The 902338-nt window shown below is 70.1% G+C and carries 859 protein-coding genes, 9 tRNA genes, 37 pseudogenes and 3 riboswitches (1 of these 908 running past the window's edge); of the genes and pseudogenes, 395 read left to right on the top strand and 510 right to left on the bottom strand.

The window, feature by feature from the left end:
* The 7 genes in view from ACZZ98_RS13035 to ACZZ98_RS13005 are tightly spaced (at most 9 nt apart) and all read left to right on the top strand, a layout consistent with a single transcriptional unit that may run on beyond the window.
* Positions 1-684 carry the 3' portion of a uracil-xanthine permease family protein gene (locus ACZZ98_RS13035; RefSeq protein ID WP_463516638.1) on the top strand. It extends 810 nt beyond the left edge of the window, so 684 of the gene's 1494 nt are visible here — the last part of the coding sequence; the start codon falls outside the window, past its left edge; its stop codon occupies positions 682-684.
* A 9-nt stretch (positions 685-693) separates the two neighbouring features.
* Positions 694-1554 (top strand): FAD binding domain-containing protein, encoded by an 861-nt coding sequence (locus ACZZ98_RS13030; protein ID WP_463516637.1) that lies wholly within the window; start codon positions 694-696, stop codon positions 1552-1554.
* Complete coding sequence (locus ACZZ98_RS13025) at positions 1551-2066, top strand: (2Fe-2S)-binding protein (RefSeq protein ID WP_463516636.1); 516 nt, start codon at positions 1551-1553, stop codon at positions 2064-2066. Before ACZZ98_RS13030 ends, ACZZ98_RS13025 begins: the two co-directional genes overlap by 4 nt.
* Entirely contained in the window at positions 2063-4474 is a 2412-nt protein-coding gene (gene cutA / locus ACZZ98_RS13020) for an aerobic carbon-monoxide dehydrogenase large subunit (RefSeq protein WP_463516635.1), read from the top strand. The genes ACZZ98_RS13025 and cutA overlap by 4 nt, the downstream gene beginning before the upstream one ends.
* Positions 4471-5118 (top strand): SRPBCC family protein, encoded by a 648-nt coding sequence (locus ACZZ98_RS13015; protein ID WP_463516634.1) that lies wholly within the window; start codon positions 4471-4473, stop codon positions 5116-5118. The genes cutA and ACZZ98_RS13015 overlap by 4 nt, the downstream gene beginning before the upstream one ends.
* The gene (locus ACZZ98_RS13010) at positions 5118-5726 is read left to right on the top strand and encodes a carbon-nitrogen hydrolase family protein (protein WP_463516633.1); all 609 of its coding nucleotides are present in this window, start codon (positions 5118-5120) and stop codon (positions 5724-5726) included. The genes ACZZ98_RS13015 and ACZZ98_RS13010 overlap by 1 nt, the downstream gene beginning before the upstream one ends.
* Positions 5638-6051, top strand: a complete 414-nt coding sequence (locus ACZZ98_RS13005) for a carbon-nitrogen hydrolase family protein (RefSeq protein WP_463516632.1) — start codon at positions 5638-5640, stop codon at positions 6049-6051. The genes ACZZ98_RS13010 and ACZZ98_RS13005 overlap by 89 nt, the downstream gene beginning before the upstream one ends.
* 284 nt (positions 6052-6335) lie before the next feature.
* Here ACZZ98_RS13005 and ACZZ98_RS13000 read toward each other — a convergent pair whose 3' ends face one another.
* Positions 6336-6617, bottom strand: a complete 282-nt coding sequence (locus tag ACZZ98_RS13000; RefSeq protein WP_463516631.1) for a hypothetical protein — start codon at positions 6615-6617, stop codon at positions 6336-6338.
* Between the two features lie 343 nt (positions 6618-6960).
* Between ACZZ98_RS13000 and ACZZ98_RS12995 the strand changes: the two genes are divergently transcribed.
* Positions 6961-7467: a hypothetical protein gene (locus tag ACZZ98_RS12995; protein WP_463516630.1), complete on the top strand. Its 507-nt coding sequence runs from the start codon at positions 6961-6963 to the stop codon at positions 7465-7467.
* A 117-nt stretch (positions 7468-7584) separates the two neighbouring features.
* On the opposite strand, the pseudogene ACZZ98_RS12990 reads toward ACZZ98_RS12995, so the two are convergent.
* The 3 genes and pseudogenes from ACZZ98_RS12990 to ACZZ98_RS12980 all read right to left on the bottom strand — a co-directional run bounded on the left by ACZZ98_RS12990 (position 7585) and on the right by ACZZ98_RS12980 (position 10279).
* Positions 7585-8254 (bottom strand): annotated as a pseudogene (locus tag ACZZ98_RS12990) (response regulator transcription factor).
* The gene (locus ACZZ98_RS12985) at positions 8251-9810 is read right to left on the bottom strand and encodes a sensor histidine kinase (protein WP_463516629.1); all 1560 of its coding nucleotides are present in this window, start codon (positions 9808-9810) and stop codon (positions 8251-8253) included. Before ACZZ98_RS12985 ends, ACZZ98_RS12990 begins: the two are co-directional and overlap by 4 nt.
* Positions 9800-10279: a hypothetical protein gene (locus tag ACZZ98_RS12980; protein ID WP_463516628.1), complete on the bottom strand. Its 480-nt coding sequence runs from the start codon at positions 10277-10279 to the stop codon at positions 9800-9802. Before ACZZ98_RS12980 ends, ACZZ98_RS12985 begins: the two co-directional genes overlap by 11 nt.
* Before the next feature lie 157 nt (positions 10280-10436).
* Between ACZZ98_RS12980 and ACZZ98_RS12975 the strand changes: the two genes are divergently transcribed.
* The 15 genes and pseudogenes from ACZZ98_RS12975 to bar all read left to right on the top strand — a co-directional run bounded on the left by ACZZ98_RS12975 (position 10437) and on the right by bar (position 24990).
* Positions 10437-11129, top strand: coding sequence for a DUF4956 domain-containing protein (locus ACZZ98_RS12975; RefSeq protein WP_463516627.1), 693 nt, complete (start codon positions 10437-10439; stop codon positions 11127-11129).
* Positions 11126-11905, top strand: a complete 780-nt coding sequence (locus ACZZ98_RS12970) for a polyphosphate polymerase domain-containing protein (protein ID WP_463516626.1) — start codon at positions 11126-11128, stop codon at positions 11903-11905. Before ACZZ98_RS12975 ends, ACZZ98_RS12970 begins: the two co-directional genes overlap by 4 nt.
* Before the next feature lie 96 nt (positions 11906-12001).
* A pseudogene (locus tag ACZZ98_RS12965) lies at positions 12002-12223 on the top strand (hydantoinase/oxoprolinase N-terminal domain-containing protein); the annotation flags it as partial.
* 64 nt (positions 12224-12287) lie between these two features.
* Entirely contained in the window at positions 12288-14126 is a 1839-nt protein-coding gene (locus ACZZ98_RS12960; RefSeq protein ID WP_463516625.1) for a hydantoinase/oxoprolinase family protein, read from the top strand.
* Positions 14123-16057, top strand: coding sequence for a hydantoinase B/oxoprolinase family protein (locus ACZZ98_RS12955; protein WP_463516624.1), 1935 nt, complete (start codon positions 14123-14125; stop codon positions 16055-16057). The genes ACZZ98_RS12960 and ACZZ98_RS12955 overlap by 4 nt, the downstream gene beginning before the upstream one ends.
* Positions 16054-16881, top strand: a complete 828-nt coding sequence (locus ACZZ98_RS12950; RefSeq protein ID WP_463516623.1) for an NmrA family NAD(P)-binding protein — start codon at positions 16054-16056, stop codon at positions 16879-16881. Before ACZZ98_RS12955 ends, ACZZ98_RS12950 begins: the two co-directional genes overlap by 4 nt.
* Positions 16882-16927: 46 nt before the next feature.
* Positions 16928-17272 (top strand): PadR family transcriptional regulator, encoded by a 345-nt coding sequence (locus tag ACZZ98_RS12945; protein ID WP_463516622.1) that lies wholly within the window; start codon positions 16928-16930, stop codon positions 17270-17272.
* Positions 17269-17901, top strand: coding sequence for an HAAS signaling domain-containing protein (locus tag ACZZ98_RS12940; protein WP_463516621.1), 633 nt, complete (start codon positions 17269-17271; stop codon positions 17899-17901). Before ACZZ98_RS12945 ends, ACZZ98_RS12940 begins: the two co-directional genes overlap by 4 nt.
* An 89-nt stretch (positions 17902-17990) precedes the next feature.
* Positions 17991-19166 carry a CaiB/BaiF CoA transferase family protein gene (locus ACZZ98_RS12935; protein ID WP_463516620.1) on the top strand — a complete coding sequence of 392 codons (1176 nt, stop codon included), beginning with the start codon at positions 17991-17993 and terminating at the stop codon, positions 19164-19166.
* On the top strand, positions 19163-20692 hold the full coding sequence (locus ACZZ98_RS12930; protein WP_463516619.1) for a carboxyl transferase domain-containing protein: 1530 nt from the start codon (positions 19163-19165) through the stop codon (positions 20690-20692). Before ACZZ98_RS12935 ends, ACZZ98_RS12930 begins: the two co-directional genes overlap by 4 nt.
* Positions 20682-21542, top strand: coding sequence for an alpha/beta fold hydrolase (locus ACZZ98_RS12925; RefSeq protein ID WP_463516618.1), 861 nt, complete (start codon positions 20682-20684; stop codon positions 21540-21542). Before ACZZ98_RS12930 ends, ACZZ98_RS12925 begins: the two co-directional genes overlap by 11 nt.
* Positions 21484-21762, top strand: a complete 279-nt coding sequence (locus ACZZ98_RS12920) for a helix-turn-helix domain-containing protein (protein ID WP_463517780.1) — start codon at positions 21484-21486, stop codon at positions 21760-21762. Before ACZZ98_RS12925 ends, ACZZ98_RS12920 begins: the two co-directional genes overlap by 59 nt.
* 137 nt (positions 21763-21899) lie before the next feature.
* Positions 21900-22748, top strand: coding sequence for a class I SAM-dependent methyltransferase (locus ACZZ98_RS12915; protein WP_463516617.1), 849 nt, complete (start codon positions 21900-21902; stop codon positions 22746-22748).
* Positions 22749-22876: 128 nt separating this feature from the next.
* Positions 22877-23818: a carbamate kinase gene (locus tag ACZZ98_RS12910; RefSeq protein WP_463516616.1), complete on the top strand. Its 942-nt coding sequence runs from the start codon at positions 22877-22879 to the stop codon at positions 23816-23818.
* A gap of 23 nt (positions 23819-23841) precedes the next feature.
* On the top strand, positions 23842-24990 hold the full coding sequence (gene bar / locus ACZZ98_RS12905) for a barbiturase (RefSeq protein ID WP_463516615.1): 1149 nt from the start codon (positions 23842-23844) through the stop codon (positions 24988-24990).
* 110 nt (positions 24991-25100) lie between these two features.
* Here bar and ACZZ98_RS12900 read toward each other — a convergent pair whose 3' ends face one another.
* Positions 25101-25268 (bottom strand): hypothetical protein, encoded by a 168-nt coding sequence (locus ACZZ98_RS12900; protein ID WP_463516614.1) that lies wholly within the window; start codon positions 25266-25268, stop codon positions 25101-25103.
* 106 nt (positions 25269-25374) lie between these two features.
* Here ACZZ98_RS12900 and ACZZ98_RS12895 point away from each other — a divergent pair, with 106 nt between their 5' ends.
* Positions 25375-25701 carry a hypothetical protein gene (locus tag ACZZ98_RS12895; protein ID WP_463516613.1) on the top strand — a complete coding sequence of 109 codons (327 nt, stop codon included), beginning with the start codon at positions 25375-25377 and terminating at the stop codon, positions 25699-25701.
* Between the two features lie 84 nt (positions 25702-25785).
* Here ACZZ98_RS12895 and purH read toward each other — a convergent pair whose 3' ends face one another.
* The 5 genes from purH to sucC all read right to left on the bottom strand — a co-directional run bounded on the left by purH (position 25786) and on the right by sucC (position 31682).
* Positions 25786-27423 carry a bifunctional phosphoribosylaminoimidazolecarboxamide formyltransferase/IMP cyclohydrolase gene (gene purH / locus ACZZ98_RS12890; protein ID WP_463516612.1) on the bottom strand — a complete coding sequence of 546 codons (1638 nt, stop codon included), beginning with the start codon at positions 27421-27423 and terminating at the stop codon, positions 25786-25788.
* 58 nt (positions 27424-27481) lie between these two features.
* Positions 27482-27560: riboswitch (ZMP/ZTP riboswitch) on the bottom strand.
* 1 nt (position 27561) lies between these two features.
* Positions 27562-28161, bottom strand: a complete 600-nt coding sequence (purN, locus tag ACZZ98_RS12885; protein WP_463516611.1) for a phosphoribosylglycinamide formyltransferase — start codon at positions 28159-28161, stop codon at positions 27562-27564.
* A gap of 47 nt (positions 28162-28208) precedes the next feature.
* Complete coding sequence (locus tag ACZZ98_RS12880) at positions 28209-29450, bottom strand: cell division protein PerM (protein ID WP_463516610.1); 1242 nt, start codon at positions 29448-29450, stop codon at positions 28209-28211.
* Positions 29451-29593: 143 nt separating this feature from the next.
* On the bottom strand, positions 29594-30475 hold the full coding sequence (sucD, locus tag ACZZ98_RS12875) for a succinate--CoA ligase subunit alpha (protein ID WP_463516609.1): 882 nt from the start codon (positions 30473-30475) through the stop codon (positions 29594-29596).
* 22 nt (positions 30476-30497) lie between these two features.
* Entirely contained in the window at positions 30498-31682 is a 1185-nt protein-coding gene (gene sucC, locus ACZZ98_RS12870; RefSeq protein ID WP_463516608.1) for an ADP-forming succinate--CoA ligase subunit beta, read from the bottom strand.
* Between the two features lie 241 nt (positions 31683-31923).
* Between sucC and ACZZ98_RS12865 the strand changes: the two genes are divergently transcribed.
* Positions 31924-32880, top strand: a complete 957-nt coding sequence (locus ACZZ98_RS12865; RefSeq protein ID WP_463516607.1) for an esterase/lipase family protein — start codon at positions 31924-31926, stop codon at positions 32878-32880.
* A 260-nt stretch (positions 32881-33140) separates the two neighbouring features.
* A complete protein-coding gene (locus ACZZ98_RS12860) occupies positions 33141-33872 on the top strand; it encodes a M23 family metallopeptidase (protein ID WP_463516606.1) in 732 nt (243 codons plus the stop codon).
* 161 nt (positions 33873-34033) lie between these two features.
* Here the strand turns inward: ACZZ98_RS12860 and pcrA are convergent, their stop codons facing one another.
* The 3 genes from pcrA to ACZZ98_RS12845 form a co-directional block, all read right to left on the bottom strand.
* The gene (gene pcrA, locus ACZZ98_RS12855; protein ID WP_463516605.1) at positions 34034-36541 is read right to left on the bottom strand and encodes a DNA helicase PcrA; all 2508 of its coding nucleotides are present in this window, start codon (positions 36539-36541) and stop codon (positions 34034-34036) included.
* Positions 36542-36554: 13 nt separating this feature from the next.
* A complete protein-coding gene (locus tag ACZZ98_RS12850; protein ID WP_463516604.1) occupies positions 36555-38144 on the bottom strand; it encodes an ABC-F family ATP-binding cassette domain-containing protein in 1590 nt (529 codons plus the stop codon).
* A gap of 732 nt (positions 38145-38876) precedes the next feature.
* Entirely contained in the window at positions 38877-39143 is a 267-nt protein-coding gene (locus ACZZ98_RS12845) for a PadR family transcriptional regulator (protein WP_463517779.1), read from the bottom strand.
* Between the two features lie 221 nt (positions 39144-39364).
* Here ACZZ98_RS12845 and ACZZ98_RS12840 point away from each other — a divergent pair, with 221 nt between their 5' ends.
* The 10 genes and pseudogenes from ACZZ98_RS12840 (at position 39365) to ACZZ98_RS12795 (ending at position 51734) form a co-directional block, all read left to right on the top strand.
* Positions 39365-41110, top strand: coding sequence for an HNH endonuclease signature motif containing protein (locus tag ACZZ98_RS12840; RefSeq protein ID WP_463516603.1), 1746 nt, complete (start codon positions 39365-39367; stop codon positions 41108-41110).
* 176 nt (positions 41111-41286) lie between these two features.
* The gene (gene ligD, locus ACZZ98_RS12835) at positions 41287-42273 is read left to right on the top strand and encodes a non-homologous end-joining DNA ligase (protein WP_463516602.1); all 987 of its coding nucleotides are present in this window, start codon (positions 41287-41289) and stop codon (positions 42271-42273) included.
* A gap of 14 nt (positions 42274-42287) precedes the next feature.
* The gene (locus tag ACZZ98_RS12830) at positions 42288-43127 is read left to right on the top strand and encodes a uracil-DNA glycosylase (protein ID WP_463516601.1); all 840 of its coding nucleotides are present in this window, start codon (positions 42288-42290) and stop codon (positions 43125-43127) included.
* Positions 43128-43170: 43 nt separating this feature from the next.
* Positions 43171-43564: pseudogene (locus tag ACZZ98_RS12825) on the top strand (TOBE domain-containing protein).
* Positions 43561-44382, top strand: a complete 822-nt coding sequence (gene modA, locus ACZZ98_RS12820) for a molybdate ABC transporter substrate-binding protein (RefSeq protein ID WP_463516600.1) — start codon at positions 43561-43563, stop codon at positions 44380-44382. The pseudogene ACZZ98_RS12825 and the gene modA overlap by 4 nt, the downstream one beginning before the upstream one ends.
* A complete protein-coding gene (locus ACZZ98_RS12815; protein ID WP_463516599.1) occupies positions 44379-45173 on the top strand; it encodes an ABC transporter permease in 795 nt (264 codons plus the stop codon). Before modA ends, ACZZ98_RS12815 begins: the two co-directional genes overlap by 4 nt.
* Entirely contained in the window at positions 45170-46234 is a 1065-nt protein-coding gene (locus ACZZ98_RS12810) for a sulfate/molybdate ABC transporter ATP-binding protein (protein ID WP_463516597.1), read from the top strand. Before ACZZ98_RS12815 ends, ACZZ98_RS12810 begins: the two co-directional genes overlap by 4 nt.
* Before the next feature lie 32 nt (positions 46235-46266).
* Entirely contained in the window at positions 46267-47268 is a 1002-nt protein-coding gene (locus ACZZ98_RS12805; RefSeq protein WP_463516595.1) for a quinone oxidoreductase family protein, read from the top strand.
* Positions 47269-47370: 102 nt separating this feature from the next.
* Entirely contained in the window at positions 47371-49488 is a 2118-nt protein-coding gene (locus tag ACZZ98_RS12800) for a hypothetical protein (protein ID WP_463516594.1), read from the top strand.
* Positions 49489-49634: 146 nt separating this feature from the next.
* Complete coding sequence (locus ACZZ98_RS12795) at positions 49635-51734, top strand: hypothetical protein (RefSeq protein ID WP_463516593.1); 2100 nt, start codon at positions 49635-49637, stop codon at positions 51732-51734.
* Between the two features lie 9 nt (positions 51735-51743).
* On the opposite strand, the gene ACZZ98_RS12790 is transcribed toward ACZZ98_RS12795, so the two are convergent.
* Together ACZZ98_RS12790 and ACZZ98_RS12785 are read right to left on the bottom strand one after the other, a co-directional pair.
* Positions 51744-52457, bottom strand: a complete 714-nt coding sequence (locus tag ACZZ98_RS12790; protein ID WP_463516592.1) for a LuxR C-terminal-related transcriptional regulator — start codon at positions 52455-52457, stop codon at positions 51744-51746.
* Positions 52454-53707, bottom strand: coding sequence for an ATP-binding protein (locus ACZZ98_RS12785; RefSeq protein WP_463516591.1), 1254 nt, complete (start codon positions 53705-53707; stop codon positions 52454-52456). The genes ACZZ98_RS12790 and ACZZ98_RS12785 overlap by 4 nt, the downstream gene beginning before the upstream one ends.
* A gap of 126 nt (positions 53708-53833) precedes the next feature.
* Between ACZZ98_RS12785 and ACZZ98_RS12780 the strand changes: the two genes are divergently transcribed.
* Both ACZZ98_RS12780 and ACZZ98_RS12775 read left to right on the top strand, forming a co-directional pair.
* Positions 53834-55327, top strand: coding sequence for a PspC domain-containing protein (locus ACZZ98_RS12780; protein WP_463516590.1), 1494 nt, complete (start codon positions 53834-53836; stop codon positions 55325-55327).
* A 3-nt stretch (positions 55328-55330) separates the two neighbouring features.
* Positions 55331-55690, top strand: a complete 360-nt coding sequence (locus tag ACZZ98_RS12775) for a hypothetical protein (RefSeq protein WP_463516589.1) — start codon at positions 55331-55333, stop codon at positions 55688-55690.
* Between the two features lie 61 nt (positions 55691-55751).
* Here ACZZ98_RS12775 and ACZZ98_RS12770 read toward each other — a convergent pair whose 3' ends face one another.
* Together ACZZ98_RS12770 and ACZZ98_RS12765 are read right to left on the bottom strand one after the other, a co-directional pair.
* Entirely contained in the window at positions 55752-56432 is a 681-nt protein-coding gene (locus ACZZ98_RS12770; RefSeq protein ID WP_463516588.1) for an NUDIX hydrolase, read from the bottom strand.
* Positions 56429-57559, bottom strand: a complete 1131-nt coding sequence (locus tag ACZZ98_RS12765) for a glycosyltransferase family 4 protein (protein ID WP_463516587.1) — start codon at positions 57557-57559, stop codon at positions 56429-56431. Before ACZZ98_RS12765 ends, ACZZ98_RS12770 begins: the two co-directional genes overlap by 4 nt.
* A gap of 26 nt (positions 57560-57585) precedes the next feature.
* On the opposite strand from ACZZ98_RS12765, the gene ACZZ98_RS12760 reads away from it, so the two are divergent.
* A complete protein-coding gene (locus tag ACZZ98_RS12760; protein WP_463516586.1) occupies positions 57586-58458 on the top strand; it encodes a PIG-L deacetylase family protein in 873 nt (290 codons plus the stop codon).
* A complete protein-coding gene (locus tag ACZZ98_RS12755; protein ID WP_463516585.1) occupies positions 58455-59540 on the top strand; it encodes a lysylphosphatidylglycerol synthase transmembrane domain-containing protein in 1086 nt (361 codons plus the stop codon). Before ACZZ98_RS12760 ends, ACZZ98_RS12755 begins: the two co-directional genes overlap by 4 nt.
* Positions 59541-59561: 21 nt before the next feature.
* Here ACZZ98_RS12755 and asnB read toward each other — a convergent pair whose 3' ends face one another.
* The 8 genes from asnB to ACZZ98_RS12715 all read right to left on the bottom strand — a co-directional run bounded on the left by asnB (position 59562) and on the right by ACZZ98_RS12715 (position 69680).
* Positions 59562-62225: an asparagine synthase (glutamine-hydrolyzing) gene (gene asnB, locus ACZZ98_RS12750; protein ID WP_463516584.1), complete on the bottom strand. Its 2664-nt coding sequence runs from the start codon at positions 62223-62225 to the stop codon at positions 59562-59564.
* A gap of 146 nt (positions 62226-62371) precedes the next feature.
* Positions 62372-64594, bottom strand: coding sequence for a protein kinase domain-containing protein (locus tag ACZZ98_RS12745; RefSeq protein WP_463516583.1), 2223 nt, complete (start codon positions 64592-64594; stop codon positions 62372-62374).
* Positions 64595-64656: 62 nt separating this feature from the next.
* Positions 64657-66273 (bottom strand): glutamine-hydrolyzing GMP synthase, encoded by a 1617-nt coding sequence (guaA, locus tag ACZZ98_RS12740; RefSeq protein ID WP_463516582.1) that lies wholly within the window; start codon positions 66271-66273, stop codon positions 64657-64659.
* Between the two features lie 95 nt (positions 66274-66368).
* Complete coding sequence (locus ACZZ98_RS12735) at positions 66369-67010, bottom strand: snapalysin family zinc-dependent metalloprotease (RefSeq protein WP_463516581.1); 642 nt, start codon at positions 67008-67010, stop codon at positions 66369-66371.
* A gap of 138 nt (positions 67011-67148) precedes the next feature.
* On the bottom strand, positions 67149-67523 hold the full coding sequence (locus tag ACZZ98_RS12730) for a DUF3817 domain-containing protein (RefSeq protein WP_463517778.1): 375 nt from the start codon (positions 67521-67523) through the stop codon (positions 67149-67151).
* Entirely contained in the window at positions 67495-67686 is a 192-nt protein-coding gene (locus ACZZ98_RS12725) for a hypothetical protein (RefSeq protein WP_463516580.1), read from the bottom strand. The genes ACZZ98_RS12730 and ACZZ98_RS12725 overlap by 29 nt, the downstream gene beginning before the upstream one ends.
* Before the next feature lie 34 nt (positions 67687-67720).
* Positions 67721-68269, bottom strand: a complete 549-nt coding sequence (locus ACZZ98_RS12720; protein WP_463516579.1) for an SURF1 family protein — start codon at positions 68267-68269, stop codon at positions 67721-67723.
* 22 nt (positions 68270-68291) lie between these two features.
* Positions 68292-69680 carry an aldehyde dehydrogenase family protein gene (locus tag ACZZ98_RS12715; RefSeq protein WP_463516577.1) on the bottom strand — a complete coding sequence of 463 codons (1389 nt, stop codon included), beginning with the start codon at positions 69678-69680 and terminating at the stop codon, positions 68292-68294.
* Between the two features lie 85 nt (positions 69681-69765).
* Here ACZZ98_RS12715 and ACZZ98_RS12710 point away from each other — a divergent pair, with 85 nt between their 5' ends.
* The 7 genes from ACZZ98_RS12710 to ACZZ98_RS12680 all read left to right on the top strand — a co-directional run bounded on the left by ACZZ98_RS12710 (position 69766) and on the right by ACZZ98_RS12680 (position 77166).
* Positions 69766-70305: a D-glycero-alpha-D-manno-heptose-1,7-bisphosphate 7-phosphatase gene (locus tag ACZZ98_RS12710; protein WP_463516576.1), complete on the top strand. Its 540-nt coding sequence runs from the start codon at positions 69766-69768 to the stop codon at positions 70303-70305.
* Entirely contained in the window at positions 70298-71407 is a 1110-nt protein-coding gene (locus tag ACZZ98_RS12705) for a glycosyltransferase family 9 protein (RefSeq protein WP_463516575.1), read from the top strand. Before ACZZ98_RS12710 ends, ACZZ98_RS12705 begins: the two co-directional genes overlap by 8 nt.
* 354 nt (positions 71408-71761) lie before the next feature.
* Entirely contained in the window at positions 71762-72382 is a 621-nt protein-coding gene (locus ACZZ98_RS12700; RefSeq protein ID WP_463516574.1) for a glycosyltransferase family protein, read from the top strand.
* Entirely contained in the window at positions 72379-74193 is a 1815-nt protein-coding gene (locus ACZZ98_RS12695) for a glycosyltransferase (RefSeq protein WP_463516573.1), read from the top strand. The genes ACZZ98_RS12700 and ACZZ98_RS12695 overlap by 4 nt, the downstream gene beginning before the upstream one ends.
* Positions 74190-75542, top strand: coding sequence for a D-glycero-beta-D-manno-heptose 1-phosphate adenylyltransferase (rfaE2, locus tag ACZZ98_RS12690; protein ID WP_463516572.1), 1353 nt, complete (start codon positions 74190-74192; stop codon positions 75540-75542). Before ACZZ98_RS12695 ends, rfaE2 begins: the two co-directional genes overlap by 4 nt.
* Entirely contained in the window at positions 75539-76228 is a 690-nt protein-coding gene (locus ACZZ98_RS12685; RefSeq protein ID WP_463516571.1) for an SDR family oxidoreductase, read from the top strand. Before rfaE2 ends, ACZZ98_RS12685 begins: the two co-directional genes overlap by 4 nt.
* Positions 76219-77166: a glycosyltransferase family 9 protein gene (locus ACZZ98_RS12680; RefSeq protein WP_463516570.1), complete on the top strand. Its 948-nt coding sequence runs from the start codon at positions 76219-76221 to the stop codon at positions 77164-77166. The genes ACZZ98_RS12685 and ACZZ98_RS12680 overlap by 10 nt, the downstream gene beginning before the upstream one ends.
* 2 nt (positions 77167-77168) lie before the next feature.
* Here the strand turns inward: ACZZ98_RS12680 and ACZZ98_RS12675 are convergent, their stop codons facing one another.
* Positions 77169-77822: a UdgX family uracil-DNA binding protein gene (locus ACZZ98_RS12675; RefSeq protein WP_463516569.1), complete on the bottom strand. Its 654-nt coding sequence runs from the start codon at positions 77820-77822 to the stop codon at positions 77169-77171.
* Between the two features lie 136 nt (positions 77823-77958).
* Between ACZZ98_RS12675 and ACZZ98_RS12670 the strand changes: the two genes are divergently transcribed.
* The 15 genes and pseudogenes from ACZZ98_RS12670 to ACZZ98_RS12600 all read left to right on the top strand — a co-directional run bounded on the left by ACZZ98_RS12670 (position 77959) and on the right by ACZZ98_RS12600 (position 91174).
* Positions 77959-78735 (top strand): GAF and ANTAR domain-containing protein, encoded by a 777-nt coding sequence (locus tag ACZZ98_RS12670; protein ID WP_463516568.1) that lies wholly within the window; start codon positions 77959-77961, stop codon positions 78733-78735.
* An 87-nt stretch (positions 78736-78822) separates the two neighbouring features.
* Positions 78823-79062: a DUF2795 domain-containing protein gene (locus ACZZ98_RS12665; RefSeq protein ID WP_463516567.1), complete on the top strand. Its 240-nt coding sequence runs from the start codon at positions 78823-78825 to the stop codon at positions 79060-79062.
* Between the two features lie 80 nt (positions 79063-79142).
* Positions 79143-79871 carry an ANTAR domain-containing protein gene (locus ACZZ98_RS12660; protein WP_463516566.1) on the top strand — a complete coding sequence of 243 codons (729 nt, stop codon included), beginning with the start codon at positions 79143-79145 and terminating at the stop codon, positions 79869-79871.
* Entirely contained in the window at positions 79858-80562 is a 705-nt protein-coding gene (locus tag ACZZ98_RS12655; RefSeq protein ID WP_463516565.1) for a GAF and ANTAR domain-containing protein, read from the top strand. The genes ACZZ98_RS12660 and ACZZ98_RS12655 overlap by 14 nt, the downstream gene beginning before the upstream one ends.
* Positions 80563-80718: 156 nt before the next feature.
* Positions 80719-81537, top strand: a complete 819-nt coding sequence (locus ACZZ98_RS12650) for an alpha/beta fold hydrolase (protein WP_463516564.1) — start codon at positions 80719-80721, stop codon at positions 81535-81537.
* Between the two features lie 82 nt (positions 81538-81619).
* A pseudogene (locus ACZZ98_RS12645) lies at positions 81620-82695 on the top strand (YihY/virulence factor BrkB family protein).
* A gap of 100 nt (positions 82696-82795) precedes the next feature.
* Positions 82796-83644 carry a hypothetical protein gene (locus ACZZ98_RS12640; RefSeq protein WP_463516563.1) on the top strand — a complete coding sequence of 283 codons (849 nt, stop codon included), beginning with the start codon at positions 82796-82798 and terminating at the stop codon, positions 83642-83644.
* A complete protein-coding gene (locus ACZZ98_RS12635; RefSeq protein WP_463516562.1) occupies positions 83641-84060 on the top strand; it encodes a phage holin family protein in 420 nt (139 codons plus the stop codon). Before ACZZ98_RS12640 ends, ACZZ98_RS12635 begins: the two co-directional genes overlap by 4 nt.
* On the top strand, positions 84057-84626 hold the full coding sequence (locus ACZZ98_RS12630; RefSeq protein WP_463516561.1) for a DUF3618 domain-containing protein: 570 nt from the start codon (positions 84057-84059) through the stop codon (positions 84624-84626). Before ACZZ98_RS12635 ends, ACZZ98_RS12630 begins: the two co-directional genes overlap by 4 nt.
* Positions 84627-84989: 363 nt before the next feature.
* The gene (locus ACZZ98_RS12625; RefSeq protein WP_463516560.1) at positions 84990-85787 is read left to right on the top strand and encodes a sigma-70 family RNA polymerase sigma factor; all 798 of its coding nucleotides are present in this window, start codon (positions 84990-84992) and stop codon (positions 85785-85787) included.
* A gap of 83 nt (positions 85788-85870) precedes the next feature.
* Positions 85871-86530 carry a response regulator transcription factor gene (locus ACZZ98_RS12620; RefSeq protein ID WP_463516559.1) on the top strand — a complete coding sequence of 220 codons (660 nt, stop codon included), beginning with the start codon at positions 85871-85873 and terminating at the stop codon, positions 86528-86530.
* A gap of 95 nt (positions 86531-86625) precedes the next feature.
* Positions 86626-86913: a WhiB family transcriptional regulator gene (locus tag ACZZ98_RS12615; RefSeq protein ID WP_463516558.1), complete on the top strand. Its 288-nt coding sequence runs from the start codon at positions 86626-86628 to the stop codon at positions 86911-86913.
* Positions 86910-87531 (top strand): annotated as a pseudogene (locus tag ACZZ98_RS12610) (flavodoxin family protein). Before ACZZ98_RS12615 ends, ACZZ98_RS12610 begins: the two are co-directional and overlap by 4 nt.
* Positions 87532-87586: 55 nt before the next feature.
* Complete coding sequence (locus ACZZ98_RS12605; protein WP_463516557.1) at positions 87587-89386, top strand: ABC transporter ATP-binding protein; 1800 nt, start codon at positions 87587-87589, stop codon at positions 89384-89386.
* Between the two features lie 3 nt (positions 89387-89389).
* Entirely contained in the window at positions 89390-91174 is a 1785-nt protein-coding gene (locus ACZZ98_RS12600; protein WP_463516556.1) for an ABC transporter ATP-binding protein, read from the top strand.
* 4 nt (positions 91175-91178) lie between these two features.
* On the opposite strand, the gene ACZZ98_RS12595 is transcribed toward ACZZ98_RS12600, so the two are convergent.
* Positions 91179-92954, bottom strand: coding sequence for a GMC oxidoreductase (locus ACZZ98_RS12595; protein WP_463516555.1), 1776 nt, complete (start codon positions 92952-92954; stop codon positions 91179-91181).
* 66 nt (positions 92955-93020) lie between these two features.
* Positions 93021-94142, bottom strand: coding sequence for a GuaB3 family IMP dehydrogenase-related protein (locus ACZZ98_RS12590; RefSeq protein ID WP_380087660.1), 1122 nt, complete (start codon positions 94140-94142; stop codon positions 93021-93023).
* 136 nt (positions 94143-94278) lie between these two features.
* Here ACZZ98_RS12590 and ACZZ98_RS12585 point away from each other — a divergent pair, with 136 nt between their 5' ends.
* A complete protein-coding gene (locus tag ACZZ98_RS12585) occupies positions 94279-95910 on the top strand; it encodes a DHA2 family efflux MFS transporter permease subunit (RefSeq protein WP_463516554.1) in 1632 nt (543 codons plus the stop codon).
* Positions 95911-95977: 67 nt separating this feature from the next.
* On the top strand, positions 95978-97018 hold the full coding sequence (locus ACZZ98_RS12580) for a P1 family peptidase (RefSeq protein ID WP_463516553.1): 1041 nt from the start codon (positions 95978-95980) through the stop codon (positions 97016-97018).
* Between the two features lie 22 nt (positions 97019-97040).
* Here ACZZ98_RS12580 and ACZZ98_RS12575 read toward each other — a convergent pair whose 3' ends face one another.
* The gene (locus ACZZ98_RS12575; protein WP_463516552.1) at positions 97041-97205 is read right to left on the bottom strand and encodes a heme biosynthesis protein HemY; all 165 of its coding nucleotides are present in this window, start codon (positions 97203-97205) and stop codon (positions 97041-97043) included.
* 58 nt (positions 97206-97263) lie between these two features.
* The gene (gene guaB, locus ACZZ98_RS12570; RefSeq protein ID WP_463516551.1) at positions 97264-98883 is read right to left on the bottom strand and encodes an IMP dehydrogenase; all 1620 of its coding nucleotides are present in this window, start codon (positions 98881-98883) and stop codon (positions 97264-97266) included.
* Positions 98884-99163: 280 nt separating this feature from the next.
* On the opposite strand from guaB, the gene ACZZ98_RS12565 reads away from it, so the two are divergent.
* A complete protein-coding gene (locus ACZZ98_RS12565) occupies positions 99164-99451 on the top strand; it encodes a WhiB family transcriptional regulator (protein WP_380087649.1) in 288 nt (95 codons plus the stop codon).
* Positions 99452-99609: 158 nt separating this feature from the next.
* On the opposite strand, the gene ACZZ98_RS12560 is transcribed toward ACZZ98_RS12565, so the two are convergent.
* The gene (locus ACZZ98_RS12560) at positions 99610-100299 is read right to left on the bottom strand and encodes an aspartate/glutamate racemase family protein (protein ID WP_463516550.1); all 690 of its coding nucleotides are present in this window, start codon (positions 100297-100299) and stop codon (positions 99610-99612) included.
* A 44-nt stretch (positions 100300-100343) separates the two neighbouring features.
* Between ACZZ98_RS12560 and ACZZ98_RS12555 the strand changes: the two genes are divergently transcribed.
* The gene (locus tag ACZZ98_RS12555; RefSeq protein WP_463516549.1) at positions 100344-100565 is read left to right on the top strand and encodes an RNA-binding S4 domain-containing protein; all 222 of its coding nucleotides are present in this window, start codon (positions 100344-100346) and stop codon (positions 100563-100565) included.
* A 15-nt stretch (positions 100566-100580) separates the two neighbouring features.
* Here ACZZ98_RS12555 and ACZZ98_RS12550 read toward each other — a convergent pair whose 3' ends face one another.
* Together ACZZ98_RS12550 and ACZZ98_RS12545 are read right to left on the bottom strand one after the other, a co-directional pair.
* Entirely contained in the window at positions 100581-101621 is a 1041-nt protein-coding gene (locus ACZZ98_RS12550; RefSeq protein ID WP_463516548.1) for a class I mannose-6-phosphate isomerase, read from the bottom strand.
* The gene (locus ACZZ98_RS12545; protein WP_463516547.1) at positions 101618-102622 is read right to left on the bottom strand and encodes a LacI family DNA-binding transcriptional regulator; all 1005 of its coding nucleotides are present in this window, start codon (positions 102620-102622) and stop codon (positions 101618-101620) included. The genes ACZZ98_RS12550 and ACZZ98_RS12545 overlap by 4 nt, the downstream gene beginning before the upstream one ends.
* Positions 102623-102868: 246 nt before the next feature.
* Here ACZZ98_RS12545 and ACZZ98_RS12540 point away from each other — a divergent pair, with 246 nt between their 5' ends.
* Entirely contained in the window at positions 102869-107950 is a 5082-nt protein-coding gene (locus ACZZ98_RS12540) for a GH92 family glycosyl hydrolase (protein ID WP_463516546.1), read from the top strand.
* Positions 107951-108139: 189 nt separating this feature from the next.
* Here ACZZ98_RS12540 and groL (ACZZ98_RS12535) read toward each other — a convergent pair whose 3' ends face one another.
* Positions 108140-109759 (bottom strand): chaperonin GroEL, encoded by a 1620-nt coding sequence (groL, locus tag ACZZ98_RS12535; protein ID WP_463516545.1) that lies wholly within the window; start codon positions 109757-109759, stop codon positions 108140-108142.
* Positions 109760-109898: 139 nt separating this feature from the next.
* Positions 109899-110192, bottom strand: a complete 294-nt coding sequence (gene groES, locus ACZZ98_RS12530) for a co-chaperone GroES (protein WP_380087636.1) — start codon at positions 110190-110192, stop codon at positions 109899-109901.
* A 266-nt stretch (positions 110193-110458) separates the two neighbouring features.
* Here groES and ACZZ98_RS12525 point away from each other — a divergent pair, with 266 nt between their 5' ends.
* The 3 genes from ACZZ98_RS12525 to ACZZ98_RS12515 all read left to right on the top strand — a co-directional run bounded on the left by ACZZ98_RS12525 (position 110459) and on the right by ACZZ98_RS12515 (position 114803).
* Positions 110459-111289 carry a GNAT family N-acetyltransferase gene (locus ACZZ98_RS12525; RefSeq protein WP_463516544.1) on the top strand — a complete coding sequence of 277 codons (831 nt, stop codon included), beginning with the start codon at positions 110459-110461 and terminating at the stop codon, positions 111287-111289.
* A 65-nt stretch (positions 111290-111354) separates the two neighbouring features.
* Positions 111355-113574, top strand: a complete 2220-nt coding sequence (locus ACZZ98_RS12520) for a SpoIID/LytB domain-containing protein (protein ID WP_463516543.1) — start codon at positions 111355-111357, stop codon at positions 113572-113574.
* Positions 113565-114803, top strand: a complete 1239-nt coding sequence (locus ACZZ98_RS12515; RefSeq protein ID WP_463516542.1) for a THUMP-like domain-containing protein — start codon at positions 113565-113567, stop codon at positions 114801-114803. The genes ACZZ98_RS12520 and ACZZ98_RS12515 overlap by 10 nt, the downstream gene beginning before the upstream one ends.
* A gap of 110 nt (positions 114804-114913) precedes the next feature.
* Here the strand turns inward: ACZZ98_RS12515 and ACZZ98_RS12510 are convergent, their stop codons facing one another.
* Both ACZZ98_RS12510 and ACZZ98_RS12505 read right to left on the bottom strand, forming a co-directional pair.
* A complete protein-coding gene (locus ACZZ98_RS12510) occupies positions 114914-115750 on the bottom strand; it encodes a PfkB family carbohydrate kinase (RefSeq protein ID WP_463516541.1) in 837 nt (278 codons plus the stop codon).
* On the bottom strand, positions 115750-116721 hold the full coding sequence (locus ACZZ98_RS12505; RefSeq protein WP_463516540.1) for a nucleoside hydrolase: 972 nt from the start codon (positions 116719-116721) through the stop codon (positions 115750-115752). The genes ACZZ98_RS12510 and ACZZ98_RS12505 overlap by 1 nt, the downstream gene beginning before the upstream one ends.
* Before the next feature lie 38 nt (positions 116722-116759).
* On the opposite strand from ACZZ98_RS12505, the gene ACZZ98_RS12500 reads away from it, so the two are divergent.
* On the top strand, positions 116760-118052 hold the full coding sequence (locus ACZZ98_RS12500) for a glycoside hydrolase family 3 N-terminal domain-containing protein (protein ID WP_463516539.1): 1293 nt from the start codon (positions 116760-116762) through the stop codon (positions 118050-118052).
* Between the two features lie 2 nt (positions 118053-118054).
* Here ACZZ98_RS12500 and tsaD read toward each other — a convergent pair whose 3' ends face one another.
* Genes tsaD through glmS form a run of 10 tightly spaced genes read right to left on the bottom strand, consistent with a single transcriptional unit; the run spans position 118055 to position 126790 of the window.
* The gene (tsaD, locus tag ACZZ98_RS12495; RefSeq protein WP_463516538.1) at positions 118055-119101 is read right to left on the bottom strand and encodes a tRNA (adenosine(37)-N6)-threonylcarbamoyltransferase complex transferase subunit TsaD; all 1047 of its coding nucleotides are present in this window, start codon (positions 119099-119101) and stop codon (positions 118055-118057) included.
* On the bottom strand, positions 119098-119577 hold the full coding sequence (gene rimI, locus ACZZ98_RS12490; protein WP_463516537.1) for a ribosomal protein S18-alanine N-acetyltransferase: 480 nt from the start codon (positions 119575-119577) through the stop codon (positions 119098-119100). The genes tsaD and rimI overlap by 4 nt, the downstream gene beginning before the upstream one ends.
* Positions 119574-120095 carry a tRNA (adenosine(37)-N6)-threonylcarbamoyltransferase complex dimerization subunit type 1 TsaB gene (gene tsaB / locus ACZZ98_RS12485; RefSeq protein WP_463517777.1) on the bottom strand — a complete coding sequence of 174 codons (522 nt, stop codon included), beginning with the start codon at positions 120093-120095 and terminating at the stop codon, positions 119574-119576. Before tsaB ends, rimI begins: the two co-directional genes overlap by 4 nt.
* On the bottom strand, positions 120092-120232 hold the full coding sequence (locus ACZZ98_RS12480; RefSeq protein WP_463517828.1) for a hypothetical protein: 141 nt from the start codon (positions 120230-120232) through the stop codon (positions 120092-120094). Before ACZZ98_RS12480 ends, tsaB begins: the two co-directional genes overlap by 4 nt.
* Positions 120226-120681, bottom strand: coding sequence for a tRNA (adenosine(37)-N6)-threonylcarbamoyltransferase complex ATPase subunit type 1 TsaE (tsaE, locus tag ACZZ98_RS12475; protein ID WP_463516536.1), 456 nt, complete (start codon positions 120679-120681; stop codon positions 120226-120228). The genes ACZZ98_RS12480 and tsaE overlap by 7 nt, the downstream gene beginning before the upstream one ends.
* Complete coding sequence (locus ACZZ98_RS12470) at positions 120678-121868, bottom strand: alpha/beta fold hydrolase (protein ID WP_463516535.1); 1191 nt, start codon at positions 121866-121868, stop codon at positions 120678-120680. The genes tsaE and ACZZ98_RS12470 overlap by 4 nt, the downstream gene beginning before the upstream one ends.
* Positions 121868-123043: an alanine racemase gene (gene alr, locus ACZZ98_RS12465; protein WP_463516534.1), complete on the bottom strand. Its 1176-nt coding sequence runs from the start codon at positions 123041-123043 to the stop codon at positions 121868-121870. The genes ACZZ98_RS12470 and alr overlap by 1 nt, the downstream gene beginning before the upstream one ends.
* Before the next feature lie 34 nt (positions 123044-123077).
* Entirely contained in the window at positions 123078-124568 is a 1491-nt protein-coding gene (locus ACZZ98_RS12460) for a bifunctional ADP-dependent NAD(P)H-hydrate dehydratase/NAD(P)H-hydrate epimerase (RefSeq protein ID WP_463516533.1), read from the bottom strand.
* Between the two features lie 10 nt (positions 124569-124578).
* Positions 124579-124929 (bottom strand): holo-ACP synthase, encoded by a 351-nt coding sequence (locus ACZZ98_RS12455; protein ID WP_380087611.1) that lies wholly within the window; start codon positions 124927-124929, stop codon positions 124579-124581.
* 1 nt (position 124930) lies between these two features.
* Complete coding sequence (gene glmS, locus ACZZ98_RS12450; RefSeq protein ID WP_463516532.1) at positions 124931-126790, bottom strand: glutamine--fructose-6-phosphate transaminase (isomerizing); 1860 nt, start codon at positions 126788-126790, stop codon at positions 124931-124933.
* A 96-nt stretch (positions 126791-126886) separates the two neighbouring features.
* Between glmS and coaA the strand changes: the two genes are divergently transcribed.
* On the top strand, positions 126887-127879 hold the full coding sequence (coaA, locus tag ACZZ98_RS12445; RefSeq protein WP_463516531.1) for a type I pantothenate kinase: 993 nt from the start codon (positions 126887-126889) through the stop codon (positions 127877-127879).
* 83 nt (positions 127880-127962) lie between these two features.
* Here the strand turns inward: coaA and ACZZ98_RS12440 are convergent.
* The 4 genes and pseudogenes from ACZZ98_RS12440 to ACZZ98_RS12425 form a co-directional block, all read right to left on the bottom strand.
* Positions 127963-128631, bottom strand: a pseudogene (locus tag ACZZ98_RS12440) (HpcH/HpaI aldolase family protein); the annotation flags it as partial.
* Positions 128632-128634: 3 nt separating this feature from the next.
* Entirely contained in the window at positions 128635-129423 is a 789-nt protein-coding gene (locus tag ACZZ98_RS12435; RefSeq protein ID WP_463516530.1) for an aggregation-promoting factor C-terminal-like domain-containing protein, read from the bottom strand.
* A gap of 237 nt (positions 129424-129660) precedes the next feature.
* Positions 129661-130986: a PhoH family protein gene (locus ACZZ98_RS12430; protein WP_463517776.1), complete on the bottom strand. Its 1326-nt coding sequence runs from the start codon at positions 130984-130986 to the stop codon at positions 129661-129663.
* 436 nt (positions 130987-131422) lie between these two features.
* On the bottom strand, positions 131423-132184 hold the full coding sequence (locus ACZZ98_RS12425; RefSeq protein ID WP_463516529.1) for an isoprenyl transferase: 762 nt from the start codon (positions 132182-132184) through the stop codon (positions 131423-131425).
* Positions 132185-132273: 89 nt separating this feature from the next.
* On the opposite strand from ACZZ98_RS12425, the gene trhA reads away from it, so the two are divergent.
* The gene (gene trhA / locus ACZZ98_RS12420; protein WP_463516528.1) at positions 132274-132972 is read left to right on the top strand and encodes a PAQR family membrane homeostasis protein TrhA; all 699 of its coding nucleotides are present in this window, start codon (positions 132274-132276) and stop codon (positions 132970-132972) included.
* 230 nt (positions 132973-133202) lie between these two features.
* On the opposite strand, the gene mca is transcribed toward trhA, so the two are convergent.
* Positions 133203-134144 carry a mycothiol conjugate amidase Mca gene (gene mca, locus ACZZ98_RS12415; protein WP_463516527.1) on the bottom strand — a complete coding sequence of 314 codons (942 nt, stop codon included), beginning with the start codon at positions 134142-134144 and terminating at the stop codon, positions 133203-133205.
* Positions 134145-134243: 99 nt separating this feature from the next.
* Between mca and ACZZ98_RS12410 the strand changes: the two genes are divergently transcribed.
* Together ACZZ98_RS12410 and greA are read left to right on the top strand one after the other, a co-directional pair.
* Positions 134244-134606 (top strand): DUF4307 domain-containing protein, encoded by a 363-nt coding sequence (locus tag ACZZ98_RS12410; protein ID WP_463516526.1) that lies wholly within the window; start codon positions 134244-134246, stop codon positions 134604-134606.
* Between the two features lie 189 nt (positions 134607-134795).
* Positions 134796-135284: a transcription elongation factor GreA gene (gene greA, locus ACZZ98_RS12405; protein WP_380087596.1), complete on the top strand. Its 489-nt coding sequence runs from the start codon at positions 134796-134798 to the stop codon at positions 135282-135284.
* A gap of 124 nt (positions 135285-135408) precedes the next feature.
* Here the strand turns inward: greA and ilvA are convergent, their stop codons facing one another.
* The 7 genes from ilvA to ACZZ98_RS12370 all read right to left on the bottom strand — a co-directional run bounded on the left by ilvA (position 135409) and on the right by ACZZ98_RS12370 (position 142251).
* Positions 135409-136647, bottom strand: a complete 1239-nt coding sequence (gene ilvA, locus ACZZ98_RS12400; protein WP_463516525.1) for a threonine ammonia-lyase — start codon at positions 136645-136647, stop codon at positions 135409-135411.
* Between the two features lie 308 nt (positions 136648-136955).
* Complete coding sequence (locus tag ACZZ98_RS12395) at positions 136956-137801, bottom strand: ABC transporter permease (RefSeq protein WP_463516524.1); 846 nt, start codon at positions 137799-137801, stop codon at positions 136956-136958.
* A complete protein-coding gene (locus ACZZ98_RS12390) occupies positions 137798-138766 on the bottom strand; it encodes an ATP-binding cassette domain-containing protein (protein ID WP_463516523.1) in 969 nt (322 codons plus the stop codon). The genes ACZZ98_RS12395 and ACZZ98_RS12390 overlap by 4 nt, the downstream gene beginning before the upstream one ends.
* The gene (locus ACZZ98_RS12385; protein WP_463516522.1) at positions 138763-139104 is read right to left on the bottom strand and encodes a VOC family protein; all 342 of its coding nucleotides are present in this window, start codon (positions 139102-139104) and stop codon (positions 138763-138765) included. Before ACZZ98_RS12385 ends, ACZZ98_RS12390 begins: the two co-directional genes overlap by 4 nt.
* Before the next feature lie 143 nt (positions 139105-139247).
* Positions 139248-140558, bottom strand: coding sequence for a glutamate mutase L (locus ACZZ98_RS12380; protein WP_463516521.1), 1311 nt, complete (start codon positions 140556-140558; stop codon positions 139248-139250).
* Position 140559: 1 nt separating this feature from the next.
* Positions 140560-141747 (bottom strand): cystathionine gamma-synthase, encoded by a 1188-nt coding sequence (locus tag ACZZ98_RS12375; RefSeq protein ID WP_463516520.1) that lies wholly within the window; start codon positions 141745-141747, stop codon positions 140560-140562.
* Between the two features lie 57 nt (positions 141748-141804).
* Positions 141805-142251 (bottom strand): MOSC domain-containing protein, encoded by a 447-nt coding sequence (locus ACZZ98_RS12370; RefSeq protein ID WP_463516519.1) that lies wholly within the window; start codon positions 142249-142251, stop codon positions 141805-141807.
* A gap of 144 nt (positions 142252-142395) precedes the next feature.
* On the opposite strand from ACZZ98_RS12370, the gene msrA reads away from it, so the two are divergent.
* Positions 142396-143088 (top strand): peptide-methionine (S)-S-oxide reductase MsrA, encoded by a 693-nt coding sequence (msrA, locus tag ACZZ98_RS12365; protein WP_463516518.1) that lies wholly within the window; start codon positions 142396-142398, stop codon positions 143086-143088.
* Positions 143089-143170: 82 nt separating this feature from the next.
* Complete coding sequence (locus ACZZ98_RS12360) at positions 143171-144148, top strand: hypothetical protein (protein WP_463516517.1); 978 nt, start codon at positions 143171-143173, stop codon at positions 144146-144148.
* A 679-nt stretch (positions 144149-144827) separates the two neighbouring features.
* Here the strand turns inward: ACZZ98_RS12360 and ACZZ98_RS12355 are convergent.
* The 3 genes from ACZZ98_RS12355 to ACZZ98_RS12345 form a co-directional block, all read right to left on the bottom strand.
* Positions 144828-145109 carry a hypothetical protein gene (locus ACZZ98_RS12355; protein WP_463516516.1) on the bottom strand — a complete coding sequence of 94 codons (282 nt, stop codon included), beginning with the start codon at positions 145107-145109 and terminating at the stop codon, positions 144828-144830.
* Positions 145110-145165: 56 nt separating this feature from the next.
* Positions 145166-147199, bottom strand: a complete 2034-nt coding sequence (locus tag ACZZ98_RS12350; protein WP_463516515.1) for an FAD-dependent oxidoreductase — start codon at positions 147197-147199, stop codon at positions 145166-145168.
* Positions 147200-147385: 186 nt separating this feature from the next.
* Positions 147386-148762: a cystathionine beta-synthase gene (locus ACZZ98_RS12345; protein WP_463516514.1), complete on the bottom strand. Its 1377-nt coding sequence runs from the start codon at positions 148760-148762 to the stop codon at positions 147386-147388.
* A gap of 127 nt (positions 148763-148889) precedes the next feature.
* Between ACZZ98_RS12345 and ACZZ98_RS12340 the strand changes: the two genes are divergently transcribed.
* Positions 148890-149963 carry an SGNH/GDSL hydrolase family protein gene (locus ACZZ98_RS12340; protein WP_463516513.1) on the top strand — a complete coding sequence of 358 codons (1074 nt, stop codon included), beginning with the start codon at positions 148890-148892 and terminating at the stop codon, positions 149961-149963.
* A 45-nt stretch (positions 149964-150008) separates the two neighbouring features.
* Here the strand turns inward: ACZZ98_RS12340 and ACZZ98_RS12335 are convergent, their stop codons facing one another.
* Together ACZZ98_RS12335 and ACZZ98_RS12330 are read right to left on the bottom strand one after the other, a co-directional pair.
* The gene (locus ACZZ98_RS12335; protein WP_463516512.1) at positions 150009-150278 is read right to left on the bottom strand and encodes a hypothetical protein; all 270 of its coding nucleotides are present in this window, start codon (positions 150276-150278) and stop codon (positions 150009-150011) included.
* Positions 150279-150281: 3 nt separating this feature from the next.
* Positions 150282-151142 carry a Bax inhibitor-1/YccA family protein gene (locus ACZZ98_RS12330; RefSeq protein ID WP_463516511.1) on the bottom strand — a complete coding sequence of 287 codons (861 nt, stop codon included), beginning with the start codon at positions 151140-151142 and terminating at the stop codon, positions 150282-150284.
* A 184-nt stretch (positions 151143-151326) separates the two neighbouring features.
* On the opposite strand from ACZZ98_RS12330, the gene ACZZ98_RS12325 reads away from it, so the two are divergent.
* Complete coding sequence (locus ACZZ98_RS12325) at positions 151327-151890, top strand: VanZ family protein (protein ID WP_463516510.1); 564 nt, start codon at positions 151327-151329, stop codon at positions 151888-151890.
* Between the two features lie 4 nt (positions 151891-151894).
* On the opposite strand, the gene ACZZ98_RS12320 is transcribed toward ACZZ98_RS12325, so the two are convergent.
* The 4 genes from ACZZ98_RS12320 to ACZZ98_RS12305 all read right to left on the bottom strand — a co-directional run bounded on the left by ACZZ98_RS12320 (position 151895) and on the right by ACZZ98_RS12305 (position 154203).
* Positions 151895-151972: transfer RNA gene (locus tag ACZZ98_RS12320), tRNA-Leu, on the bottom strand.
* A gap of 117 nt (positions 151973-152089) precedes the next feature.
* Positions 152090-152584: a hypothetical protein gene (locus ACZZ98_RS12315; RefSeq protein WP_463516509.1), complete on the bottom strand. Its 495-nt coding sequence runs from the start codon at positions 152582-152584 to the stop codon at positions 152090-152092.
* A gap of 213 nt (positions 152585-152797) precedes the next feature.
* Complete coding sequence (locus ACZZ98_RS12310) at positions 152798-153874, bottom strand: HAAS signaling domain-containing protein (RefSeq protein ID WP_463516508.1); 1077 nt, start codon at positions 153872-153874, stop codon at positions 152798-152800.
* Positions 153871-154203, bottom strand: coding sequence for a PadR family transcriptional regulator (locus ACZZ98_RS12305; protein ID WP_380087566.1), 333 nt, complete (start codon positions 154201-154203; stop codon positions 153871-153873). The genes ACZZ98_RS12310 and ACZZ98_RS12305 overlap by 4 nt, the downstream gene beginning before the upstream one ends.
* A 333-nt stretch (positions 154204-154536) precedes the next feature.
* Here ACZZ98_RS12305 and ACZZ98_RS12300 point away from each other — a divergent pair, with 333 nt between their 5' ends.
* Positions 154537-155160 (top strand): TetR/AcrR family transcriptional regulator, encoded by a 624-nt coding sequence (locus ACZZ98_RS12300; RefSeq protein WP_463516507.1) that lies wholly within the window; start codon positions 154537-154539, stop codon positions 155158-155160.
* On the opposite strand, the gene ACZZ98_RS12295 is transcribed toward ACZZ98_RS12300, so the two are convergent.
* From ACZZ98_RS12295 to ACZZ98_RS12230, 14 genes and pseudogenes are all read right to left on the bottom strand, one after another.
* A complete protein-coding gene (locus ACZZ98_RS12295; RefSeq protein ID WP_463516506.1) occupies positions 155144-156094 on the bottom strand; it encodes a Ppx/GppA phosphatase family protein in 951 nt (316 codons plus the stop codon). The two genes, ACZZ98_RS12300 and ACZZ98_RS12295, sit on opposite strands and share 17 nt — an antisense overlap.
* Entirely contained in the window at positions 156091-156618 is a 528-nt protein-coding gene (locus ACZZ98_RS12290; RefSeq protein ID WP_463516505.1) for a DUF501 domain-containing protein, read from the bottom strand. The genes ACZZ98_RS12295 and ACZZ98_RS12290 overlap by 4 nt, the downstream gene beginning before the upstream one ends.
* Positions 156615-157049: a septum formation initiator family protein gene (locus ACZZ98_RS12285; RefSeq protein WP_463516504.1), complete on the bottom strand. Its 435-nt coding sequence runs from the start codon at positions 157047-157049 to the stop codon at positions 156615-156617. The genes ACZZ98_RS12290 and ACZZ98_RS12285 overlap by 4 nt, the downstream gene beginning before the upstream one ends.
* Positions 157050-157164: 115 nt before the next feature.
* Positions 157165-158464, bottom strand: a pseudogene (gene eno, locus ACZZ98_RS12280) (phosphopyruvate hydratase).
* Between the two features lie 201 nt (positions 158465-158665).
* Positions 158666-159613, bottom strand: a complete 948-nt coding sequence (locus ACZZ98_RS12275) for a pseudouridine-5'-phosphate glycosidase (protein WP_463516503.1) — start codon at positions 159611-159613, stop codon at positions 158666-158668.
* Entirely contained in the window at positions 159610-160758 is a 1149-nt protein-coding gene (locus ACZZ98_RS12270; protein WP_463516502.1) for a PfkB family carbohydrate kinase, read from the bottom strand. The genes ACZZ98_RS12275 and ACZZ98_RS12270 overlap by 4 nt, the downstream gene beginning before the upstream one ends.
* 59 nt (positions 160759-160817) lie before the next feature.
* Positions 160818-161264: a hypothetical protein gene (locus ACZZ98_RS12265; protein ID WP_463516501.1), complete on the bottom strand. Its 447-nt coding sequence runs from the start codon at positions 161262-161264 to the stop codon at positions 160818-160820.
* A 221-nt stretch (positions 161265-161485) separates the two neighbouring features.
* Positions 161486-161890 (bottom strand): hypothetical protein, encoded by a 405-nt coding sequence (locus tag ACZZ98_RS12260; RefSeq protein ID WP_463516500.1) that lies wholly within the window; start codon positions 161888-161890, stop codon positions 161486-161488.
* 151 nt (positions 161891-162041) lie between these two features.
* Positions 162042-162788, bottom strand: a complete 747-nt coding sequence (locus tag ACZZ98_RS12255) for a nucleoside triphosphate pyrophosphohydrolase (protein ID WP_463516499.1) — start codon at positions 162786-162788, stop codon at positions 162042-162044.
* 4 nt (positions 162789-162792) lie between these two features.
* Positions 162793-163341: a hypothetical protein gene (locus ACZZ98_RS12250; protein ID WP_463516498.1), complete on the bottom strand. Its 549-nt coding sequence runs from the start codon at positions 163339-163341 to the stop codon at positions 162793-162795.
* Positions 163338-166946, bottom strand: a complete 3609-nt coding sequence (mfd, locus tag ACZZ98_RS12245) for a transcription-repair coupling factor (protein WP_463516497.1) — start codon at positions 166944-166946, stop codon at positions 163338-163340. The genes ACZZ98_RS12250 and mfd overlap by 4 nt, the downstream gene beginning before the upstream one ends.
* 39 nt (positions 166947-166985) lie before the next feature.
* Positions 166986-167576: an aminoacyl-tRNA hydrolase gene (pth, locus tag ACZZ98_RS12240; RefSeq protein WP_463517775.1), complete on the bottom strand. Its 591-nt coding sequence runs from the start codon at positions 167574-167576 to the stop codon at positions 166986-166988.
* Positions 167577-167711: 135 nt separating this feature from the next.
* Complete coding sequence (locus ACZZ98_RS12235; RefSeq protein ID WP_463516496.1) at positions 167712-168416, bottom strand: 50S ribosomal protein L25/general stress protein Ctc; 705 nt, start codon at positions 168414-168416, stop codon at positions 167712-167714.
* 223 nt (positions 168417-168639) lie between these two features.
* A complete protein-coding gene (locus ACZZ98_RS12230) occupies positions 168640-169683 on the bottom strand; it encodes an EamA family transporter (protein WP_463516495.1) in 1044 nt (347 codons plus the stop codon).
* An 82-nt stretch (positions 169684-169765) separates the two neighbouring features.
* Between ACZZ98_RS12230 and ACZZ98_RS12225 the strand changes: the two genes are divergently transcribed.
* The gene (locus ACZZ98_RS12225) at positions 169766-170314 is read left to right on the top strand and encodes a CGNR zinc finger domain-containing protein (RefSeq protein WP_463516494.1); all 549 of its coding nucleotides are present in this window, start codon (positions 169766-169768) and stop codon (positions 170312-170314) included.
* An 84-nt stretch (positions 170315-170398) separates the two neighbouring features.
* On the opposite strand, the gene ACZZ98_RS12220 is transcribed toward ACZZ98_RS12225, so the two are convergent.
* The 6 genes from ACZZ98_RS12220 to ACZZ98_RS12195 form a co-directional block, all read right to left on the bottom strand.
* On the bottom strand, positions 170399-171400 hold the full coding sequence (locus ACZZ98_RS12220) for a ribose-phosphate diphosphokinase (RefSeq protein WP_463516493.1): 1002 nt from the start codon (positions 171398-171400) through the stop codon (positions 170399-170401).
* A gap of 2 nt (positions 171401-171402) precedes the next feature.
* On the bottom strand, positions 171403-172887 hold the full coding sequence (glmU, locus tag ACZZ98_RS12215; RefSeq protein ID WP_463516492.1) for a bifunctional UDP-N-acetylglucosamine diphosphorylase/glucosamine-1-phosphate N-acetyltransferase GlmU: 1485 nt from the start codon (positions 172885-172887) through the stop codon (positions 171403-171405).
* A gap of 369 nt (positions 172888-173256) precedes the next feature.
* The gene (locus ACZZ98_RS12210) at positions 173257-173382 is read right to left on the bottom strand and encodes a hypothetical protein (RefSeq protein WP_463516491.1); all 126 of its coding nucleotides are present in this window, start codon (positions 173380-173382) and stop codon (positions 173257-173259) included.
* Between the two features lie 234 nt (positions 173383-173616).
* Positions 173617-174252: a DUF4276 family protein gene (locus tag ACZZ98_RS12205; RefSeq protein WP_463516490.1), complete on the bottom strand. Its 636-nt coding sequence runs from the start codon at positions 174250-174252 to the stop codon at positions 173617-173619.
* Positions 174249-175661 (bottom strand): AAA family ATPase, encoded by a 1413-nt coding sequence (locus ACZZ98_RS12200; protein ID WP_463516489.1) that lies wholly within the window; start codon positions 175659-175661, stop codon positions 174249-174251. Before ACZZ98_RS12200 ends, ACZZ98_RS12205 begins: the two co-directional genes overlap by 4 nt.
* A 426-nt stretch (positions 175662-176087) precedes the next feature.
* A tRNA-Gln gene (locus ACZZ98_RS12195) sits at positions 176088-176166 on the bottom strand.
* A 161-nt stretch (positions 176167-176327) separates the two neighbouring features.
* Between ACZZ98_RS12195 and ACZZ98_RS12190 the strand changes: the two genes are divergently transcribed.
* On the top strand, positions 176328-176924 hold the full coding sequence (locus ACZZ98_RS12190; RefSeq protein WP_463516488.1) for a TetR/AcrR family transcriptional regulator: 597 nt from the start codon (positions 176328-176330) through the stop codon (positions 176922-176924).
* Between the two features lie 37 nt (positions 176925-176961).
* Here the strand turns inward: ACZZ98_RS12190 and ACZZ98_RS12185 are convergent, their stop codons facing one another.
* Positions 176962-177348, bottom strand: a complete 387-nt coding sequence (locus ACZZ98_RS12185) for a VOC family protein (RefSeq protein WP_463516487.1) — start codon at positions 177346-177348, stop codon at positions 176962-176964.
* Positions 177348-178190, bottom strand: a complete 843-nt coding sequence (locus ACZZ98_RS12180; RefSeq protein WP_463516486.1) for a methyltransferase domain-containing protein — start codon at positions 178188-178190, stop codon at positions 177348-177350. Before ACZZ98_RS12180 ends, ACZZ98_RS12185 begins: the two co-directional genes overlap by 1 nt.
* A gap of 109 nt (positions 178191-178299) precedes the next feature.
* Here ACZZ98_RS12180 and ACZZ98_RS12175 point away from each other — a divergent pair, with 109 nt between their 5' ends.
* On the top strand, positions 178300-178794 hold the full coding sequence (locus tag ACZZ98_RS12175; RefSeq protein ID WP_463516485.1) for a MarR family winged helix-turn-helix transcriptional regulator: 495 nt from the start codon (positions 178300-178302) through the stop codon (positions 178792-178794).
* A gap of 108 nt (positions 178795-178902) precedes the next feature.
* On the opposite strand, the gene ACZZ98_RS12170 is transcribed toward ACZZ98_RS12175, so the two are convergent.
* Both ACZZ98_RS12170 and ACZZ98_RS12165 read right to left on the bottom strand, forming a co-directional pair.
* Positions 178903-180744: an ABC-F family ATP-binding cassette domain-containing protein gene (locus ACZZ98_RS12170; protein WP_463516484.1), complete on the bottom strand. Its 1842-nt coding sequence runs from the start codon at positions 180742-180744 to the stop codon at positions 178903-178905.
* The gene (locus ACZZ98_RS12165; protein ID WP_463516483.1) at positions 180744-181682 is read right to left on the bottom strand and encodes a 4-(cytidine 5'-diphospho)-2-C-methyl-D-erythritol kinase; all 939 of its coding nucleotides are present in this window, start codon (positions 181680-181682) and stop codon (positions 180744-180746) included. The genes ACZZ98_RS12170 and ACZZ98_RS12165 overlap by 1 nt, the downstream gene beginning before the upstream one ends.
* A gap of 95 nt (positions 181683-181777) precedes the next feature.
* Here ACZZ98_RS12165 and ACZZ98_RS12160 point away from each other — a divergent pair, with 95 nt between their 5' ends.
* Positions 181778-182794, top strand: a complete 1017-nt coding sequence (locus ACZZ98_RS12160) for an NAD-dependent epimerase/dehydratase family protein (RefSeq protein ID WP_463516482.1) — start codon at positions 181778-181780, stop codon at positions 182792-182794.
* 118 nt (positions 182795-182912) lie between these two features.
* Here the strand turns inward: ACZZ98_RS12160 and rsmA are convergent, their stop codons facing one another.
* The 5 genes from rsmA to ACZZ98_RS12135 all read right to left on the bottom strand — a co-directional run bounded on the left by rsmA (position 182913) and on the right by ACZZ98_RS12135 (position 188893).
* Positions 182913-183776, bottom strand: a complete 864-nt coding sequence (gene rsmA / locus ACZZ98_RS12155; RefSeq protein WP_463516481.1) for a 16S rRNA (adenine(1518)-N(6)/adenine(1519)-N(6))-dimethyltransferase RsmA — start codon at positions 183774-183776, stop codon at positions 182913-182915.
* 114 nt (positions 183777-183890) lie between these two features.
* Positions 183891-185096: a ubiquitin-like domain-containing protein gene (locus tag ACZZ98_RS12150; protein WP_463516480.1), complete on the bottom strand. Its 1206-nt coding sequence runs from the start codon at positions 185094-185096 to the stop codon at positions 183891-183893.
* Between the two features lie 266 nt (positions 185097-185362).
* Positions 185363-186211 carry a TatD family hydrolase gene (locus ACZZ98_RS12145; RefSeq protein ID WP_463516478.1) on the bottom strand — a complete coding sequence of 283 codons (849 nt, stop codon included), beginning with the start codon at positions 186209-186211 and terminating at the stop codon, positions 185363-185365.
* Positions 186208-188013 (bottom strand): methionine--tRNA ligase, encoded by a 1806-nt coding sequence (gene metG, locus ACZZ98_RS12140; protein WP_463516477.1) that lies wholly within the window; start codon positions 188011-188013, stop codon positions 186208-186210. The genes ACZZ98_RS12145 and metG overlap by 4 nt, the downstream gene beginning before the upstream one ends.
* 88 nt (positions 188014-188101) lie before the next feature.
* The gene (locus tag ACZZ98_RS12135) at positions 188102-188893 is read right to left on the bottom strand and encodes a siderophore-interacting protein (RefSeq protein ID WP_463516475.1); all 792 of its coding nucleotides are present in this window, start codon (positions 188891-188893) and stop codon (positions 188102-188104) included.
* A gap of 155 nt (positions 188894-189048) precedes the next feature.
* Here ACZZ98_RS12135 and ACZZ98_RS12130 point away from each other — a divergent pair, with 155 nt between their 5' ends.
* Complete coding sequence (locus tag ACZZ98_RS12130) at positions 189049-190218, top strand: RtcB family protein (RefSeq protein ID WP_463516474.1); 1170 nt, start codon at positions 189049-189051, stop codon at positions 190216-190218.
* A gap of 83 nt (positions 190219-190301) precedes the next feature.
* On the opposite strand, the gene ACZZ98_RS12125 is transcribed toward ACZZ98_RS12130, so the two are convergent.
* Both ACZZ98_RS12125 and ACZZ98_RS12120 read right to left on the bottom strand, forming a co-directional pair.
* Entirely contained in the window at positions 190302-190706 is a 405-nt protein-coding gene (locus tag ACZZ98_RS12125) for a glycerophosphodiester phosphodiesterase (RefSeq protein ID WP_463516473.1), read from the bottom strand.
* A gap of 40 nt (positions 190707-190746) precedes the next feature.
* Positions 190747-190998, bottom strand: a pseudogene (locus tag ACZZ98_RS12120) (glycerophosphodiester phosphodiesterase family protein); the annotation flags it as partial.
* Positions 190999-191348: 350 nt separating this feature from the next.
* On the opposite strand from ACZZ98_RS12120, the gene ACZZ98_RS12115 reads away from it, so the two are divergent.
* Positions 191349-191966 (top strand): DUF4126 domain-containing protein, encoded by a 618-nt coding sequence (locus tag ACZZ98_RS12115; protein ID WP_463516472.1) that lies wholly within the window; start codon positions 191349-191351, stop codon positions 191964-191966.
* Between the two features lie 37 nt (positions 191967-192003).
* Here the strand turns inward: ACZZ98_RS12115 and ACZZ98_RS12110 are convergent, their stop codons facing one another.
* Positions 192004-192240 carry a hypothetical protein gene (locus ACZZ98_RS12110; protein ID WP_463516471.1) on the bottom strand — a complete coding sequence of 79 codons (237 nt, stop codon included), beginning with the start codon at positions 192238-192240 and terminating at the stop codon, positions 192004-192006.
* Positions 192219-192596, bottom strand: a complete 378-nt coding sequence (locus tag ACZZ98_RS12105) for a TetR/AcrR family transcriptional regulator (RefSeq protein ID WP_463516470.1) — start codon at positions 192594-192596, stop codon at positions 192219-192221. Before ACZZ98_RS12105 ends, ACZZ98_RS12110 begins: the two co-directional genes overlap by 22 nt.
* A 109-nt stretch (positions 192597-192705) precedes the next feature.
* Here ACZZ98_RS12105 and ACZZ98_RS12100 point away from each other — a divergent pair, with 109 nt between their 5' ends.
* Entirely contained in the window at positions 192706-192894 is a 189-nt protein-coding gene (locus ACZZ98_RS12100) for a hypothetical protein (RefSeq protein ID WP_463516469.1), read from the top strand.
* Between the two features lie 45 nt (positions 192895-192939).
* Positions 192940-193683, top strand: a complete 744-nt coding sequence (locus ACZZ98_RS12095; protein ID WP_463516468.1) for a CPBP family intramembrane glutamic endopeptidase — start codon at positions 192940-192942, stop codon at positions 193681-193683.
* 64 nt (positions 193684-193747) lie between these two features.
* Here ACZZ98_RS12095 and ACZZ98_RS12090 read toward each other — a convergent pair whose 3' ends face one another.
* The 5 genes from ACZZ98_RS12090 to ACZZ98_RS12070 form a co-directional block, all read right to left on the bottom strand.
* On the bottom strand, positions 193748-194707 hold the full coding sequence (locus tag ACZZ98_RS12090; protein ID WP_463516467.1) for a hypothetical protein: 960 nt from the start codon (positions 194705-194707) through the stop codon (positions 193748-193750).
* A 223-nt stretch (positions 194708-194930) separates the two neighbouring features.
* Positions 194931-195674 (bottom strand): succinate dehydrogenase/fumarate reductase iron-sulfur subunit, encoded by a 744-nt coding sequence (locus ACZZ98_RS12085; RefSeq protein WP_463516466.1) that lies wholly within the window; start codon positions 195672-195674, stop codon positions 194931-194933.
* Entirely contained in the window at positions 195674-197710 is a 2037-nt protein-coding gene (locus ACZZ98_RS12080; RefSeq protein ID WP_463516465.1) for a fumarate reductase/succinate dehydrogenase flavoprotein subunit, read from the bottom strand. The genes ACZZ98_RS12085 and ACZZ98_RS12080 overlap by 1 nt, the downstream gene beginning before the upstream one ends.
* Before the next feature lie 15 nt (positions 197711-197725).
* Positions 197726-198433, bottom strand: a complete 708-nt coding sequence (locus tag ACZZ98_RS12075; RefSeq protein WP_463516464.1) for a succinate dehydrogenase cytochrome b subunit — start codon at positions 198431-198433, stop codon at positions 197726-197728.
* Between the two features lie 114 nt (positions 198434-198547).
* Complete coding sequence (locus ACZZ98_RS12070; RefSeq protein WP_463516463.1) at positions 198548-199414, bottom strand: aldo/keto reductase; 867 nt, start codon at positions 199412-199414, stop codon at positions 198548-198550.
* Positions 199415-199504: 90 nt separating this feature from the next.
* Between ACZZ98_RS12070 and ACZZ98_RS12065 the strand changes: the two genes are divergently transcribed.
* Positions 199505-199681: a hypothetical protein gene (locus ACZZ98_RS12065; RefSeq protein ID WP_463516462.1), complete on the top strand. Its 177-nt coding sequence runs from the start codon at positions 199505-199507 to the stop codon at positions 199679-199681.
* The gene (locus ACZZ98_RS12060) at positions 199678-200028 is read left to right on the top strand and encodes a TraR/DksA family transcriptional regulator (RefSeq protein WP_463516461.1); all 351 of its coding nucleotides are present in this window, start codon (positions 199678-199680) and stop codon (positions 200026-200028) included. Before ACZZ98_RS12065 ends, ACZZ98_RS12060 begins: the two co-directional genes overlap by 4 nt.
* A gap of 39 nt (positions 200029-200067) precedes the next feature.
* On the opposite strand, the gene rsmI is transcribed toward ACZZ98_RS12060, so the two are convergent.
* The gene (gene rsmI / locus ACZZ98_RS12055; protein WP_463516460.1) at positions 200068-200919 is read right to left on the bottom strand and encodes a 16S rRNA (cytidine(1402)-2'-O)-methyltransferase; all 852 of its coding nucleotides are present in this window, start codon (positions 200917-200919) and stop codon (positions 200068-200070) included.
* 52 nt (positions 200920-200971) lie between these two features.
* Between rsmI and ACZZ98_RS12050 the strand changes: the two genes are divergently transcribed.
* From ACZZ98_RS12050 to ACZZ98_RS12040, 3 genes and pseudogenes are all read left to right on the top strand, one after another.
* Positions 200972-202525, top strand: coding sequence for a dolichyl-phosphate-mannose--protein mannosyltransferase (locus ACZZ98_RS12050; RefSeq protein ID WP_463516459.1), 1554 nt, complete (start codon positions 200972-200974; stop codon positions 202523-202525).
* Positions 202526-202572: 47 nt separating this feature from the next.
* Positions 202573-205395 (top strand): annotated as a pseudogene (locus tag ACZZ98_RS12045) (TM0106 family RecB-like putative nuclease); the annotation flags it as partial.
* A gap of 232 nt (positions 205396-205627) precedes the next feature.
* A complete protein-coding gene (locus tag ACZZ98_RS12040; protein WP_463517774.1) occupies positions 205628-206203 on the top strand; it encodes an AAA domain-containing protein in 576 nt (191 codons plus the stop codon).
* Positions 206204-206215: 12 nt separating this feature from the next.
* On the opposite strand, the gene ACZZ98_RS12035 is transcribed toward ACZZ98_RS12040, so the two are convergent.
* The 3 genes and pseudogenes from ACZZ98_RS12035 to ACZZ98_RS12025 form a co-directional block, all read right to left on the bottom strand.
* Positions 206216-207229, bottom strand: a complete 1014-nt coding sequence (locus ACZZ98_RS12035) for a YihY/virulence factor BrkB family protein (protein WP_463516458.1) — start codon at positions 207227-207229, stop codon at positions 206216-206218.
* A gap of 34 nt (positions 207230-207263) precedes the next feature.
* Positions 207264-208033 (bottom strand): annotated as a pseudogene (locus ACZZ98_RS12030) (SDR family NAD(P)-dependent oxidoreductase).
* A gap of 187 nt (positions 208034-208220) precedes the next feature.
* Positions 208221-208296: transfer RNA gene (locus tag ACZZ98_RS12025), tRNA-Ala, on the bottom strand.
* 72 nt (positions 208297-208368) lie between these two features.
* On the opposite strand from ACZZ98_RS12025, the pseudogene ACZZ98_RS12020 reads away from it, so the two are divergent.
* Positions 208369-209600: pseudogene (locus tag ACZZ98_RS12020) on the top strand (AI-2E family transporter).
* 61 nt (positions 209601-209661) lie between these two features.
* Here ACZZ98_RS12020 and ACZZ98_RS12015 read toward each other — a convergent pair.
* From ACZZ98_RS12015 to ACZZ98_RS11990, 6 genes are all read right to left on the bottom strand, one after another.
* Positions 209662-210672, bottom strand: a complete 1011-nt coding sequence (locus tag ACZZ98_RS12015; protein WP_463516456.1) for a hypothetical protein — start codon at positions 210670-210672, stop codon at positions 209662-209664.
* A gap of 26 nt (positions 210673-210698) precedes the next feature.
* Complete coding sequence (locus tag ACZZ98_RS12010) at positions 210699-211364, bottom strand: GNAT family N-acetyltransferase (protein ID WP_463516455.1); 666 nt, start codon at positions 211362-211364, stop codon at positions 210699-210701.
* Entirely contained in the window at positions 211364-211858 is a 495-nt protein-coding gene (locus ACZZ98_RS12005; protein ID WP_463516454.1) for a MogA/MoaB family molybdenum cofactor biosynthesis protein, read from the bottom strand. The genes ACZZ98_RS12010 and ACZZ98_RS12005 overlap by 1 nt, the downstream gene beginning before the upstream one ends.
* Positions 211855-212283: a cyclic pyranopterin monophosphate synthase MoaC gene (moaC, locus tag ACZZ98_RS12000; protein WP_463516453.1), complete on the bottom strand. Its 429-nt coding sequence runs from the start codon at positions 212281-212283 to the stop codon at positions 211855-211857. Before moaC ends, ACZZ98_RS12005 begins: the two co-directional genes overlap by 4 nt.
* A 145-nt stretch (positions 212284-212428) precedes the next feature.
* Complete coding sequence (locus ACZZ98_RS11995) at positions 212429-213652, bottom strand: molybdopterin molybdotransferase MoeA (RefSeq protein ID WP_463516452.1); 1224 nt, start codon at positions 213650-213652, stop codon at positions 212429-212431.
* Positions 213649-215034 carry a UTP--glucose-1-phosphate uridylyltransferase gene (locus ACZZ98_RS11990; RefSeq protein ID WP_463516451.1) on the bottom strand — a complete coding sequence of 462 codons (1386 nt, stop codon included), beginning with the start codon at positions 215032-215034 and terminating at the stop codon, positions 213649-213651. Before ACZZ98_RS11990 ends, ACZZ98_RS11995 begins: the two co-directional genes overlap by 4 nt.
* A 61-nt stretch (positions 215035-215095) precedes the next feature.
* Between ACZZ98_RS11990 and ACZZ98_RS11985 the strand changes: the two genes are divergently transcribed.
* Positions 215096-215668, top strand: coding sequence for a 5-formyltetrahydrofolate cyclo-ligase (locus tag ACZZ98_RS11985; protein WP_463516450.1), 573 nt, complete (start codon positions 215096-215098; stop codon positions 215666-215668).
* A 21-nt stretch (positions 215669-215689) separates the two neighbouring features.
* On the opposite strand, the gene ACZZ98_RS11980 is transcribed toward ACZZ98_RS11985, so the two are convergent.
* On the bottom strand, positions 215690-218341 hold the full coding sequence (locus ACZZ98_RS11980; protein WP_463516449.1) for a penicillin acylase family protein: 2652 nt from the start codon (positions 218339-218341) through the stop codon (positions 215690-215692).
* Positions 218342-218388: 47 nt separating this feature from the next.
* On the opposite strand from ACZZ98_RS11980, the gene ACZZ98_RS11975 reads away from it, so the two are divergent.
* Positions 218389-220524, top strand: a complete 2136-nt coding sequence (locus ACZZ98_RS11975) for a potassium/proton antiporter (protein WP_463516448.1) — start codon at positions 218389-218391, stop codon at positions 220522-220524.
* Between the two features lie 29 nt (positions 220525-220553).
* Here the strand turns inward: ACZZ98_RS11975 and ACZZ98_RS11970 are convergent, their stop codons facing one another.
* The gene (locus tag ACZZ98_RS11970) at positions 220554-222425 is read right to left on the bottom strand and encodes a DEAD/DEAH box helicase (RefSeq protein ID WP_463517773.1); all 1872 of its coding nucleotides are present in this window, start codon (positions 222423-222425) and stop codon (positions 220554-220556) included.
* Positions 222426-222511: 86 nt separating this feature from the next.
* Here ACZZ98_RS11970 and ACZZ98_RS11965 point away from each other — a divergent pair, with 86 nt between their 5' ends.
* Together ACZZ98_RS11965 and mscL are read left to right on the top strand one after the other, a co-directional pair.
* Complete coding sequence (locus tag ACZZ98_RS11965; protein WP_463516447.1) at positions 222512-223198, top strand: SAF domain-containing protein; 687 nt, start codon at positions 222512-222514, stop codon at positions 223196-223198.
* Positions 223199-223327: 129 nt separating this feature from the next.
* Positions 223328-223696 (top strand): large conductance mechanosensitive channel protein MscL, encoded by a 369-nt coding sequence (mscL, locus tag ACZZ98_RS11960; protein WP_463516446.1) that lies wholly within the window; start codon positions 223328-223330, stop codon positions 223694-223696.
* Between the two features lie 9 nt (positions 223697-223705).
* Here the strand turns inward: mscL and ACZZ98_RS11955 are convergent, their stop codons facing one another.
* Positions 223706-224917 carry an MFS transporter gene (locus ACZZ98_RS11955; RefSeq protein WP_463516445.1) on the bottom strand — a complete coding sequence of 404 codons (1212 nt, stop codon included), beginning with the start codon at positions 224915-224917 and terminating at the stop codon, positions 223706-223708.
* A 59-nt stretch (positions 224918-224976) separates the two neighbouring features.
* Here ACZZ98_RS11955 and ACZZ98_RS11950 point away from each other — a divergent pair, with 59 nt between their 5' ends.
* The gene (locus ACZZ98_RS11950) at positions 224977-225939 is read left to right on the top strand and encodes an ArsR/SmtB family transcription factor (protein WP_463516444.1); all 963 of its coding nucleotides are present in this window, start codon (positions 224977-224979) and stop codon (positions 225937-225939) included.
* Between the two features lie 40 nt (positions 225940-225979).
* Here the strand turns inward: ACZZ98_RS11950 and ACZZ98_RS11945 are convergent, their stop codons facing one another.
* The 3 genes from ACZZ98_RS11945 to ACZZ98_RS11935 form a co-directional block, all read right to left on the bottom strand.
* On the bottom strand, positions 225980-226276 hold the full coding sequence (locus ACZZ98_RS11945) for a hypothetical protein (RefSeq protein ID WP_463516443.1): 297 nt from the start codon (positions 226274-226276) through the stop codon (positions 225980-225982).
* Positions 226273-230061, bottom strand: a complete 3789-nt coding sequence (locus ACZZ98_RS11940) for an AAA domain-containing protein (RefSeq protein WP_463516442.1) — start codon at positions 230059-230061, stop codon at positions 226273-226275. The genes ACZZ98_RS11945 and ACZZ98_RS11940 overlap by 4 nt, the downstream gene beginning before the upstream one ends.
* 132 nt (positions 230062-230193) lie before the next feature.
* Complete coding sequence (locus ACZZ98_RS11935) at positions 230194-231468, bottom strand: MFS transporter (RefSeq protein ID WP_463516441.1); 1275 nt, start codon at positions 231466-231468, stop codon at positions 230194-230196.
* A gap of 51 nt (positions 231469-231519) precedes the next feature.
* Between ACZZ98_RS11935 and ACZZ98_RS11930 the strand changes: the two genes are divergently transcribed.
* Positions 231520-231595, top strand: a tRNA-Arg gene (locus ACZZ98_RS11930).
* Between the two features lie 17 nt (positions 231596-231612).
* On the opposite strand, the gene ACZZ98_RS11925 is transcribed toward ACZZ98_RS11930, so the two are convergent.
* Positions 231613-231885, bottom strand: a complete 273-nt coding sequence (locus ACZZ98_RS11925) for a hypothetical protein (RefSeq protein ID WP_463516440.1) — start codon at positions 231883-231885, stop codon at positions 231613-231615.
* A gap of 318 nt (positions 231886-232203) precedes the next feature.
* Here ACZZ98_RS11925 and ACZZ98_RS11920 point away from each other — a divergent pair, with 318 nt between their 5' ends.
* Positions 232204-234342 carry a DEAD/DEAH box helicase gene (locus ACZZ98_RS11920; protein WP_463516439.1) on the top strand — a complete coding sequence of 713 codons (2139 nt, stop codon included), beginning with the start codon at positions 232204-232206 and terminating at the stop codon, positions 234340-234342.
* Between the two features lie 6 nt (positions 234343-234348).
* Here the strand turns inward: ACZZ98_RS11920 and ACZZ98_RS11915 are convergent, their stop codons facing one another.
* The 5 genes from ACZZ98_RS11915 to ACZZ98_RS11895 form a co-directional block, all read right to left on the bottom strand.
* Entirely contained in the window at positions 234349-234933 is a 585-nt protein-coding gene (locus tag ACZZ98_RS11915; RefSeq protein WP_463516438.1) for a DsbA family oxidoreductase, read from the bottom strand.
* 108 nt (positions 234934-235041) lie between these two features.
* Positions 235042-235917: a C40 family peptidase gene (locus tag ACZZ98_RS11910; RefSeq protein WP_463516437.1), complete on the bottom strand. Its 876-nt coding sequence runs from the start codon at positions 235915-235917 to the stop codon at positions 235042-235044.
* A 2-nt stretch (positions 235918-235919) separates the two neighbouring features.
* Positions 235920-236068, bottom strand: a riboswitch (cyclic di-AMP (ydaO/yuaA leader).
* Positions 236069-236269: 201 nt separating this feature from the next.
* A complete protein-coding gene (locus ACZZ98_RS11905) occupies positions 236270-237100 on the bottom strand; it encodes a hypothetical protein (protein ID WP_463516436.1) in 831 nt (276 codons plus the stop codon).
* A gap of 235 nt (positions 237101-237335) precedes the next feature.
* Positions 237336-238043, bottom strand: a complete 708-nt coding sequence (locus tag ACZZ98_RS11900; protein ID WP_463516435.1) for a metal-dependent transcriptional regulator — start codon at positions 238041-238043, stop codon at positions 237336-237338.
* A 15-nt stretch (positions 238044-238058) separates the two neighbouring features.
* On the bottom strand, positions 238059-239294 hold the full coding sequence (locus ACZZ98_RS11895; protein WP_463516434.1) for an MFS transporter: 1236 nt from the start codon (positions 239292-239294) through the stop codon (positions 238059-238061).
* A 143-nt stretch (positions 239295-239437) separates the two neighbouring features.
* Here ACZZ98_RS11895 and ACZZ98_RS11890 point away from each other — a divergent pair, with 143 nt between their 5' ends.
* Both ACZZ98_RS11890 and ACZZ98_RS11885 read left to right on the top strand, forming a co-directional pair.
* Entirely contained in the window at positions 239438-239920 is a 483-nt protein-coding gene (locus tag ACZZ98_RS11890; RefSeq protein WP_463517772.1) for a citrate/2-methylcitrate synthase, read from the top strand.
* Positions 239866-240576, top strand: coding sequence for a citrate synthase (locus tag ACZZ98_RS11885; RefSeq protein WP_463516433.1), 711 nt, complete (start codon positions 239866-239868; stop codon positions 240574-240576). The genes ACZZ98_RS11890 and ACZZ98_RS11885 overlap by 55 nt, the downstream gene beginning before the upstream one ends.
* Before the next feature lie 70 nt (positions 240577-240646).
* Here the strand turns inward: ACZZ98_RS11885 and ACZZ98_RS11880 are convergent, their stop codons facing one another.
* Positions 240647-241102, bottom strand: a complete 456-nt coding sequence (locus tag ACZZ98_RS11880) for a hypothetical protein (protein ID WP_463516432.1) — start codon at positions 241100-241102, stop codon at positions 240647-240649.
* Positions 241103-241299: 197 nt separating this feature from the next.
* Between ACZZ98_RS11880 and serC the strand changes: the two genes are divergently transcribed.
* Complete coding sequence (gene serC / locus ACZZ98_RS11875; RefSeq protein ID WP_463516431.1) at positions 241300-242424, top strand: phosphoserine transaminase; 1125 nt, start codon at positions 241300-241302, stop codon at positions 242422-242424.
* A gap of 201 nt (positions 242425-242625) precedes the next feature.
* Here the strand turns inward: serC and ACZZ98_RS11870 are convergent, their stop codons facing one another.
* Positions 242626-243927 (bottom strand): MFS transporter, encoded by a 1302-nt coding sequence (locus tag ACZZ98_RS11870; protein WP_463516430.1) that lies wholly within the window; start codon positions 243925-243927, stop codon positions 242626-242628.
* Positions 243924-244376 (bottom strand): MarR family winged helix-turn-helix transcriptional regulator, encoded by a 453-nt coding sequence (locus ACZZ98_RS11865; RefSeq protein WP_463516429.1) that lies wholly within the window; start codon positions 244374-244376, stop codon positions 243924-243926. The genes ACZZ98_RS11870 and ACZZ98_RS11865 overlap by 4 nt, the downstream gene beginning before the upstream one ends.
* Positions 244377-244496: 120 nt before the next feature.
* Here ACZZ98_RS11865 and ACZZ98_RS11860 point away from each other — a divergent pair, with 120 nt between their 5' ends.
* A complete protein-coding gene (locus ACZZ98_RS11860) occupies positions 244497-245984 on the top strand; it encodes an NCS2 family permease (RefSeq protein ID WP_463516428.1) in 1488 nt (495 codons plus the stop codon).
* A 22-nt stretch (positions 245985-246006) separates the two neighbouring features.
* Here the strand turns inward: ACZZ98_RS11860 and ACZZ98_RS11855 are convergent, their stop codons facing one another.
* Genes ACZZ98_RS11855 through ACZZ98_RS11845 form a run of 3 tightly spaced genes read right to left on the bottom strand, consistent with a single transcriptional unit; the run spans position 246007 to position 247458 of the window.
* On the bottom strand, positions 246007-246309 hold the full coding sequence (locus ACZZ98_RS11855; protein ID WP_463516427.1) for a DUF2530 domain-containing protein: 303 nt from the start codon (positions 246307-246309) through the stop codon (positions 246007-246009).
* A 7-nt stretch (positions 246310-246316) separates the two neighbouring features.
* Positions 246317-247054 carry a DUF3027 domain-containing protein gene (locus tag ACZZ98_RS11850; RefSeq protein WP_463516426.1) on the bottom strand — a complete coding sequence of 246 codons (738 nt, stop codon included), beginning with the start codon at positions 247052-247054 and terminating at the stop codon, positions 246317-246319.
* Positions 247054-247458, bottom strand: coding sequence for a cold-shock protein (locus ACZZ98_RS11845; protein ID WP_380087370.1), 405 nt, complete (start codon positions 247456-247458; stop codon positions 247054-247056). Before ACZZ98_RS11845 ends, ACZZ98_RS11850 begins: the two co-directional genes overlap by 1 nt.
* Before the next feature lie 223 nt (positions 247459-247681).
* On the opposite strand from ACZZ98_RS11845, the gene ACZZ98_RS11840 reads away from it, so the two are divergent.
* Positions 247682-248950, top strand: coding sequence for an MFS transporter (locus ACZZ98_RS11840; RefSeq protein ID WP_463516425.1), 1269 nt, complete (start codon positions 247682-247684; stop codon positions 248948-248950).
* On the opposite strand, the gene ACZZ98_RS11835 is transcribed toward ACZZ98_RS11840, so the two are convergent.
* A complete protein-coding gene (locus tag ACZZ98_RS11835; protein WP_463516424.1) occupies positions 248937-249788 on the bottom strand; it encodes an aldose 1-epimerase family protein in 852 nt (283 codons plus the stop codon). The two genes, ACZZ98_RS11840 and ACZZ98_RS11835, sit on opposite strands and share 14 nt — an antisense overlap.
* A 108-nt stretch (positions 249789-249896) precedes the next feature.
* On the opposite strand from ACZZ98_RS11835, the gene ACZZ98_RS11830 reads away from it, so the two are divergent.
* Entirely contained in the window at positions 249897-252173 is a 2277-nt protein-coding gene (locus tag ACZZ98_RS11830; protein ID WP_463516423.1) for a helicase-associated domain-containing protein, read from the top strand.
* Between the two features lie 83 nt (positions 252174-252256).
* Here the strand turns inward: ACZZ98_RS11830 and ACZZ98_RS11825 are convergent, their stop codons facing one another.
* Complete coding sequence (locus ACZZ98_RS11825; RefSeq protein WP_463517771.1) at positions 252257-253192, bottom strand: hydroxymethylglutaryl-CoA lyase; 936 nt, start codon at positions 253190-253192, stop codon at positions 252257-252259.
* 100 nt (positions 253193-253292) lie between these two features.
* Between ACZZ98_RS11825 and ACZZ98_RS11820 the strand changes: the two genes are divergently transcribed.
* The 9 genes from ACZZ98_RS11820 to ACZZ98_RS11780 all read left to right on the top strand — a co-directional run bounded on the left by ACZZ98_RS11820 (position 253293) and on the right by ACZZ98_RS11780 (position 263215).
* Positions 253293-254036 carry a DUF4190 domain-containing protein gene (locus tag ACZZ98_RS11820; protein WP_463516422.1) on the top strand — a complete coding sequence of 248 codons (744 nt, stop codon included), beginning with the start codon at positions 253293-253295 and terminating at the stop codon, positions 254034-254036.
* A 6-nt stretch (positions 254037-254042) separates the two neighbouring features.
* Positions 254043-255680, top strand: coding sequence for a DNA repair helicase XPB (locus ACZZ98_RS11815; protein WP_463516421.1), 1638 nt, complete (start codon positions 254043-254045; stop codon positions 255678-255680).
* A 219-nt stretch (positions 255681-255899) separates the two neighbouring features.
* Positions 255900-256526, top strand: coding sequence for an LURP-one-related/scramblase family protein (locus tag ACZZ98_RS11810; RefSeq protein ID WP_463516420.1), 627 nt, complete (start codon positions 255900-255902; stop codon positions 256524-256526).
* A gap of 23 nt (positions 256527-256549) precedes the next feature.
* Positions 256550-256921, top strand: coding sequence for a DNA polymerase ligase N-terminal domain-containing protein (locus ACZZ98_RS11805; RefSeq protein WP_463516419.1), 372 nt, complete (start codon positions 256550-256552; stop codon positions 256919-256921).
* Between the two features lie 63 nt (positions 256922-256984).
* A complete protein-coding gene (locus tag ACZZ98_RS11800; RefSeq protein ID WP_463516418.1) occupies positions 256985-257698 on the top strand; it encodes a response regulator transcription factor in 714 nt (237 codons plus the stop codon).
* Entirely contained in the window at positions 257698-259158 is a 1461-nt protein-coding gene (locus tag ACZZ98_RS11795) for a sensor histidine kinase (protein WP_463516417.1), read from the top strand. Before ACZZ98_RS11800 ends, ACZZ98_RS11795 begins: the two co-directional genes overlap by 1 nt.
* A 49-nt stretch (positions 259159-259207) precedes the next feature.
* Positions 259208-260602: a S1C family serine protease gene (locus tag ACZZ98_RS11790; RefSeq protein WP_463516416.1), complete on the top strand. Its 1395-nt coding sequence runs from the start codon at positions 259208-259210 to the stop codon at positions 260600-260602.
* A 126-nt stretch (positions 260603-260728) separates the two neighbouring features.
* On the top strand, positions 260729-262558 hold the full coding sequence (locus ACZZ98_RS11785) for a DUF2339 domain-containing protein (protein WP_463516415.1): 1830 nt from the start codon (positions 260729-260731) through the stop codon (positions 262556-262558).
* A gap of 12 nt (positions 262559-262570) precedes the next feature.
* The gene (locus ACZZ98_RS11780) at positions 262571-263215 is read left to right on the top strand and encodes an HD domain-containing protein (protein WP_463516414.1); all 645 of its coding nucleotides are present in this window, start codon (positions 262571-262573) and stop codon (positions 263213-263215) included.
* Between the two features lie 4 nt (positions 263216-263219).
* On the opposite strand, the gene ACZZ98_RS11775 is transcribed toward ACZZ98_RS11780, so the two are convergent.
* Both ACZZ98_RS11775 and ACZZ98_RS11770 read right to left on the bottom strand, forming a co-directional pair.
* Positions 263220-263825, bottom strand: a complete 606-nt coding sequence (locus tag ACZZ98_RS11775) for a DedA family protein (protein WP_463516413.1) — start codon at positions 263823-263825, stop codon at positions 263220-263222.
* Positions 263826-263962: 137 nt separating this feature from the next.
* Positions 263963-264709: a DUF4031 domain-containing protein gene (locus ACZZ98_RS11770; RefSeq protein WP_463516412.1), complete on the bottom strand. Its 747-nt coding sequence runs from the start codon at positions 264707-264709 to the stop codon at positions 263963-263965.
* A 129-nt stretch (positions 264710-264838) separates the two neighbouring features.
* Between ACZZ98_RS11770 and ACZZ98_RS11765 the strand changes: the two genes are divergently transcribed.
* Positions 264839-265129 carry a WXG100 family type VII secretion target gene (locus tag ACZZ98_RS11765; protein WP_380087343.1) on the top strand — a complete coding sequence of 97 codons (291 nt, stop codon included), beginning with the start codon at positions 264839-264841 and terminating at the stop codon, positions 265127-265129.
* 50 nt (positions 265130-265179) lie between these two features.
* On the opposite strand, the gene ACZZ98_RS11760 is transcribed toward ACZZ98_RS11765, so the two are convergent.
* The 3 genes and pseudogenes from ACZZ98_RS11760 to ACZZ98_RS11750 form a co-directional block, all read right to left on the bottom strand.
* Positions 265180-267723 (bottom strand): ABC transporter permease, encoded by a 2544-nt coding sequence (locus ACZZ98_RS11760; RefSeq protein WP_463516411.1) that lies wholly within the window; start codon positions 267721-267723, stop codon positions 265180-265182.
* 3 nt (positions 267724-267726) lie between these two features.
* Positions 267727-268510 (bottom strand): annotated as a pseudogene (locus ACZZ98_RS11755) (ABC transporter ATP-binding protein).
* An 89-nt stretch (positions 268511-268599) separates the two neighbouring features.
* Positions 268600-269853, bottom strand: a complete 1254-nt coding sequence (locus ACZZ98_RS11750; RefSeq protein WP_463516410.1) for an ROK family protein — start codon at positions 269851-269853, stop codon at positions 268600-268602.
* Between the two features lie 59 nt (positions 269854-269912).
* On the opposite strand from ACZZ98_RS11750, the gene xylA reads away from it, so the two are divergent.
* Positions 269913-271100, top strand: a complete 1188-nt coding sequence (gene xylA / locus ACZZ98_RS11745; RefSeq protein WP_463516409.1) for a xylose isomerase — start codon at positions 269913-269915, stop codon at positions 271098-271100.
* Positions 271101-271218: 118 nt separating this feature from the next.
* Here the strand turns inward: xylA and groL (ACZZ98_RS11740) are convergent, their stop codons facing one another.
* The 7 genes from groL (ACZZ98_RS11740) to ACZZ98_RS11710 form a co-directional block, all read right to left on the bottom strand.
* A complete protein-coding gene (groL, locus tag ACZZ98_RS11740; RefSeq protein ID WP_463516408.1) occupies positions 271219-272856 on the bottom strand; it encodes a chaperonin GroEL in 1638 nt (545 codons plus the stop codon).
* A 300-nt stretch (positions 272857-273156) separates the two neighbouring features.
* On the bottom strand, positions 273157-273837 hold the full coding sequence (locus ACZZ98_RS11735) for a hypothetical protein (protein ID WP_463516407.1): 681 nt from the start codon (positions 273835-273837) through the stop codon (positions 273157-273159).
* Between the two features lie 88 nt (positions 273838-273925).
* Positions 273926-274390 (bottom strand): hypothetical protein, encoded by a 465-nt coding sequence (locus tag ACZZ98_RS11730; protein WP_463516406.1) that lies wholly within the window; start codon positions 274388-274390, stop codon positions 273926-273928.
* Between the two features lie 3 nt (positions 274391-274393).
* Complete coding sequence (locus tag ACZZ98_RS11725; protein ID WP_463516405.1) at positions 274394-274693, bottom strand: DUF3263 domain-containing protein; 300 nt, start codon at positions 274691-274693, stop codon at positions 274394-274396.
* 103 nt (positions 274694-274796) lie between these two features.
* Positions 274797-275474, bottom strand: coding sequence for an HAD family hydrolase (locus tag ACZZ98_RS11720; protein ID WP_463516404.1), 678 nt, complete (start codon positions 275472-275474; stop codon positions 274797-274799).
* A gap of 121 nt (positions 275475-275595) precedes the next feature.
* Complete coding sequence (locus tag ACZZ98_RS11715; protein WP_463516403.1) at positions 275596-276267, bottom strand: aquaporin; 672 nt, start codon at positions 276265-276267, stop codon at positions 275596-275598.
* The gene (locus ACZZ98_RS11710; RefSeq protein ID WP_463516402.1) at positions 276264-276746 is read right to left on the bottom strand and encodes an ArsI/CadI family heavy metal resistance metalloenzyme; all 483 of its coding nucleotides are present in this window, start codon (positions 276744-276746) and stop codon (positions 276264-276266) included. The genes ACZZ98_RS11715 and ACZZ98_RS11710 overlap by 4 nt, the downstream gene beginning before the upstream one ends.
* 121 nt (positions 276747-276867) lie before the next feature.
* On the opposite strand from ACZZ98_RS11710, the gene ACZZ98_RS11705 reads away from it, so the two are divergent.
* Positions 276868-277218, top strand: a complete 351-nt coding sequence (locus ACZZ98_RS11705) for an ArsR/SmtB family transcription factor (protein WP_463516401.1) — start codon at positions 276868-276870, stop codon at positions 277216-277218.
* A 118-nt stretch (positions 277219-277336) separates the two neighbouring features.
* Here the strand turns inward: ACZZ98_RS11705 and ACZZ98_RS11700 are convergent, their stop codons facing one another.
* Both ACZZ98_RS11700 and ACZZ98_RS11695 read right to left on the bottom strand, forming a co-directional pair.
* Entirely contained in the window at positions 277337-277831 is a 495-nt protein-coding gene (locus tag ACZZ98_RS11700) for an SRPBCC family protein (RefSeq protein ID WP_463516400.1), read from the bottom strand.
* Positions 277832-277854: 23 nt separating this feature from the next.
* Positions 277855-278190, bottom strand: a complete 336-nt coding sequence (locus ACZZ98_RS11695) for an ArsR/SmtB family transcription factor (RefSeq protein WP_463516399.1) — start codon at positions 278188-278190, stop codon at positions 277855-277857.
* Positions 278191-278309: 119 nt separating this feature from the next.
* Between ACZZ98_RS11695 and ACZZ98_RS11690 the strand changes: the two genes are divergently transcribed.
* The 3 genes and pseudogenes from ACZZ98_RS11690 to ACZZ98_RS11680 all read left to right on the top strand — a co-directional run bounded on the left by ACZZ98_RS11690 (position 278310) and on the right by ACZZ98_RS11680 (position 281017).
* Positions 278310-278987, top strand: a complete 678-nt coding sequence (locus tag ACZZ98_RS11690) for a uracil-DNA glycosylase (protein ID WP_463516398.1) — start codon at positions 278310-278312, stop codon at positions 278985-278987.
* Positions 278984-279814 carry an SGNH/GDSL hydrolase family protein gene (locus ACZZ98_RS11685; protein ID WP_463516397.1) on the top strand — a complete coding sequence of 277 codons (831 nt, stop codon included), beginning with the start codon at positions 278984-278986 and terminating at the stop codon, positions 279812-279814. Before ACZZ98_RS11690 ends, ACZZ98_RS11685 begins: the two co-directional genes overlap by 4 nt.
* Positions 279815-279849: 35 nt before the next feature.
* Positions 279850-281017: pseudogene (locus ACZZ98_RS11680) on the top strand (acyl-CoA dehydrogenase family protein).
* A 153-nt stretch (positions 281018-281170) separates the two neighbouring features.
* Here the strand turns inward: ACZZ98_RS11680 and ACZZ98_RS11675 are convergent.
* The 3 genes from ACZZ98_RS11675 to ACZZ98_RS11665 form a co-directional block, all read right to left on the bottom strand.
* The gene (locus tag ACZZ98_RS11675; protein WP_463516396.1) at positions 281171-282019 is read right to left on the bottom strand and encodes a helix-turn-helix domain-containing protein; all 849 of its coding nucleotides are present in this window, start codon (positions 282017-282019) and stop codon (positions 281171-281173) included.
* A 381-nt stretch (positions 282020-282400) separates the two neighbouring features.
* Positions 282401-283750, bottom strand: a complete 1350-nt coding sequence (locus tag ACZZ98_RS11670) for an MFS transporter (RefSeq protein ID WP_463516395.1) — start codon at positions 283748-283750, stop codon at positions 282401-282403.
* 63 nt (positions 283751-283813) lie between these two features.
* Positions 283814-284632 carry a MurR/RpiR family transcriptional regulator gene (locus ACZZ98_RS11665; RefSeq protein WP_463516394.1) on the bottom strand — a complete coding sequence of 273 codons (819 nt, stop codon included), beginning with the start codon at positions 284630-284632 and terminating at the stop codon, positions 283814-283816.
* A gap of 84 nt (positions 284633-284716) precedes the next feature.
* On the opposite strand from ACZZ98_RS11665, the gene ACZZ98_RS11660 reads away from it, so the two are divergent.
* The gene (locus ACZZ98_RS11660) at positions 284717-285919 is read left to right on the top strand and encodes an MFS transporter (protein WP_463516393.1); all 1203 of its coding nucleotides are present in this window, start codon (positions 284717-284719) and stop codon (positions 285917-285919) included.
* A 17-nt stretch (positions 285920-285936) separates the two neighbouring features.
* Here ACZZ98_RS11660 and ACZZ98_RS11655 read toward each other — a convergent pair whose 3' ends face one another.
* Positions 285937-286794 carry a MurR/RpiR family transcriptional regulator gene (locus ACZZ98_RS11655; RefSeq protein ID WP_463516392.1) on the bottom strand — a complete coding sequence of 286 codons (858 nt, stop codon included), beginning with the start codon at positions 286792-286794 and terminating at the stop codon, positions 285937-285939.
* 136 nt (positions 286795-286930) lie between these two features.
* Here ACZZ98_RS11655 and ACZZ98_RS11650 point away from each other — a divergent pair, with 136 nt between their 5' ends.
* From ACZZ98_RS11650 to ACZZ98_RS11625, 6 genes are all read left to right on the top strand, one after another.
* Positions 286931-287512, top strand: coding sequence for a tripartite tricarboxylate transporter TctB family protein (locus tag ACZZ98_RS11650; RefSeq protein ID WP_463516391.1), 582 nt, complete (start codon positions 286931-286933; stop codon positions 287510-287512).
* Between the two features lie 3 nt (positions 287513-287515).
* Entirely contained in the window at positions 287516-289171 is a 1656-nt protein-coding gene (locus ACZZ98_RS11645; RefSeq protein WP_463516390.1) for a tripartite tricarboxylate transporter permease, read from the top strand.
* A complete protein-coding gene (locus ACZZ98_RS11640; protein WP_463516389.1) occupies positions 289168-290169 on the top strand; it encodes a tripartite tricarboxylate transporter substrate binding protein in 1002 nt (333 codons plus the stop codon). Before ACZZ98_RS11645 ends, ACZZ98_RS11640 begins: the two co-directional genes overlap by 4 nt.
* A 73-nt stretch (positions 290170-290242) precedes the next feature.
* Positions 290243-290863: an RraA family protein gene (locus ACZZ98_RS11635; protein WP_463517769.1), complete on the top strand. Its 621-nt coding sequence runs from the start codon at positions 290243-290245 to the stop codon at positions 290861-290863.
* 82 nt (positions 290864-290945) lie between these two features.
* Positions 290946-291335, top strand: a complete 390-nt coding sequence (locus ACZZ98_RS11630; RefSeq protein WP_463516388.1) for a universal stress protein — start codon at positions 290946-290948, stop codon at positions 291333-291335.
* 165 nt (positions 291336-291500) lie between these two features.
* A tRNA-Thr gene (locus ACZZ98_RS11625) sits at positions 291501-291573 on the top strand.
* Between the two features lie 19 nt (positions 291574-291592).
* Here the strand turns inward: ACZZ98_RS11625 and ACZZ98_RS11620 are convergent.
* Genes ACZZ98_RS11620 through ACZZ98_RS11610 form a run of 3 tightly spaced genes read right to left on the bottom strand, consistent with a single transcriptional unit; the run spans position 291593 to position 292582 of the window.
* A complete protein-coding gene (locus ACZZ98_RS11620; protein WP_463516387.1) occupies positions 291593-291769 on the bottom strand; it encodes a hypothetical protein in 177 nt (58 codons plus the stop codon).
* 31 nt (positions 291770-291800) lie between these two features.
* Positions 291801-292124 carry a hypothetical protein gene (locus ACZZ98_RS11615; protein ID WP_463516386.1) on the bottom strand — a complete coding sequence of 108 codons (324 nt, stop codon included), beginning with the start codon at positions 292122-292124 and terminating at the stop codon, positions 291801-291803.
* Between the two features lie 26 nt (positions 292125-292150).
* Complete coding sequence (locus ACZZ98_RS11610) at positions 292151-292582, bottom strand: Hsp20/alpha crystallin family protein (protein WP_463516385.1); 432 nt, start codon at positions 292580-292582, stop codon at positions 292151-292153.
* Between the two features lie 126 nt (positions 292583-292708).
* Between ACZZ98_RS11610 and ACZZ98_RS11605 the strand changes: the two genes are divergently transcribed.
* Both ACZZ98_RS11605 and ACZZ98_RS11600 read left to right on the top strand, forming a co-directional pair.
* Entirely contained in the window at positions 292709-293035 is a 327-nt protein-coding gene (locus tag ACZZ98_RS11605; RefSeq protein WP_463516384.1) for a MerR family transcriptional regulator, read from the top strand.
* A gap of 65 nt (positions 293036-293100) precedes the next feature.
* Complete coding sequence (locus tag ACZZ98_RS11600; RefSeq protein ID WP_463516382.1) at positions 293101-293355, top strand: acyl-CoA-binding protein; 255 nt, start codon at positions 293101-293103, stop codon at positions 293353-293355.
* 31 nt (positions 293356-293386) lie between these two features.
* Here the strand turns inward: ACZZ98_RS11600 and ACZZ98_RS11595 are convergent, their stop codons facing one another.
* The 6 genes from ACZZ98_RS11595 to ACZZ98_RS11570 all read right to left on the bottom strand — a co-directional run bounded on the left by ACZZ98_RS11595 (position 293387) and on the right by ACZZ98_RS11570 (position 299503).
* On the bottom strand, positions 293387-294076 hold the full coding sequence (locus ACZZ98_RS11595; RefSeq protein ID WP_463516381.1) for a transglycosylase family protein: 690 nt from the start codon (positions 294074-294076) through the stop codon (positions 293387-293389).
* Between the two features lie 106 nt (positions 294077-294182).
* A complete protein-coding gene (locus tag ACZZ98_RS11590) occupies positions 294183-295019 on the bottom strand; it encodes a transglycosylase family protein (protein ID WP_463516380.1) in 837 nt (278 codons plus the stop codon).
* A gap of 85 nt (positions 295020-295104) precedes the next feature.
* On the bottom strand, positions 295105-296559 hold the full coding sequence (locus tag ACZZ98_RS11585) for a threonine/serine exporter family protein (protein ID WP_463516379.1): 1455 nt from the start codon (positions 296557-296559) through the stop codon (positions 295105-295107).
* Positions 296556-298271, bottom strand: coding sequence for a serine/threonine-protein kinase (locus ACZZ98_RS11580; RefSeq protein WP_463516378.1), 1716 nt, complete (start codon positions 298269-298271; stop codon positions 296556-296558). Before ACZZ98_RS11580 ends, ACZZ98_RS11585 begins: the two co-directional genes overlap by 4 nt.
* A gap of 154 nt (positions 298272-298425) precedes the next feature.
* On the bottom strand, positions 298426-299064 hold the full coding sequence (locus ACZZ98_RS11575) for a hypothetical protein (RefSeq protein WP_463516377.1): 639 nt from the start codon (positions 299062-299064) through the stop codon (positions 298426-298428).
* 10 nt (positions 299065-299074) lie between these two features.
* Positions 299075-299503: a CBS domain-containing protein gene (locus ACZZ98_RS11570; protein ID WP_380087276.1), complete on the bottom strand. Its 429-nt coding sequence runs from the start codon at positions 299501-299503 to the stop codon at positions 299075-299077.
* A 187-nt stretch (positions 299504-299690) separates the two neighbouring features.
* Between ACZZ98_RS11570 and ACZZ98_RS11565 the strand changes: the two genes are divergently transcribed.
* From ACZZ98_RS11565 to ACZZ98_RS11555, 3 genes and pseudogenes are all read left to right on the top strand, one after another.
* A complete protein-coding gene (locus tag ACZZ98_RS11565) occupies positions 299691-300797 on the top strand; it encodes an ABC transporter ATP-binding protein (protein ID WP_463516376.1) in 1107 nt (368 codons plus the stop codon).
* Positions 300798-300916: 119 nt separating this feature from the next.
* A pseudogene (locus ACZZ98_RS11560) lies at positions 300917-302168 on the top strand (DUF4032 domain-containing protein).
* A gap of 37 nt (positions 302169-302205) precedes the next feature.
* A complete protein-coding gene (locus tag ACZZ98_RS11555; RefSeq protein WP_463516375.1) occupies positions 302206-302901 on the top strand; it encodes an RDD family protein in 696 nt (231 codons plus the stop codon).
* Positions 302902-302972: 71 nt separating this feature from the next.
* Here the strand turns inward: ACZZ98_RS11555 and ACZZ98_RS11550 are convergent, their stop codons facing one another.
* The 12 genes and pseudogenes from ACZZ98_RS11550 to ACZZ98_RS11495 form a co-directional block, all read right to left on the bottom strand.
* The gene (locus ACZZ98_RS11550) at positions 302973-303221 is read right to left on the bottom strand and encodes a hypothetical protein (protein WP_463517827.1); all 249 of its coding nucleotides are present in this window, start codon (positions 303219-303221) and stop codon (positions 302973-302975) included.
* A 42-nt stretch (positions 303222-303263) separates the two neighbouring features.
* Positions 303264-303350: pseudogene (locus ACZZ98_RS11545) on the bottom strand (DUF2510 domain-containing protein); the annotation flags it as partial.
* An 89-nt stretch (positions 303351-303439) separates the two neighbouring features.
* Positions 303440-303895, bottom strand: coding sequence for a DUF2752 domain-containing protein (locus ACZZ98_RS11540; RefSeq protein ID WP_463516374.1), 456 nt, complete (start codon positions 303893-303895; stop codon positions 303440-303442).
* Positions 303892-304305: a CD225/dispanin family protein gene (locus ACZZ98_RS11535; protein ID WP_463516373.1), complete on the bottom strand. Its 414-nt coding sequence runs from the start codon at positions 304303-304305 to the stop codon at positions 303892-303894. Before ACZZ98_RS11535 ends, ACZZ98_RS11540 begins: the two co-directional genes overlap by 4 nt.
* Positions 304306-304449: 144 nt before the next feature.
* Positions 304450-305400: a 23S rRNA (guanosine(2251)-2'-O)-methyltransferase RlmB gene (gene rlmB, locus ACZZ98_RS11530; protein ID WP_380087264.1), complete on the bottom strand. Its 951-nt coding sequence runs from the start codon at positions 305398-305400 to the stop codon at positions 304450-304452.
* A gap of 2 nt (positions 305401-305402) precedes the next feature.
* Positions 305403-306836 (bottom strand): cysteine--tRNA ligase, encoded by a 1434-nt coding sequence (gene cysS / locus ACZZ98_RS11525; RefSeq protein ID WP_463516372.1) that lies wholly within the window; start codon positions 306834-306836, stop codon positions 305403-305405.
* Between the two features lie 54 nt (positions 306837-306890).
* On the bottom strand, positions 306891-307565 hold the full coding sequence (locus ACZZ98_RS11520; RefSeq protein WP_463516371.1) for an MBL fold metallo-hydrolase: 675 nt from the start codon (positions 307563-307565) through the stop codon (positions 306891-306893).
* Positions 307565-308662, bottom strand: coding sequence for an S-(hydroxymethyl)mycothiol dehydrogenase (locus tag ACZZ98_RS11515; RefSeq protein ID WP_463516370.1), 1098 nt, complete (start codon positions 308660-308662; stop codon positions 307565-307567). The genes ACZZ98_RS11520 and ACZZ98_RS11515 overlap by 1 nt, the downstream gene beginning before the upstream one ends.
* 137 nt (positions 308663-308799) lie before the next feature.
* Positions 308800-309291 (bottom strand): 2-C-methyl-D-erythritol 2,4-cyclodiphosphate synthase, encoded by a 492-nt coding sequence (gene ispF, locus ACZZ98_RS11510; RefSeq protein ID WP_463516369.1) that lies wholly within the window; start codon positions 309289-309291, stop codon positions 308800-308802.
* Positions 309291-310061 (bottom strand): SDR family oxidoreductase, encoded by a 771-nt coding sequence (locus ACZZ98_RS11505; protein ID WP_463516368.1) that lies wholly within the window; start codon positions 310059-310061, stop codon positions 309291-309293. Before ACZZ98_RS11505 ends, ispF begins: the two co-directional genes overlap by 1 nt.
* Entirely contained in the window at positions 310058-310714 is a 657-nt protein-coding gene (gene ispD / locus ACZZ98_RS11500; protein WP_463517768.1) for a 2-C-methyl-D-erythritol 4-phosphate cytidylyltransferase, read from the bottom strand. The genes ACZZ98_RS11505 and ispD overlap by 4 nt, the downstream gene beginning before the upstream one ends.
* A 26-nt stretch (positions 310715-310740) precedes the next feature.
* Positions 310741-311223 carry a CarD family transcriptional regulator gene (locus tag ACZZ98_RS11495; protein WP_056139333.1) on the bottom strand — a complete coding sequence of 161 codons (483 nt, stop codon included), beginning with the start codon at positions 311221-311223 and terminating at the stop codon, positions 310741-310743.
* 232 nt (positions 311224-311455) lie between these two features.
* Between ACZZ98_RS11495 and ACZZ98_RS11490 the strand changes: the two genes are divergently transcribed.
* Entirely contained in the window at positions 311456-311992 is a 537-nt protein-coding gene (locus ACZZ98_RS11490; protein ID WP_463516367.1) for a hypothetical protein, read from the top strand.
* 24 nt (positions 311993-312016) lie between these two features.
* Here the strand turns inward: ACZZ98_RS11490 and ACZZ98_RS11485 are convergent, their stop codons facing one another.
* The gene (locus ACZZ98_RS11485; RefSeq protein ID WP_463516366.1) at positions 312017-312697 is read right to left on the bottom strand and encodes a response regulator; all 681 of its coding nucleotides are present in this window, start codon (positions 312695-312697) and stop codon (positions 312017-312019) included.
* Positions 312694-313590 carry a sensor histidine kinase gene (locus tag ACZZ98_RS11480; RefSeq protein WP_463516365.1) on the bottom strand — a complete coding sequence of 299 codons (897 nt, stop codon included), beginning with the start codon at positions 313588-313590 and terminating at the stop codon, positions 312694-312696. Before ACZZ98_RS11480 ends, ACZZ98_RS11485 begins: the two co-directional genes overlap by 4 nt.
* A gap of 113 nt (positions 313591-313703) precedes the next feature.
* Here ACZZ98_RS11480 and ACZZ98_RS11475 point away from each other — a divergent pair, with 113 nt between their 5' ends.
* The 5 genes from ACZZ98_RS11475 (at position 313704) to ACZZ98_RS11455 (ending at position 316917) form a co-directional block, all read left to right on the top strand.
* The gene (locus ACZZ98_RS11475) at positions 313704-313892 is read left to right on the top strand and encodes a hypothetical protein (RefSeq protein ID WP_463516364.1); all 189 of its coding nucleotides are present in this window, start codon (positions 313704-313706) and stop codon (positions 313890-313892) included.
* A gap of 180 nt (positions 313893-314072) precedes the next feature.
* Positions 314073-314780: a phosphate signaling complex protein PhoU gene (gene phoU / locus ACZZ98_RS11470; RefSeq protein ID WP_463516363.1), complete on the top strand. Its 708-nt coding sequence runs from the start codon at positions 314073-314075 to the stop codon at positions 314778-314780.
* Positions 314781-315054: 274 nt separating this feature from the next.
* A complete protein-coding gene (locus ACZZ98_RS11465) occupies positions 315055-315594 on the top strand; it encodes a SigE family RNA polymerase sigma factor (RefSeq protein WP_463516362.1) in 540 nt (179 codons plus the stop codon).
* Between the two features lies 1 nt (position 315595).
* Positions 315596-316252 (top strand): hypothetical protein, encoded by a 657-nt coding sequence (locus ACZZ98_RS11460; RefSeq protein ID WP_463516361.1) that lies wholly within the window; start codon positions 315596-315598, stop codon positions 316250-316252.
* 32 nt (positions 316253-316284) lie between these two features.
* Complete coding sequence (locus tag ACZZ98_RS11455) at positions 316285-316917, top strand: hypothetical protein (protein ID WP_463516360.1); 633 nt, start codon at positions 316285-316287, stop codon at positions 316915-316917.
* Positions 316918-316923: 6 nt separating this feature from the next.
* On the opposite strand, the gene ACZZ98_RS11450 is transcribed toward ACZZ98_RS11455, so the two are convergent.
* The 4 genes from ACZZ98_RS11450 to ACZZ98_RS11435 all read right to left on the bottom strand — a co-directional run bounded on the left by ACZZ98_RS11450 (position 316924) and on the right by ACZZ98_RS11435 (position 320340).
* Positions 316924-317658: a phosphoglyceromutase gene (locus tag ACZZ98_RS11450; RefSeq protein WP_463516359.1), complete on the bottom strand. Its 735-nt coding sequence runs from the start codon at positions 317656-317658 to the stop codon at positions 316924-316926.
* 65 nt (positions 317659-317723) lie between these two features.
* The gene (locus tag ACZZ98_RS11445) at positions 317724-318215 is read right to left on the bottom strand and encodes a YbjN domain-containing protein (protein WP_463516358.1); all 492 of its coding nucleotides are present in this window, start codon (positions 318213-318215) and stop codon (positions 317724-317726) included.
* Complete coding sequence (mshA, locus tag ACZZ98_RS11440) at positions 318212-319525, bottom strand: D-inositol-3-phosphate glycosyltransferase (RefSeq protein WP_463516357.1); 1314 nt, start codon at positions 319523-319525, stop codon at positions 318212-318214. Before mshA ends, ACZZ98_RS11445 begins: the two co-directional genes overlap by 4 nt.
* Positions 319526-319548: 23 nt before the next feature.
* The gene (locus ACZZ98_RS11435) at positions 319549-320340 is read right to left on the bottom strand and encodes a hypothetical protein (protein WP_463516356.1); all 792 of its coding nucleotides are present in this window, start codon (positions 320338-320340) and stop codon (positions 319549-319551) included.
* Positions 320341-320397: 57 nt separating this feature from the next.
* Here ACZZ98_RS11435 and ACZZ98_RS11430 point away from each other — a divergent pair, with 57 nt between their 5' ends.
* A complete protein-coding gene (locus ACZZ98_RS11430) occupies positions 320398-321219 on the top strand; it encodes a class I SAM-dependent methyltransferase (RefSeq protein ID WP_463516355.1) in 822 nt (273 codons plus the stop codon).
* Here ACZZ98_RS11430 and ACZZ98_RS11425 read toward each other — a convergent pair.
* Positions 321204-321527 (bottom strand): DUF2516 family protein, encoded by a 324-nt coding sequence (locus tag ACZZ98_RS11425; RefSeq protein ID WP_380087235.1) that lies wholly within the window; start codon positions 321525-321527, stop codon positions 321204-321206. The genes ACZZ98_RS11430 and ACZZ98_RS11425 overlap by 16 nt on opposite strands.
* A gap of 50 nt (positions 321528-321577) precedes the next feature.
* Complete coding sequence (locus ACZZ98_RS11420) at positions 321578-322399, bottom strand: TetR/AcrR family transcriptional regulator (RefSeq protein ID WP_463516354.1); 822 nt, start codon at positions 322397-322399, stop codon at positions 321578-321580.
* A gap of 91 nt (positions 322400-322490) precedes the next feature.
* Here ACZZ98_RS11420 and ACZZ98_RS11415 point away from each other — a divergent pair, with 91 nt between their 5' ends.
* Entirely contained in the window at positions 322491-323531 is a 1041-nt protein-coding gene (locus tag ACZZ98_RS11415; RefSeq protein WP_463516353.1) for an ATP-binding cassette domain-containing protein, read from the top strand.
* Positions 323528-324367 (top strand): ABC transporter permease, encoded by an 840-nt coding sequence (locus tag ACZZ98_RS11410; RefSeq protein ID WP_463516352.1) that lies wholly within the window; start codon positions 323528-323530, stop codon positions 324365-324367. The genes ACZZ98_RS11415 and ACZZ98_RS11410 overlap by 4 nt, the downstream gene beginning before the upstream one ends.
* Here the strand turns inward: ACZZ98_RS11410 and dtd are convergent.
* The 4 genes from dtd to ACZZ98_RS11390 are packed head-to-tail and all read right to left on the bottom strand — an operon-like array spanning position 324364 to position 326922.
* Positions 324364-324798: a D-aminoacyl-tRNA deacylase gene (gene dtd / locus ACZZ98_RS11405; protein ID WP_463516351.1), complete on the bottom strand. Its 435-nt coding sequence runs from the start codon at positions 324796-324798 to the stop codon at positions 324364-324366. The two genes, ACZZ98_RS11410 and dtd, sit on opposite strands and share 4 nt — an antisense overlap.
* A complete protein-coding gene (locus ACZZ98_RS11400) occupies positions 324799-325782 on the bottom strand; it encodes an asparaginase (protein ID WP_463516350.1) in 984 nt (327 codons plus the stop codon).
* 31 nt (positions 325783-325813) lie between these two features.
* On the bottom strand, positions 325814-326500 hold the full coding sequence (locus ACZZ98_RS11395; protein WP_463516349.1) for a hypothetical protein: 687 nt from the start codon (positions 326498-326500) through the stop codon (positions 325814-325816).
* A 53-nt stretch (positions 326501-326553) separates the two neighbouring features.
* Positions 326554-326922, bottom strand: a complete 369-nt coding sequence (locus ACZZ98_RS11390) for a helix-turn-helix domain-containing protein (protein WP_463516348.1) — start codon at positions 326920-326922, stop codon at positions 326554-326556.
* A gap of 122 nt (positions 326923-327044) precedes the next feature.
* On the opposite strand from ACZZ98_RS11390, the gene ACZZ98_RS11385 reads away from it, so the two are divergent.
* Positions 327045-327548, top strand: coding sequence for a DUF4395 domain-containing protein (locus tag ACZZ98_RS11385; protein WP_463516347.1), 504 nt, complete (start codon positions 327045-327047; stop codon positions 327546-327548).
* A 19-nt stretch (positions 327549-327567) separates the two neighbouring features.
* Here the strand turns inward: ACZZ98_RS11385 and ACZZ98_RS11380 are convergent, their stop codons facing one another.
* The 3 genes from ACZZ98_RS11380 to ACZZ98_RS11370 all read right to left on the bottom strand — a co-directional run bounded on the left by ACZZ98_RS11380 (position 327568) and on the right by ACZZ98_RS11370 (position 330010).
* On the bottom strand, positions 327568-328410 hold the full coding sequence (locus ACZZ98_RS11380) for a beta-keto acid cleavage family enzyme (RefSeq protein WP_463516346.1): 843 nt from the start codon (positions 328408-328410) through the stop codon (positions 327568-327570).
* Between the two features lie 131 nt (positions 328411-328541).
* Complete coding sequence (gene ygfZ / locus ACZZ98_RS11375; protein ID WP_463516345.1) at positions 328542-329594, bottom strand: CAF17-like 4Fe-4S cluster assembly/insertion protein YgfZ; 1053 nt, start codon at positions 329592-329594, stop codon at positions 328542-328544.
* Positions 329591-330010 (bottom strand): Fur family transcriptional regulator, encoded by a 420-nt coding sequence (locus tag ACZZ98_RS11370; protein ID WP_463516344.1) that lies wholly within the window; start codon positions 330008-330010, stop codon positions 329591-329593. Before ACZZ98_RS11370 ends, ygfZ begins: the two co-directional genes overlap by 4 nt.
* A 58-nt stretch (positions 330011-330068) precedes the next feature.
* Between ACZZ98_RS11370 and ACZZ98_RS11365 the strand changes: the two genes are divergently transcribed.
* The gene (locus ACZZ98_RS11365; RefSeq protein WP_463516343.1) at positions 330069-330824 is read left to right on the top strand and encodes an LCP family protein; all 756 of its coding nucleotides are present in this window, start codon (positions 330069-330071) and stop codon (positions 330822-330824) included.
* The gene (locus ACZZ98_RS11360; RefSeq protein ID WP_463516342.1) at positions 330802-331110 is read left to right on the top strand and encodes a hypothetical protein; all 309 of its coding nucleotides are present in this window, start codon (positions 330802-330804) and stop codon (positions 331108-331110) included. Before ACZZ98_RS11365 ends, ACZZ98_RS11360 begins: the two co-directional genes overlap by 23 nt.
* 34 nt (positions 331111-331144) lie before the next feature.
* Here the strand turns inward: ACZZ98_RS11360 and ACZZ98_RS11355 are convergent, their stop codons facing one another.
* Complete coding sequence (locus ACZZ98_RS11355; protein ID WP_463516341.1) at positions 331145-331699, bottom strand: AAA family ATPase; 555 nt, start codon at positions 331697-331699, stop codon at positions 331145-331147.
* Positions 331700-331731: 32 nt separating this feature from the next.
* On the bottom strand, positions 331732-332241 hold the full coding sequence (locus tag ACZZ98_RS11350) for a heme-binding beta-barrel domain-containing protein (protein WP_463516340.1): 510 nt from the start codon (positions 332239-332241) through the stop codon (positions 331732-331734).
* A gap of 35 nt (positions 332242-332276) precedes the next feature.
* Here ACZZ98_RS11350 and ACZZ98_RS11345 point away from each other — a divergent pair, with 35 nt between their 5' ends.
* Positions 332277-332654, top strand: a complete 378-nt coding sequence (locus tag ACZZ98_RS11345) for a DsrE family protein (protein ID WP_463516339.1) — start codon at positions 332277-332279, stop codon at positions 332652-332654.
* 34 nt (positions 332655-332688) lie between these two features.
* Here the strand turns inward: ACZZ98_RS11345 and ACZZ98_RS11340 are convergent, their stop codons facing one another.
* Positions 332689-333588 (bottom strand): hypothetical protein, encoded by a 900-nt coding sequence (locus ACZZ98_RS11340; protein ID WP_463516338.1) that lies wholly within the window; start codon positions 333586-333588, stop codon positions 332689-332691.
* 40 nt (positions 333589-333628) lie between these two features.
* Positions 333629-333901: a MoaD/ThiS family protein gene (locus tag ACZZ98_RS11335; RefSeq protein ID WP_463516337.1), complete on the bottom strand. Its 273-nt coding sequence runs from the start codon at positions 333899-333901 to the stop codon at positions 333629-333631.
* 20 nt (positions 333902-333921) lie between these two features.
* On the opposite strand from ACZZ98_RS11335, the gene ACZZ98_RS11330 reads away from it, so the two are divergent.
* From ACZZ98_RS11330 to ACZZ98_RS11310, 5 genes and pseudogenes are all read left to right on the top strand, one after another.
* The gene (locus ACZZ98_RS11330) at positions 333922-334632 is read left to right on the top strand and encodes a response regulator transcription factor (RefSeq protein WP_463516336.1); all 711 of its coding nucleotides are present in this window, start codon (positions 333922-333924) and stop codon (positions 334630-334632) included.
* Complete coding sequence (mshD, locus tag ACZZ98_RS11325; protein WP_463516335.1) at positions 334632-335552, top strand: mycothiol synthase; 921 nt, start codon at positions 334632-334634, stop codon at positions 335550-335552. The genes ACZZ98_RS11330 and mshD overlap by 1 nt, the downstream gene beginning before the upstream one ends.
* A 39-nt stretch (positions 335553-335591) precedes the next feature.
* Complete coding sequence (gene murJ / locus ACZZ98_RS11320; RefSeq protein ID WP_463516334.1) at positions 335592-337274, top strand: murein biosynthesis integral membrane protein MurJ; 1683 nt, start codon at positions 335592-335594, stop codon at positions 337272-337274.
* 123 nt (positions 337275-337397) lie between these two features.
* Positions 337398-337517: pseudogene (locus ACZZ98_RS11315) on the top strand (hypothetical protein); the annotation flags it as partial.
* Between the two features lie 162 nt (positions 337518-337679).
* Positions 337680-338453, top strand: coding sequence for a hypothetical protein (locus tag ACZZ98_RS11310; RefSeq protein ID WP_463517826.1), 774 nt, complete (start codon positions 337680-337682; stop codon positions 338451-338453).
* Positions 338454-338495: 42 nt separating this feature from the next.
* On the opposite strand, the gene ACZZ98_RS11305 is transcribed toward ACZZ98_RS11310, so the two are convergent.
* A complete protein-coding gene (locus tag ACZZ98_RS11305; protein ID WP_463516333.1) occupies positions 338496-339812 on the bottom strand; it encodes a carboxylate--amine ligase in 1317 nt (438 codons plus the stop codon).
* Positions 339698-341071, bottom strand: coding sequence for a lipid II:glycine glycyltransferase FemX (locus ACZZ98_RS11300; RefSeq protein ID WP_463516332.1), 1374 nt, complete (start codon positions 341069-341071; stop codon positions 339698-339700). The genes ACZZ98_RS11305 and ACZZ98_RS11300 overlap by 115 nt, the downstream gene beginning before the upstream one ends.
* A 100-nt stretch (positions 341072-341171) precedes the next feature.
* Here ACZZ98_RS11300 and cuyB point away from each other — a divergent pair, with 100 nt between their 5' ends.
* The 8 genes from cuyB (at position 341172) to pstB (ending at position 349429) form a co-directional block, all read left to right on the top strand.
* Complete coding sequence (gene cuyB / locus ACZZ98_RS11295; RefSeq protein WP_463516331.1) at positions 341172-341879, top strand: cysteate racemase; 708 nt, start codon at positions 341172-341174, stop codon at positions 341877-341879.
* A 72-nt stretch (positions 341880-341951) separates the two neighbouring features.
* Positions 341952-344270, top strand: coding sequence for an RNA degradosome polyphosphate kinase (locus ACZZ98_RS11290; protein WP_463516330.1), 2319 nt, complete (start codon positions 341952-341954; stop codon positions 344268-344270).
* Positions 344271-344323: 53 nt separating this feature from the next.
* On the top strand, positions 344324-345235 hold the full coding sequence (locus ACZZ98_RS11285) for an NUDIX hydrolase (RefSeq protein ID WP_463516329.1): 912 nt from the start codon (positions 344324-344326) through the stop codon (positions 345233-345235).
* A 190-nt stretch (positions 345236-345425) separates the two neighbouring features.
* Positions 345426-346202 (top strand): phosphate ABC transporter substrate-binding protein PstS, encoded by a 777-nt coding sequence (locus ACZZ98_RS11280; protein WP_463516328.1) that lies wholly within the window; start codon positions 345426-345428, stop codon positions 346200-346202.
* The gene (locus tag ACZZ98_RS11275) at positions 346174-346560 is read left to right on the top strand and encodes a substrate-binding domain-containing protein (protein ID WP_463516327.1); all 387 of its coding nucleotides are present in this window, start codon (positions 346174-346176) and stop codon (positions 346558-346560) included. The genes ACZZ98_RS11280 and ACZZ98_RS11275 overlap by 29 nt, the downstream gene beginning before the upstream one ends.
* A gap of 105 nt (positions 346561-346665) precedes the next feature.
* On the top strand, positions 346666-347679 hold the full coding sequence (pstC, locus tag ACZZ98_RS11270; protein WP_463516326.1) for a phosphate ABC transporter permease subunit PstC: 1014 nt from the start codon (positions 346666-346668) through the stop codon (positions 347677-347679).
* Positions 347676-348593, top strand: coding sequence for a phosphate ABC transporter permease PstA (gene pstA / locus ACZZ98_RS11265; protein ID WP_463516325.1), 918 nt, complete (start codon positions 347676-347678; stop codon positions 348591-348593). The genes pstC and pstA overlap by 4 nt, the downstream gene beginning before the upstream one ends.
* Before the next feature lie 59 nt (positions 348594-348652).
* Positions 348653-349429, top strand: coding sequence for a phosphate ABC transporter ATP-binding protein PstB (pstB, locus tag ACZZ98_RS11260; RefSeq protein ID WP_463516324.1), 777 nt, complete (start codon positions 348653-348655; stop codon positions 349427-349429).
* Positions 349430-349451: 22 nt separating this feature from the next.
* On the opposite strand, the gene ACZZ98_RS11255 is transcribed toward pstB, so the two are convergent.
* The 5 genes from ACZZ98_RS11255 to ACZZ98_RS11235 all read right to left on the bottom strand — a co-directional run bounded on the left by ACZZ98_RS11255 (position 349452) and on the right by ACZZ98_RS11235 (position 353557).
* Complete coding sequence (locus tag ACZZ98_RS11255) at positions 349452-350294, bottom strand: cytochrome c biogenesis CcdA family protein (protein ID WP_463516323.1); 843 nt, start codon at positions 350292-350294, stop codon at positions 349452-349454.
* A 2-nt stretch (positions 350295-350296) separates the two neighbouring features.
* Entirely contained in the window at positions 350297-350932 is a 636-nt protein-coding gene (locus ACZZ98_RS11250; RefSeq protein WP_463516322.1) for a redoxin domain-containing protein, read from the bottom strand.
* Positions 350933-351006: 74 nt separating this feature from the next.
* Complete coding sequence (locus ACZZ98_RS11245) at positions 351007-352011, bottom strand: anion permease (RefSeq protein WP_463516321.1); 1005 nt, start codon at positions 352009-352011, stop codon at positions 351007-351009.
* Between the two features lie 5 nt (positions 352012-352016).
* Entirely contained in the window at positions 352017-352643 is a 627-nt protein-coding gene (locus ACZZ98_RS11240; RefSeq protein ID WP_463516320.1) for a DUF47 domain-containing protein, read from the bottom strand.
* 272 nt (positions 352644-352915) lie between these two features.
* Positions 352916-353557 carry a hypothetical protein gene (locus ACZZ98_RS11235; protein ID WP_463516319.1) on the bottom strand — a complete coding sequence of 214 codons (642 nt, stop codon included), beginning with the start codon at positions 353555-353557 and terminating at the stop codon, positions 352916-352918.
* A gap of 30 nt (positions 353558-353587) precedes the next feature.
* Here ACZZ98_RS11235 and ACZZ98_RS11230 point away from each other — a divergent pair, with 30 nt between their 5' ends.
* From ACZZ98_RS11230 to ACZZ98_RS11215, 4 genes are all read left to right on the top strand, one after another.
* Positions 353588-354484 carry a crotonase/enoyl-CoA hydratase family protein gene (locus tag ACZZ98_RS11230; protein WP_463516318.1) on the top strand — a complete coding sequence of 299 codons (897 nt, stop codon included), beginning with the start codon at positions 353588-353590 and terminating at the stop codon, positions 354482-354484.
* Positions 354475-354900, top strand: coding sequence for a DUF1810 domain-containing protein (locus ACZZ98_RS11225; RefSeq protein WP_463516317.1), 426 nt, complete (start codon positions 354475-354477; stop codon positions 354898-354900). Before ACZZ98_RS11230 ends, ACZZ98_RS11225 begins: the two co-directional genes overlap by 10 nt.
* A gap of 163 nt (positions 354901-355063) precedes the next feature.
* Positions 355064-355137 (top strand) — tRNA-Lys (locus tag ACZZ98_RS11220).
* Positions 355138-355194: 57 nt separating this feature from the next.
* Complete coding sequence (locus ACZZ98_RS11215) at positions 355195-355620, top strand: hypothetical protein (RefSeq protein WP_463516316.1); 426 nt, start codon at positions 355195-355197, stop codon at positions 355618-355620.
* 2 nt (positions 355621-355622) lie between these two features.
* On the opposite strand, the gene ACZZ98_RS11210 is transcribed toward ACZZ98_RS11215, so the two are convergent.
* The 3 genes from ACZZ98_RS11210 to ACZZ98_RS11200 form a co-directional block, all read right to left on the bottom strand.
* The gene (locus ACZZ98_RS11210; protein WP_463516315.1) at positions 355623-356444 is read right to left on the bottom strand and encodes a hypothetical protein; all 822 of its coding nucleotides are present in this window, start codon (positions 356442-356444) and stop codon (positions 355623-355625) included.
* Positions 356445-356517: 73 nt separating this feature from the next.
* Positions 356518-356865 carry a TFIIB-type zinc ribbon-containing protein gene (locus ACZZ98_RS11205; protein ID WP_463516314.1) on the bottom strand — a complete coding sequence of 116 codons (348 nt, stop codon included), beginning with the start codon at positions 356863-356865 and terminating at the stop codon, positions 356518-356520.
* A gap of 74 nt (positions 356866-356939) precedes the next feature.
* The gene (locus ACZZ98_RS11200) at positions 356940-357650 is read right to left on the bottom strand and encodes a lysostaphin resistance A-like protein (RefSeq protein WP_463516313.1); all 711 of its coding nucleotides are present in this window, start codon (positions 357648-357650) and stop codon (positions 356940-356942) included.
* Between the two features lie 37 nt (positions 357651-357687).
* On the opposite strand from ACZZ98_RS11200, the gene ACZZ98_RS11195 reads away from it, so the two are divergent.
* Positions 357688-358686: an NAD(P)H-binding protein gene (locus ACZZ98_RS11195; RefSeq protein ID WP_463516312.1), complete on the top strand. Its 999-nt coding sequence runs from the start codon at positions 357688-357690 to the stop codon at positions 358684-358686.
* A gap of 49 nt (positions 358687-358735) precedes the next feature.
* Here the strand turns inward: ACZZ98_RS11195 and ACZZ98_RS11190 are convergent, their stop codons facing one another.
* From ACZZ98_RS11190 to ACZZ98_RS11180, 3 genes are read right to left on the bottom strand one after another with little or no spacing between them, the layout of a single operon-like run.
* Positions 358736-359983 (bottom strand): class I SAM-dependent methyltransferase, encoded by a 1248-nt coding sequence (locus ACZZ98_RS11190; protein WP_463516311.1) that lies wholly within the window; start codon positions 359981-359983, stop codon positions 358736-358738.
* Positions 359980-360759, bottom strand: coding sequence for a DUF1365 domain-containing protein (locus tag ACZZ98_RS11185; RefSeq protein ID WP_463516310.1), 780 nt, complete (start codon positions 360757-360759; stop codon positions 359980-359982). The genes ACZZ98_RS11190 and ACZZ98_RS11185 overlap by 4 nt, the downstream gene beginning before the upstream one ends.
* Positions 360756-362036 carry an NAD(P)/FAD-dependent oxidoreductase gene (locus tag ACZZ98_RS11180; protein ID WP_463516309.1) on the bottom strand — a complete coding sequence of 427 codons (1281 nt, stop codon included), beginning with the start codon at positions 362034-362036 and terminating at the stop codon, positions 360756-360758. The genes ACZZ98_RS11185 and ACZZ98_RS11180 overlap by 4 nt, the downstream gene beginning before the upstream one ends.
* 84 nt (positions 362037-362120) lie before the next feature.
* Here ACZZ98_RS11180 and ACZZ98_RS11175 point away from each other — a divergent pair, with 84 nt between their 5' ends.
* The 3 genes from ACZZ98_RS11175 to ACZZ98_RS11165 all read left to right on the top strand — a co-directional run bounded on the left by ACZZ98_RS11175 (position 362121) and on the right by ACZZ98_RS11165 (position 364960).
* Positions 362121-363407: a class I SAM-dependent methyltransferase gene (locus tag ACZZ98_RS11175; RefSeq protein WP_463517767.1), complete on the top strand. Its 1287-nt coding sequence runs from the start codon at positions 362121-362123 to the stop codon at positions 363405-363407.
* Entirely contained in the window at positions 363407-364201 is a 795-nt protein-coding gene (locus ACZZ98_RS11170; protein WP_463516308.1) for a DUF1295 domain-containing protein, read from the top strand. The genes ACZZ98_RS11175 and ACZZ98_RS11170 overlap by 1 nt, the downstream gene beginning before the upstream one ends.
* A 210-nt stretch (positions 364202-364411) precedes the next feature.
* A complete protein-coding gene (locus ACZZ98_RS11165) occupies positions 364412-364960 on the top strand; it encodes a hypothetical protein (protein WP_463516307.1) in 549 nt (182 codons plus the stop codon).
* 53 nt (positions 364961-365013) lie between these two features.
* Here ACZZ98_RS11165 and ACZZ98_RS11160 read toward each other — a convergent pair whose 3' ends face one another.
* On the bottom strand, positions 365014-366267 hold the full coding sequence (locus ACZZ98_RS11160) for a DUF445 domain-containing protein (protein WP_463516306.1): 1254 nt from the start codon (positions 366265-366267) through the stop codon (positions 365014-365016).
* Positions 366268-366307: 40 nt separating this feature from the next.
* Between ACZZ98_RS11160 and guaB1 the strand changes: the two genes are divergently transcribed.
* The 3 genes and pseudogenes from guaB1 to ACZZ98_RS11145 all read left to right on the top strand — a co-directional run.
* The gene (gene guaB1, locus ACZZ98_RS11155; protein ID WP_463516305.1) at positions 366308-367744 is read left to right on the top strand and encodes a GMP reductase; all 1437 of its coding nucleotides are present in this window, start codon (positions 366308-366310) and stop codon (positions 367742-367744) included.
* Positions 367745-367758: 14 nt separating this feature from the next.
* A complete protein-coding gene (locus ACZZ98_RS11150; RefSeq protein ID WP_463516304.1) occupies positions 367759-368709 on the top strand; it encodes a hypothetical protein in 951 nt (316 codons plus the stop codon).
* A 54-nt stretch (positions 368710-368763) separates the two neighbouring features.
* A pseudogene (locus ACZZ98_RS11145) lies at positions 368764-369936 on the top strand (cysteine desulfurase-like protein); the annotation flags it as partial.
* Between the two features lie 176 nt (positions 369937-370112).
* On the opposite strand, the gene ACZZ98_RS11140 reads toward ACZZ98_RS11145, so the two are convergent.
* Together ACZZ98_RS11140 and ACZZ98_RS11135 are read right to left on the bottom strand one after the other, a co-directional pair.
* Positions 370113-371429: an alpha-hydroxy-acid oxidizing protein gene (locus tag ACZZ98_RS11140; protein WP_463516303.1), complete on the bottom strand. Its 1317-nt coding sequence runs from the start codon at positions 371427-371429 to the stop codon at positions 370113-370115.
* A 38-nt stretch (positions 371430-371467) separates the two neighbouring features.
* Positions 371468-372169: an isocitrate lyase/PEP mutase family protein gene (locus ACZZ98_RS11135; protein ID WP_463516302.1), complete on the bottom strand. Its 702-nt coding sequence runs from the start codon at positions 372167-372169 to the stop codon at positions 371468-371470.
* 60 nt (positions 372170-372229) lie between these two features.
* Between ACZZ98_RS11135 and ACZZ98_RS11130 the strand changes: the two genes are divergently transcribed.
* From ACZZ98_RS11130 to ACZZ98_RS11100, 7 genes are all read left to right on the top strand, one after another.
* A complete protein-coding gene (locus tag ACZZ98_RS11130; protein ID WP_463516301.1) occupies positions 372230-373282 on the top strand; it encodes a PHP domain-containing protein in 1053 nt (350 codons plus the stop codon).
* Positions 373283-373315: 33 nt separating this feature from the next.
* Entirely contained in the window at positions 373316-373882 is a 567-nt protein-coding gene (locus ACZZ98_RS11125) for an RNA polymerase sigma factor (protein WP_463516300.1), read from the top strand.
* On the top strand, positions 373879-374745 hold the full coding sequence (locus ACZZ98_RS11120) for a hypothetical protein (protein WP_463516299.1): 867 nt from the start codon (positions 373879-373881) through the stop codon (positions 374743-374745). Before ACZZ98_RS11125 ends, ACZZ98_RS11120 begins: the two co-directional genes overlap by 4 nt.
* 56 nt (positions 374746-374801) lie before the next feature.
* On the top strand, positions 374802-375716 hold the full coding sequence (locus ACZZ98_RS11115; RefSeq protein ID WP_463516298.1) for a hypothetical protein: 915 nt from the start codon (positions 374802-374804) through the stop codon (positions 375714-375716).
* Positions 375713-376087: a GntR family transcriptional regulator gene (locus ACZZ98_RS11110; RefSeq protein WP_463516297.1), complete on the top strand. Its 375-nt coding sequence runs from the start codon at positions 375713-375715 to the stop codon at positions 376085-376087. Before ACZZ98_RS11115 ends, ACZZ98_RS11110 begins: the two co-directional genes overlap by 4 nt.
* A gap of 145 nt (positions 376088-376232) precedes the next feature.
* Positions 376233-376305, top strand: a tRNA-Glu gene (locus tag ACZZ98_RS11105).
* A gap of 25 nt (positions 376306-376330) precedes the next feature.
* A tRNA-Asp gene (locus ACZZ98_RS11100) sits at positions 376331-376404 on the top strand.
* A 70-nt stretch (positions 376405-376474) separates the two neighbouring features.
* Here the strand turns inward: ACZZ98_RS11100 and ACZZ98_RS11095 are convergent.
* From ACZZ98_RS11095 to ACZZ98_RS11050, 10 genes are all read right to left on the bottom strand, one after another.
* Entirely contained in the window at positions 376475-377398 is a 924-nt protein-coding gene (locus tag ACZZ98_RS11095; RefSeq protein WP_463516296.1) for an NADP-dependent oxidoreductase, read from the bottom strand.
* Positions 377399-377455: 57 nt separating this feature from the next.
* Complete coding sequence (locus tag ACZZ98_RS11090) at positions 377456-379051, bottom strand: xylulokinase (RefSeq protein WP_463516295.1); 1596 nt, start codon at positions 379049-379051, stop codon at positions 377456-377458.
* A complete protein-coding gene (locus ACZZ98_RS11085) occupies positions 379048-380106 on the bottom strand; it encodes an aldose epimerase family protein (protein ID WP_463516294.1) in 1059 nt (352 codons plus the stop codon). The genes ACZZ98_RS11090 and ACZZ98_RS11085 overlap by 4 nt, the downstream gene beginning before the upstream one ends.
* Positions 380107-380125: 19 nt before the next feature.
* Positions 380126-381637: an L-arabinose isomerase gene (gene araA, locus ACZZ98_RS11080; protein WP_463516293.1), complete on the bottom strand. Its 1512-nt coding sequence runs from the start codon at positions 381635-381637 to the stop codon at positions 380126-380128.
* A gap of 34 nt (positions 381638-381671) precedes the next feature.
* Positions 381672-382349 carry an L-ribulose-5-phosphate 4-epimerase gene (locus tag ACZZ98_RS11075; RefSeq protein ID WP_463516292.1) on the bottom strand — a complete coding sequence of 226 codons (678 nt, stop codon included), beginning with the start codon at positions 382347-382349 and terminating at the stop codon, positions 381672-381674.
* Positions 382346-383365 carry a LacI family DNA-binding transcriptional regulator gene (locus ACZZ98_RS11070; RefSeq protein WP_463516291.1) on the bottom strand — a complete coding sequence of 340 codons (1020 nt, stop codon included), beginning with the start codon at positions 383363-383365 and terminating at the stop codon, positions 382346-382348. Before ACZZ98_RS11070 ends, ACZZ98_RS11075 begins: the two co-directional genes overlap by 4 nt.
* The gene (gene yjfF, locus ACZZ98_RS11065; RefSeq protein ID WP_463516290.1) at positions 383362-384375 is read right to left on the bottom strand and encodes a galactofuranose ABC transporter, permease protein YjfF; all 1014 of its coding nucleotides are present in this window, start codon (positions 384373-384375) and stop codon (positions 383362-383364) included. Before yjfF ends, ACZZ98_RS11070 begins: the two co-directional genes overlap by 4 nt.
* Positions 384372-385502 (bottom strand): ABC transporter permease, encoded by a 1131-nt coding sequence (locus ACZZ98_RS11060; RefSeq protein WP_463516289.1) that lies wholly within the window; start codon positions 385500-385502, stop codon positions 384372-384374. Before ACZZ98_RS11060 ends, yjfF begins: the two co-directional genes overlap by 4 nt.
* Positions 385499-387079 (bottom strand): sugar ABC transporter ATP-binding protein, encoded by a 1581-nt coding sequence (locus tag ACZZ98_RS11055; RefSeq protein ID WP_463516288.1) that lies wholly within the window; start codon positions 387077-387079, stop codon positions 385499-385501. Before ACZZ98_RS11055 ends, ACZZ98_RS11060 begins: the two co-directional genes overlap by 4 nt.
* Positions 387080-387189: 110 nt before the next feature.
* Positions 387190-388182 (bottom strand): ABC transporter substrate-binding protein, encoded by a 993-nt coding sequence (locus ACZZ98_RS11050; RefSeq protein WP_463516287.1) that lies wholly within the window; start codon positions 388180-388182, stop codon positions 387190-387192.
* A gap of 366 nt (positions 388183-388548) precedes the next feature.
* Here ACZZ98_RS11050 and ACZZ98_RS11045 point away from each other — a divergent pair.
* A tRNA-Phe gene (locus tag ACZZ98_RS11045) sits at positions 388549-388622 on the top strand.
* A 339-nt stretch (positions 388623-388961) separates the two neighbouring features.
* A complete protein-coding gene (locus ACZZ98_RS11040) occupies positions 388962-390398 on the top strand; it encodes a M4 family metallopeptidase (protein WP_463516286.1) in 1437 nt (478 codons plus the stop codon).
* A 91-nt stretch (positions 390399-390489) separates the two neighbouring features.
* Here ACZZ98_RS11040 and ACZZ98_RS11035 read toward each other — a convergent pair whose 3' ends face one another.
* Positions 390490-391857, bottom strand: coding sequence for a GntP family permease (locus tag ACZZ98_RS11035; RefSeq protein ID WP_463516285.1), 1368 nt, complete (start codon positions 391855-391857; stop codon positions 390490-390492).
* Positions 391858-392109: 252 nt separating this feature from the next.
* Here ACZZ98_RS11035 and ACZZ98_RS11030 point away from each other — a divergent pair, with 252 nt between their 5' ends.
* Both ACZZ98_RS11030 and ACZZ98_RS11025 read left to right on the top strand, forming a co-directional pair.
* Complete coding sequence (locus tag ACZZ98_RS11030; protein WP_463516284.1) at positions 392110-393225, top strand: amidohydrolase family protein; 1116 nt, start codon at positions 392110-392112, stop codon at positions 393223-393225.
* Between the two features lie 55 nt (positions 393226-393280).
* Positions 393281-394408 carry a carboxylate-amine ligase gene (locus tag ACZZ98_RS11025; protein ID WP_463516283.1) on the top strand — a complete coding sequence of 376 codons (1128 nt, stop codon included), beginning with the start codon at positions 393281-393283 and terminating at the stop codon, positions 394406-394408.
* Between the two features lie 9 nt (positions 394409-394417).
* Here the strand turns inward: ACZZ98_RS11025 and ACZZ98_RS11020 are convergent, their stop codons facing one another.
* From ACZZ98_RS11020 to ACZZ98_RS10980, 9 genes are all read right to left on the bottom strand, one after another.
* Positions 394418-395509, bottom strand: a complete 1092-nt coding sequence (locus ACZZ98_RS11020; RefSeq protein ID WP_463516282.1) for a carboxylate-amine ligase — start codon at positions 395507-395509, stop codon at positions 394418-394420.
* Complete coding sequence (locus ACZZ98_RS11015) at positions 395479-396342, bottom strand: iron-containing redox enzyme family protein (RefSeq protein WP_463516281.1); 864 nt, start codon at positions 396340-396342, stop codon at positions 395479-395481. Before ACZZ98_RS11015 ends, ACZZ98_RS11020 begins: the two co-directional genes overlap by 31 nt.
* Positions 396343-396460: 118 nt before the next feature.
* Complete coding sequence (locus ACZZ98_RS11010) at positions 396461-396721, bottom strand: CDGSH iron-sulfur domain-containing protein (RefSeq protein WP_463516280.1); 261 nt, start codon at positions 396719-396721, stop codon at positions 396461-396463.
* A gap of 3 nt (positions 396722-396724) precedes the next feature.
* A complete protein-coding gene (locus ACZZ98_RS11005; RefSeq protein ID WP_463516279.1) occupies positions 396725-397486 on the bottom strand; it encodes a HemK2/MTQ2 family protein methyltransferase in 762 nt (253 codons plus the stop codon).
* Positions 397476-397931 carry a DUF4383 domain-containing protein gene (locus ACZZ98_RS11000; RefSeq protein WP_463516278.1) on the bottom strand — a complete coding sequence of 152 codons (456 nt, stop codon included), beginning with the start codon at positions 397929-397931 and terminating at the stop codon, positions 397476-397478. Before ACZZ98_RS11000 ends, ACZZ98_RS11005 begins: the two co-directional genes overlap by 11 nt.
* Positions 397932-398031: 100 nt before the next feature.
* On the bottom strand, positions 398032-399471 hold the full coding sequence (locus ACZZ98_RS10995; protein ID WP_463516277.1) for a pyridoxal phosphate-dependent decarboxylase family protein: 1440 nt from the start codon (positions 399469-399471) through the stop codon (positions 398032-398034).
* Entirely contained in the window at positions 399461-400777 is a 1317-nt protein-coding gene (locus ACZZ98_RS10990) for an MFS transporter (protein ID WP_463516276.1), read from the bottom strand. Before ACZZ98_RS10990 ends, ACZZ98_RS10995 begins: the two co-directional genes overlap by 11 nt.
* Before the next feature lie 45 nt (positions 400778-400822).
* Entirely contained in the window at positions 400823-401587 is a 765-nt protein-coding gene (locus tag ACZZ98_RS10985) for a hypothetical protein (protein ID WP_463516275.1), read from the bottom strand.
* Positions 401584-402516: an ATP-binding cassette domain-containing protein gene (locus ACZZ98_RS10980; RefSeq protein WP_463516274.1), complete on the bottom strand. Its 933-nt coding sequence runs from the start codon at positions 402514-402516 to the stop codon at positions 401584-401586. The genes ACZZ98_RS10985 and ACZZ98_RS10980 overlap by 4 nt, the downstream gene beginning before the upstream one ends.
* A 203-nt stretch (positions 402517-402719) precedes the next feature.
* On the opposite strand from ACZZ98_RS10980, the gene ACZZ98_RS10975 reads away from it, so the two are divergent.
* Complete coding sequence (locus ACZZ98_RS10975; RefSeq protein WP_463516273.1) at positions 402720-403997, top strand: esterase-like activity of phytase family protein; 1278 nt, start codon at positions 402720-402722, stop codon at positions 403995-403997.
* A 39-nt stretch (positions 403998-404036) separates the two neighbouring features.
* On the opposite strand, the gene ACZZ98_RS10970 is transcribed toward ACZZ98_RS10975, so the two are convergent.
* From ACZZ98_RS10970 to fgd, 8 genes are all read right to left on the bottom strand, one after another.
* Entirely contained in the window at positions 404037-404318 is a 282-nt protein-coding gene (locus tag ACZZ98_RS10970) for a DUF4287 domain-containing protein (RefSeq protein ID WP_463516272.1), read from the bottom strand.
* 113 nt (positions 404319-404431) lie between these two features.
* Positions 404432-405457, bottom strand: a complete 1026-nt coding sequence (locus ACZZ98_RS10965) for an FG-GAP repeat domain-containing protein (protein WP_463516271.1) — start codon at positions 405455-405457, stop codon at positions 404432-404434.
* 120 nt (positions 405458-405577) lie between these two features.
* On the bottom strand, positions 405578-406237 hold the full coding sequence (locus tag ACZZ98_RS10960) for a class III extradiol ring-cleavage dioxygenase family protein (RefSeq protein ID WP_463516270.1): 660 nt from the start codon (positions 406235-406237) through the stop codon (positions 405578-405580).
* Positions 406234-407106, bottom strand: coding sequence for a dihydropteroate synthase (gene folP / locus ACZZ98_RS10955; protein ID WP_463516269.1), 873 nt, complete (start codon positions 407104-407106; stop codon positions 406234-406236). Before folP ends, ACZZ98_RS10960 begins: the two co-directional genes overlap by 4 nt.
* 106 nt (positions 407107-407212) lie before the next feature.
* Positions 407213-408082: a glucosyl-3-phosphoglycerate synthase gene (locus ACZZ98_RS10950; protein WP_463516268.1), complete on the bottom strand. Its 870-nt coding sequence runs from the start codon at positions 408080-408082 to the stop codon at positions 407213-407215.
* Entirely contained in the window at positions 408079-408846 is a 768-nt protein-coding gene (locus ACZZ98_RS10945) for an enoyl-CoA hydratase/isomerase family protein (RefSeq protein ID WP_463516267.1), read from the bottom strand. Before ACZZ98_RS10945 ends, ACZZ98_RS10950 begins: the two co-directional genes overlap by 4 nt.
* Positions 408843-409364 (bottom strand): DoxX family protein, encoded by a 522-nt coding sequence (locus tag ACZZ98_RS10940; protein ID WP_463516266.1) that lies wholly within the window; start codon positions 409362-409364, stop codon positions 408843-408845. Before ACZZ98_RS10940 ends, ACZZ98_RS10945 begins: the two co-directional genes overlap by 4 nt.
* Positions 409364-410401 (bottom strand): glucose-6-phosphate dehydrogenase (coenzyme-F420), encoded by a 1038-nt coding sequence (gene fgd / locus ACZZ98_RS10935; RefSeq protein WP_463516265.1) that lies wholly within the window; start codon positions 410399-410401, stop codon positions 409364-409366. The genes ACZZ98_RS10940 and fgd overlap by 1 nt, the downstream gene beginning before the upstream one ends.
* Positions 410402-410440: 39 nt before the next feature.
* Between fgd and ACZZ98_RS10930 the strand changes: the two genes are divergently transcribed.
* The 6 genes from ACZZ98_RS10930 (at position 410441) to ACZZ98_RS10905 (ending at position 415376) form a co-directional block, all read left to right on the top strand.
* Positions 410441-410878, top strand: coding sequence for a hypothetical protein (locus tag ACZZ98_RS10930; RefSeq protein ID WP_463516264.1), 438 nt, complete (start codon positions 410441-410443; stop codon positions 410876-410878).
* 85 nt (positions 410879-410963) lie between these two features.
* Positions 410964-411635, top strand: coding sequence for a DUF6766 family protein (locus tag ACZZ98_RS10925; RefSeq protein WP_463516263.1), 672 nt, complete (start codon positions 410964-410966; stop codon positions 411633-411635).
* Positions 411636-411745: 110 nt separating this feature from the next.
* Entirely contained in the window at positions 411746-412864 is a 1119-nt protein-coding gene (locus ACZZ98_RS10920; RefSeq protein ID WP_463516262.1) for a Glu/Leu/Phe/Val family dehydrogenase, read from the top strand.
* 188 nt (positions 412865-413052) lie between these two features.
* Positions 413053-413247, top strand: a complete 195-nt coding sequence (locus tag ACZZ98_RS10915) for a DUF3073 domain-containing protein (RefSeq protein WP_463516261.1) — start codon at positions 413053-413055, stop codon at positions 413245-413247.
* An 84-nt stretch (positions 413248-413331) separates the two neighbouring features.
* Positions 413332-414825 (top strand): purine-cytosine permease family protein, encoded by a 1494-nt coding sequence (locus tag ACZZ98_RS10910; RefSeq protein ID WP_463516260.1) that lies wholly within the window; start codon positions 413332-413334, stop codon positions 414823-414825.
* Positions 414822-415376, top strand: coding sequence for a cysteine hydrolase family protein (locus ACZZ98_RS10905; protein WP_463516259.1), 555 nt, complete (start codon positions 414822-414824; stop codon positions 415374-415376). Before ACZZ98_RS10910 ends, ACZZ98_RS10905 begins: the two co-directional genes overlap by 4 nt.
* A 132-nt stretch (positions 415377-415508) precedes the next feature.
* On the opposite strand, the gene purM is transcribed toward ACZZ98_RS10905, so the two are convergent.
* A complete protein-coding gene (gene purM / locus ACZZ98_RS10900) occupies positions 415509-416633 on the bottom strand; it encodes a phosphoribosylformylglycinamidine cyclo-ligase (RefSeq protein ID WP_463516258.1) in 1125 nt (374 codons plus the stop codon).
* A gap of 25 nt (positions 416634-416658) precedes the next feature.
* The gene (purF, locus tag ACZZ98_RS10895; RefSeq protein ID WP_463516257.1) at positions 416659-418233 is read right to left on the bottom strand and encodes an amidophosphoribosyltransferase; all 1575 of its coding nucleotides are present in this window, start codon (positions 418231-418233) and stop codon (positions 416659-416661) included.
* 96 nt (positions 418234-418329) lie between these two features.
* Between purF and ACZZ98_RS10890 the strand changes: the two genes are divergently transcribed.
* The 5 genes from ACZZ98_RS10890 (at position 418330) to ACZZ98_RS10870 (ending at position 422256) form a co-directional block, all read left to right on the top strand.
* The gene (locus ACZZ98_RS10890; RefSeq protein ID WP_463516256.1) at positions 418330-419055 is read left to right on the top strand and encodes a hypothetical protein; all 726 of its coding nucleotides are present in this window, start codon (positions 418330-418332) and stop codon (positions 419053-419055) included.
* Entirely contained in the window at positions 419043-419930 is an 888-nt protein-coding gene (locus tag ACZZ98_RS10885) for a molybdopterin-dependent oxidoreductase (RefSeq protein WP_463516255.1), read from the top strand. The genes ACZZ98_RS10890 and ACZZ98_RS10885 overlap by 13 nt, the downstream gene beginning before the upstream one ends.
* Before the next feature lie 231 nt (positions 419931-420161).
* Positions 420162-420818: a fasciclin domain-containing protein gene (locus ACZZ98_RS10880; protein ID WP_463516254.1), complete on the top strand. Its 657-nt coding sequence runs from the start codon at positions 420162-420164 to the stop codon at positions 420816-420818.
* Positions 420819-420868: 50 nt separating this feature from the next.
* Complete coding sequence (gene sigK / locus ACZZ98_RS10875) at positions 420869-421471, top strand: ECF RNA polymerase sigma factor SigK (protein WP_463516253.1); 603 nt, start codon at positions 420869-420871, stop codon at positions 421469-421471.
* Positions 421468-422256, top strand: a complete 789-nt coding sequence (locus tag ACZZ98_RS10870; RefSeq protein ID WP_463516252.1) for an anti-sigma factor — start codon at positions 421468-421470, stop codon at positions 422254-422256. Before sigK ends, ACZZ98_RS10870 begins: the two co-directional genes overlap by 4 nt.
* A gap of 37 nt (positions 422257-422293) precedes the next feature.
* On the opposite strand, the gene ACZZ98_RS10865 is transcribed toward ACZZ98_RS10870, so the two are convergent.
* Genes ACZZ98_RS10865 through ACZZ98_RS10845 form a run of 5 tightly spaced genes read right to left on the bottom strand, consistent with a single transcriptional unit; the run spans position 422294 to position 424464 of the window.
* Positions 422294-422479, bottom strand: coding sequence for a hypothetical protein (locus tag ACZZ98_RS10865; RefSeq protein WP_463516251.1), 186 nt, complete (start codon positions 422477-422479; stop codon positions 422294-422296).
* A complete protein-coding gene (locus ACZZ98_RS10860; protein ID WP_463516250.1) occupies positions 422476-422919 on the bottom strand; it encodes an SRPBCC family protein in 444 nt (147 codons plus the stop codon). The genes ACZZ98_RS10865 and ACZZ98_RS10860 overlap by 4 nt, the downstream gene beginning before the upstream one ends.
* Positions 422920-422951: 32 nt before the next feature.
* Positions 422952-423200, bottom strand: coding sequence for a hypothetical protein (locus ACZZ98_RS10855; RefSeq protein ID WP_463516249.1), 249 nt, complete (start codon positions 423198-423200; stop codon positions 422952-422954).
* A 10-nt stretch (positions 423201-423210) separates the two neighbouring features.
* Entirely contained in the window at positions 423211-424068 is an 858-nt protein-coding gene (locus tag ACZZ98_RS10850) for an LLM class flavin-dependent oxidoreductase (RefSeq protein WP_463516248.1), read from the bottom strand.
* Positions 424069-424074: 6 nt separating this feature from the next.
* Positions 424075-424464 carry a sterol carrier family protein gene (locus tag ACZZ98_RS10845; protein ID WP_463516247.1) on the bottom strand — a complete coding sequence of 130 codons (390 nt, stop codon included), beginning with the start codon at positions 424462-424464 and terminating at the stop codon, positions 424075-424077.
* Positions 424465-424651: 187 nt separating this feature from the next.
* Between ACZZ98_RS10845 and ACZZ98_RS10840 the strand changes: the two genes are divergently transcribed.
* The 3 genes from ACZZ98_RS10840 (at position 424652) to ACZZ98_RS10830 (ending at position 427287) form a co-directional block, all read left to right on the top strand.
* Complete coding sequence (locus ACZZ98_RS10840) at positions 424652-425590, top strand: metallophosphoesterase (protein ID WP_463516246.1); 939 nt, start codon at positions 424652-424654, stop codon at positions 425588-425590.
* Positions 425587-426408, top strand: a complete 822-nt coding sequence (locus ACZZ98_RS10835; protein ID WP_463516245.1) for a bifunctional metallophosphatase/5'-nucleotidase — start codon at positions 425587-425589, stop codon at positions 426406-426408. The genes ACZZ98_RS10840 and ACZZ98_RS10835 overlap by 4 nt, the downstream gene beginning before the upstream one ends.
* A gap of 78 nt (positions 426409-426486) precedes the next feature.
* Positions 426487-427287: a spermidine synthase gene (locus tag ACZZ98_RS10830; protein WP_463516244.1), complete on the top strand. Its 801-nt coding sequence runs from the start codon at positions 426487-426489 to the stop codon at positions 427285-427287.
* Between the two features lie 21 nt (positions 427288-427308).
* Here the strand turns inward: ACZZ98_RS10830 and ACZZ98_RS10825 are convergent, their stop codons facing one another.
* Positions 427309-427506: a hypothetical protein gene (locus tag ACZZ98_RS10825; RefSeq protein WP_463516243.1), complete on the bottom strand. Its 198-nt coding sequence runs from the start codon at positions 427504-427506 to the stop codon at positions 427309-427311.
* A 72-nt stretch (positions 427507-427578) separates the two neighbouring features.
* On the opposite strand from ACZZ98_RS10825, the gene ACZZ98_RS10820 reads away from it, so the two are divergent.
* Complete coding sequence (locus ACZZ98_RS10820; protein WP_463516242.1) at positions 427579-428040, top strand: MarR family winged helix-turn-helix transcriptional regulator; 462 nt, start codon at positions 427579-427581, stop codon at positions 428038-428040.
* A 148-nt stretch (positions 428041-428188) separates the two neighbouring features.
* On the opposite strand, the gene ACZZ98_RS10815 is transcribed toward ACZZ98_RS10820, so the two are convergent.
* The 5 genes from ACZZ98_RS10815 to soxR form a co-directional block, all read right to left on the bottom strand.
* On the bottom strand, positions 428189-428959 hold the full coding sequence (locus ACZZ98_RS10815; RefSeq protein WP_463516241.1) for a hypothetical protein: 771 nt from the start codon (positions 428957-428959) through the stop codon (positions 428189-428191).
* Positions 428960-429047: 88 nt separating this feature from the next.
* A complete protein-coding gene (gene purL, locus ACZZ98_RS10810) occupies positions 429048-432950 on the bottom strand; it encodes a phosphoribosylformylglycinamidine synthase (RefSeq protein ID WP_463517766.1) in 3903 nt (1300 codons plus the stop codon).
* Positions 432951-433075: 125 nt separating this feature from the next.
* Entirely contained in the window at positions 433076-433384 is a 309-nt protein-coding gene (locus tag ACZZ98_RS10805) for a hypothetical protein (RefSeq protein WP_463516240.1), read from the bottom strand.
* A 138-nt stretch (positions 433385-433522) separates the two neighbouring features.
* Positions 433523-434413, bottom strand: a complete 891-nt coding sequence (locus ACZZ98_RS10800; RefSeq protein WP_463516239.1) for a phosphoribosylaminoimidazolesuccinocarboxamide synthase — start codon at positions 434411-434413, stop codon at positions 433523-433525.
* A gap of 34 nt (positions 434414-434447) precedes the next feature.
* Positions 434448-434900, bottom strand: a complete 453-nt coding sequence (gene soxR / locus ACZZ98_RS10795) for a redox-sensitive transcriptional activator SoxR (RefSeq protein WP_463516238.1) — start codon at positions 434898-434900, stop codon at positions 434448-434450.
* 54 nt (positions 434901-434954) lie between these two features.
* Here soxR and ACZZ98_RS10790 point away from each other — a divergent pair, with 54 nt between their 5' ends.
* From ACZZ98_RS10790 to ACZZ98_RS10775, 4 genes are all read left to right on the top strand, one after another.
* Positions 434955-436379: an MFS transporter gene (locus ACZZ98_RS10790; RefSeq protein WP_463516237.1), complete on the top strand. Its 1425-nt coding sequence runs from the start codon at positions 434955-434957 to the stop codon at positions 436377-436379.
* Between the two features lie 61 nt (positions 436380-436440).
* A complete protein-coding gene (locus tag ACZZ98_RS10785; RefSeq protein WP_463516236.1) occupies positions 436441-437028 on the top strand; it encodes a biotin transporter BioY in 588 nt (195 codons plus the stop codon).
* Between the two features lie 31 nt (positions 437029-437059).
* Positions 437060-437755: an energy-coupling factor ABC transporter ATP-binding protein gene (locus ACZZ98_RS10780; protein WP_463516235.1), complete on the top strand. Its 696-nt coding sequence runs from the start codon at positions 437060-437062 to the stop codon at positions 437753-437755.
* Positions 437755-438363, top strand: coding sequence for an energy-coupling factor transporter transmembrane component T family protein (locus ACZZ98_RS10775; protein WP_463516234.1), 609 nt, complete (start codon positions 437755-437757; stop codon positions 438361-438363). Before ACZZ98_RS10780 ends, ACZZ98_RS10775 begins: the two co-directional genes overlap by 1 nt.
* Positions 438364-438399: 36 nt before the next feature.
* Here ACZZ98_RS10775 and ACZZ98_RS10770 read toward each other — a convergent pair whose 3' ends face one another.
* Positions 438400-438843 (bottom strand): VOC family protein, encoded by a 444-nt coding sequence (locus ACZZ98_RS10770; RefSeq protein WP_463516233.1) that lies wholly within the window; start codon positions 438841-438843, stop codon positions 438400-438402.
* Between the two features lie 44 nt (positions 438844-438887).
* Here ACZZ98_RS10770 and ACZZ98_RS10765 point away from each other — a divergent pair, with 44 nt between their 5' ends.
* Complete coding sequence (locus ACZZ98_RS10765) at positions 438888-439817, top strand: LLM class F420-dependent oxidoreductase (RefSeq protein ID WP_463516232.1); 930 nt, start codon at positions 438888-438890, stop codon at positions 439815-439817.
* Here ACZZ98_RS10765 and purD read toward each other — a convergent pair.
* A complete protein-coding gene (purD, locus tag ACZZ98_RS10760; RefSeq protein WP_463516231.1) occupies positions 439810-441090 on the bottom strand; it encodes a phosphoribosylamine--glycine ligase in 1281 nt (426 codons plus the stop codon). The genes ACZZ98_RS10765 and purD overlap by 8 nt on opposite strands.
* Positions 441091-441386: 296 nt before the next feature.
* On the opposite strand from purD, the gene ACZZ98_RS10755 reads away from it, so the two are divergent.
* Positions 441387-442379 (top strand): helix-turn-helix transcriptional regulator, encoded by a 993-nt coding sequence (locus tag ACZZ98_RS10755; protein WP_463516230.1) that lies wholly within the window; start codon positions 441387-441389, stop codon positions 442377-442379.
* Positions 442380-442498: 119 nt separating this feature from the next.
* Positions 442499-444712, top strand: a complete 2214-nt coding sequence (locus ACZZ98_RS10750) for a HelD family protein (RefSeq protein WP_463516229.1) — start codon at positions 442499-442501, stop codon at positions 444710-444712.
* Positions 444713-444753: 41 nt separating this feature from the next.
* Here ACZZ98_RS10750 and ACZZ98_RS10745 read toward each other — a convergent pair whose 3' ends face one another.
* The 12 genes from ACZZ98_RS10745 to ACZZ98_RS10690 all read right to left on the bottom strand — a co-directional run bounded on the left by ACZZ98_RS10745 (position 444754) and on the right by ACZZ98_RS10690 (position 456217).
* Positions 444754-446055: an adenylosuccinate synthase gene (locus tag ACZZ98_RS10745; RefSeq protein ID WP_463516228.1), complete on the bottom strand. Its 1302-nt coding sequence runs from the start codon at positions 446053-446055 to the stop codon at positions 444754-444756.
* Positions 446056-446151: 96 nt separating this feature from the next.
* A complete protein-coding gene (locus tag ACZZ98_RS10740) occupies positions 446152-446961 on the bottom strand; it encodes a helix-turn-helix transcriptional regulator (RefSeq protein WP_463516227.1) in 810 nt (269 codons plus the stop codon).
* 272 nt (positions 446962-447233) lie between these two features.
* The gene (locus tag ACZZ98_RS10735) at positions 447234-447638 is read right to left on the bottom strand and encodes a DUF3151 domain-containing protein (RefSeq protein WP_463516226.1); all 405 of its coding nucleotides are present in this window, start codon (positions 447636-447638) and stop codon (positions 447234-447236) included.
* A 10-nt stretch (positions 447639-447648) separates the two neighbouring features.
* On the bottom strand, positions 447649-448677 hold the full coding sequence (gene fbaA / locus ACZZ98_RS10730; RefSeq protein WP_463516225.1) for a class II fructose-bisphosphate aldolase: 1029 nt from the start codon (positions 448675-448677) through the stop codon (positions 447649-447651).
* A gap of 135 nt (positions 448678-448812) precedes the next feature.
* On the bottom strand, positions 448813-450036 hold the full coding sequence (locus ACZZ98_RS10725) for an RNA polymerase sigma factor (RefSeq protein WP_463516224.1): 1224 nt from the start codon (positions 450034-450036) through the stop codon (positions 448813-448815).
* Positions 450033-450401, bottom strand: coding sequence for a YciI family protein (locus ACZZ98_RS10720; protein WP_463516223.1), 369 nt, complete (start codon positions 450399-450401; stop codon positions 450033-450035). The genes ACZZ98_RS10725 and ACZZ98_RS10720 overlap by 4 nt, the downstream gene beginning before the upstream one ends.
* Complete coding sequence (locus tag ACZZ98_RS10715) at positions 450398-450787, bottom strand: YciI family protein (protein WP_463516222.1); 390 nt, start codon at positions 450785-450787, stop codon at positions 450398-450400. The genes ACZZ98_RS10720 and ACZZ98_RS10715 overlap by 4 nt, the downstream gene beginning before the upstream one ends.
* A complete protein-coding gene (locus ACZZ98_RS10710; RefSeq protein WP_463516221.1) occupies positions 450784-451146 on the bottom strand; it encodes a YciI family protein in 363 nt (120 codons plus the stop codon). Before ACZZ98_RS10710 ends, ACZZ98_RS10715 begins: the two co-directional genes overlap by 4 nt.
* Before the next feature lie 19 nt (positions 451147-451165).
* Complete coding sequence (locus ACZZ98_RS10705) at positions 451166-451516, bottom strand: YciI family protein (protein WP_463516220.1); 351 nt, start codon at positions 451514-451516, stop codon at positions 451166-451168.
* 100 nt (positions 451517-451616) lie between these two features.
* Positions 451617-453398 (bottom strand): HNH endonuclease signature motif containing protein, encoded by a 1782-nt coding sequence (locus ACZZ98_RS10700; RefSeq protein WP_463516219.1) that lies wholly within the window; start codon positions 453396-453398, stop codon positions 451617-451619.
* 86 nt (positions 453399-453484) lie between these two features.
* Positions 453485-455305 (bottom strand): HelD family protein, encoded by a 1821-nt coding sequence (locus ACZZ98_RS10695; protein ID WP_463516218.1) that lies wholly within the window; start codon positions 455303-455305, stop codon positions 453485-453487.
* A gap of 249 nt (positions 455306-455554) precedes the next feature.
* Positions 455555-456217, bottom strand: coding sequence for a TrmH family RNA methyltransferase (locus tag ACZZ98_RS10690; protein WP_463516217.1), 663 nt, complete (start codon positions 456215-456217; stop codon positions 455555-455557).
* Between ACZZ98_RS10690 and ACZZ98_RS10685 the strand changes: the two genes are divergently transcribed.
* The gene (locus ACZZ98_RS10685; RefSeq protein WP_463516216.1) at positions 456216-456707 is read left to right on the top strand and encodes a DinB family protein; all 492 of its coding nucleotides are present in this window, start codon (positions 456216-456218) and stop codon (positions 456705-456707) included. The genes ACZZ98_RS10690 and ACZZ98_RS10685 overlap by 2 nt on opposite strands.
* Before the next feature lies 1 nt (position 456708).
* On the opposite strand, the gene ACZZ98_RS10680 is transcribed toward ACZZ98_RS10685, so the two are convergent.
* Positions 456709-456993, bottom strand: a complete 285-nt coding sequence (locus ACZZ98_RS10680; protein WP_463516215.1) for a DUF7218 family protein — start codon at positions 456991-456993, stop codon at positions 456709-456711.
* 130 nt (positions 456994-457123) lie between these two features.
* Here ACZZ98_RS10680 and ACZZ98_RS10675 point away from each other — a divergent pair, with 130 nt between their 5' ends.
* Both ACZZ98_RS10675 and ACZZ98_RS10670 read left to right on the top strand, forming a co-directional pair.
* Positions 457124-457801: a DedA family protein gene (locus ACZZ98_RS10675; protein WP_463517765.1), complete on the top strand. Its 678-nt coding sequence runs from the start codon at positions 457124-457126 to the stop codon at positions 457799-457801.
* 96 nt (positions 457802-457897) lie between these two features.
* The gene (locus ACZZ98_RS10670) at positions 457898-458761 is read left to right on the top strand and encodes an SDR family oxidoreductase (protein WP_463516214.1); all 864 of its coding nucleotides are present in this window, start codon (positions 457898-457900) and stop codon (positions 458759-458761) included.
* Positions 458762-458783: 22 nt separating this feature from the next.
* Here the strand turns inward: ACZZ98_RS10670 and ACZZ98_RS10665 are convergent, their stop codons facing one another.
* Genes ACZZ98_RS10665 through ACZZ98_RS10645 form a run of 5 tightly spaced genes read right to left on the bottom strand, consistent with a single transcriptional unit; the run spans position 458784 to position 463534 of the window.
* A complete protein-coding gene (locus tag ACZZ98_RS10665) occupies positions 458784-459416 on the bottom strand; it encodes a response regulator (protein ID WP_463516213.1) in 633 nt (210 codons plus the stop codon).
* Positions 459413-460624, bottom strand: a complete 1212-nt coding sequence (locus ACZZ98_RS10660; protein WP_463516212.1) for a sensor histidine kinase — start codon at positions 460622-460624, stop codon at positions 459413-459415. The genes ACZZ98_RS10665 and ACZZ98_RS10660 overlap by 4 nt, the downstream gene beginning before the upstream one ends.
* Positions 460625-460631: 7 nt before the next feature.
* A complete protein-coding gene (locus ACZZ98_RS10655; protein WP_463516211.1) occupies positions 460632-461429 on the bottom strand; it encodes an ABC transporter permease in 798 nt (265 codons plus the stop codon).
* Positions 461426-462310: an ABC transporter ATP-binding protein gene (locus ACZZ98_RS10650; protein WP_463516210.1), complete on the bottom strand. Its 885-nt coding sequence runs from the start codon at positions 462308-462310 to the stop codon at positions 461426-461428. The genes ACZZ98_RS10655 and ACZZ98_RS10650 overlap by 4 nt, the downstream gene beginning before the upstream one ends.
* An 18-nt stretch (positions 462311-462328) precedes the next feature.
* Positions 462329-463534, bottom strand: coding sequence for an MFS transporter (locus ACZZ98_RS10645; RefSeq protein ID WP_463516209.1), 1206 nt, complete (start codon positions 463532-463534; stop codon positions 462329-462331).
* An 85-nt stretch (positions 463535-463619) separates the two neighbouring features.
* Between ACZZ98_RS10645 and ACZZ98_RS10640 the strand changes: the two genes are divergently transcribed.
* Together ACZZ98_RS10640 and ACZZ98_RS10635 are read left to right on the top strand one after the other, a co-directional pair.
* A complete protein-coding gene (locus ACZZ98_RS10640) occupies positions 463620-464177 on the top strand; it encodes an ArsR/SmtB family transcription factor (RefSeq protein ID WP_463516208.1) in 558 nt (185 codons plus the stop codon).
* A 36-nt stretch (positions 464178-464213) separates the two neighbouring features.
* Positions 464214-464681 (top strand): META domain-containing protein, encoded by a 468-nt coding sequence (locus ACZZ98_RS10635; RefSeq protein ID WP_463516207.1) that lies wholly within the window; start codon positions 464214-464216, stop codon positions 464679-464681.
* Between the two features lie 71 nt (positions 464682-464752).
* Here ACZZ98_RS10635 and ACZZ98_RS10630 read toward each other — a convergent pair whose 3' ends face one another.
* The 4 genes from ACZZ98_RS10630 to ACZZ98_RS10615 form a co-directional block, all read right to left on the bottom strand.
* Positions 464753-465151, bottom strand: coding sequence for an FHA domain-containing protein (locus ACZZ98_RS10630; RefSeq protein WP_463516206.1), 399 nt, complete (start codon positions 465149-465151; stop codon positions 464753-464755).
* A 40-nt stretch (positions 465152-465191) separates the two neighbouring features.
* Complete coding sequence (locus ACZZ98_RS10625) at positions 465192-465971, bottom strand: LemA family protein (RefSeq protein ID WP_463516205.1); 780 nt, start codon at positions 465969-465971, stop codon at positions 465192-465194.
* Between the two features lie 112 nt (positions 465972-466083).
* Complete coding sequence (gene pyrE, locus ACZZ98_RS10620) at positions 466084-466638, bottom strand: orotate phosphoribosyltransferase (RefSeq protein WP_463516204.1); 555 nt, start codon at positions 466636-466638, stop codon at positions 466084-466086.
* A 27-nt stretch (positions 466639-466665) separates the two neighbouring features.
* On the bottom strand, positions 466666-467430 hold the full coding sequence (locus tag ACZZ98_RS10615) for an SDR family NAD(P)-dependent oxidoreductase (protein WP_463516203.1): 765 nt from the start codon (positions 467428-467430) through the stop codon (positions 466666-466668).
* A 45-nt stretch (positions 467431-467475) separates the two neighbouring features.
* On the opposite strand from ACZZ98_RS10615, the gene ACZZ98_RS10610 reads away from it, so the two are divergent.
* Positions 467476-468264 (top strand): exodeoxyribonuclease III, encoded by a 789-nt coding sequence (locus ACZZ98_RS10610; protein ID WP_463516202.1) that lies wholly within the window; start codon positions 467476-467478, stop codon positions 468262-468264.
* A 17-nt stretch (positions 468265-468281) separates the two neighbouring features.
* Positions 468282-469163: an alpha/beta fold hydrolase gene (locus ACZZ98_RS10605; protein ID WP_463516201.1), complete on the top strand. Its 882-nt coding sequence runs from the start codon at positions 468282-468284 to the stop codon at positions 469161-469163.
* Here the strand turns inward: ACZZ98_RS10605 and ACZZ98_RS10600 are convergent.
* From ACZZ98_RS10600 to ACZZ98_RS10570, 7 genes and pseudogenes are all read right to left on the bottom strand, one after another.
* Complete coding sequence (locus tag ACZZ98_RS10600) at positions 469143-469697, bottom strand: dihydrofolate reductase family protein (RefSeq protein WP_463516200.1); 555 nt, start codon at positions 469695-469697, stop codon at positions 469143-469145. The two genes, ACZZ98_RS10605 and ACZZ98_RS10600, sit on opposite strands and share 21 nt — an antisense overlap.
* 14 nt (positions 469698-469711) lie before the next feature.
* Positions 469712-471568 (bottom strand): hypothetical protein, encoded by a 1857-nt coding sequence (locus tag ACZZ98_RS10595; RefSeq protein WP_463516199.1) that lies wholly within the window; start codon positions 471566-471568, stop codon positions 469712-469714.
* A gap of 28 nt (positions 471569-471596) precedes the next feature.
* The gene (locus ACZZ98_RS10590) at positions 471597-473252 is read right to left on the bottom strand and encodes an MFS transporter (RefSeq protein WP_463516198.1); all 1656 of its coding nucleotides are present in this window, start codon (positions 473250-473252) and stop codon (positions 471597-471599) included.
* Positions 473233-473928 (bottom strand): LppX_LprAFG lipoprotein, encoded by a 696-nt coding sequence (locus ACZZ98_RS10585; protein WP_463516197.1) that lies wholly within the window; start codon positions 473926-473928, stop codon positions 473233-473235. The genes ACZZ98_RS10590 and ACZZ98_RS10585 overlap by 20 nt, the downstream gene beginning before the upstream one ends.
* 21 nt (positions 473929-473949) lie before the next feature.
* A pseudogene (clpB, locus tag ACZZ98_RS10580) lies at positions 473950-476525 on the bottom strand (ATP-dependent chaperone ClpB).
* An 88-nt stretch (positions 476526-476613) separates the two neighbouring features.
* Complete coding sequence (locus ACZZ98_RS10575) at positions 476614-478104, bottom strand: LCP family protein (protein ID WP_463516196.1); 1491 nt, start codon at positions 478102-478104, stop codon at positions 476614-476616.
* Positions 478105-478134: 30 nt separating this feature from the next.
* A pseudogene (locus ACZZ98_RS10570) lies at positions 478135-479004 on the bottom strand (SGNH/GDSL hydrolase family protein); the annotation flags it as partial.
* Positions 479005-479076: 72 nt separating this feature from the next.
* On the opposite strand from ACZZ98_RS10570, the gene ACZZ98_RS10565 reads away from it, so the two are divergent.
* Complete coding sequence (locus ACZZ98_RS10565) at positions 479077-479925, top strand: SGNH/GDSL hydrolase family protein (protein WP_463516195.1); 849 nt, start codon at positions 479077-479079, stop codon at positions 479923-479925.
* 17 nt (positions 479926-479942) lie between these two features.
* On the opposite strand, the gene ACZZ98_RS10560 is transcribed toward ACZZ98_RS10565, so the two are convergent.
* The 6 genes from ACZZ98_RS10560 to ACZZ98_RS10535 all read right to left on the bottom strand — a co-directional run bounded on the left by ACZZ98_RS10560 (position 479943) and on the right by ACZZ98_RS10535 (position 486107).
* Positions 479943-480482 carry a gluconokinase gene (locus ACZZ98_RS10560; protein WP_463516194.1) on the bottom strand — a complete coding sequence of 180 codons (540 nt, stop codon included), beginning with the start codon at positions 480480-480482 and terminating at the stop codon, positions 479943-479945.
* Complete coding sequence (gene manD / locus ACZZ98_RS10555; protein WP_463516193.1) at positions 480472-481701, bottom strand: D-mannonate dehydratase ManD; 1230 nt, start codon at positions 481699-481701, stop codon at positions 480472-480474. Before manD ends, ACZZ98_RS10560 begins: the two co-directional genes overlap by 11 nt.
* Before the next feature lie 80 nt (positions 481702-481781).
* Complete coding sequence (gene dgoD, locus ACZZ98_RS10550; protein ID WP_463516192.1) at positions 481782-482933, bottom strand: galactonate dehydratase; 1152 nt, start codon at positions 482931-482933, stop codon at positions 481782-481784.
* A gap of 6 nt (positions 482934-482939) precedes the next feature.
* Entirely contained in the window at positions 482940-483755 is an 816-nt protein-coding gene (locus tag ACZZ98_RS10545; RefSeq protein ID WP_463516191.1) for a carbohydrate ABC transporter permease, read from the bottom strand.
* A complete protein-coding gene (locus ACZZ98_RS10540) occupies positions 483755-484651 on the bottom strand; it encodes a carbohydrate ABC transporter permease (RefSeq protein WP_463516190.1) in 897 nt (298 codons plus the stop codon). The genes ACZZ98_RS10545 and ACZZ98_RS10540 overlap by 1 nt, the downstream gene beginning before the upstream one ends.
* A 163-nt stretch (positions 484652-484814) precedes the next feature.
* Entirely contained in the window at positions 484815-486107 is a 1293-nt protein-coding gene (locus ACZZ98_RS10535) for an ABC transporter substrate-binding protein (RefSeq protein ID WP_463516189.1), read from the bottom strand.
* A 141-nt stretch (positions 486108-486248) separates the two neighbouring features.
* Between ACZZ98_RS10535 and ACZZ98_RS10530 the strand changes: the two genes are divergently transcribed.
* Positions 486249-486992, top strand: coding sequence for a FadR/GntR family transcriptional regulator (locus ACZZ98_RS10530; protein ID WP_463516188.1), 744 nt, complete (start codon positions 486249-486251; stop codon positions 486990-486992).
* A 109-nt stretch (positions 486993-487101) separates the two neighbouring features.
* On the opposite strand, the gene ACZZ98_RS10525 is transcribed toward ACZZ98_RS10530, so the two are convergent.
* From ACZZ98_RS10525 to dnaK, 8 genes and pseudogenes are all read right to left on the bottom strand, one after another.
* Positions 487102-488208 carry a substrate-binding domain-containing protein gene (locus ACZZ98_RS10525; RefSeq protein WP_463516187.1) on the bottom strand — a complete coding sequence of 369 codons (1107 nt, stop codon included), beginning with the start codon at positions 488206-488208 and terminating at the stop codon, positions 487102-487104.
* Between the two features lie 90 nt (positions 488209-488298).
* Complete coding sequence (gene mmsB, locus ACZZ98_RS10520) at positions 488299-489549, bottom strand: multiple monosaccharide ABC transporter permease (protein WP_463516186.1); 1251 nt, start codon at positions 489547-489549, stop codon at positions 488299-488301.
* Positions 489546-491095, bottom strand: a pseudogene (gene mmsA / locus ACZZ98_RS10515) (multiple monosaccharide ABC transporter ATP-binding protein). Before mmsA ends, mmsB begins: the two are co-directional and overlap by 4 nt.
* A 326-nt stretch (positions 491096-491421) precedes the next feature.
* Positions 491422-491688, bottom strand: coding sequence for a ribonuclease E inhibitor RraB (locus ACZZ98_RS10510; protein WP_380086901.1), 267 nt, complete (start codon positions 491686-491688; stop codon positions 491422-491424).
* Between the two features lie 47 nt (positions 491689-491735).
* Positions 491736-492194, bottom strand: coding sequence for a heat shock protein transcriptional repressor HspR (locus ACZZ98_RS10505; RefSeq protein ID WP_463516185.1), 459 nt, complete (start codon positions 492192-492194; stop codon positions 491736-491738).
* Between the two features lie 2 nt (positions 492195-492196).
* Positions 492197-493243: a DnaJ C-terminal domain-containing protein gene (locus ACZZ98_RS10500; RefSeq protein ID WP_463516184.1), complete on the bottom strand. Its 1047-nt coding sequence runs from the start codon at positions 493241-493243 to the stop codon at positions 492197-492199.
* A 37-nt stretch (positions 493244-493280) separates the two neighbouring features.
* Positions 493281-493994: a nucleotide exchange factor GrpE gene (gene grpE, locus ACZZ98_RS10495; RefSeq protein ID WP_463516183.1), complete on the bottom strand. Its 714-nt coding sequence runs from the start codon at positions 493992-493994 to the stop codon at positions 493281-493283.
* Positions 493991-495901 carry a molecular chaperone DnaK gene (dnaK, locus tag ACZZ98_RS10490; protein WP_463516182.1) on the bottom strand — a complete coding sequence of 637 codons (1911 nt, stop codon included), beginning with the start codon at positions 495899-495901 and terminating at the stop codon, positions 493991-493993. The genes grpE and dnaK overlap by 4 nt, the downstream gene beginning before the upstream one ends.
* A gap of 300 nt (positions 495902-496201) precedes the next feature.
* Here dnaK and ACZZ98_RS10485 point away from each other — a divergent pair, with 300 nt between their 5' ends.
* The 6 genes from ACZZ98_RS10485 to ACZZ98_RS10460 all read left to right on the top strand — a co-directional run bounded on the left by ACZZ98_RS10485 (position 496202) and on the right by ACZZ98_RS10460 (position 499999).
* Complete coding sequence (locus tag ACZZ98_RS10485) at positions 496202-496639, top strand: cupredoxin domain-containing protein (protein ID WP_463516181.1); 438 nt, start codon at positions 496202-496204, stop codon at positions 496637-496639.
* Positions 496636-497112, top strand: a complete 477-nt coding sequence (locus tag ACZZ98_RS10480; RefSeq protein ID WP_463516180.1) for a hypothetical protein — start codon at positions 496636-496638, stop codon at positions 497110-497112. The genes ACZZ98_RS10485 and ACZZ98_RS10480 overlap by 4 nt, the downstream gene beginning before the upstream one ends.
* Before the next feature lie 118 nt (positions 497113-497230).
* Positions 497231-498004 (top strand): SDR family NAD(P)-dependent oxidoreductase, encoded by a 774-nt coding sequence (locus ACZZ98_RS10475; protein ID WP_463516179.1) that lies wholly within the window; start codon positions 497231-497233, stop codon positions 498002-498004.
* A 77-nt stretch (positions 498005-498081) separates the two neighbouring features.
* Positions 498082-498702, top strand: a complete 621-nt coding sequence (locus tag ACZZ98_RS10470; protein ID WP_463516178.1) for a hypothetical protein — start codon at positions 498082-498084, stop codon at positions 498700-498702.
* Positions 498702-499298 carry a DUF4352 domain-containing protein gene (locus ACZZ98_RS10465; protein ID WP_463516177.1) on the top strand — a complete coding sequence of 199 codons (597 nt, stop codon included), beginning with the start codon at positions 498702-498704 and terminating at the stop codon, positions 499296-499298. The genes ACZZ98_RS10470 and ACZZ98_RS10465 overlap by 1 nt, the downstream gene beginning before the upstream one ends.
* Entirely contained in the window at positions 499295-499999 is a 705-nt protein-coding gene (locus ACZZ98_RS10460; RefSeq protein WP_463516176.1) for a hypothetical protein, read from the top strand. Before ACZZ98_RS10465 ends, ACZZ98_RS10460 begins: the two co-directional genes overlap by 4 nt.
* On the opposite strand, the gene ACZZ98_RS10455 is transcribed toward ACZZ98_RS10460, so the two are convergent.
* Entirely contained in the window at positions 499983-501272 is a 1290-nt protein-coding gene (locus ACZZ98_RS10455) for a hypothetical protein (RefSeq protein WP_463516175.1), read from the bottom strand. The genes ACZZ98_RS10460 and ACZZ98_RS10455 overlap by 17 nt on opposite strands.
* A 119-nt stretch (positions 501273-501391) precedes the next feature.
* Between ACZZ98_RS10455 and ACZZ98_RS10450 the strand changes: the two genes are divergently transcribed.
* Positions 501392-502096 carry a hypothetical protein gene (locus ACZZ98_RS10450; RefSeq protein ID WP_463516174.1) on the top strand — a complete coding sequence of 235 codons (705 nt, stop codon included), beginning with the start codon at positions 501392-501394 and terminating at the stop codon, positions 502094-502096.
* 97 nt (positions 502097-502193) lie between these two features.
* On the top strand, positions 502194-503657 hold the full coding sequence (locus ACZZ98_RS10445; protein WP_463516173.1) for a PepSY-associated TM helix domain-containing protein: 1464 nt from the start codon (positions 502194-502196) through the stop codon (positions 503655-503657).
* 480 nt (positions 503658-504137) lie between these two features.
* Here ACZZ98_RS10445 and ACZZ98_RS10440 read toward each other — a convergent pair whose 3' ends face one another.
* The gene (locus ACZZ98_RS10440; protein ID WP_463516172.1) at positions 504138-505244 is read right to left on the bottom strand and encodes an NAD(P)/FAD-dependent oxidoreductase; all 1107 of its coding nucleotides are present in this window, start codon (positions 505242-505244) and stop codon (positions 504138-504140) included.
* A 101-nt stretch (positions 505245-505345) separates the two neighbouring features.
* On the opposite strand from ACZZ98_RS10440, the gene ACZZ98_RS10435 reads away from it, so the two are divergent.
* The gene (locus tag ACZZ98_RS10435; RefSeq protein WP_463516171.1) at positions 505346-505663 is read left to right on the top strand and encodes an antitoxin; all 318 of its coding nucleotides are present in this window, start codon (positions 505346-505348) and stop codon (positions 505661-505663) included.
* 7 nt (positions 505664-505670) lie between these two features.
* On the opposite strand, the gene ACZZ98_RS10430 is transcribed toward ACZZ98_RS10435, so the two are convergent.
* On the bottom strand, positions 505671-506786 hold the full coding sequence (locus ACZZ98_RS10430) for a DNA polymerase IV (protein WP_463516170.1): 1116 nt from the start codon (positions 506784-506786) through the stop codon (positions 505671-505673).
* 69 nt (positions 506787-506855) lie between these two features.
* Between ACZZ98_RS10430 and ACZZ98_RS10425 the strand changes: the two genes are divergently transcribed.
* The 4 genes and pseudogenes from ACZZ98_RS10425 to ACZZ98_RS10410 all read left to right on the top strand — a co-directional run bounded on the left by ACZZ98_RS10425 (position 506856) and on the right by ACZZ98_RS10410 (position 509641).
* Positions 506856-507284: a MerR family transcriptional regulator gene (locus ACZZ98_RS10425; RefSeq protein ID WP_463516169.1), complete on the top strand. Its 429-nt coding sequence runs from the start codon at positions 506856-506858 to the stop codon at positions 507282-507284.
* A gap of 41 nt (positions 507285-507325) precedes the next feature.
* On the top strand, positions 507326-508552 hold the full coding sequence (gene lhgO, locus ACZZ98_RS10420) for an L-2-hydroxyglutarate oxidase (protein ID WP_463516168.1): 1227 nt from the start codon (positions 507326-507328) through the stop codon (positions 508550-508552).
* A gap of 44 nt (positions 508553-508596) precedes the next feature.
* Positions 508597-508980 (top strand): annotated as a pseudogene (locus tag ACZZ98_RS10415) (SLC13 family permease); the annotation flags it as partial.
* Positions 508907-509641, top strand: coding sequence for a transporter permease (locus ACZZ98_RS10410; RefSeq protein ID WP_463517825.1), 735 nt, complete (start codon positions 508907-508909; stop codon positions 509639-509641). The pseudogene ACZZ98_RS10415 and the gene ACZZ98_RS10410, both read left to right, overlap by 74 nt.
* Before the next feature lie 6 nt (positions 509642-509647).
* Here ACZZ98_RS10410 and ACZZ98_RS10405 read toward each other — a convergent pair whose 3' ends face one another.
* From ACZZ98_RS10405 to ACZZ98_RS10395, 3 genes are all read right to left on the bottom strand, one after another.
* Positions 509648-510358: a L,D-transpeptidase family protein gene (locus ACZZ98_RS10405; protein WP_463516167.1), complete on the bottom strand. Its 711-nt coding sequence runs from the start codon at positions 510356-510358 to the stop codon at positions 509648-509650.
* Between the two features lie 150 nt (positions 510359-510508).
* The gene (locus tag ACZZ98_RS10400; protein WP_463516166.1) at positions 510509-511366 is read right to left on the bottom strand and encodes an alpha/beta hydrolase family protein; all 858 of its coding nucleotides are present in this window, start codon (positions 511364-511366) and stop codon (positions 510509-510511) included.
* Between the two features lie 49 nt (positions 511367-511415).
* Positions 511416-511877: an Lrp/AsnC family transcriptional regulator gene (locus ACZZ98_RS10395; protein WP_463516165.1), complete on the bottom strand. Its 462-nt coding sequence runs from the start codon at positions 511875-511877 to the stop codon at positions 511416-511418.
* Between the two features lie 100 nt (positions 511878-511977).
* Between ACZZ98_RS10395 and ACZZ98_RS10390 the strand changes: the two genes are divergently transcribed.
* Positions 511978-513291, top strand: a complete 1314-nt coding sequence (locus ACZZ98_RS10390) for an ArgE/DapE family deacylase (RefSeq protein ID WP_463516164.1) — start codon at positions 511978-511980, stop codon at positions 513289-513291.
* 76 nt (positions 513292-513367) lie between these two features.
* Positions 513368-514210, top strand: coding sequence for a phytanoyl-CoA dioxygenase family protein (locus ACZZ98_RS10385; protein ID WP_463516163.1), 843 nt, complete (start codon positions 513368-513370; stop codon positions 514208-514210).
* A 27-nt stretch (positions 514211-514237) separates the two neighbouring features.
* On the opposite strand, the gene ACZZ98_RS10380 is transcribed toward ACZZ98_RS10385, so the two are convergent.
* Both ACZZ98_RS10380 and ACZZ98_RS10375 read right to left on the bottom strand, forming a co-directional pair.
* Entirely contained in the window at positions 514238-514888 is a 651-nt protein-coding gene (locus ACZZ98_RS10380) for a DUF2231 domain-containing protein (RefSeq protein ID WP_463516162.1), read from the bottom strand.
* A gap of 4 nt (positions 514889-514892) precedes the next feature.
* Complete coding sequence (locus ACZZ98_RS10375; RefSeq protein ID WP_463516161.1) at positions 514893-515390, bottom strand: hemerythrin domain-containing protein; 498 nt, start codon at positions 515388-515390, stop codon at positions 514893-514895.
* An 85-nt stretch (positions 515391-515475) separates the two neighbouring features.
* On the opposite strand from ACZZ98_RS10375, the gene ACZZ98_RS10370 reads away from it, so the two are divergent.
* Positions 515476-516375: a hypothetical protein gene (locus tag ACZZ98_RS10370; RefSeq protein WP_463516160.1), complete on the top strand. Its 900-nt coding sequence runs from the start codon at positions 515476-515478 to the stop codon at positions 516373-516375.
* A gap of 34 nt (positions 516376-516409) precedes the next feature.
* On the opposite strand, the gene ACZZ98_RS10365 is transcribed toward ACZZ98_RS10370, so the two are convergent.
* From ACZZ98_RS10365 to ACZZ98_RS10335, 7 genes and pseudogenes are all read right to left on the bottom strand, one after another.
* Positions 516410-516661, bottom strand: coding sequence for a hypothetical protein (locus ACZZ98_RS10365; protein WP_463516159.1), 252 nt, complete (start codon positions 516659-516661; stop codon positions 516410-516412).
* A gap of 151 nt (positions 516662-516812) precedes the next feature.
* Positions 516813-517265: a hypothetical protein gene (locus ACZZ98_RS10360; RefSeq protein WP_463516158.1), complete on the bottom strand. Its 453-nt coding sequence runs from the start codon at positions 517263-517265 to the stop codon at positions 516813-516815.
* Positions 517266-517342: 77 nt separating this feature from the next.
* Positions 517343-517504: a multicopper oxidase domain-containing protein gene (locus ACZZ98_RS10355; RefSeq protein WP_463516157.1), complete on the bottom strand. Its 162-nt coding sequence runs from the start codon at positions 517502-517504 to the stop codon at positions 517343-517345.
* A 103-nt stretch (positions 517505-517607) separates the two neighbouring features.
* Positions 517608-518678, bottom strand: a pseudogene (locus ACZZ98_RS10350) (multicopper oxidase family protein); the annotation flags it as partial.
* 321 nt (positions 518679-518999) lie between these two features.
* A pseudogene (locus ACZZ98_RS10345) lies at positions 519000-520233 on the bottom strand (MFS transporter).
* Positions 520234-520393: 160 nt separating this feature from the next.
* The gene (locus ACZZ98_RS10340) at positions 520394-522664 is read right to left on the bottom strand and encodes an ATP-binding cassette domain-containing protein (protein ID WP_463516156.1); all 2271 of its coding nucleotides are present in this window, start codon (positions 522662-522664) and stop codon (positions 520394-520396) included.
* 1 nt (position 522665) lies between these two features.
* Positions 522666-523346, bottom strand: coding sequence for an ECF transporter S component (locus tag ACZZ98_RS10335; protein WP_463516155.1), 681 nt, complete (start codon positions 523344-523346; stop codon positions 522666-522668).
* An 89-nt stretch (positions 523347-523435) separates the two neighbouring features.
* Positions 523436-523540, bottom strand: a riboswitch (TPP riboswitch).
* 94 nt (positions 523541-523634) lie between these two features.
* Between ACZZ98_RS10335 and ACZZ98_RS10330 the strand changes: the two genes are divergently transcribed.
* The gene (locus ACZZ98_RS10330) at positions 523635-523904 is read left to right on the top strand and encodes a DUF4235 domain-containing protein (RefSeq protein WP_463517764.1); all 270 of its coding nucleotides are present in this window, start codon (positions 523635-523637) and stop codon (positions 523902-523904) included.
* Positions 523905-524091: 187 nt separating this feature from the next.
* Positions 524092-524688, top strand: coding sequence for a helix-turn-helix domain-containing protein (locus tag ACZZ98_RS10325; protein WP_463516154.1), 597 nt, complete (start codon positions 524092-524094; stop codon positions 524686-524688).
* Here ACZZ98_RS10325 and hutI read toward each other — a convergent pair.
* From hutI to ACZZ98_RS10310, 3 genes are read right to left on the bottom strand one after another with little or no spacing between them, the layout of a single operon-like run.
* Entirely contained in the window at positions 524622-525833 is a 1212-nt protein-coding gene (gene hutI, locus ACZZ98_RS10320) for an imidazolonepropionase (protein ID WP_463517763.1), read from the bottom strand. The two genes, ACZZ98_RS10325 and hutI, sit on opposite strands and share 67 nt — an antisense overlap.
* 38 nt (positions 525834-525871) lie before the next feature.
* The gene (locus tag ACZZ98_RS10315; RefSeq protein WP_463516153.1) at positions 525872-527197 is read right to left on the bottom strand and encodes a formimidoylglutamate deiminase; all 1326 of its coding nucleotides are present in this window, start codon (positions 527195-527197) and stop codon (positions 525872-525874) included.
* Positions 527194-528393, bottom strand: coding sequence for an allantoate amidohydrolase (locus tag ACZZ98_RS10310; protein ID WP_463517762.1), 1200 nt, complete (start codon positions 528391-528393; stop codon positions 527194-527196). The genes ACZZ98_RS10315 and ACZZ98_RS10310 overlap by 4 nt, the downstream gene beginning before the upstream one ends.
* 159 nt (positions 528394-528552) lie before the next feature.
* Between ACZZ98_RS10310 and ACZZ98_RS10305 the strand changes: the two genes are divergently transcribed.
* Positions 528553-529041, top strand: coding sequence for an aminoacyl-tRNA deacylase (locus ACZZ98_RS10305; protein ID WP_463516152.1), 489 nt, complete (start codon positions 528553-528555; stop codon positions 529039-529041).
* Positions 529042-529257: 216 nt separating this feature from the next.
* A complete protein-coding gene (locus ACZZ98_RS10300) occupies positions 529258-529845 on the top strand; it encodes a hypothetical protein (RefSeq protein WP_463516151.1) in 588 nt (195 codons plus the stop codon).
* Between the two features lie 18 nt (positions 529846-529863).
* Here the strand turns inward: ACZZ98_RS10300 and hutU are convergent, their stop codons facing one another.
* The gene (gene hutU, locus ACZZ98_RS10295; protein ID WP_463516150.1) at positions 529864-531522 is read right to left on the bottom strand and encodes a urocanate hydratase; all 1659 of its coding nucleotides are present in this window, start codon (positions 531520-531522) and stop codon (positions 529864-529866) included.
* 360 nt (positions 531523-531882) lie between these two features.
* Here hutU and ACZZ98_RS10290 point away from each other — a divergent pair, with 360 nt between their 5' ends.
* A complete protein-coding gene (locus ACZZ98_RS10290; RefSeq protein ID WP_463516149.1) occupies positions 531883-532218 on the top strand; it encodes a hypothetical protein in 336 nt (111 codons plus the stop codon).
* Between the two features lie 269 nt (positions 532219-532487).
* Entirely contained in the window at positions 532488-533732 is a 1245-nt protein-coding gene (locus ACZZ98_RS10285; RefSeq protein ID WP_463516148.1) for a DUF6986 family protein, read from the top strand.
* Positions 533733-533895: 163 nt separating this feature from the next.
* Here ACZZ98_RS10285 and ACZZ98_RS10280 read toward each other — a convergent pair whose 3' ends face one another.
* Complete coding sequence (locus tag ACZZ98_RS10280; RefSeq protein WP_463517761.1) at positions 533896-534066, bottom strand: hypothetical protein; 171 nt, start codon at positions 534064-534066, stop codon at positions 533896-533898.
* A gap of 226 nt (positions 534067-534292) precedes the next feature.
* Between ACZZ98_RS10280 and pucL the strand changes: the two genes are divergently transcribed.
* The 5 genes from pucL to ACZZ98_RS10255 all read left to right on the top strand — a co-directional run bounded on the left by pucL (position 534293) and on the right by ACZZ98_RS10255 (position 539677).
* Positions 534293-535216, top strand: a complete 924-nt coding sequence (pucL, locus tag ACZZ98_RS10275) for a factor-independent urate hydroxylase (protein ID WP_463516147.1) — start codon at positions 534293-534295, stop codon at positions 535214-535216.
* A 100-nt stretch (positions 535217-535316) separates the two neighbouring features.
* Entirely contained in the window at positions 535317-537341 is a 2025-nt protein-coding gene (uraD, locus tag ACZZ98_RS10270; RefSeq protein ID WP_463516146.1) for a 2-oxo-4-hydroxy-4-carboxy-5-ureidoimidazoline decarboxylase, read from the top strand.
* A 62-nt stretch (positions 537342-537403) separates the two neighbouring features.
* The gene (uraD, locus tag ACZZ98_RS10265; protein ID WP_463516145.1) at positions 537404-537970 is read left to right on the top strand and encodes a 2-oxo-4-hydroxy-4-carboxy-5-ureidoimidazoline decarboxylase; all 567 of its coding nucleotides are present in this window, start codon (positions 537404-537406) and stop codon (positions 537968-537970) included.
* Positions 537967-538293: a hydroxyisourate hydrolase gene (gene uraH / locus ACZZ98_RS10260; RefSeq protein ID WP_463516144.1), complete on the top strand. Its 327-nt coding sequence runs from the start codon at positions 537967-537969 to the stop codon at positions 538291-538293. Before uraD (ACZZ98_RS10265) ends, uraH begins: the two co-directional genes overlap by 4 nt.
* A 4-nt stretch (positions 538294-538297) precedes the next feature.
* Positions 538298-539677, top strand: coding sequence for an 8-oxoguanine deaminase (locus ACZZ98_RS10255; protein WP_463516143.1), 1380 nt, complete (start codon positions 538298-538300; stop codon positions 539675-539677).
* Between the two features lie 926 nt (positions 539678-540603).
* Here ACZZ98_RS10255 and ACZZ98_RS10250 read toward each other — a convergent pair.
* The 4 genes and pseudogenes from ACZZ98_RS10250 to ACZZ98_RS10235 form a co-directional block, all read right to left on the bottom strand.
* Positions 540604-541137 (bottom strand): NPCBM/NEW2 domain-containing protein, encoded by a 534-nt coding sequence (locus ACZZ98_RS10250; protein WP_463516142.1) that lies wholly within the window; start codon positions 541135-541137, stop codon positions 540604-540606.
* The gene (locus ACZZ98_RS10245; protein ID WP_463516141.1) at positions 541134-543437 is read right to left on the bottom strand and encodes an alpha-N-acetylglucosaminidase; all 2304 of its coding nucleotides are present in this window, start codon (positions 543435-543437) and stop codon (positions 541134-541136) included. The genes ACZZ98_RS10250 and ACZZ98_RS10245 overlap by 4 nt, the downstream gene beginning before the upstream one ends.
* 73 nt (positions 543438-543510) lie before the next feature.
* Positions 543511-543789, bottom strand: a pseudogene (locus ACZZ98_RS10240) (alpha-N-acetylglucosaminidase TIM-barrel domain-containing protein); the annotation flags it as partial.
* Positions 543737-544147: an alpha-N-acetylglucosaminidase N-terminal domain-containing protein gene (locus tag ACZZ98_RS10235; protein WP_463516140.1), complete on the bottom strand. Its 411-nt coding sequence runs from the start codon at positions 544145-544147 to the stop codon at positions 543737-543739. The pseudogene ACZZ98_RS10240 and the gene ACZZ98_RS10235, both read right to left, overlap by 53 nt.
* A 366-nt stretch (positions 544148-544513) precedes the next feature.
* On the opposite strand from ACZZ98_RS10235, the gene ACZZ98_RS10230 reads away from it, so the two are divergent.
* A complete protein-coding gene (locus ACZZ98_RS10230) occupies positions 544514-545698 on the top strand; it encodes an ROK family protein (RefSeq protein ID WP_463516139.1) in 1185 nt (394 codons plus the stop codon).
* A 250-nt stretch (positions 545699-545948) separates the two neighbouring features.
* The gene (locus ACZZ98_RS10225) at positions 545949-546362 is read left to right on the top strand and encodes a hypothetical protein (protein ID WP_463516138.1); all 414 of its coding nucleotides are present in this window, start codon (positions 545949-545951) and stop codon (positions 546360-546362) included.
* Positions 546363-546500: 138 nt separating this feature from the next.
* Here the strand turns inward: ACZZ98_RS10225 and ACZZ98_RS10220 are convergent, their stop codons facing one another.
* Both ACZZ98_RS10220 and ACZZ98_RS10215 read right to left on the bottom strand, forming a co-directional pair.
* A complete protein-coding gene (locus tag ACZZ98_RS10220; protein WP_463516137.1) occupies positions 546501-546713 on the bottom strand; it encodes a hypothetical protein in 213 nt (70 codons plus the stop codon).
* A 99-nt stretch (positions 546714-546812) separates the two neighbouring features.
* Positions 546813-547046, bottom strand: a complete 234-nt coding sequence (locus tag ACZZ98_RS10215; protein ID WP_463516136.1) for a hypothetical protein — start codon at positions 547044-547046, stop codon at positions 546813-546815.
* Positions 547047-547133: 87 nt separating this feature from the next.
* Between ACZZ98_RS10215 and ACZZ98_RS10210 the strand changes: the two genes are divergently transcribed.
* The 3 genes from ACZZ98_RS10210 (at position 547134) to ACZZ98_RS10200 (ending at position 549054) form a co-directional block, all read left to right on the top strand.
* The gene (locus ACZZ98_RS10210; RefSeq protein ID WP_463516135.1) at positions 547134-547346 is read left to right on the top strand and encodes a hypothetical protein; all 213 of its coding nucleotides are present in this window, start codon (positions 547134-547136) and stop codon (positions 547344-547346) included.
* A gap of 434 nt (positions 547347-547780) precedes the next feature.
* Positions 547781-548308: a SigE family RNA polymerase sigma factor gene (locus tag ACZZ98_RS10205; protein WP_463516134.1), complete on the top strand. Its 528-nt coding sequence runs from the start codon at positions 547781-547783 to the stop codon at positions 548306-548308.
* Complete coding sequence (locus tag ACZZ98_RS10200) at positions 548305-549054, top strand: hypothetical protein (protein WP_463516133.1); 750 nt, start codon at positions 548305-548307, stop codon at positions 549052-549054. The genes ACZZ98_RS10205 and ACZZ98_RS10200 overlap by 4 nt, the downstream gene beginning before the upstream one ends.
* 113 nt (positions 549055-549167) lie before the next feature.
* On the opposite strand, the gene ACZZ98_RS10195 is transcribed toward ACZZ98_RS10200, so the two are convergent.
* On the bottom strand, positions 549168-549734 hold the full coding sequence (locus tag ACZZ98_RS10195) for a recombinase family protein (RefSeq protein WP_463516132.1): 567 nt from the start codon (positions 549732-549734) through the stop codon (positions 549168-549170).
* A gap of 477 nt (positions 549735-550211) precedes the next feature.
* Positions 550212-550592 carry a hypothetical protein gene (locus ACZZ98_RS10190; protein ID WP_463516131.1) on the bottom strand — a complete coding sequence of 127 codons (381 nt, stop codon included), beginning with the start codon at positions 550590-550592 and terminating at the stop codon, positions 550212-550214.
* A 318-nt stretch (positions 550593-550910) separates the two neighbouring features.
* On the opposite strand from ACZZ98_RS10190, the gene ACZZ98_RS10185 reads away from it, so the two are divergent.
* From ACZZ98_RS10185 to guaD, 13 genes and pseudogenes are all read left to right on the top strand, one after another.
* The gene (locus ACZZ98_RS10185) at positions 550911-551756 is read left to right on the top strand and encodes a hydroxypyruvate isomerase family protein (RefSeq protein WP_463516130.1); all 846 of its coding nucleotides are present in this window, start codon (positions 550911-550913) and stop codon (positions 551754-551756) included.
* Between the two features lie 13 nt (positions 551757-551769).
* Positions 551770-552666 (top strand): annotated as a pseudogene (locus ACZZ98_RS10180) (2-hydroxy-3-oxopropionate reductase); the annotation flags it as partial.
* 86 nt (positions 552667-552752) lie between these two features.
* Complete coding sequence (gene gcl / locus ACZZ98_RS10175; RefSeq protein WP_463516129.1) at positions 552753-554525, top strand: glyoxylate carboligase; 1773 nt, start codon at positions 552753-552755, stop codon at positions 554523-554525.
* A gap of 5 nt (positions 554526-554530) precedes the next feature.
* Positions 554531-555679, top strand: coding sequence for a glycerate kinase (locus tag ACZZ98_RS10170; protein WP_463516128.1), 1149 nt, complete (start codon positions 554531-554533; stop codon positions 555677-555679).
* Complete coding sequence (locus ACZZ98_RS10165) at positions 555676-556518, top strand: fumarylacetoacetate hydrolase family protein (RefSeq protein ID WP_463516127.1); 843 nt, start codon at positions 555676-555678, stop codon at positions 556516-556518. The genes ACZZ98_RS10170 and ACZZ98_RS10165 overlap by 4 nt, the downstream gene beginning before the upstream one ends.
* On the top strand, positions 556515-557873 hold the full coding sequence (allB, locus tag ACZZ98_RS10160) for an allantoinase AllB (protein ID WP_463516126.1): 1359 nt from the start codon (positions 556515-556517) through the stop codon (positions 557871-557873). Before ACZZ98_RS10165 ends, allB begins: the two co-directional genes overlap by 4 nt.
* Positions 557870-558697: a bifunctional allantoicase/(S)-ureidoglycine aminohydrolase gene (locus ACZZ98_RS10155; protein WP_463516125.1), complete on the top strand. Its 828-nt coding sequence runs from the start codon at positions 557870-557872 to the stop codon at positions 558695-558697. Before allB ends, ACZZ98_RS10155 begins: the two co-directional genes overlap by 4 nt.
* A gap of 219 nt (positions 558698-558916) precedes the next feature.
* A complete protein-coding gene (locus ACZZ98_RS10150; RefSeq protein WP_463516124.1) occupies positions 558917-561052 on the top strand; it encodes a M4 family metallopeptidase in 2136 nt (711 codons plus the stop codon).
* A gap of 337 nt (positions 561053-561389) precedes the next feature.
* The gene (locus ACZZ98_RS10145) at positions 561390-562121 is read left to right on the top strand and encodes a hypothetical protein (protein ID WP_463516123.1); all 732 of its coding nucleotides are present in this window, start codon (positions 561390-561392) and stop codon (positions 562119-562121) included.
* 185 nt (positions 562122-562306) lie between these two features.
* Positions 562307-563767 carry a xanthine dehydrogenase small subunit gene (locus ACZZ98_RS10140; protein ID WP_463516122.1) on the top strand — a complete coding sequence of 487 codons (1461 nt, stop codon included), beginning with the start codon at positions 562307-562309 and terminating at the stop codon, positions 563765-563767.
* Positions 563764-566238 (top strand): xanthine dehydrogenase molybdopterin binding subunit, encoded by a 2475-nt coding sequence (gene xdhB / locus ACZZ98_RS10135; RefSeq protein WP_463516121.1) that lies wholly within the window; start codon positions 563764-563766, stop codon positions 566236-566238. The genes ACZZ98_RS10140 and xdhB overlap by 4 nt, the downstream gene beginning before the upstream one ends.
* Position 566239: 1 nt before the next feature.
* Entirely contained in the window at positions 566240-567130 is an 891-nt protein-coding gene (gene xdhC / locus ACZZ98_RS10130; protein ID WP_463516120.1) for a xanthine dehydrogenase accessory protein XdhC, read from the top strand.
* Positions 567127-568410 carry a guanine deaminase gene (gene guaD / locus ACZZ98_RS10125; protein WP_463516119.1) on the top strand — a complete coding sequence of 428 codons (1284 nt, stop codon included), beginning with the start codon at positions 567127-567129 and terminating at the stop codon, positions 568408-568410. Before xdhC ends, guaD begins: the two co-directional genes overlap by 4 nt.
* A gap of 15 nt (positions 568411-568425) precedes the next feature.
* Here the strand turns inward: guaD and aceB are convergent, their stop codons facing one another.
* Positions 568426-570018, bottom strand: coding sequence for a malate synthase A (gene aceB / locus ACZZ98_RS10120; protein ID WP_463516118.1), 1593 nt, complete (start codon positions 570016-570018; stop codon positions 568426-568428).
* A gap of 154 nt (positions 570019-570172) precedes the next feature.
* Here aceB and ACZZ98_RS10115 point away from each other — a divergent pair, with 154 nt between their 5' ends.
* Complete coding sequence (locus tag ACZZ98_RS10115; protein ID WP_463517760.1) at positions 570173-570928, top strand: IclR family transcriptional regulator; 756 nt, start codon at positions 570173-570175, stop codon at positions 570926-570928.
* Between the two features lie 79 nt (positions 570929-571007).
* On the opposite strand, the gene hutH is transcribed toward ACZZ98_RS10115, so the two are convergent.
* A complete protein-coding gene (hutH, locus tag ACZZ98_RS10110) occupies positions 571008-572573 on the bottom strand; it encodes a histidine ammonia-lyase (RefSeq protein ID WP_463516117.1) in 1566 nt (521 codons plus the stop codon).
* A gap of 146 nt (positions 572574-572719) precedes the next feature.
* Between hutH and ACZZ98_RS10105 the strand changes: the two genes are divergently transcribed.
* Positions 572720-573727, top strand: a complete 1008-nt coding sequence (locus ACZZ98_RS10105; protein WP_463516116.1) for a hypothetical protein — start codon at positions 572720-572722, stop codon at positions 573725-573727.
* Entirely contained in the window at positions 573724-574266 is a 543-nt protein-coding gene (locus ACZZ98_RS10100) for a hypothetical protein (protein WP_463516115.1), read from the top strand. The genes ACZZ98_RS10105 and ACZZ98_RS10100 overlap by 4 nt, the downstream gene beginning before the upstream one ends.
* A 49-nt stretch (positions 574267-574315) precedes the next feature.
* Here ACZZ98_RS10100 and ACZZ98_RS10095 read toward each other — a convergent pair whose 3' ends face one another.
* On the bottom strand, positions 574316-575662 hold the full coding sequence (locus ACZZ98_RS10095) for a D-alanyl-D-alanine carboxypeptidase/D-alanyl-D-alanine-endopeptidase (RefSeq protein WP_463516114.1): 1347 nt from the start codon (positions 575660-575662) through the stop codon (positions 574316-574318).
* A gap of 153 nt (positions 575663-575815) precedes the next feature.
* Between ACZZ98_RS10095 and ACZZ98_RS10090 the strand changes: the two genes are divergently transcribed.
* Both ACZZ98_RS10090 and ACZZ98_RS10085 read left to right on the top strand, forming a co-directional pair.
* Positions 575816-576466, top strand: a complete 651-nt coding sequence (locus ACZZ98_RS10090) for a TetR/AcrR family transcriptional regulator (RefSeq protein ID WP_463516113.1) — start codon at positions 575816-575818, stop codon at positions 576464-576466.
* 2 nt (positions 576467-576468) lie between these two features.
* Positions 576469-579030, top strand: coding sequence for an MMPL family transporter (locus ACZZ98_RS10085; RefSeq protein ID WP_463516112.1), 2562 nt, complete (start codon positions 576469-576471; stop codon positions 579028-579030).
* A gap of 83 nt (positions 579031-579113) precedes the next feature.
* On the opposite strand, the gene ACZZ98_RS10080 is transcribed toward ACZZ98_RS10085, so the two are convergent.
* Positions 579114-581003: an ABC transporter ATP-binding protein gene (locus tag ACZZ98_RS10080; protein WP_463516111.1), complete on the bottom strand. Its 1890-nt coding sequence runs from the start codon at positions 581001-581003 to the stop codon at positions 579114-579116.
* 90 nt (positions 581004-581093) lie between these two features.
* Between ACZZ98_RS10080 and ACZZ98_RS10075 the strand changes: the two genes are divergently transcribed.
* Positions 581094-581531, top strand: coding sequence for a MarR family winged helix-turn-helix transcriptional regulator (locus ACZZ98_RS10075; protein WP_463516110.1), 438 nt, complete (start codon positions 581094-581096; stop codon positions 581529-581531).
* Positions 581531-582337, top strand: a complete 807-nt coding sequence (locus tag ACZZ98_RS10070) for an IclR family transcriptional regulator (RefSeq protein WP_463516109.1) — start codon at positions 581531-581533, stop codon at positions 582335-582337. The genes ACZZ98_RS10075 and ACZZ98_RS10070 overlap by 1 nt, the downstream gene beginning before the upstream one ends.
* On the opposite strand, the gene ACZZ98_RS10065 is transcribed toward ACZZ98_RS10070, so the two are convergent.
* From ACZZ98_RS10065 to ACZZ98_RS10050, 4 genes are all read right to left on the bottom strand, one after another.
* A complete protein-coding gene (locus ACZZ98_RS10065) occupies positions 582310-582885 on the bottom strand; it encodes a universal stress protein (RefSeq protein ID WP_463516108.1) in 576 nt (191 codons plus the stop codon). The genes ACZZ98_RS10070 and ACZZ98_RS10065 overlap by 28 nt on opposite strands.
* A 10-nt stretch (positions 582886-582895) precedes the next feature.
* Positions 582896-584383 (bottom strand): MFS transporter, encoded by a 1488-nt coding sequence (locus tag ACZZ98_RS10060; protein WP_463516107.1) that lies wholly within the window; start codon positions 584381-584383, stop codon positions 582896-582898.
* Positions 584384-584496: 113 nt separating this feature from the next.
* On the bottom strand, positions 584497-585882 hold the full coding sequence (locus tag ACZZ98_RS10055) for an MFS transporter (protein WP_463516106.1): 1386 nt from the start codon (positions 585880-585882) through the stop codon (positions 584497-584499).
* Between the two features lie 300 nt (positions 585883-586182).
* Positions 586183-587685 carry an alkaline phosphatase PhoX gene (locus tag ACZZ98_RS10050; protein WP_463516105.1) on the bottom strand — a complete coding sequence of 501 codons (1503 nt, stop codon included), beginning with the start codon at positions 587683-587685 and terminating at the stop codon, positions 586183-586185.
* 71 nt (positions 587686-587756) lie between these two features.
* Here ACZZ98_RS10050 and mobA point away from each other — a divergent pair, with 71 nt between their 5' ends.
* Positions 587757-588353, top strand: a complete 597-nt coding sequence (mobA, locus tag ACZZ98_RS10045) for a molybdenum cofactor guanylyltransferase (RefSeq protein WP_463516104.1) — start codon at positions 587757-587759, stop codon at positions 588351-588353.
* Here the strand turns inward: mobA and ACZZ98_RS10040 are convergent.
* From ACZZ98_RS10040 to ACZZ98_RS10025, 4 genes are read right to left on the bottom strand one after another with little or no spacing between them, the layout of a single operon-like run.
* Positions 588313-589167, bottom strand: coding sequence for an ABC transporter ATP-binding protein (locus tag ACZZ98_RS10040; protein WP_463516103.1), 855 nt, complete (start codon positions 589165-589167; stop codon positions 588313-588315). The two genes, mobA and ACZZ98_RS10040, sit on opposite strands and share 41 nt — an antisense overlap.
* The gene (locus ACZZ98_RS10035; RefSeq protein ID WP_463516102.1) at positions 589164-590252 is read right to left on the bottom strand and encodes a FecCD family ABC transporter permease; all 1089 of its coding nucleotides are present in this window, start codon (positions 590250-590252) and stop codon (positions 589164-589166) included. Before ACZZ98_RS10035 ends, ACZZ98_RS10040 begins: the two co-directional genes overlap by 4 nt.
* Complete coding sequence (locus ACZZ98_RS10030) at positions 590249-591349, bottom strand: FecCD family ABC transporter permease (protein ID WP_463516101.1); 1101 nt, start codon at positions 591347-591349, stop codon at positions 590249-590251. Before ACZZ98_RS10030 ends, ACZZ98_RS10035 begins: the two co-directional genes overlap by 4 nt.
* Entirely contained in the window at positions 591346-592389 is a 1044-nt protein-coding gene (locus ACZZ98_RS10025; RefSeq protein WP_463516100.1) for an iron-siderophore ABC transporter substrate-binding protein, read from the bottom strand. Before ACZZ98_RS10025 ends, ACZZ98_RS10030 begins: the two co-directional genes overlap by 4 nt.
* Positions 592390-592599: 210 nt before the next feature.
* Here ACZZ98_RS10025 and ACZZ98_RS10020 point away from each other — a divergent pair, with 210 nt between their 5' ends.
* From ACZZ98_RS10020 to ACZZ98_RS10005, 4 genes are all read left to right on the top strand, one after another.
* Positions 592600-593637 (top strand): RNA polymerase subunit sigma-70, encoded by a 1038-nt coding sequence (locus ACZZ98_RS10020; RefSeq protein ID WP_463516099.1) that lies wholly within the window; start codon positions 592600-592602, stop codon positions 593635-593637.
* Between the two features lie 4 nt (positions 593638-593641).
* The gene (locus ACZZ98_RS10015; RefSeq protein WP_463516098.1) at positions 593642-593878 is read left to right on the top strand and encodes a hypothetical protein; all 237 of its coding nucleotides are present in this window, start codon (positions 593642-593644) and stop codon (positions 593876-593878) included.
* Positions 593879-593898: 20 nt separating this feature from the next.
* A complete protein-coding gene (locus ACZZ98_RS10010; protein WP_463516097.1) occupies positions 593899-594357 on the top strand; it encodes a DUF6069 family protein in 459 nt (152 codons plus the stop codon).
* An 82-nt stretch (positions 594358-594439) separates the two neighbouring features.
* On the top strand, positions 594440-595129 hold the full coding sequence (locus ACZZ98_RS10005; RefSeq protein WP_463516096.1) for an NADPH-dependent F420 reductase: 690 nt from the start codon (positions 594440-594442) through the stop codon (positions 595127-595129).
* On the opposite strand, the gene ACZZ98_RS10000 is transcribed toward ACZZ98_RS10005, so the two are convergent.
* From ACZZ98_RS10000 to ACZZ98_RS09990, 3 genes and pseudogenes are all read right to left on the bottom strand, one after another.
* Positions 595130-595324: a CGNR zinc finger domain-containing protein gene (locus ACZZ98_RS10000; protein WP_463516095.1), complete on the bottom strand. Its 195-nt coding sequence runs from the start codon at positions 595322-595324 to the stop codon at positions 595130-595132.
* Between the two features lie 21 nt (positions 595325-595345).
* A pseudogene (locus ACZZ98_RS09995) lies at positions 595346-595447 on the bottom strand (hypothetical protein); the annotation flags it as partial.
* A gap of 133 nt (positions 595448-595580) precedes the next feature.
* Positions 595581-595694 (bottom strand): annotated as a pseudogene (locus ACZZ98_RS09990) (hypothetical protein); the annotation flags it as partial.
* A gap of 126 nt (positions 595695-595820) precedes the next feature.
* On the opposite strand from ACZZ98_RS09990, the gene ACZZ98_RS09985 reads away from it, so the two are divergent.
* The 7 genes and pseudogenes from ACZZ98_RS09985 to ACZZ98_RS09955 all read left to right on the top strand — a co-directional run bounded on the left by ACZZ98_RS09985 (position 595821) and on the right by ACZZ98_RS09955 (position 603299).
* A complete protein-coding gene (locus ACZZ98_RS09985) occupies positions 595821-596444 on the top strand; it encodes a LysE family translocator (RefSeq protein ID WP_463516094.1) in 624 nt (207 codons plus the stop codon).
* 55 nt (positions 596445-596499) lie between these two features.
* Positions 596500-597480, top strand: a complete 981-nt coding sequence (locus ACZZ98_RS09980; RefSeq protein ID WP_463516093.1) for an NAD(P)H-quinone oxidoreductase — start codon at positions 596500-596502, stop codon at positions 597478-597480.
* A 244-nt stretch (positions 597481-597724) separates the two neighbouring features.
* Positions 597725-598416: pseudogene (locus ACZZ98_RS09975) on the top strand (PadR family transcriptional regulator).
* Positions 598413-599144: an ABC transporter ATP-binding protein gene (locus ACZZ98_RS09970; RefSeq protein ID WP_463516092.1), complete on the top strand. Its 732-nt coding sequence runs from the start codon at positions 598413-598415 to the stop codon at positions 599142-599144. Before ACZZ98_RS09975 ends, ACZZ98_RS09970 begins: the two are co-directional and overlap by 4 nt.
* Positions 599141-602020, top strand: a complete 2880-nt coding sequence (locus tag ACZZ98_RS09965; RefSeq protein ID WP_463516091.1) for an ABC transporter permease — start codon at positions 599141-599143, stop codon at positions 602018-602020. The genes ACZZ98_RS09970 and ACZZ98_RS09965 overlap by 4 nt, the downstream gene beginning before the upstream one ends.
* A 29-nt stretch (positions 602021-602049) precedes the next feature.
* A complete protein-coding gene (locus ACZZ98_RS09960) occupies positions 602050-602661 on the top strand; it encodes a maleylpyruvate isomerase family mycothiol-dependent enzyme (RefSeq protein ID WP_463516090.1) in 612 nt (203 codons plus the stop codon).
* On the top strand, positions 602658-603299 hold the full coding sequence (locus ACZZ98_RS09955) for a bacterial proteasome activator family protein (protein WP_463516089.1): 642 nt from the start codon (positions 602658-602660) through the stop codon (positions 603297-603299). Before ACZZ98_RS09960 ends, ACZZ98_RS09955 begins: the two co-directional genes overlap by 4 nt.
* 26 nt (positions 603300-603325) lie before the next feature.
* On the opposite strand, the gene ACZZ98_RS09950 is transcribed toward ACZZ98_RS09955, so the two are convergent.
* Positions 603326-604567 carry a glycoside hydrolase family 76 protein gene (locus ACZZ98_RS09950; RefSeq protein WP_463516088.1) on the bottom strand — a complete coding sequence of 414 codons (1242 nt, stop codon included), beginning with the start codon at positions 604565-604567 and terminating at the stop codon, positions 603326-603328.
* A gap of 238 nt (positions 604568-604805) precedes the next feature.
* On the opposite strand from ACZZ98_RS09950, the gene ACZZ98_RS09945 reads away from it, so the two are divergent.
* Positions 604806-605870 carry a WD40/YVTN/BNR-like repeat-containing protein gene (locus ACZZ98_RS09945; protein WP_463516087.1) on the top strand — a complete coding sequence of 355 codons (1065 nt, stop codon included), beginning with the start codon at positions 604806-604808 and terminating at the stop codon, positions 605868-605870.
* Between the two features lie 114 nt (positions 605871-605984).
* Positions 605985-606968 (top strand): acyl-ACP desaturase, encoded by a 984-nt coding sequence (locus ACZZ98_RS09940; protein WP_463516086.1) that lies wholly within the window; start codon positions 605985-605987, stop codon positions 606966-606968.
* Positions 606969-606989: 21 nt separating this feature from the next.
* Here the strand turns inward: ACZZ98_RS09940 and ACZZ98_RS09935 are convergent, their stop codons facing one another.
* The 4 genes from ACZZ98_RS09935 to ACZZ98_RS09920 form a co-directional block, all read right to left on the bottom strand.
* The gene (locus ACZZ98_RS09935) at positions 606990-608642 is read right to left on the bottom strand and encodes an FAD-binding dehydrogenase (protein ID WP_463516085.1); all 1653 of its coding nucleotides are present in this window, start codon (positions 608640-608642) and stop codon (positions 606990-606992) included.
* 247 nt (positions 608643-608889) lie between these two features.
* Positions 608890-609561 carry an HAD-IA family hydrolase gene (locus tag ACZZ98_RS09930; RefSeq protein ID WP_463516084.1) on the bottom strand — a complete coding sequence of 224 codons (672 nt, stop codon included), beginning with the start codon at positions 609559-609561 and terminating at the stop codon, positions 608890-608892.
* Entirely contained in the window at positions 609558-610094 is a 537-nt protein-coding gene (locus ACZZ98_RS09925; RefSeq protein ID WP_463516083.1) for a GNAT family N-acetyltransferase, read from the bottom strand. Before ACZZ98_RS09925 ends, ACZZ98_RS09930 begins: the two co-directional genes overlap by 4 nt.
* Before the next feature lie 44 nt (positions 610095-610138).
* On the bottom strand, positions 610139-612274 hold the full coding sequence (locus tag ACZZ98_RS09920; RefSeq protein ID WP_463516082.1) for a penicillin acylase family protein: 2136 nt from the start codon (positions 612272-612274) through the stop codon (positions 610139-610141).
* A gap of 23 nt (positions 612275-612297) precedes the next feature.
* Between ACZZ98_RS09920 and ACZZ98_RS09915 the strand changes: the two genes are divergently transcribed.
* Positions 612298-614466 carry a DUF998 domain-containing protein gene (locus ACZZ98_RS09915; protein WP_463516081.1) on the top strand — a complete coding sequence of 723 codons (2169 nt, stop codon included), beginning with the start codon at positions 612298-612300 and terminating at the stop codon, positions 614464-614466.
* A 5-nt stretch (positions 614467-614471) separates the two neighbouring features.
* A complete protein-coding gene (locus ACZZ98_RS09910; protein WP_463516080.1) occupies positions 614472-614867 on the top strand; it encodes a hypothetical protein in 396 nt (131 codons plus the stop codon).
* On the opposite strand, the gene ACZZ98_RS09905 is transcribed toward ACZZ98_RS09910, so the two are convergent.
* The 4 genes from ACZZ98_RS09905 to ACZZ98_RS09890 are packed head-to-tail and all read right to left on the bottom strand — an operon-like array spanning position 614848 to position 619441.
* Positions 614848-615993, bottom strand: coding sequence for an NAD(P)/FAD-dependent oxidoreductase (locus ACZZ98_RS09905; RefSeq protein WP_463516079.1), 1146 nt, complete (start codon positions 615991-615993; stop codon positions 614848-614850). The genes ACZZ98_RS09910 and ACZZ98_RS09905 overlap by 20 nt on opposite strands.
* A gap of 21 nt (positions 615994-616014) precedes the next feature.
* Positions 616015-617784 (bottom strand): AMP-binding protein, encoded by a 1770-nt coding sequence (locus tag ACZZ98_RS09900; RefSeq protein ID WP_463516078.1) that lies wholly within the window; start codon positions 617782-617784, stop codon positions 616015-616017.
* Between the two features lie 27 nt (positions 617785-617811).
* Complete coding sequence (locus ACZZ98_RS09895; RefSeq protein ID WP_463516077.1) at positions 617812-618708, bottom strand: sucrase ferredoxin; 897 nt, start codon at positions 618706-618708, stop codon at positions 617812-617814.
* Positions 618709-618718: 10 nt separating this feature from the next.
* Positions 618719-619441, bottom strand: a complete 723-nt coding sequence (locus tag ACZZ98_RS09890; RefSeq protein ID WP_463516076.1) for a TetR/AcrR family transcriptional regulator — start codon at positions 619439-619441, stop codon at positions 618719-618721.
* Between the two features lie 135 nt (positions 619442-619576).
* Between ACZZ98_RS09890 and ACZZ98_RS09885 the strand changes: the two genes are divergently transcribed.
* Positions 619577-620539: a Rossmann-fold NAD(P)-binding domain-containing protein gene (locus ACZZ98_RS09885; RefSeq protein ID WP_463516075.1), complete on the top strand. Its 963-nt coding sequence runs from the start codon at positions 619577-619579 to the stop codon at positions 620537-620539.
* Here ACZZ98_RS09885 and ACZZ98_RS09880 read toward each other — a convergent pair.
* Positions 620533-621471: a sugar-binding transcriptional regulator gene (locus ACZZ98_RS09880; RefSeq protein WP_463516074.1), complete on the bottom strand. Its 939-nt coding sequence runs from the start codon at positions 621469-621471 to the stop codon at positions 620533-620535. The two genes, ACZZ98_RS09885 and ACZZ98_RS09880, sit on opposite strands and share 7 nt — an antisense overlap.
* Before the next feature lie 204 nt (positions 621472-621675).
* On the opposite strand from ACZZ98_RS09880, the gene ACZZ98_RS09875 reads away from it, so the two are divergent.
* The 6 genes from ACZZ98_RS09875 to ACZZ98_RS09850 all read left to right on the top strand — a co-directional run bounded on the left by ACZZ98_RS09875 (position 621676) and on the right by ACZZ98_RS09850 (position 628745).
* Positions 621676-623073, top strand: a complete 1398-nt coding sequence (locus ACZZ98_RS09875; protein ID WP_463516073.1) for an ABC transporter substrate-binding protein — start codon at positions 621676-621678, stop codon at positions 623071-623073.
* A complete protein-coding gene (locus ACZZ98_RS09870; protein ID WP_463516072.1) occupies positions 623070-624065 on the top strand; it encodes a carbohydrate ABC transporter permease in 996 nt (331 codons plus the stop codon). The genes ACZZ98_RS09875 and ACZZ98_RS09870 overlap by 4 nt, the downstream gene beginning before the upstream one ends.
* Positions 624066-624181: 116 nt before the next feature.
* On the top strand, positions 624182-624976 hold the full coding sequence (locus ACZZ98_RS09865) for a carbohydrate ABC transporter permease (RefSeq protein ID WP_463517759.1): 795 nt from the start codon (positions 624182-624184) through the stop codon (positions 624974-624976).
* A 57-nt stretch (positions 624977-625033) separates the two neighbouring features.
* A complete protein-coding gene (locus tag ACZZ98_RS09860) occupies positions 625034-626488 on the top strand; it encodes a mannitol dehydrogenase family protein (protein WP_463517758.1) in 1455 nt (484 codons plus the stop codon).
* Entirely contained in the window at positions 626485-627534 is a 1050-nt protein-coding gene (locus ACZZ98_RS09855) for an NAD(P)-dependent alcohol dehydrogenase (RefSeq protein WP_463516071.1), read from the top strand. Before ACZZ98_RS09860 ends, ACZZ98_RS09855 begins: the two co-directional genes overlap by 4 nt.
* Before the next feature lie 125 nt (positions 627535-627659).
* On the top strand, positions 627660-628745 hold the full coding sequence (locus ACZZ98_RS09850) for an alcohol dehydrogenase catalytic domain-containing protein (RefSeq protein ID WP_463516070.1): 1086 nt from the start codon (positions 627660-627662) through the stop codon (positions 628743-628745).
* Here the strand turns inward: ACZZ98_RS09850 and ACZZ98_RS09845 are convergent, their stop codons facing one another.
* Positions 628746-630485, bottom strand: a complete 1740-nt coding sequence (locus ACZZ98_RS09845; RefSeq protein ID WP_463516069.1) for a hypothetical protein — start codon at positions 630483-630485, stop codon at positions 628746-628748.
* A gap of 148 nt (positions 630486-630633) precedes the next feature.
* On the opposite strand from ACZZ98_RS09845, the gene xylB reads away from it, so the two are divergent.
* Positions 630634-632052, top strand: a complete 1419-nt coding sequence (xylB, locus tag ACZZ98_RS09840) for a xylulokinase (RefSeq protein WP_463516068.1) — start codon at positions 630634-630636, stop codon at positions 632050-632052.
* The gene (locus ACZZ98_RS09835; RefSeq protein WP_463516067.1) at positions 632049-633686 is read left to right on the top strand and encodes an ABC-F family ATP-binding cassette domain-containing protein; all 1638 of its coding nucleotides are present in this window, start codon (positions 632049-632051) and stop codon (positions 633684-633686) included. The genes xylB and ACZZ98_RS09835 overlap by 4 nt, the downstream gene beginning before the upstream one ends.
* Here ACZZ98_RS09835 and ACZZ98_RS09830 read toward each other — a convergent pair.
* Both ACZZ98_RS09830 and ACZZ98_RS09825 read right to left on the bottom strand, forming a co-directional pair.
* Positions 633673-634659, bottom strand: a complete 987-nt coding sequence (locus ACZZ98_RS09830; protein WP_463516066.1) for a glycosyltransferase 87 family protein — start codon at positions 634657-634659, stop codon at positions 633673-633675. The genes ACZZ98_RS09835 and ACZZ98_RS09830 overlap by 14 nt on opposite strands.
* A gap of 79 nt (positions 634660-634738) precedes the next feature.
* Positions 634739-635122 (bottom strand): hypothetical protein, encoded by a 384-nt coding sequence (locus ACZZ98_RS09825; RefSeq protein ID WP_463516065.1) that lies wholly within the window; start codon positions 635120-635122, stop codon positions 634739-634741.
* Positions 635123-635244: 122 nt separating this feature from the next.
* Here ACZZ98_RS09825 and ACZZ98_RS09820 point away from each other — a divergent pair, with 122 nt between their 5' ends.
* Both ACZZ98_RS09820 and ACZZ98_RS09815 read left to right on the top strand, forming a co-directional pair.
* Positions 635245-636393 carry a molybdopterin-dependent oxidoreductase gene (locus tag ACZZ98_RS09820; RefSeq protein WP_463516064.1) on the top strand — a complete coding sequence of 383 codons (1149 nt, stop codon included), beginning with the start codon at positions 635245-635247 and terminating at the stop codon, positions 636391-636393.
* Positions 636390-636716: a hypothetical protein gene (locus tag ACZZ98_RS09815; RefSeq protein WP_463516063.1), complete on the top strand. Its 327-nt coding sequence runs from the start codon at positions 636390-636392 to the stop codon at positions 636714-636716. Before ACZZ98_RS09820 ends, ACZZ98_RS09815 begins: the two co-directional genes overlap by 4 nt.
* Positions 636717-636779: 63 nt before the next feature.
* Here the strand turns inward: ACZZ98_RS09815 and ACZZ98_RS09810 are convergent, their stop codons facing one another.
* Positions 636780-638078: a DUF2064 domain-containing protein gene (locus ACZZ98_RS09810; protein WP_463516062.1), complete on the bottom strand. Its 1299-nt coding sequence runs from the start codon at positions 638076-638078 to the stop codon at positions 636780-636782.
* A complete protein-coding gene (locus ACZZ98_RS09805) occupies positions 638075-638752 on the bottom strand; it encodes a glycosyltransferase family 2 protein (protein WP_463516061.1) in 678 nt (225 codons plus the stop codon). Before ACZZ98_RS09805 ends, ACZZ98_RS09810 begins: the two co-directional genes overlap by 4 nt.
* Before the next feature lie 123 nt (positions 638753-638875).
* Here ACZZ98_RS09805 and ACZZ98_RS09800 point away from each other — a divergent pair, with 123 nt between their 5' ends.
* The 3 genes and pseudogenes from ACZZ98_RS09800 (at position 638876) to ACZZ98_RS09790 (ending at position 640723) form a co-directional block, all read left to right on the top strand.
* Complete coding sequence (locus ACZZ98_RS09800; RefSeq protein ID WP_463516060.1) at positions 638876-639580, top strand: response regulator transcription factor; 705 nt, start codon at positions 638876-638878, stop codon at positions 639578-639580.
* A gap of 5 nt (positions 639581-639585) precedes the next feature.
* A pseudogene (locus ACZZ98_RS09795) lies at positions 639586-640206 on the top strand (histidine kinase dimerization/phospho-acceptor domain-containing protein); the annotation flags it as partial.
* A gap of 292 nt (positions 640207-640498) precedes the next feature.
* Positions 640499-640723 (top strand): sensor histidine kinase, encoded by a 225-nt coding sequence (locus ACZZ98_RS09790; RefSeq protein WP_463517757.1) that lies wholly within the window; start codon positions 640499-640501, stop codon positions 640721-640723.
* Here the strand turns inward: ACZZ98_RS09790 and ACZZ98_RS09785 are convergent.
* The 4 genes from ACZZ98_RS09785 to ACZZ98_RS09770 form a co-directional block, all read right to left on the bottom strand.
* Positions 640716-641774 (bottom strand): NAD-dependent epimerase/dehydratase family protein, encoded by a 1059-nt coding sequence (locus ACZZ98_RS09785; protein ID WP_463516059.1) that lies wholly within the window; start codon positions 641772-641774, stop codon positions 640716-640718. The two genes, ACZZ98_RS09790 and ACZZ98_RS09785, sit on opposite strands and share 8 nt — an antisense overlap.
* A gap of 58 nt (positions 641775-641832) precedes the next feature.
* The gene (locus ACZZ98_RS09780) at positions 641833-643089 is read right to left on the bottom strand and encodes a cupin domain-containing protein (protein ID WP_463516058.1); all 1257 of its coding nucleotides are present in this window, start codon (positions 643087-643089) and stop codon (positions 641833-641835) included.
* Positions 643086-643349, bottom strand: coding sequence for a BatC protein (locus ACZZ98_RS09775; protein ID WP_463516057.1), 264 nt, complete (start codon positions 643347-643349; stop codon positions 643086-643088). The genes ACZZ98_RS09780 and ACZZ98_RS09775 overlap by 4 nt, the downstream gene beginning before the upstream one ends.
* Positions 643350-643453: 104 nt before the next feature.
* Positions 643454-644686 carry a glucose-1-phosphate adenylyltransferase family protein gene (locus ACZZ98_RS09770; protein ID WP_463516056.1) on the bottom strand — a complete coding sequence of 411 codons (1233 nt, stop codon included), beginning with the start codon at positions 644684-644686 and terminating at the stop codon, positions 643454-643456.
* Positions 644687-644753: 67 nt separating this feature from the next.
* Here ACZZ98_RS09770 and ACZZ98_RS09765 point away from each other — a divergent pair, with 67 nt between their 5' ends.
* The 6 genes from ACZZ98_RS09765 (at position 644754) to ACZZ98_RS09740 (ending at position 650608) form a co-directional block, all read left to right on the top strand.
* On the top strand, positions 644754-646031 hold the full coding sequence (locus tag ACZZ98_RS09765) for a saccharopine dehydrogenase family protein (protein ID WP_463516055.1): 1278 nt from the start codon (positions 644754-644756) through the stop codon (positions 646029-646031).
* A complete protein-coding gene (locus ACZZ98_RS09760) occupies positions 646028-646519 on the top strand; it encodes a GNAT family N-acetyltransferase (RefSeq protein WP_463516054.1) in 492 nt (163 codons plus the stop codon). The genes ACZZ98_RS09765 and ACZZ98_RS09760 overlap by 4 nt, the downstream gene beginning before the upstream one ends.
* 42 nt (positions 646520-646561) lie before the next feature.
* A complete protein-coding gene (locus tag ACZZ98_RS09755) occupies positions 646562-646957 on the top strand; it encodes a MerR family transcriptional regulator (protein ID WP_463516053.1) in 396 nt (131 codons plus the stop codon).
* 57 nt (positions 646958-647014) lie between these two features.
* Positions 647015-648058 carry an aldo/keto reductase gene (locus tag ACZZ98_RS09750; RefSeq protein ID WP_463516052.1) on the top strand — a complete coding sequence of 348 codons (1044 nt, stop codon included), beginning with the start codon at positions 647015-647017 and terminating at the stop codon, positions 648056-648058.
* A gap of 111 nt (positions 648059-648169) precedes the next feature.
* Complete coding sequence (locus ACZZ98_RS09745) at positions 648170-648853, top strand: class I SAM-dependent methyltransferase (protein WP_463516051.1); 684 nt, start codon at positions 648170-648172, stop codon at positions 648851-648853.
* A 126-nt stretch (positions 648854-648979) separates the two neighbouring features.
* Entirely contained in the window at positions 648980-650608 is a 1629-nt protein-coding gene (locus ACZZ98_RS09740) for an HNH endonuclease (RefSeq protein ID WP_463516050.1), read from the top strand.
* A gap of 19 nt (positions 650609-650627) precedes the next feature.
* Here ACZZ98_RS09740 and ACZZ98_RS09735 read toward each other — a convergent pair whose 3' ends face one another.
* Genes ACZZ98_RS09735 through ACZZ98_RS09710 form a run of 6 tightly spaced genes read right to left on the bottom strand, consistent with a single transcriptional unit; the run spans position 650628 to position 657457 of the window.
* Positions 650628-651383 (bottom strand): SDR family oxidoreductase, encoded by a 756-nt coding sequence (locus ACZZ98_RS09735; RefSeq protein WP_463516049.1) that lies wholly within the window; start codon positions 651381-651383, stop codon positions 650628-650630.
* A gap of 14 nt (positions 651384-651397) precedes the next feature.
* Positions 651398-652087 carry a histidine phosphatase family protein gene (locus ACZZ98_RS09730; protein ID WP_463516048.1) on the bottom strand — a complete coding sequence of 230 codons (690 nt, stop codon included), beginning with the start codon at positions 652085-652087 and terminating at the stop codon, positions 651398-651400.
* Between the two features lie 18 nt (positions 652088-652105).
* A complete protein-coding gene (locus tag ACZZ98_RS09725) occupies positions 652106-653227 on the bottom strand; it encodes a phosphotransferase family protein (protein ID WP_463516047.1) in 1122 nt (373 codons plus the stop codon).
* A gap of 2 nt (positions 653228-653229) precedes the next feature.
* Entirely contained in the window at positions 653230-654012 is a 783-nt protein-coding gene (locus ACZZ98_RS09720) for an SDR family NAD(P)-dependent oxidoreductase (RefSeq protein ID WP_463516046.1), read from the bottom strand.
* Complete coding sequence (locus tag ACZZ98_RS09715; protein ID WP_463516045.1) at positions 654009-655277, bottom strand: acyl-CoA dehydrogenase family protein; 1269 nt, start codon at positions 655275-655277, stop codon at positions 654009-654011. The genes ACZZ98_RS09720 and ACZZ98_RS09715 overlap by 4 nt, the downstream gene beginning before the upstream one ends.
* A gap of 47 nt (positions 655278-655324) precedes the next feature.
* Positions 655325-657457: a molybdopterin-dependent oxidoreductase gene (locus tag ACZZ98_RS09710; protein WP_463516044.1), complete on the bottom strand. Its 2133-nt coding sequence runs from the start codon at positions 657455-657457 to the stop codon at positions 655325-655327.
* Between the two features lie 408 nt (positions 657458-657865).
* Between ACZZ98_RS09710 and ACZZ98_RS09705 the strand changes: the two genes are divergently transcribed.
* From ACZZ98_RS09705 to ACZZ98_RS09675, 7 genes are all read left to right on the top strand, one after another.
* Positions 657866-658414, top strand: coding sequence for an ABC transporter substrate-binding protein (locus tag ACZZ98_RS09705; protein WP_463516043.1), 549 nt, complete (start codon positions 657866-657868; stop codon positions 658412-658414).
* A 110-nt stretch (positions 658415-658524) separates the two neighbouring features.
* Positions 658525-658971 carry a hypothetical protein gene (locus ACZZ98_RS09700; RefSeq protein ID WP_463516042.1) on the top strand — a complete coding sequence of 149 codons (447 nt, stop codon included), beginning with the start codon at positions 658525-658527 and terminating at the stop codon, positions 658969-658971.
* Positions 658972-659094: 123 nt separating this feature from the next.
* Entirely contained in the window at positions 659095-659274 is a 180-nt protein-coding gene (locus tag ACZZ98_RS09695) for a hypothetical protein (RefSeq protein WP_463516041.1), read from the top strand.
* 60 nt (positions 659275-659334) lie between these two features.
* On the top strand, positions 659335-660417 hold the full coding sequence (locus ACZZ98_RS09690; RefSeq protein WP_463516040.1) for a sigma-70 family RNA polymerase sigma factor: 1083 nt from the start codon (positions 659335-659337) through the stop codon (positions 660415-660417).
* A 2-nt stretch (positions 660418-660419) separates the two neighbouring features.
* Positions 660420-661316: an STAS domain-containing protein gene (locus ACZZ98_RS09685; RefSeq protein WP_463516039.1), complete on the top strand. Its 897-nt coding sequence runs from the start codon at positions 660420-660422 to the stop codon at positions 661314-661316.
* Positions 661313-661699, top strand: coding sequence for an STAS domain-containing protein (locus ACZZ98_RS09680; RefSeq protein WP_380086687.1), 387 nt, complete (start codon positions 661313-661315; stop codon positions 661697-661699). Before ACZZ98_RS09685 ends, ACZZ98_RS09680 begins: the two co-directional genes overlap by 4 nt.
* On the top strand, positions 661692-662000 hold the full coding sequence (locus tag ACZZ98_RS09675; protein ID WP_463516038.1) for a phosphatase RsbU N-terminal domain-containing protein: 309 nt from the start codon (positions 661692-661694) through the stop codon (positions 661998-662000). Before ACZZ98_RS09680 ends, ACZZ98_RS09675 begins: the two co-directional genes overlap by 8 nt.
* A 9-nt stretch (positions 662001-662009) precedes the next feature.
* Here the strand turns inward: ACZZ98_RS09675 and ACZZ98_RS09670 are convergent, their stop codons facing one another.
* The 3 genes from ACZZ98_RS09670 to ACZZ98_RS09660 are packed head-to-tail and all read right to left on the bottom strand — an operon-like array spanning position 662010 to position 664993.
* Positions 662010-662822: a crotonase/enoyl-CoA hydratase family protein gene (locus tag ACZZ98_RS09670; protein WP_463516037.1), complete on the bottom strand. Its 813-nt coding sequence runs from the start codon at positions 662820-662822 to the stop codon at positions 662010-662012.
* A 21-nt stretch (positions 662823-662843) separates the two neighbouring features.
* Positions 662844-664025, bottom strand: coding sequence for an MFS transporter (locus ACZZ98_RS09665; protein ID WP_463516036.1), 1182 nt, complete (start codon positions 664023-664025; stop codon positions 662844-662846).
* Between the two features lie 11 nt (positions 664026-664036).
* Positions 664037-664993: an ArgP/LysG family DNA-binding transcriptional regulator gene (locus tag ACZZ98_RS09660; RefSeq protein WP_463516035.1), complete on the bottom strand. Its 957-nt coding sequence runs from the start codon at positions 664991-664993 to the stop codon at positions 664037-664039.
* Between the two features lie 105 nt (positions 664994-665098).
* Here ACZZ98_RS09660 and ACZZ98_RS09655 point away from each other — a divergent pair, with 105 nt between their 5' ends.
* Positions 665099-666070, top strand: coding sequence for an NADPH:quinone oxidoreductase family protein (locus ACZZ98_RS09655; protein WP_463516034.1), 972 nt, complete (start codon positions 665099-665101; stop codon positions 666068-666070).
* Here the strand turns inward: ACZZ98_RS09655 and ACZZ98_RS09650 are convergent.
* Positions 666060-667103: a Y-family DNA polymerase gene (locus ACZZ98_RS09650; protein ID WP_463516033.1), complete on the bottom strand. Its 1044-nt coding sequence runs from the start codon at positions 667101-667103 to the stop codon at positions 666060-666062. The genes ACZZ98_RS09655 and ACZZ98_RS09650 overlap by 11 nt on opposite strands.
* 30 nt (positions 667104-667133) lie before the next feature.
* On the bottom strand, positions 667134-667733 hold the full coding sequence (locus tag ACZZ98_RS09645) for a response regulator (RefSeq protein WP_463517756.1): 600 nt from the start codon (positions 667731-667733) through the stop codon (positions 667134-667136).
* A gap of 125 nt (positions 667734-667858) precedes the next feature.
* Between ACZZ98_RS09645 and ACZZ98_RS09640 the strand changes: the two genes are divergently transcribed.
* The 3 genes from ACZZ98_RS09640 (at position 667859) to ACZZ98_RS09630 (ending at position 672096) form a co-directional block, all read left to right on the top strand.
* On the top strand, positions 667859-669115 hold the full coding sequence (locus ACZZ98_RS09640) for an NAD(P)/FAD-dependent oxidoreductase (RefSeq protein ID WP_463516032.1): 1257 nt from the start codon (positions 667859-667861) through the stop codon (positions 669113-669115).
* A gap of 50 nt (positions 669116-669165) precedes the next feature.
* Positions 669166-671256, top strand: coding sequence for an NAD(+) synthase (locus ACZZ98_RS09635; protein WP_463516031.1), 2091 nt, complete (start codon positions 669166-669168; stop codon positions 671254-671256).
* 78 nt (positions 671257-671334) lie between these two features.
* On the top strand, positions 671335-672096 hold the full coding sequence (locus tag ACZZ98_RS09630; protein ID WP_463516030.1) for a hypothetical protein: 762 nt from the start codon (positions 671335-671337) through the stop codon (positions 672094-672096).
* A 100-nt stretch (positions 672097-672196) separates the two neighbouring features.
* Here the strand turns inward: ACZZ98_RS09630 and ACZZ98_RS09625 are convergent, their stop codons facing one another.
* From ACZZ98_RS09625 to ACZZ98_RS09610, 4 genes are all read right to left on the bottom strand, one after another.
* On the bottom strand, positions 672197-673000 hold the full coding sequence (locus tag ACZZ98_RS09625) for an RNA polymerase sigma-70 factor (protein WP_463516029.1): 804 nt from the start codon (positions 672998-673000) through the stop codon (positions 672197-672199).
* The gene (locus ACZZ98_RS09620; RefSeq protein WP_463516028.1) at positions 672997-673608 is read right to left on the bottom strand and encodes a carboxymuconolactone decarboxylase family protein; all 612 of its coding nucleotides are present in this window, start codon (positions 673606-673608) and stop codon (positions 672997-672999) included. The genes ACZZ98_RS09625 and ACZZ98_RS09620 overlap by 4 nt, the downstream gene beginning before the upstream one ends.
* A gap of 117 nt (positions 673609-673725) precedes the next feature.
* Positions 673726-674562, bottom strand: coding sequence for an ABC transporter permease (locus tag ACZZ98_RS09615; protein ID WP_463516027.1), 837 nt, complete (start codon positions 674560-674562; stop codon positions 673726-673728).
* Positions 674559-675458 carry an ABC transporter ATP-binding protein gene (locus ACZZ98_RS09610; RefSeq protein WP_463516026.1) on the bottom strand — a complete coding sequence of 300 codons (900 nt, stop codon included), beginning with the start codon at positions 675456-675458 and terminating at the stop codon, positions 674559-674561. Before ACZZ98_RS09610 ends, ACZZ98_RS09615 begins: the two co-directional genes overlap by 4 nt.
* Before the next feature lie 182 nt (positions 675459-675640).
* Here ACZZ98_RS09610 and ACZZ98_RS09605 point away from each other — a divergent pair, with 182 nt between their 5' ends.
* Complete coding sequence (locus tag ACZZ98_RS09605; protein ID WP_463516025.1) at positions 675641-676849, top strand: endonuclease; 1209 nt, start codon at positions 675641-675643, stop codon at positions 676847-676849.
* 77 nt (positions 676850-676926) lie between these two features.
* Here the strand turns inward: ACZZ98_RS09605 and ACZZ98_RS09600 are convergent, their stop codons facing one another.
* Complete coding sequence (locus ACZZ98_RS09600; protein WP_463516024.1) at positions 676927-677424, bottom strand: GNAT family N-acetyltransferase; 498 nt, start codon at positions 677422-677424, stop codon at positions 676927-676929.
* A gap of 36 nt (positions 677425-677460) precedes the next feature.
* On the opposite strand from ACZZ98_RS09600, the gene ACZZ98_RS09595 reads away from it, so the two are divergent.
* Entirely contained in the window at positions 677461-677856 is a 396-nt protein-coding gene (locus tag ACZZ98_RS09595) for a PPOX class F420-dependent oxidoreductase (RefSeq protein ID WP_463516023.1), read from the top strand.
* Entirely contained in the window at positions 677853-678215 is a 363-nt protein-coding gene (locus ACZZ98_RS09590) for a DUF952 domain-containing protein (protein WP_463516022.1), read from the top strand. Before ACZZ98_RS09595 ends, ACZZ98_RS09590 begins: the two co-directional genes overlap by 4 nt.
* A gap of 3 nt (positions 678216-678218) precedes the next feature.
* On the opposite strand, the gene ACZZ98_RS09585 is transcribed toward ACZZ98_RS09590, so the two are convergent.
* The 3 genes from ACZZ98_RS09585 to ACZZ98_RS09575 form a co-directional block, all read right to left on the bottom strand.
* Positions 678219-679202 (bottom strand): permease prefix domain 1-containing protein, encoded by a 984-nt coding sequence (locus ACZZ98_RS09585; RefSeq protein WP_463516021.1) that lies wholly within the window; start codon positions 679200-679202, stop codon positions 678219-678221.
* Positions 679199-679537 (bottom strand): PadR family transcriptional regulator, encoded by a 339-nt coding sequence (locus tag ACZZ98_RS09580; protein ID WP_463516020.1) that lies wholly within the window; start codon positions 679535-679537, stop codon positions 679199-679201. Before ACZZ98_RS09580 ends, ACZZ98_RS09585 begins: the two co-directional genes overlap by 4 nt.
* Positions 679538-679631: 94 nt before the next feature.
* Positions 679632-680543, bottom strand: coding sequence for a LysR family transcriptional regulator (locus ACZZ98_RS09575; RefSeq protein WP_463516019.1), 912 nt, complete (start codon positions 680541-680543; stop codon positions 679632-679634).
* 82 nt (positions 680544-680625) lie between these two features.
* Here ACZZ98_RS09575 and ACZZ98_RS09570 point away from each other — a divergent pair, with 82 nt between their 5' ends.
* Positions 680626-680799, top strand: a complete 174-nt coding sequence (locus tag ACZZ98_RS09570) for a hypothetical protein (RefSeq protein WP_463516018.1) — start codon at positions 680626-680628, stop codon at positions 680797-680799.
* A 54-nt stretch (positions 680800-680853) separates the two neighbouring features.
* Here the strand turns inward: ACZZ98_RS09570 and ACZZ98_RS09565 are convergent, their stop codons facing one another.
* Both ACZZ98_RS09565 and trxA (ACZZ98_RS09560) read right to left on the bottom strand, forming a co-directional pair.
* Complete coding sequence (locus ACZZ98_RS09565; protein ID WP_463516017.1) at positions 680854-681786, bottom strand: SGNH/GDSL hydrolase family protein; 933 nt, start codon at positions 681784-681786, stop codon at positions 680854-680856.
* A 27-nt stretch (positions 681787-681813) separates the two neighbouring features.
* Positions 681814-682200, bottom strand: a complete 387-nt coding sequence (gene trxA / locus ACZZ98_RS09560) for a thioredoxin (RefSeq protein ID WP_463516016.1) — start codon at positions 682198-682200, stop codon at positions 681814-681816.
* Positions 682201-682462: 262 nt separating this feature from the next.
* On the opposite strand from trxA (ACZZ98_RS09560), the gene ACZZ98_RS09555 reads away from it, so the two are divergent.
* Positions 682463-683833 (top strand): aminotransferase class III-fold pyridoxal phosphate-dependent enzyme, encoded by a 1371-nt coding sequence (locus tag ACZZ98_RS09555; RefSeq protein ID WP_463516015.1) that lies wholly within the window; start codon positions 682463-682465, stop codon positions 683831-683833.
* A gap of 92 nt (positions 683834-683925) precedes the next feature.
* On the opposite strand, the gene ACZZ98_RS09550 is transcribed toward ACZZ98_RS09555, so the two are convergent.
* Positions 683926-685284 carry an alpha-amylase family glycosyl hydrolase gene (locus ACZZ98_RS09550; protein ID WP_463516014.1) on the bottom strand — a complete coding sequence of 453 codons (1359 nt, stop codon included), beginning with the start codon at positions 685282-685284 and terminating at the stop codon, positions 683926-683928.
* Positions 685281-685766 carry a GlgB N-terminal domain-containing protein gene (locus ACZZ98_RS09545; RefSeq protein WP_463516013.1) on the bottom strand — a complete coding sequence of 162 codons (486 nt, stop codon included), beginning with the start codon at positions 685764-685766 and terminating at the stop codon, positions 685281-685283. Before ACZZ98_RS09545 ends, ACZZ98_RS09550 begins: the two co-directional genes overlap by 4 nt.
* A 62-nt stretch (positions 685767-685828) precedes the next feature.
* Between ACZZ98_RS09545 and ACZZ98_RS09540 the strand changes: the two are divergent.
* Together ACZZ98_RS09540 and ACZZ98_RS09535 are read left to right on the top strand one after the other, a co-directional pair.
* Positions 685829-686252, top strand: a pseudogene (locus ACZZ98_RS09540) (DUF5990 family protein).
* Positions 686253-686426: 174 nt separating this feature from the next.
* Complete coding sequence (locus tag ACZZ98_RS09535; protein ID WP_463516012.1) at positions 686427-687089, top strand: helix-turn-helix transcriptional regulator; 663 nt, start codon at positions 686427-686429, stop codon at positions 687087-687089.
* 215 nt (positions 687090-687304) lie between these two features.
* Here the strand turns inward: ACZZ98_RS09535 and fumC are convergent.
* Positions 687305-688707: pseudogene (fumC, locus tag ACZZ98_RS09530) on the bottom strand (class II fumarate hydratase).
* A 46-nt stretch (positions 688708-688753) separates the two neighbouring features.
* Here fumC and ACZZ98_RS09525 point away from each other — a divergent pair.
* Positions 688754-689554: an HAD-IIA family hydrolase gene (locus ACZZ98_RS09525; protein ID WP_463516011.1), complete on the top strand. Its 801-nt coding sequence runs from the start codon at positions 688754-688756 to the stop codon at positions 689552-689554.
* Positions 689551-690633 carry a GNAT family N-acetyltransferase gene (locus ACZZ98_RS09520; RefSeq protein WP_463516010.1) on the top strand — a complete coding sequence of 361 codons (1083 nt, stop codon included), beginning with the start codon at positions 689551-689553 and terminating at the stop codon, positions 690631-690633. Before ACZZ98_RS09525 ends, ACZZ98_RS09520 begins: the two co-directional genes overlap by 4 nt.
* Before the next feature lie 54 nt (positions 690634-690687).
* Here ACZZ98_RS09520 and ACZZ98_RS09515 read toward each other — a convergent pair whose 3' ends face one another.
* Positions 690688-691359 carry a sirohydrochlorin chelatase gene (locus ACZZ98_RS09515; protein WP_463516009.1) on the bottom strand — a complete coding sequence of 224 codons (672 nt, stop codon included), beginning with the start codon at positions 691357-691359 and terminating at the stop codon, positions 690688-690690.
* 61 nt (positions 691360-691420) lie between these two features.
* A complete protein-coding gene (locus tag ACZZ98_RS09510; RefSeq protein ID WP_463516008.1) occupies positions 691421-693199 on the bottom strand; it encodes an ABC transporter ATP-binding protein in 1779 nt (592 codons plus the stop codon).
* Positions 693200-693301: 102 nt separating this feature from the next.
* Between ACZZ98_RS09510 and kynA the strand changes: the two genes are divergently transcribed.
* Together kynA and ACZZ98_RS09500 are read left to right on the top strand one after the other, a co-directional pair.
* Positions 693302-694171: a tryptophan 2,3-dioxygenase gene (gene kynA, locus ACZZ98_RS09505; RefSeq protein ID WP_463516007.1), complete on the top strand. Its 870-nt coding sequence runs from the start codon at positions 693302-693304 to the stop codon at positions 694169-694171.
* A gap of 108 nt (positions 694172-694279) precedes the next feature.
* Positions 694280-694990, top strand: coding sequence for a CHAP domain-containing protein (locus tag ACZZ98_RS09500; RefSeq protein WP_463516006.1), 711 nt, complete (start codon positions 694280-694282; stop codon positions 694988-694990).
* A 159-nt stretch (positions 694991-695149) separates the two neighbouring features.
* On the opposite strand, the gene ACZZ98_RS09495 is transcribed toward ACZZ98_RS09500, so the two are convergent.
* From ACZZ98_RS09495 to ACZZ98_RS09465, 7 genes are all read right to left on the bottom strand, one after another.
* Positions 695150-695992: a hypothetical protein gene (locus ACZZ98_RS09495; protein ID WP_463516005.1), complete on the bottom strand. Its 843-nt coding sequence runs from the start codon at positions 695990-695992 to the stop codon at positions 695150-695152.
* A gap of 191 nt (positions 695993-696183) precedes the next feature.
* The gene (locus ACZZ98_RS09490) at positions 696184-699381 is read right to left on the bottom strand and encodes an AfsR/SARP family transcriptional regulator (protein WP_463516004.1); all 3198 of its coding nucleotides are present in this window, start codon (positions 699379-699381) and stop codon (positions 696184-696186) included.
* A 152-nt stretch (positions 699382-699533) separates the two neighbouring features.
* Positions 699534-700460, bottom strand: a complete 927-nt coding sequence (locus ACZZ98_RS09485) for an exonuclease/endonuclease/phosphatase family protein (RefSeq protein ID WP_463516003.1) — start codon at positions 700458-700460, stop codon at positions 699534-699536.
* An 89-nt stretch (positions 700461-700549) separates the two neighbouring features.
* Positions 700550-700885 (bottom strand): DUF6855 family protein, encoded by a 336-nt coding sequence (locus ACZZ98_RS09480; protein WP_463516002.1) that lies wholly within the window; start codon positions 700883-700885, stop codon positions 700550-700552.
* An 82-nt stretch (positions 700886-700967) separates the two neighbouring features.
* Complete coding sequence (locus ACZZ98_RS09475; RefSeq protein ID WP_463516001.1) at positions 700968-701375, bottom strand: MmcQ/YjbR family DNA-binding protein; 408 nt, start codon at positions 701373-701375, stop codon at positions 700968-700970.
* Complete coding sequence (locus ACZZ98_RS09470) at positions 701375-702070, bottom strand: DUF2461 domain-containing protein (protein WP_463516000.1); 696 nt, start codon at positions 702068-702070, stop codon at positions 701375-701377. Before ACZZ98_RS09470 ends, ACZZ98_RS09475 begins: the two co-directional genes overlap by 1 nt.
* The gene (locus ACZZ98_RS09465) at positions 702039-703514 is read right to left on the bottom strand and encodes an LLM class flavin-dependent oxidoreductase (RefSeq protein ID WP_463515998.1); all 1476 of its coding nucleotides are present in this window, start codon (positions 703512-703514) and stop codon (positions 702039-702041) included. The genes ACZZ98_RS09470 and ACZZ98_RS09465 overlap by 32 nt, the downstream gene beginning before the upstream one ends.
* 51 nt (positions 703515-703565) lie before the next feature.
* Between ACZZ98_RS09465 and ACZZ98_RS09460 the strand changes: the two genes are divergently transcribed.
* On the top strand, positions 703566-704315 hold the full coding sequence (locus ACZZ98_RS09460; RefSeq protein WP_463515997.1) for an exonuclease/endonuclease/phosphatase family protein: 750 nt from the start codon (positions 703566-703568) through the stop codon (positions 704313-704315).
* Here the strand turns inward: ACZZ98_RS09460 and ACZZ98_RS09455 are convergent.
* From ACZZ98_RS09455 to ACZZ98_RS09410, 10 genes are all read right to left on the bottom strand, one after another.
* Positions 704308-705066 carry a class F sortase gene (locus ACZZ98_RS09455; RefSeq protein WP_463515996.1) on the bottom strand — a complete coding sequence of 253 codons (759 nt, stop codon included), beginning with the start codon at positions 705064-705066 and terminating at the stop codon, positions 704308-704310. The two genes, ACZZ98_RS09460 and ACZZ98_RS09455, sit on opposite strands and share 8 nt — an antisense overlap.
* Positions 705067-705081: 15 nt before the next feature.
* A complete protein-coding gene (locus ACZZ98_RS09450; protein WP_463515995.1) occupies positions 705082-705876 on the bottom strand; it encodes a hypothetical protein in 795 nt (264 codons plus the stop codon).
* Between the two features lie 154 nt (positions 705877-706030).
* Complete coding sequence (locus ACZZ98_RS09445; protein WP_463515994.1) at positions 706031-706582, bottom strand: dienelactone hydrolase family protein; 552 nt, start codon at positions 706580-706582, stop codon at positions 706031-706033.
* Positions 706583-706612: 30 nt separating this feature from the next.
* Positions 706613-707863 carry a HAMP domain-containing sensor histidine kinase gene (locus ACZZ98_RS09440; RefSeq protein WP_463515993.1) on the bottom strand — a complete coding sequence of 417 codons (1251 nt, stop codon included), beginning with the start codon at positions 707861-707863 and terminating at the stop codon, positions 706613-706615.
* Positions 707856-708566, bottom strand: coding sequence for a response regulator transcription factor (locus ACZZ98_RS09435; RefSeq protein WP_463515992.1), 711 nt, complete (start codon positions 708564-708566; stop codon positions 707856-707858). Before ACZZ98_RS09435 ends, ACZZ98_RS09440 begins: the two co-directional genes overlap by 8 nt.
* 28 nt (positions 708567-708594) lie before the next feature.
* Entirely contained in the window at positions 708595-708960 is a 366-nt protein-coding gene (locus ACZZ98_RS09430; RefSeq protein WP_463515991.1) for a hypothetical protein, read from the bottom strand.
* Positions 708960-709379 carry a hypothetical protein gene (locus tag ACZZ98_RS09425; protein WP_463515990.1) on the bottom strand — a complete coding sequence of 140 codons (420 nt, stop codon included), beginning with the start codon at positions 709377-709379 and terminating at the stop codon, positions 708960-708962. The genes ACZZ98_RS09430 and ACZZ98_RS09425 overlap by 1 nt, the downstream gene beginning before the upstream one ends.
* 28 nt (positions 709380-709407) lie before the next feature.
* The gene (locus ACZZ98_RS09420) at positions 709408-710769 is read right to left on the bottom strand and encodes an Ig-like domain-containing protein (RefSeq protein ID WP_463515989.1); all 1362 of its coding nucleotides are present in this window, start codon (positions 710767-710769) and stop codon (positions 709408-709410) included.
* A gap of 166 nt (positions 710770-710935) precedes the next feature.
* The gene (locus tag ACZZ98_RS09415) at positions 710936-711526 is read right to left on the bottom strand and encodes a signal peptidase I (RefSeq protein ID WP_463515988.1); all 591 of its coding nucleotides are present in this window, start codon (positions 711524-711526) and stop codon (positions 710936-710938) included.
* 127 nt (positions 711527-711653) lie between these two features.
* On the bottom strand, positions 711654-712208 hold the full coding sequence (locus ACZZ98_RS09410) for a TasA family protein (protein ID WP_463515987.1): 555 nt from the start codon (positions 712206-712208) through the stop codon (positions 711654-711656).
* 321 nt (positions 712209-712529) lie between these two features.
* On the opposite strand from ACZZ98_RS09410, the gene ACZZ98_RS09405 reads away from it, so the two are divergent.
* Positions 712530-712682 carry a hypothetical protein gene (locus ACZZ98_RS09405; RefSeq protein WP_463515986.1) on the top strand — a complete coding sequence of 51 codons (153 nt, stop codon included), beginning with the start codon at positions 712530-712532 and terminating at the stop codon, positions 712680-712682.
* A 61-nt stretch (positions 712683-712743) separates the two neighbouring features.
* Positions 712744-715698, top strand: a complete 2955-nt coding sequence (locus ACZZ98_RS09400; protein ID WP_463515985.1) for a helix-turn-helix transcriptional regulator — start codon at positions 712744-712746, stop codon at positions 715696-715698.
* Positions 715699-715712: 14 nt separating this feature from the next.
* Here ACZZ98_RS09400 and ACZZ98_RS09395 read toward each other — a convergent pair whose 3' ends face one another.
* On the bottom strand, positions 715713-717530 hold the full coding sequence (locus ACZZ98_RS09395) for an APC family permease (RefSeq protein ID WP_463517755.1): 1818 nt from the start codon (positions 717528-717530) through the stop codon (positions 715713-715715).
* A gap of 382 nt (positions 717531-717912) precedes the next feature.
* On the opposite strand from ACZZ98_RS09395, the gene ACZZ98_RS09390 reads away from it, so the two are divergent.
* The 5 genes from ACZZ98_RS09390 to ACZZ98_RS09370 are packed head-to-tail and all read left to right on the top strand — an operon-like array spanning position 717913 to position 721550.
* Entirely contained in the window at positions 717913-718695 is a 783-nt protein-coding gene (locus ACZZ98_RS09390; protein WP_463515984.1) for a prolipoprotein diacylglyceryl transferase, read from the top strand.
* Positions 718692-720065, top strand: a complete 1374-nt coding sequence (locus tag ACZZ98_RS09385) for a radical SAM protein (protein ID WP_463515983.1) — start codon at positions 718692-718694, stop codon at positions 720063-720065. Before ACZZ98_RS09390 ends, ACZZ98_RS09385 begins: the two co-directional genes overlap by 4 nt.
* The gene (locus tag ACZZ98_RS09380; RefSeq protein ID WP_463515982.1) at positions 720055-720267 is read left to right on the top strand and encodes a hypothetical protein; all 213 of its coding nucleotides are present in this window, start codon (positions 720055-720057) and stop codon (positions 720265-720267) included. Before ACZZ98_RS09385 ends, ACZZ98_RS09380 begins: the two co-directional genes overlap by 11 nt.
* Positions 720260-720625 (top strand): hypothetical protein, encoded by a 366-nt coding sequence (locus ACZZ98_RS09375; RefSeq protein WP_463515981.1) that lies wholly within the window; start codon positions 720260-720262, stop codon positions 720623-720625. Before ACZZ98_RS09380 ends, ACZZ98_RS09375 begins: the two co-directional genes overlap by 8 nt.
* Before the next feature lie 28 nt (positions 720626-720653).
* Positions 720654-721550, top strand: a complete 897-nt coding sequence (locus tag ACZZ98_RS09370; RefSeq protein ID WP_463515980.1) for an SRPBCC family protein — start codon at positions 720654-720656, stop codon at positions 721548-721550.
* Here the strand turns inward: ACZZ98_RS09370 and ACZZ98_RS09365 are convergent.
* The 8 genes from ACZZ98_RS09365 to ACZZ98_RS09330 form a co-directional block, all read right to left on the bottom strand.
* Positions 721531-721944 carry a PPOX class F420-dependent oxidoreductase gene (locus ACZZ98_RS09365; protein WP_463515979.1) on the bottom strand — a complete coding sequence of 138 codons (414 nt, stop codon included), beginning with the start codon at positions 721942-721944 and terminating at the stop codon, positions 721531-721533. The genes ACZZ98_RS09370 and ACZZ98_RS09365 overlap by 20 nt on opposite strands.
* A 20-nt stretch (positions 721945-721964) precedes the next feature.
* Complete coding sequence (locus ACZZ98_RS09360) at positions 721965-722333, bottom strand: UBP-type zinc finger domain-containing protein (protein ID WP_463515978.1); 369 nt, start codon at positions 722331-722333, stop codon at positions 721965-721967.
* Positions 722334-722355: 22 nt separating this feature from the next.
* On the bottom strand, positions 722356-722742 hold the full coding sequence (locus ACZZ98_RS09355) for a DUF1304 domain-containing protein (RefSeq protein ID WP_463515977.1): 387 nt from the start codon (positions 722740-722742) through the stop codon (positions 722356-722358).
* Positions 722743-722806: 64 nt separating this feature from the next.
* Complete coding sequence (locus ACZZ98_RS09350) at positions 722807-724495, bottom strand: HNH endonuclease signature motif containing protein (protein WP_463515976.1); 1689 nt, start codon at positions 724493-724495, stop codon at positions 722807-722809.
* Positions 724496-724816: 321 nt separating this feature from the next.
* Positions 724817-725779, bottom strand: a complete 963-nt coding sequence (locus ACZZ98_RS09345; protein WP_463515975.1) for a hypothetical protein — start codon at positions 725777-725779, stop codon at positions 724817-724819.
* A gap of 94 nt (positions 725780-725873) precedes the next feature.
* Positions 725874-727136 carry an RNA polymerase sigma factor gene (locus ACZZ98_RS09340; RefSeq protein WP_463515974.1) on the bottom strand — a complete coding sequence of 421 codons (1263 nt, stop codon included), beginning with the start codon at positions 727134-727136 and terminating at the stop codon, positions 725874-725876.
* A 1-nt stretch (position 727137) separates the two neighbouring features.
* The gene (locus ACZZ98_RS09335) at positions 727138-727494 is read right to left on the bottom strand and encodes a YciI family protein (RefSeq protein WP_463515973.1); all 357 of its coding nucleotides are present in this window, start codon (positions 727492-727494) and stop codon (positions 727138-727140) included.
* Positions 727495-727505: 11 nt separating this feature from the next.
* The gene (locus tag ACZZ98_RS09330) at positions 727506-728057 is read right to left on the bottom strand and encodes a dihydrofolate reductase family protein (RefSeq protein ID WP_463515972.1); all 552 of its coding nucleotides are present in this window, start codon (positions 728055-728057) and stop codon (positions 727506-727508) included.
* Between the two features lie 137 nt (positions 728058-728194).
* Between ACZZ98_RS09330 and ACZZ98_RS09325 the strand changes: the two genes are divergently transcribed.
* The 5 genes from ACZZ98_RS09325 to ACZZ98_RS09305 all read left to right on the top strand — a co-directional run bounded on the left by ACZZ98_RS09325 (position 728195) and on the right by ACZZ98_RS09305 (position 731517).
* Positions 728195-728584: an ArsR/SmtB family transcription factor gene (locus ACZZ98_RS09325; protein WP_463515971.1), complete on the top strand. Its 390-nt coding sequence runs from the start codon at positions 728195-728197 to the stop codon at positions 728582-728584.
* On the top strand, positions 728581-729114 hold the full coding sequence (locus ACZZ98_RS09320) for an SRPBCC domain-containing protein (protein WP_463515970.1): 534 nt from the start codon (positions 728581-728583) through the stop codon (positions 729112-729114). The genes ACZZ98_RS09325 and ACZZ98_RS09320 overlap by 4 nt, the downstream gene beginning before the upstream one ends.
* Positions 729115-729173: 59 nt before the next feature.
* Positions 729174-730136: an SDR family NAD(P)-dependent oxidoreductase gene (locus ACZZ98_RS09315; RefSeq protein WP_463515969.1), complete on the top strand. Its 963-nt coding sequence runs from the start codon at positions 729174-729176 to the stop codon at positions 730134-730136.
* Between the two features lie 2 nt (positions 730137-730138).
* The gene (locus ACZZ98_RS09310) at positions 730139-730615 is read left to right on the top strand and encodes an SRPBCC family protein (RefSeq protein WP_463515968.1); all 477 of its coding nucleotides are present in this window, start codon (positions 730139-730141) and stop codon (positions 730613-730615) included.
* 281 nt (positions 730616-730896) lie between these two features.
* Positions 730897-731517: an ANTAR domain-containing protein gene (locus ACZZ98_RS09305; RefSeq protein WP_463515967.1), complete on the top strand. Its 621-nt coding sequence runs from the start codon at positions 730897-730899 to the stop codon at positions 731515-731517.
* A 31-nt stretch (positions 731518-731548) separates the two neighbouring features.
* On the opposite strand, the gene ACZZ98_RS09300 is transcribed toward ACZZ98_RS09305, so the two are convergent.
* The 3 genes from ACZZ98_RS09300 to ACZZ98_RS09290 are packed head-to-tail and all read right to left on the bottom strand — an operon-like array spanning position 731549 to position 734127.
* Positions 731549-733153, bottom strand: coding sequence for a phytoene desaturase family protein (locus ACZZ98_RS09300; protein ID WP_463515966.1), 1605 nt, complete (start codon positions 733151-733153; stop codon positions 731549-731551).
* 37 nt (positions 733154-733190) lie between these two features.
* Positions 733191-733679: a pyridoxamine 5'-phosphate oxidase family protein gene (locus ACZZ98_RS09295; protein ID WP_463515965.1), complete on the bottom strand. Its 489-nt coding sequence runs from the start codon at positions 733677-733679 to the stop codon at positions 733191-733193.
* Complete coding sequence (locus tag ACZZ98_RS09290) at positions 733672-734127, bottom strand: SRPBCC family protein (protein WP_463515964.1); 456 nt, start codon at positions 734125-734127, stop codon at positions 733672-733674. Before ACZZ98_RS09290 ends, ACZZ98_RS09295 begins: the two co-directional genes overlap by 8 nt.
* 205 nt (positions 734128-734332) lie before the next feature.
* On the opposite strand from ACZZ98_RS09290, the gene ACZZ98_RS09285 reads away from it, so the two are divergent.
* Entirely contained in the window at positions 734333-736507 is a 2175-nt protein-coding gene (locus ACZZ98_RS09285) for a catalase (protein ID WP_463515963.1), read from the top strand.
* A gap of 22 nt (positions 736508-736529) precedes the next feature.
* On the opposite strand, the gene ACZZ98_RS09280 is transcribed toward ACZZ98_RS09285, so the two are convergent.
* From ACZZ98_RS09280 to ACZZ98_RS09195, 18 genes are all read right to left on the bottom strand, one after another.
* Complete coding sequence (locus tag ACZZ98_RS09280) at positions 736530-738059, bottom strand: fused MFS/spermidine synthase (RefSeq protein WP_463517754.1); 1530 nt, start codon at positions 738057-738059, stop codon at positions 736530-736532.
* 46 nt (positions 738060-738105) lie between these two features.
* Entirely contained in the window at positions 738106-738612 is a 507-nt protein-coding gene (locus ACZZ98_RS09275) for a 2'-5' RNA ligase family protein (protein ID WP_463515962.1), read from the bottom strand.
* The gene (locus ACZZ98_RS09270; protein WP_463515961.1) at positions 738612-739451 is read right to left on the bottom strand and encodes an Fpg/Nei family DNA glycosylase; all 840 of its coding nucleotides are present in this window, start codon (positions 739449-739451) and stop codon (positions 738612-738614) included. The genes ACZZ98_RS09275 and ACZZ98_RS09270 overlap by 1 nt, the downstream gene beginning before the upstream one ends.
* Before the next feature lies 1 nt (position 739452).
* Entirely contained in the window at positions 739453-739674 is a 222-nt protein-coding gene (locus tag ACZZ98_RS09265; protein ID WP_463515960.1) for a hypervirulence associated TUDOR domain-containing protein, read from the bottom strand.
* 42 nt (positions 739675-739716) lie between these two features.
* Complete coding sequence (locus tag ACZZ98_RS09260; protein WP_463515959.1) at positions 739717-740445, bottom strand: response regulator transcription factor; 729 nt, start codon at positions 740443-740445, stop codon at positions 739717-739719.
* Between the two features lie 29 nt (positions 740446-740474).
* The gene (locus ACZZ98_RS09255) at positions 740475-741317 is read right to left on the bottom strand and encodes a glycosyltransferase family 2 protein (RefSeq protein WP_463515958.1); all 843 of its coding nucleotides are present in this window, start codon (positions 741315-741317) and stop codon (positions 740475-740477) included.
* Positions 741310-742374 (bottom strand): glycosyltransferase, encoded by a 1065-nt coding sequence (locus tag ACZZ98_RS09250; RefSeq protein WP_463515957.1) that lies wholly within the window; start codon positions 742372-742374, stop codon positions 741310-741312. The genes ACZZ98_RS09255 and ACZZ98_RS09250 overlap by 8 nt, the downstream gene beginning before the upstream one ends.
* Positions 742371-743456: a glycosyltransferase gene (locus ACZZ98_RS09245; protein ID WP_463515956.1), complete on the bottom strand. Its 1086-nt coding sequence runs from the start codon at positions 743454-743456 to the stop codon at positions 742371-742373. Before ACZZ98_RS09245 ends, ACZZ98_RS09250 begins: the two co-directional genes overlap by 4 nt.
* The gene (locus ACZZ98_RS09240) at positions 743457-744155 is read right to left on the bottom strand and encodes a glycosyltransferase family 2 protein (RefSeq protein WP_463515955.1); all 699 of its coding nucleotides are present in this window, start codon (positions 744153-744155) and stop codon (positions 743457-743459) included.
* A complete protein-coding gene (locus ACZZ98_RS09235; protein WP_463515954.1) occupies positions 744152-745525 on the bottom strand; it encodes a PIG-L family deacetylase in 1374 nt (457 codons plus the stop codon). Before ACZZ98_RS09235 ends, ACZZ98_RS09240 begins: the two co-directional genes overlap by 4 nt.
* Entirely contained in the window at positions 745522-746610 is a 1089-nt protein-coding gene (locus ACZZ98_RS09230; RefSeq protein WP_463515953.1) for an acyl-CoA dehydrogenase family protein, read from the bottom strand. Before ACZZ98_RS09230 ends, ACZZ98_RS09235 begins: the two co-directional genes overlap by 4 nt.
* 73 nt (positions 746611-746683) lie before the next feature.
* Entirely contained in the window at positions 746684-747064 is a 381-nt protein-coding gene (locus ACZZ98_RS09225) for a hypothetical protein (RefSeq protein ID WP_463515952.1), read from the bottom strand.
* Positions 747061-747603, bottom strand: a complete 543-nt coding sequence (locus tag ACZZ98_RS09220) for a hypothetical protein (RefSeq protein ID WP_463515951.1) — start codon at positions 747601-747603, stop codon at positions 747061-747063. Before ACZZ98_RS09220 ends, ACZZ98_RS09225 begins: the two co-directional genes overlap by 4 nt.
* 41 nt (positions 747604-747644) lie before the next feature.
* Positions 747645-748535: a 5-oxoprolinase subunit C family protein gene (locus ACZZ98_RS09215; RefSeq protein ID WP_463517753.1), complete on the bottom strand. Its 891-nt coding sequence runs from the start codon at positions 748533-748535 to the stop codon at positions 747645-747647.
* A 5-nt stretch (positions 748536-748540) separates the two neighbouring features.
* Positions 748541-749182, bottom strand: coding sequence for a 5-oxoprolinase subunit B family protein (locus tag ACZZ98_RS09210; RefSeq protein ID WP_463515950.1), 642 nt, complete (start codon positions 749180-749182; stop codon positions 748541-748543).
* Entirely contained in the window at positions 749179-749952 is a 774-nt protein-coding gene (locus tag ACZZ98_RS09205; RefSeq protein WP_463515949.1) for a LamB/YcsF family protein, read from the bottom strand. Before ACZZ98_RS09205 ends, ACZZ98_RS09210 begins: the two co-directional genes overlap by 4 nt.
* A 1-nt stretch (position 749953) precedes the next feature.
* Positions 749954-750613 carry an SRPBCC domain-containing protein gene (locus tag ACZZ98_RS09200; RefSeq protein WP_463515948.1) on the bottom strand — a complete coding sequence of 220 codons (660 nt, stop codon included), beginning with the start codon at positions 750611-750613 and terminating at the stop codon, positions 749954-749956.
* Positions 750614-750615: 2 nt separating this feature from the next.
* Positions 750616-751035 carry an ArsR/SmtB family transcription factor gene (locus ACZZ98_RS09195; protein ID WP_463515947.1) on the bottom strand — a complete coding sequence of 140 codons (420 nt, stop codon included), beginning with the start codon at positions 751033-751035 and terminating at the stop codon, positions 750616-750618.
* A 280-nt stretch (positions 751036-751315) separates the two neighbouring features.
* On the opposite strand from ACZZ98_RS09195, the gene ACZZ98_RS09190 reads away from it, so the two are divergent.
* Entirely contained in the window at positions 751316-751519 is a 204-nt protein-coding gene (locus ACZZ98_RS09190; RefSeq protein ID WP_009777120.1) for a cold-shock protein, read from the top strand.
* Positions 751520-751678: 159 nt separating this feature from the next.
* Positions 751679-752299, top strand: coding sequence for a cytochrome b (locus ACZZ98_RS09185; RefSeq protein WP_463515946.1), 621 nt, complete (start codon positions 751679-751681; stop codon positions 752297-752299).
* A gap of 19 nt (positions 752300-752318) precedes the next feature.
* Here ACZZ98_RS09185 and ACZZ98_RS09180 read toward each other — a convergent pair whose 3' ends face one another.
* A complete protein-coding gene (locus ACZZ98_RS09180; protein WP_463515945.1) occupies positions 752319-753293 on the bottom strand; it encodes a helix-turn-helix transcriptional regulator in 975 nt (324 codons plus the stop codon).
* A gap of 83 nt (positions 753294-753376) precedes the next feature.
* On the opposite strand from ACZZ98_RS09180, the gene ACZZ98_RS09175 reads away from it, so the two are divergent.
* The gene (locus tag ACZZ98_RS09175; RefSeq protein ID WP_463515944.1) at positions 753377-754492 is read left to right on the top strand and encodes an epoxide hydrolase family protein; all 1116 of its coding nucleotides are present in this window, start codon (positions 753377-753379) and stop codon (positions 754490-754492) included.
* An 87-nt stretch (positions 754493-754579) separates the two neighbouring features.
* On the opposite strand, the pseudogene ppsA reads toward ACZZ98_RS09175, so the two are convergent.
* From ppsA to ACZZ98_RS09145, 6 genes and pseudogenes are all read right to left on the bottom strand, one after another.
* Positions 754580-756977, bottom strand: a pseudogene (ppsA, locus tag ACZZ98_RS09170) (phosphoenolpyruvate synthase).
* A 26-nt stretch (positions 756978-757003) separates the two neighbouring features.
* The gene (locus ACZZ98_RS09165; RefSeq protein WP_463515943.1) at positions 757004-757846 is read right to left on the bottom strand and encodes a pyruvate, water dikinase regulatory protein; all 843 of its coding nucleotides are present in this window, start codon (positions 757844-757846) and stop codon (positions 757004-757006) included.
* Positions 757847-757872: 26 nt separating this feature from the next.
* A complete protein-coding gene (locus tag ACZZ98_RS09160) occupies positions 757873-758559 on the bottom strand; it encodes a LutC/YkgG family protein (protein WP_463515942.1) in 687 nt (228 codons plus the stop codon).
* Positions 758556-760073: a LutB/LldF family L-lactate oxidation iron-sulfur protein gene (locus ACZZ98_RS09155; protein ID WP_463515941.1), complete on the bottom strand. Its 1518-nt coding sequence runs from the start codon at positions 760071-760073 to the stop codon at positions 758556-758558. Before ACZZ98_RS09155 ends, ACZZ98_RS09160 begins: the two co-directional genes overlap by 4 nt.
* Entirely contained in the window at positions 760070-760834 is a 765-nt protein-coding gene (locus tag ACZZ98_RS09150) for a (Fe-S)-binding protein (RefSeq protein ID WP_463515940.1), read from the bottom strand. The genes ACZZ98_RS09155 and ACZZ98_RS09150 overlap by 4 nt, the downstream gene beginning before the upstream one ends.
* 272 nt (positions 760835-761106) lie before the next feature.
* Entirely contained in the window at positions 761107-761643 is a 537-nt protein-coding gene (locus ACZZ98_RS09145; RefSeq protein WP_463515939.1) for a putative immunity protein, read from the bottom strand.
* A 97-nt stretch (positions 761644-761740) separates the two neighbouring features.
* On the opposite strand from ACZZ98_RS09145, the gene ACZZ98_RS09140 reads away from it, so the two are divergent.
* Positions 761741-762562, top strand: coding sequence for an SDR family NAD(P)-dependent oxidoreductase (locus tag ACZZ98_RS09140; protein WP_463515938.1), 822 nt, complete (start codon positions 761741-761743; stop codon positions 762560-762562).
* A 16-nt stretch (positions 762563-762578) separates the two neighbouring features.
* Entirely contained in the window at positions 762579-763157 is a 579-nt protein-coding gene (locus ACZZ98_RS09135; protein WP_463517752.1) for a GNAT family N-acetyltransferase, read from the top strand.
* Between the two features lie 201 nt (positions 763158-763358).
* Here ACZZ98_RS09135 and ACZZ98_RS09130 read toward each other — a convergent pair.
* The 3 genes and pseudogenes from ACZZ98_RS09130 to ACZZ98_RS09120 form a co-directional block, all read right to left on the bottom strand.
* A pseudogene (locus ACZZ98_RS09130) lies at positions 763359-764570 on the bottom strand (APC family permease); the annotation flags it as partial.
* An 81-nt stretch (positions 764571-764651) separates the two neighbouring features.
* Positions 764652-765389: a cation diffusion facilitator family transporter gene (locus tag ACZZ98_RS09125; RefSeq protein WP_463515937.1), complete on the bottom strand. Its 738-nt coding sequence runs from the start codon at positions 765387-765389 to the stop codon at positions 764652-764654.
* Positions 765386-765766, bottom strand: coding sequence for an ArsR/SmtB family transcription factor (locus tag ACZZ98_RS09120; RefSeq protein WP_463515936.1), 381 nt, complete (start codon positions 765764-765766; stop codon positions 765386-765388). Before ACZZ98_RS09120 ends, ACZZ98_RS09125 begins: the two co-directional genes overlap by 4 nt.
* 56 nt (positions 765767-765822) lie before the next feature.
* Here ACZZ98_RS09120 and ACZZ98_RS09115 point away from each other — a divergent pair, with 56 nt between their 5' ends.
* Positions 765823-766257 carry a YkvA family protein gene (locus ACZZ98_RS09115; protein WP_463515935.1) on the top strand — a complete coding sequence of 145 codons (435 nt, stop codon included), beginning with the start codon at positions 765823-765825 and terminating at the stop codon, positions 766255-766257.
* Positions 766258-766323: 66 nt separating this feature from the next.
* Here the strand turns inward: ACZZ98_RS09115 and ACZZ98_RS09110 are convergent, their stop codons facing one another.
* The 8 genes from ACZZ98_RS09110 to ACZZ98_RS09075 form a co-directional block, all read right to left on the bottom strand.
* On the bottom strand, positions 766324-767127 hold the full coding sequence (locus tag ACZZ98_RS09110) for an alpha/beta fold hydrolase (RefSeq protein ID WP_463515934.1): 804 nt from the start codon (positions 767125-767127) through the stop codon (positions 766324-766326).
* A gap of 225 nt (positions 767128-767352) precedes the next feature.
* Complete coding sequence (locus ACZZ98_RS09105; RefSeq protein WP_463515933.1) at positions 767353-767874, bottom strand: M23 family metallopeptidase; 522 nt, start codon at positions 767872-767874, stop codon at positions 767353-767355.
* A 173-nt stretch (positions 767875-768047) separates the two neighbouring features.
* Positions 768048-768386 (bottom strand): VOC family protein, encoded by a 339-nt coding sequence (locus ACZZ98_RS09100; protein WP_463515932.1) that lies wholly within the window; start codon positions 768384-768386, stop codon positions 768048-768050.
* Between the two features lie 343 nt (positions 768387-768729).
* Positions 768730-769224 (bottom strand): cupin domain-containing protein, encoded by a 495-nt coding sequence (locus tag ACZZ98_RS09095; protein ID WP_463515931.1) that lies wholly within the window; start codon positions 769222-769224, stop codon positions 768730-768732.
* Between the two features lie 187 nt (positions 769225-769411).
* Complete coding sequence (locus tag ACZZ98_RS09090) at positions 769412-770029, bottom strand: dihydrofolate reductase family protein (RefSeq protein WP_463515930.1); 618 nt, start codon at positions 770027-770029, stop codon at positions 769412-769414.
* Positions 770029-770535, bottom strand: coding sequence for an SRPBCC family protein (locus tag ACZZ98_RS09085; protein WP_463515929.1), 507 nt, complete (start codon positions 770533-770535; stop codon positions 770029-770031). The genes ACZZ98_RS09090 and ACZZ98_RS09085 overlap by 1 nt, the downstream gene beginning before the upstream one ends.
* Before the next feature lie 3 nt (positions 770536-770538).
* Positions 770539-770880, bottom strand: coding sequence for an ArsR/SmtB family transcription factor (locus ACZZ98_RS09080; RefSeq protein ID WP_463515928.1), 342 nt, complete (start codon positions 770878-770880; stop codon positions 770539-770541).
* 225 nt (positions 770881-771105) lie between these two features.
* On the bottom strand, positions 771106-772107 hold the full coding sequence (locus tag ACZZ98_RS09075; protein WP_463515927.1) for a LacI family DNA-binding transcriptional regulator: 1002 nt from the start codon (positions 772105-772107) through the stop codon (positions 771106-771108).
* Positions 772108-772221: 114 nt separating this feature from the next.
* Between ACZZ98_RS09075 and ACZZ98_RS09070 the strand changes: the two genes are divergently transcribed.
* A complete protein-coding gene (locus tag ACZZ98_RS09070; protein ID WP_463515926.1) occupies positions 772222-772968 on the top strand; it encodes an SDR family NAD(P)-dependent oxidoreductase in 747 nt (248 codons plus the stop codon).
* A gap of 242 nt (positions 772969-773210) precedes the next feature.
* On the opposite strand, the gene ACZZ98_RS09065 is transcribed toward ACZZ98_RS09070, so the two are convergent.
* Positions 773211-773960 (bottom strand): dienelactone hydrolase family protein, encoded by a 750-nt coding sequence (locus ACZZ98_RS09065; protein WP_463517751.1) that lies wholly within the window; start codon positions 773958-773960, stop codon positions 773211-773213.
* 89 nt (positions 773961-774049) lie between these two features.
* Here ACZZ98_RS09065 and ACZZ98_RS09060 point away from each other — a divergent pair, with 89 nt between their 5' ends.
* Entirely contained in the window at positions 774050-774544 is a 495-nt protein-coding gene (locus tag ACZZ98_RS09060; RefSeq protein WP_463515925.1) for a MarR family winged helix-turn-helix transcriptional regulator, read from the top strand.
* Between the two features lie 224 nt (positions 774545-774768).
* Here ACZZ98_RS09060 and dnaB read toward each other — a convergent pair whose 3' ends face one another.
* Entirely contained in the window at positions 774769-776142 is a 1374-nt protein-coding gene (gene dnaB / locus ACZZ98_RS09055) for a replicative DNA helicase (RefSeq protein WP_056142925.1), read from the bottom strand.
* Between the two features lie 459 nt (positions 776143-776601).
* Between dnaB and ACZZ98_RS09050 the strand changes: the two genes are divergently transcribed.
* Positions 776602-777387: a thioesterase family protein gene (locus tag ACZZ98_RS09050; RefSeq protein WP_463515924.1), complete on the top strand. Its 786-nt coding sequence runs from the start codon at positions 776602-776604 to the stop codon at positions 777385-777387.
* Positions 777388-777410: 23 nt separating this feature from the next.
* On the opposite strand, the gene ACZZ98_RS09045 is transcribed toward ACZZ98_RS09050, so the two are convergent.
* On the bottom strand, positions 777411-777686 hold the full coding sequence (locus ACZZ98_RS09045; RefSeq protein WP_380086557.1) for a DUF2277 domain-containing protein: 276 nt from the start codon (positions 777684-777686) through the stop codon (positions 777411-777413).
* 69 nt (positions 777687-777755) lie between these two features.
* Between ACZZ98_RS09045 and ACZZ98_RS09040 the strand changes: the two genes are divergently transcribed.
* From ACZZ98_RS09040 to ACZZ98_RS09030, 3 genes are read left to right on the top strand one after another with little or no spacing between them, the layout of a single operon-like run.
* Positions 777756-778109 carry a YidH family protein gene (locus tag ACZZ98_RS09040; protein ID WP_463515923.1) on the top strand — a complete coding sequence of 118 codons (354 nt, stop codon included), beginning with the start codon at positions 777756-777758 and terminating at the stop codon, positions 778107-778109.
* Positions 778106-778441 carry a DUF202 domain-containing protein gene (locus ACZZ98_RS09035; RefSeq protein ID WP_463515922.1) on the top strand — a complete coding sequence of 112 codons (336 nt, stop codon included), beginning with the start codon at positions 778106-778108 and terminating at the stop codon, positions 778439-778441. Before ACZZ98_RS09040 ends, ACZZ98_RS09035 begins: the two co-directional genes overlap by 4 nt.
* 21 nt (positions 778442-778462) lie before the next feature.
* Positions 778463-779827, top strand: a complete 1365-nt coding sequence (locus ACZZ98_RS09030; protein ID WP_463515921.1) for an MATE family efflux transporter — start codon at positions 778463-778465, stop codon at positions 779825-779827.
* Positions 779828-779845: 18 nt separating this feature from the next.
* Here the strand turns inward: ACZZ98_RS09030 and ACZZ98_RS09025 are convergent, their stop codons facing one another.
* Positions 779846-781417 (bottom strand): gamma-glutamyltransferase, encoded by a 1572-nt coding sequence (locus ACZZ98_RS09025; RefSeq protein ID WP_463515920.1) that lies wholly within the window; start codon positions 781415-781417, stop codon positions 779846-779848.
* Between the two features lie 36 nt (positions 781418-781453).
* Here ACZZ98_RS09025 and ACZZ98_RS09020 point away from each other — a divergent pair, with 36 nt between their 5' ends.
* The 7 genes from ACZZ98_RS09020 (at position 781454) to ACZZ98_RS08990 (ending at position 789134) form a co-directional block, all read left to right on the top strand.
* Positions 781454-782236 (top strand): S-methyl-5'-thioinosine phosphorylase, encoded by a 783-nt coding sequence (locus tag ACZZ98_RS09020; protein WP_463515919.1) that lies wholly within the window; start codon positions 781454-781456, stop codon positions 782234-782236.
* A complete protein-coding gene (locus ACZZ98_RS09015) occupies positions 782233-783567 on the top strand; it encodes an amidohydrolase family protein (protein WP_463515918.1) in 1335 nt (444 codons plus the stop codon). The genes ACZZ98_RS09020 and ACZZ98_RS09015 overlap by 4 nt, the downstream gene beginning before the upstream one ends.
* A gap of 2 nt (positions 783568-783569) precedes the next feature.
* Positions 783570-784019: a cupin domain-containing protein gene (locus ACZZ98_RS09010; protein ID WP_463515917.1), complete on the top strand. Its 450-nt coding sequence runs from the start codon at positions 783570-783572 to the stop codon at positions 784017-784019.
* A gap of 94 nt (positions 784020-784113) precedes the next feature.
* Positions 784114-785163, top strand: coding sequence for a BMP family ABC transporter substrate-binding protein (locus ACZZ98_RS09005; RefSeq protein ID WP_463515916.1), 1050 nt, complete (start codon positions 784114-784116; stop codon positions 785161-785163).
* 159 nt (positions 785164-785322) lie between these two features.
* Positions 785323-786522 (top strand): ABC transporter permease, encoded by a 1200-nt coding sequence (locus ACZZ98_RS09000; protein ID WP_463515915.1) that lies wholly within the window; start codon positions 785323-785325, stop codon positions 786520-786522.
* Position 786523: 1 nt separating this feature from the next.
* Positions 786524-787513 (top strand): ABC transporter permease, encoded by a 990-nt coding sequence (locus ACZZ98_RS08995; RefSeq protein ID WP_380086546.1) that lies wholly within the window; start codon positions 786524-786526, stop codon positions 787511-787513.
* Position 787514: 1 nt separating this feature from the next.
* Positions 787515-789134, top strand: a complete 1620-nt coding sequence (locus ACZZ98_RS08990) for an ABC transporter ATP-binding protein (RefSeq protein ID WP_463515914.1) — start codon at positions 787515-787517, stop codon at positions 789132-789134.
* A 32-nt stretch (positions 789135-789166) separates the two neighbouring features.
* Here the strand turns inward: ACZZ98_RS08990 and ACZZ98_RS08985 are convergent, their stop codons facing one another.
* Complete coding sequence (locus ACZZ98_RS08985) at positions 789167-789496, bottom strand: hypothetical protein (RefSeq protein ID WP_463515913.1); 330 nt, start codon at positions 789494-789496, stop codon at positions 789167-789169.
* Between the two features lie 142 nt (positions 789497-789638).
* Between ACZZ98_RS08985 and ACZZ98_RS08980 the strand changes: the two genes are divergently transcribed.
* The 4 genes from ACZZ98_RS08980 (at position 789639) to ACZZ98_RS08965 (ending at position 793669) form a co-directional block, all read left to right on the top strand.
* Entirely contained in the window at positions 789639-790538 is a 900-nt protein-coding gene (locus ACZZ98_RS08980; protein WP_463515912.1) for an alpha/beta fold hydrolase, read from the top strand.
* A gap of 107 nt (positions 790539-790645) precedes the next feature.
* A complete protein-coding gene (locus ACZZ98_RS08975) occupies positions 790646-791755 on the top strand; it encodes a ferredoxin reductase (protein WP_463515911.1) in 1110 nt (369 codons plus the stop codon).
* Between the two features lie 88 nt (positions 791756-791843).
* Positions 791844-793160: a fatty acid desaturase family protein gene (locus ACZZ98_RS08970; RefSeq protein WP_463515910.1), complete on the top strand. Its 1317-nt coding sequence runs from the start codon at positions 791844-791846 to the stop codon at positions 793158-793160.
* Positions 793161-793165: 5 nt separating this feature from the next.
* Positions 793166-793669 carry a DUF427 domain-containing protein gene (locus ACZZ98_RS08965; protein ID WP_463515909.1) on the top strand — a complete coding sequence of 168 codons (504 nt, stop codon included), beginning with the start codon at positions 793166-793168 and terminating at the stop codon, positions 793667-793669.
* 57 nt (positions 793670-793726) lie between these two features.
* Here ACZZ98_RS08965 and ACZZ98_RS08960 read toward each other — a convergent pair whose 3' ends face one another.
* The 9 genes and pseudogenes from ACZZ98_RS08960 to ACZZ98_RS08920 form a co-directional block, all read right to left on the bottom strand.
* Positions 793727-794350, bottom strand: a complete 624-nt coding sequence (locus tag ACZZ98_RS08960; protein ID WP_463515908.1) for an SDR family NAD(P)-dependent oxidoreductase — start codon at positions 794348-794350, stop codon at positions 793727-793729.
* Positions 794232-795659, bottom strand: coding sequence for a sialidase family protein (locus ACZZ98_RS08955; RefSeq protein ID WP_463515907.1), 1428 nt, complete (start codon positions 795657-795659; stop codon positions 794232-794234). The genes ACZZ98_RS08960 and ACZZ98_RS08955 overlap by 119 nt, the downstream gene beginning before the upstream one ends.
* A complete protein-coding gene (locus tag ACZZ98_RS08950) occupies positions 795656-796447 on the bottom strand; it encodes an HpcH/HpaI aldolase family protein (protein ID WP_463515906.1) in 792 nt (263 codons plus the stop codon). Before ACZZ98_RS08950 ends, ACZZ98_RS08955 begins: the two co-directional genes overlap by 4 nt.
* Before the next feature lie 32 nt (positions 796448-796479).
* The gene (locus ACZZ98_RS08945) at positions 796480-797460 is read right to left on the bottom strand and encodes an aldo/keto reductase (RefSeq protein WP_463515905.1); all 981 of its coding nucleotides are present in this window, start codon (positions 797458-797460) and stop codon (positions 796480-796482) included.
* A complete protein-coding gene (locus ACZZ98_RS08940; RefSeq protein ID WP_463515904.1) occupies positions 797457-798368 on the bottom strand; it encodes an ABC transporter ATP-binding protein in 912 nt (303 codons plus the stop codon). The genes ACZZ98_RS08945 and ACZZ98_RS08940 overlap by 4 nt, the downstream gene beginning before the upstream one ends.
* Positions 798365-799225 (bottom strand): ABC transporter ATP-binding protein, encoded by an 861-nt coding sequence (locus ACZZ98_RS08935; RefSeq protein WP_463515903.1) that lies wholly within the window; start codon positions 799223-799225, stop codon positions 798365-798367. The genes ACZZ98_RS08940 and ACZZ98_RS08935 overlap by 4 nt, the downstream gene beginning before the upstream one ends.
* Positions 799225-800184 (bottom strand): ABC transporter permease, encoded by a 960-nt coding sequence (locus ACZZ98_RS08930; RefSeq protein ID WP_463515902.1) that lies wholly within the window; start codon positions 800182-800184, stop codon positions 799225-799227. The genes ACZZ98_RS08935 and ACZZ98_RS08930 overlap by 1 nt, the downstream gene beginning before the upstream one ends.
* Complete coding sequence (locus ACZZ98_RS08925; protein WP_463515901.1) at positions 800181-801065, bottom strand: ABC transporter permease; 885 nt, start codon at positions 801063-801065, stop codon at positions 800181-800183. The genes ACZZ98_RS08930 and ACZZ98_RS08925 overlap by 4 nt, the downstream gene beginning before the upstream one ends.
* Before the next feature lie 376 nt (positions 801066-801441).
* Positions 801442-802656 (bottom strand): annotated as a pseudogene (locus ACZZ98_RS08920) (ABC transporter substrate-binding protein); the annotation flags it as partial.
* 306 nt (positions 802657-802962) lie between these two features.
* Between ACZZ98_RS08920 and ACZZ98_RS08915 the strand changes: the two are divergent.
* The 3 genes from ACZZ98_RS08915 to ACZZ98_RS08905 are packed head-to-tail and all read left to right on the top strand — an operon-like array spanning position 802963 to position 806039.
* Entirely contained in the window at positions 802963-804213 is a 1251-nt protein-coding gene (locus ACZZ98_RS08915; RefSeq protein ID WP_463515900.1) for a four-carbon acid sugar kinase family protein, read from the top strand.
* Positions 804176-805204, top strand: coding sequence for a 4-hydroxythreonine-4-phosphate dehydrogenase PdxA (pdxA, locus tag ACZZ98_RS08910; protein ID WP_463515899.1), 1029 nt, complete (start codon positions 804176-804178; stop codon positions 805202-805204). The genes ACZZ98_RS08915 and pdxA overlap by 38 nt, the downstream gene beginning before the upstream one ends.
* Positions 805205-805244: 40 nt before the next feature.
* The gene (locus ACZZ98_RS08905) at positions 805245-806039 is read left to right on the top strand and encodes a DeoR/GlpR family DNA-binding transcription regulator (RefSeq protein ID WP_463515898.1); all 795 of its coding nucleotides are present in this window, start codon (positions 805245-805247) and stop codon (positions 806037-806039) included.
* 32 nt (positions 806040-806071) lie between these two features.
* On the opposite strand, the gene ACZZ98_RS08900 is transcribed toward ACZZ98_RS08905, so the two are convergent.
* From ACZZ98_RS08900 to ACZZ98_RS08865, 8 genes are read right to left on the bottom strand one after another with little or no spacing between them, the layout of a single operon-like run.
* Positions 806072-807574: a CoA-acylating methylmalonate-semialdehyde dehydrogenase gene (locus ACZZ98_RS08900; protein WP_463515897.1), complete on the bottom strand. Its 1503-nt coding sequence runs from the start codon at positions 807572-807574 to the stop codon at positions 806072-806074.
* Between the two features lie 26 nt (positions 807575-807600).
* On the bottom strand, positions 807601-808644 hold the full coding sequence (locus ACZZ98_RS08895; RefSeq protein WP_463515896.1) for a Gfo/Idh/MocA family protein: 1044 nt from the start codon (positions 808642-808644) through the stop codon (positions 807601-807603).
* Entirely contained in the window at positions 808641-810584 is a 1944-nt protein-coding gene (iolD, locus tag ACZZ98_RS08890) for a 3D-(3,5/4)-trihydroxycyclohexane-1,2-dione acylhydrolase (decyclizing) (RefSeq protein WP_463515895.1), read from the bottom strand. The genes ACZZ98_RS08895 and iolD overlap by 4 nt, the downstream gene beginning before the upstream one ends.
* Positions 810577-811455: a 5-deoxy-glucuronate isomerase gene (gene iolB / locus ACZZ98_RS08885; protein ID WP_463515894.1), complete on the bottom strand. Its 879-nt coding sequence runs from the start codon at positions 811453-811455 to the stop codon at positions 810577-810579. The genes iolD and iolB overlap by 8 nt, the downstream gene beginning before the upstream one ends.
* The gene (locus ACZZ98_RS08880) at positions 811452-812330 is read right to left on the bottom strand and encodes a class I fructose-bisphosphate aldolase (RefSeq protein WP_463515893.1); all 879 of its coding nucleotides are present in this window, start codon (positions 812328-812330) and stop codon (positions 811452-811454) included. The genes iolB and ACZZ98_RS08880 overlap by 4 nt, the downstream gene beginning before the upstream one ends.
* Positions 812330-813298, bottom strand: coding sequence for a 5-dehydro-2-deoxygluconokinase (gene iolC / locus ACZZ98_RS08875; protein WP_463515892.1), 969 nt, complete (start codon positions 813296-813298; stop codon positions 812330-812332). The genes ACZZ98_RS08880 and iolC overlap by 1 nt, the downstream gene beginning before the upstream one ends.
* On the bottom strand, positions 813298-814212 hold the full coding sequence (locus tag ACZZ98_RS08870; protein WP_463515891.1) for a TIM barrel protein: 915 nt from the start codon (positions 814210-814212) through the stop codon (positions 813298-813300). The genes iolC and ACZZ98_RS08870 overlap by 1 nt, the downstream gene beginning before the upstream one ends.
* Positions 814209-815276, bottom strand: a complete 1068-nt coding sequence (locus ACZZ98_RS08865; RefSeq protein WP_463515890.1) for a Gfo/Idh/MocA family protein — start codon at positions 815274-815276, stop codon at positions 814209-814211. The genes ACZZ98_RS08870 and ACZZ98_RS08865 overlap by 4 nt, the downstream gene beginning before the upstream one ends.
* 89 nt (positions 815277-815365) lie before the next feature.
* On the opposite strand from ACZZ98_RS08865, the gene ACZZ98_RS08860 reads away from it, so the two are divergent.
* Together ACZZ98_RS08860 and ACZZ98_RS08855 are read left to right on the top strand one after the other, a co-directional pair.
* Complete coding sequence (locus ACZZ98_RS08860) at positions 815366-816106, top strand: GntR family transcriptional regulator (protein ID WP_463515889.1); 741 nt, start codon at positions 815366-815368, stop codon at positions 816104-816106.
* Positions 816107-816202: 96 nt separating this feature from the next.
* On the top strand, positions 816203-816712 hold the full coding sequence (locus ACZZ98_RS08855) for a helix-turn-helix domain-containing protein (RefSeq protein WP_463515888.1): 510 nt from the start codon (positions 816203-816205) through the stop codon (positions 816710-816712).
* 193 nt (positions 816713-816905) lie between these two features.
* Here the strand turns inward: ACZZ98_RS08855 and ACZZ98_RS08850 are convergent, their stop codons facing one another.
* Entirely contained in the window at positions 816906-817658 is a 753-nt protein-coding gene (locus tag ACZZ98_RS08850; RefSeq protein ID WP_463515887.1) for an AAA family ATPase, read from the bottom strand.
* A 106-nt stretch (positions 817659-817764) separates the two neighbouring features.
* Between ACZZ98_RS08850 and lysS the strand changes: the two are divergent.
* From lysS to ACZZ98_RS08825, 5 genes and pseudogenes are all read left to right on the top strand, one after another.
* A pseudogene (lysS, locus tag ACZZ98_RS08845) lies at positions 817765-819271 on the top strand (lysine--tRNA ligase).
* 2 nt (positions 819272-819273) lie between these two features.
* Entirely contained in the window at positions 819274-819441 is a 168-nt protein-coding gene (locus ACZZ98_RS08840; RefSeq protein ID WP_463515886.1) for a lysyl-tRNA synthetase, read from the top strand.
* A 46-nt stretch (positions 819442-819487) separates the two neighbouring features.
* On the top strand, positions 819488-819811 hold the full coding sequence (locus tag ACZZ98_RS08835; protein WP_463515885.1) for a histone-like nucleoid-structuring protein Lsr2: 324 nt from the start codon (positions 819488-819490) through the stop codon (positions 819809-819811).
* Between the two features lie 56 nt (positions 819812-819867).
* Complete coding sequence (locus tag ACZZ98_RS08830) at positions 819868-820473, top strand: (2Fe-2S)-binding protein (RefSeq protein WP_463515884.1); 606 nt, start codon at positions 819868-819870, stop codon at positions 820471-820473.
* A gap of 44 nt (positions 820474-820517) precedes the next feature.
* Entirely contained in the window at positions 820518-820958 is a 441-nt protein-coding gene (locus ACZZ98_RS08825) for a hypothetical protein (RefSeq protein WP_463515883.1), read from the top strand.
* 11 nt (positions 820959-820969) lie between these two features.
* Here ACZZ98_RS08825 and ligD (ACZZ98_RS08820) read toward each other — a convergent pair whose 3' ends face one another.
* Together ligD (ACZZ98_RS08820) and ligD (ACZZ98_RS08815) are read right to left on the bottom strand one after the other, a co-directional pair.
* The gene (gene ligD / locus ACZZ98_RS08820; protein ID WP_463515882.1) at positions 820970-821851 is read right to left on the bottom strand and encodes a non-homologous end-joining DNA ligase; all 882 of its coding nucleotides are present in this window, start codon (positions 821849-821851) and stop codon (positions 820970-820972) included.
* A complete protein-coding gene (ligD, locus tag ACZZ98_RS08815) occupies positions 821844-822785 on the bottom strand; it encodes a non-homologous end-joining DNA ligase (protein ID WP_463515881.1) in 942 nt (313 codons plus the stop codon). The genes ligD (ACZZ98_RS08820) and ligD (ACZZ98_RS08815) overlap by 8 nt, the downstream gene beginning before the upstream one ends.
* Before the next feature lie 27 nt (positions 822786-822812).
* Here ligD (ACZZ98_RS08815) and ACZZ98_RS08810 point away from each other — a divergent pair, with 27 nt between their 5' ends.
* From ACZZ98_RS08810 to ACZZ98_RS08770, 9 genes and pseudogenes are all read left to right on the top strand, one after another.
* The gene (locus ACZZ98_RS08810; RefSeq protein ID WP_463515880.1) at positions 822813-823133 is read left to right on the top strand and encodes a hypothetical protein; all 321 of its coding nucleotides are present in this window, start codon (positions 822813-822815) and stop codon (positions 823131-823133) included.
* Positions 823134-823180: 47 nt separating this feature from the next.
* A complete protein-coding gene (locus ACZZ98_RS08805) occupies positions 823181-824176 on the top strand; it encodes a low temperature requirement protein A (RefSeq protein WP_463515879.1) in 996 nt (331 codons plus the stop codon).
* On the top strand, positions 824107-824448 hold the full coding sequence (locus ACZZ98_RS08800; protein ID WP_463515878.1) for a hypothetical protein: 342 nt from the start codon (positions 824107-824109) through the stop codon (positions 824446-824448). The genes ACZZ98_RS08805 and ACZZ98_RS08800 overlap by 70 nt, the downstream gene beginning before the upstream one ends.
* A 300-nt stretch (positions 824449-824748) precedes the next feature.
* Positions 824749-827223, top strand: a pseudogene (locus ACZZ98_RS08795) (ExeM/NucH family extracellular endonuclease); the annotation flags it as partial.
* Between the two features lie 61 nt (positions 827224-827284).
* Positions 827285-828040: an Ig-like domain-containing protein gene (locus ACZZ98_RS08790; protein ID WP_463515877.1), complete on the top strand. Its 756-nt coding sequence runs from the start codon at positions 827285-827287 to the stop codon at positions 828038-828040.
* Between the two features lie 116 nt (positions 828041-828156).
* Positions 828157-829101 (top strand): non-homologous end joining protein Ku, encoded by a 945-nt coding sequence (gene ku, locus ACZZ98_RS08785; RefSeq protein WP_463515876.1) that lies wholly within the window; start codon positions 828157-828159, stop codon positions 829099-829101.
* Positions 829102-829108: 7 nt separating this feature from the next.
* The gene (locus ACZZ98_RS08780; protein ID WP_463515875.1) at positions 829109-829945 is read left to right on the top strand and encodes an Fpg/Nei family DNA glycosylase; all 837 of its coding nucleotides are present in this window, start codon (positions 829109-829111) and stop codon (positions 829943-829945) included.
* A 369-nt stretch (positions 829946-830314) separates the two neighbouring features.
* A complete protein-coding gene (locus tag ACZZ98_RS08775) occupies positions 830315-830995 on the top strand; it encodes a slipin family protein (protein ID WP_463515874.1) in 681 nt (226 codons plus the stop codon).
* Between the two features lie 287 nt (positions 830996-831282).
* The gene (locus ACZZ98_RS08770; protein ID WP_463515872.1) at positions 831283-833826 is read left to right on the top strand and encodes an ATP-dependent Clp protease ATP-binding subunit; all 2544 of its coding nucleotides are present in this window, start codon (positions 831283-831285) and stop codon (positions 833824-833826) included.
* 89 nt (positions 833827-833915) lie between these two features.
* Here the strand turns inward: ACZZ98_RS08770 and ACZZ98_RS08765 are convergent, their stop codons facing one another.
* Positions 833916-834602, bottom strand: coding sequence for a DUF305 domain-containing protein (locus ACZZ98_RS08765; RefSeq protein ID WP_463515871.1), 687 nt, complete (start codon positions 834600-834602; stop codon positions 833916-833918).
* Between the two features lie 172 nt (positions 834603-834774).
* Between ACZZ98_RS08765 and ACZZ98_RS08760 the strand changes: the two genes are divergently transcribed.
* The 3 genes from ACZZ98_RS08760 (at position 834775) to ACZZ98_RS08750 (ending at position 837583) form a co-directional block, all read left to right on the top strand.
* Complete coding sequence (locus ACZZ98_RS08760; RefSeq protein ID WP_463515870.1) at positions 834775-836211, top strand: LVIVD repeat-containing protein; 1437 nt, start codon at positions 834775-834777, stop codon at positions 836209-836211.
* A 212-nt stretch (positions 836212-836423) separates the two neighbouring features.
* Positions 836424-836993, top strand: coding sequence for a hypothetical protein (locus ACZZ98_RS08755; RefSeq protein WP_463515869.1), 570 nt, complete (start codon positions 836424-836426; stop codon positions 836991-836993).
* Between the two features lie 98 nt (positions 836994-837091).
* Positions 837092-837583 carry an amino-acid N-acetyltransferase gene (locus tag ACZZ98_RS08750; protein WP_463517750.1) on the top strand — a complete coding sequence of 164 codons (492 nt, stop codon included), beginning with the start codon at positions 837092-837094 and terminating at the stop codon, positions 837581-837583.
* 95 nt (positions 837584-837678) lie between these two features.
* Here the strand turns inward: ACZZ98_RS08750 and ACZZ98_RS08745 are convergent, their stop codons facing one another.
* The 13 genes from ACZZ98_RS08745 to ACZZ98_RS08685 all read right to left on the bottom strand — a co-directional run bounded on the left by ACZZ98_RS08745 (position 837679) and on the right by ACZZ98_RS08685 (position 853258).
* On the bottom strand, positions 837679-839223 hold the full coding sequence (locus ACZZ98_RS08745; RefSeq protein ID WP_463515868.1) for an MFS transporter: 1545 nt from the start codon (positions 839221-839223) through the stop codon (positions 837679-837681).
* On the bottom strand, positions 839220-840134 hold the full coding sequence (locus tag ACZZ98_RS08740; RefSeq protein WP_463515867.1) for an HhH-GPD family protein: 915 nt from the start codon (positions 840132-840134) through the stop codon (positions 839220-839222). The genes ACZZ98_RS08745 and ACZZ98_RS08740 overlap by 4 nt, the downstream gene beginning before the upstream one ends.
* Positions 840135-840150: 16 nt before the next feature.
* Positions 840151-841233: a DNA integrity scanning diadenylate cyclase DisA gene (gene disA, locus ACZZ98_RS08735; protein ID WP_463515866.1), complete on the bottom strand. Its 1083-nt coding sequence runs from the start codon at positions 841231-841233 to the stop codon at positions 840151-840153.
* 320 nt (positions 841234-841553) lie between these two features.
* The gene (gene radA, locus ACZZ98_RS08730; RefSeq protein WP_463515865.1) at positions 841554-842945 is read right to left on the bottom strand and encodes a DNA repair protein RadA; all 1392 of its coding nucleotides are present in this window, start codon (positions 842943-842945) and stop codon (positions 841554-841556) included.
* 125 nt (positions 842946-843070) lie between these two features.
* Positions 843071-845593, bottom strand: coding sequence for a glycoside hydrolase family 65 protein (locus tag ACZZ98_RS08725; RefSeq protein ID WP_463517749.1), 2523 nt, complete (start codon positions 845591-845593; stop codon positions 843071-843073).
* Between the two features lie 5 nt (positions 845594-845598).
* Positions 845599-846309 (bottom strand): HAD family hydrolase, encoded by a 711-nt coding sequence (locus ACZZ98_RS08720; RefSeq protein WP_463515864.1) that lies wholly within the window; start codon positions 846307-846309, stop codon positions 845599-845601.
* A 239-nt stretch (positions 846310-846548) separates the two neighbouring features.
* Positions 846549-846995, bottom strand: a complete 447-nt coding sequence (gene rplI, locus ACZZ98_RS08715) for a 50S ribosomal protein L9 (protein ID WP_380086502.1) — start codon at positions 846993-846995, stop codon at positions 846549-846551.
* A gap of 33 nt (positions 846996-847028) precedes the next feature.
* Positions 847029-847265 carry a 30S ribosomal protein S18 gene (gene rpsR / locus ACZZ98_RS08710; RefSeq protein WP_035904052.1) on the bottom strand — a complete coding sequence of 79 codons (237 nt, stop codon included), beginning with the start codon at positions 847263-847265 and terminating at the stop codon, positions 847029-847031.
* Between the two features lie 154 nt (positions 847266-847419).
* Positions 847420-848034: a single-stranded DNA-binding protein gene (locus ACZZ98_RS08705; protein ID WP_380086501.1), complete on the bottom strand. Its 615-nt coding sequence runs from the start codon at positions 848032-848034 to the stop codon at positions 847420-847422.
* 115 nt (positions 848035-848149) lie between these two features.
* Complete coding sequence (gene rpsF, locus ACZZ98_RS08700) at positions 848150-848437, bottom strand: 30S ribosomal protein S6 (protein ID WP_353951808.1); 288 nt, start codon at positions 848435-848437, stop codon at positions 848150-848152.
* Positions 848438-848575: 138 nt separating this feature from the next.
* Entirely contained in the window at positions 848576-849874 is a 1299-nt protein-coding gene (locus ACZZ98_RS08695) for a glycosyltransferase 87 family protein (RefSeq protein WP_463515863.1), read from the bottom strand.
* A gap of 3 nt (positions 849875-849877) precedes the next feature.
* Positions 849878-852139: a transglycosylase domain-containing protein gene (locus ACZZ98_RS08690; RefSeq protein ID WP_463515862.1), complete on the bottom strand. Its 2262-nt coding sequence runs from the start codon at positions 852137-852139 to the stop codon at positions 849878-849880.
* Positions 852140-852259: 120 nt separating this feature from the next.
* The gene (locus ACZZ98_RS08685; RefSeq protein ID WP_463515861.1) at positions 852260-853258 is read right to left on the bottom strand and encodes a helix-turn-helix transcriptional regulator; all 999 of its coding nucleotides are present in this window, start codon (positions 853256-853258) and stop codon (positions 852260-852262) included.
* 107 nt (positions 853259-853365) lie between these two features.
* On the opposite strand from ACZZ98_RS08685, the gene ACZZ98_RS08680 reads away from it, so the two are divergent.
* A complete protein-coding gene (locus ACZZ98_RS08680) occupies positions 853366-854055 on the top strand; it encodes an alpha/beta fold hydrolase (protein WP_463515860.1) in 690 nt (229 codons plus the stop codon).
* Positions 854056-854066: 11 nt separating this feature from the next.
* Here ACZZ98_RS08680 and ACZZ98_RS08675 read toward each other — a convergent pair whose 3' ends face one another.
* Positions 854067-854519, bottom strand: a complete 453-nt coding sequence (locus ACZZ98_RS08675; RefSeq protein WP_463515859.1) for an Lrp/AsnC family transcriptional regulator — start codon at positions 854517-854519, stop codon at positions 854067-854069.
* A 79-nt stretch (positions 854520-854598) separates the two neighbouring features.
* On the opposite strand from ACZZ98_RS08675, the gene ACZZ98_RS08670 reads away from it, so the two are divergent.
* From ACZZ98_RS08670 to ACZZ98_RS08660, 3 genes are all read left to right on the top strand, one after another.
* Positions 854599-855018: a DUF2000 family protein gene (locus ACZZ98_RS08670; protein ID WP_463515858.1), complete on the top strand. Its 420-nt coding sequence runs from the start codon at positions 854599-854601 to the stop codon at positions 855016-855018.
* 128 nt (positions 855019-855146) lie between these two features.
* Positions 855147-855725 (top strand): PadR family transcriptional regulator, encoded by a 579-nt coding sequence (locus ACZZ98_RS08665; RefSeq protein WP_463515857.1) that lies wholly within the window; start codon positions 855147-855149, stop codon positions 855723-855725.
* A 90-nt stretch (positions 855726-855815) separates the two neighbouring features.
* Positions 855816-856907 (top strand): inositol-3-phosphate synthase, encoded by a 1092-nt coding sequence (locus tag ACZZ98_RS08660; protein ID WP_463515856.1) that lies wholly within the window; start codon positions 855816-855818, stop codon positions 856905-856907.
* A gap of 122 nt (positions 856908-857029) precedes the next feature.
* Here the strand turns inward: ACZZ98_RS08660 and ACZZ98_RS08655 are convergent, their stop codons facing one another.
* From ACZZ98_RS08655 to ACZZ98_RS08640, 4 genes are all read right to left on the bottom strand, one after another.
* Complete coding sequence (locus ACZZ98_RS08655; RefSeq protein WP_463515855.1) at positions 857030-857764, bottom strand: hypothetical protein; 735 nt, start codon at positions 857762-857764, stop codon at positions 857030-857032.
* A gap of 616 nt (positions 857765-858380) precedes the next feature.
* A complete protein-coding gene (locus tag ACZZ98_RS08650; RefSeq protein ID WP_463515854.1) occupies positions 858381-858779 on the bottom strand; it encodes an SGNH/GDSL hydrolase family protein in 399 nt (132 codons plus the stop codon).
* Positions 858682-862410 (bottom strand): golvesin C-terminal-like domain-containing protein, encoded by a 3729-nt coding sequence (locus ACZZ98_RS08645; protein WP_463515853.1) that lies wholly within the window; start codon positions 862408-862410, stop codon positions 858682-858684. The genes ACZZ98_RS08650 and ACZZ98_RS08645 overlap by 98 nt, the downstream gene beginning before the upstream one ends.
* Positions 862411-862633: 223 nt before the next feature.
* Positions 862634-863248, bottom strand: coding sequence for a M23 family metallopeptidase (locus ACZZ98_RS08640; protein WP_463515852.1), 615 nt, complete (start codon positions 863246-863248; stop codon positions 862634-862636).
* Between the two features lie 173 nt (positions 863249-863421).
* Here ACZZ98_RS08640 and ACZZ98_RS08635 point away from each other — a divergent pair, with 173 nt between their 5' ends.
* Complete coding sequence (locus ACZZ98_RS08635) at positions 863422-863637, top strand: biotin/lipoyl-binding carrier protein (protein ID WP_463515851.1); 216 nt, start codon at positions 863422-863424, stop codon at positions 863635-863637.
* Between the two features lie 21 nt (positions 863638-863658).
* Here the strand turns inward: ACZZ98_RS08635 and ACZZ98_RS08630 are convergent, their stop codons facing one another.
* From ACZZ98_RS08630 to ACZZ98_RS08560, 15 genes and pseudogenes are all read right to left on the bottom strand, one after another.
* Complete coding sequence (locus ACZZ98_RS08630; protein ID WP_463515850.1) at positions 863659-870039, bottom strand: Ig-like domain-containing protein; 6381 nt, start codon at positions 870037-870039, stop codon at positions 863659-863661.
* A gap of 109 nt (positions 870040-870148) precedes the next feature.
* On the bottom strand, positions 870149-871057 hold the full coding sequence (locus ACZZ98_RS08625) for a hypothetical protein (protein ID WP_463515849.1): 909 nt from the start codon (positions 871055-871057) through the stop codon (positions 870149-870151).
* Complete coding sequence (locus ACZZ98_RS08620; RefSeq protein ID WP_463515848.1) at positions 870945-876524, bottom strand: fibronectin type III domain-containing protein; 5580 nt, start codon at positions 876522-876524, stop codon at positions 870945-870947. The genes ACZZ98_RS08625 and ACZZ98_RS08620 overlap by 113 nt, the downstream gene beginning before the upstream one ends.
* Positions 876521-878935: a transglutaminase domain-containing protein gene (locus tag ACZZ98_RS08615; RefSeq protein ID WP_463515847.1), complete on the bottom strand. Its 2415-nt coding sequence runs from the start codon at positions 878933-878935 to the stop codon at positions 876521-876523. The genes ACZZ98_RS08620 and ACZZ98_RS08615 overlap by 4 nt, the downstream gene beginning before the upstream one ends.
* A gap of 58 nt (positions 878936-878993) precedes the next feature.
* Positions 878994-880655 (bottom strand): DUF58 domain-containing protein, encoded by a 1662-nt coding sequence (locus ACZZ98_RS08610; protein WP_463515846.1) that lies wholly within the window; start codon positions 880653-880655, stop codon positions 878994-878996.
* Positions 880656-880657: 2 nt separating this feature from the next.
* Positions 880658-881626, bottom strand: a complete 969-nt coding sequence (locus tag ACZZ98_RS08605) for an AAA family ATPase (protein WP_463515845.1) — start codon at positions 881624-881626, stop codon at positions 880658-880660.
* Between the two features lie 367 nt (positions 881627-881993).
* The gene (locus ACZZ98_RS08600) at positions 881994-883049 is read right to left on the bottom strand and encodes a hypothetical protein (protein ID WP_463515844.1); all 1056 of its coding nucleotides are present in this window, start codon (positions 883047-883049) and stop codon (positions 881994-881996) included.
* Positions 883050-883307: 258 nt separating this feature from the next.
* Positions 883308-883772 (bottom strand): hypothetical protein, encoded by a 465-nt coding sequence (locus ACZZ98_RS08595; protein ID WP_463515843.1) that lies wholly within the window; start codon positions 883770-883772, stop codon positions 883308-883310.
* An 88-nt stretch (positions 883773-883860) separates the two neighbouring features.
* Positions 883861-886185, bottom strand: coding sequence for an immune inhibitor A domain-containing protein (locus ACZZ98_RS08590; protein ID WP_463515842.1), 2325 nt, complete (start codon positions 886183-886185; stop codon positions 883861-883863).
* Between the two features lie 393 nt (positions 886186-886578).
* Positions 886579-887272, bottom strand: a pseudogene (locus tag ACZZ98_RS08585) (FHA domain-containing protein).
* 3 nt (positions 887273-887275) lie between these two features.
* Positions 887276-888760 (bottom strand): serine/threonine-protein kinase, encoded by a 1485-nt coding sequence (locus ACZZ98_RS08580; RefSeq protein ID WP_463515841.1) that lies wholly within the window; start codon positions 888758-888760, stop codon positions 887276-887278.
* Positions 888757-890319: an FHA domain-containing protein gene (locus ACZZ98_RS08575; RefSeq protein WP_463515840.1), complete on the bottom strand. Its 1563-nt coding sequence runs from the start codon at positions 890317-890319 to the stop codon at positions 888757-888759. The genes ACZZ98_RS08580 and ACZZ98_RS08575 overlap by 4 nt, the downstream gene beginning before the upstream one ends.
* An 11-nt stretch (positions 890320-890330) precedes the next feature.
* On the bottom strand, positions 890331-891146 hold the full coding sequence (locus ACZZ98_RS08570) for a PP2C family protein-serine/threonine phosphatase (protein WP_463515839.1): 816 nt from the start codon (positions 891144-891146) through the stop codon (positions 890331-890333).
* Positions 891143-891625 (bottom strand): hypothetical protein, encoded by a 483-nt coding sequence (locus ACZZ98_RS08565; protein WP_463515838.1) that lies wholly within the window; start codon positions 891623-891625, stop codon positions 891143-891145. The genes ACZZ98_RS08570 and ACZZ98_RS08565 overlap by 4 nt, the downstream gene beginning before the upstream one ends.
* Positions 891626-891734: 109 nt before the next feature.
* A complete protein-coding gene (locus ACZZ98_RS08560; RefSeq protein ID WP_463517748.1) occupies positions 891735-893186 on the bottom strand; it encodes a CCA tRNA nucleotidyltransferase in 1452 nt (483 codons plus the stop codon).
* Between the two features lie 88 nt (positions 893187-893274).
* Between ACZZ98_RS08560 and ACZZ98_RS08555 the strand changes: the two genes are divergently transcribed.
* From ACZZ98_RS08555 to trxA (ACZZ98_RS08525), 7 genes are all read left to right on the top strand, one after another.
* Positions 893275-893757 (top strand): NUDIX hydrolase, encoded by a 483-nt coding sequence (locus tag ACZZ98_RS08555; RefSeq protein WP_380086477.1) that lies wholly within the window; start codon positions 893275-893277, stop codon positions 893755-893757.
* 61 nt (positions 893758-893818) lie between these two features.
* A complete protein-coding gene (locus ACZZ98_RS08550; protein WP_463515837.1) occupies positions 893819-895540 on the top strand; it encodes a protein kinase family protein in 1722 nt (573 codons plus the stop codon).
* On the top strand, positions 895494-896051 hold the full coding sequence (locus tag ACZZ98_RS08545; RefSeq protein ID WP_463515836.1) for a hypothetical protein: 558 nt from the start codon (positions 895494-895496) through the stop codon (positions 896049-896051). The genes ACZZ98_RS08550 and ACZZ98_RS08545 overlap by 47 nt, the downstream gene beginning before the upstream one ends.
* A 1-nt stretch (position 896052) precedes the next feature.
* Positions 896053-896631, top strand: coding sequence for an RNA polymerase sigma factor SigM (sigM, locus tag ACZZ98_RS08540; protein ID WP_463515835.1), 579 nt, complete (start codon positions 896053-896055; stop codon positions 896629-896631).
* Positions 896632-896716: 85 nt separating this feature from the next.
* Entirely contained in the window at positions 896717-897502 is a 786-nt protein-coding gene (locus tag ACZZ98_RS08535) for a hypothetical protein (protein WP_463515834.1), read from the top strand.
* A 101-nt stretch (positions 897503-897603) separates the two neighbouring features.
* Entirely contained in the window at positions 897604-898635 is a 1032-nt protein-coding gene (trxB, locus tag ACZZ98_RS08530; RefSeq protein WP_463515833.1) for a thioredoxin-disulfide reductase, read from the top strand.
* Between the two features lie 59 nt (positions 898636-898694).
* A complete protein-coding gene (gene trxA, locus ACZZ98_RS08525; RefSeq protein WP_380086472.1) occupies positions 898695-899021 on the top strand; it encodes a thioredoxin in 327 nt (108 codons plus the stop codon).
* Positions 899022-899286: 265 nt separating this feature from the next.
* Here trxA (ACZZ98_RS08525) and ACZZ98_RS08520 read toward each other — a convergent pair whose 3' ends face one another.
* Positions 899287-900405, bottom strand: a complete 1119-nt coding sequence (locus ACZZ98_RS08520) for a ParB/RepB/Spo0J family partition protein (protein WP_463515832.1) — start codon at positions 900403-900405, stop codon at positions 899287-899289.
* Complete coding sequence (locus ACZZ98_RS08515; RefSeq protein WP_463515831.1) at positions 900402-901322, bottom strand: ParA family protein; 921 nt, start codon at positions 901320-901322, stop codon at positions 900402-900404. The genes ACZZ98_RS08520 and ACZZ98_RS08515 overlap by 4 nt, the downstream gene beginning before the upstream one ends.
* Between the last annotated feature and the right edge of the window lie 1016 nt (positions 901323-902338).

Here is a 902338-nt window from a genome sequence, read left to right as displayed (position 1 = left end):
ATCCCGGCCGTCATCGCCCTCATCGCCGAGAACACCGGCCACGTCAAGGCCGTTGCCGAGATGACCGGCCACAACCTCGACAAGGACATGGGCCGCGCCATCGGCGCCGACGGCGTGGGCACGATCCTCGCCTCGTCCGTCGGCGGCTCGCCCACGACGACCTATGCCGAGAACATCGGTGTCATGGCGGCCACCCGCGTCTACTCCACCGCGGCCTACTACGTCGCCGCGATCGTCGCGATCCTCTTCGGCCTCTCCCCCAAGTTCGGCGCGCTCGTCGCCTCCGTGCCGGGCGGCGTCCTCGGCGGCATCACCGTCGTGCTCTACGGGATGATCGGCCTGCTCGGCGCCAAGATCTGGAAGGAGAACGGCGTCGACTTCGCCAACCCGATCAACCTCGTCCCCGTCGCGGCCGGCATCGTCATCGGCATCGGCGACGTGAAGCTCAAGTTCAGCGACGACTTCACCCTCAGCGGCATCGCCCTGGGCACCATTGTCGCCATCGGCGCCTACCACCTGGCGCGCTCCATCGCCCCGGCCGACCTCCGCAACCGGGCCGATGGCGCGGGTGGCACCACAGGTCCCAACAACGCGGGAGGCACCGCCATCGCCACGGGTGACCGCGTCTACGGTGACGAGGACGGCATCGACGACCTCTACCAGGACAAGCGCGACAGGAGCTGAGCCCCCGACGTGAAGCCAGCCCCGTTCACGCACCACGCCCCACGCACCCTCGACGAGGCCGTCTCGGTCCTCGCCGAGGTGGGGCACGACGGCAAGATCCTCGCCGGCGGTCAGAGCCTCATCCCGGTGCTCAACATGCGTCTCGCGCAGCCGGCGCACCTCGTCGACATCAACCGGGTCGCGGGGCTCGACACCGTGACCGAGACCGACACCCACGTCCGGGTCGGCGCGACAGTGCGGCACGCGGTCCTCGAGGGACATGACGACGCGTATGCCGTCCTGCCCGTTCTCCGTCAGGCGCTCCGGAACGTGGCCCACCCGGCAATCCGCAACCGTGGCACCACGGTCGGCTCCATCGCGCACGCCGACGCCGCCGGCGAGATGCCGTCCGTCGCCGTCCTCACCGACGCCGTCATCGAGATCGTCGGGCCGCGCGGTCGGCGCGAGGTCGCAGCCGGCGACTTCTTCGAGGGTCCGTTGCAGACCGTGCTCGAGGAGGACGAGCTCGTCGAGGCCGTGCGATTCGGCCGCTTCGCCCCCGGCACACGCACGGCGTTCCTCGAGTCGGCCCGGCGGCACGGCGACTACGCGCTGGCCGGCGTCGGCATCGCGGTGGAGCTGGACGGCCACGGGCCGGACGCGGTCGTGCGAGGTGCGCGGGCGGCATACGTCTCCGTCACCGACGTGCCCGTCGTCATCGACCTCACCGAAGCCGTTGCGGGACAGCCGGTCTCGTCACCGTGGGCGGGCGTCGAGGAGCTCGTCCAGGCGGGGATCGCGCCCGAGGCGGACATCCACGCGACCCGCGAGTACCGCCGGATGCTCGCCGCCGAGCTCACCCGACGAGCCCTGAGAGGAGCAGTGTCATGACCATGGGGTCAGCAGTCACCGTCGAGGTGACCCTGAGCGTCAACGGGGTCAGCCACACCCGCACGGTCGAGCCACGACGGCTGCTGTCCGACTTCCTGCGCCACGACCTGCGGCTCACCGGGACCCACGTCGGCTGCGAGCACGGGGTGTGCGGTGCCTGCACGGTCCTTGTCGACGGGCAGCCGATGCGCTCGTGCCTGATGTTCGCCGTGTCCGCGCAGGAACACACGATCACGACCGTCGAGGGTCTCGGCACCCAGGACTCGATGGGTCCGGTGCAGCAGGCCTTCGTCGAGTGCCACGGCCTGCAGTGCGGCTTCTGCACACCGGGGTTCGTCACGACCATCACGGCGTTCATCGAGGAGAACCCGGACCCGACGCTCGACGAGGCGCGCGAGGCGATCTCGGGCAACCTCTGTCGCTGCACCGGCTACCAGAACATCTGCAAGGCCGTCGTGCGCGCCGCCGAGATCAAGCGCGGTCTCAAGGCCGAGGGGGGTGACGACACGTGAGCACGCGTCAGTTCGGCCAGCCCGTGCTCCGCAAGGAGGACCCCAGGCTGGTCACCGGCAACGGCCGCTACCTCGACGACCTCGGTCACGACGCCCATGAGGTCGCGTTCGTCCGCAGCCCGCACGCCCACGCGCGCATCACCGGCATCGACGTCGACGGGGCGGTCGAGATCGACGGCGTCGTGGCCGTCTTCACGCACGAGGACCTCGACGGCCCCGCTGCCGACCGCCTGCCGCTGCTCATCCCGCACCCGAGCATCGAGGCCGGACGCACGGGCTACGCACTGGCCAAGGACGAGGTCAACCACGTCGGCGAGGCCATCGTCATGGTGGTCGCGACCGACCGCTACCTTGCCGAGGACGCCGCGCAGCGCATCGTCGTCACCTATGAGTTTATCCCGCCGGTCGTGGGAGTCGCGACCTCCCGCGACGGCGCCGTGCTCGTCCACGACGACGCCCCGGGCAACGTGGCCGCCCACCTGCTCCAGGAGGTCGGCAACGTCGAGCCGGCCATGGCGGCGGCGCCGCACACGCTGACCCTCGAGCTCGAGATCGAGCGCAGCGCCTGCATGCCGATGGAGGGCAAAGGCGTTCTCGCGCACTGGGACTCCGACGAGCAGCGCATGCGGATCCACTCCTCGACCCAGACGACCACGGGCGTGCGGGCTGCGGTGGCCGCCAAGCTCCAGCTGCCGCTGGCCCAGGTGGAGTGCATCGCCCCCGACGTCGGCGGTGGCTTCGGAGTCAAGATCATGCACCCGTGGCCCGAGGAGGTCCTCATCCCTTGGGCGGCCCGCCGGCTCGACCACGACGTCAAGTGGACCGAGGACCGGCGCGAGCACTTCACCTCGAGCGCCCACGAGCGCGGCCAGCTCCAGCAGGTCACCGTCGGCTTCGACGACGAGGGGCGCCTGCTCGCCCTCGACGTGAAGTTCTGGCACGACAACGGGGCCTACCTCCCCTACGGCGTCATCGTCCCGATCATCACCGCGACCCAGCTGCTCGGCCCCTACAAGCCGCAGAACTATCGCGTCGAGTTCTGGTCGCTCTACACCAACACCGTTCTCGTGACGCCCTATCGGGGCGCGGGTCGACCGCAGGGCTGCTACGCCATGGAGCGGACGATGGACGCCATCGCGGCCGAGCTGGGGCTGGACCGCGCCGAGGTGCGCTCACGCAACTTCATCCAGCCCGAGGAGATGCCCTACGACCAGGGGCTCCTCTTCCAGGACGGGCGCCCGCTCAAGTACGACTCGGGCGACTTCCCCGCATCCCTCGCCAAGCTCAAGGCGCTCGTGGGCTGGGACGACTTCGCGGCATACAAGGCGCAGGCAGCCTCCGAGGGGCGCACCGTCGGTCTCGGCATCGCCTGCTACGTCGAGGGCACGGGCGTCGGCCCCTACGAGGGTGGGCACGTCCACGTCGAGACGAGTGGGCGGGTCAACGTCGCCACGGGTCTCACGACACAGGGACAGGGCCACCAGACGATCCTCGCCCAGATCGTCGCCGACGAGCTCGGCGTCTCCATCGACGACGTCTTCGTCACGACCGGCGACACGCGGCGCATGCCGTATGCAGTGGGGACCTTCGCGTCGCGCGGTGCCGTCATGAGCGGCAACGCCGTCGCCCTCGCCGCGAAGGCGGTGCGCGCCAAGGCGTTGCGGATCGCCGCCGACGCCCTCGAGGTGTCCGAGGAGGATCTGCAGATCGAGGACGGCACGATCAGCGTCAAGGGCGCTCCACACGCGTCCATCGCCCTCTCCACCGTGGCCGTCATGTCCAACCCGCTGCGCTACGCCTTCGACGAGTCCGCCAAGGCCGCCACGCAGTTCGCCGGCGCCTTCGACCCGGACAAGCCGCCGGTCGCCGACGACGACGAGCCCGGTCTCGAGGGCAAGGACTTCTACTCGCCCACCCAGGCGACCTTCGCCAACGGCATGCACGCCGCCATCGTCGAGACCGACCCCGTGACGGCCGAGATCAAGATCCTGCGCTACTGCGTCATCCACGACTGCGGCACCGTCGTCAACCCGATGATCGTCGAGGGCCAGGTCCACGGTGGCGTCGCGCAGGGCGTGGGTGGGGCGCTCTACGAGCGGATGGTCTATGACGAGAGCGGGCAGCTGCTCAACGCCTCGTTCATGGACTTCCTCATGCCCTACGCCTCCGAGGTGCCGCACATCGAGACCGACCACCTCGAGACCCCGTCACCCCTCAACCCGCTGGGGATCAAGGGCGCCGGTGAGGCGGGCACGATCCCCGTGACCGCCGTCATCGCGTCGGCCATCGAGGACGCCGAGGGCTTCACGATCCGCTCGATGCCGATCAGCCCCACCGAGCTGTGGGACCTGCGCAACCGCCACCGCCAGACCAGCACGACGAGCACCACGACCGAGGAGCAGGCATGAAGATCTCCGGAACCGCGACGATGGCGGCCTCCCCCGAGCAGGTGTGGCAGGCGGTCCACGATCCCGGCGTCCTCGCTCGCAGCATCCCCGGCTGCCGGTCGCTGACCGAGCTCTCCCCCGGTCGCTACGCGATGACGGTCATGGCCGGGGTCGCTGCGATCAAGGGTTCCTACGACGGGGAGGTGGCCATTACTGACGTCACCGAGCCCGACCGGTTCACGATGAAGGCCGACGGAGCGGGGGCCCCCGGCACCATCTCGACGACCGTCGACGTCAACCTCGCCGGGGCCGACGGCGGAGGCACGGCCATCACCTATGAGGCGGACGCCCTCGTCGGCGGACCCATCGGAGGGGTCGGCCAGCGCATGTTGGCCGGGGTCGCGCGCAAGATGGCCGGCCAGATGTTCACGGCGCTCGATGCCGACATCGCCGGCGAGCGCCCGGCGGAGGAGTCACCCGCGGGAAGCGCGGCAGGTGCCGCGGTCGCGGAGACGGGCGGACGGCATACGACGACGTATGCCGGCTCCACGGGCTCGCCGGGGGTGGGAGGATCGAGCAGGGACTTCGGCTCCGGAGTCCTCGTCGGCGGGGCCGTCGCCCTCGTCGGTGTGGTGCTGGGCTGGGCGATCGGAGGACGACGCTGATGCGTGCTTTCACTGCCGCTGCGATCCAGGTGGCCCCCGTGCGCGGCTCCCTGACGCCACAGGTCATCGAGGCCAACATCGCGCGCTGCGTCGACTTCGTGCGCCGCTGCGTGACCGAGACCGGCGCCGAGCTGGTCGTGCTGCCCGAGTCCGCGACGACCGGCTTCACCCCCGACTGCTCGGTCGAGATGCTGTGGGACCTCGTCAGCGAGCTGCCGGGCGCCATGACCGAGCCCTTCCAGGCCGTGGCCCGCGAGCTCGGGATCGTCCTGTGCGTCGGCACCTACGAGCGCGGACCGCAGCGAGGCGTCATCTACAACGCGTCCGTCCTCATCGACACCGACGGCACCCTGCTCGGGGTCTATCGCAAGACGCACCCGTTCTGCACCGAGGCGGTCTCGGGTGGCGGCTGGGTCACGCCCGGTGACACGGTCACGGTGTGCGACACCGCACTCGGGCGCATCGGCATGATCATCTGCTTCGACGGTGACTACCCCGAGCTTCTCCCGGATCCAGGCCGTGCAGGGGGCCGAGGTCATCTGCCGCCCGTCGGCGCTGCTGCGCTCCGCCGACATCTGGGAGCTCACCTCCCGGGCGCGCGCCTATGACAACCACGTCTTCCTCATCGGCGCCAACGCGACCGGCATCGACCCAGCGGGCGTCATCTACTTCGGCAACAGCCACATCGTCACGCCCAACGCCACCATCGTCGCCAAGGCGGCCTCGCACGAGGGCTGGGTCTCGGCGCACCTCGACCCCAAGACGGCGCTCGCCTCGCTCACGCCCGGGTCCAACATCTCCCAGAACTTCGACCACCTACGTGACCGCAACCTCGACCTCATCCGGGGTCATCGCGAGGAGCTCGAGTCACCGGCCAAGACCTCGTTCCCCCACGGTGGACCGCGGCCGGACCACAAGCCCGAGGGCGACTGACGACGTCTAGCGTGCGCGCCTGCGGCTTAGTGCGGCCACGGCCCAGGGGACCGCAACGGCGACAACGGTCGTGAGGCAGCCCAGTGGGATGGGGAGGCAACAACCACCGCACGACACCCTCGTGCCGTTCCTCGTCGTGGTGGAGTAGTGCGGGATGGGTCCGAGGCGGAAGCCGCCCCGTGGTGCCTGCGTCATGTTCTGTCCTTCAGAGGCTGGGGTGCGAGCAGTGGCCCGCGGGAGGCCGGGCGGTCAACGACTGACAGCCGTGACCAAGGGCGCGGTTGTCAGGCGTCGTGGTCGTCGCCGTGGGCGCGCGACCCCGACTTGGCCAGTCCACGGGCCACCATGTAGCCGATGGTGAGGAACGTGATGTAGCGAAGTGCCTGCTCGGCGCTGAACGGGTCGGCGGTGTTGTCACCGTCGTCGTTGACGACGAGCGCGGTGACCAGGACGGCAAGCACGGTCACGACGTACGCGATCAGCTCGGTGGTCTTGCGTGCCGGGCGCGTCTCGGTCGTCAGGCGGCGAGCGCCGCGCGCCTTGTTGTCGTTGTTGTTGTTGGCCATGAGGGAACTCCTATTGCCCCCGACAGATCGGAGGTATGAGATCGGATCCCGCGCGATGGCCCTCTGTTAGACACTCAAACCCCTCAGAGGAGGGGGCGGCGGCCAGCCCGCAGGCCGGCCGCGTCATGCGGTCCACACAGAGTGATGGAAGCGCTGCAGCGGTGTCAATTCACGCCTTGCTGTGACCGGGGCCTGCACGAGCTCAGCCGAGGGGCGACTGACGCGCGTCCCCGACGCAGGATGAGAAAGTCCTCACATCGGCCTCATCCTCGTGTCACGGAGCAGGCCGAGCGTGGGTGTCAACGCCGGGGACCAGCCCCGGTGCCACACATCGGAGGACGTCATGAAGCGCTTCACCACCACGATTCTCGGCACCGCCATCGCCCTGGGCGGCACCGTCGCCTTCGCCCCCGGAGCCTCCGCCGAGGAGCGCACCTGCCGCGGCTCCCTCGGGGCGGTCGCCCTCGACAACGTGCGCGTCCCCGCGGGAGCGACCTGCACCCTCACCGGCACCTCGCTCAAGGGCACGCTCAAGGTCGAGCGTGGCGCCACCCTGACGGCGACTCGGGTGCGGGTCAACGGCAACGTCCAGTCCGAGGGGCACCGGCTCGTCCGAGTGCTCGACTCGCGGGTCGGCGGCAGCATCCAGCTCAAGCAGGGCGGCGCTCTCGACCTGCGACGCAACATCGTCACCGGTGACATCCAGGCCTTCACGAACACCACCGGCACGAAGACGATCTACACGAACCGGGTCGGCGGCAACCTCCAGTGCAAGGAGAACGTGCCCGCACCGGTCGGCAGCGGCAACATCGTCCAGGGCAGCAAGGAGGACCAGTGCCGCCGTCTCTGACGCGTCACTGAGGCCCCGCCCGCCGTCGAGTCGGGCGGTACGGGTGCCCTGGCGGCACGGGCAGCACGCGCGGGATCCCCTGCACTCCCCTCGCGCGCTGTCCGGTGCCGCCTCTGGTCAGGCGCGAAGCCGATAACCCATGCCGCGCACCGTCTCGATCGCCTCGGCACCGATCTTGCGCCGCAGGTAGCGGACGTAGACATCGACGACGTTGGAGCCAGGGTCGAAGTCGTAGCCCCACACGTGGCTGAGCAGCTGCTCGCGGCTGAGCACGTGCCCGGGGTGCCGCAGGAACGTCTCGAGCAGCACGAACTCACGTGAGCTGAGATCCGTGACCTTCCCCTGAACTCTCACCTGACGAGAGCGCAGGTCGAGGCTGATGCCACCCGCGGTGATCTCGCTCGTCCCGGAGTCAGGCGTGGGAGTGGCCGCCCGCAGCCGGAGCCGGATCCGCGCAAGGAGCTCGCCGAACGAGAAGGGCTTGGGCATGTAGTCGTCCGCGCCACCCTCCAGCCCGGCGATCGTGTCGCTGGCGGAGTCACGGGCGGTGAGGATGATGACCGGCATGGCGCTTCCCGAGCTTCCGCAACCTGGCGAGGACCTCGAACCCGTCCATCCCCGGGAGGCCGATGTCGAGGACGAGCAGGTCGTAGCTCCCGTGCACGGCGAGGGCCAGCGCACTGGCGCCGTCCTCGGCGACCTCGGACGCCAGGCCGCTGGCGGCCAGGCCCTTGGCGATGAACGACGCGATGCGTGGTTCGTCCTCGGCGACGAGGATGCGGCTCATCGCGCACCGCCCCGGGCGCCGTCGAAGAGGGACCCGACGGAGTCGTATGCCGCCCGCTCACCCTCGCGTGCCGTCGTCACTGCGTCGTGGCCGGGCCCGTCGTCCTCGTCCTCGTCCTCGGCGAGGTCACCCAGGGGCAGCTCGATGATGAACTTCGCCCCACCGGCGGAGGTCGCCGACGTGACCCATGCCGTCCCCCGGTGGGCCGTGGCGATGGCGGTGACGATGGCGAGCCCGAGTCCCGTGCCCTCACTGCTCGCCGGGTCGGGGCCACCGGACTCCCACCGGTCGAAGATGCGGAGCCGGTCTGCGGGCGGGACGCCGGGACCGGTGTCGCGAACCCACAGCTGCACGCCCTGCGCACTCCTTCCCCACCCCATGGTGATGACGTCGCCGTCGCGGGTCACGGCCACGGCGTTGCTCGCGAGCTGCAGCAGTGCCTGGATCATCCGCTGCGGGTCGAGAACCGCGACGACCGACGGTGCGGCCTCGACCTGCCAGCTGCGGGGAGCCAGGCCCTCGGCCTTCTCGACCGTGCGCCGCACGAGGTCCCCGACATCGGTGGGCTCGGGGGTGAGGAAGTCCGGACGGCGGGCCTTGGCGAGCATGAGCATGTCCTCGACGAACCCGCCCATGCGGTCGAGCTCCTCCAGCGCGAGCGCCCGGGTGCCCGCGACCTCGTCGGGGTCCGACGAGTCCATGAGCTCGAGGTGTCCCCGGATGACCGTGATCGGGGTGCGGAGCTCGTGCCCCACGTCGTCGAGCATCCGGCGCTGGGCGCCCAGGGCGTCCTGGAGCCGGTCGAGCATCCCGTTGAACGTCCGGCCGAGCGCAGAGAGCTCGTCATCGCCCCGGACCTGGATCCGGCTCGACAGGTCCGAGTCGCTGATCCGTGCTGCGGTGTCGCGCAGCTCGTGGACCGGTCGCAGGATGCGGCCGGCGAGGCCCCAGGCGGCGAGCACGAGCGCGGTCCACGCGACCGCGGCAGCGACGGCATACGAGCGGATCGTGTCACCGAGCTCGGCCATCTCACGGTCGATGAAGTAGGCCGCGACGTAGTGGCTCGTCCGGCCCTCCATGGTGAACGGCAGCACGGCATACGTCACCGTGCCCGTGCTCTCGGACTCGAACTCTCCGAAGGCCGGCTCGGTATGACCGGTCACGGCCTCCCGGAACTGCGCGTCCCGTTGCAGGGTTCCGGTGCCGTCGACGGGGGTGAGGGTGACGTCGGGGAGGAACCCGAGGTGGATCTCGTGCTCGTCGGGGACGTTGCGCAGCATGGACACCTCGATGAGGCGGTCGGCCGTCGTGAACGGACGACCGGTCTCGGGGTCGATGCCGCCGCGGGCGAGCTCCCTGAACTCCGCGACCTCCTGCGCGAGCAGCCTCTCGACCCGGGCCTCGATGCGCTGCCGCTCGACGAAGAGCCCCACGGCTCCGGCGCCGAGCAGGCCCAGCAGGGACAGCAGAGCGACCGAGCCGACGATGCGCCGTCGCATCGAGGGGTCGCGCAGGCGCAGCGCCGGCAGACCCCGGCCGGGGGCCTCAGTCGTCATCGTCGGGCTCCTCCGCTCCGTCGTCGGAGTCGTCGGCCCCATCATCATCATCCCCGTCATCGTCGTCGGCCACAGGAGGCGGCGCCGGCACCCTGACGGGTGGGCGGGGCTGCACCCTCACGCTGCGAGTGGCCGGGGGCGCCGACTGGTCCCGCGGGCGGGCGGACGCCACGGGGGCCGGCGTCCGCTTCGGGACGGGCGTCGGCGTGGCAACCGGCGTCGGCGTGGCAACCGTCGTCGGCGTGGCGACCGGCGTCCGGGTCGCTGTCGGCGTGGGTGTCGGCGTGGGGCTCAGGGTCGTCAGGGGCGTCGGGACGCCGCCCCTGGGCGGTGCCCCGTTGCCGTCCAGGTCGAGCGAGGACCCCAGGTCGGGCAGGCGCTGGCCCGCGCCGGAGACGAGCACGACGGCGATGAGCGCAGCAGCGGCGCAGAGCGCCCAGGCTCCGACGAGCATTCTTCTTCCGGTCATGCCTCCATGGTCACAGCGAACCCGGCCCGTCTCGAGGGGATCGCGATGAGAGTCCTCTCATCCGCCATGAGAGCCCTCTCATCTGCTCGTCATCTGCGGCTCATCAGTGCGCCGCAGGCTGTTCGACAGATCGTCACCCACCAACGAAGGAGCAACCGTGAACACGGGCACCATCCTCATCGGCCTGGCCCTCGACCTCGTCGTCATCCTGACCCTGGTCTTCGCCATCTACCGGCCTCGGCACGCCAAGGCCGACCTCGCGCTGTCCTACATCGTGCTCAACCTCGGTGTCTTCGGAGCCGTGGCCCTCCTCGCCGGTTCCCAGTCCGGGCTGGCTCTCGGGATGGGCCTGTTCGGCATCCTGTCGATCATCCGGCTGCGCTCGACGGCGATCTCGCAGACGGAAGTCGCCTACTACTTCGTGGCGCTCGTCCTCGGCCTCGTGAACTCCCTCGGCGCTGCCCACCTGCCCCTGGCCATCACCATCAACCTGCTCCTCGTCGGGACGCTCGCCCTCCTCGACCGGGGAGCCAAGGCGATCTCGGCCGGCGCGACGCAGACGCGCCGCATCGTCCTCGACGTCATCCACGAGGACCCGGTCGCCCTGCGGGCCGACCTCACGGCACGGCTGCGGACCGAGCTGCGCGAGGTCACGGTCGAGGAGGTCGACTACGTCCGCGACGTCATGGTGCTCGTCGTCGAGGTCGACCGGCCCACCCCGACCGACTCCGACTCCCACTCCGGCTCCGACCCCCACTCCGACTCCGACTCCGACTCTAGGACCGGGACCGCGACCGGGAGTGAGAGCAAAGCCGGTCGCGCTGGTGCACTCGCGGCGGCGCGGTCATGAGCACCCGGTCCTCGGAGTCCGCCCTCCGCGCGGTCGGTCAGCTGCGCCCGATCGGTTTGGCCGAGCTCGAGGAGCGAGCCTCGCTGCAGGAGCGGGTCGACACGAAGTTCATCGTCCTGCCTGCTGTGCTCGACCGATTCCTCGACCATGTCGGCGACCAGGTCGACGTGCTCGATATTGACGGACGACGACAGTTCTCCTACGACTCCACGTACTTCGACTCCCCCGGGTGGCAGACGTACCGCGACCACGTGCAGGGTCGACGCCGACGCTTCAAGGCGAGGACCCGGACCTATGTGGACTCCTCATTGTGCATGTTCGAGGTCAAGCTCGAAGGCGCCCGCGGCGGGACGAGGAAGCTGCGGATCCCGCACCCGGGCGAGCTCGCCTCCACGCTCACGCCGAAGGCCCGGGCCCACCTGGACGACGTCCTCGCCGAGCAGGGCATCGCGGTCCCCGACGACCTCACGTCCGCCGCGTCCACGGCATACCGCCGCGTGACCCTGACCGGCGCCGACCGCCCGGTGCGCGTCACCATCGACACCGACCTGCTGTGCACCTCGCGCAGCGGCACCGTGCGCGGCCTGGGCGACCGGCTGCTGGTCGAGGTCAAGACCGAGTCCGAGCGTGACCCGGCCCTTGACGTGTTCAGGCGGATCGGCGTGCACCCGGTCTCGGTGAGCAAGTACTGCGTGGGAGTGGCCCTGCTCCACCCCGAGCTGCCCCGCGCGCCGTGGGCCCGGACCCTGAGGCGCCACTTCGCCGCCAGCGCCTAGCCGCGCCGGGGTTGGCGGGTTGTGGGCCGACCACGGCGATCCGTTGGCACAGATTGCCAACGAGACCGGACGGCATACCCCGCTTGAATCTCTGACATGGCTCAGCGACGCATCAGGATCGGCATCGACACCGGCGGAACGTTCACGGACGTCGTGGCGTTCGACGAGGACTCGGGTGAGCTCGTCACGACGAAGACGCCGAGCACCCCGAGCAACCCGGCGGACGGCTTCATCACCGGCATCGAGAAGGTCCTCGGCCTGATGGACGCGAGCGGCGACGACATCACCGCCGTGTGCCACGGGACGACGGTGGCGACCAACAAGCTTCCTCGAGGGCAAGGTCGAGCAGCTGGGGTTCATCACGACCGAGGGCTACGAGTTCATGCTCGAGATCGCCCGCCAGGCCGTGCCCGACGGCTACGGCAACTCCTACTTCTGGGTGAAGCCGCCGCGCATCGTCGCCGCCGACCACGTGCGGACGGTCGGCGGGCGGATGGACTTCGAGGGCAACGAGATCCGCCCCTTCGACGAGGAGGGCGCGACCGCCGCTGCCCGCTGGTTCAGGGAGCGCGGGATCACGACGATCGGGGTCTGCTTCCTGCACTCGTATGCCGCCGACGACCACGAGCTGCGCATGCGCGAGATCCTGCGCACCGAGCACCCCGAGGCGATCGTCTCGATCTCCAGCGAGGTGCTGCGCGAGTACCGCGAGTACGAGCGGTCCATGACGACGCTCGTCGACGCCGCGGTCAAGCCCAACGTCAGCCGCTACGTCACCAACATCCACAGCCGCCTCGAGGGCTTCACCGGTGGCTCGGGACGGGAGATCCCGTTCTACATCATGAAGTCCAACGGCGGTGTCCTCTCGGCCGACGAGGTCGTGCACCAGCCGATCACCACGACGATGTCCGGCCCGGCGGCCGGCGCCCTCGGAGCGGCGCTCATCGCCCAGAAGGCCGGCTTCGACAAGATCCTCACCTGTGACGGCGGTGGCACCTCGACCGACGTGTCCGTCGTCCTCGACGGGGAGCCCACGCTGACGACCGAGGGCACCGTCGGCGCCTACCCGAGCAAGATCCCGATGATCGACGTCGTGACCGTCGGCGCCGGCGGCGGCTCCATCGCCTGGGTCTCACCGGAGGGGGCGCTCAAGGTGGGGCCTCACTCGGCGGGTGCCGACCCAGGTCCGCTCTGCTACGGCAAGGGCGGGACAAGCCCCACGATCACCGACGCCCACGTCACCCTCGGACGCATCCCCCCGCACCTGCTCGGTGGCGAGATCCCGCTCGACGTCGAGGCCGCCCGGACCGGCATCGAGGCCCTCGCCGAGCAGCTCGGCCTCGACTACGAGCGCTGTGCCACAGGCATCCTCGAGATCTCGGCGTGGAACCAGGCCAACGCCCTCCGGCAGGTGTCGGTCAAGCGCGGCCTCGACGTGCGCGACTTCATGCTCACGACCTTCGGCGGGTCCGGGTCGCTCCTCGCCTGCCTCCTCGTCGACATCCTCGACCTCGCCGGCGTCGTTGTCCCACCCAACCCCGGCAACGTCAGCGCCTTCGGGTTGCTCACCGTCGACGTCAAGAACGACTACGTGCAGACGCAGGTCGCCAAGCAGGCCGCGCTCGACCATGCCGCGATCGAGAAGACGTTCGTGTCGCTCACCGAGCGTGCTGCCGCAGCCCTCGCCAAGGAGGGGTTCGCCTCGGCTGAGCACCAGTTCACCCGCACCGTCGACCTGCGCTACTTCGGCCAGGCCTACGAGGTGCGCGTCGTGGCGCCCGCTGACGCGGACGTCGACGATGCGTATGCCGCGAAGGTCGCCGAGGCGTTCCACGACGAGCACCGCCAGCTCTACGGCTACGACTTCCGTGGCGACCCCACCCAGCAGGTCGAGTGGGTCAACCTTCGGGTGACCGGCGTCGGCCCCATCACCCGACCCGAGCTGCGCGAGATCGCCTCCGCCGAGGGCGGATCCGACGGCTCGGTCGAGGACCGGGCGCGCCGATCAACACGCCAGGTGTGCTTCGACGCGGACGACGGCTATGTCGAGACCGGCGTCTGGTGGCGCCCCGACCTGATGGCGGGTGACTCGGTCGCGGGTCCGGCGATCATCGAGGAGTTCGGCTCGACCGTCCCGGTCCACCCCGGCTTCGTCGTCAGGGTCGACTCCTTCGGCAACCTCGTCATCACCAGGACCGCAGCAACGGAGGACGTGCGATGAACACGGCTGGACTGCCCACGGCATACGAGCACGGGAAGCGCCTCACCGCACCCGGGAGCACCGTCGACCCCATCCTCGTCGAGATCGTCCAGGGCACCCTGGCCAGCGTCGAGATGGAGGTCGAGACCGCGATCGCGCGGACCAGCCGGAGCCCCATGATCCGCGACGCGCACGACTTCCGGGCGGGCATCCACGACCGCCAGCTGCGCAAGCTCACCGGCCGCTCCTACAGCGCACTCGTCCACCCGATCGTCCGCGACTTCCCTCTCGAGGAGATGGCCGAGGGCGACGTCTTCTTCCACAACGACGTCTACGAGTCCGAGGGTGGCATCGGCCACCTGCCCGACCTCTGCGTCACCGTCCCGGTCTTCCATGACGGGGCCGTGGTCGCGTTCGTCCAGGCCTTCGGTCACCACGACGACATCGGCGGCGCCGTGCCCGGCTCGATGCCGAGCAACGCGACGAGCGTCCACGAGGAGGGTCTCTCGGTTCCCCCGATCAAGCTGTGGGACAGGGGCGTTCCCAACAAGGCGGCCCTGCGGATCATGACCCGCAACTCACGCATGCCCGACAGCCTCGCTGCCGACCTCGACGCCGAGTGCTCGGCCTGCCTCATGGGCGCCCGGCGCCTCTCCGACCTCTTCGCGCGCTACGGCCGCGACGACATCGAGACGGCCTTCGACGCCATCCTCGACAGCACGACCGAGACCTACCGTCGCGAGATCCTCAGCAAGATCCCCGAGGGGACCTACGTCTGGGAGGACTACGCCGAGCACGACGGTGTCGACGAGCCACGGCTGCACACCCAGCGGATCACCCTCACCAAGGTCGACGACGCACCGGCCGACCCGGAGACCAACTTCAAGGGCGGCGCGCGCCTCATCGTCGACTTCAGCGGCACGGCGCCCCAGGCCAAGGGACCGATCAACCACTGCGGCGACTACGTGGGCGGCAACTTCCTCAAGAAGTGGCTCGCCCCGATCCTGCGCAACCTCGCCGACACCCCCGAGCGGATGGCCGAGCTCGACGTCAACGAGGGCATCGTGCCGCTCATCGAGATGCGCTTCCCCGAGAAGGGCACCCTCCTCACCCCCATCTACCCGGCGCCGACCAACGCCCGCACCTTCGTCATCCTCCGGCTGCTCGGCGTTCTCGCCGGTGTCGTCGCCAAGGCGGTCGACGGCCAGATGCCGGCGGACCAGGAGACGATCCGCTACACCGGCGTTTACGGCAAGGACCGCGACGGCAACGACTACCTCATGCGCGAGGTCCTCGGCGGCGGCTCGGGCGGGCGCTACTACGCCGACGGTGAGGACACCATCCATGTCGTCCCCGACTCCCGCAACCTGCCGACCGAGTTCACCGAGTCCCGCTTCCCGTTCATCGTCGAGCGTCTCGGGCTCGCGGTGGACTCCGGTGGCGCCGGCCGCTATCGGGGCGGCCTGGGCTACGAGAAGCACATCCGGATGCTCCGCGACGGACACTTCATGTCGATCGCCGACCGCTCGATCCTCGCCTGCTGGGGAGTCAAGGGCGGCAAGGCGGGTATGCCGTTCAGTGTCGTCATCGACCCCGGCGGTCCCGACGAGCGAGAGGTCGACGCCCTCGCCGACGCCGAGCCGATCAAGGCCGGTCAGGTGGTCCGCATCCGCACCACGGGTGGTGGCGGCTGGGGCGACCCGCTCGAACGTCCCCTCGACGAGGTCGAACGCGACCTGGTCTGGGGCAAGGTGTCCCTGGAAGGTGCGCGGACGGCATACGGCGTCGTGGCCTCCGGCGGCAAGGACGACGTGAGCGTCGACGTCGAGGCGAGCGAGGAGCTGCGCGCCCGTCTGCGTGAGGAGCGGGACGACGAGCCCTTCTTCGACCGCGGCCCCGGCTATGCCCAGCTCGCCGCGGGCGCCACTGCCAGCGAGTACGACTGGATGTGAGCGAGGTCCTCGTCCTCGGCGCGGCCGGGAAGACCGGCCGCGCCATCACGCGGGCTCTCGTCGACCGCGGCGTCGCCGTGCGGGCAGCCGTCCGTCCCGGGTCCTTCTCCTCGCCGTATGCCGGTGCGAACGTCCGGGCGGTCCCGCTCGACCTCGAGACCGGCGAGGGTCTGGCCGCGGCCATGGCGGGGGTGTCCGCCGTCTACCACCTCGCCCCCAACGTGCACCCCGATGAGGTGGGGATGGCACGCCGGGTGGCTGATGCGGCTGTGGCAGAGGGGGTTTCGCGGTTCGTCTTCCACTCCGTCCTCCACCCCGACGACGCGTCGATGCCGCACCACCTCCGCAAGGCCGAGGCGGAGCAGGTGATCCGGACGCGTGTGGGGTCGGCCACGATCCTGCGCCCGGCGGCCTACCTGCAGAACCTGGGCCAGGCGGCGCTCGCAGGACGCATCGAGGTGCCCCACTCGCTGGACGCACCCTTCACCAACGTCGACCTCGATGACGTCGCCGAGGTCGCGGCCCGGGTGCTGACCGACGACGGTCACGCCGGCGCCACCCATGACCTCGCCGGCCCTGAGCGGCTGTCCGTGCGAGAGATGGCGACGGTCGCCACCGACATCCTCGGGCACCCCGTAGAGGCGGCCGCCATCCCGCTGGACGACTGGCTGGTCGGTCCCGGCGCGAGGCTGCCGGAACAGGCTCGCGCCGATCTCGCTGCGATGTTCCGCAGCTACGACCGCGCTGGGCTCGTCGGCGACCCCAGTGCCCTGCGCGGGCTCCTTGCGCGCGAACCCCGGACCTGGCGCGACGTCCTGAGCTGAGGGCTGACGGCCCGCTGCCGCCGCTGCGTGCGCTATCTTGTGTCGCATGGTACCCAGCGACGACGCCATCCTGACGCACCTGCGTCGTGGTGCCCTGGAGTACTGCGTCCTCGCGATGCTTCGGGAGCAGCAGCTCTACGGCCTCGACATCGCCCGACGCCTCACCGCCGACGGGATCCTCATGTCGGGCGAGGGCACGCTCTATCCGCTGCTCGCCCGTCTGCGCAAGGCCGGGCTCGTCGACACCCAGTGGCAGGAGTCGGTCGAGGGGCCACCCCGCCGCTACTACTCGCTCACCGCCGAAGGGCGCGCGGCCCTCGACGCCTTCACCCGCACCTGGAAACCGTTCCGGGACGCGGTCGACACCGCCATCCAAGGGGGCACGTCATGACGTCAGCACTCAGCCACCCGCTCGTCCTTGCCTATCTGCGCGACCTCGAGATGCTGCTCCACGGGGTCGAGCCCGGCGAGCGGGCCGAGGTCCTCGGTGGGGTGCGCGAGCACCTCGATGCCTCTCTGACGCCGGGCGCCTCCGACGAGGAGGTGCGTGCCGTGCTGGCCGAGCTGGGATCACCTCACTCAGTCGCCGATGAGGCGTATGCCGGCCGGCCGGCTCCCGCGTCGGCTCCACCCTTGCCGTCCCGGCCCAACCCTTGGCCCGCCCACATCGCGAACGTCATCAACGGACTCAGTCTGGTGCTGCTGACCCTCCTCAGCCTTCTGAGAGGGGTGGGTTCGGGAGCCATGGCGCCACATTGGGTCGAATGGTTCTTCTTGGGCACAACGTTCGCGATCCCCTGGGTCCTCCTCGTCGTGCTGACCTCCTTCACGGACGCCTGGGGTTCGGGCGACAAGCTCCGCTCGATCCTGCTCTACCCCACGACCCTCGTGACGCTCGCCCTGTCGACCTGGGTCGTCGGTCTCGCGCAGATCGACGTCCTGGGGCTCGTGGCAGCACTGCTCGTCCTCGCCGGGGCAACGTCGGTCCTCGTCGGCCTGGTCCGCACCACCCGCGCCTGAGCCTTTGGCAGAAGGTGACACCGTGTGACGTCCGTCTTGCCATCACCTCACCGATCCTCTGACCCGTCCGGCTCCCTAGGCTCGATCCCATGACCGGACCCCTGCAGGACATCACCGTCGTCGACCTCTCGCGCGCCCTCGCCGGGCCGCACGCCGCGATGATGTTGGGGGACATGGGCGCTCGCGTCATCAAGGTCGAGACCCCCGGCACCGGCGACGACACCCGCGGGTGGGGACCTCCCTTCGTGGGCCCGGAGGACGACCCGATCTCGACCTACTTCCTCGCAGCCAACCGCAACAAGGAGTCGATCACCCTCGACCTCAAGTCCGACGACGGCCGCGACGTCCTCACCAGGCTCGTCCAGCGCTCGGACGTCCTCATCGAGAACTTCCGCCCCGGCGTCCTCGACCGCCTCGGCTTCACCGTCGAGCGGCTGCACCTGCTCAACCCCCGCCTCGTCGTCCTGGCGATCAGCGGGTTCGGCCACGACGGACCGCAGGGTGGACGCGCCGGCTACGACCAGATCGCCCAGGGTGAGGCTGGGCTCATGTCGGTCACGGGCCCCAGCCCCGATGAGCCCACCCGCATCGGCGTCCCCATCGGCGACCTCCTCGCCGGCATGTACGGCGCCTATGGCGTCGTCTCCGCCCTCCACGAGCGCAACACGACCGGCAAGGGTCGGGTCGTCCGCACGAGCCTGCTCGCAGCGGTGGTGGGTGCGCACGCCTTCCAGGGCACGGCATACACCGTGGCCGGACAGGTCGGCCACGCGCAGGGCAACCACCACCCGGCGCTCTCGCCCTATGGCCTCTTCCACTGCGAGGACGGTGATGTGCAGGTCGCGTGCGGATCCGAGTCCCTCTGGGTCAAGCTCGCCGAGGGTTTCGACATCGACCCGCAGCAGCCAGGACTGGGCACGAACCGTGAGCGCGTCGCCCACCCGGACCTCGTCCGCTCGACGCTCAACTCGGCCTTCGCCACCTGGCGGCTCGACGACCTCCTCCCCCGCCTCGCCGAGCTTGGCATCCCCTCCGGGGAGGTGCGCACGATCGACCGCGTCTACGACTGGGACCAGACCCGCTCGCAGGGGCTCGTCCTCGACGTCGACCACCCGGTGCTCGGCTCCATCGAGATCCCCGGGCCACCGATCCGCTTCGACGACAACGCCTTCGCGGGCGGCCGCGAGACCCACCTTGCTCCGCCGACCCTCGGCCAGCACAACGACAGCGTGCGGGCCTGGCTCGCCGAGGAGGACAGGGCGTGAGCGCCCGGCCCTCACGCCCCACCTCGAGTGAGCTCATCGCCGCCGTCCTCGACGACGGCGCCTGGCAGTCCTGGGACGAGGCCCCCATCGCGGTCGCCGAACCCGACAGCCCGTATGCCGCCGAGCTCACCGCCGCTGCCGAGAAGGCCGGCACCGACGAGTCGATCGTCACCGGCGAGGGGCGCATCGGCGGTCACCGGGTCGCGGTCATCGCCGGGGAGTTCAGGTTCCTCGCGGGCAGCATCGGCGTCGCTGCCGCGGAGCGCATCGTCCTCGCCTTCGAGCGGGCCACCCGCGAGCGCCTTCCTCTCTTCGCCGCGCCGGCCTCGGGCGGCACCCGCATGCAGGAGGGCACGCCCGCCTTCGTGACGATGGTCAAGATCTCGGCGGCCGTCGCGGCATACAAGCGTGAGCACCTGCCCTACATCACCTATCTCCGCCATCCCACGACCGGCGGTGTCTTCGCGTCGTGGGGATCGCTCGGTCACGTCACCGTGGGTGAGCCCGGCGCGACGATCGGCTTCCTCGGGGCCCGCGTCTACGAGGCCCTCTACGGCCAGCCGTTCCCGGAGGACGTCCAAACGGCCGAGAACCTCTTCGCCCACGGCCTCCTCGACGCCGTCCTCCCCGTCGAGCTGCTCACCGCCACGGCAGCCCGCTTCCTCGACCTCGTCCTCGCACCGCACGACACGACGCCGGCGCCCGAGGTCCCGCGCGAGCCGCTACCGGATATCCCCGCATGGGACTCCATCCTGTTGTCCCGCAGGCCTTCTCGTCCCGGAGTGCGCGCGCTGCTCAAGCTCGGAGCCACCGACGTGCTGCCACTCTTCGGCACCGGCGCCGGCGAGTGGGACCGGTCGCTCTTCCTCGCGCTCGCCCGCTTCAAGGGCACCCCCTGCGTCGTCCTGGGCCAGGACCGTCGGGGCGAGCAGACGCAGGCGCCCCTCGGGCCGTCGGGCCTGCGCGTGGCCCGCCGTGGGATGAAGCTCGCCACCGAGCTCGACCTCCCTCTCGTGAGCATCATCGACACGGCCGGCGCCGCGCTCTCCAAGGAGGCCGAGGAGGGCGGCATGGCCGGCGAGATCGCCCGGTGCCTCGCCGAGCTCGTCGTCCTCGAGGTCCCCACCGTCTGCGTCCTGCTCGGTCAGGGCACCGGCGGCGGCGCACTCGCTCTCATGCCCGCCGACCGCGTCATCAGCGCGCAGCACTCGTGGCTGTCCCCCCTGCCGCCGGAGGGTGCCTCGGCGATCCTCCACCGCACACCTGACCGCGCGCCCGAGCTCGCCACGACACAGCGAGTGCGCTCCGTCGACCTCCTCGAGGACGGCATCATCGACCGCATCGTGGCCGAGCACCCCGATGCCTCCCAGGAGCCCGAGGCCTTCTGTCAGCGGATGGGACTGGCCATCCGGCACGAGCTGGCCGAGCTGTCGGAGGTCGAACCCACCCAGCGCCTCATCGACCGGCACACGCGATACCGCCGGCTCGGGCGCGGCAGCGGTCCTACGATGGAACGTGGCCTCTGACCCGCCGGTCCCCCGGCAGGAAGTCCGCTTCTGTCGCTCCAGCGACGGGGTGCAGATCGCCTATGCCATCCACGGCTCAGGCCCGCCCCTCGTCGTCGACTCCTGCTGGTTGAGCCACCTCCAGTACGACTGGGTCTCCCCCGTGTGGCGCCACTACCTCGTGGAGTGGGGTCGCTCCCACACCGTCATCCGTTTCGACGAGCGCGGCCACGGACTCTCCGACCGCGGGGTCGAGGACCACGGTCCGGCGGTGCGCCTTGCCGACCTCGAAGCCGTCGTCGACGACGTCGGCCTCGCCCGCTTCGACCTCTTGGCCATGGCGCAGGGTGGCCCGATCGCCATCGCGTATGCCGCCCGCCACCCGCAGCGGGTTTCGCGCCTCGCCTTCTACGGCAGCTACTCGGGCCAGCAGTCGAAGGACCCGGACGAGCAGGAGATGGACGACACCCTCGACGCCCTCATCAAGGTCGGGTGGGCCCGTCCGGACTCGGCCTTCCGCCGGGTCTTCACCTCGATGATGATCCCCGGGGCGACCGAGGAGCAGCACGTCTGGCTCGATGAGCTGCAACGCAACGCCACGTCCGCCGACACGGCCCGGACCTCGCGCCGCCAGCGACTGGCCACCGACGCCTCACACCTGCTCGGCCAGCTCACGGTCCCCACGCTCGTCCTGCACTCACGGGGCGACCGGCTCAACGACTTCTCCGAGGCCCGCTACCTCGCGAGTCACATCGCCGGAGCCCGGCTCGTGGCCCTCGAGAGCGAGAACCACATCGTCCTCGAGGACGAACCTGCCTGGGACACGTTCACCCGAGAAGCTGCGGGCCTTCCTCGACGAACCCGTCACTGAACAGCCGCAAGCCGCCACCGACCTCGTTGCCCTGTCCGTCCGCGAGCGCGAGATCCTCGGCCTCGCCGCCCGTGGACTCGACAACGAGGAGATCGCGGCCGACCTCGTGCTGAGCGTCCGCACCGTCGAGCGTCACCTCAGCAACGTCTACGCCAAGCTCGACCTGCACGGGAAGTCGGCCCGCACGGCCGCGGTCGCACGTCTGCTCACCCCCCGCTGACCGGCTCGAACGGCTACGCGTATGCCGCCAGCTCCCCTCTCGCGGCCCGTCACCGTTGCGTGCACGCACCGATGCGCCGCGCGCCGCCGCGTTCCTAGGTTGAGGGCACCAACCACCTCCCGACGGAAGGCCCTGCCATGAGCACCACCGCCCCACCCGGAGCCACACCGGCCACCGACGACGCCGCTCTCAAGGCGAAGCACCGCGCCATGTGGGCGCTCGGCAACTACCCGGCCGTCGCCTCCGAGATCATCGCCTCGCTCGGACCCGTCCTCGTCGCGGCAGCGGAAGTCGGTGCAGGACAGCGCATCCATGACGTCGCGGCCGGCTCCGGCAACGTCGCCATCCCGGCCGCGCGCACCGGCGCCGACGTCGTCGCGACCGACCTCACGCCCGAGCTCCTCGACGAGGGTCGACGCCTGGCCGAGGCCGAGGGGCTCACCATCAAGTGGGTCGTCGCCGACGCCGAGAACCTGCCCTGCGACGATGGCGAGTTCGACACCGTCCTCTCCTGCGTCGGTGTGATGTTCGCGCCGCACCACCAGCCGGTCGCCGACCAGCTCGTCCGGGTCTGCCGTCCCGGCGGCACGATCGCCCTCCTCAGCTGGACGCCCGAAGGCTTCATCGGGCAGATGTTCGCGACGATGAAGCCCTACGCGCCGCCGCCCCCTCCCGGTGCTCAGCCGCCCCCGCTCTGGGGTCATGTCGACCACCTCCAGGAGCTGTTCGGCGACCGGGTCACGATCACGAAGGCAGTCCAGCAGGACCTCGTCGTCGACCAGTTCCCCACGCCACAGCACTTCGTCGACTTCTTCAAGACGAACTACGGCCCGACGATCGCGGTCTACCGGTTCATCGCCGACGACCCCGACCGCGTCGCAGCCCTCGACGCCGACCTGCTCGCGCTGGCGGAGCGCTTCGACCGTGGCACGGACGGCACCGTCCTCGACTGGGAGTACCTCCTGCTCACCGCAACCCGCACCTGACCCACACCTGACAAACGGGGCGCTCCCGCCTGTCAGGTGATGCCAACGCCGGAGGCGAGCCCCCTCCCTAGGCTCGCCGCAGCGGCATACCGACGGGGTATGCCGTCCGGTCCCGGAAGGTGAGGCACGTGCGAGTTCTCGTGGCACTCGGCGGCAACGCCATGACCTCGCCAGAGGGATCGGCGGCGCCGGGCGACCAGGTGCGCGCCATCACCGAGGCGATGGAGCACGTCGCCGAGCTCGTCGCCGCCGGCCACGACGTCGTCCTCACCCACGGCAACGGCCCCCAGGTGGGCAACCTCCTCGTCAAGAACGAGGTCGCCGCGGCTGTCGTGCCGCCGGTTCCGCTGGACTGGTGCGGCGCGCAGACCCAAGGGACCATCGGGTTCACGATGCTCGACGCGCTCGAGCCGGCGCTGGCCCGTCTCGGGGTGGTCCGGCCGGTGGCGGCCCTGGTGACCCGGACCCTCGTCGACGCCGACGACCCACACTTCCGCGAGCCCACCAAGCCGATCGGTCGCTACCTGCCCGCTGACGAGGCGCGACAGATGATCGACCACGGTCAGCGCTGGGAGGACCGTGGCGACAAGGGCTGGCGCCGGGTCGTCGCCTCCCCCGAGCCGCGCGAGGTCCTCGACCTGCCCGCGATCCGCGCCCTCGTCGACGCCGGCCAGGTCGTCATCGCGGCCGGGGGCGGCGGCATCCCCGTCGTGCGTGAGGCCGACGGCTCACTGCGGGGGGTCGAAGCAGTCATCGACAAGGACCTCACGGCCGCCCTGCTTGCCCACGCCCTCGCCTGCGACATCCTCATCATCGCCACCGACGTCGACCACGCGATGGTCGACTACGGCACCCCTGACGAGCGCCCGCTCGAGTTCACCTCGCTTGCCCAGATGCAGGCGTATGCCGCCGCGGGCCAGTTCACCTCCGGGTCGATGGGACCCAAGGTGGACGCCGCCATGCGCTTCGCCGAGTCCGGGGGCCGCAGCATCATCACCTCGCTCGCCCACATCACCGATGCCGTCGAGCGCGAGTTCGGCACCATCATCGACACCAGCCCCGAAGAGTGACTCCTCCACAGAAAGGTCCAGTCGTGCCAGAAGCCATCGAGGTCCGCAAGGTCCCTCTCCACAGCGTCTCCGACGCCTCCGAGCTCGCCAAGCTCATCGACGACGGGGTGATGGAGGCCAGCCGCGTCATCGCCATCATCGGCAAGACCGAGGGCAACGGTGGGGTCAACGACTACACCCGCATCATCGCCGACCGGGCGTTCCGTGAGGTGCTCGTCGAGAAGGGGGCACCCGCCGACCAGGTCAAGCAGGTCCCCATCGTCTGGTCGGGCGGGACCGACGGCATCATCAGCCCGCACGCCACGATCTTCGCGACCGTCCCGGCCGAGAAGGCCGAGCAGTCGGATGAGCCGCGCCTCACGGTCGGGTTTGCGATGAGCGAGGCGATCCTGCCCGAGGAGATCGGCTACGTCGGCATGGTGACCAAGGTCGCCGACGCCGTGAAGGTCGCCATGGAGCGCGCCGGCATCACTGACCCCGCCGACGTGCACTACGTGCAGACCAAGACGCCGCTGCTCACGATCCACACCATCCGCGACGCGAAGTCGCGCGGCCAGAAGGTGTGGACCGAGCACACCCACGAGTCGATGGACCTCTCCAACGGCACGACCGGCCTCGGCATCGCCGTCGCGCTCGGCGAGATCGAGATGCCGACCGACGAGGACGTCATGCACAACCGCTCGCTCTTCTCCGCGGTGGCGTCCTGCTCCTCCGGGGTCGAGCTGGACCAGGCGCAGGTCGTCGTCGTCGGCAACACCCGTGGGGTCGGCGGCCGCTATCGGATCGGCCACTCGGTCATGCGCGACGCCCTCGACGCCGACGGCATCTGGGAGGCCATCAAGGACGCCGGCCTCGAGCTCCCCGACCGCCCGCACACCAGCGACATCGAGGGTCGGCTCGTCAACGTCTTCCTCAAGTGCGAGGTGAGCCAGGACGGTCAGGTCCGCGGTCGCCGCAACGCCATGCTCGACGACTCCGACGTCCACTGGCACCGCCAGATCAAGGCGACCGTCGGTGGCGTCACCGCGTCCGTGACCGGTGACCCGGCCGTCTTCGTGTCGGTCTCCGCAGCCCACCAGGGCCCCGACGGTGGTGGCCCCGTGGCCGCGATCGTCGACCTCGGCGAAGGTGACCCGACCGGCTACGCCGCACCCGGAGCCCCCGCCAGCTGACCCCGCCCTTGCCGGCTCCAACCTCGACGTGTTGCGCAGGAGCCACCTCTGAGAGCCCGAAATGGGCCTCCGGAGGTGGCTCCTGCGCAACAGGTGGTGGGCGATCTCGGTCAGAGAGGGCCGTTCCACTGGCCGAGCTGGGTCACGGAAGCGTCGGCGTTGGCCTGGTCCGCGCCTCCTGCCTGCTTGTAGCCCCTGTCGTGGCCGAACCTGCGGTCATAGAGCCACGCGCCGATGAGAACGACGACGAGCACGATCCCCGTGATGGTCCAGAACATGTCCCCTGCCCCTCCCCACCGGCGCGAGCGTCCGGGGTTGCTGCCCAGTGTGGCACTACGCATGCAACCGCGGAAGGAGGTCGTGCCGGTGGGTTATCGTCCGGGCATGATTCGCACCCTCAGCCGTCGTCCGTCCACTCTTGCCGCCCTCGCCCTCGTCGCCACGACCACGTGCGTCGCAGTGCCGGTCATGACCGCCAGCACGGCCTCAGCAGCGGTGACCTGCGACGTCTGGCGTTCCAGCGGCGCCGGGCTCACCGGCTTCGCGCGCTGCACCTACGCCGACGGGTACCCGAAGTTCCAGGTCAAGGTGCGCTGCAGCAACGGCAGCCTCGTCTACGGGCCCGTCGTGCGCCTGGGTTCGACCACCTGGGCGACCTGCTCCTCGAGCCAGGGCGGAGTCTCCTCCATCGCCGTGGTCGGCAAGTACTGACCGGTGAGCGTCGAGATCGGGTGACACGCACGGGATCGGCAGCCGTCGCCCGCGTGTCGCCCGATCTCGACGGCACAGACCACCTCAGTGGGCGAAGTGCCGGGTCCCGGTGAAGTACATCGTCACGCCGGCCGCCTGGGCCGCCTCGACGACCTCGCCGTCGCGCATCGACCCGCCCGGGGCGACGACGGCCCGCACACCGGCGTCGAGCAGGACCTGCAGTCCGTCGGCGAACGGGAAGAACGCGTCCGAGGCCGCCACTGCACCGCGCGCCCGGTCCTGGCTGTCGGAGTTCGCCCGCAACACGGCGAGGTGGCACGAGTCGACGCGGTTGACCTGACCCATCCCGATGCCGACCGAGGCACCGCCGGAGGCGAGCAGGATGGCGTTGGACTTCACGGCGCGCACCGAGCGCCACGCGAACTGCAGGTCGGCCAGGGTCGCGTCGTCGGCCGGGTCGCCGGACACGAGGCGCCAGTTCACGGCGTCGTCCCCACCGGTCACGGCGCCGTCGTCTCCGGTGACCACGGCCTGCACGGTGTCCCGGTGCTGCATGAGCAGCCCACCACTGATCGGCCGGATCTCGGCTCCACCGCGCGACGGCGCCGCAGCCTCCAGCAGCCGGATGTTCTTCTTCGCGGTCAGCACCTCGAGCGCATCGGCGTCGAACGCAGGCGCCACGACGACCTCGGTGAAGATGTCGGCCACGGTGCGGGCCATCTCGACGGTGACCGGACGGTTGGTCGCGATGATCCCCCCGAACGCGGACACGGGGTCGCAGGCGTGAGCCTTGGCGTGCGCCTCCGCCACGTCCGAGCCCACCGCGATGCCGCAGGGGTTCGCGTGCTTGATGATCGCGACGGTCGGCTGGTCGCCGTGGTCGTGGGCCGCACGGACGGCAGCATCCGCATCGACGTAGTTGTTGTAGGACATCTCCTTGCCGTGCAGCTGCTTCGCCTGCGCCAGCCCCGGCTCGGGCACGAACCCACTCGCATACAGGGCAGCGCTCTGGTGCGGGTTCTCGCCATAGCGCAGCACCGCAGAGCGGTTCCACGTCGCCCCCACCCACGCAGGGAAGCCGGTCCCGTCGCTCGAGTCCGTGTAGGCGTTGCCCATCCATGACGCCACGTGCACGTCGTAGGTCGCGGTGTGCACGAAGGCGGTCGCGGCGAGCTTGCGGCGCTGCTCGAACGTGAAGCCCTGCCCCCGCACGGCCTCCAGAACAGCTGCGTATGCCGTCGGGTCGACGACCACGGCGACGCTGGGGTGGTTCTTGGCAGCCGCCCGGACCATGGACGGCCCGCCGATGTCGATGTTCTCGACCACGTCGTCGGCAGGTGCGCCGGAGGCGACGGTGTCGGCGAACGGGTAGAGGTTGACGACGACGAGGTCGAACGCCTCGACCCCGAGCTCGGCCAGCTGCGAGACGTGGTCGGGCTTCCGGGTGTCGGCGAGGATGCCGGCGTGCACCAGCGGGTGCAGCGTCTTGACGCGGCCCTCGAGGCACTCGGGGAAGCCGGTGAGGTCGGCGACCTCGGTCACCGGGATACCGAGCCCCTCGATGAGCTTCGCGGAGCCGCCGGTCGACACGATGGCCACGCCGGCCTCGTGCAGACCGCGAGCGAGGTCCTCGAGCCCGGTCTTGTCGAAGACGGAGATGAGGGCCCGACGGATCGGACGCAGGTCCTGCGTGGGTCCGGGCGGGGTGACGGAGACGGCCATGGCGATGGCTCCAATCGCGGTGCGAGGGCGTGCGGGGACAAAGGGGTGCAGTCAGAAGCGGGAGCACCCAGGCGGGCGATGCTGGTCCCTCGTGACTCCCCGGTGGTGGTCCACCTGCGCCAGTCGTCGCCGACGATCCTAGCGCCCGGGCAGACCCAGCTCGCCACGCCCCAGGCGACCGACGAGGTCGACGAGCAGCTCGCGCTCCTCCACCTTGATCCGCTCGTGCAGCGTCTCCTCGGTGTCGTCGTCGTGCACCACGACCGCACGCTGGGCGAGGATCGGTCCGGTGTCGACGCCGGCGTCGACGAGGTGTGCGGTCGTCCCGGTCACCTTGACCCCGTGGGCCATCGCGTCACGCACGGCGTGCGCCCCGGGGAAGCTCGGCAGCAGGGCCGGGTGGGTGTTGAGGATCGTCCGGACACTCAACGTGGCCAGCCCGAGGATCTTCATGAAGCCGGCCGTCACGACGAAGTCCGGTGTGCGAGAGGCGATCTCGGCAGCCAGGGCCACGTCCCAGGCGACGCGGTCGGGGAAGTCGCGCACGCGGCATACAAAGGTGTCGATCCCGGCCCGCTCCGCGCGCCGCAGGCCTTCGATGTCGTCCCGGTCCGCTCCCACGGCGAGGATCCGGACCCCGTATGCCGGGTCGAGGCTGGCGTCGATGAGCGCCTGGAGCAGGGTGCCGGACCCGGAGACGAGGACGACGATGCCGGCGGGTGCGTTCACGCGGAGCACCCTACCGACTCATGGACCGCCAGCTCGGGGAGCAGGAGGAGGACAGCTCAGCGGCGCAGGCGCCAGGCATCCCAGGCCACGACGGTGAGCGCGCCGAGCGCGAGCTCCAGCCCGAGGACGAGCGCCAGCCACGGCGCCGACGTCCCCATGTCGGAGAGTCGGTAGGCGCCGAGCGAGCCGCCACCGAGCCCGTCGAGGAGGCCCACGGCGGCAGCGACCATGATGCACGCGATGACGGCCACCAACGCCTTGGTCCGCAGGGACGACAGGCGCGCGACGCCCTGGAGAGCCCGACGCCCGACGTGACCGCCGACGAGCACCGGCACGAGCACGAGCAGACGCAGCACCCAGGGATAGGAACCCGGCTCGGGGACGGCCCCGAAGACCGGCACGAGAGGCATCAGCCCGCTCGTCGATCCGGCGACGGAGGTGTGGGCGCCGTCGACGACGGAGAAGCCGGGTCCGGCGAAGAAGGACACCACCCACAGGGCGAGGTTGGGCAGGGACGCGAACTGGACCCCGCCCAGCAGCACGCCCCCGAGGAAGCCGGCACCGGCCTGCTCCTGGAGGCTGCTCACCGAACCCCAGGCGACGACCACGGCGCCCACGACGACGAGCGCCCCCAGGCCCAGCAGCAGGCCGAGGCCCCGCACGGCAGGACCCCAGGCCCGTCGGACCGCGTCGGGAGCGACCCACGAGTCGAACCTCGGGCCCAGGATGTCGGCATCCCGGGCCAGACGTCGCAGCGCCATCGCGAGCGCCAGGACGGGCACCCCGCAGAGCGGCACGACCAGGCTCAGCCATCGCAGCGGCAACGTCCCCGCCAACGTGAGGGCGGAGGCGAGGCCCACGGTGACGGCATACCCGAGCCACCAGCGAGCGGCGACGAAGACGACCGAGCGCGGCAGCAGGTCGCCGACGAGCGCGTCGTCGACGGCCGCTGTGTCGAGGGCGCGAGCCGCGCCCCGCGAGGCACCCCACACGGCCAGCGCGCCGAGCACCAGCGGGACGAAGGCGATGGTGGCGGTCGAGCCGAGGTGCGCCCCCTGCACGAGGAGCCAGAGGGACGAGGCAGCGCCGAGAGGTTCGCCGAACGTGGCTCCGGGTCGTGGGTCGAGCATCCAGCCGAGGACGGTCGGCACGAGGACGACGAGCAGTGAGAGCAGCCCGGTGCCGACACCGATGAGCACGTCACGCGCGGAGTCGGGCAGCCACGACGCGGCCGGCGACCCCTCGCCGTCCACGTCGTCGGAGGGGCGCACGCCCCGCAGCAGCTCCATGACCGTCATCGCGCCCAGTCTCTCCCGAGCAGGACCGCAGTCGTCGGCGCACACGCCGAGGCGCTCGGCGACCCGGACACGAAAAGCGAGCGGGCGGCATACCGAAGACTTCTCGGTATGCCGCCCGCTCGCCTTGCGCGCGAAGGCGTGGCTCAGAGGTTGCGCATGATCTCGCGCATGAGCTCGGCCGTCTCGGACGGCGTCTTGCCGACCTTGACCCCGGCGGCCTCGAGGGCCTCCTTCTTGGCCTGGGCGGTGCCCGACGAGCCCGAGACGATGGCGCCGGCGTGGCCCATGGTCTTGCCCTCGGGAGCCGTGAAGCCCGCGACGTATCCCACGACGGGCTTGGTGACGTGCTCCTGGATGTAGGCCGCTGCCCGCTCCTCGGCGTCGCCACCGATCTCGCCGATCATGACGATCGCGTCGGTCTCGTCGTCGGCCTGGAACGCCTCGAGCGCGTCGATGTGCGTGGTGCCGATGACGGGGTCGCCGCCGATGCCGATGGCGGTGGAGAAGCCGAACTCACGCAGCTCGTACATCATCTGGTAGGTCAGGGTGCCGGACTTCGACACGAGGCCGATGCGTCCGGGGCCCGCGATGTCACCGGGGATGATGCCGACGTTGGACTTGCCGGGGCTGATGAGGCCGGGGCAGTTCGGGCCGATGATCCGCGTGGCCTTGCCCAACGAGTAGTTGAAGAACTCGGCCGAGTCCTTGACCGGGATGCCCTCGGTGATGACGACCACGAGCGGGATCTCGGCGTCGACGGCCTCGACCACGGCTGACTTGGTGAAGGCCGGAGGCACGAAGACGACGGAGACGTTGGCGCCGGTGGCCTCCATGGCCTCCTTGACCGACCCGAAGACGGGGATGTCCTTGCCGTCGACGTCGACCGAGGTGCCGGCCTTCTTGGGGTTGACTCCACCGACGACGGCGGTGCCGTCAGCCAGCATGAGCCTGGTGTGCTTCATGCCGACAGCGCCGGTCATGCCCTGGACGATGACCTTGCTGTCAGAGTTCAGAAAGATTGCCATGTGCTGTGTTCCTCGTCCTTGGTCAGTTGGCCGGGGCCTGGGCGGCGAGCTCGGCGGCCTTGGCCGCGGCGCCGTCCATGGTCGCTTCGATGGTCACGAGCGGGTGGTCGCGCTCCGCAAGGATGCGGCGACCCTCCTCGACGTTGTTGCCGTCGAGGCGCACGACGAGTGGCTTGGTCGCGGCGTCGCCGAGCGTGTCGAGCGCGCCGACGATGCCACGGGCGACCTCGTCGCAGGCGGTGATGCCACCGAAGACGTTGACGAACACGGCCTTGACCTGCTCGTCGCCCAGGATGATGCCGAGCCCGTTGGCCATGACCTCGGCGCTCGCACCGCCCCCGATGTCGAGGAAGTTGGCGGGCTTGGAGCCGACCGACTCGCCGGCGTAGGCGACGACGTCGAGCGTGCTCATGACGAGACCCGCGCCGTTGCCGATGATGCCGACGTTGCCGTCGAGCTTGACGTAGTTGAGGTCCTTCTCCTTGGCGGCGGCCTCGAGCGGGTCGGCAGCGGCCTTGTCCTCGAGCGCGAGGTGGTCGGGGTGGCGGAAGTCGGCGTTCTCGTCGAGCGTGACCTTGCCGTCCAGCGCCACGATGTCGCCGTCGTTGGTCTTGACGAGGGGGTTGACCTCGACCAGCGTCGCGTCCTCGTCGCGGTAGACGACCCACAGCTTCTCGAGGACGGGCACGATCTTGGCGCCGGTCTCGGCGTCGAAGCCGGCCGCGTCGACGATCTCCTGGGCCTTGGCCGTGTCGATGCCCACGTTGGGGTCGACCGCGACCTTGGCGAGGGCCTCCGGGCGCTCGACGGCCAGCTGCTCGATGTCCATGCCGCCCTCGACGCTGCACATCGCGAGGTAGGTGCGGTTGGTCCGGTCGAGCAGGACGGAGAAATAGTACTCCTCGGCGATCTGCGCGCCCTGGGCGATCATCACCTGGTGGACCGTGTGGCCCTTGATGTCCATGCCGAGGATGGCTTCGGCGTGCTGCTGCGCCTCGTCGACGGTCTTGGCGACCTTGACGCCGCCGGCCTTGCCTCGGCCACCGGTCTTGACCTGCGCCTTGACGACCGTGACGCCGCCGCTCCTGGCCCCGATCGTCTCGGCGGCCGCTCGCGCCTGCTCAGGGGTGGTGGCGACTGCTCCTGCCAGCACGGGTACACCGTGCTTCTCGAACACATCGCGTGCCTGGTACTCGAAAAGGTCCACGGATTCGTTCCCGTCCTCACGTCGTCGTCTGCTGACCGCTGGTTGGTTCGGGCCGAGCCTAGACCCGCCGCGCCGGGACCAGAGCCCACGGGTATCGATCGGGTGATGCCCGACACGTGATCCTCACTACATCAAGGACCCCGGTGGCGGGGTACTACGGTGAAAACACCATGGATGCATCAGCGAGGACGCGCCCGGTCGGACCGGCCCGCGCACGCACCCCCGCCGGCCGCGGATCCCGATGAGGGGCCACGCCCGTCGCGCCGCGACGGCCGGCGCGTCGCTCGCCCGTGGTGTCGGGAGCCTGCTGACCCCGAGGGCCATCGTCGGGATGGCGATCGAGGGCGCCTGGGTCAGCACCCACCTGGTGACCTACCCGCTCGGGATCTTCCAGGTGCGGGCCGAGGGCCTGCGGGGCTACCGGATCGAGCACCTGGCACCCGTGCAGCGCGGCCTGATCATCTCGCACCTCGAAGCCTCGGGGACCCCGATCCTGCTGGTCCACGGCTTCGTCGACAACCGGTCGATCTTCACCCTGCTGCGCCGGGGCCTCACCCGTCGCGGGTTCGGCTCGGTCTACGCGATGAACTACTCGTCACTGACCGCCGACGTCCGCACCGCCGCCGCCCAGCTCGGTGAGGAGATCGAGGCGATCGTCGCCGAGACCGGCTACGAGAAGATCCACGTCGTCGGGCACAGCCTCGGCGGCCTCATCGCCCGCTACTACATCACCCGGCTCGGCGGCGACGAGCACGTGCACACGCTCGTCACGCTCGGCACGCCCCACCAGGGCACCTACAGCGCGTACGCGCTGCCGAGCCGCCTCGGCGCGCAGATGCGCCCCGGCAGTGGACTCATGCGTGAGTTCGAGGAGCCCGCACCCGGGTGCACGACCCGGTTCATCTGCTACTGGTCGGACACCGACGTCATCATCGTCCCCCAGGCCAACGGCGCCCTGCGTCACCGCGACCTCTCGGTCCGCAACATCCGCCTGCACGGGGTCGGCCACATCTCGCTGCCCATCGTGGGCGACGTCGTCCATGGCATCTCGACGGCGCTCGCAGAGCTCGACCAGGACGGCGGCACGGTCACCGCCGGCGTCACCCCGCTCGCCACTCGGGCACGTCCCGACGACGGCGTCCGCCTCCGTGGTCGACGCGACGGGAGCGGACGGCATACGGCCCAGGCTCGTTCCTGACCGGGCTGGAAGGTGACTCCGTCGGCACGAGCCGGCGACTTCCGCATCGACTCGCCATCGGCGAGCCGGCATCCTCGCAGGTCAGCGCTCTTTGTGGACAACGAGTTTGTATAACGGTCAGGTCACGGTACGGTGGTGCCTCCCGTGTCCCCTGCACGTGAGGTATCCCTGTTTTGACTTCCTCTTACCAGGGGCGCCACCGAGGCCGTCATCGCAAACCTGCGACGACCCGCGTCTCTCGCGCCCTTCACCCTGGCTTCGTGTTGCCCACGGCCGCTGCTGTGGCCCTTGTGGTCACCGCCACGGGGGCGACCGTTGCCGAGTCCGCTCCGCTGACGCTCGACCTCACTGCCGCGCAGGCGCAGACCGCGCGGGACCAGGCCGCCACCGAGGTCGCCCAGCAGGCTGACCTCTCCACGCGCCGCCAGCAGGTCGCCATCCAGACCGCCGCCCTCCAGGGCCGGGTCACGGAGCAGAAGCGCGTGGCCCGCAACAAGGCCCGGGTCGCCGCCGCGGCCAAGGCCAAGGCCGCCGCCGAAGCCGCTGCCGAGGCTGCTGAAGCCGCCGCCGAGGCTGCCGCACAGGCCAAGATGCAGCGCGAGGGCAAGCGTTGGGTCATGCCCATCGAGGGTGCGTCCTTCACGTCCGGCTACGGCATGCGGTGGGGACGCATGCACTGGGGCAACGACTTCGGCACCGCGATCGGCACGCCGCTGCGGGCCATGTCCCGTGGCACCGTCACCTTCACCGGCAACAACGGCAACATGGGCAAGCTGGTGCGCATCACCTACTGGGACGGCACCGAGTCCTTCTATGCGCACATGAGCGGCTACTCGTCCGCTCCGGGCGACGAGGTCATGCCGGGCGAGATCGTCGGCTACACGGGCAACACGGGTCGCTCCACCGGCCCGCACCTGCACCTCGAGATCCACCCCGAAGGCGCCGGAGCCGTCAACCCGGCTCCCTGGCTCGCCGAAAAGGGTCTGCAGTGAGCTGAGGCTCCTGACTTACGGTCGCAAGGGCGGCACCCGTCGAGGGTGCCGCCCTTCGTCATTGCCGGACAACGCCGGGTGTCGGCGATCAGGGGTCTCACGCGCGCCTGAGAGCCCCGATCCCCGACACCGGGGCAGAGGAGGTCAGGGTGTGGTGCGGGTCAGAGCTTCTCGAGCGGGGCGAAGCGCAGCAGGAAGCGCTTGACACCCGTCTCACCGCCGAAGTCGACCTCGGCCTGGGTCTTGTCGCCCTCACCCATGGTGCGGACGACGCTGCCCATGCCGAACGAGTCGTGGGTGACCTTGTCGCCGGGCGCGAGCGGGATGATCGGCCGGTTGCCGGGCGAGCGCACACCGGGCCGGGCGGCCAAGGAGGCGACGGCCGGACGTTGGCCGCGCTGCCCGATGGCCGCAAGGCCGCTGAGCTCGCGCTCCCACGAGAGGAGCTCGGCCGGGATCTCGTCGAGGAAGCGGCTGGGCGGGTTGTACTGCGGCGCCCCCCAGGCGGAGCGGACGGCGGCCCGGGACAGGTGGAGGCGCTCGCGGGCCCGGGTGATGCCGACATAGGCCAGCCGCCGCTCCTCCTCGAGCTCCTTGGGGTCGCCGAGCGAGCGCAGGTGCGGGAAGGTGCCGTCCTCCATGCCGGTGAGGAACACGACGGGGAACTCCAGCCCCTTGGCCGTGTGCAGGGTCATGAGGGTGACCACTCCCTGCTGCTCCGCCTCGACCGAGTCGGGGATCTCGTCGGCGTCGGCGACGAGCGAGACCTGCTCGAGGAAGTCCTCGAGCAGGTTGACCTCGCCGGTCTCGGCTCGGGCCTCGTCGAACTCACGGGCCACGGCGACGAGCTCCGCGAGGTTCTCCACGCGGGTCTCGTCCTGCGGGTCGTGGCTGGCGCGGAGCTCGGCGAGGTAGCCGGACTTCTCGACGATCGCCTCCAGCAGGTCTGCCACGCCGGCGTCGTCGTCGTCACGGACCTTGCCGAGGTCCTCGAGCAGCGCGGTGAACCCCTTGATGCAGGCGATGGAGCGGGTGGCGATGCCGGGCGCGTCCTCGGGGCGGCCCAGGGCCTCGACGAACGTGATGCGCTCGCGCTCCGCGAGGGCGGCGACGACGGCCTCGGCACGGTCGCCGATGCCGCGCTTGGGCACGTTGAGGATGCGGCGCAGGTTGACCGTGTCGGCCGGGTTGGACAGCACGCGCAGGTAGGCGAGCGCGTCCTTGACCTCGCGACGCTCGTAGAAGCGGGTCCCGCCGACGACCTTGTAGGGCAGGCCCACCCGCACGAAGACCTCTTCGAGGGCTCGCGACTGGGCGTTGGTGCGATAGAAGACGGCGACGTCACCGGGCCTGACACCGTGCTCGTCACCGAGCTTGTCGATGGAGCGCGCGACGAACGACGCCTCGTCGTGCTCGTTGTCGCCGACGTAGCCGATGACCGGCGCCCCCGAGCCCGAGTCGGTCCACAGGTTCTTCTTGCGCCGCGACTCGTTGCGCGAGATCACCGCGTTGGCGGCGGTGAGGATCGTCTGGGTCGAGCGGTAGTTGCGCTCGAGCAGGATCGTCCGGGCGTCCGGGTAGTCCTCCTCGAACTCGACGATGTTGCGGATCGTCGCGCCGCGGAACGCATAGATCGACTGGTCCGCGTCGCCGACGACGACGAGCTCGCTCGGCTCGACCGCGTGCTCTCCGCGCTTGGCGTCCGAACCCACGAGCTCGCGGATCAGCTGGTACTGCGCGTGGTTGGTGTCCTGGTACTCGTCGACCATGACGTGGCGGAAGCGGCGACGGTAGTGCTCGGCCACGTCCGGGAAGGCCTGGAGCATGTGGACCGTGAGCATGATGATGTCGTCGAAGTCGAGCGCGTTGGCCTGGCGCAGACGACGTTGGTATGCCGTGTAGGCGTCCGCGAGCAGACGTTCCGTATGGGTGCCCCCGGGGTTCTCGGCGCTGGGCTCGGCACCCACGCGGGCGGCATACGTCTCCTCGTCGACCAGCTCGTTCTTCAGGTTGCTCACCTGGTGGGTGAAGCTGCGTGGGTTGTAGCGCTTGGGGTCGAGGTCCATGTCGCGGATGACCATCGACATCAGCCGCTGGCTGTCGGCGGCGTCGTAGATCGAGAACGTCGACTTCATCCCGATCTTGTCGGCCTCGCGGCGCAGGATCCGCACGCACGCACTGTGGAACGTCATGACCCACATCGCCCTGGCGCGCGGGCCCACCAGGTCCTGGACGCGCTCACGCATCTCGGCGGCGGCCTTGTTGGTGAAGGTGATGGCGAGGATCTGGCCGGGCTGGACGCCCCGCGCGGCCAGGAGGTAGCCGATGCGGTGGGTCAGGACGCGGGTCTTGCCCGAGCCGGCGCCGGCGATGATGAGGAGCGGGCCGCCCGCGTGGACGACGGCTTCGCGCTGCTCCTCGTTGAGGCCCTCGAGCAGGGCCTCCGGGTCGGCTGCGGGCCGGGCGCCCCAGGCCGGCTCTCTTGGAACGGAGTCGTCCGCGGCGCCCTCCACTGCCCACGAGGGGACTCCGGCGGCGTTGACGAGCGCCGCGTGGGCGCTCACGTGCGTGTCGTGGTCCGTCGTGGGTGCGTTGTCGGGGTCCGTGGCGGGATCGGGGTCGCCGAGGCCCGAACCGTTGAACTCCATGCCATCAAAAAGGGTGCTCATCTCAGGACCAACCCTACGTCGTGGCACCGTCACCCAGGAGCACGCGCAGGCCGGTCCAGCGTTCCCGGAGCCAGCGGTCGTGACTGGCGACGATGACGGTCACGGGGGTGCGGGCGAGGGCGGACTCGAGCTCCTCGACGAGCGCGAGCGAGAGGTGGTTGGTCGGCTCGTCGAGCAGGAGGAGCTCGGGCTGCCGACCGATGACGACGGCCAGGGCGAGGCGCCGTTGCTGCCCCTCGCTGAGCAGGCCCACGGGACGGTCCACGTCGCGCGGATGGATGAGGCCGAGCTCGCCGAGGAGGACCTCCGAGTCCGTCGCACGATAGGTCTGGCGGACGGTTGCCGACGGGTCGGCGAACTCGACGTCCTGGGTGAGGAGGCCGATCCGTCGCGCGCTGACCTGCACATCGCCGGCGTCCGGGGTGATGCGACCCGCGAGGACCTGGAGCAGGGTCGACTTGCCGGAGCCGTTGGCTCCCTCGATGAGCACGTGCTCCCCTGCCCCGACGTCGAGGCGCGGAACGTGGACGCGACCGTCGACGACGAGGTCACGCACGCGGACGGATCCTGCGCCGGCAGCGGTGAAGTCGCCGGCGAACCTCAGTGGTGGGCGCGGCTTGGGCACCCTGTCTCGTTCGAGCACCTCGATCCGCTGCTGTGCGTCCCTGCTCCTGCGGCTCGCGGACTTCTGCACCCGGGCCCCCTTGAAGGCGTGGATGAACTTGTCGTTGTCGCGCGGCGCCCGGTTGTGCGCGACGTCGGTCGTCGTCGTGCGCGCAGCGGCACGCAGGTCGGCGAGCTCGGTCTGCTGGACGGCATACGCCTCCTCCCAGCGTCGCTGGGACTCGTGACGAAATCCGAGGTATGCCGTGTAGTTGCCGGTGAACCGTCGTCCGCCTTCGCCGTCGGTCCCGAAGTGGGTGGGGTCCAGGTCGACGACTGCGGTGCAGACCCTGTCGAGGAAGGTGCGGTCGTGGCTGGCGACGAGCAGGGCGCCGGGCAGGGTGACGAGCTCGGATTCCAGGTGGTCGAGGGCCTGGTCGTCGAGATGGTTGGTGGGTTCGTCGAGGACGAGGCACTCCGGGCGTCTGGTCAGGAGGGCGGCGAGGGCGAGGCGGCTGCGTTGGCCGCCGCTGAGCTCGGCGACCGTGCGGCGGCGGTCGATGGCGTCGAGGCCTAGGCGGTGGGCAGAGACCTGTGCGCGGCGGTCGGCATCCCAGGCGTCGTGGAACGTTGCCCAGCTGAGCAGGTCGTCATAGGCCTGTGCCGCAGTGGGATTGGTCAGGTCGTGGCTGAGCCTCTCCAGATTGGCGACGGCGTCATGGAGGGGTGCAAGTGCCTGGGTGAGGACCTCGCCGACGGTGCTGTGGGGGTCGAGGCCGCTGTCCTGGGCGAGGTGGCCGAGGTCTGCTGGGGTCGCGATGGAGCCGTGGTCCGGGGCCTCGATCCCGGCGACGAGACGGATGAGCGTGGACTTGCCCGAACCGTTCTCGCCGATGAGCCCGACGCGCTGGCCCGGGGCCACGGTCAGGTCGATGGCGTCGAGGACGGTGCGGCCTTCGTAGCCGTGCGAGACGTCGCGGACAGTCAGGGGTTGGGACATGGGACTCCAGCGGGAGTGGTTCGGGTGCTCGCGCGGGCCGTGGGCCTCGGGCGCGTGCGGGTCGCTGGGTCAGTTCTTCATGATGGGGACGAGGCTAGCGGTTGACAAAGGCCCGCCGCACCCGAGTTTTCCACGACTGACGCGGCGCCCAAGGTGGTGCAGGTGGCTGGCTCGCACTGTTGGGCGAAGGGCCGGTGAAGAAGCCCGCCGCAATGCCCGCCACCGCGACCAGGGCAAGGAGCCATCGCGGCACCTCGACGAGCACGGTCGATGCGGCCCAGCTTCTCGACGGCCCAGGCGAGCATGGCGACGGTGACGGCGAACACGCCGACAACCGCGAGTCTCACCGGCCACGCCGAGGGGATGGTGCTCTCACCCAGACGCGAAGCCCGGCGACGGCTCCAACAATCCTCCGGTCCACGGGATCAGACCGACCACGCAAAACATGACGACGAAGCTGACAGCGTCCGAGCCGTCGAGCGGAACACGCTCGCCCCACCCTCGGTCAGCGAACATCGCGGTGATGCCGCTGGCTATGCCCGCCGCGGGCAGTGTCCACAGCAGGACCTGCCCGGCCCACCGCCGCCGAGACAGGGAGCGCCACTCCCGCGCGTAGTCGACTGGCTGTCCAAACGCAACCACTAGGTCCTCGCCGGTTGCGGCCACGTGACCTTCGACCTGCGCAACTGTTCGCTGAGCTCTCGGATGTAGTGCCCTCTGGACGTGCTCATCTCATCCCCTCAGTGCCGTGGTCATGGTCGTCGAGAAGGTGAGCCAGCCGTTGCGGCCCGCGTCGAGCTCCACGCGGCCAGCGTCGGTGAGCCAGAAGTACTTGCGTGCGGGTCCCGAGTCACCCGTCACCCACTTGCTCTCGACCAACCCGTCGTCCTCGAGCCGGGCCAGTAGCGGGTAGATCGTGCCGCCCTTGATCCCCTCGAACCCGTAGGCCGCAAGGCTGGCCATGAGGGTGTAGCCATATGCCGACGTCTCCCGTGACAGGGCCGCCAGGACGGCAAGGTCGAGGACACCTTTGAGCCATTGGCTCTGCCGGTCCTCACGCCCCTTCGCCCGCCCATGAGCAGATGGTGTTCCTACCTAAGTAGGAATGTCAATTGTCCACACCATGACGCGAGCGCTGCGGCACGTGTTCGCCTGCGGCAGAACCGAATTCGCCTGTGGATGGCTTGTTGTACGAACGGACGTTCGAGTATGATTGAGACATGGAAAGCACCGCTGCGACCGCCGCCCTGGAGGGCCGGTATGCCGCGTTGTCTGCTTCCGCTTCGGACATGAGTTCCGAGGAGCTGCTGGACGTGATCGAGCTGGCGCAGCGGGAGAAGGATGCGGCGTCGGCCCGGCAGGCGATCGCGTTGGCGCACCTGTCCGCGCGGGACTCGCACGTGCAGGAGGACGGGACCTCGGTGGAGGTGCACCACGGGTTGGGGTACCAGCGTCTTGACGCTCCGGAGCTGGCTGCGCCCCGGTTGGGGTGTTCGGTACATGTCGCGGCGAACCGGGTCCTGGATGCGGTCCGTCAGCTGACCCGCACCCCTGGGGTGGTCGATGCGATGGCCACTGGTGACCTGGATGAGCACCGGGCGCGGGTCGTGACGGAGGAGACGGAGTTCCTGTCCCCGGAGTCCGCGGCGGAGGTCGTGGACCGGGTCAAGGACGTGTGGGGGCAGCTGACAACTGGGCCCTTGCGCCGGCTGCTGGCTCGCACGGCGGCGCAGGTCGACCCGCACGCGGTGACCGCCCATGCTGAGGACGAACGTGCCCGGCGCGGACTGACCCGGCGCACCGGGGTGCACGGCACGGACCACTGGCGGGGGGACTTCAAGGTGGAGCAGGCCCGGACCGCGTGGGCTGCGGTGACCGAACGTGCCCGTCAGCTCGTGCGTGACAAGCAGGCCGACTCCCTCGAACTCGCCCGCGCCGACGCGATGATGGAGCTCATCCTCGAACACTCCGACGTCAAGGTCGTCGTCCACGCCACCCGCGCCGCCGACGACGACGAGGCGCCTGTGAGCGACACGGCTCAGGCCACCGCCACCGCCACCGCTACCGCTACCGCTACTGGCACTGGCACTGCCGCCGGCTCCGGCTTCGGCTCCGGTGAGGACCTCGTCGAGGTCGGTGGGCTGGGCGCTTCCGGGACGACGTTCGTGCGCCGGGACTGGCTCCATGCCGCCGGCGCCTCCGACCCGGACCGGGACCTCACCTGCGACCGTGGCACCGGCGCGCTGGTGGCCGGTGACATCCCGAAGGCGTTCGCCCGCGGCCAGGACAGCGCCCGCCGCGCGCACCAGAGCCGGGAACGCGCACGAGAACGCGCTCGCGAGAAGGCCCACGAACGCGGAGACGCACCACCCGCGAGCAATGCACCGCCTGACGACCTCATCGCCGACTCCTACCGCGTGCCCGACCCCATGGCCCGACTCATCCGGCTGCGCGACGGGTCCTGCCGCTTCCCCGGCTGCGCCACCCCCGCACGCCAGTGCGACCTCGACCACGTCCGACCCTGGCCGACCGGCCCCACCACCCCGACCAACCTCATGGCGTTGTGTCGACGTCACCACCGCATCAAGCAGCGCGACGGCTGGACCGTGCGCCTGCACCCTGACGCCACCGCCACCTGGACCGACCCCACCGGCCTGGCCACCACGACCTGGCCCGTGGACCACCTCCACCTCGTCACCGCCGGCCGCACCCACCGCGACCCCACCACCTCGACGCCCGCCCCAATCGACCCCGCCGACATCCCCACCACCTTCGAAGAAGAGCTGGCCGAGCTCCTCGACAGCCACGACATCCCACGACACCCCCGCGCGTACCCGGTCTCGTTCGACATCGACGGCAACACCTACGGCGGACCACCACCAGGCATCGACTATGACCGCACTCCCGGTTGGGGGCGCTACCTCGTCGACTTCCCGCCCCGACCACCAGAAACCATCCCCTTCTGAAGTCATGCTGGACAGGGCTGAGCGCTCCCGGCCGCATCCACGGTGGCGAGCCTGTGCCCACAACCCACGTGCTGGTCCACACAGGTGTCGTCCTGATGCCGCGCCTTGTCGCACTCACCGGACTACCCAGTCTGCTCTGACCGCGTGAGGTGGGCGGACGGCATACGGTGTCGTGCATGGCTTCTCGCAAGGGTGAGTTCGGCGAACCGGTGATCCTCGACGTCGCCGGTCACGAGGTGAAGCTGTCGAGTCCTGAGCGGGTCTACTTCTCCGACCGCGGCGAGACCAAGCTCGACCTCGCCAACTACTACATCGCGGTCGGCGACGGCATCCTCAACGCGCTGCGCGAACGACCGACGATGCTGCACCGCTTCCCCGACGGCGTCGACGGCAAAAAGGTCCACCAGAAGCGGGTCCCCAGAGGGGCGCCGCCCTGGCTCGAGACGGTGCGCCTGCACTTCCCGAGATATGGGCTGCACGCCGACGAGCTGTGCCCCACCGACCTCGCCCACGTCATCTGGGCGGTGCAGATGAGCACCGTCGAGTTTCACCCGTGGAACAGCCGCCGCGCCGACACCGAGCAGCCGGACGAGTGGCGCATCGACCTCGACCCGATGCCCGACGCACCGTTCGACCGGGTGCGCCGCGTCGCCCACGTCGCCCACGAGGTGCTCGACGAGCTCGGAGCCACCGGCTTCCCCAAGACCAGCGGTGGCCACGGCCTCCACGTCTACGTCCGGATCAAGCCCGACCACGGCTTCCAGGAGGTCCGTCGAGCCGCTCTGGCCTTCGCCCGGGAGGTCGAGCGCCGCGCACCCGAGGATGTGACGACGACCTGGTGGCGCAAGGACCGCGACCCGGAGGCCGTCTTCGTCGACTACAACCAGAACGCCCGCGACCACACGATCGCCAGCGCCTACTCGGTGCGCGGCAACACGACCGGCACCGTCTCCACGCCGATCCGGTGGGACGAGGTCGACGACGTCGAGCCCCAGGACTGCACCATCGCCACGGTGCCTGAGCGGTTCGCCGAGCTCGGTGACCTGCACGCCGACATCGACAAGCACGTCTTCGACATCGCCCCGCTGATCGAGTGGGCCGACCGTGACGAGCGCGAAGGCGCAGACATCCCACCGGAGCCCGAGGACGACGGCAAGCCGTGACGGGCAGTGACGGCGTGACTCGCGTCGGCCCGGACCCGCACCCGATCACCGGGAAGCCCCACCTCTCCCCCGTCCAGCCCGGCACCGGCTGGCCGGGCGATCCCGCGACGTCACGCACCCCCGTCGCCCACAACCCGAGCGAAGTCCAAGACCTCGCGAACACGGCGGCGAGCCTCGCCGAGGTCGACGCCCGCGTCACCGTCTGCCGTGCCTGCCCCCGGCTCGTCGACTGGCGCGAAACCGTTGCGAGAGAGGGTCGCCGGGCGTCGTTCGCCGACCAGCCCTACTGGGGACGCCCCGGCCCGTCGTTCGGCGACGCCACCGCCGACACCCTCATCGTCGGCCTCGCCCCCGCCGCCAACGGCACCAACCGCACCGGCCGGATGTTCACCGGCGACGCCTCTGGCGACTTCCTGTATGCCGCCCTCCACCGCACCGGCTACGCGAACCAGCCGACCTCGGTCGCCTCCGGCGACGGCCTACGGCTCACCGGCATACGGATCGTCGCCGCCGTGCGCTGCGCCCCTCCCGCCAACGCGCCCACACCGACCGAACGCGCCACGTGCGCGACCTGGCTCGGCCGCGACCTCGAGCTCCTCGGCGACCGCCTCCGCGTCATCATGACGCTCGGCGCCATCGGCTGGAACGGCGTCCTCGCCGCGACGACCACGCTGGGCTGGACCGTCCCGAAGCCCAGGCCGAAGTTCGGCCACGGAGCCCGGGTGGAGCTGCTCACTCCCAGCGGCCACCCGGTGCGTCTCGTCGGCTGTTTCCACGTGAGTCCCCACAACACCTACACCGGCCGCCTCACCCCGCCGATGCTCGACGACATCCTCACGAGCCTGCGGAACTGACGAACGCGACACATTCCGCATCTGCGGCGCTAGACTGGCAATCATGCCGCTCATGAGGATCAGCGAAGCCGCCGGATTCCTCGGTGTCAGCGACGACACCGTCCGTCGCTGGGTAGACAGCGGCGCCCTCGACGCCCGGTCCGACGAGGCCGGACGCAAGGTCGTCGACGGACACGCGGTGGCGCTCCTCGCCCGCGAGCAGGCCCGCGCCGTCGCCGACCCCTCGAGCGTGGGCCGCTCCGCCCGCAACCGCTTCGTCGGCCTCGTCACCGACATCACCATGGACAAGGTGATGGCCCAGGTCGAAGCTGCAGTGCGGCCCGTTCCGGGTCGTCTCGCTCATGTCGAGCGAGGCCGTCCGCGAGCTCGGTCTCGAGCTCGGTTCCGTCGCCGTCGCCGTCGTGAAGTCGACGACCGTCATCGTGGAGACCCCGTGAACATCGCGTATGCCGTCCGCTCGTCCATCGCTGTCGCCGGCCTTCTGCTCTTGGCCGGGTGCGGAGGAGACGGAGCGTCGGGCGCCACGGGTCCGCCTGCAGCACAGTCGAGTTCGTCCAATGCTGCTCGACGCACACTCACGGTCTTCGCGGCTGCCTCGTTGCAGAAGTCCTTCGAGCAGATCGGGGACGACTTCGAAAAGGCGCACCCCGGGGTCACCGTGAGGTTCAGCTTCGGTGGCTCCTCGGGCCTGGTTGCCCAGCTCTCCGACGGCGCCCCCGCCGACGTGCTCGCCACCGCCAACGAGCCCACGATGAAGAAGGCGGTCGCCGAGGCCCTCCTCGCCGGCGAGCCCACACCGTTCGTGTCCAACACCCTCCAGATCGTCGTGCCCAAGGACAACCCTGCCGGCATCCGCTCCTTCGCCGACCTCGCCAAGACCGACGCCAAGGTCGTCCTCTGCGCCCCGGCCGTCCCCTGCGGCGCGGCGAGTGTCGCCGTCGAGAAGGCCGCCGGCATCGACATCAAGCCGGTGAGCGAGGAGCAGGCCGTCACCGACGTCCTGGGCAAGGTCCGCTCCGGTGAGGCCGACGGCGGCCTCGTCTATGTCACGGACGTCATTGCCGCCAACAGCTCCGGCGCGGGCGAGGAGGTGACCGGTCTGGACTTCGCCGAGGCGAAGTCGGTCGTCAACATCTACCCCATCGCCGCGCTCAGGGGCGCCACCGACGCCACGCTCGCCGGCGAGTTCGTCGCCGCGACCACGAGCGCCGAGGGCCAGAAGGTCCTGCAGGCAGCGGGCTTCGCGGCGCCGTGACCCACCTGACGATCCCGCGCTGGCTCGTCGTCCCGGCAGCCCTCGGTGCGTTGCTCGTGGCCGTGCCGGTCCTGGCGATGGCCCTCACCGTCGACTGGGCCAACTTCTGGCCGCTCGTGACGTCCGAGGCGTCCAGGGCCGCCCTCTGGCTCAGCCTCCGCACGGCGACGATGAGCACCGTGCTCTGCCTGCTCTTCGGCATCCCCCTCGCAGTCGTCCTCGCTCGCACCCACGGCACCGCAGCCACCCTCCTGCGCTCTCTCGTCCTGCTCCCCCTGGTCCTCCCACCCGTCGTCGGCGGGATCGCCCTGCTCCAGGCATTCGGCAGGCGCGGCCTCCTCGGCCACACGCTCGAGGTCCTCGGCCTCGAGATCGCCTTCTCGACCACGGCCGTCGTCATCGCCCAGACCTTCGTCGCGATGCCCTTCCTCGTCCTGAGCCTCGAGGGAGCCCTCCGCGCCGCCGGCACGCGATACGAGGAGGTCGCGTCCACTCTCGGCGCCGACCCCTCGACCGTGTTCCGGCGGGTCACCATCCCCCTGGCCCTGCCGGGCCTGCTCTCCGGGACGATCCTCGCCTTCGCGCGCTGCCTCGGGGAGTTCGGCGCCACGATCACCTTCGCGGGATCCCTCCAGGGCACCACCAGGACCCTCCCCCTCGAGATCTACCTCCAGCGCGAGGGCGACCCCCGAGCCGCCGTCGCCCTCTCACTCGTGCTCGTCGCGGTCGCCGTGCTCGTCATCGGCCTCACCCGCGCCCGGCGCGACTCCCTCGCAGCAGGCACCTCATGAGCCCGACCTGCTCGCTCGACATCACCGTCCACCGCCGCGACGTCGACGCCCAGGTCACCGTCGACGACGGCGAGACCCTGGCCCTCCTCGGCCCCAACGGTGCCGGCAAGTCGACGATCCTCGCCGCCGCCGTCGGCCTCCTCCGACCCGACGCCGGAACCGTCCGGCTCGGCGACCGCATCCTCTCCGACGCCGGCGACGCGGTCGGCAGCACTCGCACCTGGGTCCCGCCACACGCCAGAGGCATCGCCCTCCTCGCCCAGGACGCTCGCCTCTTCCCCCATCTCAGCGCCCTCGACAACGTCGCCTTCGGCCTGCGCGCGGGTGGCGCGTCCCGGCGCGACGCCACCGAGCGGGCGGTGCGATGGCTCGAGGAGGTGGGCATGGCGGCATACGCCGGCCGTCGTCCTCGCGAGCTGTCCGGCGGCCAGGCCCAGAAGGTCGCGATCGCGCGCGCTATCGCCGTCGAACCTGCCGTGCTCCTCGTCGACGAACCCCTCTCGGCGCTCGACGTCGAGGTCGCGCCCGACGTCCGGGACCTGCTGCGCCACGTCACGCAGGACCGCACGACCATCCTCGTCACCCATGACGTCCTCGATGCCGCACTCCTGGCCGACCGGGTTGCGGTGATCCACGGTGGTCGGGTCGTCGAGGAGGGCGAGACCAGCCTCGTGCTCAGCCGCCCGACGAGTGACTTCGGTGCCCGCTTCGCCGGGCTCAACCTCATCCGCGGCGTGGCCACCGACGGAGCCCTGCGTATGCCGGACGGTCGCCTCCTCCACGGTGTCGCGGACTCCGCCGTGGACGAGGGTGATGCGGTCGCCGCCGTCGTGGCCCCCTCGGCCGTGAGCGTCCACCTCGACGCGCCGCACGGCAGCCCCCGCAACAGCCTTGCCGCCACCGTCGTCGACCTCGAGCCCCACGGCCACCTGGTGCGGGTCCGCACCGACCTCATCAGCGCCGACATCACACCGGCCGCCGTGGCGGACCTCCGGCTCGCGCGCGGCGACCGCGTCGTCCTCGCCGTCAAGGCCACCGAGGTCCACCTGCACCGCGCCTGATCGCCCCCGCGGATCACGGCTAGCCTGAAGCGATGACGTCCGGTTCTGCCCTGCCCGAGTCCGCCCCCGCTCTCGTCGTGACCGCCCATGGAGGCGGCGAGGTCCTCGAGGTCCGAGACCAGGCGCTGCCGGCGCCGACCAGCAGGCAGGTGCTCGTGCGGGTCGCCGCGGCCGGCGTGAACTTCATCGACACCTACCAGCGCGAGGGCGTCTACCCGGTCCCCACGCCGTTCGTGTGCGGGAACGAGGGCGCGGGCGAGGTGGTCGCCGTCGGAGACGACGTCAGCAGCTTCGTCGTCGGCGACCGCGTCGCGTGGGGCCAGGGCGCCGGCTCGGCCCAGACCTACGCCGCCGTCGACACCAGGAACCTCGTCCACGTCCCACCAGGAGTCGACCTCGAGACCGCAGCAGCCGCGATGCTCCAGGGCCTCACGGCTCACTACCTCTCGACGAGCACGTATGCCGTCCAGCAGGGCACCGTCGCGCTCGTCCACGCCGCCGCCGGCGGCGTCGGCCAGCTCCTCACCCAGATGACCAAGAAGCGCGGCGGACGGGTGATCGCCACCGCCGGCTCCGCCGAGAAGCTCGAGACCGCCCGCGAGCGCGGTGCCGACGAGCTCATCAACTACAGCGAGGTCGACGACCTCGCCGCGACCGTGCGAGAGCTCACCGACGGCAAGGGCGTCGACGTCGTCTACGACGGCGTCGGCAAGGACACGTTCGAGGCATCGCTGGCCTCCCTCCGTCCGCGCGGGCTGCTGGTCCTCTACGGCGGCGCGAGCGGTCAGGTCCCGCCGTTCGACCTCCAGCGGCTCAACAAGCTGGGCTCGCTCTTCGTCACCCGCCCGAGCCTCGGCGCCTACCTCGCGACGCCCGACGAGCTGCGCGCGCGCACGACCGACCTGTTCGAGTGGATCGAGTCCGGTGAGGTCCAGGTCAGCATCGGTGGGCGCTACCCCCTCAGTGACGCACGCACGGCATACGCCGATCTCGAGGGGCGCCGCACGCAGGGCAAGCTGCTCCTCATCCCCTGACTTCCCTGAACCCGTGACACGCCTCCCAGCCCCGGGATAAGGTCCGCCCAGCATCGCAGCGCGATCGCGCAGGGGCGGTCTGTTCACCAAGGGGAAAAAGTCATGAAGCGTTGGTCTCGCGCGTCGTCTCTCGGCGCGCTCCTCCTCGTCGCTGCGCTGTCCGCGACTGCGTCTCCCATCACGGCTTCGGCATCCGGACCCACCCAGGCGGTGCCACCGCGCAACGAGATGACAGTCGTCTCCTCGACGGACGCCGCTGTCAGGTCGGTCACCTCGACGGCGCCGGTCATCACCGGCACCGGCTCGAACCGCACCTTCGCGGTCGGCTCGACCTCCGTCCACATCCGTCCGTCGGATGACCAGCCGCTGAAGGTGGGCACGTTCGACATCCGCGGGGGTGCCGACGGCGTCCTGCTCGAGGTCCACGGCGACGGCCGGTCGTGCGTCACCTTCACCGGGACGATCGTCATCCACGAGGTGAGCTACCAGGATGCCGAGCTCACCTCCCTGGCCGCGACGTGGCAGCAGCCGTGTCAAGGCACCGGCAACAGCGTCGGCGAGCTGCGGCTCAACAGCACAGTCGACTCCCAGCGTGCAGGCGCACTCCCCCTGGGTCAGGACGCCCCCTCGCGCCGTGTCACGTTCACCGCCCCCGAGGCGACGACCATCGCCGACCTGGGCTGGACCGGTGACCTGGAAGTCGTTGCCGACAACGACACCTGCAGGGGTGCCTCACTCGCCGCAGGGCAGACGTGCACGGTTGACGCCGTGATCCGACCGATCGAGGCGGGAGGGAGCTTCATGGCCCTGACCGTCCTCGACGCCGAGGCCAAGCGCCTCGACACCGTCACCATCACGGCCCTCGGCACCGAGACTCCCAACGGGGCCTACACCTCGCTCGCCACACCGAGGCGATTCCTGGACACCCGGCCCACGAACACGCCGCTCCGTGCCGGGACCCCCCGGGACGTCCAGGTCATGGGCGTCAACGGCATGCCCTCCACCGGGATCTCGACCGTCGTCGTCAACCTCACGGTGGTCGCGCCGGGCAGTGGCGGCTACCTCACGGCGTACCCCGCCGGCACGACCGCACCCGCGGCGTCGTCGATGAACTTCTCCAAGGGTCAGACCGTCGCCAACCTCGTGACCGTCAGGGTCAACGGCGGCAAGGTCCGACTCCTGTCGAGCGCGAGCACGAGCCACGTCATCGTCGACGTCGTCGGCTACTACCGCAACCCGGCCGGGACCTCGGGCACCCCTGGCATCTACGGGTCCTTCCAACGAGTGGAGCCCTTCCGCCTCTACGACAGCCGCAGCGACGTCAAGGTGGAACCCCAGGAGGTCTTCGACCTGGCTGCCGACTTCGGCGACGTCAACCGCAACATCAAGGCCTTTGCGCTCAACGTGACGGCGGTCTCACCCGAGGGCTCGGGATACCTCACGCTCTGGAACGGCGTCAACGGCGCGACGACACCCACCGTCTCCAACCTCAACTTCACGACGGGCCGGGTGGTCCCGAACATGGCGATCGTCCCTGTCGGCAACTGCGGCTACTGCGGCGACCTTCCGGCGTTCACGGTCGCCAACGGGTCGGCGAAGCCGGTCCACGTCATCGTCGACATCGTCGGGTTCTTCGACGACGACACCCTCGACCGCGGTTCCCGTCTCAAACCGCTCGCCAGCCCGAAGCGGATCGTCGACTCGCGCTCCAAGCTGGGCCTCTCGCCCCTCACGGAGGGCGCCACGGGCACGGCGAGCGCGGCGTCAGTGAGCACACGGTGGACCACCGTGCTGTCGGGCAACTTGACGGCGGTGGCGCCGACGAAGAACACCTGGCTGACCATCTGGGAGGCAGGCGAGCCCAAACCGGACGTCAGCTCGATGAACCCCTACGCGGGCCAGAACGTCGCGGCGATGGTCATGCCCTACATCTCCCGCAACAGACAGTTCTCGGTGAACAACGCCCTGGGGACGACGAACGCCATCCTCGACGTGGTCGGCGCGTTCGAGTTCTACCGCGTCGCGGACGTTCCCGTCGAGAGCGGCGTCCTCTACGGTGCCCGTGCCGACGCAGCCGGGGGCGCGGGACGCAGCTTCGGCCCATCGGCCGAGGCATCGACGGGCGAGCGCTTGATGCCCCACCGGGGCGAGACGTCCACGGGCGAGACGCCCACGGGCGAGGCGCCCCGGGGGCGGTCGCCCAGGATCAACTCGCGCTGAGGCAGCACCGTCGCCACGGGCGGTGCACGCAGGGAAAGCTGCCGCTCATCCCCTGAACGAGTGACAGGCAGCCCCGCGCCGGGATACTGTCCGCCCAGTGCCGACGCGCGATCGCGCGAGGCGGTCTGTTCACCAAGGGGAACCTCATGAAGCGCTCGTCCCGCGCGTCGTCTCTCGGCGCGCTACTCCTCGTCGCCGCACTGTCCGCGACCGCGTCCCCCCTCACCGCCTCGGCATCCGGACCCTCCGTGGCCGTCCCACCACGCAACGAGCTCGCGGTCGTGGCACCCGCAGGCGCGACCGTGGCCTCTCTCGCGTCCCAGTCGCCGACCATCACCGGGTCCGGCTCGAGCCGGACCTTCACCGTCGGCACCACCTCCGTGCGGCTGAGCGCCTTCACGGGCGAGAAGTTCAAGGTGGGCACCTTCCAGCTGGGCACCGCTGCCGGCCGGCTCGGGGTCCGCATCACGGGCAACGGGTCCACCTGCACCGACGGCGCCAGCTCTCGGGTCACCGTCCATGACTTCGCCTACGAAGGTGATCAGCTCACCTCCCTCGCCGCGACCCTCCAGGCCAACTGCTCCGGGACCGGACAGACCGTGGCCGAGCTCCGCCTCAACAGCACTGTGGCCGCCCAGCGGGCCGGCAGCCTGCCGCTCGGCAAGAACGCCGCCTCGCGCCGCCTCACCTTCACCACCCCGGAGGCCACGACCGTCCGGGACCTCGCCTGGGCCGGCGACCTGTCCAGCGAGGTCAGGAACAACACCTGCACCAACGCCACCCTGCCGGCCGGCGGGACGTGCACCGTGGACGTCGTGGTGCAGCCGCTCGAGACCGGCGCCGAGTACCTCGCCCTCGCGATCCGCGACGCCGACTTCACGCGCCTCGACACCGTCTCCGTCGCCGCGATCGGCACCGCGACCCCTGACGGCTCCTACACGCCTCTGGCCAAGCCGCGACGCTTCGCCGACACCCGTGCGACCAAGTCACCCCTGCGCGGGGGCGTTCCACGCGACTTCCAGATCGTGGGTGCCAACGGCCTGCCGTCGACCGGCATCTCCTCCGTCGTCCTCAACATCACCGTCGTGGCGCCGACGGTCGGCGGCTACCTCTCCGCCTACCCCGCGGGCCAGGCCCCGCCCAACGCCTCGTCCATGAACTACCCCAAGGGCTGGACCGGGGCCAACCTCGTGACCGTCCGCACGGGGGCCGGCACGCTCAACGGCAAGGTCCGCCTCCTCACGAGCGCCGGCCTCACCAACGTGCTCGTGGACGTCGTCGGCTACTACCGCAACCCCGCCGGCACCTCGGGCACCCGGGGCATCTACGGGTCCTTCCATGCCTTCGAGCCGTTCCGCCTCTATGACAGCCGCAACGACAGCAAGGTGGCCGGTCAGGAGATCTTCGACCTCACCGCCAACTTCGGTGCCGACAACCCCAAGGTCAAGGCGCTCGCGCTCAACGTGACAGCGGTGGCCCCGGAGGGTTCCGGCTTCATCACCCTGTGGAACGGCATCAACTCGCTGGACGTGCCGACGGTGTCCACGCTGAACTTCACGGCAGGACGCACCGTCCCCAACATGGCGATCGTCCCGGTCGGACGCCTCAACAACCTTCCCGCCTTCACGGTCGCCAACGGCTCGAAGCAGAAGGTCCACGTCATCTTCGACGTCGTCGGCATCTTCGACGACGACACCCTCCCCGAAGGGTCCCGCCTCACCGCGCTCAACACCCCGAAGCGCATCCTGGACACCCGCAGCAACCAGGGGTTCGGCAAGCTGGGACCGAATGCCACGGGCACCGGCGATGCCAACGCCGTGGCCGGCAGCTGGACCACGTCGCTCTCGGGCAACCTCACCGCCGTCGCACCCACCCGACCCGCCATCCTGACGATCTGGGCCGCGGGCGATGCCCGGCCACTCGTCAGCGCCATGAACCCGGCAGCCGGGCAGGTGGTGGCCAGCATGGTCATGCCATCGCTCTCGGAGACCAACCGCTACTCGATCTACAACGGCAGCGCCGGGACGACCAACGTCCTCCTCGACGTCGTCGGGACCTTCGAGCGCTATCGGGCGAGCGAGTACGCCCCGGGCATTGGGGTCATCACCGCCTCTGCGGCTGCGACCGGCATCGTGGGCAACGGGAGCACCGGCGAGGGCACCAAGACCGACACCCTGAGTGCCGGCCCGAAGGACGCGACCGCCAGGACCCTCGGAGCCGCGTCGCCGAAGCTCAACGTGCGCTGAGGGCGCGCCTCACACCAACCGACGCCCCATGGCCCACGCGGTGAGCTCGTGGCGTGACGACAGCTGGAAGCTGCGGAGCACCGAGGACACGTGCGTCTCCACGGTCTTCACCGAGATGAAGAGCTCCTTGGCGACCTCCTTGTACTGATAGCCGCGAGCGATGAGCCGCATGACCTCGCGCTCGCGCGCCGAGAGGCGGTCCAGCTCCTCGTCGACCTCGGCGATCTCGCCGGCCGCCGCTCCGAAGGCGTCGAGCACGAACCCGGCGAGCCGCGGCGAGAACACCGCGTCACCATCGGCGACCCGCCGCACCGCCGTGCCGAGGTCCCGGGCCGTGATCGTCTTGGTGACGTAGCCGCGAGCGCCCGCACGGATGACCGCGATGACGTCCTCGGCGGCGTCGGACACGGACAGGGCGAGGAAGCGCACCGGGGCCCCGGCCTCGCTCTCGACCCCGAAGCAGCCGTTGATGACGTCCGCACCGCCCTTGCCCGTCCCACCCGGCAGGTGGACGTCGAGCAGCACGACGTCCGGCCGGGTCTCGCGGATGACCTTGACGGCGGCCTCGACGTCCGGCGCCTCACCGACGATCTCGATCGCGGCGCCGGACTCCTCGGCGAGCTCGCTGCGCACCCCCGTGCGGAACATGCGGTGGTCGTCGACGAGGACGACGCGCACCGGGCCGGTCCGGGGCGCTGCGGGCTTCTTGGGCTCAGTGCTCATGACTGCTCTCCTTCGAGAGGTGGGAGCGTGAGCTCCACCTCGGTTCCGTCCTCACGGCGGCGGACCTTGGCGGTGCCCCCGTGTCGCTCCATCCTGCCGAGGATCGAGGCGCGCACGCCCAGCCGGTCCCCGGGGATGTCGGCGAGGTCGAATCCTTCGCCGCGGTCACGGACGAACGCCTCGACCCCGCTGGGCCCGATCTCGGCGTATGCCGTCACCGGCGGTTCCCCGTGCCGGGTCGCGTTGAGCATCGCCTCGCGCATCGCGCGGACGAGGGCGGTGCCGTGCTCCTCGAGCGGGCGGTCACCCGTGACGACGAGGTCGATGACGACCCCGTTCTGGTCCTCGACGTCGTGCGCAGCGGCCGTGACCGCAGAGGCGAGGGTCTCGTCGGAACCGGCGGGCCCGGCATACAGCCACGAGCGCAGCTCGCGCTCCTGGGCGCGGGCCAGCTGCGTGACCGACGCGGGGTCGTGCGAGCGACGCTGGATGAGGGCCAGCGTCTGGAGGACGGAGTCGTGGAGGTGGGCGGCGATGTCGGCGCGCTCGTTGGCCCGCGCCGCGACCTCCTGCTCCTGGCGGTAGTCGCGCCAGAGACGCACCACCCAGGGAGCGGCGATGAGGGTGGCCCCCACGAGGACCGCGACCGTCGCGAGGAGGGCGTCACCGATCGCGGCGAACGAGTTGCCGCGGACCGTGAGCACGAGGATGCCGATGACCGCGACGGTGATGCCGAGCCCGAGGCGCAGGACGAGCATGCCGCGGTCCTGCTGCTGGGTGCCGAGCCACTTGGTGCGCTCGGCGTCGTCGAGGTGCGACCAGGCGACGGCGACACCGGCGGCGATGAGCAGCAGGGGCAGGAGCACCCCGGCGCGCACGTCCACGCCGGCGAACTGCAGACCCACGACCGTCCCGACGAGGACGAGCAGCCCTCCGGCCGCGACGAAGGTGCCCCACTTGGACTCGCTCAGGCCGGACACCGCACGCAGGGCGCCGGGCTCGCGCTGCTCGCCGCCGAGGTCGCTCGACGGTGTCACGACCCACAGGAAGAGGTAGACCGGCAGACCGGGGCCCGAGATCGCCAGGACGATGAAGGCCAGGTACACCCAGCGGCGACGCACCTCGAGGTGGTCGGCGATGCCGGCACACACCCCGCCGAGCCGCCGCCCGTGGAGGGGTCGGGTCAGCGCCGGTCGTCCCGGCGGAAGGACGACCGCCGGCTCCTTGACGCGTTCGTAGGGTGTGGCCACACCCCCATCCTGACGCACGAACGCGGGGATGTCGGTGGGTGCAGGGGTCTCGTGGGGGTCACCTCAGGGCGACGTCAGGGTCGACCCTCATGGCAGCAGGGCCCCACGTCGGCCACTGTTGGTGACATGACGCAGACACCAGGGCCGGCTCAGACCGCCCACGACCAGGGCCAGTCGCAGGGCCAGCCCCAGGGCCAGTCGCAGGGCAGCAAGTTCTGGGACGACATCCTCTCGATCGGCATCCGCCGTGACCGCTCCCGCCAGTGGTTCGGTGGCGTGTGCTCCGGCATCGCCCGCCGGGTCGACGTCGACCCGGTCCTCATCCGGGCGGCGGTGATCGCCCTGACCCTCCTCGGTGGGTTCGGCATCGTCGTCTACCTCGTGGCCTGGCTCCTGCTGCCCGACGAGACCGGCCGCATCATGGCCCGCGACGCCCTCGACCGTGACGGTGGTGGCGACGCCGGTGGAGCCATCGCCCTGTCGGTCATCGCGCTGATCGTCATCGCGGCGATCGTCTTCGGCGACAACGGGTTCCTCCTCGGCTGGGGCATCGTCCCGCTCGCCGTCATCGGCTGGCTCGTGTGGCGCCACCAGCAGCGCAGGGAGGGCGTCGCCGCATCCCCGTGGATGGCCGCCCCCACGGCGGCGGGTGCCACTGGTCCCGCCGGAACGGACGTGTATGCCGCCAGCTCGGCTCCCGCGTCCTACGCACCCATCCATCCGGGCACCCCGGGTGCCCCGGGCGAGGCGTCCGACGACTGGCAGCCGCCACCTGCTCCCCCGGTGCCTCCCCGCGCCCACCTGCCGCTCGCGCCGCCCCCGCGACGTCCGCGCCGACGCGGCGCCGGTTTCGCCGGCTTCGCGCTCGTCCTCGGTGTCGCGATCGTCGGCTACGGCGCCGGCCTCATGCTCGATGAACCGCTCGACTTCTCCGGCTCCCGCGAGCTGTTCGGGGGCATCATCGCCCTCGGCGCGGCCTCGCTGGCCACGATGGTCATCGGCCTGACCGGCCGCCGGAGCCTGATGTCGGTCACCCTCGTGACGATCCTCGGACTCGGCACCGTCGGCGCCGCGATCGGCGACGAGGCGTGGAGCGGAGGGCAGGGCACCCGCACCTGGACGCCGGCCGTCTCGACGACCATGACCCGCTACGAGCTCGGCGCCGGCGACACCACGCTCGACCTGCGGCCCCTCGTCGCCCAGCTCGCCGACCCTGCTCAGCAGCCGACCCCGCCGCCCACCCCCACCCCAGCGCCCACGCCCAGCCCGGCTCCCACCGCTCCCGCACCGGGCGCCTCGGCCGCCCCGGGCCCGTCCGTGTCACCGCCGACCCCACCCACCGCAGCCGTGCCGTCCGTCCCTCAGCAGATCGAGGTCCAGCAGGGAGCAGGCGAGATGACGATCATCGTGCCGGCAGGGGCCAGCGCCCAGATCCGCGCCCACTCGGCCTTCGGTGACGTCCAGGTGCGCGGCAACCTGCCGGGCGGCGTCTCCGCACGTGACCGAGGCGATGCCGACGGGCCCAGCGAGACGCTGACCGTCGACCTCGGCACCGGCGCCCCCACCATCATCGTCCGCGCCGACGTGACGTTCGGCCAGATCACCATCCAGGAGGGCTGACCCATGAGCCAGCACGACGAAGTCACCCACGAGCACCCGAAGCACGACGACACCACCACGATCGAGACCCTCCTCGACGACCGCGACCGTGGCACGGACCCCGACCCCTCGCCTGCCGCTCAACCGGCATGGACGGCGCAGTCTCCCCAGACGGCGGTGCCCGAGTTCAAGTCCGGCCCCGCTCCGACCACCTCGGTCTTCGGACTCCTCGGCCTGCTCGGCGCCATCGCTGTGCTCCTCTCACAGGCCACCGATCTCGACATCCCCTGGGGCGTCGTGGGACCCGTCGCCGTCGTCGGCGCCGGAGTCCTGCTCGTCGTCCTCGGACTCGCGGGCCTGCGCGGTCAGCGGTTCAGGGGCTGAGCGAGCTGACCACCACGTAGGCCACGTCTCGTCCGGAGCGAGTGCACGGAAGGCAGAGATGTCACAGCACGGTCACACCGGCGACGGCGAGCGCCTCGGCGACAGAGCTCGCGAGCGGCAGGCTTGCCAGGTCGGCCTCGGGCACCCACCGTGCCGCGGACGTCGAACCGCCCACGTCGAGCACCACCGGGTCGGTCGGCACGGGGCAGTGAGCGGTGTGGAACAGGCGCACGGCGTGGAAGTCCTCGACCCTCCCGCTCGGCGCCCGCCCCACCCAGTGCCGGGTCAGGACGGTGAGCAGCTCGACGCCGACGACGTGCTGCCCGGTCTCCTCGTGCACCTCGCGCACCACCGCGTCCGCGGGTTCCTCGGCGGGGTCCAGACCACCTCCGGGCAGGTTCCACAGGCCGGCCGCGTTCGTCCTGTTCGACAGCTCGGTGACGAGGACGCCGCGCGAGCTGCGCACGACGGCATACGCCGCGATGCGTTGGTACTCAACCAGGTTCGCCAGATCCTCGGCCTCGAGGTCTGCGTCCAGTGGCACGTCGCCTGCGTCGGCGGACGCAACACTCGTCGGCTCCACGGCATACCGGATCGTCAGGTCGTCCGGTGAGCTGCGCGTCGCCGACACTGCCGTGCCCACCCATCCCCGGCGCACGAGCTCGACCGACGGGTCGCTCCCGTGGGCCAGGTCGAAGCGCGCCACCTGGCGGTCACCGTGCAGCGCAACGATGTCGATCACGACGCGCCCCGCTGCGCTCGGGCGTACTCGGCCAGGGTCGCCTCGACGACGCTCCCCCACGACTGTGCGGGCGGCGTGCCGAGGTTGTGGGCACGCATCTGCGCCAGTCGCGAGGGGTCGGCGGCGAGCTGTGCGAGTCCGCTCGCGAGGTCGCCATCGGAACGGCGGAGTATGCCGCCGAGGCCGTCCGCGACGAAGTCATCCATGCCGGTGCCCCTCAGGCCGGCGACGGCCAGGCCCGCGGTGCGTGCCTCGAGCGCCGCGATGCCGAACGCTTCGAGACGTGCCGTCGTGAGATAGATGTCGCTGCGCCAGTGCAGGTCGCGGAGCTCGTCGCGAGTCACGCGCCCGGGCAGGTGGACCCAGTCGAGGCCGTGCCGCCGGAGCTGCGCGGAGACGAGGCGACGCTGCGGGCCGTCGCCGACGAGCTGTGCCTCGAGACGCACGTCCGGCGCGACCCGGTCGAGCTCCTCCCGCGCGCGCCGCAGGACGTCGAGAAGCGCGCCCGGGCGCTTGCGCCGCACGAAGCGCAGGGCACTGACGACCCGCACCACACCGTCGTCGTGCCTCCCGTGACCGTCAGCGGGCTGCCACTGGTCGACGTCGATGCCGTTGCCGAGGATGCGCACGTCCGCGCCGCCGGCGATGGCGCTCACCCGGTCGGCCGCCATCGCCGACACCGCGGACAGGGCCACGCCGGCCTCACCCCACCGGCGAGCGTGACCCAGCGCTCGGAAGATCGGGGCGCTGCGGTCGATGACGCAGTGCCAGGTCGCGGCGGTCGGGAGCCCGATGTCCAACGCCACACCGATGAGATCCGTGGCGAACGGGCTGATGACGCCCATGTGGCCGTGCACCACGTCGAACGAGCCCGCGGCGAGCAGCTCACGCACTTCGTCCCGGACGAAGGGATTGACGGGTGGGGCGCCCGGGACCGGCAGGGGCAGGCGGTGCACGGTGACGCCGTCGGCGACGTCGGTCGTGGTCGCCCGGGTGTCGCCGGCCGTGGCCGTCACGACCTCGACCTCGTGCCCGGCCGCGCTCAGCCGGTGCGCGAGATCGTGCACCTGGACCTCGATCCCGCCGAGGCGAGGCAGATAGCAGTCCGACAACAGGGCGACCTTCACGAGCGCCAACCTTGCCATGCGTCAGGATGGGCACGATGACACGCACGCTCGTGGCCTTCCACGCCCACCCCGACGACGAGGCTCTGCTGACCTCCGGCACGATGGCCAAGGCCGCCGCCGAGGGGCACCGCGTCGTGCTCGTCGTCGCCACCGACGGAGCCCTCGGGCTCGCTGCGGACGAGTTCAAGAGCGGCCCCGGCGGCACCGGCGACAGCACCAGCGCCACGCACGCGACGGTTCTGGCCGACGTCCGGCTGCAGGAGACGCGCGCCTCCGCCGACGCACTCGGGGTGGCCCGGGTCGAGTGGCTGGGCTATGCGGACTCGGGCCACGAGGGCCCGATCCCGGCGGACCCGCCCGGTCAGGTGCGGTTCTGCCGCGTGCCGCTGGAGGAGGCCGCCGAGCGTCTCGCCGCGGTCCTGCGCGCCGAGCACGCGGACGTCCTCCTCACCTACGACGCGCAGGGCGGCTACGGCCACCGCGACCACGTCCGGGTCCACGAGGTGGGAGCCCGGGCCGCCGAGATCGCCGCCACCCCACGGGTCCTAGAGGCGACCGTCCCCCGCGACACGATCGCGCGGGCGGTGCTTTGGGTCGGCAAGGTCTACCACTACCCCGACGAGTTCGACCCCGGCGTCTTCGAGCGCAGCTACACCGCACGCGCGGACATCACCCACCGGATCAACGTCCGTCGCCAGGCCGGCGCGAAGCGCGCCTCCATGCGAGCCCACGCGTCGCAGGCGTCCAGCGACGGCGGCGACCGCACCCTGGCCGCGTTCCTGCGGATCCCCCGGCCCCTCTACGACCTCGTCTTCGGGCGTGAGTGGTTCCGCGACCCGGTCAAGAGCGGGGCCGGCCGAGCCGGCATACACCGCGACATCTTCGAGGGACTGCCGTGAGCACGCGCACCAAGCAGGTCATCCGCGCCGTCGTCGGCCTGGCGTTGGCCATCGCGTTGATCGGCTGGGGTTTCCCGAGGTTCGCCAAGACGACTTGGGGCGAGGTCTGGGAGCAGGTGACGATGGTCTCGGCGTGGCAGGCGCTCGGCTTTCTCGGGCTCGTGCTCGTCGGCCTGGGCTGCTACACGTTCACCTTCACCGGTTCGCTGCCCGGGCTGAGCAACTGGCGGGCGTTCATCGTCAACATCTGCGGTTCGTCGGTGAGCAACCTGCTGCCCGGTGGGGGCGCGGTCGGCCTCGCCGCGACCTACACGATCCTGCGGTCGTGGGGCTTCCAGAACCGGGACGTCTCCACCTCGGCCATCGTCACCGGTGTCTGGAACACGCTCGCCAGGATCGCCCTGCCCATCGTCGCCATCGTCATGCTGTGGGTCGGCAACGACGGGCTCCCGCGTGCCCTGACGAGCGCGGCTTGGGGCGCGGCTCTGTCCGGTCTGGCGATCTTCGGTGCCTTCGTGGCGATCCTCGCGAGCGAGCGCGCGGCGCAAACCATCGGTCGTGGGCTCGACCGCCTGCTCGGACCGCTGTTCCGACGGCGCAGGCGGACGATGAGCATCGACGCCCTCGTCCACGACATGCGCGGGCGGATCAACGAGGTCGTGCGCACGGGGTGGATGCAGATGACCTTCGGGATGATCGGGTTCTTCGGCTTCTACTACCTGCTGTTCGTCCTGATCATGCATTCGGTCGGTGTCTACGAGCCGCTCGGGATCCTCTTTGCCGCGTTCGCGATCGGCCGGCTGCTGACCGCCGTCGGCGTCACCCCCGGGGGCATGGGCGTCACCGAGTCAGCGACCGTCATCGCCCTGGTCGGCTGGGGCGCGGACGGGACCGCCGCGCTCACTGGTGTCGTCCTCTTCTCGATCTTCACCCACCTCATGGAGGTGCCACTCGGTGCGCTGGGGTGGCTCGCCTGGTCCCTCAGCCCGAGGGTCAAGAACGCCACCGGCGAGGACGAGGACCGACTTGTTGCGAGTTCCGGTCAGGCGAGCCCCCGCGAGCATGAACGGAACTCGCAATAAGTGGGCCGTTGCAGAGGCCGGTCAGTCCTGGATGAAGACGAGGGCCATCGGGGTCTGCTCGCTGCCCTGACCGAGCGGGTTGTCGGCGAACATCTCCTCGAAGCGCGCCTTGTCACCCGGCACGTCGCTGCCGAGGACGTTGCGGCCGATGTCGTTGGCGTCCATGACGATCGTCCCGGCGAACGAGTCCCGGTATGCCGCGGGCACCCGTTTCCGGATCCCTGCGGACAGCCGTGCGGCCACCTCGTCGGGGTCCTTGGGCGCCAGCTTGGCGGAGACGTTGGACGGATAGGCGCTGTACTCGGTCGGGCCGTCGATGGCGGCGATGTCATTGCCGACGAGCTCGTAGAACAGGCCCTTGCGCCCGATGGCCTTGCCCACGGCGCCACCGGCCGCGGCATACAGGACCCGGGGAAGTCCGGCCTCCTCGATGGCGAGCTGCATGGTGAACGGCGACCCGAGGCCGATGCCCGCAGGGGTGCGCGTGACATACCTGGACAGGACGCGGGCGGGCTTGCCGACCTTGATGTCCCAGATGAAGTAGGAGCGGCCCTGGGTGATGGCAATGATCTTCTCTGAGATGAAGAGGAACCACCGGCCCCGGGTTGCGGCGTCGTGCTCGGGGCCTGCGCCCGGCAACGTCTCGAAGAACGCCTCGATCCTCGGCAGCACCTTGGCGTCGAGGTCGTCACCCTCGGCGAAGAGCTCGGTCCGCAGGGGGTAGCGGCGCACGGTCTCGCCGCGCTCGGTGGTGATGTCGAGGTTCTTGCCCGCGTTGGGCTGGGTGTCGTCCTTGGGTGCGGCCTGCACGACGGCCTTGTCGACCTGGGGCGCCTCGTCGAAGAACTCCTGGAGCCACAGCTCGAGGTTGAGGAAGCGCCAGAACATCATCGTGTCGGCGTTGTTGCTGCCCTTGATCCACCCCTCGAACGCGTGGAGGACCTCGGTCTGCCTGAAGTAGGGGCGGTTCGCGAACGACTCGCTGAGGAAGATCGAGTAGAAGTGGTTCTTGAGCCGCAGGAACCACTCGGACTGCGGTGTCGTGAAGCCGATCTTGTTGCGGCGACGGTTGATCGACTCGGGCAGCACGCCGCGGGTCGCGTCCCGCAGGATGCGCTTGTTCCAGCCGTCCTTGATGATCGCCTCGTCGGTGAGGCCGAAGATGAACTTCACGACCTCCTTGTCGAGGAACGGCACGCGCCCCTCGAGGCTGAAGCGCATGGTGTTCTTGTCCTCGTAGCGCAGCAGGCTCGGCAGGCTGTTGTGGAACAGGTCCTCGATGAGCCGCTTCTTGAGGTTGCCCTGCTCGACGGGGAAGCGCTCGTCGCTGAAGCGCGACACGAACTCCGCGTTCATGAGCGAGGTGACCGGCACGTCCTTGCGGCCCTGGAGCTTGGCCTTGACCTTGAAGCGACCGAGTCGATACAGCACGTCGAGGGACTTGCTGAGCTCGGCCGCCGCGACCTTGGCGCCCTGGGCACGCAGCTGGCGGAGGTAGACCGCGTAGTAGGGGATGTAGCCGGCCATCATCTCGTCGGCGCCCTGGCCGTCGAGGAGCACGGTGACGTGCTTGGTCGCCTCGCGCATCACCTGGAACTGCGCGTAGGGCCCACTGGAGATGAGCGGCTCCTCCTGGGTGCGGATGAAGTCGCGCAGGTCGGCCTTGAACTCCTCGGGCTTGGGGAGGATCTTGTGCCCGTCGACGTGTCCCTCGCAGATCTCGAGGACCTCGTCGACGTACTTCTCCTCGTCGTTGATCGAGTTCGGGAAGACGGCGCTGAAGGTGTTCTGCTGCACGCCGACGGACTGCGTGCGCTCGTCACCCTCGTTGATGAGCTGGTTGATGATGACGGCCACGGCCGAGCTGTCGAGACCACCCGACAGCGACGTGCCGACTGGCACCTCGGACTGCAGACGCAGCCGGATCGCCTCGACGAGGCGCGCCTTGTACTCCGCCGCGGCAGCCTCGTCGTAGGGCCGCTGCTCGGTGGCGAGCTCGGCCAGCTCCTCACGCAGCCGCGTGAACATGCTTCGGCGTATGCCGCCAGCATCGGCTTCGAGCATCTCTCCCGGCTGCAGCCGCTCGATGCCGTCGAAGAACGTCTCGGTCCCGTCCTCGTGGGCGCGGAACTTCAGGTAGCGGTAGATCGAGCGCTCGTTGGGCTTCTTCTCGTAGAGGCCGCTGGCGAGGATCGGACGGATCTCGCTCGAGAAGAGCAGGGCGTCGCCCTGGTCGCCGGCCACCCGGCATACGTAGAGCGGTTTGATCCCGAAGTGGTCGCGAGCCAGGGTGAGCCGCTGCTCCTCGCGGTCCCAGATGGCCAGGCCGAACATGCCGTTGAAGCGGTCGAACGCCTCGCCGCCCCACTGCGCGAACGCCTCGAGGACGACCTCGGTGTCGCTGTCGGTGACGAACGTGCGACCGAGGCCCTCGAGCTCGGCCCGCAGGCCGAGGTAGTTGTAGACCTCGCCGTTGTAGGCGATCGTGTAGCGCCCGTCGGCGGTCGCCATCGGCTGCTGGCCGTGGGCCCGGTCGATGATCGACAGGCGGCGGTGAGCCATGCCGCAGGGTCCCTCGACGAAGATGCCCTCACCGTCGGGTCCGCGGTGCTCCTGGCAGTCGTTCATCGTCTGCAGGAGCGCGTCGTTGGCGCTCAGTCCGTGGTAGCCGGCGATGCCACACATGATTGGGGTCCTCAGTTCTGCTCGGGGTACCGGTCAAGCCTGCCATAGAGCGCGGCGACCACTCACGCGCGCCGCAAATCCTAGCCGGGGATAAAAGGCGACCTTGCGCCACGCGACCGCAAGAGATTCGGTGGCAATTGCAGCTTCTAGGTCGTCAAGCTTTCCATCGTTCGAACGACCCGGAGGCAGATATCTCCGACCGCGCGCGCCATATCCTCCGTCAAGGGCACTGGATCGACGACTATGAAAACCTCGTACACCCCAGCTTGACCAGATCGGCGCGAACCCCTTAATGAAGCGTGAGACAGCACTCTGTCGATTTGCTGGTTCAGCGCACGCCTAAGGTCCGCATTACGTAGGCCCTGAACACCAAATTCGGCAGTTGGCATCAAGCGGAACTCAAAGCCACACACATCCCCTTGATCACGAACTTGCTTTAGCTCTATCTGCGTCCGGCGCGTTCGAGACTCCATGATGAAGGTTCGAATGTTATCAGGGGCATCGGCGACAACGTCGTTGACTGCGGCGCGCATCTCTTGCAGGAATGTAGGGAGGTCCAGCGGTCGCCCGGCTGCGGCTTTCTCATGCGCTGCACGGACCGCACGGAGCGCATCGATCAGTTCCTCGAAGGATTGCGGACGCAAATCCGGGTCATGTTGGCAAGACTTTTCGTAGACCTGAACAAAGATGTTGATTGCGGAAGCGGGTATCTTGTCTCTCAAGATGGATTCGAGCGAGGCTATGTTTCTTTCTGTCTGATTAACCACAGGGTCTCGACCTGTGATCAGGAAGAACATGACCTGAGCAAAAGAGAAAATGTCAACCGTGCCGCGACGCACTGCGTCAGAATTAGAGAAGTCCCGCTGCTCTGGCGGGGCGTACAGCGCCATGCCCATGGCCGCCTGTGTTCTCTGGGTCGCGGTGGTGAACCATGCGAGGTCAAAATCCGTGAGCACCGGCTCGAAGACGTTTCGCACCTCATCCCACTGAACGAGAATATTTTCGGGTTTGATATCGCGATGTATAACGCCTTTATCATGAGCAAATTGCAATGTTTCAGCAGCCACTGACAGAAACTGAAGTTGCTGACTTACATCCCACAGAGCGGCACCGGCATCGCGCAGGTTAGGTCCGTCTATCGCCTGCATAAAGAAGCCCAGCGGTACGAGCCTCTCCTCGAAGACCTCCACAATGTTCGGGTGGCTCAGCTGTCGGTTGGCTCGATATCCGGTTTGAAACCGACCGACTTTTTCCTTGTCACCCAACTCGTTGGAGTGGAAAACCTTGAACGCCCGCTCCTGACCGTCGTCTCCCTTCATAAGCCAAACAGACCCAAAGCCGCCAGACCCCAATGCACTTTCGATTGTTCCGCCTGGTATGGCGAGCCCGTCTCCAAGATTGCAGAGATACGCCTGCTCGTAACGCAGTGACCTCAAGATCTCGACAAATTCGGTTCGGGCGCTCAGTGCGGGATACTTAGTCTCGACTTTAGCGAACCACCGCAGGATGGGCTCAAGAGCGAGAGCGTCGTCCCGGAAACCAAATTGGTTACGGTCAAGGCGGCCACCAACACTCTTTCGGGCCAAGTATGCATCCAGCTCGGAATCCGCCTGTTGGGAGATGCGTTCCAGCTCCTCGACGGGTTGGGAAATGACGGTACGAGGCGGGAGCCCCTCGCCGATACCTACTTCGGAACTCAACATCCCGCGGAACGAGGGATTTTGGTTCGCGACTGATGCAAAAGTTGCGCTGACAAAAGTGAACAACGAGGTCGGCGTTACACGCCCGTGTTCATCTGCGGCTAGGCCCGAAAGGCCTTCCAAAATTTGGTAGCTCAGGAGACCATGCCCAAGGTCACGATACTCCCGTGCCACCTCGTCAGCCAGGCAAGCTGCGATTACCGATACTTGGGCCGGAGCCCCCGCCAGACTCCGCCTGAGATCGTCATTGGTGGCCCTTTGAAACGCCGAATTGCGCACAACGTCATGCCCAGAATGACAACAATCCAAAATTATCATTGAATGTCCGCGCTTAAGCACAGCCTTATCTCGGACAAGTTCATCAATTACTATTCCGAGTTCGTAATCTGACGCATCGTGTAGCACGATGGCAGTGCCATTACTAGAACGAGCCCCATGGCCAGCGAAGAAGAATAAAAGGTCACTTACGTCGGAGTGAGCCGCTTCGTGCAGCACCCTTAACACATTCGAGCGAGTGGCGCCGGAGTCGACGAGCAAATCCACGGTGTATCCGTATTGGGGTTTTTCAAGCATCACCGCAACGTCGGACGCGTCCGCCACCGCCCAATCCAAGTTCGCAATATTTGGGTTCGCATACGTACTGACACCTACCACCACTGCCCTCTTCATGGCGCGAGACTAGAGCTGATACAGCACTCGCGCTCCCGTTTCGGTAGAACGCAGGTCTTGAGTCACTCCCACTCGATGGTGCCCGGCGGCTTCGAGGTGACGTCGAGCACGACGCGGTTGACCTCGGGCACCTCGTTGGTGATGCGGGTCGAGATCTTGGCGAGGACGTCGTAGGGCACCCGCGTCCAGTCGGCGGTCATGGCGTCCTCGGACGAGACCGGACGGAGCACGACCGGGTGGCCGTAGGTGCGACCGTCGCCCTGGACGCCGACAGAGCGGACGTCGGCGAGCAGCACGACGGGGCACTGCCAGATGTCGCGGTCGAGGCCGGCGGCGGACAGCTCGGCACGGGCGATCTTGTCGGCAGCCCGCAGGATCTCGAGACGCTCGGCGGTGACCTCGCCGACGATGCGGATGCCGAGCCCAGGACCGGGGAACGGCTGACGCCAGACGATCTCGTCGGGCACCCCGAGCTCGAGGCCGACCTGACGCACCTCGTCCTTGAAGAGCAGCCGCAGAGGTTCGACCAGCTTGAACTGGAGGTCGTCGGGGAGGCCACCGACGTTGTGGTGCGACTTGATGTTGGCCGTGCCGGTGCCGCCACCGGACTCGACGACGTCCGGGTAGAGCGTGCCCTGGACGAGGAACTCCACCGGGTGGCCGTCGCTCTCGGCGGAGCCGACGACGTCGCGCGCGGCCTGCTCGAAGACACGGATGAACTCGCGCCCGATGATCTTGCGCTTCTCCTCCGGGTCCGAGACACCCGCGAGCGCGCCGAGGAACTGTTCTCTGGCGTCCACGGTGACGAGGTCGACCCCGGTCGCGTCCACGAAGTCCTTCTGGACCTGCTCGGCCTCACCCGACCGCAGGAGGCCGTGGTCGACGAAGACACACGTCAGCTGGTCACCTACGGCTCGCTGCACGAGGGCAGCGGCCACGGACGAGTCGACGCCGCCGGAGAGGGCGCACAGCACGCGCTTGTCCCCCACGGTCTCGCGGACCTGCTCGACGAGGGCCTCGACGACGTTGTGCGCCGTCCACTCCCCCGACAGCCCCGCTCCACGCAGCAGGAAGTTCTCGAGCACCCGCTGACCAAAGGTGGAGTGCATGACCTCGGGGTGCCACTGCACACCGTAGAGACGGCGCTCGTCGTCCTCGAAGGCTGCGACGGGCGCGCCCGAGGTCGAGGCCGTGACGCGCATGCCGTCCGGGGCAGCCGTGGCCGCGTCGCCGTGGCTCATCCACACCGATTGCTCTGCCGGCTGGCCGTTGAACAGGGTGGAGCTGGTGTCCGAGAGCTGGGCCGGCGTCGAGCCGTACTCGCCCAGACCCGTGCGTTCGACAGTGCCGCCGAGCGCCTGGACCATCGCCTGGAAGCCGTAGCACATGCCGAACACCGGCACCCCGGCCTCGAGCACGCTGGGGTCGAGCGTCGGCGCGCCCTCGGCATAGACCGAGCTCGGGCCTCCGGACAGGATGATCGCCGCCGGCTGCTTCGCCAGCAGCTCGTCGGCCGGCATCGTCGAGGGGACGACCTCGCTGAAGACGTTGGCCTCCCGGACCCGCCGCGCGATGAGCTGCGCGTACTGGGCGCCGAAGTCGACGACGACCACGGGGCGGTCGGACAAGGTGTCGGGCAGGGCTTCGGCAGGGTCGGAGGTCAGGGGGGTCTCGCTCACACGCACAGGCTACCGGCGGGCTGAGGTGACACAGGTCCGGCGTCAGGGCGCGGAACGTTCCGCGCCCTGACGCCGGATCCGCGTCGCTCGAGCCGTCAGCGCCAGAGGGTGTTGACCTCGCTGGCCTCGATCGAGTCCGGGTAGGGGTTGGTGCACGACGGGCCGGGGCCGCCACCGGACATGAGCTTGCTGCACGGTTGCGTGTAGCGGTCGGGCAGCCCGAGCGCGTGGCCGGTCTCGTGGGCCACGATGCGCAGGGGGGCATAGACGTCGGACTGGGCGAAGTCCATGAAGATGTAGCCGTCGCCGTTGCCCCTGCCGTAGTAGTAGGAGCCACGGCTGTCGTTGCCCTCGTAGTACTTCAGGGCACCGGCCGCACCGTCGCGCTCGACGAGCTGGACGTTGGTCACCCGCGCGTTCCAGATGGCCGCGCTCTGGTCGATGAGCGAGTCGAAGCTCGGGGCCTGGGAGTCGTCGTAGTAGACGACGGAGGCCGCGACCGCGGGCCTCCTGGCACCGGAGGCGTCCTCACGTGCCGCCTGCTTCTTGGCCTCGGCCAGCTGCTTCTCGAGCGCGGCCTGGATCTGCGGGTCGAGGGATCCGGGCGTGTAGGCGGCGACTCCCCGGTCGGGCCCGGGCTCAGGTGCGGCGACGGCTCCGGCGGGTGCGCTGGTCAGCGCGGCTGCGCTCGCGAGGGTGACGAGTGCGGCGGAGAGGGTTCGGCGGACGTGTGCCATGAAGGGTTGCCTCATTCCTTGTCTGGATCGGTGCCCGTCGTGATCGGGGCACCTCTCCTGTCTAGGCGTCGGCACGCCAGCAGTCCCTCTGGGCCAGGTCAAGAGTCCGTCAGTGAGGTCTGCGCTTGGTCAAGTCGGTCAAGCCGCCCCCAAGCGTCCCTCGACCTCTCCGGCGACCTTGCGCTCCACCCAGAACGACAGGAACGGCACGCACCCGGCAAGCATCACGCCGATCATCCTGGGCAGTGACCAGCCGACCTTGAAGCCGAGGTTGGCGGTGGCGACGAGATAGACCATGTAGATGAAGCCGTGCGGCTGCGGCCACCAGTGCAGCGGGTTCTGCTCACCCTTCATCGACGTGCCGTACTCGAGCACCAGCTCGACGACGAGCACGAGCAGCCCGACGCCGACGATGAACGCCATCACCTTGAAGAAGGTCAGGGCCTTGCGGGCACCGGCCTCGTCGCGGATGGCCGCGCGGGGCTCACGCTGGGCGTTCGTCTGCTGGTTCATCTCGGTCACGCTCCCCATTGTCCCCTGACTCCTCCACGTCGTGGCGCACGGTCCTCCACCACAGGTAGAGCGCGAAGAGCGCGAAGACCCACCACTGCAGCGCGTATGCCGCGTTGCGCCACTTGAATCCCGTGTCGCCCGACGGGGTGGGCACCCTCTCCATCGACCCGAGCGCGCCTGCGGTGGGCGCCGGCGCCTCACCCTGTTGGAAGACGAAGGCGTTGTAGAGCTTCTCCGGGCCACCGGCCCACGAGGACGGAGGTGTCGATCGAGCCGAGCTGGCCCTCGGGAGGCGACGGGCCGGCATACGGGGACTCCGGCGGAGCCAGCCCACCCGTGACGGTGACGGTGCCGCTCGGAACGGGAGGTGCCTCGTCCGGCGAGGAGACATAGCCACGCAGGACGGGAAGTGTCGCTCCCGACGCCTCGACCCGCAGCGGCGCCACGACCCAGAACCCCGCGCGCCCGTCGAGGCGCCGCCCGGCGACGATGACCTGGTCCACGCCGAACGTGCCCGTCGCCGAGACCGGACGGGTGCTCAGGTCGTTGGGGAAGTCGGTGTGCGGGCGCAGCACCGTCTCGATGGCGACCGCCTGCTGCGTGCGAGCCTTCTCGAGCGACTCGCGCAGGGCCTCGTCCTCGGCGACACCGAGCTGCCAGCGGCCGAGCTGGACGAAGGCGAGGACGATGAGCAGCGCGACCCCGAGCAGCCCGAGATGGCGGGGCTTGAGGGCGGAGCGGAGCACCTGCCGAGCGTAATCGGCGCTCTCACGAGGCCGGCGGTGGCTCCCAGTGGACGGCCTTGACGAGGGTGAGCTCGTCGAGGAGCTCAGGGCCATAACCCCGCCCCTGACCGCTCGACCGTCTCGGGTCCGCCGAACCGCCCGGGGCACCGCCGAAGACGGCGTTGACCTTGACGGTGCCGACCTCCAGCGCCTCGATCGCCTGCATCGCGTGCGCGGAGTCCGCGGTGAGCACCGTTGCGGCCAGGCCGTAGCTCCCGAAGTCGGCCTGCCCCAGCGCCTCCTCCCAGCTGTCGACGACCACGACGGGCGCCACGGGTCCGAAGGTCTCGTCTCGCAGTACGAGCATGTCGTGGGTGCAGTCGACGAGGACCGTCGGTGGGAACCACAGGTGCTCGTCGGTCGCGTCGGAGACCTCGCCGAGCCGACCCAGACCACCTGCGACGCACCGCGCCCCCAGGACGAGCGCGTCCGTGACGTGAGCGCGCACCGTGTCGAGCTGGCGGGCATCGATGAGTCGGCACATCGTGGTGCTCTCCGCGGCGGGGTCGCCCCGTCGATGGCTCTCCGCGAGGCGGACCAGCTCCTCGATGAACGGCTCGGCAACGGACCGGTGCACATAGATGCGCTCCACCGAGGTGCACAGCTGTCCTGCGTTGGTGAAGGCGCCCGTGGCAGCCTGGCCCGCGGCCCACACCGGGTCGATCCCACTGTCGACGAGGAGCGCGTCCTTGCCACCGTTCTCGAGGATCGCCCTGGCACCGCGCGCCCCACAGACCTCGGCGATCGCGGCGCCGGACGCGCTGCTCCCGATGTGGGCGACGACTCGCACGCGCGCGTCACGCACCAGCTGCGCGCCGAGGCTGGCGTCCCCCGAGACCACACCCAGGACGCCCTCGGGCAGGTGGCTCGCGATCACCTCGGCGAGCCACAGCCCCGCGTCCTGGCTGCGCTCCGACGGCTTGTGGACGACGGTGTTGCCCGTCACGAGTGCCGCCGAGATCAGGCCGGCCGCAGCGGGGAAGGGGTCGTTCCATGGTGTCAGCACCGCGACCACCCCGTGGGGCTCACGTCGGGTCCAGTCGACACTGCCGGAGCCGCCTGCAAGGGTCCGGCCCCGTGCGCCCAGCCCCACGACGGACGCCTCCTCGAGCAGGTCGGCAGCGACCTCGGCCGAGGTGACGGAGTCCCGGAGCAGCTTGCCGGTGGTGGCCGTGAGGACGGCGCCCAGCTCCCGTGCCGTGTCGCGGACCTCGGCCGCTGCCGCCCTCAGGCACGCGGCCCTCTCCCCCGGGTCGGTCCGTCTCCAGTCCGCGAAGGCCCGGTGGGCCGCAGCAACGACGGTGGCGGCGTCATCAGGTGAGGTGGCCCGACGCGTGGGGTGATCACGAAGTGGATGCTCGCGAACTGTCATGGCTGTGACGTTCCCCCGGCAGCGTCCGGACAAACACGCTGCACACCCTCGATTGGAAGCGCTTCTCCATGGGTAGAAGCCGGTCATGCCCACGTCGCGAACGCCCTGCAGGGCCGTCCTCTTCGACAGAGACGGAACCCTGGTGGACGACGTTCCCTACAACGCCGACCCGGCTGCGGTCAGTCCTGTGAGGATGGCTGCCAGCTCGGTGAGCCGGTTGCGGTCGGCGGGCATCCGGGTGGGTGTCGTCACGAACCAGTCGGGAGTTGCTCGAGGACTCATCAGCCCGGAGTCGCTGTCAGCCGTCAACGCGGTGGTGGATGCGGAGGTGGGTCCCTTCGACACGTGGCAGGTGTGCGTCCACGGGGACGAGGACGGATGCGACTGCCGCAAGCCCAAGCCGGGTCTGGTCCTTGCCGCAGCGCGCGATCTCGACGTCTCGCCGGAGCAGTGCGTCGTCATCGGCGACATCGGTTCCGACATGCTCGCGGCAAGAGCCGCAGGAGCGCGCGGCATCCTCGTGCCCAACGACGCCACCCGCGACGAGGAGGTGCGGTGGGCCCCCGAGGTGGCCCGTGACCTCGAGGCCGCCGTCGACCTCGTCCTGGAGTCGTGCCGTGACTAGGTCCCGACCCAGGGTTCTCGGCGTCCGCCTGGACAGTGCGGGCGACGTCCTGCTGACGGGGCCCGCTCTGCGAGCGTTGGCCGCCGGCAGCGGTCGGCTCGACCTCCTCGTCTCCCCCTCGGGGTTCGAGGCCGCACGACAGCTGCCCGGGGTCGAGGAGGTCCTCCTCTTCGAGGCTCCATGGACGGGCCACCCCGCTCCCAAGGTGTCGGCCGAGCGACTCGACGCCCTCCTCGATCTGCTACGCACTCGCGCCTACGACCAGGTCGTCATCTTCACCTCCTTCCACCAGAGCGCCCTGCCGATGGCCCTGCTCGCCCGGTGGGCCGGAGTGCCGCGCGTGAGCGCCATGAGCGAGGACTACCCGGGCTCGCTGCTGGACGACCGGGTGCGGCGGTGGGAGGGCGGCGAGGCGGACATCGGCCTCGGTGGCGACCACGAGGTGACTGCGGCCCTCCGGCTGGCGGATGCGGCAGGCTTCCGGCTGCCTCCCGGAGACGACGGGAAGCTCCGCCTCGCGTGGATCCCGCCGGTGACGCGATCCCTCGTGCACAGGCTCCAGGAGCCCTACGTGGTCGTGCATCCGCGTGCCTCCGTGCCGAGCCGCTCGTTTGCCGCCGGGCAGGCCGAGGCCATCGTGCGCCACCTCGTCGGACAGGGATGGTTCGTCGTGCTCACCGGTCCGGGAGAGTGCAGGCCGTCGCCGGAGCTCCTGGGTGACCCTCGGGTGACCAACCTCGTGGGCACCACGTCGTGGCGCGACCTCACCCGGATCCTCGCTGGTGCCGTGTGCGTCGTCACGGGGAACACCGGGCCCGCCCACCTTGCCGCTGCAGTGGGAACCCCTGTCGTCAGCCTCTTCTCGCCGGTCGTGCCGGTCCAGCGGTGGCGTCCCTGGGGAGTCCCGCACGTCATCCTCGGCGACCAGCGCGCGGCCTGCCACGCGTCCCGCGCGCAGGACTGCCCGACCCCCGGGCATCCGTGCATCGGTGGGGTGAAGCCCGAGGAGGTGGCCGCCGCCGTCCGCCAGCTGGCCGGTGACCCTTCGGCCCGGCGGGCGTCAGGGCCGATGCTTGCCGAGCCCAGCGAGGTGGTCGGATGAGGATCCTGCTCTGGCACGTGCACGGGTCGTGGACGACCAGCTTCGTCTCGGGCGACCACGACTACCTGCTCCCGGTGTCCTCGGACCGGGGACCCGACGGTCGTGGGCGAGCGACCAGCTGGAACTGGCCGAGCAGTGTGCGCGAGGTCCCTATGGACCAGCTGGTGCAGGAGCTTCCCGACGTCGTCGTGCTGCAGCGGCCGCACGAGGCGGACCTCCTGCAACGCCTCACCGGACTCCGGGTCGGGCGCGACCTTCCGGCGGTCTACCTCGAGCACAACGCTCCCACCGGACATGCCGTGACCTCGCGCCATCCCGTGACCGAGCGCCCCGAGCTTCTCGGGCATCCCGGTCGTGCACGTCACCTTCTTCAACTGCATGGCCTGGGACTGCGGTCAGGCAGAGACCATGGTGGTGGAGCACGGCATACCGGATCCTGGGCACCTCTACGCCGGAACGGACCCGAGCCTGGCTGTCGTCGTCAACGAGCCGGTCCGCCGGTGGCGTGTCGCCGGCACCGACGTGGTCCTTGACCTCATGCGGGACGTCCCGGTGCACGTCTACGGCATGGAGAGCGAGGCTCTGCGCGCACCGGCAGGTGAGCGCGGACTCGACCTCGACGACCGTGTGCACGACCTGCCCCAGCACCAGCTGCACCGTGAGATGGCCCGTCACTTCGCCTACCTGCACCCCTACCGGTGGACGAGCCTGGGGCTGTCGCTCCTCGAGGCGATGACGATCGGTATGCCGGTGCTCGCGCTCGCGACCACAGAGGCACCCGCGGCCGTGCCCGCGTCGGCTGGGCTCGTCAGCAACGACATCGGCGCCCTGCGCCGTCAGGCCGCTGCGTGGCTCGCCCACCCCGACCAGGCCGCTACCTCCGGGCGCGCGGCACGGGAGCACGCACTCACGCACTACGGACTCAGCAGGTTCCTTGACGACTGGGACCGCATTCTCAAGGAGGTGGCACAGTGAAGATCGCCCTGATCTCGGAGCACGCCAGCCCGTTGATGGCCCTCGGGGGGGTGGACGCGGGCGGCCAGAACGTCCACGTCAACGCCCTGGCGCGCGGCTTGGCGCTGCGAGGCCACACGGTGGAGGTCTACACCCGCCGGGACGACCCCGACTGCGCCGAGCGGGTCGTCCTGGCTCCGCGCGTGACGGTCGTCCACGTTCCCGTGGGACCGGCGGAGTCGATACCCAAGGATGCCCTCCTCGCCCACATGGACGCGTTCGGCGACTGGGTCGCGCAGGACTGGGAGCGTCGTGGCACGCCGGACGTCGTCCATGCCCACTTCTGGATGTCCGGGCTCGCCGCTCTCAGAGCCACGACTTCCCATGGCGTCCCGGTCGTCCAGACCTTCCACGCGCTGGGCTCGGTCAAGCGCCGCTTCCAAGGAGCGGCTGACACCAGTGCCGACGAGCGGCTGGAGCTCGAGCGCCGCATCGCGGACGAGGTGGATCTCGTCATCGCCACGTGTAGCGACGAGGTCGACGAGCTCCACGCCATGAGGGCTGCCGACACCGAGATCCGGGTCATCCCCTGCGGTGTGGACACGACCCGCTTCACTCCCTTCGGCTCCCGCATCGCGGGCAGCCGACCCCATCTCCTCGCTGTCGGACGGCTGGTGCCGCGCAAGGGCCTCGACGACGCGATCCGAGCGCTGGCGATCCTGCCGGACGTGGACCTCACCATCGCCGGTGGCCCGCCCCTCGAAGCCCTGTCGGCGGACCCGGAGGCGCGGCGCCTGCAGGTTCTCGCGCGTCAGGTCGGTGTGGCCGATCGCGTCACGATGCTGGGGCAGGTGGACCACGAGGCGATGCCGCACCTCTACCGGCAGGCGGACATCGTCCTGGCCACTCCCTGGTACGAGCCATTCGGCATCACCCCTCTGGAGGCCGCAGCCAGTGGCCGACCCGTCGTCGGCAGCGCCGTGGGTGGCCTGCTCGACAGCGTCCTCGACGGCGTGACCGGACGACTCGTCCCGGCACGGGACCCGCAGAGGCTCGCGGACGGCATACGCGAGATCCTTGACGACCCCGCACTCGGGAGACGGTGGGGCGACGCCGCTCGTCAGCGAGCCGTCTCGACCTACGACTGGACCGTGGTGACAGCGGCGACCGAGCGCGCGCTGCTCGACGTCGTGCGCCGCGCCACACCGACGCAGCCGACCGAGGCGGCCACGTGGATCGCGCGCCACAACGACGATCTCCGCGCCGCCATGGCGAGCCTCGACACCCAGGCACACGTGGTGCAGGAGTGGGGAGAGGAGCTCGCAGCGGCCCTGCCGAGCGGCGCGCGTCTGCTCGCAGCGGGCAACGGCGGCAGCGCCGCCGAGGCGCAGCACCTCACCGCCGAGCTCGTCGGACGCTTCTGCGGAGAACGGCGTCCCCTGTCCGCCCTCTCCCTGTGCTCGGAGAGCTCGAGCCTCACCGCGATCCTCAACGACTACGGTCCCGACGAGATCTTCGCCCGCCAGGTCGAGGCTCACGCCAGGCCGGGCGACATCCTCGTCCTGCTGTCGACGAGTGGCACGAGCAGCAACGTCGTGCACGCCGCCAAGCGGGGCCATGAGCTCGGGATGCAGGTGTGGGCCCTGACCGGCCCCAGCCCGAACCCGCTGGCCAGCCTGGCCGACAGCGCGCTGGCCATCGACGGCGGCTCGACCGCTGCGATCCAGGAGGTCCACCTCATGGCGGTGCACGCGGTGTGCGCCGTCCTGGACGCCACTCTTCGCTCGCGCGGACAGCTGATGGTCCGCGAGCCGCAGGGGGCGAGGGCATGACCCGCGTCGTCGTCGTGGGCGACCTGCTCCTGGACCGCGACGTCGTCGGCGGCGCCGAGCGGCTCTGCCCGGACGCACCGGCGCCCGTCGTCGACGTGACGTCGGAGGTGTCCGGACCGGGTGGCGCGGGGCTCACCGCCCTGCTCTGCCGTGACGGTGAGACGGACGTCCAGCTGGTCGCGCCGGTCGGTGACGACTCAGCGGGCAGACAGGTGAGGGACGCTCTGGCAGCGGGCGGGGTCGAGCTCATCGCACTCGGCCACGAAGGCCGGACCCGGACCAAGACCCGCGTCCGCAGCAACGGCCAGACCCTGCTGCGGTTCGACGACGGCGGCCCGGGGACGCCGACCGGCGAGCTGCCGGATGCGGCGCGCGCGGCCATCGAGGGCGCGGATGTCGTGCTCGTCTCCTGCTACGGCGCCGGGACCAGCGCCGACGGGCGGCTGCGCGACCTGCTGGGGCAGCGGGCGGCACGGCGCACCGTCGTCTGGGATCCCCATCCTCGTGGGGCAGCACCGGTGCCCGGCTGCGCAGTCGTCACGCCGAACCTCGACGAGGCAAGAACGCTGAGTCGTATGCCGTCTGCTCCCCCCGACGAGGTCGGGCGGCACCTCGTGCGGCTCTGGTCCGCGAGCAGCGTGTGTGTCACGTCGGGAGCCTCGGGCGCCTGGCTCATGTCGGAGTACGGCGACCCCCTGCACGTGCCGACGCACCCCTCGGACGGCGACACCTGTGGAGCCGGTGACCGGTTCGCGGCAACGGTGGCGACCGAGCTGGCCTCGGGCGCCACGCGCGGCGAGGCCGTGGCCAGAGGGGTCGAGGCCGCCAGTCGCTGGGTGCAGTCCGGTGCGACGTCCGCCTTCCGTCAGTCGCTCGAGGGCGCCTCCGAACGGCAGACCCCGGGGCCCGACCCCCTCGACACCGTGGCGCGGGTGCGGGCTCGTGGGGGCACGGTGGTGGCGACCGGTGGCTGTTTCGACATCCTGCACGCCGGACACCTCGCCTGCCTCGAGGCGGCACGCGAGCTGGGCGACTGTCTCGTCGTGCTGCTCAACTCCGATGCGTCCGTGCGGCGCCTCAAGGGTCCCGGGCGTCCCGTCCAGCCCGCCGTGGACCGGTCGAGGGTGCTGCGCGCACTCGCGTGCGTCGATGACGTCATCGAGTTCGACGAGGAGACGCCCGAGCGGCTCCTCGGACACCTGCGCCCCGACGTGTGGGTCAAGGGCGGCGACTACGAGGGGACCGAGCTGCCGGAGTCGCGGCTGGTGCGCTCGTGGGGCGGGCGGGTCGCATTCCTGCCCTACCTCTCCGGCCGCTCGACCAGCGCCATCCTGGAGGCAGCAACATGAGGGCGGTCGGCACGGTCTATGTCACCGGTGGGTCGAGCGGTCTCGGCGCCGCCGTCGTCCAGGCGGTGCTGGAGGCGGGTGGCCGCGCCGCCGTCATCGACCGCGTGAGGCCCGACGACCCCGACGTTCCGCACGTGGTCGCGGACCTCGGTGACTCCGCCACGGCGGAGGCCGCCGTCCGCGAGCTGGTCGCCACCGTCGGACCACCCGACGCCGTCGTCACCGCCGCCGGCACCGACGCCTGCGGCGCCCTCGCCGACATCGATGTGCAGGCCTGGGAGCAGGTCGTGCGGGTCAACCTCTTCGGGACCGTCGCGGTGGTGCGGGCAGCCCTGCCCCACCTCGAACGTTCGCGGGGAACGGTGGTGACGGTCGCCTCGACCCTGGGCCTGCGCCCGGCAGGTGACGCAACGGCATACTGCGCATCCAAGTTCGGGGTCGTGGGCTTCACCCGGTCGCTCGCCATGGAGCTGGCCGGGCGGGTGGGGGTGACCCTGCTCGTGCCCGGTGGCATGCGGACGAGGTTCTTCGACGGCCGCAGCGAGCAGTACCGACCGGGACCTGACGCCCACCTCAACGACCCGGCGGACGTTGCCGAGGTCGTCGTCGGAGCGCTCCGCATGCCGGCTGGCTGCGAGCTCAGGGAGATCGTCGTGGCCACCTCGACCGAGCCCTCATGGCCCTAGGCCCCACGGACGGCACCGTGCTCGTCCTGCGGGGCCTGGGTCTCGGCGACGCCCTGACCGGAGTGCCGGCCCTCCGCGGCCTGCGGCGGGCCCACCCCGATGCCCAGCTGGTCCTGGCCGCGCCGCAGGCGATCGGGACGTGGTTCCGTCAGCTGGGCCTGGTGGACGAGGCGGTGGCGGCGACCGGGCCGCGCCTGCGCTGGGCCGGACCGCGACCGGACGTGGCGGTGAACCTCCACGGCCGAGGTCCGGAGAGCCACCGTGCGCTCGCCTCGGTGCGTCCGCACCGGCTGGTGGCGTTCGCGTGCGCCGAGGCCGGACATCTGGCAGGACCACGCTGGCCGGCACGCGTGCACGAGGTCGATCGCTGGTGCTCGCTCGTGCGGGACGCCGGTGGCGACTGCGGCCCGGAGGACCTGCGGCTGGCCACACCGCCTCGCGGGCAGCACGTCGTGCTCCACCCGGGTGCCGCGTCGGGTTCGCGCCGATGGCCACTGGAGCGATGGGTCGCCCTCGCCTCGCACCTCACCGACCGTGGGCACCGCGTCCTTGTCACGGGTTCGGCCACCGAGGCGAGCCTGTGCGCTGCGTTGGGACGCGTCGGAGCGGGCATCGAGGACACCTGCGGCCGGCTCGGCCTGCAGGAGCTGGCCGAGGTCGTCGGCACAGCCCGTCTCTTGGTCTGTGGGGACACCGGTGTGGCGCACGTGGCCACCGCGACGGGCACTCCGTCCGTGCTCCTCTTCGGGCCGGTGGCCCCGCAGTCCTGGGGTCCTCGGATCGACGCCGACCGCCATCTCGTCCTGTGGCGGCCGGCCCCGGGTGACCCTCCGGGGGACCCTCACGGAACCGCCGTCGATCCCCGCCTTGCCAGGCTCACCGTCGACGACGTGATCGGTGCGGTGGAGGAGCTGGCGGCCCGGCCCACACCCCGTTGAGGTCAGTCCAGCAGCTCGACTGCGACGCGCAGGTCTGCGACAAGGGAGCCGAGGTCCTCTCGTCGCCGACGCGACCGGAGCACCGATGCCGGATGGGCCGTGGCCACGCTGAAGCCGCCGTGGTGGTCGGGCCAGCCTGCGGGCCACGGCAGCCGGCGACCACGTCGGTCGCTCACCCTGAAGTCGGGACCGAACGCGGCCTGCCCGGCGGTCGCGCCCAGCAGCACCACTCCCCTGGGCCGCACCGAGTCGAGCTCGGCCAGGAGCCATGGCTCGCACTTGGCCACCTGCCAGCGAGCCGGTGACTTGTGCAGTCGCCTGCCATCGCGTTCTGTATGCCGGAAGTGCTTGACCACGTTGGTGCGGAAGACCGATGAGGGGTCCAGGCCCGCGGTGGACAGGGCCTCGTCGAGGAGCCTCCCGGCGGGGCCGACGAAGGGCTCACCCTCGAGATCCTCACGATCCCCCGGCTGCTCCCCCACCAGCATGAGCTCCGCGTGGCTCGGTCCGGCACCGACGACGGCCTGTGTTGTCCCACGGAAGAGATCGCACCCCTCGCAGTCCTGGGCGGCAGGCTGCAGGGTGTCCATCGAGGGCGGCGACGGCACCCAGCCGGCCGCCCCCGGCCAGTCGGCCGGTCGAGGTCGGGCTGCCATGGATCTCCTCGGGTGGGATGCGAAGCAGGGGCGCGTCTCCTACCCGTCGAGGAATCACCGCAACCGCCGCTGGGCCGATCGAAGTACCTGCCGGACCAACGGAGCCTTTGTCGTCGGACCTTCGTACACTGGGGTCATGGGTGACGTGTCTCCGCCCGCAGGCAGCAGTGCGGATCTGCTGGGGCTCGTGACGGCCTTCGACGAGCTCGGCTCCCTGATCCAGGACCACCCGCTGGCGGCATACCAGGCCCTGGTCAGGGTGACGGTCGACCGGATCCCCGGGGCTGACTGGGCCAGCGTCACCACGCTGCGGAGCAGTACCTTCCGGACCGAGGCGAGCAGCGACCCCGCAGCCGAGCGCGGTGACGCCCTCCAGTACTCCCTGGGCTCCGGGCCGTGCGTCGACGCAGTGGTGGACCAGTCCGTGTTCCACACCAACGATCTCGGGCACGACGAGCGGTGGCCGGAGTTCGGGCGCAGGGCGTCGTCGGAGCTGGGGATCGACAGCATGCTGTCCTATCGCCTGCTCATCGACGACGAGAGGGCCGTTGCCGGCCTCAACATCTACTCGCGTCGGGTCGGCGCCTTCGACGAGGACGCAGTGTCACGCGGCTTCCTGCTCGCAACCCATGGCGCGGTCGCCGTCAATGCCGCGATGCGGCAGGAGGAGGTCGACAACCTGCGCCATGCCCTCGAGAGCAACAGGGCTATCGCCACCGCCGTCGGCATCCTCATGGCGCAGCACTCGTTGACGCGGGACCAGGCGTTCAACGTGCTGTCCGTCACCAGCCAGCGGAGCAACCGCAAGGTGCACGTCATCGCCGACGACGTCATCGCGAACGGCACCCTCGACCTGACGCACTACCCGGCGCCGAGTCGGTCCTCCGTCGACGCGGGCTCGTCCGACGGCTGAGACCCCACGATGGTTGGCGTGGGCCCGCAATGGGTATGGCTTCACCGATGCCGTCCAGCCAAGGACGGTTGAGTGAGAGGCGACGTCATGACCATCCAGCTGACTCCGAGTGACGGCTCCCCGGACGTCGCCATCTCTGCACCCGCCGTCTCGCAGAGCGAGGTCGCGACCTACCTGCGGCCATCGGCCTTCCCCGCCCGACAGGACGACCTGCTGGCGCTGCTCATCAGCAGGCGTGCCCCGAGCCGAGTGCTCTGGCGGGTGGGCCAGTGCTCGGCCACCCGCACCTATGCCTCTCTCGACGCCTTGTGGCATGACCTGTCCTGAGCCTTCCCCAGCCGGCGGCGGTAGGCTGCAACGACAGTCGAAGGCGGTCTCCCGTGCCCCAGGGCGATGAAGGTGATGGAGTGGATCTGCAGACGCGCGCCACTCTGCTCTCCCAGTTCGCGCACGCCATGGCACGTCAGGACCCCGCGGTCCCCCTGGCCGGTCGTCTCTGCGCCGCAGCCGTCGCCATCCTGGGGGTTGACGGAGCGGCGATGACACTCGCCTACACAGGTCGAGAGCGAGTGACGCTCTATGCGACCGACGACCTCGCCGCACGGCTCGAGGACCTGCAGGATGTCCTCGGCGAGGGGCCCGGTCACGAAGCCTTCCGCACAGGTGTGCAGCAGGTCGCCGACCTCGGTGGCGATGCCGATGACAGATGGCCACAGTTCAGCATCGCGGCGGACGAGAGCATCGCCCCCGTGCGGCTGTTCGCGTTGCCCATTCGCCCTGACCACGAGGTCCTGGGAGTCCTCACCTGTCATGCGTCGGTGGGTCGCGCGCTCGCCCTCGAGCCGGCCTCGACCCAGTTCCTCTCGAATGCCCTCGGCGCAGCCCTCATGCGCGACGCACATGCCGCCGACACCGACCTGTCGGGCCCATGGACCGAGCGCGCCGGGATCCACCAGGCCACCGGCATGGTCGTCGCCCAGCTGAACATCGGCGTGGACGACGCGATGGCCCTCCTGCGAGCGCACGCCTTCGCCGCGGAGACGACCTTGGCACACATCGCACACGACGTCGTCGACCGCCGGCTCGACTTCAGGACAGACGACACGACGGGTGGAACCGACCATGACCCCTCCTAGACCTCTGCAGGTCATCGCGGCCTCCGCTCAGGCCCTCGTCAGCCAGGGCGAGGTCACCGACCTCTTGGCCGAGCTCGTCGACGGCGCCCTCGAGGCCATGCAGGCCCGGGCGGTGGGTGTGGTCGTGCGCCTCGAGTCGGGCGAGCTCGACGTGCTCGCAGCGAGCAGCCACCGCGCCACAGAGCTCGAGCTCTACCAGGCGCAGCACAAGGCCGGTCCCTGCGTCGAGGCCATCTCCACCGGCACCGTCGTCACAGCCAGCGACCTGGGCGAGATCGAGTCCCGGTGGCCCGACGTCAGCCCGTTGATCCGCGAGGCCGGGTACACCGAGGTGCATGCCTTCCCCATGAGATGGCAGGGCACGATCCTGGGCGCGGTCAACGTGTTCCACGCCAAGCAGAGTGGGAACGCCGAGGACCTCCGCAGCCTGGGCCAAGTCTATGCCGACCTGGTGAGTGCCTTGCTGCTCCGGCCCGTGGGTCTCACTCACGACGTCGTCCACGAGCAGGTGGGAGTCGCTCTGGGCGGCCGCATCCTCATCGAGCAGGCCAAGGGCGTCGTTGCCTACCGGGAGCAGGTCGACATGGATGTCGCCTTCGACCGGCTCAGGCAGCTCGCGACCCAGCAGGACCGGTCGATGACGTCCTTGGCGCGACAGGTCATCGACGACAAGGGTGCACCTTCGCAGTAGCGTCAGAGCCGGCATCGCCGGTCTCACCACGGCATACCGGCTGGCTCGTCAGGGACGCTTTGTCGTCGTCCTCGGTCCGTGGCCGGAATGGGCTGCGCGTGCGGTGGGTATGCATGTCCCACCGAACTCCGCCGAGTCCACGGGAAGGACGCATCGATGCCCAGCACCGTCTCCGACGTCAGGATCCACTACGAGGACACGGGGGGCGGTGGTCGCCCGGTCGTCCTCATCCACGGCTGGCCCCTCAGCGGCAGGGCCTGGGACGACCAGGTCCCGGTCCTGACCAGTGAGGGCTATCGCGTGGTCACCTACGACCGCCGGGGCTTCGGAGACTCGGAGGCGCCGTTGACCGGTTATGGCTACGACCAGCTGTCGGACGACCTGGCCGACCTCATCGAGCGACTCGACCTCCGGGACGCCACGCTCGTCGGGTTCTCCATGGGCGGTGGCGAGCTCGCGCGCTACATCTCCCGACATGGTGAGCAGCGACTGCGATCAGCGGTTTTCGCGTCTGCCGTCACACCGTTCATGCTGCACACCACGAGCAACCCCCAGGGGCCGCTCGAGGAAGCCGAGGCGGCCAGGATGGCGCTGTCCCTGAGCACCGACCGCGAGCACTTCTATGACGAGTTCGTGACCGAGTTCTTCTCCGCCAACGGCGAGCTCAAGGTCGCGGAGTCCCGGAGGCAGGAGGCGTTCGCGCTGTGCCTGGGCGCCAACAGGAACGCCGCCATCCAGTGCATGGCCTCGTACGAGGCCACCGACTTCCGTGAGGACCTTCGGCGGGTGTCGGTCCCGACCCTGGTGTTGCACGGCGACGCCGATGCGACCGTCCCCTTCGAAGGCTCGGGGCAACGCACCCACGCGGCGATCCCGAACAGTCAGCTCGTCGTGATCGCCGGTGGTCCCCACGGCATCAACGTCAGCCACGCGAGCCAGTTCAACCAGGCCCTGCTGTCGTTCCTGTCCCGGTGAGCTCGCGCGACCTCTCGAGAACATACGAGGTTGAAGACTGATCTGCGGGGAAAGCACCATGAGCCAACCTGAGGAGCTGAGCATGACAACGAGACGCACTACCACCACTGACGACGACCGTTCACGCACACCGGCAGCCGACGGCGCGGACCCCTCACCGGACTCGCCCACCGAGCTGTCGAAACCTTCGTGGCGATATGTCCTGCGCAAGACCATGCGCGAGTTCAGCAAGGACCAGTGCACGGACCTGGCGGCGGCACTGACCTACTACGCCGTGCTGGCGCTCTTCCCCGCGTTGCTCGCCCTGCTCTCCCTCGTCGGGTTGTTCGGTCAGGGCCAGCAGACCGTGGACACGCTGCTCGGCATCCTGCGCGACGTCGGAGCGGGCTCCGCGGCCGAAACGCTGGAGCCGACGGTCCAGACCCTCGTCGCAGGCAGCGGCGCGGCGGGGTTCGCCTTCGTCGCAGGCCTCGCGACTGCCCTGTGGTCGGCCTCCGGCTACGTCGGGTCGTTCGGACGGGCGCTGAACCGGATGTACGAGGTCCGCGAGGGCCGTCCGTTCTGGAAGCTGCGACCCGTCCAGCTCCTCATCACCGCCGTCGCGCTCATCCTTGTCGCGCTGGTGTCCCTGGCGCTCGTGGCCACCGGACCGGTCGCGCAAGCCCTCGGCGACGCGATCGGCCTCGGCTCGACCGCCGTCTCGGTCTGGAACATCGCCAAGTGGCCGGTGATCCTGGCAGCCGTCGTGCTCATCGTGGCGATGCTCTACTGGGCCACGCCCAACGTGCAGCAGCCACGGTTCCGCTGGATCAGCGTGGGTGCCGTGGTCGCCATCGTCGTGTGGATCCTCGCATCACTGGCCTTCGGCTTCTACGTGGCGAACTTCGGGAGCTACAACAAGACGTATGGCGCCCTTGCCGGGGTGGTCGTCTTCCTCCTGTGGTTGTGGATCACCAACCTCGCCCTCCTCTTCGGCGCCGAGCTCGACAGCGAGCTGGAACGAGGACGAGAGCTGCAGTCGGGGCTGCCCGCCGAACGCGAGCTGCAGCTCCCCCGCGCGACACCCGGGCGAGCGACAAGGCGCAGGCCAAGGAGCAGGAGGACGTCGAGCGCGGACGCAGGGTGCGCGTCACCCACGGCGGGGACAGTGACGCCTGAAGCCCGTCCGAAGCGCCGACGGGTTTGCGGTGAGAAAGCGCGGGTAGGGGACTGTCAGTCGCGCGACGTGTGCGCGACCTGACGGGAAGGACGCACTTCCATGAGTGAATACACCACGCGGCCCGGTGTCGCGGACACCGATCCAGGCGCCGGGCTCACGCCCGACACCGGCGGCATGCCACCTGCGGGCGGATCGGCCGGCGTGACCCAGGGCTCCAGCGGGACCCAGGGCTCCGAAGGAACCAAGGACAAGGCAATGGGTGCTGCCAAGGACGTGGCCGGCACCGCCAAGGACGAGGCCAGCAGCGTCGCCGACACCACGAAGCAACAGGCCGGCCAGGTTGCCGGCGAGGCCAAGGACCAGGCCCGCCAGCTGTGGCAGCAGTCCCGGCAGGAGCTGATGGACCAGACCGGCCAGCAGCAGCAGCGCGTTGCCGGCTCGCTGCGCACCCTGTCCGACGACCTGTCTTCGATGTCCCGGAGCAGTGAGAGCTCGGGCGTCGCCGACAGCGTGGTCCGCGAGGTCTCGGACCGTGCCTCGACGGTGGCCGACTGGCTCGAGAACCGCGACCCCGGCTCGCTCCTCGACGAGACGCGCCGGTTCGCCAGGCAGCGACCAGGTGCGTTCCTCGCGATCGCCGCCGGTGTCGGCCTGCTCGGTGGACGCCTCAGTCGGGCCATGGTGGACGAGAGCCGTGATGACGGTTCCGCCGACCAGGCATCGACCGTGGGCAGCACCGGAACCTACCCGACGCCGGACGTGCAGACGGCGGGCATGGATCCCTACGCCACTCCGGCCGGCTCGGTCGCCGGAGTCGCCCCGGCCGTGCCCAGCGTCGGAGGCGACCCAGTCCTGCCTCCGGACGCCGGTGGCGGTAGCGCCCCCGGGACCGTGGGCGGGATGGGTGGTCCCGGTGTGGCCGGGACCGGCCTGCAGGAACCGCGATGACCGACAGCTCTGGGAGCCACCGCTACGAGGAGGGCTCCTCTCGTTCTGTGGGCGACCTGCTCTCCGACATCAGCGCGGACCTGTCCACGTTGGTGCGGCAAGAGATCGAGCTCGCGAAGGCCGAGGCCAAGCAGAGCGCAGGCGCCGCCGGCAAGGGTGCCGGGATGCTGGGCGGTGCCGCGGTCGCGGGTCACCTCGTCCTGGTCTTCCTCTCCGTCGCCCTCTGGTGGTCGTTGGGAGAGGTGACGGGCCGCGGCTGGTCCGCGCTCATCGTCGCCTTGATCTGGGCGGTCATCGCGGCCGTCCTCGCTGTCATCGGCCGCAACCGACTGCGGCGTGTGGGCAATCCGATGGAGCGCACGACGGAGACCACCAAGGAAATTCCTGAAGCACTGAAAGGACACGAGCACCGATGAGTGACCCAGACATCATCCGCCAGGACATCGAGAGGACTCGGGGTCGACTCAGCAACGACGTCAACGACCTGACGACGACCGCCGATCCCCGCAACATCGCCCGCCGACAGGTCAACAAGGTGGGTAGCAAGGCTGGTTCGATGCGCGAGCGAGTCATGGGCACTGCCGATGACGCCTCTTCCAAGGGTGCCGACATGGCACACCAGGCCGCGGACGTCGCGTCCTCAGCGCCCCAGCAGCTGCGGTCCCAGACCCGTGGCAACCCGTTGGCCGCCGGAGCCGTCGCCCTCGCCGCCGGGTGGCTGCTGGGCTCGCTCCTGCCGGCCTCGCAGAAGGAGCGGGAGGGCGCACAGGCCGTGCGCGAGCAGGCCCAGCCACTCGTGGACGAGGCCACGAGCATGGCGAAGGACGCGGCCGCCCACCTCAAGGAGCCGGCCCAGGAGGCCGCTGCCTCGGTGAAGGAGACGGCACAGGCCGGCGCCCAGGAGGTCAGGGCCGAGGGTGCCAGCGCTGCCCAGACGGTCAGCGAGGAAGGCCGGGCCAAGGCTCAGGAGGCCAGTCCCTGAGCCAGGGTCTCCACTTGCGAGACCTGCGAGCGGGCGTGCGCCGGAGCCATCCGGTGCACGCCCGCCGTCGTTTGACCGGCGCGCTCAGAGCACCGGGGTGCACATCGCCTACTCGACACCGGGTGGGCTCTGGTGAGGTTCGGACGGCGTGACGGTCCTTGCTCGGGGCAGGCCGGCCACCGGCCCTTTTTGATGGTGCTTACCCCGTGCGGCCCAGTCATGCACGGCATCGTCGACCGGCACGGCAGAAGCGCTTCTTCGGTCGACATCCCTTGCGCCGGAGGCCCATTGGTGATTTGGTTGAGGCCTGCGACCGGTCCAACAGCGGTGCCGTCGCCCCACCCCACACACCGTGAGGACGACATGGCACCGCTGCGCACCACCACACCTGTCCATCCAAACCCCCCTGACGGTCAGCCGGGCATCGAGACCTTGCTCGAAGCTGCCCTGACCACGACGGACGACCGACGTGCAGCACGACTGCGCAAGGAGGCGACCGTCCTCAGCCTCGACCTGGCCGACGGACTGGCCCGCCGCTACCGAGGTCGGGGAGTGGAGGTCGAGGACCTCGTGCAGGTGGCCCGAATGGCTCTGGTCAAGGCCACCTTGGGCTATCGCCCGGGACTGGGCCACGGTTTCGCCCCGTACGCGACCACCACGATCACCGGCGAGCTCAAGCGCTACTTCCGCGACCACGGCTGGGCCGTCCGCCCACCGCGCCGCCTGCAGGAGCTGCGGGCGGAGGTGGTCGCGAAGGAGGAGCGCCTGCAGCAGGATCTGCGCCATGCTCCCTCGATCACCGAGGTCGCCGAGGCGATGGAGCTCGAGTGCGACCAGGTCCGCGAGGCGGTCGCCTGCTCCGCGGGGTACCGCGCCGAGTCGCTCAACGCCCTCACCCCGTGGGGTACGTCGCTGGCCGATCACCTGGCGTCCGAACAGGACGACTTCGCGACGCTGGAGACCAGCGCAGCGCTGGGCAGCCTCATCGCACAGCTCGATGAGCGTGACCGAAGGATCCTGACCCTGCGCTTCGTGCAGGAGCTGACCCAGGCGGACATCGGGGAGTGCCTCGGAGTGAGCCAGATGCAGATCTCACGGCTGCTGTCCGCCATCCTCGAACGACTGCGCGAGGGCCTGGTGGAGGACCGGGCATCGGCGTGACGTCAGGACCGGCGGTCTCGCCCTCTCCGCCGGGGCCTGGGCGCGGGCGTTCTGCCGTGCTGGGTCGCGGGTAGGCACGAGCGGTGGACGCCTCCAGCAGAGAACCCGTGACCGTGGCCGTCGTCGACGACCACGAGCTCGTGGTGCGAGGCGCCACGGCGATGCTCGAGCCGTTCCGGGAGCAGGTCGAGGTCGTGCAGTTCGATCCCGAGACGGAGGACGGTCACCACGTCGACGTGGTCCTCCATGACGCACTCACCCGCGGCGGCCTGGACGGCGCTGAGCTCGACCACCTCGTCAACCATCGACGGGTGGGGCGGGTCGTGCTCTACACGTGGAACCTCACGGAGGAGCTCATCACGTCGGCCAGGGCCCGAGGCGTCCACAGCGCTCTGCCGAAATGGCTGGACGCCGAACGGCTCGTGGCCGCCCTCCTGTGCATCCGGGAGGACCGCCCCGATGCCATGGCCGAGCTGGCGACACCGGACCTGTCGAGCGAACCCTGGTCCTGGCGAGCGGCAGGCCTCACCCCGCGAGAGTCCGAGGTCATCGCCCTGGTGACAGCAGGCCTGAGCAACAGCGAGATCGCCGAACGCACCTACCTCACCGTGAACTCGGTCAAGTCCTACGTTCGCTCCGCCTACCGCAGCATGGGCGTCAGCAGCCGCACCTCTGCCGTGCTGTGGGGCATCGACCACGGCATGGCCCCGAACCGGATGAGGATCCTGCCGCCAGCATCCTGAGGTGGCGCGTTTGAGGGTGGCGCGTTTGACGACTCAGGTTCTGGGGCAAGGGCTCGCACACGTGCAGAGCGATGCACAAGGCGAAGGAGAGGCCGATGTCCTGGGAACTTCCGAAACCGCTCTATGAGCAGTACGAATGGCAGGACAGTGCCTTGTGCAGGCGCGAGGACGCCGAGAGCTTCTTCGTCGACGACTCCATCCACCGGAACGACCGCAGACGCCAGGAGCGCACGGCCAAGCGGGTCTGCGGCCGGTGCCCCGTGCGTGGCCAGTGCCTGGAGCACGCCCTGCACAGCGAGGCACACGGCGTCTGGGGTGGCCTGACCGCCGCCGAGCGTGCCACGCTTCGTCGTAACCGCCTACCGGAGACGAGGACTGCATGAGCACCACGAACGAGTCGCTGACCGCCCTGGCACTGACCTGCAGCCTCAAGCCGTCGCCGGCACCGTCGAGCACCGACCTGCTGGCCCAGCAGGTCCTCGACGCCCTGGCCCAGCATGACGTCACCGGCGAGCTCGTCAGAGTCGTCGACCATGACGTGAGGCCGGGCGTCGAGCTGGACACGGGCGATGGCGACGCCTGGCCGGCCCTGCGCGAGAAGGTCATGGCCGCCGACATCCTCATCCTGGCGACTCCGACGTGGATGGGGCAGCACTCGAGCATCTGCCAGCGCGTTCTCGAGCGGCTCGACGCCGAGCTTCTCCGAGACGAACGACCTTGGTCAGCCGCAGGTCTACGGCAAGGTCGGCTGCGCCGTGGTGGTCGGCAACGAGGACGGGGCCCACCACATCAGCTCCGTCATCTTCCAGGCCCTCGACGACGTGGGCTTCACCATCCCGGCCCAGGGCGTGACCTACTGGAACGGCGAGGCGATGCACACGACGGACTACAAGGACCTCGACTCGACACCGGAGAAGACGGGTCAGACCACCAAGACCCTCGCCGCCAACGCCGCTCATCTGGCACGAGTGCTCAAGGCCCAGCCCTACCCGTCAGCCTGAGACCGAGGAAACTCGGTGGCCGGAGGCCGCGCCTCGCTCGTACGGTTGAGGTGCGATGCCGACCCCACCCAAACTCTGGCCCTACGCCGTCGAGGCCGATGCCACTCCCCCGCTTGACGCCGACCGCCTGATCCTCTGGCTGGCTCGGCGCCAGTGGCGAACCCTCGTGGCGGGGGCAGCCTTCGGCATCCCGTGGATGCTGTCGATCGCGCTGGTCCCGGCCGCGATCGGCCGGGCCATCGACGACGGGCTCGTCGCTCGCGACGGCCGGGCGCTGGTGCTGTGGGCCACGGTCATCCTCGGCATGGGCATCGTCAGTGCGCTCACGACGAACCTGCGCCACTGGTTCGCAGTGAGCAGCTGGCTCTTCGCCGCCTTCCACTCGGCGATCGTCACCGAGCGCGCGGTGCGTCGCGCGGGCCCGGCACTGACGCGCGAGAAGCCGGCGGGCGAGGTCCTCACTGCCTTCGCCAACGACTTCTGGAAGCTCGGAGGAGTCTTCGACGTCACGGCGCGGTTCGCCGGAGCCATCGTGAGCTTCGTCGTCGTCTCGGTCATCCTCCTGCGCGGTTCGCTGACGCTGGGGCTGGTCATGCTCATCGGCGGTCCCCTGCTCCTGGGGTCCCTCTCGTTCATCATGCGTCCGCTGCAGAGGAGGCAGCAGGCGCAGCGTGAGGAGTCCGGCCAGCTCACCGCGCTCGGGGCCGACACCGTCTCGGGGCTGCGGGTCCTGCGCGGCGTGGGTGGTGAGGAGAACTTTCTGCACCGGTATGCCGGCCAGTCCAGTCGCGTGCGCGACGCCGGTGTGCGGTTGTCCGGGGTGCAGGCCCTGCTCGACGCATCGCAGGTGCTGCTGCCCGGCCTCTTCGTCGTGGTCGTGACAGGGCTGGGAGCCCACCTCGCCGTGGCGCGTGAGATCAGCCCGGGCCAGCTCGTGGCGTTCTACGGCTACACGGCCTTCCTCACGATGCCGCTGCGGACGGCGACCGAGTTCGTCAACAAGCTCATCACGGCCCGGGTGATGGCCGGCCGGCTCGTCACCATCCTCGCCGCCCAGCCCGACCACTCGCCCTCCCCCACAGTGACTTTCTCACCCAATTCCCCCGTTTCTCACGCGCACGCGTTGGTTTTCGGGGAATTGGGTGAGGAAACCACAGGCACGCCGGCCGCGTCGGTGCCTCGCGCACTCGTCGACCCGGTGTCCGGGGTGCGGATCGAGTCGGGCCGGCTCACCGCCATCGTCTCGGCGCGACCCGAGGATGCCGCCCAGATCGCCGCCCGACTGGGCCGCACCGTCCCCGGCCGCCACGGAGTCACCTGGGGCGACGACGCGCTCGACGACCTGCCCATCGAGGACGTCCGCCGCGCCATCGTCGTCTCGCACTCCGACCCGCACCTGTTCAGCGGCCCCGTGCGTCGTGAGCTGGGCGCGGACGGACACGAGGACGAGGCCCTGCTCGCGGCCCTCCACACAGCAGACGCCGCCGATGCCATCGACTCCCTCGACGGGGGCCTCGACGGTGAGCTCGAGGAGCGCGGACGCTCACTCTCGGGCGGCCAGCGCCAGCGCCTCGCGCTGGCCCGGGTGCTGCTGCGTGAGCCCGAGGTCCTCGTCCTCGTGGAGCCGACCAGTGCGGTCGACGCCCACACCGAGGCACGGATCGCCGAGCGGATCAGCAAGCACCGCAACGGATCCACCACCGTCATCGTCACGGCCAGCCCGCTGCTGCTCGACCGGGCCGACCAGGTCCTCGTCGTCGAGGACGGTGTCGTGACCACCCACGGGACGCACCGCGACCTCGTCCGCAACAACCCGGCATACCGGCGCATCGTCCTGCGCGGAGAGGAGGACTGAGCGATGACCCCGATCCTCCAGCAGCTCGGCGACACCGACCACGCCAGGCGTTCGCTGCCCATCGCGAGCCGTCAGACGGTCATGGCGCACACCCGCGTCCTGCTCCGCGACCACCGCCGTCCGCTCCTCTGGGTCCTTGGCCTCCACGGGCTCGCCGCGCTCGTCGGCCTCGTCGGCCCGTGGGTGCTGGGACAGATCGTCCAGGAAGTGACGCAGGGTGGCGCGAGCCTGCGACGGATCGACGTCCTCATCGGCGTGCTCGTCGCTGCGATCCTCGCCCAGACGGTGCTCACCTGGGTGGCCCGGCGGGCCGCCTTCATCCTCTCGGAGCACGTGTTCGCCCGGCTGCGCGAGGACTTCGTGCGCGACGCCGTCCGCCTCCCGCTCTCCACCCTCGAGCGCGCCGGCACCGGTGACCTCGTGGCACGCACGACCAACGACATCGAGGCGATGACCCACGTCATCCGCTTCGGCATCCCCGCCATCGTCGTGTCGGTCATGACGGTCACGGCCACCGTCGTCGCAGCCGTCATCACCTCACCGCTGGCGGCCCTCGCCCTGCTCACCCCCCTGCTCCTCCACATCCCCTCGAGCGTCTGGTACCTCAGGCGCGCCGGCCGCGTCTACCTCTGGGAGCACGCCGCCTATGCCCGGCTGAACTCCGTCGGCGCCGAGACGATCGAGGGCCTGCGCACGATGGACAACCTCAGCCTCGGCCGGCAGCGGGGTGAGCGCTTCGACGAGGTGCTCGCCGAGGCCGGGCGCGCCGAGCGGGTCGGGGTCAGCCTCCGCATGCGCTGGTTCCCGTGGCTCGAGATCGGCTTCTTCCTCCCCATCGCGGTCTCGGTCCTGTGGGGCGGCTGGCTCACCTGGAACGGCCACATCTCCATCGGCGCGGCAACCGCGGTCACCCTCTACATCCAGCAGATGCTCGACCCGCTCGGCGACCTCATCAGCTGGCTCGACGAGATCCAGTTCGCGGCCACGTCCCTCTCGCGCGTGCTCGGGGTCGGCGAGGTCCCGCCCGACCGGGTCGCCACCGGCGAGGAGCCGAGCGGCGAGACGATCGAGGTCGAGGACGTCCGCTACTCCTACCGCGAGGGGCGCGACGTCCTCCACGGCGTCACCCTGACCCTGCGCCCCGGGGAGCGGCTCGCGATCGTCGGCCCCTCAGGTGCGGGCAAGTCCACCCTGGGTCGCCTCATGGCCGGCATCGACGGCCCGCGCACCGGCCGCGTCACCGTCGGTGGCGTGCCGCTCGTCGACCTCACGCTGTCCTCCCTGCGCGGCGAGGTCGCGCTCGTCACGCAGGAGCACCACGTCTTCGTGGGCACGGTCGGCGAGAACCTGCGCCTGCCGCGACCGACCGCCACCAACGACGAGGTGTATGCCGCCCTGTCGGCCGTCGATGCCGACGCCTGGGTCGCAGCGTTGCCGGACGGTCTCGAGACGACGGTCGGCTCTGGTGGGCACCCGCTGACCGAGGCCCAGGCGCAACAGCTGGCGCTGGCCCGGCTCGTCCTCGCCGACCCGCACACCCTCGTGCTCGACGAGGCGACGTCGCTCCTCGACCCGCGCGCCGCCCGACACCTCGAGAGGTCCCTCGCCGCCGTCACCCAGGGACGCACGGTGGTTGCGATCGCGCACCGGCTGCACACGGCATACGACGCGGACCGGGTCTGTGTCGTCGAGGACGGACGGATCAGCGAGCTCGGCACACACGACGAGCTCATCGAGCGCGACGGCGCCTATGCCGCCCTCTGGCGAGCCTGGCGGGACGAGGACTGATCCGTCACGGCACGGTGCGGACCACCGGCAGGCCGAGTGCGACCCGCTCGAGCGCAGGCACCGCCGGGTTGGCCGCCGGGACGGGGTCGAGCCGCCGGTAGGCCTCACCCTGGTCAGGACGCTGGTCGACCTCACCCTTGTTGGGCCACAGGGACATCGCCCGCTCGGCCTGTGCAGTGATCGTCAGCGACGGGTTGACACCCAGGTTGGCCGACACGGCCGACCCGTCCACCACCGACACCCCGGGATGGCCCCACAGCCGGTGGTAGGCGTCGATGACACCGGTCCGCGCGCTGTCGCCGATCGCCACGCCACCGAGGAAGTGCGCCGTCAGCGGGACGTCGAAGACCTCACCCCAGGTGCCCCCCGCGATGGTGTACTCGCCGGTGAGCCTCCGGAGGCGGTCGGCGACCGCCAGCATCGAGTCGTGGCCGGCCTTGATGTAGGTGGGGTTCGGCTCCCCGTGCCCCTGGCGCGACGTGAGTCCGCGCCGGCCCAGGAGCCCCCGGCGACCCGAGACCCGGAGGGAGTTGTCGCGTGACTGCATGATGAGCCCGATGATGGTGCGCTCGCTCCACCGCCTCGTCATGGGGAACTGCTTGAGGAGGGCCTGCGGCTCACGCAGGAGCTGACGCAGGAACTCGACGGGTCGTGACCGACCGGTGTCACCGGGCACCAGGAGCGTCGACAGCAGACCCATCGCGTTGGACCCCGGCCCATAGCGGCAGTTCTCGACGTGGGTGTCCGCGTCCGGGTGGAACGACGACGTGATGGCGATCCCGGTCGACACGGCTGCCCCGTCGCTCACGTGCTGCGTCATCGCGCCGAGCAGCGCCTCGCTGTTGGTGCGGGTGAGGTGGCCGAGCCGGTCCGAGATGCGCGGCAGCTCACCCTCGTCGCGCATCGCGTGCAGAAGCGTCTGGGTGCCCCACGCGCCGGCCGCGACGACGACGTGGCGCGCGGTGATGACTCGAGTGTCCCTGCCGGCGACGGGTCCGGTCCGTTCGTGGAGGACTCGGTGGACAGCGCCCTGCCCGTATGCCGGGTGCGCGCCTTCCGTCCCGGGCACGACCCCCAGCCGGGTCACCGTGCGCAGCGGCTCGATGGTCACGCCGAGCCCCTCGGCGAGGTGGAGGTAGTTCTTGCGCAGCGTGTTCTTGGCGCCGTGTCGGCAGCCGACCATGCAGTTGCCGCACTCGATGCACCCGCGGCGAGACGGACCGGCCCCACCGAAGTAGGGATCCTCGACCTCGACGCCGGGTTCGCCGAAGTAGACGCCCACCGGGGTCTTCCGGAAGGTCTCCGGCACGCCCATGTCGGAGGCGACGTCGCGCCAGATCTGCTCGACGGGGCCCTCGCAGGGGTTCTCGACGACACCGAGCATGGCCGAGGCCTTGTCGTAGTGCGGCGCCAGCTCGGCGTGCCAGTCGGTGATGTGGGCCCACTGCTGGTCGCTGAAGAACGGCGCAGGCGGCACGTAGAGGGTGTTGGCGTAGTTGAGGGAGCCACCACCGACACCGGCGCCGGCAAGGATCATGACGTCGGGCAGCCGGTGCACACGTTGGATGCCATAAAGACCCAGCGCTGGCGCCCACAGGTAGTTGCGCAGGTCCCACGAGGTCTGGGCGAAGTCCTCGTCCTCGAAGCGGCGGCCGGCCTCGAGCATGTGGACGGAGTAGCCCTTCTCGGCCAGGCGCAGCGCTGCGACGGAGCCGCCGAAGCCGGTCCCGATGACTACGACGTCCACGTCGATGTCCGCACCCTCCGTCGCATCGGTCATTACCTGAGAGTAACCAAAGGGTCCCGGCCGGGACAGGGGTGTGACCGACGTCGCGGAGCGGGTCGCTCAGCCGCCTTCGTAGGGCGCGACGACGACCTCGACCCGCTGGAAGTCCTTGAGCTCGGTGTAGCCGGTCGTGGCCATGGCCCGACGGAGCGCGCCGACGAGGTTGGTCGTGCCGTCGGCGACCCGGCTCGGACCGAAGAGGACCTCCTCGAGCGAGGCGACCGCACCGACCTCGACCCGCTCACCGCGCGGCAGCTCGGAGTGGTGGGCCTCGGCCCCCCAGTGGAAGCCGCGGCCGGGAGCCTCGGTCGTGCGGGCCAGGGCGGCGCCGAGCATGACGGCGTCGGACCCGCAGGCGATGGCCTTGACGATGTCGCCGCTCGTGCCGACCCCGCCGTCGGCGATGACGTGGACGTAGCGGCCGCCGCTCTCGTCGAGGTAGTCGCGCCGGGCTGCTGCGACGTCGGCGATGGCCGAGGCCATGGGCGCGTGGATGCCCAGGGTGCGCCGGGTCGTGTGCGCCGCGCCACCACCGAAGCCGACGAGCACACCTGCGGCCCCGGTGCGCATGAGGTGCAGCGCAGCGGAGTAGGAGGCGGCGCCACCGACGATGACGGGCACGTCGAGCTCGTAGATGAAGCGCTTGAGGTTGAGCGGCTCGGCGCGGCTCGACACGTGCTCGGCCGAGACGGTCGTCCCACGGATGACGAAGAGGTCGACGCCGGCGTCCACGACGGTCTTCCAGAGCTGCTGGGTGCGCTGCGGGGTGAGGGCACCGGCCACGGTGACCCCGGCCTCACGGATGGTGCGGAGGCGCTCGACGATGAGCTCGGGCACGATCTCGGCCCGGTAGATCTCCTGCATCCGCGACGTCGCGAGCGCCGGCTCGAGCGTGGCGATCTCGGCCAGGAGCGGCGCCGGGTCCTCGTATCTGGTCCACAGCCCCTCGAGGTCGAGGACCGGCAGGCCCCCGTGGCCGCCGAACGCGATCGCGGTCTCGGGTGACATCACCGAGTCCATGGGCGCGGCGATGACCGGCAGGTCGAAGTGGTAGGCGTCGATCTGCCAGCCGACCGAAACCTCCTCGGGGTCGCGGGTGCGCCGCGAGGGCACCACCGCCACGTCGTCGAAGGAGTAGGCGCGCCTGGCGCGCTTGCCACGTCCGATCTCGATCTCATTCACCCCCGAAGCCTAACCACGCCCGGAGGAACAACGGACTGGCGTCGGGGCTTCGGGGAGGAGCACAATGTCCCCGCGGGCTTCTCCCGCGTCCCCGGCACCGGCGCCGAACCCACCCCTTGCTCTCGAGGAGCCCCGTTTGTCCAGCCCTGCCCAGATCGAGTACCCCGAGAAGATCGACGGGGCGGTCCTCAAGATCGCCGGTGTCGTCGTCCTCGGCGCCATCATGTCGATCCTTGACATCACCGTCGTCAACGTCGCGCTCCCCGACCTCCAGGTCACCTTCACCGGCAAGGACAACCCGCTGCCCTACTCCACCGTCGCGTGGACGGTCACGGCCTACACGTTGGCTCTGGCCACGGTCATCCCGCTCACCGGGTGGGCAGCCGACCGCTTCGGCACCAAGCGCCTCTACATGCTGGCCCTGACCCTGTTCACGCTCGGTTCGGCCCTGTGCGCCATGGCCACGAGCATCAACATGCTCATCCTCTTCCGGGTCATCCAGGGCCTCGGTGGCGGTCTCCTCATGCCCCTGGGCATGGTGATCATGACCAAGGCCGCCGGCCCCGCCCGCATGGGCCGCCTGATGGCGATCCTCGGAGTCCCCATGCTGCTCGGCCCGATCGCCGGACCCATCCTCGGCGGCTGGCTCATCGACACCGTGTCCTGGCACTGGATCTTCCTCATCAACCTGCCGCTGGGCGTCGCCGCCCTCGCCTACGCCTGGTGGGCCCTGGCCAGTGACAACCCCGAGCCGTCCGAGTCCTTCGACTTCGTCGGCATGGCCCTGATGAGCCCCGGTCTCGCGGCCTTCCTCTACGGCATCTCGTCGATCCCCGAGGAGGGCACGATCCTCTCGGCCAAGGTCCTCGGGTTCACCGGCATCGGGCTCGCGCTGATCATCGCGTTCGTGTTCTACAGCTTCATGCCGGAGCACCCGCTGCTCGACCTGCGCCTGTTCAAGAACAAGAACCTCACGGTGTCGACGATCACGATGTTCATCTTCGCCGGGGCGTTCTTCGGTGGGCTGCTCCTCGTGCCGACCTACCTCCAGCAGGTGCGCGGCGAGGGAGCTCTCGACGCCGGGCTGCTCGTGGCCCCGCAGGGCATCGGCGCCATGCTCACCATGCCGATCGCCGGAGCGCTCGCCGACAAGATCCCGGTCGGTCGCATCGTGCCCTTCGGTCTGCTCCTCATCACGGGTGGCATGTTCGCGCTGACGCAGGTCGACGGCGACACGTCCTACTGGGGCTACCTCATCCCCGTGCTTTTCGTCATGGGGCTGGGCATGGGCGCCACGATGATGCCGCTCATGACCTCGGCTCTCAAGACGCTGACGTCGCACCAGGTGGCTCGAGGCTCGACGCTGCTCAACATCAGCCAGCAGGTCGCCAGCTCCATCGGTGTCGCGATCATCTCGGTGGTGCTCACCAACGGGCTCAAGAACGACGACCTCGTGGCGCAGGCAGGCGGCTACGCCGAAGCCGTGAAGGACGTCGACCCGTCGCAGACCGGCGGGCTCCTCGAGCGGTTCCCCCTCGTCGGCGAGATCCTGAGCCAGTTCCAGGACCCGGCCGCAGGAGGCGCAGCCCTGCAGAGGGCCGTGAGCGACGCCATGGGCGAGGTCTTCGGCAACACCTTCCTCATCGCGGCGATCATGCTGACCTTCACCCTCGTGTCGGCCTGGTTCCTCCCGCGCAAGCACGAGAAGAGCCACCTGCTCGACGATGCGGACGCCGCTGACGTGGCGCCCCCGGTCATCCTGCACTGACCTCGGCTCGCACGGCGAAGGCCGGTCCACCCCTCGAGGGCGGACCGGCCTTCGGCATGCTGGCCCCATGAACACTGCGCGACCCGGCCGCCACAACGCCATCACCGATGTCGCCGGCGTCCGCGTCGGCCAGGTGACCCGTGACGAGCCGGGTTGGCTCACCGGCGTCACGGTCGTGGTGCCACCGCCCGGGACGGTCGGCGGTGTCGACGTCCGCGGCGGCGCACCCGGGACGAGGGAGACGGACCTGCTCGACCCCACCCGCCTCGTCGACCGGGTCGACGCCGTGGTCCTGGCCGGTGGCAGCGCCTTCGGCCTCGCCAGCGCCGACGGGGTCATGCAGGCCGCCCACGCCGACGCCCGGGGGTGGCCGGTCAGCGCCGATGACAGCACGCAGGTGGTGCCGATCGTCCCGGCTGCCGTCGTCCTCGACCTCGCGCGCGGCGGGGTCTTCACCCACACACCCACAGCAGCTGATGGCGCGACGGCGTGGCGCAGCGCCGCCGACGGTCCGGTGTCCCAGGGGTCGGTCGGTGCCGGCACCGGCGCAAGGGCGGGCGGGCTCAGCGGTGGCGTCGGCAGCGCGAGCGCCATCGTCGACGGGCTCACCGTGGGAGCGATCGTGGTCGTCAACGCGATGGGCTCACCGTGCGCTCCTGACGGTTCGCTGTATGCCGTCCGCTCCGGTCTCGCAGACGAGTTCGCCGCCGCGCCCGCTCCGGATCGCGATGCGGCAGGGGCCTACTGGGAGGCTCTCGCCGCGGCCGAGAGGGAGCTGCGGGCCGGGATGGCGACGACCATCGCAGTGGTGGCGACGGACGCCACCCTCAGCAAGGTGCAGTGCCGCAAGCTCGCCGAGGTGAGCCATGACGGGCTGGCGAGGGCCCTGTCACCGGTGCACACGGCATACGACGGAGACACGATCTTCACCCTGGCGACAGGTGAGCGGGCAGCGCCGGGCGACCTCGGCCTCGTCCACCTCCAGGCAGCCGCGGCGGACTGCGTCACCCGGGCCATCGGTCACGCCATGCTGGCGGCATCCTCGGTCGACCGCACGCGTGAGGGTGGCATCGCACTGAGCAGCTGGGCCGACGCCCTCACGCGTTGACGCTCTCGGGCGAGCGGGGTGGTCAGCCGAAGTGGCGGATCATGAACTCGGCCTCGACGTCCCGACCGCCCGTGGGGTCGGGCGGCGGGTCGGTGTCCTGGCTCGTCGTCATCTGGTCGACCGTGACGCGCGGCAGGTCGACGTGCACCCGCGCTGCGAGGTCGTGCTGCGTGTGAGGACTGGTCATCTGCGCCTCCTGTTGCCGTGACTTCCTCAGTGTGACCGAGGGAGGTGCTTCACAGGGGTCAACGTGACGAGGAGTAGTTCGGTGCCTCGACGATGCCGGTGATGTCGTGGGGGTGGCTCTCCTTGAGGCCCGCTGTCGTGATGCGGACGAACTGGCCCTTGGCCTTGAGCTCGGGCACCGTGCGGGCGCCGACATAGAACATCGACTGGTGCAGGCCGCCCATGAGCTGGTGGACGACGGCTCCGAGAGGGCCGCGGTAGGGCACCCGGCCCTCGATGCCCTCAGGGACGAGCTCGTCGTCGCTGGCGACATCGGCCTGGAAGTAGCGGTCCTTGGAGTAGGACTTCTTGCCACGCGAGGCCATGGCCCCGATCGACCCCATGCCGCGGTAGGCCTTGAACTGCTTGCCGTTCACGAAGACGAGCTCACCGGGCGACTCCTCGCACCCACCGAAGAGCGAGCCGATCATCACCGAGTCGGCACCGGCGACGAGTGCCTTGGCGATGTCGCCGGAGTACTGCAGGCCACCGTCACCGACGACCGGGACGCCAGCCGCCCGACAGGCGAGCGACGCCTCATAGATCGCGGTCACCTGCGGGACGCCGACACCGGCCACGACGCGCGTGGTGCAGATCGAGCCCGGTCCGACTCCGACCTTGACCCCGTCGGCGCCGGCGTCGACGAGGGCCTGGGCTCCCGCACGGGTGGCGACGTTGCCGGCCAGGATCTGGACGTGCCGGGTCGCCGGGTCGCTCTTGAGGCGCTTGATCATGTCGAGCATGAGCCGCGCGTGACCGTTGGCCACATCGGGCACGAGGATGTCCACGCCGGCGTCGACGAGGGTCGTGGCACGCTCCCACGCGTCCCCGAAGTAGCCGACGGCCGCACCGACGAGCAGGCGCCCGGACGCGTCCTTGCTCGCGTGCGGGAACTGCTCGGACTTCACGAAGTCCTTGACGGTGATGAGGCCGGTGAGCCGCCCCTCTCCGTCGATGAGGGGCAGCCGCTCGCGCTTGTGCTGGCGCAGCAGGCTCGTCGCCTCGGCGTGGCTGATGTCCTCGGAGCCGGTGATGAGTGGCATGGGCGTCATGACGTCGCGCACGAGCGTCGTGGCCCATTCGGCGACGGGGGTGAAGCGGAGGTCGCGGTTGGTGACGATGCCGATGAGGTGGCGTCCGTCGTCGAGGACCGGCAGGCCGGAGACGCGGTAGCGGCCGCACTGCTCGTCGAGGTCCTCGAGCGTGGCGTCCGGACCGATCGTCACGGGGTTGGAGATGCGGCCGGTCTGGGTGCGCTTGACGAGGTCGACCTGGTAGGCCTGGTCCTCGATCGACAGGTTGCGGTGCAGGATCCCGAGGCCGCCCTGGCGGGCCATCGCGATCGCCATCCGCGCCTCGGTGACCGTGTCCATGGCGGCGGACACCAGCGGCACCCTCAGGCTGATCTCACGGGTGACGCGTGAGGTCGTGTCGACCTCGCTCGGGATGACGTCGGTCTCGCCGGGCTGGAGCAGCACGTCGTCATAGGTGAGTCCGAGAGCGGCAAAGGGCGCCGGCAGGGCGGGCTGCGCGGCTTCGGCGCCTGAGGGGACCTGTGCATCAGTGGGCAGGGGTGCCGGCGCCGGGGCGGCGGGCTCGGCCTCGAGGTGGGTGGAGTGACGGTCGACACCAAGGCTCATCGCCCAAGTCTAGAGCAGCCCCTCCACCGCTCCGAACCAGCGGCGAACCAGCCGCGAACCAGCGGGGACCCGCCTGGTTCCCAGGCTCAGTCTCGCGAAAAGTCCTGTGACGGACCGGCGCTGACCTGCGCGTTTTCGGAGGCCGATCCTACTTTGCCAACTTCTTACCCGGAGCAGACCCGGCCCTTGCCAACCCGTTCCTAGCCTGATGCTGCGCACGAGGGGCGCGCCACGACGACGGCGACCGACGACGACGTCGGCAGCACGCACAGGAGGGGTCATGACTGACATCGCACGACTGCCCAAGCCGACGCTCGATGTCTGGGAGTGGCAGTTCGACGGCCACTGCCGCCAGGTGAGCCCAGAGGTCTTCTTCCACCCCGAGGGCGAGCGCGGCAACCAGCGCCGCAGCCGGGACGACCGAGCCAAGGCCGTCTGCGACACCTGCCCCGTGCTCAAGCTGTGCCGCGAGCACGCGCTCACGTCGCGCGAGCCCTACGGCGTGTGGGGTGGCATGACCGAGGAGGAGCGGATCCGCATCCTCAACCAACGTGAGCTCGCGAGCTGACCGCAACCTCAGCCGCGTGTGACGAACGGCCGGATGGCCGGGAGCGACCAGGGACGCTCTCGACCGATCGGCACCAGCCGGGTGGCTGGGAGCGACCAGGGACGCTCCCAGCCACCCGGCTTCATCCGTGAGGCCGCGGCCGTCGGACCGGTTCGTGGTCAGGCCAGCAGGAAACCGACGCCGGCCTCGGCGTGGATCTGCGTCGTGTCATGGAGCGGGACCGGGCTGTCCTGCGCTCCGACCAGCAGCGAGACCTCGGTGCACCCGAGGATGACGGCCTGCGCGCCTCGAGAGACGAGGGACGCGATCACCTCGCGATAGGTGTCACGCGAGGAGTCGAGCACGACGTCGCGACACAGCTCGTCATAGATGACCCGGTGCACCTCGGCGCGCTGCGGTCCGTCCGGGACGATGACGTCGAGGCCCCTCGCCCGCAGCCGACCGACATAGAAGTCCTGCTCCATCGTGAAGGCCGTCGCCAGCAGCCCCACCCGACTCGTGCCCTCCGCCAGGATCGCGTCGGCCGTGGCGTCGGCGATGTGCAGCAAAGGTATGCCGCAGGCCTGCTCGAGCTCGTCGGCCACCTTGTGCATCGTGTTGGTCGCGAGGAGGAGCCCCTCGGCGCCGCCGCGCGCCAGGCCCTGCGCGGCCTCCGACAGGATCGCCAGCGTCGTGTCCCAGTCACCGTCGTGCTGCGCCTGTGCCACCGGCGCGAAGTCGACACTGTGCAGCAGGAGACGGGCCGAGTGGAGACCGCCGAGCCGCGCGGCGACACCCTGGTTGAGGAGCCGGTAGTAGCTCTCCGTGCTGGTCCAGCTCATCCCACCGAGGACTCCGAGCGTGCGCATGCCTCGCACCCTAGGCCACGACGATGCGCACCTATCCTTGTCGGGTGACAGCCACCGAGATCCCCATCGCCGGCGAGAGCATCCGGCTCGGCCAGCTCCTCAAGTTCGCGTCCGTCGTCGAGGACGGCGCCGACGCCCGGGCCGTCGTCGAGGCCGGCGAGGTGCAGGTCAACGGTGAGGTCGACCTCCGCCGTGGCCGGCAGGTGCGGCCCGGCGACACCGTGACCTATGCCGGAGAGACGTTCGCGATCATCGCCGAGGCGTGACCGCAGGGCTCGCCCTCAGGGGGCGGGCGGCATACAACGGATGAGGGTGACCGCCCCGCTCACGGTGACGTCCCCGGCGGAGTGCGGGACGAGGAGCACGTCGCCGGCACGCACGTCGCGCGTCCCGTCGTGGGACGCGAACGTCCCGCGGCCGTCGACCACGACGACTGCGGCGTATGCCGCCGAGACGGTGACGTCGCCCGTCATCGGCCGCACGACCTCGGCCCGGAAATAGGCACTGGCCTCGTCCGGCAGCGCCGACCCGGCGCCCTCGACGTCGATCCAGCGTCGGCGCAGGGAGTCGATGCGCGCCTGGCTCACCGGACCGTGGTCGACACTCTGCAGGGCCAACGACCGCTCGAGCCCGAGGAAGGCGTGATCGAGCTCGAGCCCAAAACGGCTGTGCTCCAACATGACCGAGAAGTCCGTGGGCTCCTGGAGCTCGAGGATCAGGACACCCTCGCCGATGGCATGCGGCTGCCCGGCCGGCACGAGGACGGCATCACCCGCCGTCACCGTGATCGGGTTGAGCGCCGCGAGGAGGCGGTCGTCCTGCGCATCCACCAGCTCCTCGAGCTCGGCGTCGGAGAGCCCGTCCCGGAACCCCACCCAGACCGTCGCCCCGGGCTCGGCGACGAGGACGATCCACGCCTCGGTCTTGCCGTTGTCGCAGTCCAGGTGCGCCGCGGCGAACTCGCGGCTCGGGTGCGAGTGGACGGGCAGGCGCTCACCGCTGTCGAGCAGCTTGGTGAGCAGGTTGGGGTTGCCGCCGAAGCGTGCGACGTGCGCCTCACCGAACCAGCCGGCGCCATCGGTCGCGAACGCCTGCGCCAGGTCGACCCCGTCATCAAGAATCGTGCCTCCCCCGCCGCCCTCCGCAAAGAGCCGCGCCGTCGAGCCGATCCAGTCCTCCGGCCGGTAGCCGTCGAAGTCGGGCCCGGCGTCGACGCCTCGGAAGTCGAAGATGCGTTCGCCGCCGCGATAGAACCTGCGTGGCGTGTTGGACGGCAGGGACGCGGTCGTGGCCGAAGCCGCGCTCGTCGACGTGTCGGTCATGGTTTGGCCTTCCGAGGTGGGAGCGATGACAGGAGCCGACCGGACTCCCGGACGATGAGCCGGGTGGGCATCACGACCGTCTGAGCCGGTGACTCGTCCCCGAGGAGTCGGGCAAAGAGCTGGAGGACGGCCTTCTGGCCGATGGAGGCCGGGTCCTGGTGGACGACGGTCACGGAGGGTTCGATGAGGTCTGCCAGCTCGAAGTCGTCATAGCCGACGAGGCCCATCTGGACCCCGACCTGCCGCATCGCGTGCAGGGCCGCGAGGGTGACCCGGTTGTTGCCGGTGATGACGGCCGTCACCGGTGTGCGTTCCCTGGCCCAGGCGCCGAGCCGCTCGACGAGGTCCTCGGAGGAGTGCGGCCCCATGACCACGCGGGTGTCACCCGGCAGACCCAGGGCGTCGTGGATGGAGACGAAGGCCTCTCGGCGCTGCCTGGCGGTCCAGAACTCGGCGTTGTCGCCGAGGAAGGCGATCCGTCGGTGCCCATGGGCCACGAGGTGCTCGACCGCGCTCCGCACCCCGCCGGCGTTGTCACTGATGACGGTGTCGCACGGCTCGCCCCGGACCGGACGGTCGACATAGACGATCGGAGTGCCGCTGGCATAGACGGTCGGGTCGGTGGCCGGCCGCTCCCCCGCAGGGACGACGACGAGACCGTCGACCCGGCGGTTGATGAGCCCCTCGAGCACCACGCGCTCGCGGGTCGGTGAGCCCTCGGCGGACGCGGTGATGAGCTGGTGCTGGCGAATCCTGGCCTCACGCTCGACCGCGGCTCCGATCTGGGAGTAGAAGGGGTTGGCGAGGTCCTCGACGACGAGGGCGATGGTCTGGGTGCGCCCCTGACGCAGGATCCGGGCGCCGTCATGTCGCATGAAGCCGATGCGGTCGATGACTCCACGCACGCGCATCTCGGTGTCGCGGCGCACTCCCGGCTCCCGGTTCACGACTCGCGAGACCGTCTTGACGGACACATGGGCCTCCTCGGCCACGTCCGCCATCGTGGGCCGGGCGGATGTCCGCTTTCCTGACAACGCTGTCACACCCCAGATCACATCAAATTCCGCGCTGCTGAGCAACGTGACTGCACGGGACTGGGTGCCAAACCAGCGTGCTTGTCCGATCGTATGTCCTCACCGGACAAGGTGGGGGGTGGACGTTGCGGTGCGGGCGGCATACAGACAGGGTCGTGGGAGAGGACCGGTCACGGACGACCGGAGACGCTCAACGACGAGCCCGGAGGAAGAATGCGCATCACCGCCGTCCCTAGAGGACTGACAGCAGGAGCCGTAGCGCTCGCACTCGGGTGGGCTTCCGCCTCCGGGTCCGCAGCCGCGGCCTCCCCCGCTGCCGCACCCGCAGCACCCACAGCAGCCGTGGAGGGCGGTGAGTGGTCGACCTCGTTCGAGACCGGCCAGCCCCAGCCCCTCCAGTCGACGGTCGAGGTCGAGCCGACCGGACCGCGCCAGCAGAACGTCACTGGCGGCGCCGCCGCGGACGGGAGCCTCCTGGGCTCGGTCACCGGCGTCACGGCCAGTGCCCAGAACGCCCCCGGCGAGGTGGCGTCCAACCTCGCCGACGCCAACCCGGACACGAAGTGGCTCGCCTTCGCCTCGACCGGCTGGGTCCGCTACCAGCTCTCGGGAGCCAAGCGCGCCCTCACGTGGTCCATGACCTCCGCCGACGACGCCCCAGAGCGGGACCCCCGCAACGTCACGCTCCAGGGATCGAGCGACGGCACGACCTGGGTCGACATCGACCAGCGCAGCGGCGTCACCTTCTCGGGCCGCAAGGTCAAGCGGACCTTCACCGTGACGACGCCCGGCGACTACGCCTTCTACCGCCTCGACGTCACGGCCAACCAGAGCGGCAACATCGTGCAGCTCGCGGACTGGGGTCTCTTCGGTGACATCGAGTCGAACCCGACCGAGATCCTCCCCATGGCCACCACGGTCGGCTCGGGGCCCCGCTCCGGCTTCAACATCAAGCCCCTCGTCGGCTGGACCGGCGTCAAGTCGATGCGCTACGGCGGCCGCCACACGGCCGAGGGCCGCGGCTTCGGCTGGAACCGCCTCTTCGACGTCGACGTCCCGGTCGGCGACCGGTCCCAGCTGACCTACAAGATCCTCCCGGAGATGGTGTCGGGTGACCTGACCTACCCGTCGACCTACACGGCCGTCGACCTGCGGTTCACCGACGGCACGCTCCTCTCCGCCCTCGGCGCCACCGACAGCTACCGGACGTCGGCCTCGCCCAACGGACAGGGCGTCGGCAAGATCCTCTATGCGTCGCAGTGGAACTCGGTCGTCATCGAGCTCGGCCCCCAGGCCAAGGGCAAGACGATCGACGCGATCCTCCTCGGCTACGACAACACCGCGAAGCCCACGAAGGAGACGACCTTCAGCGGATGGGTCGACGACATCAAGATCGACCCCGCACCGGCAGCGCTCGACCGCTCCAGCCCGACGTATGCCGTTGACGTGCGTCGCGGAACCAACTCCAGCGGGTCGTTCTCGCGAGGCAACAACCTGCCGATCAGCGCCGTCCCCAACGGTTTCACCTTCTTCACCCCGGTCACGGACGCCAACTCCCAGTCCTGGCAGTACTACTGGCAGCAGGGCAACAACGCGCAGAACCGCCCGACCCTGCAGGGCCTCGGCATCTCGCACGAGCCGTCCCCCTGGATGGGTGACCGCAACCAGATGTCGGTCATGCCCTCCATCGCCCAGGGCGTGCCGACCGGAAGCGCCTCCGGACGGGCCATCCCCTTCGACCACACCGATGAGGTCGCCCGCCCGGACCACTACCGCGTGAACCTCGACGGCGGGCTCATCGCCGAGACCGCCCCCGCGGACCACGGTGGCGTCTACCGCTTCACCTTCCCGGCGTCGGCCCCGACGGGCAACCTCGTCTTCGACACCGTCGACAACAACGGCACCTTCACCGTCGACGCCGCCGCGGGCACGATGAGCGGCTGGGTCGACAACGGCAGCGGGCTCTCCGTGGGTCGCAGCCGCATGTTCGTGCACGGCACGTTCGACCGCGCCGCCACGGCGACCGGCGTGGCCCCGAACGGGCACACCGGCACCCGCTACGCGAAGTTCGACACCGCGACCGACCGCGACGTCGAGCTGCGGCTCGCGACGTCGTTCATCTCGCTCGACCAGGCCAAGCGCAACCACGGCTTCGAGCTCGCCGGACGCACGTTCAACGACGTGCAGGGCGACGCCAAGGCCAAGTGGGACGAGCGTCTCTCGGTCGTCGAGGTCGAGGGGGCGAGCGACGCAGACCTGCGCACGCTCTACTCGAACCTCTACCGCCTCAACCTCTACCCGAACAGCCAGTTCGAGAACACCGGCACGGCAGCGGCTCCTCGCTACCAGTACGCGAGCCCGGTGTCGGCCAAGTCGGGCAGCGCCACGGCGACGACGACCAACGCCCCCGTCAAGGACGGCAAGATCTACGTCAACAACGGCTTCTGGGACACCTACCGGACCGTGTGGCCGGCCTACTCGCTGCTCTACCCGGAGATCGCCGCGGAGATCGCTGACGGCTTCGTCCAGCAGTACCGCGACGGTGGATGGGTCGCGCGCTGGTCCTCGCCGGGCTACGCCGACCTCATGACGGGCACCAGCTCGGACGTCTCGTTCGCCGACGCCTTCGTCAAGGGCGTGGCCCTGCCGGACAAGGTGGGCACCTACGACGCGGCTCTCAAGAACGCCACCGTCCTCCCCCCGTCCTCGGGTGTGGGACGCAAGGGCCTCGCGTCGTCGACGTTCCTCGGCTTCACCCCCGAGAGCACGCACGAGAGCGTGTCCTGGGGCCTCGAGGGCATGATCAACGACTTCGGCATCGGCAACCAGGCAGCCAAGCTCGCCACGGACCCCAGCGTCCCGGCTGCACGGCAGGCCACCCTCAAGGAGGAGTCCGAGTACTTCCTCAAGCGCTCCACGGCATACACGAACCACTTCGACCCCGAGTCCGGGTTCCTGCGGGTGCGTTCGGCCAACGGTGAGTTCGCGCCGAACTTCGACCCCGAGGTCTGGGGTGGCGGCTACACCGAGACCAACGGCTGGAACTTCGCCTTCCACGCGCCGCACGACGGCAACGGGCTCGCCAACCTCCTCGGAGGACGCGAGGCGATGGCCGACAAGCTCGACGAGTTCTACTCGACGCCGGAGACCGGGACCAAGCCCGGGAGCTACGGCGGGATCATCCACGAGATCACCGAGGCCCGCGACGTCCGGATGGGCATGTTCGGGATGAGCAACCAGGTCTCGCACCACATCCCCTACATGTACAACTGGACCGGCAAGCACCACCGGACCGCCGAGACGGTGCGCGAGATCCTGCGTCGCCTCTACGTCGGTGGCGACATCGGCCAGGGCTACCCGGGTGACGAGGACAACGGCGAGCAGTCGGCCTGGAACACCCTCTCCTCGCTCGGCATCTACCCGCTCCAGGTCGGATCGGCGGAGTGGGCCGTGGGGTCGCCGAAGTTCACCAAGGCGACCGTGCACCGCACCAAGGGAGACCTCGTCGTCAACGCCCCGAACAACTCGGAGCGCAACATCTACGTGCAGAAGCTCACCGTCAACGGTGAGGGGCACAAGGGTGTCTCGATCCCGCACGACAAGCTCGCGGGCCCGACGACGATCGACTTCGCCATGGGCGCCACGCCGTCCGACTACGGGACCAAGGCCAACGCGGCCCCGCCGTCGGTGACCAAGGGAGACGCCCTGCCGGCTCCCCTGCGGGACGCGACCGGGCCCAACGCGGGCACGATCACCGCGCCGACGGCGACCACCCCCGGCGCGCTGTTCGACAACAGCTCCACGACGTCGACGACGTTCAGCACGGCCACGCCGTCGGTGACGTACTCGCTGTCCGGCATCGGCCAGCGCGCGACGTTCTACTCGCTGACCAACGGCGCCGCCGCGGGAGAGCCCTCCGCGTGGCGGGTCGAGGGAAGCAAGGACGGCAGGACCTGGGAGACGATCGACAGCCGCACCGGCCAGAGCTTTGCCTGGCGCACGCAGACGCGGCCGTTCAAGATCGCCACGCCCGGCACCTACACGGCATACCGACTCGTCGTCACGGCGAGCACCGGGACGCCGACCCTGTCCGAGGTGGAGTTCCTCACCGACGGCTCCAAGGCGCAGAACACCGGCGTCAAGGTGAGTGCGTCGACCAGCCTCGAGGGCATCGAGGGCCAGGAGATCGGCGGCAACGTCGGCACCTTCTCCGGCGGCAAGGGCACGTCGGCGGCCGACTACTCGGCCACCATCGCGTGGGGTGACGGCGCCACCTCGGCCGGAACCATCACGGCGGGCGACCTCGGGTCCTACTCGGTCAAGGGTGCGCACACCTACACCGAGCCGGGCTACTACGAGACCGTCGTCACCGTGAAGGACAGCAAGGGCACGGTCAGCGCCATCGGAGGCGTGACGGTCCACCAGGCCGTCGTGCCGTCGTACGCCTCGGGCTTCAACCTCGTGTGCATCGGCGACCCGGGCGAGCAGAGCAAGTGCGACGGCGGCCAGGCGGGCATCTCGCGTCCCGCCCTCGTCGAGGCCGGTGCCTCACCGGGCAAGCTGCTCACCGTCCCGGGCACCGACCTGCGCTGGTCGATGCCGGCGATCCCCGCCGGTGAGAACGACAACGCCACCGGAGCCGGGCAGACCTTGCCCGTCACCCTCGCCCCGGGTGCCACGAAGCTGAGCCTCATCGGCACGGCCACCCAGCGCAACCAGGACACCGTCGGCACGGTGACGTTCACGGACGGCACCACCACGGCATACCCGATCCAGTACGGAGACTGGTGTGGCTCGGCCCAGTTCGGCAACACGATCGCCGTCGAGATGACGTCGAGGCTCAACGGCACGAGCACGGACGGCTGCCACCTCAAGCTGTTCGCGACCGCGCCGCTGACCATCCCCGCGGGCAAGACCGTGGCGTCGGTGACGCTGCCGACCCAGACGGGTGACCCCCGCTCGGCCGGTCGGATCCACGTGTTCGCGGTCGCCGACAACGGCGCTCCGATCACCGTCACCCCGGCGACGGGCGCGACCGCGAAGGCGGGTGTCGCCTCCTCGGTGACGCTCGGCACGGTCACCGGTGGCGTGCCGGCGGCAACGGGCTACACCGCCCGCGTCGCCTGGGGCGACGGCAGCCCCACCACGGACGCCACCGTGACGGTCGCTGGCGACGGCACGGCCACGCTCACCGGCTCGCACGCCTGGGCGACTCCCGGGACCTACACGGCCCGCGTCCTCGTCGGTGACAGTCGCAACGACACGCTCGCGTCGGTGACGGTCACCGTCACCTGACACTCGGGCGGGCGGAGCATTATCGGGTCACCCGATAATGCTCCGCTCGACCCCGGCTGGCATCCGGGGTCAGGCGGGACAAAGTCGGGTCAAGCACCTGCAGAAACGCGTATGCCGCGTGCTCCCCCTGTACGGGAGCACGCGGCATACGCGTTTCTTGCGGTTGGGCCGTGAGGCCTCAGGTCAGGCTCAGTGCGAGTGGCCGTGGCCGCCGCCGTGGCCGGCACCGGCTTCCTCGTCGACCTTCTTCTCGACGACGAGCGTGTCGGTGGTGAGGACCATCGACGCGATCGACGCGGCGTTGCGCAGCGCGGAGCGAGTCACCTTGACCGGGTCGATGACGCCGGCCTTGACGAGGTCCTCGTACTCACCGGTCGCGGCGTTGAGGCCCATGCCCGGCTCCAGCTCGGAGACCTTGGCGACGGCGACGTAGCCCTGGAGGCCGGCGTTCTCGGCGATCCAGCGCAGCGGCTCGGCCGCGGCCTTCTGCACGATGGTGGCGCCGACCTTCTCGTCACCTTCGAGGCCCAGGGTGTCGATGACCTTGACGGCCTGGATGAGAGCGGAGCCGCCACCGGCGACGATGCCCTCCTCGATGGCCGCGCGGGTCGCCGAGATGGCGTCCTCGATGCGGTGCTTCTTCTCCTTGAGCTCGACCTCGGTGTGGGCACCGACCTTGATGACGCAGACGCCACCGGCGAGCTTGGCGAGGCGCTCCTGGAGCTTCTCGCGGTCCCAGTCGGAGTCGGTGCGCTCGATCTCGGCCTTGATCTGGTTGACCCGGCCGGTGACCTCGGAGGAGTCGCCCGAGCCGTCGATGATCGTGGTCGTGTCCTTGGTGACGACGACGCGGCGCGCCTGACCGAGGACCGTGAGGTCGGCCTGGTCGAGCTTGAGCCCGACCTCCTCCGCGATGACCTGGCCACCGGTGAGGACGGCGATGTCCTGGAGCATCGCCTTGCGGCGGTCTCCGAAGCCCGGAGCCTTGACGGCCACGACGTTGAACGTGCCGCGGATCTTGTTGACGACGAGCGTCGACAGTGCCTCACCGTCGATGTCCTCGGCGATGATCACGAGCGGCTTGCCCGACTGGACCACCTTCTCGAGGATCGGGAGGACATCGGCGATCGCCGAGATCTTGCCCTGGTTGATGAGGACGTAGGCGTCCTCGAGGACACCCTCCATGCGCTCGGGGTCGGTGACGAAGTAGGGCGAGATGTAGCCCTTGTCGAACTGCATGCCCTCGGTGAACTCGAGTTCGGTGGAGGCGGTCGAGGACTCCTCGACGGTGATGACGCCGTCCTTGCCGACCTTGTCGAACGCGTCGGCGATCGTGGCGCCGATCTCCTTGTCCTGGGCGGACAGGGAGGCGACGGACGCGATCTCGTCCTTGCCGTCGACCTCACGCGCGGTCTCGAGCAGCTTCTCCGAGACGGCGTCGACCGCCTTGTCCATGCCGCGCTTGAGTCCGGCCGGAGCCGCACCGGCGGTGACGTTGCGCAGACCCTCGCGGACCATGGCCTGGGCGAGGACCGTCGCGGTCGTCGTGCCGTCACCGGCGACGTCGTTGGTCTTGGTCGCGACCTCCTTGGCGAGCTGTGCGCCGAGGTTCTCGTAGGCGTCCTCGAGCTCGATCTCGCGGGCGATGGTCACGCCATCGTTGGTGATCGTGGGGGCGCCCCACTTCTTGTCGATAACGACGTTGCGGCCCTTCGGACCGAGCGTCACCTTGACGGCGTTGGCGAGGGCGTCGACGCCACGCTCCAGCGCCTTGCGGGCGGAGTCGTTGAACTCCAGTTCCTTGGCCATGTGTGTCCTTCAGTAGTCAGTGGTGGTGCGTTGCCGGGCAGAAGCACGTATGCCGTGGGCTCACCGTGGGAGGTGGGCCCACGGCATACGTGGTGGTTCAGAGCGAATCAGGACTCGTTCAGCCTGTGCTCTTGGATGATCAGGAAACGACGGCGAGGACGTCGCGCGCGGAGAGGATGAGGTACTCCTCGCCGCCGTGCTTGACCTCGGTGCCGCCGTACTTGCTGTAGATGACCTTGTCGCCGACGTTGACGTCGAGCGGGACACGGTTGCCGTTGTCGTCGATGCGACCGGGGCCGACCGCGAGGACCTCGCCCTCCTGGGGCTTCTCCTTCGCGGTGTCCGGGATGACGAGACCGGATGCCGTCGTCTGCTCGGCCTCGAGCGACTTGATGACGATGCGGTCCTCGAGCGGCTTGATGGAAACCGACACTGTGTGACCTCCCCTTTGGGATGAGTCGAAGGTGGACAGATGAGCTGCATAGTGCGCAGAACTGTGGATCCGACACGCCGTCGCGGGGGTCGAGCCGGTCCGCCTGCGCTGGCACTCACACCGGGCGAGTGCCAACGACCCAAATCTAGGTCGCCGGTTAGCACTCGGTCAACTCGAGTGCCAAAGGTTGTCCTCGTGTTCGCTGAGGGCGCAGGGCGGGGGAAAAGCGTTTGCGGCCCGGCCGCGCGAGGGCAAGGGTCACCACCATGACCGACATCGACGCCCCCGCCCTGCTCCAGGCCTACGACGACCAGCTCCGTCGCGAGGCCGAGGTCCCCTCGGCGGTGAGTGTCGCCGAGCTCGGTCCACTGGTCCTCGCGACCTACGTCGGCGGGCGGGGGTTCGTCACCTACCGCGAGCTCGGCACCGCGGCCGGGCCTGCGACGGAGGCGTCGGTTCGTGCGCTCGTCGCGGCCGTCCTCGATCACTACCGGGCGGCCCCGGAGATCACCGCAGTCGAGTGGAAGAGCCGGGGACACGACCACGCGCCGGGCCTGCACGACGCCCTCGTCGACGCCGGGTTCGAGGCGGAGGAGACCGAGTCGGTGATGATCGGCGACGCGGCCCTGCTGGCGCTCGACCTCGCGCTCCCGGCCGGCGTCACGGTGCGCGAGCTGCACGACGAGGCAGACGTCCGGGCCATGGTCGACATGCAGTGCGAGGTGTTCGGCGACGACCCGACCGAGACCGAGGCGCACTACGAGCAGATCATCCACCGGTTCCGCACCCGCACCGACATGGAGCTCTGGGTCGCCGAGGAGGCAGGCTCGATCGTGAGCGCCGGCCGCCTCGAACCGGTGGAGGGCACCGACTTCGCCGGCATCTGGGGTGGGGCCACGAGGCCGGAGCACCGCGGTCGCGGCATCTACCGCGCCCTGACGGCTGCTCGCGCCCGTTCGGCCATCGCGCAGGGCAAGAGGTGGATCAACAGCGACTCGACCGAGTTCTCGCGCCCGATCCTCGAGCGATCCGGTCTCGTCAAGGTGTCGACCACGACGCCCTATGTGTGGAAAAGTGCCAGCAGCACGACCGTCTGATCGACACGGGATGCGTGGGCACGTGGACTGCCTGTCGTCGCCGCACACTGGGGAAAGCTGATCCTATGAACCGTCTCACCTCGGTCGCGGCTGCGGCGGTCCTTCTCGCGGCCCCGATGACCGCTGCGGCGACCACCTCGTCCGCAGTGGTTCGGGACTCGGCGGCGCGTCCGGCGCAGCTGCCCCGGGTTGCGGTCTCGGACGTGTCGGTCTCCGAGGCTGCGGTGGCCGACACGTTGGCCACCCAGCCCGGCCGTGAGGGCGCGGCAGCTGCGACCACCGGGGCCGTTGCCACAGCCACGGTCGCGGCGACGGCCCCGGTCGTCGGGCTGACCGGGCGGGGCTTCGGCCACGGGCGTGGGATGTCGCAGTGGGGTGCGCGCGGCGCGGCGAGCCAGGGGCGCACCGTGGCCCAGATCCTCGACTTCTACTACCCCGGCACAACCACGGCCAGCATCGGCAACCCCGAGGTCCGGGTGCGGATCACCGGGATGGGCAGTGGCCCCACCGTGGTCGCGGGCGAGCCGGGCCTGACGGTCACCAACGGGACGTGCACCGCCTCGCTCGCACCCTCGAACGCCGTCTCCTGGCGTGCCAGCCGGACGACGGCCGGCTGGAAGGTCGAGGGCTACTACACCAAGTCCTCCGGGTCCACCGGCTGGTGGCCCCTGGCGACGAGCTGCACCGGCTTCTCGACGGCCAAGCACCTCACGTTCGTGGGCGACGGCTCGCTGGCCGGCTCGGTCCTGACCCTGCGGACCCCGTCGGGCAACCGCGCCTACCGCGGTGGCCTGCGGGCGACTCCGGTGACGTTGCGGGGTGGCACCACCGTCAACACCTTCGGGACCGTCAACGTCCTCGCGATGGACAGCTACCTGCGCTCCGTGGTGCCGGCGGAGATGCCGGCGTCCTGGGGTCTTGAGGCCGTCAAGGCCCAGGCCGTCGCAGCGCGGTCCTACACCGGCGCGCGGCTCGGCAGCCCGGACGGCTTCGACATCTGCGACACCACGGCCTGCCAGGTCTATCCCGGCCTGACCAGCTCCAACCCGGAGCACCCGAACTCCGACGCCGCGGTCACGGCGACGAGCGGGCAGGTGCGCAAGTACGGCACCGCCATCGCGCACACGGAGTTCAGTTCGACCAACGGCGGCCAGGTCGTCGGCTCCTCGGTCCTCTACCAGGTCGCCAAGGCCGATCCCTACGACGGCGTGTACGCCGAGGCGCCCGACACGTGGTCCTACCTGACCATGCCGGTGACGGCGATCGAGAATGCCTGGCCGAGCATCGGCACGTTCCGCTCGATGACGTTCTCCCGGGACGCCAAGGGCGCCTTCTTCGGAGGGCGGGCCACCTCCGTCGTCCTCACCGGCAGCGCGGGCACCCGCAGCGTCGGCGCCGAGACCTTCCGCAGCACCCTCAACCTGCGCTCCACCTGGTTCATCCCGGTGGGCTCCTCGGTCGGGACCGACTTCGCCGGCAACGCCTTCTCCGACCTCGTCGCCCGGGACGCCAACGGAACCCTCTGGAACTACCACGGCAACGGTCGAGGCGGCCTGCTGCCCAGGTCGGCCATCGTCACCAACTTCCCCGCCTCACCCGAGATCGTCGCGCCGGGAGACTTCTCGGGGGACGGCATGCCCGACCTCCTGACGCGTTCCACGTCGGGAACCCTCACGCTGCACAAGAGCGACGGCACCGGCCGCATCGTCTCGAGCAGAAGCATCAGTGACGGCTGGCAGGGCGTCGACACCCTCCTCGCACCCGGCGACCTCGACGGCGACGGGCACGTGGACCTCCTGGCGCGCGACACCGCCGGCACCCTGTGGCTCCACCGCACCAACGGCGCCGGAACCCTCCTGCCCAAGGTCAGCAAAGGCTCCGGGTGGCAGGACTACCGCGAGCTGGGCGCAGTCGGGGACTTCGACGGAGACGGCGGTCCGGACCTGGTCGGCAACCACCGGACGGGTGCCCTGCACCTGCTTCGGTTCTCCGCGAGCGGGACCTACCTGGGCAAGCGGCACGTGACCTGGGGCAGCTTCACCGCCCTCTCCGGACCCGGCGACTTCAACGGCGACCGCCGCACGGACCTGATCACCCGAGACGGCGGCGGGCGGCTGTGGGCCTACCTGGGCGACGGCACGGGCGGTGTCAGCTCACGTGTCCGGATCGGGTCGGGGTGGCAGGCGATGACCTTCGGTGAGCGAGCTCCTTCTCGGGTGCTCGTTCCCCGAGACTCGCGGGACGAGCGGCGGTCGCGAAGTGAGAGGCTGGGCCAGTGGACGTGAGCACGGTGAGGGCGCTGACTGCCCCCGAGGGACAGGAGCTCCTCCGCTCGCTCCCTCCCTACAACGGCTCCTCCGCCCTCACCCTCCAGGACCAGCTCCGCCGTGCGGGCCACCCACCGGAGCTCGCGGCCGCCGCCCTGACCCAGCAGCGCCTGCGCGCCAAGGCGACCGCGAAGTTCGGGGAGTTCGCCTCCGACATGCTCTTCACCCCCGACGGCCTCGAGCAGGCCACGCGGCTCGAGGTCGCAGTCGCCCACGCACACCGGTTCAGCCGGGCGAGCCTGGCGACCGTCCACGACCTCGGCTGTGGGATCGGGGCCGACGCCGTGACCCTGTCCTCCCTCGGTGTGACCGTGCGCGCCGTCGACTCCGACCCGGTCACCGCTGCCGTCGCCGACGCCAACCTGCGGCCGTGGCCGGACTCGCGCGCCCGCGTCGGTCATGCCGAGGACGCGGAGTTCGGGGTCGACCCGGGCCGTAACCGGGTCGGTGCCTGGCTCGACCCGGCACGCCGCACCCGGGGGGTCGCCGACATCACCGGTCGGACCCGGCGGACCTTCCGGCTCGACGAGCTCTCGCCGTCGTGGGACTTCGTCCAGCAGGTCGCCGCCGCGGTTCCCGCCACGGGCGTCAAGCTCAGCCCGGGCTTCGACCATGCCGCGATCCCCGACGGCGCCGAGGCCCAGTGGACCTCGTGGGCCGGCGACGTCGTCGAGTGCGCGCTCTGGTGGGGACCCCTCGCGACGACCCCGGGTCGCACCGCCCGGGTCATGGGGCCGGACTCGACGCCGGTCGTCGTCACCGAGTCGATGTCGGACCCCGTGCCACCCACCGCCACGTCCCTGCGCGAGGTGGGCGGCTGGCTCCACGACGTCGACAAGGCCGTCATCCGGGCGGGCCTCGTGGGAGCCGTGACCCGGGCCACCGAAGGCACGGAGTCGGACGAGGGCACCGGCTACGTGCTCACCTCACGCAACGTCTCGCTCGCCTACACCCGGCGGTATGCCGTCCACGAGGCGATGCCCTTCGGCGTCAAGACCCTGCGTGCCTGGCTGCGCGAACACGGCATCACCGGGCTGACGATCAAGAAGCGCGGGGTGCGGCTCGATGACGAGCAGCTGCGGCGCGACCTCAGGATCGGCACCAAGGCCGGTCGTGGTGAGCAGGCCACGGTCGTCCTGACCCGCGTCGGAGGCTCCCCCGTCGCCCTCATCGTCTCCCCCGCGTAGACCCTTCGCAGCAACACTGCTGTTCGCCGCAGTCCCATCCGCGCTTCGCGCGCTGAGCGCACTGCGCGCTCCCGCCAGGCCCAGCCAGCGGCGAACAGCAGTATTGCCGCTCATCCCCCCAGCGCGGGGTCGGGTTGGGCTCCTGGGTGGCGGACGGCGGCTGCTCCTGCTGCGAGGGCGGCCTGCAGGGCGGCCTCTCGGTCGGCGCCGGTGGCGAGGGCTGCTGCGAGGGCGCCGCAGAAGGCGTCTCCGGCTCCGGTGGTGTCGGCGACCTCGGCCAGTGGGACGTCATGGGCGGGGGCGGTGTCGCCGTCCCAGGTGACGCCGTTCGCGCCGAAGGTGACGAGGAGGGACCGGGGCTCGGCACCGGACTCGGCGAGCGCGACCATCTCGTGCTCGTTGGCGACCACGGGGTCGGCGAGGGCGACGACGTCGGGCGGGAGGGCGGCATACGGCGCCGTGTTGATGACGACCCGCGCGCCGAGGTGCGCCGCGCGACGGGCGGCAGCACAGACCACCGTGAGCGGCACCTCGAGCTGGAGCAGGAGGACGTCGCCGGGACCGAGCGCGTCGACCGCATAGATCTCGGTGTGGTCGAGCGCGTCGTTGGCTCCGGGGATGACGATGATGGTGTTCTCACCGCGGTCGTCGACGGCGATGAGGGCGTGGCCGCTGGGCTCGCCGGGGACGGTGCGGATCCGGGAGACGTCGATCCCCCTCTGGCGCAGGCGTTCGACGTAGGCCGCGCCTCCGCTGTCGCCGCCGACGCACCCGACCATGAGCACCTCGGCCCCGGCGGCAGCGGCGGCGACGGCCTGGTTGGCTCCCTTGCCGCCGGACAGCCGCTCGAGGCCCTCGCCGAGCAGGGTCTCTCCGGGGCTGGGGTGGCGTTCGACGCGGGTGACGAGGTCGACGTTGAGCGACCCGAAGACCATGACCCGTCCCATCAGCGGGCACTCCTGACCGTGTCGAGCCAGAGCCCGGCGATGCGGGGCCCGTCGATCTCGAGGGCGACGTCGACGTGCGCGTGGGCCAGCCCATGAGGGTCGTGGTCCATGTCGCCGGTCCAGTCGCGGGTGTCGACGATGGTGCGGCCCCGGGTCCAGGTGCCGGCCAGCTCGACCCGGACGGGCAGCCGCTCGGTCCGGACGGCACCGGGATCGAGGAGCAGGGCCACCGCACCGGCGTCGCCGATCGAGGCACTGCCACGGTCGAAGCGCCGGCTCATGAAGCGGATCAGGCCCGCACCGAGGGCGCCCGGTCCACGCTCGTCGAGGGCGGCGAGCTTATCGGCTTCGGCAAGGGTGACCTGGGGTGCGTAGAAGACGTCGAGGCCGTACATCGTGACCGGCACGTGGTGGTCGACGCTCGCGTCGAGCACGACGGCCGTGGCCTCGGGGTCGTGGAAGACGTTGAACTCCGCCGAGGCCGTCGCGTTGCTCACCATCGCACCGCCTCCCATGAAGACGATGCGACCGATCCTGGCGAACGACTCGGGATACATGCGCGCGAAGAGCGCGATGTTGGTCATCGGAGCCAGCGGCACCAGCGTGACGGGGGTGCCCTCGGCGGCCGCGGCATCGACCGTCTCGCGCAGCAGGTCGACCGCGTGGCGCGGGTCGACGACGCCCTGCGGTGCGGGCCAGCCGAGGTCGGCCATCCCGTCGTCACCGTGGACGTGACGGGCATCAACCGGTCGCTCCAGGAGCGGGTGCGAGGCACCGGCACCGACCGGGACGGAGGTCGCGTCGCAGGCCTCGAGCACGGTGAGGGTGTTGCGGAGGACATCGGGCAGCGGGGCGTTCCCGCCGACACAGGTGACGGCGCGCAGGTCCAGGTCGGGGTGCAGGGTCGCCAGGAGCAGGGCGCAGGCGTCGTCCACTCCGGTGTCGACGTCGAGGATCACGGGGAGGGCCATGGAGCGAGGGTATGCCGTGGGTCGGCTAGCGTCGTCGGGTGACTTCACGCTCCACGGCCATTGTCCGACCCGGCTTCGCCGCCGCCGTCTCGATCGCTCTGGCGGGCGCCCTCGCCGCCGGCTGCTCAGGTGGCGGGACCCCCGAGGACTCCCCGTCGACCGGCGCAGGCTCGCGCAGTCCGTCCGGGGCCACCACGCCCGCCAGCACCCCCTCGTCGCCGTCGGCCAGCGCGTCCGAGACCTCCAGCCCGTCCCCGTCGGGCGAGGCGACCGACGTCAGCGCCTGCGCCCGCCAGACGGCGGATGCGCTGACCGAGGAGCAGGCGCTCGGGCAGCTCCTCATGGTCGCCTTCGACACCGCGGCCACCCGCACCGCGCTCGACGGCCTCATCGCCGACCATCACATGGGCAACGTCATCTACCTGGGTGGATGGGACGGCGCGGCCCGGGTCAGGGAGACCAGCGCACACCTCCAGGCGCAGGCGACGGACGACGCGACGGCCGGCATACCTCTGCTTCTCGCCGCCGACCAGGAAGGTGGCGAGGTGCGCCAGCTGCGTGGTGAGGGCTTCTCCAAGGTGCCTTCGGCCAAGGTCCAGGCACAGATGTCGTCGAGCGAGCTCACCGCCGCCGCCAAGGGCTGGGCCGGCGAGCTCAAGGCGGTCGGGATCAACGTCAACCTCGCCCCCGTGACCGACACCGTGCCAGCCGAGATCGGTCGTGGCAACGAGCCGATCGGCAAGTTCGCCCGTCAGTACGGCTCCACCCCGGCCACGGTCGAGAAGGCGTCGACAGCGTTCCTCAGGGGCATGATCGAGGGCGGGGTCATGGGCACGGTCAAGCACTTCCCCGGCCTGGGTCGGGTCGAGAACAACACCGACTTCAACACCACCGGCATCACGGACTCCGTTGCCACGAGAGATGACCCGTTCCTCGCCCCCTTCACTGCCGGGGTCAAGGCGGGCGCGGGCCTGGTCATGGTGAGCTCGGCGCGCTATCCGGGGCTGGACCCCTCCAGGACCCAGGCCATGTTCAGCAAGCCGATCATCACGGACCTGCTGCGGGGCCAGCTCGGGTTCGACGGGGTCGTCATCACCGACGACATCAACGCCAAGGCCGTCCGATCCATCCCCGCCGCACGACGGGCCACGACCTACATCGAGGCAGGGGGCGACATCCTGCTCACCGGCGATCCCGAGTCGGTCCCGGCGATGACCCAGGCCCTTGCGGACAGGGCCCGCGCCGATGAGGGCTTCGCGACGCTCGTCGACGCCTCGGTGCTGCGCGTCATCGCGCTCAAGGAGCGGATGGGCCTCGTCACCTGCGGCTGAGCTCAGTTCTGGACCTGCGTGACCGGCATCGACGAGTCGGCGGGCAGGTCGAGGCGCGACGCGTCCCGACCCTTGAGCACCATCTGGGCACCGAGTGCGGCGACCATGGCGCCGTTGTCGGTGCACAGCCCGGGGCGCGGCACGCGCAGCTCGATCCCCGCAGCATCGCAGCGCGACTGGGCCATGGCCCGAAGGCGGGAGTTGGCCGCCACCCCACCGCCGATCTGCAGGTTCTCGGCACCCTGCTCCCGACAGGCGAGCACCGCCTTGCGAGTGAGCACGTCGACGATGGCCTCCTGGAAGGACGCGGCCACGTCGGCGACGGGCACCGCCTCCCCCGCCGCCTGCTTGGCCTGCACCCACCGCGACACCGCGGTCTTGAGGCCCGAGAACGAGAAGTCGAAGCGGTGGCGCTCCATGTCGCGCCCCGTGGTCAGACCGCGCGGGAAGTCGATGGTGACCTGACCGTCGCGCGCCATCCGGTCGATGTGCGGACCGCCGGGGAACGGCAGCCCCAGCACCCTGGCCACCTTGTCGAAGGCCTCACCCGCCGCGTCGTCGATCGTCGAGCCGAGGCTGCGGATGTCGCTCGTGACGTCGGGGACGAGCAGCAGGGACGAGTGCCCACCTGAGACGAGCAGGGCCATCGTCGGCTCCGGCAGTGGCCCGTGCTCGACGATGTCCACGGCGACGTGTGACGCGAGGTGGTTGACGCCGTAGAGCGGAATGCCGAGGGACAGCGCCAAGGCCTTGGCCGACGCCACCCCCACCATGAGCGATCCCGCCAGCCCCGGACCTGACGTCACCGAGATGGCATCGAGGTCACGCAGCTGCACGCCCGCCTCGCGGCAGGCCCGCTCGATCGTCGGCACCATCTCCTCGAGGTGTGCGCGACTGGCGACCTCGGGCACGACCCCGCCAAAACGTGCGTGGTCGTCGACACTGCTCGCGACAGCGTCGACGAGCAGGGTCTCGCCGCGGACGATGCCCACCCCGGTCTCGTCGCACGACGTCTCGATGCCGAGGACGAGGGGCTGTTCGACACTCATGAGCCAGTTCCGTTCTGTGCCAACATCTTGCGCATCACCAGGGCGTCCACGTTGCCCGGTTGGTAGTAGCCGCGACGGACCGTGAGCACGGCGTAGCCCCGTCGGTCATAGAGCGCCCGCGCCGGCGCGTTGTCGGCCCGCACCTCGAGCATCAGGGCCTCGCCTCCGGCTGCTGCCGCGCGCTCCTCGAGCTCGTCGAGCAGGGCTGCACCCAGCCCGGACCCTCGGTGCGCGGGTGCGACCGTGATCGTCATGAGGTCCGCGACCTGTCCGCCGTGGTCGAGACCGGCGTATGCCGCCAGCTTCCCTTCGCGGTGCACGACGACGTAGTCACGGCGCGGCCGACCCGCGAGCTCACCCCACCAGGACGCCTCGCTCCAGGCGTCGTTGGGGAAGGCCTCGGTCTCGAGCGCGACGAGGTCGGGGATGTCGGTCCAGGCCAGCCCACGCAGCCCGGTCAGCACGGCAGCAGTCATGCGCGCGCCGCTCGCTCGGCCGAGGTCAGCGCATCGGGGCGACGCAGGTAGAGCGGCTCGACCGGCATCGGTTCGCCCGCCCGGATCCGGGCCACGGCCACTCGCCCCAACACGGCGGCGTCGACGTCGAGGACGGGCAGCGCCCGGGGGAACAGCTCCGGGTAGAGCCCCGGGCCGCGCCCGACCACGGGCAGTGAGCGGACCTCGTCCGGGAGGTCCGCGGGCCGGTCGACTGCCGGATCGGTGAGCCGGTCGACGACACCGGAGCGGACGGCATACCGGGCCCAGTAGACCTCCTTGCGGCGAGCGTCGGTGGCGACGAGCAGCTCACCGTCCACCAGCGCGGCAGCCTGCGTCGCAAGGACGTCGAGACCGCAGACACCGTGGACAGGAACCCCGAGGGCGTGACCCATCGTCAGGCCGGTGACCATGCCGACGCGCAGACCGGTGAACGGCCCGGGGCCGACACCGATCGCCACGCCGGTCAGGTCGGCGGGTCGCTTCCCCGCATCCGTCAGGCAGGACGCGATGAGGGGGGCGAGCCACTCGGTGTGGGCACGGGCGTCGAGGTGGAGCTCGCCGCCACCGCCCGGGTCTCGTCGTGCAGGGCGACCGTGATCGCCGAGGTCGAGGTGTCGATGGCGAGGATCAGCACGGCGGGCCAGCCTTCCAGCGCTCGCCGTGTCCGGTGACGACGGCGGTTCGGGACTCGGTCGCGGGATCGGCCTCGAGGGTGACCTCGAGCCTGTCGTCGGAGAGCTCCTCGGCCAGTCCGTGGCCCCACTCGACGACGGTGACGCTCTCGTCGAGCGAGGTGTCGAGGTCGAGGTCGTCGAGCTCGGCGAGCCCACCAAGGCGGTACGCGTCGACGTGCACGAGTGCCGGGCCGTCCCCGAGCGAGGGGTGGACCCGGGCGATGACGAAGGTCGGCGAGGTGATCGGGCCACGGACCTCCAGACCCTCCGCAAGGCCCTGCGTGAGGGTGGTCTTGCCGGCGCCCAGACCCCCGGTGAGGATGACGAGATCGCCCGCCCGCAGGCCGGCTGCGAGGGCCACGCCGAATGCGCGGGTGTCGTCGGCCGTCAGGAGCCGCCGTCCGGTCACGACGTGACCTTGCGCTTGCGCTTGCTCTTGCTGTCCGACTTCGCCTCGGCCCGGGCCCTGCGCACCTGAGAACCCTTCGCGATGTCGATGACCTTGCGACGCACCCGCGGTCGGTCGCCGGTCGAGCCCGCAGCGGCACCGGCCTCGGCCCGGCCGATGAGGGCGAGGACCTGTCCGGTCACGAGCTCGGGGTGCTCGAGCATGATGAGGTGGCCGGAGTGCTCGACGACGACGTGCTCGGACCCTGGCAGCCGTTCGACGATCTCCTCGCTGCGAGCCGGCGGAGTGAGGAGGTCCCCGGTGCCGTTGACGACGAGCACCTGCTTGTCGAGGAGCGAGGCCAACGCCTCGTGCTCGTCGTGCCGCCGGAGGACCGGGAGGAATGCCGCCATGACCTCGAGCGGAGTCGCGAGGATGAGCTCGGCGGCGAAGCGCACGGTCTGCTCACTCACCGGCGAGTCGAACGAGAACCTGTCGACGAGCACGTTCTCGACGTTGCGGCCGAGCCGCCGCACCGGTGCGAGCCACCTCTGGTGTGGCGCCAGGCGTGACAGCACCCGCGGACCCGCCTGCCCGATGGTGCGACCGAACAGTGATCCCATCCCCAGCTCGGTCAGTCCCTCTCCCCCCGCGGCGGTCGCGATGAAGGCCACGGCCAGGACGCGGTCCCGCACGAGCTCGGCGTGGAGCCGGGTGAAGGCCATGGTCGTCATGCCACCCATCGAGTGACCGACGAGGACGAGGGGCCCCTCCGGGCAGGTGGCGTCGATGACGGCACGCAGGTCGTGGGCGAGCTGGTCCATGGTGCAGTGCTCGAGGTCGGAGACCTCGGACCTCCCGTGGCTGCGCTGGTCCCAGAGGACGACGCGGTATCCCGCCTCGACGAGGGCCCGACGCTGCAGCACCCACCCGCGCAGGCTGAGGCAGAAGCCGTGCGACAGGACGATGGTCGGCAGGGCGGGGTCGAGGTCGGCGGGAGTGTCGACCTCGACGTGCAGGTTGAGACCGTCCGTCGCGATGACCTTGAGCTCCAGGTCGGCCGTGTGCTCGAAACCACCGGTGGGGTCGAGTGCGCTCAGCCGGCGCCTGCCCGCGGCAGCACGGTCGGCAGCCACTCCGGCCGCTGCGGCGCCCGCAGCCGCGGCTGCTGCCGCGCCGAGTCCGACCGCCCTGCCCACGCCGCCCATCAGGCGCCGCCTACGACGAAGACCCGCGGCAGCCGGTCGCTCATGCGCGTGACGATCTCGTAGTTGATGGTGTCGATCGCCGAGGCCCAGTCCTGCGCGGTGGGCTCGCCGTCGACCCCACGCCCGAGGATGACGACCTCGTCACCGGCACCGCCGGCATACTCCGCTCCCAGGTCGAGCACGAACTGGTCCATGCAGACTCGTCCGGCGACGGTGAGGCGACGGTCGCCGACCCTGACCGGTCCGACGTTGCCGGCGTGCCGCGGGATGCCGTCGGCATAACCGACCGGGACGAGGCCGAGCACGGTGTCGTGGGGAGTCGTGTAGACGTGGCCGTAGCTCACGCCCTGTCCGGCCGACGCCTTCTTGACCAGGGCCAGTCGTGCGGTCACCCGCATCGCCTCGCGCAGGCCGAAGTCGTGCGGTGCGCCGAGGTCCGGCACCGGCGAGAGGCCATAGACCGCCAGTCCGGGGCGGACGACGTCGAAGTGGGCCTCGGAGTTGGTGAGCGTGGCGGCGGAGTTGGCGAGGTGCCTCAACGGCGGGCGTATGCCGGCTCGCTCGAGCTCCGCTGCCGCCTCCACGAAGCGTTCGCGCTGCGCCAGGACGGTGGGGTGCTGGGGGGCGTCGGCGAGGGCGAAGTGCGACCAGACGCCGATGACCTCGACGGCGCCCTCTGCGACGACGGGCCCGAGCGCGGCCACGAGGTCGGTCCAGCCCTGGCCCAGGGCGCCGTTGCGCGCGAGGCCGGTGTCGACCTTGACGTGGATGCGGGCGGTGCGGCCGCACTCGCGCGCGGCCGAGACGACGGCGTCGAGTGCCCAGGGCGCCGAGACCGAGATGTCGATGTCGGCGTCGATGGCCGCGCCGAAGTCGACCCCGGGCACATAGAGCCAGGTGAGCAGCGGGGTCGCGACGCCGGCGGCCCGCAGCTGCAAGGCCTCGCGCAGCTGGGCGACGGCGAGCCAGGTCGCTCCACCGGCGACGGCCGCGCGGGCACTCGGCACGAGCCCGTGCCCGTAGGCGTCGGCCTTGACGACGGCCATGACCTCGGCACCGGGTGAGCGGCGGTCGAGCTCCCGGACGTTGTCGGAGATCGCGTCGAGGTCGATCGTCACCCACGCCGACGCGCCCTCGGGCGGCGTGGCGGAGACGGGGGCGGCTGGCGTGGTCATGAGGCGGTCAAGTCTAGGCGGGCGGCGCCCGCGCTCACCTTCGGGTGAGCAGGTGCGCCACTGCCTCGGGTATGCCGTGTGCCACCCGGAGCGCTCGCACCGGACCTCCCGCGCTGGCCCGGTCTGCGGCGACACCGTGGACGAGGGCCCCGAGCGCGCCGGCGTCGGCCGGGTCGAGACCTGCGGCGAGGAGGGTGCCCATCAGCCCGGCGAGCACGTCGCCGGCGCCGGCGGTCGCCAGCCAGGGGGGCGCGTCGGCCTGCGAGCGCACGGGTTCGCCCGGGTCCGCAGGCACGACGAGGGTCGTGAAGCCCTTGAGCAGCACCGTCATGCCGGTGCGCTCGGCGAGGGCCCGGGCGTGGCGGAGTGGCTCGGCCTCGACGGAGGATCGCTCGACGGTGACGCTCTTGCGCGAACGGCGACCCGCGCCGAGACGGGTGAGCAGGGTCGCGAGCTCGCCGGCGTGGGGGGTGAGGAGGGTTGGCCGACCGCGGCGTGACTCGACGACGTCGTCGTCGAGGAGGTCGAGCCCACCCGCGTCGACGAGGACGGGCTGCTCCCCCGCGAGTGCTGCCCGGGCGACGTCGAGCTGAGTCGTCGCGTCGCGCCGGGTCGACGTGACGTCGAGCCCGGGTCCGACGACCCACGCCTGGACCCGACCTTCACCGTGGACGGCCTCGGGGACGGCGGCACGGACGAGCCCTTCGGGCGTGGGCGTGCCGACGTAGCGCACCATGCCCGCACCCGCCTCGACAGCAGCCGTGACGGCGAGAACCGCTGCGCCCGAGTAGTTCTCACCACCGGCGACGATCCCGACGACGCCGCGGGAGTACTTGTCGTCGTCCGGCCCCGGCACCGGCCAGGCTTCCGCGACGTCGTCGAAGGTGAGGCGGACGACGGCCGGCCCGGTGTCGAAGGTCAATCCGATGTCGACGACCGTGAGGGCGCCACAGGCCTGCTCGGTCGGGGGCAGCAGGTGGACGGGCTTGGCCACCGAGAAGGTCACGGTCTCGTCTGCAAGGACCCCGTCGGGGTCGAAGGCGGTGCCGTCGGCGGCCTGCCCGGAGGGCAGGTCGACGGCGATGACGTGCGCGTCGTCAGGGATCGCCGCGACCCAGGACGCCGCGACAGCGGGCAGACCCGGGCGACCTCCGAGGCCGACGATGCCGTCGAGGACGATGTCGGCCTCGGCGATGCTCTCCAGCGCCTCGGCCCCGGACACGAGCACGACCCCGGCCTCCCGCGCTGCCTCGAGCGCCCCCTCGTGCACGCGCGAGGGGTCCAGTGCCGCAGCGCAGCTCACGCCGGACTCGGCGAGCTGCGCCACGGCATACAGGGCGTCTGCTCCGTTGTTCCCGCCGCCCACGAGGGCGACGACCGTCTCGGCGTCCAGCTGCGAGACGCGAGCGGCCACGACCTCGGCGAGTCCCTCGACGGCTCGGGCCATGAGCTCCCCGGAAGCCAGCTCGTGCTCGAGAGCCGCCTCGGCGGCATACACGTCCTCGGGCGACCAGGCCTCGATCACAGGGGCTTCCTCAAGACTCGGCGATGACGATGGCGGAGGCGATCCCCGCGTCGTGGGACAGGGACACGTGCATGCGCTCCACGCCCAGCTCGGCGGCGCGCGCGGCAACCGTGCCGGTCATCTCGATGCTCGGTCGGCCGGTCTCGTCGCGGACGACGGTGGCGTCGGTCCAGGCGAGGCCGACGGGCGCTCCGAGTGCCTTGGCCAACGCCTCCTTGGCGGCGAACCGTGCTGCGAGAGAGCGCATCGGCAGTCCCCGCTCGCTCTCGGTGAAGAGGCGGGTGAGCAACCCCGGCGTGCGCTCGATCGTCTCGGCGAAGCGCGCGATGTCGACGACGTCGATCCCGGTGCCGACGATCACGTCACTCGACCGTGACGCTCTTGGCGAGGTTCCGCGGCTGGTCGACGTCGAGGCCCTTGGCCGTCGAGAGGTGAAGGGCGAAGACCTGGAGCGGCACCACGGTGAGCAGCGGCTGGAGCAGCGGTGAGGTCTGCGGGACGCGGATGACCTCGTCCGCGAACGGCACGACGTCCTCGTCACCCTCCTGCGCGATGACGATGGTGCGGGCGCCGCGGGCGCGGATCTCCTGGATGTTGGAGACGACCTTCTTGTGCAGGTCGTGGGGGCTGTCGGGGCCCGGCACGACGACGAAGACCGGGAGGCCCGGCTCGATGAGTGCGATCGGGCCGTGCTTGAGCTCGCCCGCGGCGAAGCCCTCGGCGTGGATGTAGGCGAGCTCCTTGAGCTTGAGCGCGCCCTCCATGGCGACGGGGAAGCCGACGTTGCGGCCGAGGAAGAGCACCGAGCGGGTGTCGGCCATGAAGCGGGCGATCTCCTGGACCCGGTCCATCGTGCCGAGGAGCTCCTCGATCTTGGCGGGGACCTCGTGCAGCTCCTTCATCACGGCCTGCGCGTCGTCGGCGAAGGTGCCACCGCGCAGCTGCGCGAGATAGAGGCCGAGGACGTAGCAGGCGGTGATCTGGGCGAGGAAGGCCTTGGTCGAGGCGACCGCGATCTCGGGTCCGGCGTGGGTGTAGAGGACGGCGTCGGACTCGCGCGGGATCGTCGAGCCGTGCGTGTTGCACACCGAGATCGTCAGGGCGCCGAGCTCGCGGGCGTGCTTGACGGCCATGAGCGTGTCCATGGTCTCGCCGGACTGGCTGATCGAGACGACGAGGCTGCGCTCGTTGACGATGGGGTCGCTGTAGCGGAACTCGTGCGCGAGCGTCACCTCGACGGGGATGCGGGTCCAGTGCTCGATGGCGTACTTCGCGACCATGCCGGCGTAGGCGGCCGTGCCGCAGGCGACGACGGTGATGCGGTCGACGTTGCCCAGCTGCTCCTCGCTGATGCGGAGCTCGTCGAGGACGAGGGCGCCGCTCTCGTCGGTGCGACCCAGGAGGGTGTCGCCGACGGCGTGCGGCTGGTCGAAGATCTCCTTCTCCATGAACGTCGCGTAGCCGCCCTTCTCGGCGGCAGCGGCGTCCCAGGTGACCTCGTAGGCCTTGCCCTCGGCAGGCGCGCCGTCGAAGCCGATGACCTCGTGGCGCTCGGGGGTGATCGTGACGATCTGGTCCTGCCCGAGCTCGAGGGCGTGCCGGGTGTAGCCGATGAAGGCGGCGACGTCGGAGCCGAGGAAGTTCTCGCCCTCGCCGAGGCCCACGACGAGCGGGCTGTTGCGGCGGGCGCCGACGACGACTCCCGGCTGGTCGGCGTGGACGGCGAGGAGGGTGAACGCACCCTCGAGACGGTTGACGACCACCTGCATGGCCTTGGTGAGGTCACCGGTCTCGTCGAAGGCGCGCCCGACGAGCTTGGCAGCGACCTCGGTGTCGGTCTCGCTGAGGAAGTCGACGCCCTGCGCCAGGAGCTCCTTCTTGAGCGAGTGGAAGTTCTCGATGATGCCGTTGTGGATCAGGGCGAGCTTGCCGTCGTCACCACCGTGGTGCGGGTGGGCGTTGCCGTCGGTCGGACCACCGTGCGTGGCCCACCTCGTGTGGCCGATGGCCGTCCGCGACCCGGCGAGCGGCTGTGCCTCGATGGCGCCCCGGAGGTTCTCGAGCTTGCCGGCCCGCTTCTCGGAGCGGATGCCACCGTCAGTGACGAGGGCGATGCCGGCCGAGTCGTAGCCGCGGTACTCCAGGCGAGCCAGCCCCTCCATGACCACGCTCTCGGCGCGCTCATCCATGGCACTGCCGACGTATCCGACGATTCCGCACATGGCCGCAAGCGTAATGGCTGGGGTCGCGCGCCCCGAACCGCAGCGCCGCGCACCACCCCCCGCGTATGCCGCCCGCGGATGCCGCCGTAGGCCACAATGGCGCGCGTGCCTGCCACGCCCGTAGTGCCTCCGTCCGGGTCCGAGCCGACGGTCTCCGTGCCGTCGCCCTACCTCGACTTCACCCGCGACGACTGGGCGGCGCGGCGAGACAACCACCCGTTGAGCCTCACCCCCGCTGACATCGCCCGGGTGAGAGGGCTCGGCGACCGGGTCGACCTGCGCGAGGTGGAGCAGGTCTACCTCCCCCTGTCGCGGCTGCTCGCCTTCTACGTCAACGCGACCGCCGGGTTGCACCGGGTCACGACCGACTTCCTCGGCGACCGGCCGGCCAAGGTGCCGTTCGTCATCGGCATCGCCGGATCCGTCGCGGTCGGCAAGTCGACGACGGCACGCGTGCTGCGTGAGCTGCTGCGCCGCTGGCCGCAGACGCCGCGCGTGGACCTCATCACGACGGACGGCTTCCTACGACCGAACGCCGACCTCGAGGCCCGAGGGCTGCTGCAGCGCAAGGGGTTCCCCGAGTCCTATGACCGGCGTGCCCTCCTCCGCTTCGTCGCAGACGTGAAATCGGGTATGCCGGGTGTCGTCGCGCCGGTCTACTCGCACCTCACCTACGACATCGTCCCCGGGGCCGAGATCGTCGTGGACCAGCCTGACGTGCTCATCGTCGAGGGCCTCAACGTGCTCCAGCCAGCGACGGTGCGCTCGGACCGCCGCACCCGTCAGGTGCTCTCGGACTACTTCGACTTCTCGGTCTACGTCGACGCCCCCGTGGACCAGCTGCGCACGTGGTACGTCGAGCGTTTCCTGCGGCTGCGCGAGACGGCCTTCGCGGACCCGGAGTCGTACTTCCATCGCTACGCGGCGCTCACCGACGCCGAGGCACGCGAGACCGCCGCCGGGATCTGGGAGCGGATCAACGAGCCGAACCTGCTGAGGAACGTTCTCCCCACGCGCGATCGGGCCACTCTGGTGCTGACCAAGGGCGCCGACCACGCGGTGACCAACATCCGCCTGCGTCGTCTCTGAGCCGGCCCGGGGCCGTGCTCAAGGACAGGGCAGGTCAGCTCCCGGTCGAGCAGGGTCTCGGTCCCGGCCGCGACGACCGCGGTGTCGGTCGTGACCGCGAGGCAGTCGTAGCCCCGTTCGCGGAGGACGCGAGCCCGCTCGGGGGTCCCTGCGAAAGCAGCGACCCCGATGCCCGCTCTCTCGGCGGCGCGTCGCACCGTCGACAGGGGCCCGTCGGCGTCGGCGAGCAGGTCGTCCACCGAGGTCCCCAGCGAGAGCGCCAGGTCGAAGGGGCCGACGAAGAGGAGGTCCACGCCGGGGACGGCGGCGATGGCGTCGACGTTCGACAGGGCGAGCTCGGACTCGACCATGACGGCCACCTGCGTTCCCGACTGCTCCGGACCGGGCGCCTGCTGACCCCACAGCGGTGCCAGTGGCCCCCAGCTGCGGTGCCCCGTCGGCGGGTAGTGCGCGGCCGCCACCGCGAGGCGCGCATCGTCGACCGTGTCGACGAGGGGGACCACGACGGTCGACGCGCCGACGTCCAGGGCGAAGCCGATGTCGCCGGCATCCACCCGGGCCACCCGCACCGCGAAGGAGTGCCCGTCGGCGCTCAGGGTCCGGCCCACCTCGAGCAGGGCACGGCGGTCGAACTCACCGTGCTGGGCGTCAAGGGCGACCCAGTCGGCAGCAGAGCGCGCAAGCAGGCCGACGACCGCCGGGCTGCTGACCGAGCACCAGATGCCGCTGGAGCCGGACGCGAGTGCGCCCATGACTCAGTACCAGTGGGGGAAGCGGTCGTTCCAGAACTCCCACGCGCCACAGGGCGTGCCGTAGGACTGCTTGATGTAGTCCAGGCCCCACTTGATCTGGGTGACCGGGTTGGTGCGGTAGTCGGCGCCCGCGCTCGCCATCTTGCGCGCCGGCAGGCTCTGCGGGATGCCGTAGGCACCCGATGACGGGTTCTCGGCGGTGTAGTCCCATGAGCTCTCGCCCTCCCACAGGAGGTTGAGGCAGTTCCACTGGCGCTCGCTCGAGAAGCCGTAGTCGGACATCAGCGCTCGCGCGGCCGAGCGGGGATCGGCCTGGGCGCCGGCGATGAGCGATGCCCGCTGCTTGTCACGAGCGGCCTTCTGGGCTGCGGCGACACGCGCCTTGGCCACCTCCGCAGCCTTGGCCCGAGCGACCTTGGCGGCGGCGTCAGCCTTGGCCTTGGCGGCCTTGGCCGCGGCGTCGGCCCGGGCCTTGGCCTCGGCCTGCGCCTTGGCATCGAGCGCGGCACGCTGCGCGTTGACTCCGGCCCGCTCGCTCGAGATGCGCGAGCTGTCGGCGAATCTCTCCTTGGCGGCGGTCGCGGCCTGGCTCATCGCGGCGGCGCTGAGGGTGAACGGCTCCGAGTCCGCGACGGCGTCGTTGCTGCCAACCCCGACCGCTCCGGTGCCCAAGAGAGCGAGCGCCAACCCAGCCGTCACGGCTGGACGACGCGCGACACCGAGCGCCCGCGTCAGAGGTCCCTCGGATGGACGGGCGTGGCGCCCGCGGTGGGTTCCGCGGTACCTGCTCATACGGGGGCGTTCCTTCCAGAGATCACGACGGTGACGGCAGACGCACAACAGCCCGGCTGACGGGGCAGTCGGGCTGCGTTACCAAATCGAGACCAATTTACGCGATGCCGCGCCGATGGCCAAACCGGGCCCTCTGGGCTGGACGAGGTCGGGCAGCCCAGCACGACAGCCGGGTATGCCGCCCGCTCGGGTGAGCGGACGGCATACCGACGTGTCGAGCCTGAGGGCTCGCGGGCCTCAGAGGTCCCCGTGCTCCTGCTCGAGCAGGTCTGTGACGAGGGCGGCGATGGGGCTGCGCTCGCTGCGCGTCAACGTGACGTGGGCGAAGAGCGGGTGGCCCTTGAGCTTCTCGATGACCGCGGCGACGCCGTCGTGCCGACCGACCCGGAGGTTGTCGCGCTGGGCCACGTCGTGCGTCATGACGACCTTGGAGTTCTGGCCGATCCGGGAGAGGACCGTGAGGAGGACGTTGCGCTCGAGCGACTGGGCCTCGTCGACGATGACGAAGGCGTCGTGGAGCGAGCGGCCGCGGATGTGGGTCAGTGGCAGGACCTCGAGCATGCCGCGGTCGAGGACCTCCTCGACGACCTCGCGCGAGACGAGCGCCGACAACGTGTCGAAGACCGCCTGGCCCCACGGGTTCATCTTCTCCGACTCCGAGCCGGGCAGGTAGCCGAGCTCCTGGCCGCCCACGGCATACAGGGGTCGGAAGACGACCACCTTGCGCTGCTGCCGGCGCTCCATGACGGCCTCGAGGCCGGCGCAGAGGGCCAGGGCCGACTTGCCGGTCCCTGCACGGCCACCGAGGCTGACGATGCCGATGTCGGGGTCGAGCAGGATGTCGAGGGCGATGCGCTGCTCGGCGCTGCGACCGTGGAGGCCGAAGGCGTCGCGGTCACCCTTGACCAGCCGCACCTGCTTGTCGGCGCCGACCCGACCCAGGCCGCTGCCCCGGGGCGAGAGCAGCTTGAGACCGGTGTGGCAGGGCAGCTCGGCCGCGCCGAGGTGCTCGAGGCGGCCGTACTCGTAGAGGTGGTCCATCTCCTCGACGCTCACGTTGACCTCGGACATGCCGGTCCAGCCCGAGTCGACCGCGAGCTCGGCGCGGTACTCCTGGGCCTCCATGCCACAGGCCGAGGCCTTGACCCGCATCGGCAGGTCCTTGCTGACGATCGTGACGAGGCGCCCTTCGTTGGAGAGGTTCTTGGCGACCGAGAGGATGCGGGTGTCGTTGTCGCCCAGTCGGAACCCGGCGGGCAGCGACGACGGGTCGGTGTGGTTGAGCTCGACCCGCAGGGTGCCACCCTCGTCGCCGACGGGCACCGGGGCATCGAGCCGGCCGGCCGTGATCCGCAGGTCGTCCAGCAGCCGCAGCGCCGTGCGGGCGAAGAAGCCCAGCTCGGGGTGGTGCCGCTTGCCCTCCAGCTCGGTGATCACGACGATCGGCAGGACGACCTCGTGCTCCTTGAACCGCAGGATCGCGCGGGGGTCGGAGAGCAGGACCGAGGTGTCGAGGACATAGGTCCGGTTCTCCGGCTCCTCGACGTCCAGGTGACCCGTGATCGTGGTGTCGGCGGCGTCCGGTTCGGTCGCCCCCGTCCCGCTCGTGCGCTGGCGCTGCCGGGTGTTCCCGGCGGTGGTCGTCGGGAAGGCTGCGGTGGAACGCGAGGGTGTGGCCACGGCGGGGCTCCTAGGCGCGCACGATCATGAGGTGCGCTGACTCGAAGGTGTGGATCCCGGTCGGCCCACTGCCACGAGCAGGGAGCCGGGACCGGTCCCTCCCGTCGGAGCCGTGGTGTGCTCCATGCGATGGACCTCCCGAAACACGTCGGGTGACGTGCTACTCGCGACGCTACGACCGGGTCACCCTCAACAGCCCCACGCACGGTCGGCGTGTCGAGGTGTTCACCCGGCCTTCACGTGGCTCGCGTGACTCACGGGACAGGCGTGACGGGTGCGACGGAAGTGAGCACTTCACCGCGGCGGATCAGGCGGCGGATCAGGCGCCGAAGCGGCGCTGTCGCTCGCCGTACGCCCGCAGCGCCCGCAGGAAGTCGACCTTGCGGAAGTCGGGCCAGTAGGCCTCGCAGAAGTAGAACTCGGAGTGGGCGCTCTGCCAGAGCAGGAAGCCACCGAGCCGCTGCTCCCCCGACGTGCGGATGACGAGATCCGGGTCGGGCTGCCCCTTGGTGTAGAGGTGGTCGGCGATGTGCTCGACGTCGAGGATCTCGGCCAGCTCCTCGATGCTCGTGCCGCGGTCCGCGTGCTCAAGGAGCAGGGAGCGCACGGCGTCGGCGATCTCGCGACGGCCGCCGTACCCGACGGCGATGTTGACGAGCAGCCCCTCCACGTCGGCCGTGCGGGCCGCCGAGGCCTCGAGCCGCTCCCGGGTGGCGGTCGGCAGGAGTGAGAGGGCACCGACGGGGTGCAGCCGCCACTGTCGCGTGTCGGCGAGCTCGTCGACGGCTCGCTCGATGATGCCGAGCAGTGGGCGCAGCTCGGACTCGGCGCGACTGAGGTTGTCGGTCGAGAGGAGCCACAGGGTCACGACCTCGACCCCGACCTCCTCGCACCACGCCAGGAAGTTGGCGATGTTGTCGGCGCCGGCCTGGTGCCCCTCGCTGGTGCCGGCCCCCCGCGCCCTCGCCCACCGACGGTTGCCGTCGAGCATCACGCCGACGTGGCGGGGGACGCTCTCGGGAGGCAGGCGCTTGGTCAGTCGACGCTCGTATGCCGCATAGAGGACATCGGTGAGCGCCATGCGGTCACCGTACCGCTGGGCGCACGACGAGACGCAGACCACCTCCTCGCCCCGGAACCTACGCAGACGTAGGTATCGTTGAGCGGGTTATGGAACAGAGCCGTGAGCCCCGCACCATCGACGCCCTCGAAGAGCGCGTCGATGCGGTGCTCGAGGTCGTCAAGCCCAAGCTGCGCGGCTGGCTCCACCTCGCCATGGCCCCGATCGCCTTCATCGGTGGCCTCGTCCTCGTCGTCCTCGGTGACACGGTGCAGGCCAGGGCCTCGGCGGCCGTCTTCACCCTGACCGCCGTGCTCCTCTTCGCGATGTCGGCGGTCTACCACCGCGGCACGTGGTCACCGCGGTGGGGCACGGCGCTGAAGCGGATCGACCACTCCAACATCTTCCTCATCATCGCCGGCAGCTACACGCCGTTCGCCCTGCTGCTCCCGCGCGACCAGGCGACCACACTGCTCGCGGTCGTCTGGGGTGGGGCTCTCCTCGGGGTCGCTTTCCGCCTCGTGTGGATCCACGCCCCGCGCTGGCTCTACGTGCCCGTCTACGTCGCGCTCGGGTCGGTCGCCGTCTTCTTCCTCGGCCCGCTACTTCGCCACGCCGGGACCACGGTCGTGACCCTGGTCATCGTCGGTGGGGCGCTCTACACGCTCGGCGCCATCGTCTACGGGATCAAGCGACCCAACCCGTCTCCCCGGTGGTTCGGGTTCCACGAGATCTTCCACACCCTGACGATCCTCGCGTTCATCGTCCACTACATCGCCGCGTCCATCGCGCTCTACGACCGGGCCTGAGGCGCCGGTCGCTGCCTCCGTGGCCTTCTGGCGATAGGACATCCGGCGCATCCGCGCGTTCATGTTGCGCATGAGCAGCCACAGCGCGATCGCGAGGAAGAGGAACGCGGCGAACGCCCAGAGCCCAGGTGCCGCCTGCTGGCTCGGCGTGCCCTCGGTCGCCGTGCTCGGGCTCGGACTGGGCGTCACCGAGATCGGGAGCAGGACGACCTCGGTCAGCATCGACATGATCATGCGGTGCGCTCCTTGCGTCCGTCGTGCGCGATCGTGAGGGTCCCGGACGTCGCGAGCGCATCCGCCTCGGTCACGTCAGCGGGGATCCCGGCGAAGAGGTCGTCCTCACCCTCCGCGATGGGGATGAAGGACAACCCGGCCTCGTAGTCCTCCCACGGCCAGACCCGCGCCTGTTCCTCGCGGGAGACCTTGAAGAAGTTGCCGTCGGGGTCGACCTGGGTCGCGTGGGCGAGCAGCGCCTCGTCGCGCCGGTCGAACCACTCGTCGCACCTGATCCGCGTGGTGATCTCACGCTCACGCGCGGGGTCCCAGTTCTCCAGCCACGCGGCATACGGGCTCTCCTCACCGAGAGCGGTGAGCGCCTCGTGGAAGGCGACCACGCGACCACGGCTGAACGTCTGGTTGTAGTAGATCTTGAGGGGCTGCCACGGCTTCCCTGCACTGGGGTATGCCGTGGGGTCACCGGCCGCTTCGAACGCCGCCATCGACACGGTGTGGCACATGATGTGGTCCGGGTGGGGGTAGCCACCGTTCTCGTCGTAGGTCGTCATGACGTGAGGTCGGAAGCGCCGGATCTCGCGCACGAGGGCCTCGGCCGTGACCTCGACCGGCTCGAGGGCGAAGCAGCCCTCGGGCAGCGGCGGCAGGGGGTCACCCTCGGGCAGGCCCGAGTCGACGAAGCCGAGCCAGGTGTGCTGGACGCCGAGGATCTCCTGGGCGCGCTTCATCTCGTCGCGACGCACCTGGGCGAGGTCACGCAGGATGTGCGGGTCGTCGGCCAGCTTCGGGTTGAGCACGTCTCCGCGCTCGCCGCCGGTGCACGACACGACGAGGACGTCGTGCCCCTCGTCGACGTACTTCGCCATGACAGGCGCACCCTTGCTCGACTCGTCGTCGGGGTGCGCGTGCACACACATGAGACGGAGGCGTTCTGCCACAGGGGGTCCTTCGAGATCGGTTCGGGCGCACAGGCGACAATGGGCTGAAATCATCTTCGCACTCACCGCCTCCGCCGCCACCTTCGACCCAGGACTCCGATGCCACTCCCCCGCCCTGCCCCCGGCACCGCCCGGTGGTGGGTCGTCGGCATCATCGGCAGCTCGGTCATGGTGGGGTTCATCGTGTGGTTCGCGCTCGCCTCGGCGAACGCGCTCGAGGCGGTCGTCACGACCTACGACGTGCAGAGCGACTCGGAGATGAGCGTGGGCTACGACGTGCACCGGCCCGACGGCGCCGCCGTGCGATGCACCATCGAGGCGCAGGACGTCCGGCACGGACGCGTCGGCACCGTCACCGACGACGTCCCGGCAGGAGCCGAGTCGGTGCACCGTGAGGTGACGGTGCGCACGAGCGCGCGAGCGGTCACGGGGGTCGTGTCCTCCTGCGTGCGCGTTCCCTGATCGCGGCCGCGCCCGCACGACGACGTGCTTTCCTGCAGGGACGTTGCTATCCTTGTCCTTTCCAGCAACGGGTCTGGGGCCACCGAACCGCATGAGGTTCAGCCCCGGGCCCTTTCACGTAGGACCATCACCCCCACGCCGCGGCGGCTTCCGTCGCCCCGGTCTGGGGCACCCGAGGAGTGAACTTCAGTGAGCGAGACCGTCGTCAAGACGAGCTACCTGACCCAGGAGGCGTTCGACCGCCTCAAGGCCGAGCTCGACGAGCTTTCCGGCCCGGGTCGTGCGGACATCGTCGCCAAGATCGAGGCCGCCCGCGAAGAGGGCGACCTCAAGGAGAACGGCGGCTACCACGCAGCCCGCGAGGAGCAGGGCAAGAACGAGGCCCGCATCCGCCAGCTCACCCAGCTGCTCGACCGCGCCATCATCGGTGAGACCCCTCCCGACGACGGCATCGTGGAGCCCGGCATGCTCGTCACCGTCGAGATGTTCGGCGACGAGGAGACCTTCCTCCTGGGTTCGCGCGAGATCGCCGACGGGTCCCTCACCGTCTACAGCGAGCAGTCGCCCATCGGCTCAGCCGTCAACGGCAAGAAGGCCGGCGACGAGACGAGCTACGAGGCGCCCAACGGCAAGCAGATCGACGTCAAGATCCTCTCGGCCAAGCCCTACACCGGCTGACCGGTTGATCTGACCCGAGAAGGGCGCTCCCCGTCACGGGGGGAGCGCCCTTCTCGCGTCCCCAACCGTCCAACCGGGTGAGCTCGGGACAGGTGTGTGGGGTGGCCGCGTCGTGGCTCGGGCTTCAGGCGTGCACTCCGTCGTGGATGACGGTGTAGCCCTTGGCACGCATGGCCACCAGGACGCGCTCGCAGTGCTCTGGACCACGGGTCTCGAGGCGCAGTGCGATCTCGACCTCGTCGACGTTGATCCGCGGCCCGGTGCGGATGTGCTCGATCTCGAGGATGTTGGCGTCGACCCCGGCGCAGTCGGCGAGGATCGCGGCCAGGGAGCCCGGGGTGTCCGGGACGCGCACCGAGAACTGGAGGTACCGACCGGCGGCGACGAGCCCGTGACGGATGATCCGCAGCATGAGCAGCGGGTCGATGTTGCCACCGGAGAGGACCGCGACGACCGGCCCCTCGATCTCGTCCGTGCCGGCGTTCTCAAGCAGCCAGCCGACCGCGGAGGCGCCGGCCGGCTCGACGACGAGCTTGGCGCGCTCGAGGATGAAGAGCAGCGCCCGGGACATGCCGCCCTCGCTCACCGTCTCGACGCTGTCGACGAGGTCACGCACCAGGGGGAACGTCACGTCGCCCGGCAACCCGACGGCGATGCCGTCGGCCATGGTCGACATCTTGCCTGCGGCCAGCGGGTGCCCCGCGGCCAGCGAGGCCGGGTATGCCGCGGCCTGCTCGGCCTGGACGCCGATGATGCGGACATCGGGCTTGAGCTCGCGCATGGCCACGGCGATGCCAGCGAGCAGGCCCCCGCCACCGAGCCCGACGACGATGGTCCTGACGTCGGGGCACTGCTCGAGGATCTCGAGTCCGCAGGTGCCCTGTCCCGCGACGATGTCGTCGTGGTCGAAGGGGTGGATGAGGACGGCTCCCGTCTCCTGCGCCCAGGCCCGGGCATGGACGAGGCTCTCGTCGAGGGTCTCTCCGACCTGCTCGATCGTGGCGCCGTAGGCCTTGGTCGCCTGCACCTTGGGCATAGGAGCGCGCACGGGCATGTAGACCTTGACCGCGATGCCGAGCATCTGGCCGGCGAGGGCGACGCCCTGCGCATGGTTGCCGGCGCTCGCGGCGACGACACCGCGGGCCTTCTCGTCAGGAGTGAGGTGGAACATCCGGTTGTAGGCGCCCCGGATCTTGAAGGATCCGGCCCGTTGGAGGTTCTCGCACTTGAGGTAGACGTCGGCACCGACTCGCTCCGACAGGCCGCGGTTGAACTCCATGGGTGTCGGAGCAATGACGGTGGACAGCAGGTCAGCGGCGGCGCGGATCTCGGCCACCGTCACCGACGACGATGTGGGTGTCATGGCGCGAGGGTATCGACCCCTGCGCCATCACCTGCCCCCGCCCGTGTGCATTGCTGCGGTGGGGCGGAGCAGTGCACACCTACGCTGTGCACTGCCTCGGTGGGGCGCAGCAGTGCACACTCACGCTGTGCACTGCCTCAGTGGGGCGCAGCAGTGCACACCCACGCTGTGCACTGCCTCAGTGGGGCGCAGCGTGCACACCCACGCTGTGCACTGCCTCGGTGGGGCGCAGCAGTGCACAGCGCTCATCGAGAGCACGGGAGGGCTGGTAGCGACCGGACGGGAAGGGACTGGTGGTGGAAGGAGTCTCAGTCGGTGGTGCGCTTGTTGAACGCCCGCACCGCCAACGGAGCGATGATCGCGGTGATCGCGAGCGACCAGATGATCGTGGCGAGCTCCGGGTTCTGGAGGGACCAGGGCGCATCGGCGCGCACCGACCCGCCGACCCCCCAGTTGTCGCGCATGGCCTGGGTGAGGGAGGAGATCGGATTCCACTCGGCGATGGTGCGCAGCCACGAAGGCATGGTCTCGGTGGGGGCGAAAGCATTGGAGAGGAAGGTGATCGGGAAAATCGTGGTGAACATCAACCCGTTGACCGCCTCGACCGAACGCATCGCCGAGCCGACCAGGATGCCGACCCAGATCATCGCGAAGCCGAAGAGCAGGAGCAGGCCGTAGCTGAGCAGACCCTTGAGGATCCCCTCATGGATCCGCCACCCGATGAACAGCCCGGTCACCGACATGACGGCGACGCCGATGCTCGAGTGGATGAGGGCGGCGATGGACCGGGAGACGAGGATCGAGGATCGCTGGATCGGAAGCGACCGCAGCCGGTCGACCATGCCCTTGCCGATGTCGGTGTTGAGCCCGATGGCGACGATGAACGCGCTGAACGCGATCGTCTGGGCCATGATCCCGGGCAGGAGCCACGGCTTGTAGTCCCCTCCCTGGACATTGATGGACCCCCCGAAGACGTAGGCGAAGAGCAGCACGAACATGATCGGCTGGATCGTCACGTCGGTGAGCATCTCGGGCTGGCGCTTGATGTGCGTGAGGTTGCGCCGGACCAGGGTCATGATCTGGCGGACCTGGCTTGCGCCACTGGGGCGTGGAGCGGTGCGGTCGAGGACCGCGGCTTCTGTGACGGCACTCATGCCGGCACCTCCTCCTGGTTGCTGGTCTCTTCTGCCTTGTGACCGGTGAGGGCGAGGAACACGTCATCGAGACTTGGTCGCTGCATGCCGAGGTCGTCGACCTCGATGCCGGCCTCATCGAGCTGGCCCGCGACGCGGGTCAGGGCGGCGACGTCCCCGCCCGGTGCCGTGAGCTTGCGGGCGTCGGCGTCGACATGGACGTCGCCGACGACTCCGCGGAGCAGCTCGGCCGCCTGGTGGACCTCGTCGTGGCGCGACACCGTCACGACCAGGCTGGCGGCGCCGGACTGGTTCTTGAGCTCGAGCGGCGTGCCCTGGGCGATGATCCTGCCCTTGTCGATGACGACGATGTCGTCGGCGAGCTGGTCGGCCTCGTCGAGGTACTGCGTCGTGAGCAGGAGGGTCGTGCCGTCTCGCACGAGGTCGCGCAGGACGTCCCAGAGCTCCACCCGGCTTCGGGGGTCGAGGCCGGTGGTCGGCTCGTCGAGGAAGAGGACCGGTGGGTGGGCGATGAGGCTCACCGCGAGGTCGATGCGTCGGCGCATGCCGCCCGAGTAGTCCTTGACGACCTTGTCGCCGGCATCGGTGAGCGAGAACTGCTCGAGCAGCTCGTCGGAGCGCTTGCGCACGAACCGGCGGTCCAGCCCGTAGAGGTCGCCGATGAGGCGAAGGTTCTCGCGCCCGGTGAGCAGGTCGTCGACGGTGGCGCTCTGCGCGGTGAGACCCATGCTGGCGCGGACGGCAGCAGGCTCCGTCACGACGTCATGGCCGGCGACCCGGGCCGACCCACTCGTGGGGTTGGCCAAGGTGGTCATCATCCGGACGGTCGTCGTCTTGCCTGCGCCGTTGGGCCCGAGCAGGCCGAAGACCGACCCCTTGGGCACCGCGAAGCTGACGTCGTCGACGGCGGTGAAGTCCCCGAACTTCTTGACGAGGTTCTCGGCCTCGATGACGTGCTCGATCATGAGCTCGTCCCGCCGCAGAGGCAGAACGGGTGACCGGCCGGGTCGAGGTAGACCTTGAAGCCGCCGTCCTCGCTCGGCTGGTGCTCGTGGACGGTCGCCCCTGCCGCCAGCACCGCGGGCTCGGCCGCTGCGATCTCGGGCACGGCGAGGTCGATGTGGAACTGCTGCGGGTGCGCAACTCCGGGCCACGTCGGCGGCGCCCAGTCGTCGATCCGCTGGAAGGCCAGCGTGGTGCGTCCATCGGGGCGATCGGCCGAGACACCGCCTCCCGGCGGCTCGAGGGTGGCCCAGTCGCGGTCGGAGGCGTCCTCGAGCTTCCCAGCCGAGGACCTCGCCATAGAAGCGAGCGAGCGCGAGGGCGTCGGGGCAGTCGAGGACGATGAGGTCGAGGATGGGTCGGACAGGAGCGGCGTCTTCACTCATGCCTGCGAGCGTATGACGGACCACCGACACCGCCCACCCCTTTTCCGGACCTTCCCTCTCAGGAGATGGTCAGGGCGAGGGCGCGCGCGGCCTCCGGGTGCGGGTCCGCGAGCAGACCGCAGGCGAAGAGCACGTATGCCGTGTCGACGCCTTGCGTTGCCGCGGCCGGCACCGTCCACCCGCCGGCGTGGTCACTCACCACCGCGCCGAGCACGCCACGGACCAACGCGTCCGGCCCGTGGCGCAGCACGCCGCCCGACCCGAGGACCAACCCGACGTCGGCAAGCGGTCGCGGCCGGTCACCGGAGACGCGCGAGCGCCCGTGCCGACGCGCGGCCACGACCGCGGCGACGCGGGCCACCTCGGTCTCGTGCTCCCACTCCCCCGGCGTCGCGGCCCGGTGACCGGTCTCGGAGGCCACGCGGGCGGCATACGCCGCAGTGTCGGACGACAGCGCGAGGTGCTCGCGCTCGGCCGCCTCGACGATGCCGAGGGCGTTCCACCGCATGCCGAGGTCGGCCTCGACGGTGCGTTCGTGCCACATCGAACCGGCGACGTCGCGCTCGATCTCGGCGTCCTCACCCTGGGGCCTGAGCACCGAGTAGACGTCGGTCGTCGCGCCGCCGATGTCGATGACCATGACGTCCTCGCCCCGCACGTCGGCGAGCAGCTCCACTCCCCGGAGGACGGCGTCGGGCGTGGCCGCACGCACGAGCTCGGCGAACCCGCGACCGCGCGACAGGCCCTTGCCGCCGATGACGTGCTCGAGGAACGCCGCCCGGATTGCCCCGCGGGCGGCATCCGGGGCGATGACCCCGATCCGGGGCAGCACGTTGCTCGTGACGCTGTGACGCCGACCGGTGCGGGCCAGGTCGGCCGACACCTCCTGGGCGACGGCGGCATTGCCCGCCACGACGATCGGCATCGTCACGCGAGCACCGGATAGGCGAGCTGCATTGTGCCGCAACACATCTGCGTTGCCACCGTCCGTCCCACCGACAAGCAGGACGAGGTCGGGAGCGGCGGCACGCAGCTCGCGCACACCATCACCGGTGAGCGCTCCCGACGAGACGTGCACCACGCGCCCGCCTGCCGACAGCGCCACCCGGTGCCCGGCCTCGGCCGTCACCTCACGCTCGTAGCCCACCACCGCGATGCGCAGCCCGCCGCCTGCGGACGAGCACACGAGGGTCTCGGTGACGGGTCCGTGGCAGGCGAGCTCACGGCATACCTCGTCGACTCCGTCCATGACGTCGGTCCCGACCGTGGTCGGGGATGACGCCGCACCCACCAATGTCCCCGACGACACGTCGACGAGGACAGCCTTGGTGAAGGTCGAACCCACGTCGACGCACAGGACGCGAGACACGTCAGGTGAGTCGGTCGAGGGCCTGCTTGAGGTCGGCGATGAGGTCCTCGACGTCCTCGATGCCGACGGAGAGCCGGATGAGGTCGCTCGGGACCTCGAGCTCGGTGCCCGCGACGGACGCGTGGGTCATGCGACCGGGGTGCTCGATGAGCGACTCGACGCCTCCGAGGGACTCACCGAGGGTCCAGATCGTCGTCTCGGCGCACACCTTGACGGCGACGTCCTCACCGCCCTTGACGCGGAAGGCGACCATGCCACCGAAGCGCTTCATCTGGCGCTTGGCGACCTCGTGGCCGGGGTGATCGGGCAGACCCGGGTAGTGCACCGCCGTGACGCCGTCGTGGCTCTGGAGGAAGTCCACGACCTTCTCGGCGTTGTCGCAGTGCCGCTCCATGCGGACGGCCAGGGTCTTGAGGCCGCGCTGGACGACCCACGAGTCGAACGGGCCGGCGATGGCACCCATGGAGTTCTGGTGGAACGCCACGCGGTCGCTCGCCGACTCGTCGTCGAACCACGGCACCGTGACGCCGTGCCCGACGACGACGGCCCCGCCGACGACGTCCGAGTGACCGCCGCAGTACTTCGTCGTCGAGTGCAGGACGAGGTCGGCGCCATCGGTGAGCGGCTGCTGGAGGTAGGGCGAGGCGAAGGTGTTGTCGACGACGAGCAGCGCTCCGGCCTCGTGGGCGATCTCGGCGAGGGCGGAGATGTCGGCGATGCCGAGCATCGGGTTGGTCGGCGTCTCGACCCAGACGATGCGGGTCTTCCCCGGCTGGATCGCGGCACGCACGGCGTCGTTGTCGGCGATCGCGGCGATGGTGTGCTCGACTCCCCAGTGCGTGAGGACCTTGTTGAAGAGCCGGTAGGTGCCGCCGTAGGCGTCCGAGGGGACGACGACGTGGTCGCCGGGGCTGAGGAGCGCACGCAGCACGGTGTCCTCGGCAGCCAGACCGGAGGCGAACGCGAAGCCGCGCTCGCCCTGCTCGAGGGCGGCGAACCCGGTCTCGAGCGCGGTGCGGGTGGGGTTGGCGCTGCGGCTGTACTCGTAGCCGTTCCGGAAGCCGCCGATCCCGTCCTGCTTGTAGGTCGACGTCTGGTAGATCGGGGTGACGACGGCGCCCGTCGTGGGGTCGGGATCCTGCCCTGCGTGGAGGGCGCGGGTGGAGAAGCCGAGGGGTGCATCAGTCATGACGACAGGGTATGCCGCGTGCTCACGTCCGCTGTCGGCCGCCGGTCCTCGGGTCCGTCAGTCGAGGACCTCGAGGCGGTCTCCGACACTGATGCTCCCGCTGCTCAGCAGTCGACAGACCGCGCCGCCGCGACCGTGCAGGGCCTTCATCGCGCCGGGGCCGATCCAGTCGTCGAGCATCCGGCACGGCGCCGCGGGACGCACGACCTGCAGCTCGACCGAGCCGATGCGGAACCGCTGGCCCGGGCGGGTCGGCACCGGACCGGGCGTGAGCGTCAGGTTGCGGCGTGTAGCGCCGGGGGTGATCTCGGCGCCGAGCGCCTCGCTCGCCGCGGCGATGTCGCCGGCTGCCTGCACGGAGACATGGCGGTGGCGGGTGCCGTGGTAGCGGTCGCCGACGAGCCCGCGCCCCTCCTCGGCCTCGACGGTCGCAACCTCCTTGACGGGCAGTCGCGACCCGGGCGCGATGTGGATCGCGCTGACGACACTTCCCTGTTCGCTCACACCCCCATCTTTCGCCCTGGGTGCTTGGGCGCCCCGCAGGGGGAGCGCTCGGACCGCCCCCGGACGGGGGGCGGGGAAGAATGGGAACGCTCAGACGTTGAACTCCACAGACCCCCTTTTGTCGAACCTCCCAGGAGAAGCTCCATGTTCGGTTCGCGCGCCAAGACCACCATGCCCACCGCCGCCGACGCCCTGCCCGGACGCGAGACCCGCCCGTTCACCGTGCCGACGACCCACGAGGTGCTCGGCACGCCGCTCGAGGGCCCGTGGCCTGACGGCACGGAGGTCCTCTACGTCGCGATGGGCTGCTTCTGGGGCGCCGAGCGCATCTTCTGGCAGCTGCCCGGTGTCGTGACGACGGCTGCGGGCTACATCGGTGGCTTCACGCCGAACCCGACCTATGAGGAGACCTGCACCGGCCGCACCGGTCACGCGGAGGCCGTCCTCGTCGCCTACGACCCCGCGCAGACCTCTCCCGAGCTGCTCCTCAAGGCCTTCTGGGAGAACCACGACCCCACCACGGCGAACCGGCAGGGCAACGACATCGGCACGGCATACCGCTCCGCGATCTTCTGGACCACGCCCGAGCAGGAGGCCGCAGCGAAGGCGACCCGAGAGGCGTTCCAGGGTGAGCTGACCCGCGTGGGCGGCGGTTCGATCACCACCCAGCTCGCGCCGGCCAAGGACGTCGGCGAGTTCTGGTACGCCGAGGACTACCACCAGCAGTACCTCCACAAGAACCCGGGGGGCTACTGCAACCACGGCCCCAACGGGCTGACCTGCCCGATCGGCGTCGCGAACCTCCCGGCGCAGACCGACATCCTCCCGCCTGCCTAGTCTCAAGAGCCCGGCAGTGCCACGGTCGAGCGCCTAGGCTGCTCGCACTACGGGTGGACCTTGACTTTGAGGGGGAACTGGGATGGCGCTTGCGGATTCTGTAGGGGAGTGGGTCCAGGTCGGCCTCAACGCTGGAGCGGTCCTAGTGGGTGGTGCGGTTTGGAAGATGTACTTCAAGAACCTTAAAACCACGATCGGCACGAAGCAGGCCGAGGTCGACTTGGCGAGATCTCAAACTGACATGTGGCGCGAGAAGGCCCAGGAACTGGAGAAGCGCAGCCCTGAGGTCGTGGAGCAGGTTCTGGCTGAGCGCATCGCGATCCGTGAAACTGAAATTCTGCGGCTGACCGAGGATCGCAAGCAAGGCTCGGGCGAGGTGGCTCGTCTCGGGCAGGAGGTACTTGTACTCAACAGGACGCTGGACCAAACCAAGGGCTTCCGCCAGATGCTCGCGATGGAGCAACTCGATCCCAACGACCCGGCTGATCGGAAGTACCTCGATTACCTGCACGAGCGAGAGGAGGAGCCGGTCGTTGAGTTAGAGGTCGAATACCTCGGCTCCGTGGGGGTCGACAGCGGTCAGCTCATGATCACCGATCCTTGCTACGTCGACAGTGAGTGGCAGCGTGAACCATTCGAGGACGACCGCATCTATAGAGACATCGAGACGGGCTCCACCTACAGGTTTGGCCACGACTTCAAGACATTCGCGGAGCCGCTGAAGCCCTACGACAAATCCGCCAACGAGTTGCTCGAAGCTGGAGTGCTGGAGGCCGTTCCCGACCCGCCTCCCCCAGCGAATTTTCCGTACTCGTACAACGGCGCCTGCCGGGCAACGCTGTCGGTTGGGTACGGAGAGCTCGCGTATCGACTGGGTCACTCGGGAGCAGGCGTTGTCTTTGGGAGCGGTTGGGGGGATGGGACCTACCCGGTGTATGGCGAAAAGCACGATGGCCGGATTGTGCGGGTTTACATCAACGCAGGGGCTGATCCAGTGGCTCCTGTGCGTGATTCGGCCGAGGGCGCATCACTGCCCACTACAGACAACCCGAGAAGTTGACGCCTGCCGCCGGGACTGCTGAGTTTCGGGAGTAGCGTCCTGCGCAGGTTGCGGAGTCCGCCAGAGTGGGCTACACGGAGCCCTCCAACGGTAATTCTGCAGTTCAGAGGCTCTTTTGGGCCGTTCCCGTATGCGGGATAACAGCGTTCCCGAAGCGCAAACAGCCCAAGAACGGGCTTCCTCGCCCGATGGACGGGACGATCGGATGGCGAACCTCCCGGCGCAGACGGACTTCGCATCGCCAGCCTGGCCCACGTCCGGAACGAAGCAAGTCGGGTATGCCGTCACGCATCTCGCGTGTCACCAAGATGGTCCGCCTCAACGGCTCGGTGAACTCAAGCGACGAGCACCCGCTGGCCACCCAGTCGAGAAGCTGCGAGATCTATGGCGAGTGGGCCAGGCGGACGACCGACTCGCGTTAGCCGGCCGGCGTAGAGCTCGCCGGCGAGGTCGTGCTCGCCCGGAGGGGACGAGGGCAACGGGTCGCGCTGGTTTCGCACCCTCAAAGGCGCGGCCGGACCCGGACGAGGGCCGTCCACGAGGCGCTGCTCGTCGACGGCGAGCAGGTCGACTGGGCTACCTCACCCTAGGTGTCGGGGTGCAGCCACGGGTCGGGACGTCCAGGAGCCGCGACCCGTCACACAGGCCCCGACTCGTGGCCGGTGAGTCGGCCCTCGAGTCAGAGGACCCTGGCGACCGTGAGGACGATGCCGACGACGGCCGCGGTCGCGAGGCAGGCGAAGCCGGCGATGCGCAGTGGGGCGCCGACCTTCCAGTGGTCGCGCGGCCCCGGCGCGTCGAACCCGGGGTGACCGCCGACGTCGGAGCTGCCGGCCGGCCCGCCGAAGCCACCTCTGATCTCAGCCGTCGGTCCCGCTCGCCGCATCTGCAGGAAGCCCACGGCGAGCAGCAGCACCCCGAGCACGGCAAGAACGACGACGATCCACCACCATCCGGTCATGCCTGACAGAGTGCCACGGCGGCCACGGGCGTGAGGTTCCCAGCGGCCCCTCAGTCTCAGATGCGGGCGGCGAGCTCCGTGCCCTGGCGGATGGCGCGCTTGGCATCGACCTCGGCGGCGACATCGGCTCCGCCGATGACATGGACGGGTATGCCGCTGTCCCCCAGCTCGTCGGCCAGCGTCCGGACCGACTCCTGGCCGGCGCAGAGCACGACACTGTCGACCTCGATGACGCGCGGCGCCGCGGACCCCTCGCCGTCGCCGAAGGACACGTGCAGCCCCTCGTCGTCGATCCGGTCGTAGGACACCCCAGTCACCTGCTCGACACCCTTGGCCCTGAGCGCGGCCCGGTGCACCCAGCCAGTCGTCTTGCCGAGCCCCTTGCCGATGCCAGAAGCCTTGCGCTGCAGCAGGATCACCTCGTGCTTCGGCGTCTCGACGGCGGCGGTCGCGAGCCCACCGCGCGACACCGCCGGGTCACCCACTCCCCACTCGGCGCGCCACAGCGCCAGGTCCAGCGTCGCCGACGGCTGCGCCGTGAGGAACTCGCTGACGTCGACGCCGATCCCGCCGGCACCGATGACCGCCACGCGCGGCCCCGCCACCCGCTCACCACGCACCAGCTCCGCATACGTCATGACGGACGGATGGCCAACACCCGGGATGGAGGGCACCCGAGGGACCACGCCCGTCGCCACGACGACTTCGTCGAACCCACCCTCGCGGAGCTCGGCAGCCGTCACAGCCCGCCCCAGGTGCAGCTGGACCCCCGTCACCTCGATGCGCCGTCGGAAGTAGCGGATCGACTCGGCGAACTCCTCCTTGCCGGGGATGCGCTGGGCGATGGCGAACTGCCCACCGATGTCGTCGCGCGCCTCGAACAGCTGGACGCGGTGCCCACGCTCTGCCAGCGCCGTCGCGCAGGCCAGACCAGCCGGCCCCGCCCCCACGACCGCGACTCGGCGGGACGATCGCGTCGGCCCGAGCACGAGCTCCGTCTCATACCCAGCGCGCGGGTTGAGCAGGCACGTGGCCCGCTTCTTCCGGAACGTGTGGTCGAGGCACGCTTGGTTGCAGGCGATGCAGGTGTTGATCTCGTCCGTGCGCGACTCAGCGGCCTTGCGCACCCACTCGGGGTCCGCGAGGAACGGCCGCGCCAGGGACACCAGGTCGGCGTCCCCGGCACCGAGGATCCCCTCGGCCACCTCGGGCATGTTGATCCGGTTCGTCGCGATGACCGGCAGCGACGTCTCGGACTTGAGGCGGGCGGCATACGACGCAAAGGCGGCGCGGGGCACGGAGGTGACGATCGTCGGGACCCGAGCCTCGTGCCAGCCGATGCCGAGGTTGAGCACCGTGGCCCCCGCAGCCTCGACCTCACGCGCCAGCGCCGCGACCTCGTCCCACGTCTGGCCGTCGGGCACGAGGTCGATGGCCGAGATGCGATAGACGACGAGGAAGTCCTCACCGACCTCCTCGCGGATCCGACGCACGATCTCCACGGCGAAGCGGCGACGCTTCTCGGGCGTCCCACCCCAGGCATCGGTGCGCCTGTTGGTGCGCGGCGCGAGGAACTGGTTGATGAGGTAGCCCTCGGAGCCCATGACCTCGACTCCGTCGTATCCCGCCTGTCTCGCCAGCCGGGCCGACCGCACGAACGCGTCGATCGTCCGCTCGACGCCACGCGCCGACAGGGCACGCGGCCGGAACTTCGAGATCGGGCTCCTGATCGCCGACGGCGCGACGCACCATGGCGTGTAGGCGTAGCGCCCGGCGTGGAGCAGCTGCAGCGCGATCCGGCCGCCCTCGGCGTGCACCGCGTCGGTGAGAACGCGATGCCGGCGCGCCTCACGCGCCGTCGTGAGCTTGGACGCCAGCGGGAGCAGCGTGCCCTCGACATTGGGCGCGAACCCGCCGGTGATGATCAGCGACGCCCCGCCACGGGCCCGCTCCGCGAAGAAGGCCGCCAGCTTGGGGAAGTCACGCGCACGGTCCTCGAGACCGGTGTGCATCGACCCCATCACCACACGGTTGGGGAGGGTCAGGTGGCCGAGGTCGATCGGCGCGAGCAGGTGCGGATAGGCAGTCACTACTCGAGAGTAGGGACACGCCCGCAGTGCTGGCGACGCCCGCGGATGTGTTCCTGCTCTCGATGGGTATGCCGGGCCGCCAGTGGCGTCCCCCGCCCGAGTGTCGGAGATCAGGGCCACCACGCGGACGCGTGAGCCCGGATTCCCGACACCCGCGCTGCGTCAGCCCCGGCTCATCGGGTGGTGCTAGTCGACGAGGTGACCCAGCAGGTCGGCCCGGGTGAGGACGCCGACCGGCTTGCCGTCCTCGATGACCAGCACGGCGTCGGCCGTCTCGAGCTCGTGCCGCGCCGTGGCGACCGGCTCGCCCGCGCCGACGAGCGGCAGGCCTGCGCCCATGTGCTTCTCGACCGAGTCGTGCAGGGTGGCCTTGCCGACGAAGAGCAGCTCGAGCAGCTCACGCTCACTCACCGAGCCCGCGACCTCGCCGGTCATGACCGGCGGCTCGGCCTTGACGACGGGCATCTGCGAGACGCCGTACTCGCGCAGGATCTCGATGGCGTCGCGGATGGTCTCGCTCGGGTGCGTGTGCACGAGCGCGGGCAGCTCACCGGTCTTGGTGCGCAGGATGCTGCCGACCGTGGTCCCGCCGCCCGAGTGCATGAAGCCGTAGGAGCTCATCCAGTCATCGCTGAAGATCTTGGCCATGTAGCCGCGACCGGAGTCGGGCAGGAGGACGACGACGACGGCCTCGGCGGGCAGGTCCTTGGCGACCTCGAGGGCCGCGACGACCGCCATGCCGCACGAGCCACCGACGAGCAGGCCCTCCTCGCGGGCGAGGCGACGGGTCATGGCGAAGGAGTCGGCGTCGGACACGGCCACGATGCGGTCGACCACCTCGGGGTCGTAGGCGCTCGGCCAGAAGTCCTCACCGACACCCTCGACGAGGTAGGGGCGGCCGGAGCCGCCGGAGTAGACCGAGCCCTCGGGGTCGGCGCCGACGATCTGCACGCGACCGCCCTCGCGGGTCTCGCTCTGCTCGCGCAGGTAGCGGCCGGTGCCGGTGATGGTGCCCCCGGTGCCGATGCCCGTGACGAAGTGGGTGAGCGTGCCGTCGGTGTCGTCCCAGATCTCGGGGCCGGTGGTCTCGTAGTGGGAGGCGGGACCCATGGGATTGGAGTACTGGTCCGGCTTCCACGCGCCCTCGGTCTCGCGCACGATCCGGTCCGAGGTCGAGTAGTAGGAGTCCGGGTGGTCCGGGGCGACGGCGGTGGGGCACACGACGACCTCGGCGCCATAGGCCTTGAGGACGTTGCGTTTGTCCTCGCCCACCTTGTCGGGGCACACGAAGATGCACTTGTAGCCCTTGCGCTGGGCGACCAGGGCCAGGCCCACACCGGTGTTGCCGCTCGTCGGCTCGACGATGGTGCCACCCGGCTTGAGCGCGCCGGACTCCTCGGCGGCCTCCACCATCTTGAGGGCGATGCGGTCCTTCACGGAACCGCCCGGATTCATGTACTCGACCTTGGCCAGGACGGTCGCGGCGATCCCGTCGGTGACGGAGTTCAGCTTCACGAGCGGGGTGTTGCCCACGAGGTCGGCGATGTGCTCGGCATACTTCATGCGCTCATTCTCCCATCTCTTGCACCCGGGCCCGGACGCCCCGCTCATGGCCGGTATGCCGGACGGGAACACGCACGTCCGTGCCTCGCGTTAGCGTGGACGGACGAACGAGGAGGCTTGAGCAGTCATGGGACGCGCACGACGGGCACGCAAGATCGCGGCAACTGCGGCATACGGGGGTGGCGGCCTGGCCGCGGCGAGTGCTGCGCTGGGGGCGGTGAGCTACGGCGTCATCCGGGGTGAGGCGATGCTCGCGCGCCGACTGGTTGGCAAGCCCTTCGACTCCTCCCCCGACGACAACGGCACCTATGGCGCGGGTCCCGGTGAGCCGATCGAGATCCTCGTCATCGGCGACTCCAGCGCTGCCGGCATGGGCGCCCAGCATCCCCACCAGACGGTCGGTGCGATCGTCGCGGGCGGCGTCAGTGCCCTCATGGGGCGCAGCGTCCACCTGACCAACCGGGCCGCCGTCGGCGCCGAGTCGAGCGACCTGGAGCGCCAGCTCGCCGACGGGCTCGAGTCGGTGACCCGGCCCGACGTCGTCGTCATCATGGTCGGCGCCAACGACGTCACCCACCGCGTCGACCGCGCCACGGCTGTGCGCCACCTGGAGGTGACCGTGAGGCGGGTGCGCGCCCTTGGGAGTGAGGTCGTCGTCGGCACATGTCCCGACCTGGGCACCATCGAGCCGCTGGCCCAGCCGCTGCGCCTGTTGGCTCGCCGGTGGAGCCGCGACCTCGCGGCGGCCCAGACCATCGCCGTCGTCGAGGCAGGTGGTCGCACGGTGTCCCTGGGTGACCTCCTCGGCAAGGAGTTCGCTGCCTCACCCAAGACGATGTTCAGCGAGGACCGGTTCCACCCCTCGCCGGCCGGCTACGCACGGGCGGCGGCCGCGCTGCTGCCGTCGGTGTGCGCGGCGCTCGGCGTGTGGGGTCAGGACACTGCCGACCGCCCGCCCGAGGCACGTCGAGGCGAGGGCGTGGGGCCGGTGGCCGTGGCGGCCGGGCAGGCGGTCAAGGACCCTGGCACGGAGGTGTCGCCGACCGAGGTGGGCGGTCAGTCGCGTGGCCCGCGGGGGCGCTGGGCGGTGCTGCTGCGGCGCCGTCCCGACGCCGTGCCGGACCCCCGCGACCCCGAGCCCGAAGCGGACGACGTCGACCCGGCCTCAGTCAGCTCCGAGGACGCACAAACCGCCCGGTGACGCGGCGACAGTCGCGTCACGGGGGAGCTCCGTGTCAGGCGTGCGTCAGGGAAGGCTGCGGCGCAGGTCGGCGAGGCGGTCGGCGAGGTCGGCGACACCCGCTGACGCGGCGTCCCACACGAGGACCCGCAGCTGGTCGATGAGCACGGTCGGGCCCAGCTCGGGCACCGGCTGACCCGCTGTCGTCGCGGCGAGGTCCTGAACGAGCTCGCGCACCATCCCGGACGCAGCGAGCGCGTGGTCCGCGGACAGCTCTCGCCATCTGCGGACCACGCGCTCGAGCTCCCGAGAGACGTCCTCAGGCAAACGGTTCATGTCTCACTCGCGCATGCGGGCGAACAGGCGCAGGAACTCGATGTAGAGCCAGACGACCGTGACGATCAGGCCGTGCGCGAGGAGCCAGCTGTACTTCTGCGGAGCTCCCGTCGCGATCGCGCGCTCGATCATGTCGAAGTCGAGAGCCAGCGACACCGAGGCCAGACCGACGGCGAAGAGCGAGATGCCGATCCCGAGCATCGTGTTGCCACCGATGCCGAACGGGGTGTTGGTGACCATGGCGTAGATGAAGTTGATGACCGCGAAGATCGCGTAGCCGAAGATCATCATCGTGACGATGCGGCGGAACTTGGCGGTCACCTTGATGAGGCCGAACTTGTAGGCCAGGAACATGCCGACAAAGACAGCGACCGTGGCCATGGCCGCCAACCGCACGACTCCGTCCCAGCGGGACTCGAACACCTGGCTGACCGCACCGACGAAGAGACCTTCGAGGACGGCATACCCCACGATGAGCGGAACGCTCAGAGTCTTCTTGAAGGCGATGACGAGGCCGAGCACGAGCGTGCCGATCATGCCCCCCATGAGCAGCATGAAGCCGAGCTGCTGGTTCTGCGCGGCCGTGATCCAGCCGACGGCGCCGAACCCGAGGACGAGGGCGAACAGGCCCATCGTCTTCATGATGACGTCGTCCATCGTCACGCGACCGGTGTCGACCGGGCCCGCTGTGGGCGCGTTGTACATGTCCTGGAGCTGCTGCTGCGAACCCCACTGGTCGGTGGCGCCCTGCTGCGCGTACGAGACGTTGCCGGGGTTGGCCCCCTGGCTGCCCTGCCCCTGGAAGCCGGCGTAGCCGGACTGGGCGTCCTTCTCAAGTCGGTTGAAGGCCGGGTTGCTGGCCATCGTGTCCTCCGTATGTCTGGCGCGGTGGCGATCCACCACGTCGTCTCTCTATTCAATCGTGTCTGGGGCCTGCTGTGTTCCCGCGCCACGGTCTCCTGTGCACAACGATCGGATGGGCGACCTATCGCCCGCGTATTGAAAGACGTATACGCCCGGGCAACACCGGACCGCGTTGACTCGGCGGATGACGTCCAGCCGCCGCCTTCTCGCCGCCCTCTTCGTCGTCTATCTCGCCCTCCTCACCTGGGCCGTGATGTGGAAGCTCGAGATGCCGAGCGTGGGTGGCGGCTTCCGCAACGTGAAGCTCACACCCTTCGTCTCCAGCGACGGCGACGGTGCCAGCCAGCCGATGGAGGTCTGGGCGAACCTGCTGCTCTTCGTGCCCTTCGGGATGTATGCCGTGCTGCTCGCGCCCAGATGGTCGCGCTGGGGTCTGGCGGTGCTTGCGGTGGGCCTGAGCGCAGGGTTCGAGGTCGTGCAGTACGTCCTGGCGGTGGGTCGCACCGATGTCACTGACGTCATCGTCAACACCGCGGGAGCCGTGGTCGGGATGGCGCTGGTCGCGTTGGCGCAGCACGGCATCGGGGCGGGCGCCCAGCGACTCCTGACGCGCCTATGCGTTGCCGGGACCGCTCTGGCGCTGACGGCCTGCACGCTCTTCGTGATCTCGCCAGTGCGCTACGACCCGTCCGATGTCAGGTGCGACAGCCTCGGTTCGTGCCGCGTGGACTCGGACGCGGCCCGCTGAGACCTGGTGCCCCCGACGGGACTTGAACCCGCACCGGGAGCGATTTTAAGTCGCCTGCCTCTGCCAGTTGGGCCACGGGGGCGAACTCACTGTAGAGCCCCTCGCCCCAGGAGGCTGCTGCGTCACTGCCCTTCCTCCACAGCGGTCGAGCACCACGTCGCCCTTGTTCCGGCGGTCTGCTCCGGCTCGACCTGCAGGATCAGCCGGTGCTGCTGTCAGGGTCGTTGCTGTAGGGGTTGTCGCTGTAGGCGTAGTAGCACGACGACATGCAGATCGTCAGGCGTGCGCTGTAGACCGCTGCCGCGTCCGTGTAGGCGTCGGTTCCGAGATACATGTCTCTCGAGGTCTTCGTGGTCCCACACCCGCCAGTCGTGAGCGAGTTCGCTCCGCCGTAGGTCCTGAACCAGCCGACATTGCCGAACACGCTACGGGCCTTGACATGGACCGACACGGTTGCGGACCGATCATCACACTTGGAGTCGGCGGCCGAGAGGTCGATGTCGTTGACCTCGTCGTTGTCGATCCAGGTGACACTCACCGTGCCCGTGGCCGCAGCCCCGGTCCCGCTGGTGTAGATGGTCTTCGAGATTGTCCGCCGAGCCTCGGCATGAGCAGGCAACGCGGTGACCAGACCCGCAGCGCACGCGACGGAAACCGCTGCGACCCCCCGCTTCTTCCACAACGACCGTTTCATGCTGCCTCCAACATCAGAGCCCGACGACGCGTCCGGCTACGGCTGAGCTGTTCGCACGCTACTCCGCAGCTCGTGCCGGCGTGGGCAGAAAAGGAGAAACCCCTCTGGCGCCGCGGCGCCGCCAGCGCTCAGCCCGCGCCCGGACCTTCTCGTCGTCGTCCGCGGACGTCCGCAACCCTGGTCGCCCCTGCGACCGAGGTTGCGGACGCCGGGTCACCTCGACGCGCTGGAGCTGGGCGTCGGGGTGGGAGTCGCCGAGACCCCTGAGCTCGGCGACGTCGGTGGGGCCTGAGGCACGGCCGTGGCGGACGGACCGACGCTCGCGCCGGGCGTCGGAGTCGGAGTCGTGCTGGGGCTGGGTCCGACCGTCGGCACCGGCCCGGGCAGCGGCGTGATCGCCACCGGCGGCGTCCAGTCCGAGTCACCCATCGGTTCCCAACCCGAGCGAGCGTTCCACCGCAGGGGGAACACGTCGCGCGGGACCATGATCTCTCCCGTCCTTGGGTCGCGGAGACGCTCCAACGCATCGAGGTCGTCCGTGCTGTAGATGAAGTCCTCGGCCACCTGAAGCGGGCGCCCGTTCTGGTCCAGAAGTCGGACCTTGTCTATGCGCCGCCCGGTCTCGTCGTACGCGTAGACGTTGGTGACGGGCTCCCCGTTGTTCGTCAACCCGCCACCAGGTCCGTACGACGCCTGCGCCTCGGCGTAGTAGACGTCGTTGCTGATGGGAGCCCGGTCGACCAGCGCAACGAACGCGATGGGGAGAAGCAGCGCGGCGGCGATGTTGGCGATGACCCGAACTGGTGGGATCCAGCCCCCCGTGAGCACGCGCTGGCGCACGAGCAGGCCGAGGACGACCGAGACGAGTGCCCCGAGCACGCCGTAGAAGACCGACGGGCCGCCGATGAGCCACATCGGCGCCGCGGCCAGGACGAAGCCACGGATGGCCCACCACAGCGGGCGGAGGTCCCTCAGCCAGGGCATCGCAGTCAGGGCTTTGTCGCTTTCGCCCGACCACCATCTCGAAAGCCGCTGTGCCACAGGCTTCTTCGACCCGACCACGGTCGCGCGGGGAGGCAGGCCAGCAGCGGAACGCAGCTCTGCGGCATACGTCTCCGGTTCCCCCAGACGGTCGCGCAGGGTGCCCTCGCCCGGCTCGGCCAACCTCTCGGCAAGGTCGGCCTCCATGCCCGTCGTGAACTCCTCGACGTCCTCGACCGGCAGGTCCGCCAGGGCCGCCCGGACCTGCGTCACGTAGTCACGGACCTCCGTCGACACCGTGCTGTTCATGACTTCACTCCTGCCTCGTCGAGGAGGCCTGCCATCGTCCCTGCGAAGGCGGCCCACGTCTTGCCCTGCGTCGCCAGGGCGGTGCGGCCCTGCGCGTTGATCCCGTAGTACTTGCGGTGGGGGCCCTCGTCGCTGGGGACGACGTAGGACGTGAGTGCCCCCGCGCTGTAGAGGCGACGGAGCGTGCCGTAGACCGACGCGTCACCGACGTCCTCGAGACCCGCGGCCCGGAGCCGTCGGACGACGTCGTAGCCGTAGCCGTCCTCGCGGGCCACGACGGCCAGAACGGCGAGGTCGAGCACTCCCTTGACGAGCTGTGTGGCGTCCATGCTGCGGGCACCCCCTGCTTCTCTTCCGAGCATCCATCGACCTGATGGCGCACACCGCACACTACTACGCAATCCGCATTACCGCGCCAACAACAGGACCGAGCGTGTCGGAGCGAGCAACGGCCCCTCGGCGGCCTTTGCAGACGCACCCAACGTCGCAGAGCGGGCGCGCACCCGCCGGTAGGCTCAGGCTTCACCAGCGCAGCACAGATCGGATGACTCCACCGCATGACGCCCACGGCCAGTCCTGACTCTCCGCAGGAACCGCGGAACCCGGACTCCCCGAGCGCGCGTCGCCGTGGGCCGGTCAAGGGCACTCCGCGGGCGCCGCGCATGAAGCGTGCGGAACGCGAGCGCCAGCTGCTCGACGTCGCCGAGTCGGTCTTCGCCGAGCACGGCTACCAGGACACGACCATGGAGGTCATCGCTGCTGCTGCCGGCATCACCAAGCCGGTCATCTATGACCACTTCGGCTCCAAGGAGAACCTCCTCGTCGCCGTCGTCGCGCGCGCCCGCGAGGACCTGCTGAACTCGACCGCGGCCGCCCTCGACGCCCTCCCGGCACACTCCCCCGTCGAGGCCCACTTCCGCGCGGGCGTGCGCGCGTTCATGCAGTTCTTCGAGGCGCGCCGGGGAAGCTTCCGGGTCTACATGCAGGAGTCCGCCGTCGCCGTCGTGGCCGGGCAGGACATCGAGAACCTTCGGCAGGCGCAGGCCCGAGACATCGCCGAACGGTTCAGCGACAACCCGGCGATCGCGGCATACCCGATGGTCCATCGCGAGGCCATGGCCGAGATCATGATCGCCACCAACGAGCGGGTCGCGGCCTGGCGTCTGCGCAACCCCGAGATCGACCTCGACACGGCCGTCGAGATCGTGATGTCGGTGCTGTGGAACGGTTTTGGCTCCTACACCGCAGAGCCGGTCCCTGCCGTCGAGGTCAGCCCGAGCAGCTGAGCGCGATGCCGTCGAGGATGTCGTGCTCGGAGGTGACGACGTCGGCCTGCGGTGACCGCTCCAGCACGCGACCCAGGACCTCGTGCCAGATGAGTGCGCCGGCACCGATGACGTCGACCCGGCCGGGATGCATGTAGCCGAGCGCTGCGCGCTCCGCCGTGGACGCCCGAAGGAGGCTCTGCGCTGACTCCCGGTGCGCTGCCGGCGTGAGGTGTGCGAGGTGGATCCGAGCCGGTTCGTATGCCGGAAGTGCCAGTGCGTGGGCCGTCACCGTCGTGATGCTGCCGGCCAGGCCGACGACGGTCGCGATGCCGGCGAGGTCCACGACCTCCTCGGCGCGGTCGATGGCTGCCCTGACGTCGGCCGTCGCAGCCGCGACCTCCTCCTCGCTGGGCGGGTCGCTGGTGAGGTGCCGCTCGCTGATCCGGACACACCCGACGTCGACGGATCGCGCCGCCTCCACCTCACCCGTGCCGCGGACGAACTCGGTCGAGCCGCCACCGAGGTCAATGACGAGGTAGGGGCCGGGGACGTCCGCGGCGACGAGGTCAGCGGTCGCTCCGGTGAAGGAGAGGTCGGCCTCGACGTCGCCGCTGACCACCTCTGGCGAGACGTCGAATCCCGTTGCGGCGAAGGCCTTCTCGACTCCGGAGACGAAGTCGGCCGCGTTGCGGGCATCACGCGAGGCGGAGGTGGCGACGAACCGCACACGTTCGACCGAATGCTCACGGCACTGGGCGGCATACTCGCGGGTCTGGCGCAGGGTGCGCTCCATGGCCACGGGGTCGATGACACCGGTGCGGTCGACCCCGTGGCCGAGCCGGACGACCTCGGTGCGCCGCACCACGTCGGTGGGCCGACTGGCATCGTCGATGTCGGCGATGAGCAGGCGGATCGAGTTGGTGCCGCAGTCGATGGCGCCGACGCGGGTCACTGCGGGTCGCCCTCGGCCAGCTCGGGGCAGGGGTGGGTCGCCCACCAGTCGGGCAGCAGGTCGAGGGCCTCGTCGCCGAGGGGGTTCACTCCTGGGCCGACGCTCAGCGAGTGCGCGACGAGGACGTGCAGGCACTTGACGCGGCTGGGCATGCCGCCGGCGCTGGTGCCGTCGATCTCGTCGACCTGCCCCAGCTCGGAGCGGCGGGCGAGGTAGTCGTCGTGTGCCGCGGCATAGCGAGTCGCCAGGTCGTCGTCCTGCTCGAGGCGGTCGGACATCTCTCGCATGAGCCCCTGGGACTCGAGGGTGCTGATGGCTCCGGTGAGCCTGGGGCAGGTGGCATAGAAGGAGGTCGGGAAGGGCGTGCCGTCAGGCAGGCGCGGAAGCGTGCGCAGGACATCGGGCTCACCGCAGGGGCAGCGGTGCGAGACCTCGACGACGCCGCGCGGGATGCGGCCGAGCTGGCGCTCGACGGCGTCGAGATCCTCCTGCGCGACGGGTGCGCGCTCTGGCTCCGCCGTCACCGGCGCTGGTTGGCGGGCACGTCGGCCGCCTTCATCGAGGACCAGATGGTGTCGTACCAGGGGTCGTCGCTCTCGCCGGCCCGGGCCACCGCCGGGTCACGCTTGTCGACCTTCGGGTCGAGCACGGTGTAGGACTTCTCGCCGACCTTGACGAACTTGAGCCGGGTGCGCGCCTGCTGCTCGACGTAGGCCGGGTCCTCCCAACGAACCTGCTCCGACTGCAGCTCCTCGACGGTCGCCTGCTGCTGGGCCACGCGCTCGCGCAGCGAGCTGATGTCGGACTGCTGCTGCAGGTAGGCGCGCAGGGTGGGCGCGACGAGGATGACGAGGAAGAGCAGCACGACGCCCATGCCGACGCGGCGGACGGTGCGACGGTTGGCCCGGGCGGCGTTGAGGCGGTCACGCCAGCCGTTGGTGGTCTGCGCCGCCATGTTGCCCAGGGCCGCTCCCCGGGGGGCCCGGGCGCGCGGCGACGGCCGAGAGGAGGCCGGACGTCGCGGTGACGACCCCGGTCCTCGGCTGCTGCCACGCGCCATCGGTTGCCCCTCAGGCCTGGTTGCCGACGGCGAAGCGCGGGAACGCGGCGGTGCCGGCATACTCCGCGGCGTCGTCGAGCTCCTCCTCGATGCGCAGGAGCTGGTTGTACTTGGCGACGCGCTCCGAGCGGGCAGGTGCGCCCGTCTTGATCTGGCCGCAGTTCGTCGCGACGGCGAGGTCGGCGATCGTCGTGTCCTCGGTCTCGCCCGAGCGGTGGCTCATCATGCAGCGGAAGCCTGCGCGCTGGGCCATCTCGACCGCGTCGAGGGTCTCGGTGAGGGTGCCGATCTGGTTGACCTTGACGAGGAGCGAGTTGGCCGTGCCGGTCGCGATGCCGCGGGCGAGGCGCTCGGGGTTGGTGACGAAGAGGTCGTCGCCGACGAGCTGGACCCTGTTGCCGAGACGGTCGGTCATGGCCTTCCAGCCGTCCCAGTCGTCCTCGTTGAGCGGGTCCTCGATGGACACGAGCGGGTAGGCGTCGACGAGCTCGGCGTAGTAGTCGACCATCTCGGCCGCGGTCTTCTGGCCACCCTCGAAGGCGTAGGTGCCGTCGTCGTCGTTGTGGAACTCGCTGGCGGCGACGTCGAGGGCGAGCGCGATCTCCTCGCCCGCCTTGTAGCCGGCGCGGTCGATGGCCTCGAGGATGAGGTCGAGGGCAGCGCGGTTGCTGTCGAGGTTCGGCGCGAAGCCACCCTCGTCACCGAGGCCGGTGGCCAGGCCCTTCTCCTTGAGCACGGCCTTGAGCGCGTGGTAGACCTCGGTGCCCCAACGCAGGGCCTCACGGAAGGTCTCGGCGCCGATCGGCGCGATCATGAACTCCTGGATGTCGACGTTGGAGTCGGCGTGGGAGCCACCGTTGAGGATGTTGAGCATCGGCACGGGCAGGACGCGCGCGTTGGGCCCACCGAGGTAGCGGAACAGCGGCAGCCCGGCGGACTCGGCGGCGGCCTTGGCCACGGCCAGGCTCACACCGAGGATCGCGTTGGCGCCGATGCTCTCCTTGTTCTTGGTGCCGTCGATGGCGATCATCTCGGCGTCGATGAGGCGCTGGTCGTGGGCCTCGAAGCCGAGGAAGCTTGGGGCCGAGGTCGTCGATGACGGCGTCGACGGCCTTCTCGACGCCCTTGCCGCCGTAGCGGTTCTTGTCACCGTCCCGGCGCTCGGCTGCCTCGAAGGCGCCGGTCGAGGCGCCGCTGGGGACGGCTGCGCGGGCGATGGTGCCGTCGTCGAGGGCGACCTCGACCTCGACGGTGGGGTTGCCTCGCGAGTCGAGGATCTCGCGTGCTCCGACGGCGTCGATGCTGGCCACTGATGCTCCTGGGGTGGGGACGATGGGAATCGCCCTGAGCCTAGCCAATCCGGCCGGTCACCCGTCCGACCGACCCGCATGCCGGCTGGTCTGCCCGCGAGACGAGCATGTCCTGACGAGACGACCAGCTCTCGCTGGACGTCTCGTCGAGAACTGGTCGTCCCGACAGAAAGCCGAGCTGGGTATGCCGAGTGGCTCGGTTCAGCTGACCGGTGCCACTGCCGCGTAGGCCCCGGCCAGCGCGGCGCCGAGGCGGGCGTTGCTGCGCACGAGCGCGATGTTGGTGTCCAGACTCGCGCCGTCGGACAGCTCGACGATCCGCCCGAGGAGGAAGGGGGTGATGTCCTTGCCGGTGATGCCCTGCTCGCCGCACTCGGCGACGGCCTGGTCGATGAGTGCGGAGATCGCCTCCGGCGCCATCTCGTCCTGCTCCGGGACGGGGTTGGTCACGGCGATGCCGCCGGCCAGCCCGAGGTCCCACTTGACCCGCATCATCTCGGCGAGCTCCTCCACCGTGTCGGAGCGCATCGGTGCCGAGAAGCCCGAGGAGCGTGAGTAGAAGGACGGGAACTCGTCGGAGCCGAAGGTCACGACCGGCACGCCCAGGGTCTCGAGGACCTCCAGGGTGCGCCCGATGTCGAGGATCGACTTCACCCCGGCCGAGACGACGGCGACGTCGGTGAGGCTGAGCTCGGTGAGGTCGGCGGAGACGTCCATCGAGTCCTCGGCGCCGCGGTGCACTCCCCCGAGTCCACCGGTGACGAAGACGCGGATGCCGGCGAGCGCGGCCAGGCGCATCGTGCTCGCCACCGTCGTCGCACCGTGGCGCTTCGTGGCCATGACGTACGGGAGGTCGCGGATGCTCACCTTGGCGACCTCGTCGTGGGTGGCGAGCAGCTCCAGCTCGTCGGCCGAGAGGCCGATGCGGGCGACGCCGTCGAGGATGGCGATCGTCGCGGGGGTCGCGCCGCCGTCACGGACGATCTGCTCGACCTCGCGAGCCATCTCGACGTTGCGCGGGTAGGGCATGCCATGGCTGATGATCGTCGACTCCAGCGCCACGACGGGACGGCCCTGGGCGAGCGCCTCGGCCACCTCGGGGGCGAGCGCGAGCGCGGGGTGGGGCTGGGCGGACAGGTGCGGGGTCATGATGTTCCTTGCTGGGTGGTCAGACGCGCGGTCACGAGCGCGTGGGTGAGGTCTGGGCGCACGGTGTGTGCCGACTCGGTGGTCAGGGCGGCGGTGGCCTGGCCGAAGGCTGCGGCGGCGACGGGGTCGTCGTCACGGAGGAGGGCGTGGACGAAGCCGGCGGTCATCGAGTCACCGGCGCCGGTGACCTCGACGACGTCGCCGCTGACGCGGGTGTCGGTCGTGACCTGGGGACGACCGGCGGAGCCCGCGGGGTCGGTGGCGGCGGTCGAGAGGAGGCTGCCGCGCCGACCTCGACGGACCCACACGTGCCGGACCCCGAGCCCGTGCAGCTCGGCGGCGGCGCGACGGATGTCCGCGATGGTGTCTGCGACGGCATGGTCGACGAGGGCTGCGAGCTCGGCGATGTTGGGCGTCACCGCGAGGATCGGACGGCCGGCGTCGAGCAGGGGCCGCAGCCGTCGCGCCTTGACCACCGACACGGGCTCGATGACCACGGGCACGTCGCCGAGGCGTGCGACGTCGCAGAGCCAGGTCGCGACCTCGATCGGGATGTTGCCGTCGACGACGAGCAGGTCGCAGTGCTGGATGAGCGAGCGCGCCGGCTCGATGTCGGCGACGGTGAGGCAGTCGGTCGCGCTCATGTCCGAGACCGCGACGGAGAGGTCCCCGTCGTGGTCCAGCACGGCGAGGTAGGTGCCAGTGGGGCGGACGCCCGACACGACGTGGTCCAGCTGCACGCCGGCGCTCCGGGTGTGGGCGAGGAGCTCCTCGCCGAAGGCGTCGCTCCCGACCGCCGCCACCAGGTGGGTGGGGGTGCCGAGGCGGGCGAGGTTCTCGGCGATGTTGCGGCCGACGCCTCCCGGATGGGTGGTGATGTGGCCCGGGTTGCTCGTCGCCGGGTCGAGCGCCGAGCCGGAGCGTGCCTTGACGTCCATGACGGCGCCACCGACGACGACGACCGCAGCGTCACCCCGAACGAGGTAGCCGCGCCCGAGGATCGCGCCCTTGCGGGTGAGGTTGGACAGGGCGACCGAGACCGCGGCCTTCGTCGTGCCGAGCCGCTCGGCCAGTCGCGCGGCATCGAGCAACGGGTCGGCACGGAGCAGGCGCAGGATCGTCTGTTCCTGCGGGGTGAGCTTCACATTGGAAAGTCAAGCACTACTTGATGCTCCAAGTCAACCGTCAGGGGGTGGCCTCCGACTCAGGGGACGACGTCGCCGGTGCTGAACCCCCCGTTGCTGTCGCGGAAGACGACCACGACCCGCATGTCCTCGAACCCGTTGCTGCCCTCGCAGATGGTCGTGGTGTCGGTCGAGACCATCGGAGTGTCCGGGCAGGTCATGTCCTCGTACCACGGGGCCTCCTCCAGCGCCTGCGCCAAGGCGACTCCCGACACGGAGCCGTCGGCCTCCACGGTCACGCGCTGGGGCCCGTCGACGAACCCTTCGTCGAAGCTCTCACCCAGAACGCCACCCCCCAGGAGGAGGCCGAAGAAGAGCATCGGCAGCACGAAGGACAGCACCATGGCTCCGACTCCGCCGATGACGACGCCGATGAAGCCGGCGAGCCACGGGTTCAACCCTGTGGCCTGCGGCGCTGGAGCGCGATACGCGGCGTATGCCGGGTGCGCACCATGGAAGGGCGGCACCCCGTGACCTCCCTGCCCTTGCCAGACGTGGGATCCCACGCCAGGTCCGGGCGGGTGACCCGGGCCCGGACCGGGCGGCAGGGGTGGCTGGTGCGTCAACGCGGGCTCCTCGGGGCGATCAGGGGGCTCAGGGTCGCACGCCTTTCGAGTGCCTGTCCGGGGATTGACCGGTTCGTGACCCGGCTGACCGTCCTCGGATTGCGCTCCGGGAAGTGGCGCCGCTACTCGCTGAAGACCTCGGCCGTCTCGAAACGTCCGCTGTCGTCGAGGAACACCACGACCACCCGATACCGGTCGAAGCCGTCGTCGACCTGGCAGAGCGTCGTCACGTCCTCGGCGGCCCGCGGCGTCGCCGGACAGACGACCTCCTCGTAGTAGCCGCCGCCCCCGACCTCGAGCACGGCATCGGCCAACGCTGGTCCGGGGACACTGCCGTCGCCGGCCACGTCGACCTGGCCGCGCCAGTCCTGCGCCAGGTCGTCGACTCCCTCCCACGGCAGCGGCCCGCCGGTCGCGATCCAGAGCATCGCCCCCGCGACAAGGGTGAGCAGCACACCACCGATGGCTCCCAGGGCGGCGGCGAGCCACGGGTTCAGCCCCCGGGACGGCGGAGCAGGCGGGGTCATTCCTCCGTATGCCGGGTGTGGCCGGCATACGGAGATGGCGCACCATGAGAGACCTGCCCGGCGTAGGTGGGCGGTCCGGGTGGCTGCGGCGGCTGGTACGACACGGGTGGCTCCTCAGTCCTGGGTTGCCCCAGAGTGCCACGAGAGCAGGTCAGCGGACCTGCTTGGCGGCCTTCTCCTCGGCCTTGATCCGGGCCCACGCCGCTTCGACCTCTTCAGGTGTCGAGGCGTCGCCGTCGGCGAAGACGTGAGGGTGACGACGGACGAGCTTGTCGACGAGCAGCCCGGCGACCTCGTCGATGTCGAACTCGTCCTCCGGTGCCTGCGCGTCCTCGGCCACCCGCGCGTGGAAGAGCACCTGCAGCAGGACGTCCCCCAGCTCCTCGGCGAGGTGCTGCCGGTCACCGGACCCGATGGCCTCGACGGCTTCCCCGGCCTCCTCGGTGAGGTACTTCGCGAGCGACTCGTGCGTCTGCTCGGCGTCCCAGGGGCATCCCCCGGGCGAGCGCAGCCGGTCCATGACCGCGACCGCGTCGAGCAAGCGTGACCCGGGCACATCCCACGAACCCACGATGACCTCGACCTCGGGCGGCACCTCCAGCCGCGACACCTCCGACGCGATGGCGTCGGTGAGTCCGGGGTCCGCGTCCGAGGAGCCGAGCCAGACGACATCGGACTCCAGAGAGCGATCCACGAGCAGCCGCGCCAGGTCCGGCGCCGACAGCTCCGCACCCACCTCATCGACCGGAAGGCCCGACTCGACGACGGCCTCGACGACCGGCTCCGAGACGTCCCGGCACAGGCGAGCGGTCGCCGACTCCACGGCATACCAGGCACTGCGGGACAACAGACCCGGCGCGACGCGCGGGCTGGTGACGAGGAGGCTCAGGCGCCCCACGGCGTCACTGAGCCGGCGCGGCGGGCGGTGCCGACTCGGCAGGCGCGGGCACGAGCCAGTTGGGCCGCTCGAGGACGACCGCTGCCTGCTCGGGGTCGAAGCGGCCGTAGCGCGGGTTGATCGTCATGTCGAGGGCGGCGAACTCCTGGGTGAGGGCCTGGCGTCCGGCGTCGTCGATCTGCTGGAGGCTGGCCTCGGCCTGGAGCACCTCCACCGTCGAGTCGGACACCGGCTCGTCGTACTGGTTGAAGGCGGCTCGCGCCGCTGACTCGCTCTGCGCCTTGCCCGCCTTGACCGCCGCCTCGTTGATGTAGGGCGCGCGGATGAGCAGGGTCAGCGCCTGACCGGCCGTGATGGGCTGCTCCGGCTGGAAGGCGCCGTTGATCTGCTCGGTCGCATCGCGGACCTGCTGCTCGGTGATGACGCGGCCGTCGACGACCGCAGCGGTCTCAGCCGACGTGGTGCCCGAGCAGGCGGACAGTGCGAGGACGCCCGCCAGGGCGAGTGCGGTGGTGCGAGCCTTGACGGCCTTCACTTCGGTTCCCTTCGTCATCGGGTGGACTGCGCCACCCTTGCTGCTTCTCCGACATTGTCCATGACGACGGTCCGGATGACCGAACCTGCCCACTCGAGCACCGCGTGGTTGCGCAGCGGCTGCCCTCCGACCCGGGCCGTCATGGGCTTGGGCACGAGGATCGTGCCGAGTGCCTCCTTGACGATCGAGCCGGGGTAGAGCCTCTGGAGTCGCAGCTCCTGGCTCTCACGCAGCTGGACCGGGCCGAAGCGAACCGTCGTGCCCTGGACCGAGATGTCCTTGATGCCCGCGGCCCGCGCCACGGTGCGCAGCCGCGCCACCTCGATGAGGTTGCGGACGGCCTCTGGCGGCTTGCCGTAGCGGTCGACGAGCTCGGCCTCGATCTCGCCGAGCGCGGCCTCGTCGGCCACGGTCGCGAGCTTCTTGTAGGCCTCGAGGCGCAGCCGCTCCCCCGGCACGTAGTCGTGGGGCAGGTGGGCGTCGACGGGCAGCTCGATCTTGATCTCACCGATCTCCTCGTCCACGTCGCCACGGAAGCTCGACACGGCCTCGCCGACGAGCCGGACGTAGAGGTCGAACCCGACACCGGCGATGTGGCCCGACTGCTCGCCACCGAGGAGGTTGCCGGCACCGCGGATCTCGAGGTCCTTCATGGCGACCTGCATGCCGGCACCGAGGTCGGTGTGGCTGGCGATCGTCTGCAGCCGGTCGTGCGCGGTCTCGGTGAGCGGGGCCTCGGGCGGGTAGAGGAAGTAGGAGTAGGCGCGCTCGCGACCTCGCCCGACGCGTCCACGCAGCTGGTGCAGCTGGCTGAGGCCGAGCCGGTCGGCGCGCTCGACGATGAGGGTGTTGGCGTTGGAGATGTCGAGCCCGGTCTCGACGATCGTCGTGCAGACGAGGACGTCGAACTTGTTCTCCCAGAAGTCGAGGACGACCTGCTCCAGCCGGTGCTCGCCCATCTTGCCGTGGGCGGTGGCGATGCGGGCCTCGGGGACGAGCTCACGGATGCGGGCGGCGGCCTTCTCGATCGTGGACACCTTGTTGTGGATGTAGAAGACCTGCCCCTCGCGGAGCATCTCGCGCCGGACGGCGGCCGTGATCTGCTTCTCCTCGTAGGCACCGACATAGGTGAGGACCGGGTGCCGCTCCTCTGGAGGCGTTGCGAGAGTGGACATCTCGCGTATGCCGGTCACAGCCATCTCGAGTGTGCGCGGGATCGGTGTGGCCGACATCGCCAGCACGTCGACGGCCGTGCGGAGCTGCTCCAGCTGCTCCTTGTGCTCGACCCCGAAGCGCTGCTCCTCGTCGACGACGACGAGGCCGAGGTCCTTGAACCTGATGCTGTCCGAGAGCAGACGGTGGGTGCCGATGACGAGGTCGATGGAGCCGTTGGCGAGGCCCTCGATGACCTCGTCGGACTCCTTCTTGGACTGGAAGCGGCTGAGCGCCTTGACCGTCACCGGGAACGGCGCATAGCGCTCGGTGAAGGTCTGGAGGTGCTGCTGGACGAGCAGGGTCGTCGGCACGAGCACGGCAGCCTGCTTACCGTCCTGGATCGCCTTGAACGCCGCGCGCACCGCGATCTCGGTCTTGCCGTAGCCGACGTCGCCACAGATGAGCCGGTCCATCGGGACCTCGCGCTCCATGTCGGCCTTGACCTCGTCGATGGAGCTGAGCTGGTCGGGCGTCTCGACGTAGGCGAACGCGTCCTCGAGCTCACGCTGCCACGGGGTGTCACGCGAGAAGGCGTGCCCCTTGGTCGCCATGCGCGCCGAGTAGAGCTGGATGAGCTCGGCGGCGATCTGCTTGACGTAGCGACGGGCCTTGGACTTGGTCTGCTTCCAGTCCGAGCCACCCATCTTGTTGAGGGTCGGCTGCTCACCACCGACGTAGCGCGTGATCTGGTCGAGCTGGTCGGTCGGCACGAAGAGCCGGTCGCCGGGATGACCACGCTTGCCGGGGGCGTACTCGAGCACGAGGTACTCGCGGGTCGCTCCCTGGACGGTGCGCTGCATCATCTCGACGAACTTGCCGACGCCGTGCTGCTCGTGGACGACGAAGTCGCCCGGCTTGAGCTGGAGCGGGTCGACCTGGTTGCGCCTGCGCGACGGCATACGCCGCATGTCCTTGGTCGAGGGACCCGTCGACGGGGTGCCGGTGAGGTCGGTCTCGGTGAGGACGACAAGGCGGCTCGGAGCGTGGACGAAGCCGCGCCCCAGCTGGGCCGTCGTGACGTGCACGATCCCGGCCTCGAAGGCGTCGAGCGAGGTCTCAAGACGGGCGGGCACCTCGGCCTCGCCGAGGACCTCGACGATGCGCTTGGCCGAGCCCTGGCCGTCGGTGGCGACGAGGATCCGCCAGCCGTCGTCGGTCCAGGTGCGCAGGTCCGCGGCTGCCGACTCGATGTCACCCCGGTATGCCGTGGGGTCCTGGGTGCCGGTCTCCGCGGCTTCGCCCTGGGTCGTCTCGAGGTCGAGCACGAAGGGGGTGAGGTCCCACCACGGGTGCTCGGTCGCGAGGGCATGGTCACGCAGGGCGCCCACGGACCAGAAGGAGGCGGACCCTAGGATCTTCTCGAGGTCGATGGGGACGGCGTTGCCGGCCGCAGCGTTGGCCCAGCCGGCCTCGAGGAACTCCTGGCTGGTGGCGACGAGGTCGTGGGCCCGGGTGCGCACCCGCTCGGGGTCGCAGGCGACGACGGGCGAACCCGCGGGGAAGCTGTCGAGCATCGACTCCATGCCGTCGACGAGGGCCGGCGCGAGCGACTCCATGCCCTCGACGGCGATGCCGGCGGCGAGCTTGTGGAGCAGGTCCGCGGCACCGGGCAGCTGGTCGGCGAGCACCGCGGCGCGGTCACGGACCGCATCGGTGAGCAGCACCTCGCGGCAGGGAGGCGCCCAGAGACCGTGGTCGGCCACCTCGAGCGAGCGCTGGTCGGCGACCTTGAACCAGCGGATCTCCTCGATGGTGTCGCCCCAGAACTCGACGCGGAGCGGGTGCTCCTCCGTCGGCGGGAAGACGTCGAGGATGCCACCGCGGACGGCGAACTCACCGCGCCGCTCGACGAGGTCGGTGCGGGCGTAGGCAGCGCCGGCCAGCGCCTCGACGACCGCGTCGAGCTCGTGCTCCTCACCGGCGCGCAGGGCGACGGGTGCGAGGTCGCCGAGGCCGGTCGAGATGGGCTGCAGGACGGCGCGCACCGGCGCGACGACAACCGACAGGGGGCCGTGGCTGACGTCGTCGTCGGCGACGGAGGCCGGGTGGGCGAGGCGGCGGAGCACGGCGAGTCGGCGACCGACGGTGTCGGAGCGGGGGCTGAGCCGCTCGTGGGGCAGCGTCTCCCAGGAGGGGAAGTCCGCGACCACGTCCGGGTCGAGGACGCACCCGAGGGAGGCGGTCAGGTCCTCAGCCTCGCGGCTCGTGGCAGTGACGACGAGCAGCGGCAGCCGGTCGGGGGCGGTCGCGCGCAGCCGCTGGACCGCAGCCGCGATGAGCGCCGGCCGGGCGCCGGCGCTGACCGAGACGTCGAGGGTGCTGGTGCCGGGGGCGGTGGCGGTCTCGAGGAGGGCGTGGATCTGGGGTGCCGCGCCGAAGTGGTCGACGACGGGTTGCAACGTGGGCATCGCCCTCCAGCCTAGTTCTCGCCACCGACGGGCAGGACGTCAGTTCCCGGCCGTGGGCGCGTGGAACTTCTGCTGGGTGTCGAGCAGCCCGTGGGTCACCAACATCTCCACCGCGTCGGCGGCGTCGCCGAGCAGGAACGGCAGCTCCTTGCGCTCGGTGGTGGAGAAGTCCTTGAGGACGTAGTCCGCGGCGTCCTGGCGACCCGGCGGCCGACCGATGCCCACCCGCACGCGCAGGTAGTCACGGGTCCCGAGCGACTTCGAGATCGACCGAAGCCCGTTGTGGCCACCCTCGCCACCGCCGAGCTTGAGCCGCACGTCACCCGCAGGGATGTCGAGCTCGTCGTGGATGACGACGAGGCGGTCCGGGGTGATCGAGAAGAAGCCGAGGAGCGCCTTGACCGGGCCACCCGACTCGTTCATGTAGCTGCTGGGCACGGCGATGACGGCGCTCGGCCCCGGCACTCCCCCGGGGCCCGTGCCGATCCGGACCTGCGCCGCAGCCGCACGCGCCTTGTGCGCGCGCAGCGCGGTCCTCGTCCGCGAAGCCAGCTCGTCGACGACCATCGCTCCCACGTTGTGGCGGTTTCCGGCATACGTCGGTCCGGGGTTGCCCAACCCGATGACCATCCACGTCTCACTCACAACGCACGAGTATGCCGTCCGCCCACCTCCCGCTCCCAACTCGACGAAGGTGCCACCGGACGCCAGCAGGCCCGGTCCGCGGTGGACCGGGCCTGCTGGTGGAAGCAGTGGTGCTGTGGGTCAGGCGTCGTCGGACTTCTCGGCGTCGCCCTCGGCAGCAGCGTCGCCCTCGGCGCCCTCGGCAGCCTCGCCCTCGGCCTCGGCGGCCTCCTCGTCGGTCGGCTCGTGCTCGATGCCGGCCTCGGCCTCGGCCTCGGCGAGCTCGGCCTCGAGCGCCTCGGCGGAGATCTGCTGGGTGACGTTGACGACGAGCGCCTCGGGGTCGGTGATCAGCGTCGCACCCGCGGGCAGCTCGACGGCGCCGGCGAGGATCAGGGTGCCGGCCTCGAGTCCCTCGACCGAGACGGTGACCGACTCGGGGATGTTGGTGGCCTCGACCTCGACCTGCAGGCTGGAGTTGTCGAGGTTGACCAGGGTCTCGGGAGCGGCTTCGCCCTCGAGGTGCACGGGCACGTCGATGACGACCTTCTCGCCCTTGCGGACGATGACGAGGTCGATGTGCTCGATGACCGGCTTGATCGGGTCGCGCTGCACGTCCTTGGCCAGGGCCAGCTGCTCGTCACCGTCGAGGACGATCGTGAGGAGCGCGTTGGGGTTCTTGAGCGCCATCATGGCGTCGTGACCCACGAGGGTGATGTGCAGCGGGTCGGCGCCGTGGCCGTACATGACGGCAGGGATCTTGTTCTCGCGGCGGATCTGGCGGGCGGCGCCCTTGCCGAACTTGGTGCGGGCCTGGGCCTGCAGCTTGATGGTGTCGTTGGACACGAGGACTCCTGGGAATGGGGGGATCGGTCAGGGACGACGCCGATGGGGGCTGGGCGTCTGCGGTGGCCTCGACGCGGGACACGGCACGGACAGGCGCGCTGGTCCGCGGAAAGCCACGAGCCCGTGAGCCGTGCTTTCTCTGACCACCGCGTCGATCACGGACGTGCCTGGCCCGAAACTGGGTGGGCCGTGCTGCGTCCCTCGCCGAGGCAACCCGGGAAGTCTAGGCGACAGGGTGTGGAGCAGGGAAATCGGCGTCGTATGCCGGGTGCTCGCCATCCGCCGCCACGTCACCGTCCGTGGGAGTGTCACCGTCCGTTGTCGTGTCGGCGTCCACGGTGCGCTCACCGACGCGTACGGCGACGACGCCACCGAGGATGAGCAGCCCGCCGGCGAGCTGGATCCACCCGGGCAGCTCGTCGAGGAGCAGCCAGGCGATGAGCACCGCGAAGAGCACCTCGGAGAGGCCGATGAAGCTCGCGACGGTGGCGCCGACGAGGCGGGTGCCGATGACGCCGACGCCATAGGCGAGGGCTGCGGCCACGAGGGCGAGCTCGGCGACGGGCACCCACCACGCGGTGGCGACCCCGGCGATCTCGACGCTTCCGCGGGCGGTGCCGTAGTCGATGAGACCCGTTGCGCTTGCCGCGACCAGCACGACCGCACCGACCCCGAGCCCGAAGCCGGCGAGCGCCAGTGGCGGCAGCGACTCCTCGTGCTCATGCCCGGAGGTGACGTAGTAGGTGGCGAGACCGACGGCTGCGAGGAGCCCCCACACCACTCCGGCCCAGGAGATCTGCACACCGGAGAAGACGTCGAGGACGAGGACCAGTCCGGCCACGGAGAGCCCGACGCCGCCCAGCGTCAGGCGGGACGGTCGGTGGCCGTGGCGGGCCCACATCCAGCCGACGACGAAGACGATCCCGAGGTACTCAAGGAGCAGTGCCACGGCCACGGACAACGTCTCGACGGCGTTGAAGTAGGCGAACTGGCAGCCGGCGACGGCGACCGCCCCGAAGGCGAGGACCTGACCAGCGTTGCGGCGCAGGAGGCCCCACCGACCCCGCACGGCCCAGACCGCCACCGGCAATAGGACGAGCGCGGCAACCCCCACGCGCCAGGTCACGACACCGGCAGGAGTCCAGCCGGCGCTGAGCAGCGACTTCGCGAAGGCGCCCGAGGAGCCGAACGCCGCCGACGAGACGACGACGAGGATGAGCCCGAGCAGCACCGACCGCCCCGATCGGTTCTGGGTTCCGGCGTTCATGGCGCTCACCTCTGTCAGGAGTAAACTAGATCTACGACCCTTACAAGGAGCACGCTAGGGCCTCGCCCTGTCAGGAGTCAAGATGCTTTTTGCCCATGACACCGAGCTGGCGCTGCAGTACGCCGCGTCGCTCATCAACACCGCGCCCGGGCACGGCGACTCGATGGAGGAGGACCTCCCCACGGTGGAGTCGCTGGTGAGCCACATGGACGGCTGGCAGTGGAGCGGAGACCGCCCGCGGACCCGCGTCGCGCTCGAGGAGGTCCATGCCCTGCGCCCTCGGCTCCTCGATCTCTGGACCCGCGACGTCGAGAGTCTCGTGGCCGGCGTGAACGACCTCCTCGCCGAGCACCAGGCCCTCCCCCGCCTGGTCAGGCACGACGACCTGGACTGGCACATCCACGCGACCCGCGACGACGAGCCCATCGCCAAGCGCATGGCCGTCGAGGCCGCCATGGCGTTCATCGACCTGATCCGGTCCGGCGAGACCGAACGGCTCCGGGTGTGCGCGGCCGAGGACTGCGACGACGTGGTCATCGACCTCAGCAAGAACCGGAGCCGGCGCTACTGCGACGGGACGTGCGCCAACAGAGCCCACGTCGCGGCATACCGGGCTCGTCAGCAGTCCTGACCCCCGACTTCGTGCCCCTATGGGACACGAAGTGGAGGCCTTCGGCCGAAGATCCGCGTCCCAAAGGGGCACGAAGTCGATCTGTCAGGCCCGGCCGCCGAAGAGGCTCGTCACCGAGCCGTCCTCGAATACCTCCTTGATCGCGGCGCTGATGAGGGGCGCGATCGACAGCACGGTGAGGCCGTCGAACTCCAGCTCCGGCGCGATCGGCAGGGTGTTGGTGACGATGACCTCGCGGGCGGCGCAGTCACGCAGCCGCTGCGTCGCCGGCGCGGAGAGGATCGCGTGGGTCGCGGCGATGATGACGTCCTTGGCGCCGTCGGCCATGAGCGCGTCGGCAGCCTTGGTGATGGTGCCGCCGGTGTCGATCATGTCGTCGACGAGGACGCAGACACGGTCCTTGACGAGACCGACGACGCGGTTGGCGACGGCCTGGTTGGGCTGGTTGATGTCACGCGTCTTGTGGATGAAGGCCAGCGGCGCACCCCCGAGGCGCTTCGACCACTGCTCGGCGACCTTGATGCGGCCGGCGTCCGGCGAGACGACGGCGAGGTCCTCGTGGCCGTACTTCGCCGACACGTAGTCGGACAGCACCGGCTGCGCCATGAGGTGGTCGACCGGCCCGTCGAAGAAGCCCTGGATCTGGTCGGTGTGCAGGTCGACGGCGATGAGGCGGTCGGCGCCAGCCGTGTGGAAGAGGTCGGCCATGAGGCGGGCCGAGATCGGCTCGCGCCCGCGGTGCTTCTTGTCCTGGCGGGCGTAGCCGTAGAACGGCATGACCACGGTGATCCGCTTGGCGCTGGCCCGCTTGAGCGCGTCGATCATGATGAGGTGCTCCATGATCGCCTCGTTGAGCGGGGCGGCGTGGCTCTGGATGACGAACGCGTCGGAGCCGCGCACCGACTCCTCGTAGCGCACGTAGATCTCACCGTTGGCGAAGTTGTAGGCGCTCGTCGGGACGAGCTCGGTGCCGATGAGCGCGGCGATCTCCTGCGCGAGGCCGGGGTGCGAGCGCCCGCTGAAGATCATCAGCTGCTTCTTGGGCTTCTTGCGGATGTTGGCCGACTTCGGGCGGTCTTCCTTCATCGTCAGGCCTTCTGCTCGTCGTCATGTGCGTCGTCAGGCGCAGGGGTATGCCGGGTGCCTGCGTCCGTGGCTGCCTGGGCTGCCGCTGCGGTCGGGGTGCCGGCGCGGGCCCGGGCCACCCAGCCGTCCACGTTCTTCTGGCGCCCGCGGGCGACGGCGATCTGGCCGGGCTCGACGTCGCCGGTGAGGGCGCTGCCGGCCGCGACGTAGGCACCGTCGGCCACGTCGACGGGCGCGATGAGGACGGTGTCGGAGCCGACGAACGAGTGCTTGCCGATCGTCGTGTGGTGCTTGGAGACGCCGTCGTAGTTGGCGAAGATCGTGCCGGCGCCGATGTTGGCGCCGTCACCGATCGTGGCGTCGCCCGCGTAGGTGAGGTGCGGGACCTTGGCGCCGTCACCGATCCTGGCGTTCTTGGTCTCGACGAACCCGCCGATCTTGCCCTTGATGCCGAGCACGGTGCCGGGTCGGAGGTAGGAGTACGGACCGACGGTGGCCTGCGCGCCGATCTGCGCCAGGTTGGCCTCGGTGCGCTTGACCTCGGCGCCCTCGCCCACCTCGGTGTCGGTGAGCGTGGTGTCGGGACCGATCCGGGCGTCCGCACCGATGCTGGTCGCGCCGAGCAGCTGCGTGTTGGGCAGGATCGTCGCGTCACGGCCGATGGTGACGTCGGCGTCGATCCACGTCGTGGCTGGGTCGACGATCGTCACGCCCTCGCGCATCCATCTCTCGTTGTTGCGACGGTTGAGCTCGCGGCCCAGCGTGGCGAGCTGGACGCGGTCGTTGACGCCCTCGGTCTGCCAGAGGTCGTCGATGAGGTGGGCTCCGACCCGGTGGCCGCCGTCGCGGGCGATGGCAAGGACGTCGGTGAGGTACTTCTCGCCCTGGGAGTTGTCCGTGCCGACCTGCTCGAGCGCGGCCCGGAGGACGTCGGCGTCGAACGCCCAGATGCCCGAGTTGATCTCGGTGATCGCTCGCTGCTCGTCGGTCGCGTCCTTGTGCTCGACGATGCCGAGCACCGAGCCGTCCTCGGCGCGCAGGATCCGGCCGTACCCGCTGGGGTCCGGCACGCGCGCCGTGAGGACGGTGACCGCGCCGGCCGCGGTGGTGTGGGCGTCGAAGAGGGCGGCGATGGTCTCGGCCGTCAGCAGGGGGGTGTCGCCGGAGGTGATGAGGACGGTGCCACCCACACCCGCGGGGAGGGCGAGGAGACCGCACTCCGCGGCCCGGCCGGTCCCCTTGATCTCGTCCTGGTCGGCGATGACCGCGGCTTCGTCCAGCTCGGTGACGTGGGCGGCGACCCGGTCGCGGTCGTGGCGCACCACGACGACGACGCTCTCCGCGTTGCTTCCTCGGGCGGCGACGAGGGCGTGACCGAGGAGGGTGCGGCCCCCGATCCGGTGCAGCACCTTGGGGGTGGCCGACTTCATCCGGGTTCCCTCACCTGCGGCGAGGATGATGACAGCGGTGGGCCGAGCAGTGGTCACGAGTGGGGCTCCCGGGGTTCGTGGCGGCGTACCGCGCCACTCTACCGACGGGGAGCACGTATGCCGTCCGCGCCCACCGTCGCTGCGACCTCGCGCTTGACATCCGGGCTGCTGCGCCCGCAGGCCTCTTGCTGGCCGAGCGCAGTCGGCCGGAGTGCGCCATGCTTCTCGGCATCATTGAGACGAAGGAGTCCTCATGGTCGAGTGGCTGCTGTCACGCGACATCATCGGCGCTTGGACATGGGGTTCGACACGTCCGCCCGGGCATCGGCGGCTGTGCCCCAGGTGCGAGCACGTGGCAGTGGCTCCTCGACCACGAGCCCGGCGAATGGACGACCAAGCCGAAGTGGTGTTCACCCACCTGTGACGTCACCCCGTCGAGCAGGTGCGGTTCACCTCCACCGACGTGCGCGAGGTCCACACGGAGATGGTCGCGGTGCGGGCGACAGTGCTGTGTGGGTCGTCGGGGGCGGCGACCTCGGCATCCAGTTCCACGACGCCAGGAAGCTCGACGAGATCTGGGGGCAGTACGCCCCGGTGACGACGGGCGCGAGGCACACGTGCTGCCCCGCCGCGTCGAGCTCCGGCTCGAGGAGGCGGCCCGCAACCGCGACTTCGTCTGCGGCCGCTACTCCGTGAATCGCTAACTCACCCTTCGAGTCTTCCCAGGTGGCCGTCCTAACCCCGGCTCACGGACTCGGCAGAGTGCCTTGGGCTGCGAGGGCTCCGCTACTCGACTGACTCCCCATTGGGGAGGGTGCCAACATAGTGGTCGATCGCCTCGAGCAACGAACGCCACGACTCCAATGACGCCACTGGTCCGTCAATGTCGAGTCTCTCCAGCAATGTCCGGCGGTGAGTTGCGAACATCCTGTGCTGCTTTTTGAGCCGGCGCCCCGTGGCCTCGCTTGCGAGAATAAGGGCAGTCTTGAGCACGGTCTTAGGATCAGACTCGTTCTCGACGTGTTTCAACTTGGGGAGGCCGAGATCTGTTTTGCCGCTGGGGCGACCTACCACATTGCGGATCGCCGACTCGTCCAGAAGGAGCCACGCCTCCGTTGTCTGTATCGGCACGATGGGCACCACCCGCTCGACTCCCCAATGAGTGCTGGTCGAAGCATCTCGAATCTCCTGCAAACGCGGCGCGGGGTCGCGACCGTCGGCGTCGCGGTGCATGAAGACGACGTCAACGTGAGCCCCTTCTGCCTGAAGTAAAGCCAACTGTGATTCGACGGGCGGTTTATAGGGCCGGTACGTGCCGACCGCCTCTGAGCAGCCGGCGCGGACAAGAAGTGTCCCAAGGTGACCCACGAGGGCCTCGTCCGAGGTTCCCTCACGCAGGAGGACGAAGTTGACCGTTGTCACTTGCCGCCGTCCAGATTGATCGGCAGGACAAGCCGCGTGCCTGGCTGCTCCCATAGGTAGTCGGAAATGGCGGCCTTCGTGATCGTCGGGCCGTCGCCTTGGGCGGCGCGCCACGAACCTTCAAGCGCCGCGAGACGCACCGTCACGTGCGCCTCCCCAGCTACGTCGATCGTTGTGGGCAGCGCGAATAGCAGATCATCGCGCTCTTGGAACTGAACGAACGTCGTGGAGTGCGTGTTGACCAAGACTTGGCGCAGAGGGTTATCTGGGCCCGGCGTCTCTTCAGGATCAACGGCGAGGCCCCGCATGAGTTCAACCATCGCTTCAATTCGTCCTGGATGGATGCCGTTCTCAGGTTCCTCCATGCAGACGACGCCTGTGAACTCCGGGTCAGCATCCAGAATGCAGAGGGACAAGAACCGGAGCGTTCCATCCGAGAGCGATCGAGCAGGCAGCATTGGGCCATCACCAACTGTTGCGTTGAGAGTCAAAGTGTCTCTCGCGGAGTCGTAATCGACCGCTACTGATCTGACGTCGGTGAGGGCCGCCGAAGCTGCCGCGACGCGAGCAAAAACGTCCTGCCCATAGACCTCCCCAAGGCGAAACAGGGTGCTGGCCAAGTGAGCCCCGTTAGCGCCCATAGATCGCGGGTCCGCCGAGCTGTCTGGCGAGCGCATAGCGGAAGGCTCCAACCCCAAAAACCGCCAACTTTGCATCTCCCTGCGGACGGCAAGAATGGTCGGATCGTCTGTTGTGGTGGTTGTGCTAATAATTGTGCGAGGCGCATTATGGGCTGCTGACTTGCGTGGCTGTCCGCGACTTCCGCCGTCTTGATGGACATTTACAACGCTCGCCTCACTGCCCGAACCTTCGGTTGAGATGTAGGCAGGCACCCTTCGACCGCTTCTAACGACCGCGTCCCGAAATGTCCCTTTGCTATGGGGCCAGGGCAAATGACGCTTGGCGTCCCCTTGGGTAATGTGCCGCAGGTCCTCGGAAACCAAAGCGATCCGCCCCGTACGACCAAGAGAACCAACCGCCGGGGGCTCGTACCGCAGCACGAGGTCGTAGCGAACGAATGTCGCGCTAGGCTTTGCTTCCCGACCAAAGTCGTCAACTACCGGTGACGGGATGATCATCTCAGCAGCCAAGGTCAAGTTCCTCGCATGCCTTCCCCCACCCTCGTCCCAGAAAAGCGTCCTAGGATCACCGCCCCTCGTTCCCGCCTGCCTGACCTGCATTGCCGCATCCATGAAGGTGTGATCGGCGAGGAGTGAAAGGAACTGGAGGGCATCGAAAATATTGGACTTCCCGGACGCATTCACCCCCGCGATGCACGTATACGGGCCGAAGTCAGATGAGAAGCCCAACAGATTTTTAAAGCCATCAACCTCGAGTCGCGTCAGCACGTGGCCAACCTATCGGCCGCGGCTGCTCCACGGCAGCACAACACTGCCGTTCTACCGGAGACGCGCCGGTAGAACGCGGGCGCACGGCCTACGGCGACCGGTTGACCACCTCGCCGGGCGCTGCAAGGCAGCCCTCGGGTCACCAGGTATTTCGACATGTAAAGGGGCGTCAGAAACGCCTTCCACGAGAGAGCTCACCGTTCCGCTAGGGGACTTCAACGAGCATCGACATATGACTCGCGTAGCCACTACACTCCCAGGATCGGAGCCGGGACCGCGTGCAAGTCCGGGGCTGTCGTTTGTGTAGAGCCGAACCCATCGACCGCCACGCGACAACCGACGGATCGAAACTGGGAAGTTGGTCATTTTGCTGAGCTATGTAGCGCCGACCCCGGTGGACTAACCGGCCCATGACAGTGCTGCCTGCTCCCCGGGTAGGAGTCGAACCTACGTCGCTAGTCCTGATTCAAAGTCAGGCGGGCCCTGCCGGCAGACCAACCGGGGAACGATGCGCGGGGCGAGCCCACGGCATACGACGCACAGGTTAGTTGACCCGTGCGCGACCGCGTGCACGGTCCGGATCTGCGGGGAGCGGGCCTGGAGGGCACAATGGCGCGTGTGAGTCGAGACGAGGCTACGGTCAGGGCGCGAACTCCACGGGGGCGGATGACGGGTGCGCAGCGTCGTGAGCAGCTCGTGGGGATCGGTCGTCAGCTCTTCGCGAAGCGGGGGTACGAGGCGACGACCGTCGAGGAGATCGCCAGCGCGGCCGGGGTGTCCAAGCCGGTGGTCTATGAGCACTTCGGCGGCAAGGAGGGCCTGTATGCCGTGGTCGTCGACCGTGAGATCCAGCTTCTCCTCGGGGCGATCGCCGGTGCGCTGACCTCGGGGGGAGGCTCGCGGGCACTGCTCGAGCGGGCCGCGATGGCGCTGCTCGACTACATCGAGGGGTCGACCGACGGGTTCCGGATCCTCGTGCGGGACTCGCCTCCCGGGCAGCAGACCGGCAACTTCGCCTCGCTCATGTCCGACGTCGCCTCCCAGGTCGAGCACCTGCTGGCCGCGCAGTTCACCCATCGCGCCCTCGACCCCAAACAGGCGCCGATGTATGCCCAGATGCTCGTCGGCATGGTGGCGCTCACCGGGCAGTGGTGGCTCGAGAACCCCAAGGCCAAGAAGCGCGACGTCGCCGCGGCCCTGGTCAACCTCGCCTGGAACGGGCTCACCGGCCTCGAGGCGAAGCCCGTGATCACCACCGGCTGAGGCCGTGGGCCGACAGCCTGCCCAGCCCCCCAGACCCTCAAACGATGAAGTCGGCCTTGCGCGTCGCCACCTGCTGGAACTCGATGCGGTTGCCGACGGGGTCGTGGGTGTGGAAGCGCCGCACTCCCGGGATGGCGTTGTCCCAGCTCACCTCTCCCCCAGCGCCGGCGATGGCTGCCGCAAGGCTGTCGACATCGTCGGTCGCGAGGCACGGGTGTGCCTTGGCAGCCGGGGCGAAGCCGTCCTCGACGCCGCAGTGGAGCTGCTCCTCGCCCGCGGCGAACCACACTCCACCGCGTGCTGCGAGGAGCGGCGGCTTGTGCAGCTCGGCCATGCCGCAGACGACGCCGTAGAAGTGACGCAGCAGGTCCTCGCTGCCTGCGGGACAGGCGATCTGGACGTGGTGGATCCCGACGACGGACATCAGGCGCCGGCCTCGGTGGTGGTCTCCGGAGCGGCGTCGCCCTTGCGGGCCACCGCGAAGACGCGCCGGAACGGGAAGAGGACTCCGACCTCACCGCGCGGGTAGGCCTCACGCAGGGCTGCGGCATACGGCTCGATGAAGGCGTCCCGCTCCTCGCCCTCGGGAAGGATGTCGAGGACGGGTCGCAGGCCGGTGGCGCTCACCCAGTCGAGCACCGGGTCCTCCGACTCGCCCTCGGGGTCGAGGATGTGCGAGTAGACCGTCTCCCACGCGTCGACGGTGGCTCCGAGCCGGCTGAGGAAGGTGAGGTAGGTCTTAGGCTCGCCCACCGCCGGGAGGTCCAGCGCGGCGAGGAGCTCGTTGGCGCGGGCATGGGTGGCTGCGGTCTCGCGCATGAGGGCGTGACTGGGCGCGTCGAAGTTGTTGGGGACCTGGAGGGCCAGCCAGCCACCCGGAGCCAGGGCCTCGACCCAGGTCGGCAGGAGGTCGAGGTGGCCCGGCACCCACTGCAGGGTGGAGTTCGTGATGATGACGTCGGGGATCTGTCCGAGGGCGGCCGGGTCCCAGTGCCTGAGGTCGGCCTGGATCCACTCGACGCGGCTGTCGGTGTCGAGGGCACGGGCCGCCTCGAGCATGGTCTCCGAGTCATCGATGCCGACCACGCGCGCGCCCGGCCACAGCTCCGCGAGGGTGAGGGTCGCGGGGCCGTTGCCGCAGCCCAGGTCGACGACCAGCTCCGGGTCGTCGGCGCGCACCTGCGAGACGAGGTCGGCGAACGGACGACTCCGCTGCTCACCGAACCGTGAGTATGCCGCGGGGTCCCAGCTCGGCTGTGTGCGCATCGTGCTCCTCCTGCAGGTCATGGGCGATCCGTCGGCCAGTCCGGCTGTGTCTCACTCTCCCGCGAAGGTATCTTGATGTCAAGATACTTGACGCGAGTACAGTCGCCCCATGCCCGAGGATGATGTCGACCGTATCGTCTCAGCCTGGCGCCGCGAGCGTCCGGAGCTCGACGTCACCCCGCTCGAGATCCTCAGCCGGGTCTCTCGGCTCGCGCGCCGCCTCGACCTCGCGCGCGGCACGGCCTTCGCCGAGCACGGCCTCGACGGCTGGGAGTTCGACGTCCTGTCCGCGCTGCGACGGGCCGGTGCGCCCTACGAGCTCTCCCCCGGCCAGCTCATCGCCGAGACGCTCGTGACGAGCGGGACGATGACCAACCGGGTCGACCGGCTCCTGGGCCGTGGTTTCGTCGAACGCCAACCGGACCCTCGCGACCGCCGGGGCGTCATCGTCCGGCTGACGCCCGAGGGCATGCACACGGTCGACTCAGCTCTCGACGACCTGCTGGCCCGCGAACGCGACCTTCTCGCCGAGCTCCCCAAGAGTGAGCGGATGGCACTGGCCGGACACCTGCGTGTCCTCCTCACGCCCTTCGAGGCGAGCTGACGCACCTGCCGGCTCGGCCCGCGCCAGAGCTGCACGCCTTCCTCTCAGTTCGCTTGGTCGAGGCGGTCAGGCGAGGTGAGAGAAACCCACTTCAGGCGGGAAAGTTGATCAGGGTTCGAGAGTGTCGGCGGCTTCGAGCCACTCGAGCTCGAGGACCTCGCGCTCGTCGACGATGCTGCGCAGCTCCTGGTTGAGCTCGAGCACCTTGGCGTGGTCGCTCACGTGCTCGGTCATCGCTGCGTGGATCCGCTCCTCACGCGTCGCCAGCTTCGACAGCTGCTTCTCGACCCGGGACATGACCTTGCGCGCCTCGCGCTGCTCGGCCGGGCTGGCCGACGAGACAGGCTGTGCCGCAGCATTCTCGGACTCACGCACAGCGGCGGGCGACGCACCCGCGGCAGGCGGCATCGCGGCATACGTCGGGGTGACCGTGGCCCGCAGCTTGAGGTACTCCTCGACCCCACCCGGCAGCTGGCGCACGTGCCCGTCACCGAGGAGGGCGACCTGCTGGTCCGCGACGCGCTCGAGGAGGTAGCGGTCGTGCGACACGACGAGGAGCGTTCCGGCCCACCCGTCGAGGACGTCCTCGAGGGCGGTGAGCGTCTCGATGTCGAGGTCGTTGGTCGGCTCGTCGAGGAGGAGGACGTTGGGCTCGTCCATGAGGATCCGCAGCACCTGGAGGCGGCGCCGCTCACCACCGGACAGGTCACCGACGCGCGTCTGCTGGCGCGGCCCGGGGAAGCCCAAGCGCTTGGCCAGCGATGACGCGGTGACCTCCTTGCCGCCGAGGACGGTGACCTTGCGGACCTCCTCGACCGCGTCGATGACGCGGCTGTTGCTGAGCCGGTCGAGCTCACGGACGTCCTGGGTCAGGTGCCCGATGCGGACGGTGATGCCCTCCTTGCGCTTGCCGGCCGTGAGCGGGATCTCGCCCGCAATGGCGCGCAGCAGGGTGGACTTGCCCGAGCCGTTGACCCCGACGATGCCGATGCGCGCGCCAGGAGCGAGGTGCCAGGTGATGCGCTCGAGCAGGGTGCGGTCGCCAACGGAGACCGAGGCGTCGAGGAGGTCGACGACGTCCTTGCCGAGCCGGCTCGTCGCGAAGGCCATGAGCTCGACGTCGTTGCGCGGCGCCGGTTCGTCCTCGATGAGGGCGTTGGCGGCGTCGATGCGGAACTTGGGCTTCGACGTGCGTGCGGGCGGCCCGCGCCGTAGCCAGGCGAGCTCCTTGCGGAGCAGGTTGTTGCGGCGCTCGGCGGTGACCTTGGCCATCCGCTCACGCTCGGCCTTGGCCAGCACGTATGCCGCGTAGCCCCCGTCGAAGCCGTTCACCTGCCCCTCGACGACCTCCCAGGTGCGGGTGGCGACGGCGTCGAGGAACCACCGGTCGTGGGTGATGGCGACGAGCGCGTTGTCGGGCCGGGAGCGGTAGTTCACGAGGTGGTCGGCCAGCCACGCGACTCCCTCGACGTCGAGGTGGTTCGTCGGCTCGTCGAGCAGCAGGACGTCTGGGTCGTCGACGAGGAGCGAGGCCAGCGCCAGACGACGACGCTCGCCACCGGACTTGCCCGCCACCGTCGACTCCAGCCCGCCGAGCGCGGGTGCGTCGAGCCCGCCGAGCAGCCCGGTGAGGACGTCGCGGATGCGGGAGTCACCGGCCCAGACGTACTCCTCAAGGTCGCCGAGGACGACCTCCCGAACGGTCGCCCCAGGGTCGAGCGTGTCGTCCTGGGTCAGGACGCCGACGGTGCCACCGCCGAGACGGGCCACGCGGCCGCTGTCCACGGCGAGCTCACCGGCGATGACGCGCAGGAGCGTGGTCTTGCCGCCACCGTTGCGTCCGACGATGCCGATGCGGTCACCACCGGAGACTCCCAGCGAGACGCCGTCGAGCACCTGAGCGGTGCCGAGCGCGAGGGCAGCGCGCTCGACCGAGATGATGACTGCCACTAGTCGACCCGGGCCGGGATGACGTGGGCCCCGTGCACGGGCCCGATGGCCTTGCGCACCTCGCGGGCCGCGCCGGTGGCGGTGAGGGCCACGGTGAGGTCGATGGCCGACTCGACGTCCTCGACGAGGAAGGCAACGGTGGGACCCGACCCGGAGACGACGCCGCCGAGGGCCCCGAACTCCATGCCGCTCGCGAGCAGCTCGCCCAGCTCCGGGCGCAGCGAGATCGCGGCCTCCTGGAGGTCGTTGGTGAGCTGGGGCGCCAGGATGTGCGGGTCGCCCGAGCGCAGGGCGACCATGAGCTCCGAGTTGGGTTCTGGCTGCACCGTCTTCGCCTTGGCACGCTCGCGCAGCCGGTCGCACTCCGCATACACGTCCGGTGTCGGCAGACCGATGTCGCTGATCGCGAAGACCCAGTGATAGCTGCCTCGCGCGAGAACCGGCGCCAGGCGCTCGCCCCGACCACTCCCCACGGCGGTGCCACCCCGGATGAGGAACGGCACGTCGGAACCCAGCTCGGCGGCATACTCCTCGAGCTCCTCCGTCGACAGGGCGAGGCCCCACAGGCGGTCGCACGCCACGAGGGTGGCAGCCGCGTCCGCCGAACCGCCGGCCATGCCACCCGCGACGGGGATCGACTTGGCGATCGAGATCTGCACCGGGGTGTCCACACCGATCTCGTCGGCGAGGAGACGGGCGGCACGCATCGCGAGGTTCGTCGAGTCGGTGGGCACCGCGTCGGCGTAGGGGCCGGTCACGCTGCAGGTCCAGTCGTCGTCGAGGGAGACCGTGACGTCGTCATGCAGGTTGACCGCCTGGTACACCGTCGACAGCGTGTGGAAGCCATCCTCTCGAGGCGGTCCGACCAGCAGCTCGAGGTTGACCTTGGCGGGGACACGCACCGTGACGGGTGAGGGGTCCGAGTGGGCCGAGGTCATGTCGCCACCCTAGTCATGACGTGGTGACCCACTGACATCCACGCTGTCAGCGAACACGCTCGCGCCGGGGCGCCCGCCCGGGTTCCACTGTGGGCATGCGACTTCTCCTGCTCGGTGGGACGGCCATGCTCGGACGTGCGGTGGCGGAGCAGGCTGTCGCCGACGGTCATGAGGTGACCTGTCTCGCGCGCGGCGTCACCGGCGCCGTGCCCGACGGCGTCCAGTGGGTGCAGGGCGACCGTGACCTCGCCGACGGGCTCGCCGTGGTCAGCGGGGTCAGCGCGGCAGGCCGCCGCTGGGATGCGGTCGTCGACGTCTCGCGCCAGCCCGGGCAGGTGCGCCGCGCGGTCGCCGCCCTCGAACCGGTCGCCGACCACTTCGTCTTCGTCTCGACAGGCAACGTGTATGCCGACCACTCCGGTCTCGCGACCGACGAGTCCGTCCCGCTGTTGTCACCCCTTAATGGCGACGTCATGGCCGACATGAGCGTCTATGGCGAGGCCAAGGTGGCGTGCGAGGCCGCCGTGCTCGACGGCTTCGGTGCCGATCGGACGCTCATCGCCCGAGCCGGTCTCATCGGCGGACCGGGCGACGCCTCGGGCCGGTCGGGCTGGTATCCGTGGCGCTTCGCCCACCCGGCGGGGGCCGGCGGGGCGGTGCTGACTCCCGACGACCCGGACCTGCCCATGTCGATCATCGACGTGCGCGACCTGGCTGCTTGGCTCGTTCGCTGCGCCGACGCCGGGACGTCGGGGGTGTTCGATGCCTTCGGCGAGCCGGACACGCTGGGCGGGCTGCTGTCGGCCGCCCGTGAGGTCGCCGGTCACGACGGGCCCGTGGTCCCGGCCTCGGCCGAGTGGCTCGCGGAGCACGGCGTGCAGGAATGGATGGGCGAGGACAGCCTGCCGCTGTGGGTGTCGGACCCGGACTGGCGGGGCTTCGGCTCGCACACCGGAGCCGCGGCTCGAGCAGCCGGGCTCACGAACCGACCGGTGAGCGAGACGCTGCGGGACGCGGCGGCATACGAGGAAGTCCGTGACGTGCGCGAGCCGCGACGGTGCGGACTTCGCGACGAGACCGAACGGCGGCTACTCGGACTGCTCGGGCACTGAGGCCGCCGCTAACGCCTCTGGCTCCGTAAGGGGTTCGCGAACCTCCGCGTCGCTCGTGAACCGGATCGATCCGGCTCGCGAGCGAGGTCACGGTTCGCGAACCGCTTCGTGTCGCGCGTCAGTCGTCGGCACGGGTGCGGTGGGCCGACGCGATCGCGGCGAACTGGTGGACGTCGAGCTGCTCCCCGCGCGTGCGCGGGTCGATGTCCGCCGCGACGAGAGCGGCCTCGGCGGCCTGCGGTGAGCCGGCCCACCCCGCGAGAGCGGCTCGAAGTGTCTTGCGCCGCTGCGCGAAGGCGGCGTCGACACAGGCGAACACCTCTTCGCGGGTCGCGTCGGTCGGCGGTGGGTCGCGGCGGACGAGCTTGACGAGGCCGGAGTCCACGTTGGGAACCGGCCAGAACACCGACCGGCTGACGTTCCCGGCCAGGGCCACGTCGGCATACCAGGCAGCCTTGACGCTCGGCACGCCGTAGATCTTGGATCCAGGCCTGGCCGCGAGCCGCTCGGCGACCTCCAGTTGCACCATGACGAGGATGCGCTCGAGCGTGGGGAAGCGCTCCAGGAAGTTGAGGACGACCGGCACCGAGATGTTGTAGGGCAGGTTGGCGACGAGCGCGGTCGGCGCATCACCGGGCAGCTCCTCCACCCGGAGGGCGTCGGCGTGCACGACGGTGAGCCGGTCCGCGACACCCGGAGCCACGGTCTGGACCGTCCCCTGGAGCGCGCCGGCCAAGGTCGGGTCGACCTCGACCACGGTCACGTGACGGGCCACCGGCAGCAGGGCCAGGGTCAGCGAGCCCAGACCCGGGCCGATCTCGACCACGACGTCGTCGGGGCCGACACCAGCCACCCGCACGATGCGCTGCACGGTGTTGGCGTCGATGACGAAGTTCTGCCCCCAGGACTTCGTGGGGCGGATGTCGAAGCGGGCCGCGAGCTCGCGGATCTGGGCGGCTCCGAGAAGCCCTGACGACGACATGGCCGCCACCTTATGCGTTCCCCACCAAGACGACTTTGTGCCCCGTTGGGACACGGTGCGCAGGCCATGGGCCGACACCGTGTGTCCCGACGGGGCACAAACTCGCAGACAGGGTCAGGCGGCGTGGCCGCAACCCCAGGGCTGGAGGCCGCGGTCCGCGTAGACACGGTTGGCGACGGTGATCTGCTCCGCCCGCGACGCGAGGTCGGCGCGTGAGGCGAAGTCGCCACCACCGGCACCGAGCCAGGTGCGGATGTCGAACTGCAGACCGCCGTAGTAGCCGTTGCCGGTGTTGATCGACCAGTTGCCACTGGACTCACACTCGGCGATGCGGTCCCACATGGCGGCGTTGCTGAGGTTGATGCCAGCGCCGGAGGTGTTGCCGGGGGACGGAGCCGGGGCGGGGGCGGGGGCCGAGCGGGTCTGCGGCTCGCGGTCCGGGGTGCTGGACGGGGCCGAGGGCTTGGGGGCCACGGGCTCGGGCTTGGCCTTGGTGCCGACCGCGATGACCTCGGTCACGGGAGCGCTGGTGACCTTGCGGCCGAGGATCCGGTCGCCGACGGGCCTGCCGTCGACGAGGGTCCGGAGCACGTCGAACGACCGGCGGCCGTCCTTGCCGTCGGTGACGACCTTGCGGGTGCCCTCGAGGAGCGAGGCGTCCTTCTTGGTCGTCGTCGTGTGGTCGATCTCCTGCGTGGTCGTCAGGCGCTGCTGCGAGACGCGCTGCACGGTCAGGGCCAGGCCGTTGCGGAGCGGTGTCGTGGGAGCCGGCGAGACGCGGTCGTCCTTGTCGTACTTCACACCGAGCTCGCGCAGGGCGTCGGCGACGGTCGCGGACGTCGAGGTGTGCGTCAGCTTCTTCTTGTCGACGCTCACGGTCACGGCCTTGGGGGTGACCAGCGTCAGGGCGAGACCTTGGCGGCCGAGCGCCTGTGAGCGCGAGGCGGAGAGCTTGGCGTCGCTGCCGGCGCGGATGTCGAGATCGCGGAGCGCGGCGTCGACGGTGGTGGCCGTCGTCCAGTACTCCTTCTTGACACCGTCGATGGTCACGACGAGCTTGCGCCCATAACGCACCGAGATGGTGTCACCGTCCTCCAGCGGCGAACCGGCGGAGGGGACGACCTGGTCGTGCTCGCCGACCTTGATGCCCTTCTTGGCGAGGGCATCGCCCACGGTCGAGCCGAAGACGTGCAGCGACGAGGTCTGGCCGTCGACGGACACGGCGACAGCCTTGTCGAGGTGGGCGACGCCGAAGGATCCGGCGGCGACCGTGAGTGCCGCAGCACCTTGGGCAGCGAGACGCAGGGGACGAGAAATCAAGAGGGCTCCGATGATCGAACTCTCCGGATACCAGGACGAGCGACAGTCCCTCAGGGAGGACTGCGGGGCCCCCAGGGGAGGAGTCCCGACAACAGGAGAGCGAGGTCCACAGGCGTCACCGCCAGCGTCCTCGCCCCTGCTTTCGCCCGGAGCCCAGCTCCGGCCAACTCATCCACCATGACCAGAAATCGGGCAAAGGTCAAATTTCGGTAACGGCGAGATAGCCCGCAGGTGTCACTGCTGAGGCGGCTGTGACACCTGAGGTCTCACCACGGTCCGTAGACGCGCTCCGAGTTCACCGACAGGGCCGCACAGAGCGTCGGCACGGCCACGCCCAGGGTCGCCGCCATCGCCCGCACCGTCAGCGGCACGAGGTGGGGGGCGTTGACCGCGCCGCGCCAGGGATGCGGAGTGAGGTAGGGCGCATCGGTCTCGACGAGCAGCCGATCCAGCGGAACCACCGAGAGCGCGTCGCGCAGTCCGTGGGCGTTCTTGAAGGTCACGGTGCCTGCGAAGGACAGGTGGTAGCCCCGCTCGACGCACTCCTGCGCCATGGTGAGGTCGCCCGAGAAGCAGTGCAGCACAGTCGATTCCGGCGCACCCTCCTCCTCGAGGATGCGCAGCACGTCGTCATGGGCGTCACGGTCGTGGATCTGCAGCGCCTTGCCCAGTCGCTTGGCCAGGTCGATGTGCCAGCGGAAGCTGTCGTGCTGCACGTCCCGGCCCTCGGGCCCGGTCCGGAAGTAGTCGAGCCCGGTCTCGCCGATGACCCTCACCCTGGGGTGCTGGGCCAGCTCCTCGATCTCGGCGTATGCCGCGTCGAGGCTTCGGCTCGCCGCCAGACCCGGCACCTCGTTGGGGTGCAGGGCCACCCCACCGAGCATCGCGGCATACGTGTCGAGCATCTCGATCGTGGCGCGAGCCCCCGGGAGGTCACAGCCGATCTGGACGACCCGGTCGACACCGACCGCCCTCGCCCTGGCGAGAAGGTCGGCGATGTCGACCGGCACACCCTCGCGCTCGATGTCGAGGTGGGCGTGGTTGTCGACGACGGCGATGGGCAGTGGGTCGGGCAGGTCCGGGACCCCCCTCGTCGAGGTGGCCGCAGTGGTCACGGCTGCTCGAGCCTCGCGAGCTCCTCCTCGACGACTGCCTCGTCGAGCTTGACGAACACCCCGGTCGGCTTGGAGATCGGCGCCCCGACCGCCACCGGGCGCGACTCCCAGCTGGGGGTCGCGCTGTAGTCCCCGGTGATGATCGGGTAGGTCCGGTCCTTGTCGCCGTCGTCGAGCCCGTGGACGTCCTCGACGACCGGCATCGGGACGAACTCGCCCTGGCCTCCGATGAACGCGTGCACCCGGTTGGCGGCGTGCGGCAGGAACGGCGCCAGGATGGTGTTGAGGTCGCTGACGCACTGGATGAGCGTGTGCAGGACCGTGGCGAGGCGCTCACGCTGGTGCTCGCCCTTGAGCTTGAACGGCTCGGTGTCCGTGACGTATTTGTTGACGTCGCCGACCGCCCGCATCGCCTCGCCCACCGCGGCCTTGATGCGCTGCCTGGCGAGCAGGTCACCGACCGTGTCGAACGCCCGAAGCGTGGCGTCGCGCACGGCCTCGTCGACGGGCTCGAGCTCGCCCGGCGCCGGGATCTCGCCGAAGCTCTTGGCGATCATCGCGCCGGTGCGGTTGACGAGGTTGCCCCAGCCGGCGACGAGCTCGGAGTTGTTGCGCTGCACGAACTCGGCCCAGGTGAAGTTGCTGTCCTGGTTCTCCGGGCCGGCCGCGCAGATGAAGTAGCGGATCGGGTCGGGGCCGTAGCGGTCGAGGACGTCGCGCAGGTGGATCACGTGGCCGCGGCTGGAGCTGAACTGCTTGCCCTCCATCGTGAGGTACTCGCTGCTCACGACCTCGGTGGGGAGGTTGAGCTCGCCGTACTTCCCCGGCTGACCGCTCTTAGCGCCGCGACCGGCATACGCCAGGAGCTCGGCCGGCCAGATCTGGGCGTGGAAGGTGATGTTGTCCTTGCCCATGAAGTAGTAGGAGAGCGCCTCGGGGTCGTTCCACCACTCGCGCCAGCGGTCGGGCTCACCGAGCCGACGGGCCCACTCGATGGACGCCGACAGGTAGCCGATGACGGCGTCGAACCAGACGTAGAGGCGCTTGGTGGGCAGCTCGCGCCAACCGTCGATCGGCACCGGGATGCCCCAGTCGAGGTCGCGGGTCATCGCGCGGGGGCGCAGCTCCTCGACGATGTTGAGGCTGAACTTGATGACGTTGGGACGCCACGTCCCCGTCGCCTCGCGGCCGCGGAGGTAGCCCTCGAGGGCCTCGGCGAGCGCCGGCAGGTCGAGGAAGAAGTGCTGGGTCTCGACGAACTTCGGGGTCTCGCCGTTGATCCGGCTCCTCGGGTCGATGAGGTCGGTGGGCTCGAGCTGGTTGCCGCAGTTGTCGCACTGGTCGCCGCGCGCCTCGCCGTAGCCGCACACCGGGCAGGTGCCCTCGATGTAACGGTCCGGAAGCGTGCGTCCCGTGCTCGGGCTGATGGCACCCAGCTGGGTCTGCTCGACCATGTAGCCGTTGGCGTGGACCTGCGTGAACAGCTCCTGCACCACTGCGTAGTGGTTGGCCGTCGTCGTGCGCGTGTAGAGGTCGTAGGAGCAGCCGAGGTCGGCGAGCTCGCGGGCGATGACCTCGTGGTTGCGGTCGACGAACTCCTGCGGGGTGACGCCCTCCTTCTCGGCCTGCACGAGGATCGGAGTGCCGTGCTCGTCGCTGCCACTGACGACGAGGACGTCGTGGCCGGCCATCCGCGAGTACCTGCTGAACACGTCCGGAGGGACGCCGATCCCGGCCACGTGGCCGAGATGGCGGGGACCGTTGGCGTACGGCCAGGCGACAGCAGACAGGATTTTGCTCACTCGTGAATCCTAGGCCGCGCACGCAACCGTATTCGCCGCCGTCCGGGCGCCCCTGCCCGTCGAGACGACACGCGCGTATGCCGTCCGCTCAGCCCTGTGACTCGGCTGCGGCGAGCTCGGCCTTCCAGTCGCGAAAGCCCTCCTCGGTGCGGCCCAGCCGCCAGTAGCCCGAGATCGACAGCTGCTCGCGGTCGAGGCCGCGCTCTCGCAACAGGTAGGGGCGGATGCCGTGCATGACAGCGTTGCCCTCGCCGTGGACGAAGGCATGGACGCGACCGTGGGGCCAGTCGAGTGCGCGCACCGCCTCGACGAGGTCAGCGCCGCTCTCGCGGTGGACGAAGGTCAGCTCGGCACCGGACGGCCGTGCCAGCTCCAGCTCGGCTTCCGGCCCGTCGACGAGCAGGATCACGCGCGCCACGGCATCGGGAGCGAGGTCCGCGAGCGCGGCAGTGATCGCGGGGAGGGCCGACTCGTCACCGGCCATCAGGTGCCAGTCGGCGTCGGCGTCGGGACGGTATCCGCCGCCAGGGCCATTGGCGAGAAGCGTGTCGCCCGGCTGCGCGGCCGCAGCCCAAGGCCCGGCCACACCCTCGTCACCGTGGACCACGAAGTCGATCGCCAGCGTGCCGGCGTCGACGTCGGGGAAGAGCGCCGTGTAGGTCCGCACGACCGGGAGGTCCTCCGGGGGCATGGTCCCGCGCAGGGCCTGCAGGTCGAGCGGTTCCGGGTAGTCGACCCCGGCCTTGGGGAAGACGAGCTTCACGTAGCGGTCGGTCGAGTCGTTCCCCACGAACGCCGACAGGTCGTCGCTGCGGAACCACACCCGGGTGAGGCGTGGGGTCAGCTGTTCGGTGCTGGTGACGGTGAGGTGGGTGGGCACACGATCTCCTGGAAGGTTGGGCTCGGCCACCCCAACTCTGCGCCATTAATCGCTGGCTCGGCCCGCCGGGCACCTGTCAGGCTTCCCAACGGCCCGCCGCCAGCTCGGCGACGCGGGTGACACCCCACCAGCACGACGCCACCAGGAGGTGCGCGATGAAGCAGATCACTCCCCGGCTCATGAACTGGGCCTCAGTCCTCGAACCTTCCACCCAGGAGCAGGCGGAGCGCACCTCCACGCTGCCCTTCGTCTTCCCGCACGTGGCGCTGATGCCGGACGCCCACCTCGGGCTGGGCGCGACGGTCGGCTCGGTCATCCCGACCGAGCGGGCCATCATTCCGGCCGCCGTCGGGGTGGACATCGGCTGCGGCATGATCGCCGTCCTCACCCAGTTCACCAAGGACGACCTGGGCGACCGGTCGCTCGCTCCCCTGCGGGAGTCGATCGAGCGGGCCATCCCCCTGTCGGCTGGCGCTGCCAACAAGAAGGTCGTGGCGACGGCGCAGCCTCGGGTTGCCGAGCTTGAAGCCATGGCTGTGGAGGCCGACTTCAATCCGGACCAGCGGGCCGGCCGGTGGCGCGAGCAGCTGGGAACGCTGGGCAGCGGAAATCATTTCTGCGAGGTGAGCCTCGACGAGCAGGACCGGGTCTGGGCGTTCCTTCACTCCGGTTCGCGGGGCGTCGGCAACAAGATCGCGCAGCGCCACATCGCGATCGCCCGGCAGCTCATGGACCGCTACTGGATCACGCTGCAGGACAAGGATCTCGCCTACCTCGTCGAGGGCACGGACGAGTTCTGGGCCTACATCCGGGAGCTGCGGTGGGCTCAGCACTACGCCCTGCTCAACCGGGAGGAGATGATGGACCGGGTCCTGCGGCAGCTCGGCGAGTTCGTCGGCACTGCGGTGGACGAGCAGGAGCGGGTCAACTGCCACCACAACTTCACCCAGCAGGAGAGGCACTGGGGCAAGCAGCTGTGGGTGTCTCGGAAGGGCGCCATCGAGGCGAAGGAGGGCCAGCTCGGCCTCATCCCCGGCTCGATGGGCACGCGCTCCTACGTCGTCGAAGGGCTCGGCAACGCGATGTCGCTCAACTCCGCGCCGCACGGTGCCGGCCGGTTGTTCTCACGGAGCAGGGCCCGCAAGACGTTCACCCGGGACGAGCTGCGGGAGGCGATGGTCGGGATCGAGTACAAGGACTCCGACGCCTTCATCGACGAGATCCCGGGTGCCTACAAGGACATCGACCAGGTCATGGCCGACGCCGCTGACCTCGTGACCGTCCGGCACACGCTGCGGCAGGTCGTCAACGTCAAGGGCGACTGACCCAGGCCCAGAGACGCGTATGCCGTGTGGTCCCGACAACGGGACCACACGGCATACGCGATTGTGCTGTGCAACAGGGGAACTCAGCCGCGCAGGATCTCCTCGAGGACCTGGGGGTAGTTCGTGATGATGCCGTCGACGCCCCAACGGATGGCGCGCTGCATGTCCTGGCCGCCGTTGACCGTCCACACGTGGGTCTCGAGACCGAGCTGTTGGATGCGGGCGACGTCGGACTCCTGGGTGACGGCAAGGGCCGGGTTGACCTGGTCGGCCCACTGCGCGGCGAGGGTGAGGTCGACCTCGGTCGGGCGCGTGCCGAAGAGCAGACCCACGGGCACGTCGGGCGCGAGGTCGGCATACGAGCGCAGCCACACGTGGTTGAACGACTGCATCGTGACGCGACCGGCCTTGACCGCCCGCTGGAACTCGCCCATCGAGCGCAGCTCCTTGTCGATGTCCCGCTCGATGCCGGGGTAGCGCTCGGGCAAGCTTGGCCTCCATGAGCATGCTGGCGCGCTGGCCGACGGCGGCGACCCACTCGCGCAGGGTCGGGATGCGCTCCCCCGTGAACTTCGGGGCGAACCACGAACCGGCGTCGAGGCGCTTGACCTCGGCGAGCGTGAACGTGCCCACGTCGTAGGACAGGCGGCCCGGGAAGACCTCCTCGACGTCCGTCGTCCGGGCCAGGCTCGCATCGTGCAGGATGACGAGCTTGCCGTCCTTGGTGCGCTGGATGTCGTTCTCGATGACGTCCGCGCCCTGGGCGAGTCCGAGGCGGATGGCGGCGATCGTGTTCTCGGGCGCCGCGCCGGACGATCCCCGGTGCGCGATGTTGGCGACGTCGGGGCGGGGCTTGCCTCCCCTGCTGGTGCCACGGTGGCCACGAGGCCGAGCGCGACGAAGGTGGCGGCGATGGCGCGCAGGCTGAGGGCAAGACGGGCGACGTGGGCCAGTCGGGACATGGGTACGTGCTCCTCACAGACAGATCTCGGTATGCCGTGTGCTCACGACCCCCTGACCCTCGCCTTCGCGGGTGACCCGCGCGTGAAGCGAATGTGGCCGCCCGGCATCGAGTAGACATGTCCTGGACGGCGGGTCGCCGTCGGGGACGTCACTCAGGAGGTAGGCACGTGATCGCCGCACTGACCGGCATGGGGTTGTCCGCCGCCGCGGGCCTCAACGCCTACATCCCGTTCATGATCGTCGCCCTCATCGCCAGGTTCACCGACGTCATCACGCTGCCCTCGAGCTTCTCGTGGATCGAGTCACCGTGGGCGATCGGCGTCGGCGCCTTGCTGCTCCTCACCGAGCTCGTCCTCGACAAGATCCCCGCCATCGACACGGTCAACGACGCGATCCAGACGTTCATCCGGCCGAGCATGGGCGGGCTCATCTTCGCGGCGACGACCGCGGCCGAGGACATCGACCGGTCGACCTGGATGGGTGACAACCCCTGGGTCGGCGTCGTCCTCGGCATCGTCGTGTCCGGCCTCGTCCACTCCGGCAAAATGGCTGCCCGCCCGGCCATCAACGCTGGCACGCTCGGCGCCGGCGCACCGCTAGTGTCCACGGCAGAGGACGGTGCCTCGCTGGGGCTGTCGCTCGTCGCGATCTTCATCCCGATCCTCGTGATCTTCGCCCTCATCGGCCTCGCGTGGCTCCTCATCTGGATGTGGCTCAGGGTCCGCAGGTGGAGGAAGCGGCGACTCGAACGCGGCGGCGCGCACCCGGCATACCCACGCGTCTGAACCCATCGGCGCGTGACAGGCGCGCCATCAGGGGAGGTCAGCGGTCGGCGTGCAACCCACGCACGAGCATGGGCACCGCAGCCCTGACGAAGTCCTCGCGCTTGTCCGCCGGCATCCGCGTGGCCGAGCCGAGCACGCCCTCGAGCGCCGCGACGGCGACCGACGCCCGGATGCCGGAGTCGGTGCTGCCACCGGCCTCGGAGATGCCGGCCACCAGCGTGTCGAGGCCGGCGCGCCAGCTCTGGAAGACCTTCATGAGCTCCGGGCGCCGCACGGCTTCGAGGGAGAGCTCCCCTGCGTCCGCACGACCTGGGGGCGATCGAGCCAACGCAGGAGCAGGTCCGTGGCCTCGTGGGCCAGGGCGTCGGTGTCGTCGGCATGGGTCGAGGCGAGCGTCGCCATCTCGTCGACGTCGCGCGACATGCTCGCGGCGACATGTTCGGCCAGACCGATGAGCAGCGCCTCGCGAGAGCGGTAGTAGGCCGAGCAGGTGCCCTCGGGCAGGCCCGCCCGAGCATCGACCGAGCGGTGGGTGAGGCCGCGCAGCCCCAGGTCGGCCACGACCTCGGTGGCCGCCGCGAGCAGCTCGGCGCGTCGCCCCGATGCGGCAGGAGTCTCACGTGGGGTCATCGCGCCATTGTGCCGGTCAGCCCCTGTCGCCGCGGGGTCGCTCAGCGGGTTTGGCGTTGCCGTTCTACAGCTGTAGAGTTACTACAGACGTAGAAGAAAGGAGCCCACCATGGGCCTGCTCACCGGTCTCTCGACCATCACCACGTTCCTCGTCGCCATCATCGCCATTGCTGGAGCACTGGTCGTCGGTCTCACCGCGTTCGTCGCCGTTCCCGCACTCCTGGAGTCGCGCACCCTGCGCCGCAGCCGCCAGCTCAGCATCCCGGCGTTCTACTTCGGCACCGCCGCCTCGCACTGACCCACCTCGCGCGGCCCCCCAGCGAGGCGCCATAGGCTGCGCCCCATGCGCCGCCAACACCTCGTCGAGACGTGGCTGGTGCTGGGTGTCTCGCTCGGGGCGTCGGCCATCTGGAGCGTGCTGTCGCTTCTCCGCAAGCTCACGGCCGAGGTCTCGCTGAGCAAGCAGACGACCGCCATGAACTCGTCGGTGACGCCCGACCGGCCATGGCTCGACCTGACCTACCAGCTCGTCGGGATCGCCCTGGCGCTCGTGCCCGTCGTCCTGGCCCTGCACCTGCTGTCTCGCGATGACGCACGCGCCCGCTTCACCATCGGCTGGGACTGGACGCAGCCGGCGCGCGACCTCGTGCGGGGACTCGGGCTCGCGGCCCTCGTCGGGATCCCCGGACTTGGCCTGTATGCCGTCGCGCGGGCTCTCGACCTCAACACCACCATCGCTGCCGCGAACCTCACCGACGTGTGGTGGGCGGTGCCGGTGCTGGTCCTGGCCGCCGCTCAGAACGCCATCCTCGAAGAGGTGGTGATGATCGGCTACCTCTTCACGCGCTGGTCGCAGGCGGGCTGGTCGACGTCGCGAATCATCCTGTCGTCGGCTCTGATCCGCGGCTCCTACCACCTGTACCAGGGCTTCGGAGGGTTCGTCGGCAACGCCGTCATGGGGCTGCTCTTCGGCTGGCTCTACACCAGGACCAAGCGCGTCGGACCGCTCGTCGTCGCACACACGGTGCTGGATGTGGTGGCCTTCGTCGGCTACGCCCTGCTCAAGGACCACCTCAGCTGGCTCTGACGCGGTAGCGGTTCACCAGTCGGGGGATCTGTGACGAGTCGGGGCGTCTGACTACCCCGACTCGTCACGCAACCCCCGACTGGTCCCCGAGGTTGAACCAGGTCGAGCGCCGTTCGGGCCGAACACCCTTCTCGGCCAGGATGGCCAGCAGCTGCTGCGGCCTCAGGAGGTGGCTCCACACCCAGCGTGCCACCTGCGTCTGGCGCCGCAGCCGGTCTTCACGCCTCTTCTCGGCCCACAGCACCCGGCCCGCCTCCTCGAGACTGGCACCCGCCGGAATGCGGTACTTCATCCGGCCGTCGAACTCCCCGACCGCCCCCTCCCACCAGAAGTCGACGTCGCCCACGTGGCCGTCCTCGTCGGTGAACGAGACCTGCAGCCGCGGCCTGGGAACCAGCAGCCGGAACATCTGCACACGGGAGAAGCTCTCTCCCGGCGACATGCTCAGCCCGTCAGCCAGACTCACCGCCGTCGTGGCCAACGCCCGCCCACGGGCTCTGGCCGGCACGAGGTCCAGCTCGGCGGCGAGCTGATCGCGGGTGCACATCGAGTGTCGCAGGCAATAGTCGGCAGCCGTCACGGCGTCCTGCAGGGTGCCGTGACGCGCAAGGTCGACGACGGTTCGGGCTGGCGGCGTGACAAGCACGCCGTTGACGAGCTCACACACCGCGTCGCCGCCGAGCAGCGGGCGGAGGACCGACGAGCCACTGACGCCACGGCGCGTGACGATATGACGCACCGTCCTGGGCCAGGTGCTGATCCGAGGGATGCCGAGGACTGCGGCCGCCGACTCCCCCGCGAATCGCACCGCTTCTCCCTTGCGATGGGTGAGTGCTGTGGCGTGCACGAGGGCCGCGTGGCGGTCCACCGGCGGCAGGTCCACGAAGCTCGACTCCGGCAGCCACACCCCCGTCCGGATCTGCTGCCACCCACCGCGACTCGGCTCGATCGCCAAGGTTCGCAGGTCGGTCGTCCGGCGCAGCAGGCTCGGGTCGAAGGGCGGATGGCGAGGCGGTCCGAACATCACCCGAGCATGGCAGGATCTCCCGATCTCGCCCGGCCGTTATCCCCAAGGGGCCGAGGGGCGTCACCAGTCGGGGCCACTGTGACGGGTCGGGGCCTGGAAGCACCCCGACTCGTCACTGAACCCCCGACTGGTGGGGGCGGGATGGCGAGGGGACACGCGAATGCGGGCGGGCGGCATACCGAGAACAATCCGGTATGCCGCCCGCTCACCTGCCGAGGTGTCAGCGGCCGTTCTTGAGGGCCGTGCGCAGGTCGAGGTTGAGCTGGCTGATGACGTCCTGCGGGATGCCCTTTGGGCACGCGCTCGTGCACGCCCCGATGTTGGTGCAGCCACCGAAGCCCTCGTGATCGTGCTGGTTGACCATGGAGACGACGCGGGCGTCGCGCTCGGGCTGGCCCTGGGGCAGCTCGCCGAGGTGGGTGATCTTGGCGCCCAGGAAGAGCATGCCGCTGGCGTTGGGGCAGGCTGCGACACAGGCACCACAGCCGATGCACTCGGCCGCCATGAACGCCCGGTCGGCCTTGTCCTTGGGCACGGGAGTCGCGTGGGCGTCGGGTGCGGAGCCGGTGTTGGCGGAGATGTAGCCGCCGGCCTGGATCATGCGGTCAAGCGAGCCGCGGTCGACGACGAGGTCACGGATGACGGGGAACGCCTCGGCGCGCCACGGCTCCACGGTGATCGTGTCGCCGTCCTTGAACGAGCGCATGTGCAGCTGGCAGGTCGTCGTCCGCTCGGGTCCGTGCGCGTGGCCGGAGATCATCAGGCCACACATGCCGCAGATGCCCTCGCGACAGTCGCTGTCGAACGCGATCGGCTCGTCGCCCTGGGCGTTGAGCGTCTCGTTGAGGACGTCGAGCATCTCGAGGAAGGACATGTCCGGGCTGATGTCGGCCACCTGATAGGTGACGAGGCCGCCCTTGTCGGCGGGGCCGGTCTGGCGCCAGATCTTGAGAGTGAGGTCCATTATTTGTAGCTCCGCTGCTTCAGCTTGATGAACTCGTACACGAGGTCTTCCTTGTGCAGGATCGGGGCGCCCATCCCGGCGCCGACCCCTTCGGCCTCGCTGGGTGGCGTGAACTCCCAGGCCGCGACGTAGGCGTACTCGTCGTCGTGACGCAGGGCCTCGCCGTCCTCGGTCTGCGACTCCGCCCGGAAGTGACCACCGCAGGACTCGCGGCGGTGCAGGGCGTCGATGCACATGAGCTCGCCGAGCTCGAGGAAGTCGGCGACACGGCCGGCCTTCTCGAGGGACTGGTTGAGGGTGTCGGCGGCGCCGAGCACGCGCACGTTGCGCCAGAACTCGTCGCGTAGGCCCTTGATGAGGTCGATGGCCTTGAGCAGGCCCTCCTCGCTGCGCTCCATGCCGCAGTACTCCCACATGATGTTGCCGAGCTCGCGGTGGAACGAGTCGACGCTGCGCTCACCGTTGATGGCGAGGAGGCGCTCGGTGCGCTGCTCGACCTCGGCGCGAGCGGCCACGACCGACGGGCTGTCCTCGGTGAGCGGCGTGAGTGAGCCGGTCGCGAGGTAGTCACGGATCGTGTTGGGGAGGACGAAGTAGCCGTCGGCCAGGCCCTGCATGAGCGCCGAGGCGCCGAGCCGGTTGGCGCCGTGGTCGGAGAAGTTGGCCTCGCCGGCGACGAACAGGCCCGGGATGGACGACGACAGGTCGTAGTCGACCCAGAGGCCACCCATGACGTAGTGGACCGCCGGGTAGATGCGCATCGGCGTCTCATAGGGGTTCTCACCGGTGATCCGGGCATACATGTCGAAGAGGTTGCCGTACTTCTCCTCGACGGCCGCTCGGCCCAGACGCTCGATGGCGTCGGCGAAGTCGAGGTAGACACCACGCCGGAAGTCGCCGACGACCGGGCCGACGCCGCGGCCCTCGTCGCACACGTTCTTGGCCTGGCGCGAGGCGATGTCACGGGGCACGAGGTTGCCGAAGGAGGGGTAGATGCGCTCGAGGTAGTAGTCGCGGTCCTCCTCGGCGATGTCGACCGCCGCCTTGTCGCAGTCCTCGCGCTTCTTGGGCACCCAGATGCGACCGTCGTTGCGCAGCGACTCCGACATGAGCGTGAGCTTGGACTGGTGCTCGCCGGAGACGGGGATGCAGGTCGGGTGGATCTGCGTGTAGCAGGGGTTGGCCATGAGGGCGCCCTTGCGGTGCGCACGCCACGTCGCGGTGACGTTGGAGCCCATCGCGTTGGTGGAGAGGAAGAAGACGTTGCCGTAGCCACCGGAGGCCAGCACCACGGCGTCGGCAAGGTGGGTCTCGATCTTGCCGGTGACGAGGTCACGCGCGATGATGCCGCGCGCTCGCCGGTCCGCGCCCTCGCCGTCGACGATGACCTCGAGCATCTCGTGCCGCGTGAACTGCTCCACGGTGCCGGCCGCGACCTGGCGCTCGAGCGCCTGGTAGGCCCCGATCAGCAGCTGCTGGCCCGTCTGGCCACGTGCGTAGAACGTGCGCGACACCTGGACGCCACCGAAGGACCGGTTGTCGAGCAGCCCGCCGTACTCACGGGCGAAGGGCACCCCCTGCGCCACGCACTGGTCGATGATGTTGGCGCTGACCTCGGCCAGGCGATAGACGTTGGACTCGCGCGAGCGGTAGTCACCACCCTTGACCGTGTCGTAGAAGAGGCGCTGGACCGAGTCGCCGTCCTCCTTGTAGTTCTTGGCTGCGTTGATGCCGCCCTGGGCGGCGATCGAGTGGGCCCGGCGCGGGGAGTCCTGGAAGCAGAAGGACTTCACGTGGTAGCCGGCCTCGCCGAGCGTCGCGGCGGCAGCACCGCCCGCGAGCCCGGTGCCGACGATGATGACCGACATCTTGCGTCGGTTCGCCGGGTTGACCAGCGACGCCTCGAACTTGCGACGCGTCCACTTCTTCTCGATCGGGCCGTCCGGTGCCTTGTGGTCGTGGATGGCGTAGCCCTCGGTGAAGATGCCGTTGAAGAGCCCGGACGAGGCCGACGTGCGTGCGTTGTTGTCAGTCATGGTTCAGCGACACCTTCAGTCGATCAGGCCGAATGCGATGGCCAGGGGCGGGATGAGGAACCCGACGGTGATGAGCGCCGCGACGGCGAGCCCGATCGTCCGGGCGCGAACGCGCGCCTTGGGCGACCCGGTCCAGCCGAGCGTCTGCTGCGCGCTGTAGACGCCGTGCTTGAGGTGCATGAAGAGCGCGACCATCGCGAGGATGTAGATCGCGAGCATCCACCACACCTGGAAGCTCGCGACGACGAGCTGGTACGGGTTCTCGGTGACATTGGGGCCCTGCTTGTCACCGTTGGGCGAGATCTTGATGATCGTGAAGTGCAGGAGGTGCCACACGATGAAGATGAGGAGGAAGGTGCCTCCCCAGCGCATCCACTTCGTCGTCGCGGCCGTCTTGACGGCGGCGTACTTCGTGCGGCGCGCGCTGCCCGCCCGACTCCAGAGGGTGTACGTGGCATACACGTGCCCCACGAGCGACAGGATGAGGACCACTCGCACGATCCAGAGCAGCCCGTTGTGGGGGAGCATCGGCTCGCCGAACGTCCGCAGGTGCTCCGCGTACGTGTTGAAACCCTCCTCTCCCGTGAGGGCCTTGAGGTTTCCGTACATGTGCAGGAGCAGGTATCCGACGAAGACCAGGCCGGTCACTGCCATGAGCAGCTTGAGCGCGATCGTCGTGCTCCGCGCCGTGGTCCCGCGCGGGGAGAGCGTCGTCGTGGGCATGGACGAAACGTACCTCGCGCCGGGCGGACCAACACGCTCAGGCAGACCTAAGTCACGTGTGAGATTGGCACGTTACTGACGCGTATGCCGTCCGCTCACCGAACGCCGGCTCGCTCAGCCGTCAAGGCGGGCCAGCTCGTCCTCGTCGAGGTCAAGGTCCGCGGCGGCCGCCGAGTCGGTGATCGACTGCGGGCGCTTGGCGCCGGGGATGGGGATGACGACCGGGGACTGGGCCAGCTCCCAGGCCAGGGCGACCTGCTGGGCACTGACCCCACGCGCCGTGGCCACCTCGGCGAAGGCCGGGAACGTCGTGGCGAGGTCCTTGGCACCACCGAGGCCGCCGAGCGGGCTCCACGGGAGGAAGGCCAGCCCGAGCTCCTCGCAGACGTCGATCTCGGGGCGGCTGCTGCGGAAGGCCGGGCTGAACTGGTTCTGGACGCTGACGAGCGCGTCGCCGAGCACGGTGTGAGCGGCGCGGATCTGGTCGGGGTCGGCGTTGGAGAGACCGACGCGCGCGACCTTGCCGCTGTCGGCGATCTCCTTGAGGGTGCCGATGACCTCGTCGTAGGGCACGGCCGGGTCCGGACGGTGGTGCTGCCAGAGGGCGAGCTGCTCGACTCCGAGCCGGCCCAGGCTGGCGTCCACCGCCTGTCGCAGGTGGTCGGCCGAGCTGTCGGTGTCCCAGCCGCCGCCGTCGGTGCGCACGTGACCGCCCTTGGTGGCGAGCAGCACCTGGTCGCGCACGCCCAGCTCGTCGAGGATCGAGGCGATGAGCCGCTCGTTCTCACCCTGCGCGTCGGCGCCCTTCTCGTCGCCCGGACCGTAGGCGTCGGCGGTGTCGAGGAGCGTCACGCCGGCATCGAGTGCAGCCCGGACGGTGTCGAGCAGCTGCTGGCGAGGCTGGCTCCCGCTCTGGTCGAAGGTCATCAGGCCCAGGCCGATCGCGCCGACCTGGATGTCTCCCACGTTGCGTGTCTTCATCTCCCCAACCTATCGACCCGGCCGGACAGTGACCCTCGCGGTGCCGCCTGAGATGAGCACACAGCTGCGACCTGTGGTCCGATGGTCGGCATGGGCCCTCACCGCGACACGAGCTCCGTCGCCATCCTGGCGTTGGCCACGGCGGGCATGGCCGTCTTCCTCCTGGGCGGCCTGTTCTCGCGGAGCCCGATCGGCATCGGTATCGCTCTGGTCTCCATCGTGGCCCTGGGACTGGGCCTTCGCGAGGCACGGCGCACCCGCCCGTGAGTGGGGACCAGGACGGGGTTCGACGTGCCCTCGACCAAGAGCGGCAGGCGGCGCTCGACCGGTTGGCGGCCCTGACCGGGGACTTCGAGCGGATCGTGGACTCCTCCCGCGACAGCAACGCCGACGACGAGCACGACCCCGAGGGCGCGACGATCGCCTACGAGCGCTCGCAGGTCGACGCCCTCATCTCCCAGGCGCGAGCGCAGCTCATCGAGATCGAGGCCGCATCCGCACGCCTCACCACCGATGACTACGGCGTGTGCGAGAGGTGCGGCCGGCCGATCCCTGCGGCCCGCATGGAAGCACGCCCCACCGCGAGGACCTGCGTCACCTGCCGCACCCGCTGACTTCTGCCGGGCCTGCGACCGGGTGAGCAAAAGGTGGGGTCAGGTGGTGGGTTTCTGGGCGGCCAGGGCGGCGTTGTAGAGGGCCGACCTCGACAGGCCGGTGGCCGAGGCGACGTCGGCGCACACGTCCTTGAGCCGCTCCCCCGCGGCGACCCGGTCGAGGATCGAGGTCAGGTTGCTCTCGACGTCACCCGCGACGGCAGCCGCGCCCGCCACGACGACCGTGATCTCGCCTCGCACCCCGTCATCGGCCCAGGCCACCAGCTCGACCAACGACCCGCGCCGCACCTCCTCATAGGTCTTGGTCAGCTCGCGGCACACGGCAGCCCGACGGTCCCCGCCGAACGCCTCCTCCATCGCCGCCAGCGACCTGGCGATCCGGTGCGGGGCCTCGAAGAACACCATCGTCCGCTGCTCCGCTGCCAACCCCTTGAGCGCGCGCAGCCGCTCGCCACCCTTGCGCGGCAGGAACCCCTCGAAGCAGAACCGGTCCACCGGCAGCCCTGAGACCGCGAGCGCCATGAGCACGGCCGACGGCCCCGGCACACAGGTCACGCGGACGTCGATGCCGACCGCAGCGGAGACCAGGCGGTACCCCGGGTCCGAGACGGACGGCATACCCGCATCGGTGACGACGAGGACGCGAGCGCCCTCGCGAAGTCTCTCGACGAGGTCGGCGGTCCGGGCGGCCTCGTTGTGCTCGTGATAGCTGACGACCTGACCCGCAGGGTTCACGTCGAGCGCCTGGCAGAGCCGTCGCAGCCGCCGAGTGTCCTCGGCCGCGATGACGTCGGCGGTGGCCAGCTCGTCGGCCAACCGCGGGGCCGCATCGCGTGGATCACCGATGGGTGTGGCCGCCAGCACGAGCACACCTTCGCGAGTCTGCTCCATGGCGCGATCCTCCCACGGCTTGCTCACAGGCAGCGTTGCCTACGATGGCCCGGTGACCCGGACCGAGGAGCTGCGCGAACGGCTGCTCGGGACCCGTCCGACCGATCGCGTCTGGGGGTGGGTCGGACCGCTGCTCATCGCCGCCATCGGTGGGTTCCTCCGGTTCTGGCACCTCGGCCGACCGGACTCGCTGGTCTTCGACGAGACCTACTACGTCAAGCAGGGCTGGTCGCTCATCGAGCACGGGGTCGAGCTGCGCGTGGCAGGCAAGAACGAGGACGCCGACAAGCTCTGGAACGCCGGCAACGTCAACGTCTTCAGCGACCAGGGCGACATGGTCGTCCATCCGCCGGTCGGCAAGTGGCTCATCGGCTTCGGCCAGTGGCTCTTCGGGCCGGGGAGCTCGTTCGGGTGGCGCTTCGCCGTCGCCGTGCTCGGCACTCTGTCCATCCTCATCGTGGGACGGGTCGCCCGCCGCCTGTTCGGCTCGACGCTGCTCGGCTGCACCGCGGCGCTGCTGCTGGCCGTCGAGGGCACGCACTTCACGATGTCGCGCACCGGCATCCTCGACATGGTCGTGTCGTTCTTCGCGCTGGCCGGCTTCGCAGCGCTCGTCGTCGACCGGGACAGGAGCCGCGAGCGACTGGCGCGCATCGTCGGCAGCCAGCCCACCGGCATACCCCTCAAGCACGGTCCGTGGCTGGGAGTACGCCCCTGGCGCTGGGTGGCGGGGCTCTCGCTCGGGCTGTGTGTCTCGACGAAGTGGTCGGGCCTGTTCTTCGTCGCGGTCTTCGGGCTGATGACGGTGCTCTGGGACCTGGGCGCGCGGCGGGCGGTGGGCGTGCGGCCGTGGATCCGCGAAGGGCTCTTCAAGGACGGACCGTATGCCGCGGTGCAGCTCGTCGTGACCTCCGCCGTCGTCTATGTCGCCTCGTGGGCGGGCTGGTTCGCGTCGAGCAACGGCTACCACCGGCAGTGGAACACGTTCCATCCGGGCGAGGGCATCCAGTGGCTCCCGGCGGTGCTGCGCAACTGGGTGAAGTACCACCAGGACATGTGGGACTTCAACACGACGCTCTCGACTCCGCACTCCTACTCGTCCAACCCGTGGGGCTGGATGATCCAGGCGCGGCCGACGTCGTTCTTCTACGAGGGCACGAAGCGCGGCGAGGGGTCGTGCGTGGCCGACACGTGCTCGCAGGCGGTGCACACGATCGGCACGGTGTCGCTGTGGTGGGTCGGCATCATCGCCCTGCTCGTCTGCGCCTTCCACTGGGCCGTGCGGCGGGACTGGCGCGCTGGGGCGGTGCTGGCGGGGATCCTCGCGGGGTACGCGCCGTGGTTCATGTACCAGCACCGCACGATCTACGCGTTCTACACGGTGGCGTTCGAGCCGTGGGTGGTGCTGGGGGTGGTGTTCTGCCTCGGGCTCGTGCTCGGCCGTGCGGGTGCGTCGCGGGAGCGACGGCGGTGGGGCGTGATCGTCGTCGCGGGCTACCTCCTCCTCTCGATCGCCCTTTTCGCGTGGTTCTACCCGATCTACTCCGGGCAGGTCATCCCCTACTCGCACTGGCTGCGGCTCATGTGGTTCCCCAGCTGGATCTGAGGTGTCTGGCAGCGGTCCTGTCGGGGGCCGTCCGTAGGGTGTGAAACATGTTCCTCCTCCGTGACGACGGGCGACTGATCCTCAGCCCGAGCGACCTGCGCATCGCCTCCCAGTGCGAGTTCGCGCTGGTTCGCGAGCTCGACGTCACGCTGGGTCGCGCGCCGCGGGCGCCGCAGACCGAGGAGCTCATGCTGGAGCGGCTCAAGGAGCTCGGCGACGCCCACGAGCGCCAGGAGCTCCTGCGGCTGTCGGCCGCGCACCCCGGTCGGGTCAAGCAGTTCCCCCGTCCCTCCTATGACCTGTTGTCGCTCACGGCGGCACACGAGACGACCCTTGCGACCCTGGCTGGCGACGACACCGACGTCGTGTTCCAGGCGACGTTCTTCGACGGCGGACTCGTCGGCCATGCCGACTTCCTCGAGCGCACCGATGACGGGTGGCTCGTCTGCGACACCAAGCTCGCGCGCAGTGCGAGCGTCCCGGCACTGCTGCAGATCGCGGCGTATGCCGCCCAGCTGCGTTCCGCGGGCGTGCCGACTGCTCCGGTGGCCCGGCTGGTCCTGGGCAGTGGCGTGGCGACCGACCACCTTCTCGACGACATCCTCCCTGTGTATGCCGCCCGGCGGGCTCGCCTGGAGGCTGTGCTCGCAGAGCACACGGCTGAGCCCGGGCCGGCCGAGTGGGGCGACGCGCGCTGGTTGGCGTGCGGGCGGTGTGAGGTCTGCGAGGCGGAGGCGGAGGTCGCTCGCGACGTGCTGCTCGTGGCCGGCGTGCGTCTGCCGCAGCGTCGGCGGTTGCTCGAGGCAGGGGTCTCGACGATCGAGGAGCTGGCGGTGCGCACCGAGCCGGTGCCGGACGTGCGCGAGTCGACCCTCGATCGGCTGCGTGAACAGGCCCGGCTGCAGCTGGTGCAGGAGTCCGACCCGGATGGGCAGGTGGTTGCCGAGGTGACGTCCGCTGCTGCCCTGCGGGCGCTCCCGGCCCCGAGCGACGGCGACATCTTCTTCGACTTCGAGGGGGACCCGCTGTGGAGCGAGCGGGGTTCCCATGACTGGGGACTGGAGTACCTGTTCGGTCTGGTCGAGGTCGACGGCGTGGATCTCGCGGGCGGCGAGAAGCCGCGGTTCCGCACGTTCTGGGCGCACGACCGTGTGCAGGAGAAGCAGGCGCTTCTCGACTTCGTCGCCTACCTCCATGAGCGCCGTCGCCAGTGGCCGGGTCTGCACGTCTACCACTACGCGCCCTATGAGAAGACCGCGCTGCTGCGGCTCGCGGCGCGTCACGGCGTGTGCGAGGACGACATCGACCAGTTCCTGCGCGATGGGGTCTTCGTCGACCTGTATGCCGTGGTGCGAGCCGGTATTCGCGTCTCCCAGCGGTCCTACTCCATCAAGAAGCTCGAGCCCCTCTACATGGGTGACCGGACGGCGGCCGTCGCCAAGGGCGACGACTCGATCGTCGCCTACCACCGCTTCGTCCTTGCCCGCGAGATCGAGGACCGGGCCACGGCCGAGCGCGAGATCCAGGACATCGCCAACTACAACGAGGAGGACTGCGTCTCGACGTTGCTGTTGCGCGACTGGCTGCTGGCCCGTCAGGGCGAGGCTGCCACCGGTGCAGGGTCGCCGGAAGGCGCGAACGCCGACCTCGTCGTCGGTGCCGGGTCAGAGTCGGATGGGGACGTCTCGGCGCAGGTGCCGAGCGACTCCCGGCGTGCCCTGCTCGAGCTCGAGGCCGTGCTGCGCTCCGCCATCGACGGGGTCAAGCCGCAGGACCGCACCCCGACGCAGCAGACGATCGCGATGGTGGCGGCGACCCTGCTCTTCCACGCCCGCGAGGACAAGCCCTTCTGGTGGAAGCACTTCGACCGGCTGCGCCTGCCGGTGAGCGAGTGGATGTCGGACCCGGGGGTGTTCGTCATCGAGGGCTGCTCCGTCGCACAAACCTGGCACCGAGCCACGCCACGGCAGCGCCCCCGGCGTGTCCTGCGACTCGAGGGCGAGCCGATGGGTGGGGTCCTGCTCGGTCCCGGCTCCGAGGTCGCCGCCATCTACTCCGCTCCCCCACCGGCGGGTGTCGAGCTGCTGCCGGGGCACATCAACGCCAAGTCGTCGGCTTCGGTCAAGGTGCTCGACTCGGAGGACGTCATCGCGCCCAACGGCCGCGTCCACCAGGTGCTCATGGTCGAGGAGCTGATGCCCAAGGACGGCATCGAGCACGACGACCACCTCGTCGCGCTGGTGCCGAGCGGCATCGTGCGCACCCTGCACATCGACGCGGCACTGGAGCGCCTCGCTCGACGCGTCCATTCCTCGCTGCCGGAGCTCCCGACCTGCGCGGGGGTCGACGTGCTGCTGCGCCGTCCACCCCGACTGCGGTCCGGCGGCTCGCTGCCGGCGCTCGGGTCAAGCGACGACCGCCACGTGCGGGCGATCACCGAGGCGCTGCTCGACCTCGACCGCTCGGCGCTGTCGGTGCAGGGTCCGCCGGGGACGGGCAAGACCTATGTCGCCTCACAGGTCATCGCCACCCTGGTGCGCGAGCACGGCTGGAAGGTCGGCGTGAGCGCACAGTCGCACTCCGCGATCCAGAACGTCCTCGCCTCCGTCGTCGCGGCTGGAGTCGACCCGGCGCAGGTCGCCAAGGCCAGCAAGGACGTCAGCGACCCGCCGTGGACGCACCTCGCCAAGGCCGACGACCTGTCGGCGTTCACCGCGGAGCAGGAGGCGCTGGGCCGCGGCTATGTCATCGGCGGGACTGCCTGGGACCTCACGAACCCCTCGCGGGTGCAGCCCGGGCAGCTCGACCTGCTCGTCATCGACGAGGCCGGACAGTTCTCCCTGGCCAAGACCCTGGCGGTCGCGGAGTCGGCCGACCGCCTGCTCCTCGTCGGCGACCCGCAGCAGCTCCCGCAGGTGTCCCAGGGCTCCCATCCCGAGCCGGTCGACGACTCCGCGCTCGGCTGGGTCATCCGGGCCGAGCGAGAGGACGAGCGCGTCCTGCCCTCCTCGCACGGCTACTTCCTCGAGACGACCTGGCGCATGCACCCCGCCCTCACCGAGCCGGTGTCGCGACTGGCCTACGAAGGCCGGCTGCGCTCCCATGAGGACCGCACGGCGAAGCGCCTGCTCGACGGCGTCGAGCCCGGCCTGCACGTCCGGCTCGTGGACCACCGCGACCGCAGCCAGTGGTCCCCGGAGGAGGCCGACGTCGTCGTGCAGCTCGTGCGCGAGCACCTCGGTCTCGCCTGGCAGCTTCTCCCCGGACGCTCCGTCGCGGCCGTTGGCGCAGGACGACATCCTCGTCATTACGCCCTACAACGCCCAGGTCGGCACCCTGCGGGCGGCGTTGGACGCGGCGGGCTTCGAGGACGTCGCCGCGGGCACGGTCGACAAGTTCCAGGGGCGGGAGGCGCCGGTGGCCATCGTGTCGATGGCCGCCTCGGCCCACGCCGACGTCCCCCGCGGCATCGGGTTCCTCCTCGACCGGCACCGGCTCAACGTCGCGGTCTCGCGAGCCCAGCACGCGGCATACCTCGTCCGATCCACCGTGCTCACGGACTTCGCGCCGCGCACTCCCGCGGAGCTCGTCGCTCTCGGCGCGTTCCTCGGGTTGTGCGAGCGCGCGGTGACGACGCTGCCGACCACGACGGTGGAGCTCCCGATGGTGAGCGCCTAACGCTCCAGGCGGTCAGCGCGGTGGGGCGCTCGGCGACGGCGGCTCGCCGGACTCGACGGGCTCGACCGGCCTCTCGAAGTCGACGTCGATCTGCTGGTAGGCCTTGAACCGGCCGATGCGGGCCTGCTGCGCGTAGGCCCGACGGTCACCGTCGGTGAGGTCCACGTTGTCGGTGAACTGGGTGAGGAGGGCTCTCGGGTACAGAGCCCGTTCGCGCACCACGTCGGCCTCGGCGAAGAGCACGGTCCCGAACGCGGCCAGGTGGAAGAACGCGAAGAGACCGATGACGATGCCGAACACCCCGTTGGTCGCGGACTGCGAGCGCGCGGCCGACTCGACGAGACCGACCCCGAAGTACTGCAGCACCTGCCACGTCGCGGCGGCACCGGTTGCCCCGACGGCGACCTGTCGCAACGAGAGGTCCAGTGCCACGGCGCGGCGCATCCCGAGGGCGAAGACCAAGGCCGTGCCGACGAAGGTCAGCACCGTGACGACGGGCCTGGTCATCACCGGGAAGCTGTCACTGGCTCGAGCGCTGACGACGGAGATCGCTGTGGTCAGCACGACGAAGAGCAGGATCGTCAGCAGGAGCAGGAAGCTGCGGCCCCGCGCCCGGAACGGGTTGGGTCGGGAGTTGCGCGGCACTCCCCACACGGTGTTCATCGCGTACTGGAAGGCCTGCCCGACGCCCAGCCCGCCATAGAGCGCGACCACGATGCTCACGATGATCCCGGCGATGCTTCCGCGCAGGCTCTGCGGCTGCCCGAGCTGCTCCCCGATGACCGGGATCTCCGAGAGTGCCGAGTTGAGGACCCGCGCCTGCAGGTCGGGATAGTTCACGAGGACGAAGCTCAGCGCCGTCGTGAAGAGGATGAGCAGCGGGAAGAAGGACAGGAACGCGTAGTAGGCGATGAGCCCGACGAGGTAGCCGGCCTGGTCGTCGACGAACTTGTAGATGACGGCCAGGGGGAATCCCACGACGGGGTGCTTGCGCTGGAAGCGATCCAGCTGTCCGACTTGTGCCACGCCCGAATCTCATCACAGCCGGATCCCGCCCACGTCAGAAGGCCGTGTAACCCCCGTCGGCGACGAGCACCGAACCCGTGATGAACGAGGACGCTTCGCTGGCCAGGAAGACCACCGCCGGTGCCAGCTCTCGACCGTGCCGTAGCGCCGCAACGGCGCGTCCTCGATCCAGTTCTGGCGGAAGCGTGGCTCGTCGACCGGGGACATGTCCGTCTTGATGTAGCCGGGTGCCAGGGCGTTGACCCGCACCCCGAACTCGCCCCACTCCGCGGCCAGGCTGCGGGTGAGGTGGTGCACGGCGGCCTTGGAGGCGTTGTAGGCGGGTTGCCACTGAGGCCGGTTGACGATGAGGCCGGACATCGACCCGATGTTGATGATCGTCCCCGCCCGCTCCTGCACGAAGTGGCGGCCGAAGGTCTGGCTGCAGGTCCACACCGCATCGAGGTTGACGTTCATCACCTGGCGCCAGTCCTCCGGCGTGACGTCGAGGGCGGGGGCGTGCACACACGCACCGGCGTTGTTGACGAGGATGTCGCACCGTCCGAACCGTTCCAGAGTCTCGTCGAGGGCGCGGGTGACGTCGTCCGGCCGGGTGACGTCCACAGCGAGGTATGCCGCGTCCACGCCTTCGTCGGTCAGGGCCTCGGCCACAGTGGCCCCTCGGTCCTGGTCGCGACCGAGCAACATGACCGACGCGCCGGCGGCGCCGAGGGCCTTGGCGAACCCCTCTCCGAGGCCGCGGGTCGCGCCCGTGACCACGGCCACCCGCCCGTCGAGCGCGAAGGGACTCTGCGTGTCCGACATGAGGTGTCCTTGCTCCGGAGGATGGCGACCGAGGGTCATCCGCAACCCATGGACATCACACCATCTCGATGAGGCTCAGGCCTCACACAGCCGTGAGGCAAAGGTCCGCCACGCCTCGTTCTGCGACCTCTGCGCACCTGGCACGCAAGAGGGCCGGACACGATGTCGTGTCCGGCCCTCTCGACTCTGGTGGAGCTGAGGGGATTCGAACCCCTGGCCTTCTCATTGCGAACGAGACGCGCTACCAACTGCGCCACAGCCCCATTGAGCGGCCTCACGATAACACCGGGCGAGGCCGGTCACGAAACCGGACGACCCGGCATACGCTCGACGACATGCGCCTCCGTATGCCGTCCAGCCGCGTCGGCCGCGCCGACCCCGCTGACCTGCCCAGACTCGGGATGTCGGCGCCGGCTCCCGCCTCCCCGCTGACCCACCACGAGCCCGCCGCCGACCCGGATCCGACGCACCAGCCAGCCGCCTGGCAGGTGCCCATGGGGGTGCGCACCGCGAGCGAATGGTCCTGGCGACTCCTCATCATCTCGGCCGTCATCTTTGGTGCGCTGTGGATCCTCGCCTACCTCTCCGCCGTCACGGTGCCGATCATCGTGGCCCTGCTCCTCACCGCCCTCCTCCGACCGGTCACGCGGGTGCTCAGCAGGGTCATCCCACGCGGTGCGGCGGCCGGGCTCACCGTCCTCGGCACCCTCGCCGTCATCGTGGGGGCGCTGAGCTTCGTCGGGTCGCAGCTGACCTCGCAGTTCAGCGACATCAGCAGCCAGGTCGGCGAGGGCATCACCGAGATCCGCAGCTGGTTCCGGACCACCTTCGGCATCACCGACACCCAGGTCGACGACTGGATCGCCCAGGCCCGTGAGCAGCTAGCTCCGGTGGCGGCAACCTCGGTGAGACCGCGGCGCAGGCGGGCCTCACCGCGACGCACGTCGTCGCCGGGTTCTTCATCGCGCTGTTCGCATTGTTCTTCTTCCTCTACGACGGTGAGCGCATCTGGGCGTGGGTCGTGCGCCTCTTCCCCCGCACCACGCGTGACCGCGTCCACTCCTCCGGCGTCATCGCGTGGAGCCAGCTGTCGGCGTTCACCCGCGCGACGATCCTCGTCGCGGCCGTGGACGCCCTCGGCATCGGCATCGTGGCCGCCCTGCTCGGGGTGCCGTTCGCCTCAGGCGTCGCCGTGCTGGTCTTCTTCGGCGCCTTCGTCCCAGTCATCGGTGCCGCGGTCTCGGGGGCCGTGCCGGTGCTGCTGGCCCTCGTGGCCCTCGGCCCGGTCCAGGCGCTCATCATGCTCGGTGGCGTCGTCGCGGTGCAGCAGCTCGAGTCGCACGTGCTCCAGCCGTTCCTCCTCGGTCGCGCCGTCCGCGTCCACCCGCTCGCCGTCATCCTCGGCATCGCTGCCGGTGTCGTCGTCGCGGGCGTGCTCGGTGCTCTCATCGCGGTCCCGCTCGTGGCCGTCCTCAACGCCGTGGGTCACCACCTGCTCGACGAGGAAGAGGTGCCGGACGACCTCGAGGACGAGGTCGAACAGGCGGAGGCCGAGCAGGAGGTCTGAGCCTGCACGACGAACGCCCCGCGAGGACTTCGCGGGGCGTTCGTCGTGTGCTGGGGGGGTGTCAGGCGCCGGCGGTGCGGCGCTGCAGAAGCTCGTCGTATGCCGGGTGCTCGCCTTGCGCTGCCGGCTCCGCCTCCCGTGCAGGCGCGGGACGCTCGGCGGCCTTGGCCTTCATCGTGTAGGTCGGTCGCGGCACCGGACGCGGATCCCAGGTGAGGGGGATGTCGTCCTCGTCGAGCTCGGGCAGGGCGACCTCGTGCTCGGCGACGGGCTGGACCTCGGCGACCGGCTGACGCTCCACCGGCGCCTGCACCGGGGTGGCACTGGCGACCGTCTCGGAGGCCACGTCGAAGGGCGCAGCGACCTGAGCCTGTGCGACCTGTGTCTGCTCGGCCGCCGCCGTCTCACTCGGCGCGGTCTGCGCCGAGTGCTGCGCCGCCGGATGCGCTGACCCGGAGAGAGCAGCCGGCGCGGCCACCCGGGCAGGCGTCGTCACGCGAGAGGGCTGGGACGTGTCGGCGGCGCGAACCGCAGCCCGGCGAGCGCGGCCCCGAGCGGCGCGCTGGGCCTTGAGCTCGGACTGGACACCGGCTCGCAGCCAGAAGAAGCCACCGACGGCCATGGCCAGGGGAACGACGAAGGACCAGGCCACCAGGACACCGAGCGCGGCGAGCACACCGAAGACGATCGTGCCGACGAGACTGATGAGCACGACCAGGCCTCGGGCGGCGCGGGCCGGGCGCATGGTGTGGCGCGGCGGGGTGACCGGCTCCAGGAAGCGAGCCGGCTCGACGCGGGCGGCGACCGGAGCGGCGACGTGGGCCTCGGCGCGCTTGACCGTGACCTGGGGCCGCATGGCCCGGGCGGGGCTCACGGCATAGGTGCGGGGAGCCTGCCCACCGTGGTCGACCGAGGGCAGCGGCGCCCGCCGCTGCAGGACGCGCATGGTCTCGGAGAAGGCGTCGACCGACCGGATCGTGGCGAGGTGCTCGCGACGACGGACCCAGTACTGGACGAAGTAGGCAGCCCAGATCCCAATGATGACAAGGAAGATCAGGCTGCTCGGCTGCACGAGCACGACGTTAGGCGTGCGGGAGGTCAGTCAGTCGGACCCTCAACGGTGTGTCGCGCACGTGACTGCTGTGACGTGTGGGTCAGCCGGTCCATCAGCGTCCCGCCGTCGAGATCCTCTGTCGTCAGGGCGAAGGAGCGGTGGTCGCGCCAGTCACCGTCGATGTGAAGCATCCGCTGACGCACCCCTTCGTCCCGGAAGCCGAGCTTGCGGACGACGGCCAGGCTCGCGGTGTTCTCGGGCCGGATGTTGACCTCGATGCGGTGCAATCCGAGGTCCTTGATCGCGTGGTCGGCCACGAGGGCCAGAGCGGTCGGGATGATGCCCTTTCCTGCCACCGACTGCGCCACCCAGTAGCCGACGGTGCAGGACCGGAACGACCCCATGACGATGTTGCTGACGTTGACCTGGCCGACGAGCCGCCTGTCGACCTCGATGACGAGCGGGATCATCCGGCCGGCGAGCGCGTCCTCCTGGTAGAGGTCGACGAGGTCGTCGAACGTCCGGGGCGAGGTCGCCGGGACCGGCGAGGTCGCATCCCAGGGGCTCAGCCAGTGGCGGTTGCGTGCCCGCACCGACGAGTACTCGTCGGCGTCCTCGGACCGGAGCGGCCGGAGGAGGATCGGCACCCCCTGCGTGGTGGTGCCGGCCAGCAGCAGCGACCATCCGCGCCGCGGGCGGTTCCACAGCATCAGTGGTCGCCCCCCGCGAGCTGGCTCAGCGCGTGCCCGAGCACGGGTTCGAGGACGGCGAGGGCGTCGCGCACCCCTCCGGTGGAGCCGGGGAGGTTGACGACGAGGGTGCGCCCGGCCACGCCGGCGAGCCCACGAGAGAGCATCGCGGTGGGGACACCAGCAGCGACGCCGGCCGCCCGGATGGCCTCCGCGATCCCCGGCACCTCGTGGTCGAGCAGGCCGGCCGTCGCCTCGGGTGTCGCGTCCGTCGGGCTGATGCCCGTGCCGCCCGTCGTGAGCAGCAGGTCGGGCCCTGTCGCCAGGGCAGCCTTGAGGGCCTCGACGATGTCGGCGTCCGCCACCACCGTGGGGTCGTTCACCTCGGCGCCCCAGGCACGCAGGGTCTCGACGATGAGGGCACCGCCCTTGTCGGGATAGACACCCTGCGACGCGCGGGTCGACGCCGTGACGACGACGGCGCGCCGCCCTGCGAGGCTGCCTTCGCCGGTCACTGTTCGACCCAGTCGCCGGACCGACCGCCGGACTTGGCGGTGACGCGGACGTCGGTGATGCGGGCGTGCTTGTCGACGGCCTTGACCATGTCGATGAGGGCGAGGGCGGCGACGCTCACGGCGGTGAGGGCCTCCATCTCGATGCCGGTGCGGTCGGCGGTGCGGACGGTGGCGCTGATGTCGACGCCCTCGTCAGTGACGACGAGGTCGACCGACGCGGCATGGACCGCGACCGGATGTGCGAGCGGGATGAGCTCCGGTGTGCGCTTCACCGCCTGTATGCCGGCCAGCCGCGCCACCGCGAGTGCGTCCCCCTTGGGGACCGTCCCGTCACGCAGGGCCGCGACCGCGGCGGTCGCGAGGAGGACCCGCCCCCGGGCGCTGGCCTCGCGTGCCGTCACCGCCTTGGCGGACACGTCGACCATGTGCGCCGTCCCGTCAGCGCGCACATGCGTCAGCCCGCTCCCCCGACCCTCACCCCCCGCCGCATTATCGGGTGACCCGATAAAGGGGGCCTCGACCCGAGTTGGCACATCGGGTGAAGCGGGCCCTTGTCGGGTGGAGCTGGAGTCATCGGTGGCCACGAGGCAGATTCTCCCCCACCAAGGGCAGGAGGTGGACCGTGTCCCCGGGCCGGATCTGCGTGGTCTCGGCGTCGACGACCGCCAGGTGCGTGGCCTCGGCCAGGGCCCCGAGCATGTGTGACCCCTGTCCGCCTGACGGCCTCGCGCCGTCAGCACCGAGCACGACGCGGGTGAACTCGACCTTGCCCCCGATCGACGACCAGCCCTCAGCTGCGAGGGCTTCGGTGGTCGCCACCTCGGCGTCGAGACCGGCCAGGGCTCGCAGAACCGGCAGCACGAAGACGTGGAACGACACGAACGAGCTCACCGGGTTGCCGGGCAGGGTGATGATCGGCGTGCGCCGCCCGCCCACGACCCCGGCGCCCTGCGGCATGCCCGGACGCATGGCGACCTTGACGAAGTCGACGGTGCCCGTGTCCGAGAGGACCTCCTTGACCGTGTCATAGGCGCCCATCGACACCCCGCCGGTCGTGAGGACGAGGTCGGGCTGCCCCGGCATGTCCCGCAGGAGGGATGCCATGGCCTCGGCGTCGTCGTAGAGGTGGCTCCTGCCCACGACCTCGGCGCCGGCTGCGCTGACCAGCGCGGCGAGCATCACGCTGTTGGAGTCCACGATCTGGCCGTGCTCGAGCGGGGTGCCCGGCGGGACCAGCTCGTCGCCGGTGGACAGGATCGTGACCCGCGGACGCGGCGCCACCATGACGACGGCGACGTTGGACGCCGCCGCCAGAGCGACCTGGCCAGGCCCCAGGCGCGTGCCGCCGCGCAGCACCACGTCGCCGACCCGGACGTCCTCGCCCTGTGAGCGCAGGTGGCGACCGACCTCGGCCGCCAACGTGAAGGCAACCCGCGACACTCCCCCGTCGCTCGCCTCGACCGGCACGATGGCGTCGGCGCCCTCGGGCAAGGGAGCACCCGTCATGATCCGCATCGCCACTCCCGGCCGCAGCACGTGGCGACGGGTGTCGCCCGCCGCGATGTCGCCGTCGACGTCCAGCACCACGGGGACATCGGGACCGGCACCGGCGACGTCGGCCGAGCGGACGGCATACCCGTCCATTGCGCTGTTGTCGAAGCCCGGAAGGTCCACTGCCGCAACGACATCCGCAGCCAGCACTCGCCCCAGGGCCTCCGACAGGGCCACCGTCACCGGCGGCAGTGCGGCGACGAGGGCGAGCAGTGCCGCCCGGTGCTCGTCGACCGTCCTCACACGTCACCCTCGAGGCGGGCGCCGTCGTCGATGACCCGCGGCTCGTCGGCGCGCACGGTGACGTCACCGACGCAGACCACGTCACGGCCAAAGGTCACGTCCCCCTCGACCACCAAGGAGCTGGCCTGTCGGATCGACGGCACCCCCTGCGCGAAGCGGGCCTCGAAGTCGTCGATGAGCTTGAACTCGCTGGACAGGTCGATGAAGGGCTCGTCATGGTCGATGAGGGAGACCACCCGGCTCGCGGCGTCGAGCTCATAGAGGTCGGACCGCACGAGCAGCAGCTCGTTCGTCGTCTTGACCGGGCGGAACCGGTCGCGCGGCACGAAAAGGGCCCGCGACCCCTCGAAGACCTCGATCGCGGTGCCCATGGAGGACTCGATCTGGATGACGGGCGTCGAGTCCTTGCGGGTCGGGTCCACGGTCTTGCGGTTGACGATGATCGGCAGCTCGAGGACGCCTGCCCGCTCGGCCAGCTGGGTCGCGAGGACGTCGAGGTCGATCCAGAGGTTGTTGACGTGGAAGTACTCGTGCCGCTCGTTGTCGGCGAAGAACGCCTCCTCACCGGGGGCGACCTGGGCCGAGTCCCGCAGGATGAGCCGACCGTCGTCGCGACGGTGTGCGAGGTGTCCGCCCTTGCGGTCGTTGCGGGTGCGGGCACAGACCTCGGCGACGTAGGGGATGTCCTCGCTCGCCATCCAGGCCGGGATCCGGGCATCACACACGGCGCCCAGGTTGTCCGCGTTGGAGAGGAAGAGGTGGCGGAACCCCCGCTCGCGCAACGTGTCGAGCAGACCGCTGGACTGCAGCGCGATGTAGACGTCGCCGTGTCCGGGCGGGCACCACTCGAGCTCGGGGTCGTCCGGCCACGACACCGGGGTGAGGTCGTCGGCGCGCAGCTTGGGCTCGGCGCTCTGGAGGAAGGTCAGCGGCAGCCCCTCGACCTCGAGGCCCTCGTGCGCGGCGAGGATCTGCACGGTCTCGTCCTGCGTCCGGAACGAGTTCATGAAGACGACCGGCAGCTCGACGTCGTGCTCCTCGCGGAGGGCGAGGACCTGGCGCGCGATGATGTCGAGGAAGGTCAGCCCGTCACGCACCGACAGAGCGGACTTGGCGCCGCTGATCCCCATCGACGTGCCGAGTCCACCGTTGAGCTTGAGCACCACCGAGGTGGCGAGCGCCTTGCGGGCCTCGGCGGCAGTGACCTCGAGGTCGGCCAGCGCCTGCACCTCACCCAGCGGCTCGATCGAGTCCTCGAGGATGTGTCCCGTCGCGTCCGCCTCGAGCATCGCGTAGAACCGGGTGAACGCCATCGTCGCTCGCTCGTCCACCCCGCGTGCACGCATCAGCTCGGTCGCCCGCTGCAGCCCGTCATCGCCCATGCCGCAACCCTAGGCGAACGCTTCGTGCGCGTGCCGGGCTGCGGACGGCCAGACTGGTCCGGTGACCGAGGACCGCCCGAGCCGCGACAAGGCCGCCCTGCGCCCAACCCTGATCGCCGCTCGGCGAGAGACCGCGGCGGCGCGTGACCGTGACGCCGACGACCTCGTGCTGTCGGCCCACGTCGTGCGGCTCGCGGACGAGCTCGGCCTCGCCGCCGGTGACGTCGTCGCCGCGTACGAGGCACTGCCCAGCGAGCCACCCACGAAGGCGACGGTCACCGCCCTGGCCGCACGCGGCATACGCGTCGTCGTCCCGATCACGTTGCCGGACAACGACCTCGACTGGTGCGATGCACACGTCGAGCGACGTATGCCGCTGGGTCCCGACACGATCTCGGCCGCCGGGCTGATCCTCACGCCGGGCCTCGCCGTCGACCTCGCCGGGACCAGGCTGGGTCGTGGCGGTGGGAGCTATGACCGCGCCCTCGCCCGCCGGTCACCTGGCACGCGCGCGTTCGTCGTCCTCCACCCCGGGGAGCTGCACGGCGCGCGACTCCCCTTCAACACCTACGACCAGCCGGTCGACGGCATGCTCACCGTCGACGGTGTCACCTGGCTCCGGGACGGCCGATAGGTCACCCGGCACCCGCGTCGGTCAGTTCGTCTCCGGCACGAGGGCCAGCTCGGCCTCGGTCGCGTCGCGCACCGCCGCCTCGGTGAAGGGCCACGGGTGCTGACGCCCCTCGACCCAGTCCTGCGTCTGGTCGTCGTAGTGCCCGTTGAAGGCGTGCCCGCTCGCGCCGGTCTGGTTGATCCACGTCGACCGGTCGAGGGCACCGAGGTCGACGACCATCCGCATCGACGGGGCCCAGTTGGTCTCGTAGCCCTGGCTCGCGTCCCAGCCGTTGGCGTTGACGATCGCGGAGCCTCCCGGCATCTCGAAGCCACCGCGGTTGAAGATGCCGCGCACGATGCCGGGCACGCTGTCGCCACCGAGCACCTGGTGGGTGAGCTCGAGGGTGTGCAGGGCCCCCCAGCGCCAGTCTTCCGGCTCCTTGCCCAGCCGCTTGGTGAGCTCGAGGCGGGCCTCGACCTGGGCCTGACGAAGGATCTCGTCACGGCTCTCGGTGATGCCCGCGGTCTGGCGGTTGTCCCACCAGGCGCTCTTGGGGTTGCCGAGCATGCGCGTGACCGCCGCCATGTAGCGGCTGCCGCCATTGGCCCTGAGGTCCTCGGGCACCTCGTCGTCGAAGAGCAGCTTGAGGAGGTTGGCCCAGACCGCGTTGTAGTAGGCGGCGGCCGCCCCGGCGTCGGAGTCGTCGGCAGGAGTGGTGTGGTCCCAGTCGCGCAGCAGGTCCTGGGCCTCACGCATGAACGCCACCTCCTGCTCCGAGTCGTCGGCGTCACCGAGTGGGACCGAGAGGAGTGCCTTGACCAGGATCGGGGCGAACTCGTTGCGCGAGTCCATCTGGATGTCGGCCATCTGCTGCGGCGAGACCTTGCCACCGTCCCGGGTCGCACCCTCGAGCAGCTCGCGGATGCGTTGTGACCGGTAGCCGTGGTCCCACTGGGTCGTGAGGAACGGCGTCGTGCTCGCGGTCACGGACTGGTTCGCGGCCACGAGGAAGCCCTCGGCAGGGTCGAGGGACCAGGGCATCGACTCGAAGGGCACGTCCGCCTTCCAGTCGTAGGCCTCGTCCCACCCCGGAGCCGGCCAGTAGCCGGGAGGTGAGCCGGGGAAGGCGGACACCCTCACCGGCACCTGACCCGGCGCCTGGTAGCCGATGTGGCCGTCGACATCGGCGTAGAGCAGGTTCTGGGCGGGGACGGCGAAGGACCTGGCCGCCTCCCGGAACTCACCGAAGTCCTGGGCCACGTTCATGTCGAAGATCGCGTCGGCGGTCTTGCTCGGCCGCAGGCCCGTCCAGGCCATCGACACGGCGAAGTCCTGACTCGACGCCACCGTGCCCTCGGACGCCGGCACCGGGGCGCGTTCGCCGGCGTCGTCGAGGTTGCCGATGACGTCGGACATGAGCGGTCCGTGGCGCGTGGAGCGGACGGTGATCGTCACGTCGGCGCCTCCGGCCACCTTGATGACCTCTCGCCGGGTCGTGAGCGGCTCCCACGTCTCCCCCCGCAGCACGCGGTCGCCGTCGAGCCTCTCGAGATAGAAGTCGCTGACGTCGGGGCCGAGGTTGGTGAAGCCCCACGCGATCCGGTCGTTGTGGCCGATGACGACGCCGGGCACACCGGAGAAGGAGAAGCCCGCCACGTCGAGCGGGCACTGCTCCGAGACCTCGCGGCAGTGGAGGCCGACCTGGTACCAGATGCCCGGCTGCCCCGGGCTGAGGTGCGGGTCGTTGGCGAGCAGGGGCTTGCCGGTCGTGGACTTCTGCGGCCCGACCACCCACGAGTTCGAGCCGATGCCGTCACCCCGGCCGAGGAGCGCCGGGACGGCTGCAAGCGCACGTCCCACCGCGGCATACGCCCGTTGTGCCGAAGGGGTGGAGAACTCGTCAGCGGTGGTGGACGACCCGGCAGGCGGCGCGGTCAGCGCGCCCGGGATCGCGGATGACGGGCCGGCCATGGCCCCGCCCGGGCTCCAGTCCTGTGGCGAGAGGATCGGCTTGTTGTCGAGGTCGTAAGGGGGGTAGATCTCGGCGATCTGGGCGGGGCTGACGCGCGTCGAGAGGCGGGCGCGGGCCAGCTCGTCCGAGTAGTCGCCACGCAGGTCCCACGCCATCGCCTTGAGCCACGCGATGGAGTCGGCGGGCGTCCACTCGTCGATGCGGTAGTTCGAGACCTGGGCCCCGAGGACGACGTACTCGAGTGAGGTCTGCGACGGTGACCGGCCGCGGAGATAGGCGTTGACCCCGTCGGCGTAGGCCTGGAGGTAGGTGCGGGTCGACGGCTCCAGCGTCGGCAGCTCCGCCTCGGCGATTCGACGCCAGCCCATGGTGCGGATGACCTTGTCGGTCTCGAGCCCGGCGTCGCCGACGAGCTCGGAGAGCCGCCCCGACGTGACGTGGCGACGCAGGTCCATCTCGAAGAACCGGTCCTGGGCGTGGACGAAACCCTGGGCCCGGGCGATGTCGGTGACGCTGTCGCCATAGATCTGCGGGACACCGCGCTCGTCGCGCAGGACGTCGACCTTGCCGCTCAGCCCGGCGATGGTGATCTCGCCCTCGGTCTGCGGGAAGGAGCGACGGACGAGCGAGACGCCGACCATCGAGAGGACGAGAGCAGCCACGGCGAGGACGCCGACCACGGCCAGGCCCACCCGTCGGGCAACACGGTGTGAAGTCACCCTGCGAGACTAGGACAGTCAGGCGAGACGACGAGCAAGGACGGGCCGTGATCGACACCCTGGGCATGCCGCGCGCGCTCAGTGGTGCGCGAGACACCTTGGTGGCGGCCGAGTCCGGTGAGCTACACGCACTTTCGGTGGCACTGCTCATCGGCGCCGCGGTCCTCATCACCGCCATCGCCGCGGTGCGCCTCTCGACGCGGTCCGGCCTGCCCTCGCTCCTCATCTATCTCGGGATCGGCCTCGCCCTGGGCAACCGAGGCCTGGGCATCGACTTCTCCGACACCGAGCTGACCCAGGTCCTCGGCTATGCCGCCCTCGTGCTCATCCTCACCGAGGGTGGTGTCACGACGAAGTGGGACTCCATCAAGGGTGCGCTCGCCCCCGCGGCGGCCCTGGCCACCGTCGGCGTCGTCGTGTCGATCGGCGTCGTCGCCGTGGCCGCCCGGTTCGTGCTCGACATGCCGTGGAACGCCGCCCTCCTCGTCGGCGCCATCCTCGCGTCCACCGATGCCGCGGCCGTCTTCGCCGTGCTGCGCAGGGTGCCGCTGCCGCGCCGGATCAGCGGCATGCTCGAGGCCGAGTCGGGCTTCAACGACGCCCCCGTCGTCATCCTCGTCACGGCGCTGGCCGCCCAGACCGCCGCCACCGGCGGCATCTCGTGGGGGTCGCTCGCCGTCACCGTCGTCCTCGAGCTCGTCGTCGGCTCGGCCGTGGGCCTGGCGGTGGGGTGGCTGGGTGGCCGGCTGATGGCCAAGGTGGCCGGTGGGTCGTCCGCGCTCTTCGCCATCGGGGTCGTCACCATCTCGGTGCTGGCCTATGCCGCCGCCGACGTCATCCACGCGTCCGGCTTCATCGCCTGCTACCTCGCGTCCCTCGTCCTCGGCAACATGGGCCTCCCCCACCGCGCGTCCGTCCTCGGCTTCTCGACCGCTCTCGGGTGGCTCGCCCAGATCGGGCTGTTCGTCCTGCTCGGCCTGCTCGCGGACCCCGCAGGCTTCCCGTCGGTGCTGGTTCCCGCCGTCGTGCTCGGACTGGTCCTCCTCCTGGTCGCTCGACCCCTGTCGGTGATCGTGGCGTGCACACCGTTCGGGCTGGGCTGGCGGTCACAGGCGTTCCTGTCGTGGGCGGGCCTGCGCGGCGCCGTGCCGGTCGTGCTGGCGACGGTCCCCCTCACGCTGGGCACCGAGGGCGTCGAGTGGATCTTCAACCTCGTCTTCGTCCTCGTCGTCATCTTCACGCTCGTGCAGGCTCCGACCCTGCCGTGGGTCGCCCACCGGCTGGGGCTCGACAGGTCGCACCACTCCGTCGACCTCACGCTCGAGACGACGGCGTTCGACGACATCGGCGCGCACCTCATGGAGGTGACGGTCGGGCCGACGTCGCGCATCGCGGGGGTGCAGATCTATGCAGCTGCGTCTCCCGCCCGGCGCCAACGTCGCCCTGGTCGTCCGCGAGGGCGTCTCCTTCGTCCCCAAGGAGACGACGCCGTTGCGCCGCGGCGACCAGCTCCTCATCGTCACGCCTGCGGCGGTGCGCGCGACCGTCGAGAAGCGTCTGTATGCCGTGAGCCGCGGCGGCCGCCTCGCCGGCTGGTCCACCCCCGGGACCCCACCCACCTCCTGATCTCTTCGAGATCGGGCGACGCGCGCGGCTCCCGCACCGGGCACCCGCATGTCGCCCGATCTCGACGGAGCAGCCCGATGGTCTGCCGACGCAACACGCACGCAAGGTATGCCGGAACGCTCGGTTGCTGGGCGGCATACCGGAGCATCCCCCGGCGTTCCGTATCCTTGGAAACGCTCATGCCGCAGTGCCCAGGAGGGAACCCCGTGCCCACGTACGCCTATGCGTGTCGCGAATGCGACCACCGTTTCGAGGTCGTGCAGTCCTTCAGCGACGACTCGCTGTCGATCTGCCCCGAGTGTGACGGGTCGCTCCGCAAGGTCTTCAACTCCGTCGGAGTCGTCTTCAAGGGCGGCGGTTTCTATCGTAACGACTCGCGCGCGGCCGCCACGAGCAGCACGCCCGCCGCGTCGAACGGCAGCTCGTCCGACTCGGGATCGGGCACGGGCAGCTCCTCGTCCTCGAGCTCCGACTCGTCAGGCGCGTCGAAGCCCTCGAGCTCCGGCAGCTCCTCCGACGCCAAGGCGTCGTCCTCGTCGTCCAAGGCCTCCGCCTGACCCCTCGCCGTCGAGGGGCCCGACTGCCGTCAGCTGCGAGGGCCCTTGCGGTGCGGCTTCTTGTCGGGGCGCCCGCCACGTTCCTGTGACTCGCTCAGCTCGATCAGCTGCCCGGAGATGCGGGTCGTGCGCAGCTTGTCCCAGGTGCCCGAGGGCAGCGTCGCGGGCAGCTCGACGAGCGAGTGGTCGGCGCGGATGTCGATGTGGCCGAAGTCCTGCCGGCCGAGTCCGCCCTCGTTGGCGAGCGCGCCGACGATCTGACGAGGCTCGACCTTGTGGCGCCGGCCCACGGCGATCTTGTAGGTCGCCATCGGGACGTTCGATCCCCGCCGGGCCGGGCGCTCGTCGCCGCCACCCCTGCCGGGGCGAGCACCACCACGGTCGTCGCGGCGCGGGCCACGGTCCTCGAAGTCGCGCTCACGTCGCGGCGGGCGGACCGGGTCAGGACCGAGCAGCATCGGCTCGTCGCCCTGGAGCACGATCGCCAGCGCGGCGGCCACATCGGCCTCGGGCACGTCGTGGTTGCGGACGTAGTGGGCGATGACGTCACGGAAGGTGCTGAGCTCGCTCGACGCGAGGGCCGAGGTGATCCGGTCGTCGAAGCGACCCAGGCGGGTGGCGTTGATGTCCTCGACGCTGGGCAGCTGCATCTCGGTCAGGGTCGTCTTGGTGGCCTTCTCGATCGCCTTGAGGAGGTAGCGCTCCCGAGGCGTGACGAACGAGATCGCGTCGCCCGAGCGCCCGGCACGACCAGTGCGACCGATGCGGTGGACGTAGGACTCGGTGTCGGTGGGGATGTCGTAGTTGACGACGTGGCTGATCCGCTCGACGTCGAGACCGCGGGCCGCGACATCCGTGGCCACGAGGATGTCGAGCTTGCCGGACTTCAGCTGCGCGACGGTGCGCTCACGCTGTGCCTGGGCGATGTCGCCGTTGATGGCCGTGGCCGAGAAGCCACGCGCCCGCAGTTTCTCGGCGAGCATCTCGGTCTCGTTTTTGGTGCGGACGAAGACGATCATCCCCTCGAAGTTCTCGACCTCGAGGATCCGGGTGAGGGCGTCGATCTTCTGCGGGTAGGAGCAGAAGAGGTAGCGCTGGGTGATGTTGGGCGCCGTCTCCGTCGTGCGCTCGACAGTGATCTCGAGGGCGTCGGTGAGGTACTTCTTGGAGATCCGACGGATCTGCGAGGGCATGGTCGCCGAGAACAGGGCGACGTGCTTCTCCGCCGGAGTGTCCGCGAGGATCGTCTCGACGTCCTCGGCGAAGCCCATCTTGAGCATCTCGTCGGCCTCGTCGAGGACGAGGAAGCGCAGCTCCGACAGGTCGAGCGTGCCCTTCTCGAGGTGGTCCATGATCCGGCCGGGGGTGCCGACGACGATGTGGACACCGCGGCGCAGCGCGCTCAGCTGGACGCCGTAGGCCTGACCGCCGTAGACGGGGAGCACGTGGACGCCGGGCATGCGCGAGGCGTACTTCTCGAAGGCCTCGCAGACCTGAAGGGCGAGCTCACGGGTCGGCGCGAGGACGAGGGCCTGGGGCGACTTCTGCTTGAGGTCCAGGCGGCTGAGGATCGGCAGCGCGAAGGCCGCCGTCTTGCCCGTGCCGGTCTGCGCGAGACCGACCACATGGCGTCCCTCGAGGAGCGCCGGGATCGTCGCGGCCTGGATCGGGGACGGGGTCTCGTAGCCCACGTCCTTGAGCGCCCGGACGACTCTTTCGTCGAGGCCGAGGTCGGCGAAGGTGCTCTGCTCGGGCTCTTCGGGGGTCACGCTGTTGGTCACGCTGTTGTCGCTCACGACTCGACGGTACTGGCGCGCACCCCGCCACAGCGAATGACGTGCTTGCGCGGCAGGCTCTGCCGGACGGCACACCGGCCCTTCGTATGCCGTGTCGCCCGTCATCCACAGGGTCCCCTTCACCGGGTGCGTCGTCCACAGACTCCTCCCGAGCCCTCCCTCGGCTGGCCCGCCCGACCTAGCGTCGAGGAATGCCACGCCCCCGCCTTCCCTCGCCGTCCCGCCCGGAGCTCCTCGGTCCGTCCCGGCGCGCCCGCTGGCGACGGTGGGCCCTGCGCCGGGTGGCGGCCGTGGCCTGTGCGGTGGCCTCCGTGCTGGCTCTCGTCGGCATCGTCCGGCCGCCCGCACCTGCCACGACCACCGTGCTCGTGGCGGCGCGCCCCCTCCCCGCGGGGACCGTCCTCACCGCGTCGGACGTGCGGGCCGCCGACCTCAGGTCGCCGCCGACCGCGGTGGGTGCCATCGGGGCGTTGGCCGACACCGACGAGCTCGCCGGGCGTCGCCTGTCCTCGCGGGTGCAGACCGGCGAGGTGCTCACGGCTGGCCGGCTCGTGCCGCAGACGCCGGCTGACGGGCTGCCGGCGGACCATGTCGCCGCCCACGTCCTGCTCGCCGACGAGCGCTCGCTCGACCTCGTCTCGGCCGGTCAACGGGTGACGTTGTTCGCCGACACCGGAGGCTCGGCGGTCGCCCGCGACGTCCTCGTCCTCGGCGTCGACCCGCCCGACGACGTCTCCCTGGCGGGATCGTTGCCCGGGTCCCACGCCTCCCCCAGAGGTCTCGTCATCGCGCTGTCGCCCGTCGCCCTGGACCAGGTCTTCGCTGGCCAACGGCCGGACGGAGGGCCACCGCGGGTGCTGGCCGTGGTGACCGGTTGACCCGACCCGTCGCCCGGCCACGACGCGGCCGGCGCTCGCCTCGCTCGGGCCTGAGGTGACTTGTACTGTGGTCGCGCTTCGGCGAATTCTCGTCGCGCAGAGTGTTGTCGACTGAAAGGACAGAAAACCATGAGGGGCTTCAAGGACTTCGTGCTCAGGGGCAACGTCGTCGAGCTGGCTGTCGCAGTGGTCATCGCCACGGCCTTCGGCGCGGTCGTCAAGGCCATGGTCGACGTCATCATGTCCATCGTGGGCAAGGTGGGCAACCAGCCCAAGTTCGATGAGTGGAGGCCGGCTGGCATCCCGCTCGGTGCGTTCATCACCGCACTCGTGGCGTTCCTCATCCTGGCCGCCGTCGTCTACTTCTTCATCGTCAAGCCGTACACGCTCGCCAAGGAGCGCCTGTTCCCGGCGGAGCCCGAGTCCGAGACGATCGACCCCAACACCGAGCTCCTCAAGGAGATCCGCGACAGCCTGCGCGCGCGTCCCAACCTCTGACCTGTCGGCTCAGCCCCCTCGAGGATCCGCACGATCGGAGCCCGACGAGGGCTTGTCCGATCGCCGCAGGGCCGGCGCCAGCGCGGCAGTGACGAGCAGGGAGAGGACGGCCATCGCCGCCATCGCCCATCCCGCGGCGCCGGGACCATCGAGCAGCTGGGCGGTGCCGCCAGCGAGGACGGCGCCCACCCCCTGGCCGGCCATCAGCCCGGTGCTGGACAGACCGAACGCCTGACCGCGGACGTCCTGGCGGGTGTGCCAGACGAGGCGCTCCTGCATGGGCAACGAGGCCGGGTAGGCGAGCGCCGAGACCGTCACCAGCACGACCACGACGGGCATCGGCATCGACAGGGGGAAGGCGAGGAACGGCAGGGCGAGCATGACCCGCAACGGCACGACGAGCCGGTCGCGCAGCTCCTCCGACAGGAAGCGTCCGATCACGACGTCGCCGGTCAGCATGCCCACGGCGCCCGCGGCGAAGAGATAGCCGGCGTCCTCACCGGCGTAGGGGATGAACAACGCCTCGCACCCGACGATGAGACCGTTGGGGACCCACATCATCAGGAAGAGGGGGAGGACGATCGGCGACCTGAGCAGCTCCCGGTTGACGCGCCGGCTGCGCTCGACGACCTTCCCGGTCGCCCGCGGCGGATGGTCGCCGATCCCGAGCCGGACGACGGCACCCGCCACCACCCCGGCGACGGCGGCGATGCCGAACAACCAGGACGGTGACAACGCAGCCAGCACCAGGGCACCCAACCCGTAGCCGATGACCTGCATGCCGCCGACGGTGATGTTCATCGTGGCTCGGGCCAGGACGAACGCCTCCTGGGGCACGATGTCCGACAGCAGCGAGACGACCGTGCCGGACGTCGCAGCCAGGGTGACGTATCCAGCGGCGAGGATGACGAACCGCATCTCCCAGGTCAGGCCGGGCAGCAGCTGCAGCGCGGCAGTGGTCGTGGTGACCCCCGCGGTGAGGATCATCGCCGTTCGCGGACGCAGCAGGTCCGATGCGGCCAGCAGGTAGCGCGCGGTGACCAGCTGCACGAGCGGTCCACCGAAGAGCGACAGGGCCGTCAGCAGCGGCGACCCGGTCTCGTCGTACATCACGGTGCCGAGCGCGAGGCTGGAGACCACCACGCCGACCATGGCGAACAGCCGGGACACGAAGAGCACTCGGAACTCTCGGATGCCGAAGATCTCGCGGTAGGTCGTCACGGAACGTACTCTGGCGCCGACCGGGACAGCAGAGCCATCTCTTCGCGTGGAGGCGAATCATGGGGACGTGGCAGGTGCCGGCATCCGTGCTGGCGAGAGCTCGTTTCGACATCTCGCCGATGGCCGAGGTCGTCGGTGCCCTGGGCCACCTCGCCGGCAGCCGTGGCCGGTTTCAGGGTGACCGGGCCTTCGTCGCAGCGCACGGCGAGGCGTTCGCTCGGATGCTGGCCGACCACCCGGGCCGCGCAGCCGTGGCGGCGCACCACGCCCGCCGTGGCTGGCTCGCCGACTTCCTGACGCTGCCGTCGGACCGCCCCTCGCCGGGGTTCGCCCACGAGCTCTCGCTCGTCCAAGCACTGGGAGACAGGCAGATTCGTGCTGACCTGCGGAAGTCGTCGCCGAGCACCCTGCCGAGAGTCCTCACGCGGCCCGGGGTGTCGACCCACGCCACTGAGCTGTTGGAGTGGCTCTGGACGCACACGATCGCGAGCGACTGGCCGCGGCGCGAGCGCATCCTGCGCGCCGACATCGTGGCGCGCACATCACGCCTTGCCTCCCACGGCTGGGAGGGCGTGCTGCGGGACCTGGGCCGTGACCGCGAGTGGCTCGAGGGTGACGAGCTACGCATCAACCGCGCGGACCATCCCACTCGGCGACTGGGCACGGACGCCCAGCTGACCTTCATCCCCGTGGGGTGGGACGGCAGCTGGGTCGGCTGGGCCCTGCCGGACAGGTATGCCATCTACTACCCCATGACCGGCGCACTCGCTCCCCTGGCCAGCGAGACGCCCGAGGGACTCGCCCGGCTCGTCGGCCCGAACCGGGCCCTCATCCTGAGAGAGCTGGGCGACCCCGCGAGCACGACGGCTCTGGCTGCCCGAACGCGCCTGCCGATGGGGGCGGTCGGCAACCACCTCAAGGTGCTCCTCGACAGCGGGCTCGTGCTGCGTCGCCGATCGGGTCGCGAGGTCCTCTACTGGCGCACGGCCCTCGGCGACGCCCTCACCGCCGCCGGGACGTGACGGCCGGGTGACGGGCTGACCCGTCACGGCGCCGTGGGGCTCAGTCCCAGTGGGGCGGACGGTTCTCGCGCAACCACCGTGCGGACGCGTCGCCGTCCCCGGCCTCACCCCACCCTTCGTCCGTGTCGTCCTTGCTCTGGTCGACCTTTTCGGCGGTATGCCGTCCACTCCCGGCGCCTTCATCGCCCGGCAGTGCGTCGCTCGGCTCTGCTTCCTCTGGGATGGCGCGCGGCTCGGGCTCCGCCGGCTCCACGGCCACGGGGCGGCTGGACGTCAGCCCCGCGTCGGAGCCGACCCGCCGGGGACCGCTCGACGAGCGACGGGAGGGACGCGTCATGACCCGCCGCGCTCCGCGAGGTCCCGGATCCGGGCGACGTCGCGCGCAGGGTCGCGGAAGGCGTCGCGGGTCCAGACCCGCACGTGGCTCCAGCCCAGACGGCCGAGGTGCTCGGCACGCAGACGGTCACGGTCCCGGGCACTGGACATCGCGGCATACGCCGGGCCGTCGGACTCGACGGCGACGGCCAGCCGGCCGCGGTGGTTCGGGTCCTCCACGGCGAGGTCGATGGGGTCGGCCGAGGACCCGTAGCGCTCGTGGACGGTGAGCCCACCGGCCCGCAGGCGGCGGGCGAACTCGGCCATGACGACCGACGCTGCGGCCAGGTCGGAGCTGTCACCGCCGACCGGCGGAGCGGCCTCGTCGACCGGGCCCGAGGAAGCAGCGGCGCCGGGGTGGGCGCCATGGGTTGCGCCGGCTGCGTGCGCGAGGAAGTCGCGCAGCATGACGGCTCCCCTGGCCTTGAGTCGCTGGGGGTCGAGCTCGTCGGCGCTGATCGACGACACGACCGTCATGCGCTTCTTGGCCCGGGTGATGGCGACGTTGAGCCGGCGCTCCCCGCCCTCGACGTTGAGTGGGCCAAAGCGGTGCAGCACCCGCCCGTGCGGGGTCTTGCCGTAGCCGACGGAGAGGATGATCGCGTCCCGCTCGTCGCCCTGGACGCGCTCGAGGTTCTTGATGAAGAAGCGCTCGTGGAGGTCCTCCTTGAAGAAGGCCGCTGTCCGCGGCTCCAGGCCGAGCAGCGCCCGGCGCACCGCGTCCTCGAGTCGCTGGGTGTGCGCAAGCCCGAGGGCGATGACCCCGAGGCTCTCGCCCGGCCGTTCGCGAGCATGCTCGATGACGAGCTCGACGACTCGCTCGACCTCGGCCTGGGTGGTCTCGACGCTGCCCGCCCCCTCGGTGACGACTCCGGCCCCGTCGACGAGCTCGTGCTGCAGCACCGGGGCCGCGCCGGCACCCGGGAAGGTGACGAGCGACCCGTCGTAGACGTGCTCGTTGGCGAACGAGATGAGCCGCTCGTCCTGCGAGCGGTAGTGCCAGGACAGGCGGCGGCTCGGCAGGGTCGCGGCCATGACGTCGAGGACCGACTCGACACCCTCGGTGAGCGAGTCGTCCGGCGAGGCGTCGCCCGCATCGGTGACGGTCGTGAAGAAGGACGTCGGGGGCAGCTGCTTGGCGTCCCCCGCGAGGACGACCTGACGGGCTCGCGAGATCGCCGACACTGCCTCGGCCGGTGGGATCTGCGAGGCCTCGTCGAAGACGACGACGTCGAACCACACACCGGGAGGCAGCACGGACGCGACGACGAGCGGGCTCATGACCCAGCACGGCCGCACGGCGGTGAGCAGCTCACCCGTGGCCGGCAGCAGGTCGCGCAGCGCCCGGTGACGACGTGACTTCGCGCCCTCGGCGCGGATGAGGCTCTCGTGCTCCGGTGCGTCCGCGAGGACGCGGTCGACGTTGGCGCGCACGGCGGCGCGGACGCGACTGGCGTTGTGTCGCAGCACTTCCCGGTCGGCGGCAGCGAACTCGCCGACGGTCCGGCGCAGGTCGTCGCCGTCGTGAGCTCCGACCCGGGCGTCACGCAGGGAGATGTCGTCGAGCACGGAGCTCCACCACACGAACTCGGCCTCGCCCGCGACCCGGTCGGCACTCACGCCACGGGTCGAGAAGTCGTCGAGGAGCCCCCCGAGCCCGGCGGCACGCAGGGACTCGGTCGGACCGATGACCGAGGGCACGACGGCCAGCCTGTCGGGCGCCTGCGCGAGCGCCTGCAGGCGCGCACTGAGCTCCGCGCGGGGCACGTCCACCAGGCTGGGGGCACCGTCCGTGGTCGGCACACGCTCGTCGAGCCAGGCGAGGTCAGCCGCGAGAGCGGCATACGCCTCCATCGCCCGGTCGAGGTCCGCCGGCATCTCCGGACGCCCGCCGGCTCCGGCCATCTCGCGCCAGGCGCTGCGCTGCTCGTTCGCCGCGACGAGCGCCGCATGGAGGTCCGCGGGCGGACGTCCGGGGCGCACATAGCGACGCACCTGACGCCTCAGGCTGCGCCGCTCCCACCAGCCGAGGTCGGCACCGACGGTCGACCGGTAGTCCGGAGAGCCGGTGGCCGCGACGAAGTCGCCGAGCGGGACGTCGAAGATCTCGGGCCGGAACGTCTCGAGGGTGTCGCGCACCTCGGCGACGGTGTCGAGGATGCGCCCCCAGTCGCGCACGGTCCGTGCGGTGGGCAGGCTCAGTCCCTTGAAGACCTCAGCGAGGATGGAGCCGACGCCCGAGATGCCGTCGCCGGACCAGCGCTCGACGAGCTCACGCGCGCGCACGGCGTCGTCCGGCGTGCGGACCCTGGCGCCGAACCAGGGGTCGGCGGCGTGGTCGGTGCGCCAGGCACCGAGGGACGCGATCCGGGTGAGCTCGCGGGTGAGCACCTCGTAGCGGTCGCGGGGCAGGGACTGCAGGGCCTCACCGCGGATGCGCACGCGCGAGTGCGGCGGGTGCTCACTCCCGCCGAGCGCGCTGATCGCCTCCTGCACGTCGTGGACGGAGACGCCCCACGGGTGGCGCGGCTCGTGCATGGCGTCGCGGTGCTCGCGCAGCGTGGATGCGGCGGCACGCAGCCGGTCGACGTCGCGGCCGGGCGGGTCGGAGGGTCGCTTCGTGTGACCGGGGAGCGACTCCGCGAGCTCGGCAGCGAGGCGTCGACGGCCCCGCGCGCCGTCGTGGAGGTCGAGGACGAGGTCGCCGAGACCGACCCGGTCGAGCCGGCCCACGACGGCATCGATGGCAGCCCGCTTCTCGGCGACGAAGAGCACGCGCTTGCCGTCCGCCGCGAGGGCCGCGACGAGGTTGGCGATGGTCTGCGACTTGCCCGTGCCGGGCGGGCCGTGGATGACGAGGTGCGCGCCGGAGCGGGCCGCCTCGATGGCCTCCTGCTGGGAGGAGTCTGCGTCGAGGACCAGCAGGCCCTGGGCGGGGTCGGGCACGCTGTCGAGCGGGCGGCTCGGCAGCTCGTGGCGCACGGACCGCATGGCCGTGGGATCGCCGGCCATGGCCGCGATGACGTCGTGGTCGGCGAGCGCGTCGCCCTGGGTGGCGAGGTCGGCGACCATCGGCAGCTTGGCGTAGGAGAAGGTGCCCAGCACGATCCGTGGCGAGACCTCGAAGTCCGGCACGTCGGCGCAGGCCTCGGTGAGCGCGGCATACGCCGGATAGGGGTCGAAGCCACCGGCGGTGTGCGTCAGGGCCTCGAACCGCTCGGGGTCGATCGTCAGTCCCTGCTCGGACGAGAGGTAGTGCTCGAGCACCGGGTTGAACTCGATCTCGTCGCCGAGGTCGAGCTCGTAGTCGTCGTGCTGCGGAGTCGTCGGCCGCAGCGTGCAGCTCCGCAGGAACACTGGCGCGGCAGGTTGCCGGGGCGTCGCCGCCTTGCCGCGGCCCAGGCTCCACGTGGCCATCCCCACGGCCACGAACCCCGTGTCGATACCGCGCTCCTCGCGCAGCTCACGGCTCTTGGCGGCGATGGTGCGGGCTCGTCGCCTGGCCTCGTCGAACGCCACCGGCTCACGCACGAGATCGGACAGCCGGGTCGGCCGGCCGGCCAGGAGCATGGAGACGCCGCCCGGGTGCGCCGTGGTGAGGTCGAGCGTGCCGGTGGGCAGGTCGCGATACCAGAGCAGGGTGTTGCGACCCCCGAGGTCGACGAGGTGCCTGGTCCATCCCGCCACGGCGTGGCGGACTCGCTCGGTCCGCGAGTCGATCTCTGACTGCGGTCCGATGTCACTCACCGCTGCAGGCTAACAACGACCGCTGGTATGCCGTGCCGCGCTCGCGCTGGCATCTCACGTCACGACCGAGAACCGTCCCGGCGGGCGCTGTGCACTGCCTCGCCACAGCGCAGCAGTGCACAGCACACGGCGCTACAACGAGGGATCCGCCGGGCCGCGCAGCACGACGGCCGCGACCCCGATGGCCAGGGCGATGACGAGGCAGGCGAGGGCGAGGACGTGGAAGCTCGCCCGGTCGACGACGACTCCGGCCAGGGCCCCGCCCAGTCCGGCCGACAGCCCCATGACGAGGTCGCTGGCTCCCTGCGCGCCGGGGCGCTCGGCGACCGGGAGCGCTCCCGTGAGCAGCGTCGAGCCGGACACCAAGGTGCAGGACCAGCCCAGCCCGAGGAGGAAGAGCGCGATGAGCAGTCCGGTCGAGTGACCCATCGGCGCCGTCGATGCCAGCAGCGTCGCCGCGGCGAGGATGCCGGATCCGGCCATCGCGACGGCTCGGCCGCCGAGCCGGTCGACCGCCATGCCCGTGAGCGGCGAGAACGCGAACATCCCGAGGATGTGGATGCTGATGACGAAGCCGATGACCGTGAGGTCGGCGTGGCCGTGGCGCATGTGCAGCGGCGTCATGACCATGACGCTGACCATCGTCATGTGCCCGAGCGCCAGGGTGATGAGCCCGAGCAGGGCCTGGGGTCGCGCGACGACGACGCGCAGGCCGCGGCCGATGGACCCGTGGGTCCGCCCGGACGCGCCGGGGTCGGCGTCGGTGACGCGCTTGCGGGCCTCGATCAGCGGGTCGGGGCGGAGCCGACAGGTCAGCACCGCGATGGCGAGCACCAGGCCGACGAGCGAGAAGACGAAGGGGCCGGTGAGGCGCGGGATGCCCAGCACCCGGGACACGCTCTCGCTGGGCCCGACGAGGTTGGGGCCGAGCACGCTCCCGATCGTCGTGGCCCACACGACGAGGCTGAGGTCCCGCCCACGGTGGGCCGGGTCGGCAAGGTCGGCCGCGGCATACCTCGCCTGGTTGTTGGATGCCGTGGAGCCGCCGAAGAGCAGGCTCGCCACGAGCAGCAGCGCGAAGCTGCCGACGATGCCGGAGGCGATGAGTCCGAGGGCACCCACGAACGACAGCGCGTAGCCCAGGACGAGTCCCGGACGCCTCCCGCGAGCGGCGCTGAGTCGGGCCATCGGGATGGCGATGAGGGCCGAGCCGATGACCTGGAAGGTCGACCCGAGCCCGGCATAGGTCGGCGACCCCGAGACGTCCTCGGCGAGGAGGGCGCCGACCGCGACACCGCTCGCGAGCGAGACACCACCGAGGATCTGCGACATCGAGAGGGTGGCGACGGTGCGGCGCTGCACCGGGTCGCGATGCGTGGTCGTCTCGGTGTGGTCCGGTGCCGTCACGCGCCGAGTATGCCGTGATCTAGTCTGGTTCGCGGCCTCCGGGCCCTTCCCGCCCTCGTCAGCTCAGGGGAAGAGCACTTCTCTCCTAAAGAAGGTGTCGCGTGTTCGAATCACGCCGAGGGCACCATCGCGCGACGGTCACTCTCACCGAGCTGGGTTGGCCTGCGCCCAGGCCACGATCTCGTCGGGCTTGTTGAGAGCCGTGCCGTCATCGAGCACCAGGACGGGCACGAAGAACGAGCCGGTCAGCGCGTGGACCTCGCGATGCACCTTGCGCTGCAGGAACTTCGGCAGGTGCTCCTGGCCCCTGGCCTTGACCAGCTCGGGCGCATGTCCCGCGTCGACCAGCGCCTGGTGCGCCTTGTGGCAGTCATGGTGGTCGCTACCGCCCGTGCCCCAGCAGATGTAGAGCCTCATCCCGCCGCCTCCTGATCGTCACGGTTGCGGCACCGAACCTACTCGCGGTCATCGGTCTTCGGGATAGCCCTTCAGGGCCACGCCCCCCGGCCGAGCCGACGAAGTGCCCGTTTCCGCGTCGCAGCACGTACTCTTGACCCTGTGTCCCGCCGCTCGGCGAGGACGCACCGCGACACCGGGGCCAAGGATCGACCCCGGCACGCATGCACGTTGGCCGCAGTCGCCGTCCTCTCGGCATGGCCACGTCGCCTCACGCCCGGTGGACCCGGCGCCGACTTCGGCGCACCCCACCCTGTCCGACTCAGGAGAAGGAACCGCTTGGCACAGCGAGCTCCCCGCCGCGCTGGCGCGCAGCGCACCACGACGCGCGACCAGCGGCGCCCCCGCGCCCGTGACGCCGAGGGCATCATCCCCGTCCTCGCCAAGACCATCCGGCAGGTCGAAGCCGCCGCGCGCGGCGGCAAGGTCAAGCCCAGCGGTCGCACGGCATACCAGGTCGTCGCCCTGCTCATGCGCGAGGAACGCGCCCGGGTCAAGGCAGACACCGCCATCTCGGAGGCGCAGCGGACCGGCGCGCTCACCCGGCTCGACGGCATCGCCACGATCCTTGCCAAGATGGCGGCCCGCGACACCTCGCTGCTGGCCCTGCTGGCCGACGGGGCCGACGTGTCCTACTCGGCCAAGAGCCTCAAGAACGACCTCCTCAGAGCCAGCGGGCAGGAGCCCGAGCCAGAGCCCGAGCCCGAACCGCCGGCGCCTGCTGACTTCGGCGCACCCGCCCCGCGCCGGGTCGTCCCGCAGACCGTCATCGCCCGCCAGCTCGCGAACCCCTTCCTCGCGCCGGACTTCTCGTCCGTCCAGACCCGTCGTCCGACGACGAACCGGCTCGGTGACTGGGAGCTGCTCAACCCGCTGTTCCGCGCGTTCGAGTACGGCGGCGACGCCACGTGCATGCCGCTGCCCGAGCCGGCTGCTGTCGTGCACGGCATCAAGGACCTCGAGCTCATGCACCACCAGGCCCAGGTCGTGGCAGCCGCAGCGGCGGGCCACCGCACCTTCCTCCTCGCCGACGAACCGGGTCTGGGCAAGACCGCGCAGGCGCTGCTCGCCGCCGACGCGGCCAACGCCTTCCCGCTGCTCGTCGTGGTCCCCAACGTCGTCAAGGCCAACTGGGCGCACGAGGCCGCGCTCTGGACCCCGCGTCGGGCCGCCACGGTCATCCATGGCGACGGCGAGTCCATCGACGGCTTCGCCGACATCGTCATCGTCAACTACGAGATCCTCGACCGGCACGTGGGCTGGCTCGGGAACCACGGCTTCCGCGGGATGGTCGTCGACGAGGCGCACTTCATCAAGAACAAGTCCTCGCAGCGCTCGCAGCACGTCCTCGAGGTGTCCGAGCGCATTCGGGCGCGCACGAGCAACGCGCTGTTCATGGCCCTCACCGGCACGCCGCTGATCAACGACATCGAGGACTTCAGGGCGATCTGGCAGTTCCTGGGATGGATCGAGGCCAAGAAGCCCAGGCACGAGCTCATGGCCGCCCTCGAGGAGACCGGCCTGACGCCCGCCGACCCCGGCTTCTATGCCGCCGCGCGCACCAGCGTCATCGACCTCGGCATCGTGCGACGCCGCAAGATCGACGTCGCGTCCGACATCCCCGCCCGTCGCGTCGCCGACCTGCCGGTGGAGCTCGACGACGAGGCCAGCCGCTCGATCCGCGCCGCGGAGGAGGAGCTGACCCGTCGCTTGGTCGCCCGCTACGAGTCGACGCTGGCGGCCCGCAAGACCGCTCCGGTGGGCGAGGGCATCGACCACGACCTCGTCCGTCGGGTCGCCGAGTGGGAGCGCAAGAACGCCGGCTCGGCCAAGACCGGCGACAACGTGTTCACGGTGATGCGCCGGATCGGGCAGGCCAAGGCCGGCCTGGCCGCCGACTACGCCGCCCAGCTCGCCCGGAGCGTCGGCAAGGTGGTCCTCTTCGCCAAGCACGTCGACGTCATGGACACGGCCGAGCAGACCTTCGCCAGGCGGGGCGTCGGCTACGCGTCGATCCGCGGCGACCAGACGCCCAAGGTGCGCAAGGCCAACATCGAGGCGTTCCTCACCGACCCCGACGTCGCCGTCGTCGTGTGCTCGCTCACCGCGGCCGGGGTGGGTCTCAACCTCCAGGTCGCCTCGAACGTCGTGCTGGCCGAGCTGTCCTGGACCTCGGCGGAGCAGACGCAGGCCATCGACCGGGTGCACCGCATCGGCCAGACCGAACCGGTCACCGCGTGGCGGATCATCGCCGCCCAGACGATCGACTCCAGGCTGGCTCAGCTCATCGACGACAAGGCGGGGCTCGCCGCCCGCGCCCTGGATGGTTCGGACGAGGAGATCGGCTCCTCGGCCGACGTGCAGCTCGAGGCGCTCATGTCGATGCTGACCGAGGCGTTGCAGGCCGCCGAGCACTGACGCCGGTCACCGGTCCGCGATGGCCTGACTGATGAGCAGCGCGTAGGCCTCGATGCTCGCCGGACCACTGAGGCGGCTGTCCTCACCGACGACGAAGTGAGGCGTCGACACGATGCCACTCGCCTGCGCCGCCGCGACATCGGCCGCCACCTCCGCCGAACGCTCGGACGAGGCGAGCAGGTCCCCCACCCGATGCTCGTCGAGGCCGGCCTCCGCCGCGAGACGTTGCAGGACCCGTGATGAACCCACGTCGAGTCCCTCGGTGAACACGGCGGCATACAGTCGCTCGAGGACAGCGCCCTGGAGCGCAGGGCCACCGAGCGCGAGACCCAGCGCGACGAGGCGGTGCGCATCCGTGGTGTCGGCCGTGGGAGGGCTCGTCACGGTGATGTCGATGCCATCCGGTCGGCACGCGATGGCCGCTCGCTCGAGCTCGTCAGGGGGCACCGGACCGGCGAGGAAGGCGTGGTGGATGAGGACGATGTCTGCGGGACGTTCGGACACCGCGACGGCCGCTTCGACGCGATGCTTCGCGACGTAGGACCACGGGTCGGTGACGTCACCCCACAGGCCAAGAACGAGGTCGGTCATGCACCAACTGTTCCACATGACGACGAACGCCCCCGTTCCCGCGAGGGCCCAGGGGCGTTCGATCTGGCGTATGCCGGACGGTCACCTGTCGAGGACGACCTGGCCTGCTCAGAAGCGGCCGAAGCCGGTGGGGGTGCCCCACATGTTGCGCTCGCTCGTCGACTTCCCGGTGCGGGGCGAGTCGATCATCATGTCGCCACCGGTGAAGATGCCGACGTGGTAGGCGGGGCTGCCGTAGAACACGAGGTCGCCGGGGCGAGGGCTCGACACGCGGGTCGCGGCGCGCTGCTGGGCGGACGCGGTGCGAGGGATGGAGATCCCGGCCTTGTTGTAGACGTACTGGGTGAAGCCCGAGCAGTCGAAGCCGGCCGGGGTGCTGCCGCCGTAGACGTAGGCGATGCCGAGGAGGCCACGAGCGATGTTGACGACCTGGCTCGAGGACTTGCTGCTCGTCGACGTCGAGCTCGGGGCCGGGGCGCTCGGGGACTTCGTGGGAGCGGTGACGCGCGTGCGAGAGGAGGACCGGCTCGTCGTCGGCGTGGTGCGCGTCCTCGTCGAGCGCTGCGTGGTCTCGGAGCGCTCGCTGCGTTCGCCGTCCGCGACGAGGCGGCTCTCGCGGGGCTCTTCCTCACGCACGACGGGCTGCGGACGCGGCTTGGGCTTGGGCCTCGGCTTCGCGATGACCGTGACGCCGGTGACACCGACGGCCTGGGCCACGACCGGCGCAGCGGCCAGGGGGGCGCTGATGGCCGGGGCGGCCGGAGCGACAGCCGGGGCTGCGGGAGGGCTGCTGCTCACCTGCTGGGCCGTGTCGGGGGCAGCGGAGGCCGGGAGGGCGAACGCCGCCACCAGGCCACCCGAGGCTGCGAGCACCGCGGTGGCCTTGGCGCCGGTCGCACCGGCGCGCGAGGCGATGACGGACAGTTCGGCGACAGGGTTGTGTCGTCCGGGCGTGCGGTGACGCCCAGGGGTGGAGTGAGCCACGGTGAACCTCTCGGTGCCTACGGGGTGAGCTGTCGGGTTCGGACGGAGGTTCTGCCCGGTCAGTCGGAACTGACTTAACCCCAAGGAGCGACCAGTGGTCGCCCCAGAATTGGGTCCCCCGCTCCTGTCAAGCGGATTGCGATGCAGTCGACGACGGTGACAGGACTCGGCAAATCCGTCGCGACGACTCACCCCAGGGGGAGATGAGTCGTGGCCACGGTACCCAATTCCCCGGCCGAAGTCACGTTTGGGTCACGGCGCCCGGAACGTGAGCGGAGACCGCCGCGTCTGGGCACACGACGAGGGCGGCAGGACCCGTTGAGGTCCCGCCGCCCTCGGACGTCGGCTCAGGTCACTCGACCGAGATGTGCACGTGGTCGTAGTGGTTGGCCGTCACCGACCCACGGTCGTCCATGGACCGCCAGCCGGAGGCGCCGGCGAGCCAGATGCGCTGCTTCCAGATCACGTAGGTGATGTCGAGCCTGCCCATGTTGTTGACGGCCCATTGGGCGACGGAGTCACCCGTGGACCCGGACACCATGACATCGACCGCACGGCCGCTGCCATGGTCGCCCGCACCTGCGCGGTAGCCACCGATGCTGGTGATGCCGAAGTTGGAGCGAACCGCCGAGCACACCGTGGAGGCGTTGCTGCCCAGGCCCTTGTCGCTGCACCAGCCGACGTACTCACCGGAGCCGACACCCGAGGGGACGGACGAGGTCGACCTCGACGACCGCGACGAGGACGACGAGGTCGACGACTTCGACTCCTCCTGCGAGGACGCCTCGGACGACTCGGAGGTCTCGCTCTCCTCGGCCCTCTCAGCCCTCTCGGGCGTCTCGGCCTTCTCGGGCGTCTCGACGGCCTTGGGCTCGGGCTTCGGCTTCGGCTTCGGCTTGGGCTTGGCCACCGCGGTGACACCGATGGGACCGGCCGCGACCTTGACGCTGTCGGCGACGGCCGGCGCCGTCACGGAGGTGGCACCGGCGACCGCCGTGCGGCCCGAGCTGCGCGACGTGGTGCCGGCCACGGAGTCGGCGCGATCGCGAGCCACGAGTGCCGAGGTCTGACCTGACAGCTCGACCTGGGGCGGGTCTGCCTGGACGGGGATGGCCAGCGCAGCCGCGATGCTGGTGGCCAGGCCCAGGCCGACGAGGCCCTTGAGCATGGTGGGGCGGGACATCGACGAGAACGAGCGGAGATCGGGGAGCCGACCGCGCTCAGAAGCGCGTCGTCGACCGGGACGGGACACAGGGGAAATCACGAACGAGAACCTCTCGGGTGGATCAGGGATGACCCCACGGTAACGGCGCCCTCCCCCAAAGTCACATTCCGGTAACGGGCGCGCCGGATCCACGACGGCACCCAGGCCGCCGGGCCGCGCTCATCCAGCCGCGTGCGAGAGGTGGGTCCGAGGGTCAGACGGGCGCTGCGGCGCGGGCCACGAAGACGTGCGAGGCGATGTCGTGCGGCAGCGAGACCCCGGTGGACTCGTCGGCTCCGGCGAGGGCGGCGATGACCCGGGTGCCCTCACGGCGCACGACCGCGAGCTGGCCGGGCAGGAGGCCAGCGGCGGTGATGAGACCCAGGGCCTCGTGGTCGACCTGGGCGGGCTCACCGATCCGGCGCACGGTCACCGTGATCGGCACCGTGCCGGCGACCTCGCTCAGCGTCGACAGGCCCAGACGGAAGTCCTCACCCAGCGCCTCACCGAACTCGTCGAGGCCTGGGATCGGGTTGCCGTAGGGGGACTCCGCGTGGTCGGCGAGCAGCCCGAGGATCTTGATCTCGACCCGGTCGGACATGACGTGCTCCCACCGGCACGCCTCCTCGTGGACGTACTCCCACTCGAGGCCGATGACGTCCACGAGGAGCCGCTCGGCGATGCGGTGCTTGCGCATGACCCGCGTGGCGAGACGGCGGCCCTCGACCGACAGCTCGAGGTGTCGGTCGCCCGCGACGGCGAGCAGCCCGTCACGCTCCATGCGGGCCACGGTCTGCGAGACGGTCGGGCCGGAGTGCCCCAGCCGCTCGGCGATGCGGGCGCGCAGCGGCGTGATGCCCTCTTCTTCCAGCTCGAAGATCGTGCGGAGGTACATCTCCGTGGTGTCGATGAGATCGGTCACGCATCCATTCTCTCATCACGTTCCGACAGGGTTGACCGCCTTGCGGCGCGGATCGTATGCCGGGAGCCACCGTGCCAGCCACGGCGCGCCTCCCAGCACGAGCAGCCCGAGGACGACGGAGGAGGCACCCAGGCTGGCGAAGAGGGTCACTCCGCTGACGAGGAGCGGAGCGCCGTTCTGCCCGAGAAGCGAGAGGAAGCGCCAGGCGGCGAGGAACTGTGCGCGGCCGACGACAGGGGCGGCGTCGGCCCCGAGCGTCTGGACGATGCCCGAACCGAGTCCGTTTCCCACCCCCATGACGGTCGAGACCACGGCCACCGCCGCGAAGCTGTGCGACAGCGGCAGCAGCACCATCCCGACCCCGAGCACCACGAGGAAGGGCACGGCCACCCACACGCGACCGAACCGGTCCATGACCGAACCTGCCGGATAGAAGAGCAGGACCTCGGCGCCACCGGCGATCCCGAAGAGCAGCGCGGTCTGGCTGTCGGTGATCCCCACCGACTCCGCCCAGAGCGGCACGATGACGAACCTCCCCTGCCGGGCGGCACCGATGAGCACGACTCCTGCCCCGATCGTCAGGAGCACGCGCCGGTGACCGCGCACGACGTCGAGCAGGCTGACGCGTCCTCGTGCCCCGGAGACCGTGCCGTCGCCGTCCGGCACCCGGCCGTCCGCGTCGTCGTGGTCCCGAAGGCCGAACCACGCCCAGACCGCAGCCAAGAGACCTGCGGCGACGGCCACGGCATACCCCGCCTGTGTCCCCCAGACGTGGATGAGGGGCGCGGCGATGAAGGGGCCGACGAAGAGGCCGACGCGTTGCACGCCCCCCATCGTCGACATGGCGCGGGCGCGGATCCGCACGGGTGCCCGAGCCGTGAGCCACGACTGCCGGGCAAGGAGGAAGACCGAACCCGTCATGCCCATGAGGCCAATGGCGACACCGAGCACCCACAGGTTCGGCGCCACGACCGCGAGCGCTGCTCCGAGGGCGTCGACGACGGCGGCGCCGGCGAGGGCCCGCCGCTCACCGATGCGCGCCACGAGTGAGCCGGCCGGCAGCGACGAGACGAAGGCCGAGAGGCCCTCGATGAGGACGAACGCCGCCGCCAGGGCGATGCTCGCCCCGAGGTCTCGGGCGCTCAGCGCCACGACCGGGACGGCCGCACCGACGCCGACCGACCAGACCGCCGTCGGCCCGAACGCCGGCAGCGCGATGCTGCGCAACGAGAAGTCGTCGGCGACGGACACGTCCCCACCCTGACACGGGCGGTGTCGGCAACCGACGGATCACCCGGGCGATCTCCACACCTGCCCCACCGCCCGAGCGTCGGAGTGCACAATGTTGCTGCCCGACACCGGATGGACCCGAGACGAGGGAACTTGTGACATCGATGTCCCAGAACGCCCAGCCCGCCGCTGCCCGCGAGGCTGGCCCTGATCCCGACTTCCGGCCCGGCCTGGAGGGCGTGGTCGCCTTCGAGTCGCGCATCGCCGAACCCGACAAGGAGGGTGGGGCGCTCCGCTACCGCGGCGTCGACATCAAGGACCTCGTCGGTCGGGTGAGCTTCGGTCAGGTGTGGGGTCTGCTCGTCGACAACGAGTTCGACCCTGGGCTGCCGCCGGCCGAGCCCTTCCCGCTCCCGGTGCACACCGGCGACATCCGGGTCGACGTGCAGTCATCGCTCGCCCAGCTCGCGCCGGTCTGGGGCTTCAAGCCACTGCTCGACATCGACGCCACCGAGGCCCGCGACAACCTGGCTCGCGCCTCGGTCATGGCCCTGTCGTTCATCGCGCAGTCCGCTCACGGCCAAGCTCGCCCATGGTCCCCCAGAGCCAGGTCGACCGGGGGCGCACCATCGTCGAGCGCTTCATGATCCGGTGGCGCGGCGAGCCCGACCCCGCGCACGTCGAGGCCATCGACGCCTACTTCATCTCCGCCGCCGAGCACGGCATGAACGCCTCGACGTTCACCGCCCGGGTCATCGCCTCGACCGGCGCCGACGTGGCGGCCTGTCTGTCCGGCGCGATCGGCGCCCTGTCCGGGCCGCTCCACGGTGGTGCTCCGTCTCGCGCCCAGCACATGATCGAGGGCGTCGAACGCAGCGGTGACGCCACGGCATACGTGGCTGGTGTGCTGGACCGCGGCGAGCGGCTCATGGGCTTCGGACACCGGGTCTACCGGGCCTACGACCCCCGAGCCGCCGTGCTGCGTGACACCTGCAAGCGCCTCGGTGCCCCGCGCTACGAGGTCGCGGTCGAGCTCGAGAAGGCCGCCATCGCCGCCCTGGCCGAGCGATACCCCGATCGCGTCATGGAGACCAACGTCGACTACTGGGCGGCGGTGCTGCTCGACTTCGCCCAGGTGCCCGGCGACATGATGACCCCGCTCTTCGTGGCTGCCCGCACGGCCGGTTGGAGCGCGCACGTCCTCGAGCAGAAGCAGACCGGGCGACTCATCCGGCCGAGCTCGCGCTACATCGGTGAGGCGACCCGGGGCATCGAGTCGGTCACCGGCTTCCGCCAGGGCTGAGACCCGCGCACCGACGACAACGGCACGGCATACCCCTCCGGAATGCCGTGCCGTGCGTTCGTGAGTCCGTTCAGCAGAACTCGGGGAACCTCGCCGTGCCGTCGGTGACGGCCTGCTGGAGCGTCACCGTGCCGTCCGGAGCACGCCACGAGAACTCGACGGCTGCCCTGATGCGCTGCCCGGGAGGGCTGCAGAGGCCCACCTGCGGGGAACGGGCGGTGTCGCTCACGTCGTGCCAGCCGTCCGCGTCGTCGGCCTGCTTCGTGTCGACCCACGCAGAACCGTTCCAGCGCTGGTAGCGGATGTCGTTGACCCGGACGTCGAAGTTCGTGCCTCCGTCGAGGTCCCGGATCGTCGCCTCCGCACCGAGCCCACCGTTGGAGAAGCGCAGGCACTTCTGGAAGCGGTCGCCGGTCTCGCAGCCGGTGAGCTCATAGGGCGCGGCAGAGGCGCTGGGAGCGAGCGTGACGAGGGCTGCACCGAGCGCCGTGGTGGCTGCGGCGGCGGAGAGCAGTCGGAACTTCATGGTGAATCCTTCGGTCGTCCTGGCGGGCCGCCGTGTGGCGGCCGGCGGGTGAGAACGTAGGAACGCGCACTGCGGAACCGCTGCGATTCCGCTGCGTCGCACCACCGACGACGTCCGCTGAGACGCCGTGCGGTGAGACGCCGTCCGGTGGGTGAACTTCCACCGGGTGCGCCTGCCGAGTGCGGGAGACTGCACCGGTGACTGACGCCGCGATCACCATTCCTGCCGACCTCCTTCCCGCTGACGGCCGTTTCGGCTCCGGACCCTCCAAGGTCCGCCCGGAGCAGGTCGAGTTCCTCGCTTCCCTGGGCTCCACCGTCCTGGGCACCTCGCACCGCCAGGCCCCGGTCAAGAACCTCGTGAAGTCGGTGCGCTCCGGGCTCGCCGACCTCTTCTCCCTTCCCGAGGGCTACGAGGTCGTCCTCGGCAACGGTGGCGCGACCGCGTTCTGGGACATCGCCGCCTTCGGCCTCGTCCGTGAGCGCGCGCAGCACCTCGCCTTCGGTGAGTTCTCGAGCAAGTTCGGTGCGGTGACGTCCAACGCGCCGTTCCTCGGCGAGTCCTCGATCATCAAGAGCGACCCCGGGACCCGCCCCACCGCCGTGGCGGAGGACGGCATCGACGTCTATGCCTGGGCGCACAACGAGACGAGCACCGGTGTCATGACCGACGTGCGCCGCGTCGAGGGTGCCGCCGACGACGCTCTCGTCCTCATCGACGCCACCTCTGGCGCCGGTGGCCTGCCGGTCGACATCGCCGAGACCGACGTCTACTACTTCGGCCCGCAGAAGTGCTTCGCCGCCGACGGTGGGCTCTGGCTGGCCCTCTTCTCCCCCGCCGCGCTGGCCCGTGTCGACGAGATCACGGCGTCGGGACGGTGGGTGCCCGACTTCTTCAGCCTGCCGACAGCAATCGACAACAGCCGCAAGGACCAGACCTACAACACCCCGGCCGTGGGCACGCTCGCGCTGCTCGACAACCAGGTGCAGTGGCTCAACGCGCAGGGTGGCCTCGACTGGGCGACGGCACGGACGAAGGACTCGTCCGACCGCCTGTACACGTGGGCCGAGTCGGTCGACTACGCCACGCCCTATGTGGCGGACCCCGCCGCACGCAGCCAGGTCGTCACGACGATCGACTTCGATGACGCCGTCGATGCCTCGGTCATCGCGGCCACCCTGCGTGCGCATGGCGTCGTCGACGTCGAGCCCTACCGCAAGCTCGGTCGCAACCAGCTGCGTGTGGCGACCTTCCCGGCCGTCGACCCCGAGGACGTCAGCAAGCTCATCGCCTCCATCGAGCACGTGGTCGCCGCCATCTGAGGCGGGGTCCCGCGCGCCCATGAGCGGCGCGACGGAGCCATAAGTCGGTGAGCCGACCACCCATGGGTGGTCGGCTCACCCATTTCTGGCTCGCTCACCACGGTGGCGGCGGACGCGGTCAGGTCAGGACGGCATACGCGATCGCCACGAGGAGGACGATCGCGAGGACGCCGAGGGTCATCCGCCGGCGGAAGCCGGGCGTCATCGAGCCGCCTCGGGTGCGGGCTCGGTGACGGTGTCCCGCACCGTCGGGACGGTCTCGATGGTGATGCGCGGGGACCGCTGCGACTCATAGCTCACGCGGACATTCTCCCTGCGCGCCAGCCACCACAGGACGACGACGAGCGTGCCGCCCATGGCGATCGGCCCGATGGCGATGGTCCAGCGGGCACCCCAGACCTCGCCGATCCAGCCGATGATGGGCGCTCCGATCGGTGTGCCGCCCATGAAGATCGCCATGTAGAGCGCCATGACCCGACCACGCACGAGCGGGTCGGTGCGCAGCTGCACCATGGCGTTGGCCGTGGTGAGCGCCGTGAGCGCGGACAGACCGACGGGGACGAGCGCGAGGGCGAACAGCTCGTAGGTCGGGGCCAGCGCCGCCGCCGCCGTCGACACGACGAACCCCGCGAGAGCGAAGAGCAGGACGCGCAGCCGGGGCTCGCCCCGACGAGCACTGAGCAGCGCGGCGGTGAGTGAGCCGACCGCCATGATGGAGCCGAGGATGCCGTACTCGGTGGGTCCCTTGTGGAACTCCTGGGTCGCCATGAGCGCCGTCGTCACCTGGAAGTTCATCCCGAAGGTGCCCAGCACGAAGACGAGCAGCATGACCACCTTGAGGTCCGGGCGGTTGCGGACGTAGCGGATCCCGTCCCGGATCGCGCCCTTGCCCCGTGTGAGGGGTGTAGGCATGAGCTCGCTCACCCGCAACAGCGACAGCGCGACGAGGACGAAGACGAACGTCAGCACGTTGACGAGGAGGGTCCATCCCGTGCCGACGGTGGCGATCATCAGGCCGGCGAGGCCGGGACCGATGAGCCGGCCACCGTTGAAGCTGGCGCTGTTGAGCGCGACCGCGTTGGCGAGCTTGTCTCGCGGGACCATCTCGGAGACGAACGACTGGCGGGCGGGGTTGTCGACCGCGGTGATGACGCCCTGGGTGAGGGCGATCGCATAGACCTGCCAGAGGGTTGCGACATCCGCCAGGACGAGCGCGGCGAGCACGAGGCTGGTGACGAGGAGCAGCGCCTGGGTGACGAGGAGGATCTGCCGCTTGGGGTAGCGGTCGGCGATCGCGCCGGCCCAGGGGGCGAGGAGGAGGAAGGGCAGGAACTGGAGGCCGGTCACGATGCCGAGGGCCTGGCTCGAGTGGTCGGTCAGCTCGGTGAGGACGAGCCAGTCCTGGGCGACCCGCCCCATCCACGTGCCGACGTTGGAGACGAAGGAGCCGGCGTAGTAGATCCGGTAGTTGCGTTCGGTGAACGAGGTGAAGGTGGGGCTCATTCGGCGGCCACCCGGGTGAGGATCGCGGCGGCCCGCTGCAGGACCGCCTGCTCCTCGGGGTCGAGGTGGGACACCCGAACCGACATCCAGGCGTCCCGCTTGCGGCGGATCTCCTTGAGCACCCGCCGGGCCTCGGGCGTGAGGGTGAGGATGATCTGACGCTTGTCCTTGGAGCCGGGAGCCCGCTCGACGTAGCCCAGCTCGACGAGGCGGTTGATCGTGCGGGTCATGCTGGGCGCGCTCACGCGCTCGATCTCGGCCAGCTCACCGGGCGTACCGGGGGCGTCCTCAAGGCGACACATCGCCGAGAACTGGTGTGGCGCAATGACATCGGTGCTCTCGTAGCGCACTCGGCGCGAGATCCGCATGCAGGCCAACCGGAGCTCACCGGCGAGGGAGGACACCGCGGCAGGCCGCAGGGCGGCATACGAAGGCGGTTGTTCACTCATGTACTTAGCCTAACTCATTACCTGTGCTAAGTATTTCCGAGCTCGGCTGCCAGATTTCCTGGCGCGCGCTGCGCGGCTTTTGTATGCCGGCCGCCCCCTCCAGTCGCTAGGGTTTCGCGCATGCCGACTGCCACCACCACAGGCGACCCGCGCCACACCGGGTCCACCGCGTTCGACCGCTACTTCAAGATCTCCGAGCGCGGATCGACGATCAGCCGCGAGGTCCGCGGCGGGGTCGTGACGTTCTTCACGATGGCCTACATCGTCGTGCTCAACCCGCTCATCCTCGGCTTCGCACCGGACGCCAACGGGGACTTCCTCGGTGGCGGCCCCGGCGACGGCTCCAACCTGCCGGCCATCGCGGCCGGCACCGCCCTCGTCGCCGGACTCCTGACGATCCTCATGGGTGTCGTCGCGAACTTCCCGCTCGCGCTGGCCACCGGGCTCGGGCTCAACGCCTTCGTCGCCTTCGCCGTCGCGTCACAGATGACCTGGGCCGATGCCATGGGCCTCGTCGTCCTCGAGGGCGTCATCATCCTGCTGCTCGTGCTCACGGGCTTCCGGCAGGCGGTCTTCCACGCCGTCCCCAGGCAGCTCAAGGTCGCGATCTCGGTCGGCATCGGACTGTTCATCGCACTCATCGGCTTCGTCGACGCCGGGTTCGTGCGCCGCACGGGCAACGGCCCCGTGCCGGTCCAGCTCGGCGTCGACGGCTTCCTCGGCGGCTGGCCGACCTTCGTCTTCGTCGCGGGCCTCATCACGGTCATCGTGCTGTGGGTGCGCAAGGTTCGTGGCGCCATCCTCATCGCCATCATCGCCGCCACCGTGCTAGCGGTCATCATCGAGGCCATCGCCAAGATCGGCCCCATGGTCGCCGGCGACAAGGTCAACCCCACCGGGTGGGGGCTCATCGTCCCCAAGCTGCCCGAGAAGATCGTCGACTCCCCCGACCTCGCGACGGTCGGACAGTTCTCGCTGCTCGGCTCGTTCCAGTCGGTCGGCGTCGTCGCGGCCGCGCTGCTCATCTTCACGCTCATGCTCGCCGACTTCTTCGACACCATGGGCACGATGACCGCCATCGGTCACGAGGCCGACCTCCTCGACAAGGACGGTCTGCCGCCGAACACCAACCGCATCCTCGTCGTCGACTCCATCGCCGCCGCCGCCGGTGGCGCAGCCGGTGTCTCGTCGAACACGAGCTACATCGAGTCGGCCTCGGGTGTCGGCGAGGGCGCTCGCACGGGCCTGGCATCCGTCGTGACCGGCCTGCTCTTCCTCGCGTCGATGGTCTTCGCGCCGCTCATCCAGGTCGTCCCGTCGGAGGCCGCCGTCCCGGCACTGGTCCTCGTCGGCTTCCTGATGATGCAGCAGGTCAAGGAGATCGACTGGGACGACGTCGAGATCGCCATCCCGGCGTTCCTCACGATCGTGCTCATGCCGTTCACGTACTCGATCACGGCGGGCATCGGCGCCGGCTTCGTCGCCTACGTCCTCATCAAGGTCGTGCGCGGCAAGGTGTCGGCGATCCACCCGCTCATGTGGCTCGTCGCCGGACTCTTCGTCCTCTACTTCGCGATCGACCCGATCAAGACCGCCCTCGGCGTCTGAGGCGTCGGAGGCGTCTGAGGCCTCAGCCGGCGTCGTGGGCGTTGCCGCGACCGCGACGGACATAGAGCAGGCCCAGTGATCCGAGCACCAGACCTGCAACGCAGGCCCACGGCCACCAGGACCGGTCGCCCTCGTGCAGGGCAGGGACGAGGAGCGTCGCCACGAGTGCCACGACCCAGAGCGCGAGCCCGATCACGATGATCCGCTGGGTCGGGACGTGCAGGGCCTCGAGCGCCTCGACCTCAGGCCCGCTGACGGTGTCGGAGGTCCCGGACCCCGGTATGCCGTCCGCCCCCCGCCCGCTCGAACCCTCGGCGCCGCTCATGGTCGGGTCAGACCCGCTCGAGCTCGTTGTCGTCGAGCACGATCGGCGCGATCACCTCGGGCTCGGGACCCTGCATGTCAGCCTCGGAGTGTGCACCGCACCCGTGGTCAAGGCTCACGACGCGACCGTCGGAGGGCGACCAGGCGCTGGCGCACACGCCGAAAAAATCCCGCAACGCCCCTGCCATCGGCACGAAGAAGCCACACGACGAGCACGGCGCCGGAGCCTTCTGCGCAACAGGCGCGTTGGGCCCGTGGTCGCCTTCGTACCACCGCTGGGCGGCGGCCTCGCGACCCTCGGCCGACAGCACGCGCGGGCGCCCGAGTCCGAGCTCCCACAGCGCCATCTGGTCGACGTCCTCGTCGCCCGTGGCCTCGAAGCCGGCCACGAGCAGCGGGTCGTCGTCGATCTTGGGGGTGACGTCGCCGGGTCCGACGTCCCCGGGAGCCAGCCGGTCGGCATACGGAAGCCACTCCGGTGACAGCAGCGCACCGTCACCGGGGACGAGGTTGGTCTCAGAGACGGTGACGGTCTTGGAGCGCGGCACGCGCGCGACGGTGATCGCCCAGCGCCAGCCGGGATAGGCGCCAGCGGTGCACGCGAAGTAGTGCGTCGCCAGGCGGTCCTGCACCATCTCCATGCCGAGGTGGTCACCGACCGTGCCGGACTCCGCGATCGACTCGGCGGCCTCGCGGGCGAGGTCGACCGCTCCGCGCAGGGTGACGTCAGGCTTGAGCGCCGGCATCAGATCTCGAGGTCGTCGGCGACGGCGCGCAGCACCTGGGCGACCTTCGAGCCGTGACCCTTGTCGGGGTAGTGGCCGCGACGCAGCGACTCCTGGACGGAGTCGAGGAGGGTGATGACGTCCTCGACGATGACGACCATGTCCTCGGCGGGCTTGCGGTCGCGCACCTTGCGGTTGGCCGTGACGCTCGCGGCCGGCTCGAGCAGTCGCACGGACAGCGCCTGGGCGCCACGTCGGCCCTCGACGATGCCGAACTCGATGCGAGCACCGTTCTTGAGCGACGTCACTCCCTCGGGGAGCGCGCTCGAGGGCACGAAGACGTCGCCGCCCTCGGCGGGGTCGTCGGTGGACACGAATCCGAAGCCCTTCTCGGAGTCGTAGAACTTCACCTTGCCAGTGGGCACGGAGCACCTCTGTGATTGCTGCGGGTGGTCCGGAGTGCGGGCATCGCACCTCCGGGCTGTCCCGCACAGGCTATCTCGGACCAGGTATGCCGCGCGCACACCTTTCGCGCAGTCCCCATCTCCCGACTTCGTGCCTCAGTGGGACAAGCGCGCTGCCCTCGCCCGTCCCACTGGGGCACAAAGTCGGTTGGGTGGTGTCGGTGGACCCTGCGAGAGTTCTCCGGTGAGCACCGCGACCGACCGCCCCAAGGTGAGCCTGCGACAGTTCTGGGCCGACCTGCCCACCCCGGGCCGCTGGTTGCTCTCCACCGTGGCCATCCAGACGCTCGGCCGGGGCCTCACCCTTCCGTTCACCGTCATCTACATCAACGAGGTCCGGGGCATCGGCCTCGGCACTGCCGGCACCCTGCTCGCCCTCATCGCCGTCGTGGCGCTGCTGGTCACCGGGCCGGGTGGGTCGCTCACCGACCGCATCGGTGCCCGGCGCATGCTCATCGCCGGCACGACCGCCCAGCTCGTGGGCTGTGTGGTCCTGGCCTTCGCGACCAACGTGCCGATGTTCGTCGTCGGCTTCGTGCTGCTCGGCTTCAACTTCGGCGTCTCGTGGCCGGCCTTCAACGCGCTCATCGCCTCGGTGGTGTCCGGCCCGCTGCGCCAGCAGTACTTCGGGGTCAACTTCGCCCTCGTCAATCTCGGCATCGGCCTCGGCGGGGTCGTGGGTGGCCTGTTCGTCGACGTCGACGACCCCCGGACCTTCACGCTCATCTTCCTCGCCGACGCCCTGAGCATGCTCGTGCCCATCGGGCTCCTGCTCGGCCCGCTGCGCCACGTCCACGGTCGCGCCGAGCGTCCCGAGGGCACCGCGACCGTCGGCTACCTCGACATCCTGCGGCGCCCGGCGGTCCTCTGGCTGACCTTCATCACCTTCTTGTGCACGTTCATCGGCTACGGCCAGATCGAGTCCGGCTTCCCCGCGTTCTCACGTCAGGTGGGCGAGGTGTCGACCCAGGTCATCGGGCTCGCGTTCGCCGTCAACACCTTCATCATCGTGGCGATGCAGTTCACCGTGCTGAAGTTCGTCACCGGTCGCCGTCGCAGCCGCGTCCTCCTCGTCATGGTCGGCTTCTGGATCGCGTCCTGGATCATCCTGTCGCTGGCCGGCCTCGGCCCGGGAGCCCTGCTGGCAACGGTCGCGGTCGTGGTGTTCATGGGGGTCTTCGGCTTCGGCGAGATCTTCATGCAGATCGCCATCCCGGCCATCACCAACGACATGGCCGACGACCACCTCCGTGGCCGGGCCAACGCCGTCAACGCCGGCGCCTTCCAGGGTGGCGCGATCCTCGGCCCGATCGTGTCCGGGCTGCTGCTCGAGCACGACCTCTCGGGCGTCTTCATCACCACCATGATCGCTGGCCTCGTGCTCATGGGTGGCGCCATCTTCGCCCTCGAGCGGCGGCTCACCCCCATGGAGAACGGCGTCACCGCGGGCTGATCCCCCACGTCCCGGTCCATGTCTCTCCTGGGGCGAGCTCGAGCAGTGAGTCACCGGAGTTGAAGGCGTCGGCCGGGCACGTCATTGGCTCCACCGCGATTCCGTGCTCGCCCGCCTGGCCAGCCTCGGCCTTGCCCGAGAACACCTGGGCCCACGGCAGCGATGCGGCGTCAGCCCACACGTCGACGACCGGGCGCCCGGGCGGGGCGATCGTGACGGTCCAGCGCCCGTCGACGACCTCGAGATCGGTGTATGCCGTGTCGAGACGGTGCGTGCCCAGCGCCTTGCGCTCCCGGAAGTCCGAGGCCTGACCCTGCACCGGGATCGTCCGGGTCGGCAGGAGGCGGTCGTCCACCTCGACGTAGGAGACGGCCGGCACCTCGACCTCGACCTCGCCCACGGGCGCATCCCCGATGGCGACATAGGGGTGGGCGCCATAGCCGAACGGCGCGGGTTGCTCCCCCACGTTCGTCACGCGGGCGGTGACGGTCAGACCGTCCTGCGCCACGGCATACGTCGTCATGCTCTCGAGGTGCCAGTCCCACCCCGGCTGCGGGAAGAGTCGGTGACCCACCGTGATCGAGGCGTCGGTGCGCTCGACGAGGCGCCAGGGCGCCCACCGGACGAGGCCATGACTCGCGTTGCCCAGATCGACCTCGGTGAGCGGGAGCTGCCGCTGGACCCCGGCGTAGGCATAGCGGCCGTCACGGATCCGGTTCGGCCACGGGATGAGCTGCTGACCACGACCGCTGGTGCACTGACGATCGACCGGGTAACCCGCGAGGACGTCCACGCCGCCGCGCGACCAGGTCCGCAGACCCCCGCCGACCTCGACCACGGTGCAGCTCGTCGGACCCTGCCGACAGGTGCCACTGCGCGCCGCTGGGTGAGGTCTGGGGGGACTTCATGGCCTCGAATCTACGCGTAAGGTAGTGCAGTGCTGCCCGTGTCCCCTCCGCCGATCCGTTCCCTTGCCGATGACATCAGGGGACGATCCGACGAGGAGCTCGCCGCCCTGCTCGCGGCCCGACCCGACCTCGCGCGTCCCGCCCCGAGCGACCTCACGGCCCTCGCGTCACGCAGCTCGACCCGAGCCAGCACCGTGCGCGCCGTCGACGGCCTGGACGCCGCGCACATCCAGGCCCTCGAGGCAGCGGTCGTGGGCCCCGACGCCGTGACCGCGGACGTCCTCACCCGGCTCCTCGGCGGCGCCGAGGTGCAGCGGGCCGAGTCCCTGCTCGCCGACCTCTGGGCTCTCGCCCTCGTCTGGCGGGCCCCGCACGGTCTGGTCGTCACCCGCACCGTCGCCGACGTGCTCGGCGAGGGCATCGCCGGGCTCGGTCTCGCCGCCGACGACCTCCCCGGTCCTGCGGCCCCGGACGAGGCGACGCTCCGCACCGAGATCGCCCTTGCGCCTCCGCGGGCACGGGCCATACTCGACCGCCTGACCTGGGGCCCGTCGGTGGGGATCGTCCCGGCCGCTGACGGTCCGGGTCGCGAGGGTCCCGCCGACGACGGCCCACGTTGGCTCCTCGCCCACGGCCTGGTCCGCGCCATCGCGTCCGACCAGATCGCCCTCCCGCGCGAGGTGGCCATGGTCCTCCGCGACGGGCGCGTGCACCGAGACGCCCAGCTCGAACCCCCGCTGATCACCGGACCGGCCCGGCAGGTCGAGGAGGTCGACGCGGCGGCCGGCGCCGCCGCCAGCCAGGTGCTCGCCCTGCTCGACGAGCTCCTCGACTCGTGGTCGCAGACGCCCCCGCGGGTCCTGCGCACCGGCGGCCTGGCCGTGCGCGACCTCAAGGCCGCGGCGAGCCAGCTGGACACCTCACCTGAGCACACGGCATACCTCGTCGAGCTGGCCCTCATCGCCGACCTCGTCGCCGACGACGGTGAGGTCGACCCACACTGGGTGCCGACCGCGGAGTACGACATCTGGCAGACCGAACCCGGCGGCGAGCGCTGGGCCCGACTGGCACTGGCCTGGCTCACGACGACGCGGGCCCCGCACCGTGTAGGCAGCCGCACCGACTCCTCCGCGGTCATCAACGCGCTCGGGGCCGACGGGCAGTGGCCCCCCATCCGCACCCTGCGACGAGGAGTGCTCGACCTGCTCGGCGACGCCGACGTGGGCATCGCCCCGAGCGCCGCCGACGTGGCCAGTGCCGTGCGGTGGCGACGGCCGCGCCGGGTGCCTCGCACCCTCGACGCCGTCGTCGACGCAGTCCTGCGGGAGGCCGCCTGGCTCGGCGTCACCGGCAAGGGGGCACTGAGCGTGGGCGGACGCGCCCTGCTCGCCAGCGACGGTGACCTCCAGAAGGTTGCGGAGTCGATCCATCCACACCTGCCGGCGCCGGTCGACGCCGTGCTCCTGCAGGCCGACCTCACCGCGATCGCCCCCGGGCCGGTCACCGGCTCCCTCGCCGCCTTCCTCAGGCTCGTCGCCGACGTCGAGTCACGAGGTGGGGCCACGGTGCACCGCTTCAGCGAGGACTCGGTCCGCCGCTGCCTCGACACCGGCTGGACGGGCGAGGACATCCTCGCGGGGCTGCGCGACGCCAGCAGCACGCCCGTGCCGCAACCCCTCGAGTACCTCGTGCGCGACGTCGCCCGCCGTCACGGCACGATCCGGGTGCGCGGCGTCAGTGCGGTCATCCGGAGCGAGGACGAGGGCGGGCTCGACGTGATGCTCGCCAACCGCCGCCTCGCCGCCCTCCAGCTGCGACGCATCGCGCCGACGGTGCTCACCTCACCGGTGGCCCCGGAGGTCGTGCTCGAGATGCTGCGCGAGGAGGGCTTCGCACCCGTGTCGGAGTCCCCGTCCGGCACGGTGACAGTCCCGACCCGGCCGGTGCGTCGAGCCGTGCGCCAGCGCGGCGTCGACCCCGCCCTGGTCCAGGCGATGGACCGCGCCCAGCTCGGCTCGCTCGTCGCAGGGCTGCGCGCCGCCGAGGCAGAGGCACACACCCGCGCCTCCGTGAGCGCTGAGGGCCGCAGCGGACCGGCCATCCCCGCGAACGACCCGACGACCTCCATGGCCGTGCTCCGCGAGGCCATCGCCGACGGCCGGGCGGTGTGGTTGGGCTACTCCGACGGCATCGGGCGCACCCAGCGGCTGCTGTTCTATCCCGAGCGGATCGACGGCGGACGCGTCTCCGGAGTGAACGAGGGCGTGGCGCGCACTCTCTCGATCCACCGCATCACCGGCGTCGTCACCGACTGACAGACCGACTTATTGCGAGTTCGGATCACGCCCTGCAGGGCCTTCGGCCCTTCGGCGTGATCCGAACTCGCAATAAGTCGGCATCAGGTGGCGGGGGTGAGGGCGCGGACGACTGCTGAGGGCGAGGGACGGCCGAGCTGGTGGGCCATCCAGGCGCTGGTCGCGAGGAGCGACTCGAGGTCGACTCCGGTGCGGACGCCCGCGCCCTCCATGGCCCACACGAGGTCCTCGGTGGCGAGGTTGCCGGTCGCGCTCTCGGCGTAGGGGCAGCCGCCGAGACCGCCCGCGCTCGAGTCGACCACGGTCACGCCGTGACGCAGCGCCACGAGGGTGTTGCTCAGCGCCTGCCCATAGGTGTCGTGGAAGTGCACGCCGATGCGGTCGGCCCCGATGTGCCTCTCGCCCAGGGCATCCAGCAGCCGGGCGACGTGGCCCGAGGTGGCGACCCCGATGGTGTCGCCGAGCGAGAGCTGGTCGCAGCCGAGGTCCATGAGCCGCTCGCACACGCCGACCACCTGCTGCACCGGGACGGGGCCCTCCCAGGGGTCGCCGAAGCACATGGACACGTAGGCACGGACCCAGAGGCCGGCGTCGCGGGCGCGCTCGACGACGGGTCGGAACATCTCGATGGACTCGTCGACCGTGCGGTTGAGGTTCTTGCGGGCAAAGGTCTCGGTCGCGCTGCCGAAGATCGCGATCGCGCCGACTCCTGCGTCGAGGGCCCGGTCGAGACCACGCTCGTTGGGCACGAGCACCGGTCGCCGGGGTCCGCGCCCCTCATCGCCGAGGAGGTCGAGCACCTCGCTGGCATCCGCGAGCTGCGGCACCCACTGGGGGTTGACGAAGGACGTCGTCTCGATGGTCGCCAAGCCTGCGGCGCCGAGGCGTCGGACGAACTCGGCCTTGACCTCGGCAGGCACGACGGTCTTCTCGTTCTGCAACCCGTCTCGCGCTCCCACCTCATAGATGGTGATCTGGGGTGGAAGCGTCGGGTCTGCCTCGACCTGCGGTGCGCGCATGCTCATACCTGATCCTGACACGCGCCGGGCCCACGCCCGGGAGGGGCCGGAAGCAGGGACGACGCCACGCGGGCACCCCCGGGCGGGATACCTTGTCGCCATGAGTGAGAACGACAAGGACCCGCGCCACGGGGAGTTCACGGATCCGACGGCCAGCCCGGACTGGACGGCGCCCTCGACATCACCCTCCGAGCAGGCCGGCGAAGCGGCCCCGAGCCCGGAGCCGCCGCAGTCCTCACCGACCGAGCAGATCCCGCAGGGCTCCTCGTTCCCGCCCGCGGTGCCCGCTCCTCCGGAACAATCAGGTCCCTCGTCACCCGGCTATGACGCGCCCTACCAGGCACCGCGTGGCCAGAGCTATCCGTATGCCGGTTCGAGCGCCCAGCCGACGAACCCGTATGCCGCGACGCCCCCTCCGCCTCCGCAGGACCCCTACGCGGTTCCCCAGCCCTCCTACGACCCCTATGCAGCCAGTGGTGCGCAGGGACAGCAAGCCGGCTACCCGGCATACCAGGCTCCTGGTCAATGGCAGGCTCCGCCGCCGGGGTACGGCGCCCCGGCGCCCCAGAACACGAGCGCGCTCGTCCTCACCATCCTGTCGGGGATCTTCACCGTGGCGTGCTGCAACCCCTTCATGGCCCTCCCCCTCATCCTCGGCGTCGTGGGTCTGACCAAGAACTCGACCGACCCCCAAGGTGCGCGCAGCATGGCGAAGTGGGGCTGGATCGCTTTCGGCGTCATCCTTACGCTGACGATCATCGCGTTCATCACCTTCTTCGTGCTCGGATCCGCCGGCGTCTTCGACGACGGCGGTTACAGCTCCGACTCCGACTACTCCTACTGAGGTCGCGTGACTGACGGCGCACTGATCGTTCAGAGCGACAAGACCCTCCTGCTCGAGGTCGACCATCCCGGGTCGGCTGACGCCCGGCGTGCCATCGCACCGTTCGCCGAGCTCGAGCGCGCCCCGGAGCACATCCACACCTATCGCATCACTCCGCTAGGGCTGTGGAACGCGCGCGCCGCCGGGCACGACGCCGAGCAGGTCGTCGATGCGCTCGTGACGCACAGCCGCTACCCCGTGCCGCACGCCCTGCTCGTCGACGTCGCCGACACCATGGCGCGCTATGGGCGGCTGACGCTCACCAAGGAGGACGGCCGTCTCGTCCTGCGCACCACCGACCGCGCGGTGCTCACCGAAGTGCTGCGGCACAAGCGGATCAAGCCGCTCATCGGCGACCGCCTCGACGACGACACGGTCGTCGTGCACCCGAGCGAGCGTGGCCACCTCAAGCAGGAGTTGCTCAAGGTCGGGTGGCCGGCCGAGGACGAGGCCGGCTACGTCGACGGCGAGGCTCACGAGATCACCCTCGACCAGAGCGACGGCTGGTCGATGCGTCCCTACCAGGAGCAGGCGGTCGACGGCTTCTGGGACGGCGGCTCCGGCGTCATCGTCCTCCCCTGCGGGGCCGGCAAGACGCTCGTCGGCGCCGGCGCCATGGCCAAGGCCTCGGCGACCACCCTCATCCTCGTCACGAACACGGTCTCGGCGCGGCAGTGGAAGGACGAGCTGATCCGTCGGACCAGCCTCACCGAGGACGAGATCGGCGAGTACTCCGGTGCCCGCAAAGAGATCCGCCCCGTCACCATCGCGACCTACCAGGTGCTCACGACGCGTCGCAAGGGCGTCTACACCCACCTCGACCTGCTCGATGCCCGCGACTGGGGACTCGTCGTCTATGACGAGGTGCACCTGCTGCCGGCCCCGATCTTCCGGATGACCGCCGACCTCCAGGCCCGACGCCGACTCGGGCTCACGGCAACGCTCGTGCGCGAGGACGGGCTCGAGTCCGACGTCTTCTCGCTCATCGGCCCCAAGCGCTTCGACGCACCGTGGAAGGACATCGAGGCACAGGGCTACATCGCGCCGGCCGACTGTGTCGAGGTCCGGGTCTCGCTGCCCGACGGACAACGCATGGCGTATGCCGTCGCGGAGCCGGACGAGCGCTACCGTCTCGCCTCCTGCTCGGACGCGAAGCTCCCCGTCGTCGAGAAGCTCGTGGCCAGGCACCGGGGCGAGCCGACGCTGGTCATCGGCCAGTACCTCGACCAGCTCGACGAGCTCTCGACCCGGCTCGGTGCCGAGGTCATCACGGGCGCGACCACCGTGACCGAGCGGCAGCGGCTCTACAGCGCGTTCCGCGAGGGTGAGATCAGCCTGCTCGTCGTCTCGAAGGTCGCGAACTTCTCGATCGACCTGCCCGAGGCCAGCGTCGCCATCCAGGTCTCGGGGACGTTCGGCTCCCGCCAGGAGGAGGCCCAGCGGCTCGGTCGGGTGCTGCGCCCCAAGGGCGACGGTCGGACGGCCCACTTCTACACCGTGGTCGCCCGCGACACCGTCGACGCGGACTTCGCCGCCCATCGGCAGCGCTTCCTCGCCGAGCAGGGCTACGCCTACCGCATCGTCGACGCCGACGACCTCGACTGACCTCGACCGAGCACACCATCACCGAGGAAGCAAGCGCGGATCTGGTGAGCTCGGGAGCGTATGACTCCCCGTTCGCCGCTGGCTGGGCCTGGCGGGAGCGGGGAGCGCGCCCAGCGCGCGAGCCGCGGATGGGACTGCGGCGAACGGGGAGTCATACGCGAGTGGACGAAAGGGTGAGCGGACGGCATACGAACGAAAGCGATGTGTGAGAGTGACGCTATGACGCAGCAGCCCCAGGGGAACCCGCCCGCCCAGCCCACCCGCTTCCGGATGCGGCAGAAGCTCACGATGATGGTCAACCGCTACGAGATCCATGGTGTCGGTCCGGACGGCTCCGAGGTCGGCCTCTGGGCCTTCGCCGAGCAGAAGCGGATGGCCTTCAAGGAGCAGGTGACGTTCTTCGCCGACGCGGGCAAGAGCCAGCCGGTGTTCGGGTTCAAGGCGCGCACCCGCATGGACCTGGGCGCGACCTATGACATCACCGACGCGTCGGGTGCCCCGATCGGGCAGTTCCGCAAGGACTTCGGCAAGTCGCTGCTCCGGTCGACGTGGCACCTCACGACGGCAGACAACCGCGTCGCGCTGGGCCAGGAGCGCAACCAGGGCATTGCGATCCTGCGCCGGGTCTGGACCCTCATCCCGATCGTCGGCGACATCCCCGTGCCGTTCCTCTTCCACTTCGACTTCACCCTGCCCGACGGCCAGGTCGTCATGAGCAGCATGAAGAAGCCGGCCCTGCGCGACGTCTACGAGGTCGAGCTCCCCGTGGTCGACGGGCAGCAGCCGATCGACTGGCGCGTCGGCGCGGCCATGTCGGTCGCGCTCGACGCTCTCCAGTCCCGCTGAGCCAACCCTGGGACGATCGGTCCGTGGCCGACGCAGCGAACCGTCGCGAACGCCCGGCGTTCGTGCTCCATGAGCACCGCAAGCCGCGGCCCCACTTCGACCTGCGGCTCGAGGAGGACGGCGTCCTTCGGTCGTGGGCGGTCCCACGGGGCCTCCCCGACGACAGTGCGCATGATCGGCTCGCCGTCGCGGTGCCCGACCACGACCTCGAACACGCCACCTACACCGACGCGGACAAGGACATCGCCGACAGTGGCTGGTGGGAGCTCGTCGACCGCACTCCCCGGCGGTTCGTCTTCGTGCTCCACGGGCAGTCCGGCGCGCGACGCTACGCCCTGATCGACACCGGCCGGGACTGGTTGCTCCACCTGACCAAGGAGCAGCCCAGCGCCTAGAGCGCCGGCGAGCTCACGGCATACATCCAGACAACTCCCAGACTCGGGGCGGACACTGAGAAGGTGACTGCACCCAACGCCAGCCCTGAGGCCACGCTGCTCGTTGTCGAGGACGAGCCCAACATCCGTGAGCTCCTCGCGACCTCGCTGCGCTTCGCCGGCTTCGAGGTCGTCACGGCCGCGACGGGCGGCGAGGCCGTCAAGCTCGCCGACCAGCACCACCCGGACCTCTGCGTCCTCGACGTCATGCTGCCCGACATGGACGGGTTCGCCGTGACCCGCAAGCTGCGCGAGTCCGGCCGCCGCCTGCCCATCGTCTTCGTCACCGCCCGCGACTCGGTCGACGACAAGATCACCGGCCTCACCGTGGGCGGAGACGACTACGTCACCAAGCCGTTCAGCCTCGAGGAGGTCGTGGCCCGCATCCGTGCCGTCCTGCGACGCACCCGTGGCGACGTCGACGACAGCTCGGCCCTGCGGTTCGAGGACCTCGAGCTCGACGAGGACAGCCACGAGGTGCGCCGCGCCGGCCGCGTCATCGAGACCAGCCCCACGGAGTTCAAGCTCCTGCGCTACCTCATGCTCAACCCCAACCGCGTGCTCTCCAAGGCGCAGATCCTCGATCACGTGTGGGAGTACGACTTCCGGGGCGAGAGCGGCATCGTCGAGTCCTACATCTCCTACCTGCGCCGCAAGATCGACACCGATGGGCAGCCTCCGCTGATCCACACCAAGCGCGGTGTCGGCTACGTGCTCCGCCTGCCTCCGCAGGGCTGATGGGCAAGACCCCCGGCCCGCAGGCGGTCGTGCGGCGCCTCGAGGCGATGCCGCTGCGTGTGCGACTCGTCGCCATCGTCCTCGTGGTCCTCGCCACGGCCCTGCTCTTCTCCAACCTGGCCACGGCCTACCTCATGCAACGCGACCTCATGGGACGGGTCGACGACGAGCTGCGAAGCGTCGCCGAACCCGTTGCGAGACAGGCACTTGGCGAACTTCGCCGAGACAGCGCCGAGACGACACCGACGGGCTACGCGTTCGTGCTCTTCCCTGTCAACGGCCCTGCGACATCCGTGAACCCCACCGGCGAAGAGGTCCACCCCGCCGTCCCCCGCCTCGCACTCGACGACCCGCGTGTCTCCAAGGGGAAGCCCTTCACCGTGGGGTCCATCGACGGCGAGATGTCCTGGCGCTTCATCGCGGGCACGGCCGGCGACAAGGAGGCGACCTTCGCGGTCGGCGTCCCGCTTCGATCGGTGAAGCAGACGGTGACGCGGCTGCTCGTCACGACCGGTGCGCTCAGCGCTCTCGTCCTTGCCGGGTCGGCACTGCTCGGCTGGTATGCCGTCCGCCGGGCCTTCCGTCCACTCGCCCAGATCGAGGACACCGCCGCCGCCATCGCCGGTGGCGACCTGACCAAACGCATCCCCGTGCGCGCAGCCGAGGACGAGGTCACGTCGCTGTCCCGCAGCCTCAACGCCATGCTCGCCCAGGTCGAGACGTCCTTCGCCGTGCGCGAGGCCTCGGAGGACCGGATGCGACAGTTCGTCGCCGACGCCAGCCACGAGCTGCGCACCCCGCTCGCGACGGTTCGCGGCTACGCCGAGCTGCACCGCCAGGGCGCCATCTCGAGCGCCGAGGAGACCCGCGCCGCGATGGAGCGCATCGAGTCCGAGTCGGGACGCATGAGCGGTCTCGTCGAGGACCTCCTCACCCTCGCGCGCCTCGACGAGGAGCCCACGGCGTCGATGGGCGAGGTCGACCTCACCGTCCTCGCGGCCGACGCCACGGCCGACGCCCGCGTGCGCGCCGGCGGGCGCCGGATCACCCTCACCGGCCTGGGCGGGCCGGTCGAGGCCACCGTGGTGTGGGGGTCCGAGTCACGACTGCGACAGGTCGTGACGAACCTCGTCGCCAACGCCGTGCGGCATACACCGCAGGGAACGCCGATCGAGCTCGCGGTCGGTCTTGACGGTGCGGAAGGTGTCATCGAGGTACGCGACCATGGCGACGGAATCCCTTCTGACACAGCGCATCGCGTGTTCGAGCGGTTCTATCGCGCCGACCCCTCGCGCGGCCGCAACGCAGGTGGCGGCAACGGTCTCGGGCTCGCCATCGTCGCGGCCATCGTCGCCGCACACCACGGACGCGTTGGTGTGCAGGAGACCCCCGGGGGCGGTGCGACGTTCGTCGTGCGCATACCCACAGGCCCCTCACAGGCCCGGCCCAGCGCTCCTTGAGGTCGAGCGACTTGAGTGTGTTGTGCCAGCCCCACGAAGGAGACATCAGATGAGCAGCAACGAACCAGGAACGACCGGACCGTCGAACGACTCCACCCGCGACATCCCGGCGCACCACAGTGGAGATGCGACCCAGTCGCTCCCGCAGCACGTCGCCTCTGACTCCCCCTTCGCGCAGCCGGGCCACCCTGCGCCGACCACCTGGTACGGCGCCCACGAGCCCTCGGGTCCGGTGTTCCCCCCGCCGCCGGCCTCCGGGGCAGCCCCGCAGAACCCCGACCCGCAGCCGCGCCAGCGGCGCCGGGTGGGGAAGCTCTTCACGGTGGCTGCACTCACTGCCGCTCTCGCATCGGGCGGCACGTACGCCGCGACCCAGCTGGGGTCGCAGGACGCGCAGAACCCCCCGACTGCGTCGTCCTCCACCAGCCTGGGTCGCGGCGCATCGACCGCGCCGGTCTCGCAGACCAACCCGCAGTCCCCGAACTGGACCGCCACCGCGGCCGCTGTCTCGCCCAGCGTCGTCGCGATCAGGACCGGCACGGGTGAGGGCTCCGGCGTCATCATCGACGACTCCGGCCACGTGCTCACCAACAACCACGTCGTCGCCGGAGCCGAGGAGCTGACCGTCACCCTCTCGGACGGTCGGGCCTTCAAGGGCAAGATCCAGGGCACCGACCCGTCGACCGACCTCGCCGTCGTGACGATCGAAGGAGCCCCCGACGACCTCCGGCCCATCTCGGTCGGAGACTCTGACGCGCTCAAGGTCGGCGACCCCGTCATGGCCGTCGGCAACCCACTCGGTCTCGCGGGCACAGTGACGACGGGCATCGTCAGCGCGCTCAACCGTCCGGTGACGACCAGCGCCGCCGAGCAGCAGCCTGAGGGGCAGAACCCCTTCGGCAACCAGCAGCCGCAGCAGCAGTCGAGCGGTGAGCCGGTGGTCACCAACGCCATCCAGACGTCGGCCGCGATCAACCCGGGCAACAGCGGTGGCGCCCTCGTCAACGCCAACGGGCAGCTGGTGGGCATCAACTCTTCCATCGCCTCCCTCGGATCCTCGTCCGGGACGGGCGGCAACATCGGCATCGGCTTCGCCATCCCCGTGAAGGAGGCCGCCCGGATCGCCGAACAGCTGATCGAGGACGGCACGGCCGAGCACGCCTACCTGGGCGTCGCGCCCGTCGACGGCACCGCCTCCGACGGCAAGGCCACCCGCGCCGGGGCCGAGCTGCGCACCGTCTCCCCCGGCACTCCCGCCGAGAAGGCTGGGCTGAAGCCGGGCGACGTCGTCATCGCCGTCAACGACGAGCGGGTCGAGTCCGCCGAGGCGCTCGTCGCCCACATCCGCGAGTACGCCGTCGGCGACACGGTCAAGCTCACCGTGCTGCGCGACGACAAGAGCCAGGAGGTCTCGGCGACCCTCGCCGCGGTCCCTGCAGGCTGACCCGCCAGCCAGGTCCTTTCAGGGAGGGACGTGGCGACCGACCACTCAGGAGGCACCAGGATCTGAGTGATCCGGTGAGTACCCCGACTCATGGAGTCGGGGTACTCGTCGTTCCACCCTGTGACCATGAGCAACCAGCTGCAGGATGTGCGGCGTCTCGAGGGTGAGTTCGCCGACGCGATGAACCGGATGTATGCCGTGGGCAACGGGCTCGCCCGGATGCGCGCCTCCCTCGAGATGAGCGACGTGGTCGAGACGGCGCAGTCCGCGCCGAATGCACCGGCCACGCCCACCCCTGTGACCCCACCGGTCGTGAGGACGCCGCCAGCCCCTGCGCAGGCAGCCACACAGCTTCCGTCGGTGGCGCAGATGCCGTCGTGGTGGCAGCGAGAAGGCGCGGTCACCCGCGTGCTCGCGGTCGCCGGCGCCGTGGTCACGCTCGTCGGCGTCGCCATGCTGCTCGCGCTGGCGATGCAGCAGGGCTGGTTCGTGCCCGAGCTGCGAGTGGCCCTCGGAGTCGCTCTCGCCGTCGCACTCGTCGGCGCGGGTCACGTCGTCCGTGGCCGTGAGAGCTCTCGCGGACGCTTTAGCGCCGCTCCCGTGGCCCTCGCCGCCACGGGGTATGCCGCGGGCTACCTCGACGTCATCGCCGTCACGACCGTCTATGGCTGGGTCCCACGCGTCGCGGGCCTCGCCCTCGCTGCCACCGTGGCCGTCACCGGCCTGCTCCTCGCTCGCCGCTGGAGCAGCCAGCTCCTCGCCGTGCTCACGGTGCTCGGCGCCACGCTCCTCGCCCCCGTCGTCGCCGGTGAGCTCGGTGACGAGGTGTCCCTCTTCACCGTCGTCCTGTCGGCCGCTGCACTGCTGGCGCGGGGTGACCGCGGCTGGCCGATGCTGGCCGTGGCCCGCACGATTCCGGCCACAGGGATGGTCCTCCTGGGGATCGCCGTGGCGGAGGGGGACGGCACGCCGTCCACGCTCGCGATCGTTGCCGCAGCCGCCCTGACCGGTCTCGCGCTCGTCGGCGCGGTGTCCGCGGGCCGCCACCATCGCGGCGACGTGGTGGGCAGCGCCACCCTGGCGGCCGCCACCATCTCGCTCCTCGTGGCCTTCGGCGTGCACGGGGAGACCTTGCGCACGACCGGACTGGCTCTCGTCGCAGTCGCTTTCGCGGTGGCCCTGGCCGTGACGTCACGCTCCCCCATTGGCCCGGTGCCCACACCCCTGGCCACCACCGTCGGAGCGATCTCCGGTGTGTCGGCTCTGCTGGCTGTGATGAGCGGCGCTCCGGAGCGTTGGGTCGTGACCGGCATCCTGCTCACCGCGCTCGGGTATGCCGCCGCGGCCGTCACGACCCGGTCTCGCGTCACGCTCTGGGTCGCCGCAGGCACTGCGGTCGTCGCGTCCGTCGCCTACCTCACGCACCCCACGGCCTACGTCGAGCTGGGCCAGGCCAGGGACCACGACGCGACCTCGGCCCTCCTCGACAGCCTGCTCGCGGGTGGGGTCGCGGCCCTCGGTGCGTGGAGCGTCGACGTCGTCCGCGGGATCCCGGCCCACGTCCGCCGAGTCACCCGCATCGCGGCGCTCATCGCCGGTCTCGCCACGTCGGGCGTCGCCGTGATCTCGGTCGGGCTGCTCGTCGGCGAGGCCCTCTCCGCGACGTCGGCGGGCTTCCTCGCCGGACACGCGCTGGCCACAGTCCTGTGGATGCTCGCCTCCGCGTGGTTGCTGCTGCACGGCCTGCAGGCGGAGTCACGTCGCGCGCTGTCGCTGCGGCTGGGTCTCGGCCTGGCAGCCGTCAGCGTCGCGAAGCTGTTCCTCTTCGACCTCGCGACCCTCGACGGGTTGTGGCGCGTGCTGGCCTTCATCGTCACCGGACTGCTCCTCCTGGCCAGCGGGACGGCATACGCCAAGGCTCTGGACCGGACCCGGCCCCCGCAGGCCACCGCCTGAGAGACTTCCCGCATGCTGCGGGACGAGATGTGGGACGAGGCCGTGCGGGCCGTCAGGGGTGACGCGCACGGCCTCGTCTCCGCACGCATCGACCTGGTCAGGCGGTGGTCGGAAGCTCATCGCGGCTACCACGACCTGCGTCATCTCGACGAGGTCCTCGCGGCCCTCGCCGAGCTGCGTGACACCACCCTCCACACCGACGCCGACTGGGCCGGCGCCGTGTTCGCCGCCTGGTTCCACGATGCCGTCTACTCGATCGACGACGCGGCCGACAACGAGCGCCGGAGCGCGCTGCTCGCACGAGAAGTGCTGTCGCCCAATGGGATCGACCAAGGCACAACAGAGACGGTGGTTGCCCTGGTCCGGGCTTCGCAGACGCACGACGTGCGGGAGACGCATGGTCCACAGGCTGCCTTCCACGACGCCGACCTGTGGATCCTCAGCGCACCCGAGAACCGGTTCGACGAGTACTGCGCGGACGTCCGCCGGGAGTACGCGACCGTCCCCGACCCGGCCTACGCCGAGGGACGCACGGCGATCCTTGCTCCCTTCCTCGAGCGCGAGTCGGTCTATCGCACTGACCACGCCCGGCAGCGTTGGGAGCCGGCGGCCAGGCGCAACCTCGCTCGGGAGATCAGCCGCCTCGCCGCCCGGTGAGGCCTCAGCCCTGCGCCGTGCGCGGTGACCGGTTGAGCAGCCGGTCGACGACGAGTCCCAGCACACCCGCCAACGCGATCCCGCCAACCGCACCGAGCAGCGGGTTGTCGTGAACCCAGTGCCCCGCCAGGGCACCGATGGCCACCGAGTAGGTCGCCCAGCTCAGCGCGGCCAGCCCGGAGAGCAGGACGAACCGCCGGTGGCCGAAGGTGCCGGCCCCTGCGGTGACGTTGACCGCCACCCGACCGACCGGGATGTATCTCGCGACGACGATCGCCAGACCACCGCGGCGGTCCAGCTCCCGCTCGCCCCTGAGGAACGCGCGGCGCAGCTTGGGTCGCGGGCTGTCGCGAAGGCGCCTGAGTCCTGACCGCCTCGCCAGGAGGAAGGTGAGGTTGTCACCGAGGAAGGCTCCGAGGGCGGCCACCACTCCGAGCGCGAGCAGGTGGGGTGAACCCGTGGCCACCCCGAAGGCCGCGAGCGTGATGATCACCGACTCGCTCGGCACCGGAGGGAGGACGGCGTCGAACGTCGCGAGGAGGAAGAGGGCCGGCAGCACCCACACTGCGGCGGCATTCTGCTCGATGAGGGTGTTGATGGCCTCGAACACGCGAATCTCCCCTTGTGACAGCGACATCCGGATCCACGCGGTTCGCCGATCACCCTGTCACAGCCAACCTAGGAGCGCCGTGCGCCGCCGGCCATGGGGTGGCTCCCCGGCTGGCCCCTGAGCCAACCCCGGGGTCGTCAGGGGTGCGAGTGACCCTGATCCTGCGCCCGGGGGTTCAGGAGTGGCCACCAGTGCCGGCCTCCCAGCTCTCGCTCCTGATGCGCGGGCGGGCACCACGACCCTGCGGTCGGCCTCGCGCCATCGGCGGGCACGGAGTGCACCGTGAAGCACGCCAGCGGCGTCGGCCACGGATAGGTCGGGTCGGGAGTGCTCACGACGTTGCGCACGTATCCCAGCAGGGAGGCGGAGTCGGCCGACAGGCCGAGGTCTGCGCACAGCGAGGTCAGGGCCAGCACGGCGGACTCGTCCTCGGCGACCGTCCGCGTGGGCAGGTCCGGCCCCCGCCCGTCCGCGCGCTCGACGACGAGCAGGCCACGTGCGTCACGGACCGCCGCTCGCACGACGACAGTGTTGGGAGGCGGGTTGTCCTGACGCGACGCGATGACGTCGGCGCGGCTGCCCGGGGGCAGCCACGGAGCGTCGGGCGTGCTCTGCACCACGCGCTCGTACCTGCGCTTCGAGATGCGAAGTCCGCTGTCCCGCAGACGTTTCAGCAGCTCGCGACCCTCCAAAGGCACGGCCCCGGCGGCGACGACATCGGCATAGAGCTCCTGCGGGATGTCGTAGTGGTCGCCCTCGAAGGCGCGGCGGGAGAGGCCGACACGGTCCGCGAAGTCGTGCAGCTCGGCATACGAGTCGGTGCTCACGAGGTGCGACCACAACCGTCCGTGGGCGGGCCACGCAGGCGGGTCGATGAGCAGCATCCGGAGATCGTATGCCGTGTGCCGCACCCGAGCCTGTGGACAACTTCACGGCGGGTTGCGCGGACTTCCCTAACGTCAGGGGCCAGTGGTCACACCACCGGGTGTGACGCCGACGAAGGGGAGCAGACCATGGCAGCCCAGTTCCAGGTCGACACCGAGCGCATCCAGGCCGCCTCCGGTGACATCGCCCGCATCTCCAGCGAGATCGAGGGTCAGGTCGCGCAGATGCTGGCCCGGCTGACAGCCCTCCAGGACGCGTGGAAGGGCGGCGCGGCCACCCAGTTCCACGGCGTCGTCACCCAGTGGCAGGGCACCCAACGTCAGGTGCAGACCTCGCTCGACTCCATCGGCAACGTGCTGGCAGCGGCAGGGGCGCAGTACGCCGACACCGAGGCCCAGAACATGCGCATGTTCACCTGAGCAGCCGGCGACGGGCGCGACACCCCTGAGGTCGCGCCCGCCGACGGTGGTCACTCGGTGGTGACGGCCCTGAGGATGTCGAGCCTCGAGGCCCGCCATCCCGGCCACCACGCCGCCAGGATTCCCACGAGTCCAGCGATCCCGACGAAGAGGGCCAGCTGTGGCCACGGGATCGCCAGGACGTCGATGCCGTCGTCCCGCAGTGATCGCTGGAGGGCGATCCCGAAGGTCACCCCCAACCCGATGCCGAGCGTCGCTCCGAGCAGGGCGATGACGATCGACTCGAGGCGGAGCATCCGCTTCAGCTGACGCCGACTCAGTCCCACCGCTCGCAGCAGGCCGATCTCGCGGGTGCGTTCGATGACCGACAGGGCGAGGGTGTTGATGATGCCGAGGATCGCGATGATGACGGCCAGACCGAGCAGGGCATAGATGAGATAGAGCATCTGGTTGATCTGCGCGCGCTGCTCGTCGGCGAACTCGCCCTGGTCCTTGACCGTGACGACGGGAAGGTCCGCGATCGCCTTGTCGAGGTCACGACCCACCTGCGCCGGAACGGTCCCCGGCTCCCGGGTGATGAAGACGAAGGAGTCCGTCCTGGGGCCGCCCAGCGACTCCAGAGCTGCCAGGCTGAGCAGGTAGTCCGAGGAGAGCAGCGCCGAGTCACCGTGGATCGCTGAGACGGTGAACGGCTTCGTCGTGCCGGCCCGGGTCAGGTCGAGCTTGGCCCCGACCGTGAGCTTGTCGGCCGTGGCGCGCTCCTGCGAGACCGAGACCGTCGTCGACGTGAGCTCCGCCAGGCGGCCGGACACCATGGGCGTGGGCCCGAGCACGCTGACATGGTCGGGATCGATCCCGATGACCCCGCCACGCTCGCCGCCCACGTCGAGCGCGTCCCAACGGAAGGCCGCGACCTCCTCGACACCGGGCACGGCCGCCAGCTCCTTGGTCACCTCGACCGAGAAGGGCGTGCCCACGACGCTCGAGACGACGTAGTCCGCGACGAACTCCTTCTCGATGGACTTGTCGATGCTCGCCTTCGCGCTGGCCCCGAAGACGGCCATCATCGACACGAGCGTCACGCCGATCATGAGCGCCGAGGCGGTCGCGGCGGTGCGCCGCGGGTTGCGCTGCGCGTTCTGCTGCGCCATGAGGCCAACGGCACCGAAGACCTTGCGCCAGACCCAGCCGATGCCCGCGATGACCGGGCGCCCCACGAGTGGGCTGATGAGCGCGACGCCGAGGACGACACCGAGGATGCCTGCTCCCACCCAGTAGGTCTGGTTGGGCACGTCGGCGAACAGTCCCGTGAGCAGGAGTGCTGCGCCCGTGACCGTCAGGACGCCACCGACGATGATCCGCCCGCGCATGCCGCTCTCCGCAAGGACGGCGTCGTCGCGCATGGCCGCCACCGGGGCCACCTTGCCCGCCTTGCGGGCCGGAAGGTAGGCCGCGACCAGCGTGACGAACAGACCGACGACGAGAGACACCACGACGGTGCGCGGCGAGAGGATGAGTGCCTGCCCGCTGAGGTCCAGCCCGAACCGACCGAACAGGACGCGGATGAGCATCGCGATGACGATGCCGAGCCCCAGCCCGATGATCGAGCCGATCAGCCCGATGACGCTGGCCTCGAAGAGCACCGACCGCGCCACCTGGCGCCGGGTGGACCCCAGCGCCCGGAAGAGCGCGAGCTCCCGCGAGCGCTGGGCCACGAGGATGCTGAAGGTGTTGACGATGAGGAACGAGCCGACGACGAGTGCCACCCCTGCAAAGACGAGCAGGAACGTCGTGATGAAGCCGAGCGCCTCCTGGATGTCGCTCGCCGCAGCCTTGGCAGCAGCGTCGCCGGTCACGGCTTCGACGCCCGCAGGCAGCTTGGCCGCCACGGCGTCGCGCAGCTCCTGCTGGCTCGTCCCCGACGCTGCCGTCACCCAGATGTCGGAGTAGGCGTCCTTGCCCTCCATGAACAGCGAGCGCGCCTGCCCGGTGTCGAAGATCGAGAGACTGGCACCGGCGAGCCCGCCGTCCGTGGTCGCGATCCCGACGAGCCTGGCCTGGATGCGCGGCTGGGCACCCGAGCTGACGATGTTGACCTTCTCGCCGATGAGGTAGCCAGCCTTGTCGGCGGTCCTGTCGTCGAGGACGACCTCGCCCGGGCCCTTGGGCCAGCGCCCGCCATCAAGCTTCGCGCGCTCCAGGCCCTTGGCCGCAGGGCCTCCGGTGAAGTTGAGACCCAACCCGGGTGGGCCGAAGCCCCCGATGAGCTTGCCGTCCTTCCCGACGACGAACGTGCCGAAGTTCATGATGTTGCCGTCGGCGCGAGCGGCGCCCTCGACCGTCGCGAGCTCGGTGACGAGCGAGCCCGGGAGGGTCGCGCTCGACGGCTGCTGCTCGAGGTCGACCTCACCGGACACCGGTCGCACGACGACGTCGCCGACGGACCCGTTCATGATCGAGTCGAAGCTGCGCCCGAGGGTGTCGGTGAAGACGAAGGACCCGGCGACGAACGCCACCCCGAGGATGATGGCGAAGGCACTCATGAAGAGCCGCAGCTTGCGGGCCAGGAGGCTCTTCCAGCTGGCGCGCAGCATGGTTCAGCCCTTGGCGTTCGAGTCGATGTCCTTCATCGCCTCGAGGATCAGCTCGGGTGTCGGCTCGCGCAGCTCGGCGACGATCCTGCCGTCGGCGAGGAAGACGACGCGATCGGTCCAGCTCGCAGCCTTGGGGTCGTGGGTGACCATGACGATGGTCTGCCCGAAGTCGTCGACCGAGCGGCGCAGGAACGCGAGCACCTCGGCGCCCGAGGTGGAGTCGAGGTTGCCCGTGGGCTCGTCCGCGAAGATGATCTCGGGCCGGCTCACGAGAGCACGCGCGCACGCCACGCGCTGCTGCTGGCCACCGGAGAAGCTCGCCGGGGCGGTGGCCGAGCCGGTCGCCGAGGCCGATGGTCGAGATCACCTGGTCGAACCAGGCGCGGTCCGGCTTGCGCCCGGCGATCGAGAGCGGCAGCAGGATGTTCTCCTGAGCACTCAGCGTGGGGATGAGGTTGAACGACTGGAAGACGAACCCGATGTGGTCACGACGGACCTTGGTGAGGTCCTTCTCCTTGAGGGTGGTGAGCTCGATGTCACCCAGCTGCACCGAGCCGCGCGTCACCGAGTCCAGGCCGGCAGCGCAGTGCATGAGCGTGGACTTGCCGGAGCCGGACGGCCCCATGATGGCGGTGAACTCGCGACGGTTGAGGTCGAGGCTCACGCCCTTGAGCGCCGTGACGGCGGTGTCGCCCGAGCCATAGATCTTGACGAGGTCGGTGACGCGAGCGGCGACCTGCGCCGGCGCGGTGGTGGCGCGGCGCTCTGGAGCGAGGTCAGTGGTCATGGCGACCACGCTAGGTGGGCGGACGGCATACGCGCTGTGGGTTTCTCCCCCGAGCGGACCCTGAGTCGACCCCGACACAGGGCAGGCCCTCAGTCCACAACCGGAAGCCAACGCACCGGGTCGTCGATGACGCGCTGGAGCTGGAGGTAGGCCGCACCGAGACCGCCAGGTGCCGGATCAGGACCGGCCACCCGCACCGTCGGGGGCGCCCACCCCGACGACAGGACGCGTCGACCCAGGGTCAGCTCGACTGCCGGACCGACGAGGTCGGCGACCTCCCTCAGGTGGCCGCCGAGGACGACGACGGGGACGTCCACCACGTTGACGACTGCCGCCAGGGCGTGACCGAGCGCCCACGCTGCGCGTTCCACCGCGGCGACAGCCGAGACGTCTCCCCCGCGGGCCCGCTCCCCCAGCTCGGCCGCCGGCGTCTCCGGGGGCAGGCCGGCAGCGGCAAGCATGGCGCGCTTTCCGGCATACAGCTCAAGGCACCCGGTTGACCCGCAGGCGCAGGCGGGGCCGTGCGGGTCGACGCTGACGTGCCCGATCTCGCCGGCCCATCCGTGTCGGCCGGGGAGCGCCCGACCGTCGATGACGATGGCGCCACCGATGCCGATCTCGCCGGAGAGATGGATGAAGTCGGTCAGACCGCTCGAGCGACCTGGCCGGTCGAGTCGCACGACTGCGGCTGCGAGCTCGGCCTCGTTGCCGATCGTGAGCCCGCCGGCGCCGAGGGACTCGGTGTCGAGGAGCTCCGAGATGGCGACGTCGGACCAGCCGAGGTTCGGAGCGCGCAGCAGCACCCCGTCTGCGGCGACGATGCCGGGGACGGCGAGGCCGGTGCCGACGAGGCGCAGATCGGATGGGGCCGCCTCGATCGCCTCGCCCGCGAGGAGGGACAGGCGCGAAAGCACCTCTCCCGGAACTGAGTTCGTGAAGTCGCTCTGCTCGATCCGTTCGACGAGGACCGCCCCCGAGAGGTCGACGACGAGAGCGGCGAGGTGACCGACGTTGACCTGCAGCCCCAGGGCGGCGAGATGCCCAGCACGTGCGACCAGCGGCGTGCCGGGGCGCCCCCGTCGGGCCGTGCCACGACCGCTCGGCGCGGGCGAACCAACCTCCAGCTCCGCCAGCACCCTCCCCCTGAGGAGCTCGTCGACCAGGCGGGACGCGGTCGCCCGGGTCACCGAGATCGCCGTGGCGACGTCTGCGCGGGTGGGGGGAGCCTCGGCCGCGAGCACTGCGGAGACGACTCTGGCCAGGTTGGCAGCGCGCAGCCCGTCCACCGCCACCGCGGCCGGACCCGCACCGACGGCGCGGCGGGCAGGAAGGGCGGGAGGCACCTCTTGACACTAGGCGATCGCCTCATTAGTTTTGCTGCAAAACACAAAGGAGCTCCTCCATGACGACGACGTCACTCACCCCCACCCCCGAGCACAAGTTCTCGTTCGGCCTCTGGACGGTGGGCTGGACGGGCATCGACCCGTTCGGCTCGGCCTCGCGACCGGCCCTCGAGCCCTGGGAGTACGTCAAGGAGCTCGCCGCGCTCGGCGTCTGGGGCATCACGTTCCACGACAACGACGTGTTCCCCTTCGACGCCGACGAGAAGACCCGCAACGAGCGGGTCGGGCGACTCGCGCAGGCCACCGAGGAGGCGGGCCTGGTCATCGAGATGGTCACCACCAACACGTTCAGCCACCCCGTCTTCAAGGACGGCGGGCTCACCAGCAACGACCGCTCGGTGCGCCGGTTCGGGCTGCGCAAGGTGCTGGGAGCGGTGGACCTGGCCGCCGAGCTCGGCGCCGAGACCTTCGTGATGTGGGGCGGCCGCGAGGGCAGCGAGTACGACGGGAGCAAGGACCTCCACGCCGCCTTCGACCGCTACAAGGAAGGCCTGGACACCGTCGCCGGCTACATCAAGGACAAGGGCTACGGCCTCAGGATCGCCCTCGAGCCCAAGCCCAACGAGCCCCGCGGCGACATCCTCCTGCCGACCGTGGGCCACGCTCTCGCGATGATCGCCGAGCTCGAGCACGGTGACATCGTCGGGCTCAACCCCGAGACAGGCCACGAGCAGATGGCCAACCTCAACTACACCCATCAGCTCGCGCAGGCCCTGTGGAGCGGCAAGCTCTTCCACATCGACCTCAACGGCCAGCGCGGCCTGAAGTACGACCAGGACCTCGTGTTCGGTCATGGCGACCTCATGTCGGCGTTCTTCACCGTCGACCTCGTCGAGAACGGCTTCCCCGGGGTCCCGGACGGACCGCACTACACCGGACCGCGGCACTTCGACTACAAGCCGTCGCGCACCGAGCACATGGACGGTGTGTGGGAGTCGGCCAAGGCGTGCATGTCGTCCTACCTCCTCCTCGCCGAGAAGGCGAGGGCGTTCCGCGCCGACACGCGCGTCCAGGAGGCCATGACGTATGCCGGCGTGCTCGACCTCGCTCGGCCCACCCTGGACGAGGGCGAGACGATCGAGCAGTTCCTCGCCACCGATGACGGCTTCGACGCGGAGAAGGCGGCCGAGCGCGACTTCGGCTTCGTCCGGCTCAACCAGCTCGCGGTCGAACACCTCATCGGCTGAGCCCCCGGCTTCTCCTCGCGGGAGTCGACGGCATCGGCGCCGAGGGACGCGAAAGGGCGGCCCCCCGTTCGGGGGACCGCCCTTCGTCGGCGTCTGCCGGATGGGTCTGATCAGGAGATCAGAAGCCCATACCGCCCATGCCACCCATGTCGTCGCCGCCGCCGCCCATCGCCGGAGCAGCCTTCTCGGGCTTGTCCGCGATGACCGCTTCGGTGGTGAGGAACAGGGCGGCGATCGACGCGGCGTTCTGGAGCGCCGAACGCGTCACCTTGGCCGGGTCGATGATGCCCGCGGCGATGAGGTCGACGTACTCACCCGTCGCGGCGTTGAGGCCCCAACCCGACTCGAGGTTGGAGACCTTCTCGGTGACGACGCCACCCTCGAGACCCGCGTTGATGGCGATCTGCTTGAGCGGAGCCGAGATCGCGACACGCACGATGTTGGCGCCCGTCGCCTCGTCACCCTCGAGCTCGAGCTTGTCGAACGCAGCCTTGCCCGCCTGGAGGAGGGCGACGCCACCACCGGCGACGATGCCCTCTTCGACGGCAGCCTTGGCGTTGCGCACGGCGTCCTCGATGCGGTGCTTGCGCTCCTTGAGCTCGACCTCGGTGGCCGCGCCCGCCTTGATGACGGCGACGCCACCGGCGAGCTTGGCGAGGCGCTCCTGGAGCTTCTCGCGGTCGTAGTCGGAGTCCGACTTCTCGATCTCGGCGCGGATCTGGTTGACGCGACCCTGGATCTGGTCGGCGTCGCCTGCGCCCTCGACGATGGTCGTCTCGTCCTTGGTGACGACGACCTTGCGAGCGGTGCCGAGCAGGTCGAGCTCAGCGGTGTCGAGCTTGAGCCCGACCTCCTCGGAGATGACCTGGCCACCGGTGAGGATGGCGATGTCGGCGAGCATGGCCTTGCGACGGTCACCGAAGCCGGGAGCCTTGACGGCAACCGACTTGAAGGTGCCCTTGAGCTTGTTGACCACCAGCGTCGACAGGGCCTCGCCCTCGAGGTCCTCCGAGATGATGAGCAGCGGCTTGCCGGACTGCATGACCTTCTCGAGCAGCGGCAGCAGGTCCTTGATGCCTGAGATCTTCGAGTTGACGACGAGCACGTAGGGGTCGTCGAGGACGGCCTCCATGCGCTCGGTGTCCGTGACGAAGTAGTGGCTGATGTAGCCCTTGTCGAAGCGCATGCCCTCGGTGAGCTCGAGCTCGAGGCCGAAGGTGTTGCTCTCCTCGACGGTGATGACGCCTTCCTTGCCGACCTTGTCCATGGCCTCGGCGATCATCTCGCCGATCTGGGGGTCAGCTGCGGAGATCGAGGCGGTGGCAGCGATCTGCTCCTTGGTCTCCACGTCCTTGGCGTTGTTGAGCAGCTCCTCGGAGACGGCCGCAACAGCCTTCTCGATGCCGCGCTTGAGCGCCATCGGGTTGGCTCCGGCAGCAACGTTGCGCAGGCCTTCCTTGACGAGGGCCTGGGCGAGGACGGTCGCCGTCGTCGTGCCGTCACCGGCGACGTCGTCGGTCTTCTTGGCGACCTCCTTGACCAGCTCGGCGCCGATCTTCTCGTAGGGGTCGTCGAGCTCGATCTCCTTGGCGATGGACACACCGTCGTTGGTGATCGTGGGGGCTCCCCACTTCTTCTCCAGCACGACGTTGCGGCCCTTGGGGCCCAGGGTGACCCTGACGGCGTCGGCGAGGATGTTCATTCCTCGCTCGAGCCCGCGGCGTGCCTCTTCATCAAAAGCGATGATCTTGGCCATTCGGGTGGTTCCTCCCACGCGAATCGAAGGTGTGGCCAGGCGATGCCCGCGACGGACGGACCGGCGAAGCGCGCTTCAGGTCTGCGCGCGTGCCGACCCTCATCGGTCTGGCCGTGTGATGTTCAGGCTTGGCACTCACTTGAGGAGAGTGCTAACGCCATTATTGGCACTCTCGCGTGGAGAGTGCAAACGCCCGATCCGGCGACGTCGGTGCGTTGCCCACCCCTTCCGCCGGAATGCACACCGCAGGCGGTATGCCGTCCGCCCACCTTTCACTGCGGAGGCGCCCCACGCCCCTGCTCAGCCGTCGTCCTCGACCCGGCGTCGGCGCTCCAGGGCGGAGCGGCGCTGGTCCTGCTTCCGACGACGCTTCACCTCGTGGCGCGCGACGGCGGCCGCGAGCAGCACCGGCCACACGTACTTCACCTTGTCCACCACGAAGCGCACCCAGCCCGGCAGCTCCCAGTCCGGCCAGGGGATCGACGGCAGGTCGACCGACGGCCATGGGATCGAGGGCAGGTCGACGTCGGGCACGGGAAGTCCCGGCACATCCCAGTCGGGCAGCCACGAGATGACCAGGCCGGCGAACAGTATGGGGATGAGGACCCGTGCGAGCGCGGCCGTGGTGTGCAGCACGATGTGCCGGCGTGGATGAGCACGGATCCGCTCCTCGCGGCGAGCCGCTGGCGAGCCCGACTCGGGCACGAGGTCGATCTCGACGGCATCCACCACCAAGGTCGCCCGCTTCACCCCGGTCAGCCCGGCGCGGACCACGATCTGCCCGCGCGCACCCCTCCCCGCGGACCGAGCCTCATCGCTCGGCTTGAGCGTGACGCGGTCGTCGATCGACGTCCGTTCCGCGACCGGAGAACCCGCACAGGTCCAGGCGTAGCGCCGGCTCATGCCGGCGTCCGTCACCTCGAGTCGATGGTCCCGACCGGCATACCTGAGTTCGAAGTTCTGCCCCGCCATGTCCTCCATGATCTCGTGGGAAGCTCCGCGGGCACATCCGTCGCAGGGTGAGGCCGCCTCCGACCGAGGTCTGATGTGCGGCCTGCTGCCTCAGTGCTCAGAGGGCGGGAGTGTGTCCCTCGAACGTCGCGCGCATCGCGCCGTCAGCCTCGGAGGACACCGGGTCATCGAGATCGGCGACGAAGACGGCAACGAGGGTGCGCGCCGGGTTGGACTGCGCCTCGGCGAGGGCGACCCGCCACGCGGCGAGGTTCGGGTGGTCGAGCTCCGTGCAGGCCTCTGCGGGCTCCAGGGACTCCACCGCGGCGGCCAGCTGCGAGGTGGTCAGCTCGAGGGTCGCGGTGGACCCGTCGTGTCCCAGCACCGTGGCCAGGATGACCGCGGGCAGACCGTGGCGCCCGCCCGGCGCGTTGATGTGTCCGAAGTCCAGCTCGGCCGAGCTGGACGCGGAGCTCAGCCCCACGGCATACGCGACCGGAGGGCGCCAGCCCTCGATCCTGGCGGCGAGGTGGTCCCGGATAGCGGCGAGGCCATCGGGGGTGCTCCAGTCGAGCTCGCTCACGGGTCAGCCCTGCGGCTGCAGGCCGAGGCGGCGGGCCGAGCGCGCGCGCTGACGGGTCGCGCGCTGGCGGCGGAGGCGCTTGACGAGCATCGGGTCGTGCTCGAGGGCGACGGCGCTGTCGATGAGCGCGTTGAGCACCTGGTAGTAGCGGGTCGGGCTCATGTCGAAGAGCTCCTTGATGGCCGACTCCTTGGACCCGGCGTACTTCCACCACTGGCGCTCGAAGTCGATGATGCGGCGGTCACGGTCGGTCAGCCCCTCGACACTGGATGCTGCGGACTGCTCTTCGTGGACGGCGTTCACGGTTCGACCCTTCTGGTGTGACGGCTGCGACCGCCAGCCTAACGGGCGAATGACACGCCTGTCATTAGGGTCGGCGTGTCCGCTGGACATGCCTGGGAGGTGGCTACTCAGGCGCCCCAGGGGTCACAGGGGCCCCGTTCAGCAGGTATGCCGTGAGCTCGTCTACGGTGTCGACGACGGTGTCCGGGTCGGTCGCCTCCAGCGCGGCACGCTCGCCTGCGCCCCACGTCACGGCCACGGCGGACATGCCGGCCGCCCGGGCCGCGAGGATGTCGACGGTGGCGTCGCCGACATAGACCGCCGTCGTCGGGTCGACACCGACCCTGGCCGCGGCAGCGAGCAGCGGCTCGGGGTCCGGCTTGTGCTTCGTCGTGTGCTCGAGGGCGCCGACGACGTCGATGAGGTGGTCGATGCCGACCGCCTCGAGCGCCAGGCGCGCCGTCTCGGTGCGCTTGCTGGTGACGATGTGAAGGTTCGCGCCAGCCTCGGTGAGGGTCGCGAGCATCTCGGGCACGCCGGCATACCGCTCGATGAGGCGTGCCGTGTTGGCGAGGTTCCACTCGCGGTAGGTGCTGTCGAGGTCGTGCCCGCGCTCGGGGTCCTCCTCGAGGAGCGCCGCCAGAAGCGGCCGGCCGATCCAGGCGCGGGCCCGCACCTCGTCGATCTCCTCGCCGCGCACCTCACGGAAGGCGTGCTGGTAGGACGCGACGATGAGCGGGATCGTGTTGGCGAGAGTGCCGTCGAGGTCGAAGAAGATGGTCTGCCAGCGCGGTGTCGTCACGCCCCCATCCTCGCCTCGTGTGTCCCACGCAGACGAATGGGTCTGCCTGAGGCACACGAGGCGAGCCCGGACGTGGGCTCGATGCCGGGGCTGGCGAGCGGGTCGACGACGGGGCACGCGCTCATGAGGGCTCCTGAGGGTCGAGGACGAGCAGGCGTATGCCGCCGAGTCCGATCGCGACGCCTGTCGCCTGGGCGAGGACGAAGGGCAGGACACCACCGGGTGCGATGCCGGCGAAGGTGTCGCTGAACATCCTGGCGATGGTGACGGCCGGGTTGGCGAACGAGGTCGAGGAGGTGAACCAGTAGGCCGCGAAGATCCAGGCAGCCACCAGGCCCGGCGCGAGGTGGCCCCGACCTCCACGGCTCACGTGACCGACCACCAGGACGAGGCCGGCCGTCGCGACCACCTCGCCGATCCACTGCCCCACACCGGCTCTGGGCTTGTCGGAGAGGTGCAGTGGCGCAAGGTCGTACATCAGGTTCGCGACCGCGACACCGAGCACTCCCCCGGCGACCTGCGCCACGGCATACCCCGGAAGTCGGGACCAGGGGAGGTCGCTTCGGACCGCCTGGGCCAGCGAGACAGCGGGGTTGAAGTGGGCTCCGCTCACCGGCGCGAGGACGGCGATGAGGACCGCTAGGGCAGCCACGGAGGCCAGGGCGTTGGCGAGGAGCTGCACGCCGACGTCATCGGTCAGGCGCTGCGCCATGATGCCGGAGCCGACGACCGCCGCGAGGAGCCCAGCAGTGCCGACGGCCTCGGCGGCGAGCGCCCGAGAAAGCGGGGTCACACGCAGCAGCCGGACTGCGCACCTGGTCCGGACGCGTCGATGACCTCGAGGGAGGCGGTGGCGGGTCGGGCGTCGGCCGGGTTCTCGTCCTTGACGGTGTAGACCTCCCACGGGGCGCCCGCTGGGTCGTGCACCCACACCTTGTCCTGGAGGGCGTAGCAGCAGGTCGTGTCGTTCTCGTCGAAGGCTGCGAGCCCGGCGGTGGCGAAGCGCTCGCGGGCCGCGGCGACGTCGTCGACGGAGGCGACCTCGACGCCGAGGTGGTTGAGGGCGCCGGCCGTCCCGGTGCCGCGCTGCCCCTCGGTGGTCTCGATGAGGACGAGCTTGAGCGGCGGCTCCGACACGGCGAAGTTCGCGTAGCCGGGGCGACGCTTGGCCGGCTCGACCCCGAACATCGCCGAGTAGAACGCGACCGAGGCCTCGAGATCGGTGACGTTGAGGGCGAGCTGGACGCGGGAGGTGGTCGCTGCAGTGGTCATTAGGGGTGCCTTCCGATAGATTGATGAAGGTCGATGAAGGCATTGAACCGCATACATCGACAACCGTCAATATCTAGGCTGGCCGATGCAGGCGGAGGCCACCGGGAGGGATGCAGACACCATGGGTGCGACGACCGCGGCGAGCGAGACCTCGTTGGACCAGGCTCCGTGCTGCGCGATCACCACTCCCGGGGGACTCACGAGGGAGCAGGCGGAGGCCAACGCCGTGCTGCTCAAGGCTGTCGCCGATCCGGTCCGCCTCCGCCTGCTGAGCATGATCCGCGACAGCGAGGGCGGCGAGGCGTGCGTCTGCGACCTCACCCCCGCCGTCGGACTCGCGCAGCCGACGGTGAGCCACCACCTCAAGGTGCTCACCGAGGCCGGTCTCATCGAGCGTGAGAAGCGCGGGACGTGGGCCTGGTTCCGCCTCGTCCCCTCACGGCTGGACGACGTCCGCTCGATCTTCGACTGACCGCCGACCCGGCCTCGGCTCATCCCCCCAGGCACCGAGCTACTGCACCGGAGATGGGGCAGTCACCCCACCTACGGTGCAGCAGGCGCGTCGTCGGCTGTGACCGGCGCGTCGGCGGTCAGGCGGCTTCCTTCGCGAGGATGTCGTCGATCTGGCCGATGGCGCCGGTGAGGCCTTCCTCCATGCCCATCCCGACGACCTTCTCGAGGTCCTCGGCGCTGCCGTAGGTCGTCGTCGTGACCATGCGCGTCCCGCCATCGCGCTCGGTGAGCTCGACGACACAGACGCCGACCGGCATACCCTCCATCACCTGACCGTCCTCGTCCGCGAAGGCGTCGGTGAAGGTGAGCCGGCTCGGCTCCTCGATCGAGTCGAGCGACCAGACGCCGCCGAACTTCTCGCCCTGCGGCCCGGTCATGTAGTAGCCGACGCGGCCCCCGGGGACGAAGTCGAAGTCGGTGACGGTCGCGGGGTAGGTCGGCGGACCCCACCACTGCTCGAGCTGGCGCGCGTCGGACCAGAGCTGCCAGATCCGCTTGACGGGAGCGGGGAAGTCGGAGGTGACGACGATCGAGTGGTCGTCGACGTTCTTGTCGATGCTCGTGACGGGCATGGTGCTCTCCTTCGGTGGGTGACTCATTCCGGGATGGCGAGGAGGTCGTCGATCTGCCCGATCCGCCCGCGCCACACGGTCTCGAACTCCTCGAGCAGCGAAGTGACGGACCGGATGGCCTCGACCTCCCCGCTCGCGAGGGCCTCGCGACCGCTGCGACGCTTGCTGACCAGGCCGGCTCGCTCGAGGACCGCGACGTGCTTCTGCACGGCCGCGAAGCTCATGTCATAACCGCGAGCCAGGGTCGACACCGAGTGCTCCCCCGCCAGGACGCGGCGCAGGATGTCGCGACGCGTGCTGTCGGCGAGGGCATGGAAGAGGGCATCCACCCGCTTCTCGCGCTCCTCTGGTGTGTTCATGCAGGCCAATCTACAACCAGATGGTTGTAGATTGTCAAGACCTTTCGACGCCGCGTGTGCCCGAGCCGACGCTCGAGCGTGCCGTCAGGCACACGGGGCACGGTCCTAGGGTGGGGAGCGTGACTTCGCGCCCCCTCCACGAGCTCGTCCATCCCACGTGGGCGGCGGCCCTGGCACCGGTCGAGTCGACCTTGACCGACCTCGGGGAGTTCCTGCGGGCCGAGGTGGCGGCGGGCCGCGGCTACCTCCCGGGCGGAGCCCACATCCTGCGGGCGTTCGAGCAACCGCTCACGGATGTCCGGGTGCTCATCGTGGGCCAGGACCCGTACCCGACGCCGGGACACCCGATCGGCCTGAGCTTCGCCGTCGCGCCGGACGTGCGCCCGATCCCCCGCAGCCTCGTCAACATCTACACCGAGCTCCAGAGCGACCTCGGCCTGCCGGCACCCACGAGCGGTGACCTCACGCCCTGGGCCGAGCGTGGCGTGCTCCTGCTCAACCGCGTCCTCACCGTGCGCCCCGGCGCGTCGGCGAGCCACCGCGGCAAGGGCTGGGAGCAGGTCACCGACTGCGCCATCGACGCTCTCGTCCACCGTGGCGGTCCGCTCGTCGGGATCCTCTGGGGTCGCGACGCCCGAGCGCTGAGGCCGCGCCTGGGCGACCTGCCGTGCGTGGAGAGCGCGCACCCATCACCCCTGTCCGCGCGGTCCGGGTTCTTCGGGTCGCGACCGTTCAGCCAAGCCAACGACCTGCTCGTCCGCCAGGGCGCCGACCCCCTCGACTGGAGACTTCCGTGACCCCTGCACCCCCGAACGCGTCCCGCGTGTGGACCACGTACGTCGCGATCGGTGACTCGTTCACCGAGGGGATGTCCGACCCGGATCCCGAGAACGACGACGCCTGGATCGGCTGGGCCGACCGTCTGGCGGAGTCCTTGAGCGACCTGGCGCAGATGGAGCGCCTGCCGTTCCGCTATGCCAACCTCGCCGTGCGGGGGCGACTCCTCGGTGACGTCGTCGGACCCCAGCTGGACCGGGCCCTGGCCATGTCGCCCGACCTCGTGTCGCTCGTCGGTGGGGGCAACGACCTGCTCCGACCCGGGGCCGACACCAACAGGATCATGGAAACCCTCGAGGACGCGGTGATCAGGTTGCGGCAGAGCGGTGCTGACGTCCTGCTGGCCACCCCGGTCGACCCCCAGGAGGCCGGGCTGCTCAAACCCCTGCGCGGTCGGCACGCCGTCCATGCAGCCAACCTCTTCACCATCGCGCAGCGACACGGTTGCTACGTCCTCAACCTGTGGGGCATGCCCGCCCTGCGCGACTGGCGGCTCTGGGCCGATGACCGCATCCACCTCACGACCGAGGGCCATCGACGCGTCGCCCTCGCGGCCCTCGCGGCCCTGGGTCACGCCACCGACGAGGACGACTGGCGCACCCCTCTCGCGCCCGGTGACGCGACGACGAGGCGCCAAGAGCTCCGCGCCCACGCTGCCTGGGCCCGCGAGCACCTCGCTCCGTGGGTCCAGCGCCGGATGAAGGGCCAGTCGAGCGGTGACGCCGTCGCGCCGAAGCGACCGGACCTCGCGCCCATGCGCCCGTTCGACGACGGCCCCGGAGGCTGATCGAGCACCCGGGCCGTCGCGTTACAGTCGCCCGTATGCCGGTCAATCGCCTTCTGCCCACCGATGAGGGTCACGAGCTCGATCGAGCTCACCCGCGAGATCTGCGACAAGGAGCTGCGCCCGCGGGTCGACGAGGCCGAGCGGGCCGCAGCGACCGACGAGGCCTTCCCGACCGAGGTCTTCAAGACCCTCGGGCGGGCCGGGCTGCTGTCCCTCCCCCACCCCGAGGAGCACGGTGGCGGCGCCCAGCCCTACGAGGTCTACCTCCAGGTCGTCGAGGAGATCGCGTCGGCCTGGATGAGCGTGGCGGTCGGGGTCTCGGTGCACTCGCTCACGGCCTATCCCGTGACGACCTTCGGCACGCCTGAGCAGCAGGCGGCGCTCCTGCCGGGGATGCTGTCCGGTGACCAGCTCGGGGCCTACGCCCTCTCCGAGCCCCTTGCCGGCTCGGACGTCGGCTCCATGACGACCAGGGCGACGCGGTCGGACTCCGGTGACGGGGCGGCATACGCGATCAAGGGCCGCAAGGCCTGGATCTCGCACGCCGGGCACGCCGACTACTACACGACCTTCGCCCGGACCTCCGACGACGGCGGGCGCGGCCTCTCGTGCTTCATCGTCCCGGCCGGCTCCGACGCCATGACCTTCGGCGCGCCCGAGAAGAAGATGGGCCTGCACTGCGACACGGTCCGCGAGGTCATCTATGACGGTGTGCCGGTCGACGAGGCCAACCGGATCGGTGACGAGGGGCAGGGCATGGCGATCGCCCTGTCCGCCCTGGACGCCGGTCGGCTCGGGATCGCCGCCGGCGCAACGGGACTGGCGCAGTCAGCGCTCGACGCGGCGACGGCATACGCGAAGGAACGGCAGCAGTTCGGACGCGCGATCGCAGCCAACCAGGGACTCGCGTTCATGATCGCCGACATGGAGGCTGCGGTCTCGGGCGCCCGGGCGGCCTACCTGTATGCCGCGCGCCTCAAGGACGCCGGTCGCCCCTTCTCCAAGGAGGCCGCGGTCGCGAAGCTGCTGGCCACGGACGCCTCGATGAAGGTGACCACGGATGCGATCCAGGTGCTGGGCGGTGCCGGCTACACGCAGGACTTCCCGGTGGAGCGGATGTTCCGTGAGGCGAAGGTGACGCAGATCTTCGAGGGGACCAACCAGATCCAGCGGCTCGTCATCAGCCGTCACGTCTTGCGCTGACCGGGCCCCCTCCGGCTCGCGCAGGTGCCGGGAGATGACGAACCGGGCCGTCTCATACACGGCCCGGTCACCTCTTTATAGGTGGCCGACCCTGCCCGGCCCGTGACCGACACGCGTCGCCCTCGCATCCACCACGTGACGATCCGGTGCTGGTCACCACTCCCAAGCGATGCCGACGACAGGGCTGCGCGGGTGCGTGGCCACGAGGGTCACGGTGTCGCGGTGTGCGCCGTGCTCGATCGAGCTGACGCGCTCGACGTCCTGCATCGAATGCCCTTCGACCCGCCAGGCCGAGCGGGGTGACTCGCCGAGGAAGCGCACTGTGCAGGTGAAGATCGTCGGTGGATAGAGGAAGCCCGCTGAGTACCTCGTCATCGGCGCGGCCCCGTCCTGCCGCTCGACCACGTAGTTCAGCTCGAGGGGGGCCAGGTCACCGGCCGCGAGCACGCGGTCCAGCTCGACGTGAAGCGACAACAGGTGCGAACCCCTGTCCACGTCGAGGGTGTGGCCGCCGACCACGTCCTGGAGGTCTGTGCGGACCTCACCGGGTTGGGTCGGACGGAAGAAGCGGAAGTCGCTCACGCCGTCAGCCAATGCCTCGACGATCCGGAAGTCGCGCACCCTCACCCGCCGACGGTCAGCATTGAACTCCACGTGCTGGTGCGCGACGACGGACTTGAGCGCACTGAACCGCGCTCCATCGGGCCACCACGGGTAGGGGACCGGAGGCGCGAAACCATCGAGGTCCTCCGGTCGGGGGACCAACCAGCCGACCTCCCATGACTGGATGAATCCGCGCAGACGGTATGACTCATAGCCCAACGCCGCACCGAGCGCCTCCAGGGTGGCGCGGTGCGGACGCGTGAGCCGACCGGCCTCGAGCTCGCGGATGCTTCTCTCGCTCACTCCTGACGCCTCTGCGAGCTCCTGCTGGGTGAGCGCGAGCTCGCGCCGCCGGCGGCGCAGCCGGCCGGCAGCAGAACCTGCTCCGACACCAGTCACGCCAGCCACTGTAGGTCGAGCGTCTGCATCCCCGCGGCGATGACTGCCGGATTCCTGCCGCATCGGCCCGGGTCGGTGACGACGGCAGGGAAGCACAGCGCCAGCCACAGTGAAATCCGTTGCAGCACAGCGGAATTCACTCGCGCCGGTCCGCCGACGCAGACCGGTCAGAGCAATTCTGCCGCCTTCCTGCCGATTGCGTTGCTCGTGGCACGGGTGGTTTTCTGACCGAGCACACGCAACCCTGGCCCAGTTTCGGGCCAGGTCCGGTGGGCAGGGGGGCGCGGTCAGGGGCCGTGGTCGGGTGTCTGAGCGAGCAGGCCGGGGGGCTCGCTCAGCCACCCTGACCCCCCGGACCCGAGCGTTGGCGACGCCGTCGCGTCAGCCACCGTCCTGGTCGCGTGAGATCCCCGGCAGCAGCGTCTCGCCGGCACGCAGCGCATCCATCGCGCCCGGGTGCTCGTCGATGTAGTCGAGACCCTTGTGGCGGTAGCGCCAGATCTGGACGGCGCCGATCCCCCAGAGCAGGAACTGCACCGACATCGCGACCTTGAAGTCGTCGAGGGTGTAGGTCCCCGGCCCGCCCGGTGCACGCTGGTCGAGGATCAGGCCGATGAGCGCCATCATCACGAGCGAGGCGAAGAAGCCGCCGATGTTGATGACACCCGTGGCGCGCCCCAGCCGGTCGGAGGGGTGGAAGCTGCGGGCGAGGTCGAAGCCGACCATCGACCCGGGACCGCCGAACGCCATGACGCAGACGAGGAGCACCAGGAGCCACAACGGTGCTCGGCCGGGCCAGAGGAGCACCACCGCCCACACGGTCGCGATGGCCACGACGATGCAGAGCACGATCTGCGAGCGGCGATAGGGCAGGCGCCCGGTGAGGCTGCCGATGACGGGCCCTGCCACTACCGCCGACAAGGTGAGGGTGATGAGCAGGCCGCCGGCCACCGCCGGGCTGAGCCCCTGCCCCTCGACGAGGAACGGGTAGCCCCACAGCATCGTGAAGACGGTCGCCCCGAACTGGCCGGTGAAGTGGATCCACATCCCCAGCCGGGTGCCCGGGTTGCCCCAGACCTCGCCGAGGGTGCGGGCGAGCGCGCGCACCTTGATCTTCTCGACGGCCTCGCCCGTGTAGGGCGAGTCCTTGACGAGGAGGACCAGGCCGACCAGGAGGACCGAGCCGGCACCGGCGGCGATCGAGAAGGAGCGCTCCCACCCCCATCGATCCAGCGCGTGGGCCAGAGGGGTCGCCGCGGCCACCGCGCCGAGCTGCCCGATCATCCCGCTCAGCTGCGTGATGATCGGCGCCTGCTTGACCCGGAACCACAGCGCGACGAGGCGCAGCATGCTCGTGAAGATCATGGCGTCGCCGATCCCCAGCAGGACGCGCGCGGCGAGCCCCATCGCGAAGCTGTCGGCGAACGCGAACCACAGCTGCCCGGCCGTCATGAGCGTGAGCCCGATGAGGAGCAGGAGTCGCGACCCGAAGCGGTCCAGGAGGACGCCCACGGGAATCTGCATCCCGGCATACACGAGGAGCTGCAGGACCGTGAACGTCGCTAGCTGGGACGCGGTGATGTCGAAGCGTTCTGCCGCAACGAGGCCCGCGACGCCGAGCGAGGTGCGGTGGAAGATCGCGACGGTGTAGACCGACAGCGCGACGACCCAGATCGTCCATGCGCGACGTCGCCCGATGTCGTGGATCTGGCGTCGGAGCGGTCGCGTCACCGCTTGATTCTAGAGACGCACGAGGTATGCCGTCCGGCTCGTCCGCGTCGGCGGCTCCGTCACTCACCCTTGCTCAAGGAGCGACCGCTTCAGCCCGTGGACGCGAGCCTCGGACTCGCTGACCCGGGACGGGTCGTACCGGATGAGCGCGTACTCCAACGCATACGCCAGGACGAGGGCTGGCACGAGCACTCCGTGCTGAACGGTGGCCCGGGGAAGGGTGAGGACGTGGTCGGGAAGGTCCCGGAGAGCCAGAGCCGACTCGTCCGTCACCAGCATGGAGCGGGCCTGTGCGCCGAGGCTGACGAGCAGTGGCGCGATCCGTGCGGCCTCCTCACCGAAGGCGAAGACGAGGATCGCGTCGTCGTCGTGCACCGTGGACAGGCGCTGGGCCAGGTCCGACCCGGACACCCGGACACCCGTCGTGGCCATCCCCAGCAGCGCGAGCTTGCGCTCGCTGAAGGCAACCAGGGGCTCCATGAGCCCACATCCGACGACGTAGACGTGGCGGGCGCTCCCGAGCATCGACGCCGCCGCGTCGAGGGCCTCCTGACTGATCGTCTCGGTCAGCTCGGTCAGGATCCGGGCCTGCGTCCGGGTCACGTCGCTCAGGGATGACCCCTGGCCCTTGCCTGCCAGACTCGGCGCGTCGACCGCCGTCTGGTCTCGGGTCAACTGGGAGCGCAGCTCCTTGTAGCCGCGATACCCCACCTTCTGGGAGAAGCGGACGACGGCTGACTCATGGAACCCGAGCAGCTCGCCCAGTCGACGAGCCGTCAGGCCCTGGACGTCACCCGGGCGGGACAGCAGCACATCGGCGATGGCCCGGTCCGCCGGTGTCAGCGTTGCGGTGCAGTTCTGGATCGCCGTTCGAACGGTCACGGTGCCTCCGGCTCGGTCCTCGGTCGTGTGGTGCAGATCGTGCCATGTTCTGCAACTATTGCCGGTTCCAGAGGAAGGCACCACATGATCGGTCGGCAGAACGGGGCGTGGCGCACCGAGCGCCTGGTGCTGGCTGCGCTTGCGTGCTCGGTCGCCGCCCAGTCCATGGTCCGACCCACGGCGACCTATCGAGCCCTCGAGCTGGGCGCAGGCGTCCTAGGGGTGTCCCTCGTCGTGGCTGCGTCGTCCGCGCTCGCCGTGATCGGCGCGGTCCCCATCGGGCGCTGGATCGATCGCACGGGCCCGAAGACATGCATCACCGTCGGTGGCGCCTCCCTGACCGTTGCCACCATCGGCGGCGCGCTCAGCTCCAACCTGGCCATGGTCGCCGCGTCGATGGCACTGGTCGGCATCAGCCACGTGGCGGTGCTGCTCGCGGCCCAGGCCATGGCTGCCCACGCCTCGTCACCGATCCATCGGCAGCAGCGGTTCGCCCGCAACGCCATCGCCGCCTCCCTGGGCCAGATCGTGGGCCCCGCGATCGCGGGCTGGGTCATCGCCATGGCGTGGCCGAGCGAACGGTTCCCGACGACCGGGGCGTTCCTCGCCGCAGCGGCGATCGCAGCGGTCGCGACGGCGCTCGCACTCGCCATGGCTCCTGCCACACCTGCCGATCCCGGACAGGGCAAGGGTTCGACCAAGCTGTCCTCCCGCCTCATGCTCGACCTCGCCGGCCGGCCCGGGATGCCGGCGGCGCTCTCGTCCGGCGTGGCGGTGCTCATTGCCCTGGACGTGCTGATGGCCTACCTGCCCCTCATCGGCGAGGAGGCAGGGCTCTCCCCGGCAACCGTCGGAGGACTCCTCTCCTTGCGGGGAGTGTGCGCGCTGGTCTCACGCCTCCTGATGACGCCGATGATCCGCCGCATCGGCACCAGGGCGGTCCTGGCGGGAACCATGCTTGCCTCCTCCCTGTCGCTGTCCGCGATGGCGTGGGCCACCGAGGTCTGGCAGCTGACCCTCCTCATCGGGATCTTCGGCTTCGGCGTGGGGGTCGGGGCCCCGATGACCGCGGCTTGGGTCGCCCAGGTCTCACCGGTCGAGCTGCGTGCGACAGCGCTGGGCCTGCGGCTCAGCGGCAACAGGCTGGGTCAGGCCCTGGTCCCGCTGGGCCTGGGCTCGGTGGCCGCGAGCTACGGCGTGGGCATCGTGCTCGTTGCACCTGCGGTGACGCTGTTGGCCTGCACATGGTGGGTGTCACGGGCGGACCTCGGCGAGTCCCAGGGATGACCCTGAGCGTCGGCGGCTCAGGCCGGCCCGGGGGACTTCAGGACGATCTCGTCCTGTCCACCGGTGAGCCGGATCAGGTCCTCGATGCGGTGGCGCACAGCCAGGTTCTGGTCGGCGTCGAGGTGGTAGATCGCCAGCTGCAGGGCGTAGCAGATCAGGGTCGGCACGACGGTCGTGTGATAGCCGGGGTCGCCGTCGCGCGGTGCGGCGAGGAGATGGTTCGGCTGGGGGCGGAACGCGAAACCCGGAAGGTCGGCGATCATCACGGTCTTGCCCCCGAGCCGCTGCGCCTCGGCCATCAGCCGACCCAGGTAGGACGGCGCCTGCTGCAGGACGAAGGCGACCAGCACGGAGTTCTCGTCGAACCCGACGAAGTGCTCGGCAACGTCCTTGGGCGTCCCGATCATGGGCACGACGGTGAGGCCGAGCCGCCGCAACCGTCGGTCGAGGAGGGCGAGCAGTGGGCGTGAGTCGTTGTTGCCGGTGATGTAGACCCGGTTGGCGCCCTGAACCGTCCGTGCCGCAGCATCCAGGTCGGCCTGGGAGATGAACTCGGCCACCCGGCGCAGTGCCCGGACCTCGTCGTCGATGAAGCTGCGCAGGTCCGGCCCGGACGAGCTGCGCATGACCTGCTCGCCGGCCTCCGGCCGCTCTCCGCCCCTCTGCCGCAAGCTCTCCCGCAGCTCGGGGTACCCGCGGTACCCGAGCTTGCGCGCCAGGCGGATCACGGTCGTCTCGTGCGTGCCGGCGCGCTTGGCGACCGACGCCGCAGTGGCGGCACCGGATTCCACGTCGAGCAGCAGAACGTTGACGACCTTTCGCTCACTGTCGGTGAGTTCGCGATCCAGGGAGGCCAGCGCAGCTTTGAGGGTCATCGTGACTCTTTCATTGGAGCTCGGATGGTCAGCAACGTACAGGTGTTGACAACGTAGCATGCAGTCCTGCAAACTTGCGCAGGACCGCAGGACAGTTGCATGCAGTCGCCCTCAGCGCAAAGGAGCGTGGGACGTCATGGCTACACCCACAGCACGAACCGCACTCGTCCTCGAGGGCAGCGTCAGCATCGCTGCCGTCGTCGGCGGACTGCTTCTCGTCGTCGCCGGCGCGCGATACGGGCTCTCCAGCCCGACCGGCATCGGGCCGGGGACGTTCCCCGCTGCGGCTGGGGCCCTGATGACCTTGTCGGGAGTCCTGCAGCTGCCGGGCCTGGCCCGGCAGCGCGCCGAGCTCGGCGCGGTGGCGGCGGGACCCGCCACGGTCCACGGGCACCCGGTTGATGGGGGCGCTGACGTCGGCGCTGCCGCCGTCGTCGGTGCCGAGGACCTGCTCCCCGACCGGCAGGGGCTCATCCGGGTGGTGGTGGTCGTCGTGTCCACCCTCGCAGCAGCGGCCCTCCTCAACTCGTTGGGCTTCATCATCGTGGTCGGTCTGTACCTGGCGGTCGTCCTGAAGGTCGTGGGTCACCGGAGCTGGCTGCGATCGGCTCTGGTCGGCTTCCTCGTGGCCTTCGTCATCGGCGAGGGGTTCTCCCGCCTGCTGAACGTCGCGCTCCCACAGGCGCCGTTCCCGTTCCTGCAGCAGTTCGGGGTCTGAGTCATGGCCTTCCCCGACCTCTTCGCCGGATTCCTGGCCGTCCTCACCCCGCACCACCTGTTGTTCGCCCTCCTCGGCTGCATCATGGGGATGCTCGTGGGTGTCCTGCCGGGGTTCGGTCCCGCGGCCGCCGTCTCGCTCCTCATCCCCGTCACCTTCGGGCTCGACGCCACCACCGCCCTGATCACGCTCTCGGCGATCCTGTACGGCGCCGCCTACGGGGGGACCACCACCGCAGTCCTGCTCAACATTCCCGGGGAAGCCTCGTCCGTGGCGACCGCCATCGACGGCTACCAGATGGCCAAACAGGGTCGAGGTGGACCAGCGCTCGTCATGGCCGCCGTCGCCTCGTTCGTCGGCGGCACCATCGCCGTCGTGGGCTTCGTGCTCGTCGCTCCCTTCAGCCGCCTGGCTCTGGAGTTCGGACCGCCGGAGCTGTTCGCGGTGGCCCTCCTCGGGATGACTCTGATGACGAGCTTCGTGGGCTCGTCCATCCCCAAGGCCCTGCTCAGCGCAGCGGCTGGCCTGGCCATCGCCACCGTCGGTCTCGACCCGGGCACCGGCACCGAACGCTTCACCGGGGGCCTGCCCCAGCTCTTCGACGGCATCGGTCTTGTCGCGGTCGTCATGGGCTGCTTCGGCCTGGCCGAGCTGCTCTCGCACGCACAGGTGGGGCCGCACGGCATACCTCGCCTCTTGTCGGTCAACCGGCTCCTGCCCACACGGGACGACGTGCGTCGGTCCGGAGCACCCATCCTGCGCGGGTCCGTCATCGGCTTCTTCATGGGCCTCCTGCCGGGCTCGCCCGGAGCGGCGACCTCCCTGGCGTCCTACGCCGCAGAGAAGGGCGTCTCCAAGACGCCCGAGCGGTTCGGGAAGGGCGCCATCGAGGGCGTTGCGGGACCGGAGGCAGCGAACAACGCCCTGGCCGTGTCGTCACTGATCCCCTTGTTCACCCTGGGCATCCCGACCTCCGCCACCGTGGCCATCATGGCCAGCGCCTTCACGGTCAACGGCCTCATCCCCGGCCCCCTTCTCTTCCGGGACAATCCGGACGTGGCGTGGACGATCATCGCCAGCCTGCTCGTGGGCAACTTCATCCTGCTGGTCCTCAACGTCCCGTTCGCCCGGGTGTGGATCCAGCTCCTCAAGACCCCGTTCGCCTACCTCACGATCGCGATCCTCGCGTTCATGTTCATCGGGTCCTACAGCATCAACGGCGACGTCTTCGACATCTACGTGCTCGTCGCGGCGGGCGTGCTGGGTTACATCTTCCGGCTCGTGGACATCCCTCTGACGCCACTCGTCCTAGCCCTCATCCTCGGCCCGATGCTCGAGGACAACTTCCAACGGGCACTGTCCCTCTCGCAGGGCGACTTCAGCATCCTCTACACCGGCCCGATCAACACCACGCTGCTGATCGCCAGCGTGGTGGCCGTCCTGGCCAGCGTCGTGCGCCCCGCGGTCAGTCGCCGCCTCGCCGCCCGCTGGGACGCGTCCCCCGCTGCCACGCCTGACCAAGTTCCCCCTGCGGATGCCCCGAACGTCGACCCGACGGACGAGCCGAGCACCACCACCCTCACCACTTCCCCGCCATCCGCTGACAGCAACACCGCTGACACAGGGACACACCCCAACAAGGAGCAAGGACCGTCATGAAGATCACCCGCCTCACGGCCGGCGCACTGGCTGCAGCCATCGCCCTCACCCTGTCCGCCTGCGGTAGCAGCCAGACCCCCGCCGCTTCGAGCTCGGCAGCCTTCCCGCCCAAGGGCAAGACGGTCGAGATCATCGTCCCGTCGGCCGCCGGCGCCGGCAACGACATCCTTGCGCGGATCCTCGCGCCTCGCTTGGAGAAGGAGCTGGGCACCAACGTCCAGGTCGTCAACAAGGAGGGCGGCGGCCAGGTCATCGGCCTCACGGCCTTGGCGAAGGCCAAGCCTGACGGGCTGACCATCGGCTTCACCAACCTTCCCTCGGTCCTGGGCCGATACATGGACCCCAGCAAGAAGGCGACGTTCAACCGGGAGAGCTTCGCGCCGGTCGCGAGCTTCGCGACGAACGCCGTCGTGATCGCGGTGAACGCCAAGAGCCCCCACAAGGACCTCCAGAGCCTCCTCGACGCGGCCAAGGCGAACCCCGGCAAGCTGAACGCCGCTACCGACTCGCGCGCTGGCGACGACCACATCAACCTGGTGCGCCTGCAGGAGTCGCTGGGCGTGACCTACAACATCGTCCACTTCGACAGCGGCGCGGACAAGGTCGCTGCCCTGGTGGGCCAGCAGGTCGACTTCATCGTCGGCGGCGTGTCCAGCGTGTTCGGTCCCTACAAGTCGGGCGACCTGCGCATCCTGGCCGTCATCGACGACGAGGCGAGCCCCTTCATGCCCGACGTCCCGACCCTGAAGAGCCTCGGGTTCACGCAGGACACGATGACCAGCCTGTTCACCCTGTCGGCCCCGGCTGGCACGCCGGCCGCCACGGTGGCCGTGCTCGAGAAGGCCGTCCAGACCGCTGTGGCCGACACGGCCATCCAGCAGAAGATGAAGGACTCGGCCGTCAACGCCGCCTTCACCCCTTCGGCGGAGGTCGCCTCGGCCTGGAAGCAGCGCGAGGACTCCACCCGCCCGGTCATCGAGGCAGTCCTCGCCAAGTGACCTTGGCAGCCCACACTCCCCGCCCTGTCCGTCCCGCCCACCCCACATCGCCGAAGGAGACGCCATGAGCGCCATGGGCCGCACCGCTGACGCAGTACCTCACAGCTCGACCGACGACCCTCTGCTCGACCGGTTCCGCGTCCTACCCGCAGCCAACGTCGGTGACGCCATGGATCGGATGGGTTTGCTCCACTCCAGCATCCAGAGCATCTGGCCCGGCGGGACCCTCGTGGGAACCGCCTTCACCGTCTGGACGCGAGCGGGCGACAACAAGGTGATCCACGAGGCGTTGGCGCTCGCCCGACCCGGAGACGTCCTCGTCATCAACGGCCAGGGCGACGAGTCGAGGGCACTCATCGGCGAGTTGATCGGCGCCCGTGCGAAGGTCAACGGAATCGTCGGCTTCGTCCTCGACGGTGCCGCTCGCGATGCCGACATGCTCATGCGCATGGAGATGCCCGTCTTCGCTCGCGGCGTGACCCCGGCCGGTCCCTTCAAGCACGGGCCCGGCTTCCTGGGCCAGACCATCGCGGTCGGCGGCGTCGCCGTCGCCCCGGGCGACTACATCATCGGCGACGCCGACGGTGTGGCCGTCGTGCCGAGAGCGGCGGCAGCCGAGGTTGCTACCGCTGCCGAGGCAGTCTTCGCCCGGGAGACCGAGCGGCGAGCCGCCATCCTCTCCGAGCTTGCCTGACGTCCTGCGGGGTCCGCCGTCCTAGCGGTGGGCCCGTCGCGAACAGACAAGCTCCGCAGTCCAGTCCGACAAGGAAGAGATCATGACCATCATCGTGGGCTTCGTGCCGACACCAGAAGGACGAGCAGCCCTCGACTACGCAGTCCAGGAAGCATCCATGCGTCGGGCCCGCCTGGTCGTCATCAACTCCAGCCGTGGCGACACCGTGGTCGACGAGCACTACGCCCAGGAGCCGGACCTTGCCACAGCGAGGGCGGCCGTCGAGAAGGCTGATCTCGTCTGGGAGCTGCGCCAGCCCGTCCGCGGTCTCGACGCCGCCGACGAGGTGGTCTCTGCGGCGGCCGAGTACGACGCCGACCTGATCGTGATCGGCATGCGACGCCGGTCGCCCGTGGGCAAGCTGTTCCTCGGCAGCGAGTCGCAACGGATCCTGCTGAACGCGGACTGCCCGGTCGTTGCCGTGAAGGCGTAGGGCCGCGTCACCGTGTGACACCCGTGACAGACGGGGTATGCCGTCCGCCCCCGTCCGTGCGGTCGGCTGTCGGTCCCGCCGCTTCCGGCTGTGACGATGGGGGCCCGGCCGCCGGCGACGGGTAAAGTGCGGGTCGCCGTCGGGGGCGAATGCTCGCCGACGTGCGCTGGCGTGGCGCAATTGGTAGCGCACCTGTCTTGTAAACAGGTGGTTGAGAGTTCGAGTCTCTTCGCCAGCTCTGGAGGTCTCGTGAGCTCTCAGTTCGGGGTCTGAGTGGACTCTCGCCGAGTGCGCTCCGGATGCTCGGTGCGATCCTCCGACTCGGCCAGGATGGCCCGCGCCTGGGCTTCCGGGTCATCACTCCCGACTGCTTGCTCCTCTGGGAGCAGCTCGGCCCGAGTGCTGATGCCGTCCTCGGCGAATTCTTGGCTCATCGTCCGACCGTACCCCTGAGGCCTCACCCGGTCACGCGGTCGTCGGGCCGCCCCTCCTGTTGAAGGGGCGGCCCGACGACCCGTCTGCCGGAGGGCTGCGGACCCGAGGCCGAGATCGGTGCACCGGGGCGCGGCGCCGTGGGATCTGACGGCGAGCGACGGGATGCCAGGAAGCGCGCCCGCGAGGAACACGTCGCACGGGTCGTCCGGCGGCCACCCGGCCCCCGCCCCAGGCGTTCTCGATGATCGCCTGGAACTCGGCCGCCAGCAGGTCGGGATCCTCCAGGATGACGTCGAGGAAGTCGTCGATCTCCTGAGGGCTCACCGACGGCGCCAGCGGTGCGTCCGTGCACATGCCAGCCACGGGAACTCCCACCCGCGTCAGGCCGAGATGGCCTGACGCTCGTGGCCGTTGCTGTTGATCTCGATCTTGCGGGGCTTGGCCTTCTCGGCGACGGGCACCCTCAACCGCAGCACACCCTGGTTGTAGTCCGCCTGGATGTGGTCGGTGTCCAACGTGTCGCCGAGGATCAGCTGCCGGCTGAAGACTCCCCGGGGCCGTTCGGCCGCGATCAGCTCCGTGCTGTCGTCGGTGCCGGGACGCTCAGCCCTGACCGTGAGGACGTTGCGCTCGACGTCGAGGTCGATGCTCTCCGGCGTCACCCCGGGAAGGTCGAGCTCCACGACGAAGGTGTCCTCCTCGCGCCACGCGTCGATCGGCATGACGGAGGGACGGGCCAACGTCCCCACGGTGCCGAAGGCCTGCTGAGCCATGCGGTCCAGGTCACGGAACGGGTCGGTGCGCATCAACATCGTCATCACCTCCACACAATCGTGATGCCCTTGAACGGGCCACAGATCCCGGATGGATCTATGGTGTGCGCTATAGGTTTTATATAGCACCAGCCAGCATTTCAGCGCAACCCCAGGAGGACAGGAATGGCGAAGGGCTCGGGACCGCCCGCCGACCCGAACTCAGGCGTCGCCGGCGACAAAGGTGTCTACAGCATCTCGGTGGCTGCCGAGCTGGTGGGCACGGGTGCCCAGAACCTGCGGCTCTATGAGGCCAGAGGCCTGCTCGAGCCTGACCGCACCGACGGGGGCACCCGCCGCTACAGCGAGGACGACATCGTCCGTCTCCAACGCATCAGCCAGCTGTTGGAGGACGGTCTCAACCTGGCCGGGATCGGCCAGATGCTCGAGCTCGAAGCCGAGAACGCCGACCTCCGGCGGGAGAACGCCGCCCTGCGGAGCTTCTCGAGGTGAGGAACGGCGACCTCCGCGGGCCTAGTGCGACATCCGAGGGTCTCGCCACGACTACGCTGACCAGCATGGCTGGCACTGAGTTCGAGCAGGCTGTCGCGTCCGTCGGGAAGCTCGCCGAGGACCCCGGCAACGACACCAAGCTGCGCCTCTACGCGCTCTACAAGCAGGCGACGGTCGGCGACGCCGACGGCAGACGTCCGGGCTTCACCAACCCGGTCGGTCGTGCGAAGTACGACGCGTGGGCCAAGCTGTCCGGGACCTCGAGCGAGCAGGCCGAGGCCGACTACGTCGCCGAGGCCTCGAGGCTCACCGGAGGCTGACGCCCGGGCAGGACGCGCCGTTCGACGCAGCTCAGTCGAAGATGCGGTTGAGGTAGCGCTGGAGCGCAGCGGTGGTCCTGGGACCCCAGGACCCGTCCTGCACGGCGCCGACCTTGGCCTGGAGCGCCTTGGTCGTCTTCGGGCCGAGTGACCCGTCGGGCGAGGACCCGACCTTGTTCTGCAGCTTCCTGATGTCCTCGCGCGACCAGGAGGCGTCGATCGATCCGCCGACCCAGGTCTCGAGGCCCCTGCGGGTGTTCGGACCCTTCTGTCCGTCGACGGTCAGCGGGAAGACGGTGCGCGTGGTGTCACGCGAGACGGGGACGGCGAGCCCGTTGGCTCGGGTCAGCCCGGCGCGGACGCTGCACGTCGGCCAGGCACCGGGGCCCTGCACCTTGAGGACCTCCTGCGCGATCAGGATCTGCTGCGCCTTCGTGGCCCGGTTCGCGGTCGTCGCGTAGCGCTGCCCCCCGAAGCCCTTCCAGGTGCTGTAGGAGAACTGCAGTCCGCCGTAGTAGCCGTTCCCTGTGTTGATCGACCAGTTGCCACCGCTCTCGCAGGCGGCCACACGGTCCCAGACGTTCTCGGCCGCGCCGGCGCTGGTCGCCAGCCCGAAGACGGCGGCGGACGCCGTGGTGGCGAGGAGCGCGGTGCCGACGACTGCGCGGCGTAGGGGCCGGCGTCGAGTCGGATGGGCGGGGAACTCAGGGGCGAACAGCATGACCGAAGTCCTTTGCGTCAGGGGACGACAAAGGACGCTACGTCACATCAGTCACAAATTTCAACGCTGTCACAGAACTACACAACTGTAACTTGCGCACCACGCGTCACGCAAGCAGACCGTAACGGCGTGTCCCACGGGCGACGAGGAGGGCGGACCCGGCACCGCCGGGCCCGCCCCTTCCGCCACCTCGGTGGGTCAGCGCGAGTTGAGGTGCCGCTGCAGGGCAGCCGTGGTCTTCGGACCCCATGAGCCGTCCTGCCGGGAGCCGACGATGGCCTGGAAGCTTCTTCACGTCAGTGCGGCTGAAGGAGCCGTTGACGCTCCCTCCCACCTTCCTCTCGAGGAGGCGCGTGTCCGCCCTGCCGATACTGGCATTGACCGAGCCGCCCACCCAGCGCTCGATCGCCCTGCGGGTGGCCGGGCCCTTCTTGCCGTCGACGACGAGCTTGCCCGGTCGGGCAGCGGCGCGCGAGACCGCGGTCGGCGCCGGCGCCGATGCTGCTGCGGCCCCGTTGGCGCGGGTCAGGCCGGCACGCTTGCTGCAGACCGGCCACGCGCCTGGGCCCTGGACCTTGAGCGTCTTCTGGGCGATCTCGATCTGCTGCGCCTTCGTCGCGCGATTCGCGGTGGTGGCGTAGCGCTGACCGCCGAAGCCCTTCCACGTGCTGTAGGAGAACTGCAGCCCGCCGTAGTAGCCGTTGCCCGTGTTGATAGACCAGTTGCCGCCACTCTCGCAGGCGGCGACGCGATCCCACACCGTCCCGGCCGCGGTCGCTGGCTGGGCCATGGTCGTGGCTCCACCGACGGCCGCGGCAGAGGTGACGGCGACACCGAGCAGGCGGCGTCGGACGGGTGAGGACTTCGGGGCAGCGTGCTTCGGGCTGTAGAACATCGGCAGGGGTCCTTGCGGTGGGGGGTGACCGGACAGGGGATCGGCCAAGCCCCGACCGTACCGGCGACCGGCAAAGGTCACAAGAAGATCACGGATATTCACAAGTCTGTGAAACATCTACCCCCACGAGATGTCACACGCGTGCGCGTCGACGCGCTCGCGCCAGCCGCCTGTCCCACGGCGAGGCGATGATCTCGCCGAGGGTGGTCCCGGTGGCGATCGCGAGCAGCACACCCGCGGCACCGAGCAGCGTGACGAAACCTGCCTGGGAGGACAGCGGCCCGATGGTGGCCGACTCCTGACCCACGAGCTGATAGAGGCCTCGGAAGATGGTCAGACCGGGCAGCAACCCAAAGCTCGCCGGGACGACGACCGCCATCGCCGGCGCGCCGAGCCGAAGGGCGACGAGCCGGCCCACCAGTCCCAGCGCCATCGCCGCGAGCCCCGTCGACGTGACCGCACCGACGTCGACGACTCGGGTGAGGACGGCATACACACTCCCGGCTGCCACTGCGAGGGTGGCCGTGGGCAGCACGAGCCGACGCAGGGTCTGCATCGTCACCGACCCACACGCACCCACCACGAAGGCCCCGACGATCGAGGCCCACCACTCCGCCTGGGTCGTGCGGAGGTCGAGGACTGTGGGCGAGACGAAGGTGAACGACAGCGCCTCGGTGAGCCGGATCGTCATCCCCAGCGCCACCGCGACGCCGATGATGATCCCGGTCAGCGACACCAGGACGGCGAGGAGGCGGCCCGCACCGGTCACGGCATACCCCGAGATGACGTCCTCGACCGCGGAAGCCATCGTCCGCCCCGGAAGCAACGCGACGATGCCGCCGGCAACGATGAAGGCAAAGTCATTGCCTCCCAACGGAATCCAGCCCTGCGCACCCAAGGCATAGGCCACCCACGCCAGGGCGGTGGCGACGAAGGCGCTGATCGCGTTGGAGTAGAAGTCAGGCAGATGCAGCGGCTTCATCACCCTCGACACCGCCGACACGGCGAGCACGACGAGAACCGTGATGCCAGCGGTGAAGAGGCTCGCGCCGATCATCACGGCGACCGCCGCAGCGAGTCCGGCATTCGCACTCGTCACCGCCCAGTCGGGCCAGGTGCGTCGCGCCCGCTTGATGTCGCGCAGCTGTTCGACAGCCTCGGGGAGCTCGATGTGCCCACTGACGAACGCGTCCACCAGCTCGTGCACCGCCACGAGCCGCGCATAGTCGTGGCGGGTGGACCGCACCACGCGCAGCTCGGTCACCGCGTGCACCGCATCGACGTGGGCGTGCACGAGCAGGGACTGCAGGGTGATGTCGATCTCGACGCTGTTGAGACCGGCGGCCGCGCACACGGCCGCGACCGATCCCTCGACCTGCGGGGCGCCGCCACCCGAGCGCAGCATGAGCTCGCCGAGCCGCACGGCGAGGTCGAGCGCCTCACGAACCCGGGCCTCCTCGGCCCCCTCGATGGCGACCCTGGCGTTGCGATAGGGGGTGCGACGCAGGAGGTCGACGAGCGGCATGGGTTCGGTCGGCGGGCCACCCTGCAGGCGCCATGGCCGACGGGGGCGGTCCGCGTCGCTCACGGCAGGCTCAGCCGATCGGCCCAAGGCGTCCCGGTCGGCCACCACGACGGCTCACCCGCGACGACACCCGCGGCCGCCACTGCGACCGCAGCGACGAGCAGCAGCAGCACGAGGACCCGGGCGCCACTCGGGCCGGGGCTCGCGCCGCGGACGAGGCTGCGGGTGCCGCGGCGCAGGCCTGCGCCACCCGGACCCCACCAGGCCATGAGTCCCGCGAGCAGCCCACCGAAGGCGAGCGGTCCCGGCGCGTCGGGCTGGGGTGAGCCACTCCCCTGCACCGCCACGAGGGCCAGCGCCGCGCAGAACACACCCGAGACGGCGATGAGGCCCGGCATGATCGCACCGAAGAGCGAACCCACCACCCCGAGCAGCAGGTGCCACGGACCGGCCACGACCGCCACCGGGATGTCGCTGCGCCGCCGCCCCTTGTCGTGCCGTCGCAGGATGAGCGAGGTGACCGAGCGGTCGGCGGTGCGGGCCAGCACGATCCACAGGAGCAGCCCGAGCGCCGCGACCATCGGCGCGGTGGCCGCGGTGGCGACGAGCACCGCGAGCAGCGCCGCGACCGTGCCGCTGCGGCTCGGCCGACCGATGCGCGGGTCGGTCTGTGGCTGACCCTCGCGCGCGGCGTCCCAGTCGTTCTGTCCGGGCTCCGGCGGTGGGTATGCCGGGTGCTCCAGCTGTCGTTCCGGCGCCACCGAGGGTGCCATGGGAGCTGCCACGGGGGGCGCGATCGACGGCGCGATCGCCCGAGCCACAGGTGGAATCGTGGGCTGGATCTGCGTGCGGGACAACGGAAGTGCGGCCGTTCTTGCCACCCCCAACGACTGCGTGGGAGGAGTCGGGCGGCGTGCCTTGATGACGTCGGTGACGAGCCCGCCATGGGCATATCGCTCGAGCGCCTCGACGACCTCGCGCTGGTGCGGGCGCTCGCCCGGGACGGGTGCCAGGGCGGCATACAGGAGCGGCGCGATGCGCTTGTCGACCCCCTCGAGGTCGGGCTCTCCGGTGGTCACCCGGGTGAGGACGGCGTCCATCGGTCCACGCCCGAAGGGCGGTCGGCCGGACGCGGCATACGCAAGGGTGGCGGCCCAGCCCCACCAGTCGGTGGCGGTCGAGACGGGTGCGCCCTCGACGACCTCGGGCGCGAGGTAGCCGGGCGTGCCCATGACGAGACCGGTCAGGGTGAGACGGATGTCGTCGGCGACGTGCGCGATGCCGAAGTCGATGACGACCGGGTCACCGTCGACGATGAGGACGTTGCCCGGCTTGAGGTCACGGTGGATGACGTCACTCGCGTGGATGACGTCGAGCGCCTCGGCGAGGCCTCGCCCGAGCCGGTGCAGGTCGTCGGGGCCCATCGGTCCGTGCACGCCCACGACATCGTCCAGCGGAGGGCCCGGCACATAGCGGGTGACGATGAAGGGCCGCTCCCCGTCGACGTCGGCGTCGATGACCGGAGCGACGCGGGGGCTGCGGATGCGCCTCAGCGTCTCGACCTCGCGGCTCAGCCGAGCCCGCGCGGCGGGGTCGTGCGCGACGTGCGGTCGCAGGACCTTGATGGCGACGGCCTTGCCCTGCCGGTCGAGCCCGAGGTGGACCACGCCCATGCCGCCCTCGCCGAGCCGCTGGACGAGACGGTAGGAGCCGAGCAGCGCGTGCTCGGGCAGTGCGTCCCTCCCACCCGAGTCGTCAAGGATTTCGGCAGTCATGACAGACACGGTATGCCGTGTGGCTGGATGAGACCTGTCCGAACCACCGAAGGGGGCGCGATTGGAATGTGACTGGTGGGACTGATGTGACTCGGTCGTGGCCTGTCGGAAGTCGACCTCGGCGCCCGCCCGCCACGTCCTCTGAGGTGGGGCGTCAGGCGGAGGCGCTGGGATGCAGGACCGGCTCGAAGCCGTGAGTCATGGCCGCCACCGACGTCGGAGGAGTGAGCACGTCCACCGGGCCCTTGCCGACGGGCATCGGCTCGCCCCACCCGTCGAAACCGAAGGGACGCAGCGCAGAGCCGACCCACAGGCACGGCCGCCGCTGCGCATCGAGGACGACCGTCCCGACGGGCAGCTCGCCGAGGGTGGCGCGCCACAGCCTGCGGTCGTCCGCGCGGTCGAGCCCACGGCCCGGGCGCAGCCTCTCGTCGGCCAGCCGCCGGTGGAGCTCCGTTGCGGTCAACGCCCGGTGGGCACCCACGGCCGCGGAGACACCGTCGCGATACGCGGCATACGCCTCGCGTCGGCACTCACCACACGGCCGGTGACCCGCAGCCAGGGCCACCGCCTCGTCGAGGAAGAAGAGCGGTGTCCAACGACGGGGTCGCGCCAACCCCACCCGCCGGCCCTTGAACTCCAGCGCACAGGTGATCCACGCCAGGTTGGTCCCGTGGTGACGGACGACGTCCTCGTGCTCGTCGACGACGCACCCACGGTTGCCGGTGAACATCCCGCGGGCCGGGTGCGCGACCAGGTCCCCCCAGGGGTCGACCCGGTTGCGTCGCGGCACGGGGTGACGACTACTGCTGGATGTAGGCGCTCAGCTGGTCACGCTCGGCCTGGAGGTCGGTGATCCGGTGCTTGACGACGTCACCGATGCTCACGATGGCGGCCAGACGGCCGTCGATGACGACCGGGACGTGGCGGATGCGGTGCTCCGTCATCGTGTGCTCCAGGTCGACAAGCTCGTCCTCGGGGGTGCAGGTCTGCACCTCGCTCGTCATGATCGACGACACCTGCTGCGTCAGCACGTCTGCACCGACCTGTTGGAGATGCCGCACGACGTCACGCTCGCTGACGATCCCGTCGACGGCCCGGCCGTCGTCACTCACGACGACTGCGCCGATGCGATGCTCGGCGAGGAGGTCGAGGAGGTCGGCGACACTGGCGTCGGAGCGCACCGTGATGACGGTGTCTCCCTTGCGTTTCACGACATCGGAGATCCTCATGTGCCGACGGTAGTGGTCCACGCGTGCCCGCGCCAGAGCAACGCGATTGCCCGGTCGCGAGACGCCGCGTGACAGGAGTGACGGCATACGGCATGCTTGCCCCACCGCTGACACCGACGTGAGCGGGTAGGCCCTTTACAACGGATCGTCCGGCACGTTCCTGCCGGTGAAGGAAGGCAATGACGCCATGGCAACTGTCAAGTTCGACGAGTCCACCCGCATCTACCCCGGGAACGACACCCCCTCGGTCGACCGACTGAACATCGACGTCCAGGACGGCGAGTTCCTCGTCCTCGTCGGCCCCTCGGGCAGCGGCAAGTCGACTGCACTCCGCATGCTGGCCGGCCTCGAAGAGGTCAACGGCGGCAAGATCTGGATCGGTGACCGCGACGTCACCAACCTGTCCCCCAAGGACCGCGACGTCGCCATGGTCTTCCAGAACTACGCGCTCTACCCGCACATGTCGGTCGCCGACAACATGGGCTTCGCGCTCAAGATCGCCGGTGTCGACAAGGCCGAGATCCGCAAGCGCGTCGAGGAGGCCGCCAAGATCCTCGACCTCGAGGCCTACCTCGAGCGCAAGCCGAAGGCCCTCTCCGGTGGCCAGCGTCAGCGCGTCGCCATGGGACGAGCCATCGTCCGCTCCCCCCAGGTCTTCCTCATGGACGAGCCGCTCTCCAACCTCGACGCCAAGCTCCGCGTCCAGACGCGCACCCAGATCGCCTCTCTCCAGCGGCGACTGGGCGTCACCACCGTCTACGTGACGCACGACCAGGTGGAGGCCATGACCATGGGTGACCGCATCGCGGTGCTCAAGGACGGCATCCTCCAGCAGGTCGCGACGCCGCGCGAGATGTATGACACCCCGGCCAACGTCTTCGTCGCCGGCTTCATCGGCTCCCCCGCCATGAACCTCATCAGCGTCCCCGTCACCGACGGTGGCGTGAAGTTCGGCTCGCACACCCTGCAGGTCCCCCGCGAGTCCCTCCAGGGCGTCGGCTCCAACGCGATCGTCGGAGTTCGCCCCGAGGACGTCGAGGTCACCACCGAGGGCCAGGGCCTCGAGATCACGATCGACGTCGTCGAGGAGCTCGGCGCCGACGCCTACGTCTACGGCACGCCGTCCGACGAGGGCATCCGCCTCGAGGGCGGCGAGGACGCGCTCCCCAAGCCGTTCATCGCCCGCGTCGACGGTCGCCGCGTGCCCCTCAAGGGCGACAAGATCTGGGTCCAGCCCAACGCGAGCCACATGCACATCTTCAACGCCGAGTCCGGGGCTCGTCTGAGCCACTGACGACGCACCACCGCCTTCGGGGGTGCCAAGAGCGCTGCGTATGCCGCGTGCTTGGCACCCCCGAGGCGTTTCAGTCCCCTGTTCCAGCCGTTGCCGTGTTCACGCGTCGGAGGTAGTCCTTGGCTCTCCAGATCACGACCGCCCGACCCGACCCCGCCCTGCTCGACCTCCCCTGGTCGACTCCGCTGGAGGACTGGCCGGAGCACCACCTCGCCGCTCTCCCCCGCGGCATCTCCCGCCACGTCGTGCGCTTCGTCCGTCTCTCGGGCCGGGTGCTCGCCGTCAAGGAGATCAAGGAGGACATCGCCCGCCGCGAGTACGCCATGCTGCGCAACCTCCGTCGCCTCGACCAGCCCTCGGTGGAGCCCTTCGGGATCGTGAGCGGACGGGTCGACACCCAGGGCAACCCGCTCGACGCCTGCCTGCTCACCCGCCACCTCAAGTTCTCGCTGCCCTATCGGGCGCTCTTCAGCCAGGGGCTGCGGCCCGGCACGGAGACCCGCCTCATCGACGCCCTGGCCGTGCTGCTCGTCCGGCTGCACCTCATGGGGTTCTGGTGGGGTGACGTGTCGCTGTCCAACACCCTGTTCCGGCGCGATGCCGGCAGCTTCGCGGCCTACCTCGTCGACGCCGAGACGGGCGAGCTGTTCCCCAAGCTCAGCGCGGGCCAACGGGCGCACGACCTCGACATCGCCCGCGTCAACATCGCCGGTGAGCTCATGGACCTCCAGGCGGGCGAGCTCCTCGACGAGAGCGTCGACCCGGTCGCGATCTCCAACCGGATCGTCACGCGCTACGAGGAGCTGTGGGTCGAGCTCACCGAGACCGAGGAGTTCGACACCGGTGAGCGCTGGCGCGTCGAGGAGCGCATCCGTCGGCTCAACGCCCTCGGGTTCGACGTCGACGAGCTGGCGATCACGACCGACATCGACGGCACCTCCATCAGCATCCAGCCCAAGGTCGTCGATGCGGGCCACCATTCGCGACGTCTGCTGCGGCTCACCGGCCTTGACGTCGGCGAGGGCCAGGCCCGGCGCCTGCTCAACGACCTCGACAGCTATCGCGCGGGCACCGAGCGCCAGAACGATGACGAGGAGATCGTCGCCCACGACTGGCTCACCCGGATCTACGAGCCCATCACCCGGCGGGTGCCACGCGAGCTTCTCCGGCAAGCTCGAGCCGGCCGAGCTCTTCCACGAGGTCCTCGAGCACCGCTGGTACATGGCCGAGCGCGAGCAGCACGACGTCGCGATCGAGCGGGCCATCGAGGACTACGTCGGGTCGATCCTCCCGACGAAGCCTGACGAGGTCTCGGTCGTCGGTGTCGACACGGTCGAGATGCCGGTCATCGTCGACGGGCCGCGCCCCTAGGATCGTGGCGTCCGTGCACGCACTTCAGGGGAGCCCCATGTCCGAGCCTTTCGACCCGAACCAGCCGCCACCTCCGCCGCCGCAGGCGCAGCCGCCGCAGGCGCAGCCGCAGCCGCCCCATGGCGCGCCGGCACCGCACGCGAACCCGTATGGCGGCGCAGCAGCGTCTCCCTACCAGTCGGCTCCCCAGGTCAACCCCTACGGAGGTGGGGGGCAGGCGTTCCCTGGGTCCAAGGCCTACGTCGAGCAGCACTTCGGGCCTGTGGCTGGCTTCGGCAAACGTGCCCTGGCCCTCATCATCGACGGGCTGCTCTCGCTCATCGGCCTCATCCCGATCATCATCGGTGCCGTCCTCCTCGTCATGGCCGCACCTGACACGGATGAGCTGGGCTACACGATCGACGGCACCGGGGACGGTGGCCTCGCGGCAACCGGAGGCATCCTCATCTTCCTCGGCGTCCTGCTGATGATCGGGATCCAGATCTGGAACCGCATCTTCAAGATGGGCCGCACCGGGCAGAGCGTGGGCAAGAAGGTCACGGGCCTCAAGCTCATCCATGAGTCCACCGGCCAGCCGATCGGCGCCCTGCAGTCGTTCCTGCGAGAGCTGCTCGGCGGCCTCGTCAACCAGATCTTCTACCTCAGCTACCTCTGGATGCTCTGGGACGACAACAAGCAGACGCTCGCCGACAAGGTCGTGCACTCGACCGTCATCGAGGTCCCGAAGTCCTGACCTCACGCATCGACAGCGAACGCCGCCCGCAGATCATCGCGGGCGGCGTTCGTGGTTCGTTCGAGAGGAACTCAGCTGACGATGCCTCGCTGCAGGTTCCAGCGTTGCGCGCTCTGGTAGGCGTCGACCATCCCCCAGATCCAGATGGCCGGCGCCGTGAGGAAGCCGATGAGCACGAACATGAGAAGGAAGCTGAAGGCGTACCCGAGGAACATGGCGATGCCCTTGCCGGTGTGGCCGTTCATCAGCTGTCCGAGCCCCGGGATGAAGAACGACCCGAGGAGTGACAGTCCCGGGTTCTTCGGGGCCACCCGCGTCACCGCGCCCGGGTACTGCCCAGCCGGAACCACTGCGGCCGACCCCGGCGCGTGGTGATCGGTCCATTCCGTGCCTGACCAGTACCGCTGGCCACCGTCCCCCTGGGGGTACCACCCCGGCGCTGCACTCATCCCTGTCTCCCTCGTTGACGTCGTGGCTCACCCTAGGGTGGCGCTGACGTGCTCGCGGGCGATCCACGAAGTTCGCTCAGCACGACGGCTCACGCGGGCGAGAGCCACGTCCAGCCCGGAAGGTTGCGGGCGAACCAGAAGGCCATGATGACCCAGAAGAAGCCGTAGAGGACCCACGCCGGCGCAGCGGTCATGCGCTGCTCACCCCGCCACTGGCGTCGGGCCCAGCGGGCGAATCCGAGGACCATCACGACGAAGGCCGCGACTGTCAGGGGGTTGCGCTGCAGCGCCTCAACGAGGTTGCCCTCGCTCAGGGCGTGGGTGGCGCGCAGGGTGCCGCATCCCGGGCAGAACGTCCCGGTGAGGGCGAGCCACGGGCAGGTCGGATAGTTGCCGGGCTGGTTGGGGTCGACGAGGTGCGCGACGAGGACGAACCCGGTGGCGCCGGCGGCAGTCACCGCCGGCCAGAGCAGGCGACGTCCCCGCCCGACCGAGCTGTCGGTGGGCGGGGACGTCGGGATCTGCGTCTGGGACGTCGGGATCACATGCTCGACGAGTCGGCGCTCATCACTCCAGTTGCGATCAGCGCGATGTAGATGATCGTCGCGATGACGCCCAGGACGAGAGCGATCGTCGCGAACTTCTTCGCCTTGGCCGCGGACTCGAGGGCGCCGGCCTGGTCGCCACCGTTCCACTTGCCGTTGACCTGCGCGGCGAAGACGACGGCGGGGATGCCGATCGGCCAGCAGCACAGGAGGCTGATGATCGCGAGGACCAGGTTGTTGCTGGGCGGCGGGCCGGCAGGCGCGCCTCCGTATCCACCGGCGGGGGGCGGCGGGGCGCCGTACGAGCCACCGTCATAGCCACCACCGCTGGGCGGGGGCGGGGGCGTCGAGCCACCGCCGCTGCCACCACCGGGCGGCGGGGGCGGCGGGGTGTTTCCGTAGTCAGACATGTATGCGTCCCTCTCACTGTGCGTCATCAGGGTTGAGCCCCCTGGTCGGGAAACCGACTGCGGCAATCGTGGCACAACTCACCCGACACGGCCGGTGGACGCACGGAGGAAAAACGAGTTCGAGCCCGGCGTTCTGGGCCCTGATCAGCGACGACGGCGGCGCCGCGAGACTTCGTACAGGGCCACACCCGTGGCGATGCCGGCGTTGAGCGACTCGACGGCCGATGACATGGGCACCGACACGATCTGGTCGCAGGTCTCGCGCACCAGACGGGACAGGCCCTTGCCCTCCGAGCCCACCACGATGACGATCGGCTCGTTGGCCAGCTCGAGGTCGGGCAGCTCCACATCCCCGTCCATGTCGAGGCCGATGATGAAGAACCCCGCCTTGCGGTAGTCCTCCAGTGCCCGGGTCAGGTTGGTGCACTGGGCCACCGGGATGCGAGCCGCCGCGCCGGCCGACGTCTTCCACGCCGACGCCGTCATCCCGACCGAGCGACGTGCAGGCACCACGACACCGTGACCGCCGAAGGCCGCGACGGAGCGGACGATCGCTCCAAGGTTGCGCGGGTCGGTGATCCCGTCGAGCGCGACGACGAGCGGGATGCCGGGCATCTCGGGGTCGACGAGGTCGCTCGGGTGGGCGTACTCGTAGGGAGGCACCTGCAGCGCCAGACCCTGGTGGACGGCGCCGTCGGTGATCCGGTCGAGCTCGCCGCGCGGCGTCTCGAGGATCGGGAGGCTCCGCTCGGTGGCGATCTTGAGGGCCTCACGCACCCGGTCGTCGCTGTCGATGCGCCCCGCGACATACATCGTGGTGACGGGCACGTCGTTGCGCAGGGCCTCGAGCACGGAGTTGCGCCCGGCCACGACCTCGCTCGATGCCTTGGCCTTGCGGCCACCGGTCGGGCGCCCGCCGGAGCGCCGCTCGCCGGCCTTGGCCACCTTGTGGGCCTTGTGATAGGTCCGGTCCTCCGCGCGCGGGGTCGCTCCCTTGGGCTCGAGCCCCCTGCGCCGCTGACCGCCTGACCCGACGGTGGGCGTCTTCTTGCCACCCTTGCGGATGGCCCCTCGTCGCTGGCTGTTGCCTGCCACGGCTACTCTCCTCGTCCACGGGTCAACGACCAGCGGGCGCCGGTCGGTGTGTCCTCGATCGTGATGCCGGCCGCGACGAGCTGGTCGCGGATGGCATCGGATGTCGCATAGTCACGGGCCGAGCGAGCCGCGGTGCGTGCCGCCAGGCGCTCGCTCACGAGCGCCTCGAGGGCGGACTGCGCGTCGCTCGACGAGCTGTCCGCACCCGACCACGCCGGGTCCAGCGGGTTCACCCCGAGGATGTCCGTCATCGCGATGACGAGCCCGGCGAGGTCGCGTGCCGTGTCGTTCTCGCCGTCGTCGAGGGCGGTGTTGCCCCGGGTCACGGTGTCGTGGACCGCGGCCAGGGCGCCGGACACCGCGAGATCGTCGTCCATGGCCTCGACGAACTCCGGGGGCAGTACCTCGTCACCGGTCGGCGCGACGGCGCCGTCAGGACCGAGCGCGCGACGGAGGAACCCTTCGATGCGCTCGACGGCGGCCTCTGCCTCGGCGAGGGAGCCCTCGTGGAACTCGATCATCGACCGGTAGTGGGCGGCGGTGAGGTAGTAGCGGACCGCGAGCGGGCGGGCCTTCTTGGTGACCTCGTGGACCAGCAGGCTGTTGCCGAGCGACTTGCTCATCTTCTCGCCACTGATCGTCACCCAGGCGTTGTGCATCCACAGTGAGGTGAACGCCAGTCCGGCGGCGCGCGACTGGGCCTGCTCGTTCTCGTGGTGCGGGAAGCGCAGGTCGACACCGCCACCGTGGATGTCGAAGGCGTCCCCGAGGTACTTGCGGGCCATCGCGGAGCACTCGAGGTGCCAACCGGGACGACCGCGCCCCCACGGCGTGGGCCAGCTCGCGGACGCGGGCTCGTCCTCCTTGCGACCCTTCCAGAGGGCGAAGTCGCGCGGGTCGCGCTTGCCTCGCGGGTCGGCGTCCTCCGCAGCCGCCATGTCCTCGATCTTCTGGTTCGTCACCTCTCCGTATGCCGGCCACGACCGGACGTCGAAGTAGACGTCGCCCGAGCCGTCTTCCGCGGCATACGCATGGCCCCTGTCGATGAGCAGCTCGATCAGCTCGACCATCTCGGTGATGTGACCCATGGCGCGGGGCTCGTAGCTCGGGGGAAGGACCCCGAGCAGGCCGAGTGCCTCGGAGGTCGCGATCTCGTTGCGGTAGGACAGCGTGAACCAGTCCTCGCCGGACTCGGCCGACTTGCGCAGGATCTTGTCGTCGAGGTCCGTGACGTTGCGGACCAGGGACACGTCGAGGCCGTGGCCTCGGACGAGCCAGCGCCGGAGCACGTCGAAGGCGACGGCGAAGCGGACGTGGCCGATGTGGGGAGGAGCCTGCGTGGTGAGCCCACAGATGTAGATCCCGACCCGACCAGGTTGCAGCGGGACGAAGTCACGCAGTGCGCGCGACTGGGAGTCGAAAAGTCTGAGAGTCACCCGCACAAGGGTACCGGCGCAGAGCCCCCGCCCCTGACGCTCAGCCGGGAGTGGTCAGTGGCCTCGGGCGATCCACTCGTCCAGCTGGGGCGCCTCGGCCCCGATGGTCGTCGAGTCCCCGTGACCGGTGAGCACGACGGTGCCTGCCGGGAGGGTGAGGAGCCGGGTCCGGATCGAGTCGATGATCTGGTCGAAGTTGCTGAACGACCTTCCCGTGGCGCCCGGTCCGCCCTGGAAGAGGGTGTCGCCGGTGAAGACCACGTGCATCGCGGACGCGTGGAACGAGCAGCTCCCGGGTGAGTGGCCCGGGGTGTGCAGGACCCGGAGCGTGACGTCACCGACGTGGAACTCCTGCCCGTCTGTGAGCGTGGCATCGGGCGACCCGTCCTGGGTCAACGCCCAGACCACCCGGCCCAGCGGGTGCAGGTGCACCGGAGCCTTCGTCGCCTCGTGGAGCTCCCGGGCCACGTTGACGTGGTCGCTGTGGCCATGGGTGAGGAGGATGGCGCGCACCGTGCGGCCGCCCACGACCTCGAGGATGGCGTCGGCGTCATGGGCCGCGTCGATGATGATGCACTCGCGCTCGTCACCGATGACCCAGACGTTGTTGTCGACCTCCCAGCTGCCCCCGTCGAGCTCGAACGTCCCCGACGTGACGGCGCGGTCGACGCGCACTCCTCCGTGGGACGGCGCGATGGTGGGCAGGCTCGGCTCGGCACGCTGTGACATCAGAGCACCACCACCGATCGCAGCACGTCGCCGCGTTCCATCTTGTCGAACGCCGACTCGACCTCGTCGAGCTTGATGCGCTCGGAGACGAAGCCGTCGAGGTCGAAGCGTCCCTGGCGATAGAGGTCGACGAGCATCGGGAAGTCACGGCTGGGCAGGCAGTCGCCGTACCAGCTGCTCTTGAGCGCACCGCCCCGGCCGAAGATCTCGATCATCGGCAGCGTCACCTGCTGGTCAGGCGTCGGGACCCCGACGAGGACGACGGTTCCGGCCAGGTCGCGTGCGTAGAAGGCCTGCTCGTAGGTCTCGGGTCGACCGACGGCCTCGATGACGACGTCCGCACCGAAGCCGCCGGTCAGCTCGCGGATGCGCTCGACCACGTCCTCGTCCTTGCCGTTGACCGTGTGCGTCGCGCCGAAGACCTTGGCGCCGTCGAGCTTGCGGTCGTCGACGTCGACGGCGATGACCGTCGTCGCACCGGCGACGCTTGCCCCTGCGATGGCGGCGTTGCCCACGCCACCGCAGCCGATGACGGCCACCGAGTCACCGCGGCCCACACCGCCGGTGTTGACCGCGGCGCCGAAGCCGGCCATGACCCCGCATCCCAGCAACCCCACGGCGGCCGCGTCGGCGTCGGCGTCCACCTTGGTGCACTGACCTGCGGCGACGAGGGTCTTCTCGATGAAGGCACCGATCCCGAGCGCCGGGCTGAGCTCGGTCCCGGCCATGTCCCCGGACGCCAGGGTCATCTTCTGCGTCGCGTTGTGGGTGTTGAAGCAGTACCAGGGCTTGCCCTTGTGACAGGCGCGGCACTGGCCACAGACGGCCCGCCAGTTGAGGATGACGAAGTCACCCGGCTCGACCTCGGTGACGCCCTGACCGACCGCCTCGACGACGCCCGCCGCCTCGTGCCCGAGCAGGAACGGGAACTCGTCGTTGATGCCCCCCTCGCGGTAGTGCAGGTCGGTGTGGCACACCCCGCAGGACTGCACCTGCACGAGTGCCTCCCCCGGGCCCGGGTCGGGAACGACGATGTCGACGAGCTCGACGTCAGCGCCCTTGCTCCTGGCGATGACACCCTTGACGGTCTGCGGCATGTGCCCTCCATTGGTCGTTCCCAGACTGTATGCCGTGACACACGTTCCGCAACCGGAGCGCCCACCGGCTTGTGGCCGCAATCGCGGCACCCACGGACGCCGCGTGGCCGCGGTGAGAGAGCGGACGTCGGCGCAGGTCAGGCCGTCGGGACGACGAGAGCAGTGGCGATGGCCGCGACGCCCTCCCCGCGACCGGTGAGACCCAGTCCGTCGGTCGTCGTGCCCGCCACCGAGACGGGTGCACCACACGCGTCCGACAGCGCCTGCTCGGCCTCCGCCCGGCGCGAGCCGACCTTGGGGCGGTTGCCGATGACCTGCACCGCGACGTTGCCGATCTCGAAGCCGGCCTCACGCACCAGCCGAGCGGCCTCCGCGAGCAACGTGGTGCCCGAGGCGCCCGACAGCTCGGGTCGACCCGTGCCGAAGTGCTGCCCGAGGTCACCGATGCCCGCCGCCGAGAAGAGCGCGTCGCAGGCAGCGTGGGCCGCGACGTCGGCGTCCGAGTGACCGTCGAGACCGCGCTCGCCGGGCCAGTGCAGGCCGGCAACCCACAGCTCACGGCCGGATCCCGCGGGCGCCAGGGCATGGACGTCCACGCCAACTCCGGTGCGGGGCAGGGCTGCTCCCATCAGGAGCCGTCCTGCCAGTCGATCGAGCCCCGGTGCAGCTGGTGCGGGGCGGCCTGGGCGACCGGTTTGACGACGAGCGTGTCGATGTTGACGTGCTGGGGCAGCCCGACCGCGAACGAGACACACGCCGCGACGTCGTCGGCGACGAGCGGATGGTCCACCCCCTCGTAGACCCTGTCGGCCGCGGATCGGTCGCCATGGAGCCGCGTCAGTGAGAACTCCTCGGTCTGCACCATGCCCGGACGGATGTCGACGACCCGGACGTGCGAGCCGTTGAGCTCGAGTCGCAACGTCTCGGAGACGACCGACTGGCCGTGCTTGGCGGCGGCGTAGCCACCACCGCCGGCATAGACGCGCTCGCCCGCGATCGAGCTGATGTTGACGATGGTCGCTCGTGCCGAGGCCCGGAGCAGTGGCAGCGCTGCCTGGGTCATGCGCACCGTTCCGAGGACGTTGGTGGCATACATCGCCTCCCACTCGCCGAGGTCGCCCTCCTCGACCGAGCTCAGGCCCAGCGCCCCTCCGGCGTTGTTGACGAGGACGTCGAGCCGCTCGAGCGAGGACACCGCGGTGGCGACGCTCTCGGCATCGGTCACGTCGAGCTGCACGGCTGTGACGGACCCACCCAGCTCCGCAGCGACGGCGTCTAGCCGGTCCTGCCGACGACCACCGATGACCACGGCGTACCCGTCGGCGACGAGGCGGCGGGTCACGGCGGCACCGATGCCGGTGCCGCCTCCGGTGACGAGGGCGACGGGGGTCTGGCTCACGAGCCGAGGATACGGCTGGCGCGTTCGAGGTCGGCCGCAGTGGTCACCTTGAACGCCATCTCATCACCCGGTACCACCGTCACGACGGAGCCCAGCCGCTCGACGAGGGCCGCGTCGTCGGTGGCCTCGACCTCCGAGGCGTGGGCGGCGGCGAGCAGGGTCCGGCGGAAGGCCTGCGGGGTCTGGATGGCTCGCAGGCTGGCACGGTCCGGCGTCGCCACCACACGTCCGACGGCGTCGACCTGCTTGATCGTGTCGGTGACGAACAGGCCGGGCACGACGGCGTCGTGCCCGGCCTGCACCGCGTTGACGAGGCGGTCGAAGAGCGACGCAGGGGCGAGGCAGCGGGCGGCGTCGTGGACGAGGACGATGTCGATGTCCCGGCGCAGCGCTCCCAGACCGGCGGCGACGGAGTGGGTGCGCTCGGCCCCGCCCGCGACGACCGTGACGTCCGCGTGACGCGGGTGCGCAGACACGAGCGCGCCCGCCTCCCGGAGGTGGGAGGAGGGCGCGACGACGACGATCTGTGAGGTGTCGGCAGCCTCGAACGCGCGTGCGACGGCGTGCTCGATCAGCGTGGTGCCCGCGATGCGGACGAATGCCTTGGGCTGCTCTGCCCCGAGTCTCGTGCCCTGTCCGGCGGCAACGAGGATGACACCGACGTGAGTGTCAACAGCGTTCAGGACGCGAGGACCTCGTCGAGGATGGTCTCAGCCTTGTCCTCATCGGTCTTCTCTGCCAGGGCGAGCTCGGACACGAGGATCTGGCGTGCCTTGGAGAGCATCCGCTTCTCGCCGGCGGACAGTCCGCGGTCCTTGTCTCGACGCCACAGGTCACGCACGACCTCGGCCACCTTGATGACGTCGCCGGAGGCGAGCTTCTCGAGGTTGGCCTTGAAGCGGCGCGACCAGTTGGTGGGCTCCTCGGCAAACGGGGCGCGAAGCACCTCGAAGACCTTCTCGAGGCCGGCCTTGTCGACGACGTCTCGGACGCCGACCAGGTCGCAGTTCTCGGCAGGAACCTCGATGACGAGGTCTCCCTGGGCCACCTTGAGCTTCAGGTAGAGCTTCTCCACGCCCTTGATGGTGCGCTTGTTGATCTCTTCGATGCGAGCAGCCCCGTGGTGGGGGTACACGACCGTTTCACCGACCTTGAAAACCATATGCAACTTGCCCCTTTCGCGAGGGCAAGTTTAACACGCCGGCGCCTTCAAGCGGAATCGGAGCGGACGGCATACCTGCAGGTCAGAACGCTGAAAAGCGTTGGCGGGCACCGAAACTGGGTCTTGACACAACGCGATTCCCGTGCCTGTGGCTTCGGCCGGCGACGGCTGGCAGCGCCCGCGCGCAGCACTGCGCACACGGCGGAGCACCGCGCTCGCTACGCTGTCCCACGTGACGACCGCACCTCTGACGACCCCCCGCCATCGCCTCCGCGCCGCCCTCGCGGCCGCCGCCCTCGGCACCACGCTCCTGGGTGGGTGCGCTGTGTTCTCACCGGTGCAGACCGACTACAACTACCAGGCGGCCGACGGCGTCAACACGACGTTCGGTGACCTCGAGGTGCGGGGCCTGCTCGTCGTCGCCGACGCCAAGGACGGCCAGGGCACCGTCGTCGGTCAGCTGGTCAACATGGGCAACGAGGACATCGAGGTCGCCTTCGCGAGCGAGGGCGCCACGGGGGCGGAGGTCAGCGTCCCGCGACGCTCCTCGATCAGCCTTGGCGAGGAGCCCGTCACGCTCTCGTCGGTGGCCGCGGCTCCCGGCGACGTCCTCCAGCTCCAGATGGCCACCCCGGACACCGGCCAGAACGTCCTCACCGTGCCGGTCCTGCCCTCCGCCGCCTACTACGAGGACGCCCGCCCACCGGGGTCGACCGGGCCGCCGAGCCCGTCGCCCTCGGCGAGCGAGTCCGAGGGCGAGGGCCACTGAGCCGCAGCTCGATCTGTTGCGACGCTAGGCCTCGAACTTGTAGCCCAGTCCGCGCACGGTGACGATGTGCTTGGGGGCAGCGGGGTCGGGCTCGACCTTGGCGCGCAGCCGCTTGACGTGGACGTCGAGCGTCTTGGTGTCCCCGACGTAGTCGCTGCCCCACACCCGGTCGATGAGCTGCATGCGGGTGAGCACGCGCCCGGTGTTGCGCAGCAGCATCTCGAGCAGCTCGAACTCCTTGAGCGGGAGCGGCGTGGTGATGCCGCCGACCGTGACCACGTGCCGCTCGACGTCCATCCGGACCGGCCCGGCCTCGAGCGTGGTCGGCAGCAGCTCCTCGGGTTCGCTGAGCCGGCGCAGGACCGCCTTGATGCGGGCGAGGAGCTCGCGCGAGGAGTAGGGCTTGGTGACGTAGTCGTCGGCGCCGAGCTCGAGCCCGACGACCTTGTCGATCTCGCTGTCCTTGGCGGTCAGCATGATGACGGGGACGTTGGAACGCTGCCGGAGGGCACGGCATACGTCCACGCCCGAGAGCCCCGGGAGCATGAGGTCGAGCAGGACGAGATCCGCCCCGGCGCTGTCGAACTCGGTGAGCGCGTCGTTGCCGTTCTCGGCGACGCTCACCTCATAGCCCTCCTTGCGCAGGAGGTAGGACAGGGGATCGGAGAAGGACACTTCGTCCTCGACGACGAGAATGCGAGTCACCTTGCTTGTTCTCCTTGTGCTGTGCCGACCGCGGGACGGTCGGAGTCTGCTGCAGCCCGGTCGGACGCAGCAGGAAGTCTCATGGTGAAGGTGGAACCGTGTCCCTCCTCGCTCCAGACGGACACGTCGCCGCCGTGGGTGGCGCAGACGTGCTTGACGATGGCGAGGCCCAGACCGGTGCCGCCGGTCGCCCGCGAACGCGCCGCGTCGACCCGGTAGAAGCGCTCGAAGATGCGGCTCTGCTCGGTGGCCGGGATCCCTTGGCCCTGGTCGGACACCGTGACCTCTACGGTGTCACCCACCCGGCGGGCCGCGACGGCCACCCGGGTGCCGGTCTCGGAGTAGTTCACGGCGTTGGACACGAGGTTGGCCACGGCGGTCGCGAGCAGCTCGGCGTCGCCGAAGACGCTCGCCCGCTGGTCCACCGCCGCCTCGAGCGTGATCTGACGGGCCTCGGCGGCGACACGCACCCGGTCGACGGCCTCGGCCACCACCCGGGGGATCTCGACGAGCTCCGGCTCGTGGAGGGTGTCGGCGACCTGGAGGCGCGAGAGGTCGACGATCTCCTTGACGAGGCGGGTGAGGCGCGTGGACTCCACCTGGATGCGGGCCGCGAAGCGCGACACGGCCTCGGGGTCGTCGCGTGCGTCGAGGACGGCCTCGGCGAGGAGGGCGATCCCGCCGACCGGGGTCTTGAGCTCGTGCGACACGTTGGCGACGAAGTCGCGGCGCACCTCCTCGACCCGGCGGGCGTGGGTGTGGTCCTCGGCGAGGATGAGGATGTGCGGGGCGCCGAGGGGGGCGACGCGGGCCTTCATCAGGGTGTTGGTCGTCGTGCCGAAACCGCGCGCGAGCTCGAGCTCGACCTCGCGGATCTCGCCGTCGCGCCGCACCTGCCGGGCGAGCTGACGGAGCTTCCATGTGGACGAGCTCGCCGTGCCGCACGAGCCCATAGCTCACGGCCGAGGCGGAGTTGTTGACGACGGCGTCGGAGGAGTCCAGGACGATGGCGATCGACCTCAGGACCGCGAGCACGTCGCTCACGCCCGAGGGCAGCGGCGGTGGGGCGCTCGGGGGGATCGTCGCCAGCGTGCGTTCGCTCAGCCGGCTCGCGGCGACGGCCAGGGCACCGATGACGAGCCCCAGGCCGCCACCCACGATCCCCGCGAGCGTTGCATCCACCAGATCAGCGTAGACGGACGGAGAATGAACTCAGACCCACTCACGGGTGAGCAGAGGTGGGCAGGAGTCAGATGTTCACCTGCCCGGTGGCGGGAATTCATCACCTCGTGCCACGCTGCCGAACGTCGATCGACGTCCACGTCTGCGAGCCCGCCGGGCCGGAGGACGAGATCGCCACGTCGAGAGGGAGCACATGCGCAAGGCATTCCACGAGGAGCTGGACCGAGTCACCGAAGGGCTCGTCGAGATGACGCGTCTCGCGAGCTCGGCCATGTCCCGGGCCACGACCGCACTGCTGGACTCGGACGTGCAGCTCGCCGAGTCGGTCATCGGCGCCGATGCCGCGATCGACGCGCTCCGCGAGGAGCTCGACCTCCTGTCCTTCGACCTCCTCGCCCTGCAGCAGCCGGTGGCGACCGACCTGCGCATGGTCGTCACGTCGATGCGCATGAGCTCAGACATCGAGCGCATGGGCGACCTGGCGCGCCACGTCGCCAAGGTCGCTCGCCTGCGCTACCCGAACTCCGCCGTGCCCCCCGAGCTCCGCTCGATCATCCTCGAGATGGGCCAGGTCGCCGAGCGCATCGTCACCAAGGCCGGTTCGGTCATCGCCGCCCGCGACGTCGAGGCGGCCAAGCAGATCGAGCGGGACGACGACGCGATGGACGACCTCCACCGCCAGCTGTTCGAGACCCTGGCGTCGCCGACGTGGAACCACCCGGCCGAGGTCACCGTCGACATCACGCTCGTCGGCCGCTACTACGAGCGCTTCGCCGACCACGCCGTCTCCGTCGCCCGTCGCGTCATCTTCCTCGTCACGGGCGAGCAGAACGCCGACAGCGAGGCCAGCCACGAGGACGCCGAGGACGACGAGGCGCACCCGGAGACCACGACCCCCTGACGCGGTCCTCCCGAACTGCGAAGGACCACGGATCCCGTATGCCGGCCGCCCGGCATACGGGGATCTGTTGCCTTCCGAACCCCCGTCCTTCCGGCGGACCATGAGCTCACCGCGCCCGAGGGAGCGCTGAGCACGGCCGCGCCATGAGGTGGGCTGGGCGGATGGTCCGCCGGTAGCGCACCGCAAAAGCGTCGGGGTGTGCCGCACTCAACCTTTGGCGCGCAGGACGCGTTCTCTTGGGGTGACAGGCTGGGATCGACGTGAGGATGGGGACGTGGACCGAGGCGATGAAGCGGCGTTCGCCGAGTTCGTGACGCGGGAGTGGACGCGGCTCGTGCGCGTCGCCTTCCTGCTCACGGGTGACCTGGGGCGCGCCGAGGACCTGGTCCAGCAGACGCTCGTCAAGGTCCACCGGCACTGGGCGCGAGTGCATCGCGACGGGTCGCCGTATGGCTACACACGGGCTGCGCTCGTCAACGAGTCGACGTCCTGGTGGCGGCGCAAGCGTGTTGACGAGACCTTGGGCGAGATCCCCGCACACGCCGACCGTGCACGATCCGATGCGTATGCCGGCATCGACAACCGCGAAGAGCTCATCCAGGCGCTGGCCACCCTGCCGCCGCGGATGCGCGCCGTGATCGTGCTGCGGTTCTACGACGACCTGTCCGAGGTCGAGGCGGCTCACGCCCTCGGGATCTCGGTGGGCTCGGTCAAGAGCCAGACCTCTCGGGGTCTCACGCGAATGCGGGCCGCGATCACCGACGCCTCAGAACCCGGACGCCTCACCCCGACCACTTCGACGAATGGAGCGTGACATGAGCATCGAGAACCAGCTCCGAGACGCACTGACGTCCCACGCCGGCGCGATCGAGTCGGTGGAGGCGAACCCTTACGAGCGGGTGTCCGCAGCAGTCGGTCGAAACCGGAGGCGTCGCCGCGCCGCAGCGGCCACCTCCATCGCGGCCATCGCTGCCATCGCGATCGGCGTCCCCGCGGTCTCCAGCCGCGTCGCTGACGGCCGGACGACACCGGCCGGGCTGCCGCCTGCGACCGACAAGGCATGGAACTCCGTGACGACCTGGCCCCTTCGTGGCGCGCTGGCCGGCGACGGCGCCCTGGTCGATGCCGTGCAGGACAAGTTCAACGGACGCGTTGTGTTCGTGGAAGACGTCGACACAAAACGGGTGGCGCTCGTCGTGCGCGGCGATCAGCTCATCATCGCGGCGGGTGCACGTGGTGCTGCGGGGCAGGACCTGTCCCAGAGCACCCAGGTGGGAGCCCCGACCATCCGTGAGGACAGCCTGCTCAGTGTGGGAGCCGGCAGTGCACTCGTCATCATCACGACGCCGGACCGCACCTCGGCCGAGGTCTCCGGGACACCCGACATCGCGCTGGACGGCACGGTGACGCGCTCCTGGTCGAAGCTTCCCCTTGACCTCAGGCATCGGGAGAAGCTGCATATTCTCCGCTGACGCGCTTTCGCCTCGGCTCGTTCGTGGGGCCGGTGTTCCCGCTCACGAAGGAGGCGGAGAAGACGACGCTCAACCCTTGCGAGGACGGCTGCACGGGACCGCGGGCGACGGTCGAGGCGCGGACGACCGCGGACATCGCGCGGACCCTCGAGCTGGACCCCGCCCAGATCAGCACCACCACGCTCTTCGACGGTGAGATTCCCCGCGAGATCGCGACGGCGGAGGCCCCGGCGTCGGACACCCCTCGACCAACGCTCCTGGTCATGCACAGCAAGCTTCCCGGCGGACAGATCGTACGGACAGCGGTATTGCGCAGCGCTGATGCGGAGCGGTCGATGAATCTCAGTGGACCCATCGATGCCCGCCGGGCGGATGCTGTCCCTCTCCTGCTCTTCGTCAACGGAACCAACATCAAGGAACCCGCCCTACCCACCGCACCCACGAAGGTCCGCATCTTCGTTGCCGGCGGCACCGGCCTGCGTGCCGTGTCGGGGAGCACCAAGTCGGCGGTCATCCCCATCACTGGCCACTTCGCCAACTTCTCCCTCCCGGTGTCGCCGACAGACTTCTGGGCTCACCGGTTCGAGGTTCTCGAACGCGGCACATCGCTGGGCACCTTTGCCGTGACGGCTCCCATGACGGACCCGTTCGAAGTCGCCCGGTGAGTCAGGTCAGCGGCCCTGGTTCGCGACTGCTGCGGCCGCGGCTGCGGCGGCTGCGGGGTCGAGGTACTCGCCCGGCCGGGTCGGCATGAAGTCGTCGCCGAGCTCGTAGACGAGGGGCTGACCAGTGGGGATGTTGAGGCCGGCGATGTCCTCGTCGCTGATGCCGTCGAGGTGCTTGACCAGTCCGCGCAGGCTGTTGCCGTGGGCGACGATGAGCACCGTCTCGCCGGCAGCGAGGTCGTCCCGGATCGCGCCCTCCCAGTAGGGCGTGAAGCGCTCGATGACGTCCTTGAGGCACTCCGTGCGCGGCACCTCGATGTCGGCGTAGCGCGGGTCGCCGCTCTGGTCGAACTCCGAGCCGAGCTCGATCTCGGGCGGCGGGGTGTCGAACGAGCGACGCCACAGCATGAACTGCTCGTCGCCGTACTTCTCGCGCGTCGCCGCCTTGTCGAGACCCTGGAGCGCGCCGTAGTGACGCTCGTTGAGCCGCCAGTCGCGACGCACCGGGATCCAGTGGCGGTCGGCGACATCGAGAGCGAGGTTCGCGGTCGTGATCGCACGGCGCAGCAGCGACGTGTGCACGACGGTCGGCAGCACGCCGCGCTCCTTGAGCAGGCGCCCGCCGGCGACGGCCTCCTCACGCCCCTGGTCGTTGAGGTCGACGTCGACCCAGCCGGTGAAGAGGTTCTTCGCGTTCCACTCGGAGTGGCCGTGACGCAGCAGGATCAGGGTGTGTGCCATGGGCGGCAGCCTAGCGAGGCGACCCACGAGCGGACCGGGAGCACCCGGCATACGGAATCGGTCGTTCAGGACTTGTCGAGGAGGTGACGGAACGCCTCGAGGTTGCGCAGCGACTCACCGCGCGAGACCCGCCAGTCCCACTCCTTCTGCATCGAGGTGAGGAAGCCGATGACGAGCAGCTCGTTGAACGGCGAGTCCGCCGCCTCCAGCACCACGCCGAAGAGCTGGTCGAGCAGGTCGGCGTCCACCCCCGCCGCCGGGACGTGGCCGGTGACATACACGTCACCGCTGCCGTCGATCGCGTAGGCAAGGCCGGGCAAGCGCAGGTTGCGCCGCAGGAGGCTGCGATAGAACGCCTCGTGGTTCTCGTCGGGGTTGCGGATGACGAACGCCGACACGGAGAGGTCCGAACCGGCCACGAGCGACACGACCGTCCTGAGCTTCTTCTCGCCGGGCAGGGTCACGACGAACTCGCCGTCGCGCGCACCCGCCTCCCACTCGATCTCGCTGTCGTCGAGGAAGCGCTCGATCGTCGCGGCCAGGGCCGAGGTGCTCACGGGATCACCGCCGTCGGTATGCCGGCCAGCGCGTCCGAGTCGTTGATCGAGGCTCTGCGGGGGGTCGCCAGCGCGGCTTCGTAGACCGAGGCCAACCGCTCCGCGGTCACCTCCCAGGCGAACCCGCGCGCCCGCTCGGCCGCACGCGCGGACAGCTCCGCCTGACGCTCCGGGTTGTCGATGACCGACTCGATCGCATCGACCCACGCGTGGAGGTCGTGCCCGTCGACGAGGAGGCCGGCGTCACCGACGGCCGTGGGGAGTCCCCCGACGTCGGTCGCCACGACGACCGCACCGCACGCCTGGGCCTCGACGGCGACGAGCCCGAACGACTCGTTGTGCGAGGGGACGGTGACGACGTCGGCGGCCCGCATCCACGTGGCGAGGCCGTCACGGTCGGTGGGCTCGACGAAGCGCACCAGATCGGCCACGCCCTCGTCGAGCGCGAGCCGGTCGAGCGCCATGGGGGTGCGCACCGCGCCACCGCTGGGGCCTCCGAGGATGCCGACGACGAGGCGCCGGCGCAGGGCCGGGTCCCGGCGGGTGAGCATCGCGGCAGCCCGGATGAGGAGGTCCGGGGCCTTGAGGGGCTGGATGCGCCCGACGAAGAGCAGGAGGACGGCGTCGTCGGGGACGTCGACGCTGCGGCGGGCCTCGGACCGGTCCCCCGGGTGGAAGACGTCGAGGTCCACACCCGGAGGCACGACGTCGACCCGCTCGGGGTCGGCGCCATAGAGGTCGACCAGCTCGCGGCCCTCGTCGCGGGTGTTGGCGACGAGGCGGTCGGCGGCCTCGACGACCTGCGCCTCGCCGATCTCGCGCCCACGGGGCTCCTCGGCGTCACCCTCGGCACGGTGGAGGTTCTTGACCCGGGCCATCGTGTGCATAGTGTGGACGAGGGGGACGTCCCACCGGTCGGCTGCGAGCCAGCCGACCTGGCCGGAGAGCCAGTAGTGGGAGTGCACGAGGTCGTAGTGGCCCTCAGGCGCGTGCGCGGCGACCCGCATCATGCCGGCAGCGAAGGCACAGAGCTGGCCGGGAAGGTCCTCCTTGTTGAGCCCCTCGTAGGGGCCGGCGGCAACGTGGCGGACCTTGACGCCTGGCTCGACCTCGACAACCGCGGCGTCCGAGGCGGTCGTCTGCCTGGTGAAGATGTCAACGTCGATCCCCCTGCGCGCCAACCGTTTTGCCGTCTCGATGACATAGACGTTCATGCCGCCCGCATCACCGGTGCCCGGCTGTGCGAGCGGTGACGTGTGCACCGACACCATCGCGACCCGCCGGCGGATCCGTGGCTCGTCAGTCGTCATCCGGCCAGTCTGGCACGCACCCCTCAGCCCGGTCGCGGCACACCGCTGAGGTTGAGGGTCGCCCGGTTGGACCACACGTGGACGTCGAGCCGGCCGTCCGGGCGCAGGTCGAGCCCTCGGGTCTGGCTGGCGGGGCCCACGCCGATCACCGAGCGTCGCGCCGACGTCAGGGCCTGCTGCTCCCCCGTCGTCCTCACGAACCACCAGCCGCGCTTGCGCAGGTTGATCGAGGGCAGGGCCGGCGGTAGCCCGGTCGTCGCAGGCATCGCGTCGAGGTGGACGACCACGGCGTCAGCGCCCTGGACGTGCGCCGTGACGTGCACCCCTGACGTCGTGAGCAGGAAGACGAGCCGCAGGGGCATGGTGCGAGGGCCCCCGTCGGACTCGTCATAGACCTCACCGAGGTATGCCGCCCGCCCCGGTTCGATCCGTACCTCGTCGATCCGGACGTGGTCGAGAGTCGCGTCGACGTGCTCGATCGGATGGCCGTCACGGCGGTCGAGGTCGCCGAGGACGGCGCTGACCGGCGAGCCCCGGGTGATGGTGTCGATGAGGGGCCCCGACGCGGCGGAGACCCGGAAGCCGGACTGGTAGGCAGCGACCGTGTAGCCGCGGCCGAGGGTGGCGATCCCGCGGGCACCCGGGTCCACGGTGAGCAGACCGGGCTCGACGGGCACGAGGCCGATGTCGGTGCGCAGCACAGCCGGGAGCCAGGTCGCGATGCCCAGGACGAGGGCCGCGGTCACGGAGACGACGAGCGCCACCATGCTCCGACTCACGTCGCGGCGGCCGCCGCGCACTCCCCATAGGCGCACGTCCGCAGCCTATGCGCCCGGCTGTCGCTCGATCCCGCTGCTCGTAGGCTTGGCCCCGTGGCGAGGACGAGACCGGTCGGGGTGATCACCCGCGGGACCACCAACCCCAACCGCCTCAGACGATGTGACCGCTGGCTCGCCGGACCCGCCTCGGGCCGCCTGCGTCGGGCCACGACCCACGCGCCCGTCGTCGTCGACCTCGGCTTCGGTGCCTCTCCCGTGACGGCCGTCGAGCTGCATGACCGGCTGAGCCGGGTGCGCGCCGACGTCGAGGTGGTCGGCATCGAGATCGACCCGGACCGGGTGGCCGCGGGGCTGCCGCTGGCACGCCCGGGCCTGAGCTTTCGTCTCGGTGGGTTCGAGGTGCCGCTCGATGGACGGGACGCGACGGTGGTCCGCGCCTTCAACGTGCTGCGCCAGTACCCCGAGGACGAGGTCGCCGCGGCGTGGGCGTCGGTGTGCCGTCGACTCACGACAGACGGCGTGCTCGTCGACGGCACCTGCGACGAGCTCGGACGACTGGCCACCTGGGTGGCGGTCGAGCGCTCCGGCCCGGTCAGCCTCTCGCTCTCGTGGCACCTCCGTGGCCTCGACCAGCCGTCGGTCATCGCCGAGCGCCTCCCCAAGGCGCTCATTCACCGCAACGTCCCGGGTGAGGCCGTTCACGACTACCTGACCGACCTCGACCGGCACTGGGCACGAAGTGCCAGCCACGCGGCATACGGTGTGCGACAACGGTTCCTGGCCACAGCGCAAGCCATGCGCGACAGCGGGTGGCCCCTGCTCGACGGTCCGGCCCGTTGGCGGCTCGGTGAGCTGACCGTCGCCTGGCACGCCGTGGCGCCCGGGTCAGCGTCGGGAGGTCACCAAGGACCGTAGGGGCCCTGACGGGAGCTGTTGCCGCGGCCCTGGACCGCCTCGACCGCCGGCCGGACGTCGGCGAGGTAGACCCCTGCGGCGACGATGCCGATGATGGCGAGGAACCCGAGGCCACCGAGCGAGACGAACCCCAGCAGGGTGGCCACCCCGGTCACGCCGAGCCAGAAGTTCTTGGTCCGCTTGCTCGCGGCCTCGAACGCATCGGCCCGGGTCTTGAGGGCGTGCACGAAGGCGAACACCTCGAGTGCCAGTGCCGCGATGGTGAGCGCGAGCATGACGTAGCCCTGGGCCTGGCCGAGTTCGAACATGGGGCCAGCCTACGTGGCGCCGATGACGACGGTGGCGTGTCGGCCGCGGGTCAGGAGCTCGAACGTCCCAGCCTGGCCTCGAGGCCGTCGAGGAGGGCGGTGAGACCGAGGTCGAACGTGTCCTCCCAGCTGGCCGCGAACGCGTCCATGGACAGGCTCGCCAGCACCGGGTAGGAGTCGGTCGACATCGCGCGCTCGAGCACCGGCGCCTGCGCAGTCCAGAACTCCTCGTCGCTGACTCCGGTCCGCTGCTCGGCCCTCGTCGCCTGGACCTCCTGCCGGGCCAGCCCGGTGACGTAGGCGTCGAGCGACATGATCACCATCATCTTCTGCTGGCCGGTGAGGTCGAGGTCCTCGAGACCACCGAGGAAGAGCTCGAGTCCGGCCAGGGCGTTGGGTCCGAGCAACGGGCGTGACTGGTCGACCTGGAGGAGCCAGGCGTGCTTGAGGTAGTTCCGGTAGGACCCTCGCGCGCACTCCTCCAGGTGCTCGCGCCACCCGGCGTCGCGCGGCGGTTCGCCGTCCGGCATGGCGTTGACGTGGTCGATCATGAGGTCGAGCAGCTCGCTCTTTCCGGGCACGTGCCGGTAGAGCGACATCGTGCCGACCCCGAGGTCGGCGGCGAGTCGCCGCATCGAGACGGCATCCAGACCTTCGGCATCCGCCACCTCGACGGCGCGGGACACGATCGCGCCGAGGGTGATCGATGCCTTGCGGCCGCGGGTGGCCTGCTCGCGCATCCCCCACATGATGGCGAGGCTGACGTCGATGTCGCCGCCGCCGCTGGCCGCCGGAACGGGCTCAGCCGGACGCCGACGCGCCGTCGCGTGCTGCTTCTCGCCCTGCGTCGTCGCGCCGGTGTCAGAGGTCATGTCCGCAGGCTAACGCGTGAGGGGGTTGCACTGGGTACGCCGTACGCACTAGTCTTTGCGTACGGCGTACCCATATACAGGAGGTGGGCAGGTGCGAACCGAACAACCCGCGATCGAAGCCGAGGGCGTGCGCAAGTCCTTCGGCACGAAGATCGCCCTCGACGACTACTCCCTCACGGTGCCGCGCGGCACGGTGCAGGGACTGCTCGGCCCGAACGGGGCCGGGAAGACGACCCTCGTCCGGATCCTCACGACGTTGTCCCGCATGGACGGGGGCCGCGCTCGGGTCGGCGGTCACGACGTCCTGACGGAGCGCTCCCGGGTCCGCGCGAGCATCGGGCTGACCGGACAGCGCACGGCCCTCGACGAGATCCTCTCGGCCCGGCAGAACCTGCAGACCTTCGGCCGGCTCTTCCACCTGACGAAGAAGGAGGCGGCCGTGCGAGCGGACCAGCTCCTCGAGCAGTTCAGCCTCACCGACTCGGCGGAGCAGCAGGTCAAGACCTTCAGCGGCGGGATGCAGCGTCGCCTCGACCTCGCCTCGAGCATGATCCTGGCGCCGCAGGTGCTTTTCCTCGACGAACCCACCACCGGCCTCGACCCCCGGGGTCGTCGCGAGGTGTGGGACGCCGTCCTCACCCTGGCCGCGGGTGGCACGACCGTCCTGCTCACGACGCACTACCTCGACGAGGCCGACCGCCTCTCCGACCGCATCGCCGTCATCGACCAGGGACGACGCATCGTCGAGGACACTCCCGAGGGGCTCAAGCGGATGATCGGCGGCGACCGTCTCGACGTCGTCCTCCACGACCCCGCAGACGTGGCCCGAGCGGCCCAGCTCGTCGCAGCCGCCACCGGCGACAGCGACCCCCAGGTCGACGCCGACGGTGCCCGGGTGAGCGTCGCCGTCACGGACCGGGTCTCCGCCATCGGGACCGTGATCCGGGCGGCCGAGGAGGCCGGGATCGGCGTCGCCGACATCGCGCTGCGCCAGCCGACTCTGGACGACGTGTTCCTGCGACTCACCGGACGGCCGGCCGACAGTGACGCCGACACCGGCGCCGACACGCCTGCCGACACTGCTGCCGACCCGTCCCACTCCGCCATCACCAAGGAAGGTGCGCTGTCATGACGACCACGACCTCGGCCACTCCCCTGACCCCTCTCGCCACGCCCGAGCGGCGGTGGACCTGGGCGGTCACCGACTGCCTCACCATCGTCCGGACCGAGCTGTCCCACCTCGTCAAGCAACCCTCCGAGATCGCCTGGCAGCTCGGCTTCCCCATCGTCTCGGTGCTGCTCTTCGTCTACGTCTTCGGCAGCGCCATGGAGGTGGGCGGCGGAATGGACTACAAGACCTTCGCGATGCCGGGGATGCTGGCGATGACGATGGCCTTCGGCTTCATGAACACCGCCTACATCGTCGCCATCCAGAAGGAGCGCGGCGTCATGGACCGCTTCCGCTCGATGCCGATGGCTCCCTCCGCAGTCGTCACGGGCCGTGGCGTGTCCGACGTGCTGCGGGCCGCCCTCGACCTCCTGGTGCTAGCGGTCATCGCGCTGGTCATCGGGTGGCGGTCGCAGGGATCGCTCATGGAGACGCTCGGCGCCTTCGGACTCCTGCTGCTGCTGCGCTTCTCCCTCATCTGGGTGGGGATCGTGCTGGGGCTGCTCGTCAAGAACGAGGAGTCGGCCGGCAACCTCTTTGCCGTGGCCTTCCCCTTCGGAATGGTCTCGAGCGTCTTCACCCCGCCCAGCCTCATGCCCGACTGGCTCGGCGCCATCGCCATGTGGAACCCGGTCTCCTCGACCGCGACCGCGATCCGCGAGCTGTTCGGCAGCCCCTCGGTCGCAGGCAACACCTGGATCGAGACGCACAGCCTGCTCATGGCGGTGGTCTGGCCACTGGTCATCACGGCGGTGTTCCTGCCCCTGGCGATCCGGCGCTACCAGGGCCTCAGCCGCTAGGAGGCCTTCGAGTCCACGACGATCGTCACGGGACCGTCGGCGATGCTCTCGATCTCCATGTGAGCGCCGAACCGACCCGTCGCCACCGTCAGGCCGCGGGCACGCAGCGCCGAAACCACCTGCGCCACAGCAGGTTCGGCCACGTCGCCCGCGGCCGCCGCGCTCCATGACGGACGGCGGCCCTTGCGGGTGTCGGCGAGCAGCGTGAACTGGCTGACGACGAGCACCGGCGCTCCGGCATCGGTCACCGACTGCTCGCCCTCGAGCAGGCGCAGGTCCGCGACCTTGCGGGCGATCAGCTCGACGTCGGCAGCGCCGTCGTCGTGCCCGACACCCACGAGGACGAAGAGGCCCGGCTCGGTGATCTCACCGACCGTCACACCCTCGACGACGACTGCCGCCCGTCGGACACGCTGGATGACTGCGCGCACTCAGATGCCCACGGCGACAACGGATCCCACGGGCTCACCGTGCCCCAGGATCGGTGCGTCCTCGAGCGCCTCGAGTGCGTCGGTCTCGACGCCGAGGCGCCGGAGGACGGCGGCGAGGATGACGGTCCGGGCTCGCTGCCCGCCGTCCGCGACCTTGAGGGCGATGCCGCGTCCGTCAGCCAGCCCCACGGCATACACGGCTTCGGCACCGTCCTTGGCGATCGCGCCCGGGGTGCGCTGGATGAACGTCGTGACGTCGCGACGTGAGCCACCGAGGTACTCGGGGTGGCTGCGGATCGCGTCGGCGACGCGGGCCTCGTCGCTGCCGGGTGCCGCACTGGCGATGCGACCGAAGGCGCGAGCCAGGCCGGCGAGAGAGACAGCCATGACCGGCGCGCCACAGCCGTCGATGGCAGTTGCGGCGATGGGCTCCCCTGCGAGCTCGGCGAGGGTCTCGTCGCACGCGCGCTGCAGCGGATGGTCCAGCTCGAGGTATGCCGTGTGGTCCCAGCCGGCGGCGACGCAGGTCGCGAGCATGCCGGCGTGCTTGCCCGAGCAGTTCTGGGCGAGCGACTGCTTGTCGTGCCCGGACCGGATCCAGTCCAACCTGGCCTGGTCGTCGATCGGGAAGTCCGGGGTGTTCTGCAGGTCGGCCACCGTGAGGCCGGCGCCGTCGAGGATCTCGCGCACCGCAGCGAGGTGGAAGTCCTCGCCGGAGTGGCTCGCACTGACCAGGGCGAGGTGGTGAGGAGCGACGTCCAGGCCGTGGCGCACCATGGCGAGGGCCTGGACCGGCTTGTTCGACGACCTCGGGAACACGGGGTCGGCGGCGTTGCCGAGCTCCAGCTCGACCGAGCCGTCTGCCGCGGTCACGGCGACGCTGGCTCGGTGGACGGACTCGACGAAGCCGCCCCGGATCGCTTGCGCGAGAACCGGGGCGGCGTCGAGGACAGCAGGGGTGCGGGAGGTCTGGGGGGTGCTCACACGTCCCAGACTAGGTCCGCGGCGTGGTGCGTCAGCTGCCGACCTTCTCGGCGGCCTTCGCCGTGGCCTTGGTGCTGGTGGCGGCGGCCTTCCGGGCGCTCGTCGTGGTGGCCTTGGCCGAGGTGGTGGTCCGCTTGCGGGCCTTGGTCGCCGTCGTGGTGGTGCGCTTGGCAGCCGTGCGGGTGCGCTTGGCGGAGGCCTGGACCTCGGTGGCGGCGAACTCCGCGTCCTCGGCGACGGTGTCGGCGACGATCTGGGCGACGTGGGTGGCTTCCTTGCGACCCGTGGTGAACGTGGCGAGAGCCGAGGAGCGGACGTCGAGGATCGCCTTGCGGGCGGTCGTGACGGCACCCCTGCCGAGGCTGAGGGTGGTCTCGGCCTGGGCGACGAGGTCCTGGGTGGCCTTCTGGTTCCTGATGCGGGTGACGAGCTTCTCGCCACGCACGGCGAGCTCCTCGTAGCCCTTGGCGACCTCGTCGACGGTGGCGACGCCCTGGTTCAGGGCCTTGGTCGGGAGAGCCTTGACGTCCCCGATGGCGACACCGGCACGCTTCTGGACGGCGGTCGGAGCCAGGTCGGCCCGGACCTTGTCGGCGCGGAGGCGGGCCTCACGAGCCCGCTCGACGGCGAGGTCCGTGGCGCCGACGACGGCGAACAACGCGTTGCTCTTGGTTGGGGTCTTGGGGGTCGTGGTCCTGATGGTGGTCTTGGTGGCCATGTTCACTCCTGGGTGAGGGTCGGTGTGATGCGATGCGCGGGGGGACGTCAGGCTCAGCGCTGAGGGTCCGCGCCGATGAAGGACTCGTAGACGTCGAGCAGGGTTGCTCGTTGACGGTCGGTGAGATTCGGGTCGGCGGCGATGGCGTCCCGGACGGTGGTGCTCGTGGACTCGGCGGCCGGGTGCTCGTCGAGGATCCCGGCCTTGACGTAGAGCGTCTCGGCGGAGACCTCCAGCCCCTTGGCCAGCTGCTGCAGGATCTCGGCGCTCGGGCGCTTGAGACCGCGCTCGAGCTGGGACAGATAGGGGTTCGAGATCCCGGCGAGCTCGGACAGCTGACGCAGCGACAGACGGTGCGACAGACGCTGCTCGCGCAGGTAGTCGCCCAGTCCGGCGAGGTCGTTCAGCGGGTTCCGGCTCATGCATCCATTGTGCTTGCTCTAGTTAGCAGAATGCAAACCCGGGCAAGCGTGACGGTGGACACAGCCTCGCCGCTTCACGAACTGTGTATGCCGCATGCTTGGGTTTCGCATAACCTTGCCTTATGTCCACGCCCGAGTTCCTCACCTTCCCCAACCCGGTCAACGAGAAGGCGGCCCGGTCGGTGGCGGGCGGCGTCGTGCTGTCCGTGCTCACGCTGGTCACCCAGTGGTGGTGGCTCGGTGCGCTGCTGGCCGTGGGCTTCGCCCTGCGCGTCGCGGGCGGGCCCCGCTACAGCCCCCTGGGACGCCTGGCCGTCCACGTCATCGCCCCGCGGCTCGGGGCGCCGCGTCTGGTGCCGGGTCCGCCGAAGCGCTTCGCGCAGACGATCGGCCTGCTCTTCAGCGCCGGCGCCGCGATCGCCCTGGCTCTGGACGCCACCACCGTCGCCACGGTCCTGCTGGCGACCCTCGTCGTCTTTGCCGTGCTCGAGTCGGCGCTCGGGTTCTGCGCCGGCTGCTGGGTGTTCGGCCACCTCATGCGACTCGGCGTCATCCCGGAGCAGACCTGCGCAGCCTGCAACGACATCTCGTTGCGCCAGCTCCAGCGCACGAACCAACCCGCCTGACCCGCACCAGCTCTTGCGGTCAGGTGCGGCGCTTGATGCCGAGGAGCTCGCGGGCCTGCGTCGTGGACATGGGCGGACGCTGCATCGTCGCCGCCACCACGGCCGCCCGGGCCACGAGCTCGGAGTTGTGCTGGACCTGCTGACCGCGGGCGAACACCACGTTGTCCTCCATGCCGACGCGCAGGTGTCCCCCGGCCGACAGCGCCGCAGCCAGCACGGGCAGGTGGGTCCGGCCGATCCCGGTCGCTGACCACGACGTCACCTCGTCGGGCAGCATCGCGACCCCGGCCATGAGCGCCGCAGCGGTCCCGGGCATCGCACCCGGCACACCCAGGACGAAGTCGACGTGGACCTTGCCTCCGAACGGCAGCCCGTGGGTATCGAGCAGCCGCCGCAGCGCGTGGACGTGCCCCAGCTCGAAGAGCTCGAACTCCGGGACGACCTCGCGCTCCTGCGCCCGGACATAGAGGTCGGACATGAAGCCCCACGGGTTGAGGAACACGTCGTCCCCGAAGTTCGTCGTGCCGCACGTCAAGGAGCACGAGTCGGGCTCGGCGTCGAGCACGGTCAGCCGCTGGTCGAGCGGGTCGTGCACCGAGCCTCCGGTCGAGAGCTGGACGATGAGGTCGGTCTCGGAGCGGATCGCCTCGACAGCCGCGCGCAGGTGTCCCCCGTCGAGGGTGGGCCGGTGCTCGCCGTCACGGATGTGCAGGTGGATGAGCGCGGCCCCCGCCGTCTCGCACGTGCGCGCCGTCTCGACGAGCTCGTCGAGGGTGGTCGGCAGCTGCGGCACGTCGGCCTTCGCGTGCTCCGCCCCCGTGGGGGCGACGGTGATGAGGGTCGCGGACGCTGCGGTGGCCATGGCCTCAGTCTGGCAGGGCCGGTCTGGGCGCTTCGGACCCACCGACCAGTTCGCCCGACGAGCTCTCACTTCGCCTGGCATCCGCGGTCAGGCGAGGTGAGAGAAAGCCACTTCAGGCGGGAATGTTGGGGTCAGCGGGCGACGATGACCGTCTGCGCTCCGGCAACGGTGCCGGCGACGAGGTCGACATCGTCCGAGGTGTTGCGCTTGACCACGGCCAGGGCGATCGGCCCGTCCTCGTGGTGCCGGGCCACGCTGGTGATCCGGCCGACCTCGCGGCCCTCCAGCACCAGCGGCGCACCTGCCTCGGGCAGCAGGTGACCCGAGCCGTCGAGGTGCAGGAAGACGATGCGGCGCGGGGGCCGACCGAGGTTGTGGACCCGCGCCACGGTCTCCTGCCCGCGGTAGCACCCCTTGTGGAGGTGCACCGCCGTGCGCAGCCAGTCGACCTCGTGCGCGATGGTGCGGTGGTCGGTCTCGAACCCCAGCCGCGGGCGCCAGGCGGCCACGCGCAGCGCCTCCGCCGCCCAGGTGCCGGCGAGCGGGCGGTCGCCCACGGCCGACTCCAGGTCGTCGCGCGGGACGATGAGCTCGCGCCAGCGGCGCGCCTCACCCGGGTGCCCGGTCTCGGGACCGTATGCCGCCGTGTCGCCGACCAGGTTCGGCCAGGGGTCGACCCACGCCAAGGGCTCGCCCTCGACACTGGCAGCCGAGAGCGGCTCTCCGAGAACGGCATACGACGCAGTGAGGTCGGCAACCTCGACCCGCAGCATGAAGCGCATCGAGTCGAGCCAGCCCGCGAGCGCGGGCGCCGTCCCGGGCTCCACGGTGACCCAGGTCGACTCCCCGTCATCGACGACGTGCAGCGCGTGCTCGATGTGGCCCTTGGGTGAGAGGACGAGCGACTCGGTGGAGACGCGCGGCGCCAGGCCGGTGAGCTGCTGGGTGGTGATCGAGTGCAACCACGACAGCCGGTCCGGCCCGCTGACGCGCACCACTCCGCGGTGGGAGAGGTCGACGACGGCCAACGCCTCCTCGAGGAGGCGTTGCTCACGACCGGGGTCGCCGTAGTGGGCGGCCACGCCGGCGTCGAAACCCTCACCCCCAACGGCGCCGGGCCGGGTCAGCAGGGGCGAAGCCAAAGCCGGAGCGGAGACGGCGGGCTCTGTGGATGTGTCGGTCATGGCTGCTTCCTGCAGGTGCGGCAGAGGCCGTGGATGGCGGCGTGGGTGACGTCGGCCTCGAATCCAAGAGAACCCTCCAGGCGCGCCACGAATTCCGACGCCACCTCGGCAGGCGCCTCGTCCACGGAGCCGCACTCACGGCATACGACATGGATGTGGGTCGCGTGCCCCACGAGGTGATAGCTGGGCACGCGGTGGTCGACGTGCGTGTGGGTGACGAGCCCGAGCTCCTGCAGCGCCTCGAGCGAGCGGTAGACCGTCGACAGCGCCATCGGGGGGCCTTCCCTGACCGAGACGGCCTCGACGATCTCCTCCGGAGTGGCGTGGCCGAGCCGCTCCACCGCGTCGAGGACCTGCTGGCGCTGCGGCGTGAGCCGCCGGCCGGCGGCTCGCAGACGCGTGCCGAGATCACTCACACCACCAATGTATGCCGGTCGGCCGGCTCGTCGAGACCGCGCACCTACACTTGGCCGGGTGCTAGACGACTTCGCCTCCGAGGACAGCCGCGCCGCCCGTCCGGAACGCAGGCGTCCGCGCTGGGGTCGGCGGTTCGTCATCGTCGTCGCCTCGTTCCTGGCCCTGACGTTGGTCGCCGCCGGTGGTTTCGTCTTCTTCCTCAACCAGAAGGTCGCCGGCAACATCACCCAGGACGACCTCCTCCCCAAGCCCGCCCCGTCAGCCACGCTCCCCGACGGGTCGACCGTGGCGATTCCCCAGGGCGGGGTCGGCGAGAACTACCTCATCGTCGGCTCCGACGCCCGACCCGGTGAGACGGCCAGCCGCTCCGACGTCATCGTCCTGGTGCACGTCCCCCAGGACAAGAGCGCCGTGCAGCTCGTCCACTTCCCTCGTGACCTCTATGTCTCCATCCCGGGTCGCGGCAAGAACAAGATCAACGCGGCCTACGCGTTCGGTGGGGCCCCGCTCCTCGTCAGCACGATGCAGAACCTCCTGGGTGTCAAGATCGACCACGTCGCCCAGACCGACTTCGAGGGCTTCCGCACGATGACCGATGCGGTCGGCGGCGTGCGCGTCTTTGCCGAGGAGGCGAGCAGCGGGGGCGGCGGTCCGACCGACATCCCGATCAAGGAGGGGTGGAACGACCTCAACGGCGCCCAGGCACTGGCGTTCGTCCGCGAGCGCTACGAGCTTCTCCGAGGGCGACATCTCCCGTGGCCGCCGCCAGCAGGCGTTCATCAAGGCCCTCATGCTCAAGGCGCTCAGCCGTGAGGTCATCACCAACCCGATCAAGCTCACCAACTTCATCGACGCGGCGACCGACAACCTCGTCGTCGACCGGGACCTCGACGTCGGCAAGATGCGCAGCGAGGCCATCTCGCTGCGCAACGTCCGCAGTGGCGACGTCGTCTTCATCACCGCACCGTTCACCGGCTTCGGCACGGCTCCTGACGGCGGGTCCATCGAGATCCTCGACGAGACCGGCATCGCCTCGCTGGGCAAGGCGTTGCGCACCGACAAGATGGACGACTACGCCGACGTGACCGTCACGCCCTGACCGACGCTGTCGCGCCTCCTGGCCCGCCTGCCTGCTACGAACGTCCGGGCAGGAGTCGGAAGGACCCGCCCCTGACGCCTTCGCTCACCCGCGCCAGCGTCTGCTCCGCGGACTGCTCGGTGGTGTCCAGGACGTGGTGCTCCAGCTGTCCCAGGTCGGCGAACTGGTCCCACATGGCCAGGATCGGCTCCTCGTCGGTCAGTGCGCCGACGCCCGTGCGCGCCCGGGCTCGGGCCAGCGTCGTGCGCCGAGAAGGACGCAGCACGACGTAGTGCGTCACCGTCTCGGGGCGGCGCCGCTGCGACCGCTCGAAGTGGCCGAGCATCCAGGGTCCGACGACCCCGTCCACGACCACGGTGTAGCCGCCCTCGGCATAACCCGACGCGGCCATGGCGACCACGCGCAGGACCGTCTCGTTCTGCTCGTGCGCCTCGGTCAGGTACGGCGGGATCGACCCGGCCGTGATGTGGTGCCAGAAGTCGTCGGTGTGCAGGTGAACCGACTTCTCGTAGGCCCCCGCGAGAGCTGCCGCGACGGTGGACTTGCCCGCGCCCGGCGGCCCGCTTAGGACCACGATCTCGCCTTGCATCCTGCGCACGATACGACTCCCGAGCCGGCCGGTCAGTCCGCGCGCTTGAGTTCCGCCGACAGGTGAGAGGTCAGCGGCTGTCCCATCGCGGCCATGTCCATGACCCACATGAGGTTGGACTGCACGTAGCCATACATGCGGTGCCCCGCGGTGTACTCCTTGGCGTGCGGGCTGCGCATGACGCCATCGGTGCGGAGCTCGACCTTCGCGGGCTGGGCGTGCCCGGCATACATCTCCACGAAGCCGGTCGGGTGCGACAGGAGGAGCTCGACGTTGGTGCCGTCCTCGGTCTCGGGCACGGGGCGCCAGAAACCCACCTCGGTCGCGAGCGGGCGCACCTTGTCACCTGCCTCGTCGAGAAGCCAGGTCTGGCTGCGCCACTCCAGGAACGGCCGGCCGTCGTGGGCGCAGATGATCTCCTGGCCGAAGTTCCTGGACTCCATCGTGGGATAGCCGACGACACCTGCTCCGACCCATCGGCCGATGAGCCAGGCGAGGGGGGCGAGCTCGGTCGGGAGGTCTGTGTCGAGATGGAATGCCACGAGTGGGATCGTAGTCCCACCCCACAGGAGGACCCATGGCCAATTCCTCGACCGTTCGCCCCCTCGTCGTCAAAATCACCTGCGGCGCCGAGGCGCTCGAACGCCTCAACCAGGGCCTCACCGTTGCCGCCACTGCTGTCGCTGCCGGTGTCGACGTGAGCGTGTGGCTGACGGGAGAGGCCACGTGGATGGCTGTCGCCGGCCGGGCCGAGGAGCTCACCCTCCCCCACGGCGCCCCCCTGGAGGAGCTGCGCGACGCCCTGCTCGCGGGAGGCAGCGTGACGGTCTGCGGCCAGTGCGCGGCGCGGCGGGACCTCTCGCCCGACGACCTCCTGGCCGGGGCGTCGATCCGGGGCGCGGCTGCCTACGTCGAGGAGATCCTGCGCCCGGACGCGCAGGCGATCGTCTACTGACGACGGCGTATGCCGTGTGGTCCCTTCGCCGTCGTCAGCCGACGAGGATGCGCGACAGGAGGTAGACCGGCACCGCGGTCACGAGGACCGACGCCGCCGCCGCCGTGATCTGGCCACGCATCCCACGAATGGGTGACAGGGTGCACAGGGTCCGGCGCATGACGTGCGCCAGCGTGCCCGCGACCACACCGAGGAGTGCGCCCGAGGGCCAGCCCACGACGTCGACGAGGAAGCCTGCGACGCCCCCGGCGAGGAGACCGGTGAGGCCTGCGGCCGGCAGCATCCACGAGCGAGCCCTGGCGAGGGGCGCGCCCAGGTCGGCGACGGCCGAGAGGGCCAGCGCCACCATGACGACGGTCACGACCTCACGCCCGCCGGAGGTGCGGCCCAGGGGGACGTAGGCCGCACCGATGGCGGCGACGGCGATCCCTGCACCGCTCACCGCCAGTGACTGGGTCAGGCGGGGCCGACCGTCTCTGCGCAGGAGCTGGTGCAGGAACATCGACAGGAGGGCCAGGGCGACGACGACGGGCACGTGCCGCAGGTAGGGCTCGTCCGGCGTGAGCGCCACGGCCGTCGGCGCAAGCACCCCGGCGAGGCCGATCGCGAGGGAGGAGCCGAACCTGCTCGACGAGCCCATCAGCTCGGGCCACCCCCAGGCGACGACGAGACCGCCCCAGGCGATGGCGGCCGCTCCCAGGGCGTGGTCGGCGGCCGTCGCCAGGGCCAGGAGCAGGGCGAACACGGCCGTCGCGGGGACGAGGGTGAGGCGCCGCTCGGTCGCGATCGGCGGAAGGATCGGGTTGCGGCGCCGCTCCTCACGGGCCGCACGCCGGGCTGCGCGCGACTCGCTGATCGGCTCGACCGTGGGGGCGCTCGGGGACTGGCTCACCGGCTGGTTCGCCGACTCGCCCACCGGCTCCGTCACATCCACGATCGGCATCCTGCCATCACCCGGCCCGTCGGCCATGGCCTCATCCCCCGGCAAAGGGTGGGAGCACCTCGACCACCTTGTCGTTGCCGACCCTGACGTCCCGACCGACGGACCGGCCGTCGACGAGGACCGAACACACGGCCACGACGTCGCGCAGCCCGGGGTGGGCCGCAACCGCTGCCTCGAGGATGTCACCGACGAGCGGACCCGCCTCGAACGTCTCCTCGGTGACCCCGGCCGCTGCCCGGGCACCGGCCCAGTAGCGCAGGGTCACCGGTCTCATGCCCCGGTGAGAGCCGTCAGTCGCCGTCATGTCCACCTATTCTGTGCTGGATGGCCCACCTCCTGCTGCTGACGAACGCCTTGGCGCCGAGCGCCGAGGTGCTGCCAGCTCTGGGCCTGCTCAGTCACCATGTTCGCATCCTCCCGGCCGAGCCGACCGCCCTCATCGATGCGCCGAAGGCCGACGCGGTCCTCGTGGACGCCCGTCGGGAGCTCGCCATGGCCCGCTCGCTGTGTCGGGTCATCCGCACGACGGGGTTGTCCGCGCCGCTCCTCGCGGTGCTCACCGAGGGCGGGTTGGCCGGGCTCACCCCCGAGTGGGGCCTGGACGACGTCCTCCTCGACAGTGCCGGTCCGGCCGAGGTCGAGGCACGGCTGCGGCTCGCGATCGCTCGGGCCCTCGAGGGGGACGGCGACGCCGACGACGACGTCCGGATCACTGCCGGCGTGCTCGTCATCGACGAGGCGACCTACTCGGTCAAGCTGCGGGGCAGGGCCCTCGACCTCACCTACAAGGAGTTCGAGCTGCTCAAGTACCTCGCGCAGCACCCGGGCCGGGTCTTCACCCGGGCGCAGCTGCTGCAGGAGGTCTGGGGCTACGACTACTTCGGTGGCACCCGCACCGTCGACGTCCACGTGCGACGCCTGCGCGCCAAGCTGGGCTCGGACCACGAGACGCTCATCGGGACGGTCCGCAACGTCGGCTACCGCTTCGTCCCCGAAGAGGCCGAGGCCGCTGCCCGGGCGGAGGCTGCGACCTGATGGGCTCGAAGCCTCAGCTCGACACATCCTCGCACCTCGACGAGGCCACGGCAGCCGCTGTCCTCTCCCTGGCCCGTCGCGCCGCCGACACCGATGGCGTCGAGGCGATCTCGGAGGCCTTCCGTCTCGCCCTCACCTCCGCTCGTGGCGAGGTCACCCACGTCGTCGCGTATGCCGGCGGGTCCCACCCCGATGACCTGCTCGGCTATGCGGCCCTCGACGGGTCGGCCTCCGCGGAGCTCGTGGTCGGCCCCGGGTCGCGTCGGCAGGGCGTGGGCCGGGCACTGCTGCGCACGGTCCTCGACGGTGGGGCGACCGGAGTGTGGGCCCACGGCGACCTCCCCCCGGCCCGGGCGCTGGCCGCGGCCGAAGGCCTCGTGTCGACGCGTGAGCTGCACGTCATGGAGCGACCGGTGCGCGAGGGGGACGACGTCGATCCCCTGCTGCCAGAGGGCTTCTCGGTGCGTCCGTTCGAACCCGGGCGGGACGAGCAGGCCTGGCTCGAGGTCAACGCGCTCGCCTTTGCCAGCCACCCGGAGCAGGGGTCGATCACGCTCGAGGACCTGCAGGAGCGCATGGCCCAGGACTGGTTCGACCCCGCTGGCCTGCTCCTCGTCGAGGACGTCTCCGTGACCCAGGACGGCGGTGCGCATCCCCTCGCGGCGTCCCACTGGACCAAGCGCGAGCCTGGCTCGGACACGGGCGAGGTCTACGTCGTGGGGGTGCACCCGGCATACCAGGGTCGTGGTCTTGCCGGACCGCTCACGGGACTCGGCACGGCATACCTCGCCCGTCAGGGTGTGACGACGGTCGAGCTCTATGTCGATGGTGACAACACCCGAGCCCTGTCCACCTATCGTCGCGCGGGGTTCGAGGACGCGGCGATCCACGTCGTCTACGGCCGCCCGACCGCGCCGTAGAGTGGCCCGGTCCATCCGCAGACCCGTCAGGGAGAGCACGTGACCGACACCCGCCCCGAGGGCGCCGAGGCGGATCCCGAGGGCGCCGCCCCGATCGCCGCCCGGGTCGACAGCGTCGCCCGCAACAGCATCGTCATGGCGCTCGGCACGTTCGGCTCGCGCATCCTCGGGTTCGTCCGCGCCGCCCTCCTCGCCGCGGCCCTCGGCGTGGTCAGCCTGTCGGCCGACTCGTTCACCATCGCCAACACGCTGCCGACCCAGCTCTTCGTGCTCATCAACGGCGGGCTCATCTCGGCGCTGCTCATCCCCCAGCTCACCAAGGCGATGCTGCGCAAGGACGGTGGCCAGGACTTCAGCGACCGACTCATCACGCTGTGCCTGCTCGTCCTCGGCGGGGCGACGGTGCTCTCGGTGGCCCTCACGCCATGGATCATCGGCCTGCTCACCAGGCCGGGCGCGGGCTCGGCATTCATCGACCTCACGACCTTCATGGCCTACATCTGCATGCCGCAGCTGTTCTTCTACGGCCTCTACGCCGTCCTCGGCCAGGTCCTCCAGGCGCGCGGCAGCTTCCTCGCCTTCGCGTGGGCACCCGCGTGGGCCAACATCATCCACATCGGTGGGCTCGTCTACTTCATCTGGGCCTACGGCAAGCAGGGCGACGTCGCCCCATGGACCACCGAGATGATCCTCGTGCTCGGGCTGACGACCACCGCGGGCATCGTCGTGCAGGGGCTGAGCCTCGCCTGGCCCCTGTGGCGTTCCGGCTTCCGCTACCGACCGCGCGTGGGCTGGCGCGGCTACGGGTTCGGCGACATGTCGCGGATGACCGGCTGGACCGTGGCCGCCCTGCTCATCTCGCAGTTCTACGGGTTCGTCACGACCAAGGTCATGTCACCGGAGAACGTCGACGGGGCGGCCGTGGCAGGCAACGCGGTGCAGGCCAACGCCTACGCGCTCTACATCCTCCCGCACTCGATCATCACCACCTCGATCGTCACTGCCCTCTTCCCGGCGATGTCGAGAGCGCACGAGTCGGGTGACCTCGCCGAGCTCCGTCGACGCGTCGTCAGCGGCCTCAAGAGTCCGGCCGTGCTGCTGCTTCCTGCGGTTGCGGCATTCATCGCGTTGGGCCGTCCCGTCGCCAAGACGCTCTTCTGGAGCATCCAGTACGACCCGGCCAGGGGTATCGACGAACCGGGGAGCATCGCCCTCGTCCTAGCCATCATGTCGCTCGGACTCATGCCGTTCGGCATCACCGCCCTCAAGCAGCGCTACTGCTTCGCGCGCGGCGACGGCTGGCTGAACTTCTGGCTCGTCGCGCTCATGACGGGCATCAACCTCGTGGGGTGCGCGGTCGCCTACTGGATGGTGCCGGCGGAGTACGTCGTGGCCACGGTCGCCGCGTTCGCCACCGTCGCCAACATCGTCTCCGCCGCCGCCTTCCTCGTCGTCGCCCGCCGACAGCTCGACGGGCTGGGGATGGCCGAGGTGACCCGGCTGTGGACCCGGCTCGCGATCGCGTCCGCCCTCTCCGGCCTCGCGGCGTGGGGGGCCTCGACGCTGGTCTTCGACCCGGCCAGCCCATGGCTGCGGCACGCCCTGGCGCTGGCGGCCGGAGGGGTCGTCTTCACGGCCGCCTTCCTCGGGATGGCCAAGCTGCTGCGCATCCGCGAGGTCGACGACATGCTCGCCCCGATCCTGCGCCGCCTCCCCATCTGATCAACCCCGACTCATTGCGAGTTCGGGTCATCGGTTGTCCCCAGCCCCGTCAGGGCAGGACGACTGTCCACAGGTGACCGGATCGGCCTGCTGCGCCCGGAGCCAGCACCACATCGTTGCCACATGGACGACTTCAGCCAGCTTCCCCAACCCTTCTCACGGACCGAAGCGCTCATCGCGGGGTGGACAGGTTCCGCCGTGACGCGGGCCGCCCGGAACGGGCGGCTCCTTCGGATCAGCCGTGGCCTGTATGCCGCGTCTGACCGTTGGGTGCCCAGCACCCCGTGGGTGCGACACAGGAATCTGAGCAGGGCAGCAGCGAGGCTGACACCGGATGCCGTCCTGAGTCACGCCAGCGCTGCAGCAGTGATGGGTCTGCCGCACCCGACCTACGCTCCGGACCACGTGACCATGACCCTGTTGGACGGAATCCGCACCAGCCCACAGGACGACTGGCGACAGTTCCACCGCGGCTGCACACCCCATTCACACGTCGAGCTCCACGACGGCTTTGCTCGGCTGAACCCCGCCCGCACCGTCCTGGACTGTGCCCGGGTGCTCCCCGGACGCGATGCGCTGGCCATCGCCGACGGTGCACTGCGCGAGGGCCTTGTCACGCACCAGGAGCTCCTCGAGATGCGCCGACACCAGCGACGGTGGCCCGGAGTCACCTCGGCCAACCCGGTCCTCCTGCTTGCTGACGGACGTCGCGAGAACTGGTTGGAGTCGGCGTCTGCGTGGGCGCTCAACGCATGGGGCTGCCCGGCGCCGGTTCCCCAGGTGGAGGTCCTCAGCCCGCAGGGCGAGTTTCTCGGTCGTGTCGACAGCCTCTGGCCAGCACTGGGAGTCGTCGGGGAGGCCGACGGGGTGTCGAAGTACCTGGTCAACGGTGCGACGGAGAAAGCGGTCAAGGCGGTCCTGGCCGTTGAGGCGCAACGCGAGGCCGGACTCACCGACCAAGGTCTGGCGGTCGTGCGCTGGTCACCCCATGAAGCAATCGGTGGAGAGGCCATCCACGGCCGCCTGCAGCCCTACGTGGGCCGGAGCGCCCGACCAAGGGTGACCGCGACCTATCGGTGTGCCTGCTGTCGGTCGGTCCTGGCCGACTGCGTCGTCGAGATCGAGCTCAGACGGCTGCGAGCCGGTTTGGAGAAGGAGTTCGAGCGCTGGTTCTGGTGACGTGCCTCGAATGACTCGAAGTCGCAATAAGTCGGTTGGCAGTCAGCGGCGGGGGAGGTCGGAGTCGGCGGGCTCCCCGCCGGGGTGGAAGGCCGCCTCGGGGTCGTAGTACCGGTGGAACTTGCGGTCATAGCTCACGCCCGCCGCGAGGATCTTGGCCCACCGGACGGGGTGGCGCTCCGCGCGGTAGTGCATCGGGTTGCGCAGCCCACCGGCCTTGATGACCCGCCGCACGCGCGCCCACAGCTCGGGGTGACGCGCGAGCGCCCATCTGATCGTCCGCACCGGCACCACCGAGTAGACCGTCTCGGTGTCCGCCTCGACGAGCTCGAACTCCTCGGGCAGGTTGTCGTGGACGTACTCGTCGACGTACCACCTCACCGCGTTGAAGCCGGTCCCGGTGACGTAGTAGTTCGAGCGCCCGAGCCGCGGGTTGAGCTCGAAGAACTTCGACGTCCCGTCGCGGGGGTCGTACTTGAGGTCGAAGTTGGCATAGCCGACCCACTCGAGCTCGGCGAGCAGGCGCACGGCCTCGTCGACGATCTCTCGGTTCTGGCCGGTGAGGATCGCCGCGGGCACACCAAGGAGCCCGGGCGAGTGCTCCTCGATGAGGGTGCGTCCGTAGCTGGCGAAGCGCACCTGCGAGTTCTTGTCGCAGTAGCAGGTGAGGATCCGCATGCCCGTGTCGTCGCCGGGGATCATGTCCTGCAGGATCAGCCTGGCGCGATAGCCGGAGCCGTGGATGCGCCCCAGCAGGTCACGCAGGTCGTCGGCGGACGCGACCTCGTGCACCTTGGCCTGGCCCTCGAACGTCACCGTGTTCCACGCGCGAGGAGCGGTCGGCTTGAGGATGAGCGGATAGCCCTCCGCCGGGACCTTGTCCAGGTATGCCGTGCCGTCGCCTTCGTCGGCCAGATCGATGATCGTCGTGGTCGGGATGGAGACGCCGGCCTTCATCGCGACCTCGGCGAAGGTGTGCTTGCGGGTCGCGCGCTCGAGGATCTCGGCGCGGACGTAGGGCACCTTCCACGAGTCGTCGAGCTGGTCGCGCATCGCGTCGATGACGTCGACGAGCGAGTCCGAGGTCGCGAGCAGGATCTTGGGCTGCGTCAGCCCGTCGAACGGGGCGGCCTCGAGGGTCGCCGCGAGCACGTCCGGGTCATGGGCGTCGGAGCAGTGGACGACCTCGAGGATCGCGGAGCCGTCGGTCACCCATGACGTCGCGCCGGTGACGACGAGCGAGGTCACTCCATAGGCCTCGTGGAACGCGCGCACGAGCGAGTAGCCACCGACGTGGGCGCCGACGACCACCGGCACGAACGGCTGGTCCGCGATCGACGCATACGCCTGCTTGGACACGGAAGTGTTCTGGGGCAAGGGAACTGGCCTCTCAGCGTCGCTTGTAGAGGCGGACGGCGAGGTCGATGAGCCGACCGGAGAGGGGACGGAGCTTGCTTGGTGAACTCACCGGCATACTCGCGTCGTTCCGGGTTCCACTGGCGCTTGAACTCCTCCAGGCCCTCGGAGGCGTCGATGCCCCCGAAGTCGAAGGTCGTCACTCCCTTGGCCGCCGCGTCCTGCATGATCCGCCAGACCATGAGGTAGTTCGGGCGCAGGTTGCGGTGCTCGTCGGACGACGCGGCATACAGGTAGGACCCGCGGGTGCCGCACGTCGCGAAGACGGAGCCGGCGAGGTACTGGCCGTCGGGGTGCTGCTCGTGCGCTGCGGCGAACTCGGCGGCCGACGCCTCGTTCTTGGCGATGCTCTCCTCGAGACCGGCGACCTGGCGGTCAGCCTTCTCGGAGGGGTACTTCTCGCGCTTGGCCGCGGCCTTCTCGAGCTGGCCCCGCAGGTCCTCGACCTTGGTGCGCGCCGCCTCGGCTGCGGCACCGTGGTCGAGCTTGACGAGCGAGATGACGATGTCGTCCGTCGGCGAGAGCACGTCGTAGAGCGTGGTGAAGTACTCGAGGCTGCGGATGCCGAAGCCGTCACGCTCACCGGTCACCCGCATGAGCTCGTGGAAGGCGGGGATCTTGTCCCGGCCGACCGACTCGTAGACGAGGCCGGACTTCTCAGCCTTGCGGATCGACTGACGCGTGCCCTGGGACAGCTCCTGGTGGAGCGCCTCGAGGTCGCTGATGTCGGTGACCATGCGCAGCGCCGGCTGCGCCAGCGTCTTGGCCGCGTCGTCGCCGGGGTCGGTGCGGGTGAAGCCCCGGGACTCGAGGGCAGGCCGGATGTCGGGGTTGTCGATGCGGACGGCCGGGTCGATGCGCAGGAGCACGCCACGGTTCTCCTTCGCGACGCGAGACACCTCGGCAAGCAGGGCGTCGACGCTCTCGGCGTCCGACCAGTCGACGACGAACCCGCGCGGGCAGTAGGCCAGCGCCATGGGAACGACCGGGGTGCGGCGGAAGAGGATGAGCGCCGCTCCGGTGACCTCGTCGGCGCCGTCCGGCCCGGCGCCCTCGCGCCCCATCGCGACCGTGCGCCAGGTCCAGCCGGTGTGCTCCTTCTCCTTGCCCCACGGAGTCGTCTGCATGAGGTGCCCGTTGGGGTGGTCACGGACGAAGTCGTCGTGCTCACGCTCGGTGAGGGACAGGGCCGACAGTGCCACGAAGCTTCCTAGGTGAGGTCGTCAGGGATCGCGTCGGAGTCTATCCACCGCCCAGCCGCACCTCGGTGAACCGAGGGTGCGGCGGGGTTAGGCTCGACGGGTGCGCAACGAACCGGTCGGCATCCTCGGCGGGATCGGCCCCATGGCCACCGTCTACTTCATGCAGCGCGTCATCGCGATGACCGATGCCTCCCGCGACCAGGACCACGTGGACATGCTCGTGTGGAACCACGCCAGCATCCCGGACCGGACGGCATACATCGTCGGAGACAGTGACGAGAGCCCCGGGCCGGTGATGGCGCAGGACGCCCGCGAGCTCGAGAGCGCCGGCGCGAAGTTCATCGCCATCCCCTGCAACACCGCCAGGGCCTTCCAGGACGAGGTCGTCGCGGCGGTCGACATCCCCGTCATCGACATTGTCGAGGTGACCGTCGCCGTGGCGCAGGCCGCCGTGCCGGGCCTGACGACGCTCGGCATCCTCGCCACCGACGGCACCCTGCGCGCGCAGACCTACCACCAAGCCGCACAGGCCGCCGGCCTCACGCCCGTGGCGCCCGACGACGTCGTCCAGAAGGACGTGATGTCGATGATCTATGACGGCGTGAAGGCGGGTATGCCGGTCGAGCGGGACCGCTTCGACGCTGCCGTCGCGCACCTGCGCGCCAAGGGCGCCGGCGCCATCGTGCTCGGCTGCACCGAGCTGTCGATCCTGCAGACCGACCTCAGGGTCGACGAACCCGATGTGGTCGACTCCCTCGACGCCCTGGCTGCTCGCACGGTCGTCCTCGCCGGTGGGCGACTTCGCTGAGGCGCCCCTCGTGGACCAACCCTGCGCCACGCAGGTCTTCTGGCGTTCACCTGAACCTGACACGATGAGTGCATGACGACGTCGACGAGCCCCTCCACCGACGCCGAGCGAGCCCTCGAGTCAGTGGCCGACGGCACGACGGCGGCCACGCACACTGCCGCTGCTGCCGCGGCGGACGCGAGCTTCGTCGCCGAGGTGTCGATCGCGAGCGCCTCCGCCACCGAGGCCCGCGCGGTCCAGCCCCGCGCCTCCAACGGCCGCTTCGCCAAGCCTGACGTCGAGGACGACGGCCTCCCCGCCGACCGGTTCCTCGACCGCGAGATCTCGTGGCTCCAGTTCAACGAGCGTGTCCTCCAGCTCGCGGCCGACGACAACGTGCCGCTGCTCGAGCGGGCCAGGTTCCTCGCGATCTTCACGTCCAACCTCGACGAGTTCTTCATGGTTCGCGTCGCGGGCCTCAAGCGCCGCATCGCCACCGGCCTCGCCGTCCGCTCGGCTTCGGGCCTGGAGCCCCGCGAGGTCCTCGAGCAGATCTCGGCGGTCGCCCACGAGCTCCTCGACCTGCAGGCCCGCGTCTATGACGACCTCGTGCAGCCGGCCCTCGAGGACGAGGGCATCCAGGTCGTCCGCTGGGACGAGCTGTCCGAGGACGAGCAGGTCGAGCTCGGCCAGCTGTTCACCGATCGCGTCTTCCCGGTGCTCACCCCGCTCGCCGTCGACCCGGCCCACCCGTTCCCCTACATCTCCGGGCTCTCGCTCAACCTCGCGGTCCTGCTCATCAACCCCAAGACGGGCAAGGAGCACTTCGCCCGGGTCAAGGTGCCACCGCTCCTCCCCCGCCTCCTGCGGGTCGGTGAGACCGGCGCCGCCGGTGACATCTACGACGTCCGGTTCGTGCCGCTCGAGGACGTCATGTCCGCCCACCTCGACCAGCTCTTCCCCGGCATGGAGGTGCACGAGCACTACACCTTCCGGGTCACCCGCAACGAGGACCTCGAGGTCGAGGAGGACGACGCCGAGAACCTCCTCGCCGCGCTCGAGAAGGAGCTGACCCGTCGCCGCTTCGGCCCGCCGGTCCGCCTCGAGGTCGACCGTGACATGGACGACCACGTCATGGACCTGCTCGTGCGCGAGCTCGGGGTCTCGAGCCAGGAGGTCTACCGCCTGCCCGCTCCGCTCGACCTGCGCGGGCTCAACATCATCGCCGACCTCGAGCGCTCCGACCTGCACTACCCGGCGTTCGTCTCCCGCACCAACAGCGACCTCGCGCCGACCGAGAGCGCCAAGGCCCGCGACATCTTCGCGAGCATCCGCAAGCAGGACGTCCTGCTCCAGCACCCCTACGACTCGTTCGCGACGTCGGTGCAGGCGTTCATCGAGCAGGCGGCCGCAGATCCCAACGTCCTCGCCATCAAGCAGACGCTCTACCGCACGAGCGGCGACTCCCCGATCATCGACGCCCTCATCGACGCGGCCGACAGCGGCAAGCAGGTGCTGGCGGTCGTCGAGATCAAGGCCCGCTTCGACGAGCAGAACAACATCTCCTGGGCCCGCAAGCTCGAGCGTGCCGGAGTGCACGTCGTCTACGGCATCGTCGGCCTCAAGACCCACTGCAAGCTCAGCCTCGTCGTCCGGCAGGAGGAGGACGGGCTACGCCGCTACTGCCACGTCGGCACCGGCAACTACAACCCCAAGACGGCCCGCCTCTATGAGGACTTCGGCCTGCTCACCTGCGACCCGCAGGTCGGCGAGGACCTCTCGCGGCTCTTCAACCAGCTCTCGGGCATCGCCCCCCGGAGCAAGTTCAAGCGGCTCATGGTGGCGCCCCGATCGGTGCGCACCGGGCTGCTCGAGCGCATCGACTCCCAGATCGAGCGCGAGCACGCCAAGACCGGAGCCGGCTACATCGGCTTCAAGCTCAACTCCATCGTGGACGAGCAGATCATCGACGCGCTCTACCGCGCTTCCATGGCCGGCGTGAAGGTCGACGTCTGGGTGCGCGGCATCTCGTCGATCCGCCCGGGGGTCAAGGGGCTGTCCGAGACGATCACCGTCCACTCGATCCTCGGCCGCTTCCTCGAGCACTCCCGCGTGTTCCTCTTCGGCACTGGCGACGACGCCGAGGCCTGGATCGGGAGCGCCGACATGATGCACCGCAACCTCGACCGCCGGGTCGAGTGCCTCGTGCGCCTGTCGGACCCGCGCCACCTCCACGACCTCGCCTCGCTCATGGGCAAGGGCATGAGCGGCGACTACTCGCACTGGAGCCTCGAGAGCGACGGCCGTTGGAACCGGCGCCACGTGGGTGCCGACGGCGAGCCCCTCGAGGACGTGCAGGCGGCGCTCATCGAGATGCACGCGAAGCGTCGACGCAAGGCGCGACGGCGCTGACCGCGCAGGCCCGAACCCAGGTCATCCCCGCGGCCGGAACGCTGCCGTGGCGGGTGCGTGACGGCGTGCTCGAGGTCGCGCTCGTCCACCGACCCCGCTACGACGACTGGTCCTGGCCCAAGGGCAAGCTCGACCCCGGGGAGGACTGGTTGGTTGCGGCGGCCCGCGAGACGCTCGAGGAGACCGGTCTCACGGTCCGCCTCGGCCGACCGCTGCCGGAGGCGCGCTACCTCCTGCTCACCAAGGCCGGAGTGCCCGGCGAGAAGATCGTCCACTACTGGGCGTCGACCGTCACGGGGGGTCACGGTCGGCTCGAGAACGAGATCGACGCCGTCGAGTGGCTCGACGTCACCGAGGCCAACCTCCGCCTCGACTACGCCCACGACCGCGAGCAGCTGCGCGCCCTCGTGCGAGCACACACCGAGGCAGCGCTCGACACCTGGCCGCTGGTGGTCGTCCGCCACGCCAAGGCCGTGGCGCGCTCGGACTGGAAGGGCGACGACACCAAGCGCCCGCTCGAGGCGCGCGGACACGAACGTGCCGACGCTCTCGTCCCGGTGCTCGCGGCATACGGGATCACCCGCATCCTCACGTCACCGTCCGCCCGGTGTCTCGACACGATCTCTCCGTATGCCGTGCGGGCCGGGATCGTGCCCCGACCCAAGAAGGGGCTGTCCGAGGAGGGTCACGAGGCGGACCCGGGTCGGGCCGAGCACCATGTCGAGCGGGCTCTGGAGCGGGGAGAGCCGACGGCCCTGTGCTCGCACGGGCCGGTCATGGGCTCGGTGCTCGACACCCTCAGCCCTCGCCTCGAGCTCGTCGGTGACGGCTCCGTGGAGATGCTCGAGCGCTTCATCGAGGCTCGTGACCACAACCTCGACAAGGGCGAGGCGCTCGTCTGCCACGTCGCCGGGGTCGGGGCGGACGCGCGGGTCGTCGCGGTCGAGCGCCACCTCACTGCCTGAGGGATCACGCGACGGGATCACCCGACCCGACTCCCACTTGAACTACGCGCAAGGCAATGGCCGAGCAGCGTTCACGCCGCGTTCACCGGGCACGGGCCATCGCGTCATGAGTCGTCCCTACCTTCGCAGTGTCGGGCCCCAACGTCGCAGCTACCCGGCTCCCCCAGATTCCTTGTGAGAGGTACACACAGTGAAGATTCAGCGTCTCGGCGCGATGGCGTCTCTCGCCCTCGTCGGTTCGATTGCCCTCGCCGGTTGCGGTTCCGACAACAACGCCAGCGCCGACGCCGGCACCGGTGACAGCAGCGCGTCGTCGTCCGGCTCCGCCGGCACCGAGGACTGCTTCGAAGGCACCCTCAACGCCGAAGGGTCCTCGGCCCAGAAGAACGCCTTCGAAGAGGTCGGCACGAAGTTCAGCGAGAAGTGCTCGGGCGCGACGATCAACTACAACCCCTCCGGCTCGGGTGCGGGGATCAAGCAGTTCATCGGCGGTCAGGTCGACTTCGCCGGGTCCGACTCGGCGCTCAAGACCGAGCCGAAGGACGGCAAGATCGAGGCCAAGGAGGCCGAGACCTTCTGCGGCTCCCCCGCGTGGAACATCCCGCTCGTCACCGGGCCCATCGCCATCGCCTACAACCTGGAGGGTGTCGACAAGCTCACCCTGACGCCAGCGGTCGCCGGTGACATCTTCATGGGCAAGATCACCACCTGGAACGATCCCAAGATCGCCGCGATCAACTCGGGTGTCGAGCTCCCGGACACGGCGATCAAGCCGTTCTTCCGCTCTGACGAGTCGGGCACGACCGAGAACTTCACCAAGTACCTCAAGGCGGCCGCCGAGGCGAACTGGCCGGGCGAGCCCGCCAAGACCTGGGACGGCAAGGGCGAGGGCAAGGGCAAGTCGGCTGGTGTCACCGAGGGCGTCAAGAGCACCGACGGTGGGATCACCTACGTCGAGTGGAGCTGACGCCAAGGACGCCGACCTCGGCGTCGCCGCCATCGACAACGGCGCGGGCGCCGTCGAGCTCACCTCCGAGACCGTCGGCAAGGCGATCGCCACCGCGAAGCAGACGGGCACGGGCAACGACCTGGCCCTCAAGCTCGACTACGCCACGAAGGAGCCGGGTGCCTACCCGATCAACCTCGTGACCTACGAGATCGTCTGCTCCAAGGGCAAGGACGCCGAGAAGCAGAAGAACATCAAGGCCTTCCTCAAGTACTTCGCCTCCGAAGAGGCACAGAAGGCCATCGAGGAGATCGGCTACGCGCCGCTCCCCGCGGACGTGCAGACCAAGGTCGCCACGGCGATCGACGCGATCTCCTGATCGAGTCCACCGGACGACCTGGTCGTCTGGTGAACTGAGGGGGCGGGGCCACACCGGCCCCGCCCCCTCAGCCCCTTCCCGAATATCCTGAGAGGACTCGCCCACGTGTCATCGATCACCGGGCACAGCGCAGTCGACGAGCTTCCCGGCGACGACGGGCGGCCACCGCTCGAGGCCGACCGGGCAGGCACCGGTCGCCTCGGAGACCGTGTCTTCGGCGGGCTCGCCACCGGCTCCGGCATCTTCGTCGTCGCCCTGGTCTCCCTCGTCGGCGTCTTCCTCGTGGTCCAGGCCGTGCCGTCGCTGCTCAACAACAACGCCAACTTCCTCACCTCCCGTGAGTGGGTGGCCAGTGGCACGGATCCGCGCTTCGGGATCGTCGACCTGCTCTGGGCCACGATCATCACCTCGATCATCGCCATGTTCATCGCCGTGCCTCTTGGCGTGGCCGTTGCCCTGTTCATCACGCAGTACGCACCGCGCTGGCTGAGCAAGCCTGCGGCGGCGCTGGTGGACCTGCTGGCCGCCGTCCCCTCCATCGTCTACGGGCTGTGGGGCCTGTTGGTCGCAGGTCAGTACTTCGAGCCCGTGGCGAAGTTCATCGACACGGTGCTGGGTTGGCTGCCGTTCTTCGCCTACACCGGGACTCCGAGCGCCAAGAGCACCCTGGCCTTCGCGGGAGTCATCCTCGCCATCATGATCCTGCCGATCGTCACGGCGATCTCGCGCGAGGTCTTCGCCCAGGTGCCGACGACGCACAAGGAAGGCGCGCTCGCCCTGGGGGCGACGAAGTGGGAGATGATCCGCACCGCCGTCCTGCCCTTCGGCAAGCCCGGCATCATCTCGGCTGCGATGCTCGGGCTGGGACGGGCGCTCGGCGAGACGCTCGCGGTGACCTTGCTCCTCTCCGCCCTCAACACCTCGGACGCGTTCTCGTTCTCGATCTTCGGCGGCGGCGAGACGTTCGCCTCGCGCATCGCCAACGACGCCAACGAGTTCGACTCGGCTCAGAAGACCGGCGCCTACATCGCCGCCGGCCTCGTCCTCTTCACCCTCACCTTCATCGTCAACGCGGCCGCTCGCGTCGTCATCGACCGTCGGAAGGCCTTCAGCGAATGAGCACCCTCAGCACTGTCGACACCGCCCTCCCGACGGCCCGCTCGGACGACGACTTCGGGGGCAAGTCCAGTGGTCGCGCCTTCAAGGACCAGCTTGCCCGCGTGGTGGTGTGGGCAGCGTTCCTGATCGCCCTCATCCCCCTGGTCTGGATCCTCGGATCAACGATCTACAAGGGTGGCGCCATGCTGCTCGACGTCGACTGGTGGATGAAGTCCCAGTCGGGGATCACGGCCCGCCGAGAGGGCGGCGGGGCCGTCCACGCCATCCAGGGCACGCTCATCCAAGCGGGCGTCACGGCCCTCATCTCGGTGCCGATCGGTATCTTCACCGCGGTCTACCTCGTGGAGTACGGCCGTGGCCGGCTGGCCAAGGTCGTCTCCTTCATGGTCGACATCCTCACCGGCATCCCGTCGATCGTCGCCGGGCTCTTCATCTACTCCGTGTGGGTGGGAACGTTCGGGTTCAGGCGGGTCGGCTTCGCCGTGTGTCTGGCCCTCACCATGCTCATGATCCCCACGGTCGTCCGTTCGACCGAGGAGATGCTCAAGCTCGTCCCCAACGAGCTGCGCGAGGCGTCCTACGCCCTCGGCGTGCCGAAGTGGAAGACGATCATGAAGATCGTCATCCCCACGTCCTTCTCGGGCATCGTCACCGGGGTGCTCCTCGGTCTGGCCCGCGTCATGGGTGAGACCGCGCCGCTGATCATCCTCGGCCCCTACACCGCCGTCATCGCCACGAACCTCTTCGACGGGCTCATGCCGACCCTGCCGACGATGATTTTTCAGAACTACGGCGAGAGCCTCCAACCTTCCGTCGACCGCGTCTGGGGCGCCTCCCTCACCCTCATCCTCCTTGTGTTCCTGCTGAACGTCGCCGGTCGTCTGATCGGCCGGTTCAACAAGGTGCAGAACTGACCCGTCCCGCACACACGGCATACCCCTGATCTTCGCAACCCAGAGAGAAACGACTGCACATGGCCAAGCGCATCGACGTCAAGGACCTCGACATCTACTACGGCGACTTCAAGGCCGTCGAGGGGGTCACCCTCACCGTCGAGCCCCGCTCCGTGACGGCCTTCATCGGCCCGTCCGGGTGTGGCAAGTCGACGGTGCTCCGCACGCTCAACCGCATGCACGAGGTGATCCCCGGCGGGCGCGTGGACGGCAAGGTGACCCTCGACGACCAGGACCTCTACGCGTCGTCGATGGACCCGGTGGCCGTGCGTCGCACCGTCGGCATGGTCTTCCAGCGCCCCAACCCCTTCCCGACGATGTCCATCCGCGACAACGTGGCCGCCGGGCTCAAGCTCAACGGAGTCAAGAACAAGAAGGAGCTCGCCGAGGTCGTCGAGAGGTCGCTCAAGGCCGCGAACCTCTGGAACGAGGTCAAGGACCGGCTCGACAAGCCGGGCGCCGGCCTCTCCGGTGGTCAGCAGCAGCGGCTGTGCATCGCGCGCGCCATCGCGGTCGACCCGCAGGTGCTGCTCATGGACGAGCCGTGCTCTGCGCTCGACCCCATCTCGACCCTGGCCATCGAGGACCTCATCAACGACCTCAAGGCGAAGTACACCGTCGTCATCGTCACGCACAACATGCAGCAGGCGGCCCGGGTCTCCGACCAGACGGCCTTCTTCAACCTCAAGGCGACCGGTCAGCCGGGCCGGCTGGTCGAGGTCGACGGCACCCAGAAGATCTTCAGCAACCCGACGCAGAAGGCCACCGAGGACTACATCTCCGGCCGCTTCGGCTGAGCCGGCGCGGGACGGGAGACGATCAGCGCCGGCGCACGAAGCCCCGCCGCGCCACGAGAGCCAACGCGAGCAACACCGCCAGCGCCGCACCGAGTCGCTGCGGCCCGATCTGGTCCACGGACGCTGCCAGTGCCGACTGGATCCTGAGGGCCGCATCGACCACCCCGTCGCCAGTGGCGCCCCCATCCAGCACGCGGACCTCGTACCAGCCGTACCACGCGACGTACGCGCCGGCCACGAGCAGGAGCACGCCACTCACCCGACTGACCCACGGCATGGCCGAACGCAGCCGCACGACCATCGCAGCCTGCGCCAACGCGACGGCCACCGCGAGGACGCCGACCAGCAGACCCATGCCCACGGCATACGCGACCACCACGGTGAGCCCAGCCCCGACACCGGATGCCCGGGTCGTCGAGGCCAGCACGGCGAGGAACGGTGCGATGGTGCAGGAGAGAGAGGCGAGGGCGTAGGCGGCGCCGTAGCCGGCCATCGTCAGCCACCCACCCGTGGGCGCCCGTTGGAACCGCGGCAGCCGAAGGGTCAGCTCGCGACCGCTTGCAAGGACGGCGCCACCCACGACGAGCGCCAGCCCGATGACCACGGTCACCCATGGGAGGTAGCGCTCGAGCGACAGGGCCAACGGCACCACGAGCGCGCCGAACGTCCCGAACACCGCGACGAACCCGAGCGTCATCGCAGCCGCCAGACCCACGGCGCGTGCCACGGCTCGCCGTCGACCACCACCGCCGCCGGTGCGCTCGACGACGAGAGTGAGCCACGCCGGCAGCAGGGCGAAACCGCACGGATTGAGCGCGGCGAGCATGCCTGCCCCGACAGCGAGCGACAGGGCGACAGGATCCACGGTCAGCCGAACGTGGAACGGACCAACGCGGCGACGTCGACGTCCTTACCGTATGCCGGGTGTTTCGTGACGCTGCCATCGGCACCGATGAGCACGAAGGTGTGCTGCTGCGTGACGCCGAAGCGCGTGTAGACGTCACCACCGGTGTCCGCCACGTGGGTGAGGTCGGCCACCTCGTGCCGCTTGACGAAGTCACCCATGGCGCCCGAGTCCGAGCTCAGCCCTGCGACGCCGACGAAGCGGACGTCCGGAAGTGCGGCAGCTGCCGACTTCACCGTGGGTGCGCTGCGAGCGCAGACGGTGCACCACGGTGCCCAAAACCACAGGACAGTGTCCTGACCGGCGAGCGAAGCACCGGCGAAGGACTCTCCGCTGACGGTCCTGGCGGTGAAGGCCAGCTCTTTCGGGACGCTCGCTCCAGGGTTGCTCGTCGGCGCAGGAGGGCTCATGCCGGGCGGGGTCGTCGGCGTGCCCGACTCGCCAGTCGACGCCCCGCTTCCCGTGCTTCCCGTGCTCGACGTGCTCGACGTGCTCGAGGTCGCCGCCGGAGACCCGGCACCGTCAGCGCTCGCACCGCAGCCCGTGACGGCAAGGGTCAGGGCGGCAAGGCTCAGGGCGAGGCGGCGGGATGCGTTCACGATCCCAGTCTGGACCCCCGCCAGCGAGATCGACCCTTGGCGACCTTACGCGTCGGTGACGGATGGAAAGGGTGTCAGAGGCCGATGACGAGCTCGAGCAGCAGGTAGGTCACGGCTGCCACGATGCCGGCGCCCGGGAAGGTGAAGACCCACGCTCCCACGATGTTCTTGGCCACACCCCACCGCACAGCCTTGATCGACTTGGTCGACCCGACACCCATGATCGCCGAGGTGATGGCATGGGTCGTCGAGATCGGGGCGCCGGTGCCGGTGGCGACGAACAGCACCGCCGCAGCCGTGGTCTCGGCGGCGAAGCCTTGGGGTGGGTCGAGGTGGATGATGCGGCGGCCGAGGGTGCGCATGATCCGCCACCCACCGGCATACGTGCCGGCAGAGATCACCAGGGCGCTCAGCACGAGCACCCACAGCGGGATCGCCGAGCTCTCCTCGGACTGGAAACCGCCCACGGTGAGGGCGAGGACGACGACGCCGGCGGTCTTGGCCGCGTCCTGCATGCCGTGGCCGAACGCCATGGCCGCGGCCGACACGGTCTGCGCGTAGCGGAAGCCGCGGTTGACCCGCCCCGGGTGCGCCCGCCGGAACAGCCACAGGATGAGGGTCATGACGAGGTAGCCCACGAGGAGCCCGACGAGTGGTGAGGCGATCATCGGGAGGATGACCTTCTGCAGCACGGCGTCCCAGTGGACGGTCGATGCAGCGGCGATCGCGGCACCCCCCAGCCCACCGATGAGGGCGTGTGACGAGGAGGACGGCAGGCCGTACCACCACGTCAGCATGTTCCACGCGATGGCGCCGATGAGGCCGGCGGCGCAGATCGTCAGACCGACCGTGCCGGCCGGGGCGTCGATGATGCCGCTGCCCACCGTCTTGGCCACCTTGGTGCCGAGGAAGGCACCGAAGAGGTTGGCGATCGCCGCCATCCCCAGCGCGATGCGCGGGGTCAGGGCTCGGGTCGACACCGACGTCGCGATGGCGTTGGCGGCGTCGTGGAAGCCGTTGGTGTAGTTGAAGCCCATCGCCAGCGCGACGACAAGGGCCACCGGGATCCAGCTGTCCACAGTGGTCAGGACTCCTTGACGGCGATGCTCTCGACCTTGTGGGCCACCGTCTCGAACGCGTCGGCTGCGGCCTCGAGCTCGTCGATGAGCTCCTTGTGCTTCATCACGGTGATGGCGTCGGCACCCTCGGCGTTGAAGAGCTTGGCCAGCATGCGGCGGTAGGCCTTGTCAGCGGAGTTCTCGAGCCGGTTGATCTCGATCCAGTAGGTGCTGAGGTCCTTCATGGAGCGCAGCCGTGGCATCGCGTCGACCGTGAGCTCGGCCATGCGCGAGAGGATCTCGACCTGCTTGGTGACGCCCTTGGGGAGGTCGTCGATGCGATAGAGGGCGACGAGGTCGGCCGCGGCCTCCATGTGGTCGACGCAGTCGTCGAGCGCGCTCGCGAGGCCGTGGATGTCCTCACGGTCGAACGGCGTGATGAAGGAGCTGTTGACCTTGCGGATGAGCTCGTGGGTCGCCTCGTCGGCCGAGGTCTCCACCTCGCTCATGCGGGCGGCGATGGTCTCGCGCTCTGCCTGCGTCTCCGCGCCGAGGATGGCGGTCAGCTCCGCCGCGCCCTCGATGAGGTGCTTGGCGGACTGGGAGAAGAGTTCATAGAACCCGTTGTCCTTGGGGGTGAGGCTAAAGCCCACGAGAGTCGATCCGTTCGGCTCGAGGTGCAGGTGTCGCTGCCAAGGCTAAGGCCTGTTGGCCATACCGGTGTCATCGGCGGTTCACCACATGTTTGACCAGCGGTGTGCGGGGGTATGGCGTGGTGCCGGACCGGGAGCGCCTCACGGCGCGAGGCCGCTCGTAGCGGCTCAAATTGGGACCCGGGGCTGCCGCGGTCCGGCACCACCCGACAAGCCTAACGCCGCTGCGGCCTCGATGTGTTCCCCAGCTCGACGCAGGTATGCCGCAGGGCTCAGTCGAGCTCACCGGCTCGCCACAGCTTGGCGCTAGCGACGAGGTCGTCGCCCGTGCGTTGCATCGCAGCGGCACTGGTGGTGAGGGCGCCGGCCAGGGCGGGGTTCGTGTCGTCGCGGTCGTGGGCGAGCTCGGCGCGACCTGCGGCGATGACCGACGCGAACGCAGCGGCCCGCTCCAGCGCGACGGCGAGGTCGCCGGCGAAGACGCCGGTGAGGATCTCGTCGGCCAGGGCCTTGACCTCGTCCGGACCCGGCGGCTCCGCCATCCCGGCCACCGCGTGGGCGACGTCCGTGAAACGCACTCCCGCGGCATACTCACGGCTCGCCTCGACGGGTTGGCGACGAACCCACTCGCGCAGGGCATAGAGGCGCCAGAGGGTGCCCGGGAGGCTGCGGGCCGGTCGAGCGGCCCACAGGTCGGCGACGGTCGAGAGGCCGAGGTCGTCGACGAGCGCGACGAGGCGAGCCGTGACCTCGGGGTCGTGGACGGCGCGGCCCGTGCCGACGAGCACGGCGGCGGTCTGGTGCGCGGCCTCGGTGATCTCGGCCGGGCCGGGCTGGCTGGCGCCGCGAGCCTCGAGGGCGTCGGGGCCGAACTGGATGGGGCGCCTGGGGATGTCGCGGCCGCTGTCTGTCACCTCTCCATCCTGCACCCGTACGTTGGTCGCATGACTGACGTCGCCGCCGACCGGACCTACGAGACGCTGCTCTGGGAGATGTCGGACGACGGCGTCCTCACCCTGACCCTGCACCGTCCCGAGGCCCTCAACGCCTTCACCGTGACGATGGCCGCTGAGCTCGAGCACGCCTTCCGGCGGGTCAACGGCGACGACTCGGTGGCGGCCGTGGTCGTGACCGGGTCAGGTCGGGCGTTCTGCGCCGGGATGGACCTGTCGCGAGAGGGCAACGTCTTCGGGCTCGACGAGTCGCTCTCGCCGACCCTGGCGGACCTGAGGGAGCGGCTCGACTCGACGGAGATCGCCGACGGCGTGCGTGACACCGGTGGTCGCGTGGCTCTGGCGATCTATGACTGCACCAAGCCGGTCATCGCCGCCATCAACGGACCGGCCGTCGGCATCGGCGCGACGATGACGCTGCCGATGGACGTGCGCCTGGCGTCGACGTCGGCACGCATCGGCTTCGTCTTCGGTCGGCTCGGCATCGTGCCCGAGGCCTGCTCGTCGTGGTTCCTGCCGCGGCTGGTGGGAGTCTCGCGGGCGCTCGAATGGACGTATGCCGCCGAGATCCTCTCCCCCGCCGAGGCCCTGGACGGTGGCCTGGTTCGCTCGGTGGTGGAGCCAGAAGCGTTGTTGGACACGGCATACGAGCTGGCGCGTCGTTTCGTCGCCGGTCGCTCGCGGGTCGCCACAGCGCTGACCCGGCAGATGATGTGGCGCAACTCGGCGCAACCTCATCCCCTCGATGCTCACCGCGTCGATTCGTTGGCGATGTGGGTGACGAGCATCGGCGACGGGAAGGAAGGGGTGGCCGCGTTCAAGGAGAAGAGGGCGCCGGAGTTCACGTCTCGCGCTGCTGATCTGCCGGAGTGGGTCCCGTGGGACTGAACCGGTTCGTCGAGGCGCAGGACGCCAACGGCGCGTATGCCGCGGCGCTCGGTGAGCTGCGTCGTGGGCGCAAGACGAGCCACTGGATGTGGTTCGTCTTCCCGCAGGTCGCCGGTCTCGGTCGGAGCGCCATGGCGCAGCGGTATGCCGTGTCCGACCTCGCAGAGGCGCGCGCCTATCTCGCCGATCCCGTTCTTGGACAGCGGTTGCGGGAGTGCTGCGAGGTGCTGCTCGAGCTGCCCGGGTCGGATGCTGAGTCTGTCTTCGGGAGCATCGACGCGGTGAAGCTGCGGTCGTCGATGACCCTCTTCGGGCGGGCGGCCGAGGTCGAGCTCGACCGCGGCCTCTTCGCCGGCGTGCTCGACAAGTACTTCGAGGGGCGAGAGGATCCCGCCACGCTCGAGCTCCTGGGCTGACCGAGCGGGCACCTCTGCCCGACGCGCGAGCACCGTGCGCAGCAATCGAGCGTCAGCTCGCTCCGGGCAAGCGGGGGGCCAGGGTCTCCTGACTCTGGTTGCTGCGCACCGTGTCCAGAGCCGCCCGGTATCGTCTGCGGTCGTGCAGGCCACGTGCCCGCGCGGGCCTCTAGCTCAATGGTTAGAGGCTGCGGACTTTTAATCCGTAGGTTGTGGGTTCGAGTCCCACGGGGCCCACAGAATGTCGTGGCACAGCCGGCGCATGCCCCTGGGGTGCGGCAATAGCATCGAGGCATGTCCGTTGACGACGCACACACCCGCCCCGATGGAACCAGTGACGCCACGGTTGAGGCCGTTGGCCGGGTGTCGGAGGCGCTCGAGACCCTCGAGGATGCTCGCGGTGACCTCTTCAGCTTCCACCAGAAGGTCGGCCGAGCGGACCTCATGCTGGGCGACGCGTGCCAGCAGCTGCGAGAAGCCGGGCACGAGGACCTGGCCGACCGGGTCGAGAACGAGCTCGTGGGTCGCAACATCCTGCAGGGGCGGTGGACCTTCCAGATCGTGGAGGAGTTCGAGGACGGCTACTACGCGGCCTTCCTTGAGCACGAGAAGCGCGTGCGGGACGAGCTCATGGACGGCAAGCGGCACGTGTTCGAGGCCGAGATGAAGCAGGATCGGCGTACGCACGGACGCCCCGGGCACAAGGCGACCCCGGACTGACCTCAGAGCGGGAGTGGCACGCCCTTGGAGCGCAGGAAGTCCGCGCCCACCGCGAGCACGATGCCGAGGCAGGGTGCGGCGACGAAACCGACGATGCCCGGCAGCCGCTTCTGCAACGGCGGGTCGGGACGGCGACGGAACCCGATGAGCTCCATCACCGCATACGCGATGAAGCCCAGCGCCAACGGACCGTTGACGAAGCACCAGAACCAGAACCACCGCGTCCCCACTCGAGGAGCAGCGCCGAACAGCAGGCCGGCCAGAATGACGAGGGCGCCGAAGCTGGCGAGGTTCTGCAGCGGGGCGGTGTCGCCGTAGTCGAAGGGTCGCATCGAGACGCCCGCCGCGCGCAGGGCATCGACCAGCTCCTCGGACTGCTCGTTCGCGTCGGCGGCCATGCCTCCGAAGGCGCCGAGGTCGTTGTCAGAGGCGGCCACCTGCCAACCGGACGAGTTCCACGAGCGCCAAACGAGGATCCCGCCCGCGGGCTCCCCGCCGGGGTCTGTCGACGTGACCACCCCGTCGTCGGAGACCTCCGTTACCTGGAGGGGTGACTGCTGGGCCTCCATGAGGTCGAACTCGCCCTTGGTCAGGGAGTCCGCGACATACCACTCGCGGACAGATCCGGACGCGATGTCGGAGCGCAGCTCCCCGAAGCTCGACCCTCGCAGCCCCTCACCCCAGAGCGAGGCGAGGAGCAGGAGGGACACGACCACCACGGCGCCACCGAACGCGACGAGAAACCGTGCGTGCCACCCCTGCTCGGCGCGTGTCTGCTCCCGCGTCGCAACCTGCCCGACGTCGTCCCCCACCCCCACCGTCATGACTGCAATATGGCACGACAAACCCCCGCTGACCAGACGTCAACGGGGGCCTGTGAGTCGGTGCGGTGCGGCGTCAGTCGAAGAGCTCGGACATGAACGACTTCTTGCGCCGTGGCTGGCCGTAGCCGTAGTGGCCCTTGCCCGGGGAGGACGAGTAGCGCGGCGCCTGCCCATAGGCCTGTGCGGCAGGCTGGCCGTAGGGCTGTTGTCCCTGCCCGTATGCCGGCTGCTGCGGTGCCGCTGCCGGGGGCGCCTGGGGCGGTGCCTGCTGGTGCCAGGCGTTCTCGGCGTTGACGAGGGCCTCGAGCTCACCGCGGTCGAGGAAGAGGCCGCCGCAGCCGGTGCACTGGTCGACGTGGACCTGGTTGCGCTCGTAGCTGCGCATGTCCGACGCGCACTTGGGGCAGGTGAGGGTGCTCATGCCCGGCTCAACGACCGAGCCCTCCGGATAGTCCCGGGTTCCGACGACTTCTTCGGCTCGGGCCGAGGACCCGCTCAGCCAGCGGCGGAGAGCACGACGGGCAGGAGGAAGAGCATGCCGAGCGACCAGGTGAGGTGGGTGATGATCGGCCCGAGGATGCCGCCGGTGACCCGGCGTTGCAGACCGACGACCAAACCCACCAGCGCCGCCGCCAGGATGAGGAGGGGCACCCCCGAACCGGCGACGACCGCGGCATACAGGATCGTCGTGACGAGCACGGCGTGGCGGCGCCCGACCGCGGCGAAGAGCGCCCCGCGATAGAACAGCTCCTCGGCGACCCCGTTGATCGCGGTGATGACTGCGACGACGGCCAGCGAACCGAAGCGGGCATGGTCGAGCAGTCCGTCGACGGGACCGCGCAGCACGGGAACCCGCGCCACGACCAGCGCACCGAGCAGGAACACACCCAGGAGGATCACGCCGAGCACGAGGGACTGCACGACCGAGCGACCCGATGCCTCGCCCCCACGGGTGTGGGCCCTCCCGAGGTGCAGCGGGCCGGAGATCAGCGCCCCGACGGCCCACACCGCAGCGAGGAGCAGAGTCGCCGGATAGAACAGCGCGTCCCCCGCCGGGATGCGCAGCGCCCAGGTGTTCACGACCAACCCGACGACCAACGTCACCCCTGCCACGACCCGTCGGCGGCGGAAGGCTCTGTCCGACTCGGTGTGGTCACGGGGCACCGGCTCGACGAGGGCGGCGCGCACGAATCGCTGGAGTTCCATGACGGGATTGACCATGACAGGTGAGACGATGCCACAGATGACTTCTGACCAGCGCAAACGTGTCCTCGTCACGGGCGCCACCGGCTACATCGGTTCGCGTCTCGTGCCCGCCCTCCTCGACGCCGGCCACGAGGTGCGGGTGCTCACCCGCTCCGCGGACCGGCTGACCCAGCGCGCCTGGCACGACGACGTCGACGTCGTCGAGGGCGACGCGACCTCGCGCAGCGACCTCGACACGGCCCTGGCCGGCATCGACGTCGCCTACTACCTCCTGCACTCCATGGATGGTGGCGACAGCTTCGAGGAGCGCGACCGCGAGCTGGCCCGCACCTTCGGACTCGCTGCCCAGGGCGCCGGAGTCCAGCGCATCGTCTATCTGTCCGGGCTGCACCCGGCCAGCGAGAAGCTCTCGAGCCACCTGGCCTCCCGGGTCGAGGTCGGCGACCTCCTCATGGCCTCAGGTGTCCCGACCGTCGTGCTCCAGGCCGCGATCATCGTCGGCTCGGGGTCGGCGTCGTTCGAGATGCTGCGTCACCTCACCCACAACCTTCCGGCGATGATCACGCCCAAGTGGGTCAACAACCGGATCCAGCCGATCGCGATCGCCGACGTGCTGCACTACCTGGTCGGTGCCGCGGAGCTCGAGGGCGAGCCCAACCGCACCTTCGACATCGGCGGGCCCGACGTCCTCACCTATCGCGACATGATCCACCGGTTCGCCAAGGCAGCCGGGCTGCGTGACCGGGCCATCGTCACGGTCCCGGTCCTCACGCCGTGGCTCGCGAGCCACTGGGTCGGGCTCGTCACACCGGTCCCGTCGGGCATCGCCAAACCGTTGGTGGGCAGCCTCGTCCACGAGGTCGTATGCCGTGAGAACGACGTCGACGACGCCATCGGTGCGCCCGAGGGCGGGGCCAAGACCTTCGAGCAGGCCGTCACGGCGGCCCTCGCCGGCAACGACGACGCAGACCGCCCGGAGCCGGGCACCGTCGAGCCGGGCCGGCTCACTGCTGCCGACCCCGACTGGGCCGGCTGACCGACCCGGCTGACGAGCCGCCTGACCAGCCGGCCGCCAGCCAGACCGCTCAGGCCTTGCGCATCGTCACCTGGGCGACGTCGAGGTATCCCGAGGCGAACCCGGCCTCGCAGTAGGCCAGATAGAACTCCCACATCCGCTTGAAGGTCTCGTCGAACGCGCCACCCTCGATGTCCGGCCAGGCCTGCAGGAACTCACCACGCCAGCGCCGCAGCGTCTCCGCATAGTGCTCGCCGAAGGCGTGGACGCCCGCGACCTGCAGTCCGGTATGCCGTCCGGTCACCTCCCGGATCGCGTCCAGTGAGGGAATGAGGCCACCGGGGAAGATGTACTTCTGGATCCAGCCGTAGGAGTGGCGGGTCGCGAGGAAGCGGTCGTGGTCCATGAGGATCGCCTGGACGACGGCCGAGCCGTCGGGAGCGAGCAGATCGTCGATCGCCGAGAAGTAGGTCGGCCAGAACTCCTCCCCCACGGCCTCGATCATCTCGACGGACACCACGGCGTCGAAGGCCCCGTCGACGTCGCGTGAGACCTCGCGGTAGTCCTGCAGCCGGACCTCGACCGAGGCGCTGAGCCCGGCGGCCGCGATCCGCTCGCGGGCCAGCGCCTGCTGCTCGTGGGAGAGCGTGATGGAGAGGACGTCGGCGCCTCGGGCCGCCGCGCGCAGCGCCAGCTCGCCCCAGCCCGTCCCGATCTCGAGCACCCGTGAGCCGGGGCCCACGCCCGCCGAGTCGAGGATCGTGTCGATCTTGCGGTGCTGTGCCTCGACGAGGGACTGCTCAGCGAAGGGGCTCGCGTCGTCGAACAGCGCGGACGAGTAGGACATCGTCGGGTCGAGGAACGCGGCGAAGAGGTCGTTGGAGAGGTCGTAGTGGGCCTCGATGTTGGCCCGGCTCCCCGTGAGGGTGTTGCGGGTGCCGACGGGCATGGCCCGGTCGACGATGCGCCGCATTCGCAGCAGCGGCGTCGGCAGGAGGCGACCCATGCGCGCGGCGAAGGGCAGTAGTACCTGCGCGAGGTCGGTGCCCTCGGCCACCCGCCAGTCACCGGCCATGTAGGCCTCGCCCAGCCCGATCTTGGGGTGCTGCTCGAGACGCCTCCAGAGCGCGGTCGGGCGGACCAGGTCCAGGGTCGGCGCGTCCTCGCCGCCACCGCCGACGATGACCCCGTCGGGGTAGCGCATGCGCACCGGTAGACCGGCGACGATCTGGTGCACGAGGGTTCGCGCCACCGCTCCACGGGTGAACAGGGTTCTGGCAGTGGGGATCTCGAAGGAGCTCAGCACATCGGTTGTCATCGGACACTCTCCTTGGAGGACGCGGGTCGGGGTTGCACGGGAAGTCGACGGGCCCACAGGCGGATGCCGTGCATCCTGATGAGGGTCGTGACCTGCTGGGGCATGAAGGGGTGGCGAGCGACCGTGGTCAGCACCGACCGAGGGGTCGCCGGGACGGGCACGCCGTCGACGACCGCGGTGAACACCAGCCCACCGTCACGGTGCAGCCGGATGCCCACCGACACGCGGTCGGGGTCGAGGTGGAAGCGCAGCGCATACTCGCCACTCGTGTCGTTGAAGGGTGAGACGTAGAAGTCCTTGTCCACGGACGCCGCGCCCGCGGGATCGGGCCGGACGGCATACGCGTGCCGCCCGCCGTAGGTGTTGTGCACCTCGACGACGACCCCGCGCAGCTCACCGGTGTCGGTGAGGCACCAGTACGCCGTCATCGGGTCGAAGACGTGCCCGAGGACGCGCGCGTGGGTGAGCGCGACGACGCGCGTCACTCCGTGGGTGGGTATGCCGTCGCGCTCGAGACAGCGCAGCACGTTCGCCTTGAGCTCGGGGAGCGTCGACGCGCCGGCGAGGTGGTCCTCCGGGCGGAACGACGCGACCGGGCCCAGCCATCGCGGAAGGTCGAGAGGCGCGTCGAGGTCGAGGAGCCACTGGTAGTGCCGGTTGGCGAAGGTGCGGCGCATCGGCACGTGCCTGGTGTGGTGCACGCGACCGACGACGAGCGCCGGGAGGGTGGGCAGGTCGACGACCGCCACCCCGACGTCCGGGGAGAGGGCGGTCATGTCCACTCCACCCCGAGCGCTCGGGCGGCCTCGACGCCGGAGCGGCAGCCGTCCTCATGGAAGCCCCAGCCCCAGTGGGCCCCGGCGAAGGCCGTCATCGAGGTCGTGATGTCGTCGCGCCGACGCTGGGCGTTCACCGCAGCGAGGTCGTGGATCGGGTGCGCATAGTCCATGACCGCGACGACGGTCTCGGGGTCGATGAGCGCCCTGGCGTTGAGCGTCACATAGATCGGGTCGCTCGTCGGCAGACCCATGAGCCGGTTCATCTCATAGGTCACGACCGGACCTGTGGCGCCCGAGTCCTGGCCCTGACGGGCGACCCGGTAGTTCCACGACGCGCGGGCCCAGCCCGCCGACGGCATGAGCGACCCGTCGCGGTGCAGGACGGTCTCGTTGCGGGAGTAGCGGAACGCGCCGAGGACCTCCTTCTCGGTCGGCGTCGCGTCGACGAGGAGGGCGAGCGCGTCATCGGCATGCGTTGCCACGACGACGTGGTCGAAGCGTTCGGGGCCGGCGTGGGTCGTAACCGTGACACCGTCGTCGTCGCGCTCGATCGCTAGCACGCCCTGGCCGCGGCGGACGTCGGGGAGCCGCTCGGCCACGGCCTCGACATAGGTGGCTGAACCGCCCACAACGGTGCGCCACTGCGGGGACCCGGTGACGCTGAGCATCCCGTGGTGGTCGAGGAACGAGAAGAGGTACCTGGCGGGGTAGTCCATGGCATCGCCCCGCCCACTGGACCACACGCACGAGACGAGCGGCACGGCATACAGCTCGATGAAGCTGGCCGGGAAGCTGCGGGCCGCGATGAACTCGCCGTAGGTGGTCTGGTCCTCCCCGTCGGTGGACTCGAGGAAGGCCACGGCCTCGGCGTGGAAGCGTCGCACCGACCCGAGCATCCTCAGGAAGTCGAGCGACAGCAGTTGGCGGGGACGGGCGAGGAACCCGGTGACCCCGCGGCCCCCGGCGTACTGGAACCCGGTCGCCGGGTCGCTGATCGACATCGACATCTCGGTGTCCCGCACGGCGATCGCCAGCTCGTCGAAGAGTCGCTGCAGGTGGGGGTAGGTCCGGTCGTTGTGCACGATGAAGCCCGAGTCGACGCGGATGTGTCCGCCGTTCGAGGCGATCGTGTGGGTGTGTGCGTGCCCGCCGAGCCGCGAGTCGGACTCGAAGAGGGTGACATGGTGCTCACGGGAGAGCACGTGGGCGGCGGTCAGCCCGGATACTCCCGAGCCGACGACCGCTGTACGTGGGGCAACGCCAGTCGGGGTCATGCCGTCCATTCGTTGTGTGAAGTGCTTTCGGATGGGTCGATCTCTGTGCCCCCTCCTTCCCATCCGCGACAGGGAGGTCTCCGAATCAAGAGCGTGACATCTTCTCCCGGAATCGCTGCCGACATCGCCGAAGCACTTGCCCCGGTGCTGCGCGGCACGCTTCCTGTGAGAGTGCACGCCTGGGACGGGTCACGTGGAGGACCGGAGGAGGGGCCGGTCCTCGTCCTGCGCTCGCCCCAGGCGTTGCGGCGGCTCCTGTGGAGCCCGGGTGAGCTCGGAGCGGCGCAGGCCTACGTCACCGGTGAGCTCGATGTCGACGGCGACGTCGGCGAGGCCCTCGACATCGCCCGCGCGGCCCTCGCGGAGCGTGGCGTGAGCAGCCTCGCGGTCGGCCCGCTGGCTCGCACCGCTCCCCGCCTGCTCGCCCTGGCGCGTGAGCTCGGCGTGCTGGGCGGACCGCTCGACCCTCCCGCGAGCCAGGCCCGGTTGCGTGGCCGGCGCCACTCGCTGAAGCGTGACCGCTCCGCGATCAGCCACCACTACGACCTCTCCAACGCGTTCTACGAGCTCCTCCTCGACCCGCACATGGCCTACTCCTCCGGGTGGTGGAGCGGCGACCCCAGCCAGACCCAGCAGTCGCTCGAGTCCGCCCAGGCCGCCAAGCTCGACCTCGTCTGCCGCAAGATCGGGCTCCACGAGGGTGCACGCTTCCTCGACGTGGGCTGTGGCTGGGGATCCTTGTCCCTGTATGCCGCGGAGCACTTCGGTGCGACCGTCACCGGTGTGACCATCGCCAAGGAGCAGAAGGCCTTCATCGACGGGCGCATCCGCGAGCGCGGGCTCCAGGACCGGGTCGAGATCCGGCTCCAGGACTACCGCGAGGTGCGCGACGGCCCCTATGACGCCGTCGCCTCGATCGAGATGGGTGAGCACGTCGGCCAGGGCAACTACCCGGCCTACGTCTCCGTGCTGCACGAGGCGGTCAAGCCCGGCGGCTACGTCCTCATCCAGCAGATGTCCCGCCGCGGTCGTCATCCCGGTGGAGGTCCGTTCATCGAGTCGTTCATCGCACCGGACATGCACATGCGTCCCGTCGGTGAGACCGTCGAGCTCATCGAGTCCGGTGGCCTGGAGGTGCGTGACGTGCACGCCATGCGGGAGCACTACGTGTGGACCGTGGACGCATGGCTCGAGACGTTCGAGAAGAACTGGTCGGCCGTGGTCGACCTCGTCGGCGAGGAGGTGGCGCGGGTGTGGCGCCTCTACCTCGTCGGTGGCGGACAGGCCTTCCGCGACGGTCGCATGGGTGTGGACCAGATCCTCGCCCGGCGACCCGGCGGCGCTCCGGTCGCGCATGACACGGTTCGGTGATGGGCCGCTTCCTGCTCGTCACCCTCAGCGCTCTCGTCGCCGCCGCCGTGGTCATGGGCGTCACCGCCCTCGTCGCCCGACGACTCGGCAAGGTCAGCGTCGTCGACATCGCCTGGGGGCTGCTCTTCGTCGTCATCGCGTGGGTCTGCGTCCTCTGGGCTGCCGGTCCCCGCTCCCTGCTGCTCGCCGTCCTCGTCACCGGCTGGGGCGGACGACTGGCTTGGCACATCCGGCGCCGTGCCCTGGGCGCGGGCGAGGACCCCCGCTACGAGAAGCTGTTGTCGCAGGCCCCGCCCGAGAAGCGGTTCGCGTACGCGGTCCGCAAGGTCTTCCTCGTCCAGGGCCTCGCGGCATACGTCATCTCCCTGCCACTCCAGGTCGCAGCGGCGAGTGACTCACGGCCTCTGGGCTGGGTCGCGGCCATCGGGTTCGTCGTCTTCCTCGTCGGGATCGGCTTCGAGACGATCGGTGACGCGCAGCTGGCCGGGTTCAAGGCCGACCCGGCCAACAAGGGCACGATCATGGACCGCGGGCTGTGGGGGTGGACCCGGCACCCGAACTACTTCGGCGACGCCGCCGTCTGGTGGGGGCTGTGGCTCATCGCGGCGGAGGTGTGGCCCGCCGTGCTGACCGTCTTCTCGCCGATCGTCATGACGTACTTCCTGGCCTACGCGACCGGAGCTCGACTGCTCGAGTCCGAGATGGCCAAGCGCTCCGGCTATCCCGAGTACATGGAGCGCACCTCGATGTTCTTCCCGCTCCCGCCCCGCGGGCCGAGGCAGGCCCGGACGTAGCGGCGGAGCCAGGGGCCGCGACTCAGACGGGCCTCCAGCACTACTGGGCGGGCAGTGTGCACTGCCTCGCTGGGGCGCAGCAGTGCACACCGCCGTGGGGGCTCATCAGGGGCAGGTTCTGGTCACTCTCTCCGCCACCTTTCAGAGCAACCCGTCGCTACCTTCGGGGAGTGAGGACCTTTCCTCACCACACCGAAGGAGAGTGAACCCATGGACACCATCTGGTGGGTGGTCATCGCCATCGTCGTGCTCGCCGTGCTCGCCCTGCTGCTCATGCAGATGCGCAAGCGCAGCGAGGACTCCCGTCGTCATCAGGCTTCCGAGGTGCGCGAGGAGGCCCAAGAGCACTCGCAGGTCCTGCGTGAGCGTGAGGCACACGCCAGCCAGGCGGACGCCGCAGCGCGCCAGGCCCGGGCCGACGCCGAGCTGAAGCTGGTCGAGGCGGAGAAGCTCGAGTCCGAGCGGGCCCAACGGGGCACAGCCGCTGCTGAGGCCCGTTCCGAGGTCGAGGAGAAGGTCCGCCGAGCCGACGAGCTCGACCCCGACGTCAACACCAACGCCGACGACTACCGCCCCGGCGATCGGGTCAACACCAGCGCTGACGACTACCGCGGCAGCGATCGCGTCGACACCCAGCCCGACGACACGAGCCTTCGCGACTCCGACCGCCTCGGCCGCTCGGACCACGTGGGCGACGACACCCGACGTCTCGGCGACGGAGACGACGACCTCAGGGACCGAACCCGCCGCGACGTCTGACGCAGGCCCGCTCCGCCCGGTCCATCGAGGTCACTGGACCGGGCAACCGGCGCTCACTTCGCGACTGAGCTCACGGCGTGGATGATGATGCCGGCGAGGGCGCCGACGATGGTGCCGTTGATCCGGATGAACTGCAGGTCGCGCCCGACATGCAGCTCGATCCGCTCTGCGGCCTCACGCCCGTCCCACTGCTCGACAGTCACGGAGATGACCTCGGCGATCTCGGACCCATAGGTGTTGACGAAGAACGACACGGCCTCACCGAGGTGCCCCTCCAACCGTGAGCGCCAGGGCTCGTCCTCGACGAGGTGACGTCCGAGGTGCTCGAGGAGCTCGTCGCCCCGGACATGGAAGTAGGACGTCGGGTCGTCCATCGCCGTCTCGAGCGCGGCTGCGAACGAGCGCCACAGCCCCACCGCCGTGTCCGGCACCTGCGGGTGGGAGAGCAGGCGCTCCTTGAGCGACTCCGCGCGCGCCATCACCTCGGGGTCCGACTGCAGATCCCTGGCCAGACGGGCGAGGAGGTCGTCGAGCGCCACCCGTGCGGGGTGTTCGGGCGTGCCCCGGATGTCGTCCAGCCAGCCGACCACCTGCTGGTAGCTCCAGCCGATGACCTTGTCGTCGACCCACGGCGGTGACCACCACGGGGCGCGCTCCCCGATGACCGAGGCGAACGTCCCGGGGTTGTCGGCGAGCCAGTCGCGCAGCTGCTCCAGCCCGAGGTCGACGAGGCCGTGGTGGGTCCTCTCCGAGACGACGCCCTCGAGCAGTGACCCGGCGATGGGGCTGATCGGCTCAGTGGCCAGCCGGGGCAGCAGGAAGTCCTCGATGACCTCGCGCACGTCGTCGTCGGACAGCCGCCCCAGCCCGGCCCGGGTCACGCGCACCACCTCGGTCATGACTCGCTGCCGGTGCGCCGGCGCTCCCAGCCAGACCCCCAGTCGCTCCCCCACGCGAGCCGCCGCCAGCCGCTCACGGGCGATCTCGTCCGTGAGGAAGTTCTCGGCGACGAAGTCCTGCAGGTTGCGACCGATCTCGTTCTTGCGCTTGGGGATGATCGCCGTGTGCGGCACCGGCAGCCCGAGGGGGTGGCGGAAGAGCGCCGTGACCGCGAACCAGTCCGCGAGCGCACCGATCATGGCGGCCTCCGCCCCGGCGTTGACATAGCCCAGCCAACCGGTGTCGTGACGCAACGTCACGGCATACACGACGGCAGCGAGGACGAGCAGGGCGAGGGCAAGGGCGCGCATCCGGCGCAGGCCGACGCGGCGCTGCGCATCGGCAGGGGAGGGGGCAAGGAGGCTCACGCCGCCGATCCTGCTACACCCCGCCTCCTAGAGTGGTGGCGTGCGCTTCCTCAACGACCTCCTGCCGCAGTTCGACCTCACCTACGACGACGTCTTCATGGTGCCGAACAGCTCGGAGGTCACCAGCCGACTCGACGTCGACCTCAGCTCCGACGACGGCACAGGCACGACCATCCCGCTCGTCGTCGCCAACATGACCGCGATCGCAGGACGTCGCATGGCCGAGACGACCGCCCGCCGCGGAGCGCTGACGATCATCCCGCAGGACATCCCCCGTGACGTCGTGAGCGAGGTCATCGGCTGGACCAAGCAGCGCCACCTCGTCTTCGACACCGCCATCACGCTCGACCCGCACACGACCGTCGGTGAGGCGCAGGTCCTCATCGGCAAGCGCGCCCACGGCGCCGCGGTCGTCACCGAGGACGAGCGGCCGATCGGCGTCGTCACCGAGAAGGACCTCGGCGGGGTCGACCGCTTCGTCCAGGTCCGCGACGTCATGTCGCGCGAGCTCGTGACCATCCGGGACGACGTCGATGTCGTCGCGGCGTTCGACACGCTCAACGAGAGCCGCCGCCGTCTTGCCCCCGTCGTCGCGGCGGACGGCACCCTCGTCGGCGTCCTCACCCGCCAGGGGGCGCTGCGTGCCAACCTCTACTCCCCCGCCGTCGACGCCAACGGCGCCCTGCGCATCGGCGCCGCGGTCGGCATCAATGGTGACGTCGCCGCCAAGGCCGCCCAGCTCCTCGAGGCCGGTGCGGACGTCCTCGTCATCGACACCGCCCACGGCCACCAGCAGAAGATGATCGAGGCGCTCAAGGCCGTGCGCGACCTGGACCCGCAGGTCCCGATCGTGGCCGGCAACGTCGTCACTGCGTCGGGGACCCGGGACCTCATCGCCGCCGGGGCCGACATCGTCAAGGTCGGGGTCGGTCCGGGCGCGATGTGTACGACCCGCATGATGACGGCCGTGGGGCGGCCGCAGTTCTCCGCGGTGCTCGAGTGCGCCTCTGCCGCGGCCGATCTCGGCAAGCACGTCTGGGCCGACGGAGGCGTTCGCCACCCGCGCGACGTCGCCCTCGCTCTCGCAGCAGGCGCGTCCAACGTCATGATCGGCTCGTGGTTCGCCGGCACGCTCGAGTCCCCCGGCGACCTCTTCAGCGACGAGAAGGGCCGCCAGTTCAAGGAGTCCTTCGGGATGGCGTCCTCCCGCGCGGTCCGCAACCGTACCGCGACCGACTCGGCCTATGAGCGGGCCCGCAAGGCCATGTTCGAGGAGGGCATCAGCTCGGCCCGGATGTTCATCGACCCGGCCCGGCCGTCCGTCGAGGACGTCATCGACGAGATCGTGGCGGGCCTGCGCAGCAGCTGCACCTATGCCGGAGCACGCACCCTCGCTGAGTTCCACGAGCGTGCGACCGTCGGCATCCAGAGCACTGCCGGCTTCGCCGAGGGCCGCCCGCTCCACCAGTCCTGGTGACCGGGAGGGGTGGCGTGACATCCCGTCGAACGATCACGTATGCCGTCACCGCAGCCCTCGCGGTTGCTCTCGCCCTCGTGGTCGGCTGGGTCACGACACCGCGGACGACCGGGCTCGAGGGCCAGTGGGAGACGGCTGCGGTCCGAGGTGAGGTGCTCGGTGGGCGAGCCCTCGTGAGCGCCGACGCCAACGTCGCCATCGACCTCGTGAGCGGCACCCGCATCACCCTGGGTTCGGTCAGCGGTGGGAGCCGAGCCGTCGGCGCCGGCCGCCTGCTCGTCCTCCACGACTCGGTGCTCGACGGCGCCGGTCTCGACGGCCGGTCACGGTGGACGTGGCAGGGCCCTCCTGCGCACCGGCTGAGCCTCGTCGCTGCCGGTCCGTCGATGACGGTGGTCCAGGCCTGCGGTGGGACACCCGGCCGCTGCCGGCTCATCGGCGTCGACAACAACGGGCGCCAGTCGTGGCAGACGCCGCAACCGACTGCGACCGGGACCTCCACCCCGGTGGTCGGGAAGGACGGCGACCTGCCCACCGTCGGCGTCCTGACCGCGGCCGACGGGACCCTGCTCCTCATCGACCCGGGATCGAGCCGCGTCGTGCTGCGACCTGCGGCCGAGGCATCGGTCGGTCGAGACGGAGCACTCACCCTGAGCACTCCCTCGGGCGGTCGGTGCGAGCGCACCACCTTCGCGACCCTCGACAAGGTGACGGTTGCCAGCGCGCCCGGGACCTGCGAGGCCACCTCACCGACACCACCGCTGGCCACCTCGACCCTTGCGACGCGAACCGCCGTGTGGTGGTGGCCGTTCGATGACGGGAGGCCGACGCTCGAGGTGGGCGGACGGCATACCGGACGGGTGGTGAGCCGGGCCCCGCTGCACACCCTGCGCATCGACGACAGCGGCCTCACCGTCCTCGACGGTGAGGTCGTGCGTCGCTACGCCTGGGTCGGCGACGAGTGAGCGACGCCGCAGACTCGGGGGCGCCTCCCTGCCCGTGATCGGTACGGTGACGCCATGACCTATGACGTCGCAGCGGTTCGCTCCCTCTTCCCCGCACTGCTCGAGGGGGCCGCCCACTTCGACGGGCCCGGTGGTTCGCAGACGCCGACCCCGGTGGCCGATGCGGTCCGCGAGACCCTGGTGTCGGCGATCTCCAACCGTGGGGACGCCACGGCGAGCGAACGACGTGCCGAGACGGTCGTGGTCGAGGCTCGTGCGGCGATGGCCGACCTGCTCGGCGCCGACCCGCGCGGAGTCGTCTTCGGACGCAGCGCCACCGCCCTCACCTACGACCTGTCGCGCGCGCTGGCCCGCACCTGGAAGCCCGGCGACGAGGTCGTCGTCACCCGCCTCGACCACGACTCCAACATCCGCCCCTGGGTGCAGGCCGCCGAGTCCGTGGGGGCCGTCGTCAAGTGGGCCGACTTCGAGCCCGGGACCGGCGAGCTGCACTCCGAGGCCGTGACGTCGTTGCTGACCGACCGGACCCGACTCGTCGCCACGAGCGCCGCGTCCAACCTCATCGGCACCAAGCCTCCCGTGTGCAAGATCGCGCGTGCGGTCCACGAGGTCGGCGCCCTGCACTGGGTCGACGGCGTGCACGCGACGGCCCACGCCTCGGTCGACCTCGACGCGCTGGGTGTGGACTTCTGGACCTGCTCGCCCTACAAGTTCCTCGGACCGCACGTGGGAGTCGTCGCGGCCTCGCCCGCGCTCCTCGAGACCCTGACCATGGACAAGCTGCTGCCGTCGAGCGACGCCGTGCCCGAGCGCTTCGAGCTCGGCACGCTGCCCTACGAGCTGCTGGCCGGCGTGACCGCTGCGGTGGACGTGCTCGCCGGGCTCGACCCGTCGGCGACCGGGTCGCGTCGGGAGCGGATCCTGGCCGGCTTCGAGGCGTTGGAGGAGCACGAGCACCGGCTCCTCGACCGCCTCGAGGCCGGACTGTCGGGTATGCCGGGTGTGCGGCTCTTATCGAACGCCCGCAAGCGGACGCCGACCCTCCTCTTCACCGTGGACGGCAGGTCCCCGCAGGAGGTGCGTCGGGCTCTCGCGGACAGCGGGGTCAATGCTCCGGCCGGGCACTTCTACGCGATCGAGGCCTCACGTCACCTCGGGCTGGGCGACGACGGCGGGGTACGCGTGGGGCTCGCGCCCTACACCGACGACAACGACATCGACCGCCTCCTCACCGCCGTCGCCGAGCTTTTCCTGACCCCTCGGTCGGAAGGCCGAACCATCCTCACGGGGCGCTGTGCACTGCCTCACCCCAGCGCAGCAGTGCTGGCACTGCCTCACCCCAGCGCAGCAGTGCTGGCACTGCCTCACCCCAGCGCAGCAGTGCACAGCGCCGAACCGAGACCTCAGGAGCCTCCGGCCCTGACGAGGAAGGCCTTGCGGGTGATGTCGCGGATCGATGCGGCGCCCACCAGCCCCATGGTCAGGTCGAGCTCGGCGATGACGTTGTCGATGACGTCACGCACGCCGTCGGCGCCATCGAGCGCGAGCCCGTAGACGTGCGGTCGCCCGAGGAGCGTGGCGTCAGCGCCGAGGGCCAGGGCAACGAACACGTCGGCCCCCGTGCGGATGCCACTGTCGAGGAGCACCACGGGCTCAGGTCCCACCCGGTCGCGGATCGCGACGAGGGCGTCGAGTGAGGCGATCGAACGGTCGACCTGACGTCCCCCGTGGTTCGACACGATGATCCCGTCGATGCCCGACTCCACGGCTCGTTGCGCATCGTCGGGATGCAGGACGCCCTTGAGCAGCACCGGGAGCCGCGTCCGCTCCCGAAGGGTCTCGATGTGGGCCCAGGACAGGGCCGGGTTCGAGTAGATGTCGAGGAAGGTCTCGACCGCCGCCCTCGGCTCCGGTGAGCGCAGGTTGTCGCGCGTGCCACCGGGATGACGTCGGGCCTGGCTGAGCAGCGTGCGTGCTCCGCCGGCCGCGGCGACCAGCTTCGCGGCTCCCTTGGTCCCGGCCAGGGGCGAGGGCTCGTCCCCGGCCGCGGCAACGCGCTCCTTGACGATCTGCATGAAACGCGGGTCAGAGGTGTACTGCGCGATGCCGACCCCCTGCGTGAAGGGCAGCGACCCCAGATCAAGGTCCTGGGTGCGCCAGCCGAGCATCGTCGTGTCCAGGGTGACGACGAGCGCACGGGCGCCGGCGGCCTCGGCTCGCCCGATGAGCGAGTCCACGAGCTGCTCGTCGACCGACCAGTAGAGCTGGTACCACCACGGCACGTCACCCATCGCCTTCGCCGTCTCCTCCATCGGCGAGCATCCCTGGGTCGAGAGGACATAGGACGTTGCAGCAGCGGCGGCGCCGCGCGCGATGGCGAGGTCGGAGTCAGGGGCGACGAGCTCGGCAGCACCTACCGGCGCGAGCATCACCGGGGCCACGAGGGGCGTGCCGAGGATCTCGGTGCGCAGGTCACGGTTCGTGGTGCCGTGGAGCATCCGCGGCACGATCTGCCACCGGTCGAACGCTGCCCGGTTCGCCTGCACGGTTGCCCCGGCGCCCGCGCCACCGGTGACGTAGGCCCGCGCCTGCGGGCTCATCACCTCATGGGCCCGCGCTGCGAGCTCGTCGGGGTCGGTGGGCACGCGGGGCGGCTGGCCGAGGGTGCCGCGGCGATAGATGGCGCTCTGACGGGCTCGTCCCGGTCCGGTCTCTGGCATGGGCCAACGCTAGCCGCGGACCCGCGCCCTGGGCCGGGTCAGGCGAGGGCTGTGGCGGCGGCGACGACCGCGTCGTAGGCGACCCCGGTCAGCGCCCCACCCATCGAGACCCGGCGCACGCCGAGCTCGCGCAACCTCGCGACCGACGGGTGGTCACCAGCGGCGAGGACGTTGACCGGGCGACCGAGGGCGACGATCGCAGCGATGCTGTCCTCGTCGTTCACCAGCGGCGCATAGAGGACGTCAGCTCCCGCGTCGCGGTAGGCCGCGAGCCGCGCGACCGGGTCCTCACCCAGGCCGTAGAGAGCGCTCTCGCAGCGTGCGGTCACGACGATGCCGTGCCGGTGGGCAGCCGCCACGACCGCCGCCACGCGGTCGACGGCCTCGTCGAACGGGACGCTCGCGGAGGTCTGCGGGTCGTAGTCCTCGATCGAGAGCCCGCTCGCACCCGCCTCCGCGAGGAGCTCGACGGTGCGCGCGACGCCACCTTCCTCGAGGGGGAAGCAGTCGGCGGAGTCGATGTTGAGCGGCACGGTGATGACGCTGGTGAGGAGGGCGACGTGGTCGACGAGCTCGCGGCGGGTCACCTCCAGGTCGGACCTGCCGAGCGTTGCCGCGTGGCCGTGGCTCGTCGTCGCGAGGGCGGGGAAGCCTGCCTCCTCGAGCCGCTTCGCCGAGCCGGCGTCGAAGGCGTTGGGCATGACGAAGAGGCCGCTCTCGTGGAGCTTTGCGAAGGACATGCCGCCATCCTGCCCACGACCTCTGACACCCGGCCGCGGCTGGGAGGCCAAGATGGGGGCATGGTTGCGCTCCTCACCCCGCTGCAGGCCCCGGTCGAACCCACCGAGGCCCTGCGACGCATCGCCTTCCTCCTCGAACGAACCCGCGCCGGCACCTACCGCGTCGAGGCCTTCCGGGGCGCCGTCAAGGCCCTCAAGGAGATCGGCGCCGACGAGCTCGACCGCCACGTCGCGGCCGGCACGCTGCAGCAGATCCACGGCATCGGGAAGTCCACGTCAGCGGTCGTCGAGGAGGCTGCGCAGGGTGAGCTGCCGGCATACCTCGCGTCGTTGCAGGACAAGACCGGCGGTCCGCTCGTCGACGGAGGAGCGGACCTGTATGCCGCGTTGCGAGGCGACTGCCACCTCCACTCCGACTGGTCGGACGGCGGGTCGCCCATCGACGAGATGGTGCTCACCGGGATCGAGCTCGGCCACGAGTGGATGGTCCTGACCGACCACTCCCCCCAGCTGCGGGTTGCCAACGGCCTCACGGCCGAGCGGCTCACCAAGCAGATCGCCATCGTCGACGCGATCAACCGCGGTGTGGGAGAAGCGTTCCGGCTCTTCAAGGGGATCGAGGTCGACATCCTCGACGACGGCGGCCTCGACCAGACCGACGACATGCTCGGCAGGCTCGACTTCGTCACGGCGTCGGTCCACAGCAAGCTCAAGATGAACCGCGCCCCCATGACGAAGCGCATGGTCAACGCCGTCCTCAACCCGCGGGTCAACGTCCTAGGGCACTGCACGGGCAGGCTCGTCGAGGGCTCGCGAGGCAAGCGGCCACAGTCGGACTTCGACGCCCGCGCCGTCTTCGAGGCCTGCCTCGAGGGCAACACCGCGGTCGAGATCAACTCGCGTCCCGAGCGCAAGGACCCACCGGACGAGCTGATCGAGCTGGCCCTCGAGATCGGCTGCCTCTTCTCGATCGACTCCGACGCCCACGCGCCCGGGCAGCTGGACATGAAGGCCTACGGGTGCGAGCGCGCCGAGCGGCTCGGGGTCCCCTGGGACCGCATCATCACGACGTGGGACGCCGAGAAGCTGCACGCGTGGGCCAACCCCGCCTGACACACCTGCTCCCCAGCCGGACATAGACGGGACATGGACACCCCAGCAACGGCGAGAGAGCAGCGGTTCCGCGTGCTCTACGCCGACCACTACGACGACGTGCTGCGGTTCGTGGCCCGACGAAGCAGTCCTGCCAGCGCCGAAGACGTTGTGGCAGAGGCGTTCCTCGTGGCCTGGCGACGACTCGACGATGTCCCGGCTCGTGTCGGGGAGTCACTGCCGTGGCTGTATGCCGTGGCGCGCAACTGCCTGCTCAACTCGACTCGAGCGGCCGGTCGCCAGGAGGCCCTTGCCGTCCGCATCGCCGACACCCGACAGCTCGGCACGCACCACGCCCACCTCGACACCGACCACATCGCGCGGCGGATGGACCTCGCCGCCGCGTGGCAGCAGCTGACCGCCGCCGAGCAGGAGGTGCTCGCGCTCGCCATCTGGGAGGACCTGCCCTCACCGGCAGCGGCGCGAGTCCTCGACACGACCGCCGCGGCATACCGGCTGCGGCTCTCTCGGGCGCGACGCGCCCTGCGTCGCCACCTCGACCCCACTGACACCTCGGTCCGGGCCATGCCCCGGCCGGCCCTCATCCAGGAGAACCGATGAACACTCACGTCCTCGACCCCCACACCGATGCCGAACTGCGTTCTCTCGACGCCGCATCCGGCGTCACAGGTGATCCGGCACTCCGGGCAACGACCCTGGACTCGATCCTCGACTCGCCTGCTGCGCCGGGCCCGTCAGTCACACACCTTGCGCCGCCCGCCTCACCCCGACGCCGGACCCGCCGCTGGGCCGCGCTGGGCGCTGCTGCCGCAGCCGTCACCGGAGCCGCGGTCGTGCTGCCGACACTCACGGCGGCACCGTCCTACGCGTCCTGGACGGCCCGACCCGGCACCGTGAGCGCCTCCGACTCGGCGCTCGTGCGCGAGGCCTGCCTCGACCAGCAGGGGCCCTCGATCGGCGACGGCGCCATGGCCACGAAGGACCTGGGAGTCCAGCTCGTCGAGCGCCGCGGCGACTTCGTCACGATGCTCCTATCGAAGCGAACACCAGACCGCCTCGTCGGGTCTGTCCACTGCCTCGCCGAGCTGCCCTCGGGCTCGCGCGACGTCGGCGACGTCCAGACCGGGGCGACCGGTGGGGGCGGACTCCCTGCGCCGACCGGGCGCCAGTTCACCCAGGGCGGCATCTCGCAGTTCGGCGGTGACGACGGAGCCTCCATCACCGAGGGTGAGGTCGGACCCGACGTCGTCGGGCTCACGCTGCACGCCGACGGCCATGACGTGGTCGCCACGATCACGGACGGCACGTATGCCGCGTGGTGGCCGGGCAGTGCCTTCGCGGACTCGTCGGGTGGTTCCGGAGCAGGCGGTCCGGTGCCGGCGATCAGCTACGACGTCACCTACGCCGATGGCACCGTGGCCCGCGACGTCGACCCCACGGTTCCTGGCGGCCGCACACCTTGACACCGACGGCCGGATTATGTCTCAATGAGTTAAGCCATTGAGACATAGGGGACGACATGACAGATTCCTTGACGGCAGAGTCCTTTGTCGTGGTGTGGGGCATGACGATGCACGTCACGGTGGCCGCCCTCGTGGTGGTGGCCATGCGCCAAAGCTCGCCGGTGTGGGGTCCACGAGCAGCTAAGGCATCGTGGATCGCCTTCATCGTCACGCTTCCCATGAACGCGTCCAGCCACCTCCCCGTCCCCTACCAGGGGCCCATGGCCCTGGTAGTGGGGTCGGCCGTTGTGGTCGCCGCCACCGGGCTCGGCTCCAGCATGAGCAGGACGCCGCGCCCCGGGACGGTGCGGCAGGCGACCCTGGCACCCCGGCGGCTCTTCGTGGCGCGTGTCCCCCGTCAGCGACTCGCCGCCATCGTCGCCTCGTCCGTCACCCTCGCCGCTGTCGCCTTCGGCGCACTCACGGCCACCGGCACGACGCTGGTGCGCACCCACCGGGGCACCTCCGTCGTGGCGCGGGACTACCCCGGATGGCCGGGAGGCGGCCCCTTCCTCGTCGCAGCCGCGTTCCTCCTCATCCTCACCTGGTGGGCGCTCCGGCAGATCGAGGACCGCCCACGAGTCGAGGAGCCGACCGACACCGTCCTGCGGGTCCGCGACGCATCCCGAGTCCTCCGAGCGACGACCTTCGCCATGGCGACCAGCGGCGCCCTCCTGCTCTTCTCCATGGGCTCGGCGATGAACGAGGCGACCCAACGGCTCCGTGGCGCCACCGAGTTCGCACCACGATCCCCGTGGGACCCCTATCAGTGGCTGGCCTTCGGGCTCTACGCCCCTGCGGTCGCGCTGCTCCTCGTGGCGCTCTTCGCCCTGGGTGGGTCCATCAGCTCGCGTGAGACGTTGGCATCCCTGGGCCGCCCCACCGAGGACACGCGGCAAGGCGGCGCGATGCGCTCAGGGGCAACACCATGAGCGAGCTCGTCATCACGGTCGACGTGTCGGCTCCCGAGCCGCCTTACGAACAGGTGCGCGCACAGCTCGCCGGCCTCATCGCGCGTGGCGCGCTGGCCGAGGGCGACCGCCTCCCCACCGTCCGGGCCCTGGCCGCCGACCTCGGCATCGCCGTCAACACCGTCGCCCGGGCCTACAAGGAGCTCGAGGCCGAGGGCCTCGTGACCACAGGCCGCCGCGCCGGCACGACCGTCGCGCCCGGCGGGCACGCCACGGACACCGCCCTCCACCGCAGTGCGGCGGCCTACGCCATCAGTGCGGCCCGGGCCGGACTGAGCGAGTCCGCCGCCGTCGACCTGGTGCGGGCAGCGCTGCGCGAGGCACGCGCGTGAGGTGAGCCGACGGCATACCGGAGCGTCGATCAGCAGCGCGGCGGAGCTCGTTTTGGATGCAGCGCGAACGTCCCTTATGCTTTCCGAGTCCACGACGGATCCGAGCGCTGCGCGCTGCGCGACGTGGGGTCCGTTGTCATGACGGGTCCCCATCGTCTAGCGGCCCAGGACTCCGCCCTTTCACGGCGGCAGCACGGGTTCGAATCCCGTTGGGGATACGCATCACAGGTCTTGCACCAGCAAGGCCCCGTAGCGCAGTTGGTTAGCGCGCCGCCCTGTCACGGCGGAGGTCGCGGGTTCGAGTCCCGTCGGGGTCGCACAGATGGAGAGAGGCCCACACCGCAAGGTGTGGGCCTCTCCGCTTGTCCGGGGGCTACGCGCCGGAGCTCAGCGGCTGATCTCGATCGCGATCTTGCCGCGCACGTGCCCGCCTTGGCTCAGCTCGAACGCCTTGGCCACGTCCTCGAGCGCGAAGACCTCCGCCACCGGCACCGTGAGCTTGCCGGCGTCGGCGAGGTCCGCGAGCGCCTGCAGGTCGGCGGCGTCGGGGCGCGCCCAGGACGCGATGCCGCCGGCCCCGGCCACTGTGCCGTCGGCGATGGAGCCGTGCCGCCCACCGTCCTTGAGCACAGCCCGGGTCGTCTCGAGCACTCCACCCACGAAGTCCACGACGACGTCGACGCCCTCGGGCGCGAGGTCACGCACGCGCTCGGCCAGCCCATCGGCATACGAGATCGGTTCGACTCCCAGACCGCGCAGGAACTCGTGGTTGCCCTCCGACGCCGTGCCGATGACCCGCGCGCCCAGTGCCTTCGCGATCTGCACGCCGAGGATGCCGACGCCGCCTGCGGCCGCGTGGACGAGGACCGTGTCGCCGTCCTTCGTGCCGAGCCGGGTGAGGAGCTGGTATGCCGTGAGGCCGGCGAGCGGGAGCCCTGCGGCTTCGTTCCAGTCCAGGGCTGCGGGCTTGCGCGCGACCATGCGCACCGACGCGCTGACCAGCTCGGCGAAGGTGCCGTGCTGGACCCAGTCCTTGCGGGCGTAGGCGATGACCTCGTCACCGACGGCGAACTCCGGGGTGTCCGGACCGATGGCCTCGACGACGCCGGAGACGTCCCAACCGGGGATGGCCGGGAAGTCGACCTGCATGAGGCCGTCGAGGTAGCCCGCGAGGACCTTCCAGTCGACCGGGTTGACCGAGGCGCTGCGGACGCGGATGAGGACCTCGCCCGGGCCGACCCGCGGCTCCGGGACGTCGCTGAGGGTGAGGGTGTCGGGGGCGCCGTACTGGCTGTAGGTGATGGCTCGCATGCCCGGGCCAACGTGCGTGGCAGTGCCTCGCATTCCACCTGGGCGGCAGCAACGCCGTCAGCTGTGAAGGACGGCTGCTCTCATCACCGGGAGCGCCTGCACATAGCGCTCCATGAAGGAGTTGAACCCGGCGACGTCCTCAGGGAGCGGGTCGACCGTGGACAGCACGGCGTCGGCGAAGACGTCGGTGTCGAGGAAGGCTGCGAGCCCGGCCGGGTGTCCCCCCTGCTGGCTGAAGGCGGCGAGGACCGCGATCCCCCAGGCCCCGCCCTCGGCGGCCACGTCTCCCACGGCGACGGGGGTGTCGAGGGCGCCGGCGAGCAACGCCTGCGCGACACCGGCGGTCTTGAAGAGCCCGCCGTGTGCGAACAGGCGCTCCAGCTCCACGCCCTCCTCCCGCTGCAGCACGTCCATGCCCAGCCGAAGGGTGGCGAGCACGGCATACAGCTGCGTGCGCACGAACGACCCGAGGTCGAGGGCGCTCCCCGGCGTGCGGAAGAACAGGGGTCGCCCCTCCTCGAGCTCGGTGATCGGCTCACCGGACAGATAGTTGAAGGCCATGAGGCCGTCACTGTCCGGGGCCGCGTCACGGGCAGAACGCAGGAGCACCTCGAAGACCGCGCCCGGCTCGACGGGCCTGTCTGCCGCGCGGGCGAACTGGGCGAACAGACCCGCCCAGGCGTTGAGCTCGCTGGCACCGTTGTTGCAGTGCACCATCGCGACCGGGTCGCCCGCCGGGGTGGTCACGAGGTCGACCTCGCGGTGCGGACGGTCGAGCGGGCCCTCGAGCACCGCCATGGCGAAGATGCTCGTCCCGGCGCTGACGTTGCCCGTGCGCGGCGCGACCGAGTTCGTCGCCACCATCCCCGTGCCGGCGTCACCCTCGGGCGGACACATCACGGCACCGGGAGCGAGCCCGCCGGTGGGATCCAGCAGACGTGCACCGTCGGGGCTGAGGGTGCCGCCCGCCCGGCCCGCCACCATCACCGGCGGCAGGAGGTCCGCGAGCTTTGCCGCGAGCGGGCTGTCGGCGGCGAGCCGGTCGAACTCGTCGAGCATCGCCGCGTCGTAGCCATGGGTGGTGGTGTCGACGGGGAACATGCCGCTGGCGTCGCCGACCCCGAGGCACCGCTCCCCGCTGAGCCGCCAGTGGACGTAGCCGGCCAGCGTGGTGAGGTGCGCGATCCGCGGCACGTGGGGCTCGTCGTCGAGCACTGCCTGGTAGAGGTGGGCGACGCTCCAGCGGTGCGGGATGTTGGCGCCGAACGCGGCGCTGAGGGCCTCGGCGGCGCGGCCGGTGTTGGTGTTGCGCCACGTCCGGAAGGGTGTGAGCAGCTCACCGTCGGCGTCGACGGGCAGGTAGCCGTGCATCATCGCCGAGATCCCCAGCCCGCCCACGGACGCCAGATCGACGGCATACGTGCGTCTCACGTCGGCGGCCAGAGCGGCGTAGCACTGTTGCAACCCCGCCCACACGGCTTCCATGGAGTAGGTCCACACACGGTCGACGAACTGGTTCTCCCACTCCGCCGTCCCCACGGCCAGAGGGCGGTGGTCCGAGCCGATGAGCACGGCCTTGATCCTCGTCGAGCCCAGCTCGATGCCCAGGGACGTGCGGCCCTCGAGGATCTCGGAGGTGACGTCTGCGGTCACGCCGGACCCGGCCGGGTCAAGAGGGTCCACCGCGTGCGCGCTCGGTACGTCTCCCCAGGCCGCAGCACGGTCGACGGGAACTGGGGCTGGTTGGGTGCGTCCGGGAGCTGCTGGGTCTCGAGGCAGATCCCGTCGCCCTGGCGCAGCAGCGTGCCACCGCGACCGAGCAGCGCGCCGTCGAGCCGGTTGCCGGTGTAGACCTGAATCGAGGGCTGGTCGGTCGTGACCTCGAGTGTCCGGCCGCTGGCGGGGTGCTCCAGCCGGGCCACCGTCCTGTCGCCCTCGCCCTGCAGGACGAAGGTGTGGTCGATCCCGCTGACGAGCGCGACCTGAGGGTGCCCGGCCCTGACCCGGTCTCGCAGCGGCACTGAGGTCGTGAGGTCCAGCGGCGTGCCGGTCACGGGCTCGACCGCGCCCTGAGGCACGGAGCGCGCGTCCACCGGGAGGTAGGCACCGGACTGGACCGTGAGGTGGTGCGCGTCGACACCCCCACCGCCGGGGCCACCGAGGTCGAAGTAGGTGTGGTTGGTGAGGCTGACGACGGTCGGGGCGTCGGTCGTGGCCTCGTAGGTGAGCACGACCGAGTCGCCCTCGAGCGCGTAGGTCGCCGTCACCGTCAGCTCGCCGGGGAACCCCTGGTCGCCGTCGGGGCTCACGAGCCGCAGGGTGATGCTGCTCGGCGTCGCGTCGATGACCGACCAGAGCCGGGCGTGGAACCCGTCCACGCCGCCGTGCAGGCAAGTCGGGCCCTCGTTCGCGCTGAGGTCGTGGCGGGTGCCGTCGAGGACGAACGAGGCGTCGGCGATCCGGTTCGCGTAGCGCCCGACCGTGGCCCCGAGATAGGGGTTGCTCTCCTGCAGGTAGCCCTCGACGTCGTCGAAGCCGAGGGTGAGCTCGACCAGCTCGCCCCGCTCGTCCGTGACGCAGAGGCTCTGCAGGGTGGCCCCGAGGTCGAGCACCACGAGCTGGAGCCCGCGGTCGTTGCTCAGGGTGTGGGCGGTGACGGCCTCGCCCGAGGGCAGAATGCCGAAGCTCGCAGGCGCGTTCGCAGGCATGGGGAATTCCTCCGCTGGTCTAGAGACGGGCTGCGAGGCGATGGTATGCCGCGTTCCACCGGAGCTCGCGGCGCACCGAGTCGGGGGTCGCGTCGGCGTCGATGACGACGAGCTCGGTGCCGATGATCTCGGCGAGGTCGCGAAACTCCTGGGTCGTCAGGGCCGACGAGAGCACGGTGTGGTGCGGGCCGCCCGAGAGCAGCCAGCACTCGGCCGAGGTCGACAGGTTCGGCCGCGGCTCCCAGACCGCACAGGCGACCGGCAGCTTGGGCAGGTCCTGGTCGGGCTCGACGACCTCGACCTCGTTGAGGGTGAGGCGAAAGCGGTCGCCCATGTCGCTGATCCCGACGATGACCGCCGGTCCGGGCGCCCCGGTGAACCGCAGCCGGACCGGGTCCTCGCGGTCCCCGATCCCCAGGGGGTGGACCTCGAGCGACGGCTTGGCGCTGGCGATGCTCGGGCAGACCTCGAGCATGTGCGCGCCGAGGATCTTCTCCTCGCCCGGGACCAGGTGGTAGGTGTAGTCCTCCATGAAGCTCGTGCCGCCGTCGACACCCTCCGCCATGACCTTGGCCGCACGAAGCACGACCGAGGTCTTCCAGTCGCCCTCGCCGCCGAAGCCGTAGCCGTCGGCCATCAGCCGCTGCACGGCCAGGCCCGGCAGCTGGCGCAGCCCACCGAGGTCCTGGAAGTTGGTGGTGAAGGCGCGGAACCCGCCGTCGGTGAGGAAGGTGCGCAGGCCGGCCTCGATGCGGGCGCCGTAGCGCAGCGACTCGTGGCGCTCGCCCCCCGGGCGCAGCTCGGTCGCCACGTCGTAGGCCTCGAGGTACTGCTCGACGAGGTCGCCGACGGCTGCGTCCGACACCTCGTCGACGACCTCGACGAGCTCGTTGACGCCGTAGGTGTTGATCGAGACGCCGAAGCGGAGCTGGGCCTCGACCTTGTCCCCCTCGGTGACCGCGACGTCACGCATGTTGTCGCCGAAGCGGGCCAGCTTGAGAGTCCTCAGCTCGTGGGCCCCCCGGGCCGCCCGCGCCCACGTCGCCACCCGGTCGACCACGACGGGGTTGCCCACGTGGCCGGCGATGATCTTGCGGGCCACGCCCAGGCGCGCACCGATGTAGCCGAACTCCCGGTCGCCGTGGGCGGCCTGGTTGAGGTTCATGAAGTCCATGTCGATGGTGGACCACGGCAGCTCGGCACCGGCCTGCGTGTGGAGGTGGAGCATCGGCTTGCGCAGGGCGTCCATGCCCGCGATCCACATCTTGGCCGGCGAGAACGTGTGCATCCAGGTGATGACGCCCACGCAGCTCGGCGCGGCGTTGGCGGCCAGGATCTGCGCGTGGATGGCTCCGGAGTCGGCGAGGATCGGCTTCCACACGACGCGGGCGGGGATCGCACCACTGGCGTCGAGCTCCTTGACGATCGCCTGCGACTGCTCGGCGACCTGGCGCAGCGTGTCCTCGCCGTAGAGGTGCTGGCTCCCGGTGAGGAACCAGAGCTCGGGCTGCGTGGACGTGTCGGTGGTCATCGGGTCTCCTCGTGATGGCGTGCGGTCGGACGGGTCATCGCTGCCCGTAGACGTTCTGGTAGCGGTCGAACAGCGCGTCGACGTGGGGCTGTTCGATGGGTCGGGGGTGGCCCAGCTGGCGCGAGATGTGGACCGTGCGGGCCACGTCCTCGCACATCACGGCGGCCTTCACGGCGCTGCGAGCGTCCTTGCCGATGGTGAACACCCCGTGGTTGCTCATGAGGACGGCGGGAGAACGACTGTCCCGCAACGTCTCGACGATGCCGCGGCCGATCGACTCGTCCCCGATGAGGGCGAACGGACCGACCGGCACCTCGCCACCGAACTCGTCGGCCATCATCGTGAGCACACAGGGAATCGGCTCGCCGCGGGCAGCCCAGGCGGTCGCATAGGTGGAGTGGGTGTGCACGACCCCTCCCACGTGCGGCATGTGACGGTAGACGTAGGCCTGCGCGTCGGTGTCCGAGGACGGTGCGTGGTCACCGTCGACGACGGCACCGTGCAGGTCGCAGACCACCATGGACTCGGGAGTGAGGTCCTCGTAGGCGACGCCGGACGGCTTGATGACCATGAGGTCGCGACCGGGAACCCGGGCTGAGACGTTGCCGGCGGTCCAGACCACGAGCTGGTACCTCGTGAGCTCGCTGTGCAGCCCGGCGACCTCGGCCCGCAGGCCGGAGAGGGTGTCGCGAACCTCGGACAGGACGGTCATGGTTGCCCCTCCAAGCGACGAGCGGTGCTGTCGCGCACCACCAGCACCGGGCGCAGCAGGGGCGACGGGGTCAGCTCAGCGTCCTGCATCGCCTCCTGGATCACCTCGATGGCCCGACGACCGACGGCTGGGAAGTCCTGGCGCACGGTGGTGAGCGGAGGGATGAGGTACTCGGCCTCGGGGACGTCGTCGAACCCGACGACGCTGATGTCGCCCGGCACCCGCCGCCCGGACTCGTGCAGGGCTCGCAGGATGCCGATGGCCATCTGGTCGTTGGCGGCGAAGACCGCCGTCACGTCCGGCATCTCACACACGGCCAGCCCTGCGGCATACCCGCTCTGGGAGCTCCAGTCCCCGACGATCGGTTCGGCAGGACGCACCCCCGCGTCCAGCAGGGCGCCGCGCCAGCCTTCGAGCCGGGCCCGTGCCTCGGTCCAGTCGAGCGGTCCGCTCACGTGGGCGATCTCGCGGTGGCCGAGGGAGAGGAGGTGCTCGGTGGCCATCCGGGCCCCAGCGACCTGGTCGACTCCGACGGTCAGCGCTCCCTTGCTGAGGTCGCCCTCGACGACGACGAAGGGTATGCCGGAGCGCTGGGCCCGCACGATCTCCAAGGCGGCGTCGTGGCCGGCGATCATGACGATCCCCTCGACCCCGACGGTCATGAGGTGCTCGATGGCACCGTCCAGCGACTCGCGGGTCATCTCGGCGAGGTTGACCGAGCTGGCGAAGAAGCCGGCCTCGCGGGCCGCCTGCTCGACGGTGCGGTGGATGCTCGTCGGACCGAACTCGACGGCCGCCGTGCCGATGATGCCGATGATGCCGGTGCGACCACGCACGAGCGCGCGCGCAGCGGTGTTCGGCCGGTAGCCGAGGCGGTCGATGGCCTCGAGCACCCGGTCCCGGGTCTCGGGCCGGAGCTTGGAGGACCCGTTGATCACCCTGGACACGGTCTGGTGCGACACGCCTGCGAGACGGGCCACGTCGGCCATGACCGGGGCCTTCATCGTGTCGGTCATGGCTGCCTCCGCACGATGATCCGTTGCATCACGATGAACATCAGGAGCAGGGTGCCGATTGCGATCTTGGTCCACCATGAGCTGAGTGTGCCTTGGAAGGAGATGAGGGTCTGGATGACACCGAGGACCATGACGCCGAGCACGCTGCCCGCGACGTAGCCGACCCCGCCGGCCAGCAGCGTGCCGCCGATGACGACGGCGGCGATGGCGTCGAGCTCCATCCCGACGGCGTGCAGTCCGTAGCCCGAGAGCATGTAGAGACTGAACAGCAGGCCGGCGATCGCCGAGCAGAGGCCGCTGACGACATAGACACCGACCTTGGCCCTGGCCACCGACAGCCCCATGAGCATGGCCGAGGACTCACTGCCCCCGATGGCGTATGCCGTGCGACCGAACCGTGTCCGGTGCAGGACCCAGGCCCCCACCGCCACGACGACCAGCCCGATGATGACGCTCCACGTGATCGACACCCCGCCGGGGAGCGGGATCGCCGCCGTCGCCAGGTCACGGAAGGTCGGGTCCTTGATCGGGACCGACTCCACCCCGACGACGAAGCACAGGCCCCGCGCGAGGAACATGCCGGCGAGGGTGACGATGAAGGGCTGGATCTCGAAGTAGTGGATGACCAGCCCCATCAGCAGCCCGAAGGTCGAACCCATCGCGAGCACGAGCAGCACGACGATCGGCGCGGACCATCCCGCTTGGAGCAGCGCCGCCGTGACCATCGTCGACAGGGCGACGACCGCGCCCACGGACAGGTCGATGCCACCGGTGAGGATGACGAAGGTCATGCCGACCGCGAGGACGATGAGGAACGCGTTGTCGATGAACAGGTTGGCGACGACCTGACCGGACGCGAAGCCTTCGTAGCGGGCCGAGCCTGCGCCGAAGAGGACCAGGAACAGGATGAAGGTGGCCAGCGTGGGGAGGATGCGGACCGGCACGCCACGCCCGGCGACGAGCGACGCCCGGCCGGTGCGACGACGAAGGGTGGTGGGCTCGGCACTCATGACTGGCCTGCCTTCCGGCTCGGGGCGGCGGTCGCGCCGACGGGGTCACGGTCCAAGGGCTCGGCGGGAAGGCTGGTGGGGGGTTGCGCCGGAGGCGAGGCAGGCGCGGTGGAGGAACCACGACGACCTCTGGTGAGCAGGGCACGGAACTTCGGAGCCTGCAGCAGGCACACGGTCACTACGACGACTGCCTTGAACACGAGCGTGATCTCCGGCGCGATGCCCATGCTGTAGACGGTCGTCGTGAGTGTCTGGATCGTCAGGGCCCCGATGAGCGTGCCGGTGAGGCTGTAGCGGCCACCCGCCAGGGACGTGCCCCCGATGACGACGGCCAGGATGGCGTCCATCTCGATCCACAGGCCCGCGTTGTTGGCGTCCGCGGCGCTGACGTTGGAGCTGATCATCAGGCCTGCGACTCCGGCACACAGGCCTGCGAAGACGTAGACGGTCCACCGGATCGTGCGGGCGTGGATACCGGTGAGGCGACTGGCTTCCGGGTTGACGCCGACGCTCTCGATCAGCAGACCCAGGGCGGTCCGCCTGGTGACGAGCGCCACCCCGGCGAGGACCGCGAGCGCGATGAGGATCGAGACGGGCAGGATGACGAACCCAGCACCGACCGTCCGGTATGCCGGGTTGTTCACCGTGATGATCTGTCCGTCCGTGATCAGCATGGCGATCCCGCGACCGGCGGTCATCAGGACGAGCGTGGCGATGATCGGTTGGATCCCCAGGACCGCGACGAGGAAGCCGTTCCACACTCCGAGGCCCAGGCACAGCAGCAGGGCGATGCCCATGCCGATGAGCGCGGCCTGCGCGCTGCCGGGATCCGGCGCTGCCGCGATGTAGGTGCAGCTGACGGCTCCCGAGATGGCGACGACGGCGCCGACGGAGAGGTCGATCCCCCGGGTCGCGATCACCAGGCACATGCCCAGGGCGATGAGCAGGGTCGGCGCCCCGTTCTTGAGGATGTCGATGAGACTGCCGTAGAGGTGCCCGTCCTGCATGCGGAGCGAGAGGAACGAGGGCCGGACGACGGCGTTCGCGACGAGCAGGGCGATGAGGGCGAGCAGGGGCCACAGGAGCCCGCTTTCGCGCAGTCTGTCGATGCGGCGTTCGGTCGTCATGACGCCACCACAACTCGGTCCGCGCCAGGGGCCGCCGGTTCGTCGACGTGTGCGATGAGGTGCATGATCTCGTCTACGGTCGCCTTCTCGTCGAGCTCCGCGACCTTCGCGCGGTCCTTCATCACGACGATGCGGTGGCTCAGCCGAACGACTTCCTCGAGCTCGGCCGAGATGTAGACCACGGCCATGCCCTGCGTGGCGAGCTCGGCGACGAGCTTCTGGATCTGGGCCTTGGCTCCGACGTCGATCCCGCGGGTGGGTTCGTCGAGGATGAGCAGCGCCGGCTCGATGACGAGCCAGCGTGCCAGGAGGACCTTCTGCTGGTTGCCACCAGAGAGTCGTCCCACGATGGCGTCCGGGTCGGGCGGGCGGATGTCGAGGGCGGTGATCCACTTCTCGACGATCTCGTCCTTGGTGCGTCGTGAGAGGGGCCTGGCCCATCCCCGAGAGGCCTGGAGGGCGAGGACGATGTTGTCGCGGATGCTGAGATCGGCGATGACACCCTCTCCCTTGCGGTCCTCGGAGCAGAAGGCGATCCCCGCGGCGATCGCAGCCCGAGGCGTGCGGATGGCTCGCGGCTGGCCGTCGATCTCGATCTCACCCGAGTCGGCACGGTCGGCACCGAAGAGGAGACGAGCCACCTCGGTGCGTCCGGACCCGAGAAGTCCCGCCAGGCCGACGACCTCCCCGCGGTTGACGTGGAGGTCGAGGGGGGCCACCGATCCCTTGCGGCCCAGTCCCCGTGCGCGGATCACCGGCACCTGCGAGGCCTGGTCGGCCGCCTGCTCGGCGATGCGTTCGACCTCGGCCAGCTCGCCGAGCTCGCGGCCGACCATGAGCGACACGAGCTGGATCCGGCTGAGCTCGGAGGTCCGGTACTCACCGACCAGCCTTCCGTTGCGGAGCACGGTCATGCGGTCGGAGATCTCGTAGACCTGCTCGAGGAAGTGCGAGACGAAGAGAATGGCAACGCCCTTGTCCCGGAGCACGCGCATGATCCGGAAGAGCTCGGCAACCTCGTCCTTGTCCAGGCTGGAGGTCGGCTCGTCGAGGATGAGGACCTTCGCGTCCACCGCGACGGCCCGTGCGATCGCCACCAGCTGCTGGATGGCGATGGGATGCTCGGCCAGGACGGATCCCGGGTCGATGTCCAGGCCCATGTCGGTCAAGAGCTGCGCGGCGCGGCGGCGGGTGGCGCCGCCGTCGATGGCCCCGAACCGGCGGGGCTCGCGACCGAGGAGGATGTTCTCGGCCACGCTGAGGTTGGGGCAGAGGTTGACCTCTTGGTAGACGGTGCTGACGCCGTGCTGCTGGGCATCGCCGGGCCCCGAGAAGGACACGGTGTCTCCTTCGAGCCGGATGCTCCCGGCCGTTGCGCCGTAGACGCCGGTGAGGACCTTGATGAGCGTCGACTTGCCGGCGCCGTTCTCCCCCATGAGGGCATGAACCTCACCGGGGAGCAGACGGAACGCCACGTCGTCGAGGGCCCTGACCGCGCCGAACTGCATGTGGATCCCGCTCATCTCGATGACCGGGGCGTCGGCCTCCGGCTGACCTTCGGTCGTCGGGGTTGTCATCAGTGGTCCTCCGTGGAACGTCGTCGGTCTGAAGGAGTCGATCAGCTCAGGGTGGGTGCGCCTCCTCCGCCGCCACAGGTGCGGCGGAGGAGGCAGGTGGAGCGTTCCGCTCAGTACTTGCGGGTGGGCAGAGCGGCCTTCGCCTGCGCCTGGTCGAAGGCGGTCTCCTCGGTCACGACGCGCTCGGGAACGGTCTCACCGGCGAGCACCTTCTTGGAGAGGTCCATCAGCTGGTCGCCGAGCAGCGGGCTGCACTCGACGATGTAGTTGATCTTGCCGTCGGCGAGGGCCTGCATGCCGTCCTTGACCGCGTCGATGGTGATGATCTTGATGTCCTTGCCGGGCACCTTGCCGGCAGCCTCGATGGCCTCGATGGCGCCGAGGCCCATGTCGTCGTTGTGGGCGTAGACGACGTCGATGTCGGGGTTGGACTTGAGGAAGGCCTCCATCACCTGCTTGCCGCCGGACCGGGTGAAGTCACCGGTCTGCGACGCGACGACCTTGATCTGCGGGTTGGCCTTGATGGCCTCGGCGAAACCCTCCTTGCGGTCGATGGCCGGAGCAGCGCCCGTGGTGCCCTGGAGCTCGACCACGTTGACCGCACCTGCACTGCCGGAGTCCTTCACCAGCCACTCGCCGGCCTTCTTGCCCTCGAGGACGAAGTCGGACCCGAGGAAGGTCTTGTAGAGGGTCTTGTCCTCGGAGTCGACCGCACGGTCGGTGAGGATGACGGGGATCTTCGCGCGCTTGGCCTCGAGCAGGATGGTGTCCCACCCGGTCTCGACCACGGGGCTGAAGGCGATGACGTCGACCTTCTGCTGGATGTAGCTGCGGATCGCCTTGATCTGGTTCTCCTGCTTCTGCTGCGCATCGGAGAACTTGAGCGTGACACCGGCCGCCTTGGCGGACTCCTGGATGGACTTGGTGTTGGCGGTGCGCCAGCCGGACTCAGCGCCGACCTGCGCGAAGCCCATGACGATCTCGTCGTTGCCGGCCGCGGCGCTCGCTTGAGTACCCGAGTCCGAACCGCAGGCCGTGAGGGAGGCGGCGAGAGCGATGCTCGCGGCCACCGGAAGGAACTTCTTGAACACTGGTGCCTCCATGTGTGTGACGCCGTCGTTGGCGTCGCCCAAGCGGCCGACCGAGGTTGCCGCCGTGACATCGTCGTCACGTTGCAATGAGTGTGAACGTTAACATTTCGCCTGTCAAGGGGTGAAGTGAGTGGTTTGAAGGTTTTTCATGCGCTGGTCGGGGCCACCAGACCTCTCGATGTTAACGCGCACGCATGCCGGTGCGGCCTGGCTGAGGCGCAGTCCGCAGCGCTCGAGGCGGCGGGTCGTCACCAATGGCCGGCGCTGTCCCCGATGTCAGGAGCCTGCGGGAATGCGTTATAGTTCTGGCACGCCAGGGCGACCTGGCGATCTGTTTGAGCAGGGCAGGTCGCAAGCACCGCCGCCCCGCGACGACACGGCCAGGTAGCTCAGTTGGTACGAGCGTCCGACTGAAAATCGGAAGGTCGACGGTTCGACCCCGTCCCTGGCCACCGCCACAACAGACAAACCGCAGGTATGCCGTGAGGCACCTGCGGTTTCGTCGTTCACCGAGGCCAAAGGTCGAGGCCAACGCGACGGCATCCTCGTGTGTCATCCCTCGCGCGCACGAGGTGGTTCGCGAACCTGCCCGTGGCTCGTGAACCGGATCGATCCGGGTCAGGAAGCCGATCCTGGCTCGCGAACCGCATGGAGCGATCGCGCCCACGCTCGCAGCCTGCCGAACGCGGAAGTGGTCCGGGCGGCATACGCCCCGCTCTCCAGCAGGCCGAACCGGCACCGCTCTGCTTGGATCGAGCCACCCCTGTCAGTGCTGCCAGAAAGGCTCCACCATGTCCAAGCCCCCCAGGATCGCCGCCGTCGCGTTCCTCGCCGTGTGCGGAGCGCTCATCGCGCCAGCCGCAGCCACGTCAGCCCCGAGCGCAACCCCGACCGCCGGAGCCACCACCGGCGCCAGCGCCGCGGTCCCGAGCGACCTCACCCAGGTCCGGGTCCGCGAGAGCCTTCTCGGCAGCCACACCTGGTACGCCCAGACCTACCGCGGCATCCCTGTGCTCGACGGCTACTACGCCGTCCACGCGACCGGGGAGTCCAGCACCGTCGACGACGGTCGCAGGGCCGTCACCGGCCTGCCCTCGACGACGCCCAAGGTGGCCAAGGCTCTCGCCGGTGACAAGGCCGCCAGCCACGGCAAGGCCCTCAGGTCCCGCCTCGCCGTCGTCCCCGGTACCTCCGGCGGCGCGGCCACGCTCGCCTGGGAGGTGCTCACCGACAAGCACAAGAAGGTGCTCGTGCACGCCGACAAGGGCACCGTGCTCAGGGCCACCGACGAGCGGATCTTCGCCGACGGCCAGGGCAAGGTCTTCGACCCCAACCCGGTCGTCGCCCTCCAGAACCAGTCGCTCAGGGACGGCAACAACGCCGACTCCGCCGTGCCGGCCACGGCATACAAGACCGTCACGCTGAGCAACCTCGCGGGCAACGGCTACCTCCAGGGCACCTACGCCACGGTGGTCAACAGGACGAAGGGCAAGGTCCCCGCCGCCTACTCCGCCACCAACGTCTTCAGCTACACCCGCAGCGACACCCGCTTCGAGCAGGTCAACGCCTACTACGCCGTGGATCGGCTGCAGACCTACATCCAGGGCCTGGGCTTCACCAACGTCAACAACGAGGCGCAGAACCTGATGGTCAACACCATCACCGCCGACAACTCCTACTACTCCCCGAGCTCGGACGAGATCACCCTCGGCACCGGCGGGGTCGACGACGGTGAGGACCAGGAGGTCGTGTGGCACGAGTACGGCCACGCGATCCACGACGACCAGGTGCCGAACTTCGGCTCGTCCAACGACGGTGGAGCCATCGGTGAGGCGTTCGGTGACTACATCGCCGCCACGATGTCGCAGGCCAGCTCGAGCAACACCACCGTCACCCCGTGGGCCTGCGTCATGGACTGGGACTCGGTGTCCTACACCTCGACGACTCCGCACTGCATCCGCCGCCTCGACACCGGCAAGACCGTGGCCGACCGCACCGGCTCCGTCCACGCCGACGGAGAGATCTGGAGCCACGCGCTCTGGGACATCAACAAGGCGTTCGGCCGTGACAAGGCGACGAGGATCATCCTCGAGGCCCAGTTCGGCTACTCCCCCACCACGACCTGGGCAGCAGCCGCACAGAAGACGGTCGACACCGCGGCGGCGCTCCACGGCGCAGCCGATGCCGCCACGGTGAGGGCCGCCTTCCAGGCCCGCGGGATCCTCTGACCCGACCTCACCCCGACGCACGTGTGGCCACGTCCCCTTCGGGGTGCGTGGCCACACGGCTGCCTTGACGCCATCGCTGACGGCGTCAAGGCTAAACGGCCGCGACGAAGCTGGCGAGGATGACGAGCGGCAGCGAGACGACGGCGCCCAGCGACGTCGCCAGCGTCAGCGTCTTGAGGGTGCCCTTGGTGGAGAGGTCGAGCAGACCCCTGAACATCCAGAAGAAGTTGCTGTTCACGTGCAGGGCGAACATCGCGCCCGACGCGATCGCCAGAGCGATGACGACCGGGTCCACCCCCATCGAGCCGACGACCGGACCGATGATCCCGGCGGCCGTGATGGCACCGACCGAGACCGAGCCGATGGCGAAGTGCAGGAGGGCTGCGATGAACCACGCCAGCAGGATGCTCAGGATCACCGGCGCGTTCGCGTCGGCGGAGAAGAGCTCCTTGAGCGTGTCCTGCATCCCGCTCTCGGCGATGACGGCGCCGAGTGAGCCGCCGACACCGGTGACGAGCAGGATCTCGCCGGTGGTGTGGAATCCCGAGGTCAGGACCGAGCCGACCCCGTCGGCACCGAGTCCCCGGCGCACCATGACGAAGGCGATCAGCAGCCCGATGAACAGCGCGATGTTGGCGTCGCCGAGGAAGTCTAGGACCGGGTTCGTGGCGTCCGTGAGGCCGACGATGGCCCCGGTGGCGATGAGCACGAGGGGGACGAGGATCGGCAGCAGCCGCACGAACAGCGGCAGCCGCGCCACGCTCTCGGCCACCGGGACGTCGTCGGCCTCGTCGTGCAGCAGCCGACCGTCCACGAGCTTGGCGTCCTCGTCGTAGTCGGTCTCGTCGTTCCAGAACCCGCGGCTGAGGAGCAGCCTGAAGAGGAGGGTCGTGATGAGCGCGGTCGCCAGCCCGATCGGCAGCCCGTAGAGCAGGTAGGCCCCGAGCGGCACCTCCATCAGCCCGGCGACGGCGACGGCCGCCAGGCCCGGCACGACGAACACGTAGCCGGCGAAGATGCCGATCGCCAGGGCCCCGGCGAGCCAGGGGAGCCCGATCCTGCGGTCGACCGCAGGCGCCGACTCCTTGGCCATCGGCGCGGCCAGGACGACCTGCACGTCGACATAGATCGAGGGGAAGATGACGGCGAGCGTCCCGGCCATGGCGTAGGGCAGCTTGCCGCCCACTCGCCGGGCGATGATCGCCACGAGGTCGCTGAACGTGCCCATGGAGTGCAGCAGCGCGCCGATGAGGACGCCGAAGCCGATGAGCAGCCCGACCTCCGCCATGATCTCGCCGAAACCACCGGTGATCTGCTTGATGGTGCCCTCGGAACCCTGCCCCGTGGCGAGACCGAGATAGATGCAGGCCAGCAACAGCGAGATCACCGGGTCGATCTTGAACCTGATGATGAGCAGGATGGCCGCGAGAATGGCGATGGCCGAGTGCAGGATCTCCACGCTGAGTCCTCTTCTGGCGCGGTGGGCGGTCGCGCCGCTGGTTGTCCGACGACGTCGGGGTGATGTGCGGGGGCCCGACCACCCTAGGGGCCACTCGCGGCTACTGCCCGGTCTGGGGTATGCCGTCCGGCCGGCAAGGAACGCAGGTCCCGTTCCGGACGTGGACCAGCCCACGCGCTGGTTGGCTCTCGTGCCCGTGGGTAGGAGGGCGGTGGGGCCGTCCGGGCCGCCAAGCGACCGAGGAGCACTGCCATGTATGCCGACCACCTGCTGCACCCGTGGCTGGACTGCCTCATGAAGGAGCTGCCCGGTGCCCGGATCTTCGACACGCACACCCACGTCGGAGAGCACGACAGCAGCGGCTTCACTGCGACGCCGGGCGAGCTGCTGGAGTCGCTGGAGGCGGTGGACGGGCGGGCGGCGGTCTTCCCGCTGGAGGAGCCCGACGGCTACCGCGAGGCCAACCTCGCGTGCGCGCGGTTGGCGGCGGACAGCAGCGGCAGGCTCACGGCCTTTGCCCGGCTCACCCCCGCGGAGGTGGCCGACGGCCTGCTCGCCGAGGTTCTGGCGGCCGGCGCCACAGGGCTCAAGCTTCACCTGTCGAGTGACGACTTCGCCCTCGACGACCCCCGGCTCGTCGCAGCCTTCGAGACGGCCGATGACCGTCGGCTGCCCGTCCTGGTCCATGCCGGTCCAGAGGTGAAGTCGCTGCGGGACAGCGCGGTTGACGTCTGCGAGCGATGGCCGGGACTACGCCTGATCCTTGCGCACTGCGCCATCCCCGACCTCGGCCACCTCCGGCACCGGGTGCCGGACCTGCCGAACCTCTTCTTCGACACCGCGTGGTGGACGCCGGCCAACCTCATGGCACTGTTCCGGTTCGTTCCTCCCGGCCGCATCCTCAGCGCGAGCGACCTCCCCTACGCCACGCCCCTGCTGGGGACAGTGACGGTCGCCCGCTGCGCCTGGCAGTCCGGGCTCACGCCGACCCAGATCTCCTCCGTCATCGGTGGGCAGATGGCGCGTCTCGTCGCCGGGGACGAGGCGGCCGACCTCGGTGCGCCACCGACCGGGGAGGCCGCTGTGGTTGGCCCGTTCCAGCACGTCGTCTCGACCAACCTGCTCGCATCGCTGGAAGCCATGCAACGTGGGGACGAGCCCGGGACCCCCTTGTCGGTCGCTCGGCACGCGTGCGATGTCCCGGACGGCGATCCCGAGGCGCCGGTGCTGCAGTCGGTGTCGCGCCTGCTCGACCTCCACGAGCAGCACCACGAGTCCCTCCCGCAGCGCAACCAGTTCCGCCCCGGCTGGGACCTCATCGCTGCCGCGGCCGTCGTGGCCCGGACACCTGCCGCCCCCGTGCCGTGAGCGTGGCTGCGCCACAACGCGTTTCGTATGCCGTTCGGCTGGGCACATCCTGACCATGAGGACTGTGGGCGTCGAGGAGGAGATGCTGCTCGTCGACGTCCGCACCGGGCGGCCCCGGGCAGTGTCCGCGCAGCTGCTCCGGAAGTCCGGGGCCGGGTGCTCGGTCAACGTGGGAGTCGGACCACAGGGTGCACTCGAGGGCGAGTTCCAGCGACAGATGATCGAGACCCGGACGGCGCCCGTCTCGAATCTTGCCGACCTCGACGCGGAGGTCCGTCACTGGCGGGGGGAGGCGGCTTCGGCGGCGCGTGAGGCGGGTGCCGGACTGGCGGCGCTGGCCGTGTCCCCGCAACCGGTGACGCCCGTTCCGGCCGCGTCCAGCCGCTACGAGTGGATGCTGGAGCACTACGCCTACGTGGCACGCAAGCACCTCGTCTGTGGGCTGCACGTCCATGTCGCCATCGACTCCGACGAGGAGGGGGTCGGCGTTCTCGACCGGATCCGGGTGTGGCTGCCGACCCTGCTGGCGCTCAGTGCGAACTCGCCCTTCCATCAGGGCGTGGACACCGGCTATGCGAGCTACCGCCAGCAGACGCTGGCACGATGGCCGTCGTTCGGGCCGACGGAGGTGTTCGGCTCCGCATCCTCCTACTACCAGCTCGTCGCGGACATGGTTCGCTCCCGGGCCGTTCTCGACGAGGCGATGATCTATTTCGACGCCAGGCTCTCGCGCCACTACCCGACGGTCGAGATCCGAGCGGCCGATGTCTGCCAACGCCCGTCCGACGCCGTGTTGGTCGCGGCTCTCGCGAGAGGGCTCGTCGAGACCGCGTCTGCGCAGTGGGTTCGGGGCGAGCCAGCCCCGGCGGTCTCGGCGACCATGCTTCGGCTGGCGTCGTGGCAGGCATCCCGAGAGGGCATGTCGAACTCACTCCTCGACCCTGCCAGCCACCGACCCAGACCAGCCTGGACGGTCGTCGACGACCTTGTCGACCACGTCGGCCCCGCGCTGGAAGCAGCTGGTGACAGCGAGCTGGTGGCGGACGGCATACGCCGCATCCGCACCCACGGAACGGGCGCGGACCTGCAGCGGCGCACCCTGGCCCGCACCGGGAGCCTCGTCGACGTCGTCGCGCAGGCCGTCCGCACCACCGCCGGACAGCTCGAGCCCGCCGAGCACTGAGCCGATCGGTCAGTGGAGGCGGAAGGCGCTCATCGCCCGCCCCGGCGTCGTGGGGTCGACCAGTCGCCGCTGACGGTCGGCGAAGGTGCCGTCGGTGAGGATACGTCCGACCACCTCGTGCACGCGGGCGCTGTCGTCGTTGTCCTCGAGGGCATCCGCGGTGTGAGCGAGTAGCGACTCGATGACCTGAGCTGCCGGGGCGAGATCATTCGTCGTCGGGTCGACCAGCAGGCCACTCACTCCGTGTCGCGCCGCACGCCACGCGGCGGCCCGCAACGCCAGGGTCGACACCTCCGGAGGTCCCATGTGGTGGTCTGACATCGCAGCCGTGTCCACCAGCGCCCGGCACAGTGCCGCCACCGCGACGGCCACGTCGACGTCAGGGCAGACATCGGTGACGCGGACCTCCACCGTGGGGTATCGGGCCGACAGGCGGGCGTCGTAGTAGAGCATCCCCTCGTCGAACGCCCCGCCCGTGCGGACCACCTCGCCGACTGTCCGGCGATAGGTCTCGAGGTCGCCCCAGACCGGCGCCGGCCCCGCAGTGGGCAGCTGGGACAGGACGACCGACCGCCAGCTCGCGCACCCGGTGTCGCTGCCCTGCCAGAAGGGGGAGTTCGCGGTGAGGGCCGTCAGGACCGACAACCACGGCCGGATCCGATCGAGGACGTGCACGCCCTCGCTGGGAGAGTCCACGGCGACGTGGACGTGCGTGCCGCAGGTCAGCTGCTGGCGCGCGAGGTGTCCGAACTCCTCGTTGATGCGGTCGAAGCGAGCCGACCTCACAGGCGTCGGGTCGTGCGCGCCCGGCCACGTGCCCGTGGCCACGACAGTCGCGTCGTGGCCCGCGGCCACCTCCGTGAGCCGGCGCCGCAGCTGCACGAGGTCAGCGGTGAGGTCGTCGAGCGAGGCCGCCGGCGACGAAGCGACCTCGACCTGCTCCTGCTTGAACTCACCCTTGATGCCCGGCTCGTCGGCCTGGTCCACCAGACGCGACCCGATGGCCGACGGCTCATGGCTGCTGGCCCCCACGAGGATGAACTCCTCCTCGACCCCGACGGTCCTCCTGCTCACCGCAGGCTCGACCGGCCGGTCGACCATGCCCCGAGCACCTCGTCGGCGAAGCGACCACTGAGGTGCTGGCTGGCCTGGATCCCGAAGACCAGACCGGCCGCGAGCTCGGGCTCGGCCCCGATGAGCGGAGCGATGACGTCGCGCCGGATGATCTGCTCGTGCACGGCGTCCGCCTCGACGTGCTCGGCGTAGAAGTGCTCCGTGGCCGGTCCACAGCCGAGTCGCCGTGCTGCCTTGACCAACCGCGCGGACCCCGGTGAGGACGTCAGCTCGATCACCGCGAACTGCCCGACCGCTGCGCCCCGCAGCTCTCTTCGGAAGCCACAGAGGGACATGAGGTTGACCTCGGCGAGCACCGTGCCGCTCACCCGGTCGAGGTGGTCGCCGTAGGCCGCGGTGAGCCCGAGCTCCCGCATCATGGCGGCATACAGCTCTGAGTGCATGTCCTCGGCGCGGCCCGAGCCGTACTCGTCGAACTCGACGGCGGCCAGTCCGGCCTTGGCCGGCCCGTCCAGACGGGACACGACGAGCAGCTGCGGGTCGGCCTCCTTGAGGTGGTAGGCCGACCGGTGCACGACGTACTCGCGGAACTGATCGAGGGAACCCTCGGTCGCCAGGTGCTGCGAGACGCTGCGCCCACCCACGGTCTCGGTGAGGAGGCCATCCAGCTCGGCATCGAGGTCGTCGCCGCCGGCGACGTCACGATGCAGCTGCTCGAGGAACAGCGACTCGAGCTCGAGCCGGATGCCCAGGAGGTCGAGATCCCACTCCATCGCCTCGGGCACGTCCGCGAGGCCGCGGTAGTGCAGCTCGTAGCAGAGATAGAGCGCGAGGTGCAGGTCCTCGCCGTAGGGATCCACGTCACGACGGCTGGGGAACGGCGGACCGACACGGCGCGTGCAGTGGTCGAGGATCCATTGCGAGATGGGCCCGCGGGCCGTCGGCAGAGGGGGGCAACCACCCCTGGCCCGGTCACGGTCACGCTTCCTCCCCTGACGATGTCGATGGTCCCGCACGGTCAGCGCGGTCGGCGCGGACCTTGCAGCGGTGGCTCGTGTCGCAGAACGGCGCGATCCGGCTGCGCCGACAGGTGCACAGCGCGACGACATTGCGCTCGGACCGCACCACGGTGCCATTGTCCATGACGACGTCCACCGGTCCCTCGACGAGGATGGGGCCCTCTTCCGTGATGACGACGCGGTTCACCCGCTCCCGCCGCTCGCCCGACCTCGACGTCATGCCTCAGCTTCCCGATCCGGCCTGCGTGGGGGCGATGGGCCTGGTCGCGCGCAGGACCACCAGCCCCTCCTCCGACTGGCCGCTGGCGATGAGCCCACGCGAGCGCAGATGTTCGGCCCTCGAGCGCATGACGGGTCCGAAGGGTTCTGTCTGCCAGCTCACGACGTCGACCTCCAGTCCGCTGTCCTGCAGGTGGGCCATCGTGCGGACCTCGTCGGTCACGGTGGAATGCACGAGCAGAAGGCTTCCCCCGGGTGCCAACCGGTCATGCACCTGGGCGCAGATGCGGTCCACCAGCAGGCGTCCGTCCAGCCCTGCGTCCCAGCAGCGGCCGAGGGTGTGCCGCGGAAGGTCGGCGCTCCGTGACGGGACGTAGGGCGGGTTGCTCACGATGAGGTCGAACGTCTCACCCTCGTCGAGCGGGGCGAACAGGTCACCGCGGAGCACCCGCACCGACGCACCGTGGCGACGGGCGTTGACCCAGGTCGCGGCAGCCGAACGGAGGGAGAGGTCGACAGCAGTGACCTGGGAGGCGCCTGCCAGGGCCGCGACAACGGCCAGCGCCCCCGTGCCGGTGCAGACGTCCAACACCCTGGCCCCCGGGGCGAGGCCGAGCCCACGGATCGCGTCCGCGAGCAGCCAGGTGTCGGACTGGACGGGGTAGCAGCCGGGCAGACGCAGCAGTGACGGACGACGCGCGCCCACGGCTTGACCGAGGAGTGGTGACGCACTGGGCGCCACCACCTCCACCGGCTCAGCGGTCACGTGCCGCGACCGTGTTGCGCTCCCGGCTGAGCGCGAGTCCCAGGGCGATCATGCCGAGGCCCAGGACCAGGTGCAGCCAGTTGTCGGCGTTGTTGAGGGGGACGAAGTTGGCGGAGGTGTCGTGGTCGATGAGCAGGCCGTAGATCCACAGCACGAGGTAGATAACGCCGCCACCGATGAGGTAGGTACGGGCCGTGCTAGGCGCCCTGGACATGGCGATACCCGCGATTCCGAAAGCGAGGTGCACGAGGTTGTGCAGCACCGACACCTGGAAGATGCCGAGCAGCAGAGCCTCGGACTCATGACCGGCGAAGGTCAGGGAGTCGAAGTTGCTCGTGATTCCGGGGACGAACCCGAGGAGGCCGACGAGCACGAAGACCGCTCCGACCGCGAGTGCGGCCTTCTGGACCGGGGTGCGATCGGCGCGACGTGCGTCCGTTGACATGGATGTAGGTCTGGTGCTCATGGCTGTCTCCAGTCGTAGCGTGCGGATGATGCTGCCCTGAGGACGTACCCAGCGAGCCTGCCTTCATGCATGACCTTCATCACGGCGCGGTGAACCTTTGGAGGAACGCCGACAGGAGCATCGCCGAGTCGGCGCGGGGCAAGGCCTCGATGAGCGACAGGACGGTCGTGAGGTCGAGGTCGCCTCCCGCGCGCGCACCGTCCGCAAGCGCAACCGGGTCTGGTATGCCGCTGTGCAGCAACGTCTCCGGGCTCGGCAGAGCCTGTCCCCTGACCTCCCCCGCCGCCTCGACGAGCGCGGGCAGCAGCTCTCCGAGCAGTCCCTCGGTCACGGGCGTGACCGTGAGGTGAGCCGTGTGCGGCACCCGACTGCCGTCGGTCTGGCTCATGGCCGGCTGACCCTGGAGGACGAACCCTCGCCGGGCCACGGCGGCTGCCCAGAGCAACGGGTCCACCCGCTGCTCGAGGCCCACCGCATCATCCGCCGCCACCGCGACGAGCGGACCCTGCCGCTCGCCCAGCACGCGCAGCCCCTCGACGGCCCGGACGGCCTCGACCACGGCGGACGTCGCGGTGACGACGCGACGGGTGAGGGCGGCATACCCCTCTGTCCCCAAGGTCTGGACCACCGCCCAGGCCGCCGCGAGCGATGTCGCGGAGCGCGTGCCGAGCATCGTCGGGTTGACGACGGGATAGCCGAGCCAGTCGGTGATGGCGAAGTAGCGCGCGAGGTCTAGCTCCGTGTCGGCAAAGAGGAGCAGCGAGGCGCCCTTGGGGACGTAGCCGTACTTGTGGATGTCGGCGCTGATGCTGCTCACACCTCTGACGCGGAAGTCCCACTGCGGCAACGGCTCTCCGCCGGAGTCCTCCCAGAAGGGCAGCACCCAGCCACCGACACAGGCATCGACGTGGCACGGGATCCCCCGGTCGGCGGCGGCGCCCGCCACCGCGGCCACCGCGTCGACGACGCCGTGCGGGTAGGACGGCGCGGACACGACGACGAGGGCGACATCCGCCCCGAGGGCATCGACGAGCGCCGGAGCCGGAGCCCGTCCGGACGTCGCGTCCACCGGCACGACGGTCAGGTCCAGACCGAAGTAGTGCGCCGCCTTGTGGAACGCCGCATGGGTCGACGACGACACGACGAGCCGGGGACGCCCGGCGCCGCCTCGGGCCAGCCACAGGTCCCGGGCGGCCTTGACGGCCAGCAAGCAGCTCTCAGTGCCACCGGAGGTCACGGACCCCGTCGCAGCAGGCCCGTGGAGCATCGTGCGGCCGAAGGACACGAGATCCGCCTCCATGAGCGCCACCGACGGGAACGTCGTCGGATCCAGCCCGTTGACCGGTTGCAGGAGCCGCATGGCCTGTGCCGCAACGTCGTCGAGCTCAGGGCGACCGTGGTCGTAGACATACGACAGCACGCGCCCGCCGTGGGTCGGGGCGTCGTGCTCGCGGTACGCCCGCAGCCGCCCCATCACCTCGTCGACGTTGACGTGATCGTGCAGGGAGTCACTGCCCATCGAGGTCCACCTTCGGTTCGTCATACCTTCGCAGCGCCACGATCGACACGAGGGCCAGCAGGGCGGGGACGAGCGTGAAGGCGAGCCCCATCGCCACCTCGGCGCTGCGCGGCTGGGCCACGGGGTCGCCCCGGCTCGAGACGAAACCACCCAGCGACAACAGGAGCAGCACGAGGCCCGGTCCGAGTGCGAGGCCGGCGGTCTCCAGCGCCGTCCACGCACCACTCATCGCACCGCCCCGCCCCCGCCCGGCCTCTTCGATCACGTCGGGAAGCATGGCCAGCGGGAAGAGCTGCATCCCGGCATACGCCACTCCACCGACCGCCAGCGCCAGGACCGAGAGCCAGACCCACCCGAGCGCGAGGGCCGGGATCTGCAGCACGCAGGCGAGGACGAAGAGCCAGGACGACGCGAGGTATGCCGTCCGCTTGCCGTGCCCTGCGGCATACCGCTTCCAGGCCGGCATCACGATGAGAGCGGGCGCGACGACGGCGGCGAAGAGGACGCTCACGAGCGACTGGGAGCCGAGGAGATAGGTCGCGACATACTGCGCTGCGGCAAGGACGATACCGGTGGCGACCGCCTGGATGACGAAGACGACGAGCAGGGCCCGGAAGCGCGGGTGGTCGTGGATGGTGGCCAGACCTGCACGCAGAGAGGCCGATTCGGTGGCCCCCAAACGGCTCTCGTGCCCCCGCAGGCTGGCGACTGTGGCCAGCATGCCCAACGAGAGGACGAGCGCCGAGATGACGGCCATGACGAGGTAGCCGGAGCGACCGCCCCCGAGAGCATCGCGGATGCCGGGGGCACCGGCACCGAAGGCGAGGATCGCCAGGGCCAGGACTCCGACGCGCCACGCCATCATGCGGGTGCGCTCGGTGTAGTCGCTCGTCAGGTCGGCCGGCGAGGCGATGTAGGGCACCTGGAAGAGACTGAACGACGTTGTCGCCAGGACGAATGCGGCGACGACCCACAGTGCCGCAACCCCGCTCGAGACACCGGAGGGGACGGCGAACATGGCGATGAACCCCACGGGCAGGGTGAGGGCGCCGAGCAGCATCAGCCGGTGACGCGACCCGTGGGCCGACACCTCCCTGTCGCTGCGCGCCCCGATCGCCGGGTCGATGAAGACGTCCCACACCTTGGGGAGGAGCACCACGACGGCGGCCGTCGCTGCGGCGACCCCGAGGGTGTCGGTGAGGTAGTAGGCGAGGACGAGACCCGGAAGGGTGCCGAAGCCGCCCGTGCCGACACTCCCGGCGGCATACCCCGCGGTCTGGGCGCGGGAGAGACGGTCGCGGGGCATGCACCGCAGTATGTCGGCCCGGACAGCCGCTCAGGGACGTTTCGGTCAGCCTTCCGCGTCGCTCCGCAGCAGTCGCCAGCCCCCTGCAGCGATCGCGACCACGGCCCACGCGAGGACGGTCGCTCGAGCCGAGGTCGTCGTCATGTCGTCCACCGGCCCCTCGCCGAGGAGGAGGAAGAGCGCACCCGAGCCCGGCAGCCGTGACGACACCGTCGCGGCCCAGTCGAACGGCAGGTTGGCCACGAGCGGGGGCAGGACGAGAAGGAGGGCGATGGCGAGGACGAGTGCCGCGGCCGTGCTTCGCGTCGCGAGGCCCAGACCGATCCCGAGCAGCGCACCGCACCCGATGGCGACGACGACGTCTCCCAGCCCCCGGAGCCCCTCCCCCAGCGGAAGGCCGAGCTCCGGCACGAACGCCCACACCACGGCGCTGGCGGCGATGACGAGACCTGTGCCGAGTGCGGTGACCGTGAGGGCGATGACCGCGCTGCGCGCCGCGAGCAGGATGCCGCGTCGGGGCGTCCACTGCAGGGTGGGCACGATGGCCCCGGTGCCGTGGTCCGCTGCGCTCGAGACCACCGCCCACGCGACCGTCCCGAAGAGGGCGAACATCGCGGTGAACCGAGCGCCGTCCCACGCCGTCGCGTCGGCCGGTGCGGACTCGGGGTTGCTCGCGACGTCGATGCCCACGAGCACCCCGAGACCGACGACCGCGAGCGTGATGACGGAGAGGAAGACCCAGCTGGACCGCACGCTCCAGATCCGGCTCCATTCGGCGCGGCTCGCACGCCCCAGGACTGCGGCGGTCATCGCTGCGCCCCTTCCGCGACGGCGTCGGGCATGTGCCCGACGTGCTCGACGCTCCCCTCCGTGAGGGAGAGGTAGGCGTCCTCGAGGGACTGCTCCACCTGTGCGAGGTGATGAAGGGGTATGCCGTGTGCGTGCGCCAGGTCTCCGATCTCGCTGGCGCGCAGACCGGCGACCTCCAGCTCGTCCGGCCCCGGTCGGGTCATCGTGATCTCCGAACCGAGCGCACCGGCCAGCTCCTCCGGTCGTGGCGTGCGCACGCGCACCCGTGGGCCGCTCAGCCCGCCGAGCATGCCCGCGATGTCGGTGTCGGTGATGAGGCGCCCTCGGCCGATGACGACGACACGGTCGGCGATGAGCTGCATCTCGCTCATGAGGTGGCTCGAGACGAGCACCGTGCGCCCCTCGTCGGCGAAGCCGCGGAAGAGCGTCCGGATCCACCGCACGCCGTCGAGGTCGAGGCCGTTGACGGGCTCGTCGAAGAGCAGCACGGGCGGATCGCCGAGGAGGGCGGCAGCGATCCCGAGGCGTTGTCGCATGCCGAGCGAGTAGCCCTTGACCCGACGCGTGGCTGCCTTCTCCAGCCCCACCTGCTCGATCACCTCGTCGACCCTGGCGAGCGGGATCCCGTTGCTGCGCGCACCGATTCGCAGGTGGCCGCGGCCCGTCCGGCCCGGGTGCATGGCGCCGGCGTCGAGGAGGGCCCCCACCTCGCGCAACGGCGCCGGGAAGTCGGTGTATCGCCGACCGCTCACCGACGCCGACCCGGCCGTGGGCCGGTCCAGTCCCAGGACCATCCGCATCGTCGTCGACTTGCCGGCGCCGTTCGGCCCGAGGAAGCCGGTCACCTTCCCCGACTCCACGTCGAAGGTGAGGTCGTCGACCGCCCGCACCCCGCCATACACCTTCGTCAGCCCGCTGACCCTGATCATCCCTGCCGCCTCTCCTGCCGGACCCGTCGAACCTCGACCTCACGGACGCTAGGGCCCAGCGCCGGGACGGCGGGGGCGGGACGTGTGAAGGTTCCGTGCAGATCGGCGCCGGCTTGCCCGTGCCGCCAACGGGCATGGGGAGTTCGACGGACATTCACCCGCTCGTATGCCGTCCGTTCCCCTCGGCTGGGCAGGCTGCGCCCATGACCTCTCGCCGACTTCCCCTGCCCGCCGCCGCGATCGCCCTGGTCGGAGCCATTCTCGTCGCTCCGACCGTCGCCGCGGCCGCGCGCCCGGTTCCTGCCCCCACGGGAGCTGAGGTGCTCGGCTTCTCGGTGCTGCCCGCGGAGACCTACGTCCCCGGCAGCGAGGCATCCGGCCACTGGACGACCGGCAACGCCGTCGTGCCCGCGCCCTACCCGGGCCAGCCGGTGCAGGGCTTCTCGGGCACCCACCGCAACGCGGACGGCTCCTACCTCGTGCTCAGCGACAACGGGTTCGGGTCCAAGGCCAACAGCCAGGACGCCCTCCTCGCGCTGCATCGGATCCGGCCGAACACGACAACTGGTGAGACGGCATACGAGACAACGCTTTTCACCTTCTCGGACCCGCAGCGACTCATCCCGTGGCAGACGTGGCGCGACGGTGGCTGCGCGGCGGCGGGCTCGCTGCCTGCGGGCTACTCGTGCCCGGCCCCGGACCGCAAGCTCACCGGCTGGGACTTCGATCCCGAGTCCCTGCAGGTCGGCACGGACGGGACGTTCTGGGTGGGTGAGGAGTTCGGCCCCTACCTGCTGCACTTCGACGCTCGGGGCGAGCTGCTCGAGGCGCCGGTCGCGACACCGGGGGTGAAGTCACCGTCGAACCCGACCCTGGGCTCGGCGATCCCTGACATCGCGAACTCCAAGGGGTTCGAGGGGCTGGCGATCTCCCCCGACGGACGCACCCTGTACCCGATGCTCGAGGGTTCGACCGCGCAGGACAAGGCTGCCGGACTGGCGAGCGACCTGCGGATCTATGAGGCGCCCATCGCCAAGGGCGGCACGGCGAGCTTCACGGGTGACTTCCGGCGCTATCGGATGGAGGACCCGGCGAACGCGCTCGGCGACTTCATCGCGATCAACAAGCACCAGTTCCTCGTCATCGAGCGCGACAACGGCCAAGGTCCGACGGCGGTCTTCAAGCGGATCTATCTCGTGGACACGCGTGGTGTCGCCAGCAACGGCTACGTCAAGAAGACGCTGCTCGTCGACCTCATGAACGTCCCGAACCCCACTGGTGCCGGCGGGTTCGGTGACCCGTTCACCTTCCCGTTCTTCACCATCGAGGACGCGGAGCTGGTCGACGACCGCACGATCGCGGTGATGAACGACAACAACTTCCCCGCCGCCGGCGGTCGCAGCGCCACGGAGCCAGATCGCAACGAGTTCGTCCTCATCCGCCTCGCCTCGGCCCTCCAGGTGGACCACCGACTGCTCTGAGGGCTGGCGGACATCCGCCCTGATCCCCCGGGCGCAGGGCTAGCGGTTGGCGATGCCGTCCAGTCGCAGGACGTCCGCCTCGTCCCGGTGGACGCCGTCCGTGCCGACGTGCTTGTCGGAGATGCCGGCGCCGTTCTTGATCACGTGCACCAACGCCATGCCGTGCCCGCGACCGAGCCCGTGGTCGTCGGCCAGCCAGGCAAGGATCTCGCCGGCCTTCGTGTCCGGCCCGAACCCGCGCGCGTGCGCCTGATCCACGAGCTCCTGCGGGGTGTGGCCGGTCTTCTTCTCAGCGGCATCGAGGTAGGCCTGGAAGGACATGCTGACTCCTTGAGTGCGTCGGTTCGTGCTCTGTCACTCATGGTGCCGAACGGGTACCAGCGTTTTCGACACATTCGACACCGAGGATTTGGCGGGTCAGCCGCGCGCTGGGCTCAGGGGCTCTCGCAGCCGATCCCGTCGCCATCTGAGTCGAAGTTGTGCGGGTCCGCAGGGAGCACGACGAACCGCCGATGGGTGATGTCACCGCAGTCGAGATCTGGCGGAGGCGGCGGGATGCATACCCCGGGGTAGGCCGAGTCACAGCCAGCAGAGGGAGGCGGAGGCGGTGGGGGTGGCGGCGGCGTGGCCGTGTAGTTCTCCACGGCTCGGATGTACCAGGTGCCGTTCGAAGGGCGCCACACGACGTGGTCCGCCACTGCCGTTCCGAGGAAGTTGCCCGTCTGGGGGACATCGCCCAACCGGCCCCAGGAGATCGAGGAGCCACCTCGCACGAACCACACCCCAGTGCCGGGACGCCATACCGCCAGGCTGTTGGCACTCGTGCTCAGAAACGTGGCAGGCACCGGCACGTCACCGGCCGTGCCGAACGCGAAGGTGCTCGCTCCCCTGACGAACCACTGACCCGTGGAGGGACGGAACACAGTCAGGTCCGCGCGACGGTCCCCCACATACTGACCCGGCTTCGGGACGTCGCCCGCGCGTCCCCAAGCGATCGTCGAGCCCCCCCGAACGAGCCACTGACCTGTCGTCGGCCGGAAGACAGCAATGTCCGCCCGCCCGTCGCCGGTGTAGTCGGCGGCGACCGGCGTGTCTCCCTTCACGCCCCAGCGGACCATCGCCTTGCCCCGGACGTACCAGCCGCCGTCGGAGGGGCGGAAGACCGCCAGCTCGGCTCGACCGTCGCCCGTGTAGTCGGCAGCGACCGGGATGTCACCGGCGCGGCCCCAGGCGACCGACCCCATCCCTCGGACGTGCCAGACGCCGGTGGACGGTCTCCACACGGCGAGGTCGCTGCGGGCATCCCCGAAGAAGTTCGCGGCGACGGGGACATCTCCTTGGGTCCCCCACGCGATGGTGGAGGTGATCACTCGGGTGGCTCCGGACGACGGGGCGGCCGCGAGGCCGAGCATGCTCACGAGCAACGACAGAACCGTTGCGACGCGGACGGAACGAGCCATGGTGGTCTCCAACGACGGCGTTGACGTGAGTGCTGGCAATCGTTCCCGCCACCCAGATCCTGATGACCCGAAGTCAAGCACTCCGTCGCCGCCCTCGGAGCCCAATCGCAGATACCCAGGTCAGCCCTCGGATTTCAGGTGGGCGACGACGTAGAGCACACCGAAGGGGTCACTCACCTCGCACGACTCCACCCGGTATGCCGTCCGCTCGCCGTGCGAGCCGCCGCTCGACTGGGCGCCCAGTGCCGCGGCGAGCACCTGCAGGGGCGCGCGGCCGGCGACGAGCAGCTCGGCGCACAGCGCGGCGTCGAGGTCGAGGAGTCGATGGAGCCCACCCTCGGCGCTCCCGCGAATGGCATCGACGATCGTGTCGTCGAGCCCAGATGCGCGAGGATCAAGATGCCCCGGCGCCTTCTCGGTGCGACAGGCTGATCCATCAGCGACGACGAGCAGCGTTGTGGCACTGGCGGAGTCGAGAGCCTGGCCGACCGCGACACACGCCTCACGGGTGGCATCCCACGGCACGCCGACATGCTCGACGTCGAAGTTCTCATGGGTCGCTGCGAGCAGACGGTCGGCCACCCGAAGGCCGATCGCCTGCTTCGTGCTGCGCGGCTCCCGGTCTGTGGGGTGCACGACGACGACGTGGTGCGCCGACGCGACGGCGTCGCGGACGACCTCGACGCAGGACCCGAGCAGCTCCGGCACCGCCGCCGTCCGCCCCTGGTACTCCGGAAGCAGCAAAGGCGCACCCGGCACGATGACGACGTCGGTGATCATGCGAGCCCCCGGGTCGCCCGCCCGGGCGGCAGGTCACCGGCGATGACCGACACCATGTCGAGCACCTGCCGAGTCTCGACGACCTCGTGAACGCGATAGATGTGGGCGCCGTGCCACGCCGAGATCGCCGTCGCCGCAAGGGTTCCCGTCAGGCGCTCACCCACGGGCAAGTCCAGCGCCTCCCCCACGAAGTCCTTGTTGGACAGCGACACGAGCAACGGCCACCCCAGGGCCACGAGCTCGTCGAGCCGTCGGGTGACCTCGAGCGAGTGCCAGGAGTTCTTGCCGAAGTCGTGGGCGGGGTCGATGACGATCCGGTCTCGCGCGACTCCGACGGACACAGCTCGGTCGGCCTGTGCCACAAGGGACTCAACGACGGACTCGACCACGTCGTCGTACTCGATCCGGTGCGGGCGCGTCCTCGGCGTCACGCCACCGGTATGGGTGCACACGACGGCCGCATCGAACTCCGCCGCGACCTCGACCAGGCTGGGATCCGCCCCACCCCACGCGTCGTTGAGGATGTCGGCACCAGCCTCGAGCACGGCACGACCCACGGAGGCCCGCCACGTGTCGACGCTGATGAGCAGGTCGGGATGCTCGGCGCGCACCGCGGCAACGAAGTCGACGACGCGCGCCTTCTCCTCGTCAGCACCGATCTCGACCCCCGGGGCCGCCTTGATCCCACCGATGTCCACGATGTCGGCTCCCTGCGCCACGACCTCGCGCACGCGCTCGAAGGCCGCGTCCTCATGCCAGGTCGACCCCTTGTCGTAGAAGGAGTCAGGGGTGCGGTTGACGATCGCCATGACGAGCCGCGCAGACGCGTCGAACGTGCGGGACCCGAGACGGAAGGTGAGCTCGCTCATCGGACCTCCGCGGACGGCATACCCACGGTGTCGGCCGGAGGCCGCTCCCCCGTCGCCACAGCGGTGACCTGCGGGTCGAACCCCGCTGAGCCGCGGGTGTACTGCGTCAGCTCCACGGTGGATGCATGGTGGAGGTCCTCGGTGACCGGGCCGACGCGACGGCGGTCAGCTGCCGCCAGGACCTGGACCGCCATGAGACCGAGCGTGTCATGACGGTGGTGGCGGTGCGTGCGCAGCCCCAGGTCCACCTGCGCGATCGCTTCGACCCCGAACTGGTCGGCCGTGTCGAGAACGGCTGCGATCTCGACGCCGTAGCCGACAGGCACGGAGAAGCCGGCAAGCTCGCGCGGCGAATCGCCCACTCCCCCGAGAGCGGCTGGACGATGCCGGCCAGCTCGGGTCGGTGGAGTGCGAGCCACGGACGCGCCACGAGCTCGGTGACCCGGCCACCCGTCTCCTCCTGCTGTCCGGACGCATCGAGCATCGGCCGGTCATAGACCGCCTTGACCAGATGGACGTCATCGCGCATGAGCAGCGGCCCGAGGAGGCCGGTGACGAAGTGCGTGCCCCAGTCGACGAGGTCGGCGTCGACGAAGACGACGAGGTCGCCGGACGTGACGAGCTGCGACTTCCACAGCGCCTCGCCCTTGCCCTCGACGGTGCCGAGCTCGGGCCGGATGTCCTTGGCGGAGAACACCTTTGCACCCGCGTCGCGCGCGACCGCGGCCGTTTCGTCGGTGGAGTCGGAGTCGATGACGACGACCTCGTCGACCAGCCCGCCCCGATCCGCCGGGACGAAGTCGGCGAGGATCCGCTCGACGACATCACCGACCGTGGCCGCCTCGTTCCTGGCGGGGATGACGACGGAGACCGTCCGGTCGCCCTTGAGCGCCAGCAAGTCCGCGAGAGTCCAGTCAGCTGCCGCGTATGCCGTCCGCTCCCCTCCGTCTGCGCCCTCCCCCATCGCGGTCGTCACGCGCCGAACGTCGGGCGGCGCTTCTCGCGGAAGGCGGTGAGGCCCTCCACGAAGTCGTCGGTGCGCAGCAGTGCGTGCTGGCCGCGCTCCTCGCGGTCGAGCGCGGCAGCAAGGTCGAGCGCCGCGTCGGTGATGGCTGCCGTCGTGAGCGCGGTGCCGTCTGGTGCCAGAGCAGCAAGCTGCGACGTCAGCTCGTCGGCACGAGCCGAGAAACCCTCTGCAGCAACGGACTCAGCGACGAGGCCCCAGGCGGCAGCAGTGGCTCCGCTGATCTTCTCGCCGGTCAGGGCAAGGCGCAGGGCGCGAGCGCGGCCAATCGACGCCACGACGAGGGCTGTCGCGCCGCCATCAGGCATCAGACCAAGGGCGCCGAAGGCCAGGAGGAGGGTGGCCTCGTCGCTGACGAGCACGTAGTCCGCGGCGAGGGCGATGGACAATCCCGCCCCCGCAGCGACACCGGGGACGAGCGCCAGCACGGGCGTGCGGGCTTCGAGGATCGCGCGAACCGCGGAGCCCAGGCCGAACAGCGTGGCATCCAGGTCGCCGATCTCCTCGTAGGGGACGATGTTCGCCCCGGCCGAGAACGCCCGCCCCTCGCCCGACAGGACGATGACCCGCACCGCCGGGTCCGCGTCGATCCGGGCGACCTCGGCGGTCAGGATGTCGAGCATCGACGGGTCCAGGGAGTTGAGCCGGTCCGGCATGGCGAACGTGATGCGCCCGACCGCCCCTTCCACCGCCACGGTCACTCCGGCGTCGGTCATGCGTCTGTCTTCGTGGCGTCCGGGCGATAGGAGGTGAGGAGGAGTCCAGCGGCCCCAGCGAGCCCACCCACGAGGGCGATGACCCCCCAGCCGAGCCCGGCGAGGTCCAGTCCCAGTGCGTTGTCGAGCGACCAGCGCCCCGGCCCGACGACAGCCAACGCCACGGCGACGATCCCCACGAGGACGACGTACTCGGCGCCGCCCTTGAAGATGAAGTAGCCCTTGCCCCGGTGGTCGGTGAGCGCGGCGACCGTCATGAGGCCGACGAAGGCCATCGCGCCGAGTCCGTTGAGCAGCCCGAGCGTCACGATGAGCCCGGCACCGATCTCGGTGGCGGCGGCCACGCGGGCGTGCAGCCAGCCGGGCCTGAGGCCGAGCGACTCGAACCAGCCGGCCGTCCCGGCAAGACCGCCCTGCACCTTGTTGAGCCCGTGGAGGACGAGCATCGGTCCGAGTGCCAGGCGGATGACCAGCGAGGCGACGTCGAGCTCGGTGGAGGAGATCGCGGTGGCGTCCATCAGTGCTGCTCCTTGGTCAGGTCGGCGGGCACGAGCTCGCGCAGGCCCGGCAGGACCTGCTCGGTGAGGGTGCGCAGGAAGCGCTCCTGGTCGTGGCCCGGTCCGTGGAGGACGAGGTGGTCGAAGCCGAGGTCGGTGTACTCCTTGACCGCAGCGACCACGTCCTCGGGTTTGGAGGCGACGATCCAGCGCTTCGCGACCTGCTCGATGGGCAGCTCGTCGGCGGCCCGCTCCATCTCGGTGGGGCTGTGGATCGAGTGCTTCTGCTCGGCGGTCAGCGACAGGGGCGCCCAGAAGCGGGTGTTCTCGAGGGCCTGGTCGGCGTCCGGGTCCCACGACACCTTGATCTCGATCATCTTGTCGATGCTGCCGATGTCGCCCTTGTCCGCCTTGGCGAGACCCTCGGCCACGGCGGGCAGCAGCTTGTCGGCATAGAGCTCGCGCCCCTTGCCCGAGGTGCAGATGAAACCGTCACCGGACCGGCCGGCATACCGCGCGACGAGGGGACCACCGGCAGCGATGTAGACGGGGATCGGGGTATCCGGGCGGTCGAAGATGCGCGCGTCCTCGGTCCGGTAGTAGTCGCCCTCGAACGTCACCGACTCCTCGGTCCACAGCGCGCGCATCAGCCTGACGGACTCCCGCAGCCGGGCGTAGCGCTCCTTGAACTCGGGCCACCCGCTCTCCGGCACCGAACCCACGGCCACCTCGTTGAGCGCCTCACCGGTGCCGACACCGAGCATGATGCGGCCGGGCGCGAGGCACCCCAACGTCGCGAACGTCTGCGCCACCACGGCCGGGTTGTAGCGGAAGGTCGGGGTCATGACCGACGTCCCGAGCATCACCCGCTCGGTGCGGGCCGCGACCCACGACAGCCACGCGAGGGAGTTGGGCGCGTGACCCCCTTCGAGCCGCCACGGTTGGAAGTGGTCCGAGATCGTGACGGAGTCCAGTCCCAGCTCTTCGGCGAGCACGGCGTATGCCGCCAGGTCGGAGGGGGCGAACTGCTCCGCCGAAGCCTTGTAGCCGATGCGCATGTCCCCCATCCTCTCCCATGCCGGTGCCATAGTGACGAGGTGCTGATTCGAGTGACCCAACGACGCCGTATGCCGCGGCTCGCCCTCGCCGGTGCGGCTCTGCTCGCGCTCGTGTCGCTGAGCGGCTGCGCCGGGCGCGGGTCGGTCGAGCAGGAGGCGGTCCGGTCCACGGCGTCCAGCTTCGTGCTCGCCACGAGCTCTGATCCGGCGGAGGCGTGCGCCATGCTGGCACCCGCCACGACAGAGGAGCTCGCAGGCGACGGCGAGGAGTGCACCGACCTCGTCACCGACGCTGCCGGCTCCGCCCCCGATGCTGACGCGCTCGACGTCGAGGTCTACGGCCGGGACGCGATGGCCCGGTCCGGCGACAAGGCGATCTTCCTCGCCCGTTTCGACGACGGCTGGCGGGTGACCGCGGCCGGGTGCACACCGCGCGGCGAGGACCTTCCCTACGACTGCACCATCGAAGGGCGGTGAGGGCCGTGCGCTGGTCGTTCATCGGGTGGGTGCTGTTCATCGTCGCCGGGCTCACGTGGTGCCTCGTCATGGGAGTGACTGGACGATGAGACGTCTGCGTGACCACGGGCTGGCCCTCGTCTTCGGCACCCTGCTGCTCCTCGCCCTCGTGGGCCAGGCGGTCTCGGGACTCGCAGAGGTCAACGGTGAGGCCCGGGACCACGGTCTCGCGACGATCGGGATGGGCGAGTACCTCGCGTCCTCGAGCTTCGCCGTCGACCTCGCCGAGAACTGGCAGTCGGAGTATCTCCAGTTCCTCCTCTTCATCGTGCTGACGGTCTGGTTCGTCCAGAAGGGTTCCCCGGAGTCCAAGGAGCTGGACAAGGTCGGCCGGGAGAGCGACAAGGACCAGCAGGTCGGGCGGTACGCCACACCCGAGTCTCCGGCATGGGCGAAGGTCGACGGCTGGCGGCGCGGCCTCTACTCACACTCCCTCGGGCTCGTCATGGCCGCGATCTTCATCGGCTCGTGGGCGGCTCAGTTCGTGGCGGGCCACGCGGCATACAACGCAGACCAGATCCGCGATCTCAAGGCACCTCTGGGCTGGGGCGACTATCTCGCCGCGCCGGACTTCTGGAGCAGGACGTTCCAGAACTGGCAGTCCGAGTTCCTCGCGGTCGCGAGCATGGTCGTCCTCTCGATCTACCTGCGCGAGCGGGGCTCTCCGGAGTCCAAGCCGGTCGGCGCATCCCACGAGGCGACCGGGACCGAGGGCTGAGGTCGACGCCGGTGACGCGTCCGCGGGCCTAGGCTTGGAACTGCGTGAGATCCACGCATGCCCCACGCTGCGTCATCCCGCGGCCCAGCACTGACAAAGGAGTCACCACCGTGACCGCGTCGCCCACGACCTCCGCTCCCGCGCGTTCGACCGCTGCGTCGAACCTCTCGCCGGCTGAGCACGAACAGGTCATCCACTGCTCCGACCCCGCGTCCGGCCTGCGTGCGATCATCGCGATCCACAACACCGCCCTCGGCCCGGCCCTCGGTGGCACCCGGTTCTACCCCTACGCCAGTGACGACGAGGCGCTCGCCGACGTCCTGCGCCTCTCTCGTGGGATGTCCTACAAGAACGCGGTCGCGGGCATCCCCCACGGCGGCGGCAAGGCCGTGATCATCGGCGACCCCTCGACCCTCAAGACCCCCGAGCTGCTGCGGTCCTACGGCCGCTTCGTCGAGAGCCTGGGCGGGCGCTACGTCACCGCCTGTGACGTGGGCACCTACGTGCAGGACATGGACGTCGTGGCCGAGACCACCCGTTTCGCCACGGGTCGCTCACCGGAGAACGGTGGAGCAGGAGACTCGTCGGTGCTCACGGCATACGGCGTCTTCCAGGGCATGCGCGCCGCCGCCCAGCACACCTGGGGCGAGCCGACGCTGCGCGGTCGCCGCGTCGGCATCGCCGGCGTGGGCAAGGTGGGACGCATCCTCGCCGGTCACCTCGTCGAGGACGGAGCGCAGGTCGTCGTGACCGACGTGAACGCCGCCGCTGTCACGGCCCTGCAGGCGGTCCACCCCGCGATCGAGACGTTGGGCGACGTCGCCGCCCTCGTGCGCGACGACCTCGACGTCTACGCCCCGTGCGCCCTCGGGGGTGCGCTGGACGACGACACCGTCGACGTCCTGAAGGCCCGCATCGTCTGCGGTGGCGCCAACAACCAGCTCGTCACCGAGGGGGACGGCGGCACCGCCGACCGGCTCGTCGCCCGTGGCATCACCTACTGCCCCGACTTCCTCGTCAACGCCGGCGGAGTGATCCAGGTGAGCGACGAGCTGCGCGGCTTCGACTTCGACCGGGCCAAGCTCGGCGCGACCGCGATCTTCGAGCACACCCTGGAGGTCCTGCGCACGGCCGACGAGCGTGGCGAGACCTCTGCGGCGGCGGCCGACCACATCGCCGAGGAGCGCATGCGGGCCGGGTTGTCGACCATCTGGCTGCCCCACCGCTGACCGGCTGCCCGACGTGTCGGGCGACACCGTCCCAAGAGTCGACCCCTGGAGCGGAATCACCTCGGCCTGCTGTAGCGTTGACCCCACGACAAACACACGATTCCCGGGACCACAGCTCGACTTGGGATGACCCCTCGGGGCCGTCCCTTCGGGTATGTCGCCCGGCAGACGCACAAGGGGGTCTCGCCATGGGGCGCGGCCGAGCAAAAGCCAAGCAGACCAAGGTGGCACGGGAGCTGAAGTACTACAGCCCCGACACCGACCTGAGTTCGCTTGAGCGCGAACTCCACGGCAGCTCCTCGACGCTGCCCTCGACTCGGGTCGCCGAGTCCGACGGCGACGAGGACGACGACTACGACAAGTGGGCCAGCGGACGTCGTTGACGTCTGACGGTCCGCTCGATCCTCTTTTGCCTGTCCTCGTGCGACTCGTGCGATCCGCTGCCTGAGGTCTGAGATGCTCTGGGCATGACTGACGTGCGCACTGCCGAGGATGCCCAGCGTCTCGGCGTCGAGACCACCGGCATCGAGATCATCGACGAGGCGGAACGCACCGCCGCACCCCGAGACCTCTTCTGGCCCTGGTTCGCGGCCAACGTGTCGGTGTTCGGGATCTCCTACGCGGCCTTCGTCCTCGGCTTCGGCATCTCCTTCTGGCAGGCCGCCGTCGTGACGGTCGTCGGCATCGTGGTCTCGTTCGCTCTGTGCGGGGTCATCGCCATCGCCGGCAAGCGTGGCTCGGCGCCGACGATGGTCCTCTCGCGTGCCGCGTTCGGCGTCAAGGGGCAGAAAGTGCCGGGTGTCATCTCCTGGCTGGTCTCGATCGGCTGGGAGACCGCACTGGCCATCCTCGCCGTGCTCGCGACCTCGACGATCTTCGAGCGGCTGGGGTGGGGTGGCGGAACTGCCACCAAGGTCGTCGCCTCCGTCGTCGTCGCCGCCCTGATCGTCGCTGCCGCGGTGGCCGGCTACCACGTCATCATGCGGATGCAGTCGGTCCTCACGTGGGTCACCGGCGCCATCACCCTCCTCTACATCGTCATGACCGTGGGCGACGTCGACTGGTCGGCCGTGTCCGCCATGCCGTCCGGGGGCATCGGCGCCACGATCGGCGCCTTCGTCATGGTCATGACCGGCTTCGGCCTCGGCTGGATCAACATCGCCGCCGACTGGTCGCGATACCAGCACCGTGATGCGAGTGGCACCGCGATCGTCGGCTGGAACACCTTCGGTGGCGCCCTGGCCCCCGTCCTGCTCGTGACCTTCGGGCTGGCCCTCGCCGGGTCCGACCCCGCCGTGCTCGAGGGGATCGGTGCCGACCCGATCGGCACCCTGGCCACGCTGCTCCCGACCTGGGTGCTCGTGCCCTTCCTCCTCGCGGCCGTCCTGTCGCTCGTATCCGGAGCGGTCCTCGGCATCTACTCGTCCGGTCTCACCCTGCTCTCGCTGGGAGTGCGGATCCCTCGCCCCGTGGCGGCTCTCGTCGACGGCATCATCCTCACCGTCGGCACGTTCTTCGTCGTCTTCGTCGCAGAGGACTTCCTCGGACCGTTCCAGTCCTTCCTCATCACCCTCGGCGTCCCGCTCGCCTCGTGGGCGGGCATCATGATCGCCGACATCGCGCTGCGCAGGCGCGACTACGACGACGACGCCCTCTTCGACTCGACCGGGCGCTATGGAGCCTTCGACTGGGTGTCGATCGGGACGATGGTCGGGGCCTCGGTGCTCGGCTGGGGCCTCGTCGTCAACAGCTACGCCGACGACGCGGCATGGAACAACTGGCAGGGCTTCCTGCTCGACCCGCTCGGCCTGGGGACGTTCGTCGAGGACCCGGCCGGGTCCTACTGGGAGGGCACCTTCGCCTACGCCAACCTCGGTGTCCTGCTCGCGTTCCTCCTCTCGTTCGCCATCACCTATGTCGCCCGGCGTGGCACGGTGCGGCGTCAGGAGAGCGGGGCGTGACCCGGACGCCCATCGATGCCGTGGAGCCTCTCGACGACGAGTGGCTCGTCATCATCGACCCGCAGCTGGTCTTCGCCGACCCGGAGTCCAGCCCGTGGGGATCACCGATGTGGGCGGAGGCGATGCCGCGCATCGCCCGTCTCACCACGGCATACGCCGGCAGGGTCGTCGTGACCCGCTTCGTCGCCGACCCCGGACTCGGCGGCTCGTGGGCCGACTACTACGACGACTGGCAGTTCGCACTCGTCCCCGACGAGGACCCCCTGTATGCCGTCGTGCCGGAACTCGCGCCTCTCGCCGACCATGTGGTCACCGAGGGGACCTTCGGCAAGTGGGGTCCGGGGCTGCGGTCGGTCGTGGGCGACCAGCCTCGCATCGCCCTCGCGGGGGTCGCCACCGACTGCTGCGTCATCGCGACCGCCATCCCGGCGGGCGACGCGGGGGCGAAGGTGCGGGTCGTGGCCGACGCCTGCGCGGGATCCGGGATCGCCGCGCACGAGCAGGCGCTGCGCGCCATGGAGCTGTTCGCTCCCCAGATCATCGTCCTCTGAGCCCCGTTGGTTTCTCACCCAATTCCCCCGAATCCCACACGCGCAGGATGGTGAGTATCGGGGGAATTGGGTGAGAAACGCACATCGGGAGGAGGCACACGGCGGCGGTGGTGGCGGGACGGTTGCGGTGGGTCAGGCCCTGGGGTGCGAGCCGACGACCTGCACCGAGCCGCCGTCGACGCCCTTGGCTCCCCTGATGACCTCGACGCCGTCCTCGATGGGCGCGCCCTCGAGTGCTGTCACCTCACCCATCGTCCACGCCGCGATGCCGCTCCGGGCCAGGGTGGACACGGCCAGCTCGGCCTGTTCGGCCGGGAGCATCGCGACGAACCCGACGCCCATGTTGAGGGTGCGCTCGACGTCGGCCTGCGGCACCTGACCAAGCCGCTGGACGGTCGAGAAGACGGCCGGCGGAGTCCACGTGCTGCGGTCGACACGCGCGAACACGTCGTCGGGCAGGACCCGCGCGAGGTTCGCAGCGAGACCGCCGCCCGTGACGTGCGAGAGGGCATGGATGTCGAGGCCATCGGTGCCGATGAGGTCGAGCAGGTCGCGGGAGTAGACGCGGGTCGGCTCGAGCAGCTCCTCACCCAGGGTGCGACCGAACTCGGCCACGTGCCGGTCGAGTGCCCATCCGGCGTGCTCGATCACCTTGCGCACGAGCGAGTAGCCGTTGGAGTGCAGGCCCGAGCTGGCCAGCCCCAGCACCACGTCACCGGTGCAAACGCGCTGGGGGCCGAGCACAGCGGCATACTCCACGACTCCGGTCGCGGCGCCGGCGACGTCGTACTCGTGCGGCTCGAGGAGGCCGGGGTGCTCGGCGGTCTCGCCACCGACGAGAGCCACACCGGCCTGCTCGCAGGCCCGGGCTATGCCGCCGACGATGGCGGCGATGCGCTCCGGGACGACCTTGCCGGTCGCGATGTAGTCGGTCATGAAGAGCGGCTCCGCGCCGCACACGACGATGTCGTCGACGACCATCCCGACGAGGTCGAACCCGATGGTGTCGTGGATGTCGAGGGCTTGGGCGATCGCGACCTTGGTGCCGACACCGTCCGTGCTTGTCGCGAGGACCGGGCGGTCCATGCGGGCGATCGCAGAGGCGTCGAACATCCCCGCGAAACCACCGAGCCCGCCGAGCACCTCGGGCCGGGTCGCGCGACGGACGTCGGCCTTCATCAGCTCGACGGCCTTGTCACCGGCCTCGACGTCGACTCCTGCCGCGGCATAGGTGATCTGTTCGCCCTGGTCGCTCACGCCGGTCAGCCTAGAGGTCGCGAGGTCACGGGCGGCGGACGGCCTCGGCCGCACCGCCCGAGGCCGTCACCGAGACCCGCTCGACGTCGAGCGTGCCGGTATCGGTGGGGTCGGTGCCGGCCTCGTCCACGGGGAACTCGAGCTCGAGCAGACCCTTGCCGAGGCGGTCCGACGACGGGAGCTCCAGCGGGTAGACACCGGTGAAGCAGGCCGTGCAGAGCCGCTCGCGCTCCTGGTTGGTCGCGGCGATCATCCCGTCCTCGGAGATGTAGCCGAGCGAGTCGGCGCCGATGGAGTTGCAGACCTCCTCGACACCGATGCCGGTGGCGATGAGCTCTGCCCGGGTGGCGAAGTCGATGCCGTAGAAGCAGGGCCAGCGCACCGGCGGTGACGAGATGCGCACGTGCACCTCGGCTGCACCCGCCTCGCGCAGCATCCGCACCAGTGCGCGCTGGGTGTTGCCCCGCACGATCGAGTCGTCGACGACGATGAGGCGCTTGCCCTTGATGACGTCCTTGAGCGGGTTGAGCTTGAGCCGGATGCCGAGCTGTCGGATCGTCTGAGAGGGCGCGATGAACGTGCGGCCGACGTAGGCGTTCTTGACCAGCCCCTGGCCATAGGGGATGCCTGACTCCTGGGCATAGCCGATCGCCGCCGGGGTGCCCGACTCGGGCGTCGGCATGACGAGGTCGGCCTCGACCGGGTGCTCGCGGGCCAGGGCGCGGCCCATCTCGACCCGGGCCTCGTGCACCACTTGGCCGTTGATCGTCGTGTCGGGGCGGGCGAGGTAGACGTACTCGAAGACACAGCCCTTGCGGTCGGTCTCGGCGAAGCGCTGCGAGCGCAGCCCGTCCTCGTCGATGGCGATCAGCTCGCCCGGCTCGACCTCGCGGATGAAGGACGCACCGACGATGTCGAGCGCGGCGGTCTCGGACGCGACGACCCAGCCGCGCTCAAGGCGACCGAGCACCAGGGGACGGATCCCTTGGGGGTCGCGGGCGGCATACAGGGTGTGCTCGTTCATGAAGACGAAGCAGAAGGCGCCGCGCAGCCTGGGGAGCACGTCGAGGGCCGCGGCCTCGACGGTGCGGTCGGGGTCGGCGGTGAGCAGCGCGGTGACGAGGGCGGTGTCGGTGGTGTTGCCCCGGCCGATCTCACCACGGTGGCGGCTCGTGCCCGACGCCTCGTCGACGAGGTCACGCAGCTCGGCCGAGTTGATGAGGTTGCCGTTGTGCGCCAGGGCGAGGGTGCCGCCGTCGTGGCCCCCGAGGGTGGGCTGGGCGTTCTCCCAGGTGGAGGCACCCGTCGTCGAGTAGCGGCAGTGGCCGATGGCGAGGTGGCCGGTCAGCGAGCCCAAGGAGCGCTCGTCGAAGACCTGGGAGACCAGTCCCATGTCCTTGTAGACGAGCAGGCGTCGGCCGTTGCTCGTCGCGATGCCGGCGGACTCCTGGCCCCGGTGCTGCAACGCGTAGAGGCCGTAGTAGGTCAGCTTGGCGACCTCCTCGCCGGGGGCCCACACTCCGAAGACACCGCAGGCGTCCTGCGGCCCCTTCTCGCCGGGCATCAGGTCGTGGGTCAGTCGTCCGTCTCCGCGTGCCACACTCCCAGTGTCCCACGAGTTCTCGGGACGCCGACACGGCGAGGTGTGGGCCTGCGCGACCCATCCACCTCCTGCCCCCGCTCCGAATGGCTTGCCATGGACACCACCGCTCGCACCACCCCGGCACGATGGCCGTATGCCGTGAGCGGGCTCCTCGCAGCCGCTTCCGGCGCCGCCGCCGGCCATCTCGTAGCTGCCTTCGTGGCGCCCGAGTCCTCACCCGTGCTCGCCGTGGGCTCACAGGTCATCGACGCCACGCCCACACCGGTCAAGGAGTGGGCCGTCCGGACGATGGGCACCGCGGACAAGCCGATCCTCATCGGCAGCGTCGCCGTCGTCACCCTGATCTTTGCCGCCGTGGCGGGGCTCGTGTCCCGTCGCCACCCCACCGTCGGCCGACTCATGATCGTGGTCCTCGCCGCGCTCGCCGCCGCCGCTGCCGTGCTGCGACCCACCGCCGGGCAGACCGACGTCATCCCCGGACTGGTCACCGGCCTCGTCGGCGTGCTCGTGCTCGGCGCCCTGCTGCGACTCCTTCCTCGCGCCGGGGACGCCGAAGCCACCGAGAATGGGGCCGTTGACCGTCGCGCCGTCGAGAGCCCGACCGACCACAACGCCCGGGCGACCGGCGAGCCGAGCCCCGCAGGGCGCCGCGCCTTCCTCCTCGGAGCCGGTGGCGCGACCGTGGGAGCGGCCGCCGTCGGCGGTCTGGGGCAGAGCTCACGAGCGACGCGATCGCGCCGTCGACGATCGCGCTGCCCGGTGCCACCGAGCCGCTCGCGCCGCTGCCCGCCGGCATCGAGGGCAAGGTGCCCGGCCTGACGAAGTGGCGCACCGCCAACAAGGACTTCTATCGCATCGACACCGCCCTCGTCATCCCTCGCGTCGACCCCGACTCCTGGAAGCTGAGGATCGACGGCGACGTCGACAACCCCTTCACCCTCACCTATGCCGAGCTCAGCGCCATGCCGCTCATCGAGAAGGACATCACGATGTGCTGCGTCAGCAACGAGGTCGGCGGTGGCTACATCGGCGGCGCCCGCTGGCTCGGCGTGCCCGTGCGCGAGCTGCTCGAGAAGGCCGGAGTGCGCTCCGGTGTCGACCAGATCCTCAGCACCTCGGTCGACGGCATGACCATCTCCACGCCGGTCCAGGCGCTGACCGACGACCGCGACGCACTTCTCGCGATCGGCATGAACGGCGAGGCGCTCCCTCGCCGCCACGGCTACCCCGTGCGGCTCGTCACGCCCGGACTCTTCGGCTTCGTCGGCTCGACCAAGTGGCTCGAGAGCCTCACGGCCACGACGTATGCCGCCAAGAAGGCCTACTGGACCGAGCGCGACTGGGCCATCGACGGACGGGTGATCACCCAGTCACGCATCGACACCCCCCGCGGCCTGGCTCAGCTCAAGGCCGGCAAGACCGTCATCGGTGGGGTCGCCTGGGCCCAGGGTCGCGGCATCGAGAAGGTCGAGATCCGCATCGACGAGGGACCGTGGCAGAAGGCCACCCTCGGCCCGGACGCCAACATCGACTACTGGCGGCAGTGGTTCCTCGAGTGGGACGCGCCCGCCGGGCTCCACGACATCACCGTGCGCGCCACCGACCTCACCGGAGCCGTCCAGGTCGAGAAGAGGGCCTCACCCTTCCCCCGTGGAGCCACGGGCTGGCACTCCATCCCCGTCAACGTCGAGTAGCTGTCACGACTTTGCTCCCCATGAGGGGAGCTGAAGGGTCCGGAGGGAGATTCTCCCTCCGGACCCTTCGCTGTCTGTCCTGGGGAGCACTGCTGGGGCGAGGTGGGAGCGGAAGGCGGGCGTACGGCATACCCAGCAGTAGAGATCCGAGAAAGGCTGTCTCGCAACCAATCCGGTCAACAGGTGGCGGCGAATAAGAGGTGTACGCCAACCCGCACTTAGGAGACCACCATGAAGCTCACTACCCGCACCGCCGCTATCGCTCTCGCCCTGACCCTGCCCCTCGGGCTCGCGGCCTGTGGCAGCTCCGACGAGCCGGACGCCGCGGCGTCCTCGTCGACCACGTCCGAGTCCACCCCCTCGGAGACCCCCTCTGAGACCCCCTCGGAGTCGGCTTCCACCGACGCCATGGCTGGCAAGCCGTTCGGTCCTGGCTGCGCCAAGGTCCCGGCCTCGGGCGCCGGTTCGTTCGACGGCATGTCCACCGCCCCGGTGGCCACCGCTGCGAGCGCCAACCCGCTCCTCAAGACCCTCGTCACCGCAGTCGGCGAGGCCGGCCTCGTTGACACCCTCAACGGCGAGAAGGCCCTCACCGTGTTCGCGCCGATCGACAGCGCGTTCGCTGCCCTGCCCAAGGCGACGATGGACGCCGCGATGGCCGACCCCAAGGGTCTGCTCACCAAGGTGCTCACCAACCACGTCATCGCCGGCAAGATCGGCCCCGACATGATCGCCGGCGAGCAGAAGACGCTCGGTGGCGGGACGATCACCGTCACCGGCAGCGGCGAGGACTTCAAGGTCGGCGACGCCAGCGTCATCTGTGGCAACGTCCAGACCGCGAACGCCACGGTCTACATCGTCGACAAGGTCCTGCTCCCGGCCATGTGATCGACGGCAACACGGGCTCGATGAGTACGCACGAAGCGAAGTAGGCAATCATGGTCATCATGGCAGCAGTCGGATCAGGGGACACGTCCGCACCGGCTGCTGCCATGGGACCGGATCTCGGAGCACTGCTGACCCGATCCGCTCGCGGTGACGAGTCAGCCTTCGCCCAGCTCTACGACGCCACCGCGGCCAGGATCCACGGCCTCGTCGTCCGAGTCGTCCGCGACCGGGCACAGAGCGAAGAAGTCACCCAAGAGGCCTTCCTCGACATCTGGCGGCACTGCACCCGCTTCGACCCGTCTCGAGGTTCGCCCCTCTCGTGGATGCTCACCATCGCGCACCGCAAGGCCGTGGACCGGGTTCGCTCGGCCGAGGCCAGCAAGGCACGAGAAGTGACGTACGAGATGAACACAACTGAACGAGAGCACGACTCGACGCTCGAAGAGGTCGAAGTACGGCTCGACCAGCAACGCGTGCGTCGCGCGCTGGCCACCCTGACCGAGACCCAGCGGGGCGCGGTCGAGCTGGCCTACCTCGGCGGACACACGCACACCGAGGTGGCAGCACTCCTGGGCATTCCGCTCGGGACGGCCAAGACCCGGATCCGCGACGGACTCATCAGACTTAGAGACACATTGGAGGTGACGGCATGAACCCAGACACCCACGCACTGGCAGGTGCGTATGCCGTCAATGCCGTAACTGACGAGGAGCGCCGCTCCTTCGAGGTCCACCTGGACCTGTGCGAGGACTGCCGCGCCGAGGTGACCGAGCTGCAGGCCGCCGCCGCAGCCCTGGCCGTGGACGTCGAGCTGCCTCCGCCCCCTCCCATGCGCGCCTCGGTCCTGGCGGCGATCTCGCAGACCCGCCAGCTCTCGCCGATCGCCTCGGCCCCCCAGGCTCAGACCTCATCGTCCGTCGGGCCCGCCGCGGCGACCCCTGAGAGCCGGCCGACGTCGTCGACCGCCGCGCCGGTCGACGAGCTCGCCGCCCGCCGCCGGTTCCGGGTCCAGCCCTGGCTCGCCGCCGCAGCTGCCGCCGCCGTCTTCGCCGTGGGTGGAGCCGTCTGGCAGCCCTGGGAGGACAGCTCGCAGCAGCTGACCGCGACCGAACAGGTGCTGCGCGCCGACGACGCCCAGCGCGTCGAGCAACCGATGAACGGCTCGAAGATCACCATCGTCCGCAGCCCCTCGCACAAGAAGGCCGTCTTCGTCGCCGACTCGATGCCCGAGGCGCCGTTCGGCAAGGCCTACCAGCTGTGGTTCGACGTGCCTGGCCGGGGCATGGTCAGCGCCGGCCTCATCAAGGACAGCGGGGCCGTGACGATCGGGATGCAGGGAGACGCGACCGTGGCGACGGGTGCCGGGATCACACTCGAGCCCGCCAGCGGGTCAGAAAAACCGACGAGCGACCCGGTGGCCCTCTTCTCCTTCGCCTGACCTTGCTCCCGCCCGGCTGTGCCGGGTGAGCGAGACGTCACGTGCGGCGACGCCCGCTCAGTGCCAGGGTCAGCCCAGCGACGACCACGAGTGGTCCGACGACCGCCCACAACGTCACACCGGACATGGCGCTGCCACCGACGATCCCTAGGCCCTGAAGGGTCCAGATCGTGCCAAGGACGATGAGGACGGCGCCCAGTGCCCACCGCGCGCGGAAGCTCATGACTTCGGCTGCGACTCGGCGAAGTCCTTGAACGCCACCAGGTACTTGTGGCTCGCCTTCGGGAAGGACCGGCCGAAGAGCACCCCGACGACCTTCATCGCGCCGGTGAACTCGAAGACGTTGCGGGAAACCCATCGGGTGGCCTCAGGTCCGTCCTCGTGGAACTCGTGACGAGAGACGTTGTGCACGCCCTTGGCGTCGTAGATGCCCTCGAAGAGGTCGGGCAGCTCACGACGGGTGACGGTCTCGATCATCTCCATCGTGCCGCGGCCGCGCTTGAAGGTCAGCCGGGACGTGGCCCCGGGATGACCGGGCTCGCCACTCAGGGGCTCGAACGAGATCAGCCCCTCCTGCCACTTGGCAAGGTTGGCGGGGTCGTCGAAGAGCTCGACGAACCGGCCGCGAGAGACGTTCACGACGATCTCCTGGGTGTACTCCACAGCGGAACGCTACTGCGCACGTCCACTCGGTGTCAGCGGTTCCGGCGCTCCGACAGGGTCTCGACCAGCACCGAGACGCCGGCAGCGAGGAGACCCACGACCAGGGCTCCGAGCAGACCCAGATAGCCGACGGCGGTCGACGTGGAGTACTCGCCTGCCGCCACGCGCGCCGACGGCTCGAAACCGCGATAGACGCCGAGGGCCCCACCCAGCGCGAACCCCACCAGCGCTCCGATGACGAGGGCGCGGATGTGGTTGGGGCGACGGACCTGGCTGCTCACGACCTCCACGCTACTTGCCGCCGGCCGGGCCGACGACATCGGAGGCGACGGCTTCGAGCGTTGCGAGCGACCCGGCATACGGGGACTCGGGTCGCGGCCAGTGGGTGATGGTGTCGGTGAAGCCGAGCTCGGCGGCGCGCCCCGTCATGTCCTCGTAGACGCCGACGGACTCGAGCGAGAACTGCGGCGACGAGTCGAGGAGGAGATAGCGGTCGAGACCCTCCGATCCGGCGATGGCGGTGAACTTCTCCGCCAGGCCGGCCACCACCGCCCACCACTCCTCGAGCGTGTCCGTCTTGGCCCCCGTCGTCACCCATCCCTGCCCGTGCGCCGCGGCCACCCGCAGCGAGCGCGGCCCGTTGGCGGCGACGACGAACGGCACGCGGTCGCGGACGGGACCCGGCAGCGTGCGGGCGTCCCGCACGGCATACCAGTCTCCGTCGTGGTCGACGTGGTCCTCGCGGAGCAACCGGTCGAGCAGCGGCACGTACTCGTGGAAGCGGTCGACGCGCGCCTTGAGTGGATGCACCTCGCCCAGAACGGCCGAGTCGAGGTCGCCCCCGGTGCCGAGCCCGCAGAGGAAGCGTCCACCCGACAGGTCATCGAGGGCCAGGACGTCGCGAGCGAAGACATAGGGATGGCGGAAGTTCGGTGAGGTGACGAAGGTGCCGAGCCCGATCGTCTCGGTCACCCCTGCCGCGGCGGCGAGCGTCGGCACCGCCGGGAACCAAGCGCTGTCGGGCAGCCCGCCCCAGACGAGGTGGTCATAGACCCAGGCGTGCGCGAACCCCATCTCCTCGACGGCGCGCCAGCGCGGGCCGGCCTCGCGCCAGGGGAGGTCGGGCAGGATCGAGATTCCGTGTCGCACGTCGGATCAGCTCGTTTCGGTGTCGGGGAAGAGCGGCAGGTATGCCGTGAGGTCGCTTCGAGTGCCGCTGACCCGCAGGCGTCCCTCACCAGCCGCCTCGCTCGGCGTCTCGTGACCGACGGCCAGGGCGAGCCACGTCGTCGCGTCGGTCTCGATGACGTTGGGTGGGGTGCCGCGCCGGTGCTGGAGCCCCTCGATGCACTGGACGACGCCGAACGGTGGCACGCGCACCTCGACGCTGCGGCCAGGTGCACGCACCCCCAGCTCCTCGAGGGTGAACCGCACGGCGAGCGCCGTCGTCGGGCGGTCCACGGACTCCCCGGAGCGCTCGGCGAGGGTCCAGGCGGTGAGCGCAGCGCGCCCGTCGGCGACGGGGACACGGCGACGCGACGGCATACGCGTCATCGTAGGTCGGGGCACCGACGGAACCGGACCGGCAGGAGAGCACCAGGCAACCTCAAAAATAGTTCTGCAGATCTAGAGACTGACGTCAGTGCGGTGAGGCACGATGGCCGAGGTCGTCGGTAGCCGCCGATGACTCCCCTGGAAGCACCCGGCCGATGGGCCACAAACAGGAGTTGGCATGACGTTCCTCACCCCGCGCCGAGTCGGCGCCGCCTTCGTGGCGGCGACCTGCGCAGCCGCCCTCGCGACCGCACCCGCAACGGGCGCACCGCAGGGCAAGCCCTCACCCACGGTCAAGGGCAACCCCAACCTCACCAGCGTGCAGCTGCTCTCGTTCAACGACTACCACGGTCACCTCGAGGCGACCGACCCGAAGCTGTCGCTCGCACAGGATCCGAGCCAGACCGAGGTCGGTGGCGCCGAGCACCTGTCGAGCACCCTGAGCCAGCTGCGCGCCAAGGTCGGCGACGCTTCCAGCCTCACTGTTGCCGCCGGTGACCTCATCGGTGGGTCGCCGTTCCTCTCCGGCATGTTCCACGACGAGCCCTCGGTCGAGTCGCTCAACCAGATGGGCCTCGACGTCAGCTCGGTCGGCAACCACGAGTTCGACGAGGGCACCGACGAGCTGCTCCGCATGCAGAACGGCGGCTGCCACCCGACCGACGGCTGCTACTTCCCGTCCCAGCCGTATGCCGGTGCGGACTTCCAGTGGCTCTCGGCCAACGTCGTCCGCAAGGACACCGGTCAGACCCTCCTGCCCGGAACCTCTGTCAAGACCGTGGGCGGGGTCAAGGTCGGCTTCATCGGCATGACGCTCAAGGCCACGCCGACCCTCGTCAGCCCGGCGGGTGTCTCCTCGGTCGACTTCCTCGACGAGGTCCAGACCGCCAACGGCCAGGCCGCAGCGCTCAAGAAGCAGGGCGTCAAGTCCATCGTCGTCCTCATCCACGAGGGTGGCTACCAGACCGGGACGATCAACGGCTGCACCGGCATCTCGGCTCCGATCGCGCAGATCGCGGCCCAGGTCACCGCCGACGTCGACCAGATCATCACCGGTCACACGCACGCCGGCTATGTCTGCTCGCTGCCGGACCCGGCGGAGCTCCTCGGCTCGTGACCAGCGCGGCCGACTACGGGCGCGTCGTCACCGAGAGCAACCTCGTCGTCAACACCAAGAGTGGTGAGGTCATGCGTGAGGCCTCGACCGCGGTCAACCGCCTCGTCGCCCGGACGACCCCGAAGGACCCGGCGATCACGAGCATCATCAGCAAGTGGAACACCCTCGCCGGCCCGCTCAAGGCGCAGGTCGTCGGCACCCACACCGAGGACATCCTCGGCGACTCGAGCGGCAACCGGGGCATCGAGACCCCGATGGCCGACGTCGTGGCCGACGCGATCCTCGCAGGCACCGACGGTGCCGACGAGGGTGGCGCACAGATCGCCTTCATGAACGTCGGTGGCGTCCGCGAGGACCTGCCGATGGCACCGAAGTACACCGAGCGCGCCGGTGAGATCACCTACGCCGAGGCGTTCGACGTCGCACCGTTCAACAACCTGCTCGTCAGCCTGACCCTGACCGGTGACCAGATCCGTCAGGTCCTCGAGCAGCAGTACCAGCCGGTGGCCGCCCGCGGGTCGCGACCGATGCTGGCGCTGGGTGTGTCCGAGGGCTTCACCTATGCCTGGGATGCCTCGCAGCCGCAGGGTTCACGAGTCGTCGCCGGCTCGATGGCGTTGAACGGCACTGCCATCAGCCCGACGCAGACCTATCGCGTCGGCACGCTGAGCTTCCTCGCCGACGGTGGCGACCTGTTCAGCGCATTCAGTGGCGGGACCAACCGCACGGGCGGACCGGAGGACCTGGCGAACCTCGTCGCGTACTTCCAGGCCAACCCCGGACTCGACGCCCCGGACAGCCGGGTCGCCGGTCTCTGACGCACCAGGGCACCACGACTGCTCCACTCTCGAGCACCCCCTGCGCCACCACGGCGCGGGGGGTGCTTGGCTTCTGTCGTGAGCGACGTGGCGGAGTTCGAGCAGGACGGTGACGTCACCTGGATCCGCATCGGTGAGCACCCACAGTCGGCCGTGTCGCTGGGCGACCCCGAGCTGCTCGTCTTCGAGTACGTCCAGCACCTGGCGCTCTGCATCGACGCGGCCTTCGCCCGGCCCGAGCCGCTGCGGGTGACGCACGTCGGTGGCGCCGGGCTGACGTTGGCGCGGTGGATGCACGCCACCCGACCGGGATCGCCGCAGATCGTCCTGGAGCCTGACGTCCCCCTGACCGACACTGTGCGCCGGGAGCTGCCCCTGCCCCGGGGCCACCGGATCCGGGTGCGGCCCGTGCGCGGCGAGGAGGGGATCGCTCAGCTGGCCGACGCCAGCGCCGATCTCGTCATCCTCGACGCCTACGTCGACGGACAGGTTCCGGCGGCGCTGACGACGTTCGAGTGGCTCAGCGAGGTCGGGCGAGTCCTCGCTCCTGGTGGGCTGTTCCTCGCGAACCTCGGCGACCGACCGGGCCTTCGGTATGCCGCCCGCGTCGCCTCGGGTGCCCGAGCCGCCCTGGGGCCGGGGACGCAGACGGCCTACGTCGGACTGCACCAGGTCCTCAAGGGCAAGGGGTTCGGCAACGTCGTCCTCGCGGCCACGCGCCGGCCCCTCCCACTCTTCGAGATGCGGCGCGCGACGGCGCGGCTGGCCCTGCCCACCGGCGTCGTGGGCCCGGGAGAGGTGCTGTCGCGCGGCGCCGGCGCCTATCCGTTCAGCGCCACCTCGGGCGACACCGCCGACTCCCCCGCCCCACCCGCGTGACCTGCGGGCTCGCCGGCTGCGTCAGGCCGCTTCGGCGTCGCGCTTCATCCGGGACTCGCGGGCTGCGGCCACCTTGGCGTCGCGGCGGCGCCGCAGCCGCATCTGGGGGTCGTCACCCGCACCGAGCTGCGCGGGGCCGAAGACCTCCCACATGAGCATCTGGATGCGGTAGCCGAGCCGGTAGCCCAGCGACAGACCCTCGTTCTGCGGCTTGCCCATCCTCGACCTTCCTTTGTGCACTCATGGTTTGTACACTCACGATATCACCCCACGCTCGCAGAGGATCTGTTCATGCCGACGTCGAAGACCAGCTCCGCCACTGCGGCAACCGACCTCCTGGCCCTTGACCGACAGGTCTGCTACGCCCTGGCCGTCGCGTCCCGCAACGTCATCGCGCTCTACAAGCCGCTGCTCGAGCCGATGGGGCTGACCCACCCGCAGTACCTCGTCATGCTCGCCCTCTGGGAGGAGACGCCGCTGAAGGTGAGCGAGCTGGGACGCCGGGTCAGCCTCGAGCCGGGCACCCTGTCACCGCTGCTCAAGCGCCTCGAGTCGAGCGGTCTCGTCACCCGCGGACGCGACCCCCGCGACGAGCGCGCTCTCGCGGTCTCGCTCACCCCCAGAGGCACCCGCCTCCGGAGCCGCGCCGAGCAGGTGCCGCCCGCGATCATCGAGCGCCTCGGCATGGAGATCGACGAGCTGGAAGGCCTGCGCGACGGGCTCACCCGCCTCATCGCCGCCGCACGGTCCTGACCCGGCCACCGCTGCCCACGTCACGGCCCACCTCACGGCGCATGCCGCTGCGTTCGGGCGCGCTTTCGGCACGGCGGCGCGGAACGTTCCGCGTCCTCGCGCCTGATCCGCGCCCGTCAGGTCCCGGCCTTCCACACCTGCGCTCCGGTCAGCTCGGCCGGCGGAAGTCCTCCGGCGACCAGTGCTGGGGGTAGCCCATGGCGGCGCCGTTGCCCAGGTTGTCCGCCGAGTCAACGGGTGCCCGGGCCGGCACAGGTCCGCCCCCCGCGCCCTCGTCCTGGTCCTCGTCCTTGACCAAGGCGTCGCGGTCGTCACGGGACCCGTCGGCGGGGTCGTTGCCGTCACCGGCAGCAGGGGCGACGGAGTCGTCGTCGCTCGCGTCGTCCTGGGGCTCGAGCCGCAGCCACCACAGGCCCGCGAGGGTGAGGATGAGGGCCGCGGCGACAAGAGTCGTCAGGGCGCCGAGGGTCAGCTCGGTCATGGGCTCCGGCCCGAAGAAGACGGCCGAGTCGGACGCGTCACCCGGCGAGGTCAGGACGTAGAGGTTGGCGAGAACGAGTGCCACGACGGGGACGAGCACGACGAGCCCAGCGGCCAGCACCTCCCACCTGGCCAGCCGGACCTTCGCCCACGACGACTGCCGGTGGAGCACCAGCACGGCCGCACCCACCAGAACGCTCGCCACCACGAGCTGGATGGCCACCTGCCGGTAGCTGAGATCGAACGCGACCATGGTGAGACGTTGCGAGAACGGCACAGGGCCCTCGGCTGGGCCCTCTGGCCCATATGCCTCGGCCGACTGTCCCCAGGCGAACCAGATGGCCAGCCCGGCGCCGAGCGCCGTCAGCACCGACGCCCCCGCCAGCAGCCGAGCACTGACCCCGAGCAGCCGCTCGGTCGACCTTGGCCACGAACGCATCAGTCGCCCCCTCCATCGACGTGAGTTCCCCTGCACACCTCACGGCACAGGCTAGGGGGTCTACCCCTCTCCGGAGCCGGAATGTTGATCAACCGACGAAGGTGCGGGCGTTGCGGAACATCCGCATCCACGGCGAGACGTCCTCGACGCGACCGCTCGTCCACGACATCTGGGCGTTGCGCTGCACCCGTTCCGGGTGCGGCATCATCGCCGTGAAGCGGCCGTCCGTCGTGGTCACCGCAGTGAGTCCGTCCGGGGATCCGTTGGGGTTGAACGGGTATGCCGTCGCGACCCCACCGTCGTTGTCCACGAACCGAGCCACCCGCTGGACGGCTGCCTGGTCGCCGCGGGTCGAGAAGTTCGCGAACCCCTCGCCGTGGGCGACCGCGATCGGGATGCGGGACCCCGCCATGCCGGACGTGAAGATCGAGGGCGAGTCGAGGACCTCGACGAGCGAGAGCCGGGCTTCGTACTGCTCGGAGCGGTTGCGCGTGAACCGCGGCCAGGCCTGAGCACCGGGGACGAGGTCGGCCAGGGCCGCGAACATCTGCGCGCCGTTGCAGATGCCCAGCCCGAAGGTGTCACCACGCCCGAAGAACGCCGCAAACTCCTCGGTGAGGCCCTCGTTGAAGAGCACCGAGCGCGCCCAGCCCTCACCGGCGCCCAACGTGTCGCCGTAGGAGAAGCCGCCGCACGCCACGAGCCCGACGACGTCGGACAGCGACGCCCGACGAGTCTGGAGGTCGGTCATGTGGACGTCGAACGTCTCGAAGCCAGCGCGGTGGAACGCATAGGCGGTCTCGATGTGTGAGTTGACGCCCTGCTCCCGCAGCACCGCGACGCGCGGCCGCGCGCCGACATTGAGATAGGGCGTAGCCACGTCGACGGCCGGGTCGAACGACGTCGAGACGTGGAGACCAGGGTCATCGTCCGCCCCGAACGAAGCGTGCTCCTCGTCGGCGCACTCCGGGTTGTCCCGCAGCGACGCGATGCGCCACGAGACCTCGTCCCAGGCCTGCGCCAGGTCACGCACCGCCTCGTCCAGCGGCACCTCGCCATCCACGGACACGGTGACGCGGCGCTCGGACTGCGTGCCGCCCATGATCGACGAGAGCTCGCCGACCCCAGCGTTGACGAGGACCTCGCGGACCTCGCTGACCGCGTCGGCGCGCACCCCGAGCACGGCGCCGAGCTCCTCCGTGAACAGAGCCTCGACCGAGTCCACGGCAATCTCGACCCCGAGTCCGCTGGCAAAGGCCATCTCGCACACGGTCGCCCACAAGCCGCCGTCGGAGCGGTCGTGATAGGCGGAGAGCAGCCCACGAGAACGCAGCTCACGCACCGCGTCGGCGAACGCCACCAGTCGCGCCGGGTCATCAAGATCGGGCGCCTCCCCGCCGAAGACGCCCGACACCTGCGCAAGCATCGAGCCACCGAGACGGTTGGCGCCGGCGCCGAGGTCGACCAGGACCAGTGCCGAGTCGGGCTCGAGCTGCGGCGTGAGCGTCCCGCGCACGTCGGGCAGCGAGGCGAACGCCGACACGACGAGCGACACCGGTGACGTCACCTGGCGCGCCTCGCCCGAGGCCACATCGGTCCACTTGGTCCGCATCGACATCGAGTCCTTGCCGACCGGCACCGAGATCCCCAGCGCGGGGCACAGCTCCATGGCCACCGCCGCGACGGTGTCGAAGAGGGCGGCGTCCTCACCGGTCTCGCCGGCGGCCGCCATCCAGTTGCACGACAGCTTGACGGCCGAGAGGGCAGGCAACGGAGCAGCCAACAGGTTGGTCAACGCCTCCCCGACCGCCATGCGACCGGAAGCGGGAGCGTTGACCGCAGCGAGCGGCATACGCTCCCCCGACGCCATCGCCTCGCCAGCAAAGCCGACGTGGTCCGCCAGGGTGACCGCGACGTCGGCCACGGGCACCTGCCACGGACCGACGAGCTGGTCGCGGTGTGAGAAGCCGCCGACCGTGCGGTCCCCGATGGTGATGAGGAAGCGCTTGCTCGCCACCGACGGGTGGCGAAGGACGGCGTATGCCGCCTCCCGCAGATCAAGGTCGTCGAGCACCATGCCCTCACCGCCGGTCCACGACACCCGGGTCGCGTCGCGGGTCATGCGCGGCGGCTTGCCGAGGAGGACCTCCATGGGCATGTCGATGGGCACGTCGTCGTCGGAGTCGCCGGCCACCAGCAGCTGCGCATCGTCGGCAGCGACCCCGATGACCGCCAGCGGGCAGCGCTCGCGCGCCGCGAACGACTCGAGAAGCTCGAGCGAGTCTGGCGCGATCGCCAGGACGTAGCGCTCCTGGCTCTCGTTGACCCAGATCTCCTTGGGCGCGAGACCGGACTCCTCGAGCTGGATCGCGGACAGGTCGAAGCGGGCACCGAGCCCGGCATCGTTGACGAGCTCGGGGAAGGCGTTGGAGAGCCCACCCGCTCCGACGTCGTGGATCGCGAGCACGGGGTTGTCGGCGCCGAGGGACCAGCAGGAGTTGATGACCTCCTGCGCGCGGCGCTCCATCTCGGGGTTGCCCCGCTGCACGGAGTCGAAGTCGAGGTCGGCGGCGTTGGTGCCCGACGCCATCGACGACGCCGCGCCCCCGCCCATGCCGATGCGCATGCCCGGCCCGCCGATCTGCACGAGCAGGGTGCCTGCGGGGAAGAGGACCTTCTCGGTCTGGTCGGCGCTGATCGAGCCGAGGCCACCGGCACTCATGATCGGCTTGTGGTAGCCGCGACGCACCCCGTCGACGGTCTGTTCGTAGACGCGGAAGAAGCCACCCAGCCCCGGACGCCCGAACTCGTTGTTGAACGCCGCGGCGCCGATGGGGCCGTCGACCATGATCTCGAGCGGGGTCGCGATGTGCTCCGGCGTGCCGTAGACCTCGGCCTCCCAGGGCTCGCTGGTGCCGGGCAGGTGGAGGTTCGAGACGACGAAGCCAGTCAGCCCTGCCTTGGGCGCCGAACCCCGGCCGGTCGCACCCTCGTCGCGGATCTCACCACCGGCTCCGGTCGCCGCGCCCGGGAACGGTGAGATCGCGGTCGGGTGGTTGTGCGTCTCGACCTTCATGAGGACGTGGACGTCCTCCTCGCGAGCGGCGTATGCCGTCGGGCCGTCACCGCGCGCCGGCAGCCAGCGCTCGATCCGCCGGCCCTCCATGACGGAGGCGTTGTCCTTGTAGGCGACGATCGTGCCCGCGCCGGCGACGGCCTCCGTGTGGCGGATCATCCCGAAGAGGCTCTTGACCTGCGGCTCGCCGTCGACGATGAAGTCGGCGTTGAAGATCTTGTGCCGACAGTGCTCCGAGTTGGCCTGGGCAAACATCATCAGCTCGACATCGGTCGGGTTGCGCCGCAGTCCGGTGAACGCAGCCGCCAGGTAGTCGATCTCGTCGTCCGACAACGCGAGCCCGTATGCCGTGTTCGCGGCTTCCAGTGCCTCTCGCCCGCCGCCGAGGACGTCGACGTGCTCCATCGGCTCGGCCCGGCGCTCGTCGAACAGGGCCGCGGCCGCCTCCCGCAGCGGCAGCGCGGTCTCGGTCATCCGGTCGTGGAGAACCGCCGCGACAGCACCCCAGGCCCCCGCGTCGGACTCGCCGGAGAGGTCGACGCCCTCGACGACGAACTCGACGACCCGCTCGACCCGTCGCAGGTCGATGCCGCAGTTGTGCGCGATGTCGGTGGCCTTGCTCGCCCAGGGGGAGATGGTGCCCAGCCGGGGGGCGACCACGACGAGAGTGGAGGGGGCCTCGGTCGGCGACCCGCCGGCATACGCGTCGCCGTAGGTGAGGAGTCGCTCGACCGTGGCTCGTTGCCCGTCGTCCAGCGGCTGCTCACTCGCGACCCAGTGGATGAAGCGGGCCGTGACCCCGGTGACGGCCGGGTCGACGGCTCGCAGGCGGGCGAGCAGGGCGCGGGTCCGGAAGGGTGAGAGCGCAGACCCACCCTCGACAGTGGTCAGGGCGAGGTCGTGCGTCGAAACCATCACGTGGGAGATCTCCGAAGGTGGTGCGGCCGGGCCGAGTCACAGGCTACTGGCCCGGCCGCACCCCGAGACGGTCGCGTCCGTGGAGCCGAGAGCCGTGGCAGCGCTCGGCGACACGCGGTTGCTCAGTGCCCGACGTTCCCCCGGCAGGCCTCTCCGGGGCTGGGGACGGCGCCCTTCAGGCCGAGGCTGACGAAGAGGCCGTAGTTCTGCGTGTAGTTGCGCTGCGAGGTGAGCGCGTCGTCGTTGAAGCCAAGGGGGTTGCCCTCGACGCTGTCCGGAACATCGCGACCCGAGTAGGAGCACTCGGACTTGCCGTTGACCCCGCCAGGGACCGACCCGCCCTTGCCGTTGTACTCGCCGGCGTGGGCTGCGGCGCCGCCGCCGAGGACGAGCCCGAAGGCGATGATGCAGGTGGACGCGATGCGCTTCATGGACTGCCTACTCTCCGTGTGGGGATGGCCGAAAGGCGCATCGCAGGGGCGGCACGCCAGCCTTTCGGGACGCTACTCCCGGCTCCCCAGGGCAGACATAGCCCTTCCGAGCCAGCGCCACCACCCGGACGAACCGCATCACAGGGTCTGGCCGGTGAGCCTCTCGTAGGCCTCGACGTACTTCGCCCGCGTCCGCTCGACCACCTCGGCGGGCAGCGCGGGCGGCGCCTCGCCGGACGACTTCGACCAGCCGCTCTCGGGAGACAGCAGCCACTCGCGCACGAACTCCTTGTCGAAGCTCGGCTGGCTGTGCCCGGGCTCCCACTGGTCAGCGGGCCAGAAGCGCGACGAGTCCGGGGTGAGCACCTCGTCGGCCAGCACGAGCCGACCCAGCTCGTCCACGCCGAACTCGACCTTGGTGTCGGCGATGAGGATGCCGCGATCCGCCGCGATCTCGTTGCCGCGCGCCAGGATCCGGGTCGTGAGGTCACGCAGTTCAGCCGCGCGAGCCACGCCCACCTCGGCCTCCACCGCCTCGAACGGCATCGGCTCGTCGTGCTCCCCCGCCGGCGCCTTCGTCGAGGCGGTGAAGATGGGCACGTCGAACTTGTCGCCGTCCCGCAGCCCGGCCGGAAGCGCCAGCCCACTGACGGTGCCGTCCGCGGCATACTCACGCAGTCCTCCCCCGGTCAGGTAGGCGCGGGCCACGCACTCCACCGGCACCATCTGGAGCCGCTGGACGAGGACCGCCCGCCCCGCCACCACGTCGGGCACCTCGACCGACACCACGTGGTTGGGCACGATGTCGGCCAGCTGCTCGAACCACCACAGCGACAGCTGCGTCAGCACGACGCCCTTGTCCGGGATCGGCGGGTCGAGGATGAAGTCGAACGCCGAGATCCGGTCCGACGCCACGAGCAGCAGCTGGTCGTCGCGGCCCTCCGGCACATAGAGGTCACGGACCTTGCCCGAGTAAAGGTGCGTGAAGCCGGGGATCTCGAGCGGTGACTGCGTCGCGGGCGTCGTCATGCCGCAGATTCTGTCAGCCTCGGCGACGGGCGGGTCACGCCCTGGCCGCGGGCGGCCAGCGCTGCGCCCCGGGTCCGTCGGCGCCGCGAGCATCGTCAGGGTTGTAGATCGGGCACGACGTCATCGACAGGCAGCCGCACCCGATGCAGCCGGTGAGCCCGTCGCGCACTTCGGTCAGGGCCTCGATCCGCTCGGTCAGCGCGTCGTGCCACACGGTCGAGAGCCGCGCCCAGTCGCGTTTGGTCGGCGGATGGTCGGACGGCAGGGTCGCGAGCGCCTCACCGATCTCGGCGAGACTCAGCCCGAACCGTTGCCCCGCGCGGACGACGGCGATCCGGCGGAGGGTATGCCGTGCGTAGCGGCGGTGGTTGCCGGCGTTCCTCACGCTCTGGATGAGTCCGCGGTCCTCGTAGAAGCGGACCGTGGGGACGGAGACGCCGCTGCGTGCCGCGACCTCGCCGATGGGCAGCTCGTCGTCCTTGTCCACGACTCCACCCTACGACTTGATCTCAAGCGCGCTTGAGATATGAGGATGCTCCCCATGACCTCGACGGCCGACGTGCCCACTGCGCCGAACCTGGCCGACGACCCTCCGGAGCGGTTCTTCAGCGCCAAGCACCTCCCCGTGGCGGTGGGCATCATCGCCCTCGTCACCCTCGGCGCCTTCGAGAACAGGGCGACGATCAGCATCATGCCGACTGCGGCCCGGGCGCTCGACGGGCTGGCCTGGTTCGGACCGGCCAACGCCTCGTCGATGGTGACGTTCATGGTGGCCGTCGTCGTCGCCGGACGCTGGGTCGACCGGGTCGGCTCACGCACCGTCCTCCTCACCGGGCTCGCCACCTTCGCCGTCGCCCAGGTGGTCACGGCAAGCGCCCCGTCCATGGCCGTCTTCATCGCGGGCCGTGGGCTCTCCGGTGTCGCCGAGGGCCTCATCGACGTGTCCACCCTCGTCTTCGCCGCCCGCGCCCTGCCTGACCACCTCCGGGCCAAGGTCTTTGCGACCTTCGCCGCCGCGTGGATCCTGCCCAGCCTCCTCGGGCCGGGTGCTGCCGGCGCCGCCGAAGCCCTCGTCGGGTGGCGCCTCGTCTTCCTCCTGCCGACCGCCCTCCTCCTCCCCGCACTGCTGCTGCTCCTTCCGGGGCTGCGACGCGTCAGCGCCCGGCGCGACGACGGCGCAGCCGGCGGGGTGCCGGACGCTGGCCGAGAGGGGGCGCTGCTGCCCGCGCTCGGACTCGCCACGGCCGTCGCCCTCCTCAGTGTCGGCGGCCCCCTCGCCTTCGACGACGGCGACCACCACTTCGCGGGGCTGGCGAGCCTCGCCGTCGGCGGGGCCGCGCTGGTCGCCACGATCCGAGCAGCGCTGCCGGCCGGGACGCTGACCGCAGCACCCGGCATACCCGCCGTCGTCGCCCTGCGCACACTGCTCGTCATCGCCTTCGGCGGGGTCGGTGGCTATCTGCCGCTCATGCTCGACGTCACGCACGACGTGGGCCCGGCCCTCGCGGGCATCAGCCTGAGCGTCACGGGGGTGTTCTGGGCCGCGGGCTCGGCGATCCACAGCCTCGACGCGGTGCAGCGCCGACTCGACGCCGCGGCCCGCGTCCGCCTCGGTCTCGCCCTCATCGCCCTCGGAGGCGTCGGCCCCGTGCTCCTCTCGCTCGAGCTGGTCGCCCTCGTCCCGGGCCTCGCCGGCTGGGCGCTCGCCGCGACCGGGATGGGCCTGTCCTCGCCGAGCCTGGCCACGGAGATCTTCACGCTCGCTCCCCAGCACGAGCAGGGCCGGGCGACGGCCGCCTCGCAGATCGGCGCGAGCCTGGGGAGCGCCCTCACGACGGCCGGTGGCGGCGCCCTCATCGCGGCACGTCACGACACGCTCGACGGAGGTGTCTTCGCCGTACTCATGGGTATCTCCCTCGGGGCCGCCGTGGTCGCTCTCACGCTCACGCAGCGCATTCGTCCGTAGAAGACTCCCGCGCACGGACGGGGGTGCCGCGAACCGTTGGCGGACTGGCACACTCCCTCCCATGCTCAAGTCCCGCGACCTCGCGCTCATCGCCATCTTCACCGGAGTGATCGCCGCTCTCGGCCTCATCCCGGCCGTCTCGCCGTTCGGTGGCAGCGTGCCGATCACCGCGCAGTCGATGGGCATCATGCTCGCCGGCGCGATCCTCGGCGCGAAGCGCGGCGCACTCTCGGTCCTGCTCTTCCTCGCGCTCGTCGCGATCGGCCTGCCCCTGCTCTCCGGCGGCCGTGGCGGGCTGGGCGTCTTCGCCGGGCCGAGCGTCGGCTACCTCGTCGGCTTCCCGCTCGCGGCCTGGCTCATCGGACGCCTCACGGAGTCCATCGGCCGCCCCTACCGCCTCACCCTCGGCGTCATGGCCAACATCCTCGGTGGCGTGATCGCCCTCAACGTCGTCGGGATCATCGGCATGGCCATCGTCCTCGAGGTCTCCCTGGTCAAGGCGACGGCGCTCGCCGCGGTCTTCATGCCCGGTGACCTCGTCAAGGCGGTCATCACCGCGTTCGTCGCGGTCGGCGTCCACGCGGCCTACCCCGGCCTCATCCCGGCGCGCGCCCCGAGGACCGCCCCGGCGGACCGCGTCTCCGTCTGACCCGCGACACCACCGTGCCGCACACCTCCTGATGCCTCGGATCCGCGTCGCCGACGTCAGCCACTCCTTCGGCGACGGGGCGGCTCGGCGCCCGGTCCTGGTCGACCTCGACCTCACCCTCACCGAGCCGCGCATCGGCATCGTGGGCGCCAACGGGTCGGGCAAGTCGACCTTCGTCCGCCTGCTCAACGGCCTCGTCCACCCCGACGCCGGCACCGTGACGATCGACGGTCGCGACACCGTGCGCGACGGGCGCGAGGTCCGGCGCAGGGTCGGCTTCTGCTTCACCGACCCGGACGCCCAGATCGTCATGCCGACCGTCGCCGAGGACATCGCCTTCGGCCTGCGCCGCCGAGGCCTGTCCAAGGACGAGATGCGCGCACGCACGCAGGCCGCGCTCACGGCATACGGGCTCGATGGTCATGCTGACCACCCGGCACACCTGCTCTCCGGTGGCCAGAAGCAGCTCCTCGCGCTCGCCAGTGTCCTCGTCACCGAGCCGGACCTGCTCGTCCTCGATGAGCCCACGACGCTGCTCGACCTGCGCAACGCCGCGATGGTCCGACGGGTCGTCGACGGCCTGCCGCAGCAGGTCGTCCTCGTGACCCACCACCTCGACCTCCTCGACGGCTTCGACCGGGTGGTCGTCTTCGACGAGGGCCGGATCGTCCATGACGGAGCGCCCACCGAGGCCGTGGCGGCCTACCGCGCGCTCGCGACGCGCTGATGGCCGCGCAGGCCGTCCCGCTGTTCCACCCGGGCACGTCCGTCGTGCACCGTGTCGGCGCCGGAACCAAGCTCCTCGTGCTGCTGGCGGCGGGCATCGCCCTGGCGATCTGGCGGTCACCGTGGCAGGTCGGTCTCGCCCTCGTGCTGGTCCTTGTCGGGTATGCCGTCGCGCGCCTGCCGCTGCGCACGCTCGTTCGCCAGGTGGTCGGGTTGGCGTGGATCGCGGTGCCGCTGTTGGTGGTCCAGTGGGTCTTCGCCTCGTGGCAGACCGGCGTGGGTGTCGTCGGGTCCTTCGTCTCGCTCGTGCTGCTGGCCGGCCTGGTGACGCTCACGACACGGACGACGGCGATGGTCGACATCGTCGTCCGCGTGTGTGGCTGGCTGCGCCGGTTCGGTGTCGACCCCGAGCGCGTCGGGCTCATGCTGGCGCTCGGCATCCGTTCGGTGCACGTCGTCATCGGGCTGGCGCAGGAGGTGCGTGAGGCGCAGCACGCGCGAGGGCTCCGGGCGAGCCCGCGCGCGTTCGCCGTGCCGCTCATCGTCCGGTCGCTGCGGCACGCCGACCGACTTGGTGAGGCGCTCACCGCTCGAGGCGTCGACGACTGAGCTCGACGTGTCGCGACGGGGTGCCACGTGAGGCCGTCAGACGATGCAGAACTCGTTGCCCTCTGGGTCCTCCATGACGAGATGGTCCAGGTGGCCGTCCAGGTGGTCCTCGCGTTGCCGGCGCGCACCATGGGCGAGGAGGTCGGCCTCCTTGGCCAGGATCCGGGACAGGCGCAGCTCCTGGTCGACGCGGCGGCCCCCGCTCACCTTGACGTCGAGGTGGACGCGGTTCTTCACCGTCTTGGACTCCGGGACCTTGAGGAAGCTGATCGTCGGCCCCGCCCCCGAGACGGGCGTGATCGCTGCACCATCACCCCACTCCTCCTCGGGGACCTCGTGGTCGCGCAGGAAGCTCGGCCAGTCGCTCCACCCCTGCGGAGGCGGCGCCTCGACATAGCTCAGTGCCCGGCACCAGAACGCCGCCACCACCTGCGCGTCGTGGCAGTCGACCGTGATGCCCAGATCCGGGGTCTCGTCCATCTTCAGAACGTAGCGCCGAGGACCGACAGCCCTAGGGTTGTGGCATGGACATCCGGATCTTCACCGAGCCTCAGCAGGGCGCCACCTATGACGACCTGCTCGCCGTCGCCCGTGCCACCGAGGACGCCGGGTTCGACGCCTTCTTCCGGTCCGACCACTACCTCCACATGAGTGGCGACGGGTCACCCGGCCCCACCGACGCGTGGGTCACCCTCGCCGGACTCGCCCGCGACACGACCCGGATCCGCCTCGGCACGCTCGTCACCGCCGCGACCTTCCGCCTACCCGGTCCCCTGGCCGTCCAGGTCGCCAACGTCGACCAGATGTCCGGCGGTCGGGTCGAGATGGGCCTGGGTGCCGGGTGGTTCGAGGCCGAGCACACGGCATACGGGATCCCCTTCCCCGACGTCCGGGAGCGCTTCGACCGTCTCGAGGAGCAGCTCGCCGTCATCACCGGGCTCTGGAGGACGCCGCGGGGTGAGACGTTCGACCACGACGGTTCGCACTACCCGATCGTCGACGCACCGGGGCTCGGCACGTCCGGCTCCGACGGCGGCATCCCGGTCATCATCGGCGGCGCGGGCAAGCGGCGCACGCCGGAGCTCGCGGCCCGCTACGCCGACGAGTTCAACGCCGCCTTCCGGCCCGCAGCCGAGGCCCGCGAGCTCTATGCCAGGGTCCAAGCAGCCTGCGAGGACCGCCGCCGCGACCCGGCCGAGCTGGCCCTCTCGAGCGCCAACGTCGTCTGCCTCGGCAACGACGACGCGACCCTGCGCCGCCGCGCCGCCGCGATCTCTCGTGACGTGGACGAGCTGCGCGCCAACGGTCTTGCCGGCTCCAGCGACGAGATCGTCGACAAGCTCGGCGCCTTCGCCGAGGTGGGCACGACTCGCGTCTACCTGCAGGTCCTCGACCTCACCGACCTCGACCACCTGGACGACATCGCCGCAACGGTCCTCCCCCAGCTCAGCTGACGCTGATCTCGCCCCGCGCTGCCTTGAGGGCGATGTCGCTGCGGTGGTGCGAGCCCTCCAGCCTGACGAGCTCCACTGCGGCGTAGGCGCGTTCGCGTGCCTGCACCAGGTCGGCGCCGGTCGCGACGACCGACAGCACCCGGCCACCGGCGGACACGAGTGCCCCGTCTGCATCGAGGGCCGTCCCGGCATGGAGCACGTATGCCGTGGGCACCGCCTCGATCTCGCCGAGCCCTGCGATGTGGTCGCCGGTGCGCGGGGGGCCCGGATAGTTGTGCGACGCCACGACCACGGTCACCGCGTGGGCGTCGTCCCAGCGCAGGGTCGGGTAGTCGTCGAGGCGTCCGGTCGCGGCGGCCTTGAGCAGCCCGCCGAGCGGCGTGAGGAGACGGGCGAGGACGACCTGGGTCTCGGGATCGCCGAACCGGGCGTTGAACTCGATGACGCGCGGGCCGCGGGTGGTCATCGCGAGACCGATGAAGAGCACCCCGACGAAGGGCGTGCCACGGCGGCGCATCTCGTCGATCGTGGGCTGCGCCACCCGGGCCACGAGGTCGGCGGTGAGCCCGTCAGGCGCCCAGGACAGGGGGCTGTAGGCGCCCATGCCACCGGTGTTGGGCCCCTCGTCGTCGTCGGCGACCCGCTTGAAGTCCTGCGCGGGACTGAGCGGCAGGACCGTCACACCGTCGCTGAGGACGAAGAGGGAGACCTCCGGCCCGTCGAGGAACTCCTCGACGACCACGCTGCCCCCCTCCTTGGCCAGGCAGGCCTGCGCATGGGCCAGCGCGGCGTCGCGGTCCTCGGTCACGACGACGCCCTTGCCGGCCGCGAGGCCGTCCTCCTTGATGACGTGGGGGGCGCCGAGCGAGTCGATGGCGTCGGCCACCTGCTCGATCGTCGTGCACACGTGCGCCAGACCGGTCGGCACGTCGGCGGCCGACATCACGTCCTTGGCGAAGGCCTTGCTGCCCTCGAGCCGGGCCGCCTCTGCCGACGGTCCAAAGACGTCAAAACCGCTGTCCTTCAAGAGGTCGGCGACACCGGCGACGAGCGGGGCCTCGGGCCCGATGATGACGAGATCCACCTGGTGGCGCTCGGCGATCGCGAGGACGGCAGGGCCGTCGGTCACGTCGGCCAGCGGCTCGCACAGGGCCAGGGTGTCGATGCCGGGGTTCCCGGGGGCGGCGACGATTCCGTCGACCATCTGGTCCCTCGTCAGGCTGCGGACGATGGCGTGCTCGCGGGCACCGGAGCCGACGACAAGAACCTTCATGGGCACTCAGCCTAGGGGCGCCCAACGCAGGCCCGGACAGCAGTCCGCGACACGGCATACCGGCGTGATGAAGGGCCGGAGAAAGAGGTGTGGGCGCGACGCGCCCGGGGAGCAGGGGGGTACCCCCGGGTGCGCCGCGCCCGTTCACGCGGCACTCACGGTTGGGGGGAACCGGAGGCTCTACGCGAACGTCGACGAGGTCGACGTGACCCACCATGACACGTCGTTCACCCTTCATTCAAACCGAACGGCGGCGGATTCCTGACAATGTCGCTTTTCCGCCATAGGGTGAGCACGTGCCCGAGTCCGATTCCCGCCCCTTGGGCGACGAGCTGACCACTCGGCTGTATCTCCTGCTCCTGCGCCTGCCGTCCCCTCGCCGCACCGCACTCCTCCAGGAGGGCTTCACCGAGGACGAGGTGACCGCCTCTCTCGCCCGCCTCCACGACCGCGGACTGGTCGACGCCGCCCGGCGCGACGTCATCGAGGTCTTCCCTCCCGACACGACGCTCCCGGCCCACGCCGCCGACCTCGAACGGCAGGCCCGGGCCACCCGCTCGGCGATCGAGGGTCTGTCACACCTGTTCTACGAGGCCAGGAGCGGGAAGGCCGGCATCCGCACAAGCCCCGAGGTCTCCCTGCTCGACACCGTCGAGGACATCGAGGCGGCGTTCTTCCGGGCCGCCGGCCGGGCGGAGAGCCGCATCGTGCGCCTCGTCGCCCGCAGCGAACGCATGGACAGGGTCCTCATCCACCACCCCGAGTCGATCATCGCGGCGCGCGCTCCCACCATGAGGCCCAGTCCCGAGCGGCTCGTCGTCTTCGAGCAGTCGATCCTGGAGGTCGACGGCGCCTTCAGCGCCCTCGAGACGATGCGCGGTGACGGCATCGACGTCCGGCTCACCCCACACCTCGCCTTCTCCGTCCTCGCCGTCGACCGCAGCGCCGCCGTCCTGGACATCAGCCACCTCGAGCCCGGTGGCGGCGGGTCCCTCTATGTCCAGCAACGCCAGCTCGCCAGCGCGATCATGGACATGTGCCTGGGCTTGTTCTCGCTCAGCACCCCCTTGCCACGCACCCCGCGGGGGCCGACGCTGAGCCGCCTGACCGACCGCGACGGCCAGGTCATCGCGCTCCTCGCGGCCGGCGCGAGCGACCTCACCATCGCTCGGCAGCTGAGCATCTCGCAACGCACGGTCGAACGTCGGGTCCGCGCGATCATGGAGGAGCTCGGGGCCACGACGAGGTTCCAGGCGGGTGCCATCGCGGTTCGGCGCGGTTTCCTCTGATCCGGACGCTGTGGACCGGTGCCCACCCGTCACGAACCCGCCGGCTGCGCGCGTAGACTCCATGCTTCCGTGCGCTGAGCGCACCGCACACACGCAGCTCTGCAGGGAGGGCCTCGATCGTGACGACCACGCGCCACGGTGCCACCGACACCTCGGCCGATGTCGCCCGCGAGATCGAGTTCGAGCAGGCTCACGTCGACCGCGTCTACGCCGAGCTCGAGAAGGCGTCGCGCCGTGCCAACGACGTCGAGGCCGACGGCATGGCCCGTGGCCGGACGATGCGCACCGGCGACGTCCGCGACGAGGAGATGACCGGGCTCTTCGAACGTGATGCCCTGGTGTATGCCGCCGCGAAGCGCCGTGCCGCGATCGAGAAGCAGTACGAAGGGCTGGTCTTCGGGCGCCTCGACCTGGGCGACCTGGAGACGCCGGCCTCGGACCGGCAGATCCGGCACATCGGCCGCCTGGGGGTCCGCGACGACGACTACGAGCCCCTCGTCATCGACTGGCGCGCACCCGCCGCCGCAGCCTTCTACCGCGCGACGCCGGTCGACCCCATGGGGGTGCTCCGCCGCCGTGTGCTCCGCTGCAGCGGGGCCACCGTCATCGGCGCCGAGGACGACCTCATGGTCCCCGAGGCGCCCGAGGGTCTCGTCGTCCTCGGCGACGGCGCCCTCATCGCTGCTCTCACGCGCAGCCGCGGTCGGCAGATGCGCGACATCGTCGCCACCATCCAGCGCCACCAGGACGAGGCGATCCGGGCGCCCTCGCGTGGCGTCACCGAGATCACCGGCGGACCCGGCACCGGCAAGACGGTCGTCGCCCTGCACCGTGCGGCATACCTGCTCTACTCGGAGCGCCGGCGCTTCGAGTCCGGCGGCATCCTCGTCGTCGGTCCCTCGTCCGCCTACACCGCCTACATCGAGCGGGTCCTGCCGTCGCTGGGTGAGGACAGCGTCTCGCTCCGCGCGCTCGGCGACCTCGTCGACGGCGTGACCGCGACCCGGTTGGACCAGCCCGAGGTCGCGGCGGTCAAGGGTTCCCTGCGCATCCGCCGGCTGCTGTCCCGAGCCGCGTCCCGGCCCCCCGTGGGCGCACCGTCGCAGTTCAGGTCGTTCATCAACGGCCACGCCGTTCGGCTCGATGAGGCTGTGCTGCACCGCATCCGACGCCAGGTACTCCGCTCCGCCCAGCACAACACCGCCACCAAGCAGGCGCGTGAGGACCTCGCGCAGGCCGCGTGGGCCTCGGTCCGCCAGGGTGAGCGCGACGAGTTCTTCGAGGCGTTCGACTCCTCACGCGACGTCGACGAGTTCATGCTCGCGTGGTGGCGCCAGGTCGACCCGCGTGAGGTGCTGCTCACCTTCGCCGACACCGACCTGGTCTATGCGCTGGCCCGTGGCGTCCTCGACCAGGAGGAGTCCGCGGCACTGGCCCACTCGATGCGCGAGGCCCTCGCGCTCGGCTCGTGGTCGGTCTCCGACATCGCCCTCATCGACGACCTCTCGGCCAAGCTCGGCCAGGTCCAGGAGGCCGAGTCCGAGGAGCGCGGCTTCTATGACATCGAGGAGTTCGACGACCTCTCGTCCTATGGCGTCCTCGATGTCCGGGCGGGCGTCGACCGCCGGGTGAGCGACGAGTCGAAGCGCAGCGTCATCACCCCCACCGATGCCCGCGAGCGGCTGCTCCACGGCCGCATCGACCGGTCCTCGAGCAGCGCCCACGTCCTCGTCGACGAGGCCCAGGACCTCTCGCCCATGCAGTGGCGGATGCTGGCCCGACGGGGGCGCAACGCCTCGTGGACGGTCGTCGGCGACGCCGCCCAGGCCTCCTGGGGCGACCTCGAGGAGGCGCGGGCTGCTCGCCTCGAGGCCTACGGGTCGAGCGAGCGGCGGGCGTTCCACATGGACACCAACTACCGCAACGCTCGCGAGATCTTCGACTACGCCCGCGACGTCATCCTGCCGCTGGTGCCCGACGCCGACATCCCGGCAGCGGTGCGCGAGACCGGCGTCGACCCCGTCGATCGCATCGTCGAGGCACCTCCGGTGGCGTCGGTCGAGGCTGCCGTCCAGGAGCTGCTCGGGGAGGTCGAGGGGTCGATCGCGGTCATCACCCCCCGGCGGTGGGCCGATCGCCTGGCCCACCTCGAGGGCGTCGGCGAGGGCCGGGTCCAGGTCATCGACCCGCTGTCGAGCAAGGGCCTCGAGTGGGACGCGACCGTCGTCGTCGACCCGGACGCCATCATCGACGAGTCACCCGGTGGGGTGCGCGTCCTCTACGTCGTCCTCACCCGCGCAGCGCACCGCATGACGGTCCTCCGCCCCACCTGACGACATCGGGCGCAGCCGACCTGGACGCGTGCGGGTGTGGGTCAGTCGAGGAGGGTGTGGCGCTCGATGATCTCGTGGCGGCCGGGGCCGACGCCGATCGCCGAGACGCGGGCACCGATGAGCTCCTCGACGCGGAGCACATAGGCCTGGGCGTTGGCCGGCAGCGACTCGAACGTGCGGCACTCGGAGATGTCCTCCCACCAGCCGGGCAGCTCCTCATAGATCGGCTTGGCGTGGTGGAAGTCGCTCTGCCCCACCGGCATCTCGTCATGGCGCACGCCGTCGACGTCGTAGGCGACGCAGATCGGGACGGTGTCCAGACCGGTCAGCACGTCGAGCTTGGTGATGACGAAGTCGGTGACCCCGTTGATGCGGGTGGCGTAGCGGCCGATGACGACGTCGAGCCAGCCGCAGCGACGCGGGCGACCCGTCGTCGTGCCGTACTCGGCGCCGGTCTTGCGCAGGAACTCGCCGTTGTCGTCGTCGAGCTCGGTCGGGAACGGACCCTCGCCGACTCGCGTCGTGTAGGCCTTGAGGATCGCGATGACCCGCGAGACGCGCGTCGGCGGGATGCCGGACCCGGTGCACGCACCACCGGCCGTGGCCGACGAGGACGTGACGAACGGATAGGTGCCGTGGTCGACGTCGAGCAACGTCGCCTGACCGGCCTCGAGGAGCACGTTCTTGTCGTCGTTGAGCGCCTGCTCGAGCACGAGCGCGGTGTCGGCGACCATGGGACGCAACCGGTCGGCATACGAGAGCAGCTCCTCGACCACCCGGTCGGCCTCGACGGCCCGCGTGTTGTAGATCTTGACGAGGATCTGGTTCTTGAACGCGAGCGCCGCCTCGACCTTCTGGCGCAGGATGCCCTCGTCGAAGATGTCCTGGATGCGGATGCCGACGCGGTTCATCTTGTCGGCGTAGGTCGGGCCGATGCCGCGACCGGTCGTGCCGATCTTGCGGGCACCCAGGAAGCGCTCCGTCACCTTGTCGAGGGTGCGGTTGTAGGGCGCGATGACGTGGGCGTTGGCGCTGACGAGCAGCTTGCTCGTGTCGACACCGCGAGCGTTGAGCCCGTCGAGCTCCTCGAAGAGCACCTCGAGGTCGACGACGACACCGTTGCCGATGATCGGCGTGACGCTCGGCGTGAGGATGCCGGAGGGCAACAGGTGGAGGGCGTACTTCTCGCGTTGGCCGTCCTCACCCTCGATGACGACGGTGTGGCCCGCGTTGTTGCCCCCGTTGAACTTGACGACGTAGTCGACGTCCTCGCCCATGAGGTCGGTGGCCTTGCCCTTGCCTTCGTCGCCCCACTGGGCTCCGACGAGCACGATTGCCGGCATCTGGTTCTGTCCTTCCCTGCGCAGGAGGACCTGCGCGCACGTGGCATGCGAAGGACCCGGCGCGTGGCTCACGCGGCAGGCCTCGATGGAGGCAGCCTAACGGGTGTGCCGCACGCGGCCCGTCGCCGTCTGGCCTCGTGAGGCGGCGAGCGCGGCACCCAGCTGGAAGCGGGTGTCGACACCATGGACCGACATCAGGGCGGCGATGCGACGCCTGACCGTGCGCAGCCCGATGCCGAGGAAACGGGCGATCGCCTCGTCCTTGAGCCCCATGCCGAGCAGCTCGAGGAGTCGCTCGTCTCCGGGCAGGCTCGCGGCGAAGGGCACGGCGTGCGCGTGCTCCCAGGCAAGGTCGAAGTAGGCCGTGAGGGTCGAGATGAGCAACGGGTCCCGGACGAGCACGTAGCCGGAGTCGAGGTCGCCCCAGCGCGCCAGCCCGACGGCCCCGGCCTCGCCGAAGACCGCGAACTCCGAGCCGACCTGGGGCAGCAGTCGCTGCTCCTCGCCGACCCCGGCCCAGGAGCGCATCCACTGCAGCCCCTGCGGGGTGTCGAGCGCTTTGGCCGGATAGATCGTGCGCTGGAGGTTGCCGTCGCTGATCCACTGCTGGTTGTCGCGCATGGTGACGTCGTCGAGGGCCGGCCCCGAGTCGACGACCATGACGACGTTGCGCAGGACCCCGCTGCCCTCGTGCAGGAGTCGCTGGACGACGGTGGGAGCGATGTCGTCGCTGATCGGCTCGACACCCGGTGTGGGATGCGTGGGACCGGCCTCGCGCAGCCGTTCGAGCAGACCACGCACCTGGCCGAGGTCGCGGAAGCGCTCCTCGATCCGCACGTCCTCGCGATCGAAGTACTCCTCGAGGAGTCGGCCCGGCGACGTGACGTCCGGGGGCGTGCGAGCCATGGGTTGCTCCTGTGCGCTGGACCGTGGGAGGGAGTTGGCAGGTTGCTGCCATTGGCATCTAAGTGTCGCAGAAATGTCTGTGCAGAGTGCATGATGGGCGAACGTTCGTCCCGAGGTGGCAGGGGACACTCACGGACGGGCGAGCGCTTCGGCGCGACGTCCCTGGCAGGGGACAGAGGGGCTCGGACCTGGTGGTCCGAGCCCCTCTTGCCGTGCCGTGACCGGGTCAGGCAGAACCGGGGTATGCCGCCCGGCCGGCTGTGTCGTGCGGCCTATAGTCCCAGCTCGCGCGCGCCGGCTGCCGAGGAGTCACGCAGGAAGTCCGCGCAGCGGCGCTGCTCGTCGGTCTCGCCGATGAGTCCCGCCGCCCTAGACAGCGCCGCCAGTGCTCGCAGGAAGCCGCGGTTGGGCACGTGCTCCCACGGGACGGGGCCCTGGCCACGCCAGCCGTTCTTGCGCAGGGAGTCAAGCGCCCGGTGGTAGCCGGTACGCGCATAGGCGTAGCCCTCGACGGTCCGGCCGTCGGCCAGGGCGTCCTCGGCGAGGGTGGCCCAGGCCAGTGACGAGGTCGGGTTCGCGGCAGCGACCTGGTCCGCAGCCACGCCCTCGTCGAGCAGGCGCGCTGCGGGGTTCTCGGGGAGGCGGGTCTCGGGGATGCCGAGGAGGTTCTCGCTCATGACGGTCCCGTCAGGCCTGGTGGGTGCCGGCGGAGCGGAGGTGCTCGCAGGCCTCGCGGACGCGCGCGGCCATGCCGGCCTCGGCCTCCTTGCCCCACGCCCGGGGGTCATACTGCTTCTTGTTGCCGACCTCGCCGTCGATCTTGAGGACCCCGTCGTAGTTGCGGAGCATCCACTCGACGACCGGACGGGTGAACGAGTACTGGGTGTCGGTGTCGATGTTCATCTTGACGACGCCGTAGTCGACCGCAGCCGCGATCTCCTCCGCCGTGGAACCGGAGCCGCCGTGGAAGACGAGGTGGAACGGCTTGTCGTTCGGGGTGTTGAACTCCTTGTGCACCGCGTCCTGCGCTGCCTTGAGCACCTCGGGCTTGAGCTTGACGTTGCCCGGCTTGTAGACACCGTGGACGTTGCCGAAGGTGAGGGCGGTCATGTAGTAGCCCTCCTCGCCGGTGCCGAGCGCCCGCGCGGTGGCGATGGCGTCCTCGGGGGTGGAGTAGAGCTGGTCGTTGATCTCGTTGTCGACGCCGTCCTCCTCGCCACCGACGACACCCACCTCGATCTCGAGGATGATCCTGGCCGCCTTGCAGAGCGCGAGCAGCTCGTCGGCGATGACGAGGTTCTCCTCGAGCGGCACGGCCGAGCCGTCCCACATGTGCGACTGGAAGATCGGGAGACCGCCGGCCTTGACCCGCTCGGTGCTGGCTGCGATGAGTGGACGCACGAAGCCGTCGAGCTTGTCCTTGGGGCAGTGGTCGGTGTGGAGCGCGATGTTGACGGGGTAGTTCTTCGCGACCTCCTCGGCGTAGGCCGCGAGCGCTTTCGCACCAGTGACCATGTCCTTGATCGTCGAGCCGGAGGCGTACTCGCCACCACCGGTGGACACCTGGATGATGCCGTCGCTGCCTGCCTCGGCGAAGCCACGGATCGCCGCGGTGATCGTCTGGCTCGACGTGATGTTGATGGCCGGGTAGGCGAACGAGCCGTTCTTGGCCCGGTCGAGCATGTCGGCATAGATCTCGGGTGTGGCGATGGGCATGGGTTCTCCTTGAGAGCGGCGAGCAGGATCTCGCTCGATCCTTCCACGAGGGGTGCTCGTGACGACAGGCGTGCCCAACGACCGGCCAGTAACAGTGTCGGCGGACGACCACCCGCCCCTCGCCGACGTCCGGGTCTAGGACAGCTCGACGAGGCGACTGGAGAGGTGCGCTCGCTCGATCTCGTTGTCGCACAACGCCACGGCTCGCGAGAGCTGTTCGCTCGCCGCGGCGAGGTCCCCGGCTCGTGCCAGGAGCTCACCGCGGACGGCTGGGAGGCGGTGCCCCGGCAGCTCCACGCCGTCGAGGAGCAGCAGCCCGGCCCGAGGGCCCTCCGCCTCGGCCACGGCCACGGCGCGGGCGACACGCACCGCAGGTGAGGGGCTGACCTGCTCGAGCACGGCATACAGGGTCGTGATGCGGTCCCAGCGGGTCGCCGCGGGCGACGGGGCGGTGGCGTGCTCGGCGGCGATGCGCGCCTGGAGCCGGAAGCTCTCGGACAGTGCGGTCACGGGGACCGCTGGCTCCGTCGCCTCGAGCAGCGCCAGGGCCTCGGCGATCTCGCCGTGATGCCAGCGGCGACGGTCCTGGTCCGGCAGCAGCACGAGTGAGCCGTCGGGTGCGACGCGGGCGTCACGTCGCGAGTGTTGGAGTGCCATGAGGGCGATGAGGTGGGCGAGCGTGTCCGTGGGCCGCAGGGCGTGCGTGACCCGGGCGAGCCGGATCGCCTCGCCGGCGAGCTCGGCCCGCAGGAGGTCCGGCCCGCTGCCGGGCGCGTAGCCGGCGGTGAAGGCGAGGTATGCCGTGTGGGCCACGACGTCGAGCCGCTTCCCGAGGGCGTCGGTCCCGGGGATGGCGAACGGGATACCCGCGGTGACGATCTTCTTCTTGGCACGAGTGATCCGGGCTGCCATGGTCGCCTCTGGAACGAGGAAGAGCCGGGCGACGTCCGCGGTGGAGATGCCCATGACGAGCCGCAGCGACAGGGCGCTCGCACCCTCCGGCGGCAGCGCGGGGTGGGCGCACATGAGGACCAGGCGGAGCAGGTCGTCGTCGACGACCGAGCCGTCATCGGCCATGACGCCCTCCTGTGGGTGACGCGTGGCCTCGACGAGGAGCAGCGGCTCCTTGCGGGCGGCCATCGTCTCGGCGCGGAGCCGGTCGAGGATGCGGCGCCGGGCTGCCGTGACGAGCCAGGCGCTGGGGTTGTCGGGCTCGCCGTCGTCCGGCCAGCGGGTGTGGGCGGTGGCGACGGCATCGGCGAGCGCGTCCTCGACGAGGTCGAGCCGTCGGAACTGCGCGAGGAGCAGGGCGACGAGTCGGCCCCACTCCTCGCGCACGACGCGCTCGAGTGCGGTCATCCGACCTGCTCACCCGCGTCGTCAAGCTCGATGACGGCCCGGATCTCGACCGTGTAGGCCGGCGGCAGCAAGGACACGGCCGCGATGGCGACGTCGAGGTCGCGGAGCTCGATGTCGTAGTAGCCACCGATCATCTCGACCGACTCGACGAACGGTCCGTCGGTCACGATCGCCCTGCCGTCACGGCGCCGGATCGTCGTCGCCGTGTCGGCGTCGGCCAAAGCCGCGCCGCTGACTCGACGGCCGTGCTCGTCGACGAAGGCGTGGAACGCGTTGTGCCCGTCGACGTAGACCTGTCGCTCATCGGGGGTCGCCGCCTCCCACCCACCCGGCTCGTAGGCCAGGAGGACGAGGTAGCGCTTCATGACTCCCGGTCCTCGGCGGTGGCGACGCGACGGACCTCGACGCCGCCCATCCCGGTGCGACCGTGGTCGGGACCCGCGAGGATGCCCACGACCTGGAGCAGGTCGTCGAGGTCGTCCGTCTCGACCTCGTAGTAGCCGGTGAGCTGTTCGGCCGTCTCGGCGTAGGGCCCGTCCGTGATGACGACCTCCCCGGCCGCATCCGCACGGACGAGCTTGGTCTCACGGGAGTGCGTCAGCTCGGCGCCGCCGACGACCGTGTGCCCCCCGGCCGTGAGCCGGTCGGCGAACTCCTGGTGCCGGGCATAGACCTTGTCGCGCTGCTCTGGCGACGCCTCCTCCCACGACGACTCGTCACCCGGAAGCAGGACGACATAGCGGGAGGTCATGACGCACGGTCCTCGGGGGTGTTGACCGGCCGCACCTCGATGGCGTCGCCGAGCTGGGCGATCAGCTGGCAGCAGTCGAGCAGGTCGTCGAGGTCCTCGGTCTGGACCTGGTAGAAGCCGCCCACCTGCTCGGCCGACTCTGCGAACGGACCGTCGGTGACGGGGCCACCACCCGCCGGGATGGACCTCGCCGTCGCGCTGCCCTGCAGCTCGGCGCCACCGGTCACGGTGTGCCCACGCTTGCCGAGCTCTTCGTCGAAACGTGTGTATGCGGCATACCCGGCCGCTCGTTCCTCCTCCGTCATCGACGTCCACCAGCGGTCGGCGTCTCCGACGATGAGTACGACGTATTCCTTCATGGCGCTTTCTCCTTCTCTCTCAGACCAACCGGCGGAGCTCGAGGTGTTCACCACGGGCCGCGAACTGCTCGCAGATGCGCCGCAGGTCGTCAGCGTCCTCGGACTCGAGGAGGTAGAAACCGACGACCTGCTCGGCGGACTCGGTGAACGGGCCCTCGGTGACCAGAGCCGCCCCACCGTCCTTGCCGGGGCGCATCGACACGGCCTGTGCCGACGGTTCCAACGGGCTCGTGGCGACGATCTCGTGCCCACCGGCGGCGAGGTCGCGGTGGAACTGCTCGTGGGAACGCTGCCCCTTCTCGTGCTCCTCGGGCGGGAGCTCTGCCCACTCCGCCTCGGGTGCGGGCAGCAGGACGAGAAAGCGGCTCATCGGGTTCTCCTCGTGGTTGTGGCGAGCGAGGGCGCGAGTGCGACCTCACTGCCCTGACGAGCGAACCACAGCCGAATCGACATCTCGTCGAAAACTTCCGTCAGAAGGGGATGGCTTCTGCCGTGCGGGGTGGTTGGGGTGGGAAGTCGATGCGGTAGCGGCCCCATCCCACGCTGTGGTCGAGGTCGATCTTGGGTGGTGGCCCGCCGTAGGTGTTGCCGTCGATGTCGAACGAGACCGGGTACGCGCGTGTGTGGTGCGAGATGTCGTGGTTGTCGAGGAGCTCGGCCAGCTCTTCTTCGAAGGTGGTCGGAATCTGGCTGGGGTCGACCGTGACGCGACCGGAGGTGGTGGGGTCGCGGTGGGTGTGGCCGGCGGTGACGAGGTGGAGGTGGTCGACCGGCCAGGTCGTGGTGGACAGTCCGGTGGGGTCGGTCCAGGTGGCGGTGCCGTCGGGGTGGAGCTTGACGGTCCAGCCGTCGCGTTGCTTGATGCGGTGGTGGCGTCGGCACAGGCACATGAGGTTGGTCGGGGTGGTGGGGCCGGTCGGCCAGGGGCGGACGTGGTCGAGGTCGCACTGGCGTGCGGGGGTGGCGCACCCGGGGAAGCGGCAGCACCCGTCACGCAGCCGGATGAGTCTGGCCATGGGGTCGGTCACCCGGTAGGACTCGCTGAAGTCGATGCTTTCGTCGACGACCTCTTCGAGGATCCGCGGATCTGATGGTCGAGACCGCCTTCGATGGGCGGAGTCCTTGGCGGCGCGGGCTCTGGCTCGTTCTCTGGCCTGGTGCGCGCGTCGGGCGCTGGCTTGGCCGCGGGCGAACGCGGCGGGCACGTCACCGTGGACCAGCGCACCGGTGCCACGGTCGCAGGTGAGGTCCCGGTCCGGGTCGGAGGCGCCAGCGGCCTGGAGCCAGTCCCGGCGCACGAACGTCGTGCCGGGAGCGCCCAGCCCACCGACCTCGACGAGATCCTCACCGGAGCCGAAGCCCGAGCCGAAGCCGGCGGCAGTGCCAGTGCCAGTGCCAGTGGCGGAGGCGGAGGCGGAGGCGGAGGCGGTGGCCTGAACCGTGTCGCTCGGCGGCGCGTCGTCATCGGCGGCGCGGGTGGTGTGGACGACGACCTTGACGTCGGAGTGTTCGAGGATGAGCTCCATCATCGCGTCCGCGCGGGCCAGCTCGAGGGAGTCGGCCTGCTTGTCCCGCACGAGCTGACGGGCGCGCTCGGTGACCGCGGCCCACGCGGTCCGGGCCTGCTCCACCTTGAAGTCCCCACGCCAGTGGTCCGTACCGTGCACCCCGGTGCGTCGGGTCAGTCCGCGCCGGGCGTGTTCGTCCTGCGCGTGGGCGGTCACCGCGTCCGGGTCGACCTGCGCCGCAGTCCTGGCCAACAACCGGCGCAAGGGCCCTGTCGTCAGCTGCCCCCACACGTCCTTGACCCGGTCCACGACCTCCGCTGCGGACTCCGGGCACAGGAACTCCGTCTCCTCCGTCACGACCCGCGCCCGGTGCTCATCCAGATCACCAGTGGCCATCGCATCGACCACGGCCGGGGTGCGGGTCAGCTGACGGATCGCGTCCAGGACCCGGTTCGCCGCGACATGCACCGAACACCCCAACCGGGGCGCCGCCAGCTCCGGAGCATCAAGACGCTGATGACCCAACCCGTGATGCACCTCCACCGAGGTCCCGTCCTCCTGCACATGCGAGTCCCGCGCCGACAGGTGCGCCAACGCCACCGCCTGACGCGCCGACGCAGCGTCCTTCTCCCGCTGCGCCAACTCGATCACCTCCAGCAGCTCCTCGGAACTCAACGCGGAAGCGGAAGCACGCAACGCGGCATACCGGCCCTCCAGGGCGGCGGTCGCAGCGGTGCTTTCCATGACTCCATCCTACTCGAACATGCGTTCTAGGATCAACATTTATCCACAATCCGCCTGAACTGAATAGACCACTGGCGCAAGCCGATTCACGCGATGGAGCGACCCTGCAGAGCCAGAGGGAGTGGCTTGGAGTGGACGACGGTGAGGTCGGAGACGGCCCGAGTGAGGACGACGTAGAGACGCCTCAGACCGGTCCGCTCGTCCGGCTCCGCCGCGGCGATCTCAGCCGGTTCGAGGACGAGGACGTGGTCGAACTCCAGGCCCTTGGCCACCGTCGCTGGCATGACGTCGACCTGATGGTCGACGTCACCGTGCGTGGCACCGAGAGTGCCGTGCTCGATGCCGGCGCTCTGCAAGGCTCGCGAGACTTCAGCGACCCGGACGTCGGGAACGATGACGCCGATGCTGCCCGGAAGTGCCATCAGGCGATCCACCTGTACCACAGCCGCACCCACGAGCTCCGCACCTCCGACAGGGACGAGGTCGAGGCGACCAGGGTTGTCTCGCACCGACTCCGGCGCTGCGAGACCAGGGGCCGCCTGCGGCAGCAACCGCGCCGCGAACTCGATGACCGACGCCGGCACACGGAACCCACGACGCAGCTCCGACACGATGCCGTCGGGCTTGCCGAGGTGCTCAAGACTCTCGGCCCACGACGCCGTCGACCACGGAGTGGTGCCCTGTGCGATGTCGCCGAGGATGGTCGCCGCCCCGGTCGAGCACCGTCGGCCCACCGCCCGTAGCTGCATCGGTGACAGGTCCTGCGCCTCGTCCAGCACCACGTGGCCCAGGCTCGGCGTCCGGTTGAGGAGATCACCGAGCTCGTCGAGCAGCACCGTGTCGGCAAGGGTCCACTTCGTGGATCCTGCTGTGCGAGAAGGCTTCTCCCAGAGCAACACCTTCTGCTCGTCCTGCGACAGCACCCCGTCGGCTGCCGCCGCGAGCGCGTCTGCATCCGACAACAACCGGTGCAGCAGCGCACGGGCGTCGACCTTGGGCCAGATCGAGCCGGCATACGCCTTGACGGGGGCGCTGCGAGCGATGGCGTCCTGGACGCGGTCGTCGGGGTACTCCCCCAGTGCCTCCATCTTCATGAGCACCGCGTGGGCCAGCCGCTGCGGCAAGAGCTGGCGTGCGGCCTCATAGCGGATCTCGCGGCCGGCGAGCCCGTCGACCAGTGGCGCGACGTCATAGGTCGCGACGCGCCACACACGTGACCCGCGCGGCACGACCATGGCCTCCCCGGGCGGCACGAGGTGCGACCACACGGCGCGGTGCAGCACACGAGCAATCCGCGCGTCGCCCTTGAGCTGCGCGACGGCGGTCGCCTCGGTTGCCCGGATCGGCACCGACGCCGTGAGCGCCTCGATGCTCGTGTGCCGGACCTCGACCTCGCCGAGCGTCGGGAGGACTGCACCGATGTGCTCGAGGAAGGCCTCGTTGGGGCCGATGACGAGGACCCCGCTGCGCCCGAGTCGCTGGCGATAGGCGTAGAGCAACCAGGCCGCCCGGTGCAGGCCGACCGCGGTCTTGCCGGTGCCGGGCGCACCCTGGATGCAGACCGTCGTCGTCGCATCGACGCGCACGAGCGCGTCCTGCTCGGGCTGGATCGTCGCGACGATGTCACGCATGGGGCCGACACGCGGGCGCTCGATCTCCGTGGCAAGGATCTGCGAGCGTGCCTCCGGCTCGGCCGCGTCGAGGAGGTGCTCGTCCTCCAGCGCCGTGATCGAGCCGTGGTCGTAGCCGAAGCGGCGACGCAGTCGCACGCCCATCGGCTCGGAGTGGGAGGCGCGGTAGAAGGTCGTCGACACCGGCGCCCGCCAGTCGATGACGAGCGGGTCGCCGACGTCGTCGGTGACGTGCCGACGACCGATGTACCAACGCTCGCCGGTGTCGAGGTCCACGCGACCGAAGAAGAGCGCCGTCGTGGGGTCGTCCTCGAGTGAGCGGGCACGCCGCCAGAGAGTCTCGGCGAGCGCCTCCGACGACGCCGCGTTGCCGCCTGGACGTCGAGCGCGAGGGTGCGTTCGCGCATCCGTCCCAGCTCGGCGCGTGCGGTCGCAAGGTGAGTCTGTTCTGCCGTGAGCTCCTCGTTCATGGGCATGACGAAGTGCCTCTCCTGAGCTCAGGGTGTGGTGGGGGGAAGGGACAGCCTAGGCGATCGGCTGCTCGAACACGTGCCGTCGCACCCACGCGTGCATCGCGATGGCCGCCGCGGCCCCGGCGTTGATCGACCGGGTCGACCCGAACTGCTCGATGTGCAGCGTCGCCTCGCACTCGGCGCGCATCGCCTCGGACAGCCCCGGCCCCTCCTGCCCGAAGACGAGCATGACGTTGCGCGGCAGGTCGTAGGTCTCCAGCGCGCGACTCCCGGGCAGGTTGTCGATCCCGATGAGGCGTATGCCGTTCGCTGCGGCCCACGTCGCCAGGTCACCGGGCGTGGGGTGGTGGTGCTCGTGCTGGTAGCGGTCGGTGACCATCGCACCTCGTCGGTTCCAGCGACGGCGACCCACGATGTGGAAGGCCGTGGCGCCCATCGCGTTGGCGGTGCGCACGACCGAGCCGATGTTGAAGTCGTGCTCCCAGTTCTCGATGGCGACGTGGAAGTCGTGTCGGCGGGTGTCGAGGTCGGCGACGATCGCCTCGTGCCGCCAGTAGCGGTAGGCGTCGACGACGTTGCGGCGGTCGCCGTCGCGCAGCAGGTCCGGGTCGAGCCTCTCGTCGTCGGGCCACGCCCCCGGCCACGGTCCGACACCGACCTCGCCATCGGCAATGCGCTCGCGCTCGTCACTCACGGGCCCAACAATGGCAGGCATGAGCGAGAAGCCCCTGCTGGACGAGAGAGACAACTACGCCGACTACCTGCGGACGCGCCGGGAGGTCTTCGTGAGCAAGTGCGAGGGGCTGACCCCGGAGCAGCTCGCCCTCCGGTCGGTCCCGCCGTCATCGCTGAGCCTGTTGGGCCTGCTGCGGCACCTGGCCGAGGTCGAACGCGGGTGGTGGGGGCGACTCGCGGGTGAGAGCACCGAACGGCTCTGGGGCCCTCGCGGCGCCGACGCCGACTTCAACGACGTCGTGGGCGAGCAGTCGGCGGTCGACGAGGCGTGGGCAGCGTGGCGGGCCGAGGTGGCCCACGGCGAGGAGTGGCTGGCCGCGCATGACGACATGGGCGCCGTCGTCGACGCCGGCCATCACGGTCAGCTGAGTGTGCGTGACGTCGTCGTCCACCTCATCGAGGAGTACGCGCAGCACCTCGGGCACGCCGACCTGCTGCGCGAGCGCATCGACGGCCGCACCGGCCCGTGAGTCAGTGGTTGCGCAGGGCGTCGATCAGCTCGTCCTTGTTCATCGAGGAGCGACCCTCGATGCCGATCTCGGCCGCACGCTTCCGCAGCTCGTCGACCGTGCGGTCCTCGTAGCTCTCGGCCTCACCACCGCGCTCACCCATCTTCGAGCGTGAGCTGGCTGCAGCCGCGTTGGAGATGCGCGCGGCCTTCTCCTTGCTCGCGCCGTCGTCGCGCAGCTCCTCGTAGAGCTTCGGATCCTTGATGCTCGGACCCGGGTCCTTCGCACCGCTCTTGCCCTGTGGCATGGCTCCTCCTCCGGTCGATTGAAGTCCCCTCCACCCTGCGCCCGACGCGTCCACTTTGCAACGGGACTTAACCCACGGGGGCGAGCCGTGCAGCGCACGCCCAGAGACACGGCATACCCTTTGGCGCGTGATGATGCCGACGCTTGGCCCCGACTGGATGGACCCCCAGTGGCTCCTCGACCGCTTCGGCTCCCAGTTCTTCTGGGTCAGCGTCGCGATCGTCTTCATCGAGTGCGGGCTGCTCTTCCCCATCCTCCCCGGCGACTCCCTGCTCTTCGCCGTCGGCCTGTTCATCAGCCGCGGCGACATCGGCATCAACATCGTGGTGGCCTGCCTCATCCTCAGCCTCGCGGCGTTCGTCGGCAACGTCGTCGGCTATGAGATCGGCCGCGCCATCGGGGCTCCCCTCTATGAGCGCGACGGACGCTTCATCAAGAAGAGGTACTTCGACCAGACGCACGAGTTCTTCGAGAAGCACGGCGCCAAGGCCCTCGTCCTGGGGCGGTTCGTGCCCATCGTGCGCACGTTCATCACCGTCGTCGCAGGGGTGAGCCGGATGGACCGGCGTCACTTCTTCGTCTGGAGCGGGGTCGGCGCCGTCCTCTGGGCCACCGGCATCACGCTCCTCGGCTACTTCCTGGGCGGCATCGAGTTCATCCACGAGAACCTCGAAGCAGCGATCCTCGTCATCGTGGCAGTGTCGGTCGTGCCGATGGTGATCGAGTTCGTCCGTCACCGCAGCGCCACCCGCGTCGCGCTCGAGGAGACCGACGAGGTCATCGACGACCTCCGCGACGACCGCGTCTGACCGGGACCATTCTCGATGCTTGATTCCTCGCCGTCCGGGTAAGGGGTCTGGCAGGACGCTGATCACGCACGCTCCCGCCGAAAGGAACGAGAACCCATGACCCGCGCCAAGCTCACCCAGATCGAAGCCCAGTCACAGGACTGGCCCGGCACGACCGACGACCTCTCCCCGGCACCGGACCACGGCGAGACCTCGTGGACCGGCCGCGGACGCCTCGACGGCAAGCGGGTCCTCATCACGGGGGGCGACTCCGGCATCGGGCGCGCGGTGGCCATCACCATGGCCAAGGAGGGGGCGACGGTGGCGATCGCGCACCTGCCCGAGGAGCAGGGTGACGCCGAGGACACGGCCCGCGTGGTCGGCGAGGTCGGTGGCACAGCACACCTGTTCGCGACGGACCTCACCGAGCTCGCCGCCAACCAGCAGCTGGCCGAGGACGCCGTGCAGGCCCTCGGGGGACTCGACGTCCTCATCTGCAACGCGGCATACCAGATGACCTTCGACCAGATCGAGGCCTTCCCGCCGGAGCAGATCCAGCGGACCTTCGCGACCAACGTCTTCTCGCCCTTCTGGCTCGTCCAGGCCCTCGCCGGAGACCTCGAGAAGGCCGAGGGCAGCGTGATCATCACGACCTCGATCCAGGCCTACGAGCCGTCCGAGCAGCTGCTCGACTACGCAGCGACGAAGGCCGCGCTCAACAACATGGTCGTCAACCTCGCCAGCGAGCTCGGCAAACGCGGGGTGCGCGTCAATGCCGTTGCGCCGGGCCCGATCTGGACCCCGCTCATCCCCGCGACCATGGCGCCCGAGAAGGTCGAGGGGTTCGGCTCCGACACGCCCCTGGGCCGCGCCGGCCATCCCGTCGAGGTGGCGGCCGCCTATGTCTTCCTCGCGTCCGACGAGGCGAGCTATGTCTCGGGGACCGTCCTGGGCGTCACCGGCGGGCGCGCGGTCTTCTAGGACCGGCATGCCGTGCCCGGACTCACCTCCCGGGCACAGCGATCAGACCGCGGGTGTATGCCGCCGTGACCGCCGCGGTCCGGTCTGTCACGTCGAGCTTGGTGAAGATCCGCAGCAGATGGGTCTTGACCGTCGCCTCACCGATGAAGAGCTCGCGACCGACCTCAGAGTTCGACAGTCCCCGCGCGACGGCACGCAGCACGTCGAGCTCGCGGGGGGTCAGGTCGGCCCTCGCCGGTGCCCGCAGCCGCTCCGCGAGCCTGGCCGCCACCGGTGGGGCCAGGACGGTCTCCCCCAGCGCGGCCCGGCGGATGGCGTCGGCGAGGACCGACGGCGGCGTGTCCTTGAGCAGGTAGCCCCGGGCACCTGACTCGACGGCCCGCACGATGTCGGCGTCGGTGTCATAGGTCGTGAGGACGAGCACCTCGGGCGCATCGGGCTGGGCGCGCAGTCGCGCGGTCGCCTCGGCGCCGTCCATGACCGGCATGCGCAGGTCCATGAGGACGACGTCCGGCGCCAGCCTGGGAGCGAGGGCGATCGCTTCGGCGCCGTTGCCTGCCTCGCCGACCACCTCGAGGTCCTCGAGCTCACTGAGCAGCGCCACCATGCCGGCGCGCACGACGGGGTGGTCGTCGACGACGAGGATGCGGATCATCGGGGCAGCTCCATCAGGAGTCGGGTCCCACGCGGCCGCGCGGGAGCGATGGTCACGTCTCCCCCGAGCTCGGCCGCGCGAGCCCGCAGCCCGTCGAGCCCGAAGCCGCGGGCGGTCGTGGAGTCGAAGCCCGCGCCGTCGTCGGTCACCTCCAGCGCCACCCGATCGGGCGCGTAGTCGAGCGACACTGCCGCAGCGCCTGCCCCCGAGTGCCGCCGGACGTTGGAGAGAGCCTCCTGCGCACCGCGCAGGACGACCACCTCGGCATTGCCCCCGAGCGGCGCGGGCTCGCCGGTGACCGACGACGACACCTGTATGCCGGTCTCTCGGGTCATCGTGTCGGCGAGCCGGGCCAGCGCTTCGGCGAGCGTGCGCGACTGGAGATGCCCCGGGGTGAGCTCGGCGACGATGATGCGTGCCTCGGCGAGGTTGTCGGCGGCGGTGCTCTCGATCATCGCGAGCCGCTCCCGTGCGGTGTCGACGTCACCCCGCTCGAGGGCGGAGCCGGCTGCTCGGGACAGTGCGATGACCGAGGTGAAGCCCTGCGCGAGGGTGTCGTGGATCTCTCGGGAGAGCCGGCTGCGCTCGTCCTGCACGCCCTGGGCGCGCTCGACGGCGGCGAGCTGGGCCCGGGTGGCGCGGAGCTCGTCGATGACCATGGCCCGCTCCTCGGCCTCGCCGATGATCCGGTGGATGAACATGCCGAGGGCTGCCGAGAGCACGAAGGAGATGAGCACGGACACGAGCGCGCCGGGCACCTCTGCGGCCGGGTCCTCGGCCGGGACGACGGCCGCGGTGAAGAGTGCCGCGAGAGCGAGCCCGGTGGCCAGGAGAGCCGGGCGCTTCTCGAAGGTGGCCCAGATCTGCGGGAAGAGGCAGAAGAAGAGCAGCCACGACTCGAACTCCGGGTCGATGACGATGATCGTGAGGAGGCAGGCCCAGGCGCAGAGCTGGTGGAGCACGGCATACCGGGTCGCTTCACGTTGGATCGCCCGTCGCCCGAAGACCGCGTAGGAGAGCCCCACGCCCGAGAGCAGCAGGAGCGTCGGCAGGCGACCGTGCGGACCGGGCGGGTCGATGAGGACGATGACCAGTGCTGTCGCGATGAGGGCGTAGCAGCTCAGGTGCCACCATCTCGCCTGCCCACGCCACATGGCCGCGAGCTGGTCGCTCGACAGCTCCGCGGGTGACGCTGGTGAGGTGGTCACCGGCACATCATGTCGTGCCGCGCTTGAACCAGCGGAAGGTGAGGACGCAGAGGACGAGTCCGGCCACGGCCCACGCGCCGAGGACGAGGGCCACGCGACCGTGCTCCCACCCGCCACCCATCTCGATGGATGCCATGACGTCGGGGAAGAAGACCGAGCGCATGCCCTGCGCGATCCACTTGAGCGGGAAGACCGAGGCGACCTGCTGGAGCCAGGACGGGATGTCGGTGAAGGCGAAGTAGACCCCCGAGATGAACTGCAGGATGAGCATCGGAGCGACCACGACGGCGCCGACGCTCCTGGCCGAGGCGAGCGAGCTGTAGGCCGTGCCGAGGACCGTGCCGGCGAAGGCGCCGAGGCCGAAGACCCAGGCGAAGGTCAGCCACCGTGCGGCGGTGTCGGGCAGGTCGACGCCGAAGGCGAACGTGGCGACGGCGAGGAGCAGCACCTGCTGGGCCAGCGCCGTGACGACGACGAGGCCGACCTTGCCGAGGAAGTAGGACACCGGCGGCATGGGGGTGCTGCGGAGTCGCTTGAGCGTGCCGTCGTCGCGCTCGGCGGCCACCGACATCGCCATCGTCTGGAAGGACGTGAGCAGGATGCCGGCCGAGATCATGCCGGGAAGGAAGTACTCGGCGGCGCTCATCTCGGAGCCACCCGCCTCCATGTCTTCGCCGAAGATGACCGAGAAGAGGGCGAGCATGAGGATCGGGAAGAGGAAGGAGAAGAAGACGGCTTCCTTCTCGCGCGAGTACATCTTGAGCTCGATCACGGTCCGGTCGAGCCCCAGGGCGACGGCGTTCATGCCATGACCTCCATCGACGTGTCAGTGGTGGCCGCTGCGTCGGTGACGTGCGGCGCGATGAGGGAGAGGTAGGTGTCCTCGAGCGAGGGCCTGCTGACCACGAGCTCGGGGACCTCGCCGCCGAGCCGCTGCGAGAGCCGGACCACCTCGAGGGTGGGGGTCGCCGAGCGGAGGCTGCGCCGATCACCCGCTTCGGTCCACGAGATCGTGGCCTCCTCGGACGCACGTCCACCCAGGTTGGCCGGGGTGTCGAGCGCGAGAAGCTTGCCGGCGGCGATGACGCCGACCCGGTCGGCGAGCTGCTCGGCCTCGTCCAGGTAGTGGGTCGTGAGCAGGATCGTCGTGCCCTCGGCGGCGAGGCTGCGGATGAGGCCCCAGAAGTCACGGCGCGCCTGCGGGTCGAAGCCGGTCGTGGGCTCGTCGAGGAAGAGCAGCTCGGGTCGGCCGACGATGCCGAGCGCGACATCGAGCCGACGACGCTGCCCACCCGAGAGCCCGGCGACGCGCGCATCGGCCTTCTCCTCGAGACCGACGGCCGCGATGACCTCGTCGACGGTGCGAGGCGTCGAGTAGGTGCGGGCGGTCGAGGCGAGGATCTCGCGCGGCGTGAGGAGGTCCAGCCCGGAGGAGCTCTGCAGGACGATGCCGATCCGGTTGCGCCACAGTCGGTTTGCCGAGTGCGGATCCTCCCCGAGGACGCTCACCTCACCGGAGTCGCGGGTCCGGAAGCCCTCGAGGATCTCGACGGTCGTCGTCTTGCCGGCACCGTTGGGGCCGAGGAGCGCGAAGACCTCACCGGCCTCGATGTCGAGGTCGAGGTCGTCCACGGCCCGTTTGGTGCCGTAGTCCTTGACGAGCCCACGCACGCTGATCGCTGTCATGTCCTCAGCATCGCGCGCTCAGCTGCGCTGCCGCACCGACCGGGGGGTGGACACGTCGTCCACCGATCGGTGGACTCCCGCCCGAACGCGGAGGGCGGCGGTTGCCGCGATGAGAAGCCCGACGACGCCACAGACGACGTATGCCGTCCGCGCACCGACCTGGGTCCCGAGGACTCCGCCGATGGCCAAGGCACCGATGGTCGCCGTGCGGGAGAGGCCGCTGACGAGCGCCAGCACCTTGCCGCGGTCACCCTCGGCGATCTCACGCAGGAGGAGCGCGAAGATCGCAGCATTGACGACGCCCAGGGTCAGGCCGACCGCAAAGGCGGCCACGGCATACACCCAGACCTCCGGAGCCAGGCCCTGCCCGATCTGCAGCAGCGGGACGACCGCGAGGCCGATGAGGATCGCACGGACGCGGACGTCGCGTGATCGCAACGCCGCCGCGGCGAAGGCCCCGAGCACGGCGCCGACCCCACCGGCGGCCTCGGCCAGACCGAACTGCGCCGGTGAGGCTCCGAGCTCACCCCGCACAAGGAAGACCTCCACCGCGTTGACCGCCTCCAGGGTGAGGATGATGGGGATGACGCCCAGCACCAGCGCGCTCATGACCGGGTCCGCGCGAAGGACCCGGAGGCCGTCTCGTGGCAGCAGCGAGTGTCGGCTCTCGACCGTGGAGCGGTTGACGCGCAACGCCAGGGCAGCCGCGATGACTCCGATGAACGTCGCCGCGTTGACGCCGAGTGCCGCCCGGGTCCCCCACTGCTGGACGACCACCCCGGCCAGTGCGGCACCCAGCGGTGAGGCGACCGCCCGCAGGCCCTGCGCCAGCGAGACGAAGGTGCCGGAGAGCTCGTCCCCGACGACGAGGGGCATCACGGCATTCCAGACCGGCATGGCGAAGGCGAAGCCGGTCTGCATGACGAGCACGCCGATGCAGGTCCAGACGAGCGACGGTGCGATGACGAGTGCCACGGCACCCACGGCCTGAGCCGACAGCGCCACGAGCAGGACCCGTCGCGGCGGGTGGGAGTCGGCGACCGAGCCGGCCAGACCCATGGTGAGGACGAGCGGGAGGGCGAAGCAGATGAGCAGGGTCATGACGGCATACGGGCCGTGGCCCCCGTCGTGCAGGTGGAGCAGGAGCGCCACCATCGCCATGACGTCACCGATGAGCGACCCGACGGTGGCACCGAGCACGAGCCGCGCCTGCCTGATCGTCATCACCCGACGGTATTCGTGAAGTAGTTGCTTCATACTTGTGAAGGTAATGCTTCACGTTTTCTTCGTCAACACCTAAACTCGTCCCATGGCCACGAAGCGACCCGATGAGCTGCGGATCACCGACCCGCGAGCGCTCCGTGCGCTGGCCCACCCCGCCCGGCAGCGCCTCATCACCGAGCTGTTCTCGGGTGAGGTCCTCACCGCGACGGAGGCGGCACGACTCGTGGGCCTCACACCGTCGGCGACGAGCTATCACCTCAGGGCTCTCGAGAAGTGGGGTGCCGTCGAGCGTGACTCCTCAAGCGATGGGCGCGAACGACCCTGGCGTTCGACCGCGAACACGATCTCGATCCTCCCGGAGGCGCACCGGGCCGCCGGGCGGGACCTCAGCCGGACCTCGCTGGCGAAGTGGTTCGTCGGGCTCGACGCGGGACTCGACCGCCTCGCCGCCTCCCTCGAGTCCGGCACCGAGACCGGCATGACCTCGCGCGGGCGGCTGTGGATCACCGACGACGAGCTCGTGGAGCTCAAGGAGCAGCTCGACGAGGTGTTCCGCAAGCACCGCGGTCGGACGCGGCGCGACCACCCCGAGGACGCGCAGCCGTGGGACGTCTACGCGCTGATCCTCCCGTCGGAGAAGTAGACGGAACCGATCCATGCGCTCGAGGGTCCAAGCGGTATGAGAGCTGCGACGTGGCGCGCCTGGACCGTCATCGCCGTGGTCGCGGCAGTCCTGCTCGGTGGCGCGTACGCCGTGTGGTCGACTCGTGGAGATGCGTCCCGGAACGACGCCGGCTGGCTCGACTCCCTCGACGGCGTGCAGGGCGAGTGGGTGTCGAACGCCGGCTTCGCCTACGACGGGACCGAGCCCTGGTCTGCGCCCGTGCGGCTCTCGATCTCGGGCGACGACATGCGCCTCCACGCCGGTTGCAACCACCTGAGTGCACAGGTCGCCGTGGAGGATCATCGACTCGTCGCGGTCGACGGCATCGTGTCGACGGAGATGGGCTGCCCCGCCGACCTGGTTGCGCGGGACGAGTGGCTAACCGCCCTCGTCGAGGACCGGGCCACCGTGCAGCTCAAGGGGCCGATGCTCGCGTTCGACACCGACGCCGGGTGGATCGGCTTCGCACGAGACGACCAGTAGTTGGCGAGCCGACCACCTGTACCTGCACGGCTCGTCAAGAAGCGGACGACGAGCGCCAGGTCGCCTGAGCGTCAGTGCAGGAGCGCGCCCTGACGGAGGACGATGCGGGTCCATGACCCGAGGTAGAGCACGGCGCCGGACCCGATCGGACGTCCGGCGTCGATCGGGTCGTCGGGGATGTCGCCGACGACACTGCTGACGTAGGTGCCGTTGGCCGATCCGAGGTCCTCGACGACCCAGCCGAGGTTGTGACGGGTGAGCTGCGCGTGCCGGCGGCTCACCCCGGCGTCGAGCTCGCAGTCGATGTGCGGCGTGACCGCCTTGACCTCGCTGTGCCGACCGATCAGCACCTGGCTGCCGCGCAGCGGGACGACCGTGGGTGGGCGCGGGTCGGGAAGGCGGTCGGGGCTGCTCTGGCACTCGTACCACTGCGGGTCGACCCAGACCTCGGCCACCCATGGCTGTGCCACGCCTGCCTGGCGCCCTCCCCCCAGGACTGACATGCCGAGGTCAGCCGCGCGGCGGGGGCGGGACGTCGCGGGGCGCGGCCGGGTCGACCGGCTGCGCGGGCTCGATCGGCTGGGTCTGCCCGACGGACGTCGCCGGGTCCACGGGTGCCGACGGAGCGGCGGGGGTGGCTGGGGTGGTCGCCGGGGACACCGGCGCAGGCGGGTTCGACGCGGAAGGTGACGGGCCGGCATACCCGCTGGGCGGTGGGATCGTCGCGTCGCGCTGGCCGAAGTCGACCCTGGGCGCCTCGCGCTGCTCGCCGACGGCCTCGAAGTACTCGGCCTGCTTGATGCCGAAGATCCCGGCCACGAAGTTCGTCGGGACCGTCTCGACCTTGGTGTTGAGGTCCCGCACGGTCGCGTTGTAGTAGCGACGCGACGACGCGATGCGGTCCTCGGTGCTCGTGAGCTCCTGCTGCAGCGCCAGGAAGTTCTGATTCGCCTTGAGGTCGGGGTAGGCCTCCGCGATCGCCAGCAGACGCCCCAACGCCTGGCTGAGCATGTTCTCGCTCTCGGCCTGCTGGACCGGTGACTGGCCCGGAGCCATGGCCGCGCTGCGCGCCTTGATGACGTCCTCGAGCGTGCCTCGCTCGTGCGCCGCGTAGCCCTTGACCGTCTCGACGAGGTTGCCGATGAGGTCGTGCCGCCGGGTCAGCTCGACGTCGATCTGGCGCCAGGCCTCCTGCACGAGGTTGCGCAGCTTGATGAGGCCGTTGTACATGCCGACGACGACCAACCCGAGGACGACGACGACGGCAACGATGATGATGGTGGTGATCATGGGAGCTCCCCTGTTGATGGCCTCTCGGTCGCGATCCTAGGGCCTGTATGCCGTGTGGTCCGGGATGCACGGACGGTCAGGTCGGGTGCCGGGCGAGACCTCAGGCGGGGCGTCAGGCGAGGCCGAGGTCGGTGAGGCCGTAGGCGTGCCGATACTCGAGGCCGGCGTCGGCGAAGACCTGTGCCGCACCGGTGGCGCGGTCGGCGATGGTCGCGACGGCGACGACGGTGGCCCCGGCCTCCTGGGCGGCCTTCGCGGCGTCCAGCGGCGAGGCCCCGGTGGTCGAGGTGTCCTCGACGATGAGCACGCGACGACCCTCGATCGAGGGACCCTCTATGCGCTGCTGGAGGCCGTGCGCCTTGCCGGCCTTGCGCACGACGAAGGCGTCGAGCCGCTCACCGGCAGCCGCCGCAGCGTGGAGCATCGACGTCGCGACGGGGTCGGCACCGAGGGTCAGGCCGCCGACGGCGTCGAAGTCGAGGTCTGCGGCCAGGTCGCGCATGACTCGGCCGACGAGCGGGCTGCCCTCACCGTCGAGGGTGATGCGGCGCAGGTCGACATAGTAGTCGGCCTCCTTGCCGGAGGAGAGCGTCACCCGGCCATGGACGATGGCCTTGTCCCTGATGATCTCGAGCAGGCGGGCGCGGTCGGCGGCGATGTCAGTCACGGCCCCGAGGCTACCGACTCCTCAGGGCTAGCTGGGGCGGTGGGCCGAGCGGGCCCGCGACCGCACGAGCGGACGCGGGATCACGCGCAGTGCCGTGACGATCGCCTTGTACTGGCGCCCCGGCACGGACACGACCTTGCCCCTGTCGACATCGGCGAGGGCGTCGCGCACGAGCCGAGGCGCGTCCAGCCACATGAACTTCGGCAACCTCGACATGTCGAGCTCGGCCCGGTCGTGGAACTCGGTGTGGGTGAACCCCGGGCACAGCGCCGTCGCGGTCACGCCCGACCCCGCGAGCTCGGACGCCAGCCCCTCCGTGAAGACCGTGACGAACGCCTTGTTGGCGCTGTAGGTCCCGGACGTGATGAACGACGCCACCGACGACACGTTGATGATCGCGCCGCGCCCCCGCGAGCGCATGGCCCGGCCCGCCGCGTGGGACAGCACGAGCACTGCCCTCGACAGCACGTCGAAGAGCGCCTCCTCGTCGGCCACCTCGTTGTCGAGGAACGACTTCTTGAGCGAGTAGCCCGCGTTGTTGACGAGCACGTCGACGGGCGCATCGCTCGACGCGAGCCGCTCCGCCACCAGCCCGACGTCCTCGCGGCGGGCGAGGTCGGCCGTGAGCACCTCGACCTCCACACCGCGTGAGGTCCGGAGCTCGGCGGCCAGCGCCTCGAGGCGTGGCCGGTCGCGGGCCACGAGGACGAGGTCGTCGCCACGCGCGGCGAGCTGGAGGGCGAACTCGCGGCCGATGCCGGCGGTCGCGCCCGTGACGAGAGAGGTGGTCATGCCCAGACCCTAAGCACCCGGCATACCCGTGGGTAGGGTGACGTGGTGCGCATCGCCACCTGGAACGTCAACTCCATCCGCTCACGCATCGACCGCGTCGAGGCGTGGCTCCAACGCACCGACGTCGACGTCCTGGCGATCCAGGAGACGAAGTGCCGCGAGGACCAGTTCCCGCACGATCGCTTCGAGGCCCTCGGGTATGCCGTGGCGCACCACGGTCTGAGCCACTGGAACGGCGTGGCGATCGTCTCTCGCGTGGGTCTCGACGACGTGAGCCGCGGCCTCCCCGACCTGCCGCACTGGGGTGAGCCGGCCGCCGCGGAGGCGCGCGCGATCGGAGCCACCTGCAACGGCGTCCGCCTCTGGTCGCTCTACGTCCCCAACGGTCGCGCCCTCGGCGACCCGCACATGGCCTACAAGCTCGCCTGGCTCGAGCAGCTCCGCGTCCAGACCGCCGCCTGGGCTGCGACCGACCAGCCCTTCGCGCTCATGGGCGACTGGAACATCGCGCCGCAGGACGAGGACGTGTGGTCGATGGAGTACTACCTCGACAAGACGCACGTCAGCCCGCCCGAGCGAGCCGCGTTCCAGGCGGTGCTCGACGCGGGTGTCAGCGATGTCGTGCGACCGCACACCTCCGAACCGGGCACCTTCACGTACTGGGACTACACGCGCCTGGCCTTCCAGAAGCGCCGTGGCATGCGGATCGACTTCATCCTGGCCTCGGACCCGCTGGCGCAGCGCGTCCGTGGCGCGGCGATCGACCGCGAGGAGCGCAAGGGCAAGGGCGCGAGCGACCACGCACCCGTTGTCATCGAGGTGGCCGACCAGTGAGCAAGGGGAGGACCACCGTGACGACTCGCACCCTGTCGATCCCGGCGGCCAACGGTGGCGTGCTCGCGGCCACCGAGTTCCTCCCCGCGACCCCGCCCGACCCGGACATGCCGACACTGGTCCTGGCCCATGGCTGGACGCTCACTCGCGCCGCCTGGGAGCCGGTCGTGCGAGAGGTCCAGTCGCACAGGGCTGTTCGCGTGATCACCTATGACCAGCGCGGCCACGGTCGCTCGACCTGGGGCTCGGTCAGGACCCAGCCGATCAAGGCCCTCGCCGACGACCTCGCCACCGTGATCGCCGCGACCTCCCCCACCGGGCCGCTCGTCCTCGGCGGCCACTCGATGGGCGGAATGACGGTCCTCGCGTATGCCGGTGCGCACAGCTCCGACTTCCTTGACCGTGTCCGTGGGGTTGCCCTCATCGCGACGACCGCGTCGATCGACGGCCGCCCCGAAGCCCGCGGCGAGGCCCGCGCGATGGCACTCGCCGCGCGAGTTCCGTTGCTGCGCACCGGGATGCTCATCCCGCGCCGAGTGCTGCGTGACCTCAACTTCGGCGCCGACGCCGACCAGGCCAGCGTGCGTGCCATGACCAGCCTCATGCGCAGCACCTCGCTGGCGACGACGGGTCGCTACTTCTCCTCGATCCGCGACCACGACGAGACCGAGGCCCTCGTCCAGCTCGCCCAGACCCCCACCCGCATCCTCGTCGGCAGCAAGGACCGCCTCACCCCGGCCCGGTGGGCACGCAGCCTGCACGACGGCATACCGGGTTCTCGGCTCACCGTGCTGCCCGGCAAGGGGCACATGCTGACCCACGAGGCGACCGACGCCGTGGCCGACGCGCTCATCGAGCTCGTCGACGAAGGTCGAGCCTCAGCGGGATCCATAGCGTAGGAGCGCGATGCCCGAGACGAAGGCCCTCGTCTCGAGGAGCTCCAGGCGCGAGAGCTCGAACCCCTCGGGGAAGAGCCGGCGCCCCCTGCCCTGCACGACGGGATAGACGAACAGGCGGTACTCGTCGACGAGGTCGGCAGCGATCATGGCGTGCCCGAGACGGATGCTGCCGGTGAGGACGATGTCCTTGCCGTCACGCTCCTTGAGCGACTGCACCTGCTCGACGACGTCGCCGCTGAGCACCTCGGTGTGGTGCCAGTCGGGGTCCGTCATCGTCAAGGACACCACGTGCTTGTCCACGGCGTTGAGATGGTCGCTGACGCCCGTCGCGTCGTCCTGGAGGTCGCGCCAGTAGCCGCGCATGTCCTCGAACGTCCGACGACCGACCAGGAGAGCACCGGACTGCCTCTGCTGACGGCGGATCTCCTCGAGCACGTCCGACATGTCGGCCTGACCCTGGGGGTCGAACCAGTCGCCGAGCATCTCGATCGACCCGTCGAGGGTGATGTTCTGGGTGATGACCAGCCGGCGCACGGCGACCCCGCGTCTCAGGGCCGCGCCGTCGGCGCCAAGGCGTCACCGGCTCCGAAGGTGCTCAGGAGGACGTTGGCCGCACCGATCGCACCGTTGGGACCGGTCCAGAGCTGGGCCGACCGGGGGTCGAGGGCGACGACCGACCCGTCCCCGACCACGGTCGCAGCAGATCCGGGTGCGACGCGCACTGCTGTGTCCTCACCGACGCCCCACGCCACCTGCCCGGGCGCGAGCGCACCGAGGTCGTAGAGCTTGCCCCAGCGGTAGTCGAGCGTGAGCGACGGGACGAGCGAGCCTGTCACGAGGCCGAGTCCGCGCTGCCAGGCGCCATCGCCCGTGCGGAAGCTCGCGATCGCCTCGTCCTCGTAGTTGGTCTCCGTCGGGTCGGCCTTCGTCGAGAACCACGTGCCCAGACCGGCGGTGAGATGACGGTCGGCGAGGACGACGGGCAGCGTGAGGACGGCCGTGCGCACCGTCGCAGCGAAGGTGGGATCGGCCAGCGCCGCGGCGACGCTAGCCGGGGTCTCACCGACGAGGACGGCACCGGCGGCGCCGTCGAGCACCACGCGGGACTTCCTGCCCTGCTCGACGACCTCGGTCCGACCGGTCCACCCGGCTGCCGCGAGCGCGTCCGTGTAGGCCCTGGTCGCCTTCTTGTCCTTGGACGACGCAGCGAGCACGACGATCCGCGGTTGCGCACCCGCTGCCACTGCCGCGGTGGCGTCCGTGACGACCTGGCTCACGACGGTCGTCGAGCCACCTCCTACGACGTCACCGCCGAGATGCACGGTGCCCGCCGCACCCGGGACCGTGGGACCGGCCCGGGGTGCCGGGGTCGGCGTGGCAAGGGGGGCTCCCGCTCGGGTCACCGTCCGCGTCGTGAGGTCGTATGCCGTGGCGCTGCCCGCGCTGTCCGGTGGCAGCAGGTGCGTGACGACGTTGCGGGTCGAGAGCACCTTGTTGGGGCCGACCCATGCGATGGGCGATGAGAGCGACTCGAGGTCGAGGACGGCGGTCGAGGAGGCGCCGAACGTGCGCGACAGGGTCGTGTCGGCGGTGTTGTGGATGCCCGTGGCGTAGTCGACGCCGACGCCCACCTTGCTCACCCCGCCGAAGCGCGCGTCCGAGGTCGCCAGAGTCGAGAGCAGGCGACCGAAGCGCCCCCGCTGGTAGAAGTGCTGGTCGTAGATCGCCCGGTCGGACCCGAACCGCAGGCCACGCTCGCGGTCGGCGTCGTCACCCCACCAGATGATCGAGCTCCCCTGTCGCAGACCGTCCCACGGCCCGAGGTCACCGACGTAGCCGTTGATCATCGTGCGCGACTCGACTGCAGCCCCGGCGCTCGTGCCACCCACGGCCGCTCCGCGGTTGAACGCTGCCTCCATCGCCGCCTCCGCCGGAGAGTCCGCGAGGATCGACATCGCCAGGCCCTGGTCCCCGCCGAGGATGAAGAAGCCGTCGGTCTGGTCGGTGATCATCGCCGAGCTGGCGGGGTCGTCGGCGTCGGCGCGGTTGAGCAGGGGCGCGAGGACTGCCGTGCAGCCGGTGAACGGCGTCGTGACGACTGCGTCGCAGGCGGCGTCGACCTCGTCGGTCCGCTGTTGCGCGAGCAGGAGGTTCTCCTCGCGGTCGGCGGGTGCGTCGCCGTAGGACGAGGGCACGACGACGATGTCGACGGTCGGCCCGCTCGCGCCGTCCGCAGCGGCGCGCCCGAAGCCCTGCAACGTCTCGAGCGTGTAGCCGCCCCCGATCGGAGTCATCGTCGTGGGGTCCGCGGCCCGCGCAGCACCTCCCCCGAGGGCGACACCGCACGCAGCGACGGTGGCGAAGGCAAGGACGTGGGCTGCACGGGAACGAGGTCTCAGGGCCATGGGCACCAACCTAGGTCGGCCCACGAACTTACGCTCGAGTAGTGTCCGCGCGAGCGCGGGGGCTGCGAGTCAGGCCGAGGGCGACCGAGGAGATCGCCCCGACAGCGGCGGCGACGGCGGCTCCACGGAAGACCCACTCGACCTGGACGACTGCCGCGTCCAGGAGGGCGCGACCGTCGGTCTGGTCCGGGATCTCGGCGACCGCTGCGTAGTACTGGTTGAGTCCGATCGCCGTGAGCAGGGCCAGGCCCACCACCATGCCGATCATCCGCGCTACGACGACGAGGGCGCTCGCCGTGCCGTGCGCATCCTCGGGCGAGTCCGCGAGCGCGGCGTTGTTGACCGGCGCCAGGGCGAGGCCGATGCCGAGCCCGACGAGCGCGAGGACGAGGGTGGACGAGATCTCGGCCAGGGACCCGCGCCCCCAGGTCGACATGACGACCAGCCCGATGGCCGCGAGCGCCAGCCCCACCCCGCTCACCAGTCCGTCACCCAGCCACCGCAGCGACCAGCCGCCCACGAGGGCGCCGACGGGCACGGCCACGAGGAAGCGGACGAGCACGAACGCCGCGACGGTCTCGCTCTGGGTGTGCACCAGGCGCGCGAGCAGTGGCACGTCGACGATGACGGCGACGAGGGCGATGCCGACGCAGAGGCTCACGAGCAGAGCCCAGCGTGCCCGACCCACGACGACGCCGCGCGGGACCAGGGGCTGCGCGGCCCGCCGGTGGTGGAGCAGATAGAGCCCCGCGAGCACCGCGGCCACCGGCAGGAGCGCGAACCCCAGAGGCCCCACGATCTCCTTCTCGGGGTCGGCGGCCGCAAACGTCAGCACGACGCACCCCAGCGCACCGCCGAGCAGCAGGGCGCCGAGGAGGTCGGCTCGACGAAGCACCGGCCACGCACCCCGGACCCACAACGCCACGGCAGCGGCCACGAGCAGGAGCGCGACCACCCCGACGGGTGTCGTCAGGCGCGAGGTGGAGGAGCCGAACGGCACGAACGGCACGCCGAACGACACGCTGGTCACGAGCGCCTCGGGCGCGGCCAGCGCCAGCCAACCGACGAGCGCGGCCACGAGCGAGACGACCATCGGGAGCAGGCGGGGACGCGACGGCATACCCCCTCCGACGACGACCACGGCGCCGGCAAGCGCGACCCCGAGCACGGCGTTGAGCCAGAAGATCGCCCGCCAGTCCGCGACGGCGAGCACTGCGGCACCGAGCACCGGCCCCACCACGGAGCCGAGCTCCTGCACGGCGCCCACGACTCCGAGCGGCGTGCCACGACGGTCGCGGTCCCACAGCTGCGCGACGATCGCCAGAGTGGCCGGCACGAGGCCCCCGCCGCCGATGCCCTGGATGACGCGGCCGGCCACCAGCACGGGCAGCTCGACCGCGAGCGCGGTGATGGCCGAGCCGACGACGAAGATCGCGAGGCACCCGAGGAGGACTCGCTGCCGCTCGGTGAGGTCGGCAAGGCGACCGATGAGCGGCAGCACCGCGATGTAGCCGAGGAGGAAGCCCGAGATGATCGGCGTGGCGCGCTGCAGGGCGTCGATGCCGATGCCGACCCCGGACATCATGTCCGTCAGGGCGAGGACGACGACGTAGGTGTCTGCGGCCGCCAGGGCCACCGCGACGGACGCCGTCGCGAGCAACGCCCTAGGGGCGGGTGATCTCAACAGGCTTCCCGTAGTCCTTGAGTCGCAGCGTGAACGTCGAGGTGCTCCCCTTGAAGAACGGGCCGACCACCTCGGCAAGCTGCAGCCGGTCGCCCTCGGCGATGCCGTAGGTCACCGTGAACTCGCCCTTGCCGTCGCCGAGGTTGAGCAGCGACTTGACCCGCGCGCCGGGCAGCGTGCCCTTGTACTGCTGCAGCACCGTCGCGCCGTCCCGGACCTTGTCACCGACGGTCGGGTCGCCGGTCTCGACGAGCAGCTGGGAGATGCCCTGCGAGGGGTGGAAGAAGTTCGACGGGTTCGGGGCACCGAGCTTGGCGAGGTCGGCCGGGTTGTAGGTCGGCGTGAAGAACTTCATGTATGCCGCGTCGCCGATCGTGATGACCTCGGCCGAGCCACCGACGCCCTTGATCGTCGCGGTGACCGTGCCCTTGAACTTCGGCTCCGTGGCACTGATCGCGCCGGTGCCGAGGGCGCCGGTGACGCCGTTCTCGGTCTTGGGCACGTCCTTGCTCGAGAGCGTGAGCCCGACGAACTTCGCCTCGTCGAAGACCTTCTTGGCCGCGGCCAGCGACGCCTTGGGATCGGTCGTCGCCTCCTGCTCCCCGCCCCCGGAGCAGCCGACCAACAGGGCGACGACCAAGGCGCCCGAACCGGTCAGCAGAGCGCGTCGTCGCATGACGCCCACCCTACTGGCCGGTCAGCCCCGCAGGACCAACCCGCCGCCATCGCGGTCGACCGTCACCTTCTGGCCATCGCGGACCTCGCCGGCGAGGAGCGCGCGCGCGAGCCGGTCGCCGATCTCCTTCTGGACGAGCCGGCGCAGCGGACGAGCCCCGTATGCCGGGTCGTAGCCGGCCTCCGCGAGCCACTCGCGTGCCGCTTCGGTCACCTCGAGATCTATCCGTCGGTCGCTGAGCCGCATCGCGAGAGAGCGCACCTGGAGCTCGACGATGTGGGCGAAGCTCGTCACGGCTGAGGGGGTCGAAGATGACGACCTCGTCGAGGCGGTTGAGGAACTCCGGCTTGAAGGCGGTGCGCACCGCGGCCATGACGGCGTCGCGCTTGGCCTCCGGCTCCAGCGTCGGGTCGATGAGGAACTGGCTGCCGAGGTTGCTCGTCATGACGAGGATGACGTTGCGGAAGTCGACCGTGCGGCCCTGACCGTCGGTGAGGCGCCCGTCGTCGAGGACCTGGAGCAGGATGTCAAAGGTCTCGGGGTGGGCCTTCTCGACCTCGTCGAGGAGCACGACCGAGTACGGGCGTCGACGCACTGCCTCGGTGAGCTGGCCGCCCTCCTCGTGACCGATGTAGCCGGGAGGGGCGCCGATGAGTCGCGCGACAGCGTGCCGCTCGGAGTACTCGCTCATGTCGATGCGCACCATCGCGCGCTCGTCGTCGAAGAGGAAGTCGGCGAGCGACTTGGCCAGCTCGGTCTTGCCGACACCGGTGGGCCCGAGGAAGAGGAAGCTGCCAGTGGGTCGGTCCGGGTCGGCGATGCCGGCGCGACTGCGCCGCACGGCGTCCGACACGGCCTGGACGGCGCTCGCCTGGCCGATGAGGCGAGAGCCGATGATCGACTCCATCGACAGGAAGCTTCTCGGTCTCGCCCTGGAGGAGGCGGCCCGCGGGGATGCCGGTCCAGGCCGAGATGACCTCGGCGATGTCGTCGGCCCCCACCCGCTCCTTGACCATGAGGTCGGCCTGACCGGACTGGCCGGCGGCGCTGTCGACGGCCGCGGCGAGCTGCTGCTCGAGCTCGGGGATCTCGCCGAACTCGATCCGGCTGGCGGTCTCGAAGTCGTACTCACGGCGAGCCTTCTCGAGGCGGGTGCGGGCCTCGTCGACCTGGGCCTTGAGGTCACCGACGCGGTTGAGGCCGGACTTCTCGGCGTCCCAGCGGGCGTTGAGGGCGTTGAGCTCCTCGGACTTGTCGGCGAGGTCCGAGCGGAGCCGGGCCAGCCGCTCGACGCTCGCGTCGTCGGTCTCGCGCTCGAGGTGCAGCTCCTCCATCTTGAGGCGGTCGACGGCGCGGCGGAGCTCGTCGATCTCGACCGGGCTGGAGTCGATCTCCATGCGCAGGCGCGACGCAGCCTCGTCGACGAGGTCGATGGCCTTGTCGGGCAGCTGCCGTCCGGTGATGTAGCGGTCGGAGAGCGAGGCCGAGGCGACGAGCGCGGCGTCCTCGATCTCGACCTTGTGGTGGGCCTCGTAGCGCTCCTTGAGACCGCGAAGGATCGCGATGGTGTCCTCGACGGAGGGCTCCCCGACATAGACTTGCTGGAAGCGACGTTCGAGCGCCGGGTCCTTCTCGACGTGCTCGCGGAACTCGTCGAGCGTCGTCGCCCCGACGAGCCGCAGCTCGCCTCGGGCGAGCATCGGCTTGAGCATGTTGCTCGCGTCCATCGCACCCTCACCGGTGGCGCCGGCACCGACGACGGTGTGGAGCTCGTCGATGAAGGTGACGATCTGCCCGTTGCTCGACCTGATCTCCTCGAGCACCGCCTTGAGGCGCTCCTCGAACTCACCACGGAACTTCGCTCCGGCCACCATCGCGCCGAGGTCGAGGCTGATGAGCCGCTTGTCGCGGAGCGACTCGGGCACGTCACCGTCGACGATGCGCTGCGCCAGGCCCTCGACGACGGCGGTCTTGCCGACACCGGGGTCGCCGATGAGGACCGGGTTGTTCTTGGTCCGCCGTGAGAGCACCTGGACGACGCGACGGATCTCGGAGTCCCGGCCGATGACCGGGTCGAGGTGGCCGTCACGAGCCCGGGCGGTGAGGTCGGTGCCGTACTTCTCGAGCGACTCGCTGCCGCTCTCCTGGGCCTCGGAGGTGACCTTGCGTCCGCCGCGCAGCTCGTCGATACGAGCCTCGACAGCTCCGGCGACACCGGGCCCGCTCACACCGGGCAGTGCGCCCTTCTCGATGAGGGCCAGGACGAGCAGGTCCGTCGCCAGGTGGGTGTCACCCTTGGCGGACATGAGCGTGCTCGCCTGCTGGAGCACACCGAGCGCCGCCTGGCCGAGCGAGGGCGTGACCGCGCTGGGACCGGAGCTGACCGGCATACGGGAGAGCGCGGAGCGCGCCGCGGAGCCGACCGTTTCAGCCGTGGTGCCCGCAGCGTCGAGCAGCGCCGGGGTCGACGTGTCCGGCTGCTCGGCGAGGGCCAGGGCGAGGTGGTCGGGGGTGATCTCGGGGTGTCCGGCGCTCTGCGCGAGCCGCTGGGCGACGGCGAGAGCCTCGGCGACCTTGGTCGTCGGGGTGAGGTCCATCTGTCGATCTCCTGAAGGGTGCGGGTGGTTCCGGATTCCTCCGTAGCAACGAGCACAGAGTTGAGTCCATTCCACTCAACTTCACTTTTCAGCAGGCGGTGGTGATGTCCTCGATCTCATCGGTCGGCTCGGACGGCGTCGGGGTGCTGCCGGGGCTGCTCGGCGTCGCGCTCGGGGACGGCGTGCTCGGCCTCGCGGTCGGCGCGGGAGCGGGGTTGATCGCGGTCTGGACGAGGTCGCGGATCTTGTCGTAGTCGGGGTCGGCGACCTTGACCACCTTGTTGGTGATGGGCAGGCTCCGGATCGAGCCCTTGCTCTGCAGGGTTCCGACCAGCTGCGCCCAGGCCGGCAGCTCCGACTGGGGGATGTCGAGGGTGATGTTGTCCTTGACCACCTCGGCGAGGGACGGGTAGTTGCGCAGGAGCTGGACCGGGTTCGCCTGGTTGAGGATGGCCCCCGTGACGCAACGCTGGCGGCGCATCCGGCTGAAGTCGTCGCTGCCGGCCCGGGACCGGGCGTACCAGAGCGCGAGGTTGCCGTTCAGGTGCTGCTCACCCGTCTCGATCCACTTCTCCTGGCCCCGCGCGAAGACGATGCGGCCGCCCACGAGCTTGCAGTCGACGCAGACCCGCTCCTTGACGTTGATGTCGACCCCGCCCATGGCGTCGACCAGCGCCCGGAACCCCTGGAGGTTGACGACGAGACTGCGGTCGATCTCGAGACCGAGGATCTCGCTGATGACGTCGCGCGTCGTCGTGAGGCCCGGGTTGTCGTCACCGGGGAAGAGGTCGAGGTTGTCGGTCGCCAGCGTCCACACGCCGTTGAGCAGGCACTCGTCGCCACAGTCGTAGCCGTTCGGGTACATCTTCGAGAGCGGGTTCGACGACGGGATGGGGGCGAACTCGAGGTTGCGGGGCAGGCCGAAGAGCACCGTGTCACCGGAGCTGGTGTCGATCGAGGCCACCATCATCGAGTCGGTGCGCACGCCGACCCGGTCATCGCCGGCGTCGGAGCCGAGGAGCAGGACGTTGACGCGTGGCTTGTCCGCCCACGCGTTGGCCTCGGCCCCACCTCCGCCCCCGCCGCCGTTCTCGTCCGCGCCGTCGGTGAGAACCGTGATGACGTCCCGCTGGATCGTCAGGTAGCGCACCGCGGTGGCCGCCGGCGCGAGGACGAGCAGGCAGCAGACGGCAGCGAAGGCAGCCCGCCAGCCGGTCCCCGGACCGCGGGGTGAGGTCTCGCGGGCGGTGAGCAGGATGCCCGCGCACCAGAGCAGCGCGATCGTGACCGTGGCGAGAAGCATCGCCAGGAGGACACGCGGTCGCACGGCGAGGTCGAGAGCGGCCGTGACGAAACCCTTGCGCCAGGCGTAGAAGAGGAACAGCGTGCCGAGGAGCAGCGTGCCCAGCAGCAGCGCGAGGCCGAAGGCCCGGCGTCGCGTCGCGAGAAGTCCCGCTCCGGGCAGCAGCGTGCTCAGCGCGGTGAGCCCGAAGAAGCGACCGGCACCCTCACGACCGTCGTACTCGTCGTAGTCGTCGCTGGCGTCGCTGGCGTCGTCGACGTCCTCGTGGGTGGGCACCCCGCCATCATGCCGCCCGGACGCCGAAGTTCACCGAGCCGACGCAGAACTCGCCGTCAGATCGTTGCCCACGTCGAGCCACGGGAAGGTCGCGGCCGGTCGCACCGGCACCGACCACTTGGGGGCGGCGAGCTGACGTCGGGAGGCGCCGGTGGCCCAGCGAGCGAGGTGCGGCGCAGCATGGACCCGCCACCACTGGACCTCGTCGGCCACGACCCGCGCCCACCGCGACGGCGCTGCGGGCTCCAGGTCGGGTGCTCGTGTCGTGTCGACCCCAAGGAGCTGTGACACCTGGACGGCCAGGCGTCGGTGACCGAGCGGTGAGGGGTGGACCCGGTCACCCGCCCACAGGCGCGGATCCCTCCACGCCCCACGCTCCGAGACGTCCGCGACGAGAGCGCCGCGGTGACCGGCGATCTCGCACAGGCCGGCATTGAGAGCGCGGACCCGGGCACGGAGCGGAGCCAGGACGGGTGAACCGCTGACCTCGAAGCCGGTGAAGACGATGACGGTCGCCGTCGCCGCGAGCTGGGCGAGCGCCTGGTCCAGCGGCTCCAGCACGTCGTCGAGCCTCAGTCGCGGTCGCAGGATGTCGTTGCCACCGGCCCAGATCGAGACGATGTCCGGCTTCATCGCCAGCGCCGCGGGAGCTGTTGCTCGGCCATGTCACGGGCGGTCCTGCCGCGCAGCGCGAGGTTCGCGTACTCCGTGCTGGGATCACGGTCGGCGAGCGCAGCCGCCACGAGGTCGGCCCAGCCGCGGAACCCGTTGGGCCACGCCGGATGCGGGTCGCCGACCCCTTCGGTGAGTGAGTCGCCGAGGGCGACGAACCTGGCCACGAGCGGACGGTATGCCGCGTGGCCGGCCGCCGTCGTGACGCCCGGGCGACGGGAGTCGCACACTTGGGCGAACAACAGCCGACAGGGGGTGTGCGGGGTTGAGGTCCGTCGGGCTCTGTGAGAGGGATGTCCCATGCAGCCCGGTCGCTTCGTCGCCCTCGGCGACTCCTTCACCGAGGGCGTCGGCGACCCGAACCTCCACTACCCCAACGGCTTCCGTGGGTGGGCCGACCGGATGGCGCGGCAGCTGGGCCGCGCCGACCGGCGGTGGGAGTACGCGAATCTCGCCATCCGCAGCAAGGTCCTCGACCAGGTCGTCGCCGACCAGCTGGACGCTGCGGTTGCCCTCGCCCCGACCCACGTCTCCTTCTATGCCGGGGGCAACGACCTCCTGTCGCTGCGTTCGGACCTCGACACGTTGATGGCGCGCTACGAGGGGGCGTTGGCGCGGCTCACCGCCAGCGGTGCGCACGTCCTCGTGTTCACGGCCTTCGACACGCGGACGACAGCCCTGCTCGAGCCGCTCCGGCGTCGGGTGCTGACCTTCAACGACGCTGTGCGCGATCTCGCCACCACGCACGGCGCGACCTTGCTCGACCACACGGTCATGCGCGAGTACGACGACCGCCGTCTGTGGGCCCCCGACAAGATCCACATGAACAGGTTGGGGCACAAGCGGATGGCGGCATTCGTCCTGGGCCGGCTCGGGGTGCCGCACACCCTCAAGGTCCGCGACCTGGACGACTGGCAACCGCGGAGCTGGCGCCGGGCCATCACCGACGAGGGCCGGTTCCTGCGCACCGAGGTGGCTCCCCTGGTGCGCCGACGGCTAACCGGGCGGTCCGAGGGTGACCTGGCGCTGCCCAAGTGGCCCGAGCCCATCCGGCCCGCCGACGGCATGAAGCGGCTTGCCCGCGAACGCGCCCTCGCGAGAACCGACACCGAGGCACTCCGCTGCGCGGGCGGCATACCCCGTCGTTGACCCAGGCTCAGCGAGCGTCAGTCGTCGGCGGCCGAGTCGCGACGGGCGATGTCGAGCCACGTGAGTGCACGCTCGATGAGGTCCTCGGGCGGCTTCCCGATGTCGAGCACGAGACCGCTCTCGTCGGCCTCGAGCGCCTCGAGCGTGTCGATCTGCGACTGCAGCAGGCTGGCCGGCATGAAGTGGCCCTCACGCTTCGACATCCGGCCCTTGATGACCTCGACCGGCCCGTCGAGGTGCAGGAAGTCGACCGAGGGGGGCCCGTCCCGGAGCACGTCGCGGTAGGTCCGCTTGAGCGCCGAGCACGTGATGATGGTCGACACCCCGGCGTCCGCCCTGGCATCCATCCACTCGGCCAGGGAGCGCAGCCACGGCCAGCGGTCCTCGTCGGTCAGCGGGATGCCGCGCTCCATCGTGGCGATGTTGGCCGCTGAGTGGAACGCGTCAGCCTCGGCGAACTCGAGCCCGGTCGCGTCGGCCACCCCGCGCGCGATGGTCGTCTTGCCGCTGCCCGACACCCCCATGACGACGACGTGCCGTGTCGGGTCACCAGTCATGGACCGTTCCGTCCTTCAGTCGGTTGAACGGCAGGTAGGCCGCCTGGTACGGGTGGGCGGCCGCCGCATCGAGGTCGATCTCGACCCCGAGGCCGGGCTGCTCCCCTGGGTGAAGGTACCCGTCCTCGAACTTGAACGACTGCTGGAACACCTCATTGGTGAGCGCGCCGTGCTGCATGTACTCCTGGATCCCGAAGTTGTGGATCGCCAGGTCGAGGTGCAGCGCCGCCGCCATGCCGACCGGTGAGATGTCGGTCGGGCCGTGGATGCCGGACTTCACCTGGTACTGCGCGGCGAAGTCGAGGATCTTCTTGAGCGCCGTGATCCCACCGGTGTGCGTGACGGCCGAGCGCACGTAGTCGATGAGCTGCTCCTGGATGAGCGTCTGGTAGTCCCACACGGTGTTGAAGATCTCGCCGATCGCGAGCGGGGTCGTCGTGTGATGGCGCACGAGGCGCAGCGCGTCCTGGTTCTCGGCGGGCGTGCAGTCCTCGAGCCAGAACAGGTCGTAGGGCTCGAGCGACTTGCCCAGCCTCGCGGCCTGGATCGGGGTCATCCGGTGGTGGCCGTCATGGAGCAGCGGCAGCTCCGGACCGAACTCGGAGCGGACGGCCTCGAACACGCTGGGGATGTGCCGGAGGTAGGCCCGGGTGTCCCAGTCCTCCTCGGCCGGCAGCGGGGTGCGCTGGGCCGGCTCGTAGTCGTAGCGCGTCCCGTCGGCACTGGGCTGGGCGGCGACGCCATAGACTGCGTTGATCCCCGGCACCGCCGTCTGCACCCGGATCGACCGGTAGCCGAGGTCGAGGTGCTTCCGGATGGAGTCGAAGAGCTCCTCGGTGTCGCGGCCCGACGCGTGGCCGTAGGCCATGATCCCGGTGCGGGAGGCGCCGCCGAGGAGCTGGTAGAGCGGCATACCCGCCGCCTTGGCCTTGATGTCCCACAGGGCGACGTCAACCGCGGCGATGGCCGCCATGGTCACCGGCCCGCGACGCCAGTAGGCCGACCGGTAGAGGAACTGCCAGGCATCCTCGATCCGGTGCGGGTCACGGCCGATGAGCAGCGGGACGACGTGGTCCTTGAGGTAGGACGCGACGGCGAGCTCGCGCCCGTTGAGCGTGCCGTCGCCCAGACCGGTGATGCCTTCGTCGGTCGTGATCTGCAGCGTCACGAAGTTGCGGTCGGGGCTGGAGACGATGACGTCTGCGGCGACGATCTGCACGAGCTGTCCTCTCGAGTTGCGTTGTGCTCAGGTGAGATTCAGGGGGTATGCCGTGTGCGGCCCAGCCGCTCCGGCCTCGGTCACCACTCCGCGAACGTGCCGTCGGGGTGACGCCACACCGGGCCCCGCCACGCATGCCCGGACTTGTCGGCGGCACGCACGGCGGCCTCGTCGATCTCGATGCCGAGACCGGGTCCGGTGAGGCGGGCGATGTGACCGTCGACGAACTCGAGCGGCGCGACGTCGACGAGGTAGTCGAGGACGTCGGCGCCCAGGTTGTAGTGGATGCCGATGCTCTGCTCCTGGATGAGGTGGTTCGTGGTCGCGAACGCCACCTGGAGCGAGGACGCCAGAGCCAGTGGTCCCAGCGGGCAGTGCGGGGCCAGCGCCGCGTCGAAGGTCTCGGCGAGCGAGGCGATCTTGCGCACCTCGGTGATCCCACCGGCGTGCGAGAGGTCGGGCTGGACGACGGCGACACCGGCCTGCAGCACCGGGAGGAACTCCTGGCGACCGTAGAGCCGCTCACCCGTCGACACCGGCGTCGTCGTCGACCGGACGAACTCCCCGATGAGGTGCGAGTTCTCCGGCGTCACCGGCTCCTCGAGGAACATCGGCCGGTAGGGCTCGAGGAGGGGGGCGACCCGCCGGGCGTTGGCCAGGGTGAAGCGACCGTGGAAGTCGACGGCCACGTCGCCGTGGTCGCCGAGCACCTCCCGCGCCGCCGCCACCCGAGCGACCACGCCGTCGATCTCGGCGACGGTCCCCAAGGACGACATGCGCCCGCTCGCGTTCATCTTGACCGCGGTGAGGCCCGCCTCGACCTGCTCGGCGATGTGGTCGCGCACCTCGTTCGGCTCGTCGCCGCCCACCCAGCCGTAGACGCGGACCCGGTCACGCACGGCCCCGCCGAGCAGCTGGTGCACCGGCACGGCATACCTCTTGCCCTTGATGTCCCAGAGCGCCTGGTCGATGCCGGAGACAGCGCTGCCCAGGATCGGGCCGCCACGGTAGAACGACCCCTTGGTCATCACCGCCCAGTGGTCCTCGATCCGTTCGGGGTCACCACCGAGGACCATCTCGGCGAGCTGGTGCACGGCTGTGCGGACCGTCTCGGAGCGGCCCTCGCAGGTGGCCTCGCCCCAGCCGACGAGCCCGTCGGAGGTCTCGATGCGGACGAAGAGCCACCGCGGGGCGACGAGGAAGGTCTCGACCCGCTCGATCGTCGATGCCATCGCCGATCAGCCCTTGGTCGCACCGGCGGTGAGGCCGGAGACGACGTACTTCTGGGCGAGGAGGGCGATGACCATGATCGGCACCGTGACGACGGTCGCGGCGGCCATGAGACCGCCCCAGTCGATCGCGGCATACCCGACGAAGTCGAAGATCGCGACGGGCAACGTCTTCGTCTTGGCACCGGAGAGCACCAGCGCGAACATGAAGTTGTTCCAGGAGAAGATGAACGCGAGGATCCCCGCGGTCGCGATGCCGGGCGTCGACAGCGGCAGCGTGATCAGCCGGAACGCGCCGATCGGGGTGAGCCCGTCGACCTGCCCCGACTCCTCCAGCTCGAGCGGCATGCCGTCGAAGAACCCCATCATGATGTAGACGACGAGCGGCAGCGACACGAACATGTGGCTGAGGACGAGGACCGTGAAGCCGCCGACGAGCTTGAGGTTCGAGAAGACGTAGAACCAGGGCACGAGCAGCGAGACGCCGGGGATGACCCGCGCCATGAGCACGACGAGCGCCGAGCGCTTCATCGTGAAACGGCTCATCGAGTAGGCCGCCGGGACACCCAGCAGCAGCGACAGCACGGTCGAGGCGAACGCGACCCAGAGGCTGTTGATGATGAAGGTGACGTAGTTGGCCTGGTCGAGGACGGTCGTGTAGTTCTCCATCGTCGGAGAGAAGAGCAGCGCCTTGCTCGTGTCATAGATGTCGACGTTGGTCTTGAGCGACGCCGCGACCATCCAGATGAGGGGCAGGAGCAGCCCGACGACGACGAGGACCAGCGCCCCGACGCGAAAGACCTTGTATGCCGTTCCGCTGCGCATCAGTGGTCCGCCTTCCGACGCGACGTGAGGACCCACATGGAGCCGATGATGAGGAGGAAGAAGATGATGAGCACCGTCGAGCTGGTGCCGTACTCGTTGTAGTCGAAGCTCAGGCCGTAGGCGTAGACGTTGAGCGTCTCGACCTCGTGATAGCTCCCGCCGCCCTTGCCCTTGGTGGCATAGAGGATGTCGAAGGTCTTGAGCGCGTCGATGCCGCGGAGCAGGATCGCGACGATGACGGTCGACTTCAGCAGCGGGAGGGTGATGTAGCGGAAGCGCTGCCAGCCGTTCGCGCCGTCGATGAGGGCGGCCTCCTGCGGCTCGTCCGACAGCGACGTCAGACCCGCGAGGAGGATGAGCACCACCATCGGGGTCCACTGCCAGATGTCGATGAACATCGTCGTCCACAGCGCGGAGGTCTCACCAGCGAGCCAGGGCTGAGCCGGGATCCCGAACCAGCCGAGGACCTGGTTGGCCAGGCCGATGTTGGGGTCGAAGATGAGCCGCCACATCATGCCGACGGCGACGGGTGTGGCGACGAGGGGCATGAGGATCGCGACCCGGACCCACTTCTCTCCTCGGAACGGCCGCCACAGGAGCAGGGCGATGGCCATGCCCAGGACGACCTCGACGAGGAGGACGACACCGGTGAACTGCACCGTGCGCCACACCGCCGGCCAGAAGCGAGCCGTGTCGGTGAGGACGTCGAGGTAGTTCTGGGCCCCGACGAACTCCTTCTCGGCCCGCACCGAGCCCTCGGCGTCGGTGAGGCTGAGATAGAGGGTCCAGGCGACCGGGAAGATGATGAGCACTGCGACGAACGCCATGGCCGGGGAGGCAAAGAGCCACTTGCGGTGGGTGTTCGCCCAGCGCGAGAACCCTGAGGTTCCCGTCACGGGGAGAGCGCGAGCTGACATGAGGAGTTCGCCTTCGATGCGGTGGGGTCGGGTGGATCGTGCCGGGTCCGGTGCCGGGCGCGCGCTGGCGCCCGGCACCGGGACCCGTGACCTCAGGCCCTCAGGACCTCAGGACCTCAGGACCGGAGAGAGGTCGAGGCGGTCACTTTGCCTCGTCGTCGAGCAGGGCCTGGAAGGCCTTGGCGGCCTCGTCCGCAGCAGCGGCCGAGTCCTTGCCGGTGATGGCGTCGACGATCGGCAGGCCGACGAGCTCGCGGGCCTCGGGGACCTTGACGACCTGGGGGCGGTCGAAGCCCACGCCGTTCTTGGCGCCGGCGGCGGCTGCCTCGACGAGGTCCTTGGGGTAGGTCGACGTCGCGTCCGCGTCACTGGCGACCGAGGTGCGGGCACCCGGGACTCCGGCCTTCTGGTTCGCGAGGGTCTGCTCCTTGGTCGTGGCCCACTCGATGAACTTCCACGCGTTGTCCTTGTTCTCGGACGCCTCGTTGATCCCGAGGGCCCACGAGGGGACGTTGTAGGGCTTGGAACCGGCCGGACCCTCGGGGAAGGGCGCGAAGCCGACGGTCTCGGCGACCTTGGACTTGGCCGGGTCGGTGGCGTTCTTGTAGAGCGAGCTCGCCTCGGGGTAGAAGGCCGCCTGACCCTGCGTGAAGATGGCCATGGCCTCGGGCCAGCTCATGTCGGTGCTGACGTTCTTGGGGCCGTGGTCGTGCAGCAGGCCGCCGTAGTAGGCGTAGGCCTGCTTGGCCTCGGCCGAGTTCACCGCTGCCTTGCCGCTGTCATCGACCCATCCGCCACCGAAGCTGTAGAGGAAGCTCGAGAACTGGGTGACGGCGGCGGTCTTGCCGGTGCGGGCGACGAAGCCGGCGACCCCGGGGTTGGCGGCCTGGACCTTGGCGGCCGCCTCCTTGAGCTCGTCGAGGGTCTTGGGCGGGGCCGAGTAGCCGGCCTTCGCGAGGAGGTCCTTGCGGTAGTAGAGGACCTCGGTCTCGGTGATGAGCGGGACCCCGACGACCTTGTCGTCATAGGTGGTGGCCTCGACCGGACCCGGCTGGAAGTCACCCCAGTTCCAGTCGCTGGCACCCTTGACGTCCTCGGAAAGGTCGGAGAGGTAGCCGTTCTTGCCGAAGAGCTTGCCCTCCTGGAGCGGGCGGTACATCATCACGTCGAGGTCGCTCGTGCCGGCGTTGAGCTTGACGTTGTACTGGTCCGAGAGCTGGTCCTCGCCGAGCTGGGTGAGCTCGACCTTGAGGCCCGAGGACTTCTCGAACTCCGGCAGTGCCGCCTTGAGGTTCTCGGTCCACACGTGGTTGGCCAGGGTCACCTGGATCGTCTTGGACCCGGTGCCCTCCTCGTCGCCGCCGCCGCCGCAGGCCGACAGGCTGAGCGCCGCGGCGAGGGCGAGAACGGATCCGGCTGCTGTGCGTCGCAACACGTCGATCTCCTTGGGTGTCGTGGCCGCCCCGTCGTTGGAGCCGTCGCCGCAGCGGACCACTACGTCCGTCTAATTCCGGAATACTAAGGACATAAGTATGACTTAGGCAAGGGTTGACCATGGATGCGTATGATTTGTCGCATGGCCTCCGCCCCCCTTCCCGTCGCCGACGTCACCGGCCTGCACGGGCGGCTCATCGAGAGCCTCGGGCTGGCCATCTGCGGAGGGGCCCTGGCACCCGGCACCGTGCTCTTCATCGACGAGCTCGTCTCAGAGCACGCGGTCTCGCGCTCCGTCGTGCGCGAGGCATTGCGCGTGCTCTCCTCGATGGGCCTGGTCGCCTCGCGGCGCCGCGTCGGCACCCTCGTCCTCGATGCCGGCGCCTGGAACGTCTACGACCCGCTGGTCATCCGCTGGCGACTGGCGACCTCCGGGCGCCTCATCCAGCTCCGGTCGATCACCGAGCTGCGGACGGCGGTCGAGCCCCAGGCAGCCCGGCTCGCGGCCGAGCGCGCGCAGCCCCTCGAGGCGAGTGGGCTGGTCACCCTCGCCGGCCAGCTGTGGGCCGCCGGGCAGGACGGCCGGATGGACGACTTCCTCGAGCTCGACATCGAGTTCCACCGACGAGTGCTGGCCGCCTCCGGCAACGAGATGTTCGAGCACCTCCACCGGCAGGTCGCCGAGGTGCTCACCGGCCGGCACGCCTACGGCCTCATGCCGCACCACCCCCATGTCGACGCGCTGCAGCTGCACACCGACGTCGCCTCGTCGATCCAGCGGGGAGATGGCGACATGGCCCATGCCGCGATGGTCGCCATCATGAACCGCACCATGGGTGAGACCAAACAGCTCTGGGCCGAGCAGAAGCAGGGCCCGACCCCTTGAACGTGAGCGGACGGCATACCGCCGCAGTTCGCCATCACCACAGCGCAATCGGCCCCGTCACCGAGAAGGTGACGGGGCCGACCATGTCGTGGACCGAAGCGGTCTCAGCTCACTGGGTGAGCTTGGACAGCGTCGGGTCGTTGGCGTAGGCCTCCTTGGCGTTGGCCTTGGTGACGATCTGCGGGGCGAGAAGGTTGGCCGGGACGACCTTGACCTTGTTGTTGTAGGACTTCTCGTCGTTGACCGTGGGCTTCTCGCCCTTCTGGAGGGCCTGGACCATCTTGATCGTCTCGGCGACGAGGGCGCGGGTGTCCTTGTTGATCGTGGAGTACTGCTCGCCGGCCATGATCGACTTGATCGACTCGACCTCGGAGTCCTGACCGGTGATGACCGGGACGGGCTTGCCGGCGGCCTTGACGGACGTGATCACCGCGCGGGCGAGGGTGTCGTTCGGGGAGAGGACACCGTCGAGGGCGGCGGACGAGTAGGACGCCGAGAGAAGGGTGTCGGCGCGCTTCTGCGCGTTCTCGGCCTTCCAGCCCTGGGTCACGGCCTGGGTGAAGCTCTTCTGCCCGGACACGACCTTGAGGGTGCCGTCGTCGATCTTCGGCTGGAGCACGCTCATGGCGCCGTCGAAGAAGACCTTGGCGTTGGCGTCGTCGGGCGAGCCGGCGAAGAGCTCGATGTTGTAGGGGCCCGCCGGCTTCTTGGCGGCCATGCCCTCGAGGAGCGCGTTGCCCTGCAGCACACCGACCTTGAAGTTGTCGTAGGCGACGTAGTAGTCGACGGCGTCGGTGTTGAGGAGGAGGCGGTCGTAGGCGATGACGGTGGCGCCGGAGTCCTTGGCGGCCTTGACCTGGGTGCCGAGCTGGGCACCGTCGATCGCGCCGACGACGATGACCTTGGCGCCCTTGGTGACCATCGACTGGATCTGGTTCTGCTGCTCGCCGACACCACCGTTGGCGAACTGCACGTCGGCCTTGAAACCGGCCTTGGCGAGGTCGTCCTTGAAGAGGTTCTCGGCGAGGACCCAGTTCTCGGAGGTCTTCTGCGGGAGCGAGACGCCGATGAGGGCGTCCTTCGGGAAGGCCTCGGCTGCGCCGCTGGCGCCACCGCTGGCCGTGTCGGTCGGGGTGTCCTCGTCGGCCCGGCCACAGCCGGTCAACGCGAGCGCGGCGACGGCCGAGGCAGCCATCAGCTTGGTGAGGGAACGCATGTCGTCTCTTTCTTTCGTATGCCGTGACGCGCCCGGGGCGGAGACGTCACCTGTGCTGCGTATGAAGTTGTGTGGCGCGGCGAGCCCGGGTCAGGACTCCTGCTTCACCGTCTCGGTCGTGTCCTGGGTCGCTCGTCGACCGAAGTTCTGGGTGAGCAGGCCGGTGATGGAGCGCCGACCTTGGGACTTGTTGTAGACGTCGAAGGCGACGGCTGCGAGGAGGACGAGGCCCTTGATGATCTGGGTCATGTCGGCGCCGACGCCCATGAGCTGGAGGCCGTTGTTGAGGACCGCCATGACGAGACCACCGATGACCGCCCCGACGACCGTGCCGACGCCGCCGGTGACGGCGGCGCCACCGATGAAGACGGCGGCGATCGCGTCGAGCTCCCACCCGACTCCGTCGGACGGGCCGGACGACGTCGAGCGGGCAGCGAACATCATCCCTGCGAGCGCGGCGAGGATGGACATGTTCATCATGACGAGGAAGTTGACCCGCTTGGAGCGGACCCCGGACAGCTCGGCCGCGTGGCGGTTGCCACCGACGGCATAGATGTGGCGACCGATGATCGTGCGGGTCGAGATGAACCCGTAGATGAGGACGAGCGCGCCGAGGATGAGGGCCGAGATCGGGAGCGACGTCCCGCGACGACCCGAGGCCATGAGGAAGGCCACCGCGAGGATGGCGACACTGATCAGGGCCAACCTGATCCACATGACCGTGGCGTCACCGAGCTCGGCACCGATCTTCTTCTGGTTGCGGCGGTTGCGCAGCGTGCCGAAGACGATGGCCGCGCAGACGAGGATCCCGATGAGGACGGTGAGGTTGTTGTAGCCGGTGCGGGGTCCCCACTCAGGGAGGTAGCCGGAGCCGATCCGCTGGAAGTCCTCGGGCACCGGGACGGTGTTGGAGTTGCCGACGAACTGGTTGGCTCCGCGGAAGATGAGCATGCCGGCCAGGGTCACGATGAACGCGGGGATGCCGACGACGGCCACCCAGAACCCCTGCCAGGCGCCGACGAGGGCGCCGATGCCGAGCCCGAGGAGGATGCCGACGTACCAGGGGATGCCCCAGTCGCGCATCGCGATGGCGACGACGATGCCGGCGAAGGCGGCGACCGACCCGACGGAGAGGTCGATGTGGCCGGCGATGATGACGAGCACCATCCCGATCGCCATGACGAGGATGTAGCTGTTGCCCTGGAAGATGTTGATGACGTTGCCGGGGTCGAGCGTCAACCCGTCCGTGAGGAACTGGAAGAGCACGATGAGGAAGACGAGGGCGAAGATCATCCCGAACTGGCGGGTGTCGCCCCCGAAGATCTCCTTGAGCTTGTTCATGCAGCGTCCTTCGGGGTGGATTCAGGGGCGGAGCTCGCTGAGCCGGTCTTGGTCATGAGGCGCATGAGGGACTCCTGGTCCGCTGCGGCCTTGTCGAGGACACCGGTGATCCGGCCCTCGCTGATCGTGTAGATGCGGTCGCTGAGGCCGAGCAGCTCGGGCAGCTCGGAGCTGACGACGATGACACCCTTGCCCTCGCTCGCCAGGCGCTGGATGATCCCGTAGATCTCGAACTTCGCGCCGACGTCGATGCCGCGCGTGGGCTCGTCGAGGATGAGCAGGTCGGGGTCGGTGAACAGCCACTTGGCCAGGACGACCTTCTGCTGGTTGCCGCCCGAGAAGCTTGGCCACGCCGTAGTCGACCGACGGGGTCTTGGTGCGCAGCGCCTTGCGGTACTCGTCGGCCGCCTTGTGCTCGGCCCTGCGGTCGATGACGAGGTTGTGCGCGATCTTCTGGAAGCTTGGCCGACACGGTCGTCGACTTGATGTCGTCGAGCAGGTTGAGGCCCAGGCTCTTGCGGTCCTCGGTGAGGTAGCCGATCCCGGCGTCGATCGCGGCCGGCACGTTGCGCAGGTCGACCCGCTTGCCGTTGAGCGTCATCTCGCCGCTCATCCACGTGCCGTAGGAGTGGCCGAAGATCGAGCGCATGAGCTCGGTGCGACCCGAGCCCATGAGCCCGGCGAAGCCGACGATCTCACCCCGGCGGACGTAGAACTCGGACTGCTTGGCGACGAGCCGGTCGGGGACCTGCGGGTGGGCCACGGTCCAGTTCCTGACCTCGAACATCACCTCGCCGATGTCGGGCGTGTGGTCGGGGAAGCGGGACTCGAGTGAACGACCGACCATGCCGCGGATGATGCGGTCCTCGTCGACGGCGCCCTCGCGCACGTCGAGGGTCTCGACGGTCTGACCGTCGCGGATGATCGTGATCGCGTCCGCGATCGCCTCGATCTCGTTGAGCTTGTGGCTGATCATGATGGAGGTGATGCCCCTGCCCTGCAGGCCTCTGATGAGGTCGAGCAGGTGACGTGAGTCCTCCTCGTTGAGCGCCGCTGTCGGCTCGTCGAGGATGAGCAGCTGGACGTCCTTGGCCAGGGCCTTGGCGATCTCGACGAGCTGCTGCTTGCCCACGCCGATGTTCTTGATCGGCGTCTCGGGGTCCTCCTCGAGGCCGACCCGCGCCAGCAGGTCGCGGGCGCGGTTGTTGGTCTTGACCCAGTCGATGGCCCCGCGCCTGGTCTCCTCGTTGCCGAGGAAGATGTTCTCGGCGATGGAGAGCTCGGGGATGAGCGCCAGCTCCTGGTGGATGATCACGATGCCGGCGTGCTCGGAGTCGCGGATGTTGTTGAACGTGACGACGTCGCCGTTGAAGCGGATCGTCCCGTCATAGGTGCCGTGGGGGTGGACGCCGGACAGCACCTTCATCAGGGTCGACTTGCCCGCACCGTTCTCACCGCAGATGGCGTGGACGTCACCGCGGCGCACCGTGAGGGTGACGTCGGAGAGGGCCTTGACACCGGGGAAGGTCTTGGTGATGCCCGTCATCTCCAGGATGGGCGCCGATCCAGCCACATCGTCTCCTCGTCACGTCGCACCCGAGGACCTCGCTGGCCTCGGTGAGCCGATGCTAGACCCGCGACCTGTTGATTCCTCAACGTTGGCGGGAGGACGCCCGCCTTTGTCCGGTGGACAAGGACAATCGGACAAATCGGGGCCCGTTGCCGCCTGACAGCAACGTCTGCCTCATGACAGGGGACGGGGGTGGGTTGACAGGCTGCCTCCGTCCGGAGGCATCGGAGGCGAGTGCGCGGTCGGGCCACTGGGTCCCCCACAGGCGCAGGGGTCACTTCGGCGACCCGCTCGGCGGCGTCTCAGGCGTCGGGCTCGGGGTCGTACCAGCCGTGGTGCTCCTCCGCGAGCGCGGTGAAGCGGTCGCGCAGGCCGCTCTCCACCGGACCCGCCTGGTCCTCGACCATGTCCTCACGGACGTGGACACCCCAGTCGTGGTCCTCGGAGTCGTCCTCCCCCGCGTGGGCGACCCGCAGGACGCGGACCTCGGAGAAGCCCTCGTCGGCGAGCTCGCTCGCGATCTGTTCGGCGGTGTCGCGTTCGGGGAAGAGGAGGAGATGCTCGGTCACGGCGTCAGTATGCAGCTCAGCGGCTCCCGGGCGCTGCAGCCGGCCGATCAGGGGCGCCAGAGGACGAGTGCCTGCGACGCCGACCCGCCACCGGGCCTGCGCCGCGGTCGCTCGCCGAGTCGGCTGGCGAAGATCTCGCCGCCAGGGCCGACGGAGAACACCCGTGAGCTGCCCGCCGCGGCGAGACGGAGCCGCTCGGCCTCGGCGCTGGCCTCGGCGAGGCGCGCGCGCAGCTCGTCGACCTGGTTCTCGAGCTCGAGGATGCGCGCCACCCCGGCGAGGCTGACGCCCTCCTCCTGCGAGAGGCGCTGTACCTCGCGCAAGAGCTCGACGTCGCGCGCGGAGTATCGACGCCCGCCGCCTCGGGTGCGTGACGGGGTGACCAGCCCGAGCCGGTCGTACTGACGCAGGGTCTGGGCGTGCATGCCCGCGAGCTCGGCCGCGACCGAGATGACGAAGACCGGAGCCTCGTCATCTCGCCGCGGCCTGGGCTGGCGGGCAGCCACGGTCAGACCTTCGCCCGGTCAGCGAGCTCGGCTCGCGGGTCGAGACCCTCGCTCTCGGCCTGCAGGACCTCGACGGCCTCACGAGCCTTGTCGGACAGGGCATCCGGGACGATGACCTGCACCTTGACAAGCAGGTCGCCGGTGGCGTTCTTGCCGGCGACACCGCGTCCCTTGACGCGCAGGACCCGACCCGACGGAGTGCCGGGCGCGATGCGCACCTTGACCTGGCTGCCGTCGAGGGTCGGAACCGCCACGGTGGCGCCGAGCGCGGCCTCGGCGAAGGTCACCGGGAGGTCGATCGTCAGGTGGTCACCCTCACGCCCGAAGACCGGGTGCTTCTCGACCGAGACGGCCAGCAGCAGGTCGCCCGCGGCCGCACCGGGCTCGCCCGGCTGCCCCTTGCCCCGGAGGCGGATCTTCTGTCCGTCCTTGACGCCGGCCGGGATGCGCGCGGTGATCGTGCGCCCCTCAGCCGTCCGCAGCGTCACCGTCGAGCCCTCGACGGCGTCACGGAACGGCAGGGTCGTGGAGGCCTGGACGTCGGCGCCCTTGCGCGGTCCGCGGGGGGCGCCGTACCCGGCATACCCCGCCTGTCCACCGCGTCCGGGGGCACCGCCGGCGGCCCCACCGAACATCTGGGCCAAGAGGTCGTTGATGTCCTCGCCACCGCCTCCCCCGGGGTAGCCGCCGTAGGACGACCCACCACCGGTGTCGAAGCGGACGCGGGACCCGCCGCCGCCACCGAACGCGCTGAAGACGTCGTCGAAGCCGCCGTTGCCGCCCGCGCCGCCTGCGGTGAAGCGAGCGCCGCCCTGCGCCATCTGACGCACCGCGTCGTACTCCTCGCGCTGCTTGGGGTCGGACAGCACCGCGTTGGCCTCGCCGATGTCCTTGAACTTCCGCTCGGCCGCCGTGTCACCGGGGTTCTTGTCCGGGTGGTGCGTGCGAGCAAGCTTGCGGTAGGCCTTCTTGATCGCACCTGCATCGGCGTCCTTGGGGACGCCGAGGATCGCGTAGAAGTCCTTCTCGAACCAGTCCTGACTCGCCATCAGCGCCTCCTCTCGAGAAACGACGAATCACGCTGCATCATTCAGGGTCGGCGACGGCGACCCGCGCGGGGCGCAGGACCTGGTCACCGGTGCGATATCCGGGCTGGAGGACCTGGACCACCGTCGTGCTCGTCGCGTCGCTCGGCAGCTCGGAGTTCGTGCTGTCCCACGCAGCGTGCATGAGGGCCTCGTGCTGCGTCGGGTCGAACGCCTCGCCGACGCTGCCGAAGCGGGTCAGGCCGAACTTGCCGAGGCTGGCCTCGAGCTTGTCGGCGATCGCCGCGAACGGACCGTCGGTGAGGTCGCCGTGGTCACGGGCCAGCTGGATGTCGTCGAGCACCGGCAGGACCGTCTCGAGGACGTCTCGCACCGCCCGCTCCTGGACGGCTGCCCGGTCGCGGTCGACGCGACGCTTGTAGTTGACGTACTCCGCGTTGAGGCGTTGGAGGTCGTCGAGCCGCTGAGCCGCGAGCGCCGTGTCCGGGTGCCCACCCCCGGCGTCACCGGTGTCGATGGCGTCGCCGGTGTCGATGGCGTCGATCTGGTCCGCCAGCGAGGCGGTGGCGCCGGGTGCTGCCGGAGCCACCTCCTCGCCGTCGTTCACGGACTCGGTGTTGATCGCGTCGGCGTCCGACGTGTCGGACGTCTGCTCGGCGGCATCGTCTCCGTCCACGATCTCGGCATCCACGATCTCGCCGTCGAAGACCTCGTCCTCACCCGGCATACGGTCTCCCCGACTGGAGTCCGTCACTTCTTCTCCTCGGTGTTCTCGGTGTCGTCGTCCTCGACGACCTCGGCGTCGACGACGTCGTCGTCCGAGCCGGCGTCACTGGCCGAAGCACCCTCGGTCCCGTCGCCGGCGGGCGCGTCACCGGACTCGCCCTGCTCGGCCGCCGCGGCGTACATCGCGGCGCCCATCTTCTGGGACTCCTCGTTGAGGGTGTCGATCTTGGACTGGATGTCCTCGCGCGACGTCTGCGCCTCGGGCTTGAGGGCGTCCTTGAGGGCGACGAGCGCCTCGTCGACGGGCTTGCGCGCGTCGTCGCTGAGCTTGTCACCGGACTCGGCGAGGAACTTCTCGGTCGAGAAGACGAGCGACTCGGCCTGGTTGCGGGTCTCGGTCTCCTCGCGGCGGGCCTTGTCCTCCTCGGCGTGGGCCTCGGCGTCCTTGACCATGCGCTCGATCTCCTCCTTGGACAGCGCGCTGCCGCCCGAGATGGTGATCTTCTGCTCCTTGCCGGTGCCGCGGTCCTTGGCCGTCACGTGGACGATGCCGTTGGCGTCGATGTCGAAGGTGACCTCGACCTGCGGCACGCCACGCGGGGCGGGCGCGATGCCGGAGAGCTCGAAGGTGCCCAGCGCCTTGTTCTGCTGCGCGATCTCGCGCTCACCCTGGAAGACCTGGATGAGGACGCTCGGCTGGTTGTCCTCGGCCGTCGAGAACACCTCGGAGCGCTTCGTCGGGATGGCCGTGTTGCGCTCGATGAGCTTGGTGAAGAGCCCACCCTTGGTCTCGATGCCGAGCGAGAGCGGCGTGACGTCGATGAGCAGGACGTCCTTGCGCTCGCCCTTGAGGACACCGGCCTGGAGGGCGGCGCCGAGCGCCACGACCTCGTCGGGGTTGACGCCCTTGTTGGGCTCCTTGCCACCGGTCAGCTCCTTGACGAGCGAGCTCACGGAGGGCATGCGGGTCGAGCCACCGACGAGGACCACGTGGTCGATGTCGGCGACGTTGATGCCGGCGTCCTTGATGACGTTCTGGAACGGCTGCTTGGTGCGGTCGAGCAGGTCCTTGGTCATCTGCTCGAACTGCGCGCGGGTCAGCGTCTCGTCGAGGTGGATCGGGCCGTTCTCGCTCATCGAGAGGTACTGCATCGAGATGTTGGTCGAGCTGGCCGAGGAGAGCTCCTTCTTGGCCTGCTCGGCGGCGTCGCGCAGCCGCTGCATCGCGATCTTGTCCTTGGCGAGGTCGACGCCGGTGTTGTTCTTGACCGTCGTGAGGAGGTGCTGGACGACGCGGTCGTCCCAGTCGTCACCACCGAGCTGGTTGTCACCGGAGGTGGCGCGGACCTGGATGGTGGCGAAGCCGTCCTCCGGGTCCTTGCCGACCTCGAGGAGGGACACGTCGAAGGTGCCACCACCGAGGTCGAAGACGAGGATGAGCTCGTCCTCCTTGCCCTTGTCGAGGCCGTAGGCGAGGGCCGCGGCAGTGGGCTCGTTGACGATGCGCAGGACGTTGAGGCCCGCGATCTCACCGGCCTCCTTGGTGGCCTGGCGCTCGGCGTCGTCGAAGTAGGCGGGGACCGTGATGACGGCGTCGGTGACCGGCTCACCGAGGTAGGACTCGGCGTCGCGCTTGAGCTTCTGGAGCGTGCGGGCGCTGATCTCCTGCGAGTTGTACTTCTTGCCGTCGATGTCCTCGCTCGTCCAGTCGGTGCCGATGTGGCGCTTGACGGAGCGCAGGGTGCGGTCGGCGTTGGTCACGGCCTGACGCTTCGCGATCTCGCCGACGAGGACCTCACCGCCCTTGGTGAAGGCGACGACCGAGGGGGTGGTGCGGCCGCCCTCGGAGTTCGCGATGATCGTGGGCTCGCCACCCTCGAGGACGGCGACGGCTGAGTTCGTGGTTCCGAGGTCGATACCGACTGCGCGGGCCATGTGGATCTCCTTGCGTGTTGAGCGGGGTTGAGTTGCTTGCACTCAAGTTAGGACGGCGTATGCCGCAGAGCAAATTCGTGCGTCCAAACTTGCGTTCACTCGACTCAACTCTTGGTTGGATGCCCTTGTTCCCAGCGACCACGACGCAGCATCCGACCCATGCCGCGAAGCCCTGACCGGCGAGCCGATCCTGAACCCAACCAAAGGCGCCGGTCGCTGCGTTGCAATCCGGATTCATCCCTGCGCCGAACCCCTATCGATGCGGCCGAGGTCTCGGCCACTGGAATCGGAGGCACCACCATGACCCGCAAGATCATGCTCCTCGCGCTCGTCCCCGTGCTGGCCCTGGGGCTGTCGGCATGCGGCTCCTCGAACACGGACGCTGGGGGAGCGTCCCCGACGTCGTCCACGTCCTCGACGCCCTCTCCGTCGACGTCGGACACCGCCCAGCCTGCGTCCCCGTCCCCGTCCGCGTCAGCCACCGCTGAGGCTGAAGCGGCGGTCATCTCGATCAACGGGTTCAAGTACACGGTGCCTGCCTCGGTGGCGCCCGGCGCCAAGATCAGCATCACGAACGCCGACCCGTCGGCCCACACGGTCACGGCCAACGACGGCGCGTTCGACGTCGAGGTCGGCCCCGACGGGACGGCAACGTTGACCGCGCCGAGCAAGCCCGGGAGCTATCCGTTCATCTGCTCGTTCCACCCGAACATGACCGGCACACTGGTCGTGAAGTGAGCACCGCGCCGACGGCCGCACCCCCGCGAATCGCAGCGCACCTGGTGCCGTTGATCCTTCGGGTCATCATTGCGGTGTCACTGCTGGTTGACGCTGTCGTCCACCTACGGCTCGCACCGGGCTACCAGCAGGCCGCTCCGAGCGGCATCGGCGCCGGAAACCTCTTTCGCATCCAAGCCGTCGTGGCGTTGGTCGTTGCCGTGTGGGTGCTCTGGCGCGGTAGCCGCCCGGCAATGATCTCCGCCTTGGCTGTCGGGCTCAGTGCTGTCGTCGCCGTCGTCCTCTACCGCTATGTCAACATCCCCGCTGTGGGGCCCTTGCCGGCGATGTACGAGCCTGTGTGGTTCCTCGAGAAGTCGTTGAGCGCCTTCTTCGAGGGACTGGCCGCCGTCGCGGCAATGATCGCCCTGGGGCTGGAGCGCCGCCCACGCGCCAGCGACGAGAGGCGTGGCGCGCAGCGAGCGCACGGTTGACCCACCGCTGTGCGACCGGCTCGCACCGGTGACACGACGCGCAGGCACCTCCACAGCGGCGGGCGGTGTTCCCCCACCTCTCGCCACGCGTGGGTAACCGGGCTGACAGGGTGGTCCCATGCCTCACGACCCCGGCCCCCGCTTTCCCGGCTCGCTCGTCCTCGTCACCGGGGCTGCCCACGGGATCGGGCGCGCCTGCGTCGAGTGGTTCGCCGCCGAAGGGGCGCGTGTCGTCGTCGCCGACCTCGACATCGAGACAGCCCACGAGGTCGTCGCAGCGCTCGGCGGCTCCGGTGACGAGCACCTCGCCGTCGAGGTGGACGTCACCGACGACGGCTCGGTCCGATCCTGCGTCGAGGCCGCATCCGAGCATCTCGGCGGCCTCGACGTCCTCGTCAACGTGGCCGGCGGTGGGATCCCGCACCGGGACTTCGAGAGCACCGGCGACGACATGTGGTCCCAGGCGATGGAGCTCAACCTCATGAGCACCGTCCGGTCCATCCGGGCGTCCCTGCCCCACCTGCGGCGCAGCACGCGACACCCCGCGATCGTGTCGGTGAGCTCGGTCAACGCCTTGGCCGCACTCGGAGGCGAGCCGTACTCCGCGGCCAAGCTCGGGCTCGTCTCGCTCACCCGTGGCCTGGCCGTCGAGCTCGGGCCGGCCGGCATACGGGTCAACGCGGTCGCTCCGGGCACCATCCGCAGTCGCGTGTGGGACAACCAGGAGGGCGGCGCCGACCGCATGCTGCCGCTCTACCCGCTGGGCCGGGTGGGCGAGCCCGAGGACATCGCCGGCGCGGTCACCTTCCTCGCCTCCCGGGACGCGAGCTGGATCACCGGCCACACCCTCCCGGTGGACGGCGGACTGCTCACCGGGCACCGCCAGGTCTGATCCGGGGACCGACGTCGGCAGGCCGGACGACGGCATACCCGTGTGCAGTCGGGCCTCGTGTCCCTAGAATCCGTGCCATGGGGGAGCACACCGAGGCGAGTCGCGGGGTCCTGGGCCGCGCCCGCGGCTTCGTCGCGGGCCGACCGGCGACCCAGAAGGTCGGGGGCGGCGTCGCTGCGGCCCTGCTCGCGAGCGCGCCGTTCGGTGGGCTGGCCAGCACCCCCGAGCCCGGACCCGAGCCCCTGCGACTCGACCAGCCGATCATGGTCGGGCCCTACCGGGTCGTCATCAACCAGGTGGTCGAGATCCCCGACCTCGCACCGGCGGTCAAGCCCAAGCCGCCCGAGCGGCTCCTCCTGCTCGACGCCGAGGTCACCCTCACGGGCGACCGACCGGAGTATGCCGGGACCCTCACCCAGAGCCTGCATGTCGCCGGTGGTGGTGTGCAGGTGTCCCCCCGACCGACCGTGTACTTCGTCGAGGACTCCACGAGCCCCAGTCACCTCAACCCCGGGATCACCTACCGCCTGGCGATCACCTGGGTCACCAAGGGGACGTGGCAGGGCGACACCGCCACGGTGAGCGCGGACCTGGTGGAGTACCGCGAGGAGGACAGGCTGACCCTCAACCCCGACGCCTGGGTCACTCGCGACACGGTCCAGCACCGCGCGGACCTCCCGGTGGTGAGGAGGCCGTGATGCGCAGCGTCGCCACGGCCGCGTTCGTCATCGCCGCCATGGCCCTGGGTCGCCTCATCACCGACCACGTGCCGCTCGACCAGGCCGCTGACGAGCCCTTCGTGCGCGTCGGCGCCGTCGACCGCACCGTGAGGCTGGACTACGCCGAGCTCACCGTGACCGGAGTGCACGTGACCCCGACCATCATGGGCAACCCCGCCTCCGCAGCCGGCGGGCGCTTCCTCGTCGTCGACACCGAGCTCCTTGCCGAGCGCGAGCCGACCACGATGGCCGGCTTCTTCCTCGTCGACGGGCAGGACCGCCGCTACGTGGCGTCCAACCGGGGCAGCGAGTGCGAGACCGGCGTCAACCTCTCGACCGGTGTCCGTACCTACGCGAGCATCTGCTTCGACGTGCCCAAGCGCGCCCTCGCAGGTGCTCGTCTCATGGCCACCCGCGGCGCCTGGTCCGTCCACGAGTCCGACTACCGCCGTGACGACCTCGCTGAGGTCGACCTCGGGATCGATGCCTCGAAGGTCGAGGGCCTCTGGGCCCAGACGGCCGCCGTCAACGTCAAGGAGAGCGGCGCCATCCCACCCGACGAGGCTCGCCGATGACGACGAGCGCCGACCCCGACCTCGTGGACGAGGCGGCGGCACCACCGACCACCCCGCTGCCGGCACCTCGTCCTGGACCGCGTCGACCAAGCCGCTGGTGGATCGCCGCGGTGCCGTTCGCGGTGGCCGCGATGCTGGCGACGAACGGCTACCGCGTCTCGGACTTCTGGTACTACAGCGGCCTGAACCATGAGATCGCCAGCGGCGAGGCCGAGAAGTGGGTCTCCGTGTCGGACGAGATCTCGGACGCCCACGGGGACACCACCCGGCGCTACTCGGTGAGGTTTGCGGGGCTGGGAGGTGCGGACGCGGCATACAAGGACAGGTATGGCGACCCCGTGCCCCTCCCCGACGGCATGGTCGCCCGCACCGTGAACCTCGACTTCAGGGCCGCGCCGGACCAGCCGCTCAAGAGCTGTGTGCTCACCCTCATCGACGACCAAGGCCGTGAGTACCGCGTCGGGCACACCCTCGACGAGATCGGACCCAGGGTCTCGACCTGTGTGCCCGAGGACACCCCCGGGCCGAGCCTGCCCGTGCTCCAGAGCGATCGTCGCGGGTCCATCCCCCAGGACGAGCAGCCGCGTCCGGAGCAGTGGTCGGCCTCACCGGCCATCGCTGTGCCGCAGGACGCACGCTTCGTCGAGCTGCGGATCTCGTTCGAGAACCCCGACTACGTCGCGCTCACGCTTCCGCGCTGACCTCGCGCGGGGAGGTGGGCTCGGGGTCGCCAGTGGCAGTGGGCGCGAGCTTCGGGCCGAGCAACCAGTCGATGGCGGCTGCGAGCAGGGCCGCCGCGAGCACCATCGTGATCGCGAGCCCGACGGCCTGCTCCATCGGCGAGAACGCCAGCCAGTGGGGGGTCTTCATGGGGCCGATGGCGAGCCTCAGGAGCTGCCCGACGAGCCACGGGATCCGGATGACGATGAGGAACGCGAGGCAGAAGGTCAGCATCGGGAGCAGTCCCGCCGTGGCCATCATCCGCAGGCCGTTCCAGAACGCCGACCATCGCTCGCGCACGTCGCCGAGGAGCCCGCCACCGTAGCGGCGCACCGGGGCGGGGATCCGCTCCCATCGGGCTCGGGACCTGGGGGCGGGGTCCTCGGGAGGAGTGAGCTTGTGGCCGAGGACGACAGCGCCGACGGTGAGCCACGCCAGGGGCACGACGACGACCGCGTCGATCGCTCCGAGAAGCCCGAAGAGCCAGGCGGTGGCCGTGTCGACCGGGTTCGCCATCGGCCCCAGAGTCTGGATCACCCTGTCGTAGCGGTCGAGGACGACCTCTGACGCTCGACGGCTCTGCACCCACGCGACGCCCGCCTCCCGGATGTCGCTGACCTTCTGCGCCACCTGCGAGGTGTAGTAGACCTCGACGAGCGCGCCGAGGAAGGCCAGCCACAGGAACCGGGTCACGCTCTCGATCTTGCCGAGGGCGAAGCGCAGCACCCAGGCGATCGCGACGATCGCGAGGACGACCTGCCAGTCATAGATCGCGAGACGACCGACGAAGTCGATGTCCGGTGGGCCCTCGAGGCTGAACTGGTTGAACTCGTCGTAGGCCGCCTGGTTGGTGAACCGGTAGAGGTCCTCCTTGAGCAGCCCGTAGGACACGTAGACCGCGAGGAAGGGCACGAGCACACTGACCGCGACGTCGACGAGCCGCAGCTCGCGCTTCTCGGTGGTCGCCTGACGAGCCTCCCGTTGCGACAGCTCGGCCACGTTGGGCAGGGCGCCTCGGGTGAGGTAAAGCATGGCGATCATCGCGAGCAGGAAGCCGAGCGGTGCGATGACGAGGATGAGCTGGGCGAGGAACGCGTTGTGGTCGCTGACCTCGACGGCGACCCACAGCGCCCCACTGCGGACCGCGAGCCCCAGACAGGCGATGACGACGAACGGCGCCCAGTAGCGCCGCAGGATCCGCGCCGCGGACACGAGCACGGCCGGGATGTCCCTGACCCGCATCTCGTCGTTCATCGCGCACCCCCGGACCGTCGTCCTGTGACCGGACTCCCAACCTGACGACCGGAGCATATCGACTCGGGGCTGCCGCTGGAGCCCGAGCGGGCAGGTGCGGGGTCGGATAGGTTCGCGACGTGACCACCGCGGAGCCGAGCCGGGCGACAGGGGTCGCTCGCGCCCTGGCGCTCAGCTGGTTCGCCGTGGCCCTCGCCAGCCTGTCCCACCTCGCCGCCGGTGGAGCCGCTCCCGGCGTCACGACCAGTCTCGGGGTCGGAGCCCTTCTCACGCTCGCCGGTATGCCGTTGTGCCGCAACGCTTTCCAGCTTGCGCAGCATGGTCCCCTGCTCCTCCTGCAGCAGCTGCTCACCCACGTGGCACTCAGCCTCACTTCTGCGGGTCATGGCGCCCCGGTGCGTCCGACCGCGCAGCTGGCCGCCGTCCTCGACAGCGGGCATGCGCTGCACTCGTCGGGCACGCACCTGCAGCAGGCGGTCTCGACAGCGCACCCGATGGTCTCGAGCCACACGCTGGTGCCGTCACCACTCATGGTGCTGGCGCACGTCGGCGCGGCGCTCGTGGTTGCCACTGTCCTGGCGCGGGCCGAGTCCGGCTCGCTGGCGGTCCGCGCCCTGGTCCGAGGTCGCGCCCGAGCCGCCCGGCACCTGGTCAGGCTCGTGGCGCGACCGGCCACGGCTCCCGTGCTGACGGGACTCTCGGCCCTCCTGCACCGACTTGCCTCGCGCGCTGACGCCTCAACGGCAGCCTTACCCCTTCTGGATGACCTCTGGCGCTCCCCCGCGCCGTGCCGTCGCGGACCGCCGCGGCCTTGCGCTGCCTGAGCGCTCCCCCACCGTCCTTGCTCCCCGGCGACTCCTCGCCGGGTCGAGCGGCGCACCCGTGCGCCTCCCCCCTGTGCCATGTGAGGAACCCACTGCCATGTCCGTCATCGACGACCCCACCCCACCCAGCCCTGTCGCCCCACCCCGTCCCGCCGCGAAGGCGACGGGATCGACCAGCCCGCGCGGGCGGCATACCGGCTTGTTCAGAGCGTTCTGGCGGTGGCACTTCTATGCCTCCGTCGTGGTCATCCCCGTGCTGCTCGTCCTCGCCATCACCGGGCTGGTCTATCTCTTCCGGTTCCAGATCGAACCCGCGCTCCACGGCGACCTCATGCGGGTCGAGACGAGCGCCGGCCAGGCCGCGCTGCCCTACGAGATCCAACGGGCCAACGTGGCAGCCGCCCACCCGGACGCCACGATCGTCTCGATGACCGAGCCGGGAGCGGCCGACCAGAGCACCCGCTTCACCACCACGACCCCGAGCGACGAGACGCGCGACGTGTTCGTCGATCCCTACACCGCGAAGGTTCTTGGCGACCTCGACCCCGACACGACGCTCAGCGGCCGGGCGATCCGCCTGCACGCCGACCTCATGGCCGGGAGGGTCGGCGACCTCGTCATGGAGCTCGGCGCGTGCTGGGCGCTCGTCATGGCGATCACCGGCTACTACCTGTTCCTCAAGGGGCGTCGAGCCCGCAGGCGTCAACGGGGCAAGGGAGCTCGCTCGGCCACCCTGCGCTCCAACCATGCTCGCATCGGGTCCTTCGTGGGCGTCGGGCTCCTGCTGCTCATCGCCTCGGGGCTGCCGTGGACCGGAGTGTGGGGCGCGCAGGTCCAAAGACTGGTGACGACCGCGGGCACGTCGTTCTGGTCCGACGACCACGGAGCCCTCTCCAACCCGACCTCCACCCTCGACGAGTCGCTCCCCCACAGCCACCACGTCGTGCCCTGGGCGCAGGAGAAGACACCGGTGCCGACCTCACCGAGGCCACCGGAGGCCGGTGGCGAGGTGTCGGTCGCCAACGTCGACACGGCGGTCACCTTGGGAACGCGGGAGGGACTGGAGCGACCGATGACTGTGGCGTTCCCGGCCGACGACGAAGGCGTCTTCTCGGCGATCGGCTACGCCTTCGATGACCCGGCCAAGGAGCGGACCGTCCACGTCGACCAGTACGGCGGCACCATCGCCAGCACCTATGGCTACGACGACTACCCGGGGCTGGCCAAGGTCGTGTCGCAGGGCATCGCCCTCCACGAGGGGCGGCGCTTCGGCCTGCTCAACATGGTGCTCACGACGGTGTTCTGCCTCGCCGTCATCGCGTCGTGCATCACCGGCCCGGTGATGTGGTGGCGTCGCCGTCCGCGTGGCTCGGCTGCCGTGGGCGCTCCGCGAGGGCGTATGCCGCTCGCGACCAGTCCCGCCCTGGCCGCCGGGATCGTGGCGCTCGGGATCTTCCTCCCGGTCATGGGCATCTCCCTGGCGCTCGTGCTGCTCCTCGACCGGCTGGTCCTGTCGCGCCTGCCGGCCACCCGTCGACTCTTCGGGGCAGCCTCGGGTTGACCCCTGCGGCCGCGCTCGCCATGGGCGAGCGCGGCCCCGCGGTGCAAGGATCGCCGGCATGGCCGACTCCACCCTCCCGTTCGCGCCCACCGCCATCACCGTCCCGGTCATGGCCTGCCGCGACGTCGACGAGCTCTCGGAGTTCTATGAGGCGCTGGGGTTCCGCACGACCTATCGCCAGCAGAAGCCCTATGTCTATGTCGCGGTCGAGGGGCGCGGCTTCGGCCTGCACTTCAGCCGCATCCCCGCAGGCGCGGACATCGAGAACGAGGACGTCGGTTGCTGTCTCGTCCTCGTCGACGACGTCGCAGCGATGCACGCCGACCTGTCGGCAGCGATGCGCGACTCCTTCGGCAAGGTGCTCACGAAGGGCCGCCCTCGCATCACGCGCCACCGAGCGGGCGCGTCCCGGTTCACCCTCATCGACCCGTCCGGCAACTCGCTCATCTTCATCCAGCGGGACATCCCCGAGGACGTCGACTACGGCGGCGCAGCGCACCTCACCGGCCTGGCCAAGGCGCTCGACAACGCGCGCGTCCTGCGCGACTTCAAGCTCGACGACAGGGCGGCGCTGCGTGCCGTCAGGAGTGGGCTGAAGCGGCACTCCGAGGGGGCCTCCCCCGCCGATCTCGCCGCGGCCCAGGCGATGCTCGCCGAGCTGACGGTCGAGATCGGCGAGGACCAGGCGCCCTCGCTGCGGGCCATGAGGCCGGCGATGGCGGAGTGCCCTGCCAGCTGGCCGCCCGCCGCCGCCATGACGACCGACGCCATCGGCATGGGGAACGCGGCGAGGTGGGCGAGGTCGCCGCCGGCCGTCACACCGGGCACGCTCGTGCGACCGAACTCGTCGACCCTGACGGCGCCCGACGGGTTGAGCTCGAGGCCGAGCTGCTCCGCGAACGGCGCGGACTGGTGCAGGGTCGGCACGACGAACAGCACGGCCACGTCCTGCGTCGAGCCGTCGTCCAGGCTCACCCGCAACCCGTCACCCAGCCGCTCGATGCCCGTCATCCGTGCCTCGACGATCGGCGCATCCGTGGTCGCGCCCTCGGGCAGCTCCTGACCCTCGGCGAACACGACGAACTCGCCTGCAACGGGGCCCATGAGTGCCGTGTAGTGACCGGCTGCAGCCGCACCGATGATGCCGATGCGCCGGCCCCTGAACTCGAACGCGTGGCAGAACGGGCACTGTGCCGCGAGGTCGCCCCAGACCTCCTGCAGCCCCGGGATGGGCGGCAGCTCGTCGCGGACCCCGGTGGCGAGCACGACGGCATACGCAGAGAGCACGTCGCCACTGGCGAGGGTGAGCCGGAAGGCGTCGCCGTCCCGCTCGACCGTCTCGACGCGCTCCTCGCGCACCGAGACCGTGTCGTATGCCGTGAGCTCCCGGCGTGCGGCCGCGCGGAAGTCCGCGGGTGGGGTGCCGTCGTGGGTGAGCACGTTGTGCATGTGGCTCACCGTGGCGTTGCGGTAGGTGCCGTCGTCGAAGAGGGTGACCTGGCGGCGGACCCGCCCCGCGGTGAGTGCTGCCTGGAGCCCGGCTGGGCCCCCGCCGATGATCGCGATGTCGGTGTGTTGGAGGTTCATGACTCGATCGTGAACCTTCAGGTTGACCTGAAGGCAAGTGGAACCTGCCCACCCGTGCAATCGTTGAGTCCTGAAGATCCCGACTCAAGGAGCGAAGAACCATGGCCGGTCTCAAGAAGTTCGGTGCTCTTGCCGCAGCGGCGAAGGCGGCACAGCGCTATGTCCGGGACAACCCCGACAAGGCGGACCAGTACATCGGCAAGGCAGCGGAGTTCGCCGACAGGCGCACCAAGGGCAAGTACTCGCGCCAGATCAACGGCGCCTCGTCCAAGGCTCGCAGCGCGGCCATCGGCAAGAACCGGACGGTCGGCGGCAACGCCGCTCCGACCCCCGTGAACCCGGAGAACCCGCAGCCCGGCAACCCCGGCAACCCCGGCGCTCCCGGCCCGCAGGACCGCACGCAGCCCGGAGGCTGGTGACCCCGGCCTAGGGTGGCGCTGCCGCCGGGCCACCCCGGCCGGTGGTGCGGGGCTGCTCGTAGCCGCCTTCGGGCGGGACCATCTCGGCACGGACGCCCAGCAGCCGGATCGGTCGCTGGTCATCGAGCCCGCGCAGCAGCTCGACCGCCGTCGCCGCGAGGAGGGCCGGGTCGAACGTCGGCTCGGGCAGCTTGCGGATCCGGGTCGTCGTGAAGAACGGCGCGAACCGGACCTTGAGGTGGACCCGCACACAGGCGCGCTCCTCGCGTCGGATGTCGCCGACGACCTGCTCGGACAGGGACAGGATCGCCGCCTCGATCTCGGCGGGCTCGGTGAGGTTGGTCTGGTAGGTCGTCTCGCGGCCGTGCGCCCTCGCGACCCACGGGGTGTCGTCGATGACGGTCGCCCCGAGGCCGCGGCCGAGCCGGCCGTAGTGCGGCCCCATGCGTGGTCCGAACTCCGCGGTGAGCACCTCGTCGTCGGCGTCGGCGAGCTGCCGGACCGTCGCGTAGCCGTGGGACGCCAGCCGTGCCGCGATGCGGTTGCCGACACCCCAGAGGGCCGTCGTCGGCCGCTCGCCCATGACCTCGAACCAGTTGTCCGCGGTGAGGACGAAGGTGCCCTGGGGCTTGCCGAAGTCCGTCGCGATCTTGGCGCGCACGGTGGTGTCGCCGACGCCGACCGAGCAGTGCAGCTGGGATGCCTCCAGCACCTCGGCCCGGATCGCGTCGGCGTGGGCGACTGCGTGGGCCAGCGCCTGAGCCGGGTCGTCCTCGACCGTCTCGATCCCGACGAACGCCTCGTCCCACCCGAGCACCTGGACGACCGCGCCCTCGTGCGCCCGAAGCGTCTCCATGACCACGGCCGAGGCGGCGTCGTAGGCGGGGCCGTCGACCGGGAGGAACACGGCATCGGGGATCTTGCGCACGGCCGTCCTGAGCGGCATACCCGATCGGACGCCGAAGGCGCGGGCCTCGTAGGACGCCGTCGAGACCACGGCCCGCTCGGTCGGGTCGCCGCGGCCACCGACGACGACGGGCAGGCCGGCGAGCTCCGGGCGGCGCAGGATCTCGACCGCCGCGATGAACTGGTCGAGGTCGACGTGGAGCACCCATCGGGCCATGGCCCCAGTCTGCCGTGCCTCCCCGACAGAGGCGGGCACAAAGACGGGCAGCCCAACGTTGAGGTTCACATGAAGGATGCCGCGGAGGACAACTGGACCATCAGCGACCTCGCCAGCCGCTTCGACCTGCCGACCCACGTCCTGCGTCACTGGGAGTCGCTCGGTCTGCTCGAGCCACGGCGCGACGTGTCGGGCTACCGCCGCTACGGGCAGGACGACCTCGTGCGCATCGCGATCATCCAGCGCAACAAGCTCGCCGGCATGTCGCTCGAGCAGATCCGGGTGCTGCTCGACGCAGGGGCCAAGGACCGGCACGAGGTGCTCGAGGGTCACCTGCGCGACCTGGACGAGCGCCTGCTGGCCCTGGAGCGCTCCCGCGAGATGACGGAGCACGCCCTGCGCTGCCGCGCCCACGACATCACGTCGTGCCCCCGGTTCGTCGCGGCCGTCCAGGACGTCATCGACGGTCGCGCCCGCTTCGAGGTCACGACGTCCTGACCGCTGCCGGAGGGCCCACGCCGATGGGATTGGATGGGCCCATGCGTGACGTCATCGTCGTGGGGGGCGGAATCGTCGGTCTCGCGACGGCATACGAGGTCCTGCGCAGGCGACCGGGGGCGGACGTCCTCGTCGTCGAGAAGGAGACCGAGGTCGCCCGGCACCAGAGCGGGCACAACAGCGGCGTCATCCATGCCGGCGTCTACTACGCCCCCGGCAGTCTCAAGGCCCGCTTCTGTCGTGAGGGCGCGGCTCGGACCCGGGACTACAGCACCGAGATGCGGATCCCGTTCTCCGACACGGGGAAGCACGTCGTGGCCACGACACCCACCGAGGTCCGGCGGCTCGAGGACCTGACCGAGCGGGCCCGCACCAACGGGCTCACCGTCACCCCGCTGACCGGCGCCGCCCTGCGCGAGCGCGAACCCCACGTCACCGGGCTGGCCGCCCTGCACGTGCCTGCCAGCGGGATCACGGACTACGCGGCCGTATGCCGTGCGCTCGCCTCCGACATCTCGGCCGCCGGGGGTGTCGTGCGCACCTCCACCGCGGTCGGAGCGATCAGCGAGTCGGTCACGTCGGTGACGCTGAGCCTCGTCGAGGACGGCTGGCACAGCGTTGAGTCCGCGCGCCAGGTCATCGTCTGTGGTGGGCTCCAGGCCGACCGCCTCGCGGCGATGTCCGGCCTCAACCGCGGCGCCGAGAGTTTCGAGATCGTGCCGTTCCGCGGGGAGTACCACCGCCTCCCGGCCTCCCGCAACGACCTCATCAGCTCGCTCATCTATCCCGTCCCCGACCCGGACCTGCCCTTCCTCGGCGTCCACCTCACGCGCACCATCGACGGCGGCGTGACGGTCGGCCCCAACGCCGTGCTCGGGTTCAGCCGTGAGGGCTACCGCAAGGGGTCCCTGAGCCCCCGCGACACCGCGGCGTTCGTCCGCTTCCCGGGCATGTGGCAGGTCGCCCGGACGCACTGGCGGACCGGTCTCGCCGAGCAGCGCGACTCGTGGCGACGCCAGGGCTACCTCGAGCTCGTCCGTCGCTACTGCCCCGAGCTCACGGTCGAGGACCTGCTCCCGGAACCGGCCGGCATACGCGCCCAGGCGGTGCTGCGCGACGGGACGCTCGTCCACGACTTCCTCATCCCTGCGACGGAACGCACCGTGCACGTGTGCAACGCGCCCTCCCCCGCAGCGACGTCGGCCTTCCCCATCGCCGACCACGTCGTCGACCTCGCGACGTCCGGGCGCGCCGGGTTCGCGGGGTGACCAGCCAGGAGCTCCTCGACCTCGCTGCCCGCGTCGGGCCGGTCATGGTCTTCCTCGTCGCGATGACCGTCGTCGCCGAGGTGGCGGAGATCGCCGGGGTCTTCGACGTCGCGGCGCACTGGACCGCGCACGCCGGGCGGCGCCGGACCTGGCTGCTCTGGCTGCTCGTCGTGGGGCTCGCGGTCGCCTGCACCATCGTCCTCAGCATCGACACGACTGCGGTGCTGCTGACGCCGGTGGTCATCGCCATGGCTCGCCAGCTGGGGATCGCCGCGATGCCCTTCGCCCTGACGACCGTCTGGCTCGCCAACACTGCATCGCTCCTCCTGCCGGTGTCGAACCTGTCCAACCTCATTGCGCTGCACCGGTTCACCCAGCTCGGGCTGGGCACGCACGAGTACGTCGCCCTGGCCTGGCGACCCGCCCTCGCGGCGATCGTCGCCACCGTCGTCGTCCTCTTCGTGCTGCACCGTCGAGAAGCTGCTCACGCGCTACACCCTCGACCCACCGGCCGACCCGCACGACCGTGTCCTGCTGTGGGTCGCCGGAGGGGTCTGCGTCGCACTTGGTCCGGCCTTCGTCAGCGGCGTCACCCCCGCGATCCCCGCCGTCATCGCCGCGGTCGTGCTCGTCGTGACGCTTGGCTGGCGCTGGCGCCCCGGGCTGCGGACGATCCAGGTGCCGTGGCTCATGGTGATCGCCGTCTGTGCGCTCTTCGTCGCCGTCGACGTCGCGATGCGGCACGGCCTCGAACCCCTGCTCGCCGGCCTCGTCGGCACCGGCGACGATGGCAGCCTCTGGCGCGTGGGCGCCGTGGGGGCGGTGAGCGCCAACGTCGTCAACAACCTGCCGGCCTACCTCGCGCTCGAGCCCGTCGCGGACGACTCCCCGGTGCGGCTCATGGCGCTGCTCATCGGTGTCAACGCCGGCTCGATCGTCACCGTCTGGGGATCCCTGGCGACCCTGCTGTGGCGGGACCGGTGCCGTCGCGCCGGAGTGACGATCGACGCGGGTCCGTATGCCGTCCGCAGCCTCGCGTGCGCGGCCGCGGCGGTGTCGGCCGCACTCCTTGCGCTCAACCTGGGGTGACCCAGGTCAGTAGATCCAGACCTTGCGGCCGACGACCGGCCAGCCCTCGGTATACAGCTTGTCCATCGCCGAGGTGCTCACCCGCAGGCAGCCGTGTGAGGCGGGGTAGGCCGGGATGGACGTCGACCCGTGGATGGCCCAGCCGTTCTTGAAGTACGCCGGGCGCCACATGGCGCCGAGCGAGCCGTGCTGCCAGCCGGAGGTGAAGCGCCAGTAGACGGAGAACTGGCCCCTGGGCGTGTAGGCCGTGCGCCACATGCCGCGCGAGTAGTAGCGCTCCCCGCTGCCGGTGCTCGTGTTGAGCGTGTAGCGCAGTCGGCCGCCCTGGACGAGCATGAGCGTGTTCTCGGCGAGGTCGCACTCGATCGTGGTCCCGGACGTGGTGCGCGGGTTGGCTTTGACGCCACGGTCGAGCAGCCCCCAGGTCGTGGGACCGACCACGCCGTCGCGAGAGACGTGACCGACCTTCTGCAGCGCCCAGACCGCCTGCTGGGTGAGGTGACCGAAGGTCCCATCGGCCGTCCCGCACCAGTAGGTCAGCAGGTTGAGCCGGTTCTGCAGCGCCACGACGTGGGCCCCGGTGGAGCCCTTCCGCAGCGTCGGCCGACTGGCCGCGACGGCCGGCGCTGCGCCCATCGCGGTCAGGCCGAAGAACCCGAACCCCGCTGCCGTCGTGAGGGTCGCGCGTCGCGTGACCGGGTTTGCGTTGTCGTCCATCGCGAAGCACCCCTGCTTTCGTCGGCCCCGGTTGGGCCTGTTGCAGATCAAGACGCGGGACTCCCCCGAAAGGTTGCGTCGTCACCGACGAGGAGGCGTCACGTCCGGCTCAGATACATCCGTGCGTATGCCGCGTGGACCGGGGCGAGGTCACGCGACCCGGATCGCCCGGCGCACCCACGCCGTGACCTCGCCGGCGAACGCGCCGGGGTGGCGCGCCCACACGAAGTGGTCGAACGCCGGGCCGTCCTCCCCGACGGGTCGGGTGACGAACCGGTGGTCGACGCGAGAGCCCGTCAGCTTGTCGGCAAGGTTGTCGACGGAGCCCTGCGGCGCGAGCGGGTCGTTGTCGAGGGTGATCGCGAGCACGGGCAGCTCGATCCCCGCGAAGTCCGGCTCCGCGACATCGGCGCCGCGCTCGACTGCCAGGCCACCTCGCCTCGCGAAGCGCGCCCACTCACGCATGAGCTGTCGCGGCTGGCGGCCACCGAACCCGAGGCGGTCGCCCGGCCAGTGGCCACGCAGGGCAGCGACGGCGCCGATGAACTGGGTCTGCGCGAGGAGCGTGCGGCGCCTGTCGTAGCCGCGCCAGTAGGGCGAGCCCGAGCCGATGAGCACCAGTGCCTGCACCGGCGAGTCGTGCGAGGCGAGGTGCACCATCGCGACCTGGCCGCCGAAGGAGTGACCGAGCAGGACGAGCGGCCGGCCCGCATGCCGCTCCCGGGCCAGAGCGACAGTGGCGGCAACGACGTGGTCGGACACTGCGGCATACCCGAAGTCGTTGTTGCGGCTCGCGAGCGGGCGGCTCGTGCCCTGTCCTGGGAAGTCGGCCGCGAGGACGGCCACACCCTCGGCGGCGAGTGCTGCGGCGAAGGGTCCGTAGTAGCCGGCCGCGACCCCCAGCGCCGGCAGCAGGATGACGACCGGATCGTCCGCGCCTCCGGCGTCGACACCGACGACCGAGGTGTGCCCGCCCCCGGGCAGCTCCAGGTCAGTGACGTCATCCACGCGAGAACCGTATGCCGTGCGCGCCAGCCTCGTCCGGTGAGGTGGTCGGTCAGAAGGCGGTCGCGCTCCGGGTGACCAGGTGTGAGAGCACGATGTTGGTCTCGGTCTTGCGGACGCTGGGGATGGCGCGCAGTGCCTGGACAGCGGCCTCGAGCCGGTCGGTGTCAGCGGCCACGAGCCGCACGATCGTGTCCGCGTCCCCGGTGACCGTGACGGCCTCGACGATCTCGGCGATGGGGCCGAGCGCACGGCGCAGGCGGTCCACACCCAGGACACCGTCCGTGTGCAGCTCGACGAGCGCCTCGATCGGGCGACCCAGGCGCTTCTGGTCGATGAGGACCGTGAACCCGGTGACCACCCCGGCCCTGCGCAACCGGTCGACCCGGCGCTTCACCGCCGCCGTCGACAGGCCCACCTCCAGCCCGATGGAGGCGAAGCTGCGTCGCCCGTCCGCGGAGAGCGAGCCGAGGATGAGGTCGTCGGTCCTGTCGGGACGGAAGTCGGGAGTCACACAACGATCGTTCACCAACTTGCGTGATGACGCAACGATGTGCGTCCAGCCGCAACGATTCGGGCGCGACGTTGCGCTGGGCGCCGCCTAGCGTGAAGCCATGACCTCCCTTGATGCTCTTGCGTTCCAGCGCGTCGACCTCACTGACGTCGAACGCCGAGCCCTGGACACGATCGACCCCGACGAGATCCGGTCCGAACTGATGACGCTGATCGGCATCCCCAGTGTCGGAGGCTCGGACGCGGAGTGCGAGATCCAGCACGTCCTCGCCCGCCGCCTCGACGAGTGCGGGCTCGAGGTCGACCTGTGGCAGGCCGACCTCGACACTCTCCGGTCGGACCCGGCCTTCCCGGGCGAGGAGGTCGAGCGATCGGAGGCGTGGGGACTCGTCGCCACCACCGGCCCGGGCGTGCCGGCGCTCGTCCTCCAAGGGCACGTCGATGTCGTCCCGTCAGGAGACCTCGACCGGTGGCGCGGCGACCCCTACGTCGCGCGGGTCGCCGGCACCCGGGTGCAGGGCCGCGGTGCGTGCGACATGAAGGCTGGGGTGGTGGCCAACCTGGCGGCGGTCCGGGCGGTGCAGCGGGTCGGGCTGCCCGGGTCCCGACCGGTCGGGCTCCACTTCGCGGTCGGCGAGGAGGACGGCGGGCTCGGCGCGTTCGCGACCCTGCGTCGGGGGCACGTCGCCAACGCGTGCATCATCACCGAACCCACGTCGGGGGGCATCGTGACCGCGGCCGGCGGAGCCCTGACGTTCGAGATCCGGGTCGGCGGTGTGGCGAGCCACGGCAGCACGGCCTACGCCGGACGCAGCGCCCTGCACCACTTCGTCCCGTTCCTCACGGCGCTCGAGGACCTCGAGCGCCGGCGCAACGAGAGCGTCGACCCACTCATGGCGGGGCTCCCGGTGGCGTACCCCATCTCCATCGGACGGGTTCGGTGCGGCGACTGGGCCAGCTCCGTGCCCGACCTGCTCGTGGCCGAAGGGCGCCTGGGCGTCGCCCTCGACGAGGACCCCGCTGAGGCGAGAGCAGCGCTGGAGGAGGCGATCAGGGTCACGGCTCGCGGCAACGCCTGGTTGCGTCATCACCCACCGACGGTGAGCTGGACGGGTGGGCAGTACGCCAGCGGACGGCTCGTCGATGGCGCCCCACTGCTCGGTCTCCTCGGGGGCTCCCTGGATGCCGTCGGTGCCACCACGTCCCGCCAGCCTCGTGGCGTCCCCTACGGCAGCGACCTCCGGCTCTACTCCGCTGCGGGCGTCCCCACCCTGCACTACGGGCCGGGCGACGCCCAGGTGGCGCACTCCCCGCGCGAGGAGGTCGACCTGCGCGAGGTGGTGCAGGTCGCGCAGACCCTCACGGTCGCGCTGCTGCGGGCCGCTGCAGGGGCGGACGGCCCGGTTGCCTCTTGACGGTCTCTGAGCGCTGGGAGAACCTTTCGGGGTGCGGGCAACGCAGCTCGCCGAAGGGAAGAGAGTGGTGCACCGCATGACGTCCACTGCCCCGCGCAGGCTCGCCTCCGCCTCGCCCCAGGATCTCGAGCAGCTGGCGCGTGAGGGGATCGTCGCGCGACGAGGCGCCTTCGACGTCGCGTGGGTGGACCGCCTCCACCGTGACGTCCTTGCCGCGTTCGAGGAGGCCCGTCAGCGCGAGGGTGGAGCCATCGGGCGGGGACCGCAACGGTGGTACGTCGAGGTCCACCCCGAGCAGCTCGACGGCTTCGTCGAGCTGGTCACGCACCCGTGGGTGACCGGGATCTGCGAGTCCGTCCTCGGGCCGGACTACGAGATCGTCGAGATCGGGTTCGACATCCCGTTCCCCGGGTCCGCCGACCAGCCGTGGCACCGCGACTTCCCCTCACCGCCCCAGACGCACGAGCAGCGTCGCCTGACCTCCCTGGCGTTCAACATCAGCACCGTCGACACCACGGCCGACATGGGCCCGTTCCAGATCGCCCCCGGCACCCAGTACGAAGCCGGCCTGGACTGGCCGCACCAGATGTTCCCGCCCCGGTCCGAGTGGCCGCGCTACCAGGAGCTGTCGCAGCTGCGCATGCCTCAGCGGGGCGACATCTCGGCGCGCTCGGCACTGACGCTGCATCGAGGAACGGCCAACCACAGCGAGCTCGCCAGGCCCGTGGTGGTGCTGGGAGTCGATGCGCCCGGCGCGGGGCACGCCGAGCTGCACGACCTCATGGTGACGCAACCCTTCTGGGACAGCCTCCCCGAGGAGGCGCGCCGGCACCTCGACGCGCGCGTCGTGGAGACGTTGGAGCCGATCGTCCAGAAGCACGACATCGAGGGTCTCGTCATGGGCGTGACGGACGGCTGACGGACGGCTGACCGGGCGAGAGCCTCGTCAGATCGCGAAGTCCGCACCACCAGCGGATTGCGGCTCGCTCGTGGAGCCAGCCGCGTCCTCGACCTGGTCCATCTCGTATGCCGGGTCGCGACTGCCGATCTTGCGTGCGGTGGTGAGGTGGCCCCCGAGGTAGCCCGAGGCCCCGGCGACCGCTGCTCCGGCCAGCGCCGTGGCGACGCCGAGGCCGTGGCGGCGACGCCCGCGTGCCACCCACGAGGTGAGGTAGAGGGTGGTGGCCACGACATTGAGTGCGCCGTGGAGCGCGCCGACGCGCTGCGCCTCACGCCCCGTGCGTGACCACTCCGCCAGGCCCGTGAGGGCGGTGGGGCCGACGGCAGCCAGACCGACACCGACCAGTCGGCGGCTCGCTCCACGGTCCTGCGGACGGCCTGCGAGGTCGAGGATCGAGGCCGCCGTCCAGCACCCGAGCGGCACGTCGGTCAGCAGCGGATGCAGGGCATGTCCGATGACTCCGGAGCGGAGCAGCTCGCTGCCTGACCATTGATCCAGGGGCTTGGCGGCCACGGCATAGACGGCGCGGAGGCGATCGAGGGCCGGGTTCTGCTCGAGACGCTGGGTGGCAGCGACGAGGGCAGGCGTGGTCGGGAGGGCGCCCGCTGTGGTCACGGCGTCGGCAACAGGATCCATGACGTCAGGCCAGCACTGCGTCGACGGTCTTCTTCAGCGCACTCGGCTGCTCCGGGCGGCGAGGTGCTCCCTCCTTCGCCTCGGCGAGCTCGGCGCCGATCTCACGGAGCTGGGTGCGGGACAGACCCTCGCGCACCTTGGGGAACCAGTCCGACTCCTCCTCCTCGATGTGGTGCGTGACGTTCTCGATGAGCACCGTCGTCTTGGCCTCGAAGCGCTCGTCCTCGGGGGACATCGTCGTGAGCTCCATCACGAGCAGGTCCGCGACGTGGTGCTCCTCGTAGGACTCGAGCACGTCGTCCTCCAGCTCGGGGAGGAGCTCGCGCACCCTCGGGTACATCACTTCGTTCTCGATGTAGGTGTGCACCGTGAGCAGCTCGATGATCTGCTCCACGAGCTTGCCCTTGCGGGCATCGGTCGTCGTGGACTTCTGGAACTCGCGGAACAGCGCCCGGACCTCCTTGTGGTCTGCCTTCAACATGACGATCGCGTCCTGCGACATGGGTCTCCTCGAAGCACTCGTAGGCCGGCTCTGTTGAGCCGGCCATCACGCTTGGCGTACCCCGTGGTGCGGCCACCGAAACGTCTTGTCGCGGGATCGGCGTGGTCCATCTGCCGACGTTTCGCTGCGGTTCTCGATCGCGTCGTCGAAAACTGTCTCCGAACGGGAGGAACCTTCCTGGCTCTGGGCCAGTCTGAACCTCGTGATCCCATGTCAACACGTCCCCAGTGCGCTGGCCGTCGCCCTTGTGCTTTCCATCGTCGGGTGCGGCTCGGAAGGCGGTGAGGTCTCATCGCAGAGCTCTTCACCGTCGACGGCTGCGATGGACGTGGCTCGAGTCAGCTGTGGCAGTGAAGGGGCGGGGTGGCCCATCTCCGACATGGACGGCGGGATCGACAGCCGACACGACCTGCACGAGCTCACGGCTGCACTGGAAGCGTTCGTGGATGAACCCCGAATGATGGCCCCCGCCGCCCTTCGGGTCTCACCCATCGAGGACGCACCGTGGTTCGTCCTGGCTGAGTCCGACCGCTCCGTGACCCTTGCAACCGGCCAGTGGAACGCGAACGGGCCGGTCAAGGACGGTGGGCTCCTGACCTTCGACAGGACGGGCGCAGGGTGGACACCTGCCGGCTATCAGGACTGCCGCGCAAGCAGCCTTCGGCCGGAACTCGCTCCAGGCCTCTCGTGGGTGGAGATCAGCACCTCGGGCGACCTCGACCGCGCATCCACCCAACCCGTGCTCTATCTGTCTGAGCTCCGGTGCAGCAGTGCCAGGGATCCACGCCCCTTCCTGCGGGAGCCGGCCATCGTGGAGACCGACGACCGCGTGACCATCACGTGGACGAGCCAGGCCTCCGCCGGCGGAACCTGCGACGGTCGCCAGCCGGTGCCGCAACGAGTCGAACTGAACAAGCCCTTGGGCGATCGGGTCCTGCTCGATGGCTCCCATTGGCCGGCTCGTCCCATCGCTGGCGACGGCTGACCCGGACGATCGCTCCGCGACAACGGCGGGACGTTCAGCTGGTGTCCGTCCGACCAGTGACGGCTCCTGGCGTGCGCCTGTGCACGAACAGGCACACGGCAAGAACGGGGATGCCGGCCTGTGGCAGCAAAAAGAGAAGCACGAACCACCACACGGGCTTGATCCCGATCCAGGGCCGCATCAAGCCACCGGACACGTGCCGGGCGTAGAGGGTGACCGCGACCGCCAGGGTCAGGAAGATCGGCACGCTGACCCAGTTGATCCACAGCCCGACATCCACGTCCACGTGAGGAGGCTACAGAGACCTCCGCAACCCGCAGCCGCGCGTCGTCCGCGGCGCTGTGACGCACTCCAGCCATCCACCTGTTCGCGACTGGCCCACAGTCAGGGGACGCAGCGAGCGAAGCGGCGTGCCACGTCCCAGGCGTGTGAGGGCTTCAGGAGGGGAAGTCCGGCCCGGCATCCAGACGGAGCTGGAGCAGGACATCCAGAGCCACCGAGTCACCGTCGCGGCCACCGGCCCCGACCTGGAGCGGGGCGTCGCTGGGCTCGACGTGGACGCCGGCCAGCCGTCCGCGCAGGCTGGGCGGCACGACAAGGACGTACCAGCGGCCGTCCGTGCCAACGGCAGCACGGCGGTCCCGTCGCACGTACCAGCCGACGACGTCCGTTCGGAGGGTCCCCTTGCCGCTGTAGGGGAATGCCCGCAGCCGGGAGGGTTCGACGCCGGCCGACCGCATGGCCTCGGCGAAGGCCGCCACCATCGGGGCCGTCCGTCGCGCCTCGGCCTCCGCCGCCCGGGCTGCGGCCGCGTAGTGGTACTCCGCGTTCTCCCGCGCCTCGCGGCGACGGACGGCGACCGGGTCTGGGGGCTCACGTTCCGGGCTCATCGGCCGATTCTCTCAGCGGATGGGGCCAGCTGTCGGCGCGAGTCTCGGCAGTGAGCGGGCGAAGCGTCGATCGCTGGTCAGTCGGCGTGATCTCCGTGGATGTCGCTGGCCTTCGACTTGGCGGCGTGGTCGATGTGCTCAGGCACCTGGATCGTTCCCACCGGCTCGCCCGGACGCGCGACCACGAACTGCCCCATGAGGCCTTGGTCCTCGTGCCGCAACAGGTGGCAGTGGAACATGTAGGGGCTCTCGACATCGGCGAAGTCGGTGAAGCGCATCCGCAAGCTCGACGCTCTCGTTCGGCGCGATGAGGATGGTGTCCTTCCACCCGGCAAGGACCGCTGGAGGTGGGCCGCCGGCATACCGGATGACCTGGAACTGGACGTCGTGGATGTGGAAGTTGTGCACCTGGCCGTCGGAGTTGGTGACGTCCCAGACCTCGGTGGTGTCGAGGCGGGAGACGACGTCGACGCGCTCCAGGTCCATCTTGCCGAAGTTCGTGTTGCTGCCGCCGAGGCTGATCTGGCGCGTGGCTCCGACCGTGTCGTCGGCGAGGTCGGGAGCGGGGGCGAGGGTTGCCGGGACGGCAGGGCTGGGGCGCAGGGTGCCGGCACCTCGCAGCTCGAGGATGTCGAGCCGGTCCTTGTCGCCGGTGAAGCGGTTGCTCTCGATGAAGGGTGGGGTGCTGCGCAGGACCGTCCGGTCACCGGCTCGCACATCGACCACGATCTCGGCACGCTCACCCGGCGAGAGGAGCAGTTCCCTCGTCTCCACGGGCGCCGGGAGGAGGCCACCGTCGGTGGCGACGACGGCATACGCGCGGTTGTCGTCGAAGTGGAAGCGGTAGACACGCGCGTTCGACCCGTTGAGGACGCGCAGGCGCACCCGCTCGGTCGTGACGTCGAGGAACGGGCCCGGGGTGCCGTTGACGAGGACCGTGTCGCCGAGGATGCCAGCGGACTGGAAGAGCCCGTGCGTGTCGTCCAGCTCGCTGCCGTCGAAAGCCTTGTCCTGCACCAGGACCGGGATGTCGTCGACTCCGTAGGTGCGGGGCAGAGCGACCTCACGCTCGTCGTCGACGATGAACATTCCTGCCAGGCCGCGGTAGACGTGCTTGGCGGTCTCCCCGTGCGGGTGGGGGTGGTACCAGAGGGTGGCGGCCGGCTGGTCGACCTGCCAGTGGGGCGACCACCGCGATCCGGGCGCGATCGGCTGGTGCGGGCCGCCGTCCATCGCCGCCGGCAGGTGCATGCCGTGCCAGTGAACGGTGGACGTCTCGTCGAGCCGGTTGGCGACGTTGACCCTGACCTGCTCGCCCCGGGTCGCGCGCAGTGTCGGCCCGAGGAACGAGCCGTTGAAACCCCACGTCGGGGTGGGCGCGCCGCGACCCAGGTCGGCCTCCCCCGCCTGCATCGAGAGGTCGAAGGTGCGCACGCCCTGAGCGTCGACGGTCGACGCGGCCAGAGGAGGGATCGCGAGCGGACGGTCGAAGTCGACCTCACCGATGGTGTCGACGCTCGCCTGAGCGAACGACCAGGCGATGTATGCCGCGAAGCTTCCCGACGGCGAGGACGACGACGGTGACGAGGGCGGCGACGAGCTTGAGGGCGGTGCGCATGACTCCACCGTCGCGGCTGCTTCGGGCCACGGACACGGGTTTCGGGGTGTCCTCAGGGACGCGGTCGGGGGCTGCTCAGGGCCAACCCCCACTGCCGGCCGATCTTAGGGCTGGGTTCAGCGTGCGGGCGACGCCGCGGCCTCGACGGCCTCGCGCGGCAGGGTCTCGCGGGCCCGCGCCCACGGGATCGTCGCCAGCAGGCTCAGCAGTCCGGTCACGCCGAAGGCCAGCGCGAAGCTGCCGGAGTCAACCAGTGCCCCGGCGAGGATCGGGCCGATGATCGCGCCCGCATCTGCGGACATCTGGAACGCCGCGAGCGCAGGCCCACCGTTGCGGTCACGACCGACGACGTCGGCCATGCTCGCCTGCTGCGCCGGGTTGAGCGCGCCCGATCCGAGGCCGGCGATGATCGAGAAGGCGACGAGGACGGGGAAGGTCGTGGCGAAGCCCGTGGCGATGGTCGCGACCCCCGCCACCGCGAGGCCACCGATGATGAACGGGCGCCGACCGATGGTGTCGCTGAGCCGCCCGGCGACGTTCATGCCCACCGCGTTGCCACCGGCATAGATCGCAAGGACGGCACCGGCGAGCCAGGGCTCCTTGCCGATGTTGGCGGCGACGAAGAGCGGGATGATCGCGTTGCGCACCCCGAAGTTGGCCCAGCCGTTGGCGAACCCGGACACGAGCCCGGCGCGATAGGCGCTGTCCTGCCAGCCCTCTCGCGCCGTCATGACCGCAAGCACAGGTGCGTCGGGAGCGGGACGCAGCGCGTGCCCACTGATGAAGATCGCGACGAGAGCCGCAGCGACGACCAGGGCCGCGGCATACGCCAGGAAGGGCACCCGCAGGCCGAAACCACCGAGAGCGCCACCGACGGCGGGGCCACCGATGCCGCCGATGAGGAACGCCGAGCCGTAGGCCGACGAGACGCGGCCACGGATGGCCGGCGGTGCCAGTCGGACGATCAGGGCGGTCGCGGAGATGGTGAACATCACCGAGCCGATGCCACCGAGGCCGCGGAAGACGAGAAGCTGCCAGTCAGCTCTGCGCGAACGCCGTCGCGGCGGTCGAGGCTGCGACGATGAGCAGGCCTGCGAGATAGATCGGGCGCTCGCCGAGACGGACGATGAGGCTGCCACCGGCAGGTGCGAAGACGAGCCGGAAGAACGCGAAGACGCTGACCACGACCGCGCTGGCCGTGGCCCCCACGCCGAAGCTCTGGGCGAACTGCGGCAGCACCGGAGTGATGAGGCCGAAGCCGAGGGCGATGACGAAGGCAGAGGCCACGAGGACCCAGATCTCGCGCGGGATGCGGGCACGCTCGACCGGCGCGGGAGTGGGGGTGGTCATGAGGGTGTCAAGTATGCCGCCCGCCCCCGACATTCCCGGACCGCCTCGTCTCGGGCCCCGGCCGTGCCTTTCTCACCCAATTCCCCCGATTCTCACGGACACGCCGGGTGAGTTTCGGGGGAATTGGGTGAGAAGCCCACGAGCGTCGAGGCGGCTGGAGTCAGCGCGCGAGTAGAGCGGCGGCGATCGGGACCAGCGCGCCGAGGACGACGAGGGTGTCGGCGAGGCGCCACGGGGCGGTCGCGAACCACGTCCGCCTCGAGGCCGACGCGAAGCCCCGCGCGTCCATCGCCACCGCGAGGTCGGCCGCCATCCGCAGGGTGCGCACGAGCAACCCGAAGGTCACGGTCGCGAGGTCGCGCACCATCGCCACCGGTCGACGGGTGTCCAGCCCCAGCCCGCGCACCCGCCGGGCCAGCGAGATCTCCGACCAGACGGCGCCGAACGTGTGGACCCGCTGCAGCGCGGCGGCGAGGGCGACGACGGGCCGGGCCGGCATCCGCAGCCGTTGGGCGAGGTGGTCACCGAGCCGGTCCGGGTCGACGAGCGGCAGGAGCACCGCTGACGGCAGCACGATGATGAGCACGCGCAACGCCGCGGTGAACGCCGTCGTCGTGTCGTGCCCGCCGAGGAGCCACGTCGACCAGCCGACGGAGAGCCCACCCAGCACGCCGGGCAGGAGCCGCAACACCACTCGCCGCAGCCGGCCCGTCGGACGAGCACCAGCACCGGGGGCCGACAACGCCGCGCAGGCCAGCACCACCTGGACGGCGAGCACGAGGAGCGATGTGTGCCAGTGACCGGGGATGATGCCGGCGGGGATCGCGAGGAGTGCGCCGAGCATCAGGGCCAGCGGGCCAGCACGGCCGGCGAGCACCCGCCTGGGCTCGGGGGGCGGGGGCCCCTTGGGCGGCGGTGTCAGCTCGACGACGTGGTCCGAGCGCTCGATGAGCGCGGCGTCGTGGGTCGAGACGAGCACCGCACCCCCGCCTGCCCGATAGGCGTCGAGGAGCCCGACGACCGCGGCCCACGTGTGCCGGTCCTGACCGACGGTGGATTCGTCAGCCAGCAGCAGCGGCGGTTGGTGCAGGATCGCGGAGGCGATGGCGAGCCGGCGCTGCTCGCCGCCGGAAAGCTCGCGCGGGTCGGCGCCCGCCAGGTGACTCAGACCGAGGGTGGTGAGCAGCGCGTGGGCCTCGACGACCCGCTCGGCCGACTCCTCACCCAGCGCGTGGCTCGCGACGAGCACCTCGTCGAGGACGGTGCGGCCGATGATCGTCGAGCTCGACCACTGCGGGACCCAGCCGACGTGGGCGGCGAGCTCGCGGGTCGAGAGCTCGGACACCGGCGCACCGGCCGCGTCGATGGAACCCTCGGCAGGCTTCAGTGCCCCCGCGAAGCCCAGCAGCACGGTCGACTTCCCCGAGCCGCTCGGTCCGACGAGTGCGGTGGCCGTGCCGGCGGTCGGCTCCAGGTCGCGGTCCAGCCGAGCAGCCGTGTGCGTGCGGGTCGAGCCGTCGAGAAGCCGGGTGGTGCGGTCGATGCTCAGTGGTGTCGCGGCGACCTCCTGCGTCCGGCGGCTCGACGGCCTTGCCACCACGGCGCCGGACGCAAGGGGGGCTGGCGGCGGAGCGCCCGGAACCCAGATGCCCATGTCGAGCAGCCGTTGCCGCTCGCTGAGGAGCACGTCCCCCACGGGCCCGTCTGCGACGAGCACCCCGTCACCGTCGAGGACGAGCATGCGGTCGACGAGCTCGACCCAGGGTCCGAGGACGTGCTCGACCACGACCGTCGTGATCGGGTATGCCGCCAGCGCACCTTCCACACTCGCCCTCACCTGGGCGGCGTGGCCGGGATCGAGCATGGCCGTGGGTTCGTCGAGGAGCAGGACGCTCGGCGCAAGAGCCAACGCGCCGGCCAGCGCCAGGCGCTGCGTCTCCCCGCCCGACAGAGCCCCGGTCGGGGTGTCGAGGGGCATCGACAGCCCCACCGCGGCCACAGCGGCAGTGATGGCGGGCGGCATGTCGGCACGCGGCATACCCACGTTCTCGAGACCGAAGGCGACGTCGCGCCCGACCGAGGAGGCGACCACCCCGGCACCCGGCTCCTGGAGGACGAGCCCGATCTCGCCGGCGCGCGCCCCGGGTGCGTGACCGTCGATGGCGACGGAACCCGACAGCTCGCCGGCGTCAGCGGTCTCGAGCAGCCCGGCGACAGCCCGCAGCAACGTCGACTTGCCCGAACCGCTGGGCCCGACGAGGAGCACGCGCTCCCCTGGGGCCAGTGAGAACGAGACGTCTCGCAGCACCGGTTCGCGCCGACCGAACGGGCGCCACGTCACCCCCTCGAGGGTGATGTGGCCGCCCCTGACGCGGGCAGTGCCGTCGACGGTGCCGGCCCCTCCACGGGCACCGGCGCCAGGCTGGTCCACGTCAGACAGCGCGGTTCTCGCGGTGCTCCTGGCCGGGTGGGAACGCGTTGAGCGCCCCCGCCGCCGCCAGGGCCCGGGTGAGCAACCACCCACCGACGCCGGCGACCACCGCACCGGAGAGAGCGAGGACCGCGGCGTAGGAGACCTTCCACGCGAGGGACCAGTCCTGGATCCAGGTGAAGGACTCGTAGAAGGCAGCGAACGGGCCGGCCATCGCTCCCGCGAGCATGGCGGCGGCAATGCCGAACGCGCGATAGCCGAGGAGGGCGAAGACGAGCTCCGTGCCGAGCCCCTGGACGATGCCTGACACGAGCGTGGTCGCGCCCCACTCAGTGCCGGGGACCATCGAGACGAGCGCCGCGGTGACCTCGCAGAAGAGCGCGGCTCCGGGTCGCCGCACGACGAGGCCGCCGACGACCCCGGCAAGGAACCAGGGCCCGGCGAAGAGGCCACCCAAGGGTGCGAACCCGAAGGTGATGGCGCTCAGGGGGCCGTTGTAGAACACGCCCCAACCCCAGAACGCGATGCCGAGGGCGGCGCCCAGGAAGGCGATCGTGAGGATGTCGACGGTCCGCCACCCGAGGAGGGGACGGGTCGCGAGGATGCTCCGGGCGCGCAGGAAGCCGCCCGAGGTGGTGCCCGAGGAGTCGGTCGTCGCCGGCTCCGTGGTGTGTGTAGCCATGAAATTTTCTCCCGTGGTCTCCGGCGCAGGGCCGATGGATACCTCGGGGAAGTCACTTCGGCGGCATCCATCTCGTCTGCCGCAGAGGTCACCTGAGAACTCAGACTCCCTACGCCGGTGCGAACCGGATCAGGTGTGAGGGTCTGCGGTTGCCCGCACTCTCAGCGCGTTGGTGCGCTCCCCTGTCATTGACGATGACCACCCTACTCCCTGGGCTGTGGCAGGGTGGCACGGGAGAAGGCCCGCTTCGGGCGGACACTGCAAACTCAAGGAGTCCTAGTGGGCAGCATGGTGTGGAAGATCCTCGGAACCGGCTCGGCGATCCTGGCCGGCATCGCCGCGACCAAGGTGGCCGACAAGGTCTGGGAGCGGGCCGGTCAGGACCTCTCGGCGAATCCCAAGGACCCGGACTCGCCCTTCCTGGCGGCCCTGGGGTATGCCGCGCTCACCGGTCTCGCGGCCGGTGTCGCCAAGACGGTGGTGACCCGCAAGGCAGCCAGGATCTACGCCAAGTCTGCTGGCCACAAGCCGGACGCCGTGCGCCCCGGCGGCCTCTGAGCCGCCCATGATCGGGACCCCGACGGTGTGGGTGTTCCCGTGCGTCGATAACCAATAGGTGCGCAGCCCAACACCAATGGGTTATGGACCAGCAGCACAGCGATACCGGATCCCCGGTCGCAGTCCCCGGACAGCTCCCTGTGGACAACTCGACGCCACAAAGCGGCGATCCGGCGAAGGTGGCCTCATGAAGCCCGACACCGCCGCCGCCTCGACGACGGCGCGCGAGATCCTTCGTCGAGCACGGCGGCAGCAGGGCCTCACCCAGGCGCAGCTGGCCGAGCGCGCAGGCGTGAGCCAGACCGTCGTCGCGCGGTACGAGGCCCGCCAGCAGCAGCCGACGATCGCTGCTCTGGAGCGGCTCGTCGCGGCGTGCGGCTATGAGCTCGAGTGGAGTGTGCGTCACGCGGCCGACTCGCCCGCTGTGTCCGGCACAGGGAAAAGCGGCCACAGCGATCGTTTGCCTGGACCGATCGGGAAGAGGCTGACCGCTCAGCTGGACGAGGTTCTCGCAGTGCTCGCCTCGGCCGGGGCCACCGATCCGCGCCTCTACGGCGAGGTCGCGGACGGAACAGAGGCTGCCGGTTGCCGAGTCCTCATCGGGGTCAGGGCGCCGGAAGTGGACCGGCTCTCTCTGATCGCAGCCTCGGGTCACATCGGACTCCTCCTCGGGTCCCCCGTCCACGTGCTGCCGCACGCGGAAGTGGCGGCCTACGGCTACGGCGACGAGGGGATGCCTCTCGGCCCGAAGACCGAACGGGCGATGGGGACGCCTGCGCGATAGGCGAGATGCAGGTGGCTCGGTGCCTCGAGCACGGCGAGGTCCGCGGGTCCGCCCAGGGCGATCCGACCGATGTCGGTGCGGCGCATCGCCTTTGCCGACCCAGCGGTCGCAGCCCACACGGCTTCGCTCGGAGTCATCCCCATCTCGCGGACGGCCAGGGCGATGACGAACGGCATCGAGCTCGAGTAGCAGGTGCCCGGGTTGCAGTCCGTGGCCAGCGCGACCGACACACCGGCGTCGATGAGGCCCCGCGCGTCCGGATAGGGCGAGCGGGTCGAGAACTCCACTCCCGGCAGCAGGGTCGCCACCGTCGTGTCGGCCGCCCCGACGAGCGCCTCGACGTCGGCGTCGGACAGGAACGTGCAGTGGTCGACGCTCGCCGCTCCGACCTCGACGGCCAGCTGGACGCCCGGCCCGTGGCCGAGCTGGTTGCCGTGCACCCGCAGTTCCAGCCCCGCCTCACGGGCCGCGGTCAGGACGGCTCGCGACTCGTCCTGCGTGAACGCGTGGGGTGAGTTCGGCTCGCAGAAGACGTCGGCCCACTTGGCGTGGGGGGCGCAGGCCTGCAGCATCGGTCCCATGACGAGCTCGAGGTATGCCGCCCGCTCGCCCCTCGCTTCCGGTGGCACGACGTGCGCCCCGAGGAAGGTCGTCTCGGTTGTGAACTCGCTCGCGATGCGGAGCGAGCGAGCCTCGTCCTCGACGGTCAGGCCGTAGCCGCTCTTGATCTCGACCGTCGTCGTGCCCTGGTCGCGCATCTCGGCGACCCGGCCGGCCACGAGCTCGCGCAGGCGGTCGTCGGAGGCAGCACGGGTGGCGTCGACCGAGACCCCGATGCCCCCGCCGTCGTAGCGCTCCCCCGTCATCCGGGCCGCGAACTCGGCGGAGCGGTCCCCGTCGAAGACGAGGTGGCTGTGGCTGTCGACGAAGCCGGGTAGGACGGCCCGGCCGGCGAGGTCGACCCGGTGGTCGGCGTCGGGCGCGGAGACGGAGTCGCCGACCCAGGCGATGCGGCCGTCCTCGACGACCACGGCAGCGTCACGTCGCAGGCCGAGCCCGGCCTCGCCGGTGCCGTCACAGGTGACGAGCTCGCCGATCCCGACGAACACCGTTGCGTCTGCGGAGCTGGTGTTTCCAGCGACCACATCCGCGGACGCAGCAGGAGGGGTGGGGGACGCAGCGGTCACGTGGCCGAGGTCCTCACGGCGACGATGGCCTCACTGACGATGTCGTCGATCGGCCCCAACGGGTGGACACCGCTCGAGACGATCCGGCGGCCGCCGACGACGACATCGGTGACGTCTGCACCGGTCGCACCGAAGATGATCTGGGCCGGGGCGACGCCACCGGTGCGACGGCTGTCGGTGCGCACCGCCACGAGGTCCGCGAGCGCGCCGACGGCGAGGCGTCCGCCGTCCCAGCCGAGGCTGCGGTAGCCCGCCGACGTGCCCATCTCGAGCAACGGCGTGACACCGAAACGACCGCGTTCGTGGCTCTTGAGCCGCTCGTGCATCTCGATGCCGCGGATCTCCTCGAAGGGGTCGATGACGGCGTGCTGGTCCGAGCCGAGGCTGATCGGGACGTCCTTCGCGGCGAGCTCGCACGCCGGTCCGATGCCGTCGGCGAGGTCGCGCTCGGTCGTCGGGCAGAAACAGGCCCCCGCGCCCGAGCGCCCCATGAGGTCGAGGTCGACGTCGGACAGGTGCGTCGCGTGGACGGCGGTGAAGCCCTCGCCCAGCAGCCCGGCGTCGGTGAGGTGCTCGACCGGGCTCGCGCCATAGACGAGCTGGGTCGTGAGGTTCTCACCCATCTGCTCGCTCACGTGCGCGTGGACGGGCCGGTCCCCCACGACCGTGGCGAACTCCGCCAGCTGCTCCCCCGTGAGGGCGCGCACGGAGTGCGCCGCCGTCCCGATCCGCACCAGTGCGCTGTCGTGCATCGCCTCCACGCGTTCGGCCCAGGCCTGCACCGAGCCGTCGGAGAAGCGCACCTGCACCTCGTCCAGCGGCAGGTGACCGGCGGAGTCCAAGCCCCCGGAGAGGTAGCACGTGTCGAGGAGCGTGAGCCTGATCCCGGCCTCCTCCGCGGCAGCGATGAGGGCGACGCCCATGGCGTTGGGGTCGTCGTAGGGCTTCCCGTCCGGCCCGTGGTGGAGGTAGTGGAACTCGCCGACAACCGTGTAGCCCGATGCCACCATCTCGGTGAAAACCCCTCTCGCGAGGGCGAAGTAGGTGTCGGGATCAAGACGGGCGGTCACGGCATACATCTGTTCGCGCCACGTCCAGAAGTTGCCTCCGTCGCCGTGGGTCCGGCCCCGCAGCATCCGGTGGAAGGCGTGGCTGTGCGCGTTGGCGAAGCCGGGCAGGACGACCCCTCGCAGCTTCGTGTCCGTGTCGCGCGGCTTGGTGTCCGACACGACCTCGGTGAACCGGCCGTCGACGACGGTGAGCCGCACGCCGCGGTGGACCTTGTCGGGCAGCTGCGCGTGCTCACACCAGTAGGTCGTCATGCGGACGCCCCGGCGAGGTCCGTCAGGACCGTGGTGAGCGCCTCGACCCCGGCCAGGCAGTCCTGCGACGTCGCGAACTCCTCGGGCGAGTGCGAGATGCCGGTGGGGTTGCGGACGAAGAGCATCGCCGTGGGCACGCCGGCGTTGGCGAGGATGCCGGCATCGTGTCCTGCTCCGGTCCCGATGACGGGTATGCCGCCCAGCCGGGTCGCGAGCCGTCTCACCAGAGCGGGGTCGAAGGGGGTGGGGCCGGTCCAGGAGTCCTCGACGAGGAGACCCTCGAAGTCGGCGACGACCTCACGCACGTCGTCGACGACCCGGCGCACGGCGGTCTCGTCGGCCCCGCGGGCGTCGAGCCATCCGGTGACCTCGCTGGGGATCGCGTTGACACCGCCGGGCGTCACCACGACCTTGCCGACCGTCGCGACGCAGTCGTGGGCCTCAGCAGCGCGGCGGGCAGCGATGACGGCGGCCGCGAAGCCGAGCATGGCGTCCTCACGGTCCGCGAGGCGCGTCGTGCCGGCGTGGTTGGCCTCGCCGAGGGTGCGGATGCGCCATCGTCCGTGCGGCCAGATGTCGCTGCCGACGGCGAGGGGCTGGTCGACCTCGGGGAGGGAGAGATGGCGGCCCTGCTCGACGTGGAGCTCGACGAACGCACCCACCCGGCGGACCGTCTCGGCGTCGGGACCAAGGCTCTCGGGATCACGGCCGGCCGACCGCAGCGCCTCGGCCATCGACACGCCGTCACCATCGGTGAGGGAGCGCGCCCGGTCTGCCGTCATCGCGCCGGTGAGGACCCGCGAGCCAGCACAGGCCACTCCGAACCGCGCACCCTCCTCGTCGATGAAGTTCACGACTCCGATGGGGCGATCCGGCTCGAAGCCGTTGCGCCGCAACGCATCCAGCGCCGCGAAGGCCGACACCACGCCCAGGGGCCCGTCGAAGGCGCCGCCGTCGGGCACGGAGTCGAGGTGTGAGCCGGTGACGATGCCGGGCCGACCGGCAACCACGGCGTCATCGGGGTCGCCCCACCACGCCCACTGGTTGCCCACCCGGTCGACGACGACGTCGAGCCCGCGCCCCTCGGCCTCGCTGACGAACCACTCGCGCAGGGTGTGGTCCTCACGGGTCCAGGCGAAGCGGTGGTAGCCGTGGGTCCGGTCGTCGCGCCCGATCGGCGTGAGGTCCCGCCACATCGACTCGAAGCCCCCGACCTGCGTGGGGGCCGGACCGTGGGCACTCGCTTCGCTGGGACTCACCCCGCCATTCCACACCCCGGAGGCGGTCTCGCGTGGCGACGCCACGGCATACCTGTCTGGAATGTCAGACGTGGGCGTCACGCCTAGAGTGCTGGCATGACCGAAGCCAAGGAGACCGAGGAGGCGCAGCGGGCGCGAGCCGCCCTCGAGGCCAGCGGGATCGAGCACCGGATCCTCGTCGCGACCGAGCGGGCGTCGTCGCTTGCCGAGGCTGCCGAGCAGCGTGGGATCGAGCCGCGCGACATCGTGAAGTCGCTCGTCGTGCGGCGCGGTTCGGGCGACTACGTGTTCGTGCTCGTGCCCGGCGACCGCGAGATCTCTTGGCCGAAGCTGCGTGCCCATCTCGGCGTCAACCGGCTGTCGATGCCGCCGGCCGACAAGGCCAAGGACGCGACGGGCTACGAGCGCGGCACGATCACGCCGTTCGGCTCGACGACGGCCTGGCCTGTCATCGTCGACGCGACGGCTGCGGGCCGGACGATCTCGATGGGCGCCGGGGCGCACGGCACCTCGGTGACCCTGGCCGCCGACGACCTCGTGCGGGTGCTCGCCGCCGAGGTCGCCGACGTCACCGACCCCATCTGAGACCCCGACCTCTTGCGCCAGGCCCACCATCCGGGGCCCATTTTGCGGCTCATGCGGTGGCTTCGGCGCAAGAAGTCACGTGCATGCGCGTAGCGTGACGGGAGGGCGGAGCCACCCCGCCGCATCGTTGGAGCAGTCATGAGAGCGACGCCGAGATCGCATTGGGACAGGGCAGTCTGCAGGGTCAGCGACTGGGATCCGGAGACCACCCGGAGGATGAGCTGGGGTGCCGTCGCGGTCATCGCCTCAGCGCTCGTGTGGCCGCTCCTGGTGTCTGACGGTGAGGTGCAGCCCACCCCCAGGACCACGACCGAGGTTGCGGCCCCTGCCGCCACCACCGACAGCACCGAGCCGGACTGCGCCGTGGTGGACCAGCCGCAGGATCCCCCTCCGCCCGGCCTCGCTGCCGTCTCGACGAGTGTGGTGGGGCGCAACGCCATCGTGGAGTCGATCCGATGGGCCCAGAGGAGCCGTGCAGGACTGTGGGGTGTGGCCGCTGTCGCCGAATGTGGTGCAGTCCGCCTGGATGCAGTCTGGGTCGAACCCACCGGCCAGAAGCGCCGCCACAACGTCAGTCACACCGGGCGGCCCGTCATCGGCGTCGTGGCCGACGGACTGGACGGAGCGATCTCGGTCTACACCGTGCGCGGGACCGCCGGAGGGTCGATCGCAGCGACACTGCACATCAGCACGGACCTGGGCGTGACTTGGCAGCAGCGTGCAGTTCCGCCGTCCGCCGAGACCCACGTCCGCGCTGGCGTGCTCCCGCCGAGCTGGCAGGAGTGGAGCCTCCTCGCGAGCTGACGCCGGGGGCTGGGGGTCTCAGCCCTCGCGCATCGGGATGCGGACGCCGTGCTCGGCCGCGGTCCGGTCGGCGATGTCGTAGCCCGCGTCGACGTGGCGGATCACGCCCATCGCCGGGTCGTTCGACAGAACGCGCGCGAGCTTCTGCGCGGCCAGCTCGGTGCCGTCGGCGAGGGAGACCTGACCGGCGTGGAGCGAGCGGCCCATGCCGACGCCGCCACCGTGGTGGATCGACACCCAGCTGGCGCCGGAGCTCGTGTTGACGAGGGCGTTGAGCAGCGGCCAGTCGGCGATGGCGTCGGAGCCGTCGGCCATCGACTCGGTCTCGCGATACGGGGAGGCCACAGAACCCGTGTCGAGGTGGTCACGGCCGATGACGAGCGGGGCGCTCACCTCGCCGGTGCGGACGAGCTCGTTGAACGCCGCGCCCGCCTTCTCGCGCTCGCCCTGGCCCAGCCAGCAGATGCGAGCGGGCAAGCCCTGGAACGCGATGCGGTCCTGCGCACCCTTGATCCACTTGTGCAGGCGCTCGTTCTCGGGGAAGAGGTCGAGCACGGCGCGGTCCGTGGCGGCGATGTCCTTGGCGTCACCTGAGAGGGCGGCCCAGCGGAACGGACCCTTGCCCTCGCAGAACAGCGGGCGGATGTATGCAGGGACGAACCCCGGGAACTCGAACGCCCGGTCGTAGCCGCCCTGCCGCGCCTCGTCGCGGATCGAGTTGCCGTAGTCGAAGACCTCGGCACCGGCGTCCTGGAACTCGACCATGGCTTGGACCTGCTTGGCCATGGAGGCGCGGGCGCGGTCGGTGAACTCCTCGGGCTTCTTCGCGGCATACTCCGGCCAGTCCTCGAGGTCGATGCCCTCGGGGAGGTAGGACAGCGGGTCGTGCGCCGACGTCTGGTCGGTGACGATGTCGATGGGCACGCCACGACGGAGCAGCTCGGGGAAGACCTCAGCAGCGTTGCCCACGACCCCGACGGACCAGCCCCGTTTGGCGTCCTTGGCCGCGACGGCCTTGTCGATGGCTTGGTCGAGGGAGTCCGCGACCTCGTCGAGGTAGCGGTGCTCGACGCGACGACGCAGCCGGGCCTCGTCGACGTCGACGATGAGGCAGGCGCCCTCGTTCATCGTGACGGCGAGCGGCTGGGCCCCACCCATGCCGCCACACCCACCGGTGAGGGTCAACGTGCCGGCGAGCGTTCCGCCGAAGCGCTTCTCGGCGATCGCACCGAACGTCTCGTAGGTCCCCTGGACGATGCCCTGCGTCCCGATGTAGATCCACGACCCGGCGGTCATCTGGCCGTACATCGTCAGGCCGAGCTGCTCCAGCCGGCGGAACTCGGGCCAGTTCGCCCAGTCGCCGACGAGGTTGGAGTTGGCGATGAGCACCCGCGGCGCCCACTCGTGGGTCTGCATGACACCGACGGGCCTGCCCGACTGCACGAGCATGGTCTCGTCCTGCTTGAGCGTGCTCAGCGTGCGGACCATGGCGTCGAAGCTGTTCCAGTCACGCGCTGCTCGGCCCGTTCCGCCGTAGACGACGAGGTCGTCGGGACGCTCGGCGACCTCGGGGTCGAGGTTGTTCATGAGCATCCGCAGCGGCGCCTCGGCGCCCCAGTGGGTGGCGTGGGTCAGCGACGTGCCGCGAGGGGCTCGAACGGGGCGGGCGCCTTGCATGGATCCTCCTGGGAGAGACAGGGACTGGGAACGGGTATGCCGTTGCGCACCTTCATTGGACACCCGCCGGACCGCGCCCGGAGGGGTCGAACGTGCGAACGCGTCTGGGATGCGAGACCGCAGGGGGTCAGGAACGCTGACGAGTCAGCCGTAACCGAGTACCCCCGATCGACGCAGTCACATATTCGGCGGACGCAGGTGGCGGCATGAACGGTCGCTTCCGGCCTCCGCCTCAGCAAACCTGCGGCGCGCGACGTTGGAAGGGAATGACTTCATCCATGGCGCCGACGCGGAATGTTCTCAAGGCTGGCTGGCGCAACCCATGAGCGTCCTACGAGAACCACCAATCCAGGAGATCCCATGAAGACAGTCCCGTCCGCCATCCGCATGACTGCTGCGCTCCTCCTCGTCACGGGAGCCACGATCGTCCCGACCACCACGGCATCCGCTGCTCCAACCAACTGCGTGACGGGCAGCGGTTACCCGACTGGCGGCAAGCCCTACGGCTCCGCGCTGTGCACCGCCGGTGGGGGCACCTACCGCGTGGTCCTCACATGCACCGGCGCATTTGGGGTGGGGAAGACCACGTACTACGGCCCCTACCGGCCCGGAGCTCCGGGCAGCGGAAGCTCAATCGCCACATGCGGCAGCTTCTATGACTCGATCACCTACGTAGGCATCCAGAAGAACCCTTGAGCACTGCAAGAGACTTCTGCACGGAGTGACGAGGGCGCGTCCCGGCACCATTGTTTGTTGTCCTGTTGCCGGCTGGTCCCAGGGTGAAAAAGCACAAGGTCGGCCCGAGTGCAGATCCTCTTGACCAAGTCCGGCGGCATACGGAGTCGTATGCCGCTGGACTGCGTCGTGAGTGCGTGGCGAGGCCCCGGGCATTTTGCATGTTCCTTCCATTGAGTGGAAGATATTATCCATACATCGGAAAACCTTCCTCGCTCTAGGAGTGCCTCGTGGACGCCGTCGACCCTCGCCTCATCCGCGAGCTCACCTCTGAGCTCGACACCCAGCTGGCATCGGCCGACGCCGAGCTCGCTGCCCAGTTCCCCGGTGAGCGACCGGGTCGCCAGCCGATCCACACCGTCTATGTCCCGGCCGACCGCTTCACGGCTGACCTGGCACCCACCTGGGGAGCCGAGGCGCTCGCCGCGATCGACGCCCACGAGGACACCTGGCGCGACCTCGTCGCCGACGACACGGTGGGCGATCTCGTGCGCGCCAAGCTCGCCGCCGAGCCGATCGAGGACCTGCGCATCGACCTCGAGGACGGCTACGGCAACCGGGGCGACGAGGCCGAGGACGCCGACGTCACCCGCGCCGCGCGAGCCCTCGTCGAGGCACAGGCGAGCGGCACCGCACCGCAGCTGCACGGCATACGGTTCAAGTCCTTTGAAGCACCCACACGAGCGCGCGGCGTGCGATCCCTTGTCGGCTTCGTCTCCGAGCTGGTCGCCGGTGGCGGGTCGCTCGACCGGTTCGTCACGACCCTGCCCAAGGTCACGAGCGTCGAGCAGGTGCGCGCGATGGTGCACGCGTGCGAGCGGCTCGAGTCCGCCCTCGACCTGGCGGCGGGTGCCCTGGCGTTCGAGATCCAGGTCGAGACACCGCAGTCCATCCTCGGGCCCGACGGCACAGCACTCGTCGCGCCGATGATCCACGCCGGCGCCGGCCGGGTCACGGCCTTCCACTACGGCACCTATGACTACAGCGCGTTCTGCGGCATCGCGGCGCAGTACCAGTCGATGGAGCACGCTGTCGCCGACCACGCGAAGCTCGTCATGCAGACGGCCGCGGCGGGCACCGGGGTGCGGCTCTCGGACGGCTCCACCAACATCCTGCCGGTCGGCGACGCTGACGCCGTGCGCGCGGCTTGGCAGCTGCACCACCGGCTGGTCGGTCGATCGCTCGAGCGTGGCTACTACCAGGGCTGGGACCTCCACCCGGCACAGCTGCCCACCCGGTATGCCGCGACGTTCGCCTTCTACCGCAACGGGTTCGAGCCCGCTGCCCGCAGGCTGCGTGACTACCTCGGGCAGGTCGGTGGGGGTGTCATGGACGAGCCGGCCACGGCTCGCGCCCTCAGCGACTTCATCATGAGAGGTCGCGACTGCGGCGCGCTCACCGCGCACGAGGTCCAGTCCGGCACCGGGCTGGACGAGCAAGGACTCACGGCGCTCGCCCGCCCCGTCCGGTCGTGAACGTGAGCAGCAGCCACTGACGGGATGCGCCCCATCCGGCTCGACTGCTCGCTCACGCAAGCAGCGTAGGCACGAGGATCACAGGCCGAGCCGCAAAGGCATCGGCGGGATGTCTCAGTGCCGCCACCAGCGCATCCCGGTGATGTGCTCGGCAGCGAGGTCGTCATCGGACAGGGCACCGCGGGGTCGAAGTGTGCGGTGCGGACGAGGAAGTAGTCGTTGACCAGCCCCTCATGGCCCTCTGCCAGGTCGACGTGCCGACCTCCTGGTGCCAAACGTGAGGAGGGTCGGCGTCAAGGACGAGTCCCGTCTCCTCGAGCAGCTCACGACGCAGTGCAGCCAGCGGCAGCTCACCGGGCTCGAGCCGATGCTCAGCGCACCGTCAGCCGCCAAGACCGGCCACAAAGTTCCCTCCGGGCCATTGACGGACCCCGACGACCACCCTACTATTTCCGGCAGTCGGTATAAAGTTTCCGGTTCATGGAAACTAGGTTCCTCTTGATCACGACAAAGACGTCGGACTCGGCCGCGGGGGTCTGACGCACCAGGAGCGCACTGCCATGACCACCTTCCTCGGATCGAACCAGTACGGCAAGGCGGAGAACCGGGTCGTCCGCATCTATCGCGAGACCGACCGTCACGAGATCCGCGACCTCAACGTCTCGACCTCGTTGCGGGGCGACTTCGACGAGGCACACACGACCGGCGACCAGGCCAAGATCCTCCCGACGGACACCCAGAAGAACACGGCGTTCGCCTACGCCAAGGAGCACGGCGTCACCTCCCCCGAGGACTACGCCATCGCGCTCGGCACCCACTTCCTCGTCGCGGCGCCCGCAGCCACCGCTGCACAGATCCGGCTCGAGGAGTACGTCTGGGACCGCATCACGGTCGACGGCAGCGAGCACGACCACAGCTTCGTGCGCCGCGGCACCGAGACCCGCACCAGCGTCGTGACCGTCGAAGGACGTGGCGCGGAGCAGAAGGTCTCCGTCCTCGGCGGGCTCACCGACCTCACCGTCCTCAAGTCCACGGGATCCGAGTTCAAGGGCTACCTCAAGGACGGCTACACCACCCTGCAGGAGACCGACGACCGCGTCATGGCGACCTCGCTCACGGCACGGTGGCGCTACGACCTCGACACGATCGAGGACGTCGAGGGCTTCGACTGGGACGGCACCTACGAGAGCATCCGCTCGATCCTGCTCGCCGCCTTCGCCCGCACCCACAGCCGGGCCCTGCAGGAGACCCTGTTCGTCATGGGTGACGACGCCCTGAAGGCGCACCCCGAGGTGGCCGAGATCCGGTTCGCCGCGCCCAACAAGCACCACTTCCTCTATGACCTCTCCCCGTTCGGCACCGAGAACAACGGTGAGGTCTTCATGGCGGCCGACCGGCCCTACGGGCTCATCGAGGCCACCGTGCTGCGCGACGGCGCGTCGGACCCCGGCGCGGCCTGGACAGCAGTCCCCGCGTTCACCTGATCCACGGACCACGAAACACCCCGCTCTCCGGCGCACCGCAGCCGGAGGCAGCGCGATCGGGCGCGCCCCCCAAAGTTGGCACTACCAGTGAAGGTGTGACATGAGCACAAGCACGAGCACCACCGGGACGCGTCCCAAGCGCGCCGTCCACCCCGTCGACGAGGTGCTGCCCCCGCAGCAGCTCGCGATCTACGGCTTCCAGCACGTGATGGCGTTCTACGCCGGCGCCATCATCGTCCCCATCCTCCTTGCGAACGCGATCGGGCTGAACGAGGAGCAGCTGATCCACCTGATCCAAGCCGATCTCTTCACCTGTGGCATCGCCTCCATCCTGCAGGCCGCCGGTATCTGGAAGATCGGCGTCCGCCTGCCCCTTCTCCAGGGCGTGACCTTCACGGCCGTGTCCCCGATGATCGTCATCGGCCTCGACTACGGCGCGGACCCGACCATCCAGGACGCGGCGGCCCGAGCAGAGGCCGGCGCCGCGTCGCTGCCCTACATCTACGGTGCGGTCATCGTCGCCGGGCTCTTCACGCTCCTCATCGCGCCCTACTTCAGCAAGCTGGTGCGCTTCTTCCCGCCGGTGGTCACCGGCAGTGTCATCACCATCATCGGCGTCGCCCTGCTGCCGGTGGCGGCCTGGGACGCGGGGGGAGGCGTCTTCGCCTTCTACAACCCCGATGTGGTGCCGGCCAACCTCACGTTCGGCAGCCCCACCAACCTGGCCCTTGCCTTCGGCACCATCACCCTGATCCTGCTGGTCACCCGGTTCGGACGCGGGTTCCTGAGCACCGTCGCGGTCCTGATCGGCCTGGGTGTCTTCACGGCGATCGCGGCCTTCATCCCCGACGGATCGGGCGGCCGGGTCGCCGACTTCAGCGGCGTCGGCAACGCCGACGTGGTCGGGTTCACGGCGCCGTTCTTCTTCGGTGCTCCCAAGTTCGCTGTGCTGCCCATCCTGTTGATGGTCGTGGTCATGCTCATCACCGCGGTCGAGACCACCGGTGACGTCTACGCGACCGGACAGATCGTCGAGAAGACGATCAAGAAGTCCGACATCGCCGCAGCGCTGCGCGCCGACGGGCTCGCCACGGCCCTGGGCGGAGTGATGAACTCCTTCCCCTACACCTGCTTCGCCGAGAACGTCGGGCTGGTGCGACTCACCAGGGTCAAGAGCCGCTGGGTGGTCGTCACAGCCGGTGTCATCATGATCATCCTCGGCCTCATCCCCAAGGCAGGCGCGGTCGTCGAGGCCATCCCGCACTCGGTGCTCGGCGGTGGCGCACTGGTGATGTTCGGCACCGTGGCCGCGGTGGGTATCCAGACCCTGGGTCGCGCAGACCTCACCGACCACCGCAATGTCGTCGTGGTTGCCACCGCACTGGGCGTCGCGATGCTCCCGGTCGGCACCGCCGCGATCGGCGGCGACTCACCCTTCTTCGACCAGCTGCCCAGCGCGTTCGCCACCTTCCTGAACTCTGGCATCACCGCCGGCTCCGCGGCCGCCATCCTGCTCAACCTGGTCCTGAACTACTACGGCGGACGCCGGGACGAGGCCAAGGCTGCGGCCGCGGACATCCGCAAGGTCAACGAGCTGAGCAGGGCGGAGTTCGTCGCGCTGGTGAGCCCGTCCTACCAGGGTGAGGCCGGGATCGCAGAGAAGGTCGCCGACCGCCGCCCCTTCGCCGACGCCAACGCGTTGCGAGCGGCCATGCAGGACGAGCTGTTCGCCCTGAGCACCGAGGAGCAGACCGCGCTCATGCGCAGCTACCCGACGCTCGCCGGGGAGGACCTGTCCACCACCGACCGCGAGGACCGGTCGTACACCGACCAGGCGGCGGCTGGGCTGACCTTCCTCGGCGAGGACGAGGCGATGACCTTCGGGGAGCTCAACGTCGCCTACCGCGAGAAGTTCGGCATCCCGCTGATCGTCGCGGCTCGTGAGCTCAGCTCTGACCAGGTGCTCGAACAGGCCTGGCAACGACTGGACAACTCTGCAACCCAGGAGCACGCGGCCGCCCTGCTGGAGATCGCGAAGATCGCCAACCACCGGTTGGCGGACTCCGTGGCTGACACCGCCCCGCTGAGGGAGTCTGGGTCCGCGAAGCTGCAACGAACCCACTGACCAGTCGTCCAGGCCGGGTGCGACCCCGCACCCGGCCAGGCGGCCTTCACCGAAGGACACTCGTGCCAGACCTCACGCAGTTCAACGACACCGACGCCATGGCACTACGTGCTGACCTGATGCGGCTGACCGCGTCCCCCGCCTGGGCGGACACGTTGGTGGCAGGGCGACCGTATGCCGACCTGGACAGCCTGCTTGCCGCTTCCGATGACATCGTGACCTCCTTGGCAGAGTCCGAGATCGACGCTGCGCTGTCAGGCCATCCCCGGATCGGGGAGTCGGCCGCTGGCATGGACGCCGAGTCAGAGGCCAGGTCGGCCAGGGAGCAGTCCGGGATGGCCGCGGCCGACCACTCCCTTCAGGCCGCGATGGCACGGGGCAACGCCGACTACGAGCACCAGTTCGGCCGCATCTATCTCGTGGCGGCGGCCGGACGCAGCGCCGAGGAGCTGGTGAGTCTGCTCCACGAGCGTCTCGGCAACGACCCGGAAAGAGAGCTCGACGTCGTCCGACGAGAGCTGGCACGCATCACGCGGCTGCGGCTGGTCGACATGGACGCGGTGAACCGCAACCCACCCGTCCCACCCTCAACCGATCCGGCCCGTCCACCCCAGGAAGGGACCCCATGAGCATCTCCACCCATGTCCTTGACGCCGTCCATGGCCGGCCGGCCGCTGGGATGGTCCTCCGGCTCGAACGGGTGGGCGGTGAGGAGGTCGGCCACGGCACGACCGACCCCGACGGGCGCTGTCCCGAGCTGACGCAGGGACTGTCCCTCGAGAGCGGGCAGTATCGGCTCCGATTCGAGACCGGTGACTGGTTCGCACGCACGCAGACGCAGACCTTCTATCCCGTGGTGGAGCTGGTCTTCGAGGTCCTCGACCCCGAGGCGCACTACCACGTGCCATTGCTGCTCAGCCCGTTCGCCTACTCCACGTACCGGGGCAGCTGAGGGTATGCGCACCGCCGACGGCCCGATGGTCATCGTCGACGGCTGTGCGGTCGTCACGATGGACGGCAACCGCAGCGAGTATGCCGTGGGGCACGTCGTCGTCGCCGGCTCCCGGATCGTGGCGGTCGGGTCCGGGCCCGCGCCGTACACACCTGAGCTGGCCGGTGCGCGGCGGGTGGATGGCCGCGGGTGCCTGCTCACCCCGGGCCTGGTCAACACCCACCACCACCTCTACCAGTGGGCGACCCGCGGGCTCGCCGTCGACTCCACGCTCTTCGAGTGGCTGACCGCGCTCTATCCGGTCTGGGCGCGCATCGACGAGGACGTGGTCGGCGCCTCCGCGACGGCGGGGCTGGCCTGGCTGGCTCGCACCGGCTGCACCACGTCGATGGACCACCACTACGTCTTCCCCCGCGACGGTGGTGACGTGCTCGGCGCCGAGATCGAGGCGGCCCGCGCGGTCGGGCTGCGGTTCCTGGCCACTCGTGGGTCGATGGACCTCGGCGAGTCCCGCGGAGGACTACCGCCGGACCACGTCGTCGAGGACGTCGACAAGATCCTTGCCGCCAGCGTCGCGGCGATCGACGAGCACCACGACGCCTCACCCGACTCGATGCTGCGGATCGGGCTCGCACCCTGCTCGCCGTTCTCGGTGAGCAAGGAGCTGCTCGTGGAGTCGGCGGCGCTCGCCCGCGACAAAGGCGTGCGGCTGCACACCCACGTCGCCGAGACCCTCGACGAGGACGCCTACTGCCGCGAGCACTTCGGTGCCTCGCCGGTCGACCACATGGGCTCGTTGGGGTGGCTCGGGCCGGACGTGTGGTTCGCCCACGGGATCCACTTCGACGACGCCGGGATCGCGGAGCTCGCCCGCACCGGAACCGGTGTCGCACACTGCCCCTCGTCGAACTCACGGCTCGGCGCAGGCATCGCCAGGGTGCACGACCTGCGGGCTGCCGGAGCACCCGTCGGCCTGGGCGTCGACGGGACGGCCAGCAACGAGGCCGGCTCGCTCATCGCCGAGGTGCGTCAGGCGGTGCTCGTCGCCCGGGCGCGTGGCGGCCCACGCGCGCTCACGGTGCGGGATGCCCTGCACTCGGCCACGATGGGCGGCGCTCGCGTCCTCGGCTGGGACGACCAGATCGGCTCCCTCGAGGTGGGCAAGCAGGCCGACCTCGCCCTGTGGCGGCTCGACACTCTCGCTCACGCTGGCGTCGTCGACCCCGTGGCGGCGCTCGTCCTCGGGGTCACGCCGCCGCTGGAGCTCCTCACGGTCGCGGGTCGCCCCGTCGTCGAACGCGACCGGCTGGTCACGGTCGACGAAGCCGTCGTGACCGGCGCCGCACTGGCCGCACACCGTCGCCTGCTCGACGTCTCCGGCTGACCGGACCCCCACCCGCCCCCCAGCCCCGTCTCGAAGCCCGCGAACTCCTGGACAGGCAATCGCTGTCCGTGGCTGTGGACGGTCACTTACCCCACCCCACACCCGGGAGCAGCCGACACTCATACCCGAGCGGCCCTCACCGGCTCCCATGCAAAAGGCTGGCTAGGTTCACAGCGGCCGTCAGGCCTCGGCCTCGCCGAGATGAAAGGATTCTGCTGATGCGTCGGAAGTTTGCTGCCACCGCTCTCGCCATTCTGGGAACCGCCACTGTGGCCGGGATTAGCGCCCCGTCCGCTCAGGCGAGCGGCGACACGAGCGTGTTCTTCTACGCGGATACAGCGGCTCGCAGCCTCGAAAAATGCCGGGCGGCCCAACCCGCATACAACTCCTCGTGGACGAAGATCGTCGTTCCCTGCAACGTTTTGGGCTACGACCCCACCCGCGACAAGTGGGTGTCCCGCCTCGTGTACCGGACGGCTGGCTAACAAACCGCGTCGCAGTTTCTTCCGGCCGAGATTCGGGACGGTTCTCGGTGGCCTGGCCTCCGAAGACTACGTCCTCGACTCGCGACTCATCGTTCGTGCGGAGTGACTACATCCCTTCGCAGGTTCCGGTCTCGAGTCAGCGGGTGAGCTGAGTTCTATAGCCGGGGTGGCGCGGGTCGCAGTTGGCCTGCCTTGCTTGGCTTCGTCGGCGGCGGTAGGGCCTCGCGCTCCAGCTGATACATCCGCCCTCGTTTCTGGAGGACCGGCAGAGTACCAGGAGCCGAAAGAAGTTCAACTAGGCGCTTGTCGACACCCAACTCGCGGGCATAGGCGCTACTGGAGACGCGCATCTTGATCCTCCGCCTCCATCCACTTGGCACGCTTGATGCTGCGGTAGATCGTCTCGATAACGACGATCTACCGCAGCATCGAGCGGGCGAGTCAGCTGCAGGTGATGCGTGCGTTAGCCCAGTCGGTGCGATCCCACCAGTTGTTGACGTCGGACTGCTTGACCACCAGCTTCAGGGTCGTTGCACCGGTCGTGTCGACGTCGATGGAGCGTGGCGGTTCGCCGCCAGATATGACGTCGCTGGCATAGACGCGCTGGCTATCCGCCCAGACCTCGACCTCGACGTCTCCGTCGGCGTCGGCGCGGTTCATCGTGTCGTCGATACCGACCAGGCTCTGGAAGCGGGTACACGCTCCACCCAGTGTGAAGGTCACCTCGGCGTTGGCGTTGCCGCCGAGTCCCTTGGCGTAGGTGGTCCCGGCGAGGCGGATGGGCCCACCGTCACCCGCGGCCGCTTCGCCGTTGTGGGTGTCGCGCTCCCACGGTCCGATCTGTGAGGTGCTGGAGGCGAACGGCAGGTCGGACAGGAAGTGGGCTCCTGCCCCGGGTCCGGAGGGCGGCGGTGGGTTGGTCACCGTGAAGCCGGAGAACTGTGCGACACCCCGAGTGGATCCTGCAGCGGTCATGAAAAGCCCGACGTCTGAGGCGTCGGCCGCAGCCACCGTGGCTGTGCCCACCTGGGTCCAGCTCGGCCGTCGCTGCTGCATTCAGCCGTGAACGTGTCGCCGGTGCGGCCCAGCCGGAGGTGCACTGGTGCCTTGAACGACGCGCTCTGGCGGTAGGTATCCAGCTGTCCGTCGTTGTTCGAGTCGAAGGACAGCACGCACCCGTTGCCGGGCGTGACGGCAAAGTTGAGGAATCCCTTGCTGCCCTGGGTAGCCAGATCGTCACGCACCACGATGCCGGCCCTGGCCCAAGGACCGGTGTTGTCCTGAGCGAGCACCCGCGTCGTCACCGTTTGGCCCGTGGCAAGTGCCGCGTCCCGGTAGATGGTGCCGAACTGGTTGGTGCCGCCCCACATGTCGGCGCCGCCACCTTCAATGGCGAACTCGTTGCCGCGCTGCCCGAACACCGCACCGTTGAAGCTGGCGGTCTTGTTGGGTGCTTGTACTCCTTGTGCGGTCATGAGCCGGACCAAGGCCGATCGCTGCGCGCTGTCGGCGCCGATGGCATACGACGCCGTTGCGGTCAGGGACGACACCAAGGGGGTGGTGGAGCCTGCCCCACTCGCGGCCACCTGGAACTTCGCGGTGAAGGTTGCGCCCGGGGCGAGGGTCGCGGTGGTGGTGGGCCCGACGGGCGTCACGGTCAGCCCGGGTTGCGGCGCGAGCGAGATGGCGATGTTGCTGGCCTCCGTGAACGCGTTGGGGTTGGTGAGGGTAGCCGTGACCACGGCTGGCTGCTCGCTCGTCACTGCACCGCGGTCCGAGCTCAGGGTGAGCGTCAGGGGTGAGGGGTGGGAACGGACGTGCTCGAGGATTGAGGTCGCGATGCTGTGGACGTCACCGGTCGCAGTCGTGGGCAAGGCGTCCGTGCGCTTGGACCAGGTGTCGCCATCGGCGAACCAGTCGAAGGTCTTGGGCGCGCGGCCCTGCGACATCGCCGAGCCGAGCTCGTCGAAGTAGCTCTGCCAGCGGGGAAGGTAGTAGGTGCCAATGAGTCCCGACCATTCACGGTTGGCGTAGTCGGCCAGGCCAGAGTTGAAGCCGCTGCGGTTGCCCCAGATGGTGAGGATGCTGCGGGCGCTGTACTCGAGCTTGTCAGCCTCTGCGACTGTCGTGCCCCAGGAGCGTGCATCGGCAAGCCAGGGCCCCAGCATGGTCTGGGTGTTGGTGGCGGTCAGCTGCTCCATGAGTCGCATCGACTCGAGCCAGTCGGCCGTGAGCTTGGCGTAAGCCGCCTGGTCCTTGGCGTCGTAGGCCGTCTTGATCTGTGGGAGGAGGTCGCGACTTCGGTTGGACAGGACCTGGCGGGCCACGTCCACCAGGTCGTACCGGTAGGCGCTGGTATTGCGCAGTTTGGGGTCGACGGAGAGCAGTGAGGGCAGCGCCTTCGCGAATGCGGCCGTGTCGTACATCGCGGAGGTCGGGGACCACGTGGCTGCCGTCCTTGCGGTCAGACTCGGCTTGGCCGCGAACAGTCCATCGTGCGCTTCCGACCAGCCGTTGGAAGGCATGGCGTATGCCGTGGAGCCGATCGCTGCCCAGGCTTCCTTCGCCTTGGCATCCGTGCCGCCGTAGCGCGATCCTGCCCAGGTGGCGAACCACTCGTCCATGTCCGCGGGCCCTTCGGCCCAGGCAAGCGCAGTCAGGTAGGACAGGGCTGCGGGGTTGTTGTCGCTGGCCTCGGGCAGTACCGCGATCCCGTCCAGAGCGGTGTCTGGCTTGGCCTTCCACTGCCAGTAGCGCTCGTTCCACACGCGCATGTTGGCGCCCATCGTGGTGTGACCGCCAAAGTTCCAGATCGAACCGAAAGCGTAAGGCGTGCCCTTCCACGAGCTTTCGCGGTTGAGCCCGTTGTAGCGGTCGGACAAGCCGTCCACGATGAACATCTTCGACGTGTCGATGGCCTCGATGGTCTCGGGGCGCGGGTTGTTCTGCCATCCCAGGATCGCCCAGATCGCCCCCGGGCGCGCGGTCTGCAGGGCGGTTTCGACACCCTTGCTCGCAGCACCGACGTCGACATTGCCCGCGACGCCACCCTCGTGGAGCAGGTCCATCTTGTACATGGAGGAGTCCCCGAACAGCGCTGCAGAGTGACGGTAGAACGACTCCGCAACGGCGCGGAACTGCGGTCCGGTCGGGTCGAGCCAATCCGGGCGTTCGAAGCCGACCCAGCCGCCCTGCGGCACGATCTTGGCGCCCGGGTTCTTGGCGGCGAAGCTCGGGGGCACGGTGCCGAAGTAGCCGGGCAGAACCGGGACCATGTCGAGCTTCCCGCAACCGGTCAGCAATCTTCAGCCCCAGGGCCGCGCGCTCCTTCACCACGGTCAACGAGATCTCGCTCGGGAAGCAGCACATGTTCTGAAGGAGCCACCACGGCTGGTGCGTGGGCTGGGGGGTCCAGTTCAACAGCTCAGCCTCGGTGTAGCCGAACTCCTTGAACGTCTCCAGGTAGACCGCCTCAGCACCGACCGGCATGTACACCTCCTTGATGCCTTGAAGGGCGAGCACGTCGATGGTGCGCTCCCAGTCCTCCCAGGTGCGGTACGCGCCGGTGTATCCGTCATCGGTGTCGTTGAGTGCGAACCGGTGACTGACATTGGCGGAACGCTCGATCGTCGCCTGCGGCAGCGGGAAGCTTCTTGGGAAGGCGACTCAGTGAGTCGCCATTCCATGACACGTCCACCTGGGCGACGTCTTGCAGGTAAGTGGTGAAGCCCCTCAGGAGGGCCGACACACTCGTGCCCGAGATCTCGACCTTGTTGTGGTCTCGGCTGACACGGAAGGTCTCCTTCCCCGTGGGCGCAAGGGCGACGAGACGCACCTCGTTGCCGTTGGCCTTCGGGAGCACCCGTTCAATCACCTGCATCGCGGCTGCGGTGGAAAAAGCGCCCTTGTCGGCGGCAGCAGCCTGGCTCGCGCGAGCCGGGAAACTAGGAATGACCACGGCAGTGACCGCGACGAGTGCCGTCATCATCACGGTAGGCACCAGACGCCGTCGCCACGTCAGCGATGGCCCCGAGCGGTCGGGTCGTCGAACGGTCCACACACCAGGCATCGTTGCCTCATCCCTAGATCCCGACCATAGATCGGAAGTTGGTTAGTAACGTACGATATGAAACTAAAGCACTGGTTGAGCTCGCGCAAGACATTCCAGTGAAGTTCAACGAAAGGACGGGACAAGATGAGCACCATGTCAGTCCCCACACGTCAGCCCGCCAGTGGTCCACACGTGCTGAGATCGTTGAACCGGACGGCCGTTCTGGGAGCCGTGCGTGCGAAGAATGGTCCAGTCAGCGTCGCCTCGCTCATGACGAGCACGGGACTTTCACGCCCCGCCGTGACCCGAGCCCTCAGCGACCTCGACGAGGCGACCCTCATAGAGCGCCTTGATGCCGACCAGCAAGGGGCTGTGGGACGGCCCGCTGGCCAGGTGCGGTTCCGCGCCCAGCTCGGATATGTGGCGGGCCTCGAGGTCGGTCCACACCGCGTGCAAGTGCTCATCGCCGACCTACAAGGCCAGATCATCGCTCAGCACGATGTGACCACTTCACCGTCAGGCAGCACCGTGGTCAGTGCTGTGGTGTCGGCGGTGGAGAACTGCGTAACCCAGGCGGGCATTGCACTGGACTCGCTTTGGTGCCTAGCAGTCGGAACCCCTGGCGTGGTCAACGACGCAGGTGAGATCACCGTGGCCCCCAGCATTTCCGGGTGGGCCGGCCTCCCAGTCGCCGCCACCTTGCGGAAGCGGTTTGGGTGCCCGGTCCTCATCGACAACGACATGAACTACGCTTCCCGCGCCGAAGGAACTCGCGGGGCAGCACAGGGCCGCAAGAACTACGCGTACGTGCATTGGGGAAATCGCGTCGGGGCAGGGCTAGTCCTTGACGGGCGCCCGTACAAAGGTGCCACCTCCGGGGCAGGTGAACTCGGCTTCATCGACCTCATCGGTGACCTCGACCACACCCCCGATCGACCCACAAACGCCATCATCGACGGAGCAGGTTCTTTCGAGCGACTTGTGGGCGCCGCCGCCATCAGAGGCCTAGCCATCAAGATGTCCCAAGAGGCCGACTCGACGGAGCTGCTCGACGCCGTGAGTCAGTGCGCGCTGGAAGACGTCACCACCCAGCTTTGCCAGAGAGCGTCCGCGGGCGACGCCGTAGCCGCGTCGATCATCCGACGCGTCACCTCACGGTTCTCGGCTGGCCTTGCCGTCCTCACCATGCTTCTGGATCCCAGCCTGGTGGTTATCGGTGGCGGGGTTGCCCGGGCGGGTGAGGAACTGTTGGCGTCCGTAGACCGCGACCTGGCGTCGCGGGTCATCAATCGTCCAGAGTTGGCGCTGTCCCAGCTGGGCAATCGTGCCGTGGCCATCGGGGCCATCGAAGCCGCGACAGCGCACGCCGGGGAACGGCTCGCCGAACTTGCTGCCGCCCCTTCGCGAGGGTTGGACTCGCAGGACGAAATTTCGCGCAACGGACTAACCGCCCGTACCGCTCATACCTCTAAAGCTCAAACCTGAGTTCGCTAGAACTGCGGGTATCTCTCTGCGCACCGCAACGATCTTCACTTGGCGTAGAACCCCCGCGACCGAGCCCTCCCCCCGGTTCAGCCGCCACTACGTCGTCGAGCAACACGTGCGTCCGGCACTTATCGCGCCAAGCGGTCGTCACTGCGACACCTTCTCACCGAGCCTCAGCCATTGGGCCGGCGTTCTGCGACGACCGCAAGGAACGCAGGACCCGTCCAGCGGTGATCCGTAGAATCCTGGCGTGCCGATCGGACGAGTTCTCAAGGTCGTTGCCGCGGGCCTCTGGGTCGCCTTCATGGTGGCGATCGGTGTGGCGGAGTTCCTTGATCGCGACTTACCGACCCAGTGGGGCACCTTCACCGAGCAGTCCAGGGAGTGCCAGAACGGCCCGAGGTACTCCGGCTGCACGATTCGAGGCCAATGGGTCAGCCACGATGGCCGCGTAGTCAAGGCTGACGTGGTCCTCGACGGCGACACGAACGAAGACGGCACGGCCCGTGCCGCTTACCGGCCCGGCGGTGCCATGGACGTGGACGACATCGTGCACACAGAACGCTGGGTCAATGCAGGCTTGTGGATGCCGTGGCTGATGGCGACCGGTGGCGTGACGTTCATCGTGGTCCAGCTGCGCGCGGGCCGGAATGACTCCAAGTAAGGAGTCATGGGAACGACACTCCGCGCGTCTGGGAACTGCAGGAGTTCGAGGAAGACCCAGCCAACGCGCCGATAGAGACGCGCGTCTCGATGCGGCTTCTCATCCGCTTGGCATGCTCGATGGTGCGGCAGGTCGTCGTCACTGCGACAACCCCTGCGCCCTCGCCTGGTGCACGAGCTCCAGCGCCGTGCGCAGCGCCGAGACCCTGTTGGTCATAAGGGTCTGCCGCGACGGGCTGAGCGACGTCCCGCGCAGGACGGCCTCGCACTTGCTCAGCAGTGAAGTCAACTGAACGTCGGCCACCTCGAGGTCCTCGCCCTTGATCACATTGCCCTCTCCACCCGTCGTCACTGCGTCACCTTCTCATCCCGCAACTCAGCCTTTGGGCCGGGCGTCTGCGACGCTCGGTCGCTTTCCGCTCATGCCGATGTGAGGGCGTCGGTAGAGGCGTTACCAGCCCATGTTACGGGCGACCTCTTCACGCGCCTGATCGATCTCCGTCTGAGTGATGTTAGGGACGTCGGTCTCGCTCTCCAGGCGTGCCAGTAGGTCCGTGAGCGCCTGCTTTTCCGCCGGGTGGGTCACGGGCACCGATTCAATGTCCACTGTCATCAGCCAGTCGAAGAGCACGATGGCGTCGGCTCTCCACAGTTCCAACCTGACCGTGGGCAACGAGGGGTGCATGCGCTGATCATGAAGCACGAACGCACTCGTCTGCCGCGATCCGCGCTCGTGGCGATCGCGTGCCGTTGGACTCCCTAGGATCCCAGCATGGCCACCGCTGAGCGCAGGCTCGTAGACAACTTCTGGGACCTGCGCGACGACGCCCATGACCATCCCGAACGCTGGGAGGGTGTGACCGCTGAGGCCGTCCTCCAGCGGTTCGCCGAGCTCATCGAAGAGGCGGAAGAGCGCGGCGTGCCGATCGACTGGTGGAGAGATGTGGCTGAGCGAATGATCGACTGGCGGGGCCGCCAGGACTGACGCGAGCACTTCCGACTTTGCCGCGTGGAGGACGGCTACCCTCGTCCGACTTTGCCGCGTGGAGGACGGCTACGCTCGTCCGACTTTGCCGCGTGGAGGACGGCTACGCTCGTCCGACTTTGCCGCGTGGAGGACGGCTACGCTCGTCCGACTTTGCCGCGTGGAGGACGGCTACGCTCGTCCGACTTTGCCGCGTGGAGGACGGCTACGCTCGTCCGACTTTGCCGCGTGGAGGACGGCTACGCTCGTCCGACTTTGCCGCGATCCGCTCGTGCAGATGAGGGCGAGAATGCTGCCTTGGAGATGCCGGAGTCGTTACGACCCGGCATTGCGCTTCGCGGGGGCCTGACCGGTCAGACCATCTGAGGTCCTTAGGGAGGAGACTGAACCTCAGGAACCGCTCGATGCGTCTTCAAGGTATGGGGGTGCCGGGGATGACGCGAAACGAGCTGGATGCACGGTTCAGCGAGTTCGCGGGCGAGGCGATGGTCCGCCTTCGTCCGCTGGCCCACGCCACGGCGCGCGACGCCCATCGCGCCGACGACCTAGTCCAGATCACTTTGGAGAAGATGTATGCCGTGTGGCCGCGGATCGAGCGAACCGCGGCTGATCCCATGGCCTATGCCCGCACGGTGCTCGTGCGCTCACTCATATCTGAGCGACGGCGGCACGCGTGGAAGAACGAGGTCCTTGCCGAGGACTTCTCTGCAGACATCTTCGGCGATCACGCCGATCACGCCGAGGCCGTGGCGACCCACCTCACGCTCCAGGACGCGCTGCGGCAACTTCCACCTCGGCAACGGATGGCAGTGGTGCTTCGACATCTCGAGGACCTGTCGGTCGACGAGGTCGCCCGACTCATGAATTGCTCGACCGGAACGGTGAAGAGCACGACCAGTACGGCGCTGCACGCTCTGCGGGCGCTGTTGCCGACTCACGCGATGAAGGGAGTAGAGCCATGAACCAGAGCCTGCTGACTGAGGAATCCCGGGCTGCGTATCGCAGCCTGCCATCGGCCGACTTCACGGTGGAAGACGTCCTCGCGGGCGGTCGAACCCGACTCCGGCGACGCCGTGGGGTGCGGGCCGCCGGTGCGGCTGCTGCGGTGACTGCCGGTGTCCTCGCGCTCGGTCCCGGCCTTGCCCTCCTCGATCGCACATACACGTCGACCGTGCCAGGTGGGTCTGCTTCCTCGACCCCAGTCGCCCCGCTGTCCGTGGGGTGTCTCGCCCTGGACGGAATCGCGGCCTGCGAGGGACGGATCCGTTCATGGGCAGCCAAGTCTGGCGGGCAGTGGGATTTCCGCAACAGCCCGCTCGGCGAGAATCCTGCCTACGGCGCAGGCGGTCGGTCGATCGAGGTCACGCGCGATCACCGCCCCGGTGCGACCCACATCAGCGACCACCTTGAGATCGTCATCGTCCCCGCGCGCATCAACCCCGCCGTCCAGTTCCCGAACCTGCCCTTCGCCAGAGGCTCTGCGCCGCTCTCGGATGGGTCGTCCACCTGGGTCGCTCCCATGGCCGCGTCGACGCACATCGACGGGACGGTGCTCGAGGTCGTCGAGACCCGACGGGCCGCGGTGCTGATTTTGCTCAAGTCCGATGACACCAGGGGCAACGCCCTGGAGCCCGGTGTGGCGCCCCTCCCGGCCGGGTGGAACAAGGACGTTCGCGATCTCCTCGAAGCCCTCATCGCTCAAGCCTGAGTGCGGAAGGGGCTAGAGGGTCGACATGACGTGGGCGAGGACCTCCAAGCAGAAACGTCCGGATTTGCCGCGGATCGGTCATTGGCCGCGCCGCCAGAACGACGGTGGCCCAGTCAGTCCGCCTGTGCCCGCTTCAGGGTCCTGTAGATCGTGGCTCGGGACACTCGATAGTCCTCGGCCAACTCCGCGAGGGTGAAGTCGCCACTGTCGAAATCGTCCTTGAGCTTCTTGGCTCGACGATCGCTCAGCTTGGGCTTGGTGCCCAAGAGCCGGCCGTTGGCCTTGGCAATCGCCAACCCCTCCCTGGTGCGCTGCACGATGAGGTCGCGCTCGAACTCCGCGACCATCGCCAGCGCGTTGAAGAGGAACTTGCCGACCGGGTCATTTGGATCATGGACCGATGAGCCGATCTGGAGACGTGCGCCCCGCTCGTAGAGGTCCTGGACGATGTCTCGCGCGTCAGGCACCGACCGAGCCAAGCGGTCCATCTTGGCGACGACGAGGGTGTCACCTTCTCGGGCTGCTGCCAGCGCCTCGCGCAGTCCCGGCCGATCCTTGTTCTTGCCGGTGCGCTTGTCGGTGTAGACCCGCTCGTCCGCGACACCAAGCCGGCGCAACTCTGCTCGCTGTGATGCGAGATCCTGACGCTCGGTGCTCACTCGCGCGTAGCCGATCAACATGAGGCCATCCTCCTCGCCGAACTGACACATAGGTAGCAATAGAGGTACGTAGTTGCGACCATATGCCGGGCGGGTCTATTGCGACACTGGCCGGCGAGAGGCGACCCCGGCGCATCGTGACCGGGATATGTCGCGGTAGACGATTGTCATTGCGACTGTCGGCTGCGCCCTTTCGATCCGTCGGCCCAGCCGGAACTGCCGATCCTCGACGTCGCACGCCTACCTGGTTGAGCGCTCGACGGATCGCGCGCTCTGGGTCCGACCCGTCAACTCCGCGATCTGTCGAAGAGATCGACCGTCGAGATGCTCGCGGCGAGCGAGCGCCAGCATTCAGGCGCGCTGCTCAGGTGTGTGTCGGGTGGGTGCCGTGCCGACGAACTCAGGCAGGACAGGCACAAATCGGTCGAGGCTGACGGGCCATCCACCTGCCCTCACCGAGGGATCAGCAGGACAGCCGCTTGGCGTCCCGCGAGCCAGTTAAGACGTGAACCAGTCGTTCCTGCAGCCCGTGGTCGTTTGCATCTGCTGCGCCTGTGACCAGACCCAGTCGCAGACCGTCATCCTGACGCTCACACCATCAGCGACCCCACCAGCTGACACGCAGCCGTTGTAGACGATGTTGCCACCCCAGGCCCATCCACCCCCTTGGATCGAGGCATTCGCCCCGTCGCCGTCCCCGTTGGTCATGTCGCAGATCACGAGTCGATTGTTCGCATCGTCGTACCAGCCGTAGGCCTTGCCACTCGCCGAGAACAGGGTGTGGTCTGCTGCATGGGCCGGCGCTGCCATCGTCACCACCGCCACGGACGCCGTGGCCGCAGCCGCGGCCACGGAGGCAAACTTCGAAGCCAACTTCATGTGCTGCTCCTTTGGTGATTGCGGGGGCGTGGACGCGCTTCCCGACGGATGTGGACGAGGGATGCGGTACGACCACGACCCCCGGCGGGGGGCATATCGGCCCCAGGAACGCGCCATGCGGCTTCGAGGTCGGCGATCACGATGTCGTCCCACGCCCCGATTTCTCCTATCCGTGGGCCGTGAGCGAGGTCAGCACCTCGGGTGCCCACGCACGGCTCGTCTCATTCGCGATCCACCACCTTGACGCCTCCTGATCCCGACCCGTACTCTCTCAATTGTTGGAAATACTTTTCCATAATGTGGAATTAAGGAGACAACATGACACCCGACCACGGCCTCCGGTTCCTCGCGAACTGCTCGATGCTCTTCACCGAGTTGCCCCTCCTCGAGCGACCCGCCGCGGCCAGCGCCGCCGGCTTCGACGCCATCGAGTTCTGGTGGCCCTGGCCGGACCAGCCCACCCCTCCGCAGGCCGAGGTCGACGCCTTCGTCGCTGCCGTGCGGGACGCGGGAGTGCAGCTCGTCGGGCTCAACTTCTTTGCCGGAGACCTCGCCGGTCCCGACGCCGGGGTCCTCTCGATCCCCGCTCGGTCGGAGGAGTTCCGGGCCAACCTGCCCGTCGCCGTCGCCATCGGGAAGCAGCTCGGGGTGAGCGCCTTCAACGCGCTCTACGGCGTCCGGGTCGACTCCGCCACCCCGCAGGAGCAGGACGAGCTGGCTCGCACCAACCTCGGACTCGCCGCCGACGCCGCTGCATCGATCGGGGCCACCGTGCTCGTCGAGCCGGTGAGCGGCCCCAAGCCCTACCCGCTGCGCACCGCAGCCGACGCGGTGGCAGTCGTCGAGCAGGTTCGGGCCGACGGCCACGACAACGTCGGCTTCCTCTGCGACCTCTTCCACCTCGCCAACAACGGCGACGACCCGGCCGCTGCGGTCGCGGCCCACACCGGCCTCACCGCCCACGTGCAGATCGCCGATGCGCCCGGCCGCGGAGAGCCCGGCTCCGGCGACCTCGACCTCGACGGACTCCTCACCAACCTCGCCGACCGCGGCTACGACGGCTGGGTCGGCCTCGAGTACAAGCCGACCACCACGACCGACGAGAGCCTCACCTGGCTCCCGGTCGAGCACCGCAGCGCCACCTCCACCTCACGCACCGCCTGACCGTCACCACCCGAGGAGAACTCACATGTCACGCATCGCCTTCATCGGCCTGGGCATCATGGGCAGCCCCATGTCGGTCCACCTGCAGAACGCCGGCCACGACGTCGTCGGCTACAACCTCACCCCGGACCGCACCGCGGACCTCATCGCCGCAGGGGGCACCGCCGCCGGGTCCATCGCCGAGGCCGTGTCCGACGTCGACGTCGTCGCCGTCATGGTCCCCGACAGCCCCGACGTCCGCGACGTGCTCGAAGGTGAGGGCGGCGTCTTCGCCAACGCCAAGCCGGGCACCCTCATCATCGACTTCTCGAGCATCCGGCCCGACGTCTCCGCCGCCCTGGCCGAGCAGGCCACGGCCCACGGCTTCCCGATCCTCGACGCCCCGGTCTCCGGTGGCGAGGCCGGCGCCAAGAACGCCGCCCTGTCGATCATGGTCGGCGGGACGCAGGACGTCTTCGACACCGCCAAGCCCATCCTCGACGCCGTCGGCAAGACCGTCGTGCTCGTCGGACCGCACGGCGCCGGCCAGACCGTCAAGGCCGCGAACCAGCTCATCGTCGCGACCAACATCCAGGCCGTCGCCGAGGCCGTCGTCTTCCTCGAGGCCTACGGCGTCGACATGGAGGCCTCGCTCGAGGTGCTCGGCGGCGGGCTCGCGGGCTCGGCCGTCCTGAACCAGAAGAAGCAGAACATGCTGACCCGCACCTTCGACCCGGGCTTCCGGATCGACCTGCACCACAAGGACATGGGCATCGTCACGAGCGCCGCCCGCGAGGCCGGCGTCGTCCTGCCCGTGGGGGCGGTCATGGCCCAGCTCATGGCCAGCGCCCGCGCCAACGGCGACGGCGGACTCGACCACTCCGCCCTGCTTCGCGGCGTCGAACGCCTCTCCGGCGCCGACCTCACCTGACCGAAACACACACCGCCGGGTATGCCGCACAGCCGGCTTCGCGGCATACCCGCCCCTTTTCGCAGCACACCAGACAGGACACGACCATGGCACGCATGAAGACCGCCGAAGTTGCAGTCGAGATCATGAAGAAGGAGGGCATCACCAACGTCTTCGGGCTCCCCGGCGCTGCCATCAACCCCTTCTACAAGGCGATGCAGACGCAGGGCGGGTTGCACCACACGCTCGCGCGGCACGTCGAGGGCGCCTCGCACATGGCAGAGGGATACACCCGCGCCAAGGCCGGCAACATCGGCGTCTGTGTCGGCACGAGCGGCCCGGCCGGGACCGACATGATCACCGGCCTCTACTCGGCCTCTGCCGACTCGATCCCGATCCTCTGCATCACCGGGCAGGCTCCCGTGGCCAAGCTCCACAAGGAGGACTTCCAGGCCGTCGACATCGCCTCGATCGCCAGACCGCTCACCAAGATGGCGGTGACCGTCCTCGAGCCGGCGCAGGTCCCGGGCACGTTCCAGCAGGCGTTCCACCTCATGCGTTCCGGCCGGCCCGGCCCGGTCCTCATCGACCTCCCCATCGACGTGCAGCTGGCCGAGATCGAGTTCGACATCGACACCTACGAGCCGCTGCCCGCGTTCAAGCCGGCCGCGAGCCGTCGGCAGGTCGAGAAGGCGCTCGACATGCTCGCCGCGTCGGAGCGCCCGCTCATCGTCGCCGGTGGCGGCATCATCAACGCCGACGCAGCAGAGCTGCTCGTCGAGCTCGCCGAGCTCACCGGGATCCCCGTCGTCCCGACCCTCATGGGCTGGGGTGCCATCCCCGACGACCACGAGCTGCACGCCGGCATGGTCGGGCTCCAGACCTCGCACCGCTACGGCAACGAGACGATGCTCGCGTCCGACTTCGTCCTGGGCATCGGCAACCGCTGGGCCAACCGCCACACCGGTGGCATCGACACCTACACCAAGGGCCGCACGTTCGTGCACGTCGACATCGAGCCGACCCAGATCGGGCGCGTCTTCGCACCGGACTTCGGGATCGTCTCTGACGCCAAGGCGGCGCTCGCCCTGTTCGTCGAGGTCGCCAAGGAGCGCCGCGACGAGCTGGCGGACCGTTCGGCCTGGGCACAGGACGTGCGCCAGCGCAAGCAGAAGCTGTGGCGCAAGACCAACTTCGACGTCACGCCCATCAAGCCGCAGCGCGTCTACCAGGAGATGAACAAGGCCTTCGGCAAGGACGCCCGCTACGTCTCGACGATCGGTCTCTCGCAGATCCAGGCCGCGCAGATGCTCCACGTCTTCAAGGACCGTCACTGGATCAACGCCGGCCAGGCCGGACCGCTCGGCTGGACCGTCCCGGCGGCGATCGGCGTCGCGACGGCCGACCCGGACGCGACCGTCGTCGCGATCTCGGGCGACTACGACTTCCAGTTCATGATCGAGGAGCTCGCCGTCGGTGCACAGTTCAAGGTGCCCTACATCCACGTCCTCGTGAACAACGCCTACCTCGGCCTCATCCGGCAGGCGCAGCGCGGGTTCGACATGGACTACTGCGTGCAGCTGTCCTTTGACAACATCAACAGCCCTGAGCTGGCCGGCTACGGCGTCGACCACGTCAAGGTCGCAGAAGGCCTGGGCTGCAAGGCGATTCGCGTCTTCGACCCCGAGGAGATCCTGCCGGCTCTCGAGCTGGCCAAGAAGCTTATCGTCGAGCACCGCGTCCCCGTCATCGTCGAGGTGATCCTCGAGCGCGTCACCAACGTCTCGATGGGCACCGAGATCGACAACGTCGTGGAGTTCGAGGCGCTCGCCGACAGCGGTGTCGACGCCCCGACCGCGCTCTATGCCAACCTCGACTGAGCGCCATGACCCGAGTCCTGCTCGCCCCTGACAAGTTCAAGGGGACTCTCACCGCCGCCGAGGTGGCCGAGCACGTCGGTCGCGGACTGCGGGCGGCCCTGGGCGATGTCGAGGACCGGGTGGACATCATCCGGGTCGCCGTGGCGGACGGTGGCGACGGGATGGTCGCCGCCGCGCTCGAGGCCGGCCACACCGAGGTCGCCGTCACGGTGAGCGGCCCGACCGGGGCATCTCGCCAGGGTGCGTATGCCGTGTCCGGCACGGGTGCGGTCATCGAGATGGCCGGCCTGTGCGGGCTCGCCCTGCTGGGCGACGACCTGGCACCGCTCACGGCATCCAGCCGTGGCCTGGGCGAGGCGCTGGCCCACGCGCTCGATGCCGGCGCCGAGCGCGTCGTCCTCGGGATCGGCGGGAGCGCCTCGACCGACGGTGGTGCCGGCATGCTGGTCGCTCTCGGCGCCCGGGTCCTGGACGCGTCGGGGCGCGAGCTCGCTGACGGTGGTGGAGCCCTCGCTGACGTGGCCGGCATCGACCTGACGGGCCTGCACCCCCGACTCGCCGAGGTGGAGCTGCTCGTGGCCTGCGACGTCGACAACCCGCTCACGGGTCCGCGCGGAGCAGCCGCGGTCTATGGACCACAGAAGGGCGCCGACCCCGAGCAGGTCGAAGCCTTGGAGGCGGCACTGGGCCAGTGGGCGGACCTCCTCGACACCGCGACCGGTGCCCAGGGACGGGACGTTCCCGGCGCCGGCGCCGCCGGTGGAGTCGGGTATGCCGCGCTGGTCGCCCTCGGCGGCCAGCTGAGGCCGGGGGTCGAGCTCGCGCTGGACCTCACCGGGTTCCACGAAGCCCTCGAGGGGGTGGACCTCGTCGTCACCGGCGAGGGCTCCCTCGACGAGCAGACGCTCAACGGCAAGGCACCTGCGGGAGTGGCGAGCGCAGCGCGCGCACACGGCATACCCGTCGTGGCCGTCGCGGGACGATGCGAGCTGAGCCCAGAGACCCTGGCAGCAGCCGGGATCGAGCGCGCCTGGGCACTCACCGACCTGGCCACCGAACCGGACGAGGCGTTCCGCGCCCCCGGACCACTGCTCGAGCGAGCCGGAGCCGAGATCGGCCGCTGGCTCCTCCAACGAGACAGGAAGACCTCATGAGACTTGCCCGCATCGGCGAACAGGGCCGCGAGACACCGGTGGTGGAGGTCGACGGCGTCCTGCGCGACCTGTCGTCCGTGACCTCCGACATCGACGGCGCGTTCCTCGACACCGTTCTCCCGGGCCTGGATCCACGCGCCCTGCCGACGTTCGACCGTGCCGGCGGCCGCTTCGGCCCCCCGGTGGTCGGACCGAGCAAGGTCATCGGGATCGGCCTGAACTACCGGTCGTATGCCGCCGGGCTCGGTGTCGACCCGCCCGCGTCACCCGTGGTGTTCCTCAAGGCACCGTCGTCGGTGTGCGGACCGACCGACGCGATCCGGCCGCTGCCGGGCTCGACGAGCACCGACTTCGAGGTCGAGCTGGCCCTCGTCATCGGGCACCGCCTGCGCGGGGTCGTCGACCGAGCCGCGGCGCTGGGGGCCGTGGCCGGCTACACGCTCGCCAACGACGTCACCGACCGCGACCTCGCCGCCGGTGGTGGGCCCTGGGCCAGGGGCAAGTGCGCCGACACGTTCTGCCCGCTCGGTCCGTGGCTCGTGACGCCCGACGAGGTCAGCGACCCGGGCGCCGTGGCCCTGCGGCTCTCGGTCAACGGGATCGGGATGCAGGACGGGTCCACGTCCGACATGGTGTTCGACGTCCCGGACATCCTCGTCCACCTCAGTGGACTGATGACCCTGGAGCCGGGTGACGTCGTCCTCACCGGCACGCCCGTGGGCACGGCGGTCACCCGGGCGGAGCCACGCCCCTACCTGCGCGACGGTGACCTCGTCGAGGCCGACGGCGGTGTTCTGGGGCTCCATCGCTCCCCCGTGGGCGCGAGTGGTCCACGATGAGGGGTGTGCAGGCCGATCTCGTCATCAGGGCACCGCGGGCGATCGTCGACGGCCGGGAGCGGTCTGCCGTGGTGTCGGTGCATGCCGGGCGGATCGTCGCGATCGACGCCTTCGGCGAGGACGTGGGTGATGGAGGCAGCGCAGCCGAGGTCCTCGAGCTGAGCGACGACGAGGTCCTGCTGCCGGGTCTCGTCGACACCCATGTGCACGTCAACGAACCCGGCCGCACCGACTGGGAGGGCTTCGACAGCGCCACCCGGGCCGCGGCCGCTGGTGGCGTCACGACGATCATCGACATGCCGCTCAACAGCATCCCGTCGACGGTGACGGTGGACGCCCTGCGGGCCAAGCAGTCGGTGGCTGCTCCCCAGGTGCACGTCGACGTTGGCTTCTGGGGTGGTGCGGTGCCCGACCACCTCGGCGACATCGAGGCCCTGCACCATGCCGGCGTCTTCGGGTTCAAGTGCTTCCTCGCCGACTCCGGGGTCGAGGAGTTCCCGCCCCTGGACGCCGAGCAGTTCCGGGCGGCCATGACCGAGACCGCCCGGCTCGGAGCGTTGCTCATCGTCCACGCGGAGGACGCCGGGACGCTGGAGGCTGCTGTCCCAGCCAGCGGACGGGCCTATGGCGACTTCCTCGCCTCACGGCCTCCGACCGCTGAGGACGTCGCCATCGGTCTGGTCATCGACGTGACCCGCGAGACCGGCGGCAGGTCGCACGTCCTGCACCTGTCGAGTGCCAGCGCGCTGGCGAGCCTGCGAGCCGCCCGCGCCGAAGGACTCGACCTCAGTGTCGAGTCGTGCCCGCACTACCTCGCCCTGGACGCCGACGAGATCGCCGACGGCGCCACCCAGTTCAAGTGCTGCCCTCCGATCCGGGACCACAGCAACCAGGACGAGCTCTGGGCGGGACTGGCCGCAGGCGACATCGACTTCGTCGTGTCCGACCACTCGCCCTCCACGGCGGACCTCAAGCAGTTCGACGTCGGCGACTTCGGCCTGGCCTGGGGAGGGATCGCCTCCCTGCAGCTCGGGCTCCCCGCCATGTGGAGCGTCGCCCGCGAGCGCGGACACACCCTCGCCGACGTGGTGGGGTGGATGGCGACGGCCACGGCGGACCGGGTCGGCCTGCACCACAAGGGTCGCCTCGCCGTCGGGGCCGACGCTGACTTCGTCGTCTTCGCCCCCGAGGAGGAGTGGGTCGTCGACGTGACCGCCCTGCACCACAAGAACCCGGTGTCGGCGTGGGCCGACCACAACCTGCACGGCCAGGTCAGAGCGACCTGGCTGCACGGCATACCCATCACGAACGACAGCGCACCCGGTGGACGGCTGCTCACGAGAGGACAGCGATGACCAAGTACTACGCACCCCAGGGTGGCCTGCCGCCGCAGACCCAGCTCACGACCGACCGTGCCCGGTTCACGACGGCGTATGCCGTCCTGCCCAAGGGCACGATGACCGACATCGTCACGTCGTTGCTCCCGTTCTGGGAGGGCATGCGCATGTGGCTCATCGCGCGCCCGCTCAGCGGTTTTGCCGAGACGTTCAGCCAGTACATCGTCGAGGTCTCGCCCGGTGGAGGATCGGACCGGCCCGAGCTCGACCCCGGCGCCGAGGGCGTGCTCTTCGTCGTGTCGGGGACTCTCGAGCTCACTCTGGGCGATGAGGTCCACGGCCTCGCACCAGGGGGCTACGCGTTCCTCCCGCCCGGGAGCGACTGGACCCTGCACAACCGCGGCGACGAGGTGGCGAGCTTCCACTGGATCCGCAAGGCCTACCAGCACGTCGACGGCATCGAGGTCCCGCCGGCCTTCGTCACCTCCGACGCCGAGGTCGAGGGCCTCGAGATGCCTGGCACGGACGGAGCCTGGAAGACCCAGCGGTTCGCAGACCCCACCGACATCCGTCACGACATGCACGTCAACATCGTCAGCTTCGACCCCGGCGGCGCCATCCCCTTCCCCGAGACCCACGTCATGGAGCACGGCCTCTACGTCCTCGAGGGCAAGGCCGTCTACCTGCTCAACGAGGACTGGGTCGAGGTCGAGGCCGGTGACTTCATGTGGCTGCGGGCGTTCTGTCCCCAGGCCTGCTATGCCGGCGGCCCGGGCCGCTTCCGCTACCTCCTCTACAAGGACGTCAACCGGCATGCGACGCTCAGCCGCCAGTTCGTCTGACGTCCGCGCGGCGCATGACGCCCCGGTTTCCGTGGTCTGCGCCTGGTCAAGGAAAGGTAAGAACTCGGCAAAGCTGAGTTGGGCAGACAATCCGGTTAACAGTTAAGGGCGCGAAACAGGCAAGAGGGCATTGCCTTGGACGTCTCGTGAGCACCACTCTCTCGGTTACCCCGAGACCGCACGGCCATCCCGTGCGGTCCGAACCGGAAGAGGTATGACGTGATTCGACGATCCACCGGAGCCATGGCGGTCACCGCCGCCCTGGCCCTCCCTCTGGCCCTGCCCCTTGCCGGAGCCCTTGGCCTCACGGCCAGCTCCGGCCCTGCCGCAGCAGCGAAGGCTGACCCCGCCCGTGACCACGCGGCCCTGGGTCTCTCGGCCGACGAGAAGCTCGTCGTGACGTCGGTCGTGACCGATCGTGACGGCACACAGCACATCCGCTACGACCGCACCTTCAAGGGCCTGCGGGTCATCGGCGGCGACCTCGTCCTCGAGACGACCAGGAGCGGCACGAAGGCCGACGTGCGCTTCAACGCGTCCGGCAAGGCGGCAGTTGCCTCGACGACTCCGAGGAAGAGCGCCGCCGAGGCCACGTCCGTGGCGACCAAGCACGCCCGGAAGTCATCGACGGTCAAGGCGAAGGACAACAAGCTCGTCGTCTGGGCCGGTGGCGCAGCACCACGCCTGGCCTACGAGGTCATCACCGAAGGGGTGAAGGCCGACCAGACGCCCAGCCGCCTGCACACCCTCGTCGACGTCGACTCCGGCGCCATCCTCCACGCGTGGGACGAGGTCAAGCACGGCACCGGCAACTCGCAGTACGCCGGCCAGGTCACGCTCAACACGACCCAGTCGGGCAGCTCCTGGCTGCTCAAGGACCCGGTGGGCAACTACACCACCGACCTCAACGGCTCGACCTCGAGCACTGCGACGGGAACCCAGTTCACCGACGCCGACAACACGTGGGGCAGCGGGACCACGAGCAACCGACAGACCGCGGGGGTCGACGCGCAGTACGGCGCCGAGAAGACCTACGCCTACTTCGACTCCGTCCAGGGCCGTCGCGGCATCTGGAACGACGGCCGGGGCGCGCGCAGCCGGGTCCACTACGGCAACGCCTACATCAACGCCTTCTGGGACGGGACCCAGATGACCTACGGTGACGGCGCCGGCAACACCAAGCCGTTGACTGCTCTGGACATCGCGGGCCACGAGATGAGCCACGGTGTCACCGAGAACACCGCGAACCTCGACTACGGCAACCCCGACGCCGGGATCTACTACGAGTCAGGCGGGCTCAACGAAGCAACCTCGGACATCTTCGCCGCCGGCGTCGAGTTCCACACCAACAACTCGACCGATGCCGGTGACTACCTCGTCGGCGAGAAGATCGACATCAACGGCAACGGCACTCCCCTGCGCTACATGGACAAGCCGAGCAAGGACGGCCGCAGCCAGGACTGCTACAACTCGCAGACCGGCAGCATCGACCCGCACTACTCCTCAGGCCCGCTCAACCACTGGTTCTTCATGGCCTCCGAAGGCTCGGGCGCCAAGACGATCAACGGCGTGAGCTACAACAGCCCGGTCTGCGGCAGCGCTCCGGCCGTCACGGGTGCCGGCCGCACCAACGTGGAGAAGGTCTGGTACCGGACCCTGTCGACCAAGCTGACCCGCAACAGCAAGTACTCCAACGCGCGAGAGGGTGCCATCGCCTCTGCGAAGGAGCTGTACGGCGCGACGAGCCAGACGTGCAAGTCCGTCGAGGCGGCGTTCAACGCCATCGCGGTGCCGGTGGGTGCCGAGAAGTGTGACGGCGGATCGACCCCGACGCCGACGCCGACCGGGACGGGCACTCCTTCGCCGACCCCGACTCCCACGCCGACGACTCCGCCGTCGGGCAACCTGCTCAAGAACCCGGGCTTCGAGTCCGGTGCGGTGAGCTGGACCGGGACCTCCGGGCCGATCACGACCAACACCGGCCGCCCGGCCCGCACCGGCAGCTGGAAGGCGTGGCTCGGCGGCAACGGATCCACCTCGACCGAGACGATCCAGCAGAGCGTCGCGATCCCCTCGACCGTGACGGCCGCAACCCTGTCGTTCTGGCTGCGCACCGACACCGCTGAGTCGGGCTCCACGGCCTACGACACGATGAAGGTCCAGGTCGTCGACGGTACGACGACCACGACCCTGGCCACGTACACCAACGTGGGGACGAACGCGACCTACACCCAGAAGTCGTTCAACCTCACGGCATACAAGGGCAGGACGGTCACGGTGAAGTACCTCATGAACGAGGACTCCTCGCTGCAGACCTCGTTCGTCGTCGACGACACCTCACTCGCCACGAGCTGAGGACCCACGACGGCGATGGGCCGGCACACCTCCGGGTGCCGGCCCATCGTTGCGTCCACTCGTGAGCAGGCTGGGCCCCGGCGCTGCGAGTGGGCGATGCTGGGGATGGCGACGCCCCATCCTCGGCCGCTGCACTGCTGACAGGGACCCACCAACGGAACGAGGACTGTGACCGACTACCAGGCGTTTCCCGAAGCGCTCCGCGAGGCCATCCAGGCACGCGGCCTCAGTCTCAGCCGGATCCAGACGCGACTGCAGCGTCGTGGCCAGGCGGTGAGCCTGGCGACTCTGAGCTACTGGCAGTCCGGCCGCAGCCGCCCGGAGCGCGAGAAGCTCGATGGAGGTGCTCAGCGAGCTCGAGTCCGTGCTGAACCTGGAGCACGGTGCGCTGGAGCAGCTCCTTGCCCCGCGTCGGCCGAGGGGACGCTGGACCCAGCGGGTGCAGGCCATCCCCGAGCTGGACGGCATCGTGCTCGACGAGCGACGGCACGCCGTCGCGAAGGCGCTGCAGGGGATGGTCACCGAAGGCGACTCCGGCCTGACCCGACTGAGCCTGCACGATCGGCTCGTCGTCGGCCCCGAGGGAGGCGACCGGACGCTGACCGCGCGCCAGCTGCTGCGCTCCGAGCGTGACGGCGTCGATCGACACCTGCTGATGCACGTGATGGACGAAGCCGGGCAGACGCTGCCTGTCGTGCGCCCGATCCGACACTGCAGCATCGGTGACCTGTACGAGGACCCGGCCGGAGTGGTGGCCGTCGAGCTGCTCTTCGACCGCACGCTCGGTCGCGGCGACACGATCCTCTTGGAGTACGAGCTCCAGCACCGAGCCCCGTACCCGCCGGCGAGAAGCTTCGACCGTCGGGTCCGGCATCCCCTCCGTGAGTACGTCCTGGAGGTGTGCTTCACCCCACCCGCCCTGCCGGCCGCCGTCTGGCACTACGAGACGCCCCTGGAGTCAGCCGTCGCACACACCGTCCATCCGGTCGAGGTGGGCCCCAGCCACTGCGCGCACATCGTGGTCCTCGATGCGGGAGTGGGCGGCCACGGGATGCGCTGGACCTGGTGAGACACCCGAGCCCGCGGCGCCGCAGAACCACTAATGGAAAAGTATTTCCGATTCTCTTTCCGTGACGCCCATTGGTGGGTACGCTGGGGACATCCCGTCGTTCGCATGGACAACCGGCGGGTCGCCACTTCGCAACCATGCTCCCGACGACACCTGGTCGGGACGATGTCGATGAGGAGTTGGCAATGCAGCCAACGGTCTTGGTCAACGGGACACCGCTGACGCTGGCAAGCGTCACGCCCCACACGACGGCGCTCGACTGGCTGCGTGGCAGCGGCCTGACGGGGGCCAAGGAGGGCTGCGCCGAGGGAGAGTGCGGCGCCTGCTCGGTCATGGTGGCCAGACCAGGCGTCACCGATGGCGCAAGCACCGAGTGGGTCGCGATCAACGCCTGCCTCATCCCCGCTGCCGGGCTCGACGGGCAAGAGGTCGTCACCGCCGAAGGGCTGGGTCCGCCCGGTCGGCTCCACCCGGTGCAGCGTGAGATGGCTGATCGTGGCGGCTCCCAGTGTGGTTACTGCACACCGGGATTCGTGTGTTCGATGGCGGCTGAGTACTACCGGCCCGGGCGCGCCGAAGGCATCGTGGCGGGAGAGCATGACGGCGACGCCGAGCACGGCGCCAACGGGTTCGACCTCCACGCCCTCAGCGGCAACCTGTGCCGCTGCACCGGCTACCGGCCCATCCGCGACGCCGCCTACGCGCTGCCCGATGCCCCGGCCTTCGACGACGCCCTGGCCTCGCGCGCGACCAACCCGACCCCAGCGCCGGTGCACACACGTCTCGAAGCCGACGGGGCGGCATACGTCCGCCCGGAGAGCCTCGCCGAGGCGCTTGCGCTGCTCGCCGACCGGCCGGACGCCCTGCTCGTCGCCGGCTCGACCGACATCGGCGTCGAGCTCAACATCAGGGGCTCGCGCCCGCCGCTGCTCGTGGCCATCGACCGACTGCCCGAGCTGCGGGGCCTCGACGAGGACGAGGACGAGATCCGCATCGGTGCGGCCCTCACACTCACCGAGATCGAACGGCGGCTCGACGGGCGCGTGCCCCTGCTCGCCGCGCTCTTCCCCCAGTTCGCCTCGCGACTCATCCGCAACGGCGCCACGCTCGGCGGCAACCTCGGCACCGGCTCCCCCATCGGTGACGCACCGCCGGCCCTGCTGGCCCTCGACGCCCGACTCGTCCTCTCCAGCCGGCGGGGGGAGCGGGTCGTGCCCCTGTCCGAGTACTTCACGGGCTATCGGCGGACCGTCAAGCAGGCCGACGAGCTGATTCGCGAGATCCGCCTGCCCCTGCCGCTGGCCCAGCACACGGCGTTCCACAAGATGGCCAAGCGCCGCTTCGACGACATCTCCTCCGTCGCCGTCGGCTTCGCCGTGGACGTCGTCGACGGGGTCGTCCGGCAGGCCCGGATCGGCCTCGGCGGGGTGGCCGCCACACCGCTGCGCGCCACCGCCACCGAGCAGGCGCTCGTCGGTCGTCCCTGGGACGCCCAGACCGTCGAGGCCGCCGCCCGGGTCCTCGCGGGCGAGGGCACACCGCTGGACGACCACCGCGCCTCGTCGCGCTATCGCGCCGCGATGCTCGGCCAGTCCCTGCGCAAGTTCCACGCCGAGCACGCCGCCAGCGAGGGGATCCCCGCATGAGCCACCTGTCTGCCCTCCCCGACCAGGGCGTTGCCGGCCAGAGCGGCCAGAGCGTGGTCGGCACATCGATGCCGCACGAGGCGGCCGACCTCCACGTGACCGGCGCGGCCCTCTACACCGACGACCTCGTCGCTCGGACCAAGGACTGCCTGCACGCCTACCCGGTGCAGTCGCCCCATGCCCACGCCAGAGTCCTCGACCTCGACCCGAGTCCTGCGCTGGCCGTCCCCGGTGTCGTGCGGGTGCTCACGGGCGCCGACGTCCCCGGCGTCAACGACGCTGGCGTCAAGCACGACGAGCCACTCTTCCCCGACGAGGTGCAGTTCGTCGGGCACGCCGTCTGCTGGGTCCTCGGCGAGACGCTGGAGGCTGCGCGTCGTGGTGCTGCCGCCGTCGTCGTCGACTACGAGATCCTGCCGTCGATCATCTCCGTGCGTGAGGCCATCGCCGCCGAGAGCTTCCAGGGCGCACAGCCCACCGTCGAGCGCGGCAACGTCGAGGCCGGCCTGGAGCAGGCGGCCCACGTCTTCAGCGGTGAGTTCGAGTTCGCCGGGCAGGAGCACTTCTACCTCGAGACGCACTGCTCGCTCGCGCTGGTCGACGAGAACGGCCAGGTCTTCGTCCAGTGCTCCACGCAGCACCCGAGCGAGACCCAGGAGATCGTGGCGCACGTCCTCGGCCGTTCCTCCAGCGAGGTCACCGTCCAGTGCCTGCGCATGGGTGGCGGGTTCGGTGGCAAGGAGATGCAGCCCCACGGGTTCGCGGCGATCGCCTCCCTCGGCTCCATCCTCACCGGCCGCCCCGTGCGCCTGCGCCTGAGCCGCAACCTCGACATGACGATGAGCGGCAAGCGCCACGGCTTCCACTCGCAGTGGCGGGTCGGCTTCGACGACACCGGTCACATCCAGGCCCTCGAGGCCACCCTCACCTCCGACGGTGGGTGGAGCCTCGACCTCTCCGAACCCGTCCTGGCCCGGGCCCTGTGCCACATCGACAACGCCTACTGGATCCCCGACATCAAGGTGAACGGCCGGGTCGCCAAGAGCAACAAGACGTCGCAGACGGCCTTCCGCGGCTTCGGTGGACCTCAGGGGATGCTCGTCATCGAGGACATCCTCGGGCGGTGTGCGCCACTGCTCGGGATCGATGCCGCCGAGCTGCGCCGCCGCAACTTCTATGCCAACGGACAGAGCACGCCCTACGGTCAGCCGATCACCCAGGCCGACCGGCTGGCCCGCGCCTGGGACCAGGTGCTGGAGTCGGCACAGGTCACCCAGCGGTGGGCCGAGATCGAGGAGTTCAACCGGGCTCACCCCCACACCAAGCGCGGGCTGGCCATCACCCCGGTGAAGTTCGGCATCTCCTTCAACCTCACCGCCTTCAACCAGGCCGGGGCGCTCGTCCACGTCTACAAGGACGGCTCGGTGCTCATCAACCACGGTGGCACCGAGATGGGCCAGGGGCTCCACACCAAGATGCTCCAGGTGGCCGCCACCACCCTGGGGGTGCCGCTGTCCACGGTGCGTCTGGCACCGACCCGCACTGACAAGGTGCCCAACACGTCCGCGACCGCGGCCTCGTCCGGGGCCGACCTCAACGGTGGCGCGGTCAAGAACGCCTGCGAGCAGATCCGCGAGCGCCTGGCGATCACGGCCTCCGCGAAGATCGGCGTCCCGCCGGCGGACATCCGCATCCGTGACGGCCTGGTGTCCGGGCTCGGCTCGGACGTCCAGGTCCCGTGGGAGGAGCTGGTGCACGCGGCCTACTTCGCGCGGGTCCAGCTGTCGGCAGCCGGCTTCTATCGCACCGAGGGACTCCACTGGGACTCGCGGGTCATGCAGGGTTCGCCGTTCAAGTACTTCGCACACGGGGTCGCCGCCACCGAGGTCGAGGTCGACGGCTGGACCGGTGCCTACCGGACCCGCCGGGTCGACATCGTCCACGACGTCGGCGACAGCCTGTCCCCCCTCGTCGACATCGGCCAGGTCGAGGGCGGCTACGTCCAGGGCGCCGGCTGGCTCACCCTCGAGGACCTGCGGTGGGACGAGAGCGACGGGCCCGGCCGCGGTCGCGTCCTCACCCAGGCGGCCAGCACCTACAAGCTGCCGAGCTTCTCGGAGATGCCCGAGACCTTCAACGTGGCGCTGCTCGAGCAGGCCCACGAGGAGGGCGCCATCTATGGCTCCAAGGCCGTGGGCGAGCCTCCGCTGATGCTCGCTTTCTCCGTGCGCGAGGCGCTGCGTCAGGCGGCGGCAGCGTTCGGACCGGCCGGCACGAGCGTCGACCTCGGCTGCCCCTCCACCCCCGAGCAGGTCTTCTGGGCGGTCGAGCAGGCGCGGGCGGCGCACGGGAAGGCCAACGGGCATGTCGACGAGGGCTTCCCCGGCCACCACCCCGACGAGCCGGACCCGGACGCACCCACCCGGATGCCCGAGTCCGAGGTCGCCGTGCGCTCACTGGCAGGTGGTTGAGATGTCCTGGGTCGATGCGGTCCGCGTCCTGCGCACGAGCAGGGAGTCCGGCGTCCTCGTGACCCTCACCTCCGTGCGCGGCCACGCACCCCGCGAGGCCGGGACCAAGATGGTCGTCTCGGCCACGCGCACCTGGGGCACGATCGGCGGTGGCAACCTCGAGGAGGACGCCATCTGCCGCGCCCGGATGCTGTTGCAGGACAGTGCTTCCGAGCCGGTCAGCTTCACCGCGAACCTGTCGGACAAGGCGAAGTACCAGCACGGCGTGCAGTGCTGCGGCGGCGTCGTCGAGGTCCTGCTCGAGCCCCTGGCCGTGCGTCCGTCGGTCGCGATCTTCGGCATGGGCCACGTCGGCCAGGAGCTGGCCCGGGTCCTCGCCCGCCACGACCTCGAGCTCCACCTCGTCGACTCGCGCGAGGGCTTCCTCACCGACGACGTGCTCGCCCCTCTGGCCGACGCCGAGGCCGCCGTGCACGTCCACCACGTCCCGGTCCTGCCCGAGCTCGCGCCGTCAGAGCTCCCTCCCGGCAGCCACGTCCTCGTCATGACGCACGACCACGCCGAGGACGCCGCCCTCATCGACGCAGCCCTGCGCACCGAGGAGCTCGCGTCCATCGGCCTCATCGGGTCGAGCGCCAAGTGGCAGCGCTTCCGCCGCAAGCTCCTCTCCGAGGGCCATGACGAGGCCGCCCTGTCCCGGATCACCACCCCCATCGGACTGACGACGCTCAGCGGCAAGGACCCGGCGACCATCGCCGTCAGCGTGGCCGCCGCGCTGCTCCAGTCGTTCACCCCGACCCGCCACGCCCCACCCGACGAGACCGACACAGAGGGCACGGACAGCATGGACAGCACGGCGCCTGCCCACCACGCCCAGGAGAGCACCCGATGACCCTCTTCCGAGGCACCTTCTTCGACGTCCCGGACGACCCCTTCACGGGCGGGGTGCTGCGCTCCGAGCAGGACGGCGCCATCCGCGTCGTCGACGGCACGATCACCGACCGCGGTCCCTGGACCGAGGTCCGCGCGCGCCACTCGGAGGACGACGTCGAGGACCTCACCGGCGGCCTCGTGCTGCCCGGCTTCGTCGACACCCACGTGCACTACCCGCAGATCCGGACCATCGGCGCGCTCGGCATGCCGCTGCTCGACTGGCTCGAGAAGTCCGCCCTGCCGGAGGAGGCGCGACTGGCCGACACGGCATACGCCCAGGAGATCGCGACCGAGTTCACCGCCGGGCTCGTGCGCTCCGGGACCACGACGGCACTCGTCTTCGGCTCGCACTTCCCGGGCGCCGTCGACGCCCTCTTCACCGAGGCCGACCGGGTCGGGCTGCGGGTCACGAGCGGGCTCGTCGTGAGCGACCGCATCCTGCGCGAGGACCTGCACACCGACCCCGACGAGGCCTACACCGCCGGCAAGGCCCTGGCGGACAAGTGGCACGGCACGCGCCGCAACCGGTATGCCGTCATCCCCCGCTTCTCCCTCTCGTGCAGTGACGAGCTGCTCGACTCGTGCCGGGCCCTGCTCAAGGACGTCCCAGACGCGTGGTTCACCTCGCACATCAACGAGAACCTCGCCGAGATCACGACGGTCAGGGAGCTCTTCGACGCGGAGGACTACCTGCAGACGTATGCCGCGCACGGCCTCGTGGGCCGCAACAGCGTCTTCGCCCACAACGTCCACCCGACCGCGGGTGAGCTGCGCGACCTCGCCTCCGCGGACGCCACCGTCGCGCACTGCCCGACGAGCAACTCGGCGCTGGGCAGCGGCCTCTTCCCCCTCAAGGAGCACCTCGACCACGGCGTGCGGGTCACCCTCGGCTCCGACGTCGGTGCCGGGACCGGCTTCTCGATCCTCAAGGAGGGACTGCAGGCCTACTTCATGCAACAGCTCCTCGGTGACCGCGGCCGCCCGCTGGCCGCCCCCGACCTGCTGCACCTCGCCACGATGGCCGGCGCCGACGCCCTCGGCCTCGCCGACACGGTGGGTGACTTCTCGGTGGGCAAGCAGTTCGACGCCGTGTGGGTCAACCCGGCCCAGGGGTCGACGATGGACGTCGCGCTGCGGCACGCGTTCTCGCCTGAGGACGCGCTCGCCAAGGCCTTCGCGCTGGGGACCTCACCGTCCGTCACCGCGAGCTGGGTTGCGGGACAACAGCTTCAGCGTTGACCTGAGGCTGCCGGCTCACTCACCCGCGCGGATGACCTCGGCGTATGCCGGGAGCGTGAGGAAGTCCTCGTAGTCGTCGTCGAGCGCTGTGCGCACGAAGAGCTCACGCGCCAGCGGGAGGTGCTCGGCGTAGGCACCCGACTCGACCAGCCCGGCATACTCCTCCTCGACGACCCGCTCGACGAGCTCGCGGGTGATGATCTCACCGGTGTCGAGGGCGGCGCCGCTGTGCGTCCACTGCCAGATCTGCGAGCGCGAGATCTCGGCGGTCGCGGCGTCCTCCATGAGGTTGTGGATGGCGGCGGCGCCGTTGCCCGAGAGCCACGCTGCGAGATAGGTGATGCCGACGGCGACGTTGCCGCGCAGGCCGCTCTCGGTGCGCTCCCCCGGGGTCCGGTCGACGGCCAGCAGGTCGGCGGCCGTGACCGAGACGTCATCGCGCTGGCGGTCGATCTGGTTGTCGCCGTCGAGGACGCCGTCGAAGATCTCGGCGCACACCGGCACGAGGTCGGGGTGGGCGACCCAGGAGCCGTCGAAGCCGGCCTGCGCCTCACGTGTCTTGTCGGCGCGCACCTTCTCGAAGGCGACCCGGTTGACCTCCTCGTCGCGGCGCGAGGGGATGAACGCAGCCATGCCGCCCATGGCGAAGGCGCCACGGCGGTGGCAGGTCTGCACGAGGAGGTCGGAGTAGGCCTTCATCATCGGCGCGTCCATCGTCACCGCGTTGCGGTCCGGGAGCGTGGTGTCCCCGGGGGCGTCCCGGAAGTTCTTGATGATGCTGAAGAGGTAGTCCCAGCGCCCGGCGTTGAGGCCGCTCGCGTGGTCGCGCAGCTCGAAGAGGATCTCGTCCATCTCGAAGGCGGCCGTGATCGTCTCGATGAGGACGGTGGCGCGGATGGTCCCCTGCGGGATGCCGAGACGGTCCTGGGTCCACACGAAGACGTCGTTCCAGAGCCGGGCCTCGAGGTGGGACTCCATCTTGGGCAGGTAGAAGTAGGGACCACTGCCCTGCTCCACGAGCTCGCGCGCGTTGTGGACGGCATACAGACCGAAGTCGACGAGCGCCCCCACGAGTGTCGCACCGTCAAGGGTGAGGTGCGCCTCGTCGAGGTGCCACCCGCGTGGCCGCGGCAGGATGACGGGGATGTTGTCAGGGTCCTTGAGGGCATAGTGCTTGCCCTCGGGCGTCGTCAGCTCGATGGTGCGGCGGTTGGCGTCGCGCAGGGTGAGCTGGCCGCCGATGACGTTGCGCCAGTGGGGCGTGTTGGCGTCCTCGAGGTCGGCCAGCCACACCCTGGCCCCGGAGTTGAGCGCGTTGATCCCCATCTTGCGATCGGTCGGACCGGTGATCTCGACCCGGCGGTCGCGCAGGTCGGCGGGCGCGGGCGCCACCTGCCAGTCGGCCTCTCGCACCGACGCCGTCTCGGGCAGGAAGTCCAGCGTGCCGGTGCGCGAGATCTGCTCGCGTCGCTGCACCCGGGCGGCCAGCAGCTCGTCGCGCCTCGCCCCGAACTCGCGCTGCAGACCGGCCAGCAGATCCAGGGCCTCCGCGGTGAGGATCTCGGACTGCCCGTCGACGTGGGGGCCGGTGACAACGATGGAGGGCACGACAGGGTCTCCTTGGACTCATGAACGGAAGAACTGTTCCAATATACGGAATAGACTGGTACCGCACAGTCCGTTCCCCACCGAGGAGCCACCGTTGACCGCACCGCAGGCCGACACCAGCATCGATGACGCCGCCGCCGAGACCAAGGACCAGGTGCCCAAGGGTGGGGTCCAGTCGATCGACCGCGCGTTCGCCATCCTCGAGACCCTCGCCGAGTCCGGCGGCGTCATGGGCCTGTCCCAGCTCGCCGAGCGCTCCGGCCTCCCGCTGGCCACGATCCACCGCCTCGTGCGCACCCTCGTCGACCTCGGCTACCTCCGTCAGGAGGAGTCCCGTCAGTACTCCCTCGGACCACGGCTCATGCGCCTCGCCGATGCCGCCTCCAAGCGCGTGGCGGCGTGGGCGCACCCGCACATGCTGGCCGCCGTCGAGGACCTCGGCGAGTCGGTCAACCTGGCGATGATGGACGGCGACGAGGTCGTCTACATCGCGCAGGTCCAGCCGTCCAAGAACTTCATGCGGATGTTCACCGAGGTCGGCCGACGCACCCTGCCCCACAGCACCGCCGTCGGCAAGGCCATGCTCCTGGACAGCGACCCAGGGACGGTGCGCTCCCTGCTGAGTCGAACCGGTATGCCGCAACGGACCGAGCACACGCTGACGACGGCCGACGACTTCCTCGCCGCCCTGGACGTGGCCCGCGAGCGCGGCTATGCCCTCGACGAGGGCGAGCAGGAGGTCGGCGTGCGGTGTGTCGCGGTGGCCGTCCCCGACGCACCCCGCCCCATGGCCCTGTCGATGTCCGGCCCGACGACCCGGGTCACCGACGCAGCCGTCGACGAGGCCGTCGCCCGGCTCCAGGAGGCGGCCCGCCTCATCGGTGCGGACCTGTCCTACGCCGCTCGCTGAGCCGCAGGGCCTCCCAATCCGGCCTTGTGTGCCTCAGGGCGAGCCATAGGCCGTCCTGGGGCACACAAGGCGAAGGGTTTCAGTCGAGGCGGCCGGTCACCGACTCCGCGGCCCTCACGACGGCGCCGTCGAGGACCGCCTCGTAGGCGCCCTCGAGGTCGGGGGCGAGGAAGCGGTCGGGTCCCGGAGCGACGTTCGCGAACTCCGCCAGCCCGGCGATGACAGCCCCGGTGGCGCTAGCCGGTTGCAGCGGCGCCCGCAGCTGGACGCCGCGCGAGGCGGCGACGAGCTCGATCGCCAGCACCCGGGTCAGGGCGTCGACGGAACGGCGGAGCTTGCGAGCAGCCGACCAGCCCATGGAGACGTGGTCCTCCTGCATGGCGCTGCTCGGGATGGAGTCGACGGACGCCGGGACGGCCAGGCGCTTCATCTCCGAGACCATCGCGGCCTGGGTGTACTGGGCGATCATCAGGCCCGAGTCCACCCCGGGGTCGTCGGCGAGGAACGGCGGCAGGCCGTTGCTGCGCGCCTTGTCGAGGAAGCGGTCGGTGCGACGCTCCGAGATCGAGGCCAGGTCTGCGGCGACGATCGCGAGGAAGTCCAGCACATAGGCGACCGGGGCACCGTGGAAGTTGCCGTTCGACTCGACCCGACCGTCGAGCGTCACGACCGGGTTGTCGATGGCCGAGGCCAGCTCCCACTCAGCGACGCGAGCGGCGTGGTCGATCGTGTCGCGCACTCCCCCGGCGACCTGGGGTGCGCATCGCAGCGAGTAGGCGTCCTGGACGCGCGTGCAGGCCTCAGGGTCACGGTGGGACTCGCGGATCGGGCTCTCGGACAACACCTTTCGCATGTTCTCGGCCGAACGCGCCTGCCCCGGCTGGGGGCGCAGCGCGTGCAGGTCGGCGGCGAAGACGTCATCGGTGCCGAGCAGGCCCTCGACGCTCATGGCCGCGGAGATGTCGGCGGTCGTGACGAGCCGGCGCAGGTCCGCGATGGCGAGGCAGAGCATGCCGAGCATGCCGTCGGTGCCGTTGATGAGGGCGAGGCCCTCCTTCTCGGCGAGCTCGACGGGCTTGATCCCGGCCGCCGCCAAAGCCTGGGCCGCCTCCATCGCCTCACCGTCCTTGTCGCGCACCCGACCCTCACCCATGAGCGCGAGGGCGCAGTGCGACAGGGGCGCAAGGTCGCCGGAGCAGCCGAGCGAGCCGTACTCGTGCACGACCGGTGTGATCCCCGCGTTGAGGATGGCGATGTAGGTCTGCAGGGTCTCGGCGCGGATTCCCGTGCGCCCGGTCGCAAGGGTGGCGATGCGCAGCAGCATGAGCGCCCGCACGACCTCCCGCTCGACCTCCGGCCCGGCACCCGCCGCGTGCGACCGGACGAGCGAGCGCTGCAGCTGGGCACGCAGCTCCACCGGGATGTGCCGCGTCGCCAGCGCACCGAACCCGGTCGAGACGCCGTAGTGCGCCACCGTGTCGTTGGCGAGGCCCTCGATCGTGCCGCGGGTCGCGCGGACGGCGTCGAGAGCGGCCGGGGTGAGCTCGACCTGCGCACCGTGACGTGCCACCCGGACGACGTCGTCGATGCTGAGGTGTTCGCCGCCGAGGGCGATCGGTTGCTGCTGCCTCTGGGTGTCCGTCATGTCTCAAGCAAAGCGCCGGTATGCCGGGAGCGGCAGCTGCGCGACCGGCATACCGTCTCGGATTCCAGACGATCAACCGCCGACGCTTTCCGGTGACACGGCGACAGCGGCGGCGCTAGCGTGCAGGGACGAGATTGGAGGACCGGATGTTCAAGAAGCTCAAGGCGACCAAGGCCTACCTCGAGCACGGCGACGACCTCGCCGGTGCCCTCGTCCCGGACGACGCGGTCGTGCTCGACGCGCCGTCCGATGCTGCGCGGCCTGCGATCAACGCAGCGCTCGACGGGCAGTTCGAGCCGGCGGCCGACCTGCTCCGACGTTCGCGCGAAGGCAGAGCGTGGGAGGACCGCGACGTCGACGTCGCCCACCTCGGCCGACTGTCGCTCAAGGCTCCACAGTGGCTGGCCGCCTGGCGCGAGAGCGACCCCGACAACCCGGACCTGGCCGTGGTCGACGCTCGGCGGCTCGTCGAGGAGGCGTGGGAGCACCGGTCGCACAACGACGCGAGCCAGGTCAGCCAGGAGCAGCTCGCGGCCTTCCACGAGCTGCTGGCGAGCGCCACCCAGCGGATCCAGCAGGCCGTCGATGGTTCTCCTGGCGATCCGGTGCCCTGGGCGCTCGCCCTGCGCCACGCTCGCGGGACGGAGGTCGACCGGGAGACCTTCGAGGGCTATCTCCGCGCCCTGGAGTCGACCGACCCCCACCACTACGGGGCTCGCTACGAGGCGATGCAGTTCGTCTGCGCCAAGTGGTTCGGCTCGCACGACGAGATGTACGACTTCGCTCGGGCGAGTGTCGAGGCTGCGCCCGGGGAGGCCCGGGTCCAGTCCCTGCTCCTCGACGCCGTCCTGGAGCACCTCGGCGCCGAGCCATCGGCCCTCACGCAGGACCCGGAACGCGTCGAGGAGGCCATCGCGCGAGCCCAGGGGTTCCTCGACGCCAACCCGGAGGCCGGTCACCAGCTCACCGGCCAGACCCGCAACGTCCTGGCGCGCGTGCTCTTCCACCTGGAGCGGCACGGCGAGGCCTACGAGCAGCTGCAGGCCATGGGTCCGCACGCGACGTCGTACCCGTGGCGCTACTGGGGCGATGCCCGCGAGGAGTTCCTCACCCACCGGTCGCACATCGTCACGCTGGCGGCCGGCGCGTCGTGACCTCGATGATCCTGCTCGTCCGGGCGACGGCGGCCGAGCTCCAGCGGCCGGTCATCTGGGCGCGGACCCGGGTCCGGTTGGTCGACAGTGAGCGGACCGGCTGGACCATCGCCGATGTCGGCGCGCCGAACCAGGCGGCGCTGGAGCGGGTCGCCGAGGAGGTCAGCACGTTCGGCCCTGCCCTGCTCCTCGTGGTCGGGGACCTCCGGACCGGGGTCCAGCTGTGGCAGGGAGGGCAGCGACGGGCCCGGGTCGGCTGGACGTCGGGCGAGGTGAACGCCCTGCCGGCGGCGGACGCGAAGACCCTGGCGACGGTCTTCGCGTCGGCCCTCGCCGTCGACCCCGGTCCGGTCGCGCGGGCACTCCGGGAGGCGACGAGCCCCGACCGGTCCTCGCGCGCGCTGATGTCGGCTCTCGCCGCACCGGTTCCCAGCCACTTCGGTCGGCACCGGAGCGGTCCCCTCGACTCCGAGCGCACGACCGTCGTCGAGCGACACGGCATCCTCGAGGCCATGGTCGAGGACCACTGGGGCCACTGAGGACTTGCGACGCGAGTGGGGGCCGACCGGGTCGGGCCTGCACTGACGGTCAGGCGGGGTTGCACCCCGTGGCGGCAGTGGCGAAGCGCTCGATCGCCAGCCGGGCCGCCGTGGGGTCCGCGGCGCCGTTCTCGATGATCGAGAAGATCCGCTCGCGGCCGTCCACGCCGTAGGCGGTGCCCGAGAGGGCGACGGCGTCGCTGAGCCAGCCGGTCTTGGCCCGCACCTTGCCCCTGGCGCACCGGGTGTCCGCCGTGGCGAAGCGGGTCCTGAGGCCTCCCGAGACCCCGGCTGTCGGCATGCTCGTCGGCGCGTTGAACACCTGCCCGATCGCCGGGTCACGGTTGGCGCGCAGGAGGAGGCTGGTCATCGTCGCCGCGCTCGCCCGGTCGGACCGCGACAGGCCCGAGCCGTCGTGGACCGCCACCCCCGTGGTGTTGACCCCACGAGCCTTGAGCACGGCGAGGGCATGACCGTTGGCAGCGGTCCAGGTGGCACCCTTGCCCGCGGTCAGCGACGAGTGCCGGTGGATGCTCTCGGCGTAGTCGTTGTCCGACGTGTTGATGAAGTTGGCGGTGAGAGTGCCGATGTAGGGAGACGTCGCACTGACGATGGTTGGCGCTCCCGTGGGCACCTTGCCCCGGATGGTCGAGGAGACCCCGATGCCCAGGCGCTTGAGCTCGTTGGCGAAGATCACGCCGGCGTCGAGCCCGGTGTCCATGGCATTGCGCCCGCCGACGACCAGCGGCCGGACTGGAACCACGTCGCCGGGCAGGTAGCTCGCCTTCCAGCCGGTGGCGTTGGTGGGTGACGGGAACAGCGTGTCGTCGACCCGCACGGCCACCGTCCGCACACCGGCCGCGACGAGGGCCGACCGCGTCGTGCCGGCCATCTCCCGGGCCTTCGTCACCCAGAGTGCGGGGTCGCCGCCACCCACGAGCCACACCGTGTTCTTGCTGGCGTTGGTCCTGACGTGCGTCATCAGGGTCTTGTCGCGGGACATGGTGCTGATGGCGACGAAGGCGGTGACGAGCTTCTGGTTGGAGGCCGGCATGAGCGCCAACGAGGAGTTGCGGCTGTAGATCACGGCACCGGTGGCCGCGTCGAGGACGACCGCGCTGACCTTGCTCCCCAGGGCCGGATCGGCGCCTGCCGCTGCAAGACGCTGGGGGATGGTGCGGGTGTCCGAGGCGGTGAGGCCCAGCGACCCGTCGGTCGACTTGGAGAGCTGGTGTGGTGGCGGGTCGGGCGGAGGCGAGGACTCGGGCCGGGGCGTGGGGCTGGCCGGTCCCTCGGCGGTCGCCGGCAGGACCGATCCTCCTGCCACGAGGGCCAGCGCGGCGACGGAGGCCACGGCACTGGCGAGGACAGCTCTGCCTGCTCTGCTGGCGCTCATGACCACAAGAGTGGCACCAAAGTGACTAGCCCGCGCGGCGACCGAGCCGGTCAGGCACGGTGGGCACAGCGCTGAGCGGACGGCATACTCTCGTCTTTGTGCACTCAAGAGCAACGTTGCACTGCCGTGCAATCTTCGCCTATCGTGGGAGGCATGGACGAGGTAACCGATCCCGCCGTGAGCGACGGCCTGCGTGCGCGGAACCGCGAGCGCACGGCCCAGCGCCTGGAGCAAGCCGCTTGGGACCTGGTCGCAGAGCACGGCTTCGAAGCCGTCACGGCCGACGCCGTCGCCGACCGGGCAGGGGTCTCTCGCCGCACCTTCTTCAACTACTACCCGCGGGTCGAGCTCGTCCTCCAGGAGCCGATGCGCCAGGCCATCGCCGGGCTCGTCGACCGGTTCGTCGCACGCCCCACCGACGAGAACGTCAGCGACTCCCTCGCCGCCATCCTCACGGAGCCGCTCGACGCCGAGGTCCTCGAGAAGGCCGTCACCTGCTTCGGCCAGGCGTCGACCTCCTCGGCCGCGAGGTACTTCCTCATGGAGGCGCAGGCCGCCGAGGTGGACCAGATCTCGCGAGCCCTCCTGGACCGTGACCCCTCGACCGATGCGCTCTACGCACGCGTCGTCGCCGGAGCCGTCATGTCCGCGGGACACGCCGCGACGTCCGCCTGGGTCGACCAGTCCCGTGGCGTCGTCAACGGCCGCACCCGGCAGCTGCACCTCCAGCTGCTCCAGCAGGCGTTCGCCCACCTCTTCACGGCCTTCGCCCTCCCCCAGCCCTCCTCCGACCAGGAGTCCTGACCGTGGCCCTCTTGCTCTATCGCGTCGGGCGACTCACCGCCCGCCACGCTTGGCTCACCCTCGTCGCCTGGGTCGTCGCGCTCACCGCACTCGGCGGCGCCATGGCCGCAGTCGCCACACCGCCGACCTCCGCGATCAGCATCCCGGGCGCGAAGTTCGACTCCGTCCTGACCCACCTCGGCCAGGAGATCCCTGCCGCGGCCGGTGGCATCGGCACGATCACCATCGAGAACGAGAACGGCCCGATCACCGCCGCCCAGCGCGCGGCGATCGAACGCACCCTCGCGGAGTGGGAGAAGGCGCCCCACGTCCAGTCCGTGATGAACCCGTTCGAGACCCAGAGGACGCTCGACGACTCCCGGGCCAGGCTCGCGGCGGGCCAGAAGGAGTACGCGGGGCAGGACTGGAAGTTCCAGCAGGGTCAGTGGCTCTACGACGAAGGTCAGCGCGACCTCGCGTCAGCGCGCACCGAGCTCGCGAACCTCGAGAAGTCCGGGCAGGGCCAGAGCGAACAGGCTCGGGTGCTGCGCTACGAGATCCCCGCCCGGACCGAGGGCAACGCCGGGATCCTCGCCCAGCTCAACGCCGCTGAGCCCAAGCTCGCCGCGGCTCGCGTGGAGATCTCCCAGGCCAAGGGCCTGCTCGACGTGACCAACGGGGCGCGCTTCGTCACGGCCGACAGCAGCGCAGCCATGCTCCAGATCCAGTACGACACGGCCATCTCGCAACTGTCCCCCGAGGTCCGGGCCCACGTCCCCGAGATCGGCACCGCCCTCGCCAGGGACGGGCTGCGCGTCGACTACAGCGCCGACATCCTCCAGACCCGCAGCATCGTCGGCATCGGTGAGGTCATCGGCTTCGCTATCGCCGCCGCGGTCCTGCTCGTGATGCTCGGCAGCCTCGTCGCCGCCGGCCTCCCGTTGCTCGTCGCCCTCATCGGCGTCGGTGCCGGGCTGCTCGGTGCGATGGCTGCGACGGCGTTCTTCGAGATGAACTCGATGACGCCCGCGCTGGCGCTCATGCTCGGCCTCGCGGTCGGCATCGACTACGCGCTCTTCATCGTCAACCGGCACCGCCAGCAGCTGCTCGACGGTGTACCTCTCCAGCACTCGATCGGCCTCGCGACCGGCACGGCCGGCAACGCCGTCGTCGTCGCGGGCACCACGGTCGTCATCGCGCTCGGCGCACTGACCGTGTCAGGTCTGCCGATCCTCGCGCAGATGGGCCTCGTCGCCGCCGGGACCGTCGCCATGACCGTCCTCGTCGCGCTGACGGTCACCCCGGCGGTGCTGAGCCTCATGGGTCGCCGCGTCGTGTCGAAGCGGACCTGGCGCCGCCACGAGGCCGCCGAGATCGAAGGCCCCACGCACGGGCGAGGCTCCGGCCGCTGGGCCGTCCTAGTGACGAACCGCCCCTGGCGCGCCATCGTCCTCACGGTGGCGGCCATCGCGCTGCTCGCCGTTCCCGCCTTCTCCCTGCGCCTCGGCCTTCCCGACGGCAGCAGCGAGCCCAAGGACTCCAGCGCCTTCCACTCCTACACGACGATCGAGAAGGACTTCGGCCCCGGCGCCAACGGGCCCATCGTCGCCGTCGTCTCCTTCGACGAGCCGCTCGACGTGGCCGAAGTGACCCGGACGCAGACCCGACACGCCCGCACCCTGTTCAACCTCCCCGGGGTCGAGCGAGTCGTCCCGTTCGGCGTCAGCGAGGACCGCGACACCCTGGCCTTCCAGGTCGTCCCGCTCGAGGGTCCGACGAGCGAGTCCACCGTCGACCTGGTGCACGAGATGGACGAGCTGACCGAGCGCATGCCCGCCGGAACCGAACTCGGCATCACCGGCCAGACCGTCGCCAACATCGAGATCTCCCAACGACTCGCCGGCGCTCTGCCGCTCTACGTCGCGCTCGTGGTCGGACTCTCGCTGCTGCTGCTCATGGCGGTGTTCCGATCGGTGCTCGTACCCGTCATGGCGACGGCCGGCTTCCTGCTCTCCGTGGCCGCCAGCTTCGGCGCCGTCGTCGCGGTCTACCAGTGGGGCTGGCTCGGCGACCTGCTGCAGGTGAGCCGTCCGGGCCCGATCATGCCCTTCATGCCGACGCTCCTCATCGGTGTGCTCTTCGGGCTCGCGATGGACTACCAGATGTTCCTCGTCTCCGGCATGCACGAGGCCCGCGCCCACGGCGAGGACAGTCGCACGGCCATCCGCACCGGATTCCGGCAGGGCTACCGCGTCGTTGCTGCGGCCGCGCTCATCATGATCGCGGTCTTCGCAGGCTTCGTCTTCGCCCATCTGACGATGATCCGCCCGATGGGTCTGGGGCTGGCGATCGGCGTGGCCGTCGACGCCTTCCTCGTGCGCATGACGCTCACCCCGGCCGCACTGCACGTGCTCGGCGACAAGGCCTGGTGGATCCCCCGCTGGCTCGACCGCCTCCTGCCGGACCTCGACGTCGAGGGCACCAAGCTGCGCGCGCACCTCCAACGCGAGGACGAGCTGGCGCAGGCGGCGGCCGAGGAGCTCGAGGCGGGCGACCGTGAGCTCGTCTCAGCTGGTCCCGGCTAGCCGCAGAGCCGAGCGCTCGGTCCGCAGTCGCCGCCGTCCCCAACCGTCCAGTTGGACGGTTGGGGACAGGTCGGACGAAGGACTCAGACGGCGGCGTATGCCGTCCGCTCGCCTGCGAGGGCCGCGTATCGCCCTCCGACGGCCAGCAGCTCGCGATGCGTTCCCCGCTCGACGACCTGTCCGTGGTCGAGGACCGCGATCTCGTCGGCGTCCTCGATCGTGGAGAGCCGGTGGGCGATGGTGATCGTCGTGCGGCCGCGCACCAGCTCGTCGAGAGCCTTCTGCACGGCCCGCTCGGTGTCGTTGTCGAGGGCGCTCGTGGCCTCGTCGAGCACCAGGACGCGAGGGTTGCGCAGGATGGTGCGGGCGATCGCGATGCGCTGCTGCTCACCACCCGAGAAGCGGTGCCCGCGGGCACCGACCACGGTGTCGAGACCCTCGGGCAGGGTGGCTACGAGGTCGGCGACCTGCGCGGCGCCGAGGGCCTGCCACAGCTCGGCCTCGGTGGCCTCGGGCGCTGCCAGCAGCAGGTTCTCGCGGATCGACGCGTGCACGAGGTAGGTCTCCTGCGACACGACGCCGACGATGCGCGCGAGCACCTCGGGGTCGAGGTCGCGGAGGTCGACACCGTCGATGGTCACGCGACCGGAGGTCGGGTCGTGCAGCCGGGCGACGAGTGAGGCGAGCGTGGACTTGCCGGAGCCGGTGTGGCCGACGAGCGCCAGCGACCCACCGGCCGGGACCACGGCGTTGATGTCGGTGACAGCGAGAGGTGAGTCTGCGGCATACGCGAAGCTCACGTTCTCAAGGCGCACCTCGCCGCGCACGCGAGCCGGGTCGAGCGAGACGGGAGCCGAGGGCGCGGCGACGTCGGGGATGAGGTCGAGGTACTCGAAGACCCGGGAGAAGAGCGCCATCGACGAGACCCACTGGGCGCCGACGTTGAGCAGGCCCATGAGGGGGCGGAAGATGCCAGCCTGCAGCGTGGTGAAGGCGATGAGCGTCCCGATGGTCATGCCACCCGAGGTCCCTGGCAGCCCGGCGACCAGATAGATGAGCGCCGGGATCGCCGCGAAGATGATCTGCATCGTGGCCATGCGCCAACGGCCGGCGAGCTGCGAGCGCAGCTCGAGGTCGACGAGCTCCTCGGAGGTCGAGGCGAAGCGGTCGGCGTGCCGGCGACCGGCGCCCAGGGTCTTGGACAGCCGCACGCCCGAGACGGAGAGCCCCTCCTCGATCTGGACGTTGAGGTCGGCTCGACGAGCCTGCTGACGGGCGGTGACCTCGCGCCGGATAAGGGCGACGCGGCGGGTCATCCACACGGCCGGCGGGATGACGAGGAGCGAGAGGAGCGACAGGCGCCACGAGAGGGCGACCATCGCGACCGACGTGGCGATCGCGGTCGTGAGGTTGGACGCGATCGAGGTCGCGGTCGTCGTGACGACGCCCTGCATGCCGTTGATGTCGTTGGTGAGGCGCGACTGGACCTCGCCGGCGCGGGTGCGGGTGAAGAAGCCCAGCGACTGCTGCTGCAGGTGGGCGAAGAGGTCGGTGCGCAGGCGGTGCATGACGCGCTGGCCGACTCCGGTGGACATCCAGGTCTGCACGACACCGAGGAGCTGGGTGCTCGCGGCGACGGCGACCATGGCCGCGACGGAGAGGAGCAGCAGGCGCACGTCCTGCTGCGGGATGGCGGTGTCGACGACCTCGCGGACGAGGAACGGCTGCGCCATCGAGATGACGGACGTGACGACGATGATGGCGGTGACGATGCCGATGGGGCGGCCGAAGCCACGGAAGAGGCCCGTGACCCGCCTGAGCGGGACCGGCGCGATCTCGAGCTGGGCGCGGTCGCGGGGGTCGACCTGCATCGGTGCGCCACCGCCGCCACGGCCCCCTCCGATGCCGAGGCCCTTGCCGCCGGGGACGCGTGGGCCGGTGGCGCTGGGAGCTTCCTGAGGTGTTGCTGTCATGGAGGCTCTCCCTTCTTTTCGGTACCGAAGTCTGTTAGTGAGGTTGACTCACAATGAGTAAAACCGGCTAACGCCGACTACTATTCCCGTATGCCGTCCGCTCCCCATGCGTCCACCTCCGAGCCCGCCCTGGGTGAGCTCGTCATGCAGGTGGCCCGGGGACTGCGGCGGCGCCATGCGCAGACGCTGGAACCCTGGGGCGTGACGCCGCACGAGGCGCGGGCCCTGCGGGTCATCGGCACCCACGAGCCCACACGGCTCGGAGTCGTGGCCCAGCACCTGCGCATCGCCCCCCGGTCCGTGACCGACGTGGTCGACTCGCTCGAGCGGCGCGGGTTCGTTGCGCGAGAGGCCGACCCGACCGATCGCCGCGCCACCCAGGTGGCCCTGACGTCGACCGGCCGCAAGATCCTCGGCGAGCTCGACAGGGCGCGGCGCGCCGACCACGAGAGCTACTTCGCGGACCTCAGCGAGCGCGACCGTGCCACGCTCACCCGCATCCTCACCGGCCTCGTCGAGGACCGCTGATGGCACCGGTCCCCGGAGCGGCGAACGCGCTCGACGTGCTCGAGCTGCTCGCGCGTCGCGGTGAGCCGTTGCCCGCCGCGGCCGTCGCGCGCGAGCTGGGACTCCCCCGCTCCAGCACCTACCACCTGCTCGCCGTGCTGCGGGACCGCGGCTACGTCTCACACCTCGAAGGCGAGCGACGCTACGGACTGGGAGTCGCGGCATACGAGCTGGGTTCGGCCTACCAGCGGCAGGCGCCGCTGCAGCGCCTGGCCCGCAGCACCCTCGACCGCCTGGTCGACGCCACCGGCCACAACGCGCACCTCGCCGTGCTGCACGGCCGCGACGTCCTCTATGTCATCGAGCAGCGGGCGCCCAACGGGCCGGTCCTCGTGTCCGACGTGGGCGTCCGGCTGCCGGCCACGCTCACCGCCACGGGGCTGTCGATGCTCGCGTCACTGCCCGCCGGCCAGGTGCGCGCGCTCTTCCCGCACGCGGACGCGCTGGTGCAGCGCGATGGCCACGGACCGTCCACGACCGGCCAGCTCCGCTCACTCCTCCAGGCCGTGCGACAACGCGGGTATGCCGTGGAGGACGGCCACATCACGAGTGGACTGAAGTCCGTGGCCGTCGCCGTGCTCGACCACAGCGACCACCCGGTGGCCTCGGTCGCCGTGACGTTCCGCTCCGAGCTGGTCGACGAGGTGGCGTTCGGGCGGATCGTGTCAGCCGTGCACCACGCCTCCGACGACCTCTCGACCCGGCTCCACCGGCAGCCACGTGGGCCGGGCACCGGTCCTCAGTCGCGCGCCATGGGCGGGCGATAACCCGGACGACCGGCGAGGGCGGCCGACCTCACCGCTGCCCGACCCACGGCACGACCCGCACGCTCGATCGGACTGGGTGGCTCCTGCGAGACGCGCGGTGGCATGACCACGACGGGGCAGGTCGCCGCATCCACGATCCGCTGCGCGAACAGCGGAGCGCCGGTGAGCGTGCGGGGCGAGTCGACGACGAGCAGGTCTGCGTCGACGGCGGCCGCGAGCAGGACCTTGCGCTTGCCACCACGGATCGCCCGGACCTCGGCGGCGTGGTCGTCGCCGAGGACCTCGGCGACGTCGGCGTCCAGCGCTGCCTGGGCGGAGCGCGCGGCCTCCGGCTCGTCGGTGACGCGCGCGGCGATGGGCCCCGAGGTGGTCCCCGCCGGGACCTGTGGTCGCCAGGCACGCACGGCGACGAGCCGGCCGCCGTTCTGTGCTGCCTGCGCTGCCGCCCACTCGAGTGCGGCCGGTGACTTCGAGCCGGCACTCACCCCGACCACGACGGTGTAGGGGCGGGGGGCCTCAGTCGCTTCTCCGACAACGGTTTCGTCCATGCCGACCACCTCAGACCGGGAGGTTGACGGTCTCGTTGCCGTCCTTGTCGTAGCTGCTCAGCGGAGGCGCGATCTCCTCGAGCGACTTGCCCTCGGCGTCGACACCCCACACGGCCGCGACGCCGGCGCCGATGAGCATGATGCCCGAGGCGATGAGATAGCCCCAGAACATCGGGGTGCGGTCCTCGCCCTCGCCGATGAGCCAGCCGTAGAAGACCGGGCCGATCGCACCGAAGATCTGGGCGATGGCGAAGAAGTACGAGATCGCCTGGCCACGCGCCTCCTGCGGGAAGATCTCGGACACGGTGAGGTAGCCGGCCGAGGCGCCCGCCGAGGCGAAGAAGAAGGCCACGCACCAGAACGCCGTGTGCGTCCCCGCCGTCAACGTGCCGGCGTTGAAGAGGAACGCCGAGATCGCCAGCACGATCGCCGCGAAGGCGTAGCAGCCGCCGATCATCTTGCGCCGTCCGACGGTGTCGAAGAAGGGGCCGAGGAGCAGCGGGCCGAGCAGGTTGCCGATGGCGAACGGGAAGAAGTAGACGGCCGCGCTCGACGCCGTCTTGTCGTAGAAGTTCTGCAGCACGAGGGAGTAGGTGAAGAAGATCGCGTTGTAGAGGAAGGACTGCGTGATCATCAACGTCGCGCCGAGCACGGTGCGCTTCGGGTACAGCTTGAAGAAGACGTAGGCGAGCTGCTTGGGCGTCAGGCCCTCACGCGGCTTGACCCACATGCCGTGCTTCTCCTCGTCGAGCTTGGGCAGCTTCTTGCCCGCCGCCCGCACCTCCTCCTCGATGCCGGAGACGATGCGCTCGGCCTCCTCGGCCTTGCCATGGGTGACCATCCAGCGCGGGCTCTCGGGGATGTGACGACGGAGGTAGATGATCGCGAGACCCAGGATGGGGCCGATCAGGAAGGCGATGCGCCAGCCGACGTTCTCACCGAAGCGCTCGGTGTCGAGCAGGAAGAGGCTGGCAAAGGCACCGATGCCGGCACCGAACCAGTAGGTGCCGTTGATCGCCAGGTCGACGCGTCCGCGGAAGCGGCCGGGGATGAGCTCGTCGACGGCCGAGTTCACCGCGGAGTACTCACCGCCGATGCCCATGCCGGCGACGAAGCGCAGGGCGAGGAAGACAAGCATGTTGGGCGAGAAGGCGGCCAGTCCGGAGGCGACGAGATAGAGCGCCAGGGTCAGGGTGAAGAGCTTCTTGCGGCCCAGCGTGTCGGTGAGGCGCCCGAACAGGAGAGCTCCGACGACCTGCCCCAGGAGGTAGACCGTGCCGGCGAGGCCGACGTCGGTGGCGTCCATCGCGAGGGACTTCTCGAAGCCGCCGGCTGCGACGATCTGCACCTCGAGGCCGTCCAGGATCCAGGCGGTGCCCAGCCCGACGATCACCATCCAGTGGAACTTCGTCCACGGCATGTCGTGCATGCGTGCCGGGATGAGGCTGCGTGTGGGCTTGTCTTCGAGCTTGTCTTCGGCGACGTCAGCGGTCGACATCCGTACTCCCCTGGGAACGGTTCGGAGGGCTCGGCGGCTGCCGGGCCCTCCAGCACGTTACGCCGCACGGCCCTGACCTGCAGGGTTAGCGCCTGGGCAATCTGGGTCGTGGATCAGGCCCTTTCGGAGGGGACGACGCCGGAGGCTTCTGGCTCGTCCTCGTCACGCAACGGGTGGGCGATCTCGTCCTCGGGCAGCCGTGCCCAGAGGATGGCGATGACCGCGATGATGCCCGGCACGATCCCGGCGATGAGGAACGTCGTGCGGATCCCGATGGCCTCGGACACGGGGCCGGCCATCGCCATCGACACGGGCATGAGCGAGATCGACACGAAGAAGTCGAGGCTCGACACCCGTCCGATGAGTGCTGGCGGCACCCGTCGTTGCAGCAGCGTCCCCCAGATCACCATCGGTGCCGAGAAGGTCGCGCCCAGGACGAGCGCGGCGACGACGAGCACCCAGATGTTGCCGGCGAACCCGAACACGGCGAGCGGGAGCGAACCCAGTCCCCACAGGAGGTTCATCCACGTCAGGTAGCGGCGCGGCATGCGCAGGGACGCCATGACGAGCGAGCCCACCGCAGCACCGATACCGAACGCCGCGAGGACCCAGGCGTGCTCGCGCGGTCCGCCGCCGAGACGATCCTTGATGAGGAACGGCACGAGCACCTCGAACGGACCCATGAACACGAGGACCATGCCGCTGGCGAAGAGGAGCGTCGCCAGCAGCCACGGCGTGCGCACCATGTAGGAGAAGCCCTCACGCATGTCCGCGAACGCGGAGCCGATGGGGTGCTGCGCGTGACTCTCGTCGAGCTGTCGGCGCAGCGGCGTCTCCGGGACGGTCGTGAGGGCGACCAGCCCCAGCAGCACGGATGTCGCAGCGATGACGACCGCTGCGCCCGGGCTCGCGGCGGCGACGGCGGCACCGGCGACGGCGGGCCCGATGGCCTGGCCGATCGTCGGCCGCACCATGCCCTCGAAGCCGTTGACGGCCATGAGGTCGCGCTCCGCGACGAGCGCCGGCAGCCAGGCGGAGTAGGCCGGGTAGTAGAACGCCATCGCCATGCCGTTGACGAACGCGACGGCCGCGAGCATCCACAGCCGGGTGATGTCGAGCAGGGAGAGCGTGGCGACGACCGACATGCAGAGCAGCTCGACACCGGCGACGACGAGCAGGATGCGCTTCTGGGGGATGCGGTCGGCGACGACCCCGGCCAAGAGTGCCGGGACGATCACGCCGAGCGCCGAGGCCGTGGCGACGACGCTGAGCTGCGACGCGCCTCCCCCGATGCGGACGACCTCCCACACCTGCGCGATCGCCCACACGCCACCCGCGAACGTCGAGAACACGAGTGCCACCGCAAGACGCCGGTATGCCGCACCGCGGAAGGGCGTGAGGGCGCGCGGCAGCTTGCGCTCGACGGGCGCGGCCGACGCGGGCGTCGTGCTGTCGCTGTGCGCGTCACCGATCTCGGTGTTGGTGTCCTGGCGGGCCATGGTTCGGATCCTCATACCTCAGGTCGGCTTGAGGTCAAGCCCACCCTGGACTCACCCGCTGGCTCGAGGTTGGCTCCAGCCAACACCCGGGCACTGACACCGCGCCAGTGAGTTTCCGGGCAGCTGAGGAGGACGGGCCTGCCTGGGTCCCGGTCGAGGTAGCACGACATGCCGCGGTGGGCGCGACTTCTCGGCAGGTCGCGCTACCTCGACTCGCGGATCCCACGTCCCCCAACGCCAAGGCGGGCGTATGCCGGGTGGGAAGCACCCGGCATACGCCCGTCTGTGGTTGTCCAGCGGTCAGACGCCGATGCGCTGCCACGGACCCCAGATGGCGAAGCTCATGCCACGCGAGGACTGGATGTTGACGAAGAGCGTGGACCCGTCCGGACTGAACGTCGATCCCGCGAACTCGTCACCGAACCGCGGTGCGCCTTCGGGGTCGCCACCGACGCGGAGCCGGTTCAGCGCGATGTTCCACAGCTGGCCGCCACGGCTCAGGCCGCGGAGGTAGTTGTCGCCCGAGCTGTCCTCGCAGACGACGAGGGTGCCTCGCTCGCTGACGGTGATGTTGTCCGGGAAGTCGAAGGTCTCCTTGCCCGGCGACTGGTAGAGGAGGCGGAGCTTCTCGGAGCGGGTGTCATAGGCCCAGACCTGGCCGAAACCGTTGCCATAGCCGTTGATCAGCTCGTCGCCGGTCTCGGGAGCGCCGCCGCCCTGGGTCGAGGTGAAGTAGACGACACCGTTGTCGTAGATCTGCCCCTCGAGCCGCGAGAAGCCGGCAGCGCCCTTGGCCCGGCCCTGGTCGCCGACGTACTGCAGCGCCGTGTCGTTGGGAGTCGACGCGGGCTGGCCCGGGGTGTAGGGGAAGGTCGGGTCCGGGTCGTCGATGTCGACCCACTCGACCTTGTAGGTCGCGCCCTTGGGCTGGTGTCCCTCGAGGTGGGCCAGGGGCTGGCCCTTGACCGCGAGCATCTGGAGGGTGCCGTCGTTGTCGAGATGGCCGCTCTTCATGGGGTTGGTCCGCGGCGTGTAGCGGTAGAACCCCGACGGGAAGGCGAAGTTGTCCTCGGTGAGATAGAGGCGGCCCTCGCGCGGGTCGAACGACACCGCCTCGTGCGGGAACCGACCGGCGTTGGTGATCGGCTCGCCGTTGGAGTGCCCGTCGACCGGGACCTCGAAGATGTAGCCGTGCGGCTTGGTCAGCGGGACGTTCGACGTGCCCGTGAAGTCGGGGCTGACGTCCGGCCCGTTGACGGTCTCCTCGCAGGTGACCCATGCGCCCCACGGCATCTGGCCGCCGGAGCAGTTCATCATCGTGCCGTTGAGCGCGGTGTAGGCGTGGGCGACCTGACCTCTCTCGCTGACGTCGATGTGCGTGCAGCCGCCCTGCGCCATGGGGTCGTAGGTGTGGTCGCCGACGGGGCCGAACGCGGGACCCGGGGCGTTGACCTCGTGGTTGCGGATGAGGGTGACGTTGCCACCGGGTCCGTCGAACGCGCCCATGCCGTCGTGGCGACCGGGCAGGACGGTCTTGTCGTCGAGGACGACCGGCTGCTCGGTGTCGTGGAACGAGCGGTACCTGAAGCCCTCGGGCAGGTGCAGGCGCACCTTGCCGTCGCGCTCGTCCGGGATCGCGCGCAGGCCGCGAAATGCGGGTCCGCCGAGCTTGCCGCCCGGGGCGGCTCCGGCCGGTCCGGCCACGAGTCCTTGGAACGGTCCGGCGAGCGCGGTGGCGCCTGCTGCGGCCGCCGCACCCTTGAGAACGGTGCGCCGCTTTGCCGTGTGATCGTCAACTGCCATGTCGCCACTCCTTCGTGGTTCAGGGGATCGGATCAACGTATGCCGCGATGGTCGCCGGGGACAATGGTCACGTGGTGCCCTCCGGAAGCGTGATCGTGCTCGCAGGGGGCACGTCGCGCCGTTTTGGCTCCGACAAGCTCGTCGCGCTGCTGTCCGATGGTCGTTCGGTTCTCGATCACTGCCTGTCGGGTATGCCGGCCGGCTGGCCCGTCGTCGTCGTCGGGCCTTCGCGGGTGGTCCCGTCTGCCTTGGTGGCCCGGGTGCGGTTCGTCCAGGAGTCGCCCGTGGGTGGTGGGCCGCTGGCGGGGGTGGCTGCGGGGCTGTCCCTGGTGGGTAGCGAGGTGGTGTGCGTGGCTGCGGGTGACGTGCCACGAGCCGGCGAGGTGCTGCCGTCGCTGGTCGCTGCTCTGGAGGCGGACCCGTCGGTGGATGCTGCTGTGGTGGGCGACGGTGAGGGACAACCCAATCCGTTGCTCGCGGCATACCGGGTCGTTGCCTTGAGGCGGGCGATGCCTGGCTCACCCGAGAACCTGCCGGCCCGGCACCTCTTGTCCCTGCCCCACGTCCTGGTGAGGCCGGGGTTCGACGTCCGCGACATCGACACCCCCGAGGACCTGGCCGCCGAGGTCAGCCGGGAGTGGCGTGGTGCCGGCCCATCGGGATCATGAGCGGCTTGCCGGACACGGGGTCGGTGATGACGGTGCTCGGCATGCCGAAGACCTCCTCGACCAGCGCGGCGTTGAAGACCTCACCCGGGGGACCCGCGGCATACAGGCGTTCCTCGGACAGGGCGATGAGGTGGTCGGCGTAGCGGGCCGCGAGGTTGAGGTCGTGCAGCACCATGACGATCGTCGTGCCCTGTGAGCGGTTGAGGTCGGTGAGCAGGTCGAGCACCTCGACCTGGTGACCGACGTCGAGGAAGGTCGTGGGCTCATCGAGCAGCAGGACGCCGGTCTCCTGGGCCAGGGCCATGGCGATCCAGACGCGCTGCCGCTGGCCTCCGGACAGCTCGTCGACGGCTCGGTCGACGAGCTCCATCGTGTCGGTCGCCCGCAGGGCTGCGGCGACGGCGCGGTCGTCAGCGACGCTCCACCTGGACAGCACCCGCTGGTGGGGGTGGCGACCCCGGCCGACGAGGTCGCCGACGGTGATCCCCTCGGGGGCGATGGGCGACTGCGGCAGAAGCCCGAGCTGTCGAGCCAGCTCCTTGGCCGGGATCGCGTGCACCGAGGCACCGTCGAGGAGCACCTGACCGTTGCGCGGGGCGAGCAGACGCGTCATCGAGCGCAGCAGCGTCGACTTGCCGCACGCGTTGGGGCCCACGATGGCCGTGATCGCGCCCGGGGGGATGGTGAGGTCGAGGTCGCGCACCACGGTGCGGTCGCCGTAGCCGAGGGTGAGGTCGGTGCACTCGAGCTGCGGCTGGCGCCCGGGCGGGATGTGGCCCGGGCCCGTGCCCGGACCTGCGGTCACGGTGGTCATATGGTGCCTCCGACACGGTTGATCCGGACGATCAGATAGAGCAGGTAGGGCGCGCCCAGGACCCCGGTGACGACACCCACCGGGAGGCGGGTGCCGAGGGCGTACTGGCCGACGAAGTCCGCGACGAGCGTCAGCAGGGCGCCGATGAGGGCGGCCGGCACGAGGAGCGAGCCACGCGTCCCGACGACCCGGGCCGCGATGGGCCCGCAGAGGAAGGCGAGGAAGGCGATCGGGCCACTCGCGGCGGTGGCGAAGCAGATGAGACCCACGGCGGCGACGATGGTCAGCAGCCGCATCCGCTCGACCCGGACCCCGAGGCCGGAGGCGGCGTCGTCGCCCAGCTGCGACGCCGAGAGCGAGCGGGTCTGGAGCAGTACGAGCGTGCCGAGGGTGAGCAGCGCGCCCGCCACGATCAGCACGTCGCGCCAGAGGGCACCGTTGAGGCTTCCGGTGAGCCAGCGCATCGCCTCGGCGAGCTCGAAGTTCGTGGCCCGTTCGAGCTGCCACGAGATGACGCTCTGCATCATCGCGGCGACGCCGATGCCGATGAGCACGAGCCGCGTCCCGGACACGGCGCCGTGACGGTAGGCGACGAGATAGATGAGCAGGGCGACCCCCATCCCGGCGACGACCGCGATCCAGGAGACGAGGAGTCCGCTGGCGCCGAAGGTCACGATCGCGACGGCGGCGGCGGCACTGGCCCCCTCGGTCACCCCGACGATGTCCGGGCTGGCGAGCGAGTTGCGGAGCAGGGTCTGGAAGGTGATGCCGGCGAGGCCGAACGAGAGCCCGACGACGACCGCGAGGGTGGCGCGTGGCAGCCGAAGCCGTCCCACGGTGAACTCGGCCCCCGGGACGTCCTGCCCGAGCATGATGCCGAGCACGTCGCTCGGCGGATAGAACGTCTGGCCGAACATGAGGCTGACGGCAAAGGCGATGACGACGAGTGCGGCGAGCACACCGATGGTCACGCGGCGGCGGTTGCCGTGGCGGTGGCGCCGGCCGCGGACGAGGGCCACGTCGTCGTCCGCGACGGTGCGGGGCGACCGGCCAGTGGTGTGGGTGGAGTGGTCGACGGCCGTCACAGCTCGCGCACCTTGCGCTGGCGCACCACGGCGATGAAGACGGGCGCTCCGACGAGGGCCGTGATGATGCCGACGTCGACCTCGGACGGCGGCGCGACGACGCGCCCGAGCACGTCGGCCGTGATGAGCAGGATCGCGCCGACGAGGGCGCTGAACGGCACGAGCCAGCGGTGCGAGGTGCCGACGAGCATGCGGCAGAAGTGCGGGACGACGAGCCCGACGAACGCGATCGGGCCGGTGATGGCCGTCGTCGCTCCGGCAAGGGTGAAGGCGCCGGCGGCGGCGAGCACTCGGGTGCGGGTGACGTTCTCCCCCAGCCCGGCCGCGAGCTCGTCGCCGAGGCCGAGCATGTCGAGGCCGCGGGCGCACCACAGGCAGAGGAGGGCGCCGACCGCCAGGAAGGGCGCGACCTGCCACAGCTTGTCGTCGGTGGCACCTCCGACGCCGCCGATCTGCCACGAGACCACGCTCTCGGAGATGTCGGGCCTCGGCAGGACGACGGCGATGACGAACGAGTGCAGGGCGGCTGCCGTGGCCGCGCCCGCGAGGGTCAGCTTGAGCGGCGTGGCGCCCCCGCGGCCGAGCGACCCGACGGTCCACACGAACACCCCGGTCACCGCCGCACCGGCGATGGCCACCCAGATGTAGCTCGTGGCATCGACGAGGCCGAAGGTCGCGACGCCGATGGCGATGGCCAGCGAGGCTCCGGTGTTGATGCCGAGGATCCCGGGGTCGGACAGCGGGTTGCGGGTGATGCCCTGGAGCACCAGGCCCGCGACCGCGAGCGCCGCACCCGCCACGGCGGCGAGGACGGTGCGGGGGACGCGCTTGGCCACGGCGGCCCGGGCGAAGTCGCTGGTGTCACCCGATGCACCGGCGAGGATGTCGGACCAGCCGATGTCCCGGGAGCCGAAGGCGATCGACATCGCGCAGCAGAGGAGCAGGACGACGACTAGCGCCAGCAGGGAGGCACCGCGCAGCCACCGGGCCCGCTGCAGCGGGGCTGCGGGCTCGGTGGCTGACTCGGTGCCCGGCTCGGTCGCTGGCTCGGCGCCCGGCTCGGTCGCTGGGTCCTCCAGCGCTGGGGAGGAGGTCACTTCTTGGTGTAGGCAGCGGCCTTCGCGAGGAGGTCGGCGTACTGGTCGACCAGCGCCGGGACCGACAGCGCGGTGGGGTTGGCCGCCGTCCCGATCGGGTACTTCGTGCCGTCGAGGTTGACGATCGCCTTGTTCTTGACCGCGGGCAGCTTGGAGAGGACCGGGTCGCCTTCGAGCGCCTTGATCAGCTCGTCGCCCCCGTAGGTGACGATGACGTCGACGTCCTGCAGCTCGTTGGCGCGCTCGACGCTGATCGAGCCGGAGTAGTCGGTGCTGCTGCCCGTGGCCTTGACGATGCTCGGCGCGATCTCCATGCCGAGGTCGAGGAGGTACTTCGACCGGGTGTCGGCGGCGCTGTAGAAGTTGATCTCGCTGAGGTCGGCCGGGTCGACGTGGGTGAGGAACATGCCGCTCACGCCCTTGAGGTCGGGGTGCTTGGCCACGGCGTCGCTGATGTCCTTCTCAAGGCCGGCCACGAGCTCCTTGCCCTTGGCCTCGAGGCCGAGACCCTTGGCGTTCTGGACGATCGACTCGCGCCACGGGGTCGCCCAGGGGCTGTCCGGGTAGGCCACGACGGGAGCGATCTCGCTCAGGGTGTTGTAGGCGTCCTGGTCCATCCCGGAGTAGGCCGCGAGGATGACGTCCGGCTTGGAGTCGGCGATGGCCTCGTAGTCGTAGCCGTCGGTCTCGTCGAAGAGCACGGGGGTCTTGGCACCGAGCTCCTCGAGCTTCTTCTCGGTCCAGGGCTGGACGCCGTCGCCGTCGTCGTCGCCCCACGTCATCTTGGTCATGCCGACGGGCACGATGCCCAGCGCCAGCGGCACCTCCTGGTTGGCGAAGTCGATCGTGGCGACGCGCTCGGGCTTCTTCGTCAGCTTGGTCTCGCCGAAGGCGTGCTTGACCGTCACCGGCTCCCACTGCCCCGAGTCCGTGGTGCCCGCGGCCTCGGTCGAGCCGTCCTTCTCGCTGCCGCAGGCCGCCAGGCCGACGGTGAGGGCAAGCGCGGCCAAGGGGGCGACGATCTTCTTCGTGCTTCTCACTGGATCCTCTTTTGTACCGGGTCGAGTTGCTTAGGTAAGGCATACCTTTGTATGCCGCCCGGCCCGAACGCAAGTCGCGTCCGCTTCCGCGCCGGTCACCGGGCCTTTCAGCCGGCTGGCTGGCGGGCCACGCAGGGCGACTGATGAGTTTTCGCACCGGCGCCGGTCATACCTGTCGACAGGAACACGACAAGCGGAAGGATGACGATGATGAGTGCGACAACAGGACTCGACGGGTCGGGTGTCAGCGAGCCGGGCGCGACCGGGCAGGACGCGAACCGGCTGGCCGAGGTCGACGAGGCCACGTTCACGGGCCTGGCGGAGCGACACCGGCGGGAGCTGCACGTGCACTGCTACCGGATGCTCGGCTCGTTCGAGGACGCCGAGGACGCGCTGCAGGAGACGTTCCTGCGAGCCTGGAAGCGACGGGTGACCTTCGAGGGACGGTCGACGTTCCGGGCCTGGCTGTATCGGATCGCCACCAATGCCTGCCTCGACCTGCTCGCCAAGCGCCGGCCGGAGCCTGCGGTCGGGGGTGAGGTGCTCTGGCTGCAGCCCTACCCGGACGCATTGCTCGACGAGCTGCCCGCGGTGGCTGCGGACGAACCGGAGGCGGTCGCGGTGGCACGCGAGACGATCGAGCTGGCCTATCTCGTGGCAGTGCAACACCTTGCGCCACGTCCGCGAGCCGTGCTGATCCTGCGCGACGTGCTCGGCTGGCCGGCGAAAGAGGTCGCGGAGCTGCTCGGCGACTCGGTCAACTCCGTCAACAGCGCGCTCCAGCGGGCGCGGGCAGGGATGCGTGAGCACCTCCCCGAGGAGCGGCAGGACTGGACCAGCGGGGGCGGTGGTCAGGACGATGCCCGGACGCGCGACCTGGTGCGGCGCTACACCGAGGCCAGCGTGGCCTCGGACATCGACGTGCTGGCCACCATGGTTCGAGACGATGTCCGCAGCTCGATGCCGCCCACCCCTGGCCTGCAGGTCGGCCGCGACGCGGTGGTGCGCTACTGGGTCGAGAGTGGCTTCGAGGGCATGACCGGGCTGCGAGCCCTGACGACCTCGGCCAACCGTCAGCCCGCCATCGCCTACTACCACTGGCGAGAGGCTGCGAGCTCGTACGTGCCACTGACGATCGACGTCCTGCGCATCACCGACGGGGCGGTCGCCGAGATCACCACCTTCCACGACGACCAGTTCGTGCGGTTCGGGCTGCCGGAGAGCCTGCCGGCTGACGGCACGGAGTAGTCCCGTGCGGACGCTCGCCCTGCGTGGCGGCGAGCGAGTCGCCGTGGTCCCCGCGGAGTGGGTCGGCGCCTTCGGCCTCGTCGTCCGCGGGCAGGTGCAGCTGGAGCTGCGTGACGGCTCGGGCGGGCCGGTCCTCGGGCAGGACGCCGGGTTCTGGCTCCAGGGCACCGGCATACGCGCTCTGCTCAACCCCGGTCCACACCCGGCGATGGTCCGCATCGCCACCCCAGAACACCCCTGAACGACTGATGGAGGAACGACATGAGCAACATCCAGGACACCCAGGTCACTGCAGGCCCGGCCCCGAGCCGGGCGAGCCGAACCCAGAGGCCCCGAGTCCGCGGACTCGTCGCCAAGGGGTTGTCGGCCGCGGTCGCGGCAACGGCAGCCACCACTGCCGTCGCGGCCCTCGCGAAGGCAGCAGGCGTCGTCTTCGAGGTCCCTGATGGCGGCGAGACCATCCCGTTGTCCGGCATCGCCTTCGTGACCGGCGTCTGCTCGGTCATCGGCGTCGCCATGGCCGCCGCGCTACTACGGTGGAGCGCTCAGCCGGCCAAGCGCTTCGTCCAGGTGGCCGCGTCCCTGACCGCGATCTCCCTGGTCCCAGCGCTTCTCTCAGGCGCAGCCGCCAGCACTGTCGCCGCGCTCATCACCCTGCACCTCGTGGCAGCAGGCGTCATCGTCCCCAGCCTGGCTCGGAGCCTTCACAGATCCACGTGACGGGTCGCGCGTCCGTGACGTCCACGCAGGAAGACTGCCTGGGTCGCGGAATGCCACCCCCGCACACCGTGTTGCGCCCCTCGTGACTCTGGGGCTCATCGGCAGCGGCAGCATCGGCGGAACAGTGGCTCGGCTGGCGGTGCGAGCAGGTCATGACGTGGTGCTGAGCAATCGCCGCGGCCCGGACACGCTCAGTGACCTGGTCTCGGAGCTGGGTCCGCTGGCTCGGGCATCCACACCGGTCGGCGCGGCCGAAGCAGGTGACCTCGTCCTGGTGTCCGTTCCCCTCATGGCGCGCACACAGGTGCCAGTCGAACCGCTTCGCGGCAAGGTCGTCATGGACACCAACAACTACTACCCGCAACGCGATGGTCAGATCCCGGCGCTCGACGACGAGTCGACGACCACGAGCGAGCTGCTGCAGCAGCACTTGCCCGACTCGCACGTGGTCAAGGTCTTCAACAACATCTTCGTCGACCACCTCGCAACCCTGCACCGCCCCAGCGGGGATCCGGAGCGGTCAGTGCTGGCGATCGCCGGGGACGACGAGGACGCCAAGGGGGCGGTCACCACGTTCCTCGACTCGATCGGCTACGACGCCCTCGACACCGGCCCGCTCGCAGAGGGATGGCGCTTCCAGCGCGACACCTCGGCCTACGTGACCCCTTACGCCGAGCCCGGCACCACGTACCCGACGTGGACGGGACGAGCAGTCACCGCCCCCATGCTGCAGGAAGCGCTCAACGCCTCACAGCGCTACCGCGACGTGTGATCAGAGGTCCGCACGCTGGTTGGCCCTGAACCGGGCCTTCTTCTGGCGGTTCCCGCAGGTGTTCATGTCGCACCACTTGCGGCTCCGGCTCTGGCTCGCATCGAAGAACGCGGCACGGCAGCTGGGCGAGGCGCACAGGGCCAGCTGCCCGTCACGCTCCCCCGCGATGATCTCGACCGCGTCGGCGGCGATCACGCTGAGAGCGTCCTCGACGGAGGCCGGCGAGCCGAGCCGCCACTCCCGCGTGCGCTCGCGCGTGAGGACGGCCGCTGCCCAACCCTTGACGCTGCAGTCGTTGATGATGCGAACAGCAGCCAGCGGCAGCGACTTCTGAAGCGCGGCCGCCGTCGCGGCGGAGTGAATCGACTCCCTCAGCTTCCCGGGCGAGCTGAAGCTGAGCAGGAGTGCAGGAGGCCACGGTGAGCCCGTTCACCGCCAGCCAGTCCATGAGCCGCTCCGGCGTGGGGATGCGCTCCACCTGCGTGCCGTGACGCTCGGACAACGTCCCCGTGAAGCTTGTCGCCAGCACCGCCCCAGGGCGGAAACCAGGAAGCTCGGAAGGCATGGAACCACCTTAGCCGGTTGCCGCCCGGCGGTGTGAGGTGGTAGAACCGTCTTAGCCGGTTCCATGGTTCGCGACCCCGCGCCAGGGCGTCCCGGCACAGGACGCCGAAACGGGAGGCGCAGCCAGATGGTTGATGTCGCGGTTCTGCCGGGTTTCGTCGCGGTGATCCTGCTGTTCCTCATCCCGCCGGGACCGGACATGGCCTACATGCTTGCGGTGGGTCTCGAGCGTGGTCGCCACGCGGCCCTCGCAGCGATCCTCGGCATCGGTACGGGCATGAGCATCTACGCCACCGCGGTGGTCATCGGACTGGGGAGGCTCGCACAGTCGCACCCGCTGCTCCTCGACGCGGTCAAGGTGTTCGGCGCGACCTATCTGGCCTGGCTGGCATTCGTCACCTTTCGCAATGCGCGCCGTAGCGCCAGCGGTGCGCACGGCCCTCCGACCGGGCGGCCCTATGTGCAGGGCCTCCTGGTGAGCCTGACCAACCCCAAGCTGATCCTCTTCTTCCTGGCTGTCCTCCCACAGTTCATCGGCCACGCGCAGAGCTCCGTGGTGCAGCTGGCCATGCTGGGTGCAGTCAACGTCCTCGCCGAAGTCGTCCTCTACGGAACGATCGGCCTGCTCGCGGGTGCCTTCCATGCGCGCTTCATCGGCACCCAAGGCGCAAGTGCGGTCCTGAACCACATCGCGGCCGCGGTCTATGTGGTGCTGGCCGTCGTGGTGGTGGCGGAGCTGCTGCGGAGCTGAGCCCGGATCCAGGCCCCCCGATCCATGGCCCGAGCCGAGTCGTACGTTGGGACGCATGAAGGCCATCACCATCTCCGAGCCGGGCGGCCCCGACGCCCTCGTGCTCACCGACGTCGACACCCCCGAGCCCAGGGCCGGCGAGGTCCGCATCAGGGTCGCCGCGGCGGGCGTCAACCGCGCCGACGTCATGCAGCGGATGGGCCACTACAACCCGCCGCCCGGCATGACCGAGATCCCCGGCCTCGAGGTCTCGGGTGTCATCGACACCGTCGGCGAGGGCGTCACCGAGTGGGTCGTCGGCGACGAGGTCTGCGCGCTGCTCGTCGGCGGCGGCTACGCCGAGCAGGTCACGGTCCCCGCGGGCCAGGTCCTTCCCCTCCCGGCCGGCGTCGACCTCAAGGACGCCGCGGCGCTGCCAGAGGTCGCCTCGACCGTCTGGTCCAACGTCTTCCTCACCGCGAACCTCCAACCCGGCGAGACCCTGCTGGTCCACGGCGGCTCCTCCGGCATCGGCACCATGGCGATCCAGCTCGCCCGTGAGGTCGGCGCCCGCGTCGCCGTCACCGCCGGCTCCCAGGAGAAGCTCGACGTGTGCCGCGAGCTCGGTGCCGAGATCCTCATCAACTACAAGGAGCAGGACTTCGTCGAGGAGCTCAGGAACGCCACCGACGGTCACGGCGCCGACGTCATCCTCGACAACATGGGCGCGAAGTACCTCCCCCGCAACGTCGACGCCCTCGCCACCGCCGGTCGCCTCGTGGTCATCGGGATGCAGGGCGGTGTCAAGGGCGAGCTCGACCTCGGCAAGCTGCTCCGCAAGCGCGGCGCCGTCATCGCCACGAGCCTTCGCGCCCGTCCTGTCGCCGAGAAGGCCACGATCGTCGCCGCCGTCCGCGAGCACGTCTGGCCGTTGATCGCCGACGGTCGCGTCCGGCCGATCATCCAGTCGCGCCATCCCTTGGCCGACGCCGCCGCCGCCCACGCCGAGATGGAAGCCAGCCAGCACATCGGCAAGATCCTCCTCCTCACGAGCTGACCTCACGTTCGACTGCGTGCCCCATTGGGACACGTCCCATCGGGCGAAGGCCCCGCGACGTGTCCCAATGAGGCACGAAGTCGGTACTTGCCAAGCGGGTGAATACTCGGTATACATGTCCTGTCGAGCACGGCATACCGGGTATTCAGTCGGATCAGGGGCCAGCTGAACTCCCCGGTATGCCGGCTCGGCACCGTACGCGGGAGCGCAGGGGTTCCCGCGTCACACGTCGAAGGGAACACCGATGTCGGTCAAGCAAGGGCTCATGGCACTCCTCGCGGAGAGCCCCATGTATGGGGCTCGGCTGCGGGTCGAGTTCGAGGAGCGGACCGGCGGCACGTGGCCGCTCAACGTCGGGCAGGTCTACACGACGCTGAGCCGCCTCGAGCGCGACGGGCTCGTCGAGCCGACGGGTGAGGCCGACAGCGAGGGACGCATCTCCTACCGCCTCACCGAGGCGGGTCGCACCGAGGTCAGCACTTGGTGGAGCACGCCGGTGGACCGCGACACCACACCGCGCAACGAGCTGACGATCAAGCTTCGGCGCTGGCCGTGACCGTGCCGGGCGTCGACGTCCAGGCCGTCGCCCAGACGCAGCGCACCGCGACCCTCAGGCACCTGCACGACCTCACCCGGCTCAAGCAGCAGGTGATGCGCAAGCAGCGCGAGGCCGAGGGTGCGGAGCCGGCCGAGGGCGTGGCCAACCACGACCTCGCGTGGCTGCTCGTCCTCGAGAATCTCATCTTCACGGCCGAGGCCGAGGTCCGCTGGCTCGACCACGTCGAGACCCGCCTGCACCGGGAGTCGCTGCGCCCTTTCCCTCGCTCGGGGGCAACCGGCGAGGCGGCGGCCCGAGCGGCAGCCGAGGAGACGGCATACCGGCGTGAGCAGGCCCGGCAACAGGCCGATGCGAGCAAGAGGGAGGCGCGGCGATGACCGCCCCCAGCCTGCTCCTCGACAACGTCAGCCGCGTCCACGGCACGGGTGACACGGCAGTCCGCGCACTCGACGGAGTGAGCCTCGAGGTCATGCCCGGCGAGCTCGTCGCCGTCATGGGCCCGAGCGGCTCCGGCAAGTCGACGCTGCTCAACCTCGCCGGCGGGCTCGACCAGGCCACGAGCGGACGGGTCGTCATCGAGGGCGAGGACCTCACCGGCCTCAGCGCCAAGGGCATCGCCCAGCTGCGGCGCAGGAGAGTGGGGTTCGTCTTCCAGGACTACAACCTCATCCCCAGCCTCACCGCCGCCGAGAACGTCGCGCTCCCCCTCGAGCTCGACGGCGAGCGCGCCGGCCAGGCCCGCCGCCACGCCCGTCAGAGCCTGGACCTCATGGGGCTGCGCGAGCTGTCGGACCGCTTCCCGGACCAGATGTCCGGCGGGCAGCAGCAGCGCGTCGCCATCGCCCGTGCCCTCGTGGGCAGCCGCCGCCTCGTGCTCGCCGACGAGCCCACCGGCGCCCTCGACAGCCACACCGGAGAGGACGTCCTCCGGGTCCTGCGCGAGCGCTGTGACGCCGGCGTCGCCGGACTCCTCGTCACCCACGAGGCCCGGCATGCAGCTTGGGCGGACCGGGTCGTGTTTTTGCGTGACGGGGTTGTCGTCGACTCGACCGGGCGGGCCAGCTCGGCCGAGGACCTGCTCGACTCGGCGAGCGCGAACCGATGACCTCGAGCGCCACCCCCACCCCCGGCGCCAAGCGCTCGGCGTGGGGTCGCTTCAAGGGCAGCTGGGGCATCGCCCTGCGCATGGCCCGCCGCGACGTCCGCCGCCACAAGGGCCGCAGCGCGCTCATCATGGTCATGGTGGCGCTGCCGACCGCACTGCTCGTCTTCGCGATCGTCGCCGCCGCGACCAGCCAGGTCACCGGCGCCGAGCAGATCCCCAGTCGCATCGCCAACGGTGTCGCGATGGTCGACTACCCGCAGCCCGGCATGGCCGTCGAACAGACGCCCGACCCCAACGCCGGGGGCACGAGCTCGAGCGAGGGCGGCAAGGACATCCCGGGATGGGTCGAGGGCGGATCGTCGTTCGACAACGCCGCCGTGATGAGCACGCTGACCGGCACCAGGGCCGTGCCGCTCTTCGAGGAGACCGTGACGACTCGGCGAGACGGTCGACGCCTCAGCCTGCAGTCCCTGGCTCTGGACGTCCGCCAAGGAGTCAACGGCAAGGTGACACTCACGAGCGGGCGCTTCCCTGAGCGCGCCGGTGAAGTGCTCGTGACCCCGAGCGGTGCCGGGCGCGGGCTGCCCACCAGTGGCGCCCTCGACGTGCGCGCCGGTCTCGAGGACGTCAAACTGGACGTCGTGGGCACCGCCGAGGCGGTCTCGGACAGCGGCGGGGCGTACCTCGATCTCGTCACGTCACAGCCCGTGACCTCGGACGTCTCCGGTGGCACATGGATCCTCCTCGACGACGAGCCCGTGACCTGGTCCGAAGTCATGGATCTCAACCGCTTCGGGCTGACCGTCTGGTCCGCCGAGGTGCTGCGCAACCCGCCGGGGATCAGCGAGCTACCGCCACAGATGCAGGACATGGCCGACTTCGACAGCGATCGCACCGGCAGCTTCGTCGCGATCGGCGGTGCGATCCTCCTCGTCATCACCACGCTGCTAGTGGGGCCGGCGTTCGCGGTGAGCGCAGCCCGCCAGCGACGCACGCTCGCGCTCGCGGCCAGCAACGGTTCGACCACCGCCCAGCTGCGGCACACCGTGCTGGCCCAGGCTCTTGTCCTCGGCGTCATCGCCGCAGCAGTGGGCGCCGTGCTCGGCATCGGTGCCGCGTGGCTCCTCACCAACCGCGTGTGGTTCGCCGAGAACTTCGCCCTCACCGGGCCGTTCGAGGTGCCGGTCCTGCCGGTCCTCGGCACCACCCTCACCGCGATGGCCAGCGCCGTCATCGCCGCGTTGATCCCCGCCCGTCGGCTGGGCCGGCTCGACATCATCGGCGTCATGAAGGGCCAGAGCGTCTCACCCCGACCCAGCAAGGTGGTCTTCCTCATCGGGGCCGTCCTCGCGGGAGTCGGTGGTGCAGCAGTGATCTCGTTCGCGGCATCGCAGGCCGCGACCGGTCGAGACGGAGGCGAGCTCGGCACGGTCGTGGCCACGATGGCGCTCGTCGTGGGCGCGGTGATGCTCTCTCCCATGGTTCTCGTCGGCATCGCCCGACTCAGCTCCCGTCTGCCCGTCTCACTGCGGATGGCCACGCGTGACGCCGGCCGTCAGCGCTCGCGCAGCGTGCCGTCCGTGGCGGCGATCCTGGCGGGCGTCGCAGCCCTGACGATGGTCCTCATCGCCAGCGGCAGCGACGAGGAGCAGAGCCGCCGCCAGTACGCAGCACAGAACCTCCTGGGCGACACCACGGTCTACCTCAACGGGGAGAACGCGACGGCCGAGGACCTCGACCGCCTTGCGGACGGGTTCCGCTCCGTCCGAGCGGGTCTCGTCGTCTCACCGGTCGCGCTGATCGACTCCGGTGACCCAATGATGACGTCGATGAGCCCGAACCCCCCGTCCAAGCCCTATGACACGCGCGCCGTCAACGTCGTCCCGCCCGGGTGCACCCCGCAGCAGACCGTCCACGACCCGAGGCCGAGCCTCGACGAGTCCGGCCGGCCGCCATGCCAGGCCATCGGGACCCACGGCATGGGCAACTCGGGATCCCAGATGAACTTCACGAACGCAGACGAGCTCGCGCGGCGGCTCACGGCTGTCGGTCGCGCGGGCGACATCGACGCCGTCCGCAAGGGCGCGGTCGTCGTGACCCGCACTCCCGGAGCCAAGCGCATCGTGGAGAACGGCGCGATCACCGTCATGACCGCCACCCAGCGCACCGACCCCGCGGACACGCAGGTCATAGATCCCTCAGCGACCCTGCGCGACATCAGGACGACCACCGTCCCCGCCATCGAGGTCGACATCACCCGCGACACGGCCGGTGCGCTGTTCAACTCCAGTCTTCTCGCCACGACGGACGCCGCCGAGGCACAGGGCTGGTCCACCCGCACCAGCCAGCTCACCCTCCACGACCCGACCGGACCGATCTCACAGGACCTCACCGAGCGGCTCGGCTTCGAGGCTGCCGACGACGTCTACCTCACGACCGAGCGCGGCTTCGTCTCCGAGCTAGGCCCGATCATCGCCGTTCTCCTCGGCGTCTTCATGCTGCTGCTCCTCGTCATCACCCTGACGTCGACGGCGCTGACGCTCGCCGAGCAGGAGAACGACCAGGCCACCCTCGCGGCCCTGGGCTCGGGTCGCGGCACCCGCCGACTCATGGCAGCAGCGCAGGCGTTCACGCTGTGCATCATCGGCGTCGTCCTTGGAGTCGCGGTCGGTGTCGTCCCCGGCATCGCTCTCGCCTATCCGTTGACCGCCCAGTCCTACGACCCGCTCACCGGGAACTCGCTCATGGGCGACCCGATCCTCGTCTTCCCGTGGCTCATCCTTGTCGGGTTCGCCATCGCCGTCCCGGTGATCTCGGCGGGACTGGCTGCGGCCGGCATACGCAAGGCTCCGGACGCCACCCATCGAACCGCGTGACTGACAGACCCACCTGACAGACTTCGCGTATGCCGCTTCCCACCGACCCAGCCGGACGTCACCGCGAGATCGCGGGCACCTTCACCGAACGCGCTAGGGGAGTGAGCGACTGGGACGCCCCGGCGCCCGTCGAGGGGTGGGTCGCGCGAGACGTCGTGCGTCACCTCGTCGAGTGGTTCCCGGCGTTCCTCAAGGGCGGGACCGGGATCACGTTGCCCACCGGGCCCTCCGTCGACGACGACCCCGTCGGGGCATGGACCACCCACGCCGATGCGGTGCAGTCGCTGCTCGACGACCCGGAGACCGAGACCAGGGTGCTGAGCAACCAGCACACGGGCGACGTGCCGCTGCCGCAGGCGGTCGACCAGTTCTACACCGCCGACGTCTTCATGCACACCTGGGACCTGTCGCGGGCGAGCGGGCAACCGGACCGGCTCGACGCCGACTTCGCGAACCAGCTGTTCAGTGGGATGGAGCAGTACGATGAGATGCTGAGGAGCTCGGGCAGTACGGCCCACGGGTGCCCGTCCCCGACTCGGCCGACATCACCGACAAGCTCGTCGGCTTCATCGGCCGCGACCCGTCCTGGACCCCGCCCGCCTGAGACGGGAGCCGAGCGTGGGGCAGGATGGCTCACATGAGTGACCAGCCGCGCCAGCCCGCAGATCAGAGCACCGAGCAGGACTCGCAGGAGCCCCGTGAGGTGCACGGGACCGCCACCATCGACGACGACAAGGTCGTGGTCGTGACTCCCGGAGGCATGGGTGTCGCTGACCGCGATCCCGAGGGCAAGCCGAGCCAGAACCCCGCCGACCTCGTCGAGCAGCCCGCCAAGGTCATGCGCATCGGCTCGATGATCAAGCAGCTCCTCGAGGAGGTCCGCAACGCGCCCCTCGACGAGAAGGGTCGCGCGAGGCTCGCCGACGTCCACGAGCGCTCCCTCTCCGAGCTCAAGGACGGCCTCGCCCCCGAGCTCGTCGAGGAGCTCGAGCGGATCTCCCTGCCGTTCAGCGAGGACGCGCCCTCGGACGCCGAGCTCCGCGTCGCCCAGGCTCAGCTCGTCGGATGGCTCGAGGGCCTCTTCCACGGCATCCAGACAGCCCTCGTCGCCCAGCAGATGGCCGCCCAGGCTCAGCTACAGCAGATGCGCCAGCTCCCTCCCGGCCACGCGCCGGCACCCGGTCAGCCGGGCGGTCCCATGGGCATGCCCAACCTGCCGGGTGGCCCCGGTGGGCCGGCCAGCACCGGCCCCGCTGAGGGCACCGGCCAGTACCTCTGACCCGAGCGAAAGTCCGGCACGTCCGGTCAGTACAGCAACCGGTGCCGGTCGGGGGACCAGCCCAGCACGGCCAGAATCTGGACCATGGCCGCCTGCTCGATCATCTGCGTCCGGCCGGCGACCTCCGCGTCCTCACCGAAGGAGAAGAGTCCGGTCCTCGGATCGCGTCTGGTGTCCCAGGTGCGCTCGGCGTACTCCTCCATCGCCCGGCGGTGGCGCTGACCGCCGGTGATCGACTCGAGGCGAAGCAGGTTCTTGAAGTAGATCGAGTTGAAAAACGGCGGCTGGGCGTCGAGTCGGGTCTGGCTGCCCTCGCCCTGGCCGTAGAAGTCGGCTGCTGCATCGGCGATGCGGACGGCCTCATCAAGATAGTGCCGCTCCCCGGTGATGGCGGACAACAGCGCGTTGACACTGACGGGAACGCCCTGGTTGTAGGACCAGATCGTCTTCTCGACTGTGCCCTGGAGGTCGAGATGGTCGTGGTAGAGCCCGTCGGGACGCTGCAGGTACTGGTTGGTCCAGCGGTACATGCGCAGCGACCACTCGAGGTCTGAGGGGCGTCCGGTCAGCTGGTGGAGCCGGAGCCCGATCTGGGCACCGGGCATGTTCGAGACGGTGTTGCGGTCCCTGCTCCAGGGCGCCTGGGTCCAGAAGACCCCGCCCGGCGCGGCATGGCTCTCGTCGGCGTCCCAGCCCGAGACGACGAGGTCGAACAGCTGACGGGCCTGCGCGACCGAACCACGATCTCGGTACATCGCGTTGTGCTGCAGGTCGGCCAGGGCGACCCACTCGTTGTCGTCGTAGAAGAAGTCGCCGCCGTCGCCGTGCGGCGGCGTCACGTAGGAGGCGAACCCGGGCAGGCCCGTGCTGCCAGCCTCCTTCCAGTAGAGCTGTTGGGCCAGACGATGATCGGCCAGGGCGCCGCGGTAGCGGGGACCGACTCCAGCCATGCCGCTCAGGTCGAGGGCAGCGACATGGGCCTGGGAGAAGGGCCACTCGTAGGAGTACGGCCGGTCGTCGGGCCCGACCGGATACTGCTCGCGATAGAGCCCGTGGTCGGCGGCGAAGTAGGTCCGCAGCGCCGCGTAGGACGTCGCAGCGCGTCGCGCCCACCTCGTGGTGGACGGTGTCGGTCCAGCGGCGTGGGCGGGTCCCGTCCCGAGGGGTACGGCGGCTGCGGCGCCGACCAGGCCTGCGGCGAAGGTCCGGCGCGTGAGGCGCGATGCGGTCGGCGGCGGGGTCCTTGGACTGTGCTCGACGGGGGACACGAGCGATCTCCTTCGACGTTGAGGGTGCTCCGGTCACGGAAGTTAGGCAGGTCGTGAGACCAGGGTCAATGGCTCGGAGCAAGGTTGTCCGGCCATGGACATTTGCCTCGAGCCGTTTTGCTCAGCCGCGATGGGCATGCCCGCCCTGCCGGACCGGCCGCCGATTCCAGCCAGCACCTCTATCCGCCCTCGCCCGGCGATTTCGGGCAGGGTGCTGGTCATGCTCACCTTCTCGAGAATGTCCAAGACTCCCCTGTATGCCGTCGCGCTCGTCGCACTGGCGGCTCCCGTCGCGCTCGCCGCGCCGTCGGCCGCCAAGCCACCGGCCCCGTCCGACCTCGAGTGGTCGGTGACCACGGTCGACGCAGACCAGAGCTTCCGCGGCCTCGACGCCGTGGACCGGGACACCGCGTGGGTGAGCGGGGCGAGTGTGAGTGGCGGCGACGCACGCGTCTATCTCACCCAGGACGGCGGCACGACGTGGGACGACGTCAGCCCGGCCGGCAGCGCCGGCCTCAACTTCCGCGACGTCGAGGCCCAGGACGCCCGCACCGCAACGGTTCTCGCGATCGGTGAGGGCGAGGCGTCGCGGATCTATCGCACGACCGACGGGGGTGCGACGTGGACCGAGACCTTCCGCAACACCGAGCCCACCGCGTTCTACAACTGCATGGACTTCTATCCCGGCGGCAAGCGCGGGCTCGCCGTGAGTGACCCGGTGGACGGGAAGTTCCGGATCATCTCGACCGACGACGGCGGCCGCTCGTGGTCGGTGCTGCCGGCCGCCGGAATGCCCGACTCCACGGGGGAAGCCAACTTCTCGGCCAGTGGCGACTGCCTCACGATCTCGGGGCACGACGCGTGGTTCGGGTCCGGAGGAGCACGGTCGCGCATCTTCCACTCGACCGACCGCGGACTGACGTGGACAGCGACCGACTCGACCATCCCGGCCGGCGAGGCTGCCGGTGTCTTCGGGCTCGCGTTCAAGAACCCGCGACAGGGCATCGCGGTCGGCGGCGACTTCGCTGCGGCTGCTGATGGAGTCGACGCCTCGGCCACGACCCGGGACGGGAAGTCCTGGACCAGCGGAGGCGACCTCGGGCACCTGGGTGAGGACGCGGCATACCTGCGTCGTTCGGTGCTCGTCGTCGGTGAGAGCGGACCGGTCGGCGGCAGCAGCGTGTCCACCGACGGTGGGCGCTCGTGGGAGCAGTTCAGCGAGGTCGGGTTCCACACCCTCGACTGCACGAACGACGGCGCCTGCTGGGCCGCGGGAGGCAAGGGACGCGTCGGCACCCTCTGAAACCCGGCCTCGTGTGCCTGAGAACGAGGTATGTCCCGTTCTCAGGCACACGAGGCGAATTTCAACCGGCGAGTAACTAGCCGCGAGAACCTACGGAAGCGTAAGTTGGCGAGCATGACCGCCACCACGTGGAGCCAGACCGACCTGCTCCGAGAGCTCAGCCCCGTCGTCGAGGCCAACCTCAACCGGCACATCGACGTGGCCAAGAACTGGTACCCGCACGACTTCATCCCGTGGAGCGACGGGCGCAACTTCGACGGCCTCATGGGCGGCGACGCGTGGAGCCCGGACGACGCGCCGATCTCCGACGTCGCCCGGTCCGCGCTCATCGTCAACCTCCTCACCGAGGACAACCTGCCGAGCTACCACCACGAGATCGCGATCATCTTCGGCCGCGACGACGCGTGGGGCGAGTGGGTGCACCGCTGGACGGCCGAGGAGGGTCGGCACGGCATCGCGATGCGTGACTACATGCTCGTCAAGCGGATGGTCGACCCCGCCGCCCTCGAGGACTTCCGGATGACGCACATGTCGCAGGGCTACGAGTCCGCGCACAGTGGCGAGCTGCTGCACTCGCTGGCCTACGTGTCGTTCCAGGAGCTAGCGACGCGGGTGTCGCACCGCAACACCGGCAGGTTCACGAGCGACCCGATGGCCGACCAGCTGCTCCAGCGCATCGCGGCCGACGAGAACCTCCACATGATCTTCTACCGCAACCTCATGGGCGCCGCGCTCGAGCTCGACCCCAGCGCGTCGGTGATGGCGATCCGCGACGTCGTCCTCAACTTCGCCATGCCCGGGACCGACATCCCCGGCTTCCAGCGCAAGGCCGTCGAGATGGCCGTCGCCGGGATCTACGACCTCCGCCAGCACCGTGACGACGTCGTCGCGCCGGTGCTCCGCTTCTGGAAGGTCTTCGAGCTGAGAGAACCTGTCCGCCGAGGGCGAGCAGGCGCGGACCGAGCTCGCGGACTTCATGTCCGGGCTCGACACCAAGGCCTCGCGGTTCGAGGACAAGCGCGACACCCTCGCCGCCCGCATGAACATCTGACCCCCGACTTCTTGCGAGTTCGGGTCAGCGAGCGCCAGCGAGCCTGACCCGAACTCGCAAGAAGTCGGTCAGGAGAGCCGGCGGGCCGCCGCGCGTCCCGCTGCCCGACCGGAGAAGAGGCACCCGCCCACGAACGTGCCCTCGAGAGAACGGTATCCATGCACGCCTCCGCCGCCGAACCCGGCAACCTCACCGGCGGCATACAGGCCCGGAACGGGATCGCCCGAGGCGCCGATGACCTGGCTGTCGAGGTTGGTCTGCAGCCCACCGAGTGACTTGCGGGTGAGGATGTTCAGGCGCACGGCGACGAGCGGGCCGCGCTTGGGGTCCAGGATCCGGTGGGGCGGGAAGGCTCGCTTGGTGAGCCTGTCACCGCGGTACTGCCGGGCGACGCGGATCGCGGCGACCTGAGCGTCCTTGGTGAACGCATTGTCCACCTGGCGGTCGCGCTCCAGCACCTGTCGCTCGATGTGGTCGAAGTCCACCGGCGCGTGCGGGGTGAGCGCGTTCATCCCGTCGACGAGCTCGCGCAGGGTCTCGGCCTGGACGAAGTCGACCCCGTGGTCGAGGAACGCCTGCATCGACGGCTGCACCGCGGTGATCGGGCGCCTCACGACGTCGCGGTAGCTGCGGTCGGTGAGGTCGAGGTTCTGCTCGCTGCCCGAGAGCGCGAACTCCTTGCCCACCAGGGTGCGGTTGGTGATGAACCACGAGTGGTCGTGACCGGTCGTCCGCAGGTGCGCCAGGGTGCCGAGGGTGTCGAAGCCGGGGAAGTTCGGCGGCGGCAGCCGGTCCCCGTTGCCGTCGAACCACAGCGACGACGGACCGGGCAGGATGCGGATCGCGTGGCTCGGCCAGACCGGGTCCCAGTTGTTGATGCCCTCGACGTAGTGCCACATGCGGTCGCGGTTGATGACCGTGCCACCGGCGCCCTCGGTGATGGCGAGCATCCGACCGTCGACGTAGGCCGGGACGCCCGTGATCATGTGCTCGGGCGCCCCACCGAGACGGTCGGGCCAGTTGGCCCGCACGAGGTCGTGGTTGCCGCCGATGCCGCCACTCGTCACGAGGACGGCGTTGGCCCCGAACTCGAAGTCCCCCACGACATCGCGGTTGGACGCCACACCACGGAGCGAAACATCCTCTGCGAGAACGGATCCCCGCGCTCCGGTGACCGCTCCCCCGGTGGTGATGAGCTCGTCGACCCGGTGGCGCGGCCGATAGATGATGCGACCGCCGGCGATGTGCTGCTGGACGCGCTCGATGAACGGCAGGACCACACCGGTGCCTGTGCCCCAGGGGATGTGGAAGCGCGGGACCGAGTTGCCGTGGCCGCCCGCGCGACCGTCGCCACGCTCGGCCCACCCGACGACGGGGAAGAAGCTGATGCCGAAGGAGCGCAGCCACTCGCGCTTCTCGCCGGCCGCCCACTCGACGTAGGCGCGACCCCACTGCCGCGGCCAGTAGTCCTCGTCGCGGTCCCAACCGGCGCTCCCCTGCCAGTCCTGCCACGCGAGCTCGAGGCTGTCCTTGATGCCCATCCGCCGCTGCTCGGGGCTGCCGACGAGGAAGAGCCCACCGAAGCTCCACCACGCCTGACCTCCGAGGTTCGCCTCGCTCTCCTGGTCGAGGAGGACGACCGAGCGTCCGGCATCAGCGAGCTCGTTGGCAGCGACGAGACCGGCGAGGCCAGCCCCGACGACAAGGGCGTCAGCGTCCATGCGGCTCAACCTATCGCCCACCGAGCGCTCCCTGACGACGCACGGGTATGCCGGTCGCTGCCGTCCCGCTCGACAGGCGCCGCGCGCTCGGCGCACCGGTCGTCTGGGGCACCCACTTCCCCGAACTCCCTCATGCGGACGTGACCGTGCGTTTCTCACCCAATTCCCCTCATACTCACGGACACGACGCGTGAGTTTCGGGGGAATTGGGTGAGAAACGCACGGGGAGGGTCAGGGGCCGCGGCGCCTAAGGGGTGACGAGGGCTTCCCAGGGGATGTCCGCCACTGAGGTCACGACGACGTCGGCGTCACCGGCCAGGACGTCGACCGTCGTCGTGCCCAGCACGGCCACCAGCAACCCCGCACCAGCTGCCCTGCCCGACACCAGCCCTGCCGTCGCGTCCTCGACGACGACACAGTCTCCGACAGGCACACCCAGCAGCTCGGCGCCGCGCACATAGGGCTCCGGCCCCGGCTTGCCGTGCGACACGTCGCTCGCCGTCACCACGACCGCGGGCCGCGGCAGCCCGGTGGCAGTCAACCGCGCCTGCGCCAGGTCGCGCTCGCACGACGTGACGATGGCGTGCGGCACTCCCAGTCGGTCGAGCGTCTCGAAGGCCTCGGCGGCACCCGGCAGGACGACGATCCCCTCGGTGTCGGCGACCTCGATCTCACCGATCCGCGCGTGAGCCACCGACCGCTCCGCCTCGGAACGCTCAGCCATGACGACGTTGATCGTGTTGGCGCTCGTCCGACCATGGGCACCGTCCAGCGCAGCGGGCGCGATCCCGAACTCCTCGCACCACTGCAGCCAGGAGCGGTTGACCGCCGCCAAGGAGTCGATGAGCGTGCCGTCCATGTCGAACAGCACGCCACCGAACGTCCGCGCGGGATAGGCGCCCCACAGCACGGCGCTCACAGACCCTCCGGCCGATGCACGAAGGCGAACTGCGCTGTCTTGGGCGGCAGTCCGGGCACGGGGTGGGGCAGCTCCACGACGGGACCGAGCTCGTCGGCGAAGCGGTGCACCAGCGCGATGGACCTCACGTTGCGCACGTCGGGCTCCAGGACGAGCCGCTGCACCTTCGCGTCGGCGAACACCTGCCCGAGGAAGAACTCGAGGAGCGCCTCGAGCGATCCCGGCGGACGAGCTCCCGGACGCATGAAGAGGTGGATGCCGAGGTCGCCCGGCTGCCGGTCATAGTGCTTGCCGATCTCGTCCACCGCCGGGTCATAGGTCTGCACCAGCGCCAGGGCCTCCCCGTCCAGCTCCACGAGGTTGGCGGTCAGGTGCGGCTTCTCGTCGATCCACGCATAGGTGTCACGCACGTCCTTTAGCGTGTGCTCCTGCATCCCCCAGAACTCGGCGCGGTCCTCCCGCACCCATCCGTGGAGCAACGCCGCATCGCAGGCGGGGTCCACGGGTCGACGACGCAAGGTCTCAAAACCCACGATCAGGTCCTCTTTCGGCTCGTCATCCGTCCAGGGGATGCCGGTCAGGTCGCGCTGGCGTCGTCGAGGTGGTCCAGCACGGCCCAGTCTGTCAGGACGGGCAGCAGCGTCCCATCGAGCCACCGCTCGAACTGGTCGTCGCGGTGCGGAGCGCCGGTGCCGCCGTCGGCTCCCAGTGGCACCGCCCAGTGTCCGGCGTCCCGGTCGGCCAGGTCCCAGACGTAGCGCGCGACCGGACCGCGGATCGAGATCTCACGCGCCGCGAGCCAGCCTGAGGCATTGACGCAGTCGATGTCGCCGGGCAGCGGCCGCCCGGACACGGCCGGAGCCTCCTGCGGCAGCCCGAACCGCTCGAGCACCGAGATCGGGTGATAGCGGTGGTGGTCGCCCCAGGGTTGGTCGGTCGGCGCGGCCGCCACGTCGGTCACGCTCTGGCGCACCAGCGCGCCGAGGTCGATCCCCGCAGCCTCGAGCACCCGCACCGACGAGAGGTCGAAGAACGCCGGGAGGCACGCCTCGATGCGCCCGGCGAGACTGAACCACGCGTCATACAGACGGCCGTGCGGTGAGGAGGACGGAACGCCGGAGTATGCCGGGTGTGCCACCAGGTGCCCGGCGAGCCGTGCGCGGACCTGGGCGAACCTCGCCGCGGTCACGCTGTCGCTGCGCATCTGACGGTCCCAACCCTCGAGCTCGTCCACGAGCGCAGCCGCCGCCTCGTCGAGCTCGCCGCCGGGCACGGGTCGGGCCAGGGCGGAGATCGCGTCGAGCAGTGCGGACCCAGAGATCTGCCGGTCGTCGACGAGGACCTCACGCAGCCCGCCGGCATCCCACTGCCTGCGCTCGTCCAGGCGCTCGGTGAGACGGCGTGCTCGAAAAGGCGCCGAGCAGGACGTGCAGATCGCGTCATAGGCAGCGGTCCCGCGATGGTTGGCTGTGACCACGACGCCGTCGGTGGGCGGGATCTGCGGCAGCTCGGTGTGGAACCCCACCCAGTCGTGCTCCCCCGGCGCAGCCGGCACCCCGGGGATCCGGCCCGAGGCCCGCACCGGCACGCGCCCCACGACGTGGTGCGCGACGGCACCTGCGACATCGGCCACGACGAGGTTGTTGACCGGCTCGACCCAGCCGGCGAAGGCCGCCTCGACGTCCGCGACCGAGCGCGCCCGCAGCAGCGGCAGGACCGCCCCGAGCCCGAGGTCACCCTCACGTTGGGACGGCATCGCCAGGCTGAGCGCGTCGCCGCCCGCGTCCCGTTGGTCGATGACCACGGGCCCGCGCGCCGTCATCACACACTCGACCCCGACCGGGGCTCCGCCCGACACCTCGACCACCTCGGAGACGACGCCGCACTCCTCGAGCCCATCCGGACCCTCCGCCATCACCCGGCCGTCCTGGGCGACGAGGACCTCGATGCCCACGTCCTGGTAGTCGGCCATGCAGTTCGTGATCGCCCACGCGACCGAGCCGGCATGCGCGAAGTGCTGGACCCCCGGCACACCGGCGAAGGTGAAGCCGGCGACGTCGAACTCCGGACAGGCCAGGTGCACCTGCGCATACACGTTGGGACTCTCGAACAGGCGGTGGGGATCACCGGCGACGATCGGCAGTCCCGAGACGGTCCGGGAGCCATCGAGCACGAAGGCGTTCGACCCCGGAGCCCGCCCCGGCTCACGCACCACCAGCCCGGCCAGCGGCTCCCCCACAGCGTTCACCAACGCCTGACGCCACAGCTTGTCCGGGAACGTCGAGAAGAGGATGTTGTTGACCGAGAAGACCGCCAGTGGCGTCCAGGGCTCCCACGCACCGGGAGCCTCCCCCCGCTCGACGAGCTCGGCGCAGGTGGCACCGGCCGCAAAAGTGGCGCTCACGCCCGCGGCATACGCGGCAAAGAAGTCCTGGCTCTCGGAGTCGAGGACGGCAAAGGCACGACGCGCCGTCTCGGCTATCCGGGCTCGTCGAGCGAAGACGTCCCACTCGACGGCGGCCTTGCCGAGCAGGGCCGCGACGACACCCTCGGCGTGACGCCGATCGGCATCGAGCTGCCACGTCCGGCTCGACGCGGCCTCGACCCCCTGGGCGAAGGCCACATCGACCACGGAGGACGCCCAGATGTGCGGAATCCCGTGCTCGTCCCTGACGATGCGGGCACCATCCGGCAGCAGGCCAGTTGCATCCATGCGGTCACCCTAGGGTGGGACCCATGTCTGGTCCTGGTCCGGGACGTCCCCGTGGCGCCCTGCTGAGTGCGACCACGGCCGTCGTCGCGCTCGTCGGGGGCTGGACCTGGGCGGCGACGCAGCAGCCTGCGGGATTCGACTCCGTGCGCGAGTCGATCAGCGCCCTCGCCGCCGTCGAGACCCCCCACCGCTGGATCATGACCGTCGCACTCGTGCTCACCGGCCTGGCCCACATCGGCTCGGCGGTCATGCTGCCCGGCCTGCGGCGAGCAGGTCGTGGCGTGCTCGCAGCTGCCGGGCTCGCCACCATCGGGGTCGCGCTCGTGCCGCTCCCCTCCCGCGCCGACGGGTCCCTCGCCCACACGCTCATCGCCTCGGCGAGCTTCGTGCTGCTCGCGATCTGGCCCTGGTTCGCGGCCGACAGGTCGGGCACCGCCCTGGTGCGTCCTGGCGTGGCCCGACCTGCGGCCGTCGTCATGCTCGCCCTCGTCGCGTCGCTCGCCGTGGGCGCACGAGCCGGTATGCCGTTCGGTGCGCACGAGCGCGTCGTCGCCGCGCTGCTCGCGCTGTGGCCCCTGGCCACAGCGGTCGTCGCCTGGTGGGCGCTGGGTCACCGGGTCGGGGAGCGCCGGGTGCGCAGTCTCCTCACGGTCGGCGCCCTCGTCCTCGCCTGTGCCGCCGGGGGGACGGCCGCCACCCGTCTCGCCCCGGCCACGGCCGAGACGACGCACTACTCGGCGGAGGTCCAGCTGTCGATGGACCCCCGCACCTCGAGCCACCTCGTGGCCCAGACGCTCTTCGGCGACATCGACGTCGGCTTCACCGGGTTCGCCCCGGGCATCGAGGCCACCCCCCAGGTCAAGGCGTCGATCGCCCAGCTCCTCAGCCGGCCGGGCATCTCGGTCTCGAGCCTGCAACCGGGGCAGGCAGAGCTCAGCGACGCCGTCCGGGCGGCCGCCCGCGACGTCGGTCTGCGCTTCGCCGGTGGCGCGCTCGTCGTCGTGGCGCTGTGGCTGTGCGTCGGCGCGCTGGTCCGCCGCCGCCCGCCCTCGACCAGGATCGTGGTGGGAGCGTCGCTCGCGTGGCTCATCGCCTGCGGCGCAACGGGCCTGGGCATGTGGCAGACCTACCAGCCGGTCCGGCAGCACGAGTTCACCTCCACCGGTGTCCTCGGGACGGTGCAGCGCAACCAGTCGCTCCTCTCCGACGTGGAGGCGCGCACGGCGCAGGTCTCGCCCTACCTGCGCAACCTCATCGCCCTGTCGTCGGCGCTCCAGGACAAGTACTCACCGACCGAGCTCAACCAGCCGTCGGCACTGCGGGTCCTGCTCGTGTCCGACCTGCACGCCGGCAACCAGTTCTCGCTCATGCGCACGATCGTCGAGGAGGAGGACATCGACCTCGTCATCGACACCGGGGACCTCGTGAACTTCGGGACCGTGACCGAGGGCGAGGCATCCGGGATGTTCGCGGGCATCGCCTCCCTCCCGGTCCCCTACCTCTTCACCCGCGGCAACCACGACGCGACCTCGGCGACCGACCGCAGCCTCCTCGACCGCATGGCGCGCATCCCCAACGTCGTTCTCCTGCAGCCTGATGCGGAGACCTACAACGTCATCGAGGCAGGCGGCATACGCATCGGTGGTTTCAACGACCCCCGATGGTTCGGTGACGACGGCAAGCGGAGCAAGGACAAGCAGCAACCGGCCAAGGAGGCCTTCGTCGACGCGTTCACCGACGAGCAGCCCCTCGACCTCCTCGTGTCGCACGAGCCGTGGGCCGTGCAGGACGTGCCCCGTGCCGACGTCGCCGTCAACGGCCACATGCACACCCCCGATCTCGAGGGCAACCGCATCCAGGCCGGCACCTTCACGGGAGGCGGCCCGCTGACGCACTTCGTCGGCGAGGAGGACGGTGAGGAGCTGATCGGTCAGCCGTCCGCGTTCGACGTGCTGACCTTCGGCGAGACCTGCCGTCTGACCTCGGTGACCCGATACCGCTACCGCAACGTCATCGAGGGGCGGCCGGCATACGACGACGTCAGCCTCGTCAACGGGAGTCGCATCGACACGGTGACCGACCCCGAACGGACGTGTAAGAGACCGGAACCCGGCGCCGCACCGCTCGACACCGTCACGGTGCGAGAGGTCCCCGCTCAATCTCCCCAGCCGACGCCGAGCGAGGCAGACTGAGGAGCATGGCTGACTACACCGATGCAGAACGCGACACCGTCCGCAACGCCGCCTTCGGGGCGATCGCCCTCGTGAGCAAGGCCGACCCCGGCTTCCTCTCCTCGTTCAAGGAGAGCCTGGCCGGGTCCAAGGCACTCGCCTCCGCCCCGAAGGAGATCACCGAGATCCTGCGCGGCGGAGGGCTGCCCAAGCCCCCGACCGGCGACTCGGCAGCGCAGGAGCAGGCCGTCCTCGCCGGCCTGAGCCAAGCCGTGGGCGTCCTCGAGTCGAAGGCCGACGGTTCGGCGCAGGCGTTCAAGGGCGTCATCCTCGAGGCCACGCAGGCGGTCGCCGACGCCTCCGACGGCGTCAGCCCGGAGGAGCAGGCCGTCCTCGACAAGGTCAGGTCCGCGCTGGCCTGAGCGCTCCCACGAGTCCGGTGACGAGCGGCCGGTTGATCCGACCATCGCCCAGACCCAGCTCGACGAGCGTGTCGAAGACCCGCCGGTCGCGGCCCGCGGCGCGGATTCCCGCGTCCACCACGACCGGCGACTGCGCGAGGCGGGACGAGAGCCACGTGTGCCTGAGGTGGGTGCCGAGAAGTTGCCGGACCTCGCGGCGGTGCGCCGCGCCGGCATCGGTGGGGCGCCCGGCTCGCACCGCGCGAGCCGCGGTGCGACCGGCCGTGATCCCCGTCGCGATGGCGTAGTAGATCCCCTCTCCGGTCATCGGGTTGACCAGACCCGCGGCGTCACCGACGAGGAGCACCGCACCGTCGGGCTGGTCCCAGCGCCACGAGCTGAGCGGCAGGTGATGACCGAGCCAGCCCGAGCCCGTGCTCGCGGCGCCGGGCAGGAGCGACTCGAGCTGGTCGAGCAGGAGCTGGCGGCTGGGCGCCGCACGCCCGGACCCCTCGCCCGGGAGCAGCTCGCCGTAGCCGACGTTGACGAGCCCGTTGCCGCAGTCGAACGCCCAGGCGTAGGAGGGCTGCCGGCGGTCGCCGTAGCGGATGACCTGGCGCCCCCGCCACGCGTCGGTGACCGGGGCGTAGCCGCGCAGGGCCAGGGCACGCGGGTCCCGGCGACGCCCGAGCAGCTGGGTCCGCACCACCGAGCTGGCGCCGTCGGCACCGACGACCACGGAGGCCTCGATCTCGCCCGCGACACCGAGCGGGTCAGTGCTCAGTGCCGTGACCCGCTGGCGGCGCAGCTCGGCCCCGGCCGCCACGGCACGCTCGACGAGCCGCGCGTCGAAGACCTTGCGTGGGATGACGTGGACCTCTCGGTCCATGGCGCCCTCGACGCGCACGTCCCCGTGCGAGAGCTCCAGCTGCCGCACCGGCTCCCACCCCTCCACGGCGTCGGCGGCGCCCACAGCGGCGAGAGCGGTGACGACGTGCGGAGCAATGCCGTCTCCGCACGACTTGTCCCGCGGGAAGTCACTGCGGTCCAGCAGCACCACCCGCAGGGACGGGTCCTCGGTGAGCGCACCCAGCGCGGTGGCGGCGCCGGCGGGCCCGGCACCGATGACGAGCAGGTCGACCTTCACGTGACGACTCCCGTATGCCGGTCAGTCGCCACTGAGGATGTCGTCGCGCCATTCGTTCTCGGGCGTCTCGACCTCCCCGCGGGCCATCTGCTCCTCGCGGCCGCGCAGCTCGACCCGCCGGATCTTGCCCGAGATCGTCTTGGGGAGCTCGCCGAACTCAAGACGTCGCACCCGCTGCCACGGCTGCAGGTGCTCGCGGGCATGGGCGAGGATCGAGCGGGCCGTCTCCTCGGTCGGCTCGTGCCCGGGGGCCAGCACGACGTAGGCCTTGGGCACCGCCAGCCGCACCTCGTCCGGAGCCGGCACGATCGCTGCCTCGGCCACGGCCGGGTGCTCGATCAACACCGACTCCAGCTCGAACGGGCTGATCTTGTAGTCACTGGCCTTGAAGACGTCATCGGTGCGACCGACGTAGGTGATGTAGCCGTCCGCGTCGACGGAGGCCACGTCACCCGTGTGGTAGAAACCGTCGGCCATGGCCTCGGCGTTGCGCTCCGGATCGCCCCGGTAGCCGGTCATGAGCGGCAACGGCGACGCCGCGAGGTCCAGACACAGCTCGCCCTCGACGACCCCGCGCTGGCGCGCGGTCTCGTCCGTGGGGCCCGCTTCGCCCACCTCCTCGACGCGCGAGCCCGTCGCCGGGTCCACCAGCACCACCGGGCACCCCGGGAGCGGCCGCCCCATCGACCCGGGCTTGATCGGTGAGCCCGGAGTGTTGCCGACGGTCGCGGTCATCTCGGTCTGGCCGTAGCCGTCACGCAGGTCCAGGCCCCACTTGTCGCGCACCTGGGCGATGACCTCGGGGTTGAGCGGCTCACCGGCACCGATGACCTCACGCAGCGACCCCGGCCCCTCCGACAGGTCGGCGTTGATGAGCATCCGCCAGACCGTGGGTGGTGCGCAGAACGTCGTGACTTCGCTGTGCCGCAGCACCTCCAGCAGCGATGGCGCGTCGAAGCGGGTGTAGTTGTAGACGAGGATTGTCGCCTCTGCGATCCAGGGGGCGAAGAAGCAGGACCACGCATGCTTCGCCCAGCCGGGCGACGAGATGTTGAGGTGGACGTCGCCCGGCTGGAGCCCGAGCCAGAAGACCGTCGAGAGGTGGCCGAGCGGATAGGAGACCTGGGTGTGCTCGACGAGCTTGGGCCGGCTCGTCGTCCCGGAGGTGAAGTAGAGCAGCAACGGGTCGGTCGGGGCGGTGCCGGGGTGGGGCAGCGGTGGTGCGTCCACGGCGTACGCGTCGTGGAGGTCGTGCCAGCCGTCCGCAGGCCCGACGCTGATCCGCGAGACGTCCCCGGGGAGGCCGACGAACTTCTCGACCTGCGTCGAGTTGGCGATGACGTGCCGGGCGCCACCACGCGCCACGCGGTCCTCGAGGTCGGCGGCCCCGGCGGCCGAGGTCGTCGGCATGATGACGGCGCCGAGCTTCATCACGGCCAGCATGCAGTCCCAGAGCTCGACCTGGTTGTCGAGCATGATGATGACTGGATCACCCTGTGCCACACCACGATCCGCCAACCACTGGCCAACCCGGTCGGAGCGGCTGGCCATCGCGTCAAAGGTGACCTGCGTGGACGCGCCGTCCTCCTCGACGACCACGAGGGCATTGGCGTCGTTGCCGCGGGCGATGACGTCGAACCAGTCGATGGCCCAGTTGAAACGGTCGCCGAGGTCGGGGAAGGAGAAGTCGCGGACTGCTCCCTCGTGGTCGCCCCGCCACGCCAGGATCTGGTCGCGGGCGGCTCGATATCTCCGGGTCGCCTCGGTCTCGGTCGTCGACGTCGCTGTCATGGGCTCACCCTGCCACCCGGGGTGCGCTCAGCGCAGATCGGTCACGACAGACGTCCGGTATGCCGTGTGCTCACCCGGGCCCTTGCCGCATGACAGCGGGGCGGGCGGGAGAGCTTCGGCCTGGACCTCGACCCAGGTCGTCTCGGGCAGGGGCTCGTCCCCGATGACCTCGACGCGAGTGACGGTGTCGGAGACGACGTCGACGGTGCCCGGCCGAGCAGCCGTGATGGGTGCCGGACCGTGGGCCGCGAGCACCGACCCGGTGGCGGCCTGCACTGCCGGCGAGAAGCGGGCGAGCCCACGCAGGTGGGACACGTCGACCTCGCCGGAGCGGTGCGAGCGCACGACCTCGACGGCGTTGGGCAGGTCGACCGTGCCGAAGCAGGTGCCGTCGGGCATCGAGATGAACGTCCCGGCGAAGCGGTGGCCACCGAGGTGCGTGCACTCCCACACCTCGTCCGGCCAGACCTTCGCCAGCGCTGCCGTGACGGGGCGACCCCGGAGGGCGCAGCAGGCGTCGCGCGTGCCCTGGGTGCAGACGAGCAGCATCGGTTCGGCGAGCGTCTCGGAGTGGGTCAGGGGAGCGCCGAGCGCCGCGACGGCAGCGAGCAGGTCGTCACTCGTGCGCCACGTGCCGGAGACCATGGTCCCGTGGGCGGTGTCCACGGCATACCAGGCAGGTGACTGGTCGGGGTCGCGGCGCCCGGGACGGCGCATGAGGAGCGAGCGACCCTGCAGCTCGGCGCAGGTGGCCTCGATGGCACGCGCGACCGGGCCGGCGATGCCAGGTGTCTCGAGGTGGTCCTTGGACCACGGTCCGGGGTGCTCGATGAGCAGCCAACGTCGAGCCACGGGGGCCGACCCGAGCATGGGTTCGCCTCGCCCACGGAAGGCGTTGGAGCAGCGGACGGCTTCTGGTGTCACACGTTCGATGCTACGTGCCGCGCTCGCGCTGTCGAGGCACCCTGCCGCTGGGTGGAACGAGTCCCATCTGGCGCGTGATCCCGAGGACCTGGTGCTCGAACAGGGCGGCAGGGGCGGTGAGCGGCCCATAGGCGTGGAACAGCTCGAAGCTCACCAACCCGTAGACCGCCGACCAGGCCGCCATGCCGCGGGCCATGAGCGCGTGGGGCACGCCGACGAACGGCGGCGCCGCCGTGAAGGCGGCCAGGTCCACGGCGAGCTCCTCGTCGACGGGGTCGCCGGGGTCGGTGAGCGCGCCACTGGCCAGCCCGTCCGCGAGGAGGCCGGCGAGCACGGTGGTCACCCGCATGGCCGGCGCGAGCGTGTCCTGCGGCGCGGCATAGCCCGGGACCGGGCTGCCGAAGATCAGGGCGTACTCGTTCGGTGACGACAGCGCCCAGTCGCGGATCGCCCCGGCCAGTGCGACGAACCGGGCGTGCAGGTCCTCGCGTGGCTGGGCGGCCTCTGCGGCCTCGACGGCCTCACCCATGTCGTTGTAGGAGTCGATGATCAGGGCGGTGAGCAGGGCGTCGCGCGAAGGGAAGTAGCGATAGACGGCCGACGAGACCAGCCCGACGTCCCGGGCCACGGCCCGCAGCGAGAGGTTGGCGCCGTCGACGGCCAGGCGGGCCCGCGCCGCCGCCTTGATCTCCTCGAGCGTCTCCGCCCGGAGCCGCTCTCGTGTCGTCGTCATCGCTCGATTCTGGCACGACTCAGCGAGCACCGCTCACTTGGGAGAGCACTGCTCTTGCGAAGTTCGGCTCGAAGCCCTACCTTGTGAGAGCAGTGCTCTCTCGACGTGGGTGAGCCGTGAGGTCAGGAGCGGGACATGGGACGACACGTGGTGCTGGGCGCGGGGCCGGTGGGATCGGCGATCGCGGGCGACCTGCTCGAGCGAGGTGAGGACGTCACCGTGGTGACCCGTTCCGGCGGAGGCCCCGAGGGCACGAACCGGGTCCGGGCGGATGTCGCCGACGCGACAGCACTGTCCGCGATCGCCGACGGTGCGCAGGTCATCTACAACGCTCTCAACCCCGCGGACTACAACGCCTGGCCGACGACCTGGCCGCCGCTCGCCGCCTCGATCCTCACCGCCGCCGAGCACTCGGGGGCCGTCGTGGCGGTCGTCGACAACCTCTACCCTTTCGGCCCTGTCGACGTCCCGATGTCGGCCGCGCTGCCCGACCGCCCTAGCAGCGTCAAGGGCACGATCCGGATGCGGATGTGGCAGGACCTCCTCGCTGCGGCCGAGTCCGGCCGCATCTCCGGTGCCGTGGCCGTGCGCGGCTCGGACTACGTCGGGGCCGGACCCTCGCTGGTCAGCCTGCTCGTCTACCCGCGCGCGGCTCAGGGCAAGCGGGCGTTCGTGCCGGCCGACCTCGACGCCCCCCACACGTGGACCAACCCGGGCGATGCCGGTCGGCTGCTCGTCAAGGCCGCCCTCGACCCGCAGTTCCACGGGCGCTACTGGTTGGTGCCCAGCGCGCCCGCGGTGTCGGTGCGCGCGCTCGCCGAGCAAGCGGGGGTCCTCGCCGGCTGGCCGCCGGTTCGGCTGAGCCACCTGCCCCGGCTGGCCGTGCAAGGGGCCGGGGTCTTCAGCTCCATGGCGAAGGCCACCCTGGAGATGGCCTACCAGTTCCACCGGCCGTTCCTCGTCGACGCCTCCGAGACGGCCGAACGCCTCGGCGGCGGTTCACCCCGCTCGACGAGTCCCTCCGCCAGAACCTCACCGACGCCGGCTTCCTCGGGCAGCCGGCCCGGGCCAGCTCCTGACCGGTCGAGCGGTCAGTGACGGGCGAGGAGGAGGTCGGCGGTCTCGGCCGTGGTCACCAGTGAGTGGGTGAGCCCACCCCGGACGGCCGCTCCGATGGCCGCGACCTTCTCGGCCCCGTGGGCGATGGCGATGACCTGGCGTATGCCGTGCAGCTGGGTTCCGGTGAGCCCGACGATCCGGGCGGTGAGCGGAGTGTCGACGACGACGCCCTCGGCGTCGAAGAAGACCCCGGCCGCCTCGCCGACGGCCCCCGCCCGGGTCACCCCTCTGCGCTCGGCCGGGCTGAGGACGTCGTGGATCGTCGACACGTCCGGGGCCCAGGCCCCGAGCCCGATGACGGCCAGGGTCACGTCGGCCACGTGGTCGAGCGCCTCCCGCACGGGAGGCTGGCGCCGCATCACCTCGGCGCTCGCGGCGTCGTCGAGGAGCAGGGGCGAGTAGAAGACGTGCCGCCCACCTCCGGCGATCCGGGCTGCCCGGCGCACGACGTCGACCGAGCTGCTGTCCTCCTCGGGGGTGACCATCGCACCGCTGAGCTGCACGACGGGGATCTCCGGGAGCCGCTCGAGGGCGTCCACCATGCGGCTCACCGAGCGGCTCCACGGCAGGCCCAGGACGTCGCGGTCGGTGACGAGCTCGGTGAGCAGCGCTGCGGCAGCGGCGGACACACCCGGGTCGGCCTCGGCCCCTGACCCGGGGACGACGACACAGTGCTGGAGCCCCAGGACCTCACGCAGCTCCGCCGAGCGGTCGGTGTCGATGCCGAGCGGCGAGACGATCTCAATCTTGACCATGCCGCTCTCCCGAGCGGACTCGAGCAGCCGGGCGACCTTGAAGCGGCTGATGCCCAGCGACGTCGCGAGGTCGACCTTGGACTCGCCGTCGATGAGGTGCCGCCGCGCGACGGCGGCAGCGAGGACTGCCTCCGAGGGACCAAGAGCCTCAGCCATGCGTCACATCCTCCCCCGGCCTCGTGTGCCTGGGACCACGTTGGGGCGTGGCCTCCGGCACACAGGACAAGCAACTGACCTGTTGACAGGGACGCACATTCGCGACAGGCTCATGTGTGCATGCTACTCGCTCATTTGAGCGCACGGGTGGGAACGACCACACGGCTGGACAGTCAACGGCGACGGCGAAACAGGAGGGCGACGATGCCCGGAAGCACACGGCATACCCCGGCTCATGGCAGACGACGCGGGAGGTGGGCCGCGGCCGCGACGGTCGGGGCGGTCAGCCTGGCGCTCACCGGCTGCGCGGGCTGGGGCGGCGGCGCGGTGGGCGGTGGCGGCGCCGACTCGATCGACGTCCTCATGGTCAACAACCCGCAGATGGTCGACCTGCAGAAGCTCACCGCCAAGCACTTCACCGCCGAGACGGGGATCCGGGTCAACTTCACCGTCCTCCCCGAGAACGACGTCCGCGACAAGATCAGCCAGGAGTTCTCGAGCCAGGCCGGCCAGTACGACGTGGCGTCCCTGTCGAACTTCGAGATCCCGATCTATGCCAAGGCCAAGTGGATCGCGCCGATGGACGACTACATCGCCGGCGACCCCGACTTCGACCAGGACGACATCCTCAAGCCGATGACGACCTCGCTGTCGAGCGACGGCAAGATCTACGGTCAGCCGTTCTACGGCGAGAGCTCGTTCCTCATGTACCGCAAGGACGTCTTCGCCGCCGAGGGCATCACGATGCCCGAGAAGCCGACGTGGCAGGAGGTCGCGGACATCGCGGCCCGGGTGGACGGGGCCCAGCCGGGGATGGCCGGCATCTGCCTGCGTGGTCAGCCGGGATGGGGCCAGATCTTCGCGCCGCTCACGACCGTCGTCAACACGTTCGGCGGCACGTGGTTCGAGGAGGACTGGACGCCCCGGGTCAACTCCCCCGAGTTCACCGCGGCGGTGCAGTTCTACGTCGACCTCGTCCGCAAGCACGGTCAGAACGGCGCACCGCAGTCCGGCTTCACCGAGTGCCTCAACAACCTCGTCCAGGGCAATGTCGCCATGTGGTACGACGCGACCTCGGCCGCCGGTTCGCTCGAGGCCGACGACTCACCCACCAAGGGCAAGTTCGGCTACGCGCCGGCACCCGTCGTCGAGACCGACTCCGCCGGCTGGCTCTATGCCTGGTCGTGGAGCATCCAGCAGGCAAGCGAGAAGAAGGACAACGCCTGGAAGTTCATCTCCTGGGCCTCGGGCAAGGAGTACGAGCAGCTCGTCGGTGAGGAGATCGGCTGGACCAGCGTCCCCGCCGGAAAGCGCGCCTCGACCTACGAGAACGCCGACTACCTCAAGGTCGCGTCCGCGTTCGCCGAGCCGACGAGGGCCGCGATCGAGGCTGCCGACCCGACAAACCCCGGCGTCCAGCCGCGACCAGCCATCGGCATCCAGTTCGTCGACATCCCCGAGTTCCCCGACCTCGGGACCCAGGTGAGCCAGGACGTCAGCTCCGCCATCGCCGGACAGATGACCGTCAAGGAGGCCCTCGACCGCGGTCAGGACCTCGCCGAGGACGTCGCCGAGCGCTACCAGACGAGGAGTGGGTCATGAGTTCGGATGTGAGGACATCGGGTATGCCGGACAGTCCCCCGCCGTCGTCGGCTGCCGGTTCGGACAGCTCGGGCAGGACCCCGAAGGAGAACGCCGAGCGCGCCACCAAGCTGGCCAGGGCGGGTGACTGGTCCCGGCGGGCGCCCCTGCTCCCGGCCCTGATCTTCGTCGTCATCCTCACCCAGCTCCCGTTCGTCGCGACGATCGTCGTGTCGTTCATGAACTGGAACGCCTACTACCCGGACGAGCGCGGGTTCGCGGGCTTCGACAACTTCGCCCGCGTCTTCACCGACAGCAACACCCGCAACGCGGTCATGGTGACGATCGTGCTCACGGTGTCCGTCGTCGGCATCAGCCTCGTGCTGGGGATGCTCATCGCGCTCCTCCTCGACCGCAAGTTCATGGGCCGCGGGATCGTGCGGACGCTGATGATCACGCCGTTCCTCGTCGTGCCCGTCGCGGCGGCGCTGCTGTGGAAGCACGCGCTCTACAACCCCGAGTACGGCCTGCTCAACGGACTGCTCACGACGGTCCTCGGCGAGGACGCACCCCAGCCCGACTGGATCAGCAACAACCCGCTCATCGCGATCATCGCCGCCCTCGTCTGGCAGTGGACGCCGTTCATGATGCTCATCCTGCTGGCCGGGTTGCAGTCCCGCCCGCTCGACGTCGTCGAGGCTGCGCGGATCGACGGGGCCAGCTCGTGGCAGATCTTCCGGACGATGACGCTGCCGCACATGAGGCAGTACATCGAGCTGAGTGGCCTGCTCGGCGCGATCTATGTCGTCCAGAACTTCGACCACGTCTTCACGATCACGTCCGGTGGCCTCGGCACGGCGAACCTGCCGTACTTCATCTACCAGACCTTCTACACCGCCCAGGACTACGGGCGCGCCTCTGCCGCAGGCGTGGTCGTCGTCGTCGGCACCATCATCATCGCGACCCTGGCGTTGCGGACCGCGTTCAGCCTCTTCCAGGAGGACAACAAGTGAGTACTACAGAACGGCACGCAGTCGAGCCCGAGGCCCACTACGAAGGCGGAGCACGGGTGGCGAACCCGGACGCTCCTCGGCAGGAGTTCAACCACCAGAAGTCCCCCAAGTCGCACATCCTGCTCACGGTCGCGGCCTGGGCCTGCGGGCTGCTGTTCGCCCTGCCGGTGGCGTGGATGATCCTCACGTCGTTCCACAAGGAGGAGGACGCCGCGACCAACCCGCCGAGCGTCTTCGCGCCGCTCAGCCTCGACGGCTACCGGGCCTTCTTCGACGCCGGGCCCTGGCCGCCGCTGGCCAACTCGCTCACCGCGAGCGTGGTGTCGACGATCCTCGTGCTCGCGCTGGCCTTCCCGGCGGCGTACGCCCTGTCGATCCGGCCGGTGAAGAAGTGGACCGACGTCCTCTTCTTCTTCCTGTCGACCAAGATGCTGCCCATCGTGGCGGGCATCCTGCCCATCTACCTCTTCGCGCAGCAGTTCAACCTGCTCGACAACATCTGGCTGCTCATCATCCTCTACACGTCGATGAACCTGCCGATTGCGGTCTGGATGCTGCGGTCCTTCCTCGCCGAGGTGCCGGTCGAGATGCTCGAGGCTGCCCAGGTCGACGGCGCCTCGCTCGTCGTGACGCTGCGCAAGATCATCGCGCCCGTCGTCATGCCCGGCATCGCCGCGGCCGGGCTCATCTGCTTCATCTTCAGCTGGAACGAGCTGCTCCTGGCGCGCGTCCTCACCGGGACCGTTGCGGGAACGGCTCCGGTGTTCTTGACTGGGTTCGTGACCAGTCAGGGCCTGTTCCTCGCCAAGGTGTGTGCGGCCTCCTTCGTCGTGTCGCTCCCGGTGCTCGCCGCCGGCTTCGCCGCGCAGGACAAGCTCGTCCAGGGCCTCTCGATGGGCGCCGTCAAGTGACGTCCGGCCGCGCGACGGCGGAGCGGGTGAAGCTTCTCGTCATCGACGCTCGGGGAGCTGCCCGCGGAGGTCGGGCGGCCGGCATACGACCGCTCGGCGGTGACCCCGGGCATCGTCCACTTCGGTGTCGGCGGCTTCCACCGGGCACACCAGGCGATGTATCTCGACGCGCTCATGAACCGGGGCGAGGCCCTCGACTGGGGGATCGTCGGCGTCGGCCTCATGCCTGGCGATGCTCGGATGCTTGACGCCATGGCGGCCCAGGACAACCTCTTCACGCTCGTCGTCAAGCACCCGGACGGCCGGCTCGAGCCGCGGGTCATCGGGTCGATGGTCGACTACCTCTTCGCACCCGACGACCCGTCAGCCGTGCTCGACCGGCTCGTCGACCCGGCGACCCGGATCGTGTCGCTCACGGTCACCGAGGGCGGCTACCACGTCAACCAGGTGACGGGTGAGTTCGACGCCGACGACCCCGTCCTGCGGACAGACCTTGCCCTCAACGACGACGGGGGTCTGCCGCGGAGCATGTTCGGCTTCGTCGTCGAGGCGGCGCGACGGCGCCGGGCGGCCGGCACCGACCCGTTCACGGTCATGTCGTGCGACAACCTGCCGGGCAACGGTGACGTCGCGAAGAAGATGATCGTGGCGTTCGCCCGGCTCAAGGACGACGAGCTGGGTGCGTGGATCGAGGACAACGTCGCGTTCCCCAACTGCATGGTCGACCGGATCACGCCCGTCACCTCAGCGGACGACATCGCGGCCCTGGCCTCGACCTTCGGGGTCGATGATGCGTGGCCGGTGGTGTGCGAGCCGTTCACCCAGTGGGTGCTCGAGGACCACTTCCCCTCTGGCAGACCGCCGTTCGAGGACGTCGGGGTGCAGATCGTCGACGACGTCGTGCCCTACGAGCTGATGAAGCTGCGGCTGCTCAACGCGAGCCACCAGGCGCTCTGCTACCTCGGCTACCTCTCGGGCCACCGCTACGCCCACGAGGTGGCGCAGGACCCGCTCTTTGCCGAGTTCCTCCTGGGCTACATGCAGGAGGAGGGCTCACCGACACTGCCCGAGGTCCCCGGCGTCGACCTCGGCGTCTATCGGCGACAGCTCATCGAGCGCTTCGCCAACCCCGAGGTCCGCGACACCCTGGCCCGTCTCTGCGCGGAGAGCTCGGACCGCATCCCCAAGTGGCTCGTGCCCGTCATCCAGGCGAACCTCGAGGCGGGCGGCGGCTTCGAGCGGTCGGCGCTCGTCGTCGCGTCCTGGGCACGCTACGCCGAGGGCGTCGACGAGAAGGGTGACCCCATCGAGGTCGTCGACCGGCACCGTGACAAGGTCATGGCCGCGGCCCGTGCCTACGAGGACGACGAGCTCGCGTTCCTGCGTGATCGCGACTTCTTCGGAGGTCTCGTCGACAGCGAGCCGTTCACCACGGCATACACCGCGTTCCTGAAGTCGTTGCACGACAACGGTGCTCGCACCACCCTCGAAGACCTGGAGTCCAATCGATGACAACCGACCGGCCGCCCGAGTCGATGCGGGTGGCCGTCCTGGCCGAGCCCGGCTCGATCGTCATGGAGTCCCGACCGGTGCCGTCGCCCGCGGCCGACGAGGTGCTCATCGAGGTGCGGTCGGTCGGCGTGTGCGGTTCGGACACGCACTACTACGACCACGGGCGGATCGGTGACCACGTCGTCACCGGCCCGCTGGTGTTGGGCCACGAGAGCGCCGGTGTCGTCGTCGCGGTGGGGTCCGCAGTCGACCCGGCGCGCGTCGGTGAGCGCGTCGCGATCGAGCCCGGAGTGCCGTGCCGGTCGTGCGCGCAGTGCCTCGCCGGTCACTACAACCTCTGCCCCGACATGGCCTTCCACGCGACGCCACCGATCGACGGGACCCTCGCCGAGTACGTCGTGCACCCGTCGTCGTTCGCGTTCACGCTGCCGGACTCGGTCTCGCTCGACGAGGGCGCCATGCTCGAGCCGCTGTCCGTGGGGATCTGGGCCTGTCGTCGGGCTGGAGTCGCGCCGGGGGTGCGGGTGCTCGTCACGGGTGCCGGGCCGGTGGGCCAGCTGGCCGCGCAGGTGGCGGTGGCGTTCGGCGCGTCGGAGGTCGTCGTGGCCGATGTCAACGCCCACCGCCTGTCGGTGGCCTCCTCGTTGGGAGCCACGAGGACCGTGGACGTGTCGTCGACGTCCCTGGCAGAGGCGTATGCCGGCCGCCCCGGTCCCGAGGTCGTCCTCGAGTGCTCGGGCCACGAGGGTTCGACGCAGGCCGCGATCCGGGTGGCGGCGCCGGCTGGTCGGGTCGTGCTCATCGGCATGGGCGGCGACACGCTCGCGCTGCCGCTGGGAGAGGTGCAGAACCGCGAGCTGTGGGTGACCGGCGTCTTCCGCTACGCCAACACCTGGCCGACCGCGATCGAGCTGGTCGCATCAGGTCGGGTCAGGCTCAAGCCACTGGCAACGGGGCACTTCGACCTCGAAGGCACCGAGGCCGCCCTCACCGCCGCGCGCACCGACCCCGAGGCCATCAAGTCGATCATCCACCCGGTCACCTGACGAGCGGTTCGTCGTGCCGGGGGACCATCAGCTCACGGCTCGATGGACGTTCCTGAGCACGAGCTGCGGCTGAGTCGAGCGAGCTGATAGTCCTCCGGTCGGCTCAGAACTCCTAGGCTAGGTCGATGACGGACATGCAGCTCCTCACCGACCCAGCGCGCCCCACCCACATGGCCGCCGTACGGCTGCCGGGCGACAGCACAGTGCAGCACGTGACGGTGGACGTGCCGACGCCGGGGCCGGGTCAGGTGCTGCTGCGGATGCGCGCATCATCGGTGTGCGGCAGCGACATCCGCGCGATCTATCGCGAGCACCTCGGCCACGGAGCCGAGGCCTACCAGGGCGTCGTCGCCGGACACGAGCCCTGCGGCGACGTCGTCGAGCTCGGTCCCGGAGTCACGACGCTCGAGGTGGGCGACGGGGTCGCGGTCTATCACATCACCGGATGCGGTGCGTGTGCTGAATGCCGCATCGGCTACCCCATCGGCTGCACCTCGCCGACCCGCGCGGCCCACGGCTGGCAGCGCGACGGCGGACATGCCGAGTTCATGCTCGCCGAGGCGGTGTCGTGCCTGCGCCTTCCCGAGGGCGTGACCCACGTCGACGGTGCGCTGGTCTCGTGCGGGTTCGGCACGGCATACGAAGGCCTGCTCCGCGCCGGCGTCAGCGGGCGCGACCGCCTGCTCGTCACGGGGCTGGGTCCGGTCGGGCTGGCGGCAGCCATGCTCGGCAAGCACCTCGGCGCCTCGACGGTCATCGGTCTCGAACCGAACGCCGAACGCGCTGCCCTGGCCCGCGAACTCGATCTCGTCGACATCGTCGTCACCGATCCCGCGGAGCTGGCCGACGCCGTGGGTGACGCGACCGATGGACGCGGTTGTGAGGTGACGATGGACTGCAGCGGCAACGAGCACGCCCGGCTCGCAGCCCTGACGCACACCGCCATCCGTGGGCACTGCGTCATGGTGGGCGAGGGCGGGCAGATGACCTTCCGCGTCTCGGACCTGCTGATCCACCACCAGGTCACCATGCACGGCTCGTGGGTCAGCTCGCTCGGTCACATGGCCGAGCTGCTCGACCTGCTCGCCCGCTGGGGTGAGCACCCGGAGCGGATCGTCACCCACCGCTTCGCGCTCGCCGATGCGGACGAGGCGTATGCCGTGGCTGCCGCGGGCGCATCCGGCAAGGTCGTCATCACCTGGGACGAGTGATCACGACAACGTGGGTCCGAAGCGACGGATCCCCTCTGCCGCCATGTCGTCGGTTCCGGTGTAGGTGCGGGCGTTGCTCGTCAGGCTCTGTGACGTCCGGTGGACCGCCCGGGCCCCGACGTCCAGGCTGCGCTCGCCCCTGCCGAGCTCACGGTTGAGGACGGAGCTCAGGGTGGTCGCAGCAGGGACCTCACCGAAGCTGCTGGCGGACACGGTGATTCCGCCCACGAGGTTGGCCGCGCCGCTGAGGGGGCGGGCCGCGGTGTCGAGGTCTGCGGCGGCGCCACGCAGCGACTCCGGAGAGACGTCGATGTCCTCACTGAGCCCCAGGTCGGCCAGTGATGTCCGCGTCATGTAGGGGTTGGCCCACAGGTCGTCGTCGTCGGAGCCGTCCGGCCCGTAGTGGTCGGCCCCGGACTCGTAGGTCGTGATGATCTCGCCGTCGAGCTCGATGATGCCCTCCGACATGTAGGGCAGCTCGTAGGCGTCGCCGCGCTCACCGTTGCCCGACTCGTCGTCCTGGCGCTCCTGCGTGATGAGACGACCGGCCTTGTCACGTCCGAGAGAGGTGCTGAAGACGTACTCGCCGTCCCGGACGACGACACCCTGTGCCTGGGGAGGCGTGTGGACGTAGCCCGTCCCGCCACCGAAGCTCGTGTCCTGGGTCCAGCCGCCATGACCGTCCGGGACGTAGCGGTACAGCTTGCCGTCGTCGTCGGCACCGTCGTAGGTGTTGCCGCCACCCCCGATCTTCTCGCTGTGGGTGCCGACGTAGAGGTTGCCGTTCTTGATCGTGCCGTAGGCGCCGGCCCCGTCGGGGATCTGCGTCGGCGGGCCGATGGGGTCGGCGTGCCTGCCACCGCTGGTCAGGTCGGAGGTGAGATAGGTGAAGACGTGCGAGGGGTTCCCGCTCGAGGTGACGTAGGTGTACTTGCTGTCGGAGGCCACGCCACCGGCGTGGTCGGGCGTCGGGATGTCGACGTCCCGCCCTGCCGAGTCCTTGCCCGTGTAGCCACCCAGCTCGACGTCCACCATCTCCTTCCCGGTGCTCGGGTCGACCATCGACAGGACCGAGGGTTGGTCGCCGTCCTTCGAGTAGCTCGTCTGGATGATCCACCCCGTGTCGGGGTCGACGGCCAGGCCCTGCGGGATGAGGCCACGCTTGTCGCCGGTCACGCCCAGGTTGGGGATCAACGGCCCGAGTCCACCCCCGTGCTCCTTGAGCCAGTCGGCCGTCTTCTGCATGCCGGAGGCCAGCCACTTCTTGGTGTCGGCATCGAGCTCGTCGGTATTGATCTTCTCGCCGGAGGCGAACGCGGCGACGGTGCCGAGGTTGGCGTTGTACTGCGCCGACACCCTGAGCAGGTCGAGGTGCACGGCCAGGGCGAGCAGGTCCTTGATCACGACGTTGAGCCCAGCCGGACGGTTGCGCCAGCGTCCGATCGCGACGTCCGCCGCACTCGTCATCGCGTCGTACTCGTGGGCACCGGTGTCCAGGGCGGTCTGGATCCGCCCGAGGGCGAAGCGGTTGACCTGGATGCCCTGGCTCACGCCGGCGGTGCGGACGCGGTAGCCGGCCGACGCCGCACTGGTCCACCTGGGCCGGTCCGCGGCCTCGTCGACCCGTGTGGCCGACTCCTCGACCTTCTTGATCGCATCCCCGACCGTGTCCGCGTGCCCCCGCACGGTCGCCGAGCTGCCCGAGACGAGCTTGGCGTACAGATCCTCGGGATCAACCATCAGCCCTCCCCTCCCTCACGAAAACCTCAGCGCAGTGACCGGTCCACTGTTCCAGAATCCAAGCACGGATCCGCCACCTCGTCTGTGGGGAGCACTCCCCGCCCGGTCGACACGTGCACCGGCCCGGCCGTTCGGCAAGGATGCACCCATGCCCACGACGCAGAAGCAGCTTGTCGCCGGAGTCGACTCCTCGACCCAGTCGTGCAAGGTCCTGGTGTGCGACGCCGAGACCGGTGAGGTCGTCCGGCAGGGCCGTGCGTCGCACCCCGACGGCACCGAGGTCCACCCGGAGAAGTGGTGGACGGCCTACGAGTCCGCGACGAGTGGCGGTCTGCTCGACGGGGTCTCCGCCATCGCTGTCGGGGGGCAGCAGCACGGCATGGTCACCCTCGACGACTCCGACGAGGTCGTGCGACCGGCGCTGCTGTGGAACGACACCCGCTCGGCGCAGGACGCAACCGACCTCATCGAGGAGTTCGGTGGGGCGCAGCGCTGGGCGCACGAGGTCGGCGTCGTGCCCGTCGCCTCGTTCACGGTGACCAAGCTGCGGTGGCTGCACCGCTCGGAGCCGGAGTCCCTCGAGCGCACACGAGCCTGCGTCCTGCCTCACGACTGGCTGACCGGGCAGATCCTCAAGCAGGGCAGCGGTTTTGAGGCATGGACGACGGACCGTGGGGACGCGTCCGGCACGGGCTACTGGTCCACAGGATCTGGCGACTACCTCCCCGAGATCCTCGACCTCGCCATCGGACGGCAGATCGAGCTGCCCCGGGTCCTCGGGCCGACCGAGGCCGCGGGCCGCACCGAGTCCGGACTCGTGGTCGCACCGGGAACGGGCGACAACATGGGTGCCGCACTCGGGCTGGGCCTGCGACCGGGCGACGCCGTCATCTCGCTCGGGACCAGCGGCACCGCCTTCGCCCGCCACGACGCAGCCATTGCCGATGCCAGTGGGGCCGTGGCGTCGTTCGCCGACGCGACCGGCGGCTTCCTGCCCCTGCTCGCCACCCTCAACGCGGCGCGGGTCCTCACGGCCGGCGCGTCCATGCTCGGCGTGGAGCTCGCGGAGCTCGACCGACTGGCCCTGGCCGCCGAACCCGGCGCCGGCGGGCTCACCCTGCTCCCCTACCTCGATGGCGAGCGCACCCCCAACCTGCCCACGGCGACCGGCACTCTCTCCGGCCTGACCCGCAGCAACGCCACCCCCGAGAACCTCGCCCGCGCCGTCGTCGAAGGCATGCTGACCAACCTCGCGGAGGCTTTGGACTCCCTGCGGGGGCAAGGTGTGCGCGTGGAGCGGGTGCTCCTCATCGGTGGTGCGTCCGCCTCTGCCGCGGTGCGGTCCATCGCCGCCGACCTCTTCGGAGCCGAGGTGCACGTGCCCGCGTCCGGGGAGTACGTCGCCCTCGGTGCAGCCCGCCAGGCCGCCGCCACCCTCCTCGGTTCGGGGTCCCCCGAATGGACGGTCGAGACCGATGCCGTCCTCGAGCCGGACGCCGAGGTGGGCGGTCGGGTCACCGAGCTCCGCGGAAGGTACTCCGACCTGCGAACCCGGCTGCACTCGTGAGCGCAACCCTCGTGGCGAAGGACCTGTCCGGGGGGCACGCCCACCGGACCCTCTTCGAGCACCTCGACCTCACGGTCGCGCCCGGCGACGTCGTCGGAGTGGTCGGCGCGAACGGAGCCGGCAAGACCACGTTGTTGCGGCTCCTCGCCGGGACGTCCACACCCCTGGCCGGCAGCATCGCCACGGCCCCTGCCGATGCCTTCGTCGGCTGGCTCCCGCAGGAGCACGAGCGCATCCCCGGCGAGACGGTGACCGACTACATCTCCCGCCGCACCGGTGCCACCGACGCGACGGAGGCGATGGAGCTGGCGGCGGCCGCCCTGGGCGGCGACGACACGGACGCAGACGATGCGTATGCCGTGTCCCTCGATCGCTGGTTGGCCAGCGGTGCCGCTGATCTCGAGGACCGCATCCCGGCGATGCTCGCCGAGCTCGGCCTTGACGTCGGCCGCGACGCGCTCATGACCTCCCTCTCCGGCGGACAGGCGGCCCGGGCCGCCCTTGCCGCCCTGCTGCTCAGCCGCTTCGACATCGTCCTGCTCGACGAGCCGACCAACGACCTCGACCTCGCCGGGCTCGCCCGCCTCGAGGCGTTCGTCACCGGGCTGCGCGGCGGGGTCGTCCTCGTCTCGCACGACCGCGAGTTCCTGGCCCGCTGCGTGACCCGCATCGTCGAGCTCGACCTCGCGCAGAGCTCCGTCTCCGTCCACGACGGCGGCTACGAGTCCTGGCTCGAGGAGCGCGAGGTCGCCCGCCGCCATGCCCGCGAGGCCTATGAGGAGTTCGCCGGCACCAAGGCCGACCTCGAGTCGCGAGCGCGCACCCAACGCGAGTGGAGCAGCAAGGGCGTGCGCAACGCGATGAGGAAGAGCCCCGACAACGACAAGATCCGGCGGGCCGCCAGCATCGACTCCGCCGAGAAGCAGGCCCGCAAGGTGCGCCAGATGGAGTCACGGATCGCGCGGCTCGACGAGGTCGAGGAGCCCCGCAAGGAGTGGATGCTGCAGTTCTCCATCGGTGACGCGCCACGCTCGAGCTCGGTCGTCGCCACCCTCAACGAGGCGAGCGTGGACCGCGGCGACTTCACCCTCGGACCCGTCTCGCTGCAGGTCGACGCGGGCGACCGCATCGGCATCACCGGGCCCAACGGCGCCGGCAAGACCACGCTCCTGGGCCTCCTCCTCGGCCGCCTCGGCCCGGACCGGGGCAGCGCCAGCCTCGGCGCGAGCGTCGCCATCGGCGAGATCGACCAGGCCCGCACCGGGCTGCGCGACGACCTGTCACTCGCCGATGCGTTCGGCGAGGCCGTGCCCGACCTCGTGCCTGCCGAACGCCGCACGCTGCTGGCCAAGTTCAGCCTGCGCGCCGACCAGGTGACGAGCCCGGTCTCGCGCCTCTCCCCCGGCGAGCGGACGCGGGCGGCCATGGCCCTGCTGCAGGCGCGCGGCGTCAACCTCCTCGTCCTCGACGAGCCCACCAACCACCTCGACCTGCCCGCCATCGAGCAGCTCGAGGAGGCACTGGCCGCCTATGACGGCGCCCTGCTCCTCGTCTCGCACGACCGCCGGCTCCTCGAGAACGTCGCCCTCGACCAGCGCTGGGACGTCGACGCCGGGCGGGTCACACGCCGCTGACCGCAGACTGCTGGCCGCTCGGGGTCGCGGCCTGGTCGCGAGAGCGCCACCTCCGGAAGGCGACGGCGACGACGAAGACGGCCGACGCGGCATACGCGAGGGTTGGGAGTGGCGGCACGGACGCCGACGCGTAGGCAAGCCCCGCCGCACCAGCCACCGTCAGCCATTCAAGCCGACCGGCGAGGACGGCGCAGGCGATGAGGGGCAGGGCGTACCAGGGGTAGCTCGGCGTGGTGAGGAGCAGCAGGGAGCCCAGGACGACAGTGGCCCCAGCCGCCGGATCGTCCAGCCGACTCCACGCCACGACGCCCGCCACGAGCGCGAGCAGCAGGACGGCCGCAGGCGTCACCAACCCGGTGGGAAGGAGCAGCTGCAGGATTCCCGAACGGCTCGATCCACCCTCCTCGACGAGGTAGGCCGGGAGGTAGCCCAGGACGAGGTGCCCCGCTGCCAGCCAGTGCGGCAGGTAGGCCAGCAGGACCGTGGTCGCGGCTGCTGCCACCGCACCGACGACCCGAGCAGGACTGTGCCGCAACGAGAACAGTGAGCTCAGCACGACCGCCGGGTACAGCTTGACCGCCGTCGCGAGACCTACCAGCACTCCCGCGGCACCACTCGACCATCCCCGTGGCCGAGAGCCGGGAGTCACCACGGCCAGGGTGGCGACCAGGAACGCCGCGGCCAGCACGTCCACGTGCGCACCGTTCCCCGACTCAGCGACGACCACAGGGCACCAGGCCCACCAGAGCGCACCCCGAGGATCGGCCCCACGACGGCGGAGCATCGCTGCGAGCGCCGCTGCCACGCCGGCCGCCAGCAGCGCCGACCCCGCCTGCAGCCCGCGGGTGCCCCAGGACCAGGGCGTCACCGCGGCGGCGGCCGTGAACCACGCCTGGGCCACCGGTGGGTAGATGGTCGGCACCTGGGGACGGTTGATGACCGTGCGGGGGTCGTTCCTGGCACGCTCCAGCACCTCGGCACGGTCCGTCGGGAGGGGCTGCGTCGTGTGGCCCGAGAGCTCGCCCGGGCCGAGACCGGGGAAGAGTATGGGGTCACGCAGACGGGCGAGGCGGTCGTCGAGGGGGGCGTAGCGGTAGGGCGACGTCCCCGAGAAGCTGCACCCGTCCGTCCCAGACGTAGCGATAGGCGTCGCTGCTCGAGCGAGGTCCGGTGAGCAGCCCCGGGAGCTGGACGACGAGCGCCACGACGAAGACCAGCAGCGCAGTGCGTCGCATCGGCCCCACCGCCAGACCGGCCGAGCCTTCGCCCTCACCCGTGCGACTACGCAGCACCCACCGCAGCGTGAGGATCGCCGCCATCCACCAGGCGGTCATCACCAGCGCCAACCGCACCCGGTCGGTGTCGAGGTCACCAGACATCGCGTACCCGGCCGAGCAGGCGGTCATCGCCACGGTGCCGAGGAGGAGTCTGCGCATTCCTCCACTGTGTCGGACGGCGGCAGCCGTCGCGCCCCACCAGCACCTCCAGCGGCCATCCGTCATCGCCCCGTAAGCGCTGTGACCGGCTCATCCGGTCGGCGCGTCCCTACCGTCGAAGCATGCGCACACTCCCCGCACCACCGGCGCCGCCGACACCCGAGGACTTCACCTCACCGGTGCACGACCGGACCGTGGTGGCACGGCTGGGCATGCTCCTCGGCGTCGCGTTCACCATCTGCTTCCTCACCGGGATCCTCAGCCACTTCCACCAGAACCCGATCTCCTGGCTGCCGCTCCCGACCGGACCGGCGTGGGGCTATCGAGTGACTCAGGGCCTGCACGTCGCGTCGGGGACCGCGACGGTCCCGCTCCTGCTCGCGAAGCTGTATGCCGCCTATCCGCGCCTGTTCACGCGGCCCGTCGTCGGCTCGCCGGTCCAGATGCTCGAGCGCGCATCCATCGCCGTGCTCGTCGGATCGTCGCTGATGATGGTCTCGACGGGCATTGCCAACGTCGCCGGCTGGTACGTCTTCGGCTTCGGCTTCACCAAGGTCCACTGGGCGTTCGCGTGGGTCGCCATCGGGGCCCTGGCGGTGCACGTCGCCGTGAAGCTGCCGGCCATCCGTGACGCACTCACCCCCGGCGGCACCGCCCGTTCGAGGAGCGAAGGTCGACGCGGCTTCATCCTCGGCGCGGCCGCGGTGGCCGCCGGCGCAGTGGTCCTCACGGTCGGCTCGACGGTGCCTGCCCTGGACCGCATCTCCGTGCTCCGCTCCCGGCGCCCGCGCAACAGCCCACTGGGGGTGCCGGTCAACCGGACCGCCGAGCAGGCGCAGATCCCCCCTGCCCTCGACCCAGCGGCCGGCGACGACGACTGGCAGGTGACGGTGCGAGGACCAAGTGGCGAACGGATCGTCACCGGCGCCGAGCTGCGCGCCCTCCCGCAGCAGACCGTGTCGCTCCCGATCGCCTGCGTCGAGGGATGGAGCGCCGATGCCGCGTGGCAGGGCGTGCGGATGCGCGACCTGCTCGACCTCGTCGGCGGGGTGGCTGGTGACGTGGCCGTCCGCTCGGCGGAGGTCAGCGGCACCTATCGCGAGTCCCTCCTTCCACGCGCCTACGCCGACCACCCCAACACCCTGATTGCCCTGCGGCTCAATGGTTCTCGACTCACCCGGGACCACGGCTTCCCGGTGCGGCTGATCGCGCCGAACCGTCCCGGCGTGCTCCAGACCAAGTGGGTCACCGAGCTGGAGGTGCGGGCATGAAGGCCGGGTATGCCATCGCGCGGGAGCTCGGGTTGGCTCGCGTCCTGCTGGGCTTGGCCGGCCTGGCCTTCGTCGCCGTGGGTGCGTGGCAGTTCTTCGCCCACGTGCCCACGAGTGGCTGGCTGCGGGTCGGGCTCTGGATCGGCGCGGGGATCGTGGTCCATGACGGAGTCCTGGCCCCGCTGGGCGTCGTCACCGGGTGGCTCGTCGCCCGCCGTGCGCCGGAGCGGGCGATACCCATGGCGCGTGCGGTCGGCCTGGCTGTGCTCACCCTCACGTTGCTCGTCGTGCCGCTCCTGGCCACGGGCGGCCTGCGCCCCTGATGAAACTCGCCTTGTGTGCCTGAGAGCGGGCTATGGCCCGCTCTCAGGCACACAAGGCGAGTTTCAGGCGGCCTGACGGAGGGTGACGAACGCCCGCCCGTCGACCCGCCAGTCCTCGACGGCCAACAGACCCGCCTGGGCGGCATACCTGACCAGGGCGGTGGCACCCACTCGCGCCCACGGGATGGGGCGGGATCGCCTCCCCCACGGCCCGGTCAGGGTCACTTCCGTGCACAGGTCGACGTGCTCGTCCGGGTCCACCTCGACGAGCGCCCATCCTTCTGGACTGAGCAGCTGGCTGCACCGGCGCAGGAGAAGCGTCGGGTCCCCGCCGATGCCCACGTTGCCGTCGGCGAGCAGCAGCGTCTGCCAGCGCCCCTCGCCGGGAACGGGTTGGAAGACATCGCGCAGCAGGGCACTTCCACCACGAGCGCGAGTCTGGACGATCGACGCCCCCGAGACGTCGATGCCCAGAGCGGGCAGCCCCCGAGCGGACAGCGCCTCGACGAAGCGACCGGGCCCACAGCCCACGTCGATGACCGGGCCGGAGCAGCGGCTCACGATGAGCTCGTCGACGCCGGAGATCGTCTGCCACGACGCCACCTCGAGCAGTCGCGGGACCACACCCGCGCCAGTGCCACGCGAACCCCACTCGACGTGGACGCCGCCTCGCGCGAGCGCGGTGTCGAACAACAGGGCCGGGTCGCACGGTGTCTGCACGAGTCGCCGGAAGGTCCTGGCGAACCGCGTGTCAGGCGCTGCCACCGCCACGGCAGCAGCATCGGCCGGCTCGTCCACGTCGCGCTGCATCGACAGCAGGTGAACCGAGAGACCGTGGGAGCGAAGACGTTCCAGCTGAGCGGCACCGGTGTGCCCCGTCGACATCGGGACGCCGACGAACAGCCCGGGCTGGTAGCGACGCAACCCGATCGCCCAGTAGCCACCGTCCTCGCAGAGGCCGAGCACGGCGTCGGCGCCGTGCCAGTCGGCCAGGAGATCGTCAGGGCCGACCTGCGGGGTGTCCATCCCCACGAGGAGGGTGGGTTGGTCTCCGTCCTCGGGCAGTGCGTCACGGAAGGCGTGGTCCAACCGCTCGTCGAGGCCCCCGCCGCGCTGCGGGTTCAACGTGACATCGTCCGGCAGCCACCGCGTCGGCGGACCCTCCCAGGCAAGGACGGTCCGGACTCCGGTGGCTCGCGCCGCAGCGAGGGTGTCGCGGATGGCTGCAGCGGCCAGCACCGCCGCTTCAGCCAGCGAGAAGTCGGGCGTCAGGCGCGTCTTGACCCTGCCCGGTTGCGGCGACTTGGCCAGGATGATCACCGACTGCAGCGTGCGGCAGCGAGCTTCGAGAGTGGCGGTCATGACGCCAGCACCCGGCTCATGTCCTGCACGGCTCGCGCCGCGCCCAGCCACGTGCCCGTCACCTTGGACCGGCCCGAGCGCGGGAGATAGGGGACTGGGACGCCGGTGACTGACCACCCGGCCTCGGCGGCGCGCACCACGGTCTCGACGGGGTAGCCGGAGCGGCGGTCCGCGATCGGCAGACCCTGGAGCAGCTTGGTGGGAGCCAGCCGCAGGGGCCCGATGTCCTCGAGCCCCGCGCCCGTGGCACGACGAACCCGATGGGCCAGCACCCGGTTGGCGACCCGCAGTCGCCACGGCCACGCGTCCCGGCTGACCGGACGTCGGGCACCCACGACGAGATGTGGGCGTCCCTCATGCAGGGTGCGACGGTGCTCGGCGAGGAGCAGCTCGAGGGAACACGGATCAAGGCTGCCGTCGGCATCCATGAAGGCCACGAGCGGCGCGGCCGCCACCTGCAGACCGGCGTGGCAGGCGGCGCCATACCCACGCTGCGAGACCTCGACGACCTCGATGCCTCGCCGCCGCGCCATGCGGGCCGAGCCGTCGGTCGAGCCGTTGTCCGCGAGGATCGGTCGCGCCCAGTCGGGCATGCGGGCGAGGACTCGTGGCAACGCTTCGGCCTCGTCGAGGCACGGAAGCACCACGTCGACCAACACCTCGGAGCGAGCCATGTGTTGCACGCTAGGTCGCGGGAGCCACCGCCGGACCCCATGGCAGATGACGGGACCCTTACGGCGAGCCACCAGGACCCGAGATGGACGATCCACGGCACCTCACCGGCATACCCTGCGAAGGTGGTCGCAACCGTGCTGGTCGTCGAGGACGATCCCACCGTCTCGAGCGTCCTGTCGGCGTATCTGCGGCGGGCGGGTTTCGAGCCGGTGCTCGCCGCCGACGGCCTGACCGCGCTGCAGGCCTGGCGCGAGCGCCGCCCCGACGTCGTCATCCTCGACGTCATGCTGCCGCTCATGTCGGGCCTCGAGGTGCTCCGCCGCCGTCGCGCCGAGGACGACCACGCCGCCGTCATCGTGCTGAGCGCGCGGGGCGAGGAGGACGACCGCCTCCTCGGGCTCGAGCTGGGCGCCGACGACTACATGGTCAAGCCGTTCAGCCCACGCGAGGCTCTCGGGCGGGTCGAGGCGCTCCTGCGCCGGGCCGAGCGGCTCGGCGCCGTCACCCTGCTGCCCAGGGTCACCGAACGACTGGGCGTGCGCGTCGACACCGGTTCGCGCACCGCCACGGTCGACGGGAGCGGCACGGAGCTGACGACCCGAGAGTTCGACCTGCTGGCCTATCTCATCGCGCACCCCGGCCTGACCTTCACCAAGGAGCAGCTCATGCGCCGGGTCTGGGGATGGGACTTCGGTGACACCTCGACGGTCACCGTCCACGTGCGCCGCGTGCGAGAGAAGATCGAGACCGACCCGTCGGACCCGCAGCGCATCGTCACCGTGCGGGGCGCCGGCTACCGGTTCGGCGAACCCGAGGAGCAGTCGTGAACGACATGCAGCAGATCATCGCCGTCACCACACTCGTGTGTCTTGTCGCGGGTGGAGCCGGAGCGCTGGCGTTGTCGGGACTGCGAGGTCGCTCCACCATGGTCCTCGTCGTCGTGGCCTCGCTCGTGCCGCTCGTCGCGGTGTCGCTCGCTGTCTTCGTCAACGTGCAGCGCATGTTCATCTCTCCCCACGACTCGACCGTCGTCCTCATGGCGCTCGGGCTCGCCGGCATCATCGGCGTGCTGCTCTCGCTCGTCCTCGGCCGTCAGGTCGCTGCCGGCTCGACGGCCCTCGTCGACTCGCTGCGGTCGCTCGGCAACGGTGGACCGACCGGCGAGGACCCCACCCACACCCACTCGGTCTCCTCGGAGCTCTCCGACCTGTGGCGCGAGCTCGACAGCACCCGCAGCCGCCTGGCCGCCTCCGAGCAGCGCGAGCGAGCCCTTGAGCGCTCCCGCCGCGAGCTCGTCGCCTTCATGTCGCACGACCTGCGCACTCCGCTCGCCGGCCTGCGCGCCCTCGCCGAGGGCCTCGAGGACAAGGTCATCGAACCCGAACCGGCCCTGCGCCAGATGCGGCAGACGGTGAGCCGGCTCGACGGCCTCGTCGGAGACCTCTTCGAGCTGTCCCGGGTGAGCTCGGCCGAGGCGCGTCAGCACGACGACACCGCGCTCGTCAGCCTCGTCGAGGTCTGCCACGACGTCGTCGGTGAGCTGGAGCAGCATGCCCAGCAGCGCGATGTCGACCTCCGCCTCCAGACCCGCGGTGAGGACGACCGGCTCGCGGTCACCGGCAACGGCGACGAGCTCACCCGACTCCTCGGCAACCTCGTCGGCAACGCCGTGAGGCACACCGCACCCGGAGGTTCGGTCGTCGTCCGCGCCGAACGCAGCCCCGACGGCCGCACCCAGCTTCTCGGTGCTGGACGAGTGCGGCGGCATCGCCGAGCCGGACCTACACCGTGTCTTCGAGGCGGGGTGGCGCGCCGACCCCGAGCGCAGCGGTGCCGACGCCGGCGCCGGTCTGGGCCTGGCCATCGCCAAGGGCATCGTCGAGTCGCACGCCGGGTCGATCTCGGTGGTCAACGCCGACGGAGGGTGCTGCTTCGAGGTGGCCCTGCCGGCTGCCGAGCGGGTCAGCTGAACGACAGTCCGGCGAGGCCTTCGCGGAAGAGAACCGTTGCGGCCCAGCCGAGCTCATGCCGGGCGAGGTCGCTGGACGCGGTGATGTGGCGGACGTCGCCGAGCCGGTAACGGCCCGTCACCTCGGGTGTCGGCCCACCGGCGAGCGAGGCGAGCTCGACGGCCAGGTCACCGACCGTGTGGACCACTCCCGAACCCACGTTGTATGCCGTGTGCCCACCTCCCCCGCGCTCGTGCACTTCGCGCCCGAGTGCGGCCACGAACGCCGCCGCGATGTCGTCGACGTGGACGAAGTCCCGACGCTGCCCGCCGTCCTCGAACACCTGTGGCGACTGGCCGCTGGCTGAGGCCGACCAGAAGATCGCGGCGACTCCGGCGTACGGGGTGGACCGCGGCATACCGGGTCCGTAGACGTTGTGCAGGCGCAGGGACGTCGCCGCGGAGCCCGTCTCCCGCGCCCAGACCGAGGCGAGCTGCTCCTGGGAGACCTTGGTCGCGGCATACGTGTTGCGGGGGTCCATGGCAGCGCTCTCGGCGACGAGCGCCGGTGCCAGATCGTGGCCACACTCGGGGCACGATGGTTCGAACTGCGCTGCATCTAGCCGCCGCTCGTCTCGTGGGCCAGGTCGCACGCGGCCGTGCTCAGCGCAGTCGTAGGCGCCCTCCCCATAGACGACCATCGAGCTCGCCTGCACGAGGCGGGTCACGCCGGCGTCATGGCAGGCCCGCAGGACAGCGGCGGTGCCGAGCACGTTGCTCGAGACGTAGTCGTCCATGTCGTCCAGGTCCACGCCGAGACCGACCTTGGCCGCGAGATGGACGACCGCGTCGGCGCCCTTCAGCAGTTGGCGCACCAGATCGAGGTCACGGACGTCGCCCTCGACGAGCCGGACGTCCTGTGCCGCCAGCCGGTCCCGCGCGGCAGCACCCCCGTCCCGGTGGACGTCGGCCCGCAGGGAGTCGATCACGACCACGTCGTGCGACTGCCTCAGGAGGGCTCGCACCATGGCGCCGCCGATGAAGCCCGCCCCGCCCGTGACGACGATCCTCATGCCCTCGACCCTGCCATGGGGTGGGGGCGGCGTGGCCGTCGCGGACCTTGCGGTGCGCTTACGGCAGGTCTTCGGCAGGGACGAGCAGGCCGGCGAGCGCGAGGCGTCGTCTCAGCTCGATGTCCAGGGACGCCGGATCGCGTATGCCGTCCAGCACGTCCGTGACCGCGTCCCGTTCGTCAGCGGTCACCCGCAGACGACCCACCCGGCTGACGTGCACGGCACCCTCGCCGTCGTGCTCCCAGTGACCGGCAAGGCCACCGCGCAGGCGCCAGGTCGTCTCGCCGTCGCCGGCGCGCTCCGCCTGGTCGAGGACCCCGAGTGGTTCGGCGCGCCGGGCCGCACGGACCTGAGGCCGAAGCGCGTCGACCAGCTCGTCCACGCCGACGTCCTGGAGCGCCTTGGCCACGAGTGACCGGACGACCTCGGCGTCATCGCCGAACGCCACCTCCGAGGACTGGCTGCCACCCGGAGTCAGGGGCAGCGACCGCCGGGCCTCGACGTCCTGCGCGAGGCGGGAGCCGACCCGCTCCAGCAGAGCATCCACGAGGTGGCGGCGAGTCCAGGCGTGCACCCCGACCGTCAGGTGGATGCTCGTCCCGCCGAGGGCCGTCGCGGAGTGGAGGTAGCCGCGCGGGAGGTAGAGGCAGTCGCCCGGGCGCAGGGTCTCCTCGAGGAGCGGCTCGGCGGTGGTGGCCTCCTCGACGGCCGCCCGGTGCTGCTCCCACGGTTGGTCACGCAGGGGCGCTTCAAGGACAGGGGGCCGGATGCGCCACTGCTTCTCGCCGGCGATCTGCAGGACGAAGACGTCGTGCACGTCGTAGTGGTCGGAGAAGCCCTGGTTCTGCGGTGGGGTGACATAGGCGTTGACCTGCACCGGGTGCCCGAGGCCGTCGGACAGCGCAGCGGCGAAGGACTGGACCGGCGCCCAGGTCCGGTGCAGAGCCTGGAGCACCAGCGTTGCGCCAGAGGCGAACTCACGCAGGATGCGGTCCTCGCTCAGCTGGTCCGCGATGCCGGCGCCGACACCACCACCGAGCGTGAGCCGGCTCGCGGGCAAGGTGGCTCCGTCGCGCGCCATCCGGGCAAAGGGGGTGCGCAGCCCACGGCCGGCCACGAGCTCGTCGACCGCGTCGGGGCCAAAGAGGTCGGAGAAGTCACGACGGAGCTCCGCGGCGCGGGTCAGCAGCGGGGATCGGGACCAGACACGGGACGCGAAGTCTGCGGGCGGCATACCGACAAGGCGCGCCAGCGCAGGAGAACCCGCGGCCGAGACGACGGTCTCAGGCCGCGGGTTCTCGGGCGGTTCGGTCACTGAGAGCCGTCGGCCCCACCGTCGGCGCCGCCATCGTGCTCGCCGGGGACGGCCGGCTGGTCCGCGCCGCTGTCGGCCGGGCCCTCCGCGTCGTCAGCGCCGCCGTCGGCGCCGCCGTCCTGCTCGTCCGGCAGGCCCATCTCGCCCGCGCCGCTGTCAGCCGGGCCTTCGGTCTCGACGCCCGAGGTGCCCTGGGGCGCCTGACCGAGGTCGGAGAGGTTCTCGTCGGGAGTGGTGCCACTGGTCGGGTTCTGCGTCATCGCGTACCTCCATGTGTGGGCCGGCGCCCGGTTCGGTGCCGGTGCGATCTGTCTACCTGCTCGGCGGGCGTCGCCGCTACCCACCTAGGGGTGCAATCGCCAAGTCAGGCGGTCGAACCCGGCTCGAGCCGGGCGCCCGGCGGGACGACGACGCCCCGACCGACCCGACTGTCGCGCCCGACGAGGACGAGACGGTCGTCGCCGATGCGGGTGCCGGGAGGGGTCTCGCCGACCCTGGCACCGCGCGCGACGGTGGACGCCGAGTCGACGATGGCGCCGCGCACCTCTGCGCCCGCCTCGATGGTCGTCTGGGCGAACACGACGGAGTCCTCGACGACAGCCCCCTTGCCCACCCGCACCCCCGGGCCGAGGACGCTGCGCACCACGGTGCCTGCGACGTCGGCGCCGGCGCTGACGATCGAGCCGTTCACCGTGGCGTCGCGATGGATCATCGCCGACGGGAGCTCGGGCCACCGTGTGAGGATCGGCCACTCCGGGTCGTCGAACACGTCGACTCGACCGGCAAGCAGGTCACGGTGTGCCGCGACGTACTCACTCGGTGTGCCGAGGTCGCGCCAGTAGCCACTGAGGGCGAAGGCATGCACGTCGCCCCGGTCGACCAGCCGCGGGATGAGGTGCTCCCCGAAGTCGCCGACGCCGGAGTCCTCACCATCGGCCGCGTTGACCCGCTCGGCCCTGAGGTCCTCGAGCGCACTGGAGAGGCGGGCGGGGTCGTAGGCGAAGATCTCGGCCGCGACCGTCGTGGTCGCGGGGTTCTCCGGCTTGTAGTCGAAGGTCTTGACCAGACCGTCACGGCCCACCTCGACCACGCCCTTGTCGGCTGCCTGGGAGCGCATGACCTCGGCAGTGACGATCGTGCACGACGAGCCTCGGTCGAGGTGCTGGTCGACGACGTCGCGCAGGTCGACCGAGCAGACGGAGTCGGCGCTGAGGACGAGCACGACGTCGGCACCGAAGTCGCGGATCCCGTCGAGGTTGCGATAGAGGTCGTCACCGTTGCCCTCGCTGAAACCATCCTGGGAGGCCGCGCCACTCCCCTCCTCGGGAGGAAGCCACTGCAACCCACCACGAGTGCGGTCGAGGTCCCACGGCCGGCCGTTCGCGACATGCTTGTGCAGGCTGGTGGCCTGGAACTGCACGGACAGCCACACGTCACTGATCCCGCTGTGCGCCAGCGACGACAGCGCGAAGTCGACGAGCTGGTACTGCCCGGCATACGGCAGCGCCGGCTTGGCCCGCTCGCGGGTGAGGACGTCCATGCGTGAGCCCTTGCCACCCGCCTGGACGATCGCCAGCACCTTCGGTCTTCTCGCCATGCACCCACTGTGCCGCACGCATCCCACCCGTCGCCCGGCGGCGTCAGGGATCGCCTAGATTTCGGGGATGAGCACCTCGCGTGAGTTCGACCTCGTCCTCGTCGGCGCCACCGGATTCGTCGGGCGGCTGACCGCGGCCCACCTCGCGGAGCACGCGCCGGGCACGATGCGCATCGCGCTCGCCGGGCGCTCGCAGTCGCGCCTCGCGGACGTGCGCTCGTCCCTGCCCGGCGCAGCTGCCGACTGGCCGATCGTCGTGGTGGACACGACCGACGCCGCCGCCGTGGTCGACCTGGCCGGTCGCACCCGCGTCGTCGTCACCACCGTGGGTCCCTACGCAAAGCTGGGTATGCCGCTCGCCTCCGCGTGCGCTGCAGCCGGCACCCACTACGCGGACCTCACCGGCGAGGTCCTCTTCGTGCGCGACAGCATCGACGCCAACCACAGCGAGGCCGAGCGGACCGGGGCCAAGATCGTCCACTCCTGCGGCTTCGACTCGATCCCGTCGGACCTCGGGGTGTGGCGGACCGCCCAGCAGGTGGCCGCTGACGGCGAGGGCACCCTCGGCGAGACCGTGCTGCACGTGCGCACGCTGCGTGGTGGTATCAGCGGCGGGACGATCGACTCGATGCGCCAGCAGGCCATCGAGTCCGGCGCCGACAAGGCCCGGCGCCGTGCGGTCACCGACCCCTACGGCCTGAGCCCCGACCGCGAGGCCGAGCCGCCCTCGCGCAACCGCGCTGTCGGGCCGAAACCGACCGGCGTCGCCGGTGCCCTCGACAAGGTGCAGGCCGTCGCCGGCACCCGCTTCGACGAGGTCACCGGGCGCTGGGTCGCGCCCTTCTTCATGGCATCGTTCAACACCCGGATCGTGCGTCGCAGCAACGCCCTGAGCGACTGGTCCTACGGTCGCGAGTTCCGCTACGACGAGGTCATGGACACCGGGCGCGGGCCGCTCGGCGCGGTCAAGGCGGGGCTCACCTCGGCCGTCCTCGGCGGGCTCTTCGCCGGCATGTCCACGGCTCCGACGCGGTCGGTGCTCGACCGCGTGCTGCCCAAGCCCGGCGAGGGGCCGTCGGACGAGACGATGGCCAAGGGCCGTTTCGTCATGGACGTCGAGACGACCACGACGACAGGTGCGCGCTACCGCACCCGGGTGGCGGCGGCATACGACCCGGGTTATTCGGGCACGGCGATCATGCTCGGCCAGGCGGGCCTGTCTCTGGTGGAGGACGAGCTGGGTTCTCGTGGTGGCGTGCTCACACCGGCGGTTGCCCTGGGCGACGCACTGGTCTCCCGGCTGGAGGGCTTCGACTTCGAGTTCACGACGAGCCGCCGGCCGTGATCATCCGGGAGGTCACCGAGGCGGACTGGGTCGACTTCTTCCCGACCTTCACCGAGGTGGTCGAGGCGGGCGAGACCTATGCCTTCCCCGCCGGGCTGGCGATCGACGAGGCCCGCGGCTGGTGGGTGGAGTCGCCGCCCGGGGTGACCGTGGTCGCGGTCGAGGAGGTGTCGGGCGCCGTGCTCGGGTCCGCCAAGACCGGGCCCAACCGACCGGGCCGTGGCTCGCACGTCGCCACCGCGTCGTTCATGGTGTCGTCGGTCGCGCGTGGTCAGGGCGTCGGGCGGGCCCTGGGCGAGTGGGTCATCGCGTGGGCCCGCGAGCAGGGTTATGCGGCAATGCAGTTCAACGCGGTCGTCGAGACCAACGTCGCGGCCGTCGCTCTGTGGCAGAGGCTGGGCTTCACGATCATCGGGACCGTGCCCGAGGCGTTCGAGAGCCGTGCCCACGGACGCGTCGGTCTGCACGTCATGCACCAGCACCTCTGAGCGCCTTGACTTCGAGTGCACTCGAAGGTCGAGGATGGACGAGTGACCACCATCGCCCCACCCGTCGGCCTGTCGATCGCCGAGGCCGCTGAGCAGACGGGCCTCACCGCCCACACGTTGCGCTACTACGAGCGCGACGGCCTGATGCTGCGCGAGGTTCCTCGCTCGAGCTCGGGGCATCGGGTCTACGGCGAGGCCGACCTGCGCTGGGTGACGATGCTGACGCGGTTGCGCGCCACGGGAATGCCGATCCGCGAGGTCAAGCAGTACGCCGCGCTGTGCCAGGCAGGGACGGGCAACGAGGCCGAGCGGCTCGACCTCCTCAAGGCCCACCGCGCCCGGGTCCTCGCCCAGCTGGCCGAGGTGACCGAGCACCTGGGTGCGATCGACAACAAGATCGGCATCTACCGGTCCAAGGTGGAGCTCGACGACGAGTAGGCCTCTCCTCGAGCCAGCTCTTGACTTCGAGCGCGCTCGAAGACGTTGACTCGATTCATGACATCCAACGAGGCGACCACGAACGACGCGACCACCCCCGCCGCCACACTCCCCACCCGCACCCTCGGCACCGGCCCGGCTGCCCTGTCCGTCTCGGCGCTCGGCCTGGGCTGCATGGGCATGTCCGAGTTCTACGGCACCGGCGACGAGGCCACGGGCATCGCGACCATCCACCGCGCCCTGGACCTCGGCGTGACATTCCTCGACACCGCCGACATGTATGGCCCGTTCACCAACGAGCGCCTCGTCGGCAAGGCCATCGCCGGGCGCCGGGACGAGGTCGTCCTCGCCACGAAGTTCGGCAACGAGCGGGCGGAGGACGGCACCCGCATCGGCGTCAACGGCCGTCCCGACTACGTGCTTCGCGCTGCCGACGCGTCGCTCCAGCGCCTCGGCGTCGACTACCTCGATCTCTACTACCAGCACCGGGTCGACCAGAACGTCCCGATCGAGGAGACCGTCGGCGCCATGGCCGAGCTCGTTGCCGCAGGCAAGGTCCGCCACCTCGGCCTCTCGGAGGCGTCTCCCGACACCATCCGCCGGGCCCACGCCGTCCACCCGATCACGGCCCTCCAGACGGAGTACTCGCTCTTCACCCGCGACATCGAGGACGAGATCCTGCCGACCATCCGAGAGCTCGGCATCGGCCTGGTCCCCTACTCGCCCCTCGGTCGCGGGATTCTCACGGGTGCCATCACGGCCGAGGCGGACCTCGACCCGAACGACTCGCGACGCACGGCATACTTCCCGCGCTTCCAGGGTGAGGCCCTGGACGCCAACCTCGCCCTCGTCGCCAAGTTGCGCGAGGTCGCCGAGGGGAAGGGCGTGACGGCTGGTCAGCTCGCGCTGGCGTGGGTGCTGGCGCAGGGCTCGGACATCGCCCCGATCCCCGGCACCAAGCGCATCCCCTACCTCGAGGAGAACGTCGGGGCGGCAGCCGTCGAGCTGGGCCGCGCCGACCTCGAGGCCCTCGCGGCGGCCGTGCCGCGCGATGCCGTGGTCGGCGCCCGATACGGCGACATGTCGACGATCGACGCGTAGCCGGACGAGAATGCCCTCGATTCGTTGGAACCCGCACGGTTCGCCACATCTTCGGCGAATCGTGCGGGTTGCAGCGAGGGGGGTGCGGGACCGAGTGGAAGCATCGCGTGCGTGCCCTCACTCCCTGACGACCTCGGCCAGCCCGACGTGCAACGTGCCTACGACACGGTGGCCGGCACCTACGCGGACTACTTCCCCGACACCCGGGCCGAGTCGCCGCTGGAGCTCGCCATGGTCGATGCCTTCGCCAAGGCCGTCACGGCCGAGGTGGGCGCTCGCGTGCTGGATGCCGGCTGTGGCGCCGGCCGGATGAGCCGCTACCTCGCCGACCGCGGCTGTGCCGTGCAGGGCGTGGACCTCTCGCCCGGAATGGTCGGCATGGCCCGCCGCGACCACCCTGCCCTGGAGTTCTCGGTCGCCTCTCTCACCGAGCTGCCGTTCCCCGACGACAGCTTCGCCGGGGTCATGGTCTGGTACTCCGCGATCCACACCCCGCCGCAGGGTCAGCCACTGATCTTCGCGGAGGTGGCTCGCGTGCTGCGCCCGGGCGGTCACTTCCTCATCGGGCTGCAGGCGGGCGAGGGCACGCGAGACGTGTCGGCGGCATACGCACGGTTTGGTCACGACGTCGAGCTCGAGCGTCACCTCTACACCCCCGACGAGGTCGCCGGCCTCGCCGCCGCCGTCGGACTCACCGAGGTCGCCCGCATGGTCCGGCGCCCGCGCGAGGAGGAGCGCGACGACCAGGCCGCGCTGCTGATGAGGGCTGGGCCCGCTGTCGGTGACCTTGGCTAGGCTTTTCACAGCGGCGTATGCCGTCTCGCCGGTTTCCTCGAATACCGTTGTGTCCCAGCGCATTTCATCGCAACTTCTCCCCGAATTCGCTTGACTTTCGAACGTGAGTTCGAGGACAATGGACCCATGGGGGAACACCACAGCACCGACGAGGGTCGCGACCCGGTGAGCGTCCGTGAGGCACTCGTCGTCGCGCGATCCGCGGTAACTGAGGTGCGCCAGATCCTGCACCGACTGAGCGGTGCGGAGCTTGCCGAGCTCATGTCCCTCGTCGACGACATCAAGGCCCAGGCGTCGGCGGCGCAGGTCGTCATCGCGACCGAGGCTGCCCACCGCGGCGAATTCACCTTCGCCAGGCGCGGAGAGGGATCGGCACACGAGTGGGTTCGCGAACACGCGCCGTCTCTGCGCCAGGGCGGCGCCGGTCAGCTCGCGTCGTTCGCCGCGGACGTCGCCCACGCCACGCCCGCCGGCCCTTGGTCGACCACGGGACCCACCGCCGGCGCCTTCGCCGACCCCGACCGTGCCGAAGGGGTCATCTGGGCGCGGGTCGTCACCGGCGAAATCGGCGTCCAGCTGGCCCAGACGGCACTGTCCGAGATCGCACGCATGGCCGACCGCCTCAACCCCAACGCGGTTCCCACGGTCGCCAAGGCCATCCTCGACCACGGGTTCGAGTGGGGCGCTCGCGACGCCAAGCGCATCCGTACGCGACTTCTTGCCGAACACGGCCTCGAGGGCGAGCTGGAGGACAAGCAGCGTCGGCTGCGCACCGGCGCCCACCTGTCGCAGCCTCAGGTCAGTGACGGCGACATCACCGAGTACCGGATGGGCCTGACCCCCGAGCAGTCCGCCGCCCTCGAAGCCGCTCTAGGGCCTCTGTCCATGCCGGTCCCCGACCCTCAGACGGGGGTCTTCGACGAACGACCCAACGGGCAACGCCGCGCCGAGGCACTCCTGACCATCATCACCGGCCATGCTGCCCTCGATGGTGAGGCTGCCGGTCCTGCGGGCGCATCGACCGCGCTCCACGTCACCATCAGCCTGGCCGACCTCATCAAGTTCCTTGGGCTTTCCGGCCACGACCTGGGTGGCTGCGCACCATGCCGCACGAACGCGTTCGGTGTGCAGGCGGGGGCGGGGGTCGTGACGGGGTCGACCGCCGCTGGCACGCTGCTCAGCCCCGGTGACGTGCGCCGTCTCGCCTGCGACGCCGACGTCATCCCCGTCGTCTTCGGCACAGCCGGCGAGGTCCTCGACGTCGGACGTGCCGCTCGCCTCTTCACCAGGGGTCAGCGCCGAGCCCTGTGGCATCGCGACCGCGGCTGCACCTGGGCCGGCTGCACCAGTCCCCCAGCGTGGGCCAGGGCTCATCACGTCCTGCACTGGGCAGACGGTGGCCGCTCAGACCTCACGAACGCCGCACTCCTGTGCCAGAGACACCACACACACGTCCACGACAAGCGCCTTGTCGCCACGATCCACCCACCCGACGAGGATGGTCGATCCGTCACTTGGGACACCGCCCCGGGCAGCTACGACCGAGCCCTTCCATCCCGCTTGGCCGAGCTCAGGGCTGGCGTCGATCGGCGCCGACATCTCCGACGGGCCCTCGACACGGGGCACCTGGATCCTCGGCGCCATGTCGACGCGGACGAGGATGACTTCATCGACTCGCTCATGCGGGAGCACGAGTCAGCGTGGGCAGACCTCTCACCATGGCCGGACGACGCCGACCTGCTCGACGTCGCCTGACGCGACGCTCGCGACCGCCTCAGCCGAGCTTGCGGACCACTCCCAGCGGCAGGTGACGCATCGCGGTGCCGAGCGGCTTCCACGGCCACGCCGGGACGCGGGCGGTGTCGACGCCCTTCTCGATCGCCTCGACGATGCCGCGCACTCCCGTCTCGGTGTCGACCATGAACCTCGTCTGCTGCTCGACCTTCTCGTTCATCTCGGAGCGGATGTAGCCCGGGTAGATCGTGGTCACCGTGATGTCGAGATCGGGCTTGCCCAGCATCTCGGAGCGGATGCCCTCGGCGAGCGCGGCGATGCCCGCCTTGGTCGCGGCATACGTGGTCATGGTCTTCGGCATCCCACGCATGGCCGACATCGACGAGACGACGACGAGGTGGCCGCGCTTCCTGGCCCGGAAGATCTCCATCGCCGCCTCGCACTGGGCCAGGGCGCCGATGAAGTTGGTCATCGCCGTCGCCCGGTTCGCTGCGTAGCCCCCGGCACCGATCGGCACCCCCTTGCCGAGGCCGGCGTTGACGACGACCCGGTCGACGCCACCCAGCTCGACGTCGAACTCGTGGAAGACCCGGAAGACCGCGTCGTCGTCGGTGACGTCGAGCGCCTTGACCGCGACCCTCCGCTCCGGGTGGGCGGCCGTGATCTCACCGGCGAGCCCGTCGAGCCGCTCGGTGCGGCGAGCACACAGCGCCAGGTCGTGGCCGGCGGCCGCGAACTGCCGGGCCAGCTCGGCGCCGATGCCGGAGCTGGCGCCGGTGATGAGGGTGGTGGTCATGAGCAGGGTTCTCCTCAGCGGGTGGTGAGCAGGTCAGGGGTGTGTTCGAGGTGCGAGGTGTCGTTGAAGGTGCGCAGGACCGGTCCGCCGGCGCCGATCGACACGGTCGTGAGGGAGGCGTTGGCGATGACGCGTTGCATGGACGTCCAGACCGGCGCTCCCCCACCGAGCAGTGATGCCGCCACCCACGAGATGGCGCCGGCCGAGCTGACGACGACGGCGGTCTCGCCGCGTCCGAGGTTCTCGACGACGGGCGTCAGGCCCGACAGCACACGCTCGCCGAAGGTGGCGAACGGTTCGTCGTAGTCGGCGGCATGCTCGCCGGCCACCCAGCGTTCGGTCGCCACGGCATACATCTCGTCGAAGGCCTTGCGAGGACGCATCGTGCGCGCCAGGTCCGCCTTCATGACCGTCATCGACCGGTAGGCCGGCTTGTATGCCGTGAGGATCGCCGCGTGCGCGTACTCGTCCCACGCGCTGTCCGTCACCGGCACGAGCGGCCAGCCGGCCGCCGCGACGAGGTCGGCAGCCGTGTCGCGCTGACGACGCATCGAACCGCTGACGACCGTCGTCGGCGCGATGCCCCGCTCGGCGAGCGCCGCGCCCACGACCCTGGCCTGCTGGTGGCCGAGGTCGGACAGCTTGTCGTAGTCCTTCTTGCCCCACGAGGCCTGACCGTGGCGGACGAGGATGATCCGGCTCATCGACAGCTCATCGATAGCTCATCGATGGCCGGCGCGACGCGTGGCCCGCCGGTGCCGGCGGAGCAGCACGCGGCAGCGCAGGTCGAGGTAGAGCACGAACCAGCGCATCCGCTTGGCCTGTGGGTTCGTCGTCTCCCCGCGATAGGTGCGGAGGTAGATCTGCTGGGCGATGACGGCGAGGCGGAACAGCCCGAAGACCTCGTAGAACGCCCACCGGTCCGCGTCCATCGGAAGGCCCATCCGGTCGCAGTAGTAGCGAACCGCCTCGATGCGGGTCAGCATCCCGGGCGTGTGCGTGGGCTGGAGGCGCAGAGCCCTCGCAACTGGGTCGTCGCTCGCCTGCACCCAGTAGGCCATCGCCCCACCCAGATCCATGAGCGGGTCACCGACCGTCGCCATCTCCCAGTCGAGGACCCCGACGACGCGAGTCGGGTCGTCCTGCGCGAGGACGAGGTTGTCGAAACGGAAGTCGTTGTGGATGAGGACCTGGCCGCAGTCGTCGGGCCGGTTGGCCCCGAGCCAGCTCATGACGCCCTCGAACGAGCCGACGTCGGGGGTCCGCGCCTTGCGGTAGCGCGCCGACCAGCCCTTGACCTGGCGTTCGACGTAGCCGTCGCCCCTGCCCAGGCCCTCGAGTCCCGCTGCCGCGAGGTCGACACGGTGCAGGTCGACCAGGGTGTCAAGAGCGTTGCGGCACAGTCGGTTCACGTCGCCAGGCGAGAGTCCGAGTGAAGCCGGGACGTCCCGCCTCAGGATCGTCCCGACGAGGCGCTCCATGACATAGAACTCGGAGCCGAGAACCGACTCGTCTCCGCAGTAGGCCACGATCCCGGGCACCTGCCCATAGACCTGGCGCAGCGAGGCCTGGATGTCGCTCTCGCGGCGCATGTCGTGGGCACCCTTGGCCTTGGTGCCGCCGGGCGGACGTCGCAGGATGAGGTCACGCGTGGGATAGCGGAGCAGGTAGGTGAGGTTGGAGGCCCCACCGGTGAACTGCCGCACCTCCGGCGTCGCGTCGAGACCGGACACCTCGGGCGCGTGCGCGCGCAGCCAGCCGGCAAGCGCCTCCACGTCGAACGCGTCCTCGTCCCGGACGGCGGCAGCGTTCCCGGGCAGCTTCGACGCAGCGGACTCGGCCATCGTCACGCCTTGCGCTGCAGTCGCTCGGCGGCCTTGCCGGCGATCTTGTTGTATGCCGGTCGGGCAAGTCGCTTGGTCCAGTAGGCCTGTCGTCCCAGCCGGTCGGTGAGGATGATCCGCTTGTGCCTGTCGATGCCCTTGAGCACGATCCGGGCCACCTCGTCGGCCGTCATGTCGGCCTTGGTGATGAGCTTGACGGCGGTCGCCTCCATCTCGGTGTCCTTGCCCTGGAGCGACTCGTGGAGGTTGGTCCTGAAGAAGGCCGGGCAGATCGCCGAGACGTGGATGCCCCACGGCGCGAGCTCGAAGCCGAGGGTCTCGGAGAGCGCCACGACGGCGGCCTTGGCCGAGTTGTAGGACGACATGCCGGGGCCGTGCACGAGTCCGGCGAGGGACGCCGTGTTGACGATGTGGCCGGACTCCTGGTCCTTGAACAACGGGGTGAAGGTCTGGCAGCCACGCACGACGCCGAGCAGGTTGATGTCGAGAACGCGCTCCCAGTCCGAGATCGACTCGACGTCGATGCGCCCACCGGTCGCGACACCGGCGTTGTTGACGAGGATGTCGAGCCCACCCCAGAGGTCACGGACGTGGGCGAGCACGGCGTCCCAGTCCTGCTGGCTGCGGACGTCGACGCGGAAGTAGTCGACCGTCTCGGGCACCGTGGCCGGCTTGGCATCGGCGAGGTCGACGACGAGGACCCGGTCGCCACGGCCGACGAACGCCTTGGCGAGCGCGAGACCGAGGCCGGAGGCCCCGCCGGTGATGAGGACGCGACGGCTCATGAGCGGCTCGCCTTCTCTGCGTAGGGGTGGAGCAGGATGCGGGCGATGACGCCGAGGTGGACCTCGTCCGGGCCGTCGGCCAGGCGCAGCGAGCGGGCGTTGGAGTATGCCGCCGACAGCGGGAAGTCCTCGGACATGCCCGCGCCGCCGTGGATCTGGATCGCCATGTCGATGACGTCACAAGCCATCCTGGGGACGGCGACCTTGATCTCGCTGACTTCGCTCATCGCTCCAGGAGCGCCCACGGTGTCGAGCTTCCACGCGGCGTGGTGCACGAGCAACCGGGCCTGGTTGATGGCGATGCGCGCGTGTGCCAGCCGTTCGCGGTTGCCGCCGAGGTTGGCGATCGGCTTGCCGAAGGCGACCCGGGTCGTGGCCCGCTCGCAGGCGAGCTCCAGGGCGCGCTCCGCGAGCCCGATGAGCCGCATGCAGTGGTGGACCCGCCCCGGGCCCAGCCGCCCCTGGGCGATCTCGAACGCGCGCCCCGGCCCGGCGATGATGTTGGTGACGGGCAGGCGCACGTCGGTGAGCGAGACCTCGCCGTGCCCGATCGGCTCGTCGTGATGACCGAGGGCCGACAGCATCCGCTCGACCTTGACGCCCGGGTGGTCGAAGGGCACGAGGACCATCGAGTGCCGCGTGTGCCGTGACGCCTCGGGGTCGGTGACGCCCATGAAGATCGCGACCTTGCAGTCCGGGTTCCCCACGCCGGTCGACCACCACTTGCGACCGTTGAGGACGACCTCGTCGCCGTCGATGACGGCGCTCGCCTCCATGTTGGTCGCGTCGGAGGAGGCGACCCCCGGCTCGGTCATGAGGAAGGCGCTGCGGATCCGACCGTCGAGCAGTGGTTCGAGCCACTGCGCCTTCTGCTCGTCGGTGCCGTACTTGAGCAGCACCTCCATGTTGCCCGTGTCCGGTGCGTTGCAGTTGAAGACCAGCGGCGCCGAGAAGGACCGGCCCATCGCCTCGGCGATGGGGGCATAGTCCGCGTTCGACAGTCCGGCACCGCCATCGGTGCCGAACCGTGCGGCATACGGGCCCTCGTGTCCGGCAGGAAGGAAGAGGTTCCACAGCCCCTGCTCCCGCGCCCTGCCCTGGAGCTCCTTGAGCAGCGGGTGGCCCGGCCACGGGTCCTCACCCGCCGCCCGTCGAGCCGCGACGTCGGCGGCGATGACCCGCTCGGCCGGCTCGATGTCGCTGTCGATGAAGTCCCTGACCCGCTGGGCCAGGTCGAGCGAGCGCTCCGACGATAAGAAGTCCATGGACCCAACCTAGGTGAGCGGGCGCTTAGCGGGGTAGTCGGACTTCGTCACACTCGAGGCTGAGGGCTCGACGGGGTGACGACGACGGGTATGCCGTTGAGCACGGCGTTGCCCGACACACCTTCGACGCGGGCCGGGTCGGTGAGGTCGTTCATCGTCACGCCGGGCACCTCGACGGCGTTGCTCAACCTCACGCCCGGGCGACGGTGACCGTAGCCGTGGGGCAGGGAGACGACTCCGGGCATCACGTCATGGGTGGAGCGCACCTCGACCTGCAGCGACGCGACCTCGGAGGTGACCGTGACGAGGGAACCATCGGTGAGCCCACGGGCCACCAGGTCGTCGGGGTGCATGAGGAGCTGGTGGCGCGGACGGCCCCTGGTGAGGCGTGGCGAGTTGTGCATCCATGAGTTGTTGTCGCGCTGGTGGCGACGCCCGATGAGCAGCAGGTCATCGCTCCGGGCGGCCGCACGGAGCTCGGGGACCCGGGCACGCAACGCTGCCAGCCCCTCGGTGAGGACCGGTGGCGTGAGCGAGATGCGGCGCCCCTCGGTGCGCAGGCGCTCGGGCAGTCGGGGCTCCAGCGGCCCGAGGTCGACGCCGCCCGGTGTCCGGGCGAGCCTGCGGACCGACAGGCCACGACGGCTGGTGCGGAGCAGGGCGTCGACGGCCATCCGCGGCGAGACCCTCAACCGGACCTGCTGCCGCATCGGCACTCTGCGACCACGACGACGAGCCAGCGCGAGGACGAGGTCACGCGCGATCTCCCAGTCGTGGCGCTGGTCCGCCCCGCGAGGGAAGAGGGCGGAGGACCAGCGGGCGGTGTTGCGCACCGCGAGCGTGTGGAAGACGAGGTCGTAGTGGTCCCGCTCCAGGGGTCCGGTCGGCGGCAGGATGACGTGGGCCTGCCGGGTGGTCTCGTTGATGTAGGGGTCGATGGCCACGACCGCCTCGAGCTCCGCGATCCTCTCGGCCAGCCGGGAGCCCGCGGGCGTCGACGAGACCGGGTTCCCCGCGATGGTGATGAGCCCTCGGATCGCCGGCGTGGGACCCGCCATCTCCTCTGCCAGGACCGACACGGGCAGCTCCCCGCCGAACTCGGGCAGGCCACGGACCGCCGACGACGTCCGTCCCCGGTGGCCGCGGCCGATCAGCCCACGCCCCACGATGTCGATGGCGGGAGAGGTGAACATCGTGCCTCCGGGCCGATCGAGGTTGCCGGTGACCACCATGAGGCACTGGATCGCCCACTGGCACACGACCCCGAACTCCTGGGTCGACACCCCCATGCGTCCGTGCACCGCCGCCTCTCCAGCGGCCACGTCACGTGCCAGTGCACGGATCGCCGGTGCCCCGACACCGCTCACGGCCTCGGCCAGCTCGGGCGTGAAGTCCGCGACGGCGACCCGGAGGTCGTCGAGGTCGTCGACATGGGCAGCGGGACGGGCCAGCCCCTCGGCGAGCACGACGTGCACGAGAGCCAGCAGGACGGCTGCGTCGGTCCCCGGTCTGACGAAGTGGTGCTCGTCGGCGATGGCCGCGGTCTCCGTGCGGCGCGGGTCGAGGACGACGAGCCGCCCGCCGCGAGCACGCAGCTCCCGCAGCCGACCGGGGAAGTCGGGGACGGTCCACAGCGACCCGTTCGACGCCATCGGGTTCGTGCCGACGAGGACGAGCAGCCGGGTCCGGTCGATGTCCGGGACGGGCAGGAGGAACTGGTGGCCGTACATCGCCCAGGCCACGACGTGGTGCGGCAGCTGGTCGACGCTCGTCGCACTGAAGACGTGCTTGCTGCCGAGCGTGCGCGGGATGGCGGTGCCGTGGGTCAGTGCGCCCAGGCTGTGCACGTTGGGGTTGCCGAGGTAGGTCGCGACGGCGTCCCGGCCGTGCCGCTCCTGGACACCGTGGAGCAGGTCGGCCGCAAGCGCGATCGCCTCGGGCCAGTCGATCTCGACGAAGTCGTCGCCGACCCGCTTCACCGGTCGACGCAGCCGGTCGGGATCGGTGTGGAGGTCCTGCAGCGCGACCCCCTTGGGGCAGATGTGCCCCCGTGACAGCGGGTCGTCGGCATGGCCCTTGATGCTGACGATCTCGGGGCCGCGCAGCTGCACCTCCAGCCCGCAGGATGCCTCGCACAGGACGCAGGTGATGTGTCGAACCGTCGTCGCGTCAGTCGTCACCGGGACTGCCTGCCGTCACCATGTCGAGCTCCTTCTCGCCGTCACCGGGGGTGATTTCCCCACGGATCCAGATCTGTTCGCCTCTCGGACTCACACTAGGTGCCCTCAGGGGGAGGTCACGGGTCCCGGCGAGGTGGCAAAAACCCCGCAGGTGGGCCTTCACCGTGCTCGTGGCGGGCCTGACGCCTTGACCCCGGGTGCATGACGCGGGACTTCCACAGAATTTCTCGGCTCGGGTGCATTGATCACGCGTGACCGGTGGAGCGAGCGGGACGAGCGGGTCGGGAGCCCACGTCATGTGGGGGCGGGAACGCCGTCTTCATCACCGTGACGGGTGGACTGCAACCCACGCATCCGCCACGACGGAACCCACAAGGTGCCCGACCGGGCCCCAACGAAGGAGCATTCATGTTGAAGTCCAAGATCATCGGAACCGGAACAGCCGTCCTGCTGGCAGGTGCCCTGGGCATGGTCCCCGGCGCAGCCTCCGCCAGTGCCGCATCGCACTCACCGGCCAAGGCCGTCGCCGCGGCCCAGCCGGCAGCCACCACGCTCCCGGTCACCGGGACCCTGCCCAACGGCACCGCGTTCAGCGGCGCCCTGAGCAACCTCACCACGTCCGTGGTGGGCGGCGTCGTCCAGCTCACGGGCACCGTCACCGGCACCGGGCTGCCGGCCGCCGGCACGACCTTCACCGCGCCGATCCAGGACCTCGTGGCCACCCAGGGATGCAAGATCCTCACCCTGGACCTCGGACCCCTGAACCTGGACCTGCTCGGCCTGGTCATCGACCTGGCGCCCGTCTCGCTCGACATCACCGCGGTTCCGGGCCCGGGCAACCTGCTCGGCAACCTCCTCTGCGCCGTGGCCGGCCTCTTCGACGGTCCGGGCGGGGCTCTCGGTGGCATCACCGCGCTGCTCAACCGGATCCTCTCCGGTCTCGGTCTCGGTCTCTGACCGACGACACCACCTGCCGGTGGCGCCCTGCTCTGGTCAGACCAGGGCGCCACCGGTGCTTCACCGGACCGAACGTCCCATCCCCCACCGCACCGCGCAGGAGGCCAGCGATGACTGTCATTGCCTTCCGTCCCCGACGCCCCGCCGTCGAGGTGGAGCCTGGCCAGGACGAGGGGAACCCCTTCACCGGGGTCTTCCGGTCACCGCGTGGACGGACGGGAACGATGAACGGCCACCTGCGGCTGCAGCGGATCGTGATCGTCCCGAGAGGCGTCTTCGTGACAGGCGTCTTCACCGGTGAGCTGCGTGAGCCCGACGGCACCGTCATCGGGGTGGACAGTCGCCGGTGCACGGTCCCTGCGGACCTGCAGCGCGACCATGGCGGCCTCGAGGCGATCATCCGGCCCATGCAGCTGGACCTCATGGGGATCCTCGTCGACGTCGTCCCCTTCGCCGTCGCCCCGTCCGTGCCGTTCCCACCGGCCCCCACGCGCATCGATGGCCGTCCCCGTCGCGCCCCCAACGCTCGTCGGATGGGCCGGATCCAGCCCCGATGAAGGCTCTCGCCCTGCTGACACCCCTGCTCGTCCTGGCGCTCCTCGTCCTTCTCACCCGGATGGAGGCCTGGGCGGAGCGGCCAGCGGCCAGCGTCCGACGACCACCACGAAGGAACCTCTTTGATGACCACGCCACCGATGCCGCACCGCGAGGACGTTCCGCAGGCCCCCCTCCTGCGTGACCCGCCTCCACCACCGGGCTATGTCGAGCCGTTGGCCGGGAGCAGTGCCGAGGACACCTACGGAGACGACCGGCCCCGGCACTCGGAGGAGCGCAGCCACAAGTCCACAGAGCACCGATGAGGCCGGTTCTGCCTGCGCACTGAGGCTGCGGCCGCGGGGATCGCGCGTAGTGTCGGAAACGTGAGTTCGACGCCGGCCCGCGACGAGCCGCAGGACCGGGTGGAGTCGGCGGAGGTTGCCGCTCTCCTCCCCATGCTGCGGCGGATCGTCGCGGCCCGAGTGGGTCTGCATCCGGCAGCCGAGGACATCGTCCAGGAGACCTTGCTCCGGGTGCTCACGGCGGAGGACCGCATCCAGCCCGGCATGCTGGAGCCCTACGCGATCACCACCGTGCGCAACGTCATCGCGACGATGTGGCGCACGAACGACCGGGAAGCCCGCAACCAGCACCGGATGCACGACCCGAGCGAGCCGGATGACGCCGAGGAGCTGCTCGTCGCCTCCGAGGAGCAGTCCGCCATCGCCGAGGCGCTCAACCGCCTGACGGACCGGGAACGCCAGATCCTGCTGGCCCACGAGGTGAGTGGCCAGCCCACGCAGTCGTTGGCCGACGAGACCGGCAGCACGGCCGGCGCCGTCGCCGCCCAGCTCAAGCGCACGCGCGCGCGACTGCGGGTCGAGTACGTCCTGGCCCTCGCCGGCATCGAACCGCCGACCGACCGCTGCCGACCGGTGCTGCTGGCCCTGTCCAGCGCGGACCGTCGCCGCCAGCGCGAGGTCGATGCCGGCCGCCACCTCCTGGAGTGCGGGGTCTGCGCCCGGCTGAGCGTGCCGCTCCTGGGCCGGGGACCGGCGCGGCACGACGTGGTCGACGTGACCATCACCGCCGACCCCGACATCGTCGCCGCGCGACAGGCCGCCCGCGAGCTCGCGGTCCGAGCGGGCTTCACCGGCACCGACCTCACGATGTTGGCCACCGCCGTCTCCGAGGTGGCGCGCAACATCGTCCGGTTCGCCTCCGGCGGCGAGGTGAGCATCGAGATCCTGTCCTCGCCCAGGACCGGCATCCGCGTCGTGGCCCGGGACACCGGGCCCGGCATCCGCGACATCGACCGCGCCCTGCAGGACGGGTTCAGCACCTACAACGGCCTGGGCCTGGGACTGCCGGGCTCCCGAAGACTGATGGACGAGTTCAGCATCGTCTCCGAGCCCGGCCAGGGCACGACGGTGACCATGACCAAATGGATCGAGAAGAAGGGATGAGCATGGATGCTCACAACTCCGAGGAGCCAGCCGTGCTGGAGGACCAACCGGCCTCCGGCGACCTGCTGCTGCCGCAGCTCGTGGCCCACCTGAGGGAACATCGGGCGACGCTTCGCGACGACTGGGCCTCGCGGATCCACGACGCGCACCTGCTGGAGGCCATGACCCCGCAGGAGATGGTTGCCGAGACCACCTCGGTCTATGACAACTACGTCGAGGTGCTCGAGACCGGGAGCGTCGAGGCCCTGCAGCACTACGCCCGAGACCTCTCCGAGCGCATCATCCCGCGTGGGGTGGAGACCCACGAGGTCGTCGGCATCGTGCTGCTCCTGCGCGACGTGCTCGCCCGCTCGCTGTTCGAGAAGTACCAGGGCGACGTCGGACTGCTCAACCGGGTGCTCGACGCCTACGAGCCGGCAGCCAACCGCATCGCGAACACGGTCGCGGTGAGCTTCGTCGACGAGCGCGAGCGCGTCATCCGCCAGCAGCAGGACGCGATCCGGGAGCTGTCGACGCCGGTGCTGCCGGTGCGCGAGCGCCTCCTCATCCTGCCCATCATCGGCGTCCTGGACGGTGAGCGTGCCAAGCAGCTCACCGAGCAGCTCCTGAGCGGGATCCGCACGCATCGTGCCAAGGTCGTGGTCATCGACATCACCGGAGCACCCGAGGTCGACGAGGCAGTGGCCAACCACCTCGTCCAGACCGTCGACGCCTCTCGACTCATGGGAGCCAGCGTCATCATCACCGGGCTCTCCCCCACCATCGCCCAGACCCTGGTCACCATCGGCGTGGACCTGAGCAAGATGAACACCATCGGAGACCTCCAGGGCGGCCTCGAGGAAGCCGAGCGCCTGCTCGGCTTCAAGGTCACCCGCACGGAGGTGACGGACGGCTCGTGAACTCCGGACCGGCTCTCGTCTCCATCCTGCGACAGGGTGACACCCTCGTCGCGTCGGTCCACACTGCCCTGGACGACTCGGAGATGGTCCGGTTCCAGAACGACCTCGTGCGCCAGATCGGTGAGTACCGGGCACGGGGCGTGATCATCGACGTCGCCGCGCTCGACGTGATCGACAGCTTCGCGTCCCGCACCCTGCAGACGATCGCCGACATCGCACGGCTGCGTGGAGCCGTGACGGTCATCGTTGGGATCCAGCCGGACGTCGCCTTCGCCATGGTGCGACTGGGCATGGGGATGGGTGAGGTCACCACGGCCCTGGACCTCGAGGAGGGCATGGCCCACCTCGCGAGGCTTCGCGAGGTGGGGAACGCTCGTGGCTGACCTCGACGACCTGACGCTCGACTATCGGGCGGCCTTCCTGCGCTACCTCCCCCAGCGCAGCGAGGCCGCGTTGACGTTGGGCTACCAGCTCGGGCGGCGGGCCGTCGACGACGGCGTCAGCCTCCTCGACCTCGTCGGCGTCCACCACGTCGTCCTGGCCGAGGTCCTCGAGGACATGACCGGCGCCGGTGTGGTGGCAACGACCCACGCGGCGTCGGACTTCCTCCTGGAGGTGCTGTCGACCTTCGACATGGCGCACCGCAGCCTGAGCCGGTCCCCCGACCTCGAGCAGGGCGCCTGACCGCCAGGCTCAGCCTCTCGGGTCGAGTCCGGCACGAGGCCGGTATGCCGGCGACTCACGTCGCGTGTTCGCGCGGCGGGCCTCGGCGGCGTTGGCGCCCATGAGGAGGCGGGCCTGCTCGAGCCGCTCCCACCTGAAGGTGCGGCGGTCACTGGCCGACCAGGTCCGGTCGAAGAGGCGTTTGGTCGCGGCCACGGAGTCCGGTGAGCGTTCGGCGATGGCGGATGCGAGAGCCAGCGCACCGGCATACGGGTCGACGTCCTCCTGCGTCGCGAGACCGAGGCGCACCGCCTCGGTGCCGGTGACGCTCTCACCGGTCATCGTGAGCCGTTTGGCCACGTCCATGCCGACCTGTTGCGACAGCGCCTTGATGCCGGTCATGTCGGGGATGATCCCCCACCTGGCCTCGAGCACCGACCACGTCGCATCGGGTGCGGTGACCCGGAAGTCGGCCGCGAGCGCGATCTGGAGTCCGCCACCGAGGCAGTGACCGTGCACGGCCGCGATGACCGGCACGGGCAGCCGGCGCCAGGCCCAGCAGGCCTCCTGGAAGACGTTGGTGCCGCGCCACGGCCGGGAGACGAAGGCCCGGGCGACGCGCTTCGGCTCACGGAGGACCGTGCCGAAGTCGAGACCGGCGCAGAACGAGTCACCCTCACCGGAGAGGACCACGGACCGCAGGGTGCGATCGGTGCGCAGCCCCCGGGCGGTCGCGACGAGCTGCTCGAGGGTGTCGAGCGTGAGGGCGTTGAGCTTGTCGGGGCGGTTGAGGGTGACATGGGCGACGCCACTCTCGACGCGGGTGGTGACGAGTTGGCTCATGGCCCGCACTCTAGGCCCGGGTCAGGCGAGGGCGGTCCGGGCGTCGGCGCGGTGCTTGCGCAGGCTGAGGCCGAGGACGCCGGCACCCAGGACGGAGAGGCCGGCGCCCACCCAGCTGGGGGCGGTGTAGCCCCAGCCGTTCGCGATGACGATGCCCCCGAGCCAGGCGCCGAGCGCGTTGGCCGTGTTGAGCGCGGCGTGGTTGCTCGCAGCCGCGAGGGTCTGCGCCTGGCCGGCCACCTGCATGAGCCGCAGCTGGAGGTTGACGACGAGGATTCCCGCCAGCACGGAGGAGAGGAAGTAGAAGAAGATCGCCGTCGGCCACCACTGCGCGGTGAGCGCGAACGCCACGAGGTTGACCCCCATGCCGACGCACCCGATGGTGATCGACCGGAGCACCGACCACTCGGCCAGCCGACCGGCGAGCGGGGTGCCGACCAGACCACCGATGCCGGCCGCAAGGAGGAAGATCGGGACCGCACCGGCGTCGAGGCCGGTGACGTCGGTGACGGTGGGCGCGATGTAGCTCGCCATCGCGAACATGCCGCCGAAGCCGATCGCCCCGACGAGGAGCGTCAACGCCACCTGCGTCGTCGCGAAGCCCTTGAGCTCACGCTTGATCGTGCTCTCGAGGTTGCGCTCGATGTGCGGGACGAAGGCGACGAGCAGCCCGATCGTCACGAGGCCGAGCACCGCCACCAGCCAGTAGGCCGAGCGCCAGCCGAAGTTCTGTCCCAGCCACGTCGCCCCGGGGACACCGGCGACGTTGGCGACCGGTATGCCGAGCATGACCCGGCTGACCGCGCGGCCCGCCTGACCCTTGCGGGCCAGGTCCACGGCGACGAGTGCCGCCACCCCGAAGAAGGCACCGTGCGGCATACCGGAGACGAACCGGGCGACGAGGAGCCAGCCGTAGTCCGGAGCCAGGGCGGTCCCCACGTTGCCGATGACGAACGCGACGGTGAGCCCGATCAGCAGCTCCTTGCGCGGCCACGTCGCCCCCAGCATGGCGAGGAGGGGGGCGCCGACGACGACTCCCGCGGCATACGCGGAGATGCTGTGTCCGGCCGTCGGGATGGAGACGGAGACGCCCTCGGCGATGTTGGGCAGGAGCCCCATGGTGACGAACTCCGTCGTGCCGATGGCGAAGCCGCCGACCACGAGGGCGATGGTGGCAAGGAGCGCATGACGGGGAGGGGGCACGAGGAGTCAATCTACGAGGCGGGGCTCACCGTCCCTCGCGCGTCCCGACGAGCGGACTCGCTGGCCTGGGAGCGGGCTGCGCGAGTCCGTTTCGGGATGGGGCGCAGACCGGCGCGGGCCGCCTGCAGGACCGCGTCGTTGAGTCGCTCGAGGCGGTGGGACGGCACCTTCCACACGTGCCAGTGGAGGACGACGTCGACGAACTCGTCGCAGAGGGTGACGACCCGGCCGTCGGCGAGCTCCGCAGCCACCGTCGTCTCCGGGACGAGCAGCCATCCCATCCCGGCGAGAAGTGCGGACTTCAGCCCCGGGGCAGAGGGCACCTGCGACGCCGGCGAGGAGGCCACCCGCCCCCGAGCCGCGAGGAACTGCTCCTGGACGTGGTCGTGGTCGTCATAGCGCAGCACCGGCATGCCGTCCCAGTCGACCTCACCGTCGGTCCCGCCGTACCGCGCCGTCAGCGCCGGTGACGCGACGGGGAGGTAGCGCATGACCCCGAGGGGGAAGGACCGGCATCCGGGGACCGACTCGGGCGTCGTGCTGACCACGGCAGCGCACTCCCCCTGGCTGAGCAGGGCGAGGGTGCGGTCCTCGTCGAGGATCGAGAACCGCAGCCGGCTGTCGTCCCACGACGCCGCGGCACCGAGGAGGCCCACGAGCCAGGTGTCGAGGGAGTCGGCGTTGACGGCGATGCGCAGGACGAGCGGTGCCTCGCGGGCGACCCCGAGCAGGTCGCGCGAGTCCTCCTCGAGCAGCTCGACCTGACGTGCGAGGCGCACGAGGACGGCACCCGCATCGGTGGCGGTGCACGGATGGACCCGACGGACGACCACCTGGCCCACGCTCGACTCGAGGGCGCGCACCCGCTGGCTGATGGCCGAGGGGCTGACGTGCAGCGCCCGGGCGGCCAGTTCGAAGCTGCCGGTGTCGACGATCGCTGCGAGAGCGCGAACCTGCTCGAGGTTCATGACTCATCTCACCACCGTCAGCAGGTTTCGTGGGGCTGTTGCGAGAACCCGGTCGCTGGGCGGCGGCGAGCCCTCGTGGGGTCCACTCGCTCCTAGGATCGGTGCATGCGCGCAGCCCAGGTGACCCGACTCGACGGACCCGACGCCGTGGAGGTCGTCGACGTCCCCGCCCCCGACGTCCCGGAGGGGCAGGCGCTCATCGACGTCGCGGTTGCCGGCGTGGCCTTCCCCGACGTGCTGCTGACCCGGGGGGAGTACCAGCTGAAGCCGTCGCTGCCCTTCGTCCCGGGCGCCGAGGTCGCGGGTGTCGTGCGCGTCGCACCCGCGGGCAGCGGACTGACGCTGGGCGACCGCGTGGTGGCGTTCCCCGTCCTCGGAGGCTTCGCTGAGCAGGTGGTCTGCGACCCCACCCTCGTCTTCCCGCTGCCGGACGGGGTGACGTTCGACCGGGGCGCCGCGCTCCCGATGAACTACCTCACGTGCCACTTCGCCCTGCGTCACCGTGGTCGTCTCGTCGAGGGCGAGAAGGTCCTCGTGCACGGCGCCGCCGGAGGCGTCGGGACCGCGGCCATCCAGCTCGCCAAGGCGTGGGGGGCGACGGTGTATGCCGTGGTGTCCGACTCCGCGAAGGCGGACGTCGCGCGCGACGCCGGTGCCGACGAGGTCGTGCTCGCCGAGGGCTTCAAGGACGCCGTCGCCGACCTCACGTCGGGCCACGGGGTCGACGTCGTCGTGGACCCAGTCGGTGGCGACCGCTTCACTGACTCGCTCCGCTGCCTGGCTCCGCTGGGCCGGCTCCTCGTCATCGGCTTCGCCGCCGGCTCGATCCCGGAGGTCAAGGTCAACCGGCTGCTGCTGAACAACCTCGACGTCGTCGGGGTCGGCTGGGGCGCCTACTGGACCGGGGCAGGTGGTCCGGGGTTCGTGCGACGGCAGTGGGACGAGCTCGTGCCGCTGCTCGAGTCCGGCCGGCTCGACCCGGTGATCGGGTCGGTGCGCTCCCTCGACGAGATCGGCGCCGCGCTGCGTGACCTCGACGAGCGCCGCGCCACCGGCAAGGTCCTCCTCACGCCCTGACGCCCGGGTCGGCGACCTGAGGGAGAGCGAACGTCACGCCGACCATCGTCACGCCCCGGCCGTCCTCTTCGCATGCCGTCCGCTCCAGCGCCGCGATCGCTGCACCGATGAGAGTGGCCGGGTCCCTCGTGGGCCTGTCGATCGCGCCGGGCACCGTGACTCCATGGTCGTCGTCATAGCGAAGGTGGACGTCGAGGCGGGTGGCCGGTCGCGGGTCGTCCCCGAGCCGCGTCAGCGCGCGAATGACGTTGCCCTGCAAGGCTTCTTGGATGACGGAGCGCTGACGGGTCGGGCGACCCAGCGAGCGCTGGGACGACACCGACCTGCGCGCCGTGGGCAGGCGGATGGTCGCGTCGTCGACGCCGTCGCGGATGGCGACGAGGTTCTTGGCCATGGCCTTGGCCACCCGGCGCTCGACCAGGCTCTCCACCGTCCATCCCGCAAGGTCGGCCACGAGGACGATGCCGGCGGCGTGGAGCCTGGCCGTCGTCATGGGGCCGACACCCCAGAGGTCGGCGACCGGCAGCCGTGGTCGCACCCGGGCCTCGGTCTCGGCATCGACCACGAACAGGCCATCGGGCTTGGCGCGTCGGCTGGCAAGCTTGGCGAAGAGCTTGGCCCGGGCCACCCCGCAGGACAGGGGCAGCCCCAGCTCGCGTCGGGCCCGCTCGCGCAGCCTCGCGGCGATGCGACCGGCCTCCTCGACCGAACCACCGTCGAGGGCGGACACGTCGAGGAAGGCCTCCTCCATCGATCCCGGCTCGACCAGTGACGTCACCTCACGAAAGAGCGCCATGAGGTCGGCGCTCGCAGACTCGTAGGCCTCGCTCCGGAACTCGGCCACGAGCAGCTCGGGCCAGCGACGCACGGCCTGGAACAGCGGCATACCGGCATGGACGCCGAGCGCTCGCGCCTCATAGCTCGCGCAGGCGACCACCTGCGGACCGACGACCATCGGTCGCCCACGCAGGTGTGGGTGGTCGCGTTGCTCGACCGAGGCGAAGAACGCGTCGGCGTCGGCATGGATGAGCATGCGGTCCACGCTCCCACCCCGTCCTGACACTCACACCCGGCGGAACAGGTTCCTCCGGTTGTCCACCCCGAGCTTGCGCAGGATGCTGCGCACGTGGGTCTTCACCGTCGAGACCTCGATGGTGAGGCGAGCCGCCATGTCGGGGTTGGTCAGGCCCTCGATCATCAGGTGCAGGATCTCGTTCTCCCGCTCGGTCAGCGGCTCGGCCGGCGCGAACCGTCGAGCCTCGACCCACGAAGCCTGGCCGGCTTCCATCACCAACGCCCGCGGACCGACGCGCACCTGACGCAACGCCGCGATGAAGGCGTCGTCGGGAGCCGTCTTGCTCACGAGTGCGTCGGCACCGGCCAGCCTGGCGATCTGGACGTCGATCTGGCGGGTGAAGGACGTGAACACCACGACCCGGGCGTCGCACACGGTCTTGATCGACCGACAGAGCTCGATCCCGCTGTGGGCGCCACCGAGCCTCACCGGCAGGACGACCACGTCAGGCCGCAGGCGCGCTGCCGCGTCGAGCGCCTGCGATGCGCTGGTGGCCTCGCCCACGACCTCGAACTCGGCGTGCTCGGCCGTGAGGGTTCGCAGCCCCCGCAGGACGACCGGGTGGTCCTCGACCAGCAGCACCTTCATGACGTCCAAGCCGGTCCTTCCTCGGTGGCCACGCGTGCGGACTCCAGTGCCGCCTCGTCGGGCCTACTGAAGATCCTCCCTCAGGGATGAGGTGGAGCAGGTGCCTCAGTTCCTACGGTCGAGGTATGACGAGACAGCTCGACGTGACCCGACAGGGCAGCTTCGACTTTGCCGTGATCGGCGCCGGCGTCATCGGCGCCAGCATTGCTCGAGAGCTGGCCCGCCGCGGGGCCAGCGTCGTCGTGCTCGACAGGGCCAGCGGAGTGGGAGGCGGCTGTTCCTACGCCAACGCGGGCATCCTGGCCCCTGACCACGTGTCGCCCCTGGCGACTCCCGCACTCCTGCGCGAGGCCCCGCTGCAGATGATGCGACGCCCACCCGCGGTGCGGGTGCGGCCCACCCGCGGGTTGGTGCCCTGGCTGGGCGAGCTGGCTGCGTCGGCCACCCCGACTCGCGCAAGGGTCGCCCAGGCCAGGCTGCGGCAGCTGGCGAACCAGAGCACCGACCTCCACCGCGAGCTCGGCGCCCAGGGCCTCAACCCGACGTTGCGCAAGACAGGTGCCCTCGACGTCTACCTGCGTCCGCCGCGCGCCCGGGTCGCGGGACTGCTCCCGCCCACCGAGGTGCGTGCGCTGGAGCCGGGACTGGCGCCCGTTGCCGGCGGCCTGCACCACACCGAGGAATGGGTCGTCGAGAGCCGCAGCGATGTGCGCGCGATGCTCGACGACGCCGTAGAGCACGGCGCTGAGGTGCTCTTCGGCGCCACGGTGCTGCAACAGCTGCTCAGTGGTGGGCGAATTGCGGCTCTGGACACCACGATCGGCAGGATCCGGGTGGGTCACGTCGTGCTCGCCTCGGGCGTCGAGTCGGGAGTCCTGGCGGACCAGGTGGGCCTGCGGCTGCCGCTGCGAGGAGGTCGCGGCTACGTCGTGGACGTGGCGGCGCCTGACGGAGCCCTCACGCGGCCGGTGCGACTCAAGGAGCATCGAGTGGTCATCACACCTCTCCCGGACCGGGTCCGCGTGGCCGGGTCCATCGAGTTCGGTGACGAGGCGCGCTTCGCGGACCTGGGGCGTGCGGACGCGTTGCTCGAGGTCGCGGCACGAGCCGTGCCAGGGCTGCGGGGCCGCCCCGTGATCGACCGGTGGGCAGGCGAGCGGCCGTGCACACCGGACGGCGTACCCGTCATCGGGCCCACCCGCGCCGTGCAGAACCTCTCGGTGGCCACGGGTCACGGCATGTGGGGTCTCATCCTGGCTCCGGTGACAGCCGGACTCATCGCCGGCCAGACCATCGACCACCGCGAGGACCCGGACCTGGCGTGGCTGAGCCCCGACCGCTTCGCGCGACGTGGCGCCGTCCTGAGCAGATCCATCGCCTGAGGGGAGCGCACCTGGCGGGCCCGAGTCACTGCACCTGACAGACTTGGCCCATGGACTTCCGCAACGCCTACGCGCACGGATTCGCCCGCGTGGCCGCCTGCACGCTGCCCGTGACGATGGCCGACCCCGCCAAGAACGCGGAGGCCACCATCGAGCAGGTCCGCACCCTCCACGAGGACGGCGTGGCCGTCGCGCTCTTCCCCGAGCTGGGCCTGTCCGGCTATGCCATCGACGACCTCTTCATGCAGGACGTCCTGCTCGAGGAGGTCGACCGCGCGATCGTCACCATCGCCGAGGCCAGCGCAGACCTGCGACCCTTGATCGTGGTGGGCGCGCCGCTGCTCATCGGCAACCGGCTCTACAACTGCGCGGTCGTCATCCAGGGCGGCGAGGTCATCGGGGTCGCACCGAAGTCCTTCCTCCCCAACTACCGCGAGTTCTACGAGAAGCGCTGGTTCGCCGCCGGTGACGACGCCATCGACACCCTCATCAACCGTCCGCACTGGCCGGGTGCCGACGAGGACGGCGACATCGCCTACGGCACCGACCTGCTCTTCGAGGCGACCGACGTCCCCGGCCTGACCGTCCACGTGGAGATCTGCGAGGACCTGTGGGTGCCGGTGCCGCCGAGCCACCGCGCCGCGCTCGCCGGGGCGACCGTGCTCCTCAACCTCAGTGCCTCCCCCATCACCGTCGGTCGCGCCGACGAGCGACACCTGCTCGCGCGCTCCGCGAGCGCACGCTGCAACGCGGCATACCTGTATGCCGCCGCGTCCGAGGGTGAGTCGACCACCGACCTGTCGTGGGACGGCATGACGATGGTCTACGAGCAGGGCGACCTCCTCGGCGAGACCGAGCGCTTCCCGAGCGGACCGCAGGCGACCGTCGTCGACGTCGACCTCGACCTGCTGCGGCAGGAGCGCATCCGGCAGGGCAGCTTCGACGACAACCGCAGGGTCGAGGGCATCGGCGAGCCGGGTGGCGAGTCGTTCCGCGTCATCGCGTTCGAGCTCGAGCCGCCCACCGGTGACATCGGGCTGCGTCGCAAGCTCGACCGCTTCCCGTTCGTCCCCGACGACCCCGAGCGCCTGGCCCTGGACTGCTACGAGGCCTACAACATTCAGGTGTCCGGGCTCGAGCAGCGCCTGCGTGCCATCGGCCAGCCGAAGATCGTCATCGGCGTCAGTGGCGGCCTCGACAGCACCCACGCGCTCATCGTCGCCGCCAAGGCGCTCGACCGGCTCGGCCGGCCCCGCACCGACATCATCGGCTTCACGATGCCGGGGTTCGCGACGAGCGAAGGCACCAGGAGCAACGCCGTCCACCTCATGGAGTCGCTCGGCATCACCTACGAGACGCTCGACATCCGCCCCGCCGCGAAGCAGATGCTCACCGACCTCGGCCACCCCTTCGGCAGGGGTGAGGAGGTCTATGACGTCACCTTCGAGAACGTCCAGGCCGGCCTGCGCACCGACTACCTCTTCCGCGCCGCGAACCAGCGCGGCGGCATCGTCCTCGGCACCGGCGACCTCTCGGAGCTCGCGCTCGGCTGGTGCACCTACGGCGTCGGTGACCAGATGAGCCACTACGGCGTCAACACCGGCGTCCCCAAGACGCTCATGCAGCACCTCATCCGATGGGTGGTCTCGTCCGGGCAGTTCGAGGGCGAGGGCAGCGGCGGCGAGACCGTGAACCGGACCCTCTCCGAGATCCTCGAGCAGGAGATCAGCCCCGAGCTGGTCCCCACCAAGGAGGGCGAGCGGATCCAGTCCACCGAGGACTCCGTCGGGCCCTACGCCCTGCAGGACTTCACGCTCTACCACGTCCTGCGCTGGGGCTACCGGCCCAGCAAGATCGCCTTCCTCGCCGAGCGCGCCTGGTCCGACGCGGCCAACGGGGACTGGCCGGCGGGATATCCCGAAGGTGAGCGGCCGGCATACGACCTCGCGACGATCCGGCACTGGCTGGAGGTCTTCGTCAAGCGCTACTTCGCCAACCAGTTCAAGCGCAGCGCGCTCCCCAACGGGCCCAAGGTCGTCGGCGGCGGCACGATGTCGCCTCGTGGCGACTGGCGTATGCCGTCCGACGTCTCGTCCGCGGCCTGGCTCGCCGAGATCGAGCGCAATGTTCCTCGTAGCTGAGCGAGCCCTGGTCGCCGTGCGTTAGTCTCGCTCATCGCTCGCTGGATTCAGCGCGGCCTGAACTGGGGAGACTGCATCGTGAACATCGTCCTGCGCCGCTGCCTACCCGTGGTGGCGGCATCCACACTCTGCGTCTCGCTCACGGCCTGCGGAGGGGACTCGGGTACGGACACGGCCACCGAGAGCAAGCCGTCCACCTCTGTCTCCGCTTCCGCCAAGCCGACCCTGGCCAAGGCTCCGGCTGCCGGCGCCCTCTACAAGCAGGTGCGCGACGCGGCGCTGTCGGCCAAGAGCGCCCACGTCAAGGGGAGCTTCACCGAGGACGGTGAGAAGACCTCGATCGACCTCAGTGGCGCGACAGACGGCACGAACCAGCAGGCCAGCTTCACGGTCGGCTCGGACGGCACCGCGACCGTCCGCACGGTGGGCGGCAAGCACTGGATCAAGGGCGACAAGCAGTTCTGGACCAAGAGCACCGGGGACGCCGCCGCAGCCGCAGCCATCGGAGCCAAGTGGCTCGAGCTGCCGCCCGAGGAGGCCAAGGACATGGCCGACACGACGTTGGGCTCACTGCTCGAGGACATGTTCGAGGACTCGTCCCTCGGCAAGCTCGAGGCGGTCATGACCTCGGTCAAGGAGAGCACGCAGGGCGGCACGAAGGTCTATGTCGTGACCGACAAGGTCGCCGACAACGGCTCACTGGTCACCTCGGCCGACGGCAAGAACCGGCTCCTCAAGATGACCGGCCCCAAGGACCTGCCCGGCGAGCTCGTCTTCACCGAGTGGGACTCCGTCGCACCCTTCGCGGCACCTCCGGCCGCTGAGATCTTCAAGCGCTGACCACCCGCCTCAGCGGCTCACGTCGGTCTCGGCGCCGATGCGCGACAGCTTTTCGGGGTTGCGGACGGCATAGACGCCGGTGATGAGCCCGTCCGCGACCTCAACCGTGAGGATGCTGTCGAGCTTCTCCCTCGAGGTGGACGACGATGGCCGGGCGGCCGTTGATGTCGACCGGCTCGAACGTGACGGCCCCGAACTTGCCGAAGCCACCCAGGAGCAGGCGCGACACCTTGTCGACGCCGACGACCGGGTGGGCCAGCGCCTGCTTGATGCCGCCACCGTCGCCGAGCATGACCACGTCGGGGGCGAGGACGTCGACGAGGGCCTGCAGGTCGCCCGTGGTGACGGCACGCTGGAACGCCTCGAACGCTCCCCGCGCCTGGTCCGCGGTGACCCGACCACGAGGCCGCCGGGCGGCGACGTGGGAGCGTGCCCGGTGGGCGATCTGGCGCACCGCCTCAGGCGTCTTCTCGACCGCCTCGGCCAGCTCGTCGTAGTCCAGCGCGAAGACCTCGCGCAGCACGAAGACGACCCGCTCGGTCGGGGCGAGCGTCTCGAGGACGAGCAGCATGGCCATCGACAGGCTGTCGGCGAGCTCCACGTCCTCGGCCACGTCATGGGTCGTGACGAGCGGTTCGGGCAGCCATGGTCCGACGTAGTCCTCCCGTCGCCGGGACACCGTCCGGAGCCGGTCGAGCGCGGTCCGGCTCACGACCCGCACGAGGTAGGACCGCGGGTCCTGGACCTCTCCCTGGTCGACCTTGTCCCACTTGAGCCAGGCGTCCTGGACGACGTCCTCGGCATCGGCGGCCGAGCCGAGCATCTCGTAGGCCACCGTGAAGAGCAGGCTGCGGTGCGTGCTGAACGCGTCACCGGCGTCGGCGATCGTGACGTCTGCGTTCATGCCACCGAGGTTACGTTCGCCGCGCCGGCCGAGGGCACGGAGAGCGGCGCGAGTCCGCATGCGTCGGCGAACTCCTCGGAGTGGATGCCCATGGCGACGTTGCCCCGTGCGGTGGCGTTCATGAACCCCACCCGGGCGGTGAGCTCGACGAGGCCGGCCGGGCCGAGGTCCTCGAGGAGGGCCGCGGCCAGCTCGTCGGTGACCGCCACGGGCGTCCGGGACATCGCCTCGGCGTACTCCATGGCTCGCCGCTCGACCGGACTGAACACCGTGGACTCGCGCCAGCGTGGGACCTCTCGCGCCTTGGTCTCGTCGAGCCCCTTGTGGTGCGACAGGAAGTAGTGGAAGTCGAGGCACCAGCTGCACCCGATGTATGCCGCCGTGGCCATCGCGGCATACGCCACGACGTCCTTGTCGAGCTCGTCCCACTTCTCGACCTTCCGCCCGTAGCCCATCGACGCCTTGAGCACGTCCTGGTGGTGCCACATGACGCCCATGGACTCGGGCACCTTGCCGAACATGCGGCGGGACATCACCTTGACGACCGCGCCGAAGAGGCCGTCGACCTCCGCGGTGGGGATCCTCGCGCTCCTGGCGGTCGTGCTCATGTCCATCTCCTTCGTATCTTCGATGCGGTTGAGGGTCCGCTCTCCGGCCCTCGACATGAAGACGCCGCCCGGCCGGGTTCTGTGACAACCCGACCGAGCGGCATGGACGTTGCGGTGCTACTTCACCTCGGAGCGACGGACCAGGAACAGGCCGATGGCGAGCGGGATGACCAGCCAGAACAGTCCGGTGACCGCCAGCTGTGCCCACTGCGTGCCGGTCAGGTCGCCCTCGAAGAGGGCGCCCTGGGCGAAGTTGAAGTCCACCCACGGCTGCAGGTCCCGGAACCACGCCTGGCTCGAGGCCAGCAGCATGGTCAGCGGGGTGAGGACGAAGTTGTAGACGAAGTAGCCCACGATGGCGCCCGGTGAGTTGCGGATGAGGACGCCGAGCATGAAGCCGATGAGCATGCTGAGCACGGTGGCGAGGGTGATCGTGAGCATCTGCGAGAGCGAGAGGTCCCAGACCGGGTCGATGCCCGCGATGGCTGCTCCGAGGAGGTTGCCCAGGGCACCCACGGTCAGCGCCACGCCCATGGCGGCCACTCCGACCGCGACCGCCACCACCAGCTTCGCCGTGATGACCCGGCCGCGGTGCGGCACCAGCGTGAAGGTCGTGAGGCCGCTTCGCTGGCTCCACTCACTCGTCACCGAGAGGGTCGCGATGATCGGGAGGATGATCACCATCGGGAAGCCGACAGCGGCGCCGAAGTTGTCATAGGTCAGGTCGGCGTCCCCGCCGAAGAGCATGACGGACCCCGTCGCCAGGACCGCGAGGATGCCGATGCTGCACATCAGCCACATCCCCGAGCGGGTGTTGAACATCTTGCGCAGCTCGACCTTGAGCAGTCGGCCGGTGGGGATCGCGGCGGGCACCGAGCGGCGTTGCGCTGCAGCGGGACTGACTCCGTCTGCCGACGCGGGGATTGTGTTGGTGGTGGCGGTCGTGGCAGTCATGCTGCTACTCCTTCTCGCTGCGTGTCGGCGGTGAGCTCGAGGAACATCTCCTCGAGTCCCGCGCCGTCGGCGGACTTGAGCTCGGTGAGGGCGCACCCGGCGTCGCGGGCGATCTGGCCGACCAGCGTCGGGTCGGCCGTGGTGCGGAGGGCTCCGTCGTCGGAGGTGGTGAACTCCACCCCGCCGCGGGTGAGGGCCTCGGTCAGCGCGGTGCGATCGGGCGTGCGCACCACCGTTCCGGCCGCGGCGAGGAGCTCGTCCTGGGTGCCCTGGGCGACGATGCGGCCGTTGCCGATGACGACGATGTCGTCGGCGATGACCTCGATCTCGTGCAGCAGGTGCGAGGAGAGCAGCACGGTGCCCCCGGCGTTCGCGTAGCCACGCAGGAGGTCGCGCATCCACCGGATGCCCGCCGGGTCGAGGCCGTTGGCCGGCTCGTCGAGGATGAGCACGTGGGGGTCACCGATGAGGGCGGTGGCGATGCCCAGTCGCTGGCGCATGCCGAGCGAGTAGTTGCGCACGCGCCGGCCGGCCTCGGTCGGGGTGAGGCTCACGCGCTGGAGCATCTGGTCGACGCGCGACGCGGGCAGGCCCATCGTCATGGCGGCGACTGTGAGGATCTCGCGTCCCGTCCGACCGGCGTGCTGGGCCGAGGCGTCCAGCAGGACGCCGACCTCGAGGCCGGGGTTGGGCAGGTCGACGAAGCGCTTGCCCTCGATGGTGGCCGACCCGCTCGTGGGCGGGGTGAGCCCGACCATCACGCGCATCGTGGTGGACTTCCCGGCGCCGTTGGGGCCGAGGAAGCCGGTGACCCGACCCGGGCGGGCGGTGAAGGAGACGTTGTCGACGGCGACGTGGTCGCCGTACTTCCTGGTGAGTGACTCGACGGTGATCATGAAGGCAACCCTCGCGCCCAGGCAGTTCTCTCCACATCGGGGTGAGGACCCGACCGACCCCTTGGCTCACCCTGAGACGGCTCAGGGTCGCCACCCCGAACCGGGCTCCTTTGCCGAACCCTTGCAGAACCCTCACCCGGGCTTTGCCCCATGCCGCGTATGCCGCGTGCAGGCTGAGCGGCATGCCCACCACCGCGCCGCTCGCGCCCCCTGCGTCTCCTCGCCCGTCGCGTGTCACCGCCCTTGTCGCGCTGGTGGTGCTCGCTCTCGTCAGCGCCCTGACGCTCACCGCGGTGACCGCCCGCACGGCCACTGCCGCCACGCCACTGACCGTGACGCAGGCGATCGCCACCCAGAACGGGACGTCCCAGACCGTCCGCGGCTACGTCGTGGGCGAACCGGTGGCGACGACGACGGTCAACCGCAGCGGCTTCAGCGGCGACCTGGCCATCGCCCTCGCCGACACTGCGGCGCAGACCGACACGAGCAAGATGGTCTATGTCCAGCTGACGACGCAGTGGCGCAGCGCCTGGGGTCTGAGGACGAACCCGTCCCTGATGGGCAGGCTCGTCGACGTCACCGGACCGCTCACGGCCTACTTCTCGCACGCCGGGCTCAAGTCCCCGACCGCGATCGCCTCTGTCGGGACGACCCCGACGCCCACGGGCACGCCGACCCCGACCCCTACTCCCACCGGCGGCGGCACGGACACCTACTACGCCGATGCCCTGGGCAAGTCGGGCTCGGCCCTGCGGACGTCGCTGCACAGCATCATCAAGAACCAGAGCGTCCTGACCTACGACCAGGTCTGGACCGCACTCAAGGACACCGACCAGGACCCTGCCAACACCGCCAACGTCATCGAGATCTACTCAGGTCGCTCGATCGCGAAGTCCGACAACGGTGGTGGCGTGGACCAGTGGAACCGCGAGCACGTGTGGCCCCAGAGCCACGGCAGCATCGGGACGACCCCCGGCCCAGGCACCGACGTCCACCACCTCCGCCCCGAGGACGTCACCGTGAACTCCGACCGCGGCAACCTCGACTTCGACAACGGCGGCACCGCCGTTAACCAGTGCTCCGACTGCTGGCGCGACGGCGACTCGTTCGAGCCGCGCGACTCCGTCAAGGGTGACGTCGCCCGGATGATCCTCTACATGGCGATCCGCTACGAGGGCGGCGACGGCTTCGCCAACCTCGAGCCCAACAACATCGCGGGCAATGGCTCCTCGCCCTACGTCGGCAAGCTCACGACGCTCAAGGCCTGGAGCGCGGCCGACCCGCCCTCGACCTTCGAGAAGCGGCGCAACGACCGCATCCACGCCCAGTGGCAGGGCAACCGCAACCCGTTCATCGACCACCCGGAATGGGTCACCTCGATCTGGCCGTGACCGGACCACCACGCACAAGGTATGCCGGCCGCTCACGACGAGCGGCCGGCATACCGCGTCCTGTCGTCGTCCTGTCGTCAGCCGACGGTGTCGTGGGCGCCGCTGCCGAGGGCGGCGAGCGCGTCACCGGACAACCGGAAGTCGGTCCACTCGTCCTGCGGCACGGCGCCGAGGCTGCGATAGAACCCGATGCTCGGCTCGTTCCAGTTGAGGACCCACCACTCGAGGCGTTGGTAGCCGCGCTCGACGCAGGTGCGCGCGAGCGTCGCGAGGAGCTCGCGGCCGATGCCGCTGCCGCGCTGCTCCGGCTGGACGAAGAGGTCTTCGAGCCAGATGCCGTTGACCCCCGTCCAGGTCGAGAAGGTGACGAACCAGACCGCCATCCCGACGACCTCGCCGTCGACGTCCGCCACGTGCGCGAACGTCGTCGGGGCGCCGGTCTCTGGGAAGAGCGCGGCGCGGAAGTGCTCCTCGGTCGCCTGGACGGCGTCCGGCTCCTTCTCGTAGGCCGCGAGGTCGCGGACGAGCTGGAGGATGGCCGGGACGTCGTCGGGTGTCGCCTCGCGGATCGTCATGAGCGAGAGCGTATGCCGCGGCGTAGGTTGGGATCCATGGCGACTGTTCCCGACGAATTCGTCCACCTCCTCACCGACCCCAACTACGGGCACCTGGCGACGGTGCGGCCCGACGGCACACCGCAGGTCAACCCCATGTGGTTCCTCTTCGACGCCGAGAGCAACACGATCCGGTTCACGCACACCACGAAGCGGGCCAAGTTCCGCAACCTGCAGCAGAACCCGGCGATGGCGATGGAGGTCATCGACCCACACGACGCCTACCGCTTCGTCGAGCTGCGCGGGCGTCTCGTCGAGGTCGTCCCCGATCCCGAGGGCGCGTTCTATCCGGTGCTGGGCGCGCGCTACGGCAACCCCGAGACGCCGGTCCCTCCCGACAAGGCCGACCGGGTCGTCCTCGTCATGTCGATCGACAAGGTCACCCAGAAGTGACCGCACCGACCACGACCCCCCGCGGTGCCATCCTTCACCTCACCAGCCCACAGACGTGGGCGCAGGCCGTGGCGGACGGCACCTTCACGGAGTCGACGTTGGGTCGCAGCCTCGAGGACGAGGGCTTCATCCACTGTTGCGACCCCGAACAGCTCGACTTCGTCCTGACGACGTTCTATGCCGACGTCCCGCACGACCTCCTGCTGCTCACCATCGACCCAGAGCTGCTCGAGTCGCCGTTGGTGCGCGAGGTGGGCAACCCCGAGACGGGTGAGGAGTTCCCGCACGTCCACGGGCCGCTCAACCCGTCGGCGGTGGTCGACACGACGGTCCTCTCGCCCCCGCACGCCCGTCCCTGACGATCAGCCGACCCGTCGGCCCGTCATGGTGCGCCGGGCCTTGACCACCGACTCGACGCCGTCCCAGAGAGTGACGATGACGATGCCTGCGGCCACGAGGGCCGTGGGGATGGACCAGTCGGTCGACCAGCCGAAACGCTCACCGAGGACGGTCGGCAGGTCGGTGAGCAGCTCGCCACGCGACAACAGCCAGACGAGCAGGGTGGCCGCCGCTGCGTTGCTCGCCACGTTGACCGCGGCCAGGGTGGGCGTCCAACGCCCGACGCGCCAGACGACGAGGGCGAGGGCGGCGTCGAAGACGAACAGCCCGATCAGGGCGAGCTTCCAGATGGCGTCGACGTCGGGGTTGAGCACCTGGATCGCGTCGCCGCTCACCCCCGAGAACTGCCAGGCGACGACGATCGCCATGACCAGAGCGAAGCCGGACTGCATCACGGTCTCGCCGAGACCGACGTGCCGCCAGGGCACCTCGGCCGTGAGCTGGTCGGGCTTCCACGCGTTGAGCGGCCGGTCGCGCTCGCCCTCGGGTCGGGTCCACTCGATGACGGCAAAGGTCAGGGTCACCCAGAAGGCGAGGTGGACGGCCACCGACAGCTGGAGGAGGAAGGCGTCGAGGAGGATCGCGCCCCAGTTCTCGTCCGACGTCGTCACTCGAGCGACGAAGTTCGCGACGAGGACGATCGGCAGCACGATGACCGGGAGGATCCGCATGAGCCGGACGTAGTCGGGATAGATCGCCGGCCCGATGAGATAGCCCGGACGACCGCCGTACTGGCGCGCGAGCACGTCGGGGTCACCAAGCTCAGAGATCACCTGCTTCTCCGCGGTCATGGGGTCGAGACCACCCTCGACCTTGCCGTCGACGGCGTCGGCGATGGTGCCACGCAGCTCCTGCGCGACGTCCGGGCCGACGTCATCGGGCAGGTGCCGGGTCACGGTCCAGACGTAGCGGTCGGTGAGCGTCGTGCTGGTCCTGTTGCCGGTCATCGTGCGTCTCCTCCGTCGAGGGCGCCGATCGCGGTGTCGAGCGTGCGCCATTCGGTCATCAGCTGGTCGAGCACCCGGGCGCCATCAGGGCTGACCCGGTAGAACTTGCGTGGTCGCGCCTCGTCGGTGTTCCACCTGGCGGTGAGCAGTCCCTGCTTCTCGAGCCGCCGCAGCAGCGGGTAGAGGGTGTTGCCGTCGACCGCGAAGCCCGCCTCCGCCAAGGTCTCGAGGAGGGCGTAGCCGTAGCGAGGCTGGGCCAGGGTCGTCAGGCAGGCCAGCACCACCGTCCCCCTGCGCAGCTCCTGGAGGTGTCCTGCGATGAGGTCGTCGTCCATGCCTGACACGATAGTGTGCGACGCACATCATCGTCAATGACACGTGCTTGTGCCCTCCCGGGACCCACGAGGTCTGCCAGTGGTCGCGACCGGCTCAGCGAGCTGCGGTGTGACCGCGCCGTGCGGGGTGCCGGTTGAGCTCGAGCAGCATCTCGAGCAGTCGCTCGGCGGCTGGGTTCGGCCGGCCCGTCTCACGCACGAGTGCCGAGATCTCGCGCACCGGCGTGGGGTCGGTGATGCGCAGGCGGGTCACCTCCGAGGGGAGCGCGCGCGCCGCGAGCCGCGGCATCACCGAGATCCCCACGCCCGCGGCCACGAACTGGATCGCGGAGTGGTGCTCCTGGGCCTGCACCGTGAAACGTGGGGTGAATCCCGCTGCGGCGCAGGCGGAGACGACGATGCGGTGGCCCTGGCTGCCGATGACGTCGTTGGACACCCAGGTCTCACCGCGCAGGTCCGCCAACCCGACGCTGCGTGCGGTCGCCAGGGCATGGACGCTCGGGACGACCGCGACGAAGGGATCGCTCGCGAGGGGGACGTGGCGATGGCCCCGTCGCCCACCTCCGTCCGGCGGGTCGATGACGATGTCGATGTCCGGGGTGAGGTTGCGGCTCGTGACCTCGGTGAGGACGAGGTCGACGGTGAGGCCGGGGAGCTCGAGGCCGAGGCGTTTGACGAGGTCGGGCATCCACGCCGACCCGGCCGACGCGAAGTAGCCGACGGTCAGCCGGCCACTGCGACCCTCGCGCAGGTCGGTGACGACGGAGTCGAGCCGACCCCACTGGCTCATCGCCTCCTCGCTGCGCGCCGCGAGCTCGCGGCCGGCCCGGGTCGGCGTGATGCCACGCCCCTGACGCTGGAAGAGCACGAGTCCCGTCTCGCGCGCGAGCGCGCTCAGGTGCTGGCTCACGGCACTCGAGGTGAGGCCCAGGTTGTCGGCGGCGGCCTGCACGGAACCACTGCCGACGACGGCGCGGAAGACACGGAGACGATGCGGGTCGAGCATCCCCCGACTCTACAGCGTTGCTTAACGACCCCTAAGTGAAGTCACGTTGTGCTAAGGAGTTGAACGCTGGATCATTGTCCTCATGATCCCCCGCAACCAGACCCACAGCACCGCCTCCCGTATCGCCGACCGCCTCCGCGGCATCCGTCGCCAGGGCACGTCCGGCTGGTCGACCACCGTCGACATGGACTTCGCCCGCGCCAACCACGAGCTCATGGTGGCCTCCCAGTGGGAGCGACAGAACCGCCACGTCTGATCGACCCGGCCTGCTCCTGCCCAGCGCTGAACCGCTCGTCGGTTCAGCGCTGACTCATTGCCGGATCCGTGCGCGGAGCGCTCGGTCGAGCTCCTGGAGCTCCTCGTGCCGCTCCTCGTGGGCGAGCCTGGCCACCTCATAGGGGTCGAGCCCGTGTCGTCGGGCCCCCTCGAGGCTCTGCGCTGAGAGCAGGTCGGGCAGCCGGAAGGTCGGTGCGTCGCCGCGCCGAGCCGGGCCGTCGACGATGCGGACGTCCGGCCCGGGGCCCAGCTCCCCCACCTCGCCGCCGAACGCCGCCGTGACGAGCCGCGCGTAGGCCGCGTGGCCCGGGCCGTTCGGGTGGAAGGACTCCTCCAGTGGCCACGAGGCGCCGTTGAGCCACTCCTGCGCGTCGCAGATCGCATGTCCCTCGAAGTCGGCGCGAGGGTCGACGAGCTCCAGACCAGCGTCCCTCGCCGCCGCCCCGATCACGTCGGCGAGCTCGTCCACGCCCTCCTCGATCCGCCGCATCTCGTGCGGACTGAAGAAGGTCAGCGCGTTGCAGTCCTCACCGGTGAAGAGGACGGGGTATGCCGTGACGGCGACCCGTGCGTCCGGCGCCCGTTCGCGGATGCTTGCCAGGAGGGCGGCCAGCCGCTCGGGGAGCTCGGTCCGCAGGAGGGTCCGCGCCTCGTCGAGGACCGGGTCCGAGTCGGACATCCAGGCCGGCTTGGCGCACTCGACGAGGACCGGCACGAAGCCGACGTCGTTGCCACCGACGGTGAGGGTGACGTGGGTCGTGTCGGGGCCGAGCGCTGTGAGCTGGTCACGTGCGACGTTGCCGATCGTCGTGCCGATGCACGCCTGGTAGGCGAGGTCGAGCCCGAGGGCCCGGGCCACGAGAACCGGATAGCCCTCGACGGCACGCCAGCACTCGCTGCGCTTCGCACCGCCTCCGACACCTGCGGCATACGAGTCACCGAGGGCGACGTACGGAGGGGAGGGCACGCAGCCATCCAAGCAGCCGGCGCCGGATCAGGCCTCCGGAGCGGCTGCTTCTGCTCGCTGCTCCTGCGCCACCCGGGCGCGGACGTCCTCCATGTCCAGCTCCTTGATCTTCTCGATGATCCCCTCGAGCGCCGGGGCGGGCAGGGCGCCGGGCTGGGAGAAGACGAGGATGGAGTCACGGAAGGCCATGAGCGTCGGGATCGACGTGATCTGGGCGGCAGCGGCCAGCTGCTGCTCGGCCTCGGTGTCGATCTTGCCGAAGACGACGTCGGGGTGCTTCTCGGAGGCCGCCTCGAAGACCGGCCCGAACCGCTTGCACGGACCACACCACTCGGCCCAGAAGTCGACGAGGACGATGCCGTTGCTCGTGACGGTCTTCTCGAAGGTGTCGGCGGTCAGCTCGACGGTGGCCATGCAGGACTCCTCGGTGTCTGGGGTGGCCAGGGGTGCCTGACCAGAGGTGACAACACCACGAGGGCCGCAGATCATCCGGGGCAGCCAGGCAGACGGGCCCGGACGGCATACCGCTGCGGTGGGGGACTCAAGACATGCCAGGGCGCGCGTCGGTACAGGGGTTCACGACGCGCGCCCGGCACCACTCACATTAGCGACAAAACCGACTGGTTGAACAGTCTTCGACCAGATGACACCGAACACATCTCTTGCGCACCCCCATATGCTGCCGAAGGTGACGACGACGAACCCGACGAACTCGACGACCTCCACCACGGACACCGACCGCGCCCACGTGTTCCATTCGTGGTCCGCGCAGGCGCAGATCTCGCCCCTCGAGGTCACCGAGGCGCTCGGGTCGCACTTCTGGACCGCCGACGGCACGAAGTACCTCGACTTCTCGAGCCAGCTCGTCAACGTCAACATCGGCTACCAGCATCCCAAGCTCGTCGCCGCGATCCAGGAGCAGGCGGGCCGGCTGCTCACCGTCTCGCCGGCCTTCGCCAACGACGTCCGCTCGGAGGCCGCGCGGCTCATCGCCGAGCTCGCACCCGGTGACCTGGACTTCGTGTTCTTCACCAACGGTGGCGCCGAGGCTACCGAGAACGCGATGCGCATGGCGCGGCTGCACACCGGGCGGCAGAAGGTCCTGACGACCTATCGCAGCTATCACGGTGCGACGGCCGGGGCGATCGCCGCGACGGGCGAGCCCCGCCGCTGGGGGTCCGAGCCGTCGGTGACAGGGATCGTGCACTTCTGGGGTCCGTACCTCTATCGCTCGGCCTTCCACGCGACCACCGAGGAGGAGGAGTGCGAGCGCGCGCTGCAGCACCTGCGCGACACGGTCATGGTCGAGGGACCGTCCACGATCGCAGCGGTCATGCTCGAGCCCGTCGTCGGCACCAACGGCGTCCTCGTGCCGCCGGACCGCTACCTCGCCGGCGTCCGCGAGATCTGCGACGAGCACGGCATCGTCTTCATCGCCGACGAGGTCATGGCCGGTTTCGGACGCTGCGGCGAGTGGTTCGCCGTCGACCGCTGGGGCGTCACCCCCGACCTCATCTGCTTCGCGAAGGGCGTGAACTCCGGCTACGTGCCGCTCGGGGGCGTGGTCATCTCGGCGGCCATCGCAGCGACGTTCGCGGACCGCGCCTACCCCGGCGGGCTGACCTACTCCGGACACCCCCTGGCGTGCGCCTCGGCAGTCGCGTCGATCGGCATCTTCAAGGAGGAGGGGATCCTCGAGCACGTGCGCGGCGTCGAGGAGACCGTCCTGCGACCCGGCCTGGAGGCCATCGCGGACCGGCACCCGTGCGTGGGCGAGGTCCGTGGAGTCGGGTTCATGTATGCCGTCGAGCTCGTCCGGTCCCGGAAGTCACGTGAGCCGCTGGTCCCGTTCAACGCCTCCGGTGAGGCTGCGGCACCGATGGGTGCCTTTGCCGCAGCGTGCAAGGAGAACGGGCTGTGGCCCTTCACCCACTTCAACCGCACCCATGTCGTGCCGCCGTGCACGACGACGGCCGCCGAGATGCGCGAAGGGCTCGAGAAGCTGGACGCGGCGCTCGCCGTCGCCGACACCTACTGCGACGACTGACGTCGACCGGTTGGCCCGGCGTCAGGCCGCGGCGTCGATGGGGCCCGGCCACGTCTCGAGTCCGTCGCTCGCGAGCTCGAGGAACGCCGCGCTCATCTGTGGCCGTGGACCAGGGTCAGCTTCTCCCGGGTGAGGACGACGGCGCTGTAGGGGCCGAGGGTCAGGACGGCACTCTGCTCGCACCCGTCCATGGCCGGGCCGGAGGCCTCGACGTCGAAGGCGTCGACGCCGCCGAACTCGGGCGCGTAGACGGGCGAGTCAGAGTTGAACCGCACCTTCCACAACCCCGGCGCGGGCAGCCCCACGGGCAGCTCGCGTCGCACCTGCGTCGAGTAGTTGAGGATGACCACCGTGTCGTCGTGCACGCCGCCCTCGGCCCACCGGTGCAACGCGATGAGCTTGGTCTCGTTGTCGACACGGAGCGCGTTGATCCCTGCGCCGCGCAGGCCACGGCTGACACCGTCTGCGTTGCGGCGCAGGCGGATCAGGTCACGGTGCAGCGCCACGATGCCGGAGTTCGACTCGGACTTGCCCCAGTCGAGCTGCACCGAGTCGTCGAACCAGCGGTCCTCGAGGAACTCCTGCCCCTGGAAGAGCATCGGCAGTCCCGGGGTGCACATGACCGTGACGAACCCGAGCGCCGCCCGCTTCTTGGCCGCCCACGAGTCGGCGTCGCCCGGGGCCACGGCCTCGGGCAGGCGGGTCTTGCCGTTGGCCACCTCGTCGTGGGACTCGGTGTATATGACGCGTGTCCCGGCCGGGCCACGGTCCTGTCCCAGGACGGCACTCGCCACGGCCTCGACGTCGCGGTGCTCGTCACTGAGCTGGGTGAGGGCCTTGCGGACGGGGTGGACGAAGCCGGCGTCCCATTGTGCGTGGAAGCCCAGACCACCCTGCTCGGCCATCGTCGTCACGATTGGGTCGCTCTGCAGGTCCTCGGCGATGAGGAGCTTCCACGGCTGGCTGGCCCTGATCTCAGCGGTGAGCCCGGAGAGGTAGTCGGCGCCGTCCGGGATCGCGGAGCCCTCGTCCCACGTGCCGCCGGTGACCGAGCGGATGTAGTTCGTCGCATCGAACCGCAGCCCGTCGCAACGGAACTCCTCGAGCCACAGCATCGCGCTGTCGCGCAGGTAGGTGCGCACCTCGGGCCGTCCGTAGTCCGGCCGGGTGGCACCCCAGGGCGTCGCGGCACGCTCGTCGTTGTAGAAGTAGATGCCGCCCCCCTCGCCCTCGGACCAGCCGTCGAAGCGCCAGAGGTCGAGGTCCGAAGGACCGATGTGGTTGTGGACGACGTCGACGATCACCGCGATCTCGTGCTCATGAGCCGCCTTGATGAAGCGTTTGAACCCGTCAGGTCCGCCATAGGTCGACTCCACCGCGAAGAGGTGGCTGGGGTTGTAGCCCCACGAGATGTCCCCGGCGTACTCGAACGGTGGCATCACCTGGATCACCGAGACCCCGAGCTCGCGGAGGTGCCCGAGCCCGGCGATCGCCGACGCGAGCTTCCCCGCGACCCCGAGTCACGGCCGAAGGTGCCGACATGCATCTCGTAGATGACGACGTCGTCCCACGACGGCATACGGAAGTCGTGGTCTCCCCAGTCGAACGAGTTCGGGTCGTAGACGACGCAGTTGCCGACCGAGCTGGTCATCTGACGGGCGTAGGGGTCGGCCCGCCAGACCACCTCCGAGCCGGTGTCGACCTGGAGCTGGTACTCGTCGCCGGCACTCACGCCCGGGACGTGCACCGACCAGGTGCCTGCACCACCGTCGCCGTCACGCTCGAGCTGGGGGTTGTTGCCGCTGTCCCACCCGTTGAAGTCCCCGATGACCCAGACGTGCTTCGCGTTGGGCGCCCAGACCCGGAAGGTCACACCGTCGGCGACGGGCGTGGCCCCCATGCCGGTGTGAGGTGACGGTGCGGTGAAGTCCATGGCGCACAACCTAGTGCGACGAAGTCCCGCTCCCGGGCCACGGCCCTTGCGACGATGGGGGCATGGACGTGCACATCGTCGGGGTCTCCCCACCGGCCCCCGTCATCGAGGGTCGTGCGGTCCTGGTCGGTATGCAGCGTGGCCGGGATGTCGTGTCGCCTCGACCGGTCGACAGCGAGAGCATGACCTTCCATGCGGAGCTCGACGTCGTCATCACCGAGGCCGGCGTGGACTATCGCGGGCCCTGGGTGCAGGGCAGACGCGGTGACCGCTTCCTCTATCTCTGCTGGGGGGCACGACTCGGCGCACGGGTTCGACGGCTTCCGGCGCGCCAAGCTGATGCTCGGCGTGCTCGACCCCGCCGAGATGGCCGGGGCGCGCGAGGGCGCCGTGCTGGAGGGTCGGCTGACCCTCGTCGACGCCCGCGGTGGGCCGGTGTGCGCAGCCGTCCGCCCACCGGGAATTCGCTGGCTCCTGAGGCGCTGACCGGCCGGCGCTGACCGGCCCTGGTCGGCCGGGTTGACCCGTCGGGCTGACCCGCCGCAGGACACGGCATCGGACAGGGACCGGACAGGTCCGGCTACCTTGGCCTGAGACCGCGACGGAGGGGGACGAGGTTGTCGACGGCGCATCAGCTCAGCCCTGACACTCATGGGGAGGATGAACGAGGTAGCGCATCCGGGCAGACCCGTGCCCGCTGGGCTCAGCCCCTTCGGGGTCGGACAGGGCGAGGTGATGCGGGGGCTCGCGACCCTGGAGGCGCGCACCCGTCGGTCGGTGTGGAACATCACCCCGACGCTGACCTTCGACCCGGAGGACGTCGCCTACTCGCTGGGCGCACGCTCCGCCGCCCGCGGCGTCCGGCTCAGGATGGTCGTGGCGCCACGGACGCCGCGGTTCCATCCGCTGCTCACGTCCTTCATGCCGCAGGTGCTCCTCGGCCCGGCCCTCTCCCGGACGATCGTCGTCGACGGCCGGATCGCCGTCATCGCTGGGCCTGACACGGTCGATGGCGCCACCACCGCCTGGCTCGCGAGTGGCGGTGAGTTCCTCGAGAGTGCACTCAGGCTGTGGCACGCCACCGTGGCAGAGTCACGCCCGGCGTTGCCAGCGGGGGCTGAGCCGCCGCTGGACGCTCGTCAGCTCGAGGTGGCCCGGGGGGTGTGCCTCGGCAGGACCGACGCGGCCATCGCGCGCCAGCTCGGCATCTCGCAGCGCACGGTGGCCCGTGACGTCGTCGCGATCCTCGAGGTGACGGCGGCGCGCTCGCGGGGCGAGGCGATCCTCAACATGCTCGGCCGCGGGCAGCACAGCCGCAGCTGACACCACGGTCGGGGAGGGGAGAACTTCCTCAGTCCCCGAAAGACTCCCCCCTCCGACCTCTGCTGGCGGGAACCGCACAACAGGGCGGTCACGGACCCCCTGCCGACCCGTGACGATCCGAGGATGACAAGGCGCGGTCCGATGAGACAAGCCCATGGCAGGAACTCGCCGCGGCCTTGACCCTGCGCAATCCTTTCTGATAGGCAACCCCGCACTCAGGGGTGGGTCATGTCCTCCGGGACGACCCACTCGTCGAACTGCTCACCCGTGACCTCGCCGGAGGCGAGCGCCGCGTCGCGCAACGACAGGCCCTCGCGGTGTGCGTGCTTGGCGATGGCCGCGGCCTTGTCGTAGCCGATGTGCCGGTTGAGGGCCGTCACGAGCATGAGGTTGCTCGCGAGGTTGGCCTCGATCCGCTCGGTGTCGGGCTCGATCCCGCGGGCGCAGTGCGCCGTGAACGACCGGCAGCCGTCGGCGAGGAGGCGGATCGACTCGAGCACCGCGTGCGCCATGACCGGCTTGTAGACGTTGAGCTGGAAGTTGCCCTGCGAGCCGGCGAACGCCACCGTCGCGTCGTTGCCGAAGACGCGCGTCGCCACCATCGTCAGCGCCTCCGCCTGGGTGGGGTTGACCTTGCCCGGCATGATCGAGGACCCGGGCTCGTTCTCGGGGATCCGCAGCTCCCCCAACCCGTTCCGTGGGCCGGAGGCATACCAGCGCACGTCGTTCGCGAGCTTCATGAGGACGCCACCGAGGGTCCGCAGCCCCGCACTCACGCCGACGAGCGCGTCGTGCGCCGACAGGGCCGCGAAGAGGTCAGGCGCCTGACGGAACGGCTGCCCGGTCTCGGTGGCGATCTTCTTGGCGGCCAGTGCCCCGAAGCGCGGGTGGGCGTTGAGGCCGGTCCCGACCGCGGTGCCACCGATCGCCAGAGCGCGAGTGGACTCCACGGCATACGCCAAGGCCTTCATGGCATCGTCGAGCTGCGCGACCCAACCGCCGAAGACCTGCCCCAGGGTCACCGGCGTCGCGTCCTGCAGGTGGGTGCGCCCCACCATGACGACGCCTTCGTATGCAGTGGCCTTGTCCGCGAGGACTCCGCGCAGCTCCGCGACGCCTGGCTCGAGACGTTCGACGACCTCGAGGACGACGGCGATGTGCATGGCGGTCGGGAAGGTGTCGTTGCTGGACTGCCCGCGGTTGACGTGGTCGTTGGGGTGGACGGGTGACTTCGAGCCGCGCACTCCGCCGGCGAGCTCGATGGCCCGGTTCGACACGACCTCGTTGGCGTTCATGTTGGACTGCGTGCCTGAGCCGGTCTGGAAGACGACGAGCGGGAACTGGGCGTCGAGCGCGCCCTTGATGACGTCGTCAGCAGCCCGCTCGATGAGCTCGGCCACGTCGGTGGGCAGCTACCCAGCTCACCATTGGCCTGTGCCGCAGCCTTCTTGAGGATGCCGAGGGCCCGGATCATCGGCCGGCCCCACACAAAGGTGTCGCGCCCGATGTCGAAGTTCTCGATGCTGCGCTGGGTCTGGGCGCCCCAGTAGGCATCGGCGGGCACCTCGATCGAGCCCATCGTGTCGGATTCGGTCCGGTGTGTCGTTGCGTCCGCCATGTCTCCACCGTAGGCGTGACAATGGGCTCATGACAGAGGCGCCGCGATGACCGAGCCGCACGACATCCAGACCTGGCTCACCGACATGGACGGTGTCCTCGTCCACGAGGAGCACGCCATCCCCGGCGCATCCGACTTCATCGAGGCCCTCAAGGCGGCCCAGCGACCCTTCCTCGTCCTCACGAACAACTCGATCTACACCGCTCGCGACCTGCGAGCCCGCCTCCTCGCCAGTGGCATCGACGTCCCCGAGGAGTCGATCTGGACCTCGGCCATGGCGACGGCACAGTTCCTCGCCGACCAGCGACCGGGAGGCACGGCCTACGTCGTCGGTGAGGCCGGCATGACCACGGCCCTGCACGACGTGGGCTACATCCTCACCAGCCGCAAGCCCGACTACGTCGTCCTCGGTGAGACGCGGACCTACTCGTTCGAGCAGATCACCCAGGCCATCCGGCTCATCGACAAGGGTGCTCGCTTCATCGCGACGAACCCCGACGTGAGCGGGCCGTCACCAGAGGGCATCCTCCCGGCGACCGGGTCGGTGGCGGCGCTCATCTCGGCGGCCACGGGCCGGCAGCCCTACTACGTCGGCAAGCCCAACCCGCTCATGATGCGCAGTGCCCTCAACCGGCTCGACGCGCACTCCGAGTCGACCGTCATGGTCGGTGACCGCATGGACACCGACGTGGTCTCGGGGCTCGAGGCCGGGCTGCGCACCGTGCTGGTGCTCACCGGCTCCACCCGCCCCGCGGACGTCGAGTTGTTCCCGTACCGGCCCACGGCCGTGGTCGACTCGATCGCCGACCTGGTCGCAGTGGTCCGGTCCGGCGGACCCGTCGCATGACCGCACCGACGCCAGATCGCCTGTCGCAGGCGGAGATTCCGCCGGCACAGTCCGGACTGCCAGATCTGACGGGTATGCCGGCCGGCTGGGTTGCGCGCGTTCCCGCGCGTGACGACGTGGCCGCCCTCGTTGCCCTGACCGAGGCACACCAGCAGAGGGCCAAGGGTTCGGCGTCGGTCGACTCCGACGTCGTCGAGAGCAACGTCGCCGGCAAGGGGTCGTGGACGCGGCACCAGTCGCTGGTCACGGACGCCGAGGGCACGGTCCTCGGCTGGGCGACGATCCACGACCGGGCCGGGGGCCGCACCCTGGTCGAGGTGACGGTGGCCGTCGACGACCTCGACGAAAGTGACGCCGATGCTCTCGCCGCGGCCCTGTTCGCGTGGGCCGAGGAGGCCGGGCGCGTCATCGCTGCCGGGCGCGACCTCGACGGGACCCAGCTCGACTCCGGGGCCTACGCCGACGACGCACGGCAGCGTCGGTGGCTCGCCGCTGCCGGCTATCGCCACACACGGACGTGGTTGCAGATGTCACGACCGGTGCTGGCCACGGAGGCCGAGGACGGCGCGCTCCCCGGGCCACGGGAGGGCGTGACGATCCGTCAGGTCGCCAAGCACGACACCGGCCTGCCCGTCGCGGCCGACCTCCAGACCGTGCACCGCATGCTCGAGGAGTCGTTCGCCGACCACTTCAACAGCTATCGCGAGTCCTTCCCCGAGTTCCTGTCGCGACTGCGCGAGGACCCGGGACACCGCTGGGACCACTGGTGGATCGCCGAGGTGGAGGTCGACGGCGAGATGGTGCCCGGTGGCGCGCTGGTCGCGACGGTCGTCCCGCCCGATGCCTCGGGAACCTTCGGGACCTATGTCGACTACATCGGCGTGCACCGCCTCGCCCGCGGTCGAGGTGTCGCAAAGGCGCTGCTGCACACCGTGATTCGCGATGCTGCCGAGCGCGGCAACAACCGCGTCGGGCTGGAGGTCGACGACGACTCCCCGACCGGCGCGGACGGCCTCTATGTCTCGCTCGGGTGGGTCACGGCATACCGGACCGAGTCCTGGCACCGCCACATCACGTAGCGGGAGCGGGAGCGGCACTGTCCCGAACCCACCCAGTTGGACGGTTGGGGACAGTCAGGCGAGGCGGCTGAGGATGACGGCGAGGACGGCGTCGTCGTCACCGAGCGGCGCGGTCACGACATCGGCGCCGGCGTCGGCGAGGCGGTCGTGGAAGAAGCCCTCGGCCAGGAGGTAGGCAGTCACGGCCACGGTGGGCGCGCCGGCAGCCCGGGCAGCAGCCACGGCATCGGGCACGGACGGCTCGGTGCCTGCGGCATATGCCACCGTGACGGGCCCGTCCCACTCCTGAGCGAGCTGGTCGGCAGCGCTCTCCACGTCGTCGGCCGCCACGGCGCGACTCGAGCCGGCCGCGGCCAGGACGACGTGTGCCCCCGGCGCCACCCCATGAGCCTTCAGGCGCTCGACCATCAGGAACGCCAGCAACGGGTCGGGGCCGAGCTGCGCCACGGCGACGGAGCCGGGATGTGCCGCCACCGCGTCGGCGATGTCGACGTCGACGTGGAAGCCACGGCTGAGCAGGAGTGGCACGACGACGACCGAGGAGTGCCGGCTCATGACGTCGTCGAGCACCTCACCCACAAGAGGCGTCTGCACGTCGACATAGGCGAGGGCCACCTCCGTGGCGGGCAGGGCCTCGGCCACCCGCGCCGCGAGCCGACGCACCGTCTCGGCTCCGCGTGCGTCGCGGGTGCCGTGGGCGACGAGGACGACTGCGGTGTGCTCCATGCCCTGCAGTCCAGCACATGCGCGGCACGCCGGGTGTGGGCGCGTCAGCAGCTGGGCCTGCTCAGAGCTCGCCGGTCTGCACCTTCCATAGCGACGCATAGATGCCCTCGGCACCCAGCAGCTCGTCGTGGGTGCCGGCCTCGGCCACCGAACCGGCGTCGAGCACCCAGATGCGGTGCGCGTGCCGGACCGTCGAGAGCCGGTGGGCCACGACGATCGCGGTGCGGTCGAGGGTTGCGCGGCGCAGGGATGCCTGGATGGCGGCCTCGGTCTCGTTGTCGACCGCGCTCGTCGCCTCGTCGAGGACGAGCACGGCCGGGTCGCGCAGCAGGGCCCGGGCCAACGCCACCCGCTGCCGCTGGCCGCCCGACAGGTTGACGCCGCGCTCGCCGAGGTGTGAGTCGAACCCCTGGGGCAGGGCCTCGATGAAGTCCACGGCAGCGGCCGCCACCGCCGCCTCGCGGATCTCCTCGCGGCTCGCGTCGGGACGCCCGTAGGCGATGTTGTCGGCGACCGACCCCGAGAAGATGTAGACGTCCTGCGCGACGTATCCCATCGACCCGCGCAAGGAGTCCCAGTCGAGCTCGCGCACGTCCCGCCCGTCGAGGACGACCGCTCCGTGACGTGGGTCGTCGAAGCGCAGCACGAGGCGCAGCAGCGTGGACTTGCCCGACCCGGTCGCACCGACGATCGCGTGGGTCTCGCCCGCAGGGATGACCATGTCGATCCCGTGGAGGATCTCAGGCCCTTCCCCGTAGCCGGCTCGCACGCCCCTCAGCTCCACGGCGCCCCGGACCGGACGCTGGAGCACGCCGGCACCCGCCGGGACGGTGACCGGTTCGTCGAGCAGCCGCAGGATCCGGCCCGCCGAGGCCCGCCCTCGCTGGTAGAGGTCGAGCACCGTCGCCACCTCGGTGAGCGGCCACAGCAGTCGCTGGGTCATGAACACGAGCACGGAGTAGGCCCCGACCTCCAGGTCGCCCCGCAGCGTGGCCCAACCACCGAAGAGCAGCGTGCAGGTGAAGCCGGCGAGGATCGCCATCCGGACGAGGGGGACGAACGCCGCGCTGGACCTGATCGCGTCGACGTTGGCCTGTCGGTATGCCGTGGAGAGAACCGCGATCCGGTCCCGCTCGCGCGACTCCGCGGTGAACGCCTTGATGGTGGCGATGCCGGCGAGGTTGGCGCTCAGGGCACCGGAGAGGTCGCCCACCGTCTCGCGCACCCGGGCGTAGAGCGGCTCCAGGCGGCGTTGGAAGACCAGTGACCCGGCGATGACCAGCGGGATGGGCAGGAACGCGAGGACGAAGAGCTGCCCGCTGGCGGCCGCGAAGACGGCGCCGACGAGGACGACGTTGAGGGCGGTCTGCAGGATCGCGGGTGCCCCGACGTCGAGGAACCGCTCGAGCTGGTTGACGTCGTCGTTGAGCGTCGCCAGCGTCGTGCCGCTCGCCCGCCCCTCGTGCCACGACATGTCGAGGTGCTGCGCGTGGTCGTAGGCCTCGACACGCAGGTCGTGCTCAATCCCCTGGGCCAGGCCGCGCCAGAGCACGTCGGCGACGTACTGCGAGAGCGACTCGATGACCCAGACGACGACGTTGATCGCGGCCAGCCACCCCAGCTGGGTGTAGCGCGACTCGACGCCGAGCAGGGTGCCGACGTAGGAGTCGGTCCCGCGCACGACGACGTCCACGGCTGCCCCGATGAGCAGCTCCGGCACGACGTCGGCGACCTTGTTGACCGTGGACATCGTCACGGCGGCCGCCAGCCGGCCCCGGTAGCGGCGGTGCCGCTCCCACAGTGCGCTGAGCGGACGGTCCGGGCTGGCGAGACGAGTCACCGCCAAACCATAGGTCGCGAGCCGGCCGCACTCGCACGCCCGGTCCCCTTGCTACGTCTCCGGGGCGTCCGGGTCCGTCGGCGTGCGCCATATGGTTGGCCCATGAGCGAGACGTCGAAGGACAACACCCGGCCCATCGAGGCGGGCATCCACACCGACTTCGCCCGCGAGATGAACTACGGCTCCTATCTCGCGATCGACGAGCTGCTCAGCGCCCAGCACCCGGTGAGCGACCCCGAGCACCACGACGAGCTCCTCTTCATCATCCAGCACCAGACGACGGAGCTCTGGCTCAAGCTCGTCCTCCACGAGCTGCGTTCCGCCGCCGAGCTGCTCGCCCGGGACGAGATGCGCGTGGCGCTGAAGCGGATCGCCCGGGTCAAGCACATCCAGCGCACCCTCACCGACCAGTGGTCCGTCCTCGCGACGCTCACCCCGACCGAGTACAGCCAGTTCCGCGGTTACCTCGGGCACGCGTCGGGCTTCCAGTCCTGGCAGTACCGCGCGGTCGAGTTCATGCTCGGCAACAAGCACCGCGGGATGCTCAAGGTCCACGAGGCCGACCCCGCGGCATACGCGATCCTCGAGGAGCTCCTCGAGGCGCCGAGCATCTACGACGAGTTCCTGAGATACCTCGCACGACGTGGGTATGCCGTGCCGCAGGAGATCCTTGACCGGGACGTGAGCATCGCTCACGTCCCGAACGACGGCCTCGTGCAGGTGCTCACCGGGATCTACGAGGACGCCGAGAACCACTGGGACATCTACGAGGCCTGCGAGGAGCTCGTCGACCTCGAGGACAACTTCCAGCTGTGGCGCTTCCGGCACCTCAAGACCGTCCAGCGGGTCATCGGGATGAAGACGGGGACCGGCGGCTCGAGCGGTGTCGGCTTCCTGCAGCGGGCCCTCGAGCTCACCTTCTTCCCCGAGCTCTTCTCGGTCCGCACGTCGATCGGAGCGCCTCCTTCCTGAGGCCGGCTCCAAACCTGCGTGGTGCGAGGTCGATTCGCAGCGGAATCGCAGTGGCACGCGTCACCGTGTGGGCACGGGCCACACCGGTCCACCGACCTGGAGGGACCCATGACACCACGCACCATCACCTCGTTCGCGATGCTGGCCACGGCCGCAGGCCTCGTCACGGCCGCCGTCCCGGCGGCGCAGGCCGGGACCGCCGCGACCGTCTCCAGCAATGTGACCGCCTCCGTCGCCACCACCGCCGCCCTGTCGACGCTGCGTCAGCAGACCGTCGACCGGGCCAACAGCCTGCTCACGGCCGACCTCAGGTACGAGGACGCTGCCGGCACGATCCGGCTGAGCACCCAGCCCGGCGCCACCCGCAACCTGCTGTCCTGGGACGGCAGCAACACCAACAGCAACGTCCTCAACGACTTCAACGGGCTGGACTGGTGCGGCTACCTCGTCGCCCGGACGTGGACCGGCGAGAACACGCCCTCCACCAGTGCCTTCCCGCGGATCCCCACGTACTACATGCGTTCGCAGGCCTGGCGCACCGAGGCCAAGACGCCCTACCACCGGTTCGCCCAGAGTCGCCTCCCCCAGCCCGGGGACGTCCTGGTGTGGCAGAACGGAGCAGGCGCACCGGGAGCGGACAACGGCACCTCGACGGGGCACGTCGGCGTGGTCACCGCCGTCAACGCGACGACCAACGTCGTGACCAGCGTCGAGGGCAATGTCGCAGGCGACGAGATCAACCGCCGGACCTACACCTGGGACGCCGACGGGCCCACCCTCCCGGACAAGCACTTCATGGGCCACACCTCCCGCGAGTGACACCGGCGCCCACGCTTGGCGAGGCGGGTCTGTCCGGGGGTGTGCCTGTGCGACGAAGGAGCAACCGAGCGCTTGGCGAGGCGGGTCTGTCCGGGGGTGTGCCTGTGCGACGAAGGAGCAGCTGAGCGCACCCCCGGACAAACCGCCTCGCCGGCGGGGTCAGAGGGAACGCTGGTACTGCTCCCACCAGACGAGTGGCCGGTCGGTGCCCGCGGTGCTGTCGCTGCAGGAGCCACCCTCACCGCCGAAGCGGAACTGGTAGATCTGGCACAGGCTGCGGTGCGCGCCGTAGGCGACCCAAGGGTCGCCGACCGCGATGGCGTGGATGTGCTCGTTCCCGGACCAGTTGCGGAACCACGCGGCGAAGCCCACCTCGCGCAGGGCAGCAAGCCGGGCACTCGTCTGGGCCGGCGCGTCGTTGACCCGGATGTCGATGACTCCACCGCCGAGGTGCGTGCCCACCGACTCGCTGGCGCCACCACGGCCCTGGCTGATGGTCATGTTGCTGCCGCTGAGCTGCTCGGCCTTGCGGAACATCGCCCGGGTGCGCTCGTTGATGTCCTGGTTGCGGAAGTCCGCCGGGGCGTCCGCCTGGACCTCGACGACCCACGACCCCTGGTCGACCTTGTTCGTGAGGGTGAAGCGGTTGGGCGCCAGCTCGTTCAGCTCGTAGAGGCTCGGCAGACCGTTGGTGGACCACGCGTTCGGGGAGGCGTGGACCCGGTTCTCCCAGGCGCGCCAGGCGTCCATCGTGGCCCGGCCGAAGTGGCCATCGGTGTCAGTGGCAGCGAGGAAGCCCTTGGCTCGCAGGGCCGCCTTGATGGTCTTGACCGACGCTTCGGCGCCGGAGGTGAGGCCGCGGTCGGGTTTGCTGGGGTCGAGCTGGGCGGCGAGCACGAGCCGCTCGTGGTCGACGACCGGCAGAGCGGTCACCGCCGTGGGCGCGCCGGCAGCGGGGCCGCTGGTGAGGCCGACGCTGACGGCTGCCGTCAGGGTGGCCACGACCGCCGCCACCCCTCGGTGCCGAGCTCTCGAACCCCGTGCCTTCGAACCCCGTGCCTTCGAACCCTGTGACCTCACGGTCTGCGCCTGATCCACGAGCTGTGTCCTCTCCGGTTGCCTTGCACCCCTGCGGGCCTGGTGCAGACGAGCAGACCAGCCAGCACTGCGAACTCGCTGCGGATCGACTGTGGTCATGCCACGCCGTGGTCGCCGGACGGCCGGAGCGAGCCCTGGGCGGCACAGAGATGGGCGATGATCGCGTCGAGCTCGGTGTTGTCGGTCAGTCCGGCGCGCACGAGGGCGTCACGCTCGGCGACGAAGACGTCGATCGCCTGCGGCACCCTGCCCTGCAGATGGAGGACGCGACCGAGGTCGCGCAGGCTGGCGGCACGGCTGAGGGGCCGGTCGAGCCGCTCGAACCCGGCGATGCTGTCGCGCAGCATGGACTCGCTCTCGGAGAGGCGCCCGAGCGCGGCCTGCACCCGGCCGAGGGTGCGTTGGGCGCGGTGAAGCATGAAGTCGTCGTGGCGCACTGCCGCCTGCTCGACGGCCTGCTCGGCCGCCGGCAGCGCCTGGTGGGGCTCGCCCATCTGCACGAGGATGTCGGCCCGGGTGTCGAGCACGGCCGTCACCCCGTTGACGTCGCCGAGGCGCACGAAGAGCTCGGTCGCCGAGTCGCAGAGCGGCAGGCCCGGGGCGTAGTCCCGCAACCGCCGATGCACCCTCGCCAGGGCGAACTGCGCCGTCGCCGAGCCCGACCAGTCGTCGATGCCCTCGAACAACCGGGTGGCCTCGAGCAGGCGCTCGCGCGCCGTGTCGAGCACGTCGTAGTCGTCGAGGAGACTGCCCCACGCCAGTGCGACGTAGGCGCGCACGACGGGGTCGACCTGGTCGTGGCCGGCACGCGTCGACCACTCCAACGCCTCCTCGGCGGCCACTCGCTCGCCGTTGGCGCGGTGGGCACGTCCGAGGATGACGGCAGCGACGATCGCACCGGCAAGGTCCCCGTCGAGCAGCATCGTCCGCCGCGCTCGGGTGGCGAGGGTCGCGGCCAGGCGCGAGTGCGCGGTCTCGTGACGGAGGTGCGCCTCGGCCAGGTCGAGGTGCGCGATGCCCCGGCGGTCGTCCTGAAGGTCCGGGTCGAGCTGGGCCCGGACCGTCGCGGCGACGGCGAACCAGTGGTCGAGCTCGAGTCCGTTCAGCGCGTGCTGCGCCAGCAGCGCGAGCAGCCGCCACGCCGTCGCCGGGTCGGTCGCGGCCACCTCACGCGCGCAGAGGACGAAGGTGTCCTGCTCGGTGCGGAAGAACTCGAGCGCCTCGTGCGGGTCGACGCCGCTCGCGCCACGGGCCGGCCTGCCGCCCTCGGGGCACGCCGGGAGCGGCAGGAACTGCACCGGGTACCCCTGCGCGTGGGGGAGGGCAGTCACGAGCAGGGTCTTCGCGACCTGGCCCAGAGCATCGGCGACGTCGGGCAGCTCCTCGGACTGGACGGCATACAGGCGGACGAGGTCGTGGAGGACGAACTGCGTGGAGAGTCCCTCACGGGACTCCGTCTCGAGCAGGTATGCCGCGTGCAGCTCGTCGAGGGCAGCGTCACCATCGGCGTCCGGTCCGACGAGCGAGGACAACAACCATCGGCTGGCGGCTCGGAACGGGAGGGCGGCGAAGCTGGCGAGGAGGGCACGGGCGCCGTCGCTGAGCGGCGCCTCGGCGAGGCCGAGCCCGGCATAGACCGCCCGGTCGGACGGCTCGCTGGCGGGATGTCCGCCGATCTCCTTGGCCAGGGACGAGGCCGCCCGGCGTAGGGACAGGTCCGGGCGCGAGACCACGCGCTGGGCCGTGATCCGCAGCAGCAGTGGGAGGCCGAGGCATGCCCGGGCGAGCTCCCTCAGCCCGTCGGCCTCACCGCCCACGCGCCCGTCACCGACGAGCCCACCGAGGAGGGTCTCGCTCTCACCGGGAGAGAGGGCGCTCACGACGATGCGGACCGTGGGTTCGCACTCGGTCAGCGTCGCCCTGCTCGTGAGGATGGCCGCTGAGGGAGCCCGGGCAGGGAGGAGGTCGCTCACGTCGATGCCGGCCTCGATGTCGTCGAGGACGATGAGCAGGCGCTTGGTGTCGAGGATCGAGCGATACATCGCCACGCGTGCGTCGTGGGTGGCGGGCAGGACGTCGGGAGGGACACCGAGGAGCTGGAGGAAGTGCGAGAGGACGCTCGTGACCCCTGCCCGGCCGGTCTCGCTGTCGAGGTGGAGGTAGAGCGTGCCGTCGGGGAAGTCGTCGCGCAGCCGGTGGGCCGCCTCGACCGCGAGCGCCGTCTTGCCCATGCCACCCAGACCGGTGACGGCGATGACCGGTGCCGGTCCGACACTCGTCGTCGCCGTCGCCGCGGCAAGGATGCGTTCGAGCTCGGGGGTCCGCCCGACGAGGTTGGCCACGCTGCGGGGGACGGTGCGCGGCGCGGGGACCTGGCGAAGCCGCGGGGGTGCCGTGGAGTCCGACGCCGGGTCGGCTGTCCCTGCCGGTGACACCGGGGTCGCGCCTGGACCACGGGGGTCTCCGGAGCCGCCCGGACTGCCGGCGGTGGGGTGCGAGCCACCAGAGCCATCCGCTGCACCCGGTGAGCTCGGGGAGCCCGGGGTGGTCGGGGCGCCCGGGGCCACTGAGGCGACCGTGTCGTCGAAGCTGAGCACGTCGTGGTGGGCCGCCGCGAGGATCGGCCCCGGGCGCACTCCCAGCTCGTCGTCGAGGCGGCTGTGGATCTCTCGATAGATGTTGAGGGCGCTCGCCTGGCGCCCCACCCGCACGAGCACCCGCATGAGGAGGGCGTGCACGTGCTCGTCGAAGGGATGGCACTCGCTGAGGTGCCCCAGCTCGCTGACGAGCCCGTCGAGGTGACCGGTGGCGAGGCCCACCTCCATGCGCTCCAGCGCGATCTCGAGGCTCTCCTCGTCGAGGCGTCTGCGACGGGCCTCGACGTCGGGGCTGTCGGTCACTCCCTCCAGGGCGGGGCCCACCGCGAGGGACTCGGCCTCATGGAGGAGGGCGTGCTTCTCGGGGTCCGTGAGGTCGAGCGTCGCGGCGCGGCGGGTCAGCGCTGCCCGGTGGCTGAGGTCGGTCCAGACGGCCTCGTCGAGGCGGTAGCCCGCCTCATGGGTGACCACGAGCAGGTCCGGCGCCACCTTGCGGCGAAGCCCCGAGACCACGGCCTGGACCCGGTTGCGAGGTGAGGCGTGGGAGCGCCCGGCCCAGATCCACTCGGCGAGGGCATCGACCGTGACGACTCGCCGCTCGGCGACCACCAGGGCGGCGACGAGCAGGCGCTCCGAGGGTGTGAGCGGCAGGTTCTCGTCGCGGCGGGCGAGCCGCACCGGGCCGAGCACGCACACGGACAGCCCCGCTCCGGGCGCCCCTGGGGCAGTCCGACTCGCTGTCCTGCCATGTGAACTGTTGGCCACGTGGCGAGGCTATCGACCATGGGCATGCCTGTCATCAGGAGGAGCCGGGGAGGACTCCCCCTGATGGGGGGTGCTGGGTGGTCTCAGTGGGTCATGCTGAAGGCAGCCACCACCCCGTTGTGGTCGGACCGCGTCCCGTCGACGACATAGTGGTTCGTCATCTGCATGAGGCGGCTGGACGGGACCCGCACCCACTCGTAGATGTAGTCGATGCGGCGGCTCCCGAGGGTCGGCAGGTTCGTCACGCCGAGCTGCGAGTAGCCCGAACGCAGGCCGGGGATCGCGCCGGCCGCCTGGCGCTCCTCGAGCACCGTGTAGGGGAACTGCGAGTACTGCACCCGCTTGTCGTCCTGGTAGTCGACGTTGAAGTCACCACTGACGACGACCTGCCCGTTGTCGGAGCGGCTCACCGCGAGGTCGCGGATCATCCGGATGTGCTTCTCGGCGTCCCCGGTGCGCGGCAGGGCGTAGGGCGAGCCGTTGTCGTCGATGTGCGCGTTGAGGTGGCTGTTGATGTGGTTGACGTGGCGCCCGCTGGGCAGGTGCTCCCAGCTGATCCAGGTCAGGTAGCGCGGAGGCGGCGGCTCGGCGCTGCCTCCGGTGTCACAGACGAAGGTCGACCCCCGGTCGCCGCTGCTCGTCGCCCGGAACATCGACTTGCGGGCGAGCAGTGGCTCGGCGCCGGGCCACGTCCCCGACGGCATGTAGAGGTGCCAGCCGTTGCTGTCGGCCCAGGTCCGCAGCTCGTCGCGGCGGAACTGCACCTCGTTGAGCCCGAGCAGGTGGCAGTGACCGGCAATGAGGTTGAGGTCGTGCAGGAAGTCGGCGTGCGAGATCGTGCTGAGGATGTTGAGGTGACCGACCCGGAAGGTCGAGGTCACCGCGGAGGCCGAGCCCGCCGCCGCCACCGTGGTGGCCGCTCCGGCACCGGCCGCGAGGCCGAGGCGGGCGAGGCTGCGACGACTGATGACTGCGGCGGCGGCGTGCGGCGCTCCCTGCGAGGTGGTCATGGGAGCAGGTTGCGCGAGGCCACTGCGAAGTCACTGCGGATTCGCTGCGGAGCTCACACCGGACGCGTCGCGTCAGCGTCGGCGGTGCCTCACAGGGCGCGGGCGCGGTTGTTGCGGGCGTTGTGCTCGAGCTCGACGAGCCCGAGCTCCTCGAGCAGTGGCGGCAGATACATGCCGAAGCGACCGCGGTAGCCCTTGCGCAGCCCGTACCAGCCACCGACCGGGTTGCCGGGGTCCCGGCCCCAGGCCTCGATGGTGCCGTCCTTGGCGTCCTTCTTCTCGTCGGCCGCTCCCAGGTCCATCCAGTCGCCGTGCTGCCTGAGCATGGCGTGCAGGTCCTCGATGGCGCTGAGGTGGTACTTCAGCGTCGTGGACCCGACCTGGCACACGAGTGCGGGCGGGTCGCCTTCCTCGTCGCGGTACATCGTGTAGGCCGAGGTCCCGGGTGCCGTGCTCAGCTTCCCACGGGGACTCCTTGGTTCCCTCTCCGCTCATCTCGCCAGTGTGTCAGTCGCCGAGGTGCTCGCGAACGAGTTTGCGGGGAGCCTTCGCGGCCCAGGCCTCGGTGATGATCTCGGCGAGCTCGTCGCGGTCGACCTCCCCGAGCCTGGACAGCCGCACGAGGACGCCGGGGTGGTTGCGGAAGTGGTCGATCGAGAAGAACGGGTTGTCGCCCTCGACCAACGACTGCTTGACGCCCATGTCCGCCGTGAAGACGACGAGCAGGTCGTCCCACATCTCGCCGGTCACGGGGTCGACAGCGGTCTTGTGTGGCATCCGGTAGAGGAGGAAGCCCTTGCCGCGCACCTTCCACGTCGGCCGGTCGCCCCACGAGATGCCGAGCTCGGTCTCCGGGAGCCCGGCCGCGATCTCGTCGACGTCGCTCGCGCGCGCCTTGCGGGCCTTGCGGGCCATCAGCGCCTCCCGGGCTTCTCGCTGGCTCCGACGTACTGCTCGCACCACTCGATCAGCGGCCGCATCGCGGCCCAGTCGGCGCGCACCCGCTCAACCACCTCGTCGGACTCGAGCCAGTCCGGCGTGCCGTGGTCGCGTGTCGCCGTGAGGGTCCGGTGACGGAGCAGCTCGAGTCGCGGATGGTCTGCCGGTATGCCGCGTGGCCGCGTCGCGAGGACGTCACCTCCGATGTCGAAACCGTTGTCCAACAACGCATCCACGAGACTCACCAGCTGCTGGCCGGCCACGTCGTCGACGACGCTCGCGCGGTAGCGGGCCACCTGGTCGGACTCGGAGGCATAGAAGCCGCCAGCCGTGCGGAGCCCGTCGGCCCCGACCTGGACGTACCAACCCATCCTCGACGCCGTCGGCACGAAGAGTCCCTGGTGGTTCTTGTACGGCGACTTGTCCTTGCTGAACCGCACGTCGCGGTGGGGACGGAAGAGCTTCGGCTCCTCGAACTCGTCGGTGAGCACGTCGCCCAGGTGAGCCATCGGCTCCTGGACGCTCACGGCATACCGGAGCTTGTTGGCCGCCCACCACTCGCGCGAGTTGGACCGCTCGAGCTCGCGGTAGAACTCCACGGCGTGGAGCGGGATGCCGGGCACGTCGGCCGGGGCCGGCTCAGCCGAAGCCGTGGATGGCGAGCGGGTCATGGAGCGCCTCCTCCTCATAGGCCAGGTGGGCCAGCAGCGACTCGGTGAGCTGGTCGAGGGCGTCCGACAGGGTGTCGAGGGCGCGCTGACCGTCGGAGCCGTAGCCGGCGTCTGCGACGAGGGCGACGAGAGCGCGGTCGAGGTCGTCGAGGAGCGCGGCGACGACCTCGTGCTCGTCGTGCAGGCGGGTGATGACCGGCTCGAGGCTCGGGTCGGCGCGCAGCAGGTGCGGGAACATCCCGCGGTCCTCGTTGGTGTGGTGGCCGGTGACGATGCGGCAGTAGGACTCGCAGTAGGCGCCGAGGGTCCAGTTGTTCTGGCGCATCGTCATCGTGTTGATGACCGAGCGCGCCTGACCCACGCTCGTGTGGCCCACGCGGACCTGGCTGACGATGTCGCTGACCTGGGCCAGCTCGGAGCGCAGGTAGTCGTGGACCTCGACGAGGTGTGCCGGGACGGCCAGCTGGGCCGCGGTGAAGCCTGCGCTGTCGCGGGCCACCACCGTCTCGCGCTCGCCCGGCGCCGGCGCATCCGTGATCGGCTCCTCGGGCTCGAGCGTCGGGCCGCCCTCACGCTCCGCCGCGACGAGCTCGCGGGTGAGCGGCACGACCTCGGCGGCGAACCGGCGCACGAAGTCGGGGTCGTCGGCCCCGACGATGAAGGTGCTCATCCCGATGCCCACGGCGAGGTCGGTGAGCTGCTCGGCCCAGTCCTTCGGGGTGCCGCCGAAGATCCCGGAGCCGGTGCCGAACCGGCCGAAGATGTTGTAGATCCGACGGATGTCCTGGGGAGCGCGACCCGCCCCAACCGCCGCCTCGTCGAGGCGGGCGTTGAGGTCGGGCAGGGCCGGCGGGTCGGCGTAGCCCATCGACGGGACCCAGCCGTCCGCGAGCTGACCGGTGAGTCGGATCATCCGCGGCTTGTAGGCGCCGAGCCAGATGGGGATGTCGTGGGCCGGCCGAGGCCCCGGCTTGAGGCCGCGGTTCGAGTAGTGCTCGCCGTCGAGGCGCCCCGGCTCGCCCGCCCAGAACGCACGGAGGATGGTGATCGCCTCGACGAGGGCGTCGACCGACTCCTTGGGCGACCTGCGACCTCCCCCGGCCGCCTCGATCCCGTCCCAGAAAGCCCCTGCGCCGAGGCCGAGCTCGACTCGCCCGCCGGTGAGGACGTCGAGGCTCGCCGCGGCCTTGGCCAGGACGACCGGCGGCCGCAGCGGGAGGTTGGCGAGGTTGGTGGACAGCCGGATCTGGCTCGTCCGGGCACCGATCGCGGACAGCAGGGTCCACGTGTCGAGGTGGGCCGCCTGGTAGGGGTGGTCCTGGATGCTCACGTGGTCCAGACCGACGACGTCCGCCAGCTGCGCGAGCTCGAGGACGTCGTGGTGGCGGGCGGCATCGGGGCTCGGGAAGATGCCGAACTGGAGGTCGAGGCCGTAGTCGGGCATGCACCCAGTATCACTGGCCACCCGACGCCTCGAGTGGGCAAGACTGCGGAGGTGCCTTCCCTGCTCACCCTCAACGTCTCGAACCCGCCCAGGGAGCGAGCCGAGTCGATCCTGCACTGGCTGTGGCCGCGCGCGGAGGACGTCTGGGTGCTCACGGAGGTAGGCACTGGTCCCGGCTCAGGTCTCCTGCAGTCGGTATGCCGCGCCGCCGGCTTCGACGTGCACGTCACCGATCGCTCGGAGCTGGGGGTGCTGACGGTCGCACGGGTGGGGTCCCTGGTGCCGGCCTCGTCCACACCACCTCCGCTGCTGCCCGGGCGCGTTGACTCCCTCGTGTGGCAGCCGGACTTCAGCGATGCCGCGTTGCGGATCCTCGCGACCTATGGCGCGGCGAGCGACCCGGTGCGCTACTCGAGCAGGACGCAACGGGAGCGGAAGCGGCTGTGGCTGACGGCATACGCCGCTGTCGTGAAGGAATGGGCCGCGCAGGGTGAGAACGGCATCGTCATCGGCGACCTCAACGTCGTCGACCCGGTGCACGAGGCTCCGCTGAGGTACGTGCTCGCCGAGGAGACCGCGACCTACCACTCGCTGAGCGACTGGCACGGGCTCGTGGACGCCTTCCGGAAGCTGCACCCCGAGGAGGAGGCCGTCTCCTGGATGGACCACTCAGGTGTGGGTTGCCGCTACGACCACGCGTTCGTGACGCCGGACGTCACCGTCGAGGCGTGCGACCTGGCGCACGAGCCGCGCGTGGACGGGCTGACAGATCACTCGGCCCTGACGGTTGCGCTCAGCTGACCAGGTCGGCGTAGACGACGACGTTGTCGACGTGGCTGCCGGTCTCGCCGTCGAGCACTCCACCACAGGTGATGAGGCGCAGGGAGGCCCGGTTGACGGAGCCGTAGACCTGCTCGGAGGGGAACTTCGCCTTGGGATACTGCCCCACGCTCGTGACGGCGAACGTCGCGGTCGTGCCGTCCTCGCGCTCGACCTCGATCTTCTCGCCCTTGCGCATCCCGCTGAGCTCGAAGAAGACCGCTGGCTTGCTCTTGTGCGTCACGTGGGCCGCGATGATCGCCGGCCCGAGCTCGCCGGGGGTGGGACTGCTCGTGAACCAGCCGGCCTCGGTGCCGTTGTCGGGCACCTCCATCCGCTTGTCGGCCTTGAGCTTCAGGTCGATGATCGGGGCACTGGCGCCGATGCCGGGGAGGGTGACCTTCGTGGGGCGTGACCGCTCCAGGAGCTTGCCCTTCGGGGTCTCGTATGCCGCTCCCTCCGGTGCCGTCCCGCCGTGCCCGGCGTGCGGCGACTGAGCCGATCCGGACGCCGATGCTGACGGTGAGGCCGTGCTGGAGGGCGCGGACGTGGTTGGTGATGGGTCGCCACCGTGGCCGACGTGGCCAGACTGGTCAGCGACCACCTCGGGCGGGGCGCCAGCCTGCTGCGACAGGGCATAGCCGGTCGCGCCGATGCCCAGCAGGCCGAAGGCCATGACGGCCGCAGCCGACGCCGTGAGGCGCCGACTGCGGCCAGTTCTGTCGTCAGTCATGGAAGACGCAGCCGATCAGACGCGGTCCGTGGCGAGCCGACGGCGGTAGATCAGCATCCCACCGGCAGCGGCGAAAGCAGCTCCGGCGACGCCGAACGTGCCTGCGGCCTCGATGCCGTTGGTCGAGCCGTCACCGGTGTCGACGCCACCCTCGGGGGTCTCGCCGGCCGATGCGCCCACGACGGTGCCACAGGTCGCCGGGTTGGTGGCTTCCTCCGGGATGCCCTTCGCCCCGAGCGACGCGGCGAAGGTGGACTCGCCGAGAGCCTCGAGGTCGTACTTGTCGTTGCCGTTGGCGTCGAGACCGTGCTGGACGACGTGCAGGTTCTTGAGCTTGGCGCCGGCACCGGCCGGCAGGTCGAACGTACGGCTGTAGGACAGGTTGCCGTCGGCGTCAGCCGTCGGCATCCGGTCGATGGCCAGACCGCTCTTGGGGCTCGTGTCACCCTTGGTCGTCAGCGAGATAACGATGTCGCCGTACTGCGGCAGACCCTCTTCGGTGTTGACCTGGCCGTCGCCGTCCTTGTCGGAGGACGAGTCGGGACAGGTGAACTTCTTGTCGTCCGAGAAGGACCCGTGGAAGTGCTGGGCGTGCGGGGAGTTGGGCGTGAAGCCCTCGCCCTTGATGGAGATCTTGAGGCTGTCGCCGTCCACGGTGAGCTGAGCGGTCGAGCTGGACCCGCTCTTGTTGCCCATGGTGTCGGTGAGCTTCATGTCGTAGTTCTCGGCCGCGCTGGCGCCTGAGGCACCAGCCAGGATCAAGAAGGCGGTGCCAGGCAGGGCCAAGGCAGTCTTCGTGGTCAATCGCATCGTTGCGCTCCTTCGTTGGGTGGAACCGAGGGCTCGGTTCCCTTCGCCTTGCATGAGCAGTTCGGCGCGGGAGACCACGCAGATTGGTCACACACCAAAGAGTTACGCACACATTTTCAAGTAACGGGGGATGAGCACGCTCGACCCGGGTCCGTCAGCGCAGGAAGGCGTCGATCCGCACGAGGGTCTGCGTGGTGGCATCGGCGTCTGCATCGGGTCCGGCGAGGTCGGTGAAGAGGTGGCCTCGACCGGGGGTCACGTGGTCCTCGAACGCGGCTCCACTGGCGGTCACCGCCTCACCGAGGGCTCGGACCTCGGCCGGGTCGATCCACGGGTCCGTGGCGTGGCGGTGCACCTGGACGGGCACTCCGCTCCAGGCACCCCGTGGTGGGGCCGCCGAGTGCAGCAGGATCGCCGCGCCCGCGTCGGCTCGCCGGGCCACGATGCGTTGCGCAAACCAGGCGCCGAGCGAGAACCCGGCATAGACGGTCCCGGCTGGCAGCTCGGTAGCCGCGGCGTGGACGGAGCCGAAGTACTCGGGGTGCGCGTCTCGGTGGGCGATGCCCGCCGCCTCGTCGTCGAAGACGTGGCCCTCGTAGTAGTCGGGTGTCTCGACCCCGTGTCCGAGCTCCCGCAGCCGCTCGGCGAACTCCAGCACCGCCGGCCGGAGCCCCAGAGCCGAGTGCAGCAACAGGATCCGAGCCATCAGCCGCCTTCCGGGACGATCGGGGTGCGCTCAGGCCTGCGTCACGACAGGGGCGGGCAGCACCAGGACGAACGTGGTCGTGGGAGCGTCGGCGAGGGTCAGGTAGCCACCGAGCGAGATGGCGATCTGCGAGGCGATGGTCAGGCCGAGGCCGTGGCCCGTGCTGTCCTGCGAGCTGGCCCCACGCTGGAACACCTCGTTGCCGACCGCGCGGTCGCCCTCGTCGACGACACCCAGGTGGAGGAATTTGCCGAGGTCCCTGGCGCCTGCCACGACCTTGCCCTCCCCGTGGGCGCAGGCGTTCTCGAGAAGCACGTCGAGGACCTGGACCACCGGCCCGGGCACGACGTGGGCGAGCACGGGCTCGGTGGGCTCGTGGACGAGCTCGCGACCAGCCGCAGCGAGCTGCGGTCTCCATCGGGCGACGGCCTCGGCCACGAGGCCCGAGAGGTCGAGGTCCACCGCGTCACCGAGGCGCCGGCCACGGGAGAGGTCGAGGATCTCGGTGACGGCGGTGCTGAGCCGGTCGAGCTTCGACATGGTCTCGGTGAGCTCCGCCGCCACCGTTGGCGGCGTCTCGGGCCACATCGAGAGGTCCTCGAGGGTCAGCCGCAGGGCCGTGACCGGGCTGCGCAGCTGGTGGGACACGTTGGCCGCGAACTCGCGCTCGCGCTCGACGAGGAGGTCGAGCTGGGCCGACGCACGGCGCAGGCTCACGCCGATGGCCTCCGCCTCCGGGATCGAGTAGTGGGGGAGCTCGACATCGAAGCGTGCCTGTCCCAGGTGGTCCGCAGCCTCGGCGAGCTCACCGAACGGCCGGGCCAGCCGCCGGGCCAGCACGAAGCCCACGCCGGCGGCCAGGACGACGAGCGCGAGGCCGATGAGGATCAGCGGCAGCAGCGCCTCCGAGACACGCTGGTCGACGAGCGCCCCCGAGCGGGTCATCGTCAGTGAGCCCCCACCCTCGAGCCTGCGCGTCTGCACGATGTCGTTGGAGGAGCCGCTGGACTGCTCACCGGCACGCACGACCGAGTCGTCGGGGGCGACGTACGCGATGCCTTCGCCCTCGTTGAGCAGGCCCTCGAGGAACTCCGAGGTCACTGGGGAGGCGGCCGCGGTGCGTTCGGCGATCACGACGCTCAGCAGGTCCGCGGACCTCTCGATCTTGCGGTTCTCCTGCGTCGTCACGAGGTCGGCCAGCAGGTACGCCCGGGGCACGCCGTAGAGCGCGACCATCGCGATGGTCATGCCGACCAGAGCCGCGACGAGCCGCTCACGCACCGTGGGCGTCCTCGAGACGGAAGCCCACTCCGCGCACCGTGGTGACCTGGGCCGGGGCCTGCGCGTCGTCCAGCTTCTGTCGGAGCCGACCGATGGTCGCGTCGAGGGTCTTGGTCGAGCCGTACCAGTTCTCGTCCCACACCTCGCTGATGAGACGCTCCCGGCTGACGACCGAGCCCCGACTCGCGTCCAGCAGGGCGAGGACGTCGAACTCCTTCGAGGTGGCCGCCACCTCGGCGTCACCCACCCAGATACGCCGCGCGTCGACGTCGACGCGCAGGCCCGGGAGATCCGGCGCGGCGGGCACCTCGACGACCGGCTCGGTCGTGACCGCCCCGGACCCGCGTCGCACGAGGGCGCGCACCCGGGCCAGCAGCACCGACAGGCCGAACGGCTTGGACAGGTAGTCGTCGGCGCCCACGTCGAGGCCGACGACGAGGTCGAGCTCCCCGTCGCGAGCCGTGAGGATGATGATGCCGCCGGTGAACCCGTCCTCGCGGGCCCGGCGGCACACGTCGAGCCCGTCGACGTCCGGCAGACCGAGGTCGAGAAGCAGCAGGTCGATCTCGCCGGACGAGAGCCGGGGCAGAGCCGGGAGGCCCTCGGCGACCCGCTCGACCTCATAGCCCTCGCGATCGAGGGTCCGGACCAGCGGCGCGGCGATCTTGTCGTCGTCCTCGACGACCAGAACCCGTACACCCATGGGGCGAGAGCATACGGCTCCACCGTCGTCAGTGCTCGGTACGTCGCTCCCGCCCGTCGAGCACGAGCAGGAGCCCGACGGTCACCGAGAGCAGGAGGGTGACGACGTGGGTCGCGGACAGCTCCGCGGGGCCACTGCCCGGCATGCCGAGCGTGAGGCTCAGGAGGGTCCCGATGCTCGTCGCGGCCACCGCCAGGACGACGACGAGGTGCGACTCGAAGCAGTTGTGAACCCACATCTTGACGCCACCGAGCACTGCGAGGAGCGCGACGACGCCCTCAAGGACCATGACGCTGGTGGAGGCCGCGTTGGCAGCGCGCTCCACCAGCACCAGGGCGAGGACCATGGCGGCGACCGCGGCCCACCTCGACGACCGGGTCAGCCGGCGAGGCATCACAGATCCCTGTCGGAGGTGCCGGTCTCGGTGACCGGGGTGGTCGAGCAGGCCTGGCCCTGGAGGTCGGTGGCCGCGGCCGAAGGCGTCCAGACCATGGCGCCATTGGTGCTCGTCGTCCTGAGCGTGTTGTTGCCGGTGACGATGGCGCCGAGCCGCAGCGTCACCGTGGTACGGATGACACCCGTGCTCGTCGTGACCGTGCCGGCGGTCATGGTCGCGTTGAACGTCGCCGTCTTGCCGGTCTTGACGTAGTCACGCCGGAGGTTCACGGATCCGAGGTTGACCGGCGTGGTGCCCGACAGGGCGTCGAGGGTGTCGTCGGTGGCCGTCCTGCCCAGCACCGCGCCGTCGCGGAGGCGGACGGTGACGGACTTGGCCGCTCCGGTCCAGCCGGCGCTCACCTTGGTGAGGTCCACCTGCGTGGTGTACGTGAAGGTGACCGTGTCACCGGTGTCGGCCCGACCGGCCGACACCCCGCCGTTGGAGCTGCTGCACGTCCGCCCCCCGCAGGGGGGCGTTGTCGACGAGCTGCGCACTGGTGACCGCCGAGATCAGTGTGCTGCCCTTGCCGTCCAGCAGGATGCCGCGGACGTCGTAGAGGCCGTCGGTGACGGTGGTGGTGTCCCAGCTGCAGGCGTAGGGCGAGGTGGTGTCGGTGCAGAGGTCGGTCCAGGTGCTCGTCCCGGTCGGGGCGACCTGGATCCGGACCGACGTGACGCCGGCCGTCGAGCTGGCCGCCGCCGTGACGGTGACCGTGCCGTTGAGCGACGCGGGGACGTCGACCGTGATCGAGGAGATCGTGTTGTCGACGACCCGGTAGGCCACGGCGGTCGAAGTGCCCTGGTTGCCGGCGACGTCGGTGGCGACGGCGCGGAAGGAGTAGGACGCGTCCGCTAGGACCGCGGTGTCGACGCGGCAGGTCCACGGCTCGGTGGAGATGGTGCACAGGTGCTGCCAGGTCGAGGTGCCGCTGCGCAGGTGCTGGATGACGACCTGGGCGACGCCGGAGTCCACGTCGGTGGCGGTCGCGGTGAAGCTGCGCGTGCCGCTCAGGGGCGTGCCGGGGTCGACCATGGTGACGCTCGGCGCCGTGTTGTCGACCGTGACGGCATCGACGAGGGCCGAGGTGGCCGTGACATTGCCCGACGTGAGGACCGAACGGAGGTCGTAGTCACCCGCGGCCAGGGCCGTGGTGTTCCAGCTGCAGGTGTAGGGACTGGTGAGGCCGGTGCAGATCGACGTCCAGCGCGTCGTGCCGGTGGGGGCGTACTCGACCCTCACCGTGTTGGTGGCGGGCGCGTTGTAGACGGAGGTGGCCAACGCCACGGTCCCGCGGAGCACGTCACCGGGCGAGGCGAGGACGACGAGGATGTTGTTGGCGACCGTGGTGCGCACGACGTCCGAGATCGACTCGTAGCCCGCGTTGTCGGTCGCACGCGCGCGGAGCGAGTACTGCCCGTCGGCGAGGCCGCTGGTGCTCCAGGCGCACGAGTAGGGCGCGACCGTGTCGGTGCAGACCGTCGTCCACGAGGCCGCACCGGGACCGAACTGCTCGAGGGTGACGGACGCGATGCCGGTCTCGCCGTCCGTGGCCGTGACCGAGACGGTCGTGATGCCCTTTACCGCGGTGCCGGGACTCACGACCGAGACGGTGGGAGGCGTCCAGTCGACAGAGGCCTTGACGGTCGCGCTGGACTGGGTGGTCGCGGTGAAGGTGGCGGAGGAGAAGCCGGGGAACCCGACGGTGAGGATGCCGCCGAGGGCGGCGAGGAGGAGGAGCTGCACGGGACGGGGAAGTCGCATCATGGGGTCCTCCTTCTCATGGGGTGTTGCGGCGGGCGTGGCAGGAGCTTCGGCGTTGGCACCAACGCTAGTGAGAAGGGCCCCACTGCTCTTCCACAGAACTGCCCCGGGACTTCCCCGGTTTGCTACAGGGGCGGCAGCTTCCCGGGGCAGACTCGGTCGACAGGGCTCAGACGGGCAGGGCCGGTCCCGAGGATCCGGACGGCGCGGGCACCTCGGGGCGACGTGTCCGTGCGGGGCGCAGCGCTCCGACGAGGTCGCGCAGCGCGAGCAGGGCTATGACCGCGGCGGGACCGCCGACGACGGCGAGTCTCACCTGCGGGTCGGCCATCGCCACGAAGGCGTAGCCGACCCAGGGAACGGAGTGCTCCACGACCGGCTGCGTGCCCTCGGCGAGGCTGAAGGTCCACGGGTCGGGGTCGGGGTTGGCGTCACCCTGGGTGCTGAAGATGGTCGTACCGTCCTTGCCGGGCGCGATCTTCGTGATGCGGTGCGTCACGAGCGTGTCGACGCCGCTGGTCGGCGGCGGCAGGTAGGTGATGACGTCACCGACGGCGAGGTCCTCGACGGGGACGGGCTTCTCGAGGGCGACCGAGCCGCGCTCGATCGCGCCGGACATCGATCCACCGGTGATGACGTAGCGCTCATAGCCCAGGAGGCCGGGCACGATGTAGGCGGCGCCGCCGAGGGTGACGGCGAGCAGGAGCACGGTGCCGAGCAGTCGCGCGGTCCGGCGGGCGGCTTGGGCGAAGCGGTGCATCTCGGGCTCCTTCGGTGCAGGGGGTGCGTCTGGGGGTGGTTCAGGTGGGTGGTGCGGCCGGGCCGGTGGCAGGGCGCCCCACGGGGCGCCCTGCCTCAACCCGGATGTCGACCGTTGTGCTCAGGAGTCAGGACTGGTCGGTGACCGTCGCGGCGCCCTGGACCGAGTCCCAGCGGTAGGTGGCGTTGGCGGACAGGCCCTGCTGGCTGTTCGGGGCGTCCGTGTCGAGCGTGACGGTGAACCGGTAGGTGTTGACCGCGCCGGCCGCGAAGTCACCGAGGGCGGTGGCCGTGCCGTCGACGAGGCCACCGAAGTTGCCGGAGTAGACGGAGGTGTTCGTCGTGACGTTGTGGATGGCCAGCTTGAGGTAGTTCTCACCCGCGACCTTCTCGCCGAACGCGTTGGCCGACAGGGTCTCGGTGAGGCTGAACCTGGCAGGAAGGGTGCCGGTGTTGGTGAGGGTGACGGAGCCGATGACGGTGTCGCCGGGCTTGATGTTCGAGAGGTTGAAGATCGCGGCGTTGCTCTTGGAGTTCGTGTGCGTCAGCGACCCGGCGGTGACCGCGCTGATCGTGTTGCCGGTGGTGGAGGTGAAGGTCGCACCGGAGCCGACGGCGATGGCGCCGGCGACGGTCAGGGTGGCGAGCGGGACGAGGATCTTCTTGGTGCGGCTGATGCTCATGTCGTTCTCCTGGATCGAGTCCATCGGGGTGTTCCCGATGTGCGGGGTTGATGGAGAAAACGCTACGGAGGCGTGTTCCACAGGACTTCCACGCGACGGCTGCCGGATCTCCCCGGTTCGGAACTGTCTCGCCACGGAACTCCCCACCACCCGGCATACGTGCGCCTGAGGTAGGTCCGGGTGCCCGCCTGAGGTAGCCGGCCCCCACGAGATACGGCACCTGACCGATGTGGCCGCCTACCTCACCCGACGACTGTTGACCTGTCGGCACGAGTCGACGCACCACAGGTCAGGAACCACAGGTCAGGAAAGGACCACGCCATGTATGCATCGGTGTTCAGCCCCGAGTTCGTCAAGGCCGAGATGCGGGCCCGCTACGGAGTGCCCAGCGACGTGCACGAGCGTCCCGGCTCCTCGCTCCACGTGATCCGCCGGGTCCGCGCCCGCGTCCAGGCCGCCCGCACCGCCCGCTGAGCGGGTGGTCACCGGAGTGGGGCTCGCCCCGGAGGATCTCGAGTCGTCGATACTTCGACCCATGACCCCTCCCGCCCGCGAGCTCGTCGGACGCGACGCCGACCTCGCCCGGGTCGCCGAGATCCTGCGTCTCGACGACCCGGGTGGGGTCGGCGTCGTCGTGTCGGGCGACGCCGGCATCGGGAAGTCCAGCCTGCTCGCCCGGATGTCCGCCGACGCCGAGTCCGCCGGGTGGTCGGTCGCCTGGGGGCACTGCGTCGGCCAGTCCGGCAGCGGTGTCGCCTACCTTCCGTTCACCGAGCTCCTCCTGGGGATCGAGCTCCTCGCACCCGAGGCCGTGGAGCAGGTCGTCTCCACCCGACCCGCCCTCGCCGTGCTGCTGCCCGGCCGGCGCGAGGCCGCGAGCTCGACCCACTCGGCGGGCCAGGTCGCCGAGGCCGTGCACGCGCTGCTGACGGCTGCCGGCCAGGTCGCCCCTCTCCTCGTCGTCATCGAGGACGCCCACTGGGCCGACCCCTCGTCGCGCGACCTCATGACGCTCCTGCTGACCCGGGGCTTCGCCTCGCCGGTCGCCCTCGTCGTCACCTACCGCTCGGACGACCTGCACCGTCGCCACCCGCTCCACGAGACCCTCGCCGTCTGGGCACGCATCGCCGGGGTCGAGCGCCACGACCTGCAGCCCTTGGCGGACAGCGCCATTCGCGACATCGTCACCGACGTCCAGGGTGGCACCCCTGCCCAACCGGGCGCGAACGTCATCTCGGACAGGATCGTCGGCGAGATCGCCCGCCGCGCAGAGGGCAACCCGTTCTTCGCCGAGGAGCTCGCCGCCAGCGCGGTCTCGGGCCGACCGATGACCGGTGGACTGGGGCGCGTGCTCGGCGCCCGCGTCGAGCAGCTCGACCCCGCTGCACAGCAGGTGGTCAGGACGATGGCCATCGCCGGGCGCACGGTCGGCCACGAGCTCCTCCAGCGGGTGACCGGGCTGTCCGAGTCCGAGCTCGAGGCCGCCGTGGCCAACGCGATCGAGCACCACGTCGTCGAGGCCCGCTGGCCTCCCGCCTATGCCTTCCGCCACGCACTGCTCGGCGAGACGATCACCGACGACCTCCTGCCGGGCGAGCGGCTTCGCCTCCACCGTGCGTATGCCGGTGCGCTGGCTGCCGATGCGACCCTCGGCCCGGCGTCCGAGCTGGCTCGACATGCGGCGGCCTCGGGCGACCTCACCACGGCAGTGGCCGCCGCCCGCGGCGCCGCTCGCGCCGACCTCTCAGTCGGTGGGCCGGTCAACGCCCTGCAGCACCTCGAGCAGGCCCTCGGGTGGCTCCGCGAGGACGCCGAGGAGCGGGACGAGGTGAGCCTCGAGGCCTCCGACGCGGCACTGACGGCCGGTGACGTCGTGCGCTCGGTGCAGCTGCTCCGTGACCGGATCGAGCACCCGGGGCCGGGGCAGACGGCAGTGATGCGGGCGCGCCTGCTCGCGACGTGCGCCAACCGGGGTCGCCTCATCGACCTGGCCTTCGCCGAGACCGCTCCCCAGATGACGCAGGAGGCCATGACGATCGTCCCGGCCGGCGACAGTCCCGACCGGCTCTTCGTCCTCATCGCCCACATGCAGCAGCTCGTCGACACCCGCCACTACACCGAGGCCGCCGACCTTGGCGAGGAGGCCACCGCCCTGGCGGAGCGCCTCGAGCTGCCGAACGCCCTCACCGAGATCCGTGCCGTCATGTCGCGCGTCATCGAGGTCCATGACGACCTCGACGCGCTCGAGCGCCACATCAACGGACTGCTCGCCGACCTGGGCTCCCGACCCGATCCCCTGCGAGTCCGGATCCACCACCAGGCCGCCACGATGCACCACCGCCGGGGGCGCCTGGGCCAGGCCCTGGAGTCCTACGACCGCGGCGCCGCCCTGGCGAGCCAGCTGCACATGGACTGGGCCCCGTTCGGTCTGGAGTCACGGCTCGTCGGTGGGCTCACGGCATACGAGATCGGCGACTGGGACGGCGCGCGGCGACGGCTCCACGTCACCGACCCCTACCTCCAGCAGCCGGGACGGTCGTACTTCGAGGCCGCGCTGATGAACGTCCGCGCCGGACGGGGCGAGCCCATCGGTGAGGACGAGATCGCGGCAGTGCGCGAGTGGTGGCACGTCGACGGCTTCGGCATCGTGCAGCTCGTGATGCCCGCGGTGGAGCACTACGGGCACAGCGGGGACCTCGCCCGTGCCCTCGACATCGCCGAGGACGCGGTCGACCAGCTCGAGCGGACGTGGGGCCGGTTCCACGCGATCGTCCGGCTGGCCGCCCTCGTCGCGGGGCAGGCGGCGACCCAGGCGCCAGCCCTCGACGCCACGCTCCTGCGTCGCGCCCGCGCCGATCTCGAGACCATGGTGGACAAGGTGGACGCGATCGTCGCGGGGCCTGCGCGCGGGCTCTTCGAGCCGACGACCGAGGCCATCGAGGAGACCAACACCGAGACCTGGGCGTGGGACGCCCGGCTGCGCGCCGAGCTGCTCCGCCTCCAGTGGCGGTCAGGGCACGGAGCACCGCCCACTCCCGAGGCGATGGTCGCCGCCTGGCAGGAGTCGGTGGCCGCCTTCGACCGCTACGGCCACGCCTACGAGACGGCGCGGTCGCGGTCCCGGCTGGCCGCGGCACTCAAGGCCGCGGGCGATGCCGCCGGATCCCGTCGCGAGGCGGACCTGGCACGTGAGGTGGCGACCCGTCTCGGGGCTGCCCCGCTGCTGGCCGAGCTCGACGACCTCGCCGCAGCGACCGCGGCGACCGGGGCGAGCGGCGCGACCGGCGCCGGTCCGGACGCCCTGACCCCGCGCGAGCAGGAGGTGCTCGAGCTCGTCGCCCGCGGGCTGAGCAACGGTCAGGTCGGGCAGCAGCTGTTCATCTCGACCAAGACGGCGAGCGTCCACGTCTCGCGGATCCTCGCCAAGCTCGGTGCCGCCTCACGCACCGAGGCCGCTGCGATCGCCAGGGACCGTGGCCTCGTCCCCTGAGACGTCGCCTCGTCTCAGCCGCCGACGTGGACCTTGGGGCGGCGGGCCTCGTCGGGCTCGGCCCGGCGCAGGATCTCGTGGGTGAGCGGCGGCACGTCGCCCTCGCCGGCGAGGAGGAAGCGCAGCACGTTGGCCCCCGGCGCCCGGTCGCTCCACTCGAAGTAGCCGTGCGGCGGGATGCCGGTGCGGTCGCGGATGTCGAGGAACACGGCGGCGAGGACGTTGGGCACGGAGGTGCCGGTGGCGCGCAGGATCTCGTGCTGACCGACCGTGACCGACCGCACCGAGACCGGTGAGTCGAAGTCGCTCGCGTCGGTGATCTCGACCTCGATGAAGAGGGCCTTCTGCCATCCCTTGAGATGGTTGTCGACGCGGACCTCGAGGCTCTTGTCGTCGTACTCGGAGTCGTCGCCCTTCTGCAGCTTGTTGGCGATGAGGCGGACCGGGTTCCGTCCGTCGCAGGTCCGCTCGAGCAGCGCCGTCGCGCCCTCGTCGTAGACGACGTCACGCACCCGGAGCTCGGTGCTGCGCGAGATCCGCGACGCCACGGACACGACGAGGATCATCGCGATGAAGAGGAGGGCGATGAGCAGGCCCTCGGGTCGCTCGACGATCGTCACGACGAAGGTGTAGACGAAGATCGCGCTCACGACGGCGAAGAACGCCGCGGCCCGGCGGTGGCCGCGCCTCAGCTCGGTGAGGAAGACCGCGATGGCGGCGGAGGTCATCAGGGCCAGGACCCCGGTGGCGTAGGCCCCGGCCTGCTCATCGACGTCGGCCCGGAAGGCGATGGTCACGACGGCGGCGATGCCCGAGAGGACGAGGACGAGGGGGCGGGTCGAGCTGGCCCAGTCCGGCGCCATGCCGTACTTCGGCAGGTAGCGCGGCACGATGTTGAGCAGCCCCGCGAGGGCGCTCGCCCCGGCGAACCACAGGATGCCGATCGTCGCGAGGTCGTAGGCCGTCCCGAAGGTGTCGCCGAACAGCTCATGGGCGAGGTAGGCCAGGGCGCGCCCGTTGGCCTCCCCTCCCGGCTGGAACTCCGGCTCGGGGATGAGCAGCGTGGTCACCAGCGAGGAGCCAACGAGCAGGACGCTCATGATGAGCGCCGCGGCGGTGAGCAGCTTCTTGGCGTTGCGGATCCGACCGAGCGGCGCGTCGTGCGTGTCGGTCGGGTCGCCCTTGACCAACGGCATGACGACGACGCCGGTCTCGAACCCGGACAGGCCGAGCGCCAGCGCCGGGAAGACGAGGAGGGAGGCGCCGATGATGCCCAAGGGCATCGAGTGGGTGGCCGTCATGTGGTCGGTCCAGTCGCCCAGCACGGTCGGGTGCCCGACCACCTCGACGATCCCGCGGACGAGGACGACCGAGCTCAGCCCCAGGTAGGTCACCACGAGGACCACGGCCACGCCGATCGCCTCGCTGAAACCCTTGAGGAAGACGGCCGCCAGCGCGGCGATCAGAGCGAGGGTGATCACCACCTCCTGACCGTGGAGGGCCTCCTTGACGAAGGGGTTCTCGGTGATGTGTGCCGCCGCGTCCGCCGCCGAGAGGGTGATGGTGACGATGAAGCCGGTCGCGACGAAGCCGAGCAGCGACAGGACCAGCAGCTTGCTCGGCCAGTAGGACAGCAGCCGCTGCAGCATCGACAGGCTGCCGTCGCCGTGAGGGCTCTCGGCGGCCACCCGCCGATACATCGGCAGGGCCGCGAAGAGGGTCACGAGCACGAGGACGAGGGTCGCCACGGGCGCGAGGGCCCCGGCCGCGAGCGCTGCGATCCCGGGCTGGTAGCCCAGGGTCGAGAAGTAGTCGACGCCGGTGAGGCACATGACCCGCCACCACGGCTGGACGTGCTGCTTGCGTTCGGCCTCGCGCTCACCCTCGTAGTAGCCGCCGGGGTCGGCGTCCTCGACCTCGAGGAGCCACTTCCTGACCGGCCCCGCAGGAGTGTGTGTCGTCACGACGAGTCACGCTAGGGCCGTTCGGGCGGGGCCCCCGTCGTCTTGACGCATCCTTGACGGCCGCCCTCCGGGACCGCCGACCTGCATGAGGTATGCCGCGTGCTCCCGTCCCGTGCGCGGGTCAGCCTCCCAGCGCAGGGTCGCTCGCGGTGAGGCACGAGGTGACGGGCAGCGAGCATGGTCTGGGTACGCGTACTCGTCCTCGGCCGATTGACGAGCGGTGCGCGGGTGCCGGTGAGAGGGTGAACGGGTGATCCCCCACGTCGGCCCGATCCCGACCCACGAGCTGTTCGTGGGACTGGGCGTGGCTGTCGCCGCAGCGGTCTTCTTCCTCGAGGCGCGGCGGCGCGGACAGTCCGACGAACGGCTGCTCCATGTCGTGCTCGGGGCGGTGACCGGTGGCGCCCTCTTCATGCGTCTGGGCACGTGGCTGCAGCACGTGGATCTTCGCGCCAACGCCTCGCTCCTCGAGCAGTGGGCCCATGGCAACCGCTCGATCCTCGGCGGACTGGTCGGGGCCTGGCTCGGGGTCCATGTCGCCAAGCGACTGACCGGCTACCGGCTGCGGACCGGCGACCTCTTCGCTCCCGCGGTGGCTCTCGGCATGGCCGTCGGTCGCATCGGCTGCCTGCTCACCGAGGAGCCGGGCACCCCGACCGGCTGGGGCTTCGGCCTCACCTTGGACGAGTCCTCGGCCGCGGCCGTCGGCAGCGTCGCGGGCGTGCCGCTGCACCCGTCGTTCGCCTACGAGATCGTGTTCCACCTCGGTGCGTTCGCGGTGCTGTGGTTCTGGTTGAGGCACCGCGGTCTCCCGTCGGGAGAGACGTTCGTCTGGTACGTCGCGGCATACGGGACCTTCCGGTTCCTCGTCGAGTTCGTGCGCGGCAACGACCTGGCCTGGCTGGGCCTGACCCGGCCACAGCTCTTCCTCGCGGTGACCGTCCCCCTCCTTCTCGCTCGCATCGTCTGGCGCTGGCGTTCCGGCGCCTATGCCGGGGCACCCGAGCGGCGGCTCGCGGAGGTGGCGGCGTGAGCAGTGCCCGAGGAGCCGGTATGCCGTTGCGCGACTACCGCGTGCACCGTTACGTCAACGCGTTCTGCCCCTTGTGCCACGAGGAGCAGCCCGACCGGCCCCTCGCGGACGTGCGTCGTCTCAGCGGCTGGCTCGCCGTCCGGGACGACCGGGTCTGGCTCGAGCGCGGCTGTCCCGACCACGGGCTCGTCCGCACCCTCTATGACGAGTCGCCCGAGATCCTGGCCTACCTCGAGCAGTGGACGGCGCCCACGAAGGTGCACCAGCCGGACCTGGCCGGGAACTTCAAGCCGGTGCCGAGCGCCTACGAGGACGGCCTGCCGCAGATGCAGACCCAGCACACCTGCATCCTCCTCGAGGACCTGCTCGACCACTGCAACCTCAAGTGCCCGACCTGCTTCGCGGAGTCGTCGCCCGCGCTGGCCAGCGTGGCGCCGCTCGAGCAGGTGCTCGCCTCGATCGACACCCGCCTCTCGCGCGAGAACGGTCGGATCGACGTCCTCATGCTGTCCGGCGGTGAGCCGACGCTCTATCCGCAGCTCGAGGAGCTGCTCGAGGCGGTCATCGCTCGGCCCATCGTGCGCATCCTCGTCAACACGAACGGGTTGCGGGTCGCACAGGACGACGAGCTCGTCGCGCTGCTCCGTCGGCACCGGGAGCGGGTCGAGGTCTACCTCCAGTACGACGGGGAGTCCGCGGCGGCATCGGTGGCCCACCGGGGCGCCGACATCCGTCGCTTCAAGGAGCGGGCTGTCGAACGCCTGTCTGCCGCAGGGGTGTTCACGACCTTGACCATGACCGCCGCGCTCGGTGTCAACGACGACGAGATCGGTCACGTCATCAAGCGGGCCCTCGACACGCCCTATGTCGGCGGGGTGACGATCCAGCCGGTCTTCGGGAGTGGGCGCAGCGGCGGGGTCGACCCGCTCAACCGCCTCACCCACACCGGCGTGCTCGCCAGGCTGGAGAGCCAGACGGCTGGGCAGGTGACGTGGCGCGACCTCACGGCGCTGCCCTGCAGCCACCCGCACTGCTGCTCGGTCGGCTACCTGCTCAAGGACGACTCCGGCTCCTGGCGGTCACTGACGAGCCTCATCGGCCACGACCGGCTCAAGGAGTGGCTCGACCTCGAGCCCGACCTGCTCGCCAACCGGATCGCCGACGACACGATCCCCGACGCGATGAAGGCGATCGTCAAGGGCTCCCTCCTCGACCTGCTGAGCGAGCAGTCCTCGTTGTCACACCCGTCGATGGCCTCGGTCTGGCGGGACATCTGCACCCACTGCGACATCGGCATCGGCACCCTCGCCACCCTCGCGTCCTCGAAGCTTCCCGGGCCGGCACGAGAGGCTGCGGGCGATGCTCGGTGAGCGGGTGCTGCGGGTGACGGTCAAGCCGTTCATGGACATGAACACGATGATCGAGGAGCGGCTGACCCAGTGCTGCGTCCACGTCGCGACTGTCAACGCCGAGACCGACGCCCACCAGTGCGCGCCGTTCTGTGCGGTGCAGGCGTGGGCTCCGTTGTCGCGCACGCGGATCTCCACGGCCACGGGAGGGCGACGTGACTGAGCCGGGAGCGAGCTCGCTGCCCACGACCTCGCCGCGCGGTGCCCCGCCGCGCCGGGCCGACCCGCGCATCGTCCCGGTCCAGAGCGCTGCGCCGGTCGGCGAGCCAGAGGTGTTCGACCCGCTGCGGCTGTGCATCTTTGCGACCATCGCGCTCCTCGGCTGGCTGCTCGGGCCGATCGCGCTCGTCCTCTTCGCCGGCCTCGGGGCCGTCGGCTACGCCAGGGCCCGGCGTGCGGGGCTCATGCGCTCGAAGTGCCTGCTCGGCGACACCCGCCTCGTCCTCGCCTATCTCGCCCTGCTCGTCGCCGTCGGGGTCGGCGCCCTCGTCGTCGGCTACGGACCGTGGGAGCTCTGGTGACTGCCGCCTCGAACACCGTGGAGGAACGATGACCCAGCTTCCGCCCGGCCCACCGCCTGGCCCACCGCCCGGGGGTCCGCCACAGGGACCGCCGCCGGGACCGCCACAGGGGCCGCCGCCGTACGGACCCTCCAACCCGTACCAGCAGAACCAGCCCGCCCCCGGACTGCCCAGCTGGGCCAAGACGTTCTTCGGGTTCCTCATCGGGCTGCCGGTGTCGATCTTCGCGCCGGTGCTGGCCTTCCTCCTCGTCGAGCTCCCCGGCCCGGTCGAGCTCAAGGTGCTTCTCGTGACGGTCATCCCGACACTCCTGGGCATCCCCCTGCTCTTCGGAAGGAGCACCCGCCCCTGGGGTGTCGGGCTCATGATCGGCCTGGCGATCGGGAAGCTTCGTCCTCGGCGGCGCCTGTGTCTCGATCATCAGCTCGTCGTCGGGCTACTGACCATGGCGACCTTCTCCGCGACCAAGACGTCCGAGGCGACCGTGTCGTATCCGCGCGACCTCGTCTGGGACGTGCTCACCGACCCCGCGACCGTCGCCCGGCTCACACCGATGGTCCGTTCGATCACGGCCGAGGGCGACCTGTGGCACTGGCAGCTGGTCAGGATCCCGGTGCTCGGCCAGTCGTTCGAGCTGGGCTTCACCGAGGCCATGACCTATGACCCGAAGTCGACGATCACCTTCAGCCACGCACCACCGCGACAGGGCAAGGAGCTCGCCGGCACGGACGGACGATACGACCTCAGCGACGCCGGCGGCGAGGAGTCCACGCGACTGCGGATCGAGCTCACCGTCTCGGTGGAGCTGCCCTTCCCCCGGCTCGCCAGGCCAGCCATCCAGACCACGATGCACGGTGTGCTGGCCGCGATGGGCTCGGGGTTCGCCCGGTCCATCGAGAAGGAGCTCAGGACCCGAGCAGCCTGACGTCGGTGATGACGATGGCCGCCCGGACCTTGCGACCGGGCAGTCGGGCGAGGACGGGTTCGACGAGGGTGAGCGCGCGGTACCACCAGCCGTACTTCGCACCGATCGCCCGCTTCACCCGGGCCACCGCGTCCGGGCCACGATCAACACGTGCGCGGGCGGCATACCGCGGAGCGTCCGGTGGCACGTTCCCACGCACGTCGCAGGGTCGCAGCTCGACCCGCGCGGTGTGGGCAAGGCGTTTGGTCTTCCCCGTCTCGTCGACGGTGACGATGAGCAGGTCGTCGCCGTCGGGGGCGATCCACACGGGGGTGGAGACCGGGGTCCCGTTGCGGCGGAAGGTCGTCAGCTCGACATACTGCTGCTCGCCGAGGGGACGGGTCGTGTCCGTCATGAGTCCGGTATGCCGTCCGCTCAGGTGTGGATGAGATCGCGCCAGTTGTCCGGGACCCGGCCCTGCGGACCCGGAGCCGGCTGGTCCTCCGGGTGCGCGGAGGGTTCGACAAGGGCGGGTCCTCGACCCATCTCCTCGGTGGCGTAGTTCCAGAACCACATCTCGCCGGGCTCATAGCTCGCCACGATGGGGTGGCCGCTCTCCCGGGCGTGGGCGCTGGCGTGTTGTGCCGGTGACGAGTCGCAGCAGCCGATGTGGCCACAGGCAGTGCAGCGCCGCAGGTGCACCCACCAACCCTGTGCTGCGGTGCAGTCGGCGCAGCCGGGGCCTGAGGGCGGCACGGTCGGGTCGAGATCGGCGGACTCGTTGAACGTCACGGGCGCGGGCATGTCAGCGACGCTACTCCGCCGCTCAGCTGAGCACGAGGGTGAGGACGGCGAGAGCCGGCGCGAGGCCTTGGGTGAGGGCGGCGCGGAGCTTGCGGCGGTCGCTCGTCACGAGGACCAGCGCCGCTGCGACCATCGAACCGCAGGCGGCAAGGATCAGTGCGGACGAGACGTCGTCGGACGACGCCGAGCCGAAGACGCCCACCGCGATCCCGATGAGGGCGACGATCGCGAGGAAGAGGTTGTAGAAGCCCTGGTTGTAGGCCAGCGGCTTGGTCACCTCGGCGGTCTCGGGGGTCGTACCGAAGACAGCTCGGGTCTTCGGGTCGGTCCAGGCGAGCGACTCGAGCCGGAAGATGTAGACGTGGATGAGAGCTGCGATGCCGGCGAGCACGAACGCCACGGTGGTCATGGCCTGAGACTAGGACCCTGGCGCGCGCGCGAGGGCACGGCGCGTGTGGGACGGCGCGGCGAGCTCAGGCGGTGAGGTCCCAGCCCTCTGCTTGGTGCTCGGCCATCCACTGGTCGACCCAGTGGGCGATGAGGTGTGCGGGTGGTTCGTGGGTCCAGGGGTCGGGTGGTCCGGTGTCGAGGCGGGTCCGTTCGATTGCGTCCGGGTGCGCGTCGGGGTGGTTCTTCGCTCGGGCGCGCCGGATCGCGGTCAGGCGCGCGGGCAGGTCCCGGTCGTAGGAGCCGGGCGTCAGGTCCCACGTCACCGACCGGGCGTGTTCGTCGGGTGGGTGCACGGTTGCGGTGAGGCGTTGGTCGTGGACCTGGGTGTGGTGCCGCTGACACAACAGCGCCGCGTTGGCCAGGTCCGAGGGGCCGCCGTCGACCCAATGGACCAGGTGGTGCGCCTTGGCCCACCCGGCCGGGACGTCACACCCCGGGTAGGTGCACCCACCGTCGCGGTGCCACAACGCGCGACGCTGAGCCCGGGTGAAGAGCCGCACCGCCCGGCCCAGGTCCAGGACCTCACCGTCGGCACCCAGCACGATCGGGATGACATCGGCGTCGCAGGCGAGCTGTCGCACCACCGCCGGGGACAGCATCGTGGCCTGCGCCCGGGACACCATCACCCGCCCACACCCCGACCCAGCACCCGTACCCGTCATCGAGCCCGCAGAGGCGGTGCCAGTGGCGGCGTCAGTGTCGCTGTTCGGGTTGCTATTGGTGGTGTCGGGGTTGTCGCCGCTGTCTGCGTTCTGGGAGCGGAGCTTCTCGATCAGGTCCTGCAACGTCATCCTCACGTGCAACGTCGTCGACGCCCCACCCGCAGGCTGCTGCGCGGCGTCCTCGCCCGCGACCCGGCCGCAGACCCCAGCCAACGCCTCCGCGCGACGCTGCTCCGCCGGGCGCAGGTCCCGCTCCCCCGTGACCTCGTTCGGGGCCGGCTGCGACAGCGGCCCGATCACCGCCTCCAACGTCGCCGCCTGCGCCGGGGTCAACCCCAACCGGTACTCCGTGATCTCCGCGTCGTTGACCCGCGGGCAGGTCAGGTACGCCGCCTTCCGCAACCTGCGCTGCGCATCGTCGAACTCGCCCTCGACCCCGAACATCGCCAACAGATGCGGCCGCAACCGCCGAGCCTCCGCGCACCCCCACCGCACCCCATGGTCCAGGACCGCGCCCGCCACCGTCGGGACCGCGCCCGGGCGCAGGTGGTCGGCGAGCTTGGCCATCTCCTTCAGCGCCGTCAACGCCAAACCCGGCGCCACCTCCCCGGTGACCACACGAGCCCACACCACACCCTCCGCCCGCTCCGGGTCCGCGTACGCCCCCGCCCCCGGACCCGCCGTGGACCACAACCCACCCGGCACCGAGCACGCCACCTCCTGCGCCAGCTGCGCCACCTGCCCCGCGCCCCCCTGGCACAACGACGGCGCGTGCTCGCGCACCCAGGAGTGCACCGACCCCACCCCACGCCGGGCCGAGGTGAACTCCCCCCGGCGCGCCGCCTCCGCAACCACCCGCACCTGACCCGCCCCTGCCCGAGCCTTCACCTCATCCAGCAACCCCATGAACTCCGCCAGCTCTGGACCGCTCAACCGAGCCAGCACCTCCCCCAACGCCCCTTGCCCGCCACCATCGGACGCGAGCACCTCCCGGGCACCCTCCAACACCGCACGCAGCCGCGCGATGTCGTCCCCGGGTGCCTCGTCCATACCCACCATTATCCTCGAACACGTGTTCGTTTGTCAAGTTCTGAGGCCACAAGGATGGCGTGAATTGCGCACTGGCACAGTCGAATTCGCTAGGGCGTGGCCGACGTCGGGGCGGCTCACAACCCGCTGACACGACGCTACCCACGGCCTCTGACAAGAGTTGGGTGGTCGGCAAGGTGAGCCGGGCGGCAGACCGAGTCACATAGGGCGATGCGTGCGTTTGCGACGAAGGAGCAACTGAGCGCGCGTCGCCATATGTGACGGAGGCGGGAGGGTGACGAAGGCGAGAAGGACGACATACGCCGATGGTGTTGTGGGTTCTCATGCGGGACGGTCGCTGGCTGCCAGGGCCCTCCAGCTGACACCGGCGCCGGCGGCGACGAGCGTGAGAGCCACCGGCCAGATCGGATGGTTGCTCGGCAGCAGGGACCGCACGAACACGTCGAGCCCCGCATCAACGACCTCGAAGATCTGGCCACGGCCGAAGGATCCCTGGCCGGCTGAGAAGGTCACGTAGGTGAGAGCCGTCAGCACCGGGGGCACGACCCAGGCGATGGCGAGCGCAGCGGCCCAGCCAACCAGACGGCTCGTCGGCTGGATCCCGAAGACGGCGAGGACGACGCCCAGGAGGATGCCACTGACCCATGGGTGCCACTGGGCGAGGCTCAGCACCCATTGCGGGTCGACGTCCGGTCCACGGGCCATGAGGTCGACGAGCCAGAATCCTGACAGCGACGCAGCGGTTGCCCCGCCGAGCAACCAGGGCCAACCGTCGCTGCGAGCGACTCCGGCACCGACGAGCACTCCAAAAGCGGCCGAGCCGAGGATCGCGACGACCAACGCGCCGACGAGCAGCCGAGCCTCGTCCGTGGGGACGAGTGCGGGGAGGACCGTCATCAGGGTCTGCGCAAGTGACACGACGACGGCGACGAGCGCGCCCGCCCCGGCGAGGGCTCGAGCGCGAGCCACAGTCGGAACCGCGAAGTGTGAGACGGCCAGCGCCGCGGTGCCACCGATGACCCCACTGACGAGGAGCGTCGGGAAGGCATATTGCCCAAAGGGAAGGGCGACCCGTGGACCCTCCAGGGTGTCGAACCTCCACGCCGACGAGACCTCGACCTGCATCCCCTCGACGATCCAGGGCAGGTAGCCCACCAGCCAGAAGGCAACGCCACCGCCCACCGTCACGGCCCACCCCGGCAGCGCTCGCCACCGGTCCGGCTCGACCGACCTCCCCGACGTCCCCGACGTCTCACGCTGCTCGCGCTCCCGTGTCTCGCTCATGTCCCCCACCTCGGTCAGCTCCCCCGCCTCCGTCATGGCGCCAAGGTTCACACATCGTGGCCGTCGCGTCGCGTCATCGCGCCGACCGTGTCGGTCACGTCGAGTGCACCGCGCACTCCGCAGCCCGCTGCTGCATCGTCGCGCGGTCCTGCGTGTTGCCTGCCAGCGATGCCGCACGCAGGAAGTCCTCGCGCGCCTGCTCGTGCCGACCGGCCGTGCACTCGAGATCGCCCGCGACGGCCGGCAGCAGGTGATAGCTCGCCAGGGCCGGCAGCCCCCGCAGGGGAGCGACGACCTCGAGCCCCGCCTCGGCGCCGAACGCCCGCCCGACCGCCACCGCCCGGTTGAGCTCCACCACCGGTGAGGGCACGACCTGGACCAGCCCGTCATAGAGCGCTGCGATCCGCAGCCAGTCGGTTTCCTCGGCAGTCATCGCCCGCGCGTGACAGGCGGCGATCGCGGCCTGGAGGGCATAGGGCCCGGCCGTCCCACGCAGCTCGTCGATCCGGTCGATCAGCTCCAACCCTCGACGGATGAGCAACCTGTCCCAGCGAGAACGGTCCTGGTCGAGCAGCAACACCTGCTCGCCGTCCGGCCCGACGCGGGCAGCGAGCCGCGACGTCTGGATCTCCATGAGCGCGAGTAGTCCGAGCGACTCCGGGTCACGAGGCGTGAGCGCCGCGAGCATCCGGCCGAGTCGCACCGCCTCGGCACACAGGTCGGTGCGCACCCACGCATCACCGGACGTCGCGGCATACCCCTCGTTGAACAGGAGGTAGATGACCTCCCGCACCCCGTCGAGCCGCTCTCCTCGTTGCTCGACCCCCGGCAGCTCGAAGCGGATGTTGGCTGCGGCCAACGTGCGCTTGGCACGCACGATGCGTTGTGCCACAGTCGATTCCGGCGCCAGGAAGGCCCGCGCCACCTCGGCCGTCGTGAGACCGCAGACGAGCTTGAGGACTAACGCGGACCGCGCGTCGGGCGCCAGCAGCGGGTGGCAGGACATGAGGACCAGCCCCAGCAGGTCGTCGGCGAGGTCACCGTCGACGATGCGGTCGACGTCGATCTCGGAGGTCTCGGCAGTGGTCGCCGCGACGGTCCGGAGCTTGTCACGACCGGTGTCCCGACGGCGGATCCGGTCGATCGCGAGATAGCGCGAGGTCGTCGTCAGCCATGCTCCCGGATTGTCCGGTATGCCGTCCGACCGCCACTTCTCGACCGCTGCGGCGAACGTGTCCTGGGCCAGCTCCTCGGCGGTGTCGAGGTCGCCGACGAGCCGGCCCAGGCGAGCGATGAGCCGCGGCGACTCGACGCGCCACAGGGTGGCGATCGTCGCGTCGACGGCTGCGGTGCTCATGTCAGGCTAGGTCGGCGAACTCGACGACCTGCCGGACGTCGACGCGGTGGGTGCCGACGATGAGCGCGAACTTGCGGGCGTGCTCGATGGCCTCCTCGAGCGACGACACGTCGAGGATCGCGAAGCCGGCGATGAGCTCCTTGGCCTCGGCGAAGGGTCCGTCGATGACGCGGACCGAGCCGTCGGTGACCTCGACGCGGGCGCCCTTGCTGCTGCCGTGCACGCCCTCGCCGCCGAGGAGGACTCCGGACAGCGACGCCTCCCGCATGTACTCGCCGATGGCGGCCTGCTCCTCGGGGGACGGGACGACGCCGTCCTCCATCTCCTGGGTCTGGTAGTGCATGACCATGTAGCGCATCGCTGTTCTCCTCAGGCGTTCGTGGGGGCGTAGACCAAGTGCAGCACCCCGGTGCTGAACGTAGTGGACGAGGCAAGGGTGAGTGGCACGCTCGCTCCGTCGGCGAACAGCTTCTTGCCGGTCCCGACGACGATCGGGTGGACGAGCAGGTGCAGCTCGTCGACGAGGCCCTGCTCGAGCATCCACCGGACCAGGGTGGCGCTGCCGGTCGCGCCGAGGTGGTGCTCCTGCTTGAGCCCGGTCAGCTCGGCCTTGAGGTCGTGGCCGTCACCGCCGTCGATGAGTGACGAGTTCTCCCACTCGGCCTCCGCAAGGGTGGTCGACACGACGTACTTGCGGGCTCCGTTCATCTGCGCGGTGAACGGGTCCGCCGGGTCGGCCTGCGGCCAGTAGCCGGCGAACTCCTCGTAGGTGCGGCGCCCGAGCAGGGTGGCGTCGGCCTTGCCCATCTGCTCGCCGACGACGGCGCCCATCTCGTCGTTGAAGTAGGGGAAGTGCCACTTCTCCGGCGACTCGATGACGCCGTCGAGCGAGATGAACAGGCTGCTGGTGATCGAACCCATGACTTCGTCTCCTTCGGTGGTGAGGCACCCGTGTGGCGCCTTCTGACCGGTATGCCGGACGGCCGCGGTCGATTTCGACACGCCTTCCCAAGTTCTTTCCCTTGACAGATTGGTAACTATCGCGTTACCAATAGGTCATGGACGCCTTCGCCGCTCTCGGGGACCCGGTCCGACGCGACCTGGTCACCCGACTGGCGCACGGTCCGGCCCGGGTCATCGACCTGGCCGGCGAGCACCCCATCAGCAGGCCGGCCATCAGCCGACACCTACGCGTCCTCACCGAGGCGGGACTCGTCACCGCGGACGACGTCGGACGCGAACGGCACTACCGGCTCGAGCGCAGTGGACTCGCACCGGTGGCCGACTACCTCTCCGCGCTCGCACCCGCGCCGCGCTTCAGCGACTCGGTGCTCGACGGCCTCGACCTCGAGGTCCGCCGCACTGTCCGCGACCGCGCCACCCCGACCACCGCATCACGTTCCGCATCACCTTCACGGACAACCCCTTCGACAGAGGAGACGGCATGACCAAGTCACACACCGCGAGCGCGACGGGCCGACGCGAGGAACGGCAGGGGACGGCATACCTCGTCTTCGAACGCACCTTTCGCGCACCTATCAGGGATGTCTGGGCAGCGGTGACCGAGTCGGACCGGCTGGTGCGCTGGATCGGGCACTGGAGCGGCGACCCGACGAGCGGCGCGGTCTCGTTCTGGATGACCGCCGAGGCGGAAGATGCTCCCGAGGAGACCATCCACATCGACGAGTGCTCCGCCCCGCAGCGCCTCGTCATGCGGTCGGCCCGGCCCGACGACCACACCCTCGAGTGGCGGTGGCAGCTCGACCTCGACGAGTCCGAGGGCGTGACGACGCTGACGTTCGCGCAGGAGGTCGCCGACAGCACGCTGGCCGAGGGGGTGGGGCCCGGTTGGGACTACTACCTCGACCGGCTCGTGGCGGCGGAGACGGGGGACGACCTCGCCTCGGACCTCGCCGCCATAAACTTCGACGACTACTTCCCGGCGCTGTCCGAGCACTACCGGCGCGAGCTCGCCTGACTCGTGGTGTGGGTGCGCCTCACGACCCCTTTCCGCTGCTCGAGGGGCAGACTGGGGTCATGACCAGCCCCGGCAGGACCGTCCTGATCACCGGCGCCTCCAGCGGGATCGGGCGGGCGACTGCCCTGCAGCTCGCCGACGAGGGTGCCTCGCTCGTCCTCCTCTCCCGCTCGCGCGAGGCACTCGAGACGGTTCGTGACGAATGCCTGGCACGGGGTGGCCAGGCCATCGTCACGGTCGCTGACGTGGGTGACCCGGAAGCCGTGTCGGCCGCGTTCGACGCGGCCCAGGACAGGTTCGGGCGAGTCGACGGGGTGATCCACTCGGCGGCGGCGCTGGCCTACGGGCGCTTCGAGGACGTGCCCGCGGAGGTGTTCGACGCAGCCATCCACACCACCCTCACCGGCACGGCCAACGTCGCGCGGGTGGCGTTGGAGGCCTTCTCCGCGCAGGGCGGAGGAAGTCTGGTGGTGATCGGCTCGTTGCTCGGCAAGATCAGCACCCCGTGGATGAGCTCGTACGTCACGGCGAAGTGGGGGGTCCATGGCCTCGTCCGCACCCTGCAGCTCGAGGCCCGCAGCACTCCGGGCATCGACATCAGCCTGGTCTGGCCGGGTGGGGTCGACACACCCGTCTACCTCCAGGCCGGGACGTATCTCGAACGGCACGGCCGGCCCCCGCCCCCGGTCGACCCTCCCGAGAAGGTCGCCCGAGCAGCGGTGCGGGCGCTCACGCACCCCCGACGGGAGGTCTCGGTCGGCCTGGCAAACCATCTCGTCGTGTCCGGGTTCCGGATGGCACCGGCAGTCTTCGACGCGATCGTCACCCCGCTCATGCGCGTCGGAGGCCTCTCCCAAGGTGAGGTCGAGAACTCTCCCGGCAACGTGCTGTCTCCCCTCCCTGAGGGTGAGGCACTGCACGGCCGTTGGGGTCGACACTGGATGCGCGGTGCCACCCTCGCCGGAGCCGCCCTCGGTGCCGGCGCCACCATCGTCCGCAGCGTGACACCCCGAAGGAGCTGACCATGGACCAGAGCGACGGAGTCATCACCGTCACCCGTGACGTCGACGCACCCGCGCAAGCGGTGTGGGACGTGCTGGCGGACGGGTGGTTCTATGCCACCTGGGTCGTCGGTGCCTCACGCGTGCGTGACGTCGACGACGCCTGGCCCGCCGAGGATGCGCAGATTCACCACTCGTTCGGCATCTGGCCACTGCTCATCAACGACACCACCAGGGTGGAGCGCTCCACCGAGCCCAGTGAGCTGGTCCTCACCGCCCGGGGTTGGCCGGCCGGCGAGGCCCGCGTGGCAATCTCGATCACACCCCGCGACGGCGGCTGCACGGTGAAGATCGAGGAGGACGCCTCCAGCGGACCAGGCACCCTCATCCCCAAGCCGGCGCGTCAGCTCGCGATCGGCCCGCGCAACGTCGAGGCCCTCAAGCGGCTCGCCTTCCTCGTCGAGGGCCGTCACCAGAACGGGCAGCGTCCACCGGCCTAGCTGGACCGACCCCGGGACGGCAACTCCTGTCTCGCTGCGGAGCCAAGACCAGTGCATCCATGGCGGAGGTCGGTTTGCTGGCTCGGATCGCGGGTAAGGCGCGAGTCAGAGTGCATCTCGCCGGCCGATGCCTGGTCGAGCATGTGGGTCGCAGGCGTGGTTCGGCCCATGCGCGCGCAGCACCGATGCCGTGAGAACGCGACAGCGGTTGCAGGGAAAGGGAACCGATGAGTGCGGTTGAGATCTCCGGTGAAGACGGGCCGTTGACCGTGGAGCAGGTCGTGAGCAAGGCGGCGCGCTCCGTGCCACACGCCCTGGCGTCAGGAGTCAGTCTGCTGCGCCCTGGTCAGACACCGGTCACGTTGGCGGCGACAGGAGAGCGGCCCTACAAGGTCGACGCGCTGCAGTACGAGCTCAACGAAGGACCGTGCCTGGACGCGTCAATCGGCCCGCCCGTCATACAGTCCGATGACCTCGGGACGGACGAGCGCTGGCCGGAGTTCGGATCGCGCTGCGCCACAGACATCGGCGTGCGCAGCATGCTGAGCATTCGCCTTCCGATTGGCGGGAAGGAACACGCCGCCATCAACTACTACTCAGCCCACGTCGCCGCGTTCACCGACGCCGACGTCAGCGCGGCCCTGGCGATCAAGCCGTTCGCGGCCCTGGCGTTGGAGGCAGAGTTGCGACAGCTGGATCGCGAGCATCTCACCAAGGCCTTGGAGTCCAGCCGCATCATCTCGGTTGCTGTCGGCATCCTCATGGCCACCAGAGACCTCTCCAGCGAAGAAGCGTTCGAGCTGCTGCGCGAGGTGAGTATGAGTCGCAACGAGAAGCTGTACCTCGTGGCCGAGGAGGTCACCCGCACCCGACGACTCCCACCGGCCAGCGACGGTCACTGACAACCACCTTGAGGCATGGCGGCCGACCGGTTCAGTCGCGAGGCAGCAACCGGCCCCAGGCTGTCCTGGCCAGCGCTCGACGCGCCCCACCGGTGAGACGAGCATTGGCGCCGAGCGCGGCGCGGGCGGCGTTCCATCCGCAGGCGCCGTGGACGCCTCCGCCGGGGTGCGCCGACGCGCTCGCGAGATAGAGCCCGGCCACCGGTGTCTCCGGCCGACCGAGTCCGGGGGTGGGGCGGAAGACGAGCTGCTGGTGCACCCCAGAGGTCCCGGCGTTGATCGCGCCGTCGACGAGGTTGGCGTCCTCGCGCTGGAGGTCCTGGGGTGACTGCACGTGCCGGGCGACCCTGGTCTCGCGGAAGCCCGGAGCCACTCGCTCGACAGCGTCCTCGACGCGCTCGACGTGCTCGGTGAGCCGGTCCCCGGTCCAGTCCAGCCCGTGCGGGACGTGGGTGTAGGCCCAGGCCGACTCCGTGCCCACGGGCGAGCGGCTCGGGTCCGAGGTCGTCATCTGGCCGAAGAGGATGAACGGGCGCTGAGGGGTGCGACCGACGGACAGGTCAGCCGCGAAGTCGACGAACCCGTCCGTGTCGACGCCGAGGTGCACCGTGCCGGCCCCCCGTGCGCCCTCGGCCCGCCACGGCACCGGCTGGTCCAGAGCCCAGTTGACCTTGATCGTCGGGTTGTCCCACTGGAAGCGGTCGAGGTCGCGCAGGAGCCGTGACGGGAGCGACTGCCCGGCGAGGAGGTCTCGGTAGAGCGCGGGGGCCGGCACGTCGGCGAGCACGGCGCGTCGAGCCGCGACCTGCCGTCCATCGGCGAGGCGCACCCCGCTGGCGCGCCCGTGCTCCACGGTGACCGCCGTGACGGCCGACCCTGTGATCACCCGTGCGCCCTTGCTCTCGGCGCGCCGTCGCAGCGACTGCGCCAGCTCACCCGCGCCACCCTCGGGCACCGGGAAGCCGACGTCCTGACCGAGCATGCACAGGAGCCACCCGAACATCCCGCTGCCGGCGGCGTCCGGGGGGACGTCGCTGTGCATCGCGTTGCCGGTGAGGAGCAGTCCGGCACCGGGACCGGTGAACCGCTCCTGCGCCAGTCGCCGCACGGGCGTCACGGCCAGGCGCGCGAAGTCGAGGGTGTCCGCGGCCCCCAGCCGTCGCAGCATCCGGCCGGCGGACACGACGGGCGGGAACGGGGTGAAGAGGGCGTCGAGCAGCGGGTCACGGATGCGGTCCCACCCGTGCACGAGCTCGAGCCAGGCGTCACCGTCACCGGCACCCTCGGCCTCGAGCCCGGCCGCCGTGTCCTCCGCCGAGTCGCGCAGGACCGCGGCGCTGCCGTCGTCGAGGGCGTGGGCGAGGACGTCGGGCGCCTTGCGCCAGACCAGTCCGTGCTGCTCGAGGTGCAGGTCGCGGATGATCGGGCTGGCTGCCGCCAGCGGGTAGAACGCACTGAACAGGTCGCTGAGGTAGCCCGGGGCCGTGACCTCCGCGCTGCGGACGGCCCCACCGACCTCGTCGTTGGTCTCGACGAGCACGACGTCCCACCCGGCGTCGACGAGCGCGTTGACGGCCACGAGGCCGTTGGGTCCCGCCCCGACCACGACGGCGTCCGCCGCGTGCATGGAGGTCATCGCGCTGCCACCTGCCCTCTCTCGCCTGCCTGCCCGGTCAGAGCTGGACGACCCCGCTGCTGTCGTCGTCCTCGTCCTGCGCCTTGTCGTTCGTGACCAGACCCTTGACGAGGTGGACGATCATCGCGGCCCTGCCCGGCGAGTCCCAGTACTCCGCCGTGTCGGCCGTGACCTTGATGAGCCCATTGTTGGGAGTCTGGGCGTCGCCTTTCATGAAGGCCGACACGGACGGGTCCCACAGCTCCTCGAGCTTGGCCCGGTCCTCACTGATGACCGCGGTGCCCGCGAGCGAGACCCACCCCTCGTCGCTGGCATAGGCGACGTTGACGGCGGGTCGCTGCCGGATCGCGGCGACCTTGTCGGTGTCGAGCTCGGTGATGAACCACACGGTGCCCGGGTCGTCGAAGTCCTGTGTCCCCATGGGCGTCGAGACGAGCCGTCCCGCGTCGTCGACGTAGGTCAGGCTGGCGATCCGCGTCGCCTTCATGATCTGCGCGGTCAGCTCCTTGGGGTCCCGGTCAGCCATGCTGCACCCCCACGCGGGTCAGGGCGGCGGTCATGTCGCGCACCGTCTCGTCGGCGATCCTGCGGAAGACCAGGCTCATGAGTGGGTCGGTCAGCCTGGCCAACCCCTTGAACGTGATGGTGGCCTCGTAGCGGATGCGGCTCTGCCGGTCGCCGATGGCAGTCACGCCGATGTCGTCTCGCGAGGAGGCAGTCTTGTTGTGGCCGTCGAGGACCACTCCGTCCGGCGCCAGACTCGTCAGCTCGTACTCCAGCGACGTCTCGCGACCGAGCACCTTGCTGACGTTGGCCCACTTCGTGCCGGGCACCACTGGCGCGCCCGGATCGCCGATGCGCTCGCACGACACCGTCCCCGGGTCCCATTCCACGGCGTTGGCGAAGTCGGCCAGATAGGCGACGGCGGCGTCCTGCGGACAGGGCACCTCGAACTCTCGGACGATGTGGACCACGTGGTCCTCCTCCAGTCGGGGCTCTCACACTAGGTCACCCGGACAGTCCGGATGAACTGCAGCCATGCCCTTTTCGAGAGCATGGCTGGCACTACACCCGAAGGGGGGTGCCGGGTGTCGGGGCGGCGCTCTAGCGTCGTCAGCGCGAGCGCACGGCCACGAGGCGATGCCTCGGGGAACAGAACTGCGAGAGGGACACACCAGCATGGCGACGAAGAAGGACTCCGCTTCCCGACCCAAGGCGGCCCAGGCAGCCAAGGCCGCCAAGCCAGCCAAGCCAGCCAAGCCAGCCAAGGCATCGCAGGCCACCCGGGCCGCCGAGCCGGCCGACGAGATCGGCAACGGTGGCGAGCTCCACCAGCGGGCCGGAGGCGACAGCCCGGTCATGACGACCGCGCACGGCGCGCCGGTCCAGGACGACAACAACTCGCTGCGCGCGGGCGACCGCGGGCCGACGCTCATCTCCGACCACCACTTCCGCGAGAAGATCTTCCACTTCGACCACGAGCGGATCCCGGAGCGGGTGGTGCACGCTCGTGGCTACGGCGCCCACGGTGTCTTCGAGGCCTACGAGTCGCTGGCCGACATCACTCGCGCGAGCATCTTCGCCGAGGCCGGCAAGCAGACCGAGACCTTCGTGCGCTTCTCGACCGTCGCCGGCAACCTCGGGTCCTTCGACTTGGCCCGAGACGTGCGCGGCTTCGCGACGAAGTTCTACACGGACGAGGGCAACTGGGACCTCGTCGGCAACAACATCCCCGTCTTCTTCATCCAGGACGCGGTGAAGTTCCCCGACCTGGTGCACTCCGTCAAGGAGGAGCCCGACCGCGGCTTCCCACAGGCACAGTCGGCCCACGACACCTTCTGGGACTTCGTCTCGCTCATGCCCGAGGCGACGCACATGACGCTGTGGCAGATGTCGGACCGGGCGATCCCCCGTTCGTTCCGGATGATGCAGGGCTTCGGCGTCCACACCTTCCGCTTCCTCAACGCCGCCGGCGAGTCCACCTTCGTGAAGTTCCACTGGACGCCGGTGCTCGGGATGCAGTCCGTCGTCTGGAACGAGGCGGTCAAGATCAACGGCGCCGACCCCGACTTCCACCGCCGCGACCTCTTCGACGCCATCGAGAGCGGCGCGTTCCCCGAGTACGAGCTCGGCATCCAGGTCTTCGACGACGCCTTCGCGGACTCCTTCGACTTCGACGTCCTCGACGCGACCAAGATCATCCCCGAGGAGCTCGTCCCCGTCCGTCCGGTCGGCAAGATGACGCTCAACCGGGTCGTGGACAACGTCTTCGCCGAGATCGAGCAGGTCGCGTTCATGACCCAGAACGTCCCGCCGGGCATCGACTTCAGCAACGACCCGCTGCTCCAGGGCCGCAACTTCTCCTACCTCGACACCCAGCTCAAGCGGCTCGGCAGCACGAACTTCTCCCAGTTGCCGGTCAACGCGCCGCGGTGCCCGGTCGCGCACTTCCAGCGCGACGGCCACATGCAGACGTCGACCCAGCCCGGCCGCGCGACCTACGAGCCGAACTCCTTCACCGGGGCCGACCGCGGTCCGCGCGAGGCCGGGCCCGACGGGCACGTGCCCTTCCCGGGCGAGGTGGCCGGCCAGACCCGGCGCATCCGCTCGGCGTCCTTCGCCGACCACTACAGCCAGGCGCGCCAGTTCTGGCTGAGCCAGACCCCGGTCGAGCAGGACCACATCATCGCCGCCTACGCCTTCGAGCTGGGCAAGTGCGAGATCCCTGCGATCCGCGAGCGGATGCTCGCCAACCTGCGCAACGTCCACGACGTCCTCGCCTCGGGTGTGGCCGACAAGCTGGGTATGCCGCTTCCGCCGGCTTCCGAGCCGGCCGCTCCCGTCCTCGAGACGGAGCCCTCACCGGCGCTGAGCATCCTCGCCAACGCCAAGGAGACCTTCGAGGGGCGCAAGCTCGGGCTCCTCGTCGGGGACGGGGCCGACGCGGCCGCGGTCAAGCGGCTCACCAAGGCGGTCGTCAAGGTCGGCGGCACGGTCGAGGTCATCGCCCTCAAGGTCGGCGGGGCCACCCTCTCCGACGGCTCGCTGCTCGAGGCGAAGCAGGCGGTCGCCGGTGCGCCCTCGGTGCTCTACGACACCGTCGCGATCCTCGCCGGCGCGGTCGGCGAGGCGGCCCTGGCCGACGAGCCCACCGCCCGCGACTTCCTCACCGACGCCTTCGCCCACTGCAAGGTCATCGGGCTGGGTGCAGGCACGGAGGCGCTCGTCACGGCCGCCGGCCTCGCCGGCAAGCTGGACGACGCGTGCCTGGCCGTGGACACGGCCAAGGAGGCCACGGCATACGTCGCTCGGATCGCTGGTCCGCGTCAGTGGGAGCGTGACCTGACCGCCTGACGGCACGCGGCCCGGCACCCGGTCAGGGTGCCGCGGCTGCGGGTGGTGAGAGCGTCACGAGCTGGTCGACCGGCGCGTGGTCATCGGTGAGCACCATCGCGTCACCGACCCACGCGTCGAGCTCGGCGCCTCCGATCGCCTCCCACCCCAGGTCGCGCTCGGCCATCGCCTCGGCGAGGGCTGCGGTGTCGACGGGCGAGTCCGAGGCGATCGCGACGAGGTTGCCGCCCGAGCCGGGCTCGCGCGCGAGCGTCTCGGACTCGGCGGCCAGGACGACGTGGTCGAACACCGAGCGCAACGTCGCCAGCTCGGCTCGCACGAAGTCCATCCGGCCGAAGTCGATGAGGTTGGCGGCATACCGTCCCTCGGGGGTGAGGACCCGGCGGACGTCGGCCACGGCCTCCCGCGTCGTGAGGTGCCACGGGATCGTCACCCCGCCGAACGCGTCACCGACCACGAGGTCCTGGCTCGAGGCGGCCATCGCTCTCAGACCCAGCCGCGCGTCCTCGATCCTCACCTCGAGGTCCGGCCCGGTCCGCAGGCCGAGGCGCTCGGTGTCGACCTCGAGGACTCCTCTGTCGATCTCGGAGACGAGGCTCCTCGTCCCGGGTCGCTCGTGCGCGAGGTGGCGCGGCAGGGTGAGCCCGCCGCCGCCGAGGTGATACGCAGTGAGCGGCTTCGCCGGAGGGAACTGCGTCTGCGCGACGGAGGCCAGCGCTGCGACGTACTCGAACTCGAGGTGCGTGGGGTCCGCGAGGTCGACGTAGGAGTGACGGACCCCGTCGAGCACGAGCACCCGCCCGCTGGCGCGGTCCTCGTCGGGCACGACCTGGGCACAGTGGTAGACGGTCTCCGCGTCGCAGCTGCCCGGGCCCCACACCGCTCCGAGAGCGCCGGGGACGAGCAACGCGACGGCCAGCCCAGCCTGGCGCGGGCCGCGACCGAGGAGGCCGACGACGAGTGACGACAGCACGAGCAACACCCCCAGCCCGACGAGGACGACACTGACGGGGAACGCCGTGACGAAGACGAACCCGGTGAGGACCGTCCCCGCGATCGCTCCGAGCGTCCCGGTGCCCGACAGCCCACCGACCACGCTTCCCGTCTCGGACAGGTCGGTGAGGCGCAGCTTGGCGACGATCGGCGAGACGGCGGACAGTAGAGAGCCGGGGACGAAGATCGCGAGGGCTCCGACGAGGAAGACGCCCGGACCCGCGAGCTCACCGGCACCGCGCACGACGAAGGGCATGAGCGACACGACGACACCCGAGACCGCGAGCAGCGGCGCGAGCAGCCGTCGCGGGTCGTCCCCGTCCGCGGCACGGCCACCTCCCCAGGCACCGGCGGCGATCGCGGCGAGAGCGATGCCGATGACCAGCGTGCTCGTCTCGAGGGTCAGCCCGAGATAGGGCGCGAGCAGGCGCAGCGACACGAGCTCGACGACGAGCACCGCACCGCTCGTCCCGAAGACCAGCGCGCCAGCCGTCCTCGCACCCATGCGCTGGGGACCGGGCACGGCTGGGGAGGGCACGGGGCCGCTGTCGTCGTTCATGCTCACCTCGCCATCCTCACCCACGAACCCGGCGTATGCCGTGTGCTCACCCCACGAGGTGGTGCACCTGCCGTGCATCCGAGTCCCACCGCCGCAGGCTCACGGCCGTCCCACTGGTGGTGCCGGGCCCGAGCAGGGACAGCGCGGTGCCCGCGTCCTCCGTGCGCAGCCCTCGCGCCAGCGTCACGTGCGGCACCCATCGCCCCGGCTCGGTGAGGGGCGAGGGCGTCGCCCCACTGGCCGTCACGGCGGCATGGTGCAGCTCGAGCAGGGCGGCGTCGACGATGACGAGCCGGGCGAGGACGAGTCGTCGCCCGGCGAAGGTGACGACGGGTCCCAGCCCGAGGGAGCGGGGCAGGAGCCCGGCCATGGCCGAGCGCAGCTCCTCGTCGGCGGCGGGCAGGAGCTCGGTCGCAAGCAGCGTGATGTGCGGGGCGTTGGTCTCGCCCTGGTGGTTGGCCTGGCTGGGCAGACCGGCTCGCCGCAGGCTCTCCCAGTCGCGACGCACCGCCTCGTCGGTGTCGCGGTCGAGGAGCAGCTCGAGGGCCTGCATCAGGGAGCCTGGCAGCCGGGGCACCAGAAGAGTCGCTGCAGCCCCATCCGCTGCGCCTGCACAGTCGTCCCGCACACGTGGCACGCCTTCCCGGCGCGACCATAGACGGCATACCGCTTGGGCCAGCGCGGCACGCGCTCGTCGCGGACGAGGAGCTCGCGCGCCGCCGCCATCTGGGCCTCGTCGGTGACGATCCATCCAGCACCCAGACCCAGGGTCATGAGGTCGACGGTGTCCCGCCAGAGGGCGTCGAAGGTGTCGTCGTCGATGTCGCGGCCCGGCCTGTGGGGGTCGAGCCGCGCGCGGTGGAGCAGCTCGGCGCGATAGACGTTGCCGATGCCGGCGATGACCTTCTGGTCGACGAGCAGCGCTCCGATGGGCCTGCGCGAGCCCTGGATCCGCCGACGAGCGACGTCAGGGTCGGCGTCCTCACGCAGTGGGTCGGGCCCGAGCCGAGCGCGCAGCGCGATGACACCGTCCCCGTCGAGCAGCTCGCAGACGGCCGGGTCGGTGAGCTCACCGTGGTGCGTCGCGGAGAGCAACCGCCAGGCGACGTTGCCGTGCACCGGCGGCTCCGTGCGCGGGAAGGCGCCCTCGAGGACGCGGTGGTGCCGGCGGACGGCGAAGGCACCGTCCATGGCGAGGTGGAGATGGACGGTGGCCACGACGCCGTGCGCCGTGACCAGCAGGTGCTTGCCCACGGCCTGGGCGTCCGCCAGGACCTGCCCGTCGAAGGCCTGTGCGTCGAACGCGGCGTTGGGGGAGCGCGACCGCACCGGCTGACCGACGAAGGCCCGCAACCGCAAGGCGATCCCGTGGACCGCGTGACCCTCTGCCACGTCAGTCGCCGTCCGCTCGCTCCACCTCGCTGGCCAGCTTGAGGACGATCGTCCCGTCGTCCTGCTTGATGACGTATGCCGGGTTGTCATCGCTTCCGTGCCGCGTGACGCGCTCACCCTTGGTGGTGCGCTCGACGTCGTCGTGGTGCACCTCGTCGACCGTGCCACTGGCCCAGGACGAGCCCCACTTCCACCTGACCGTGCTGCCTTTGCGAATAGCCATGACCTGAGCATGGCGCACAGCACCGTCAGAACGCCTGGAGGACTACGACGTCTCGGCGGTGGAGGCGAACGTGGTCGAGCTGTCGTCCGTGCCGGTGCTCGGCAGGAGCACCCTCATCCTCGTCGGCGCCATCCCGTGGTCGATGCCCCAGAGGACGGCCCGGCTGCGGCTCGTCACACCCATCGTGCGATAGGCCGTGCGGATGTAGGACTTGACCGAGTTGATGCTGAGGTAGGTCCGCTCGGCGATCTCGTTGTTGCTGAGCCCGGCGGTGACCAGGGCGATGATCTCGGACTCACGCGCGGTGAGGCCGAGGTCGCGCCCGGGCCAGGAGTTGCTGGCGAGCGTCGGCTCCTCGGCGAAGGGGATGACCTCGACGGCCTGCTCCTTCACCGTCATCAGGGCGGCGACGAGCTCCTCGGCAGCGAGCGACTTGGGGAGCGCCGCGTGGACTCCCTTGCGCAACGCGGACGCCATGAGCTCCTCGGTGAGCACCCAGGTGTAGAGGACGACCCTCTCGACGAGGGGGTTCTCGCAGAGCTCGTCGAGGTCTGACGCACCCAGGCTGGTGCAGGTGAACGTGTCGTAGAGCGCGATGTCGACAGCGCGGGTGACCGGCACGTCGAGGTCGAGCTCGACCACCTCCATGACGTCCCTGTACGGCTCCAGCATCGCCGCGACGCCGCGGACGATGAGCTCGTGGTCGTTGACGACAGCGACGGTGACCGGGCGGCCGCCGGGTGGGTCGGTGATGCGTCGCACAGCACTCATGGCGCTCAGAGTACGTCGCTCGCGCAGGACTACGGACCCGGTCGAGTGGCTGCGGGGTCCACGAGACGCAGCGAGTCGGCCTCGAGGACCACGAGTCCCCGCTGCGAGAACTCGTCCAGCCACCCCCGCATCGGCCATCGGCCCCAGCGCCGGTGGAAGGTCGTCGCGTTGCGGACGATGTCGGCCACGTGCTCGACCGGCGGGTGGGAGACCGGGTGGAACTGGTGGAAGGCGTCGGCGCCGCCCACCCACACGAGGTCGACACCCCGCGAGCGCGCGGTCCACCCGAAGTCGGTGTCCTCGGCGCCATAGCCGACGTAGTCCTCGTGGAAGCCCCCGACGGCGCGCCAGGTCGCTGACGTCATCGCGCAGCTGAGCGACCAGAAGAGGTCGTGGTCGCCGCCGCGGACGATCTCACCGGCGGGTGGGTCGGGTCGGACGGCGTGGGGAGCCCTCAGGCCGTCGAGGAGCCACGGGTCGGACGGGATGCCGGTGCCCTCCTCGAGATAGGTGACCGGTCCCGCGAGCAGGGCTCCCGGGGCCGACGACGCCGCTCGTTCGTAGGCCGGGACGAGCTCGGGTCCCGGCGCACAGTCGACGTCGAGCAGGACGACCAGTCCGGCGCCGCCGGCGAGAGCCGCCTCGACGCCGACGTTGCGGGCCCGTGCCAGGGGCAGGCCGCGGGCATCGCCGTCGACGTGGACGACGGTCGTGCCGGGCGCGTGGCCCGCGACCTCCTCGATCTCGGCGTCGTCCATCGCCACGATGACGTGGGCAGTGCCCGGAGAGAACGAGTGGAGGGCGCGGCGCTGCTCGCGCAGGTGATGGTGCCGACCATGGGCGATCGTCACCACGGTGGTGTGCTCAGGCACCGGCCACCACCTCGACCAGGGACGCAGCTCGCTCCGCCGCGCCCTGGCATCCCCACCTGTCCCAGCTCTCCCCACCGTCGGCCCGGGCACGTCGCACGAGCTCTGCCCAGTTCGCACTCTCGACGTCGTCGTGCTGCACGACATGGGCGATCCCGGACCTGCCCAGCACCTGACCCATGTGTGCCTGCTCGGCGAAGGGGCGGCTCTGCGGCACCACCACCGCAGGGACGCGTGAGCCCGCGACGTCGGCGATCGCGTTCTGTCCCGCATGCGTCACGACGATGTCGGAGGCGGCCAGGTGCTGCTGGACGTCCGGGAGCCAGGTGCCTCCCCCGGCCACCGTCCACTCGATGTCCGGCACGGCCCTGGCGATGGCATCGGGCAGAGCCGGGTCGTCGAAGCCCTCGGACCCGGTGAGCATGAGACCGCGCGGGCGCGGTCGGGAGGTGGGCTCGAGCAGGGCCAGCGAGCGGACCGGGCGGGCGACAGCGGCACGACCGGTGATCCCGCCGACAGCCACCACGGGAGGGAGGTCCGCCGACGTCGCAGTGCCTGCGCCCTCGGGTTTCTGCCAGATCTGCGGGGTGGCCCACGAGGGCCAGGGCGCGAGGACCGCGGACGCCGCATCCAGGGCGGCCGAGTGCGCCGGGTCCCGACGGTCTCCGGGCTGGGCCACGATCACGACGGGGACGCCGAGGAGGCGCACCATGACGGCGACCTCGCAGGACACGTCGACGACGAAGACGTCGGGCTCCTCCACCTGAACCCATCGGGCGATCGTCGTCATCCGCTCGCGGAAACCGCTGTGCCACAGCGGCGCCCAGTGCATCATGCCGTGCACCGTGACGTCGGAGCCGGACTCGCTTCCCTCGGGGACCAAGGGGGCGTCCATGGCCAGGAGGACGGTGCGCAGCGAGGCTGCCCGGGCCGCGTCCCGGTCGAGGGCGGAGCCGAGCAGCGTGACGTCGGCGCCACGAGCGACCAGCTCGGCTCCCACGACCGTTGCCCGGGTGCGGTGCCCGGCACCGTGGTGGTGCACGTACCAACCCACCTTCATGTCCGCTCCTCCCGAGCGATGACGAGCTCGCGATAGAGCGCGACGTAGTCCGCCACCATGCGTTCGGCGCCGAGCTCCCGGCGCGCGACTCGCTGCACGTCCACCCGTCGCAGGTCCGACACGGAGTGCAGCCCGTCCGAGAGGGCGGCGACCAGCTGGTCCTCGTCACCGCGACAGCTCACGAGCGCACCGATCCCGGGCGTCACGACCTCACCCAGCCCTCCGCGTGCGAGCGCGACGACCGGCGTCCCCCACATGGCGGCCTCGGCAGCGACCAGGCCGAACGGCTCCTCCCAGCGTGGCGTGACCAGGGCGGCTGCACTGGTGCGCACCAGCGCGGCGAGCTGCACGTGGGACAGGTGCCCGACATAGTCGATGTCGCCACCTAGCTCGGGAACGATGACGTCCTCGAACCAGACCGGGTCGCTCACCGGGCCGGCCAGTCGCAGCGGTCGGCCGGCTCGTCGAGCGGCCCGGATGGCGAGGTCGGCCCCCTTGTCGGCCGTGAGCCGACCCATCCATACGAGGTCGTCGCCCCCGACTCCCGGTCCCACACCGTCGTCCTCGACCCCGTTGAGGATGATCCTCGGTGCTGTGGGGAGGCTGGTCCAATCGCGTGCGTTCGCTCGGGACACGCAGGCGTATGCCGCGTCCGGACCCGCGAGGGCGACCCCCAGCTCCATCCAGGGGAAGGGCGGGGTGTGCAGGGTCGTGACCAGGGGGGCGGGCAGGACCTTGCTGAAGGCCAGGGGCAGGAAGTGCAGGCTCTGGTTGTGCACGACGTCGACGTCGGGCCGGGCCAGGAGGTCGACGACGGCGCTCGTGAAGGCAGCGTGGTCATGGAGGAAGTCGGGCTCGGGGAGCTGGTGGTCGAGCTGCGCGACGGCGCTGAGCGGTGGGAGCAGCGGGTAGGGCACGATCTCGTCCGCCAGCGACTCGTCGGTCCCGGCGCAGGCATGGAGCCTGACGTGGTGACCCAGACGCCGCAGACCACGCGCGAGCAGCGCGGTGTGCGCCTCCTGCCCACCGGCATACGGCTCGATGATCGGGTGCCGCGAGGTCGCGAACATGGCGATCCGCACTCAGCCCACCTCCTCTTCCAGCGCGACGATGAAGTCGGCGAAGCCACCACGGGCCCTGCCGATGCGGCGTGCCGACGAGGCCACCCGGACGGCGTCCGTCGCGACCCAGCGGTCGGTGTGTGCGCGGATCCTCCTGACGAGGTCGACGTCCTCGTCGGTGGCCAGGGCCCTGAAGCCACCGACCTCGAGATAGGTGCTCCCGCGCAGTCCGAGGTTGGCTCCGTGGACGTGGGGATGGCCGTCGAAGAGGTGGTGGCGCGCGCGCCACAGGGCCAGCACCTCGGTGTCCGTCAGACCGTAGGGCTCGACCGTGCCGATGACGGCGTCGTGAGCCAGCGACAGGTCGAGCTGACCCGTGAGCCAGTTCTCGGGCACGACCGTGTCAGCGTCGGTGCAGGCGATCCAGAGCTCGTCCGGCCTGATGCCGTTGAGCGTGCCGGATGAGAGGGCCCATCGGACACCGGCGTCACGAGTGGCTCCGACCATCCCGAAGTCGACGGTGTGGCTGTGGACTCGCGCTGCCTCGACGACGACAGCCGACCGGTCCCCGCACCGGTCGAGGACGACGCTGGTGTCGACGAGCAGGTCCGGCCGGGCCACGCGCAGGGCGAGCCGGGCCCGCTCCAGGCTTGCCAGACACCGTGGCAACAGCTGCTCCTCGTCACGTGCCGGAATGACGACGTGCACGGCCCGGATCATCGCGTCACCTCGTAACCCGCGATGAGGACGTCGTCCTGCTGGTGGGTCAGGGTCGCCCAATGCTCAAGGACGGCATGGACCTGCCCGTGAACGGCTGGACCGTCCAGGGGGATGTGCTCGGTCGGGTGCCGCCAGTGCACAAGCACGAGCTCGCCGCCGGGCCGGAGCCGGAGCAGCACGGCAGCGAGGGTGAGCCACAGGTCGAACGGCGTGAGGAAGTAGCCGATCTCCGAGAGGACGACGAGGTCGAAGGTCGCGTCGAGGTCCCCGACCACGCCGGGGGCCTCTCCGTGGTGCCACGAGATGCCGGGCGCCACGCCCAGCCGAGCCACGGCCAGGGCTCGGGCACTGGCATCGACGGCGACGACGCTGTCGGCGCGAGCCGCCAGCTCGGTGGTGAGCGCTCCCGTCGAGCAACCCAGGTCGAGCACCCGCTCGTAGCGTTCGTGGCGCAGCGCTGCAAGGGTGGCGGCGCGTTTGCGGCGCTCGTACCAGCTCTGGCTGGACCAGGGATCGTCGCCGTCGGCGAACATCGCGTCGAAGGTCGGACCCACGGGTTCCGTTCCCGGTCGCAGGTCCGGCGGCGCGCTCGACTCCTGACCAGCCCACACCAACGTGGTGAACCCGCGACGCGCCGGCGCCAGCACCGCGGCGGTGAGCACCGGCTCGTCCCCGGCAGCCGACGACAGGGCGAGGTGCTGGCTGCGGTGCTCTGCGAGCGCCCGCTCCCGCCGGGAGAGGCCGTCGAGCGTGGCGTCGACGACGACGACCTCGGTCCAGGGAAGGCTGTCCGGCTCGCCCCAGTGCCACAGCCAGACGAGGTAGTGGGCGAGGCCGACTCGCACGTCCTGCGCGAGGCCCGTCGACGTCACGACCTCCGCAGCAGCGCGACCAGCGTCGTCATGGTCGGGATGGCCGTCCGAGGTCCACGGCGCGATGACGAGGGTGCCCTCGCGGATGAGGCTGCTGATCGCGGCAGCCGCCTGCGCGTGGTGTGCCGACAGCTGACCGTCCGGCAGTCCACCGTGGACGATGCGCGCGGACGGCGCCAGGGCGATCGCGGCGCGGTCGGCCTCTGCGCTGCGCACCGACGCCATCCGCGTGCGGTCCACCGTGGGTGAGTGGGGGTGCGACCCTTCACCTTCGGTCAGGACGAGGATGGTCACGTCGACCCCGAGGGCAGCGGCATCGGCGATGAACGCCCCTGCGCCCAGGCACTCGTCGTCCGGGTGCGCAGCCACGACGAGCAGGTGGTCGTATGCCGCCAGGACGCCTGCCGTGCTCGCTCGCGTCACTGTCGACCAGCGTTCGTCACGCACCCATCGGGGTTCGCCCTGGGGGTGGTGCAGCGGACCGGGTCCTCTGCTCATGGCGCGCTCCCGACCAGCAGCGACCCGAGGCGGGCCACGTCTCGCTCGCCGTGGTGCTGTCGGACATAGACCGACAGGTCGCCGACCCGACGGGCATGCTCCTCGTCGCTCGTCAGCGGGGCGGGACCCAGTGCGCGGGCCGTCTCGGCGAGGACGAGCTCGGCCGCTCCGGCGACGGTGCTGCGGGTCCGGGCCGCGACGAGCTCGCCCATGGGACCGGTGGCGGCGCCGGAGTCGATGAGGTGGCTCGCCTCGCGCAGGGCGAGCTCGGCTCCGTGGAGCACGAGGTCGAGACGGCCGAGGTGGAGCAGGGCGAGCTGGTCGGGCTCGCGGCGGTGGGCGCCCTCGAGCACCGTCTGGGCGAGGGCACAGGCACCTCCGAACCACACGGCGGCCACGCCCACACCTCCCCACGCGAAACCAGGTCGGTCGAGGTACCACCCGGGCGGGCCCACCGGTGTGGCGGGGACGGCGTCCAGGTCTAGGGCGGTGCTGCGCACTGCCGCCAGGCCACGTGACACCCACGGGTCGTCACTGACCCGGACACCGGGGTGCGCAAGGTCCACGGCGAAGAGCTGCCGGTGCGACTCGTCGACGTGCGCGGTGATGAGCGCGTGGCTGAGCCGGTCCGCGAGCGAGCACCACGGCTTGACCCCGGTGAGCGTCCACCCGGCGCCCGAGGACCGGGCGGTGAGATGGGCACCGGGAGCGTGGGCGGCATACACACCCCAGGTGCTCCCTAGGGGTGCAGTGGCGCCGGGTCGGTCGTCCCTGACGCCAGCGTCGCGACCGTCGACCTGGCTCAGGATCGCGAGGGCGTCGAGGTGTGGCTCGACGACTCGCGCGACAGTGAGGTCTCCGGCGCCGAGCGACCCCAGGGTCTGCAGGTAGGTCCAGGTGGAGTGTCCGAGGCGCTCACAGGTGGGGCCCACGGTCCGAGCGATGGCCAGGGCTGCGGCGAGGTTCGGTCCGGCAGATCGGGCCGCCCTCACGAGGGCGTCGTCCGCCCAGTCGAGGAAGCCTGTTCGCGACGACCAACCCGTCGTCCGGGATGCCGGGGAATCTTGGACAGCGGTTCCTTCCACGACGATCTCCTTGGGGTCAGGGGTCAGGGGGTCAGGTGCCAGACGCCTCCGGAAGGGCTCGAGGCGAACCAGGTCAGAGCAGCGCGCGCTGCAGTGCTTCCGGGTCAGCGACGGTGAGGGTCGCCGCGGGGTGCCGGATGACGCCGGTCGGGTCGATGCCGGGGACGGGCTCCCGGAAGCTTACGCAGAGGGCGCGGTCTCCGTTCGTGGCGAAGGTGATGCCGCGATCGGCCAGTGAGAGGTGAGCCGGGCCCGCGGTCTTGAACCACGCGAAGTCCTCGGTGAGCTCGGTCCCGGCGATGTTGTCGCGGCTCGTGGACAGGCGCCACGGGCCGAACCGCACGCGGAGCTCGTGGTCCGTGACGGTCACGACCGCAGTCCCGGGTCGGACGCCGAAGAGGAGCGCCGGCAGTCGGTAGGACCGGGCGAAGGCGAAGTCGTACCGCTCGTTCACCGGCGCCGCAGCAGGGACGTCGGGCGGTCGAGCAGGCCCGCCACGCCGCGCTGCTGCTCACCGAGGTAGGCGTCGAGCACGAGCAGGCCGCCCGTGGTCACCGGGGTGGCCCACTGCAGCCAGCGCATGCGCTGGTCCAGCTGACGCGCCTGCGTCCGCGCGGACGCATTGGTGTCGGCGTCCTCGCGTGCCTCGCCGAGCCGCGCGCCGTAGACGTAGGCCGCGCCACTGGCCGCGAGCGCGGCGCCGGTGAGCGTGGTCTTGAGCACGACGGCGGCCGTGGTCGGAGGATGGCTGAGGGTGCGCCGGCGGTTGTCGGCGACGATGGCCAGCCCGCTCAACAGGTGCAGGCCGACAGCAGCTCCTTGGACCGGACCCCATCTCGTCCAGCCGGTGTCGGCGATCTGCGAGCGCTCCCTGGCGCTGTCTCCCTCCCGGGCGGCCGGGTTGAGCCCCACGGCCCCCATGAGTGAGCCACCGAACCAGGCGGCGTTGGTCACGAGGTGAACGGCTCGGACAGCCGTGCTGTATGCGGTCATGCCCTGACCGTAGGTTCGGGGCAGGCCCCCTCGCCTCACCCCTAGGGGGGTCTGGGCCGCTCATGTGGCTGGGTTCGGCTCAACCCAGGGCTGGGCGAAGTGCGAAGCGCACCTGCTGGCCGGGGCGCAGCTGGGCGGCGGCCGGGACGTCGTCGGGGTGGACGACGGCGATGACCGGGTAGCCGCCGGTGACGGGATGGTCGGCGAGGAAGATCACCGGGTGCCCGTCGGGTGGCACCTGCACAGCGCCCTCGACCATGCCTTCGGACGGGAGCTTCTCCGGTGTGCAGGCGCTGCAGCTCTGGGCCGTCGAGACGCACGCCGACCCGGTCCGACGAGGGCGTCACCCGGTATGCCGTCCGCCCCAGAGCGCTCAGCGTCTCGGGCGCGAACCAGTCCGCACGCGGGCCCGGCACCACCCTCAGCACCGGCTCGTCGGGCAGGGCGAGCACCGGGACCACGTCGACAGCCGGCACCTCTCCCTCGGGGTGTCCGGTGACGAGCACGTCGCCGTCATGCAGCGGCGCCGGACCGAGGTGCGACAGGAGGTCGGTGGCGCGCGACCCGAGGACGGCCTCGCACTCGATGCCACCGCGCACGGCGAGGTAGGTGCGGACCCCGCGAGACGGCATACCGATCTCGAGCACGTCACCGGCGGCCAGCGCGAGCGGAGCGAACAGGTCGCGCGCTCGACCCCCGACCACGACGTCGCAGGGCGCGCCGGTGATCGCCACGGTGGTGGGGTGCGTGGCCCGCAGGACGAGTCCGCCGAAGGTGACCTCGAGCGCCGCCGCACCTTCGGCGTTGCCGACGAGTCGGTTGGCCAGGCGCAGGCTCGGACGGTCGACCGCCCCCGAACGCCCCACGCCGAGGTGGGCGTGGCCGGGACGTCCCAGGTCCTGGATCGTCGTGAGAGGGCCCGGCCGCACCACCTCGATCAAGAGGCGACCTCGGTGAAGCGGACCCGCGACCCGGGAGCGAGCAGTGCCGGCTGGTCGCGGCGCAGGTCCCACAGGACGGCGTCGGTCCGGCCGATGAGCTGCCACCCGCCCGGGCCCTGGCGTGGATAGATGCCGGTGAACTCGCCTCCCAGGGCGACGGATCCGGCCGGAACGCGGGTGCGGGGCGTGCCGCGACGCGGGACGTGCAGCGCGGGGTCACCACCGGCGAGGTAGGCAAAGCCCGGCGCGAAGCCGGTGAACGCGACGACGTGGTCTGCAGCCAGGTGACGACGCACGACCTCGGCGACGACGAGGCCGGTGAGCCCAGCCACCTCGGCCAGGTCGGGTCCGTCGTAGGTCACCGGGATGAGCACCTCCGGCCGATCCGAGGCCGGAGGCGCGTCGGCGAGCTCGGCGCGGGCTCCGGCTGCAGCCACGGCTGCGGCCACGGCAGCGGCCACGTCGGACCGGGTCGTCGTGCCGTCGAAGGTGAGCAGCAGCGTGCGGGCGGCCGGCACGAGGTCGACGACCCCGGCGGGACGCGAAGCCTCGACGGCACGGTGCAGGGCCATGACCTCGTCGAGGTCGTCGCACTCGACGAGGAGTCCGTGGTGGCCGGCCGGCAGCAGGCGCGTCATAGTGGGAGCGTCGTGAACGGCTGAACCGTGATGCCCGCCTCGTCGAGCGCCTGACGCACCGCGGCGGCGATGGCGACAGCGCCTTCGGTGTCTCCGTGCACACAGATCGACCGTGCGGCCACGGGGACGCTCGACCCGTCGATGGCCTCGATGGTTCCGTCGGTGACGAGTCGGACGCACCGGGCCGCGATGGCCAGGGGGTCGTGCAGGACCGCGCCGACCTCGCGTCGCGACACCAGCAGACCTTCGGCGGTGTAGGCGCGATCCGCGAACGCCTCGGCCACCGCCTCGAGCCCCGCGGTCTCGGCCGCGACGAGCAGCTCCGAGCCGGCCAGTCCGACGAGCGGGAGCGACCGGTCATACAGGGCGACGGCCTCGGCGACAGCCCTCGCGGTCACCGGGTTGCTCGCCGCGTCGTTGTAGAGGGCACCGTGCGGCTTGACGTAGGTGACGCGGCTCCCCTCGACGCGAGCCAGGGCGTCGAGGGCGCCGATCTGGTAGATCACCTCGTTGACGAGCTCGGCGGGGTCGACGTCGATGTGCCGGCGACCGAAGCCCGCGAGGTCCCGATGGCCCACCTGGGCGCCGATGGCGACTCCCCGCTCGGCGGCTCGCGCACACGCGCGTCGCAGGATGCTCGGGTCGCCGGCATGGAAGCCGCAGGCCACGTTGGCGCTCGTGACGAGCTCGAGCATGGCCTCGTCGTCGCCGAGGGTCCATCGCCCGAAGCCCTCACCGAGGTCGCTGTTGAGGTCGACCACTGCACTCATCTCAGGTGCCCGTGTAGAACCCGTAGGTCGCGTCGGCAGCCTTGGCCGCGACGTCCGGGTCGGCGCCGGAGGCCTCGTGCGCGGCGCCCCACGCGTCGGCCGCACCGCGGTAGAACTGCCTGCCCTCGTCGGTCGCGGCCCACGCCTGCGCCTCGCTCGGCGCCAGCGAACCCTCGACCGCGCCCAGGTGCAGCGAGAGGCCGAGCAGCCCGCCGTCCCACCCGACTCCCGTCGCGCCGGGTCCGAACGCGTCCCACATCTCGGCTGGCACGTCGGCGGCCTTGGCCACGTGCTCGAGCCGGAGGGTGGTCCCCTCCCCCTCGCTCGTGAGTCGCACGCTGAGCCACGTGACCCCGCCGCCGTACTCCCACGTCACGAGGACCCGGGCTGCGTCGGCGGAGTCGCCGGCGGGAGGCTCGCACTCGACGACCTCGCCGCCGGCCTGACCCTCGAACTGGAAGCGGCCACCCACCCTGAGGTCGCCAGACACCGGGAGGAACCAGCGCTGGATCCGGTCGGCCGACGTCACCGCCTCCCACACGTCGTCGATCTGGGATGGGTAGGTCTGCACGAGCGACTGGACGTGCGCCGGCTCGCCGTCGAGGTCGGAGATGCGGAGCTCGCGGGTGACTGCGCCGAGCTGGGAGAGGACATCGACCATGGTCAGGTCTCCTTCTGTGGGTTCGTGGACTGTGGCTTGGACTTGGACTTGGGCTTGGGCTTGGACTTCTGGGGGGCTTGCGGGGGACTGCTCCCGAGGCGGCGTTGCCGGCGCCCCCGGGCGAGCTCGGTGTCGAGGGCGGCCAGCTTGGGCAGCCAGAAGCGCTCGAAGGCCGACAACCACTCGCGCGCCTCGTTCGGCCCACGCGGGTCCACGGCATACAGACGTCTGGTGCCCTCGGGTCGCACGGTGGCAAAACCGTTGTCCCGCAGCACCTTCAGGTGTTGGGACACCGCTGGCTGGCTGATCCCGAACTCTGCACCGATCGTCGCGCCGACGGCGCCCGCGCTCGTCTCGCCCTCGGCGAGCAGCTCGAGGATGCGCCGGCGAACCGGGTCTCCCAGGACATCGAGTGCGTGCACGCGTCCATGGTTGCGCCTGAACTTATATAAGTCAAGAGCGATGTATGCCGTCCGCCCATTCCCGTGTGCGCCACGCCCACGTCTCAGACGGGGTGGCGCTCTGTAGGACGGAAGGCACGAAGGCTGCTACGGTCATCACTGTTGCCTTTCCAGTCCACGTACGCGTGGCCGACACGACCGAGTAACTACGCGAAGGCTCGCGTGGGTCCTACGGGTGTGAGCATCGGCAGCATGAGTGCTCCACACGGGAGTACTCGCACTACAGAAAAGGCAACACCAAGTGGCAACCGGCACCGTGAAGTGGTTCAACAGCGAAAAGGGCTTCGGCTTCATCGAGCAGGACGGCGGCGGCGCTGACGTCTTCGTTCACTACTCGGCCATCGAGAGCGGCGGCTACCGCGAGCTCCAGGAAGGCCAGAAGGTCGAGTTCGACGTCACGCAGGGCCCCAAGGGCCCGCAGGCTGAGAAGGTCAAGGGCATCTGACCCTTCACCACCTTCGAGACATCTGATCTCAAGCGAAGGCCCCCTGACCCTTGTGGTCGGGGGGCCTTCGTCGTGCCCCGAACATCCGTGGGTCTGCCACCCGACTCCCCCGAAACGCACGCGGCACGCCATGTGCCGTCAGGGCTCTAGGGTTCAGACATGTACTGGCGCAACGGCCCTCACGGCTACGGCTTCGTCACCAAGTTCCTCCACTGGCTGACCGTCGTGGTGCTGGCCGCGCAGTTCTTCGTCGGCTGGACGATGGAGGCCGACGAGTCGGCGTTCTCCGCGGACGAGGCGAGGCTGGAGCAGCTCGAGGAGCAGGCCAAGGACCTCGACGGTGACGCGCGCGACGTGGCCCGCGACGAGGTCGACCGGCTCGAGGACGAGTTGGATGCCCGGGCGGACGAGGCCGAGGACGAGTTCGTCCGCGATGCGCTCAGCCGCCCGACGGAGCCCAGCCTCCCTCTCGCCCATGTCGTGCTGGGCCTGACCATCCTCGCGCTCGGCGTGGTCCGAGTGCTCTGGCGACGGACCGGACTCCCACCGTGGGCCGAACACCTGGGGCCCCTCGCGCGCAAGGTCGCCGGCCTGACCGAGAAGGCCCTGCTCGCGAGTCTCTTCCTCGTCCCGGCGAGCGGCCTGCTGCTGCTCTTCGCGGGTGCCGACTGGGTGGGCCTGCACGTGGCCGCGCACTTCGCCTTCTTTGCCGCCCTCGTGGCCCACATCGGCCTGCACCTGGCGCACGCCAGGCACGGACAGCTGCGCCGGATGCTGTGAGGTGGGCGGACGGCATACCTCAGAGCGGCGGAACGGACCTGGCGTAGCGGCTGCCCAGCAGGCGCAGGTGCTCGACGAGCTCGGGTGGCTCGGTGACGTGGAAGTCGAGGCCGAGCATCCCGATCCAGACGGCGACGATCTCGAGACTGTCGCCACCGGTGACGAGGACGGAATGGGTGTCGTCGACCGTCTCGACCACTCCCACGGCTGCGTGGATGCGGGACAGCACCTCTGCCGCGGGTGCGTCGACGGCGATGCGGCAGTGGAAGTTCCATCCCGAGAAGGCGACCTCGCGCAGCACGAAGGACGAGTAGTCGCCTCCCTCAAGGGGATTCGCCACGAAGCGACCGGCGCCTGGCGTCCGCAGCTCCAGCCAGTCGACGCGGAAGACCTGCCAGGAGCCGGACGGTCGGCGACGGGCGACGACGTACCAGCGCTCGTGCCAGCTCACGAGCCGGTAGGGGTCGGCCTCGACCCGCTCCTCGTCGTCGCGGCCGCCGGGGCGGTAGAAGAACCGCAGCCCCTCCCGGTCACGCACGGCTGACGCCAGCTCGGCGAGGACCGCGACGTCGACGGGCGGGGCCTGCACGTTGCTCTCGGTGTTGTTGAGGCCGATGTCGGTGCTCTCGTGGAGGGCTCGCACCCGCCGGCGGAGCCGGTCCGGCAGCACGTGCTCGAGCTTGGCCAGCGCCAGGGCGCTCGACTCCTCGATCCCCCGCACGGCCGCGACCGACCCCAGACCCACGGCCACCGCTACCGCCTCGTCCGGCTCGAGCAGCAGCGGCGGCAGCCGTCCGTGGTCACCGAAGCGGTAGCCACCCGCGGGTCCACGCACCGAGTCGACCGGGTAGCCGAGCTCGCGCAGCCGCTCGACGTCCTTGCGGATCGTGCGTTCGCCGACGTCGAGCCGGGCCGCGAGCTCGGTGCCCGACACGATGTCGCGCGCCTGCAGCTGGCCGAGCAGGGCGAGCAGCCGAGCCGAGGTCTGGAGCACCGTTTCCCCCCTCGCGAGAACTTCTCGGGCCACCGATCCTAATCAGGAACGAACCGTGCCGGAACCCTTCGTACCTTCCTTTTATGAGCACCCACGAGAAGTCCCCGGCCCTGTCCCTACGACCTTTCACCGTCGCGATCCCGCAGAGCGAGCTCGACGACCTCCAGCGCCGGCTGGCGGGCACCCGCTACGCCGCCGAGCCCACCACCGAGTCCGGCACCGACGACTGGACGCACGGCGCCCCGGTCTCCTACCTCCGCACGATGGTCGAGCACTGGCAGGACGGCTTCGACTGGCGCGCCCAGGAGGAGGCGATGAACGCCCACCCGCAGTTCCTCACCGAGATCGACGGCCAGACCATCCACTTCCTCCACGTCCGCAGCGCGAACGAGGACGCCACTCCCCTCCTACTGCTCCACACCTACCCCGGCTCGTTCGTCGACTTCCTCGACCTCATCCCGCACCTCACCGACGCCTTCCACCTCGTCATCCCGAGCCTGCCGGGCATCGGCTTCAGCCAGCCGCTGTCGGACGCTGAGTGGGACACGGCGCGCGTGGCCCGAACGTGGGACAGGCTCATGCGTGGTCTGGGCTATGAGTCCTACGGCGCGCACGGCTCCGACAACGGCGCGATGGTCTCGCGCGAGCTCGCGATGCAGGGCCCCGAGGGCTTCCTCGGCGCACACGTCCTGCAGCTCTTCTCCTTCCCGTCGGGCGACCCGGCCGAGTTCGAGAAGATGACGCCGGCCGACTACGCGGCGCTCGAGTTCGCCGGCTGGTTCCAGACGGTCAACGGGTTCGCCCAGATGAACGCCTCACGTCCGCAGACGATCGCGGCCGCGCTCAGCGACTCGCCGGTCGGGCAGCTCGCCTACAACGAGCTCTTCGAGAACTTCGGCAACGGCACCGCGACCCTGACGCGCGACCAGGTCCTCACCCAGGTCAGCCTCTACTGGTTCACCAACAGCAGCGCGGCCGCGGCCCGCTACTACTTCACCGAGAAGTCGGTCGAGGCCCGCGTCAACGACGGAAAGATCGGGGTCGCCGTCTTCGCGGACGACTTCCGCTCGATGCGCCCCTTCGCCGAGCGCGACAACACCGACATCGTGTCGTGGACCGAGCACGAGCGCGGTGGCCACTTCGCCTCGATGGAGGTGCCTGAGGAGCTGGCCGAGGCGATCCGGGCCTTCTACGCCTGACCGACCCCCGACTTCGTGCCCCAGTGGGACAAGCGAGCCCTTGCGAGCTTGTCCCAATGGGGCACGAAGTCGTATCGGAGGCCAGGCTCAGCCGGCGCGCTTGGCCAGTCGCAGCCAGGTGTCGACGACCGTGTCCGGATTGAGCGACATCGACTCGATGCCCTGGTCCAGCAGCCAGTCGGCGAGGTCGGGGTGGTCGGACGGGCCCTGCCCGCAGATGCCGACGTACTTGCCGCGGGCCTTGCAGGCCTCGATCGCCATGCTGAGCATCTTCTTGACCGCCGGGTCGCGCTCGTCGAAGCTGCCGGCCACGAGGGAGGAGTCGCGGTCGAGCCCCAACGTGAGCTGGGTGAGGTCGTTGGACCCGATCGAGAAGCCGTCGAAGTGGTCGAGGAAGGCGTCGGCGTTGACGGCGTTCGACGGGACCTCGCACATCATGACGACCTGCAGGTCGTTCTCGCCGCGCACGAGACCGTGCTGTCCGAGCAGGTCGATGACCCCCTCGGCCTCGGCCACGGTGCGCACGAACGGGATCATCACCTTGACGTTGGTCAGGCCCATGTCGTCGCGCACCAGCTTCAGCGCCTCGGCCTCCATCGCGAAGCACTCGGCGAAGTCGGCGGAGAGATACCTCGCGGCACCCCGGTAGCCGATCATCGGGTTCTCCTCGTGAGGTTCGTAGCGAGCGCCACCCAGCAGGCCGGCATACTCGTTCGACTTGAAGTCGCTCATCCGCACGATGACCGGCTCCGGCGCGAAGGCGGCCGCCAGCATGGAGATGCCCTCGGCCACGCGCTGGACGAAGAAGTCGCGGGGCGAGTCGTACGCCGCGATGAGCGCCTCGATCTCGGCCTTGATCTCGGGCTCCTGGTCGTCGAGCTCGAGCAGTGCGCGCGGGTGGATCCCGATCTGGCGGTTGATGATGAACTCGAGCCGGGCGAGCCCGATCCCCCTGTGCGGCAAGCGAGAGAACTCGAAGGCCTGCTCCGGGGTGCCGACGTTCATCATGATCTTGACCGGCACGTCGGGCATGTCGTCGAGCTCGGTCTCGGACACCGAGAACTCCCGCATCCCGTCATAGACCAGGCCTGTGTCCCCTTCGGCGCACGAGACGGTGACCTCGCGGCCGTCGGCGAGGTCGCGGGTCGCCGAGCCGGTCCCGACGACGGCGGGGATGCCGAGCTCGCGCGCGATGATCGCGGCATGGCAGGTGCGTCCGCCGCGGTTGGTGACGATGGCGCTGGCGCGCTTCATCACCGGCTCCCAGTCGGGGTCGGTCATGTCGGCGACGAGCACCTCGCCCGCCTGGAAGTCGTGCATGGCCTCGGCCGACGCCAGGACGCGCACCGCCCCGGCGCCGATCTTCTGGCCGATGGCCCGACCCTCGACGAGGACGGGGCCGGTCTCGTCCATGCGGAAGCGTCGCAGCGTGTTGCCGGTCTGTCGAGACTTCACCGTCTCGGGTCGCGCCTGGAGGATGTAGAGCTGGCCGTCGACGCCGTCCTTGCCCCACTCGATGTCCATCGGGCGGCCGTAGTGCTCCTCGATCTTGAGGGCGTGCTCGGCTGAGCTCGGTGACCTCGGCGTCGGTGAGGCTGAGGCGGGCCTGGTCGGCGGGGTCGACGTCGACGAAGTCGATCGAGCGACCGACGGCGTCATCCTGCGTGTAGACCATCTTGGTGGCCTTGCCACCGACGCCCCGCTTGAGGATGGCGAGGCGACCCTCGCGCAGCGCCGGCTTGTAGACGTAGAACTCGTCGGGGTTGACGGCGCCCTGGACGACGGCCTCCCCGAGCCCGTAGCTGCTCGTGATGAACACCGCGTCGGAGAAGCCGGACTCCGTGTCGATCGTGAACATGACGCCGGAGGAGCCGATGTCGGAGCGCACCATGCGCTGGATGCCGGCCGACAACGCGACCGACTCGTGGTCGAAGTTGCTGTGCACGCGGTAGGCGATGGCCCGGTCGTTGTAGAGCGAGGCGAAGACACGCTTGATCGCCAGCAGGATGTTGTCGATGCCGCGGACGTTGAGGAAGGTCTCCTGCTGCCCGGCGAAGCTCGCATCGGGGAGGTCCTCGGCCGTCGCGCTGGAGCGCACCGCCCAGCTCACGTCCTCGCCCGAGCCGCCCACGAGACGCTCGTATGCCGTGCGGATCTCGTCCTCGAGGTCGGCCGGGAACGGCTGCTGCTCGACCGACTCACGGATCTCGGCGCCGGCGACGACGAGCGCGCGCGTGTCCTCGACGTCGAGGTCCGCCAGGACGGAGTTGATGTGGTCGGCCAGGCCCTCGTGCGAGAGGAAGCGGCGATAGGCCTCGGCGGTGGTCGCGAAGCCGTCGGGCACCCGCACTCCTGCCTTGGACAGGTGCTGCACCATCTCGCCGAGCGAGGCGTTCTTGCCGCCGACCCGCTCGACGTCGTGGAGGCCGAGGTCGGCGAACCAGACGACGTTCTCGCTGGCGGTGCCCTGGTCAGTGGCGGTCATGGCGGGTCCTTTGGGTCGGTTCGGTTTCAGCCGAGGTCGGGCAGGCGGCTGCTCTGCATGATGACGGTCGCCATCTCCTCCACGGACATCTTGGCGGAGTTGATCGACGGGATCCGGTGCGCCCGGTAGAGCGCCTCGGCCCGGCGCAGCTCATGGCTGCACTGGGCGAGGCTCGCATAGGTCGACCCCGGTCGGCGTTCCCCTCTCACCTGGCTGAGCCGGGCCGGAGTGGAGAGCAGCCCGAAACACTTGTCGCCGAGCTCCTTGACGGGGCGCGGGAGCTGGTCGGAGTCGAAGTCCTCGGGCACGAGGGGGTAGTTCGCGACCTTGAGGCCATGCTGGAGCGCGAGGTACATCGACGTCGGCGTCTTGCCGCACCGCGACGGCGCCACGAGGATGAGGTCGGCCTGCTCGAGGTTGCGCAGGCTGGCGCCGTCGTCGTGCTCCATCGCGAACTCGATCGCCTGCATCCGCCGGTCGTAGCGGAGGGTGTCACCGACGCCGTGCAGGGCCGTGGCGCTGTGCGTGGCGTTGACGTGGAGCACCCGCTCGACGGTGTCGAGGTGCGAGCCGAAGAGGTCGATGAAGGCAGCCTTGGTGCGCTGCAGCTCCTGGCGGATCTGCTCGTCCGACACCGTCGAGAACACCAACGGCGCCACCGTCTCCGTCGTCACGCCGTCGATCTGGGCGAGAACGGTCCGGGCCTGCTCCACCGTGGTGATGAACGGGATCTTGCGACGGGTGAAGTGCAGCCCCGGGAACTGAGCGAGCATGAGGTTGCCCAGGGTCTCGGCCGAGATCCCGGTCCCTCCTGCGACGAAGAACACCGGTGTGGGACCGGGCGCCTCACTGCTGTCGACGATGTCCATCTGGTCAGCCTCTCACCCCCGCCCGATCAGGACACGGTGTCGGTGGAGACGATCACCACGATGAGGTTGCGAGGGCCGTGCACCCCCTCGACCCGCTGCAGCTCGATGTCGCTCGTCGCACTCGGCCCGCTGATCCAGGTGAGCGCCCGCTGCTGGCCGGACGCGGTGCGCAGCCGAGCCACCGCCTCGGGCACGTCGTGCACGACCTGGTCGGCGCGGATGACGCACACGTGGGTGTCCGGCACGAGCGTCAGCTCGCGCCGGCCCTGGTCCGCGCCGTGGTCGAGGACGATGGTGCCGGTCGTCGCGATGCCCACGGCCGAGGCGGTCACGACGGCGCCCACCTGGTCGAGGGTCGAGGTGGTGGCCGCCGACTCCGGAACCATGTCGAACGCGTCGCCCAGCGCCCGTTGCCACTGCGCGTCGAGCCCGGTCGGCACGACGACCGAGCGGACGTCGGCCTCGCGCAGGGCCTGGACGATGGCCGCCGCGACCTCCGGCTCGGCAGCGCGGATGACGGTGGCCCGGTAGTCGGCGACGTTCTCGGCCAGCAGGTCCAGCGTCTGCGCCCCCGCCACCGACTCATGGCGACTTCGGGTCGTTCCGAGGGACGAGGAACGACCCGAAGTCGCAATAAGTCGGGATGAAGGGTCGGTCTGCACGTCGGTGAGGGCGGATCGGACCCGGGACAGGATCTCGTCGCGGGCGCTCATCGCGTCTGCCCCTCACTGCCGGGTATGCCGTCCGCTCGCCCTGTGGAGGAGCCGTCACCCTCGCGTCCCTCGTGCTCGCGGGCCCACCACTGGCGGAAGGTCTCCTTCGGTGGCGTCGGCACGTCGCGGGCATCGGTCCACGCGCCCAGTCCCGGCACCCTGCGCACGGTGCGCTTCCCGAGGAGCCGCCCGGCCGTGGTGGCGCCCTTCTGGGCCACGGCCAGCCGCTTCGGGTCGGACAGCACCCAGGCGGCGGCCTTCATCGCCGCCGACTCGGCACGGTGACCGCCCTGCTGCGCGACCGTGCCTCGCAGCTCGACCAGCAGCTCGGGGATGTCGATCCGGACCGGGCACGCGTCGAAGCACGCACCGCAGAGGCTCGAGGCATAGGGCAGGGACTGGTCGATCTCGCTCGCCGTCCCCCGCAGCTGCGGGTTGAGGATGGCGCCGATCGGCCCGGGGTAGACCGACCCGTAGGCGTGCCCACCCGTGCGTTCGTAGACGGGGCAAACGTTGAGGCAGGCCGAGCAGCGGATGCACCGAAGCGCCTGTCTCCCAACAGAATCCGCGAGGACGTGACTCCGACCGTTGTCGAGGAGGATGACGTGCACCTCTTGGGGCCCGTCGCCATCGTGCACCCCGGACCACATGGTCGTGTAGGGGTTCATCCGCTCCCCCGTGCTCGAGCGCGGCAGCAGCTGGAGCATCGGCCCGAGGTCGTCCCACGTCGGCAGGACCTTCTCAATGCCGACGACGGAGATGAGCGTCTCGGGCAGGGTCAGGCACATGCGCCCGTTGCCCTCGGACTCGACGACGACGAGGGTCCCGGTGTCGGCGACGGCGAAGTTCGCACCGGACACGGCGACCTTGGCTCGCAGGAACTTCTCGCGCAGGTGGACCCGCGCCGCCTCGGCAAGCCGCGCGGGGTCGTCAGTGAGGTCGTCCGGTGCGGGGCGGCCGACCTTGCCCATCTCGCGGGTGAAGATGTCGCGGATCTCGGTGCGGTTGCGGTGGATCGCCGGCACGAGGATGTGGCTGGGTCGGTCGTGGCCGAGCTGGACGATGAGCTCGGCGAGATCGGTCTCCCAGGCGTTGATCCCGGCCGCTTCGAGGGCTTCGTTGAGCTCGATCTCCTGGGTCGCCATCGACTTGACCTTGACGACCTCGTCGACCTCCTTGGCGCGAGCGATCTCGATGACGATCTGGTTGGCCTCGTCAGCATCGCGCGCCCAGTGCACGACCGCACCGTTGGCGGTCAGCGTCGCCTCGAGCTGCTCGAGGTAGTCACCGAGGTGGTGCAGCGCCTCGTCCTTGGCCGCGGCTCCCGCGACCCGCAGCGCCTCCCACTCGGGCACCTCGGCGACGACTGAAGCGCGCTTGGCGCGGATCGTGGAGGTCGCGTTGCGCAGGTTGCTCCGCTGCTGGGTGTCGGCCAGGGCGGTGCGCGCGGCCTCGGGGAAGGCCGGCATACCGACGAAGGTCGCTGACGTCTGCTGGACCGGTCCGACACTCATGCGGGGTTCTCCTGCGTCGAGGCGAGGATCTCGGCGAGATGCATGCGGCGTATGCCGGAGCGTTGCCTTCCGAGGATCCCACCGATGTGGGCAAGGCAGGAGTTGTCGCCGGCGACGAGGACCTCGGCCCCGGTCTCGGTGACGTGCGCGGCCTTGTCGGTGCCCATGGCGACGGACACGTCGGCGTTCTTCATCGCGAAGGTCCCACCGAAGCCGCAGCACTCCTCTGCCCCCGGGAGCTCCAGCAGGTCGATGCCCTCCACGGCTCGCAGGAGCTGCAACGGCTTGTCGCCGACCCGTAGCATCCGCAGCGAGTGACAGGTCGGGTGATAGGTCACGCGGTGAGGGAACCAGGCGCCGACGTCCGTCACGCCGAGCACGTCGACGAGGAACTCCGAGAGCTCGTGGACCTTGGGACTCAGCCGCGCAACCTCCGACGCCAGACCCGAGTCCCCTGCGAGCTGGGCGATTCTCGGGTGTTGGTCCCGGACCGAGCCGACACACGACCCCGAGGGGGCGACGACCGCGTCGTAGTCCCCGAACACGTCGACGAAGCGAGCGACGAGCGGAACGACCTCGCCGGCATACCCAGTGTTCGTCAGCATCTGGCCACAGCAGGTCTGCCCCATCGGGAACTCGACGGTGACGCCGAGGCGCTCGAGGAGGCGGACGGTCGCCTTGGGGGTCTCGGGCCACATCGTGTCGTTGAAGCACGTCGCGAAGAGCGCAACCCGTAGGTCGGTGCGAGGTGGGGTGGTCATCGGGCCTCCGGGTCGTTCATCCGCGGACTGGGCTCATGGCGCCGGGGCTTCGGCCTTCGTGGGAGCCAGTGTGGCCGATCACAAAGCTGATGTCGCAGAGACGAGACCGACGCCGGGACGCTGGGCCCTGACCTGGTCAGCGGATGAAGAGGTTGAGACTGATCGTGAGGAGGATCGAGAGGATGAGGGAGACGACGATCATCGTCAGGCATCCCTTGCCTCCGCCGACGGGTCGAATCTGCACAGGGCTCATGCCTCGATCGTGGCACAGATCAGCCGCTCGCCCGCCCACCCTGACCTGCGAAGACGGACCAGCAGATGTCGTTGCGCCGCTCCTGGTCCTCGAGCACGAGGTCCCGAACCCGAGCAGGCAGCTGGTCGCGCTGCCACTGGCACTCACGTCGCATCGCGTCCTCCTTCCCGCCGGCCGTCCCCGCCTCACCTGCTGCCTTGATCGCGTAAGCCGCTGCGCCGAGGTCGTGCTCGGGGACGTGAGCGACGCAGGCGGCCTGCCCGGCGGCATACGCCGCGAAGCGTGCCGCCCCACGCAGTGGCCGCGCGGCACCCATGGCGTGGCCACCAGCGGCCCGCGCGACCATCATCGGGACCTCGCCGCGCACCCAGGCGCGGGCGTGCTCGACGGCCTGTCTGGGGCGGTCGTCCCCCGGCTGACCCGACTCGAACAGGTCGAGCACGTGTTCGGCGCAGGTGGCAGCCCACAGCGCGAGGAGGCGGTGGTCGGCGTCGGTGAGCGTCCCGCCCCGGCGGATCGTCACGAGTCGCGGGTCCCGGACCTTCGGCAGAATCACCTCCCCACCGTCCCATGGCCCGAGCCGGCACCTGGTGGAAGAGTCAGCCCCACGCGCGACATCCAGGACCATCCAGGACCATCCAGAGAAGAGCCCCATGCCTGAGCAGCGAACCATCGTCATCACCGGAGCCAGCGACGGCATCGGAGCCGCTGCGGCGGGCCAGCTGCAGGCACTCGGCCACCGGGTCGTCCTCGTCGGCCGCTCCCCCGAGAAGACCGCAGCCGTGGCGCAGCGGCTGGGCGCACCCTCGCACGTGGCCGACTTCGCCGACCTCGACCAGGTCCGCGCGATGGCCGCCGAGCTGCTCGCCGCCCACCCGCGCATCGACGTGCTCGCCAACAACGCCGGCGGGCTCTTCGGTCAGGAGCGCACGAAGGACGGCTTCGACAAGACCTTCCAGGTCAACCACCTCGCTCCCTTCTTGCTCACCCACCTGCTCATGGACCGGCTCGTGGAGTCGCGCGCCAGCGTCATCCAGACCTCGAGCGCTGCACACCGGCTGTTCGGGCACCTCGACCTCGACGACCTCGACAACGCCCGGGGCTGGAACGCCAACAAGGCCTACGGCGACGGCAAGCTGGCCAACGTCCTCTTCACCCGCGAGCTGCACCGCCGCTTCCACGACCAGGGCGTCAACGCCGCCGCCTTCCACCCGGGCGTCATCCGCACGAACTTCGCCAACGACACACCAAGCCTGATGCGGTTGGTCTATCGCACTCCCCTGGCGCGGCTCCTGACGGGCGTGGAGTCCGGTGGCGGGCGGCTCACCTGGCTCGCCGCGGGCATCCCCGGCACGACGTGGGAGCCCGGTCGCTACTACGAGAGCGACAAGGTCGGCAAGGTCAACCCGCAGGTCAAGGACGACGCCTTGGCCCGTGACCTCTGGGAACGCAGCGAAGCGCTGCTCGGCCTCTGAGGCTGGAGCCTGGTCCATGGAGGAGGACTACACGACCCGGTTGCTGACGCCCGACACGTGGCACGACTTCGCGGCACTCGTCGAGGCGAACAACGGTGTGTGGGGCGGTTGCTGGTGCATGGGCTTCCACCCTGAGGGCTTCGGCTCCACGCCGAGCGCCGCCGGCAACCGGGCCGCGAAGGAGGGTCATGTCCGAGCCGGCACGGTGCATCAGATGCTGGTGTATGCCGGCGACCAGTGCGTGGGCTGGTGCCAGTTCGGGAGCCCGGCCGAGCTGCCCAACATCAAGAACCGCAAGCTCTATGACAAGGAGGCCGCGGACCTGCCGGACTGGCGGATCGGCTGCATCTTCACCGGCAGCAGGCACCGCGGCCGAGGTGTGGCACGGGCTGCCGTCACGGCTGTTCTGCGCGAGATCGCCGCGGCTGGTGGCGGCGTCGTCGAGGCCTATCCGGAGCAGGTCGACGAGCGCCCGCCGCAGCGGGGCGCCTACCTCCACACCGGGCCGGAGAGCCTCTTCGAGGAGCTCGGGTTCGAGCGCGACCGCAGGATCGCGAAGTGGCGCTGGGTCATGCGTCTCACGCTTCCCGCGTGACACGGAGGTGAGGCTTCGGTATGCCGTGTGCGCACGGCATACCGAAGCCTGAGCTGAGTTGTCCTGCAGCTCCTCGGCTCCCTCAGCCACGGTGCCCTCGCGCTTGCGGGCGTGGCGCGCGATGAAGAAGAGGATGGACCCGACGACGATGTAGGACAGGGCGATCAGCCAGGTCTGGGCGCTCTGCTGGGTCAGCAGCGCGATGCTGGCGATGAGGGCGATGATCGAGACGATCCTCGGCGCGGTGAAGTGCTTGTGCTCGACCTTGTCCTTCTTGAGGACGAGGACAGAGATGTTGGCCGAGATGAAGACCAGCACCAGGAGCAGGACCGTGGTGTCAGCCAGCAGGGTCACGTCTCCGACGAGGCTCATCGCCATCGTCACGGCGCCGATCACGAGGATCGAGACCCAGGGCGTGCGACGGGTGGGAGCCACCTTGCCGAAGATCTCCGGCAGCAGCCCCGCCTCGGCCAGGCCATAGGTCGCGCGGCTGGCCATGACCATGAAGAGCAGCGCGCCGTTGCCGATGGCAACGAGGGCGATCGACGCGAACAGCCACTCCGGGAACGCCAGGCCGGAGGCGGTGATGACCGACAGCAGCGGTCCGTCGGACTCGGCCAGCTCCTTGGTCGGCACGACTGCGGCGGCGCCCAGGGCGATGAGCATGTAGATGACGCCTGCGGTCAGCAGGGCGCCGAAGAGGGCACGGGGGTAGGCCCGGCTGGGGTCCTTGACCTCCTCGGCCATGTTGGCCGCGGCCTCGAAGCCGAGGAAGGAGAAGAAGGCGGTGATCGTCGCTGCGAAGGCGCCCTGCGCCGGTGAGATGCCCTCGGCGAAGGTCGTCACCCGGCTGATGTCGCCGTCGCCCTTCCCGAGCACGATCGCCGCGACGACGATGATGATGATGAGACCAGTCGCCTCGATGAGCGTCGCGCCCACGTTGGCCATGAGCGACTCGCGCACACCCCGGAGGTTGATCGCGACGAGCAGGGCGATGAAGACGAGCGCCACCGGGACCTTGGGCAGGTCGATCAGCGCCTGCAGGTAGTCACCGGCGAAGGCGTTCGCGAGCGCTGCCGCCGTCGTGATCCCCGAGGACAGCATGAGGAAGCCGATGAGGAACGTGACGTAGGGCTTGTCGAAGGCCCGCTCTGCGTAGCGGGCAGCGCCACCGGCGTGCGGGTACTTGGTGATCAGCTCGGCATAGGTGCCCGCGGTGAGCAGCGCCAGCACCAGGGCGAAGATCAGCGGCAGCCAGATGGCCCCGCCGACGTCCTGCGCCATGCCGCCGACGAGGGTGTAGATGCCGGCACCGAGGGTGTCACCGACGATGAAGAAGAAGAGCAGCAGCGGTGTGATGCCGCGCTTGAGCTTCGCGTCCGTCTCACCTGTGCCCGACAGTGTTTGAGTCATAAGGCAGGGTGGCACGCCGAGACGCCGGATGCGACTCCACACACCGGGCGAATTTTTCCCCGGGACGGCGGAAGCGGCAGGTCAGGACGCCTTGTCAGGGACGCCGCCGGTGGTGCCGCCGGAGCAACAGTCACCGGCACACGACCCGCCGTCGGGCTCGCCGACTGCCGCAGGAGCGCAGCAACCCTCACCCCGCCAGGCATCGCGGCCCTCCTTGATCGCGACGCCGGCGATCACCAGACCGGCGAGCGGGTCGGCCCAGGTCCACCCGAGCGTGGCGTTGAGGACGAGGCCCACCAGAAGCACCGCCGAGAGGTAGGTGCACAGCAGCGTCTGGGTCGAGTCCGCGACCACCGCGTTGGACCCGAGACTCCGGCCGGTGCGCCGCTGGGCCCACGAGAGGAAGGGCATGATCGCGAGGGAGGCGACCGCCAGACCGATGCCCACCGGCGAGGGGTCCGGCTCGTGGCCTCCGAGGAGGGCTCGCAGCGACTCGAAGGTGACGTAGGCGGCGAGCCCGAAGAACGACAGGGCCATCAGCCGCAGGGCCGGACGCTCCCTGCTCTCGGGCACCTTGTGCCGGAACTGCCAGAGGATGATCAGGCCGCTGGAGACCTCCACCACGGAGTCCAGCCCGAAGCCGACGAGCGCGACGGAGCCGGCGGCGAGCCCGGCGGTGATGGCGATGACCGCCTCGATGACGTTGTAGGTGACCGAGGTGGCGGCGAGCAGCTGGGCGCGGCGACCGAGCACCTGACGGCGCTGCGGGTCCTGGACGAACGCGGTGGGCCGGGCCTGGGGGCTGGGGGAGATGGTCACCGAGTCGACTCCTCGCCGGAGGCGGGGCACAGCACCACGGCGTCGCCGGTCGCGGCCAAGAGCTCCTCGGCCGCGGCGAACACCTTGAGCACCGCATCGGGGTGGGTGAGGGTGAACACGGACGCCCTGCCGGACGGGCGGGACTGGACGAGCCCGCAGTCGCGCAGGCAGGCGAGGTGCTTGGAGACGGTGGACTGCGCGAGGCCGAGATGAGCGGTCAGCTGGGCGACGTTGTGCTCGCCGAGCAGCAGGTGCCGCAGGATGGCCACTCGAGACGGGTCGCTCATCCCCCGGAACAGGCAGGCTGCTGCCGTCGCGGCTGCGGTCTCATCGAGGTCGCCGGCGCTTCCGCGGGCCGCCCTCTGAGTCATCGTCATGTGGCGATGTTATCGTCCGGGCGGTCGCAATGCATCGGCGGGGGATGATGGGTTCCATGGACGGGTCCTGGTGGTCTCTCGTCATCGCTGTCCTGGCCGGCCTGGTGCTGCTCTGGACCGGGCTGCTCGTCGCCCTGTGGGTCTCTCGCCCCGACGAGCTCGGCCTGCGGGACGCCATGCGGTTGCTCCCGGACGTGGTCCGCCTGGTCCGGAGGTTGGCGGGGGACTCGGCGCTGCCTCGCGGCGTGCGGATCCGGCTCGGCCTCCTCCTGGCCTACCTGGCCCTGCCGTTCGACCTCGTGCCGGACTTCATCCCCGTGATCGGCTACGCCGACGACGCCGTGATCGTTGCTGTCGCGCTGCGTTCAGTGGTCCGCCACGCGGGTGTCGGGGCACTCGAGCGCCACTGGCCCGGCACCGCGGCCGGTTTCGCTGCGGTATGCCGCGTGGCCGGCCTTGGCGATGCGGCCGGCCCGAGCGGCCGGGCCTGACCCCCGGCGGCCCGGGGCCGCACGGCATACACGGCATACACCGCTTTGGCCCGTCGTGGGTGGACCTCAGAGCCAGGCATCCACCAGGGCGTGAAAGTCGGCCGGGCGCTTCATCGACGGGAGGTGACCCACCTCGGCCCAGTCGACGAGTCGAGCTCCGGGGACTCCCTCGGCGACCCGGCGGGCCGCGTCCTGGACGGTGTCGAGGTCGAGGCCACCGACGAGGACGAGGGTGCGGGCTCGGACGTCGGCGAGCCGCTCCAGAGCGGGTGGCTCCAGCTCGCGCTCCTCGACGTCGTCCCAGTCGGCCGTGACCTCGAACGCGCGCCGCCGCATCTGTCGCACGTCGTCGCAGAGCGCGATGTCCATGTCCGCTGTCTCGCGCTGGGGGCCGGCCACCCAGGTCGTGATGTTGGCCTCGACGGCGGCGTCGAGGTCGCCGGCCGCCACGGCTGCGCGCTCGGCGTCGAAGAAGGCCTGCAGGTCCGGGGTGAGCTCGGCCAGCAGCGACCCTCCCGGCGCGGCCAGGAGCAGGGACTCGACCCGGTCAGGAGCCAGGAGGGCGGTCTCGACCGCAACGCCTCCGCCGAAGGACGCGCCGATCAGGTGGCACCGCTCGACGCCGAGCTCGTCGAGGGTGTCGAGGATGTCCTGGGGGTGGGACACGGGGCCGTCGGGTCGGGTGTCGGAGTCGCCGAAGCCGCGCAGGTCCACGCGGATCGCGTCGTGCGTCGAGGTGAGGGCGGACCACTGCGCGTCCCACATCCGCCGGTCGGCGACGCCTGCGTGGATGAGGACGACGGGCAGCGAACCCTTCGGCCCGGCTCGGTCGTATGCCGTCGCGAAGGTGGTGCGTGTGCCTGCAGTCATCGAGGTCCTTGGGTGTGGGGCGTCTGAGTGGGCGTCCCGGTCACCGAACCAGAGCCTGCGGGTGACGGCAAGCAGGTTTTCCTCCAGTCCGCCCCAGACGCGAGAACCTCCGGGCGGGGCGGGACCTCGATCAGTCCACACCTCATCCGGAGGTTCTCACGTCCCGCCGGGTCGAGTCAGCGCGTCGCGCGGAGTCGACCAGGGCGGCTGGGCGTCAGACCCAGCTCAGGGCCACAGGTTGGGGTTCTTGTCCGAGCCGTAGCCGCCGTAGCGCGGGCGGCGCTCGAGGTGCAGGTGCGGGCCGGTGGTATTCCCCGTGTTGCCCGAGTAGCCGATCAGCTGCCCGGTCGTGACCCGCTGGCCGTCGCTCACCCGTCGGCTCGACAGGTGGCAGTAGCCCCAGTCCGAGCCGTCCACGTTGTCGTTGATGAGGATCATGGTGCCGTAGGCGGCACCCCAGGTCGCCCGGCCGGTGCGGACGTCGCCACCGATGGTCGCGTAGACCGGAGTGCCGACGGGGCACCCGATGTCGACTCCGGTGTGGTAGCCGGCCTGCCAGTTGCCGGGGATCCTCCACGCGGCCGTGATCGGGTGGGCGGTGGGGTTCCTCACCGGCCGCACGTAGGACGCGGCCTGGGCTGCTGGCGCCGAGACGATGCCGCCGAGGGCAAGTCCGGCGGCCGTTGCGCCTCCGCTGAGGATGATCCGTCGACTAGGCCTGCTCGACGATTCCTGGTGGTCTGTCATGACAGTTCTCCCGAGTCTGCTGATGACCGAGGGTTGAGGATCATGAGACGACGCCCATGCCATCAGCCCGCGCTCGCTGGTCTTGGTCCGTTCATGCAATCTCCGACTTGCACAACACAGAACGTCCCAAACCCCACTGCGAAAGCTCTGCGAAACCGCTGCGAGGCCCCGGATCAGGCCTCGACGCAGAACTCGTTCCCCTCGGGATCCGCCATGACGACGATGTCGCCGTCCTTCCCGATGACCGAGGCGCCCAGGGCCCGAAGCCGTTCGACCTCGGCGCCCACCGGGCCCATGGCGCGCAGGTCGAAGTGCTGGCGGTTCTTCGCGGTCTTGCCCTCGGGGACCCGCCGAAACCACAGCTTGGGGCCGCCCCACCCGGCCGGCTCCACCCACGCCCGGTCCTCCGTGCTGTCCTCGTCGAGGTCGGAGCCCAGCGCTGCCGCCCAGAACGCCGCCAGCAGCATCGCGTTCGAGCAGTCGAAGGTCACGGACTTGACGTAGGCACCCATGGATGAACCGTAGGGCCGCATCTGGCAGAGGCAACGCGTCCGACCTCCCGCTCTTCCTGTTGGACAGCCGGAGTCGCGGATGCGATCCCGTCACGCGTTGCTCACAAGCAGCACCTGTTGGTTCCGATGCTCGAGCAGTCCGTGGCCCCTTGTGCGGAGTACTTTGCACAGCCCGGCGCCGACAGCGTCCGCGCGCACGATCGGCCGCGGCGGCAGTGTGAGGATCAGCTGCGGTGAGAGCCGTGACGGGTCTGATCGAGGCGTCCCAACGACCCCTCGATCTCATCCCGGCGGCAACTCTGCACCGCCGGGCGGCCCATGTTGCAGCTTCACCCCTCCTCGCTCAGGAGCACCAATGAGTGTCGTGGCGGAGCATGAACTCCTCACGCTCCTCCGTGGTCATCGCTTCGCCCCGAGCAAGGGTCTCGAAGTAGTCCTCGCGAGGGCCACCGGGCGCAAACATCAACAACATCTGGGCGTGATCGGCTCCCCGGAACCCGTGAATGCCGCCCTCCGGGACGTAGAGAAAGTCACCCGGTCCGGCGTTGATCCACGTGCGCCCGTCATAGAGACGGACCGTACCGGCCAAGACGTAGAACTGCTCCGAGATGGCGCGATGGAAGTGCTGGTCGGGGCCCGCCTCCTCGGCGCCGAACGTCCATCGGTAGAGCCCGAACCGGCCGTCGGTGCGGTCACCAGTGGCGAGGTACTCACAGGTCACACCGCCGGCCGTGCGGGTGTCGGGCTCCTCGTCGGTCCGGCGCAGCCACACGCTCGTCTCGCCGTGCCTGCCGCGGTATCGGTCAGGTGGGTATTGACGGTTCAGTGGAGAACTCATGCTTCCTACCTCAGGCCCGAAACACGACGCACCTGACGCACGGACTGCACGTTCTCGTCCAGGAGACCATTGCCTGACCGCGACCTCGACACCGCGCCCTGGTTTGCGCTGGTTGGCGATGGTCGGAGTGAGAGGCAACCAGAGGTCACGGTTCGAACCTGGGCTTGGGTCAACACTGGGTGCCCGGCTATCGCGAACGCACTGCATAGGTCAGGTGCGTCACCCTGGGGGAATGCTCTACGTGGACCTGCTCCAAGGCCACGCGAGCGGCGTCGACGTTCTCGAACAGCCGGACCCCTGACCCGAACAGCACCGGAGAGAGCGCGATCTTGAACTCGTCGACCAGTCCGGCGTTCAGGTACTGCAGTATTGCGGCGCCGCCGCCAGCGATGCGAACGTCCCGGTCGCCCGCAGCTTCGCGGGCCCGGTCAAGCGCCACCTCGATGCCGTCGTTGACGAAGTTGAAAGTCGTGCCGATCCGCGCCCAGGGGTCTCGCTTCTCGTGGGTCACGACGAAGACCGGCGTGTGGAACGGCGGCTCATCGGGCCACATCTGCTCCCCCGCGTCGAACATGCGCTTGCCCATGACGCTCGCACCGGTGCGGTCGTAGGTCGCCTGCGCGATGTCGTTGTCGCGACTTTCCTCACCGCCCCCGCCCAGCTGCAGGTTCTGCCGGGTGAACCGGAGCGGGAACATCCACCGCTGCAGTTCCACCCACTGCTGCCCCATCAGGTCCGACAGGGTCTCGGGCGCGATGAACCCGTCCAGGGACATGGACACGCTAAAGAACACCTTGCCGGCCATCAGCCTTCGACTCCGTTCCGAGCGAGGCCGGTGACGTACGCGGCCAAGTTGCTGAGGGTCTGCTGACCGCCCTCGATTGCGTGGTACTTCTCGATCGCCTCGTCGTGCTGCGCCTTGGTGGGGAACAGCGTGCGCATCTCGAGCCGGGTCGCCTCACCCTGAGCACTGAAAGTCAGCACCGACTCGAAGGCGTTCGGGTCATCGCGGATCTCGCCGTGGAGGAACTTGATGCGCTCCGGCGGGTCTAGCTCAGTCCAGGTGATCCACTCCGGGTAGTCGGTCCCGTCCGGACCGTGCATCACGAAGTCCCACTCGCCTCCGGCGCGGAACTCGAAGGCGCGCGTGCTGGTCGTGAACCCCTCCGGTCCCCACCACTGCGACAGGTGCCGCGCCTCGGTGAATGCCTCGAACACCAGCACCCGCGGGGCGTCGATGACCCGCGAGATGACGATCTCGCGGTCAGCCTTCTCCAGCTGCCCCGTCGATCCTTGTTCTGTCGTGCTCATCGACTACTCCTCATTCTGTGTCTGCTTCAGGTCTCGCACGTAGGCATCGAGTCGGTCGAAACTCTCATTCCAGAACTGCTCGAACCCGCCGCTCCACTCGTGAATGGGCCGCAGCCCTCGGGCGTCGAGGCCGTAGATGCGCTGTTTGCCCGCTCTGTGGTCCCTCACCAGTCCAACCTCACGCAGCACCCGTAGGTGCTTGGACGCCCCCGGCTGGGTCATCCCCAGCTCGTGGGCGACCTCGGTCACCGGTAGCTCACCCGCACGCAGCAGCACGAGGATCTCCCGCCGCTGCGGCTCGGCGATCGCGTTGAAGACGTCTGACGTCGTCGATGCTCGTGCCATGGGAAAATCATATGCCCATAACGGCATCTGTCAAGACGAGGCCACCGCTACGACGTATCTGCTTGACGCGGAGCGCCGCCCCTGCGCGCTCGATCCCCAGGTGAGGACAGTTGGCATCGCTCGGTTGGTGGGTCGACCCGGAAAGGGGCGAACGGCGGCGGTCGACTTCGACCCGTCCCACCTCGCTCCGGTTGGTGCGACCAAGATCGTCCAACGCCGGAGTCACTACCCGGAAAGGGCTCCGCTCGTGTTTCGGGGCACGAGGCGCACGCGGGCTACAACACGAGAGACGTTGCGGTCCCCCGCGAACTGGTCACGAAGCATGCGGACGGCGAGGCGTCCAGAATCCTCGACCGGTTGGTGCACGGTTGACAGACCGAGCGCGCACGCGAGGTTCCCATCGTCGAACCCGACGATGGATAGGTCCTGGGGAACCCGCAGGCCGGCCTCTGCGGCGGCCAGCAGGACCGCTGCAGCTCGCAGGTCGTTGCTGGCAAACACAGCCGTGGGAGGTTCATCCGTCCTGAGCAGCGCACGTGCGGCCCGGGCAGCATCGTCAAGTGTCGTGGACACCTCATACAGCTCGCCGGGTCGAGCACCTAAGTCGCGCGACCGCAGCGCTTCGCGGAAGCCGCGGAACCGCCTGCCGGACGGGGATTGGCGAGCGGCGACTTGAGCCTCGCCGACGAAGGCGAACCGGCGGTGTCCAAGGTCGGCGAGATGATCGGCTACCAGCGCACCGCCTCGTTCGTCGTCGGTCTGGATCGACGTGAACTCCGCGTGGGCGATGTCGACCAGCACGGTTGGGTGGTCCCGCGATGCCAGACGTTCGGCAACACCCGGGCCCAGGGGGAGGCTCACCATGATGATTCCGTCGAGCCGGCCGGTCACGGGCAGCGAGTCCAGGAGCGGGGCTGCGGCCGATTCGGCAGAGGGTTGGTCGTACACGACGAGGTCGACTTCGCCGCCAGCTTCAAGCAGGATCCCCGCAAGCCGACGTCGCGCGACGTCGTGGGTTCCGAACGGACCGATGACCCCAATGCGTCGCGGACCCTTGCGAGAACGCGCCACTGCCTCCGCCATGGGCTCGAACCCCAGCAGGTCGACCGCAGCCATCACTCTTTCGCGCGTGGCTCCCGCGACCCTCTCAGGCCGGTTGAGCGCGCGAGACACCGTTGTCGGACTGACACCCGCAGCCGCAGCAACGTCGTAGATGGTCGTTCCCACTGGTGCAGTCCTCTCCCAACTGTGCAACTGCTTTCAGCATAGTTGTTGCAGCCACACCAGTTGCTGCGGTCACATGGATCCGTGAAGTCAACGACATTTTCAGGAAGCGTGGTCGTGACCGGCGGTGCTCGGGGGATCGGTCGAGCGATCACCCAGTGCTTGGCCGAGGACGGCTACTGGGTCGTAGTGGTCGACCCGGACGGGCCGGCCGGCGTAGGGATCCATATCGCCGACCAAGTCGGAGTCGTCGTCGGGTCGGCGTCTGAGCCGTCCATAACACGGGGGGCACTGGCTCTGGCGCGTTCCCGAGCTCCATTGGCGGGTTGGGTCAACAACGCCGCGGTTTTCCGAGACGTGCAGCTGGAGGAGGCCACCTCAAGGACGTTCCTCGACCAGGTATCGGCAAATCTGCTTCCAGCGATAGAGGGCACCCGCTCAGCCGTGTCAGCCTTTCGTGAGGACGGGACAGCTGGAGCGGTGGTGAACCTCTCGTCCCACCAAGCGCAACGAGCCGTGCCGGGCGCGGCGGCCTACGTCACAGCAAAGGCCGCGATTGAGGGATTCACGCGCGCCGCAGCCGTCGACTACGGCCGATACGGCATACGGGTCAACTCTGTCGCCCCAGGATCGGTGCGCACCGAGCGCCACGACGACTACCTAGCCTCGCTCGATCCGGACCTCGCCGCCGGAGTGGAGCGCGAGCTCGCCGAGCTGCATCCTCTCCACCGGATCGCCTCGGCACGAGAGGTTGGGCAGGCGGTTGCGTTCTTGCTGTCCCCTTCGGCGAGCTTCATCTCCGGGGCGGTTCTTCCCGTGGACGGCGGTCGTGCGGTGCTTGCAGCGGACCCCGAGGCCCAATGAATCGCGTGACGCGGCCCTGCAGCCAACACTGCCTGGGGCGGAAGAGTGGTGGCGCCCAGCGGTATGCACGACATCTGTGCGAACAGCCTCGCCGATACCTCCGGTGATGCGATTGACGACACCCATGAATGACCCCGCGCTTTGCCTGTGGACACGACTGTCAGGATGGGCGTCCGATGTGGGCAGCCACGCACCGGTCCACAGGAAGGACCTACCTCTTGCGGCAGCCAACCTGCGGAGGCTTAGTGTCCCTTCAGCGTCCGGTCGAGCAATGAAACCAGGCGTTCCCAGTGAAGTTGCAGTCCTGCAGCGTTGAACGCATCGGTGTCGGACATCGTGAAACCGTGGACTGTATCGGGGTAGACCTCGGACGAGCTCTCGGGACTCGCGCCGGCGAGGGCTTGATCGAGTGCGTGGGCCACTTGGGGCGTCATGTCACCCGCCGCGTGACCGAGGTGGAACGGTGCGGCGAGTCCCGCAACCAGCAGGTGTGGGCTGTCTGCTGCGTTGGTGACCATCGGGCCGGCATGGAACGCGGCCACGGATCCCACTTGATCCGGGTACGCCGCCGCGGCTCGGACCGCTAGCACGCCGCCCCAGCAGTATCCGACGGTGGCCACAGGCCCCGGCGTCACCTCAGGTTGATCGGAAAGAAACGCGAGAAAGGTCTCGGCGTCGCGAAGGGCTCGTTCCGCCGTGTGCTTGTGGATCAACGGCAACACGTTGTCGAAGATCGCCGGTCGGTCCTCGTCACTGATATGAGGCGGGAGCTCGACGACCGGAGCCGGGCCATGACGGTAGAAGACGTTGGGCACAAGAACGTAATAGCCATGATCGGCTAGCTCCTGAGCCATGGCAACAAGCGCGGCCCGCAAGCCGAAGCCGTCCATGTACAGCAGTACTCCAGGATGCCTACCGTCTCCGCTAGGAAAAGCAGCTACTGCGTCGGCTGACCCGTCCTGCGCAGGAATGTTGAGTGTTTTGACGGCCAACGTGTTCTCCAAAGATTGTTCGTCTCACTAGCAGTAGGCGACCGACCGTACGTCGTTAGTGTCACTAACGCAAACGTATAGTGGAAGCCATGACGCAGACCGGAGCACTGCAGGCGCCCGCCGACGCAAAGACCAGCCCGCCAGCAAGACTCCAAAGGCAGGTCAGTCGCATGTTGTCGCAGTTGTGCACGCGTTCAGACCGGCTGATCAACGATGGCCTGGCGCAAGTCAACGCGCGAAAGTGGCACTACGCCGTTCTAGCCTCACTGCAGGAGCAGGGCGCGGCCAGTCAATCGGAGCTCAGCAAGCGATCTGGAATCTTCAGAAGCGACATGGTCAGCGTGCTGAACGAACTAGTTCAGCGCGACCTCGTTCAGCGTGTCCCGGACCCTGGCGACCGGCGCCGCAACGTCGTGACGATCTCCCCCAAGGGGAGTCGCCACCTGAACCACCTGGACGTCGTCCTCGACGGCCTACAGGGCAGGTTGTTGGAGCCGCTCAGCCTGACAGAACGTGGCCAACTGGTGGGAATGCTGACTCGACTGCTCGACCACCTCGACGCCCCGCATAGCGATTCACGCTGATCGACTGAGATGCGTGAGCACCTAGGATCGATGCCCTTCGGTCGAGTCGTGGGCCTGCTGCACCGACGGGTGACAGTCTCTGTCGGTCTGGCCGCCTAGGCACGATTCGGCCGTGACGTGCCGGCGACCTCAGGAACAGACTGCCTGTTGACAGGGGTAGTCATCCGTTAAGCCGCTGAGGAGTGCCAGCCCGTGCGTCTTGCAATCTTCGCTGCATCTCGACACTAGAAGCCGCCGTCGCGGGCCATGTTGCTGAACCGGCTGTAGTGCCCCTGGAAGGCGAGCACGATGTCGGCGGTCGGGCCGTTGCGGTGCTTGGCCACGATGACGTCGGCCTCACCGTCGCGCTCGGGGTCGGACCGGTCGCGGTGGAGCAGGATCACCATGTCGGCGTCCTGCTCGATCGATCCACTTTCACGAAGGTCGCTCATCTGGGGGCGCTTGTCGGTGCGCTGCTCGGGACCACGGTTCAGCTGCGAGATCGCGATGACCGGGACCTCGAGCTCCTTGGCCAGCAGCTTGAGGGCACGGGAGAACTCGGCGACCTCCTGCTGGCGGGACTCGACCTTCTTGCCCGAGCTCATCAGCTGGAGGTAGTCGATGATCACCATGCGCAGGTTGTGCTGCTGCTTGAGTCGTCGGCACTTGGACCGGATCTCCATGAGCGACATGTTGGGCGAGTCGTCGATGAAGAGAGGCGCGTCCGAGATCTTGCCCATGACGCGCGCGAGCTTGTTCCACTGCTCCTGACCCTTGAGGCCCTTGCGGAGGTCCTGGAGCTGGATGGTCGCCTCGGCGGAGAGGATGCGCATCGTGATCTCGGTGCGGCTCATCTCGAGCGAGAACACGGCGGTCGCCATGTTGTGCTTGATCGCCGCCGCGCGAGCGATGTCGATGCCAAGAGTCGATTTGCCCACGGCAGGTCGAGCTGCGATGACGATCATCTGGCCGGGGTGCAGACCGTTGGTCAGGGTGTCGAGCTCGAGGAAGCCGGTGGGCACACCGGTCAGGTCGTCGGTGCGGCCGGCGGCGGCCTCGATCTCCTCCATCGTCGCGTTGAGGAGCTCACCGAGCTGGTGGTAGTCCTCACCGCCCCGCTTCTCGGCGACGGAGTAGACCTCGGCCTGGGCGCGGTTGACGATCTCGTCGACGTCGCCCTCACCCTGGCCGTAGCCCATCTGCACGATGCGCGTGCCGGCCTCGACGAGCCGTCGCAGCACCGCCCGCTCGTGCACGATCTCGGCGTAGTAGCCGGCGTTGGCGGCGGTCGGCACCGACTGGATGAGCTGGTGGAGATAGGCCTGGCCACCGACGCGGGTGAGGTCGCCGCGCTTGCCCAGCTCGTCGGCGACGGTGATGGCGTCGGCGGGCTCGCCACGGCCATAGAGATCGAGGACCGCGTCATAGATCAGCTCGTGGGCCGGGCGATAGAAGTCCGTGGACTTCGTCACCTCGAGGCAGTCGGCGATCGCATCCTTGTTGAGGAGCATCGAGCCGAGGACGGACTGCTCGGCGCCGAGGTCCTGGGGTGGAAGCCGGTCGTCGGGGGGACCGTCGCTCGAGCCGGTGTAGCTGCTGCTGAGCTCCGCGATCGACACCCGCCGCCCCTTCCCGTTCACACTCGTATGCCGTGGAGACAGCGTGTCAGCGACGTGTGACAGCCCGCCGCACTCTGCTCCGATGAACCCGGTTCGGACGTGTGCCGCGATCCAGGATCGACCCAACGTAGGACCTCTGCGGCCCCGTGACCAATCCCCCGAAACAGCCCTGAGGACAACCTGTGGATGGCTCGTGGAAAACGCCCGACCTCGTTGTGCACAGCCAGTGGACAGCCCTGTGGACAGAATGAGAACCCGGCCCGTCGCAACGCTCTGACCTGCAGGTTCGTCGTGCACCGGGTGTGCGCAAAAGAAAGATTCGGGCGTGTCTCGTCCACATGGGCTGGCTCACATCACCGGCCGCACCACCCGGTCGAACCCCTCATTTCCGGCTGCCTACTCGGTGGTAGGCCCCACCTGCACCAACACTCACAGGAAGCGTGCGACAGGATCAGGGCCATGGCCTATTTCGAACGCACCGGCCCCACCACCTTCCTCGCCACCGAACACACCGGCGGCGCCTGGGCCCTCGACGAGCAGCACATCGCACCGGCACTCGGGCTGCTCGCCCACGTCGTCGAGACCGACCGTGACGAGCGCCGTCCAGACAGCACGGACAGCACCGCCCTCCCGCTCGCCCGCCTCTCCTACGACATCCTCGGCACCCTCCCGATCGGCGAGGTCGACACGACCGTCACCGTCCGTCGACCCGGCCGCACCATCGAGCTCGTCGAGGCCACGCTCAGCCATGGTGGCCGCCCGGCCGTAATCCTGCGCGCCTGGCTGCTCCAGCCCCGCGACACCCGGGCCGTCGCCGGGTCCGCCACCCCGCGCATCCCCTCGCCCGACGAGACCGAGCCCTGGGACCCCACGACCGTGTGGCCCGGCGGATTCATCCGGACCATCCACCTGCGCCGCGCCCAGACCGAGGCCGGGCGCGCCCACTTCTGGGCCCGCACCGACGACCCCCTCGTCGCCGGCGAGGCCGTCTCACCGACCGCAGCAGCCATCGGCCTCCTCGACATCGCCAACGGGATGACCGTGCGCGAGGCTCCGACCGACGTCGCCTTCCCCAACCTTGACCTCACCGCCCACCTGGTCCGCGCGCCACGACCCGGCTGGGTCGGCTTCGACACGACGGTCACCTTCGGCGACGACGGCATCGGCCTGACGAGCAGCGTCGTCCATGACGAGGACGGTCCGGTCGGCACGCTCAACCAGATCCTCACCGTCCGCCCGCGATAGCCCGCCGACGGTCCGCCCGGGCCTCAGCCCGCGCGGCCGTACCTCTCGGCCGAGCGTGCCCTCGCCTTCGCCGCCTCGACCTCCCGGTCCTTGGGTGGCGCAGTCGTCACCAGGTGGTTCAGGAGGTGCTGGGTCGCGTCCGCGACCTCGCGCACGGCGGCGTCGAACGCCTCCTGGTTCGCCTGTGACGGCTTGGTCGCCCCACTCACCTTGCGCACGTACTGGAGCGCCGCGGCATACACCTCGGAGTCCGTCGCGGGTGGCTCGAAGTTGTGCAGCTGTCGGATGTTTCGGCACATGCCTTCAATGTATGCCGCCCGCTCGCCTTCCAAAAGGGCCTCACCACCCGCGGTCGATAGGGTCAAGGCATGGCAGAGCCACCCCGGCGCGTGCTCGGACCCGGCACCGAGCCCGACCCGCGGTTCACCCTCGCCAACGAGCGGACCTTCCTCGCGTGGATCCGCACCGGGCTGGCTCTCATCGCCGGCGCGGTCGCCATCGAGGGCTTCTCGATCAACCTCGACGAGACCGTCCGCGGCATCCTCGCGGTCCTGCTCGTCGTCCTCGGAGTTACCGTCGCCGTTGGGGCCGGAGTGCGCTGGCTGCGGGTCGAGCAGGCGATGCGTCAGGGACGGCCGCTGCCCTTCCCGTCGCTCATCCCGTTCCTCGTCCTCGCCACCGTCGTCGCCGCCATCGTTCTGCTGTTCCTCGTCCAGAAGTGACCCCCCACGACCCCACGACGCCGCGCACCGACGGCGGGTTGCAGCCCGAGCGCACGTCGCTCGCGTGGCAGCGGACCGCGATCTCGTTCGTCGGGGCCTCGCTGCTGTTCCTGCGCTGGACCACGCAGCACGGCCCCGTCGTCGGTGTGGTCGTCGCCCTTGCGGCGGTCATCGCGACGTGGATCTTCTTCCACACCCGCACCCGGCTGCGCCGGATCGGTCGGCTCTTCCCCGCGCCCGGACTGGAACCGGCGACGACGGAGGTCCTCGTCGTCTGCGCTGCCACCGCCACGCTCGCCGTGGCCGCGCTGTGGGTCACGCTCGCCACCTGAGCCCTCGACTAGCGTCTCCGTGTGAGCCAGACCCCACAGGAGTCCCCCAGCCAGCACCGCGAGGTGCTGCGGCTCGCCCTCCCCGCGTTCCTGGCGCTCGTCGCCGAACCCCTCTTCCTGCTCACCGACTCCGCGATCGTCGGCCACCTCGGCACCCCTCAGCTCGCCGGCCTCGGGGTCGCGAGCGCCATGCTGCTCACGGCAGCCAACATCTTCGTCTTCCTCGCCTATGGCACGACATCGGTGGTCGCGCGCCAGCTCGGTGCCGGCAACCGCGACGGCGCCGTCGCCGCGGGCATCGACGGCACGTGGCTCGCCGTCGGGTTGGGCGCCGTCACCGCGGTCCTCGTGGCAACCTTCGCCGAGCCGATCTGCCAGCTCTTCGGTGCCTCGCCGGAGGCCCTGGGCCATGCCGTCACCTATCTGCGCATCAGCGCCATCTCGATCCCTGCGATGCTCGTCGTCCTGGCCACGACCGGTGTCCTGCGCGGGCTCCAGGACACCAAGACCCCGCTCATCGCGAGCGCCGCCGGCTTCACGAGCAACATCGCTCTCAACCTGCTCTTCGTCTACGGATTCGGTTGGGGCATAGCCGGATCGGCGCTCGGCACCGTGATCGCCCAGACCGGCATGGCCGCCGCCCTCGTCGCCGTGCTCATGCGCGAGGCCGCTCGCCACCACGTCACGCTGCGGGCCCACCCGGCCCGCATCCTCGGGGCGGCACGCACGGGCGTCCCCCTCCTCATCCGCACGATGGCCCTGCGGGCCGTCCTCCTCACGACCACCTGGGTCGCGGCCGGCCTCGGGGACGTGCCGCTGGCGGCATACCAGGTGTCGGCCACGATCTGGTCCTTCCTCGTCTTCGCTCTCGATGCCATCGCCATCGCCGCCCAGGCCATCACCGGGCGCACCCTCGGTGCAGGTGACATCGCCCGAACCCGTTCTGCCACAACGCTCATGACCCGCTGGGGCGTCATCGGTGGGGTGGTCCTCGGCATCGTCGTGCTCCTCCTCCACACGACCCTGCCGCGCCTGTTCACCAGCGACCCGGCCGTGCAGTCCGCCATCGCCGCGGCGCTCATCATCGTCGCCCTGTCACAGCCGCTGAGCGGCTACGCCTTCGTCATCGACGGCGTTCTCATCGGGGCCGGCGACGGGCGCTGGCTGGCCCGGGCGATGCTCGTCAACTTCCTGGCCTACCTGCCGCTCATCCTCGGCGTCCACCTCATGGGCGACTGGCTCCTCGAGGACGGCAGCACGCGCGGGTCCGACAACGCCGTCACCTGGCTGTGGCTCGCCTTCACCGCGTTCATGGCGATCCGGGGGGTCCTCATGTGGGCGCGCGTCCGCACCGACCACTGGATGGTCACCGGCGCGACGCGCTAGGAACCGACTCCGTCGGAGTCAGGTGACGGCGACGGCGGCCTCGCGCCTTGGGTCGCCGGCCGCGCGCAGCTGACCGCCACCGTCGAGGTATGCCGCACCCACCCCGCCGAAGTACATCGACAAGGCTCCGTGGTCGAGTCCGGTCAGGCCAGCCCGGTCCACGGCGGCAGCGAGGTCGGCGCTGGCCTCGTGCTCGACCACCGGCTCGCCTGACGCCCCGAACCGCACGTGCATCCGCGGCGCCCGGATCGCCACGTCGAGGTCGGCCCCACCGAGGCAGAGCTGGGACAGGACCTGCATGAGCGCCGTCGTGATGCGGTCGGCGCCGGGCGAACCCACCGCCAGCACCCGACCGTCAGCGGCCCGAGCGATCGTCGGCGCCATGTTGGACGCGAGCCGCGTCCCGGGCGGAAGCGCGTGCAGCCCCAGCCGGTTGAGCTCCGGCTCGCCGAGCGCGTTGTTGAGGAGCAGCCCCGTGCCGGGGATCGTCACGCCCGACCCGTAGCCGCTCGACATCGTCACGGCGCACGCCAACCCGTCCGAGTCGATCGCCGAGATGTGGGCGGTCGAGGACGACGTCGGCAGCCCGGCCAGACCGTGACGCTCGACCGCGGCCAGGAGAGCGTGCCCGTCGGCGGCGAGGTCGCGCGAGACGTCGTGCACCTTGACGCGATAGGCGAGCACGGCCCTCTGGATCCGCAGGACGTCGTCCCAGGTGGGGCCAGCGGCGGCGTGTCCCGTCCCCGACCGTCCGACTGGGTGGGTTCGGGACGTGCGCTCGAGCTCGGCGAGCATCACGGCCAGCAGCGGTCCCCCGACCGAGGGCGGCGGGTTGACCGCGACGTCCCAGTCACCGAGCGTGCGCCGCACCGGTTCGCGGACCACCACCTCGTATGCCGCCAGGTCGGCTTCCGTGACCAGCCCACCGTGCGCCGCCATCTCGGCCGCGAGCGCCCGGCCGAGCTCGCCCGTCGTGAGGATCGAGGCACCCTCGCGGGCCACCTGCTCCAGCACCGACGCGAGCTCGGGGTTGCGCGCGAGATCGCCTGCGGCAAAAGGGGATCCGTCGGTGCGTCGAGTCAGCAGCCGGGCGCCGTCGTCGTGGCCGAAGAGCGGGTCGGCGACGAGCGCGAGGTAGCGCGACGCGGCCCCGCCGATCGGATAGCCGTCGCGGCACACTCCCGCCGCCGGGTCCACGACGGAGCCCCACGGCCGGGAGCCGAACCGCGCGACGGCCAGCTCGCACGCCGAGAGGGCGCCGGGCACGGCGACCGAGCCGTGACCGGCATACATGGTCACCCCACCTCCGTAGGTCGTGACGACCTCGCGCACTCCCCCGCCGAACGCCTCACGGGCCAGCCCGTGGCCCGGCATCACGACGTTGCCGTCGAGGACCACGGGTGAGCCCGACGCGGGCCACACCGTGACGAAGGCACCACCCGCGAGGCTGACGATCCCGGGCTCGCTGCTCATGGCGGCGATGGCCGCAGCGATGGCGGCGTCGACCGCGTTGCCGCCGTCGGCGACGACCTGCTGGCCGGCCCCGAGCGACGCGGGCCCCGTCGCCGCGATCGCCACCTGCCTGCTCATGCGAGGCATCCTCGCACCACCGGTACGGTGGCGCCCGTGAGCCTCCAGCCCCTGGGAATCATTGCCGGCACCGGCTTCTACGACCTCGAGGCGCTCGACGACGCCCGCAGCGAGAGCATCGACACGGCATACGGATCGACGTCGGTGACCCGCGGTTCGTGGCATGGCCAGCCCGTCGTCTTCATCACGCGGCACGGGGCCGGGCACGACGTGCCGCCGCACCGCGTCAACTACCGAGCGATCATCAGGGCGCTGGCCGACCTGGGCGTCCGTGACGTCCTCGCGGTCAACGTCACCGGCGGCATCGACCCGGACCTCGAAGCCGGCGAGCTCGTCTGCATCGACGACTTCCTCGACTTCACCAGGCTGCGCAGCGCGACGTTCCACGACGGCGAGGGTCCTGAGGGTGTCGTGCACACCGACATGTCGTCGGCCTACGACTCGATGCTGCGCCGCGAGCTGCTCGACGCCGCGAGCTCGATCGGCCAGCCGGTCATCGACGGAGGCGTCTACGTCTGCTTCGACGGACCGCGCTTCGAGTCGCCGGCCGAGATCCGGCTCGCCGCCCTGGCCGGCGGGACCGTCGCCGGGATGACGGGGGTGCCCGAGGTGACCCTTGCTGCCGAGGCCGGACTCCGGTATGCCGCCCTCAGCCTGGTCGTGAACCCTGCGGCCGGTGTCCGGCCGGGGAGTCCGATCACGATGGAGGAGATCGCCGCGGTGCTCGAGCAGGGCGCGCCCAAGGTGCTCGCCGTGCTCGACGAGCTGGTCCACACGCGGTCGGTGTTCCCGGCCGACGACGCGGAACCCGTCGCATGAGCCGAGTCGTCCTGCAGGACCTCGCCGTCGTGGTGACGGTGAACCCCGACGACACGGTGCTGCGCGACGTCTCCATCGCGGTCGAGGACGGAGTCATCACCGAGATCGGCGCCGTGGCGCCGGGCGAGGGTGACCAGGTGGTCGACGGCCGGGGTCGCCTCGCGCTGCCGGGACTCGTCAACCTCCACACCCACCTGCCGATGACGCTGCTGCGTGGGATCGCCGAGGGCGTGGACCTGCAGGGGTTCCTGACGCGGGTGTGGGCGGCCGAGGGCGCCCTGATGGACCCGGCGACGGTCGAGCTCGGCGCGACGCTCGGAGCCCTCGAGTCGCTGCTCGGTGGGTGCACCACCCAGCTCGACATGTACTTCCACCACGAGGCCGCCCACCGTGGCGCCGTGGCAGCGGGTTCGCGACACGTGGGCGGGCCGACCTTCTTCGACGGCCCGGGCCCCGACGGCCTGGCCTGGGAGCAGCGGATCGCCGGGCTGCGCGCCTGGCCGGAGGTCCTGCGTGCGACGGGCGGACCCGAGGTGCCGGTCGCGGCGATGCCGCACAGTACCTACACGTGCTCGGTCGAGCACCTCGCCGAGGTGGCGAGGGTCCTGGCTGAGCTGACCCCCCGGGGTGTCCTGCACACCCATGTCTCCGAGAACGCCGCCGAGAACGCCGACACCCGGGCCCGGTTCGGCGCCACCCCGACCGGACTGCTCGACCGCGCCGACGCCCTGACCGGCCCGGCCCGCGTCGTGTTCGGGCACGGCGTGCACCTCACCGAGTCCGACCGGGCCACCGCGGCCGCTGCCCGCGTCACCGTGGCGCACTGCCCAGGCTCCAACCTCAAGCTCGCCTCCGGCGCGCTGGACTGGCAGCGGTGGCGAGCGGACGGCATACATCTCGGTATCGGCACCGACGGGTGCGCCTCCTCCAACGACCTCGACGTGTGGCAGGCCATGCGGCAGGCCGCCCACCTCGCGGCGCTCACGTCCGGTGACCCGGCCGTCGACGCGACCCAGATCCTGCGGGCCGCCACCATCGACGGCGCCCGGGCCCTCGGCATGGACCACCTCGTCGGCAGCCTCGAGGTCGGCAAACGCGCCGACCTCGTCCTGCTCGACCTCGAGCAGCCGCACCTCACACCGGTCCACGACGTGCCCGCGCTGCTCGTCCACGCGGCAGGGAGGGGCGATGTCACCGACGTTCTCGTCGATGGCAGGATCGTCGTCAGCGAGCGCCGCAGCACGCAGGTGGACGCGCGTGACCTCCTCGAGAGGAGTCGCGCCCGGGCTCGCGACGCAGCAGCCGCCGTCCTCGCAGTCCAGGAAGCCTGACCATGCGCACAGCCGAGCAGATCATCGCCGAGCTCACGATGCAGCCCATCCCCGGGGAGGGTGCCTGGTTCGTCGAGGGTCCGCGCACGCAGGAGCTCTCCTCGATCCTCGTCCTGTTGACCTCCGAGGCCGACGGCTTCTCCGCGATGCACCGGCTCGAGATCGACGAGGGCTGGCAGTGGCTCGAGGGCGCACCCGCCGCCCTGCTGCGACTCAAGGAGAGCCCACGCCGCAACCACGGCACGCTCACCCTGCTCAGTGAGCAGCGCCGTCAGCTGCTCGTGCGCAGGGGTGTCTGGCAGGGCGCCGCGACGATGGGCGAGTGGACGCTGCTGTCCTGCTGGTGCAGCCCCGCCTACCGGCCGAAGCACTTCACCCTCGGGAACCGCGACCACCTCACCGGGGCGTTTCCCGGGTATGCCGCGGAGATCGCCGCGCTGACCCGCCAGTAACGACCCTGCAACGGCCGTTCGCAACCCGGTCTCAATGCGCGGTCCGTGCGGCTACCATTCGGGGGCATCCTGCACACCCCCAAGGAGTATCCCTATGAAGGCCAAGCCTTTCCTCATCGCGGCTCCCGCCGCCCTCGCGCTCGCCCTCGCCGGTTGTGGCGGCAGCACCGGTGAAACCGGCTCCGGCGGCGGCTCGGCAGCCCCCAAGGACTGCTCCTCGGCGGACGTGTTCTGCATCGGTCTCGTCACCGACAAGGGCACCATCGACGACAAGTCGTTCAACCAGGCCGCCTGGGAGGGCGTCGAGGCCCTCAAGGGCGACGGTGTCCAGACGAAGTACGTCGAGACCAAGGACTCCAAGGACTACCCGGCGAACATCAAGCAGTTCACCGACCAGAAGTACGACGCGATCGTCACCGTCGGCTTCCTCATGGGTGAGGCCACGGTCACCGCGGCCAAGGCCAACCCCACGGTCAAGTTCGTGGGTGTCGACCAGTTCCAGGACGAGGCCGCCACCGCGCCCAACGTCACTGGCCTGATCTTCCCCGAGGCCAACGCGGGATACGCCGCCGGCTACCTCGCCGGTCTCATGACCAAGAGCAACAAGATCGGCATCGTCCTCGGCGAGGAGATCCCCCCGACGGCCGCCTACGCCAAGGGCTACGAGGTCGGCTCGAAGGCCGCGAACCCCAAGATCTCGGTCGCGAAGGTCTACCACCCCGCCGGCCCCAACGCCTTCTCCGACTCCCCGTGGGGCGCCGGCGAGGCCAAGAAGATGCTGGCGCAGGGCGCTGACATCATCTTCGGTGCCGGAGGCGGCACCGGCAACGGAGCCCTCGGCGAGGTCGCCAAGACCTCGGGCGCCGGCACCAAGCTCTACTGCATCGGTGTCGACATCGACCAGTGGGACACCGTCCCCGAGGCGCAGCCGTGCCTCGTGACCTCGGCCGAGAAGAAGCTCGTCGAGGGCACCACCGACCTGCTCAAGCAGGCCAAGGACGGCTCCATCAAGGGCGGCAACTTCCTCGGCAAGACCGGCCTGGCCGAGTACCACGACTTCGACTCGAAGATCCCCGCCGACGTCAAGACCAAGGTCGAGGACGTCGTCAAGAAGCTCGAGGACGGCAGCCTCAAGGTCGCCTGACCAAGGCGCCCGACTGCACGGCCGGTCGGTCCGTGGCGGTGACCCGCGAACCGCTCGGTTCGTGACCGCTCGTCGGCTACAGTCCGAGCATGCTTCCGACGGAACGGGTGCCCTCTCCGGAGGGCACCCGTTCCTCCGTTCCGACATCACCGGAGAGTCATGGCTGACCCCGACCACCCGCCGGCGAAGGGCACGCCTGCCGATGCCAGCGGCGCGCCCGCGAAGGCGCCGGCCGACGCGCCCGCGGTGCCCGTCGTCGCCGAGCGCGGCGCCCCGCCGCCCCCCACCGGGCTGCTCGGCTTCCTCGTCCGTCACCAGGCGATCGTCGTGCCGATCCTCGCGGTCGTGCTGGCGTTCGCCATCGGGGCGATCCTCATCCGGGCACAGGGGTTCAACCCGACCTACGCCTACCAGCGGCTGTTCCAGCGCTCCTTCCTCACCGAGGGCGGCCTGCTCGCGACGCTGCAGAAGACGACCCCGCTGATCCTCGTCGGCCTCGCCGTCGCGATCCCGCTCAAGGTGGGCCTGTTCAACATCGGCGCCCAGGGCCAGCTCATGGCCGGCAGCATCGGCGCCGCGTGGCTCGCCTACTCCCTGCGCGGCCTGCCCGCGCCGCTCCTGGTCATCGTCTGTGTGGTCGTGGGCCTGCTCTTCGGAGCGATGTGGGCCTCGATCGCCGCGCTGCTCAAGACGACCCGCGGCGTGCACGAGGTCATCTCGACGATCATGCTCAACTCGATCGCCGTCGGCCTCATCGACTGGCTCATCAACGGTGGGCCGTTGGCCGACACCAGCCAGGTCTTCCCCACCACCCATGCCGTGGCCGAGGGTGCCCGGCTCACGCCGCTCGGCGTGCTCCCATGGGGTCTGCCCGTGGCCCTGCTCCTCGCGGTCCTCGTCGCGTGGATGCTCAAGAGGACCACCCTCGGCTTCGAGCTGCAGACCGTGGGCCGCAACCGGTTCGCCGCCGGCTACGCAGGGATCTCGACCACGAAGGCGACGATCATCGCCATGGCCACCTCGGGTGCCCTCGCCGGTCTCGCCGGGACGCTCGAGCTCTTCCAGATCGAGCCCTACCGCTACCAGAGCGGCATCGCCGGCAGCCTCGGCTTCGACGGCATCACCATCGCCCTGCTCGCCCGGGGCAACCCGCTCGGCACCATCCCGGCCGCGCTCCTCGTCGGCGCGATGAGAGCCGGCGCCCCGAGCCTGCAGTTCGAGCTCGGCATCCGCCCGGAGGTCGTCGACGTCCTCCTCGCCATCACCCTGCTCATGGTCTCGCTCCCGGTCATCGCGAAGTGGATCTTCCGACGGCACGCGGCCAAACAGACCCAGCTCGCCGGAAGCTGGGGGTCCTGACATGCAGTGGTTCCTGCGCAACAAGATCTGGGCGAGCACCGCGCTCCTCGTCCTCGTCGCGGCCTACGCGTTCTACTTCGTGAACTCCAACATCGCGGTCTCGATGTTCTCCTACGCCTGGTTCCTCGCCGTGCCGCTCGTCCTCGGCGCCATGGTCGGCGTCATCGGTGAGCGCTCGGGTGTGGTCAACATCGGCATCGAGGGCCAGATGCTCGTGGGTGCTTTTGCGGCCTTCTTCGCGGCGGCGGCGACCCAGTCGGTCGTGATCGGTGTCATCGCCGGCGCCCTGTCCGGCATCGCGATGGGCGCCTTCCTCGCCTTCTCGACAGTGGTCGGCCAGCTCGACCAGATCATCGCCGGCGTCGTCATCAACATCGTCGCCACCGGCATCACGTCGTTCTACTACGAGTCCGGCAAGACGATCCCGCGCGGACTGCCCAACTTCGACGTGCCCCTGCTGTCGAGCATCCCGCTCATCGGTCCGGTGTTCTTCTCGGACGGGCCGATCGCGCTCTTCGCCCTCGTCATCGCGTTCACCCTGCACTTCCTGCTCTTCAAGACGCGGTGGGGGCTGCGCACCCGGGCCGTCGGCGAGTACCCGTCAGCGGCCGACACCGCCGGGATCAACGTCATCGGCCTCCGCCTCTTCAACGTCACCGTGGCCGGGACGCTGGCGGGCATCGCCGGCACCTATCTCTCCATGGAGGCCACGAGCACCTTCGAGCGCGACATGAGCTCGGGCCGAGGCTTCCTCGCCCTGGCCATCCTCATCTTCGGTGCGTGGCGTCCGATGCGCGCCCTGGCCGCAGCACTGTTCTTCGGCTTCATGTCGGCGTCCGCCTCGCAGCTGCAGGCCAGCAACGTCGTCGACATCCCCCAGCAGTTCATCAACCTGCTGCCCTACGTGCTGACCCTCGTCGTGCTCGCCGCGGCCGCGGGCCGTGTGCGTGCACCGGGCGCCGTGGGGCAACCGTTCGTGAAGGGTGACTGACATGGCGACCACAGCTCCGGACCCGGCATCGACAGGCGCGACGGAGGCGAGCGGTGAGCGCGCGGCATACGCCAGCACCGCCGCAGGCGGCCGCGAGACCCTGCTCCAGATCGAGGGCCTGTCCAAGTCCTTCGGCACGGTCCACGCCAACCAGGACATCTCGCTGCGGGTCGATCGCGGCGAGATCGTCGCCCTCCTGGGTGAGAACGGCGCCGGCAAGTCGACGCTGGTCAAGCAGATCTTCGGTCTGATGACTCCCGACGCCGGCACGATCACCATCAAGGGCGACTCGAGCCGGGTCAAGGACCCCAAGGACGCCATCCGCCGGGGCATCGGCATGGTGCACCAGCACTTCCAGCTCGTCCCCGTCATGACCGTCGCCGAGAACCTCATGCTCGGCCACGAGAGCACCAAGGGTGTGGTGCTCGACCTCGACGGAGCGCGCGCCATGGTCCGGGAGCTGTCGGCCAGGCACAAGCTCGAGGTCGACCCCGATGCCGAGGTCGAGGACCTTCCCGTCGGCACACAGCAGCGCGTCGAGATCCTCAAGGCACTCTCTCGTCGGGTGGATCTGCTCATCCTCGACGAGCCGACCGCGGTGCTCACTCCTCAGGAGACCGACGAGCTGCTGGGTGTCATGCGCGAGCTCGCCGCGGGTGGGACGTCGATCGTCTTCATCACCCACAAGCTGCGTGAGGTGCTGGCCGCGGCCGACCGCTGCTACGTCCTGCGCCAGGGCAAGGTCGTCGGCGGGTTCGACGACCTCAGCAGCACGACCACGAGCGACCTCGCCTCGATGATGGTCGGGCGCGACGTCGTCCTGCGCATCGACAAGGCGAAGGCCACGCCGGCCGAGACCGTCCTCTCGATCAAGGGCCTCGAGGTGCGCGACGACCGCGGGCTCGGCGCCGTCAACGGGTTCGACCTCGAGGTGCGCGCCGGTGAGATCGTCGGCCTCGCCGGTGTCGAGGGCAACGGCCAGCGCGAGCTCGTCGAGTCCATCGCGGGCATGCGGCCCTCGGTCGCCGGGTCGGTGCACCTCGGCTCGGGCACGGACTCCGTCGACATCACGAGGTCCAACGCCCGCGACACCAACAACGCCGGTGTCGGTCACGTGCCCGAGGACCGCGAGAAGCACGGCATCGTCGGGGGCTGGTCGATCGCCGACAACCTCGTCCTCAACCGCTACGACGAGGCGCCGTTCGCCAAGGGCTTCATCCGCGACTTCGGCGCCGTGCGTGAGCACGCGGTCGAGCTGCGGGAGGAGTTCGACATCCGCTCGCCCAACGTCGAGGCCCCGGCCGGGTCGCTCTCCGGCGGCAACAAGCAGAAGGTCGTCGTCGCCCGCGAGATGTCGGCCAAGCCGCGACTGCTCATGGCGGCGCAGCCCACCCGCGGCGTCGACGTCGGCTCGATCGAGTTCATCCACCGGCGCATCGTCGAGGCCCGCGACGAGGGCGCCGGCGTGCTGCTCGTCTCGGCCGAGCTCGACGAGATCCTCTCGCTCTCGGACCGGATCGCGGTGATCCACGGCGGCAAGGTCGTCGCCGAGATCGACGGCAAGGACGCCGACCGCACCGAGATCGGCCGACTCATGGCCGGCGACTCCGACTCCCACTGACTGGTCAAACCCGACGGGTCAACGCCGACGGGTCAGCGGCACTCCTCCGCGAGCTTCGCGAGCGCGGACTCCGGCGGGGTGCCGTCGGATGCGGCGATGTCCTCGGCTGCGGTGAGCAGCTCGGACTCCAGGCCCAGGCCCTGGGCGAGGTCGATGGCGGAGCCGAGGGTGGCTCGGTCGGCGTCGTTGAGGTTGTTGTCGGCGACGAGCGGACACACCGTGCCACGGAGCTGGCGCACGGCCGACTCCTTGGCCTCGGACGTGGCCGCGGACGCCGCGTCGGAGGCGACGTCCTCTGCCGCCTGACACCCGCCGAGCAGGGCGGCGCTGACGAGGAGGGTGACGGCGAGGTGACGGGTCATGCGCGGCAGTGTTCCAGCGTTTCCTGAGCCGGGGCTGGACGTCGACGAGGCGCCACCCTCTTTCTCGCGGGAGCCTTGCTCGCGGGAGGCTTGCTCGCGCGAGGCTTCTCAGGCGCGGCCGGGACTGACAGGGTGGGGCACCATGACGACCTCCCCTCCGGACGTGCGCACCTCCACCCTCCAGCTGCCCGAGGTGGACCTCGTCCACGACGTGCGCGGCCCGCTCCCGAGCGCCGACGGACGGCCGCCGCTGCTCATGATCGGGCAGCCGATGTGCGCCGACGGGTTCGAGGCGCTGGCCCTTGAGCTTCCTGACCGGACGGTCGTCACCTATGACCCGCGCGGCCTCGGTCGCAGCACGACCCGGCGGGACGGCCGCACCGACCAGAACCCCCACGACCAGACGGCCGACCTCCACGCCCTCGTCGAGCACCTCGGCGCCGGCCCCGTCGACCTGTTCGCGAGCAGCGGCGGCGCCGTGACGGCACTGCACTGGGCAGCAACCCACCCCGAGGACCTCGTCACGGTCGTCGCGCACGAACCCCCGGCGATCTGGGCCCTGCCCGATGCCGAAGCCGTGGAGCGCGCCTCGGCCGAGGTCGGCGCGGCCTATGCGGAGCACGGCTTCGGCGCAGGGATGGCTGCCTTCATCAGGATGACGAGCTGGCAGGGCGAGTTCACCGACGACTACTTCGCTCAGCCCGCGGCGGACCCGGCGCAGTTCGGGCTGCCCACCGAGGACGACGGCTCCCGCGACGACCCGCTGCTCTCCGACAGCTCGGACGCCGTGACCTCGAGCCGGCCGGACCTCGACGCCCTGAGGAGCGGCTCGCCGCGGCTCGTCCTCGCCGTCGGTGAGGAGACCGGAGCCGCGATCACGGCGCGCACCACTCGCGGCATCGCGGCCGAGCTCGGGCTACCTGTCACCACCTTCCCGGGCGGTCACGGCGGGTTCGGGAGCGCCGACGGTCCGTGGCCCGGCAGGTCGGTCGAGTTCGGCGCTCGCCTCGCCGAGGTCCTGTCGAGCGACGGCCGCGCCTGAAGCGTCGACCCGCGCCCGCCGCGGGGAGCAATCCGCGGCGTCCTGAGTGCCGGAACTCACTACCTACGGACTAGTAAGTTACGTTGCCGTAGGTTACGCTGGCGTATGTGACCGCAACCCTGAACCGCACCGCTCCGAGCCAGCGCAACCCGCGACTCGCCGGTCTCTTCGACGGAGCCCGCAAGGTCGCCCATGCGCTCGCCAGTCCCCTCGTGCCGGCCGACTACCTCGACCTCATCGACCCGATGCGCGCCGGCGCCGACCTGCGCGGTCGCATCGTGTCCATTACGCCCGAGACCGCCGACGCCGCGACGATCACGATCCGTCCCGGTCGTGGGTGGGCCGGCCACCGTCCGGGGCAGTACATCCGCGTCGGCATCGACGTCGACGGCGTCCGCCACTGGCGCGCCTACTCACTCACCCACCGCGCCGATGGCGACGACGGCCTCATCAGCATCACGACCAAGGCGATCCCCGACGGCAAGGTGAGCAACCAGCTCGTCCGCGCCACCGCTCCGGGCACGCTCGTCATGCTCGACCAGGCGACGGGCGACTTCACCCTCCCGCAGACCCTGCCGGACAAGGCGCTCTTCCTCACGGCCGGCTCCGGCATCACCCCCGTCATCGGCATGCTGCGCAACCACCTCGGCGACCTCGCCGACGTCGCGCACATCCACTGCGCACCCACCGAGGCCGACGTCATCTTCCGTGACGAGCTGCGCGGGTATGCCGCCGCGAGCCGGCTCACGCTGCACGAGAACCACGACGACGTGGCCGGGATCTTCGACCTCGCCTCCCTCGACCGGCTCGTGCCGGACTGGCGCGAGCGTGAGGTGTGGGTCTGCGGTCCGACCGGCCTGCTCGATGCTGCCGAGTCCCACTGGGAGAGCGCCGGCCTCGCCGACCGGCTGCACGTCGAGCGCTTCCGGCCCAGCGTGGTCGAGCCCGGCGAGGGTGGCACCGTCACCTTCACCAAGACCAGCGTCACCCTCGAAGCCGATGGTGGCACCCCGATCCTCGACGCCGGCGAAGCCGCTGGTGTCCTCATGCCGAGTGGCTGCCGGATGGGCATCTGCTTCGGCTGCGTCGTCACCATGCGTGAGGGATCCGTGCGCGACCTGCGCAGCGGCGACATCACGTCCGGTGAGGACGGCGAGAACGTGAAGATCCAGACCTGCGTCAGCGCCGTCGCCGGTCGCTGCGACATCGAACTCTGACCACCCCAACCCAGCCTTGTGTGTTTGAGAGCGAGGTATACCTCGCTCTCAGGCACACAAGGCGAAGAGTCAAGGAGCTGAGCCCCACATGACCCTCGCCCCCGAACGCACCCGGACCAGCACCGAGAACCCGAACATGCCCGCAGCGGCGGTGAACTCGCGGTTGCGCGTCACGAGCGCCGAGCCCCGCCCGCAGCGCCCCGAGTTCAAGAAGTCCGGCAAGCCCAACCCGGCCGCCCACCTCTCCCCCGAGCAGATCGAGGAGATCGGCCGCGAGCTCGACGCTCTCCGCGCCGAGGTGATGGACTCCCGCGGAGCAAGCGACGCGGCATACATCCGCAAGGTCATCGCGGTCCAGCGCTACCTCGAGATGGGCAGCCGCGCCGCGCTCCTCTTCTCGGGCGTCAAGTACAAGGGCATCCGCCCGATGTGGTGGCTCGGCACCGCCGGTCTGTCCGTCGCCAAGATCCTCGAGAACATGGAGATCGGGCACAACGTCATGCACGGCCAGTGGGACTGGATGCGTGACCCCAAGATCCACTCGACCGCGTGGGAGTGGGACAACGCCAGCCCGGCGAGCCAGTGGAAGCACAGCCACAACGAGATCCACCACACCTTCACCAACGTGCTCGGCCGCGACAACGACCTCGGCTACGGCATCCTGCGTGTCGACGAGGACCAGAAGTGGGCGCTGTTCTACCTCTTCCAGCCGGTCTGGCACGTCCTCAACGCGCTCATCTTCGAGTACTCCATCGCGGCCTACGACCTCGAGCTCGGCGGCTACCTCGCCAAGAAGAACCGGATGAGCGAGGAGGACAAGGCGCAGTTCCGCAGGAACGCCCAGGAGACGCTGGCCAAGATCAAGCGCCAGGCGACCAAGGACTACGTCGTGCACCCCGCGATGGCGGCCGCGACCTTCACCGGCTCCACCCGGCACACCCTCACCGCCAACATCGTCGCCAACCTCGTCCGCAACGTGTGGACCAACACGATCATCATCTGCGGCCACTTCCCGCCCGGGATCGAGACGTTCGAGAAGACCTCGATCGACGGCGAGACCCGTGGCGAGTGGTACCTCCGCCAGATGCTCGGCTCGGGCAACATCCGCGGCTCGAAGGCCATGCACGTCATGTCCGGCAACCTCAGCCACCAGATCGAGCACCACCTCTTCCCGGACATGCCGAGCAACCGCTACGCCGAGATCGCGCCGAGGATCCGCGACCTCATGGAGCGCAACGAGCTCAAGTACGTCACCGGCACACTTGCCAAGCAGGTCGGCGGCGTCTACTGGAAGGTCGTCGAGCTGTCGCTCCCGCCCAAGCGCGAGGGCACGACGCGTCGCGCGACGGTCCTGCGCGCAGCCAAGAAGGCGCTCAGGACGAAGTCCTCGGGCCGCCGCTACTGACTCTCATGAGTTCGTCGTGGCCCAAGCCTGAAACTGCAGCGCCCGGGCAGGAGTCGGTGTGGGACTACCCACGGCCGCCACGGGTCGAGCCCTCCACGGAGCTGGTGCAGATCGCTCTGGGTGGCGCGCTGGTCGCGAGCTCCACCGCCACACTCCGTGTCCTGGAGACCAGCCACCCGCCGACCTACTACGTGCCGATGGCCGACTTCGCCGCCGGGGTCCTGCGTCGTGCGCAGGGTTCGAGCTGGTGCGAGTTCAAGGGCGCCGCAGCCTATTTCGACGTCGTCAGTGGTGGGGCGGTTGCGCGCAGCGCGGCGTGGACCTATCCCGACCCGACGCCGGGCTTCGAGACGCTGGTGGGCCACGTCGCCGTCATGCCGGCGGCCATGGACGAGTGCCGCGTCGACGGCGAGGTGGTCATCCCGCAGGAGGGCGGGTTCTATGGGGGGTGGATCACGAGCCGCGTCGTCGGACCGTTCAAGGGCGGGCCCGGCACTCGCGGCTGGTGACTCGGCCAGCGCCAAGAAGCGCGTCGGCTCCCGCGGGCGCCCGCACTTCGGGCGTCCTCAGGGAAGTGAGGCGCCGCCGCAGATCTGCCAGTGCTGACCGGTGACCATGGCGCCCGAGGGTGCGAGGAGAAAGGCGACGAGAGCGGCGACCTCGTCCGGCTCGACCAAGCGTCCGAGCGGCGGCAGGACGACCGGGGTGGTGGCGCGACGCGGCTCCTCGACCATCGGGGTGCGGGTCGGACCCGGCTCCACCACGTTGACGGTCACGCCCCGACCGGACAGCTCCGCCGCCCAGGAGCGGGCCAGTGCCCGCAACGCCGCCTTGCTCGCGGCATAGAGGCTCTTGCCCGGGGCCCCGTCGGCCGTTCGGCTGCCGACGAGGACGATCCGTCCCCCGTCGGTGAGCTCGGGGAGCACCGTGTGCACGATCGCGACGGCTGCGGTGACGTGCACGGCATACATGCGTTCTCCCGCAGAGGGATCGAGCACCTCGATGGTGCCGCTCTCCTGGAAGCCAGCCGCGTGGACGATCCCGCGCACCGACCCCAGCCCGGCAACGGCATCAGGGATCGAGGAGGTGTCGGACAGGTCGCACGGCCGCCACGTCACACCCGGGACGTCCGGCTCGCGGCGTGACAGTGCGACCACCCTGGTCCCCTCGGAGACGAGTCGGGACGCCACGGCCCGGCCGATCCCCGAGCTGGCGCCGGTGACCAGGACAGCGGGTGCCGCAGTCGGACCGGTCACGCGAGGGCAGGGCCGGGGGATGCACCCGGCACGGCCTCCGGCGGAAGCCGGACGTAGCGGATCGCCTTGCGGTGATGGGTGAACGCGACGTGGACCACGCCGTCAGGTCCCTGGACGAGCGACGGGTAGCGAGCTCGCGGTTCAGCCCGTCGCGAGAGTTGTTGGACAGGGCGTACCCGTCGCCGTCAGCGAGCAGCCGGCGCTCCGGCCAGGTGAGCCCGTCGTCGGCCGAGACGGCCAGGGTCAAGGGGGCACGGGGAGCGCCCCAGAAGGCACGTCGGGCGTCCTCGTCCCCGGACACCTCGACCACCGAGGGCGCCGCGCCCTCGACGAGGCCGTCGTCGTCCACCTCGTCGTAGAGCGAGGCACGACGGCCGACCGCGTCGAGGCGGCTGGCCTCGTTGAGGACCATCGCGACGCGGCCGTCGGTGAGACGGGTGGCCTGCACGGAGGAGTTGTTGTTCGGCAGCGGCGTCGGCTCGGGGGCAGACCAGTGCACCCCGTCGGGCGAGGTGCTGCGGTGGACGTGGTCGGCCCAACGGCTGCGGTAGTACGCGGTGTAGCCGCCATCCGGTCCGGGCGCGACGACATTCATGTGCACCGCACCCACCGAGTCGGGCACCGGGAGCTCGGACCAGCTGTCGCCGGCGTCGGACGACATCCAGACGCTGCTCCGGTCATGGTCACCCACCCACACCTCACCCTCGACGGGGACGCAGGCGAACGTCGGCAGCACCCACCGACCGTCGGGCAGAACGACGGGGGTCTGACGGACGAAGACTCCCTCACCCTCCTTGACGAGCAGCTCACGCTGCGGGCCCCACGTCCTGCCGCCGTCGTCGGACGTGCGGACCCGGACGACGGCGGTGTCCTGGTTCCCCGCGCGCTGCGCGGTCCAGAAGAGCCAGAGCAGCCCGTCGGGTGCGGTGAACAGGACCGGGTTCTGCTCCGAACGGGTCGGGTCGTCGCTCAGCTGCACCGGTGTGGACCACGGGCTCGCGTCGTCATCGGGTCGGCGGGAGAACCAGACGCTGATGTCGCCCACGCCCTCCTGGGTGCCGCCGAACCACACGCAACCAAGGTCGCCGCCCGGCAGGAGAGCGAGGTTGGCCGCGTGCGCCTGCACCGTCGGCGAGGGCAGGTAGGCCTCGCGGAGACCGTCGTCGCGGGTGCGCAGGACGCCGTCGGCCCGGAGCTCGTCGCCGTCGCCGCTGCCGTTGACGGTCTGTGTCGGAGCCGTCACTGCTCGCTCCGCGCAGCGGTGAGGTGGTCGGCGGCGGAGCGCTCGAGATGGGTCAGGTCCGAGGAGACGGTCGCGAAGGTGAATCCCTCAGCGAGACGCCGGGCCGCGTCAGCGCCCGAAGCGGTGTGTATGCCGGCTGCGACGCCTGCGTTGGCGGCCGCCTCCCGGACGCGGACGAGGGCGGCCTCGAAGACGTCGGCGACATCGGGGTCACCCGGGTAGGCGCCGCCCACGGCGATGCAGAGGTCGGACGGGCCGACGTAGACACCCACGAGACCCGGGACGGCGCAGATCTCCTCGACGTTCGCCAGGCCCTCCGGCGTCTCGATCATCGCCAGGCAGGCCACGGCGGCGTTGGACTCCGCGGGCTTCGGGCCGATCCGCAGAGCCGAGCGCATCGGTCCGTAGGAGCGGACGCCCAGGGGCGGGTACATCGCCGCGGACACCGCACGAGCGGCATCGTCGGCAGAGTTGACGAGCGGGACGATGACACCCGCCGCCCCCGCGTCGAGTGCCTGCCCGATGAGGAAGGGGTCGTTCGCGCCGACCCGCACGAGTCCGACCGACGCCCCCCCGGCGTCCACCGCGGTGAGGGCGCGCAGGATGCCTGAGTACTCGACGAGGCCGTGCTGACCGTCGACGCAGACGTAGTCGTACCCCAGGCGGGCCAGGCGTTCTGTGGCCACCGGTGCGTCGAGGACGACCCAGTACCCCAGGGCGCGCTCGCGGCGCCGAAGTCGGTCGGTGAAACCAGAGGCGGTGGGACGGAGGTCGTGGGGGTTCGTCACGTCGGGACTCTCTCGGTGGGTGTTGGCGGGAATCAGGTCAGCGGTTGTAGGCGGGCATGGGGCCGTGGAGGGCTGCGCCCACTGCGTCGCAGGCGTCGAGGACGTCCTGCGGCAAGGCTCCGCGACCGCCGGCCTCGAGGTTCGAGCGGAGCTTGCTCGGGCTTGGACCCCCCGAGCAGGACGGCGGTGACGACAGGTCGCGACAGGAGCCAGCGCAGGGCGAGCTCTGGCAGCCCCATGCCCGCCTCGGCGGCGATCCGCTCCAGCGCCTCCACCGCGTCGAAGAGGGTGCGGTTCCAGTAGCGGTCCTTGTACATCTGGGCCAGGGCGGAGGTGCCGAACCGTCCCTCGGCCGGAGCCTCGTCGAAGCGGTGCCGTCCGGTGAGCAGGCCGCCACCGAGCGGGTTGTAGACCACGGTCGCGAGCTCGTGCGTCGCAGCGAACTCGGCGTACTCGGACTCGATGCGCCGCGCGACGAGGTTGTAGAGCTGTTGCCCCACGACCGGTCGCGGGGCGCCGGCCCGGTCACAGGCGGCCTCGACGTCGGCGATCTGCCACGCCGCGAAGTTCGAGACACCGAGCGCCCCGACGAGGCCCTCGTCGACGAGCTCCCGCAGCGCACCGGCAGTCTCGTCGAGCGGGACCGAACGGTCGGGCATGTGCAGGTAGAGCAGGTCCACGCGGTCGGTGCCGAGCCGGTCGAGGCTGGCGCTCAGCGAGCGCCGGATCCCCTCGCGCGAGAGCAGCGGGTGGCCGTCGGCGTCACCGGGATAGATGCCGACCTTCGTCGCCAGGGTGACCTCGTCGCGGCGCCCGGCGAGGATCTCGCCGAGCATGCGCTCGCTGCGCCCCGCGGCATACCCGTTGGCGGTGTCCAGGTGGGTGACGCCCCCCTCGAGGGCCGTGTCGACCATGGCTCGGGCGGTGTCCAGGTCAGCGGTGTCACCGAAGGTCATCGTGCCGAGGACGAGCCGCGACAGCGGTAGCCCCAGTCCGTGCAGCTCCGTGCTCATGGCGCCACCACCGACTTGGCCTGCGTGGTCGCTGATCCGGTGGCGCCCGCAGCAGCCTCCGCTGCGGCCGCACTCTCCGCCGCTCGGGCGGCCGCGATCCCACGGACGACCTCGCGAGGCTTGCGCCCGGTCATCGTCGACGGCTCGAGGGCGCTGCGTCGCAGCATGCGGGTGTAGGCCTCCTGCGGTCTGCTGAGGACGTCCTCTGTCGCGCCCTGCTCGACGACCTGCCCGGCGCGCAGGACCAGGACGTTCTCGCTCAGCCTGCGCACGACGCCGAGGTTGTGGGAGATGGCGAGATAGGTCAGACCTGTGTCTCGGCGAAGGGCGTCGAGGACGCCCAGGATCTGGGCCTGGACACTGACGTCCAGGGCGCTCGTCGCCTCGTCGAGGACGAGCACGTCCGGCTCGGACGCCAGGGCGCGCGCGATACCGATGCGCTGGCGCTGCCCACCGGAGAACTCATGGGGCTTGCGGTCCAGCGCACTCGTGGGCAACCCGACCTGGTCGATGAGCTCGGCGGACCGCTTGTGCCGCACGGACTTCGAGCGCTCGCCGCGGGCCGCGAGCGGCTCGGCGACGATGTCACGTGCACTGAGGTGCGGGTCCAGCGAGCCGTACGGGTCCTGGAACACCATCTGGATGCGGTGCCGGAGAGGCCGGAGCTCGCGGGATCCCATGGGAGCCAGGTCGGTGCCGTCCAGGAGCACTTCGCCGGAGGTCGGCTTGAGGAGTCGGACGAGCGCCTTGGCGATCGTCGACTTCCCGGACCCCGACTCTCCGACGATCGCGAGCGAACCACCGGCGGGGACCGAGAACGACACGTCGTCCACGGCGCGGTAGACGTGCTCACCGGTGCCGTACTCCACGACGAGGTTGCGCACCTCGAGCAGCGGGCGCGTGCTCACGCGACACCTCCGTCGGTCGTGACGGCGGCGGGGACACCCGAGGGCGCGTCGTCGTCGTCGGGGTCCTGCCAGGGCCCCAGGGCGGGGATGGCTGCGAGCAGGGCTCTGGTGTAGTCGTGCGCCGGGGCGTCGACGACCTGCTCGACCGGTCCGCTCTCGACGAACCGACCGGACTTCATGACATGGATGCGATCACTCATGAGCCGGGCCACCCCGAGGTCGTGGGTGATGAGCAGCATCGCCGCACCGGTGCGCTCCTGGATCTCGAGGAGCAGGTCGAGGATGCCCGCCTGCACCGTGACGTCAAGTGCCGAGGTGGGCTCGTCGGCGACGATGAGGGCCGCCTCGGCCGAGAGCGCCATCGCGATGAGCACGCGCTGCAGCATGCCGCCTGAGAGCTCGTGCGGATACTGCTTCAACCGCCGCTCGGGCACGCTGAGGTGCACCTGGCGCAGGAGCTCGAGGGCTCTGGCCGACGCGTCCCTCTTGGACAGAGCACCGTGCGCCAGCCGGATCGCCTCGACCATCTGCTTCTCGATGGTCGCGATTGGGTTGAGTGCCGTCATCGGGTCCTGCGGGATGAGCGCGACCGATCGTCCTCGCAGCGTCGTGACGTGCTTGCGGGTGGACACCACGTCCTTGCCCTCGATCTCGGCCGCGCCGGTGATGACGGCGAGGTCGTCAGGGAGCAGTCGCAGCAGCGCCATGGCGGTCGTCGACTTGCCCGACCCGGACTCACCGATGATCGTCACGGTCTCGCCGTGGTCGATGTGGAAGCTGATGCCGTCGACGGCACGCACGACCCCGCTGAGGGTCATGAGGTCGACAGTGAGGTCGCGGACGTCGAGGACCTTCATCAGCTGGTCACCGCCTTGGCGCGCCGGACCCGGTCTCGCAACCCGTCGCCGAGCAGGTTCACACCGACCACGAGGAGGGCGATCGCCAAGCCGGGGATGGTCACGAGCCACCACTCACCGGTGACGAAGAGCTCTCGACCGTCGCTGATGATGCCGCCCCAGGTCGGGTACGGCCGCTGGACACCGGCGCCGAGGAACGACAGCGCGCTCTCGAGCAGCACGGCCTGCGCGAGGAGCAGGAAGACGACGACGAGGGTCTGGGACAGGATGTTGGGGATGATGTGGCGCAGGATGATCGTCGGCTTGCGCAGGCCGAGGACCTGCGCCGCCGCGACATAGGGCTTCTCGCGTTCGACCAGGACCAAGGCTCTGGTCAGCCGAGCCGGTTCGGGCCACTGGGCGAGCGCGATGACCAGGGTGATGACCGGCACCGACGGCCCGAACAGCGCCACGACGAGCAGCAGCATGAGCAGCAGGGGCAACGACATCTGGGCCTCGAGGAGCCGGGAGATGACCGAGTCGACCCAGCCGCCGAAGTAGCCCGCGCTGGCGCCGGCGACGACACCGATCACACCGGAGAGCACGATCGCGAGGAAGCCGATGAGCAGCGACGTCTGGCCACCGAAGAGGATGCGTGACAGCAGGTCCCGACCGTTGGGGTCGGTACCGAGGAGGTGACCGGGGCTGAGCGGCGGCAGGTGGGACGCCGCGAGGTCTCCACGCAGCGGGTCGGGCAGCGGCAGGACGTTCGCGAGCAGGACGGGCAGCACGACCAGAGCCGTGCAGAACGCTCCCACCCACATCTTGACGGTGCTGTAGCGAGCCTTCCGCGCAGCGGCAGACGTGCGCAGCAGTCGCCCGGCCGGTCCCGCGGCAGGCTCGGTCGCACGGTCGCGCGCCGCGCCGTCGGGGCCCGTTGCGCCGGGGATCGTGGCGTCCGGTGCGGTGGTGTCGCTCACGAGCGCGCCTCCTGTCCGAGTCGGACCCGGGGGTCCATGAGGGGGTAGAGCAGGTCGACGAGCAGCTGGACGACGAGTGCCAGCACGACTGTCACGAGCACGGTGGCCTGGATGAGCGGGAAGTCGCGGCGCTCGAGGGCGTCGACGACGAGCTCGCCGACGCCGGGCCACTTGAAGACGACCTCGACGATGACGACACCGTTGAGCATGGCGGCGAACCTGGTCCCGAGAGCGGTGACGACCGGGATGGCCGAGTTGGCGAAGGCGTAGCGCCAGGTGAGGGTTCGCTCCGAGACCCCGCGAGACCGGGCGATCGTGAGGTACGGCGCGGTGAGGTTGACGACCATCTCGCGACGGACGAGCCGTGAGATGAGCGCGACCTGGAGGATGACGATCGTCAGGCAGGGCAGGACGATCGAGCTGATCGAGGTGAACCCGGCGGGGGCGAACCAGCCGAGGTTCACGGCGAAGACGATGAGCAGGACGAAGCCGATCCAGAAGTCAGGCATGGACTGCCCGGCAATGGTCGCCATGTTGGCCCCGAGCTCGGGCGCCGTGTCCCGCCTGCGCGCCATCCAGACCCCCAGCGGGATCGCGATGAGAGCCGTGACGACGATGGCCACGACGGCCAGCGTGAGGGTGTACGGCAGGCGGTCGAGGACGACCTCGAGCGCGCCCTTGCGGAACTGGAACGACTGACCCAGGTCACCTCGGGCGAGCTGCCCGAGGTAGCCGAGGTACTGCTGCAGGATCGGCTGGTCCAGCCCGAACTGCTCGCGGATGGCGTCGAGCTGTTCGCTCGAGGGGTTCGGCGGGGCGTAGTTCACTGCCGGGTCGCCGGGAGCCATCCGGAGGAGGATGAACACCGCGGTGATCGTCATCCACGCCGTGAAGACGGTCTGCGCGATGCGCTTGAGGACGTAGCGGCGCATGGCTCAGCCTGACACCTTGACCTTCGCCAGGTCGTAGGAGTTGGTCGGGGAGAAGCTCGAGGGTCGTCACCCGCTTGCGCTTGGCGAGGACGTTGTCCGGGGTCCAGGCCCACATCGCCGGCCACTGTGCCCAGATCTGCTCCTGCGCGTCCTTGAGCAGCGTGTCGCGAGCTCCCTGGTCGGGCTCGGCCGAGGCCTTGTCCAGCAGTGCGGTGATCTCCGGGAAGACGAAGCCGTGGTAGCTGTCGCGCGTCTTCTCCTTCTCCGCGGTGCCGCCGTACTGGCCCTGCAGGTTGGTGAGCGCCAGACCGGTCTGGTTGCCGTAGCCGTTGCCGAGCACGTCCCAGTCCCCTGCCTCGCCACGGCGCCAGGTGTTGATCTCGCCACCCTTGGGGATCTGCTTGAGGGTGACCGTGACACCGACGTCGCCGAGCATCCCGGCGATGGCCTCCATGACCCGCGCGGCGCCGGCGAACTCGGAGTCCTCCCAGATGAAGGTGAGCTTCAGGCCCGTCACGCCTTCGGCGGCGAGCATCGACTTCGCCTTGGCCGGGTCGAACGTGTACTTGCCCGTGGAGACGAAGCCGGCCAAGGTCTTCGGGACGACTCCCTCGGCGGACGAGACCAGGCCGTTCATCAGGGACTTGATGAGGGCCTCGTGGTCGACGGCGAAGGAGAGGGCTTCACGCACCTTGGGGTTCGACAGCGGGTGGCCGGCCGGCTTGCGGAAGTTGTAGAAGAGGTGGATGAGGCGGGTGCCCGGGCCCTGGACGAGCTCGATGTCCGAGTTCTTCTTGAGGGCGTTGGCCGACTCGGGGGTGATCGTGTCGATGACGTCGGCCTGGCCGGAGGTGATGGCGATGACTCGCGAGCCCTCCTCCTCCTGGTAGGAGACCTTGACCTCGTCCAGCAGTGCCTTCTCACCCCAGTAGTTCTCGTTGCGGACCAGCCGATAGGTGCCGGTGCCCGAGTCGGCCTCCGCGACCGTGAACGGGCCGGACCCGATCCCCTCGCGCAGCTCCTCCGCCTTGTTGGCTGCGGCGGGTGTGATGAGGATGTTGGACATGAGCGAGTCGAGCGTCACGAGGGGGTTCTTCGTCGTGAGCGTGAACGAGGTGTCATCGACCTTGGCGAAGGTCGGCTGCTCGGGGAACTGGGAGGCGACGTAGCCGGCCTTGACCTGGAAGTAGAGCTTGAGCGCGGTCTCGACGTCCTCGACGGTGACCTTGGTCTTGTCGGAGTACTGGATGTCGCTCCGCAGCTTGACCGTCCACACGGTGGGCGCGGTCTGCTCGAACGACTCGGCGAGGACGAGCTCCGGCTTGAGGTCGCTGCCGATGCGCGTGAGGGCCTCGCGCACGGCGCGCTGCACGGTGACCGCCGCGTCGTACTGGTTCAGCTTGTTGTCGAGGCTCACCAGGTTGCGGTTGAGGACGACGGTGAGCGTGCCACCGGCTGCTCCGGCCGCTCCACCCGTGCCACTCTCGGTGGTCTGCGGGCCGGCGCAGGCGGTCAGTGCCGAGCCGACGGCGGTGGTCATCCCGAACACCCCCGCGAGCTGCAGGATGGCCCGTCGGGACGGGGCGCGGCGTGCGGTGTCCTGGGTCCCAGCGGACTTGACGACGTCGAACATGAGCTTCCTCCTTGAAGTCTCTGGCCCGGTCCCAGGTGGCACCGTTGCTGAAACCACGATAGACACTGTTGCGTGTTGTGCGCAATACCTGTAGCGTAATTTGCGTCAACTTCGCAGGTATGCCGTCGTGCAGCTCTTCCCAGCCCCTTCGGTTCCAGCCATGTCAGTTCGACTGTCTCGCAGCGTTACTCACCCAACGGAGGGGAATCGGCCATGACGGACCTCGTGATTCTCGCCGACGACCTCTCCGGCGCAAGCGAGTCGGCTGCAACGGCACTTATGCGCACAACACGCATAACGGTGCAACTGATGGACGAGGCCGGACCAGAAATCGCCACCGCGAACGCCGACGATCCCCGCGTCGTCGCCGTTGACCTGGACACGCGGCGAGCTGATCCCACCACCGTCGCCACCGCGGTCAGTCGAGCCACCGACCTCATCGCCCCCGGCTCTCTCGTGCTCGTCAAGATCGACTCGATCCTGCGGGGTCGCCCCGACCGCCTCATCGCTGCTGTGCGCGACGCACTCACGAGCACGGACGTGCCGACGCTCACGGTCGTCTGCCCGGCCACACCCTCGGTCGGACGATCGGTGGTCGGTGGGATCGTCCACGTCCACGGAACGCCTCTGGCCGGGACCCACCTGTGGCGCGCCGAAACGGACCCGATGCCCACGTCCGTCGCCGTTGCGGTCGGTGCGCCCGATGCACCGACCGTCCCTCTCGACGTGGTCCGCGGTCCACGCGCGACCTTCGTCGAGACCCTGAGCGGTGCCGCCGGCTCCGCCGTCGTCGTGTGCGACGCGCAGGACGACGCCGACCTCGACGCCATCGTCGCCGCTGCCAGGGAGGTTCCTCGGGTGCGGCCGGTCCTCGTGGGTGCCGGCGCGATGGCCGGAGCCGCTGCCCGTTCTCTTCCTGCCGACGCGACAGTCGGCACCCAGCCCGGCCCGGCCGACCTGTCTCGCATCCTCGTCGTCGTGGGGTCGGCGGCCGGCGCGGTGGCCGACGAGGTCGAGACGCTGCGCAGCTCGGGTGCCGAGGTCCTCGACCTGCCGGTCTCCCAGCTCCTCTCAGGTCGAGCCATGACACAGGGTTCGCAGGCCCGGATCACCGTCATCCGACCGACATCGTCGGAGATCGACCCGACCATCTCGGCAGAGCTCGTCGATGCCCTCGCCCACGCCGTGGTGCCCACGGCCGCCATGGCTGACGCCCTCGTCCTCACCGGGGGTGAGACGGCGCGCGCCGTGCTGTCCCGTCTGGGCGTTCGAGTCCTCACGCCCATCGCCGTCACCGGCGGCGCCGTCACCTCGCGGGCCGACGACGGCCGACTCGTCGTCACCCGACCCGGAAGCTTTCGGTGGGGCATGCAGCCTCGCCGAGATCGTCTCGTCCCTCACCGACCGTTCTTTTCAAGGAGCCGACATGAGCACCACCCCCACCATCGCCGTCACCATGGGTGACGGCGCCGGCATCGGTCCAGAGGTGGTCGTCCGCGCCCTCGTCGACCCGCTCGTCACCGGCACCATGTCCGCTGTCGTCGTGGGTGATGCGGAGCGCCTGAGGGTGGCCGTCGGCCTGATGGGCGTGGAGGCCGAGATCGTCACGGTGGAGACCGTGGCCGAGGCGGTGTTCAGCCCGGGGCGGATCAACGTCATCGACCTCGGTCTGCTCCCTGCCGACCTCCCCTTCGGGCAGCTGTCCGCGATCGCCGGCGACGCGGCATACCACTACGTGCGGGTCGCGAGCGAGCTCGCGATGTCCGGCCAGGTGCAGGCCATCTGCACGGCACCGCTCAACAAGGAGGCCCTGCACGCGGGTGGCCACCTCTTCCCGGGGCACACCGAGCTGCTGGCGCAGCTCACCAACACCGGTGAGGTGTCGATGATGCTCTCGACCGAGCGGGTCAAGGTCATCCACGTCACCACGCACATCGGACTCATCGACGCCGTGGACCGGATCGAGCCCGGCCTCGTCGAGCGCACCATCCGTCGCGGCCATGGTGCTCTGGTCGACGCCGGCTACCCGAACCCGAAGATCGGCGTGTGCGGCATCAACCCCCACGCGGGCGAGAACGGGCTCTTCGGCCGTGGTGAGGAGGAGACCAAGATCGCCCCCGGCGTCGCCGCGGCCCAGGCCGCAGGCATCGATGTCCACGGCCCCCTGCCCGCGGACACGCTGTTCTTCCTGGCCGGCCGCGGGGACTACGACCTCGTCGTCGCGATGTATCACGACCAGGGCCACGGGCCGGTCAAGGTCCTCGGCCTCGAGGCCGGAGTCAACATCACGGTCGGCCTCCCCGTCATCCGCACCTCCGTCGACCACGGGACGGCGTTCGACATCGCCGGCACCGGGAAGGCCGACCACCGCTCGATGATCGAGGCACTGCGCCTGGCGAAGGAGATGGCTCCGGAGCCCGTGACGTCGAGGGCGCCCGACCTGGCGAGCTCGTGACAGTGTGACCGCGTGCCCGACTGGATAGGGTGAACCCACAATGAGCAGGTCGAGATCAGGCACCCGCCGCGACAACATCGTGCAGCTGGCCGCGTCCAACGGTCTGACGAGCGTCGAGGAGCTCTCCGCGACGTTCGGTGTCACCCCCTCGACGATTCGGCGCGACCTGGCCCTGCTCACCGGTGAGGGCAAGTTGGCGCGCACCTACGGAGGTGCGCTCAGCCTCGAGCGCCATCCCGAGGCGTCCCTGCGCGAGCGGCTCGGCGAGGCGCACTCCGCCAAGCGAGCCATCGCCGCGTGGGCCGCGCAGCAGATCGAGCCCGGTGAGAGCGTCCTGCTCGACGGAGGCTCGACGACGGCCGCGCTCGCCCAGGCCATCGTGGGGGTGCATCCGCTCAGCGTCGCGACCATCGGCCTGCCCGCACTCGAGGTGCTCGTCGACGCCGAGCCCGAAGGCCTCGAGATCATCCTGCTCGGCGGACGCCTCCGGCCCCTGAGTCGAAGCTTCGTGGGCTCCGTCGCAGAGCAGGCCCTCGAGCGGATGACCTTCGACCGGGCCTTCATGGGGGCTGACGGGGTGCACGCGGACCGGGGCATCAACGAGAAGGAGCTCGAGCAGACCCGCCTCAAGGAGCTCATGATGGCCCGGGCGGACCAGGTCTACGTCCTGGCGCACGGAGCCAAGATCGACCGCGCGCCCTTTCACGCGTGGGCCGTCATGCCGAGCCGCTGGACCCTGGTCACCGATGGGACGGCGCCACCGGAGGCGTTGGAGGCGTTCCGCGACCGCGGCATCGAGGTCGTCATCGTTCCGGACCTCACAGCTGACTCCTGACCTCGCTCGACCCACGCTGACTCCGGACCGGCTCAGGTGTTCTGCGGGAAGCCGAGGTTGAGGCCACCGTGCGACGGGTCGAGCCAGCGTGAGGTGACGACCTTGCCCCGGGTGAAGAAGTTCACGCCCTCCATGCCGTGCGCGTGGCTGTCGCCGAAGAGCGAGTCCTTCCACCCGCCGAAGGAGTAGTAGGCCATCGGCACGGGGATCGGCACGTTGATGCCCACCATGCCGACCTCGACCTCGTTCTGGAACCGTCGCGCAGCGCCACCGTCGTTGGTGAAGATCGCCGTGCCGTTGCCGTAGGGGTTGGCGTTGATGAGCTCGAGCCCGTCGTCGTAGGACTGCACCCGCAGCACGGAGAGCACCGGCCCGAAGATCTCGTCCTGGTAGACCGACATGTCCGGCGAGACCTTGTCGAAGAGGGTCGGCGCGAGGAAGAAGCCCTCACCGTCGGCGTCGATGGCGCTCTCGCGGCCGTCGATGACGAGCTCGGCCCCGGACTCGACACCTGCGTCGAGGTAGGACGCCACCTTGTCGCGGTGCTGCCTGGTGACGAGCGGCCCCATGTCCGTGCCCCGCGTGCCGTCGCCGGTGACGAGCTTGCCGACGCGGTCCTTGATCTTCTCGATGAGCTCGTCGGCGATCGGCTCGACGGCCACGAGGGCCGAGATGGCCATGCACCGCTCGCCTGCCGACCCGAAGCCGGCGTTGACCGCGGCGTCGGCGGCGAGGTCGAGGTCGGCGTCCGGGAGGACGAGCATGTGGTTCTTGGCGCCGCCGAGCGCCTGGACCCGCTTGCCGTGCGCCGTCCCCGTCTCATAGACGTAGCGCGCGATGGGCGTCGACCCGACGAAGGACACGGCGCGCACGTCGGGGTGGGTGAGGAGGGCGTCGACCGCCTCCTTGTCCCCGTGCACGACGTTCATGACGCCGTCGGGCAGGCCGGCCTCGCGCCAGAGCTGCGCCACGGCAAGCACGGCCGAGGGGTCCTTCTCGCTGGGCTTGAGGACGACGGCGTTGCCACAGGCGATCGCCACGGGCACGAACCACAACGGCACCATCGCCGGGAAGTTGAACGGCGAGATCACCGCGACGACGCCCAGCGACTGCCTGATCGAGTAGACGTCGACCTTGGTCGAGGCGTTCTCGGTGTAGCCGCCCTTGAGCAGGTGCGGTATGCCGCAGGCGAACTCGGCGACCTCGAGGCCGCGCGTCACCTCACCCAGTGCGTCGGAGAGGACCTTGCCGTGCTCGGCCGTGATGAGAGCGGCGATGTCCTCCTTGCGCTCGTTGAGCAGCTCACGGAAGCGGAAGAGCACCTGCGTCCGCTTGGACAACGACGAGCTGCCCCACCCAGAGGCCCATGCCTCTCTGGCCTTCGCCACCACCTCGCCGACGAGCTCCGCCGAGGCCAGGTCGAGAGCGCCGGTCTCCTCACCCGTGGCGGGGTTGTAGACGGCACTGGTGCGTTCGGCCGTGCCGTCCCAGGCCTGACCGGCGATGAGGTGGGTGATGCGGGTGGGAGTGCTCATGGTGCTTCCTTCGTGCGAGGAGGGTTCTAGGACAACGTGAGTGGGTCGACGAGGTCGACGGTGACGCGCTCACCGGACGCGAGCGAGGCCATGCCGGCACTCGAGACCGCCGTGGCGGCATACCCGTCCCAGACGGACGGACCGACGGACTCGCCCCGCAGGGCCGAGTCGACCCACGACTGGACTTCGAGGTCGTATGCCGTGGCGAACCTCGTGCGGTAGTCCGCCGGGACCGCTCCGCCCCACCGGCCCGACCCGTCGGCCGCCAGCGTGGCGGAGTAGAGCCCGGTCGAGGGGCGGCCGATGACCACGGACCCGCGCTCGGCGACCGCCTCGCACCGCACCTCGTAGCCGACCTGGCTGTTGACGAACACCTCGTTGGTGACGAGCCCGCCCCCGGCCATCGTGAAGATCGCGACCTGCGGGTCGACGACCCCGGGCGAGGCATGTGTCGTGGGTGCGGGTGACATCACCTGGATGGCCACGACCTCCTCACCGAAGAGGAAGCGGGCGACGTCGATCTCGTGGACGAGGCTGTCGCGCACGATCATCTCGGAGCGGAAGTCGGCGTGGGGGACCGAGGAGTTGCGGTGGACGTTGTGCAGCAGCAGAGTTCGGCCGAGGGTGCCGCCGGCCAGCACCGACCGCAGCTGGGCGTACTCAGGGTCGAAGCGTCGCATGAACCCGACCTGGATGAGGGAGCGGCCGAGGCGCCCTCGGACCTCCCGTTCGGCCTGCACGAGTCGCAGCGACGACTCGGTGTCCATCGTGAGCGGCTTCTCGCAGAGCACCGGCTTGGCGGCCGCGAGGCAGGCGAGGACCTGCTCCTCGTGGACGAAGCCGGGCGAGGCCAGGATCACGGCGTCGACGTCATCGGCGGCGATGAGCTCGAGAGCGTCCCCCTCCGACCGCACGCCGTCGAAGCGCCCGGCCAGCTCCTTGGCACGCACCTCGTCAGGGTCGGCGACCGCGACGAGCCGAGCCCCGGCGGTCCGTCGCGCAAGCCGCTCGGCGTGGTCGGCGCCCATGATCCCGACACCGACGACGCCGATGCGCAGCACCTCCGTCATGACTGCCTCCCCAGGCCGAGGTGCGCCCTCTGGTCCTGCTTGTGGACCGCGTAGTCCTCGAAGGCGCTCCGGGTCGAGTCGAGCTCGCTCACCTGGGCTACGGGCACGTCCCACCAGCTCTCGCTGTCCGGGGCGAAGACGCGCGGGTCGGTCTCGACGTGGATGACGACCGGACCGCCGTCGCCCGGCCAGGCCTTGGCCTCGGCGATGGCAGCGCCGAGCTCGTCGCGCGAGTGCACCTCGATGACGTGGGCGCCGAGACTGCGCGCGTTGGCGGCGAGGTCGACGGGCAGCACGTCGCCGTCGAGCCGGTGCGAGCCCTCGCCACGACGCCGGTATGCCGTCCCGAACCGTTGCGATCCCAGGCCTTCCGAGAGTGACCCGATGGAGTGGAAGCCGTGGTTCTGGACGAGGACGACGATGACCTTGACCCGCTCCTGGACCGCGGTGACCAGCTCGGTCGGCATCATGAGGTAGCCGCCGTCACCGACCATCGCGAAGACGTCGCGGGTCGGGTCGGCGAGGCGGATGCCGATCGACGCCGGCACCTCGTAGCCCATGCAGGAGTAGCCGTACTCGACGTGGTATCCCTTGCGGTCGCGCACCCGCCACAGCTTGTGCAGGTCTCCCGGCATCGAGCCGGCGGCACACAGCACGACGTCTTGCGGGTCGCTCAGCTCGTTGACGGCGCCGATGACCGACGCCTGGGTGAGCAGTCCGTCGGCCAGGGCCTCGGTCACCGACGCAGGCGGTGCGTATGCCGCGTCCACCGCCTTGTCCCACCGGCGCCACAGGGTGCCCTGCCGCTTGCGATAGCTGTCGGAGACCGACCAGCCGTCGAGGGCTTCGGTGAGTGCGAGCAAAGTCTCGCGGGCGTCACCGACGACGGAGAGGCCTGACTGCTTGCCTGCGTCGAAGCCTGCGATGTTGAGGTTGACGAAGCGAGCACCCGTGCGTGCAAACGCTGTTCGCGATGCCGTGGTGAAGTCGCCCCAGCGGGTCCCGACGCCGATGACGACGTCGGCCTCGGCCGCGAGGGCGTTGGCCGCTGTCGTCCCGGTCGACCCGATGGCGCCTACGAGATGCGGGTGTCCGTGGAGGAGCGAGCCCTTGCCTGCCTGGGTCTCGGCCACCGCCATCCCGGTCGCGTCGGCGAGGGCGGCGAGCGCGTCCTCGGCACCCGAGTAGTGCACGCCACCGCCGGCCACGACGAGCGGCTTCCTCGCCGACCGGATGAGGTCGGCTGCGGCGGCTATCCGCGATGCCTCGGGGACGGGTCGAGCCACGTGCCACACCCGCTCGTCGAAGAGCTCGACCGGCCAGTCGAAGGCCTCGGCCTGGACGTCCTGGGGCAGTGAGACGGTCACGGCACCGGTCTCGACCGGGTCGGTGAGGACGCGCATCGCCGACAGCAGCGCCGACGGCAGCTGCTCGGGGCGCATCACCTCGTCGAAGAAGCGCGACAGGGGGCGGAAGGCATCGTTGACGGTCACGTCACCGGCATACGGGGCCTCGAGCTCCTGCAGCACTGGTGACGACACACGCGTCGCGAAGGTGCCAGAAGGCAGCAGCAGCACCGGGATCCGGTTGATCGTCGCGAGCGCGGCGCCGGTCAGCATGTTCGTCGAGCCGGGGCCGACCGACGCGGTGCAGACCCACGTCTGGAGCCGGTCCTTGTGCTTGGCGTAGCCGACAGCGGTGTGGACCATGGCCTGCTCGTTGCGCGCCAGCACGTAGGGCAGGTCGGCAGCCAGTCCGCGCTCCGTCGCGGCGAGCTCCTCCTGCAGGAGCGCCTGCCCGATGCCGGCGACGTTGCCGTGCCCGAAGATGCCGAGGCACCCGGCGAACAGGCGCTGGCGCTCGCCGTCACGCTCGGACCACTGCTGTCCGAGGAACCGGATCGTCGCCTGGGCCACGGTGAGTCGCACGGTGTCAGTCATCGGTGCTCCAGGTCTCTCGCACCCACGCATGGGCGGGGTCGTCGGCGATGAGCCAGGCCCGTTCCGTGCCGGGACCGGCCATGACGTTGAGGTAGTAGAGGTCGGCGTCCGGCGCCGCCATCGCCGGACCGTGCCACCCGTGGGGGACGAGCACGACGTCACCGGTCCGGACCTCGGCGAGCACGTCGATCGGTCGGCCCTCGGTGCCGTAGACCCGCTGGTAGCCCACGGGGTCGGTGCCGCGCGGGTCGGTGGACCGCGTCTCGAAGTAGTAGATCTCCTCGAGCTCGGACTCGATCCCGGGGCGGTCCTCGTCGTGCTTGTGCGGCGGCCACGAGCTCCAGTTGCCGGCAGGGGTGATGACCTCGCACACCAGGACGGCGTCGGCGTCGAGGACGGGCGGCAGCCCGAAGGCGCGCACCTCTCGACTCGCGTTGCCGGCCCCGCGCTGCTCGGGGGCCGCCTCGTCGGCGGCGATCCGGCGCGGCTCGCGGTCGGTCGTCGCGCGGGCACCGCAGAGAGCCACCCGTGCCACGCCCGTTCCGCTGTTGTGCACCGTGATCGTGCGCGCACGCGGCAGGTATGCCGTGTCGCTGGGTCCGTCGAAGACGCTCGCCCGTCCCGCGAGCACGATCGACTCGGCGTCGTCGATGTCGACGGTCACGGACCCGGCCAGGGGCACGACGACGACCTCCTCGTCGCCCGTGTCATGGGTCGTCGCGACCCCAACCTCCAGCTCGAGGACACGGAGGCTCGTGTGCTGCCAACCGTCGACCTCGTCGGTGATCGCGACCGCGAAGGGCCCCGAAACGGCCTCACCACGGGCCAAGACCCACCGGGCGTTGTCGGCGCCGAGGCCACCGCAGGTCATGTCGTCCTCCCGTGCACGAGCCCTGAGGCGATGTCGACGGCGCTGCCGACGTCACCGTCCGGCGGGTAGAGGAGGGCTCGGCCCACCACGAGACCGGTCACGGAGGGGAGGGTGAGCGCCTCGGCCCACGCGGCATACGTGTCCTGGGGGTCGCCCTGGGGGTCGCCGCCGAGCAAAAGGGTCGGCAGGGTCGTCGCGTCCATGACGCGGGCGAGATCCTCGACGACGGGAAGCTTGAGCCAGGTGTGCGCACTGCTCGCGCCGAGCCCGCTCGCGACGGCGACCGACGCGATCACGGAGTCCGGGTCGAGGAGGTTGCGGACGCGGCCGTCCTCGACGACGGACAGGAAGGGCTCGACCATGGCCATGAGGCCGTGCTGCGCGAGCTCAGTGACCGCGTGGGCACTGGCCTCGAGGGTCGAGACGGTGCCGGGGTCACCGAGGCAGACGCGGGTGAGCATCTTGCCGCCGTCGAGTCCCCGAGCCGCGATCTCGTCGGCGGTCCAGGCGGTGAAGCGGTCGTCGAGCTCGAAGACCGCGCCCTGCAGCCCGCCGCGGTTCATCGAGCCGATGGCGACCTTGTCGTCGAGAGCGCCGAGGAGGACGAGGTCGTCGAGGACATCGGCCGTCGCGAGCACGCCGTCGACGCCCGGCCGGGCCAGTGCCGTGACGAGCCGCTCGAGGAGCTCGCGGCGGCTGCCCATGGCCGTGGCGTCGCCGCGCACGCCGAGGGCGCCGCGAGCCGGGTGGTCCGCTGCCACGAGCAGCATCCGGCCGTCGTCGCCGACGAGCGGGCGCCGTCGGCGACCCGCCCATGCCGAGGCGATGCGACCGGGATCCGTGACTCGGATCCGGGTGAGCTCGTCGAGCTCCATCAGCGTCCCCCTCGGAGTGCGGCCTCGACCTCGTCGGTCGTCGGCATCGCGGTCGAGCACTCGAGCCGTCCGGCGACGAGTGCCCCGGCGACGTTGGCGAACTCGATGGTGCGGCGCAGGTCCCAGCCGGCGAGCAGCCCGTGGACGAGCGCCCCACCGAAGGCGTCGCCCGCACCGAGCCCGTTGACGACCTCGACGGGGAAGGGTGCCACCTCGACCCGCTCGTTGCGGGTCGCCGCGAGCACCCCGCGCGGACCCTGCTTGACGACGGCGAGCTCGAGGCCGCGCTCGAGAAGGGCGTCGGCCGCGCGGTGCGCGTCGGTCTCGCCGACGGCGACCTCGCACTCCTCGCGGTTGCCGACGGCGATGGTCACGTGGTCGAGGGCGCTGCTCACCTGGGCGCGCGCCTCGTCGGACGAGGCCCAGAACATGGGCCGGTAGTCGAGGTCAAGGATGGTGTGCTCGGCCCTCGCGCGGGCCTCCCACAACGCGAAGTGCGTTGCGCGAGAGGGCTCCTGCGAGAGTCCTGTGACCGTGGACCAGTGCACCTTGGCTGCCCGCACGTCCTCGACGACGGCCTCGGTCGGCTCGACCATGAGGTCCGGCGCGATCGGGTAGCGATAGAAGGAGAGCGGGAAGTCGTCCGGCGGGTGCACTTCGCAGAACGTCACCGGAGTCGGTGGCACGCGGCCCTGCTCGCCCTCGATCGGCGTGATGTGGACGGGATCGACCCCGAGGCGCTCGGCCTCCTGCTGCACGTACCTCCCGAAGGCGTCTCCCCCCACCTTCGTGACGAGGCTGACGCGGTGCCCGTGGCGGGCGGCCGCGACGGCGACGTTGGTGGCGCTCCCGCCGAGGAACTTCTGGAACGTGCTGACGTCCTCGAGCCCGACGCCGTGCTGGAGGGGATAGATGTCGACGCCCGTGCGCCCGACGGCGACGAGGTCGTATGCCTTGACCCCACCCATCAGGTGCCGCTCTCGAGGTGCTGGGCGATGGCGGTGATGTGGGCGATCGAGGTCCGCACGTCCGCGCTCGGGTCGACCCCGGTCTGTGAAGGGGGGCCGGTGAGGACGGTGTCCTGCTCGAGGACGTACCAGCCGGCATACCCGGCGTTCTCGAGCGACCGGACGATCGCGGCGATGTCGACGTCACCCTTCCCGAGGGGGACGTACATGCCGTCCGCGACCGCGTCCGTGTAGCCCTGTCGTCCCTCCTGGACCCCCTTGGCGAGGTCGAGGCGCACGTCCTTGAGGTGGACGTGGGCGATGCGCCCGGGGTGCTGGCGAGCGAGCTCGACCGGGTCGCCGCCGCCGATGAGGAGGTGGCCGGTGTCGAGGCAGAGGCTGATGCGTGAGCCGGCGAGGACGCGCTCTGCCTCGACACCCGACTCGACGATGGTGCCGACGTGGGGGTGCAGGGTCGCCGTCAGCCCGTGCGCCTCGGCGGACGCGGTGACGAGGTCGAGGTTCTCGAGCAGGGTCTCCCACTGGGCGTCGGTCAGCACCGGCCGGTCGTCGTAGCCTTCGACGCCCGTGGCCGCGGCGATGACGACGGTGGTGGCGCCCGCGACGACGAGGGCCTCGATCGCCTTCTCGACCTCGGGAATCGGGTCGTGGTCGGGGTCATGGAGGACAGCCGGCACGAACTGCCCGACCGCGCGCAGCCCGGCCTCGGACAGGGTCGAGGCCTTGTCGGCGGGGGCGTCGGGCAGGAAGCCGTCGGGCCCGAACTCGGTGGCCGAGATGCCGACGTCACGCATCTGGGTCAGCACGGTGCCGACGTCGAGCTGGTGCCCCCAGCCGGGGACCTCGCAGACCCCCCACGAGATGGGCGCTCCGGCGATGCGTTCGGTGAGCGGGGGACGGTCGGGGGTGCTCATGCGGTGGCCTTCGTGGCTGGGGTCTGGGAGGTCGGGGTGGCTGAGCTGGCGGGTGCCGCGGAGGCGTTCGGGATCTCTCGCATCGACACGAGTCGACGCTGCGCCCGTGAGAGCTCGCAGGCCTCGGCCGTGCGGAACGCCTGGAGGGCGTCGCGGACGGTGCACGGGCTGGCGATCCGACCGGCGGCCACGTCACAGAACGCCGTGAGCTCGGCACGGTAGGCCGCGAGGAAGCGCTGCATGAAGCTGGCGTGGGGTGGGCCCGCCGGGAAGGCCACCCCCTCCTCCGCGGATCGGAGCGCGAGCGAGTCGTCGAGGCCGACGGCGAGGTTGGCGGCGGAGCCCATGACCTCCATCCGGACGTCATGACCGCCGCCGCTGTAGCGGGTCGAGGTCGCGGTGACCAGCGTGCCGTCGTCGAGCGTGAGGATCGCGGCACCGGTGTCGACGTCACCCGCCGCACCGAAGAAGGCGGCGCCCTTGTTCTCGCCTGTCGCATAGACGGTGTCGACCTCTCGGCCGGTGACGAACCGGACGATGTCGAAGTCGTGCACCGAGCAGTCGCGGAAGATGCCACCACTCGTCGGGATGTAGGCAGCGTGGGGCGGCTCCTGGTCGTGCGTGAGCGCGCGGACGGCGTGGATGGTGCCGAGCTCGCCGGTGGCGACGGCTTCCCTGGCGCGCAGGTAGCCGAGGTCGAAGCGACGCTGGAAGCCGATGTGCACCGGGGTGGCGCTGCTCTCCGCAAGCTCGGTGAGGGCGATGGTCTCGTCGAGCGATGCCGCGACCGGCTTCTCGCAGAACGTGGGTATGCCGGCCGCGAGCGCCTTGCGGAGCAGTGGCGCGTGCGCTGTGGTCGCGGTGGCGATGACGAGGGCGTCGATCCCGGAGGCCAGGAGGCTGTCGATGTCACTCGCCGCGCTCAGGCCCTGCTCCGTCGCGACCCGCTCCGCCAGGGCGGAGTCGATGTCGGCGACGACGACCTCGTCGACGGCGTCCAGTCCGGCGAGGGTGCTCGCGTGGAAGGCGCCGATGCGGCCCACTCCGGCCAGTCCGATCCTCATGACGAGAACTGTTCCGCCCCGACCTCGGTCGTGTCAACCTTTGTTAGGACATATGGTCATATGGACCCGGCTTCGCTACTGTGCCGGACATGACCGCACAGCTCGTGAGCGTGAGCATCGACCGGGGTTCGCCGGTGCCGCTCTATCACCAGCTCTCCGAGCAGCTGTGTGCAGCGATCAACGACGGCCGGCTCCAACCGGGGGATCCGTTCGAGAACGAGGTGGCTCTGGCACAGCGCCTGTCGATCTCGCGGCCGACGGTGCGGCGGGCGATCCAGGAGATGGTGGACAAGGGGCTGCTCGTGCGTCGCCGCGGGCTCGGCACGACCGTGGCCAACCGCAAGGTGCATCGACGGGTGGCGCTCAGCAGCCTCTTCGACGACCTCCAACGTGAGGGTCGGGTGCCACGCACCGTCCTGCTCCAGCACGAGACGGTGACCGACCAGGGCGCCGCGAACGCCCTCGACCTCCCCCCCGACACGCCCCTGCTCGCCATCGTCCGTCTGCGGTCGGCCGGCGACTCCCCGCTCGCCGTGATGCGCAACTGGCTGCCGCCGGCATACGGGGACATCTCCCGTGAGGAGCTCGAGGCGACCGGCCTGTATGCCGCGTTGCGCGCCCGTGGCGTGCATGCGGTCGTCGCTCACCAGTCCATTGCAGCGCGGATGCCGACGCCTGCAGAGCGCAGGCACCTGAGGATTCGTGGCACCCAGCCCGTGCTGACGATGACCCGGATGGCGTTCGACGGGGCGGGGACCGCGGTCGAGTACGGCGACCACAGCTATCGCGCGGAGGACTACACGATCGACCTCATGGTCGACGAGCGCTGACCTCGGTCGTCCACAGGCGCACGGTCTCGATGTGCGTTGTCCACAATCCACGGTTGCGGGTGGCGGAGCGCGCGAGCAGTGGCGTCGGATGGGCCCATGGACGCGTACGGACCCGGCGGCACGGGCCTCGACGGTGAGGCAGTGGGTGCGGCGATGCGCTTGGCGCGACGCCGGCTGGGCTTGAGCCAACGGGCGTTGGCCGAGGCGCTCTCGTGGGACCGGGCCAAGGTAGGTCGCTGGGAGAACGGCGCGGTGTCCGAGGGGTTTGAGGAAGTTGTGGCGATCCTGAGGGTCTTGGGCTTCGAGCTGCTCTTGACCGATCCTGCTGGCGATCGGTGGGCCGACATGGACGACCCGGCCGAGCACGTCCTCGACCGAGCAGACCGACGGTTTCCTGCTCATCTCGAACTGTGCGCCGAGAACACCTCGTCGACGTGGAACTGGACGCGACACCGGGGCGAGCCCTCGCCCAACGCTTCACAGACATCGTTTCGTCGCCGTACCCAGGTGGAGGTCGTGGCCGAGGCGGCAAGATGGCGAGCCGAGCCGCGCACGACTCCTGGAGCTGGCAAGAGCGGTCAGGGCTTCACCCGACCGGCTCCGTGAGCGAGCGAACCAAACCCTGGTGCCCCACATGTGCCCAGTTCGCGCTGTGCACTGCTGCGCCCCAGCGCAGCAGAGCCAGCGTTGCTGCGCCTCAGCGCAGCAGAGCCAGCATTGCTGCGCCGCACCGCAGCAATGCACAGCGCGGGCGGAGAAGGTGCCTAGGTGCCACTGCCGGGGCAGAACGACGCCTGGCTCAGTCGAGGACGTGGCGCAGGTAGCGGTCGGGGGCGTCGAGGAACCGGCGGTAGTTGCTCACCACCTCCAGGTCCCGCCACTCCACCTGCTCGATGCCCGACTCGGACAGCTCGAGGATCGTCGCGCCCGGCACGGACGCGAGGATCGGCGAGTGGGTGGCCAGCAGGACCTGGGCTCGCGGACGCGCCGCCATCGCCGCCAGCTCGCCCACGAGATGCAGCTGCGCCGGGAACGACAGACCGGCCTCCGGCTCGTCCCACACGAAGAATCCGTCGCCGTCGAACCTCCCCGTGGACAGCAGGGAGACGAACGACTCTCCGTGGGAGCGGGCGTGGAAGACCGGCTCGGGTCGAGCACCGGGGTTGGTGTCGAGCCAGGTCATCAAGCCGTGCATCGTCTCGGCGCGCACGAAGTATCCCCACCTCGACGCTCCCGGCCCTCGCGACAGCTGCAGCCACTCCCAGAGTCCTGACTCCGTGGCATGAGTGCTGTGCCGCGCGGCGGTGGAGCCGCCCTCGGCGTTCAGACCGAACGCCATGGCGATCGCCTCGATCAGCGTCGACTTCCCGCTCCCGTTGTCGCCGACGAGGATCGTGCAGGAGCCTAGGTCGAGCCCATCGCGAAGCACCTGATCGACGGCTGGGATCGTCACCGGCCAGGTACCTGCGTCGGGCACGGTGGCATACGGGCTCTGCTGGACACGACGCACGGGCAGCTGCTCCATCCATCCCACTCGCTGCTCCGGCTCCACGGCCATCAAGTTACTGCCTGCGGCATGGGACCTCGCGGACGTCACGTCCGAGCACTCAGCGAACCCTCGTACCCTTGAGCGCGTGAGCGAGACCCCCGCCGACACCTTGGCCAGCAGCACCGCCAGCACCAGCGCCCCCGAGACCGACCTGTCCGAGCAGCAGCGCATCCGCCGCGAGAAGCGCGAGCGTCTGCTGGAAGCCGGCACACCGGCATACCCCGTCGTGGTCGACCGGACCCACAGCCTCGCCGAGGTGCGCTCGGAGTGGGGACACCTCGAGACCGGGCAGGAGACCGACGACGTGGTCTCGGTCGCCGGCCGCGTCGTCTTCGTCCGCAACACCGGCAAGCTCGCGTTCGCCACCCTCCAGGAGGGCGAGGGCATCCGGCTCCAGGTCATGCTTAGCCTGGCCGAGGTGGGCGAGGACGCGCTCGCCGCCTGGAAGTCCGACGTCGACCTCGGCGACCACGTGTCCGTCACCGGCCGCGTCATCAGCAGCCGCCGCGGCGAGCTTCTCCGTCATGGCCACCGGCTGGACCATGGCGTCCAAGGCGCTGCGCCCCCTGCCCGTCCTGCACAAGGAGCTCTCCGAGGAGAGTCGGGTGCGCCAGCGCTACGCCGACCTCGTCGTGCGCCAGGAGGCGCGCGACATGGTGCGGACCAAGGCTCGGATCTACACCGCCATGCGTCACGAGCTCGAGCGCCAGGGCTACCTCGAGGTCGAGACCCCGATCCTCCAGCTCATCCACGGCGGAGCCGCGGCGCGACCCTTCAGGACCCACCTCAACGCGTTCGACCAGGAGATGACGCTCCGCATCGCGCTCGAGCTCAACCTCAAGAAGGCCGTCGTCGGTGGCGTCGACCGGGTCTACGAGATGGGCCGCATCTTCCGCAACGAAGGCGTCGATGCCACGCACTCCCCCGAGTTCACGATGCTCGAGGCCTACCAGGCATGGGGCGACCAGACGACCATCGCGCAGCTGCTCAAGGACGTCTACCTCGCCGCTGCCGACGCCGTGGGCTCGCGCCAGATCGAGACCGACAAGGGGACGATCGACCTCGACGGCGACTGGCGCTGGCTGCCGGTCTACGACGGCGTGAGCGAAGCGGTGGGCGAGTGCGTCACCATCGACACCGACCTCGAGACCCTGCGGGGGCATGCTGCGAAGCACGACGTCGCGATCGACCCGGCCTGGGACAAGGACAAGGTCTTCCTCGAGCTCCTCGGCGAGCTCGTCGAGCCCCGCCTGCTCCAGCCGACCTTCCTCTGCGACTACCCCGCCATCGCCCAGCCCCTGGCCCGTCCGCACCGCAGCAAGCCCGGGCTCATCGAGGCGTGGGACGTCATCATCGGCGGCGTCGAGCGCGGCACCGGCTTCTCGGAGCTCGTCGACCCGGTCATCCAGCGCAAGGTCCTCGAGGACCAGTCGCTGAGGGCGGCCGGTGGCGACCCCGAAGCCATGCAGCTCGACGAGGACTTCCTTCGAGCGCTCGAGTACGGCGCTCCGCCCATGGGTGGACTGGGGCTGGGCGTCGACCGGCTCGTCATGCTCTTCACCGGGGCCAACATTCGCGAGACCATTCTTTTCCCCCACCTCAAGCCGGAGGCCTGACCATGTGGGACGCCGTCTGGCCCTACCTCGCTGCCATCCTGCCCACGATCATCGTGGCTGCCCTCTTCTATTTCCTCATGAAGAGCATCCTGGAAGGCGACCGCCGCGAGCGCCTCGCGCAGAGCCAGTGGGAAAAGGAAGAGCACAACGGCACCGAGGACAATTCCTGACTGTTAGCCTTTGCACGTCATATTCGGCTTGTGAAGGGAATTCCAGATGGCACAGCGTGTGCAGGTGTTGCTCGTCGACGACCTCGACAACAGCGACGCCGACGAGACCGTGACCTTTGCACTGGACGGTGTCAGCTACGAGATCGACCTCAACGCCGCCAATGCGGGCAAGCTCCGCGACGCGTTGGCGCCGTGGGTCGGTCACGCCCGTCGTTCGGGTGGTCGCAAGGCCACGGCCCGAAGCACGGGAGCACGTCGCAAGGATGTCTCCGCGGTGCGCGAATGGGCCCGCGAGAACGGTCATGACGTCAGTGAGCGCGGCCGCATTCCGGCAACGGTGCAAGAGGCCTATGACAAGGCCAACCGCTGATCTCGACAGATCCCCGTGAGGCGACGGCACCCGATGCGGGTGCCGTCGCCTTCCTCATGTCGCGACTTCACGGATATCTCACCTTTGTCGGTGGACGCCATCTCGACAGGCCACTGACCAGCGCATTTGCCTATTCCGACGAGTGGCGTGCCATTCTCACGCGGATCAACAACCACCTGTATGCCGTCGCCTCCCCTCCGCAGGTCGCCTCGGCATTTGTCCTGCAACACCTCCTGAGCATTCCTGCGCAGCTGTCCGCATTTGCAGCGGTCACCGGCCCGTGGGTCGTGGACCTGGGCACGCTCGAGGACTCGCGCATCTCCTGCGACCTCGCCCCCGGCCTCTATCCCGAACGGCTCGGCTTCCTGTCGGTCAGCCCGGCAGCCCCGGATCTGGAGGACCGCCTGCGCGGTGCGCGGACGGCATACCGGGTTCTGGGTCGGGAGATCGCCGACGCCTACGACGGTGGCGTCAAGATGTCGAGCCTTCAGCGGTTCGGCATGGTCGACGACCTGTGGGAGATGGCCCTGCGGGAGGCACGGGGGGCCGCGGGGCACGGACTCGGCCCGGCAGTCGAGCGCCAGTCGTGCTGCTTCATCTTCGCCCTCCCCGGCTGCCGCGAGTGCGCCGGCTGCCCTCGACTGTCCACCAGATCTGAGTAGGCCGCCCCATGGTCGAGCAGCACCCGCAGCGGCATCGTGGAGTCATGGCAGTCATCGTGAGAGCACTCGGGATCGGCCTGGCGGCTGCGGCTGCCTTCCTCCTCATGACCGCGTTCGACGACGGGGAGGGCGGGGCCAACATCGGCGCCGGCCTCGCGGTCTTCGCCGTGCTCGCGGGCGCAGGATTCACCTGGTCGCTGCTCGACGGGATCGGACAGCGTCGCCCTATCGGACTCGGGGTCCTGCTGCTGCGGTGGGTCCTCGTGTCGGTCCTCGCAGTCGCCGTCGTCGTGGCAGCCATGGAGCTGCGGGACGAACGTGACTACCTCGCCGACCTCGACGCCTCGTCGATGGTCTTCCTCGTCCTGCTCGTGCTGGTGCCCTCCATGGTGGGCGCCCTGATCGGGTATGCCGCTCGGGGCACCGCTGGCAGCACCACTCGCGTCCCGCCGGATCCAGCGCCGAACCAGACGCGTTCGAGCTGACCGGGGACGGGTCAGAGCAGGTCTTCGAGCAGGTCCCCGTGGGTCTCGAGCCGCTCGAGCATGTCGTCGAACATGACCTGCTCGAAGCGCTTGCCGGCCGCCCCGGCCTCGACCTCGTCCCACGTCCGGGGGGCGGCGACGCAGGGCAGCTCGCGACCTCGCAGCGAGTAGGGGCTGATCGTCGTCTTGGCCGCGACGTTCTGGCTCCAGTCGAGGAAGATCTTGCCCGGGCGCAGGGACTTCGTCATCTTCCACAGGACGAGGTCGGGGTGCTTCTTGGTCATCTCCTGCGCGAGCTGCTGGGCGAGGTCACGCACCTGGTCGCTCGTGAGATCGCCGCCGAGCGGGGCGTAGAGCTGCATCCCCTTGCTGCCCGACGTCACCGGATAGAGCACGAGCCCGAGCGCCTCGAGCCGCTCCCGCAGCACCAAAGCGACCTGCGCGCACTCCTTGAGCCCCGCCGGGTTGCCCGGGTCGAGGTCGATGACGAGCCGGTTGGGGTTCTCGCGCTCCCCGTCCTCGGAGACCGTCCACTGCGGCACGTGCACCTCGAGCGAGTTGAGGTTCACCAGATAGGTCAGCTGGGCGAGGTCGTCGACGAGCGGGTAGGTCACGTCGTCGATCTGCACCCGCGGCAACCAGGAGGGCGCACCACTCGGCACGTTCTTCTCGAAGAAGCTCTGGTCCGAGACCCCGTGCGGCCAGCGCACCCGTGTCACCGGGCGAGCAGCGATGTGCTGCAACAGGATCGGCCCCACGGTGGCGAAGTAGTTGAGCACCTCACCCTTGGTCGTCTCCGTGGACGGGAACATGACCTTGCCCAGGCTCGACAGCTTGAGGGTGCGCCCCTCCACCTCGACGCGGGTGATCTCGGGGACGTACTTGTCAGGCATCGCTCACCTCGTGCAGGTCGGAGGGCGTGAGATCGGTGCGAATCCCGAGGTAGGCCGGCTGCCGCAGCTTGCCGGTCGACCCTCGTCCCAGCGACTGCACCTCCACGACGACGGAGGGCTCCACCCAGGTCGCTCCGGACGCGTCCTCGCGCGGAACGGGGTTGGAGAACGGAGAAGCACTGCGGGACAACGGTTCCAGCAGGCTGCTGATCCTGGCACCCGCGGTGCCGACCAGTCCGGCACCGACGCGGCCGGCATACTCCCAACCACCGGCGCCGTCGGGCGTGCCGACGAGGACGGCGCCCAACCGGTTCGTCGTCCCCACCTCGGGGCGCCACCCGCCGATGACGACCGACAGGGTGGCCCGGTGCGGGGACTTGCGCCAGTCCGCGGAACGGCGGCCGGCGGCATACAGGGATGTTCGTCGTTTGCTCACGACTCCTTCGAGCCCCTGGTCACGGGTGGCCTCGAAGAGCTCCTCGCCGTCGTCATAGGTGGGCGGCACCTGCCAGGCCGAGCTGTGCAGCTCGAGGCGCTCGAGCAGCTCGCGGCGGGCCGACCAGGGCTGGGTCGTGAGGTCGGAGCCGAAGAGCCGCAGCAGGTCGAAGGCCATGAAGGTCACCGGTCGCGTCGTCGCGAGCTGGGCGGCCTTGCGCGGGGACGAGACGTGCATCCGTTCGGCCAGCGCTGCGAAGGACGGCAACCCACCGTCGAGGGCAACCACCTCACCGTCGAGGAGGAGGTCGTCATAGGTGTCGGTAAGCCCGGCCAGCTCGGGGAAGCTCACCGACACGTCACGGCCGGTCCGGCTCGACAGGACAAGACGCCCGTCGCGGACGTCGGCGAGGACCCGCATCCCGTCCCACTTGACCTCGTGCACCCACTCCGGGCCGCGCGGGATGCCGTCGGCGACGGCGGCGAGCATCGGCTTCATGAACCCATCCTGACGCACACTGGTCCCGTGGGAGAGGCGGCGGGAACGCGACAGCGGGGCAACCTGCGGTGGGCCATGCTCTTCGCCGTCCTCGATGTCGCCCTGGCCTATGCCGCCGGGTGGTTGGCCGACCGGGTGGGCGGCTCGGGCGCGCGCGTCGCCTGGGGCGTCATCGCCCTCGCGTTCGCGCTGGCTCCCATCACCCTGATCTGGTTGGTGGGCGAGATGCACCTGCGCTGGTCGCCACGTGGGCGGGTCGCTCGGGGGCTGGTCGGATGGGCCCTCGCGGCCGCCTGCCTCGGACTCCTGGTCTACTGCGCCCCTCCGGCTTCTACGTGTTCATCATGAGCCTCGGCTACGCCTTCCACCCGTAGCACCTGACTAGCCTGAGTGCCGTGCCGTCCACCACTCCTCACCCCCACCTGCTCCACGGTCTGCGTCGGATGACCGGTCGCGATGTCCACGAGCCCGAGCGAGCCGCCACGCCGCTCGAGCTGCTCTACGACCTCACCGTAGTCGTGGCCTTCTCAGTGTCCGGTGGGCTCTTCGCGCACGCCATCGCGTTCGGCCACCCGGTGCAGGGGGTCGTGGCGTTCGCCTTCTCCTGCTTCGCCATCGTGTGGGCCTGGATCAGCTACACCTGGTTCGCGTCCGCCTACGACACCGACGACTGGCTCATGCGGCTCGGGACGCTCGTGCAGATGGTCGGCATCGTCGTCATCGCGCTGGGACTGCCCCAGCTCTTCCACGGCTTCGAGGAGTGGGAGCTGCACAACCAGATCATGGTGGGGGGCTACGTCACGATGCGCGTCTCGATGGCCACCCTGTGGTGGCGCGCGTCGAAGGACGACCCGACGCACCGCGTCACCCTGCGCCGCTACGTCTGGATCACCCTCCTGGCCCAGGTCGGATGGGTCGTCGTAGCTCTCACCCACCTGCCGTGGGTGGTGCTGCTGCCCGTGCTGGTCGCCCTCTACGCCCTGGAGCTGGGTGCGGCCTGGTCCTCGGAGCGGGGCCGGCCCCTGCCCTGGCACCCACATCACATCGCTGAGCGCTTCGGGCTCCTCGCGATCATCAGCCTGGGCGAGATCGTGCTCGGGACCACGGTCGCCGTGCAGGCGCTCGTCGACCACCAGGGCTGGTCCTGGGACGCGGTGCTCGTCATCGCCGCCGGCATCTCGATCGCCTTCGGGCTCTGGTGGGTCTACTTCGGGCTGCCCCTGGGCGAGGCACTCGCACTGCAGCCGGAGCGCGGCATGCGCTTCGGGCTCTGCCATCTGGCGCTCTATGGCTCCATCGCGGCGGTGGGGCCGGACTGCACGTGGCGGCCTACTTCGTCGAGCGCGCGAACGGCACGACGATCGGGCTGCTGGGCACCGTCCTGTCCATAGCGATCCCTCTCGCGCTGTGCATGGGCCTGGCGTACTGGGTCACCCACCTGCTGCTCCCCGGACGCGACGGCTTGCACACCCTGCTGCTCGTGGTGAGCGGAGTCGTCATCGCGGTCGGCGTCGGGCTCGCCCTGGTCGGTGCGCCGCTCGGGGTGTGCGTCATCGTGCTCATGGTCGTGCCATGGATCTCCGTCGTCGGCTACGAGACGCGCGGCCATGGTCATCTGCAGCGCGTCCTCGACCGCATCCGCGAGGAACGCGCCACCGCCTGACCTGCAGGTATGCCGACCCTTCGACCGGGCGCCCGGCCGCCGCTCTTGGCAAGTCTCGCCATTACGTTTCGTTGATGTTGCCCTTAGTTTGATCTCGGCTCATCCGCTTGTGGGAAAACACCGCAAGGGTGGGACCTCCTGAATCGCTGTGGAACACAGTGACCCCCGTGTTCCCCGCGTCCCTGCCGAAAGGTCATCCCCGTGCTTCGTCCCTCCGCTGTGGTTTCGAGAGGGGGTCGTGGTCGTCGCACAGGCATCGCCGCGGCTCTGCTCGGCCTCTTCCTCGCACCGCTCGCCCCCATGACGGCGGCGAACGCCGTCAGCCCCGACATCGTCATCTCCGAGGTCTACGGCGCCGGTGGGAACTCCGGGGCCGTGCGCAACGCCGACTTCGTCGAGCTCTCCAACCCCACGGGCAGCCCCGTCAGCCTCAGTGGGAAGTACATCCACTACCGCTCGGCCAGCGGCGGCTCGGGTGGGACGCCGTTCGCGCTCACCGGCTCAGTCCCGGCTAACGGCAAGTACCTCATCCAGATGAGCGTGGCCGGCACCAGCGGCACCCCCCTCCCGACACCCGATGCCGGCCCGGCCGGCTTCACCATGGCCGCGGCTGGTGGACAGGTCTTCCTCCTGAGCAGCTCGACGCCAGTCATTAGCACCGGCAACATGGCCGGCGCCGCCGGGATCGTCGACATGGTCGGCGTGAGCGGCGCCACCAGCTTCGAGACGGCGGCTGCGACCGTCTCGGCCACCGCCACCCTGTCGGTCAACCGCACCGCGGCCGACGCCGACAACAACTCGAACGAGTTCGCCACCGCGGCCCCGACGCCGCAGAACGCCGGCCCCGTCGCCCCCGTGGCGCTCGAGGCCACCGCACCGGGCGACAAGTCCGGCCAGGTGGGTTCCCCCGTCTCCGGCTTCACGCTGGCGGCAAAGGGCGGCACCTCGCCGTACTCCTGGTCGGCCACCGGGCTCCCCTCGGGTGTCACTGTCGCCGCCAACGGCGCCGTGTCCGGCACGCCGACCACCGCCGGCACCTACACCGTCACCGCGACCGTGACCGACTCGGCGACGCCGACCCCGGCCACCGACGACGTCACCTTCACCTTCACCATCGCCGACGCCGCGGTCTTCCGCCCGATCGCCGAGATCCAGGGCACCGGCAGCGCCAGCCCGCTCGACGGCCAGAACGTCGTCACCTCGGGCGTCGTCACTGCGAGCTACCCCACCGGTGGCCTCAACGGCTTCTACCTCCAGACGGCCGGCGCAGACACCCCGGACGCGTCGGACGGCATCTTCGTCTATGGCGGGACCAGCGGCTTCGCCACCTACCCGGCGGTCGGTGACTCCGTCGAGGTCTCCGGCGAGGTCGACGAGTTCTTCACCACCACCCAGCTCCTCGCCTCCTCGGTGAAGCCTGTGGCCTCGCTCGGCACGGCGATCCCCAAGACGGTCGTCCCCGGCACCGACTGCGCGCTCCCCGGCGACACCTGCCTCACCGGGGCAGCGCTCGACACGGCCCGTGAGGTCGTGGAGAGCGAGCTCTTCCAGCCGACCGCGCCGTGGACCCTGACCGACGTCTACGACGGCGGCCCGTACTACAGCAACGGCACCAACTCCTCCGCGAACCGCGGAGAGATGGGCGTGGCAGCCAACAGTGCCGTGCCGCTGGTGTCCCCGACCGAGGTCATCGACGCCCAGGCGACCGCGGCCGTCACCGCGCGCAAGAACTACAACGACGCGCACCGGATCATCCTCGACGACGCCGCCAGCCTGACGTTCTCGACCACCCAGAACGACGAGCAGCCGTTCCCGTGGCTCACCCCGACCCACACGATGCGGGTGGGCGCGGGCATCACGTTCACCAAGCCCGTGGTGTTCACGTACGGCTTCAATGCGTGGCGGATCCAGCCCCAGGCCCAGGTCGTCGGCGCACCCACCGGCGCACTGGAGATCGAGCAGACCCGTCCGGCGGCACCCCAGAACGTGGGCGGAGACCTCAAGCTGGCCACGTTCAACGTGCTTAACTTCTTCCCCACCACCGGCGAGGAGTTCGTCTCCTCAGGGCTGGGCACGTGCTCGTACTTCACCGACCGTGACGGCAACAGGACCACCAACAACCAGTGCAACCCCAACGGTCCGCGAGGAGCGGCGAACGAGGCCAACCTCGAACGCCAGCGGGCCAAGATCGTCGCGGCCATCAACACCGTCGGCGCCGACATCGTCTCCCTCGAGGAGCTCGAGAACTCGGTGCAGTTCGGTAAGAACCGCGACTTCGCCATCGGTGAGCTGGTCAACGCGCTCAACGCCGACGCCGGTGCCGGCACCTGGGCCTTCGTCCCGTCGGCCAGCAACCTGCCGCCACTGTCGGAGCAGGACGTCATCCGCAACGGCTTCATCTACAAGCCGGCCAACGCCGCGCTCGTCGGTGAGTCGGTCGTCCTGGCCGACCAGTCCTCGGGCACCGAGGCGTTCGCGGACGCCCGCGAGCCCGTCGCCCAGGCGTTCAAGAAAGTCGGTTCACCGGATGCCTCCGCCTTCGGCGTGATCGTCAACCACTTCAAGTCCAAGGGCTCCGGCACCCCGGACCCCAACGGTCAGGGCAACGCCAACGACCGGCGGGTCCTCCAGGCCAACGCGCTGGTGACCTTCGCCAACGACTTCCAGGAGCAACGCGGCATCAGCCGGATGTTCCTCGCCGGCGACTTCAACGCCTACACCGAGGAGGACCCGATCCAGGTCCTCAAGGCGGCCGGGTACGACCACCTGGAGTCGACGAGCAACCCCGCGGAGGAGAAGCTACAACTTCGACGGCCAGATCGGCTCGCTCGACCACGTGCTCGTCAACGAGGCCGCGAAGGCGGATGTCAACGCGGTGGACATCTGGGACATCAACTCCTACGAGTCGCTCTACTACGAGTACAGCCGGTTCAACACCAACGTCACGGACCTGTACGCCCCCAACCCGTACCGGTCCTCCGACCACAACCCAGAGGTCATCGGGATCAACGTGGGCCCGACGGCCTCGGGCGTGAGCGCGACGGCCGACCAGATCACCTACGGTGCGGCTGGTTCGGTCGTGGCCACCGTGGCTCCCTCGGATGCCACCGGAACGGTGACGGTCTCGAACGGCGCCACCCAGCTCGGCTCGGCGGCGCTCTCCAACGGGACGGCCACCGTCCCCCTGGCGGCGAAGTCCCTCGAGCCCGGCACCCACGTGCTGACCGTCTCCTACTCGGGTGACGGCTCGTACCTGCCCTCGAGCACGACGGTCAGTGTCACGGTCGTCAAGGCGGTCTCGACGCTCACGGCAACCGCCAGCCGCACCACCCTGCAGAAGAACAAGGACACGACGACCCTCACCATCACGGTGGAAGCCACGAACGTGACGCCCACCGGCACGGTCACCGTCCTGGTCGACGGCGTGACGAGGACCGTCACGCTGAGCGCCAACGGGACGGCCACCCTCGTCCTGGGACCGTTCACCTCGGCCGGCACCAAGTCGATCCAGCTCACCTACTCCGGTGACGCTCGCGTCGCCTCCGACACCTTCACCACGTCGGTGACGGTGGTCAACGGCAAGCCCAAGTAGGCATCAATCTGAGCACGACGAGGGGGTCCGGCGAGAGCCGGGCCCCCTCGTCGTTGGCCCAGACGACAGTCAGCCGACCACGGCCGCGCGGGCCCCGAGCGGCATACGATGCATTCATGCGTGCGATCTGGAAGGGCGCGGTGTCGTTCGGGCTGGTCAACGTCCCCGTGCGGCTCTACTCGGCGACCGAGAATCATGACGTGCAGTTCCGGCAGGTGCACCGCGAGGACGGCGGCCGGATCAAGTACAAGCGGACCTGCAGCATCGACGGCGAGGAGGTCGCGTTCGACGACATCGCCAAGGGCTACGAGACCGAGGACGGCGACATGGTCGTCCTCACCGACGAGGACTTCAAGGACCTGCCGAGCAAGTCCTCCAAGGAGATCAACGTCGAGAAGTTCGTGCCGACGGAGCAGATCGACCCGATGCTGCTCGACAAGAGCTACTACCTCGAGCCCGACAAGACGGCGACCAAGCCCTATGTCCTGCTGCGCGAGGCGCTCGAGTCCGAGGGCCGGATGGCCGTGGTCACGGTCTCGATCCGCACCCGGATGACGATGGCCGTGCTGCGGGTGCGGGAGGGCGTCATCGTCATGCAGACGATGCTGTGGCCCGACGAGATCCGCAAGCCCGACTTCGCCAGCGTCGAGCAGGCCGAGGACGCGACCGACAAGGAGATGGCGATGGCCAAGCTTCCTCATCGAGCAGCTCGCCGGCGACTTCGAGGCCGACGACTACGAGGACGACTACGCCATCGCCCTCCAGTCGCTCGTCAAGGCCAAGGTCGAGGGCGGCGAGATCAAGGCACCGGCTGCCAAGGCCGAGGAGTCCGGCGAGGTCGTCGACCTGCTGGCCGCCCTGGCGAAGTCGGTCGAGAAGGCCAAGGCCTCCCGCGGCGAGGCACCCGCGAAGCCGGCCGCCAAGAAGTCCGCGGCCAAGCCGGCGTCCAAGCCGGCCAAGAAGGCTGCCGCCAAGAAGTCGACCACGAAGAAGGCCGCCAAGAAGGCCTCCTGACCCACATCGCAGGTCGGTATGCCGGCCAGTCCGGGGGTGGCCGATGATGGGCTCATGCCCGAAGGCCACACCCTCTTCGCTCTCGCCCGCGACCTCGACACCGCCTTCAGGGGGACGTCGCCGACGGTGACGAGCCCGCAGGGCAGGTTTGCGCAGGGCGCCGCGCTCGTCACCGGGCACGAGGTCCTCGAGGCGACGTCGTGGGGCAAGCACCTCTTCGTAGAGTTCCTCGGCGACCGGATCCTGTGGGTGCACCTGGGCCTGATCGGCTCCTTCAGGATCGACACGACGTCGTATGCCGGTGAGCTGCCGGTCGTCGGTCAGGTGCGGTGCCGCTTCGTGACGGACGACCATGTCGCCGACCTGCGTGGGCCCATGGTGTGTGACGTCGTGACGCCGGAGAAGGTCGACGAGGTCCTCGCCCGGTTGGGCCCGGATCCGTTGCGGGCCAGTGACATCCGCTCTGACCCCGACCTCGCGTGGAGGCGGATCCAGCGGTCGGGCAAGTCGATCGCCGAGCTGCTCATGGACCAGTCGGTGCTGGCAGGGGTGGGCAACGTCTATCGGTGCGAGGTGCTGTTCCGGTTGCGGGTCAACCCTTTTCGCCCCGGCAACAAGCTGCAGCGCAAGACCTGGCGGGCCATCTGGGAGGACCTCGTCGCCCTGCTCCCCCTCGGTGTCGCGACCGGGAGGATCGTCACGGTCCACGACCAGGTCGACGCGGTCGCGCAGGCGCTCGAGGCCGGTGAGGACGTGCGCCTGTCGACGCGCGACTCCTACGTCTACAAGCGTCAGGGTGAGGCGTGCCACGTGTGCGGCTCGCGGATCCGCACCCAGCTCGTGGCAGGCCGCAACCTCTTCTGGTGCGGCAACTGCCAACGCCGCGGCTGAGTCCCCCACGCAAGCCCTCCACGCATCGAGCGTGAGGACAACAAAATTCGGTGGCGGACGGCATACCTGCGTCGTCACACTGGACCACGGACGAGCGAGAGGAAGCAGTCGGAGCGGCGTGCCGCCAACCGGTCCTGCGCATCGCCTCTCGTCGATGGATCCACTGGCATGCCCTGTCATGGCTTCGGGTTCAACTCCCGCTCAACAGACAGGTGGCGCCGGGCAGGTTCACGGATCGCCGCGCTCTGCGGCCCGGGTGGTCAGGTCGACATCCGACGCCCCGCGCGACGCTCCGCTGCCCGGCACCATCGTCAGCCATCTCGTCTGCCCTGCACCATCCGTCCCGGCGCACCCTGAAGGAGGCTGCCCATGCTCTTCATCCATGTCACCGTCCCGGCCCACACCGCCGCGGTCGAGCTCGTCGACGGCACCCCTGTTCGGGTGCTCGAGCCGGGCCGCCACCGTCGGGCGCGCCGGGCGACCTACGTCCACGTGGACCTGCGCGAGCAGCTGCTCGCCGTCTCGCCGCAGGAGATCCTCACCGCCGACGGCGTGCAGGTGCGCGTCTCGGCGGCGGTGCGGTGGACCGTCGCGGACCCGGTCGCGTGGCTCGCGCGTGCTGCGGACCCGCTCGGTCTGGTCTACCTCGCGACGCAGGTGGCGCTGCGCGACTGCGTGGCGGCGCTGACCCTCGACTCGGTGAGCCAGCGCGGGTCCGGTCTCGACGCGGCGACGCTCACGGCCGCCGTGGGTGCTGCCGCGCGTCCGCTGGGCATCTCGGTGGTCGAGGTCGTGGTCAAGGACGTCATGGTCCCGGTGGAGGTCCGGGCGGCGACGCTCGAGCTCGCCACGGCGCGCCAGCGTGGGGCGGCCCAGCTCGAGATGGCCCGGGCCGAGACCGCGGCGCTCCGCTCGCTCGCCAACGGCGCCAAGCTGCTCGACGACCACCCGGCGCTGGCCCGGATGCGTCTGGTCCAGTCGGCGCCCTTCGGGACGCAGCTCGTCATCAGGGTGGGCGACGACGAGCCGGCCCCGTCCGGACCCGTCTGACTGCCGGCCTCGCGTCCCACGGGTTCCTCTCACTTCGCTTGACCGCCGCGGTCAGGCGAAGTGAGAGGGACCCACTTCCGGCGGGAAAGGTGGGGCGGCCGTCTGCCCAGAGCGAACATGAGTCCCCTCGGCTCAGCCCCAAGGAACACTGTGCGGGTATGCCGCGTTGGACGCCTTGACACACCTTGCCCTGCCGAATCGTGACCGGACCTGCGTGAACGGGCCCCGCGGCATACAGGCAGCGGGGATAGCATCGAGGTGACTCAGAAATCAGTCAGGAGCCAGCAATGTTCGAACGGTTCACAGACCGGGCCCGTCGGGTGGTCGTCCTCGCGCAGGAAGAGGCGCGCCTGCTCAACCACAACTACATCGGCACCGAGCACATCCTGCTCGGCCTCATCCACGAGGGTGAGGGTGTCGCGAGCAAGGCTCTGGAGAGCCTGGGGATCTCGCTCGACGCCGTCCGCGAGCAGGTGCAGGAGATCATCGGCCAGGGCCAGCAGGCCCCGACCGGTCACATCCCGTTCACGCCGCGCGCCAAGAAGGTCCTCGAGCTCTCGCTGCGTGAGGCGCTGCAGCTCGGCCACAACTACATCGGCACCGAGCACATCCTGCTCGGCCTCATCCGCGAGGGCGAGGGCGTCGCCGCCCAGGTCCTCGTCAAGCTCGGCGCCGACCTCGGTCGGGTCCGCCAGCAGGTCATCCAGCTCATCTCGGGCTACCAGGGTGGCAAGGAGGGCGCTGCGACCGGAGTCGGTCAGGGTGGCCCCGCCGAGGGCACCCCCGCCGGCTCGCTCGTGCTCGACCAGTTCGGTCGCAACCTCACCGTGGCGGCCCGCGAGGGCAAGCTCGACCCCGTCATCGGGCGTGAGAAGGAGATCGAGCGGGTCATGCAGGTGCTGTCCCGCCGCACCAAGAACAACCCGGTCCTCATCGGTGAGCCCGGCGTCGGCAAGACCGCCGTCGTCGAGGGCCTCGCCCAGGACATCGTGCGCGGCGAGGTCCCCGAGACGCTCAAGGACAAGCAGCTCTACACGCTCGACCTCGGCGCGCTCGTCGCCGGCAGCCGCTACCGCGGTGACTTCGAGGAGCGCCTCAAGAAGGTCCTCAAGGAGATCCGCACCCGCGGCGACATCGTGCTGTTCATCGACGAGATCCACACCCTCGTCGGTGCCGGTGCGGCCGAGGGCGCGATCGACGCCGCGAGCATCCTCAAGCCGATGCTGGCCCGTGGTGAGCTCCAGGTCGTCGGTGCGACGACGCTGGACGAGTACCGCAAGCACATCGAGAAGGACGCCGCCCTCGAGCGCCGCTTCCAGCCGATCCAGGTGGCCGAGCCGACGCTGGCCCACGCCATCGAGATCCTCAAGGGGCTGCGCGACCGCTACGAGGCGCACCACCGTGTCTCGATCACCGACGGCGCGCTCGTCGCGGCAGCCAACATGGCCGACCGCTACATCAACGACCGCTTCCTCCCGGACAAGGCCATCGACCTCATCGACGAGGCCGGCGCCCGGTTGCGCATCCGCCGGATGACCGCACCGCCGGACCTGCGCGAGTTCGACGAGAAGATCCAGGCCGTCGTGCGCGAGAAGGAGTCGGCGATCGACGGGCAGGACTTCGAGAAGGCCGCGCGTCTGCGCGACGACGAGAAGAACCTGCGCAACGAGAAGACCCAGCGTGAGACCGAGTGGAAGTCCGGTGACCTCGACGTCGTCGCCGAGGTCGACGAGGAGCTCATCGCCGAAGTTCTCGCGGCAAGCACCGGCATCCCGGTCTTCAAGCTGACCGAGGAGGAGTCGAGCCGGCTGCTCCACATGGAGGACGAGCTGCACAAGCGCGTCGTCGGCATGGACGACGCCATCAAGGCGCTCTCGCAGGCGATCCGTCGCACCCGCGCGGGCCTCAAGGACCCGCGTCGCCCCGGTGGCTCGTTCATCTTCGCCGGGCCCACGGGTGTCGGCAAGACCGAGCTCGCCAAGACGCTCGCCGAGTTCCTCTTCGGTGACGAGGACAGCCTCATCCAGCTCGACATGTCCGAGTACAGCGAGAAGCACACCGTCTCGCGGCTCTTCGGGTCGCCTCCCGGCTACGTCGGCTACGAAGAGGGTGGCCAGCTCACCGAGAAGGTGCGGCGCAAGCCGTTCTCGGTCGTCCTCTTCGACGAGGTCGAGAAGGCCCACCCCGAGATCTTCAACTCCCTGTTGCAGGTGCTCGAGGACGGCCGCCTCACCGACTCCCAGGGTCGGGTCGTCGACTTCAAGAACACGGTCATCATCATGACGACCAACCTCGGCACGCGCGACATCACCAAGGGCGCCCTCGGCTTCACCGCCGGCCCGGACACGACGAGCAGCTACGACCGGATGAAGAACAAGGTCACGGACGAGCTCAAGCAGCACTTCCGTCCCGAGTTCCTCAACCGCGTCGACGACACGATCGTCTTCCCGCAGCTCACCCGCGAGGAGATCATCCAGATCGTCGACCTCGAGATCGCCAAGCTCGACAAGCGGCTCAAGGACAAGGACATGGGCATGGAGCTCACGCCCGCGGCCAAGTCCCTGCTCGCCAAGCGCGGCTACGACCCCGTGCTCGGTGCGCGACCGCTGCGTCGCACCATCCAGCGCGAGATCGAGGACGTGCTGTCCGAGAAGATCCTCTTCGGCGAGCTCAAGTCCGGCGAGATCGTCGCGGTCGACGCCACCGGCGAGGGCAAGGACGACACGTTCACCTTCGAGGGCACGCAGCACGCTGCCGCCATCGAGGTCCCGGTCGTCACGGCCGGCGCCTCGGCTCCTCCGAGCGGCGGGGCTGCTGCCTCGGGCGAGTAGCCCGTCGCGTCACCCAGCCAGACACGAAGGCGGGGTATGCCGGAACGAGAGTTCCCGGCATACCCCGCCTTCTGCGTTGGCGGGAGGCCTCAGGAGAGGCGAGCGAGCATGGTCTGCATCTGCTGGACCTGCTTGGCCTGGGTGACGTTGATGTCGCTGGCCATCTCGCTCACCATCTCCTCGCCCGCGGTCTTGCCGTGCTCACCGACCATCGTCAAGGCGCCCTGGTGGTGCTTCGTCATGAGCGTGAGGAAGAGGCGGTCGGCGGCCACCCCACTGGCCCGCCCCAGCTCAGCCATCTGGGCCGGGGTCGCCATGCCAGGCATGCCCGCGTGGTCGTGGTCGCCAAGCCGTGGGTTGGTGGCCTGGGGTGGCACGTCCTGCTTGCGGTCCTCGAGCCAGGTCGTCATGGCCAAGATCTCGGGCTTCTGCTCGTCACCGATGCGGGCGGCGAGCGACTTCACCTGGGTGTCGGTCAACCGCGGCAGTGCCGTCTCGACCATGACGAGTGCCTGGGAATGGTGAACGATCATGTCTTGGTAGAACGTGACGTCACCGGCCGCCACCGTCGGCGTCGGCTGCGCTGTGGCCGCCGCACTACCGCTCAACGTCTTATTGGGCTCACCCGGCGCCCCAGGCTGGATCACTGGATCGCTCGAGGTCGGGCCCGGGGTCCCAGGGACGGGCTGCGGCTTCTCTTCGCCGGAGCATCCCGCGACGGCGAATGTGAGGACGGCGGCGAAGGTGACGGCGGTCGAGTGACGACGAGTCGGCATGTGCGGCACTGTAGTTGGCCTCTCTGTCCGGGGTGCTGTCAGGAACGGACAGAACTGGCCGGTAGTGAGTTCTTACCTTCCCTTTACCCTGCACGCGGAACTTTTGGACGACCATGACCTCACCGCACAATCACCTGGGCAGTCCCCTGGCTGCCCAACTTCAGGAGGAACCATGAGGCTATTCCGCACAGTGGGGGTGGCGGCTGTCGCCGTGCTCGCCGCCAGCGGCTGGGGCGTGGCTGCGGCCGGCGCCGCTGACGTCGAGCCGGAAGCAGTCGGCAAGTCCGGCACCCAGCTCGCAATCGACCAGATCGGTCGCAGCAAGAACGTGCAGCACCTCTTCAACACACCGCACGTCACGCCGGTCGACAGCACTGGCAGTGACATCGCCTTCTCGGGCAACAAGGCCTTCGTCGGCAACTACGACGGTTTCGTCATCTACGACGTCTCGACGCCGGCTTCGCCCAAGGTGCTCTCACGGGTGCTGTGCCCCGGATCGCAGAACGACATCACCATCTCGGGTGACCTGCTGTACCTCTCGACCGATTCAGCCCGCATCACGACCAATCCAGCCAGCACCAACGACAGCTGCGACACGGTTGCCACGTCGGCCACTGTCAAGACATCGTGGGAGGGCATCAAGATCTTCGACGTCTCCGACCCGACGAGCCCGAAGTACGTCAAGTCTGTCGAGACCAAGTGCGGCTCACACACCAACACTCTGGTGCCGAGCGAGAAGAGCGACTTCATCTACGTGTCGAGCTACTCGCCGCGTGCGGACTACCCGGACTGCCAGCCGCCGCACGACTCGATCAGCATCGTCGAGGTACCCAAGGCCGACCCGACCTCCGCGAAGGTCGTCGCCGAGCCCAACCTCTTCCCCGACGGCGGCAACCCCGGGGGCGTCCAGCCCTCGGGTGACACCTACTCCGCGACGACCGGTTGCCACGACATCACGGCCTACCCGTCCAAGAAGATCGCGGCCGGTGCCTGCATGGGTGACGGCGTGATCATGGACATCTCCAACCCGGTCGCTCCCAAGGTCATCGAGACCGTCCAGGACACGACGAACTTCGCGTTCTGGCACTCGGCCACGTTCAACAACAAGGGCACCAAGGTCATCTTCACCGACGAGCTCGGTGGCGGCGGCCGCGCGACCTGCAACACCAAGGTCGGCCCCACCCGTGGCGCCAACGGCATCTACGACCTGTCGGCCGACAACCAGTTGACCTTCAAGTCGTACTACAAGATCCCGCGTCACCAGAACGACTCGGAGAACTGTGTCGCCCACAACGGCTCGCTCATCCCGGTCAACGGGCGCGACGTCATGGTCCAGTCCTGGTACATGGGTGGAACGTCCTTCTGGGACTTCACCGACTCCGAGAACCCGCGTGAGATCGGCTACTTCGAGCGCGGACCCGTTGCAACCGGCGCCACGGACGGCGGCGGCACCTGGTCGTCGTACTACTACAACGGCCACGTCTTCTCCTCCGACCTCGGCAAGGGCTTCGACGTCCTCAAGATCACCGATCCCAGCCTCAAGAAGGCTGCCAACGTGAAGATGGACGAGCTCAACCCGCAGAGCCAGCCGGTCTACCAGACCCGCTGACCCGCACCCGGGCGTCGATGGCGACGCTTACAAGAACCGGCCGTCCGTGCCTAGTGCACGGGCGGCCGGTTCGTCGTGCGGCCGCACCCTGGTATCCGTAGCGCACGAACTAGTAGCTCTTACCTTCTCTTTACCCTCCTAGCCGCACTTTTGGGCCACCATTTGATCACCCAAAATGACTATGGGTGCCTATGGACAGCGAGGAGCACGTCATGAAGGTTCGAACCACTGCGTTCGTCGCTGCGCTGTTCACCTCCGCGGCGGCCCTGCTCGCTCCGCCGAGTGCCGTCGCTGCCACGACTTGGGTGGACTACCCGTTCTACAAGGACACGATCCCCGTCTACAACACCCTCGGAGTCGCCGGCACGACCACCGCCGCGCACCGCTGGGAGGTCGGCACGGGGATCGACCTGGTCCCGGTGTCGTCCGAGCCGTCCCGTGGCATCACGATCAGGTGGAGCTCGGCGAGGGCACACACCTCGGTCGGGGGTTGGGTGGAGGTGCCGACCTGGCTCACCACCGGGCCAAAGAAGGCCTACGAGATCGGCGACTGCGTCGTCAACGTCAACACCCATGTCGGTGGCGTCGGTCGTCCGTACGGCAAGTGGCTCGCCGCGATCGTCTCGCACGAGGTCGCGCACTGTCTCGGGCACTGGGACCACGCGACGCACCCGCACATCATGAGGCCGTTCATCTCCAAGAGCGAGGCCCTGGCAGGACGCGCGTGGACACCGACGGCGACCGACCTCGCGCGCATCCGCACCGCGTACACGACGAACTGAGCGGTGCCTCCTTCACGTATGCCGCGATACTGGTGGGTGTGATTCCCGCACCCGAGCGCCCCGACGAACAAGACGCCTCGCCCGACCGCGCGGACGGCATACGGATCCGTTCTGCACGCACGGCCGACGTGCGCGCGATGCGAGCGCTGGTCGCGCCGCTCGCCGACCAGCGGGTGCTTCTCCAGAAGGAGGCGGTGGCCTACTACGAGTCGGTCGCGGACTTCGTCGTCGCCGAGCGTCACGGTGAGGTCATCGGCTGCGGCGCCGTCCACGTGCTCTGGGAGGACCTCGCCGAGGTCCGCACGCTGGCGGTGGCGTCGTCGGCCCTGGGTCTCGGTGTCGGGAGCCAGATCCTCACCCAGCTCGTGGAGCGGGCACGGGCGCTCGGAGTGGAGCGGCTCTTCTGCCTGACCTTCGAGACGGCCTTCTTCGCGCGACACGGTTTCACGCCCATCGAGGGACGAGCGGTCGAGCCCGAGGTCTATGCCGAGCTGCTGCGGTCGTATGACGAGGGTGTCGCGGAGTTCCTCGACCTCGAGCGGGTCAAGCCCAACACCCTGGGCAACACGAGGATGCTCCGCGTCCTCTGACCCTCACCCCACCCCTTCCCACCCGACTTGTTGCGAGTTCGAGTCACGACGGGCGGGCCTTCGGCCATTCGGGCGCGACTCGAACTCGCAATGACTCAGGGACTCGCGCGGCGGCGCAGCCGGACCGAGAGCAGCAGCACGACGACGAGCAGGCCGCTGATGACCCCGAACCCCAGCTGGGGGATGAGCGGCAGGGCGATGCCCAGCCCGCCGCCGGCGACCCAGGCGATCTGCAGGACCGTCTCGGACCACGCGAACATCTGGGTGCGCACGTTCTCGGCGACATCGCGCTGGATGATCGCGTCGGTGCTGAGCTTGATGACCTGCGCACACAGCCCGGCGCACAGCCCGAGGATCAGCAGGGTCGCGAGCGAGTAGAAGACGGCGGTGGCCAGCGCTGCCGTGACGATGACGAGGAGGGCCGCGGCGACGAGCCGGTCCGGTGGCAGCCGTCGAGCCGCATTGCCGACGACGGTGCCTAGGGCGTTGCCGGCTCCCGCCGCGCCGACCACGAGGGCGAGCACGAGCGTCCCGCTGTAGCCGGGGATCGGGTGCTCGCGCATGAGGAAGGCCATGAACAGCGTGAGGAACCCCGTGAGCAGCCGCGCGCCCATCGCACTCACGAGGGTCGCGCGCACGCTGACCGGCAGGGCCAGGACCCGGGCCCGCAGTCGGCCGCTGGTCCGGCCGAGGCGACCCTGACGCTCGACGTGGGCCACGACCTCGTTGGTGCTGGGCGGTGGCGCCGGGCGCGTGTCCTCGATGTCGAGCTCACCGACCGCGGAATCCACCCGGGACGGCAGCCTGATGGCGAGCACCGTGCCGATGACATAGATGGCGAAGGCCAGCCGCAGCGACCAGTCCGGGCCGATGCGCGACACGGCTCCTGCGAGCCCACCGCCCACCGCCATCGCCGCCACGCCGGCGAGGGCGATGCGCGAGTTGGCGTTCACGAGGGTGAAGCCCGGTGGCAACAGGCGTGGGATGGCCGCCGAGCGGGTCACGCCATAGGCCTTCGACGCGACGAGGCAGCCGAGAGCGGCCGGGAAGAGCCACGCCGATCCGGTGGCGACGGCGCCCGCCAGCACCCAGCAGAGGAAGGCCCGCAGGGCCAGCGTCGTCCCGATGGCCCAGCGTCGTCCGTGCCGGAACCGGTCGAGCAGCGGCCCGATGAAGGGGGCGAGCAGCGCGAACGGCGCCATGGTCAGCACGAGGAACTGCGCCACCTGGGCGCGCGCCTCGTCGGTCGGGATCGCGAAGATGGTCCCCGCCAGGCTGACGGTCAGGGCGGCGTCGCCGCAGATGTTGACGAAGTGCAGCTCGACGAGGCGGGCCAGGCCGCTCTCACCGGCGCCGGAGGACTGGACGTAGGCGCGGGCCTTCTGCGTGCCCGCGCGACTCCCCCGACCCGCGACCCGGGCTCCGCCGACGGTGCCACGCCCGAGGACGCGGAACACCTTGCCGGCGCCGGCGCGCACGCCGTAGGGATCCGGGGGGCTGCGACGTCCAGCCGGCTCGGCTCCCTCGGCGCCCCTCCCTGCCTCCGGCCGCGGACCCGCGGGGGAACCCGGGGCCCGCTGGATCGGCTCGGTCGGGTCCAGCGGGCGGAGCGGCTCGGTCGGCTCGTCGCGGCTGCTCATCCCTGCGCCTCCGCGAGCCCGGGGAGGGCGAACCGGTCGGCGCTCAGCGGCTCGACGAGCCCGTCCTCGATGAGCCCGGCGAGGCAGCGGTCGACCTGCTGCTCGTCCCGGCCCGGTGCAAGCGCGGCGCGTCCGACAGGACGGGTCGCCTCCCGCAGCGCCTGCACGATGATGCCGCGGACCTGCCGGTCGGTGCCGTGCCACTTCTGCCCCCTGCGGACCGGACCGTCGTATGCCGGTGAACCGGCCAGCACCCAGGCGCACCTCGTGCGGACGGGACAGTCCCCACACCGGGGGGCCCGGGCCGTGCAGACCAGCGCGCCGAGCTCCATGACTGCAACGTTCCACACCGCCGCGTCGTGATCAACGACCGGCAGCAGCTCCCGAGCCAGGTCGACCTCGGCCCGGGTGAGCGACGGCGCCGCCTGCGCCAGACCCGAGACGACCCGGGCCTGCACGCGGCGCACGTTGGTGTCGACGACGACCGAACGGTCACCGAACGCGAACGCTGCCACGGCCGCCGCCGTGTAGTCGCCGATGCCGGGCAGGGCGCGCAGCTCGGACTGGTCGTGCGGCACCTCACCGTCGTGGCGCTCGGTGATGGCGATGGCGGCATCGCGAAGCCGCAGCGCCCGGCGTGGATAGCCCAGGCGCCCCCAGGCCCGCACGACCTCGCCGGGTGCCTCACGGGCCAGGTCCGCCGGGGTCGGCCACCGCGACATCCACTCCTGCCACGCCGGCTCCACCCGGGACAGCGGCGTCTGCTGCGCCATCACCTCGGACACCAGCACACCCCACGGTGAGCACGACGGGTCGCGCCAGGGCAGGGGACGGGAGTGGACGGCATACCAGGCAAGGATCGACCGGTGCAGGAGGCGCACGTCGGTCCCGGGCAGGCGCGAGCCGCTCACGTCGTCAGCACCGGGGTCAGACGTAGCGCTCGAGGATGCTGCTCTCCGCGAGACGCGACAGGCCCTCGCGCACGAGCCGGGCGCGACCCTCGCCGACACCGTCGACGCCCATGAGGTCGTCGACACCAGCGGCGAGGAGCTTCTGGAGGCTGCCGAAGTGCTCGACGAGACGGTCGACGATGGCGCCGGGCAGACGCGGCACCTTGCTGAGCATGCGGTAGCCGAGCGGGCTCACCGAGGAGTCGAGCGCGTCGCCCACGACGGTGAAGCCGAGGGCCTTGGCACCGGCGGCCGGGTCGAGGAGCTCGGTGGCGTCGATGTCGGTGAGGTTGGCGATGGCCTGCTCGAGCTCGAGGTTGCCGCGCGAGTCGTGCAGGTAGTCGCGGATGACGAGCCCGAGGTCGTCGGACAGGCCGCCGGTGAGCTCCTCGAGCTGGAGGCTGAGGAGCCGGCCGTCGGTGCCGAGCTGGAGGACGTAGTCGCCGATCTCGTCCTTGATCCGGCGCACCATCTCGAGGCGCTGCAGGACGTTGGCGACGTCGCGCACGGTGACGAGGTCCTCGATCTCGAGGGCCGACAGGGTGCCGGTGACCTCGTCGAGGCGCTGCTTGTAGCGCTCGAGGGTCTGCAGCGCCTGGTTGCCGCGGGACAGGATCGCGCTGGAGTCCTCGACGACGAACCGGTTGCCGCCGACATAGAGCGCGACGATGCGCATCGACTGGCTCACCGACACGACGGGGAAGCCGGTCTGCTTGGCCACCCGCTCCGCCGTGCGGTGACGGGTGCCGGACTCACTGGTCTCGATGGTGGCGTCCGGCACGAGCTGGGTCGCGGCGCGCAGGATCTTGGTGACGTCGCGGTCACAGACGATGGCGCCGTCCATCTTGGCGAGCTCGCGCAGCCGGGTGGCGGAGAACTCGACGTCGAGCGGGAAGCCCCCGGTGGCGATCTCGTCGATGACCCGGTCGGTGCCCAGGACGATCAGGGCGCCGGTGCGGCCGCGCAGGATGCGCTCGAGCCCGTCCCGCAGCTCGGTCCCGGGCGCGACGGCAGCGAGTGTCGTCCTCATCAGCTCGTCATCCACCAGCGGCGTGGCCATGTGGGTCCCCCTTCGGTCTCGTCGCTGTGGGCGCGGTCAGTCACCCCGGCCCTCGTGGGGAGTCTAACGGCGCAGGTATGCCGTCCGGTCCTGTGATCGGGTCACGTCCACGTCACGTGTGGTCTGCTCCGGGGGCACAGATTCGCGTCGCCCGGATCACGGCCGCCGTCTGGGTCGCTGCCAGGTCACTCTGGGAGCGACGACGAGATCGGGTGACACGCGCGGGATCCACGCGTTGGCTCTGCGTGTCACCCGATCTCGACTGCATCGGTGAGCGGCGTGGGACGCAATCACGCTGCCTTGGGTGGTGGAGGACGCGGTCAGCGAGCCGGCGCTGCGGCGGCCGTCATCGTCACGGCCTCGAGCACGGTGGCGACCTCGATGACGCGCAGCCCGTCGGGCACCGGTCCGCCGCCGAGGACACCCGGCGGCACGATCGCCGTGGTGAACCCGAGCCGTGAGGCCTCCGCCAGCCGGCGGTGGGCGCCGGTGACCGGTCGCAGCTCACCCGCGAGGCCCACCTCACCGAAGGCCACGGTGCCGACGGGCAGCGGCTGGTCGTTGATCGCGCTGGCGAGCGCCAGGGTGAGGGCGAGGTCGGCCGCGGGCTCGGTGATGCGCACGCCACCCACGGTCGAGACGAAGACGTCCTTGCGACCGATCGGCGCCTTGGCGCGGGCCCCGAGCACGGCGAGGATCATCCCGACGCGGGCGGAGTCGAGACCGCTCGTCGCCCGGCGCGGGTTGGGCATCTCGGTCTGGTCGACCAGGGCCTGCACCTCCGTGACGAGTGGTCGGCGTCCCTCCAGGGTCACGGTGACGCAGGTGCCGGCGACGGCGGCCGTGCGGTTGGACAGGAAGAGCCCGCTGGGGTCGGCCAGGCCCGTGATGCCGATGTCCGACAGGTCGAAGCAGCCGACCTCGTCGGTCGGGCCGTAGCGGTTCTTGACGGCGCGCACGAGCCGCAGCCGACTGTGCCGGTCGCCCTCGAACTGCACGACGACGTCGACGAGGTGCTCGAGCACACGGGGCCCGGCGATGGAGCCGTCCTTGGTGACGTGCCCGACGAGGAGGCAGGAGATGCCCCGGGACTTGGCCATGGCGATGAGGCTGGCCGCGACCTCTCGCACCTGCGAGACGTTGCCGGCGGCCCCTTCGACCTCGGCGCTGCTGATCGTCTGGACGGAGTCGACGATGACGAGCTCGGGCTCGACCTGGTCGATCTGGCCCAGCACCGTCGCGAGGTCGGTCTCGGACGCGAGGAACAGCGTGCGCGCCATCGCCTCGATCCGCTCGGCCCGGCTGCGCACCTGCGCCGCGGACTCCTCACCGCTGACATAGAGGACGCGTCGCTCCTCGCCCGGCTCGCCACCGCGGGCGGCGCGCCCAGCGACGTCGAGCAGCAGGGTCGACTTGCCGATCCCGGGCTCACCCGCGACGAGCACGACGGCGCCGGGCACGAGCCCGCCGCCGAGCACTCGGTCGAACTCGGGCACCCCGGTCCCCCGGGCCTGCGCCCGGGTCACGTCGACCTCGCCGATGGGGACGGCGGGACGCTGCACCGACTTGGCGGCCGCCGTCCTGGCCGAGACGGCGCCCACCTCGGTCACCGAACCCCAGGCCTGGCACTCGCCACAGCGACCGACCCACTTGCCCGTGGTCCACCCGCACTCCGTGCACCGGTAGGCCGGTCGGGTCGTCTTCGCTGCCATGCGCGCCAACCTAGGCGACCGCTCTGACAGGCCCACTTCCACACCGACTGATTGCGACTTCGGGTCATCCAGCGGAGGGCCTTCGGCCCGACGGTGACTGACCCGAAGTCGCAATCAGTCGGGCTTCAGTGGCCGGTGGGGACCGGCATACGACGGGTGTCGCCGGTGGGCACGACGCTCGAGATGACCGTCCCGTCCTCGCGCACGATCTCGCTCGGCGCCTTGGGGGTGCCCTCGATGCGCGGCCCCTGGTCGGCCAGGGCCACGGTGACCGGCGCCTGCGCCGTCACCGTCACCGACTCGCCGCGCACCGCGAAGGTCAGCGGACCCTCACCCTCCTCGATGACCAGCTCCAGCTCGGTGGCGCGCACCGTGACGCGCACCCGCGTGCCGCGCAGGCAGAGCCGATAGGTCAGCGACTCCCAGTCCTGCGGCAGCCGTGGGTCGATGGCGAACTGCCCCTCGCGCTCGTCGCTGCCGTGGTCGCGGAACCCGCCGAAGCCCGAGACCAGCGCGCTCCACACCCCACCCGTCGAGGCGACGTGCACGCCGTCGGCCGTGTTGGAGTGCCGGTCGGCCAGGTCGACGAACAGCGCCGCCAGGAAGTAGCCATAGGCCAGGTCCTGGTAGCCCACCTCGGCCGCGATGATCGACTGCACGACCGCCGACAGCGTCGAGTCGCCCGTGGTGATCGGGTCGTAGTACTCGAAGTCGGCGAGCTTCTGCTCCGGCGTGAAGTCCTCCCCCTGGAGGAAGAGCGCGAGGACGACGTCGGCCTGCTTGAGCACCTGGAAGCGGTAAATGACGAGCGGGTGGTGGTGCAGCAGCAGGGGTCGCACCGACGACGGCGTGTTGGCGAGGTCCCACATCTCGCGCTCGAGGAAGTGGTCGTCCTGGGGGTGGATGCCGAGGTGCTCGTCGAACGGGATCGCCATCCCCGCGGCGCAGTCGCGCCACTCGCTGACCTCGCTCGGGTCCAGCTCGGTCCTGCGGACCATCTGCTCGTATGCCGGCCGGTCACCTTCCGCGAGCGCCTCCACCGCCTCGGCCGCTCGCCGGAGGTTGAAGCGCGCGAGGACGTTGGTGTAGAGGTTGTCGTTGACCACCGTGGTGTACTCGTCCGGCCCGGTCACGCCATGGATGTGGAAGGTCCGCTCCCGCGAGGGGTGCATGCGCCAGAAGCCGAGGTCGGCCCACAGCCGGGCCGTCTCGACGAAGACGTCGATGGCCTCGCGGTCGAGGAACTCGAGGTCGCCGGTGGCCCCGACGTACTGGCTGAGGGCATAGGCGATGTCGGCGTCGATGTGGTACTGCGCCGTGCCGGCCGCGTAGTACGCCGACGCCTCGTGGCCGTTGATGGTGCGCCACGGGAAGAGCGCACCCTTCTGCGAGAGCTCACGCGCACGGGCCCTGGCCGAGTCGAGCAACGAGAGACGGAAGCGCATGGCGTTGCGGGCGGCATACGGCATCGTGTAGGTCAGGAACGGCATCACATAGATCTCGGTGTCCCAGAAGTAGTGCCCGCCGTAGCCGGAGCCGGTGACTCCCTTGGCGGGGATGCCGTAGGTCTCGGCGCGCGCCGATGCCTGGGCGAGCGCGAAGAGGTTCCAGCGGGTGGCCTGCTGGATCTCCGGGTGGCCCGGGATCTCGACGTCGGCCCGCTGCCAGAAGGACTCGAGCCACTCGCGCTGCTCGTCGAGCTGCTGCTGCAGACCCGCCTCGGCGACGCGGTCGAGCGTGCGCTCGCACCGGTCGATGAGCTCACGCGGCGGGACGCTGCCCGCCGTGTGGGCCGAGACGAGCTTGGTCAGCCTGATGGGCACGCCCTGCTGGCCCTGGAGGCGATAGATCATCTTGACCGAGTCGTCGTCGCTGTGGACGGTCGCGCGGTAGGAGTTCTCGGTCTCGAGCAGGTGGTCGGTGACGAGTCCGAGCGTCATCCCGCTGTCGGCACACTGGTAGCCCAGCCACAGCCGACCGCTCTGCAAATCGCCCTCACTGACCTCGGGCAGCAGCACCCGGCCGTGGAAGGTCTCGGCCTTGCGTGGGTCGGCGATGCCGGCGCTCTCGGCCTCGGGCCCCTCCGCGACGCGGTCCTGGCGGTTGAGGACCTGCGAGGAGATCTGCACCGGTCCGTCGCCGTCGAGGAGGGTGACCTCATAGGTCATGACCGCGAGGTGGCGCTGGGTGAGCGAGACCATGCGCGTGCTCTTGACCTCGACCCGCTTGCCGCTCGGCGTGTGCCACAGGAGCGTGCGTGACAGGACTCCCGTGCGGAAGTCGAGGGTGCGGTCGTAGTCGAGGAGGTCAGCCGTGGAGAGCTGCAACGGCTCGTCGTCGACGTAGAGGCGGATGACCTTGGCGTCGGGGACGTTGACGATCGTCTGGCCGACCCTGGCGAAGCCGTAGGCCTCCTCTGCGTGGGTGATCGGCCAGGTCTCGTGGAAGCCGTTGATGTAGGACCCGTTGACGTGGGCGTCCCGGCTCTCCTCGTAGTTGCCACGCAGCCCGAGGTAGCCGTTGCCGACGGCGAAGAGCGACTCGGTGACGCCGAGGTCGTCGGCGTCGAAGCGGGTCTCGGTGAGCGCCCACTCGTCGACGGGGAAGCGGCTGCGGTCCAGCGGGTCGTCGTCGACGTCGCGCGGCATCGCGTTCACAGGAGCTCCTCGAGGTCCTTGACGACGAGGGTGGCGCCGGCGTCGGTGAGGGCGGCGGTGCCGGCGCCACGGTCGACCCCGATGACGAGGGCGAAGTGGCCTGCGGCGCCCGCCTGCACACCACTCAGGGCGTCCTCGAGCACGACGGCCTGTGCGGGCGTGACGCCGAGCTCCTGCGCCGCGACGACGAAGGTGTCCGGGGCCGGCTTGCCGGCGATGCCGCGCTCGGACGCGACGCCACCGTGCATGACGAACGAGAAGAAGTGGGCGACGCCGGCGGCCTCAAGGACGGCCGGAGCGTTGTTGGACGACGAGACGATGGCCATCGGCATGCTGCGTGCGGCGAGCGCCTCGAGCAGGCGCACCGACCCGGGGTAGGCCTGGACGCCGTCGGCCTCGAGCACCTCGTTGAAGGCGTCGTTCTTGCGGTTGCCGAGACTGCAGACGGTCTGCTCCGACGGGTCGTCGGACGGGTCCCCCTGCGGCAGGTCGATGTCGCGCGACGCGAGGAACGCGGCCACCCCCTCGTAGCGCGGCTTGCCGTCGACGTGCGCGAAGTAGTCCTCGTCCGTGTAGGGCTCGGTGACCCCGCGGCCCTCGAGGAACTCGTTGAACATCGCCGACCACGCCCGCATGTGGACCTCCGCGGTCGGGGTGACGACCCCGTCGAGGTCGAAGAGGGCTGCCGCGTAGTCGTCCCAGTTCATGGGTGAAAGCGTAGGCGGGCGCCGACCAAGCGCCCGCATCGTCCATCTCTCGGCGCGTGGCGCCCCGCAGCGCCCACGTGTCGGGGGTTCTGGGACGAGTCGGCGGGTCCTGGCATGGCGACTCGTGACAGAGGCCCCGACACGTCGCCGCCCGACGGCGGACCCGGCACACGCCACAGCGCCCGGTCCCCGCAGTGGGGACCGGGCGCTGTCAGCGCTCGGCGAGCGTCAGTAGAGGGTCAGCCGGGGACGACGTTGAGCTCGACCTTGGCCTGGACCTCGGGGTGCAGACGCACGAGCGCCTCGTGGGTACCCGTGGACTTGATCGGGGTCGGGACCTCGATCTTGCGCTTGTCGAGCTCGGTGCCGATGGCCTCCTTGACCGCGGCGGCGATGTCGGCGGACGAGACGGCACCGAAGAGACGTCCCTCCTTGCCGGCGTGCGCGGGCACGGTCACGGGCTTGGACTCGAGGTTGCCCTTGATCGACTGGGCCTCCTCGAGCGATGCCACCTCGCGGACCTCACGGCCCTTGGCGATCGCGTCGACCTGCTTCTGTGCGCCCTTGGTCCACTGCGTCGCGAGACCGCGACGGAAGAGGAAGTTGCGGGCGTAGCCGTCCTTGACGTCGACGACGTCACCGGCGGTGCCGAGGCTGGAGACCTCGTGCGTGAGAATCACCTTCATTGTTCAGCTCTCCTTCTGGCTTCGGGTCGCGCGTCAGCGGGACGAGCTGGAGTAGGGAAGGAGCGCCATCTCACGGGCGTTCTTGACCGCGTTGGCGATCAGACGCTGCTCCTGGACGGACACGCCGGTCACCCGACGAGCGCGGATCTTGCCGCGGTCGGAGATGAACTTGCGCAGCAGCGCCGTGTCCTTGTAGTCGATGTTCTCGACCTTCGCCGCCTTGAGCGGGTTGGCCTTCTTCTTGGGCTTGCGCACAACTGGCTTAGCCATCGTGGTGCTCTCCTTCTGCCGAGTGTCTCAGCGGATGAGCCCTGGTCTCCCAGGGATGGTGTGGATCTGTGAGGTGGCCCGGAGGCCGGACGGTTCGGCGACCGTGACGTTCGCCCGGAGGCGAGCAACGCTCAGGCGCCGGACCAAGGACGACTCAGAACGGGGGCTCGTCGTAGGACGGGGCGTTGCCCCACCCTCCCTGAGCGCCGCCCTGCTGACCCGGCTGGCCCTGCGGTGCCGACTGACCGCCGGCGGGCTGGCCGCCTGCAGGCTGGTTCCAGCCGCCGCCCTGACCCTGGCCTCCCGAGGACGCCCCACCCTGAGGTGCGGAGCCGCCGGTCGCCCACGGGTCCTGACCGCCGCCGGAGCCGCCGTCGCCGCCGAAACCGCCGCCACTTCCGCCGCGGGAGGTCTTGTTGACCTTGGCGGTCGCGTACTTCATCGAAGGGCCGACCTCGTCGACGTCCATCTCGATGACGGTGCGCTTCTCGCCTTCCTTGGTCTCGTACGAACGAGACTTCAGACGGCCCGTGACGATGACGCGAGTGCCCCGCTGGAGGGACTCGGCGACGTTCTCCGCCGCGTCACGCCAGACCGAGCAGCGCATGAACAGCGTCTCGCCGTCCTTCCACTCGTTGGACTGACGGTCGAACGTGCGCGGCGTCGAAGCCACGGTGAAGTTCGCGACGGCAGCGCCGGACGGAGTGAAGCGCAGCTCGGGGTCACCGGTGAGGTTCCCGACGATCGTGATGACGGTCTCGCCTGCCATGGATCAGATCCCCTTTGGTCTGGGTGCAACAACGAAAGGATTCGTATGCGGTGTGGTCAGCGTTGGCCGGTCAGCGACGAGTCGCCGGGTCGGCCGGGAAGTCGGTGAGGAGAGCTCAGGCGCCGGGGCGCAGGAGCTTGGTCCGCATGATCGACTCGTTGAGCCCGAGCTGACGGTCCAGCTCCTTGGCGGTTGCCGGCTCCGAGGTGAAGTTGACGATGGCGTAGATGCCCTCGGCCTTCTTCTTGATCTCGTAGGCCAGGCGACGGCGGCCCCAGATGTCGACGTTGTCGACGGTGCCACCGTCCTTGGTGATGACGGTGAGGAACTTGTCGAGCGACGGCTGAACCGTGCGGTCGTCGAGTTCCGGGTCGAGGATGACCATGAGTTCGTACTGACGCATGCGTTAACCCGCCTCCTTCGGTCTGAACGGTCACGGTCTCTCCGTGACAGGAGGGTATGCATCGCTACCGACACGGCTGTGGAGTTGTCCACAGGGCACTGGTAACTCGGCAAGGGTACCGGCTGGACGGCATACGCCCTAAATCGCCGGAACGGACGGCGACTTCGCTTCGGAAGCTCTCACTTCACCTGGCTGCGGATCCCTTGTGAGGTGAGAGGTACCCACTTCCGGCGGGCACGTTGTGGCGGTCTGCCAGGCGCGGACGGCGAGGAAGACGACGGCGGCGACCCGCACCAGGAGGGCCACGGCATACCAGCCTGCGGGCAGGGCGCGGTTCGTGTCCTGGAGGCCGCCGAGGTAGAGCCAGACCGCGACGAAGTGCACCGCTTCCGCGAGCGCCCACACGAGGTGGTCGCGCCAGCGCAGCCCGGCCAGGGCCACGAGCGGCACGAGCCACAGCGACGCCTGCACCGGGAAGGCGGTGCCACTGACCAGGACGACGGCCACGGCGACCAGCGCGACCGACGCCAGCCGCGGCGTCGACGGGGCGCCGAGCGCGAGCAGTGCCGCGAGGACCAGGGCGACGATGATGCCGACCCCGGCGACGACGGTGACCACCGACGCCGGCCACGGGCTGCCCGCGAGCGTCGGCAGGTACCAGACCGACCCGAGTCCGGCGGGGGTCTCGAGCCAGGTCGACCACGAGTGGACCAGGGTGCCCGGGGACAGGACGAGGAACGGGATCGCGACGAGGACGACGGCCGCCACGGCGCCACCCGCGAACCGCCCGAGGTCGCGCTCACGCCCGGTGCGCCAGGCCACGAGGGCGACCACGACGAGGAGCAGGCCGGGATAGGTCCGGGCCATCACCCCCGCGCCGAGCAGCGCCCCGGCCAGAGCCGGACGGCGCCGGCTCCACGCCCACAGCCCGCCGGTCGCGAGGACCACCCCGAGAAGGTCCGGCGACAGGAGCACGGTGAGCGCGGCGACCGGCGCGACGGCGACCTGCATCGGGTCCGCGCCGGGGTGGTCGAGGCTCGTGCGGACCCACCACGTCATCAGGACCAGGGCCGCGAGCGCCAGGACGGCCCACACGCCGAGGACCCAGCGCTGCGTCGCGAGGGCGCCCTCGCCCGGCCCGAGGCCGGCGACGAGCGCGACGACGCTTCCGGTCAGCGGAGGCTGGTCGAGGGGGACGTCACCCGACAGGTATGCCGGAAGTCCCCGTTCCGCTCCCGCCGTCTGGGTCGTCACGGCGAGGTCGGAGTAGCAGAACCGCCAGAAGGGCTCGGTCCCGCCCCAGCCCCTGTCGAGGCAGGGCCCCTGCTTCCACACCGACGCGAGCACCGGCAGCGCAGCCAACAGCGCCAGCGGGCCCAGGGTCAGGTCGGCCGGGCGCAGCCGGTCCCGCTGACGCACTGCACCGGATGAGGGCATGGGTCAGCTGGGCGCGTCGCCGTTGACCGAGGGCGAGATCGTGGGCACGGGGATCGTCGGTCGGCCCGGGGACTTCGTCGGCTCGGGGCTGGGTTGCGTCGGCTCCGGGTCGGGTGTCGTGGGCTTCGGTGTCGTCGGCTCGGGCGTCGGCGAGGGCGGTGGGGTCGTGGACGACGGCGCTCGCGTCGTGGTCTCCGGTTCCGGCTCCGGATCCGGCTCGGGCTCGCGCGTCGGCTCGCTGGTGTTGCCCCCGGTGCTGCCACCCGTGTCGTTGGGGGGCTGCGTCTGCTTGGGAACCGCGTCCCTGTTGATGTAGGCCGGCTCGGGGAACTCCTTGCGCTCCATGCCGTCCGTGGCCGTGCGCATGTAGTCGGTCCAGATGCGCACCGGGATCGTGCCGCCGGTGATGGGGCCCCATCCGGGGACGTCGTTCATCTGGTTCGCCTCCTTGACCTTCCCGTCGCCCTTGTACATGCCGACGGCCGTCGCGAGCTGCGGGGTGAAGCCGTCGAACCAGGCGGAGTAGTTGTCGCTCGAGGTGCCCGTCTTGCCGGCCGCCTCACGGTCGAGACGGTCGCCGGCATACTCACCGCTGCCGCGCTCGATGACCTGCCGCATCGAGTAGACGACGTCGGAGACGAGCTCCTTGTCGAAGACGCGCTTGGTGCTCGGCTTCGCGGTGTAGTCGAAGGACTCGTCGGTCGAGGTGACTTTCCTGACGAAGTACGGAGTGGCCTTGACGCCTTCGGCCGCGAGGGTCGCGTACGCGTTGGCCATGTCGATGACCTTGACGCTGTCGCTCCCGAGCACGTTGGCGTAGTTGGGCGTGAGCTTGGTCGTGATGCCTGCGGCGGTGGCTGCGGCAGCGGTCTTCTCGGGTCCGGCGAGGATGTTCATGCGCGCATAGACGGTGTTGACCGAGTTCGCCGTGGCGGTGGCGACGGTGATCCGGCCGTAGTCCTCCTGGTTGAAGTTGCGGACCCCACCGCGCCGGTTGAAGTCCGTCTCCCCGCCGGGGTTCTCGAACTCGTCGAAGTACTGCGGGCTGGCGCCGTTGAAGGTGTTGCGGATGCTGATCTCCCCGCCCTGCAGAGCCGCGATGAGGGTGAAGATCTTGAACACCGACCCGGCCTGCATCGTGGCGTCGGTGGCCGTGCTGAACTGGTTCTTGGCGTAGTCCGTGCCACCGTAGAGCGCCTCGACGGCCCCGTCGCCGGGCTTGATGGAGACGAGTCCGACCTTGATGTCGGTCGCCGCCTTGGGGATGCGGTCCTTGACGGCGTCCTGAGCAGCCTTCTGCTTCTTGGCGTCGATCGTCGTGACGATGCGCAGGCCACCTCGGGCGGTCTCGGCCTCGGTGAGCTTGAGCTTCCCGCTCAGCTCCTCCTTGACCTTCTGGATGACGTAGCCGTTGGCTCCGCCCGCGGTCGGCGGCGAGTACTTCTGGAACTTCGTGGGGAACGTCGCCTGCGCCCGTTGCTCAGCGGTCAGCCAGCCCTGGTCCTGCATGGCGTCGAGGATGTAGCCCGACCGGGTCTGCGCGTTCTTCTTCTGCTCGGCGCCGAGGCGGGGGTCGTAGAACGACGGGCCTCGGATGGCCGAGGCGAGGAAGGCGCCCTCGGCCGGGGTGAGCTTGGAGACGTCCTTGCCGAAGTAGGCCTTGGCCGCGGTCTGGATGCCGTAGGCCCCGCGTCCGTAGTAGATGGTGTTGAAGTAGTTCTCGAGGATCTGGTCCTTGGACTGCTGGCCGTCGATCTTGACCGAGATGAGGATCTCTCGGGCCTTGCGGGAGAGCGTGCGGTCCTGGCTGAGGAAGTAGTTCTTGACGTACTGCTGGGTGATCGTGGAGCCACCCTGCGTCGCCTCGCCACCCTTGACGGCGACCCAGACGGCGCGGGCGATGCCGGTCGGGGAGATGCCGTTGTTCTCGTAGAAGTTGCGGTCCTCGGCCGCGAGCATCGCCTGCTGCACGTGCTTGGGGATCTGCTTGAGCTCGACCGGCTCGCGGTTCTGCTCTGAGAACCGACCCATCTCGGTCTTGCCGTCGGCGAAGAAGATGACGTTGGTCTGCGCCACGGCGAGGTCGTTGGGTCTCGGCACCTTGATCATCGCGTAGGCGACACCGACGCCGATGACACCGAGCAGGAAGAGCCCGAGGAGCGTGTAGAGGATCCGGCGCGGCCACGACCGGCGGGCGCCCTGGCGCCCACGGCGGGGGCGGGCGTCCTGACGGGCCTCGGCGCGCGAACGGGGTGTGATGCTCATGGAGAACTTTCGGGGCAGACGGTGCGGACGCGGGCGCACACCAGCCACGCGGCAGGTGCGCCTCAAACCAGTATGACGGCACAAACCTGAGTGCGACGTTCAGGAAGCCCGCCCCGGTACTCAGTCGGTCGGGCCCACCGCGGCCTGCAGCTGGGCGGCGACGGACCTCAACGCGCCGACCAGCTCGGGCCCATCCTCGACCCGCAGGGGCAGGGGGATGCGGGCGAGCCACTCCCTGGCATACATGGTCGGGTTGCTCGTGCTGCCCACGAGGACACAACCATCGGTATGCCGTGCGAGGGCTCCCATGGCCGGGTGCACCCAGCGCTGCGCCTCCTCCACCGGAACCTCGAAGACGACCCGCGTCTCGAACTCCCAGCCGATGCCGAGGTGCTCCTCGAGCGAGGCGACGGGGTCGAGGTCCGCCGGGGGGGTGAAGCTCTCGCCGAGGGCGGCCACCTCACTGATCCGGTCGATCCGGTAGGTGCGGACCGCGTCGGCGCGGTGGGAGCGGCACAGGAGGTACCAGCGGGTGTGCCGCACGACCACGGCCCACGGGTCGGTGACGTCCTGCCAGGTCGACCCCGACTCGCTCGCATAGGTGATGCGGACCTGTTGCCGGCCGGCGCTCGCGGCCACGAGGGCGCTCGTCGTCGCCGGGTCGGGGCGGCTCGGGTGGCGATCCGGTGTGGCGCAGGCGTGCTCACGCAATGCCGTCGCCTCGCGGCTCGCGGCCCGGGGCAGGGCACGGACCACCTTGTCGAGGGCTGAGCCAACGGCGTCGACCTCGCCGTCGACCCCGGTGGCGCTCGCCGCGCTGGGGTGGCTGTCGATGACCGCCATGACCAGGCTGAGCGCCTCGGTCTCGGTGAAGACGACGGGAGCAAGGACCGCACCGCGCCCCAGGGTGTAGCCGCCGTGCGGACCGCGCGTCGACACGACCGGTATGCCGGCCTCGCGCAGGATCGCGATGTGTCGCCGCGTCGCCCGCTCGCTCACCCCCAGCCGAGCAGCCAGCTCTCCGGCGGTCACCCCGGGCCGGTTCTGCAGCACCTCGAGGGTGCGCAGGGCGCGGGCCGTGGGGCTCATCTCCGACGGCGGGACGGACGCGGAAGGCACGACGAGAACGATGGCACGCCGGACGGCATACCGGAAGTGTTTCGTCCGCAACACGTCCTACGGTGGACGGAAGCGAGCACGACACCCGACTCAAAGGAGACCTCACCATGCACATCGTCCTCATCGGCGGACTCTGGCTTCCCGCGACGGCGTGGGACGCGGTCGTCCCGGAGCTCACCGCGCTGGGCCACACCCCCGTGCCCGTGGCGTTGCCCGGCCAGGGTGACGGCGACGCGACCGCGACGCTCGAGGACCAGGTGGCAGCGGTGCTCGCCGCGGTCGACGCCGCGCCGGAGCCCGCCGTGGTCGTGGGCCACTCCGCGGCGTGCAGCCTCGCCTGGCTGGCCGCCGACGCCCAGCCCGAGAAGGTCGCGTCCGTCGTCCTCATCGGTGGGTACCCGGTTGCGGACGGTGAGAAGTACGCCGACTTCTTCGAGCCCGCCGGGGACGTCGTGCCGTTCCCCGGATGGGAGACCTTCGCCGGACCTGACTCCGACGACATGGATGACGAGGCGAGAGCGCGGTTCGACGCGGTTGCCGTCCCGGTGCCCGTCGGCGTCACTCGGGGCGTCGTGCACCTGCGGGACGAGCGACGGTTCGCCCTTGCGTCGGTGCTCGTCTGCCCGGAGTTCTCACCGGGCCAGGCCAAGGAATGGATCGATGGTGGCGACACCCCCGAGCTCGCGAAGATCGAGCACCTCGAGCTCGTGGACATCGACTCCGGTCACTGGCCGATGTTCACCCAGCCCGCTCGCCTGGCCCGGCTCCTCGCCAACGCGGCACCCTCGACCAGCTGACTTGGCTTGCGTCAGCCGGGCGTGACGACGGGGTTGTGCACGTGCTCGAAGACGACCGACGTCCGGGCATCGGCGACCTCCTTGCGCCCCGTCAACGCGTCGAGCACGAAGTCCTGCAGCGCAGCCGTCGAGGCGACGGCGACGTGCACAAGGATGTCCTCGTAGCCGGTGGTGATGTAGACGTTGCGCGTCTGCGGTAGGGCAGCGACGAAGTCTCGGAAGCCGTGCATGACGGCACGGTTCTGGGGACGCAGCCGCACGGTGATCATCGCCTGGACCGGACGACCGATGGACTCGAGGTCGACTGCCGCGTGCACGCCGGTGATGACCCCCCGGCTCCGCAGGGAGCGCACCCGCTCGAGTGACGTGGACGGCGCAATCCCCAACGAGGCCGCGAGATCCCGGTTGCTGCGCCGACCATCGACCTGCAGGGCGGTGACCAGCGCCGAATCAAGTTCGTCCATCAGAGCCATCGCTTCCCTCGTGACCGAATATGGTTCGGAATTGTGTCACGATTCCCGGGCATACGGCTAGCCTCGAGCCATGCCAGACGTACGTTTCGACACCAAGATCATCATCGTGCTGCGAGCTGACCTGCCGTCGTGGCAGAAGCTCAACATGACGGCCTTCCTCGCCAGTGGGGTGAGTGCAGCCGCCCCCGAGTCGATCGGCGAGGCCTACGGCGATGCCGACGGCACGAGCTACCTCGCCATATTCGGCCAGCCCGCCCTCGTCTTCGCGGCGACCGCGGACGAGCTGACCCGCACCCTGGAGCGTGCGGTGTCGCGTGGGGTCACGCCGGCCGTGTTCACCGAGCAGCTGTTCGCCACGGGCCACGACGAGGCGAACCGCGCCGCCGTTGCTGCCGTCCCGCGCGCCGAGCTCGCCCTCACCGGGCTGTCCTTCCGCACCGATCGCCGTGACGCCGACAAGATCACCAAGGGGCTCAGCCTGCACCCCTGATGCCGGGTTCGGCTGGGTTGGGAGTTCGGGCGGATGTATCGCCCCGATATAGCTTTCAGGTACAGTCCTGCTGACAAGGTCGGAGTTTGTCACCACCGGTGACGCGACGGAAGCAGGAGGTGCCCGGCATGAGCAAGCGCTCCGAGCTGCTCGACTTCGCGCTCCTCGGCCTCCTCCACGAAGGTCCTGCCCACGGGTACCAGCTGCGTCAGCGCCTCAACGACGCCCTCGGAGCCTTCCGCGCGTTGTCCTACGGAACCCTCTACCCGGCCCTGTCCGGACTGCTCGACCGCGGCCTCATCGCCCAGTCGACCGCTGCGGGCAAGCCCGTGACGGCGGGCAAGGCCGCAGGACGCAACCGGATCGTCTACGAGATCACCGCCGCCGGCAAGGAGACCTTCGAGGACTCCGCCCGGCGCATCGACACCGCGGCCTACGAGGACGACGGCTTCGGGGTGCGCCTGGCGTTCTTCGCCCGCACCGAGGCCGACGTCCGCCTCCGCATCCTCGAGGGGCGACGCTCGCGGGTCGAGGAGCAGCTGGAGATCGTGCGGTCCAACTCCAGCCGCAGCCGTGAGCGCCTGGACTCCTGGACCGCCGCCCTCCAGCGCCACGGCGAGGAGGGCACCGAACGCGAGGTGCGCTGGCTCACCGAGCTCATCGACGCCGAGCGCCGCCACCCCACCGACCCGGGCCCGCAGCCCTAGTCCGGGCCACGGACCAGCTGGACAGCACGACCAACCGAGCCACACGGCATACGCCGATTGACGGCCACCAAGAAGAAGGAGAACACCACCATGGGTTCGATTCGCGTCGCCATCGTCGGCGTCGGCAACTGTGCGAGCAGCCTCGTGCAGGGAGTCGAGTACTACAAGGACGCAGACCCCACCGCCACGGTGCCCGGGCTGATGCACGTCACCTTCGGCGAGTACCACGTCAACGACGTCGAGTTCGTCGCGGCGTTCGACGTCGACGACAAGAAGGTCGGCAAGGACCTCGCCGAGGCCATCAACGCCTCCGAGAACAACACCATCAAGATCGCCGACGTCCCGACCACGGGTGTCGAGGTCCAGCGCGGTCACACCCTCGACGGCATCGGCAAGTACTACGCCCAGACCATCGAGGTCTCCGCCGCCGAGCCGGTCGACGTCGTCCAGGCGCTCAAGGACGCCAAGGTCGACGTGCTCGTGTCCTACCTCCCGGTGGGCTCCGAGCAGGCCGACAAGTTCTATGCGCAGTGCGCCATCGACGCCAAGGTCGCCTTCGTCAACGCCCTGCCCGTCTTCATCGCCTCCGACCCCGAGTGGGCCAAGAAGTTCCAGGACGCCGGCGTCCCGGTCATCGGCGACGACATCAAGAGCCAGGTCGGTGCCACCATCACCCACCGCGTCATGGCCAAGCTGTTCGAGGACCGCGGCGTCACGCTGGACCGTACCTACCAGCTCAACGTCGGCGGCAACATGGACTTCAAGAACATGCTCGAGCGCGAGCGCCTCGAGTCCAAGAAGGTCTCGAAGACGCAGGCGGTCACGTCGAACCTCACCGGTTCGCTCGCGGGTCTGACCGACAGCCGCAACGTGCACATCGGCCCGTCGGACTACGTCGCGTGGCTCGATGACCGCAAGTGGGCCTACGTCCGCCTGGAGGGTCGCGCCTTCGGTGACGTGCCGTTGAACCTCGAGTACAAGCTCGAGGTCTGGGACTCCCCCAACTCGGCCGGCATCATCATCGACGCCATCCGTGCGGCCAAGATCGCCAAGGACCGCGGCGTCGGTGGCGCCCTGCTGTCCGCCTCGTCCTACCTCATGAAGTCCCCGCCGGAGCAGCGTCCCGACGACCTCGGTCGCGAGAAGCTCGAGGCGTTCATCGCCGGCACCGAGGAGCGCTGACCGCTCCCCTCGCTCGACCCTCGCTTGCCCCGAGCTCGACCCGAGCTCGTCCCGCTCGGCCCGACCTGCCAGGTCGGGTCGAGCGGCCGTTTGCGGGGTCGCCCGATCATGCGGCCGGGGCGTCAGGGGGCTAGGAGGACCACCGCGTCGGTCGTCGACGTGCAGCGGACGGGTGCTCCGCCGTCGCAGGAGAGGGAGTACCACTTCTCGGTCACGGGGCTCCAGGCGCGCAGGGTCGTCGCGCCTTCGGGTGTGCCCGCCGTGCGATAGGCCTTGCGGACCGAGGCAGCGAACTCGCACGAGGTCCGGTCGGTCGCGGCGTAGGCCCTGGCGACGGCGTCGCTGCCACTCGCGGAGCAGCTCCGTGCCGCGGCAGGGATGTCCACGCCCGGTGCGGAGGAAGCCGCGGGAGGAACGGGCGTCGGGGTCATTGACCGACGTGCTTCGGGCGCCACCGGAGACGCGGCGGACGAGTCCTGCCCTTCCTGCGTGGGGCGTGCGGAGGACGTGGCGCCCGAGGCCACCGACGGATCCGGCGCATCGGACCCGAACATGCGAGTCAGCGCGAACGTGCCGATGAGCGTCAGCACCACGAACGTCGCGACCATCGCGAGGACCGAGCCGCGGGAGTGTCCGGTGGTGGGCGTGGAGGAGGGGTCTGCCTGGGCCGGCCCAGCAGCCGCCTCCGATGGTGGAGCCGACCGCTGCCGGGGAAGGGCTGCCGTCTCCGGGAGGGCCGGCACCGAGGGCAGGTCCGTCCCGACACCGAGGACCGCCCCGAGCTCGACACGTGTGCCGCAGCGTTGGCAGTAGGCGGCGTCGTGGGGCAGGTCGGCTCCGCAGGAGCGGCAGTCCATGGTGGGTCCTTCGTGCTGGGGGCGCTGTCCGATGCGATTTCGACCCACCACGGTAATGGCCACCCCACGGCCCGGACGAACCGTGGAACCGAACGGTGAGACACCCCTGGGACGCACGCGGACGGCATACCGGCGCCGTCGAGCGTCAGTCCCTGAGGCGAACGGTCTCGTCCGCTGGCGCCACGGCAGTCAGGTCCCCGGGGCACGGGGCGTCGGCCACCTCGGTCTCCCCCGAGCCGGGCGCGATGCGGTAGGAGAGGCAGAGGCGGGCGACGAAGCTTCTCGTACGACAGTCCGCCCCCGTTCTCGGCGGTGGCGGTCAGGGCCCCGGTGACGGCCACACCCTCACCGTCGGGTCGGGCCGTGAGCGGCAGGTCCGGGAGGGCCGCTCGCACCGCCTGGAGCTGGGCCTCCCCGGAGCTGCCGCGCCCGGCACCGGCCAGGTCCTCGCGAAGCGTCTCTGCCATCGCGCGAACCCTCGTGACCGACCCTTCCCGGGCCTGCTCCCGTGTGCTCGTGCACCCGGTCAGGACCAGGAGCGCAAGCACGGCGACGCCGGCCACGAGCTGAGTGCTCGAGGCCGGCGTCCGATGGTGCGCCCGGTCGGGTCGACCCACTACAGACCCAACAGCCGCAGCGTCGTGTTCATCGACGTGGCGTAGTGGCCGTGCCCGTCGATCTTGGGGTGGAACGACTGCTGTGAGGGACTCGCACCCGAGGACTCACCAGGGGTCTTGTTCCACGGAGCGACGATCCCGTGCACCGTCTCGGGGTTGCCGCAGACGGCCTTCCCGGCGAAGGGCACGCTCGGGTTGGAGAACCGGACGAAGGTCTTGCCGGCGGCGGCGTTGGCCCGGTCGACGGCCTCCTGCATGTGCACGAGCAGGAGGTCACCCATCGAGTTCAGCCAGGGCGCCTCACCCGTCCCGACGCCGACCACGCACTGTCCGTCGCCCTCGAAGAGCTTGGGGTAGCCCATGAGCAGGACCTTGGCGTTGGGCGCCTTCTTGCGCACCTCGGCGAGCACTGTGACGAGCGAGTCCTCCACCTTGCCCTTGATGAGCGCAGGGATCTCCTGACCGGCCGGCACCGTGCTGTCGGGCAGCTGCGCGTCCTGGCACAGCTTGAGGCCCGCCAGGAAGATGCACTCGGCGATGACGTCCGCGAACCTCGAGTCGTTGCCCCCGATGGAGAACGTGACCAGGGTCGTGTCGGCATCGAGGAACCCCTTGTCCAGCTGGGAGAAGCTCGCCGTACTGACCGCGACCGGTCTGGCCCCAGGCGTTCGTCGGCTTGGTCGCACCCGCCGTGTGATACGGCAGGAGCTGCTCCGACTGCGCCCCGGAGCACGCGATGAGGTGGTGCTCGACCTGCGAGCTCCGCGCATCGCTGAGCGCTCCGATGGTGCCGGAGGTCCCGGCGATGGTGGCCCGACGGGACCACGTCTGGGTCGAGCGGTGGCAGGCGTTCTGCGACTGGGGGTCGCTGCCGTTGTTGTCGCTGTCGGTGTAGTAGTTCGCACCGTCCACGGATGACCCACCCTCGCCCGAGGAGTAGGAGTCGCCCATCGAGACGACGATGTTCGACGGCTTCGCCGACAGGGGCTGGAAGGCGACCGCGTCGAATGCGATGTCCTCGTTCTCGATCGGCTTGACGCCGTCATCGCCGTCATAGGTGTTGCTCACGAGGCGCACCTTGGGTGTGCCGCTGAAGGGGAACGAGCCCAGGGACACCCACTTGTTGGCCATCGTGCGCTGGAGGAGCACCCGGGTGCGCGTGCCGTTGCCGAGGTCCACCTCGTAGCGGGCCTGCTGGGTGTGTGCCCCGTGGTCGGGCATGTGGACGAAGACCCGGGCCCACTGGGTGAGGGAGCGGTTGAGCGTCCAGGTGCCGGTGACGTTCATCGACCCGCCACGCAGGTTGGGGGTGCGGGTGTGGGCGTACCAGAAGTGGCCGCTGAACCCGGCCCCGAGCTGCTGGAGGTCGGTCTTGGACGGATACTCGCCGTTCGCGTCGGCCGCGAAGTTCAGCGAGAAGGAGCCCTGGTTGGTATGCGGACGGGCACAGCCCGGCCTCACGATCGGAGCGGAGTCGGGCTGGTCGTCGACGACGAGCGCGCCCGCGGGCAACCCGGTGAGGCCACAGTTCGGCGGGTAGGCCGTGCCGTCGTCCTGGTAGGCGTAGCCCGCGCTGAAGCGCAGCAGCGCGTTGCCGCAGCTGTAGCTGCAGTCCGACTTCCAGGTGCTCGCCGAGTGGGCCCAGCACTTGAGGTCGTACTGCCCCGCAGCGTTCTTGTGGGCACACGGACCGGCCGGCTCACCCACCACCTCGGGGGCGTTCGGGGTGTACTTCGCCCCGGGCACGCAGTTGTTGGAGCTGGTGCAGAACTGGGTGACCGGCGGCTTGACGGCCGCCCGGTTGGCCGGACCCGTGGTCTCGTCGCCGTTCCACCAGGCCGAGCGGTAGCCGGCAACCAGCGTTCCGGGCGACTCGAGGATCTCGACCGGGTGACCGGCCCATCCCATGACCTTCTCCGGGTAGGGCCACTGCTGCGGGTTGCGCGCGTCCTCATAGGTGTACTCGAGGAAGGGCTGGCGGTTCGCCGGGTACTTCGGGTTGGCCGGGTTGTTGAGCCAGCCCACGCCCCAGGCGCCACCGTTGGACGACGCGGTGGACTGGGGGTAGAAGCCCGAGTTGTAGGCCCACACGGCATAGAACCAGTTCTCGATCTTGGACACGTCGCCGTTGTTGATGGTGAGCCCGGCGGCGCGGGTCTGGTTCCACTTGTCCTGGAGGATGCGCAGCCCGCCGGCGACGTTGGCGGCGAAGTCGAGGCCGGCCGCCCGCTGGCTGTTGTAGGGCAGCGCGGTCTCGCCCGGCTTGGTCCGTCCGGCAAGCCTCATGCCGTCGGTGATCTGGGTGACTCCGTAGCCACAGTCGGCGTCGGTGAAGTCGATGTCCCAGTCATTGGCCGAGGAGGAGTCGTAGATCTGGAGCCCGTAGTAGTTGCCGATGAGGGGGTTGCCCGTGACTCCCGGGATGACGCTGCCGGGGGCCATCCACATGTTCGACTCCTGCGCGATGATGGCCAGGAAGACCTGCGAGGGCACTGCGCCACCCCCGGTGAGGGTTCGGGGCGGGAAGAGACCTTGCGGGGTGTATGCCGGCATACCGAGGTTCTTCCAGTTGGCCGGTCGCGAGGTGGTGAGCGTCCCGCTCACTGCCTGGTTGACCGCCCACTCGACCTGTCGGGGCTTGGGCTGCATGGCCTGGTTGCGGACGTCGTTGCGGGCAACGGAGCAGTAGCGCTCCGCCTCGACCGGATCGGTCGGCGAGCCGGCCGCCATGATGCGGGCACCGGAGGTGTCGTCCGCGGCCCTGGCGCGCAGGGCGGGGTGCGGCTTCTCCGCCGCGACGGTGGTGCGCGAGGACGGGGTGACGACGAAGGTCGGCCGGGCTCCGGTCGCCCGGACGGTGGTGCGGATCTGCACCGGACGCTGGAGCTGGGTGGGGTCGTCACCGCTGCCCCGGGGTGACTTGCCGGAGGCCTGGACCGAGTCGATGTTCAGCGCCCCGGTGCTCGAGACAGTGGTGCGGGAGGTGCTGCCCTCGAGCTTCGAGATGCCCGACGGCAGGGCGACCTTCGGGGTCACCTCGCCGGTCAGGAACACCTTGCCGGACGGCGTGCGGGTGATCCCGACCTTGTCCAGTGGACCGGTCGCCAGCACCGCGGGGACGGTTCGCCTGCCGGCCAGTCCGGCCGCGGAGACCCGGTGATAGGTGGCCGTCGCGTCCTTGCGGTCGAGGAAGACCACGCCACCGTCGGCGTCCGGCGTGAGCTGGAACGGACCGCTGCGGCCGACCGCGACGATGCGGCGGGTTCCCTTGGCATCGACGCTGACGAGGGCGTTGGCGTCTGCCGCGACGATGGCGTTGCCCACGGGGACGGCCGAGGTGAGCTCGCCCGGCACCTGGACCGGCGCGGCCACCTTGCCCGAGCGCGCGTCGATCTTGAGGACTCGGGTCTGGCCCCCTGTGCTCCCGGCCCCGTCCTTGGCGTCCTCGCGGAACTGGGTGACGAGCGCAGTGGACCCCGTGCCGCACGAGGGTGAGAAGTAGGCGAGCGAGCTGGTCACCGGAAGCTTGGTCACGGCGCCATCGCTCAACCGCACGACAGCGACGAAGCCACCGCGGTCGAAGAGCTCAGCCTTGTTGGTCGCCACTCGGGGCGCATACGTGACGACGACGGAGCGGGCGTCACCGGTCATGCAGGCGTTGCCGATCCAGGCGTCGGCCTCGACGCCGGGCTCGGCCAGGGTCGCCAGGGTGCGCCAGGCGTAGCCGTCCTTGGCATCGGCCGCCAGGACGTGGAACCCCTTGCCGTCTCCCGAGGTGGTCCACGCCGTGTCAGACGAGGTGCGGTGACCCGAGCCCAGGACCTTGTTGCGATCGTCGCTAGGGACGGCCACCTGGCCGTCGTTGGGCACCTGCTGTGGTCGCCCGGCGACAGTGGCCCCTGCAGGCGCCGTGCGCTCGCGTGGGTCGGGGGCGGCCGATGCCGGGACGGAGGCGGCTCCGAACGTGGACGTGACGAGCGCCGCCGCGGTTGCGGCGACCACGAGGCGGGAGCGCATAGTGAGGCGCATGACTGGCCCTTTCGCGAGCGAGTTCGGAGGACTCCGATGGCGTCAGCATGGCGATGGCACGGCAGTCAGGGGTAGGTGTGGCGCTCCCAGACACATAGCCTCGGCGCGTTCGGGATAACCCGGCGCGCACGGAGCCTCGCCCAGCCCTGCAACGAGAGCGGACGGCATACGTCCGGTCTTTTCCGGGTATGCCGTCCGCTTCCCCCTGCGCGGTCCTGCCGACTCAGCAGGCGTTGGTGCTCGTCACGTAGTGAACGGCGTCGCGGCTGAAGACGTTGCCCTGCACGACGGAGTCGACGACGTTGCCGTCGGCGATCTGCTCGTAGTGCAGGTGCGAGAACCTCTGCCCGCCGGACTTGCCGACCTTGCCGATGACCTGGCCCTGGCTCACCTGCTGGCCGACCGCGACGGTGATCGAACCGTCCACGAGGTGGGCGTACTTCGTCTTCCAGCCGGAGGCTCCGTGCCTGATGACGACCCTGTTGCCGTAGCCGCTGCTCGTGGGACCGGCGTTGGTGACCTCTCCTCCGGCCGAGGCCCGGACGAGCATGCCGAAGTCGGCATCTTCGCTGCCCTGGTTCCAGTCGACCGACCGCAGTGGCTCGTGCGGCGTGCCGTTGTCGTACCACCAGGCGCTCCCGCGCCACGTCGTCCCGCAGCTGAACGGTGCCTTGAACGCCGGTCGGGCGCCGGCCAGGGCCACGGACGCGCCGGACTGGACGTTGGCCCCGTCGCCTGCGGTGGGGGCGGCGCTCGCCATGCCTCCTCCGAGGGCGGCCAGGCTGACGGTGAGGCCGAGGGCGACCCGGCCCGCGCGGGCGGTGATGGTGGTGCTCATCACGGTGCTCCTTCGTGTCGGTGGTGCGGTGGCCGGACGTGGTGTCCGACAGGTCGCACGGTGGACGGGCGCACTGCGAATTCGCTGCGACCGGGACCGTGCGGGCTGCGAAACGGCTGCGGGCGGGCGGCGGAAGGACGGGTTACCGGTGCGTAGTGGATACGGTCGCGGGTATGTCGCACCACGTCGTCTCCGACCTCGTCGCCAATGTCCTGTCCATCGCCGTCCGCGCGGGTGACGCCGTCGAGGTGGGCACCGAGATCGCGCTGCTCGAGTCGATGAAGATGGAGATCCCCGTCCTCACCGAGCAGGCCGGGACCGTCTCGGAGGTCAAGGTCGAGGTCGGTGACGTCGTCCAGGAGGGCGACATCCTCGCGATCATCGAGTGATCGGCCGGAGGAGCGCCCGGGCTACCACCTCGTCGACAGCCTGAAGTCCTTGCCTTGGCCGATGAACCTGATATTGAGCGCGGTGCCGTACTTGCGGACGTAGTAGTAGCCGTCCCACGTCCCGTTGCCACCAGGGCCCACTTGTAGGGGCGTTGCCGTGTCGAAGTTCCCCGGCTCTGAGCTGTGGTTGAAGATCACGTTGTAGGTGCCCGGCTTGAAACCACTGACGGAGAACTGGACGCAGGGCTGACCGCTCGGGCCCGAACAGCCGCTCTTTGCCTTGGAGCCGGTGATCTCGGGGTTGAAGGGCTCGTCAATGGTCCTCGCCTCGCGCGGTCCTGCGGCGTCGCTCCACTGTGTCGGGGTCGCATGCGCCCGGACCTCGAGCTTGTGGGTCTCGGAGTAGCCGAACGTCTGGCTGTGGCTCTGCCGGTTGTCCGGCGCGCGCCAGCCACGACCGTCGAACGTCCGGATCTGCACGTTGTCGATGGGACGTCCGTTGGTGCGCAGGTCCCAGCGCCAGACGATCGTGCGTCCGTTGACCTCGGCGGTGAGGTTGTTGGGTGCCAGGGTCGGGCCGTAGGGCTGGACCTGCCCGCTCGTCGCCTCGCTGGACTCACGGCCACCGGTGTTGACCGTCTTGGCCTTGATCGTCAGCGGGTCGATGCCCATGTTGGCCACCGTGAACGTCACGGTGGTGCCCGGCGAGCAGCCGCACGGGTGAACACCCGACTTGCCGCCACCGCGCCATTTGATGGCCTGGAAGGCGCCCGCTCGCGGCTGGCCGACCTGCACGTGGACGACGACGGACTTGTCGTCACGCGTCGTCTCCGCCTGCACGCTGGGGTCGGACGGGACGCCGATCGAGGTGTAGGTCCACGCGTCGCCCTTGGGCGACTCGAGGTCGGCGCCGTTGGTCGCCGTGACGGTGTAGCCGTAGCGCCGCCCGTCGTAGGGGATCGTGTCGGCCAGGGTGCGGGTCTGCGCACCCACGCGTCCGATCTGGGTCCAGCCACCGCCCTCGACGTTGCGATAGACCGTGTAGTGCTTGAGCGGGGGGCCGTTGGGGTCGGTCTGCTGGTTCCAGGAGACCGTGATCGACTCCGAGTCGAAACCCGCCCCCGGCCCACGGGTGGCGCCATTGATCCCGGTCACGGCCGGCGGGGTGCCCGCCGACTGCATCTGCACGGCCGGGCCGAAGGGTCCTGCGCCGGCGCCGTTCCAGGCCTGGACCGCGACCGAGTAGGGCGTGTTGTTGGTGAGGCCACCCGCGGTCGCGCTCCTCGCACCACCAGCAACCTGGACGGTGCGGGGCGCCGAACCGGAGCTCGTCGGGATGAGGCGGACGACGTACTTGGTGATCGCGGACCCCTTGTTGGGGGCGGGTGACCAGGCGATGTTGAGGGTCCCGTCACCGCGGGAGACCATGCGCACGCCGGAGGTCGCCTCGGGCTTGGTGTCGGGTCGGACGACGTTGCTCGGCGCGCTCGGCGGGCTGTCACCGATCGCGTTCCTGGCGATGACGGTGAAGGTGTAGTCCTTGCCGTTGGTCAGGCCCGTGACCGTGCACGGCGATGACGTGCAGTCGAGCGTCCCCGAGCTGCCTCCGGTCCACCTGACCGTGTAGCGGGAGATGGTGACGCCACCGTCATAGCTGGGCGCGACCCACGACACCCGAGCCTGCCCCCCGGCGATGCGGTCGGCGACGGCACTCACCCCGGTCGGCGCGATCGGCTTGCCGCGCATCGTCACGGTGACGCGCCCGGCGGCTCGTCGGCCCGGGCCGTCGGAGACCGAGAGCGAGATGGTGGCGGTGGGGCTCGGCTGTGACGTGGCACGCAGCGTCAGCGTGCAGCCGCTGCGGGAGACCTCGATGCCGGTGCCGCTCTCGAGCGCCGCGGCCTCGATGGAGCAGGACGGCTTCTCGAGCGGCGAGTCGAGGTAGCGACTCACCTCGATCGACTCCGACTCGCCCTCGTTGAGACCGTCGACCCTGATCGGTCGCATCCGCGGCGGGCCGAGGGCGGCGGCGGCGGCGGCAGCGGCCGCCGCCCCACCAGCTGCCGCGGCCGCCTCGGCGGCAGCGCGCTCGGCCTCGGAGTCGCCCGGGCGGCCGAGGACACGCACCGGGAACTTCACGGGCGGCATACCGTCAGAGGTCACGGTGACCGAACCGGTCCCGGACGGAGCACGGTCGTCGGCCTTCAACGTCACGAGTCGACCACCGGTCTCGGCCTGCTCGAGGTCGGCGCCCTTGGCCTCCGGGTCCCACTTCGCCTCGAAGCGGACCTCGTCGAGGTTCATGCCGACGGGGAGCCAGGCGCGGCAGTAGGTCGGGATGTCGACCTCGCGCGCGCGGCCACCGGCGGCCAGGACCAGCGGCGCGTCCGGGCAGCGCAGCAGCGGCACCTTGGGTCCGACCTGCACGGGGATCGACACGTATGCCGTCCGCGCGTCCTTGTCGTCGGCATTCTCCTGGTCACTCACCTCGAGCATCAATGCCCCCGGCCCGATGTAGCCGCCGCGCGAGGTGAGGGTGATCTCGTCGCGTCCGTCGGCGGCGGCCGAGACCGCCTGTGCGGGCGAGGCCGAGACGGTCGCTGCCGCAGTGATGCTGATGGCCTTGCCGCGGGGGGACTTCACGTGGTCGGACAGCTTGACCGTCTTGGTCGAGTCCTTGTCCATCTCGATCAGGGTGCCTTCGACGACGAACGGTGCCGCGTTGCTGCCGGAGGGGACATAGATGAGCGCGAGGGCCCGCGCCTGGTCGTCGTCCTCGATGACGTAGGGCACGGTCTGCGGGTGGTCGAGCAGGGTGACGCGGACCTTGCCGTCCTCGATCCTGCCCTGCGGGGAGAGCACCTCGACGATCTTGAGGGTGGCGGGGTCGGAGTCGATGTCGGTGTCGTTGGCGAGCACGTCCACGAGCGACGTCGGCTCGCCCGGGGTGGCCTTGGCGACGTCGTCCTGGGCGATCGGCGGGTTGATGTGTCCCTTGACCCCACGCACGAGGACGGTCGTGCGCGACGGGTCGAAGATGCCGTTGTCGATGCCGTAGACGAACTCGTGGGTCGGGGCGTCGGGCTGCGGCGCGACCGTCGTGATGGTGCTGTCGTCCTCGTCGACGGTCCACTGCTTCTGCACGTCGCCGGGGTTGAGCTCCTTGAAGTCCATGCGCACGGCGTCACCACGGGCGATGAGGTCGTTGCGCAGCACGTGGGCCGTGACGCGCTTGCCCGGGGCGGCGACGACCTCGTCCTCGACGGCGACGGGCGGCTGCGGGTCGCCGGGGCGGACCACACCGACCCGGACGAACGCCTGGCTCGTCGCGCCGAAGCGGTCCTGGACCTCGTAGCGGATGAGCTCGGTGCCTGCGGCGTTGGGGTAGCCCTCGTAGCGGATCGTCGACGGACCGACCGAGACCACCCGACCGAACGTGAGGTCGAGGGCGTCGGCGTCCTTGCCGACGATCCCGCGCATCGTCACCGTGTCACCGTCGGGGTCGACGCCGGTGGACGGGATCGTCAGCGTGACCGACTCGCCGGCGGTCACGGAGCCGGAGAAGCTGCGCGCGATCGGCGCCTGGTTGGGCGACGCCTTGGTCGGGAGGGGGTTGACGGTGACGGTCAGGCGACCGGTCTTGGCACGCTCGGGTGAACCCTCGGCATACGCGGCGTACTCGATGACCACGTCCTTGGGTGCCTTGAGGGCCTTGAGCTCGGGCACGTAGCGGATGAGGTTGCCGGAGGCGAACGCCCGCGGCTCCCCGCCGCTGATGACCTTGACGCTGCCGGGGTCGAGGACCAGCGGGATGCCGTCGGCCATCGTGTCGTTGTCGAGCACGCTGACCGAGACGCTGTCGCCCTCGCGCACCGTGGCACGGTCGTCCTCCACCGTGGGGGACGCGCCGGGCAGCGGCGGGCGCTGGACGACGTTGATGCGTCCGGTCGTGCGCTTGACGCCGTCGCTGATGACGTACTCGACGGTGCCCTGGCGGCTGCCCTCGCCGCTGATCGGTGACGGCTCGAGGGCCTCGATGCGCACCCACCGGCCCTGGTAGATCGTCGGCCGCAGCCAGGTGTTGTCGCCGTCCACCTTGGCGCTCTGGGTGACGACGACGTCGGCCCGGGGGCTGTAGTCGTTGGCAAGGACGTCGACGATCGTCGGTGACTGGTCGCGCAGCGTCGCACCGTCCGGCACGGCCACCGGGGGCGCCTCCGGGTCGGCGGGCTGCACGACGTCGATCCGGATCCGGCCCGGAGCCACGGTCCCACCGGACTGCGCGGCATACGCGAGCTCGGTCGTCCCGAGCCCGTTGGGGGTGATCGTGACGACGCCGGTCGTGAGGTTGGAGTCGACGTCGAGGGGACCCGATGCGGCGACCTCGCCCGCGAGCCGCATGCGCGCGTCGGGGTCCCCGGGGTCGGCGCCCGGGATGTCGTTGCCGAGCGGCTCGAGCTGCACCGGCTTGCCGAGGACGGCACGCACGACGTCCGGCTGGGTCTTGGGCGGGACGGCGTTGGGCTGCGCGAGGTCGAGGACCGTGAGGTTGACCTCGCCCTTGGTGCTCTGGCGGCCGTCGTTGACCGCGTAGGCCACCGTGGCAGGTCCGGGCTTGACCGGCGCCGTGACCCCGATCCGGCTCTGCCCGTCGATGACGCTCGTCGGGTCGACCGAGTCCACGGTCAGCGGGTCGTTCTCACCGTCGCGCCAGTCACCGAGGACGGAGGCGGCGACGCGGCCACCCGAGACCACGGGGTAGGTCGTCCTGGCCAGCTGGGCCCCGCCCTCGCGCAGCTTCGGCGGGGTGTTGACCTCGTCCCCGACGACCGTGAGGACGACCTTGGCGGTGCCCTTCTCCTTGGCCTTGCCGTTGCTCACCTTGTAGGAGAACGTGATCGTCGACGCGGACGGGGTGGCGGGGACGTTGACGTCGACCGTCTGGCCGTCGCTGGACACGGTGGCGGAGACGTCGGAGGCGCTCGGCGCCGTGAGGTCCTTGGGGTCGATCGCGAGGATGGAGCCCTTGGCGTCGGTGTCGTTGTCGAGCGGGTGGATCTTGCTCGTGCGACCCGGTCGGACGCGCAGGTTGTCGGGCATCGCCTTGGGGGGCTGGCTCACCTGCTGGTCGTCGACGACGTTCTCGTCCTTCTTGTCGTTGTCGTCGTCCTTCTTGGTCGGCGGGATGAGGGCGTCCCAGTTGTCGATCTTCTGCTTCGTCGAGTCGAGGTCCCAGACGTCACCGGTGTCGAGCTGGTTGAGGACGATGTGGCCGCGGTTGACACGAAGGGCGACCCCGTCCCTGACGACCGCCTTGCCGCCACCGGCGAGGGTGCCGGCCGCCACCGCGTCCGTGCGACCGCAGTTGGCACCATAGAAGACGTTGCCCGTCTCGGCCCACGCGGCATGGAGGCAGCCACGCAGGACGACGGGTCGCGTCACGAGCGGTGGCTCGACCGAGCGGTTGGCCTGCTCCTGGATCTGGACTCCTCCGACCCCGTCACCCCCACTCAGCCTCACGGGTCGGGCGGCGGCCATGTTGGCGACGACCACTGAGTCCGCGGCCGGTCCGGGCTGCTGCAGTGCGGCGTATGCCGGACCGTCACCGAGCGCTGCTCCGGCACTGACCGGCTCGTCACGTCCTTCGACGTGGAGCTCGTCCTTGGTGGGGTCGTAGAGGACCCAGGTGTCCCCGACCGCGGTGATGTCGAGAAGTGGCGCCCGGACCTTGGTCTGCACCGTGACCGGCTTGGCGAGGCCCTCGCCGCGGGGGGCGATGGTGACGACCCGGCCGGTCGAGCCGGAGGCGGCGATGACGTTGCCGGACAGGTCGACGGCGATCGAGGCGTTGCCGCCGACCGTGGCCAGCGGCTTGCTGGTGGAGCTGATGGCCTGGAGCGAGTCGATGCCCTCACCCGTGTCGACGCGCTGGGCCCAGACCTTGCCCGTCCTGGGGTCGACGGTCGCGATGGTCCCGCCACGCAGGTCCACGGTCGGCGGGGCGAAGGCGCCGGTGTCGCTCGAGGGTCGCACCGGGGCGGCGGCGCCGGAGTCCTCCGAGGTCGCCGTCCTGACGTCGATGGGCAGGAGCGTGTTGCCGGTGGCGATGCCGACGACCGCCGCACCGTCCTGGAGGATGTCGACCTTGGACCCGTCCGCGAGCGCGGTCGAGACTCCGGCGTCGAGCTGGCGGGCCTGCGTGTTGAGCCGGCCGAACTTGGCCTGTGCCGAGGACGAGACCCAGACAGCGCCGTCGCCCACGTCGGCCTCATGGACGGTGGAGCCCTGGCTGGTCACGGCGGCATACGCGAGCATCGAGGCAGCGATCGCGACGACACCGACGGAGGCGACTCCTCGGCGTCCGCGCGGCGACCCCGCGACCCGGCGTGTTGTGCGTTTCATGACCTGACCTCACTCACCCAGTGGGCGAGTGTCCCCTTCCACCCGAGGAAGCATCCCACGGCGGGGTCGTTCTGAGGATGGGGAGCACTCCCCACGAATCGAGCCATGGCTACCAGTTCACCCAGTCTGACGTACCGGTCCGGCCATTCACGGTCGCGACGATCCGGATCCGGTTGTTGCTGTTCTGGGCGAAGATGCACCATCCTTCGACCGTCCCGCTGCCGGTGCTCGTGAAGTTGTACGGGCCGAGGGCAGACCGTCCGTCCTCACAGGTGTAGGAGCCTGGGCCCGACGGGAACTCGGAGTAGTCGAACCTGACCCGCGGACAACCTGGGGAGACGCGGCACGACCCCACACCATCGCGATCGATGTAGTTCGCGCCGGGACGAAGGTTCGTCACCTGGGGCTGCGGCGGGTTGTCGGTGCGACGGGTCATGGTCAAGGTCGGTGACTCTCCACCCTCGGAGAAGGCGGTGATGTTGATGGTGAGGTCCTGAGCCCAGCTGCCGCTCGCGGAGATCGAGGTGATCGGGCCCCCGTCGTGCGAGGCAGCACCCGTGACGCGCACTCGGGTGATGGGGCGGCCGTTGGTCGGCAGGTTCCAGTTGTAGGTCACGCTCTGACCCGACGTCGAACTCCCGTTGTCGGTGGGCTGGGGAGTGGCTCCGTAGGGCTGGACCGAGTTGCTGCGCGCCGGGTTGGACGTGCGCGTCCCGTTGTTGGTCGTCACGGTGAACGTCTGGTCCACGGTGCGCAGCCGGCTCGTCGTGATCGTCACGCGGCCACCCGCGGGGCACGCCCCACAGGAGTAGTTGCCGCTGCGGCCGTCGGAGGACGCCCACTGCACCGACTGGAAGCCACCGGCACGCGGTTGGCCGAGGTCGACGGTGAGCCGGGCCCGCTCGTCATTGGTCGGCGTCGCGGCCGTGACAGCGGGGTCGGACGGGATGCCGATCGAGGTGAACGACTCCACGTTGCTGTTGGGTGACTCCTTGTCGGCGCCGTTGGTCTGGGTCACGACGTAGTCGTAGGTGCGCCCGTCGTAGGTGACCTGGTCCGTCGCCGTCGTCGTGGTGGCAGCTGTCGTCTTGAGGACCGTCCAGGCGCCCCCGTTGACCCGTCGCTTGACGGTGAAGCTTCTTGGTCGGCGGCCCGTTGGGGGATGCGGGACTCCAGTCGAGGGTGATGGCCGCGAGGTCCTTGTTGGCCCCCGGGCCGTCAGGCGTGGCCTTGAGGCTCCCCGGCGGGAGCGGCGTGCCGGCCGACTGCATCGTCACCGCCGGGCCGAACGGCCCCGGCCCCGCCTCGTTGTAGGCCTGGGCAGCCACGGAGTACTGGGCCATGTTGTTGAGGCCGGTCACCGTGGTCGTCGTGGCGGGCGCGGCCACCTGCGCGGTGCGGGCTGCGCCACCGCCGTCGGGGATCAGCCGCACGAGGTACTTGGAGACGGGCGATCCCTTGTTCTCGGGCGGGCTCCACCTGATCGTCAATGAGCCGTCGTCACGGCTGGCCATCGTCACGCCCGACACGGCCCCCGGCTTGGTGTCCGGTCGGGCGGCGGTGCTCGGACCGCCCGGGTCGCCCTCGCCGACGACGTTGGTTGCCGTGACGGTGAAGAAGTAGTCCTTGCCGTTGGTGAGACCGGCGATGGTGCAGGGCGATGCCGTGCAGTCCTGGGTGCCCGAGGACCCGCCGGTCCACTTCGCGGTGTAGGTGCGGATCGGTGCGCCACCGTCGTATGCCGGTGCCGACCAGCTCACCCGGGCCCGGCCACCCGCATCGCGATCCGCCTGTGCCGCAACCGCCGTCGGGGCGCCCGGTCGACCGAGCATCGTGACGTTGACCGCCCCGTTGGCTGTGCGTCCGGGGGCGTCGGACACGCTGATGATGATGCGACCACTCGGGCTTGGCTTCGGCCCGGCGGACACGGTGAGGGTGCACCCGCTGCGGGTCACGGTGAGTCCCTGACCACTCGTCACCGACGCGGCGTCGACGGAGCACTTGGCGTCCTGGAGCGGGGAGTCGAGGTAGGAGCGGACATCGACCTCCTGGCTCTCACCCTCCTGGAGCCCATTGACGGAGATCGGACGCAGCCTTGGCAAGGGAATGGGTGCGACGACCGGCTCAGCGGCGCTCACCTGCTCGGGTGGCCGACCCACGACGGTGACGTTGACCTCGGCCGCGATGTCGGACCCCTCGACGCCCACGCGGAGCACGCCCTTGCCCGACCGGGCATCCGAGCCAGCACTCACCGTGAGGATCCGCTCGCCCGTGCCGCTGCGCTCGAGGCGGACGTCGGACGCCTCTCGCTGCCAGTCGGAGGTGAAGACGATGTCGTCCATGGACATGCCCACCGGCAGCCAGACCCGACACAGCGTGGGGAGGTCGAGCGACCGAGGCAGACCGCCCGCAAGGACGGTCACAGCCGCCTCAGGACAGCGCAGGAGCGGGACCCTGGGTCCGATCTGCACCGGCACCGAGACGTATGCCGTGTGGACGTCCTTCTGGTCGTCGGTCATCTGGTCGGTGACCTCGAACATCACCGACGCCGGCCCCACATATCCCCCGGACGAGGTCAGGGTGAGGTTGCCGTCGCTGTCGGCGGTGAGCCGCAGGTTGCGCGAGGGGGCCGTCGAGATGGTGCTGGCGGACGTGATGCCCAGCGTGCGGGCCTGCGGCGACTTCACGTAGTCGCCGAGCGCGACCGTCCTCGTCGCGTCCTTGTCCATCTCGATGAGGGCGCCCTCGACGACGAAGGGTGTGCCGCCCGACCCACGTGGGACGTGGATGACGGCCATGGCGCGGGCCTCGTCCTCGTCCTCGATGACGTAGGGCACGGTGTGCGGGTGGTCGAGGACCGTGACCGAGACCTTGCCGCCCTGGAGCCTGGCGTTCGGTGACAGCACCTCGACGACCCTCAGTGTCGACGGGTCCGAGTCGATGTCGGTGTCGTTGGCCAGCGCGTCGACGATCGTGGCGAGCTCGCCCTGCTTGGGCTTGGCGACGTCATCGGTGGCCGTCGGTGGGTTGACCCAGTCCTGCTGGCCACGCACGAGGAGGCTGGCGCGCGAAGGGTCGAAGAGTCCGTTGGTGATGCCATAGACGAAGTCGTGGACCGGGGCGCCCTCCTCAGGGACCTTGGTCGACACGGTCTGCTCGTCGCCATCGACCTTCCACTGGGACTTCTCCGAGTCCGGGTTGAGCTCCTCGTGCTCGAGCTCGACCGAGTCACCGCGGGCGATGAGGTCGTTGGCCGTCACCGGCACCGTGACGGTCTTGCCGGGCGCGGCGGTCACCGAGTCGTCGATGGCCACCGGTGGCTGCGCATCACCCGGAGCGACGACGCCGATGCGGACGAACGCTTGGCTGACGCCACCGAAGCGGTCGACGACCTCGTAGTTGATGACCTCGGTGCCCGACGCGGTCGGGAAGGACTCGTAGCGGATCGTCGACGGGCCGGTGGAGACCACGCGGCCCAGGCTGAGGTTGACCGGCCCACCGTCGGTGCCGACGACCCCGGTGACGCCGACCGTGTCGCCGTCGGGGTCCACCCCGGACGTGGGCACCGTGATGGTGAGCGGGTCTCCTGCGGTGACCGAGGACGAGAAGCTGCGCGCGACGGGCACCTGGTTGGGTGCCGCCGTCGTCGGCAGCGGGGTGACGCGGATGGTGACGCGGCCCGTCTGCGCGCGCTGCGGCATACCCTCCGGATAGGCGGCGTACTCCACGGTGACCGGCTGCTCGGTCTTGAGCCCCTTGGCCCACGGCACGAAGCGCACGACGTTGCCGGAGGCGAACGCGGTCTGCTCGACCTTCTCGCCGAGGACCTTGACGCTGTTGGGGTCGATCTTGAGCGGTATGCCGTCCGCCATCGTGTCGTTGTCGAGCACCGGCACCGCGACGGTGTCGCCCTCACGCACGACCGCCTTGTCGTCCTCGACCACCGGGTTGAGGTCGAGGGTCGGCTTCTGGGTCACGGTGACCTCACCGGTCGCGCGCTTGGACCCGTCGCTCACGGTGTAGCGCAGGGTCCCGCGACGCGTCGCGTCGGCGGCAGCACCCGCGGGCTCGAGCGCGACCACCCGGATCCAGCGGCCCTGGTAGATCGAGGCCTGGAGCCACGAGTCGTCGCCGCTCGCCCCGGTCGCGCCCTGGGTGACGAGTACGTCGGCGCGTGGGCTGTAGTCGTTGGCGAGCGGGTCGATGAGCGTCGGCGACTGGTCGCGCAGCGTCGCGGTGTCACCGACGGCCACGGGGGGCGCGTCCGGGTCCGCCGCATCGATGACGTCGACGCGGATGCGGCCCGGAGTGACGCCGCCACCGACCTGCGCGCCATAGGAGAGCTCGAACGTGCCCGGGCCCGCGGGGGTGATGGTGACGAGGTTGGTGTCGAGGTTGGTGTCGACGACGAGGGCACCGGTCGCCCGGACCTCGCCAGCGAGGTGCATCGGGTCGTCGGGGTCGCTGGGGTCGGCTCCGGCGATGTCGTTGCCGAGAGGCTCGATCTGGAGCGACTTGCCGACGACTCCGCGGATGACGTCGGGCTGGGTCACCGGCGGTCGGGCCCGGGTCTCGGTGAGGGCGATGACCTCGACCGGGACCGTGCCCTTGGTGCGGCCGCCGCGGCCGTCGTCGGTGACGTAGCCGATCTGCGTCTTGCCGGCGGTCGGTGGGGCGAGGTAGGCCAGGCGTCCCTGACCGTCGATGCTCAGCGAGTCGTCCTCGACCGTGGCGATGACCGGGTCGGACTCGGGGTCGCGCCAGTCGGCGATGACCGGGACCGCGAGGCGCTTGCCCGCGAGGACGGGGTATGCCGTCTTGGCCAGCTTGGCCTGCCCCTCCCGCAGGAAGGGGGCGTTGTTGGTGCCCTGCTGGGCGATGCTCACCTTGACCGCCGCGCGCGCCTTGGCCTTCACCTTGCCGTTGCCGACGAGATAGGTGAACTGGAAGGGAGCCGTCGCGCCGGCAGGGACGGTGACGTCGATGCTCTGGCCGTCGGCCGAGACCGATGCGCGGATGTCGGGGTCGGACGTCGCGCTCACGTCACGCGGGTCGATCGCCAGGACGGACCCCGCGGCGTCGGTGTCGTTGTCGAGGACGTGGAGCTTGCTCGTGCGCCCGGGTCGGACGGTCAGGTTGTCGGGCTTCGCGGTCGGCGGCTGCTGGGCGACGGCGTCGTCGACGAGGTTCTTGTCCTTCTTCTTGTTGTCCTCGTCGCGCTGCGGCGGCGGGATGAGGGCGTCCCAGTTGTCGATCTTCTGCTGGTTGCTCTGGACGTCCCAGGCTGAGCCGTTGTCGAGGTCGTTGAGGACGAGGACGCCGCGGTTGACCCGGAACGCGACCCCGTCGCGCAGCGGGGTCTCGCTGACGTTGTCGATGGTCCCGGTCGGCACCGGCTGCTCGCGTCCGCAGTTGGCCGCGTAGAAGACCTTGCCGACCTCGGACCAGGCGCCGTGGACGCATCCCGAGAGCACCGCAGGACGGGCCGGCAGGGGGACGCCGCCGCTGCGGTTGACCTGTTCGGCGATCTCGATGCCACCGCTCGGTGCGGCGCCGTCGAGCCGCACCATCCGCAGCCCGGATCCCGCGGACGCGGCCACCGCGTCAGCGCGCGGACCGGGGAGCTGGACCGCGGCATACGCGCGCTCGCCGGGTCTCGCAGCGAAACCGGCCGGGACGCCCTCGGTTCGACCGCTGCTGTGCACGGCGTCGCGCTGGGGGTCATAGATCGCCCAGGCCGAGCCCAGTGCCGTCACCTGCAGGAGGCTGCCGGTGGCGCCGGACTTCTCGGTGACCGGCTTGGTGAAGGTGAGTCCGGCCGGGCGGATCGTCGTCATCGTCCCCTTGGCGCCGGAGGCGACGTGGACGGCACCGTCCTCACCCACGGCGAGGACCGCGTCGGCGCCGACGGTGGCCAACGGCTTGGCGCCCGTGCCAAGGCCGGCGAGGTTGTCGATGCCCCCGCGCGAGTCGACGCGCTGGGCCCAGACCTTGCCGCTCTTGGGGTCGACCGCGGCGACGGTGCCGCCACGCAGGTCGACGAGGGTCGGTGTGATGCGACCGGCCTCGCGCGCGGGGACGCCCGGCGCCGTCGCGGTCTCCTCACGGAACAGGGCCGTCCGGACGTCGATCGGCTGCAGCTGGGCCGTCGCCTTGGACCACGCGATGACCGCGGCGCCGTCCTGGAGGACGTCGATGCCCGAGCCCGGCGCGACGTCGGCCGCGACACCGGCGTCGAGCTGCGACGCCGCCTTGTTGAGCCGACCGAACTTGGCCTGGACGTCGGAGGTGATCCAGACGCCACCGTCACCGACGTCGGCCTCGTGCACGGTGGCTCCCTGGGACGTCACGGCGGCGTAGCCCAGGGTCCCCGCCGCCAGCACGACGACGAGGGTCGAGGCGATCCGGGCACGGCGCCTGCTCGGCGCGCGGCGCGAACCTCGCTGCGCACGGGTCGACCCGGTGGGACGTCGGGACAGTCTCATGCCGCGCCTTCGGCCCCGCGGGCTCGACGGATCGAGGGCAGGGCCGGCAGTCGGCGACCTGCGGTGCGCTTGCGCCGGTCCCGCTCAAGCAGGGGGCGGAGGTCGAAGTCGGAACGCACTCGGCGCCAGGTCGAGACCGACCCCCGCAGCTCGCGCCGGACGAGGTCGGCGTCGGCGAGCAGGGCGGTCGCGACCTCGGGCTCGGGTTCACCGGGGCCGAAGACGGCCAGGTTGGCGCCGGTGGCGATGGGCTCGGCGGCGACGCCCTCGGGGAAGCTGGTCGCCTGCTCGAGCCGGGTGGCGCCCCGGGGCACGGCGATGCCGAGGCTGCGCGCGTCGGTGACGAGGTCGCGCCAGACCCACGCCGCGCGGGACGGGGTCGGGCCGGTGCTCGCGTGCCGACGTCGGCGGCGTGCCTTGAGCCAACGGATGACGACGTATGCCGTGAGCGCCAGGAGGATGGGCAGCACCAGTGCGAGGACGAGGAGCTGGAGCCAGAGGGGCCAGGCGCCGATGTCGAGGGGGTTGCGCTTCTTCTTCTTGATGTCCGTGGCGTTCTGAGCCTGGTCCGGACCCTGGAGCACCGACGGAGGGTTGACCCCGGCGGGCGGCGGCACCTGGGCGCCGACCTTCTGCTCCTCGGACTTGAGCTGCTGCTCGTTGGGCTTCTTGTTGCGGTCGGGCAGGAAGGTCGACGGCAGCAGGGCGTGCCACGAGCCGTTGTCCTCCTGGACCTCGACCCAGGCGTGCACGTCCTTGCCCTTGACGGTCCCGTCGGATGCCGGGATCGCCCCCATGACGACTCGGGTCGGGATGCCGAGCCGGTTGCCGGCGAGGGCGAGGGTCGCGGCGTACTGCTCGTCGTTGCCGGCGAGCTGGGTCGAGCCGACGAAGCGGCCGAGTCGTCCGAGGGTGTGTCCGGGCAGGTAGACCTTCTCGTAGGAGTTGGCCGTGCCACCGTCGGTGTAGGCGCCGTCCTGCGTCATCGTCTTGGCGACCGCCGAGAACTTCTCCCACGGGCTGCCCGCCTGACCGGTCCAGGCGTCGAGCTTGGCGTCGAGGAAGCTCGTGTCCTCGGCGACCTGGCCACCGCTCGCCACGTCGAGCTCCTTGGGGAGCTTGTCGGACCAGGTCCTGGGGTCGACGATCGCGTCGAAGCTGTAGGTGTCGCCGGGCTGCACCAGGGCCGGGACGACTGCCGTCTCGGTCGCGGTGTTGAGCCAGAGGGCGTCGGCGAGGTCGTCGCTGCGGGTGCCGGTGAAGCGCACCCCGGTCGTCGAGCCGGCGATCGGCAGCCAAGCGCCCTGGTAGCCGCCCTCCGGGACGGTCACCGTGGCCGTGACCGGGTCTCCGGTGCTGCGGGGCGCGATCCTCGAACCCACCTGCTGGAAGGGCGTGCCGTCCATCGCGCGGTCGGCGGCGCCCCAGACGAGACCGTCGTAGCTGTCGAGGGTGGCGAAGCGCAGGGGGGCACCCTGGGGCAGCCCGCTGACCCTGAGGATCTCGGTGTCGAAGAGGTCGGCCGAGTTGGGCTCGGTGTAGCGCCGGAAGCCCGAGAGAGGACTCGTGAACTGCGCGACGTCGTAGGGCGGGGTGAGCTCGGTGCGAACGATGGCGCGAGCGGACCCCTCGTCCGTGCCCGGCAGGAACTGTCCCAGGAAGGAGCCCGCGAGCGCGGCGACGACGAGGAGGACGACGCTGGTGATGGTGCGTGCCTGGCGCCCCGCGCCGTTCTGCATGGCGGCTCGGGTGCGCGCGGCGCGGGCGACGAGCCAGAGGATGAGGACGAGGGCGAAGAGGACACCCTGCACGAGCTTGGCGGCCGGTTGCTGCGTGCCGAGGGCGATGCTCCCGATGAGCAGGACGACGGGGGCGAGTGCCGCGGCTGCGACCGTGCTGAACCTGCGGGCGACGCCATAGGTCGCGGCCGCCCCGAGGAGTCCGGTGAGCCAGGGCAGCGCGACGAGCGGGCCCCGGGCGTCGACGGGAGGCAGGAGGGTGAGCCACTCCTTCCACCCGGTCACCGGTGTGACGGCGAGGTCTCGGAAGGTCTGCACGGAGGGCAGCACTCCACCGATGAGGTCGCCCCGCACCGCCACGGGTCCCCCGAGGACGAAGTGGAGGACGACGAGGACGAGGGCCGTGATGATGAGGGGCCACGACCGCACCTCGGCCACGTGGGCGACGAGGGTGCCGACGACGACACCGATGGCGGCAGCCAGCACCCACTCCCACCCGATGAAGCCGGTCCGGAAGCCCACGAGGGCGATCGTGACGAGCACGAGGGCGAAGGCGAGGTCGACCAGCGAGTCGCGCGACGGCATACCGAAGATCGAAGGACGGTCGGCGGCCTGGCGCGTCACGCGCTCGCCCGCTCGGGACCGCCGGCTCGCGGTGGCGTCGATGCTCATGCGGGGTCCCTGCGAAGTATCTGGAGGAGCGCAGCGGGGGAAGAACTTCGTGGGGTGCTCATGCCAGCGCTCCGCTGAAGAGGACGCGGCGGACGTCGGCGAGCTCGCGGACGGTGAGGATCGTCAGGCCACCCGCGCGACGGACACCGACCTGGGCGTCGGGATCGATGACGAGGGCGACCTTGATGACCTCGACCTCGAACTGCCCGAGCGCTCGCTGGACCTGGATGAAGGGACGGTGCGAACCGGTGACGAGGATCGCGATGCTGGCGTCGGGGGCGAGGGCGGCGGCGTCACCCGTCGAGGCGAACACGTCCATGGGGCCGACGCTGGCGCGGGCGAACGTGTCGAGGGTCAGCGGCGCCGTGGAGCGGGAGATGCGCTGGTCGTTGCAGACGATCGTCGTGTCCTGCTCGTCCAGGATCGAGCGGACCGAGAGCGAGGCGGCACACGAGATCGCGAGCTCCACGGCCGCGTCCTCACCGGTGTAGACCTCGGGCGAGGTGTCGACGACGACCGCGAGGTGGGACCGACGGGTGTCGAGGAACTGCCGGACGAGGAGGCGGCCGTGCTTCGCGCTGGAGCGCCAGTGGATGTAGCGGCGGTCATCGCCCGGCTGGTACTCGCGCAGGGCGTGGAAGGCCAGGTCGGACATCGACAGGTCGGGGGTCACCTCGCCCTCGAGGTCGCGCAGCAGCCCAGCACCGAGCGACTCGAGCGACGTCGTCAATGGGTGGACGAAGAGCTCGCTCTGCTCGGTCCACTCCAGGGTGCGGCGCACGAGCCCGAGAGGGTCGCCATGCACCGTCGTCGCGGGTCCGACCTGGATGACGCCCCGGCGCTCGGTCGGCACGACGAACAGCTCCTCGTGCGACTTGCCGGAGCCGAGCGAGGGCAGGGTGAAGCGGGCCGCGGAGCGACCGACGGGCAGCTCGACGAGCAGTGGGAGCATGCCGCGGCCGGAGAGGTTGCGGACCTCGATGCGACCGGTAGCGGGCTCGCCGACGGTGACCCGCGTCGGGTCGACGTCGGTGCGGATCTCGACCTTGGCGTGGCCGATGGCCAGCGCGACGCAGGCGAGGAAGAGCACGAGGCAGGCCACCGCGATCATCGCCAGCTCGGTCCACTCGTAGCGGCTGGCCAGGAACCAGGCGAGGAGACCCAGGGCGAAGACGGTCCAGCCGAGCGGGGACACCCAGGCCAGGACGCGGGAGATGGGTCGCCACACGGGCTCCGAGGCCCGGGCGAGCGGCTTGATGCGGTCGCCGGTGAGGTCGAGGATGCGGGCACCCGTCTGGGTGATCGCGGTCGGGATCTGCACCCGGGGCAGGGTGATCGTCGGCAGCTCGGGGCGTCGCCGGGTCGAGCGGTTGCTGACGCCACTGGCACGACCGCCCACGCCGCCTCCACCAGCCGGGGCGTCGTTGCGGCGCACGGCCTGGGTGTCCGCCTCGGGCTTGGAGAGGCCGAGGAGCGAGCGCCAGCGAGACCCGCCGGTCGCGGTCGCGCCGGAGGAGCGCTGCCGGCTGGGCTGCTGCTGCGCCGGGCGGACCTTGAGGGAGGAGCGGGAGACGGTCGACTCGTCGCCGTCGGCGGGGACAGGGGCGGGGGCGGGGGCGGACGGACTCTGCGCGGGCGCGGCAGGGCGCGACGCCCCACCACGCAGGTCGGAGCGCCGGATCGTGGCCGACTCGTCGTCGGGCCCCACCGGATCGGACATCGTCAGGCGACTCGCTCAGTCGGAGGCGCGACCTCGCCCAGGATCTGGTTGATGACCTGGTCGACGGTGATGCCCGCGAACTGCGCCTCGGCCGTGACGAGCAGGCGGTGGTTCAGGACCGGGTGGGCCAGCATCTTGATGTCGTCGGGGATGACGTGGGTGCGGCCCTGGCCGATGGCCCAGGTCTTGGCGCAGCGGATGAACGCCAGGCAGCCACGCACCGAGAGGCCGAGGCGGACGCTCACGTGACGACGGGTCTCCTCGGCCAGGCGCGAGACGTAGTCGAGGATCGCGTCGTCGACGTGGACCTCGTCGGCGAGCTCGGCCATGTCGAGGATGACCTGGGACGTGACGACGGGCTCGAGCGACTTGGTGCGGTCACGGGTCTTGGCGTCACGCAGCACTCGCACGGTGGCCTCGTGGTCGGGGTAGCCGAGCGTCGTCTTCATGAGGAAGCGGTCGAGCTGGGCCTCGGGCAGGCGGTAGGTGCCGGCCTGCTCGATGGGGTTCTGGGTGGCGACGACCATGAACGGCTCACCGACCTCGTGGCGGGTGCCGTCGACGGTCACCCTGCCCTCCTCCATCACCTCGAGGAGCGCCGACTGCGTCTTGGGGGACGCACGGTTGATCTCGTCGGCGAGGACGATCGTCGCGAAGATCGGGCCCTTGTGGAACTCGAACACCTTGGTGTTGGGGTCATAGATCGTCACACCGGTGACGTCGCTCGGCAGCAGGTCGGGCGTGAACTGGATGCGACTGTTGGTGCCGTGCACCGTGCTCGACAGCGCCCGCGCGAGCTGCGTCTTGCCGGTCCCGGGGAAGTCCTCGAGGAGCAGGTGCCCCTCGGAGAGCATGCAGGTGAGGGCCAGTCGGATGACGTGCTCCTTGCCGAGCACGGCCTTGTCGACGTTGCTCACCATCGCCTCGAAGGTCTTGGTGAACCACGCGGCCTGGTCATGGGTGACCGTCATGGGTCGGGGGTCCTCTCGTCGCGGTGGTGGGGTGAGACCGTCGGATCGGGGGAGGCCCCTGCCTGGCCCCCGGCATCCGATGCGTCACCCCCCATGGGTGCTCACACACCTGCGGACCGCTCGTCATGTCAAGAAGTCCCACGTATGCCGTGGTGAATGCTACCGGCTGTCTCGGCCGCGTCCCCATGGGTCTCGCAAACCGCTCCGCCATCTTGGGCATGGGTTCGTGCCCCTGCCCGCGGGTATGCCGCCCGCTCCCGTTCAGCAGTTCCCTCGACCTCGTGCCCCACTGGGACCACCCCCGTGCGACTTCGTGCCCCACTGGGACGCCGTGCGACTGTCACACCCGACCGGGACACTCACGACGTCACCAGATCTTCGGGGCGAACTCCTCAGCCAGCTGTCGTCGCCAGTGTCGCAAGTGCTCGTCCACCGGGCACTCGGCCAAGGGTCGCTGACAACAGCTGCAACGGAACTCGGCCGTGAGGTGCGCCTTTGCCTCAGCTCGGACCGCGCGCTGGAAACGTGTGTGGATCTGGCCTCCGTCAACAGCCTCGGACGGGCTCCATCTCACGACCTCCAACCCCAGCTCGGTGAAGCCGTCGCTCCTCATCCGCTCCAGGTCGAGTCTGTGCCGGACCCCCTCTTCCGTGATGCCATCCAGCAGGTACTTCCCGAGCCCGTCCGCCTCCCCGACGATGCCCTCTTCCGGCCAGAGGACGTCGCACCGGCCCACGAAGTCACCTCGTGCGGTCGTGACGTTCACCTGCGGGATCCCGACAGGTAGTCCCCACCTATGAGTTGCCCAGGCGGAGGCGGACTCCAGCCAGTTCTCCCGGCGACCGTCGGCGAGCATCAGGACGTCGTTGGACTTCGTGATCCCCGGCCATCTGCGCTGGTGTCGACGCATCGCCAGCAGTTCATCATGGGTCACCATCTGCGCCCGCAGCGCACCATCGGCAATAGCCAAGGCGTCCCTCGGATGCAGGTCGCGTGCACAGTCGACGACCGTCCGCGCACGGATGAGGCGAGGGACCCGATCGCGGATCTCCACGTGCTCATACGGTGTGCCCGCTCTGTGGAATCGCCTCCAGCTGTCCCCGCGAAGAGTGCGGGCATCCTCCATGAGGGTCATGGACACCCTCGCGGGGGGGTGCGTCGGGTGCGGCAGACCCAGCAGGGCGGCATCGCTCGCGTGACTCACGATCGCGTCCTTGGTCAACCGCACGGCGGCCTCGGACAAGAGTCGATGGCGCACCCAGTCCGGCTGGTCATCCCACGGTGACCGAACGGCATACAGACGGGAACGCACGGCTACCAGGCGTCCCCCGGCGACGGCCCGGCTGATGGCACGAGGGGACAGGCCCACCGCCAACGCATCCGCCCGGACGAACGGTTGGGGCAGCGAGTCGAAGGTGCTCATCCACCGAGGGTGTGGCTTGGCGAGCGCCGATGGGCATGAGACCAGCGTGGTTGTGGACAACGGCACGGTGGAAGTCGGCTTGTGGACGGCTGGCGGCATGTCCCGTTCGGGCACGAAGTCGGGGCCCGGCATGTCCCGTTCGGGCACGAAGTCGGAGCCGGACAGGGCCTTTCTGGGTATGCCGTCCGCTTCCCTTCCGGACAGCATCGGGCCCGCACCCCGTGGCGGGATGCGGGCCCGATGGTTGGTCCGCGGCGACTACTTGGCGCTGGGCGGAGTGATCTTGATCTGTGCGGACTGGTTGCCGGTGAACGTCTTGGAGACCGTCACGCTCGTTCCGTAGCCCACCTTGTCATCGGCCGGGTTGCCCGTGCCGAGGGGGGTCACGAGGCCGAGATCCGCACCGTAGAACTGCGGCAACGGGTTGCCGTTCTTGTCGACGACCCGCGTGCTGTACGGAGCGTTGCCCACGGACGGCACGACCGTCGACGCGTCGGCGTCGCGGTAGAGCCACCGCTGCGCCGCCGGCAGGTCGGGGCGGTACTCGATGCCGGGGTACCAGCCCTTGTTGTCCGTGAAGGACTTGACCGCCGGCTGGGAACCGAAGGTGTTGCACACCTCACCGGTGAAGTCGGCCTTCGCCGAGCACTCCTTGAACGGGTAGGTCCCGAACAGGTTGAACGCGGCGTTGGAGGACTGCGGTCGGGACGGCAGGTTCTTCAACGTGCTCGGGTCCAGGGCCGCGTTGGCTCCGGTCCGTCGCAGTGGGTCGAAGTGGCTGTCGACGATGAGCAGGCCGCCCTTGGCGCCCTCACTGGGCAGGGTCGTCAGGTTGTTGAGGACGTGGTTGGCATCGCCGTACGACGTGTCGCGGTACCAGACGAGGGCACCGGGGGCGTTGTACTTGATCTTCTCGACCTTCCACGCGCCGTCCGCACCGAGCTTTCTGGTACGTGGTGTCGTAGGCGTACTGAAGCCCCTTGTCGAAGCCGTCAAGGTTGCGCCACTCGACCAGGTAGTACTGCGCGTAGTCGTTCGAGCCCGCGTCGAGGACCCAACCAGCACCGGTGGTGTCGGTCCAGGTGCCCACCTTCGCGGTCCAGCCGTTGTTGGCCTCAGCGTCGTCACTCCACACCGTTGCCGCCCCGTTGGTCAGGGACAGGTCGTCAACGAACCAGCCCTTGTCCTCGAAGCCGGCGTCGGTGGCGTAGAGCAGACGCACCTTGACGTTCCTGCCGGCATACGGCGTGAGGTTGGCGTAGTGGTGCGCCCAGCCGTCGGTGGCTCCGGTCAGGCCGTACTTCATGTTGCCGAAGTCCTTCAGCCGACCGTTGGGGTCGGTGTAGCCGTCCGGAGTCGTGACCTCGGCGCCAGCAGCGTTGTACTGCTTGAGCTGGGTCCAGGTGGTGCCGCCATCGGTCGAGACCTCGAGGAAGCCGTAGTCCCAGTCCTCCTCGATGTGGGCGTTGTTCCACGACCAGAAGCGGGCGTCGGTCGCACCTGCGGGGACGGAGACGTCACGGGTCAGGGTGTTCTTGGCCCATGACTGGTCGCCGCTGGAGAACCACATCGAGTCACCGCTGTGGGGCTCGGCGAGGGTGACGCGCTTGGCGGGGAGGTTGATCTTCACACCGTCCGCGGAGCCCTTGGGCGTGCGGCTGGTCTGGCCGACCTTGACTGCCCTGGGGTCGTCACCGGGGTTGATCTGGACCGGGTCGACCCAACCGAGGACCCACTTGTCCCAGAGGCCCATGTGGGTCGGCATCGACTGGAAGATCGGGCCCGAGTGCGAACCCGAGCTCATGAGGTCCCAGAAGTCGACGTCCGAGTCACCACCACTGGCGGTGTCGTAGAGGTCCGGAAGGCCGAGGTCGTGGCCGTACTCGTGCGCGAACACGCCGACCCCAGAGTCCTCGGGCTGGACGATGTAGTTCGACAGTCGCAGGTTCGTCCCGGGCACCGGAGCGCCACCGGCCACGGCCGACGAGTGGGCCCAGATGGCGTACGGGCCCTCGGCGCCGCCACCACCGGACTTGTCCTCTCCTGCGTGGACCAGGACGACGTGGTCGATGACACCGTCGGGCTCGAGGACGTTGCCGTCACCGTCGCGGTCACCCTGGTCCTCGATGTCGTAGTCGGCCCACGGGAAGTTCGGCTGCGCCTTCGCCAGCGAGGCGACGGCGTCGATCGGCAGCTGCCCGGGTCCGAGGGGGTTCGCCGGGTGACCCTGCATGTCCTGCACGGCGCCGACCTCCCAGACACCCTTGTCGTTCTTGTGGCAGGTGGACGCGCCGTAGTAGCCCTCGGAGTGCGGGACGGTGACCCACGGGGTCGCCGCACCACCCACGGTGTAGGCGTTCTTCGACATCTCCTCGTACATGTTCTTCATGGTGTAGCCGGAGATGTCGATGCCGGGCTTGCCGTCGGGGCCGGTCAGGTCCGGGCGGACGCGCTCGGTGATGCCCTCCTTGGTGTAGAGCATCTTGTTGAAGTGCTCCGAGGAGAAGTCCTTGACCCACATCGAGTTGTTGTCGGCGAGGGCGCTGTCAGCCGGGTTCGGGATCTCGTTGTGCGTCGGGCCGTTCTGGACGTTGCCGGGGACACAGGTCTGGGAGCCGTAGCCGTCCGGGACCATCACACCGCTGAAGTCGTCGTTCGCGCTCTCGTTGAACTCCACGAGGATCGTGAGCAGCTGGGCCTTCTGGGTCGACGTGGCCTGCTTGAACTTCTTGCCCTTGGCAGCCTTGATCGCCTTGGGGCTCTTGCCCGTCTTGATCGCCTGGGCCTCGAGCTTGGCCAGCTGCCGCGCAGCGACCGGGTTGCCCTTGGCGTGCTTCTTGTCGAACGCCTTCGCCTTGGCCATGGCCGTCTGCTTCTCGGCGGCCGACGTCTTCGACGCGGCCTTGCCGTTGACCTTCGCGGCCTTGTCGGTCCCGAAGGCGCTCTCCATCCGCGGAGCCACATAGTTGATGTAGCCCTGCGACGCAGCGGCGTCGGAGTCGGCACTGACCGGACCGGGGTTGGGGGCGGCAGCGACCGAGCCCGACCCAAGGGTCAGTCCGGTCGCGGCCAGTGCAACAGCGGGCGCGATTGCGAGGTAACGCCACCGCGCGCGCGAGGATCTGCGAGCTGTCATGTTTCTCCTCAAGGAACCGGGCCGTGGCCCAGGTGCCCGCGCTCCAATTGCACGGACTTCTGTGCATTCTGCCGCGCCACTCCCCACTAGGGAAGAAGTTTGCGACGAGTGGTCATCCCGAACCCCCCCACCCCTACCCAAAAGACCACCGCAGTATGCCGCCCACCCAAGCACCCGACCCCGCCCCCGACTCCGCGAAAAAGCCGCCATCCCGCGCTGCCGAGAAGTGGGTCGATGGGTCACGAAGGTGACATGCGGACAGCGCGTATGCCGGTTCGCCGCCGGCTGGGCCTGGCGGGAGCGCGGAGTGCGGTCTGCGCGCGCAGCGCGGATGGGACTGCGGCGAACCGGCATACGCGCAGGCAGCCCAACGGCATACGCAACACAGACGAGTCAGTCGAGCAGCGCGAGATCGGCTTCCGTGACCATGCGCGTGGACAACGCGTGCTCGACCAGGCGCGACTTGCGGTTGCTGGCGAGCTTGCCGGGACCCCCGTGCAGCCCTCGGGTGCCGGCGTCGGCCAGCTTCTGGCAGACGTTGTCGAGCTTGCGGTTGAACTTCGTCGTCGTCCAGCCGAGCCGCGCGGCGGCCTGGGCGGAGGAGGGGATCTGGCCCTGGCCGGCATACGACGTGCGCACGAAGCTTCTCGCACAACGCCACGATGAGCAGCTGCTGGTCGGGAGTCATGGAGACCCGCCCGACCGTGGTCTCGCCGGGCGAGTCCTCGGGCTCCAGCTCGGGCTCGGTGACGATCGACGTGAACGTCGCGTCGTCGACGGTGATGTCGAAGTCGTAGGTCGTCGGGCCGGCGGTGAACCAGACCGTGAAGGCCTCGAGGGCGAGCGGGATGCGGGCGCCGGGTGAGAGCCAGGCCTGGAAGAGCCCTTGGCGGTCGCCGACCGTCGCGGTGAGCGTCGAGCCGACGTTGGTGAGCCACCACAGCTCGTGCTCGCGGTGGACCTGCAGGAAGACGCGGTGGAGATAGGGGTTGTCGTCGATCTCGACGTCGGCGACGCGCCCGATCGTCAGGGGCGCATCGTCGGGCGCCCTGAACTCCTCGCCGCAGAACTCCACGGTCACTGCCATGGGTCAGCCTCCAGTCACGCACTTGATGGGTGAGTATGCCGAGGTAGCGCCGGCCGTGCGCGCCACTGCCACCTGCGCGCAGACGAGCGCGCCGGACTTGGCGGGGACCGTGTGCGGCAGCTTGCGCACCGTCGTGACCTCGGCCTGCGCGACGGCGGCCTCGCTGGTCGCGATCCGCATGCGATAGAAGTCGCCCTTGCGGACGCCGGCGTAGTTCCAGGAGAAGGCGACTCCCCCCGCGACCCCGCGACCGTCGATGGCCGGCTGTTCGGGGATGTCGACGACGGGCCCGCCGGGGCCGGACGTCACCGAGGCCGAGGGCGCGTCGGTCGCCACGTCGGTGGGCTCGTCCCCTCCGCGGAACCCGATCGCCCACACCAGGGTGCCGACGAGCAGGACCACGAGCACGCCGATACCGGCCAGGAGGGCGCCGCCGCTGATGGTCGTCGGCTGGGGGCCCTCGTCGGTCTCGGTCGTGGCCGGTCGGCTGGCGGGCGCGGGGGCGTAGGACTGGGCGGACGTCACCGTGGGCGCGCGGACACTCGTGCGGTCGGGGTCGGTGTGCTCCGGCGCGGCCTGACCCCTGCTGTCGGCGACGGTCGTGTGACCGGACTCGTCGAGGACGACGATCGGGGTGCGGGCGAAGCGCTGCTCCTGCTCGATGGCCTGGAGCGCGCGGGCGAGGTCGATGGCGGTCTGGGGTCGGGCGTCGGGCTTCTTGGCCATGGCGTGCCCGAGCAGTCGCTCGAGGCTCAGCGGGACGTCGGCCCGACCGGTCTGTGGCACAGGGGTGGCCCGGATGCGCGGCATGAGGGAGTAGGCGGAGTTGTCGCCGCCCGGCTGCTCGAACGGCGAGCGCCCGACCAGGAGGTGCCACAGGGTGGCGGCGAGCGAGTAGACGTCGCTGCGGGCATCGCCGTTGCTCTGCCCATAGAGCACCTCGGGCGGGGACCAGGGCACCGAGACACCCACGTCCTCGTCGTGCTCCTCCTGTCCGACCGCGCGTCCGGCGATGCCGAAGTCGGTGAGGCCGGGCGCGCCGTACTGGCTGATGAGGACGTTGGCCGGCTTGATGTCGCGGTGCGTGATGCCCGCGCGGTGCGCGGTCTCGACCGCACTGGCCAGCTGTATGCCGGTGCGCAGCACCTCCTCGACGCTGAGCCGCTCCCGCTTGGCCCGGGTCGCGAGGTTGGGCGGCGGGTAGTACTTCATGACGAGGTAGGCCCCGCCGTCGGGAAGCGTCTCGCTGCGGAAGACCTGGACGATGTAGGGGTGGTCCGCGAGCTGGGCCATGGTGTTGGCCTCGTCGACGAACTGCCTCAGGATCGTGGGCGTGAGCCCCTCTCGCTTGAGCACCTTGACGGCCACCGGCATGCGGGGCTGCTGCTGCTCGTAGAGGAAGACGTCGGCATAGCCTCCCGAGCCAAGGGGTTGGCGATAGACGAGGCCCGGGATGTCGGGGGCCGCGTCCGGTGCTGCTCGGGTCACTCGGAGACCTCGTAGGTGAGGGAGACCTCGTCGGCCAGGGTGAGGATGGCGCCGGGCTCGATGCCGAAGTCCTCGGTCGGTCGCAGCCGCACCGTCTCCTGCCCGGGCAGGGTGACGGTCGTGCCGTTGGTCGAGCCGAGGTCACGCACCAGCACGTGCCACCCCTCGAGGATGACCTCGGCGTGGTTGCGGGAGATGTCGTTGTCGCGGGAGGCGAGCCGGACGAGGTGGGGGCGGCTGCTCGGTGGGAGGTCTGCGTTCACCTTCGGCGCGCGGCCGAGCAGGATCCCGCGGTCCAGGGGCACGACACCGCCCGAGGACACCCGCAGCGTGCCGAGCTGGGGTCGGGGCGTCTGGAACGGCTGCTGCGTCGGGATGTCTCGCTCGCACACCCGACAGCTGCTCGCGTGCGGTGAGGAGTGGTGACCGGCCGGGCAGATGACGGCCAGGACGACCGGGCTGTCGGCCGGACCCTCGGTGCCGGGGGTCAGCGCACTGCGGTCCATCGTCACGTCGGGGGCCGGGTTCGCGGCCGGGGCACGGTCGGCCACCGCCGCAGGTGCGGGCTCGTCGACCGACGGCGCCTGCTGGGGAGCGGGGCCGGTCATGCCCCAGTTGTCGGGGCCGGTGGGCCCGTCGGCCGGATGCGGCTCCGGGACCGGGGCGGGCGCAGGTGACGGGACCGAGGCGGGAGCGGGTGCTGCGGGAACCGGCGATGGCCGGTTCGCCGGCGGGTCCGCCGGCGCCGCCTGGGCGGCACCAGCGGCCTCCTCTCCGGGAAGCGTGCGCCACGGAACGCTGTCGATCAGGGCCTTCTTGCCGGACTCGGCCACCGCGGCCGGGGGGATGCGTTGCGCCGGAGGGGATCCGGCGTACTCCTCGGAGGGCGGCAGGGTCAGGTCGGCCGGAGGCACCGGCAGGGCGACGGGAGACGCCTCGGGCACCTCGGGGGCGACGGATTCCTCAGCGTGCTCCGGCTCCGCGTCCACGTCCGGCTCCGCGTCGACCTCTGGCTCTGCTTCAAGCTCCGCCTCGACGTCGGCCTCGGACTCGCTGGCCGCAGCCGCCTGCTGCTCCACGGGTTCGGGTTCGGGCCGGAGGTCCGGCTCCGGCTCCGGCGCGGGCTCCGGCTCAGTCAAGGGCTCGGGGTCCGGCTGGGGCGTGGGCACGGCGACGCCGACCGGTCGACCCAGCCGGGTGGGACGGCGCCAGCCACCCTTCGGACCGTCACCCAGCTCGATCGCCGCAGCGTCGAGATCAAGGTCTCGCCACGGCATACGCCCGTCTGCGGTGACGGCAGAACCGTCGGCGCGCACGGCGGCCTCGCCGCGCACGATCACTCGCGACTGCTCGCCGGAGACGTCGACGAGGGCGAAGTCCGGCAGGGCCCGGAGACCGTCACGACCCAGGGCTTCGAGCACCTCGACGAGGCCCGACTCCAGCGGACCGCGGAGCTCGTCCGCGACGACCGAGGGCCCCCGGACGATCAGGTGACGGTCGTCGGCGGACAGCGCCACCCACCCGACGGCGGGCTGGGTCGTGACCTCGGTGCTGCTCACTGCGATCGTCCTCAGGTCGGCATCAGGGTGTGACGGGGAGCCGTGTCGGCCTCGTCACTGTCATCTTCGTCGGAGTCGAAGGCGACGACAACAACACTGATGTTGTCACGACCACCGGCCTCCACGGCGGCCCGGCAGAGCGCGTCCGCGGCCTGCTGGGGGTCGTCGTACTTCTGCAGCGCCACCATGATCGTGCGGTCGTCCAGCTCGTTGGAGAGGCCGTCGCTGCAGAGGACGAAGCGTTCGCCCGGGTGCGGCGGGAAGACCCACACGTCGGCGTGGGGCCCCGGCTCGGTGCCGAGCGAGCGCGTGATGATGTTGCGGAGCGGGTGGCGCAGGGCCTCGTCGGCGGTGATGAGTCCGGCGTCGACCATCTCGCGGACCTCGGAGTGGTCCTGGGTCACCATGCTCATCCGGTTGCCGAGGAAGCGGTAGACGCGGGAGTCGCCGACGTTGAAGACGATCCAGTGGTCGGCGCCGCCCGCGTCGACGACCGTGAGCCCGGCGACGGTCGTGCCCATGCCGGTCTGCTCGGGGTGCTGCCCGGCGGACTCGAGGATGCGGTCGTTGGTGCGGCGCAGCAGCGCGACGACGTCCTCGGAACGGACGTGCTCACGGGTGTTGAGCTCGCCGAGGCACTGCACCGCGATCTGGCTCGCGACCTCACCGGCAGCGTGACCACCCATGCCGTCGGCGATGGCGTAGACGCGACCCTCGGCGATCAGGTTGTCCTCGTTGTGGGCGCGCACCCGGCCGACGTGGGTCGCCGCGCCCGAGCGGATGTGCACGTCCGGACCCGTGAGGGAGGCGTAGTGACGGCCGCTCACGCGCCGGCTCCGCCCGCGGGGGTCACCCGCGCGGTCTCCATGGCGTCCTGGACCTCGTCGTAGTCACGCTCGGAGTCGGGACCGGCGATGCGGCCGGTGATGCGGACGAGCTGGGTGACCTCGCCGGCGTCGACGGACGTGAGGAGGTGCACGAGGTAGACGGGCTCGCCGTCCTCGATCCAGGAGACGTTGAGGCCGGTCCAGCTCCGGCCGTCGAGGTCGACGACGAACGTCGGGTCGGCCTCGCCCTCGTCGTGGCCCTCGGCCTCGACGACGAGGTCCTCGACGAGGTCGTCGGGAGTCGCGTCGCGCGACGTGTGCACGTATGCCGTGAGCCGCGGTGCGAGGTCCCCTCCCCTGCCGTGGACGGCGCAGAAGAGTGCGTCACCACCGGGTTCGACGACCCAGCCGTCGGGCAGGGCCAGCTCGATGGTCGGGAGCTGCGGGCTGAGCGCGCTCGGGTGGCCCACCGTGGGCATCGGGGCCACCTCCAGGCGGTCGTGGGAAGCGCCCTCGCCGGGCGCCGTTCAGAATCCGAACCAGCCTAGCCCTGCGGTGCTGATGAGCACGATGGGGAGAACTCCCCGTTCAGCCGTCCGAGGACTCGGGCTGGTCGGCCCACCAGGTGCGCAGCCGGCCGGCGGCGGCCTCGGGTCCGATGGGGCCCTCGTCGAGGCGCACCGACAGGAGGAACTTGTAGGCGCGGCCCAGCACGGGCCCGGGGCGGATGCCGAGCACCTCGGCGATCTGGTTGCCATCGAGCTCGGGGCGCACCGCCGCGAGCTCCTCCTGCTCGAGCAGGAGGTCGATCCGACGCTCGAGCTCGTCATAGGTGCGCGACAGCCGCTTAGCCTTGCGGACGTTGCGGGTCGTGCAGTCGGCGCGGGTGAGCCGGTGCAGCCGGGGAAGGAGCGGCCCCGCGTCGGTGATGTAGCGCCGCACCGCCGAGTCGGTCCACTGCCCGTCGCCGTAGCCGTGGAAGCGCAGGTGCAGCTCGACGAGCCGCGACACCGCCTTGACCGTCTCCTTGTCGAACCGGAGCGCCTTGAGCCGCTTGGCGGTCAGCTTGGCACCGACGACCTCGTGGTGGTGGAAGCTGACCCCTCCCGCGGGCTCGAAGCGGCGCGTCGCCGGCTTGCCGATGTCGTGGAGCAGGGCCGCCAGGCGCAGGACGAGGTCCGGCCCCGGCACCGACTCGGGCGGCCCGTCGGCCGGACCCTCGAGGGCGATCGCCTGCTCGAGGACGATGAGCGAGTGGTCGTAGACGTCCTTGTGGCGGTGGTGCTCGTCGACCTCCAGCTGCAGCGCCGGGAGCTCGGGCAGCACCTGTGCCGCGAGCCCCGTCGCCGTGAGCAGCTCCAGACCCGCCCGCGGCCGCGGAGCGAGCACCAGCTTGACCAGCTCGTCGCGGACGCGCTCGGCCGAGACGATCGTGAGGCTGGCCGACATGGCCTGCATCGCGGCATACACCTCAGCAGCCGGGACGACACCGAGCTGGGCGACGAAGCGCACGGCCCGAAGCATCCGCAGCGGGTCGTCACCGAAGCTCACCTCGGGCGCAGCCGGGGTGCGCAGGACGCCGGCCTGGAGATCGGCCAACCCTCCGTGGGGGTCCACGAACTCCAGCGACGGCAGGCGCAGCGCCATCGCGTTGACGGTGAAGTCGCGGCGGACGAGGTCCTCCTCGAGCGACTCGCCGAACGCCACCACGGGCTTGCGAGTCACGCCGTCATAGGCGTCGGCGCGGTAGGTCGTGACCTCGACGACGGTCTCGACCCCGCCCTCGCGTCGACGGGCGCCGATCGTCCCGAACTCGCGACCCATGTCCCACGTCGCGCTCCCCCACGACCGCAGGATCGCCTCGGTCTCGTCCGGGGAGGCACTGGTCGTGAAGTCGAGGTCCGGAGGGGTGCGGTCGAGGAACGCGTCACGCACCGGACCGCCCACCAGGGCCAGCTCGTGACCCAGCTCCACGAACCTCGCGCCGAGTTCGACGAGCAGCGGCAGCACCGGTGCGAGACGGGCGACGGCCTGCTCCATGAGCGCGGCCGGAGGTGGGGTGTGCGGTGGGGTGGGTGACACGAGTGACAAGAGTAGGTGCATCAGGGTGCGTGGTTAGAGTGACCAGATGAGCCATGCCGCAGCGGAGCCGCCCCGGGTGACCCGGCGGCTTCCTGCGGTCGAGGAGCGATCGGCGGGCGGTGTCGTCGTCGACGTGCACGACGGGGAGGCGCGGATCGCCGTCATCGCGCGCCGCAACCGCGCCGGGCGGGTCGAGTGGTGCCTGCCCAAGGGGCACATCGAGGGAGCCGAGACCCTCCCGCAGACCGCCGCCCGCGAGGTCGCGGAGGAGACCGGCATACAGGGCAAGGTCCTCATCGAGCTCGGCACCATCGACTACTGGTTCGCGGTCGGTGACCGGCGGATCCACAAGTACGTCCACCACTACCTCCTCGAGGCGGTCGGTGGTGTCCTCACCATCGAGAACGACCCCGACCACGAGGCGATCGACGTCGCGTGGTTCGCGCTGCGTGATGCGCACCGGCACCTCACCTTCCCCAACGAGCGCCGCATCGCCCGGATCGCCTGGCAGCGGCTCGCCGGAGACTGAGCCGGGTCGGGGTCCCCTCCCCGCCTAGGATGGGCGCCACACTGAGCGGAAGGGGCACCCGTTGGAGGGCGTCGGACCGGGAACCACCCTCGATGGGCGGTACACCACGCAGCGCAGGATCGAGCAGCGCCACGGAGGCGAACGCTGGACCGCTGACGACACGACCCTCGGGCGCTCCGTCGTGGTGCTCTGCCTCCCCGACGGGGACCACCGTGCCAGCGCCCTGCTCGACGCCGCCCGCCGCGCCGCCGGTCTCGAGACACCCACGCTCCACCGCGTCCTCGACGTCGGTCGCGAGAGGGGCGTCGCCTGGGTCGTGGAGGCTGAGAGTGCCGGCGCCCGTTCGCTCGCCCAGCTCGTCCAGGAGGGTGGGCTGCCGGCCGACGAGGTCCGCCGCATCGTCGGCGAGGTCGCGACCGCCCTCGAGTCGGCCCGCCAGCGTGGCCTGCACCACCTCGACCTGCGCCCCGAGGACGTCCTGCGCACCCTCGACGGTGAGGTGCGCGTGCGTGGTGTCGCCACCACGGCCGCCCTGCTCGAGCTCGACGACCTCGAGTCCGACGACGCGTCCCGTCGCGACGCCATCGGCGTGGTCTCCCTGGCGTATGCCGGCCTCACCGGTCTGTGGCCGGGTGAGGGTCAGACATCGCTCGGGCCCGCTCCGCGCGTCGTCAACGGGGTCGCTGCCCCGTCGGAGATCGCGGCGGGTGTGCCGCGAGACCTCGACGCGTTGTGCCGCCTGACGCTCGGTGAGGACCAGGGACCGACATCGCCGGGTGACTTCGCCCGCCAGATCGCCCCCTGGCCCTCACGCCAGGTCGCCGGACGGTCCACCATCGCGACCACCGGTGCCGTCGACCCGCGTGTGCCGTCTGCGCTGACCCCGGCCGCCCTCGCTCCGTCCGCTCGCCCGGAATCCTCGGCCCCTGCGGCTGGCGCGGCCTCCGCGGCTGTGCCGGCTGTGCCGGACGAGCCGACCGCGCCGCTCGAGCCGGTCGAGCCGGTCGAGCCGGTCGACAGCAGGGAGTCGGACGAGATCCCCGCGGAGGACGTGCCGACCAGGGTCATCGACCGTTCCGGGCTCGGAGATCCCTCGCCCGACGAGTCCACCCAGACCATCGAGACCACCCCGGTGACCGAGGCGATCCCGGTGGCCGGCGCGGCCGGCGGGGCTGGCGGGACCCCACGCAGCCGAGACCTCGACGGCACCGCCGAGCTGCAGCCGGTCCGGCCCGCTCCTCCCTCGGGCGATGACGACCCCGGGCCTGGCCCTGAGACCGGCGCCGGGCCGGACGACGACACCCCTGCCCGTCCGGACGATGCCGCCGGCGAGTCGCCTCGCTCGACCCCAGGTCCCAACGCCGCAGCGGCCGCGAGCGCTGCGGCAGCTGCCTCCGCTGCCGGCGCAGCCATGGCCGGGGCGGGCTCGGCCGTGGCCGGCGCCGTGGGCCGAGTCGGCTCACGCGTCGGGTCCCTGGGCCGCCAGGTGGGTGACCGGGCGGCCGAGAAGGCCGCCGAGCGCCGCGGGTTCCGTGAGCGGGTCACCGGCCCGAACGCTCCCGGACTGACACCTGACGGCGAACGCCTGCGGCCCGGCACCGGGAGGGACGCGTTCCTCGAGGCACCTGCGCCCCTCGTGCCCGCCCAGCCGCTCAACCGGCGCGAGTCCAAGCTTCGCGCTCGGCATCGTCGCTGCGTTCCTCGTGCTTGCTCTCGCCTTCGGTGTGCGCGGAGTGATGCAGATCGGCTCCAACACCGACCTCGACTTCGGTGGCGTGCCTGACCGGGCCTCGACTCCCAGCGCCACCCGCAGCGCCACCCCGACCGGCTCGGGCACCGCCAGCCCGAGCGCGACGACCGGTGAGCCGCTGCAGATCCTTGGTGCGGACGGCTTCGACCCCCAGGGCGACGGACGCGAGAACGGCACACGGGCGCCTCGTGTCTTCGACGGCAACCCGTCGACCTCGTGGCAGTCCGAGGGCTACTCGTCCGCCGAGTTCGGCGGGCTCAAGCAAGGGGTCGGCGTGAGCGTGGACCTCGGCCCCAACGTCGCCGCCCGCTCGGTCACGCTGACCCTGACCAACGAGGCCGACGTCGCGGTCTACATCAACGGAGAGCGCTCCCTCAGCGCCGCGACCAAGGTGGGCGAGAAGTCCGGGGTCGAGGGCCCGGTGACCTTCCCGGTCAAGGCGGGCACCCAGGGTCAGTACGTCATCGTCTGGTTCACCGGGCTCACCACCGACAGCACCGGCCGCTACCGCGCCCTTCTCGGCGAGGTCGAGGTCAAGAACTGACATGGGCGATCTCGAGGGCGCTGACGACCGCGCCCTCATGGCCCGACACGTCGCCGGCGACGCCGAGGCCTTCGGTGAGCTCTTCCGCCGGCACCGTGACCGTCTCTGGGCCGTGGCCGTGCGCACGACCGGCGACCGCGAGCTCGCTGCGGACTGCGTGCAGGAGGGCTTCCTCAACGCCTTCCGCCGTGCCGGGTCCTATCGCGGCGACGCGGCCGTCTCGACGTGGCTGCACCGGATCGTCGTCAACGCCTGCCTCGACCGGCTCCGACGCGAGCGGGACGTGCTGCGCCGAGCCGGTGATGCCGCCGACATCGACATCATCGACACGCACGACCGGCACGGCGAGGCCGAGACCGGGCTCGATGTCCGAGCGGCCCTCGCCCGGCTCCCGGAGCACCAGCGCGTCGCCCTCGTGCTCGTCGACATGCACGGTATGCCGGTCGCGGACGTCGCGGAGCTGCTCGAGGTCCCCGTGGGCACCGTGAAGTCGCGCTGCGCCCGCGGCCGGTCGGCGCTTGCCGAGCTGCTCGGCCGGCCGCAAGAGGGCGCCGCCCGGGAACCTGAGGCCACGTCGTGACGTCCTACCGAGAGTGGCCTGTCCTCCGGCGTCGACTCCCTGATGCCGGAGCGGTCAGTACGAGACCTGGGATGAGGAGCTGGTGGTGAGCACGCCGGACGACGAGCTGGACCCGACGGGGATGCGCGCGCTGCTGCGTGGGCTTCCGGACCCGGGGCCGATGCCCGACGACCTGGTCCGTCGGATCCACGCCTCGTTGGCCGAGCAGCCCGCGCCCGAGGGCGACACCCACCCGTCTCGTGACGCGGTTTCACGTGGAACGCCGAGCTCCACGCGACGGTCCTGGTGGGGCAGGCACGCAGGTCACGCCGCAGTCGCTGCGGTCGTCCTTCTCGGGAGCGGAGCGCTGGTCAGCGGACAGCTGGGCCTTCTCGACCGGCAGTCGGGCTTCGAGAGCACCGCTGGGGGTGAGGTGTCCGACAGTGCAGCGAGTGACGCCGAGTCCTTGACCGGGTCGCCACCCGATGGGGACGCCTCCGGCCCCCAGAGCTCGGAACTGACCACCACTGGCAAGCTTCTGCGGGACGCCGTTCCGGGCGCGGTCGTCGTGCGGCAGTCGGGGCGTGTTTACACGTCTGCCGGCCTCGCCACTCAGCTCAACGCTCCCGCGAGCGCACCTCCCGTGACCCCCATGACGGCCGAGGCCCCGAGCATCGGTCCGATCGGCACCGAGCTCGGGGTGCGCTCCTGCCTGGAGGCGCTCGGCCTCCCCCGCGCCACCGCCGCGCAGGTCGATCTCGCGGTGTTCGACGGGGCACCCTCAGCGGTCGTCATCGTGACCGTGGGAGGTGAGCGGACGGCATACGCCGTCGGTCGGGACTGCACCACCGACAACCCGTCCGTCCTCGACGGCCCGGTGGCCCTTCCCTGACCGCGGGTCGGGCCACCTGTCGGGAACACCGAGCGCCTAGGATCAGTTGCATCGTGACCACCGCATGTAGCGGTTGGTCCCCACCACAGCCACAAGGGACGGTGTTCGTGAGCTCCTCCGCCGACGCGACCGTGATCGCGACCGACGACCAGGACGTCCGCAACGTCATCATCATCGGCTCCGGCCCGGCGGGCTACACCGCTGCCGTGTATGCCGCCCGCGCCAACCTCCAGCCGGTCCTCTTCGAGGGAGCCGTCACCGCAGGCGGTGCCTTGATGAACACGACCGAGGTCGAGAACTTCCCCGGCTTCCGCGACGGCATCATGGGGCCGGAGCTGATGGAGCAGATGCGGGCCCAGGCCGACCGCTTCGGTGCCGAGCTCGTCACCGACGACATCGAGTCGGTCTCGCTCGACGGCGAGATCAAGAGCGTCGTCGACAGTGAGGGCCGCACCTGGCGGGCCCGGGCGATCATCCTGGCCATGGGTTCGGCCTACCGCGAGCTGGGACTACCCGACGAGAAGCGACTCTCCGGTCACGGTGTCTCGTGGTGTGCCACCTGTGACGGCTTCTTCTTCCGCGACCAGGACATCGCCGTCGTCGGTGGCGGTGACTCCGCCGTCGAGGAGGCCACCTTCCTCACCAAGTTCGCCCGGAGCGTGACGATCGTGCACCGGCGCGGCGAGCTGCGCGCATCGAAGATCATGGTCGACCGGGCGATGAGCAACGACAAGATCAGGTTCGCCTGGAACAGCGAGGTCGCCGAGATCCACGGCGGCGACAAGCTGTCCGGTGTGACCCTGCGTGACACCACCACCGGCGCCACGAGCGAGCTCGCGGTCACCGGCCTGTTCATTGCCATCGGCCACGACCCGCGCAACGAGCTGGTCCAGGGTGTCGTCAACCTGGACGCAGAGGGCTACGTCCTCGTCGAGGGGCGCTCGACGCGCACGAACCTGCCCGGTGTCTTCGCCTGTGGAGACCTCGTCGACCACACCTACCGCCAGGCCATCACGGCGGCGGGCTCCGGCTGCGCCGCCGCCCTGGACGCGGAGCGCTTCATCGCGGCGATCGAGCACGAGGACGCTCCCGCCCGCGACGCCGCTCTCATCGCGACGCTCGTCGCGCCCTGACCACTCCGTCCTCACCCACCCTCAAGCCCTCGACCCCAACCCAGGAAGGACCCCAGCCCATGGGAGCCACCCGCACCACCGATGACGCCTCGTTCGAGGCTGACGTCCTCAAGAACAGCAAGGTCACCCTCGTCGACTTCTGGGCCCCCTGGTGTGGTCCCTGCAAGGCGATCGCCCCCGTCCTCGAGGAGATCGCGCGCGACCACGCCGACACCCTCGACGTCGTCAAGCTCAACACCGACGAGAACCCCGCCGTCACCGGCAAGCTCGGCATCACCTCGATCCCGACGATGCACGTCTACAAGGACGGCGAGATCGTCAAGACCATCGTCGGCGCCATGCCCAAGCCCAAGCTCCTCCGCGAGCTCGAGCCCTTCCTCGCCTGACACCCCCTGCAACGAGCGAAGAGCCCCGGTCGACGACCGGGGCTCTTCTACATGTGCCGGACTTACGAATAGCGTTGCAGCACAACACAATTGGCGGGATGACCCCGAATCGAGCGCAGCGAGCACAAGCCCGTTCGTCGCTGGCTGGGCCTGGCGGGAGCCGGGAGCGCGCTCAGCGCGCGAGCGGCGGATGGGACTGCGGCGAACGGGCTTGTGCACGCGAAGCGGGCAGGGAGGAAGGCGACCGACGACGCGGTAGGGGAGGTCAGCTGGGTGATCGGAGATGCATCGTGTCGAGGATCCGGTTCAGGTCCTCGACCGAGGCGAACTCGATGGTGACCTTTCCCTTGGCCTTGCCGAGGGCGATGCCGACGCGGGTCTCAAGGCGGTCCGAGAGGCTGGCGGCGAGGTCGTCGAGCTGCGGGTGGCGTCCACCGGCACGGGGACGACGCCTGGCCGGCTTCTCGTCCTCCACTCCGAGGGAGACGATCTCCTCGACCGAGCGGACCGAGAGACCCTCGGCGACGATGCGCTGGGCGAGGCGCTCCATGGCTGCGTTGTCCGAGATGCCGAGGAGGGCGCGGGCGTGTCCGGCGGAGAGGACTCCGGCGGCCACGCGGCGGGCCACGACGGGAGGCAGCTTGAGCAGGCGCAGGGTGTTGCTGATCTGGGGCCGCGAGCGACCGATGCGAGTGGCGAGCTCCTCCTGGGTGCAGGCGAAGTCGTCGAGGAGCTGCTGGTAGGCAGCGGCTTCCTCGAGGGCGTTGAGGTTGCTGCGGTGCAAGTTCTCCAGGAGCGCGTCGCGCAGGAGGTCGTCGTCCTCCGTGGCCTTGATGATCGCTGGGACGGTGTCGTTGCCGGCCCCCCGGCTGGCCCGCCAACGGCGCTCGCCCATGATGAGCTCGAACTCGACACCCTCGGGGACGTCGGGGGTATCCGTCGGGATCGGACGGACGACGACGGGCTGGAGGACGCCGATCTCACGAATGCTGTGGACGAGCTCGGCGAGGTCGTCCTCGTCGAAGACCGTGCGTGGCTGGCGAGGGTTGGGGCGGATGGCGTCGAGCGGGAGGTCCGCGAACCGGGCACCGGGAACGCTCACGAGCTCAGGGCTGTCCGCGGTGGTGGCCAGGGACTGCTGATCAGCGTTGGGGCCGCTGACCTGCGACGACGCGTCCCCTTCAGTGGTTTCATCAGCCTCCGGGCTGCCGGTGGAAGCTGGGTCCGACGTCGGACGCGCAGCCGGGTCGACCGCTCCCGGCCCCACCTCTTCCGAGGGACGCTCCTTGAAGAAGACATCGGTGGGGCGATGGGTCGTGCCGCCAGCACCGGGTGGGATGAGGGCGCCGAGTCCGCGGCCGAGGGCACGTCGCTTGTCGCTCATGAGCGATCCTCACTGTTGTCGGCGGCGTTCTGCGCTGCCATCTCGGAGGCGGCCTCGAGGTACGAGAGGGCGCCGCTGCTGTTGGGGTCATAGGTCATGACGGTCTGGCCGTGGCTGGGCGCCTCGGAGATGCGGACCGAACGCGGCACGGAAGCCTTGAGCGTCTGGTCGGGAAAGTGACTGCGCACCTCGTCGGCGACCTGGGCCGAGAGCCGGGTGCGCCCGTCGAACATGGTGAGCAGGATGGTCGACACATGGAGGTTGGGGTTGAGGTGGTCGCGGATCAGCTCGATGTTCTTGAGCAGCTGTGACAGCCCTTCGAGCGCGTAGTACTCACACTGGATCGGGATGAACACCTCACTCCCGGCAACGAAGGCGTTCACGGTGAGCAGCCCCAGGCTGGGCGGGCAGTCGATGAAGACGTAGTCGAGGGTCTGCCCCTGCTCGGTGAGCTCGGTGACGTACTTCGAGACCGCTCTCTGCAGTCGGGTCTCCCGCGCCACCAGTGAGACGAGCTCGATCTCTGCGCCGGCCAGGTCGATCGTGGCCGGGGCACAGAACAGGCCCGACACGTCCGGGCACGGCTGCACCACCTTGCTCAGCGGATCGCCGTCCACGAGCACGTCGTAGATGCTCGGCACTTCGGCGTGGTGGTCGATGCCGAGCGCCGTGCTTGCGTTCCCCTGGGGATCGAGATCGATGACCAGCACCGTCGCGCCGGCCTGGGCCAACGCTGCTGCGACGTTCACCGTGGTCGTCGTCTTGCCGACCCCACCCTTCTGGTTCGCCACGGTGAGCACGCGGGTCTGCGCCGGGCGAGGCAGTTCTCGACCCGTGAGGGTCATCCGCTTGCGGGTGTCCGCTGCCACCGCCTGGGCCAGGGGCGTGTCCGATCCAGCAGCGGGAATGTCCGCCACGTCCCCCTCCTGCACGTCGCGGGACACGCGGTCCAGCGCATCGGCCGCCTTCTCCGACTCGGTCGGAAGCGTTTCACGTGAAACGTCGTCCATACTCTCAGCCACTGTCACCGTCACCGACTCAGTCTCCCCCGACGAGCCGTCACCTCCGACCAGCGACTCCTCCAAACCGGCGCTCGGCCCAGGAGTCGCCGAATCGGCGGCCGTTTCACGTGAAACATCGCCCCGGTCGACACCGTCCGGACCGGGCCACCCCAACGGAGCTGATACGGATCCGGGGAGGGCTGGGAATCCCAGCCCGGGGGTCACGCGGCGTACGGCCTCGACTGCCATCGTCGGGATCCACCTCACGGTCGTCGGTTAGGAACACCCAATCCAAACCCAACCACCCCCGACACGCCAAACCCCGAACACCCCACGTCGCGAGTTCCGCTCACAGCACAACGTTCCACCTGAAACACGACGTGGAGCGGGCGTCCGTAGTCGCCTCCGTGGTGGTTGTCCGTGTCGCCGCAGTCCCATCCGCGCTGCGCGCGTAGACCGCACTTCGCGCTCCCGCCAGACCCAGCCAGCGGCGACACGGACAACCACCCCTCCACCCGGTCACCTGCCGCTGTAGTCATGTTTCACGTGAAACGGCGTGCGCTCCGTCTCACCCCATGCGTGCCAACTCGCGGTATGGCTCCATCTCCCCGTGACCTCACAGCGCGGCCACCGACTCGTCATGGCGATGACGAGTCTTAGAAGAGGGGAGGAGTTTGCGGGAGGACTCCGACAACACCCAAGGTGACGTGTCGCGTCAACTGGACCACGGCGAGGGCTGGGAGCCTAATGGGAGCACGCAGGAGCGGTGATCGAGACAGGGCGGAAGAGTTCACCAACGGGACCACGCTGGCAGGTGGGTAACGGGAGCAGGGAAGTGCTCGTTCGCCGCTGGCTGGGCCTGGCGGGAGCCGGGAGTGCGCTCTGCGCGCGAGCGGCGGATGGGACTGCGGCGAACGAGCACTTCCCTGCGA

Source organism: Knoellia sp. AC549, from assembly GCF_979258975.1.
This window is presented reverse-complemented; position numbering and strand designations above follow the sequence as displayed.

Bases quoted from the DNA above. Each gene is read 5' to 3' on its own strand.
- groL (WP_463516408.1), bottom strand. From the start codon at position 272,856: ATGGCCAAGATCATCGCTTTTGATGAAGAGGCACGCCGCGGGCTCGAG.
- ACZZ98_RS09060 (WP_463515925.1), top strand. From the start codon at position 774,050: ATGACGCAGACCGGAGCACTGCAGGCGCCCGCCGACGCAAAGACCAGC.
- ACZZ98_RS12800 (WP_463516594.1), top strand. From the start codon at position 47,371: ATGAAGCGTTGGTCTCGCGCGTCGTCTCTCGGCGCGCTCCTCCTCGTC.
- ACZZ98_RS09605 (WP_463516025.1), top strand. From the start codon at position 675,641: ATGCCCACCACCGCGCCGCTCGCGCCCCCTGCGTCTCCTCGCCCGTCG.
- ACZZ98_RS09405 (WP_463515986.1), top strand. From the start codon at position 712,530: ATGTATGCATCGGTGTTCAGCCCCGAGTTCGTCAAGGCCGAGATGCGG.
- ACZZ98_RS10055 (WP_463516106.1), bottom strand. From the start codon at position 585,882: ATGGCCCGCCAGGACACCAACACCGAGATCGGTGACGCGCACAGCGAC.
- iolB (WP_463515894.1), bottom strand. From the start codon at position 811,455: ATGACCTGCGGTGGCCTCGGCGCCGACAACGCCCGGTGGGTCTTGGCC.
- ACZZ98_RS10425 (WP_463516169.1), top strand. From the start codon at position 506,856: ATGAAGGATGCCGCGGAGGACAACTGGACCATCAGCGACCTCGCCAGC.
- ACZZ98_RS09660 (WP_463516035.1), bottom strand. From the start codon at position 664,993: ATGAACCTCGAGCAGGTTCGCGCTCTCGCAGCGATCGTCGACACCGGC.
- ACZZ98_RS10595 (WP_463516199.1), bottom strand. From the start codon at position 471,568: ATGGCCCTGAGACCTCGTTCCCGTGCAGCCCACGTCCTTGCCTTCGCC.
- ACZZ98_RS11870 (WP_463516430.1), bottom strand. From the start codon at position 243,927: ATGAGCCCCACCTTCACCTCGTTCACCGAACGCAACTACCGGATCTAC.
- ACZZ98_RS09295 (WP_463515965.1), bottom strand. From the start codon at position 733,679: ATGGCTGACCGGGACCCCAAGGAGCTGACCGCGCAGATCATGAAGGCG.
- ACZZ98_RS11790 (WP_463516416.1), top strand. From the start codon at position 259,208: ATGAGCAGCAACGAACCAGGAACGACCGGACCGTCGAACGACTCCACC.
- tsaD (WP_463516538.1), bottom strand. From the start codon at position 119,101: ATGAGTGTCGAACAGCCCCTCGTCCTCGGCATCGAGACGTCGTGCGAC.
- ACZZ98_RS11170 (WP_463516308.1), top strand. From the start codon at position 363,407: ATGGGCCGCTTCCTGCTCGTCACCCTCAGCGCTCTCGTCGCCGCCGCC.
- ACZZ98_RS12710 (WP_463516576.1), top strand. From the start codon at position 69,766: ATGCCCACGTCGCGAACGCCCTGCAGGGCCGTCCTCTTCGACAGAGAC.
- ACZZ98_RS10925 (WP_463516263.1), top strand. From the start codon at position 410,964: ATGAGACGTCTGCGTGACCACGGGCTGGCCCTCGTCTTCGGCACCCTG.
- ACZZ98_RS11215 (WP_463516316.1), top strand. From the start codon at position 355,195: ATGTCCGTTGACGACGCACACACCCGCCCCGATGGAACCAGTGACGCC.
- ACZZ98_RS09045 (WP_380086557.1), bottom strand. From the start codon at position 777,686: ATGTGCCGAAACATCCGACAGCTGCACAACTTCGAGCCACCCGCGACG.
- ACZZ98_RS09965 (WP_463516091.1), top strand. From the start codon at position 599,141: ATGACCTCGAGCGCCACCCCCACCCCCGGCGCCAAGCGCTCGGCGTGG.
- ACZZ98_RS11030 (WP_463516284.1), top strand. From the start codon at position 392,110: ATGTATGCCGACCACCTGCTGCACCCGTGGCTGGACTGCCTCATGAAG.
- ACZZ98_RS10385 (WP_463516163.1), top strand. From the start codon at position 513,368: ATGACGTCCACTGCCCCGCGCAGGCTCGCCTCCGCCTCGCCCCAGGAT.
- ACZZ98_RS08970 (WP_463515910.1), top strand. From the start codon at position 791,844: ATGACCCTCGCCCCCGAACGCACCCGGACCAGCACCGAGAACCCGAAC.
- ACZZ98_RS08610 (WP_463515846.1), bottom strand. From the start codon at position 880,655: ATGTCCGATCCGGTGGGGCCCGACGACGAGTCGGCCACGATCCGGCGC.
- ACZZ98_RS10475 (WP_463516179.1), top strand. From the start codon at position 497,231: ATGCCTCACGACCCCGGCCCCCGCTTTCCCGGCTCGCTCGTCCTCGTC.
- ACZZ98_RS10890 (WP_463516256.1), top strand. From the start codon at position 418,330: ATGGACACCACCGCTCGCACCACCCCGGCACGATGGCCGTATGCCGTG.
- ACZZ98_RS12325 (WP_463516510.1), top strand. From the start codon at position 151,327: ATGACGTCCAGCCGCCGCCTTCTCGCCGCCCTCTTCGTCGTCTATCTC.
- ACZZ98_RS12175 (WP_463516485.1), top strand. From the start codon at position 178,300: ATGCCCGAGGATGATGTCGACCGTATCGTCTCAGCCTGGCGCCGCGAG.
- ACZZ98_RS12520 (WP_463516543.1), top strand. From the start codon at position 111,355: ATGAACCGTCTCACCTCGGTCGCGGCTGCGGCGGTCCTTCTCGCGGCC.
- ACZZ98_RS10195 (WP_463516132.1), bottom strand. From the start codon at position 549,734: ATGTTGATCGGCTACGCGCGAGTGAGCACCGAGCGTCAGGATCTCGCA.
- rplI (WP_380086502.1), bottom strand. From the start codon at position 846,995: ATGAAGGTGATTCTCACGCACGAGGTCTCCAGCCTCGGCACCGCCGGT.
- ACZZ98_RS09985 (WP_463516094.1), top strand. From the start codon at position 595,821: ATGGTTGATGTCGCGGTTCTGCCGGGTTTCGTCGCGGTGATCCTGCTG.
- ACZZ98_RS09110 (WP_463515934.1), bottom strand. From the start codon at position 767,127: ATGACTGCAGGCACACGCACCACCTTCGCGACGGCATACGACCGAGCC.
- ACZZ98_RS11385 (WP_463516347.1), top strand. From the start codon at position 327,045: ATGTCCACGCCCGAGTTCCTCACCTTCCCCAACCCGGTCAACGAGAAG.
- ACZZ98_RS10645 (WP_463516209.1), bottom strand. From the start codon at position 463,534: ATGACGATCAGGCAGGCGCGGCTCGTGCTCGGTGCCACCGTCGGGTCG.
- ACZZ98_RS09285 (WP_463515963.1), top strand. From the start codon at position 734,333: ATGGCGACGAAGAAGGACTCCGCTTCCCGACCCAAGGCGGCCCAGGCA.
- ACZZ98_RS10465 (WP_463516177.1), top strand. From the start codon at position 498,702: ATGCGCAGCGTCGCCACGGCCGCGTTCGTCATCGCCGCCATGGCCCTG.
- ACZZ98_RS08780 (WP_463515875.1), top strand. From the start codon at position 829,109: ATGCCCGAAGGCCACACCCTCTTCGCTCTCGCCCGCGACCTCGACACC.
- ACZZ98_RS09350 (WP_463515976.1), bottom strand. From the start codon at position 724,495: ATGGACGAGGCACCCGGGGACGACATCGCGCGGCTGCGTGCGGTGTTG.
- ACZZ98_RS12685 (WP_463516571.1), top strand. From the start codon at position 75,539: ATGAGGGCGGTCGGCACGGTCTATGTCACCGGTGGGTCGAGCGGTCTC.
- ACZZ98_RS11795 (WP_463516417.1), top strand. From the start codon at position 257,698: ATGGGCAAGACCCCCGGCCCGCAGGCGGTCGTGCGGCGCCTCGAGGCG.
- ACZZ98_RS09340 (WP_463515974.1), bottom strand. From the start codon at position 727,136: ATGAGCACCGCAGCCGTCGACGCGACGATCGCCACCCTGTGGCGCGTC.
- ACZZ98_RS13025 (WP_463516636.1), top strand. From the start codon at position 1,551: ATGACCATGGGGTCAGCAGTCACCGTCGAGGTGACCCTGAGCGTCAAC.
- ACZZ98_RS10800 (WP_463516239.1), bottom strand. From the start codon at position 434,413: ATGACGACGCCCGCGACGCAGTCACCGCTCGAGATCCCCGGCTTCACG.
- dgoD (WP_463516192.1), bottom strand. From the start codon at position 482,933: ATGGCATCGACGATCGAGCGGGTCGAGACCTTCCTCGTCGCCCCGCGG.
- ACZZ98_RS11860 (WP_463516428.1), top strand. From the start codon at position 244,497: ATGCCGACTGCCACCACCACAGGCGACCCGCGCCACACCGGGTCCACC.
- ACZZ98_RS09400 (WP_463515985.1), top strand. From the start codon at position 712,744: ATGACCCCTCCCGCCCGCGAGCTCGTCGGACGCGACGCCGACCTCGCC.
- ACZZ98_RS11865 (WP_463516429.1), bottom strand. From the start codon at position 244,376: ATGAGTGAACAACCGCCTTCGTATGCCGCCCTGCGGCCTGCCGCGGTG.
- ACZZ98_RS08705 (WP_380086501.1), bottom strand. From the start codon at position 848,034: ATGGCAGGCGAGACCGTCATCACGATCGTCGGGAACCTCACCGGTGAC.
- dnaK (WP_463516182.1), bottom strand. From the start codon at position 495,901: ATGGCCCGCGCAGTCGGTATCGACCTCGGAACCACGAACTCAGCCGTC.
- ACZZ98_RS09040 (WP_463515923.1), top strand. From the start codon at position 777,756: ATGGCAGAGCCACCCCGGCGCGTGCTCGGACCCGGCACCGAGCCCGAC.
- purD (WP_463516231.1), bottom strand. From the start codon at position 441,090: ATGAAGGTTCTTGTCGTCGGCTCCGGTGCCCGCGAGCACGCCATCGTC.
- ACZZ98_RS12410 (WP_463516526.1), top strand. From the start codon at position 134,244: ATGCCACTCCCCCGCCCTGCCCCCGGCACCGCCCGGTGGTGGGTCGTC.
- ACZZ98_RS09335 (WP_463515973.1), bottom strand. From the start codon at position 727,494: ATGCGCTACATGGTCATGCACTACCAGACCCAGGAGATGGAGGACGGC.
- ACZZ98_RS12680 (WP_463516570.1), top strand. From the start codon at position 76,219: ATGGCCCTAGGCCCCACGGACGGCACCGTGCTCGTCCTGCGGGGCCTG.
- ACZZ98_RS08995 (WP_380086546.1), top strand. From the start codon at position 786,524: ATGCAGTGGTTCCTGCGCAACAAGATCTGGGCGAGCACCGCGCTCCTC.
- ACZZ98_RS12075 (WP_463516464.1), bottom strand. From the start codon at position 198,433: ATGCCCACGACGACGCTCTCCCCGCGCGGGACCACGGCGCGGAGCACG.
- ACZZ98_RS12895 (WP_463516613.1), top strand. From the start codon at position 25,375: ATGATTCGCACCCTCAGCCGTCGTCCGTCCACTCTTGCCGCCCTCGCC.
- ACZZ98_RS11345 (WP_463516339.1), top strand. From the start codon at position 332,277: ATGGCCAATTCCTCGACCGTTCGCCCCCTCGTCGTCAAAATCACCTGC.
- ACZZ98_RS08615 (WP_463515847.1), bottom strand. From the start codon at position 878,935: ATGAGCATCGACGCCACCGCGAGCCGGCGGTCCCGAGCGGGCGAGCGC.
- ACZZ98_RS10970 (WP_463516272.1), bottom strand. From the start codon at position 404,318: ATGTCCTTCCAGGCCTACCTCGATGCCGCTGAGAAGAAGACCGGCCAC.
- ACZZ98_RS11945 (WP_463516443.1), bottom strand. From the start codon at position 226,276: ATGACGCGTCCCTCCCGTCGCTCGTCGAGCGGTCCCCGGCGGGTCGGC.
- ACZZ98_RS12220 (WP_463516493.1), bottom strand. From the start codon at position 171,400: ATGAAGGAAGACCGCCCGAAGTCGGCCAACATCCGCAAGAAGCCCAAG.
- ygfZ (WP_463516345.1), bottom strand. From the start codon at position 329,594: ATGACCGACACATCCACAGAGCCCGCCGTCTCCGCTCCGGCTTTGGCT.
- iolD (WP_463515895.1), bottom strand. From the start codon at position 810,584: ATGACTGACACCGTGCGACTCACCGTGGCCCAGGCGACGATCCGGTTC.
- ACZZ98_RS11135 (WP_463516302.1), bottom strand. From the start codon at position 372,169: ATGTCCTTCGCAAAGCTCCACGAGAGCGGCCTCTTCGTCATGCCCAAC.
- ACZZ98_RS08835 (WP_463515885.1), top strand. From the start codon at position 819,488: ATGGCACAGCGTGTGCAGGTGTTGCTCGTCGACGACCTCGACAACAGC.
- ACZZ98_RS10360 (WP_463516158.1), bottom strand. From the start codon at position 517,265: ATGAGCCCGGAACGTGAGCCCCCAGACCCGGTCGCCGTCCGTCGCCGC.
- ACZZ98_RS09845 (WP_463516069.1), bottom strand. From the start codon at position 630,485: ATGGTTGATCCCGAGGATCTGTACGCCAAGCTCGTCTCGGGCAGCTCG.
- ACZZ98_RS12335 (WP_463516512.1), bottom strand. From the start codon at position 150,278: ATGAACCGTTTGCCTGAGGACGTCTCTCGGGAGCTCGAGCGCGTGGTC.
- ACZZ98_RS12080 (WP_463516465.1), bottom strand. From the start codon at position 197,710: ATGACTGACAACAACGCACGCACGTCGGCCTCGTCCGGGCTCTTCAAC.
- ACZZ98_RS10845 (WP_463516247.1), bottom strand. From the start codon at position 424,464: ATGCCGTCGCGTCGCCGTGTCCCCGTCGCCGACGGGCGCGCTGCGCTC.
- ACZZ98_RS08760 (WP_463515870.1), top strand. From the start codon at position 834,775: ATGAGGCTATTCCGCACAGTGGGGGTGGCGGCTGTCGCCGTGCTCGCC.
- ACZZ98_RS08720 (WP_463515864.1), bottom strand. From the start codon at position 846,309: ATGAACTGGGACGACTACGCGGCAGCCCTCTTCGACCTCGACGGGGTC.
- ACZZ98_RS12525 (WP_463516544.1), top strand. From the start codon at position 110,459: ATGACCGACATCGACGCCCCCGCCCTGCTCCAGGCCTACGACGACCAG.
- ACZZ98_RS11965 (WP_463516447.1), top strand. From the start codon at position 222,512: ATGCCACGCCCCCGCCTTCCCTCGCCGTCCCGCCCGGAGCTCCTCGGT.
- ACZZ98_RS10380 (WP_463516162.1), bottom strand. From the start codon at position 514,888: ATGGATCCTGTTGCCGACGCCGTGACCACAGCGGGCGCCCTCCCGACC.
- ACZZ98_RS09805 (WP_463516061.1), bottom strand. From the start codon at position 638,752: ATGGCTCGCTCCGAGGTGTTGGTCGACGTGGTGCTTCCGTGCCTCGAC.
- mfd (WP_463516497.1), bottom strand. From the start codon at position 166,946: ATGCCCACGTTGCAACCCGTCGTCGACCACTTCGGCGCGGCACCCCAG.
- ACZZ98_RS10330 (WP_463517764.1), top strand. From the start codon at position 523,635: ATGGTGTGGAAGATCCTCGGAACCGGCTCGGCGATCCTGGCCGGCATC.
- ACZZ98_RS09935 (WP_463516085.1), bottom strand. From the start codon at position 608,642: ATGGACGCTGACGCCCTTGTCGTCGGGGCTGGCCTCGCCGGTCTCGTC.
- ACZZ98_RS11765 (WP_380087343.1), top strand. From the start codon at position 264,839: ATGGCAGCCCAGTTCCAGGTCGACACCGAGCGCATCCAGGCCGCCTCC.
- ACZZ98_RS09885 (WP_463516075.1), top strand. From the start codon at position 619,577: ATGGGACGACACGTGGTGCTGGGCGCGGGGCCGGTGGGATCGGCGATC.
- ACZZ98_RS09120 (WP_463515936.1), bottom strand. From the start codon at position 765,766: ATGACGATGACTCAGAGGGCGGCCCGCGGAAGCGCCGGCGACCTCGAT.
- sigK (WP_463516253.1), top strand. From the start codon at position 420,869: ATGGTCATCATGGCAGCAGTCGGATCAGGGGACACGTCCGCACCGGCT.
- ACZZ98_RS09115 (WP_463515935.1), top strand. From the start codon at position 765,823: ATGGACGGGTCCTGGTGGTCTCTCGTCATCGCTGTCCTGGCCGGCCTG.
- ACZZ98_RS11360 (WP_463516342.1), top strand. From the start codon at position 330,802: ATGCTCAAGGCGCTCAGCCGTGAGGTCATCACCAACCCGATCAAGCTC.
- ACZZ98_RS09720 (WP_463516046.1), bottom strand. From the start codon at position 654,012: ATGAGCCGTCGCGTCCTCATCACCGGCGGGGCCTCCGGCCTCGGTCTC.
- ACZZ98_RS10725 (WP_463516224.1), bottom strand. From the start codon at position 450,036: ATGACCGCACTCGAGCGCGTCGTGCGCGAGGAGTGGGGCCGACTCGTC.
- ACZZ98_RS11290 (WP_463516330.1), top strand. From the start codon at position 341,952: ATGACGACGTCGACGAGCCCCTCCACCGACGCCGAGCGAGCCCTCGAG.
- ACZZ98_RS09750 (WP_463516052.1), top strand. From the start codon at position 647,015: ATGACATCCAACGAGGCGACCACGAACGACGCGACCACCCCCGCCGCC.
- hutH (WP_463516117.1), bottom strand. From the start codon at position 572,573: ATGACGGACACCCAGAGGCAGCAGCAACCGATCGCCCTCGGCGGCGAA.
- ACZZ98_RS11615 (WP_463516386.1), bottom strand. From the start codon at position 292,124: ATGTGCACGGACGCACCGCTGGCGCCGTCGGTGAGCCCTCAGGAGATC.
- ACZZ98_RS09105 (WP_463515933.1), bottom strand. From the start codon at position 767,874: ATGACAGACCACCAGGAATCGTCGAGCAGGCCTAGTCGACGGATCATC.
- ACZZ98_RS08655 (WP_463515855.1), bottom strand. From the start codon at position 857,764: ATGGACTGCCGCTCCTGCGGAGCCGACCTGCCCCACGACGCCGCCTAC.
- ACZZ98_RS08680 (WP_463515860.1), top strand. From the start codon at position 853,366: ATGCACATCGTCCTCATCGGCGGACTCTGGCTTCCCGCGACGGCGTGG.
- ACZZ98_RS10050 (WP_463516105.1), bottom strand. From the start codon at position 587,685: ATGGCAGTTGACGATCACACGGCAAAGCGGCGCACCGTTCTCAAGGGT.
- mmsB (WP_463516186.1), bottom strand. From the start codon at position 489,549: ATGAACAAGCTCAAGGAGATCTTCGGGGGCGACACCCGCCAGTTCGGG.
- iolC (WP_463515892.1), bottom strand. From the start codon at position 813,298: ATGGGTGGGGTCAAGGCATACGACCTCGTCGCCGTCGGGCGCACGGGC.
- ACZZ98_RS11880 (WP_463516432.1), bottom strand. From the start codon at position 241,102: ATGAAGTTCCGACTGCTCTCCGCCGCCGCAGCCACCACGGCGCTCGGT.
- ACZZ98_RS10500 (WP_463516184.1), bottom strand. From the start codon at position 493,243: ATGGCGAGTCAGGACTGGTTCGAGAAGGACTTCTACGCGATCCTCGGC.
- ACZZ98_RS09715 (WP_463516045.1), bottom strand. From the start codon at position 655,277: ATGGACTTCTTATCGTCGGAGCGCTCGCTCGACCTGGCCCAGCGGGTC.
- ACZZ98_RS08775 (WP_463515874.1), top strand. From the start codon at position 830,315: ATGCTCTTCATCCATGTCACCGTCCCGGCCCACACCGCCGCGGTCGAG.
- ACZZ98_RS10980 (WP_463516274.1), bottom strand. From the start codon at position 402,516: ATGATCAGGGTCAGCGGGCTGACGAAGGTGTATGGCGGGGTGCGGGCG.
- ACZZ98_RS11165 (WP_463516307.1), top strand. From the start codon at position 364,412: ATGGACACCATCTGGTGGGTGGTCATCGCCATCGTCGTGCTCGCCGTG.
- ACZZ98_RS12180 (WP_463516486.1), bottom strand. From the start codon at position 178,190: ATGCGCACACAGCCGAGCTGGGACCCCGCGGCATACTCACGGTTCGGT.
- ACZZ98_RS10165 (WP_463516127.1), top strand. From the start codon at position 555,676: ATGAGACTTGCCCGCATCGGCGAACAGGGCCGCGAGACACCGGTGGTG.
- ACZZ98_RS12375 (WP_463516520.1), bottom strand. From the start codon at position 141,747: ATGACTGATGCACCCCTCGGCTTCTCCACCCGCGCCCTCCACGCAGGG.
- ACZZ98_RS10310 (WP_463517762.1), bottom strand. From the start codon at position 528,393: ATGTGGCGGGACCTCACGCCGATCGGGCGCGACGACCGGACCCACGGC.
- ACZZ98_RS09695 (WP_463516041.1), top strand. From the start codon at position 659,095: ATGACCACGCCACCGATGCCGCACCGCGAGGACGTTCCGCAGGCCCCC.
- ACZZ98_RS12790 (WP_463516592.1), bottom strand. From the start codon at position 52,457: ATGAGCACTGAGCCCAAGAAGCCCGCAGCGCCCCGGACCGGCCCGGTG.
- ACZZ98_RS09175 (WP_463515944.1), top strand. From the start codon at position 753,377: ATGAGCACCCACGAGAAGTCCCCGGCCCTGTCCCTACGACCTTTCACC.
- ACZZ98_RS10065 (WP_463516108.1), bottom strand. From the start codon at position 582,885: ATGGACGAAACCGTTGTCGGAGAAGCGACTGAGGCCCCCCGCCCCTAC.
- ACZZ98_RS12900 (WP_463516614.1), bottom strand. From the start codon at position 25,268: ATGTTCTGGACCATCACGGGGATCGTGCTCGTCGTCGTTCTCATCGGC.
- ACZZ98_RS09315 (WP_463515969.1), top strand. From the start codon at position 729,174: ATGACCAGCCCCGGCAGGACCGTCCTGATCACCGGCGCCTCCAGCGGG.
- ACZZ98_RS11620 (WP_463516387.1), bottom strand. From the start codon at position 291,769: ATGAGCCAAGAATTCGCCGAGGACGGCATCAGCACTCGGGCCGAGCTG.
- ACZZ98_RS12850 (WP_463516604.1), bottom strand. From the start codon at position 38,144: ATGTCCCAACCCCTGACTGTCCGCGACGTCTCGCACGGCTACGAAGGC.
- ACZZ98_RS12980 (WP_463516628.1), bottom strand. From the start codon at position 10,279: ATGACCGGAAGAAGAATGCTCGTCGGAGCCTGGGCGCTCTGCGCCGCT.
- ACZZ98_RS09580 (WP_463516020.1), bottom strand. From the start codon at position 679,537: ATGGACGACGACCTCATCGCAGGACACCTCCAGGAGCTGCGCAGGGGG.
- ACZZ98_RS12065 (WP_463516462.1), top strand. From the start codon at position 199,505: ATGGGCCCTCACCGCGACACGAGCTCCGTCGCCATCCTGGCGTTGGCC.
- ACZZ98_RS09000 (WP_463515915.1), top strand. From the start codon at position 785,323: ATGGCTGACCCCGACCACCCGCCGGCGAAGGGCACGCCTGCCGATGCC.
- xylA (WP_463516409.1), top strand. From the start codon at position 269,913: ATGACGACGACGTCACTCACCCCCACCCCCGAGCACAAGTTCTCGTTC.
- ACZZ98_RS11850 (WP_463516426.1), bottom strand. From the start codon at position 247,054: ATGCCGGCGCTCAAGCCTGACGTCACCCTGCGCGGAGCGGTCGACCTC.
- ACZZ98_RS09575 (WP_463516019.1), bottom strand. From the start codon at position 680,543: ATGCTCGACCCGCATCGTCTCCGTGTCTTCCGCGCCGTCGTCGGCAGT.
- rpsR (WP_035904052.1), bottom strand. From the start codon at position 847,265: ATGGCTAAGCCAGTTGTGCGCAAGCCCAAGAAGAAGGCCAACCCGCTC.
- ACZZ98_RS10140 (WP_463516122.1), top strand. From the start codon at position 562,307: ATGCAGCCAACGGTCTTGGTCAACGGGACACCGCTGACGCTGGCAAGC.
- ACZZ98_RS09135 (WP_463517752.1), top strand. From the start codon at position 762,579: ATGGAGGAGGACTACACGACCCGGTTGCTGACGCCCGACACGTGGCAC.
- ACZZ98_RS10770 (WP_463516233.1), bottom strand. From the start codon at position 438,843: ATGGACGAGACCCCGGATCTGGGCATCACGGTCGACTGCCACGACGCG.
- ACZZ98_RS13010 (WP_463516633.1), top strand. From the start codon at position 5,118: ATGCGTGCTTTCACTGCCGCTGCGATCCAGGTGGCCCCCGTGCGCGGC.
- ACZZ98_RS10325 (WP_463516154.1), top strand. From the start codon at position 524,092: ATGAAGCCCGACACCGCCGCCGCCTCGACGACGGCGCGCGAGATCCTT.
- ACZZ98_RS09765 (WP_463516055.1), top strand. From the start codon at position 644,754: ATGAGCACCTCGCGTGAGTTCGACCTCGTCCTCGTCGGCGCCACCGGA.
- ACZZ98_RS11515 (WP_463516370.1), bottom strand. From the start codon at position 308,662: ATGCCGCAGACCGTCAAGGGTGTCATCGCCAGGAGCAAGGGCGCTGAC.
- ACZZ98_RS09275 (WP_463515962.1), bottom strand. From the start codon at position 738,612: ATGCAGGCCCTCGAGCTGCTCCTCGACCGCGACACCGACGAGGCGGTG.
- ACZZ98_RS10185 (WP_463516130.1), top strand. From the start codon at position 550,911: ATGACACCCGACCACGGCCTCCGGTTCCTCGCGAACTGCTCGATGCTC.
- ACZZ98_RS12655 (WP_463516565.1), top strand. From the start codon at position 79,858: ATGACCCCTCCTAGACCTCTGCAGGTCATCGCGGCCTCCGCTCAGGCC.
- ACZZ98_RS09080 (WP_463515928.1), bottom strand. From the start codon at position 770,880: ATGGCACGAGCATCGACGACGTCAGACGTCTTCAACGCGATCGCCGAG.
- ACZZ98_RS11210 (WP_463516315.1), bottom strand. From the start codon at position 356,444: ATGACGGTGGGGGTGGGGGACGACGTCGGGCAGGTTGCGACGCGGGAG.
- ACZZ98_RS09220 (WP_463515951.1), bottom strand. From the start codon at position 747,603: ATGACCGCATACAGCACGGCTGTCCGAGCCGTTCACCTCGTGACCAAC.
- ACZZ98_RS12940 (WP_463516621.1), top strand. From the start codon at position 17,269: ATGACGTCAGCACTCAGCCACCCGCTCGTCCTTGCCTATCTGCGCGAC.
- ACZZ98_RS12165 (WP_463516483.1), bottom strand. From the start codon at position 181,682: ATGACCTCGGCCCACTCGGACCCCTCACCCGTCACGGTGCGTGTCCCC.
- ACZZ98_RS09250 (WP_463515957.1), bottom strand. From the start codon at position 742,374: ATGAAGGTGGGTTGGTACGTGCACCACCACGGTGCCGGGCACCGCACC.
- ACZZ98_RS09535 (WP_463516012.1), top strand. From the start codon at position 686,427: ATGAACGAGGTAGCGCATCCGGGCAGACCCGTGCCCGCTGGGCTCAGC.
- ACZZ98_RS09620 (WP_463516028.1), bottom strand. From the start codon at position 673,608: ATGAGCACGACCGCCAGGAGCGCGAGGATCCCCACCGCGGAGGTCGAC.
- asnB (WP_463516584.1), bottom strand. From the start codon at position 62,225: ATGTGTGGCATCGCCGGCTACCACGGACTGAGCGCCAACGACGCGCTC.
- ACZZ98_RS08670 (WP_463515858.1), top strand. From the start codon at position 854,599: ATGCCAGACGTACGTTTCGACACCAAGATCATCATCGTGCTGCGAGCT.
- ACZZ98_RS12955 (WP_463516624.1), top strand. From the start codon at position 14,123: ATGAACACGGCTGGACTGCCCACGGCATACGAGCACGGGAAGCGCCTC.
- ACZZ98_RS11785 (WP_463516415.1), top strand. From the start codon at position 260,729: ATGAGCAACCAGCTGCAGGATGTGCGGCGTCTCGAGGGTGAGTTCGCC.
- ACZZ98_RS12880 (WP_463516610.1), bottom strand. From the start codon at position 29,450: ATGACGGTCATGGAGCTGCTGCGGGGCGTGCGCCCCTCCGACGACGTG.
- ACZZ98_RS08645 (WP_463515853.1), bottom strand. From the start codon at position 862,410: ATGCGCCTCACTATGCGCTCCCGCCTCGTGGTCGCCGCAACCGCGGCG.
- pstB (WP_463516324.1), top strand. From the start codon at position 348,653: ATGGCCAAGCGCATCGACGTCAAGGACCTCGACATCTACTACGGCGAC.
- trxA (WP_380086472.1), top strand. From the start codon at position 898,695: ATGGGAGCCACCCGCACCACCGATGACGCCTCGTTCGAGGCTGACGTC.
- ACZZ98_RS10670 (WP_463516214.1), top strand. From the start codon at position 457,898: ATGACCCGCGCCAAGCTCACCCAGATCGAAGCCCAGTCACAGGACTGG.
- ACZZ98_RS10965 (WP_463516271.1), bottom strand. From the start codon at position 405,457: ATGGCTCGTTCCGTCCGCGTCGCAACGGTTCTGTCGTTGCTCGTGAGC.
- ACZZ98_RS11905 (WP_463516436.1), bottom strand. From the start codon at position 237,100: ATGTCCCGCCCCACCATGCTCAAGGGCCTCGTCGGCCTGGGCCTGGCC.
- ACZZ98_RS10790 (WP_463516237.1), top strand. From the start codon at position 434,955: ATGACCTCGACGGCCGACGTGCCCACTGCGCCGAACCTGGCCGACGAC.
- rfaE2 (WP_463516572.1), top strand. From the start codon at position 74,190: ATGACCCGCGTCGTCGTCGTGGGCGACCTGCTCCTGGACCGCGACGTC.
- ACZZ98_RS12355 (WP_463516516.1), bottom strand. From the start codon at position 145,109: ATGACCGGATGGTGGTGGATCGTCGTCGTTCTTGCCGTGCTCGGGGTG.
- ACZZ98_RS10430 (WP_463516170.1), bottom strand. From the start codon at position 506,786: ATGGCCCGATGGGTGCTCCACGTCGACCTCGACCAGTTCATCGCGGCG.
- ACZZ98_RS11600 (WP_463516382.1), top strand. From the start codon at position 293,101: ATGGCTGGCACTGAGTTCGAGCAGGCTGTCGCGTCCGTCGGGAAGCTC.
- ACZZ98_RS11890 (WP_463517772.1), top strand. From the start codon at position 239,438: ATGTCCCAGAACGCCCAGCCCGCCGCTGCCCGCGAGGCTGGCCCTGAT.
- ACZZ98_RS11205 (WP_463516314.1), bottom strand. From the start codon at position 356,865: ATGAGCACCCTCACCTGCCCCAAGTGCGCGTCGGACATGCGCAGCTAC.
- ACZZ98_RS13000 (WP_463516631.1), bottom strand. From the start codon at position 6,617: ATGGCCAACAACAACAACGACAACAAGGCGCGCGGCGCTCGCCGCCTG.
- ACZZ98_RS10455 (WP_463516175.1), bottom strand. From the start codon at position 501,272: ATGAACGACGAGATGCGGGTCAGGGACATCCCGGCCGTGCTCGTGTCC.
- ligD (WP_463516602.1), top strand. From the start codon at position 41,287: ATGGCTTCTCGCAAGGGTGAGTTCGGCGAACCGGTGATCCTCGACGTC.
- ACZZ98_RS10390 (WP_463516164.1), top strand. From the start codon at position 511,978: ATGACCTCCCTTGATGCTCTTGCGTTCCAGCGCGTCGACCTCACTGAC.
- ACZZ98_RS10625 (WP_463516205.1), bottom strand. From the start codon at position 465,971: ATGATCACCACCATCATCATCGTTGCCGTCGTCGTCGTCCTCGGGTTG.
- pucL (WP_463516147.1), top strand. From the start codon at position 534,293: ATGACCACCTTCCTCGGATCGAACCAGTACGGCAAGGCGGAGAACCGG.
- guaD (WP_463516119.1), top strand. From the start codon at position 567,127: ATGACCCTCTTCCGAGGCACCTTCTTCGACGTCCCGGACGACCCCTTC.
- ACZZ98_RS09330 (WP_463515972.1), bottom strand. From the start codon at position 728,057: ATGGGTTCGATCACCAGCAGCCTGTTCATCTCGCTCGACGGCGTCATC.
- ACZZ98_RS09325 (WP_463515971.1), top strand. From the start codon at position 728,195: ATGGACGCCTTCGCCGCTCTCGGGGACCCGGTCCGACGCGACCTGGTC.
- ACZZ98_RS08965 (WP_463515909.1), top strand. From the start codon at position 793,166: ATGAGTTCGTCGTGGCCCAAGCCTGAAACTGCAGCGCCCGGGCAGGAG.
- ACZZ98_RS11950 (WP_463516444.1), top strand. From the start codon at position 224,977: ATGGGGACGTGGCAGGTGCCGGCATCCGTGCTGGCGAGAGCTCGTTTC.
- ACZZ98_RS10825 (WP_463516243.1), bottom strand. From the start codon at position 427,506: ATGGGCAAGCCGCAGAACGAGGGTCTGTCGCTGGGCTACCGGCTCGGC.
- ACZZ98_RS08565 (WP_463515838.1), bottom strand. From the start codon at position 891,625: ATGCCCACGGTGGGCCACCCGAGCGCGCTCAGCCCGCAGCTCCCGACC.
- ACZZ98_RS11695 (WP_463516399.1), bottom strand. From the start codon at position 278,190: ATGAACACACCAGAGGAGCGCGAGAAGCGGGTGGATGCCCTCTTCCAT.
- ACZZ98_RS09635 (WP_463516031.1), top strand. From the start codon at position 669,166: ATGGACTTCCGCAACGCCTACGCGCACGGATTCGCCCGCGTGGCCGCC.
- ACZZ98_RS08915 (WP_463515900.1), top strand. From the start codon at position 802,963: ATGACGGACCTCGTGATTCTCGCCGACGACCTCTCCGGCGCAAGCGAG.
- ACZZ98_RS08755 (WP_463515869.1), top strand. From the start codon at position 836,424: ATGAAGGTTCGAACCACTGCGTTCGTCGCTGCGCTGTTCACCTCCGCG.
- ACZZ98_RS12360 (WP_463516517.1), top strand. From the start codon at position 143,171: ATGGCGCTTGCGGATTCTGTAGGGGAGTGGGTCCAGGTCGGCCTCAAC.
- ACZZ98_RS10765 (WP_463516232.1), top strand. From the start codon at position 438,888: ATGGACATCCGGATCTTCACCGAGCCTCAGCAGGGCGCCACCTATGAC.
- ACZZ98_RS10460 (WP_463516176.1), top strand. From the start codon at position 499,295: ATGACGACGAGCGCCGACCCCGACCTCGTGGACGAGGCGGCGGCACCA.
- ACZZ98_RS09445 (WP_463515994.1), bottom strand. From the start codon at position 706,582: ATGGCTCGGATCCTGTTGCTGCACTCGGCTCTGGGGCTCCGGCCGGCG.
- ACZZ98_RS09770 (WP_463516056.1), bottom strand. From the start codon at position 644,686: ATGGCGAGAAGACCGAAGGTGCTGGCGATCGTCCAGGCGGGTGGCAAG.
- ACZZ98_RS10640 (WP_463516208.1), top strand. From the start codon at position 463,620: ATGGCCACGAAGCGACCCGATGAGCTGCGGATCACCGACCCGCGAGCG.
- rsmI (WP_463516460.1), bottom strand. From the start codon at position 200,919: ATGGAGCAGACTCGCGAAGGTGTGCTCGTGCTGGCGGCCACACCCATC.
- ACZZ98_RS09360 (WP_463515978.1), bottom strand. From the start codon at position 722,333: ATGCCCGCGCCCGTGACGTTCAACGAGTCCGCCGATCTCGACCCGACC.
- ACZZ98_RS08520 (WP_463515832.1), bottom strand. From the start codon at position 900,405: ATGAGCGACAAGCGACGTGCCCTCGGCCGCGGACTCGGCGCCCTCATC.
- ACZZ98_RS11630 (WP_463516388.1), top strand. From the start codon at position 290,946: ATGACCATCATCGTGGGCTTCGTGCCGACACCAGAAGGACGAGCAGCC.
- ACZZ98_RS12580 (WP_463516553.1), top strand. From the start codon at position 95,978: ATGAACACTGCGCGACCCGGCCGCCACAACGCCATCACCGATGTCGCC.
- ACZZ98_RS12160 (WP_463516482.1), top strand. From the start codon at position 181,778: ATGCGACTTCTCCTGCTCGGTGGGACGGCCATGCTCGGACGTGCGGTG.
- allB (WP_463516126.1), top strand. From the start codon at position 556,515: ATGAGGGGTGTGCAGGCCGATCTCGTCATCAGGGCACCGCGGGCGATC.
- ACZZ98_RS09200 (WP_463515948.1), bottom strand. From the start codon at position 750,613: ATGGTCGATGTCCTCTCCCAGCTCGGCGCAGTCACCCGCGAGCTCCGC.
- ACZZ98_RS09850 (WP_463516070.1), top strand. From the start codon at position 627,660: ATGACGGACATGCAGCTCCTCACCGACCCAGCGCGCCCCACCCACATG.
- mshD (WP_463516335.1), top strand. From the start codon at position 334,632: ATGGGCTCGAAGCCTCAGCTCGACACATCCTCGCACCTCGACGAGGCC.
- ACZZ98_RS08895 (WP_463515896.1), bottom strand. From the start codon at position 808,644: ATGACGGAGGTGCTGCGCATCGGCGTCGTCGGTGTCGGGATCATGGGC.
- ACZZ98_RS10215 (WP_463516136.1), bottom strand. From the start codon at position 547,046: ATGCACCCCTCGTTGCCCACGGTCAGGTTGGAACTGTGGAGAGCCGAC.
- ACZZ98_RS09005 (WP_463515916.1), top strand. From the start codon at position 784,114: ATGAAGGCCAAGCCTTTCCTCATCGCGGCTCCCGCCGCCCTCGCGCTC.
- ACZZ98_RS09265 (WP_463515960.1), bottom strand. From the start codon at position 739,674: ATGGCTATTCGCAAAGGCAGCACGGTCAGGTGGAAGTGGGGCTCGTCC.
- ACZZ98_RS11190 (WP_463516311.1), bottom strand. From the start codon at position 359,983: ATGACAACCGATGTGCTGAGCTCCTTCGAGATCCCCACTGCCAGAACC.
- ACZZ98_RS08695 (WP_463515863.1), bottom strand. From the start codon at position 849,874: ATGCCCTCATCCGGTGCAGTGCGTCAGCGGGACCGGCTGCGCCCGGCC.
- ACZZ98_RS08555 (WP_380086477.1), top strand. From the start codon at position 893,275: ATGAGCCATGCCGCAGCGGAGCCGCCCCGGGTGACCCGGCGGCTTCCT.
- ACZZ98_RS09525 (WP_463516011.1), top strand. From the start codon at position 688,754: ATGACCGAGCCGCACGACATCCAGACCTGGCTCACCGACATGGACGGT.
- ACZZ98_RS08945 (WP_463515905.1), bottom strand. From the start codon at position 797,460: ATGAGCACGGAGCTGCACGGACTGGGGCTACCGCTGTCGCGGCTCGTC.
- ACZZ98_RS09015 (WP_463515918.1), top strand. From the start codon at position 782,233: ATGAGCCGAGTCGTCCTGCAGGACCTCGCCGTCGTGGTGACGGTGAAC.
- ACZZ98_RS12225 (WP_463516494.1), top strand. From the start codon at position 169,766: ATGCTTTTTGCCCATGACACCGAGCTGGCGCTGCAGTACGCCGCGTCG.
- ACZZ98_RS12385 (WP_463516522.1), bottom strand. From the start codon at position 139,104: ATGGCGAGGTCCTCGGCTGGGAAGCTCGAGGACGCCTCCGACCGCGAC.
- ACZZ98_RS08830 (WP_463515884.1), top strand. From the start codon at position 819,868: ATGTCGCGACTTCACGGATATCTCACCTTTGTCGGTGGACGCCATCTC.
- ku (WP_463515876.1), top strand. From the start codon at position 828,157: ATGCGTGCGATCTGGAAGGGCGCGGTGTCGTTCGGGCTGGTCAACGTC.
- ACZZ98_RS12935 (WP_463516620.1), top strand. From the start codon at position 17,991: ATGACCGGACCCCTGCAGGACATCACCGTCGTCGACCTCTCGCGCGCC.
- ACZZ98_RS10995 (WP_463516277.1), bottom strand. From the start codon at position 399,471: ATGGGCAGTGACTCCCTGCACGATCACGTCAACGTCGACGAGGTGATG.
- ACZZ98_RS09100 (WP_463515932.1), bottom strand. From the start codon at position 768,386: ATGGGTGCCTACGTCAAGTCCGTGACCTTCGACTGCTCGAACGCGATG.
- ACZZ98_RS10700 (WP_463516219.1), bottom strand. From the start codon at position 453,398: ATGGAAAGCACCGCTGCGACCGCCGCCCTGGAGGGCCGGTATGCCGCG.
- mscL (WP_463516446.1), top strand. From the start codon at position 223,328: ATGAGGGGCTTCAAGGACTTCGTGCTCAGGGGCAACGTCGTCGAGCTG.
- ACZZ98_RS11075 (WP_463516292.1), bottom strand. From the start codon at position 382,349: ATGACCGTCCTGTCCGAGGTTCGCGACACCCTCTCCGGCCTGCGGGCC.
- ACZZ98_RS09625 (WP_463516029.1), bottom strand. From the start codon at position 673,000: ATGAACGCAGACGTCACGATCGCCGACGCCGGTGACGCGTTCAGCACG.
- ACZZ98_RS11635 (WP_463517769.1), top strand. From the start codon at position 290,243: ATGGGCCGCACCGCTGACGCAGTACCTCACAGCTCGACCGACGACCCT.
- ACZZ98_RS12640 (WP_463516563.1), top strand. From the start codon at position 82,796: ATGAGTGAATACACCACGCGGCCCGGTGTCGCGGACACCGATCCAGGC.
- ACZZ98_RS12760 (WP_463516586.1), top strand. From the start codon at position 57,586: ATGGGCACGATGACACGCACGCTCGTGGCCTTCCACGCCCACCCCGAC.
- ACZZ98_RS09345 (WP_463515975.1), bottom strand. From the start codon at position 725,779: ATGAGCGAGACACGGGAGCGCGAGCAGCGTGAGACGTCGGGGACGTCG.
- ACZZ98_RS09600 (WP_463516024.1), bottom strand. From the start codon at position 677,424: ATGACGATCCGCGAGGCGACACCCGACGACGTCCCGGCCATCCTCCAG.
- ACZZ98_RS09545 (WP_463516013.1), bottom strand. From the start codon at position 685,766: ATGGACTTCACCGCACCGTCACCTCACACCGGCATGGGGGCCACGCCC.
- ACZZ98_RS12130 (WP_463516474.1), top strand. From the start codon at position 189,049: ATGAAGCAGATCACTCCCCGGCTCATGAACTGGGCCTCAGTCCTCGAA.
- ACZZ98_RS09095 (WP_463515931.1), bottom strand. From the start codon at position 769,224: ATGAGTTCTCCACTGAACCGTCAATACCCACCTGACCGATACCGCGGC.
- ACZZ98_RS09730 (WP_463516048.1), bottom strand. From the start codon at position 652,087: ATGAGCCGGATCATCCTCGTCCGCCACGGTCAGGCCTCGTGGGGCAAG.
- ACZZ98_RS10405 (WP_463516167.1), bottom strand. From the start codon at position 510,358: ATGGACGACAACGCAAACCCGGTCACGCGACGCGCGACCCTCACGACG.
- yjfF (WP_463516290.1), bottom strand. From the start codon at position 384,375: ATGAGTGCCGAGCCCACCACCCTTCGTCGTCGCACCGGCCGGGCGTCG.
- ACZZ98_RS12230 (WP_463516495.1), bottom strand. From the start codon at position 169,683: ATGAACGCCGGAACCCAGAACCGATCGGGGCGGTCGGTGCTGCTCGGG.
- ACZZ98_RS11595 (WP_463516381.1), bottom strand. From the start codon at position 294,076: ATGCTGTTCGCCCCTGAGTTCCCCGCCCATCCGACTCGACGCCGGCCC.
- ACZZ98_RS11355 (WP_463516341.1), bottom strand. From the start codon at position 331,699: ATGCAAGGCGAGATCGTGGTCCTAAGCGGGCCGCCGGGCGCGGGCAAG.
- ACZZ98_RS12985 (WP_463516629.1), bottom strand. From the start codon at position 9,810: ATGACGACTGAGGCCCCCGGCCGGGGTCTGCCGGCGCTGCGCCTGCGC.
- ACZZ98_RS10255 (WP_463516143.1), top strand. From the start codon at position 538,298: ATGCGCACCGCCGACGGCCCGATGGTCATCGTCGACGGCTGTGCGGTC.
- ACZZ98_RS08620 (WP_463515848.1), bottom strand. From the start codon at position 876,524: ATGAGACTGTCCCGACGTCCCACCGGGTCGACCCGTGCGCAGCGAGGT.
- ACZZ98_RS12070 (WP_463516463.1), bottom strand. From the start codon at position 199,414: ATGAAGACACGCAACGTGGGAGACATCCAGGTCGGCGCGATCGGCCTG.
- ACZZ98_RS09610 (WP_463516026.1), bottom strand. From the start codon at position 675,458: ATGATCACCGTCGAGTCACTCACCAGGAAGTACGGCGACCACGTCGCC.
- kynA (WP_463516007.1), top strand. From the start codon at position 693,302: ATGAGCGAGACGTCGAAGGACAACACCCGGCCCATCGAGGCGGGCATC.
- ACZZ98_RS11885 (WP_463516433.1), top strand. From the start codon at position 239,866: ATGGTCCCCCAGAGCCAGGTCGACCGGGGGCGCACCATCGTCGAGCGC.
- ACZZ98_RS09615 (WP_463516027.1), bottom strand. From the start codon at position 674,562: ATGACTGCCACGACCGCCACCACCAACACAATCCCCGCGTCGGCAGAC.
- ACZZ98_RS10095 (WP_463516114.1), bottom strand. From the start codon at position 575,662: ATGAGCGCCAGCAGAGCAGGCAGAGCTGTCCTCGCCAGTGCCGTGGCC.
- ACZZ98_RS11000 (WP_463516278.1), bottom strand. From the start codon at position 397,931: ATGTCAACGGACGCACGTCGCGCCGATCGCACCCCGGTCCAGAAGGCC.
- rpsF (WP_353951808.1), bottom strand. From the start codon at position 848,437: ATGCGTCAGTACGAACTCATGGTCATCCTCGACCCGGAACTCGACGAC.
- ACZZ98_RS12565 (WP_380087649.1), top strand. From the start codon at position 99,164: ATGACTGACATCGCACGACTGCCCAAGCCGACGCTCGATGTCTGGGAG.
- ACZZ98_RS12470 (WP_463516535.1), bottom strand. From the start codon at position 121,868: ATGGGCGGCGTGGGCAGGGCGGTCGGACTCGGCGCGGCAGCAGCCGCG.
- ACZZ98_RS11580 (WP_463516378.1), bottom strand. From the start codon at position 298,271: ATGACTGCCGAAATCCTTGACGACTCGGGTGGGAGGGACGCACTGCCC.
- ACZZ98_RS11655 (WP_463516392.1), bottom strand. From the start codon at position 286,794: ATGACCCTCAAAGCTGCGCTGGCCTCCCTGGATCGCGAACTCACCGAC.
- ACZZ98_RS09205 (WP_463515949.1), bottom strand. From the start codon at position 749,952: ATGAGTGCAGTGGTCGACCTCAACAGCGACCTCGGTGAGGGCTTCGGG.
- coaA (WP_463516531.1), top strand. From the start codon at position 126,887: ATGGCGCGCGTGCCTGCCACGCCCGTAGTGCCTCCGTCCGGGTCCGAG.
- ACZZ98_RS10745 (WP_463516228.1), bottom strand. From the start codon at position 446,055: ATGCCGGCAATCGTGCTCGTCGGAGCCCAGTGGGGCGACGAAGGCAAG.
- phoU (WP_463516363.1), top strand. From the start codon at position 314,073: ATGCGCAAGGCATTCCACGAGGAGCTGGACCGAGTCACCGAAGGGCTC.
- ACZZ98_RS11475 (WP_463516364.1), top strand. From the start codon at position 313,704: ATGGCGATCGACCTCAGGACCGCGAGCACGTCGCTCACGCCCGAGGGC.
- ACZZ98_RS11025 (WP_463516283.1), top strand. From the start codon at position 393,281: ATGAGGACTGTGGGCGTCGAGGAGGAGATGCTGCTCGTCGACGTCCGC.
- ACZZ98_RS10680 (WP_463516215.1), bottom strand. From the start codon at position 456,993: ATGCCACAGGGCAAGAGCGGTGCGAAGGACCCGGGTCCGAGCATCAAG.
- ACZZ98_RS10565 (WP_463516195.1), top strand. From the start codon at position 479,077: ATGCAGCCCGGTCGCTTCGTCGCCCTCGGCGACTCCTTCACCGAGGGC.
- ACZZ98_RS09890 (WP_463516076.1), bottom strand. From the start codon at position 619,441: ATGACGACGACACGAGAGCGGCTCCGGGCGGAGACGCTCGAGGAGATC.
- ACZZ98_RS08635 (WP_463515851.1), top strand. From the start codon at position 863,422: ATGTCGCACCACGTCGTCTCCGACCTCGTCGCCAATGTCCTGTCCATC.
- ACZZ98_RS09365 (WP_463515979.1), bottom strand. From the start codon at position 721,944: ATGACGGACACGACCCGTCCCCTCGGCGAGCAGCAGTATGTCGAGCTG.
- ACZZ98_RS09300 (WP_463515966.1), bottom strand. From the start codon at position 733,153: ATGACCTCCATGCACGCGGCGGACGCCGTCGTGGTCGGGGCGGGACCC.
- ACZZ98_RS11825 (WP_463517771.1), bottom strand. From the start codon at position 253,192: ATGCGCGCACCGCAGGTCGAGGCAGACCCGACGCTTCCACCCCAGATC.
- ACZZ98_RS12190 (WP_463516488.1), top strand. From the start codon at position 176,328: ATGACGGGTGCGCAGCGTCGTGAGCAGCTCGTGGGGATCGGTCGTCAG.
- hutU (WP_463516150.1), bottom strand. From the start codon at position 531,522: ATGCAAGGCGCCCGCCCCGTTCGAGCCCCTCGCGGCACGTCGCTGACC.
- ACZZ98_RS09185 (WP_463515946.1), top strand. From the start codon at position 751,679: ATGTACTGGCGCAACGGCCCTCACGGCTACGGCTTCGTCACCAAGTTC.
- ACZZ98_RS11915 (WP_463516438.1), bottom strand. From the start codon at position 234,933: ATGACCGACCTCGTTCTTGGCCTGTGGGGTGACGTCACCGACCCGTGG.
- ACZZ98_RS12010 (WP_463516455.1), bottom strand. From the start codon at position 211,364: ATGCTGTGGAACCGCCCGCGGCGCGGATGGTCGCTGCTGCTGGCCGGC.
- ACZZ98_RS09645 (WP_463517756.1), bottom strand. From the start codon at position 667,733: ATGAAGGTGCTGCTGGTCGAGGACCACCCGGTCGTCCTGCGGGGGCTG.
- ACZZ98_RS11040 (WP_463516286.1), top strand. From the start codon at position 388,962: ATGTCCAAGCCCCCCAGGATCGCCGCCGTCGCGTTCCTCGCCGTGTGC.
- uraD (WP_463516146.1), top strand. From the start codon at position 535,317: ATGAGCACAAGCACGAGCACCACCGGGACGCGTCCCAAGCGCGCCGTC.
- ACZZ98_RS12600 (WP_463516556.1), top strand. From the start codon at position 89,390: ATGACCCCGATCCTCCAGCAGCTCGGCGACACCGACCACGCCAGGCGT.
- ACZZ98_RS10375 (WP_463516161.1), bottom strand. From the start codon at position 515,390: ATGTCGCAGGACGCGATCGTCATGTTGAAGGCAGACCACAAGGAGGTC.
- ACZZ98_RS11780 (WP_463516414.1), top strand. From the start codon at position 262,571: ATGCTGCGGGACGAGATGTGGGACGAGGCCGTGCGGGCCGTCAGGGGT.
- ACZZ98_RS12595 (WP_463516555.1), bottom strand. From the start codon at position 92,954: ATGACCGATGCGACGGAGGGTGCGGACATCGACGTGGACGTCGTAGTC.
- guaB (WP_463516551.1), bottom strand. From the start codon at position 98,883: ATGAGCCTTGGTGTCGACCGTCACTCCACCCACCTCGAGGCCGAGCCC.
- ACZZ98_RS12625 (WP_463516560.1), top strand. From the start codon at position 84,990: ATGGCACCGCTGCGCACCACCACACCTGTCCATCCAAACCCCCCTGAC.
- ACZZ98_RS09685 (WP_463516039.1), top strand. From the start codon at position 660,420: ATGGATGCTCACAACTCCGAGGAGCCAGCCGTGCTGGAGGACCAACCG.
- ACZZ98_RS12315 (WP_463516509.1), bottom strand. From the start codon at position 152,584: ATGAAACGGTCGTTGTGGAAGAAGCGGGGGGTCGCAGCGGTTTCCGTC.
- ACZZ98_RS09500 (WP_463516006.1), top strand. From the start codon at position 694,280: ATGACACCACGCACCATCACCTCGTTCGCGATGCTGGCCACGGCCGCA.
- ACZZ98_RS12725 (WP_463516580.1), bottom strand. From the start codon at position 67,686: ATGGAGAGGGTGCCCACCCCGTCGGGCGACACGGGATTCAAGTGGCGC.
- ACZZ98_RS12810 (WP_463516597.1), top strand. From the start codon at position 45,170: ATGAGCCCGACCTGCTCGCTCGACATCACCGTCCACCGCCGCGACGTC.
- ACZZ98_RS10305 (WP_463516152.1), top strand. From the start codon at position 528,553: ATGACCGAAGCCAAGGAGACCGAGGAGGCGCAGCGGGCGCGAGCCGCC.
- ACZZ98_RS09955 (WP_463516089.1), top strand. From the start codon at position 602,658: ATGAGTGACCAGCCGCGCCAGCCCGCAGATCAGAGCACCGAGCAGGAC.
- ACZZ98_RS12560 (WP_463516550.1), bottom strand. From the start codon at position 100,299: ATGCGCACGCTCGGAGTCCTCGGTGGGATGAGCTGGACCAGCACGGAG.
- ACZZ98_RS09740 (WP_463516050.1), top strand. From the start codon at position 648,980: ATGGGGGAACACCACAGCACCGACGAGGGTCGCGACCCGGTGAGCGTC.
- ACZZ98_RS08840 (WP_463515886.1), top strand. From the start codon at position 819,274: ATGTGGGACGCCGTCTGGCCCTACCTCGCTGCCATCCTGCCCACGATC.
- ACZZ98_RS12840 (WP_463516603.1), top strand. From the start codon at position 39,365: ATGGAAAGCACCGCTGCGACCGCCGCCCTGGAGGGCCGGTATGCCGCG.
- xylB (WP_463516068.1), top strand. From the start codon at position 630,634: ATGCCCACGACGCAGAAGCAGCTTGTCGCCGGAGTCGACTCCTCGACC.
- xdhB (WP_463516121.1), top strand. From the start codon at position 563,764: ATGAGCCACCTGTCTGCCCTCCCCGACCAGGGCGTTGCCGGCCAGAGC.
- ACZZ98_RS11050 (WP_463516287.1), bottom strand. From the start codon at position 388,182: ATGGAGGCACCAGTGTTCAAGAAGTTCCTTCCGGTGGCCGCGAGCATC.
- ACZZ98_RS08900 (WP_463515897.1), bottom strand. From the start codon at position 807,574: ATGAGCACTCCCACCCGCATCACCCACCTCATCGCCGGTCAGGCCTGG.
- ACZZ98_RS09820 (WP_463516064.1), top strand. From the start codon at position 635,245: ATGCGCACACTCCCCGCACCACCGGCGCCGCCGACACCCGAGGACTTC.
- ACZZ98_RS10445 (WP_463516173.1), top strand. From the start codon at position 502,194: ATGTCCGTCATCGACGACCCCACCCCACCCAGCCCTGTCGCCCCACCC.
- ACZZ98_RS10355 (WP_463516157.1), bottom strand. From the start codon at position 517,504: ATGTTCCACTGCCACCTGTTGCGGCACGAGGACCAAGGCCTCATGGGG.
- ACZZ98_RS09465 (WP_463515998.1), bottom strand. From the start codon at position 703,514: ATGCCCGACTACGGCCTCGACCTCCAGTTCGGCATCTTCCCGAGCCCC.
- ACZZ98_RS11140 (WP_463516303.1), bottom strand. From the start codon at position 371,429: ATGCCAGAGACCGGACCGGGACGAGCCCGTCAGAGCGCCATCTATCGC.
- ACZZ98_RS12395 (WP_463516524.1), bottom strand. From the start codon at position 137,801: ATGAGTGCCGTCACAGAAGCCGCGGTCCTCGACCGCACCGCTCCACGC.
- ACZZ98_RS11055 (WP_463516288.1), bottom strand. From the start codon at position 387,079: ATGACAACCCCGACGACCGAAGGTCAGCCGGAGGCCGACGCCCCGGTC.
- ACZZ98_RS11200 (WP_463516313.1), bottom strand. From the start codon at position 357,650: ATGGAACTCCAGCGATTCGTGCGCGCCGCCCTCGTCGAGCCGGTGCCC.
- ACZZ98_RS09640 (WP_463516032.1), top strand. From the start codon at position 667,859: ATGACGAGACAGCTCGACGTGACCCGACAGGGCAGCTTCGACTTTGCC.
- msrA (WP_463516518.1), top strand. From the start codon at position 142,396: ATGTTCGGTTCGCGCGCCAAGACCACCATGCCCACCGCCGCCGACGCC.
- ACZZ98_RS09320 (WP_463515970.1), top strand. From the start codon at position 728,581: ATGACCAAGTCACACACCGCGAGCGCGACGGGCCGACGCGAGGAACGG.
- ACZZ98_RS09570 (WP_463516018.1), top strand. From the start codon at position 680,626: ATGATCCCCCGCAACCAGACCCACAGCACCGCCTCCCGTATCGCCGAC.
- sigM (WP_463515835.1), top strand. From the start codon at position 896,053: ATGGGCGATCTCGAGGGCGCTGACGACCGCGCCCTCATGGCCCGACAC.
- ACZZ98_RS08865 (WP_463515890.1), bottom strand. From the start codon at position 815,276: ATGAGGATCGGACTGGCCGGAGTGGGCCGCATCGGCGCCTTCCACGCG.
- ACZZ98_RS12865 (WP_463516607.1), top strand. From the start codon at position 31,924: ATGAGGGGCCACGCCCGTCGCGCCGCGACGGCCGGCGCGTCGCTCGCC.
- ACZZ98_RS08675 (WP_463515859.1), bottom strand. From the start codon at position 854,519: ATGGACGAACTTGATTCGGCGCTGGTCACCGCCCTGCAGGTCGATGGT.
- ACZZ98_RS11610 (WP_463516385.1), bottom strand. From the start codon at position 292,582: ATGTTGATGCGCACCGACCCGTTCCGTGACCTGGACCGCATGGCTCAG.
- ACZZ98_RS12260 (WP_463516500.1), bottom strand. From the start codon at position 161,890: ATGACCCCGCCTGCTCCGCCGTCCCGGGGGCTGAACCCGTGGCTCGCC.
- ACZZ98_RS09960 (WP_463516090.1), top strand. From the start codon at position 602,050: ATGCCGCTTCCCACCGACCCAGCCGGACGTCACCGCGAGATCGCGGGC.
- pcrA (WP_463516605.1), bottom strand. From the start codon at position 36,541: ATGAGCACCCTTTTTGATGGCATGGAGTTCAACGGTTCGGGCCTCGGC.
- ACZZ98_RS09670 (WP_463516037.1), bottom strand. From the start codon at position 662,822: ATGAGCCAACTCGTCACCACCCGCGTCGAGAGTGGCGTCGCCCATGTC.
- disA (WP_463515866.1), bottom strand. From the start codon at position 841,233: ATGGCCACGCCGCTGGTGGATGACGAGCTGATGAGGACGACACTCGCT.
- ACZZ98_RS09585 (WP_463516021.1), bottom strand. From the start codon at position 679,202: ATGACCGGCAACAGGACCAGCACGACGCTCACCGACCGCTACGTCTGG.
- ACZZ98_RS10245 (WP_463516141.1), bottom strand. From the start codon at position 543,437: ATGGTCCCGGTTCTGCCCGGCTACTTCGGCACCGTGCCCCCGAGCTTC.
- ACZZ98_RS10190 (WP_463516131.1), bottom strand. From the start codon at position 550,592: ATGAAGTTGGCTTCGAAGTTTGCCTCCGTGGCCGCGGCTGCGGCCACG.
- ACZZ98_RS09595 (WP_463516023.1), top strand. From the start codon at position 677,461: ATGGCGACTGTTCCCGACGAATTCGTCCACCTCCTCACCGACCCCAAC.
- ACZZ98_RS09410 (WP_463515987.1), bottom strand. From the start codon at position 712,208: ATGAGCATCAGCCGCACCAAGAAGATCCTCGTCCCGCTCGCCACCCTG.
- ACZZ98_RS09450 (WP_463515995.1), bottom strand. From the start codon at position 705,876: ATGCGATTGACCACGAAGACTGCCTTGGCCCTGCCTGGCACCGCCTTC.
- ACZZ98_RS10020 (WP_463516099.1), top strand. From the start codon at position 592,600: ATGAGTGCGACAACAGGACTCGACGGGTCGGGTGTCAGCGAGCCGGGC.
- ACZZ98_RS11060 (WP_463516289.1), bottom strand. From the start codon at position 385,502: ATGACGACCGAACGCCGCATCGACAGACTGCGCGAAAGCGGGCTCCTG.
- ACZZ98_RS09520 (WP_463516010.1), top strand. From the start codon at position 689,551: ATGACCGCACCGACGCCAGATCGCCTGTCGCAGGCGGAGATTCCGCCG.
- ACZZ98_RS11810 (WP_463516420.1), top strand. From the start codon at position 255,900: ATGACGCAGCAGCCCCAGGGGAACCCGCCCGCCCAGCCCACCCGCTTC.
- ispF (WP_463516369.1), bottom strand. From the start codon at position 309,291: ATGGGAGCAGCCCTGCCCCGCACCGGAGTTGGCGTGGACGTCCATGCC.
- ACZZ98_RS11410 (WP_463516352.1), top strand. From the start codon at position 323,528: ATGACGACCACGACCTCGGCCACTCCCCTGACCCCTCTCGCCACGCCC.
- ACZZ98_RS09970 (WP_463516092.1), top strand. From the start codon at position 598,413: ATGACCGCCCCCAGCCTGCTCCTCGACAACGTCAGCCGCGTCCACGGC.
- ACZZ98_RS11495 (WP_056139333.1), bottom strand. From the start codon at position 311,223: ATGGTTTTCAAGGTCGGTGAAACGGTCGTGTACCCCCACCACGGGGCT.
- ACZZ98_RS10235 (WP_463516140.1), bottom strand. From the start codon at position 544,147: ATGACGGCACTCGTCGCGGTCACTGCCGTGGTCATTCCTAGTTTCCCG.
- ACZZ98_RS09705 (WP_463516043.1), top strand. From the start codon at position 657,866: ATGTTGAAGTCCAAGATCATCGGAACCGGAACAGCCGTCCTGCTGGCA.
- ACZZ98_RS08770 (WP_463515872.1), top strand. From the start codon at position 831,283: ATGTTCGAACGGTTCACAGACCGGGCCCGTCGGGTGGTCGTCCTCGCG.
- gcl (WP_463516129.1), top strand. From the start codon at position 552,753: ATGGCACGCATGAAGACCGCCGAAGTTGCAGTCGAGATCATGAAGAAG.
- ACZZ98_RS09870 (WP_463516072.1), top strand. From the start codon at position 623,070: ATGAGTTCGGATGTGAGGACATCGGGTATGCCGGACAGTCCCCCGCCG.
- ACZZ98_RS09485 (WP_463516003.1), bottom strand. From the start codon at position 700,460: ATGACCACCTCGCAGGGAGCGCCGCACGCCGCCGCCGCAGTCATCAGT.
- ACZZ98_RS10300 (WP_463516151.1), top strand. From the start codon at position 529,258: ATGAGCTGGGGTGCCGTCGCGGTCATCGCCTCAGCGCTCGTGTGGCCG.
- ACZZ98_RS10635 (WP_463516207.1), top strand. From the start codon at position 464,214: ATGAGAGCTGCGACGTGGCGCGCCTGGACCGTCATCGCCGTGGTCGCG.
- ACZZ98_RS11990 (WP_463516451.1), bottom strand. From the start codon at position 215,034: ATGGGCGATGACGGGCTGCAGCGGGCGACCGAGCTGATGCGTGCACGC.
- ACZZ98_RS09140 (WP_463515938.1), top strand. From the start codon at position 761,741: ATGCCTGAGCAGCGAACCATCGTCATCACCGGAGCCAGCGACGGCATC.
- ACZZ98_RS08870 (WP_463515891.1), bottom strand. From the start codon at position 814,212: ATGAGCACCCCCGACCGTCCCCCGCTCACCGAACGCATCGCCGGAGCG.
- ACZZ98_RS09085 (WP_463515929.1), bottom strand. From the start codon at position 770,535: ATGAGCACGACAGAACAAGGATCGACGGGGCAGCTGGAGAAGGCTGAC.
- ACZZ98_RS09310 (WP_463515968.1), top strand. From the start codon at position 730,139: ATGGACCAGAGCGACGGAGTCATCACCGTCACCCGTGACGTCGACGCA.
- ACZZ98_RS10740 (WP_463516227.1), bottom strand. From the start codon at position 446,961: ATGGCTCGCACGCCCCCGGACGTCACGTCGCCGGGCCGACTCCTCGAG.
- ACZZ98_RS12250 (WP_463516498.1), bottom strand. From the start codon at position 163,341: ATGACGAAGGGAACCGAAGTGAAGGCCGTCAAGGCTCGCACCACCGCA.
- glmS (WP_463516532.1), bottom strand. From the start codon at position 126,790: ATGTGCGGAATCGTCGGATACGTCGGCAGTGCCATGGATGAGCGCGCC.
- ACZZ98_RS09880 (WP_463516074.1), bottom strand. From the start codon at position 621,471: ATGGCTGAGGCTCTTGGTCCCTCGGAGGCAGTCCTCGCTGCCGCCGTC.
- ACZZ98_RS10665 (WP_463516213.1), bottom strand. From the start codon at position 459,416: ATGATCCGCATCCTCGTCGTCGACGACCACCCCGTCGTGCGCGCCGGC.
- ACZZ98_RS12185 (WP_463516487.1), bottom strand. From the start codon at position 177,348: ATGTCCGTCGTCGGGATCCACCACGTCCAGATCGCCTGTCCCGCAGGC.
- ACZZ98_RS11120 (WP_463516299.1), top strand. From the start codon at position 373,879: ATGAACACTCACGTCCTCGACCCCCACACCGATGCCGAACTGCGTTCT.
- radA (WP_463515865.1), bottom strand. From the start codon at position 842,945: ATGGCAGCGAAGACGACCCGACCGGCCTACCGGTGCACGGAGTGCGGG.
- ACZZ98_RS08985 (WP_463515913.1), bottom strand. From the start codon at position 789,496: ATGACCCGTCACCTCGCCGTCACCCTCCTCGTCAGCGCCGCCCTGCTC.
- ACZZ98_RS11705 (WP_463516401.1), top strand. From the start codon at position 276,868: ATGGGTGCGACGACCGCGGCGAGCGAGACCTCGTTGGACCAGGCTCCG.
- ACZZ98_RS11925 (WP_463516440.1), bottom strand. From the start codon at position 231,885: ATGAGGCTCTACATCTGCTGGGGCACGGGCGGTAGCGACCACCATGAC.
- trhA (WP_463516528.1), top strand. From the start codon at position 132,274: ATGGAACAGAGCCGTGAGCCCCGCACCATCGACGCCCTCGAAGAGCGC.
- ACZZ98_RS12510 (WP_463516541.1), bottom strand. From the start codon at position 115,750: ATGGGACGGGTCATGGTCTTCGGGTCGCTCAACGTCGACCTCGTCACC.
- ACZZ98_RS09475 (WP_463516001.1), bottom strand. From the start codon at position 701,375: ATGGCCCGCAAGGCCCGCAAGGCGCGCGCGAGCGACGTCGACGAGATC.
- ACZZ98_RS12715 (WP_463516577.1), bottom strand. From the start codon at position 69,680: ATGACAGTTCGCGAGCATCCACTTCGTGATCACCCCACGCGTCGGGCC.
- ACZZ98_RS08990 (WP_463515914.1), top strand. From the start codon at position 787,515: ATGGCGACCACAGCTCCGGACCCGGCATCGACAGGCGCGACGGAGGCG.
- ACZZ98_RS11605 (WP_463516384.1), top strand. From the start codon at position 292,709: ATGGCGAAGGGCTCGGGACCGCCCGCCGACCCGAACTCAGGCGTCGCC.
- ACZZ98_RS09240 (WP_463515955.1), bottom strand. From the start codon at position 744,155: ATGATCCGGGCCGTGCACGTCGTCATTCCGGCACGTGACGAGGAGCAG.
- ACZZ98_RS10615 (WP_463516203.1), bottom strand. From the start codon at position 467,430: ATGACCACCTCTCTCGTCACGGGCGCGACCGCCGGCATCGGCCGCGAG.
- folP (WP_463516269.1), bottom strand. From the start codon at position 407,106: ATGAGCGAGCTCACCTTCCGTCTCGGGTCCCGCACGTTCGACGCGTCT.
- ACZZ98_RS08560 (WP_463517748.1), bottom strand. From the start codon at position 893,186: ATGGAGCAGGCCGTCGCCCGTCTCGCACCGGTGCTGCCGCTGCTCGTC.
- ACZZ98_RS10290 (WP_463516149.1), top strand. From the start codon at position 531,883: ATGAAGACAGTCCCGTCCGCCATCCGCATGACTGCTGCGCTCCTCCTC.
- ACZZ98_RS10815 (WP_463516241.1), bottom strand. From the start codon at position 428,959: ATGCGTTCGTGGCCAAGGTCGACCGAGCGGCTGCTCGGGGTCAGTGCT.
- ACZZ98_RS09815 (WP_463516063.1), top strand. From the start codon at position 636,390: ATGAAGGCCGGGTATGCCATCGCGCGGGAGCTCGGGTTGGCTCGCGTC.
- ACZZ98_RS08590 (WP_463515842.1), bottom strand. From the start codon at position 886,185: ATGACAGCTCGCAGATCCTCGCGCGCGCGGTGGCGTTACCTCGCAATC.
- ACZZ98_RS09010 (WP_463515917.1), top strand. From the start codon at position 783,570: ATGCGCACAGCCGAGCAGATCATCGCCGAGCTCACGATGCAGCCCATC.
- ACZZ98_RS08545 (WP_463515836.1), top strand. From the start codon at position 895,494: ATGCAGATCGGCTCCAACACCGACCTCGACTTCGGTGGCGTGCCTGAC.
- ACZZ98_RS11855 (WP_463516427.1), bottom strand. From the start codon at position 246,309: ATGAGCGGCGCCGAGGGTTCGAGCGGGCGGGGGGCGGACGGCATACCG.
- ACZZ98_RS08860 (WP_463515889.1), top strand. From the start codon at position 815,366: ATGACCGCACAGCTCGTGAGCGTGAGCATCGACCGGGGTTCGCCGGTG.
- ACZZ98_RS09945 (WP_463516087.1), top strand. From the start codon at position 604,806: ATGTCCAAGACTCCCCTGTATGCCGTCGCGCTCGTCGCACTGGCGGCT.
- mshA (WP_463516357.1), bottom strand. From the start codon at position 319,525: ATGACGACTGACGAGCCACGGATCCGCCGGCGGGTCGCGATGGTGTCG.
- ACZZ98_RS12960 (WP_463516625.1), top strand. From the start codon at position 12,288: ATGCTCGAGATCGCCCGCCAGGCCGTGCCCGACGGCTACGGCAACTCC.
- ACZZ98_RS11180 (WP_463516309.1), bottom strand. From the start codon at position 362,036: ATGACCCCGACTGGCGTTGCCCCACGTACAGCGGTCGTCGGCTCGGGA.
- ACZZ98_RS10170 (WP_463516128.1), top strand. From the start codon at position 554,531: ATGACCCGAGTCCTGCTCGCCCCTGACAAGTTCAAGGGGACTCTCACC.
- ACZZ98_RS12650 (WP_463516564.1), top strand. From the start codon at position 80,719: ATGCCCAGCACCGTCTCCGACGTCAGGATCCACTACGAGGACACGGGG.
- ACZZ98_RS09775 (WP_463516057.1), bottom strand. From the start codon at position 643,349: ATGACGCAGAACCCGACCAGTGGCACCACTCCCGACGAGAACCTCTCC.
- ACZZ98_RS13015 (WP_463516634.1), top strand. From the start codon at position 4,471: ATGAAGATCTCCGGAACCGCGACGATGGCGGCCTCCCCCGAGCAGGTG.
- ACZZ98_RS09050 (WP_463515924.1), top strand. From the start codon at position 776,602: ATGGCCTATTTCGAACGCACCGGCCCCACCACCTTCCTCGCCACCGAA.
- ACZZ98_RS09210 (WP_463515950.1), bottom strand. From the start codon at position 749,182: ATGACGCGCCTGCTGCCGGCCGGCCACCACGGACTCCTCGTCGAGTGC.
- ACZZ98_RS10210 (WP_463516135.1), top strand. From the start codon at position 547,134: ATGGCCACCGCTGAGCGCAGGCTCGTAGACAACTTCTGGGACCTGCGC.
- ACZZ98_RS10440 (WP_463516172.1), bottom strand. From the start codon at position 505,244: ATGAACCTCCAACACACCGACATCGCGATCATCGGCGGGGGCCCAGCC.
- ACZZ98_RS10985 (WP_463516275.1), bottom strand. From the start codon at position 401,587: ATGACCGCCGCAGTCCTGGGGCGTGCGAGCCGCGCCGAATGGAGCCGG.
- ACZZ98_RS09915 (WP_463516081.1), top strand. From the start codon at position 612,298: ATGTCTGGTCCTGGTCCGGGACGTCCCCGTGGCGCCCTGCTGAGTGCG.
- ACZZ98_RS10805 (WP_463516240.1), bottom strand. From the start codon at position 433,384: ATGAAGCGCATCGCGTCCACCTGCATCATCGCCTTCGGGCTCGTCCTC.
- ACZZ98_RS12995 (WP_463516630.1), top strand. From the start codon at position 6,961: ATGAAGCGCTTCACCACCACGATTCTCGGCACCGCCATCGCCCTGGGC.
- ACZZ98_RS10090 (WP_463516113.1), top strand. From the start codon at position 575,816: ATGGACGAGGTAACCGATCCCGCCGTGAGCGACGGCCTGCGTGCGCGG.
- ACZZ98_RS09380 (WP_463515982.1), top strand. From the start codon at position 720,055: ATGCTCGGTGAGCGGGTGCTGCGGGTGACGGTCAAGCCGTTCATGGAC.
- ACZZ98_RS12945 (WP_463516622.1), top strand. From the start codon at position 16,928: ATGGTACCCAGCGACGACGCCATCCTGACGCACCTGCGTCGTGGTGCC.
- ACZZ98_RS09920 (WP_463516082.1), bottom strand. From the start codon at position 612,274: ATGGATGCAACTGGCCTGCTGCCGGATGGTGCCCGCATCGTCAGGGAC.
- ACZZ98_RS09810 (WP_463516062.1), bottom strand. From the start codon at position 638,078: ATGACCGCCACTCTCGAAGCTCGCTGCCGCACGCTGCAGTCGGTGATC.
- ACZZ98_RS09155 (WP_463515941.1), bottom strand. From the start codon at position 760,073: ATGAGTGTCGGACCGGTCCAGCAGACGTCAGCGACCTTCGTCGGTATG.
- ACZZ98_RS10990 (WP_463516276.1), bottom strand. From the start codon at position 400,777: ATGCCCCGCGACCGTCTCTCCCGCGCCCAGACCGCGGGGTATGCCGCC.
- ACZZ98_RS11535 (WP_463516373.1), bottom strand. From the start codon at position 304,305: ATGTCTGACTACGGAAACACCCCGCCGCCCCCGCCGCCCGGTGGTGGC.
- ACZZ98_RS09260 (WP_463515959.1), bottom strand. From the start codon at position 740,445: ATGAGTGCTGTGCGACGCATCACCGACCCACCCGGCGGCCGCCCGGTC.
- ACZZ98_RS08880 (WP_463515893.1), bottom strand. From the start codon at position 812,330: ATGGAGCTCGACGAGCTCACCCGGATCCGAGTCACGGATCCCGGTCGC.
- ACZZ98_RS09430 (WP_463515991.1), bottom strand. From the start codon at position 708,960: ATGCCTCGCCGGCTGACCCGGTCGTCGAGGTGGGCCGCGGTCGCCGCC.
- uraH (WP_463516144.1), top strand. From the start codon at position 537,967: ATGAGCATCTCCACCCATGTCCTTGACGCCGTCCATGGCCGGCCGGCC.
- ACZZ98_RS10710 (WP_463516221.1), bottom strand. From the start codon at position 451,146: ATGAAGGAATACGTCGTACTCATCGTCGGAGACGCCGACCGCTGGTGG.
- ACZZ98_RS12795 (WP_463516593.1), top strand. From the start codon at position 49,635: ATGAAGCGCTCGTCCCGCGCGTCGTCTCTCGGCGCGCTACTCCTCGTC.
- ACZZ98_RS09165 (WP_463515943.1), bottom strand. From the start codon at position 757,846: ATGGACATCGTCGACAGCAGTGAGGCGCCCGGTCCCACACCGGTGTTC.
- sucD (WP_463516609.1), bottom strand. From the start codon at position 30,475: ATGGCAATCTTTCTGAACTCTGACAGCAAGGTCATCGTCCAGGGCATG.
- ACZZ98_RS10655 (WP_463516211.1), bottom strand. From the start codon at position 461,429: ATGAACGCCGTCGCCCTGGGGCTCGACCGGACCGTGATCGAGCTCAAG.
- ACZZ98_RS11460 (WP_463516361.1), top strand. From the start codon at position 315,596: ATGAGCATCGAGAACCAGCTCCGAGACGCACTGACGTCCCACGCCGGC.
- ACZZ98_RS10715 (WP_463516222.1), bottom strand. From the start codon at position 450,787: ATGACCTCCCGCTATGTCGTCCTGCTTCCGGGTGACGAGTCGTCGTGG.
- ACZZ98_RS10945 (WP_463516267.1), bottom strand. From the start codon at position 408,846: ATGACCGACGCCGGAGTGACCGTGGCGGTGGAAGGGGCGGTCGGGCGC.
- ACZZ98_RS09370 (WP_463515980.1), top strand. From the start codon at position 720,654: ATGACCCAGCTTCCGCCCGGCCCACCGCCTGGCCCACCGCCCGGGGGT.
- ilvA (WP_463516525.1), bottom strand. From the start codon at position 136,647: ATGACACCCACATCGTCGTCGGTGACGGTGGCCGAGATCCGCGCCGCC.
- ACZZ98_RS12300 (WP_463516507.1), top strand. From the start codon at position 154,537: ATGAAGCGTGCGGAACGCGAGCGCCAGCTGCTCGACGTCGCCGAGTCG.
- ACZZ98_RS12775 (WP_463516589.1), top strand. From the start codon at position 55,331: ATGAGCCAGCACGACGAAGTCACCCACGAGCACCCGAAGCACGACGAC.
- ACZZ98_RS10775 (WP_463516234.1), top strand. From the start codon at position 437,755: ATGGCCGCGCAGGCCGTCCCGCTGTTCCACCCGGGCACGTCCGTCGTG.
- pstA (WP_463516325.1), top strand. From the start codon at position 347,676: ATGAGCACCCTCAGCACTGTCGACACCGCCCTCCCGACGGCCCGCTCG.
- ligD (WP_463515881.1), bottom strand. From the start codon at position 822,785: ATGAAGCCGATGCTCGCCGCCGTCGCCGACGGCATCCCGCGCGGCCCG.
- ACZZ98_RS12805 (WP_463516595.1), top strand. From the start codon at position 46,267: ATGACGTCCGGTTCTGCCCTGCCCGAGTCCGCCCCCGCTCTCGTCGTG.
- ACZZ98_RS08765 (WP_463515871.1), bottom strand. From the start codon at position 834,602: ATGCCGACTCGTCGTCACTCGACCGCCGTCACCTTCGCCGCCGTCCTC.
- ACZZ98_RS10690 (WP_463516217.1), bottom strand. From the start codon at position 456,217: ATGCCTGCCATTGTTGGGCCCGTGAGTGACGAGCGCGAGCGCATTGCC.
- ACZZ98_RS12040 (WP_463517774.1), top strand. From the start codon at position 205,628: ATGAGGACCGCACGGCGAAGCGCCTGCTCGACGGCGTCGAGCCCGGCC.
- ACZZ98_RS12575 (WP_463516552.1), bottom strand. From the start codon at position 97,205: ATGACCAGTCCTCACACGCAGCACGACCTCGCAGCGCGGGTGCACGTC.
- purH (WP_463516612.1), bottom strand. From the start codon at position 27,423: ATGGCCGTCTCCGTCACCCCGCCCGGACCCACGCAGGACCTGCGTCCG.
- ACZZ98_RS10155 (WP_463516125.1), top strand. From the start codon at position 557,870: ATGACCAAGTACTACGCACCCCAGGGTGGCCTGCCGCCGCAGACCCAG.
- ACZZ98_RS09650 (WP_463516033.1), bottom strand. From the start codon at position 667,103: ATGCTCATCCATGCCGACGCCGACGCGTTCTTCGCCTCGGTCGAGCAA.
- ACZZ98_RS09160 (WP_463515942.1), bottom strand. From the start codon at position 758,559: ATGAGCGCCCGCGACGAGATCCTGTCCCGGGTCCGATCCGCCCTCACC.
- ACZZ98_RS10870 (WP_463516252.1), top strand. From the start codon at position 421,468: ATGAACCCAGACACCCACGCACTGGCAGGTGCGTATGCCGTCAATGCC.
- ligD (WP_463515882.1), bottom strand. From the start codon at position 821,851: ATGCCTGACAAGTACGTCCCCGAGATCACCCGCGTCGAGGTGGAGGGG.
- ACZZ98_RS10080 (WP_463516111.1), bottom strand. From the start codon at position 581,003: ATGACAGCAACACCTCAGGAAGCTCCCAGCGCCACCGGCCCACGCGTC.
- ACZZ98_RS12090 (WP_463516467.1), bottom strand. From the start codon at position 194,707: ATGTTCGGACCGCCTCGCCATCCGCCCTTCGACCCGAGCCTGCTGCGC.
- ACZZ98_RS11565 (WP_463516376.1), top strand. From the start codon at position 299,691: ATGGCAACTGTCAAGTTCGACGAGTCCACCCGCATCTACCCCGGGAAC.
- ACZZ98_RS11380 (WP_463516346.1), bottom strand. From the start codon at position 328,410: ATGGCCACCGCAGCGTCCGCGACCCTCATCACCGTCGCCCCCACGGGG.
- ACZZ98_RS11570 (WP_380087276.1), bottom strand. From the start codon at position 299,503: ATGAGGATCTCCGATGTCGTGAAACGCAAGGGAGACACCGTCATCACG.
- lhgO (WP_463516168.1), top strand. From the start codon at position 507,326: ATGCGTGACGTCATCGTCGTGGGGGGCGGAATCGTCGGTCTCGCGACG.
- ACZZ98_RS11820 (WP_463516422.1), top strand. From the start codon at position 253,293: ATGAGTGAGAACGACAAGGACCCGCGCCACGGGGAGTTCACGGATCCG.
- ACZZ98_RS10105 (WP_463516116.1), top strand. From the start codon at position 572,720: ATGTTCAAGAAGCTCAAGGCGACCAAGGCCTACCTCGAGCACGGCGAC.
- rsmA (WP_463516481.1), bottom strand. From the start codon at position 183,776: ATGTCGTCGTCAGGGCTTCTCGGAGCCGCCCAGATCCGCGAGCTCGCG.
- ACZZ98_RS10545 (WP_463516191.1), bottom strand. From the start codon at position 483,755: ATGCGCAGCGGAACGGCATACAAGGTCTTTCGCGTCGGGGCGCTGGTC.
- ACZZ98_RS08935 (WP_463515903.1), bottom strand. From the start codon at position 799,225: ATGAAGGTCCTCGACGTCCGCGACCTCACTGTCGACCTCATGACCCTC.
- ACZZ98_RS10335 (WP_463516155.1), bottom strand. From the start codon at position 523,346: ATGGCTACACACACCACGGAGCCGGCGACGACCGACTCCTCGGGCACC.
- ACZZ98_RS11710 (WP_463516402.1), bottom strand. From the start codon at position 276,746: ATGACCACTGCAGCGACCACCTCCCGCGTCCAGCTCGCCCTCAACGTC.
- ACZZ98_RS10530 (WP_463516188.1), top strand. From the start codon at position 486,249: ATGGCCTCCGCCCCCCTTCCCGTCGCCGACGTCACCGGCCTGCACGGG.
- ACZZ98_RS12305 (WP_380087566.1), bottom strand. From the start codon at position 154,203: ATGGACGCCACACAGCTCGTCAAGGGAGTGCTCGACCTCGCCGTTCTG.
- ACZZ98_RS09480 (WP_463516002.1), bottom strand. From the start codon at position 700,885: ATGTACCGCGACGAGGAAGGCGACCCGCCCGCACTCGTGTGCCAGGTC.
- ACZZ98_RS10720 (WP_463516223.1), bottom strand. From the start codon at position 450,401: ATGAAGCGCTACCTCGTCCTCCTGGCCTACGAGCCGGGTGGGTGGGAG.
- ACZZ98_RS10960 (WP_463516270.1), bottom strand. From the start codon at position 406,237: ATGATCACCGACGTCGTCATCGTGCCGGGTGCGCCTTTGCTGCTTCCG.
- ACZZ98_RS12635 (WP_463516562.1), top strand. From the start codon at position 83,641: ATGACCGACAGCTCTGGGAGCCACCGCTACGAGGAGGGCTCCTCTCGT.
- ACZZ98_RS11555 (WP_463516375.1), top strand. From the start codon at position 302,206: ATGTCCGAGCCTTTCGACCCGAACCAGCCGCCACCTCCGCCGCCGCAG.
- ACZZ98_RS10880 (WP_463516254.1), top strand. From the start codon at position 420,162: ATGAAGCTCACTACCCGCACCGCCGCTATCGCTCTCGCCCTGACCCTG.
- ACZZ98_RS12970 (WP_463516626.1), top strand. From the start codon at position 11,126: ATGAGCACCCGGTCCTCGGAGTCCGCCCTCCGCGCGGTCGGTCAGCTG.
- ACZZ98_RS09515 (WP_463516009.1), bottom strand. From the start codon at position 691,359: ATGGAGCACACCGCAGTCGTCCTCGTCGCCCACGGCACCCGCGACGCA.
- ACZZ98_RS11450 (WP_463516359.1), bottom strand. From the start codon at position 317,658: ATGGCACACACCCTGATCCTGCTGCGTCACGGCCACTCCGAGTGGAAC.
- ACZZ98_RS10470 (WP_463516178.1), top strand. From the start codon at position 498,082: ATGGGGGAGCACACCGAGGCGAGTCGCGGGGTCCTGGGCCGCGCCCGC.
- ACZZ98_RS09725 (WP_463516047.1), bottom strand. From the start codon at position 653,227: ATGGCCGAGTCCGCTGCGTCGAAGCTGCCCGGGAACGCTGCCGCCGTC.
- ACZZ98_RS09415 (WP_463515988.1), bottom strand. From the start codon at position 711,526: ATGCACCGCTTCGCCCAAGCCGCCCGCCGGACCGCGCGACTGCTCGGC.
- ACZZ98_RS10250 (WP_463516142.1), bottom strand. From the start codon at position 541,137: ATGACCGCTGCAGGATCCACTCGGGGTGTCGCACAGTTCTCCGGCTTC.
- ACZZ98_RS11640 (WP_463516389.1), top strand. From the start codon at position 289,168: ATGAAGATCACCCGCCTCACGGCCGGCGCACTGGCTGCAGCCATCGCC.
- ACZZ98_RS08855 (WP_463515888.1), top strand. From the start codon at position 816,203: ATGGACGCGTACGGACCCGGCGGCACGGGCCTCGACGGTGAGGCAGTG.
- ACZZ98_RS10010 (WP_463516097.1), top strand. From the start codon at position 593,899: ATGAGCAACATCCAGGACACCCAGGTCACTGCAGGCCCGGCCCCGAGC.
- ACZZ98_RS10485 (WP_463516181.1), top strand. From the start codon at position 496,202: ATGACCCGCAAGATCATGCTCCTCGCGCTCGTCCCCGTGCTGGCCCTG.
- ACZZ98_RS09435 (WP_463515992.1), bottom strand. From the start codon at position 708,566: ATGGGTGTACGGGTTCTGGTCGTCGAGGACGACGACAAGATCGCCGCG.
- fgd (WP_463516265.1), bottom strand. From the start codon at position 410,401: ATGCGCATCGGCTACAAGGCTTCGGCGGAGCAGTTCGCCCCCTCCGAC.
- ACZZ98_RS10200 (WP_463516133.1), top strand. From the start codon at position 548,305: ATGAACCAGAGCCTGCTGACTGAGGAATCCCGGGCTGCGTATCGCAGC.
- ACZZ98_RS11335 (WP_463516337.1), bottom strand. From the start codon at position 333,901: ATGACGGCGACTGACGGCTCTCACCGGGGCATGAGACCGGTGACCCTG.
- ACZZ98_RS12670 (WP_463516568.1), top strand. From the start codon at position 77,959: ATGGGTGACGTGTCTCCGCCCGCAGGCAGCAGTGCGGATCTGCTGGGG.
- ACZZ98_RS10435 (WP_463516171.1), top strand. From the start codon at position 505,346: ATGGCCGGTCTCAAGAAGTTCGGTGCTCTTGCCGCAGCGGCGAAGGCG.
- ACZZ98_RS10070 (WP_463516109.1), top strand. From the start codon at position 581,531: ATGGCACCGGTCCCCGGAGCGGCGAACGCGCTCGACGTGCTCGAGCTG.
- ACZZ98_RS12330 (WP_463516511.1), bottom strand. From the start codon at position 151,142: ATGGCCAGCAACCCGGCCTTCAACCGACTTGAGAAGGACGCCCAGTCC.
- ACZZ98_RS12545 (WP_463516547.1), bottom strand. From the start codon at position 102,622: ATGGCGGACGTGGCCGAGGAGGCCCATGTGTCCGTCAAGACGGTCTCG.
- ACZZ98_RS11070 (WP_463516291.1), bottom strand. From the start codon at position 383,365: ATGACCGACACGATGAAGGCCCCGGTCATGGCCGACGTGGCCCGTCTC.
- ACZZ98_RS11020 (WP_463516282.1), bottom strand. From the start codon at position 395,509: ATGGTCGACCGGCCGGTCGAGCCTGCGGTGAGCAGGAGGACCGTCGGG.
- ACZZ98_RS09900 (WP_463516078.1), bottom strand. From the start codon at position 617,784: ATGACAGCGACGTCGACGACCGAGACCGAGGCGACCCGGAGATATCGA.
- ACZZ98_RS11390 (WP_463516348.1), bottom strand. From the start codon at position 326,922: ATGAGCCGGAACCCGCTGAACGACCTCGCCGGACTGGGCGACTACCTG.
- ACZZ98_RS12605 (WP_463516557.1), top strand. From the start codon at position 87,587: ATGCCGACCCCACCCAAACTCTGGCCCTACGCCGTCGAGGCCGATGCC.
- ACZZ98_RS09355 (WP_463515977.1), bottom strand. From the start codon at position 722,742: ATGACCACCGTGGCGTTCGTGCTCGCCGGCATCGCAGCTCTCATCCAC.
- ACZZ98_RS10675 (WP_463517765.1), top strand. From the start codon at position 457,124: ATGATGCCGACGCTTGGCCCCGACTGGATGGACCCCCAGTGGCTCCTC.
- ACZZ98_RS10205 (WP_463516134.1), top strand. From the start codon at position 547,781: ATGACGCGAAACGAGCTGGATGCACGGTTCAGCGAGTTCGCGGGCGAG.
- ACZZ98_RS11010 (WP_463516280.1), bottom strand. From the start codon at position 396,721: ATGACGTCGAGGTCGGGCGAGCGGCGGGAGCGGGTGAACCGCGTCGTC.
- ACZZ98_RS11125 (WP_463516300.1), top strand. From the start codon at position 373,316: ATGGACACCCCAGCAACGGCGAGAGAGCAGCGGTTCCGCGTGCTCTAC.
- ACZZ98_RS08665 (WP_463515857.1), top strand. From the start codon at position 855,147: ATGAGCAAGCGCTCCGAGCTGCTCGACTTCGCGCTCCTCGGCCTCCTC.
- ACZZ98_RS10145 (WP_463516123.1), top strand. From the start codon at position 561,390: ATGGAGGTGCTCAGCGAGCTCGAGTCCGTGCTGAACCTGGAGCACGGT.
- ACZZ98_RS09700 (WP_463516042.1), top strand. From the start codon at position 658,525: ATGACTGTCATTGCCTTCCGTCCCCGACGCCCCGCCGTCGAGGTGGAG.
- ACZZ98_RS10940 (WP_463516266.1), bottom strand. From the start codon at position 409,364: ATGGACGCCACCGCGATCTCCTCCACCGAGCTCGACGTCGCCTCGCTG.
- ACZZ98_RS09875 (WP_463516073.1), top strand. From the start codon at position 621,676: ATGCCCGGAAGCACACGGCATACCCCGGCTCATGGCAGACGACGCGGG.
- ACZZ98_RS08825 (WP_463515883.1), top strand. From the start codon at position 820,518: ATGGCAGTCATCGTGAGAGCACTCGGGATCGGCCTGGCGGCTGCGGCT.
- alr (WP_463516534.1), bottom strand. From the start codon at position 123,043: ATGACCACGCCAGCCGCCCCCGTCTCCGCCACGCCGCCCGAGGGCGCG.
- xdhC (WP_463516120.1), top strand. From the start codon at position 566,240: ATGTCCTGGGTCGATGCGGTCCGCGTCCTGCGCACGAGCAGGGAGTCC.
- ACZZ98_RS08925 (WP_463515901.1), bottom strand. From the start codon at position 801,065: ATGACGATCACCGCGGTGTTCATCCTCCTCCGGATGGCTCCCGGCGAC.
- ACZZ98_RS12780 (WP_463516590.1), top strand. From the start codon at position 53,834: ATGACGCAGACACCAGGGCCGGCTCAGACCGCCCACGACCAGGGCCAG.
- ACZZ98_RS12345 (WP_463516514.1), bottom strand. From the start codon at position 148,762: ATGAAGTATGCCGAGCACATCGCCGACCTCGTGGGCAACACCCCGCTC.
- ACZZ98_RS10735 (WP_463516226.1), bottom strand. From the start codon at position 447,638: ATGAGCGAGAACCTCCTCGGCATCCCCGAGACCCGCCTCCCCGAGAAC.
- ACZZ98_RS09785 (WP_463516059.1), bottom strand. From the start codon at position 641,774: ATGAGGATCGTCGTCACGGGCGGGGCGGGCTTCATCGGCGGCGCCATG.
- ACZZ98_RS08905 (WP_463515898.1), top strand. From the start codon at position 805,245: ATGAGCAGGTCGAGATCAGGCACCCGCCGCGACAACATCGTGCAGCTG.
- ACZZ98_RS08690 (WP_463515862.1), bottom strand. From the start codon at position 852,139: ATGAGCATCACACCCCGTTCGCGCGCCGAGGCCCGTCAGGACGCCCGC.
- ACZZ98_RS09470 (WP_463516000.1), bottom strand. From the start codon at position 702,070: ATGACCCGCTCGCCATCCACGGCTTCGGCTGAGCCGGCCCCGGCCGAC.
- ACZZ98_RS12630 (WP_463516561.1), top strand. From the start codon at position 84,057: ATGAGTGACCCAGACATCATCCGCCAGGACATCGAGAGGACTCGGGGT.
- ACZZ98_RS11195 (WP_463516312.1), top strand. From the start codon at position 357,688: ATGACTTCTGACCAGCGCAAACGTGTCCTCGTCACGGGCGCCACCGGC.
- ACZZ98_RS10910 (WP_463516260.1), top strand. From the start codon at position 413,332: ATGACTGACGTGCGCACTGCCGAGGATGCCCAGCGTCTCGGCGTCGAG.
- ACZZ98_RS10060 (WP_463516107.1), bottom strand. From the start codon at position 584,383: ATGTCGACCGCTGACGTCGCCGAAGACAAGCTCGAAGACAAGCCCACA.
- ACZZ98_RS11650 (WP_463516391.1), top strand. From the start codon at position 286,931: ATGGCTACACCCACAGCACGAACCGCACTCGTCCTCGAGGGCAGCGTC.
- purL (WP_463517766.1), bottom strand. From the start codon at position 432,950: ATGGTTTCGACGCACGACCTCGCCCTGACCACTGTCGAGGGTGGGTCT.
- ACZZ98_RS09855 (WP_463516071.1), top strand. From the start codon at position 626,485: ATGACAACCGACCGGCCGCCCGAGTCGATGCGGGTGGCCGTCCTGGCC.
- ACZZ98_RS12915 (WP_463516617.1), top strand. From the start codon at position 21,900: ATGAGCACCACCGCCCCACCCGGAGCCACACCGGCCACCGACGACGCC.
- moaC (WP_463516453.1), bottom strand. From the start codon at position 212,283: ATGGTCGACGTGTCCGCCAAGGCGGTGACGGCACGCGAGGCCAGCGCC.
- ACZZ98_RS09235 (WP_463515954.1), bottom strand. From the start codon at position 745,525: ATGAGCAGAGGACCCGGTCCGCTGCACCACCCCCAGGGCGAACCCCGA.
- ACZZ98_RS12340 (WP_463516513.1), top strand. From the start codon at position 148,890: ATGGGACGCGCACGACGGGCACGCAAGATCGCGGCAACTGCGGCATAC.
- ACZZ98_RS09825 (WP_463516065.1), bottom strand. From the start codon at position 635,122: ATGCGCAGACTCCTCCTCGGCACCGTGGCGATGACCGCCTGCTCGGCC.
- ACZZ98_RS12285 (WP_463516504.1), bottom strand. From the start codon at position 157,049: ATGGCGGCGCAGACCACCAACGGCTGGCGTGACCGCCTCAACGCCGCC.
- ACZZ98_RS11230 (WP_463516318.1), top strand. From the start codon at position 353,588: ATGACTGACGTCGCCGCCGACCGGACCTACGAGACGCTGCTCTGGGAG.
- ACZZ98_RS09940 (WP_463516086.1), top strand. From the start codon at position 605,985: ATGACCGCCACCACGTGGAGCCAGACCGACCTGCTCCGAGAGCTCAGC.
- ACZZ98_RS11425 (WP_380087235.1), bottom strand. From the start codon at position 321,527: ATGTTCGAACTCGGCCAGGCCCAGGGCTACGTCATGCTCGCGCTCACC.
- ACZZ98_RS12105 (WP_463516470.1), bottom strand. From the start codon at position 192,596: ATGACCCCACGTGAGACTCCTGCCGCATCGGGGCGACGCGCCGAGCTG.
- ACZZ98_RS11660 (WP_463516393.1), top strand. From the start codon at position 284,717: ATGATCGGTCGGCAGAACGGGGCGTGGCGCACCGAGCGCCTGGTGCTG.
- ACZZ98_RS12095 (WP_463516468.1), top strand. From the start codon at position 192,940: ATGCGCCGCCAACACCTCGTCGAGACGTGGCTGGTGCTGGGTGTCTCG.
- ACZZ98_RS10075 (WP_463516110.1), top strand. From the start codon at position 581,094: ATGCCGTCCGCTCCCCATGCGTCCACCTCCGAGCCCGCCCTGGGTGAG.
- ACZZ98_RS08660 (WP_463515856.1), top strand. From the start codon at position 855,816: ATGGGTTCGATTCGCGTCGCCATCGTCGGCGTCGGCAACTGTGCGAGC.
- ACZZ98_RS11115 (WP_463516298.1), top strand. From the start codon at position 374,802: ATGACAGATTCCTTGACGGCAGAGTCCTTTGTCGTGGTGTGGGGCATG.
- ACZZ98_RS08605 (WP_463515845.1), bottom strand. From the start codon at position 881,626: ATGACGGTCACCCATGACCAGGCCGCGTGGTTCACCAAGACCTTCGAG.
- ACZZ98_RS11970 (WP_463517773.1), bottom strand. From the start codon at position 222,425: ATGACGGGCGACACGGCATACGAAGGGCCGGTGTGCCGTCCGGCAGAG.
- rimI (WP_463516537.1), bottom strand. From the start codon at position 119,577: ATGACTGCTGCCGTGCTGACCGGGCTGCGTGGGCTGGCCTGGACCGAC.
- ACZZ98_RS11185 (WP_463516310.1), bottom strand. From the start codon at position 360,759: ATGACCGCCCTCTCCCCGGACGTCGGGGTGGCGGTCGTCGACCTGCCC.
- ACZZ98_RS09280 (WP_463517754.1), bottom strand. From the start codon at position 738,059: ATGAACGACGACAGCGGCCCCGTGCCCTCCCCAGCCGTGCCCGGTCCC.
- ACZZ98_RS12085 (WP_463516466.1), bottom strand. From the start codon at position 195,674: ATGGACCTCACTCTCAAGATCTGGCGCCAGACCGGCCCCGCCGACAAG.
- groL (WP_463516545.1), bottom strand. From the start codon at position 109,759: ATGGCCAAGGAACTGGAGTTCAACGACTCCGCCCGCAAGGCGCTGGAG.
- ACZZ98_RS11130 (WP_463516301.1), top strand. From the start codon at position 372,230: ATGGTTGCGCTCCTCACCCCGCTGCAGGCCCCGGTCGAACCCACCGAG.
- ACZZ98_RS09555 (WP_463516015.1), top strand. From the start codon at position 682,463: ATGCTGCCGAAGGTGACGACGACGAACCCGACGAACTCGACGACCTCC.
- ACZZ98_RS08600 (WP_463515844.1), bottom strand. From the start codon at position 883,049: ATGAGCACCTTCGACTCGCTGCCCCAACCGTTCGTCCGGGCGGATGCG.
- ACZZ98_RS11735 (WP_463516407.1), bottom strand. From the start codon at position 273,837: ATGGAGGACATGGCGGGGCAGAACTTCGAACTCAGGTATGCCGGTCGG.
- ACZZ98_RS10650 (WP_463516210.1), bottom strand. From the start codon at position 462,310: ATGACAGCGATCAGCGTGCGTGGGCTCGTCAAGGACTACGGCACCAAA.
- ACZZ98_RS10685 (WP_463516216.1), top strand. From the start codon at position 456,216: ATGAGCGAGAAGCCCCTGCTGGACGAGAGAGACAACTACGCCGACTAC.
- ACZZ98_RS11700 (WP_463516400.1), bottom strand. From the start codon at position 277,831: ATGCCCGTCACGAGCATCGACAAGAACGTCGACGACCACTCGATCGTC.
- ACZZ98_RS11645 (WP_463516390.1), top strand. From the start codon at position 287,516: ATGGCCTTCCCCGACCTCTTCGCCGGATTCCTGGCCGTCCTCACCCCG.
- ACZZ98_RS08980 (WP_463515912.1), top strand. From the start codon at position 789,639: ATGACGACCTCCCCTCCGGACGTGCGCACCTCCACCCTCCAGCTGCCC.
- ACZZ98_RS10525 (WP_463516187.1), bottom strand. From the start codon at position 488,208: ATGCGTTCCCTCACCAAGCTGATGGCTGCCTCGGCCGTCGCCGCGCTC.
- ACZZ98_RS12665 (WP_463516567.1), top strand. From the start codon at position 78,823: ATGACCATCCAGCTGACTCCGAGTGACGGCTCCCCGGACGTCGCCATC.
- ACZZ98_RS08630 (WP_463515850.1), bottom strand. From the start codon at position 870,039: ATGAAACGCACAACACGCCGGGTCGCGGGGTCGCCGCGCGGACGCCGA.
- ACZZ98_RS10915 (WP_463516261.1), top strand. From the start codon at position 413,053: ATGGGGCGCGGCCGAGCAAAAGCCAAGCAGACCAAGGTGGCACGGGAG.
- ACZZ98_RS12435 (WP_463516530.1), bottom strand. From the start codon at position 129,423: ATGAGCAGGTACCGCGGAACCCACCGCGGGCGCCACGCCCGTCCATCC.
- ACZZ98_RS10560 (WP_463516194.1), bottom strand. From the start codon at position 480,482: ATGACTGGTGACCCGACACGGCACGTCGTCGTCATGGGGGTGTCGGGC.
- ACZZ98_RS12735 (WP_463516581.1), bottom strand. From the start codon at position 67,010: ATGGCACACGTCCGCCGAACCCTCTCCGCCGCACTCGTCACCCTCGCG.
- araA (WP_463516293.1), bottom strand. From the start codon at position 381,637: ATGACCACCGACACGTCCACGCAGCCCGAGCTCTGGTTCCTCACCGGG.
- ACZZ98_RS08725 (WP_463517749.1), bottom strand. From the start codon at position 845,593: ATGCCGCGCGACGTCGACGACGACCCGCTGGACCGCAGCCGCTTCCCC.
- ACZZ98_RS12425 (WP_463516529.1), bottom strand. From the start codon at position 132,184: ATGGCGCTCACCGATGTCCTCTATGCGGCATACGAGCGTCGACTGACC.
- ACZZ98_RS11770 (WP_463516412.1), bottom strand. From the start codon at position 264,709: ATGCTGCTCATCGACCCGCCTGCGTGGCCCGCCCACGGACGGTTGTGG.
- ACZZ98_RS12540 (WP_463516546.1), top strand. From the start codon at position 102,869: ATGCGCATCACCGCCGTCCCTAGAGGACTGACAGCAGGAGCCGTAGCG.
- ACZZ98_RS11085 (WP_463516294.1), bottom strand. From the start codon at position 380,106: ATGCCTGCGAACGCGCCTGCGAGCTTCGGCATTCTGCCCTCGGGCGAG.
- ACZZ98_RS12390 (WP_463516523.1), bottom strand. From the start codon at position 138,766: ATGATCGAGCACGTCATCGAGGCCGAGAACCTCGTCAAGAAGTTCGGG.
- ACZZ98_RS12275 (WP_463516503.1), bottom strand. From the start codon at position 159,613: ATGACCCCGCACCTGTCCGCCCAGCCCCACCCCGCGCTCGCGCTCGCC.
- ACZZ98_RS11110 (WP_463516297.1), top strand. From the start codon at position 375,713: ATGAGCGAGCTCGTCATCACGGTCGACGTGTCGGCTCCCGAGCCGCCT.
- ACZZ98_RS09420 (WP_463515989.1), bottom strand. From the start codon at position 710,769: ATGATGCGACTTCCCCGTCCCGTGCAGCTCCTCCTCCTCGCCGCCCTC.
- ACZZ98_RS12100 (WP_463516469.1), top strand. From the start codon at position 192,706: ATGGGCCTGCTCACCGGTCTCTCGACCATCACCACGTTCCTCGTCGCC.
- ACZZ98_RS09090 (WP_463515930.1), bottom strand. From the start codon at position 770,029: ATGGCCGGCAAGGTGTTCTTTAGCGTGTCCATGTCCCTGGACGGGTTC.
- ACZZ98_RS08640 (WP_463515852.1), bottom strand. From the start codon at position 863,248: ATGAGCACCACCATCACCGCCCGCGCGGGCCGGGTCGCCCTCGGCCTC.
- ACZZ98_RS10315 (WP_463516153.1), bottom strand. From the start codon at position 527,197: ATGACGACCTACTGGTGTGAGCACGCGCAGCTGCCCGACAAGGTCCAC.
- ACZZ98_RS09735 (WP_463516049.1), bottom strand. From the start codon at position 651,383: ATGACCACCACCCTCATCACCGGCGCCAGCTCCGGCATCGGCGCCGAG.
- ACZZ98_RS09395 (WP_463517755.1), bottom strand. From the start codon at position 717,530: ATGTGCCTCACCGGCGTCGACTACTTCTCGACCCTGGGCTACCAGCCC.
- ACZZ98_RS10840 (WP_463516246.1), top strand. From the start codon at position 424,652: ATGACGTTCCTCACCCCGCGCCGAGTCGGCGCCGCCTTCGTGGCGGCG.
- ACZZ98_RS10040 (WP_463516103.1), bottom strand. From the start codon at position 589,167: ATGACCACCGTGACCGCAGGTCCGGGCACGGGCCCGGGCCACATCCCG.
- pth (WP_463517775.1), bottom strand. From the start codon at position 167,576: ATGGTCATCGGGTTGGGCAACCCCGGACCGACGTATGCCGGAAACCGC.
- ACZZ98_RS12730 (WP_463517778.1), bottom strand. From the start codon at position 67,523: ATGAACCAGCAGACGAACGCCCAGCGTGAGCCCCGCGCGGCCATCCGC.
- ACZZ98_RS12310 (WP_463516508.1), bottom strand. From the start codon at position 153,874: ATGAACAGCACGGTGTCGACGGAGGTCCGTGACTACGTGACGCAGGTC.
- ACZZ98_RS11760 (WP_463516411.1), bottom strand. From the start codon at position 267,723: ATGCTGCGCGCCAGCTGGAAGAGCCTCCTGGCCCGCAAGCTGCGGCTC.
- pdxA (WP_463515899.1), top strand. From the start codon at position 804,176: ATGAGCACCACCCCCACCATCGCCGTCACCATGGGTGACGGCGCCGGC.
- ACZZ98_RS10820 (WP_463516242.1), top strand. From the start codon at position 427,579: ATGCCGACGTCGAAGACCAGCTCCGCCACTGCGGCAACCGACCTCCTG.
- ACZZ98_RS11395 (WP_463516349.1), bottom strand. From the start codon at position 326,500: ATGGCCACCAAGACCACCATCAGGACCACGACCCCCAAGACCCCAACC.
- trxA (WP_463516016.1), bottom strand. From the start codon at position 682,200: ATGGCCACCGTCGAGCTGACCGCCGACACCTTCGAGAAGACCGTCACG.
- ACZZ98_RS09025 (WP_463515920.1), bottom strand. From the start codon at position 781,417: ATGAGCAGGCAGGTGGCGATCGCGGCGACGGGGCCCGCGTCGCTCGGG.
- ACZZ98_RS11420 (WP_463516354.1), bottom strand. From the start codon at position 322,399: ATGACCTCTGACACCGGCGCGACGACGCAGGGCGAGAAGCAGCACGCG.
- ACZZ98_RS10585 (WP_463516197.1), bottom strand. From the start codon at position 473,928: ATGCGACGACGCGCTCTGCTGACCGGTTCGGGCGCCTTGGTCGTCGCC.
- ACZZ98_RS12505 (WP_463516540.1), bottom strand. From the start codon at position 116,721: ATGGCCCTCCCCGTGATCCTCGACGTCGACACCGGAGTGGACGACGCC.
- ACZZ98_RS09455 (WP_463515996.1), bottom strand. From the start codon at position 705,066: ATGACTGACGACAGAACTGGCCGCAGTCGGCGCCTCACGGCGTCGGCT.
- ACZZ98_RS10705 (WP_463516220.1), bottom strand. From the start codon at position 451,516: ATGAGCCGCTTTCTCGTCCTGCTGCCCGCACCCGAGGCGGAGTGGGCA.
- ACZZ98_RS12745 (WP_463516583.1), bottom strand. From the start codon at position 64,594: ATGAAGAGGGCAGTGGTGGTAGGTGTCAGTACGTATGCGAACCCAAAT.
- ACZZ98_RS12550 (WP_463516548.1), bottom strand. From the start codon at position 101,621: ATGACCGACACGTCGACGAGCGCGGCTTCGGCCACGACCGCGTCCCTG.
- ACZZ98_RS10780 (WP_463516235.1), top strand. From the start codon at position 437,060: ATGCCTCGGATCCGCGTCGCCGACGTCAGCCACTCCTTCGGCGACGGG.
- ACZZ98_RS09150 (WP_463515940.1), bottom strand. From the start codon at position 760,834: ATGACCACCCCACCTCGCACCGACCTACGGGTTGCGCTCTTCGCGACG.
- ACZZ98_RS12675 (WP_463516569.1), bottom strand. From the start codon at position 77,822: ATGGCAGCCCGACCTCGACCGGCCGACTGGCCGGGGGCGGCCGGCTGG.
- ACZZ98_RS11095 (WP_463516296.1), bottom strand. From the start codon at position 377,398: ATGCGAGCCATCACCTACAGCCAGTACGGCGCCCCCGACACCCTCACC.
- ACZZ98_RS10975 (WP_463516273.1), top strand. From the start codon at position 402,720: ATGACCTCTCGCCGACTTCCCCTGCCCGCCGCCGCGATCGCCCTGGTC.
- ACZZ98_RS11330 (WP_463516336.1), top strand. From the start codon at position 333,922: ATGGCCCACCTCCTGCTGCTGACGAACGCCTTGGCGCCGAGCGCCGAG.
- ACZZ98_RS10865 (WP_463516251.1), bottom strand. From the start codon at position 422,479: ATGAGCTTCCGCGCGCGGTGGGCACTGGGCGCCGTCCTCATCGTCCTT.
- ACZZ98_RS09980 (WP_463516093.1), top strand. From the start codon at position 596,500: ATGAAGGCCATCACCATCTCCGAGCCGGGCGGCCCCGACGCCCTCGTG.
- ACZZ98_RS09910 (WP_463516080.1), top strand. From the start codon at position 614,472: ATGGCTGACTACACCGATGCAGAACGCGACACCGTCCGCAACGCCGCC.
- ACZZ98_RS09655 (WP_463516034.1), top strand. From the start codon at position 665,099: ATGCGCGCAGCCCAGGTGACCCGACTCGACGGACCCGACGCCGTGGAG.
- fbaA (WP_463516225.1), bottom strand. From the start codon at position 448,677: ATGCCCATCGCCACACCCGAGATCTATGCCGACATGCTCGACCGGGCC.
- ACZZ98_RS10785 (WP_463516236.1), top strand. From the start codon at position 436,441: ATGCTCAAGTCCCGCGACCTCGCGCTCATCGCCATCTTCACCGGAGTG.
- ACZZ98_RS12615 (WP_463516558.1), top strand. From the start codon at position 86,626: ATGTCCTGGGAACTTCCGAAACCGCTCTATGAGCAGTACGAATGGCAG.
- ACZZ98_RS11520 (WP_463516371.1), bottom strand. From the start codon at position 307,565: ATGTCACAGCGTGCCGAGCCGAGCCTGCCCACCATCGCGCCGTCCCAC.
- ACZZ98_RS08745 (WP_463515868.1), bottom strand. From the start codon at position 839,223: ATGAGCAGCCGCGACGAGCCGACCGAGCCGCTCCGCCCGCTGGACCCG.